This is a genomic window from Nonomuraea ferruginea (assembly GCF_039540635.1).
Classification (GTDB): Bacteria; Actinomycetota; Actinomycetes; order Streptosporangiales; family Streptosporangiaceae; genus Nonomuraea; species Nonomuraea ferruginea.
On record NZ_BAABFD010000002.1, the window covers coordinates 54599 to 725699 of the forward strand.

At 72.2% G+C, this 671101-nt stretch carries 617 protein-coding genes, 5 pseudogenes and 2 riboswitches (1 of these 624 only partly in view); of the genes and pseudogenes, 306 read left to right on the forward strand and 316 right to left on the reverse strand.

The window, feature by feature from the left end; all coding sequences use genetic code 11:
- Positions 1 to 1364, forward strand: the 3' portion of a protein-coding gene (locus ABD999_RS03545) for a family 43 glycosylhydrolase (RefSeq protein ID WP_271279138.1). It extends 88 nt beyond the left edge of the window; 1364 of the gene's 1452 nt are visible here — the last part of the coding sequence; its start codon lies beyond the left edge, outside the window; its stop codon occupies positions 1362 to 1364.
- Positions 1365 to 1377: 13 nt separating this feature from the next.
- Here the strand turns inward: ABD999_RS03545 and ABD999_RS03550 are convergent, their stop codons facing one another.
- Positions 1378 to 1962: a TetR/AcrR family transcriptional regulator gene (locus tag ABD999_RS03550; RefSeq protein WP_271279137.1), complete on the reverse strand. Its 585-nt coding sequence runs from the start codon at positions 1960 to 1962 to the stop codon at positions 1378 to 1380.
- 145 nt (positions 1963 to 2107) lie between these two features.
- Between ABD999_RS03550 and ABD999_RS03555 the strand changes: the two genes are divergently transcribed.
- The 4 genes from ABD999_RS03555 to ABD999_RS03570 all read left to right on the forward strand — a co-directional run bounded on the left by ABD999_RS03555 (position 2108) and on the right by ABD999_RS03570 (position 5468).
- Positions 2108 to 3052, forward strand: a complete 945-nt coding sequence (locus ABD999_RS03555) for an alpha/beta hydrolase family protein (protein WP_271279136.1) — start codon at positions 2108 to 2110, stop codon at positions 3050 to 3052.
- A 143-nt stretch (positions 3053 to 3195) separates the two neighbouring features.
- Positions 3196 to 3690: a signal peptidase II gene (locus ABD999_RS03560; protein WP_148031827.1), complete on the forward strand. Its 495-nt coding sequence runs from the start codon at positions 3196 to 3198 to the stop codon at positions 3688 to 3690.
- A gap of 75 nt (positions 3691 to 3765) precedes the next feature.
- On the forward strand, positions 3766 to 4710 hold the full coding sequence (locus ABD999_RS03565) for an ATP-binding cassette domain-containing protein (protein WP_271279135.1): 945 nt from the start codon (positions 3766 to 3768) through the stop codon (positions 4708 to 4710).
- Positions 4707 to 5468, forward strand: a complete 762-nt coding sequence (locus tag ABD999_RS03570; RefSeq protein ID WP_219545854.1) for an ABC transporter permease — start codon at positions 4707 to 4709, stop codon at positions 5466 to 5468. The genes ABD999_RS03565 and ABD999_RS03570 overlap by 4 nt, the downstream gene beginning before the upstream one ends.
- Here the strand turns inward: ABD999_RS03570 and ABD999_RS03575 are convergent.
- Positions 5452 to 8601, reverse strand: coding sequence for an AfsR/SARP family transcriptional regulator (locus ABD999_RS03575; protein ID WP_486348710.1), 3150 nt, complete (start codon positions 8599 to 8601; stop codon positions 5452 to 5454). The genes ABD999_RS03570 and ABD999_RS03575 overlap by 17 nt on opposite strands.
- A gap of 157 nt (positions 8602 to 8758) precedes the next feature.
- On the opposite strand from ABD999_RS03575, the gene ABD999_RS03580 reads away from it, so the two are divergent.
- Entirely contained in the window at positions 8759 to 9955 is a 1197-nt protein-coding gene (locus ABD999_RS03580) for a cytochrome P450 (RefSeq protein ID WP_271279133.1), read from the forward strand.
- Between the two features lie 15 nt (positions 9956 to 9970).
- Here ABD999_RS03580 and ABD999_RS03585 read toward each other — a convergent pair whose 3' ends face one another.
- From ABD999_RS03585 to ABD999_RS03600, 4 genes are all read right to left on the reverse strand, one after another.
- Positions 9971 to 10609, reverse strand: a complete 639-nt coding sequence (locus tag ABD999_RS03585; RefSeq protein WP_271279132.1) for a GNAT family N-acetyltransferase — start codon at positions 10607 to 10609, stop codon at positions 9971 to 9973.
- 63 nt (positions 10610 to 10672) lie between these two features.
- Positions 10673 to 11434, reverse strand: coding sequence for an ABC transporter permease (locus ABD999_RS03590; protein WP_271279131.1), 762 nt, complete (start codon positions 11432 to 11434; stop codon positions 10673 to 10675).
- The gene (locus ABD999_RS03595; RefSeq protein WP_271279130.1) at positions 11431 to 12957 is read right to left on the reverse strand and encodes a DUF1349 domain-containing protein; all 1527 of its coding nucleotides are present in this window, start codon (positions 12955 to 12957) and stop codon (positions 11431 to 11433) included. Before ABD999_RS03595 ends, ABD999_RS03590 begins: the two co-directional genes overlap by 4 nt.
- Entirely contained in the window at positions 12954 to 13877 is a 924-nt protein-coding gene (locus ABD999_RS03600) for an ATP-binding cassette domain-containing protein (RefSeq protein ID WP_271279129.1), read from the reverse strand. Before ABD999_RS03600 ends, ABD999_RS03595 begins: the two co-directional genes overlap by 4 nt.
- A gap of 388 nt (positions 13878 to 14265) precedes the next feature.
- On the opposite strand from ABD999_RS03600, the gene ABD999_RS03605 reads away from it, so the two are divergent.
- Together ABD999_RS03605 and ABD999_RS03610 are read left to right on the forward strand one after the other, a co-directional pair.
- Positions 14266 to 15756, forward strand: a complete 1491-nt coding sequence (locus ABD999_RS03605; protein ID WP_271279128.1) for a sensor histidine kinase — start codon at positions 14266 to 14268, stop codon at positions 15754 to 15756.
- 112 nt (positions 15757 to 15868) lie between these two features.
- The gene (locus ABD999_RS03610; RefSeq protein WP_261808578.1) at positions 15869 to 16507 is read left to right on the forward strand and encodes a response regulator; all 639 of its coding nucleotides are present in this window, start codon (positions 15869 to 15871) and stop codon (positions 16505 to 16507) included.
- Positions 16508 to 16514: 7 nt separating this feature from the next.
- Here the strand turns inward: ABD999_RS03610 and ABD999_RS03615 are convergent, their stop codons facing one another.
- On the reverse strand, positions 16515 to 17489 hold the full coding sequence (locus tag ABD999_RS03615; protein ID WP_271279127.1) for an aldo/keto reductase: 975 nt from the start codon (positions 17487 to 17489) through the stop codon (positions 16515 to 16517).
- A 90-nt stretch (positions 17490 to 17579) separates the two neighbouring features.
- Here ABD999_RS03615 and ABD999_RS03620 point away from each other — a divergent pair, with 90 nt between their 5' ends.
- From ABD999_RS03620 to ABD999_RS03630, 3 genes are all read left to right on the forward strand, one after another.
- Positions 17580 to 18212, forward strand: coding sequence for a TetR/AcrR family transcriptional regulator (locus ABD999_RS03620; RefSeq protein ID WP_271279126.1), 633 nt, complete (start codon positions 17580 to 17582; stop codon positions 18210 to 18212).
- An 85-nt stretch (positions 18213 to 18297) separates the two neighbouring features.
- A complete protein-coding gene (locus ABD999_RS03625; RefSeq protein ID WP_271279125.1) occupies positions 18298 to 19203 on the forward strand; it encodes an alpha/beta hydrolase in 906 nt (301 codons plus the stop codon).
- Positions 19204 to 19258: 55 nt separating this feature from the next.
- Positions 19259 to 19741, forward strand: a complete 483-nt coding sequence (locus tag ABD999_RS03630) for a GNAT family N-acetyltransferase (protein WP_271279124.1) — start codon at positions 19259 to 19261, stop codon at positions 19739 to 19741.
- Here ABD999_RS03630 and ABD999_RS03635 read toward each other — a convergent pair.
- A complete protein-coding gene (locus ABD999_RS03635; RefSeq protein ID WP_345482563.1) occupies positions 19722 to 20894 on the reverse strand; it encodes a hypothetical protein in 1173 nt (390 codons plus the stop codon). The two genes, ABD999_RS03630 and ABD999_RS03635, sit on opposite strands and share 20 nt — an antisense overlap.
- Before the next feature lie 50 nt (positions 20895 to 20944).
- Here ABD999_RS03635 and ABD999_RS03640 point away from each other — a divergent pair, with 50 nt between their 5' ends.
- Together ABD999_RS03640 and ABD999_RS03645 are read left to right on the forward strand one after the other, a co-directional pair.
- The gene (locus ABD999_RS03640; RefSeq protein ID WP_271280332.1) at positions 20945 to 21508 is read left to right on the forward strand and encodes a TetR/AcrR family transcriptional regulator; all 564 of its coding nucleotides are present in this window, start codon (positions 20945 to 20947) and stop codon (positions 21506 to 21508) included.
- Between the two features lie 28 nt (positions 21509 to 21536).
- On the forward strand, positions 21537 to 22433 hold the full coding sequence (locus tag ABD999_RS03645) for an SMP-30/gluconolactonase/LRE family protein (RefSeq protein WP_271280331.1): 897 nt from the start codon (positions 21537 to 21539) through the stop codon (positions 22431 to 22433).
- Between the two features lie 4 nt (positions 22434 to 22437).
- Here ABD999_RS03645 and ABD999_RS03650 read toward each other — a convergent pair whose 3' ends face one another.
- Both ABD999_RS03650 and ABD999_RS03655 read right to left on the reverse strand, forming a co-directional pair.
- Entirely contained in the window at positions 22438 to 23169 is a 732-nt protein-coding gene (locus ABD999_RS03650; protein ID WP_271280330.1) for a TetR/AcrR family transcriptional regulator, read from the reverse strand.
- A 38-nt stretch (positions 23170 to 23207) separates the two neighbouring features.
- Positions 23208 to 23771, reverse strand: coding sequence for a GPP34 family phosphoprotein (locus tag ABD999_RS03655; protein WP_271280329.1), 564 nt, complete (start codon positions 23769 to 23771; stop codon positions 23208 to 23210).
- A gap of 107 nt (positions 23772 to 23878) precedes the next feature.
- On the opposite strand from ABD999_RS03655, the gene ABD999_RS03660 reads away from it, so the two are divergent.
- Both ABD999_RS03660 and ABD999_RS03665 read left to right on the forward strand, forming a co-directional pair.
- Complete coding sequence (locus ABD999_RS03660) at positions 23879 to 24715, forward strand: alpha/beta fold hydrolase (protein ID WP_271280328.1); 837 nt, start codon at positions 23879 to 23881, stop codon at positions 24713 to 24715.
- Positions 24708 to 25271, forward strand: a complete 564-nt coding sequence (locus ABD999_RS03665; protein WP_271280327.1) for a TetR-like C-terminal domain-containing protein — start codon at positions 24708 to 24710, stop codon at positions 25269 to 25271. The genes ABD999_RS03660 and ABD999_RS03665 overlap by 8 nt, the downstream gene beginning before the upstream one ends.
- Here the strand turns inward: ABD999_RS03665 and ABD999_RS03670 are convergent.
- Positions 25268 to 26161, reverse strand: coding sequence for an NAD(P)-dependent oxidoreductase (locus tag ABD999_RS03670; protein ID WP_271280326.1), 894 nt, complete (start codon positions 26159 to 26161; stop codon positions 25268 to 25270). The two genes, ABD999_RS03665 and ABD999_RS03670, sit on opposite strands and share 4 nt — an antisense overlap.
- 77 nt (positions 26162 to 26238) lie before the next feature.
- Between ABD999_RS03670 and ABD999_RS03675 the strand changes: the two genes are divergently transcribed.
- Entirely contained in the window at positions 26239 to 26592 is a 354-nt protein-coding gene (locus ABD999_RS03675) for a winged helix-turn-helix transcriptional regulator (protein ID WP_271280325.1), read from the forward strand.
- Between the two features lie 342 nt (positions 26593 to 26934).
- Here the strand turns inward: ABD999_RS03675 and ABD999_RS03680 are convergent, their stop codons facing one another.
- The gene (locus ABD999_RS03680; protein ID WP_345482565.1) at positions 26935 to 27999 is read right to left on the reverse strand and encodes a response regulator transcription factor; all 1065 of its coding nucleotides are present in this window, start codon (positions 27997 to 27999) and stop codon (positions 26935 to 26937) included.
- Positions 27996 to 29315 carry a sensor histidine kinase gene (locus ABD999_RS03685; RefSeq protein WP_271278791.1) on the reverse strand — a complete coding sequence of 440 codons (1320 nt, stop codon included), beginning with the start codon at positions 29313 to 29315 and terminating at the stop codon, positions 27996 to 27998. The genes ABD999_RS03680 and ABD999_RS03685 overlap by 4 nt, the downstream gene beginning before the upstream one ends.
- A 111-nt stretch (positions 29316 to 29426) precedes the next feature.
- Here ABD999_RS03685 and ABD999_RS03690 point away from each other — a divergent pair, with 111 nt between their 5' ends.
- Positions 29427 to 30110: an ABC transporter ATP-binding protein gene (locus ABD999_RS03690; RefSeq protein WP_271278792.1), complete on the forward strand. Its 684-nt coding sequence runs from the start codon at positions 29427 to 29429 to the stop codon at positions 30108 to 30110.
- Positions 30107 to 30838 carry an ABC transporter permease gene (locus ABD999_RS03695; RefSeq protein ID WP_271278793.1) on the forward strand — a complete coding sequence of 244 codons (732 nt, stop codon included), beginning with the start codon at positions 30107 to 30109 and terminating at the stop codon, positions 30836 to 30838. The genes ABD999_RS03690 and ABD999_RS03695 overlap by 4 nt, the downstream gene beginning before the upstream one ends.
- A 79-nt stretch (positions 30839 to 30917) precedes the next feature.
- On the opposite strand, the gene ABD999_RS03700 is transcribed toward ABD999_RS03695, so the two are convergent.
- Positions 30918 to 31076: a toxin-antitoxin system HicB family antitoxin gene (locus ABD999_RS03700; protein WP_148031854.1), complete on the reverse strand. Its 159-nt coding sequence runs from the start codon at positions 31074 to 31076 to the stop codon at positions 30918 to 30920.
- Positions 31077 to 31112: 36 nt separating this feature from the next.
- On the opposite strand from ABD999_RS03700, the gene ABD999_RS03705 reads away from it, so the two are divergent.
- From ABD999_RS03705 to ABD999_RS03715, 3 genes are all read left to right on the forward strand, one after another.
- Positions 31113 to 32315: an RNA-guided endonuclease InsQ/TnpB family protein gene (locus ABD999_RS03705; RefSeq protein ID WP_271278794.1), complete on the forward strand. Its 1203-nt coding sequence runs from the start codon at positions 31113 to 31115 to the stop codon at positions 32313 to 32315.
- 254 nt (positions 32316 to 32569) lie between these two features.
- Complete coding sequence (locus tag ABD999_RS03710; RefSeq protein WP_261808580.1) at positions 32570 to 33043, forward strand: hypothetical protein; 474 nt, start codon at positions 32570 to 32572, stop codon at positions 33041 to 33043.
- Between the two features lie 367 nt (positions 33044 to 33410).
- Positions 33411 to 34844: a serine/threonine-protein kinase gene (locus ABD999_RS03715; protein WP_271278795.1), complete on the forward strand. Its 1434-nt coding sequence runs from the start codon at positions 33411 to 33413 to the stop codon at positions 34842 to 34844.
- Between the two features lie 4 nt (positions 34845 to 34848).
- On the opposite strand, the gene ABD999_RS03720 is transcribed toward ABD999_RS03715, so the two are convergent.
- The 4 genes from ABD999_RS03720 to ABD999_RS03735 all read right to left on the reverse strand — a co-directional run bounded on the left by ABD999_RS03720 (position 34849) and on the right by ABD999_RS03735 (position 39994).
- Positions 34849 to 35721, reverse strand: a complete 873-nt coding sequence (locus ABD999_RS03720; RefSeq protein WP_148031856.1) for a hypothetical protein — start codon at positions 35719 to 35721, stop codon at positions 34849 to 34851.
- A 463-nt stretch (positions 35722 to 36184) separates the two neighbouring features.
- The gene (locus ABD999_RS03725; protein WP_271278796.1) at positions 36185 to 37282 is read right to left on the reverse strand and encodes a type IV toxin-antitoxin system AbiEi family antitoxin domain-containing protein; all 1098 of its coding nucleotides are present in this window, start codon (positions 37280 to 37282) and stop codon (positions 36185 to 36187) included.
- Between the two features lie 312 nt (positions 37283 to 37594).
- Positions 37595 to 38188, reverse strand: coding sequence for a DUF6461 domain-containing protein (locus tag ABD999_RS03730; protein WP_271278797.1), 594 nt, complete (start codon positions 38186 to 38188; stop codon positions 37595 to 37597).
- A 606-nt stretch (positions 38189 to 38794) separates the two neighbouring features.
- A complete protein-coding gene (locus ABD999_RS03735) occupies positions 38795 to 39994 on the reverse strand; it encodes an MFS transporter (RefSeq protein ID WP_148031859.1) in 1200 nt (399 codons plus the stop codon).
- 204 nt (positions 39995 to 40198) lie between these two features.
- Here ABD999_RS03735 and ABD999_RS03740 point away from each other — a divergent pair, with 204 nt between their 5' ends.
- The gene (locus tag ABD999_RS03740; RefSeq protein ID WP_148031860.1) at positions 40199 to 40690 is read left to right on the forward strand and encodes a hypothetical protein; all 492 of its coding nucleotides are present in this window, start codon (positions 40199 to 40201) and stop codon (positions 40688 to 40690) included.
- A gap of 19 nt (positions 40691 to 40709) precedes the next feature.
- Complete coding sequence (locus ABD999_RS03745) at positions 40710 to 40946, forward strand: DUF4342 domain-containing protein (RefSeq protein WP_148031861.1); 237 nt, start codon at positions 40710 to 40712, stop codon at positions 40944 to 40946.
- A 12-nt stretch (positions 40947 to 40958) separates the two neighbouring features.
- Here ABD999_RS03745 and ABD999_RS03750 read toward each other — a convergent pair whose 3' ends face one another.
- Together ABD999_RS03750 and ABD999_RS03755 are read right to left on the reverse strand one after the other, a co-directional pair.
- The gene (locus tag ABD999_RS03750; protein ID WP_222708962.1) at positions 40959 to 41867 is read right to left on the reverse strand and encodes a sigma-70 family RNA polymerase sigma factor; all 909 of its coding nucleotides are present in this window, start codon (positions 41865 to 41867) and stop codon (positions 40959 to 40961) included.
- Positions 41868 to 41947: 80 nt separating this feature from the next.
- Positions 41948 to 42796 carry a universal stress protein gene (locus ABD999_RS03755; protein ID WP_148031862.1) on the reverse strand — a complete coding sequence of 283 codons (849 nt, stop codon included), beginning with the start codon at positions 42794 to 42796 and terminating at the stop codon, positions 41948 to 41950.
- A 179-nt stretch (positions 42797 to 42975) separates the two neighbouring features.
- Here ABD999_RS03755 and ABD999_RS03760 point away from each other — a divergent pair, with 179 nt between their 5' ends.
- Positions 42976 to 43617, forward strand: coding sequence for a response regulator (locus tag ABD999_RS03760; RefSeq protein WP_148031863.1), 642 nt, complete (start codon positions 42976 to 42978; stop codon positions 43615 to 43617).
- Positions 43618 to 43669: 52 nt separating this feature from the next.
- The gene (locus tag ABD999_RS03765) at positions 43670 to 44119 is read left to right on the forward strand and encodes a pyridoxamine 5'-phosphate oxidase family protein (RefSeq protein WP_148031864.1); all 450 of its coding nucleotides are present in this window, start codon (positions 43670 to 43672) and stop codon (positions 44117 to 44119) included.
- On the opposite strand, the gene ABD999_RS03770 is transcribed toward ABD999_RS03765, so the two are convergent.
- From ABD999_RS03770 to ABD999_RS03790, 5 genes are all read right to left on the reverse strand, one after another.
- Positions 44067 to 45755 carry a GAF domain-containing sensor histidine kinase gene (locus tag ABD999_RS03770; protein WP_148031865.1) on the reverse strand — a complete coding sequence of 563 codons (1689 nt, stop codon included), beginning with the start codon at positions 45753 to 45755 and terminating at the stop codon, positions 44067 to 44069. The two genes, ABD999_RS03765 and ABD999_RS03770, sit on opposite strands and share 53 nt — an antisense overlap.
- Positions 45756 to 45847: 92 nt before the next feature.
- A complete protein-coding gene (locus ABD999_RS03775; RefSeq protein WP_219545820.1) occupies positions 45848 to 46375 on the reverse strand; it encodes a hypothetical protein in 528 nt (175 codons plus the stop codon).
- 127 nt (positions 46376 to 46502) lie between these two features.
- Positions 46503 to 47489: an Acg family FMN-binding oxidoreductase gene (locus tag ABD999_RS03780; RefSeq protein ID WP_148031867.1), complete on the reverse strand. Its 987-nt coding sequence runs from the start codon at positions 47487 to 47489 to the stop codon at positions 46503 to 46505.
- 86 nt (positions 47490 to 47575) lie between these two features.
- Positions 47576 to 48535 (reverse strand): cytochrome d ubiquinol oxidase subunit II, encoded by a 960-nt coding sequence (gene cydB, locus ABD999_RS03785; RefSeq protein WP_219545818.1) that lies wholly within the window; start codon positions 48533 to 48535, stop codon positions 47576 to 47578.
- A gap of 10 nt (positions 48536 to 48545) precedes the next feature.
- Positions 48546 to 49919, reverse strand: a complete 1374-nt coding sequence (locus ABD999_RS03790) for a cytochrome ubiquinol oxidase subunit I (RefSeq protein ID WP_271278798.1) — start codon at positions 49917 to 49919, stop codon at positions 48546 to 48548.
- 183 nt (positions 49920 to 50102) lie between these two features.
- Between ABD999_RS03790 and ABD999_RS03795 the strand changes: the two genes are divergently transcribed.
- Positions 50103 to 51065, forward strand: coding sequence for an Acg family FMN-binding oxidoreductase (locus ABD999_RS03795; RefSeq protein ID WP_271278799.1), 963 nt, complete (start codon positions 50103 to 50105; stop codon positions 51063 to 51065).
- Positions 51058 to 53664 carry a bifunctional acetate--CoA ligase family protein/GNAT family N-acetyltransferase gene (locus ABD999_RS03800; protein ID WP_271278800.1) on the forward strand — a complete coding sequence of 869 codons (2607 nt, stop codon included), beginning with the start codon at positions 51058 to 51060 and terminating at the stop codon, positions 53662 to 53664. The genes ABD999_RS03795 and ABD999_RS03800 overlap by 8 nt, the downstream gene beginning before the upstream one ends.
- Positions 53665 to 53716: 52 nt before the next feature.
- On the opposite strand, the gene ABD999_RS03805 is transcribed toward ABD999_RS03800, so the two are convergent.
- Both ABD999_RS03805 and ABD999_RS03810 read right to left on the reverse strand, forming a co-directional pair.
- Positions 53717 to 54370 (reverse strand): CBS domain-containing protein, encoded by a 654-nt coding sequence (locus ABD999_RS03805; protein WP_148031872.1) that lies wholly within the window; start codon positions 54368 to 54370, stop codon positions 53717 to 53719.
- Between the two features lie 77 nt (positions 54371 to 54447).
- Complete coding sequence (locus tag ABD999_RS03810) at positions 54448 to 55290, reverse strand: universal stress protein (protein WP_271280361.1); 843 nt, start codon at positions 55288 to 55290, stop codon at positions 54448 to 54450.
- A 124-nt stretch (positions 55291 to 55414) separates the two neighbouring features.
- Here ABD999_RS03810 and ABD999_RS03815 point away from each other — a divergent pair, with 124 nt between their 5' ends.
- Both ABD999_RS03815 and ABD999_RS03820 read left to right on the forward strand, forming a co-directional pair.
- A complete protein-coding gene (locus tag ABD999_RS03815; RefSeq protein WP_148031874.1) occupies positions 55415 to 56164 on the forward strand; it encodes an HAD family hydrolase in 750 nt (249 codons plus the stop codon).
- Entirely contained in the window at positions 56161 to 59082 is a 2922-nt protein-coding gene (locus ABD999_RS03820; protein ID WP_333485755.1) for a pyridoxamine 5'-phosphate oxidase family protein, read from the forward strand. The genes ABD999_RS03815 and ABD999_RS03820 overlap by 4 nt, the downstream gene beginning before the upstream one ends.
- Before the next feature lie 79 nt (positions 59083 to 59161).
- Here ABD999_RS03820 and ABD999_RS03825 read toward each other — a convergent pair whose 3' ends face one another.
- The 14 genes from ABD999_RS03825 to ABD999_RS03890 form a co-directional block, all read right to left on the reverse strand.
- A complete protein-coding gene (locus ABD999_RS03825) occupies positions 59162 to 59935 on the reverse strand; it encodes a DUF6544 family protein (protein WP_271280362.1) in 774 nt (257 codons plus the stop codon).
- A complete protein-coding gene (locus ABD999_RS03830) occupies positions 59932 to 60783 on the reverse strand; it encodes a universal stress protein (protein ID WP_219545812.1) in 852 nt (283 codons plus the stop codon). The genes ABD999_RS03825 and ABD999_RS03830 overlap by 4 nt, the downstream gene beginning before the upstream one ends.
- 293 nt (positions 60784 to 61076) lie before the next feature.
- Positions 61077 to 61559, reverse strand: a complete 483-nt coding sequence (locus ABD999_RS03835; protein ID WP_271278275.1) for a universal stress protein — start codon at positions 61557 to 61559, stop codon at positions 61077 to 61079.
- 54 nt (positions 61560 to 61613) lie between these two features.
- Complete coding sequence (locus ABD999_RS03840) at positions 61614 to 62327, reverse strand: nucleoside/nucleotide kinase family protein (RefSeq protein ID WP_271278276.1); 714 nt, start codon at positions 62325 to 62327, stop codon at positions 61614 to 61616.
- 55 nt (positions 62328 to 62382) lie between these two features.
- Positions 62383 to 62901, reverse strand: a complete 519-nt coding sequence (locus ABD999_RS03845) for a flavodoxin family protein (RefSeq protein ID WP_148031880.1) — start codon at positions 62899 to 62901, stop codon at positions 62383 to 62385.
- A gap of 14 nt (positions 62902 to 62915) precedes the next feature.
- Positions 62916 to 63470 (reverse strand): CBS domain-containing protein, encoded by a 555-nt coding sequence (locus ABD999_RS03850; protein ID WP_271278277.1) that lies wholly within the window; start codon positions 63468 to 63470, stop codon positions 62916 to 62918.
- A complete protein-coding gene (locus tag ABD999_RS03855) occupies positions 63467 to 64309 on the reverse strand; it encodes a universal stress protein (RefSeq protein ID WP_271278278.1) in 843 nt (280 codons plus the stop codon). Before ABD999_RS03855 ends, ABD999_RS03850 begins: the two co-directional genes overlap by 4 nt.
- 119 nt (positions 64310 to 64428) lie before the next feature.
- Positions 64429 to 65151, reverse strand: a complete 723-nt coding sequence (gene narI / locus ABD999_RS03860; protein ID WP_148031883.1) for a respiratory nitrate reductase subunit gamma — start codon at positions 65149 to 65151, stop codon at positions 64429 to 64431.
- Entirely contained in the window at positions 65148 to 65798 is a 651-nt protein-coding gene (gene narJ, locus ABD999_RS03865; protein ID WP_271278279.1) for a nitrate reductase molybdenum cofactor assembly chaperone, read from the reverse strand. The genes narI and narJ overlap by 4 nt, the downstream gene beginning before the upstream one ends.
- Positions 65798 to 67453, reverse strand: a complete 1656-nt coding sequence (narH, locus tag ABD999_RS03870; RefSeq protein WP_271278280.1) for a nitrate reductase subunit beta — start codon at positions 67451 to 67453, stop codon at positions 65798 to 65800. The genes narJ and narH overlap by 1 nt, the downstream gene beginning before the upstream one ends.
- Positions 67453 to 71100, reverse strand: a complete 3648-nt coding sequence (locus ABD999_RS03875; protein WP_271278281.1) for a nitrate reductase subunit alpha — start codon at positions 71098 to 71100, stop codon at positions 67453 to 67455. The genes narH and ABD999_RS03875 overlap by 1 nt, the downstream gene beginning before the upstream one ends.
- Before the next feature lie 15 nt (positions 71101 to 71115).
- Positions 71116 to 72312, reverse strand: coding sequence for an MFS transporter (locus tag ABD999_RS03880; RefSeq protein WP_271278282.1), 1197 nt, complete (start codon positions 72310 to 72312; stop codon positions 71116 to 71118).
- 242 nt (positions 72313 to 72554) lie between these two features.
- Positions 72555 to 73625 carry a zinc metalloprotease gene (locus ABD999_RS03885; protein ID WP_271278283.1) on the reverse strand — a complete coding sequence of 357 codons (1071 nt, stop codon included), beginning with the start codon at positions 73623 to 73625 and terminating at the stop codon, positions 72555 to 72557.
- Positions 73622 to 74623, reverse strand: a complete 1002-nt coding sequence (locus ABD999_RS03890) for a TOMM precursor leader peptide-binding protein (protein WP_148031889.1) — start codon at positions 74621 to 74623, stop codon at positions 73622 to 73624. Before ABD999_RS03890 ends, ABD999_RS03885 begins: the two co-directional genes overlap by 4 nt.
- A gap of 490 nt (positions 74624 to 75113) precedes the next feature.
- Between ABD999_RS03890 and ABD999_RS03895 the strand changes: the two genes are divergently transcribed.
- Positions 75114 to 76007, forward strand: a complete 894-nt coding sequence (locus ABD999_RS03895) for a TIGR03619 family F420-dependent LLM class oxidoreductase (protein WP_271278284.1) — start codon at positions 75114 to 75116, stop codon at positions 76005 to 76007.
- Here the strand turns inward: ABD999_RS03895 and ABD999_RS03900 are convergent.
- Both ABD999_RS03900 and ABD999_RS03905 read right to left on the reverse strand, forming a co-directional pair.
- Positions 76004 to 77323, reverse strand: coding sequence for an alpha-amylase family protein (locus tag ABD999_RS03900; RefSeq protein ID WP_271278285.1), 1320 nt, complete (start codon positions 77321 to 77323; stop codon positions 76004 to 76006). The genes ABD999_RS03895 and ABD999_RS03900 overlap by 4 nt on opposite strands.
- A 35-nt stretch (positions 77324 to 77358) precedes the next feature.
- A complete protein-coding gene (locus ABD999_RS03905) occupies positions 77359 to 78393 on the reverse strand; it encodes a helix-turn-helix domain-containing protein (protein ID WP_148031892.1) in 1035 nt (344 codons plus the stop codon).
- A gap of 106 nt (positions 78394 to 78499) precedes the next feature.
- Between ABD999_RS03905 and ABD999_RS03910 the strand changes: the two genes are divergently transcribed.
- The gene (locus ABD999_RS03910; protein WP_219545796.1) at positions 78500 to 79036 is read left to right on the forward strand and encodes an NUDIX hydrolase family protein; all 537 of its coding nucleotides are present in this window, start codon (positions 78500 to 78502) and stop codon (positions 79034 to 79036) included.
- 271 nt (positions 79037 to 79307) lie between these two features.
- Positions 79308 to 80270, forward strand: a complete 963-nt coding sequence (locus tag ABD999_RS03915) for an SDR family NAD(P)-dependent oxidoreductase (protein WP_271278286.1) — start codon at positions 79308 to 79310, stop codon at positions 80268 to 80270.
- A gap of 162 nt (positions 80271 to 80432) precedes the next feature.
- On the opposite strand, the gene ABD999_RS03920 is transcribed toward ABD999_RS03915, so the two are convergent.
- Positions 80433 to 81446 (reverse strand): AraC family transcriptional regulator, encoded by a 1014-nt coding sequence (locus ABD999_RS03920; protein WP_271278287.1) that lies wholly within the window; start codon positions 81444 to 81446, stop codon positions 80433 to 80435.
- Positions 81447 to 81743: 297 nt separating this feature from the next.
- Here ABD999_RS03920 and ABD999_RS03925 point away from each other — a divergent pair, with 297 nt between their 5' ends.
- Positions 81744 to 82835, forward strand: a complete 1092-nt coding sequence (locus ABD999_RS03925; protein WP_271278288.1) for a class I SAM-dependent methyltransferase — start codon at positions 81744 to 81746, stop codon at positions 82833 to 82835.
- An 81-nt stretch (positions 82836 to 82916) separates the two neighbouring features.
- Here the strand turns inward: ABD999_RS03925 and ABD999_RS03930 are convergent, their stop codons facing one another.
- Genes ABD999_RS03930 through ABD999_RS03950 form a run of 5 tightly spaced genes read right to left on the reverse strand, consistent with a single transcriptional unit; the run spans position 82917 to position 87144 of the window.
- Positions 82917 to 83714, reverse strand: coding sequence for a pentapeptide repeat-containing protein (locus tag ABD999_RS03930; protein ID WP_271278289.1), 798 nt, complete (start codon positions 83712 to 83714; stop codon positions 82917 to 82919).
- A 19-nt stretch (positions 83715 to 83733) separates the two neighbouring features.
- A complete protein-coding gene (locus ABD999_RS03935) occupies positions 83734 to 84378 on the reverse strand; it encodes a response regulator (protein ID WP_271278290.1) in 645 nt (214 codons plus the stop codon).
- Complete coding sequence (locus ABD999_RS03940) at positions 84369 to 85469, reverse strand: sensor histidine kinase (protein ID WP_271278296.1); 1101 nt, start codon at positions 85467 to 85469, stop codon at positions 84369 to 84371. The genes ABD999_RS03935 and ABD999_RS03940 overlap by 10 nt, the downstream gene beginning before the upstream one ends.
- Before the next feature lie 20 nt (positions 85470 to 85489).
- Positions 85490 to 86251 (reverse strand): ABC transporter permease, encoded by a 762-nt coding sequence (locus ABD999_RS03945; protein WP_271278291.1) that lies wholly within the window; start codon positions 86249 to 86251, stop codon positions 85490 to 85492.
- Positions 86248 to 87144, reverse strand: coding sequence for an ABC transporter ATP-binding protein (locus ABD999_RS03950; RefSeq protein ID WP_271278292.1), 897 nt, complete (start codon positions 87142 to 87144; stop codon positions 86248 to 86250). Before ABD999_RS03950 ends, ABD999_RS03945 begins: the two co-directional genes overlap by 4 nt.
- A 110-nt stretch (positions 87145 to 87254) precedes the next feature.
- Between ABD999_RS03950 and ABD999_RS03955 the strand changes: the two genes are divergently transcribed.
- A complete protein-coding gene (locus ABD999_RS03955) occupies positions 87255 to 87827 on the forward strand; it encodes a TetR/AcrR family transcriptional regulator (protein ID WP_148031901.1) in 573 nt (190 codons plus the stop codon).
- A gap of 43 nt (positions 87828 to 87870) precedes the next feature.
- The gene (locus tag ABD999_RS03960; RefSeq protein ID WP_271278293.1) at positions 87871 to 89073 is read left to right on the forward strand and encodes a Cmx/CmrA family chloramphenicol efflux MFS transporter; all 1203 of its coding nucleotides are present in this window, start codon (positions 87871 to 87873) and stop codon (positions 89071 to 89073) included.
- Here ABD999_RS03960 and ABD999_RS03965 read toward each other — a convergent pair.
- Positions 89037 to 89705, reverse strand: a complete 669-nt coding sequence (locus ABD999_RS03965; RefSeq protein WP_271278294.1) for a class I SAM-dependent methyltransferase — start codon at positions 89703 to 89705, stop codon at positions 89037 to 89039. The genes ABD999_RS03960 and ABD999_RS03965 overlap by 37 nt on opposite strands.
- 172 nt (positions 89706 to 89877) lie before the next feature.
- On the opposite strand from ABD999_RS03965, the gene ligA reads away from it, so the two are divergent.
- From ligA to ABD999_RS03980, 3 genes are all read left to right on the forward strand, one after another.
- Positions 89878 to 91965, forward strand: coding sequence for an NAD-dependent DNA ligase LigA (gene ligA / locus ABD999_RS03970; protein WP_271278295.1), 2088 nt, complete (start codon positions 89878 to 89880; stop codon positions 91963 to 91965).
- A 196-nt stretch (positions 91966 to 92161) separates the two neighbouring features.
- Positions 92162 to 92407 carry a hypothetical protein gene (locus ABD999_RS03975; protein WP_148031904.1) on the forward strand — a complete coding sequence of 82 codons (246 nt, stop codon included), beginning with the start codon at positions 92162 to 92164 and terminating at the stop codon, positions 92405 to 92407.
- A gap of 109 nt (positions 92408 to 92516) precedes the next feature.
- Positions 92517 to 93302, forward strand: coding sequence for a TetR/AcrR family transcriptional regulator (locus ABD999_RS03980; RefSeq protein ID WP_345482568.1), 786 nt, complete (start codon positions 92517 to 92519; stop codon positions 93300 to 93302).
- Position 93303: 1 nt separating this feature from the next.
- On the opposite strand, the gene ABD999_RS03985 is transcribed toward ABD999_RS03980, so the two are convergent.
- Positions 93304 to 94470, reverse strand: a complete 1167-nt coding sequence (locus ABD999_RS03985; RefSeq protein WP_345482569.1) for an MFS transporter — start codon at positions 94468 to 94470, stop codon at positions 93304 to 93306.
- Between the two features lie 44 nt (positions 94471 to 94514).
- Between ABD999_RS03985 and ABD999_RS03990 the strand changes: the two genes are divergently transcribed.
- A complete protein-coding gene (locus tag ABD999_RS03990) occupies positions 94515 to 95537 on the forward strand; it encodes an ROK family transcriptional regulator (RefSeq protein WP_345482571.1) in 1023 nt (340 codons plus the stop codon).
- Positions 95538 to 95596: 59 nt separating this feature from the next.
- The gene (locus ABD999_RS03995) at positions 95597 to 96253 is read left to right on the forward strand and encodes a class I SAM-dependent methyltransferase (protein WP_148031908.1); all 657 of its coding nucleotides are present in this window, start codon (positions 95597 to 95599) and stop codon (positions 96251 to 96253) included.
- On the opposite strand, the gene ABD999_RS04000 is transcribed toward ABD999_RS03995, so the two are convergent.
- From ABD999_RS04000 to ABD999_RS04020, 5 genes are read right to left on the reverse strand one after another with little or no spacing between them, the layout of a single operon-like run.
- On the reverse strand, positions 96244 to 96957 hold the full coding sequence (locus ABD999_RS04000; protein ID WP_271280192.1) for an SRPBCC family protein: 714 nt from the start codon (positions 96955 to 96957) through the stop codon (positions 96244 to 96246). The genes ABD999_RS03995 and ABD999_RS04000 overlap by 10 nt on opposite strands.
- A gap of 1 nt (position 96958) precedes the next feature.
- On the reverse strand, positions 96959 to 97546 hold the full coding sequence (locus tag ABD999_RS04005; RefSeq protein WP_187281186.1) for an ArsR/SmtB family transcription factor: 588 nt from the start codon (positions 97544 to 97546) through the stop codon (positions 96959 to 96961).
- Between the two features lie 43 nt (positions 97547 to 97589).
- A complete protein-coding gene (locus tag ABD999_RS04010) occupies positions 97590 to 98828 on the reverse strand; it encodes an RNA polymerase sigma factor (protein ID WP_271280193.1) in 1239 nt (412 codons plus the stop codon).
- Positions 98825 to 99178, reverse strand: a complete 354-nt coding sequence (locus ABD999_RS04015) for a YciI family protein (RefSeq protein ID WP_148031910.1) — start codon at positions 99176 to 99178, stop codon at positions 98825 to 98827. The genes ABD999_RS04010 and ABD999_RS04015 overlap by 4 nt, the downstream gene beginning before the upstream one ends.
- Positions 99179 to 99218: 40 nt before the next feature.
- Positions 99219 to 99776, reverse strand: a complete 558-nt coding sequence (locus ABD999_RS04020) for a DUF6624 domain-containing protein (RefSeq protein ID WP_219552178.1) — start codon at positions 99774 to 99776, stop codon at positions 99219 to 99221.
- A gap of 84 nt (positions 99777 to 99860) precedes the next feature.
- Here ABD999_RS04020 and ABD999_RS04025 point away from each other — a divergent pair, with 84 nt between their 5' ends.
- On the forward strand, positions 99861 to 100982 hold the full coding sequence (locus ABD999_RS04025; protein WP_271280196.1) for a winged helix DNA-binding domain-containing protein: 1122 nt from the start codon (positions 99861 to 99863) through the stop codon (positions 100980 to 100982).
- A 741-nt stretch (positions 100983 to 101723) separates the two neighbouring features.
- Here the strand turns inward: ABD999_RS04025 and add are convergent.
- The gene (add, locus tag ABD999_RS04030) at positions 101724 to 102671 is read right to left on the reverse strand and encodes an adenosine deaminase (RefSeq protein ID WP_271280194.1); all 948 of its coding nucleotides are present in this window, start codon (positions 102669 to 102671) and stop codon (positions 101724 to 101726) included.
- Between the two features lie 45 nt (positions 102672 to 102716).
- Positions 102717 to 103478 carry a class I SAM-dependent DNA methyltransferase gene (locus ABD999_RS04035; protein WP_261808583.1) on the reverse strand — a complete coding sequence of 254 codons (762 nt, stop codon included), beginning with the start codon at positions 103476 to 103478 and terminating at the stop codon, positions 102717 to 102719.
- A 157-nt stretch (positions 103479 to 103635) separates the two neighbouring features.
- On the opposite strand from ABD999_RS04035, the gene ABD999_RS04040 reads away from it, so the two are divergent.
- On the forward strand, positions 103636 to 104385 hold the full coding sequence (locus ABD999_RS04040; RefSeq protein ID WP_345482573.1) for a protein phosphatase 2C domain-containing protein: 750 nt from the start codon (positions 103636 to 103638) through the stop codon (positions 104383 to 104385).
- A gap of 96 nt (positions 104386 to 104481) precedes the next feature.
- Positions 104482 to 105483 (forward strand): annotated as a pseudogene (locus tag ABD999_RS04045) (RNA polymerase sigma factor); the annotation flags it as partial.
- A gap of 37 nt (positions 105484 to 105520) precedes the next feature.
- Here ABD999_RS04045 and ABD999_RS04050 read toward each other — a convergent pair.
- Positions 105521 to 106951 (reverse strand): WS/DGAT/MGAT family O-acyltransferase, encoded by a 1431-nt coding sequence (locus ABD999_RS04050; protein WP_271278915.1) that lies wholly within the window; start codon positions 106949 to 106951, stop codon positions 105521 to 105523.
- A 105-nt stretch (positions 106952 to 107056) separates the two neighbouring features.
- On the opposite strand from ABD999_RS04050, the gene ABD999_RS04055 reads away from it, so the two are divergent.
- The 4 genes from ABD999_RS04055 (at position 107057) to ABD999_RS04070 (ending at position 111309) form a co-directional block, all read left to right on the forward strand.
- Positions 107057 to 108235, forward strand: coding sequence for a cysteine desulfurase-like protein (locus ABD999_RS04055; RefSeq protein ID WP_271278916.1), 1179 nt, complete (start codon positions 107057 to 107059; stop codon positions 108233 to 108235).
- 30 nt (positions 108236 to 108265) lie between these two features.
- On the forward strand, positions 108266 to 109237 hold the full coding sequence (locus ABD999_RS04060; protein ID WP_219552166.1) for a tyrosine-type recombinase/integrase: 972 nt from the start codon (positions 108266 to 108268) through the stop codon (positions 109235 to 109237).
- 80 nt (positions 109238 to 109317) lie between these two features.
- Positions 109318 to 110112, forward strand: coding sequence for an SDR family NAD(P)-dependent oxidoreductase (locus ABD999_RS04065; RefSeq protein WP_271278932.1), 795 nt, complete (start codon positions 109318 to 109320; stop codon positions 110110 to 110112).
- Between the two features lie 99 nt (positions 110113 to 110211).
- On the forward strand, positions 110212 to 111309 hold the full coding sequence (locus ABD999_RS04070) for a PQQ-dependent sugar dehydrogenase (RefSeq protein WP_271278917.1): 1098 nt from the start codon (positions 110212 to 110214) through the stop codon (positions 111307 to 111309).
- Here the strand turns inward: ABD999_RS04070 and ABD999_RS04075 are convergent.
- The gene (locus tag ABD999_RS04075; protein WP_271278918.1) at positions 111293 to 112225 is read right to left on the reverse strand and encodes an AraC family transcriptional regulator; all 933 of its coding nucleotides are present in this window, start codon (positions 112223 to 112225) and stop codon (positions 111293 to 111295) included. The two genes, ABD999_RS04070 and ABD999_RS04075, sit on opposite strands and share 17 nt — an antisense overlap.
- Positions 112226 to 112296: 71 nt before the next feature.
- On the opposite strand from ABD999_RS04075, the gene ABD999_RS04080 reads away from it, so the two are divergent.
- Complete coding sequence (locus ABD999_RS04080; protein ID WP_271278919.1) at positions 112297 to 113178, forward strand: SDR family oxidoreductase; 882 nt, start codon at positions 112297 to 112299, stop codon at positions 113176 to 113178.
- Positions 113160 to 113537: a DUF4440 domain-containing protein gene (locus ABD999_RS04085; RefSeq protein WP_271278920.1), complete on the forward strand. Its 378-nt coding sequence runs from the start codon at positions 113160 to 113162 to the stop codon at positions 113535 to 113537. Before ABD999_RS04080 ends, ABD999_RS04085 begins: the two co-directional genes overlap by 19 nt.
- A 12-nt stretch (positions 113538 to 113549) precedes the next feature.
- Here ABD999_RS04085 and ABD999_RS04090 read toward each other — a convergent pair whose 3' ends face one another.
- The gene (locus ABD999_RS04090; protein ID WP_271278921.1) at positions 113550 to 114149 is read right to left on the reverse strand and encodes a TetR family transcriptional regulator; all 600 of its coding nucleotides are present in this window, start codon (positions 114147 to 114149) and stop codon (positions 113550 to 113552) included.
- A 65-nt stretch (positions 114150 to 114214) separates the two neighbouring features.
- On the opposite strand from ABD999_RS04090, the gene ABD999_RS04095 reads away from it, so the two are divergent.
- The 5 genes from ABD999_RS04095 to ABD999_RS04115 all read left to right on the forward strand — a co-directional run bounded on the left by ABD999_RS04095 (position 114215) and on the right by ABD999_RS04115 (position 119670).
- Positions 114215 to 116194 carry a HelD family protein gene (locus ABD999_RS04095; RefSeq protein ID WP_271278922.1) on the forward strand — a complete coding sequence of 660 codons (1980 nt, stop codon included), beginning with the start codon at positions 114215 to 114217 and terminating at the stop codon, positions 116192 to 116194.
- 32 nt (positions 116195 to 116226) lie between these two features.
- Positions 116227 to 116484, forward strand: coding sequence for a hypothetical protein (locus ABD999_RS04100; protein ID WP_148031924.1), 258 nt, complete (start codon positions 116227 to 116229; stop codon positions 116482 to 116484).
- Positions 116485 to 116496: 12 nt separating this feature from the next.
- On the forward strand, positions 116497 to 117093 hold the full coding sequence (locus ABD999_RS04105) for an NUDIX hydrolase (RefSeq protein WP_271278923.1): 597 nt from the start codon (positions 116497 to 116499) through the stop codon (positions 117091 to 117093).
- A gap of 213 nt (positions 117094 to 117306) precedes the next feature.
- Complete coding sequence (locus ABD999_RS04110; RefSeq protein WP_261808584.1) at positions 117307 to 118008, forward strand: lysophospholipid acyltransferase family protein; 702 nt, start codon at positions 117307 to 117309, stop codon at positions 118006 to 118008.
- 75 nt (positions 118009 to 118083) lie between these two features.
- Positions 118084 to 119670, forward strand: coding sequence for a penicillin-binding transpeptidase domain-containing protein (locus ABD999_RS04115; protein WP_271278924.1), 1587 nt, complete (start codon positions 118084 to 118086; stop codon positions 119668 to 119670).
- A gap of 39 nt (positions 119671 to 119709) precedes the next feature.
- Here ABD999_RS04115 and ABD999_RS04120 read toward each other — a convergent pair whose 3' ends face one another.
- A complete protein-coding gene (locus tag ABD999_RS04120) occupies positions 119710 to 119976 on the reverse strand; it encodes a DUF3040 domain-containing protein (protein WP_271278925.1) in 267 nt (88 codons plus the stop codon).
- Between the two features lie 133 nt (positions 119977 to 120109).
- Between ABD999_RS04120 and ABD999_RS04125 the strand changes: the two genes are divergently transcribed.
- Both ABD999_RS04125 and ABD999_RS04130 read left to right on the forward strand, forming a co-directional pair.
- Positions 120110 to 121132: an Rv2578c family radical SAM protein gene (locus tag ABD999_RS04125; RefSeq protein ID WP_271278926.1), complete on the forward strand. Its 1023-nt coding sequence runs from the start codon at positions 120110 to 120112 to the stop codon at positions 121130 to 121132.
- A gap of 511 nt (positions 121133 to 121643) precedes the next feature.
- Positions 121644 to 122930 carry a glycosyltransferase family 4 protein gene (locus tag ABD999_RS04130; RefSeq protein ID WP_148031929.1) on the forward strand — a complete coding sequence of 429 codons (1287 nt, stop codon included), beginning with the start codon at positions 121644 to 121646 and terminating at the stop codon, positions 122928 to 122930.
- Here the strand turns inward: ABD999_RS04130 and ABD999_RS04135 are convergent.
- The 4 genes from ABD999_RS04135 to ABD999_RS04150 all read right to left on the reverse strand — a co-directional run bounded on the left by ABD999_RS04135 (position 122890) and on the right by ABD999_RS04150 (position 126534).
- The gene (locus tag ABD999_RS04135) at positions 122890 to 123798 is read right to left on the reverse strand and encodes a S1C family serine protease (protein WP_271278928.1); all 909 of its coding nucleotides are present in this window, start codon (positions 123796 to 123798) and stop codon (positions 122890 to 122892) included. The two genes, ABD999_RS04130 and ABD999_RS04135, sit on opposite strands and share 41 nt — an antisense overlap.
- 65 nt (positions 123799 to 123863) lie before the next feature.
- Positions 123864 to 124328, reverse strand: a complete 465-nt coding sequence (locus tag ABD999_RS04140; protein ID WP_271278929.1) for a hypothetical protein — start codon at positions 124326 to 124328, stop codon at positions 123864 to 123866.
- Positions 124267 to 124926: an RNA polymerase sigma factor gene (locus ABD999_RS04145; protein ID WP_271278930.1), complete on the reverse strand. Its 660-nt coding sequence runs from the start codon at positions 124924 to 124926 to the stop codon at positions 124267 to 124269. The genes ABD999_RS04140 and ABD999_RS04145 overlap by 62 nt, the downstream gene beginning before the upstream one ends.
- Before the next feature lie 330 nt (positions 124927 to 125256).
- A complete protein-coding gene (locus tag ABD999_RS04150; RefSeq protein WP_219544428.1) occupies positions 125257 to 126534 on the reverse strand; it encodes a S8 family peptidase in 1278 nt (425 codons plus the stop codon).
- A gap of 107 nt (positions 126535 to 126641) precedes the next feature.
- Between ABD999_RS04150 and ABD999_RS04155 the strand changes: the two genes are divergently transcribed.
- Positions 126642 to 129557 carry a CHAT domain-containing protein gene (locus ABD999_RS04155; protein WP_345482576.1) on the forward strand — a complete coding sequence of 972 codons (2916 nt, stop codon included), beginning with the start codon at positions 126642 to 126644 and terminating at the stop codon, positions 129555 to 129557.
- Positions 129558 to 129574: 17 nt separating this feature from the next.
- Here the strand turns inward: ABD999_RS04155 and crcB are convergent, their stop codons facing one another.
- Positions 129575 to 129934: a fluoride efflux transporter CrcB gene (gene crcB / locus ABD999_RS04160; RefSeq protein ID WP_148031935.1), complete on the reverse strand. Its 360-nt coding sequence runs from the start codon at positions 129932 to 129934 to the stop codon at positions 129575 to 129577.
- Positions 129931 to 130326 carry a fluoride efflux transporter FluC gene (locus ABD999_RS04165; RefSeq protein ID WP_378525110.1) on the reverse strand — a complete coding sequence of 132 codons (396 nt, stop codon included), beginning with the start codon at positions 130324 to 130326 and terminating at the stop codon, positions 129931 to 129933. Before ABD999_RS04165 ends, crcB begins: the two co-directional genes overlap by 4 nt.
- A 75-nt stretch (positions 130327 to 130401) precedes the next feature.
- On the opposite strand from ABD999_RS04165, the gene ABD999_RS04170 reads away from it, so the two are divergent.
- Positions 130402 to 131118 carry an HNH endonuclease family protein gene (locus ABD999_RS04170; protein WP_271279829.1) on the forward strand — a complete coding sequence of 239 codons (717 nt, stop codon included), beginning with the start codon at positions 130402 to 130404 and terminating at the stop codon, positions 131116 to 131118.
- A gap of 9 nt (positions 131119 to 131127) precedes the next feature.
- Here ABD999_RS04170 and ABD999_RS04175 read toward each other — a convergent pair whose 3' ends face one another.
- Entirely contained in the window at positions 131128 to 131955 is an 828-nt protein-coding gene (locus tag ABD999_RS04175; protein WP_271279828.1) for a GDSL-type esterase/lipase family protein, read from the reverse strand.
- Between the two features lie 160 nt (positions 131956 to 132115).
- On the opposite strand from ABD999_RS04175, the gene ABD999_RS04180 reads away from it, so the two are divergent.
- A complete protein-coding gene (locus ABD999_RS04180) occupies positions 132116 to 133345 on the forward strand; it encodes an isochorismate synthase (RefSeq protein ID WP_271279827.1) in 1230 nt (409 codons plus the stop codon).
- A gap of 9 nt (positions 133346 to 133354) precedes the next feature.
- Here the strand turns inward: ABD999_RS04180 and ABD999_RS04185 are convergent, their stop codons facing one another.
- Positions 133355 to 133969: an IMPACT family protein gene (locus tag ABD999_RS04185; RefSeq protein WP_219544422.1), complete on the reverse strand. Its 615-nt coding sequence runs from the start codon at positions 133967 to 133969 to the stop codon at positions 133355 to 133357.
- A gap of 84 nt (positions 133970 to 134053) precedes the next feature.
- Here ABD999_RS04185 and ABD999_RS04190 point away from each other — a divergent pair, with 84 nt between their 5' ends.
- Entirely contained in the window at positions 134054 to 135184 is a 1131-nt protein-coding gene (locus ABD999_RS04190; protein WP_271279826.1) for an epoxide hydrolase family protein, read from the forward strand.
- Between the two features lie 3 nt (positions 135185 to 135187).
- Here ABD999_RS04190 and ABD999_RS04195 read toward each other — a convergent pair whose 3' ends face one another.
- From ABD999_RS04195 to ABD999_RS04205, 3 genes are read right to left on the reverse strand one after another with little or no spacing between them, the layout of a single operon-like run.
- The gene (locus ABD999_RS04195; protein WP_271279825.1) at positions 135188 to 135943 is read right to left on the reverse strand and encodes an ATP-binding cassette domain-containing protein; all 756 of its coding nucleotides are present in this window, start codon (positions 135941 to 135943) and stop codon (positions 135188 to 135190) included.
- Positions 135940 to 136980 carry an ABC transporter permease gene (locus ABD999_RS04200; RefSeq protein ID WP_219544419.1) on the reverse strand — a complete coding sequence of 347 codons (1041 nt, stop codon included), beginning with the start codon at positions 136978 to 136980 and terminating at the stop codon, positions 135940 to 135942. The genes ABD999_RS04195 and ABD999_RS04200 overlap by 4 nt, the downstream gene beginning before the upstream one ends.
- Positions 136977 to 137951, reverse strand: coding sequence for a sugar ABC transporter substrate-binding protein (locus ABD999_RS04205; protein WP_271279824.1), 975 nt, complete (start codon positions 137949 to 137951; stop codon positions 136977 to 136979). Before ABD999_RS04205 ends, ABD999_RS04200 begins: the two co-directional genes overlap by 4 nt.
- A 117-nt stretch (positions 137952 to 138068) precedes the next feature.
- Between ABD999_RS04205 and ABD999_RS04210 the strand changes: the two genes are divergently transcribed.
- Positions 138069 to 138710, forward strand: a complete 642-nt coding sequence (locus tag ABD999_RS04210; protein ID WP_271279823.1) for a TetR/AcrR family transcriptional regulator — start codon at positions 138069 to 138071, stop codon at positions 138708 to 138710.
- Between the two features lie 13 nt (positions 138711 to 138723).
- On the opposite strand, the gene ABD999_RS04215 is transcribed toward ABD999_RS04210, so the two are convergent.
- Together ABD999_RS04215 and ABD999_RS04220 are read right to left on the reverse strand one after the other, a co-directional pair.
- Positions 138724 to 139539: an HpcH/HpaI aldolase/citrate lyase family protein gene (locus tag ABD999_RS04215; protein WP_271279822.1), complete on the reverse strand. Its 816-nt coding sequence runs from the start codon at positions 139537 to 139539 to the stop codon at positions 138724 to 138726.
- Complete coding sequence (locus ABD999_RS04220) at positions 139536 to 140723, reverse strand: CaiB/BaiF CoA transferase family protein (protein ID WP_271279821.1); 1188 nt, start codon at positions 140721 to 140723, stop codon at positions 139536 to 139538. Before ABD999_RS04220 ends, ABD999_RS04215 begins: the two co-directional genes overlap by 4 nt.
- Positions 140724 to 140784: 61 nt before the next feature.
- On the opposite strand from ABD999_RS04220, the gene ABD999_RS04225 reads away from it, so the two are divergent.
- Together ABD999_RS04225 and ABD999_RS04230 are read left to right on the forward strand one after the other, a co-directional pair.
- Positions 140785 to 141435 (forward strand): GntR family transcriptional regulator, encoded by a 651-nt coding sequence (locus tag ABD999_RS04225; RefSeq protein ID WP_246639647.1) that lies wholly within the window; start codon positions 140785 to 140787, stop codon positions 141433 to 141435.
- A 12-nt stretch (positions 141436 to 141447) separates the two neighbouring features.
- Complete coding sequence (locus ABD999_RS04230; RefSeq protein WP_345482578.1) at positions 141448 to 142137, forward strand: HAD family hydrolase; 690 nt, start codon at positions 141448 to 141450, stop codon at positions 142135 to 142137.
- Between the two features lie 17 nt (positions 142138 to 142154).
- On the opposite strand, the gene ABD999_RS04235 is transcribed toward ABD999_RS04230, so the two are convergent.
- Positions 142155 to 142934, reverse strand: a complete 780-nt coding sequence (locus ABD999_RS04235; RefSeq protein WP_148031947.1) for an inositol monophosphatase family protein — start codon at positions 142932 to 142934, stop codon at positions 142155 to 142157.
- A gap of 128 nt (positions 142935 to 143062) precedes the next feature.
- Between ABD999_RS04235 and ABD999_RS04240 the strand changes: the two genes are divergently transcribed.
- Positions 143063 to 143803 (forward strand): GntR family transcriptional regulator, encoded by a 741-nt coding sequence (locus tag ABD999_RS04240; protein WP_219544414.1) that lies wholly within the window; start codon positions 143063 to 143065, stop codon positions 143801 to 143803.
- 218 nt (positions 143804 to 144021) lie between these two features.
- Positions 144022 to 144354 (forward strand): STAS domain-containing protein, encoded by a 333-nt coding sequence (locus ABD999_RS04245; protein WP_187281190.1) that lies wholly within the window; start codon positions 144022 to 144024, stop codon positions 144352 to 144354.
- Between the two features lie 10 nt (positions 144355 to 144364).
- Here the strand turns inward: ABD999_RS04245 and menD are convergent, their stop codons facing one another.
- Positions 144365 to 146023 (reverse strand): 2-succinyl-5-enolpyruvyl-6-hydroxy-3-cyclohexene-1-carboxylic-acid synthase, encoded by a 1659-nt coding sequence (menD, locus tag ABD999_RS04250; protein WP_271276574.1) that lies wholly within the window; start codon positions 146021 to 146023, stop codon positions 144365 to 144367.
- Positions 146020 to 146913: an o-succinylbenzoate synthase gene (locus tag ABD999_RS04255; RefSeq protein WP_271276576.1), complete on the reverse strand. Its 894-nt coding sequence runs from the start codon at positions 146911 to 146913 to the stop codon at positions 146020 to 146022. Before ABD999_RS04255 ends, menD begins: the two co-directional genes overlap by 4 nt.
- 81 nt (positions 146914 to 146994) lie before the next feature.
- Here ABD999_RS04255 and ABD999_RS04260 point away from each other — a divergent pair, with 81 nt between their 5' ends.
- The 3 genes from ABD999_RS04260 (at position 146995) to ABD999_RS04270 (ending at position 149979) form a co-directional block, all read left to right on the forward strand.
- Positions 146995 to 148140, forward strand: a complete 1146-nt coding sequence (locus ABD999_RS04260) for an AMP-binding protein (protein ID WP_271276573.1) — start codon at positions 146995 to 146997, stop codon at positions 148138 to 148140.
- A 43-nt stretch (positions 148141 to 148183) separates the two neighbouring features.
- Positions 148184 to 148477, forward strand: a complete 294-nt coding sequence (locus tag ABD999_RS04265; RefSeq protein WP_148031953.1) for a hypothetical protein — start codon at positions 148184 to 148186, stop codon at positions 148475 to 148477.
- A 179-nt stretch (positions 148478 to 148656) separates the two neighbouring features.
- Positions 148657 to 149979: an RNA polymerase sigma factor gene (locus ABD999_RS04270; RefSeq protein ID WP_271276572.1), complete on the forward strand. Its 1323-nt coding sequence runs from the start codon at positions 148657 to 148659 to the stop codon at positions 149977 to 149979.
- A gap of 147 nt (positions 149980 to 150126) precedes the next feature.
- Here the strand turns inward: ABD999_RS04270 and ABD999_RS04275 are convergent, their stop codons facing one another.
- Entirely contained in the window at positions 150127 to 150525 is a 399-nt protein-coding gene (locus ABD999_RS04275) for a hypothetical protein (RefSeq protein ID WP_271276571.1), read from the reverse strand.
- Positions 150526 to 150648: 123 nt separating this feature from the next.
- On the opposite strand from ABD999_RS04275, the gene ABD999_RS04280 reads away from it, so the two are divergent.
- Complete coding sequence (locus tag ABD999_RS04280) at positions 150649 to 151209, forward strand: TetR/AcrR family transcriptional regulator C-terminal domain-containing protein (RefSeq protein WP_187281432.1); 561 nt, start codon at positions 150649 to 150651, stop codon at positions 151207 to 151209.
- Positions 151210 to 151419: 210 nt separating this feature from the next.
- Positions 151420 to 151617, forward strand: a complete 198-nt coding sequence (locus ABD999_RS04285) for a DUF5999 family protein (protein WP_148031957.1) — start codon at positions 151420 to 151422, stop codon at positions 151615 to 151617.
- Between the two features lie 16 nt (positions 151618 to 151633).
- Here ABD999_RS04285 and ABD999_RS04290 read toward each other — a convergent pair whose 3' ends face one another.
- On the reverse strand, positions 151634 to 152227 hold the full coding sequence (locus tag ABD999_RS04290; protein ID WP_271276570.1) for an alpha/beta hydrolase family protein: 594 nt from the start codon (positions 152225 to 152227) through the stop codon (positions 151634 to 151636).
- Between the two features lie 83 nt (positions 152228 to 152310).
- Here ABD999_RS04290 and ABD999_RS04295 point away from each other — a divergent pair, with 83 nt between their 5' ends.
- Positions 152311 to 152658, forward strand: a complete 348-nt coding sequence (locus ABD999_RS04295; RefSeq protein ID WP_148031959.1) for a hypothetical protein — start codon at positions 152311 to 152313, stop codon at positions 152656 to 152658.
- 699 nt (positions 152659 to 153357) lie between these two features.
- Here ABD999_RS04295 and ABD999_RS04300 read toward each other — a convergent pair.
- From ABD999_RS04300 to ABD999_RS04360, 13 genes are all read right to left on the reverse strand, one after another.
- Positions 153358 to 154227, reverse strand: a complete 870-nt coding sequence (locus ABD999_RS04300) for a tetratricopeptide repeat protein (protein ID WP_271276569.1) — start codon at positions 154225 to 154227, stop codon at positions 153358 to 153360.
- A 160-nt stretch (positions 154228 to 154387) separates the two neighbouring features.
- Positions 154388 to 157219: an aminomethyl-transferring glycine dehydrogenase gene (gcvP, locus tag ABD999_RS04305; protein WP_271276568.1), complete on the reverse strand. Its 2832-nt coding sequence runs from the start codon at positions 157217 to 157219 to the stop codon at positions 154388 to 154390.
- Positions 157220 to 157373: 154 nt separating this feature from the next.
- Positions 157374 to 157465: riboswitch (glycine riboswitch) on the reverse strand.
- Positions 157466 to 157516: 51 nt separating this feature from the next.
- Positions 157517 to 158137: a MerR family transcriptional regulator gene (locus ABD999_RS04310; RefSeq protein WP_148031962.1), complete on the reverse strand. Its 621-nt coding sequence runs from the start codon at positions 158135 to 158137 to the stop codon at positions 157517 to 157519.
- Positions 158138 to 158285: 148 nt separating this feature from the next.
- Positions 158286 to 158756 carry a bifunctional nuclease family protein gene (locus tag ABD999_RS04315; RefSeq protein ID WP_148031963.1) on the reverse strand — a complete coding sequence of 157 codons (471 nt, stop codon included), beginning with the start codon at positions 158754 to 158756 and terminating at the stop codon, positions 158286 to 158288.
- Between the two features lie 106 nt (positions 158757 to 158862).
- Positions 158863 to 159489: a transcriptional regulator FtsR gene (ftsR, locus tag ABD999_RS04320; protein ID WP_148031964.1), complete on the reverse strand. Its 627-nt coding sequence runs from the start codon at positions 159487 to 159489 to the stop codon at positions 158863 to 158865.
- Positions 159490 to 159512: 23 nt separating this feature from the next.
- Positions 159513 to 160025, reverse strand: a complete 513-nt coding sequence (locus ABD999_RS04325; RefSeq protein WP_148031965.1) for a double zinc ribbon and FHA domain-containing protein — start codon at positions 160023 to 160025, stop codon at positions 159513 to 159515.
- 257 nt (positions 160026 to 160282) lie between these two features.
- Positions 160283 to 162784, reverse strand: coding sequence for a mannose-1-phosphate guanyltransferase (locus tag ABD999_RS04330; RefSeq protein ID WP_219544407.1), 2502 nt, complete (start codon positions 162782 to 162784; stop codon positions 160283 to 160285).
- 3 nt (positions 162785 to 162787) lie between these two features.
- Positions 162788 to 163369 (reverse strand): cardiolipin synthase ClsA, encoded by a 582-nt coding sequence (gene clsA / locus ABD999_RS04335; protein WP_261808589.1) that lies wholly within the window; start codon positions 163367 to 163369, stop codon positions 162788 to 162790.
- A 63-nt stretch (positions 163370 to 163432) separates the two neighbouring features.
- Positions 163433 to 164194, reverse strand: a complete 762-nt coding sequence (locus ABD999_RS04340) for a GNAT family N-acetyltransferase (RefSeq protein WP_271276567.1) — start codon at positions 164192 to 164194, stop codon at positions 163433 to 163435.
- 61 nt (positions 164195 to 164255) lie between these two features.
- Positions 164256 to 164849 (reverse strand): phosphoribosylanthranilate isomerase, encoded by a 594-nt coding sequence (locus tag ABD999_RS04345; protein WP_271276566.1) that lies wholly within the window; start codon positions 164847 to 164849, stop codon positions 164256 to 164258.
- 10 nt (positions 164850 to 164859) lie between these two features.
- The gene (locus tag ABD999_RS04350) at positions 164860 to 165285 is read right to left on the reverse strand and encodes a hypothetical protein (RefSeq protein WP_148031970.1); all 426 of its coding nucleotides are present in this window, start codon (positions 165283 to 165285) and stop codon (positions 164860 to 164862) included.
- A gap of 56 nt (positions 165286 to 165341) precedes the next feature.
- Positions 165342 to 166040 (reverse strand): response regulator, encoded by a 699-nt coding sequence (locus ABD999_RS04355; protein WP_271276565.1) that lies wholly within the window; start codon positions 166038 to 166040, stop codon positions 165342 to 165344.
- Positions 166037 to 167638 carry a sensor histidine kinase gene (locus ABD999_RS04360; protein WP_271276564.1) on the reverse strand — a complete coding sequence of 534 codons (1602 nt, stop codon included), beginning with the start codon at positions 167636 to 167638 and terminating at the stop codon, positions 166037 to 166039. Before ABD999_RS04360 ends, ABD999_RS04355 begins: the two co-directional genes overlap by 4 nt.
- 129 nt (positions 167639 to 167767) lie before the next feature.
- On the opposite strand from ABD999_RS04360, the gene ABD999_RS04365 reads away from it, so the two are divergent.
- Both ABD999_RS04365 and ABD999_RS04370 read left to right on the forward strand, forming a co-directional pair.
- Positions 167768 to 168385 (forward strand): class I SAM-dependent methyltransferase, encoded by a 618-nt coding sequence (locus ABD999_RS04365; protein ID WP_271276563.1) that lies wholly within the window; start codon positions 167768 to 167770, stop codon positions 168383 to 168385.
- Positions 168385 to 169566, forward strand: a complete 1182-nt coding sequence (locus ABD999_RS04370) for an acyl-CoA dehydrogenase family protein (protein ID WP_219544403.1) — start codon at positions 168385 to 168387, stop codon at positions 169564 to 169566. Before ABD999_RS04365 ends, ABD999_RS04370 begins: the two co-directional genes overlap by 1 nt.
- A gap of 142 nt (positions 169567 to 169708) precedes the next feature.
- On the opposite strand, the gene ABD999_RS04375 is transcribed toward ABD999_RS04370, so the two are convergent.
- The 3 genes from ABD999_RS04375 to ABD999_RS04385 are packed head-to-tail and all read right to left on the reverse strand — an operon-like array spanning position 169709 to position 172110.
- Positions 169709 to 170488, reverse strand: coding sequence for an enoyl-CoA hydratase/isomerase family protein (locus ABD999_RS04375; protein ID WP_148031974.1), 780 nt, complete (start codon positions 170486 to 170488; stop codon positions 169709 to 169711).
- Positions 170485 to 171399, reverse strand: coding sequence for an alpha/beta hydrolase (locus tag ABD999_RS04380; RefSeq protein ID WP_271276562.1), 915 nt, complete (start codon positions 171397 to 171399; stop codon positions 170485 to 170487). The genes ABD999_RS04375 and ABD999_RS04380 overlap by 4 nt, the downstream gene beginning before the upstream one ends.
- Positions 171400 to 171408: 9 nt before the next feature.
- Complete coding sequence (locus tag ABD999_RS04385) at positions 171409 to 172110, reverse strand: gamma-glutamyl-gamma-aminobutyrate hydrolase family protein (protein ID WP_271276561.1); 702 nt, start codon at positions 172108 to 172110, stop codon at positions 171409 to 171411.
- A 488-nt stretch (positions 172111 to 172598) separates the two neighbouring features.
- On the opposite strand from ABD999_RS04385, the gene ABD999_RS04390 reads away from it, so the two are divergent.
- The gene (locus ABD999_RS04390) at positions 172599 to 173717 is read left to right on the forward strand and encodes a globin domain-containing protein (RefSeq protein WP_219544399.1); all 1119 of its coding nucleotides are present in this window, start codon (positions 172599 to 172601) and stop codon (positions 173715 to 173717) included.
- Here ABD999_RS04390 and ABD999_RS04395 read toward each other — a convergent pair whose 3' ends face one another.
- Entirely contained in the window at positions 173718 to 174509 is a 792-nt protein-coding gene (locus tag ABD999_RS04395) for a helix-turn-helix domain-containing protein (protein ID WP_187281192.1), read from the reverse strand.
- Between the two features lie 135 nt (positions 174510 to 174644).
- Between ABD999_RS04395 and ABD999_RS04400 the strand changes: the two genes are divergently transcribed.
- On the forward strand, positions 174645 to 175724 hold the full coding sequence (locus ABD999_RS04400) for a WD40/YVTN/BNR-like repeat-containing protein (RefSeq protein WP_271276560.1): 1080 nt from the start codon (positions 174645 to 174647) through the stop codon (positions 175722 to 175724).
- A 3-nt stretch (positions 175725 to 175727) separates the two neighbouring features.
- Entirely contained in the window at positions 175728 to 176036 is a 309-nt protein-coding gene (locus tag ABD999_RS04405; protein WP_148031980.1) for a ubiquitin family protein, read from the forward strand.
- A 9-nt stretch (positions 176037 to 176045) separates the two neighbouring features.
- On the opposite strand, the gene thyX is transcribed toward ABD999_RS04405, so the two are convergent.
- The 3 genes from thyX to ABD999_RS04420 form a co-directional block, all read right to left on the reverse strand.
- Positions 176046 to 176774: an FAD-dependent thymidylate synthase gene (thyX, locus tag ABD999_RS04410; protein WP_148031981.1), complete on the reverse strand. Its 729-nt coding sequence runs from the start codon at positions 176772 to 176774 to the stop codon at positions 176046 to 176048.
- 67 nt (positions 176775 to 176841) lie between these two features.
- Positions 176842 to 177987 carry an amidohydrolase family protein gene (locus tag ABD999_RS04415; RefSeq protein WP_148031982.1) on the reverse strand — a complete coding sequence of 382 codons (1146 nt, stop codon included), beginning with the start codon at positions 177985 to 177987 and terminating at the stop codon, positions 176842 to 176844.
- Positions 177988 to 178037: 50 nt separating this feature from the next.
- A complete protein-coding gene (locus tag ABD999_RS04420) occupies positions 178038 to 180164 on the reverse strand; it encodes an anthranilate synthase component I (RefSeq protein WP_148031983.1) in 2127 nt (708 codons plus the stop codon).
- Between the two features lie 232 nt (positions 180165 to 180396).
- Between ABD999_RS04420 and ABD999_RS04425 the strand changes: the two genes are divergently transcribed.
- From ABD999_RS04425 to ABD999_RS04440, 4 genes are all read left to right on the forward strand, one after another.
- Positions 180397 to 181836 (forward strand): glycosyltransferase family 39 protein, encoded by a 1440-nt coding sequence (locus ABD999_RS04425; protein ID WP_271276559.1) that lies wholly within the window; start codon positions 180397 to 180399, stop codon positions 181834 to 181836.
- Between the two features lie 127 nt (positions 181837 to 181963).
- A complete protein-coding gene (locus tag ABD999_RS04430) occupies positions 181964 to 185464 on the forward strand; it encodes a S8 family serine peptidase (RefSeq protein ID WP_271276558.1) in 3501 nt (1166 codons plus the stop codon).
- A 112-nt stretch (positions 185465 to 185576) separates the two neighbouring features.
- Entirely contained in the window at positions 185577 to 187166 is a 1590-nt protein-coding gene (locus tag ABD999_RS04435; RefSeq protein ID WP_271276557.1) for a CocE/NonD family hydrolase, read from the forward strand.
- Positions 187148 to 188176, forward strand: coding sequence for a helix-turn-helix transcriptional regulator (locus ABD999_RS04440; RefSeq protein ID WP_271276556.1), 1029 nt, complete (start codon positions 187148 to 187150; stop codon positions 188174 to 188176). Before ABD999_RS04435 ends, ABD999_RS04440 begins: the two co-directional genes overlap by 19 nt.
- Here the strand turns inward: ABD999_RS04440 and ABD999_RS04445 are convergent.
- A complete protein-coding gene (locus tag ABD999_RS04445) occupies positions 188167 to 189057 on the reverse strand; it encodes an SDR family oxidoreductase (protein ID WP_271276555.1) in 891 nt (296 codons plus the stop codon). The two genes, ABD999_RS04440 and ABD999_RS04445, sit on opposite strands and share 10 nt — an antisense overlap.
- Before the next feature lie 61 nt (positions 189058 to 189118).
- Between ABD999_RS04445 and ABD999_RS04450 the strand changes: the two genes are divergently transcribed.
- The gene (locus ABD999_RS04450) at positions 189119 to 191179 is read left to right on the forward strand and encodes an alpha-glucuronidase (RefSeq protein ID WP_271276554.1); all 2061 of its coding nucleotides are present in this window, start codon (positions 189119 to 189121) and stop codon (positions 191177 to 191179) included.
- Here ABD999_RS04450 and ABD999_RS04455 read toward each other — a convergent pair.
- The 6 genes from ABD999_RS04455 to ABD999_RS04480 all read right to left on the reverse strand — a co-directional run bounded on the left by ABD999_RS04455 (position 191173) and on the right by ABD999_RS04480 (position 199074).
- A complete protein-coding gene (locus tag ABD999_RS04455) occupies positions 191173 to 191865 on the reverse strand; it encodes a hypothetical protein (RefSeq protein WP_271276553.1) in 693 nt (230 codons plus the stop codon). The genes ABD999_RS04450 and ABD999_RS04455 overlap by 7 nt on opposite strands.
- A 4-nt stretch (positions 191866 to 191869) precedes the next feature.
- Entirely contained in the window at positions 191870 to 193507 is a 1638-nt protein-coding gene (locus tag ABD999_RS04460) for an ABC transporter substrate-binding protein (protein WP_271276552.1), read from the reverse strand.
- Between the two features lie 36 nt (positions 193508 to 193543).
- Complete coding sequence (locus tag ABD999_RS04465) at positions 193544 to 194422, reverse strand: carbohydrate ABC transporter permease (RefSeq protein WP_148031990.1); 879 nt, start codon at positions 194420 to 194422, stop codon at positions 193544 to 193546.
- Positions 194416 to 195402: an ABC transporter permease gene (locus ABD999_RS04470; RefSeq protein WP_271276551.1), complete on the reverse strand. Its 987-nt coding sequence runs from the start codon at positions 195400 to 195402 to the stop codon at positions 194416 to 194418. Before ABD999_RS04470 ends, ABD999_RS04465 begins: the two co-directional genes overlap by 7 nt.
- Positions 195402 to 197819, reverse strand: a complete 2418-nt coding sequence (locus tag ABD999_RS04475) for a beta-xylosidase/alpha-l-arabinosidase (protein ID WP_271276550.1) — start codon at positions 197817 to 197819, stop codon at positions 195402 to 195404. The genes ABD999_RS04470 and ABD999_RS04475 overlap by 1 nt, the downstream gene beginning before the upstream one ends.
- Positions 197820 to 198066: 247 nt before the next feature.
- Entirely contained in the window at positions 198067 to 199074 is a 1008-nt protein-coding gene (locus ABD999_RS04480) for a LacI family DNA-binding transcriptional regulator (protein ID WP_271276549.1), read from the reverse strand.
- A gap of 160 nt (positions 199075 to 199234) precedes the next feature.
- Here ABD999_RS04480 and ABD999_RS04485 point away from each other — a divergent pair, with 160 nt between their 5' ends.
- Complete coding sequence (locus tag ABD999_RS04485) at positions 199235 to 201295, forward strand: beta-galactosidase (protein WP_271276548.1); 2061 nt, start codon at positions 199235 to 199237, stop codon at positions 201293 to 201295.
- A 130-nt stretch (positions 201296 to 201425) separates the two neighbouring features.
- Here the strand turns inward: ABD999_RS04485 and ABD999_RS04490 are convergent, their stop codons facing one another.
- The 3 genes from ABD999_RS04490 to ABD999_RS04500 form a co-directional block, all read right to left on the reverse strand.
- Positions 201426 to 202268 (reverse strand): alpha/beta fold hydrolase, encoded by an 843-nt coding sequence (locus ABD999_RS04490; protein WP_271276547.1) that lies wholly within the window; start codon positions 202266 to 202268, stop codon positions 201426 to 201428.
- 411 nt (positions 202269 to 202679) lie between these two features.
- A complete protein-coding gene (locus ABD999_RS04495; protein ID WP_271276546.1) occupies positions 202680 to 203477 on the reverse strand; it encodes a hypothetical protein in 798 nt (265 codons plus the stop codon).
- A 52-nt stretch (positions 203478 to 203529) separates the two neighbouring features.
- Positions 203530 to 203745: a hypothetical protein gene (locus ABD999_RS04500; RefSeq protein WP_271276545.1), complete on the reverse strand. Its 216-nt coding sequence runs from the start codon at positions 203743 to 203745 to the stop codon at positions 203530 to 203532.
- Between the two features lie 281 nt (positions 203746 to 204026).
- On the opposite strand from ABD999_RS04500, the gene ABD999_RS04505 reads away from it, so the two are divergent.
- The gene (locus ABD999_RS04505; RefSeq protein ID WP_271276544.1) at positions 204027 to 204533 is read left to right on the forward strand and encodes a hypothetical protein; all 507 of its coding nucleotides are present in this window, start codon (positions 204027 to 204029) and stop codon (positions 204531 to 204533) included.
- 556 nt (positions 204534 to 205089) lie between these two features.
- Here ABD999_RS04505 and ABD999_RS43855 read toward each other — a convergent pair.
- Entirely contained in the window at positions 205090 to 205359 is a 270-nt protein-coding gene (locus ABD999_RS43855; protein ID WP_378525109.1) for an alpha-ketoglutarate-dependent dioxygenase AlkB, read from the reverse strand.
- The gene (locus tag ABD999_RS04510) at positions 205334 to 205633 is read right to left on the reverse strand and encodes an alpha-ketoglutarate-dependent dioxygenase AlkB family protein (RefSeq protein ID WP_271276543.1); all 300 of its coding nucleotides are present in this window, start codon (positions 205631 to 205633) and stop codon (positions 205334 to 205336) included. Before ABD999_RS04510 ends, ABD999_RS43855 begins: the two co-directional genes overlap by 26 nt.
- A gap of 244 nt (positions 205634 to 205877) precedes the next feature.
- Between ABD999_RS04510 and ABD999_RS04515 the strand changes: the two genes are divergently transcribed.
- Positions 205878 to 207212 (forward strand): serine/threonine-protein kinase, encoded by a 1335-nt coding sequence (locus tag ABD999_RS04515; protein WP_271276542.1) that lies wholly within the window; start codon positions 205878 to 205880, stop codon positions 207210 to 207212.
- Between the two features lie 62 nt (positions 207213 to 207274).
- On the opposite strand, the gene ABD999_RS04520 is transcribed toward ABD999_RS04515, so the two are convergent.
- The 4 genes from ABD999_RS04520 to ABD999_RS04535 form a co-directional block, all read right to left on the reverse strand.
- Positions 207275 to 207673 carry a hypothetical protein gene (locus ABD999_RS04520; protein WP_271276541.1) on the reverse strand — a complete coding sequence of 133 codons (399 nt, stop codon included), beginning with the start codon at positions 207671 to 207673 and terminating at the stop codon, positions 207275 to 207277.
- 187 nt (positions 207674 to 207860) lie between these two features.
- Positions 207861 to 208325 (reverse strand): VOC family protein, encoded by a 465-nt coding sequence (locus ABD999_RS04525; RefSeq protein WP_345482582.1) that lies wholly within the window; start codon positions 208323 to 208325, stop codon positions 207861 to 207863.
- Between the two features lie 158 nt (positions 208326 to 208483).
- Positions 208484 to 209149, reverse strand: a complete 666-nt coding sequence (locus tag ABD999_RS04530) for a lytic polysaccharide monooxygenase auxiliary activity family 9 protein (RefSeq protein ID WP_271277452.1) — start codon at positions 209147 to 209149, stop codon at positions 208484 to 208486.
- Between the two features lie 180 nt (positions 209150 to 209329).
- Complete coding sequence (locus ABD999_RS04535; RefSeq protein ID WP_271277451.1) at positions 209330 to 209656, reverse strand: DUF6285 domain-containing protein; 327 nt, start codon at positions 209654 to 209656, stop codon at positions 209330 to 209332.
- A gap of 46 nt (positions 209657 to 209702) precedes the next feature.
- Between ABD999_RS04535 and ABD999_RS04540 the strand changes: the two genes are divergently transcribed.
- From ABD999_RS04540 to ABD999_RS04565, 6 genes are all read left to right on the forward strand, one after another.
- A complete protein-coding gene (locus ABD999_RS04540) occupies positions 209703 to 210884 on the forward strand; it encodes an acyl-CoA dehydrogenase family protein (protein ID WP_148032001.1) in 1182 nt (393 codons plus the stop codon).
- Positions 210881 to 211834: a phosphotransferase family protein gene (locus tag ABD999_RS04545; protein ID WP_271277450.1), complete on the forward strand. Its 954-nt coding sequence runs from the start codon at positions 210881 to 210883 to the stop codon at positions 211832 to 211834. The genes ABD999_RS04540 and ABD999_RS04545 overlap by 4 nt, the downstream gene beginning before the upstream one ends.
- Positions 211835 to 211861: 27 nt before the next feature.
- Positions 211862 to 212581: an ABC transporter ATP-binding protein gene (locus ABD999_RS04550; protein WP_271277449.1), complete on the forward strand. Its 720-nt coding sequence runs from the start codon at positions 211862 to 211864 to the stop codon at positions 212579 to 212581.
- A complete protein-coding gene (locus ABD999_RS04555; protein ID WP_148032004.1) occupies positions 212578 to 213399 on the forward strand; it encodes an ABC transporter permease in 822 nt (273 codons plus the stop codon). Before ABD999_RS04550 ends, ABD999_RS04555 begins: the two co-directional genes overlap by 4 nt.
- Positions 213400 to 213431: 32 nt before the next feature.
- Positions 213432 to 214124, forward strand: a complete 693-nt coding sequence (locus ABD999_RS04560) for a class I SAM-dependent methyltransferase (RefSeq protein ID WP_271277448.1) — start codon at positions 213432 to 213434, stop codon at positions 214122 to 214124.
- Between the two features lie 88 nt (positions 214125 to 214212).
- Positions 214213 to 215625, forward strand: coding sequence for a dihydrolipoyl dehydrogenase family protein (locus tag ABD999_RS04565; RefSeq protein WP_271277447.1), 1413 nt, complete (start codon positions 214213 to 214215; stop codon positions 215623 to 215625).
- Here the strand turns inward: ABD999_RS04565 and ABD999_RS04570 are convergent.
- From ABD999_RS04570 to ABD999_RS04580, 3 genes are read right to left on the reverse strand one after another with little or no spacing between them, the layout of a single operon-like run.
- Entirely contained in the window at positions 215613 to 216266 is a 654-nt protein-coding gene (locus ABD999_RS04570; RefSeq protein WP_148032007.1) for a TetR/AcrR family transcriptional regulator, read from the reverse strand. The genes ABD999_RS04565 and ABD999_RS04570 overlap by 13 nt on opposite strands.
- Before the next feature lie 37 nt (positions 216267 to 216303).
- Positions 216304 to 218067 (reverse strand): bifunctional sugar phosphate isomerase/epimerase/4-hydroxyphenylpyruvate dioxygenase family protein, encoded by a 1764-nt coding sequence (locus ABD999_RS04575; RefSeq protein WP_271277446.1) that lies wholly within the window; start codon positions 218065 to 218067, stop codon positions 216304 to 216306.
- Between the two features lie 12 nt (positions 218068 to 218079).
- Positions 218080 to 218922, reverse strand: coding sequence for a shikimate dehydrogenase (locus ABD999_RS04580; RefSeq protein ID WP_271277445.1), 843 nt, complete (start codon positions 218920 to 218922; stop codon positions 218080 to 218082).
- Positions 218923 to 219117: 195 nt separating this feature from the next.
- Between ABD999_RS04580 and ABD999_RS04585 the strand changes: the two genes are divergently transcribed.
- The 5 genes from ABD999_RS04585 to ABD999_RS04605 all read left to right on the forward strand — a co-directional run bounded on the left by ABD999_RS04585 (position 219118) and on the right by ABD999_RS04605 (position 225162).
- Positions 219118 to 220461, forward strand: coding sequence for an MFS transporter (locus tag ABD999_RS04585; protein ID WP_219544367.1), 1344 nt, complete (start codon positions 219118 to 219120; stop codon positions 220459 to 220461).
- 105 nt (positions 220462 to 220566) lie between these two features.
- Positions 220567 to 221352 (forward strand): hypothetical protein, encoded by a 786-nt coding sequence (locus ABD999_RS04590; RefSeq protein WP_271277444.1) that lies wholly within the window; start codon positions 220567 to 220569, stop codon positions 221350 to 221352.
- Positions 221349 to 222446 (forward strand): hypothetical protein, encoded by a 1098-nt coding sequence (locus ABD999_RS04595; protein WP_148032011.1) that lies wholly within the window; start codon positions 221349 to 221351, stop codon positions 222444 to 222446. The genes ABD999_RS04590 and ABD999_RS04595 overlap by 4 nt, the downstream gene beginning before the upstream one ends.
- Entirely contained in the window at positions 222443 to 223870 is a 1428-nt protein-coding gene (locus ABD999_RS04600) for a hypothetical protein (protein ID WP_271277443.1), read from the forward strand. Before ABD999_RS04595 ends, ABD999_RS04600 begins: the two co-directional genes overlap by 4 nt.
- Positions 223867 to 225162 (forward strand): AAA family ATPase, encoded by a 1296-nt coding sequence (locus ABD999_RS04605; RefSeq protein ID WP_271277442.1) that lies wholly within the window; start codon positions 223867 to 223869, stop codon positions 225160 to 225162. Before ABD999_RS04600 ends, ABD999_RS04605 begins: the two co-directional genes overlap by 4 nt.
- Here ABD999_RS04605 and ABD999_RS04610 read toward each other — a convergent pair.
- Complete coding sequence (locus ABD999_RS04610) at positions 225159 to 226097, reverse strand: GNAT family N-acetyltransferase (RefSeq protein ID WP_345482584.1); 939 nt, start codon at positions 226095 to 226097, stop codon at positions 225159 to 225161. The genes ABD999_RS04605 and ABD999_RS04610 overlap by 4 nt on opposite strands.
- A gap of 65 nt (positions 226098 to 226162) precedes the next feature.
- Here ABD999_RS04610 and ABD999_RS04615 point away from each other — a divergent pair, with 65 nt between their 5' ends.
- Both ABD999_RS04615 and ABD999_RS04620 read left to right on the forward strand, forming a co-directional pair.
- A complete protein-coding gene (locus ABD999_RS04615; protein ID WP_271279209.1) occupies positions 226163 to 226483 on the forward strand; it encodes an STAS domain-containing protein in 321 nt (106 codons plus the stop codon).
- Positions 226484 to 226555: 72 nt separating this feature from the next.
- Positions 226556 to 226987, forward strand: coding sequence for an ATP-binding protein (locus tag ABD999_RS04620; RefSeq protein ID WP_148032014.1), 432 nt, complete (start codon positions 226556 to 226558; stop codon positions 226985 to 226987).
- Between the two features lie 5 nt (positions 226988 to 226992).
- Here the strand turns inward: ABD999_RS04620 and ABD999_RS04625 are convergent, their stop codons facing one another.
- Positions 226993 to 227166: a hypothetical protein gene (locus ABD999_RS04625; protein ID WP_187281195.1), complete on the reverse strand. Its 174-nt coding sequence runs from the start codon at positions 227164 to 227166 to the stop codon at positions 226993 to 226995.
- 80 nt (positions 227167 to 227246) lie between these two features.
- Positions 227247 to 228206: a Ppx/GppA phosphatase family protein gene (locus ABD999_RS04630; RefSeq protein ID WP_148032015.1), complete on the reverse strand. Its 960-nt coding sequence runs from the start codon at positions 228204 to 228206 to the stop codon at positions 227247 to 227249.
- A 124-nt stretch (positions 228207 to 228330) separates the two neighbouring features.
- Here ABD999_RS04630 and ABD999_RS04635 point away from each other — a divergent pair, with 124 nt between their 5' ends.
- Both ABD999_RS04635 and ABD999_RS04640 read left to right on the forward strand, forming a co-directional pair.
- The gene (locus tag ABD999_RS04635; RefSeq protein WP_308248874.1) at positions 228331 to 229254 is read left to right on the forward strand and encodes a formylglycine-generating enzyme family protein; all 924 of its coding nucleotides are present in this window, start codon (positions 228331 to 228333) and stop codon (positions 229252 to 229254) included.
- Positions 229255 to 229258: 4 nt separating this feature from the next.
- A complete protein-coding gene (locus ABD999_RS04640) occupies positions 229259 to 230404 on the forward strand; it encodes a UDP-N-acetylglucosamine--N-acetylmuramyl-(pentapeptide) pyrophosphoryl-undecaprenol N-acetylglucosamine transferase (protein WP_148032017.1) in 1146 nt (381 codons plus the stop codon).
- Here the strand turns inward: ABD999_RS04640 and ABD999_RS04645 are convergent.
- The 9 genes from ABD999_RS04645 to ABD999_RS04685 form a co-directional block, all read right to left on the reverse strand.
- Positions 230401 to 231294, reverse strand: a complete 894-nt coding sequence (locus tag ABD999_RS04645) for a hypothetical protein (protein WP_148032018.1) — start codon at positions 231292 to 231294, stop codon at positions 230401 to 230403. The two genes, ABD999_RS04640 and ABD999_RS04645, sit on opposite strands and share 4 nt — an antisense overlap.
- Positions 231295 to 231394: 100 nt before the next feature.
- On the reverse strand, positions 231395 to 232264 hold the full coding sequence (locus ABD999_RS04650) for a hypothetical protein (protein ID WP_271279208.1): 870 nt from the start codon (positions 232262 to 232264) through the stop codon (positions 231395 to 231397).
- A gap of 72 nt (positions 232265 to 232336) precedes the next feature.
- Complete coding sequence (locus tag ABD999_RS04655) at positions 232337 to 233230, reverse strand: hypothetical protein (protein WP_271279207.1); 894 nt, start codon at positions 233228 to 233230, stop codon at positions 232337 to 232339.
- A 48-nt stretch (positions 233231 to 233278) separates the two neighbouring features.
- On the reverse strand, positions 233279 to 235255 hold the full coding sequence (locus ABD999_RS04660; protein ID WP_271279206.1) for an MMPL family transporter: 1977 nt from the start codon (positions 235253 to 235255) through the stop codon (positions 233279 to 233281).
- A gap of 245 nt (positions 235256 to 235500) precedes the next feature.
- Entirely contained in the window at positions 235501 to 236148 is a 648-nt protein-coding gene (locus ABD999_RS04665) for a response regulator (protein WP_271279211.1), read from the reverse strand.
- A complete protein-coding gene (locus ABD999_RS04670) occupies positions 236145 to 237245 on the reverse strand; it encodes a sensor histidine kinase (RefSeq protein ID WP_187281196.1) in 1101 nt (366 codons plus the stop codon). The genes ABD999_RS04665 and ABD999_RS04670 overlap by 4 nt, the downstream gene beginning before the upstream one ends.
- Positions 237242 to 238654 (reverse strand): hypothetical protein, encoded by a 1413-nt coding sequence (locus ABD999_RS04675; RefSeq protein WP_271279205.1) that lies wholly within the window; start codon positions 238652 to 238654, stop codon positions 237242 to 237244. Before ABD999_RS04675 ends, ABD999_RS04670 begins: the two co-directional genes overlap by 4 nt.
- 128 nt (positions 238655 to 238782) lie before the next feature.
- On the reverse strand, positions 238783 to 241812 hold the full coding sequence (locus ABD999_RS04680) for an NACHT domain-containing protein (protein WP_271279204.1): 3030 nt from the start codon (positions 241810 to 241812) through the stop codon (positions 238783 to 238785).
- 71 nt (positions 241813 to 241883) lie between these two features.
- Positions 241884 to 243746, reverse strand: a complete 1863-nt coding sequence (locus ABD999_RS04685) for a propionyl-CoA synthetase (RefSeq protein ID WP_271279203.1) — start codon at positions 243744 to 243746, stop codon at positions 241884 to 241886.
- 141 nt (positions 243747 to 243887) lie between these two features.
- Here ABD999_RS04685 and ABD999_RS04690 point away from each other — a divergent pair, with 141 nt between their 5' ends.
- From ABD999_RS04690 to ABD999_RS04700, 3 genes are read left to right on the forward strand one after another with little or no spacing between them, the layout of a single operon-like run.
- On the forward strand, positions 243888 to 244526 hold the full coding sequence (locus ABD999_RS04690; RefSeq protein WP_271279202.1) for a nucleotidyltransferase domain-containing protein: 639 nt from the start codon (positions 243888 to 243890) through the stop codon (positions 244524 to 244526).
- Positions 244523 to 245254 (forward strand): nucleotidyltransferase domain-containing protein, encoded by a 732-nt coding sequence (locus tag ABD999_RS04695; RefSeq protein ID WP_271279201.1) that lies wholly within the window; start codon positions 244523 to 244525, stop codon positions 245252 to 245254. Before ABD999_RS04690 ends, ABD999_RS04695 begins: the two co-directional genes overlap by 4 nt.
- Before the next feature lie 15 nt (positions 245255 to 245269).
- Positions 245270 to 248551: a helix-turn-helix transcriptional regulator gene (locus ABD999_RS04700; protein WP_345482586.1), complete on the forward strand. Its 3282-nt coding sequence runs from the start codon at positions 245270 to 245272 to the stop codon at positions 248549 to 248551.
- A gap of 247 nt (positions 248552 to 248798) precedes the next feature.
- Here ABD999_RS04700 and ABD999_RS04705 read toward each other — a convergent pair whose 3' ends face one another.
- Both ABD999_RS04705 and ABD999_RS04710 read right to left on the reverse strand, forming a co-directional pair.
- Complete coding sequence (locus tag ABD999_RS04705) at positions 248799 to 249575, reverse strand: arylamine N-acetyltransferase family protein (protein WP_271280058.1); 777 nt, start codon at positions 249573 to 249575, stop codon at positions 248799 to 248801.
- Positions 249576 to 249610: 35 nt separating this feature from the next.
- The gene (locus ABD999_RS04710; RefSeq protein WP_271280059.1) at positions 249611 to 250543 is read right to left on the reverse strand and encodes a GNAT family N-acetyltransferase; all 933 of its coding nucleotides are present in this window, start codon (positions 250541 to 250543) and stop codon (positions 249611 to 249613) included.
- A 135-nt stretch (positions 250544 to 250678) separates the two neighbouring features.
- Between ABD999_RS04710 and ABD999_RS04715 the strand changes: the two genes are divergently transcribed.
- Together ABD999_RS04715 and ABD999_RS04720 are read left to right on the forward strand one after the other, a co-directional pair.
- Complete coding sequence (locus ABD999_RS04715; protein WP_219544352.1) at positions 250679 to 251593, forward strand: hypothetical protein; 915 nt, start codon at positions 250679 to 250681, stop codon at positions 251591 to 251593.
- A gap of 25 nt (positions 251594 to 251618) precedes the next feature.
- Positions 251619 to 252140 (forward strand): hypothetical protein, encoded by a 522-nt coding sequence (locus ABD999_RS04720; protein WP_219544351.1) that lies wholly within the window; start codon positions 251619 to 251621, stop codon positions 252138 to 252140.
- A 10-nt stretch (positions 252141 to 252150) separates the two neighbouring features.
- On the opposite strand, the gene ABD999_RS04725 is transcribed toward ABD999_RS04720, so the two are convergent.
- On the reverse strand, positions 252151 to 252945 hold the full coding sequence (locus ABD999_RS04725; RefSeq protein ID WP_271280060.1) for a class I SAM-dependent methyltransferase: 795 nt from the start codon (positions 252943 to 252945) through the stop codon (positions 252151 to 252153).
- Positions 252946 to 253078: 133 nt separating this feature from the next.
- On the opposite strand from ABD999_RS04725, the gene def reads away from it, so the two are divergent.
- Genes def through ABD999_RS04740 form a run of 3 tightly spaced genes read left to right on the forward strand, consistent with a single transcriptional unit; the run spans position 253079 to position 254470 of the window.
- Entirely contained in the window at positions 253079 to 253630 is a 552-nt protein-coding gene (def, locus tag ABD999_RS04730) for a peptide deformylase (protein ID WP_271280061.1), read from the forward strand.
- A gap of 59 nt (positions 253631 to 253689) precedes the next feature.
- Complete coding sequence (locus ABD999_RS04735) at positions 253690 to 254121, forward strand: CBS domain-containing protein (protein WP_261808598.1); 432 nt, start codon at positions 253690 to 253692, stop codon at positions 254119 to 254121.
- A gap of 10 nt (positions 254122 to 254131) precedes the next feature.
- Positions 254132 to 254470 carry an MmcQ/YjbR family DNA-binding protein gene (locus ABD999_RS04740; RefSeq protein ID WP_148032030.1) on the forward strand — a complete coding sequence of 113 codons (339 nt, stop codon included), beginning with the start codon at positions 254132 to 254134 and terminating at the stop codon, positions 254468 to 254470.
- 25 nt (positions 254471 to 254495) lie between these two features.
- Here ABD999_RS04740 and ABD999_RS04745 read toward each other — a convergent pair whose 3' ends face one another.
- On the reverse strand, positions 254496 to 255434 hold the full coding sequence (locus ABD999_RS04745) for a D-alanyl-D-alanine carboxypeptidase family protein (protein ID WP_187281198.1): 939 nt from the start codon (positions 255432 to 255434) through the stop codon (positions 254496 to 254498).
- Positions 255435 to 255521: 87 nt separating this feature from the next.
- On the opposite strand from ABD999_RS04745, the gene ABD999_RS04750 reads away from it, so the two are divergent.
- The 8 genes from ABD999_RS04750 to ptsP are packed head-to-tail and all read left to right on the forward strand — an operon-like array spanning position 255522 to position 262217.
- On the forward strand, positions 255522 to 256283 hold the full coding sequence (locus ABD999_RS04750; protein ID WP_148032031.1) for a DeoR/GlpR family DNA-binding transcription regulator: 762 nt from the start codon (positions 255522 to 255524) through the stop codon (positions 256281 to 256283).
- Positions 256280 to 257290 (forward strand): 1-phosphofructokinase, encoded by a 1011-nt coding sequence (pfkB, locus tag ABD999_RS04755; RefSeq protein ID WP_345482588.1) that lies wholly within the window; start codon positions 256280 to 256282, stop codon positions 257288 to 257290. The genes ABD999_RS04750 and pfkB overlap by 4 nt, the downstream gene beginning before the upstream one ends.
- Positions 257291 to 257343: 53 nt before the next feature.
- Positions 257344 to 258582 (forward strand): mannitol-specific PTS transporter subunit IIC, encoded by a 1239-nt coding sequence (mtlA, locus tag ABD999_RS04760; RefSeq protein WP_148032033.1) that lies wholly within the window; start codon positions 257344 to 257346, stop codon positions 258580 to 258582.
- 3 nt (positions 258583 to 258585) lie between these two features.
- Positions 258586 to 258894, forward strand: coding sequence for a PTS lactose transporter subunit IIB (locus tag ABD999_RS04765; protein WP_148032034.1), 309 nt, complete (start codon positions 258586 to 258588; stop codon positions 258892 to 258894).
- Positions 258887 to 259312: a PTS mannitol transporter subunit IIA gene (locus tag ABD999_RS04770; protein ID WP_148032035.1), complete on the forward strand. Its 426-nt coding sequence runs from the start codon at positions 258887 to 258889 to the stop codon at positions 259310 to 259312. Before ABD999_RS04765 ends, ABD999_RS04770 begins: the two co-directional genes overlap by 8 nt.
- Positions 259309 to 260313: a zinc-binding dehydrogenase gene (locus ABD999_RS04775; protein WP_271276246.1), complete on the forward strand. Its 1005-nt coding sequence runs from the start codon at positions 259309 to 259311 to the stop codon at positions 260311 to 260313. Before ABD999_RS04770 ends, ABD999_RS04775 begins: the two co-directional genes overlap by 4 nt.
- Before the next feature lie 10 nt (positions 260314 to 260323).
- A complete protein-coding gene (locus ABD999_RS04780) occupies positions 260324 to 260605 on the forward strand; it encodes an HPr family phosphocarrier protein (RefSeq protein ID WP_148032037.1) in 282 nt (93 codons plus the stop codon).
- A complete protein-coding gene (gene ptsP, locus ABD999_RS04785; RefSeq protein WP_271276245.1) occupies positions 260598 to 262217 on the forward strand; it encodes a phosphoenolpyruvate--protein phosphotransferase in 1620 nt (539 codons plus the stop codon). The genes ABD999_RS04780 and ptsP overlap by 8 nt, the downstream gene beginning before the upstream one ends.
- Positions 262218 to 262221: 4 nt before the next feature.
- Here the strand turns inward: ptsP and ABD999_RS04790 are convergent, their stop codons facing one another.
- On the reverse strand, positions 262222 to 262857 hold the full coding sequence (locus ABD999_RS04790) for an NAD(P)H-binding protein (protein WP_148032039.1): 636 nt from the start codon (positions 262855 to 262857) through the stop codon (positions 262222 to 262224).
- 22 nt (positions 262858 to 262879) lie between these two features.
- Here ABD999_RS04790 and ABD999_RS04795 point away from each other — a divergent pair, with 22 nt between their 5' ends.
- Together ABD999_RS04795 and gndA are read left to right on the forward strand one after the other, a co-directional pair.
- Positions 262880 to 263575, forward strand: a complete 696-nt coding sequence (locus tag ABD999_RS04795; RefSeq protein WP_148032040.1) for an HAD family hydrolase — start codon at positions 262880 to 262882, stop codon at positions 263573 to 263575.
- A 62-nt stretch (positions 263576 to 263637) separates the two neighbouring features.
- Complete coding sequence (gene gndA, locus ABD999_RS04800) at positions 263638 to 265062, forward strand: NADP-dependent phosphogluconate dehydrogenase (protein ID WP_148032041.1); 1425 nt, start codon at positions 263638 to 263640, stop codon at positions 265060 to 265062.
- Here the strand turns inward: gndA and ABD999_RS04805 are convergent, their stop codons facing one another.
- Positions 265063 to 265815: a thioesterase family protein gene (locus ABD999_RS04805; RefSeq protein ID WP_261808599.1), complete on the reverse strand. Its 753-nt coding sequence runs from the start codon at positions 265813 to 265815 to the stop codon at positions 265063 to 265065.
- Positions 265816 to 265910: 95 nt separating this feature from the next.
- Here ABD999_RS04805 and ABD999_RS04810 point away from each other — a divergent pair, with 95 nt between their 5' ends.
- Both ABD999_RS04810 and ABD999_RS04815 read left to right on the forward strand, forming a co-directional pair.
- Positions 265911 to 266702 (forward strand): phosphotransferase, encoded by a 792-nt coding sequence (locus ABD999_RS04810; RefSeq protein ID WP_271276244.1) that lies wholly within the window; start codon positions 265911 to 265913, stop codon positions 266700 to 266702.
- Between the two features lie 55 nt (positions 266703 to 266757).
- Positions 266758 to 267189 (forward strand): type II toxin-antitoxin system PemK/MazF family toxin, encoded by a 432-nt coding sequence (locus ABD999_RS04815; protein ID WP_148032044.1) that lies wholly within the window; start codon positions 266758 to 266760, stop codon positions 267187 to 267189.
- A gap of 24 nt (positions 267190 to 267213) precedes the next feature.
- Here the strand turns inward: ABD999_RS04815 and ABD999_RS04820 are convergent, their stop codons facing one another.
- The 3 genes from ABD999_RS04820 to ABD999_RS04830 are packed head-to-tail and all read right to left on the reverse strand — an operon-like array spanning position 267214 to position 269647.
- Positions 267214 to 267621, reverse strand: coding sequence for a cupin domain-containing protein (locus ABD999_RS04820; RefSeq protein WP_148032045.1), 408 nt, complete (start codon positions 267619 to 267621; stop codon positions 267214 to 267216).
- Positions 267621 to 268442 carry a phosphoenolpyruvate hydrolase family protein gene (locus ABD999_RS04825; protein WP_219544339.1) on the reverse strand — a complete coding sequence of 274 codons (822 nt, stop codon included), beginning with the start codon at positions 268440 to 268442 and terminating at the stop codon, positions 267621 to 267623. Before ABD999_RS04825 ends, ABD999_RS04820 begins: the two co-directional genes overlap by 1 nt.
- Positions 268439 to 269647, reverse strand: a complete 1209-nt coding sequence (locus ABD999_RS04830) for a Tm-1-like ATP-binding domain-containing protein (protein ID WP_271276243.1) — start codon at positions 269645 to 269647, stop codon at positions 268439 to 268441. Before ABD999_RS04830 ends, ABD999_RS04825 begins: the two co-directional genes overlap by 4 nt.
- A gap of 34 nt (positions 269648 to 269681) precedes the next feature.
- Between ABD999_RS04830 and ABD999_RS04835 the strand changes: the two genes are divergently transcribed.
- The 4 genes from ABD999_RS04835 to ABD999_RS04850 all read left to right on the forward strand — a co-directional run bounded on the left by ABD999_RS04835 (position 269682) and on the right by ABD999_RS04850 (position 274042).
- Entirely contained in the window at positions 269682 to 270980 is a 1299-nt protein-coding gene (locus tag ABD999_RS04835; protein WP_271276242.1) for an NAD(P)/FAD-dependent oxidoreductase, read from the forward strand.
- Positions 270981 to 271200: 220 nt separating this feature from the next.
- Entirely contained in the window at positions 271201 to 271863 is a 663-nt protein-coding gene (locus tag ABD999_RS04840; protein WP_271276241.1) for a DUF3152 domain-containing protein, read from the forward strand.
- A gap of 125 nt (positions 271864 to 271988) precedes the next feature.
- On the forward strand, positions 271989 to 273131 hold the full coding sequence (locus ABD999_RS04845; protein WP_148032050.1) for an MBL fold metallo-hydrolase: 1143 nt from the start codon (positions 271989 to 271991) through the stop codon (positions 273129 to 273131).
- Complete coding sequence (locus tag ABD999_RS04850; RefSeq protein ID WP_271276240.1) at positions 273128 to 274042, forward strand: pirin family protein; 915 nt, start codon at positions 273128 to 273130, stop codon at positions 274040 to 274042. The genes ABD999_RS04845 and ABD999_RS04850 overlap by 4 nt, the downstream gene beginning before the upstream one ends.
- 5 nt (positions 274043 to 274047) lie before the next feature.
- Here ABD999_RS04850 and ABD999_RS04855 read toward each other — a convergent pair whose 3' ends face one another.
- From ABD999_RS04855 to ABD999_RS04870, 4 genes are all read right to left on the reverse strand, one after another.
- Positions 274048 to 276861: an AbfB domain-containing protein gene (locus tag ABD999_RS04855; protein WP_271276239.1), complete on the reverse strand. Its 2814-nt coding sequence runs from the start codon at positions 276859 to 276861 to the stop codon at positions 274048 to 274050.
- 174 nt (positions 276862 to 277035) lie between these two features.
- Entirely contained in the window at positions 277036 to 277524 is a 489-nt protein-coding gene (locus ABD999_RS04860) for a hypothetical protein (RefSeq protein ID WP_271276238.1), read from the reverse strand.
- A gap of 209 nt (positions 277525 to 277733) precedes the next feature.
- A complete protein-coding gene (locus tag ABD999_RS04865; protein WP_271276237.1) occupies positions 277734 to 278744 on the reverse strand; it encodes a coiled-coil domain-containing protein in 1011 nt (336 codons plus the stop codon).
- Positions 278745 to 278885: 141 nt separating this feature from the next.
- Complete coding sequence (locus ABD999_RS04870) at positions 278886 to 280004, reverse strand: FAD-dependent oxidoreductase (protein ID WP_333485697.1); 1119 nt, start codon at positions 280002 to 280004, stop codon at positions 278886 to 278888.
- Between the two features lie 86 nt (positions 280005 to 280090).
- Between ABD999_RS04870 and ABD999_RS04875 the strand changes: the two genes are divergently transcribed.
- The gene (locus tag ABD999_RS04875) at positions 280091 to 280639 is read left to right on the forward strand and encodes a DUF305 domain-containing protein (RefSeq protein WP_271276236.1); all 549 of its coding nucleotides are present in this window, start codon (positions 280091 to 280093) and stop codon (positions 280637 to 280639) included.
- A 9-nt stretch (positions 280640 to 280648) separates the two neighbouring features.
- Here ABD999_RS04875 and ABD999_RS04880 read toward each other — a convergent pair whose 3' ends face one another.
- Entirely contained in the window at positions 280649 to 281506 is an 858-nt protein-coding gene (locus tag ABD999_RS04880) for an SMP-30/gluconolactonase/LRE family protein (RefSeq protein ID WP_271276235.1), read from the reverse strand.
- Between the two features lie 59 nt (positions 281507 to 281565).
- On the opposite strand from ABD999_RS04880, the gene ABD999_RS04885 reads away from it, so the two are divergent.
- From ABD999_RS04885 to ABD999_RS04900, 4 genes are all read left to right on the forward strand, one after another.
- Positions 281566 to 282384, forward strand: a complete 819-nt coding sequence (locus tag ABD999_RS04885; RefSeq protein ID WP_271276234.1) for a class I SAM-dependent methyltransferase — start codon at positions 281566 to 281568, stop codon at positions 282382 to 282384.
- Positions 282381 to 283031: a TetR/AcrR family transcriptional regulator gene (locus ABD999_RS04890; RefSeq protein WP_271276233.1), complete on the forward strand. Its 651-nt coding sequence runs from the start codon at positions 282381 to 282383 to the stop codon at positions 283029 to 283031. The genes ABD999_RS04885 and ABD999_RS04890 overlap by 4 nt, the downstream gene beginning before the upstream one ends.
- A 109-nt stretch (positions 283032 to 283140) precedes the next feature.
- Positions 283141 to 283962 (forward strand): MBL fold metallo-hydrolase, encoded by an 822-nt coding sequence (locus ABD999_RS04895; protein WP_148032058.1) that lies wholly within the window; start codon positions 283141 to 283143, stop codon positions 283960 to 283962.
- Between the two features lie 77 nt (positions 283963 to 284039).
- Entirely contained in the window at positions 284040 to 284867 is an 828-nt protein-coding gene (locus ABD999_RS04900) for an alpha/beta fold hydrolase (RefSeq protein ID WP_271276232.1), read from the forward strand.
- 262 nt (positions 284868 to 285129) lie between these two features.
- On the opposite strand, the gene ABD999_RS04905 is transcribed toward ABD999_RS04900, so the two are convergent.
- Both ABD999_RS04905 and ABD999_RS04910 read right to left on the reverse strand, forming a co-directional pair.
- Positions 285130 to 285879: a hypothetical protein gene (locus ABD999_RS04905; RefSeq protein WP_271276231.1), complete on the reverse strand. Its 750-nt coding sequence runs from the start codon at positions 285877 to 285879 to the stop codon at positions 285130 to 285132.
- A gap of 1 nt (position 285880) precedes the next feature.
- Positions 285881 to 286648 (reverse strand): bestrophin-like domain, encoded by a 768-nt coding sequence (locus ABD999_RS04910; RefSeq protein WP_271276230.1) that lies wholly within the window; start codon positions 286646 to 286648, stop codon positions 285881 to 285883.
- A 171-nt stretch (positions 286649 to 286819) separates the two neighbouring features.
- Here ABD999_RS04910 and ABD999_RS04915 point away from each other — a divergent pair, with 171 nt between their 5' ends.
- Positions 286820 to 287161, forward strand: a complete 342-nt coding sequence (locus ABD999_RS04915; protein WP_261808604.1) for an avidin-fold protein — start codon at positions 286820 to 286822, stop codon at positions 287159 to 287161.
- Between the two features lie 3 nt (positions 287162 to 287164).
- Here the strand turns inward: ABD999_RS04915 and ABD999_RS04920 are convergent, their stop codons facing one another.
- Entirely contained in the window at positions 287165 to 287800 is a 636-nt protein-coding gene (locus ABD999_RS04920) for an Lrp/AsnC family transcriptional regulator (protein WP_219544325.1), read from the reverse strand.
- A 108-nt stretch (positions 287801 to 287908) separates the two neighbouring features.
- Between ABD999_RS04920 and ABD999_RS04925 the strand changes: the two genes are divergently transcribed.
- The 8 genes from ABD999_RS04925 to menC all read left to right on the forward strand — a co-directional run bounded on the left by ABD999_RS04925 (position 287909) and on the right by menC (position 296180).
- Positions 287909 to 289483: an ABC transporter substrate-binding protein gene (locus ABD999_RS04925; RefSeq protein WP_219544324.1), complete on the forward strand. Its 1575-nt coding sequence runs from the start codon at positions 287909 to 287911 to the stop codon at positions 289481 to 289483.
- A 2-nt stretch (positions 289484 to 289485) separates the two neighbouring features.
- A complete protein-coding gene (locus ABD999_RS04930; protein ID WP_271276229.1) occupies positions 289486 to 290568 on the forward strand; it encodes an ABC transporter permease in 1083 nt (360 codons plus the stop codon).
- A complete protein-coding gene (locus ABD999_RS04935; RefSeq protein ID WP_148032063.1) occupies positions 290565 to 291440 on the forward strand; it encodes an ABC transporter permease in 876 nt (291 codons plus the stop codon). Before ABD999_RS04930 ends, ABD999_RS04935 begins: the two co-directional genes overlap by 4 nt.
- Complete coding sequence (locus ABD999_RS04940) at positions 291437 to 292210, forward strand: ABC transporter ATP-binding protein (protein WP_219544323.1); 774 nt, start codon at positions 291437 to 291439, stop codon at positions 292208 to 292210. Before ABD999_RS04935 ends, ABD999_RS04940 begins: the two co-directional genes overlap by 4 nt.
- On the forward strand, positions 292207 to 293118 hold the full coding sequence (locus ABD999_RS04945; protein WP_148032065.1) for an ABC transporter ATP-binding protein: 912 nt from the start codon (positions 292207 to 292209) through the stop codon (positions 293116 to 293118). The genes ABD999_RS04940 and ABD999_RS04945 overlap by 4 nt, the downstream gene beginning before the upstream one ends.
- Positions 293115 to 294185: a M24 family metallopeptidase gene (locus ABD999_RS04950; protein WP_271276228.1), complete on the forward strand. Its 1071-nt coding sequence runs from the start codon at positions 293115 to 293117 to the stop codon at positions 294183 to 294185. Before ABD999_RS04945 ends, ABD999_RS04950 begins: the two co-directional genes overlap by 4 nt.
- Before the next feature lie 133 nt (positions 294186 to 294318).
- Entirely contained in the window at positions 294319 to 295083 is a 765-nt protein-coding gene (locus ABD999_RS04955) for a GNAT family N-acetyltransferase (protein ID WP_271276227.1), read from the forward strand.
- Complete coding sequence (gene menC / locus ABD999_RS04960; RefSeq protein ID WP_271276226.1) at positions 295080 to 296180, forward strand: o-succinylbenzoate synthase; 1101 nt, start codon at positions 295080 to 295082, stop codon at positions 296178 to 296180. Before ABD999_RS04955 ends, menC begins: the two co-directional genes overlap by 4 nt.
- Positions 296181 to 296198: 18 nt before the next feature.
- Here menC and ABD999_RS04965 read toward each other — a convergent pair.
- Positions 296199 to 297480, reverse strand: a pseudogene (locus tag ABD999_RS04965) (IS701 family transposase).
- A gap of 464 nt (positions 297481 to 297944) precedes the next feature.
- Here ABD999_RS04965 and ABD999_RS04970 point away from each other — a divergent pair.
- Positions 297945 to 298556, forward strand: a complete 612-nt coding sequence (locus tag ABD999_RS04970; RefSeq protein ID WP_271276224.1) for a hypothetical protein — start codon at positions 297945 to 297947, stop codon at positions 298554 to 298556.
- Positions 298556 to 300046 carry a hypothetical protein gene (locus tag ABD999_RS04975; protein WP_345482589.1) on the forward strand — a complete coding sequence of 497 codons (1491 nt, stop codon included), beginning with the start codon at positions 298556 to 298558 and terminating at the stop codon, positions 300044 to 300046. Before ABD999_RS04970 ends, ABD999_RS04975 begins: the two co-directional genes overlap by 1 nt.
- A 76-nt stretch (positions 300047 to 300122) precedes the next feature.
- Here ABD999_RS04975 and ABD999_RS04980 read toward each other — a convergent pair whose 3' ends face one another.
- From ABD999_RS04980 to ABD999_RS05015, 8 genes are all read right to left on the reverse strand, one after another.
- Positions 300123 to 300809, reverse strand: coding sequence for an ABC transporter ATP-binding protein (locus tag ABD999_RS04980; protein WP_271276222.1), 687 nt, complete (start codon positions 300807 to 300809; stop codon positions 300123 to 300125).
- Positions 300806 to 302614, reverse strand: a complete 1809-nt coding sequence (locus ABD999_RS04985; protein ID WP_271276221.1) for a dipeptide/oligopeptide/nickel ABC transporter permease/ATP-binding protein — start codon at positions 302612 to 302614, stop codon at positions 300806 to 300808. Before ABD999_RS04985 ends, ABD999_RS04980 begins: the two co-directional genes overlap by 4 nt.
- The gene (locus ABD999_RS04990; protein ID WP_261808607.1) at positions 302614 to 303552 is read right to left on the reverse strand and encodes an ABC transporter permease; all 939 of its coding nucleotides are present in this window, start codon (positions 303550 to 303552) and stop codon (positions 302614 to 302616) included. The genes ABD999_RS04985 and ABD999_RS04990 overlap by 1 nt, the downstream gene beginning before the upstream one ends.
- Positions 303553 to 305112, reverse strand: a complete 1560-nt coding sequence (locus tag ABD999_RS04995) for an ABC transporter substrate-binding protein (RefSeq protein ID WP_271276220.1) — start codon at positions 305110 to 305112, stop codon at positions 303553 to 303555. It abuts the gene before it with no gap.
- Between the two features lie 95 nt (positions 305113 to 305207).
- Entirely contained in the window at positions 305208 to 306794 is a 1587-nt protein-coding gene (locus ABD999_RS05000; protein WP_271276219.1) for a PucR family transcriptional regulator, read from the reverse strand.
- 23 nt (positions 306795 to 306817) lie between these two features.
- Positions 306818 to 307660: a serine hydrolase gene (locus ABD999_RS05005; protein WP_271276218.1), complete on the reverse strand. Its 843-nt coding sequence runs from the start codon at positions 307658 to 307660 to the stop codon at positions 306818 to 306820.
- A 5-nt stretch (positions 307661 to 307665) separates the two neighbouring features.
- Entirely contained in the window at positions 307666 to 308979 is a 1314-nt protein-coding gene (locus tag ABD999_RS05010) for a serine hydrolase domain-containing protein (protein WP_271276217.1), read from the reverse strand.
- Positions 308943 to 310859, reverse strand: coding sequence for a S9 family peptidase (locus ABD999_RS05015; RefSeq protein ID WP_271276216.1), 1917 nt, complete (start codon positions 310857 to 310859; stop codon positions 308943 to 308945). Before ABD999_RS05015 ends, ABD999_RS05010 begins: the two co-directional genes overlap by 37 nt.
- Before the next feature lie 301 nt (positions 310860 to 311160).
- Between ABD999_RS05015 and tuf the strand changes: the two genes are divergently transcribed.
- The gene (gene tuf, locus ABD999_RS05020; RefSeq protein ID WP_271276215.1) at positions 311161 to 312327 is read left to right on the forward strand and encodes an elongation factor Tu; all 1167 of its coding nucleotides are present in this window, start codon (positions 311161 to 311163) and stop codon (positions 312325 to 312327) included.
- 46 nt (positions 312328 to 312373) lie between these two features.
- On the opposite strand, the gene ABD999_RS05025 is transcribed toward tuf, so the two are convergent.
- Positions 312374 to 313825, reverse strand: coding sequence for a serine/threonine-protein kinase (locus ABD999_RS05025; RefSeq protein ID WP_271276214.1), 1452 nt, complete (start codon positions 313823 to 313825; stop codon positions 312374 to 312376).
- A 103-nt stretch (positions 313826 to 313928) separates the two neighbouring features.
- Between ABD999_RS05025 and ABD999_RS05030 the strand changes: the two genes are divergently transcribed.
- The gene (locus tag ABD999_RS05030) at positions 313929 to 314264 is read left to right on the forward strand and encodes a hypothetical protein (protein WP_219544309.1); all 336 of its coding nucleotides are present in this window, start codon (positions 313929 to 313931) and stop codon (positions 314262 to 314264) included.
- A gap of 15 nt (positions 314265 to 314279) precedes the next feature.
- On the opposite strand, the gene ABD999_RS05035 is transcribed toward ABD999_RS05030, so the two are convergent.
- Together ABD999_RS05035 and ABD999_RS05040 are read right to left on the reverse strand one after the other, a co-directional pair.
- On the reverse strand, positions 314280 to 314567 hold the full coding sequence (locus tag ABD999_RS05035) for a putative quinol monooxygenase (protein WP_148032079.1): 288 nt from the start codon (positions 314565 to 314567) through the stop codon (positions 314280 to 314282).
- Positions 314568 to 314653: 86 nt separating this feature from the next.
- On the reverse strand, positions 314654 to 315835 hold the full coding sequence (locus ABD999_RS05040; RefSeq protein WP_271276213.1) for an MFS transporter: 1182 nt from the start codon (positions 315833 to 315835) through the stop codon (positions 314654 to 314656).
- Positions 315836 to 315940: 105 nt separating this feature from the next.
- Between ABD999_RS05040 and ABD999_RS05045 the strand changes: the two genes are divergently transcribed.
- On the forward strand, positions 315941 to 316432 hold the full coding sequence (locus tag ABD999_RS05045; protein ID WP_271276212.1) for an Lrp/AsnC family transcriptional regulator: 492 nt from the start codon (positions 315941 to 315943) through the stop codon (positions 316430 to 316432).
- A 2-nt stretch (positions 316433 to 316434) separates the two neighbouring features.
- On the opposite strand, the gene ABD999_RS05050 is transcribed toward ABD999_RS05045, so the two are convergent.
- From ABD999_RS05050 to ABD999_RS05060, 3 genes are all read right to left on the reverse strand, one after another.
- Positions 316435 to 317103 carry a hypothetical protein gene (locus tag ABD999_RS05050; RefSeq protein ID WP_271276211.1) on the reverse strand — a complete coding sequence of 223 codons (669 nt, stop codon included), beginning with the start codon at positions 317101 to 317103 and terminating at the stop codon, positions 316435 to 316437.
- A gap of 231 nt (positions 317104 to 317334) precedes the next feature.
- Positions 317335 to 317694, reverse strand: a complete 360-nt coding sequence (locus ABD999_RS05055) for a hypothetical protein (protein WP_271276210.1) — start codon at positions 317692 to 317694, stop codon at positions 317335 to 317337.
- Complete coding sequence (locus ABD999_RS05060; RefSeq protein WP_271276209.1) at positions 317691 to 320513, reverse strand: glycoside hydrolase family 2 TIM barrel-domain containing protein; 2823 nt, start codon at positions 320511 to 320513, stop codon at positions 317691 to 317693. The genes ABD999_RS05055 and ABD999_RS05060 overlap by 4 nt, the downstream gene beginning before the upstream one ends.
- A 73-nt stretch (positions 320514 to 320586) precedes the next feature.
- Between ABD999_RS05060 and ABD999_RS05065 the strand changes: the two genes are divergently transcribed.
- Positions 320587 to 321141, forward strand: a complete 555-nt coding sequence (locus ABD999_RS05065; RefSeq protein WP_271276208.1) for a dihydrofolate reductase family protein — start codon at positions 320587 to 320589, stop codon at positions 321139 to 321141.
- Between the two features lie 5 nt (positions 321142 to 321146).
- Here the strand turns inward: ABD999_RS05065 and ABD999_RS05070 are convergent, their stop codons facing one another.
- The 6 genes from ABD999_RS05070 to ABD999_RS05095 form a co-directional block, all read right to left on the reverse strand.
- Positions 321147 to 322523 (reverse strand): M20 metallopeptidase family protein, encoded by a 1377-nt coding sequence (locus tag ABD999_RS05070; protein WP_271276207.1) that lies wholly within the window; start codon positions 322521 to 322523, stop codon positions 321147 to 321149.
- Positions 322520 to 323668, reverse strand: coding sequence for an amidohydrolase family protein (locus tag ABD999_RS05075; protein ID WP_271276206.1), 1149 nt, complete (start codon positions 323666 to 323668; stop codon positions 322520 to 322522). The genes ABD999_RS05070 and ABD999_RS05075 overlap by 4 nt, the downstream gene beginning before the upstream one ends.
- A 154-nt stretch (positions 323669 to 323822) precedes the next feature.
- The gene (locus ABD999_RS05080; RefSeq protein ID WP_271276205.1) at positions 323823 to 327209 is read right to left on the reverse strand and encodes a phosphodiester glycosidase family protein; all 3387 of its coding nucleotides are present in this window, start codon (positions 327207 to 327209) and stop codon (positions 323823 to 323825) included.
- A 62-nt stretch (positions 327210 to 327271) separates the two neighbouring features.
- Positions 327272 to 329350 carry a hypothetical protein gene (locus tag ABD999_RS05085; RefSeq protein ID WP_271276204.1) on the reverse strand — a complete coding sequence of 693 codons (2079 nt, stop codon included), beginning with the start codon at positions 329348 to 329350 and terminating at the stop codon, positions 327272 to 327274.
- Positions 329351 to 329453: 103 nt separating this feature from the next.
- Positions 329454 to 330662 (reverse strand): amidase, encoded by a 1209-nt coding sequence (locus tag ABD999_RS05090; RefSeq protein ID WP_271276203.1) that lies wholly within the window; start codon positions 330660 to 330662, stop codon positions 329454 to 329456.
- Positions 330663 to 330914: 252 nt separating this feature from the next.
- Complete coding sequence (locus ABD999_RS05095; RefSeq protein ID WP_271276202.1) at positions 330915 to 331967, reverse strand: Clp protease N-terminal domain-containing protein; 1053 nt, start codon at positions 331965 to 331967, stop codon at positions 330915 to 330917.
- Between the two features lie 218 nt (positions 331968 to 332185).
- Here ABD999_RS05095 and ABD999_RS05100 point away from each other — a divergent pair, with 218 nt between their 5' ends.
- The 4 genes from ABD999_RS05100 to ABD999_RS05115 all read left to right on the forward strand — a co-directional run bounded on the left by ABD999_RS05100 (position 332186) and on the right by ABD999_RS05115 (position 335848).
- Positions 332186 to 332785, forward strand: a complete 600-nt coding sequence (locus ABD999_RS05100) for a hypothetical protein (protein WP_271276201.1) — start codon at positions 332186 to 332188, stop codon at positions 332783 to 332785.
- Between the two features lie 166 nt (positions 332786 to 332951).
- Positions 332952 to 333674, forward strand: coding sequence for a VIT1/CCC1 transporter family protein (locus ABD999_RS05105; protein ID WP_271276200.1), 723 nt, complete (start codon positions 332952 to 332954; stop codon positions 333672 to 333674).
- 171 nt (positions 333675 to 333845) lie between these two features.
- Positions 333846 to 335477, forward strand: a complete 1632-nt coding sequence (pgi, locus tag ABD999_RS05110) for a glucose-6-phosphate isomerase (RefSeq protein ID WP_345482591.1) — start codon at positions 333846 to 333848, stop codon at positions 335475 to 335477.
- Between the two features lie 14 nt (positions 335478 to 335491).
- A complete protein-coding gene (locus ABD999_RS05115; protein ID WP_219544297.1) occupies positions 335492 to 335848 on the forward strand; it encodes a spore germination protein GerW family protein in 357 nt (118 codons plus the stop codon).
- A 50-nt stretch (positions 335849 to 335898) separates the two neighbouring features.
- Here ABD999_RS05115 and ABD999_RS05120 read toward each other — a convergent pair whose 3' ends face one another.
- Positions 335899 to 337605 carry an IlvD/Edd family dehydratase gene (locus tag ABD999_RS05120; protein WP_219544296.1) on the reverse strand — a complete coding sequence of 569 codons (1707 nt, stop codon included), beginning with the start codon at positions 337603 to 337605 and terminating at the stop codon, positions 335899 to 335901.
- Between the two features lie 96 nt (positions 337606 to 337701).
- Between ABD999_RS05120 and ABD999_RS05125 the strand changes: the two genes are divergently transcribed.
- Together ABD999_RS05125 and ABD999_RS05130 are read left to right on the forward strand one after the other, a co-directional pair.
- Positions 337702 to 340005: a phosphoketolase family protein gene (locus ABD999_RS05125; protein WP_219544295.1), complete on the forward strand. Its 2304-nt coding sequence runs from the start codon at positions 337702 to 337704 to the stop codon at positions 340003 to 340005.
- Positions 339981 to 341162 carry an acetate/propionate family kinase gene (locus tag ABD999_RS05130; RefSeq protein WP_271276198.1) on the forward strand — a complete coding sequence of 394 codons (1182 nt, stop codon included), beginning with the start codon at positions 339981 to 339983 and terminating at the stop codon, positions 341160 to 341162. The genes ABD999_RS05125 and ABD999_RS05130 overlap by 25 nt, the downstream gene beginning before the upstream one ends.
- 6 nt (positions 341163 to 341168) lie before the next feature.
- On the opposite strand, the gene ABD999_RS05135 is transcribed toward ABD999_RS05130, so the two are convergent.
- The 4 genes from ABD999_RS05135 to ABD999_RS05150 all read right to left on the reverse strand — a co-directional run bounded on the left by ABD999_RS05135 (position 341169) and on the right by ABD999_RS05150 (position 343804).
- Complete coding sequence (locus ABD999_RS05135; RefSeq protein ID WP_148032098.1) at positions 341169 to 341552, reverse strand: response regulator; 384 nt, start codon at positions 341550 to 341552, stop codon at positions 341169 to 341171.
- Positions 341549 to 342610, reverse strand: a complete 1062-nt coding sequence (locus ABD999_RS05140; RefSeq protein ID WP_271279531.1) for a PAS domain-containing sensor histidine kinase — start codon at positions 342608 to 342610, stop codon at positions 341549 to 341551. Before ABD999_RS05140 ends, ABD999_RS05135 begins: the two co-directional genes overlap by 4 nt.
- A 31-nt stretch (positions 342611 to 342641) precedes the next feature.
- A complete protein-coding gene (locus ABD999_RS05145) occupies positions 342642 to 343049 on the reverse strand; it encodes an ATP-binding protein (protein WP_271279530.1) in 408 nt (135 codons plus the stop codon).
- Positions 343050 to 343141: 92 nt separating this feature from the next.
- Positions 343142 to 343804: a response regulator transcription factor gene (locus ABD999_RS05150; protein ID WP_271279529.1), complete on the reverse strand. Its 663-nt coding sequence runs from the start codon at positions 343802 to 343804 to the stop codon at positions 343142 to 343144.
- A gap of 150 nt (positions 343805 to 343954) precedes the next feature.
- Here ABD999_RS05150 and ABD999_RS05155 point away from each other — a divergent pair, with 150 nt between their 5' ends.
- The 3 genes from ABD999_RS05155 to ABD999_RS05165 all read left to right on the forward strand — a co-directional run bounded on the left by ABD999_RS05155 (position 343955) and on the right by ABD999_RS05165 (position 346351).
- A complete protein-coding gene (locus ABD999_RS05155) occupies positions 343955 to 344437 on the forward strand; it encodes a cation:proton antiporter regulatory subunit (RefSeq protein WP_148032100.1) in 483 nt (160 codons plus the stop codon).
- A 6-nt stretch (positions 344438 to 344443) separates the two neighbouring features.
- Positions 344444 to 345604, forward strand: coding sequence for a cation:proton antiporter (locus ABD999_RS05160; RefSeq protein ID WP_148032101.1), 1161 nt, complete (start codon positions 344444 to 344446; stop codon positions 345602 to 345604).
- 147 nt (positions 345605 to 345751) lie between these two features.
- Positions 345752 to 346351 (forward strand): pentapeptide repeat-containing protein, encoded by a 600-nt coding sequence (locus tag ABD999_RS05165; RefSeq protein ID WP_271279528.1) that lies wholly within the window; start codon positions 345752 to 345754, stop codon positions 346349 to 346351.
- Between the two features lie 7 nt (positions 346352 to 346358).
- On the opposite strand, the gene ABD999_RS05170 is transcribed toward ABD999_RS05165, so the two are convergent.
- Complete coding sequence (locus tag ABD999_RS05170; protein ID WP_271279527.1) at positions 346359 to 347351, reverse strand: aldo/keto reductase; 993 nt, start codon at positions 347349 to 347351, stop codon at positions 346359 to 346361.
- A gap of 135 nt (positions 347352 to 347486) precedes the next feature.
- Between ABD999_RS05170 and ABD999_RS05175 the strand changes: the two genes are divergently transcribed.
- Positions 347487 to 348344, forward strand: a complete 858-nt coding sequence (locus ABD999_RS05175; RefSeq protein ID WP_271279526.1) for a helix-turn-helix domain-containing protein — start codon at positions 347487 to 347489, stop codon at positions 348342 to 348344.
- A gap of 28 nt (positions 348345 to 348372) precedes the next feature.
- On the opposite strand, the gene ABD999_RS05180 is transcribed toward ABD999_RS05175, so the two are convergent.
- Complete coding sequence (locus tag ABD999_RS05180) at positions 348373 to 349380, reverse strand: hypothetical protein (protein WP_271279525.1); 1008 nt, start codon at positions 349378 to 349380, stop codon at positions 348373 to 348375.
- Positions 349381 to 349458: 78 nt separating this feature from the next.
- On the opposite strand from ABD999_RS05180, the gene ABD999_RS05185 reads away from it, so the two are divergent.
- Together ABD999_RS05185 and ABD999_RS05190 are read left to right on the forward strand one after the other, a co-directional pair.
- On the forward strand, positions 349459 to 349791 hold the full coding sequence (locus ABD999_RS05185) for a hypothetical protein (protein WP_271279524.1): 333 nt from the start codon (positions 349459 to 349461) through the stop codon (positions 349789 to 349791).
- An 80-nt stretch (positions 349792 to 349871) separates the two neighbouring features.
- Entirely contained in the window at positions 349872 to 350966 is a 1095-nt protein-coding gene (locus ABD999_RS05190) for a serine hydrolase domain-containing protein (RefSeq protein ID WP_271279523.1), read from the forward strand.
- Here the strand turns inward: ABD999_RS05190 and ABD999_RS05195 are convergent.
- The 6 genes from ABD999_RS05195 to ABD999_RS05220 form a co-directional block, all read right to left on the reverse strand.
- On the reverse strand, positions 350950 to 352074 hold the full coding sequence (locus tag ABD999_RS05195; protein ID WP_271279522.1) for an FAD-dependent monooxygenase: 1125 nt from the start codon (positions 352072 to 352074) through the stop codon (positions 350950 to 350952). The genes ABD999_RS05190 and ABD999_RS05195 overlap by 17 nt on opposite strands.
- A complete protein-coding gene (locus ABD999_RS05200; protein WP_187281201.1) occupies positions 352071 to 353732 on the reverse strand; it encodes an MFS transporter in 1662 nt (553 codons plus the stop codon). Before ABD999_RS05200 ends, ABD999_RS05195 begins: the two co-directional genes overlap by 4 nt.
- An 85-nt stretch (positions 353733 to 353817) precedes the next feature.
- Entirely contained in the window at positions 353818 to 355218 is a 1401-nt protein-coding gene (locus tag ABD999_RS05205) for an FAD-binding oxidoreductase (RefSeq protein ID WP_148032110.1), read from the reverse strand.
- Between the two features lie 78 nt (positions 355219 to 355296).
- A complete protein-coding gene (locus ABD999_RS05210; RefSeq protein ID WP_148032111.1) occupies positions 355297 to 355584 on the reverse strand; it encodes a hypothetical protein in 288 nt (95 codons plus the stop codon).
- A 466-nt stretch (positions 355585 to 356050) separates the two neighbouring features.
- Positions 356051 to 356899, reverse strand: a complete 849-nt coding sequence (locus ABD999_RS05215; protein WP_271279520.1) for a PRC and DUF2382 domain-containing protein — start codon at positions 356897 to 356899, stop codon at positions 356051 to 356053.
- Positions 356900 to 357039: 140 nt separating this feature from the next.
- A complete protein-coding gene (locus ABD999_RS05220; RefSeq protein WP_187281202.1) occupies positions 357040 to 357660 on the reverse strand; it encodes a DUF4142 domain-containing protein in 621 nt (206 codons plus the stop codon).
- 182 nt (positions 357661 to 357842) lie between these two features.
- Here ABD999_RS05220 and ABD999_RS05225 point away from each other — a divergent pair, with 182 nt between their 5' ends.
- A complete protein-coding gene (locus ABD999_RS05225; RefSeq protein WP_148032115.1) occupies positions 357843 to 358130 on the forward strand; it encodes an iron-sulfur cluster biosynthesis family protein in 288 nt (95 codons plus the stop codon).
- A gap of 70 nt (positions 358131 to 358200) precedes the next feature.
- On the opposite strand, the gene ABD999_RS05230 is transcribed toward ABD999_RS05225, so the two are convergent.
- Positions 358201 to 359175 carry an acetylxylan esterase gene (locus tag ABD999_RS05230; protein WP_148032116.1) on the reverse strand — a complete coding sequence of 325 codons (975 nt, stop codon included), beginning with the start codon at positions 359173 to 359175 and terminating at the stop codon, positions 358201 to 358203.
- 98 nt (positions 359176 to 359273) lie between these two features.
- On the opposite strand from ABD999_RS05230, the gene ABD999_RS05235 reads away from it, so the two are divergent.
- On the forward strand, positions 359274 to 359546 hold the full coding sequence (locus tag ABD999_RS05235) for a hypothetical protein (protein WP_271280295.1): 273 nt from the start codon (positions 359274 to 359276) through the stop codon (positions 359544 to 359546).
- A 6-nt stretch (positions 359547 to 359552) separates the two neighbouring features.
- Here ABD999_RS05235 and ABD999_RS05240 read toward each other — a convergent pair whose 3' ends face one another.
- Complete coding sequence (locus ABD999_RS05240) at positions 359553 to 360059, reverse strand: methyltransferase family protein (RefSeq protein ID WP_219544282.1); 507 nt, start codon at positions 360057 to 360059, stop codon at positions 359553 to 359555.
- 225 nt (positions 360060 to 360284) lie between these two features.
- Positions 360285 to 361151, reverse strand: coding sequence for a hypothetical protein (locus tag ABD999_RS05245; RefSeq protein ID WP_271280294.1), 867 nt, complete (start codon positions 361149 to 361151; stop codon positions 360285 to 360287).
- Here ABD999_RS05245 and ABD999_RS05250 point away from each other — a divergent pair.
- The 4 genes from ABD999_RS05250 (at position 361150) to ABD999_RS05265 (ending at position 363504) form a co-directional block, all read left to right on the forward strand.
- Positions 361150 to 361290, forward strand: coding sequence for a hypothetical protein (locus ABD999_RS05250; RefSeq protein ID WP_187281204.1), 141 nt, complete (start codon positions 361150 to 361152; stop codon positions 361288 to 361290). The two genes, ABD999_RS05245 and ABD999_RS05250, sit on opposite strands and share 2 nt — an antisense overlap.
- A gap of 111 nt (positions 361291 to 361401) precedes the next feature.
- Positions 361402 to 362127: a L,D-transpeptidase family protein gene (locus tag ABD999_RS05255; RefSeq protein ID WP_271280292.1), complete on the forward strand. Its 726-nt coding sequence runs from the start codon at positions 361402 to 361404 to the stop codon at positions 362125 to 362127.
- Between the two features lie 56 nt (positions 362128 to 362183).
- The gene (locus tag ABD999_RS05260) at positions 362184 to 362726 is read left to right on the forward strand and encodes a GNAT family N-acetyltransferase (protein WP_271280291.1); all 543 of its coding nucleotides are present in this window, start codon (positions 362184 to 362186) and stop codon (positions 362724 to 362726) included.
- A gap of 13 nt (positions 362727 to 362739) precedes the next feature.
- A complete protein-coding gene (locus ABD999_RS05265; RefSeq protein WP_219549129.1) occupies positions 362740 to 363504 on the forward strand; it encodes an SDR family NAD(P)-dependent oxidoreductase in 765 nt (254 codons plus the stop codon).
- 48 nt (positions 363505 to 363552) lie between these two features.
- On the opposite strand, the gene ABD999_RS05270 is transcribed toward ABD999_RS05265, so the two are convergent.
- Genes ABD999_RS05270 through ABD999_RS05305 form a run of 8 tightly spaced genes read right to left on the reverse strand, consistent with a single transcriptional unit; the run spans position 363553 to position 372474 of the window.
- The gene (locus ABD999_RS05270) at positions 363553 to 364980 is read right to left on the reverse strand and encodes an aldehyde dehydrogenase family protein (protein WP_271280290.1); all 1428 of its coding nucleotides are present in this window, start codon (positions 364978 to 364980) and stop codon (positions 363553 to 363555) included.
- A 23-nt stretch (positions 364981 to 365003) separates the two neighbouring features.
- The gene (locus ABD999_RS05275; RefSeq protein ID WP_345482593.1) at positions 365004 to 366353 is read right to left on the reverse strand and encodes a P1 family peptidase; all 1350 of its coding nucleotides are present in this window, start codon (positions 366351 to 366353) and stop codon (positions 365004 to 365006) included.
- A complete protein-coding gene (locus tag ABD999_RS05280; protein WP_261808616.1) occupies positions 366350 to 367531 on the reverse strand; it encodes a M20 family metallopeptidase in 1182 nt (393 codons plus the stop codon). Before ABD999_RS05280 ends, ABD999_RS05275 begins: the two co-directional genes overlap by 4 nt.
- Positions 367528 to 368328 (reverse strand): ATP-binding cassette domain-containing protein, encoded by an 801-nt coding sequence (locus ABD999_RS05285; RefSeq protein ID WP_219549123.1) that lies wholly within the window; start codon positions 368326 to 368328, stop codon positions 367528 to 367530. Before ABD999_RS05285 ends, ABD999_RS05280 begins: the two co-directional genes overlap by 4 nt.
- Positions 368291 to 369211, reverse strand: coding sequence for an ABC transporter ATP-binding protein (locus ABD999_RS05290; RefSeq protein WP_271279295.1), 921 nt, complete (start codon positions 369209 to 369211; stop codon positions 368291 to 368293). The genes ABD999_RS05285 and ABD999_RS05290 overlap by 38 nt, the downstream gene beginning before the upstream one ends.
- On the reverse strand, positions 369198 to 370031 hold the full coding sequence (locus tag ABD999_RS05295; RefSeq protein ID WP_219549119.1) for an ABC transporter permease: 834 nt from the start codon (positions 370029 to 370031) through the stop codon (positions 369198 to 369200). The genes ABD999_RS05290 and ABD999_RS05295 overlap by 14 nt, the downstream gene beginning before the upstream one ends.
- Complete coding sequence (locus tag ABD999_RS05300) at positions 370028 to 370975, reverse strand: ABC transporter permease (protein ID WP_219549117.1); 948 nt, start codon at positions 370973 to 370975, stop codon at positions 370028 to 370030. Before ABD999_RS05300 ends, ABD999_RS05295 begins: the two co-directional genes overlap by 4 nt.
- Positions 370972 to 372474, reverse strand: a complete 1503-nt coding sequence (locus ABD999_RS05305) for an ABC transporter substrate-binding protein (protein ID WP_148032127.1) — start codon at positions 372472 to 372474, stop codon at positions 370972 to 370974. The genes ABD999_RS05300 and ABD999_RS05305 overlap by 4 nt, the downstream gene beginning before the upstream one ends.
- 86 nt (positions 372475 to 372560) lie before the next feature.
- Here ABD999_RS05305 and ABD999_RS05310 point away from each other — a divergent pair, with 86 nt between their 5' ends.
- From ABD999_RS05310 to ABD999_RS05330, 5 genes are all read left to right on the forward strand, one after another.
- Positions 372561 to 373316: a FadR/GntR family transcriptional regulator gene (locus ABD999_RS05310; protein WP_148032128.1), complete on the forward strand. Its 756-nt coding sequence runs from the start codon at positions 372561 to 372563 to the stop codon at positions 373314 to 373316.
- A 46-nt stretch (positions 373317 to 373362) separates the two neighbouring features.
- Positions 373363 to 374313, forward strand: a complete 951-nt coding sequence (locus ABD999_RS05315) for an adenylate/guanylate cyclase domain-containing protein (RefSeq protein WP_271279296.1) — start codon at positions 373363 to 373365, stop codon at positions 374311 to 374313.
- A 90-nt stretch (positions 374314 to 374403) separates the two neighbouring features.
- Positions 374404 to 374871 carry a SigE family RNA polymerase sigma factor gene (locus tag ABD999_RS05320; protein ID WP_148032129.1) on the forward strand — a complete coding sequence of 156 codons (468 nt, stop codon included), beginning with the start codon at positions 374404 to 374406 and terminating at the stop codon, positions 374869 to 374871.
- Complete coding sequence (locus tag ABD999_RS05325; protein ID WP_271279297.1) at positions 374868 to 375869, forward strand: hypothetical protein; 1002 nt, start codon at positions 374868 to 374870, stop codon at positions 375867 to 375869. Before ABD999_RS05320 ends, ABD999_RS05325 begins: the two co-directional genes overlap by 4 nt.
- A gap of 35 nt (positions 375870 to 375904) precedes the next feature.
- Positions 375905 to 376873 carry an MsnO8 family LLM class oxidoreductase gene (locus tag ABD999_RS05330; protein WP_271279298.1) on the forward strand — a complete coding sequence of 323 codons (969 nt, stop codon included), beginning with the start codon at positions 375905 to 375907 and terminating at the stop codon, positions 376871 to 376873.
- Between the two features lie 41 nt (positions 376874 to 376914).
- Here ABD999_RS05330 and ABD999_RS05335 read toward each other — a convergent pair whose 3' ends face one another.
- The gene (locus ABD999_RS05335) at positions 376915 to 377166 is read right to left on the reverse strand and encodes a hypothetical protein (protein WP_271279299.1); all 252 of its coding nucleotides are present in this window, start codon (positions 377164 to 377166) and stop codon (positions 376915 to 376917) included.
- A 345-nt stretch (positions 377167 to 377511) separates the two neighbouring features.
- On the opposite strand from ABD999_RS05335, the gene ABD999_RS05340 reads away from it, so the two are divergent.
- The 5 genes from ABD999_RS05340 to ABD999_RS05360 all read left to right on the forward strand — a co-directional run bounded on the left by ABD999_RS05340 (position 377512) and on the right by ABD999_RS05360 (position 382938).
- Positions 377512 to 378537 carry a helix-turn-helix domain-containing protein gene (locus tag ABD999_RS05340; protein ID WP_148032133.1) on the forward strand — a complete coding sequence of 342 codons (1026 nt, stop codon included), beginning with the start codon at positions 377512 to 377514 and terminating at the stop codon, positions 378535 to 378537.
- A complete protein-coding gene (locus ABD999_RS05345) occupies positions 378525 to 379634 on the forward strand; it encodes a hypothetical protein (protein WP_148032134.1) in 1110 nt (369 codons plus the stop codon). The genes ABD999_RS05340 and ABD999_RS05345 overlap by 13 nt, the downstream gene beginning before the upstream one ends.
- An 87-nt stretch (positions 379635 to 379721) precedes the next feature.
- Positions 379722 to 380243: a GNAT family N-acetyltransferase gene (locus ABD999_RS05350; protein WP_148032135.1), complete on the forward strand. Its 522-nt coding sequence runs from the start codon at positions 379722 to 379724 to the stop codon at positions 380241 to 380243.
- Between the two features lie 40 nt (positions 380244 to 380283).
- Positions 380284 to 381804 (forward strand): acyl-CoA synthetase, encoded by a 1521-nt coding sequence (locus ABD999_RS05355; RefSeq protein ID WP_271279300.1) that lies wholly within the window; start codon positions 380284 to 380286, stop codon positions 381802 to 381804.
- Positions 381805 to 381876: 72 nt separating this feature from the next.
- Positions 381877 to 382938 carry a spore photoproduct lyase family protein gene (locus ABD999_RS05360; RefSeq protein ID WP_271279301.1) on the forward strand — a complete coding sequence of 354 codons (1062 nt, stop codon included), beginning with the start codon at positions 381877 to 381879 and terminating at the stop codon, positions 382936 to 382938.
- A 238-nt stretch (positions 382939 to 383176) separates the two neighbouring features.
- Here the strand turns inward: ABD999_RS05360 and ABD999_RS05365 are convergent, their stop codons facing one another.
- Genes ABD999_RS05365 through ABD999_RS05375 form a run of 3 tightly spaced genes read right to left on the reverse strand, consistent with a single transcriptional unit; the run spans position 383177 to position 384836 of the window.
- The gene (locus ABD999_RS05365; RefSeq protein WP_271279302.1) at positions 383177 to 383584 is read right to left on the reverse strand and encodes a DUF6069 family protein; all 408 of its coding nucleotides are present in this window, start codon (positions 383582 to 383584) and stop codon (positions 383177 to 383179) included.
- Positions 383581 to 384237 carry a VC0807 family protein gene (locus tag ABD999_RS05370; protein WP_148032140.1) on the reverse strand — a complete coding sequence of 219 codons (657 nt, stop codon included), beginning with the start codon at positions 384235 to 384237 and terminating at the stop codon, positions 383581 to 383583. The genes ABD999_RS05365 and ABD999_RS05370 overlap by 4 nt, the downstream gene beginning before the upstream one ends.
- Positions 384234 to 384836, reverse strand: coding sequence for a TetR/AcrR family transcriptional regulator (locus ABD999_RS05375; RefSeq protein WP_219549101.1), 603 nt, complete (start codon positions 384834 to 384836; stop codon positions 384234 to 384236). The genes ABD999_RS05370 and ABD999_RS05375 overlap by 4 nt, the downstream gene beginning before the upstream one ends.
- A gap of 62 nt (positions 384837 to 384898) precedes the next feature.
- Between ABD999_RS05375 and ABD999_RS05380 the strand changes: the two genes are divergently transcribed.
- The 4 genes from ABD999_RS05380 (at position 384899) to ABD999_RS05395 (ending at position 389384) form a co-directional block, all read left to right on the forward strand.
- Positions 384899 to 386002 (forward strand): glycerophosphodiester phosphodiesterase family protein, encoded by a 1104-nt coding sequence (locus tag ABD999_RS05380; RefSeq protein WP_271279303.1) that lies wholly within the window; start codon positions 384899 to 384901, stop codon positions 386000 to 386002.
- 1 nt (position 386003) lies between these two features.
- Positions 386004 to 387416, forward strand: a complete 1413-nt coding sequence (locus tag ABD999_RS05385) for a tetratricopeptide repeat protein (protein WP_345482594.1) — start codon at positions 386004 to 386006, stop codon at positions 387414 to 387416.
- Positions 387417 to 387426: 10 nt separating this feature from the next.
- Positions 387427 to 388245 (forward strand): PIG-L family deacetylase, encoded by an 819-nt coding sequence (locus tag ABD999_RS05390; protein ID WP_148032142.1) that lies wholly within the window; start codon positions 387427 to 387429, stop codon positions 388243 to 388245.
- 221 nt (positions 388246 to 388466) lie between these two features.
- Positions 388467 to 389384: a carbohydrate kinase family protein gene (locus tag ABD999_RS05395; RefSeq protein WP_271275847.1), complete on the forward strand. Its 918-nt coding sequence runs from the start codon at positions 388467 to 388469 to the stop codon at positions 389382 to 389384.
- A gap of 3 nt (positions 389385 to 389387) precedes the next feature.
- On the opposite strand, the gene ybiA is transcribed toward ABD999_RS05395, so the two are convergent.
- On the reverse strand, positions 389388 to 389954 hold the full coding sequence (gene ybiA, locus ABD999_RS05400; RefSeq protein ID WP_219549090.1) for a riboflavin biosynthesis intermediates N-glycosidase: 567 nt from the start codon (positions 389952 to 389954) through the stop codon (positions 389388 to 389390).
- A gap of 137 nt (positions 389955 to 390091) precedes the next feature.
- Between ybiA and ABD999_RS05405 the strand changes: the two genes are divergently transcribed.
- Genes ABD999_RS05405 through ABD999_RS05435 form a run of 7 tightly spaced genes read left to right on the forward strand, consistent with a single transcriptional unit; the run spans position 390092 to position 396549 of the window.
- On the forward strand, positions 390092 to 390520 hold the full coding sequence (locus ABD999_RS05405; RefSeq protein WP_148032145.1) for an SRPBCC family protein: 429 nt from the start codon (positions 390092 to 390094) through the stop codon (positions 390518 to 390520).
- A 4-nt stretch (positions 390521 to 390524) separates the two neighbouring features.
- Positions 390525 to 393260 carry a Na+/H+ antiporter subunit A gene (locus tag ABD999_RS05410; protein WP_271275846.1) on the forward strand — a complete coding sequence of 912 codons (2736 nt, stop codon included), beginning with the start codon at positions 390525 to 390527 and terminating at the stop codon, positions 393258 to 393260.
- Positions 393257 to 393868 carry a Na(+)/H(+) antiporter subunit C gene (locus ABD999_RS05415; RefSeq protein WP_219549082.1) on the forward strand — a complete coding sequence of 204 codons (612 nt, stop codon included), beginning with the start codon at positions 393257 to 393259 and terminating at the stop codon, positions 393866 to 393868. Before ABD999_RS05410 ends, ABD999_RS05415 begins: the two co-directional genes overlap by 4 nt.
- Positions 393868 to 395400 carry a Na+/H+ antiporter subunit D gene (locus ABD999_RS05420; protein WP_148032148.1) on the forward strand — a complete coding sequence of 511 codons (1533 nt, stop codon included), beginning with the start codon at positions 393868 to 393870 and terminating at the stop codon, positions 395398 to 395400. The genes ABD999_RS05415 and ABD999_RS05420 overlap by 1 nt, the downstream gene beginning before the upstream one ends.
- Positions 395397 to 395993 carry a Na+/H+ antiporter subunit E gene (locus ABD999_RS05425; protein ID WP_271275845.1) on the forward strand — a complete coding sequence of 199 codons (597 nt, stop codon included), beginning with the start codon at positions 395397 to 395399 and terminating at the stop codon, positions 395991 to 395993. The genes ABD999_RS05420 and ABD999_RS05425 overlap by 4 nt, the downstream gene beginning before the upstream one ends.
- Entirely contained in the window at positions 395990 to 396250 is a 261-nt protein-coding gene (locus tag ABD999_RS05430) for an MrpF/PhaF family protein (protein ID WP_148032150.1), read from the forward strand. The genes ABD999_RS05425 and ABD999_RS05430 overlap by 4 nt, the downstream gene beginning before the upstream one ends.
- Positions 396247 to 396549 carry a cation:proton antiporter gene (locus tag ABD999_RS05435; protein ID WP_148032151.1) on the forward strand — a complete coding sequence of 101 codons (303 nt, stop codon included), beginning with the start codon at positions 396247 to 396249 and terminating at the stop codon, positions 396547 to 396549. Before ABD999_RS05430 ends, ABD999_RS05435 begins: the two co-directional genes overlap by 4 nt.
- On the opposite strand, the gene ABD999_RS05440 is transcribed toward ABD999_RS05435, so the two are convergent.
- Positions 396523 to 397086, reverse strand: coding sequence for a DUF6328 family protein (locus tag ABD999_RS05440; RefSeq protein WP_271275844.1), 564 nt, complete (start codon positions 397084 to 397086; stop codon positions 396523 to 396525). The two genes, ABD999_RS05435 and ABD999_RS05440, sit on opposite strands and share 27 nt — an antisense overlap.
- A 28-nt stretch (positions 397087 to 397114) precedes the next feature.
- Positions 397115 to 397909 carry an alpha/beta fold hydrolase gene (locus ABD999_RS05445; protein ID WP_271275843.1) on the reverse strand — a complete coding sequence of 265 codons (795 nt, stop codon included), beginning with the start codon at positions 397907 to 397909 and terminating at the stop codon, positions 397115 to 397117.
- Positions 397910 to 397988: 79 nt separating this feature from the next.
- Here ABD999_RS05445 and ABD999_RS05450 point away from each other — a divergent pair, with 79 nt between their 5' ends.
- A complete protein-coding gene (locus tag ABD999_RS05450) occupies positions 397989 to 399131 on the forward strand; it encodes an acetate/propionate family kinase (protein WP_271275842.1) in 1143 nt (380 codons plus the stop codon).
- Here the strand turns inward: ABD999_RS05450 and ABD999_RS05455 are convergent.
- Together ABD999_RS05455 and ABD999_RS05460 are read right to left on the reverse strand one after the other, a co-directional pair.
- Complete coding sequence (locus ABD999_RS05455; protein ID WP_271275841.1) at positions 399128 to 400228, reverse strand: glycoside hydrolase family 53 protein; 1101 nt, start codon at positions 400226 to 400228, stop codon at positions 399128 to 399130. The genes ABD999_RS05450 and ABD999_RS05455 overlap by 4 nt on opposite strands.
- Positions 400229 to 400240: 12 nt before the next feature.
- The gene (locus ABD999_RS05460) at positions 400241 to 402229 is read right to left on the reverse strand and encodes a beta-galactosidase (protein WP_271275840.1); all 1989 of its coding nucleotides are present in this window, start codon (positions 402227 to 402229) and stop codon (positions 400241 to 400243) included.
- A gap of 158 nt (positions 402230 to 402387) precedes the next feature.
- On the opposite strand from ABD999_RS05460, the gene ABD999_RS05465 reads away from it, so the two are divergent.
- From ABD999_RS05465 to ABD999_RS05480, 4 genes are read left to right on the forward strand one after another with little or no spacing between them, the layout of a single operon-like run.
- Complete coding sequence (locus ABD999_RS05465) at positions 402388 to 403710, forward strand: ABC transporter substrate-binding protein (protein WP_271275839.1); 1323 nt, start codon at positions 402388 to 402390, stop codon at positions 403708 to 403710.
- Entirely contained in the window at positions 403707 to 404615 is a 909-nt protein-coding gene (locus tag ABD999_RS05470) for a carbohydrate ABC transporter permease (protein WP_271275838.1), read from the forward strand. Before ABD999_RS05465 ends, ABD999_RS05470 begins: the two co-directional genes overlap by 4 nt.
- Positions 404615 to 405460 (forward strand): carbohydrate ABC transporter permease, encoded by an 846-nt coding sequence (locus ABD999_RS05475; protein ID WP_148032158.1) that lies wholly within the window; start codon positions 404615 to 404617, stop codon positions 405458 to 405460. Before ABD999_RS05470 ends, ABD999_RS05475 begins: the two co-directional genes overlap by 1 nt.
- Positions 405457 to 406452 carry a LacI family DNA-binding transcriptional regulator gene (locus tag ABD999_RS05480; RefSeq protein ID WP_271275837.1) on the forward strand — a complete coding sequence of 332 codons (996 nt, stop codon included), beginning with the start codon at positions 405457 to 405459 and terminating at the stop codon, positions 406450 to 406452. Before ABD999_RS05475 ends, ABD999_RS05480 begins: the two co-directional genes overlap by 4 nt.
- Before the next feature lie 21 nt (positions 406453 to 406473).
- Here the strand turns inward: ABD999_RS05480 and ABD999_RS05485 are convergent, their stop codons facing one another.
- Entirely contained in the window at positions 406474 to 408990 is a 2517-nt protein-coding gene (locus ABD999_RS05485; protein WP_271275836.1) for a DUF6493 family protein, read from the reverse strand.
- A 77-nt stretch (positions 408991 to 409067) separates the two neighbouring features.
- Here ABD999_RS05485 and ABD999_RS05490 point away from each other — a divergent pair, with 77 nt between their 5' ends.
- Complete coding sequence (locus ABD999_RS05490) at positions 409068 to 410045, forward strand: aldo/keto reductase (RefSeq protein WP_271275835.1); 978 nt, start codon at positions 409068 to 409070, stop codon at positions 410043 to 410045.
- The gene (locus ABD999_RS05495; RefSeq protein WP_271275851.1) at positions 410042 to 410782 is read left to right on the forward strand and encodes an SDR family NAD(P)-dependent oxidoreductase; all 741 of its coding nucleotides are present in this window, start codon (positions 410042 to 410044) and stop codon (positions 410780 to 410782) included. Before ABD999_RS05490 ends, ABD999_RS05495 begins: the two co-directional genes overlap by 4 nt.
- Positions 410783 to 410882: 100 nt before the next feature.
- Here ABD999_RS05495 and ABD999_RS05500 read toward each other — a convergent pair whose 3' ends face one another.
- A complete protein-coding gene (locus ABD999_RS05500) occupies positions 410883 to 411695 on the reverse strand; it encodes a MerR family transcriptional regulator (protein ID WP_271275834.1) in 813 nt (270 codons plus the stop codon).
- A gap of 84 nt (positions 411696 to 411779) precedes the next feature.
- Positions 411780 to 412520 (reverse strand): sugar phosphate isomerase/epimerase family protein, encoded by a 741-nt coding sequence (locus ABD999_RS05505; RefSeq protein ID WP_271275833.1) that lies wholly within the window; start codon positions 412518 to 412520, stop codon positions 411780 to 411782.
- Between the two features lie 195 nt (positions 412521 to 412715).
- On the opposite strand from ABD999_RS05505, the gene ABD999_RS05510 reads away from it, so the two are divergent.
- Positions 412716 to 413708 (forward strand): glycoside hydrolase family protein, encoded by a 993-nt coding sequence (locus ABD999_RS05510; protein ID WP_148032164.1) that lies wholly within the window; start codon positions 412716 to 412718, stop codon positions 413706 to 413708.
- A 93-nt stretch (positions 413709 to 413801) separates the two neighbouring features.
- Here the strand turns inward: ABD999_RS05510 and ABD999_RS43860 are convergent.
- Positions 413802 to 414131: pseudogene (locus ABD999_RS43860) on the reverse strand (O-methyltransferase); the annotation flags it as partial.
- A 29-nt stretch (positions 414132 to 414160) separates the two neighbouring features.
- Between ABD999_RS43860 and ABD999_RS05515 the strand changes: the two are divergent.
- A complete protein-coding gene (locus ABD999_RS05515; protein WP_333485693.1) occupies positions 414161 to 414913 on the forward strand; it encodes an NUDIX hydrolase in 753 nt (250 codons plus the stop codon).
- On the opposite strand, the gene ABD999_RS05520 is transcribed toward ABD999_RS05515, so the two are convergent.
- Together ABD999_RS05520 and ABD999_RS05525 are read right to left on the reverse strand one after the other, a co-directional pair.
- The gene (locus tag ABD999_RS05520; RefSeq protein WP_271275832.1) at positions 414910 to 415980 is read right to left on the reverse strand and encodes an ADP-ribosylglycohydrolase family protein; all 1071 of its coding nucleotides are present in this window, start codon (positions 415978 to 415980) and stop codon (positions 414910 to 414912) included. The genes ABD999_RS05515 and ABD999_RS05520 overlap by 4 nt on opposite strands.
- A 55-nt stretch (positions 415981 to 416035) precedes the next feature.
- The gene (locus ABD999_RS05525) at positions 416036 to 417352 is read right to left on the reverse strand and encodes a M64 family metallopeptidase (RefSeq protein ID WP_271275831.1); all 1317 of its coding nucleotides are present in this window, start codon (positions 417350 to 417352) and stop codon (positions 416036 to 416038) included.
- Between the two features lie 229 nt (positions 417353 to 417581).
- Here ABD999_RS05525 and ABD999_RS05530 point away from each other — a divergent pair, with 229 nt between their 5' ends.
- Positions 417582 to 418538 (forward strand): LysR family transcriptional regulator, encoded by a 957-nt coding sequence (locus tag ABD999_RS05530; RefSeq protein ID WP_148032167.1) that lies wholly within the window; start codon positions 417582 to 417584, stop codon positions 418536 to 418538.
- A gap of 46 nt (positions 418539 to 418584) precedes the next feature.
- Here ABD999_RS05530 and ABD999_RS05535 read toward each other — a convergent pair whose 3' ends face one another.
- Entirely contained in the window at positions 418585 to 419799 is a 1215-nt protein-coding gene (locus ABD999_RS05535; protein WP_222708973.1) for a P1 family peptidase, read from the reverse strand.
- A 232-nt stretch (positions 419800 to 420031) separates the two neighbouring features.
- Between ABD999_RS05535 and ABD999_RS05540 the strand changes: the two genes are divergently transcribed.
- Positions 420032 to 421207 carry an esterase-like activity of phytase family protein gene (locus tag ABD999_RS05540; protein WP_271275830.1) on the forward strand — a complete coding sequence of 392 codons (1176 nt, stop codon included), beginning with the start codon at positions 420032 to 420034 and terminating at the stop codon, positions 421205 to 421207.
- A gap of 396 nt (positions 421208 to 421603) precedes the next feature.
- Here ABD999_RS05540 and ABD999_RS05545 read toward each other — a convergent pair whose 3' ends face one another.
- Positions 421604 to 421894: a hypothetical protein gene (locus ABD999_RS05545; RefSeq protein WP_271275829.1), complete on the reverse strand. Its 291-nt coding sequence runs from the start codon at positions 421892 to 421894 to the stop codon at positions 421604 to 421606.
- 188 nt (positions 421895 to 422082) lie between these two features.
- A complete protein-coding gene (locus tag ABD999_RS05550) occupies positions 422083 to 422295 on the reverse strand; it encodes a DUF397 domain-containing protein (protein ID WP_271275828.1) in 213 nt (70 codons plus the stop codon).
- A gap of 153 nt (positions 422296 to 422448) precedes the next feature.
- Here ABD999_RS05550 and ABD999_RS05555 point away from each other — a divergent pair, with 153 nt between their 5' ends.
- Positions 422449 to 422715, forward strand: a complete 267-nt coding sequence (locus tag ABD999_RS05555; RefSeq protein WP_271275849.1) for a winged helix-turn-helix domain-containing protein — start codon at positions 422449 to 422451, stop codon at positions 422713 to 422715.
- Between the two features lie 33 nt (positions 422716 to 422748).
- On the opposite strand, the gene ABD999_RS05560 is transcribed toward ABD999_RS05555, so the two are convergent.
- On the reverse strand, positions 422749 to 423270 hold the full coding sequence (locus tag ABD999_RS05560; RefSeq protein ID WP_271275827.1) for an opioid growth factor receptor-related protein: 522 nt from the start codon (positions 423268 to 423270) through the stop codon (positions 422749 to 422751).
- 7 nt (positions 423271 to 423277) lie between these two features.
- A complete protein-coding gene (locus ABD999_RS05565; protein WP_271275826.1) occupies positions 423278 to 424216 on the reverse strand; it encodes a macro domain-containing protein in 939 nt (312 codons plus the stop codon).
- A gap of 160 nt (positions 424217 to 424376) precedes the next feature.
- Between ABD999_RS05565 and ABD999_RS05570 the strand changes: the two genes are divergently transcribed.
- The 7 genes from ABD999_RS05570 to ABD999_RS05600 all read left to right on the forward strand — a co-directional run bounded on the left by ABD999_RS05570 (position 424377) and on the right by ABD999_RS05600 (position 430360).
- Positions 424377 to 425309, forward strand: a complete 933-nt coding sequence (locus ABD999_RS05570) for an HNH endonuclease (RefSeq protein ID WP_271275825.1) — start codon at positions 424377 to 424379, stop codon at positions 425307 to 425309.
- 93 nt (positions 425310 to 425402) lie between these two features.
- Positions 425403 to 425978 (forward strand): TetR/AcrR family transcriptional regulator, encoded by a 576-nt coding sequence (locus tag ABD999_RS05575; RefSeq protein ID WP_271275824.1) that lies wholly within the window; start codon positions 425403 to 425405, stop codon positions 425976 to 425978.
- Positions 425962 to 427104 carry an alpha/beta hydrolase family protein gene (locus ABD999_RS05580; RefSeq protein WP_271275823.1) on the forward strand — a complete coding sequence of 381 codons (1143 nt, stop codon included), beginning with the start codon at positions 425962 to 425964 and terminating at the stop codon, positions 427102 to 427104. The genes ABD999_RS05575 and ABD999_RS05580 overlap by 17 nt, the downstream gene beginning before the upstream one ends.
- Before the next feature lie 73 nt (positions 427105 to 427177).
- Entirely contained in the window at positions 427178 to 428128 is a 951-nt protein-coding gene (locus ABD999_RS05585) for an alpha/beta hydrolase (protein ID WP_271275822.1), read from the forward strand.
- Between the two features lie 147 nt (positions 428129 to 428275).
- On the forward strand, positions 428276 to 428578 hold the full coding sequence (locus ABD999_RS05590; protein WP_271275821.1) for a hypothetical protein: 303 nt from the start codon (positions 428276 to 428278) through the stop codon (positions 428576 to 428578).
- 185 nt (positions 428579 to 428763) lie between these two features.
- Positions 428764 to 429141, forward strand: a complete 378-nt coding sequence (locus ABD999_RS05595; RefSeq protein WP_271275820.1) for a hypothetical protein — start codon at positions 428764 to 428766, stop codon at positions 429139 to 429141.
- A gap of 31 nt (positions 429142 to 429172) precedes the next feature.
- Entirely contained in the window at positions 429173 to 430360 is a 1188-nt protein-coding gene (locus ABD999_RS05600) for a serine hydrolase domain-containing protein (protein WP_271275819.1), read from the forward strand.
- Here ABD999_RS05600 and ABD999_RS05605 read toward each other — a convergent pair.
- Complete coding sequence (locus ABD999_RS05605; protein WP_148032177.1) at positions 430354 to 431010, reverse strand: GntR family transcriptional regulator; 657 nt, start codon at positions 431008 to 431010, stop codon at positions 430354 to 430356. The two genes, ABD999_RS05600 and ABD999_RS05605, sit on opposite strands and share 7 nt — an antisense overlap.
- Before the next feature lie 444 nt (positions 431011 to 431454).
- Between ABD999_RS05605 and ABD999_RS05610 the strand changes: the two genes are divergently transcribed.
- Together ABD999_RS05610 and ABD999_RS05615 are read left to right on the forward strand one after the other, a co-directional pair.
- Positions 431455 to 433092 carry a flavin-containing monooxygenase gene (locus ABD999_RS05610; RefSeq protein ID WP_271275818.1) on the forward strand — a complete coding sequence of 546 codons (1638 nt, stop codon included), beginning with the start codon at positions 431455 to 431457 and terminating at the stop codon, positions 433090 to 433092.
- Between the two features lie 65 nt (positions 433093 to 433157).
- Positions 433158 to 434108, forward strand: coding sequence for an alpha/beta hydrolase (locus ABD999_RS05615; RefSeq protein WP_271275817.1), 951 nt, complete (start codon positions 433158 to 433160; stop codon positions 434106 to 434108).
- A gap of 58 nt (positions 434109 to 434166) precedes the next feature.
- Here ABD999_RS05615 and ABD999_RS05620 read toward each other — a convergent pair whose 3' ends face one another.
- The 6 genes from ABD999_RS05620 to nhaA all read right to left on the reverse strand — a co-directional run bounded on the left by ABD999_RS05620 (position 434167) and on the right by nhaA (position 441947).
- Positions 434167 to 436389, reverse strand: a complete 2223-nt coding sequence (locus ABD999_RS05620; protein ID WP_271280013.1) for a hypothetical protein — start codon at positions 436387 to 436389, stop codon at positions 434167 to 434169.
- 73 nt (positions 436390 to 436462) lie between these two features.
- Positions 436463 to 437869: a hypothetical protein gene (locus tag ABD999_RS05625; RefSeq protein WP_271280012.1), complete on the reverse strand. Its 1407-nt coding sequence runs from the start codon at positions 437867 to 437869 to the stop codon at positions 436463 to 436465.
- A gap of 70 nt (positions 437870 to 437939) precedes the next feature.
- The gene (locus tag ABD999_RS05630) at positions 437940 to 438899 is read right to left on the reverse strand and encodes an arabinan endo-1,5-alpha-L-arabinosidase (RefSeq protein WP_271280011.1); all 960 of its coding nucleotides are present in this window, start codon (positions 438897 to 438899) and stop codon (positions 437940 to 437942) included.
- 198 nt (positions 438900 to 439097) lie between these two features.
- Positions 439098 to 439409, reverse strand: coding sequence for a hypothetical protein (locus tag ABD999_RS05635; protein ID WP_271280010.1), 312 nt, complete (start codon positions 439407 to 439409; stop codon positions 439098 to 439100).
- 75 nt (positions 439410 to 439484) lie between these two features.
- Positions 439485 to 440636: a PucR family transcriptional regulator gene (locus ABD999_RS05640; RefSeq protein ID WP_271280009.1), complete on the reverse strand. Its 1152-nt coding sequence runs from the start codon at positions 440634 to 440636 to the stop codon at positions 439485 to 439487.
- A gap of 54 nt (positions 440637 to 440690) precedes the next feature.
- The gene (nhaA, locus tag ABD999_RS05645; RefSeq protein ID WP_271280008.1) at positions 440691 to 441947 is read right to left on the reverse strand and encodes a Na+/H+ antiporter NhaA; all 1257 of its coding nucleotides are present in this window, start codon (positions 441945 to 441947) and stop codon (positions 440691 to 440693) included.
- A 231-nt stretch (positions 441948 to 442178) separates the two neighbouring features.
- Between nhaA and ABD999_RS05650 the strand changes: the two genes are divergently transcribed.
- From ABD999_RS05650 to ABD999_RS05660, 3 genes are read left to right on the forward strand one after another with little or no spacing between them, the layout of a single operon-like run.
- Complete coding sequence (locus ABD999_RS05650; protein WP_271280007.1) at positions 442179 to 443327, forward strand: carboxylate-amine ligase; 1149 nt, start codon at positions 442179 to 442181, stop codon at positions 443325 to 443327.
- Between the two features lie 12 nt (positions 443328 to 443339).
- Positions 443340 to 445115: an N-acetylglutaminylglutamine amidotransferase gene (locus tag ABD999_RS05655; protein ID WP_271280006.1), complete on the forward strand. Its 1776-nt coding sequence runs from the start codon at positions 443340 to 443342 to the stop codon at positions 445113 to 445115.
- Positions 445112 to 446941: a S9 family peptidase gene (locus tag ABD999_RS05660; RefSeq protein ID WP_345482597.1), complete on the forward strand. Its 1830-nt coding sequence runs from the start codon at positions 445112 to 445114 to the stop codon at positions 446939 to 446941. Before ABD999_RS05655 ends, ABD999_RS05660 begins: the two co-directional genes overlap by 4 nt.
- A 16-nt stretch (positions 446942 to 446957) precedes the next feature.
- Here ABD999_RS05660 and ABD999_RS05665 read toward each other — a convergent pair whose 3' ends face one another.
- From ABD999_RS05665 to ABD999_RS05675, 3 genes are all read right to left on the reverse strand, one after another.
- Positions 446958 to 447986 (reverse strand): glycosyltransferase family 9 protein, encoded by a 1029-nt coding sequence (locus tag ABD999_RS05665; RefSeq protein ID WP_271279938.1) that lies wholly within the window; start codon positions 447984 to 447986, stop codon positions 446958 to 446960.
- Entirely contained in the window at positions 447983 to 448246 is a 264-nt protein-coding gene (locus ABD999_RS05670; RefSeq protein WP_271279939.1) for a hypothetical protein, read from the reverse strand. Before ABD999_RS05670 ends, ABD999_RS05665 begins: the two co-directional genes overlap by 4 nt.
- Before the next feature lie 69 nt (positions 448247 to 448315).
- Complete coding sequence (locus tag ABD999_RS05675; RefSeq protein ID WP_148032189.1) at positions 448316 to 449329, reverse strand: TerC/Alx family metal homeostasis membrane protein; 1014 nt, start codon at positions 449327 to 449329, stop codon at positions 448316 to 448318.
- A gap of 223 nt (positions 449330 to 449552) precedes the next feature.
- Between ABD999_RS05675 and ABD999_RS05680 the strand changes: the two genes are divergently transcribed.
- Positions 449553 to 450185 (forward strand): pyridoxamine 5'-phosphate oxidase family protein, encoded by a 633-nt coding sequence (locus tag ABD999_RS05680; RefSeq protein WP_271279940.1) that lies wholly within the window; start codon positions 449553 to 449555, stop codon positions 450183 to 450185.
- On the opposite strand, the gene ABD999_RS05685 is transcribed toward ABD999_RS05680, so the two are convergent.
- Complete coding sequence (locus ABD999_RS05685) at positions 450186 to 451208, reverse strand: zinc-dependent alcohol dehydrogenase family protein (protein ID WP_271279941.1); 1023 nt, start codon at positions 451206 to 451208, stop codon at positions 450186 to 450188.
- 168 nt (positions 451209 to 451376) lie between these two features.
- On the opposite strand from ABD999_RS05685, the gene ABD999_RS05690 reads away from it, so the two are divergent.
- From ABD999_RS05690 to ABD999_RS05700, 3 genes are read left to right on the forward strand one after another with little or no spacing between them, the layout of a single operon-like run.
- Complete coding sequence (locus ABD999_RS05690; protein ID WP_271279942.1) at positions 451377 to 451895, forward strand: (2Fe-2S)-binding protein; 519 nt, start codon at positions 451377 to 451379, stop codon at positions 451893 to 451895.
- Positions 451892 to 452884 (forward strand): FAD binding domain-containing protein, encoded by a 993-nt coding sequence (locus ABD999_RS05695; RefSeq protein ID WP_271279943.1) that lies wholly within the window; start codon positions 451892 to 451894, stop codon positions 452882 to 452884. Before ABD999_RS05690 ends, ABD999_RS05695 begins: the two co-directional genes overlap by 4 nt.
- Entirely contained in the window at positions 452881 to 455121 is a 2241-nt protein-coding gene (locus tag ABD999_RS05700; RefSeq protein WP_271279944.1) for a xanthine dehydrogenase family protein molybdopterin-binding subunit, read from the forward strand. The genes ABD999_RS05695 and ABD999_RS05700 overlap by 4 nt, the downstream gene beginning before the upstream one ends.
- 48 nt (positions 455122 to 455169) lie before the next feature.
- On the opposite strand, the gene fdhA is transcribed toward ABD999_RS05700, so the two are convergent.
- The 8 genes from fdhA to ABD999_RS05740 form a co-directional block, all read right to left on the reverse strand.
- Positions 455170 to 456390, reverse strand: a complete 1221-nt coding sequence (gene fdhA / locus ABD999_RS05705; RefSeq protein WP_219548689.1) for a formaldehyde dehydrogenase, glutathione-independent — start codon at positions 456388 to 456390, stop codon at positions 455170 to 455172.
- Between the two features lie 48 nt (positions 456391 to 456438).
- The gene (locus ABD999_RS05710; protein WP_271279945.1) at positions 456439 to 457323 is read right to left on the reverse strand and encodes an MIP/aquaporin family protein; all 885 of its coding nucleotides are present in this window, start codon (positions 457321 to 457323) and stop codon (positions 456439 to 456441) included.
- Between the two features lie 79 nt (positions 457324 to 457402).
- Entirely contained in the window at positions 457403 to 459190 is a 1788-nt protein-coding gene (locus tag ABD999_RS05715; RefSeq protein WP_345482598.1) for a SelB domain-containing protein, read from the reverse strand.
- Positions 459190 to 460488, reverse strand: a complete 1299-nt coding sequence (gene selA / locus ABD999_RS05720) for an L-seryl-tRNA(Sec) selenium transferase (protein ID WP_271280520.1) — start codon at positions 460486 to 460488, stop codon at positions 459190 to 459192. The genes ABD999_RS05715 and selA overlap by 1 nt, the downstream gene beginning before the upstream one ends.
- Positions 460489 to 460591: 103 nt before the next feature.
- The gene (nrfD, locus tag ABD999_RS05725) at positions 460592 to 461515 is read right to left on the reverse strand and encodes an NrfD/PsrC family molybdoenzyme membrane anchor subunit (protein WP_345482599.1); all 924 of its coding nucleotides are present in this window, start codon (positions 461513 to 461515) and stop codon (positions 460592 to 460594) included.
- A complete protein-coding gene (locus ABD999_RS05730; protein WP_148034666.1) occupies positions 461512 to 462288 on the reverse strand; it encodes a 4Fe-4S dicluster domain-containing protein in 777 nt (258 codons plus the stop codon). Before ABD999_RS05730 ends, nrfD begins: the two co-directional genes overlap by 4 nt.
- Before the next feature lie 4 nt (positions 462289 to 462292).
- The gene (gene fdh, locus ABD999_RS05735) at positions 462293 to 465469 is read right to left on the reverse strand and encodes a formate dehydrogenase (RefSeq protein WP_271278575.1); all 3177 of its coding nucleotides are present in this window, start codon (positions 465467 to 465469) and stop codon (positions 462293 to 462295) included.
- A gap of 79 nt (positions 465470 to 465548) precedes the next feature.
- Positions 465549 to 466712, reverse strand: a complete 1164-nt coding sequence (locus ABD999_RS05740; RefSeq protein WP_271278574.1) for a cysteine desulfurase family protein — start codon at positions 466710 to 466712, stop codon at positions 465549 to 465551.
- A 268-nt stretch (positions 466713 to 466980) separates the two neighbouring features.
- Between ABD999_RS05740 and ABD999_RS43865 the strand changes: the two are divergent.
- The 4 genes and pseudogenes from ABD999_RS43865 to ABD999_RS05755 all read left to right on the forward strand — a co-directional run.
- Positions 466981 to 467097, forward strand: a pseudogene (locus tag ABD999_RS43865) (FmdB family zinc ribbon protein); the annotation flags it as partial.
- A 12-nt stretch (positions 467098 to 467109) separates the two neighbouring features.
- The gene (locus ABD999_RS05745) at positions 467110 to 467262 is read left to right on the forward strand and encodes a hypothetical protein (protein ID WP_271278573.1); all 153 of its coding nucleotides are present in this window, start codon (positions 467110 to 467112) and stop codon (positions 467260 to 467262) included.
- Between the two features lie 27 nt (positions 467263 to 467289).
- On the forward strand, positions 467290 to 468546 hold the full coding sequence (fmdA, locus tag ABD999_RS05750; RefSeq protein ID WP_271278572.1) for a formamidase: 1257 nt from the start codon (positions 467290 to 467292) through the stop codon (positions 468544 to 468546).
- Positions 468547 to 468661: 115 nt separating this feature from the next.
- Positions 468662 to 470740 (forward strand): sensor histidine kinase, encoded by a 2079-nt coding sequence (locus ABD999_RS05755; RefSeq protein ID WP_378525102.1) that lies wholly within the window; start codon positions 468662 to 468664, stop codon positions 470738 to 470740.
- 239 nt (positions 470741 to 470979) lie between these two features.
- Here the strand turns inward: ABD999_RS05755 and cobM are convergent, their stop codons facing one another.
- The 3 genes from cobM to ABD999_RS05770 are packed head-to-tail and all read right to left on the reverse strand — an operon-like array spanning position 470980 to position 472412.
- Positions 470980 to 471723, reverse strand: coding sequence for a precorrin-4 C(11)-methyltransferase (cobM, locus tag ABD999_RS05760; RefSeq protein ID WP_148032201.1), 744 nt, complete (start codon positions 471721 to 471723; stop codon positions 470980 to 470982).
- A 3-nt stretch (positions 471724 to 471726) separates the two neighbouring features.
- Positions 471727 to 472029: a hypothetical protein gene (locus ABD999_RS05765; protein WP_271278570.1), complete on the reverse strand. Its 303-nt coding sequence runs from the start codon at positions 472027 to 472029 to the stop codon at positions 471727 to 471729.
- Positions 472026 to 472412, reverse strand: coding sequence for a pyridoxamine 5'-phosphate oxidase family protein (locus tag ABD999_RS05770; RefSeq protein ID WP_271278569.1), 387 nt, complete (start codon positions 472410 to 472412; stop codon positions 472026 to 472028). Before ABD999_RS05770 ends, ABD999_RS05765 begins: the two co-directional genes overlap by 4 nt.
- 96 nt (positions 472413 to 472508) lie before the next feature.
- Here ABD999_RS05770 and ABD999_RS05775 point away from each other — a divergent pair, with 96 nt between their 5' ends.
- The 3 genes from ABD999_RS05775 (at position 472509) to ABD999_RS05785 (ending at position 475007) form a co-directional block, all read left to right on the forward strand.
- A complete protein-coding gene (locus tag ABD999_RS05775) occupies positions 472509 to 472673 on the forward strand; it encodes an SAM-dependent methyltransferase (protein WP_271278568.1) in 165 nt (54 codons plus the stop codon).
- Between the two features lie 243 nt (positions 472674 to 472916).
- Positions 472917 to 473477 (forward strand): hypothetical protein, encoded by a 561-nt coding sequence (locus ABD999_RS05780; RefSeq protein WP_271278567.1) that lies wholly within the window; start codon positions 472917 to 472919, stop codon positions 473475 to 473477.
- 138 nt (positions 473478 to 473615) lie between these two features.
- A complete protein-coding gene (locus ABD999_RS05785) occupies positions 473616 to 475007 on the forward strand; it encodes a PepSY-associated TM helix domain-containing protein (protein ID WP_271278566.1) in 1392 nt (463 codons plus the stop codon).
- Here the strand turns inward: ABD999_RS05785 and ABD999_RS05790 are convergent.
- Genes ABD999_RS05790 through ABD999_RS05800 form a run of 3 tightly spaced genes read right to left on the reverse strand, consistent with a single transcriptional unit; the run spans position 475004 to position 479066 of the window.
- A complete protein-coding gene (locus tag ABD999_RS05790; protein WP_271278565.1) occupies positions 475004 to 476128 on the reverse strand; it encodes an S-methyl thiohydantoin desulfurase family protein in 1125 nt (374 codons plus the stop codon). The genes ABD999_RS05785 and ABD999_RS05790 overlap by 4 nt on opposite strands.
- Positions 476113 to 477705 carry a hydantoinase/oxoprolinase family protein gene (locus ABD999_RS05795; protein ID WP_271278564.1) on the reverse strand — a complete coding sequence of 531 codons (1593 nt, stop codon included), beginning with the start codon at positions 477703 to 477705 and terminating at the stop codon, positions 476113 to 476115. The genes ABD999_RS05790 and ABD999_RS05795 overlap by 16 nt, the downstream gene beginning before the upstream one ends.
- Before the next feature lie 29 nt (positions 477706 to 477734).
- Positions 477735 to 479066, reverse strand: a complete 1332-nt coding sequence (locus ABD999_RS05800; RefSeq protein WP_271278563.1) for a purine-cytosine permease family protein — start codon at positions 479064 to 479066, stop codon at positions 477735 to 477737.
- Positions 479067 to 479506: 440 nt separating this feature from the next.
- Here ABD999_RS05800 and ABD999_RS05805 point away from each other — a divergent pair, with 440 nt between their 5' ends.
- Complete coding sequence (locus tag ABD999_RS05805; RefSeq protein ID WP_271278562.1) at positions 479507 to 480664, forward strand: cytochrome P450; 1158 nt, start codon at positions 479507 to 479509, stop codon at positions 480662 to 480664.
- 163 nt (positions 480665 to 480827) lie between these two features.
- Here the strand turns inward: ABD999_RS05805 and ABD999_RS05810 are convergent, their stop codons facing one another.
- Entirely contained in the window at positions 480828 to 481007 is a 180-nt protein-coding gene (locus tag ABD999_RS05810) for a hypothetical protein (RefSeq protein WP_271278561.1), read from the reverse strand.
- A 378-nt stretch (positions 481008 to 481385) separates the two neighbouring features.
- Here ABD999_RS05810 and ABD999_RS05815 point away from each other — a divergent pair, with 378 nt between their 5' ends.
- The 3 genes from ABD999_RS05815 (at position 481386) to ABD999_RS05825 (ending at position 484544) form a co-directional block, all read left to right on the forward strand.
- Positions 481386 to 482417, forward strand: coding sequence for a TerC/Alx family metal homeostasis membrane protein (locus ABD999_RS05815; RefSeq protein ID WP_271278560.1), 1032 nt, complete (start codon positions 481386 to 481388; stop codon positions 482415 to 482417).
- A 629-nt stretch (positions 482418 to 483046) separates the two neighbouring features.
- On the forward strand, positions 483047 to 483832 hold the full coding sequence (locus tag ABD999_RS05820) for an alpha/beta fold hydrolase (RefSeq protein ID WP_345482600.1): 786 nt from the start codon (positions 483047 to 483049) through the stop codon (positions 483830 to 483832).
- Positions 483833 to 484160: 328 nt separating this feature from the next.
- Entirely contained in the window at positions 484161 to 484544 is a 384-nt protein-coding gene (locus ABD999_RS05825; RefSeq protein WP_271278558.1) for an STAS domain-containing protein, read from the forward strand.
- A 68-nt stretch (positions 484545 to 484612) separates the two neighbouring features.
- Here ABD999_RS05825 and ABD999_RS05830 read toward each other — a convergent pair whose 3' ends face one another.
- From ABD999_RS05830 to ABD999_RS05840, 3 genes are read right to left on the reverse strand one after another with little or no spacing between them, the layout of a single operon-like run.
- Complete coding sequence (locus tag ABD999_RS05830) at positions 484613 to 485767, reverse strand: FAD-dependent monooxygenase (protein WP_219548798.1); 1155 nt, start codon at positions 485765 to 485767, stop codon at positions 484613 to 484615.
- A gap of 15 nt (positions 485768 to 485782) precedes the next feature.
- Complete coding sequence (locus ABD999_RS05835; protein ID WP_271278557.1) at positions 485783 to 486787, reverse strand: Rossmann-fold NAD(P)-binding domain-containing protein; 1005 nt, start codon at positions 486785 to 486787, stop codon at positions 485783 to 485785.
- A complete protein-coding gene (locus ABD999_RS05840; RefSeq protein WP_271278556.1) occupies positions 486784 to 488391 on the reverse strand; it encodes a CocE/NonD family hydrolase in 1608 nt (535 codons plus the stop codon). Before ABD999_RS05840 ends, ABD999_RS05835 begins: the two co-directional genes overlap by 4 nt.
- Positions 488392 to 488558: 167 nt before the next feature.
- Here ABD999_RS05840 and ABD999_RS05845 point away from each other — a divergent pair, with 167 nt between their 5' ends.
- Positions 488559 to 489017, forward strand: a complete 459-nt coding sequence (locus tag ABD999_RS05845) for a GbsR/MarR family transcriptional regulator (RefSeq protein ID WP_271278555.1) — start codon at positions 488559 to 488561, stop codon at positions 489015 to 489017.
- 109 nt (positions 489018 to 489126) lie between these two features.
- Here the strand turns inward: ABD999_RS05845 and ABD999_RS05850 are convergent, their stop codons facing one another.
- Positions 489127 to 490641 carry an FAD-dependent monooxygenase gene (locus ABD999_RS05850; protein WP_345482601.1) on the reverse strand — a complete coding sequence of 505 codons (1515 nt, stop codon included), beginning with the start codon at positions 490639 to 490641 and terminating at the stop codon, positions 489127 to 489129.
- 101 nt (positions 490642 to 490742) lie between these two features.
- Between ABD999_RS05850 and ABD999_RS05855 the strand changes: the two genes are divergently transcribed.
- A complete protein-coding gene (locus ABD999_RS05855) occupies positions 490743 to 491354 on the forward strand; it encodes a TetR/AcrR family transcriptional regulator (protein WP_271280385.1) in 612 nt (203 codons plus the stop codon).
- A 140-nt stretch (positions 491355 to 491494) separates the two neighbouring features.
- Here ABD999_RS05855 and ABD999_RS05860 read toward each other — a convergent pair whose 3' ends face one another.
- Entirely contained in the window at positions 491495 to 491761 is a 267-nt protein-coding gene (locus ABD999_RS05860) for a GlsB/YeaQ/YmgE family stress response membrane protein (RefSeq protein ID WP_148032218.1), read from the reverse strand.
- A 259-nt stretch (positions 491762 to 492020) separates the two neighbouring features.
- Here ABD999_RS05860 and ABD999_RS05865 point away from each other — a divergent pair, with 259 nt between their 5' ends.
- Positions 492021 to 493379 (forward strand): TrkH family potassium uptake protein, encoded by a 1359-nt coding sequence (locus ABD999_RS05865; protein WP_378525099.1) that lies wholly within the window; start codon positions 492021 to 492023, stop codon positions 493377 to 493379.
- A 30-nt stretch (positions 493380 to 493409) separates the two neighbouring features.
- On the opposite strand, the gene ABD999_RS05870 is transcribed toward ABD999_RS05865, so the two are convergent.
- Entirely contained in the window at positions 493410 to 493562 is a 153-nt protein-coding gene (locus ABD999_RS05870) for a hypothetical protein (protein WP_271280383.1), read from the reverse strand.
- On the opposite strand from ABD999_RS05870, the gene ABD999_RS05875 reads away from it, so the two are divergent.
- Genes ABD999_RS05875 through ABD999_RS05885 form a run of 3 tightly spaced genes read left to right on the forward strand, consistent with a single transcriptional unit; the run spans position 493509 to position 496487 of the window.
- The gene (locus tag ABD999_RS05875) at positions 493509 to 494069 is read left to right on the forward strand and encodes a TetR/AcrR family transcriptional regulator (RefSeq protein WP_378525122.1); all 561 of its coding nucleotides are present in this window, start codon (positions 493509 to 493511) and stop codon (positions 494067 to 494069) included. The genes ABD999_RS05870 and ABD999_RS05875 overlap by 54 nt on opposite strands.
- Entirely contained in the window at positions 494062 to 494934 is an 873-nt protein-coding gene (locus tag ABD999_RS05880; protein WP_271280381.1) for an ABC transporter ATP-binding protein, read from the forward strand. Before ABD999_RS05875 ends, ABD999_RS05880 begins: the two co-directional genes overlap by 8 nt.
- A complete protein-coding gene (locus tag ABD999_RS05885; protein ID WP_345482603.1) occupies positions 494931 to 496487 on the forward strand; it encodes an ABC transporter permease in 1557 nt (518 codons plus the stop codon). The genes ABD999_RS05880 and ABD999_RS05885 overlap by 4 nt, the downstream gene beginning before the upstream one ends.
- 23 nt (positions 496488 to 496510) lie before the next feature.
- Here the strand turns inward: ABD999_RS05885 and ABD999_RS05890 are convergent, their stop codons facing one another.
- From ABD999_RS05890 to ABD999_RS05925, 8 genes are all read right to left on the reverse strand, one after another.
- On the reverse strand, positions 496511 to 497812 hold the full coding sequence (locus ABD999_RS05890) for a TrkH family potassium uptake protein (protein WP_271279607.1): 1302 nt from the start codon (positions 497810 to 497812) through the stop codon (positions 496511 to 496513).
- A 230-nt stretch (positions 497813 to 498042) separates the two neighbouring features.
- Complete coding sequence (locus ABD999_RS05895; protein ID WP_271279606.1) at positions 498043 to 500829, reverse strand: glycosyl hydrolase family 95 catalytic domain-containing protein; 2787 nt, start codon at positions 500827 to 500829, stop codon at positions 498043 to 498045.
- Positions 500830 to 500952: 123 nt separating this feature from the next.
- A complete protein-coding gene (locus ABD999_RS05900) occupies positions 500953 to 504426 on the reverse strand; it encodes a ThuA domain-containing protein (protein WP_271279605.1) in 3474 nt (1157 codons plus the stop codon).
- 217 nt (positions 504427 to 504643) lie between these two features.
- The gene (locus ABD999_RS05905; protein WP_271279604.1) at positions 504644 to 505477 is read right to left on the reverse strand and encodes a sugar phosphate isomerase/epimerase family protein; all 834 of its coding nucleotides are present in this window, start codon (positions 505475 to 505477) and stop codon (positions 504644 to 504646) included.
- A 37-nt stretch (positions 505478 to 505514) separates the two neighbouring features.
- Positions 505515 to 506711 carry a substrate-binding domain-containing protein gene (locus tag ABD999_RS05910; protein WP_271279603.1) on the reverse strand — a complete coding sequence of 399 codons (1197 nt, stop codon included), beginning with the start codon at positions 506709 to 506711 and terminating at the stop codon, positions 505515 to 505517.
- Positions 506698 to 507648 carry an ABC transporter permease gene (locus ABD999_RS05915; protein ID WP_271279602.1) on the reverse strand — a complete coding sequence of 317 codons (951 nt, stop codon included), beginning with the start codon at positions 507646 to 507648 and terminating at the stop codon, positions 506698 to 506700. The genes ABD999_RS05910 and ABD999_RS05915 overlap by 14 nt, the downstream gene beginning before the upstream one ends.
- A complete protein-coding gene (locus tag ABD999_RS05920) occupies positions 507645 to 508607 on the reverse strand; it encodes an ABC transporter permease (RefSeq protein ID WP_271279601.1) in 963 nt (320 codons plus the stop codon). Before ABD999_RS05920 ends, ABD999_RS05915 begins: the two co-directional genes overlap by 4 nt.
- The gene (locus ABD999_RS05925; protein WP_271279600.1) at positions 508608 to 510047 is read right to left on the reverse strand and encodes a sugar ABC transporter ATP-binding protein; all 1440 of its coding nucleotides are present in this window, start codon (positions 510045 to 510047) and stop codon (positions 508608 to 508610) included. It abuts the gene before it with no gap.
- 280 nt (positions 510048 to 510327) lie between these two features.
- Here ABD999_RS05925 and ABD999_RS05930 point away from each other — a divergent pair, with 280 nt between their 5' ends.
- The 7 genes from ABD999_RS05930 to ABD999_RS05960 are packed head-to-tail and all read left to right on the forward strand — an operon-like array spanning position 510328 to position 516906.
- Complete coding sequence (locus tag ABD999_RS05930) at positions 510328 to 511458, forward strand: inositol-3-phosphate synthase (protein ID WP_271279599.1); 1131 nt, start codon at positions 510328 to 510330, stop codon at positions 511456 to 511458.
- A complete protein-coding gene (locus ABD999_RS05935) occupies positions 511455 to 512300 on the forward strand; it encodes an SCO3242 family prenyltransferase (RefSeq protein ID WP_345482604.1) in 846 nt (281 codons plus the stop codon). The genes ABD999_RS05930 and ABD999_RS05935 overlap by 4 nt, the downstream gene beginning before the upstream one ends.
- A complete protein-coding gene (locus ABD999_RS05940) occupies positions 512270 to 513163 on the forward strand; it encodes a sugar phosphate isomerase/epimerase family protein (RefSeq protein ID WP_271277163.1) in 894 nt (297 codons plus the stop codon). Before ABD999_RS05935 ends, ABD999_RS05940 begins: the two co-directional genes overlap by 31 nt.
- Positions 513108 to 513614 carry an EboA domain-containing protein gene (locus ABD999_RS05945; RefSeq protein WP_148032232.1) on the forward strand — a complete coding sequence of 169 codons (507 nt, stop codon included), beginning with the start codon at positions 513108 to 513110 and terminating at the stop codon, positions 513612 to 513614. Before ABD999_RS05940 ends, ABD999_RS05945 begins: the two co-directional genes overlap by 56 nt.
- The gene (locus ABD999_RS05950; RefSeq protein ID WP_271277162.1) at positions 513615 to 514460 is read left to right on the forward strand and encodes a TatD family hydrolase; all 846 of its coding nucleotides are present in this window, start codon (positions 513615 to 513617) and stop codon (positions 514458 to 514460) included.
- A gap of 2 nt (positions 514461 to 514462) precedes the next feature.
- Positions 514463 to 515575 carry a metabolite traffic protein EboE gene (gene eboE, locus ABD999_RS05955; RefSeq protein WP_271277161.1) on the forward strand — a complete coding sequence of 371 codons (1113 nt, stop codon included), beginning with the start codon at positions 514463 to 514465 and terminating at the stop codon, positions 515573 to 515575.
- The gene (locus ABD999_RS05960) at positions 515575 to 516906 is read left to right on the forward strand and encodes an alkaline phosphatase family protein (RefSeq protein WP_271277160.1); all 1332 of its coding nucleotides are present in this window, start codon (positions 515575 to 515577) and stop codon (positions 516904 to 516906) included. The genes eboE and ABD999_RS05960 overlap by 1 nt, the downstream gene beginning before the upstream one ends.
- A 48-nt stretch (positions 516907 to 516954) precedes the next feature.
- On the opposite strand, the gene ABD999_RS05965 is transcribed toward ABD999_RS05960, so the two are convergent.
- From ABD999_RS05965 to ABD999_RS05975, 3 genes are all read right to left on the reverse strand, one after another.
- Entirely contained in the window at positions 516955 to 518688 is a 1734-nt protein-coding gene (locus ABD999_RS05965; RefSeq protein WP_271277159.1) for a ThuA domain-containing protein, read from the reverse strand.
- A 12-nt stretch (positions 518689 to 518700) separates the two neighbouring features.
- On the reverse strand, positions 518701 to 521520 hold the full coding sequence (locus tag ABD999_RS05970) for a carbohydrate-binding protein (RefSeq protein WP_271277158.1): 2820 nt from the start codon (positions 521518 to 521520) through the stop codon (positions 518701 to 518703).
- An 83-nt stretch (positions 521521 to 521603) separates the two neighbouring features.
- Positions 521604 to 523985, reverse strand: coding sequence for an RICIN domain-containing protein (locus tag ABD999_RS05975; protein ID WP_271277157.1), 2382 nt, complete (start codon positions 523983 to 523985; stop codon positions 521604 to 521606).
- A gap of 354 nt (positions 523986 to 524339) precedes the next feature.
- Between ABD999_RS05975 and ABD999_RS05980 the strand changes: the two genes are divergently transcribed.
- Positions 524340 to 525077 (forward strand): FadR/GntR family transcriptional regulator, encoded by a 738-nt coding sequence (locus ABD999_RS05980; RefSeq protein WP_219552531.1) that lies wholly within the window; start codon positions 524340 to 524342, stop codon positions 525075 to 525077.
- A 25-nt stretch (positions 525078 to 525102) separates the two neighbouring features.
- Here ABD999_RS05980 and ABD999_RS05985 read toward each other — a convergent pair whose 3' ends face one another.
- Genes ABD999_RS05985 through ABD999_RS06000 form a run of 4 tightly spaced genes read right to left on the reverse strand, consistent with a single transcriptional unit; the run spans position 525103 to position 529294 of the window.
- A complete protein-coding gene (locus ABD999_RS05985; RefSeq protein WP_345482605.1) occupies positions 525103 to 526278 on the reverse strand; it encodes a mandelate racemase/muconate lactonizing enzyme family protein in 1176 nt (391 codons plus the stop codon).
- A gap of 1 nt (position 526279) precedes the next feature.
- Positions 526280 to 527107: a carbohydrate ABC transporter permease gene (locus tag ABD999_RS05990; RefSeq protein WP_271277155.1), complete on the reverse strand. Its 828-nt coding sequence runs from the start codon at positions 527105 to 527107 to the stop codon at positions 526280 to 526282.
- Positions 527107 to 528000, reverse strand: a complete 894-nt coding sequence (locus ABD999_RS05995) for a carbohydrate ABC transporter permease (RefSeq protein WP_271277154.1) — start codon at positions 527998 to 528000, stop codon at positions 527107 to 527109. The genes ABD999_RS05990 and ABD999_RS05995 overlap by 1 nt, the downstream gene beginning before the upstream one ends.
- Positions 528001 to 528055: 55 nt before the next feature.
- Entirely contained in the window at positions 528056 to 529294 is a 1239-nt protein-coding gene (locus ABD999_RS06000) for an ABC transporter substrate-binding protein (RefSeq protein ID WP_271277153.1), read from the reverse strand.
- 167 nt (positions 529295 to 529461) lie between these two features.
- Between ABD999_RS06000 and ABD999_RS06005 the strand changes: the two genes are divergently transcribed.
- Positions 529462 to 530232 carry a FadR/GntR family transcriptional regulator gene (locus ABD999_RS06005; RefSeq protein WP_271277152.1) on the forward strand — a complete coding sequence of 257 codons (771 nt, stop codon included), beginning with the start codon at positions 529462 to 529464 and terminating at the stop codon, positions 530230 to 530232.
- Positions 530233 to 530637: 405 nt separating this feature from the next.
- Positions 530638 to 531969, forward strand: a complete 1332-nt coding sequence (locus tag ABD999_RS06010) for an RICIN domain-containing protein (protein WP_271277151.1) — start codon at positions 530638 to 530640, stop codon at positions 531967 to 531969.
- 309 nt (positions 531970 to 532278) lie between these two features.
- Here the strand turns inward: ABD999_RS06010 and ABD999_RS06015 are convergent, their stop codons facing one another.
- Both ABD999_RS06015 and ABD999_RS06020 read right to left on the reverse strand, forming a co-directional pair.
- Positions 532279 to 533502 (reverse strand): cytochrome P450, encoded by a 1224-nt coding sequence (locus ABD999_RS06015; RefSeq protein ID WP_271277150.1) that lies wholly within the window; start codon positions 533500 to 533502, stop codon positions 532279 to 532281.
- A gap of 64 nt (positions 533503 to 533566) precedes the next feature.
- Positions 533567 to 534508 (reverse strand): RNA polymerase sigma-70 factor, encoded by a 942-nt coding sequence (locus ABD999_RS06020; protein WP_271277149.1) that lies wholly within the window; start codon positions 534506 to 534508, stop codon positions 533567 to 533569.
- A 229-nt stretch (positions 534509 to 534737) separates the two neighbouring features.
- Between ABD999_RS06020 and ABD999_RS06025 the strand changes: the two genes are divergently transcribed.
- The 5 genes from ABD999_RS06025 to ABD999_RS06045 all read left to right on the forward strand — a co-directional run bounded on the left by ABD999_RS06025 (position 534738) and on the right by ABD999_RS06045 (position 540232).
- Complete coding sequence (locus ABD999_RS06025) at positions 534738 to 535589, forward strand: SDR family NAD(P)-dependent oxidoreductase (RefSeq protein WP_271277148.1); 852 nt, start codon at positions 534738 to 534740, stop codon at positions 535587 to 535589.
- Positions 535590 to 535640: 51 nt separating this feature from the next.
- Positions 535641 to 536834, forward strand: a complete 1194-nt coding sequence (locus tag ABD999_RS06030) for an NAD(P)/FAD-dependent oxidoreductase (RefSeq protein WP_271277147.1) — start codon at positions 535641 to 535643, stop codon at positions 536832 to 536834.
- Between the two features lie 268 nt (positions 536835 to 537102).
- Complete coding sequence (locus ABD999_RS06035; RefSeq protein ID WP_148032249.1) at positions 537103 to 537780, forward strand: response regulator transcription factor; 678 nt, start codon at positions 537103 to 537105, stop codon at positions 537778 to 537780.
- Positions 537777 to 539147 carry a sensor histidine kinase gene (locus tag ABD999_RS06040; protein ID WP_271277146.1) on the forward strand — a complete coding sequence of 457 codons (1371 nt, stop codon included), beginning with the start codon at positions 537777 to 537779 and terminating at the stop codon, positions 539145 to 539147. Before ABD999_RS06035 ends, ABD999_RS06040 begins: the two co-directional genes overlap by 4 nt.
- Positions 539148 to 539215: 68 nt before the next feature.
- Entirely contained in the window at positions 539216 to 540232 is a 1017-nt protein-coding gene (locus ABD999_RS06045) for a serine hydrolase domain-containing protein (RefSeq protein ID WP_271277145.1), read from the forward strand.
- A gap of 21 nt (positions 540233 to 540253) precedes the next feature.
- Here ABD999_RS06045 and ABD999_RS06050 read toward each other — a convergent pair whose 3' ends face one another.
- Positions 540254 to 540652 (reverse strand): PNPOx family protein, encoded by a 399-nt coding sequence (locus ABD999_RS06050; protein ID WP_271277144.1) that lies wholly within the window; start codon positions 540650 to 540652, stop codon positions 540254 to 540256.
- A 97-nt stretch (positions 540653 to 540749) separates the two neighbouring features.
- Between ABD999_RS06050 and ABD999_RS06055 the strand changes: the two are divergent.
- Positions 540750 to 540905, forward strand: a pseudogene (locus tag ABD999_RS06055) (IS701 family transposase); the annotation flags it as partial.
- Between the two features lie 131 nt (positions 540906 to 541036).
- On the opposite strand, the gene ABD999_RS06060 reads toward ABD999_RS06055, so the two are convergent.
- Genes ABD999_RS06060 through ABD999_RS06100 form a run of 9 tightly spaced genes read right to left on the reverse strand, consistent with a single transcriptional unit; the run spans position 541037 to position 549532 of the window.
- On the reverse strand, positions 541037 to 541663 hold the full coding sequence (locus tag ABD999_RS06060) for a nuclear transport factor 2 family protein (RefSeq protein WP_271277143.1): 627 nt from the start codon (positions 541661 to 541663) through the stop codon (positions 541037 to 541039).
- A 13-nt stretch (positions 541664 to 541676) separates the two neighbouring features.
- Positions 541677 to 543104, reverse strand: a complete 1428-nt coding sequence (locus tag ABD999_RS06065; protein ID WP_271277142.1) for an aldehyde dehydrogenase family protein — start codon at positions 543102 to 543104, stop codon at positions 541677 to 541679.
- A 17-nt stretch (positions 543105 to 543121) separates the two neighbouring features.
- The gene (locus ABD999_RS06070; protein WP_271277141.1) at positions 543122 to 543787 is read right to left on the reverse strand and encodes a 3-oxoacid CoA-transferase subunit B; all 666 of its coding nucleotides are present in this window, start codon (positions 543785 to 543787) and stop codon (positions 543122 to 543124) included.
- A complete protein-coding gene (locus tag ABD999_RS06075; RefSeq protein ID WP_271277140.1) occupies positions 543784 to 544446 on the reverse strand; it encodes a 3-oxoacid CoA-transferase subunit A in 663 nt (220 codons plus the stop codon). The genes ABD999_RS06070 and ABD999_RS06075 overlap by 4 nt, the downstream gene beginning before the upstream one ends.
- Positions 544443 to 545636 carry a thiolase family protein gene (locus tag ABD999_RS06080; RefSeq protein ID WP_271277139.1) on the reverse strand — a complete coding sequence of 398 codons (1194 nt, stop codon included), beginning with the start codon at positions 545634 to 545636 and terminating at the stop codon, positions 544443 to 544445. The genes ABD999_RS06075 and ABD999_RS06080 overlap by 4 nt, the downstream gene beginning before the upstream one ends.
- On the reverse strand, positions 545633 to 546634 hold the full coding sequence (locus ABD999_RS06085) for an LLM class flavin-dependent oxidoreductase (protein ID WP_271277138.1): 1002 nt from the start codon (positions 546632 to 546634) through the stop codon (positions 545633 to 545635). Before ABD999_RS06085 ends, ABD999_RS06080 begins: the two co-directional genes overlap by 4 nt.
- Positions 546635 to 547726 carry an ABC transporter substrate-binding protein gene (locus ABD999_RS06090; protein WP_222708984.1) on the reverse strand — a complete coding sequence of 364 codons (1092 nt, stop codon included), beginning with the start codon at positions 547724 to 547726 and terminating at the stop codon, positions 546635 to 546637.
- A 15-nt stretch (positions 547727 to 547741) separates the two neighbouring features.
- Positions 547742 to 548608 (reverse strand): cupin domain-containing protein, encoded by an 867-nt coding sequence (locus ABD999_RS06095; RefSeq protein ID WP_271277137.1) that lies wholly within the window; start codon positions 548606 to 548608, stop codon positions 547742 to 547744.
- A gap of 33 nt (positions 548609 to 548641) precedes the next feature.
- Positions 548642 to 549532 (reverse strand): DUF6282 family protein, encoded by an 891-nt coding sequence (locus tag ABD999_RS06100; RefSeq protein ID WP_271277136.1) that lies wholly within the window; start codon positions 549530 to 549532, stop codon positions 548642 to 548644.
- A 194-nt stretch (positions 549533 to 549726) separates the two neighbouring features.
- Between ABD999_RS06100 and ABD999_RS06105 the strand changes: the two genes are divergently transcribed.
- The 5 genes from ABD999_RS06105 (at position 549727) to ABD999_RS06125 (ending at position 553791) form a co-directional block, all read left to right on the forward strand.
- Positions 549727 to 550506, forward strand: coding sequence for an IclR family transcriptional regulator (locus ABD999_RS06105; protein WP_148032259.1), 780 nt, complete (start codon positions 549727 to 549729; stop codon positions 550504 to 550506).
- A gap of 65 nt (positions 550507 to 550571) precedes the next feature.
- Entirely contained in the window at positions 550572 to 551360 is a 789-nt protein-coding gene (locus ABD999_RS06110; RefSeq protein ID WP_148032260.1) for an ABC transporter ATP-binding protein, read from the forward strand.
- An 8-nt stretch (positions 551361 to 551368) separates the two neighbouring features.
- The gene (locus ABD999_RS06115) at positions 551369 to 552262 is read left to right on the forward strand and encodes an ABC transporter permease (RefSeq protein ID WP_148032261.1); all 894 of its coding nucleotides are present in this window, start codon (positions 551369 to 551371) and stop codon (positions 552260 to 552262) included.
- A gap of 3 nt (positions 552263 to 552265) precedes the next feature.
- Positions 552266 to 553036 (forward strand): HpcH/HpaI aldolase family protein, encoded by a 771-nt coding sequence (locus tag ABD999_RS06120; protein WP_271277135.1) that lies wholly within the window; start codon positions 552266 to 552268, stop codon positions 553034 to 553036.
- Positions 553033 to 553791: an SDR family NAD(P)-dependent oxidoreductase gene (locus ABD999_RS06125; RefSeq protein WP_271277134.1), complete on the forward strand. Its 759-nt coding sequence runs from the start codon at positions 553033 to 553035 to the stop codon at positions 553789 to 553791. Before ABD999_RS06120 ends, ABD999_RS06125 begins: the two co-directional genes overlap by 4 nt.
- A gap of 792 nt (positions 553792 to 554583) precedes the next feature.
- Here the strand turns inward: ABD999_RS06125 and ABD999_RS06130 are convergent.
- From ABD999_RS06130 to ABD999_RS06155, 6 genes are all read right to left on the reverse strand, one after another.
- The gene (locus tag ABD999_RS06130; protein ID WP_271277133.1) at positions 554584 to 554760 is read right to left on the reverse strand and encodes a hypothetical protein; all 177 of its coding nucleotides are present in this window, start codon (positions 554758 to 554760) and stop codon (positions 554584 to 554586) included.
- Positions 554761 to 555159: 399 nt separating this feature from the next.
- The gene (locus ABD999_RS06135; RefSeq protein WP_271277132.1) at positions 555160 to 556368 is read right to left on the reverse strand and encodes an acyl-CoA dehydrogenase family protein; all 1209 of its coding nucleotides are present in this window, start codon (positions 556366 to 556368) and stop codon (positions 555160 to 555162) included.
- A gap of 103 nt (positions 556369 to 556471) precedes the next feature.
- Complete coding sequence (locus tag ABD999_RS06140; RefSeq protein ID WP_271277131.1) at positions 556472 to 557308, reverse strand: carbohydrate ABC transporter permease; 837 nt, start codon at positions 557306 to 557308, stop codon at positions 556472 to 556474.
- A complete protein-coding gene (locus tag ABD999_RS06145) occupies positions 557305 to 558186 on the reverse strand; it encodes a carbohydrate ABC transporter permease (protein WP_271277130.1) in 882 nt (293 codons plus the stop codon). The genes ABD999_RS06140 and ABD999_RS06145 overlap by 4 nt, the downstream gene beginning before the upstream one ends.
- Complete coding sequence (locus ABD999_RS06150) at positions 558186 to 559547, reverse strand: extracellular solute-binding protein (RefSeq protein WP_345482607.1); 1362 nt, start codon at positions 559545 to 559547, stop codon at positions 558186 to 558188. The genes ABD999_RS06145 and ABD999_RS06150 overlap by 1 nt, the downstream gene beginning before the upstream one ends.
- Before the next feature lie 11 nt (positions 559548 to 559558).
- Positions 559559 to 561436, reverse strand: a complete 1878-nt coding sequence (locus tag ABD999_RS06155) for a glycoside hydrolase family 127 protein (protein WP_271280519.1) — start codon at positions 561434 to 561436, stop codon at positions 559559 to 559561.
- 127 nt (positions 561437 to 561563) lie between these two features.
- Here ABD999_RS06155 and ABD999_RS06160 point away from each other — a divergent pair, with 127 nt between their 5' ends.
- The 4 genes from ABD999_RS06160 (at position 561564) to ABD999_RS06175 (ending at position 569506) form a co-directional block, all read left to right on the forward strand.
- Complete coding sequence (locus ABD999_RS06160; RefSeq protein ID WP_345482608.1) at positions 561564 to 562589, forward strand: LacI family DNA-binding transcriptional regulator; 1026 nt, start codon at positions 561564 to 561566, stop codon at positions 562587 to 562589.
- A gap of 74 nt (positions 562590 to 562663) precedes the next feature.
- Entirely contained in the window at positions 562664 to 564595 is a 1932-nt protein-coding gene (locus ABD999_RS06165) for an Ig domain-containing protein (RefSeq protein ID WP_271280351.1), read from the forward strand.
- A 277-nt stretch (positions 564596 to 564872) separates the two neighbouring features.
- Positions 564873 to 566261 (forward strand): glycoside hydrolase family 43 protein, encoded by a 1389-nt coding sequence (locus tag ABD999_RS06170; RefSeq protein WP_271280350.1) that lies wholly within the window; start codon positions 564873 to 564875, stop codon positions 566259 to 566261.
- The gene (locus ABD999_RS06175) at positions 566258 to 569506 is read left to right on the forward strand and encodes a discoidin domain-containing protein (RefSeq protein WP_345482609.1); all 3249 of its coding nucleotides are present in this window, start codon (positions 566258 to 566260) and stop codon (positions 569504 to 569506) included. Before ABD999_RS06170 ends, ABD999_RS06175 begins: the two co-directional genes overlap by 4 nt.
- A gap of 19 nt (positions 569507 to 569525) precedes the next feature.
- Here the strand turns inward: ABD999_RS06175 and ABD999_RS06180 are convergent, their stop codons facing one another.
- Both ABD999_RS06180 and ABD999_RS06185 read right to left on the reverse strand, forming a co-directional pair.
- Positions 569526 to 570449: a glucosyl-3-phosphoglycerate synthase gene (locus tag ABD999_RS06180; protein WP_271280003.1), complete on the reverse strand. Its 924-nt coding sequence runs from the start codon at positions 570447 to 570449 to the stop codon at positions 569526 to 569528.
- A 42-nt stretch (positions 570450 to 570491) separates the two neighbouring features.
- Positions 570492 to 571964 carry a helix-turn-helix domain-containing protein gene (locus ABD999_RS06185; RefSeq protein WP_378525098.1) on the reverse strand — a complete coding sequence of 491 codons (1473 nt, stop codon included), beginning with the start codon at positions 571962 to 571964 and terminating at the stop codon, positions 570492 to 570494.
- A 258-nt stretch (positions 571965 to 572222) separates the two neighbouring features.
- On the opposite strand from ABD999_RS06185, the gene aceA reads away from it, so the two are divergent.
- The 3 genes from aceA (at position 572223) to ABD999_RS06200 (ending at position 575454) form a co-directional block, all read left to right on the forward strand.
- Entirely contained in the window at positions 572223 to 573509 is a 1287-nt protein-coding gene (gene aceA / locus ABD999_RS06190; protein WP_148032372.1) for an isocitrate lyase, read from the forward strand.
- Positions 573510 to 573649: 140 nt separating this feature from the next.
- Complete coding sequence (locus ABD999_RS06195) at positions 573650 to 574183, forward strand: SigE family RNA polymerase sigma factor (protein WP_333485746.1); 534 nt, start codon at positions 573650 to 573652, stop codon at positions 574181 to 574183.
- Positions 574180 to 575454, forward strand: coding sequence for a TolB family protein (locus tag ABD999_RS06200; RefSeq protein WP_271280002.1), 1275 nt, complete (start codon positions 574180 to 574182; stop codon positions 575452 to 575454). The genes ABD999_RS06195 and ABD999_RS06200 overlap by 4 nt, the downstream gene beginning before the upstream one ends.
- On the opposite strand, the gene ABD999_RS06205 is transcribed toward ABD999_RS06200, so the two are convergent.
- Both ABD999_RS06205 and ABD999_RS06210 read right to left on the reverse strand, forming a co-directional pair.
- The gene (locus ABD999_RS06205) at positions 575447 to 576280 is read right to left on the reverse strand and encodes a siderophore-interacting protein (RefSeq protein ID WP_148032375.1); all 834 of its coding nucleotides are present in this window, start codon (positions 576278 to 576280) and stop codon (positions 575447 to 575449) included. The two genes, ABD999_RS06200 and ABD999_RS06205, sit on opposite strands and share 8 nt — an antisense overlap.
- Before the next feature lie 121 nt (positions 576281 to 576401).
- Positions 576402 to 577382 carry an alpha/beta hydrolase gene (locus ABD999_RS06210; protein ID WP_219544604.1) on the reverse strand — a complete coding sequence of 327 codons (981 nt, stop codon included), beginning with the start codon at positions 577380 to 577382 and terminating at the stop codon, positions 576402 to 576404.
- Between the two features lie 349 nt (positions 577383 to 577731).
- On the opposite strand from ABD999_RS06210, the gene ABD999_RS06215 reads away from it, so the two are divergent.
- From ABD999_RS06215 to ABD999_RS06225, 3 genes are read left to right on the forward strand one after another with little or no spacing between them, the layout of a single operon-like run.
- A complete protein-coding gene (locus ABD999_RS06215) occupies positions 577732 to 578427 on the forward strand; it encodes an ABC transporter permease (RefSeq protein ID WP_271280001.1) in 696 nt (231 codons plus the stop codon).
- Complete coding sequence (locus ABD999_RS06220) at positions 578420 to 579208, forward strand: ABC transporter permease (protein ID WP_271280000.1); 789 nt, start codon at positions 578420 to 578422, stop codon at positions 579206 to 579208. The genes ABD999_RS06215 and ABD999_RS06220 overlap by 8 nt, the downstream gene beginning before the upstream one ends.
- A gap of 8 nt (positions 579209 to 579216) precedes the next feature.
- Complete coding sequence (locus tag ABD999_RS06225) at positions 579217 to 579960, forward strand: ABC transporter ATP-binding protein (protein ID WP_219544639.1); 744 nt, start codon at positions 579217 to 579219, stop codon at positions 579958 to 579960.
- Here the strand turns inward: ABD999_RS06225 and ABD999_RS06230 are convergent.
- Positions 579957 to 580415 (reverse strand): hypothetical protein, encoded by a 459-nt coding sequence (locus tag ABD999_RS06230; protein WP_271279999.1) that lies wholly within the window; start codon positions 580413 to 580415, stop codon positions 579957 to 579959. The genes ABD999_RS06225 and ABD999_RS06230 overlap by 4 nt on opposite strands.
- 146 nt (positions 580416 to 580561) lie before the next feature.
- Here ABD999_RS06230 and ABD999_RS06235 point away from each other — a divergent pair, with 146 nt between their 5' ends.
- Both ABD999_RS06235 and ABD999_RS06240 read left to right on the forward strand, forming a co-directional pair.
- Positions 580562 to 581098: an MFS transporter gene (locus ABD999_RS06235; RefSeq protein WP_345482611.1), complete on the forward strand. Its 537-nt coding sequence runs from the start codon at positions 580562 to 580564 to the stop codon at positions 581096 to 581098.
- 48 nt (positions 581099 to 581146) lie between these two features.
- Positions 581147 to 581860, forward strand: coding sequence for a YcnI family copper-binding membrane protein (locus ABD999_RS06240; protein ID WP_345482612.1), 714 nt, complete (start codon positions 581147 to 581149; stop codon positions 581858 to 581860).
- Positions 581861 to 581929: 69 nt separating this feature from the next.
- On the opposite strand, the gene ABD999_RS06245 is transcribed toward ABD999_RS06240, so the two are convergent.
- From ABD999_RS06245 to ABD999_RS06255, 3 genes are read right to left on the reverse strand one after another with little or no spacing between them, the layout of a single operon-like run.
- Complete coding sequence (locus ABD999_RS06245; protein WP_271277676.1) at positions 581930 to 582883, reverse strand: ABC transporter permease; 954 nt, start codon at positions 582881 to 582883, stop codon at positions 581930 to 581932.
- Positions 582870 to 583847, reverse strand: a complete 978-nt coding sequence (locus tag ABD999_RS06250) for an ABC transporter ATP-binding protein (protein WP_148032382.1) — start codon at positions 583845 to 583847, stop codon at positions 582870 to 582872. Before ABD999_RS06250 ends, ABD999_RS06245 begins: the two co-directional genes overlap by 14 nt.
- The gene (locus tag ABD999_RS06255) at positions 583844 to 584983 is read right to left on the reverse strand and encodes a LolA family protein (RefSeq protein ID WP_271277675.1); all 1140 of its coding nucleotides are present in this window, start codon (positions 584981 to 584983) and stop codon (positions 583844 to 583846) included. The genes ABD999_RS06250 and ABD999_RS06255 overlap by 4 nt, the downstream gene beginning before the upstream one ends.
- A gap of 127 nt (positions 584984 to 585110) precedes the next feature.
- Between ABD999_RS06255 and ABD999_RS06260 the strand changes: the two genes are divergently transcribed.
- The gene (locus ABD999_RS06260; RefSeq protein WP_148032384.1) at positions 585111 to 585785 is read left to right on the forward strand and encodes a response regulator transcription factor; all 675 of its coding nucleotides are present in this window, start codon (positions 585111 to 585113) and stop codon (positions 585783 to 585785) included.
- On the forward strand, positions 585778 to 587136 hold the full coding sequence (locus ABD999_RS06265; RefSeq protein WP_271277674.1) for a sensor histidine kinase: 1359 nt from the start codon (positions 585778 to 585780) through the stop codon (positions 587134 to 587136). The genes ABD999_RS06260 and ABD999_RS06265 overlap by 8 nt, the downstream gene beginning before the upstream one ends.
- Positions 587137 to 587285: 149 nt before the next feature.
- On the opposite strand, the gene ABD999_RS06270 is transcribed toward ABD999_RS06265, so the two are convergent.
- Positions 587286 to 588155 (reverse strand): LysR family transcriptional regulator, encoded by an 870-nt coding sequence (locus tag ABD999_RS06270; RefSeq protein ID WP_148032386.1) that lies wholly within the window; start codon positions 588153 to 588155, stop codon positions 587286 to 587288.
- Between the two features lie 747 nt (positions 588156 to 588902).
- Between ABD999_RS06270 and ABD999_RS06275 the strand changes: the two genes are divergently transcribed.
- Together ABD999_RS06275 and ABD999_RS06280 are read left to right on the forward strand one after the other, a co-directional pair.
- The gene (locus ABD999_RS06275; RefSeq protein ID WP_271277673.1) at positions 588903 to 589910 is read left to right on the forward strand and encodes a neutral zinc metallopeptidase; all 1008 of its coding nucleotides are present in this window, start codon (positions 588903 to 588905) and stop codon (positions 589908 to 589910) included.
- Between the two features lie 1584 nt (positions 589911 to 591494).
- The gene (locus ABD999_RS06280; RefSeq protein ID WP_271277672.1) at positions 591495 to 592817 is read left to right on the forward strand and encodes an LCP family protein; all 1323 of its coding nucleotides are present in this window, start codon (positions 591495 to 591497) and stop codon (positions 592815 to 592817) included.
- Positions 592818 to 592886: 69 nt separating this feature from the next.
- On the opposite strand, the gene ABD999_RS06285 is transcribed toward ABD999_RS06280, so the two are convergent.
- Positions 592887 to 593567 carry a glycoside hydrolase family 25 protein gene (locus ABD999_RS06285; RefSeq protein WP_187281232.1) on the reverse strand — a complete coding sequence of 227 codons (681 nt, stop codon included), beginning with the start codon at positions 593565 to 593567 and terminating at the stop codon, positions 592887 to 592889.
- A gap of 213 nt (positions 593568 to 593780) precedes the next feature.
- Positions 593781 to 595817, reverse strand: a complete 2037-nt coding sequence (locus ABD999_RS06290) for a spermine/spermidine synthase domain-containing protein (protein WP_148032389.1) — start codon at positions 595815 to 595817, stop codon at positions 593781 to 593783.
- 183 nt (positions 595818 to 596000) lie between these two features.
- Here ABD999_RS06290 and ABD999_RS06295 point away from each other — a divergent pair, with 183 nt between their 5' ends.
- Positions 596001 to 597356 carry a S8 family serine peptidase gene (locus ABD999_RS06295; protein WP_271277671.1) on the forward strand — a complete coding sequence of 452 codons (1356 nt, stop codon included), beginning with the start codon at positions 596001 to 596003 and terminating at the stop codon, positions 597354 to 597356.
- 7 nt (positions 597357 to 597363) lie between these two features.
- Here the strand turns inward: ABD999_RS06295 and ABD999_RS06300 are convergent, their stop codons facing one another.
- Together ABD999_RS06300 and ABD999_RS06305 are read right to left on the reverse strand one after the other, a co-directional pair.
- Positions 597364 to 598089 (reverse strand): ABC transporter permease, encoded by a 726-nt coding sequence (locus ABD999_RS06300; RefSeq protein ID WP_148032391.1) that lies wholly within the window; start codon positions 598087 to 598089, stop codon positions 597364 to 597366.
- Positions 598086 to 598826 carry an ABC transporter ATP-binding protein gene (locus ABD999_RS06305; RefSeq protein WP_271277670.1) on the reverse strand — a complete coding sequence of 247 codons (741 nt, stop codon included), beginning with the start codon at positions 598824 to 598826 and terminating at the stop codon, positions 598086 to 598088. Before ABD999_RS06305 ends, ABD999_RS06300 begins: the two co-directional genes overlap by 4 nt.
- A 66-nt stretch (positions 598827 to 598892) precedes the next feature.
- Here ABD999_RS06305 and ABD999_RS06310 point away from each other — a divergent pair, with 66 nt between their 5' ends.
- A complete protein-coding gene (locus ABD999_RS06310) occupies positions 598893 to 599528 on the forward strand; it encodes a TetR/AcrR family transcriptional regulator (protein ID WP_271277669.1) in 636 nt (211 codons plus the stop codon).
- Here the strand turns inward: ABD999_RS06310 and ABD999_RS06315 are convergent.
- Entirely contained in the window at positions 599525 to 599830 is a 306-nt protein-coding gene (locus ABD999_RS06315; protein ID WP_148032393.1) for a DUF4190 domain-containing protein, read from the reverse strand. The genes ABD999_RS06310 and ABD999_RS06315 overlap by 4 nt on opposite strands.
- Before the next feature lie 86 nt (positions 599831 to 599916).
- Here ABD999_RS06315 and ABD999_RS06320 point away from each other — a divergent pair, with 86 nt between their 5' ends.
- The gene (locus tag ABD999_RS06320) at positions 599917 to 600375 is read left to right on the forward strand and encodes a nitroreductase family deazaflavin-dependent oxidoreductase (RefSeq protein ID WP_271277668.1); all 459 of its coding nucleotides are present in this window, start codon (positions 599917 to 599919) and stop codon (positions 600373 to 600375) included.
- Positions 600376 to 600432: 57 nt separating this feature from the next.
- Entirely contained in the window at positions 600433 to 601245 is an 813-nt protein-coding gene (locus ABD999_RS06325; RefSeq protein WP_271277667.1) for an ion transporter, read from the forward strand.
- 31 nt (positions 601246 to 601276) lie between these two features.
- On the opposite strand, the gene rpsD is transcribed toward ABD999_RS06325, so the two are convergent.
- Positions 601277 to 601891 (reverse strand): 30S ribosomal protein S4, encoded by a 615-nt coding sequence (gene rpsD, locus ABD999_RS06330; RefSeq protein WP_148032396.1) that lies wholly within the window; start codon positions 601889 to 601891, stop codon positions 601277 to 601279.
- 66 nt (positions 601892 to 601957) lie between these two features.
- Here rpsD and ABD999_RS06335 point away from each other — a divergent pair, with 66 nt between their 5' ends.
- The gene (locus ABD999_RS06335; RefSeq protein ID WP_271277666.1) at positions 601958 to 602686 is read left to right on the forward strand and encodes a DUF2470 domain-containing protein; all 729 of its coding nucleotides are present in this window, start codon (positions 601958 to 601960) and stop codon (positions 602684 to 602686) included.
- 76 nt (positions 602687 to 602762) lie between these two features.
- Positions 602763 to 603281 (forward strand): hypothetical protein, encoded by a 519-nt coding sequence (locus tag ABD999_RS06340; RefSeq protein WP_271277665.1) that lies wholly within the window; start codon positions 602763 to 602765, stop codon positions 603279 to 603281.
- 454 nt (positions 603282 to 603735) lie between these two features.
- On the opposite strand, the gene ABD999_RS06345 is transcribed toward ABD999_RS06340, so the two are convergent.
- Entirely contained in the window at positions 603736 to 604938 is a 1203-nt protein-coding gene (locus tag ABD999_RS06345) for an ROK family transcriptional regulator (protein WP_219544588.1), read from the reverse strand.
- Positions 604939 to 605074: 136 nt separating this feature from the next.
- Here ABD999_RS06345 and zwf point away from each other — a divergent pair, with 136 nt between their 5' ends.
- The 4 genes from zwf (at position 605075) to eda (ending at position 610552) form a co-directional block, all read left to right on the forward strand.
- Complete coding sequence (zwf, locus tag ABD999_RS06350; protein WP_271277664.1) at positions 605075 to 606550, forward strand: glucose-6-phosphate dehydrogenase; 1476 nt, start codon at positions 605075 to 605077, stop codon at positions 606548 to 606550.
- Between the two features lie 5 nt (positions 606551 to 606555).
- Positions 606556 to 608502, forward strand: coding sequence for a phosphogluconate dehydratase (gene edd / locus ABD999_RS06355; RefSeq protein WP_271277663.1), 1947 nt, complete (start codon positions 606556 to 606558; stop codon positions 608500 to 608502).
- A 232-nt stretch (positions 608503 to 608734) separates the two neighbouring features.
- The gene (glk, locus tag ABD999_RS06360) at positions 608735 to 609694 is read left to right on the forward strand and encodes a glucokinase (RefSeq protein WP_271277662.1); all 960 of its coding nucleotides are present in this window, start codon (positions 608735 to 608737) and stop codon (positions 609692 to 609694) included.
- Positions 609695 to 609940: 246 nt separating this feature from the next.
- Positions 609941 to 610552, forward strand: coding sequence for a bifunctional 4-hydroxy-2-oxoglutarate aldolase/2-dehydro-3-deoxy-phosphogluconate aldolase (eda, locus tag ABD999_RS06365; RefSeq protein WP_148032403.1), 612 nt, complete (start codon positions 609941 to 609943; stop codon positions 610550 to 610552).
- Here eda and ABD999_RS06370 read toward each other — a convergent pair whose 3' ends face one another.
- On the reverse strand, positions 610553 to 611134 hold the full coding sequence (locus tag ABD999_RS06370) for a hypothetical protein (protein ID WP_271277661.1): 582 nt from the start codon (positions 611132 to 611134) through the stop codon (positions 610553 to 610555). It lies immediately after the preceding gene.
- Positions 611135 to 611268: 134 nt separating this feature from the next.
- Between ABD999_RS06370 and ABD999_RS06375 the strand changes: the two genes are divergently transcribed.
- The 4 genes from ABD999_RS06375 (at position 611269) to ABD999_RS06390 (ending at position 614201) form a co-directional block, all read left to right on the forward strand.
- Positions 611269 to 612327 (forward strand): helix-turn-helix domain-containing protein, encoded by a 1059-nt coding sequence (locus ABD999_RS06375; RefSeq protein WP_271277660.1) that lies wholly within the window; start codon positions 611269 to 611271, stop codon positions 612325 to 612327.
- Between the two features lie 94 nt (positions 612328 to 612421).
- Complete coding sequence (locus ABD999_RS06380) at positions 612422 to 613417, forward strand: alpha/beta hydrolase (RefSeq protein ID WP_148032406.1); 996 nt, start codon at positions 612422 to 612424, stop codon at positions 613415 to 613417.
- A 126-nt stretch (positions 613418 to 613543) separates the two neighbouring features.
- Positions 613544 to 613762, forward strand: coding sequence for a hypothetical protein (locus ABD999_RS06385; protein ID WP_271277659.1), 219 nt, complete (start codon positions 613544 to 613546; stop codon positions 613760 to 613762).
- 196 nt (positions 613763 to 613958) lie between these two features.
- A complete protein-coding gene (locus ABD999_RS06390; RefSeq protein ID WP_271277658.1) occupies positions 613959 to 614201 on the forward strand; it encodes a hypothetical protein in 243 nt (80 codons plus the stop codon).
- An 84-nt stretch (positions 614202 to 614285) separates the two neighbouring features.
- Here the strand turns inward: ABD999_RS06390 and ABD999_RS06395 are convergent, their stop codons facing one another.
- On the reverse strand, positions 614286 to 614840 hold the full coding sequence (locus tag ABD999_RS06395; protein ID WP_345482616.1) for a hypothetical protein: 555 nt from the start codon (positions 614838 to 614840) through the stop codon (positions 614286 to 614288).
- 215 nt (positions 614841 to 615055) lie between these two features.
- Here ABD999_RS06395 and ABD999_RS06400 point away from each other — a divergent pair, with 215 nt between their 5' ends.
- The 8 genes from ABD999_RS06400 (at position 615056) to ABD999_RS06435 (ending at position 625110) form a co-directional block, all read left to right on the forward strand.
- Entirely contained in the window at positions 615056 to 616444 is a 1389-nt protein-coding gene (locus ABD999_RS06400; protein ID WP_271277656.1) for a hypothetical protein, read from the forward strand.
- A 186-nt stretch (positions 616445 to 616630) separates the two neighbouring features.
- Positions 616631 to 617980 (forward strand): extracellular solute-binding protein, encoded by a 1350-nt coding sequence (locus tag ABD999_RS06405; protein ID WP_271277655.1) that lies wholly within the window; start codon positions 616631 to 616633, stop codon positions 617978 to 617980.
- Positions 617980 to 618945: a carbohydrate ABC transporter permease gene (locus tag ABD999_RS06410; protein WP_271277654.1), complete on the forward strand. Its 966-nt coding sequence runs from the start codon at positions 617980 to 617982 to the stop codon at positions 618943 to 618945. The genes ABD999_RS06405 and ABD999_RS06410 overlap by 1 nt, the downstream gene beginning before the upstream one ends.
- Positions 618942 to 619763: a carbohydrate ABC transporter permease gene (locus ABD999_RS06415; RefSeq protein WP_271277653.1), complete on the forward strand. Its 822-nt coding sequence runs from the start codon at positions 618942 to 618944 to the stop codon at positions 619761 to 619763. Before ABD999_RS06410 ends, ABD999_RS06415 begins: the two co-directional genes overlap by 4 nt.
- Positions 619760 to 621022: a 6-phospho-beta-glucosidase gene (locus ABD999_RS06420; protein WP_271277652.1), complete on the forward strand. Its 1263-nt coding sequence runs from the start codon at positions 619760 to 619762 to the stop codon at positions 621020 to 621022. Before ABD999_RS06415 ends, ABD999_RS06420 begins: the two co-directional genes overlap by 4 nt.
- Positions 621019 to 621987 carry an N-acetylglucosamine kinase gene (locus ABD999_RS06425; protein WP_345482617.1) on the forward strand — a complete coding sequence of 323 codons (969 nt, stop codon included), beginning with the start codon at positions 621019 to 621021 and terminating at the stop codon, positions 621985 to 621987. The genes ABD999_RS06420 and ABD999_RS06425 overlap by 4 nt, the downstream gene beginning before the upstream one ends.
- Positions 621984 to 623810 (forward strand): glycoside hydrolase family 9 protein, encoded by a 1827-nt coding sequence (locus ABD999_RS06430; RefSeq protein WP_271280162.1) that lies wholly within the window; start codon positions 621984 to 621986, stop codon positions 623808 to 623810. Before ABD999_RS06425 ends, ABD999_RS06430 begins: the two co-directional genes overlap by 4 nt.
- 22 nt (positions 623811 to 623832) lie before the next feature.
- The gene (locus tag ABD999_RS06435; RefSeq protein ID WP_271280163.1) at positions 623833 to 625110 is read left to right on the forward strand and encodes an ROK family transcriptional regulator; all 1278 of its coding nucleotides are present in this window, start codon (positions 623833 to 623835) and stop codon (positions 625108 to 625110) included.
- Between the two features lie 60 nt (positions 625111 to 625170).
- Here the strand turns inward: ABD999_RS06435 and ABD999_RS06440 are convergent, their stop codons facing one another.
- Together ABD999_RS06440 and ABD999_RS06445 are read right to left on the reverse strand one after the other, a co-directional pair.
- Positions 625171 to 626127: a cyclase family protein gene (locus ABD999_RS06440; RefSeq protein WP_271280164.1), complete on the reverse strand. Its 957-nt coding sequence runs from the start codon at positions 626125 to 626127 to the stop codon at positions 625171 to 625173.
- Between the two features lie 121 nt (positions 626128 to 626248).
- Positions 626249 to 627412, reverse strand: a complete 1164-nt coding sequence (locus tag ABD999_RS06445; protein ID WP_271280165.1) for an MSMEG_1130 family ribosome hibernation factor — start codon at positions 627410 to 627412, stop codon at positions 626249 to 626251.
- 188 nt (positions 627413 to 627600) lie between these two features.
- Between ABD999_RS06445 and ABD999_RS06450 the strand changes: the two genes are divergently transcribed.
- The 5 genes from ABD999_RS06450 (at position 627601) to ABD999_RS06470 (ending at position 631458) form a co-directional block, all read left to right on the forward strand.
- Positions 627601 to 628779: a cytochrome P450 gene (locus ABD999_RS06450; RefSeq protein WP_271280166.1), complete on the forward strand. Its 1179-nt coding sequence runs from the start codon at positions 627601 to 627603 to the stop codon at positions 628777 to 628779.
- A complete protein-coding gene (locus ABD999_RS06455) occupies positions 628776 to 628964 on the forward strand; it encodes a ferredoxin (protein ID WP_219544573.1) in 189 nt (62 codons plus the stop codon). The genes ABD999_RS06450 and ABD999_RS06455 overlap by 4 nt, the downstream gene beginning before the upstream one ends.
- The gene (locus tag ABD999_RS06460; protein WP_271280167.1) at positions 628961 to 630061 is read left to right on the forward strand and encodes an NAD(P)/FAD-dependent oxidoreductase; all 1101 of its coding nucleotides are present in this window, start codon (positions 628961 to 628963) and stop codon (positions 630059 to 630061) included. Before ABD999_RS06455 ends, ABD999_RS06460 begins: the two co-directional genes overlap by 4 nt.
- Positions 630062 to 630073: 12 nt before the next feature.
- The gene (locus ABD999_RS06465) at positions 630074 to 630994 is read left to right on the forward strand and encodes a LysR family transcriptional regulator (protein WP_271280168.1); all 921 of its coding nucleotides are present in this window, start codon (positions 630074 to 630076) and stop codon (positions 630992 to 630994) included.
- 68 nt (positions 630995 to 631062) lie between these two features.
- Positions 631063 to 631458 carry a RidA family protein gene (locus ABD999_RS06470; protein ID WP_271280169.1) on the forward strand — a complete coding sequence of 132 codons (396 nt, stop codon included), beginning with the start codon at positions 631063 to 631065 and terminating at the stop codon, positions 631456 to 631458.
- Here the strand turns inward: ABD999_RS06470 and ABD999_RS06475 are convergent.
- From ABD999_RS06475 to ABD999_RS06490, 4 genes are all read right to left on the reverse strand, one after another.
- Complete coding sequence (locus ABD999_RS06475; protein ID WP_345482618.1) at positions 631455 to 632447, reverse strand: ArsR/SmtB family transcription factor; 993 nt, start codon at positions 632445 to 632447, stop codon at positions 631455 to 631457. The genes ABD999_RS06470 and ABD999_RS06475 overlap by 4 nt on opposite strands.
- Before the next feature lie 193 nt (positions 632448 to 632640).
- Complete coding sequence (locus ABD999_RS06480; protein WP_271280187.1) at positions 632641 to 633708, reverse strand: ABC transporter substrate-binding protein; 1068 nt, start codon at positions 633706 to 633708, stop codon at positions 632641 to 632643.
- Positions 633705 to 634238, reverse strand: coding sequence for a SigE family RNA polymerase sigma factor (locus ABD999_RS06485; RefSeq protein WP_271280188.1), 534 nt, complete (start codon positions 634236 to 634238; stop codon positions 633705 to 633707). The genes ABD999_RS06480 and ABD999_RS06485 overlap by 4 nt, the downstream gene beginning before the upstream one ends.
- A gap of 77 nt (positions 634239 to 634315) precedes the next feature.
- Entirely contained in the window at positions 634316 to 635224 is a 909-nt protein-coding gene (locus ABD999_RS06490; protein WP_271280189.1) for a LysR family transcriptional regulator, read from the reverse strand.
- Between the two features lie 85 nt (positions 635225 to 635309).
- Between ABD999_RS06490 and ABD999_RS06495 the strand changes: the two genes are divergently transcribed.
- The 5 genes from ABD999_RS06495 to ABD999_RS06515 all read left to right on the forward strand — a co-directional run bounded on the left by ABD999_RS06495 (position 635310) and on the right by ABD999_RS06515 (position 641932).
- Positions 635310 to 636170, forward strand: coding sequence for an FAD binding domain-containing protein (locus ABD999_RS06495; protein ID WP_148032425.1), 861 nt, complete (start codon positions 635310 to 635312; stop codon positions 636168 to 636170).
- Between the two features lies 1 nt (position 636171).
- Entirely contained in the window at positions 636172 to 636639 is a 468-nt protein-coding gene (locus ABD999_RS06500; protein WP_148032426.1) for a (2Fe-2S)-binding protein, read from the forward strand.
- Positions 636636 to 638984, forward strand: coding sequence for an aerobic carbon-monoxide dehydrogenase large subunit (locus ABD999_RS06505; protein ID WP_148032427.1), 2349 nt, complete (start codon positions 636636 to 636638; stop codon positions 638982 to 638984). Before ABD999_RS06500 ends, ABD999_RS06505 begins: the two co-directional genes overlap by 4 nt.
- A complete protein-coding gene (locus ABD999_RS06510; RefSeq protein WP_222709005.1) occupies positions 638981 to 639757 on the forward strand; it encodes an XdhC family protein in 777 nt (258 codons plus the stop codon). The genes ABD999_RS06505 and ABD999_RS06510 overlap by 4 nt, the downstream gene beginning before the upstream one ends.
- Before the next feature lie 117 nt (positions 639758 to 639874).
- Positions 639875 to 641932 carry a serine/threonine-protein kinase gene (locus ABD999_RS06515; protein WP_345482619.1) on the forward strand — a complete coding sequence of 686 codons (2058 nt, stop codon included), beginning with the start codon at positions 639875 to 639877 and terminating at the stop codon, positions 641930 to 641932.
- A 47-nt stretch (positions 641933 to 641979) separates the two neighbouring features.
- On the opposite strand, the gene ABD999_RS06520 is transcribed toward ABD999_RS06515, so the two are convergent.
- The 3 genes from ABD999_RS06520 to ABD999_RS06530 form a co-directional block, all read right to left on the reverse strand.
- Positions 641980 to 642858, reverse strand: coding sequence for a carbohydrate kinase family protein (locus tag ABD999_RS06520; protein WP_271279753.1), 879 nt, complete (start codon positions 642856 to 642858; stop codon positions 641980 to 641982).
- 362 nt (positions 642859 to 643220) lie between these two features.
- Positions 643221 to 644246 (reverse strand): LacI family DNA-binding transcriptional regulator, encoded by a 1026-nt coding sequence (locus tag ABD999_RS06525; protein WP_271279752.1) that lies wholly within the window; start codon positions 644244 to 644246, stop codon positions 643221 to 643223.
- A 257-nt stretch (positions 644247 to 644503) separates the two neighbouring features.
- Positions 644504 to 645973, reverse strand: coding sequence for a glycoside hydrolase family 13 protein (locus ABD999_RS06530; RefSeq protein ID WP_148032431.1), 1470 nt, complete (start codon positions 645971 to 645973; stop codon positions 644504 to 644506).
- A gap of 229 nt (positions 645974 to 646202) precedes the next feature.
- Here ABD999_RS06530 and ABD999_RS06535 point away from each other — a divergent pair, with 229 nt between their 5' ends.
- Complete coding sequence (locus tag ABD999_RS06535) at positions 646203 to 647486, forward strand: ABC transporter ATP-binding protein (RefSeq protein ID WP_271279751.1); 1284 nt, start codon at positions 646203 to 646205, stop codon at positions 647484 to 647486.
- A 96-nt stretch (positions 647487 to 647582) separates the two neighbouring features.
- Here ABD999_RS06535 and ABD999_RS06540 read toward each other — a convergent pair whose 3' ends face one another.
- The 4 genes from ABD999_RS06540 to ABD999_RS06555 form a co-directional block, all read right to left on the reverse strand.
- The gene (locus ABD999_RS06540) at positions 647583 to 648767 is read right to left on the reverse strand and encodes a type 1 glutamine amidotransferase family protein (RefSeq protein ID WP_271279750.1); all 1185 of its coding nucleotides are present in this window, start codon (positions 648765 to 648767) and stop codon (positions 647583 to 647585) included.
- 487 nt (positions 648768 to 649254) lie between these two features.
- Positions 649255 to 650472, reverse strand: a complete 1218-nt coding sequence (locus ABD999_RS06545; protein WP_271279749.1) for an acyltransferase family protein — start codon at positions 650470 to 650472, stop codon at positions 649255 to 649257.
- 249 nt (positions 650473 to 650721) lie between these two features.
- The gene (locus ABD999_RS06550; protein WP_187281236.1) at positions 650722 to 651324 is read right to left on the reverse strand and encodes an ACT domain-containing protein; all 603 of its coding nucleotides are present in this window, start codon (positions 651322 to 651324) and stop codon (positions 650722 to 650724) included.
- A 282-nt stretch (positions 651325 to 651606) separates the two neighbouring features.
- Positions 651607 to 651771 carry a VOC family protein gene (locus ABD999_RS06555; RefSeq protein WP_271279748.1) on the reverse strand — a complete coding sequence of 55 codons (165 nt, stop codon included), beginning with the start codon at positions 651769 to 651771 and terminating at the stop codon, positions 651607 to 651609.
- A gap of 177 nt (positions 651772 to 651948) precedes the next feature.
- Between ABD999_RS06555 and ABD999_RS06560 the strand changes: the two genes are divergently transcribed.
- Positions 651949 to 652506 carry a hypothetical protein gene (locus ABD999_RS06560; RefSeq protein WP_148032436.1) on the forward strand — a complete coding sequence of 186 codons (558 nt, stop codon included), beginning with the start codon at positions 651949 to 651951 and terminating at the stop codon, positions 652504 to 652506.
- A 2-nt stretch (positions 652507 to 652508) separates the two neighbouring features.
- On the opposite strand, the gene ABD999_RS06565 is transcribed toward ABD999_RS06560, so the two are convergent.
- From ABD999_RS06565 to ABD999_RS06585, 5 genes are read right to left on the reverse strand one after another with little or no spacing between them, the layout of a single operon-like run.
- A complete protein-coding gene (locus ABD999_RS06565; protein WP_261808640.1) occupies positions 652509 to 653765 on the reverse strand; it encodes a right-handed parallel beta-helix repeat-containing protein in 1257 nt (418 codons plus the stop codon).
- A 52-nt stretch (positions 653766 to 653817) separates the two neighbouring features.
- Entirely contained in the window at positions 653818 to 655608 is a 1791-nt protein-coding gene (locus tag ABD999_RS06570; protein WP_345482620.1) for a glycoside hydrolase family 13 protein, read from the reverse strand.
- A gap of 3 nt (positions 655609 to 655611) precedes the next feature.
- A complete protein-coding gene (locus tag ABD999_RS06575) occupies positions 655612 to 656451 on the reverse strand; it encodes a sugar ABC transporter permease (RefSeq protein WP_222709008.1) in 840 nt (279 codons plus the stop codon).
- The gene (locus tag ABD999_RS06580; RefSeq protein WP_271280180.1) at positions 656448 to 658016 is read right to left on the reverse strand and encodes an ABC transporter permease subunit; all 1569 of its coding nucleotides are present in this window, start codon (positions 658014 to 658016) and stop codon (positions 656448 to 656450) included. Before ABD999_RS06580 ends, ABD999_RS06575 begins: the two co-directional genes overlap by 4 nt.
- 6 nt (positions 658017 to 658022) lie before the next feature.
- Entirely contained in the window at positions 658023 to 659282 is a 1260-nt protein-coding gene (locus tag ABD999_RS06585) for a sugar ABC transporter substrate-binding protein (protein WP_271280181.1), read from the reverse strand.
- Between the two features lie 329 nt (positions 659283 to 659611).
- Here ABD999_RS06585 and ABD999_RS06590 point away from each other — a divergent pair, with 329 nt between their 5' ends.
- From ABD999_RS06590 to ABD999_RS06605, 4 genes are all read left to right on the forward strand, one after another.
- Positions 659612 to 660961, forward strand: a complete 1350-nt coding sequence (locus ABD999_RS06590; RefSeq protein ID WP_271280182.1) for a sensor histidine kinase — start codon at positions 659612 to 659614, stop codon at positions 660959 to 660961.
- Between the two features lie 98 nt (positions 660962 to 661059).
- A complete protein-coding gene (locus ABD999_RS06595) occupies positions 661060 to 663102 on the forward strand; it encodes an N-acetylneuraminate synthase family protein (RefSeq protein ID WP_271280183.1) in 2043 nt (680 codons plus the stop codon).
- A 5-nt stretch (positions 663103 to 663107) separates the two neighbouring features.
- A complete protein-coding gene (locus ABD999_RS06600; RefSeq protein ID WP_271280184.1) occupies positions 663108 to 664085 on the forward strand; it encodes a glycosyltransferase family 2 protein in 978 nt (325 codons plus the stop codon).
- A complete protein-coding gene (locus ABD999_RS06605; protein WP_345482621.1) occupies positions 664082 to 665365 on the forward strand; it encodes a polysialyltransferase family glycosyltransferase in 1284 nt (427 codons plus the stop codon). Before ABD999_RS06600 ends, ABD999_RS06605 begins: the two co-directional genes overlap by 4 nt.
- A gap of 37 nt (positions 665366 to 665402) precedes the next feature.
- Here the strand turns inward: ABD999_RS06605 and ABD999_RS06610 are convergent, their stop codons facing one another.
- On the reverse strand, positions 665403 to 666563 hold the full coding sequence (locus tag ABD999_RS06610) for a DUF6716 putative glycosyltransferase (protein ID WP_271280212.1): 1161 nt from the start codon (positions 666561 to 666563) through the stop codon (positions 665403 to 665405).
- A gap of 2 nt (positions 666564 to 666565) precedes the next feature.
- A complete protein-coding gene (locus ABD999_RS06615) occupies positions 666566 to 667519 on the reverse strand; it encodes a hypothetical protein (RefSeq protein WP_271280211.1) in 954 nt (317 codons plus the stop codon).
- A 97-nt stretch (positions 667520 to 667616) separates the two neighbouring features.
- Between ABD999_RS06615 and ABD999_RS06620 the strand changes: the two genes are divergently transcribed.
- From ABD999_RS06620 to ABD999_RS06635, 4 genes are all read left to right on the forward strand, one after another.
- Entirely contained in the window at positions 667617 to 668432 is an 816-nt protein-coding gene (locus tag ABD999_RS06620) for an aldo/keto reductase (protein WP_271280210.1), read from the forward strand.
- Positions 668433 to 668480: 48 nt separating this feature from the next.
- The gene (locus tag ABD999_RS06625) at positions 668481 to 669437 is read left to right on the forward strand and encodes a Gfo/Idh/MocA family protein (protein WP_271280209.1); all 957 of its coding nucleotides are present in this window, start codon (positions 668481 to 668483) and stop codon (positions 669435 to 669437) included.
- A 114-nt stretch (positions 669438 to 669551) separates the two neighbouring features.
- A riboswitch (cyclic di-AMP (ydaO/yuaA leader) is annotated at positions 669552 to 669689 on the forward strand.
- Positions 669690 to 669702: 13 nt separating this feature from the next.
- Entirely contained in the window at positions 669703 to 670401 is a 699-nt protein-coding gene (locus ABD999_RS06630) for a CHAP domain-containing protein (protein ID WP_271280208.1), read from the forward strand.
- A gap of 93 nt (positions 670402 to 670494) precedes the next feature.
- Entirely contained in the window at positions 670495 to 670926 is a 432-nt protein-coding gene (locus ABD999_RS06635) for a YciI family protein (RefSeq protein WP_261808869.1), read from the forward strand.
- The last annotated feature ends 175 nt before the right edge of the window (positions 670927 to 671101 follow it).

Below are 671101 nucleotides of genomic sequence, written 5' to 3' on the forward strand. Positions count from 1 at the left end.
GCGCCCAGGCGGCGCCCGGCCCGTCCTTCACCAACCCCGTCGTCCCGACGCCCAACAGCGCCGACCCGACGCTGGTCTTCCACAACGGCTTCTACTACTACGTCGCCACGACGTGGAACTCCGACGTGGTCATGCGCCGCTCGGCGACGATCGCCGGGCTGCGCAGCGCGCCCGAGCAGGTCGTCGTACGGACCGGCGGCAACACGATGTGGGCGCCGCACCTGGAGATGGTCGGGAGCCGCTGGTACCTGTACTACTCGGTGGAGCAGGGCAGCCTGCCCCGCCGCACCCATGTCGCCGAGAGCGCCGGGTCCGACCCGATGGGGCCCTACACCGTCCGCGGGGTCGTCAACCTGATGCCCGACAACGGATGGGCGATCGACGCCAGCCTGCTCAAGCTCGACGGCAACCTCTACATGACGTTCTCGGCGTTCGCGTCCGACGGCCTGCAGTCGCTGTTCATCGCGCCGATGTCGAACCCGTGGACGGCGAGCGCGTTCGGCAGGCGGATCTCGGCCCCGACCCTGGACTGGGAGCGTCAGAACGGCGCCGTCAACGAGGGCTCCTTCGCGCTGCAGCGGGGCGGCCGCACCTTCCTGACCTACTCGGCCAGCCACTGCAACGGCCCCAACTACAAGCTCGGCATGCTGGAGTACCGCGGCGGTGACCCGCTGTCGGCCGCGTCCTGGACCAAGTTCCCCAGCCCGATCTTCCAGCGCAACGACGCGAACGGCGTCTACGGCCCCGGCCACCACTCCTTCTTCACCTCGCCCGACGGCACCGAGACCTGGATCGCCTACCACGCCAACTCCTCGTCGAGCCAGGGCTGTGGCACCACCCGCACCACCCGGGTGCAGAAGATCTCCTGGAACGCCGACGGCACGCCCGACCTCGGCGTCCCCGTCTCGACCTCGACCGTGATCCCCGGCCCCTCGGGCGAGCCCACCCCTGCCACGGTGCGGATCCGCAACCGGCACAGCGGCCTCTGCCTGGACGACTACAACTGGGTGACCACGCCGGGCGCGGAGGTCCGCCAGTGGACCTGCAACGGCCTCGCCACGCAGGACTGGCAGATCACCCCGGCCGCCGACGGCTACTCCACGATCACCAACCGGCACAGCGGCCTGTGCCTGGACAACTACAACTTCGGCACCACCCCAGGTTCCGAGGTACGCCAGTGGACCTGCAACGGCCTGGCCGTCCAGCAATGGCGCGTCACGTCCGTGGGAGGCGGCTACTCCACCCTCACCAACCGGCACAGCGGCCTGTGCCTGGACAACTACAACTTCGGCACCGCCCCGGGCTCCGAGGTGCGGCAGTGGACCTGCAACGGCAACAACGCCCAGCAGTGGACCGTCTCCTGACCTGGAGAGGCCCTTAGTCGAGGCGCAGCCCCGCGACGAGGAGCCCGACCATGCGGCGGGCGTCGTAGCGGGGATCGCCGGCGCCGACGCAGAGGTTCCCGATGCCCCGCATGAGTTCGAGGGCGTCCTGGCCGGGGCGGATCTCGCCGGCGGCGGCCGCCGCTTCGAGCAACCGGGCGCACACGGGCACGAGCCGGTCGAGGAAGTAGGCGTGCAGGGCGTCGAAGCCGGCGTTGTCGGACTGGAGGACGGCGGCGAGCCCGTGCTTGGTGACCAGGAAGTCCACGAAGAGGTTGATCCAGCGCTCCAGGGCGGCGTACGGCGTGGCACTGGTCGTCAGCAGGGCCGGACCGGCCTCGGCGCAGGCTTCGACCTGGTGCCGGTAGACGGCGATGATCAGGTCCGCCCGCGTCGGGAAGTGGCGGTAGATCGTGGCCGTGCCGACGCCCGCCTTGGCCGCGATGTCGCGTATCGGCGCGTCGACGCCCGACGTGACGAAGACCTCTCCGGCCGCGTCGAGCAGGTTCTTCTCGTTGCGCCGGGCGTCCGCCCGTTTGGGCCGGGCCGCGCGCCCCGCGCCCCGCTCGCCGTCGTTCATCGCGCCGTGCCTCCGGTGTTGCTAAACGGGACAGTGTCCCGTATCGTCAAACGGGACGCTGTCCCGCTTTCTTCATGATGCCAGAGCGGGCGCCCGCCGGCCAACCACGCCGGCCACTTCACCCACGAACGAGGAAGACCTTCTTATGAGCCGATCAGTCATCGCGCCCGCACACGCGGCCCAGGGCGCGCCCATCCCGGTCCTCTCGGCGCGGCCGGTGGTGCTGCCGGCCCCTGGCCGGGGTGAGGACCTCCAGGTGCGCGTGTCCGCGCCCGCCGCCGGGCGCGACCTGCCGATCATCGTCTTCTCGCACGGCTTCGGCTGGTCGATGGACGGGTACGACCCGCTGGCCGGCTTCTGGGCCGCCCACGGCTTCGCGGTGGTCCAGCCCACCCATCTCGACTCCAGGACGCTGAACCTTCCGCCCGACGATCCCCGTACACCGCTGATCTGGCGGTTCCGGGTCGAGGACCTGAAGCGCGTACTCGACCACCTCGACCTGGTCGAAGCCGCCGTCCCCGGCCTGAGCGGGCGTCTGGACCGGAGCCGCGTCGCCGTGGCCGGGCACTCCTGGGGCGCCCAGACGGCGAGCATGCTGCTGGGCGCGCGGATCGTCGATCCCGAAGGCGGGCCGGGACAGGACCTGTCCGACCCCAGGGTCAAGGCGGGTGTGCTGCTCGCGGCACCCGGCCGGGGCGGCGCCGACCTGACGCCGTTCGCCGCCGAGCACATGCCCTTCATGAACCCGGACTTCAGCCACATGACCACACCGGCCCTCGTGGTCGCGGGCGACCGGGACCAGTCCCATCTGAGCGTCCGGGGGCCGGACTGGTTCACCGACCCGTACACCTTGAGCCCGGGCGGCAAGAGCCTGCTCACGCTGTTCGGGGCCGAGCACGGGCTCGGCGGCATCGTCGGCCGCGACGTCACGGAGACGACGGACGAGAACCCCGAACGGGTCGCCCTGATCCAGCGGCTCACCACGGCCTACCTGCGCAGCGCGCTCGACCCGGAGGATTCCGGCTGGACGGCGGCGCGCGCGGCGTTGCTGGAGAGCGCCGACCCGCTGGGTCGCGTCGACTCCGACTGAAGCCCCGCCCGCCGGCCCTCCTCGTCACCCCGGCCGTATCGGGCGTCTCCCCCTCGCGTGGCCGCTAGATTGGGCGAAACGGTCATCGGATGGCGAGGTCGAAGGTGCCGATCGGACGAGGGTCCCGGGAGCCGGGACGGGGCATGCGGCCCTACGGATGGATGCTGGTGCTCGCCGCGGCGGTGCTCGCCGTGGACCAGGCGTCCAAGCTCTGGGCGGTCTCGGCGCTCTCCGGCGGCGAGCGCGTCACGGTGATCCCGGAGCTGATCCAGCTGCGGCTGCTGTTCAACCCCGGTGCCGCGTTCTCGATAGGGGCCGGCGCGACGTGGGTGTTCACCCTGACGGCGGCCGCCGCCGTCGCCGGCATCCTCTACACCGGGCGGCGGCTGCGCTCGCCCGCCTGGACCGTCGTGCTGGGCGCGCTGCTCGGCGGCGCCACCTCCCATCTGCTCGACCGCCTGTTCCGCCCGCCGGGCTTCGCTCAGGGTCATGTCGTCGACTTCATCGACTACGGCGGCCTGTTCGTCGGCAACGTCGCCGACATCGCGCTGACCGCCAGTTGCGTCGTCCTCATGGTGCTCACCGTGCGCGGCATCCCCCTGGCCGGCGCGGACGCCGGGGAGCGCCCGAGCTCGTAGCCGGGCGGGCCGTGTCAGCGGCCGCGTCAGCCCGGCGACGGCCCCGTGTCAGAGCGGCCGGCGATGGTGGGCGCCATGAACGATTCAGCCATCGCCGCCTCCGGGCTGCGCAAGGCGTACAAGGACAAGGTCGTGCTCGACGGCGTCGACCTGGACGTCCGGACCGGCACGGTCTTCGCCCTGCTGGGGCCCAACGGCGCCGGGAAGACCACGACGGTGCACGTGCTGACCACGCTGCTGGCCCCCGACGCCGGGAAGGCCGTCGTCGCCGGGCACGACGTGGCCACGGAGACCAAGGCGGTGCGCGCGGCCATCGGGGTCACCGGGCAGTTCGCCTCGGTCGACGACCTCCTCACCGGCGAGGAGAACCTGCTGATGACGGCGGACCTCCTGCACCTGCCCAGGGCGGAGGGCAGGAGGATCGCCGGCCGATTGCTCGACCGGTTCGACCTGGCCGGATCGGCGGGCAAGCTGGTGGCGTCCTACTCAGGCGGCATGCGCCGCAAGCTGGACCTGGCCATGACGCTGGTCGGCAAGCCGCGGATCATCTTCCTGGACGAGCCCACGACGGGACTCGATCCGCGCAGCCGCCGCACCATGTGGCAGATCATCAGGGAACTCGTGGCCGACGGCACGACCATCTTCCTGACCACTCAGTATCTCCAGGAGGCCGACGAGCTCGCCGGCCGGATCGCCGTGCTCGACCAGGGCCGGCTGGTCGCCGAGGGCACCGCCGACGAGCTCAAGCGCCGGGTTCCCGGCGGTCATGTCCGGCTGCGGTTCACCAGCCGGGACGAACTCGACGCCGCGGCGCGGGTCCTGCCCGGGTCCACGAGGGACGACGAGGACCTGACCTTGCGGGTGCCCGGCGACGGCGGGGTGCGGTCGCTCCGGGCGCTGCTCGAACGGCTCGACACGCATGCGGTGGAGGTCGGCGAACTGTCGGTGCACACGCCGGATCTGGATGACGTCTTCTTCGCCCTCACCGGGCACGGGAACAAGGAGGTCAGTGCCCGATGAACGCCTTCTCTGCTTTCCTGGCGGACTCCGCCACCATGGTGCGGCGCGACTTCAGGCACACGATGCGCAATCCGCTGACGCTGTTCAACGCCGTGTTCGTGCCGGTGTTCGTGATGTTCCTCATGGTCCACGTGTTCGGCGGCGCTTTCGACGTCGGGGCCGACTACGTCGACTACGCGACGCCTGGATTGATCATCATGACCATCGGCTACGGCATCGGGCCCACCGCGACCGCGGTGAACTCGGACATGACGACCGGATTCATCAACCGGCTCCGCGTCATGGACGTGTCCAGGGCCGCGGTGCTGAACGCGCACGTGATCGCGATCATGCTGCGGACCATGGTGGCCATCGCGATCATCATCGGGGTGGCGGTGCTGCTGGGATTCCGGCCGGCGGCGAGTCTCCCGCAGTGGCTCGGCGCGATCGGCATCGTCGCCTTGACGGTGCTGGCGATCGGCTGGCTGACCGTCGCGTCCGGGCTCGCCGCTAAGACACCGGAAGGCGCGGGACTCGCCGGGGTCCCGCTGATGCTCCTTCCCTTCCTGAGCAGCGCCTTCGTGCCGGCCGAGACGATGGGGCCGGGTGCGCGGCAGTTCGCCGAGTACCAACCGTTCACCTCGATCATCGAGACCCTGCGCGGGCTGCTGTCCGGCACGCCGTCGGCGGGCCCAGCCATCACGGCGGTCGCCTGGTGCGCCGGGCTCACGCTGGTGGGCTACCTGTGGGCGCGCAGGACGTTCACGAAGCGAGCGTGATCCCGGCCAGCTCGCGCCAGTCCTGCCGCTGACCGGCACGGAACGCCTCGGCGAACACGGTCTCGCCGAGGCGGCTCCGCGTGGCCGCGGCGATCCTGGCGGCGTCCGGCTGCGAACGGTCCGGCGTGCCGCGCACGCCGTCGCTCGCCGCCAGCAGCCGCACGGCCTGTTCGTACTCCCCCTGGCGCAGCGCGAGGTCCGCGATCCCGATCAGCATCTCGGCGATCATCGGCGGGTGCGGGTGCTCCGTGGCCGCGGCCGCGCGGAACGCCTCCTTCCGGTGGGCGCGGCCCTCCTCGATGTCCTCGGTGAGGTAGCCGTACAGGTGCATGGTCATGGCGTGGACCGAGCCGGGCATGCCCGGCTCGCCCATCACCGCCCGCACCGTGGCCAGGTGCTCGTGCGCCTGGCCCGGCTCGCCGCGCCAGCGCGCCAGCTGCGCCTTCGACAGCGCCAGCTCGGCGAGGGCGTCCGGCCAGACGATCCCGCCCGCGCACCGCTGCGCCTCCGCCATGGCGGACGCGCTGGACCGCTCGTCGCCGAGCAGCCAGTACAGCTGGGCCTGCCGCGCCCGCACGCCGACCACGTCCTCGACGGCGCCCACCTCGGTCAGCGCCCCGACGACCTCCTCGTGATGCTCGCAGGCGCGGGCGAACTCGCCGCGGGTGGCGAGCCGGTCGGCCAGGAAGGTCAGCGCCAGCGCGATGCCCATCCGGTCGCCCAGCGCGCGGAACTCGGCGAGCGCGGTCTCGGCGTCGAGGTCCACGTCGGTCTCGTCGCCGCCGAGCGTGAGCCGGAACCGGCCCCGGGTGAGCCTGGCCTGCGCGCGCACCCACGGATCGGCGCCGGCGATGAGCGGCTCGAACGCGGGCATGAATTCCGCCGGGCCCCGTAGCGTCCGCTCCAGCAGCTCGACGAAGCCGAGCAGCGGGCGGCGGGACCCGCTGCGCCGGGCCAACCGGTGCGCCTCCTGGATCCACTCCCGCGCCTGATACTGGTCACCGCCGATCCCGGCGGTCACGAACATGGTCACGATGAGGTACGCCATCGCCCGCACCTCGTCGGACACCTCGCCGGGCAGCGAGGCCGCCGCGACGCTCAGCTCGGCGCCCTCGGCTCGGTGCCCGCCGAGATACCAGAAGTAGCCCGCGGCCGCGACCAGCCGCATCGACTCCTGGGCCCATCCCCCGGCGATGGCCCGGCGCAGGGCCGCGGTGATGTTGTCGTGCTCGGCATCGAGCGTGGCCAGCCATTCCAGCTGCCCGGCCCGGCGCAGGTGCGGATCGGCCGTCTCGGCCAGCTCGGTGAAGTACGCGAGGTGCGCCCGGCGCGCCGGCTCGGTCTCCCCGGCTTCGGCGAGCCGGTAGGCCGCGTACTCCCTGATGGTGTCGAGCATCCGGTAGCGCATCGCGCCCCCGCCGTCGGCGAGCAGCAGCGACTTCTCGATCAACGCGGTCAGCACGTCGAACACCTGCTCCCCGCCGGACGACTCGTCCCCGCACACCCGTACGGCCGCTTCCAGGCTCGCCCCGCCGGAGAACACCGAGAGCCGCCGCAGCACGCGTCGCTCGGCCTCGCTCAGCAGGTCCCAGCTCCAGTCGACGACCGCGCGCAGCGTCTTGTGCCGGGGGAGCGCCGTCCGGCTGCCGCTGGTCAGCAGCCGGAACCGATCGTCCAGCCCGCGTGCCAGCTGATCGACGGACATCGTGCGCAGCCGTGCCGCGGCGAGCTCGATCGCCAGCGGCATCCCGTCGAGCGCCCGGCAGATCCGCGCCATGGCCGGCAGGGCGGCCGCGTCGGCGCCGAGGTCCTGGCGCACCAGGCGCGCGCGGTCGCGCAGCAGCCGCACCGCGGGCGAGGACCCGATCTCGGCCGGGTCCGCCCGCTCGGCGGGCAGCGCGAGCGGCTCGACCTGCCACAGCACCTCCCCGGTGATCCCGAGCGGCTCCCTGCTGGTGGCCAGGATCCGCAGGCTCCGGCACTCCCCCAGCAGCCGATCGGCGAAGGCCGCGGCCTCCTCGATCACGTGCTCGCAGTTGTCCAGGATCAGCAGGATCGCGCGTTCCCGGACCGCGGCGATGAGCCGGTCCGTCCGGTCCCCGCCCCGCACGCCGCCGAGCAGGGCCTGTTCGCGCAGGCCGAGCGCGGTGAGCGCGGCCTGCGCCAGCTCACCGCCCGCCCGCACCGGGGCCAGCTCGACCAGCCACGCCCCGTCCGGCAGCTCGGCCAGCATCGTCCGCGCGGTCTCCGCGGCCAGCCTCGTCTTGCCCGAGCCGCCCGGCCCGGTCAAGGTGACCAGCCGGTGCCTGACGGCCAGGGCGGCGACCGCGGAGACGTCCTCGTCCTTGCCGACGAAGCTCGTCAGCTCGGCGCGCAGGTTGGTCCTGCGCTGCTCCGCCCGCTCGCCCACCTCGCCGCGGAGCAGCGCGACGTGCAGCGCGGACAGCTCGGCCGACGGGTCGGCGCCGAGTTCCTCCGCCAGCCGCTCACGCGTCCGCTGGTAGACGGTCAGCGCCTCGGGCGTGCGCCCCGCCTCGGCGAGCGCCCGCATCAACGCCGCCACGAACCCCTCGCGCAGCGGGTACGCGGCGACCAGGTCGGTCAGCTCGGAGACCAGCTCCGAGCCGCGGCCGAGGCGGATGTCCGCGTCCACCCGGTCCCCGAGCGCGGCCACGTGGAGCTCGTCCAGCCGCCTGACGGCGGCGTCGAACAGCTCGCTGTCCCGCAGCGCGAGGTCCGCCATCGCCGTGCCGCGCCACAAGGCCAGGGCCGTGCGCAGCAGCTCCGCCCGGGCCGCGGGCTCGGCGGCACGGGCCTGACCGGTCAGGCGCTCGAACCGGCACGCGTCCACGGCATCGGGGGCGACGGCCAGCCGGTAGCCGCCGGAATCCGCCTCGATCACCCCGTCGGGTAACACCCTGCGCAGCCGGGACACCAGCGCCTGCAGGGCGTTCACCGCGTCCGCGGGCGGTCGCCGCCCCCAGATCCAGTCGACCAGTCTCGTACGGGGGACGATCCGGCCGGGTTCGAGGGCGAGCGCGGCGAGCAACGCGCGCAGCCGGACCCCGGGGACCTCCACCACGGCCCCGTCGGGGTTGCGGACCTCGAACGGCCCGAGCAGTCCAACTCGCACAGGGGTCATTGTGCCGAACCCCGGCGGCGTCCCGGACCGCCGGGGCGACGGGACGCGGTGTCGTGTCAGCGGCGGCGTCAGCACGGCGACGGCCCGCTGTCAGGGCGCCCGGCGAAGGTGGACGCGTTGACCGACCACGACACCAAGGCGGATGACCATGGAACACACCGTCGCCACGATGCCGACCGCGCGCCGGCCCGGATGTCCCTTCGACCCGCCCGGCGAGCTGATCCAGGCCCGCGAGCACGGCCCGATCAGCCGCTACACCTTCCCCGGGGGCAGGCCCGGCTGGCTGATCACCGGATACGACCTGGTCAGGTCGGTCCTGGCCGACGCGAGGTTCAGCTCACGCAAGGAGCTGATGCTCCACCCGTCCATCGACATCAGCGGCATGGAGATCCCTCCCGCGCCGCCCGGCGAGTTCCTCCTCATGGACGAGCCGCAGCACGGGCGCTACCGGAAACCGCTGGTGGGCAAGTTCACCGTGCGGCGCATGCGGCAGCTCACCGAGCGCGTCGAGCAGATCACCGCCGACCACCTGGACGCCATGGAGAAGGCCGGGCCGCCGGTGGACCTGGTGACCGCGTTCGCCAAGCCCGTCCCCACCATCGTCATCTGCGAGCTGCTGGGCGTGCCGTACGAGGACCGGGGCTCCTTCCAGGAGCAGGTCGACTCGTTCCTCAGCGGGGAGACGAGCGACGAGGACATGATCGCCGCCTACACGGCGACCCAGCGCTATCTCGGGGAGCTGGTGGCCGCCAAGCGCGCGAACCCGACCGACGACGTGCTCAGCGACCTCACCGACGGCGACCTGACCGACGAGGAGCTGCGGGGCATCGCTCTCATCCTGCTCGCGGCCGGGCTCGACACCACCGCGAACATGCTGGCGCTGGGCACCTTCGCGCTGCTGCGCAACCCGGCGCAGCTGGCCGCGCTCCGCGCCGACCCCGCGCTCACCGACCGGGCCGTGGAGGAGCTGCTGCGGTATCTGAGCGTCGCCAAGACGTTCATGCGGACGGCGCTGGAGGACGTCGAGCTGGGCGGCCGGACCGTCGAGGCCGGGACGACGGTCATCCTGTCGTACAACACCGCCAACCGCGACCCCGAGCGCTTCGCCGACCCCCACGTGCTGGACCTGGGGCGGGAGGCCCGCGGGCATCTGGCGTTCGGCCACGGCATCCACCAGTGCCTGGGTCAGCAGCTGGCCCGCGTCGAGATGCGGGTCGCCTTCCCCGCGCTGGTCACCCGCTTCCCCACGCTGCGCCTGGCCGTGCCGCCGGAGGAGGTCGGGCTGCGCCCGGAGACCGCGGACATCTACGGGCTGAAGAGCCTGCCGGTCGCCTGGGACGTGTGACCCGCGAGGCGCGCGTCAAGGGCTCCACACCATCGTCCGCTGGTGGACACGCGCGCCCCGGTGGCGCAGGCCCGGCACCAGGGGCGCGGGGCCGTGCGCGGTGAAACCGGCCCGCTCGAAGAACCGCACCGCCCGGGTGTTCTCCACCAGCGTCTGCAGGTGGCAGCCCGGCGATCCCGCCTCCTTGAGCCGCCGCTGCCACGACTCCATGAGCCCCTGGGCGGCGCCGGTGCCGCGGGCTTCAGGGGCGACGTTGATGTGCAGGTGGGAGGGCCAGCGCGGGTCCTCGAAGTCGCCAGGGGCCGGCTGCCGGCGGATCGCCGCCCCGGCCGCGTCGAGCATGGCGTGGGCGAAGAAGGCCGCCGGGCCGCGCCGCAGGTAGAGCCGGTGCCTTCTGATCGCCCGCGTCATCCGCTCGCTCTCGCCGGGGAACGCCGCGCCGTCCAGGCAACCGGTCAGGTAGCCGACGAGGACGCCCCGGTCGGCGGCGAGGAACAGCGAGTCCGGCTCCCGGTCCATGTAGGGCTCCAGGTAGATGTCACGCTCGGACTCCGCGTGCCCCCACAGCGAGCCGGTGGGCGACCCCTCCCCCGCGCGCGCGAACAGCTCGCGCAGCTCGGCTCGATCGTCTTCCCTGAACGTCCGGATCTCCATCGGCACTCCTCAAAACTGTGTATGCCGTACAGAGTAATCGATGGCGCCGGTCGACGACGCGGATCACGACGCGTCGCGGGCCCGCAGCAGCAGCCCGCCGGCCAGCAGCGCCGTCGCCGACCAGGCCGCGAGCACGCCGAGACCCGCCCAGGGCGGGATCGGCAGGCTCGCCACGTTCACGGTGGTCTGCACGGCGAGGCCGGCGTTCATCGGCGCCAGGCTCCACAGGACCCGGTGCCAGCCCGGATCCGACACCATGTGCGCCAGCAGCGGGAACAGGTAGAGCAGCCCGAGCACGACCGCGATCGACGCCGCCGGATCGCGGACGGCCATCGCGATCCCCACGCCGAGCAGCGCGACCAGCGCGAGGTAGAGCACCGAGCCGGCGGCCGCGCGCAGCGTCGGCCCGTCGGCGAGCGACAGTGCCGGGTAGCCGCGGCCGGGCAGGATGAGCCGCCCGGCCAGCGCCGACACGAGGACGGCGACGGTCCCGGCGACCGCGGTCAGCCCGGCGACGACGGCCGCCTTGGCCGCCAGCACCCGCCCGCGGCGCGGTATCGCCGTCAGGGTGGTGCCGATCATGCCGGTGCCGTACTCGCCGCCGACGGCCAGCACCGCCAGCAGGGCGACGCATGCCTGGCTCGCCTGGAGTCCGCTGAACGTGAGCTTGACGGAGTCCTGCGCGCACCGTCCCCAGGGGCAGGTCAGCGTGGCGGCCAGGGCGGCGCCCACGGCCACGGTCAGCACGACGGCGAGCAGCAGCAGCGGGCCGGTCCCCGCCACGGTGCGCAGCTTGGTCCACTCGGCGTGCAGCGCCCGGTTCACGCGTCCCTCCTCTTCAGCCTCACCACGGCCAGGGCGAGCGCGAACGCGGCGTAGCAGCACAGCACGCCCAGCCCGGCCCACGGCGGCAGCGGGTAGTAGCCGCCCTGCGGCACGTAGAAGTCGAGCACCTGCGGATACTCGGGGATGCTCTGCTGGACGGCGAACGCGGCGGCGGGCGTGACCCGCAGCAGCCACAGCGACAGCTCGACGGGCAGCACGGAGGCGGTGGCCAGCACGTGCGGCAGCAGGATCAGCGCCAGCGCGGTGACGACCGCCGCCGCGCTGCGCCTGAACAGCGTCCCGAGCGCCAGCGCCAGCACGGCGGACACGGCCAGCAGCGCGGCCACCCCCGCGATCACCCGCACCTCGGTGAGCGCGGGCACCGGCAGCACGTGGTTGCCGTTGCCCCGCAGCAGATGCTTGCCGACCGGCATCGCGACCGCGCTCGCGGCCAGCCCTGCGGCGAACACGACCCCGCCGATCACCAGGGCCTTGGCCGCGAGCACCCGGCCCCGGCGCGGCGAGGCCGCCAGGGTGACGCGGACGAGCCCGCGCCGGTACTCGGCGGTCACGAACAGCACCGCCACGACGACCACCACCACCAGCGCGAACAGCACCCCGGTCAGCGTCAGCTCCACCGCCATGCCGCCGTCGGTGCCGACCGGCGCGATGTCGCCGTTCCCGACCACGGTGAACGTGCCGCCCGACTCCACGGCGCTGCCCGGGTGGTGGACCTCTCCGGGGTTCGTGCCGGGCGTGGGGCTCACGTCGGTGTGCCGCCACGCCCCGGGCGCCGCGCCCTCGACCTTCACCTGGTCGAACACGGCGGTGGTCTCGGTGAAACGCATCTGCTCGATCAGCCCGCCCAGATCGGCCTGCTTCACGGTCAGGTCACCCGGCGAGGCGGCGAACATGCCGATCTCCACCTCGGCGGGCAGATCCGGCAGGCGGACGACGGCGACCTCGGCCCACTGCCGCCCGTCGGCGGACTCGTACCCGGTGAGGGTTTCTCCCGCGCGGGTCAGCCGCAGCCAGCGCGGCGCCCCGCCGGGCCGGCCCGCCACGTCCCCGGTGTAGTCGTGCTGCATCCGCACGCCGTGCTCGCCGGTGACCATGACCGCCGCGTAGGACGAGCCCGGCTCCATGCTCGCCTTGACGATCACTCCGGCCTTCGCCCACGGCACCAGCCCCGGCACGATCTCGTCGTGGTCCGGCGGCGGGTAGGTGATGATGCCGGACATCGACGTCAGCCGCACGGTGATGGAGCCGTCGCCGTCCAGCGTCCGGTGCACGAAGAAGAACTTGTCACGCACAGCGTGGCCGTCAGGGCCCAGCGGCGGCTCGGGACAGGCGGTCTCGACCCCGTTCCTGTCACACGAGGCGTGGCTGCCCGCCGCGGAGACCGCTGCGAGCAGCGGGACGAGCAGCGCCGCGACCACCGTGCCGAGCACCCAGCCGCGGACCGTGCGGAACTTCGTCCACTCCGCGCGCAGCGTCCGTGCGAACCCGGCCGCCGGGCTCATCGGGCCGCCCCGTCCGCGCGGAACTCGACGGCGTCCCTGGTCAGCTCCATGTACGCCTCCTCCAGCGTGGCCCGGTGGGCCGTCACCTCCGAGAACGGCACCCCGCCTCCGGTCAGCAGCTCCACCACCCGCTCGGCGGACGGCCCCGACGCGGTGACGGTGTCGCCGCCCGTGACGGCGACCGTGGCGCCCGCCCCCGCCAGGGTCTCCATCGCACGGGAGCGGGCCGTGGTGCGGATGGTCACCCGGTCGTGGGAGGCCGCCTCGATCAGCTCGGCCACGCCCATGTCGGCCACCACCCGGCCCCGCCCGGCCACGACGAGCTGACCGGCGGTCCCCTCCAGCTCGCTCATCAGATGGCTGGACACCAGCACCGCCCGGCCCTCGGCGGCCAGCGACCGCAGCAGGCCGCGGATCCACACGATGCCGTCCGGGTCGAGGCCGTTGAACGGCTCGTCCAGCATGAGCACCGGCGGGTCGCCGAGCAGCGCGGCGGCGATCCCGAGCCGCTGCCGCATGCCCAGCGAGTAGCCGCCCGCCCGCCTGCGCGCCTCCGCGCCCAGCCCCACCAGGCCGATCACCTCGTCCACCCGCGCCGCCCCGAGCCCCTGGGAGTGGGCCAGCCACAGCAGGTGGTCGCGGCCCGTACGGCTCGGCTGCAGCGCGCCCGCGTCCAGCAGCGCGCCCACGTGGGTGAGCGGCTCCTCCAGACTCCGGTACGGCACACCCCCGACCAGCGCCCGGCCCTCGTCGGGGGCGTCCAGGCCGAGGATCACCCGCATCGTGGTGGACTTGCCCGCGCCGTTCGGCCCCACGAACCCGGTGACCCGGCCCGGCGGCACCCTGAACGTCATCCCGTCCAGCGCCACGGTCCGGCCGAACCGCTTGCGCAGCCCGGCTACCTCGATCGTCGCTTCCATGCCGCGCAGCCTAGGCAGCGGCGGCACCCCGGGTCGTCACGCCGCCGAGCGATCCTCTCCCTCCCTGCCTCCAGCGACCCGGCCTCCCTCATACGGGGGACTCCGGCGTTTCCGGTCACCGACGTTCCCCACACTCCGGCACCTCCGGGCACCGACGTTCCCCACACGAGGGATTCCGGCGCCTCGACGTTTTGGGGCACCGGAGGGAGCCGCGCCCGCGTTCACTTCCCCGCGAGGCGGACGGTCGTGGATCTCTCATGCGGGGGATTCCCCGGCTCCTACCCACCCTTCTCCTCCGTGCGGGCTGAAGGTTCTGTCCCGCCGTACGCCCTCTTCGTCCCTCGTACGAGGGATGTCAGCCTTCTGGTGAGCCGAGAGAATGGCCGTCGTGGGTGGAGGAACGTACGGGCGATGGGTCATGGGGCACGCGCCCGTGGTGGCGGGGGTGTCGGCGGCGGTGCTGGCGGTCGGCGAGATCGCCCTGCGGGCGGAGGGAGCCCGGCCGCTCACCCTGGCGATGCTCTTCCTGGTGGGGCTGGCGACCACGGCCCCGCTGGCTCTGCTGCCCGGGCAACCGGCCGTGGCCGCCGCGGTGGTGACCGTGTCGGTGCTGCTGTCCCTGACGGCGTTCCAGACCCTGACCGTCGCGGGGGCGGCGGCCCAGCTCGCCTGCGGGTACCGGCTCGGGCGGCACGGCTCCTGGCGACTCGCCGTACTGCTCGCGGCCCCCTTTCCCCTGCTGGCCCTGTTCCCTGCCCTGACCACGACCGACGTACGAGTCCCGGCACAAATCTTGACCCCAGCACCGTCGCAACCCCCGACCCCAGGGCTTTCACCATCAGGAGAGCCCACATCCACCACAGAACTGACACCACACGAAAGGCTCACGCCGTCACTCGGGCCGACCTCCACGGGAGCGCCGCACTCCACGGGAGCGCCCCACTTCACGGAAGCGCCCCACTCCGCGGGAGGGCCGGTCTCCGCGGAAGCGCCGCACTTCACGGGAGCGGCGGACTCCGCGGGAGGGCGACACTACGCGGAAGAAGCGGACTTCAGGCGGGGGTCGGCCTCTGCGGGAGGGGCGGACTTCAGGCGAGGATCGGACTCCGCTGGAGGGGCGGCGGGGTTGGTGTTGGTGCTGGGGTCGCTCGCTCCTGCGGCGGCGCTGGCGGGGACGGCGCGGCGGGCGCACGCGGACGCCGCGGCCGGGAGCGCGGCGCGTCAGGAGATCGCCGGGACCCTGCTGGAGCACACGGCCCGCGGCGAGCGCGCCCGCATCGCCCGTGAACTGCACGACGTGGTGGCCCACCATGTCTCCATGGTCGCCGTGCAAGCTGAGTCGGCAAGGCTGGCCGTCCCCGGGATGCCCGCCGCCGGCGCCGAACGGCTGTCCGCCATCGGCGACACGGCCCGTGCCGCGCTGACCGAGATGCGGCGGCTGCTCGGCGTGCTGCGCGAGGACACCGAGGCGGAGCGCCGCCCGCAGCCGGGGCTGACGCTGGAGGAGCTGATCGAACTGGTCGACGAGTCGAGGGACGCTTCCGGGTCCGCCACGAGGCTCATACTCAGCGGCACGCCGGTCCCGCTGGACCCGGGCGTCGAGCTGGCCGCGTACCGCATCGCGCAGGAGGCCCTCACCAACGCCCGCCGTCACGCCCCCGGCGCCGCGGTCGACGTGGAACTGCGCTACGGCGGCGACGGCCTGCGCCTCCTTGTCCGCGACAACGGCGGCACGCTCCCCACCGGCCCGGACGGCGGTTTCGGCCTGGCCGGCATGCGCGAGCGCGCCACCGCCGCCGGAGGCGACCTCCGAGCCGGCCCCGCCGAGGGCGGCGGATTCCTGGTGGAAGCCCACCTACCACGAGAGGCGACGGCATGAAGGCGACCGCGTTCCCGGTGAAACGCCGCCGACCGGAAAGTACGACGTGAGCGGCGAACACGCCCCCGGACCAGCACCCCCGGCCGGGAAAGGTGGCGGGCGGGTTCGGATCGTGGTGGCCGACGATCATCTGGTGGTGCGTACCGGGTTCGGGGAGTTGCTCGACACGCAGCCGGACTTCGAGGTGGCCGGCACCGCCGCCGACGGTGCGGAGGCGGTGCGGGTGTGCGGCGAGGTCCGGCCGGACGTGGTGCTCATGGACGTGCGCATGCCACGCATGGACGGCATCGAGGCCACCAGGCGGCTGGCCGGCTCGGGCCCGCGGGTGCTCATCCTGACGACGTTCGACCTGGACGAGTACGTCTACGACGCGTTGCGGGCCGGGGCCAGCGGGTTCCTGCTCAAGGACGTCACCGCCGAGCGGCTGTTCGACGCCGTACGGGTGGTCGCCGCCGGGGACGCGCTGCTGGCCCCGGCCGTGACCAGGCGGCTGATCAGCGAGTTCGCCCGGCTGCGGCCGGAGATGGAGGCGGTGCCGATCGCCGCGCTCACCCCGCGCGAGACCCAGGTGCTGCGCCTGCTCGCCGAAGGGCTGTCGAACCCGGAGATCGCCGCCCGGCTCACGGTCACCGAGGAGACGGTGAAGACGCACGTCAGCCGGGTGCTGGCCAAGCTCGGGCTGCGCGACAGGACGCAGGCCGTGGTGGCCGCGTACGAGTCGGGCCTGGTGGTGCCGCGCACCCGCCGGTGATCCGAGGTCACTCCCAGACGGGGAGCATGCCCTGCGGGTAGCGGGCGCCGTAGCCGCCGGTCGGCAGGATCTCGGCGATCCGCGTAAGGTCGGCGTCGTCGAGGACGAGGTCGGCGGCGGCGACGTTCTCCGCCAGCCGCTCGGGGCTGCGGGTGCCGGGGATGGGCACGATGTCGTCGCCCTGGGCGAGGAGCCAGGCCAGGGCGAGCTGGGCCACGGTGGCCCCCTTGCCCGCGGCGAGCTCGCCGAGCAGGCGGGTGGCCTCCAGGTTCTTCTCGTAGTTGCCCGGCTGGAAGCGGGCGTCCCAGCTGCGCATGTCGCTCTCGTCGTACTCGGCGCCGGGCTTGGCCTGGCCGGTGAGGAAGCCGCGGCCGAGCGGCGAGTAGGCGACGAACCCGATGCCGAGCTCGCGCAGGACCGGGAAGAGCGCCTCCACCTCCCGCTCGAACAGGGAGTATTCCGTCTGCAGGACCGAGACGGGCTGGACGGCGTGCGCCCGGCGGATGGTGCCGGCCCCGGCCTCGCTCAGCCCGAAGTAGCGGACCTTGCCGGCGTCGACCAGCTCCTTGACGGTGCCCGCCACGTCCTCGATCGGCACGCTCGGGTCGACGCGGTGCTGGTAGAGCACGTCGATGACGTCGACGCCGAGGTAGCGCAGGCTGTTGTCGACGACCTCGCGGATGTGCTCGGGCCTGCTGTCGACGCCGCCCTGTCTCGTACCGGTGAAGTCGAAGCCGAACTTGGTCGCGATGACCACCTCGTCGCGCACCGGCGCGAGCGCCGCGCCGACGATCCGCTCGTTCTCGCCCTGGCCGTAGAGCTCGGCGGTGTCGAAGAACGTCACGCCCAGCTCGTGGGCGCGGCGGATGGTGGCCTCGCCCTCCTTCTTGTCCGAGGGGCCGTAGGCGAAGGAGACGCCCATCGCTCCGTAGCCGATCGCCGAGACCGTCAGGCCCTGCCGTCCGAGGCTCCGCTGCCGCATGATGCTCACCTTCCCGTGGGTGAATGTAAGAGCACTCTAACATCAGAATGTGAGAGTACTCTAACATCCGGAAAGGGGGGATCGTCCACCGTGAGCAGTCCCACGGCGCCGCGCCGCCGCTACCATCACGGCGACCTGCGCGCCGGGCTGGTCCGCGAAGGCATCGCGCTCCTGGCCGAGACCGGGGTCGCGGGCTTCTCCGTGGCCAAGGTCGCGGTGCGGGCGGGCGTGTCGTCGGCCGCGCCCTACCGCCACTTCCCCGACCGGGAGGCGCTGCTCGCCGCCTGCGCGGCCGCCGTCATCGGCGAGATCACCGACCTGCTCGCCGAGGCGGCCGAGCGTGCCGGGCCCGACCCGGCCGACCGGCTCGCCGCCACCGCGAGCGCCTATACCCGCTACGCGCTGGACCATCGCGCCGGCGTCGAACTCGTCTATACCCACGACTTCCCCGCCGAGCACTGCCAGACCGTCCACGAGCAGAGCCGCCGGCTCACCGACACGCTGACCCGGCTGGCCGCGGACGTGCTGCCCGCCGACACCCCGTGGGCCGAGCTGCTGGACTTCGTGTACGTGCACCTGTCGACGGCGCACGGCTACGCGACCCTGCTGGCGAAGGGCGGCCGCCTGCCCCGCGACGCCGACGCGCACGCCGCGCGCGCCCGGACGGCGGCCCGTGACCACATCGCCGGCTACCTGGCGCGCCGCGCCGCCGGACAGCCCTGACCCGGGCGGGCCGCGCCGATCGGCGCACGATCCGGTCACGATGCCCGACGGTTGGCGGCTGATCCCCGGCGGCGAGGACGCGAGTATGGCTGGCATGGATCCCGAACTCGAAGCGTTCATCCCGCTGTTCCCCCGCGCCGACCTGACTGACCCGGTCGTCGAGCGCAAGAGCTTCGCCGAACTCGCCACCTCGGTCCCGGCGCCCGACACCTCGAACATGGACGTCGAGGACCACACGGTGCCCGCCGACCCCGGCGTGCCCGTACGGCTCTACCGCCCGCACGGGGCGCAGGGCGCGATCATCTGGCTGCACGGCGGCGGCTTCGTCATGGGCGACGTGGACACCGAGCACCCGTGGGCGGCCAGGCTCGCGGACGTCTCCGGCACGACGGTGATCTCGGTGGGCTACCGCCTGGCCCCCGAGGACCCCTTCCCCGCGGCCCTGGACGACGGCTACGCGGTGCTGGCCTGGGCGTCCGAGCACGCCGCCGAGCTGGGCCTCGACCCGGCCAGGATCGCGGTCGGCGGTCACAGCGCTGGGGCGGGGCTCGCGGCGGCGATGGCGCTGCGCTCGCGTGACCAGCAGGGGCCGCCGATCCGCTTCCAGCTGCTCAACCAGCCCGGCCTCGACGACCGGCAGCAGACGTGGTCGGCGCGGAACTTCACCGACACGCCCTGGATGAACCGCGCCAAGGTCACCGCGGCCTGGGGACACTACCTGGGCTCCGCGCCCGCCACGCCGTACGCCGCACCGGCGCGGGCCACCGACCTGTCCGGCCTGCCGCCGGCCTACATCGCCACGGCGGAGCTCGACCCGAACCGCGACGAGGACATCGAGTACGCGCTGCGCCTGCTCCAGGCCGGCGTGTCGGTCGAGCTGCACCAGTGGTCCGGCACCTTCCACGGCTCGCAGGCCATCCTGTCGGCCGAGGTGTCACAGCGGCAGATCGCCGAACTCGGCGCCGCCCTGCGCCGCGCCCTGGCCGGGTGAGCCACCCGGTAAAGCCCGTTGCCCGGCGGCGAGCGGCCTCGCTAACGTCGGGGGGATGGTCAGAGCGCGCAAGGCGACGGCGGCGGACGCCGCGGAGCTGGTACGGCTGCGAGCGGTGATGCTGGCGAGCATGACCGGCCGCGAACCGGCGGACGACGGGTGGCGCGAGGCCGCCGAGCGGAGGCTGCGGGCGCGGCTGGACGAGCCGGACCCGCGCATGCTCGCCTTCGTGGTGGACGCGCCGGGCGGCGGGCTGGCCGCGTGCGCGACCGGCACGGTCGAGGAGCGGCTCGGCGGGCCGGGCGCCCCCGAGGGCCTGGTCGGCTACGTCTTCAACGTCGCCACCCACCCGGAGCACCGGCGGCGCGGCTACTCGCGGGCCTGCGTGACCGCCCTGGTCGAGTGGTATCGCGAGCGCGGCATCGTCACGGTCGACCTGCGCAGCTCCGCGGAGGGCGAGCCGCTCTACGCCTCGCTGGGCTTCGTACGCACCCACGACCCGGCCATGCGGCTGCGGTTCACGGAGCCGCGCCCGTGATGAGCCGCCAGCCCTCAGGTTCGAGGGCGTACGCGGTCACGCTGCCCGAGGCGAACCACCGCCAGGCGGCCGGGCGCACCAGCGTGGCCCCGGCCGCGGCGGCCACCAGGGCCATGGCGCGCGGGTCGAAGCCCGGCGTGAGCTCCTCCGTGCCTCCCTCGTAGGGACCGCGGCGGAGCACGGCGCCCGCCAGCTCGGCCAGCACCGCGGCGCGGCCGCGCGAGGCCGCGCCCAGGACGGCGAGCAGCAGCTGGTGCGTCCGCACGCCCGGCACCGCGGCGGGCTGCGGCCGGGCCGCCCGCCCCAGCGCCAGGTCGAGCAGGGGCGTGATCAGGTCGACCCCCGACAGCAGGGCGTTGACCGGCTCGACCAGGCGCGGGTTGACGTCGATGAACGCCGGCCCGTCCGCGCCCAGCACCACGTCCGCCGACAGCGCGCCGTGCCAGCCGAGCCCTTCGCCCAGGGCCCGCAGGTGCTCGCGCACCTCCGGCAGCGCCACCCCGCGCTTGTGCCCGGCGCCGCCCCTGGCGCCCTCCCGCACCCGCAGGCAGGCGTGGAAGGCCACGAGCGCCCCGGTGTCGAACACCGACTGCACCATGGCCAGCGGCCCTTGGACCTCACGTTGCACCAGCAGCTCCGGCTCGCCGTCCCACGAGGGGCCGATCGGCTCCCCCGGCCCGGCGAGCCGCCGCACGCCGCTGCCGGCGGTGCCGATCGGCCGTTTCACGTACGCGGGATAGCCGTCCCACCCGGCCAGGTCGCGTACGACGGCGGACGCCGGCTGCGGCAGCCCGAACCGGGCCAGCGTGGCGTGCGCGGACACCTTGTCCTGCACCGCGGCGAGCGCCGCGAAGGGCGGCACGGCGGTGGCGGTGCCGGCTCCGTCTTCCCGCGACAGCACCGCGACCTGTTCCTGCGTCGGCAGCAGCACGTCGAACCCGCCCCGCCGGTAGACGCCGGTGGCGGCCTCCAGCCAGCCGTACGGGTCGGCGCCGTAGGAGGGCACCCGGTGCACGCGGCGGACATGCCGGGTGAACGCGCACAGGCAGCGCGGATCGGGCGAAAGCGCCTCGACGTGGTGCCCCGCCCGCGACAGCACGGTGGCGCACTGCCGCGAGGTGACGCCCGACCCGTCCGACAGCAGGATCCGCATGGCCGCCTCCCGTTTGTGTATGAAGTAAGCGTACGTCATATACTTACGTCATGGGCAGACCCGCGCAGATCAGTCGTCCCGCCGTCCTGGCCGCCGCGCTGGAGGTCGCCGACGAGCACGGCCTCGACGCGGTGACCATGCAGGCCGTCGCCGCCCGGCTCGGCGTCACCGCGATGGCCCTCTACCGGCACGTACGAAGCAAGGACGACCTGCTCGACGGGCTGGTGGAGGCGCTGCTGACCGAGTTCCCGCCGCCGGACCCCAGCCTGCCGTGGCGGGAACGGCTGGCTCTGACGGCCACCGCGGTCAGGGCCTCGGCGGGCCGCCATCCGGCGGTGTTCCCGTTGCTGCTGCGGCGGCCCGCCGAGACGGACCAGGCGCGGCGGGTGCGCGACGGCGTGCTCGCGGCGCTGCGCGAAGCCGGGCTCGACGACGAGCGGGCCGCCCGCGCCGAGCGGCTGATCAGCACCGCCGTGCTCGGGTACGCCGCCAGTGAGGCCGCCGGCCGGTTCGGCCACCACGCGCGGGAGGTGCGGGACGCCGATTTCGAGATTCTCCTGGACGTCATCGGCGCGTGTGTCGATCCGGGCGGGAGCCGTTCGTGTAGGGAGTGAGACCCACGACCACGAGAGGGACGAGACCATGACGGCACCGCGCATCCTGATGGACGGCCTGGGCATCGGCGAGTCGCCGCGCTGGCACGACGGCCGGCTCTGGTTCTGCAACTGGGGGGACGACGAGGTGATCGCCCTGAGCCCGGACGGCCGGGCCGAGGTCGTGTTCTCCGAGCCCGGGGTCGGCGCCCACTCGATCGACTGGCTGCCCGACGGCCGGATGCTGATCGTGCCCAAGAACACCGACCGGGGCCGGCTGCTGCGCCGGGAGGCCGACGGCTCGCTGGTCCCGCACGCCGACCTCAGCGGCCTGCCCTCGGGCTTCAACGAGATCGTGGTCGACGGCCGCGGCAACGTCTACGTCAACGGCGCCGACTTCGACTTCCTCGCCTTCCTGGAGAAGGCCATGGCCGACGGCATGGACACGCCGCTGCACGAGCGACCGGACTTCGTGCCCGGCTACATCGCGCTGATCACCCCCGACGGGCGGGCCCGGCAGGTGGCCGGCGACATCGCGTTCCCCAACGGCATGGTCGTCTCACCGGACGGCCGTACGCTGATCATCGCCGAGTCGTTCACCGGCAAGCTCACGGCGTTCGACGTCGCGTCCGACGGGAGCCTGTCGAACCGCCGCACCTGGGCCGCCGGGCTGGGCCCCGACGGGATCTGCATGGACGCGGAAGGCGCGGTGTGGACCTCGACCGGCGGCAACGAGGTGGTGCGGGTGCGCGAGGGCGGCGAGGTGCTGGAGCGGGTCGAGCTGGACCGGGGCCCGTTCGCGTGCATGCTGGGCGGCCCGGACGGGCGGACGCTGTATGTCGTGGCCGCCGAGTGGAACCCGTCCGACCCGTTCGGCGGCCCGCGCACCGGCCAGGTGCTGGCCGTCGACGCCCCGGCCCCGCGGGCGGGCTGGCCGGGACACTGACAGGTCAGCGGGCGCGGCGCGCGACGAGCGCCTCGACGCCGTCGAGCAGCAGGTCCAGGCCGAACGTGAAGTCGGCGTCGTCCGTCCAGCCCTCCGCCCCGCGGAACGCGCCCTCCCGCACGGCCGCCGACAGCGCCGGGTAGGTCGCGGGGTCGAGCAGCGCGTCCAGCATCTGGCCGTAGTCTGCGGCCCCGGAGAGGCCGTCGTAGCCGTCCGGGGCGGGGGCGCGCATCGCGTACGTGAGCATGGCGTCGGAGGCCGCGTACCCGGAGAGCGTGGTGGCGGCGCGGACCCGCTCCCCCGCGTCCAGCCCGGCGTCGCCGAGCGCGGCCAGCGCCCGGTCCAGCCAGAGCATGGCGCGCGGGCCGGCGGGCGGGACGGACCGGTCGACGGAGAGCAGCCAGGGCCGGGCCAGCAGGAAGTCGCGGTTGGCACGGGCCCACCGAGCGAGGTAGTCGCGCCAGGGCAGGCCGTCACGCTCGGGAGGGTCGGGCGCGGCGCTGTCGGCCATGATCGTCAGCAGCTCGGCCTTGCTGCCGACGTAGCGGTAGAGCGCCATGGTGGCCACGCCGACGCGGGAGGCGACGGTGGCCATGGAGACGCCGCCCAGCCCTTCGGCGTCGGCGATCTCGATGCAGGCGGCCACGATGCGCGCCAGGTCGAGCCGCGGTTTCGGGCCGCGGCGCGGCACCGGCTCGCGCCCCCACATCCGCGCCACCACCGGCGGCAGTTCCATGGCGACCAGCTTAGCCGCGGCTGATCAGCGGAGAGCCGCTAGAGCGTGCCGTTGGCGGCGGCGGGCCAGGCGAGCTCGGCGACGATCGCCGACTCGACGGCCACCCGCAGCCAGTGGTCCCTGGTGAGCCCGTCGATCTTGCGTGCCCGCTCCCGCCTGGGCAGGTCGCGGAACCACCGGCGGTGCAGGTCGCAGGCGCGCATGATGGCCAGCAGGGCCACCGTGTCGTGGTGCGCGGGCAGGCCGCGCAGGGCGGTGAGCAGCCTGTCGACGATCGCGTACTCGGCTCCGTACTCGGGCGCCGACAGCCGCGTCACCGTCCGGTCGTGGAAGAGCCCGCGCGCCGGCCGCTCGCAGACGACGACCCTGCCCTGCTCGCGCAGCGCCGCGATGCGCCGCAGGTGGGGGCGGCCCGCCGCGACGCTGACGATCCGCTGCGGCAGGCCCGGCTGCGGGCCGTGCCGGGCGAGCTCGGCCGCCGCCAGCCCGAGGTCGAGGTGCGGCGGCAGCCTGACCTTGCCGTCGCGACCCATAACCCATCCGTCGGAGGACGCGCACAGGGCCAGGATCAGCAGCTCGTCCGCCATCGCCAGCCGCGACATGCCCGTAGCCTACGCCGGGCCGGGCGACCGAGACAGACCCGGATCCTTGACATCGCTGGCTAATGACATTAGCTTTCAAGCTATATATCGTAGCTGGAGGCGGGACCATGACAGAGACACTGGAACTGGAAGGCGGGCGGCTCGGATACGAGGTGTCCGGGGAGGGCCCGCTCGTCGTGCTGGCGCCCGGCATGGGCAACGACCGCGCCGCCTACCGGTTCCTGGCACCGCGGCTGACCGCCGCCGGATACCGGGTGGCGGTCACCGACCTGCGCGGCCACGGCGACTCGACGCTCGGCTGGTCCTCCTACTCGCGCACCGACACCGCGCACGACCTCCTGGCCCTGATCCGCCACCTGGGCGGGCCCGCCGTGATCGTGGGTCACTCGTTCTCCGGCGGGGCGGCCACCATCGCCGCCGCGCGGGAGCCCGAGCTGGTGCGCGCCGTGGTGGAGATCGCCCCGTTCACCCGCCCCCAGCAGCCGGACCTGGGCGGGCTCGTGCGCAACCCCGCCTACCGCAAGGGCATGTCACTCCTGATGGCCACCGGGACGCTGCGCAGCCTCGGCCTGTGGAAGCGCTATCTGGACCACGCCTACCCGGGCCGCAAACCGGCCGACTTCGCCGCCTACCTGGACGAGCTGGGCCGCGACCTGAGCAGGCCCGGCCGGATGGCGGTGATCAGCAAGATGGGCATGGCCGCGCCCAAGGACGCCGGCGCCCAGCTGGCCGGCGTCCGCTCCCCCGCGCTGGTCGTCATGGGCACGGCCGACCCCGACTGGAACGACCCGCGCGCCGAGGCCGAGGGTGTGGTCGCCGGGATGCCCGACGGGATCGGCCAGGTCGTCATGATCGAGGGCGCGGGCCACTACCCGCACGCGCAGTATCCCGACGAGGTCGCCGGGGCCATCCTGACCTTCCTGAAGGAGCGGCTGGATGGCTAGGGCCGCGCTCTCGTCCAAGGCGGTGGTCGGCCTCGCACTGGAGATCGTGGACGAGTCGGGGCCGGCCGCGCTCACGCTCGCCGCGGTCGCCGCCCGCGCCGGGGTGGCGCCGCCGTCGCTCTACAAGCACGTGCGCAACCTCGCCGAGCTGCGGGTGCTGGTGTCCGGCCAGGTCATGGAGGAGTTCGCCGAGCACGGGAACGCGGCCGTGCTCGGCCGCTCGGGCGACGACGCGCTGCGGGCGCTCATGCGGGCCTGGCGCGCGTACGTGGTCCGCAACCCGCACCGCTACGCCGCCATCCTCCAGTCCCCGGAGCCCGCCACCGCCGCGATCGCCGAGCGGCTGGTGGACATCCTGCTGGCCGCGCTGCGCGCGTACGACCTGGAGGGATCGCAGGCGATCCACGCCGCGCGCTGCCTGCGCGCCGCCGCCCACGGGTTCGCGGTGCTGGAGACCGGCGGTGCCTTCCAGCTGCCGGAGGACCTGGACGAAAGCTACGAGCTGCTCATCGACATGGTCATCGCGGGCCTCCGGCGAGAGCCGCCCCGCTCCTAGTGAGCCGCCGGAAGCAGGGACACCAGGCCTGCCAGGCCCTCGTCGCCATGCCCCTGGGCCACCCGATGGCGCATCAGCTCCATGTACGGGACGAGCAGCCGGGAATCCACGCCCTGGTCCCGCGCCGTGGCCAGGAGCGAGTCGTTGCCCGCCGCCATCATGGCGAGGTTGGAGGTGACGCCCTCGGTGTAGTCGCCGCTCACCAGCTGCGCGGCCATCTCCTGGCTGCTGCCCGCCATCGCGCCGAGCCACTCCGCGAGCAGCCCGGCGAACCTGGCCAGGTCGAGGTCCTTCTCCCGGCTCACCAGGGCGAAGGCGTGGGTGATGCCCGCGAGCATGCCGGTCATCGCGCTGAGCAGGGCGATGTCGTGCAGCGCCGCGTGGCCGGGGTCCTCGCCGACGAACTCCGCCCCGGCCGGGACCTCCAGCGCCTCGCGGTGGCGGTCGAACAGCTCCCGGTCGCCGCTGTAGAACACGTAGCCGCCGGTCTCCGGACGGCCGATCATCGGGGGGACGGCCATGATCCCGCCGTCCAGGAAACGGGCCCCGCGCTCGCCCACCCAGCGGGCACGCCGCCCGGCCTGGGCGGGGGTGCCGGTGGTCAGGTTGACGACGTCCTTGCCGTTCAGGTCGGCGCCGTCCAGGGTCTCGCCCACGGAGTCGTCGTCCAGCAGGCAGAGGACGACGGGACCGGCGGCCGACGCGATCGCCTCCGCCGCCGTGTCCGCCGCCCGCGCGCCGCCGCGTACGAGCGGTTCGGCCTTCTCCCGGGTACGGTTCCACACGGTCAGCGGATGCCCCGCGGCGAGCCAGGAGTGGGCGAGCGCGGTCCCCATGTCGCCGAGGCCCAGGAGGGTGATGGGAGTCTTCGAGGTGATGCCGGTATCCATGTCCACCAGGTTCGGGCACGCCCTGGACCATGATCAAGTACGCACTCTTTTGTGGGTGGTTACCTTAAGGTAAGTGCATGACCAGGCGAGACACGTACGTGTGCGGCATCGACGCGGCCATCGACGTGGTCGGCGGCAAGTGGAAGGTGCTCATCCTCTGGGCCCTGGACGAAGGCCCGCTCCGGTTCGGCGAGCTGCGCCGCGGTATCCCCGGCGTCACCGAGAAAGTCCTCACCACCCATCTGCGCGAGCTGGAGAACGACGGCATCGTCTCCCGGGACGAGGCCTTCGAAGGGGCGGTGCGCCGGGTCGCCTACACCCTCACCCCGCTCGGCGCCTCCCTCAACGAAGCGCTGGCACCGCTCGGCGACTGGGGCCGGAAGCACCTCCTCGGCGAGCATCACGAACCCGGCGAAGTGTCCCCGCGCTGAGCTCCTCCCGCTTCACAGTCGGGCCACCCGCGAGCGGAAGCGGCACCTCGTCCCACGGCATCGCCAGACCACTGGCCTGACAGCGGTACGGCGCCCGCACCGGACATCCCGTCCCCACGCAGGACCAGACCACCGACCTACCAGCGCTACGGCGCTCGCTGACGTCCCGCCCTCACGGCGGAACCAAACCACCGCCCCTACCAGCGGTACGACGCTCGCTGACGTCCCGCCCCCGTGCCGGACCAGACCACCGACCCACCAGCAGTACGACGCCCGCACCTGATGTCCCGTCCCCATAGCGGGATCAAGCACTGACCTACCAGCGGTATTGAACTCCGGTCCTCATGGCGGGGCCAGACCTTGGCGGAAGGCGTAGGTGACGGCTTGGGCGCGGTCGCGGACCCGGGTTTTGGCGAACAGGTTGTTGATGTGGGTCTTCACGGTGGCTTCGGAGATGTGGAGTTGCCCGGCGATCTCCGCATTGGACCGGCCCTGGGCGATCAGCCCGAGCACCTCCACCTCCCGCTGCGTCAGCCCGTCAGGCCGCCTCGGCTGAACATTCCCCGGCCCGGCCTGGTCACCCCGCCCCGCTGCACCCCTCCGCCGCCCGTTGATGTCCCGGCCCCTGCTGAAGCCCTGTCCGACATCAGCGCCCCCGCCTTTGTCGAAACCTCGTCCGACATCAATGCCCCCACCCGCACCGGATTCCTGTCCGGCGTCAGTGCCCCCGCCCGCGCCCTCGCCGAACCCCCGTCCAACATCAGCGCCCCGGCCAGTGCCGAACCCCCGTCCAACATCAGTGTCCCCGCCCGCGCCGAAACCCCGCCCCACGCCAGTACCGAACCCCCGTCCAATATCAACACCCCCACCCGCGCCGAATCCCCGCCCATCCCCACCAGCGTGGGCGTTCCCAGGCGCCGCGTACCCCCACCTCTCCTCGATACCTGGTCCCGCTCCAGAGCTCAGAACCTCGCGATCCCCAGGACCGCCCGCCACGGTCTCCGCCAGGCGGCGTTGCACCGGAGGCGCGAAGTGTGCTTCGCCGTCAGCCACCACCGAGATGGCCCTGGCCAGGGATTCGGCGTCGGTGTCCTTCGTCAGGTAACCCCGAGCCCCGGCCCTCAAGGCTGCGAAGACAGACTCGTCGTCGGAGTACGTCGACAACACCACGACCTCGGTACGGGGGTGCTCCCGTCGGATGATCCGCGTCGCCGCGACCCCGTCCATGCGAGGCATGCGCAGGTCCATCAGCACGACGTCCGGGGCCAGTTCGGCCACCAGCCTGACCGCCTCCTCGCCGTCACCGGCGGCGCCCACCACCTCGGTGTCCGGGAGCAACCCCAGGAGCAGCACCAATCCTTCGCGCACGACGGTCTGATCGTCGGCCACGAGCACGCGCACCGTCATGCCGGCACCCGCAGCACCACCGCGAACCCTCCGTCGTCGGCCCCCGCCGTCAGCGACCCCCCGATCAGCTCCGCCCGCTCACGCATGCCGATCAGCCCGTAACCCGCACCACTTCTCGCGGCCATCCGCCCGCCCGGCTCCACGGCTCCCTCACCAACCCCATCCCTGACACCCCCGATGTCGGCGTCGCCTGACGAACGTGGGCCGTCACTGCCTGACGAGTGGGGCCAGTCAGTCGTGTGCCCGATGCCGTTCCCCTGCTGAGCGCTCCCGTTGCTCAGGGCAGGACCGTTGCCCGGAGGGCTTCCCGCGTCAAAGAGGCCGGGACCGGGCAGGCGGGCCGCAGGGGCGCCGCCGTCGCGGATCTCCAGCTCGCACCAGCGGCCGAGCAGGCGCAGCGACACCTCGGCCGGCGCGCCGGGAGCGTGCTTGCGGACGTTGGTGAGCGCCTCCTGGGCGGTGCGGGCGACGGCGAGCTTGGCCTCCGCCGACAGCCCGGCTGCCCCAGGATCGACGGTGAGCACGCACGACGCCCCGGTGGTCGCGCGGAACTCGGCGGCGAGCCGTTCGAGGCGCTCCGGCAGCGGCAGGTCCCTGCCGCGCAGCGTGTCGAGAGCGCGACGGGTCTCCTCCAGGCCCACCCTGGCCAGGTGGACGGCCCGCTCCACCCGGTCGAGCGCCAGCGCCGGGTCGGCGCCCGTCCTGAGCAGGACACGGGCACCTTCCAGATGGACGATCTGCGCGGACTGCGCGTGGGCCAGGATGTCGTGGACCTCACGGGCCAGGCGGGCACGCTCCTGCAGCACCGCCTCGCCCGCGCGGGCCTCGGCCACCTCGACCGCCTGCCGCTTGGTCGTGGACACGTGCCAGATCAGGAACGAGAACACCACCGTGTAGGCCATCCCCGCCGTCATCCCCCACGCCGCCGCCATGTCGAACCCGGTCAGGTAGGACACCAGCGGCAGGGCGGCCAACAGGAGCGCGGTCAGCGGGACGGCGGCGCGCAGCCGTACCCTGTGCGGCGCGGCGATGGCGGCGAAGAAGGCGAAGCCCAGGCCGGTGTAGGGCTCGATCGCCTGCATGGCCGCCGCCCCCACGACGGTGACCAGGAGCGGTGGCACGTTGTGGCCGGAGACGGCGCGGGAGCGGAGCAGCCAGATCGCGCAGCCCCAGGTGGTGGCCCCGACGAGCAGCGCGAGCAGAGTCTCCTGGGCCGTCGCCCTGGAGTGCGCGATCGCGATGGGCCCCCAGAGCAGATAGAGGGCCACGAGGGCGAGCCCCGTGACGCGGGCCGCCCGGCTGCGGAGAAATGCCACGTCCCCCAAGGTAATCGCGGGCCGCGCCCCGCACATCAACCCGTGGTTGGAGAACGGAAATCAACCCCTGCGCCCATGCGCGACGACCCCGCGATCACCGATCGTAAACGCATGACCTCGATCCGCGTCCATCGTCTGCGCAAGTCGTTCGGCAAGCTCCTGGCCGTCGACGACCTGTCCTTCACCGTGCCCGAGGGCACGATCACCGCCTTCCTCGGCCCCAACGGCGCCGGCAAGACCACCACCCTGCGCATGCTCCTCGGGCTGGTCAGGCCGACGTCCGGCGAGGCCGTCCTCGGCGGCGTGCCCTACCACGAGCTCGACCGCCCGCTGGAGCGGGTGGGCGCGGTCCTGGAGGCCACGTCCTTCCATCCCGGCCTCACCGCCGCCACCCATCTGGAAGCCGTACGGATCGCGGCCGGCCTTCCTGCGGCCCGGGTCGCCCGGGTGCTGGAGCAGGTCGGCCTCGAAGCGGCCGCTCACCGGAGGGTCGGCGGTTTCTCCCTGGGCATGCGCCAGCGGCTCGCCCTGGCCACGGCCCTGCTCGGCGAGCCTGACACGCTCATCCTGGACGAGCCGGCCAACGGGCTCGACCCGGCCGGCATGCGCTGGCTGCGCGGCTTTCTGCGCGCGTACGCCCACGAGGGCCACACGGTGCTGATCTCCACCCACGTGCTGGCCGAGGTCGAGCAGATCGCCGACCACGTCGTCATCATCGCCGCCGGGCGGTTGCGCTGGAGCGGCCCCCTGGCCGGAGCCGGTCTGGAAGACCTCTACCTGGAGGTGGCGGGATGATCCCCCTCATCAGGGCCGAGCTGCTCAAGGCCCGCGCGAGCCGCACGACCAGGGTGCTGGTGGCGGTCACGCCGTTGTTCTGCGCGCTGTGGGCCTGCCTGCCCGCGCTGATGCCGGCCGCGTCCGACGCCGTCCGGATGGCCAACGTCTACAACATGGCGCAGCAGGCGTACGTGTTCACGATGATCATCGGCATCCTGGGGATGTGCGGCGAGTTCCGTCACGGGACGATCACCTGGAGCTTCCTCGCCAGCCCCCGCCGGGGCCGGGTGGTGCTGGCCAAGCTGGCCGTCTACGGGCTGGTGGGGCTGGCCGTCTCGGCGCTGTCGGCGCTCGCGACGCTGGTCGCGGGGGCGGCGCTCCTGTCGTCGCAGGGGCATCCCGCGCTGAGCTCCGACGTGCCGTGGGTGCTGACCGGCGCGGTGCTGGGCAGCACCCTGTACGCGCTGCTCGGGGTCGGGCTCGGCGCGCTGATCCGCCACCAGGTGGGCGCGATCGCCCTGGCCTGCCTGCTGTTCATGTACGGTGACGCGTTCCTGGCCTGGCTGGTGCCCGACGTGTTCCGGTGGCTGCCGACCGGGGCGGCCAGGGCGCTCGGCGGCATGCGGCTCGACTCGGGCGGCGAGCTGTTGCCTGCCTGGGGAGGCGGCCTGCTGTTCGCCGGCTACATCGCCGCCGCGGTGCTCGCCGCCCGGTTCATCACTCTGCGGCGTGACATCACCGGATAAACCGGAGGATGCTCCGGCCTTAAGGCCGGGGAGGAATCCGGTTGTCCGCGTAGCGGGGCCAGGAAGCAGCGATTCGCCTTCAAGGTGAATCGCTGTTCACCCGGGGAGTGCCGATTGCGGCCTCCAGTAGGTGCACGATCTCGGCATTGAGGGATCGCCGGTCGGTCTTCGCCTGAGCGGTAAGCCGGGCGTGGAGGTCGGCGGGTAGTCGAAGGGTGATGCGCACCTCGGTTTCCATGCGTTCATGGTGGCATGCCAGAGGCATAATGACACCATGACGACACCAAATGATGCCGAGGGGGCCGAGCATGCCCGGTACACCTACCGGCTTCGCGTGTCGTCCAACGCACTCGCGGCGCTACTGGCCGAGTGGGACCGGTGCCGGTGGGCGTGGAACCAGTGCGTGGCCACCTCCCGCGCCGCCCACAAGGCTCGTGAAGAGTGCGGCCCCGCCCGGCTTGACAAGATGCTGACCGGTTGGCGCGCTGGGAACGCCTGGCTAGGCGAAGGCGCGTGCGTGCCGCAGCAGCAGATCATCCGGGATTTCGCCAAGTCCCGGGCGAAAGCGTTGAAGGACATCAAGGCCCGGCTGCCCGTCATGCAGCGCGCGGGGATGCCGGAGTTCAAAATGAAACACCTGGCGAAGCCGACGCTGAGCTACACGCGGCGCGGTTTCCGGTTGAGGGACGGTCGCCTGCACGTGGCCGGGGGGATCGTGTTGACGGTGGTGTGGTCGCGGGATCTGCCCGAGGAGCCGTCCAGCGTGCGCATCTACCGCGACAGCCTCGGCCACTGGTACGCCTCCTTCGTCGTGCGGGCTGAGATGCGGCCCCTCCCGCAGACCGGTGCCGTGATCGGCATTGACTGGGGCGTCACGGAGACCGCGACCACCACCAGCGGCGACCATGACCTGCCCTACGCCGGGCATGGGAAGAAGGCCGCCGCCCGGCTGGCCCGATACCAGCGGCAGATGGCCAGGCGGAAGCCCGCAAAAGGGAAGGCGGCCTCGAACGGTTACCGACAGGCCAGGCAGCAGGCCGCCAAGGCGCACAAGAAGGTCGCCCGGCAGCGGATCGACACTGCCCGCAAGTGGGCCAAGAAGGTCGTGCGTGACCATGATGCGCTGGCCGTGGAGGACTTCCGGCCGAAGTTCCTCGCCAAGTCCACCATGGCCCGCAAGGCGGCCGACGCGGCGATCTCGGCCACCAAGCACGAACTGATCAACATGGCGCGCAAGCACGGCAGGGACCTCCGGCTCGTGCACCCCGCGCACACCACCATGGACTGCGGACAGTGCGGAGCGAGAACCAAGCACGCACTCCCGCTGTCGGAACGCACATACACCTGCACCGCGTGCGGAACCGTGTCTCCCAGGGACAAGAACTCCGCCCGCGTGATGCTCGTCCGGGCTGGTCTGAACCCGGCTGGTGCTGATCGTGGAAGACCTCTCGTCCCGCTGGGGCAAGAGGCAGCGTGAGCCAGAAATCCCCTGAAGTCCCTGAAGGGCCGGGAAGAATCCCCTTCCTTCAGGGAGGGGAGCAGTCAATTGACCGGTTTTCTCAGATGGTCTTCATGTTCCACAGAGGTCGTCTTCAGGCGGCCCGGCGAACATGGGTTGCGCAGGCCTCTGACGTGGAAAGACGGTTTCACGATGAAAACGGTGAGAATGAACGCGCCTCTCATGGCTCACACGGCCGGTGCGAGCCTCGTCGCGGCGTCGGCGGGTGCGCGGTGAACCCGACGCTCGTGCGGCGCGCCCTGGCCGCGCTGACCGTCATCGCCATCTTCGGCGCCGGCTTCGAGCTCGCCGTGGAGCGCCACTGGCGCAGCGTCCAGCAGCTCGTGCCGTGGGCGGCGCTGACGCTGCTCGCCGTCGGCGTTCTCCTGCTGCTGGCCACCCGGCTCTCCGGCACGGTGCGGGTGATCGCCGCCGTGGTGCTGCTCGCCTCGGCCTTCGGCGTGTTCGCGCACGTGTCGGCCAACATGACGGTGGGGTCCTTCTCGGGCGCGCTCGACGGAGTGTCGATGATCGGGCAATGGTGGCACGCGTTCACCAAGTCGGTCGGCGACGCCCCGCCGCTGGCCCCCGGCATGCTCGCCCAGGCGGCCCTCCTGCTCCTGCTGGCCACCTACGTCACCGGCCGCCCCTCGGCGGGCAGGCACGCCGAGGCTCCGGTGGCGGTCAAGGAGCCGGCCGAGCGATGACGGGGCTGACCGGCTTCGGACGAGGGTGAAGCCGGTCGGCGAGTCACCGGAGGTGTCCGGCGATCAACCTCGGCGAGGGTCGGTGAATCTGAGTCTTCCCACCTCCATCAGGCTCGACCGCTGAGGAGCTCACTGATCTCGGACCGGCAGCCCTCAGGTGGGACACAGGGAAGCACTGCGGCGCGCCTGCCCCGACTCCCGGGCGGGCCGCCGGCGTTTCTGCTTGATCCACGAATCGTCACTAAAATCTGACATGATCCTGGAGAATCCCGGCGTGCCGGTGGCAGCTCGCCCAACGTGCGTGGAGGAGATCATGTCCGCTGGCCCGTTGGAGCCGGGAGACCCACGTGTGCTCGGGGCGTTCCAGGTGGTCGCACGCTTGGGCGAGGGCGGACAGGGGGTCGTCTACGAGGGGCGGAGCGCGTCCGGCGGCCGCGTTGCGATCAAGGTTCTCAGGGGTGGGAACGATCCCGACACCCGCCGCCGGCTGGCCAGGGAGCTGGAGTCGGCCCGCCGGGTGGCCCCCTTCTGCACGGCCCGCGTGCTGGAGGCCGAGCCTGACGGGCCGGTGCCGTACGTGGTGAGCGAATTCGTCGCGGGCCCGTCATTGCAGGAGCGGGTACGCGCGGGCGGTCCCCTGCGGGACGGCGACCTGGAGCGGCTGGCGGTCGGCACGGCCAGCGCCCTCGCGGCCATCCACGGTGCCGGGGTCGTCCATCGGGACTTCAAACCCGCCAACGTGCTGCTCGGTCCCGACGGGCCACGCGTGGTCGACTTCGGCATCGCCCGGCCGCTCGGCGACGGCACGGCGTCCTCGACGATGTCGGGGACGCCACCGTACATGGCGCCTGAGCAGCTCAAGGGAGAGCACGGGTCTTCAGCGGCCGACGTCTTCGCCTGGGCCGCGACCATGGTCTACGCGGCGACCGGGCGGGCGCCGTTCGGCAGCGACACCGTTGCCGCCGTCTTCCACCGCATTCTCACCCTGGAGCCCGACCTTTCCGGCATTCCGCAGAGCCTGCGCGAGACCCTGGCCGCTTGCCTGTCGAAGGATCCCCGGGCCCGCCCTTCTGCCCGGTCGTTGCTGATCCGCCTGGTCGACCCCGGGGCCTCCACCGTCACGGTTCCCGACGTCGGCCCGGTTCCCAGCGCGTACGTCCCCCCGGACTGGCCGGCCCCGAGCCCGACCAAGGTGCTGCCGTCCGTCGACGGATCGACGGTGCGGGGTCAGGGCGACTTCTCGTACGGCGAGACGGTCACCCGGCGGAGGATGCGGCCGGCCCTGCCGTTGATCGCCGTCACCCTGGCGGCTCTCGCGACGGCCGGTGTGCTGTACGCGACGGGGACGATCGGCGTCCCGGCCGAAGGCGGCGAGGCGACGACGCAGACGGCGTCCGATCCGCCCGCTGACCGGGAATCGGCCTCCGGGCGGACACCGACGTCATCTCCGGAATCGTCGTCCAGATCGGCTACGGCCGGGACGGGCGGGATCCCCGAAGCCTTCGCGGGGACTTGGACGGGACAGGTCATCTCGCAGGACGACCGTAAGAAAAGCGTCGAGGTCACGGTCACCCTGCCGGGCGGGCAGAGCGCCGGGACGTGGGCCGCCGGCGACTGTGACCAGCAGGCCACGCTGACTCGCGTCAGGAGCGACACCGTGCTCGACATGGCCGTGGCGCAGCGGGATCGGTGCGTGGGCGGAGACATGACGCTCACGCTGAACGCCGCCGGGACACTGGACCTCGTACGGCAGGAGGGCGCGGGCTCGCTGGAGTACCGCGGGAGCCTGCGCCGTTCCTGACCGTTCAGCCGGCGCGCGCGATCTGGAAGGAGTACGCCCCGGTCTTGGCCTCGCCCGACCTGACGACCAGCGCGTAGCGCCCGTCCCCGCCCGACAGTGGGATGTCGAACTCGTAGCCGCACAGCGGGATAGGCTGCCGGGCGTCGGCGACGCTCTTCTCGGCGGCGTCGTACAGTTCCAGCTGGATGGCCGTGCACGCCCCCGCGCCCCCGAGGACCTTGACGGCCGTCGCGCCGTCGGAGTCGAACTCGAAGCGGTCGATCCGTCCGGGGACGTCCAGCCGCCCGGCCCCGTCAGGGCTGCCCTCGCCGATCTGCAGGCCGACCGCCACGGGGAAGGTGCGGACCTTCACGGTCGCGATCCGGAAGCTGTACGCGCCTATGACGTTCGTGTTCCCCCAAACCTCCAGCCGGTGCCCGCCCACCTTGGTCAGTTTGAAGAGCGAGGTGCCGAAGCTCATCGCGACGCTGGACGGGCCCAGCGGTTCGCCGTCGACTTCGGAGAACACCTGTAACTGGATGTCGGCACCCTGCATGTCGGCGACGTAGAACTCCTTGGCGTCGCCCAGGTCCAGGGTGAACTTGTCTTTCTGCCCCGCCCGGGTCAGCTCGGCCGACACCGTGCTGCCGTCGGTCAGGGTGCCGCCCGGCTCGACCGCCGTCGAAGGCTCGTCATTCGCTTCCTGGGCCGGCGCGCTCTCCGCCTGAGCGGGTGCACTTTCGCTGGTCGTATGGCTGGTCACGGGTGCCGGAGCGGTCTCAGCGCCCCCGGTCTCGCCACCGGCGAAGCCGCATCCCGAGAGCACAAGCAGGAGGAGTACGAGGACGGCACTGGTGCGGCCGGGGGCGACTCTGCGCACCACAGAGAAATCTGTCATGTCACCCATTCTTCGGAGCCCGCTTACAAGCCGATTGCCCGCAACTATCCTCGCGCCGGAAGGCCATGGGAAAGGCCGTTTCCCGTCTGGACCCCGGCCTCGACCGAGACCCGGAGATCCCCCAACAACACGCTCGTGCATCCGTACTTCACCTTGCACACCGACCACGGCGTACCGGCCGAGGCCGACCTCCACGTGCGGGCCTACGCGGCGGCGCCCGAGGAGCGCGGCGCGGCGGTAGTGGCGGCGCTAAGGGTTTGTGCGGCGACCCGGGACTGCGCGAGCGGTCCGCGACCGGGACGAGCTGCTCTTCCAGCTCAGTGCGGCAGAGCCGGCTGACCTTCGCGAGTCAGTCGCCCGCGTCCGCGCAGCGAGCGGCCGGTCGGCGTGCGGTAGCGATGGCAACGGAGTGGCACGGACAGGCTCAGAGAGCTGAGTCTGCCTCGTCTTCCAGGGAGTCGAGCTACCGGCGCAGCCGCCCGACGATCTCGGCGGCGATCTGCCGGCTCAGCCCGTCGTCGGCAGGGTGCTGAGCACCTGTCGGATAACGCAGCTCGGCCAACAGGACCGCGACCCGGCTCTGCGCTTCAGCGACGCTGTCGGCAGCCGTCAGCTCTGCATAGGCCCGCAAGTTTCTCGGCGTCAGTCCGGACGGGTCGAGGTCCGGCAGGAAGTGGGCGACGAAATCCGGTCCGGCGGTCGGGAAACTGTGGGCCGGAGCGAGTGGCAGCATGGCGTCATAGACCTCCTGAAGGTCCACCAGATCGCGCCGGACGGCTTCCTGGAGCGCGCGCCCGAAGTCGTCGTGGTCGGTGAAGCCCCGCATCAGATCCAGGATCGTCCGGAACGGCGTGGTCACCGGAATGCCCTCGACGACGGTGACGTCCGCCGCCGCCAGCCGTTCGACATGGATGATCGTGGCCCGTGGCGCGGGCAGCTCGGCCGGCGCGGTGAAGATCGTCCGCGGCACGGCGAGCGCCCCGAGGCCGAGCAGCCGGGCCGCCGACTCGTGCGACAGCACGGCGTCGTCGGTCGCGGTCTGCGGCCGCTCCCAGCGGAACCGGTCGGGAGCCAGCGCCAGCCACGCGGCGTAGGAATAGCCGTATTTGAGTGCCACCGAGCTGGCGGCGTGCTGGTAGACGCCGTGGTCGAGCTCGGTCAGCAGCCCGGCCTCCCGGAGACGGTCCAGCTCACCGTCGTCGACCCCGAGCCGGGCCAGTTGGGCACGGGTCAGGAAACCCTGCTGCCGCGCCGCCGCGATCGACAGCTCGTAGCACCGCTCGTGCGACATGCGCCCTCCCGTGGCGTCCGTTGCCGCCGCGGTATTCAAGGCGTAGTCGACGGGCACACCAGCCTCCGGCTCGAAGTCGAAGTCGATGATGTCCTCGGGAACCGCGAACGGCTGCCGGTCGCCGAACAATCGCCGACGGCGCTCCGCCTCCTGGCGGCGAATCTCCTCGTGGGCTCGCTCGACCACCTCGGGGCTGAAGGTCCGCTGCCCCCAGCGCTGCCCGTCGGTGTCGTCTGCGCCGGGGTCCGCCTGGTCGCTCTTGTCGATCATGTCGTCCTCCTTCCCCAGAGTAGACCCGAACGTCGACCCCGGGGCCTGACACAGACTGCGGTCGGCGTGATGCGCCAGATGGCGGATTTGGCAGAACGCGGCGTGGTGCGGCTCCTCAGGGTTCGTCGGGAGGTCGGGAAAACGGACCGGGAGCATGGCGAACGCGACACCTGCCCCAGCTCCCCTCTCGCTCGTCCCCGGCGAGCAATCGTCATGTCGCCCGGTCGGAGCTAATGGCACGCTAATGGCACGGATGACACGTTCTCATCGACCTGCCACCGCGACCGACTGTAGGGGCGTTGGATCCGGTCATCAGTCACGGATCGCGGCACCGAGGAATGGTGTGCTGAGCATGTCCTCCGAGAAAGAAAAGCCAGTGATCTTCTTCGCCAGAGCGAAAGACCGGGGGAAGGGGGCGTCGATACCGGGCCCCTCCCAGGACAGGCCGACTTCGCGCATCTCGCTGGCCAGGCGGTCGGGATCACTGCCCCAGCGTGTATCAGGAACCAATTGATCGAAGCTCGTGACCTCTTCACTGTCGACCGCGTAGACGAAATAGTCCGTGGCATGGAGGTTGCGATAGATCGACACCACCTCAGTCGCCTGAGAGAGGCTGCGGAGTAGGCGCTTGTTGAGGCCGATCGATCCAGTCCAGAGCTGGATCAGAACGGTCCAGCCGTTCATCTCCAGCGCGCCCACATAGCTGGTGCGCATGTTGTCCGAGTCGATGTACCTCATCGTTCGTTCTTGGTGCTCTTCGAAGGTCACCTCTCCGATCCCGTTGCAGTCTGCACCTAGACACGTCAACGCCTCACGAGGGCTGAGGGATCGGGCGAAGGTGACACAGGAGACGTCATAGAACGGGCCATGCTTTGCGAGCCAGCCAAATTCTTCGTGTACGTCCATCACCGTAACTCCCGTGATCAGTCACATGCATGATGGCAGCCGTCACCGACAGGGGCAGCACCTCGACGACATACGCCTGAGCGACAATAGGCACGGACGGAGTTGGAGCCACGTTCTCCAGTGAGCCAGGGTGAGAAAACGAACCCTGGATCGTCGACCGCCCCCAAGCACGTACGGGGTTCAGCCATGCAGTGGCAATCGTAGGGCTGCATCTGTGCGGCGGCGCGGCAACCCCGGTCCGAGCGTTCGACTGGTACGGCGGGGCAGGCATGCGGTGCCCGGCCCGGTGTCCCGCCGCGATCCGGAGGGCGCGGCGAACGTGCTGGCAGAGTACGTCGCCCGGTGAAGGCGGGCACGGCTATCAAGTTCAGCCGCCCGGCGCCAGCGGCACGACGTCGGATGACGCACCCCTCATCGCGCCGAGTCAAGGAATTCGAGCCATCCGTCCCGGCTGGGCGAAGCCCGGCACCGAAGAGAACGCCCGAGCGCAGCGGGGCCCTTCGTGGACGGGCGGGCGTGCGGGGTCAAGGGAAGCCCGGGGCAACGGGTGGGTGCGGAGGATATCCAGGGTGTACAGCACCGGGTTCGAACCAGTGAGGCGAGGGGTCACCGGATCCGGCGGACGGATGGGGCGGCCGTGGCGGTGATGGCCAGGAGGAGGAGCCAGGCCGCCAGGGTCAGGGTGGCGGGCTTGGGTCCCCAGGCGGCGATCATGGCGCCGCCCGCCATCGTGCCCGCCGACAGGGCGCCCATGGTGAGCGTCTCCAGGGCGGCCGAGGTGCGGCCGCGCAGGTGGTCGGGGGTGATGGCGAGGCGGTGGCTGGTCATGGCCACCGAGTAGACGGGCGGCAGCACCGATTCCGCGAAGGCGACGAGGCCGAGGAGCAGGGCGTCGGGCGCGGCCGCGTACAGGGGGAAGACGAGGGCCTCCACCCACAGCATGGCCGCGGCGAGGCGGCCGATCGGGAAGCGGGCGGCGAGCCGGGCCGCCAGCAGTGAGCCGAGCAGCGACCCGGCGGCGGCCGCGCTGAAGATCAGCCCGATCTGCTGGGGTGAGGCGCCCACGCCCTGCGCCAGGGTGATGATGACCAGGTAGCCGGCCCCGTACCTGAGCATGTCGCCGGTCTGGAGCAGGCCGAACAGGCGGATCACCGGCTGCCGCCACAGCCAGGTCAGCCCTTCGCGGATCTCCGCGACGAGGCTGCCGGGCCCCGGCGGGCGGGTCTCCTCCTGGAAGGACGCCCGCATGAGCCGCAGGCTGGCGGCCGAGGCGACGAACGAGACGGCGTTCACGGCGAACGGCACGGTCCGGCCCAGCCCGTGGACGGCCGCGGCGAGGGTGGCGCCGCTGACCCGCAGCGTGTTGAGCGTCCCCTGGGTGACGGCGAGGGCGCGGGCGAGCTGGGCGGGGCCGACGATGGTGGGCAGCGCGGCCGTGCTCGCGGACTGGAAGAGCGCGTGCAGCACGCCTCCGAGCGCCGCGACCGCGTACAGGTGGGGCAGGGTGAGCCGGTCCAGCCAGAGCGCGGCGGCGACGGTGGCGGCGAGGGCGGCGCGGCCGAGTTCGCACCAGATCATGGTGCGCCGGCGGTCCCAGCGGTCCACGAGCGCGCCGGCGGCCAGGCCGACGAGCAGGTAGGCGGCGGTGTTGACGCCGAGGACGAGCCCGCTCTGCGCGGCCGACCCGGTCATGGCCAGCACGAGGAGGAGGAAGGCGAAGTCCTGGATGTGGTCGCCGGCGTTGGAGACGATCTGGCCGGACAGGAGCAGGGCGAAGTTCTTGTTCCGCCTGAGGGCGGTGTTCATGTGGTGACACTCCGTTAGCGCGTACGGACACAAGGCGGCTGGAACCTCGTGCCGGGCGCTATTCGATCGGAGCGGTACGCATGCCGCGGAGGCTAGCAATGACCCGTGGCGCGCCGCACCGGGTTTTCCGGCCGAAGAAGGGACGGAAGGCCCTGCAGCTCGGCCTCCCGCGCCTGATGGAATGGAGGCATGAGGACGAATGCCATGAGGTGGACGGTTCTGACGCTCGCCGGGCTGGCGGCCTTCCGGCTGCTGGTCCGTCCGCGGCTGCTGCGCTGGGGGGCCACCGCCGGAGAGGCGCGCGCCCCGATGCCGGGCGACGCCGTCATCCCGCGCCCGCACGTCATCGCCACCCGGGCCGTCACCATCGCCGCCGCGCCCGAGGACGTCTGGCCCCTGCTGCCGGAGCTGGCCGGGCGGGGCGCCGAGGTCGTGGAGGAGGAGCCCGGCCGGACCCTGGTGATGGCCGTGCACGCCTTCCACGTCACCGTGACCTGGGCCGTGGAGCTGCGGGAACAGGACGGCCACACGCGGCTGGTCCTGCGGCAGCGGATCCTGTGCCGTCCGGGGGTGCTCGGGCTGATCTACCTGCTGCTGTCCGATACATCGGACTTCTTGGCCGTCCGCGGACAGCTCGCCACGGTCAAGGCTCTCGCCGAGGGGAAGCCTCACCGTGCGGCGATCGCCGTACCGTGAGTGGGAGGAGCCACGGCGCATGAGCGTCACCGAGGAGAAGCCGGAGCTGACCGACCGGATCAAGAACGTGATCCACGAGGGCAACGCCCGCATGATCATCGTCAGGGACACGCGCGGTCACACCGTCATGCAGGTGCCGGTGACGGTCGGCGTGGGGGCGCTGGTCCTCGCTCCCGTCGTGACCGCGCTGAGCGCGATGGGCGCGCTCGCCGCCCAGTGGACCATCAAGATCGAACGATCTGACGAGGACGACTGAGCCGGCCCTTCCTCAGTGCGTCCAGCGGTGCCGCATGGAGCGGCGCAGCCTGGTGAGCGACTCCTTCTCCAGCCGGCGCACCCAGTGAGAGGTGAGCCCCATCCGCGCGGCGATCTGCCGGGTGGTGTGCTCCTCGTACCCGTCGAGCCCGTACCGGAGCCTGAGGATCAGCTGCTGGCGGGGCGCGAGCCCGCCGAGGGCGGCGGCGAGCACCCGCTTGAGTTCCGCGCGCTCGACCGCCTGCTCGGCCCGCTCGCCGTCGGGGTCCTCGATCATGTCGCCGAGGGTCATCGCGTGCTGGCCGTCCTGGACGACCAGGTCGAGGCTGACGCAGTCCTGCGGGGTGCGCCGCAGGGCCGCCAGCCTGGCGGTCTCCTCGCCGGCCCTGGCGGCCACCTCGGCCTCGGTGGGCAGGCGGCCCAGCTGGTGGGTGGCCTCGATCTCGGCCCGGGTGACGGCGATCAGGCGGTCCTGCAGGCCGATGGGCAGCCGCACCGTGTGGGCGTGCTCGATGCCCTGCTGGATGGCCTTGCGGATCCACCAGGCGGCGATGGTGGAGAACCGGTAGCCCTTGGTGTGGTCGTACCGTTCGACGGCGCGGATCAGGCCCAGGTTGCCGTCCTGGATGACGTCGGCGAACGACAACCCGCGGTGGGCGTACCGTTTGGCGATGGCGACGACCAGCCGCAGGTTGGCGCGGATCATGTGGTCGCGGGCGGCCCAGCCGTCGGCGGCCACGGCCGCGAGCTCGGGGTCGGGGCCGCGCTCGGCGACCAGGTGGGCGGCGTAGGCGCCCGCCTCCATCCGTCTGGCCAGCTCGACCTCCTCCGAGGCGGTCAGCAGCGGGGTGCCGCCGATCCCGGCCAGGTAGCCGCTGAGCTGGTCGTGATGGTCCGGCCCGGCCTTCGCCTGCGCTGACACCGCCGCTCCCCCGTCCTCGGAGTCCTGAGATCACCTCCACCTTGACGGGCGGCGGCCTCCGGCGGTGGTGGCCAAGGTCCTCAGGGGCGGGGACCTTGGGCCTCGGTGCGGCACCGGACCACGGCGAGGGGTGCCGGGGAGTGCTGGAGCATCGCCTGGCTGACCGAGCCGAGCACCATGCCGGCGAACGTGCCGTAGCCGTGGGTGCCGACGACGAGCAGTCCGGCGCCGGTCGCGGCCTCCCTGAGCACCTCGACGGGGTGTCCCTGGACGATCTCCTCGATGACGTGCACGCCGGGGTGGTTCTCACGGTGGCCGGCGAGCGCGTCGCGCAGCACGGCCCGTTCGGGTCCCTCGCCGTCGGACGGCTCTAGGCCGGTCCAGGACCAGGCGTGCACGACGCGCAGGGCGTGGCCGCGCAGCTCCGCCTCGGCGAAGGCGAAACCGAGCACGCGGCTGGAGGCGGGCGAGCCGTCGACGCCGGCCACGACCTCGTCGCGCGGCTGTGCGGGCAGCTCGCGGACGACGACGACGTCGCAGGTGGCCTGGCCGGCCACGCCGTGCGCGACCGAGCCGACCAGCAGGCCGCGCACGGCGCCGAGCCCGTGGCTGCCGACGACGAGCAGCTGGGCCTCGCGCGCGGCGTCGATGAGGGCGCCGCGCGGGTCGCCGGGCAGCAGGACGGTCTTCACGGAGATGCCCGGCCGTTCGCGCCGGGCCCGCTCGGCGGCCGTGGCCAGCACGGACTCACCGCCCTGCCGCATCCACGCCGCGACCTCGGCGTAGCGGCCGCCGGCGCCGGTCTCGACCGCCCAGCCGGCGATGGCGTGCCCGATCGTCAGCGGCACCTCCCGCAGCGCCGCCTCCCTGGCGGCCCACGCCGTGGCTTCCAGCCCGGCCCTCGACCCGTCGACCCCCACGATGATCATGTACGTGTCCTTCCTCTCCCCTGGTCCCGACCTTATCCCCGGCAAGATCCTCAGCCGGGACGCGGGCCCTTGCTTTCATGATCCGATGGGGTCCGGAGCGATGGACAGGGCCGTACTGCCTGGGTCGAAGGGGACCTAAGCCTCTTTCGGTCCAGGGTGATGGTGCTAACGTCGGAGGCATGATTCGCGTGTTCCTCGTCGACGATCACGAGGTGGTCCGGCGCGGTGTCGCCGCCCTGCTCGATTCGGAGGACGACATCGAGGTCATCGGCGAGGCGGGCACCGCCGAGTCGGCGGTGGCCAGGATCCCGGCGCTCCGGCCTGACGTGGCCGTGCTCGACGTGCGCCTGCCCGACGGCAACGGCGTCGACGTGTGCCGTGAGGTCCGCTCCAAGGTGCCGGGCCTGGCGTGCCTGATGCTGACGTCGTACGCCGACGACGAGGCGCTGTTCAACGCGGTCATGGCGGGAGCCGCCGGTTACGTGCTCAAGCAGATCCACGGCTCCGACCTGGTGGGCGCGGTGCGCACGGTGGCCTCCGGCCAGTCGCTGCTGGACCCGCAGACCACCGCGGCGATGCTGCAGCGGCTGCGCGACCAGGCCGCCAAGCAGGACCCGCTGGCCGCCCTGTCGGAGCAGGAACGCCACATCCTCGACCTGATCGGCGAGGGGATGACCAACCGGCAGATCGGCGAGCGGCTGTTCCTGGCCGAGAAGACGGTCAAGAACTACGTGTCCAACCTGCTGTCCAAGCTCAACATGCAGCGGCGCACCCAGGCCGCGGCGCTGGCGGCACGCCTTCGTGCCGGTCGGGGCGAATGAAGGGACCTTCGCCCCTAATGACGTGCGTTCCCTATGGGGAATGCTGGGTCCCATGCAACTCGATTCGTCCGGCCTGCAGGTGCTCTCCAGGGAGGAGTGCCTGCGTTTGATGTCGTCGACGCCCATCGGGCGGATCGTCTTCACCGATCGCGCCCTTCCCGCGGTGCAGCCCGTGGCGTTCCTGCTGGACGGCGAGCGGATCGTCATCCGTACCGGCATCGGCTCCAAGCTGGCCGCCGCCACCCGGCAGGCCGTCGTGGCCTTCGAGGTCGACGAGTTCGACCCGGAGCTGCGCACCGGCTGGTCCGTGACCGCCGTCGGGCACGCGCGCGCCGTGACCGACCCCGGCGAGATGTCGCGCCTGGCCTCGCTGCCGCTGACCCCGTGGGCGCCCGGCAGCAAGGACCACTACATCGTGGTCGAGGCCGAGCGGATCAGCGGCCGGCGCATCATAGGGGGACACGCCAGCGCAGCGACGACCCTCCCTCGTCCGGAGAGCTGATCTCGAACGTGCCGCCCAGCCGGGTGGCGCGCTCTTCCAGGTTGCGCAGGCCGCTGCGGCGGCCCTCGGCGGGGATGCCGACCCCGTTGTCGTGCACGGTCAGCGTCAGCCCGTCGCCCGTGACCTCCACCGCCACGCCTGCCCTGCTGGCCTTGGCGTGCCTGACGATGTTGGAGAGCATCTCGCGCAGCACGGCGAGCACCTGCTCGGCGACCTCCTCCGGCACCTGGTTGTCGATCTGGCCCTCCATCCGCAGGCCGGGCATGAAGCCGAGGTGGCCGCGGGCCGACTCGACCAGGTCGACGATCCGGCCGCGCAGGGTGGGCCCGGTGGTCTCGGGGGTGGCCTGGAGGGCGAAGATGGTGGAGCGGATCTGGCGGATGGTCTCGTCCAGCTCGTTGACGGCCTGCTGGAGCCGGTTGGACGCCTCGGGCCGGTCGACCAGGCGGACGGTGCTCATGAGCGTCATCGCGATCGCGAACAGCCGCTGGATGACGACGTCGTGCAGGTCCTTGGCGATGCGGTCGCGGTCTTCGAGCAGGCCGAGCCGCTCGGCGTGGCGTCGCGTCTCGGCCAGCTCCAGCGCGATGGCGGCCTGGCCGGCGAACGCCTCCAGCATGCGCAGGTCTGCGGCGCTGAAGGGCAGCCGCCCGCTCCACTTGGCCAGGGCCAGCACGCCGCGCACCGTCTGGCCGGAGCCGAGCGGGATCAGCAGCTCGGGGCCGTAGCCCAGCTCGCGCAGCTCGGAGTCGCGGTCGTGCAGGTCGTCGGCGGTGGCGGCGTGGCCGGTGCGGAACACCTGGCCGGCCGGGCTGTCGTCGAGGCCGAAGGTGATGCCGGTGGTCTCCTGGCCGCCGTCGCCCTCGGCGTACTCGACGTGCAGCCGTTTCCCGTCGGGACCCGGCAGCAGGACCTGGACGAGGTCGGCGCCGGTCATCTGGTGGGCGCGGGTCGCCATCATGCTGAGCACCTCGTGCGGGGCGGCGCCGGACAGCAGGCGGGTGGTGATCTCGGAGGAGGCCTGCAGCCAGGTCTCGCGCCGGCGCGTCTCCTCGTACAGGCGGGCGTTCTCGACGGCGACGCCGGCCGCGGTGGCCAGCGCGATGACGATGGCCTCGTCCTCCTCGTCGAACTCGCCGCCGCCGCGCTTCTCCGTCAGGTAGAGGTTGCCGAACACCTCGTCGCGCACCCGTACGGGCACGCCCAGGAAGGTGCCCATGGGCGGGTGGCCGGGCGGGAAGCCGTAGGACTCGGGATGGTCGGAGATGCGGCCCAGCCGCAGCGGCCTGGCGTCCTTGATGAGCAGGCCGAGCAGGCCGAGCCCGTGGGGCCAGTGCTCGATCTTGGCGATCTCCTCCTCGCTCAGCCCGACCGGGATGAACTGGATGAGAGTGCTCTCCTGGCCGACCACGCCCAGCGCCCCGTAGGTGGCGTCGACGAGCCTGGTGGCGGTCTCCACGATGCGCCGCAGCACGGTCTCCAGGTCGAGGTCGCTGCCCACCGAGACGACCGCTTCCATCAGGGCGTGCACCCGGTCGCGGGTGGCCAGCACCGCCTGCAGGCGCACCTGCAGCTCCGCCAGGAGGTCGTCGAGACGCATGCTGGGCAGCAACGGGCTCTGCTCACTCTCCCTCATAAGGGTCAGTCTCGCACCCGCACACGACGGGCGCCCACCCCCGGTGGGGGCGGGCGCGGCGGTGCTGATGACGGTGCTGATGAGGCGGGAGGTCAGCGCAGGTACGGGTTCCGCTGGATGATCGGCAGGTTGCCCAGGCCGAGGGTGGTGCCGGCGTTGGCCAGGGCCAGACCGGCGAGGACGATCGTGTAGATGATGTGGTCGTCCATGAACGGGTTGGTGGTCAGAGGCAGCGCGGCCGCCCACATGAGCATCAGCATCAGGCCACCGGCGACGGCGGCCACTCGCAGGCCCACGCCCAGCATGAGCGCGGCGCCGACGCCGAGCAGTCCGGCCATGAACAGCCAGTCCACCCAGGGCTGACCGGCGAGTGCGGTGAAGAAGCCGCCGAGCGCGTTCTCCTCGGTGCCCTTCAGGAAGCCGGTGGTGGGGCTGCCGCCCGCCAGCCACGCCTTCTCGGCGGTGGTGGCGAAGCCGAGGCCGAAGGTCTTGTCGAGGAACGCCCACAGGAAGGTCCAGCCCAGCGCGATCCTGGCGATGGCCCAGACGTAGTCGACGGGGCGTCTGCCGTCGGCGGTCAGGGTCGTGTGGACGGGCTTGGCGGGGGTGGTGGTGGCCATGACGGGCCCCTTTCAGGTCGGGCTGGGTCTTTCCCTCACATCCCCATCACACCGTTTCGAACCCTTTCCCAGGCAGTGCCGGACGGCCTCCCGCGTGGTGACCTTGGTCCCCCGCCCGGCGGGCACTTCAGCCCAGCAGGTCCTCCACCGGGCGCCGTACGGCGTCCTTGTCGTCGAAGGTGATGCCCAGCCGCATGATCATCTGCGGGTACTCGCCGGAGCACAGCTCCTCGCGCAGGAACTCCCGCAGATGGCGCATCTCCAGCACCTGCGTGTGGAAGGCGGCGCTGACCCCGTACGCGGAGGCGTGCAGGAGGACGCGCTGCAGCGACTGGCCCGCGGCCAACCAGTCCTCGCGGGTGTCGCCCGGCGTGGTCAGCAGGGCCACGACGCCGGTGCCGGTGGCGCCGGGGTCGCCGGTCTCACTGCCCCACTGGTGGCGCCAGGAGTAGTCGCGCTGGGCGAAGTGCGGCTGGGTGCGGACCGGATCGCGGGGGTAGGCGCCCGCGGGCACGCCGTCCGTGCGGGTGCTGCCCGGCGGGCGGGCCCAGCGGATCAGCTCCAGGGTGAAGCGCCGGTCCTGCGCCTGCACGCCCTGCGCGGCCTGGGTGAGCGCGGCGACCACGGTGACCGCGTCGGGCGCGACCACGGGGGTGAGCCGGGCGCCCTCCGCGGCAGCGCTCTTGACCAGCGCCTCGACCAGCCGGTCGGGCACCGGCAGGCCGGTGAACCCGGCCCGGTGGGTGCGCCGCCGCTCGATCTCGGCGGCGAGGACCGAGGTGCGCTCGTCGGGGTCGGACTCGGCGCCGACCCGGACCACGGCCAGCAGCGCGGGCCGGTCGGGGTCGGGCATGACCCGCACGTCCGGCTCGTACCCGGCCCGGCGCATCGCGGTCCGCATGGTGAACAGGGCCGCGCCGCAGCTGACGATCATCTCGCGGCCCTCGGCGTCGCCGAAGCGCAGCCGGCGCTCGGCGTCGGCGCGCAGGCTGATCTCCTCACCGGTGACGGCGAAGGTCCACGGCTGGGTGTTGTGCACCGACGGCGCCCAGCGGGCGGCCTCGACCGCGGCTTCCACGGCCGCCTTGGGCGAGCGGCTGGCCGGACGGTTCATGACTCCACCTCCAACTGACGATAACCCAGCGCATCACACCGGGAGGCGGCCGGGCAGGGCCTGAGGTCCCGCCGTTGCGCACCGTCTCACGCCCCGGTCAGCCTGCGGCGGAAGACCCAGTACGTCCAGCCCTGGTAGACGAGCACCACCGGGGTGAAGATGACCGCCACCCAGGTCATCACGGTGAGGGTGTAGGGGCTGGAGGCGGCGTTGGTGATGGTGAGGCTGTTGGCCGGGTCGAGCGCGGGCATGACGTTCGGGAACAGCGCGGTGAACAGGGCCGCCACCAGGGCGGCGATGGCCAGCGCGCTGCCGGTGAACGCCCAGCCGTCCCGGCCGCGCACGGTGGCCAGGAGCGACGCGACGAGCGCGGCGGCGGCCACGCCGGTGATCACCCAGTAGGCCGGCTTGTCGCTGCCGAGCAGCACCAGGAACGCGGCCGCGGCCACGACGGTGAGCGGGCCGAGCACACGGGCGATCCTCCTGGCCCGCTCGCGCAGCTCGCCCGTGGTGCGCAGGGCCAGGAACACGGCGCCGTGCTGGGCGAACAGCAGCAGCGTGGCCAGCCCGCCGAGCAGCGCGAACGGGTTCAGCAGGGTGAACAGGGTGCCGGTGTACTCGTGGTCGGCGTCCAGCGGCACCCCGGCGGCGATGTTGGCGAACGCCACGCCCCACAGCACGGCCGGGCCGAGCGAGCCCCAGAAGAAGGCCCGGTCCCACCCTTTCTGGCTGTCGCTCTTGTTCCGGTACTCCAGCGCCACACCGCGCAGGATCAGCGCCAGCAGGATGAGGAACAGCGGCAGGTAGAAACCGGAGAACAGGGTGGCGTACCACTCGGGGAAGGCGGCGAAGGTGGCGCCGCCGGCCACGAGCAGCCACACCTCGTTGCCGTCCCAGACGGGCCCGATGGTCCGCACGACGGTGCGCCGCTGAGCCTCGCCGCGGGCCACGAACGGCATCAGGATGCCGACCCCGAAGTCGAAGCCCTCCAGGACGAAGTAGCCCGTCCACAGAACGGCGATGAGCAGGAACCAGAACGTTTCCATGGGGTGATCCTCAGTAGCTCAGGGTGGGGGCCGCGGGCTCGGCTTCCGGCTGTTCCTCGGCGCCGAGCTTGATGTACTTGACCAGCAGCCGGACCTCGATGACGGCGAGGACCGCGTACACCAGGGTGAAGCCGACCAGCGTGATGGCGACGGAGGTGACGTCGACGCCGGGCGAGACGGCGGCGGCGGTGCGCATGAGGCCGAACACCGTCCACGGCTGGCGGCCCATCTCGGTGAAGATCCAGCCCATGGTGTTGGCCAGGAACGGCAGCCCGATGCCGAGGACGGCCAGCCGGTACAACCACGGCCGTTCGGGCAGCCGTCCCTTCCTGGTCAGCCAGAGCCCGAGCAGGGCGAGCCCGGCGGCCAGCATGCCGAAGCCGATCATGAGCCTGAAGGACCAGTACGCGATCCCGACCGCGGGCACGTAGTCGCCGGGCCCGTACATGGCCTCGTAGCGCTTCTGGATGTCGTTGATGCCCTCGACCTCGCCGTCGGGGGTGTTGGTGGCCAGGATGCTCAGCCCGTACGGGATCTGCAGGTTGACGTGGTTGCGGCCGTTCTCCACGTCGCCGACGGCGAACAGGGAGAAGCCGGCGGCCTTCTCGTCCTCCCACAGCGCCTCGGCGGCGGCCATCTTCATCGGCTGCTGCTCGGTCATCAGCTGGGCCTGCCAGTGTCCGGTGAAGGACACGCCGGCGGCCGAGACCAGGGCGACGGCCATCCCCAGGCGCATGGCCGGACGGAACAGGGAGGTCTCCCTCTTGCGCAGCAGGAACCAGGCGCTGACGCCGAGCACGAACGCGGCGGCGGTGAGGAACGCGCCGAAGATCACGTGCGGGAACGTCACCAGCGTGGTCGGGTTGGTGAGCACGGCCCAGATGTCGGTGAGCTCGGCGCGGCCGTTGTTGATCGTGTAGCCGACCGGGTGCTGCATCCAGGAGTTGGCCGCCAGGATGAAGTAGGCGGAGATGTTGGTGCCGATGGCGGCCGTCCAGATCGTGGCCAGGTGGACCTTCGGCGGCAGTTTGTCCCAGCCGAAGATCCACAGCCCGAGGAAGGTCGACTCCAGGAAGAACGCCATGAGCCCTTCCATCGCCAGCGGCGCCCCGAAGACGTCCCCGACAAACCTGGAGTAGTCACTCCAGTTCATGCCGAACTGGAACTCCTGCACGATGCCGGTGACCACGCCCATGGCGAAGTTGATCAGAAAGAGGCGCCCGAAGAACTTGGTGAGGCGCAGGTACTCCGGCTTCTTCGTGCGGTACCACGCGGTCTGCCATCCCGCCACGAGGATCGACAGACCGATGGTGAGCGGCACGAACAGGAAGTGGTAGACGGTCGTGATGCCGAACTGCCACCGGGAGAGATCGAGCACATCCATGCGGGCCAGCATCGCGGCAGGTCAGAGGCGCTGTGTAGGGTCCGCCGGCCTCGCCCGCGAGGACCTTCGGCCAGGCCGAACGGCCCTCGCCGGGGGCAGGGACTTTGGACACCCGCGCGAAGGTCCTCCGGCTCTGCCTGACGGCACGAGGGCTCCGCCAGATTCGGAGGCAGGAGGTGCGTCATGTCCCCTACCCTCGTCAGCGCCGACCTCGGCGTCCGGCGGCTGCTCTTCGCGGCCGGTCAGGCGCCTTCGGTCTACAACACCCAGCCGTGGCGCTTCCACGTCGTGCCCGGCCGGCGCATCGAGCTGCTGGCCGACCCCGACCGCAGGCTGCGGGTCGCCGACCCGCGCGGCCGTTCCATGATGGTGAGCTGCGGGGCCGCGCTGTTCAACCTGCGGCTGGCGGTGCGTTACGTGGGCCGCCGTCCCATCGTGTGGCTGCTGCCGGATCCGGAGGAGCACCCGCTGCTCATGGCCGCCGTGCGCACCGCCGACGGCCGCCCGGTCCGGGGCGAGAACCGCGAGCTGTACGAGCTGATCCCGGTGCGCCGCACCAGCCGTGAGCCGTTCTCGGACCGGCTGGTGCCGCCGTCGGTGCTCGGCGACCTGCGCATCGCCGCCTCACGCGAGGGCGCGAGCCTGGTGCCGCTGGACGCCGAGGGCGTGGCCGAGATGCTGGACCACGTGGCGCTGGCCGAGGACGAGCTGTCCCGCGACCACGACTATCAGGCGGAGCTGGCGGCGTGGACCATGCCGGGTGCCCGCTTCGACGGGGTGCCCGCCTATGCGCACGGCCCGCGCCCGGCCAGGGACCCGGCGCCGGTGCGCGACTTCGGCCGGCACGAGCGGGACGCGCGGTTCGAGGAGCACCCGCAGCTGGTGGTGCTGACCACGCAGGGCGACCGGCCGATCGACTGGCTGCGCGCCGGGCAGGCATTGCAGAGAGTGCTGCTGACCGCGACCAGGCACGGGCTGTCCGCCTCGTTCCTGAACCAGCCGCTCGACCTGCGCGACATGCGCCGGCGCAGGGACCCGCACCACCGTCGGGGCCACGCCCAGATGATCATTAGGCTGGGTTACGGACCTCAGGTGCCGGGTAGCCCGCGCCGCCCAGCAAGCGAACTGGAGAGGCAAGATGCTTGACGGATACGACGTCCTGCTCCGCGACGGCGGCATCGCCCACCTGCGCCGGCTGCGCCCCGGCGACCGGGAGGCGCTGCACGAGCTGGTGGACCGCTCGTCCGAGCGCTCGGCGTACCTGCGTTTCTTCACCGGGGGCCGGGCCACCGCGCACGCCTACATGGACCGCGTCACCGGCCCGGAATGGGCCGGGCACGCGCTGGTGGCGACCGTCCGGGATCGGCTGGTCGCGGTCGCCGAGTACATCCCGGCCGGTGACGGCAGCGCCGACCTGGCGATCCTGCTGGACGACGCGGTGCACGGCAACGGCCTCGGCACGCTCATGCTGGAGCACCTGGCGGTCAACGCCGCCGCCAACGGGGTGCGCACGCTCGTCGCCGACGTGCTGGCCGAGAATCGCCCGATGATCAACGTGCTGCGCGACCTGGGGCTCGACACCACCCACGAGTTCGCCGGCGGCAGTCTGCACATGGTCGTCGACGCGCGCGTCACACCGCGGCTGCGGGCCGAGATCGAGGCCCGCGACCACGCGGCGGAGCGCGCCTCGCTGGACCGGGTGCTGCGGCCGCGCTCCGTCGCGGTGATCGGCGCCTCCCGCGACCCGTCGTCCGTCGGGCACACGGCGCTGCGCAACCTCGTCGACGGCGGCTTCGCCGGCCCCGTCTACCCGGTCAACCCGAGCGCCGGCGAGATCGCCGGCCTGACCGCCTACCCGAGCGTCCTGGACGCGCCGGGCCCCGTCGACCTGGCCATCGTGGCGGTGCCCGCCCAGCACGTGCTGCGCGTGACCCGCGACTGCGCCGAGGCGGGGGTGGCCGGGCTCATCGTGCTGACCTCCGGGTTCGCCGAGGCGGGCCGGCCGGGCGCCGAGGTGGAGATCCTGCGCGTGTGCCGGGGCGCCGGCATCCGGCTGATCGGCCCGAACTGCCTGGGCGTGGTCAACAGCCACGCCCGGCTCAACGCCAGCTTCCTGCCCGTCACCCCGACCGAGGGCCGGGTCGGGCTGGTGTCGCAGTCGGGCGCGGTGGCGGCCGCGCTGCTGGAGCGGCTGGACGTGTCCATGTTCGTGTCCGTCGGCAACAAGGCCGACGTGAGCGGCAACGACCTGCTGGAGTACTGGGAGGACGACCCGGACACCGACGTCGTCGCGCTGTACCTGGAGTCGTTCGGCAACCCGCGCAAGTTCGCCCGCATCGCCGGGCGGGTCGGCCGCAAGAAGCCGATCCTGCTGGTCAAGAGCGGCCGCACGGGCGCCGGCGACCGGGCGGTCCGCTCCCACACGGCGGCCGCCGCCACCCCGGACGTGGCCGTGGACGCGCTGGTGCGCGCCTCCGGCGTGATCCGGCTCGACAGCGTGCACGAGCTGATCGACACCGCCCGGCTGCTGTCCACGCAGCCGCTGCCCGCCGGGCGGCGGGTGGCCATCGTCGGCAACTCCGGCGGGCCGGAGGCGATGGCCGCCGACGCGTGCGAGGCGGCCGGGCTGTCGGTGCCGGAGCTGCCGGCCGGGCTGATCGAGGCGCGCGGCAACGCCGCCGTCGGCAACCCCGTCGACCTCACCGCCGACGCGAGCGCGGCGGAGCTCGGCGCGGCCATCGAGGCGGCCGCGGGCTCGGACGCGGTGGACGCGGTCCTCGTGGTCTACACGCCGCCGTTCGGCTCCGGGCTGGAGAAGACGCGCGAGGCCATCGCGGCCGCCGCGGCCGGCTCCGCCAAGCCCGTGCTGGCCTGCGTGGTCGGTCACGACGGCGTCATCGACGGCAGGGTGCCCAGCTACGCCTTCCCCGAGCAGGCCATCAAGGCGCTGACCCAGGCCGCGCGGTACGCCGAGTGGCGCGAGCGCCCCCTGCCCGAGCACGAGGAGCCGCCCGCCGCCGACGTGGAGTCCGCCGAGGAGATCGTACGGGCGCATCTGCACGAGAACCCCGACGGCGGGTGGCTCTCCCCCGCCGCGGCCAACCGGCTGCTCGCCTGCTACGGCGTCGACGTGGCCGAGGCGGTGCCGGTGCACGACGCCGACGCCGCGGCCGAGGCCGCCGGCCGCGTCGGGCTGCCCGCGGTGCTCAAGGTGACGGGGCCGGTGCACAAGAGCGACGTCGGCGGCGTCCGGCTGGGCCTGAAGACGGCCGCGGACGTACGCGACGCCTACCAGGACATGTCCGCCCGGATCGGGGCGGAGATGACCGGCGCGATCGTGCAGCGGATGCTCCCCGCCGGGGTGGAGATCATCGTCGGCGGGGTCAACTATCCGACGTTCGGGCCGCTGGTCATGGTCGGGATGGGAGGGGTGACGGCCGACCTGCTGGCCGACCGCGCGTTCCGGGTGCCGCCGGTGGGCGCGGCCGCCGCCCGCGAGCTGATCGGGGAGCTGCGGTGCGCGCCGCTGCTGTACGGCTACCGCGGCTCCCCGCCGGCCGACGTGGAGGCGCTGTCGGGGCAGATCGCCCGGATCAGCCGCCTGCTGGAGGACCTGCCCCAGGTCGCCGAGCTGGACCTGAACCCGGTCATCGTGACGCCGGACGACGCGGCGGCGGTGGACGTCCGGATCCGGGTCGCCCCGGCCCAGGCGCCGCCGTCGCCACTGCTGCGCCGCATGCGCTGACACCCAAGAAGGGGGGCCGCCCGGCCGGGCGGCCCCCCTTCCGCGTTCTCTCTCACATCAGCGGCGGGACGGCCATCAGGTCTCCCTTGTCGTGTTCGAGCTCGGAGACGACGTCCACGACGCCCTCCACGGCCCGGACGGCCGCCACGAGCGCGACGGCCTCGGAGGTCCACCGCACCCGGCCGCCGAGGGTGACGACACCCTGCTCGACGCGGACGGTGAAGTCGCCCTCCGGCAGCCGGGCGCGTACGTCGGCCTCGACGTCGGCGGCCGGGCGGGTGAAGACCCGCAGCACGTCGCGCTGGTGCAGGGTGCCGGCGATGCGGCCGGTGACCGGGTCGATCACCGGCACCTGCTTGATGCGCCGGTCGTGCATGACCCGGGCGGCGTCCCTGACGGTCATGCCGGGGGTGACGGTGATGGCCGGGGAGGTCATCAGCTGGCGGGCCCTGACCCCGGCGGCCTTCTGGTGTTCCAGCCGCTGCCGCGGGCCCTCGAAGATGGACACGCTGTGCCGTACCGGGTCGATCTCCTTGAGCAGCAGGTCATCCTCCGACACCACGCCGACGGGGCGGCGGTCGGCGTCGATGACGGTGACGGCGCCCACGGCGTAGCGTTTCATGGCGCCGATGATGTCGCTGAAGGACGCGTCCTCGAGCACCGCGATGGCGACCCGCCCCATGACGTCCCTGACGTGAATGGTCATGATGCCTCTCCTTCCACTTCCACGATCGGCCATGGGGCCGGCCACCGGCAGCGGCGAAGGTCCCATCCCGCCGGGACCTAGGACCGGACCACCGCCACGGGGCAGCGGGCCTGGTGCAGCACGCCCCGGCTGACGGAGCCGAGCAGCGCCGAGGCCACCGCGCCGCGGCCGTGCGAGCCGACGACGACCAGGTCAGCGCCGGCGGAGGCGTCGGCGAGCTCCTCGACCGGCCGCCCTGACCGCACGTCCTCGACGACGTCCACCTGCGGGTACTTCTCCCTGAACGCCGCCAGCCGGTCGCTGACGGCCTGCCGCCTGGCCTCGCCGATCTCGTCCAGGTCGTACGAGACCTCGGGCGCGAAGGCGTGCACCGGGAGCTGCCAGGCGTGCAAAGCGCGCAGCCGGGCGCCCCGGAGCCTGGCCTGCTCGAAGGCGTAGCCGAGCGCCGCTTCGCACTCGTGCGAGTCGTCCACCCCGACCACGACCTCCCCGCGCGGCGCGAACCGCTCGCCGCGCACGACCACCACGGGCCGGTGCGCGTGCCCGGCGACGTGCGTGCTGACGGAGCCGAGCAGCGCGCCGGACAGGCCGCCCAGCCCGCGGCTGCCGACGACGATCTCGACCGCCGACCCGTCAAGTTCGCGCAGCACCCCGGCGGGCGACCCCTCGACGGTCTCGGCGGTCACCTCGACGGTCGGCTGGCGCTCGTGCACCAGTGCCACCGCCTCGGCCAGCGCCTTCTGCCCGGCCTTCTGCAGCGTGTCGGGCGCGACGCCGGCGGGGAACCTGGTGATCTGGTACGGGGCGCGGTCGACGGCGTACACGACCCGGAGCGGCTCGCGCATCCGGAACGCGTCGCCGGCCGCCCACTCCACAGCGGCCCGCGAGGTCACGGAGCCGTCGACACCTACAACGATCATGATGTGCCTCCTCGTGTCCCTTTCATGACACCGCGTGCCGGGCCTCCCCGGCAGGGCCGGAGGTCACATCAGGGCGAGGCGAACGGCCATGGATGTCCTGCCTGCTCGGGGGTAGCGTCTTGCCATGGCCGCGATCGATCTCAACACGCTGCGCGCCGTGGTCTTCGACACCGACGGCGTGGTCACCGACACCGCGAGAGTGCACGCCGCCGCGTGGAAGCACGTCTTCGACCGCTTCCTCCGCGGTCGTTCCGCGCCGTTCGACATCCGCGACGACTACCTGCGCTACGTCGACGGGCGACCACGCCTGGACGGCGTGCGCACCTTCCTGGCCTCGCGCGGCATCACGCTTCCGGAGGGCGGCCCTGAGGACGAGCCGGGCGCCCCGACCGTGCACGGGCTGGGCATGGCCAAGGACGAGCTGTTCGTACGGCAGATCGCCGAGCACGGCGTGGCCGCCTTCCCGTCCACCGTGGCGCTGCTGCACGAGCTGCGCAACCGGGGCTGCCGCACGGCGGTGGTCTCGGCGAGCCGGCACTGCCGGGCGGTCATCTCGTCCTCGGGCCTGCTCCACCTGTTCGACGTGCTGGTCGACGGCAACGACGCGGCCCGGCTGGGCTTTCCCGGCAAGCCGGACCCGGCGCTGTTCCGGGAGGCCGCGCACCGGCTCGGGCTGCCCGCCGCCGAGGTGGCGATCGTGGAGGACGCGCTGCCGGGCGTGGAGGCCGGCCGCAGGGGCGGCTTCGAGCTGGTGGTGGCCGTCGACCGGGCCAAGGCGCAGGCGGAGGCGATGATCCGGGCGGGCGCGGACGTCGTCGTGCACGACCTGGCCGAGGTGACCGTGGCCGGGCGCGTGCCGGTGGGCCGCCGATGACGCCGTGGATCCTGGCCTACGAGGGCTTCGACCCGGACGGTGAAAGACTGCGCGAGGCGCTGTGCACGCTCGGCAACGGGCGGTTCGCCACCCGCGGCGCCACCCCCGACGGCCTGCGCCGCACGCCCGGCACGTACGCGGCCGGCGTCTACAACCGGCTCACCTCCCCCGTCGCCGGGAAGACCGTGACCAACGAGGACCTGGTCAACCTGCCCGACTGGCTGCCGCTGACGTTCGCCACCCCGGGCTGCGACTACTTCCACCCGGAGGACTCCGACCTGCTGGAGTACCACCACGCGCTCGACATGCACGCCGGTGTCCTGACGCGCGACCTGCGCTGGCGCGACCCGCAGGGCCGGATCACCCGGGTGCGGCAGCGGCGCGTCGTGTCGATGGCCGACAGCGCGCTCGCGGCGCTGGAGACCACGTTCACGGCGGAGAACTGGTCGGGCCCGCTGCGGGTCCTGTCCGCCGTCGACGGCGACGTCCGCAACGACGGCGTGGCCCGCTATCGCGACCTGCGCGGCGACCACCTGACCGGGCACGCGACCGGCGTCGAGGACGACCTGGGCTGGCTGACCGTCACCACCCGCGGTTCGGGCGTCACGGTCGCGCTGGCCGCCCGGGTGGACGCGCCCGCGAGGCAGGAGCTCACCGCGGAGCCGGCCCGGGTGACCTCCTGCCACGTGCTCGACCTGGTCGAGGGCGAAACGGCCGCCGTGACGAAGGTGGTGGCGCTGCTGACCTCGCGCGACCCCGCCATCCACGACCCCCGCTCGGCCGCGGTCCGGCGGGCCCGGCTGGCGCCCCGCTTCGACGAGCTGCTGGCCCGCCACACCACCGCCTGGGACCGCCTGTGGGACCGCGCCCGCATGGACGTCACCGAGCCGGAGATCGCCCAGGCCATCCACCTGCACGTGTTCCACGTGCTGCAGACGATGTCGCCGCACACCGCCGACCTCGACGCCGGGGTGCCCGCGCGCGGCCTGCACGGCGAGGCGTACCGGGGGCACGTCTTCTGGGACGAGCTGTTCGTCCTGCCGTGGCTCAACCTGCGCTTCCCCGACGTCTCCCGCGGCGCGCTGCGCTACCGGTGGCGGCGGCTGGACGAGGCGCGCGCGGCCGCCCGCGCCGAGGGGTACGACGGCGCGATGTTCCCCTGGCAGAGCGGCAGCGACGGGCGCGAGGAGACCCAGACGCTGCACCTCAACCCCGAGTCGGGCCGCTGGCTGCCCGACGCCTCCCATCTGCAGCGGCATGTCGGCCTGGCCATCGCCTACAACGTGTGGCAGTACCACCTGGTCACCGGCTCGATGCCGGACTGGTGCGCGGAGCTGTTCATCGAGATCGCCCGGTTCTTCGCCTCGCTCGCCGTGCTCGACCCCGCCTCCGGCCGGTACGAGATCCGCGGCGTGATGGGCCCCGACGAGTACCAGACGGGCTATCCGGACGCCGGCTCCCCCGGGCTGGACAACAACGCCTACACCAACGTCATGACGGTGTGGCTGCTCCTGCGGGCGCTGGAGATCGCCCCCTCGGTGCCGGCCGTGGGCTCCCGGGAGCCGGCCCGCTGGGCCGACATCACCCGCCGCATGCGGGTCGACTTCCACGACGGGGTGATCAGCCAGTTCACCGGCTACGCCGACCTGCCCGAGCTCGACTGGGAACGCCACCGCGGGGTGCGCCGCCTGGACCGGGCGCTGGAGGCCGAGGGCGACGACGTCAACCGCTACAAGGCGGCCAAGCAGGCCGACACGCTGATGCTGTTCTACCTGCTGAGCGGTGACGAGCTGCTCGGCATCCTGGACCGGCTCGGCTATCCGGCCGATCCCGGCCTGATCCGGCGCACGGTCGCCTACTACCTGGAGCGCACCAGCCACGGCTCCACGCTCAGCGCGCTGGTGCACGCGTGGGTGCTGGCCTCGACCGACCGGGCCACGTCGTGGAACCTGCTCGTCGAGGCGCTGATGAGCGACATCAAGGACGTGCAGGGCGGCACGACCGAGGAGGGCATCCACCTCGGCGCGATGGCCGGTACGCTCGATCTGTTGCAGCGGTGCTATCTGGGGCTGGAGGTGCGTGACGACGGGCTGCGTCTCGACCCGCTCCTGCCCGACCGGCTCGGCACGCTGTCCCTGCCCATCCTGGTGCGCGGCACACGGTTCGAGATCGAGGCCCGCGACGGCATGGTGCGGGTCAACGGCGAGACGGCCGGCCGCGGCACCGGACGCACCTTCACCTTCGACCAAGGGGGAACGATCATGGCAGGCACCGGCGACCTCGGACGCCGCATCGCGCATCACCGCGAGCGCCTCGGGCTGACTCGCGAACAGGTCGCCGAGCGGGCGAAGGTGTCCGCCGGCTACGTGGAGTACCTGGAGGAGACCCCGGCCAGCCCGACGTCCGAGACCGTCCACCGGCTGGCGGAGGCCCTCGGCACCACGGCCGACGACCTGCTGGGCGGCGGCCGGGAGCGGCCTCCCGGCCGTGGCCCGGCGGCTGCGTCCCCCTCGCTGGAGAAGCTGGACCGCGAGGAGTGCCTGCGGCTGATCGCGCCGGGTGGCATCGGCCGGGTGGCGTTCAACGGCTCCCACGGCCCGACGGTCCTGCCCGTCAACTACAAGCTCCACCAGGGCGCGATCATCTTCCGCACCTCCTACGGCGGGGCGATGGACCGCGACCTGCGCACCGGCGTGGAAGGCGTGGAGATCGTCGTCGGCTTCGAGATCGACCAGATCGACGAGGCGCAGCGCCAGGGCTGGAGCGTGCTGGTCCAGGGGCCGTTCCACCATGTCCCCGAGGAGGAGGTGGCCGAGGTGATCGGCGCGGACGTGACCCCGTGGGCGGGCGGCGAGCGACTGCTCTACATCCGCATCATCCCGCAGCAGATCACCGGCCGCCGGATCCACGGCCTGTGAACGACAAGGACGTCCTGCGCCACTACCTGCGGGAGCCGCGCGAGGCTGCCCGAGCCGCCAGCCGGGCGGGCGGGGGCGGCTAACGGTAGACGGCGTCCTCGACGGTGAAGCGGATGAACTCGCCTTCGGCCCGCCGCTCGGTGCCCGGCCACCAGCCGCCGCGCAGCCACACCGGGATGGTGAACCCGTCGAAGGTGGCCTCCCGCCCGCATTCCACCCCGAACGGGTGCCGGCGGTAGCCGCCGCCGTCCGGGTCGCCCCAGCGCGAGACGGTGACGCCGGCCAACCGGCCGTCGTCGTCCACGGCCAGCCTGACGTCGAAGTCCTCGTCGCCGACCGGCATGCTCGCGACGGCCTCGTACCTGTCGACGTGCTTCCAGCGGACGCGCGGGTCCAGGGCGGCGGCGGGGACCAGCACGAACTCGCTCGCCAGCCGCCCCGCGGCGCTGCGGCTGATGTCGTGGTCGGAGCCGGACATCACGGGCAGCGCGTCCAGCATCCGCCAGCGCATCTCCCCCACGCCGCCGTGGTAGCGGTCGAAGCCGTGCACCGGTAGCAGCCCCACCCACGCGGTGGCAGCCCAGACGAAGCCCTCCATCGGCTCCAGCGCCTGGGTGGCGTGGAAGCGCCGCCAGGTGCCGAGCTTGATCTCGCCGCGCGAGCGCAGCACGACCGAGCGCAGCAGCGGGGTGCCCGGGGCGATGGCGTGCAGCACCCAGCGCCGTGCCGCGTCGGGCAGCGGGTCCGCCTGTTCCGGGTCGAACCGCGGCGCCCCGACGGTCACGGCCTGCAGGGTGTCCCAGTCTCGCCTGGCCTGGGCGCTCAGGTGCGGCGGCGAGACGATGACGGTCATGACCGGGCTTCGCGGGGCCGTACCACCGCGACGGGGCAGTGGGCGTGGTGCAGCACCCCGTGGCTGACGGAGCCGAGCATCGTGGAGGTGAAACCGCTCATCCCGCGCGTGCCCACCACGACCAGGTCGGCCGTGCGGGACGCGGCGGCCAGCGCGGGCACCGGGTGTTTGGAGACCACGGTCTGCACGGACCGCACTCTCGGGTACTTGTCCAGCCAGGGCCGCAGCCGCTGCGGGATCTCGTCCTCGATGCCGGGCGGCGGCACCGGCCCGAACCCGGCCGGGTGCGGGTAGGAGACCGGCTGGTGCTTGGCGTGGAGGACGCGCAGCCTCGCCCCGCGCGCCTGGGCCTGTTCCATCGCGTACTCGACCGCGCACTCGGCGTCCACGGAGCCGTCGTAGCCGACCACCACCTCGTCATGGGAGACGCGGTAGTGACCTCTGACGACGACGACGGGACCGTGCGCCTGGTTGGCCAGGCCGAGCCCCGTCGAGCCGAGCACCAGCCCGGCGAAGCCGCCGAGTCCGCGGCTGCCGATGACCACGGTGTCGGCGGTCTCGGTCTCGGTCCGCAGCCGCTCCACGACCGCGCCGGTCACCATCGCGGTGGTCACCTCCAGGTCGCGCGCCCGCTCGCGGGCGCGCGCCGCCGAGCGTTCCAGCAGCCGCTCGACCTGCACGGTCAGCGAATCGTACCCTTCGGACGTCACCCACTCGCCGGCCCACGGCTCGCGCACGTACACCACGCGCAGCGCCAGCCCACGCCGCCCGGCGTCCGCCGCCGCCCAGTCCAGCGCCAGGGCAGCGCTGTCGGATCCGTCCACGCCCGCGACGACGTGTCTGCCCATGTCCAGCCTCCTCGAGTACGGGAGCGCGGGTGAGCACCCGTGCCTCCTCCCGCCCGCCTCCCGCCGGGGTGTCCGCTTCCATGCTCACCCGACGGCTGCTACCCGGGCAGGGCCGCACGTCACCCCGCCGCCAGGACCTTCGACCTTCAACCGGGCAAACGTTTCACCCAGTGCGGGGAACGTACGAGGCCGACGGCGAACAGCGCGAGCGGCCCGCGACCGCCGACGCCCATCGGAAGGTTGACCGGTTCGTCCTGCGCGTACGCCCGTGCGAGCGGGCGTACGCGCAGGGTTCAGCAGGGGGCCGCCGCGCCCGCCGCCACCGGCTGACGCGCGGTGGGCTGTGGGGTCGTCGGTTGCGGGGTGCCGATGACGGCCACGGGGCAGGGCGGCCAGCGTAGGCAGGCGAGCAGTACCGCGCCCAGCCGGCCGTCGCCCGCGTGGTGCGCGGCCGAGCCGAGCACCAGGAGGGCCGCCGCCCGGGCCTCGTGCCGCAGGACCACCTCCGGGCGGCCCCTGATGGTCCGCCCGGTCACGGCCACGTCCGGATAGGCGGCACGCGCCCGCAGGACGGCCCGCTCCAGGACCGCTTCCGCGTGTTCGCCGGTGCCGTGCCCGCCCGTGGGGCGCGCGTAGGGGGCGAACGCGCGGGCTCGTGACTCCCAGGCGTGCACGACGACCAGCCGCGCCCCCGCCCGCCGGGCCTCGCCCGCGGCCCACATCAGGGCCGCGTCGCCGCCGCCCCTGCCGTCAACGCCCACCACGATCTGTTCCATGCCTCCATGGTCGGCGACCCCACGGTGGTGCCGGCAGGGCCGTTCCTCCCGACTTCATGGGTCTTTGGTCAGCGGGTGAGCGAAGTCGGTGTTGTCGATCACGACGTCGGCGCGGGCGATCGGGTCGGCCTCGCGCTGGTAGACGCGCTGGGCGACCAGGTAACGGTCACGGTGGATCGCCTCGGCGCCGGAGCCTGCCCAGTCCTGGTCGCGGGCGGCGCCGCGGGCGACCGACAGCTCCTCATCGATGTGCATCCAGACGCGGTAGTCCCAGTACGCGTCGATCTCCGGGCGGAAGGCGAACACGCCGTCCACGATGAGCACGCTGTCCGGGGAGAGCGGCGTGACGACCGCCGAGTGGTCCACCTGGGTGAGGGGGTCGATCGAGCACAGGGCGCAGGCGCCGGCCCGCGGGGAGCGGCACGGGTCCAGCAGCAGGCGTCTGGCGGACTCGTAGTCGTAGGCGTTGCGGTAGTAACCCTCGCCGGACTCCCTGTCGTAGAGGTGGCGGTCCTTCCACGGCTGCTTGAAGTCGTCCAGCGTGGCGCGCAGCGCCGGGCGTCCGGCGGCGGCGACGGAGGCGGCCAGCTCGTGGCCGAAACTGGTCTTGCCCGAGGCGGTCAGGCCGTCGATCCCCACCAGGAGACGGCCGTCGCCCAGGGCCAGCACCCGCCGGGCGATCTCGCCGACCAGGGCGGCTCGTTCGGGGGACGCCGGGCCGGGGCAGGGCTGCTGCCACGTGGAGACGGAGTGATCGATCTGCGACACGGCCCCAACCTATCCAACCGCCTGTCGCGTACACGGGCAGGATGCCCCCGGGCCCTCAGGAGGCCGGGACGGGGAAGGAGGCCGCGAGGGTTTCGCCCCACTCGCGGGCCCGGTCCAGCTCGCCGTCCACGAGAGGCCCCTTCGTCCCGATGACGTAGAAGCTGTGGGCGGGCGCGGCGCTCCTGACGCCGAGGCGGCGCAGCCGTCTGGCGGCGCCGCGGGCGGCCGACCCCGGCAGGCGGGGCTTGGCGACGCGGGTGTCGAAGGCGGCCGCGGCCAGCCGGGCGGAGCCGGTACGCAGGCCGGACAGCCATTCGCGGATGCCGTCGCCCCGGGACACCAGACCGTCCGGGGCGTCCTGGGCGGCGGACTGACGGGTGGTGGCGCGGCTCATGGCGAAGGCGTGCGTGGGCCCGCCGACCACGAGGAGAGTCACGTCCTCGCCTACGGCGGCGGGCGCGGAGCCGACCTCGACCACGTCGGCCCGCATCCGCCCGGCCAGTCCTTCCGCGACGGCCTCGGCGATCCGCCGGGTGTTTCCGTACATCGACTCGTAGACGACGAGCGCGCGCATGCCGCGCCTCCTGATCAGGGAAGGATGGGTTCGAGGTGGAACATGCCGGTGACGAGCTCGCCCGGCTCGCCGGACGGCTTGACGCGCCCGGCGACGGCGGCGAGCACGTCACCGGCGGTGATCAGCCCGACGATCCCGCCGGCGTGGACCACGGGCACCGCGTCGCACGCGGCGTCCAGCATGACGGCGGCGACCCGGTGCAACGGGTCCCCGGGTTCGACCCGCGGCCGGCGGCGGCCGGTCAGCAGCGAGCCGACCTGGCGGCCGGACTGTTCCTGAGGCCCGCAGGACCAGGTCGCCGCGAGTTCCTCGCGGGTCAGGACGCCGAGCACGTGCCGCCCCTCGACGACCGGCAGGTGGCGGACGCCGGCGCGGCGCATCAGCTCCCACGCCATGAGAGGCGACTCCCCCGGCTCGACGGCGACCAGCACGCGGCTCATCACCTGTTCGGCGGTCAGCTCCGCGACCGGCCTCGCCTGCGCGGCAGGCTCGCCGGCGGGACGCGCGCCGTCCCTCGGCACGGCACGCGGGGCGGTTGTGGTGGCACGGATGGCGGTCGGAGCGGTCATGATGTCTCCTCCGTTCGGGGACGGACGACGGCGACAGGGCAGATGACGTGGTGCAGCACGCCGTGGCTGACGGAGCCGAGGACGGCCGCGGCCAGCCCGCCGCGCCCGCGGGAGCCGACGACGACCAGGTCCGCCTGCTTGGAGGCCTCGATCAGCAGGGAGACGGGGTGCTGGCAGGCGTGCCCGTCGGTGATCCGCACGTCGAGGTTCTTCTCCCGCCACGGAACGACGCGCTCACGCGCCGCGCGGGCCTCCTCCTGCATGACGTCCTCGATGAGCGAGTTGTAGGCGACCGCGTACGGGGAGTACGCCGGCATGGTCCAGCCGTAGGCGACGTACAGTTCGGCGTCGCGGCGGCGGGCCTGCTCGATGGCGTACTCCATGGCGGCCTCCGCGTGCTCGGAGCCGTCGTAGCCGACGACGATCCGCCCGTGCGTGATCGGGGAGGTGCCGCGGACGACGACCACGGGCCCGGCGGCGTGACCGGCGACGGCGATGCTGACCGAGCCCATGACCAGGCCCTGGAACCCGCCGAGCCCCCGGCTGCCGATGACGACGCTGTCGGCGGAGGCCGACTCGGCGATGAGCGCCGGGGCGACCTCCCCGGTGAGCAGCTCGGTCGTCACCTCGACGCCGCCCGCGAGGGCGCGGGCCCGGTCCGCGGCGGCCTCCAGGGTGCCCGCGCAGTATTCGGACTCGCCATGGCCGTGCCGCCACTGCTCGCAGATGTGGACGATGCGCAGGTTCAGCCCTCTGCGCCGGGCGTCGGCGGCGGCCCATTCCACCGCCGCGGTCGCCGGTGCCGATCCGTCGATGCCCACCACGATCTGCCGAGCCATCACGACGCCTCCTTCACCCGTTCTGCCGTTCTCACCTCCAGTTTTTCCGATCGGGGGCGGCGGTGCCCGGGGAGGAGGACCCCGATCGGATGGCCTTTAGTCCCGAATTTGTGCTGCGTTCACCTTCTGGTAGTGGGCGTCCAGCCGGGGGTGCGGGTGACCGGCTCGCGGCTGCGGTAGACGATGTACGGGCGGGTCAGGTAGCCGATGGGCGCGGTGAGCATGTGCACCAGCCGGGTGAACGGCCAGATGGCGAAGAGCACCAGCGCGCTGAAGGCGTGCAGCTGGAACAGCGGGGGCGCCCCGGCCATCAGCTCCGCCCGCGGCTGGAGGGCGAAGACCGAGCGGAACCACGGCGAGACCGTGACCCGGTAGTCGTAGCCGCCGCCCAGCACGTTCGCGGCCACGGTGGCGGCCAGCCCGAGCACGATCACCAGGGCCAGGACGGCGTACATGAGCTTGTCGTTGCGGGTCGTCGCGGTGAACACGGGCCCGACGGTGCGCCGCCGGTAGATGAGGATGGCCAGGCCGGCGAGCGTGCACACGCCCGCGATGGTGCCGAGCACGACCGCGACCACGTGGTACATGCTCTCGGTGACGCCCACCGCCTCGGTCCACGACTTGGGGATCACCAGCCCGCCCACGTGCCCGAGGATGACGACCAGGATGCCGAAGTGGAACATCGGGCTGCCGATGCGCAGCAGCCGCGACTCGTACAGCTGTGAGGAGCGCGTGGTCCAGCCGAACTTGTCGTAGCGGTAGCGCCAGACGTGGCCGAGCACGAAGACGGTCAGCGCCACGTACGGGGCCACGACCCACAGCAGCAGGTCGAGCGCGTTCATCGGAATCCTCCATCGGTGGGGAACGACGGTGTCGGCCCCGCCTCGGGGCCGGAGCCGTTCACCGGGTAAGGCGGCAGGCCGACCTCCTCGGCCGGCGGCCCCTCGGCGGCCAGCTTGGCGGCGGCGGCGCGCTCGCGGGCGGTGGCGGGCGGCAGCGTGGCCAGCACCGCGGCGACCACGTGCGCGTACGGGGAACGCTCCGACTCCAGCGCCCGCAGCAGCAGGTCCAGGCCCGGCCGGTGCTCGCGCAGCAGCCGGGAGGCCTGGGCGGTGCCGCCGCGCGCGGACAGCTCGCACACCACCGCCAGATGGTCGGGCAGCTCCCCCTCGGCGGGCTCGAACCCGGCCTCGCGGAAGGCGTGCTTGAACCGCAGCAGCGCCATCCCGCGCTTCCTGGTGTCGCCGTAGGTGTAGTAGGTCAGATACGGGCAGCAGCGGCGCTTCAGGTCGAAGGTGGCCACGTAGTGCTCGGCCAGGTCCTGCGGCGGTGTGGCGGCGGCGTGGTCGAGGAAGGCGCGCAGCCGCCGCGCCGGCTCGCCCGCGGGCAGCGTCCCGACCGTTTCCGTCAGCAGCGGCAGCGCCTCGGCCAGCCGCTCGTCGGGGTAGCTGAGCAGCACCGACGCGGTGAGGTGGACGGCGCGGTCCATCACTGGCCCTCCTTGTCGCGCCGGGGGAACAGGCCCTCGGGGGTGCCCTTGCCGTCCCAGTTCAAGAGGTTGACCCGGCCGCGCAGGTCCTCGCTCCGCTCCAGCTCGTCCCCGCTCTGCCGCTCGCGCAGCGCGTGGAAGTTCTCGACCGCGATCGGCGCGGGCGTGCCGGACGCCTCGCCGAACGGCCCGCCCATGCCGGGGCCGCCCTCGTAGTCGAGGCTGCACCCGGTGGCGAGCTCCTCCAGGTCGGCGGCCTGCTCGGCGTGCGCCTTGGGGATGACGTACCGCTCGCCGTAGGGGGCCAGGGCCAGCAGCCGGTGCATGGACTCGATCTGGGCGCCGGTCATGCCGACCGCCTCGGCGATGCTCTCGTCGGGCTCCTGGCCGAGGTTGAGCCGGCGCATGTACGAGCGCATCGCCGCCAGGCGGCGCAGCACCAGCCTGACCGGCGCGGGGTCGCCCGCGGTGAACAGCTCGGCCAGGTAGCCGATGGGGATGCGCAGCGACTCGATCGCGCCGAACAGGTTGCCGGCCTCCTCGCCGTCGTGCCCCGTCTCGGACAGCACGTCGACGACCGGCGACAGCGGCGGGATGTACCAGACCATCGGCATCGTGCGGTACTCGGGATGCAGCGGCAGCGCGACCCCGTACTCGAAGATGAGCTGGTGGATGGGCGAGCTCTGGGCCGCCTCCAGCCAGTCCTCCGGGATGCCCGAGGCGCGGGCGCCGGCGATCACCTCCGGGTCGTTCGGGTCGAGCAGCACGCTCTTCTGCGCCTCGTACAGATCCTTCTCGTCCGGCGTCCGAGCCGCCTCGGCGACCCGGTCGGCGTCGTACAGGATGAGCCCGATGTAACGCAGCCGCCCCACGCACGTCTCGGAGCAGACGGTCGGGATGCCGACCTCGACCCGGGGGAAGCAGAACGTGCACTTCTCCGCCTTGCCGGTGCGATGGTTGAAGTACACCTTCTTGTACGGGCAGCCGGTCACGCACATCCGCCAGCCGCGGCAGCGGTCCTGGTCGACCAGGACGATCCCGTCCTCGGAGCGCTTGTACATCGCGCCCGACGGGCACGAGGCCACGCAGGAGGGGTTCAGGCAGTGCTCGCAGATGCGCGGCAGGTAGAACATGAACGCCCGCTCGAACTCCAGCTTGACCTGGTCCGACACCTTGCGCAGCACCGGGTCGGCCTTGGTCAGCTCGGGGCCGCCGCCCAGGTCGTCGTCCCAGTTCGCGGACCAGGTGATCTTGGTGGGCTCGCCGGAGATGAGCGACTTGGGGCGGGCGACCGGGGTGTCCTCCGTCGCGGGGGCGGAGAACAGCCGGTCGTAGTCGTACGTCCAGGGCTCGTAGTAGTCCTGGATGGACGGCATCAGCGGGTTCGCGAAGATCGTCAGAAGCTTGCGCAGCCGCCCGCCGGCCTTCAGCTTGAGCCGGCCGCGGGAGTTCAGCTCCCACCCGCCCTGCCATTTCTTCTGGTCCTGGTAGGTGCGGGGGTAGCCCTGTCCCGGCCGGGTCTCGACGTTGTTGAACCAGACGTACTCGGTGCCGGCCCGGTTCGTCCACGCCTGCTTGCACGTGACCGAACAGGTATGGCAGCCGATGCACTTGTCCAGGTTCATCACCATGGCCAGCTGGCCCATGACCTTCATCAGTAGTCCACCTCCTGGGAGCGCCGCCGGATCACGGTCACCTCGTCGCGCTGGTTGCCGGTGGGGCCGAGGTAGTTGAACGCGAACGACAGCTGGGCGTAGCCGCCGATGAGGTGGGTGGGTTTGACCAGCAGCCGGGTGAGCGAGTTGTGGATGCCGCCGCGCCGGCCGGACGTCTCGCTCTTGGGCACGTCCACCACCCGCTCCTGCGCGTGGTACATGTACACGGTCCCCTCGGGCATCCGGTGGGAGACGACGGCGCGCGCCACGACCACGCCGTTGCGGTTGACCGCCTCGATCCAGTCGTTGTCCGCGATGCCGGCCTTGGCCGCGTCGGCGGGGCTCATCCAGATGTTCGGCCCGCCGCGCGACAGCGTCAGCATGAGCAGGTTGTCCTGATACTCGGAGTGGATGGACCACTTGGAGTGCGGCGTCAGATACCGCACCGTGATCCCCTCCGCCGTCGAGTCGCCGATCCCGGGCTCGCCGAACATGGCCGTCATGTTCAGCGGCGGCCGGTAGACCGGCAGCGCCTCACCCGCCTCCTGCATCCAGTCGTGGTCCAGGTAGAAGTGCTGCCGCCCGGTGAGGGTGTGCCAGGGCTTGCGATGCTCGACGTTGATCGTGAACGCCGAGTAGCGGCGGCCGCCGCTCTCGCTGCCCGACCACTCCGGCGAGGTGATCACCGGGACGGGACGCGCCTGCGTGTCGGCGAACGTGATGTGCCGGTGCTCCTCGGCCAGCCCGTCGAAGGAGGTGCCGGTGCGCCGCGACAGCGTGGCGAACCCCTGCGCGGCCAGCCGCCCGTTGGTGGTACCCGACAAGGCCAGGATGGCCTCGCACAGGTCCACGTCCCGCGCCAGCGACGGCCGGCCGTCCGCGGTGGACCCGTTGACCCGCCGCAGCCGGTCGATCTCGCCGCTCAGGTCGTAGGTGATGCCCTTGGTGGTGGCACCCAGCCGCTCGGCGAGCGGGCCGAGGGAGGCCATCTTCGCGGCGATGGCCGCGTAGTCCCGCTCCACTTCGACGATCTTCGGGAAGTCCAGGCCCGGCGTCGGCGTCTCGCCGGTCCGCCGCCAGTCGCGCACCCGCCCGTGCGGGGTGGCCAGCTCGTCGGGGGTGTCGTGGATCAGCGGCATCGCCACCAGGTCGGTCCGCGTGCCCAGGTGCTCGGCGGCCAGCGTGCTGAAGGCGCGGGCGATCGTGTGGAAGGCGGTGAAGTCGCTGCGGGTCTGCCACGGCGGGTCGATCGCCGGGTTGAACGAGTGCACGAACGGATGCATGTCCGTCGAGGACAGGTCGTGCTTCTCGTACCAGGTCGCGGCCGGCAGCACGATGTCGGAGAACAGCGTGGTGGAGGTCATCCGGAAGTCGAGCGACAGCAGCAGGTCGAGCTTGCCCCGCGGCGCCTCCTCCCGCCAGGCGACGCCCTCGGGCCGCTGGCCGGGCCCCGCCTCCCGCGCGCGCAGCGAGGCGTCGGTGCCGAGCAGGTGGCGCAGGAAGTACTCGTCGCCCTTCGCCGAGGAGCCCAGCAGGTTGGCCCGCCACACGGTCAGCACCCGCGGCCAGTTCTCCGGCGCGTCCGGATCCTCGCAGGCGAACCCCAGCTCACCGGAGGCCACCTTCTCCGCGATGTACGGGCCGGGCTCCTGCCCGGCGGCCCGCGCCTCGTCCGCCAGGTCGAGCGGGTTGCGGCCGAACGTCGGGTACGACGGCATCCAGCCCAGCCGCGCCGACTGCGACAGCAGGTCCGCCGTGGTCTTGCCGGCGAACACGCCGTCGCCCAGCGGCGAGGACACCACGTCCGCCTTGTAGGTGTCGTAACGCCACTGGTCGGTGTGCAGATACCAGTACGCGGTGCCGATCATCTGGCGCGGCGGCCTCGACCAGTCGCCGCCCGAGGCCAGATGCGCCCACCCGGTGACCGGCCGGCACTTCTCCTGGCCGACGTAGTGGGCCCAGCCGCCGCCGTTGACGCCCTGGCAGCCGGTGAGCGTCACCAGCGCCAGGAACGCCCGGTAGATCGTGTCGGAATGGAACCAGTGGTTCGCCCCGGCCCCCATGATGATCATCGACCGGCCGCCGGACTCGTCGGCGTTGCGGGCGAACTCGCGGGCGATCCGCGTCGCCTTCGCCGCCGGCACCGACGTGATCGCCTCCTGCCAGGCCGGCGTGTACGGCTCGCCCGCGTCGTCGTACCCCTGCGGCCAGCGGCCCGGCAGCCCGCCGCGGCGCACCCCGTACTGGGCCAGCAGCAGGTCGAACACCGTCGTCACCAGGTGGTCGCCGACGCGCCGCACCGGCACGCCGCGCTCCAGCACGCCGCTCTCGGCCCCGTCGAAACGGGGCAGGCCCACCGGGACCGACTCGCCCGTGTCGAGCATGGTCAGCGCCGGCGACACCTCGCCCAGGTCCAGGTTCCACCGGCCCTGGCCCTGCTCGGAGAAGCGGAACCCGAGGGAGCCGTTCGGGACGGCGACCTCACCCGCGTCCGCGTCCCACACCGCCGTGCTGAACGCCGCCTCCTTACCTTCCTGCCCGAGATCGGCGGCCGTGAGGAACTTGTCCGGCACGTACTGGCCGGGCTCGCGCTCGCGCAGCCGCACCAGGAACGGCAGATCCGTGTAGCGGCGCACGTAGTCGGCGAAGTACGGGGTGGCGGAGTCGACGAAGAACTCCTTGAGGATCACGTGCCCCATCGCCATCGCCAGCGCCCCGTCGGTGCCCGGATGCGGGGCCAGCCACTCGTCGGCGAACTTCGCGGCGTCGCTGAAGTCCGGCGACATCACCACGACCTTCTGCCCGCGGTAGCGCGCCTCGGTCATGTAGTGCGCGTCAGGGGTGCGGGTGACGGGCACGTTCGAGCCCCACAGCATCAGGTACGACGCGTCCCACCAGTCGGCCGACTCCGGCACGTCCGTCTGGTCGCCGAACACCTGCGGCGAGGCCACCGGCAGGTCGGCGTACCAGTCGTAGAACGACAGCATCGCCCCGCCGATCAGCGAGACGAACCGGGAACCGACCGCGTGCGAGGCCATCGACATGGCCGGGATCGGGGAGAACCCGGCCACCCGGTCCGGCCCGTACGTCTTGATCGTGTGCACGTGCGCGGCCGCGATCATCTCGGTCGCCTCGTCCCAGGAGACCCGCACCAGCCCGCCCTTGCCGCGCGCCGACTGGTAGCGGTGGCGCTTGCCCGGATCGGTGGTGATCTCCGCCCAGGCCGCGACCGGGTCGCCCAGCCGCGCCTTCGCCTCCCGGTACATCGACACCAGCACGCCGCGCGCGTACGGGAAACGCACCCGGGTCGGCGAGTAGGTGTACCAGGAGAAGGCGGCCCCGCGCGGGCAGCCGCGCGGCTCGTACTCCGGCCGGTCCCCGCCCACGCTCGGGTAGTCGGTCTGCTGCGCCTCCCAGGTGATCACGCCGTCCTTGACGTACACCTTCCACGAGCAGGAACCGGTGCAGTTCACGCCGTGCGTCGACCGCACGACCTTGTCGTGACTCCACCGGTCACGGTAGAACGCGTCGGCCTGACGGCCGCCGATCTGGTGCAGTGTTCGCAGGTCAGGGGACATCGTGCCGGGGTGCAGATAACGTCCCAGCCGGAGCAGGGCATCGGTGAGAGGCCCGTCCATGCCCGACATGTGGCTCTCTTTCTGTTAGGGGTGCGCGCGGGGGCGCAGGATGAACCAGCAGTAGACGAAGGCGCCGAAAGCCATGGCGGCCAGCAGCATCAACCCGATCGAGTACGAGCCCGTCGCCTGAAAGATCAGCCCCATCACGATCGGCGGCAGGAACCCGCCGAGGCCGCCGGCCGCGCCCACCACACCGGTGGCGCTGCCGACCATCGCGACCGGGACGGACCGGCCCAGGATGGCGAACACCGCGCCGTTGCCCAGCCCGAGCGCCGCCGCCATCGCCAGGAAGCCGACCGTGGCGACCGGCATCCCGGGCGCGAACGAGACCACGATCGCGCACGCGAACACCACCGCCAGCACGTACGCCAGCACGGACTCGCCGCCGACCCGGTCCGACAGCCAGCCGCCCACCGGGCGGGCGAGCGTGGCCAGCACCACGAACCCCGCAGCGCGGGCCGCCGCGTCCGCCACCGTCAGCCCGTACACGCTCTGCAGATACAGCGGCAGGTAGACGCCGAACGCGACGAAACCACCGAAGGTGAGCGCGTACATCCCGGCCAGCTCCACCGTGACCCGCATCCGGGCGGCGGCGGTGAACCTCTTGAGGAACGGCTCCGCGGCCGGCTTCACGCCGGGGGCGTCCCGCCCCACCAGCAGGAAGACCACGCCCGTCACCGCGAGCGCCGCCGCGACCACGTAGAAGGGGGCGCGCCGGCCGAACTCGTCGGCCAGCCACGGGGTGGCGAACCCGGAGATGGCGGTGCCGATGTTGCCCATGCCGAAGACGCCCAGCGCCAGGCCACGCCGCTCCGGCGGGAACCAGGCGTTGACGAACGGGACGCCGATCGCGAACGTCGCGCCGGTCAGGCCCAGCAGCAACCCGCCCACCAGCAGCAGCGAGTACGTCTCCACGAAGGCGAGGAAGACGACGGGGATCACGCCGATCAGCGTCGTCACGCCGAACACCAGCCGGCCGCCGTAACGGTCGGTCAGCGCGCCGAGCACGATGCGGCCCAGCGACCCGACGATCACCGGGACGGCCACCAGCACCGACACCGCGGTGGCGCTCAGCCCCAGGGACCGCTGGTAGACGGGGCCGAGCGGGCTCAGCAGGGCCCAGGCCCAGAAGTTCACCGCGAACGCGATCGTGGCCAGGATCAGCGCGGTCACACGGCTCGCCGTGGACGTGACCGCGGCGGGGGACGGTGCGGCAGGCATGGCGGGGACCACCTCCGGTCGGACGCTAGGGCCACCCCAGTCTTCTGGACTGCACCATGCCCACTTAAGGGTCTTTAGTCCCATCAATAAGGATCAAACAACGATCATCTTCGTGGCCCGCCCCCCGGCGCGCGAGGGATCCGCGGGGCGGGGGCCGGCCGGCCGCACGCGGGGCGCCGGCCGACAGCGAGCGTCCTGATTTTTTTCCTGACATAGTTGAAAACTGTGCTTTTCACAGTCTGTCAGGACGAATTTCGCATCCACCCCAAGAAACGGCGGACCAGAATCACCAGATAAAGCACCCAACCCGCAGCGATCACCACCAGCGCGGCCACCGGTTCCCACAATGCCCCCGAAGCCAACTCCCCCATCGCCCGGCGAACCACCGCCACCGTGATCGGCACCGTATAAAGGGCGAAAAACGCCAACCCCAGCACCCGCCCCACAACCACGAACCACGCGTACACCCGCACACTCCGCCGCGCCCCACCACCCCGCCCACGCAGATACGCCTGCGCGTCCGCCATCAAATTCTTGTTCCCCGTCGCGTTCGCGAAGACGTAGTACACATCCGTACGCATGAAGAACAGGAACTGCCAGACCACCTGCGCCAGACAGATCACCATCACCAGCCGCGCCGGCGCCGACTCGGTCACGTACAGCACGCACGCCGACCCGCAGATCAGCACCCAGTCCACCCGCATCCCCGCCAGATGAGCGCGATAGCGCGCCCGCCGCGGCACCCCCCACACCCCGGTGATCCGCGTCTGCACCACCAGGAACTGCAACCGCGTACCCAGCGACAACTCCGCCCGCACGCCCAGCGACCGCGCGGCGGCCACATGCCCCAGCTCGTGCAGCAGCACCAGCGCCCACGACCCCGCCGCGAACGCCAGCGTGAACGACAGACTGCCCGGCCACACCAGCGACGACACCCCCGGCCGCACCCTCGGCTCGGCCACCGCGGCGGCCACCGCACACCCCGTGAGCAGCACCAGCACGACGTCGGCCGGACGGGAGAAGAACCAGGCCACCTGCCGCGGCCGGATCCGGTCCCACACGTTCGGCCGCCGCTCCGGCCGTCTCATCAACCCCGCGTCCGCCAAGCCGCCGACGAAGGCGGCCACGTCCACGTCCACCCCCCGCTCGGCCCGCACCCGCTCGCGCGCCTGCGCCACCGTCCGCGTGCCGTCGAGCGCCGACACCACCGCCGCCGCCACCGCCGGCACGTGCACGAACGTCTCCCCGTTGCCGATCACGTAGTCGTCCGGCCCGTCAGCCACCACCGTCAGGAACGACAGATCGGTGTTCACCCGCAGACCCCGCACCGGTCATACCGGTGGAACTCCCTCGTCGTGGTCGTCAACGTCAGCAGATCGAGCCACACGCTCCGGCCCTCCACCGCCGGCGTGCCCGCACCCGTCAGATAGCGGAGCACCTCCGAGGCCAGCATCCCGGCCACGATCTGGCACAACGGCCCGAACGACGGAATCACCCGCCCCGGGTTGTCCCCGGTGGGCAACTCCGTCCGGCCGTAACGGGCGGCCAGCGAACGCTCCTGACACGACAGGCAACCCGTCTTGCCGGGCACGACGAGCGGCCCCACCAGCCCCACGTGCTGGTTGAACCCGCCCGTCACGAACGGCACCCCCGCCTCCACACACGCCCGGTTCACCCAGCGCGCGATGTGCGGCTGCGGCGTGTCCACCGTGCTGACCACCAGATCGGCGGCCACCACCACGTCCCGCGGCCCGCCGATGCGCCGCTCGACGGTGTCCACCCGCACACCGGGACGGTGCGCCCGCAACCGCCGCGCCGCCGCCACCGTCTTGAGCTCACCCACGTCCCCGGCCGTGTACAGGTACTGGCGATGCAGATTGCTCGCCTCCACCCGGTCGTCGTCGACCAGCGTCAACCGCCCCACCCCGCTGGTCGCCAGCTGCAGCGCGACGGCGCCCCCGATCGCCCCCGCGCCGAGCACCGCCACATGCGTACGCCGCAGCTCGCCGAGCACGGCCGTCACCTCGGCGGCCGGCCGGAACATCGACAGGAAGAGCGCGAACCGGGAGAGCCCCGCATCGGCCGCCAGCGCGTCGAGATCGTCGGCGGTGACCAGGATGCGCGCCTCCAGCAGCCGCGCCACGGCCGCGTCGATCTCGGCCGGAGGCACCTCGCCGAGCAGCGCGTACAGATCGGCCCGCTCCACCGGCTCACGGGCGCACAGCCGGATCAGCCGGCGCAACGGCGCCGCCGCCGGGTCGAGGACCAGGCCCGTCGGCGGGAAATCCCCCAGCCGCACCCGCTCACGCAAATCATCAATGAAAAGGGGAAAAGCCGGATTCACCTGAATCCTGGGCATGAAGAAGACTCCCGTAAGCACGAAGGCGGGGCCCTCGCAAAGAGGGCCCCGCGACAGTTCAGCAGCTGTTGCTGTTACCTGTGGTCTCGACTTCTTCGACCTTCCTGATCTCGATCGTCATGCGCGATCCCTTCATAGATCGTGTTGGCCGATGTGATCGTAAGAAGAATCATCGGCACCAGGGAGGCCCAATGACGTTCTGTGCGGCAATTGATGCCCTAAGTCGCGGAAACCTAGAATTCTCAATAACTTCGCGCACTGGTCGCGGATGGTGTTGTTCTGACGTTTGTGATATCGGGGTTGCTTCCGGCCCAGCGCCTTTACAAAGTAGATCACGACAGGGTCGCCATCCCGGAGCGCGACATGTCGCCACTGTTTGGTGTATCAATGTAATGATTGACCAGAGCGCCAAGCTCCCCACCAGGAGCCCGTAGGAGCCCCCGTGAAGTTCACCGTCGAGTACCCGATCAGCGCGCCCGGCTACGACCCCGCCCTCGTCCGCCCCGGCGGGATGCGCCGCGTCGTGCGGGCGGCGGAGGAGGCGGGTTTCGCCGCCGTCGGGTTCACCGAGCACCCGGCGCCGTCGAAGAAGTGGCTCGACGCCGGCGGGCACGAGGCCCTCGACCCGATCGCCGCGCTGAGCTACTGCGCCGCCGTGTCGGAGCGGATCCGGCTGATGACCCATCTGCTCGTGCTCCCGTACCACAACCCGTTCCTGCTGGCCAAGAGCCTGACCACGGTCGACCTGCTGTCCGAGGGGCGGCTGACCGTGGTCGCCGGGGCCGGTTACCTGCGCTCGGAGTTCCTGGCGATGGGCGTGGACATGGCCGGGCGCAACGCCCGCTTCGACGAGTCGATCGAGGTGCTGCGGGGCGTGTGGGGGAACGTGCCGTTCGACCACAGGGGGCCGCTGTTCGAAGGCCGTGACGTGGCCGCCCTTCCGGCTCCGCTCACGCCGGGCGGGCCGCCCATCTGGATCGGCGGCAACAGCGCGCTGGCCCGCCGCCGGGCCGCTCGCAACCAGGGCTGGAGCCCGTTCATGACGGACGGGGAGCTCGCCCGTACCGCCCGCACCGCGGCGATCACCACGGTGGAGCAACTCGCCCGGCACGTCGAGGAGGTGTGTGAGCTGGCCGGCAGGGCCGTCGAGGTGCAGGTGCGCACGCCGGCGCACCGCTACATGATCGACGGCGGTTCCGCCGAGGAGCACCGCGACCACCTGGGCCGCCTGGCGGAGGCCGGCGTCACCTCGTTCGTGGTGCGGCCACCGGGCGCGAGCGTGGCGGCCGCGGTCGAGGCGCTGCACGGCTACGCCGAAACGTTCCGGCGGGGCTAGGGTCCGTCAGGCATGTCCGATGACCACCCAGGGTGCCCGGGCGGACACGTACGGCCACTGCCCGTGAGGACGGTCCAGCCGTGCGCGGACACGAGAAGGGGATCGGCGCCGTCCGGGTGCGAGCTCTCGGCGACCGCGAGACCTGAGGTGTCCAGGGGGAACCGGTACGGCTCCGGTCCGGTGTTCAGCAGGGTGAGCAGCCTGCCTGCACCCGTGCTCTCCAGGGCCACGGCCGTGTTGGTCAGATGGGGCACGGCCGTGCGAGCCCGGGCCAGCCACGGGTGGCGGCGTCGCAGCCCGATGAGCCGCTGGTGCAGCCGGTAGACCGGCCACCCCGCCGGATCGAGCTCCGCGGGACCGGCGGGGAAGGCGGGCCTGACGGCGTCGTCGCCGCCCGGCCGGTCCTCCTTCAGCCCGCGGAAGCCCTGCTCGTCGCCGTAGTAGACGCTCGGGACCCCGCCCACGGTGAAGAGCACGGCGAGCGCGTGGCCCAGGTGGCGCTCATCGGCCAGGCGGGTGGCCAGCCTGGTCACGTCGTGGTTGCCGACGAACGTGAGCGGCTCGAACGACTCCAGCAGGGCGTCGTGCCGGTCCACCGCCCAGGCCAGCTCGTAGAAGTTGCCGTCGTTCAGCGAGCTCCAGATCGCCTTCCACAGCTCGTACTGGGTGACCGAGTCCAGCCCGCTCTCCGCCACGTAGCCCGCGTAGTCGCCGTGGATCACCTCGCCGGCGAACCAGGCCGCGGGGTGGCGCGGGCGCACCCGGGCGAGCGCCTCGCGCCAGAAAGCGGCGGGCATCGCGTACGCGGCGTCCAGCCGCCATCCGGACGCCCCGCGGCTCAGCCAGTGGTCCATGACGCGGACCACGTGGTCGAGGACCTCGGGGTGGTCGTGGTTGAGGGTGACGAGCCCGGAATGGCCCTCGAACGTGGCGTGACCGCCGCCTTCGGGCACGAACCAGTGCGCGAAGCGCGGGTCGCCGAACTTCGGATGGCCCCGGCCCACGTGGTTGAACACCCCGTCCAGGACGATCAGCAGGCCGCGCTCGCGGGCCGCGCGCACCAGCCGGTCGAAGTCCGCCTCGTCGCCGAGCCTCGGGTCCACGCGGAAATGGTCCAGCGTGTCGTACCCGTGCGTCTCGGACGCGAAGATCGGCCCGAGCTGCAGGACCGAGCAGCCCAGCTCGGCGGCGTAGTCGAGCCACCCCTCCAGCCGTCGCAGGCGATGGCGCACCGGCGTGCCGGGCGGCGGAGCCGCGGGCTCCGCGCCGGTGAAGCCGAGCGGGTACACGTGCCACCAGACACCGTCTCTCACCATGACGGAACGGTCCTTCCCGCGTCGCCGCCCGCTACTCAGCCGTCGAGCAGCCGCCACGCGGTGAGGGCGAGCCTGGCCCGGGTCAGCCCGGCGGGGTCGCCGAGCTCGATGCCCAGAGTCCTGCCGAGCGCTTCGAGGCGGCGCGCGACGCTGCTGTGGTGCAGGTGGAGAAGGTCGGCGGCCTGGCGCAGGGAGCCGGTGGCGCAGTAGGCGTCGAGCGTCTCCAGGTCCTCGGGACTGCCGGCCAGGAGGGTGATCGCGGCCACGTCGGGGTTGCCGCGCAGGGAGTCCGCGGGGATCTCGGCCAGGAGCGCCAGCGCGCCCAGGTCGTCGTGGTGGACGACCGGCCGGCGCGGCGTGGCGAAGCGCAGGGCGGTGCGGGCGTGCGCCCAGGACCGGTCGGGGCTTTCGGCCGTGCCGACGCCCGCCCGCACGCCCGCCGGGAAGCGGGCCAGGTCGACGGTGGTGGCCAGGATGACGCCCACGTCGGCGAGGGGCGCGGCCTTCACCGGGCGGGCCGGGCAGATCAGGCCGCCGACCTGGTCGAGCGGAAGCCGCGACCGCACGGCGACGGCGCGGACGGGCAGGTCGGCGGCGAAGCCCAGCAGGCGCAGCGCCCGCGCCCTGGCCGCCTCGTCGCTGTCGGAGCTGATCACCAGCTCGACGAGCGCGGGATCGGCCATGGTGGTGCGGGCCGGGCCGTACTTCTCGACGACCGTCGCGGCGGCGATGGCCAGCCGGTCCAGCACCACCTCGTCGAGCGACTTCGGCGGGCCGGGGCGCTCCAGCCAGACCGTGCCGATCTCCTCGTCGTCGAGGGTGATCGGCGCCGAACTGGACGCCGGGGCGACCGGGCCGCGCGCCGGCATGCCGTCGTCCGCGACGCGGATGACCCGTCCCGTGCCGTGGAGCCGGATGCCCGCCACGCACCCGGCCAGGCCGGCCGAGGCCCGGGCCAGCGCGGGCAGGTCCACCCGGCGGCGCATCAGCGTGTCGTAGAACATGACGACCCGGAGCGCGCCTTCGACCTGCGTGTCCAGCTGCGACAGCCGTTCGGCCAGTGCCTCCATGATTCCCAGGGTATGCGCCGATCGGCGCGCGGGCGGGCGTCGTGCCCGACATCTGGCGGGTCCGCCCGCTGACCGGCGACGATCCGGCGGACAGTACGATCAGCTGGTGACCGAGATAACCGAGACCTCGCCCGGCTGGCTCGCTCCCGAGGAGCTCGAGTCGGTGCGCGGCCGCATGCCGATCCTGTACGTCGACGCGGTGCCGGTGCGGGTGGACGACACGGGCGCCGTGACCCGCGTCGGGCTGCTGCTCCGCATCGCCGCGGACGGGACCGTCAGCAGGGCCCTGGTCTCCGGGCGGGTGCTCTACCACGAGCGTGTCCGCGACGCCCTCCTGCGTCACCTGGAGAAGGACCTCGGCCCGGTCGCCCTGCCCAGCCTGCCCGTGTCGCCGGTGCCGTTCACGGTCGCCGAATACTTCCCGACGCCCGGCGTGACGCCCTACCACGACCCGCGCCAGCACGCCGTCTCGCTGGCCTACATCGTGCCGGTCCGCGGCGACTGCCGCCCCCGGCAGGACGCGCTCGACCTCGTGTGGTTCACGCCGGAGGAGGCGGCCTCGCCGATGGTGCAGCAGGAGATGACGGGTGGCCAGGGTGTGCTGCTCAAGCAGGCGCTCGCGCACGTGGGCCGGCTGACCTGAGTCACTGGTGCCCAGAACGGCCTGACTTCCGCGGCCGGTTGCGCTCGCGAACCAGTGATGTGCGCGTCTCCCCCGCCACGTAGGCGGCACCCGTGTCGCCCGGGCAGCACCGGTGACGCCGCCGCGGCGCACCCGCCGCAGGTCGTGCGGGCTCGTTTCCCAGCACCTCCCGTACACCCACTCCCCTCCCCCAGCGCGCGGCTTCGGACGGCTCGGCCGTACGAGCCCCCGGCTTGACCTGGAGTGCGCTCCATTCCGTAACGTCGCGGACATGACCACAGCGCAACAGAGCATCGGATCCGGCTTCGGCGCCCGCAGCACCGCGCGCGAGGTGCTGCGCGGCATCGACCTGACCGGGAAGCTGGCGATCGTCACGGGCGGCTACTCGGGGCTCGGCCTGGAGACCACGCGGGCGCTCGCGGAGGCGGGCGCCCGGGTCGTGGTGCCCGCCAGGCGGCCCGAGCACGCCGCGGAGGCGGTCGCCGGGGTCGCCGGGGTCGAGGTGGACGCGCTCGACCTGGCCGACCTCGGCAGCGTACGCGACTTCGCCGAGCGCTTCCTCGGCTCCGGCCGGGACGTGCACATCATGATCAACAGCGCGGCGGTGATGGCCGCCCCCGAGACGCGGGTCGGGCCCGGCTGGGAGCTGCAGTTCGCCACCAACCACCTGGGCCACTACGCGCTGGCCAACCGGCTCTGGCCGGCGATCCGGCGCGGCGGCGGACGGGTGGTGTCCGTGTCGTCGAACGCCCACCGCATGACCGGCATCCGCTGGGACGACGTGCATCTCACCACCGGTTATGAGAAGTGGCTGGCGTACGGGCAGGCCAAGACCGCCAACGTGCTGTTCGCCGTCCACCTGGACAGGCTCGCGGCTCCGTACGGGGTGCGCGCCTTCGCCCTGCACCCGGGCGGCATCCTCACCCCGCTCCAGCGGCACCTGCCCAAGGCGGAGATGGTGGCGGCCGGCTGGATCGACGAGGACGGCAACCAGGTCGCCGACAGCTTCAAGACCCCGGAGCAGGGGGCGTCCACCCAGGTGTGGGCGGCCACCTCGCCTCGGCTCGACGGCCTGGGCGGCCTCTACCTGGAGGACTGCGACGTCGCCCCCCAATCGGACGGAACCGCCCCGGGCCCGGGCGTCCGCCCCCACGCGACGGACCCCGACGAGGCCGCCCGCCTGTGGCACCTCTCAGCGGAACTCACCGGCGTGAACGCCTTCTCTCAGAGATAGACGATCGCGAACGAGTGACCGGCCACTCCCGTCCGGACACTCACCCGCGCCCGCCCTCAGACTTCCGTACCGGACCCCCGCAAGATCTGGCCAGCCCGCCCTTGGCACCCGCCGCAGGCTATGACCGGCCAGATCCCGGTCGGCACTCGCCGCACGCCCCTCCTATTGCTCTGACCAGCCAATTCCGTCCCGGAAAGTTCGTACTGGGTTATGTGAGGGGGTGGTGCGGCGGTAGGCGCCGGGGGCGAGACCGTACTCGCGCTTGAACGCGTGCGCGAGGGCGTGCTCGGAGCCGTAGCCGACCTGGGCGGCGATGGCCGTGAGCGGCTCGTCGGTGTCGCGGAGCAGGCGGGCCGCGCTGGTGAGGCGCCACCAGGTGAGATAGGCCAGCGGCGGCCGCCCCACCAGTGCGGCGAACCTCCTGGCGAACGCCGCCCTGGAGAGCCCGCCCTGCCTGCCCAGCGCCTCGACGGTCCACGGCCTGGCCAGGTCGCCGTGGACGGCGCGCAGGGCCGCGTCCACGGCGGGATCACGCAGGGCCCCCGCCCAGCCGCCGGACTGCTCGGCCAGCCAGGCCCGCAGGATGTAGAGCAGCAACAGGTCGAGCAGCGCAGGCAGAGCGGCATCACCACCGGGCGCGCCACCCCCGAGGGCAGGCACCCGGCCATCCTCCTGGCCGGACAGCACCGGCAGGCCGTCACCGTCGACGCCCCGCGCCTGGCTGGACAGCAGAGGCAGGGCGTCGCCCTCGGTGGTCGGCGCCCGGTCGAGTTCCTGGGCGAGCAGTTCGACGACCGCTTGCAGCGACGGATCGCGGCCCACCTTCGCGGGCAGGTGGACGATCTCGGGCAGTTCGGTGAGCAGCGGGTGCACCCGGTCCTGGTCCATCGGGTAGCCGCCGCACAGCAGGACGACGGTCCCGCCGGGCGGCGCGGCGGGGGCGGAGGCCAGCCCGTGTGCGGCGGCCGTGGGCAGGAACACCACGTCGCCCACCGCGAGCGGCACCGGATCCGCCTCGCGGGGCAGCAGCAGGCACGAGCCCTGCAGCACGACGTGGAACCCGGCGCAGCCCTCCCCCGCTGGGAAGTCCGCGGCGAAGGGCACCTTCCCAACGAGGCGGCTGGAGTGCGGGCGGCCCACCCGCGCGGCCGTGACCGCGTCCGACAGCACATCCATGCCGGGAGCATAACGGGAGACGCTCCCGCAAAAGCGGAGCAACCTGGAGCATCAGCCGTCTTTCCGGTTCCAGCGAGCGACCGCCCACGGCCACGACGTAGACATGAACAGCTCCATGCGGCCGGTGACGCAGGCGCCCGCCCCCGAGCAAGTCCCGAACACACTCGTCCTAACCTGGAGAACACGGGAGCCGTCAGGGAAGGAACTCGCCTGATACACGTACTTTTCCCTGTTTTCCCAGATCAGAGGGACCGATCCTGATCTCGCGATCGTTCACTGGAGAAAGCGAGACCTGCGATGACCACCGACCTGAGCCTGGACACCGACCGCACCGACCGGCTGGTGGACCGGTTGTTCGAGGGCACCGTCGGCGCCCTGGAGCTCTATTCGGTCTATCTGGGCACCGAACTGGGCCTGTACCGGGTGCTGCACGAGCAGGGCCCGCTCACGCCGGTCGAGCTCGCCCACGACGCCGGCATCGCGCCCCGGTACGCCCGCGAGTGGCTGGAGCAGCAGGCCGTGGCCGGGCTGCTGGACGTGGAGGAGCCGCCCGGCGGCGAGCGCCGTTTCGCCCTGCCGCCCGAGCACGCCCGCGTGCTGGTGCACGCCGACGACCCGGCGTACGTCGCCCCGTTCGGGCATCTGCTGGCCGGCATCGGCGGCGTGCTGGACCTGGTCGCGCACGCGTACCGCACCGGCACGGGCGTCCCCTACTCCTCGTACGGGCGCGCGTTCCGGCACGGGCAGGGCCACATCAACCGGCCCGCGTTCACCCACGACCTGACCGGCGAGTGGCTTCAGGCCATGCCCGACGTGGTCGAGCGGCTGCACGCGGCGCCCCGCCCGCGCATCGCCGACGTCGGCTGCGGCCAGGGCTGGTCCACGCTCGCGCTGGCCCGCGCGTTCCCGAACGCCCGGGTGGACGGCGTGGACCTGGACGACGCCTCCGTCGCCGACGCGCGGGCCAACGCCGCTGAGGCCGGGCTCGACGGCCGGATCAGAGTGCTGCATGCCGACGTGGCCCGGCTGCCCGAGACCGGCCCGTACGACCTGGTCGTCATCCTGGAGGCGCTGCACGACATGGCGCAGCCGGTGGAGGCGCTGCGCGCGATGCGCGACGCCCTCGCCCGCGGCGGCGCGGTCCTGGTCGGCGACGAGCGGGTGGCGGACACGTTCACCGCGCCGGGCGACCAGGTGGAGCGCCTGATGTACGGGTGGAGCGTCACGCACTGCCTGCCCACCCAGCTCGTGGACCGGCCGACGGCCGCGACCGGCACGGTGATCCGCGCGGGCGCGGTGCGGGAGCACGCGGCCGCCGCCGGCTTCGGCCGCTGCACCGTGCTGCCGGTGGAGCACGACTTCTTCCGCTTCTACCGGCTGGACGCCTGACCGTCGCGCCAGGAACTCGGCCTCCACCTCGTCCGCCCGCGCCCGGGCGAACAGGGTGCCGGAACCCGGTGGGTCAACCGGTTATCGGCCGCTCCAGTGGGCGGGACGGTCGAGGGCGGGCGGCAGCCTGGTGGCGGTGTCGCCCTGGGCGGAGCCGATCTGGGACCGGGTGAGGAAGAGGCTGCCGGTGAGGTCGGCGCCGCTGAGGTCGGCGGCGCGCAGGTCGGCCCCGATCAGGTCGGCCTGCCGCAGGTCGGCGCCCTTGAGCTGGGCGCCGATGAGGTAGGCGCCGCGCAGGTCGGCGCCACGCAGGTCGGCGCCCTTGAGGTTGGCGCCCATGAGGTCGGCGCCCCTGCGCTTCTTGCCGCGCAGCCCGGCCCGGGCCAGCTCGCTGGCGCGCAGCAGCAGCGGGTTGACCCGCTCGCGGCAGGCGGCCACGTCGGCGGCGAGGATCTCCTCCGGGGTGGCGCGGGTGAGCCGCCCGGTCTCGTCCAGGAGCGCGCGCAGGTCGGCGTGCAGGGGGCGGGCGGCGGGGAGCGCGAGCGCCTCGGTGAGGTACCACAGCAGCTCGTGGAGCTGCCGCACCACGGGGAAGACGGCGAACATCTCACGGGCGGACCCGGGCCGCCGCCGCCAGTCGCGACCCTCGTACACGACCTGGGTGACCTTCTGGCCGGCGCCGAAGCAGTCGTAGGCCACGCAGCCGGGGAAGCCCTCGCGGCGCAGGTCGCGGTGGATGCCGCAGCGGAAGTCGTCGCGGAGGTTGCGGCACGGCTCGCCGGCCGCCTTGTCGACGGCGAAGTCGGCGGAGCGGGAGAAGGGCAGCGCCACGCAGCACAGCCCGGAGCAGCTCGCGCAGTCGGCTTTCAGTTCGTGCACGCGCGTCGTCGCCCCCGGGTCAGTCGTCCAGATAGCGCAGGATCGCCAGCACCCTCCGGCTGTAGGCGGGGGTGGCCGGCAGCTCCAGCTTGTCGAAGATGGCTTGGATATGTTTCTCGACCGTGCTCAATGATACGTGCAGGCCTTCGGCGATCGCCCCGTTGGCGTAGCCCTGTGCCAGGCGGTGCAGGACCTCGCGCTCGCGGCCGGTGAGCCGGCGCAGCGGGTCGGCGCGGCTGGTGCGGGCCAGGAGCTGGCGGACCACCTCGGGGTCGATGACGGTGCCGCCGGCGTGCACCCGTTCCAGCGAGTCGAGGAACTCGGCCACCTCCGACACCCGGTCCTTGAGCAGGTAGCCCAGCCGGTCGCCGGACCCGGCGAGCAGCTGGGCGGCGTAGGTCTTGTCGACGTACTGCGACAGCACCAGCACGCCCACCTCGGGCCAGCTCTCGCGGATGCGCAGCGCAGCGCGCAGGCCGTCGTCGGTGTGGGTCGGCGGCATGCGCACGTCGACCACGGCCACGTCGGGCCGGTCGGCGGCGACGGCCTCGACCAGGGCGGGCGCGTCGCCGACCGCGGCCACGACCTCGTGGCCGGCGTCCTGGAGCAGGCGGGCCAGCCCTTCGCGCAGCAGCACGGCGTCGTCAGCCAGGATCAGCCGCACGCCCCCTCCTTGGGCAGAACCGCGGTCACCCGGGTGCCGCCGCCCGCGGGGCTCGCCACCTCGAACGTGCCGTCGAGGGCGAGCACCCGGCGGGCCAGCCCGGACAGGCCGCCGCCGGAGGGGTCGGCCCCGCCCTGGCCGTCGTCGGAGATGTCCACGCGCACCGCCTTCCCGTCCTCGCCGAGCACGACCAGGATGTCACGAGCGCGGGCGTGCTTGACCGCGTTGGTGATCGCCTCCCGGGCGACGAAGTAGAGCGCGGTCTCCACCTGCGGCGCCGGCCGGTCGCCGAGCCCGTAGTGCACGGTCACGGGTACGGGCGAGCGCTCGGCCACACCGGCCAGCGCGGCGCGCAGTCCCAGCTCGTCGAGCGCGGTCGGGTAGACGCGCCAGGCGACGCTGCGCAGCTCGTCGAGCAGCCGGCGGGACTCGGCGTAGGCCTGGTCGACCAGGGCCGGGGCGTCGGCGGGGCTGTGGCGGGCGCGGCCGAGCAGCATGGCCAGGGCGACGCCGCGCTGCTGCACGCCGTCGTGCAGGTCGCGCTCGATGCGGCGCCGCTCGTCGTCGACGGCGCGGACGATGCCGGACCGGGTCGTGGTCAGCTCGGCGATGCGCCGCCTCATCTGTTCCTGGACTCCGGGGCCGAGGAAGCGGGCGGCCAGACGGCGCTCGGCGGCCACCGTCCCCCAGCAGCAGAGCGCGGCCAGGGCCAGCAGGACGGCGGCGCAGACCAGGCCGATGATCAGGCTGTCGGTGGTGAGGTTGATGCCGGGGAAGCGCAGCACCACCGGGGTGGCCGACCCGGTCACCACGGCCCATCCGGCGCCGCCCAGGAACAGCGCGCCGACGAAGCCGAGCGCCAGTGTCAGGTAGCCGCCGGCCAGGCCGGTGGCCGCGCGGGCCGCGAGATAGCCGGTGCCCGCCGCGCCGGCCTCGGCGTCGTACCCGAGCAGGGCCCGCAGCCGGGCGCGTTCCAGCGCCACCAGCCGCGGGGCCCAGCGGGCGCGGGCGGGCCAGGCCAGCGCGAGGAGCAGCAGCCCGGCTCCCCCGGTGACCGCCCCGGTCAGCACCCCGGCGAGCCTGCGCAGCATGACGTCCACGGCTGCGCAGTCTAGGCGTCGCGCCGGCGCAGCACCGCGTAGCCCGCGGCCACGGCCAGCGCGGTCCAGGCGGCGAGCCAGGCCAGGCCCTCGCCCGGCGGGTAAGGGAGCGGCCCGCCGGTGAGGTTGTCGGTGCTTCCCAGGAACGCCATCCCGGCGAACGTCGGCAGCCGCAGCGACACCTCCACCGCGGCGGGGACGCCCGTCATCACCAGCAGCAGCGGCAGCCCGAGCGTCGCCATGAACAGCGCCGCGAGCGACCCCGCCGAGCCGCGCAGCGCCGCGCTCACCCCCACCGCCAGCACCCCGACCAGCGCGTGGAAGACGCCGAGCCGCAGCAGGTCGGCCGCGGTCTCGGCGGGCGCGAGCGCGGGCGCCGAGCGGAACACCGGCGCGAGCAGCACCAGGTAGGTGGCCAGCGCGGCGGCCGCCCCGGTCAGCACTCCGGCGGCGAACAGCACGGGCGCCACCACGAGCGCCTTGGCCGCGAGCATCCGCCCGCGCACCGGCACGGCCTGCAGGGTGGGCCTGATGGTGCCGGAGGCGTACTCGGTGGTGACGGCCAGCACGGCCAGCGCGATGGCCGCGTACTGGGAGAACAGGATCACCGACACGACGGGCTCGGTCGCCTGGACGTGCTCGCTCTCCATCGCCGCCGCGCCGCCCAGCGTGATCGCGCCGAGCACGCTGACCACGACGCCCGCGGCCAGGCAGAGCCAGGTGGAGCGGATCGACCGGAGTTTGACCCATTCGGCCGCCATCGCGTCTCTCATCGGGTCACCCCGTATTCAACGCTGCCGGCCGTGAGCTCCTGGAAGGCCTGTTCCAGCGAGGGTTCGCGAGGGCTCAGCCCGTGCAGCCGCACGCCCGCCTCGTGGGCGAGGTCGCCGACCCGTTCCACGGTCGCGCCGGTCACGACCAGCTCGTTCTCGCCGCGCCGGACGGCCGTCAGGCCGGCGGCGGTCAGGCGGTCCGCCAGGTCGCCCGCGTGCGGGCTGCGGACCAGCACCTCGGTGGCCGCCAGCAGCCGCGACAGCGGCGCGTCCGCGAGCAGTCGTCCCTTGCCGATCACCACGAGGTGGTCGGCGGTGAGCTGCATCTCGCTCATCAGGTGGCTGGAGACGAACACGGTGCGGCCCTCGGCGGCGAGCGACCGCATCAGCTCGCGTACCCAGCGCACCCCGTCCGGGTCCAGCCCGTTGACGGGCTCGTCGAACATCAGCACCTCGGGGTCGCCGAGCAGCGCCGCCGCTATCCCCAGGCGCTGGCTCATGCCCAGCGAGTACGTGCCGGCCCGCTTGCCGGCCACCGTGGCCAGCCCGACCCGTTCGAGCACCCGCGTGACGCGCGCGGCGGGGATGCCGTTGGCGCGGGCCAGGGCCAGCAGGTGAGCCCTGCCGCTGCGTCCGGGGTGCGCGGCGCGGGCGTCGAGCAGCGCGCCGACCGTGCGCAGCGGCCTGTCCAGCCGGTGGTACGGGGTGCCGCCGACGAGCGCGGTGCCGGAGGTGGGCCGGTCGAGGCCGAGGATCATGCGCATCGTGGTGGACTTGCCCGCGCCGTTCGGGCCGAGGAAGCCGGTGACGGCGCCGGGCTTCACCTGGAGGGTGAGGCCGTCGACGGCGGTGCGCTCGCCGTACCGCTTGGTGAGCCGGTCAAGGGTGATCATGTGTTCTCACGCTAGGCGGGCGCGGGTGCCGCGACCATGGGGCCGCCCGCCGACTCGTATGGCGGATTCCCGTATTGCACAGATCAGTCCAAAACGCTACCGTACGGGACATGGCACGACCGAGGACGTTCGAGGAGGAGCAGGCCGTCGAGGCGGCCATGCGGGCGTTCTGGGAGTCCGGCTACGAGGCGACCTCGACACAGGACCTGTGCGCGGCGACCGGGCTGGGCCGCAGCAGCGTCTACAACGCGTTCGAGAGCAAGCGCGAGCTTTTCCTGAAGGCGCTGCGGCGCTACATGGAGCGCAAGGACGCCGAGCTGGCGGAGCTGCTGGACAGCGAGCTGCCGATCAGGGAGAAGGTGCGCACCCTGCTGTGGTACGCGGTCGACAGCCCCGAGGGCGAGCCGCCGGGCTGCATGGTGGTCAACACCCTGGTGGAGCTGGGGCCACGCGACCCCGAGCTGGCCGAGCCGGCCAGGCGCCACCAGGAGGAGCGGGTGGCCAGGCTGCGTGACGCCTTCGCGGCGGCGCGCGCAGAGGGCGAGCTGGGCCCCGACCGGGATCCCTGCGCGCTCGCGCACTTCCTCATGGCCACGGTCGGCGGCATGCGGGTGGCCGCTCGCGGCGGCGGCGACCGGGCGGCGCTGGAGGCGATCGCCACGACCGCGCTGCGGGCCTTCTGAGCTTTTCCCGCCCTTGTTTTGTACTGATCTATCTAAAATTGGAGTGATCATTGTGCCGCTGGCCGTCTACATCCTGGGCGTGGCCATCTTCGCCCAGGGGACGTCGGAGCTGATGCTCGCCGGGCTGCTGCCGGAGATGGCCGCCGACCTGGGCGTGTCCGTGCCGGAGGCGGGCCTGCTGATCTCCGGGTTCGCGCTGGGGATGCTGGTGGGCGCCCCGGTGCTGGCCGTGCTGACCCTGCGCTGGCCGCGCCGCGACGCGCTGCTGGCGTTCATGGCGGTGTTCGCCGTCACCCACGTGGTGGGGGCGCTGACCTCCTCCTATGGGGTGCTGCTCGCGACCCGCGTGGCGGGGGCTTTCGTGTACGCCGGATTCTGGGCGGTGGCGGCCGTGACGGCGATCGGCCTGGTGCCGGTCAGCGCCCGGGGGCGGGCGATGAGCGTGGTGGCGGGCGGGCTCACCGTGGCGACCCTGGTCGGCCTGCCGGCGGGCACCCTCGTGGGGCAGAGCCTGGGCTGGCGTGCCGTCTTCTGGGCCGTGGCCGCGCTGTCGGCGCTCGCCGCGGCCGGCGTGCTCGCCACCGTCCCGGCCGCCCGCCCGGAGCCGCCGGCGGGCGGGGAACTGCCGCTGCGCGCCCAGGTGCGCGCGCTCGCCCGGCCGCAGGTGTGGCTTGCCTGCGCCACCACCGCCGTCTCCACCGCCGCCCTGCTGGTCGTCTTCGCCTACCTCGCCGCGCTGCTCGTCGACACCACGGGCCTGGCGCCGGCCTGGGTCGCGGGCGTGCTCGCCCTGTACGGGCTGGGCTCGCTGATCGGGATCACGCTCGGCGGCCGGGTGGCCGACTCCCGGCCGTTCGCCCTGCTGTTCACCGGACTGTCCGGAGTGACACTGGTGTCGGCCGGGATCGCGCTGGGCGCGGAGGCGGCGTGGGCGGTGGTGCCGCTGGCGTTCCTGCTGGGCGGGTTCGGCTTCGCCGTCAACCCGGCGCTCAACACCCGCGTGTTCGCGCTGGCCGCGGGCGCGCCGGCGCTGGCGGCGGCGGTGAACGTGGCGGCCTTCAACACCGGCATCACCGTGGGCCCCTGGCTGGGCGGGCTGGCGCTGGCGGCGGGGTTCGGGTACGGGTCGATCGGCTGGATCGGCGCGGCCCTCGGCCTCGCTGCCCTGGGCACGGTGGCGCTGGCGCGGGTGACGCGGGCGCCGGAGGTTCAGGCGGCGCCGGTCGAGCCGGTCGGCCGCGCCTGATAGACGCACACCGAGAACGGCCGGTGCGCCGTGGTCTCCACCCGCTCGCTCACCTGGGACAGCGGGCTCGCGTGCACGAAGCGGTGCAGCCGCCTCGCCTCCGGCCACGGATGCACCAGCACCAGCACGCCGCCGGGACCGAGCAGCCCGGCCAGCTGCTCGCTGGCCCGCTTCAGCCGGTCGCGGCGGCCCAGGTAGTAGAGCGTCTCCGCGCAGAACACCAGGTCGTAGCGGTGCTCGGAGGTGAAGGTGAGGATGTCGGCGGCCAGCAGCCTGGTCCGGCCGGACGCCTTCTCCACCCGCTCGGCCGCCCTGGACAGCGCCCGCTCCGAGATGTCGAGCCCGGTGATGTCGGCGTCGGGATAGGCCTCGGTCAGCAGCTTCGTGAAGACGCCCTCGCTGCACCCGACCTCCAGGATCCGCCCGTACGGGCGGTCGGGGATCTGCGCGAGGGTGGCCGCGTACTTGGCCTGCTCGTACGCGTCCGTGCCCATGTGCCAGGGGTCGGGGTTGCGGTGCCACCAGTCGAAGTAGCGGCGCAGGAGGGCTCCCTGGCCGCGGGAGCCCAGCAGGGAGAGCGTCCGGAAGAAGGTCCGGTGCATGAGATCCCCGACGTCCTTGACACCCGCCATGCGGCCCCCTTCGGGTCGGAACTCCGGCCGTTTCATCCTGCATGATGAGATCGCCGCGCGAGCGGCGGCGACGCGGCCCCTCTCTCCGGCTCCGGTGGGAGGGGCCGCCGCGGCCGCTGAGCCGCTGGTCGGAGAGACGAAAATGTCGGTGCCGGTTGGAAGGATGAAGCTCATGACCGACACCGCGCCCCACACCGTCCTGGCCGACCGGGCCGCCTATGCCGAGGCCGTGCGGCGGGCCCTCGACGCCAACGCCGCCTATTACGGCACCGGCGAGTCGGAGCTCGACGACGACGACTACGACCGGTTGTTCCGCGGCATCCAGGCCTACGAGGCCGCCCACCCCGGCGAGGTGCTCCCCCACTCCCCCACCGGCAAGGTGGCCGGCGGCGCGGTGACCGGCGACGTGCCCCACACGGTGCCGATGCTCAGCCTCGACAACGTGTTCTCCGCCGAGCAGCTCGCCAAGTGGGTGGCCGGGCTGGAGCGGCGGCTGGGCCGCCCGGTGGCGGCCTTCAGCGTGGAGCCCAAGCTCGACGGCCTGGCCGTGTCGGCGCGCTACCACCGGGGCGGGCTCGTGCAGCTCGTCACCCGCGGCGACGGCGCGGCCGGTGAGGACGTCTCCCACAACATCGGCGCCGTCACCGGGCTGCCGCGGCGGCTGTCCAGGCCGGTCACCGTGGAGATCCGCGGCGAGGTGCTGATGACGGCCGAGCAGTTCGAGGCCGCGTGCGCCAAGCGGCAGGCGCACGACGGCACGACCTTCGCCAACCCGCGCAGCGCCGCCGCCGGCACGCTGCGCGCCAAGGACCGGCCCTACGTGTGCGAGCTGACGTTCTTCGGCTACAGCGCGCTGCCGCTGCCGCCCGATGACGACTCCGAGCTGGCGGCGAGCCTGCGCGAGCTGCCGCACAGCGAGATCATGGAGCTGGTGGCCGAGCTGGGCGTGGCCACGACGGCGGCGACCCCGGTGGCAGGCATCGTGGCGACGACGGTGGAGCGCATCCAGGAGCGCATCGGCGAGGTGGCGGCGGCGCGGGCGACGCTGCCGTTCGGCATCGACGGCATCGTGATCAAGGCCGACAGCGCCGCCGACCAGGCGGCGGCGGGTTTCGGCACGCGCGCGCCGCGCTGGGCGACCGCCTACAAGCTGCCCGCCACCGAGAAGATCACCAAGCTGGTCGGGGTCGAGTGGGGCGTCGGCCGCACCGGCGTCATCGCGCCCCGGGGCGTGCTGGAGCCGGTCGAGCTCGACGGCAGCACCGTCACCTACGCCACCCTCCACAACCCCGCCGACATCGCCCGCCGCGGCCTCAGGCTGGGCGACCAGGTCATGGTCCACAAGGCGGGCGACGTCATCCCCCGGATCGAGGCGCCGGTGGTCCACCTGCGCACGGGCGAGGAGACGGAGATCGTCTTCCCCGAGTCGTGCCCCAACTGCGCGGGCGAGATCGACCGGTCGCAGGAGCGCTGGCGGTGCGTGCGGGGCCGCGCCTGCCGCGCACTGGCGTCCATCCTCTACGCGGCGGGGCGCGACCAGCTCGACATCGAGACGCTCGCGGAGAACCGCATCGTCCAGCTGCTCGACGCGGGCCTGATCATCGACTTCGCCGACCTGTTCACGCTGACCCGCGACCAGATACTCGGGCTCGACCGGATGGGCGAGACCAGCGCCGACAAGCTGCTGGCCGCCCTCGACCAGGCCCGCGCCAGGCCGCTGAGCAGGGTGTTCTGCGCGCTGGGCGTGCGCGGCACGGGCCGGTCGATGTCACGCCGCATCGCCCGCCACTTCCGCACGATGGACGCGATCCTCGCCGCCGACGCCGAGGCCGTGCAGCAGGTGGAGGGCATGGGGCCGGAGAAGGCCACGCTCCTGGTCGCCGAGCTGGCCGAGCTTCGCCCGCTGATCGCCAAGCTGGCCGCCGCTGGGGTCAACATGACCGAGCCTGGCCAGGCTCCGGACCCCGCCGGGCCGGCCCCGGCCGGCGAGACTGCCGAGCTTCCCCTCACGGGCAAGACCGTGGTGGTCACGGGCGCCATGACAGGCGAGCTGGCGGCCCTGACGCGCAACCAGATGAACGAGCTGATCGAGCGGGCGGGCGGCAAGTCGTCGTCGAGCGTCTCGGCCAGGACCAGCCTGCTGGTGGCGGGCGAGAAGGCGGGCTCCAAGCGGGCCAAGGCGGAGTCCCTCGGCATCACCGTCATCACCCCCGACGACTTCGTCACCCTGGTCGCCGGCCACCTGACTCCGGCGACCTGACCGGATCCCGAAGACGACGTCCTGGGGTCCGGTGCCGTCACTCGCCGTGATTCGGCGGCGTGGCGTGCTTCAGGCCGCCGAGCGGGGATCTGCCCGGCCTGTAATGAGTTCTCATGTCTGGCGTGGCGTTTCCTCCGAAGCCAACTTGGCTACGTATAGTGACGGATCGATACCACTTCGTGATCAAGGGGAGATCATGAAAACTTCGCTCATCGCCGCGGGTGGCCTGCTGTTCGCTTCGGCCGCCTTCGCTACCGCCATGGCCGTTCCGGCCGCTGCCACCGTCTCGTACCCGCCGTGCACGTTCGACGCGGAGTACGACGGCGCCTGGATCAAGACGCACGGCGACGACGTCGCGCTCGGCACGCGTGACGTCGAGGTGTGCAAGCGGTTCTGGGGCTTCCACCACGACCACGGCTTCGAGCCATTCGGCGAGGACTGATACGGGCTCCTGATAATGACGACCGGCGCCGGCACGGATCTTCCGTGCCGGCGCCGGCGCTTGTCGCGGATATCCTCGACGCGTAGAGAGATCCCCGAGGAGCCGCACGTTGGTCGTCTACGCCGGGCAAGGTGATCCACGCCGGTCGATGGCGCTGCTGTGGCGGGCCGGGCCCGCCCAGGAGGCCCGTCCCGGCCCCAAGCCCGGGCTGAGCGTCGACGAGATCGTCGACGCCGCCATCGCCATCGCCGACGCCGAGGGCATGGCCGCAGTGTCCATGCGGCGGGTCGGCGAGCGGCTGGGCCGCAGCGGCATGGCGCTCTACACGTACGTGCCGGGCAAGGGCGAACTCGTCGACCTCATGTACGACCGGGCGCTGGCCGCGTTGCCCGCGGCCTACGACCTGTCGGACGGCTGGCGGGCGGCGGTGTCGGCGTGGGCCCGCGAGGTGCGTGCCTTCTACCTGCGCCACCCGTGGGCGTTGCGGCTCTCGCAGGCCCGGCCGGTGCTCGGGCCGAACGAGTTCACGCTGCTGGAGTCGCTGGCGGGGATCCTGCACGAGACCGGCCTGCCGCCGGAGGTGCTGCGCGGCGCCGTGTCGCTGCTCACCGACTTCGTCCGCGGGTCGGCCGCCACCGTGGCCGAGACCCGGCGGGCCGGGGCCGAGACGGGCGTGTCCGACGAGGAGTGGTGGCGGGCCAGGGGCGCGATCCTGGCGGAGGTCGCACCCGGCTTCGCCGGCCGCTATCCGATGCTGTCGCGGGTCGAGGCCGGGCCGCCGCGGCCGGGCGAGGAGCCCGTCGCCTATCTGGAGCGCAAGTCGAGCCAGGCGTTCGAGACGGGGCTCGCCCTGGTCCTCGACGGCCTGGAGGCCGCCAGGTCACGCCGCCCATAGCTCACCGCTCCCCCGCCGGCACCGGCACGGGCCGCGACGCCGCCGCCGGCCGCAACGCGCCGGCCAGCAGGCCCATCACGGCGGTGAGTGCGGCGAACACCCAGAACACGGCGGGGAAGGACGCGGCGTCCGCCAGCCAGCCGGTCGCCCCCGGCGCGGCCAGCCCGGCCAGGTACGTCATCGTGGCGGCCCCGGCCACGCCGGTGGCCGTGTCCTTGCCCGCGTTGCCTGCGGCGGCGAACACGAGCGGGATGACGACCGCCATGCCCACCCCGAACAGCGCGAACCCCGTGACGGTGACGGCCGGGACGCGCCCGGCCGCGATCACCACTGTGCCGAGTGTGGCCAGCACGGCGGCCCACCGCACGGTACGGACCGGGCCGAACCTGCCGATGACCGCGTCCGCGCGGAACCGGGCGAGCACCATGAAACCGGCGAAGACCGCGTACGCGACGGCGCCCACGGCCTCGCTCGAACCGGTGACCGCGATGGTGTAGACGGCGGCCCACTGCATGCTGGACAGTTCGACCACCGCGGCGCACACCCCGACCAGGCCGATGACGAACACGGCCTTCGACGGGAGGGCGAAGTGCGGCGGCGCGTGCCCGCCCGAGGCGGGCCGCCCGCCGGGAACCCCCCGGAGCGCCGGTACGGTGGCGGCCATCAGCAGTGCGGCCACCATGACGTGGTGGGCGCGGGCGTCGAGCCCGGCGTGCGCGGCCGCCACGCCGACGCCGGCCCCGGCGAAGTTGCCGACGCTCCACATGCCGTGCAGACCCGCCATCACCGAACGGCCGACCCGCCGCTCCACCTCGACGCCCTGCGCGTTCATGACCACGTCGACGGCGCCGGCGGTGGCGCCGAGCAGGAACATCACCAGGCACAGCCAGCCGAACCCGGGCGCGAACGCGGGCAGCACCAGCGCCGCGCAGTTGAGCGGGAGCAGCACCCGCAGCACGGTCCGCGCGCCGAAGTGGTGGGCTAACCGGCCGGTCGTGGGCATCGTCAGGAACGCCCCGACCGGCGGGCAGAGCAGGGCCAGCCCGAGCATGGCGGGCTCCAGGCCGAGGTTGTCCTGGATCCACGGCGTGCGGGTGACCAGGCTGCCCGTGACCGCTCCGTGCAAGGCGAAGGCAGCGGCGATGGCGCGATGATGGGGATGTCTCATGGGTAGTAAATTATCAGGCAGGGTTCCTGATGAAAAGAGGAAAGATGCGTACGGCGACCCCGAGCACCGCTCGCGCGATCAACGACCGGCTGGCCCTGGACCTCCTGCTGGAGCAGGGCCCGCTGACGGCGCCGCAGCTCAAGACGCTGACCGGGCTGTCGCGGCCCACCGTGTCGGACCTCATCGAGCGGCTCCAGGCCGGCGGGCTGGTCGAGGCGCACGGCATGACCGGCGGCGACCGGCGCGGCCCGAACGCCAAGCTCTACCGGATCGTCGCCGGACGCGCGCACGTGGCGGGCGTCGGCGTGCGCCGCGACGCCATCCACGCGGTCGTCACCGACCTGGCGGGCACGACCGTCGGCACCCGCACCCGCGAGGCGGGCGGCGACCTGGCCGAGCAGGTCGCCGCGGCGGTCACCGAGGCGGCGGCCGGCCGGGCCGTCGACGCGGTGGCCGTCGGCGTGCCCGGCGTGGTGGACCCGCGGACCGGCGACATGCTGGAGGCGAGCATGCTCCCCGGCTGGCGGCCCGGCCTGCTGGGCGACCTGCGCGCACGGCTGGCCGCGCCGGTCGTGCTGGAGAACGAGGTCAACCTGGCCGCGCTGGCCGAGCACCGCGAGGGGGCGGCGGCCGGGCGGGACGACTTCGTCATGCTCTGGCTCGACGAGGGGATCGGCGCGGCCGTCGTGCTCGGCGGCAGGCCGCGGCAGGGGGCGTCGGGCGGCGCGGGCGAGATCGGCTTCCTCGACTCCTCGGCCGGCTCGATCTGCGACCTGCTCACCAGGCAGGAGGTCTCCCGGCTGGACCTCGGCGAGCTGGCCCGCCGGGTGGTGCTGGCGGCGTTCCCCGGGGTCGCGGTGCTGGACCCCGGCCTGGTCGTGCTGGCCGGCGACACCGGGCGCGAGGGCGGCGCGGAGCTGGCAGCCCGGGTCGCGGACGGGCTCGCGGCGGTGGCACCCGTCCCGACCGAGGTGCGGGTGACGGAGGTCGAGGGCGACCCGGTGGTCAAGGGGGCGGTGGTGACGGCCCTGACGACGGCCCGCGACGCGATCTTCGGCGCGCCGTGAGTCCTAAGCCGTCGGCGGAAAGCCTGGCCGGGTAACGGGCGGCGTGATCCGCTGAGGAGATGAAGGCCGCTTACGACGAGATCGCCGACTGGTACGCAGAGGAGTTCCTCGGCGCCGGTGACCCGCTGGGCATCGAGGGGGTGCTGCGCGGGCTGCTGGGCGAGGGCGCGGGCCCGTGCCTGGAGATCGGGTGCGGCACCGGCGTGCACGCCCGGGTGGTGCGCGAACTGGGGTGGGCGCCGTTCGGGGTGGACCTGTCGGAGCGGATGCTCCGCCACGCCCGGGGCCGCCTGCCGACGCTGCGGGCGGACGCGGCGCGGCTGCCGTTCGCGGACGGCCGCCTGCCCGCCGTGATCGCGGTGATGGTGCACACCGACATGCCCCGCTACCCCCAGGTGCTGCGCGAGGCGGCCAGGGTGCTGCGTCCCGGCGGGCTGTTCGTGCACGTGGGGGTGCATCCGTGCTTCTGCGGCGGGTTCGCCGACCGCAGCGACCCGGGGGCGCTGGTGATCCGGCCCGGATACCGCGACAGCCACTGGACCAAGGAGTCGTGGACCGACAAGGGCGTGCGCGCCAAGGTGGGCGCCAGCCACTGGCCGCTGTCCGGCCTGCTCAACGACTTCCTGGCGGCGGGGCTGACGCCGGAGCGGTTCGAGGAGAGCGGCGGGCCCGTCCCGCTGGTGCTGGCGGTACGGGCCCGCAAGGCTCAGCCGTAGAGCCGTTCCAGCCAGGCCCGCCAGGCCGGGCCCTGGCCCGCGGCGTCGCCGAACACGTGGTGGGAGGCGATCATCGGGCCGTGGAAGCCCTGCATGAACCGGTAGAGCGCGTCGGGTGCGCGGATGCCCAGCGTCTGGTCGCCGCGGTGGTAGACGACGCCCTCCACCCCGGCCGCGTCCAGCCGGACCTTGTCGCCCGGCGTGGCGTGCCCGAGTTCCGCGTACAGGATCTCCCAGGCGCGCGGCCAGTCGGTCACCGGCGGGCCGAACTCCACGACCGGGGTCGCGTGGCGGCCGCGGAAGTGCGTCAGATACTCCACGAGCGTGGCGAAGAACAGGGACAGGCCGCCGGACATGGCCTCGAACTCGTCGGCCCAGTCGTCGCCGGGCAGGAAGCCGCTGGTGACCATGCGCACCATGGTGCTGCCCTGGCCGCGGCCCTCGACGAGGAACTCGTAGGCGACGAAGCGCCCGTCAGCGGCGATGTCGCTGGTGTGGGCGAAGTGGCGCGGCTCCTCCGCCGCGGTCACCCTGGACGGCTCCATCTCGCCGCCGCCGAAGGCGGTGCGCACCACCCCGCCGGCCACCTGGCTGCGGCCCAGGTACCACGAGTCGATGCCGGGGCCGGTCGAGATGGCCGCCCACACCTCCTCCGGGGTCGCCTCGACGACGGCCTCCTGGGGCAGCTCGAACTCGCGTCCCACCTCAGCGCTCCTCCTTCACCGCGGGGTGCACGGCGACGACGAGCCGGTGCTCGCGACCGCCCGCGGCCTGCTCGTCGTGATACTTGCTCACCAGATGGGTGACGGCGTCGGCCAGCTCCTCGGCGAACGCCGCCCGGTCGGCGGCCGAGGCGAAGCGAACCTCTCCGTCGATGGCGAACGTGGCCACCCGCTTGCCCGCCGTGGCGGCGCCGGTGATCAGCGTGCCCACGTCGCGTACCAGCTTGGCGGCCACGGCCAGCAGCCAGCGGGCCGACAGCCGGTCGGGGGCGCGCTCGGGGTCGGGCTGCACGGCGGCCAGCGCCACCGGGGAGATCACGAAGGACGCGGCCTTGGCCTGCATCACCCGCTCGGTCACGTTGCCCTTCTTGCGTTCCTCGACCAGCTCGACCAGGCCGTGCTTCTCCAGCGTGCGCAGATGGTAGTTGACCTTCTGCCTGGCCAGGCCGACCTTGGCGGCGAGCGAGGTCGCCGAGCCCGGCTCGACCAGCTCGGCCAGCAGCCTGGAGCGCATGGGATCGAGCGACGCCTCGGCCGCCGCGGGATCCTCGATCACCGTCACTTCGTACATGGGCCCAACATCGCACCGAAAAAAATAATTGTCAACTATTGGGTCAGCGCACCGCGGCCGCCCTGTCCTCCAGATAGCGGCGCTCGGGCAGGCTGGTGGTGCGGCGGGCGGCCTCACGGTAGGCGTCCGCGGCCGCCTCCGGCTCACCCGCGCGTTCGAGCAGGTGGGCGCGGACGGAGTGGAGCCGGTGATGGCCCGCCAGCCGCCCGTCATGGGCCAGCTCGTCGAGCCGCGCCAGCCCGGTCCGCGGGCCGTGCACCATCGCGGCGGCGACCGCCTGGTTGAGCGCGACGACGGGATTGTCGTCCAGCTCCGCGAGCACCCCGTACAGGGCCAGGATCTGCCGCCAGTCGGTGTCGGCGGCAGCGGGCGCCTCGTCGTGCACGGCCGCGATCGCGGCCTGCACCTGGTAGGGGCCGAGGGGCGCGCCGGTCAGCGCGCCGGTGACGAGCTCGACGCCCTCGGCGACGAGCCTGCGGTCCCACAGGGCGCGGTCCTGCTCGTCGAGGGGGACGAGCCGGCCCGCCTCGTCGGTGCGGGCCGGGCGGCGCGCCTCGGTCAGCAGCATGAGCGCCAGCAGGCCCGTGACCTCGCCGTCGCCGGGCAGCAGCCGGTGCAGCTCCCTGGCCAGCCGGATCGCCTCGGCGGTCAGCTCGGGCCGGTGCAGGTCGGGGCCCGAGGTGGCGGCGTAGCCCTCGTTGAAGATCAGGTAGAGCACGTGCAGGACCACGCGCAGCCGCCCCGCGCGCTCCGGCTCGGGCGGCGGCGCGAACGGCACGCCGGCGGCCCTGATGCGCTGTTTGGCCCGGCTGATGCGCTGCGCCATGGTCGCCTCGGGCACCAGGAAGGCGGCGGCGATCTCGGCGGTGGTCAGGCCGCCGACGGCGCGCAGGGTGAGCGCGAGCTGGGAGGGCTGTGACAGCGCCGGGTGGCAGCACAGGAAGAGCAGGGTGAGCGTGTCGTCGCCGCCGGGCGCCCGCTCCTCGCCGGGAGCCGGGGCGACCAGTTCGTCGGCGGGCGTGCGGGCGGCGGCGTTCTCCTCCCTGCGGCGGCGGGCGGACTCGCTGCGCACCTGGTCGGTCAGACGGCGGGTGGCCACGGTGAGCAGCCAGGCGCGCGGGTTGTCCGGCAGGCCCTGCGCCGGCCACTGCACGGCCGCGTCGATCAGCGCCTCCTGGACGGCGTCCTCGCAGGCGTCGAACTGCCCGTGGCGGCGCACGAGCACGCCGAGAACCTGGGGGACGAGCTCGCGCAGCAGGTCGTCGGCCACAGCCGTGCTCACGCGGTGACCTCGTTGATGATCGGCCGCACCTCCATCGCGCACAGGCGGGCGTCCGGCCAGCGGGCGGCGATGTCGGTGGCCCGCTCGACGCTGTCGCACTCGACGATGAGGTAGCCGGCCAGGAACTCCTTGCTTTCAAGGAAGGGCCCGTCGGTGACCGCGGGCACGCCGTCGCGCACCACGACCGTCTTCGACTCGGCGGGCCCGGCCAGGGCCTGGCCGCCGACCAGCTCACCGGTCGCGGCCAGCTCCTTCATCAGCGTGTCGACCTCGGCCATGACCTGGTCACGCGCGCGGGCGATCGCCTCCTGGGACGCGGGGTTGCCGTAGATCAGCAGTAGGTACTTCATCGGCGTTCCTCATGCACGCTGACAACCCTAACGCGGCGCCCTACTCCAAGGACTTGAGCTCTTCCAGGTACTCGGCGAGCGGCTGCAGCCCGGCCTCGGCGCGGCGCTCCTCCACCCCGGCCTCGTCCTCGATAGGGGTGCGCGGCCGCCACTGGCCGTCCTGGGTCGGCTCCCACTGGGTGCCGTAGCGCTGCGGCTTGCCCTCGGCGACGCGCACCCGGTCCTCCAGGTAGGCGAGGTTGCCCGGGGAGGCGTCGCCCTTCGCGACCGCCTCGCGCAGCAGGGCCAGAGCCCGGCGCTGCAGGTCGAGGGCGCGGTCGGCGTGCTGGACGAGTGCCCAGGCGGCGTCCTCGCCGTCCTCCCCCACCAGCTCGTAGCCGGGCCAGCCGTGTTCGTCCAGGATCTGGCGCATGCGCTCGGTGTTGGCGCGTTCGATCCGGTCCCAGTCGGCCTGATCGGCGTCGGGGGTCCTGACCTCCTGGTCCAGCCGCAGCATCTCCAGCAGCTCCGCGCGCAGCCGCGGGTCGGCGGGGGCGGCGTCTCCGCAGGCCGTGGTCAGCAGCAGGGCGGTGATGAGGCACGTCAGTAACGTCCGCATGCCCGACCGTACCGCGCGGCTGATCGCCGACCAACGCGGAACGGAGCTTTCCGCGTCGTCTCGTACGGTGAAGGCGTGATCGAGATGACGTGGAGCCAGGTGAGCGCGCGGCGGCTGGCCCGGGCGGGGCTGGACGGAACGGCGGCGGGCGGCGGCCGGCCGGCCGGGGTGGTGGCGGCGATGTGCGGGGCGCACGCCCAGGTGATGTCGGCGGCCGAGGTGTCGGTGGCGCTGCGCATGGATGACGCCACGCGGGCCGACGTGCGCGAGGCGCTGTGGGGCGCGCGCAGCCTGGTCAAGACGCACGGGCCGCGCGGCACCGTGCACCTGCTGCCCACGCGGGACCTGCCCCTGTGGGTGGGGGCGATGTCCTCCATCCCGGCCGGGACGAACGCGTTCTCCGAAGGGGTGCGGATGACGGCGGAGCAGACCGAGCGGGTGGTGGCCGCCATCCGGGAGGTGGTGGCGGGGCGGACGCTGACGATCGACGAGCTGAGCGAGGCGGTGATCGAGGTGGCCGGGCCGTGGGCGGGCGACCTCGTGATGCCGGCGTTCCAGACCATGTGGCCGCGCTGGCGGCAGGCGATGGCGCTGGCGGCGCACCGGGGCGCGTTCGTGTTCGGGCCGGTCAGGGGCCGGAAGGTGACCTACACCGCGCCGCCGGGCGAGCTCCGGCCGGTGGACGGGCGGGCCGAGCTGGTCAGGGCCTACCTGACCGCGTACGGGCCGGCCACGCCCGAGCACTTCGCCCAGTGGGCGGGCGGGCCGAAGCGGTGGGCCGTGGCGGCGTTCGAGCTGGTCGAGCTGGAGGAGGTGCGGCTGGACGGCCGGTCGGCGTGGGTGCTCGCGGGCGACACCGGGGTGCCGGACGAGCCGCCGCGCGGGGTCCGGCTGCTGCCGTACTTCGACGCGTACGTGGTCGCGGGCCGGCCGCGCGAGCTGCTGTACGAGGGCGCCGCCGCGCGGCGGGCGCTGGCGGGCGGGCAGGCGGGCAACTATCCGGTGCTGCTCGTGGACGGGCAGGTCGCCGGGGTGTGGCACCAGCGGCGCTCGGGCAAGCGGATCGACGTCACCGTGGAACCGCTGGCCGAGCTGTCCGCCGCCGCGCTGCGTGAGCTGGACGAGCAGGTGGCGCGGATCGGCGGCATCCTGGAGGGGACGCCGCGGCTGACGGTGGGCCCCGTCGGCGTGGGAGCTCACGCCTAGGCCGAGACTTGGTGAGAATTTGGGCTTGCGCCCACTGGCCAGGCGGTAGGTCTGAGGAGAAGACTCGTGCGAGGAGTTGCACCATGTATGGCGAGTCGCCGTCTCAGACCCGTCCCGCCGCGCGGCGATGCGCGCGCCGGTCGGTTCCTGTCGTCCCCGGACGCCGGCCGGTCCCGGCCGTGGCCGGGCGGCGGTCAGGCACGGCCGCGCCCGGATGCCGCCGGCCCCACCGCACCTTAACCCGCCTGCCCGGATTCCGGCCGGCCGTCCGCCCGCCCGGTTTCCGCCCCGCGATTCACCTGGCCGCACGCGGATCGCCGAACCGCCTGTCCGAATGCGGGTTCCCGATCCAACCGGCCGACTGCGAATCGCCCGTCCGCCTGGCCGGATGCGGCTTGCCGGCCCGCCTATCCGGTTGCCGGTCGACGATCCACCTGCGTGGATGCCGATCCACCGCGGAACTGCAGCGTCACGGGTCGCACTCGTTCGAACCGGACCCCAGCCGCGCGCCCGTCTCACACAAGTGGGGGGCGACGTCGCGGAGGGCATGGGGAGCCGTCTTCCGGCCTCCGGCCCTTTGGGAGGCCGTCCACCAGCCCGGTGATGATCAGGGGGAAGGACCGGTGCAGCCCGCCGGCCACGAGAGCCTGCGGCAGGGATGGCAGCACCTCGGCGGAGTCCGCCGCCCGCGCGACCGCTTACAAGCCGGTCCCCCGCAGATCCCCCCGCATCCCCCACCGATCAGGCACCACCGCCCAGCCACGCGTCGATGCCCTCCAGCATCTCCGCCTTCAGCTCCGGCCCGGCGAACGACGCCACGACACCCGCCCTGGCCAGCGCCGCCAGCTCGGCGTCCGGCCACCGGAACGTGTCGCGCACGCGGGCGTACTCGTCCGCCAGTGACGTCTCCCCGTCGGTGTTGAGCGTCACCACCAGCCCCGCCTCGCGCAGCAGCGGCAGCGGATGCGCCGCCAGCGACGGCACCAGCCCGAGCAGCACGTTCGACGTCGGGCACACCTCCAGCGCGATCCCCCGCCCGCGCACCTCCCGCACCAGCTCCGGATCCTCCAGCACGCGGATGCCGTGCCCGATCCGCCCGGCGTGGCCGAGGGTGAGCGCCTCCCGGATGCTGCCGGGCCCGCCGAACTCGCCCGCGTGGTGCACCAGGCGCAGCCCCGCGTCCCTGGCCGCGTCGCACACCCCGGCGAACGGGGCCAGCGGGTAGCTCTCGTCGCCGGCCAGCCCGATGCCCACCACATCCTCGTACCGCTGCGCGAGCTTCAACGTCCGCCACATGCGCTCGACCGGGCGGCGGCGGGAGTGGTCGAGGAGCAGGCGGCACTCGATCCCGTACCGCCGCCCCTCGGCCAGCCCGTCGAGCACCGCCTCCAGCGGCATCTCCGGCGCGCCCACCCGCTCGCCGTGGGAGGCCGCGGTGAAGGTCACCTCGGCGTAGCGCACGCCCTGGGCGGCCTCGTCGGCGCAGAACTCCACCGCGATCCGCCGGAAGTCGCCGGGGGTGCGCAGCAGCTCGCGCACCCGCGCCCGCCGGTCGGCGAATTCGCGGAAGCTCCGGAACGGCGTGTCTCCGGGGGGCGTGCCGCCCAGGTCGCGGATGGTCTCGGGCCGTACGGTGCTTTCGAGGTGGACGTGCAGGTGGGCCTTGGGCAGTGCCCGGATGTCTCTCACCCGGGCACTCTAGGGACCCGCCGGTCCCGGACGCATTCCGATATTTCAGGACCGCCGGGTGACGCGGATCTTCGACTGCTTGTGCGGGAGCTGCTCCCAGTCCTCCATGAAGACGGCGTCGAGCCCGTGGCGGGCGGCCAGCGCGACGAGCGTCTCGGTGCGGTAGTAGAAGTCCTCCCGCAGCACGTGGTGCTCCTTGCCCTCGGTGCGGTCGAAGGTGAAGTCGAACCAGGCGTGCGGCTTCATGACCCGCCCGACGTGCGCGAAGCACTCGTCGATCACCTCGATCGGCGAGTGGGAGAAGACGCTGTGGGCGTGCACGACGTCGAAGTGCTCGTCGGGCAGGAAGGCGAAGCGCAGGTCGCGGACCGGGGTGAGGTGGGGCAGCTTGTCGCGCAGCCCGTGCGCGACCAGGGTGTCCTGGGCGGCCATGAGGATGTCGGGCGAGATGTCGAGGCCGTAGTAGTTGCCGGTGTCCAGGTAGTCGACGAACAACCTGCCGGCGCGCAGGTTGCCGCAGCCGATCTCCAGCATCCGGCACTCCGGTTTGAGCCCGTGCTCGACCAGGTAGTCGAACTGCATCTGGCCCATCGCCAGCCAGCGCCGGTGGGAGTGGGACCCGACGGCGCCCTCGGGGCTGCGCGCGGCGTCGTCCTTCATGACGGCGCGGTAGTAGGAGACGTGGTCGCGGGTGCGCAGCCGCAGCCAGGTGTCGCGGCTCAGTCTCCGCAGGTGCGGCATGATCTTCCGCGGATTCTTGAGCGCGTAACCTGCCTGGTGGACGAGGCTCGAACGGGTGCGTGTCACAAGGGTCACCACCGAACGGGTGTGTGGACGTGGGCCTGGTGCTGGGAATGTAAAACAGCGTCGGGAGTTTGTGATCCGGCGACACGGAAATCTTGATCTCCGCATGGCTTTTCCTGGCCGGTACCCGCCGATCTGATGGTCATCCATGAGGAGTTCGATGCTGCGCGTCAGTTACGCGAGCGCCGCCGCCCCTGGCCGGGCGAACGAGGACTACGTGCTGGCAGGCCCGTCGTGGGTGGTGGTGCTCGACGGCGCGACGCCGGCGCCGGGGGTGGAGCCCGGGTGCCGCCACGGGGTGCCGTGGCTGGTGCGCACCCTCGCCGGCGCGCTCGCGGCGGGCATCGAGGGCGGCGGACCGCTGCCGGAGGTGCTGGCGGCGGCGATCACCGCCACCATGAAGGCCCACGGCGGCTCCTGCGACCTGGGCAACCCCCATTCGCCGTCGGCCACGGCGGCGCTCGCCCGGCGCCGCGACGACCGGCTGGAGTACCTCGTGCTGTGCGACTCGGCGGTGGCGCTGTGGCGGCGCGACGGCTCGGTGACGGTCGTCCGCGACGACCGGCTCGACCACCTGCCGGGCGGGCGCCCGTACTCGCTGGAGCTGGTGACCTCGCTGCGCAACCGCCCGGGCGGCTTCTGGGTGGCGGGCGCCTGCCCGGAGGCCGCCGGGCAGGCGCTGGCGGGCGCGGTGCCGGTGACCGAGCTGCGCGGGGCGGCGCTGTTCACCGACGGCGCGACGAGACTGGCCGACTGGTACGGGCGAGCCTGGGAGAGCCTGGTGGCCGGCGCCGCCGAGCCGGAGAAGCTGCTGGCCGAGACTCGCGAGCAGGAGCGGGCCAGAGGCGTGCCGCACGGCAAGCTCCACGACGACGCGACCGCCGCCTGGGTGTCCTTTCCGCCCGGGTGATGGCAGTCACAACCATTCCAGGGCGTTGGGTAGCTTGGAGTGGAGATTTCCGTCTTCATCAGCCAGGGAGCCGATGCCCGCACCCCGCGACCGCCGCCCAACCGTCCACCGCCGAGCGAGGAGAGTGTCGTGACCCAGACCGCAGAGGTTATCGAACTGGACGACAGCGCAGCCGATGCTGTCGCGACCGTGGGCGCCGACTCCGTCAAGACGTATCTGAAGGAGATCGGGCGGGTGCCCCTGCTCAACGCCGAGCAGGAGATCGAGCTGGCCAAGCGGATCGAGGCCGGCCTGTTCGCCAGGGAGCGGCTCGACACCGAGCCCGACCTCGACGACGAGCTCCGCGCCGACCTGACGTGGATCGCCGACGACGGCGAGCTCGCCAAGCGGCGCATGCTGGAGGCCAACCTGAGGCTCGTGGTGTCGATCGCCAAGCGCTACACGGGCCGCGGCATGCTCTTCCTCGACCTCATCCAGGAGGGCAACCTCGGTCTGATCCGGACGATCGAGAAGTTCGACTACCGGCTCGGCTACAAGTTCTCCACCTACGCCACCTGGTGGATCAAGCAGGCGATCACCCGCGCCATGGCCGACCAGGCGCGCACGATCCGCATCCCGGTCCACATGGTGGAGCTGATCAACAAGGTGGCGCGGGCGCAGCGCCGGCTGCAGAGCGAGCTCGGCCGCGAGCCCACCCCCGAGGAGATCGCCGAGGAGACGGAGCTGACCCCGGGCCGGGTGGTCGAGGTGCAGAGCTACGGCCGCGAGCCGATCTCCCTCGACACGCCGCTGGGCGACGACGGCGACAGCCAGTTCGGCGACCTGATCGAGGACACCGAGGCGGTCTCCCCCGCCGACGCGGTCTCCTTCACGCTGCTGCAACACCAGCTGCGCGCGCTGCTGGACGAGCTGTCGGAGCGCGAGGCGGGCGTGATCTCGATGCGGTACGGGCTGGTCAACGGCAGCCCGATGACGCTCGACGAGATCGGCCGCGTCTACGGGGTGACGCGCGAGCGCATCCGCCAGATCGAGGCCAAGACCATGTCCAAGCTGCGTCACCCGTCGCGGGCCATGGCCCTGCGCGACTACCTGGGCTGACCCGCCCGGCGGCCCTGACCGGGCCGCCGGGTGCGCCTCATCGCTTGAAGGACGCCTCCGCGTCGAGCAGCTCGTCGAGGGAGTCGCGCAGGTAACCGGTGAGCTCCCACGCGTCCGGCACCATCACCCGGTCGGTGACCACGCCGAAGTCGACCGACCCGTCGTAGGAGAAGGCGGTGATGTTGACCCCGCCGCTCATGTCGGTGATCACCGAGACCGGGTAGAAGGAGAGCAGCCGCGCGCCGCACACGTACAGCGGGAACTGCGGGCCCGGCACGTTCGAGACCATCACGTTGATCGGCGGCGCCGTCTGGCCGAGCAGCCCGAACGCCGACCGGGAGGCCAACCCCATGAGGGCGGCCGGCATCGACTCGCTGAACTCGCGCAGCCACCGCGCCGGCGCCAGCCCGAACCGGTCCTTGATCCGGCACATCACGTCGCGCACGTCACGCAGCCGCTCCACCGGGTCGTCCACGTGCGCGGCCAGCGGCGCGGGCACGAGCGTGACCTGGTTGCCCGCCTGCTCGTCGCCGAGCTCGCGGAGCGAGAACGGCACCCCGGCCACCAGCGGCCGGTCGGGCGCTCCGCCGTGCGCGGCCATCCAGCGACGCAGCGCGCCCGCGCACACGGCCATGACCACGTCGTTGACCGTCACCTCGAACCGCTTGCGCACCGCCTTGATCTCGGCCAGCGGCAGCGACACGAACGCGAAGCGCCGATGCTGGGAGACGGGACCGCTGAACGGCGTCCAGGGCGCCGGCGACGCCGGCAGGTCGGGCACCTGTCCCACCCCGGCGGCCTTGCGGGCCAGCCCGGACAGCGTGTGGCTGCCGGGCAGGGAGGACAGGACCGGGATCTCGTCCATGTGCGGCACCGCCTGCGCGATGAACCGCACCGCGTGCGCCGGGTTCAGCGCCATCCTGGCCAGGCCGCGCAGCAGCATCTCGGCGGCCCCGGGCGGCGGCTCGTCCCGCTCGGGCGCGTGCGGGGGCGGCGGCGCGGGCGTGGGCGCCAGGTCGAGCAGCGCGGCCAGCACGTCCGCGCCGCCGACGCCGTCCACGGCCGCGTGGTGGATCTTCGTGTAGAGGCCGGTGCGGCCGCCGGCCAGCCCGTGGATCAGGTAGATCTCCCACAACGGCCGCGACCGGTCCAGAGCGCGCGCGTGCAGCCTCGACACCTGCTCGGCGAGCTGCCGGTCGTCGCCGCCCGGCGGCAGGCCGATCTCGCGTACGTGGTAGTCGAGGTCGAGATCGTCCTCCTGCTCCCAGTACGGGTGGTCCAGGCCGAGCGGCACCGGGGCCAGCTTGCGGCGCAGCGCGGGCACGTACGGGAGCCGCGCCTGCAGCAGGTCCTGCAGGTCGGCACGGTTGAGCTCGCCGTCCAGGATGGCCAGTCCGGCGATGTTGGCCACGTTGGTCGCGGTCTCGAAGTGGAGAAACTGCGCGTCCAGGGCGGAAAGCTGTGGCATGGGTTCACCTCTGCCCTGACCCAACCATCTATGTCCCGCCGCGGGCAAGCCGGGATACCGTGGGCGGCTCGGTAGACGGCTTCGGGGCGAGAGCATGATGGCATCATGACTTTTCCTCTCGCATCAGTGCGCGCGGCCTATCCGGCGCTGGCCGACGGGTACGCCTACCTCGACGGCGCGGCGGGCACGCAGGTGCCGCAGCCGGTCATCGACGCCATCGCCGGCGCCTACCGTCAGGGCATCGGCAACGTGGGCGGCGCGTTCCCCGCCAGCCACCGGTCGGACGCGATCGTGGCGGGCTGCCGGGCGGCGGTGGCCGACCTGGTGGGCGGCCACCCTGACGGGGTCGTCCTGGGGCCGAACATGACGACGCTCACGTACCGGCTGGCCGGAGCGCTGGCCAAGGAGTGGGGGCCGGGCGACGAGGTGGTGCTGTCGCGGCTCGACCACGACGCCAACGTGCGGCCGTGGGTGCACACCGGGGCGACGGTGCGGTGGGCGGAGGTGGACCCGGTCACCGGGGAGCTGCCGGTGGAGCAGTACGCGGACCTGATCGGGCCGCGCACCCGGCTGGTGGCGGTGACGGCGGCGAGCAACGTGCTCGGCACCCGCCCCGACGTGGCCGCGATCTGCGCGCTGGCGCACGAGGCGGGCGCGCTCACGTACGTGGACGGGGTGCACGCGACCGCGCACGGGCCGGTGGACATGAAGGCGCTGGGCGCCGACTTCTACGCCACGAGCGCCTACAAGTGGTCGGGGCCGCACATCGGCGCGGTGATCGCCGACCCGGCGCTGCTGGAGACGGTCCGGCCGGACAAACTGGCGTCCTCGTCCGACGAGGTGCCCGGACGGTTCGAGCGGGGCACGGCCGCCTTCGCCGACCTGGCCGGGGTGACCGCGGCCGTGGACCACCTGGCGGCGATGGTGCCGGGCACGGGGACGCGGCGCGAGCGGCTGCTGGCCTCGATGGCCGCGGCGGAGGAGCACGAGCTGGAGCTGTTCGGCCACCTGCTGGCGGGCCTGGAGTCGATGCCGCACGTCACGGTGTACGGCAAGCCGGCCCGGCGCACGGCCACCGCCTACTTCACGGTCGCGGGCAAGACGCCGCGCGAGGTGGCCGAGCACCTGGCGGCGCGCCGGGTGAACGTGTGGAACGGCCACAACTACGCCTGGGAGCTGACGGCCGTGCTCGGCATCCGCGACGCGGGCAGCGCGGTGCGGGCGGGCCTGGTGCACTACAACGACCGGTCGGACGTGGACCGCCTGCTCGACGCGCTCCTGTGAACGGACGGCGCCGCCACTAAGATCGGGCGGGTGAGCCTGCCCGCCGTGCCCGAGGTGGCGGCGCCGAACGTCGAGCCCGCCCGCGACCCGTACCACGTCTATCTCGACTCGCTGACCAGCTCCGAGTCGCGCCGGACGATGCGCGGCTGCCTCGACCGGCTGGCCCGGCTGCTCACCGGCGACGAGAACGCGACCGGGGCGGGCCAGCCGTGGCACCTGCTGCGCTACGAGCACACGGTGCGCATCCGCACGATGCTGGTCGAGCGGGGCTGGTCGGCCGCGTACGTCAACAAGCACCTGGTCGCGCTGCGGCGGGTGCTGAAGGAGGCGTGGCGGCTCGGGCAGACCGGCGCGGAGGACTACGCGCGGGCCGCCGACCTGGCGCCGGTGCGGCAGACCCGGCTGCCGGTGGGGCAGCACGTGCCGCCGGAGGTGGTGGGCGCGGCGCTGTCGGCCTGCGACGACTCGGCGGCCGGGAAGCGCGACGCGGCGCTGATCGCGGTGCTCTACTCGACGGGCTGCCGCCGGGCCGAGGTCTGCGGGCTGGCGCTCGCCGACTACGACCCGGGCGCGCGGTCGCTGCGGGTGCGCGGCAAGCGCGACAAGGAGCGTCTCGTCTACCTCACGCCGGACGCGCTCGGGCTGGTGGAGCGCTGGCTGGCGGTACGGGGACGCGCGGCGGGCGCGTTGTTCAGCCCGATCAGCAAGGCGGGCCGGCTGCGGTGCCGCGAAGGCCGGCCGGTGCCGCTGACCGGCCAGGGCGTCGCCGACATCCTGGCCCGGCGGCTGGCCTCGGCGGGCGCCTCCCCCCGGACCGCGCACGACTTCCGGCGCACGTTCATCGGCGAGCTCCTGGACGCGGGCGTGGACCTGGCCACGGCGCAGGCGCTGGTGGGCCACTCGTCGCCGGCGACCACGGCCCGTTACGACCGCCGTCCCGAGAAGACCCGCCGCGACGCGGTCGACCGTCTCCGCCTGCCGCCCCCGCGCCCGCTGGCCTGACGGCCGGGCCGGGCGCGGACCCTCCCGGCCTGCGGGGATCCGGCTCGTCCGGGGCCCGCGGGTATAGCGTGAACGGCATGATCACGCTCGACCTCACCGGCAGGACCGCGCTCGTGACCGGCTCCACGCAGGGCATCGGGGCGGCGATCGCGCGCCGGCTCGCCGACGCCGGAGCCCGCGTCGGGATCAACGGCCGCCGTGCCGAGACCGTCGGCGACGCCGTGGCGGCCCTGGCCGCGGACGCGGGCGCCGGCCGGTTCTTCGCCGCGCCGGGCGACCTGGCGACCGAGGACGGCGCGGCGGCGGTCACCGGGGTCGTGCCCTCGGCCGACATCCTGGTCAACAACCTCGGTGTCTTCGGCGCCACGCCGGCCCTGGAGATCACCGACGCCGAGTGGCGGCGCTACTGGGAGGTCAACGTCCTGGCCGGCGTGCGGCTCATCCGCCATTACCTGCCGGGGATGGTCGAGCGCGGCTGGGGCCGGGTGCTCAACATCGCCAGCGACTCGGCGATCGTGATCCCCGAGGAGATGATCCACTACGGCGCGAGCAAGACCGCGCTGCTCGCGGTCTCCCGCGGCTTCGCCAAGCACGCCGCGGGCAGCGGCGTCACCGTGAACGCGGTCATCGCCGGCCCGACCCGCACCGGTGGCGTCGAGGAGTTCGTCTACCAGCTCGTGGACCGGTCGTTGCCCTGGGAGGAGGCGCAGCGCGCGTTCATGCGCGAGCACCGGCCGCTGTCGCTGCTCCAGAGGCTGATCGAGCCCGAGGAGATCGCCAACGTGGTGGCCTATCTGGCCTCTCCCCTGGCCTCGGCCACCACGGGGGCGGCGGTCCGGGTGGACGGCGGCTACGTCGACTCCATCATTCCCTGACCCCTCCGCGAATCGGCGATATCGATAAATTGTTAGCACTGTTCCGTATCGGCGGAAACTGTGCGATGCTATCGCTGATATCAACGCCGCGGAGGAGTCATGGACGCGAAACTGAAGATCCCGGTCCTCATGGCGGCCGTCGCGACCGTGATCGGGCTGACCGGGTGCGCCCCGGCCCCGGCGCGGTCGGAGCAGGCGGTCGCGCGGCCGGGCGAGCGGACCGAGCTCGTCACCGGCCTGAGCGCCCCCTGGGGCCTGGCCTTCCTCCCTGACGCATCCGCGCTGGTCTCCGAACGGCTGACGGGACGGATCCTGCGCGTCCCCGCCGCAGGCGGCTCCGCCGCCGTGGTCGGTGTGGTGCCCGATGTGGCGGCCGGCGCCGAGGGCGGCCTGCTCGGCCTGGCGGTGTCACCCGGTTTCGCGCACGACCGGACGATCTTCGCGTACGTCTCCGGGGTGCGAACCAACCGCGTCGTCGCGCTGGAGGTCGGCGAGGACTTCCGATCGCTGCGGCGGGCCCGCGTCGTCCTCGACGGCATCGGCACCGCGGACCGCCACCACGGCGGCCGGCTGCGGATCGGCCCGGACGGCCACCTGTGGATCGGCACCGGTGACGCGTTCGACCCGGAGAAGGCCGCCGACGACGCGTCGCTGAACGGCAAGATCCTCCGCGTCGGGCTCGACGGTTCGATCCCCGGCGACAACCCGTCCGGGACCGCGATCTACTCCTCGGGGCACCGCAACGTCCAGGGCATCGCCTTCGGCCCCGATCGGACCGCGTACGCCTCCGAGCTCGGCCACCGCACCTGGGACGAGGTCAACGTGCTGCGGCCGGGGCTGGACTACGGGTGGCCCGAGACCGAGGGCGTCGAGGGCGACACCGGTGAGCCGCCGATCTTCACGCTCCACCCCGACGAGGCGTCGCCGTCGGGCGTCGCCTACGCGCACGGCTCCCTCTGGATGGGGGCGCTGGGCGGGCAGCGGCTGTGGCAGCTGCCCGTCGACGGCGACAAGCCCGCCGGCGAACCGATCGGCCACTACGCGGGCGAGTACGGCCGCATCCGCACGGTCGAGGTCGCCCCCGACGGGGCGCTGTGGATCGTGACCTCCAACACCGACCGGGCGACCTGGGGCGGGACGGATCCGCGCCCGGGAGACGATCGGATCATCCGGGTCGAGCTCATCCCCGCCGGCTGACGCCGCGCTCCCGCCTGAACGCGCCGGGGGTGCTCGCGTACCACTGCTTGAAGGCCAGGTGGAAGCCGACCGCGGACCCGTAACCCACGCGCCGGGCGATGGTCTCGTGGGAAAGGGACGTGGTGGCGAGGAGGCGCGCGGCCTCCTGCATGCGGCGGGCCGTCAGGTGCCGCATCGGCGGCTCCCCCATCAGCTCGCGGAACGTGGCCGCGAACGCCGATCTGGACAGCCCCGCCTCCGCCGCCAGCCCGGCGAGCGTCCACGGCTCGGCGTACCGGGTGTGCACGGCCAGCAGGGCGGGCGCGATGGCCGGGTGACGCAGGGCCGGCAGCACCGGTACGTCGCCGAGCGAGGTCAGGGCGGCGCGCAGCGCCAGCACGTACGCCAGCTCGAAGCCGCGCAGCGCCACCAGCGCGAGTCCCGGCTCCGCCTGGTCACACTCCCCTGCCAGGTGCGTGAGCGTGTCGCCGAGCAGGGGCTGGCCGGCCACCGCGGCCGACGGCAGCACGAGCACCGGCGGCAGCGACCGGTACAGCGGGGCGGCGGAGGAGGCGTCGTAGTGCAGGCCGCCGCAGAGCAGGGTGGTGGCCGGCCCCGGCCCGTCGATGCGGACGGTGCCGATGGCGCCGGGTTCCCGCGCGGGGAGCAGCCGGGCCAGGGGGATCGTCGCGCGGCCCGGGGCGTCGGCGAGCGTGTGGGCGGTGCCGTGCGGGAACACGGCCAGGTCGCCCGCTTCGAGGCGCACCGTCCGCTCCGGCAGTTCGACGAGGCAGGCGCCTTCCTGGACGTAGTGCAACAGCGCGCAGTCCTCCCGCTCGCCCGCCACGCCCCACGGGGCGCGGGCGGTCCAGCGGCTGTGGAAGACGCCGCGCAGGCGCAGCGGGGCGAGCAGCTCGCTCAGCAGGTCGTCTTCCACGGACGTTCCTTAAATATCGGGAGATGATGCTTTATGGAGCGTATCTCAGCGTCTGCCGTTGACTTGCATGCATGAGATTCCTGGTGTTCGGCGCCGCGGGCGCCCAAGGCGGCGCGGTCGCGCGCAGGCTGGCGGAGAGCGGGTACGAGGTGCGCGGGCTCACGCGTACGGGGAAGGTCCCGGAGGGGGTGACGCCGTTCCGCGGCGACCTGGGCGACGCAGGGCGGGTGAAGGCGGCGTTCACCGGCGTGACGCACGCGTCGATGGTGCTGCCGTTGGTGTTCGAGGCGGAGACGGTCGCGGCGTTCACGCGCAACGTGATCGAGGGGGCGCGGGCGGCCGGGGTGCGGCGGCTGGTGTTCAACACCGGCAACCGGCTGCCGGACGGCGAGACCGGGGTGGCGGCGTTCGACACGCGGCGGGCGGCGGTGCGGGCGCTGCGGGAGTCCGGGCTGCCGGTCGTGGTGCTCCGCCCGGCGCTTTACCTGGAGAACCTGCTGGCGCCCGGAGTGCTGGGTTCTCCGCTGCCGGAGAGCCACCCTGGGGTCGGGGTGCTGGGTGCTCCGCTGCCGGAGAACCACCCGGGGGACGGGGTGCTGCGTTACCCGCTGCCCGCTGATCTGCCCGTCGCCTGGCTGGGGCATGCCGGCCTGGGCGCGCTCACGGTCGCGGCGCTCACCGGGGACGGGCTCGCGGAGAGCGTGGTGGACGCGGGCGGCCCCGCCGCGGTGACCGGGCCGGAGCTGGCGGCGGCGTTCGGGCTCCGGTACGAGGAGCAGGACGTGGCCGTGTTCGAGGCGGGCCTGGCGCGGGCGGTGGGCGCGGCGACGGCGGCGGAGGTGGCCGCGACCTACCGGTGGATCGCCTCCGCGGCCCCAGCGGCTCTGTTCGGGCCGGGGCCGTCGCTCGGCGTCACGCTCATGACCCCGGCGGCGTGGGCGGCGGCCCTGTGATCGCGGCCGAGATCGTCCGCCATCACCAGGTCATCGAGCGGTGGCTGGCGGGGACGGCGGCGCGGGACGAGTTCGCCCGGTTCGCCGGCGCGCACGGGCCCGCCTTCACGATGGTGACGCCGGACGGCCGGGCGCTGGCGCGCGAGCGGGTGCTGGCCGAGGTCGAGGCCGCGTACGGGACCGCGCCGGGGCTGGTCGTCGAGATCCGCGACATCCGTGTGGTGGCCGGTGAAGGATCGTTGGTCGTGGCCTCGTACGAGGAATGGCAGGGCGGGCGGGGCCGGCGGTCGTCCGCCGTGCTCCGGGCGGACGGCGGCGCGCCCGTGTGGCTGCGTCTGCACGAGACGTGGATCGGCTGACCGGCTCCCGGGTCACAGGCGCAGCAGGGAGTAGGCGTGCCGGGCGGCGCGGACGGCCTCCGGCTCCTGCTCGGCCAGGGGGACGCCGAGAGACAGGGCCTGCCAGTTGCGGCGGGCGAGGATGCGGCGGACGGTCAGGACCTGGCCGGCCACCAGTGACGCGGTCAGCTCGTCGACGGTCTCCGCGAGCGCCTCGGCGAGCGCCGCCTCGTCCTGGGCCGTGTGGTGGGACAGGCGGGCGGCCAGGCCGGGCGTGGTGAACACCATCCGGTGGAACCCCATGACCTCCGGGTCGTCGTTGAGCCCGGTGACCGGGTCGCGGCGGGCGAGGCCGTCGAGGAAGTGGCGGCGCAGCGCCTCCAGCGGCCCCTCACCGGGCGCCCGGGCGCGCACCACGCGGGCGCCCTCGCCCTGGTGGTCGGCGATCCGGTGCAGGACCAGGTCCTCCTTCGTCGGGAAGTACTTGAACAGCGTCGGCTTGGACACCTGGGCGGCGGCGGCCACCTCGGTGACCGGCACCTCGTCGAAGCCGCGCTCCAGGAAGAGCCGGATGGCCGCGGCGGAGATCGTCTCCCGCACCCGCCGCCGCTGGAGCTCGCGCAGTCCCGTCATGAGCACACCCTAGCAAAGCGTTAACCTGGTCAATATCTTAACCGAGTTAACGCTTAGGAGGTGCGATGACGGCGCTCGACGAGGAGAGACGCCACGCCGAGCGGTGCCGGGCGGGGCTGCGCGGGATGCTGGACGCCGCCAGGGAGAACGTGATCGTCGGCGAGACCGTGGCCGGCGACCGCTACAGCGCCGAACGGCTGGGCCGCCACCTCAAGAGCCTGGCCGAGGAGCTCGGCGAGGAGCCGGACGGGCCGCCGTTCTTCGGCAGGCTCGACTTCGGCGCGGGCTCGGAGGACCACGCGGGCCGCACGTACCACATCGGCCGGCGGCACGTCGGCGGCGAGCGCGGCGGCCCGCCGCTGGTGATCGACTGGCGCGCGCCGGTGTCGCGGGCGTTCTACCGGGCGGGCGCCCGGGACCCGCTGGGGGTGGCGGTGCGCCGCCGGTTCGGCTGGGCCGGGACCGTCCTGACCGGGTACGAGGACGAACGGCTCGGCCAGGGCGAGGAGGAGCGGGCCGGGCGCATCCTGACCGCCGAGATCGAGCGCCCACGGGTCGGCCCGATGCGCGACATCGTCGCCACCATCCAGCCCGAGCAGGACGACCTCGTACGGGCAGGCCTGGAGGAGTCGATCTGCGTGCAGGGCGCGCCCGGCACCGGCAAGACCGCGGTCGGCCTGCACCGGGCGGCCTACCTGCTGTACGCGCACCGGCAGCGGCTGCGCCGCGGCGGCGTGCTGGTGCTGGGGCCGAACCGGGCGTTCCTCGGCTACGTCTCGGCCGTGCTGCCCGCGCTGGGCGAGGTGGACGTCGAGCAGACGACCCTGGACGAGCTGCTCGCCACCGTGCCCGTGCGCGCCGGGGACACCCCGGACGCGGCCGCGGTCAAGCACGACGCGCGGATGGCGCGGGTGCTGCGCGAGGCGCTGTACGGGCGGATCCGCAAGCCGGTCGAGCCGCTGGCGGTGCCCGACGGCTCGGCCCGGTGGCGGGTGGGCGAGGACGAGCTGCGCCGCGTGGTCGACGACACCCGCCGCGACGGGCTCCCGTACGCGACGGCACGCGAGCGGGTGCGCGCCCGGGTCGTCGAGCTCGTGCGGAGGCAGGCCGAGGCGCGCGGCCGGTCCGCGACGGCGGCGTGGCTGCGCGGCGTCGGCCGGGCGGTCACGCCGTTCCTGGACGCGGTGTGGCCGGCCGTCCGGCCGGAGGAGGTGCTGTACGAGGTCCTGTCCGGCCGGGCCCCCGCCCCGTCGCTCACCGGCACCGAACGCGAGGCGATCGTGTGGGCCCGGCCGCCGCGCGGGTTCAGGGGCGCCCGGTGGTCCGCGGCCGACCTGGTGCTGCTGGACGAGCTCGCGGGGCTGATCGAGCGGCCGCGCGGCTACGGGCACGTGATCGTGGACGAGGCGCAGGACCTGTCCCCGATGCAGTGCCGGGCGGTGGCGCGGCGTAGCGAGCACGGTTCGCTGACGGTCCTGGGCGACCTGGCGCAGGGCACCACGCCGTGGGCGGCGGCCTCCTGGCCGGAGCGCATGGCCCTGCTGGGCAAGCCGGAGGCGCGGGTGGTCGCGCTGACGGCGGGTTTCCGGGTGCCCGCGGAGGTGGTCGAGGTGGCCAACCGGCTGCTGGGGACGCTCAAGGCGGACGTGCCCGTCACCCGCGCGCACCGCGCCGGCGGCAGGCTGCGCGTGCGCGCCGCCGGCGACCTGGCCGCCGGCCTGGTGGCGGCGGTGCGGGAGGCGCTGGGGTTCGAGGGGTCGGTGGGGGTGATCGCCGCCGATCCGGCCGCCGGGGCGCTGGAGGAGGCGCTGCGGGCGGCCGGGCTTGAGCCGGACGAGCGGCTCGCCGTCCTGCCCGCCTCGCTGGCGAAGGGGCTGGAGTTCGACCACGCGGTGGTGTGCGAGCCCGGTGACATCGCCCGCTCGGGCGAGCGCGGCGCCAATCTCCTGTACGTGGCGCTGACCAGGGCGGTGTCCCGGCTGGACATCGTGCACGCGGGGCCGTTGCCGGTGGAGCTGGACCTCGGAGGCGGCGCGGGTATGTGATGGGCTGACCTGCCCCTCCAAGAGAGGCCGCGATGACCTCGCCAGACCCGCACCCCGACGAGCCGCGCCCGGGTGAGCTGCGCGGTCCCGCGGCCGAGGTGCTGTCGGCCGCCGGGTTCGCCTGTGCCGCCGTCGCCCTGCTCTACCTGCCGATCGCGTTCGGCCTGGCGGGGATCCTGCTGGGCATCGCCGGTCACGCCCGCGGCGAGGCGCTCGGCAGGTGGGCGGCGGTCGGCGCGGCCGCCGCCATGGCCGCGGGGACCGCGCTGGGCGCCCTGCTGGCGGCGTGAGATCCTGAGCGGATGCTGCCGCCCATCGACGAGCTCCGGGACCTGGTCACCGCCCGGCTGCGGGCCTTCGACCGGCGAGAGGTTCCGCCCGCCGACGGGATCCGCCGGGCCGCCGTGACCGTGTGCGTGCTGGAGGACGAGCGGCGCGACCCGTACACGATCGTGATCAGGCGGGCGCCGCACGGCCGGAACCCGGGGCAGTGGGCGCTGCCCGGCGGGCGGCTGGACGACGGCGAGACGCCCGTCGAGGCGGCGCTGCGGGAGCTGCAGGAGGAGACCTCGGTCGGCGGCGTGACCGTGGCGGGGCTGCTCGACGACTTCGTGACCGACTCCGGGTTCGTCATCACGCCGGTGGTGGCCTTCGGCGGCTCGCAGCGGCCGGTGGCCGATCCGCGGGAGGTGGCGTCGGTGCACGACGTACCGCTGGAGTGGCTGCTCGCGCCCGGGGTGCCGCGCTGGCGGGGCGAGCTGCTGCAGCTGCCGCTGGGGCCGTCGATCGTGATCCACGCGCCGACGGGGGCGATTTTGTGGCAGTTCGCGGAGGTCGCGCTCCGTGGCCGTGAGCAGCGGGTGTTCGACGTGGCGCAACCGCACTGGACCAGAACGTGACCGAATCTTGGGCCCGGATGGAATACCTCCAGCCGGATGTCCGTTAGCATCGAATGGCCGATGTGGTCTGTGTCCCCCGGGCCGCAAATTACCGCCTTCACGGAATACCGTTCGGCTGGAGCCGTGTTGTGCATCTCGCCGAGGAGGCGACCGCCACATCGGCCTTAACGCGTCCTCGTGCCCCGTCCCCGGACGGGGCACGACGCGTTTAGGGTGAGTGGCCGGACCGACACGATCGCCTCCTGGAGCGCCAAGTTGCTTTATCACGTGGTCAAGTTCGCCGCGGTGCCGCTCACCCACGCCATGTGCAGGCCGCACCTGTCGGGCGCGGCGCACGTGCCGCGGACCGGCCCGGCCATCCTGGCGGCCAACCATCTGTCGGTGATCGACTCGTTCCTGCTGCCCGCGCTGCTCCCCCGGCACGTCACGTTCGCCGCGAAGAACGAGTACTTCTCCGGCAACCCCGTCTCCAGCTGGTTCATGCGGCTGGGTGGCAGCCTGCCGACCGACCGTGAGAGCGCCAGAGCCGCGCAGGAGATGCTCGACGCCGCCGCCGGGCTGCTGGAGCGCGGCGAGCTGTTCGGCATCCACCCGGAGGGCACCCGCTCCCCCGACGGCCGCCTCTACCGCGGCAAGGTCGGCGTCGCCTGGCTGGCGCTCAAGACCGGCGCCCCCGTGCTTCCCGTGGCGCTCAGCGGCACCGACAAGGTGATGCCGTTCGGCGCCCGGGTTCCCCGCCCGGCCACCGTCGGCATCAGGATCGGCGAGCCGCTGCGGTTCGACGGCGACCATCGCGACGCCCGGGAGCGGCGCCGCGTGACCGACGAGGTCATGGCCGCCATCCAGCGGCTTTCCGGGCAGGAGTACGTCCCGGAGTACGCGTCCGGTCACAAGCCGTCCCATGGCACGTCGTGATGCCGCCCCGCTAAGCTCGGTCCCCTGTCGACGGTCAGGGGGCTGACAGTGGCGCGTACGCGCACCATCGTGATCGTGTCCGTCGCCACCGTGGTGGCGGTGGGGGCCGCCGCCGGTGGCGCCTACTACGTGCTGCACACCCGCGGCACACCCGCCGAGACGGCGCAGCGCTTCGCCGCCGCGTGGCAGTCCGGCGACCAGGCGCGGATGAGCGCCGAGCTGGCCGTGCCGCGCGAGCTCGGCCTCTACGGCCGGCTCCGCGAGGGCCTCGGCGTCGAGTCCACCGAGGTGACGCTGGGGCAGCCGCGCGAGAGCGACGACCGCGCCACCGTCCCCTACACCGCCACCCACCGGCTGAAGAACCTCGGCGACTGGACGTACGAGGGAGAGCTCGTGCTCAAGGTGGCCGACCGCCACTGGAAGGTCGACTGGGCCCCCGCCGCGGTGCATCCGAAGCTGACCTCGGAGGCGGAGTTCACGCTCAAGGCGAAGTGGCCCGAGCGGGCCAAGATCGTCGACGCCGACGGCAACCGCATCGACACCGGCGAGGTCGGCGGCTCGGTCCAGCAGCTCGTCGGCTTCCTCGACAAGGCCACGAAGGACGACGTGCGGCGGCTCGGCTCCGCCTACAAGACCGGGCAGGCGGTCGGGCGGGGCGGGCTGCAGCAGACGTTCGAGAAGCGGCTCGCCGGCACGCCGACGACCGAGATCAGGGCGGGCGAGACCACCCTGGAGACGATCGAGGGCGAGGACGGCGAGTCCCTGACCACCTCGCTCGACCCCCAGGTGCAGGACGCCGCCGTCACGGCGGTCAAGGACCTCGACAAGCCCGCCTCGCTGGTGGCGATCAGGCCGGGCACGGGAGAGATTCTGGGCGTGGTCAACAACCGGGGCGGGTTCAACCGGGCCATCGACGGCCGCTACCCGCCGGGCTCGACGTTCAAGGCGGTCACCGCGGCCGGGCTGCTGGCCGCGGGGCTGAAGCCGGGCGACACCGTGACCTGCCCGAAGTACGTGACCGTGGGCGGGCTGCGCATCCGCAACTCCGAGGAGGCCGCGTACGGCAAGGTGTCGTTCTCCGACTCGTTCGCCTACTCGTGCAACACCTCGTTCGCGCCGCTGGCCAAGCAGCGGCTCGGCGCCGACAAGCTGCTGAAGACCGCCGAGCTGGTCGGCTTCAACACGGCGCCGGCCATCGGCCTGCCCGCCACCGAGCCCAGCTTCCCCAGGGCAGAGTCCGACGCCGAGCTGGCGGCCGAGTCCTTCGGCCAGGGCCGCATCACGGCCAGCCCGCTGTCGATGGCGTCCGTGGCCGCGGCTCTCGCCGACGGCACCTGGCGGCCGCCCACGCTGGTGCCGGAGGCGGAGCAGAAGGTCAAGCCCCGCCCGCTGCCCGACGGGGTGACGGATGACCTGCACGCGATGATGGCGGCCGTCGTCACCAAGGGCACCGCCAAGGCCGCCGGCCTGCCCGCCGGCACCCACGGCAAGACGGGGACCGCCGAGTACGGCACGGGGCCCGAGCTCGACTCCCACGCGTGGTTCATCGGGTTCAGGGACGACGTGGCGTTCGCGGTGGTGGTGGAGGGCGGTGGCGGCGGCGGCAAGGTCGCCGCGCCGGTGGCCGCCGACTTCCTGCGCGCCCTGCCGTCCTCCCGCTGACCCCGGCCCATTCAGGCGAGGCCCGCGGGACGGGCGGGGTCAGGCGGCGGTCAGGGCGAGGGCGGCCGAGGCCCCCTCGCGCAGGACGAGGATCAGGAGCGTGGCGACGAGCGTGGCGATCAGGAACCAGCTGACCACGATGATGACGGTCGAGCGGCTGGGCGCGTGCCCGCCCGCCGACCTCTCCTCACTGCGGCGCGCGCGCTCGTTGAACGACTCCAGCCGTGCGACGAGTCGCGGATCGTCGTCGACGAGGTGCTGCTCGATCTGGGCCAGCATCCGCTCTTCGTCCTGCGACCAGGCCATGGGTGCACCTCCGGAACGCAAGCTCTGTGCCGCATTCCTGCCCAACCATGAAGATCATTAGCCGTGGGCCGACCTGCCAATTGCGATCTCTTTTGGTTTGCGATCACTGTCGAACCTCTGTTCTAATCATGGCATGCGCTGGGACAACCTGCGTCTGACCGACGTCGGGCCGGACGATCCGGCCGCGCCGCTGTTCGCCCGCGGCGCGGTGGCCCGCACCTTCGAGACCCCCGGCTTCCGGGGCATGACCTTCTACGAGATCCAGGCGCGTTCGATCATCAACCGGGTGCCGGCGGCCAGCCGGGTGCCGTTCGACTACACGATCAACCCTTACCGCGGTTGCGGCCACCGGTGCGTCTACTGCTTCGCGCGCAAGACCCACGAGTATCTCGACCTCGACGCGGGGGCCGACTTCGACTCGAAGATCGTGGTGAAGGTCAACGCCGCCGAGCTGGTCCGCAAGGAGCTCGCCGCGCCGCGCTGGCGCGGGCAGCACATCGCGATGGGCACCAACGTCGACTGCTACCAGCGCGCCGAGGGCCGCTACGAGCTGATGCGCGGCATCCTGGCGGCGCTGCGCGACGCGGCCAACCCGTTCTCGGTCCTCACCAAGGGCACGCTCATCCTGCGCGACCTCGACCTGCTCACCGAGGCGGCCGACCGCGCCGACGTGGGCGCGAGCTTCTCGGTCGGCTTCCTCGACCCCGACGTGTGGCGCTCGGTCGAGCCGGGCACCCCCGACCCGCGCCGCCGCCTGGAGGCGTGCGCGACGCTCAACGCCCACGGCATCGGCTCCGGTGTCCTGATGGCCCCGGTGCTGCCCTACCTCACCGACTCCCCCGCCCAGTTGGAGCGCACGGTCAGGGAGATCGCCGCCGCCGGCGCCACCCATCTCACCCCCATCGTGCTGCACCTGCGCCCCGGCGCCCGGCAATGGTGGCTGGCCTGGCTCTCCCGCGAGCACCCGCGCCTCGTGCCGCGCTATCTGGAGCTGTACGGTCGCGGCGCCTACGCGCCCAAGGCCTACCAGGAACGCGTCACGACCCAGATCAGGGACCTCGCCACCCGCTTCGGCATCGGCCGCGCCACTCCGGCCAGGGCCCGCCGCCTCCCGCCGCCGCCACCGCCTTCTCCCCAGCAGCTCACTCTGCTGTGACCCCTGGGCAGCGGGATGGGTGGGGCCTGAGCTTTTCGCGTTCTGGACTCGTACCAAATTGATGGTATGTCGCGTTTTGGTGGAGTAGGGGTATTACGGGGTTAGTGCGTTATATGAGGCGCACTGTCCGTACAGGGGGGACACCATGTCTGACATGAAGAAGAAACCCAGCGCGAAGTCCGGCAAGGCGAAGAAGCAGGCCCTCAAGGCGAACCGGCAGGACAAGGAGATGAAGAAGGAGGCCGCGAAGCCTGAAGAGGCGTAACGACTGGGCACTGGCGAGGCAGCCGGGCCGTCCACATCCCGGCTGCCCTGTCAGATTCGTCTGAAAAGTGTTGACTTCGCAAGCAACGTTATCCCGCCATATGGCGTCTAAAGATCATAGAAGTGGATAGCGCCACGGGGATGAACGGCGCAAACCACTCGAACTCGGTAAGGGCCGACGGGGGGCGACTCCTACCGCCGGCCTCGCCGATCCATCACGTTGTCAACCGGCGGGGGGACGTTCCAGGTGCGGACATGGGCGCGTAAGGGCAAGTCAGCGGCGGCCCGGGTGTACAGGGGTTACAACCGGCGCAGGGCGCGCAAGGCGCCCCCGCCGTCGACGCGGGAGATCAAGATCCTCCTGCTCCACGCCAACGGCATGGGCGGCACCATCAGGACCGTCTTCAACCTCGCCGGCCAGCTGGCCGAACGGCACGACGTGGAGATCGTGTCGATCCTGCGGGAGGACGAGGAGCCGTTCTTCCCGCTGGACCCACGGGTGCGGGTGCGCTATCTGGACGACCGGCTGACGCCCGGCTCCGACCCGGTGCGGGCCATGCTGTCGAAGCTGCCGAGCAGGCTGATCCCGCAGGACGAGACCGCCTACCACCGGTTCACCCTGTGGACGGACCTGAAGCTGGCCCGGTTCATCCGCTCGGTCGGCACGGGCGTGCTCATGGCGACCAGGCCGGGGCTCAACCTGGCGGTGGCCCAGTTAGCTCAGCCCAGCGTGATCACGATCGGGCAGGAGCACGTGGCGCTCAAGGTCAAGGACCAGGGCCTGCAGGAGCTGATCAAGTGGCGCTACCGCCGCCTGGACGCGCTCGTCACGCTCACCAAGGCCGATCTGAGCGACTACCGGGCCGCGCTGCCCAAGCCGCCGAAGAAACTGGTGCGCATCCCCAACGCGGTCCCGCCGATGAACGGCGACCTCGCCAAGGGCGACGCCAAGGTGGCGGTCGCGATGGGCAGGATGACCAAGCTGAAGGGGTTCCACCGGCTGATCAAGGCCTGGGAACAGGTGGCGGCCGCGCACCCCGACTGGACGCTGCGCATCTTCGGCGCCGGCCCGCAGGAGGACAACCTGCGCGAGCAGATCGCCGAGGCCGGCCTGGAGGGCAAGGTGGAGCTGCCCGGCAAGACCGCCGACATCGGCGCCGAGCTGGAGAAGGCGTCCATCCACGTGATGAGCTCACGCCACGAGGGCTTCTCGCTGACGATCCTGGAGGCGATGGCCAAGGGGGTCGCGATCGTCTCGTTCAACAGCCCGCACGGCCCCAAGGAGATGATCACCGACGGGGTCGACGGGCTGCTGGTCAAGCCTCGCACCGAAGACAACCTGGCGGCCGCCATCATGCGGGTGATCGAGGACGAGCCGCTCCGCCGCCACCTGGCCGCCGGCGGCCTGGAGACCGCCAAGCGCTACGACATCGCCGCCATCGGCGCCCAGTGGGAGGAGCTGATGGACGACCTGCTGGCCCGGCGCACCCGCGTCAGGCTTCCGGCCCCGACAGCTCCACCGGTTCGGCGATGACGTCGACCAGCGCGCCGTTGCGGTAGACGGTGATCGGCAGCGGCCGCCCGATCGCGTCGGCGAACATCAGCCGCTGCAGGCTCTGCGCGTCGCCCACCGGGTTGCGGCCCGCGCTGAGCACCAGATCGCCGGCGCGCAGCCCGGCCCGGCCGGCGGGCGAGCCGGCGATCACCTCCACCACGCGCAGCGCGCCGTCCTGGCCGGTGCGCCGCCGCAGCGCCTCGGGCAGCGGCGCCGGCGAGGTGACCAGCCCCAGGAACGCCCGCCGCACCCGCCCGTCGCGGATGAGCGCGGCGACGATGGCCCGCGTGGTGGCGTTGACCGGCACGGCCAGCCCCACGCCCACGCCGGCCACGGCGGTGTTCACGCCGACCACCCGCGCCCGGGAGTCGGCCAGCGCGCCGCCGGAGTTGCCGGGGCTGAGCGCCGCGTCGGTCTGGATCACGTCCTCGATGAGCCGTACGGCCGAGCCGCTGCGGGCGGGCAGCGACCGGCCCAGCCCCGACACCACGCCCGCCGTAACCGATCCGGTGAGCCCGAGCGGGTTGCCGACGGCGACCACGAGCTGGCCGACGACGAGCTCGTCGGCCTGACCGAGCTCGGCGGGCTCGGGAGCGGGCACCCCGGAGCGGATCACGGCCAGGTCGGACAGCGGGTCGCGGCCGATCACGGTGAACGGGCCGGAACTGCCGTCGGCGTAGGCCACGGTGCCGGACCGGGCGGAGCCGACCACGTGCGCGTTCGTCAGCAGGAACCCGTCGCGGGTGAACACCACGGCGGAACCGCTCCCCCGCCCGGCGCGGACACTGGCGACCTTGGGCAGCAGCTCGGCCGCCACCGAAGAGACGATCTGCGAGTAGGAGTCCACGGGGAGCCTCCCGACATGACGGCCGGCGATGTGATTACATCATTACCCATCACGTCAAGCCACGCTCAAAGGGCGATCCAGTCGGTCACCACGTTGGTGCCGCTGCTGGGGCTGCACTGCAGCCGGAACGCCTGCGACGGCGCGGGCCTGAACACGAAGCAGCCCGACTCGTCGATCGCCGACTCCACCACCGCGCCGGTGACCAGGTGCGTGTAGGCGGTGCCCGGCCGGGCCGGCACCACCTGCCCCATCAGCGCCTCCCTGCCGACCTCCAGCTCGATCGTCACCTCGCCGGTGGCGAAGATGAGCGCCCGCAACGGCACGTGCTCCGCGCCCCGCGTCGGCGACAGCTCCTCCCGCTCCGCCGCCGAGTCGTAGGTCAGCGACGCCAGTTCGGCGTCGACGTCGTGCCAGGTGAAGATCGCCTTTCCGGCCACCACGAACTCGGGCGGCACCTCGCGGGCCGCCTCATCGGCCCGTCTGAGCGCGGCGAGCAACCTGTCTTCGTCCTTCCACCACGGCGTGGCCATGCCTCTCGCCCTCTTCCTGCGTCTCACGTTCGGACCTGATCAGGGCGGCCACCGCCGGAGAGCGGCGCAGCTTGGCCAGGCACCGCGCCCGCGTCGGCCCGATCGCGCCGACGGGCATCGACAGCTTGCCGCTGATCTCCGCGTACGAGGCGGACGGCACCCGCATCAGCATGGCCAGCAGCTCCCTGCAGCGCGCTTCGAGCTGCCGGAAACCGGCCATGAGCGCCGCGTTCCGCTCCGCGTCGAGCAGATCCTGATCCAGCGCCGCCGCCCGCTCGTCCACCAGCGCCTCCTGGTCGACCTGCTGGCTGAGCCGCTGCTGCCGTTCGGCGCCGTGAGCGAGCCTGAGGCACTCGCGCCGGGTGGCGGTGGCCAGCCAGCCGGGCAGCGCCGCGGGCTCACGCAGCCTCGGCAGCTGTTCGACCAGTGACAGCCACACCGTCTGGCCCACGTCGTCGGCGTCGGCCCGGCTCAGCCGGAAGGCCTTGCAGATCGACCAGACCAGGGGCGCGTAACGTTCGACGATCTCGTCCCACGCGTCCTTCTCACCGGCCCTCGCCCTCATCACCAGGGCGACGACCGATGGATCGTCTCGCATGTCCGTATGCTCCTTTCCGGGCCCGGCCCACCCCGTCAGGGTGAACGCGAATGCGCGGTGCGTCCAGGCGTGACGCTGCAACGGACGATGCGAGCAGTAAAGGGGCATGACGTCTCTTCGCTACTCGGTGACGGCGGTCACCCTGACGGAGCGGCCGGACCGCGCTCTGATACACCGGCCGCTCCTGGAGAAAAATCACCCGTATCAAATCGGGACCACCGGACTCCTACAGGCGTAAGCACCCGCCCGCCAGGCGAGGGGCGGACACCGGGAGCACCGGCGCGGGCACAGGGGCCCCGCGACCGGTGATCCGCGGGCCGGAGCGCGCCATCAGGCCTGCCCGCACGGGAACAACGCCCTGCCCACTCCCTGCAGGTCCTGCGCCGAGGCGAGCACGGCCGCCCTGGCGTCCTGCGCAGACTCCCCCGTACGCGCCATCCGGTCCGCGATCAGCCCCGCGACCAGCGGCGCCGCGAACGAGGTGCCGTCCCAGCGGGCCATGCCGGCGAAGTTCTGCACGGCCGGCCGCTTCGGCGGCTCCTGGTAGGTGTACTCCCCGGTGGCGTAGGCGTTGACGTGACCCTCGCCGAGCGCGTACACGTCCACCCACGGACCGTAGTTGCTGAACCAGGCGCGGTGCGTCTGGTCGGGTCCGAGCGCGCCGACCGACACGGCCCAGTCGTAGGCGGCCGGGTAGAACGGCCGGTCGGTGGCGTCGTTGCCGGCCGCGGCGACCAGCACGACGTCCGGATGGTCCTGCTGGAACAGCTCGAACCCGATCGACGACCAGTTGTCGCGGGTGTACGTGCCGGCCGAGAGGTTGATCACGTCGGGCGCCGGCGACTGGGCCACCAGGTCCTCCAGCTTGCCGACCATCACGTCCTCCAGCTCGGCGCCGGAGGTGGAGAAGTGGTCGGCGACGGACACGCGCGCCGTGGGCGCCTGGCACTTGGCCACCCCGGCCACGAACGTGCCGTGCCCGCGGAAGGCGGGGATGATCGGCAGCCCGCTGATCGGCGAGGGCGGGCCCAGCGGCTCGGGGTCGCCGCTGACGCCGCCCAGCCAGGGGTACACGGCCGGGTCGAGCTGCAGCCAGCCGGTGTCGCACACGCCGATGGTCACCTCCCGCACCTCCTCGCCGGCCTCGCACGGCGGCGGCCACGGCACCCCCGGATCACCCGGCGGCACCTCGGGCTCGGTGCCGGGGCACAGCCGGGAGATGTGCATGACGTGCACCGGCGAGGCGATGGGCGCGCGCTCCCGCGTGGCCTCGCCCGCGTGGCCGGGCCGCCGGTCGAGCGGGCGCGCGCCGGTGCCGAGCCGCTGCTCGATGCGGGCCAGCGCCTCGGGTACGGTCATCGTGCCGCCCTCGATCCCCTCCAGCGACAGCACCGACAGCTCGCCCCGGCCGCGCCGGTCGAGCTGCCTCAGCCCGGGCGGCAGCGCCTCGGCGATCCGCCCGACGTCCCCGCGTCGTGCCAGCAGACGGCCCGCCTCATAGAGGTAGTCGACCTCCCCGGCCGGCGTGTAGGCCACCGTCACCTCGATCCCCCGTGAGGCGAAGGCGTCCTTGATGATCCGGAACTGAGCGTCGAACACCGCGTCCATGTATGGCCTCTCCCCAGGCGTCGCATAGGTGGCTCTGGCGGTCGGTTTCCCCCTCCTATATCGGCGCGGGCTTGCGGGTGATACACGTGATCCTCCAGAGTCGAAGAATGCCGGCGGATTCCGAACTCCCCCGAACGGACGCGGCCGGTCTGCCGCCGCTGGCCCTGTCGCGCCCGCACGAGGCTCTCGGCAAGGCCCGTGACCTGCTCGCCACCGGGCCGCCGCCGCTGGAGGCGTCCTTCGCCCGCCAGGCCGTCGGGATCGTGCTGCGCGAGTTCGGCGACATCGAGGCGGCGGTGCGGGAGCTGGAGACGGCCCGCCGGCTGGCCCGCCGGTCCGGGTGGGCCGAGCGGGAGGCCGACGTGCGGGCGACGCTGGGCGTCGCGCTCGCCTTCGCGGGCCGTACGACCGCCGCGCGCAACACCCTCAACGCGGCCGTCCGCCAGTCCACCGGCCATCTGCGCGGGCGCATCCTGCTGCGCCGGGGCGGCGTGCTGGCCACCCTGGGCCACCACCGCGACGCCCTGGCCGACCTGAACAGCGCCGTCACCGCGCTGCGGGCGGCGGGCGACCCGATCTGGGAGGCGCGGGCCCGCACCGAGCGCGCCACCTGCGACCTCGCGCTCGGCGGCCTGAGCAGGGCCGCCACCGACCTGAGCAGGGCGGAGGAGCTGTTCAACGCGAACGGCCAGGAGCTGGAGTCGGCCGACGCGATCGTGCACCGCGGCGTGCTCGCGCTGCGCATCGGCGACCTGCCCGCCGCGCTCCACTGCTTCGACCAGGCCGCCGAACGGTTCGGCAAGCTCGGGCTCCCCGACCCCACGCTGTCCGTCCAGCGCTGCGCTGCCCTGCTCGCCGCCGGCCTGCCCCGGGACGCGCTGGACGAGGCGCACACCGCGCTGGACCAGCTCGAACGCAGCCACGGCCAGGCCACCAAGAAGGCCGAACTGGAGCTGGCCGCCGCGGGCTGCGCGCTGGCCGCCGGACAGAGCGACGCCGCGCTGCGCCACGCCACCCGCGCCGCGGACCTCTTCGACCACCAGCGCCGCCGCTGGTGGCGCGCACACGCCCGCCTGGTCAAACTACGCGCCCAGGTCGCCGCGACACCCCCCATCACCGACCCCCGACGGTCAGCCGAGCAGCCCCACTCCACCAGTACGGAGCGGCACCACGCGGCCGACGCGGAGCCGCGACGCGGAGCCGGCACGAACCCGCAACGCGTAGCTGACACAGAGCTGCAACGCGCGGCCGGCGCGGACCCGCACCGCACGGCAGATGACCGGCCAGCGGGCGCGGACACGCACCGCGCGACCGAGCACCACCCAGCGGGCGCGGACACCCACCGCGCGACCGAGCACCACCCAGCGGTCACAGACCCGCGACGCGGAGGCGAGGGGGACGGGGTGGAGTTGTTGCGGGAGGCCGCGCGGTGCGCTCGTGAGCTGGCCGCGTTGTCCTCGCCCGATGTGCCGCTGGCTCATCTGATCGCCGGGCGGCTGGCGCTCGCGTTAGGGCGCACCGCCGTGGCGCGCACGCATCTGGCCGCCGCCGCTCGCGGGCGCCGCCATGGCCCGGCGCTGTCGCGGGCCGTCGCCTGGCTGGCCGAGGCGCTGCGCGCCGAGGCCGAGCACGACCCGGCACGGCTGATGCGGGCCTGCAGGCGCGGCCTGGACGTGCTCGACCAGCACCGGGCCACGCTGGGCTCCAGCGAGCTGCGCGCCCAGGCCAGCGCCCACGGCGCCGAGCTGGCCGCGCTCGGCCAGCGCCACGCCCTGCGGCTGGACCGTCCCCGCCTGCTGCTGGCCTGGAGCGAACGCTGGCGGGCCACCGCGCTCGCCGTCCCCTCCGTACGACCGCCCGACGACGAGCGCCTGCAGGCCGACCTGGCCGCGATCCGCGCCGTCACCGACCGGCTGGCGCAGGCCCGCGCCCAAGGGCTGCCCACCGCGCACCTCGCGGCCGAGCAGCTGCGGCTGGAGCGCGCCGCGCGCTCCCGCGCCCTGCACGCCCCCGGCCAGGACGCGGACGCCACGACCGGTTGCGACGTGCCGGCGTTGCTCGCCGAGCTGGGCGGGGACCGCCTGCTGGAGCTGGTCGACGTGGACGGCCGGCTGCACGTGCTGGTCTGCGGCTCCGGCACGGTGCGCCGCTTCCCCGCGGGGGACACCGAGGAGGCCGCGCGCCACATCGACCTCGCCCGCTTCGGCCTGTCCAGGCTGGCGCACGGCCGATCCACGCTCAGCCCGGCCGACCTGCTCGCCCAGGTGGAGAAGAGCGGCCGCGCGCTGCAGGAGGCGCTGCTCGGCGACGCCGCGCACCACCTCGGCGACGGCGAGGTGGTGATCGTCCCGCCGGGCCGGCTGCACGCGGTGCCCTGGGCCCTGCTGCCGGCCCTGCGCGAGCGCACGGTGAGCGTCGCCCCCTCGGCGGGCACCTGGCTGCGCGCCCGCCGCGCCGGCTCGCCCTCCACCGGCCGGGTGGTGCTGGTACGCGGTCCCGGCCTGCGCTCAGACGGCGCCGAGATACGCCACATCGCCCCCGAGTACCCCGGCCGGGTCGTGCTCGGCGACGGAACGGCCACCGTGGCCGGGATCCTGCGCGCGATGGACGGCGCCCGGCTCGCCCACGTGGCCGCGCACGGCACCTTCCGCGCCGACAGCCCGCTCTTCTCCGCCCTGAGGGTGGACGACGGGCCGCTGACCGTCTACGACCTGGAGCGGCTGCGGCGCGCGCCCCGCCAGGTGGTGCTGTCGAGCTGCGACTCCGGACTGACCGCGCCCACCGGCGCCGACGAGCTGCTCGGCCTGGCCAGCTCCCTCATCCAGCTCGGCACGACCGGCATCGTCGCCAGCGTGGTCCTGGTCAACGACAACGCCGCGGTGCCGCTCATGGTGGAGCTGCACCGCCGGCTCTCGCGGGGCGCCTGCCTGCCGGCCGCGCTGTGCGAGGCCCGCCGCGCGGCGGCCACCGACCCGGTCGCCACCGCCACCGGCTGGTCCTTCGTCGCCCTCGGCGCCTGCTGACCCGCCCGGCGCGCCGCTCAGCCCAGGGTGCGGGCGAGCAGCACGCCGCCCGCCGCCGCCGCCAGCCCCAGGGCCACGCTCGCCACCGCGTTGGCCACCGCGTGCCGCCCCGCACCCCGCTCGGCCAGCCGCACGGTCTCGTAGCCCAGCGTCGAGTACGTGGTCAGCGCCCCGCAGAACCCGGTGCCCAGCAGCGCCGTCCAGCCGGGACCCACCGGCAGCGCCGCCAGGAACCCCAGCAGCGCCGACCCGGCCACGTTGACCAGCAAGGTCCCCCAGGGGAACATCGAGCCCTGCCTCGCCCGTACCGCCTGATCGACCGCGTAGCGCAGCGGCGCGCCCACGGCGGCGCCGAGCACCACCAGCAGAGCCGTCATCGCCGCACCAGCGCCCGCGTGATCCTCATGCCCGCCCAGGTCGCCGCCACGGCGGCCACCATCGTCCCCGCCAGATAGGCCGCCGCCACCGCCGTCGTCCCGGCCGCCAGCAGGCCGTGCGCCTGCACCGCGTACGTGGAGAACGTGGTGAACCCGCCCAGCACCCCGGTCCCGAGGAACGGCCGCGCCAGCCGATGCGCGACCCGCCCCTCCGAGACCACCACCATGAGCACCCCGATCAGCGCGCACCCGGCCAGATTCACCCCGAACGTCGCCCACGGGAACCCGCCCGGCGCCGGGGGCAGCAGCTCTTCGACGGCGAGGCGCGCCAGCGCCCCGGTCGCGCCGCCCGCCGCGATCGCAGCGACATACTCCTTGCCCAACGGCCTCACACTCCTCACCGTGTCGGAACGCGCCGGCGTGGGAACCTCTCCAGAGAAGTCCGACGCAGCACCACGGAGCCCTGTTTGAGTCTCAAGGACGCCGTCGCCATCTTCGCCGGAGCGGTCATCGTCGTCGCCCTCGCCAACAGCACCGACACCACGGCCCCCGCCACCGCGGCCAGCCCGCTCGGCAACACCAGCGGAACTCTACCCGGCCTCGCGCCCATCACCTCCCGCCAGGACAAGGACCGCGCCCGCGCCATCATCGCCAGGCTGAAGGTCAAGGGCCGCGGCCCCAGCACCGGCTACCACCGCGGACGCTACGGCGAGAACTGGGCCGACACCGCCACCGGCGTGCCCTACGCGCGCAACGGCTGCCGCACCCGCGACGACCTGCTGGCCCGAGACGGCCGCAACGTCCGCTACCGCGAGGGGTCCACCTGCGAGGTGATCGCCATGGACCTGGACGACCCGTACACCGGCCAGCGCATCGGCTGGTCCAAGAGGGACGCGGGCGCGGTCCAGGTCGACCACGTGGTGCCGCTCGCCTACGCCTGGCGGATGGGCGCCTCGCGGTGGGCCGGGGGCAAGCGCGTCGACTTCGCCAACGACCCGCTCAACCTGCTGCCGGTCAAGGGCGCCGCCAACGAGCAGAAGGACGCCTCAGGACCGGCGAGCTGGCTGCCGCCGCAGCGCCGCGTGCGCTGCGCGTACGTGACGCGCTTCGCCCAGGTGGCCGTCAAGTATGCCGTGCCCGTCACCCGCGCCGACAAGAAGGCGATGCTCGCCCAGTGCCGTTGAAGGGGCCGTTCAGCGGGGGTCGGCCCAGGTGAAGCCGTTGCCGAAGGTGAGCTCCGCCAGCACCTTCTGGCCGGCGACGTTGGGGTGGAAGTAGTCCCACCGGCTCACCTGCTTGAGCGTGAACGGGTAGGAGAACACCGCGCCGCGGTCGGTGCGGCACCACAGGCGCGCGGCGCACACCTCGGCGGCCTCCCGGTTGTAGTCGATGACCCGTTCGCGCACGTGGGTCCGCCGCAGCACGTCGGCCTTCGCGGTGGAGGTGGGCCTGGCCAGCATCGACGGGCAGATCCGCCCGACCCGCCACACCCCGCGCGCCACGGCCTGGTCCTTGGCCACCCGCCACAGCCGGTGCACGTCGGGGATGCTCGCGATCAGCACCCGCACCCCCGGCACGCCCGCGCGCAGCTCGTTGAGCGCTTGCTCCAGCCGCTGACGGTAGACCGCCACCGGCGTCATCTGCCGCTCAGAGGCGGTGCACGCGTCCTGCGCCCCGATCAGCACGGTCACGTAGTCGGCCCGCGCCGCCACCGCCTTGCGCACCTGCCCGAGCAGGTCGGCGCTGGTGGAGCCGGGCACCGCGTAGTTCTTCGGCGCGAGGCCAGGGCCGAGCGCCGCCAGCCGCCCGTAGTGGCTGTCCACGGCGGCGTTCCGGCCGGACGACCAGGACCGCGACCGGCATGAGATGAAGAACCCGCAACTGTTGTAACCGGACGAGATCGAGTCGCCGAGCGCCGCCATCACCCGCGGCACGGGCTCCCCGGGCGTCGTCGCACGAGCCACACCCGGCGCCACCAGCACCCCCGCCACCGCCAGCACCGGCACCACCTTGATGATCATGCACTCACGGTAGGCAGATGATCACCACGCGTCCATCACCTGGGGGTCACGCCTGCCATGTCAGGACCAACTCGCTATCGGCGCTTGACGAAGGGACCGTAACCGGCCGTTCACGGGGGTCCAAGTCGAACACGTTCAGTTCCCGCATAGAGTGTCTCAAGTGAGTGTCGCGCTCGGAACAACCCGCCCGCTACCGGTTCGCACGACCCCTGTACGCGACCCCGGTAACCTGATCGTCAGCCTGCCCATGACGGCGCCCTACGCGTGGATCAGGCACGGCGAAGGGCTCGTCGGCTGGGGCGAGGCGGCGCGCGCCGACGTCCCGCCGGGTCCCGGCCGGTTCGCCTGGGCGCGCGAGTGGCTGGCGACCGTCTTCGACGGCGCGCTCGTCGACGACTCGGTGCGCTCCCCCGGCAGCGGCCCGGTCGCCTTCGGCACCTTCACCTTCGACGAGAACTCTCCCGGCTCCACCCTGGTCGTCCCCCAGGCGGTGCTGGCCCGTAAGGACGGGCGGGCCTGGCTGACCACGATCGGCGACCAGCACCTGGAGACGTTCACCCCGCTCGCCGACCCGGGCCGGATCAGCTACGGCGACGGCAGCCTCACCGCCCCCGAGTGGGAGCACGTGGTGGCCCGCGCCGCCCGCCGCATCCGCCAGGGCGAGCTGGAGAAGGTCGTGCTCGCCCGCGACCTGCTGGCCACCGCCGAGCAGCCGATCGACATCCGGCTCCTGCTGCTGCGCCTGGCCCGCCGCTACCCCGAGTGCTACGCGTTCTCGGTGGCCGGGCTGGTCGGCGCCACCCCCGAGCTGCTGATCCGGCGCACCGGCCAGGAGATCGAGTCCCTGGTGCTGGCCGGCACCACGCCGCGCGGCACCGGCCCGGCCGACGACCTGGCCCGCGGCGAGGCGCTGCTCGCCTCCGCCAAGGACCGCCACGAGCACGAATGCGCGATCTCCTCGGTCCGCCAGGCGCTCGCTCCGCTCTGCTCCTCGCTGCGCACGCCCGACGAGCCGGAGCTGCTCGTGCTGCCCAACGTGCAACACCTGGCCAGTCACGTGACGGGCCGGCTGGCCGACGGCGCCTCCGTGCTGGACGTGGTGGCCGCCATGCACCCGACGGCGGCCGTCGGCGGCACCCCGACGGCCACGGCCATCGAGGTCATCCGCGAGCTGGAGGGCATGGACCGGGCCGGTTACGCGGGCCCTGTCGGCTGGATCGACGCCCACGGCGACGGCGAGTGGGGCATCGCGCTGCGCTCCGGCATCGTCGAGGGCCGCCGCGCCCGCCTGTTCGCCGGCGGCGGCATCATGGGCGACTCCGACCCGGCGGCCGAGCTGGCCGAGGCCCAGGCGAAGTTCCGCGTCATGCAGTACGCCCTCGAAGGCTGACCGGGCCGCTCAGCCCGGCAGGTGCACCGGCTCGCCGGGCGTCACGCGCGCCCGCCCCGCCGTCAGCGTCGCCAGCCAGTCGGTGAACCCCGCCACCTCGTCCTCGCCCACGGCCACCGCGAACTCCACCGCCTGCCCGTAGGTCACCTCGCGCACCGGATGGCGTGAGGCCCGCAGGTCGTTCTCCACCCTGCCCGCCTGGTCGTGCGCCACCGACACCAGCATCAGCCTGGCCGGCACCATCCGCACCGGCTCGGCCCGGTCGAGCGTCTCGGTCACCGCCGACCCGTACGCGCGCACCAGCCCGCCCGCGCCGAGCAGCGTGCCACCGAAATAGCGCGTGACCACCGCGACCACGCGGTCGAACCCGCGTCCCACCAGCGCCTGCACCATCGGTGTGCCGGCCGTGCCGCCGGGCTCGCCGTCGTCGTCGCCCTTGCGCTCCTGCCCGACCACGTACGCCGTGCAGTTGTGGGTGGCCGACGGATGCAGCCGCCGCCGCTCGGCGATGAACTCCGCCGCCCGCGCCGTCGTCCCGGCCGGGGCGATCGCGCAGATGAAGCGCGAGCGCCTGGCCTCGGTCTCGTGCTCGATGGGGCTTTTCAGGGTGAGGTACGAGGACACGCCTCCCAGGCTAGGGCCCGCGGTTGCCACCCTTGAACCGTATGGTGTACGGTACAGCGTACTGAATTGACTGGAGGCTCACGCTTGACCGACATCCGCCCGTACCGTCTGGAAACCCCGCAGGCCGACCTCGACGACCTGCACGCCCGCCTCGACCGGGTGCGCTGGCCCGACGAGGTGCCCGGGCAGGGCTGGCGCCTCGGCGTCCCGCTCGCCCATCTGAAGGACCTCGTCACCCGCTGGCGCCACCACGACTGGGCGGCCGCCTGCGCGGAGCTCAACCGCCACGACCAGTTCGTCACCGAGATCGACGGCCAGCGGATCCACTTCCTCCACGTGAGAAGCGCCGACCCCCAAGCGCTCCCGCTGCTCGTCACCCACGGCTGGCCCAGCTCACCGTTCGAGTACCTCGACGTCATCGAGCCGCTCAGCCGCGACTTCCACCTCGTCATCCCGTCCCTGCCCGGCTACGGCCTGTCCGGGCCCACCACCGAGCTGGGCTGGGGCTCCACCCGCGTCGCCCGCGCCTGGCTGGAGCTCATGACCCGCCTCGGCTACGAGCGCTTCGGCGTCCAGGGCGGCGACTGGGGCACCTGGATCTCCCGCGAGACCGGCGTCCTGGCCCCCGATCGGGTCGTCGGCATGCACGGCAACGGCATCATCTGCTTCCCGATCGGCGCCCCCGGCGAGCTGGACGACCTCACCGCCGCCGAGCGGGAGCGGCTCGCCTTCCGCGAGCGCTACATGAGCGAGCAGTACGGCTACAAGCTCATCCAGTCGGCCAGGCCGCAGACCTTCGCCTACGGCATGGCCGACTCCCCCGTCGCCCTGCTCGCCTGGTTCGCCGGCGTCTACCACGAGTGGAGCGACGGCGGGATCGACCCCGACCACGTGCTCACCACCACGACGCTCTACTGGCTGACCAACACCGCCGGCTCGGCCGCCCGCTCGTTCGTCGAGACGCCCGACACCGAGCAGGACACCTCCGTGGAGTGGGAGCTCAAGCCGGCCACCGTGCCGACCTCCGTCTCCGTCTTCCCGAAGGACATCCTGCGGCCGATCCGCCGCTTCGCCGAGCGCGACAACACCATCGTCGGCTGGGTCGAGCACGACCGCGGCGGCACCTTCGCCGCCCTGGAGCGGCCGGACGCGTTCGTCGCCGACGTGCGGGAGTTCTTCGCCACGTTGCGCCGGCCGGGCGCCTTTACCATGTAGATTTCAGTCGCGTTCGAGTTCGTGGGCCAGTTCCTTCAGCTCCGCCTCCCCGGCCATCATCGAGGTCAGCTTCTCCCTGGTGATGTCCGCCTTGGCGAACTCCCCCAGGCTCGTCCCACGGTTGAGCAGGAGGAACCGGTCCCCCACGGGGTAGGCGTGGTGCGGGTTGTGGGTGATGAACACCACCCCCAGCCCGCGGTCACGGGCCCTGGCGATGTAGCGCAGCACCACCCCGGCCTGCTTCACGCCGAGGGCGGAGGTCGGCTCGTCGAGGATGAGCACGCGCGCGCCGAAGTACACCGCGCGCGCGATCGCCACCGACTGCCGCTCGCCGCCGGACAGGGTGCCGACCGGCTGGTCCACGTCCCGGACGTCGATCCCCATCGCCCGCAGCTCGTCCCGCGCCACCCGCCTGGCCTTGGCCACGTCGAAGCCCAGGCCCTTGCGGGGCTCGGAGCCGAGGAAGAAGTTCCGCCACACCGACATCAGCGGGATCATCGCCAGGTCCTGGTAGACGGTGGCGATGCCGCGGTCGAGCGCGTCGCGGGGGCTGCCGAACCGGGTCTCGGCGCCGTCCACCAGCAGCGACCCGGCGTCGTGCTGGTGGACCCCGGCCAGGATCTTGATGAGCGTGGACTTGCCGGCGCCGTTGTCGCCGAGCACGCAGGTGACGTGGCCGGCCTCCACCGACATCGACACCTCGCGCAACGCCAGCACCGAGCCGAACGACTTGCCGATGCCCTTCGTCTGGAGGATCAATGCTTCACCTCCTCGGCGTAGCGGCGGACCAGGCGGTTGGCGAGCGTGGCCAACAGCAGCATCGCGCCCAGGAAGAACATGAACCAGTCGGCGTCCCAGCCCAGGAAGACGATGCCCTTGTCGGCCATGCCGAAGATCACCGCCCCTATCGCCGCCCCGATCGCGGACCCGTACCCGCCCGTGAGCAGGCAGCCGCCGATCACCGCCGCGATGATGTAGATGAACTCCTGCCCGATGCCGACGTTGGCCTGCACGGACGTGTAGCGCAGCGCCAGGATCGAGCCGACCAGCCAGGCCGCGAACGCCGTCGTCATGAACAGCGCGATCTTCGTACGGGCGGCCGGCACCCCGACCGCGCGGGCGGCCTGCTCGCCACCGCCCACCGCGAAGATCCAGTTGCCCTGCCGGGAGCGCATGAGCACCCAGGTGGCGACCGCGGTGACCAGCAGCCACCACAGGATCGCCACCCGGAACGAGGCGCCGCCGATCTGGATCGTGCCCGCGAAGACCGTGTGCGCGCTGTCGAACCCCCAGGCCGTGCGCAGGCCGCTGACCTGCACGGTGCCGGTGAGCGCCTTGGTGACGCCCAGGTTCACGCCCTGCAGCATGAGGAACGTGCCGAGCGTCACGATGAAGCTCGGCAGCCTGGTCCTGGTCACGATCAGCCCGTTGAACAGGCCGACGGCCAGCGCCACGACCAGGCCGACGAGCATGGCCGCCCAGACGTTCATGCCGTAGCGCGTGGCGAGCGTGACCAGGATGAGCCCGGTCGTGCCGGTCATCACGCCCGCCGACAGGTCGAACTCGCCGCCGATCATCAGCAGCGCGATCGCCACCGCCATGATGCCGAGCGTGGCCGCCGGGTCGAGCCAGTTGGCGATGCCGGGCAGGGACCGGAACACCGCCGACTGGCTCGCGAAGAACGCGAACACCACGACCGCCCCGACGACCGCGCCCAGCTCGGGCCGGATCAGCAGGCGGCGCAGCGGCCCGACCTCGGCGACGCGCTCGTCCGCGCGGCCCGCGGTGGCCGTCATCGCGTGCCCGCCTCCGCGAGCTTGGCCACCTGCTCGGCGTTCTCCTTGGTGACGAACCCGGGCCCGGTGTTCACCGGCAGGCCGCCGCCGACGGTGTTCAGGTTGTTCTTGTACAGGTGGAGGAAGGTGATCGGGAGGTAGCCCTGCAGGTACTGCTGCTGGTCCACGGCGAACATGATCTCGTCGGCCTGGATGGCGGCGACCACGTCGGCCGACAGGTCGAAGGTGGCGAGCTTGGCCTGCGAGCCCGAGTCCTTGATCGCGTCCCTGGCGGCCACCGCGACGGCCGGGTTGAGCGCGAGCACGCCGTTGACCGCCTGGTCCGACTGGAGCTTGGCAGTGACCTTCGAGGTGACGTCGGCCAGGTTGCTCACGTCCACCTGGAGCCGCTCGACCGTGCCGCCGAGCGTCTCCTCGGCGCCCTTGCAGCGCTGGTCGAGCCCGATGTTGCCGGCCTCGTGGATCACGCACAGCAGCTTGGTCACCCCGGCGCCCTTGAGCTGCTCGCCCGCGCCGCGCCCGGCCACGTCCTCCGACTGGCCGACGTGCGTGACCGCGCCGAACTCCTTGGACGAGTCCGCCCCCGAGTTGATCGTCACCACCGGGATCTTCGCGGCCACCGCCTTGCCCACGGCCTCGCGCAGCGCGTCGGGGTTGGCCATGGACACCACGATGCCGTCCGCCTTGCCGGACACCGCCTGGTCGATGAGCTGCGACTGCTTGGCGGGGTCGCCGTCGCCCTGGTACGTGACGGTCACGCCGTACTCCTGCCCGGCGGCCTCGGCTCCGTTCTTGACCACGTCCCAGAAGGAGTCTCCGGGGGCGCCGTGGGTGATCACCGCGTAGGTGCCGCCACCGCCGGCGGGGGGCGCCGAGCCGGGTTCGTTCTGCGTATTCTGCTCGGCCGGCGCGGAGCAGGCGGTCAGCGCCAGAGCGCTCACCAGGGCCAGCACGACAGGGGTTCGTCTCATGGAACACCTCCAGAGCGTTGGGCTCGCCCCCGGTTCTACCCCAATATCAACTCTATGTATAGACATGCGGACTAACTGAGCTAGAACGGAATTCTTCGTTCCGATAAGCTCGGAGGCATGACCACCGCACCCATGAGCGGCCGCAAGGCCCAGGCCGCGAGGAACGACGAGCTGATCCTCGCGGCCGCCCGCGCCGTCTTCACCGCCGACCCCAACGCCCCCATCGCCGCCGTGGCCGAGCGCGCCGGCGTCGGCATCAGCGCTCTCTACCGGCGTTACCCCAGCAAGGAGGCGCTGCTGCAGAAGCTCTGCGGCGACGGGCTCAAGCGGTACATCGAGGTGGCGCAGCGGGCGGTGGACGACGACGAGGGCGACCCGTGGGAGGTGTTCGCGGCGTACCTGCGCGGCATCGTGGACGCCGACAGCAGCTCGCTGACGATCAGGCTCGCGGGGACGTTCCAGCCGACGGAGGAGCTCTTCGCCGACTCGGCGCGGGCCTCCCGGCTGGCGGTGGAGGCGCACCGGCGGGCCGTCGAGGCCGGGGTGCTCCGGCCCGACGTGACGCCCGCCGACATCGCGCTCCTGTTCGAGCAGCTGGCCTCGGTCAAGCTCGGCGACGAGCGGCGCACCGCCGAGCTCCGCCACCGCTACCTGGCGCTCGTCATCGACTCGCTCCGTCTCCCCCCGGCCCGCCGCGCGCTCCCCGGCCCCGCCCCCGACGACGAGGAGCTCGGACGACGCTGGATCCCCGGGGCCTGACGTCCCCGGGCCGTCAGGAGTCGGCGAGCTGGGTGGAGAGGACGAGGGTCCGGCGGGCGCGGGCCACGATCGGCGCGTCGACGAAGCGGCCGTCCGGCAGGGCGAAAGCGCCCGCGCCCGCGGCGTCGGCCGCCTGCACGATCTCGGCGGCCCGCGCCGTCTCCTCCGGCGTCGGCCGGAAGGCGGCCCTGATCACCGGGATCTGCCGCGGGTGGATGGCCGTGCGCCCGAACATGCCGAGCGCCCGCCCCTCCGCGCACGACGCGGCCAGCCCGGCCTCGTCCCGTACGTCCGGATAGACCGCCATGGGCACCGGCGGCAGCCCCGCCGCGGCGGCGGCCAGCACCGCCCGCAGCCGGAGGTGGTCCAGCGCCGGCCCGCCCGTGATGGCCAGCTCGGCCGCCAGGTCCTGCTCTCCGAGCGCGATGCCGTCGACGCACGGGTGGGCGGCGACGGCCCGCGCCTCCAGGATCCCGGCCGCCGACTCCAGCAGCGCGTACGCCCGCACGCCCAGCCGCTCCACCAGGTCGAGCGCGGTCGCCGACTCCACCTTGGGCAGCCGCACGGCGTCGGCCGACCGGCCCAGCTCGTCCAGGTCGTCCAGCCCGCGCTGGGTGGTCAGGTCGTTGACCCGCACGTGCACCGGCGGCCCTCCCGGAGGGCGGGAGCGCAGGTAGCCGGCCGCGTTCGCGCGGGCCTCGTCCTTGCGGGCGGGCGCGACCGCGTCCTCCAGGTCGATGATGACCACGTCGGCGCCGGAGTCGGCCGCCTTGGCGAACCGCTCGGGCCGGTCGCCCGGCACGTACAGCCAGGTGACGGGGATCCTCACGCGATCACCCCGGCCTCGCGCAGCCGGGCGATCTCCCCCGCCGGGTACGCGAGCTCGCCGAGCACGGCGTCGGTGTCGCGCCCGAGACCGCGGCCCGGCCAGCGCACCTCGCCCGGCGTGCCGGACAGCCGGAACAGCACGTTCTGCACGGTGACCGCGCCCAGCTCCTCGTCGGGCACTTCGACGAACGTGTCCAGGGCCGCGTACTGCGGGTCCTCGGCGATGTCGGCGACGTCGTAGACGGGCGCGACCGCGGCCTGCGCCTCCTCGAAGCGGGCGACGACCTCGGCGGCGTCGCGGGCGGCGATCCAGGAGGCGACGGCCTCGTCCAGCTCCTCGACGTGCGCGACGCGCCCGGCGCCGCTGGCGAACCAGGGCTGCTCGACCAGGTCAGGCCGCCCGACCAGGGTCATCACCCGCTCGGCGATCGGCTGGGCGCTGGTGGAGATGGCCAGCCAGCGTCCGTCGCGGGTGCGGTAGGTGTTGCGCGGCGCGTTGCTGGAGGACCGGTTGCCGGTGCGCCTCGGCACCACGCCGAGGGCCTTGTAGGCGGTCATCTGCGGGCCGAGCAGGGCGAGGATGGGCTCGATGATGGCCAGGTCGACGACCTGGCCGCGCCCGGTGTGCTCACGGGCACGCAACGCCACCATGATCGCGTACGCCATGGCGAGGCCCGCGATGCCGTCGGCGAGCGCGAGCGGCGGCAGCGTGGGAGGCCCGTCGGGCTCCCCGGTCATCGCCGCGAACCCGCTCATGGCCTCGGCCAGGGTGCCGAACCCGGGCCGCGCGGCCATCGGCCCGAACTGCCCGAACCCGGTCATCCGCGCCACGATCAGCCGGGGGTTGCGCTCCAGCAGCACCTCGGGCCCGAGCCCCCACCGCTCCAGCGTGCCGGGCCTGAAGTTCTCCACGAGCACGTCGCAGCCGTCGGCGAGGCGGCGCAGGATCTCCTGCCCCTCGGCCCGCGACAGGTCGACGGCGGCGGCGCGCTTGTTGCGCGAGAGCGTCTTCCACCACAGCCCCACCCCGTCGGCCGCGGCCCCGTGACCGCGCGCCGGGTCGCCGCGCCTCGGATGCTCGATCTTGATCACGTCGGCGCCGAAGTCGCCCAGCATCATCGCGGCGGTGGGCCCGGCGAACAGCGTGGCGGCGTCGATGACCCGCAGTCCCGCGAGGCTTGTCATGGTTATGTAACTTATAAGAAATATGTCATAGGTCAACTGGCATTCGAGAGACACTTGACCCATGACCGCCGACCATCGGCCGCCGATGAGCAAGGCCGACTACGTCTACAGCGTGCTGCTGGAGGAGATCCGCACCGCCCGCATCCCCGGCGGCACCGCGCTGCGCGCCGGCGCGGTCGCCCGCCGGCTCGGCGTCTCCGTCACTCCGGTACGGGAGGCGCTGCGCAGGCTGGAGAAGGACCGCCTGATCAGCTACGAGGCGCACCACGGCGCGACGGTGGTCGAGCTGGGCGACGACGCGCTGGAGGAGTTCTACGGGCTGCGCGCGGTGGTCGAGGGCCTGGGCGCGCGGCTGGCGGCGGCCCGGATCACCGCGGGCGAGCTGGCCTGGCTGCGTGATCTGCACGCGTCGATGGCCCGTGACGCGGAGGCGGGCCGCCACGACCGGCTGGGCGAGCGGAGCAGGGACTTCCACCTGCGCATCACCGACATCGGCGGCCCGGCGTTCCTCGGCCAGCAGGCCAGGGCGGTGCGCAACAGCTTCCCCGTCCCGGCCGCCGCCTCCCAGTGGCTCGACCCCGGACAGGCGCGGCGGCACCTCGACGCGCACGCCGGCGTGCTGGCGGCGCTGGAGCGGGGCGACGGCGAGGCGGCCGAGCGCGTCATGGCCGGCCATGTCCGCGAGGCCGGCGAGTACCGCAGGAACGCCTGACAGGATGGAAACGTGATCAACGGCATTCTGTTCGACCTGGACGGCACCCTCCTCGACCACCGCACCGCGGCCGACACGGCGATCGGCGCCTGGGTGGCGGAGCGGGCTCCCGGCCACCCCAGGCTCGGCGACGCGCCCGCGCTCTGGGCGGCGCTGGAGGAGCCCCACCTGGCGGCCTGGCACGCGGGCGAGTGCTCCTGGCAGGAGCAGCGGCGCCGCCGCGTCCGCGCGCTCTGCGCCGAGCTCGCCATCGAGGTGCCCGCCGACCTCGACGCGGCCTTCGCCGGGTTCGCCGAGCACTACCGGCGCGGCTGGGTGGCCTTCCCCGACGCGGCGCGGACGCTGGCGGCGCTCGGCGGGTTCCGGCTCGGGGTGCTGACCAACGGCGCCCAGGAGATCCAGGAGGAGAAGGTGCGCGCGATCGGCCTGGACGGGCTGGCCGGCCCGGTGCTGACGGGCGAGGTGCTGGGCGGCTGCTACAAGCCGGCGGCGGCCTGCTACACGGCGGCCGCCGCCGCGCTCGGGCTGCCGCCCGAGGAGGTCCTGCTGGTCGGCGACGACATCGCCAAGGACGTGACGGGGCCGGCGGTGACGGGCATGCGCTCGGTCTGGCTCGACCGCCTCGGCGTCTCCCCGCCCCCGGACGGCTTCCCCCGCATCACGACCCTGGCCGACCTCCCGCCCCTGGTGCACGCCCCCTGACACCGGGCACGATGCGCCTACCGCTTCTCCACGGCCACCTCCGCGAGGGCGGACGAGGCGAGGTCGAAGCCGCCCACGTGCGCGAGGTAGTCGCCGGGGGCCAGGGGGTCGCCCAGGTAGACGCCGCCTGCCCGGTGGACCAGGAGGGCGCCCGCCGCGACGTCCCACGGCTGGGCGCGGGTGCCGTAGACCGCGTCCGCCCAGCCGGCCGCGACGTGCGCCAGGTTGAGCGCGGCGCTGCCGGGCCTGCGCACGGCCGCGAAGGCGTCCACCAGCCGCCCGTAGCGGCGCAGCCCCTCCTCGCCGTCGACCTCCAGGTCCAGCGGCGACGGGTAGCTGCACAGCAGCATCGCCTCGCGGTCGCGCGCCGCGCCCGCGCTGCGGATCGGCGCCCCGTTGCACCAGGCGCCGTCGGTCGTGGCGGTGAACTCGTCCTCGCGTACGGGGTCGTACACCACTCCTGCCACCAGCTCGCCCCCGACGGCGGCGGCGATCGACACGCAGAAGAACGGCAGGCCGGCCGCGAAGTTGGCGGTGCCGTCGATGGGGTCGACATACCAGACCAGCTCGCCGGAGCCGGTCGTGCCGCCCTCCTCCCCCACGATCGCGCTGCCGGGGAAACGGCCCTCGATCACGCCCCGGATGGTCTCCTCGGCCGCCTTGTCGTGCTCGGTCACCGGGTCGTGGAAGTCGCGCTTCACGGCCACCTCGGGCCTCGAACGGAACGCCTCCCGCAGCCGCGGCCCCACGGCCCTGGCGGCCTCGGCGGCGGTCTCCAGCAGTGTGGTCGTGTCCATGATCCCCCCAAGAGAAACAGTCATCACCGACAACCATGGCAGGTCGGGGTCACCCGGCCCGAACCGCCCTCGTACTCAGGGGAAGAGATATTTGTCAGGACATTCTTACCTCGGATAACCTGATCAGCATGACCGCGAACCTGGCGATCGACCTGGATCGATCCAGCCCCGTGCCGCTCTACTTCCAGGTGGCCGAGCAGATCGCCGAGGCCATCCGGCGGGGTGACCTGGCCCCCGGCTCCCGGCTGGACAACGAGATCCTGCTGGCCGACAAGCTCGGCCTCTCGCGGCCCACGATCCGCCAGGCGATCCAGTATCTCGTGGACAAAGGCCTGCTGGTACGCAAGCGCGGCGTCGGCACCCAGGTGGTCCACGGCCAGGTCAAGCGGTCGGTGGAGCTGACCAGCCTCTACGACGACCTGCGCCGCTCCGGGCAGGAGCCGGCCACCCAGGTGCTGCGGCTGGAGCCCCGCGTGGTCGAGGAGGAGGTCGCCGGCATCCTCGGCGTCGAGCCGGCCACCGAGGTGCTCTACCTGGAGCGGCTGCGGTTCGCCGCCGGTGAGCCGCTGGCGCTGCTGCACAACTGGCTCCCGATCGGGCTGGCCCCGCTGACCCCCGAAGGCCTGCAGAGCCGGGGCCTGTACGAGCTGCTGCGCGGGGCGGGCGTGCGGATGCGGGTGGCCAACCAGCGCATCGGCGCGCGGGCCGCCAGCCAGGCCGAGGCGCGGCTGCTCGCGGAGCGCCGCGGCGCCCCGCTGCTGACCATGGTCCGCACCACCTACGACGACCAGGGCCGCGCCGTCGAGCACGGCTCCCACGTCTACCGCGCCTCCCACTATTCGCTGGAGGTCACGCTCATAGAGCGCTGACCTCGTACGGTTTCGGGATCTATGCCGATTACCCTCAGGGAATCGGGTTCTTCCGGCGAAACACGCCGACCCCCCGCTAGCATCCAGCGTGACAGCGTACGGCGACGCACATGCGCCGTCCGGCCCGCGGCCCGCCGGCCCCTCACACCGGCGAGTCCCCCGGGACGGCGGCGGGACCCCCCTGGCGTCGCGCGACGACGTTCACCGCGAGGGGTCCCATGCACGCATTCCACCTGACGACGAGCGTGCGCGACGACGTCGTGACCGTATCGGTCGGCGGGGAGCTGGACATCGCCTCCAGGGAGCTGCTCCGCGCCCACGTGCTGGAGCTGCTGGACACGATCGCGCGCCCCGCGGAGATCGTCCTGGACCTGGGCGGGCTGGCCTTCATCGACGCGGCGGGCCTGGGCGTGCTCGTCGCCGTCCAGCGGCGCGCACGCCAGTGCGAGGCCGGGCTCACGCTGACGGGCGTGTCGCCCAGGACGTCCGGGCTCATGCGCGTCACCGGTCTGGACGAGCTCTTCGGCACCGCCGGCGCGGAGCGGAACTGACGGCGCGCGCTCAGGCGAGCGCGGCGCGCACCGCCTCCTGCGCGGCGTCCTTCAGCCGCGCGTGGACGAGCGCGTTCGACTCGCGGTCCGTGCGCACCTCCACCACCCGCGGCCCCTCCCCCCGCAGCGCCTTCGGCAGCTCGGAGATGTCCTCCACGAGGGTGTGAGGGGTGCGGGTCGCGGCCGTGACGTAGCCGAGGTCCACCCCGTGCGGGGTGCCGAAGACGCGCTCGAACGGGTCGCGCACGGCCGCCTGCGGCAGCATCGAGAAGATGCCGCCCCCGTCGTTGTTGACCACCACCAGGCACAGGTCCGGGCGCGGCTCGCGGGGGCCGAGCACCAGGCCGTTCTGGTCGTGCAGGAACGACAGGTCGCCGATGAGGCCGTAGGAGGGCCCGTTGTGGCCGAGCGCCGCCCCCATCGCCGTCGACACCAGCCCGTCGATGCCGGACGCGCCCCGGCTGGCCATCACCCTGATGCCGCGCCGCGGCCGCATCGCCTGGTCCAGGTCGCGGATCGGCATCGACGACCCGCAGAACAGCAGCGCCCCGTTCGGCAGCGCGTCGACCAGGTCGCGGGCCAGCCTCGGCTCGCTCAGCCCGGAGGAGTCGAGCACCTCGTCCATCGCCGCCCTGGCCGCCTGGTCGGCCCGCCGCCAGGCGTGCAGCCAGGCGTCGTCGCCGGAGGCCACCGGGATCTCCACCGCCTGGGCCACCTGGGTGGCCGAGCGGGTCGGGTCGGGCCAGCGGTCGAGGTCGGGGGCGACCACGATGTGCTCCGGGGCGCGCGTCAGCCACGACAGCAGCGGGCGCGACAGGCCCGGCCTGCCCAGCGTGACCACCACGTCCGGCGGGTGGGCGTCGGCGAACTCCGGCATGCCGAGCAGGAAGTGGTAGGTGGACACGGCGTGGTCGCCGTAGCGGCCGCCGCCCTGCGGCTCCGACAGCACCGGCCAGCCGGCCATCCCCGCCGCGGCGACGTACCGGCGCACGTTGGGCGCGCCGTCGCCGACCACCAGGACCCCGCGCCTGGTCGGCGGGAGGTGCAGGGCGACCGGCGGCGGCGCGACGCGGACCCGCACCCACGGGCCGTTCGCGTCGCCGCCGAGCGGCTCGCACCAGGAGGTGTCGCCGTCGGGCAGCAGCGGCTCCCTGAACGGCAGGTTGAGGTGGACCGGGCCGGGGTCGCCGGGGCCGAGCGCGCGCTGGTAGGCGCGGCAGGCCAGCGACCGCCAGTAGGCCACCTGGCCGGGCCGGTCCTCGGGCACGCCCAGCTCGGCGAACCAGCGCGTGGCGGTGCCGTACAGCTTGAGCTGGTCGATCGTCTGGTTGGCGCCGGTGCCGCGCAGCTCCGGCGGCCGGTCGGCGGTCAGCACGAGCAGCGGCACGCCGGACTCGGCGGCCTCGATCACCGCCGGGTGGAAGTTGGCCGCGGCCGTGCCCGACGAGCAGATCACCGCCACCGGCCGGTCGGTCCGCTTGGCCAGGCCGAGCGCCAGGAAGGACGCCGACCGCTCGTCGACGCGGACGTGCAGGCGCAGCCTCGACTCGGCGTGCGCGGCCAGCGCCAGCGGCGCCGACCGGGAGCCCGGCGCGATCACGACGTCGGTGAGGCCGCAGCGCACCAGCTCGTCGACCAGGACCGTGGCCAGCGCGGTGGCGGGGTTCACAGTGACGCCTCCTGCATCCGCCGCAGCCACGGCGGAGAATCGATCTCGAATGCCGACAGCCGCCCGGGGTCCACGTCCGGACGGCGCACGGTGAGCACGCCGCCCTCCGGGACCAGCGAATCGGCCACCACGTCGCCCTCCAGCAGGGACATCGTGCCGAGCCCGCACGCGTACGGCAGCTCGGGCAGCGCGGCGGCCAGCGCCAGGCCGGCGGCCAGCCCCACGGACGTCTCCACGGCGCTCGACACGACGGCGGGCAGCCCGCACGCCTCCACCACGCGCAGCGCCGCACGCACCCCGCCCAGCGGCTGGACCTTCACCACCGCGATGTCGGCCGCCCCCGCCGCCCTGACCCGGAGCGGGTCCTCGGCGCGGCGGATGGACTCGTCGGCCGCGATCGGCACGTCGCAGGCCCGCCGCACGGCGGCGAGCTCGTCCAGGGTGGCGCAGGGCTGCTCGGCGTACTCCAGGTCGAACCGGTTCAGCTCCTTGAGCCGGCGCACCGCCTGGGAGACGTCCCAGGCGGCGTTGACGTCCACGCGGAGCCTGCCGGACGGGCCGAGCGCGTCGCGCACCGCCTCCACCCTGGCCAGGTCGTCGGCGAAGCGCTGGCCCGGCTCTGCCACCTTGACCTTGGCCGTGCCGCATCCGGAGCGCCGCACCATCGCGTGCGCCTGCTCGGGGCCGACGGCGGGCACGGTGGTGTTGACCGGGACCGTGTCGCGCACCGGCTCGGGCCAGCCCTCGAACGCGGCCTCGCGCGCGCAGGCCAGCCAGCGGGCGCACTCGCGCGGCCCGTACTCGGGGAACGGCGAGAACTCGCCCCATCCGGTGGGCCCTCGCAACAGGACCCCTTCCCTGACGGTCTGACCACGGAACCTGGTGCGCATCGGAATCCGGAACACCACGGGGGAACGCGTCACGACCCTCCCTGCCGCCTTGCCCGTTCTGACGTCACTAACCTTACGAGCATGTGGAGAAACCCGTCGCATCCGGACCGTCCGCTGAACGCGGTCGTGCGGCCCGCAGGCCCCGAGCTGTACGCGGCGGTCCGCGACGCGCTGTCAGGCGAGGGCCCCGCGGTGCTGCCGCTCACCCCCGGGCAGGCCGGCGCCGCCATCGCCGCGCTGCGGCCCACGCACGTCGACGGCGAGCCGCGCGACGGCGGGCACGGGGTGCCGCCTGACGTGGCGGTGGTCATCGCGACCAGCGGCAGCACGGGCACGCCCAAGGGCGTCATGCTGTCGGCGACGGCGCTGCGCGCCTCGGCGGCGTCCTCCCTGCGGCGGCTGGGGGCGGCCAAGGGCGAGCGGTGGCTGTGCTGCCTGCCCGCTTCGCACGTGTCGGGGCTGCAGGTGCTGGTGCGTTCGCTGCTGGCCGGGAGCGAGCCGATCATGCACGAGCGCTTCGACCCGCGGGCCGTGCTCGGCGCGGGCGCCGACCACGTGTCGCTGGTGCCCACCCAGCTGCACAGGCTGGTCGAGCTGGGAGCCGACCTGTCCGGGTTCCGCACCATCCTGCTGGGGGGCGCGGCTCCGCGTCCCGGCCTGCTCGACGAGGCCCGCGACCTCGGCGCCTCGATCGTGACCACGTACGGGATGAGCGAGACGAGCGGCGGGTGCGTGTACGACGGCCGCCCTCTTTACAATGTAGATCTGAAGATCGGCGAGGACGGGCGCATCCTGGTGTCGGGGCCCGTGCTGTTCTCCGGCTACCGCTCCGGCGAGCCCGGCCCGTTCGACGGCGGCTGGTTCGTCACTTCCGACCTGGGCGAGCTGTCCGGCGGCCGGCTGCGGGTGCTGGGCCGGGCCGACGACGTCATCAATACCGGCGGCGAGAAGGTGGTGGCGGGCGCCGTGGCCACCGTGCTGGGCGGCCATCCCGCGATCGCGGACGTGGCGGTGGTCGGCAGGCCGGATCCCGAGTGGGGCGAGGTGGTCGTGGCCGCCGTGGTGCCCGCCGACCCTGTGAATCCGCCCACACTCCAGCAGTTGCGCGCCTACTGCGACGACCGGCTGCCGCCGTACGCCGCGCCGCGCGACCTGCGCGTGTTGCCCCGGCTTCCGCTGCTGCCCAACGGCAAACCTGATCTGTTGCGGCTGAAGTCCGGAACCTGATGAAGTGCGGATGCGTCATAGTGGGGAGAAGGAGGGAGCCTTGATGAACCAGTCCCGCAAGACGTGGGCGTCCGCGGCAGTGGTGGGCGTCGTCGTCGCCGGCGGCGTCTGGGTCGCGGCGGCCGCCTCGGCGGGCAGGCTCGACCAGGTCAGGCAGTCGACCAGGGCCGTCGTCGAGCAGGTCAGCCCGCCCCCTTCCGAGCCGACCGACATCGTGGTGTCCACCGGGGTCAACCCCGACCCGGAGGACGTCCTCCAATATTGGACCGACGAGCGCCTGGAAGACGCCCAGCCGATGCCCATGCCGGAGGTCGGGGAGTTCGAGATCGGCGAATAGCGCGATCAGGACCCGCGAGGGCGCGCCGCCGTCCGGGCGGCCCGCCCTTTTTCGCGTCACGGGAACAAATCGCGCCGCATGGCGTTATTGATACTGGTGAGTAGAGCGGCCGGAGCCGGGGCCGCGCCACCACACCCGCCTACATTTCGCTTCCACTCCGTTATGGAGGAGGTGTCCTCATGCCCCGAACCGCTGTGGCCCCAGCCGCCACCCTCGAGCAACTGATTGACCGAGGGCGAGCCCAGGGCCGCCTCTCTCTCGCGGAGCTGCGCGACGCTTTCGCCCAGGCCGGCATCACCCCGGCCGAGGGCCGCTCGATCTTGCGCGAGCTCACCGAGTCAGGGGTGAACCTGGCCGCCGAGAACGAGCCGACCACCCCGAAGAAGGCCGCAGGACGGCCTGCGAACAAGCCCGAGGCCAAGCGCTCCACCAGGAAGGCTTCGCGCTCAAAGACTACCGACTCCAAGGCCCCGGAGGCAAAGGCCGCCGAGGTGAAGACGGAGATCGACGCGGAGGGTCCCGACGACGCCGCGCTGGAGCCGGAGGAGGCCGAGCTGGAGACCGAGGCGCTCGACCTCGACGACCACCAGTCCGCCATGGGCGACTCGGTGCACACCTACCTGAAGTCCATCGGCCGCCGCACCCTGCTCACCGCCGCCGAGGAGGTCGACCTGGCCCGCCGGATCGAGGCCGGCCTGTACGCGGAGCACAAGCTGGAGAGTGAGCCGGACCTGTCCCCCGAGGACCGCGAGGAGCTGCTCCTCGTGGCGGAGGACGGCAAGGCGGCCAAGGACCACATGCTGGAGGCCAACCTCCGGCTGGTGGTCTCGGTGGCCAAGAAGTACACCGACCGCGGCATGTCGCTGCTGGACGTCGTCCAGGAGGGCAACCTCGGCCTGATCAGGGCCGTGGAGAAGTTCGACTACACCAAGGGCTTCAAGTTCTCCACCTACGCCATGTGGTGGATCCGCCAGGCGATCCAGCGCGGCTTCGCCGACTCGGCCCGCACCATCCGGCTGCCGGTGCACGTGCTGGAGATGCTCTCCAAGCTGTCGCGCGTCGAGCGTGAGATGCACCAGCGGATGGGCCGCGAGCCCACGCCGGAGGAGCTGGCGGTGGAGCTGGACAGGACGCCCGACCAGATCGAGGAGCTGATGCGGACCAGCCGCCAGCCGATCTCGCTCAACGCGACGATCGGCGAGGACGGCGAGACCACGATCGGCGACCTGATCGAGGACGTCGACTCGCCGGAGGCGTCGGAGATCGTCGACCGGCAGCTCCTCGGCGCCCAGCTGCGGGGCGTGCTGCAGAACCTGTCGCCGCGCGAGGCGAAGATCATGGCGCTGCGGTTCGGCCTGATCGACGGCAAGCCGCACACGCTGGACGAGATCGGCAAGCACCTCGGGCTCACCCGGGAGCGGATCCGCCAGCTGGAGAAGGAGTCGCTGTCGAAGCTGCGCCACCCGAGCAACACCCGCCCGCTGCTCGACTGGGCCAGCTGACCGGGGTCACCGCCGGGCCCGGCCGGGATGAACCCCGCCTGACCGTACCCGGGCCGGCTGACCCGGCGAACGCGACGAGCCCCGGCCTGCGCCGGGGCTCGTCTGCGTCTTGGCGGCCGGCCCGGGCTCACCGCCCGGGGAGGCCGGTCACCTGGCGGAGGGCACGGGACGGGGCACGCGCGGGATGCCCCACATCCTGTTTTCCTCGCGGAGCGTGCGCAGCTGCTCCACCTCCATGGTCCACATGGCGCCCTTGGGCGTCGCCTTGGCCTTGCGCCGGGCGATGCGGTCGTCGTAGGACTTGACCCCGAACGCCGCCCGCTGCCCCGCCTCGGCCGCGCGCAGCGCCTCGGTCAGCTCCTTGTCGAGCGCCCGGCCCGCGGCCCGCAGCTCGATCTCGTCGGCGTCGGCGGCGCGCAGGTCACGCAGCACCTGCTCCGCCTCCCTGGCCCTGCCGAGCAGCTCGGGGTAGCGCTTGGAGATCTCCAGATCCGCGTGGTAGCGGACCTCGGCCTCGCGGCTCACCCGCGGACGGAAAAACGCCATCGACTCTGCCCTTCACGCTGTCGTTCTTATCAGCGACCAGGGTACGCGCTCCGCGCCCCCGCCCCGTAACCGGTCCGGCGCGGCACTCCGGCGCAGCCTCCTTTACATAGTAAGATGATCACCATGCCCGCCAAGCGACCACCGGTCCCCCTGTCCCGCGAGCGCATCATCGAGGCCGCCCTGCACATCGCCGACAGCCAGGGCCTGCGCAGGCTCACCATGCGCAGGCTCGGCGACGCCCTCCAGGTCGAGGCCATGGCCATCTACCACCACCTGCCGCGCGGCAAGGAGGCGCTGATGGACGCCCTGGCCGAACACGTCACCGCCGTCCACGTCGAGCAGGCGGCGACCTGGCAGGAGACCGCCAGGGCGTGGTGCAGGGCCAGTCGGGAGATGCTGCGCGAGCATCCCGGCGTGCTGGCGCTGGCGCTCACCAAGCCGCCCAAGGGCGCCACCGTCATCGCCATCGGGGAGCAGATCGAGCAGCTCGCCGACGGCGGCCTGCCCGGCGCCGAGGAGGCCGTGCGCACGCTGCGGGCCTTCGTCTTCGGCAGCGTCGCGGTCGAGGTGCAGCGCTCGGGCTGGGCCGACCCCGAGGTGGACGAGTGGGTGCGGCGCGACCGCGACGCCGACGCCGACTTCGAACGCGGGCTCGACGCGTTGCTCCGAGGGCTCCAAACCTAGTGTGCGTGTCATGCTTGGCCCGTTATCCTGCATAAGGCACGCTGTGTCGGAGGTCACACTCCAGGGGATCCTCCCTTAACAGTCCAAACGGGCTATGTCGGAACGTGTGACGCACATCGCACACTTGCTGCACACTTACTGGAAAGAGAAACCCGAGCCGCTCCCGACTCCATGATCGGGGGCCATCCACGAGATATCGGAGGCACGCCGATGTGCCCGCACGACCCGGTCTGTCCGTCTGCCGACGCGCCTGACCGCGAAGCCGCCCGCACCCTGGCCTGCCACCCCGAGCAGGGGTGGAGTCTGCTGTGCAACGGGGTCGTCCTGTTCGAGGACACCGGTGAGCTGCTGCCCGGCGGCACCGCGATCGCCCCGCACCGCCCCGACCCGCTGGTCGGGGCAGCCTGAGCGCACCGCCGACCGGTTACCCGAGATAACGGGTCAGCCAGTCGGCGACCACCTCGCCCACCCGGGCGGGTTCCTTCTTCAGGTCGTGCCCCTCTCCCGGGAGCACCACGAGCCGCGTCGCGTCCGCCGCGTCGGGCACGCCGAACGGGTCCCTGTCACCGTTCACCACCAGCACATCGACTCCGGCGCCGCGCAGCTCGTCCGCCCTGGAACGGTCCGGCTTGCCGGGCGGGTGCAGCGGGAACGCCAGGGCCACCACCGCCACCGCCCCGGCCGCCCGCGCGGTCCGGCAGGCGACCCGCGCCCCGTTGCTCCGGCCGCCCTGCACGAGCGGCAGCCCGGGCCACCGGCCGCGCAGCTCGGCCAGCACGGCCAGCCACGCCTCGTCCTGCCGCTCGGCCGATCCGGGCGCCCGCGCCCCCGCCATCCTGAACGCCTGTGTCACCCTGGCCACGGTCACGCCCATGCCGAGGGCCGCCTCGCGGACCGCCAGCAGGTCGGGCGCGTCGACTCCCCCGGCCGACCCGTGCGTCAGCACCAGCAGCAGCCGGCCGCGCTCCTCCTGGTCGACGTCGACACGCGCCGGCCCCCGGGGAGTCATGATCTCCATGGCAGCACCGTACCTGGGGAGGAGCTCAACATAGCTCCCAGGTCTGATGACGGCGCGCCTCCGGACAGGGCAGGATGTCCTCTATGCAACCGGAGAGGGATGTCCGCGACGAACTGCGGGCGACGATCGACGCCCGCCGCGACCTCGGCCCCGACTACGAGCCCGCTCTTGTCGACTCCCTGGCCGACCGGCTCGACGCGACGATAGCGGCCCGGGTCGAAGCCGAGCTCAAGCGGCGCGGCAAGGAGACCAAGCGCAAGAACGACAGCTCCCGCTCCATGGTGCCGATCGCGCTGGGCTCGATGGGCATCGGCGTCCCGCTGACGGCCATCGCCGCCAGCCAGGCGGGCACCGTGGGGCTGATCGTCGCCTGGCTGTCCATCGTCCTGATCAACATCGCCGCCGCCGGCGCCCTGATGCGCCGCCCCTGACGGCCAACCCCGTCCCCCTCTCCCCCAGGCGCCACCCCGGAACTCCGGCGAGCCGAGCGGGCCGAAGGCACGCCTTACGGCGCCCGACCCGTGGGGGTTCCCAAAAAGGGTCTTGACCTGCCGCCAGCGCGCTGATGCGCCGCCTGTTACGGTCAAGGCAAGCCCGGCCACCACGCCCCTGGAACTACGGCGAGCTGAGCGGGCCGAAGGCACGCCTTGCGGCGCCCGACCCGTGGGGGTTCCCGAAAAGGTCTTGACCTGCCGCCGAGAATCGGCCGCCCGCCCCGTCAACCCACAGCGGCGAGCCGCCCACACCCGAAAGGGATCACACGGCTGCCCTCACTCCACAACCCAAGCGGACGAGATCGACCATGACGCGGCCGAGAGGCTTTCAAGCGATCGCCCGCACTCCACACGAGCAGACCGACCACTGACGCGGGCCGAAGGGTTCTCACACGGTCAGCTGCGCACCCTCCACCTCGTCCACCCGTGACCCATCGGGTTCCCATGCGGTCAGCTGCGATCCGCAACCCATGAGAGGGCAGAGCCGGCGCGGCCTGGAGAGGTTCTCAACCGCAGTTCGCCCGCACTACCCGGTGGCCGTCGGCACGCTTCCGGACTCATCGACGGTGGCCTGTGTTCGAAAATCACTGCGGGGCACGCACAACGGTGCCCTGACTCGAAAGCTGTGGGGTCGGCTCAGGTGTCGCGGTCGTAGCGGAGGCGTACTTCGGCCGCCAGGCCTTCGTCCTGGTGCTCCAGCCCGTACGCCCACACCTGCCCGGCGGCGTCGTCGCGGCCGCGCAGGGGAAGCGTGCGGGCCAGCAGCTCGATCGCCAGCGCGCTCACCTGCGCCTCGCCACCCTGCTCGACGGCCTCGGCGAACTCGGCGCAGGCCATCTCCAGGTGCGCGATGCCGAGTTGCACGCGCAACCGCGCCGCGTCCTCACCGGAGGCGGCGTCCTCCAGTGCGTCGAGCAGCACGTCGGCGGCCTCCCCCGGCTCCTCGCGCCCGATCAGCAGGTCGGCGAGCTGTTGCGCGGCGTGCACCCGCACCTCGGCGACGGGTCCGTCCGGCTGAGAACCCTCACGCGACGCTTCCCCGTCGGCCGGGGCGCCGTCCCCGCTCTGGTGGCCCGTCTCGATGGCGGCGCGCAGCTCGGCCTCCGCCTCGTCGTAGTCGCCCACCTCGCCGGCCAGCCGGGCCAGCGCCAGGTGCGCGAGCGGCACGTACGAGGGGGTGCCGACGCCGAGCACGGCCTGCCAGGCCCCGCGCGCCTGGTCCAGCCGCCCTTCACGCTCGAACCCCTGGGCGAGGTGGCAGGCGGCTTGGGCGGCGAACTCGGGATGCCCGGTGGCCAGCGCCGTCCTGGCGGCGGCCCGCGCCCCCTCCACGTCGCCCGCCTGGTCGAGCACCACGGCGAGCCCCACGGCGGCCTGCGCCCGATCGGGGCTGCCGGGCTGCGCGGCGAGCTCGGCGAGTATGGCGGCCGCGCCGTCGAGGTCACCGCCTTCGGCCAGGCGGCGGGCGGTGTCGAGCGGCGGGGTCTCCAGCTCTGAGAACGTCAAGAGAGCTCCTTCGGCGACGAACGCCCCGAGCCTAACGAGTTCTCGCGATCATGTCTGCTCGGTTGACCCCATCGGTCTGGCTGACGCCCGATTGGTCCGAAATGCCCCCCTGGAACGCGAACAGGCCCGGCCGCGCAGGGCCGGGCCTGGACCGCCGTTGTCAGTCCTCGTACGCCTCCAGAGGCGGGCAGGAGCACACCAGGTTGCGGTCGCCGTACGCCTGGTCGATCCGCCGCACCGGCACCCAGTACTTGTCCTCGCGCAGCGACGGCACCGGATAGGCCGCCTCGCTCCGCGAGTACGGGTGACTCCACTCGTCGGCGGTCAGCGCCTCCGCGGTGTGCGGGGCGTTCCGCAGGGGGTTGTCGGCCGGGTCGTACTCGCCGGAGGCCACCTTGGCGATCTCCGCGCGGATGGCGACCATCGCGTCCACGAACCGGTCCAGCTCGGCCAGGTCCTCGCTCTCGGTCGGCTCGATCATGAGCGTCCCGGCGACGGGGAAGGACATGGTGGGCGCGTGGAAGCCGTAGTCGATGAGCCGCTTGGCCACGTCGTCGACGGTGACGCCGGTCTCCTTGGTGATCTGCCGCAGGTCGACGATGCACTCGTGGGCGACCAGCCCGCCCCTGCCGGTGTAGAGGACGGGGTAGTGCGGGGCGAGGCCGCGGGCGAGGTAGTTGGCCGACAGGATGGCCTGCTCGGTGGCTGCGGTGAGGCCGTCGCTGCCCATCATCCTGATGTACGCCCACGAGATCGGCAGGATCCCGGCGGAGCCGTACGGAGCGGCAGAGACGGGCCCGACGGGCGAGCCGTCGCGCAGCGGGTGGCCGGGCAGGTAGGGGGCGAGGTGGGCGCGGACGGCGACCGGGCCGACGCCGGGCCCGCCGCCGCCGTGCGGGATGCAGAACGTCTTGTGCAGGTTGAGATGGGAGACGTCGGCGCCGAACTCGCCGGGCTTGGCCAGGCCGACGAGCGCGTTGAGGTTGGCCCCGTCGACGTACACCTGGCCGCCGGCGTCGTGCACCTTGGCGCAGATCTCCGTGACGGTCTCCTCGTAGACGCCGTGCGTCGACGGGTAGGTGACCATGATGGCGGCCAGCCGGTCGCGGTGCTTGCCGATCTTGGCGTCGAGGTCGGCCAGGTCGACGTTGCCGTCGTCGTCGCAGGCCACGACCACGACCCGCATGCCGGCCATGACGGCGCTGGCGGCGTTGGTGCCGTGGGCGGACGACGGGATGAGGCAGACGTCGCGCCCGGTGTCCCCGTTGGCGCGGTGGTAGGCGCGGATGGCCAGCAGCCCGGCGAACTCGCCCTGGGAGCCCGCGTTCGGCTGGATGGAGACCTTGTCGTAGCCGGTGACCTCGGCGAGCCAGTCCTCCAGCGTCCGGATGAGCTCGCCGTAGCCGAGCGCCTGCGCCTCGGGCGCGTACGGGTGGATGCCGGCGAACTCGGGCCAGGTGATGGGCTCCATCTCGGTGGTCGCGTTCAGCTTCATCGTGCAGGAGCCGAGCGGGATCATCGAACGGTCGAGCGCGATGTCCTTGTCCTGGAGCCTGCGCAGGTAGCGCAGCATCGAGGTCTCGCTGTGGTGGGTGTTGAACACCGGGTGGGTGAGGAAGTCCGACTCGCGCAGCAGGGAGGACGGCAGCGCGTCGTCCACGGCGTCCAGGGCGGCGTCCGCGCGCTCGACGCCGAAGGCCGCCCACACCTTGGCGAGCTCGGCGGCGCCGGTCTTCTCGTCGCAGGCGATGGAGACGTGGTCGGCGTCGGCCTGCCACAGGTTGACGCCGCGCTCGGCGGCCGCGGCGACGATGCCGGCGGCCCGGCCGGGGACGCGGGCCAGCACGGTGTCGAAGAACTCGGCGTGCACGACCTCGACGCCGCCCTCGCGCAGCCCCGCGGCGAGCGCGGCGGCGTGCCGGTGCACCCGCCGGGCGATCCGCCGCAGCCCGTCGGGCCCGTGGTAGACGGCGTACATGCCGGCGATGACCGCGAGCAGGACCTGCGCGGTGCAGATGTTGCTGGTGGCCTTCTCGCGGCGGATGTGCTGCTCGCGGGTCTGCAGGGCCAGCCGGTACGCCGCCGCGCCGTCGGCGTCGACCGACACCCCGACCAGGCGGCCGGGCATCTGGCGCTGCAGTCCCTCGCGTACGGACATGTAGGCGGCGTGCGGCCCGCCGTAGCCGAACGACACGCCGAACCGCTGGGAGGAGCCGACGGCGATGTCGGCGCCGAGCTCGCCCGGGGCGGCCAGGAGCGTGAGCGCCAGCAGGTCGGCGGCGGCCACGACCAGCGCGCCGGCCTCGTGCGCCCGCTCGGCCACGGCGCGGAAGTCGCGCAGCCGCCCGGACGCGCCGGGGTACTGGACCAGCACGCCGAAGCATTCGGGCAGGTCGCCGGTCAGGTCGCTCTCGACGAGCTCGATGCCGAGCGGTTCGGCGCGGGTGGCCAGCACGGCCTTGGTCTGCGGCAGCGTGTCGGCGTCCACCACGAACACCGGGCTCTTGGCCTTGCCGGCGCGGCGTGCCAGCGTCATGCCCTCGGCCGCGGCGGTGGCCTCGTCGAGCAGGGACGCCCCGGCGACGGGCAGGCCGGTGAGGTCGGAGACGACGGTCTGGAAATTCAGCAGCGCCTCCAGCCGGCCCTGCGAGATCTCCGGCTGGTACGGGGTGTAGGCGGTGTACCAGCCCGGGTTCTCCAGGAGGTTGCGGCGGATGACGGCGGGCGTGACCGTGTCGTGGTAGCCGAGGCCGATCATGGAGGTGAGCACCTGGTTGCGGCCGGCGAGGGCGCGCAGTTCGGCGATGGCCTCGGCCTCGCTCGCGGCGGCCGGCAGTTTGAGCCGGTCCTTGGCCCTGATGGCCTCGGGCACGGCCACCGCGACCAGGTCCGCGACCGATTCGAAGCCGACGGCCTCGAGCATGCGCTGCTGCTCGGCCGCTGAGGGCCCGATGTGCCTGCTGGAGAACGGCGGTGCTGACAGGTCGGTCATGGAGATGCCTCCCGAGGCTGTGGAGACCGGCGCTGGGCGCGGGCGTATGCCGGATCTCCCCCTCTGTCATGGCGACCTGAGAGCTTCACCCCGCTACGGGGCTTGCACCGTCGGTGAAGTGCGCCTGGCGGACGCACCTGCTTTCCAGAGTTGCCTCACCCGAGCGGTACGGGCGCCTGAGAGATTCCGGGGAGGGTTGCTCCTTCGGCGCCCCGGCGGTGCCGGGGACTCTCCCGCACGGGGTCGTCAGCATGTCCTAGATTACAGCCTCGACCCTAATTGGGGTGGTACGGGGCGTCACCCGATGCGGCGCGCGCGCCGCCGCCGGGCCAGTTCGTCAGCGGGATGGTCGGCCGGGACGTCGTCCACGACCGCCGCCCGTTCCCCCGGCAGCTCCGCGAGGGATCCTTCGACCTCGCGCCAGACCCGGCCGAGCGCTATGCCGAACACGCCCTGACCGCCCTGGAGAAGGTCGATGACCTCGTCGGCCGAGGTGCACTCGTAGACGCTGACGCCGTCGCTCATCAGCGTGATCTGCGCGAGGTCGGCGACCCCGCGGTCGCGCAGATGCTGGACGGCGGTGCGGATCTGCTGGAGGGAGACTCCGGTGTCGAGGAGCCGCTTGACGACTTTCAGGACCAGGATGTCGCGGAAGCTGTAGAGGCGCTGGGAGCCGGAGCCGTGCGCGGCTCTTATCGTGGGCTCCACCAGGCCCGTGCGCGCCCAGTAGTCGAGCTGCCTGTAGGTGATGCCGGCCGCCGCGCAGGCTGTCGGCCCGCGGTATCCGATGTCGTCCGGCAGCGTGGCAGGCTGCTCGTCGAAGAGCAATCCTTGTTCTCCGGCACGCTGCCGCGCACTCTCGCGCCGCACCGGATCTTCCTGGCCGGCCGTCTTTCCCTCGCCGCTGCTGACCGCCACGCGGACCTCCGGCTTTCTCTCATCCCGTGGCCTCATCTGGGGGTTCGTAAAAGGTCGACCACGGGTTTCACTTGCACCGTAGGACCGTGACCATGCTCAGTCAACGATCCGGCTCGGCGCGTCGTGAAGCGTAAATGCACTGAAATACCTACCCCGCCCGGCCGAAGTCCTCGGGTGAGATCGTGTCAAGGAACTCCCTGAACTTCTCCACCTCGTCCTCCTGGTCGTCGGGGATGATCACACCGGCCTCCTGGACCACCTCCTCGCTGGCGAAGATGCGGGCTCCGGTGCGCAGCGCCAGCGCGATCGAGTCGGAGGGCCGGGCGCTGACCTCCACGCCGTTGGAGAACACGAGGTCGGCGAAGAAGATGCCGTCACGCAGAGCGACGATGTTGACGGCGCGCAGACCCACGCCGAGCGCGCTCAGCACGTCCCTGAAAAGATCGTGGGTGAGCGGCCGGGGCGGCGGCTCGTCGGCCTGTGCCAGCGCTATGGCCGTCGCTTCGGTCATGCCGATCCAGATCGGCAGGAACCGCTCCCCGTGTGCCTCCTTGAGCAGAACGATCGGCTGATTGGTGGGCATTTCTACCCGAACGCCCACTACCTCCATCTGCAACACGGGCTGCTCCATATTCGACTGGCCGGTGGCCCGGCTCAGGTCATCGCTGGTCCGCTTCTGCATTTCAACGTAACACCCGCCGAGCCCTGAATGTCCCGCAGGCCGCTCATCGGCCCAGAACGCCACGAACCCCCGTACGCAGCAGGGCGGCATGGAGGTCGAGCAGGAGCGCCGACAGCTCCCTGGCCGCTTCGTCGGCCTCACCGATCGCGCCGGGCTTGCGGCGTTTGAGTATGGGCGCGACCGTCTGCTCGACCAGACCGGCCTCCCGCTCCGCCGCGGCCTTGACGGCGCGCAGATGACGGGCGTGCAGGCCGAAGCGGGCCAGCCCGCCCACGGCCCGGGCGATCTTCAGCGCTTCCTCGTCGTAGCGCCGGGCGACCGGCGCCAGCAGCCCGTAGTCCTCCAGCTCGGTGAGCGTCTCCTCGTCGAGCCCCGCGGACTCCAGCAGCTCGGCCCGGGTGAGCTTGACCTCCTGCTTGTCGTGCAGCGCGCGGGGGCGGCCGAAGCTCTCGGCCATCTTGTCCTTGATCACGCGCAGTGGGAGGTAGTGGTCGCGCTGCTCGGTCAGGATGTAGCGCAGCTGCTCGACGTGCAGGTGGGTGAACTTGCGGAAGCCGGACGGGGTGCGCTCCGGCTCGATCAGCCCCTCGCCCTCCAGGAAACGGATCTTGGAGATCGTGACGTCGGGGAACTCGCCCTGCAGCAGGGCGAGCACCTCCCCGATGCTCATGTGCGAGCGTGCCGCCTGTGAGCTCATGCGCCGGCGGGGGTCCGCATCAGGAACAGCAGCCGGAACTTGCCGATCTGCACCTCGTCCCCGGAGTGGAGCGGGACCTCCTCGATGCGCTCCCGGTTGACGTAGGTGCCGTTGAGGCTGCCCACGTCGCGCACCGAGAACTGGCCGCCGCGATGGCGGTAGAACTCGACATGACGGCGCGAGACCGTGATGTCGTCGAGGAAGATGTCGCTCTCCGGGTGGCGGCCGGTGGTGGTCAGCTCCTTGTCGAGCCGGAACCGGCTGCCCTGGTTGGGCCCCCTGGTGACGGTGAGCAGCGCCGCGCCCGGCGGGAGCTGCTCCACCAGCGCCCGCTCGGCCAGCAGCATGTCGCCGGTCTCAGCCTCGTACGCCTCTATTCCCGCGACAGAGATCGTCGATGTCGTGTCCCCGGAGACCTCGGGTCTGGTCAGCTGGGTCCCACAACGGGAACAGAAACGGGCATCCTCGGGGTTGGCATGCCCGCACTGCGTGCAGTAGACGCTCGGCATCGATCGGCTCGGCCTCCTACCGCGAAGTCGCGGCAACGGTGCTCGGGGCGCGCCTCGCTTCGCTCTTCACGTTTTGGCGAATGCCGCAACTTACGCTGATCAGCGGCAAAGGTCAAGGCGGGGCGCTGGACGACAGGTTCGGACGCTGACAAAGTTACAACCGCCCCTACCTGAAGGTCCATGCCGCCGCGCGTCTTAACATTACGATCTTGCGGTCCTTCCAGACAAATCGTGGACAGGATCCGGCCTGTTATGGATCATGTCGCCTGCTCGACCACCTGGGCCCAGCGTTCGAGCAGGATCTGCGCGGTGTCGACGTCCGACGCCTCCGCCCACAGGTCGGTCGCCGGTTCGGTGGCGGCGGGCAGGATGAGCACCCAGCTGCCGTCGTCGCCGACCACCCGCACCCCGTCGGTGGTGTCGATCCGGTGACCGTCGCCGCTCGACTCGGCCGCCTCGATGACCGAGCGCATCACCGCCCCCTTCGCCGCCCACTGCGTCGGGATCGTCCGCTTGAGCAGCTTGGCCTCGGGGATCCTGGCGTCGATCTGGCTGAGCGAGAGCCGGGTGCGGGCCACCAGCCCGAGCAGCCTCATGAACGCGGCCAGCCCGTCGATGGCCGGGCTGAACTCGGGCACCACGAAGCCGCCCCGCCCGTCGCCGGCGAAGATCATGCCGGGGTCGCCGGCGGCCGAGGTGAGCGCGTCGACGGCGGTCGAGGTCCACCGCACCTGCACGCCGTGGAAGCGGCACACCTGCTCGGCGACCCGGGTGGTGGTGACGGGCAGCGCCACCTGCCCGCCCCTGCGCTCGGCGGCCACCAGGTCGAGGACCACCAGCAGCGCCCGCTCCTCGCTGATGAGCTGGCCCTGCTCGTCCACCAGCGCGATGCGCTCCCCCACCGGGTCGAACCTGACGCCGAAGGCCGCGCGTGAGGAGCTCACGAGCTCCGACAGCCGCTGCAGGTCGCGCCGGCGCTCGGCGATCGTCTCGGTGGGCGACAGGTCGTCCAGCACCGCGTTGACGGTGAGCACCTCGATCCCGGCCCGGCCCAGCAACCGCGGCAGCACCAGCGAGGAGGTGCCGCCCGCGCAGTCGGCCACCACCTTCATCCCGCGCACGCCGGTCATGTCGACCCGGCCCAGCAGCTCGTGCGAGTAGTCCTCGACCGCCCTGGCCGGAAAGGTCAGCTCGGCGATCTCGCCGGGGAAGGCGCGGCGGAACTCCTGCCGGGAGAAGACCCGCTCAAGCTTGCGCTGGGCGCCGGGGGGCAGGTCGGCGCCGCGGTCGTCCATGATGACGATGTCGACGCTCTGCGGGTCGCCGGCGGTGGTGCGCAGCGTGATGCCGCCGGCGGCGGTGCCCCTGGCGGTGTGGAAGCGCGCCACCGGCAGCGGCGCCGCCTCGAGGTCGTGGACGTTGATCGCGCTGGCGTTGAGCGCGCCGATCACGGCCCGCTTGAGCGCCCTGGCGGCCAGCGAGGAGTCACGCGAGGTGACGACGTATTCGCCCTTCTTCAGCGTGGTGGCGTACGCGCTGGCCAGCCGGACGCAGAGCTCGGGCGTGATCTCGACGTTGACCAGCCCGCTGACCCCGCGCGGGCCGAACAGGCCGCGCTGGCCGCGCGACTCCCAGATGACGCTGGTGTTGACGACCGCGCCGGCCTCGATGGTCTTGAACGGGTAGATCTTGACCCCGCTGGAGACGTACGCCTCGGCCTCGATGACGCACTCGTCGCCGATGATCGCGTTCTCCTCGATGCGGGCGCCGCTCATCACGTCGGTGGCCTTGCCGATCACGCAGCCGCGCAGGTGGGTGCCGGGGCCGAGGTAGACGTTGTCGTGCACGATCGCGCGGTGCAGGAAGGCGCCCTCGCGCACCACCGCGTTGTTGCCGAGCACCGTGTACTCGCGCAGCTCGGCGCCGGCCTCGACCTTGGCGTACTCGCCGACGAACAGCGGCCCCTTGAGCACGGCGTCCGGCTCGACCGAGGCGGAGCCGGCCACCCAGACGCCGGGCGACACCTCGAAGCCGCCGATGTCGAGCCTGACCTTGCCGGACAGGGCGTCGGCCTGGGCCTTGCGGTAGCTGTCGTGGCTGCCGACGTCCTCCCAGTAGCCGTCGGCCACGTAGCCGTAGATGGGGGCGCCGCGCTCCAGCAGCCTGGGGAAGACGTCGGCCGACCAGTCGGCGGGCTCGCCGGTGGGGACGTCGCCCAGCACCTCGGGCTCCATGACGTAGATGCCGGTGTTGACGGTGTCGGAGAAGACCTGGCCCCAGGTGGGCTTCTCCAGGAAGCGCTGCACCCGCCCGGCCTCGTCGACGATGACGATGCCGAACTCGAGCGGGTTCGGCACCCGCTTGAGCCCGATGGTGACGAGCGCCCCCGTGTCGCGGTGGAAGCGGATCATGTCGGTCAGGTCGATGTCGGTGAGCGCGTCGCCGGAGATGACCAGGAAACGGTCGTCACGCAGCCGGGCGGCGGCGTTCTTCACGCTCCCCGCGGTGCCCAGGGGCACGTCCTCGGTCGCGTACTGCAGGCGCATGCCGAGCTCGTCGCCGTCGCCGAAGTAGTTGCGCACCAGCGCGGCCAGGAACTGCACCGTGACCACGGTCTCGGTGATGCCGTGCCGTTTGAGCAGGCGCAGCACATGTTCCATGATCGGACGGTTGACCACGGGGAGCAGGGGTTTGGGCTGGTTGGCCGTCATCGGCCGCAACCGGGTGCCTTCGCCGCCCGCCATGACAACCGCCTTCACCGCTCACTCCTTCGTGGTCGCGGTCACGAGCCGGCGCACCTGTAGCACGTACAACACGCCTGCCCACCAGTAGAGGCCCGTTCCCCACAGCGCGAACGCCCACCCGACGATGCGGGCCACTTCGGCATACCACCCCGTGTGGGAGGCAAGGAAGAGGAGAGGGAAGGCATACATGAGGTTAAACATGGCGGCCTTGCCCAGGAAATGCACCTGAAGTGCCCGATATCCATGCTTGCGGAGTACAGGGAAGGAACAGGCGACGAAGATTTCCCTGGCCAGGATCACGGCCACCAGCCACCACGGGATGATCTCCCGCACCAGCAGCGCCACAATGGTCGCGAACACGTACAACTTGTCCGCGGCCGGGTCGATCAGCCGCCCGAGCCTGCTGGTCTGGTTGAACGCGCGAGCGATCTTCCCGTCGAGCCAGTCGGTGAACCCGGCCACCGCGAGCACCCCGAGTGCCCACCCGTCGGCCCGCGGCCCCAGAGCCAGCCACAGGAACACGGGCACGCCAAGGAGACGCAGGAAGCTCAGCAGGTTGGGAACCGTCCAGATTCGGTCCTCGGCGGAAGTTTCACTCACGCCCCAGACCCTACTGCGCGAACTTCCGGCCCAGCGGGGCCGCATCCGGCCAAGCTCCCGCCGTCAGGCGCGGACGAAGTCGTGCGTGCGGCCGATCTCCGCGAATCCGAGGCGGGCGTAGAACTCCCTGGGCCAGTCGCCCGCGTCGGCCACCAGGAACACCAGCCCGGCCGCCGCGGTGGCCTCCGCCAGGAGTGAGAGCATCAGCGCGCGTGCGTGCCCCCTGCCCCGATGCGGGACGGCGGTCACCAGGTCCTCGATCTGCGCCACGCCGTCATGGACGTACAGGTCGGCGCGGGCGGCGATCTCGCCGCCGGAGCTGCGCACGCCGCGGAACCCGACCCGGCCGGCGCCGCGCAGTCTGGTCTCGGCCCGCCGGGCGAGCTGCTCGACCACCTCGTCGCCGGCGTCCGGCAGCGTCTCGCGCCAGGTCTCGCGCAGCACGGGCAGCAGCACCGCCAGGGAGAGCTCCTCGGCGTGCGGGACGCGGGGCGGGTCGCCGCGGTAGGCCATGAGCACGTTCTCCTCGTGCCGGTAGCCCGCCGCCGCGAACGCGGGCGCGAACTCCCGGCCGAGCCGGTCGTCGAGCACGCACACCATCCGGTGGCCACGCGCCCCCAGCACCTCCTCCGCCGCCGCTAGCACGGCCCGCGGGTCCTCACCGTGCCACACGACGAGCTTGTTGTCGTCGTACGAGGCCGCGTAGCGATCGTCGAGCACCCCGAAGCCACCGGGCACCGGCACCACCCGCGGCGCCCGCCGCCGCGCGAACCCGCGCAGGAACTCCTGCGCCCGCTCCCCGCTCTGTAAGCGTTCCCCGGACATCCCGTCGACTCCGTTCCCCATGGCGCTCCGAGAGCGCGTCACCTCGCCCTGAGGGGGCGCGTCAGGAGGCGGCGCGCGCGGCGTCGACGAAGGCGGCGATCAGCGCCGGGTCCTTGACGCCGGGAGCGGTCTCGACGCCGCTGGAGACGTCGACCCCCCAAGGGCGGGCGGCGGCGATCGCCTCGGCGACGTTGGACGGCGCCAGGCCGCCCGCGAGCAGCCACTGCCCCGAAGAGCGGCCGCGGACGGCCGACCAGTCCCACGGCTCGCCGGAGCCCGCCCGGGGCGCGTCGACGATGAGCATGCTCTCGTCGAAGGCGCCGCACCGCAGGTCGGCCCGCGCGTCGACGGCCCTGATCAGGGTGCGGCCGAGGTCCTTGAGCGCGGTGAAGTCGCCGTGCGGGTGGTGGCCGTGGAGCTGGACGGCCCGCACCCCGGCGGCGAGCGCCGCGGCCCGGACCGTGGCGGGGTCCTCGCCGCGGAAGACGCCCACGGTCAGCACCTCCGGCGGCACCAGGGCCCCCAGCTCGGCGGCCCGCTCGGGCGTGATCCGGCGCGAGCTGCTGGTCAGCACGAAGCCGATGGCGTCGGCGCCGGCCTCGACGGCCGCGGCCACGTGGCCGGGATCGGTCAGGCCGCAGATCTTCACGTACACAGGAACGAGATTAGCGGCGGCGGGACGCTCCCGGCGACCACGACCAGATGAGCAGCGCGGTGGCGAGCCCGGACATGACGATCCCGTTGGGCAGGTGGGCGCCGAGCATCTCCCAGGTGAAGTGCTGGCCCATCCCCGCGACGAACAGCGCGAGGCTGGCCAGGGCGGGCCAGCCGGCGCCGCGGCCCGGCCGCCACACGAGCACGGCGAAGACGATCTGCAGGAGCCCGACGAGGTGGACGAGCATCCCGGCCATCACGTGGGGCTCGGCCATCGCCCCGTCGGTGGCGACCGACTGGCCGGCGAGCGAGCCGGCCACGACGAGGCCCGCCGCCTGGGCGATGATCGTCAGCCGCAGCGCGTACAGCAGGCCGGCGTTGACCGGCTTGACGGGGGCCGAGGCGGGCGGGCGCTGGAAGAGATCCGTTTCTGACATGTCCGCAGTCCTTTCGATCGAGGACCAAGGATGCGCGCCGGGCCCGCCGGCGGTCGTCAGCCTGCCGGGCTATCCTGCCCTCCGCCGCGCGGCGGACGTACGGGGCGGAAGGACGCGTCGACGAGGCCGCTGCGGTGCGCGACCACGGCGGCCTGGATGCGGTTGCGCAGGCCGAGCTTCTCCATCGCGGAGGCGACGTGGGTCTTGACCGTGGTGACGCCGACGTACAGCTCCTCGGCGATCTCGGCGTTGGACAGGCCGGTGCCGACCAGGGCGAGCACCTCGATCTCGCGCTCGGTGAGCCCGCGCGGGGCGGCCCCGGCGGACTGCTCCCCGGCGGCCAGGAAGCGCTCGACGACGCGGCGCAGCACCGACGGGGCGAGGAGCTGCTCGCCGGCGTGGGCGCGGCGGACGGCGTCGACCATGCGCGCCGGCTCGTCGTCCTTGACCAGGAAGCCGACGGCGCCGGCGCGGAGCGCGGCGTGCACGTTGGCGTCCTCGGCGAAGGTGGTGAGCACCACGATGCGGCTGGCCGGGCGGGCGGCGAGCACCCGTTTGATCGCCTCCAGGCCGTCGACCCTGGGCATGCGCAGGTCCATGAGGATGACGTCGGGCAGGTGGCGTTCGGCCAGCCGGACGGCCTCGGCGCCGTCGTCGGCCTCGGCGACCACCTCCATGTCGCCGTCGGCCTCCAGCAGCATCCGCACGCCCGCCCGGACGAGCACCTGGTCGTCGGCGACCAGGACACGGATCACGAGGCGCTCCTGGCGGCGGGCAGGCTGGCGGCGAGCAGCCAGCCGCCGTCCTCGTCGGGGCCGGCGCTGAGGGTGCCGCCGAGGGCGCGGACCCGCTCCCGCATGCCCGCCAGCCCGCGCCCGGAGGAGGGCAGGCGCTCGATCGTGGTGGGCGGGCGGCCGTTGTGGATCTCGACGCCGACGCCGTGGCGGTCGGCGCTGACCCGGACGCGGACCTCGGTGCCGGGTCCGGCGTGTTTGAGCACGTTCGTGAGGCCTTCCTGGACGATGCGCGCGGCGGAGGCGCGGGCGACGAGCGGGGCGTGGTCGGTGCCCCGGTCGAGTTCGAGGTCCACCGCGAGGCCGGCGGCCGTCATCCGCTCGGCGGACTCGCGGATCACGTCGTTGGGGTCGGCGAGCAGGCCGGGCTGCCGGTCGGGGTCGCGTAAGAGGTCGATCAGGCCGCGCAGGTCCTCCAGCACCTGGTGGCCGGTCTCGCGGATGTCGGTGAGCGCGTCGGCGACCGGGCCGTCGGGGGCGGTGTAGCGGGCGGCGCCGGCCCGCAGCACCATCGCGCCGACGTGGTGGGCGACGATGTCGTGCACGTCGCGGGCGATGCGCTCGCGCTCGGCGAGTTGGTCGGCGCGCATCTGGGCGACGGTGAGCCGGGTGGACTCGCGCACCCGCAGCCGCTCGGCCGCGGCGGCGGCCTGCTTGACGCCGAGGTAGCGGCCGATCGCGACCGGGGTGAGGACGAGCGCGCACACGACGGCGGCGCGGAAGAAGGTGGTCTCGGTGTCGGGGCCGACGACGGCGACCCCGGCCAGCAGGCAGGTGGCCAGGTAGGCGGCGGCCGTCCACCCCCAGGAGGCGACCCGCATGGCGAACACGCCGAGGGCGATGAGGAGCAGCACCAGGCTGGTGCTGACCACCTGGGGGAGGTAGGTGTCGGCGAGGACGACGAGGATGCAGTGGAACAGGAAGACGAGCCCCGGCATGCGCCTGGCCACGCCGAGCGCCAGCCCGGCGGCGACCGCGAGCACGCCTGTCATCCAGGCCGGCTGGGGCCCTGAGTGCCAGCTCGTCCAGGTGCTCAGCATGGTGTAGGCCAGGCCGCCGGCGGCGAGCAGCACGTCGGGGGTGACGTCGCGGTGCTCCAGCTCGCCCACCGGGCCGCGCAGGTAGCCGCCGACCACGGCCGGGAAGATCGCGACGCCCGCGCAGTAGAGCCCGGTCCTGAGCGAGAAGGCGGCGCCGGGGTCGACCAGGTTGACGGCGGTGGCGACGCCCGCCGCGACCATGGCCACCGCGATGGAGCGCCAGCGCTCCCGGTAGGCGGTGAGCCCGACGGCGACCAGCAGCAGCATCTGGGCGGTGTTGGAGCTGTAGGCCCCCATCTGGTCGGTGAGGACGAGGGCGCCCGCGAGCCACAGCGCGGCCACGAGCGGCCGGCGCCGCACCAGCCCGAGGGGGACGCCGACCAGCAGCGCCAGGGGGACGATCGTGTACTGCGGTGCGAGCTCCCCGAGCCGCGCCTGACCGGACATCAGCAGGTCCAGGCTGACGCCCGCGGCGGCGAGGAGCAGGTCGAACGGCACACCGCGCCAACGCCAGCTCATGGCACCCAAGGTATCGAGCGGGGCCTTCCGGACAGTCCTCCCGGCGGAGGATGCCTCCTCCTCCAAGTGGCCGATTCTTCGTCCCCCAGGCGGAGACGCGCATGGGATCCGGACCCTTACCTTTGAGTCATGTCCAACGACACCACGCTGCTTCTGCGCCAGTTCCTGCGTTCGCCCGCCACGATAGGGGCGCTGGTGCCCAGTTCGCAGCGGCTGGCCGCGGCGGTGTGCGCGCCGGTGCCCGAGCGCGGCGAGCCGACCGTGGTGGAGCTGGGGCCGGGCACGGGCCCGTTCACCGCCGAGATCCAGCGCAGGCTGGCCGGTCGCGGCCATCATCTGGCGGTGGAGCTCAACGAGACGATGGCCGCGCTGCTGGCCGAGCGCTTCCCCGCCGTGGACGTGGTGAACGGCGACGCCGCCAAGCTGTCCGCGCTGCTGGCCGAGCGCAACCTTGGACAGGCGGACGTGGTGGTCAGCGGGCTGCCGTGGGCGGCGTTCCCGAAAGGGCTGCAGCTGACGCTGATGGGCGCGGTGACGTCGGTGATGAGCCACGCGGGCGCGTTCACCACCTTCTCGTACGTGCACGCGATCCCGCTGAGCCGGGCGCGGCGCTTCCGGACGCTGCTGGCCGAGCGGTTCGAGGAAGTGGTGGCCGGGCGGACGGTGTGGCGCAACGCCCCTCCGGCGTTCGTCTTCCACGCGCGCAGGCCTCGCCCGCGAACAGAGCTTTCTTCTACCATGGACTGATGGATTTCACTCTCCCGGAGAGCGCGCTCGCGGTTCAGCGTGGCATCGCCGACATCTGCGCCCGCTACGACCTCGACTACTGGCAGCGGTGCGAGAGTGAGAAGCGCTGGCCGCAGGAGGTGTGGGAAGAGCTCGGCAAGGGCGGCTGGCTGGGCCTGGCGGTGCCCGAGCGCTTCGGCGGCGGCGGGCAGGGCCTGCTGGAGCTGGCCGTGGCGACCGAGACGATCTCGGCGTCCGGCGCGGCGGGCGGATCGGCCTTCACGTACGTGCTCACGCCCGGTTTCGGGGCGCTGACCCTGACCCGCCACGGCACCGACCGGCAGCGGGAGGAGCTGCTGCCGCGGCTGGCCACCGGCGAGCTGGAGACGTGCTTCGCGCTGACCGAGCCCGACGCGGGCTCCAACTCGCTGGCGATCACCACGTCGGCCCGCCGCGAAGGCGACGAGTTCGTGATCAACGGCCAGAAGATCTGGATCACCGGCGTGCAGCGGGCCGCCTGGATGCTGCTGGTCACCCGGACGGTCCCGGCGGCCGAGGCCAGGCCGCGGTCCCACGGGCTGACGGTGTTCCTGGTGAACGTGCCGGAGGCGGTCGCCGCCGGGCGGCTGTCGTTCCAGCCGATCCCCAAGATGGGCGCCAACACGACACCGTCCAACATGGTGTTCATCGACGACCTGCGGGTGCCGGCCGCGAACGTGGTCGGCGAGGTCGACCAGGGCGCGGCGGTGCTGTGGGACATACTCAACCCCGAGCGCGTCCTGCTGGCGGCCTCCGCGCTGGGCGGCGCCGAGGTGGCGCTGCGGGTGGCCGTGCAGTACGCCAAGGAGCGCGAGGTGTTCGGCCGGCCGATCGGCGCCAACCAGGCGGTGGCGTTCCCGCTCGCCCAGGTGAAGGCGAAGATCGAGCTGGCCCGGCTGATGATCTACAAGGCGGCGTGGTCGTTCGACCGGCGCCTGCCGTGCGGCACCGAGGCCAACATCGCCAAGCTGACCGCCTCCCAGGCCGCCTGGGAGGCCGCCGACGCCGCTTTCCAGACGCACGGCGGCATGGCGTACTCGCTGGAGTATCCGGTGGCCCGGCTGCTCGCCGACGCCCGGATCGGGAGGGTGGCACCCGTGACCGAGGAGCTTCTGCTCAACTACCTCGCGACGCAGGTGCTCGGCCTCCCGCGCGGTTTCTGACCGCCACCCGGCGCTGACCGCGGCGGGCCGCTGCTTCGTCCCCCGAGGCGGCGTTCTCGGCCCCGGCCGACAGGCTCGCCGTGCGGTCTGCCATGCGTTCCATGCCTTGGCGACTACCCCGGCCACGGCGCCGAAACCCCCCTCAGGTGAAGCGGGGCGGACGCTTCTCGCGCAGCGCGCGGAGCCCCTCGGCGGCGTCGGGGCCGGTGAAACCGAGGAACTCCATGGCGAGCGAGGCGTCGAACGCGGGCCCGGCCATCCGCAGCCAGTTGTTGAGCGCGTACTTGGTGAGCCTGATGGCCTCCTGCGAGCCCGCGGCGAGCTTGGCCGCGATCTCCATGGCGGTGTCGTGCACGGCGTCGTCGTCGACGCAGAGGCTGACCAGGCCCATCTTCTCGGCCTGCTCGCCGGTGACGGGCTCGCACAGCAGCAGGTGGTACTTGGCCTTGGCCATGCCGCACAGCAGCGGCCAGATGATGGCGGCGTGGTCGCCCGCGGCGACGCCGAGCCGGGTGTGGCCGTCGATGATGCGGGCGGTGCGGCCCGCGACCGAGATGTCGGCGAGCAGGGCGACGGCCAGCCCGGCGCCCACGGCCGGCCCCTGGATGGCCGAGACTACGGGCTTGGCGCAGTTGAGCACGTTGTAGACGATGTCGCGGGCCTCGGCGAAGACGCGCAGCCGGGTGTCGTGGTCGCGGGTCATCTCCTCGATCATGGACAGGTCGCCGCCGGCGGAGAACGCCTCGCCCTCGCCCCGGATGACCACGGCCCTGACGGAGTCGTCGCGGTCGGCGTCGCGCCAGATCTCGGCCAGCTCGCGGTGGCCGGTGCGGTCGACGGCGTTGAGCCTGCGCGGCTCGCTGATGGTGATCCGCAGCACGCCGTCGGCGGGGGTGTCGGTCTTGAGCCGCTCGTAGGTCACAGCGACTCCTTGAGCCGGGCGGCGATGTACTCGCGGGCCTCGGCCGCCTGGTCGAACAGCCGCGGCAGGGCGAAGAAGCTGTGGACCGCGCCGTCGAAGCGGCGCAGCTCGACCGGCACGCCCTCCTCGGCGAGCCGGGCGGCGTAGCGTTCGCCCTCGTCGCGCAGCACGTCGCACTCGGCGGTCACCACGGTGGCCGGGGGCAGCCCGGCGCATGAGGCCAGCCGCAGCGGCGACAGGCGCGGGTCGCCGGGGTCGGCCCCGGCGGCGTACTGGCGCAGGAACCAGGCCGACTCGGCGGCGTCCAGGCCGTAGCCCTCGGCGAACTCGCGGTAGCTGAGGGTGTCCATCAGCGCGTCGAGCATCGGGTAGACCAGCACCTGGTGGGCCAGGCGGAGCCCGGCGTCGCGGGCCTGCCAGGCCGCCACCGCGGCGAGGTTGCCGCCGGCGCTGTCGCCGATCACCGCCACCTTGCCGTCGCACTGGTAGAAGGCGGGCCGGGCGAAGACGTCGCGCACGACGGTCCAGGCGTCGTCGGCGGCGGCCGGGAACGGGTGCTCGGGCGCGAGCCGGTAGTCGACCGAGACGACCACGGCGCCGGTGCGAATGGCCAGGTCGCGGCCGAGTGCGTCGTTGCGCTTGACGCTGCCGAAGACGAACCCGCCGCCGTGGAAGTAGACGACGACGGGCAGCGGCTCGTCACCGCGGTCGGCGCGGTAGATGCGGATGGGCACGCCCTCGGCCGTCTCGTCGCGGACCGAGGGCAGCTGCGTGAGCGGCCCGCGCTGGGCCGCGAGGCCGTCGACGGCGCGCATCTCCCGGATCCGCTCCAGATCGAGCGTGGCCGGGTCGACGCCCAGGTCAGACGGGTAGGCGGCGATGTACGCGCGTGCCTGGGGATGCAGCGACATGATCGAAGCCTAGCGGGCCGCCTCCACGAGCGCATCGAACAGGCCGTTGCCCTTCCCGCCGTCGCCGGTCTCGCGCTCCGGGTGCCACTGCACGCCCACGCCGAACCGGTGGCCCTGCAGCTCGATGCCCTCCACGATCTGGTCGTCCGCCCAGGCCACGGCCAGCAGCCCGGTGCCGAGCCGGCGCACCGACTGGGTGTGCGGGGCGACGGCCTTCACGTGGTCGCCGACGGCCTTGCCGAGCTTGCTCGACACGCTCACCTGGATGCGGTGCGGGGCGCCCGGCTCGTTGTGCCGCTCGCTCTCCAGCATCTCGGGCAGCCACGGGATGAGGCTGCCGCCCTGGGCCACGTTGAGCACGTGCATGCCGCGGGCGATGCCCAGGACGGGGATGTCGGCCTGCACGGCGGCCCTGGCCAGGGCCAGCTCGAACCGGTCGCGGTGCGGCTGCGGCTCGGGGGCGCGCGGGTCCTGCTCGTCGCCGTAGGCGGCCGCGCCCACCTCGGTGCCGCCGGTCAGCACGACGCCGCGCAGCCCGCTGACGTAGGCGGCGATGGCGTGGGAGTTGATCGGCGGCAGCACGACCGGCGCGCCGCCGGCCCTTTCGATCGCTCTGGCGTACGAGGGCGGGGAGAGCACGGCCTCCCGTACGTAGTCATCCCAGCGGGCGGCTTCGAAGTAGGCGGTGACGCCTATCAGCGGTCGGGACATGCGATCTCCAGGGGAGCGTTGTGCAGGGGTGGCCTGGGGCGCAGGCACATGCCCCATCATGGCGCACACCATTTCGGTTATGTCGCTTGTCCCACAAGTCTCCTGGGGGCTGCCCCTCTGGAGCCCGCCGTCCGGTCCCGCGGCGGGGCGGGCGGGGTGAGCCGGAGCAGGGCGGCGGGACGGGCAGACCGCCCGGCAATCCGCCCAAATCCCGAAATTTCATTATGAAAGGCGAATACAACTCCTATTCGCGTTCAATACTCGAAATACAGCCCCGGCAAGATGGGGAAAATAATGTGACCGTTACTGAAAGTTCAGATGTGCACCTCATTGGGTGAATCGGTTGTGAGGTTACAGAGGCGGTGTAACACTGGATTTCGAGCGATCGGATGTGCCGGGGCATACCGGACGCTCGTCACCCGGAGCCGCCAGGGAGGTGGGACGACACGACCGGAATAACTTTCCGGCCAATAGGACGGGTTGGGTATATGTCATTGAATCCGCGCCTGGTCAAGGAGAGCTTCTCCATCATCGAGCCGGTGGCCGACAAGGCGGCCGCCTACTTCTACGGCAGGCTGTTCGCGGAGAGCCCGCACCTTCGCGGGATGTTCCCGCCGGCCATGGACGTGCAGCGCGACCGGCTCTTCAGCGCGCTGGCCCGCATCGTGTGGAGCGTCGACAGCCCGGAGAGCATGCGCTCGTTCCTGGGCCAGTTGGGGAGGGACCATCGCAAGTACGGAGTGGTCGCCGAGCACTACACCGCCATCGGCAGCGCCCTGGTCGCCACCGTCCGGCGCTTCGCCGCCGACATCTGGAACGCCGAGATCGAGGCCGCGTGGGTGTCGGCGTACACCGCCGCGGCCAATCTGATGATCGAGGCGGCCGAGGCCGACGCCGGGGTCTCCCCCGCCTGGTGGCTGGCGGAGGTGCTGGACCACGAGCGCCCCCACGACGACATCGCGATCCTCACCCTGCGCCCCACCCAGCGGCTGCCGTTCACGCCGGGCCAGTACGTCAACGTGCAGACCTCACGCTGGCCGAGAGTGTGGCGGACGTACTCGATCGCGAACGCGCCGCGCCCGGACAACGCGCTCCGGCTGCACGTGCGCGCGGTGCCCGGCGGCTGGGTGTCCACCACGCTCGTCCGCGACACGCGCATCGGCGACACGGTCATGCTCGGGCCGCCGATGGGCACCATGACGCCGCCCGAGCGCGGCGTGCGGGACCTGCTGTTCGTGGCCGGCGGCACCGGGCTGGCACCGCTGAAGGCGATCATCGAGCAGGTGATCGCCTCCGGCTGCCGCCCTTCCATGCACCTGCTGTTCGGCGCGCGCACCTCGGCCGAGCTGTACGACCTGCAGGACCTGATCCGGCTGGAGTCCTCGTTCCCGTGGTTGCGGGTGCTGCCCGTGGTGTCGGACGAGCCGGGCTACGAGGGGATGCGCGGCCGCCTGCCGGACGTGACGCGCCGCTTCCACTCCTGGGCCGAGCACGAGGTGTACGTGTGCGGGCCGCCCTCCATGGTCACCGAGACCGTACGCAACCTGCAGGCCGACGGGGTGCCGCCGGCGCGCATCCACCGGGACGTGGTGCACGGCGAGCGGTGATCAGCGGAACGCCGCCGCGGTCTCGTCGTCGGCCGGCCAGAACGTCTCGATGGCCAGCTCGGAGACCGTCACCTCCACGGGCGTGCCGAAGGTCGCGATCGTGGTGAACATGGACAGCACGCGGTCGCCGTGCCTGATCCGCAGCGGCAGGAGGATGTCGCCGGGGCCGGGCACGTGCGCCACGTTCAGGTCCACCCCCGGATACCGGTAGGCGGCCAGCTCGTCGTGCAGCTCGGCCAGCCGCCCGTCGCCGGACATCTCGGCCTGCCTGCGCAGCCGGTGCAGCAGGTGGGCGCGGACCTCGGCCAGGTTCAGCAGCCGCCCGCCCATCGCCTCCGGGTGCAGCGACAGCCGCATCACGTTGACCGGTTCCTCCAGCAGCTCGGCCGGGACCCCCGCCATGAACATCCCGGCCGCCGGGTTGGCCGCCACCAGGTTCCAGGCGGCGTCCACGACCAGCGCCGGGTACGGCTCGTGCCCGGCCAGGATCGTGTCGAGCGCCTGCCGTACGACGTGCATCTCGGGCGCGCGCACCGCGCGCTCGGCGAACACCGGCGCGAACCCGGCCGCGATCAGCAGCCTGTTGCGGTGCCGCAGCGGCACCTCCAGCTCCTCCGCCAGCTTCATCACCATCTCCCTGCTGGGCCGGGCGCGCCCGGTCTCCAGGAAGCTGATGTGCCGGGCGGAGACGTCCGCCTCGATCGCCAGGTCGAGCTGGCTGACCCGGCGCCGCTGCCGCCACGATCGCAACAAATCACCAAAAGCCTCTTCTTGTACGGCCACAGCTCCCATGTCCCGATACGTTAGCGACAAAGGGGGAAGTGCCACGATTACCTGGCAGGTAATCGTGCGGCAAATCTCCCAGTACTCGGCGAGCCGGTCACCCGCGTGGCACGATGGCGGCATAGCGACCATGGGAGCGATGCCATGACAGACGCAGTGCTCGCGATCGGCACCCGCAAGGGCCTGTTCCTCGCCCGCTCCACCGCCGCAGGCGCGTTCCGCGTCGAGCCGATCGCGTTCTCCACCGTCGGGATCCACTCCGTGGCGATCGACACCGGGGGCGCGGCTCCCCGCCTGCTGGCCGGCATCGAGTACGGGCACTTCGGCCCCTCGGTCATGTACTCCGACGACCTCGGCGCGACCTGGCGGGAGGCCGAGAGCCCGCCGATCGCCTTCCCCGAGAAGACCGAGACCACGCTCACCCGCGTCTGGCAGCTCACGCCCTCCCCGTCGGAGCCCGGCGTGGTGTGGGCCGGCGTGGAGCCGGGCGCGCTGTTCAGGTCGGAAGACGGCGGCGTCACCTTCAGCCTGGTGGAAGGCCTGTGGGAGCACCCGCACCGGCCGCGCTGGCAGCCGGGCGGCGGCGGGCTGTGCCTGCACACGATCATCCCGCACCCGTCCGACCCGCGCGTGCTCGGCGTGGCGATCTCCACCGGCGGCTTCTACCGCACCACCGACGGCGGCCTGTCGTGGGAGGCGGCCAACCAGGGCATCCGCGCCCCGTTCCTGCCCGAAGGTCAGCAGTATCCGGAGTTCGGCCAGTGCGTGCACAAGGTGGCGATGGAAGCGGGCCGGCCGGACCGGCTGTTCCTGCAGCACCACTTCGGCGTCTACCGCAGCGACGACTTCGGCGGCTCCTGGCACGACATCGGCTCGGCGCTCCCCTCCGACTTCGGCTTCCCCGTCGTCACGCACCCGTCGCGCCCCGGCACGCTGTACGTGCTGCCGCTGCACGCCGACATGGACCGCACCCCGGTCGGCCACCGCTACCGCGTCTACCGCAGCACCGACGCCGGCGGGTCGTGGGAGCCGCTGGAGCGCGGCCTGCCCGAGGGGCCGGTGCACGCGAGCGTGCTGCGCGACGCGATGGCCGCCACGGAGGCGGGCCTGTTCTTCGGCACCCGCGGCGGCGAGGTCTACCGGTCGGCCGACGACGGCGCGAGCTGGTCGCTGGTGGCCTCCCACCTGCCTGACGTGCTGACCGTGCGGGCGGCGGTGCTCTGAGCCATGGCCCGTCCCGTGATGCTGGTCGTGTTCGTGCTCCCCGCCGCCCTGCGCAGGTGGGTGAGCGGCCGTACGGAAGTGAAGGTGTTCGCGGTCGGGCCCGACCGCGACTCGCCGCCCACCCTGGGCGCGGCGCTCGACGTGCTGCGCCGCACCCACCCGCTGCTGGAGGAGCGGATCAGGGACGAGTACGGGCGGATCCGCCGCCACATCAACATGGTCGTGTGCGGCGAGAACGCCCGCGGCCTCGGCAGCCTCGACTGCACGCTGCCGCCGGGCGCGGAGGTGTACGTCATGCCCGCCCTGGCCTGACCCGCTCGATCAGGGGCAGACGCGGCCGTTGGCCTCGAACGCCGCGTGCGTCAGCGGCATCAGCCCGGCCCACAGCGACTCCATCTTCTCGGCCACCATCTCGATCTCCCGCTGCGGGAACGACGGGAAGGCGGAGTCGTCGCGCCGCACCCGGAGCGAGAGGAAGTTCATCAGGGCGCGGGCGTTGCAGGTGGCGTACATCGAGGAGTAGAGGCCGACCGGCAGGACGGTCCGGGCTACCTCGCGGGCGACCCCGGCCTCCAGCATCTCCAGGTAGGCGCGGTAGGCCTGCCGGTAGCTCTCCGTCGTCGCCTCGGTCACCACCTTGTGCTGCTCGGGGGTGCCCTCGCGGAACACGTACTTGCCGGGCTTGCCTTCCTGCACCAGCTTGCGGTCGGGGCCGGGCACGTAGAAGACCGGCACGAGCTGACGGTATCGGCCCGACTCCTCGTTGTAGGAGAAGGTGCGGTGCCGCATGAACTCGCGGAAGACGAAGATCGGCGCGCTGACGTAGAAGGTCATGGACGAGTGCTCGAACGGCGTGCCGTGCCTGTCGCGCATGAGGAAGTTGATGAGGCCCTTGGACCGCTCGGGGTCGGCTTCGAGCTCGGCGAGCGAGCTCTCCCCCTTCGTGGAGACCCGCGCCGCCCAGAGCACGTCGGCGTCCGACGCGGCGGACTTGACGAGCTCCACGTCCATGTCGCCGCGGAACGTGATCTCAGGTTCGGCGCTGCCCATGGGAACCCCCCCGGTCGGTTCGGTGGTGATGACGGCATACAAGCAAACCACAGGCGGAGGCCGGGGCTCACAGGCGGTAGACGCGGCGGGCGTTCCCCGCGCCGATCATGTGGGCGATCCTGGCGGCGTCGGCGGCGCTCCACTCCCCCGCGTCCAGCCGGGCCTTCAGCGCCGCGCCGAGCGCGCGCCGGAAGTAGACCGCCCCCAGGTGGCACGTCTCGGCCAGCTCGCGGCAGCCGGACCCGTACAGCTGCTTGTGGAACGGGGCCAGCTCCAGCAGCTCGGCCAGCACCCGGGGCGACCCGGCGCCGGTGTGGGCCAGGGCGAGCCCGACGTCCACGTACACGTGCGGGAAGGCGTGCGCCAGATAGGCGGCCTGGCGCTGGTACGGATAGCAGGTGAGCAGGACGACCGGCACCCCGGCCGGCTGCAGCGCCCGGATGAAGCCGGTGAGCAGGGCCGGGTCGGCGAGGTGCGGCCCGGCGTCGCAGGCGCCGAGGCCGGCGTGGATCTGCAGCGGCAGCCCGCGCTCCCTGGCCACGTCGGCGGCCGACCAGAGCAGGTGGCGGGCCAGCGCGGGCTCGGCGAGCGGCTGCTTGGGGTCGGCGAGCCGCCGGTTGGCGGCGGCGAGCACCGCGCCCCGGCTGGGCCTCGCGGGGTCGAGGCCGAGGCCGCACAGACCGGCCACCACGGTCTTGAGCGCGACCGCGCGGGCGGCGCGGGCGGACAGCTCGTCGCCGAGGCTGTCGAGGTAGTCGACGGCGACGCCCGCCATCTCGGCGACGTCCTGCTCGATCTGCTCGATCCTGACGACCTCGCCGGCCGCGGCCTCGCCGCCGGACCCCATCTCGGCCGCCGTCAGCAGGTCGGCGCCCTCGGGGCCGGTGTCGACGAGGAAGGCCGACACGCCGGACGCCCGCAGCAGGAGCCGGTTGACCTCGGCCGCGCCCAGCTCGGCGCGGCGGGACAGGTAGATGGGCGGCGGCGCGTGCGGCTCCAGGCCGAGCACGGGCGCGCACCAGCGCCGCACGGCCGCGCCGAGCGGGGTGTCGAAATGGGTGGTGCCGGGCGGGGCCGGGCTGCCGCCCTCGTTGAGCAGCAGCTCGAACCGCCCGCGGGTCAGCTCGTCGCGGCGCACCCCGTGGCAGGCGTGGTCGACGAGCGGGGCGAGCAGGGCGTCACGCACCGTGTCGGGCAGGTCTACGGGGAGCATGCGGGAGACTCTAGGCGGTCCCCGCACGCGCCCGCGGACGTTTTACCCACTCACCGGCGGCACAGGCGCAGCACGTTCCTGATCACCTTGGCCCCGGCGCCGTCCTCGGCGGTGAGGATCGACTCCGGGTGGAACTGTACGCCGAAGCGGCGCCGGTCGGGGTCCTCGATCGCCATGACGTTGCCGTCGGGGGTGACCGCGGTCGGGGTGAAGCCGACGACGCCGGGCCGCTTGGCGTGCAGCGAGTGGTAGCGGGCGGCGGTGAACTCCTCGGGCAGCCCGTCGAGCAGCACGCCGGCGCCGAGCCGGGAGACCTGCCCGCGCTTGCCGTGCTCGGGGTAGTCGAGCAGTTCGAGCGTGCCGCCGGCGTGCTCGACCATCGCCTGCAGGCCGAGGCAGACGCCGAACACCGGCAGGTCTCGTGCGTAGATCTGGTCGATGAGCGCGGCCGTGCCGAAGTCGGCGGGCCAGCCCGGGCCGGGCGAGAGCACCACCAGGTCGGGGCCGATCTCGTCGAGCATCTCCGTCGGGAAGCCGTGGCGCAGCGTCACCACGTCGGCGCCCTCCTGGCGGAAGTAGTCGGCGAGCGTGTTGACGAAGGAGTCCTCGTAGTCGACGAGCAGCACCTTCATGCCCAGCCCCGGCTGCTCCCTGGCCGGGGTCTCGGCCACGGTGTCGGGCGCGCCGACCGCGGCGAGCGCGCCGAGCAGGGCGCTGGCCTTCAGCTCGGTCTCGCGCTCCTCGGCCTCGGGGTCGGAGTCGAACAGCAGGGTGGCGCCGGCCCGCACGGTGGCCAGGCCGTCCTTGATCTGGGCGGTGCGCAGGGTGAGGCCGGTGTTCATGGAGCCGTCGAAGCCGATGAACCCGATGGCGCCGCCGTACCAGCGGCGGGTGGTGGCCTCGTGGTCCTCGATGAACTGCATGGCCCAGGTCTTGGGCGCGCCGGTGACGGTGACGGCCCACATGTGGGTGAGGAAGGCGTCCAGCGCGTCGAACTCGGGGCGCAGCCGGCCCTCGATGTGGTCCACGGTGTGGATGAGCCGCGAGTAGAGCTCGATCTGACGGCGGCCGATGACCTTGACCGTGCCGGGGACGCAGATGCGCGACTTGTCGTTGCGGTCGACGTCGGTGCACATGGTCAGCTCCGACTCCTCCTTGACGCTGGTCAGGAGGGTGCGGATGGCCTCGGCGTCGCCGACCGGGTCGGCGCCGCGGGCGATGGTGCCGGAGATCGGGCAGGTCTCGACCCGGTCGCCGCTGACGCGCACGTACATCTCGGGCGAGGCGCCGACGAGGTGCTCGCCCTCGCCGAGGCTGATGATGAACTCGTACGGGGCGGGGTTGCTCTTGCGCAGCCCGCGGTAGAAGCCGGACGGGTCGGCGCAGGTGGCGTGGAAGACCTGGCCGGGCACCACCTCGAACAGGTCGCCGCGCTTGAACCGCTCCTTGGCCGCGGCCACGACCTCTGAGTACTGGCCCCTGGGCGGGTTGGGCGGCACCTCGGCGGGGGCGACCTGCGGGCGGGCCTCGCCGGTGCGCTCCAGGCCGCGGGTGCTCCGGCCGTCGACGGTGAACTCGTAGCGGCGCTCGAAGCAGGTCTCGCGCTGGCGGTCGATGACCACGAGCCGGTCGGGCAGGTGGAGGACGAGGTCGCGCTGGTCGGCGGGGCGGTCGAGCCGGTGCTTGATCGGCTCGAACTGGAAGGCGAGGTCGTAGCCGAACGCGCCGTAGAGCCCGAGGTGCGGGTCGGCGCCCTTGAAGGTCGCGATGACCTCGCGGATGGCGGTGAAGACGGTGGGCCGGCGGCTGCGCATCTCCTCCGGCAGCAGGTCCTCCGACTCCGGGACGTGCACCTGCACGAAGTCGGCGGTGGGCTCGCCGACCGGCTTGCCCGCGGCGAGCAGGCAGGAGGCGACGGCGGGCAGCACGACCCGGCCGCGCTCGTTGAGCGCCCTGGCCGAGATGGTGCGGCCCTTGGCGACCAGCTCCACGCAGGGGTCGACGTAGCCGAAGGCCCATCGGCTGTAACGGCCGGGGTAGTCCATGCCCGAGGAGAACGCGCCGCCGCGCCGCTCTCCCAGAGCCGTCACGATCTCTTCGAGCGCGTCCTCGGACACCTCGCGCACCTCGAGCTCGACGTCGATGCCCTTGGCGGTGGTATATCCGCTCGTCTCCACTGCTGCCCCTTCGCGCACTTCGATCAACGAGCCCCGGGGCGAACACGACAAAGGCCGCCGAACCGGGGCGGCCTGCCAGAGGGTATGCGAAATCTTCGCGCCGCCTAGGAGCGGCGCCACCACTGAAGCTCGGCGTGAGTTCGCATGAGGCAAGGCTACTCCGGGCTGTCAAGATCGCGCAACGCGACGCGCAGGTGGCACGAAGGATCTACGGCGCATAGGTTGGATCGTCATGGACAGCCCCCTCGCGTGGCGGCCGGTCACCGCCGTCTCCGCGGTCCTCGTGACGCTGCTGCTGGCACTGAGCCCCCGCTACGGCTACCACCGCGACGAACTGTACTTCCGGGCACTCGCGGACTACCCGGACTGGGGGTACGTGGACCAGCCGCCGTTCACGCCGATGGCCGCCAGGCTGTCCATGGCGCTGTTCGGCGACTCGCCGACCGCGCTGCGGGTGCTGCCCGCGCTGGCGGCGGCGCTGCTGGTGGTGCTGACGGCGCTGATCGCCCGCGAGCTGGGCGGGGGCGGCGCGGCGCAGACCCTGACCGCGGCCGGCACCGCGACGGGCGCCTACACGCTGATCGCCGGGCACACACTGCTCACCGCGAGCTTCGACCTGCCGATCTGGGCGGCGGCCATCCTGTTCATGCTGAAGGCGCTGCTGCGCGACGAACGCTGGTGGCTCGCGGCCGGCGCGGTGATCGGCGCGGCCACGTACAACAAGCTTCTGATCGTGATGCTGGTGCTGGGGCTCGCGGCCGGGCTGCTGGCCGCGGGGCCGCGGCGGCTGCTGGCGAGCAAGTGGCTGTGGGCGGGGGCGCTGGTCGCGGCCGTGCTGGCGCTGCCGAACTTCGTCTACCAGCTCACCCACGACTGGCCGCAGCTGAAGATGGCGGCGGGGCTGAGCGAGGGCGACGGCGACACGATGCGGCTGCTGTTCACGCCGATGCAGCTGCTGCTGTTCGGGCCGGTGGTGGCGGTGATCGCCGGCTTCGGGTTCGTGCGGCTGTGGCGTGACCGGCGGGTGCGGGCGCTGGCCGTCGCCTATCCGGCGGCCGCGGTGGTGACGGTGATCAGCGGCGGCCGGTTCGACTACACGGCGGGGCTGGTCCTGCTGCTGTTCGCCGCGGGCTGCGTGACGGCGGAGTCGGCGGGGCGGGAGAAGATCAAGTCGGCGGGCCTGTCGCTGGCGGTCAACGGGCTCGGCAACGCGGTGATCACACTGCCGCTGGTGCCGCTGACCATGCTGGCGAGCACGCCGGTGCCCCTGATCAACGAGGTGGCGCGCGAGTCGATCGGCTGGCCGGCGTTCAACGCGGCCGTCACCGGGGTCCTTGACTCGCTGCCGCCGGACGAGCGCCGGCGCGCCGTCGTGGTCACGGGCAACTACGGGGAGCACGGCTCGCTCGTGCAGGGCGGCCTGACGCGGGTCTACTCCGGCCACAACCAGCTCTGGGAGTACGGGCCGCCGCCGGACGACGGGGACCCGGCGATCATCGTGAACGTCGGCAGGATGCGGCGCGACCTGCAGTACTCCTCCTGTGAGGTGCGTGCCAGGGTCGACAACGGCCTGGGGCTGGACAACGAGGAGCAGGACATGCCGGTGTTCCTGTGTCAGGGGCTGCGGCAGCCGTGGACGGCGACCTGGCATCGGTGGCAGCAGTTCGACTGACCACATTACATTTTGTGACATACCGCGCATTGTCAGGATTTTCTCTTGCAATCCCGACAAGGTCTCTTCACTCTTCTCCACAGAGCCGTAAAGATCAGCTCTTTCCCGCTGGTGTGAAGGAGAGCCGGTGCCCAACACCCCCCGCTGGCGCGCGCTCCTGACAGGAGCCGTCGCCGCATTAGCCATGATCGTCCCGAACGGAGTGGCCCAAGCGGCGCCCCCTCCGGACAAAATCAACAAGTCGGTCCAGGCTCAGCTGGACAGCGAGGACAAGGCCACCTTCTGGGTGCGGATGAAGGACGACGCCGACCTGAGCGGCGCCCGCCGGGCCACCGGCAAGCAGGACAAGGCCGAGCGGGTCTACGAGGCCAAGACCGAGAAGGCCGACGCCTCGCAGGCCGGTCTGCGCAAGCTGCTGGACCAGCACCGCGCCGAGTACACCCCGTTCTGGATCGTCAACGCCGTCAAGGTGACGGCCGGGTCGAAGCTGGCGGCGGAGATCGCCGGGCTGCCCGAGGTGGAGCGGATCGAGCCGGTCCGCACGCTGACGCTGCCCAAGCCGGAGCCGGCCAAGGCCGAGGCGCGGGTGAACGCGGTCGAGTGGAACATCGACCGGGTCAACGCCCCGCGCGTGTGGGAGGAGCTGGGCAACCGCGGCGAGGGCATCGTGGTGGCCAACATCGACACCGGCGTCCAGTTCGACCACCCCGACCTGCGGGACGCGTACCGGGGCAGGAACCCGGACGGCACGGTCACCCACGACTACAACTGGTTCGACCCCGCGGGGGTCTGCCCGACGGCGGTGCCGTGCGACAACAACGGCCACGGCACCCACACGATGGGCACCATGGTCGGCGCGAACGGCATCGGCATGGCCCCGGGCGCGCGCTGGATCGCGGCCAAGGGCTGTGAGGTCAACACCTGCACCGACGCCTCGCTGCTGGCCTCCGGCCAGTGGGTGCTGGCGCCGACCGACGCGAACGGCGAGAACCCGCGCCCCGACCTGGCCCCCGACATCGTCAACAACTCCTGGGGCGGCGACGGCTTCGACCCCTGGTACAAGGAGACGGTCGAGGCGTGGGTCGCGGCGGGCATCTTCCCGGCGTTCTCCAACGGCAACGAGGGCCCGTCCTGCCAGAGCAGCGGCTCGCCCGGCCAGTACGAGATCAGCTACAGCGCCGGCGGGTTCGACGTGAACAACGCGCTGTACGTGAACTCCAGCAAGGGCGCGGGCGAGAACGGCGAGATCAAGCCGAACATCGCCGCCCCGGCCGTGAGCGTGCGCTCCTCCGTGCCCGGCGGCTACGCGGCCGGCACCGGCACCTCGATGGCCTCGCCGCACGTGGCGGCCACGGTCGCGCTCATGTGGTCGGCCTCGCCGGGGCTGCACGGCGACATCGCCGCCACCCGGCCGCTGCTCGACAGCACGGCCGTGGACGTCGCCGACACCAGCTGCGGCGGCACGGCCGCCGACAACAACGTGTGGGGCGAGGGCCGGCTCGACGCCTACGCCGCGGTGCGGGCCACGCCTCAGGACAGCCTCGGCGGGCTGACCGGCGCGGTCACCGCGGGCGGGCAGCCGGTGGCCGGCGTGACGGTCACGATCGACGGCCCGACCGACCGCACGCTGGTGACGGGCGACGACGGCGCGTTCTCGTTCGTCCGCCTGCTGCCCGGCGAGTACCAGGTGACGGCCGCGAAGTTCGGTTACGAGAGCGGCACCGCGACCGCGACCGTCACCGGCGACCAGACCACCACCGTGGACCTGACCATGACCGCGGTCGCGGCGGGCACGGTGTCCGGCACGGTCACGACCGCGGGCGCGCCGGAGCCGGACGCCCGGGTGACGGCCTCGGGCACGCCGCTCAGCGCGGTGACCGACGCCTCCGGCCGGTACGAGCTGACGCTGCCGCGCGGCGAGTACGAACTGGTCGTCACCCCGGTGTCGCGCTGCTCCGCGGGCGCCACCGTGTCCGTGACGGTCGACGGCGACGTGACCAGGGACGTCGAGCTGCCGCTGCGCGGTGACAACTTCGGCTACACCTGCCGCGCGGGCGCCGAGCCGTACGTCGCGGGCACCGAGAAGCTGGCGCTGACCGGCGACGACGAGGCGGTCCAGGTGACGCTGCCGTTCCCCGTCCCGTTCTACGGCACCGGCCAGAGCCGGGCCTGGGTCGTCACCAACGGGTTCCTCACCTTCGCCGAGGCCCGGCTGACCACGCCGAGCAACAGCCGCCTGCCGAGCACGGGCACCCCGAACAACGCCGTCTACCCGCTCTGGGACGACTTCATCGTGGACGCGGAGAGCGGCGTGTACACGGGCGTGGTCGGGACGGCTCCGCACAGGCGGTTCGTGGTGGAGTGGCGCAACGTGAAGTTCTACGCCGACCAGAACCTGCGCGTGTCGTTCGCGGCCCTGCTGGGCGAGGACGGCTCGATCGGCTTCCGCTACAAGGACATGGAGACCGATCGGGAACGGGGCGCGTTCGGCACCGTCGGCGTGGAGAACGCCGCCGGCAACGACGCGCTGCTCTACCTGTACGAGGAGCCCGCCCTGGCCGCCGGCCAGAGCGTGACCATCACGGCGAGCAGGCACGGCCTGGTGACCGGCGTGGTGTCCGACGCCAACGACGGCGACCCGCTGCCCGGCGCGACGGTGCGGATCGGCGACGTGGCGACGTTCACCACCGGCGCCGACGGCTCCTTCTACGGCCAGGTGCTGGCCGGCGACTACGACGTGGAGGTGTCCAAGGAGCACTACGGCACGTTCACCCAGGCCGTGACGGTGGCCCCGGCCACGGTGCAGCGGATCGACACGGCGCTGGTGACCGGGCGGGTGGCCGCCTCGGCCGCCGAGCTGACCGTGGTGATGCCGCAGGGCCAGAGCAGGACGCGCACGATGGAGCTGACGAACCTCGGCTCGCCGACCCCGTACACGATCACCACGGATCCGGCGGGCGGCTGGCTCGGCGTCACCCCGGCCTCGGGCACCCTGGCCACGGGCCAGAAGGCGACGCTCAGGGTGACGGTGTCGAGCGACGGCGTGCAGCCGGGCTCGACCCGGGCCGGGAAGCTCCTGATCAGGTCGGCCAGCGGGCGGCAGCCGGTGATCGAGATCACGGTGACCGTCGTGGTGCCGAGGCACCAGGTGGCGGTGGACGTGGGCGCCACCCGGGGGTCCACGGACGCCGCCGGTGACGCCTGGACGCCGGACCGGCGCTACAGCGCGGGCTCGCACGGGTACGTCGCCACCTCCTCCGCAACCCACAGCACGAACAAGACGATCAAGGGCACCGAGGACCAGGCGCTGTTCAGGACCGCCCGCGAGCGGATGCTGGAGTACCGCTTCGACGCCGTGCCCAACGGCGTCTACACGGTCGAGCTGGACTTCGCCGAGATCCGCAACATGGCCATGGGGCGGCGGGTGTTCGACGTGCTGGTCGAGGGCCAGCTCGCCATCCCGGCCCTGGACCTGGCCCTGGAGGCGGGCACGTACACGGCGGTGAGCAGGCAGTACACGGTGCGGGTCACCGACGGCCAGCTCAACGTCAGGTTCGCGGCCCGGGACGGGGCGACGATCGTCAACGCGATCCGCGTCTCGGAGCGGCCGGACAAGACCGCGCCGTAACGGCCGCGCGGGGGCGACGCCCGCCGCCGCCCCCGCGCACGCCGGTCCGTCCGGCCGGATCGGCCGGGCTCCGGGCTACCGCCTGCGCGGCCACGTATGTTACTGGTAGGTAATGCGACGCGTACGTGTCCACCGTGACATCCCCGTGCGGATGCCCGACGGCGTCACCCTGCTGGCCGACCGCTACGTCCCCGCCGGGGCGGAGCGGGCGCCGGTCGTCCTCATCCGCTCCCCGTACGGCCGCCGCGGCCTGTTCGGGCTGCTGTACGGGCGCGGGTTCGCCTGGCACGGCTTCCAGGTGGTGATGCAGAGCTGCCGGGGCGGCTTCGGCTCCGGCGGCGATCTCGACCCGCTCGGCCACGAGCACGACGACGGCCTGGCGACGATCGCGTGGATGCGCGAACAGCCCTGGTACGGGGGCTCGTTCGCCATGTTCGGCCCCTCTTACCTGGGGTTCACCCAGTGGGCCGTGGCCCCGTACGCCGGCCCTGACCTGAAGGCGATGGCCACCCAGATCACCGCCTCCCAGTTCAGGGACGCCGCGTACGTGGGCGGCGCGTTCGCGCTGGAGTCGGCGCTGAGCTGGACCACGCTCACCGAGCACATGGGCCGCCGCTTCGGCGGCGCGGCCGGGCTGACCGCGCCGCGGGTGACGCGGCGGGCCGTGCTGTCGGGGCGGCCGGTGGGCGAGCTGGACCTGGCGTCGGCGGGCCGGCCGCTCCGCTTCTACCGCGACCTGCTGGCGCACCACGCCGACCCGGCGCCGTACTGGACCCGGCGCGACCACTCCCCCAAGGTCGGCGAGGTGGACGCGGCGGTCACCATGCTCGGCGGCTGGTACGACGTGTTCCTGCCGTGGCAGCTCAAGGACTACGCGGCGTTGCGGGCGGCGGGCCGGCGGCCGTACCTGACGATCGGCCCCTGGTACCACATCGACGCCCGCCACATCGGCCCGTCGATGGCCGAGTCGCTCGCCTGGTTCCGCGCCCACCTGCTGGGCGACGTCTCCGGGCTGCGCGACCAGCCGGTGCGGCTGTACGTGACGGGGGCCGAGGAATGGCGCGAGTACCCGGACTGGCCGGTGCCCGGCCTGCGGCGGCGGCGCTGGCACCTGCAGCACGGCTTCGGGCTGGGCACGGACGGGCCGCTGGAGTCGGAGCCGGACCGGTTCCGCTACCACCCGGACCATCCGACGCCGGTGATCGGCGGCCCGGTGCTGCTGGCCGACTCCCGGCCGCGCGACCAGCGCCGCCTGGAGGCCCGGCGCGACGTGCTCGTCTACAGCTCGCCCCCGCTGGAGTCCGACCTGGAGATGATCGGCCCGGTCAGCGCGGAGCTGTACGTCCGCTCCAGCACCCCGTACGCGGACGTGGTCGTCCGGGTGTGCGACGTGCACCCGGACGGGCGGTCGATGAACGTGTGCGAGGGCGTGCGCCGCCTCGGCCCGCTGGACGCCGATACGCTGGGGGACGTGCGCAGGGTACGGGTGGAGCTGTGGCCGATCGGCCACCGGTTCAGGCGGGGCCACCGCGTCCGCGTGCACGTCGCCGCGGGCGCCTATCCGACGATCGCCCGTAACCCCGGCACCGGCGATCCTCTCACCCATTCCGGCGGGCCGATGGTGCCGAGCGACGTCGAGGTCTTCCACTCCCCCGATCACCCGTCCGCCGTGATCATGCCGCTGTGCGCGCCGCCCGGCTGATGTCGCTCGTGCTGCTGCTGCAGGGCCGCGGCGGCATGACGGCGGCGGAGCTGGCCCGCGAGCTGGAGGTGTCGGAGCGCACCGTCCACCGCGACGTGCTGGCGCTGTCCTCGGCCGGCATCCCTGTCTACGCCGACCGGGGGCGCGGCGGCGGCTACCGGCTGCTGGAGGGATACCGGACCCGGCTGACCGGGCTGGACCGGGCGGAGGCCGAGGCGCTGTTCCTGTCCGGCGTCCCGGGCGCGCTGCGCGAGATGGGGCTGCAGGAGGTGGCGGCGACGGCCCGGCTGAAGGCCGCCGCCGCGCTCTCCCCCGGGCTGCGCGACGCCCCCGCGACGGCCGCGCAGCGCTTCCACCTGGACGCGCCCGGCTGGTTCGCGCACGACTCCCCACCGCCGCCGCAGCTCGCCCCGCTGGCCAGGGCGGTGTGGGGTGACCGGCGGGTGACCGCCGGATACAAGGGACGCACGCGCACCCTGGAGCCGTACGGGCTGGTGCTCAAGGCGGGCGCCTGGTACCTCGCGGCCCGATCCCCGTCCCCACCATCACCGAAACCAGGACCGGGACCGTCACCTGGGCCGGGGCCGTCATCGGCACAGCCGCAGGGGCAGTCGGCGGGGCAGGCGCGGTTCCTGTTGTTCCGGGTGGACCGGTTCGGTGAGATCACCGTGCGCGACGACGTGTTCGTCCGGGATCCGGGCTTCGACCTGGCCGCGTTCTGGACCGAGCAGTCGGCCGCGTTCGGCCACTCGCTGCTGCGGACCTCGATCACGCTGCGGCTCACCGAAGCCGGGCTGCGGATGCTGCGGCACGTCGCCGACCCGGCGGCGCTGCCGGACGCGGTGGCCTCACTTCAGCCCGACGGCACGGTGCGGCTCCGCGTGGAGTCGATCGAGATCGCGTACTCGCAGGTGCTGCGTTTCGGGCCGGAGGCGGAGGTGCTGGAGCCGGCGGAACTACGGTCGATGGTCGCGGAGGCCGCCGCCCGCATGACGGCGCTCTACCGGTAGTCGTCCGGGTTCGGCTGCTTGCCGCCGTCGGTGTCGGCGATGAACCGCCACACGTCGGGGCGGCTGCCGTCCACGTCGGTGAAGCCGTACTCCTTGGCCAGCGTGCCGCTGTCGACGGACTTGCCGGACCAGCGCGCCCGGTCGGGGTCGGTGGCCAGGGCGGCGACGGCGCGACCCGCGTACGCCGGGGTCTCCGAGACCGCGAACGACGGCTCCCGCTTGGCCCCGTCGCGCCAGTTCTCCTCGGTGACGCCGAAGTTCTCCAGCATCGCCTCCGAGCGCAGGAACCCCGGCGTGAGCGCCACCGCCGTGCCGCCGTGCGGGCGCAGTTCGTGCGCCTGGCTGAAGGCGAGCCGGTTCACCGACATCTTGACCAGGTCGTAGTAGAGGTTCTCCCGGTAGCGGGGGGCGTTGAAGTCCCAGGTGCCGTCGGTGACCTCGACGACCAGGCCGCCCTTGTTCCTGATCAGGAGCGGCAGCGCGTGGTGGCTGGTGATGAGGTGGGTGTGCACGCCCAGGCTGAGCATCCTCAGCCCCTTCTCCAGGTCCTGCTCCCAGACCGGGGTGTTCCAGCTCCAGAGCTTGTCGCCGCCCCAGACGTCGTTCACCAGCACGTCGAGCCGGCCCTGCTCGCGGTCGATCCGCTCGACCAGGGCCTTGACCTGGGCCGGATCAAGATGGTCCACCCGCACGGGGATGCCGGTGCCGCCGGCCTTCGTCACCAGTTCCGCCGTCTCCTCGATCGTCTCGGGCCGGTCCATCTCCGAGCGCCGCTCCCGGGTCGTCCTGCCGGTGCAGTAGACCGTCGCGCCGGCGGCGCCGAGTTCGACGGCGATGCCACGTCCTGTTCCGCGGGTCGCGCCCGCCACCAAAGCAATCATGCGACCAGGTTTCCCGGAAAAGAGGACATCCACTGTCATGTTTTCTCGATAGATTCTTCTCATGACGGACGTCCATCCGGCCTGGTTGCCTCCCGAGGCGTTCCGGGCGATCGGATCCCGGCGGGTCCTCGTACACGGGGACGGGCCGCTCGCCGGCACGGTCCGCGACGAGGTCGCGCGGGCCTGCGCCCGGTTCGGCGGGAGCCTGTGCGACGGCGGGGAGGCCGACCTCGTGCTGGCCACGTCCGACCACCTCCCGGCCCACGCGCGCGCGGTCCTTTACGGCGAAGAGGCCGGGGAAACCGGCGCCGCGCCCGGAGGAGACGAGGCGTTTCCGACCGGGCGGCGCGACAGGATGACCGGTACGCCCGACGGCGACGAGAACTTCCTCGTCGGGCGGCGGGGTGGGGTGACCGTGGTGGCCGGCGAGGGGGCGGGGCTGCTGTACGGGCTGTTCCATGTCGTCCGGCTGGGCGAGCGGGCGTTCGGCGCGGACTTCCCGGCCGAGCGTCATCGGCCCGCGATGCGGCGGCGGATGCTCGACCACTGGGACAACGTGGACGTGCATCCCGTGATGGGGCAGGTCGAGCGCGGGTACGCGGGCGGTTCGATCTTCTGGGCGGACGGCGGCCCGCGCGGCGACCTGGACCGGGTGCGCGCCTACGGGCGGCTGCTGGCCGCCGCCGGCGTCAACGCGGTCGCGGTGAACAACGTCAACGTGCACGCCACCGAGGCGCGGCTGCTCACCGACCGGCTCGGCGACGTGGCCGCCCTCGCCGGCGCGCTGCGCCCGTACGGGATCAGGGTCCATCTGTCGGTCACCTTCGCCGCGCCCGTCGTCCTCGGCGGGCTGTCCACCGCCGACCCGCTGGACGAGGACGTGCGGGCCTGGTGGGCGGGGGCGACCGCGCGGGTGTACGAGGCGATCCCGGATTTCGGCGGTTACCTGGTCAAGGCCGACTCGGAGGGGCAGCCGGGGCCGTTCGCCTATGGGCGCAGCCACGCCGACGGGGCCAACCTGCTGGCCGGCGCGCTCGCCCCGTACGGCGGGGTGGTGCACTGGCGGGCCTTCGTCTACGACCACCGGCAGGACTGGCGCGACCGTTCCACCGACCGGGCGCGGGCCGCTTACGACCACTTCGCACCGCTCGACGGGGAGTTCGCGGGGAACGCGATCCTCCAGGTCAAGCACGGGCCGATCGACTTCCAGGTGCGCGAGCCGGTCTCGCCGGTGATCGCCGCGATGCCGCGCACCCGGCTGGCGGTGGAGCTGCAGGTGACGCAGGAGTACACCGGCCAGCAGCGGCACGTCTGCTACCTGGCGCCGATGTGGCGCGAGGTGCTCGGTTTCGAGCCGTGGGGTCCCGGCGGCCGGACGGTGGCCGGCGTCGCCGGCGAGCTGGTGGCGGTCTCGAACGCCGGCGACGACCCGTACTGGACCGGGCATCCGCTCGCGCAGGCCAACCTGTACGCGTTCGGGCGGCTGGCCTGGGACCCGGGGCTCGGCCCGGCGGAGATCCTCGACGAGTGGATCGGCCTGACCTTCCCGGACACGGCCGACCGCCTGCGGGAGCCGCTGCACGCGATCATGAACGGTTCGTGGGAGACGTACGAGCGCTACACGGCGCCGCTCGGCGTCGGCTTCATGGTCCGGCCCGGTCACCACTACGGCCCGGACGTGGACGGCTACGAGTACACACCGTGGGGCACGTACCACTTCGCTGACCGCGACGGGGTCGGCGTGGACCGGACGCGCGCCACCGGCACGGGCTGCACCGGCCAGTACCCGGAGCCGTGGTCGGAGGTGTACGAGTCGGCGGAGCGGTGCCCGGACGAGCTGCTGCTCTTCTTCCACCACGTCCCGTACGGTCACGTACTGCACAGCGGGAAGACGGTCATCCAGCACATCTACGACACCCACTTCGCCGGCGCGGAGGAGGTCGCGGAGCTGCGGCCCGTCTGGGACGGGCTGGTCGGGCTGGTGGACCCGGCGCTGCACGCCCGGGTGCGTGAGCTGCTGGACGAGCAGCTCCGTTCCGCCCGGGAGTGGCGCGACCAGATCAACACGTACTTCTTCCGCAAGTCGGGCGTGCCCGACGCGCACGGCCGCCGCATTCACTGACCGGACACGAAGCGCTCGCGGATCTCGGCGATCATCGGCCGGCTGTTGCGCAGCAGCCCCGCCGCGAACGCGGACGCCAGCGCCAGCGGCGCCAGCTCGGTGGCCAGCAGGGTGAGCCCGCCCGCCACGACCAGCAGGCACGCGTTGCCCAGCGTGGCACCCGGGCACCGGGCCAGGAAGTACGAGGCCAGCCGGGCGACGTCCACAGCCCTGAACCGGAACAGCGACGCGATCACCAGCGCGTTGGCGGCCCACAGCGCGGCCGCCACCGCGACGGCGACCAGCAGGGCCGCCCACCAACCCGGCACCCCGGCGGCGGCGAAGTGCGCCAGGTTGACCCCGACCACGGTCATGCCGGCCAGCCACGGCGCCCAGACCTTCAGCACGTCGGCGGCGTTGGCCCGGTAACCGCGCAGGAACGCGGCCGCCGGTGACAGGTCCGCCAGGCCGGCGCCGCGGTGGCGCAGCGCGTACAGCGCGGCCGACAGCGCCGGGCCGGCCGGCAGCGCGCAGAGCGCGTACAGCGGCAGGTTGCTCGCGTCGCGGTCGAGCAGCACCAGCCCGGCCAGGCCCGGCGCGGTGGCGGCCAGCAGCAGCAGCTCGACGACCAGCATCGTGTAGATCAGGGCGGCGGCGCGCGAGAGCGGCCCTTCTCCGAACCGCCGCCCGGCGGTCACCTCGCCCATCGGCTCAGCCGTGCTCCTTCTTGAACCGGTCCGCGGCGGCGTTGACCAGGTCGATGTAGGTGGTCATGTTCTTGGCTTCGAGCTCCTTGACGTAGGCGTCCCACTCGGCCAGGTCGCGCTCGCCGAGGATGAACTTGAGCGTGTTCTGGGTGACGTGGTCCTTCAGCGGCGTCTCCCAGAGGGTCGACCGCTCGCGCTCCTCGTCGGTGAACGGGTGCGGCGGGTCCACCGGCCACTGCTTCCTGGCGTTCATCACGTTCTGGAACTCCAGCTCCTCCTCGGAGAAGGTGGACTGCAGCAGCTTGGTGGTGCCGCCGTAGGCGAACACGCCGTTGCCGAAGCCGAAGTCCTTCTGCAGGTGCTTGGAGGCGCCCGGGTTGAGGCCGACCATGTCGATGTCGTCGGCGAGCTTGTAGGCGCCGGCGGAGTCCTTGGTGTACGTGGTGCCCTCGACGCCCCACTTGGCGAACTCCTGGCCCTCGTCGGAGTACCACAGCCAGTCGATGAACTGCATCATGGCCACGAAGTTCGGATTGTCCTTGGCCTTGCTGGAGATCATGATGCCGTTCTCCAGCCGGGTGCCGATCTTGTAGTCGCCGACCGGGCCCATGGGCACCGGGATCTTGGCGACCTTGGCCCCCTCGACCGTCTTCTCCAGCGGCCCGCGGTAGTCGTTGATCAGGCTCTGCGCGTTGGTGCTGATGACGAAGGACTTGCCGGAGGTGAACTTCTGCTTGGCCTGCTCGTCCTGCTGGGTGAAGCTCTCCGGGTCGATCAGCTTCTCCTGCACCAGCTTGTGCAGGTACTCGATCATCTGCTTGTACTGCGGCATGGCGCCGGTGAAGGCGAACTTGCCGGCGGCGGGGTCCCAGGTCGCGTGCAGGTACTCCCAGCCGCCCCTGGTGCCGTACGCCTGGGCGACGAGCTTGAACAGGTTGCCGCCCGGGGTGGGGTCGCCCCACCGGTCGGTCATCGGGTACTGGTCGGGGTACTCCTCCTTCATCGCCTTCAGCACCGTGTAGAGGTCGTCCCAGGTGGCCGGGACCTCCAAGCCGAGCTTCTCCAGGATGTCGGTCCTGACGGCCAGCGTGTAGTCCACCCAGACGCTCTCGTGCATGCCGGGCAGCAGGTAGAAGCGGCCGTCGGCCTGCCTGCGCGTGTTCAGCTCCGGTTCCATCCGCCACCTGGCGACCTTGTCCTTGAAGTGCGGCATCAGGTCGAGGTAGTCGCTGACCGGCAGGATGGCGCCGGAGGAGACGAAGGTGTCCTCCTGCCCGGGGTAGGTCTTCGGGATGATGAGCGGGGCCTGGCCGGATCCCACGAGCAGGCCGCGCTTCTGCTCGTAGTCGCTGAGCGGCACCTCGACGGGCTTGAGCGTCACGTTCGTCCGCTTGGTGAGCTCTTCCCAGAACAGCCAGTCGTTCTTGTTGGGGTAGAACGAGTGGTTGTTGTAGAGCACGTCGAAGGAGATCGGCTCGGTGGCCTTGAACTGCTGGCCGACGCCGTAGTTCGCCATCGCGCCCGCCCTGTTCGCGGACGTGTCGGCGGCCTTCGGAGCCGTGCCGTCCTCGCCGCAGCCGGCGAGCACGAGCGTGAACGCGCCCAGTCCGATGATCGCCTGACGCCGTGAGATGTCGCGCATGGGGGGACTCCTTTGCCGTGGGGGTGGGGTTGCGGTCTATCCCTTGACCGCGCCGAGCATGACGCCGGAGACGAAGTACCTCTGGACGAAGGGGTAGACCGCCAGGATGGGCAGGACGGTGAGCATGATCGCCACCGACTGGATGTTCGACGCCGCCTGCGTCACGTCGCCGGCCGCGAGGCCGTAGGAATCCGAGGTGGTGGCCCCAGCGATGAGGTTGCGCAGGTAGATGGTGACCGGGAACAGCCGCTGCTCGTGCAGGTAGAGGAACGCGGTGAACCAGGAGTTCCAGAACGAGACCGCGTAGAAGAGCACCATCGTGGCGATGACCGCCTTCGACAGCGGCAGCACGATGCGCCACAGGATGCCGTAGGTGCCGAGGCCGTCGATCGCGGCGGCCTCCTCCAGTTCGGTCGGCAGGTTCTCGAAGAACGCCTTCATGACCAGGAGGTTGAAGACGCTGATGGCGTTGGGCAGGACGATGGCCCAGATGGAGTTCGTCAGCCCGAGGCTGTTGATCAGCACGTAGTTGGGGATCAGGCCGCCGGAGAAGATCATGGTGAAGACGGCGATCCAGATGAGGACCGTGCGGCCCTTGAGGTGCCTCTTCGACAGCACGTACGCGTAACACGTCGTCATCACCATGGCGATGGCCGTGGCGACGACGGTGTAGACCACCGTGTTGCGGTAGTTCGTCCAGAACATCGGGTCCGACATCAGGACTTCGTAGGTCGACAGGTTGAACCCGCGCGGGATCAGGTTGACCTGCCCGGTGACGATGTACCGTTCCTCGCTGAACGAGCGGGCGATGATGTTGACGAACGGATACAGGGTCACGACCACGACGCCGGTGAGGATCACCGCGTTGATCCACCGGAACACGCGGTAGCCGGGGCTGTCGTCCAGCTTCACCACAGGCTCGTCCCTACTGTGCGGCGGGAGATCACGTTGGCCGAGGTGATGAGCACGATCCCGATCAGCGCCTCGAACAGGCCGATCGCGGCGGCGTAGCTGAGGCTGCTGGACTCGACGCCCATGCGGTACAGGTACGTGGTGATCACGTCGGCGGTCGGATAGGTCAGCGGGTTGTACAGCAGCAGGACCTTCTCGAAGCCCACGGCCATGAACGTGCCGATGTTGAGGATCATCAGCGTCACGATCGTGGGGCGGATGCCCGGCAGGGTGACGTGCCAGATCTGCCGCCACCGGCCGGCGCCGTCGATCCGCGCCGCCTCGTACAGCTGGTCGTCGATGGTGGTCAGCGCGGCGAGGTAGAGGATCGTCCCCCAGCCGACCGTCTGCCACATCTCGGACGTGACGTAGATCGTCCGGAACCACTCCGGCTTCTGCAGGAACGGTACGGGCTCCTCGCCGACCACCTTGAGCAGCTGGTTGATCGGGCCGTCGACGGCCGTCATCTGCATGACGATGCCTGCCACGATCACGATGGACAGGAAGTGCGGCAGGTAGGACACCGACTGCAGGAACCGCTTGAGCTTGCGGGTGCGGATCTCGTTCAGCAGCAGCGCCAGCACGATCGGCAGCGGGAAGCAGAACAGCAGCGTCAGGCCGCCGAGGACGAGCGTGTTGGTGAACACCGTCCAGAACGTCGGGTCGTCCAGGAACATGCGCACGTAGCGCAGCCCCACCCACTCCTCGCCGAAGAGGCTGCCGCCCGGCTCGAACTTGCGGAAGGCGATGACGTTGCCGATCATCGGCACGTACCTGAAGACCAGGAAGAACGCCAACGGCAGCAGCGCCAGCGTGTACAGCTGCCAGTCGCGGCGCAGCGCCCGCCGCCACGTGGTGCGCGGCGCCGCCGGCGGCTTCCCCCCGTCCGGCCGGGCCCGGCGCGGCTCGCGCGTGTCCGGCGGGACCGTGTCGGTTGCGCTCATCAGACCTCCGGTGCTCCGTCCCGGCGGCCCACGCCGGTCATGCCGCGCTCGACGCGGACCGTGGGTCGCAGGCGCCGTTCGCGGGCGACCTCGCGTTCCTCGCCTGTCAGGCGTAACGGGAGCGCCGCCGCCACGTCCGCGCTGGAGCGGGACAGGCGCAGCTCGACGTCGCCGGGCTCGACGATCCGCCTGCCGCGCACGCCGGTGAACGAGGCGAGGTCGGCGTGGACGGTGAAGGTGACGCGGGCGGCCTCGCCGGGCTCCAGCGGCACGCGGGCGTACCCGATGAGGCGGACGACCGGACGGGTGGTCTGGGCGACCGGGTCGTGCAGGTAGAGCTGGACGACCTCGGCGCCGGGCCGCTCCCCGGTGTTGCGGACGGTGACGGCCGCGACCGTCTCGCCGTCGACGGGCCACTCGCCGCCGCTCTCGGCCCCTGTCCACTCGAAGGTCGTGTAGGTCAGGCCGTGCCCGAACGGGAACGCGGGTGTCGGGTCGACCGACGACACGTCGGTGCGCCGTCCCAACGGCGGGGTCAGGTAGGTGGCCGGCAGCCCGCCGTCGTCGCGGGGGACGCTGACCGGCAGCCGCCCGGACGGGTTAACCTCGCCGGTGAGCACCTCGCTGACGGCTCGACCGCCGAGCTGGCCCGGGAAGAAGCCGAACAGCACGGCCGCGGCCGCGTCCGTCTCCGGCCCGAGCGCGTACGGGCGACCGGCGAGCAGCACCAGCACCACCGGGGTGCCCGTGGCGAGCACGGCCCGCACCAGCTCGGCCTGCACGCCCGGCAGGCTCAGGTCGGTCGCGTCGCACCCCTCCCCGGAGGTGCCGCGCCCGAACAGCCCGGCCCGGTCGCCGACGGCGAGCACGCACACGTCGCTCTCCTCGGCGACGGCGACGGCCGCCGCGATGCCTGCGGTGTCCTCTCCCCTGACGTCGCAGCCCGCCGCGTACGTGAGCCCGGGGATCCGTTTCGCCAGCTCCTCGCGCAGCGACGGGATCTCCAGCCCGAGCCCCTGCCCGGGATGGTGCGGACCCACGTGATTCGGAAAGGCGTAACAGCCGAGCATCGCCATCGGATCGTCGGCCACCGGCCCCACCAGAGCGACGCGCCGGCCGGCAGCCAGCGGCAACACCCCGCCGTTCCTCACCAGCACGACAGACTCCCGAGCCAGCCGCAGAGCAAGCCCCCGAGACCCCTCGTCATCAAGCCTCAAACCACCACGACCCCCGACACCCTCCTCCTCCACGCCGTCATCCGCGCGACCCGGAACTTGAGGGTCCGGGATCGGTTGCCAGTCCTCGTCGAGCAGGTCGAGTTCGGCCTTCTGGGTCAGGACGCGGCGGAGTGCGCGGTCGATCAGCGCCTCGCTGACCGCGCCGGACTTGACGGCCTCGACGAGCGGCCCGCCGTAGGTGTCGACGGTGGGGAGTTCGACGTCGATGCCGGCGCGCAGGGCGAGCCCGGCCGCCTCCGCCCCGTCCCCGGCCACCCCATGGAGGCTCTGCAGGAACCGGACGGCGAAGTAGTCGGCGACCACCGTGCCGGTGAAGCCCCACTCATCGCGCAGCAGCCCGGTGAGCAGGCTCTCGTCGGCGGCCACGGGCACGCCGTCGATCTCCGCGTACGAGTTCATGACCGACCTGGCGCCACCCAGGCGCAACGCCATCTCGAACGGCGGCAGCACGACGTCGGACAGTTCACGCGGCCCCATGTGCGCGGGAGCGAGGTTGCGTCCCCCGCGGGAGGCCGCGTAGCCGGCGAAGTGCTTGAGGGTGGCGACGATCCCGGCGCCCTCCAGCCCGCGCACGTAGGCGGCGCCGATGCTGCCGACCAGGTAAGGGTCCTCGCCGATGGTCTCCTCGGTGCGCCCCCAGCGGTAGTCGCGGGTCACGTCGAGGACCGGCGCGAGGCCCTGGTGCACGCCGGCCGCGCGCATGGAGCGCCCGATCCGCCCGGCCATCTCCTCGATGAGCCCCGGGTCGAAGGACGCGCCCCAGCTCAGCGGCGCCGGGTACACGGTCGCCCGCCAGGCGGAGAAGCCGGTCAGGCATTCCTCGTGCACCTGGGCCGGGATGCCGAACCGGTTGGCCGCCATGATCTCCCGCTGGGAGGCGTCCAGGGACCGGGCGCCCGCCGCCGGGTCGACCGGGGCGGTGCCGTACGGGCGGGTGAGCTGGCCCAGGCCGTGGCGGATGACCGTGGCCCAGTCGACGACGTTCATGTCGGCCTGGCGCGGGGCGACGCCGTCCCCCGATGGGTCGGCGCCGGCCCAGACGCCGACGAGCTGGGCGATCTTCTCTTCCAGCGTCATGAGCGGGACGAGGGCGTCGGCCCGCTCGGCGGGCGTCAGCCTCCGGTCCCGCCAGGGGGAGTTCGCGCCGGGCGTGGTGTCGGGGGGTGACTGGCCCGTCATGCCATCCTCTCGGCCGGGCGGCATACGGAAACCGCAATGCCGGACTTTGCCGAAAATTTTCGGAGACCCGTTAATATTTCGGCAACTTAGGGCGCGCGTCGAGAGGTGTCAAGAGGGGTGTCGGAGCCCGGCCGCACCAGGAGATGCGCACCTGCGGCAACGTCCAGGGCGGGGCGCGTTTGCCAGAAACTTTCAGAGACCCGTGCGAGGGGTGACGCCCGCCCGCATGATGCCGCCGTACGACGAGTCAGCCGGCGGGAGGAGCGGTGCTGCTCCGTACGACGAGACTCGTGGCGAGCTCGATGCGGGTGCCGGTGGAGCGCGGGTGCGTGAGCTCCTCGTGGACCAGCCGGATCGCCTCGTTGGCCATCTCGTCGAGCGGCTGGCGCACGGTGGTGAGCGGGGGCGTCATCATCTCGCACGGCGGCGAGTCGTCGAAGCCGACGACGGACAGCTCGTGGGGCACGCGGATGCCGCGCTCGGCGGCGGCCTGGTAGACGCCGGCGGCCTGCGGGTCGGATCCGGCGAAGACCGCTGTCGGCCGGTCGGGGCGGTCGAGCAGCTCGCCGCCGTGCAGCCGGCCGCCCGAGATCAGGAAGTCGCCGTAGCGGGTCAGGGCCGGGTCGGGGTCGATGCCGAACGTGCGGTGCGCGGCGAGGTAGCCCTCGTAGCGGTCGAGCGTGCACTGCTTGTCGAGCGGGCCGCCGATGAAGCCGATGCGCCGGTGGCCGAGCTCCAGCAGGTGGGTGGTCGCCTGGACGCCGCCGGCCCAGTTGGTCGCGCCGACGGCCGACAGCCCCAGCTCGCGCTGGCCGACGGGGTCGAGCAGGACCAGCGGGACGTGCAGCAGGTCCTTGATCGCCTCGATCTCCTCCTGGCCGGCCCGCGACAGCACCAGCACGATGCCGTCGGTGCCGCGCTTGCGCAGCATGCCCACCCAGCGCCGCCGGTCGAAGTCGGGGCGGTAGGAGGAGGTGACCACGAGCGAGAAGCCCCAGCGCGCGGCCGCCGCCTCGGCGCCCTCGATGAGGACGTGCGCCCAGGGCGAGCCGAGGCCGTTGATGAGCAGGTCGACGATGCCGGCCCGGGGTCCGCCCGGCGGGCGCGGCGGCTCGTAGCCGTGGGCCCTGGCCGCCTCCAGCACGCGGTCGCGGGTGGTGGGCGAGACGTGCTTGCGGCCGCTCAGGACCTTGGAGACCGTGGGCACGGAGACACCGGCGGTCGCGGCGATGTCGGCGAGCGTGGCGCGTTGCACGGAACCCCCTGGGAGCGCTCGTGGCGCTGTTGACAGCGCCGCGAAGCGGAGCCTACCGTAACGCAACAAGTGACGGCCAAGTTTCCGGCAACTCCTACCGAAACTTTCTGATGCCCGTGCGGCGTCGATGGACCGCTGGTTGGGGAGCGCAATGTCTCGTATGGCCGCGTTCAGGAGTCGCGTCGGCGGGCTGGCGTACGGCGGTGACTACAACCCCGAGCAGTGGGACCCGGCCGTGTGGCGCGAGGACGTGCGGCTGATGCGCGAGGCCGGGGTCAACGTCGTCTCGCTCGGCGTCTTCGCCTGGGCCTCACTGGAACCCGAGCCGGGTACGTACGCGTTCGGCTGGCTCGACGAGGTCATGGACCTGCTGCACGGCAACGGCATCGCGGTCAACCTGGCCACTCCGACTGCCGCGCCGCCAGTGTGGCTGACCCAGTTGCATCCCGAGGTCTTCCCGATCATGGCGGACGGGGAGCCGTTCGGGTTCGGCAGCCGGCTGCACTACGACCCGTCCTCGCCGATCTACCGGCGGTACGCTGCGGCGATCACCACCAAGCTGGCCGAGCGGTACTCGTACCATCCGGCGCTGGCGATGTGGCACATCAGCAACGAGTACGGGCCGACGGCGTACAACCCGGCCAGTTCCGTGGCTTTCCGGGAGTGGCTGCGGCGGAGGTACGGGTCCCTCGACGCGCTGAACGAGGCGTGGACCACCCGGTTCTGGGGGCAGGTCTACACGTCCTGGGAGCAGATCGAGGTGCCGAACATCCCGCGGTCGTGGTCCAATCCGGCGCGGCGGCTCGACTTCAAGCGGTTCACGTCGGACGCGCTGCTGGAGTGTTTCGTCGCCGAGCGGGACATCGTCCGGTCGTTCCGGGACGACATTCCAGTCATGACCAACTTTATGCGCTTTTATCGCCATGCCGACTACTGGCGCTGGGCGCCGGAAGAGGACGCCGTCGCCCTCGACATCTACCCCGACCCGGCGGACCCGTCGTCGCACATCTCGGCCGCCTTCCAGTACGACCTGTTCCGCTCGTTGAAGGGCGGTCAGCCGTGGATGCTGATGGAGCAGGCGGCCTCGGCGGTGAGTCAGTGGAAGCTGAACGTGGTCAAGGAGCCGGGGCGGATGCTGCTCGGGTCACTGCAGGCGCTGTCGCGGGGGGCGGACTCGGTGATGTTCTTCCAGTGGCGGGCCAGCCGGGGCGGCCAGGAGCGTCTCCACTCGGCGATGCTCCCCCACTCCGGGCCGTCGTCCCGTACCTTCCGTGAGGTGGTGGAGCTGGGCCGGGAGCTCCGGTTGCTGTCGGGGGTCGCCGGGACCTCGTCTCGGGCCGACGTGGCTATCTTGTTCGACTGGAACGGGTGGTGGGGGCTGGAGGAGACGTACGGGCTGCCGCGTAATGACTTCAGCTATGCGGACACGGTGATGCGGCACTACACGCCGCTGTGGCGGGAGCATGTGCCTTTGGACGTGGTGTCCGCCTCCAGCGATCTGTCCCCGTACAAGGTGTTGATCGTCCCTAACGCGTACCTGATCGATGATGTCGGGGTATCGGGCATCCAGGAGTTCGCCCGTAACGGCGGGACGGTCATCATGTCGTTCTTCTCCGGCGTGGTGGATTCCTGCAACCGCGTCCGGCCGGACGGGTATCCGGGGGCGTTCCGTGAGCTGATCGGGGCCAAGATCGACGAATACTGGCCGGCGCGCCCCGCCGAGACCTTCACCGTCGAGTTCACCGACGGCCGGGTGACCACGTCGACCTGGTGGCGCGAAGACCTCCACCTGGAAACCGGCAAGCCCTTGGCGGTTTACCAGGACGGCCTCCTCTCCGGCCGCGCGGCCGTCGTCGAGAACACCTTCGGCTCCGGCCGGGTGGTGTATTTCGCCACGCTGCTGGAGGAGTCGGCTTTCGGTGAGGTGCTGGTGGATGCCGTCCGGGAGGCGGGCGTGGAGTCGCCGTTCGCCGGAGTTCCCTCGCACGTGGAGTGCACGATCAGAGGGGACAAGTACCTCTTCTTGCTCAACCACAGCGCCGATGAGCCCACCACCGTTCCCCTCACCTTCGCCGGCATCGACCTGCTGACTGGAGCTGAAGTAGCGGAGGAGATCACCCTCGCTCCACTGGGCGCAACGGTCATCGAGATCGGCGGCGGAAAATCAGGGCCGCAGCCCGACGACAGGACGACGAGAATCGCCTCGGGCGCCAGCCTGTGACCGTGGAGGGTGGCACCGACCCGGAACTCGAGATGCTGTTCCATCGTGCTGCCGTCGATTTGTCGTCCCAGACGCTGAACTACGTTGCCGCCATCGTCCGGCGGCACCCAAGAACGCATTCCCTGGCTTTTCAGTCGGCGTTGGCCCAGAACCGATCCATCTCCTCGCAGATGAAGCCAGTCCGCTCCTGGAACACCCAGTGACCGCACTCCTCGATGACGCCGCCGTGCACGTTCGTCGCGATGGCCTTCGCACTGTCGATGCAGTGAGATCCGAAGGACGATCGGCCGCCCCATGCCATCATCGGCACGGTCAGCTTCTCCTCGGTCAGCTCCCTCATCTGGTCGGCCGACTGCGGAATGGAGCCGTAGAGGTTGAGGCTCGCACGCAAATTGCCGGGCTGACGCATCTGCATGACATATGCCTGGATCTCCGATTCCGGCACCGCGGTCGGATCGTAGGCGAAATCTCGGAAGAAGTGCCGCAGATATTGCTCTTCGCGTCCCTCGATGAGGAAACGGGTGATGTCCATGTTCATATGCATCCCGAGGTGCCAGTACGCAATGCGGGGATCCACGTAGCCCGGGTAGTCGAGGCCGAAGAACGGCGTTTCGATCGTCGAGAGCGACAAGGCGCGATCCTCTGCCAGGTAGGCAAGGGCGACGGAGGCAGGGCCACCCAGATCATGGCTCAGAATGTGAAAATGCTCTATGTCCTCCGCATCGAGCAGGCCCAGCATGTCGGCAGCGATCGTCTTGGGCTCGTAGCCGCTGAACGGCTTGTCACTGTCGGCGAACCCCCTCAGATCAGGAGCGATGAAACGGTACTTGTGGCCCAGTCGCTCGATGATGATCAAGTACTCACGGTGCGTTTCCGGCCAGCCGTGCAGGCACAGGACGATCGGCCCCGATCCGGCGACGACGTAATGAAGCCGGACCCCATTGGTCTCGGCACGCTTGTGTTTCAGGTCCATCAGATCCCCCTGTCCGATCTCTCCTGTCCTTAGATTCCCCGTTCCCGCCCATGCACGGGCAACGATTCGGAAACCGCTGTGCATGCACATCCTCGTGAGGTCTGTCCACTCTGCGGACCCGCAACAGTCGACGGCCGCCGCCGCCAGGGACGAATACTTACGCCCCAGCTCCATAAAGTGCATCGTGGATGGCGTGGTGCAACTCTCTCATCGCGCTTCGCTCGACTCCGGTTCTTGTCTGAAACTCCCAGTCTTCCAACTCCTGATCTGCTTCACGCAGACCCGCGATGATTGTGCGCATCTCTTTGACAGAGAGTTCGAGGACGATCGCATCGGAGCTACGGGACATTACCTGCATTCGGAGATCTCCCTCAAGGTGTTGTCACAGACGATCGGGATATGCTCTGCCCGTCAGCCAGGAAGGCGCCAATTGCAGATGCCCTCGATGCATAGCTCGGTGGTCGTCTCACCAGGGTCCGGCGCCTTGATGGAGACATTGCCACCCCACCGGCTGTAGCGGGTGTCGACGTGGAGGGTTCTGCCTACCAGTTCGTCCAGGCCGTCGGCGAATGTGAATGTGCTCCGCACCCTGCTGATCACGTTCATGGAGTTCAGAGTGATGGTGTAGGACAGTCTCGTGCCCGAATCCCAGCCGGCGTGCGTCGAGTGCTGCGCCCAGAGGGAAACCCGCTCAAGCTCCTCGAAAGTGATTACGCCCGTGATGGTGTCTCCACTCCGCTTCCCGTTCTTCAGCAGAGCGTCCAGGGTCGCGGGCTCGGCCGGGTTGACGAGTTGCTCGTCATAACCAAGCAACTCTGTGTGCCAGAGGTGCGACTGGTGAGAATCCTTCCACCAGTCGTTGCCCGTCTTCAGCCACTTTCCTACAGGGCCCCCGGAACGGTAGCCGGTGCCGCCTACGTCGTGGTTGAAGCCGATAGCACGTTCACGTCCGTGCTCACCCCCCGTGGTGGTGACGTGGAGGGCCTTGACGCCGCCGTCCGCGTTGAACTCGAAGAGCCCCGTACGCTGGCGCTCCACCCGTTCGCCGGCGCCACCTGACAGAGTGGTCACCTCGGTGAAGTGCACGCCACGTCCCGGCGCCAGAAGAGCATCAAGCGCCCGTACGGGGTCCTTGGTCACTGCGTGAGAAGAATCACCGCCTGCCAGCAGAACACCACAGGCCACCAAAGTCACGGTGATCCTTTTCATCAACGTGATGATGCCCCGCTCGGATCACATTCAGAGCACGGACAGGATGCGATCACATGCGACGGTCTCGATCCCGTTCGATCTCGCGCTGGATCCCATAGACCACGAGGGCTGCCGTGCCCACCAGGATTCCCACGGCGCCGAGGGTGCCGCCGATTCGGACCACGTCAGGGTCAGGACTTGCCTTCAGAGCAAGCGAAATAGCGGCGACGACGAGAGCTACGCCTGTGAGGACAAGGGGCGTCCAATTCACCTTCACGAGATCCATCCTCTGCCATCTTCTTCAATGGACAGCATCAGGTGCTGACCCCGGCCCGCCCATTCATCCCCGCGATCTGTACCATCACAGCCTCCGAAGCGCCTCCGGCCTCGGGTGAGCCGACCTCGACTGCCCTTTCACGCCCATCTCCGTGCCTGCAGCGTCCCTCACAGCAGCAGCCAAGGTGTTGCCACATGCATGGAGGCCGACCATCGGAGATCAGGCCACCCTTGCATGCCGTCAGAGACGGGGCAAGAGCCCTGAGGCCGCCCCAACCCGGCACCAAGGCCATGGGGATCAACAGCTTCCGACACGGCGTCCGGGTCGGCCTGTCCGAGGTCCGCCGCATCCCCGGACCGGCCAAGACCGTCACCCAACTGCTCGGCAACGTCCTGCTGGAAGTCTTGCGCGACCGCGAGCACGACGTGCTGTGCTTCGCCCACGACCTGAACGTTTCCCACCACAAGCTTCCGCAGGTTGCCGGGCCGGGGAGGGCCTCCCCCAGTTCCCGCCGCCACTATCGGCACGTTCCGCGCCCCATACGCCGGGGAGTCCTTGACGGCTGCTTCCAGGATCTTCACCGCGTCCATGGCCTTCGCCCCGATTTCGAGAGGCTCGGCACTCCCTTGTCCCACCACAAGGGCGGGCTGCTGCCGGGCCTCCTGGCAGCTACCCGGGCCGGACTCCCATCGGCAAGCGACGACGAGCTTACGAACAGCAAGATCCACCGCTATGTCACGGCTTCACCTCCTGCTCTGCTGGGCGCACGAAAAAAGCCTCAGTGCTTCGCCCAGTAGATCATCCGAACGTATGGACCTAGCATCGCAGGATCGGGTGCTCCGTCATGGACAATTGGCTCGATAAGAGGACCTTCCCCAGAATGGAGAGCCTCCATGTCGAAGATTGCATCCTCTATGTCCTCGTCGAGTTCGCTCGTACGGCGTCGAACCCAGAAGCTCAATTCGATGCGATCCTTCTCCGCACGGACTGCCACGGCAATCACATCTGGGGAGATGAGGCCCAATAGCGCCTGGACCGCGTCCAGAACTGCCTCATTCTCTCGCTCGAGTTCTTCCGGGCTCATCATCGTACCCTCTGGTTCGTCGGAACCACGCTTGGACTTGTTGTGCCTTTGATCAGGAATTTAGTCGCAGGTACGCCGAATCGGCCCATGCGTGGGTTGTTGTCGTAGCCGGTGACCGAATTTATCCTGATCTTGATGTGTCCCCCTTGGTGATCCCCAGAATTTGCGCATACCCACCGCGATCTGTACGGAGCGCCTCCGTTCCCGGGCGAGCCGGCCTCGACCTGTCTCCGTGCCTGCAGCTGCCTTCACTTCAAGAGCGTCGAGATTCACCTGGAAGGATTGACGGGCCCTGTATCGAAACAACGGAACGTGAGGCTGATGCGGCGTCCGGCGGAAGTGGTGCGGGGGACACCGTGGGTCCAGGTGCACTGAGTCTTCTGTGTCATCAGGAGCAATGACCCGTGCTCCAGGACGAGTTCCGTGCGGTGGGCCCGGTCGACGCTGCGGAATACCAGGGGACGTGTCGCGCCGAGCGAGACGATCGCGATCGCGCTGGACGGAGTCAGACCCTCATAGGAATCCTGGTGGAAGCCCATGGTTGTCGCCGGTTTCGTAACAGTTGGCCAGGCATTTGTTGAAGGGGTGACCCGCGAACTCACCGACGCGGGCCGCGATCGCCGCGATCCGCGACGGCATCGCCATGGGTTCGTAGTGCTGGCCGGAGTAGTTGTACGGCACACCGAAGCTGGCGGTACGGCGCGCACGCATGCGGTCGTCCCAGGTCACCTCGGCGAGGAGGAAGGCCAGATCAGTGTCGGCATGGGGCAGTGCGTCCGCGAAATAGCGGACGTCGAGTGGCGGTGCGGTCATTGTTTCTCCGTCGCGGGGGTGGGGGTTCAACCAGTGGTGCGGTGTGAACTCACGTTGTCGCTGGCGACGAAGGGACGGCATGGCCGGGATCCTAGAAGGGGCTCGCACCCGCGGGCCAGCGAATAACACCGGCCCGCAGACGCGATGACCGTCGCCTTCGCATAAGCGCAAACAGGCATGCACCGATATCGGTGGCTGTACTCTGATCAACTGTTCGTGCCGAGCACGATGGCGGGAGACGGTCATGAGTTCGAGGCTGGCCGGTGATGTGGTCGGCGGGCGCTACCGGCTGGTCGCCGAACTGGGGTCCGGGGGTTTCGGGCGGGTCTGGCGGGCCCGCGACACGACACTCGACGTGGACGTGGCGATCAAGGAACTGCGGCTGCCGGCAGGGCTGCCGGAGAACGAACGAGCCGAGCGGCTGGCGCGCGCCACGCGCGAGGCCCGCAACGCCGCCCGGTTGCGCAAGTACGACGGCATCGTCGCGGTCCACGACGTCGTCGTCGACGGCGGCCTTCCTTGGATCGTCATGGAACTCGTCGACGGCCGCTCGCTGAGCGAGCACCTCGCGGAGCACGGACCGCTTCCGGCGGGCAGGGCCGCCGAAGTCGCCGCCGCACTGCTGACGGCCGTCGGCGCGGCGCACCGGGAAGGTGTCGTGCACCGCGACATCAAACCCGCCAACGTCATGCTCGCCGAGAACGGGAAGGTCCTGCTCACCGACTTCGGGACCGCGATCCACAACACCGACACCGCGCTGACCGCCACCGGGATGCTCATCGGCTCGGCCGAGTACACGGCGCCCGAGCGGTTGCGCGGCACCGACGGCCTTCCCGCCGGCGATCTGTTCTCCCTCGGCGTGACCCTCTATCAGGCCGTCGAGGGCGTCTCGCCGTTCCGCCGCGACACCCACGAGGCGACGCTGGCCGCGGTGCTGCTGGAGGAGGCCCCGGCGCCGCGACGGACCGGACCGCTCACGCAGCTGATCACCCGGCTGCTGGACAAGGACCCGCAGCGCAGGCCGACCGTCGCCGAAGCACTGACCATGGCAGGGGCACAGCCCGCCGCCGAGGTCCACGTGCAGCGCGACACCAAGATCCTCCCGGCGCGGCCGAAGGCGTGGCAGCCCATGGGTGTTGCCGCGCTGATGGCCATCGTCACGGCGGTCGGCGTCGCCGGGCTCCCCGATGCCGGCGGGACGTGGGAGCACTTCGAGCACTACGGGGACGATGCCGTGCTCAGCGTCGCCTTGCTGATCGTCGCCGTTGCCGATGTCGTCCTCACCGGCTTGCTGTGTGCCGGTCTCGCGTGGTTCCTGCCGGTGCGCGTAGGCAAGACCATCACCGCGCTCGTCGGTGTCGCGGGGTTCGTCTTCGGTTGCGGTGCGGCCGCGTTCGCCTTCCACGGCGCGGGCGAGACCTTGCGGAGCACGATGGAGCTGTCAGGGCGAGAGTCGGCGACGGTGTCGCTGGCCGTGATCAGCATCGTCGTCCTCGTCGCGGCCGGGTTGGCCTGGAGCTCCCGACGCCGGGTCTGCCACGTCGCAGGTGGACTCAGACATCGATGGAACGGCTCCTGACCGATCGGTCCCGGTCAGGAGCCACGGAAGAGTTGCTCCTCATCATCACGCGACCGCGTCGGTCACTGAATCCAGTCGAAGCGGCCGGGTCCGCAGTAACTCTTCCCATTGATCTTTCCGCATACCTGGTACCAGATCTGCACACGAGGACTGACGGCCCCGGAGATCGAGAACGAGACCTCGTTTCCGGACCCGTAGAGACGTCCGATCTGCCCGCTACCGGAAACGCTGGGCCTTTCCCAGTAGAGCCCTGCCTCGGTCGCTCCCTCTTCGACCTTCAGCGTGAACGAGTTACGGCCCTTGCTCATGTTGTGAGTTCCGCTGTTGAACCATGCCTTGGCGACCGGCCGGTCATTCCAGTAGGCGGCGCTCTCACTGGTCGCCGCGCTCGCCGGTGACGCTACGAAGACAAGGGGCCGGACGATCGCGGCGGCAATGGTCGATCGGATGGAGCTTCGCATCGAGAAACTCCTGAAAGTCAGGGACTGGCACTCCCGTGTTCGGCGGATGCCTGAGGTTGCCCTCCCAAGGATTTCCAGCCTCGCGGAACCGCGCCAATCTTTTCGACCGTGACGCAAATGCGCAGGTCAAAAGAACCGGGCCCTTGCACCCATTCCAGCCAACCGGGAAAGACGAGGCTTGACGCAGTCAGGTCCCGGTGCCGAATCCGTCCATCGCTTCCCGCTCCTCCAGGCTCTGCAGTTCCTGGAACACGGTGATGTGCATGCCACCCGGCGCGTCCAGGCGGGCGTTCAGCGACTGCCAGGGCGTGACGGTCGGCGGCGCGACCTCATCGGCTCCGGCCGACGTCAGACGGTCGACGGTCTCCCGCGTGTCGTCCACCTCGAACGCGACCCGGAACTTGGGCGCCACCTGCCGCCCCACCTCCACGTCGTCGATCATCCGCTTCTGCGCCGGATTGGCGATCTCCAGCGTCGCCCGGCCAGCCTCCAGGATGACCACCTCGGCTCCGTCACCCCCGGAGAACGCCGCCTGCTCCGGCAGCCCGAGCACGTCCCGATAGAACGCGACGGCCGCTTCGTAATCCTCCGCCTCCACAACCAGACGCAACTGCCGGACCGCCTTCGGCTGACGCTCGCTCGACATGGTCATGCCCTCCACAGAAATCCTCCGGCGTGGCCCACCCGTGTGATGCCTGGAACGCCGCGCACCCCATCGTGCTCGAACCGGATCCGGGCGTCGAATGGAGGCAAGACGTCGAGCGGCCGCGCGTCCATGCGCGCGGCCGCTCGCGGGAAAAACGACGACGGTCAGGTGAAGTTGACGTCGCTGCAGAAGTAGTACGTCTGGTCCATGTGGGACGCCTTCCAGATCGTGTAGATCACGTGGCGGCCGGTGCGCGAGCCCTTGGTCAGGCTGGTGATCAGGTAGTTCTCGGCGGGCGCGTACCGGGGAGTCTCGCGGACGAGCTCCAGGTGGTTCCAGCCGAGCGGGGTCGTGGTGGCGTCGTAGCCCTGGCGGGTGATGTAGACCCTGATGTAGTCGGCGCCGTGGCGGGCCTGGTCGTACAGCCGCATGCTGAACGAGCTGCCGACGTTCGTCATGGTCCAGGCGCCGGGGGTGTCCATGGAGCGGTAGCGGCCGTCCTGGGTCCGGCCGGCGCTGCAGAGCTGGCCGTTGGGGACGGCGGCCTGGTGGTTGCCGCCGACGTTGTCGCGGTAGAGGCCGTTCCAGTTCCACATCGCGTTGGTGTTGTCCTGCCAGGCCTGCCAGCACATCGGGTCCTGCTGCTGCATGGCGGGGTTCTGGAAGTCGCTGCCCCAGCGCAGCCAGCAGCCGTAGTTGCGGGAGGCGGGGTCGACGATCGAGCCGTGCGCCGAGGCGGTGCCGGTCAGGGGCATGGCGAGGAGGGTCACCGTGGCGGCGAGCAGCGCGAGGATGCGCCGCGCCCGGTGGCGGGGTCCGGCGTGGGACATAGTGCGGTCTCCGTGTTCCGGTAGGGGGCCGGTGGTGGGAGCGCTCCGTCCGGTGACGGTATCTGACCGCTGAAGGCCACGCCAATGACGGCATGATGTCAAGGGCTGAAGTGGACGAACCTACCAGGGGATGAGCTGGGGAAAGGGCTTTCCGAAGAGGGCTCGTACGGGGTGAAAATTTCAGCGGTAGCCGGGGTTGGCGACGGCGAGTTTGGCGCGTACGGCCTCCTTCAGGAAGGGCGCCAGCAGGGGGTTGTCGTCGAGGCGGCCCTCGCGGATCGCGGCGGCGAGCTCGGCGTCGGAGGCGACGCCGAGGGCCGCCAGGCGGGTCTCGTGGTCGAGGGCCTGGGACGGGCCGAGCTCGATCTCGCGTTCGACCATGGCGAGCACGTTGATGGCGACCCTGGTGTGGAAGCGGACCCGGCCCTCGGCCGCCGGGAGCACGTCCGTTTCGAGGAACTCACGGACCGCGGCGACCAGCTGGGCAGATGTCGGGGCGTCGTGCATGCTGTTCTCCGTTGACCGGACAGTCGTTTTCGGTTGAGATCCTTGCATGAGTTTCGCCGTGCCTGACAGGGTCCGCCCGCTGCGGGATGCCGTGTACGCGTTCATGACCGAGCGGGTGGAGCCCGCGGAGCGCGCCATCGAGGAAGGCGGCCGGGAGGCGCTCCGCGAGCTGCAGGAGGAGGCGAAGAAGGAAGGGCTCTGGGCGCTCGGGCACCCGAAGGAGCTGGGCGGCGGCGGGCTGCCGTTCCTCGACTACGTGTACGTGAACGAGGTGCAGGGGCGCAGCGAGTACGGGCAGCTCGCGCTCGGCACGTACACCTTGCAGGACTCGCTCATGCTGTACGAGCACGGGACCGCCGAGCAGCGGGAGCGCTATCTGGCGCCGCTGGTGCGGGCCGAGATCTCGCCGAGTTTCGCGATGACCGAGCCGGCGGTGTCGAGCAGCGACCCGACGCAGATCGCGACGCGGGCGGTGCTCGACGGCGACGAGTGGGTGGTGAGCGGGCACAAGTGGTTCACCACGGGCGCGTCGCAGGCGGCGTACACGACCGTGATGTGCCGGACCGAGGAGGACGCGCCGCCGCACCTGGCGTTCTCGATGATCCTGGTGCCGACGGACACGCCCGGTTACACGATCGTGCGGGAGACGCCGGTGCTCGGGCTGAACGGGTCGCACTGCGAGGTGCGGTACGAGGACGTGCGGGTGCCGGCGGCCAACCTGCTGGGGCCGCGCGGGCACGGGTTCGTGATCGCGCAGAAGCGGCTCGGGCCGGGGCGGATCTTCCACTGCATGCGGTGGCTGGGGCAGGCGCAGCGGGCGTTCGACCTGATGTGCCGCCGGCTGCACGAGCGGACGGCGTTCGGCGAGCCGCTGGCGAAGAAGCAGCTGATGCGGCAGCACGTGTTCGACTCGTACGCGGAGATCCAGGCGGCGCGGCTGCTGACGCTGCAGGCGGCGGAGGCGGTCGACGCCGGGGGCGGCGCGCGGGTGGAGATCGGCGCGATCAAGGTGGTCGGGGCGCGGATGCTGCACAACGTGATCGACCGGGCGATCCAGGTGCACGGGGCGGCGGGGCTGACTCCGGACACGCCGCTTGACCGGATGTACCGGCACGCGCGGGCCGGGCGGATCTACGACGGGCCGGACGAGGTGCACATCGACTCGGTGGGGCGGCGGATACTCGGCGAGTACGCGGGCGGCGGCAACTGGGAGTTCGGGCTCCGGTGACCGACGTCGACGCGGTGGTGCGGGAGGCCTTCGGCTGCGGGGCCTCGGTCGAGGGACGGGTGCGGCTGCCGGGCGGGGCCTCGCGGGAGACGTGGGCGCTGGACGTGGTCACGCCTGACGGGGTACGCCATCCGCTGATCCTGCGGTCGGGGGCCGACGGCGGGCTCGGTGCCGGGCTGGCGGCCGAGGCGGGGCTGATCCGGGCCGCGCGGGAGGCCGGGGTGCCGGTGCCCGGCGTGGTGGCGGCGGCTGATGCGTACGTGCTCATGGAGCGGATCGAGGGTGAGACGATCCCGCGGCGGATCCTGCGGGACGACGCCTTCCGCGAGGCGAGGCCGCGGCTGGCCGCGCAGTGCGGTAAGGCGCTGGCGGCGATCCACCGGATGCCGCTGTCCGCGCTCCCCCAGGCCGGCGCGGCAGGCGCGGCGGACGATCCGCTGGATCAGTGGCGGGCGGCGCTGGACATGGCCGGGGAGCCGCATCCGGTCTTCGAGCTGGCCCTGCGGCGCCTGGCGGCGGCGCGGCCGGAGCGCGGCCGGCGGACCGTGGTGCACGGCGACTTCCGCAACGGCAACCTGATCGTCGGGCCCGAGGGCGTCAGGGCGGTGCTCGACTGGGAGCTGGCGCACGCCGGCGACCCGCTGGAGGACCTCGGCTGGCTGTGCGTCAAGGCGTGGCGGTTCGGGTCGCCGCTGCCGGTGGGCGGTTTCGGGTCCTACGACGACCTCGTGACCTCGTACGAGAAGGCGTCGGGACACCCGGTGGACCGGGAGGCGCTGCGCTGGTGGGAGACGTTCGGGGTGCTCAAGTGGGGCGTCATCTGCGTCGTGCAGGCCCGGCGGCACCTCACCGGCGAGTCGCGGTCGGTGGAACTGGCGGCGATCGGGCGGCGGGTGTGCGAGAACGAGTGGGACCTGCTGGCCATGCTGGAGGAAAACCCGTTGCGGTGACTCACGCCGGGGCAGCACGCTGAAGCGGTGGCCATCCTCGAGGCGATCAAGCTGGTCAAGCGGTTCGGCCCGGTCACCGCGGTCGACGAGGTGAGTTTCGGCGTAGGCCCCGGCGAGGTCGTGGGGCTGCTCGGCCTCAACGGGGCGGGCAAGTCGACGACGCTCCACATGCTGCTGGGGCTGATCACTCCCGACGCGGGCCAGGTGCGGGTCTTCGGGATGGATCTGGCGCGGCACCGCGTCGAGGTGCTCAGCCAGGTCAACTTCGCCGCCAGCTACGTGGACCTCCCTGGGCCGCTGCTGGTGCACGAGGTGCTGGACGCGTTCGCCCGCCTCTACGCGGTGCGGCGGCCGAAGGCGCGGGTGGCGGAGATGATCGAGCTGCTGGAGCTGGGGCCGCTGCGCGGGCGGCGGATGATGGACCTGTCGTCGGGCCAGCGCACCCGGGTGCAGCTGGCCAAGGCGCTGCTCAACGCGCCCCGGCTGCTGGTGCTCGACGAGCCGACGGCCAACCTCGACCCCGACGCGGGCGACCGCATCCGCGGCCTGCTGTCGCGGGTGGCCCGGGAGAACGGCAGCGCGATGCTGATCACCTCGCACAACATGCGCGAGGTGGAGCGGATGTGCGACCGCATCTGCTTCATGGCGGCCGGGCGGATCGTCGCCGCGGGGACGGCCGCGGAGCTGGCCGGTCATTACGGGGCCGTGGACCTGGAAGAGGTGTTCCTGAAGGTGGCGCGCGGATGACGACTCTGACGCTGCCCCCGCTCGGGGCGGCCGCCCGGCGGCAGCGGATCCTCGGCGTGGTGCGGCGCGACTTCGCGGCGTTGCGGCGCAGCCCGATCAGGATGTTCGAGATCCTGTTCTGGCCGACGGTCGAGCTGGTGCTGTGGGGGTTCGTGACGCTTTTCCTGCAGTCGCAGCGGGTGCCGTTCGTGGTCACGTTCCTGCTCGGCGCGGTGCTGCTGTGGCAGGTGCTGCAGAAGGCCAGCAACGAGATCTCCATCGCCTTCCTGGAGGACATCTGGTCCAGGAATCTGCTGAACGTCCAGGTCAGCCCGTTGTCCAGCGTGGAGTACGTGACCGGGCTGATGCTGTTCGCGCTGGGCAAGGTGGCGGTCGCGGTCATGGTCATGGCGGGGCTGGCGTACGCGCTGTACGGGTTCGGGGTGATGACCCTGGGCGTGGGGCTGGTCCCGTTCATGGGGGTGCTGCTGGTGTTCGGCTGGTCGCTCGGGCTGGTCGGCATCTCGGCGGTGCTCAGGTTCGGCGAGAACGCGCAGGTGATCGCCTGGTCGCTGGTGTTCGTGGTGCAGCCGCTGGCGGGGATCTTCTACCCGGTCTCGGTGCTGCCGGAGCCGCTGCGGGTGGTGGCCTGGTTCACGCCCGCGTCCCACGTGTTCGAGGGGATGCGCACGGTCATGGCGGGCGGCGCGGTGCCGTGGGACCGGATGGCGTGGGCGGCGGGGCTGAACGTGGTCTACGTGGCGGCGACGCTGGCGCTGTTCGGGTGGGCGTTGCGGTATGCCCGGCGGCACGGGAAATTGTCCCGGTTCGGCGACTGACGGCGAGTCCTTCCGGGATTAGTGTCGAACGCATGAAGATCACTCCGAACAGCGGGACCGGGTCCGGGGCCATCACCCCCGACGGTTCCTCCGTCGAGGTCTACAAGAGGATCAAGCCGCGCGAGGAGCCGGACGTCGTGGCCGGCCAGGTGCCGGCCGGCGGGTCGGTGCTCGACCTGGGGGCGGGCGTGGGGCGGGTGACGCACGCCCTGATCGAACGCGGCTACGAGGTGGTCGCCGTCGACGAGTCGGCCGAGATGCTGGCCGAGGTGCGCGGCGCGGAAACCGTGTGCACCCGTATCCAGGACCTGCGGCTGGGGCGGCGCTTCGACGGGGTGCTGATGGCCTCGAACCTCGTGCACACCGCCGACGAGGAGGGACGGCACGGCCTGCTGGAGGCGTGCGCGCGGCACGTGGCCGGGGACGGGGCGGTGCTGATCCAGTGGACGCCGCCGGAGCGGCACGACGCCTGGGAGGTCGGCCGCGGCCGCACCGAGGGCGACATGCGGATCGAGATGTCGGCGCTGGAGGAGGTCGCTCCCGGCGTGGTCAACGCCACCATGCGGTCCGTGTGCGGGGAGCACGAGTGGACGCAGTCGTTCACCTCGCGGCGGCTGTCGGACGACCAGCTGGCGGCCGCCCTTGAGGCGGCGGGGCTGCGGCTGGACCGGTTCCTGACCGACGACAGAACCTGGGTGAGGGCGGTGCCCTCGACCGGTTCGTGACCGGTTCCGCCGCTCGGTGAGGGCTCTGGAGCGGGCGCTGATCGACTGGCAGACTGCCCCCAGGGGAAACGCCATCCGGGAGGTAACCGTGTCCGACGAGTTCGACGTCATCGTGATCGGAGCAGGCCCGGCCGGTGAGAACGTCGCCCAGCGGGCGGTGCGCGGCGGGCTGTCGGCCGCGGTCGTGGAGGAGCGGCTGGCGGGCGGCGAGTGTTCCTACTGGGCGTGCATCCCGAGCAAGGCGCTGCTGCGCCCGGTCGAGCTGGCCGCCGACGTGTCCCGGGTGCCGGGCCTGGAGGTGGGGCCGATCGACACGCGGGCGGTGCTGGCCCGCCGCGACGAGGCGGTCAGCCGCTACGACGACGCCGGCCAGGTGGGGTGGATCGAGAGCGTGCCCGCCACTTTCGTGCGCGGGCGCGGCAGGCTCGACGGCCCGCGCCGGGTCGTCGTGGACACCCCGGACGGCGGCGAGCGGGTGCTGACCGCCCGCCACGCCGTGGTGCTGGCGACCGGCAGCGTCGCCTCGGTGCCGCCGGTGCCGGGGCTGAGGGAGGCGGAGCCGTGGACCAGCCACGAGGTGACCGCCGCCTCCTCGGTGCCCGACCGGCTCGCGGTGATCGGCGGCGGCGTGGTCGGCTGCGAGATGGCGCAGGCCATGCACGGGCTGGGCGCCAGGCAGACGACGATGCTGGTGCGCGGCGGAGGGCTGCTGGAGCGGATGGAGCCGTTCGCGGGTGAGCTGCTGGCCGAGTCGTTCGCGGCCGCCGGGATCGACGTGCGGCCGCACACCTCGGCGGAGCGGGTGGAGCGGCCGGAGCCGGGCGGCAAGGTGACCGTCCACCTGCCGGAGGGCCCGCCGATCGAGGCCGACGAGGTGCTGGTCGCGACCGGCCGCAGACCCGCCACCAAGGGGCTGGGGCTGGAGAGCGTCGGGCTGCCGGCGGACCGGCCGGTCGAGGTGGACGACAGCCTGCGCGCCACCGGCGTGGACGGCGGCTGGCTGTACGCGGTGGGCGACGTCAACGGGCGCAACCTGCTCACCCACATGGGCAAGTACCAGGCGCGGGCGTGCGGTGACGTCATCGCGGCCCGGGCCAGGGGCGAGGCCGACGACCTGCCGGGGATGCGCGCGGTCGCCGACGGGTTCGGGCCGCCGCAGGTGGTGTTCACCGACCCGCAGATCTGCTCGGTCGGGCGCACCGAGTCGGCCGCCCGCGAGGCCGGGTTCCGGGTGCGGGCAGTCGAGTACGATCTCGCGGACGTGTCCGGCGCCTACCTGCTCGGCGACGGCTACCGCGGCCGGGCCAAGGCGGTGGTGGACGAGGACCGCAAGGTGCTGCTGGGTGTAACGTTCGCCGGGCCGGGCACGGCCGAGCTGCTGCACTCGGCGACCGTCGCGGTGACCGGCGAGGTGCCGCTGGAGCGGCTCTGGCACGCCGTGCCGTCGTTCCCGACGGTGAGCGAGGTGTGGCTGCGGCTGCTGGAGGCCTACGGTTTGTGACCGCCGCGCAGGTAGGCGACGGTCATCTCGCCCACCATGCGGCGCAGCCGGTCGCGGTGTTCGGGCGCGGCCATGTCGCGCCCGAACAGCGCGCCGAACGTGTGCTGGTTGGCCACCCGGAAGAAGCAGAACGCGCTGATCATCATGTGCACGTCGACGGCGTCGGCCTCGGTGTCGAAGTCGCCGCTGGCCCGGCCCGCCTCCAGGATGCGCTCGATGACGCCGAGCACGGGCGTGCCGAGGTTGGCCAGGGCCTGCGACTTGCGTATGTGCTCGGCCCCGTGGATGTTCTCGATCGCGACGAGCTTGATGAAGTCGCGGTGGGCCTCGTGGTGGTCGAAGGTCAGCTGCGCGAGCGTGCGGATCGCCTCGACCGGCGCCAGGTGCTCCACGTCGAGGTCGCGCTCGGCGGCGCGGACCTCGGAGTAGGCCTTCTCCAGGACGGCGATGTAGAGCTTCTCCTTGCTGCCGAAGTAGTAGTAGATCATGCGCTTGGTGGTGCGCATCAGCTCGGCGATCTCGTCGACCCGCGCCCCCGCGTAGCCGCGCCTGGCGAACTCCCGCTGGGCGACCTCGAGGATCTCCGCCCTGGTGCGGTCGGCGTCGCGCCGTCGCTCACCGGTGGCTGGCTGCGAGGTCATGTGACTCCACGGGACGGCGGGGACGATACGCCTCATCCTATGACCGCTCGGCGTGCTGCACGGCCAGCCGGACGGCCGCGTTGGCGGCGCCGTACCCGTCGTAGCCGCCGATCCGCTGCACCAGCTCGAAGAACACCCGGCCCGCCGTCACCGTGTACAGGTGCAGGAACTCGCCCTCCTCGTCCCTGTCGTACAGCAGCCCCAGCTCCCTGATCTCCGGGTCCGTCCCGTACCGGGCCTCCAGGTTGTCGTAGTAGTTGGCCGGGATGGGCAGCAGCAGGCCGGGATGGTCCGCGCGCAGCCGCCGGGCGAGCGCCCGCAGGTCGCGGACGGCGAACGCGACGTGCTGCCGGGACGCCTGGCGGGCGACCGTCCTGGCGATGTTGACGACCAGGCGGGTGCCGCCGCCGGCCATGGCGCGGCTGCGCAGCAGGCCGTACGGGTCGGCGACCTCCAGGCTCTCCTGCGGGCGCAGCCCGAGCACGCCGCGGTAGAACAGCGACGCCTCGTCGAAGTGCTGCCAGGGCTGGGTGAGCGCGACGTGGTCGATCCCGGTCACGTCCCCTTCCGGTACGGGCTCCGTACGGGGGAAGTCGGCCGTCCAGTCGGGGTGGTCGGCGTGGCCGGTGCGGCAGAAGAACAGCGCGGTCCCGTCGGGGGCGGCGATGGCGTCCAGCGGCGCGTCGCGGGGCGCGCGCTCGCGCGGCAGCACCGGCGCGAGCAGTTTCCCGGCCCGTTTCACCGAAGCGGCCGGGTCGGGCGTCTCCAGCCCGATCGCCACCAGCGCCGGCTCCTCGTCGGCCGATTCCGCTGGGGCCGCGTTGAGGAGGACGCGGGCGCCGCCCTGCTCCCAGAGCTCGACCGGTTTCGTCCGATGCGTGCCGGTACGGGCGAAGCCGAGGGCCGACAGGATCCCGGGGAGCTCGGCGGAGCCCTCGGTGGCCAGCTCGGCGAAGGCGAACCCGGACGGCACCACCGGCGGCACCCCGTCCGGCGTCAGCGCCTCCTCCAGCGCGATCAGCGACCGCATCGCGTCCAGCGCGGTCCGGCGGGCGTCGGACTGCCGGAAGACGTCGTTGAACACCTCCAGCGACAGCGGTCCCGCGTACCCGGTGGCCAGCACGTGCCGTACCAGGCCCGTCACGTCGAAGCCGCCCTGGCCGGGGAAGCAGCGGTAGTGGCGGCTCCACTGCAGCACGTCCATGGCCAGCCGGGGCGCGTCGGCGAGCTGCAGGAAGAACACCTTCTCCCCCGGGATCGCCTCGATGCCGATGGGGTCGGAGCCGCGCGACAGGATGTGGAAGCTGTCCAGGCAGACGCCGAGCGCGGGATGGTCGGCCGTCCGCACGATCCGCCAGGCGTGCAGATACTCGCTGACGTGCCGTCCCCAGGCGAGCGCCTCGTAGGCGACCCGGATGCCGTGCCCGGCGGCCCGCTCGGCGAGCAGGCGGAGCTGGGCGGCGGCCAGCTCGTCGTCGGGCAGGGCGTCCGGGGAGACGTTCGAGCAGACCAGCAGCGTGTCCGCGCCGAGCCGGTTCATCAGCTCGAACGTGTACTCGGCGCGGCGCAGGTTGCCCTTGAGCACGTCGTCGGGCACCGCCTCGAAGTCGCGCAGCGGCTGGTACATGTCGATGCCCAGCCCCAGGTCGTCCGCCCGCAGGCGGATCTCCTCGGGCGGCAGCGGGCAGGCGACGAGGTCGTTCTCGAACACCTCCACCCCGTCGAAGCCGGCCGCGGCGATCGCCTCCAGCTTCTCGGTCAGCGTGCCGCTCACCGACACGGTCGCGATGGACTTGCGCATGGCGTCCTCCTGTCAGGCGGTGACGAGTTCGGTCAGGTGGGCGAGCATCCGCTCCGCGTCCGGTTTCCTGCCCGTGAACAGGTGGAAGGCGTGGGCCGCCTGGAAGACGACCATGCCGCCGCCGTGGAGGGTGCGGCAGCCCAGGGCTCGGGCCTGGCGCAGCAGCTCGGTCTCCAGCGGCCGGTAGACGATGTCGGCCACCCACAGGTCCGGGCGGAGCAGGGCGGCGGGCAGCGGCAGGCCGGGGTGCCCCGCCATGCCGGTGGGGGTGGCGTGCACCAGCCCGTCGGCGTCCGGCAGCAGCTCCGGCAGGTCGTCCGGGGCCGCCGGGCGCGCCCGGCCCGCGCCGAACCGCTCGGCCAGCTCCCCCGCCAGCGCCCGGGCCCGGCCTGGCTCGGCGTCCACCACCGTCAGCTCGCCCGCGCCCAGCGTGAGCAGCGCGTGCGCGACCGCCGCCCCGGCGCCGCCCGCGCCGAGCTGCGTCACCCGGCGGGTGGGCGCGCCGGGCAGGTCGCGCGCGAACGACTCGGCGAAGCCGGTCCAGTCGGTGTTGTGCCCGACGGCGCGCTCGCCGTCGAACACCACCGTGTTGACCGCGCCCAGCGTGGCCGCGTCCGCCGACAGCCCGTCCAGGTGCGGGAGCACGGCCCGCTTGCAGGGATGGGTGATGTTCAGCCCGTCGAAGCCGAACCGCCGCGCGGCGCGGACCAGCTCCCCCACCTCGGCGGCGTCGGCCGCCTCGATCAGGCGGTAGACGTACGGGATGCCGAGCCGGACCGCCTCCCGCTCGTGCAGGGCGGGGCTGAGTGACGGCCCGATGCCGGAGCCGATGAGCCCGATCAGGTAGGAGGTCATGCTCACCCTCATGAGTTATGTACGAACTAGTGAGTTAGTCATAACATCTCCGGAGCCGTCCCGTGAAGAGACTCTTGACATGAGATCGCGGTCACAGGAGCATGGCGAGCAATTAACTATCTAGTTCGTAACAAGTGCGGGGCCCGGACGGGGGCACGGTCCACACTGACGACGCCGCACCAACAGGGAGCCATCGTGACCGACCAACCCCCCGGCGCCCGCCAGGGCACGCCGCGCAAAGCGGCCGTCGCGGCCTGGATAGGCAGTGCGCTGGAGTACTACGACTTCTTCATCTACGGCAGCGCCGCCGCCCTCATCTTCTCCAAGGTGTTCTTCGACGAGTCCGATCCCACCACGGCGACCCTGCAGTCGCTGGCCAGCTTCGGCGTCGCCTACGCCGCCAGGCCCGTGGGCGCGTTCATCCTCGGTCACGTCGGCGACAGGTTCGGCCGCAAGCGCATCATGGTGTTCACGCTCGTGCTCATGGGCGTGTCGACGTTCCTCATCGGCTGCCTGCCGAGCCGCGACCAGATCGGCGACCTCGCCCCGGTGCTGCTGGTCGTGCTGCGCATCATGCAGGGCCTGTCGGCCGCCGGGGAGCAGGCCAGCGCCAACTCCATGACCCTGGAACACGCCCCCGAGCACCGGCGCGGCTACTACACCAGCTTCACGCTCAACGGCACGCAGTTCGGGCAGATCCTGGCCACCGTCGTGTTCATCCCGGTGGCGGCCATGCCCGAGGAGCAGCTGCTGTCCTGGGGCTGGCGGGTGCCGTTCTGGATGAGCGTGATCGTGGCCGTGGTCGGCTGGGTGATCCGGCGCAAGCTGGAGGAGACGCCGGCGTTCGAGCGCGAGGTGGCCCAGGGCACGGTGCCGCGGATGCCGCTGTCGCTGCTCTTCCGCGACCACTGGGCGAGCGTGGTGCGGGTGGTGTGCGCGGCGCTGATCGCGACGGTCAGCACCATCTTCACCGTGTGGGCGCTCAACTACGCCGTCGAGAACGTCGGCCTGGACCGGGCCACCATGCTCTGGGTGAGCACCGTGGCCAACACCGCCGCGCTGCTGGCCATCCCGCTGTGGGCCATGCTGTCGGACCGGATCGGGCGCAAGCCCGTGTTCCTCATCGGAGCCGTCGGCAGCCCGATCATGATCTTCGCCTACCTGGCGGCGATCAACTCCGGCAGCTACCCGATGATCTTCCTGGTCGGCATCCTCACCCTCGGCGTCGTCTACAGCGCCTCCAACGGCATCTGGCCCTCGCTCTACGGGGAGATGTTCACCACCAAGGTGCGGCTGTCGGGTATGGCCATCGGCACCCAGATCGGCTTCGCCGTCGCCGGCTTCGCCGTCGCCTCGGCGGCCGGCATCGTCTCCCCCGGAGGCTGGCTCGGCCTGCAGGGCTGGGTCGGCGTCGGCATCTTCACCGCCATCCTCTGCGCGATCAGCGCGGTGGCGGTGGCCACGGCGCGCGAGACCCACAAGGTCCCCACGGACCAGCTCGGCCTCCCGCCCGCCGACCGCGTCACCACCTCCGCCTGACCCTTCCGTACGCGGCCGCGCCCTTCCCGGGTGCGGCCGCGTACGCATCTCCGGGACACGCACCGAAATACTGGTAATTACTGGAACCCCTGATACCCTCGCGCCATGAGTGACCGGCTGGACGAGCTCGAACGGCGCATCGACGAGCTCAGGGCCGGTGTGCGCAGGGCCATGCGGGCCAGGGACGGCTCGGCGGCCAGGGCGCTGCGGGCCGAGCTCCGCACCGCCGAGAAGGCGTGGGACTCCCTGGTGAGCGGCGAGAAGCCCGCAGGGAAGACGCAGGGGCCGCGGCTGGTGACCGTGCGCGAGCAGGTGCACCAGGCGCTGGAGCTGCTGGGCGCGCCCGCGCAGGCCCGGCTGGTGGTGGCGGTGAGCGGCGCGTTCCTGGCCGGCACGATCCGCAGCTCCCAGCTCACCAGCCTGCGCAGGGACGAGGAGCGCTCGTTCCGCTCGTCGCCGTTCGGGCGGCCCTACTACCTGTGCGCGGCGCTGACCGACCGGCTCTCCCCCGCCCGCGGCTACCTCACCGTCAGCACGTGGCCGGTGGAGCGCCGGGTGGTGGGCCCGCTCAGCCCTCGCGTCGACTTCCTCACCTGCGCGATCCGGATCGCCGAGCACACCGCGGGGCGGCGCTCGCCCGACGGCGACCGGCTGTTATCCAGGATGGCACGCAACATCCCTGGCGCCGGTGACGAGGTGCCGCCCGACCCGGCGCGGGTGGCCGAGGCGGCGCGGCGGGAGCTGGCCGTGCACGCCGGGCGCGACGCCGGCGACCGCGCGGAGCTGGCGGGACGCGCCGACACCCAGCTCGATGACGTGGCCCGGCTGTTCGGGGCCACTACGCTGACCACTGTTCCAAGATCAGTCATGGCTATGGGAGGCGGCCGATGAACCGGCTCGACGCGCTGCGCGGCACCACACCGCCGAAGCCGCACGACGCCAGGGCGATCGCCGCGCTGGCGGCCAACCCCGGCTGCACGCGGCGGGCGCTCATGGACGGCGCCGGGATCGACAAGGACGCCGTCGCCCGCCACCTGGGGTTCCCCGCCCCGTTCGGCCAGTCGCCGTTCGCGATCACCCGGGGCAACGCGTTCGAGGCGCTGGTGAAGGCCGACGGGTGCGCGGAGCTGATCCGGATGCTGCGCGAGCTGCTCGGCCTGCCGATCGACGAGGTGGCCTACCACGACGTGGAGAACGTCGGCGCCCACCTGCGCCACACCCACACCCGCGCGCTGATCGACCGCGCGGCCAGGGGCGAGGGCGTGGGCACCGTCTACGACCACCCGCTGTTCACGCTGGGCATCGCCGGCCACACCGCCTATCTGGAGCCCGACGTGGTCGCGTTCCAGCTCGGCGGCCGGTTCCACATCGTGGAGATCAAGTCGTTCGCGGTGGTCGACGGGCAGGCCGACCCGGCCGCGGTGGCGGCGGCCGCGCGGCAGGCGGCGGTGTACGTGCTGGCGCTGCGGACGCTGCTGGAGGAGCTGGGCCACGACCCGCTCCGGGTGGCCGACGACGTGGTGCTGGTCTGCCCGGAGAACTTCGCCAACCGTCCGGTGGCGACGCTGGTCGACGTGCGCCGCCAGCTCGCGGTGCTGCGCCGCCAGCTCTCCCGGATGACGAGCCTGGACCGGCTGCTGGACGCGCTGCCCGAGGACGTGACGTTCGACCTGGCGCCGGACGCCGACGGGCGGCCGGCCAGGCCGGTCGCGGAGCTGGCCGACGCGGTCCGCAGGGCGGAGGCCCGCTACGCGCCCGACTGCCTGTCCACGTGCGACCTGTGCTTCTTCTGCCGCGACGAGGCCCGCCAGGAGGGCGCGTCCGATCTGCTGGGCCGCGCCGTCCGCGACGAGCTCGGCGGGGTGGCGTCGGTGCGGGAGGCGCTGGCGCTGGCCGACGGCTCGCGCGCGCCCGCGCAGGGCCAGGAGGAGATCGCCCGGCTGCTGCGCGGCGCCGAGCGGCTGCGGCGGGAGTGCCTGGCGTGAGCCTGCTCACCTCGCTCGCCCGGCTGCGGGCGATCGACGAGGGCGTCGCGCAGCCGATCGCGACCGTCCGCCACTGCCACCTGTCGGCGCGGCCGATGGTGTTCATCCCGCTGAAGCTGTCGGGTGAGGCGGCGGCGCCGCTGGCCGCCATGCTGGGCACCGACCCCGCCGAGCCGCGGCTGCTGGCGGTGGCCCAGCCGCGCAACCGCGACCTGCGCTTCGCCTGGACGGCCGACCTGGCCGGGGTGCTGCTGCCGTACGTGGCGGGCTTCACGGCCGAGACCGAGACGGTGGAGCGGCGCGGCGCCGACCCGTACGAGCGGGCGCTGGACGCGCCGCAGCTGATCGTGCCGAACCGGGCCGGGGTGGCCTTCACCCGGCTGCTCGGCCGCTCCACCCGGTTCCGGCGCACCGACGGGCCGTTCCCGGTGCCGGAGGGGGTGCCGCTGCTCGGCCGGTGGCTGACGTACTTCGCCGAGCGCGCCGCGTACCCCGGCTCGTCGCTCATGCTGGCCGCGACCGACGAGCTGGCCCGCCACTGGGCGAGCGGGCAGAGCGCGCTGGAGGACGCCAACCTGGCGGCGCTGCTCGCCTGGATCACCGACGGGCCCGACGACGCGGCCGAGGACCCGCTGATCTGGCCGCCGGCCGGCCCGGCCACCGATCCGGGGTTCGACGCGGAGGTGCTGGCGCCGGCGATGGAGAGCGGATCGGCCGAGCGGATCACCGAGGCGCTGCGCACCCAGCTGGAGCCGACGTGGCGGCTGGTGTGGCGGGCCGTCGAGCTGCTGCGCGGCCTGGAGCCGGGCGCGAGCGTGGCGCAGCGGTGGGAGCACGACCGCGGCTCGTTCAGCGGCATGACCGCGCAGCTCGCGGAGGGGGCGCCGCCGCAGGCCCGCCGCGACGGCGCGGTGGCCGCGGCGGCCCGGCTCTCGCGGATGGAACGCGCCCAGGCCGCCTACGAGGTGCAGCGCGCCTACGACGACCCGCTGGTGATGGCCGAGTACCGGCTCACGGGCGAGGCGTTCGCGGGCGAGGTCGTCGACACGGTGCCCGGCAACACCGAGGGCGAGGGCCGCTCGCGCAAGCTGCGCCCGCTGGTGACGGTCAAGACCGACGATCCCGTACGGATCCCGCCCGGCACCTCGCTGGGCACGCCGGAACGGCGCGGGCAGGGGGCCGAGCTGGTGTCGGCGGGCGACGGCCTGGTCACCTTGAAGATCACCAAGGGCATGGGGCGGGGCAAGACCCCGGCGCCCGGCGCGGTGCCGGAGATCGGCGAGCGGGTCTGCTACAGCTCGCTGACCGACGAGTTCCAGGGCGCGGCGGCGCTGCCGGAGCCGGAGGCGACGCCGTGGACCCACGGCGGCCCGCCGCGCCCGTACGAACCGGCCGACGAGGACGCCCGGGAGGAGTGGTCGTGATCCCTGAGCCCACGCCTGAGCCCACGCCTGAGGAGGTCATCCGGCGGGTGCTGGCCGACCTGCCGGGCCACCGGGGCGTGGTGGTCGACTCGCCGCCCGGCGCGGGCAAGTCCACGCTCGTGGTGCGGGCGGCGGCGCACCTGGCCGCCACCGGCGAGCCGCTGATGATCGTCGCCCAGACGAACGAGCAGGTGGACGACCTGGTGACGCGGATCTGCGAGAAGCATCCGCGGCTCACGGTGGGCCGGCTGTCGGCGGGCGGCTACGTGCCGCGCAAGCGGATGCTGGAGCTGCCAGGGGTGACCTTCGGCACCCGCGTCCAGGACCTCGGCGATCCGGACGTCGTCATCGCCACCGCCGACAAGTGGGCCTGGATCAGCGGCCGGACGTGGCCGTGGGCCATCGTGGACGAGGCCTACCAGATGCGCTCCGACAAGCTGCTGCGCATCGCCGGGCTGTTCGAGCGGGCGTTGTTCGTGGGCGACCCCGGGCAGCTCGACCCGTTCTCCATCGTGGACGGCGACCGGTGGTCGGGGCTGTCGTGGGATCCGCTGCAGAGCGCCGTGTCGGTGCTGCTGCGGCACAACCCCGACCTGCCGGTGCACCGGCTGCCGGTGTCGTGGCGGCTGCCCTCGTCGGCGGCGCCGGTGGTGTCGCGGGCGTTCTACCCGTTCACCGGGTTCCGGTCGGGCACCGGGCCTGGCGACCGGCGGCTGGAGCTGGTCACCGGCGGCATGGGCACGGTGCACGACCGGGCGCTGGAGGAGGCGGCCCGCTCCGGGTGGGCGCTGCTGGAGCTGCCGAACCGGCACACCGTGCGCACCGACGCCGAAGCGGTGGAGGCGGTGGCGCTGCTGGCGGCACGGCTGATGCAGCGCGGCGCGGTGGCGAGTTCGGAGCAGGGCGAGCGGCCGGTGACGGCCGACCGGATCGCAGTCGGCGCGGCCCACCGCGACCAGGTGGCGGCGATCAGGAACGCCGGGCTGCCGCCGGAGATCACCGTCGACACCGCCAACCGGCTGCAGGGCCGCGAGTACGACGTGACGATCGTGCTGCACCCGCTGTCGGGGCGGCGCGACGCGACCGCCTTCCACCTGGAGTCGGGGCGGCTGTGCGTGCTGGCGTCGCGGCACCGGCACGCGTGCGTGGTGGTGGCCAGGGCGGGCATCGCCGAGCTGCTCGACGCGCATCCGTCGGCGGAGCCGGTGCAGCTCGGGGTGCCGGTGAAGTTCCCCGACGGGTGGGAGGCCAACCAGGCGGTGCTGGACCACCTGGCGGCCCACCGGGTCTAACCGGCTTCGACGGTGCGCCGCCAGATGTCGATGACGAGGACCGGGCGCATCCCCTCCGACTCGTACAGGCCCAGCGCGGGGGTGGTGTTGTTGGTGTCGACGTGCAGGATCGTGCCCTCGCGGCCGCGGGCGGCGTCGGCGGCGATGGCGGTGCGCAGCAGCAGGCGGCCCAGGCCCCGGCCGCGGAACTCGGGCCGCACGGCGAGCGTGTCGACGTAGCCGCAGCCCTCGTCGGCGGCGAACTGGTTGTTGCCGAGCACCATCGCGGCCGCGCGGCCGTCCACCCTGGCCAGGGTGAGCTGGCTCCAGTCGGTGGTGGGGATCGCCTGCCTGCGGGCGTACCAGCGGTCGTAGTCGACGTAGGCGTGGCCGAAGTGGTCGGCGAAGCCCTCCTGGTACACCTCGTGGGCCTCGCGGCGGACCTGCTCGTTCTGGCCGCCGTGCAGGGTGACGCCGGGCGGCGGCTCAGGTGGTTCGACGGGGCCGTCGAAGTCGACGCGCATGCGGTGGAAGCTGGTGGCGGCCGCGAACCCGTACCCGGTGACGAGCGCCTGCTTGGCCCGGTCGGCCCGGTAGACGCCGACGTCGGTGACGGCGGCGGGGTGGCCCGCCTCGCGGGCGAGCGCGCCCGCGCGCTCCAGCACGAGCGGCCAGAGCCGCTCGGCGAGACCGGCCACGCCGGGGCGGACGATCACGTCGGCGTCGACGATCTCGCTCGCGCCCTGGCGGCGCGCCCACGCCCAGCCGTCGAGGCGGCCGTCCGGGCCGTGCGCGAGCCAGGCGTCGCTGTCGAGGTCGAAGCCGGGCTCGGCGAGCTCGCCCGCGATGTCGTCGAGGGTGAGGTCGGGCCGTCCGAGCACTTCGGTGTCGCAGGCGGCGCTGAGCTCGTGGATGGCCGGGGCGTCTCCGGCACCCGGTCGGCTGAAGTGATGCATGGGGTGATTGTCATGGTTGTGCCCCTCGCCGCGCGCCGTATTTTCGTGGTGGTTAGGCTGTGAGGGTGCCCGACAAGACCCCGCTGCAGATCGAGATCGACTCGTCCGACAAGACAACGGTCCAGCTCGCGGTCCGCGGTGACCTCGATTTCGACACCGCGGACGAGCTGTCGTCGGTCCTGCTGGGTGACGGATTCGAGCGGGTGGACGTCGACCTGTCGGGGCTGGGGTTCATCGACTCGTCGGGGCTGGCGGCCCTGGTCCGCCTCTACCAGCGGGTGGCCGCCGAGGACGCGGTGCTGCGGGTGGTCGCCGTCACGCCCTATCTGCGCAACCTGATGCGGATGACCGCGCTCGACCGCCTGTTCGGCCTGCCGCCGGGCTGAGCGTCTCCTTCCGTAACGAATGCTTCGCCGGATCATGGGCAGAGGCATTCTCGACACGGAAGGGAGGCGCCGGTGGAGACCACGATGGCGCTGCGGCTGCCCAGGGACGCGGCGAGCGTGCCGCTCATCCGGCAGATGCTCGACGGCACGCTGAACTCGCTGGGTGTGGAGCCGGAGATCCGGGACGACATCGAGCTCATGTTGACGGAGGCGTGCTCCAACGTGGTCAAGCATGCCGCGCCGAGCGACGAGTACACGGTGAGCGCCATGGTCTACGACGATCTGTGCGTGATCCGGGTGGTCGACACCGGCCATGGTTTCGATCCGGCGTCGGTCAGGGACGCGACGCCCGGGTCCGAGAACGGGCGGGGGCTGCAGATCATGCGGGCGCTGGCCGACGACGTCCGCTTCACCAACAAGCGGGAGAACGGCGCGGTGGTGTGCCTGGAGAAGCGGCTGCGCTACTCACCGGGCGCGGCGGGGCCGCACTTCATCCGGACGTGAGGACGTCATGGCTCACGGCCGCTCCGCCGGGCGGAGCCGCCGTGTGTCAGGACGATCCCGCTCATCGAGGCCATCAGCGCCAGCCAGATGAGCACGGCCACCGCGATGCCCAGCACCGCGAGGAACGACAGGGAGAGGGCGACCAGCAGCGAGCCGATCGCGCCGAGCAACGTCCACACCCCGTCAGAGTTGCCCGCCGGTGCTCGTTCTCTGCAGTTTCATCGCGGTCAGTTGCCTGTTATGTGGCGATATATCCCTCTTACTCGGTGGCTCCGTCGGGCGCCTCCAGCCGTCCCGGCAGCGCGTCCAGCCGGCGCAGGATGACGCCCTCGCGCAGCGCCCACGGGCAGATCTCCAGCCGCTCCACCTCGAACAGGTCCATCACCGCGTCGGCCACGATCGCGCCCGCCGCGAGCTGGGCCGCCCGCCCCGCCGACACGCCGGACAGCTCGGCCCGCTCGGCGGCCGTCATGGCGGTCAGCTTGGCGGCCCAGTCGGCGGTGTCCTGGCGCGACAGCGAGCGCGGCACGTGGACGCCGTCGCTGGACGGTGCCGCCCCGGCGATCCTGGCCAGCTGCTTGAAGGTCTTGGAGGTGGCCACCGCCCGGTCGGCCCCGCCGTAGCGGACGACGGAGCCGACGGTGCGGGCGATCTCGGCGCGCACGTGTCGGCGCAGCCGGCGCACCTCGTCGGCGGACGGCGGGTCGGCGGTGAACCAGTCGCGGGTCAGCCGCCCGGCGCCGAACGGCAGCGACACCGCGACGTCGGGCTCCTCGTCGACCCCGGCCGCGATCTCCAGGGAGCCGCCGCCGATGTCGAAGGCCAGCAGCCGCCCGGACGACCAGCCGAACCAGCGGCGCACCGCCAGGAACGTCAGCCTCGCCTCGTCGCGGCCCGACAGCACGTCGATGAGCACGCCGGTGTGCCGCTGGACCTTCTCCAGCACCCGCTCGCCGTTGGCGGCCTCGCGCACGGCGGAGGTGGCGAAGGCCAGCAGCTCCTCCACGCCCTTGTCCTCGGCGATGACCACGGCCTGCTCGACGAACGCGCGCAGCCGGTCCACGCCCTCGGCGGACAGCTTGTCGTCCGGGCCGAGATGCTCGCTGAGGCGCAGCTCCTCCTTGTGGGAGAACGCCGGAATGGGACGGCCGCCGCGGTGGGCGTCCACGACGAGTAAATGGACGGTGTTCGAGCCGATGTCCAGCACGCCGAGTCGCATGGCGATGACGCTACAGGCAGGCGCTTCGCCCGCGAAGCGGAGGCCGGGGGGCGACGACCGCGTGATCGTGGGCATGCCGGGGCGACTACCCTTCCTAGAGGTCGTGACACATGGGAGGAGCCAGATGAGCGCGTGCTGCGGGCCCGCCAGGGAGGCCGTCACCGGGGCGGACGCCCCCGAGGCGCCGGTCCTCGTGATGCCCGGTCCGGCGCGGCGGGAGCCGCCGCGCGGGATGGTCCGCGTCCCGGGCGGGACGTTCTCGGTGGGCGGCGACGACCCCGACGCCAACCCGGAGGACGGCGAGGGCCCGGTCCGCGAGGTGAAGCTGGATGCGTTCCTGATCGACCCGACCTGCGTGACGAACGCGCAGTTCGCCAGGTTCGTGAAGGAGACCGGATACGTGACCGAGGCCGAGCGGATCGGCTGGTCGTTCGTGTTCCGCCAGTTCGCCTCCCGCGGTGTCATGGACGCGAGCGTGCCGCAGGCGCCCTGGTGGGTCGGGGTGGAAGGAGCCTCCTGGCGCTCCCCCGAGGGGCCCGGCTCGTCGATCGGCGACCGGCAGAACCATCCGGTGGTGCAGGTGTCGTGGCACGACGCGACCGCGTACGCGCGATGGGCCGGCAAGCGGCTGCCGACGGAGGCCGAGTGGGAGACGGCCGCCCGCGGCGGCCTGCGGCGGACCCGCTACCCGTGGGGCGACGAGCTGGCGCCGAAGGGGCGGCAGCGGTGCAACATCTGGCAGGGCCCGTTCCCCTCGGCGCCGAGCAGGGGCACGATGCCGGTCAAGTCGTTCCAGCCGAACGGCTACGGCCTCTACAACGTGGCGGGCAACGTGTGGGAGTGGACCGCCGACTGGTGGGACACCCGCTGGGAACCGTACGCGGAGAACCCCACGGGCCCGGCCGAGGGCACCATGAAGGTGATCAGGGGCGGCTCCTACATGTGCCATGACTCCTACTGCAACCGCTACCGGCTGGCCGCCCGCACCGCCAACACCCCCGACTCGGCCACCGGACATACGGGTTTCCGGTGCGCGGCCATAGTCTGAGCCCATGTCACAAACCCTGCGACTGCTGATCACCGGCGGCGGCACCGGTGGTCACACCTACCCGGCCCTGACGACCCTGACGGCCATCCAGCGCCGGCAGGTGCCGCACGACGTGCTCTGGGTGGGCACGGCCAACGGCCTGGAGGCCAGGATCACCGCCGAGCACGGCATCCCGTTCAAGGCGATCACGACGGGCAAGCTGCGCCGCCGGCCCAACCTGCGCGAGCTCGGCACCAACCTGGCCGACCTGTTCCGCATCCCCGTCGGGGTGTTCCAGGCGATCGGCCACGCCGCCCGCTACCTGCCCGACGTGGTGCTGTCGACCGGGGGCTACGTGGCGGTGCCGATCGGGGTGGCGGCCAAGCTGATCCGCAGGCCGCTGGTCATGCACGAGCAGACGACGGTGGTGGGGCTGGCCAACCGGATCCTGTCCAGGCTGGCGACGCGGATCGCGCTGTCGCACGAGTCGTCGCTCGAACACCTGCCCGCCAAGGCCAGGGCCAAGGCCGTGGTGACGGGCAACCCGATCCGGCCCGAGCTGCTGCAGGGCAAGCGGGCGGCGGCCTACGACCTGTTCGGGCTGACGTTCGAGGTGCCGCTGATCTACGTGACGGGCGGCGCGCAGGGCAGCAAGCAGATCAACACACTGATCGCGGAGGTCCTGCCCAGGCTGCTGCCGCACGCCCAGATCGTCCACCAGTGCGGCCCCGCCTGGATCGAGCAGATGCGGGCCGTGGAGCTGCCGCCCGAGCTCGCCGACCGCTACCACCCGGTCCCCTACGTGGGTTCCGAGCTGGCCGACCTGTACGCCGCGGCCGACGTGGTGATCTCGCGCAGCGGAGCCGGCACGGTGTCGGAGCTGACCGCGATCGGCAAGCCGTCGCTGCTGATCCCGCTGATCCCGACGGGCGGCGACGAGCAGCGCAAGAACGCCGGCTATCTGGTGTCGGCGGGCGCGGCGCGGGCGCTGCTGGAGCCGAACCCTGCGGCCGACCAGCTGCTGGCCGAGCTGATGCCGCTGCTGGCCGACCCGGGCCTGCGGGCGGCGATGGGCGAGGCGGCCCAGAAGCTGGGCCGCGTGGACGCCGCCGACGTGCTGTGCGACCTGCTGCTGCAGACCGCCCAGCCCGCCCGGCCCGCCGCGGCCTAGGACCGCTCGCCCGGCTCCAGGTGGCGGAAGGCCTCGTGCGCGGAGCTGAGGCTGCGCCGCAGCGCCTGCTCCAGCTGGTCGGCGTCCTCGGCGAGCCGGGCGATCTCCGGCACCGCGAACGCGTCGGCCCCGGTCTCGGCGACCAGTTCCTCGTACTGGTGGATCCGGCCGCGCAGCTCCTCGACCTGCTGGTGGGCGCGGAAGGCGCGCTCGGCCTCGGTGACGTTGGCCGCGTAGCGTTCCAGCGCCTCGACCCGCGCCACCACGGCTTCCTCGCTGCTGTCGAGGGCCCGGGCGAGCGGTTCGGCGACGGCCGCCACCTCGGGGGTGACGGCGCCGGTGACGGTCTCGCGGTGTCTGGTGCGCAGCGCCGACAGCTTGGCCAGCAGGCGGGCGATCTCCCACTCCTGGGCGGGCAGCATCACCGCGTTACGCACCCCGTCGAGCAGCCCTTCGGCGTTGACCGACGACTCGTTGACGGTGGCGATGGCCCGTTGCGCGCGGGCCAGCAGCCTGCGCGAGGCCTCGTCGAGGTCGTCGGTGAGCACGTAGCGGCCCTCGTACCAGCGCAGCTGCTCGTAGACCTCGCGGGCGAGCACGGCCTCCTCGTCCTCGTCGGTGAGGTCGTTGCGGATGAAGGCGACGAGGAGCACGGGCACGCCGACGAAGGCAAGCAGCAGCAGGCCGATGCCGCGGCTCATCAGGCCGAGCGCGATCAGCAGCACGGCGACGGCGGTCACGGCGACGGCCACGCCCTTGGACTGGGCGACGCCGGCGCGGGGCGGCGGCTCGGGAACCCAGCCGCGGCGCATCCTGACCAGGACCTGGCCGCTGTCCCTGATCAGTCGCGCGTCCTCCGGTGGCACCCCTGGATCCACCACGACTTCCACAAATCCGGATCCTATGGGAACTCTGCCCTTCGAGCTCGATTCTTTGTACGACAAACGGCGTGCGACCCTCCCTGTGGCGGACGGCGGGGTGAACGGCCGATCACCCCTGTAAGTGGCGGAACGCTTCGTGGGCCGACGTGACGCTGTCGCGCAGCGCCTGTTCGAGCCGGTCGGCGTCCTCGCTGAGCCGGCTCAGCTCGGGCACGGCCGAGTCGTCGGCGCCGGACTCGGCCAGGAGCTCTTCGTAGCGGGGCAACTGGGCGCTGAGCCGCGCGATCTGGTCGCGGGCGTGGTAGGCCCGCTCGGCCTCGGCTACGTGGCCGGCGTAACGTTCCAGCGCCTCGACCCGGGCCACGACCGCGCGCTCGCTGCTGTCGAGCACCTGGGCGAGCGGCTCGGCGACGGCCGCCACCTCGGGGGTGACGCCTTCGGAGACGACCTCCCGGTGTCCGGACCGCAGCGCCGACAGCTTGGCCAGCAGGCGGGCGATCTCCCACTCCTGGGCGGGCAGCATGACGGCGTTGCGCACGTCGTCGAGCAGCCCTCCGGCGTTGACGTGGGACTCCATGACCGCGTCGACGGCGGCCTGGGCACGGGCCATGAGCCGGCGGGCGCTCTCGTCGAGGTCCTCGCGGAGCACGTAGCGGCCCTCGAACCTGCGGGCGCTGTCGTAGACGTGCCGCTCGACCACCTGGCGCCGCTCGGCCTCGGCGTCGGGCCTGGGTTTGGCGAGCACGCCGGCGATGAGCAGCGCGGCCAGCGTCATGACGACGACGAACGGGGTGTAGAGGCCGGCGAGGAAGAAGTCGAGCCCGGCGCCGACGGCGACCAGCGCGACGAGCGTGGTGGTCATCCGGGTGACGAGCCCGAGGGCCGGCGGATGACGCCTGTTCGGCGGGGTCCACCCGGCGCGGATGCGCAGCAGGAGCTTGCGATGGTCACGGAACAGGTCGGCCGTCTCGGCAGGCACCGTCGGCTCCACTACCACCTTCGCATGACGACCCGGCACATTAAGGATCCTATGTGGCGGTCTGTCCGAACGTCAGCCTTCTAAGTAGCGAAAAGCCTCATGCGCGGAGGTGACACTTCGCCGCAGGGCGCGTTCCACGGAGTCGGCGTCCTCCGCGAGGCGTTCGATCTCGGCGACGGCCATCGTGCCGGCGCCGGTCTCGGCCAGCAGTTCCTCGTAACGCGGCAGTCTGGCGCGCAGCTCCTCGATCTGCTCGCGGGCGTGGTAGGCCCGCTCGGCCTCGGCGACGTGCCCGGCGTAACGTTCCAGAGCCTCGACGCGCGCGACCACGGCCGCCTCGCTGCTGTCGAGCGCGCCCTGCAGGGGCTTGAGCACGGCCGCGACCTCGGGGGCGAGGCCCCGGCCGAGGAGTTCGCGGTGGTCGGCGCGCAGCGCCGACAGCTTGGCGAGCAGGCGGGCGATCTCCCACTCCTGCTCCGGCAGCAGGAGGGCGTTGCGCGGGCCGTCGAGCAGCCCTTCGGCGTTGACGTGGGAGCGCAGCACGGTGCCGACGGCCTGCTGGGCCCGGTGGAGCACGGCCGCGGCCTCCTCGTCGAAGTCCTGCGGGATCAGGTAGCGGCCGTGGTGCCGGCGGGCCTTCTCGTACAGGGCCCGCTCCTGGGGCCGGTGGTCGTCGTCGACCGCCTCGCTGATGTTGGCGATCTTGACGAGGACGAGGAAGACGAACCCGCCGAGCAGCAGGAACCCGGCGGGCGCGGCCGGCGAGTCCAGCAGCACGGCCATGAGCGCGATGACCAGCGGGGTGGCGGCGAGCAGCGCCACGCTGGAGGTGTTGCGCCGCCTGGCGGGGACCGGCAGGGCGGCCGGGGGCACCCAGCCCGTCCGGATCCTCGACAGCAGCGGGGCGTTCGCGCGCAGCATCCCCGCGGTCTCCGGCGGCACCGCCGGATCGACGACCACTCCCACGCTCTGCCCTGGCACCTCGGCGCCCCCAACGCTCCTCTGTTCCGGATACTACGAAACATCCCGCTCGGGTGTCAGCCTCGCGAAGGACAGGCCGGGGAACCACCAGTTGCGGTCGCCGAGCACCTCCATCGCGGCGGGCACCAGGACCATCCGCACGATCGTGGCGTCGACCAGCACTCCGGCGGCCAGCCCGACCCCCATGACGCGCAGCGCCCGGTCGTCGAACGCGCCGAAGGCGGCGAACACGCAGAACATGATCGCGGCGGCGGCGGTGATCACCCGGGCGGTCCCGGCGAGCCCGGCGGCGACCGCGGCGCTGTTGCCCAGCCCGTTCCGGTACTCCTCGCGGATGCGGGAGACGAGGAACACCTCGTAGTCCACGGACAGCCCGAACGTGATCACGAACAGCATCATCGGCACCCAGGCGTCGATCGGCCCGCTGGTGCCGAGCCCGAGCACGTCCCACTGGAAGACGGCGACGACCACCCCGTACGCGGCCCCGATCGACAGCAGGTTGACCAGGATCGCCTTGACGGGCACCGCCACGCTCCTGAACACGGCCATGAGCAGCGCCAGCGAGGCCAGCAGCACCGCGCCGACCGTCCACGGCAGCCGGTCGGCGGCGTGGTCGGCGAAGTCCACGGCGGCGGCGGTCGAGCCGGTCACCAGGACGGGCTCCGGCAGCTCGGCGCGGAGCCGGCGCAACAGGCCGGCGGTGGCCTCGTCCTGCTGCGCCGTGGCGGGCACGACGAGCGCGGCCCGCTCCCCCAGCGGCGTCACGCCCGCCACTCCAGGGGTGGCGCGGGCCCGCTCGACGGCGGCGCCGAGCGGGCGGTCGGAGGCGAGCACGAGCGGCGCCCCGGCGCCCGGCCCGAACGCGCCGGCCAGCAGGTCGTGGGCGCGCCTGGTGGTGTCGGTGACGGGCCGGTCGGACGCGTCCGACCAGCCGGTGCGCAGGTCCAGCGCGGGCAGCGCGAGCCCGGCGAGCAGCGCCGTCGCCAGCAGCCCCGCCGTCCACGGCCGGCGCTGCACGGCCCTGCTCCACCGCGCCGACCACGGCTCCCCGCCGGTACGGGCCGGCAGCGAGAACCGGTCGATCCGGTGTCCGATCACGGTCAGCAGCGCGGGCAGGAGGGTGAGGGAGGCGAGCATGACCATGAGCACGCCGCACCCCGCGGCCACCGCGATGCCGCCGCCGAGCCCGGGGCCGAGGAACACGATGCCGGCGCCGGTGACGATGACGGTGACGCCGGCGAACAGCACGGACCTGCCGGCGGTCCGCATGGCCGTGCCGGCGGCTGTCTCGACGTCCTGGCCCTCGTGCAGGCCGGTGCGGAAGCGGGTGACGATGAGCAGGGCGTAGTCGATGCCGACGCCGAGGCCGAGCATGATCGTGAGGTACACGGCGAAGTCCGGCGTGGCGACCAGGTGGCCGAGCAGGGCGAGCAGGCTGGTGCCGGAGACGACGCCCACGACCCCGATGGCGATCGGGAGGGCGGAGGCGAGCAGCGACCGGAACGCGTACAGCAGGATCACCGCCGCGGCCACCAGCCCGACCCCCTCGGTCAGGCCGCCGGGGGTGAAGTCGGCGAAGTCGTCGCCGGCCAGCTCGGCGGTGACGGCCCCGGCCTCGAAGCCGTCACGGACCTCGGCCAGCTCGCGGGCGGCGGTCTCGTCCGGGTAGTCGATCGGGATCGTGCCGACGGTCCCGTCCGGCGAGACGCGTGCGTACGAGGTCTCGGCGCGGACCCCCGGGACCTCGTTCATCCTCGTGAGAAGCCCGTCCACGGCTTGACGGGCGGCCGGGGACTCGACCCCGGCGGGGGCGGACACGACGAGCGTGCCGGGCGGTTCGGCGGGTGCGGGCCCGAGCAGCTCGGCGGCGCGCCCGCTCTCACTGCCGGGCAGCGCGAACTCACCGGCCACCGGCGCCGGGTTCCAGGCGGCCCCGGCGACGAGCGCGGCGACCAGCGCCAGCCAGCCCAGCAGGACCAGCCGCCGGTGGCGGATACAGAATCGGATCATGCCGCCGACGCTACGAACGACCCCCCGCACCGGTCGTCAGCCCACCGCGGTCCCCCGCCTACCACACCCGCGGCATCCAGCACCGAACGACGGAGAGTCAAGGGCGGGTGAGAGTCGTCCCCCACCCGCAGCATCGGACGGCGGGGTCAGAGGCGGGTGCGGGTTGCCCCCCCACCGCACCCGGCACCGGACAGCGAGGGGTCAGAGGCGGGTGCAGGTCGTCCCCTACCGCACCCGCTGCGTGGTCAGGGGTGGTGGCCGGGGCGGGTGAGGCCGGTTTCGTAGGCGAGGACCACGAGTTGGGCTCTGTCGTGGACGCCGAGTTTGGTCATCATGCGGTTGACGTGCGTCTTGACGGTGGCGGGGCTCATGAACAGCTCGCCGGCGATCTGGTCGTTCGTGCGGCCGTGCGCGACGCGGGCGAGGACCTCACGCTCGCGGCCGGTGAGGGGGGCGAGCCGGTCGTCGTTCACGCCGGGCCGGGCGGCGAACTCCTCGATCAGCCTGCGGGTGACCCCCGGGGACAGGAGGGCGTCACCCCGGGCGGCCACCCGCACCGCGTGCCGGATCTCGGCCGGTTCCGCGTCCTTGACCAGGAATCCGCTGGCACCCGATCGGAGCGCCTCGTACACGTACTCGTCCAGGTCGAAGGTGGTCACCACGACGACGCGGGTGCGTCCGGAGACGATGCGGCGGGTCGCCTCCAGCCCGTCGACGCCGGGCATCCGGATGTCCATCAGCACCACGTCAGGCCCGAGCCGGGCCACCTCGCGCACCGCCTCGGCCCCGTCGGCGGCCTCCCCGACGACGGTGAGATCGTCCTCCGGGTCGAGCAGCGCGCGCAGCCCCGCCCGGACGAGCGGCTGGTCGTCGGCCAGCAGGACGGTGATCACGCGGGCATCCACGCCGCCACCCGGAACCCGCCCGCCGGACCGGCGCCCGTGGTGAGTCTCCCGCCCGCGGCCTCCACCCGCTCGGCCATCCCCCTCAGCCCATGACCTCCCGCGTCCAGACCGGGGGTGCCGGACGGGCCGGTGCCGTCGTCGTCCACGCGCACGCGCACGCCCGCCTCCTCGTACGCCAGCGTCACCGTGGCGCGGGTGGCGCCCGCGTGACGGATGGTGTTGGTCAGGGCTTCCTGGACCACCCGGTAGACGGCCAGGTCCACGGCGGGCGGCAGCGGCCGGGGCTCGCCGGTGGTCTCCAGCGTGACCGGCAGCCCGGCGGTCCTGGCCAGGGCGGGGAGCTGGGCGCTGCCGGGCAGGGGATGCCGGGGCCGGAGCACGCCGAGCACGCCCTTCATCTCGGCCAGCGCCTGCCGGCTGGAGTCGCGGATCACCTGGAGGGCGTCGCGGGCTTCCGGCGGCCCGCCCGCGCGGGCGACGGCCTCGGCCGCGACGGCGGCGTGCAGCGCGATCACCGACACCGTGTGGGAGGTGACGTCGTGCAGTTCCCTGGCCACCCGCAGCCGCTCCTCCTGGGCACGGCGCAGTGCCTCCTCCTCGCGGCCGCGCTCGGCCTCGGCGGCGCGGCGCTCGACTTCGAGGGTGTAGGCGCGGCGGGCCCGCGACACCTCGGCGGGCTGCGCGGCGACGAGGACGAGCAGCGCCCAGATGACCACGGCCACCGCGTTGTCCACCCCGGGGTGGAGGACCGCCGCGACCGCCGGCACCGCGACCAGGAACGCCGCCCCCGCCCAGCCCGCCGCCCGGCGGCCGGTCGAGATGGTGGCGAAGACCGAGATCAGCGCCGGAGCGGGCCAGAACGCGTACGCGTAGCCGAGGGTGAACAGGGCGGCGACCGCCCCGGCGCTGATCGCCAGCGCGACCTCCGGCCTGCGGGGCAGCCAGGCGAGCGCGAGCACGGCCGTGACGAGCAGCGCGTAGCCGGCCGGGTCGAGGGGCGTGGCCCCGGGCTGGTTGTCGTAGGCCATGACGGTCGAATACAGGACGACCACCGCCATGCCGCAGACCAGGGCGAGCGTCCTCACATGTTCACGGTAGTGCGCTCGTCCCCCGCCGCGCGATACCGCGGTCGCGGTATCCCGTGTACGGCGAGCGCGGCGGCGACGCAGGCCGGCGGGATCGCGGGCAGCACGTACCGGTGGTCGAAGTCGAGCGCGGCGACCGGCGCCACCAGGAGGAACGCGGCGAACGCCCACGGCAGCAGCGCCGGCCGCCGCCGCCCGACGGACCCGGCGGCCCCGGCCAGCAGCAGCACCCCGAAGAGGGTCCCGTGCAGGAACCACGGGTACGGGTAGGCGGCCAGCACCGATCCCCACGGCTCCACCGACCGCATCCCCCTGATGTCCGGGTCGTAGTCGGCGCGGACCGCGCGCACCAGCTCGTTGTCGGGCACGGTCCAGACCCCGTACGGGAACGTGGAGGTCGGCGTCATCCGGTCGGGGTGCGGCACCGGCTCCCAGGTGAAGGCGAGCGCGGTGTCCCCGGCGATCTGCCGCAGGTAGTCCAAGGGCTGGGCGGCGATGGCGCGCAGGGCGAAGGACCTGGCCAGGTCGTTGTACGCGAACCGGTCGCCGGGCAGCAGGTTGAGCGAGGCGCCGGGCGCCCACACGTACTCGGAGGCGGCGTCCATCACGGTGCCGTTCGGGCAGAGTCGCGCCTCGGCGGGCGGCGGCTGGATGACCGAGCAGTCGGCGAACGTCATCGTGCGGGCCCATAACGCCACGCCGTCGGAGCCGCTGAGCGCGAACCGGTCGTGGTGGCGTTCGTACCATCCGGCGTAGGCGAGCAGCGGCAGCGCGCCGGCCACCAGCAGGACGGCCGCCCGCCGGCGCCGGCCCCGCCTGAGCAGGAGCCAGAGCGCGGCCAGGCCGATCAGCGGCACGGCGGCGGTGCGGGTGAGCCCGGCCAGGGCGAGCAGCAGGCCGGCCCCGGCCGCCGCCCGCGCGGTGACCTCCTCCCGGCGGCCCAGCACGAGCAGCGCGGCCATCACCAGGAAGATCGCCTGCAGGTCGGACAGGATCGCGTGCTCCAGCCGGACGAACGACGGGTCGAACAGCACCGGCAGCGTGGCGAGGGTGGCGCCCCAGCCGGGCAGCCCGCGCGAGCGCAGCAGCGCGTACATCAGCACGGCGACGCCCAGCCCCATCGCGTGCTGCACGCCCGCCACGAGTTCCACACTGTGGAAGGGCCGCAGCAGCCACAGGAACGCGGAGTATCCGGCGGGGTGGAAGGCCCCGTTCGGCCGCATGCGCACGGCGGTGTCGAGGTACGTGAACGAGTCGTACCAGTACACCATCGCGGTGTCGTACCCCAGCATGACCAGCACGCGCAGCGCGGCGGCGAGCACGAGCACGGCCGCGAACAGGCGGTGGCCGGCCGGTCGCGCCACGGCGGAGCGGCCTGGCGGGACACGGAAGGCGAGGACGGACGCCATGGCAGAGGTTCCCCCGGACGGGCCGGGCGGATCCCGGCGCGGAACCGCGGTTCAGCGGTCGGCGGATACCCTAGCGGTACTTGATCAAGCTATGTCGGCATTTATCCCGCAAAGTCCGGGCGAGCCGCTCATGGGCTGTGGATCTTGCGGAGCACGTCCTCGGGGATGCCCGCCTCGACGAGGCTCTCCCAGCTCTCGAACCGTTCGGCGATCATAGCTTCCACGAGCGGCCGCAGCAGCGCGTGGTCGGCGCCGGCGTGCAGCAGCTCGCTGACGATGCGGCCGCGGCCCGCGAACGGCAGCCGGGCGCCGTCGATCGTGACCGCGTGCGCGATGAGCGCGAGCAGGCGGGCGTCGGGCGGCAGGCCGGGGGCGGTGGCGGCGGTGATCGCGTCGAGGTAGCGGGCGAGCCGGTCGTCGGGGTTCAGGGGCTCGCCGGTCAGCAGGTCCCGCAGCAGCCGGGGCAGGCTGGCGACCCGGCCCCGCGGGCGCAGCAGGAGCGGCGGGTCGGCGCCCTCGTCGAGCAGGTCGGCCAGCAGGTCGGTGTCGGGGTTGAGCAGGTACGCGCGCTCGGCGAACACCCTGATCCGGTGGCGCAGCACGGTGGCCCGCCGCCCGAGGCCGTGACCGAACCACCAGCCGAGCCCGTCGCCGCCCGGCGGTTCGGCCGGCCCGCCGAGCAGGATGTCGCGCTCGCCGTGCTCGGAGACCCGCAGCGCGGGCATGGCGGCCAGCAGCCCGCTCCAGCCGCCGTCGCCGAGCTGGCTGCGCCACAGGTGGGCGTGCGAGGTCCACCGCGCCAGCGGGTCGGGGCCGCCGAACAGCTCCGACACCCGTACGGGCGCCGCGGACGCGGCCACGATGAGCAGGGTGAGGTTGGCGGAGTAGGCGGCCAGCCGCCGCGTGACCGGCCGCCGCACCGGCTCGAACGCGGTGAAGGAGCGCCGCCGCCGCTCGTACAGCGACTCGCGCAGCAGCACGCCGAGCAGTTCCACGGCCCGCTCGCGCTCCCGCGCGGGCAGCCCGGCGAGCAGCTCGACGGCGAAGCCCACGATCGGCCCGCGCTCGGCCAGGCAGGAGAACGAGGTGACCGCGTACAGCAGGTCGTCGTCCAGGTCCTGGGCGGGCGCGGCGGCCAGCTCGCCGCCGGTCAGGTCGTGTCTCCTGACCAGCTCGCGCACCGCGAACACGGCCAGCCAGCCGACGAGGAACTCGCCGAACGTGGCGTGCGCGAACTCGTAGCCGTCTGTCCCGTTCCCCGTACGGTGCGCGGACGTACGGCGCGCGAAGAAGAACCGCCTGGTGGCCCGGTCCGCCCCGCTGCCCGGCCCGCACAGCGCCGCCAGGTCGGCGTCGAGCGCGGCCGCCGCGGCGACCGGCCGGCCGCGGGCGAACATCGACAGCGCGACCGCCCCGAGCCGCACCAGCTCCCGGTCGACGAGGGCGCGCAGCCGGGGCGGCGGCAGCCCGACGGCGGAGGCGTCCCTGGCGACCTCGCGGCGGGCGAAGCCGCGGATCAGCGCCTCGTACAGCTGGGCGCGGCCGATGGGGCCGGCGCCGCGCACGCCGTCCCCCGTGGCGTCGTGCAGGGCGAGCAGCAGCAGGAGCAGCGGCTGCGTGGCGAGCTCCGGGTGGGCCAGCGCGTCGCCGGCGGACAGCGGGGCGCGGTCACGGCGGGCGAGCACCGCCCGGTTGGCCTGGTCCCAGATGTCGAGCCAGCGCCGCACCTGGTCTTCCTCGAACGGGCGCAGCTGCAGCACGACCAGGCCGTCGGGGAAGCGCACCCGGTCGGCCACGACGGTGCGACCGGTGACGACGACGGCGACGGGCCGGCCGACGCGGTACTGCCTGGCCTGGAACTCCTGGATCTGCTCCAGGTAGTCGTGGCGGCCCTCGCCGGCGGCCTGGACCAGCTCGTCGAACCCGTCGAGCAGCACTACCGGCAGGGCCCCCTGCCCGGCCTCGACCAGCTCCTCGAAGCGCACGTCCTCACCGAGCGAGGTACGCAGCCCCTGGTCGATCTGGGACAGCACGGTGGACTCCGCCACCACGTCGTGCAGCCGCACCCGGATCGGCAGGAACTCCGACCCGGCCAGCCGCGCGGCCAGCACCTCCACCAGCGTGGACTTGCCCGCGCCCGGCTCGCCCAGCACGACCAGCGGCGCCTGGGTGGCGCCCAGCGAGGTGAGATGGCCGACCAGGAACGCCTCGGTGTCGGGCAGCGCCCGCTGCCCGGCCCACCAGCTCCTGGCGGCCGGCCTGGGCGGCTCGGCGGCGGTCGCCGCCAGCTCGGCGACCCGGCAGCGCGGGGTGATGTAGCCCTCGCCGAGCAGCGGCAGCGTCACGTCATCCGGCGGCTCCCGGCCGGCCATCAGCGGCTGGTCGAGCGCGCCGGCGGCCAGCCGCACCAGGTGGATGACGGGCCGGTCGCCGGTGCGCGGCGGGGCCAGCTCCGCCAGCAGCCGCGCCACCCGCGACAGCCCGGCGCCCGGCGGCGGCTGCTCGGCGGCCAGGCTCCACCTGCCGAACTCGGGGCGGTCCAGGGCGAGCAGCCGGTAGTCCTCGTCGTAGACGCGCAGCGCGTGCGCCTCCGGGCCGTCGGCGAACAGCGCCGGCAGCCGGGCCCGGTCGCCCGCCGGCAGCTCGCCCCACACAGGCAGGCCGCGCGCGTACGACAGGAGCGCCTCCGACATCCGCCGGTGGACCAGCCGCACGGCCCGCCGAGTCTCCTCGTACGGGCGATGCGGCTCGGGCGTCGGCAGCCCGGTGGCGAGCAGGCTCCTGACGAGGGCGGCGTACCGCTCGGCCGCCTCCGGGTGGCGGGTGTGGTCCAGTCGCTCCAGGGTGACCGGGGGCCTCGCCTCCTCGCCCAGGGCCTCGAAGTACGCGGAGACCACGATCACGGCGTGGGCCGCGGCCAGCCGCCGGGTCCTGACGAACCGGGTGTCGCCGCCGCGCCGGGCGGCGACCCCGCGCACCGTGTCCTCGGTGTAGCGGACGATCTCGCCGCGCAGCTCCACCAGGCCCGCGGCGGGCACGGCGGCGCCGCCCCAGCCGGTCGGAGGCACGGCCGCGGCCCGCTCGACGGCCTTGGCCAGCCGGGGCCGCTCACAGCCGAGGATGTCCAGCGCGCCCGCGTAGCTCAGGATGTCCGTCATCGGCGTCTCCGAAGAGCGTGAGAGCTCCCATCATGACGCCGTTGGTCCGGCTTTGGAGGGTTGTCGGATGCTCAGCCCTTGAGCGCGTCGGTGATCTCCGTGAGGGCGGCGGGGTCCTCGATGGTGGACGGCACGCGGTAGGGGGTCCCGGCGGCGATGTCGCGCATGGTGCCGCGCAGGATCTTGCCGGAGCGGGTCTTCGGCAGCCGGCTCACGACGACGGCCCTGCGGAAGGCCGCGACGGGACCGATCCGCTCGCGGACCAGGGCGGTCAGCTCGCGCTCGACGTCGGCGGGGTCGCGTTCCACGCCCGCCTTGAGCACCACGAGCCCGACCGGGAGCTGCCCCTTCAGCTCGTCGGTCACGCCGATGACCGCGGACTCGGCGACGTCCGGGTGGTCCGCGAGCACCTCCTCTATGGCCCCGGTGGACAGCCGGTGCCCGGCCACGTTGATGACGTCGTCGATGCGGCCCATGACGAACAGGTAGCCGTCCTCGTCGATGCGGCCGCCGTCGCCGGTCAGGTAGTGGCCGGGGTAGCGCGACAAGTAGGCCTCGGTGAAGCGGTCGTCGTCGCGGTAGAGGGTCGGCAGGCAGCCGGGGGGCAGCGGCAGCCGGACCGTGACGGCGCCCTCGACGCCGGGCGGGCACTCGTTCCCGTCGTCGTCGAGGATGCGCATGTCCCAGCCGGGGACGGGCTTGGTGGGCGAACCCGGCTTGACCGGCAGTTCCTCGATGCCGACGCAGTTGGCGGCCATCGGCCAGCCGGTCTCGGTCTGCCACCAGTGGTCGATGACCGGGATGCCGAGCAGGGCCGAGGCCCAGTGGTAGGTGTCGGGGTCGAGCCGTTCGCCGGCGAGGAAGAGGTAACGCAGGCTGGACAGATCCCACTTTTTGGCGAAACTGCCGGACGGGTCTTCCTTTTTGATCGCGCGGAACGCGGTGGGCGCCGTGAACAGCGTGCGCACCCCGTACGTCGACACCACCCGCCAGAACGCGCCCGGGTCGGGCGTGCCGACGGGCTTGCCCTCGTACAGGACGGTCGTGCAGCCGGCGAGCAGCGGGGCGTAGACGATGTAGGAGTGGCCGACGACCCAGCCGACGTCGGAGGCGGCCCAGTAGACCTCGCCGGGCGCGGCGCCGTACACGTTGGCCATGCTCCAGTGGAGCGCGACCGCGTGGCCGCCGTTGTCGCGGACCACGCCCTTAGGGGCGCCGGTGGTGCCGGAGGTGTAGAGGATGTAGAGCGGGTCGGTGGCGGCCACGCTGACGCATCCGGCGGGTTCCGCGTCGCGCACGGCGCTCTCCCAGTCGAGGTCGCGGCCCTCGGTGAGGTCGGCGGGGTGCTGCTCGCGCTGCAGGATCACGCAGTGGGCGGGCCGGTGCGACGCCCGCTCCAGCGCGGCGTCCAGCAGCGGCTTGTACTCCACCAGCCGGGACGGCTCGATCCCGCACGACGCCGACAGCACCACCTTGGGCCTGGCGTGGTCGATGCGGACGGCCAGCTCGCTGGCCGCGAACCCGCCGAACACCACCGAGTGCACCGCCCCGAGCCTGGCGCAGGCGAGCATCGCGACCACGGCCTCGGGCACCATGGGCATGTAGATCACCACGGTGTCGCCGGCCCCGACGCCGAGCCCGCGGAGCATCCCCGCGGTGCGGGACACCAGGTCGAGCAACTCCCGGTAGGTGTAGCGGCGCGCGGACCCGGTGACGGGGCTGTCGTAGATCAGCGCGTCCTGGTCGCCCCGGCCCGCCGCGACGTGCCGGTCGACGGCGTTGTGGCAGGTGTTGAGCCGCCCTCCGGGGAACCACCGCCCGCCGTCGTGGGCCCGCTCGGGCTCCACGTCCCAGTCGACGCCCCGCGCCGCCTCGCGCCAGAACTCCTCCGGCGCCTCGATGCTCTGCCGGTAGACGGACTCGTAGCTACGCATTTCCGGAGCACTTCCCACGACTCAAGACTGTGTCAGCAATCGACGATCATCAACCCGGAACGGGCAACAAAGCCCTAAATTGGGGGATTCGGGCTTCGTGCTGGGCTCGGTGCCGACCACTGGAGGTAGGAGTCGATCCTCATGGGCGATGACCTGATCCTGTCCGTGGTGACCGGTTCGCGCGCGTACGGGCTGGAGACTGAGGCGTCCGACATCGACCGGCGTGGCGTGTTCGCGGCCCCGACCGAGGCGTTCTGGCGGCTGGACAAGCCGCCGACGCACCGCGACGGGCCGCTGCCCGAGCAGTTCTCGTGGGAGGTCGAGCGGTTCTGCGTGCTGGCGCTGCAGGCGAACCCGACGGTGCTGGAGTGCCTGTGGTCGCCGCTGGTCGAGCTGGTCACGCCCGCCGGGCGGCGGCTGCTCGACCTGCGCCGCGCGTTCCTGTCGGGCCGCGCCCAGGAGACGTTCGCCGGGTACGCGGACGCGCAGTTCCGCCGGCTGGACCCGGAGGCGCCGAAGTGGAAGCAGGCCATGCACATGATCAGGCTGCTGCTGAGCGGCCTCCATCTGGTCCGGCACGGCGAGCCGCGCGTCCGGATGGGCGACGACCGCGAGCGCCTGCTGGCGGTCAAGCGGGGCGAGGTGCCGTGGGCGGAGGTGGACGCCTGGCGCGCGCGGCTGGTCGCCGAGCTGGCGGCGGCCGACTCGGTGCTGCCGGAGCGGCCGGACCGGGACGCGGTCGAGGAGTTCCTGATCGGCGTGCGGAGGGAGAACCTGTGAACCTGCCCGCCTGGTTGCCGGAGATCCCGGGTGAGCAGCCGTACCCGCTGGTGTTCGCCACCGTGAGCGGGGCCCATCTGTACGGGTTCCCGTCGGCGGACTCGGACGTGGACCTGCGCGGTGTGCACGTGCTGCCCGCCCGGGAGGTCGTCGGGCTGGTCACCGGGCCGGAGACGCTCGACGCGACGTGGACGCGAGACGGCGTCGAGGTGGACCTGGTGACGCACGACCTGGCCAAGTTCTGCCGGCTGCTGCTGAGCCGCAACGGCTACGTGCTGGAGCAGCTCCTGTCGCCGCTGGTGGTGGCGTCGTCGCCGGTGCACGAGGAGCTGGTGGCGCTGGCGCCCGCGTGCCTGACGCGCCATCACGCCCACCACTACCTGGGATTCGCGCGGACGCAGTGGCGGCTGTTCGGGAAGACGGGCGAGCTGAAGCCGCTGCTGTACACGTTCCGGGTGCTGGCCACCGGGATCCACCTGATGCGGTCGGGCGAGCTGCGGGCCGACCTGACGCAGCTGTACGGGTACGGGCCCGCGTACCTGCCCGAACTGGTGGCCGCCAAGCGGGAGGCCGAGCACGGCGCCGCGCCCGTGATCGCCTCGGCGGCCGCGGACGTGGCGAGGATGACCGCGGAGCTGGAGCGGGCCGGGGACGGCTCGGCGCTGCCCGGCACCGCCTCCGCGCACGCCGCCCTGCACGACCTCGTGGTCCGGATCCGCCTGGGTTAGCGCAGAATCGGTGCCATGACGTTCGTCGGCAGGCGGGAGGCGCTCGCGGCGATCAGCGGCGTGCTGGCCGCGGGTGCGGGATGCGTGCTGGTGGAGGGCCCCGCGGGGATCGGCAAGACCCGGCTGCTCGCGGAGGCCGCCCGCCTCGGCCGCGCACGCGGCCTGACGGTGGCCGCCGGTCGTGCCACCGAGCTGGACCGGGTGGCCCCCTTGTCGACACTGCGCTCGGCACTGGCCGGAGTCGTGCTGATCGACGTCACCGGTGGCGCCGATGTCCGGCAGGCCGCCGAGACGGACCCCACCGGCCACCCCCTCGACCAGCCCCATCCCCTCACGATCACCCACGACGACGTCCGGCGGGCCGCCGATTCGGACTCCATCGGCTATCCCGTGGATCGGGTGGAGATGATCGGGGAGGCGCTGGAGCGGTTCGCCGGGCCGTTGCTCGTGGTGCTGGACGACGTGCAGTGGGCCGACGAGCTGAGCCTGCTGGCGCTGCGCCGGCTGGTGCCGGGCGGGTCGCCGGTGGTGTGGCTGCTGGCCCGGCGGCCGCTGCCCGAGCAGGAGTCGCTGGACCGGCTGGAGGCGGTGCGGGTGCCGCTGCCGCCGCTCAGCCAGGAGGAGGCGGCGGAGCTGAGCGGTCACCTGCTGGGATCGCCGCCGTCGCGACCGGTTCTGGAGCTGGTACGGGCGAGCGGCGGCAATCCGTTCCTGCTGGAGGAGGCGCTGTCGGCGGCGCGTGAGGACGGCCGGGTCAGGATGGACGGCGGCTTCCCTGAGGCGGTGGAGCGGCGGCTGCTGCCGCTCGCGGCGGGGACGCGGCGGCTGCTGGAGGTCGCGGCGGTGCTGCGGCGGCCGTTCTCGGTGCACGAGGCGGCGGGGGTGCTCGGCACGCCGGTGGCCGGGGCGGTCGCGGCGGTGGAGGAGGCGGTCAGGGCCGGGGTGCTGGTGGACGAGGGCGGGCGGCTCGCGTTCCGGCACGACCTGATCAGGGAGGCGGTGTACGGAGGGCTGCCGGAGGCGGTCAGGAGCGCGTGGCACCGGGAGGCGGCCGCCGTGCTCAGGGCCGAGGGCAGGCCCCCGGCGGAGCTGGCCGAGCACCTGCGGCACGGCGCCCGCCGGGGTGACGCCGCGGCCGTGGCGGAGCTGCGTGCGGCGGCGGCCGGCCTCAGGGCCACCGCCCCGTCGGCCGCCGCCGACCTGATGACGCGAGCCCTCGACCTCTCGGACAGCTGGGATCCGGCGTTGGTCGCGGACGCCGTACGCCTCCTCGCCTCGGCGGGCCGCCTCGCCGATGCCCGCACCCTCGCCGACGACTGCTCCACGAGACCGTACGCCCGTCCCTGGTCTCCTGATACCCCGGCTCTCCCAGGTGATGAGAACGACCCGATGGACGGCCCCACCCCCCGGCGGCACGCACCCAGAGAGCCGAGCACGAGAACGGCGACGGCATCGGCGGACGCTCCGAGCGGGCAGACGGAAGCCGGACGGCTGGACACACCCGAAGAGCCGGGCGCGAGGACGGCGACGGCACCGTTGGACGCCCCGAGCGGGCAGACGGAAGCCGGACGGCTGGACACACCCGAAGAACCGGGCGCGAGGACGACGACGGCATCGGCGGATGCGCTGGGCGGGCGGCTGAGTGCTGGGGAGGAGGCGGCGATCTGTCTCGGGCTGGCGGAGGCGCTCAAGCATGCCGGTGACGACGCGGGTGTGGTGGAGCGGACGGGGCGGGCGCTGGCGCGGGCCGGGGTGCCGGTGGAGGCGCGGGCGCGGCTGCTCGCGGTACGGGCGCACGCGCTGATGATGACCGGACGGATCGACGAGGCCGACGCGGCGGCGGCGGGAGCGGTGGCCAGTGGGGAGCCGTTCGGGCAGGTGGTGGCGTTGCAGGCGCGTTCGACCGTGGCGCTGTTCCGGGGCGAGCCTCGGGTGGCGCTGGAGCATGCCGAGCGGGCGGTACGGATCGCGGACGCGGCCGGGGGTGAGGTGGCGCACAGGCATCCACGGCTCTGGCTGGGCGCGGCCCTGACCGTGCTGGACCGGTTCGAGGAGGCGGACGCGGTGTACGCGGCGGTCGCGCGGGAGTCGGGCGCGGCGGGCACGGCCTGGTCGCTGCCGTTGCGTCACCGGTTCAGGGCGGATCTGCTGCTGGCGTGGGGCCGGTTGGACGACGCGGAGGCGGAGGCGGAGGCCGGGCTGCGGGTCACCGCCGAGCTGTCGGCGATGGCCCTCGCACCGGCGCTGCTGGCGGTGCTCGGCCACGTGGCTGCGCTGCGCGGCGACTCGGAGGCCGCCCGCCGCCACTTCCGCCAGGGGGCCGAGCTGGCGGGAAGCGGCCCCGGCCTGGTCCACGACGAACTGCGCTTCCGTACGGCACTCTTCGAACGGTCGCTCTACGGGCACGGGACGACGGGCAGGCGGATAAGGAGAGGCGAGGAGTCGGCCGACCGCGATCAGCGGGCTGGCGGAACGCCGACCCACCGCGATCAACCCACTCACGGAACACCGACTCACCCCGATCAACCCACCCACGGAACACCAACCGACCGCGATCAACCCACCCACGGAACACCAACCGACCGCGAACAGCCCACCCACGGAACACCAACCGACCGCGAACAGCCCACCCCCGAATCACCGCTCAACCGCGATCAGGCAGCCCGAGGAACACCAACCGACCGCGATCAGGCAGCCCGGGGAACACTGGCCCACCGCGATCGGCGGGCCCTTGGGACGTCGGATGGTCTGGGTCGGGGCCGTGACGCGCCGGGGCTGGGGTGGCTGGGTGAGGAGGGGAGTGCGCTCACGTACCTGTTGTTGCAGGAGCCGTGGGCGGCGGCGCGGCTGCGTGGGGAGCCCGGGGTGGTGGCGGGCATCCGGGCGCTGGCCGCGCGCAACCCGGAGGTGATGTCGTTACGGGCGGCGGCCGCGCACGCGGAGGGGCGGCTGGCCGAGGCCGTCGAGCTGTACCGGGCGGCGCCGCGACCGCTGGGGCTGGCCGCGGCGCTGGAGGAGGCCGGGCGAAGGGACGAGGCGCTGGAGGTGTACGCGGCGTGCGGCGTCAGGAGGGACGCCGCCGGGCGCCCGCCGACCGGGTGGGCCGCGCTGACCCCGTCCGAACTGAGGGTGGCGCGGCTGGTCGCCCGGGGGTTGACGAACCGGGAGGTGGCCGCCGAGCTGTTCGTGTCCCCGCACACCGTCGACAGCCACCTCCGGCACGCCTTCGCCAAGCTGGGCGTCAGCAGCCGGGTCGAGCTGGCCCGGCACGCCCTGATCAGCGAGGGCCTCACCTGACCCACGCCCAGCCCGGCGGGGCCCGCGCCCGGCCTGAGGCCTCGCTGACCCGCGCCCGGACAGCGAAGGCGGCTCCGGGCCCGCGCCCCGGCCGGAAACCTCGCTGACCCGTGCCCCGACAGCGAAGGCGGCCCCGCGCCAGAGGCCTCTCTGACCCGTGCCCAGACGCGGCGGGGGCGTCCCCTTGCCCAGGCCGGAAACCTCTATGGCCCGTGCTCGGACAGCGAAGGGATGCCGGGCGAAGGCCTCAGTCTGGACGGCCCTCGGGGTAGATCAAGGGCAGCAGCGACGCGGCGTCCGCTTCGGAGATCGTGATGCCGATGCGGTCGCGCAGGCCGTCCCGCAGGCCCTCCGCCGTCCGCGCCCCCAGGTGCTCGATCCGTACGCGCTCGCCGATCGCCGTGCGCTGGGCCAGCACGTGGGAGAGGAACGGGGAGCGGGGGTGGGTGGCCACGTAGTGGTTGGCGACCTCGAAGTCGCTCGGGTAGTGGGGTTCGTCCGTGCGGAACCCGTACAGCTGCTCCTCCCCCGCGTGCAGGATCCAGAGGTCGCCGTCCCGGGTCAGGCGCCACCGCCAGGGGCCCGCCGAGGCGGTCGCCTCCTCGGCGAACGGCATCGGCTCCACCAGCCCGTCGCCGCCGAACCCCACGTCGGCCAGCCACCGCCGCCCGTCCGCGGTCACCAGCAGCATGGCGTGCGAGCGCGGCAGGTGGGAGCGGCCGCCGAGGCGGATGCGGGCCAGCAGCCGCGTCACCGGGAACCCGAGGCGTTCCAGGGCGGCCGCGAACAGCAGGTTGTGCTCGTGGCAGTAGCCGCCGCGGCCCCCGGTCACCATCTTGTCCTGCAGGGACTTCGGGTCGAGCGGGATGCCCCTGCCGAGCACCACGTCCAGGTTCTCGAACGGGATGGCGGTGACGTGCGCGCGGTGGACCGCGCGCAGCGTCGCGGCGGACGGGGTGCGCGGGCCGCCGTGGCCGATCCGGTCGAGGTACGCGTCCAGGTCGAGATCATCGATGTGCCACATGGCTCAACCGTGCCGGAGCGGGCGGCCCGCGCGCATCACGCGTTCACGGGATTCGCGGAGAGCACGAGCCTGACGGCGAAGAGCTCGTACCCGGCCCGCTCGAACGCCCGCGCCATCGGCACGTTGCCCGTGTCGGTGTCGGCGACGACCCGGTCCGCGCCGCGCCCGGCGTGACTGCGGGTGATCTCGGCGAGCAGGTCGCCGGCGTAGCCGTGGCCGCGGTGCTCGGGCAGCACGCCCAGGTAGCCGACCACCGGCCCGGAGGCGTTGGCGGACGGCAGCGCGAACCCGGCGAGCTCGCCGGAGCGGGTGTGGGCCAGCCGCCACCACGACCGGTCGCCCGGCATCGCCAGGTAGTCGGCCAGGTCCTCCCTGGCCTGGGCCTCGGCGTCCTTGACGAGCAGCGCCTGCCGGGTGTGGTGGTCGAGGCTGCCGGCCGACGCGGCCGCGAAGGCGGCGACGAACGCCTCGTCGTCGGGCTCCTCCCGGAAGACGAGCCTGCCGGACGCCTCCGGCAGCGGCCGGTCCGGCGTCCACGCGTACCGGAGCCGTTCCAGCTCGTCGGTCAGGCCGGCGCGGCGGCAGGCCTCCTGCCGCCAGCCGACGGCGGCGGTGACGGCGTCGTTGCCGCGCCAGCCGACCGGCAGGAACACGTGGTAGGCGGGACGTCCGCCGAACGCGTCATGGGCGTGGCGCAGCAGCTCGGCCGCGAGCGCGACGCGGTCGGTGACCGAAGGGTGGGTGTGGAGGCAGTCGAGCGCGAGCGGCCCGGCGCCGGGGAAGCCCCACCAGACGGCGCGGGCCAGGATCTCGCCGTCCTGTTCGGCCACCCAGATCCGGTCGTGGTGGTAGTGGCCGTCGGCGAGGAAGGAGCGCAGCCGTTCGGGATGGGCCCAGCTGACGGGCTCGTCGACGGCGCAGTCGAGCAGGCGGCCGAGATCAGGCGCGGCCGTGGGACGGAAAAGCACGAGTCCTCCGAAGAGCGGGGTCGGACGCGGTGAGCGTCCGGAAGGAGCGGGACATCTCAGCGCCTCCTTTCTTCCGGTCTTACGGGGTAGGGGGACCATATCGCACTTGCCAGAAAGGTCCGACAGGATAGGGGAATGCCCGCCTACGAAGACGTTTTCCCGCTCCAGCCGCCCGTCCGCCTGCCGCCTCAGGACGAGCTGGTCGCCGCCGTGCGCGCGGCGCCGCTGGCGGCCGAGTTCCTCGACGGCCAGGAGGACGTGCTGGAGGCCTGGGGCGAGGTGTGCAGGGACCGGCTCGACGAGGGCCTGCTGCTGGAGGTGGTGCGCCTGTTCGTGGCGCGCGAGCCCGCCGTCGGCGACCCTCCCGCCGAGCTGGTGGCCTTCGGCCTGGTGAAGGGCGCGAACCCGTACGAGGCGACGCCGGTCGGGCTGTGGATGGGCCGGAGGCTGATCGGGGAGCTGACCGGGCAGGAGGTGCCCGTCATGGGCTCGCTCGCGGAGCGCGACGGGGCGGGGCTGCTGCTGGGCCTGCGCTCGTACCCGGAGGCGGACCGCGACGAGGAGCTGGCCGGCTGGCTGGCCCGCCGTGACGCGGCGGGGGCAGCCAGGGAGATCGCGGGCGTGCTGCCTGCGGTGAGCCCGCTCAGCCGGGCGATCGGCATCGAGCTGCTCGGCTTCCAGCTGGGCGACGAGGGCCGCCGGGCGCTGGACGACCTGGTGATCGAGCCCAAGGTGGGCGCGGTGATCGCCGCCCGGCTGAGCCGCGACGACCGGCAGCCGGCCACCGAGGAGATCGGCTGGGTGCTGGTGGACATGGCGGCGGCGCTGCTGGAGTTCGGCGGCGAGCCGTCCGAGGTGGTCGAGTCGGTGGCGGCCGGCATGGAGACGGACGAGCAGGCGAGCACGATCACGCTGCTGGCGCTCTGCGACCACCCGGCCACCGAGCCCGTGCTGCGGGTGTTCATCGACTACCACCCGGACGCGGGGGTGGCCGCCGCCGCCCGCAAGGCGCTGCGCCGCCTGCACGGCCTCGCCGCGGCCCGCGGGTGAGGGGCCGGGGGTAGAGTCGGCGACGATGACGAAGCATACGATCACCCGCCAGACCGGGACGATCCTCGGCGACACCTACGGCTGTGACTGCGGGGCCCAGCTGGGCGGGCGGATGGCGGCCGAGGTGCACGCCGCCGAGCACCACCAGTGCTCGGTCTGCCTGGGTTCGGCCGAGGAGGAGCCCGCGCCCGGCCTGACGCGTCCCTGCACCTCCTGCGCCGGCACCGGGCGGCGGCGCGAGCAGATCAACTGGCAGCTCGCGCACGCCGAGGCGGAGCGGCTGGTCACGCCCGTGGTGGTGCGCTCGGTGGTGGACGCCTTCGACGGGCCGTTCCGTCTGTCGGAGGTCGCCGACGCGGTGCGCGACGGGTTCGGGCTGCCGCCGGGCCGCCTGCCGGTGGGGCCGCGGGTGCGCGACCTGCTGCTGGAGATGCAGGCGGCGGGCGAGATCACCATGGTGTCGGCGCCGGACGAGCTGATCGACGGCACCGACGTGGTGCTGTTCCGCGACCCCCAGTGGCAGCGGGCGCGCACGCTCGGGCTCTGACCGCCGGTCGTCAGGCGCGGCAGATGATCTCGCCGTGCAGGATCGACATCCAGCCGTCGTCCGACCCGGCCCATGCGCGCCAGCCGTCGGAGACGCGCCGCAGGTCCTCCGCGGTGGCGGCGCCGGTGGCCAGGGCCTGCTCGGCCATCGCGGAGCGCAGGATCCGGTCGGCCCACATGCCGCCCCACCAGGCTCGGTCTTCCGGGGTGGCGAAGCACCAGGTGGACGAGGTGGCGGTGACGTCGGTGAACCCGGCGGCGCGGGCCCATGACAGCAGCCTCCGGCCTGCGTCCGGCTCGCCGCCGTTGCCGCGCGCCACCTTCTGGTAGAGCTCCATCCAGGTGTCGAGCGCGGGCACGCGCGGATACCACGCGAAGGCCGCGTAGTCGCTGTCGCGGGCGGCCACGACGCCGCCGGGCCGCGCCACCCGCCGCATCTCGCGCAACGCCTGTACGGGGTCGCCGACGTGCTGGAGCACCTGGTGGGCGTGCACGACGTCGTACGACCCGCCGGGGAAGGGCAGCGCGTGCACGTCGGCGACGGCGAAGCCGACGTTGCCCGCGCCTCTGGCCGCCGCCTCGGCCCTGGCCAGCTCCAGCGCCTCCTCGCTCACCTCGGTCGCGGTCACACTGGCCACCCTGGCGGCCAGGTCGGCGGTGATGGTGCCGGGGCCGCTGCCGACGTCGAGCAGGACCGCCTCGGGCCGGAGGTGGGGCAGGAGGTAGGCGGCCGAGTTGCCGGCGGTGCGCCACCGGTGGGAGCGCAGCACGGACTCGTGGTGGCCGTGGGTGTAGACGGCGTTCATCGGAACTCCCTCGTCTCGCCTGACGTCCGGCACGCTACCATTTATCTCGCTATACGAGAGAATATGTCTCATTATATGGATATGTGGCGCTCGACCGTACACTGTTCCGGACGACTACGGAAGGGCGGTCGCCATGGGAGAGGTCCGGCCGATCGTGCGCGTGGGCGACCCGGTGCTGCACGCGCCGTGCGAGCCGGTCACCCGGTTCGACGACGCGCTGCGGGCGCTGGTCGACGACATGTTCGCGAGCATGTACGCGGCCGACGGCGTGGGGCTGGCCGCCAACCAGATCGGCGTGCCCCTGCGGGTGTTCGTCTACGACTGCCCCGACGACGACGGCGTCCGCCACCGGGGCGTCGTCGTCAACCCCGCGCTGAAGCTGCCGGGCGTCGGCGAGCGGCGCCTCGACGCGGGCGAGGAGGGCTGCCTGTCGGTCCCCGGCCAGTACGCCCCGCTCCCCCGGTCCGACCGGGCCACGGTGCACGGCTCCGACGCCGAGGGCCGGCCCGTCACGGTCGAGGGCACCGGCATGCTCGCGCGCTGCCTCCAGCACGAGACCGACCACCTCGACGGCCACCTCTACATCGACCGCCTCCCGGCCAAACGCCGCAAGCAGGTGCTGGCCGCGTACGAGCAGTCCCTCGCCACAGGGCAAATTCCGACAAACAACCCACCCGGCACGTGAGCGACGGCAAATCGGGTAGATGGTGCTCCTCCGGAAGCAATCCATCGAGGAGACACACCATGGGCAGACACACCATGGCCAGAACCGTGGCAGACGTGATGACCAGCCACCCCGCGACCGTCGACGGCGACCAGCCGGTCAGCGTCGCCGCCGCGCTCATGCGCGACAACGACACCGGCGCGATCATCGTCAACGACCACGGCCGGATGGCCGGCATCGTGACCGACCGCGACATCACGATCAGGTGCGTCGCCGACGACAAGGGCCCCGACACGCCCGTGCGCGAGGCCTGTTCGCCAGGCGTCGAGGCCGTCTGCCCGGACACCAGCATCGACCAGGCCGTCCAGCTCATGCGCCAGCACCACGTACGCCGCCTCCCGGTGCTCGAGGACGGCCGCGCGGTCGGCATCCTCAGCATCGGCGACCTCGCGATGGAGCGCGACCCGGACTCGGCGCTCGCCGACATCTCCGCGGCGGAGGGCAACCGCTAACGTTGACCACGTGGTCACAGTCGAGGACGTGCGGCGGCTCGCGGCGACTTTCCCGCGGTCATCGGAGCACCTGATCAGAGACCGGATCAAGTTCCGCGTGGGCTCCATCGTCTACGTCGCGTTCTCGCGCGACGAGACGCTGATGGGGTTCGCCTTCCCGAAGGAGGAACGGGCCGCGCTGGTCGCCGCGGAGCCCGACAAGTTCCTCCTGCCCCCCGAGTCCGATCTGCGCTTCAACTGGGTCGTCGCGCGCCTGGCCGTCCTCGACCCGGACGAGATGCGCGAGCTGGTGCTGGAGGCGTGGCGGATGGTGGTGCCGAAGAAGGTGTACGCGGCCTACGTCGGCTAGCGCGACGGGGCCGCCCTTCAGCCGTTCAGGTGACGCTGCGATAGAGCCCCGCGGTGAGCTTCGTGATCCGGTTCACCGAGCCCCGCCACGCGCTGCCCGCCGGGTGCGCCGTCAGCACCGCCATCACGTACCTCTCGTCCTTGCCCACGAGCCCGGTCGTGTAGAGCACCGGCCGGCCGTAGTCGGGCACGCGCGCGTCGGCGGCGCGCGAGGCGACCAGGGAGATCGACGCGCTCTGCGTCCTGGCGTCACACCTGACCGGCGGCGTCAGCCCGAAGCCGGACCAGCCCTGCTTGACCGCCTTGCGGCCGGGCACCCCGTCGGGGATGCCGAAGGCCTGGTCGAAGCCGTCGCTGCCGCACGGCGTCGCCGCGCGCAGGTGGCCCAGGATCGTGTCGCGCACCCGGGGCGAGGCGGTGTCGAGCAGGTAGCGGTAGGTCCGCACGACGTCGTGCGCGCTCAGCGTGGCGTAACCCCAGAAGCCGGGCTTGGACGCGGGCGGCGGCGTGGTGTCCGGCAGCCGGAGTTTGCGCGCCATGCGGGTGACGATGGCGCCCTTGCCGCCCCGGTCCCAGAACGTGGAGGCGGCGTCGTCGTCGCTCTCCCTCAGCATGATCTTCAGCAGCCTGGCGTCGGCCGCGGAGACGGTCCTGCGCGACTCCAGGAAGTCGATCGCGATCAGGATCTTGATGACCGAGGCGGAGCGGTACTTGCGGTGCGCGTGCCGGGTCGCGACGAACTTGCCGCGCTGCCGGTCGAACACCAGCCAGGACGCGGTCGTGCCCGGCGGGACCTTGGGCGGCCGCGCCGTACGTGACGCCGTGGCCCGGGCGGGCGGACTCTCGGCCGACGAGCTCTGCGAGGTGCCGCTCGACGCGCGGGCGGGGCCCGCCGCGGGGCCGGCGACGCATCCCGCCGCGAGGGGTACGGCCGCGGCGACCGCGGCCCAGGGCTTCAATCGCATCGCACATACCTATCAGAGTCTTGACCAACCACAGAAACGGGGATAAACAAAGGGGAAACCAACCTGAAACGGCGGTGAACCAACATCATGTACGCCGAGGAGCGGCAGCAGGACATCCTGCGCAGGGCGCGCGTGGCGGGCCGCGTCGACGTGGTGTCGCTGGCGGCCGAGCTCGACGTCACCACCGAGACCATCCGCCGCGACCTGACGGCGCTGGAGCGGGCCGGCGTGCTGCGCCGCGTGCACGGCGGCGCCATCCCCGTGGAGCGGCTCGGCTTCGAGCCCGCGCTCGCCACCCGCGACGAGGTGATGACCGCGGAGAAGGAGCGCATCGCCAAGGCCGCCCTGGCCGAGCTGCCCGACGACGGTTCGGTCATCATCGACGCGGGCACCACGACGGGCCGCCTGGTCGGCGTGCTGCCCGCCGACCGCGAGCTCACCGTGGTGGTCAACTCGCCGCCGCTCGCCACCGTGCTGGCCGCGCGGAGCAACCTCAACGTGATCATGCTCGGCGGGCGGGTACGCGGCCGCACCCTCGCGACGGTGGACGACTGGGCGCTGCAGCCGCTGGCGCACCTGCACGTGGACGTGGCGTTCATGGCCACCAACGGCTGCTCGGCCGAGAAGGGCCTGACCACGCCCGACCCGGCCGAGGCGGCGATCAAGCGGGCGATGGTGCGGGCCGCCGAGCGCAGCGTGCTGCTCGCCGACCACACCAAGTTCACCAACACCTACCTGGCGAGCTTCGCCGCGCTGAGCGAGATCGACGTGGTGATCACCGACGCCGGAGTGGACGACGCGCTCGCCGCCGAACTGTCCGCCGCCGGACCTCAGGTGGTCCGCGCATGATCGTGACCCTGACGCTCAATCCCAGCCTGGACCGCACGATCGAGATCGCCGCGCTGGACCGCGGCGCGGTCATCCGCGCCGCCGCCGCCCGCCTCGACCCCGGCGGCAAGGGCGTGAACGTCTCCCGCGCCCTGCTGGCCAACGCGGTCGCCTCGCGCGCCGTGGTGCCGTTCGGCGGCGACGAGGGACGGCAACTCGTGCACCTGCTCCGGCAGGAGGGCCTGGACATGGTGACCGTGCCGGTGGCCGGCCGGACCAGGTCGAACGTGACGCTGGCCGAGCCCGACGGGACCGTCACCAAGATCAACGAGCCGGGCACGGCGCTCTCCCCCGGCGAGCTCGACACGATCGCCGACTCCGTGCTGGCCGAGGCGCGCGAGGCCGACTGGGTGGTCGCCTCCGGCAGTCTCCCGCCCGAGGTGCCCGGCGACGTCTACGCCCGGTTGTGCCGCCGGTTCGCCGGGGCGGGCATCCACGTCGCGGTCGACACCAGCGGCCCGCCGCTCACCCGCGCGCTCGGCGCCGGGCCCGCGCTGATCAAACCCAACCTGGAGGAGCTGGCCGACGCCACCGGCGTGGCGATCACCTGCGTCGGCGACGTGGTGGCGGCCGCGGCCAAGCTGCGGGCGGCGGGCGCGCGGACCGTGCTGGCCAGTCTCGGCGCCGACGGCGCCGTGCTCGTCGAGGACGGCGGGTGCTGGTACGGGGAGGCGCCCGTCGCCGAGCCCCGCAACGCGGTCGGCGCGGGCGACGCCATGCTCGCCGGGTTCCTCGCGGGCGGCGGAAGCGGCGAGACGGCGCTGGTGGAGGCGCTCGCCTGGGGCGCCGCCGCGGTCAGCCTGCCGGGCAGCCGCATGCCGGGGCCCGCGGACATCCGCCGCGACGCCGTCCGCGTCTCCCGCCCCGACCCCGCCCGCCTCCTCACCTCGCCGCTCCCCCGTACCCCCGTGACGGTTCGCGCGGCGGCCACCGGGACGGCGCCGCATCCGCCGCCGTCCCCCCGCTGACTTACGGCTCACCCACGCACGAGCCTGCTCACCCCCCGAAGGAGCAATGTCCCATGGCCGACACCTATACTCCCCCGGTCTACGGAACCGGCGCCAAAGCCACGATCCAGCGGATCGGCGGCCACCTGGCGGGGATGATCATGCCGAACATCGGCGCGTTCATCGCCTGGGGTCTCATCACCGCCCTGTTCATCCCCACCGGCTGGGTGCCCAACGCGGATCTCGCCGCGATGGTCGACCCGATCATCAAGGTCCTGCTGCCGGTCCTCATCGCCTATACGGGCGGCCGGATGGTGCACGGCCAGCGCGGGGCCGTGGTGGGCGCCGTGGCCGCGATGGGCGTCGTGGTGGGAGCGGACGCCCCGATGTTCCTCGGCGCGATGATCATCGGTCCGCTCACCGCCTGGATCCTGAAGAAGGTGGACGCGTTCACCGAAGCGCGGACCCGGGCCGGGTTCGAGATGCTGGTGGACAACTTCTCCGCGGGCATCATCGGCGGCGCGATGGCGGTGGCCGGCGTGCTGGGCATCGGCCCGATCGTGCAGGTGATCACCGGCGCCGCGGAGGACGCGGTCGGCTGGCTGATCGCCACCGGCCTGCTGCCCTTCGCGTCCGTGCTGATCGAGCCGGCCAAGGTCCTGTTCCTCAACAACGCCGTCAACCACGGCGTCCTCGGCCCGCTCGGCGTGACCCAGGCGGCGGAGACCGGCAAGTCGATCCTGTTCATGCTGGAGTCGAACCCCGGCCCCGGCCTCGGCCTGCTCCTCGCCTTCATGTTCTTCGGCCCGCGGGCCATGCGGCCCAGCACGCCGCCCGCGATGATCATCCACTTCTTCGGCGGCATCCACGAGATCTACTTCCCGTACGTGCTGATGAAGCCCCGCCTCATCCTGGCCGTCATCGGCGGCGGCATGGCCGGCGTGTTCACCTTCATGGTCACCGGCGCCGGTCTGGTCGCCACGCCGTCGCCGGGCAGCATCTTCGCCTACCTGGCCGTCACGCCGCGCGGCGGCCTGTTCGCGTCCATCGCGGGCATCGTGGTCGCCACGGCCGTGTCGTTCGCCCTGGCCGCGCTGCTGCTGGGCTTCGGCCGCGGCGAGAAGGAGGAGCCCGCCGGAGACCTGCCGGCCGAGGGCGCTCCCGAACCCGCCGGCTCCCACCGGGCCGGCGCCGACGACACCGTGCCGGACGTCGTGGCGGACACCCCCGGCGAGCAGCCCGCCAACGGCGAGCGCCGCGACTCCGGCGAGCCCGCGCAGACCGAGACCCGTACCGCCAGCAAGGAGGCGTGAAGCATGCCCAGCATCGACAGCAAGGACATTCACAAGATCATCGTTGCCTGCGACGCGGGGATGGGCAGCAGCGTGATGCTCGCCAGCCAGCTCCGCAAGCAGCTCAAGGACTCCGGGGTCGCCGTCGAGCACACGCCGGTCAACAACATCCCCGCCGACGCCGACGTCGTGCTCTGCCACGCCGGGCTGGCCGCCAGGGCCAGGGCGGCGGCGCCGGGCAAGGTGCTGGTGCCGTTCCAGATCTTCCTGGGCGACCCGGCCGTGACCAAGCTCGTCGCCACGATCAAGAGCGGCGGCACGGTCGATGCGTGAGGACCTGCTCGACCCGCGCGCGGTGCTGCTGCACGAGAGCGCGGCCGACCGCGAGGAGGCCATCCGGCGCTGCGGGCGGGTCCTGGTCGACATCGGCGCGGTCGCGGAGCCGTACATCGACGCGATGCTGGAGCGCGAGCGCTCGATCTCCACGTACGTCGGGGAGGGCGTGGCCATCCCGCACGGCACCGCGGCCGCCAAGGAGGACGTCAGGCGCGACGCGATCTGCGTCGTGCGGTTCCCCGGCGGCGTCGACTGGGACGGCGAGCCCGTCACGGTCTGCGTCGGGATCGCGGCCAAGGACGACGGCCACGTGCCGCTGCTGGCCGCGCTCGCCGAGATCCTCCTCGACCCGGACCGGGCGCGGACGCTGCGCGAGGCGACGGAAGCACACCAGGTGATAGAGGAGTTGACGTGAAGGTCGCCAGATTCCACGCGCCGGGCGACATCCGGATCGAGGACGCGCCGGAGCCGGTCGCCGGCCCCGGCGAGCTGAAGATCCGGGTGCGCAACTGCTCGACGTGCGGCACCGACGCGAAGATCTACAAGTTCGGCCACCACCACATCCGGCCGCCCCGGGTGATGGGCCACGAGATCGCCGGCGAGGTGGTGGACACCGGCGAGCGGGTGCAGGTGATCGCCGCCATCCCGTGCGGCGCCTGCCCCGACTGCGCGCACGGCCGCATGACCGTGTGCCCGAACCAGGAGTCGATGGGCTACCACTACGACGGCGGCTTCGCCGAATACATGATCATCCCGGCCAAGGTGCTGGCCGTGAACGGGGTGAACGCGATCCCGTCCGGCGTCGGGTTCGCCGAGGCGTCGGTGGCCGAGCCGCTGGCGTGCGTGCTCAACGGGCAGGCCCTGGCCCGGGTGGGTACGGGTGACGATGTGGTGGTGATGGGAGCGGGCCCGATCGGCTGCCTGCACGTGCGGCTGGCGCGGGCGCGCGGCGCCGCCCGGGTGTTCCTCGTGGACGTGAACACCGACCGGCTCGCGATGGCGGCCGAGCTGGTACGCCCCGACGCCGCGATCGACGCCGACCCGGTGGAGCAGGTGCTCAAGCTGACCGGCGGCCGGGGCGCGGACGTGGTCATCACCGCGGCCGCGGCCGGCGCCGCCCAGGAGCAGGCCGTGCTGATGACCGCCCGCCAGGGACGCATCAGCTTCTTCGGCGGTCTGCCGAAGGACGACCCGTTCATCCGGCTGGACTCGAACCTGGTGCACTACCGGGAGCTGACCATCGTCGGCGCCAACGGCTCCAGCCCCGGCCACAACGCCGAGGCCCTCCGCCTGATCGCCGAGGGCGCCGTGCCGGTCGCCGACCTGATCACCCACCGGCTCCCGCTGTCGCGGGTGCTGGACGGGATCGGCCTGGTCAGCCAGGGCGCGGCCATCAAGGTCACCATCGAACCGTGAGGAGGCACCCATGCCCGAGAGGACCGTGGCCGTCGCGTCGGCCAGCGGGCTGCACGCCCGGCCCGCCAAACTGTTCGTCCAGGAGGCGGCGCGGCTGGGGGTGCCCGTGCGCATCCGGGTCGGGGAGAAGTCGGTCCCTGCCCACAGCATGCTGGGCGTGCTGTCGCTGGGCGCCGTCCACGGCACCGAGGTGACCCTGGAGTCGGACGCCCCCGGCGCCGACGAGGCCCTCGACGCCCTGGTGACCCTTCTGTCCCGTGATCTGGACGCGGAAGAGGCCCTGGATGCCTGACCTCCAGCCCTCCGGCCCGGCCTCGCTGGCCGGGCTGGGGGTCAGCCCGGGGCGGACGGCGGGTCCGTGCCTGCGCATGGCCGGGCCCCCGGCGCTGCCCGCCCCGAACCCCGTCACCGACACCGGCGCCGAGCTCGCCGTCGTCGGCGAGGCGCTGGAGGCGGTCGCCGAGGACCTGCGCCGGCGCTCCGCCGCCGTGGCGGGCGGTGGCCGCGGCGCCGCGGAGATCCTCGACGCGCTGGCCATGATGGCCGACGACCCCATGCTCAAGGAGGAGGCCGAGCAGGGGGTGCGCGACGGACTGGACGCCCCGCACGCCCTGGACGCGGCCTTCGCCCGTCACCGCGAGGCGCTCGCCGCGCTGGGCGGCTACCTCGCCGAGCGGGCCGCCGACCTGGACGACCTCAAGCACCGCGCGGTGGCCGCCGCCCTCGGCGTGCCGATGCCGGGCGTGCCGTCGCCGGGGCACCCGTTCGTGCTGGTCGCCGAGGACCTCTCCCCCGCCGACACCGCCGGGCTGGGCCCGGACGTGCTGGCGCTGGTGACGGTGAAGGGCGGCCCGACCAGCCACACGGCGATCCTGGCCCGCGGCCGCGGGCTGCCCGCCGTGGTGGCGTGCGCGGGCGCCGCGCACCTGGTGGACGGCACGTACATCTCGGTGGACGGCGCCACCGGCGAGATCGTCACGGGCGTCACGGAGGAGGACGCGGCACGCGTCCGCGAGCAGGACAGCGCCGAGCGGGCCCGGCTCGCGGCCACCAGCGGCCCCGGCAGGACCGCCGACGGCCATCCGGTCAAGCTGCTGCTCAACATCGGCTCGGCCGCCGACCTGCGCCCGGACGGGGAGGGCGTCGGCCTGTTCCGCACCGAGTTCCTGTTCCTGGACCGCAAGCAGGCGCCCACGTACGAGGAGCAGGTCACGGCCTACGCCGACGTCTTCACCGCCGTCCCGTACGTCGTGGTGCGCACCCTCGACGCCGGCACCGACAAGCCGCTGCCGTTCCTCGGGCTGCCCGAGGAGCCGAACCCGGCGCTGGGCGTCCGCGGTCTGCGCGTGGACCGGGTGCTGCCGGACGTCCTGGACACCCAGCTGGACGCGATCGCCGAGGCGGCCCGCCGCACCGGGGCCGAGGCGTGGGTGATGGCCCCGATGGTCAGCACCCCCGGTGAGGCCGCCGCCTTCGCGCGCCGCGCCCGCGCCCGCGGCATCGCCCGGGTGGGCGCGATGGTGGAGGTCCCGGCCGCGGCCCTCCTGGCCGACCGTCTGCTGCGCGAGGTGGATTTCCTGAGCATCGGCACCAACGACCTGAGCCAGTACACCTACGCCGCCGACCGGCAGCATCCCGCGCTGGCCGACCTGCTGGACCCGGCCCAGCCGGCCCTGCTGCGCCTGGTCGAGCTCTGCGCCGAGGCGGGCCGCGCGGCCGGCAAACCGGTGGGCGTCTGCGGCGAGGCGGCCGGCGACGCGAGGCTCGCCCCCATCCTGGCCGGTCTCGGCGTGACGAGCCTCTCGATGGCGCCCGTCTGCGTCCCCGCCGTCCGCGACGCCCTGGCCCGTCACACGCTGGAGGAGTGCAGGGAACTGGCCCGCGCGGCCCTGGACGGCCGCTGACCGTTCACCTTGAGGCGACGGCTTCGGGGATGGGCGTGTCGCCGGAGACGAGTTCGAGCGTGCGCCGGCCGGGAGCGGTCAGCAGGGCGGCGACGACGGCGGCCACGTCGTCGCGGGGCACCGAGCCGGGCGGCACCTCCGGTTCGAGCCGGACCCGGCCGGTGCCGGGCTCGTCGGTGAGGCGGCCGGGGCGCACGATGGTCCAGTCGAGGTCGCGGCGGCGCAGGTCGTCCTCGGCCTCGGTCTTGGCCGTGATGTAGGCGGCCCACACCTCGTCGGTGCCGGCCGCGGGCGGCCGGCCCGCGCCCATGGAGGAGATCTGGACGAACGTGCGCACGCCGGCCCGCTCGGCGGCGTCGGCCATGAGCACGGACGCCCCCCGGTCGACGGTGTCCTTGCGGGCGGCGCCGCTGCCGGGGCCGGCGCCGGCGGCGAACACGATCGCGTCGGCGCCGCGCACGATCCCGGCGACCTCGTCGGGGCTCGCCTTCTCCAGGTCGCACACCACCGCCCGGGCGCCGGTGGCCTCGACGTCGGGGACGTGCGCGGGGTTGCGGACCAGGCCGACGGCGGCGGAGCCGAGCAGCCTGGCCAGCCGCAACGCGATCTGCCCGTGTCCGCCCGCGATGATGATCCTCATGGCCCCATGGTGTCATGGGGGTATGCACGACTTCCCCGAGGCGCCCGCTCCGGCGTTTCTCTTCGACCTCGACGGCACCCTCATCGACAGCGTCTACCAGCACGTCATCGCCTGGCGGCAGGCCCTGTCGGGGATGGGCATCGACCTCGCGGTGTGGCGCATCCACCGGCGCATCGGCATGAGCGGCGGCCTGTTCGTGAACGCGCTGCTGCGCGAGACCGGGCTGAAGCTCACCCAGGCGCAGATCGACGAGTTGCAGACGACGCACGCCGACGCGTACGAGCAGCAGGTCGAGTCGGTGCGGCCGCTGCCGGGCGCGCCGGAGCTGCTGGCGGAGCTGTCGTCGCGGGGCGTGCCGTGGGCGATCGCGACCAGCGGGTACGCCCGCACGGCCCGGCTGGCGCTGGGCATGCTGGGGCTGCCGGATGACGCGCCGCTGGTGACGCGCGACCTGGTGCGCCGGGCCAAGCCGGACCCCGACCTGTTCCTGGCCGGAGCCGCGCTGCTGCGGGCCGATCCGGCGCATGCCATGGTGGTGGGCGACAGCATCTGGGACCTGCTCGCCGCGCGCCGCGCCGGCTCGCTGGGGATCGGGTTGCTGTCCGGCGGCTACGGCAGGGACGAGCTTGAGCGTACGGGGGCGTTCCGGGTGTACGCCGACCCGGCCGACATGCTCGACCGGCTGGACGAGCTGGGCGTCCGGCACGGCGACTACTAGCGGGAATACCGGCCCGAACCTGTGGGCTGGAGCCTGCGTACCACCCATAGAGGAGCTTTCACATGGACTTGGCAGACATCGGCGTCACCGGCCTGGCCGTCATGGGCCGCAACCTGGCCCGCAACCTGGCCAGGCACGGCTACGCGGTGGCGGTGCACAACCGGTCGGCGTCGCGCACGCACGCGCTGGTGCGGGAGTTCGGCGGCGAGGGCACGTTCGTGCCGTCGGAGGAGCTGGCCGACTTCGTGGCGTCGCTGAAGCGGCCGCGGCGGGCGATCATCATGGTGAAGGCCGGCGCGGGCACCGACGCCGTGATCGACGCGCTCGCGGAGCTGATGGAGCCGGGCGACATGATCGTCGACGGCGGCAACGCGCACTTCGAGGACACCCGGCGGCGGGAGGCCGCGCTGCGCGCCAAGGGCATCCACTTCGTCGGCACCGGCATCTCCGGGGGCGAGGAGGGCGCGCTGAACGGCCCGAGCATCATGCCGGGCGGGTCGAAGGAGTCGTGGGAGGCGCTCGGCCCGATCCTTCAGGACATCGCGGCCCAGGTCGACGGGGTGCCGTGCGCGGTGCACGTGGGCCCCGACGGCGCCGGCCACTTCGTGAAGATGGTCCACAACGGCATCGAGTACTCGGACATGCAGCTGATCGCCGAGTCCTACGACCTGCTGCGCCAGGCGCTCGGCGCCACCCCGGCCGAGCTGGCGGAGGTGTTTCGCGAGTGGAACCGGGGCGAGCTGGACTCGTACCTGATCGAGATCACCGCCGAGGTGCTCGACCAGGTGGACGCGGAGACCGGGAAGCCGTTCGTGGACGTCGTGGTCGACCGGGCCGAGCAGAAGGGCACCGGCCGGTGGACCGTGCAGAGCGCGCTGGAGCTGGGCGTGCCGGTGACGGGCATCGCCGAGGCGGTGTTCGCGCGGGCGCTGTCGGGCCATCCCGAGCAGCGGGCGGCGGCCAGGGAGCTGGCGGGCCCGTCGGTGTCCGGGGTGGGCGCCAAGGAGCTGATCGAGGACGTGCGCCAGGCTCTGTACGCGTCCAAGATCGTCGCGTACGCGCAGGGCTTCGACCAGATGGCGGCCGCGTCCAAGGAGTACGGCTGGGACCTGGACCTGGGCGCGATGGCGACGATCTGGCGCGGCGGCTGCATCATCCGGGCCAAGTTCCTGGACCGGATCCGCGCCGCCTACGACGCCGACCGGACCCTGCCGACGCTGCTGGCCGACCCGACGTTCGCGGCCGCGCTGGGCGTGGCGCAGGAGTCGTGGCGGCGGGTGGTCACCACGGCGGTCCAGATCGGCGTGCCGACGCCCGGTTTCTCCTCGGCGCTGGCCTACTACGACGGGCTGCGCCGCGACCGGCTCCCGGCCGCGCTGGTGCAGGGGCTGCGCGACTATTTCGGCGCGCACACGTACCTGCGCGTCGACCGGGAGGGCGCCTTCCACACCGACTGGTCCGGCGACCGCGCGGAGCGGCCCGCCTGATCAGCCGCGCAGCGGCACCGGGTTGGCCAGGGCGGTGACCACGCAGAACCCGAACGGGCCGGTGGTGTCGTGCAGGGTGACCTGGCCGGTGGCGACGCCGGCGGCGGCGACCCGGCCGGTGGCCTCCATGCCGATCAGCTCGCTCCCGGGCATCCGGGCGAGGGTGAGCGTGTAGTCGGCGTTGATGAAGGCGACGCCGCCCTCGGCCATGGAGGTGAGCGGGCTGGCGAAGTCGCCGGCGAGTGCCGTGCGCACGATCGGGGTGAGCTTCTCGTCGTCGACGAGCGGGCGGTCCTCGCGCATCCACAACCGCCGTTGGCCGGGCACCCACCACATCTCGAACGGCGGCTCCCAGCCCGTCGAGGGCTCCGGGGGGCCGTCGGGCGGGGTCTCGTCCCACGGGTCGGTGAGCACCGGCTGGTTCTCCGGCTGCTCGCTGGTGCGCAGCAGGACGGCGCTCACGCGGCCGATCACTCCCTGCTCGGTGCGGATCGTCGCGTCGGCCACCCGGATCCGCCGCCCGTCCCTGACGAGCGCGGTCTCGACCGTGACCGGCAGCATCGGGCTGTTGCGGAACAGGTCGACGGTGAGCCGGGCGACGTGCAGGTCGGGGTCGGCGTAGCGGGACTCGATGGCGCGGGCCGCCAGCCCGCCGAGCAGGCGGCCGTGCAGCATGCCCGGGGACCAGGGGCTGTGCGCGTGGGCGGCCGGGACGAACTCGGCGCCTTGGGAGGTGAAGAACGGGGACGTCACAGAATGAGATTCTAGAGGAGAGCCGCCCGGCCAGGTCGTGCGGCTCGGGCGCCCCGGCTCTTGAACATCCTCGCGGGGCGGCGAAGATCGGAGATATGACGGTCCTACCGCCCGCGGGCGTGCTCGCCGCATTCGGCCTTTCCGGCGTCCCCGAGCCGCTGCCCGGTGGTGAGGGCCGCGCCGTACGGGTCGGCGGCGCGGTGCTGAAGCCGGTCGACGGCCGCGAGGAGGCCGAGTGGAGCGCCGGGTTGTTCGAGCGCCTGCCGCCGTCGGTGTCCTTCCGCGTCCCCCGGCCGATCAGGGCCGGTTCCGGCACGTACGTGGTCGGCGGGTGGACGGCGTCCGAGCTCCTTCCCGGCCGGACGGGAACCAGGAGGTGGGCGTCGCTGCTGGCGGTCGGCCGGGCCTTCCACGAGGCGTTGCGGGACGTGCCGCGCCCCGGCCTGCTGGACCGGCGCGTGCACCCGTGGGCCGTCGCGGACCGGGTGGCGTGGCAGGAGGAGGACGTCGCGCTCCGGGGGGACGCCGGGCCGATGCTGGCCGAGCTGCTCGGGCTGCTCGCGCCGGTCGCCGCGCCCGCCCAGCTCGTGCACGGCGACCTGACGGGCAACGTGCTCTTCCACCGGGGCAGCCCGCCCGCGGTGATCGACTTCTCCCCCTACTGGCGGCCCGCCCCTTACGCGGACGCGATCGTCGTCGCGGACGCCCTCCTCTACCACGACGCCGAACCGGACCTGGTGGACGCGATCGGCGAGGACGCGCCGCGCTGGCTCGCCCGCGCGCTGGCGTTCAGGCTCGTGGCGCTGGGCCTGCTCACCGAGGACCCCGCCCCCGATGAGCTGGCCCGCTTCGCCGCCGTCACCCGGCTGGCGAGAGCGCGCCTCTGACGATCCGGTGTGACCGCGGGTGCCGGGTGGGCGGGGCGGCCCGTAGAATCCGCGGGTGCGTGATATCGGAGAGGACCCGCGGCCCGTCAGGGGCGCCGTGCGGGAGGTGCGGTCCCTGCGGGAGGCCGCCACGCTGGCCTACTCGCCCGACCTCGACGGGCTCGCCGATCCTGGCGAGATCGTGTGGGCCTGGGTGCCGTACGAGGAGGACCCGTCGCGGGGCAAGGACCGGCCGCTGCTCGTCGTGGGCCGGAGCGGGCGCAGGCTGCTGGGCATGATGCTGTCCAGCCGGGGCGACGACGGGCCCGACTGGTACGAACTGGGCGCCTGGGGCCGCGACGGCAAGACCTCGTACGTCCGGCTGGACCGGGTGTTCGAGCTGGACGAGGACGACATCCGGCGCGAGGGCGCGGTGCTCGACGCCGACCGGTTCACGCGGCTGGCCGCGCTGCTGATGAGGACGTACGGGTGGGCCGCGGGACGGTGAGTCCCGCGGTGTGTCCCGCGGCGGTCAGGCGGGGCGCCAGGCGGGGATGTCCCCCGCCTGGTGGAGGTGGAAGTCGGGGGCGGCTTCCAGGGCCTTCTCCTCGCCGCCCGGCGTGTAGGTGACGATCAGGCGGAGCGGGCGCCAGGTGGTGTTGAACGTCGAATGGTAGACGCCTGCCGGGATGTGCACGGCGTCGCCCTCGCGGATCGGGAACTCCTCGCCGTCGCCGACCATCTGCCGGGCCTCGCCGGAGATCACGTACAGGACCTCCTCGGCGTCCGGGTGGTTGTGGCGGGCGTGGCCCATGCCGGGGTTGACGATGACCTCGCCCAGGGTGCTGCCCGCGCCGGCGATCGCCGACGGAGTGACGAACCACTTGATCGAGCCCCAGCCGAACGTCATCGTCGGGACCGCGTCGGGATTGATGAGCATCAGATCTCCAGGTTCTTGAAGGCGGCGACCTGCTCGGTGATGGCCCGCTCGGTGGGCAGGCGCTCGACGGAGGACGCGCCGAAGAAGCCGGCCACGCCCTTGGTGCGCGCGAGCACGTGCTGGGCGTCCTGCGGCTCGGCGATCGGCCCGCCGTGACACAGGACGAGGACGTCGGGCCGGACGGCGACGGCCGCGTCGCGCATCGCCTGCACGCGGGTCACGGCCTCGTCGAGGGTGAGCGAGGTGCCGGCGCCGATGCTGCCCTTGGTGGTCAGCCCGACATGCGGCACGAGCACGTCGGCCCCGGCCTCGGTCATGGCCCGCGCCTGGTCCTCGTCGAACACGTACGGCGCCGTCACCAGCTCCCGCTCGCGCGCCAGCCTGACCATCTCGACCTCGAGGTCGTACCCCATGCCGGTCTCCTCCAGGTTCTGCCGGAACACGCCGTCGTACAGACCGACCGTCGGGAAGTTCTGCACGCCGGCGAACCCCATGGCCTTGAGCTGGTCGAGGAAGCGCGGCATGACCCGGAACGGGTCGGTGCCGCAGACCCCGGCCAGCACCGGGGTGTCCTTCACCACGGGCAGCACCTCGGCGGCCATCTCGACCACGATCTGGTTGGCGTCGCCGTACGGGAGCAGCCCGGCGAGCGAGCCGCGCCCGGCCATCCGGTAGCGGCCGGAGTTGTAGATGATGATCAGGTCGACGCCGCCGGACTCCGCGCACTTGGCGGACAGCCCGGTGCCCGCGCCCGCGCCGATCACCGGCCTGCCCTCCGCGACGGTCGCGTGGAGCCGTTCGAGCACTGTCTGCCGGTTCACCGCTTGCCTCCGATCATCTCGTGGAGCCGGTCGGCCATCGCCCGCCCGAACTCCGGGTCGTTGATGTGCAGGTCGAGCCGCACGGTCGAGGGGAAGGACGCCAGGGCGGCGAAGCAGGCCCCGTCCGCCTCCGGGTCGTGGAAGGGCATGCCCTCGGCGTCGAGCGCGGACACCCCCTTGAGCGGCACGAACAGCTCGGCCGGCCCGCTCGCCCCGGCCAGCTTGGCCGCCACCCTGCGGCCCAGCTCGGCCATCTCCTCCGGGGTGGTGCGCATGAGGGTCACCGTGGGGTTGTGCACGTACAGGTTGCGGCGGCCGAACCGCTCGGGGACGGTGTCGCGCGGCCCGAAGTTGACCATGTCGAGGGCTCCGGGCGCGACCACCTGCGGCACGCCGTGCCGTCCGGCGGCGGTCAGCCGGTCGGGCCCGGCCGACAGCACGCCTCCCACCAGGTCGTCGGCCAGCTCGGTGGTGGTCAGGTCGAGCACCCCGGCGAGCATGCCGCTTGCGGCGAGCCCTTCCATCGCCCGGCCGCCGGCCCCGGTGGCGTGGAACACCAGCACCTCGTACCCGAGCTCGCGCAGCCGCTCGCGGGCGGCGTCGACGGCGGGCGTGGTCACCCCGAACATGGTGGCCCCGACGAGCGGCCGGTCGCCCTCGGCGGCCCGCTGCTCCCGGTAGGCGGCGGCCATCCCGGCGGCCGCGGCGGCGGCGTTGCCGAGGATCGCCCGGGACAGCCGGTTGACGCCCGCGATGTCGACGACGCTGTACATGAGCGTGACGTCCTTCGCTCCCACGTACGGGGACACGTCGCCGGACGCCATGGTGGAGACGATCAGCTTGGGCAGGCCGATCGGCAGGTCGCGGACGGCCCTCGCGGCGATCGACGAACCACCGCTGCCGCCCACGGCCAGGACGGCGGAGACCCGCCCCGCCGCGTGCAGCTCCCCCAGCACCGCCGCCGCGCCCTCGCCCATCGCGGTGACCGTCGCCCCCCGGTCGCCGGCCGCGCGCAGGGCTTCCAGGTCGGCGCCGGCGGCGGCCGCGACCCGGTCGTTCGGGTGGTCGACGGGGTACGGCACGCCCGGGTCTCCGGTGCCCGCGTCGATCACCACGACTTCCTGGCCCAGCTCGGTCAGCCGGTCGCGCAGCCATCCGTATTCCTCGCCCTTGGTGTCGAGGGTGCCGATGAGTACGACTGTCATCCTCCGACGTTAACCCGGATGGGATCATGGGGGCATGCGTGTCGTGGTCATCGGGAGTGGCATCGTCGGGGCCGCCGCGGCTCACCGGCTGAGCGGGCGCGGCGTGCCGGTGACGGTGGTGGACGGGGCGTACCCGGGGCAGGCCACCCAGGCGGGGGCCGGGATCGTGTGCCCGTGGGTGGACCATCCGGACGACGAGGACTGGTACCGGCTGACCCGTGAGGGCGCCCGCCGCTACCCGGGGCTGGTGTCGTCACTCGGCGAGTCCCTGGGGTACGCGCGGGTGGGCGCGCTCCTGGTCGCCGGCGAGCCCTCCGACCTGGAGCCGGTGCGCGCCCTGCTGGCCCGGCGGCACGCGGAGGCGCCGGAGATGGGGGACGTGGTGGACGTGGCGGCGCCGTCCGTCCTGTTCCCTCCCCTGGCGGAGGACCTGAGCGCGCTCCTGGTGCCGGGCGCGGCGCGCGTGGACGGGCGGGCGGTGCGGGACGCCCTCCTGCGCGCGGCCCTCCGTCAGGGGGCGGAGCTGCGTACGGGCACGGCGACGCTCACCTCGGACGGCGGGGTGCTGGTGCGTGCGGTCCGTGAGGCGGACTCCCACGGGCGCGTCACGGGGTTGCCCGGGGCTCCGGCCGACCGGGAATCCTGGCGTCAGGCCACCCCGGGTTCCCCCCAAGGCCCGCCTTCCGCCCACGGAACGCATCCGGCGTCCGAGGCGTCTCCGTCCGGGGCCACCCGCGACGCCGCCGCAGGCGCCCCGCACGAACCCCGCTCACCGTACGGGGACGAGCCGGGGGCGGGCGGTGAGGGGACGCTGGTCGAGGCCGACGTGGTGATCGTGGCCGCCGGTGCGTGGAGCGGGGAGGTGTGCCGGGGGCTCGGGGTGGAGCTGCCGGTGTTCCCGCGCCGGGGGCAGATCGTGCACGTGACGCTGGAGGGCGTGGACACCTCGCGGTGGCCGATCGTGCTGCCCCACGTCGGGCCGTACCTGCTGGGGTTCCCGGGCTCGCGGGTGGTGGTGGGGGCGACGATCGAGGACGCGGGGTTCGCGCCGCGGGTCACCATGGGCGGCCTGGACGAGGTGCTGCGTGCGGGCCTCCGGGTGGCGCCCGGCCTCTCCGAGGCGACGGTGACGGAGACCAGGGTGGGGTTACGGCCGGTGCACGCACCGGGCCCGCCGCTCATCGGACCGGTGAACGACCGGGTGATCGTGGCTACAGGCCTGGGCGCGTACGGCCTGACAGCGGGCCCCTTCACCGGACGGGTAGCGGCCGGACTGGCACTGGGCGAGGAACCACCCCTCAACCTCCGCCCATACCACCCCCGACTCCCCTGACCTCCGACCACCAGCCCAGCCGCGTCGTCGCCTCGGTCCTCTGACAGGACAGTCGGGCCGCTGACCTGGGCCCTCTGACAAGGCTGCAGGGTCGCTGGTCTCCGTCTTCACCGGTGCCGGCGCAGCCGGGTTCCCTGATGGCTGTCGGTCGCCGGTAAGGGGGGTGACGTCGTGGGTACGATCTGTGACATCCCCCGCGTGTGGTCGTGGGGAGGCGTCGTTGCGCGCGTTGGTGGTGCTGCTCGTCGTGGTGGCGGGGTGTGCCGTGTCGGTCCCGTCGAAGCCTCCGCCGTCTCCTCCGGGGACGAGCGCGCCGCCGCCGAGCGCGCCGCCGCGTGCGGAGCCCGAGGTGCCGCGGCGGGCGTCGGGGAGGTACGAGGTGGTCCCGGGCGGCGCGATGGCGAGGCGGGGGCGTGGGAAGGTGATCCGCTACCTGGTGGAGGTCGAGCGGGGGCTGCCGTTCGGGACGCGGGCGTTCGCGGCGGAGGTGCACCGGACGCTCAACGACCCGCGCGGCTGGGGCCGGTTCCGGCGGGTGGACGGGCCGCCGGTGCGGTTGCGGGTCGCGCTGTCCAGCCCGCGGCTCACCGACCGCGAGTGCGTGCCGCTGCGCACCAGCGGCGACCTGTCCTGCTGGAACGGCTCCCGCTCGGTCATCAACGCGCGCCGCTGGGCCGAGGGCGTCCCGCAGTACGGCGGCGACCTGGCCGCCTACCGCCGCTATCTGATCAACCACGAGGTGGGGCACGCGCTCGGCCACCGCCACGCCAGATGCCCGAGACGCGGCCGGCTCGCGCCGGTGATGGCGCAGCAGTCGAAGTCGTTGCACGGCTGCCGCCCGAACCCGTGGCCGCACCCGGAGCGTGGCCGCGCGGAGCGTTGACGTGGAGAGCACGGCGGCGGTGCGGTCGGCGCGCTCCGATCTTCCGCGATCTATCGTACCGATAGGGAACATCGGGGCTCTCCCGCCGGGTTGACGCGGGAGGACGTTTTCCAGGGGGTGTGAGCATGGCGGGTTTCCGGACGGCACGGCGCGTGCTGGCGGGTGGCGCGGTTCTGGCGGCCGCGGGCTGGGCGCTGCGCCGGGTGCCCGCGGAGCTGGGGCTGCGGCCCCTGGGCTCCGGGCCGGTCCGAGCGGGCAGGATGCGGCGCTCGCCGCAGTTCCGTGACGGTGTCTTCTTCAACCGGATGCCGGAACCGGTCACGTTGATGACCGCGCCGCCGGTCGGCGCGATCGCCGGGCTGCTCAGGAACAAGGAGCTGCGCCGGCCGCCCGGCCCCGTCCCGGTGCTGGCGCCGCCGTCCGGTGAGCCCGCTGCCGGCGGGCTGCGCGCGACCTGGTACGGGCATGCCTCGACGCTGGTGGAGATCGAGGGCAGGCGGGTGCTGCTCGACCCGGTGTGGAGCCGGCGGCCGTCTCCGTCGCAGCTGGTCGGGCCGAAGCGGCATCATCCGGTGCCGGTGCCGATCGGCGGGCTGCCCCAGGTGGACGCCGTGGTGATCTCGCACGACCACTACGACCATCTCGACATGGCCACGGTGCGCGCGCTCACCCACACCCAGAAGGCGCCGTTCCTGGTCCCTCTGGGCATCGGCGCCCACCTGGAGCTCTGGGGCGTGCCGGCGTACCGGATCATCGAGCTCGACTGGGACGAGGAGGCGGAGGTGGCCGGGCTGCGGTTCACGGCCACCGCCGCCCGCCACTTCTCCGGCCGGTCGTTCACCCGCAACGACACGCTGTGGGGGTCGTGGGTGGTGGCCGGGGCCGCCAGGCGGGTCTTCTACGCGGGCGACTCGGGATACTTCCAGGGCTATCGGGGCATCGGCGCCGCCCACGGGCCGTTCGACCTGACGATCATGCCGATCGGCGCCTACAGCCCGTCCTGGCCGGACATCCACATGACCCCTGAGGAGGCGGTGACGGCCACCGTCGACCTCGGCGGGAGGCTGATGCTGCCGGTGCACTGGGCGACGTTCACGCTGGCGCCGCACCCGTGGGCCGAGCCGGTCGACCGGCTCTGGCACGAGGCCAAGGCACGTGACGTGCCGTTCGTGGTGCCCAGGCCCGGTGAGGCCGTCGACACCGCCGACCTCCCCGCCGTCGACACCTGGTGGGAGATGCTGGGCCCGGCCCGTACAGTCGGGGGGTGAGCAACCTGGAACCGGACCCCTCCGAGATCCTCTGCGGCCCCGGCGGCGGCGCGGGCGGCGAGACGCTGGAAGGGCGCGCGGTGCCGCTCGGCGGCCCGCGTGCCATGACCGTCACGCGGACACTCCCCCACGTGCACCGGCGCATGATCGGCGCCTGGTGCTTCGTCGACGCCTACGGCCCGGAGCAGGCGGAGATGCGGGTCGCGCCGCACCCGCACACCGGCCTGCAGACCGTGAGCTGGCTGGTGGCCGGCGAGGTGCTGCACCGCGACAGCCTGGGCAGCCTCCAGGCGATCCGGCCCGGCAGTCTCAACCTCATGACGGCCGGGCGCGGCATCTCCCACTCCGAGGAGTCGCGGCTGGGCACGCTGCACGGGGTGCAGCTGTGGGTGGCGCTGCCCGGCGGGCACCGGGAGGTCGCGCCCGCCTTCGAGCACCACGCCGTGCTGCCCGTGCTGTCAGGGCCCGGCTACGCGGCCACCGTGTTCATGGGCGCGCTGGGCGGGATCCGCTCGCCGGCGACCGCGTACAGCCCGCTCGTGGGGGCGGAGATCGCGGTCGACGGTGACGCCGAGGTGCCGCTCGATCCCGCGTACGAGCACGGGCTGCTGCTGCTCGACGGCGAGGTCGCCGCGCTGCCGCCGGGGCCGCTGCTGTACGTGCCGCCGGGCCGCGAGGTCGTGCGGCTGAGCGGCGCCGGGCGGGTGCTGCTCGTCGGCGGCGAGCCGTTCGCCGAGGAGATCGTCATGTGGTGGAACTTCGTCGGCCGGAGCCACGACGAGATCACCGCCTTCCGCAAGGAGTGGATGGAGGGCGACGGGTTCGGCACGGTGCGCGGCTACGACGGCGCGCCGCTGCCCGCTCCCGTGCTGCCCGGCACGCGGCTCAAGGCCAGGGGCCGGGTTCGCTAGGCCGTTCACGGGGCCCACGGCGCGGCCAGCTGCCACGTGCTGTCGGCCGTCAGCGTCTGCGGGCGGTTCCACGCGGTTCCCGTGCCGTTCGCCGACCACACCTCCGCTTGGTAGTGCCGCAGGTACGAGCCCGGATAGTTGATCGATTCGAGGGTCACGCCGTCGCCCTGCAGGCCGGGCCGGGCGCACCAGGTCGCGTCCTGGGCGAACAGCGCGCTTCCGTCGTTCGCGTCCATGCGCACGCGCGAGCTCGCGTGGCGGAGGAACCGTCCCGGGTAGTTGACCGACTCGAAGGCGTAGCAGCTGGAGTCGGCGAGCCCGCGGCGGATGGTCCACGTGGCGTCGTTCTTCAGCAGCGCGCCGCTGCCGGAGTTGACCACCGCGGTGGACGCCAGGCTGTCGGCGTGCCGCAGGTAGCGGTCGGTGAAGCCCCAGGTCCGCACCTGCAGCGACCGGCGCGCGTCCACGGGGAGGTCGGCGGAGCTGCGCCACAGGGCGGGGGCGCTGACGTCCCAGGTGGCGTCGGCGTCGAAGGCGGCGCCGCCGTCGAAGGGGTTGGGGCCGCTCGGCCTGGCCAGGTAGACGTTGTCCGAATGGTGCCGCAGGAACGCCCCAGGGAAGTTCAGCGATTCGAACGAGGCGCCCGTGCCGGTCCGGCCGGGGCGCGCGCACCAGGTGGCGTCCGAGGCGAACGACCCGCCGGTGCTCGCGTCGAGCCGCACCACCGAGTTCGCGTGCCGCAGGTAGCGGCCGGGGAGGTTGACCGACTCGAACGAGTGGCAACGGGCGTCGGCCAGGCCGGGCACGGCGCGGAACGACGCGTCCCTGCGGGCGAGGTCGGGGCTCGTCGTAGTGATCACGTCGGTGCGCGCGACGGAGTCGGCGTGCCGCAGGTAGCGGCCGGTGTGGCCGGGGGTCGTCACGCGGAACGAGCGCACGTGGCCGGCCGTCAGCCGCGGCGTCGCGTTCTCGTTCGCGGCGGCGGCCAGGAGGTCCCGGTGGGCGGCGCGCACCTGGTTCGTGTCGACCTTCTGCACCCGGCGGTCGTAGGTCATCAGGCCGTTGTACTCGCCTTCCAGGTCGGTGATCTCGGTGTAGACGGACCCGCTCAGGCCCTTCTTGGTGACCAGCTCCCGCAGGTCGCGGACCATGCCGGTGTAGCGGTCGCCGAGCTGCGCGCCGCTGGTCAGGTGCTCGTAGGCGAAGAAGCCGCCGTGCGGGCTGTACTCGTGACCCGGCGTGCGCAAGCCGAGGCCGCCGAACTCACCCAGGATCGAGACGCGGGTGGAGGAGGGCGCGGGAGCGTCCGGGCCCGTGTACACGTGCCAGTCGATCATGTCGCCGTTGCCCGGGTCGCCCAGCGAGTTGCAGCAGTTGAACCCGCTGTGCCCGTTGACCAGGCGGGTCGGGTCCTGGTTCTTGACGTTCTGGATGACGCGCCGGGTGTCGGCGAGGTTCCACTCGCCCCAGCCCTCGTTGAACGGGACGTAGGCGACGACCGCGGGTGAGCTGCGGTGCTCGTCGACGATCTCCCGCGCCTCGGTCTCGAACTGCTGCGCGTGCGCGGGGGTGATGTTCCTGTTGGACGCCTGCATCGACGGGATGTCCTGCCACACCAGCAGGCCGAGCCGGTCGGCGTGGTAGTACCACCGCTGGGGCTCGACCTTGATGTGCTTGCGCACCATGGTGAAGCCGAGCTCCTTGTGCTTCTGCAGGTCGAAGGCGAGCGCCGCGTCCGTGGGCGCGGTGTAGAGGCCGTCCGGCCAGTAGCCCTGGTCGAGCGTGCCGAGGTGGTAGACGAACTCGCCGTTGAGCGTGGGCCGCAGCACCCCGTTGACGAGCCGCTTGCCGACCTCGCGCATGCCGAAGTAGTGCGTGGTCCGGTCGACGGTCCGCCCGGCGCCGTCGCGCAGCGAGATCCGCAGGTCGTACAGGAACGGGTCGTCGGGCGTCCATCGGCGGGCGTTCGGCACGGGCACGCGGAACTCGGTGAACGCGCCGGTGGCGGTGCCGACGACGGTGGTGCCGTCCAGGGCTTCGGCGAGCACGGAGTGCCCGCTGACGTTCCCGCGCGTGAACACGCGCACCCGGAGCGTGTTGTCACTCAGGCTGGGGTACGTGTCGACGCTGGAGATGGACGACGGGGGCGTCGGCTCCAGCCACACGGTCTGCCAGATGCCGGACACGGGCGTGTAGAAGATGGCCGACGGGTCGCGGGTCTGTTTGCCGATGACCGGGTGGCTGCCGTTGTGGCCGGAGTCGGTCGGGTCGTACACCTTGACGATCAGCTCGTTCGTGCCGCCGTCGAGCGCGTCGGTGATGTCGAACTCGAAGCGGTCGTAGCCGCCCCGGTGGCTGCCCATCGCCCGGCCGTTGACCCAGACCGACGCCTCCCAGTCGACCGCGCCGAAGTGCAGCTGCACCCGGCGGCCCTGCCAGGCGGGCGGGACCGTGAACGTCCGGCGGTAGAAGAGGTAGTGGCGGTCGTCGCCGGCGGGCCGCATCACGCCCGACAGGGCGGACTCGACCGCGAACGGGACGTTGACGCGCTCCGGCAGGGTGACGCCGAACTGCGGCGCGCCGTCGGTCGCCGACTGCCTCAGCTGCCACTCGCCGTTGAGGTTCAGCCAGTCGGGCCGGATCATCTGCGGGCGGGGGTACTCCGGTAAGGGCGTGCCGACGAGGGCCTGGCTCGTCCACGGGGTCGACAGCGGCGGCGGCTTGGCCGGCGCCGCGTGGGCGGGCTGGGCGGCGAGCGGCAGCCCGGCGAGGAGGGCGAGCACGAGCGCGCACGCCCTGGCGCGATGGCGGGTCTTCATGGATATCTCCGTTGGGGGGTGGGAGACGGCCGGATCGGATGGTCACCCCGGGCGACAGCCGGGCCGGCAGAGCCGACATGACGTATACGTACACCTTGGTGCGCGCCACGGCACCCCCGGTCATAGAAGAAGGCCCGCTCGGGCGAGCGGGCCTTCTTCGTCGCGGTCGTCTGATCAGATGGTGACCTGGTGCCAGGCGCCCCGCTTGGTGAGGTTGTTGCTGTAGTAGCCGATCTGGCTGACGCGGATGCGGACCTTGTCCACGTTGTGCTTCCAGAACGTGAAGTTCTTCACGTGGCCGGCGTTGCACAGCTTGTAGGCCCCGGCCTCGTCCCACTTCCAGTTCGGCTGGTAGAGGTGGTGGACCCGGATCTGCACGAACGCGCACTTGCCGCCCTGCTGCAGGGTGCGGAAGTCGAGGTCGTACAGCTTGCCCTTGATCCGGACGTCGTTCTTGGTGTGGGCCGGGTTCCAGTTGGCCTTGACGGTGCCCTTGGCCTTGGCCTTGAAGTTGCTGGAGTAGTAGGAACCCCAGTTCTGCGTCGGCGGGTTCATGATCAGGGGCTGCGGGTCTGTCGAGGCGGCGGCCGGAGCGCCCATGACCACGGCGGTGGCGGCGGAGGCGGCGGCGAGCGTGAGAACGGTGCGAAGCGAGCGGCGCATGACTTCTCCTTGAGGGATGAGTGCTCCCCGGGCTTCTCCCGGGGGCCCCGTGTGCTGTCGGGGTGTGCACCACCTTGATAAGGCCGACCGCCTGCCGGACGCTTGCTCGTGCGATGCCGCGCGCCTGCAGCGCACTGTATCCGTGGTTGCAAGCGCTGACTTACCGCGTTTTCCCGGCCGTCCCGGCTTCGACGGCGAGGAAAGCGCGGCTAGTAGACCGAGATGTGCGGGTGGTCGTAGTGGTTGGCCGTGGTGCCGCCGCGGTCGGTCATCACGCGCCAGGAACCCGTCCTGACGTGCCAGATCCGCTGCCGGTAGATGATGTACATGATGCCGAGGCGCCGGGCGTTCTTGATGGCCCACTCGGCGATCGCGTGGCCGCGCTGGACCTCGGCCGGCGAGGGGAAGGCGCCGCCCCGGCTGAGCATGAAGTCGCAGGCGCGGCCCAGGGGGTGCTCGCCACCGTCCTGGATGGGCCGGTAGCAGCCGATGCCCGGCCCCGTCCCGAAGCGTCGCTCGATGAGCGACTTGACCAGCCGCATGCGCGGGGTGACGTTGTCGGACCCGTCGGGGAGCTGCGGCACGAACGTGCCGTCGGAGCGGCGGCCGGGCGCCTTGTGCAGCTGGTCGATCTTGTCCCTGATCTTCTCGATCGTGGCTTCGGCCTTCTCGCGCCGGCCGGCGAGGTCCTTCACGGTGGCGTCCAGCTCGTCGGCGCGGGCCTCCGCCTCCTCCTTGGCCTGCCGGTGGCCGTCGCGCACCCGGGCGAAGCCCGACAGCTTGGCGTGCTGCTCGTCGGCGAGGTGCCGGGTGAGCGCCAGTCTGCGGATCAGGCCGCCCCGGTCCTCGACGCCGGTGAGCAGCGCCATGTTCTCGGACCCGCCGGTCATGTACTGGGTGATCGCCATGGCGCGCAGCTCGGTGGCGTGCCGGTCGAACACCTCCTGGGATCCGGCCAGCTTCTCACGGGCGGCCTTCTCGGCCTTCTCCGCCTGCTGCTGCTCCCGGCGGCCGTGGTAGTAGTCCTCGATCAGCTTGTCGGACTCCTTCTGGAGTGCGGCCAGCTCCTTCTCCAGCTTCTTGACCGAGGGCTTCGGGTCCGCGAGCGCCGTCAGCGGGACCGCCGCGGTCAGGCCCGGGCAGAGTGCCGTCAGGAGGGCCGTCGTGCCCAGAACTCGGAGGAGGCCGCGCCGCCTGCCGGCGGAGGACGCAACGGCCACGCTTCTCCTTCGCCACGTGGTGCAGGACGCGTTTCCGGGCCTGGACTGCACGGGCCGGTCGCGCCCACTATCGAGGCAAATAGTAGGGGATCTTTCGCTCACCTGTGGCCAATCATGATTTATCCGCATCAGAAGCGGTGCTCAGGCGGCGGCTCGGGTGAGGAGCCGGTCGACCGCGCGGGCCACCTCCCGGCCGGCCCGGTTGGCGCCGATCGTGCTCGCGGAGGGCCCGTATCCGACCAGGTGCAGGCGAGGCTCCCGGACCGCGCGGGTGCCGTCGACCTTGATGCCGCCGCCGGGCTCCCTCAGCCGGAGCGGCGCCAGGTGGTCCAGGGCCGACCGGAAGCCGGTGGCCCAGACGATCACGTCGGCTTCCTCGTACCGTCCGCCGGGCCAGACCACGCCGCCGGGGGTGATCCGCTCGAACATCGGCCACCGGCGCAGCGCGCCCGCCTCCAGCGCCTGCCGGACGACGGGGGTGGCGCCGAGGCCGGTCACGCTGACCACGCTCCGCGGCGGCAGGCCGGCGCGGACCCGGGCCTCGACCTGGGCCACCGCCTCGCGCCTGGCCTGCTCGCCGAAGTCGTCGCCCCGCAGGTCGGGCGGCCGGCGCGTCACCCAGAACGTCTCCCGTGCGACCCCCGCCAGCTCCGCCAGCACGTGCGCGGCCGAGTGGCCGCCGCCCACCACGACCACCCGCAGCCCGGCGAACTCGGCGGGCCCGCGATAGGAGACGTAGTGCAGCTGCCGGCCGCGGAAATCCGCGGCGCCCGGATAGTAGGGCCAGTACGGGCGCGTCCACGTGCCGGTGGCATTGACTACGGCCCGCGCGGCCCACCCTGCGACGACCTCCCCGGTACGGGACGACGCCGCATCAATGCCGGAGGTCGTCGCGGTGCCGAGGCGGGCGGTGATCAGGAGGCGGTCGGCGGGGCCCGGCTCGACGGCGGTCACCTTGGCGGGGCGGCGCACGTCCAGGCCGAGCTCCCGCTCGTAGGCGGCGTAGTAGGCGGGCACGACGGATGCGGCGGGCCGGTCGTCGCCGTCGCGGGCCGGGTCGCGCCGGACACCGGGCAGGTCGAAGACGCCGTGGACCTTGTCCATGGTGAGCGTGGGCGAGCGGTGCCGCCACGCGCCGCCGGGCCCGTCGTCCGCGTCCAGGACCAGCGGGTCGTGGCCGAACCGGCGCAGGAAGTAGGCGCTGGACAGCCCCGCCTGCCCGGCGCCGATCACCACCACGTCGACCTCGTCCATGTCCATGCCAACCATCCGCGCGAGCCGGCTCTTCCCCGCTGGTCGTCTACGCTGAGAGAGCGCTCTCACGCCCGTCGTCGTCAGGAGAGTCCATGCGGTGTCCCCCGGCGTGCGCGGCCCTGCTCGCCGCGTTCCTGATCACCTCGTGCGGCCCGGGAGGGCACCCTCCCCCGCCCGCCCCCGTGGCGTCGGCGAGCGGGTTCAACGGCACCGACGCCGCGTGGCTGCAGCTCATGATCCCGATGGCCGGGCGCGCGCTCCCGATGCTGGACCTGGGCGTCCGGCGCGGTTCCACGCCGGAGGTGCGGGAGCTGGCGGCGTCGCTGGCCGAGGCGCACCGCGACGAACTGGACCGGCTGCGCGAGCTGCGCGCCGCGGCGGGGCTGCCGGACGTGAACGCGCACGAGGGGCACGACATGCCCGGCATGGCGACGGCGGCCTGGCTCGACGCCATGCGCGGAGCCCGGGGGAAGGCGTTCGACCGGCTGTTCCTGGAGAGCGTGCGCGCGCACCTGGACCAGTCGGTCAAGGTGACCCGCGGCGAGCGGGACTCGGGCGCGGACCCGCGAGCCCTGGCCATGGCCGCCGACCTCGAACGGACGCGCACCGAGCAGCTGAAGGCGTTGTCCGCCGTGGAGTGACGGAAGAGGTCAGAGGGTCGTCTCCAGGACGGGACGGCCCCGTACTCCCGGATCGGCCGTGAACAGGGCGCCCGCGAGGGGCTGCTCCGCGCGGTCGACGCCGACCGCGGAGGTGGTGATGAACAGGCGGTCCAGGCCGTCGCCGCCGAACGTCACCGCGGTGACCTTCCGCACCGGCAGCTCGACCACCGCGTCGAGGGTGCCGTCGGGCGCGTAGCGGTGCACGGCGCCGCCGTCGAAGAGCGCCACCCACACGCCGCCCTCGGCGTCGACGGTCAGCCCGTCGGGTTTGCCCCGGTCCACGGTGACGAACGGGCGGCGCGCGGTGAGCCCGTGCTCACGGTCGTAGTCGAGGACGTCCACCCGGCCGGTCATGGTGTCGGCGTAGTAGGCGCGGTCTCCGGAAGGGCTGAAGTCGAGGCCGTTGGAGATGCCCACCCCGGACAGCACCACGGTCAGCGACCCGTCGGGCGCGGCCACGTACAGGGAGCCCTTGCCCGGGGTCTCGTCCCAGGCCATGGAGCCGATGTAGAAGCGGCCGTCGGGGTCGCAGCCGCCCTCGTTCATCCGCACGGACGGGTCCTGCCACGCCTCGCCCAGCGAGCGGAGCGGCGCGTGGAGGTCGTCGGCGTCGGCGAGCAGCAACTCACGTTCGGCGGCGACGAGGAACCCGCCGCCCGCGCGCGGCCTGATGACGGCGGCCAGCGATCCGGCGTGCCTGCGCCGCACGCGCCCCTGCGCGTCGAGCGCGAGCAGGTCGCCGGCCAGCATGTCCACCCAGCGCAGGCCGCCCCAGCGCGGGTGCCACGCGGGGCCCTCGCCGTGGTGGGCGACGGGTTCTGTCACGGGATGTGCGGAGATCGCCATGCGGGCATGCTAACATCATGAATGCACGTTCATGAACGCATGTTCATCCAGGAGTTGGTATGGCGATCGTCAACACTCACCAGGCCGAGGCGTGGAACGGCTACGAGGGCGCCCACTGGGCCGGCCACCACGACCGCTACGACGCCATGAACGGCGTCTACAACGAGCACCTCCTCCGTTTCGTGCGCGACGGCGACCGGGTGCTCGACGTCGGGTGCGGCGCCGGCCAGCTCACCAGGCTGGCGGCGCGGCGGGGCCGGGAGGCGACCGGGCTCGACCTGTCGGCGCCCATGCTCGCCAAGGCCCGCGAGCTGGCCGCCGCCGAGGGGGTCGGCAACGTGACCTTCACCCAGGGCGACGCCCAGGTGCACGACTTCGGCGAAGGCGCTTACGACCTGGCTGTCAGCCGGTTCGGCATCATGTTCTTCGCCGATCCGGTGGCCGCCTTCCGCAACATCGGGAGCGCGCTGGCGCCCGGCGGGCGGGTGGCGTTCCTCAGCCTGCGCGACATACCGGAGCTGGTCACGGTGCTCGGCGCCATGGCGGCCCACCTGCCGCCGCCGCCCGAGTCACCCGACGGCACCTCCCCCGCCTCGCTCGCCGACCCCGCCCGCGTCCAGGAGGTGTTCACCGCCGCGGGCTTCACCGATGTGGAGGTGACCCCGGTGGAGGCCGACCAGGTGTGGGGGCGCGACACGGAGGACGCGGCCGCGTTCCTCGCCGGGTGGGGGCCGATCCGCTACCGGCTCTCCCTCGCCGATCCCGCCTCCGCCGAGCGCGCCACGGCCGCGCTCGCGCCGGCCCTGCGCCCGTACGAGCGAGCGGGCGCGGTACGGCTGCGCGGCTACGCCAACCTGATATCGGGCGTACGGGCATGAGCCCTCGTAAAGCGGCAGCCGTCCCCGGCAGTGAGTCGTTGCCCGCGCACCTCATCGCGACGGCCGAGCGGCTGATCGCCCGGCACGGCGCGGCGGGGCTGACCGTGCGGGCCATCGCCAAGGAGGCGGGGGTCGCCGACGGGGTGCTGTACAACCACTTCGCCGACAAGGAGGAGCTGATCGCACGGGCGCTGCTGGCGCACGTCCGGACGGTGGAGCGCGGCCTCCCCGCGCTGCCGGACGGCTCCGGCGAGGGTGACCTGGAGACCGGTCTGCGGGCGTACGTCGACTACGGGGTGGCGCTGCACCTGGCGATCCTGCCCGCCTTCGCCGGCCTCCTGGCCCAGCCGGGCGTCCTGGCCCGCTTCGCCGAGCTCGGCGGCGGCCCCGGCCTCCTCCGAGGGCACGCCGAGGGGCCGGACGGTTTGCGGGGGGCGCTGACGCGTTATCTGCGGGCGGGGCAGGCGGCGGGCAAGGTCGCCGCGCGGGCCGACGCCGAGGCCGCGGCGACCATGGTGGTCGGGGCCTGCCACGAGCTCATCCTGCCGCACCTGTTCACCGGCACCCCGGCCGGCGAGATCCGGGTCCCGCCCGGCTTCACCGACCGCCTGGTGGCGACGTGCCTGAGTGGCATCGCCCCTGGCTGAACCGTACGGGCGGGTTTGGCGTCAGCAATCGGTGGCATGGGGTCATTTACTGGACGAAAAGGGACAAAAGTCCTGCCCGACCGTTCCACCCGCAGGAGATGAGGACGCCATGCCCGCCACCGGCCGGGGGAGCCTGCTGTTCATCGGGAACGCCACCACGCTCATCCGCTACAACGGTTTCAACCTGCTCACCGACCCGAACTTCCTGCACCGCGGCCAGCGCGCCTACCTCGGCTACGGGCTGACGACCAAGCGCCTGACCGAGCCCGCGCTGCGGATCGACGAGCTGCCGCCGCTGGACGCGGTGGTGCTGTCGCACATGCACGGCGACCACTGGGACCGGGTGACCCGCAAGGGCCTGGACCGGGACACGGAGATCGTGACGACCCGGCACGCGGCGCGGCGGCTGGGCCGGCAGGGGTTCAAGCGGACGACGGGCCTGTCCATCTGGCAGCAGCACGAGCTGCGCGGCCCCGGCGGGTCGGTGACGATCACCGCGCTGCCGGCCCGCCACGCGCCCGGCTCCGCCGAGACGCTGCTGCCTCCCGTCATGGGGAGCATGCTGGAGTTCTGCGACTCGGAAGGGCTGCCCGACCTGCGGCTGCTCATCAGCGGCGACACGCTGATGGACCGGCGGCTGGAGTCGATCCCGATCCGCTTCCCCGACGTCGACGTGGCGGTCGTGCACCTGGGCGGCACGAAGCTGCTCGGCCTGATGACGGTCACGATGGACGGCGAGCAGGGCTCCCGCTACGTCGACCTCGTCGATCCCACCACCGTGGTGCCGGTCCACTTCGACGACTACGCGGCGTTCGCCTCGCCGCTGAGCGACTTCAAGCAGCACATGCTGAGCTGCGGCCTGGACGATCGCGTGGTCTATCTGGAACGGGGCCAGAGCCTCCAGCTGACCGGGCGCCGTTCCAGCGTCTGAGCCCCTTGCCTTCACGCCGTGCGCGTGGTTCACTGCACTCAATGGAGATCGGTGCTCTCTGATTGGAGCGGTGAACTATGGAATCGCTGGACGTTCCCGGCGGCCGGATCGCGTACCGGGTCAGCGGCGAGGGCCCGCTGGTGGTGCTGGTCCACGGCATGGGCGACACCCACCGCACCTTCCGCCACCTGATCCCCCGGCTGGCCGGCCATCGGGTCGCGGCCATGGACGTGCGCGGCTACGGCGCCTCCGGCACCGGCTGGCCCGGGTACGGGGTGGACGCGATCGGCTCCGACGTGCTCGCCCTCATCCGCCGGTTGGGCGGCCTGGCGACGGTCATCGGCCACTCGATCGGCTGCTCGTCGGCGGTCTGGGCGGCGGCCGAGTCGCCGGAGTCCGTCTCCGGCCTCGGGCTCATCGGCACGTTCTCCGGTGAGACGAGGGTCAAGGCGTGGATGCGGGCGGCGTCCTGGCTCGTCGGCAGGAACGCCGGGCTTTGGGGGATGTTCCTGCGTACGAGCTACCCCTCGGCCCGGCCGGACGACTTCGACGCGTACCTGGCGGAGCTGAAGGCGGCCCTGCGCGCGCCCGGCGGCATGGTCCCGTTGCGCGCGCAGATCGCGCTCTCCCTGTCCGGGGTGGAGAACCGGTACGCCGAGGTCACCCAGCCGTCCCTGCTGGTGATGGGCGGCAAAGACGCCGACTTCCCCGACCCCGCCGGCGACGCCGCCCGCACCGCGGCCAAGCTCGGCGGACCGGCCACCGTACGCGTGATCGACGGCGCGGGCCACTACCCGCACGCCGAGATGCCCGACCAGACCGCCGAGGCCCTGCTGCCCTTCCTGGCAACGATCACGCCACCCCTTGCGACCCACCACCGAAACGACCACGCACCGACCAGCTGACCCGCAATCACCGAGCGGCACTCACCCGACCGGGGTGGTCGGGGTGAGTGACTGAGGGCGGGACAGCACCCACCCGACCGGGACACCCACCCGGCCTGGACCAGCGAGCGGCACTCACCTGATCGGGTAGTCGGGCGGAGCTTGCCCGGCTTGGATCAGCGCGGGGTTCACCCGGCCGGGCGGGCAGTGGACGTCTGATGCCGGCGGGCCGGCTCCTTTGCCTGTGTCGAGGGCGACCGGCGGTCAGGCCGGTTGTGGGTGGTTATTTGACGGCGCCGAAGGCGACGGCGGTGGCTGAGGCGATCACGGTGGTCAGCACCGCCATCAGCAGGACGGTGGCGAGGGGGTTGGGCCGTCCTGGTGGGTCGGGGCGGGCGGCCACGATCCTCAGGTTGGAGGTGGGGGTGGGCTCGGCCTTCGTGGGGGTCGGGGTGGGGGTCACGACGGGCGGCGACACCTGGGAGGCGTGCCAGGTGCTCTCCGGGGCGGGGGTGGCGCGGCATCTGCCGATGTGGACGTGGGAGCGCGGGGTCTCGACGCACACGGCGTCTCCGTACACCCGCACGTCAGGCACCGACACCAGCGGCCCCGGCCGCCGCTTCCCCGGCACCCGGCCCTCCCCGACGGAGACCCCGGGCGGCTCGACCCGGGGTTTCGACACCCGGGGTTTCATTACCCGAGGCTCGGCCAGCCGGGGCTTCGACAACCGGGAATCCGGCGTCCGGGACCTCGGCCGGGACAGGTTCCTGGCCAGCCGTTCCGCCCGCTCCCCCAGCTCGGCGGGGTCCGGCGGGCCGTGATCGGCACGTACACCTGTCACGGACCAACGCCCGGCGCGATACGACGCGCCCTCGACACGGCTGACACGCACGGGCGGGAGATCCGAGGGCGCGACGGGGCGGACGAGCGGTGGGGCGGGGCCGCTGCCGCGCGCCGCCGGCTCGGCGGGCAGGCAGGCGGAGAGGGTCAGCAGGGTGATCGCCACCAGCAGGGGAGCCAGGGGACGTGGCATGTCAGACGCCTCCGGCGATGCGGGCGAACTCGTTCAGCGCCGCTGTGAAGGCCTCCGGGCCGACCGCCAGCGGGCCGTCGAAGGCGCGGGCGATGTCCCAGGTCAGGTAGGTGCCGAAGCCCAGGAGGGCGGCCATCGCCGCCAGCGGCAGCAACGTGATCCCGCGCGGCCGGGCCCCCGCGAGGAACGGGAAGAAGATCACCGCCAGCCCGGTCAGGACCGTGAGGGACAGGAGGCCCGCCGGCGGGGTGGCGGCGGCGTCCGCGGCACGCTGGGCGCGGGCCGCGCCGATGGCCGAGAGGTGGCCGAGCGTGGTGGTCCTGGCCTCCCGCTCGTCGTCGTCGTCCGAGGTCAGCTCGATAATCCGGGAACGCAGCTCGTCGAGCCTGACACCGCCCATCGGGTCGAGCTCACCCCGGGCCATCCGCGGCCACTCGTCCTCCACGACAAAGGTCGCGTACTCCCGCAACCCGGTGCGGATCGGCTCCACCATGACGGACGGCAGCCCGGCGGCGGCCCAGTAGGCGTCGACGACGGCGCGGCTCTCGACCTGGGTGTTCTGTCTCGCCGCGTCGGCGGTGGTCCAGGGGACGATCACGGCGATCGCGAAGACCAGCAGGAACAGCGCCGAGAGCATGGCCCCCGCGTGCCCGGCCGACGGCCCGTCGGCGCCGCGGTCGTCACTCCCCTTGCCCGCCAGCCGGAACGTGAAGGCGGCGGCCCCCACCAGGGCAACCGCCGCCATGACCGAGAACACGTACGCCACCATGACGATCTCCTCGTTACCGACGGTGATTTGACCAACACATTAAGCGATGTGATCGGAATAGCCAAGGATTCGCCGGGCCCGGCTGGACGGATCGCCGCCCAGCCGGTCGCCGTCGCGCCATCCGTCCAGCCGGTTCCCGGCCGCGGGCGCGCAGCCTCCACGATGGAGCGCGTGAACCTACTCAACGGCCGCAAATTCGTGATGGTGAGCTCGACCGCGAGCAAGGTGGACCCCGACAGCCCCACCGAGTTCGAGTACTGGGAGGAGGACGGCCTGGTGTGGGGCAGCTACACCGGCGACACGGTGACCCTCGGCCGCTTCGTCGGCACCCGGGAGGGCGAGCGGGTCTCGATCTCGTACGTGCACGCGCTGGTGGCGGGCGGCACCGCGGCGGGACGCAGCGACAGCCGGGTGGAGAACGAGTCGGACGGCAGGCTGCGCCTGGTGGAGGAGTTCATGTTCGCCGGTGACGACACGCCGCACGTGAGCGTGTGCACCGAGGTCGTCGCCTGACCGTCAGGTGTCCTTGCGCAGCGCCGCCCTGCCCTCGGCGGCCTGCACGAAGCGCATCTTGCCCAGCGGCACGTCCCCCGGCGTCTCGGGGGCGGGCCGCCGGGCGGGGCGGGCCCGCTCGCGGTCGCTCGGCAGCACGTAGGGCCGCTTGAGCACCTCGTCCAGGATGAACACGGTCTCGGTGGCCTTGACCGCGGGGATGTTGGCCAGCCGGTCGGTCACCATGGCGTGCACCTCGGCCACGTCCGCCACCCTGACCAGGATCATCGCGTCGTGCTGCCCGGTGGTGATCGCGCAGTACTCGACCTCCGGCATGCGCGCCAGCTCGGCCCTGAACTGCTTCCACATCTGCTGCCGGACGGTCACGAAGATGAGCGCGGTGATGCCCAGTCCGGCCTTGACCGGGTCCACCTCGGCGGTGAAGCCCTTGATGGCGCCCTCCGCGCGCAGCGCCTCGAAACGGGTGTAGGCGTTCGCCCGGGAGATGCCGACCCGCTCCGCCAGGGACGCGACCGAGATCCTGCCGTTCTCGCGGAGGACCTCAAGGATCTTCATATGGGTGGAGTCCAGGTCGAGCCCGATGCCGATCCGTCCAGGGTGCGTGCCCCCGGTACCACCATTTCTGGAAATTTCAGTCATTGTTACCTCGCACTCATTTATATCCGTCTCAGTGACCGCACAGAACCTGGACAGATTGACGGACAATCCTGGGCGTTCCCGTTCGAACCGTCCACTTGGAGGACCTACATGGCGACCCGCTCGCAGACGGCGGCAGTGCTGCTCGCCGGTGCGCTCGCCCTCGCCGCCTGCGGAAGCGGCGGCGCACAGGCCCCCGCCGCGCAGAGCGGCGGCAAGACCCTCGTCATCGACACGTCCTTCGACCTGAAGACGGCCGACCCCGGACGCACGTACGAGCCGACCGGCCTCATCGTGGGCAAGGCCACGTACGAGACGTTGCTCACGTTCGACGGGTCGGACGTGACCAAGCCCGTCCCGGCCCTCGCCGAGTCCTACGAGCTGTCCGACGACGGCAAGGTGCTGACGCTCAAGCTCAAGCAGGGAGCCACGTTCGCCGACGGCTCCCCGATCACGGCCGACGACGTGGTCTTCTCGCTCACCCGGGTCCGCGACATGAAGGGTAGCCCGTCGTTCCTGCTCGACGGCGTGGAGGTCGAGAAGACCGACGACACGACGGTCACGATGACGTCGGAGAAGGCCAACGCCGCCCTGCCGTACATCCTGCCGAACCCCGCGCTCGGCATCCTCAACAGCGACGTGGTCAAGGAGAACGGCGGCACCGCCGACGCCCAGGACAAGGCCGAGCAGTACCTCAACGCCAACTCGGCGGGCTCCGGCCCGTACCAGATCGAGACGTTCAACGTCAGCAGCCAGGTCGTGCTGAAGGCGAACCCGCAGTACCACGGCGACAAGCCCGCGTACGAGAAGGTCGTCATCCGCAACGTCGAGTCGGCGACGCAGAAGCTCAACGTGCAGCGCGGCGACAGCCAGCTGGCGCTGAACCTGTCCGGCGACCAGGTGGCGAACATGCCGGACACGCTGCAGGTCAAGAAGACCGCCTCGGCGAACGTCTTCTTCCTGCTGGCCAACCAGGACTCCGAGATCAGCGACGTGACGACGAACGCCAAGTTCGTCGAGGCCGTCCGCAAGGGCGTCGACTACTCGGGCCTGCTGGAGCTGGCCGGCGAGGGCGCGGCCAGGGCGCCGGGCGTGATCCCGTCCCAGATCCTGGGCGCGCTGCCCGAGGGCGAGGCGGTCCAGCGCGACGTGGAGGGCGCCAAGGCGGCGCTGGCCGAGAGCGGGCTGTCCAACCCGACGGTCAAGCTGGAGTACCCGACCGAGCTGACCGTGAACGGCCTGTCCTTCCAGCCGCTGGCCGAGCGCGTGCAGGCCAACCTCAAGGAGGTCGGCATCACGGTGGACCTCCAGCCCGCCCCGGTGACGACGGCGCTGGACAACTACCGCAACGGCAAGGAGGAGATGGGCCTGTGGTACTGGGGCCCTGACTACCCCGACCCGAACGTCTACCTGGCGTTCCTGCCCGGCCAACTCGTCGGCGAGCGCGCCGGGTGGAAGGCCGGCGCGAACAAGGAACTGGAGGAGCTCGGCGAGAAGGCGGCCACCGCGATCGGCGACGACGCCCGCACGCAGGCCTACCAGGAGGTGCAGCGCAAGCTGAACGAGTCCGGGCCGTTCGTCCCGCTCATCCAGCCGAGCCAGAACATCGTCGCGGCCACCTCGGTCACCGGCATCGAGTACCACCCGGTGTGGCAGGTCGACGTCGCCGACCTGGGCGTGCAGTAGAAGTGCCCGCGAGCGTGGAGAAGGGCGCGGCGGTCACCCCGCCGCGCCCCCGGCGGCCGGCGCTGCCGCCGCTGGCCCGGTTCCTGATCCGCCGGGTGCTGATGGCCATCCTCCTCGCGTGGGGGGTCACCCTGGTGACGTTCGTGCTGACGAACCTCGTACCGGGCGACCCCGTGGCGGCGAACCTGGGCCAGCGGGCCATGAACGACCCGGAGATCGTCGCCCAGTGGCGGGCCGAGCACGGGCTGGACAAGCCGCTGTGGGAGCAGTACGGCCTGTACTTGCAGGGGCTGGTCCAGGGTGACCTGGGCGACAGCCAGCAGAGCCACCGGCCCGTCAGCCAGGACCTGGCGGAGGCGGTGCCGGCCACGCTGGAGCTGGCGGGCGCGGCCATCCTCATCTCGCTGGTGCTCGGCGTGGCCTTCGGCGTGATCGCCGCGCTGCGCCGCGACCGGCTCTCCGACCACCTGCTGCGGCTGCTGAGCCTGATCGGCATCTCGGTGCCGACGTTCTGGCTGGCGCTGGTGGCGTTCTACGTGTTCTTCTACCGGCTGCAGATCACCCCGGGCAGCGGCCGGGTGGACCCGGCGCTCGGCGCGCCGCCCCCGGTGACCGGGCTGCACACGGTGGACGCGCTGCTGGCCGGCCAGTGGGACGTGTTCGGCTCCGCCGTCGGCCACCTGATCACGCCCGCGCTGGTGCTGGCGCTCTACACGATCGGGCTGCTGACCCGGTTCACCCGCTCGGCGGTGCTGGAGGTGCTCGGCCAGGACTACGTGCGCGCCGCCCGCGCCAAGGGCCTGCCGGGACGGGTGATCCTGTTCCGGTACGTGCTGCGCTCGGCGCTGGTGCCGGTCATCACGGTGGCGGGCCTGGCGTTCGGCAGCCTGCTGTCCGGCACCGTCCTGGTGGAGGCGATCTTCGCCTGGCCGGGCATCGGCCAGTACGCCTACAAGAGCGCCACCACGCTCGACCTGCCCGCGGTGATGGGCGTCGGCCTGGTGGTGGGCGTGGTGTACCTGGTCATCAACCTGATCGTGGACGTCCTGTACGGCGTGATCGACCCCCGAGTGAGGTTGCGATGAGGCGGGATCCCCTGGCCCGCAAGGGGCTGCTGGGCCGGCTGCCGCAGGCCTGGCGGCAGCCGCTCGCCGTGTCCGGCGTGGTGATCGCGGTGGCCTGGCTGGTGATCGCGGTGGCGGCGCCCTGGCTGGCCCCGCACGACCCGCTCGCCCAGGAGCTGCCGCGGCTGGCGCCGCCGGGGCCCGATCACTGGTTCGGCACGGACCAGCTCGGGCGCGACATCCTGTCGCGGGTCATGCACGGGGCGCGGGTGTCGATCCCGCTGACCCTGGCGCTGGTGGCGCTGTCGTTGCTGATCGGCGGTCTCCTCGGCGCCTGCGCCGGATATTTCGGCCGATGGGTGGACGAGACGATCATGCGGCTGGCGGACCTGGTGTTCGCGTTCCCGACGGTGATCCTGGCGATGGTGGTGGCCGCGGCGCTCGGCGCCAGCCTCACCAACGCGGTGCTGGCCGTGCTGGTCGTGGCCTGGCCCGCGTACGCGCGCGTCACGCGCGGGCTGGTGCTGGGCGTGCGGGAGCGGGAGTTCGTGCTGAGCGGGCGGCTGCTCGGCTTCTCCGCGTGGCGCTCGCTCCGCGTGGACGTGCTGCCGAACGTGACCGGCCCCATCCTGGTGCTGGCCACGCTCGACATCGGCACCGCGCTGCTGCTGCTGTCCGGCCTGTCGTTCCTGGGGCTGGGCGCCAAGCCGCCGTCGCCCGAGTGGGGGGCGATGGTGTCGTCGGGCGTCGAGGTGTTCGACAGCTGGTGGGTCGCCACCTTCCCGGGCCTGGCGATCCTGACCGTGGTGCTCGCGTTCAACTTCCTCGGCGACACCCTCCGCGACGCCCTGGACCCCCGTACCGCTCGCGCGATCAAGGAGCGTGCGCTGTGACGCTGGCGATCACGGACCTGAAGGTGACGATCGGCGGGAAGGACATCCTGCGCGGCGTGGACCTGACGCTGGAGCCCGGCCGGGTGCACGGCCTGGCCGGCGAGAGCGGCTCGGGCAAGACCATGACCGGGCTGGCCGTGCTCGGCCTGCTGCCGCACGGCTCCCGCGTCACCGGCGGCATCGCGCTGGAGGGGCGCGAGCTGCTCACGCTGCCGCCCAAGGAGCTGAACAAGGTGCGCGGCGGCGAGGTCGCCATGGTCTTCCAGGACCCGGCCACCAGCCTGCACCCGATGCTGACCGTCGGCAGGCAGCTCACCGAGCACATGCGCCACCACCTCGGCCTCGGCAGGGCCGAGGCTCGGGACCGGGCGGTCGAGCTGCTGCGCAAGGTGCGCATCCCCGGCGCGGAGGAGGCGTACCGGCGCTACCCGCACCAGTTCTCCGGCGGCATGCGGCAGCGCATCGCGATCGCGGTGGCGCTGGCCTGCTCCCCCAAGGTGCTCATCGCCGACGAGCCGACGACCGCGCTGGACGTGACCGTGCAGGCGGGCGTGCTGCGGCTGCTGCGCGGGCTCTGCGACGAGCTGGGCCTGGCGGTGCTGCTGGTCACGCACGACCTGGGCGTCATGTCGGCGGTCGCGGACGAGGTGAGCGTGATGAAGGACGGCCTGGTCGTGGAGACCGGGCCGCGCTCCCGGGTGCTGCGCGAGCCGGATCACCCGTACACTCGCACGCTGCTGGCGTCGCTGCCCGACGCGGAGGTCTCATGAGTAGCCTGCTGAAGATCGACGACCTGGTCGTCGAGCACCGCACCCCCGGCCGGCCCGTGGTCAGGGCGGTCGCCGGGGCGAGCCTGGAGGTGCGCGCGGGCGAGGTGGTGGGCCTGGTCGGCGAGTCCGGCTGCGGCAAGTCCACGCTGGCCCGCGCCGTGGTCGGGCTGAACCGGGCCGCCTCGGGGTCGATCAGCTTCGAGGGGACGCCGGTGACGCCGCTCGGCCTGCGCCGCAGGACGATGACCGGGGTCCAGATGGTGTTCCAGGACCCGTACGCGTCGCTGAACCCGCGCCGCCGCGTCGGCGACCAGATCGCGGACGGGCTGCGGGTGGCGGGCGACGCCACGAGCAGCCCGGCCGACCTGCTGGAGCGGGTGGGGCTGCCGCGCGAGTTCGCCTCCCGGCACCCGCACGAGTTCTCCGGCGGGCAGCGGCAGCGGATCGCGATCGCGCGGGCGCTGGCCGCGCGGCCGCGGCTGCTCATCGGCGACGAGCCGATCTCGGCGCTGGACGCCTCCGCCCAGTCCCAGGTGGCCACCCTCATGCGGGACCTGGCCGTCTCCTCGGGGGCGGGGCTGCTGTTCATCAGCCACGACCTGTCGGTGGTGCGGCTGATCGCCGACCGGATCGCGGTCATGTACCTGGGGCGGATCGTCGAGGTGGGCGACACGGCCGAGGTGTGGGCCGAGCCTCGTCACCCGTACACGCAGGCCCTGCTGGGGGCGATCCCGAAGCCGGACGGGATGGGGGTGCTGCCGGCCGAGCTGCCGGGCGACGTCCCCGACCCGGCGGACCCGCCGCAGGGGTGCCGGTTCCATCCGCGGTGCCCGCTGGTGATGGACGTGTGCCGGGTCAAGGAGCCGGAGTTCGGGCCGGTCGCCTGCTGGCTGCACGAGCCGTCGTGACCCCGCCGGACCCCTCCCAGCCCTCGCCGGACCTCCGGCCGGTGGGCGGCGTGCGGGAGGAGCGGACGCGCCCCGCCGTGTCCGTTCCGGTCTCCGGAGGGGACCGGCTGAGTGCCGTGCGGGCGGGGATGGCGGCGGACGGGATCGACGCGCTGGTGCTGCGGCCCTCGCCGGACTTCCGGTTCCTCGGCGGGCGCGGTGACGGATTCCTCGTGGTGACGATGGACGGGGCCGCCGAGACCGCGGACCCGCGCCCGTACCTGCCGCCGGGGGTGCGGCGGGTCGGAGTGGACCCCGAGATGCGGGTGCGGGAGCTGTTCGGGCTGGCCGTCGACGCGGAACTGGTCCCGGCCGCGCAGGTGCTCGCGCCCCTGCGGCTGAGGAAGGAGCCGTACGAGGTCGCGATGGTCGAGCGGGCCGCGCTCGCCGCCGAGTCCGTGCTGGCCTGCGCCCCCGAGCTGTCCTGGTTCGGCGCCACCGAGCGGGCCATGGCGACCCGGCTGCGCGTGCTGGCGCTGGAGGCGGGGTGCGAGGAGGTGCTGTCGGTGCGGGTCACGGCCGGTCCAGGCACCGCCGCGCCGGGAAGTTCCGCGTCCGACCGGGTGATCAACCCGGGGGACGCGCTGCTGGTGTCGCTGAGCGCGCGCTGGGACGGTTACTGCGCCGAGGTGGCCCGGGTGTTCGCGGTCGCCGAGCCGCCGGAGGACTACGACGCCGTGTACTCGGTCGTGGTGGCGGCCCGCCACGCCGGGATGGCGGCGGCCCGGCCAGGCGTGCCGGCCGCGGCGGTGGCGGCGGCCGTGGCGCAGGCCGTCGACGACAGCGGCTACGGCCGGTTCGCGGCGCCCGGGGCTGGCCGGGGCGTCGGGCTGGGCGCCGACGAGGGCCCCCGGCTGCGCGCGGACGACGACACGCCGCTGGAAGCGGGCATGGTGCTCTGCCTGGAACCGGCGATCTACGTACCGGACCTGTTCGGCGCCCGGGTGGCCGACATCGTGGCGTGCACGGAATCCGGCCCCCGCCCCCTGACCACGGCCCCCTCCTCCCTCCCCGTCCTCGAACGCTGACCTCGCCCAGGGCGGCCTCCTCGGGCGGGGCGACGAAGAAGCCCGCCGTCTTGGTATGCCCGGACGAATCCCGGCGGGGGTGCGGTGGCATAACGTCGCGGTGACATCCGACCCACGGAGAGGGCCGACAGCTTTGAACGCCATCAGAGAGCTCCACGGCATCGCGGAGTTCGAGCAGGTCATGGCGCTGTTCGAGGACATCTGGCACTTCGAGCCGGCCGGGCGGCCGATCACCGCCGAGCTGATGCTGGCCATGGCGCACGCGGGCAACTACGTGGCGGGCGCCTTCGACGGCGAGCGGCTGGTGGGCGCGTCCGTGGCGTTCTTCGGTGCGGACGCCACGCTGCACTCGCACATCACCGGCGTGCTGGGCTCCCCCGGCACCGGGTTCGCGCTGAAGCTGCACCAGCGGCAGTGGGCGCTGGAGCGCGGGGTGCGCCGGATCACCTGGACGTTCGACCCGCTGGTGCGCCGCAACGCCCACTTCAATCTGGCCAAGCTGGGCGCCCGGCCTGAGGAGTACCTGCCGGCCTTCTACGGCGTCATGGACGACGCGATCAACCAGGGCGACGAGGCCGACCGGGTGCTCGCGGTCTGGCCGATCAGCGACCGGCGCGTCGAGGCCCTCGTCTCGGGGGCGCGCTCCCCCGTACCGGTGCCGCCGGACGCGGTGGTGGCGCTCGCCGGCGACGGCGGGCGCCCGGTGCCCGGCCGCGCCGACGCCGCCACCGTCCTGGTCGCCGTGCCCGAGGACGTCGAGCGCCTGCGCCGCACCGACCCCGGCACGGCCAAGGCCTGGCGGCATGCCGTACGGGAGACGCTGGGTGACATGCTGGCTGAGGGACGCAGAATCACCGGATTTCACGACAAGTCGTACTACGTAGTGGAGAGAGCGTGAAGATCACTGGAGTCGAGCTGCGCCGGGTCGCGATGCCGCTGGTGGCCCCGTTCCGCACCTCGTTCGGCACCGAGACGGCCCGCGACGTGCTGCTGGTGCGGGTGGTGACGCCCGACGCGGAGGGCTGGGGCGAGTGCGTGGCCATGTCGGAGCCGCTCTACTCCTCCGAGTACGTGGACGGCGCGGCCGAGGTGATCCGCCGCTTCCTCCTGCCCAGGCTGCCCGCGAGCGTGGACGCGCAGTCCGCCGGCCGGGCCATGGAACCGGTCAAGGGGCACCGGATGGCCAAGGCCGCGCTGGAGACGGCCGTGCTGGACGCGCAGCTGCGGGCGTCGGGCGAGTCGTTCGGCCGCTACCTCGGGGCGTCGCGCGACCGGGTGCCGTGCGGGGTCTCGGTGGGCATCATGGACTCGATCCCGCGGCTGCTCGACGCGGTGGAGGGCTACCTGTCCGAGGGGTACGTGCGGATCAAGCTGAAGATCGAGCCCGGCTGGGACATCGAGCCGGTCCGCGCCGTCCGCGAGCGCTTCGGCGACGACGTGCTGCTCCAGGTGGACGCCAACGCCGCCTACACCCTGGCCGACGCCCGCCACCTGGCCCGCCTGGACGCCTTCGACCTGCTGCTCATCGAGCAGCCGCTGGCCAACGACGACTTCGTCCAGCACGCCGCGCTCGCACGCCGGTTGCGCACCCCCGTCTGCCTGGACGAGTCCATCGAGTCGGCCGAGCACGCGGCGGCGGCGATCGCCCTCGGCTCCTGCTCCATCATCAACATCAAGCCCGGCCGCCTGGGCGGCTACCTGGAGGCCCGCCGCGTCCACGACCTGTGCCGGGCCAACGGGATCGCGGTGTGGTGCGGCGGCATGCTGGAGACGGGCCTCGGCCGGGCGGCGAACGTGGCGCTGGCGGCCCTGCCCGGCTTCACCCTCCCGGGCGACACCTCCGCCTCCCGCCGCTACTTCGCCACCGACCTCACCGAGCCCTTCGAACTCTCGGACGGCCACCTGGCAGTGCCGACGAGGCCTGGCCTCGGCGTGGACCCGATCCCGTCCATCCTGGACGAGATCACCACGTCCAAGGAGTGGATCCCCCTCTAGTACGGCAGCCGCCATTCATTAGTTGACCTGGCTATATGCAGTGGCCAGGCGGGCTCGGTGATGGAACCAGCGGGCGCGGGCTTGATGGCGGCGTCGCCAGGTCGACCAGTGGACGGTGTGTTCCAGCGTCGGTGGATGTCCGGTGACGGCGTTGAACAGGCGCTTGACCTCGGCGACCGTCAATGGGATCAGGCCAGGGTCGGCCGGCGTGGGTGTCGGTTCCATGCCGGGCTGCTGCGGCGGCGACCGCGCAGACGGCCAGGCCGGCCATGACCAGCACGAGGTGCCGCAGTAGTGCCTCATAGAGGCGGACCTGGGACTCGTCCAGGCCGAACAGGTCCTTGCCGGCCTGGAAGCTCTCCTCCACCGGCCACCTCAACCCGGCGGCTGAGATGAGGCGGGCCAGGGTGGCCGGCTGACCGGCGGGCACGAAGCAGTAGTGAAAGGCCAGCTCACCGGTGGTGCGGTGCTTGCGGACCAGCAGGAAGTGGGCAGGGCTGGCGGTGGCGATCCACGCCCAGGCATAGGTGCGTTCGCCCTTGGAGCCGTGCCCGGCTGAGCGAATGGTCCACCGGCGTTTGGGCCGCAGGTGCTTGGCCACGGCTTGTTCACAGGTCAGGCAGGCGCCGCCGCCGAGAGTGAGGGTGAAGGTGGCGCGGATGCGCAGCGCGTAGGCCTGGCCGTGGGTTTCCAGGTAGGTGCGCAGCGTGGTGCAGGCGCCGTAGACCTCGTCCCCGGTCACGAAGTCCAGGCGCACGCCGTCGGCGTAGGCCTCGCGCAGCAGGCCGATGGCCAGTTCACCCTTGGTCGCGAAGCTGAGGTCCAGCGGAAGAGCGGTGGTGATGGCGGTGACCGGGTCGCTGATCTGCTCGGCGGGGATCCATTGCCGGGCGCCGATCAGCGCGTGCCCTGCCCCGGCGCGCACGTAGGCGAGGTAGACGGTGTTGATGCCGTTGTCGATGCCGCCGGCGCAGCCCATGTGCTGGCGTTTGACGCCTGCCGTGGCCGTGCCCTTCTTCTCCTGGCCGGACTCGTCCAGCACGCCGACGGTCAGGCTGCCCGGCCGGGTGGCGGCATCCAGCCGGGTGACAGCGAAGCGGCGGACGGTACTCATCGCGCCCGCGGTGTCCCATCGGGCCCGGTTCAGCAGGCGCTGGGTGGCGTCCGGACGGCGGTCACCGATCCACTCGGCGATCGTCCAGCCGTTGCGCCGGGGCAGCTCGGACATCACGGCCCGGACGTACTTGGCGGCCTGCAGTCGCGGTTCGATCCGGGGGAACATCGGGGCCAGCGCGGTCATGAGGTCGTCGAGGTTTTGTTGCGCCCGCCTGGCCTCTACGATGAGGGCAGCAGCCGCTTTGGATCTTGTTCTCGTCACACAGACATGATCACGAGCGGCTGCTCTCGTTGTACGGGGATCCCGCCAGAAACTCACGTCCGGCCCGGCACCACGTCTTCCCAGCTCACACAGCAAATGGCGGCTGCCGTACTAGGCTTGCTTCTTTGTTCCCTAGATCGTCGTGAGGACTCTGGGGATGGGGCTGCGTTTGACGTTCTGCCCATGTCGTAGCGGTGCGCGGGGGCCGCTGATCAGCTGGCCGAGAAAGATCCACTCTATAATGCAATCGGACAAAGCGCACATATGCCTATAATGTATTATCAATACAATTTCGGCGCGCACCAATCAGGCAATAAGCGCACCTAGGCTTGTAATATGTTACAAACAAGCTTGCGCGGCGATTCTCGCTGTATATGATCCGATGCATGACGTGGTGGCAAGGGATACTTGCAGCGGGAACGGGGGGACTTTTCGCAGTCATAGGCGTGCTGATCGGCGTATGGGCAAATCGCAGGAAGATCGCGGCCGAAATTGCGAAACTAGGGGCTGACGCAACGAAGGTGCCACTCGAGGCCGAGAAGATAAGGGTGGACATCGAGAAGACGTTGCAGGAGGCCGAGAAACTGCGCCTGGAAACCCAGAAACTGCGACATGAGATCGGCACTGTGATAACTGCCGTGGACACTGCGAACTCCGGCCACAGTGAGAAACTGGAACAGATTCACGCGGCCGTGGAGGAGGCGGTGAGAGATGTGCGGGAGCTGGATAGCGCGGTGAAGAAGCGCATGCACTGGCAGATAGAGCCGGAAATGCTTCGTGTGTTGACCGCCCTGGTGCAACGATCGGGCCACGCGCTGAACGGCAGGCTCAAACACGCCGAGATGATAGAGACGATTAGCTCTGTCGAAAATACCGAGCCAGCCGAAAGAATAGTCGAGGCGTTGATGAACGAAGGATATATGCGTTCCAGCCCTGACAGTAGATACGAAGTGACGACCAAGGGCCGGCAGGCACTGTCACGGGGAGGTTCCTTCTGATGGCGCGTAGGTCATGGCCGATCAGCAGAATCAAAGAGAACGCGGGGGAAGGAGTGCTGGAGATACCGAGTCTCGCCATACTCCGGTACCGCACTCCTGAAGAGTTGATCTCCAATTTCACCCAGCTGTGGGGTGTCGAACCCACAGCGGTGAGTCTTCCGGCAACAGAGTTCGACGGCCCTCTCTTCGGGGTGGATGGACTTCGGGGCATCAAGTTCTCCACTTATGCCAGCGTCTCCAACGTCCTCAATGGTTTTGAGGACGTCGTCCAGGAGTTCGCCTCCCGCGGCATGGGCATCGTGCTCACCATCTGTCCGAACCTGTCTTTCATCCCAGGCGAAGGGCTATCGGTTCGCGACATCCTCGGTGACGCGTCGCCACAACTGTGTGTGGCGAATCCGCGGAGCGTGGAGGTGATCGCCGCCATCCTGGGCACAGGCGTCGATATCGTTAGAGAAGTATGCGCACAGCAGCCGGGAAAGCTGCAGGGCATCGCCATCGACGCGACCGACCTATGGCCGATGGGCGGAAGCCTGGGGCGCGTGGAGGCCACATGCTTCTGTGCGTTCTGCACCCAGCACTTCGACAGGGTGGCGCCGGATCTCCTGCTGAGGTTCAAAACGTTTCCGAATCCTTGGAGCCTGTTGCTGAAGCCCAGCAACACCGGCATCGGATTCGTTGACGAAGTCGGCCCGCTCACCAGCCCTGAGGAGATCGTCGGCCTGTCACGCCAGCGAGGCTACGTCGAGCAGTTCCAGAATGCCGCCGAGTCGTATCTGCTGGAGAATGCGAATCTCCTTCTGCGCTACATGCGGGCAAGGCACGAACAGACAGTAGGCGCAATAGCGGCTATCTTCGACCAGGCCTGCCACGAGCTGGACGATCTGCCTCGAAGGATACTCATCATCGAAGGCGAGCGGTATGGGTGGACCACAGGCATCTGGGCCGAGGAATTGGATCTGGCCTATCCCGCGGGCGATAGAACATTCGATGAGGTATGGCTCAACGCGAACCCCAACTTCATCCTTACGAGAGTTCCTTACCGAGTCTACATGTGGCGCAGGTCGCGCTACGTCATCTCCTCGTTCTTCGATCTTGCCGCCAGCGCCACGGATCCGACTCGCCGGGCTATATCCCAAATAGCACTGAGACCTCCCGGGCAAATCCGGAAGATTCTCTATCAGCGCTTCTATCAGATGCTGGCATACGGCCTGAACAGCGAAGGAGCGCTGCTGTCGCTGCCGGGAGGGCTCAGGCGCGGGGGAGCATCCGGGGAAGGCGACAGCACGCGGCTGGGATTCGTCGGCGTGTCACTCGATCGCGAATTCGGCGAGCGCTTCATCAATCAACTGAACATCGCCCCCGGCCAAGTGGACATCCTCGGCGACCAAGAGGCTGAAGCTCACCAGTCCCAAGCCGGTGCTTTGAGCAATATAGACCCCCATATCATGCAGCTCTTGCTGCATCAGTTCCAGGCCAGAGAAGGCTAGACATCGCCGGCTTCCTCCTCCCTGAGGAAACGGAGGAGCCGCAGGACCTCTCCGGGTCGTTCGACGCCGACAAACTTCAGCGGCGCAGGCGCGGCACCGCCTCCAGGAGGGTCCGCGTGTACGGATCGGCGGGGCTGGAGACCAGGTCCACCGTGGGGCCGTGTTCGACGACGCGCCCCCGGTGCATGACGGCGATCTCGTCGCACACGTACCGCACCACCGCCAGGTTGTGCGAGATGAAGAGGATCGGCAGCCCCGTCCGGTCGCGCAGGGATCGGATCAGGTTGAGGATGGACCCCTGCACCGACACGTCCAGGGCGCTGGTGATCTCGTCGGCGACCAGGAGGTCGGGGTCGGCGGCGAGGGCGCGGGCGATGGCGACGCGCTGGCGCTGGCCGCCCGACAGCTCGCGCGGGTAGCTCGGCGCCGTCTCCGGGGGCAGGGACACCATGCCCAGCAGGCGGGTCACCTCGGCGGCGCGGGCCCGGCGCGGGAGGTGGAGGAGGGCTTCGCCGACGGAGTCGCCGACGCGCATGCGCGGGTCGAGCGAGGCGTACGGGTCCTGGAAGATCATCTGGATGCGGGAGGCGCCGGTGACGCTGCCGGTGTGCGGGACGAGGCCGCTGACGGCGCGGGCCACGGACGACTTGCCGCTGCCCGACTCGCCGACGAGCCCGACGATGCGGCCGGGCGGGATCTCCAGAGTCACTTTGTCGACGGCGGTGAACGCGCCGTACCGGACGGTCAGGTCGTCGATTCTCACGAAGCCTCCCAGCAGGCGACCCGGTGGTCGTGGCCGTGTGCCTCCAGCGCGGGCCGGTCGGTGGCGCAGCGGCCGGTGGCGAGGGGGCACCGGGGGGCGAACGCGCAGCCGGCGCCCACCTCGGCGGGCGCCGGCTGGCGGCCGGGGATGCTGGCCAGCGGGAGCGCCCGGTCGGTGTCCATGTCGGGCAGGGACGAGATGAGCGCCCGGGTGTACGGGTGGGCGGCGCCGTCGGCGAGGCGGTCCACGGGCAGTTCCTCCACGACCCGGCCCGCGTACATGACCACCACCCGGTCGCACAGCTCGCCGACCACGGCGATGTCGTGGGAGATGAACAGCGCGCCCGCGCCGCTCTCCTCGACGACCTCGCGGAGCAGGCGGAGGATCTGGCGCTGGACGGTGACGTCGAGCGCGGTGGTGGGTTCGTCGGCGATGATCAGCTTCGGGTCGCCCATGAGGCCCATGGCGATGACGGCGCGCTGGCGCATGCCGCCGGAGAGCTGGTGCGGGTGCCGCGCGGCCTGCTTCTCCGGTTCCGGCAGGTGGACGTGGCCGAGCCGGTCGACGGCGCGCCGCCGGGCGTCCTCGCGGGTGGCGCCCTGGTGCACGACGGCGACCTCGGCGAGCTGGCCGCCGATCTTGAGCGCGGGGTTGAGCGAGGCCATCGGGTCCTGGAAGACCATGGCGAGGGAGGTGCCGAGCTGCTTGCGGCTCAGGTTCGGCACGTCCTCGCCGCACAGCCGCAGCCGCTCGTGGCTGACGGTCCCGGGGTACGGGACGAGCCCGCCGACGGCGGCGGCGGTGAGCGACTTGCCGCTGCCCGACTCGCCGACCAGTCCGACGATCTCGCCGGGCCGCACGCTCAGTGACACGCCGCGCACCGGGGTGACGCCGCCGGGGAAGGTGACCGTGAGGCCGGCGACGTCGAGGACGGCGCCGGGCTGGGTCTCCCCCGCGTCCGCGGCGGCGGCCGGCCGTTCCTGGCGGGAGCGCGGAGTCCGTACGGGGGTGCGGGCGGCCCGCCTGGCCAGGGCGTCGCCGAGGAGGTTGAAGCCGATGCCGGCGAGCGCGATGGCGGCGGCCGGGCCGAGCGCGACCTCCGGGTGGATGTAGATGCGGCCGAAGCCGTCGAAGAGCAGCCTGCCCCAGTCGTAGTCCGGCGGCTGCACGCCTAGACCCAGGAACGACATCCCGGCCAGGCCGAGCAGCGCCCCGCCGAGCGCCTGGGTGAGGTTGAGTATGAGCGGCTCGGCGATGTTGGGCAGCACGTGCCGGGCGAGGATGCGGTGGCGCGGCACGCGCAGCATGCGGGCCGCGGCCACGTAGTCGGCCCCGGACACGGAGGCGGCCAGCGTCTGGGTGAGCCGGGCGAAGCCGGGGGCGATGGCCGCGCCGATGCCGAGCACCGCGCCGCGCGCGCCGAGCCCGGCGACCACCGCGGTGAACATGGCCAGCAGCAGGCCGGGGAAGGCGACGAGCGCGTTGACGGCGCCGGTGACGAGCCGTCCGGCGCGGGCGGGCAGCACGGACGGGAGCGCGCCGAGCACGATGCCGGCGCTCGCGCCGATGAGCGCGGCGGCCAGCGCGAGCTGCAGCGAGTACCGGCCGGCGACGAGGACGCGGGCGAGCAGGTCGCGGCCGAGGTTGTCGGTGCCGAGCGGGTGCGCGGCCGAGGAGCCCTGCAGGATCGCGCCGGCGTTGACCAGTTCGGCCGCGTCCCCCCAGATGGGCGGCCCGATCACGGCCAGCACCACCATGAGCGCGGCCAGGGCGGCGCCGGCGATGGCCGCGGGGGTGCGGAGCATCACGACTCCTTGATGGCGGAGGTCGGGTCGAGCACGCCGAGCACGACGTCGACCAGGAGGTTCACGAGCAGGACGATGGTGCCGTAGACGAGGATCACGCCCTGGGCGACCGGGTAGTCCTTCTGGGTGATCGCTTCGACGATCTTCCCTCCGAGCCCTGGCCAGGCGAAGACGTACTCGACCAGCACGCTGCCGGCGATGAGCGAGCCGAGCAGCAGCCCGCCCAGGGTGAGGGTGGCGGTGAGCGTGTTGGGCAGCACGTGCCGCAGGTGCAGCCGGGCGGCGGGCAGCCGCTTGGCCCTGGCCAGCCTGACGTAGTCGGTGCCGAGCACGCGCAGCGTCTCGACCCGGGCGATGCGGGCGATCATGGCGGCCGGTCCGAGTGCCAGCGCGAGCACGGGCAGCAGGTAGGACTCGGGCCCGGCCTTCCCGGCGGGCGGCAGCAGTCCCAGGCCGATGGCGAACACCGCCACGAGCGCGATCGCGTACAGGAACTCGGGGATGGCCACCACGGCGCTCGTGACGGAGCCGAACGTGGCCTCGGTGCCCCGGTTGCGGCCGTTCTCGGTCCGTACGGCGGCCCACATGCCGAGCGGGACGGCGGCGAGCAGCGCCACGACGGTGGCGAGCAGGGCGAGTGCCAGCGTGTTGGGCAGCCGGGCGGCGATCACGGCGGTGACCGGCTCCCCCGTGAGGAACGAGGTGCCCATGTCGCCGGTCACCAGCCCCGACACGTACGCGGCGAGCTGCTCGTGCGGCGGCAGGTCCAGGCCGAGCGCGGCCCGGCGGGTCTCGACCAGCTCGACCGGGGCTGCCGGGCCGAGCGAGGCCCGCACGGGGTCTCCGGGGATCAGGTGGATCATCGCGAACGCGGCCAGCACGAGCACCGCGAGCGACACCGCGAACCGGACGAGCCGCCGGATGAGCGGACGGCGCACTCAGCCTCCTTGGGTGAGCCGGAACGAGCTCGGGTCGAACAGCCCGCCGGCCATCCGGAAGGCGGCGTTCTTGGTGGCGATGAGCGTGGTGTTCCCCACGACGGGCACCAGGTCGGCGCTCTCGAACAGGGCGGACTCGGCCTGGCCCCAGAGCGCGCAGCCCTCCTCTCCGGGCGTGCCGTTGGCCTCGGTCACCAGCTCGGTGTAGCGGTCGTTGTCCAGGTGGGCGAAGTTGGCGCCCTTGGGCGCGGCCGGGCCGGAGAGGAAGCCGACGAGCTGCGACGGCAGCGTGACGGTGATCGGCAGCCAGACGGCGTCCCAGTCCTGGGTGACGTTGAGCGACTCCGACAGCTTGGTGTCGAGCACGCCGTTGAGCTTCACCTCGGCGCCGGCCTTCTTCCAGGCGGCGGCCATGTACTCGGCGGCGGCCTGCACGCCCGGCCCCCGGGTGGTGGCGTAGAGCAGGCGCAGGCTGAGCCGCTCGCCGTCCTTGACCCTGATGCCGTCGGGGCCGGGCTTCCAGCCGGCGGCGTCGAGCGCGGCGGCGGCCGCGGCCTCGTCGAAGGCGGGCACGTGGCCGGTGACGGTGTCGCCGGGGCAGGCGCGGGGTTCGACGACGAGCCCGGTGGCGGGCCGGCCGGTGCCGCCGGAGGCGATGCCGCCCAGCTCGGTCAGGTTGAGCGCCTGGGTGAGCGCCTTGCGGACGACGGGGTCGGCGCCGGGCCGGCCGTCGCCCTGGTGGTAGAAGAACTGGCCGTTGCCGACGGGAGTGACGATCTGCCCGATGCCGGGGGTGGACTCCATGCGGGCGCGGTCGGGGCCGAGGAACTGGGCGCCGTTGAGGGTGCCGGCGACGAGCAGGTTGGCGGCGGTCTGCTCGTTCGGCACGACCTTGAGCACGACCTGCTCGGGCAGGTCCGCGCCGGTGCCGCTGCTCCCCCAGGCGTAGTCGCGGCGCACCTTGAACGTGTAGTGGTCGCCGGGCGCGGCCTCGGACAGCACGTACGGGCCGGAGCCGGAGGTGCCGCGGGCGAGCAGGGAGCGGTCCTCCACCCCCTTGCCGCAGACGATGAAGATGCTCCTGGCGCTCTCCAGGATGAAGCCGAACGGCTCCGGCGTGGACAGCGTGACGGTGCCGTCGCCGGCCTCCGCCTTCATGCCCACCGGTACGAACACGCCGTAGACGGGCGACTTGGTGTCCGGGTCGGCGATGTGGTTGATGGTGCCCGCCACGTCCTCGGGGGTGACCGGGGAGCCGTCGGAGCAGGTGACGTCCTTGCGCAGGGTGAAGGTGACGGCGTCCGGCTTGACGTCCCACTTCTCGGCGAGCCCGGGGACGATGCCGCCGTCCTCGCCGGCCCGCACGAGCGTGTCGTACGCGATCGAGAGCACGGTGTTGGTGACCGACAGCACGCCCGTCGCGGGGTCGAGCACGCCGGGGTCGGCCGGGATCGCGTACGTGAACGTGCCGCCGGTGGACGTGGGCGCCGCCTCGGGCGTGCCCGCGCCACATGCGGTGGCCAACAGGGCCAGCGCGGCGGCGCCTGCTGCTTTCTTCATGGGAACTCCGGGAGGTGGGAGGTGATGCCCCACCTTTTCCGCTTGCGGCGGCTCGTTCTTCGTGCCCGCCCACGAAATCCGCGCGCGCCGTCGTGCTACGGCCCGAAGATCCGCATCTGCAGCATGACCGTGAGCCTGGCCTCGGGGTCGGACAGGTCCAGGCCGCTGATCTCGACCAGCCGCTTGAGCCGGTAACGGAAGGTGTTGGCGTGCACGTGGACGCGCGCCGAGGCGGCGTTCACGTCGCCGAACGCGTCGAGGTAGGCCCGCAGGGTGGCGGCCAGCTCGCTGCCGTGCTCGCGGTCGTGCTCCAGCAGCCGCTGGTAGGGGCCGGTGGGGGTCTGCTCCTCGGCGCCGGCCACGTCGGCGACCTGCAGCAGCAGCGACTCGAAGTGGACATCGGTGTAGCCGGCGGCCTGGCCGGAGGTGCCCCGGGCGCGCAGGACGCGCAGCGCCCGGTCGGCGTCGGCGCGGGACCTGGACGCCTGGGCGAGGGTGCCGGCGAGCCGGCCGACGCCGATGTTGGCGGGGTGGCGGGGGCCGACCCGGGCCAGGAAGTCCTGGGCGATGCGCACCGCGCGGGCCTCCTCGTCCTCCGGGCCCGCGGTGAGCGGCAGCACGGCGTACGCGACGGAGCCGACGAGCGCGGCGGCGGCCTTCGGGTGGATGGTGGCGACGTGCAGGGCGAGCGCGTCGCAGAAGCGCTGGCGGTCGCTCTCGCCGCGGGCGGGGTCGCCTTCCTGCTGGTCGGTGAGCTGGGCGGCGAGCACGCACAGCCGCTGGGTGGCGATGCCGAGCCGGCCCGCCGCCTCGGCCGCGCCCGTCCCGCCGGCGAGGACGGTGGACAGCAGGTCGGCGCGGAGCCGCCGCTGGGCGTCGGCGCCCGCCCGGTCGCGCAGCAGCCGCAGCGCCACGATCTTGGCGGCGTCGGCGAGGGCGCGCTGCCGCTGCTCGGTGAGCGGCTCGCCCACCGCGGCCCAGATCGAGCCGAGGATCTCGTCGCCGGAGCGGACGGCGACGGCGGCCCGGTCGAGCATGTCGGCGGGCAGCTCGATGTGGATGGGGTCGCGGCTCTGGTAGAGCTCCTTGAGCGCGCCGCGCTCGTCGAGCATGCGCCGGTAGCGCTCGGGCACCTGACGGCCGAGCACGGTCTCGACGCGTCCGGGGTCGGCCTCGTCCTGCCGGCCGGAGAAGGCCAGGACGCGGGAGGAGCGGTCCTCGATGGTGACGGGCGCGTCGAGCAGCGCGCAGACGGCGTTGGCGAGGGAGAACAGGTCGCCCTGCGGCTCGTCCTCCGGCCCGTCGAGGTCGCCTTCGGCCAGCAGCGAGCGCAGCAGCGCGGCGACCTGCGACCAGGAGGCGGCGCGGGTGAGGCCGAGCACGGCCACTCCGGTCTCGGTCACCGCGGCGCGGACCCGTTCGTCCACCTCGACCGGCAGTTTGACGACGATGCCCGCCGCCCGCGGCGCCCGCTCCAGCAGGGCGCGGACGCCGTCGGCGCCGCGCACCCCGACGGCGAGCACGATCCCGCCCGGCGCCACCATCGGCTCGTCGTGCGGGTCGTAGATGTGCACGCCGGTGACCTCGGCGTCGAGGTCGCCGGGCGCGGCGGCCACGTCGAGGACGGTGCTGCCCAGGTCCTGCAGGATCCGCCCCAGGCTGGCGCGCGGGCGGGTGGTCATCCACTCACCATAGGGGGCGGCCGTCATGGGCCGCGCAACCGGTCCACCGCCAGCCGGGCGGCCCGCCCGATCACCGCGTCGGCGGCCGGGTCGCGCCCGCCCAGCTTGTCCGTGCGCAGGAACACCGCGACGGCGTAGCGGCCGCCGTCGGGGTACTCGACGACGCCGGCCTCGTTGCGCACCCCCCACAGCGTGCCGGTCTTGCCGGAGACCCGGACCTCGTCGCCGAACCCGGAGGCGAGCCGGTGCGGCCAGATCTGCCTGCCCATGACCGCGCGGACCTCGGCGCACGCCTCGGCGGGGCCTGCCTCGTCCCGCCAGATCCTGGCGAGCAGCGTGGTGATCTCGCGCGGCGTTCCCGACGTGGTCCGCGCCGGGTCGCGCACGGCCAGCGGCTCGATCAGCTCGCGCGGCATCCCGTCGAGCTCGACGGTGCCGAGCTCGGCCTCGACCTGGGCGAACAGCTCGGCGCAGCCGCCGATGAGCCGGGTGCGGCGCAGCCCGAGCCGGGCGAGCGTGGCGTGCACCCGGTCCAGGCCGACCCGGCGCAGCAGCACGTCGGTGGCCGCGTTGTCGCTCATCGTCATCATGAAGTGCGCGAGGTCCCGCAGCGTGAGCGAGACGTCGTCGGCGCAGCCCGAGGTGCCGATGCCGCCGTCCTTGTCGGCGGCGGTGACGGTCAGCCGCTCGGTCCGCGCCAGCTCGCCCGCCGCCGCCTGCAGGGCGTACTCCAGCAGCACGGCGATCTTGAACACGGACGCGAGGACGACGGGCTCGTCCGCGTCGAGGCATGACTCGCGGTCGCCGTCGACGTCGCGGGCGTGCAGGAAACCCCGCGCGCCCGCGCCCTCGAACACCTCACGCACGCCTTTCAGCCCGTCCGGGGCGTGGCGCGGGCGCCCAGGTGCACGTACGGGGAGCCGTCGGGCAGCTCGAAGAACACGGCCGAGAGCCAGTCGGGGTCGCCGTCCCTGCGGCCGACGAAGGTGACCTCGTCGACGGGCCGCAGGTCCAGCTCGACGGGCTCGTCCAGCGCGGCCAGCTCGCCGGTGGACTCCATGCGCAGCCGCAGCCCGCCCTCGCGCTCGCCGATCGTGATGCGGGACCCGGCGCGCTCGTAGACGCCGGCGTAACGGGCGGAGTCGACCTGGACGGGCTGCTCGGGCGGGCCCAGCCTGGCGGGCACGGTGACGCCGTCGAGCTCGGCGAACAGCTCGGTGACGACCCGGTGGGTGAACGCGCCGCTGTGGCCGCCGTTGACGGTGACGCAGGCGATGGTGCCGGTGCCGGGCAGCATCCAGAGCATGGCGTGCTGGCCGATGGTGTTGCCGCCGTGGGAGACGACCTTCCGGCCGTCCCACTCGTCGAGGATCCAGCCGATGCCCCACTGCCTGCCGAGCGTGTGCGGGTTGGGGATGTCGATCTGCGGCTCCCACATGGCGGCCGGGTTCTCCAGCAGGCCGCCTTCGAGATGGGCGCGGGCGAAGGCGACCACGTCGGCGGGGCGGGCGCAGATGAGCCCGGCGGGTCCGGCGGAGCGCATGAGCCCCCAGACCGGGGCGGGGTCCCCGTTCTCCATGTGGCCCATCGCGGCGCGGAAGCGGAGCACGTCCTCGGCCAGGGTGGCGGTGTGGGTGAGGCCGAGCGGATCGATGATCCGCTCGCGCAGCACGTCGTCCCAGCGCTTGCCGGCCAGCTTCTCCAGCACCCGGCCTGCGACGATGAAGCCGGAGTTGCAGTAGGACTGGGTGACGCCGAGCGGGTGGTTCTGGGCCAGGTCGGCGCAGGCGGCCACGTACTTCTCGACGCAGTCGTCGCCGCGGCCGGTGTCCAGGAACAGGTCGCCGTCGATGCCGCTGGTGTGGGAGAGCAGGTGGCGGATCGTGACGGTCTTGGTCACCTCGGGGTCGGCGACCTTGAACTCGGGCAGCACGTCGACGACGGGCGTGTCCAGGGTGAGCCTGCCCTGCTCGATGTCCTGCATGAGCAGGGTGGCGGTCCACACCTTGGTGACGGAGCCGATCTGGAACAGCGAGTCGGGGGTGCTCTCGACCCCCGTCGCCTTGTTGAGCACCCCGGCGGCGAACTCGTGGAGCTCCCCCTGGTGCAGGTAGGCGAGGGCCGCGCCGGGCACCTCGTATTCGGCGATCAGCTCGGCGAGCCGGTGACCCATTGCTGCAGCCACGCGATGATCCTCTCGTTGTAGTCGATCCGGTGTGAGGGGCGTCCGTTGAGGATGAACAGGTGGGAGGCGTCTGGATAGCGCACCAGCCGGACGGGCACGCCGCGCTCGCGCAGCGCCGCGAACCACTGCTCGGCCTGGCCCACTGGGCAGCGGTCGTCGGTGTCGCCGTGCAGCAGGAGGGTGGGGGTCGTGACGTCGTCCACGTGGGTGAGCGGGGACTGGGGTACGACATCACCCCCGCATTCAAACATTTTCAGGAAATATCCCATATCGGAGGTTCCACCCATGCTGACCAGGTCAGTCACGGCACCTCCGGGGATGGCGGCCTTGAACCGCCCGGTCCGCGTGGACAGCCAGCAGGTCATGTAGCCGCCGTAGCTGTAGCCGGTGACGGCCAGCCGCTCCGGGTCCGCGACGCCCTCGGCCACCAGGTCGTCGAGGGGGCCCAGGAAGTCCTGGGTGTCGGCCAGCCCCCAGGCTCCGGCCGCCGCCTTGTAGAAGGCTTCACCGTACCCGTCGCTGGCGCGCGGGTTCAGGGTGAGCACGGTCCAGCCGCGTGCGGCGAGCACCTGGTGGTAGAGGTGCGCGCCGTCGAAGACGGGCGCCCAGGCGTTGTGCGGGCCGCCGTGGATGTCGAGCAGCAGCGGCCCCGGCCCGTCCAGCGTCTCGTCGCGCAGCACGAACCCCTCGACGGGCGTGCCGTCGGCGGCGGTGAACGCGCGGCGGACGGGGGTGAACAGGTCCACGTCAGCGAGCGCGTACGAGGTGAGCGCGCCCTCTGGCGCCGGGGTCTCGGATGGGTCCGGCGGTGACTCTCCCGATGTCTCGGATGTTCCGCCCGGCGGGAGATCCGTCAGGTACACCTCGCCCGCGCTGCGGGCCGTCGCGGCGACGTACGCGAGCTTCCCGGCGGCGGTGCCCGCACCGGCCACCACGGCGTCGCCGCCGACGACCTTCACCGCCGTCCCTCCGGTCAGGGGGACGGTGTAGAGGTGCGTGCAGCCGCGGTCGCGGGCCGCGAACAGCAACTGCCCGCCGGCGAGCTGCGGCGCGGCGCCGGGGTAGCCGGGCGCGCCCATCATGACGTTGCGGTCCAGCCCGGTCTCCAGCTCCCGCGCCCCGTCCGCCTCCACCAGGTGGAGCCGCGTGTGCCCGACCGGCTCGACCGGCCCGGCCACCACCAGCCGACCGCCGAGCCACCACACACCGGTGGCGATCACTTCGGGACCGGTCAGCCGTTTCGGCTCACCCCCGCCCGCCTCGACCGCGTACACCGAGCTCGACAGCCGCAGGTCGCCGTCGGGCTCCATCCCGGCGGTGAACGCCAGCCGCTCCCCGTCCGGCGCCCACGAGGGCTGCCCCGCGTGGAAGCCGCCCTCGGTGAGCCGGACGGTCTCCCCCGACCTCACCTCGGCGACGAAGACCTGCGTGGTGATCCCGCGCAGCAGCCCGGCGCCGTCGGCCTTGTAGTCCAGCCGGTCCGCCACCACGGGAGCGTGCGGGTCGAGCTCGCCGTGCGGACCCGCGTACGCGATCCTGTCGCCGCCGGGCGACCACACCGGCGCGCCCGCTCCGAGCGGCGCGGCGGTGAGGACGCGCGGCTCACCGCCGTCCATGGGCAGCAGGTGGATCTGCGGCCGGCCCTCGACGGGCCGCAGGTACGCCAGCGTGCGCCCGTCCGGCGACCAGCGCGGGCGGCTCCCCTCGGCGAGCCGCCGGGGCTCCGCGCCGGGGGCGGCGAGCCAGATCTCGTCGTGGTTCCCGTCCGGCACGCGCCGGGCCGTGGTGAGCGTGTACGCGACCGCGCCGCCGTCCGGCCGCGGCTGCGGATCGGACGGCACGGCCAGGCGGAACAGGTCGTCCAGCGTGATGCGGGGCATGAGCGAACGCTAGGCCAGCACCGTCACGCCTTCTTCGGTCTGCAGGACGAACCGGGGCCCGCGCCTTGTCCGCCGGACCAAAGGGAATATTCGATTGCCCATCGCTGCTGACAGCAGCACCATGGTCATCATGATCCGGCACGCGCTCCCGACGACGCCCGCCCGCGCGGGCGCGTTCGAGCGTGCCTGCGACGGCCTGGAGCGCTGACCTCTTCCCGTTCGTCCCGGAGTGTGACCCGGCGGGGAGAGGTAGACGGCCCTGCACGGGTCACCACGCATCCAGGTTCGCAAGGAAGGGATCATGGCCAAGCAGGCCTATGTGCGGAACAAGCCGCACCTCAACATCGGCACGATGGGCCACGTCGACCACGGCAAGACCACGCTGACCGCCGCCATCACGAAGGTGCTGGCGGAGCGCGGCCAGGCGACGTACACGCCGTTCGAGCGGATCGACCGCACCCCGGAGGAGCACTCCAGGGGCATCACGATCAACATCTCGCACGTCGAGTACGAGACCGCCACGCGGCACTACGCCCACGTGGACATGCCGGGCCACGCCGACTACGTGAAGAACATGATCACGGGGGCGGCGCAGCTCGACGGCGCCATCCTGGTGGTGTCGGCGCGCGACGGCATCATGCCGCAGACCAGGGAGCACGTCCTGCTCGCCCGGCGCGTGGGCGTCGAGCACCTGGTCGTCGCGGTCAACAAGGCCGACGGGGCCGACCCGGAGCTCACCGACCTGGTGGAGCTGGAGCTGCAGGACCTGCTCGGCGAGCACGGCTTCGGCGGCTCGCCGATGGTGCGCGTCTCCGGGCTGCGGGCGCTCGAGGGCGACCCGGCCTGGACGGCGTCCATCGACGAGCTGCTCCGTACGGTCGACGACCACATCCCGGTCCCGGTCCGGTACGTGGACGCGCCGTTCCTCATGCCCGTGGAGAACGTCATGTCCATCACCGGCCGCGGCACGGTCGTCACCGGGGCCATCGAGCGCGGCGCCGTCCGCGTCGGCGACCCGGTCACGGCCGTCGGGCTGGGCGGCGACCTGTCCGCGGTCGTCACCGGCGTCGAGACGTTCGGCCGCACGATGGAGCGCGGCGAGGCGGGCGACAACGCCGCCCTCCTGCTCCGGGGCGTCCAGCGGCACCAGGTCAGGCGCGGCATGGTGCTCGCGGCCCCGGGCAGCCAGGCGGCGCACCGGGCGTTCACCGCCCGGGTGTACCTGCTGACGGCGGAGGAGGGCGGCCGGCGCAAGCCGATCGCCTCGGGCTACCGGCCGCAGTTCTACCTGCGCACGACGGACGTGCCGGGTGAGCTGCTGCTCACCTCGCCGGCCCGGCCGGGGGACACGATCGAGGTCCCGGTCACCCTCGGCAAGGCGGTCGCCCTGGAGCCGGGCCTCGGCTTCGCCATCCGCGAGGGCGGCCTGACCGTGGGCGCCGGCACGGTGCTCGCCGTGACGGACTGAACCGTGGTCGCCGGGACCTCTTCGGAGGTCCCGGCGACCAGCGGCGTCAGCTGAAGCCCTGGGGACAGAGGAAGGTCTTGATGCTGCCCGGCGCTCTCGCGAGGAGGGCCGGGCGGTCCGACAGTGAGCAGAAGTTGCTGCCGATCTCGGCGTCGACGAACCGGGCTCTGTTCCGCGTCGCGATCAGGGAGATCCCGCCGACACTCGGGGACTCGATCTCGGCCGCGAGCCAGGAGCCCGCGCATTTCCTGCCCCCGACCGCGGCGTCCTGCGGCAGGCTGCCGCCGTTCATCGCGGCGACCTGCTGGAGTATCGCGCTGTCGGACGGGCACGGCGCGGTGGTGGCCGAGGGGCGCGGGCTCGTCTTCCTCGCGGTGGGCGTCTTCACGGGGGTCCTGCTGGGAGTGGGCGACTCCTCGGCGGTCTCGTCCGCCGTCGCCGTCTCCTCCGGGCTCTCGCTCTCATCCGGCTCCGGGCTTTCGCTCCCGCCCGGCTCCGGGCTTCCGGACCGCGTGGACGAGGAAGAGACGCCCGGGCTCCGCAGCGCCTCCGGCGTCCCAGCCGCGTTCACCGTGAAGGCCACGCCGACGGCCGAGACCGCCGCCACGACGGCGACGGCCGACCACAGCGGCACCACGGGGCGCCTGCCGGGCACCGGCATGGGGGTTGTCGCGCCCCTCCTCAGCGCGGTGACCCGGGCGAGCAGCTCGTGCGTGGCCGGCCGCGCCTTCCGATCCTTGGCGAGCGCGCTCCGTACGAGGTCGCGGACGCGCGGCGGCACGCCGGACAGGTCGGCGTCGACGCTCATGACGCGGTAGGCCAGGACATCGGGGGCGCCGGTGCCGAACGGCGGGCGCCCGGTCGAGGCGTACACCATCAGCGCGCCCCAGGCGAAGACGTCGGCGGCCGCGTCCGCCTGGTCGCCCCGGTACTGCTCCGGGCTGATCCAGCCGGGGGTGCCGATCAGCGCGCCGGTCCCCGTGAGCCCGCTCTCGTCGAGGGCGCGGGCGATGCCGAAGTCCAGGACCTTCGCGCCGGAGGCGGAGAGGATGACGTTCCCGGGTTTGAGGTCGCGGTGCACGACGCCGGCTCGATGGATGTCGGTGAGCGCTTCGGCGATGTCGGCGCCGAACGACAGCAACTCGTCCGGCGGCAGCGGCCCGTTGCCCTGCACGTGCGTGCTGAGCGTCGGGCCGGGCACGAACTCGGTGGCCAGCCAGGGAGGCATCGTGGCGGTGTCGGCGGCCAGCACCGAGACCGTGCAGCGCCCGCGCACCCGGGACAGGAGATCGACCTCGCGCACGAAACGGGCATGGAACTGCGGATCGGCGGCCAGCCCCGGATGGATGACCTTGACCGCCACCCGGGCGCCGTCCGCCGCCACCCCCGCGTAGACCACGCCCATGCCGCCGGCGCCCATCCGGCCTTCGACGCGGTACGGGCCGATCACCTCTGGCTCGTCCATTGCCCGGGGGCCGAAGCCGCGGGGGTCGCTCATCGGGGCTCCCGATCGCCGGGGTCATCGCAACGGCAATGATCCTAATGATCTGGGCGTGGTGGTGCTCCATGGCATACTGGCGGCCCCGCGGCATGGAGGTGCCATGTTCGAGTCCGTCAGATTATGGCTGGTGATCGCCCTCGGTTTCCTGACGAGCGCCTGCGCGCTGGGGAACAACGTCCTCTGGGCCGGCGCGATCGCCTGCCTTCCGGTGATCGGCTACATCGGCGTCCGCCGGCTGCGCCACGGGAGCGCGCGCGGGACCGGTGACGTGTTCGGCGCTCTCACCTGGACGCTCGTGGGAGCCATGGCGTTGTACCTCGGCTGTGTGCTCGCCTGGCCGTTTCCCACAGGGCTGGTCGTCTCACTGTTCTTCCTGGTCGTCGCGATGATCATCGGTATCCGGAAGGACGTCTCGGCACGCTACGCGGGCGACTGAGGACCGGCTGACAGCTCAGGTCAGCGAGCGCAGGTCCGCGACGTCGTACTCGGTCACCGAGGCGGCGAGTATGGCGTCCTGCTGGGTGTCGTCGGGGCCGCTGCCGCGGAACGCCTCGACGGCCGCCCGCGACTCCCAGCGTTCGAAGATGTTGACGCGGCCGGCGTCCACCAGGTCCGCGCCGATGGCGAAGTCGAGGCAGCCGGGTGCGCGGCGGGCCAGCTCGACGACGCCCTCGCAATCCGCCAGATAGCGCTCGCGCCGGTGCGGATCGACGACGATGTGCCCCGCGACGATGACCATGTCCTGCTCCTCTGCCGAGTTCGTCCTGACCGTCGTGGTGGTGACCGCCGAACGAGCCGGAACTCATCGGTGCGCGCACGAGAGGGTCACCTTCGCGCAGGGGCGGCGCGCCGGGTCCGGGCGAGCGTGACCGCGGCCAGGACGAGCAGGGCCATGGCGACCGGAGCGAGGACGGTGTACCCACCAGAGGAAAGGACCATGGTGGAGGCCAGGCCGGCCACGGCGGCCGCGCCCCATAGTCCGGCGTCGACCGCGCCCTCCACGCGCATCCGGTCGGCCCCCTCCGGCAGCCCCGTGGCGAGGCCGGCGCTGCCGCCGATGAAGCAGAGGTTCCAGCCGTACCCGAGCAGGAACAGGCCGGCCGTCAGCATCGGCATGCGGCCGGGCCCGGCCGCGGCCAGGGCCACGGACAGCGCCATGATCGCCAGCCCGGCGGCCATCACGGGCCGCGCGCCGTACCGGTCGATCAGGTGGCCGGTGAGCGGCGAGAACGCGAACATGCCGAAGGTGTGCGCCGCCAGCGCGGCGCCGACCGCATCCAGGCCGTGGTGGTGCAGGTGCATGTCCGGCGGGGCCGCGGTCATGATGCCGACCATCACGACCTGCGCCGCGGCCATCACCGCGAACGCCGACCGCGCGGCGGGCCCGTGCACCAGGTCGCTGAGCCGTGCCCGCCCAGGAACCGGGCGTGCCCCGGATCCCGCCAGGGCGGCGGAGACGGCCATGGCCGCGGCGCAGGCGACACCGGCCAGCAGGAAGGGGCCGGTGAAGGCGATCCATCCCAGCCCCGTCGCGACCGTGCTCGACGGTGCGAGCAGCAACGGCCCGCCGACCGCGCCGAGCGTGCCGCCCCAGACCACGGTCCCGATCGCGAACCCGCGCCGCGCCGGTGGATACAGGTCCGCCGCCGCGTAGCGGGACAGCTGGGCCCCGGCGTTGCCCACCCCCAGCAGGAGCATGCCCAGGGTCAGCGTGACGATGTCGTACGAGGCGACGGCCACGAGCGCGAGGCAGGCCCCCGCCGTCGCCACCGCGAAGCCGAGCACGAACCCGGCACGCCGCCCGGCGCGGTTCATCACGCGGGTCAGTGCGAGGGCGCCGGCGCCGGTGCCGACGATGCCCGCCGTCACGGGCACGCCGGCCCACGCGAGGCCGAGGCGGTCTGTGGCGACGAGGGTGCTGACCGCGCTCGCCGCCGCCATCGCGGCGTTCATGAGCGCGGTCGCCGTGAACAGGGCGGTTATGCTGCGCCGGTGTCTATTGATCATCCCTTTACGATAGGAATGTCGGTTTTGAGAATGAAGGGGATCTGAACGGTCCTGCGGCGGTTACGCTTCTCGAACGTGATGCATGATCCGGTCAGAGGTTGACGAATGGACAGACAGTTGGATCGTACGGACTGGCGGATCCTCGCCGAACTCCAGCGCGACGGCCGTCTCTCGTACAACCGGCTCGGCCGCCTCGTCAACCTGTCGCCGCCCGCCGTGGCCGAGCGGGTGCGCCGTCTGGAGGAGGCCGGAGTGATCACCGGATATCAGGTCACGATCGATCCGGCCAAGGCGGGGCTGCCGCTCACCGCGTTCGTCCAGATGCGCTGCGCGCCGGGCCGCTGCCTGCTGAAGACCACCACGGCGGGGGACTATCCCGAGGTCGTCGAGGTGCACAAACTGACGGGCGACTCGTGCACCATGCTCAAGATCCGCACCGCCTCGATGCGCCATCTGGAAGGACTGCTCGAACGCCTCGGCGGGCACGGCGAGCTCACCTCGTTCGTCGTCCTGTCCACCCAGTACGAGGGCCGTCCCGTCGAACCTCCGGCCTCCGAGCTCAGACCGGTGACCGACTCCGCCGGGTGGAGCCGCTGACCCTACTTGAGGGACAGGATGCGGCCGTGGTACTTCGGGTGCTTGGTCTCCCAGTAGCGCCAGCCCTCCACCTTGGCGGGGACGTTGGCTATGCCGCGGTCGATGAGACGGTGACGGCAGGTGCCGAGCACCGACCAGGCCGACCAGCCGACGCGGTAACCGAAGACGCGGTAGCGCATGTTGCCGTACATGCCCTTGCTGACTTCCCGCGTGTACTCATGGCCGGCGAAGACCATATGGCGCTCCTCCAGGTGCGGGATTCCCAGCCGGCGCAGGTTGCGCACCACGTCTCCGGTGGTGAGGGAGATCTGCTTCTCCGACTCGGTCTCGAGGAAGGCGAGCACCTCGTGCTCACGTGTCACACTCACCGTCATCGTGCCGCCCGGCCCGTCGATGAAACGGGTGCGTGGAATGTAGAAGTTCCGCGGCGAGAGCCGGTGGATCTTGAAGAAGACCCTGGATTCGCACGTCGCGTCGACATCCCCGAAGCCCCACCTCACCCGCGTAGCCGGGGTCGGGCTCTCCGTGGGGCTCTCGGTGGGGCTCTCGGTGGGGCTCTCCGTAGGGCTGGGGGTGGGAGTCGGGGTGGGACCCGGGGCCGGGCCCGCGCTCGCCGACGGGGACAGGGTGGCGACGAGGGCCGTGGACAGGGTGCCCGCGGCGACCAGCATCGCCGATCTCCCGGCCGGGCGACGCCTTCCCGGCCCGGACGAGGCCACTCTTCCTGGTTTCGCCGTGGACATGTCGGTGAGCTTCCTTTCGACCGGGTCCGTACGATGCTCGCAGCCGACCCGAGCCGCAAGGCGACGGCTCGCCGGTTCCTCCTTTCTGGTACCTGGAAAGAATGGTCGACAAAGGGACCAAGCCGTTCATCGCAACCGGCCCTGGAGGATGATCCGTCTTCACGACGGCGCGTCGTGAAGAGCTCCGATCGGGGCGACCACGTGGGAGCCGCCCTTGCAGCGCCACACGGGCCGCCGCGCCTCGAAGTCGACGTGCAGCCCGAAGTCGTGTGCCGGGCACTCCGGCCACACGATCCAGAGCACCTCCATCATCAGGTCCTGCATGCACTCCGCGACGTTCGCCACGTCGTACTCGGTGTCCGCGCTCAGGTACGCTCCCCCGCTCCAGTACCTGCCGTCCTCCAGGGCGAGGAAGAGCGTCTCGTCCCACCCTTCGGCGAAGTGGAACCGGTGGCGGGCCCTGACCTCGGGCGGCAGGTCGGCGATGACCGTCTCCAGGGCCCGTTCCAAGGGAGTCACGACGGCTCGAAACGGAGGCGGAAGGTGGCCGGGCGGGCGCGCAGTTCGTACCGCGCCAGGGTGGCCGGGCCGCAGGCGGCGCTGCCGATGCCGTGCTGGGCCAGGTCCAGGGTGAGATGGAGGCGGCCGTCCGGGACGAGGTCGGGGCGGTGGGCGGCGGCGTCCAGGGCCGCGGTGCTCCAGGGGCGGACCGTCAGGCCGAACACCGGGGCGCCGGTGATCCGGATCCCGGCGAGCTCGGCCCAGCGGACGGCGGCGCGGTGGCCGTTCTCCTGGGGGTAGACGTACGGGGTCTGCATCCCCTCCACCGTGCTGGTCCACCGGCCGACCCGGGTGGCCATACCGGTGTCCGGGTACGCCTCCCCCGGCCCGAGGCCGTACCAGGTGACCGTCCGCGGGACGGACGGAAGCGTCAGGGCGAGGCCCAGGCGCGGGATCGGCTCGGGCCAGTCGCCTTCGGGGACGATGTCGACCCGGAGGTCGAGGGCGTCGCCCGAGGCGGTCCAGGTGTAGGTGGCGCGCATGCCGAGGTCGGTCGCGGCGGGCGCCACCCTGGTGCGGACGGTGAGCGCGTCGCCGGGCTCGACCGCGTCGACGCGGTGGGTGAGGCGGTGCAGGCCGAGCAGGCGCCAGCGGAACTCGGTGCCGTCGTAGCGGTCGTTGTCGATCGGCGCCCGCCACAGCTCCAGCCGAGGACCTTCGACGTCGAGGCCGAACAGGCGGGTGAGACGGCCGGTCGCCCCGTCGAACACCGCCCCGCCGACCTCGATCTCCGCACCATGAGCGGCTGAGGCGGCGTCCCTGCGGTGAGCGGGTCCATCGGCACGGCGCGGGACGGCGCGGAGGTCGTCCGGCCCCGTGTACGGGGTGCCGTCCGTGTCGAGGGGGACCTGGGCCCACGCCACCTCGTGCCCCGCGTCCGCCCACGGCTCGTCGCGGGCCAGGGAGGCGCGGACGGTGAGCCAGCGCTCGCCTTCCCTCTCCGGGAAGACCGGCAGCTTGACCTCGCCGCCCTCGGCCGGGACCTCCAGCGGGAACGACGCCAGGGGCACGCCCTCCGCCTCGACCTCGCCGGAGAAGGCCAGGTGGGACAGGTCGCGGAAGCCGTACTTGCTCCGGATCGTCACCGAACCCTCCGAGAAGGTGAACGCGACCGGCTCGAACACCTTCTTCAGGTCCAGGAGCCCGGGTGACGGCGTGCGGTCGGGGAAGACGAGGCCGTCGACGACGAAGTTGCCGTCGTGGACGGGCTCGCCGTAGTCGCCGCCGTACGCGTACCCGAGCGCGGGATGCGCCAGGCCGTGGTCGATCCACTCCCAGATGAAGCCGCCGGCCAGCCGCGGATAGCGCTCGAACAGCTCCTGGTACTCGGCGAGCCCGCCGGGGCCGTTGCCCATCGCGTGCGCGTACTCGCACTGCAGGAACGGCATCGCGCGCCGCCGCGCGTCCAGCTCGGGGTCGTCCAGCGGGTCCTCGGCGCCCCTGCCGATCGCCTCGACCTCGGCGTGCGAGGCGTACATGCGCGAGTACACGTCCGTGTGCTCGCACGAGCGGTCGCCCTCGTAGTGGATGGGCCGGGACGGGTCCCGCTCGCGGGTCCACTCCGCCATGGCGCCGAGGTTGCGGCCGACGCCCGCCTCGTTGCCCAGCGACCACATGATGACGCTGGGGTGGTTCTTGTCACGCTCCACCATGCGGCGCATCCGGTCGAGGCACGCCTCCTCCCAGCGCGGGTCGTCGCTGGGGTTGCGCCGCCAGCCGACCTGGCCGAAGCCGTGCGTCTCCAGGTCGCACTCGTCGATCACCCACAGCCCCAGCTCGTCGCAGAGGTCGAGGAAGGCGGGGTGGGGCGGGTAGTGGCTGGTGCGGACGGCGTTGACGTTGTGCCGCTTCATCAGCAGCACGTCCTCGCGCATGGTCTCGTACGAGACCGCCCGCCCGTGCTCGGGGTGGAACTCGTGCCGGTTGACGCCCTTGAGCAGCAGCGGCCGCCCGTTGACGAGCAGCACCCCGTCCTCGATGGCGACGGTGCGGAAGCCGACGCGCAGCCGGACGGTCTCCCCCGGCGCGCGCAGCACCGCCTCGTACAGCCGCGGCGTCTCGGCACTCCACGGCTCGGCTCCGACGGTGACGCGCTCGCCCGGCCCGAGCCCGGTGATGCCCAGCTCGGGCACGTCGAGGGCGCCGTCGCCGTCGAAGCTCAGCGTGCCGCGCCCTTCCTCGTACGAGGCGCGCACGAGCACGTCGGCGGCCGAGCGGGTGAGGGTCACGTCCCGGAAGATGCCGGGAAGCCACCACTGGTCCTGGTCTTCCAGGTAGGAGGCGGCCGACCACTGGTGGACGCGCACGGCCAGCACGTTCCGTCCGGGCTTGAGCCACGGCCCGGCGTCGAACTCGGCGGGCAGCCGGCTGCCGGTGGTGAAGCCCAGCTCGTGCCCGTTCAGCCAGACCTTCGCGTACGATTCGACGCCCTCGAAGCGGAGCCTGCCGCCGCTCCAGCCGTCCGGCAGGTCGAAGGCGCGGCGGTAGTCGCCGGTCGGGTTCTCCGTGGGCACGTGCGGCGGGTCGACGGGGAAGGGATAGGACACGTTGGTGTACGCGGGAGCGCCGTGGCCGTGCAGCGGCCAGTGCGACGGCACCGGTAAGTCGTCCCAGCCCGTGTCGTCGTAGCCGGGGTCGGCGAAGCTCTCGGAGACGGTCGCCACCGGTGACAGGCGGAACCGCCAGGTGCCGTCGAGGTCGAGCGAGGGGGCGTCCGAGCGCAGGGCCGCGCGAGGGTCGAGGCGGCCGGAACCAGGGGTGAAACGTTCGCATTCCATCGCCTGCCGAGCCTAGAGGTTCGGCGCGCTTTCGTCAGCGACGAGTTTCCGGCGGGACGGCGGTCTACCGGGCATGAGCGATGTGGTGCTGAACATGACGGTCTCGGTCGACGGGTTCGCCACCGGGCCGGACGAGGATCTGGAGCGGCTCCACCGGTGGATCTTCGCGGAGAGCGCGGAGGACGCGGAGATCAGGGCGGAGTTCGCCGCCGAGCCGGGCGCGTACGTGATGGGGATGGGCATGTTCCGGTCGGGCCTGGAGCCGTGGGGTGACGCGCCGCCGTTCCCGCACCCGGTGTTCGTGCTCTCCCACACCGAGCGGGAGCCGCTGGTCAAGCCGCCGGCGACGTTCACGTTCGTCACCGGCGGGATCGAGGACGCGGTCGCCCGCGCGCGGGCGGCGGCCGGGGAGCGGGACGTGTGGGTGGTCGGCGGCGCGGACGTGTGCCGGCAGGCGCTGGCCGCCGGGCTGGTCGGCGAGCTGCGGCTGCACGTCGCGCACGTGCTGCTCGGCGACGGGCTGCCGCTGTTCGGGAAGCTCCCGCTGCCGGCCGACCTGGAGGAGGTCAGGACGGTGACGACGCCGGGCATGACGCACCTGACGTTCCGGGTCGCCAGGAACGCCTGATCCCGTCAGGGGATCACCCGTTCCTGGGGATGCCGGCGGACACCCCTCCCGTTGACGCCCGGCGACGGGGACGCGGCGAGATAGCCGGCCAGGAGGCTTTCCGCGACCTCGCCCACGGTGGCGTCATCGGGCAGGAACTCGGGGGTGTGCAGCCCGGCCCGCGTGTCGACGCCGACGAACATCATCAGCGACGGCATCAGCTCGCCGTACTGGGCGAAGTCGTCGCCGCCGCACGAGCGCAGCTCCTCGCTGACCGACCGCCCGCTCTGACGCAGCAGCGCGCCGGTGCGCATGGCGAGCGCGGCGTCGTTGACCAGCACCGGCTCGCCCCGGTGGACCCGGACGTCGGCCTCACAGCCGTAGGTGCGCGCCATGTCCTCGACGAGCTGGGCGAACTGGGCGTGCAGCGTCTCGCGCGCCGGCTGTGACAGGGTGCGCAGGGTGCCGTGGGCGACGGCCTCGGCGGGGATGGCGTTCGGCGCGGTGCCGGCGTGCACGGTGCCGAACGTCACCACGGTCGGCACCATCGGGTCGGCGGTCCGGCTGACGAGGTGCTGGGCTCCGGTGATCACCTGCGCCATGGCGACGATCGGGTCGCGGGCCAGGTGCGGGTAGGCGGCGTGCCCGCTCACGCCCCTGAGCGTCACCCGGAACTCGTCGGCGGAGGCGTTGACCGCGCCCGGCGTGCAGGCGGTCACCCCGGCGTCCAGCACGGGCTGCACGTGCGCGCCGATCATGGCGCAGACGTCGTTGCGGGCCAGGGCTCCCGATCGGACGATGTCGGCGGCGCCCGACGGGTGGCTCTCCTCGCGTGGCTGCAGCACGACCATGAGCGGGGCCGGCCGCTGCTGGGCGGTCACGGACTCGTACCCGGCCTCGGGCCGGCTCTCGTGCGTCTCCAGGATGGCGGTGACCCTGGCGACCGCGCGGGCCAGCGCCACGACGGCGGCCAGGTGGACGTCGTGGCCGCAGGCGTGCATGGCGCCGTTGTCGGCCGCCCAGGGCACGCCGGTGCGCTCGACGATGGGCAGCGCGTCCAGTTCGCCGCGCACGCCCACGGCGGGGCCGGGGCCGCCGATCCTGACCAGCGCGCCGGTCCCGGCGACGTGCTCCACCGGCCCTTCCGGCAGCGCGTCCAGCACCCGTCTGAGCGTGGGCGCCTCCTTGCCCGACACCCTGGGGTCGGCGTGCAGCTCGCGCCGCAGCCGCTCGGCGGCGGGCAGCTCGGCGTGCAGCGCCTCCCGCAGCAGCACCTCGCGGTGGTCGGAGCCGAGGTCGGCGTGGGCGTCCGCGCGCCGGCCGGAGAGCTGATCGGATCGCAGCTCAGCACGGTGGTCCGTACGCCGGTCGGAGTGGCCGTCCGGGCGGGGATAGGAGGTCACGCGGCGCCCCCGAGCCGGTAGAGGCGGCGCGCGTTGGTGGCGCCGATCATGGTGGCGACCCGGACGGCCTGGCCCGCCGACCACTCCCCGTCGGTGACGAAGCCGCCGAGCACCCGCGTCATGGCCCGCCGCCACAGCTCCGCGCCGAGGAAGTGCAGCTCGGCCGGGCCCCATCCGTCGGACGAAAACATGATCTTGGCGAACGGGGCGATCTCCAGGCTCTCGGCCACCACCGCGGCGCTGCCCGCACCGGTGTGGTGGACGGCCAGGCCCAGGTCGAAGAACACGTGCGGGTACGCGTGCGCCAGGTATCCGGCGTGGCGGTGGAACGGGTAGCAGTGCAGCAGCACCAGCGGCACCCCGGCCGGCTGCGTCCGCTCGATCAGCCCGCGCAGCAGCAGCGGGTCGGCGCGGCGCAGGTCCAGGTCGGGGTCGCCGATCCCGGTGTGGAACTGCAGCGGCAGGCCGGTCTCCAGCGCGGTCCAGATGAGGTGCCGCAGCAGCACCGGGTCCGCCAGGCGGCCGCCGGCGGCGAGCCAGCGGCCCGCGGCCTCGGTCACCTCGGCGGGCGAGGGCGGGTCCGGGTCGAGGTCGAGCCCGTGCCGGTAGGCGACGATGCTCTTCAGCGCGCGGGCGGTGCGGATCCGCTCCCCCAGCGCCTCGGCGAACCGGCCGGCGAAGCCCGCGGCGGACACGCCGGAGGCGGCGACCTGCTCGGCCACGGCCTCCAGCCGCACCACCTCGTCGACCGGGACCGCGGCGAGCTCGGCCATGCCGGACGGGCCGACGACCTCGTCGGCGCGGTAGCCGGTCTCGATCAGGTAGTGGCCCGCGCCCGCGGCGCCGAGCAGCAGCCGGTTCACCGCGACGACGCCCAGCCGGGCGCGGCGGGCCAGGTACTCCTCGGGCGAGATGAACGCGTCGAGTCCGAGCACGGGCGCGCAGTGGCGCAGGATGGCGTGGCCCAGCTGCGAGTCGAACGGCGTCATCCAGTCGGGCGCCGGCCCGTGGGCCTCGGTGATCAGCTCCTCGAAGGCGGCACGCGACAGGTCGCGGCCCGTCACCCCGTGGGCGTGCTGGTCGACCAGCGGCAGTTCCTCGATCGTCCGATGGAGCCCGGACAGCACGGTGAGTTCACTGGCCATCGGCGCCCCCGCCCGGCTTCACCTCTACGCGCGACACGTACGTTCTTCCCCTTCGCGGACAACGGCCTCAACCCGAACCGTGCCCGCGTGCGGGGCCGATGAACGTGGGGACGGGCACGACCTGCGCGCCCGTCCCCGCGGATCAGGCGGTCGATCAGGCGGCTGACCTGGCGGCGACCGCCACGGCGGCCTGCTCGGTGACGCCGTTGACGGTGACCGCGACCGTCACCTGACCCTTGCGCAGCGCGGTGAGCGTGCCGGTCTCGGGGTCGAGCACGGCGACGTGCCACGGCTTGGCCTTGGCCCGCGGTCCCACGTGCAGGTTGGGCGAGCCGGACCAGGCCGCCGACACCGGGTAGGCGACGGGCACGTCACGGCCGTCCTGCCGGACCGTGGCCGTGACGGTGGCCGGGGTGCCGGTCTCGACCCTGGCCGGGGCGGTCAGCGTGAGCCGGTCGACGTGCGGGCGCAGTTCGGCGCCGATCCACTCGGGGGCGTCGGCGAACCAGTTGCGCCTGACGTGCTCGGCCTCCTTGCCGGTGACCGGGTCGACGCCCCACAGGGACCAGCCGGTGAAGCCGCCGTCGCCCGCCGGGGTGGACGGGTTCTTGGCGGCGTTGCCGTTGATCACGTAGGGCACCGCGTCCACCCGGGAGGCGTGGAAGGTGCCCACGTGCCCGCCGATGAACGCCGCGCCCTTGCCGGTCTCCCGCTGGAAGTCGGCCAGCCAGCCCTCCACCAGCGCGGCTTCCTTGCGGTCGCCGAGCTGGCTGCCCTTGCCGGGGGTGGGGTCGCGTGGCGGCACGTGGAACAGCACCGCGACCGAGCCGATCGAGCCGTCGTCCGCGGCCCGGTCCAGCTCCGTACGGAGGAGCTCGATCTGCTCGAAGCCGCCGCCGCGCAGGTTGAGGCGGGAGGTGTCGAGCGTGACGAAGCGGGTGCCCTTGTGGTCGAAGGTGGTGTACGTGTCGCCGAAGACGGCCTTGAAGTTGTCGATGCTGCCGCCCATCACCTCGTGGTTACCCGGGATGTAGTGATATTTCAGATCATCGCCGAGTTCTTCGTCGAGGATCCGCTTGGCCAGCGCGAAGTCCTCCGGCGAGGCCTCGTCCACCAGGTCACCGTTGACGAACAGGAAGTCCGGCTTCGCCGCCTTGATCTCGCGGAGCGTGCGGCGCGCGCCCGCGACCAGGTCGCTGTCCGGGTCCCGGGCGACGAACTGCGCGTCCGACATGACCGCGAACCGCCACGGCCGGTCGGCCACGTCCGGCTTGACCACCGGGTCGGCGACCTTCTCCGCCTCCGGCGTCTCCACTGACGGCGGCACCTTCGCGACCAGGCCGTCGATCAGGATCTCGTTGGTGTAGGAGGCGGTGGCCTTGGTCTCGGCCACGTAGAAGCGCCGCAGCTTGAGCGGGTAGCTCACGCCCGGCGGCACCGCGAACTCGACGAACTGCCAGCCGGTCCACGTCATGTACGGGCCGCGCAGGATCTGCGACTGCCCGAGCGCGTCGTAGAACTCGAGGCTGGGCCACTCCCCCTTGCCGGTGGAGTGGATCCACAGCCCGAACGCCTGCGGCTGCCCGTCCACCACGAGCTGCTCGGGCGGGCCGGCGTAGGCGGCGCGGGTCGCCGTCGACTGGGTGAAGTCGTACGAGAGCTTGAGCCCGCCGCCGCTCTGGCCCGGCGCGGCCGAGAGCGAGCCGGTGGCCCGCGCGGCGGCGAACGTCCACGAGGCGGCGTTCTCGAAGTCGGCGACCGGCTGGTCCTCGAAGCCGACGGTCACCGGCAGGGCGGTGCTGATCTTGCCGACCTTGGCGGTGATCAGGGCGGAGCCGGTGTCCTTCTTGGCCTTGACGGTGAAGGATCCGTGCTCGTTCGCGGTGACGTCGAGCAGGGCGCGGTCGTAGTCGAGCGACAGGTCGGCGGGCTCGATCGGGGCGGTGTTGCCGTTGCGGTCGTAGCCGACGACGCCGAAGGTCGCGGTGTCGTCCGCGCCGGCCAGGCCGACCCGGTCACTGGTGACGCCGAGCCGCTGGAGCGGCTGGAGCACGGTCAGCTCCAGGGAGCCGGTGGCCTTGCCGCGGGCGGCGGTGACGGTCGTGGTGCCTGGCACCAGGGCGTGGAACCTGCCGTCCCTGACGATGCCGTGGACCGCGGGCTTGCTCCGCCAGATCGGCGCCCCGGACGCGGGCCCGTACGTCTCGTCGTATCCGGCGGCGGTCAGCCGCCGCGTGAGGCCGGGGAAGACGCGCTCGGGGCGCCCGCCGCCGATGGGCGCCGCGCCGGGGGCCCGGCCGGGGTCGACGGCGGTCTCGACCCAGAAGCCCTTGAGCTTGCCGCTGCCCTCGGGGGCGTAGAGCGCCAGGCCGTTGGGGACGTGCCGCTCGCCGCCGTCGGACGGGCTGTTCTCGACCTGCGGGGCGGCCTGGCCCGGCTCGCGGGCGAGCATGGTGGAGGAGCCGCCGCCGTCGAGGTTGAGCGCGTCGGCCGCGCCCAGTTCGACCATCATCGCGGCCAGCTCGTTGAGCGTGACCCCGCGGCTGTCGGCCTGGCGGCCGTCCACGGTGAGCAGGTACATCTTCTTTCCGTCGGCGGAGAAGCCGACCGCGGTGCGCGGGTGCGCCGACTGGTCGGTGGAGTTCTGCGCCTTGCCGTCCTTGACCAGCACCCAGTTCCCGCCGACCGCGGCCTTGACGTCCCCGCCGTCGGAGGCCTTCGGCCGGTACGCGACCTCGACCTTGTCGCCTGCCTTGAGCCCGGCCAGGGCGGCGGCGCCGGCGTCGCGGCCGAGCAGGATCGAGGTCCCGGCCGGGATGGGGCCCTCACCGGCCTGCCCGCGGACCGCGGCGACCACGCCGTCCTTCAGCTCCACCTCGGTGACGGCGGTGGCGCCCTCGACGGCGCGGGCCCGGGTGTAGGACCCCCACAGCGGGGTGAACAGGCCGACGCCGCCTGACTGGATGCGCTGGTTGAACTGGGTGAGCGTGACCGGTGAGCCGCCCTCGGGGGTGGCGGTGCCCTCGAAGTGCATCTTGAGCACCCGGCCGACGCCGTCGCCGCTGATCGCGACCGCGTTGTCGTGGCCGGCCATCGGCGACTGGACGAGTTCGCCGGTCTGCACGCCGATGCCCTGGGCGGCGCCCGAGTTGTTGATGTCGAAGAAGTCGCCGTTGACGGCGGCGACCGCCCGCGACCGCTGGGCGGGGCCGGACAGCGGCTCGGTCTTCGACACCTCGCCGGAGTACACGTAGTCGGCGCTCGCCCCGCCGGCGAGGTCGGCGGTGAGCGCGTCGGCGCGCAGCCACCCGAGCGGGTCCAGCCGGTCGAAGGAGGTGAGGGTGATGCCCGGGGCCACCGGCCTGGTCTTCTTGGCGGTGTCGAGCCGGTCGCCGGTCGCCTGGGCGGCGACCAGCGTCGAGAGGGGCGGGTAGGACGACGCCGTCGGCGCGTCCTCGATCGGGGGTGCGGGATCGGCCTGTGCGGGCGCGGCGGCGGTGAGCACGAGCGTCGCCGCGGCGAGTAAACGGAGGGTCTGCACGACCGAATGCAATCGTCCGTGCATATAACTTTCAAGACCTTGGGGTGAACTAAAAGAAAATTTCAGATCTTGGCGGCGACAGGGGCCTCCTCGGACGCGGGCTCCGCCAGCGGCTCGCTGTGGATCCCCGCGTACAGCACCAGCGGCACGGCCACCGCCACGACCATCGACAGCACGGCGGTGCCCGAGTCGTTCACCAGCATCCCGACCACCCCGCTGACCAGCGCCCCGATCAGCCCGGCCTTCAGCATGGGCGCGCGTTCGAACGCCTGCGGCACCACCCCGGCGCTGATCTTGCCCGGTCGCATGATCGCGAAGATCAGGAACGCCAGGCCGGTGATCACGATCGGCATCAGGTTGGGCGAGAGCATGGTGTTGAGCATGGCCCCGAGCTTGCGGAGGATCATCGGCATGAACGTCCCGTCGAGCACCATGCCGACGAACCGGCCCAGGTGGGTCTGCGACGGCGCCGGCCGCAGGTAGTCGAGCACCGCGAGCGCCGACACGGTCACCCCGCCGAGGGCGCAGAACCCGACGAACTTCAGCACCGACACCCGCTTGCCCGCCACCAGCAGCGCGGTGACCGCGATGCCGGGCACGAACGCGATCACGCCGCCGAAGTCGCTGCCGATCCCCGGCCAGCCCGCCAGCAGCATCGCGGCCACGCCCAGCGTGGAGACCAGCGCCACCGCTGCCCGCCGCCGCCCGGCCCGCACCAGATGGTCGGCGGCCACCGCGGCGGTCATCAGCACGGAGGTGGCCAGCAGCGCGAACGGGATGTTCGCCAGCCCGTAGTAGCGCCCGCCCACCACGGCCGTGTAGCCCATGAGGCTGTTGAACTGCAGGTTGGTGCCGGTCAGCAGGTCGGCCACCATGACGATGCCGATGATCGCGGCCACCACGCCGGGCGGCCCCAGCGGGCCGCGCCGCCACGGCCCGAGCACGGCGAAGGCGGTGATGGCCGAGGCGATCGCCACCACGCCGGTGATGACCAGCGCGATCGGGTACGGGCCGTGCCCCCAGGGGAACACGTTCACCGCGTACGTCGAGACGGGCACCGCCGCCAGGCCGAGCGCGACCACGCCGACGGCGCCGGCGTTCCTGCGGCGGGACAGCACGTAGTAGGCGATCGCGTAGAACGACACCGTGATGACGGCGAAGCCGGTGAAGAACAGCCCGGTGGTGTTGCGGATGCCGGTGCCCATCATGTCGGCCCTGCGCAGCTCCGCGACGGCCTCCTCCAGCGGCAGCCGCTCCCCCGCCTGCCAGGGCAAGCCGATCACGGTCGGCGGGACGGGGATGCCCGCGGCGGTGAGCACGGTCGGCGTGGTGTCGGTGATGATGACGATGTCGCCGCGCCGGGTCGAGGCGGTGCCGAGCAGCCCACCGGACGCCTCGGCCCGCTTCCACATGGCCACCCGCAGGTGCGGCACCGACCCGTGGTCGCCGATGCCGCTGAGCACCACCTGGGCGCCGGCGGGCAGCTTCGCCAGCGCGGCGCCGACCTCCGCGTCGGCGGCCCGCACGGCCTCGCGCCGCCGCTCCGGGCCGAGCGCGTCGGGCACCGCGGGCAGGTGGCCGCCCGCCAGGTAGGGGCGGATCAGCTCGTCCACGTCCACGGCCAGCACCCGGCAGCGCGACCAATCGGCCAGCGCGGCCGGCTCCGGAGCGTACACGTCCACCTTGCCGTCGGCGTCGGCCAGCGCCAGCGCGGCGCCGGGGCCCACGGCGGTCGTGCAGTGGCCGGCGGCGTGCACGGCCGCGCCGAGCGTGCCCGCGTACGTGCCGTCACGCCTCGCGCGCAGCCCGTCGAAGCCCGGCACCCGGGCGCCCTCGCCCGTGCGCTCCGGCTCGGGCGGCAGCCCGCAGCGCTGCCCGACGGCGGAGCGGACGCCGGCGGACACCGACAGCCAGCCGTCGAACGGGCAGGCGAGGGTGCCCACGGTCTTCACCGACACCGACCCCAGGTCGCTCTCCCCGGCCAGCCGCCACAGGTTGGGGGTCGCGTGCGGGTCGACGTCGTCCCAGAGCAGGCCGGGCACGCCGATGAGCGCGACCGGGGGCTCCTCTTGCGCGGCGTGCGCGGGCGGCGCGATCCACCACAGCGCCGACGCGACCAGCAGGAAGTACGCCCACCTCACCGTTTGCCCCCATGCGGAGAAGGAGTCAGGTACGGCGACGCGGATCCGGCCGCCGGGGATCAGCAGGCAACGTAGCACGCCACCCCGTGGTTAGGCTCCCTCCTTATCCGGGGGCTTCCGCGCGCTCGATCTCCGCCGCGGCGGCCAGCACGACGTGTTCCTCCCACGGACGGCCGACCACCTGGACGGCCGAGCCGCCGCAGGGCACCACCACGACCGGCGCGCCGGTGAGGCTCCAGGGCAGCGTCCACAGGTAGTCGTCCGTCTCGGACTCCCGCCACGGCGGCGGCTCCTCGGCGGCGGGGATGACGAGGACGTCGGCCCGCGCGGTGGCGGCCAGCATCCGCCTGCGGAACCGGTCCCAGTCCCACAGCACCCGTACGTTCTCCTCTCCGCTCAGCCCCGCCCGGTCCCAGTAGCGCCGGGTCAGCTCCAGCGCCTCCTCCCGCACGTCGGGCAGCGGCCGCTCCGCGACGGCCGCCCCCGCCTCGGCCAGCGTCCGCACCGCCCGCGCCGTCGCCTCGTGGCCGCCGGCCCCGGCCATGGTCGCCACCCGCAGCCCTGGGACGCGCACGGCTCCCGGATCGGCGAGCGGCACCGGCGGCGTCCCGCCGTCCATCCCGTCCGGCCCGGCGATCACCTCCAGCGTGGCGGCGAGGTCGGCGACGGTCCCGGCGATCGGGCCGATGACGGTCCTGCCGTCCTCCAGCGATCCGCAGCGCGGGAAGTGACCGGTCAGCGGCACCCGTCCGAACGTCGGCTTCAGCCCGGCCACCCCGCACCAGGCGGCCGGCAGCCGTACGCTCCCGCCCGAGTCGCTGCCCAGCCCCAGCGGCACGGCGCCGGCGGCCACCAGCGCCGCCGTCCCCGACGACGACCCACCGGGCGCCCTGCCCGGATCGCGCGGATTGCCGGTCTTCCCGTGCACGGGGTTGTCGGCCATGGCACTGCTGATCGCGACCACGACCGCCCCGGCGGCCCGCAGCCGCGCCACGGCCGTCGCATCCCGCTCAGGCCGCCGCCCCGGGCTCCCCGGCGTCCCCCCGGCCGCCCCGCTCACGGGCCAGCCTGAGACATCGATCCAGTCCTTGACGGTGACGGGCACCCCTTCGAGCACCCCGCCCTCACCGGCCCGCAACCGCCGATCAGGCCGCTCAGCCTCCGCCATACTCCACCCGGCATCAACGGCGGCCACACCCCCGAACCGCTCCCCCGCCCACCGGACCCGCTCGATCGCCTCCCGTACGACGTCGACGGCGGTCCTCTCGCCTGCCCGTAACTCCTCCGCCAGCCCCACCGCGCTCCGCACCATGCGCGCATCCTGACATGTCCCCCGTACGACGGACATCGCGCTTTAGCCCGCGGGACGTCTTCGATAGCCCCCCGCTCCACCGGGAGGCCGGCGGTGTCCCGGCCATGACGCGGTTGCCGTCGATGCCTCGGCCAGGAACGGTGGGAAAGGTGCCGCCTCACCAGGTGGCGGCGATGACGACGCCCACCATGACGACGGCCACGACGGCGTAGCGGAACGCTCTGGCGCGCAGGACTCGGGTGATCCGCATTGTCAGTCACCGGAGGCCGGGCCGAGATGCTCCTCCAGCCGGGCGATCCGCTGGACGAGGGGCTGGAGTTGCTGCCGCACGGCCACGGCCACGAGCGCCGCCAGGTCCGGCGCGCCGGGCGACTGGCCGGACAGCTGCGCGGACGGTTGGGCGGCGGACTCGGCGCGTAGGTGGACGTAGCCGGCGAGGGCCGCCACGACGGCGCGGCGGGTAGGCCGGGGCTCGGCGCCCAGCCCGCGCAGCACCTGGCCGGCGATCCCGTCGGGTTCGGCGACGAGCCCGAGGAGGAGGTGCTCGCATCCGACGTAGTTGTGCCCGAGCGAGGTCGCCTCGTTGACCGCGGCTTCCAGAGCGTTCGCCGCGCCCACGCCGAACCGGCGCACCTCTGAACCCGGCTCGCCCGCCCCGGGTTCTTGCACCGGGCCGCTGCCCGGCTCGGGCTCAGAACCCGCAGCTCGTCCCGGCTCGCCGCCGGGATCCTGTCCGGCTCCGAGACCTCCGGACGACATACGACCGCCCGGAGAGTCAGGACCTTCCGCACCTCCCGGGCCCGTAGAAGCTTTCGCAGTCGTACGACTCTCCGGGGACGTAGAACCTTCCGCAGATGCACGACTTCCCGGGGACGTGCGCCCTTCCGCAGACGTACGACTTTCCGGGGACGTAGAACCTTCCGCAGACGTACCACCTCCCACGGACATCCGGCCAGCGAGGTCGCGGGTTACCTGGCCGGGGTCGATGTCCATGGCGCGCAGGACGTGGAGGGCGAGGTTGGTGCCCTCCGCCAGCATGCCGGCCAGGAGGTGCTCGGTCTCGACGCCGCCCGCCCCCGCCCGCGACGCCGCGAGCTTGAGCACGGTGCGGGTGCGCGGGGTCAGCAGGGTCAGGGCGCCGGTGGGACGGTCGAGGTCGACGTCGGACAGGGCCGTCTCACGGATGGCCGTGACGCGGCGTACGGCCTGCTCCAGGGCGCGCTGGCAGATGGACGAGACCGGCACGCCCGCCTGCTTGACCGCCTCCGCCAGGTCGTCCGGCAGATACACGTTGATCTTCGGCACGTCACCTCCCCAAGGACTGCCCCCATCATAACCCCCATGTAACCCCACCGCTCCCGACAAGGCCGGGAGTCTTATTCACTGGCATTGGGGCAGATGTCAGCGCAGACTGGAAAGACGGCGATACACCACAAAGTGGAGCACCCGTGGACAATCACCTTGATCACATGCCGGTTCTGTCCCGTGGCAGGCATCGCAACCCGAAGCGTGGTGCTTGCTTCATGGAGTTCGCGTCCTATCTGGCCGGAGAACGGTGGAGCGACCACCCGGCCTGCACACACCCGCTGCTGGCCGCGCTGGCCCGCCTCGTCAACGACAACACCACCGACGAGAGCCGCAGCCGCCTCATCCACCTGGTCCCGTCCATCATCGGCCTGACCAGCACGGACCTCCGGGTCGACGCCCACATCGCGCTCCGCTGCGCGACCACCGCCCTGCCCGTCGCCGCCGCCGAGCGCCAGCTCGCCCTCGCGGTGTCGGTGCTCGCGGCGGAGGAGATGCTGGCCCGGCTGAACGGCGTCCCGCCCGGACGGCTGAGCCCGCGCAGCCAGGAGGCGATGGACCAGGTCCCGCAGGCGGCGGCCCAGGCACGCAGGTTCAGCCGGGCAGCCAAGATCACGGAGAAGGGCTTCCGCAGGTACGCGGCCCCGAACGCGGTGCAACTGGCCGTGGTCGGGATCGTGCAGGCCTGCATCGAGGACCCGGACACGATGCTGCGCGACCTGCTGACGGCGGCGATCGACGACTGCTCCCGCCTGATCCAGGACACCGGGACGACGACCCCGGCCGTGCCGCTGCCCGTCGCGCAGACGGCGTCCTGAGAGTGTCGTTCGTCACCCTGGCCCGCCTTACTTAGGAGGGCCTAAAACACTCGTCCACCTGTTCGTATACGGCGCAGAACCGCAGGTCAGGCAAGCCTCTCCTTCGTTGCGGATCTTTCCGACATTTACCTAATGTCGATGGAAATGCAGCAATAGGAGGGATTTCATGACCATCGAGCTGGAGCGGACGTACACCCCCGAGATGCACCACAGCCACCGTGACGTCACCGGCGGGTGGCTGCGGCCGGCGGTGTTCGGGGCGATGGACGGGCTCGTCTCCAACTTCGCGCTGATCGCCGGTGTGGTGGGGGCCTCGGGTCCCGGGCGGGGCGCCGTGCTCGCCGGGTTCGCCGGGCTGGTGGCGGGTGCGTGCTCGATGGCGGCCGGCGAGTACACGTCGGTCAAGTCCCAGACGGAGCTGATGCGCGCCGAGATCGCCGTGGAGCGGCGCGAGCTGGCCCGCAACCCCGAGGGCGAGCGCGCCGAGCTGGCCGCGCTCTACCGGTCCCGCGGGCTGGAGCCGGAGCTGGCCGAACAGGTCGCGGCCGGGCTGTCGGCCGATCCCGACCAGGCTCTGCGGGTGCACGTGCGCGAGGAGCTCGGGGTGGATCCTGACGACCTGCCTTCGCCGAAACTGGCGGCCGTCTCGTCGTTCTGCGCGTTCTCCGCCGGGGCGCTGGTGCCGCTGGTGCCGTTCTTCTTCGGGGCGTCGGGGCTGGCGCTGGCGGTGGTGCTGAGCGTGCTCGCCCTGTTCGGGTTCGGCGCGGTCGTGGCGCACCTCACGGCCCGCCCGTGGTGGGTGGGCGGCCTGCGCCAGCTCGTGCTCGGCGTCGGCGCCGCCGCGGTGACCTTCGGCATCGGCCACCTGCTCGGCGTCGCCGTCTCCTAGACCCAGCCGTCTCCTGATCCAGCCGTCTCCCGGCCCAGCCGTCTGCTGATCCATGCGCGGAACCCGGCTCCGGCAAAGAGTCCGCTCCGCCATGCGCGGAATCGGAACCTCCGGGTATGCGGATACGGGACGATGGCGTGATCGGTTTGTGACGGCCGCGAGGAGGGCGACGTGAACGGCGACATCACCCAGAGCCAGGAGTGGGCGGCGCTGGAGAAGCACCATGGTGAGCTGGCGGGCATACACCTGCGCGAGCTGTTCGCCGACGACCCCGGCCGGGCCGGCCGCATGACGCTGACGGCGGGCGACCTCTACCTCGACTACGCCAAGCACCGCGTCACCAGTGAGACCGTCGGGCTGCTGGTGCGGCTGGCCGAGCGGGCGGGGCTTCGCGAGCGCATCGAGGCCATGTTCACCGGCGAGCACATCAACGTCAGCGAGGATCGCGCGGTCCTCCACACCGCGCTGCGCGCCCCCGCCGACGCCGCCCTCGTGGTCGACGGCCAGGACGTCATCGGCGACGTGCACGCCGTGCTCGACAAGATGACCGCCTTCGCCGACCGGGTGCGCGCCCAGGAGTGGCGAGGGGCCACCGGGCGACCCATCGCCACCGTGGTCAACATCGGGATCGGCGGCTCCGACCTCGGCCCCGCGATGGCCTACGAGGCGCTGCTCGACTACGCCGACGCCGGCATCGAGGCCAGGTTCGTCTCCAACATCGACCCGGCCGACATCACCGGCAACCTCCGCGGACTCGACCCCGCCACCACGCTCTTCGTGGTCAGTTCCAAGACTTTCACCACGCTCGAGACCCTCACCAACGCCAGGGTGGCCCGGCAGTGGCTGGTCGGCGCGCTGGGCGAGGACGCCGTCGCCAAACACTTCGTGGCCGTCTCCACCAACGCCGCCAAGGTCGCCGAGTTCGGCATCGACACCGACAACATGTTCGGCTTCTGGGACTGGGTCGGCGGCCGCTACTCCTACGACGGCGCCATCGGCCTGTCCCTGATGATCGCCGTCGGGCCGGCCAGGTTCCGCGCGATGCTGGCCGGCTTCCACGCCATCGACCAGCACTTCCGCACCGCGCCTTTCGAGGCCAACATGCCGGTGCTGATGGGCCTGCTCGGGGTGTGGTACGCCGACTTCTTCGGCGCCCAGACCCGCGCCGTGCTGCCCTACAGCCAGCGCCTGCACCGCTTCCCCGCCTACCTCCAGCAGCTCACCATGGAGTCCAACGGCAAGTCGGTGCGCGCCGACGGCGCCCCCGTCACCTGCGACACCGGCGCCATCTTCTGGGGCGAGCCGGGCACCAACGGTCAGCACGCCTTCTACCAGCTGCTCCACCAGGGCACCCACCTGGTGCCCGCCGACTTCATCGGCTTCGCCGAGCCGTACGAGGACCGCGAGGGCATGCACGACCTGCTCACCGCCAACCTGTTCGCGCAGACCTCGGCGCTCGCGTTCGGCAAGACGGCCGAGGAGATCGCCGCCGAGGGCACCGCCGCCGCGGTCGTGCCGCACAAGGTCATGCCGGGCAACCGGCCCACCTCCACCATCCTCGTCCCGAAGCTCTCCCCGTCGACCCTCGGCCAGCTCGTCGCCCTGTACGAGCACGTCGTGTTCGTCGAGGGCACCATCTGGGGCATCGACTCCTTCGACCAGTGGGGCGTGGAGCTGGGCAAGAAGATGGCGCTCGACCTGGCACCCGCGCTCACCTCCGACGAGCCGCAGGCCGCCTTCCCCGACCCCTCGACCGAGCGGCTCGTCCGCGTCTACCGCGAGCTGCGCGGCCGCCCGTCGTGAGCCACCATGAGGGCATGGACATCATGGAGATAGCGGAGAAGTCCAGGGACTCCGCGAACGTCAAGAGGGTGTTCGGCGACCCCGTGCAACACGGCGACGTGGTCGTCATCCCCGTCGCCAGGATCGCCTACGGCGGTGGCGGCGGCACGGGCCAGGGCGAGGACAAGAAGGGCGACAGCGGCAGCGGCAGCGGCGTCGGCTACGGCGTGGCGGCCACCCCCGCCGGGGTGTTCGTGGTCAAGGACGGCGAGGTGCGCTGGCAGCCGGCCGTGGACGTCAACCGCATCGTGGCCGGCGGCCAGATCGTCGCCGTGGTGCTCCTGCTGACGCTGCGCGCCGTCTTCAAGCGCCGCCGTCGCCGCCGTCACTGACGCCCGGGGTCGGCCAGAGACTCCGGGCGCCGCGCTTCCGGTGAAACCGCTCAGTGGGACTCGCGGCCCACCCCGTCGCCGCTCGAACCGGTGAGGAAGTCCAGGTCGACGCCCCGGTCGGCCTGGAGCACGTGGTCCACGTACAACCGCTCCCAGCCGCGTACGGGCCGGGCGTGGCCGGTCATGACCGGCTCCCGGGCGGCCAGTTCGGCCTCCGGCAGGTCCACGTCGAGCCGCCTGGCCGCCACGTCGAGCACGATCGGGTCGCCGGTGCGCACCCTGGCGAGCGGCCCGCCGGCGGCGGCCTCGGGCGCGGCGTGCAGCACGACGGTGCCGTAGGCGGTGCCGCTCATGCGGGCGTCGCTGATGCGCACCATGTCGCGCACGCCCTTGGCCAGCAGCTTGGCGGGCAGCGGCAGGTTGCCCACCTCGGGCATGCCGGGGTAGCCGCGGGGACCGCAGCCGCGCAGCACGAGCACCGACGTCTCGTCCACGTCCAGGTCGGGCGAGTCGAGCCGGGCGTAGACGTCCTCGACGCTGTCGAACACGACGGCCCGGCCCCGGTGGCGCAGCAGTTCGGGCGAGGCGGCGGCGGGCTTGATGACGGCGCCGTCGGGGGCGAGGTTGCCGCGCAGCACGGCGATGCCGGCGTCGGGCAGCAGCGGCTCCGCGCGCCTCCTGATCACGGTCTCGTCCCAGATCTCGGCCCCGGCCAGGGAGCCGGTGAGCGGCTCGCCGGTGACGGTGATCGCGGACGGGTCGAGCAGGTCGGCGACCTCGTTCAGCACGGCCCGCAGGCCGCCCGCCCTGAACATGTCCTCCATCAGGTGCCGGCCGGCGGGCTGCAGGTCGACGAGGAGCGGCACACCGGAGCCGGTGCGGTCGAAGTCGTCGAGGTTCAGCTCGACGCCGAGCCGGCCGGCGATGGCGAGCAGGTGGACGACGGCGTTGGTGGAGCCGCCGACGGCGGCCAGGGTGACGATCGCGTTGAGGAACGAGGCGCGGGTCATCACGTGGCTGGGGCGGCGGCCCTCGCGCACCAGCTCGACGGCCAGGCGGCCGGTGTCGTGCGAGCGTTCCAGCAGTCTGCTGTCGGGGGCGGGGATGCCTGCGGTGCCGGGGATGGTCATGCCGAGCGCCTCGGCCATGCACGCCATGGTGGAGGCGGTGCCCATCGTGTTGCAGTGGCCGCGGCTGCGGATCATGGAGGACTCGGACTCCAGGAACGCCTCACGGGAGAGCGTCCCGGCGCGTACCTCCTCGCTGAGCCGCCACACGTCGGTGCCGCAGCCGAGCGGGACGCCGCGGAAGCGGCCGGTGAGCATGGGGCCGCCGGGCAGCACGACGGCGGGCAGGTCGACGGAGGCGGCGGCCATGAGCAGCGACGGGATGGTCTTGTCGCAGCCGCCGAGCAGCACCACGCCGTCGATCGGGTTGGCGCGCAGCATCTCCTCGGTGGCCATGGCGGCGAGGTTGCGCCAGAGCATGGCGGTGGGCCGGACGTTGGTCTCGCCGATGGAGAGCGCGGGCAGATTGAGGGGGACGCCGCCGGCCGCCCAGATGCCCTGTTTGACGCTGTCGGCGACCTCGTTGAGATGGGAGTTGCAGGGGGTCAGGTCGGAGGCGGTGTTGGCGATCGCGATGTGCGGCCGTTCGCCGTCGAAGGCGTCCCGGGGCAGTCCTCGGCGCATCCACGCGCGGTGGATGTACGAGTTCCTGTCATCGCCCGCGTACCAGTGCGAGCTGCGCAAAACCATAACGGCACCTTAGCCATCGAATCATGGCTAACGGTAGCAATCGTCTACGGAACGTGCCTTGTTCACCATGGCCATAACGGGGGCACTTGTCGGAGCATGGACGACATCGATGCCTATTGGCGTGCGGCCAACTACCTGTCGGTGGGCCAGATCTACCTGCTGGACAACCCACTCCTCACCGAGCCGTTGCGGCGCGAGCACGTCAAGCCGCGCCTGCTCGGCCACTGGGGCACCACCCCCGGGCTGAACTTCTGCTTCGCCCACCTGAACCGCGTCATCCGCGAGCGCGACCAGGACATGATCTACATCGCCGGACCCGGGCACGGGGGCCCCGCCGCCGTGGCGCACTCCTGGCTGGAGGGCTCGTACACCGAGCGCTACCCCGACGTCACGCAGGACGAGGACGGCATGCGCCGCCTGTTCCGGCAGTTCTCCTTCCCCGGCGGGATCCCCAGCCACGTGGCGCCGGAGACCCCCGGCTCAATCCACGAGGGCGGCGAGCTGGGGTACGCGCTCGCGCACGCGTACGGGGCCGCCTTCGACAACCCGGACCTGGTGGTGGCGTGCGTCATCGGCGACGGCGAGGCCGAGACGGGCCCGCTGGCGGCGAGCTGGCACTCCAACAAGTTCCTCAACCGGGAGCGCGACGGCGTGGTGCTGCCGATCCTCTCGCTGAACGGCTACAAGATCGCCAACCCGACGGTGCTCGCCCGCATCCCCGAGGACGAGCTGCTCAAGCTCATGGAGGGGTACGGCTACCGCCCGCACCTCGTGGGCCCGGACCACGAGGAGATGGCGCGCACCCTGGACGAGGCGTTCGAGCAGATCGCCGCGTACCGGGAGGGCGCCGAGAAGCGCCTGCCCATGATCATCCTGCGCACGCCGAAGGGCTGGACGGGCCCGAAGGTGGTCGACGGGCTGCCGGTGGAGGGCACCTGGCGCGCCCACCAGGTGCCGCTGTCGGCGGTGCACGACAACCCCGAGCACCTGGCGATGCTGGAGGAGTGGATGCGCTCCTACCGGCCCGACGAGCTGTTCGACTCCGGCGGGCGGCCGGTCCAGGGCATCCTGGACACGGTGCCGCGCGGCGAGCTCAGGATGAGCGCCAACCCGCACACCAACGGCGGCGAGCTGCTCACGCCGCTGCGGCTGCCGGACTTCCGCGCCCTCGCCGTCGAGGTCAAGGCCCCCGCCACCCAGTCGACCGAGCCGACCCGGGTGATGGGCAGGCTGCTGCGCGACGTCATCGAGCGCAACCCGCGCACGTTCCGGCTGATGGGCCCGGACGAGACCGCCTCGAACCGGCTCAGCGCGGTCTTCGAGGCGACCGACCGGACGTGGGAGGCCGGGCTGCTGCCCACCGACGAGCACCTGGGGCCGGCCGGGCGGGTCATGGAGGTGCTCAGCGAGCACCTGTGCCAGGGCTGGCTGGAGGGCTACCTGCTGACCGGCAGGCACGGCCTGTTCAACTGCTACGAGGCGTTCATCCACATCGTCGACGCGATGTTCAACCAGCACGCCAAGTGGCTGGAGTCGTCGCAGAAGATCCCGTGGCGGCGTCCGGTGGCGTCGCTGACGTATCTGCTGTCGTCGCACGTGTGGCGGCAGGACCACAACGGCTTCAGCCACCAGGACCCGGGCTTCCTGGACGTGGTGGTCAACAAGAAGGCATCGGTGGTGCGGGTGTACCTGCCGCCGGACGCGAACACGCTGCTGTCGGTCACGGACCACTGCCTGCGCTCACGCGACTACGTGAACGTGATCGTGGCGGGCAAGCAGCCGGTGCTGGACCTGTTCGGCATGGACGAGGCCATCGCGCACTGCACGCGCGGGCTGGGCATCCTGCCGTGGGCGTCCACGGACGCCGGCAGCGAGCCGGACGTGGTGCTGGCCTGCGCGGGCGACGTGCCGACGCTGGAGACGCTGGCCGCCGCCTCGATCCTGCGCGAGGAGATGCCGGAGCTGAAGGTCCGGGTCGTCAACGTGGTCGACCTGATGCGGCTGCAGCCGCCGTCGGAGCACCCGCACGGCATGCCGGACTCCGAGTTCGACACGCTGTTCACCACCGAACGGCCGATCATCTTCAACTTCCACGGCTACCCGACGCTGATCCACCAGCTCACCTACCGGCGCACCGGGCACGACAACCTGCACGTGCGCGGCTACAAGGAGGAGGGCACCACGACCACGCCCTTCGACATGTGCATGCTCAACGACATCGACCGCTTCCACCTGGTGATGGACGTGATCGACCGGGTGCCCGGCCTCGGCTCGAAGGCCGCCCACCTGCGCCAGCGCATGTCCGACGCCCGGCTGCAGGCCCGCGCCTACACCCGCATGTACGGCGAGGACGCCCCCGAGATCAGTTCGTGGACATGGCCGCACACATCCTCGTCCTGAACACGGGCTCTTCCTCCATCAAGTACGAGCTGATCGACGCCGAGTCGGGAGCCCGCCCCGCGCGCGGCGTCATCGAGCGGATCCACGAGGGCGAGGGCCTGCTGACCCACCATGCAGGCGACGCTCCCCCGTACCGGAGGAAGTGCGTCTACGCGGACCACGAGCAGGGCCTCGAAGCGGTGCTGGAGGCGTTCCGGACGGTGGGGCCGGAGCTGGACCCGGTGGCGGTCGGCCACCGGGTGGTGCACGGCGGTGAGCGGTTCGGCGAGGCGGTGCTGGTGGACGAGCCGGTGGTGGCCGCCATCGAGGAGCTGGCGCCGCTGGCTCCGCTGCACAACCGGGTGAACGTGACCGGCATCCGGGTGGCGCAGGCCGCCTTCCCCGGGGTGCCGCAGGTGGCGGTGTTCGACACGGCCTTCCACCGGTCGCTGCCGCCCGAGGCGTACACCTACGCGGTGCCGCGCGAGTGGCGCGAGCGGCTGGGCGTGCGCCGGTTCGGCTTCCACGGCACCTCGTGCGCGTACGTGTCCCGCAGGGCGGCCGCGTTCCTGGGCCGCGACCCCGCCGGAGTCAACCTGATCGTGCTGCACCTGGGCAACGGCGCCAGCGCCACCGCGGTCGAGGGAGGGCGCAGCGTCGACACCTCCATGGGCCTGACCCCGCTGGAGGGCCTGGTCATGGGCACCCGCTCGGGCGACGTCGACCCGGCGCTCTGCGCGTATCTGGGCCGGGTGGCCGGGTTCGACACGCAGGACGTGGAGGAGGCGCTCGGCCGCCACGGCGGCCTGCTCGCGCTCGCCGGCACCGGCGACATGCGCGAGGTGCGCCGGCGCGCGGCGGACGGCGACGGCGAGGCGCGGCTGGCGCTGGACGTCTACTGCCGGCGCATCCGCAAGTACGTGGGCGCGTACTACGCGGTGCTGGGCCGGGTGGACGCGATCGTGTTCACCGGCGGCGTCGGCGAGAACGACGCGGCGACGCGGGCCACGTCGCTGGCCGGGCTGGAGAGGTTCGGCGTCGCGGTGGACCCGGCGCGCAACGAGGCCGCGGGCGGCGGCGAGCGGGCGATCTCGCCGCCCGGGGCGGAGGTCGCGGTCCTGGTCATCCCCACCGACGAGGAGTGGGAGATCGCCCGTCAGGCGCTGGAGCTGATCTGAGGGAGGTCAGGAGGTGGCGGCCGTGCGCCGCACGGCCGCCACGATGTCGCTGTTGGGCAGCCCTTTGAGCAGGTACTCGCGGACGCCGACGCGGCGCATCTCGTCGACGGAGCGGGAGTCGCCGTAGGCGGAGAACGCCATCACCCTGGTGGCGGGCGACAGCCGGCGGATCTCCCTCGCCGCCCACGCCCCGCCGCCGGGCATCCGCACGTCGAGGATGGCGACCGCGGGCAGGTGGCGGACCGCCAGCCGCACCGCCTCCCGGGCGTCGGCGGCCACGGCGACCACGTCCAGGTCGGGCTCGGCCGTCAGCACCTCGGTGAGCACCTCGCGGATCAGCGGCTGGTCGTCGCCGATCAGGACGGTGAGCCGGTCCGGCGCGGCGCTCATGACCGCCTCGGCCGCACCGCGGGCACCCAGAACTCCACCGTGGACCCCTCGCCGGGACTGCTGTGGAGCTGCCACCAGCCGCCGGAGATCTCGGCTCGCTCGCGCATCTCGATCAGCCCGAAATGCCCCATCCGGGAGGAGCCGTCGCCCTGATCGGCGAAGCCGACGCCGTCGTCACCGACCTTGACGTGCACGCCCTGGTCGGCGGAGGCGAGCGAGACCCGCACGGAGGAGGCGTGGGCGTGCTTGCGCACGTTGGTGAGGGCCTCCTGGCAGATCCGGAACACGGTGATCGCGGTCTCCGGCGGCGGCTCCTCGTCGAGGTCGGGGACGAAGTCGTAGGTGAGGCCCGCGGTGGAGACGACCTGCTCCAGGTAGCCGGACAGGGTGTCGACCAGGCCGCCGCTGTCGAGGCCCGGCGGGTGCAGGAAGAAGGCGAGGTTGCGCAGGCGGCCGACGGCGGCGTTGACCGTGTCGTTGAGGCGCAGCACGGCTTCGGCGTGGTCGCCCGGCAGCTGGGAGGCCAGCAGTTGCAGGCGCATGCCGACGGCCACCATCGACTGGATGGTGTCGTCGTGCACGTCCCAGGCGATGCGCCGCCGCTCCTTCTCCTGGGCCTGCACCAGGTGGGCGAGGAGCCTGCCGCGCTCGTCGAGCGCGCGCTCGGCGTTGCGGCGCTCGCTCATGTCGCGGGTCACCTTGCCGAACCCGCGCAGCCGGCCCTCGCCGTCGCGCAGGGCCGTGATCACCACGTTGGCCCAGAACCGGGTGCCGTCCTTGCGCACCCGCCAGCCCTCGTCCTCGAACCTGCCTTCGGCGGCGGCGGTCTCCAGGCCGCGGGCGGGTCTGCCCGCCGCGATGTCCTCCGGCGGGTAGAAGATCGAGAAGTGACGGCCGGTGACCTCGTCGGCCGCGTAGCCCTTGATGCGCTGGGCGCCGGAGTTCCAGCTCATGACACGGCCGCCCGGATCCAGCATGAAGATCGCGTAGTCGCCGAGGCTCTGCAGGAGGAGCTGAAGGTCGACGTGCTCGTGCTCGGGCATAGTGCAGCTTCGCACGGCGGTGTCCCTCTGAGGGACCCGCACCCCCTCAATCGGCGGTGGTGACAGCGGTGAGAGGGGCCGCGAGCTCACACCAGACCACCTTCCCGCCCTCCTGGAGCGAGGTGCCCCAGGCGATGCTCAGTTCTTCGACGACGTGCAGCCCCCAGCCGTCGGACGGGCCGGGGCTCCGCGGCCTGGGCAACGCGTCGCTGGAGTCGCCGACCTCGACGCGGATGTGGCCGAGACCGCCGGCGATGCGCAGCACGGGTGCCCCGGCGCCGTGCACGAGGGCGTTGGTGACCATCTCGGAGACGACGAGCAGCACGTCCTCGAAGCGGCCTCGATAGCCCCACGTCATCAGGGTGTCACGGGCGACCTGCCGGGCGACGGAGATGCTGCCCATCTCCTCCGCGAGGTGGTGCTCCACCATGTGCGAGTCGAGTCCCGTGCCCATGGTCCTACTTTCGGCCACCCGAAGCCCGGCCGCGAGACGCAACCGCGCCGACCTTTCTGGTGCTGGTGCGGAACGGGACTGGTGCAGGTGCATCAGTCGAGCAGGCCCTCACGCCGGGCGATGGCCACCGCCTCCAGCTTGGACCGGGCCCCGAGCTTCTCCAGCACCCGCTGGATGTGGTTGCGGGCGGTGTTGCGGGCGATGCCGAGCCGCTCGCTCAGCTGGTCGGTGCTCACTCCCTCGGCGAGCAGGTGGAGCGTCTCACGCTCCCGCCCGGTCAGCGCGCCCCGGCCCGCCCGCCCGCGGCCGGCGAGCTGGTCGAGCACGGCGGGCAGCAGGCCCGGCCCGAACGCCACCCCGCCCGAGGCCACCTCGATCACCGCCGACTCGAGCTCGCGCAGCCCCGACGACTTCACCACCAGGCCCGCGCCACCGGCCTCCACCACGCGCACGGCGATCGCCGGCGTCGCCTCGGCGGTCAGAACCAGCACGCGGGCGCCGGGGGCGGCCTGCGAGATGCGGCCGATGGCCGTGATGCCGTCGCCGTCGGGCAGCCGCCGGTCGAGCACCACCACGTCGGGCAGGTGGGCGCGGGCGTCGGCCACGGCGGCGGCCACCGATCGGGACCTGGCCACCACCTTGATGCCGGGGTCGTGGTCGAGCGCCATCGCGATCGCCTCGGCCACCATGTCGTGGTCCTCCACGAGCAGAAGTCGCACGGGGGCGGGCGGGTGCGGCCCCTGCGAGGGTGACACGGCAGCTCCCCTTTTACCTGCTCCCGACGATTGTCTTCTCCGCACACTACCGTTCACCTGCTATGTCGGTTCCTCTCGGTGCCGACACTATGGGTGGAGATTGGTAATGTTCTCCCGTTGTTTTCGGATCAAGATGGATGGGATACAGCCGTGGAGGTCGAGCAGACGGCGCTGCCGGGGATAGGGCTGCGCCATGAGTTCACCACCCATTCAGGCCGAAGAATCGGGGTGATCTCGCACCGCACGGGGCGGCGTGATCTCGTCATCTACAGCAAGGACGACCCCGACCGGGCCTGCGAAGCAGTCAAGCTCAACGACGAGGAGGCCGACGCGCTCGTCGAGCTGCTCGGCGCCCCGCGCATCGTCGCGCGGCTCAACCAGGCGCACGCCGAGGTCGAGGGCCTGGTCAGCCTCCAGCTGCCGATCCCGGCCACCTCCCCGTACGTGAACAGGCCGATGGGCGACGCGCGCGTGCGGACCCGGACGAACGCGTCGATCGTCGCGATCGTCCGCAACGGGCAGGTCTACGCCAGCCCCGGCCCCGACTTCGTGCTCCTTCCCGGCGACATCGTGGTCGTGGTGGGCAGCGCGGACAGCACGGCCGAAGTCGGCGACATATTGGCTGAAGGCTAGGGCCGGGTGCATCACACAGCGATACTCTTCCTCGAATTCGGGGCCGTTCTCCTCGGCCTGGGCGTGCTCGGAGCGCTGGCGCTGCGCGCCGGCATCTCCGCCATCCCCCTCTATCTGATCGCCGGGCTCGCCTTCGGCACCGGCGGCGTCCTTCCTCTGGCCACCAGCGAGGAGTTCATCTCCATCGGCGCGGAGATCGGCGTCGTCCTCCTGCTGCTGACGCTCGGCCTGGAGTACAACGCCGACGAGCTGGTCTCCAGTCTCAAGGGCAACGCCCGCGCCGGCATCGTCGACCTCGTGCTCAACGCCGCGCCCGGCGCGATCCTGGCGCTGCTGCTCGGCTGGGGGCCGGTGGCCGCCCTGGCGATGGCCGGCGTCACGTACGCGACCTCCTCCGGCATCACCGCCAAGGTGCTGAGCGACCTGGGCTGGATCGGCAACCGCGAGACACCGACCGTGCTGTCGCTGCTGGTGTTCGAAGACCTCACGATGGCCGTCTACCTGCCGATCCTGACCGCCACCCTGGCCGGGCTCAGCCTGCTCAGCGGGGCGATCGCGGTGGGCATCGCGCTGGCCACGGTGACCGTGGTGCTGCTGATCGCGCTGCGGTTCGGCAAGTGGATCGAGGCGTTCGTCTCCAGCCCCAACAACGAGGTGCTGCTGCTGAAGGTCGTCGGCCTGGCGCTGCTGGTGGCCGGCATCGCCCAGCAGCTCCAGGTGTCGGCGGCGGTCGGCGCCTTCCTCGTCGGGATCGCCCTGTCCGGCCAGCTCGCGCACGACGCGCAGGCGCTGCTCGCGCCGCTGCGCGACCTGTTCGCGGCGGTGTTCTTCGTCTTCTTCGGCCTGCAGACCGACCCGACGAAGATCCTCCCGGTGGCGGCTATCGCCGCCGCGCTGGCGCTGGTCAGCATGCTCACCAAGCTGGCGACGGGCATGTACGCGGCCAGGCGGGCCGGCATCTCCAAAGCGGGTCAGGCCCGGGCGGGCATCGCCCTGGTGCCGCGCGGTGAGTTCAACATCGTCATCGCGGGTCTCGCGGTGGCGGCCGGCGCCCACCCCGACCTGGGTCCGCTGGCGGCCGCGTACGTCCTGATCCTGGCCGCCTTCGGCCCGCTCGCGGCCAAGCTCGTCCAGCCTCTCTTCGAAGCCATCGCCAAGCGCGCCTGACCGGCCGCGCGCTCTTCCGTTTCTGTCGGTGGGGTGTGGGAGGTTTGCCTCCGATCATCGAAGGAGGCGGCTGACGGTGGAGTTCACGGACAACGCCGGCGGCGACCGCGTGGTCGTCGCCGGCGAGCGGGTGGAGGCGGGCGCGCGATGACGACACGCGTGACGGCCGACACCACGATCGGCCCCGACGAGTGGGACGACCGCGACCTCGACGGCGAGACCTTCCGGCGGGTGCGGTTCGTCGACCTCGACATGATGGAGATGGCCGACGACGGCACGACCTTCGAGGAGTGCACGTTCAGCAACGTCCGCTTCAACGTGTCGGTCCACGCCGACGCCGCCTTCGTCGCGTGCACCTTCGGGAGCTGCTCGTTCTTCGACGCCGCGTTCAACGGCTGCAAGCTGACGGGCAGCACGTTCTCGGGCTGCACCTACGGGCTGCTCAAGGTCGACGGCGGCGACTGGTCGTTCACCTCGCTGGCGGGCGCCGACCTGCGGGGCAGCACCTTCGACGGGGTCCGCCTGCGCGAGGCCGACCTGTCGGGGGCCGACCTGACGGGCGCCACCCTGCGCCGCTGCGACCTCGGCGGCGCCGCGCTGCGCCGGGCCGACCTGACCTCGTGCGACCTGCGCGGCAGCGACCTGAGCACGCTCGACCCGTCGGCGGTCACCCTGCGCGACGCGACCGTCGACCCCCACCAGGCCACGATCATCGTCACCAGCCTGGGTCTCCAGGTCCTCCCCTGATCCGGTGTCAGGGGCGGCCGTCGAGGCGGTCGATCCTGGTGCCGAAGGCCCCGCCGGCCTCGGCGATGAAGTCGGCGGGGAAGCCGCGGGTGAAGGGCGCCGCCTGGGCGAGGCGGTCCATGGCCTCCTCGGGGAGGGTGACGTCCGCCGCGGCGAGGTTGTCGGCGAGCTGGCCGGGGGTGCTCGCGCCGACGATGGGGTGCACCACGCGCGAGCGGGCCAGGGTCCAGGCGATCGCCACCTGCGACGGCGTGACCCCCAGGTCGTCGGCCACGTCCATGACGGCTCTGGCCGCCGCGTGCTCGCGCTCCGTCACCGACCCGGGCTCGATCCTGGTGGGGGTCTCGGGAGCGGGGCCGGCGGTGTACTTGCCCGACAGCACGCCTTGGGCGAGCGTCGCCCAGGCGGCCACCGTCAGCCCCGACTCCTCCGCCATCGGCAGCAGCTCGCGCTCGACGTCGCGCCACAGCAGGCTGTAGGGCACCTGCAGGCCCGCGAACGGCGTCCATCCGCGCCACTCCGCCAGCGTGTTGGCCCGGCTCACCACCCACGCCGGCGCATCCGATATCCCGACATAGAGCACTTTGCCCGCTCGTACCACGTCGTCGAGGGCCCGCATCGTCTCCTCCAGCGGCGTGTGCCGGTCCCAGATGTGCACCCAGAGCAGGTCCACATAGTCGGTGCGCAACCGCCGCAGACTCCGCTCCAGGGAGAGCACGAGGTTCTTGCGGTGGTTGCCCGCCGCGTTGAGGTCGCCGGCGTCGCGGGTCAGGGTGTACTTGGTCGCCACCACGAACCGGTCCCGCCGCCCTTCCAGCACCTCTCCGACCACGCTCTCCGACTCGCCGTAGGCAGAGGCCGTGTCGACGACGTTGCCGCCCGCGTCCTCGTACAGGCCCATCATCGCGCGCACCCCGGGCGTCACCGCCCGCCACGTCATGGCGCCGAGGAACAGCTCCGACACCCTCAACCCGGTACGCCCGAGCAACCGGTACCTCATGGCCGACTTCCCTTCACTCGTCATTCCGTACGGGGTCCACCATGGCGGGGCCGCCGGCCGGGGAGGGAGACCGGGCGGAGACTGGCCCTGACAGGGCCACGATGCGCGGGCGCCGTCCCGCCTAGACTGCCCTGCGTGAGCGGGAACGAGCTGGCCGCCTACCTGCGCGGCCTCCGGGAAGCGGTCAGACCGGGCGACGTCGGCCTGCCGGAGGGGGCGCGGCGCCGCACCCCCGGGCTGCGCCGGGCCGAGCTGGCGACGCTGGCGGGCATCAGCGTCGAGTACCTGACCCGGCTGGAGCAGGGGCGCGACCGCAACCCGTCCGCCCAGGTGCTGGGGGCGCTCGCCGACGTGCTCGGGCTGAGCTTCGAGCAGCGGTTGCACCTGCGCCACCTGGCCAAGATGGCCGGCGGCGACGCGCTGCTCTGCTCCGCCGTCGCGTCCTCCCCCGCGCGCACGGTGCGGCCCACGCTCCGTGCGCTGCTCGACCGGCTGGAGCCGGCCCCGGCCGTCCTGCTCAACCGGCTGGACGACGTGCTGGCGCACACCGCCGGCTACGCCCTGATGGTGGCGGCGCTGGGCGTCCTCGACGACGATCAGCCCAACCTGGCCCGCTACGTGTTCACCGACCCCCGGGCGCGGGCCGCCTTCCCCGAGTGGAGCGCGGTGGCCGCCGGGCGGGCCACCGCCCTGCGCCTGGCCGCCGCCATGGGTGACGCGCGGGCCGGACACCTCGTCGAGGAGCTGACGATCACGGCCGGTGCGGTGTTCACCGAGCTGCTCCACGCCCCGCCGGCGCCGCCCGCGACCCCGTACCGCGAGCGGCTGGCCCATCCGGGCGCGGGCGAGCTCCGGCTGGTCGTGGAGTCCCTCGACCTGGCGGACGCCGACCAGCGGCTCGTCGTGTACCTTCCCGCCGACGAGACCACGGCCGCGGCCCTGGACCACCTGACCGGCCGCCAGCCCGGCGCCCTCCACGCGGTCACCGCCTGACCCAGGGAGCCGCGGGGAATGCGCGTGGTCAGGCGGGCGGGGCCAGGTGTCCGGCCGTGCGCCGGAGGGACGGAAGGTCCGCCAGGACGGTGGCGGCGCGGGCCTGGCGGGCGGCGGGGGTGGCCGCGCCCAGGTCGGAGAGCAGTTCGAGGAGGGTGTCCTCGGGGGCCGGCCGACCGGCCGCCGCGAGCTTGAGCAGGCAGCGCGCGTAGGTGGCCACCAGCCAGAAGACCGCCTCCCGGTGCAGACCGGCGTCGATGAGGGCGCGGCTGCCCCCGACGGCGATCGGCCGGGCGGCGGCGGTGATGTCGGAGTCGAAGCGGTAGCCGGGGGCGTCCACCCGCGCGGCCGTGTCGAAGAGCCGCTCCAGCCCGTCCAGATGGCGCCGGACCCGGCCCGGGGTCATGGTGGCGCAGCCGAGCAGGTCGAGGAGGTGCTCGTGGCGGTCGGCGAGGCCGCGGCCGGCGAGCAGCTCGCGGGTGGCCGCGTACCGGCGGCGGACGGTCGGGTTGCGCAGCCCGGCGACCAGCAGGACGTGCGCCGTCACCCCGGTGCCGAACAGCCACGCGTTCACCTGGTCGGGCAGCGGCCCCGGCGAGCCGGCGCCGGCCAGCCGGGCGCGGACCGTCTCCAGGGCGTGGTCACAGCGGGCCAGCACCCAGCGCCGCCCGGCGAACCGGCGGGACACCTCGCGGCCGAGGTCCGACAGCCGCCCGGTGGGGTCGGCCAGCACGCCGGGCCGGTGGAAGGCGCCGGCCAGGTGGTAGTCGCGCAGCACGGCCTCGGCCGACTCCACCCGGGTGGCGGGCAGGAACGACACGTCCAGGAGCGCTCCCCCGTACCGGACCTTGCGCCCGTGCCCGGCGGGCTCGTCGAGCACCACCATCACGTCCACGTCGGAGTGCGGCGGCAGCGCGGAGCCGGGCGGCGCCCACAGCGCCGAGCCGGTCAGGAACGCGCCGCCGAAGCCGGGCAGGCGGGCGCCCTCGTCGCGCACCCACCGGCGGGCCGTTTCCACGGCTTTCCCCACGCGCACGCCCGCCATCGTACGGGAGGTACGGCGCTCGCACCTGAGGGTAGGTTCGCGGCGGGCGGTCATGGGCAGCGAGTTGACATGAACGTGGCGGATCCCGAGCTGGAACGCCTGGTGTGCCAGGAGCTCACAGACGCCGGATTCGCCGTGGCGCCGTCCCGCAAGCCGAGCGACGGCGGGCTCAGCGTGTGGTGCGACCCGGAGCGCGGCGTGGTGGTGCGCTGGAGCGTCCCGTCCGGTGACCCCTCCCGTCACGACACCATCCGCACGGCCGTCCGGCTCGCGTTACGCACGATCCTCGGCGCGGCCGGGTTCGAGGTGGCGGAGGTGTCCGGGCGGGCGGAGCTGGTGGTCACCGCGGCGGGCCGCCCACCGCGTGAGGACGGCGCGAAGCCCGGGCTCACGACGCCATGACGCCGCGTCCCTCCGTGGCGGCCGGCCTGCCGATGACTTCCTGCCACCCTGGCGGTCATATCAGCGTTAAGGTGACAGACATGCAGAAGATCGTGCAGGACATCGCCGACGAGCTGGTGGCGTCGGGCGCGGAGCGCGGGCTGCAGGTGGCCGTCTACCGGCGGGGAGAGCTGCTCGCGGACGTGGTGGCCGGGGTGGCGGACGCGGCGACCGGGCGGCCGTTCACGTCAAGCACCCCCGTGTACGCGACCTCGACCGGCAAGGGCGTCACCGCGGCCGTGGTGCACGTGCTGGCCGAGCGGAAGGTGTTCTCGTACGACACGCCGATCGCCGAGCTGTGGCCGGAGTTCGGCGCGCGCGGCAAGGAGCGGGCGACGATCCGCCACGCCCTCTCCCACCAGGCCGGCGTGCCCGGCGTGCCGGAGGCGACCACGCCGGAGGACCTGTGCGACTGGGACCTGATGTGCGCGGCGATCGCGGACGCCGAGCCGTGGTGGGAGCCGGGCACCCGGTGCGGCTACCACCCGCAGACCTTCGGCTACCTGCTGGGCGAGGTGGTGCGCAGGGCCACGGGCAAGCGGATCTCGCAGGTGCTGGAGGAGGAGGTCGCCGGGCCGCTCGGCGTCTCGGGCGAGCTGTTCTTCGCCGTGCCGGAGGCGGAGCTGGACCGGCTGGCGCGGATCGAGGAGGTCGCCCCGCCGGTGACGCCGCCGCCGTCGCTGCGGAACGGGATCCCGTTCTTCCGGGTGGTCGGCGGCTACACGGCGGCGCCGATGGCGGCCATGCCGGACGCCGGATTCAGCAACCGGCGCGACGTGCTCACGGCCGAGATCCCGGCCGGCGGCACGATGACCGCCCGTGCGGTGGCGCGTGTCTACGACGCGCTGCTGACGGGCGAGCTGGTGCCGCCGGCGCGGCTGCGCGAGCTGTCGGCGCCCGCCGTGCGCGGCCTCGACGAGGTCACCGGCGTCGAGGCCGCGTGGGGGCTGGGCTACGCGATCGGGCTCACCCCGGGGCTCGCCGCGCCCACCGTGTTCGGCATGCCGGGCAGCGGCGGCACGGTGGCCTTCGCCGACACCGAGACCGGGCTGGCCGTCGGGATCCTGAAGAACCGCATCGGCGACTTCGCCACCGTGGACCGGATCGGCTCGGCGGTGCTCAGCGCAGCACCCTGACGTACCCGTCGCCGATCGGCTCGGTGTCGCCGAACACGTGCAGGTCCTCGCGGAACACGTCCAGGTAGGCCGCCTTGTCGTGGAACGTCCCTGACAGCGCGTCACCGTAGTCGATCAGCTCGCCGTGCGCGTGCCTGCGCGGCTCGTACCCGGTCTCCAGCCCCTTCTCCAGCAGCGCCGGGTCTCCCTCGGCGGCGCAGATGATCCCGGCGAGGATCTCGGCGTCGTGCATGGTGTAGCTCATGCCCATGCCGGTCATCGGGTGGCACGCGAACGCGGCCGAGCCGAGCAGGGCGGCGTTGCCCTTGTGGTACACCGGCACGCGCATCGCCGCCACGGGGATCTTCTGCCAGTGCGCGGGGCCGAGGACGTCGTAGGCGTCGTCGTTCTCGGTGACGAACTCCTTGAGCGCGTCCACGAGCAGGCCGTGCCCGAACACCTCGTCGTCGTCTTCCAGCGGCAGGCCGACGAACACGCGGGCCTGCTCCTCGTTGACCGGATACAGGTAGCTGAACCAGCCCTCGGAGTTGAAGTAGAGCCGGTTGAGCCGGGCGACGCTGGCGGTCAGCGGCACGGTGGCCACCCGCAGCATGTGCGGGTAGGAGGTGGTCTCCTTGGTGATGCCGAGCTCCTGGCGCACCATCGAGCGGGTGCCGTCGGCGGCGATGACCACCCCGGGCCGCAGCTCGCGGCCGTCGGCCAGGACCAGCCGGGCCACCCGGTCGCCGTCGCGCTCCAGGCTCTCGATCCGCGAGTCGAACCAGAACTCGACGCCCTCCATCGCGCAGGACGAGTAGATGACCTCGACCAGCTCGCGGTAGGGGCGGATGAGGAAGCCGTCGGGGTAACGGCATTCCTGGATCGGCTCGCCGTCGTGGTAGTAGCGGACGATGTCGCGTTTGAGCGAGTGCCGTTCCACCAGGCTCCCCAGCCCGTGCCGGGCCAGGACCGCCATGCCGGGGCGTTTGACGAAGTCGGCGCCGGCGGCCGGGATGGCCGTGCCCTGCTCCACGACGACGACGCTCCGGCCGCTGCGGCCCAGTAACAGGGCCAGGAAGCAGCCGCCGAGACCGGCGCCGACGATCGCTACGTCGCAGGATGTCGTCATTGCCATGATGAGAGCCCTTCTGGTGTTCTTGCGAGACGCGTGCCCCCGTGCACGCGGGGTTGCGAGCCGGGCCTCATGGCGTGGGCCTGGCCCCGCCCCAGCTGGGGCGGTACCGCCGGGACCGCGGCGTGGCCGGGGTCGGCGGCGGGCTGCGGGGGCAGCAGCGCGTCGGCTTCGGCGGCGACCGTGGCCAGCTGCATGCGCAGCTCCAGCAGCATCTTGCGGGGCACCAGGACCATGACCTCGCCGGTGGCGTGCGGCATCCGCAGCATCTTGATCAGGGCGAGCGTGCCGACCAGCACGGAGACGGCCACGCACACCGCCAGCGCGCTGGCCAGACCGCCCATGGGGCCCACCATGAAGGGATGGCCGATGACGACCGACACGGTGGCCACGCCGACGGCGCCGCCGACCATGCGGGACATGACGGCCGCGCCCACCGCGGAGGCGTACTGGTGCGGCTGGGCGGCCAGGGTGGTGGCCATGGAGGTGCCGGGCGCGAGCGCCCCCACCCCGACGCCCACGCCGACGCTCGCCGCGAGCCCCCACAGCGTGGGACCGCTCTGCGCCAGCGCCACGACACAGGAGCCGCCGCACGCGGTGGCGCCGACGTAGATGAGCCCGTACGGGCCCAGCTTGCGCACGACCTTGCCGCCCAGCCACGCGGTCACCGCCACGGCGACGGAGGTGGGCGTCAGCCACAGCGCGACCTCCAGCATGGGGAAGCCCAGGTGCAGGAGGTAGAGCGGCTGCAGCGCGAGCAGGCCGTACGACAGCACGCCGAATCCCCAGGTCGCGAGCCAGCCCCAGGCGAAGCCGGGCCGCCGCCAGAGCGTCAGGTCGACGGCGGGCACCCGGTGCCGGCGGGACCGCAGGAGCGACAGGACCAGCAGGACGAGCGCGCCGGCGGCCAGGTAGGCGCACACCACGCCCCACGAGGTCGCCTTGGAGATGGCCAGGACGATGGCCCCGATCGAGGCGGCCAGCAGGACCGCGCCGAGCATGTCGGGCCGCGTCCGGGCGCCGCTCCGGCCGGCGGGCAGGCCGGGCGGCAGCCAGGTGGCGGCGAGCAGCAGGAGCATGCCGACCACGACGACCGGCGCGAACAGCGCGCGCCAGCCGAACCCTTCCGCCAGCCAGCCGCCGCCCGCCTGCATGAGCAGGCAGCCGACGCCGGACGCGGAGCTCCACAGCGCGATGGCGCCGCGCCGCTGGTGCTCGGGCAGCTCGCCGAGGAGCACGGCGAGGCTGGCCGGGATCATGGCGGCGGCGCCGACCCCCTGCACGGCCCTGGCCGCGAGGACCATCGGCCAGTCGGGCACGGTGAGCGTGGCGAGCCCGCCGAGGACGAACACCACGAGCCCGATGATCAGCACGCGGCGGCGGCCGAACAGGTCGGCCCAGCGTCCCGCGGTGGCCAGCAGGGCCGCGATCGGCACGAACGCGGCGCTGGTCAGCCAGAGCAGGTCGTTCAGCGGCAGGGCGTTCCCGGCGTCGCCGTGCTGCATCAGGCCGACGGCGAGCGTGGTGGCCGTGGTGTCGGCCATGACGGTGAACATGACGCCGGCGCCTACCAGCCGCAGCAGCGTGCCGCGCCCGCGTGCGGGCTTTCGCGTGACCGGGTATGAGCCCGTCTCGACGACTGGCGACTGACGCAACGTGGCCACCTCCATGAGAGCCCGGATGTCGTTCCCGCCGCCCGGCGCGCCGGGCGGCGGTCGTGCCTTCCCGTCCCCGCCGCCGTCAGGCGCTGTAGCGTCCCGGCGACACCAGTCCGTACGGGTCCAGCGCGCCCTTGAGCCGGTAGAGCATGGACAGGGTCGCCGTCGAGGACTGGGCGTAGACGTCGGCGGCGGCGTTGTCGATGTCGGAGCGGTAGATGGGGCAGCCGTAGCCGCGCAGCAGGCCGTTGGCGTCCTGGCGCAGGCGGTGGGCGCGGGCCGGCGCGTCCGCCACGCCCCGGTCGAAGAAGATCTGGATGACGCCGTTGGCGAGGTTCCTGCTGACCATGTTCCACTCCATCATCGCCGCGGTGCCGTTGCACTCGACGGCCGCGCGGAGCACGGTCAGGAGGTTCTCGGTGGAGATCTCGTCCATCGGGAGCTTGGGCAGCAGCACGAGGAAGCCGATCTGGCCGGCGTCGACGTCGTCGCAGGAGGTGACGCCGAGCGCGTTGTGCACGCTCAGGCAGTTGGGGATGCCCTGGGCCATGAGCGCCCGCGGGTAGAGGGGGTCGTCGGGGCTCACCGCCGCGGCGTCCAGGACGCGGAGCCCTTCGGCGCCCTCGACCTCCAGCAGGTGCTTGCGCAGCAGGTCCTCGGCCAGGCGGACGGTCTCGCCGCTGCCGAGCAGCGGGCCGACGATGGTGAGCAGTTCGGGGTCCACCCCGTCCGGGAGCATCCAGCCGCCCCGGCTGGGCGTCAGCGACAGCTCGCGCACCCGCAGCAGCCCGTCGGCGGGGTTGCCGTTGCGCAGGAACGAACCCACCGCGCCCACGGCCCGGCCGGCCTGGTCGCGCGGGATGCGGGCGTGCACCAGCCCGATGGCCTGCGGGCGGGGCACCAGCGCGATGACGCCCGCGGTGATGATGCCGAGGTTGTGCTGGACGAAGGCGCCGGTCAGGTCGGGACCGGCGACGGCGCCGCGGTAGCGGCCCCAGTGGTCCAGCCCGCCGGTGCTGACGAGGCTGCCGTCGGCGAGCACGGCCTCGAGCCCGGCGAGGTCGTGCACGCGGGAGCGGATCGAGCCGTCGCCGCGCTCCAGCGCGTTGCCGACCACGGAGGTGTCGGCGCACGAGGAGGTGACGTTGAGCATCCAGTCGGTGTCGCGCAGCTCCTCGGCGAGCTGGCGCTGGGTCACTCCGGGCTCGATGACGGCGAAGCCGTTCTCCAGGTCGAGGCTGCGGATGCGGTTCATGGCGCTGAGGTCGACGACCACGTTCTCGTCCTTGGCCGGCACGCCGGAGCCCATGCCCCAGTTGCGCCCGGTGCTCAGCGGATATAGACGACGCCCCTCGACGGCTGCCCGCCGCACCACGGCGCGTACCTCGTCGACGTTCTGGGGCCGCGCGACGCCCGCGATCATCCGCGCGCGGTGTGCTCCGACGTCGCGTACTGCTGACGCCAGTCGCGTGTGACCTTGCATGACACTCCTTGGTGAGCCGAGACATTCCCCGCGGGTCGCCGGCCGCTTCGCCGGGTCTCCCCCCTCATTGGTTCGCGATCAGGCGGTGCGCTTGAGCAGGTCGTCGATGGAGCCGATGGCCCTGTTCGATATCTCCCGGATCTGCCACAGCCGCTCGGTGACCTGGGTGTCAGGCTCGATCGGCTCGGGTGCGGCGATCTCTTCCAGGTGGTCGTAGACGGCCAGACGCGGCTTGGGCGGCTGCCGGTCTCCGTCGTAGGGGTGGCGGTAATCGGGGTGGACGTGCATGGCGGGGCTCCTACCGAACGGGTTCTGGGTCGCGGTCGGCCGTGACGTCGGTGCGGCGCCGTCGGGGGTAACGCTCATCTCGCTGGTCACCTCCCCTTTCAGGACATCCGCGAAGTGCTCTGTAAACCCTGAACTACTTGTTCACGCCCTGATCCTGCCATTTACCGTCAAGCTGTCAACTGCTACTTAACGAATGCGTTGGAATGCCCCCGTGGGTCACAGGGCGGCTCGCAGGAACCTTCAGGCGCGCCGGTCAGCCGGCGTGGAAGACCGCCCGAAACCGTTCCGGTAGTGCTCGGAAAGGGGATCTCGGCCACGGAAGGGGGCCGCGGGCGAGCCGTCCGCCATGTAACCCGAAGGTCAGGCGCGGCTACCCTGCGGGAGGGTAAGAGAGCAACCACGGAGTAACGGGTCGTGACAGCCCGCAAGCGGGATCAGGCCCGCCCGAATTCGGGGGTTTCGTTGCGCTATGTGAGTTCTTTCATCATCTGAAAGCGAGGGCGCGACCGTGCGCCCTCGCCTGAAAACCGCGCGAAAGAGGGCGTCAGCGCCCGCGTCGGTCGTCGCGCTCGTCGCCCTCGTCGATGGTCGTGCCGTCCCGGTCGACCTCGAAGCGCTCCTTGCGGACCTCCCCCTGCACCGTCTCGTCCTTGCGGACTCTCTCCTTGTGCAGGCGCACGCGCTCGACGGGCCGGGTCTCCTTGCCGACGACCGGGCGCTCCTCGTACAGGGTGATGGACTCCTCGTCCTCCTCCAGCTCGCGCCCCTCCAAGGGCTGGCCGCCGGAGATCGGCTCGCGCTCGATCACGACCTCGTCGTGCTCCAGCGGGATGCTCTCCTGGACGTTCTCGCTGTCCACGTACTTGCGCAGCCGGACGTGGCCGGCCTCCCTCGTCTCCTTGCCGACGTGCATCGTCTCCTCGGAGCGGGTCATGTCGACATCCCGCTCGGTCCCCCGCGCGCCGCGCCGCTCGGGCGCGGGCCCGGTGACCTTTCCGGTCATCCCGGCGGTCGTTCCGGACGTTCCGGTCGTTCCGGTGGTCGTTCCGGTCGTGCCCTCGGGCTTGCGCTGGCTGGGGATGGTGGACGGCTGCATGCCGTAGTAGCGGTAGAGCCCGGCCTCCTCCTCCAGGGTCAGGTGTTCGTCCACGTCGATGCTGGGCGCGCCCTTGATGATCTCCTTGACGAACGGGACGCGCAGTTCGTTGCCGGACCGGCGCGAACCGGTCAGCGGCACGAAGTTCTGCTTCATGCCGAACATCCCGGTGCGCACCGTGACCCACTCCGGGTCCCCCGTGCGGTCGCTGAGGTAGACCTGGCCGACCCTGCCGACCCGCTGACCATCGGAGTCGATGACATCGCAGTCGAAAAGGCTCCGGATCTCTGTCTGCATAGCCACGACGATTCCCCCGAATTGTTCGTTCTGACGGCCGCTTCGCCGGACCGACAGGTGGCTCAAGACGGGCAAATACCCCCATACCTGCACAAACGCACGCTCACCCGGGATGTTTTGCGTAATTCGGGGTTGACGCCTCAGGAGTTCTCCGGGGCCGGGGCGCCGCTGTCCGGCGCCGGCGCCTCCCCGCCGGGGATCTTGCCGATCTCGTCGAGATGCATCTCCAGCGCCGGGAGCGCCTTCTCCGCCAGCTGCTTCACCTGGGGCGACGTGCCGCTCTGGATCTCGGTCTGCGTGGCGGTGATGGCCTTCTCGTGCGCCTTGCGCATGGCGATCAGGAACTCCTGGTTGAAGTCGGCGCGCGAGGCGTCGCGGAGCCCGGCGATGACCTTCTTCTGCTCGCCCGAGGTGTTCTTGGGCAGGCTGACGCCGAGTTGCTCGGCGGTCTTCACGACCTCCTGATCGAGCTTGGTGTGGTCCTCGACCAGCATCGTGCCCAGCCTCTGGACCGCCTCGGAGGTGCTCTTGTGCTGGGCCAGGTCCCCCGCCTGGATCTCGGCCATGTTGCCCTGGTGGATCTCCCGGAGCCAGATCCGGTCCTGGTCGGAGGGCTGAGCGGGAGAGGCCGTCCCCGGCGAGGCCGCGGTGGGCGAGGCGGGCGTGGCGAGCCCCGCGGACGTGCTGGGGCCGCTGTTGCAGCCGGTGACGGCGGTCACGGCGGCCAGGAGCAGGGCGAGGTACGGGCGCGGAACGGACATGCTGAATCCCCCGACGATCTGTGATGGTGCGTTGACGGAGAGTCATCCAAGCGCGCCCGGCGGGCCCGGCCCGCCACGCCACGCCGGTTCGCCGGTAAAAGTCCCGGCCACAAAGGTTAGGACCCGGACAGACCGGGGAATGGCAGGCGACTCATGTACGTCGAATCCGAGGAGGAGCCGTAGTGCTCACCCTGACAGCTAATGCAGCCCAGGCGATCCGCAATCTCACGGCGGGCGCGCCCGAGCCGGCGCAGGGCGGCATCCGCATCGCCTCCAGCGATGACGACGCCAGCTCGCTGACCCTGTCCCTGGCCACGGCTCCCGAGCCGGCTGACGCGGTCGTGGAGTCGGAGGGCGCCCGCGTCTACCTCGACCCGGTGGCCGCGACGGTGCTGGACGACAAGTCACTCGACGCCGGCGCCGACGACCAGGGGGCGGTGTCCTTCCTGGTGACCGAGCGCGCCGGCTGACACCGCAGCTCGGCACGCCGCCGGGTCCGGCACGGTCCACGTGCCGGATCGGCGGCGTGCCAGGCGGGCGTCAGGCGAACAGCGCGGCCAGGTGGCGGCGCTGCTCCTCGCGCTGGTAGCCGCTCCCGCCCTCGTGGCCGTTCCACGGCCACACCGTGATCTCCTTCGGCCCCTGCCAGTGGTTGTAGGCGGCGAAGACCGTCGACGGCGGGCAGACGAAGTCCATCAGCGCCACCGAATATAGCGCCGGCACCGTGCCCCGAGCCGCGAAGTTGACCCCGTCGAAGTACGAGAGCGTCCGGAACACCTGGTCGGCGGCCTCGCGCCGGGTGGCGAGGAACCGGACCAGCTCCTGGTACGGGTCGCGGTCGGTGATCTCGACGGCCCGGCGGAAGTGCGTCAGGAACGGCACGTCCACGAGCGCCGCCGCCACCGACGGGTGCAGCGCTGCGGTGGCCTGCGCGATGCCGCCGCCCTGGCTGCCGCCTGACACCACGATCCGGCCCGCGTCCACGGACGGGTGGGCCGCCGCCGCGTCGACGGCCCTGACCGCGTCGGCGAACACCCGGCGGTAGTAGTAGTCGTCCGGGTCCATGATCCCGCGGGTCATCATGCCGGGAGCCTGCGGGCCCGCCGCGCCGTGCGGGTCGCCGGTGGCGCCGGGCGACTGCACGCTGGCGCCGCCGTGGCCGCGGGTTTCCATCACGAACACCGCGTACCCGGCCGCCGGCCACATCAGGTGGTCGTGCGGGAAGCCGCGCCCGCCGCTGTAGCCGATGTAGTGCATCACGCACGGCAGCGGGGCCCCGGCGCCGCGCGGGATGAGGAACCAGCCGTTGATCCGGTGCCCGCCCCACCCGGCGAACGAGACGTCGAACGCGTCCACGTGGGCGAACGGCAGCTCGTACGGGGTGAACTCCGCGTCCAGCGCGAACTCGCGGGCCTCGGCGAGCGTGCGGGCCCAGAACGCGTCGAAGTCGGCGGGTTCGTCACGGTCGGGGCGGTAGTCGCGGAGTCGCTCAAGCGGCAGATCGAACAGGGGCACAGATACTCCAACCTTTCGGGATGGAGACATTTCATCGCATCCACGCACATCAGCGCCACAGCGTGCACGATCATCAGGAATCCGGGTAGCTGACCCCCGTGAACGTGCACCTGTTCCAGACTTCCCGCCCCCACCTGGCGCCGGGCATGATCCTCGACGCCCCTCTGGACTACGACGACTTCATCCTGGGGTTCGGCGACGAGACCGAGGCGCGGGCCGAGCTCTTCTTCATCGGCGGCCGCCCGTTGCTGGTCGTCGGGGGTTACATGACCATGGACGGCACCGTCGTCGACGAGCGCATGTGGACCGTCAGCGAGGTGATCGTGAGCGGCGACCGGCGCATCCTGCGCCTGGGGCACCCGCTGGAGTGACCGGCGTCAGGGGTGGTACGGCCGGACGCGCGGCCACCACCCGGGCACGGCGCGGCGGTATCGCTCGTAGTCGGCGCCGAACCTGCCGAGCAGGCGCGGCTCCTCGTACCAGTGCGCGAAAGCGCCCATCGCCGCCCCGGCCACCGCCGCGTACACCAGCAGCCCGGCGTCGCCGAACAGCAGCGCCTGCCCCAGGATCGCCGCCAGGACGCCCACGTACATCGGGTTGCGCACGTGGCGGTAGAGGCCGCCGACGACCAGCCGCCCGGGCGCCGCGATCGGGGCCGGCGTGCCGGAGCCCTCGGCGACGAACCGGACGAACGCGTCCACGACGACGGCCGCCCCGGCCAGGAGCAGCAGCACGCCCGCCACCCTGAGGGGGATCATCCATGCGCCGGGCAGGGGCGAGCGCGGCTCCCAGCCGGAGACCCACCAGGGGCCCAGGCCCGCGACGACGCCCGGGGCGGCGAGGAAGAAGATCGCACTGCCGATCGCGGCTGATGTCCTGCGCATGGCCCACCCCTTATTTCATCACATGATGACTTCTTCGGATCGGCCCGTCAACCCCGGGGAACGCGAAATGCCGCACCCGTCGAAACGGGTGCGGCATTTCGTCCGCACGATGAATCACCGAAGGGAATCCGCCTGCCGGACTTTCGCCACGGCCTGCGGCCGGGCCGGAAAACGAGCGGCGGGTTCATTCCCCTCCGCTACGGGCGACGAGCCCCAGCGGCTTTTTCAGGCGGTCTTCTTCTTCTGGTCGGTGCGCCACCACGGCTCGCTGCCGTTCTCGACGAACGGCCACACCCACCACTTGTTGTTGTGGTGGTGCTTCTTGGCGTAGTAGCCGTGACCCCACTTCTCCTTGTGAGGAGCCTTGTACTTGCCCCAGTCGCCGCGGGCGTGGTCACCGTTGTACGTGTCCCACTCGGCGCGGTCGCCGTCGCCGTACTTCTCCCACTCGCCGCGGTCGCCGTTGTACTTCTGCCACTCGCCGTGGTCGCCCTTGTACTTGCCCCAGTCACCGTGGTCCTGGATGCCGTTGTACGTGTCCCGCTCGCCGCGGTTCCGGTCGCCGTTGTACTTGTCCCACTCGGCGCGGTCGCCCTTGTACTTGTCCCACTCGCCGCGGTCCTCGTTGTACTGCTTCCAGTCACCGCGGTCCTGGTAGCCCTTGCGCCCGTCCCACTCGCCGCGCTCGTCGTCGCCCTTGCGCTTGCCCCAGTCGCCGTCGCGGTCCTTGTGCTTGAACCCGTCGTCGTGGTGGCGGCCCTTGTGCTCGAACTCGTCGTCGTCGACGTCATCGTCGAGGTCGCGGTGGTGGTGGTGACCCTTGTTCTTGAAGAACCAGTTGCCGTCGTGGTGGCGGTGCCCGCAGTTGTGGCAGCCGCGACGGTGCCCGCAGCTGTGGCACCTGTAGCGGTGCCCGCACTTGCGGTGCTTGCAGAGAATCGGCTTCTCGTGCACGACGACGGCGGTACCGGCCACCTGGCCGGTACCGGCGACGGCCTGTGCCGCGGGGAGGAGCGTCGCTCCGGCGGCGGCCGCCGCCAGCGCGAGACCGGCGACCCGCCTGCCGGAGCGGATACGGCTTGCAATGTTCATGGGCGATGGTTTCCGTTCATGGTTCATCGATCTGGAAGCGGGCTCTGAAACGCCTCGCGACAGCCGCGAACATACCCTTGCCGCGAAGCAGGACTATCTCGCCACTCAGCAATACCGGTTCAAAAAAACGCCATTCTAGGGAACCAAAAAGAAGGCGGCCCAAAATGTCCGAATTTGTCCTGGCCTGCTCTTTACAGAATGAGACCCTCCGGCGGGATCACCATTTCCTAACAAGGGATACGTTAACTCCGTGATCAACGCCTGCCGCATTCTCGCGCTCGTCCTGTGCCTCGCTCTCCCGACGGCCGCCCCTTTCATCTCCCCGGCGGCGGCCGACGACGGCTGGGGCGAGGACGAGGAGATCGACCTGCGGCCCGGAGACCGCGGCGAGGACGTCAGGTGGCTCCAGCAGCGGCTGCGCCAGATGGGCTACCTGTTCACCAAGGCGACCGGCAGCTACGACAAGGACACCCGCTTCGCGGTGTGGGCGTTCAGGAAGAGCCAGGGCATGCAGGCCGCGAACATCGTCGACACCGACGTGTGGCGGAGGCTGACCCGGCCCAGGAAGGTTCGCCCGCTGGTGAAGACCGGGTCGGCCAACCGGGTCGAGATCGACCTGCGCCGCCAGCTCCTGACCGTCTACCGCCGCGGCCGGCCGGTGCTCATCTCGCACACCTCGACGGGCGCCGGGGTGCGGTTCTGCCAGGGCGGCCGCTGCCGCGTCGCCGTCACCCCGATCGGCGACTTCCGCGTCTACAAGCGCGCGCCCGGCTGGACGACGGGCCCGCTGGGCTCGATGTACAACTCGCTGTACTTCGTGGGCGGGGTGGCGATCCACGGCGGCCGGAAGGTGCCGTCGTGGCCCGGCTCCCACGGCTGTGTGCGCCTCCCCATGTCGATAGCCGACCGTCTCTACCGGATGGTGACCATCGGGGAGCCGGTGTACGTCAGGCAGGGCCACAAGCTGAAGGGCTAGGCCGCCGCGCCGAAAATCCGTCGAGGGGCGCGGGACCGGCGATTACCGTGTGCCGGATGGACACGGAACGCCTCATCCTGCGCCCCTTCACGATGGACGACGCCGGCGAGCTCGTCCGCCTGCACAACGACCGCGACGTCATGCGTTTCCTCAACGGCGGCAGGCCGACGCCGCGCGAGACGATCGTGCGCGAGACGCTCCCCCGGTTCATGGCGTCGGGGTTCTTCGCCGCCGAGGAGCGGCGCACCGGCGCCTTCATCGGCTGGTTCCACCTGCGGCCGGGCGGCGAGGGCGAGCTGGAGCTGGGTTACCGGCTGCGCCGGGAGTCCTGGGGACGCGGGTACGCGACCGAGGGGTCGCTGCGGCTGATCGAGCGGGCGTTCGCCGAGCTGGGCGCGCGCCGCGTCTACGCCCAGACGATGGCGGTGAACCTGGGTTCGCGCCGGGTCATGGAGAAGTGCGGGCTGCGGCACGTACGCACCTTCTGGGAGGACTGGGAGGACCCGATCGACGGCGCGGAGCAGGGCGAGGTCGAGTACGAGCTGCTCCGGGAGGAGTGGGAGGCGCGACACCACCTGGTGCACTGGTCTGACCAGTGACTAAGGTGCTGCCATGAAGGCATACGAGGGGTTGTTCCGCCTGGACGGGCGGCGTGCGGTGGTCATCGGGTCGGGCAGCGGCATCGGCAGGGAGGCGGCGCTGGCGCTGGCCGCGCACGGCGCGACGGTGGTGTGCGCGGACCGCGACCTGCCCTCCGCCGAGGAGACGGCGTCCCGCTGCGGCGGCACGTCCCTGGCGCTCGACGTGCTGGACGGCGCGGCCGTGCACGCCGCGGGCGCCGAGCTTGAGGCGGACGTGGTGGTGTTCACCGCGGCCACCAACGTGCGCAAGCGGCTGCTGGACTACACGGCCGAGGAGTTCCAGCGGGTCGTCGACCTCAACCTGAAGGCCTCGTTCGAGGTGGTCCGCGCGTTCGGCGCGGGCATGGTGGCGCGCGGCCGCGGGTCCATCATCGGCTTCGCCTCCATCCGCGCCGCCGTCACCGAGCCCGGCCAGGGCGTCTACTCGGCCACCAAGGCCGGGCTGGTGCAGTTGCTGCGCACCGCGGCGGCCGAGTTCGGGCCGCACGGGGTGCGGGTGAACGCGATCGCGCCCGGCGTGGTGGAGACGCCGCTCACCAAGCAGATCAAGGACGACCCCGGCTGGTACGGGGCGTACGCGGCCAAGAGCGCGCTGGGCCGCTGGGCCACCGCCGGGGAGCTGGCGGGCGCGGTCGTCTACCTGGCCGGCGACGCCGCCAGCTTCGTCACCGGCTCGGTGCTGTACGTCGACGGAGGCTGGACGGCGGTGGACGGCCGCTTCGACCCGCCCAACTGACGGCGGACCAGGAGCCACCCGTCCCCGCCGGACGCCTGTCATCCGTCCTCAGGGGCGGATGATGGCCATCCGGGTCACGGTGAGCTCCTCGATCGCGAACCGGGGGCCCTCCCGGCCGACGCCGGAGTCCTTGACGCCCCCGTACGGCATGTTGTCGGCACGGAAGCCCGGCACCTCGTTGACCACCACTCCCCCGGCCTCGATCCGCTCGATCGCGGCGAAGGCGGTGGCCAGCGAGCGGGTGAACACCGAGGCGTGCAGCCCGTACCGGGAGGCGTTGACCGCGGCGAAGGCGGCCTCCAGGTCGGGCACCGGGCGCACGCACACGACGGGGCCGAAGATCTCCTCGTCCCAGGCGGCGGCCCCGTCGGGCACGCCGGCCAGCAGCGTGGGCGCGATGGCGCGGCCGTCGCGCACGCCGCCCGTCACCACCTCGGCCCCGGAGGAGGCGACCCAGTCGAGCACCCGGTCGGAGGCGGCCGGGTCGATGAGCGGCGCCACCCGGGTCTCGGGCAGCCGCGGGTCGCCCACCACCACGTCCTTCATCCGTGCGGCCAGCAGCTCCCGGAACCGCGCCGCCACCGGCTCCTCGACGAGCACCCGCTGCACCGAGATGCACGCCTGGCCGGAGGCGTAGTAGCCGCCGCGCACCACCGCGTCGGCGGCGGCCTCCAGGTCGGCGTCGGCGGCCACCACGAGGGCGGCGTTCGAGCCGAGTTCGAGCAGCACCTTCGTGGGGGCGGCGTTGCGGGCGATGGCGTGCCCGGCCGCGGCCGAGCCGGTGAACGAGACGGCGCCGATCCGCCGGTCCTCGACCAGCGTCCGGCCCACCTCGACGTCGCCGGTGACGAGCTGCACCGCCGCCCGCGGCAGCGCGCCGGACTCGCGCAGCAGGTGCACCAGCCAGAGCGTGGCCAGCGGCGTCGCCGGGGCGGGCTTGACGATCACCGGGCACCCGGCGGCCACCGCGGGCGCGATCTTGTGGGCGGCCAGCAGCAGCGGGTAGTTGAACCCGGTGATGCCGACCACCACCCCGATCGGCCGCCGCGTCCAGAACCCGATCAGGCCCTCCCCCGCGGGCAGCAGGTCCAGCGGCACGGTCTCGCCGTGCAGCCTGGCCACCTCCTCGGCGGCCGTGACCAGCGTGACCAGGGTGCGCGCCACCTCGACCCGGCAGTCGACGAGCGGCTTACCGGTCTCCAGCACGAGCAGCCGCTCGACCTCCTCGCGCCGCTCGGCCAGCGCGTCGTGCGCGGCCATGAGGGCGCGGCGGCGGGCGTGCGACGGCAGCGCCGCCATCGCGGGCGCGACCGCGAGCGCTTCCTCGACCGCCCGCGCGGCCAGCTTCGCGTCCCCGACGGGGGCGGGCATCACCACCGAGCCGTCGTACGGGAAGATCACGTCGGCTTCGGCGGCCGGTTCGACCCATCCGTCGCCGATGGGCAGCCCGGACGGCCACGCATCCTGATATTTCACGCTTTGATCCCCCTTGGTGTGCTTCATGACGTACGCATCGCGCTCGGGAACACGTCGAGATAGGCCGGCGCGCCCTCCCTGCCGGTGGCGGCCAGCACGGCGTGCGCCACGGCCCGGCTGAACACGTCGGCCCCGGCGGCGAGCAGGTCGTGCAGCTCGGCCCCCGGCGGCTCGTCCTCCCCGGCCCGCTCCCCGAACACCCGCTGCTCGCCGCCCGGCGCGGGCAGGGCGCAGGTGGCGACGGCGAAGATCGTGTCGCCGTCGACCATGGTGTGCGCGGGGCGGATGGCGCGGGCCAGGCCGTCGTGCGCGACCGCGGCCAGCTTGGCGCACTGCGCCTTGGTGAGCGTCAGGTCGGTGGCGACGACGCCGATCGTGGTGTTCAGCGAGGTCACCCCGGACGGCCGCCACGCGGCGGTCTCCTCGGCGCTCGGCTCCCGCAGGTGGTCGAACTCGCCGGGCAGCCCGTACCTGGCCCCGGCCAGGGCGCCGCTTCCTGGATCGAGCACCGACCCGGCGGCGTTCACCACAGCCAGCGCGGCGACGGTGGCCCCGGAGGGCAGGATCACGCTCGCGGTCCCCACCCCGCCGGCCAGCCCTCCGGCCACCGCACCCGCGCCCGCGCCGACGGACCCGCTCACATGCCCCGCCGCGCTCACCCCGCACGCCCCTCCAGACGCGGCGCCCGCCTCGCCATCGGCGGCCGAGGCCGAGGTGAAGGAGCCCCGCGCGGACACAGCAGCGCCGCCTGACGCGACGTACGGACCACCGGCGGGGCCGACAGGCGCGACACCGCTCGTCCTGGCCGGCTCGACGTCGGCGGCCGAGGAGGCCCGCGCGGAGGGAGAAGCGCCGGGCGCGGCGTGCAGGGTGCCGTGGCCCGTGACGGGGGCGGCCGGGCGGGCCGGCTTGACGCCGGTGGCCGGGGTCGCCGTGAGAGAGGGAGCGGGGTGGAGGGCGGCGTCGTGGGCGGCTTCGCCGAAGGCGGCGTCCGGGGTGGCGCGGAAGGCGCCGCCGCGGCCGAGGTCGTAGATGACGGCGGCGGGGACGATGGGGACGACGCCGCCCTCGACGGGGAAGCCGACGCCGGCGTCGGCGAGGCGGGACATGACGCCGCAGGCCGCGCTGAGGCCGTACGCGCTGCCGCCGGTCAGGACGATGGCGTGGACGCGTTCCACGAGGTTGCGCGGGTCGAGGAGCTCGGTCTCGCGGGTGCCGGGGGCGGCGCCGCGGACGTCGACCCCGGCGACCATGCCGCCCGAGGGGGCCAGCACGACGGTGGTGCCGGTCCGGTAGCCGCCGCCCGCCCTGTGGTGGTGGCCGACGCGCAGGCCGGCCACGTCCAGCAGGGAGTTGGTGGCACCCGGTGTCACGTCAGGTTCCGGGTGAGGAAGCGCCTGGCCGCCTCGGCGAACACCCGGGTGCAGCGGACGATCTCGTCCACCTCGACGTACTCGTCCGCCTGGTGGGCGATCCACTTGCCGCCCGGGCCGTACACGACGGACGGGACGCCGCCCCAGTGGGTGAGCACGGTGCCGTCGGTGGAGCCGGGGACGCCGCCGTAGACGGGCTCCTCACCGGTGACGTCGCGGTGCGCGGCGGCCAGCGCGGCCACCACCGGGTCGGAGACGGGCACGTCCACCGGCGGCCGGTCCACCAGGATGCTCACCTCGGACGCGATCCCGTCCCAGGCGGCCAGCTCGGCCACCCGGTCGGCGACGTCCTGGTGGCCGACGCCGGGGATGGTGCGCACGTCGACGAAGACGGACGCGGTGGCGGGGATGACGTTGACCTGCTCCTCGCTGCCGGCCCGGACCACGGTCGGGGTCACGTACACCTCGCCCAGGTGCTCGTGGGCGGGGAAGCGCTTCTGCAGCTCGGCCTGGAGCTCGCGCAGGCCGGTGAGCAGCGCGCCGACGGCCTGGACGGGGTTGCGGCCGTGCTGCGGCATCGCGCCGTGCGCCATCTTGCCGGTGAAGTCGACGCGCAGCCGCAGCGCGCCCTTGGCGACGGCGCAGATCTCGCCGGCCTCGGGCTCGGCCACGATGGCGCCGTCGACGTCGGCGGCCAGGCCCTGGTCGACGAAGTGGTGGGCGCCGATCATGAGCCCTTCCTCGTCGGCCAGCGCGCACACCTTGATCCGCCCCGGGAACGGTCCAGCGAGCTGCAGCGCGCGGGTGGCGTAGAGCGTGGCGGCCAGGCCGGACTTCATGTCGGCGCTGCCGCGCCCCCACAGCTTGCCGTCGCGGATCTCGCCGCCGAACGGGTCCACGGTCCACTCCGACAGGTCGCCTTCGGTGACGACGTCGGTGTGGCCCTCGAACATGAGAGTGGGCCCGTCGCCGCCGCCGCCCTCGACCACGGCCACCACGTTCGGCCTGCCGGGGGCGGCCTCGTACACGACCGGCTCCCAGCCCCACTCGCGCATCCTGGCCGCCACCAGGTCGGCGGCGGGCTGCTCGTTGCGGCCGCGCGCCGGGTCGTTGGTGCTCGGGACGCGGACCAGCGCCCGGGTGAACTCGACGACGCCCTGCGCGTCCACTTCGATCACAGCAATCCCTCCAGGGTGGGTACGGCCTGCAGCAACGCCCGTGTGTAGGGGTGGCTTGGCTCGATCCAGATGTCGTCGACGGCGCCGGTCTCCACAATCTCGCCGTCGTTCATGACGGCGACCGTCTCGCACACGTGGCGGACGACGGACAGGTCGTGCGAGACGAAGACGAGGGTGAGGCCGTGCTCGTCGACGAGGTCGGCCATCAGGTTGAGTATCTGCCCGCGTACGGACACGTCGAGCGCGCTGACGGGCTCGTCGGCGACGAGCACCTTGGGCCGGGGGGCGAGCGCGCGGGCGATGGCGATGCGCTGGCGCTGGCCGCCGGAGAACTGGTGCGGGTAGCGGTCGGCGGCCGAGGCGGGCAGCCCGACCTCGTCGAGCAGCTCGGCCACCCGGCCGCCGACGGGCTCGCCGAGCGCGACGAGCGGCTCGGCGACCAGGTCGCGGACGCGCATGCGCGGGTCGAGCGAGCTCATCGGGTCCTGGAACACGATCTGCAGGCTGTGGCGCAGGAAGCGCAGCCGCCGTTCCGGAAGGCCGGTGATCTCCTGGCCGTCGAACCGGATGGAGCCGGCGGTGGGCTTGTCGAGCCCGCACAGCAGCCGCAGCAGCGTGGACTTGCCGGAGCCGGACTCGCCGACGATGCCGAACCGCTCGCCCTTGTGCACGGTCAGCGACACGCCGCGCAGCGCGTGCACGGCTCCGCCCGGCTTGGTGAGCGAGGTGCGGGGCCGTTGGTAGACGCGGGTGAGGTGGCTAACCTCGATCAGCGGGGTGCCAGCATGCGTGGGCATGGCCCTCTCCTGTCAGCGCCGGGACTTTCTCACACGTCACGTCGGCGTGCGGGCAACGGTTGCGGAAGACGCATCCGCCGGGGAACCGGCCGGCGGGCGGGACACTGCCCTTGATGGTGGGCAGGCGGGTGCCGCGCGGCGTCAGCTTGGAGGCGGCCAGCAGGCCTTCGGTGTAGCGGTGGCGGGGCCTGGTGAACACCTCGCGGATCGGGCCGCTCTCCACGACGCGTCCCCCGTACATGACCAGGACGCGCTCGCAGACGGAGGCGACCACGGCCAGGTCGTGGGTGATGAACAGCAGCGCGGGCGCCACCTCGGCGATGAGGTCGAGCATCTGCTTCTGCACGGTGACGTCGAGCGCGGTGGTGGGCTCGTCGCAGATGAGCAGCTCGGGCTCGTTGGCGAGGGCGATGGCGAGCATGACGCGCTGGCGCTGGCCGCCGGAGAGCTGGTGCGGGTAGGCGCGCGCGACCTGCTCGGGGCTGGGCAGGCGGACCCGGCCGAGCAGCTCGACGGCGCGGGCGCGGGCCTGCTCGCGTGGCTTTCCGTGCAGGGTCATGACCTCGGCGACCTGGGCGCCGACCCGCATGAGCGGGTTGAGAGCGGTCATCGGCTCCTGGAACACCATGGACATGGCCCGGCCGCGCAGGTCCTTCAGCCGCGACTCGGGCACGCCGACCAGGTCGCGGTCGCGCAGGCGGGCCCGCCCGGCGGCGGTGACGCCCTCGGGCAGCAGGCCCATCAGCGACAGCGCGGTCAGCGACTTGCCGGAGCCGGACTCGCCGATGAGGCCGACCCGCTCGCCGGGCCCGATCCGGAACGACACGTCGTGCACGAGCTCGGCCGCGTGCGCCCGCACGGTGAGGCCCTCAACGCTCAGCACGGATCCTCCTGAGCTTGGGGTCGAGGTAGTCGCGCAGGCCGTCGCCGAGCAGGTTGAAGCCGAGCACGGCCAGCGCGATGGCCAGGCCGGGCCACAGGGCCAGGCGCGGCGTGGAGAACAGCAGCTCCTGCGACTCCTGCAGCATGCGCCCCCACGACGGGGTGGGCGGGCGGGTGCCGAAGCCGAGGAACGACAGCGCGGCCTCGGCCAGGATGGCGATGGCGAACGACACCGACGCCTGCACGATCAGCATCGAGCCGATGTTCGGCAGCACGTGCCGGAACGCCACGGGAAGGCGGCGGCGGCCGGCGGCGCGGGCGGCGAGGATGTAGTCGGTCACCATGACCTGCATGGTCGCGGCGCGGGCGACCCTGGCGAAGGCGGGCACCGTCGCCACCCCGATGGCGATCATCGCGGTGAGCGTGCCGGCCCCGTACACCGCGCCGAGCATGACGGCCAGCAGCAGCGCGGGGAACGCGAACACCAGGTCGTTGGCCCGCATGACGAGCTCCGACAGCCAGCGCCAGCGGGTCATGCCGGCGATCACGCCGAGCGGCGTGCCGATCAGCGCGGCGATGCCGACGGCCACGATGCCGACGTAGAGGGTGGTGCGCGCGCCCACCATGAGCTGGCTGAAGGTGTCGCGGCCGAACTTGTCGGCGCCCAGCAGGTAGCCGTCGCCGGGGCCGTGCAGCTTGTTGCCCGCGTCCACGAGCACCGGGTCGTGCGGCGTCCACACGAACGACACCAGCGCCATCGCCACGACCAGCCCGACGAGGACGGCGCCGCTGACGAGGCTCGCGTTCAGCCGGCCCTTCATCGTGCCCCCCGCAGCCGGGGGTCGAGCGCCGCGTAGGCCACGTCGACCAGGAAGTTGATCAGCAGGACGGCCAGCACCAGGACCATGACGACGCCCTGGACCAGCAGCAGGTCGCGGCCCGCGACGGCGTTCAGCAGCAGGTCGCCCAGGCCGGGGATGACGAACACCCGCTCCACCACGACCGCGCCGATGAGCAGCGTGGCCAGTTGCAGGCCGAGCACGGTCACCACCGGGACGGAGGCGTTGCGCAGCCCGTGCCGCCACAGCGCGCCCATCCGGCCGCGTCCCTTGGCGCGGGCGGTGCGCAGGAAGTCCTCGCGCATCACGTCCAGCACGGCGGAGCGGACGTAGCGGGTGAGCACCGCGCCCTGCACGAGGCCGAGCGACAGCCACGGCAGCAGCAGGCCGCGGAACCACTCGACGGGGTCCTCGGCCAGCGGCACGTAGCCGCCCGACGGCAGCACCTGGGCCTGCACCGCGAACACGAACACCAGCAGGATGCCCGCCAGGAACGCCGGGATCGCGATGCCCACCTGGCTGAAGGCGCTGATGGCGACGCCGAGCGGGTTGCGGTGGTGCACGGCGGCGAACGTGCCGGCCGGCACCGCGATCAGCAGGGCCACGAGCATGCCGCCGCCCACCAGCACGGCGGTGACGCCCAGCCGGTCGTTGATCTGCTCCCCGATCGGGGAGCTGGTCACGTACGAGGTGCCGAAGTCGCCGGTGGCCAGCCCGCCGAACCAGTCGAAGAACTGGGCCGCCGCCGGCCGGTCGGTGCCGAACTGCTTGCGCAGCTCGGCCACCGCCTCGGGGGTCGCGTTCACGCCCAGCGCCACCTCGGCGGGGTCGCCCGGCAGCACGGCCATGAACGAGAACACCAGCACACCGGCGACCGCGGCGCTCAGGACGAACACCGCGGCCCTCTTCAGCAGGTACAGGATCACTGCTTGGCGAGACCGGTGAAGTCGAAGGACTCGGAGATGGCGTTCTTCGGCAGGCCGGTCACGCCCTTCTTCGCCACGATCAGGTTCGGGAAGCCGAACAGGAAGTCGGCCGCGGCGTCCTCGGACAGCAGCTTGGCCGCCGCCTTGTAGTTGTCGGTCTGCTCCTGCTCGGTGCCCTCGTCGGCGGCGGCGAGCAGCTTGCCGAACTCGGGGTTGTCGTAGCGGAAGTAGTAGGACTTATCGGCGAAGATGCGGATGTCGCGGGGCTCGACGTGGTTGATGATCGACAGGTCGTAGTCGGCCTTGGTGAACACCGAGTCCAGCCAGCGGGCCGGGAACTCCAGCGGCTCGATCTCGGCGTTGATGCCGACCTGGGCCAGCTGCGACTTGACGACCTGCGCGCTGGCGACCGCGTACGGCAGGTTCGGGATGCGCATCTTCACGTCGTACGTCTTGCCGCCCAGCAGCTCCTTGGCCTTGGCGACGTCGTACGGGTAGTCGCCGGTGCGGTCCTCGTACCACGGGTCGGTCGGCGGCACCATCGAGCCGATCAGCTGGCCGCGCCCGGCCCAGGCGGTGTCGAGCAGCGCCTGGTGGTCGATGGCGTGGCGGACGGCCTGGCGCACCTTCTTGTCGTCGAACGGCGGCCGGCCGTTGTTCATGGACAGCACGACCTCGCCGTTGGTGGTGCCCTCGATGGTCTCGAACCGGTTGGGGTCGGCGAACTGCTGCAGCGACTCGGGCGCCTGGACCGCGGAGATGACGTCGATGCCGCCGGTCAGCAGCGCGTTGTTCATCGCCGTGGCGTCCTTGAAGTACTTCAGCGTCACGGACCCGATCTGCGGCTTGGTGCCCCAGTAGCCGTCGTTGGAGTCGAGGCGGATGTGGTCGCCGCGCCGCCACTCGCCCAGCTTGTACGGGCCGGTGCCGACAGGGGTGTTGGCCAGGTCGGAGACGCCGGTGCGGCTGAACATCGCGCCGAGCCGGGTGGCGATCGTGTAGAGGAAGCTGTTGCTCGGCTTGGAGAGCGTGACGACCGCGGTGGCGTCGTCCTTCTTCTCCACCTTCTCCACCACGTCGAGCTGGGAGGTGATCTTCAGCTTCCAGTCGCTCTTCAGCCGCTCGAACGAGAAGACCACGTCGTCGGCGGTGAAGGCCGCGCCGTTGGTGAACTTCACGTCCGGCCGCAGGGTGAAGGTGTAGGTCTTCAGATCGTCCGAGACCTCCCACTTCTCGGCCAGCAGCGGGACGATCTTGCCGTCCTGGTCGAGCTTGACCAGGCCCTCGTAGACGTTCACCAGCAGCGCCTGCGGGATGGCGGCGCCCTCGGTCGAGGTGAAGTCGAGGTTGGCCGGCTCGGCCACGAACCCGACCGACAACGTCTGCGCCTGGGGGGCCTGCTGCTCGCCGCCCGCGGTCTCGGATCCGCCGCCTCCGCCGCAGGCGGCGATGCTCAACAGGAGACCGCCCGCGGCGATCCAGGTCCCGATTCGCCTCATGTCCTTCAGCCTCCTGGCTAGTGCACTGGTCTGACCAGTAGGCTGCACATTGCCAGTCCGCTACGGCTCAGGTCAAGGGGGCTTCAATGGGTGGTCCACGGTTCGAGCCGGTGCGGACCGTACGCGCTTACGAGCGGATCGTGGAGCAGATCGAGGAGGCCGTCGAGACGGGGGCGCTCACGCCGGGCCAGCGGCTGCCGAGCGAGCGCGATCTCATGGCGCAGTTCTCGGTGAGCCGCTCCACGGTGCGTGAGGCGCTGCGCGTGCTGCAGGCGCGCGGGCTGGTCCAGTCGCGGCCCGGGGATCCCAACGGCGCCGAGGTGCAGCCGTTCTCGCCCGCCGCGCTGCACAAGTCGATGACCACGCTCGCCCGGGTGGACGAGCTGTCGCTGGGCGAGCTGGTGCAGTTCAGGATGGTGCTGGACGCGTCGGCCAACCTGCTCGCGGCGCGGCTGCGCACCGACGAGCAGCTCGCCGAGATGGACGCGGCCATCGAGCGGATGCGCCGGGCCGCCGAGGTCAGCTACGACGAGTTCAGCGCCGCCGACGTGGCCTTCCACGACGCGGTGGCGCGGGCCTCGCGCAACAAGCTCATCGAGATCAGCACCGGCGTGGTCCGCTCGATCGTGCTCAACCTGATAGCGGGCAAGATCGCCTCGTCGGACGACCGGGTGGCACTCATGCGGCGCAGCATCCGGCACCACGAGGAGGTGCTCGACGCCGTGCGCGCCGGCGACGGGCCGCTGGCGGCCCGTCTGTCGCGGGAGACGATGTACGACTACTACGTCGACTACGTCCCGGCCGACGAGCGCCCCGCGCTGCGCGCACTGCTGGAAGAGTGAATGGTGCCGGCGGCGCAATCCGGGTAAAGAGTGTTATGTTGCAGCCGTGGCTGGGGAGGAGTCGGTGGCCGAGGCGTTCCTGCGCGAGCCCCGCCGCTACACCAGCCACCAGGTGGCCGAGATGGCAGGGGTGCCGGTCTACCGCGCGCGGCGGTTCTGGCGGGCGCTCGGCTTCGCGAACGTGGCCGACGACGCGGTGGAGTTCACCGACTCCGACGTCGAGGCGCTCAGGACCCTGCTCGGCATGGTCAGCGACGGCCTCTACGACGAGGAGCACATGCTGCTGATCGCCCGCTCACTCGGGCGGGCGACGGCCCGGCTGGCCGAGTCGCAGGCCGAGCTGGGCGCCGAGGAGCTCGACCAGGCGGGGGTGCCGCTGGCCGAGCGGCCCAGAGCCTGGCGCCGGCGGGCCGAGCGGGTGGTGCCCGACCTGACCGGGCTGCTGGTCTACGCCTGGCGGCGCCAGCTCGCCGCCGCCGCGGGACGGCTCGCCGTCCAGGACCTCAGCGCCGTACGGGTCACGGTCGGGTTCGCCGACCTGGTCGGGTTCACCAGGCTGAGCAGGCAGATCACCGAGACCGAGCTGGCCGCGCTGGTCGACAGGTTCGAGGGCCGCTCGGCCGACATCGTCACCTCCTACGGCGGCCGGGTGGTCAAGACGCTGGGCGACTCGGTGCTGTTCGTGGCCGACAAGTCGCACGTGGCCGCCGACATCGGGCTGCGGCTGGTGGAGACGCACGCCAAGGGCCGGGGCATGCCGGAGTTGCGGGTGGGCCTGGCGGCCGGGCCAGTGGTGTGGCGCATGGGCGACGTCTTCGGCACGACCGTCAACCTGGCCAGCCGCCTGACCGCGCTGGCCCTGCCGGGGACGATCCTGGCGGACCCGCAGGCGGCCGAGGAGCTGGAGGACGACCGGGCGTTCCAGCTGAGGGCGGTGGACCGGCTGTCGGTCCGGGGTCTCGGCGAGCTGGTCCCGTTCACCGTGACCCGCGCCTGAGCGCCGCCGGGCAACCGGGCCGTCGTCCCATCGCGTCTGTACCGTCAGCAACGCTCTGATGGGGAGGCGCATCCCGTGGCGGATAGAGCCATGTTTCAGGACTTCGTGGTGGCGCGGTCCGACCGGCTGTTACGCACCGCGTACCTGCTGACCGGCGACTGGGGCCTCGCCGAGGACCTGCTGCAGGAGTCGCTGACCAAGGCGTGGTTCGCCTGGCCGCGGGTGGACGAGCCGGAGCCGTACGTCCGCCGCGTCCTGGTCACCACCTACACCTCCTGGTGGCGCCGCAGGTGGCGGGCCGAGGTGCCCAGCGCGAGCCTGCCGGACTTCCCCGTACGGGATGACGACGCCGGGGAGCGGGCGGAGCTGTGGCGCGCGGTGCGCGGGCTGCCGGCCAGGCAGCGCGCGGTGATCGTGCTCCGCTTCTACGAGGACCTGCCGGTGGCCGAGGTGGCCGCGCTGCTCGGCTGCGGGACCGGCACCGTCAAGAGCCAGACGGCCAAGGCGCTGGCCAAGCTGCGGGTGAACGAGTCGATCATGAAGGAGCTGCGGTCATGACCGTTCAGGATCTCCGGGACGCGCTGCGCGAGCGGGCCGACGGACCTTCTCCGGCGAATCCGTCGCGCCACGAGCAGGTCCTGGCGCGCGTCCGCAGGGCCCGCCTGGGCAGACGGGTGACGGCAGGCGTGGCGGCGGGGGCGGCGGTGGCCGCCGCCGTGGTGCTGGGTGCGGCGGTCATGCCCGGCCCGGCGGAGCCGCAGACCACCGTCGCCGTGCGCCCGTCGGCGAAGCTGCCCGAGCGGTTCACCGCCCCGGACGGCACCGCGTACCGGCGCGTGGCGGTCACCACGATCCGGGCGGGCGGCGCGGACCGGGCGACGGTGCGGGTGCCGGTCACCGGCGAGCGGCTCGACGTGGCGGCCGTGTGCGAGGGCGACCTCCAGGTGAACACCGGCGTGCGCGTCACGGTCGACGGCCGCTCCAGCGGACCCGGCTTGGGCCGCTGCTCGGCCAGGCGGGCGCTCCAGCCGCTCACGGTGCCCACCGGCGCCCGGGAGGTGAGCGTCACCTTCGACACGTCCACCACCGGCACGGCCTGCGTGGTGAAGGGTGGGACGTGCCGGCCCGTGCCGCGGACCGAGGGCACCTGGACGCTGGGCGTCTACGCCTGGACGCCGCCGGACCGGCCCGTGGAGCCGGAGCCGCTCAAGGACCTGCCGGACAGGCTCGGCGGCCGGCCGCTCCTCGACTCGCGGACCGGGATGTGGCCGGCGGACGACACCGTGCGGTTCGAGTTCGACGCCACCGGGCGGTCCTTCGGCCTCGACCAGATCTGCGCCGGCGACCTCGCCGAGCGGCTCCGGTTCACGATCACGGTCGGCGGGGTGAGCCACGGCAGCGGCTGCGTCGTGTGGCGGTCCGGCCCGTTCCCGCTGGCGATGAGCGAGCACGAGGCGCGGCCCGGTGAGCGGGTCGTGGTGACCGCGAGGATCACCGTGGACGGCGGCCATCCCCACCGCCCCGTGCGCTGGTCGATCGGGCTCTACGGCGAGTAGGAACCATTTCCCGCCCGCCCTTGTTGCACCGGGATATGACACCGCTCTCGATCCTCGACCGTTCGCTGGTCCGGCAGGGGCAGTCGCCCGCGTCGGCGCTGCGCGACACCGTGCGCTTCGCCCGCGAGGCCGAAAAGCTCGGTTACCACCGGTTCTGGGTGTCGGAGCACCACAGCGTCCCCGGTGTGGCGGGGTCGGCGCCGACCGTGCTGGCGGCGGCCGTCGCGGCGGCCACCTCCCGCATCAGGGTGGGCACCGGCGGCGTGATGCTGCCCAACCACCGGCCGCTGGTGGTGGCCGAGCAGTTCGGCGTGCTGGAGTCGCTGCATCCGGCGCGGATCGACATGGGCCTGGGGCGGTCGGTGGGGTTCACCGGCGGCATCCGCAAGGCTCTCGGCCAGGGCAGGGAGGCCGCCGACGGCTTCTCCGGGCAACTGGCGGAGCTGCTCGGCTTCTTCACCGGCGCCCAGGACGCGTACCCGGGGGTGCACGCGCTGCCTGCGGAGGGCCTGCGCCCGCAGGTGTTCGTGCTGGCCATGGGCGCGGGCGCGGACATCGCCGCCGCGCACGGCCTCCCCCTGGTGATCGGCGGCGGAGCCCCGGATGGGGCCGCCGCCCGTTACCGGGCCGCGTTCCGGCCGTCGGAGTGGAGCGCGGCGCCGTACGTGATGGTGGCGGCGAACATCGCGGTCGGCGAGACCTCCGAGCAGGCGGCGCTGCTGCAGGTGCCGGAGGCGTGGTCGACGGCGCACTCGCGGGTCCGCGGCGTGTTCCCGCCGCTGCGCCCGCCGGGCGAGATCCTGCGGATGGACCTGCCGGAGCGCGAGCGCGCGCTGCTGGAGGACGCCCGCAAGGGCCAGATCAGCGGGACGGCGGACGAGGTCGCGACGCGGCTGCGCGACCTGGTGACGGTGAAGGGCGCCGACGAGGTCCTGGTGACGATGAACACCTACGACCTGGACGACCGCCTGGAGTCGTACCGGCGGCTGGCCGCCCTGGCGTGAGAGATGGGCGCCGTCTTCGCGCCCATCTCACCGTACGGCCGTCAGCTGAGCTCCAGGATGAGCGCCAGCTGCGCGATGAGCACGACGGCGACCGTGCCGACGGCGGCGAGCGCGACGACCATGAGGGACGCGCGGAACAGCGCGGTGACGACCTTGCCGAGCCGGCGTACGGCCGAGATCACGGTCCAGCCGGCGAGGACGGCCAGGAGGTAGAGGAGGCCGCGGGCCATCGCGACGCCCTCAGGGCTGGCGATCGTTTCCGTGAGTGCGGGAAGGGCAGAGGTGACGAACATGGTGGGGTCCCTGTGGTTCGGCATCGAGGGGCCTTGGAGCGTGCGGCACTCCGGGGAGTGACGCCTGTTCGTGAGGATGCTCGCCCGGGCGGCGCGGTCTCGCCGGAGGGTCTCTGATCGTCATCTGAATCCCCGTCTGAACTTCAGTAAATCTTCAGCCCCTGACTGAAGACTTGCCCTCCCTTTGATGCATTAATCCCTCTCCTGGGTAAGTCGTAGTGGATTAGAATGGCCGCTTCGCCGATGCGGCCCCGAAGTTTCGGCGTTGGCCTGCGTGTATGCCCTCGCCCCCGGCAGTGGGTAGAGGTTTACTTAAGGTGTTGAACCTCGGATGGGGGTGTCCTCATGGCGGATTCCGGCCAGGCCCTAGCGCACCGGCTCCGGCAACTGCGCCTTCAGCAGTGGCCCGGCAGGAGAGTCAAGCAGCCGCAGCTGGCCCAGGCGCTCAACGTCAGCGTGCCCCTCATCTCGTCGTGGGAGAACGAGGGCAACCCCAAGGTGCCGCCGGTCTCCCGCCTGGAGGCCTACGCGCTGATCTTCTGCAGCCGCCGCTCGCTCAGGGACGACGACCTCGTCCCGGTCGCCGAGGACGAGCTGACCGCGGAGGAGTCACAGCTGCGCGACAAGCTCCTGCAGGAGCTGCTCGACCTGCGCTCGGCCGCCCTGGACCAGAGACCGTCGAGCGCGGTCGTCAACCCGTGGCAGTTCGACGACGGCAAGCAGGTCGTCATCGTCTGCGCGCGGCTTCCCGGGGAGTGGCTGGCGCGCATGCCCTACGTCGATCCCGACGACCCGCACCACATCGAGCTCTACACCTACGCCGACCTCGACGCGCTCTTCGAGCTGCACGGCCACATCCGCGCCTTCAACCCTGCCAGCGAGGTCCGCCGCCACACCCCGGACGAGCTGGAGCCGGACGACCTCACCTCGCATCTGGTGCTGCTCGGCGGCGTCGACTGGAACGACCTGACCACCAACGTCTTCCAGGACCTCGGGCTTCCGGTCGAGCAGGTGAACGACTGGGACGGCGAGCACGGCCCCTACTTCTCCTCCTCTGACCGGCGTTTCCATCCCAAGCTGAGCGGGGGGCGGCTGCGCGAGGACGTGGCGCTGTTCTACCGGGGGGAGAACCCCTACAACGCCGAGTGCACGCTCACGATCTGCAACGGCATGTACGGCCGCGGCACGCTCGGGGTGGCGCGGGCCCTGACCGACGTCAAGTTCAGGGACCGCAACACTGCCTGGCTCCAGGAGCGCTTCGGCGGCCACGAGGCCTACGCGCTGCTGAGCAAGGTCCGCGTCGTCAACGGCAAGGTCATCACCCCCGACTGGACGCTCGACGAGCTGAGGCTGGTCGAATGGCCCGGCTGACCTCGCCGGCGTCGCATCACCATCCCTCCCACCGGCATCTGCTCCAGGCGACCGGCGCGCCCGCGGGCATGGCCAGGATCGACGCGATCGTGGTGCCCACCGCCCGCCCGAGCCGTTACCTCCGGCACGCCTCCCATCTGGCGGAGGTCCTGGGCTGCCCGCTGGTCGTGCTGTGCAGCGGCAGGTGGACCAGCGCCGAGCGGGTGCGGGCCGGGGCCGCTCCCGGCGCCGACGTGATCGCCATCGACTTCACGGCGAGGTCGGCGGCGCGGCTGCCCGCGCTCGAGACGTCCACCGCGCTCCCCCCGAGGCTGAGACGGCACACCGACACGGCCGCCAAGCGCAATTTCGCGCTGGCGCTGGCCAGGATGGCCGGCTGGGAGCGCATCGTGTTCCTCGACGACGACATCGAGGTGGGAGCGCCTGACGACCTCCGCAGGGCGGCCGGGTTGCTCGACGACTTCGACGCGGCCGGGCTGTCGATCGGCGGGTTCCCGGACAACTCGGTCGTGTGCCACGCCTTCCGCGCCGTCGGCGGGCATCAGGAGACCTTCGTCGGCGGTGGCGCGCTGGTCGTGGAGACGGTGCGCGACGTCGCGTTCTTCCCGGACGTCTACAACGAGGACTGGTTCTATCTGCTGAAGGAGGACGGGCTGCGCCCGCTCGCCGTCACGGGCCTGGTCAAGCAGGCGCCCTACGACCCGTTCCGCACGACCGAGAGGGCCAGGGCGGAGGAGACGGGCGACGTGCTGGCCGAGGGCGTGTTCTGGCTGCTCGACGAGGGCAGGACCCTGCGGGAGGCCGATCTGCGGCATTGGACGGAGTTCCTGGCCAGGCGCCGCCTGTTCATCGAGAGCATCCTCGACCGCCTGCCGCGGGCCCGGGTGAGCCCGGACGAGCGGCGGCGGATGGAAGAGTCGCTCAAGGCCGCGCGCGGGCGGCTGGCCCTGATCAGCCCCGAGCTCTGTCTCGGATACCTCGACAGGTGGCGGGCCGACAGCAAGGTGTGGCGGGAGTTCGTGGAGCTGCTGCCCCGCGGCAGGCCCGTCGAGCAGGCGTTGCGTTATCTCGCCACGCCCGGCCGGGGCGCGCCGTGACCCTCGGGCGTAGCTCTTTCATCCTTTTGTGACAGATCACCGCGATAAGCTGGTTGCCAGCCGTTTCGCCGCTTGATTGTAGAAGTCATGCTGCATGTCCGGATCCGAGCCGCCGTGCACGGGGATCTCGTCGCCCTGGTCAACTCCCTCGGGCAGGAGCCGTACTTCCGGGAGCGGCTGGCGGGTCAGCGGGAGAAGCACGGGGTGCTGCTGGTCGCGTGGGACGGGTTCACCCCCATCGGGGACGTGTACCTGTGGCTGGACCCGGCCGAGGAGCCGGAGGTGCGGGAGCGGCTGCCCGGCGTGCCGTTGCTGACCCACCTGGAGGTGGCGCCCGAGCATCGCAACCAGCGGATCGGCACCCGGCTGATGGGCGCCGCCGAGCGGCGGTTACGCGAGCTCGGCCACGACCGGGTGGCGCTGGGCGTGGATCCGCGCAACCGCCGGGTGTGGCCGCTCTACAGGCGGCTCGGTTACGTGGAGTGGCCGCATCCTCCCGTGCCGACCACCCGCCGGATCTACCTGCCGGGCGGGCGGGTGGAGCAGGTGCCCGACGTGTGCCGGATTCTGGTGAAAGATCTTCGTGAACCTCGGGCCGGCGAAGGCTAGGATTCCCGAACGAAGTTCGGCCAAGTGAGGGATGTCCGGTATGACTACTCGCCAGCATGCCATCGGAGACCTGTTGCGCCGCTCCGCGGCCCGCTATCCCGCCAAGACCGCCATCGTCCACGGCGACCTGCGGCAGAGCTACGCCGAGCTCGACCGTACGGTGAACCGCACCGCCAACGCGCTGGCCTCGCGGGGCGTGGGCAAGGGCGACCGGTTCGCGATCCTCTCGCACAACGACCACGCGTTCGTGGTGGCCTACTTCGCGCTGGCCCGGCTGGGCGCGATCTCGGTGCCGATCAACTTCATGCTGGGCCCGGAGGAGGTCGCGTACATCCTGGAGCACGCGGGCGCGTCCGGGATGCTGGTGGAGGAGGCCCTGCTGCCGGTGGCCGAGGGCGCCGTGAGCGACCGGGTCGCGGTGCGCGGCGTCATCGGGGCGGGCCGGGACGGGTGGGAGCCGGTCGAGGACTGGATGGCGCACGGTGACGACGCCGAGCCGGTGGTGGAGATCGGCGACGACGACCCGATCCAGCTCATGTACACCAGCGGCACCGAGTCCCGGCCGAAGGGGGCGACCCTGTCGAGCCGGAGCCTGATCTCCCAGTACGTGACGTGCGTGGTCGACGGTGAGATGAGCGGCGACGACGTGGAGGTGCACGCGCTGCCGCTGTACCACTGCGCCCAGCTGCACTGCTTCCTCACGCCCGGGATCTATCTGGGGGCGACCAACATCGTGCTGCCCGGCGCCGACCCGGCAGCGATCCTGGCGGCGATCGAGTCGGAGCGGGCCACCAAGCTGTTCTGCCCGCCGACGGTCTGGATCGGGCTGCTGCGCCACCCCGACTTCGACCGCCGTGACCTGTCGTCGCTGCGCAAGGGCTACTACGGCGCCTCGATCATGCCGGTCGAGGTGCTGAAGGAGATCGCGGCCCGGCTGCCCGAGGTGCGGCTGTTCAACTTCTACGGGCAGACGGAGATGGCGCCGGTGGCCACGATCCTGCGCCCTGAGGAGCAGCTGACCCGGCTGGGTTCGGCCGGCCGGCCCGCGCTGAACGTGGAGACGCGGATCGTCGGCGACGACGGCGAACCGCTGCCGCCGGGCGAGGTGGGCGAGATCGCGCACCGCAGCCCGCACGCGATGCTCGGCTACTGGAACGACCCGGAGAAGACCGCGGAGGCGTTCCGCGGAGGCTGGTTCCACAGCGGCGACCTGGGTGTGATGGACGTGGACGGATACCTGTCGGTGGTCGACAGGAAGAAGGACATGATCAAGACAGGCGGCGAGAACGTGGCCAGCCGCGAGGTCGAGGAGGCGATCTACCAGCACCCGTCCGTGGCGGAGGCGGCCGTGTTCGGGGTGCCGGACGAGCGGTGGATCGAGGCCGTGACGGCCGCGGTCGTGCTGCGCGAGGGCGCGAGCCTCACCGCCGACGAGCTGGTGGCGTTCCTGCGGGGCCGGCTGGCTCCGTTCAAGACGCCCAAGCAGGTCCGGTTCGTCGCCGCGCTGCCCAAGAACGCCAGCGGCAAGGTGCTCAAGCGGGAGCTGCGCGAGGCGTTCTGACCGCCGCGCCGGTCCTCTCGCAAGGGCTCGCTGACCAGGGAAGACGACGCTGAGTCACGGTGTTGTACGGGAGTGCGCGACAACCTTCTCGACATCCGACGTATCTACTTCGAGCCCGCCGCCGCCGAGCTGCCGCGCGGCCGGGAGATACTCGGCCGCTTCCCTGGTGCCGAGCTGGTCGAGGTCGAGCGGCACGACCGCATCCCGGAGCTGTACGGCGACGAGGCGAACGTGGCCCGCTGGGTCCGGATCAAGACCGAGTCGCTGGTGCTCGGCACCAAGAAGTCGCTGACCGCCCGCCCGAACGGCCGCTCCAGCGACTTCGTCGCGCCGTCCACGGCCAACGGCTGCGCCATGGCGTGCGCGTACTGTTACGTGCCGCGCCGCAAGGGCTACAGCAACCCGATCACGGTGTTCGCCAACATCGACAAGATCACCGGCTACCTCGCCAGGCACGCCGCCAGGCAGGGCGTCAAGCCGGAGCCGGACCAGGTGGACCCGCACGCCTGGGTGTACGACATCGGCGAGAACTCCGACTGCTCGGTGGACGCGACGATCTCCAGGAACGTCCGTGACCTGGTGGAGCTGTTCCGGGACCTGCCGAACGCCAAGGCCAGCTTCGCCACCAAGTACGTCAACCGCGACCTGCTCGGCTGGGATCCGCGGGGGCGCACCAGGATCAGGTTCAGCCTGATGCCGGAGGCCGACTCCAAGCTGCTCGACATCCGCACCTCCCCGGTGGCCGAGCGCATCGCCGCCATCGACGACTTCGTGGCGGCCGGGTACGAGGTGCACGTCAACTTCAGCCCGGTGGTGGTCAGGGACGGCTGGCTGGAGGACTGGGCCGAGCTGCTGGACCGGCTCGGCGACGGGATCGGCGCGGCGGCGCGCGAGCGGCTCGCCGCCGAGGTGATCTTCCTGACCCACAACGACCGGCTGCACGAGGTCAACCTCGGCTGGCATCCGAAGGCCGAGGAGGTGCTGTGGCGGCCGGACCTGCAGCAGCCCAAGCGCTCGCAGACGGGCGGCTGGAACGTCCGCTACCGCACGGGCCAGAAGGGCCGGTACGTAGCCGCGCTCACCGATCTCATCGATGAGCGCCTGCCCTTCTGCCGGATCCGCTACGCCTTCTGACGAAGCCGCCGTCTTGTCCGGGCCCCCCGGCGAGCCCACGGCGGCCCCGCCCGGCGCGGGACGGGCCGCCGCCGGAGCGCGCCGACCGCTTCACCGCGCTCGCCGAGCTGCTGGAGGACGACCACGTGCTGGGACGGTCCCGGTTCGCTGCTGCGCTTCTCCTTCTCGGGGCTGCGCTACGTACGGGACGAGTGGGCGGAGTTGACTGGCGGGAGCTGGCGACGATCTTCTACGAGTGTTACGTGTGCGCGCGGCTGTTGGCGGGCACCCCATGAGAGCGCGTCGCCGTGCCGCGCATCCCGAAGATGATCACCGCTCCGGCGGCCAGGTGCATCAGGGCGAGCGTGAGCTGTGAGCCCGCGTTCACCCCGCCGAGCGGGCCGAGCAGCGACAGCACGAGGACGGCCGCGGCGACCGCGGTCCAGATGGCGCGGGCGCGCCGGGTGAGGCGTTCGAGGACGGCCAGCAGGGCCCAGCCGGCGAGCCCGGCGACGGCGGTGGCGATCACCACCGCCACGGGCCCGACCGCGATGGTCCCGGCTCCGCCCCGGGCGGCGAGGTCGACGCCGGCGATCGGGACGGCCACGAGCCAGACGGCCAGTGTGGCGGCGACGGCGACGGCGATGGTGGGAAGGCGGCGGGTCATGCGCGCGACTCCTCTCTCCTGAGCGGCTCGTACAGGCTGCTCCAGCCGTTGTAGAGCCCGCTCAGCACGTAGTGGACGTTGGTGATGATCACGGCGACGAGGGTCGCGACCGCGTACAGGAGCATCCCTGTCACGCGCACCGTGTCGACGGGCAGCGCGTACGCGATGGCCACCCGGGCGGCGGCGTCGAGCAGCAGCACGACGCCCCAGACGGCGGACGACACCCGCCAGACGCGGCGGAACCTGGGCAGCCGCTCCCAGTAGACCTCCCACGGCTCGCGCACCGGCCCGAACGGGTAACGGTGCTCCAGCAGCGGCCGGGTGAAGAGGTAGGCGAGAGGCCGGGACATCCTGGTCGAGGCCAGGAACCAGATGCCGGCCGCCGCCGTGACCCAGCCCTCCTTGGCCAGCAGCATCCGCTCGTCGCCGCTGACCAGCGTCACCACCACGGCGACGGCGAACATGGCGGTGAAGAACGCGCTCAGCCCGTCGAGCTTGCGCTCGCGCAGCAGCTTGTAACCGGTGAACCCGGCCGACACCAGCGTGTCGGCCAGCAGCGCCAGGTAGACGCTGACCCCCGCGGCGCGTAACCCGTAATAGATCACGACGGGCACGCCGATGTTGACGGCGATCGTCAGCCACCGCCCCCTCACGGCTCCGCCCTGGTGGCCAGGTCGAACATCGTCTCCAGCTCGCGCGCCGTCAGCTCCAGGTCGAGGCCGGGCCTGGAGCGCAGCAGGAACGGCAGGCCGTCGAGCGAGCGCTGGATCGTGGCGGCCATCACGAACGGGTCGAACGCGCGGAACTCCCCCCGCTCCTGGCCCTCGCGCAGAATGAGCTCCAGGTGGCTCAGCGTCCGAATCTCCTCCTCCGGGCCGTAGGAGCCGGCCTCGCCCGGATGGCTGAGGAAGATCGTCATCAGCGCCTCCATCTCGTCGCGGTGCGCGGCGTTGAACGCGACCAGGCCGCCGATGTAGGCGCGCAGCCGGCTCCTGGCGTCGGGCTGCGCGCTGACCCGCTCGTGCATGAACCGCCCGAGCTTCTCGTGCACGTGCCCGACCACGGCGGCCATCAGCTCGTCCTTGCCGGCGAAGTGGTACGAGATCAGCCGCGTGCTGCTCAGCCCCGCCCGCTCGGCGATCTTCGCGAACGAGGTGTGCCCGTAGCCGAGCCGCCCGAGGGTCTCGATAGTCGCGGCGATGATCTGCGCGCGCCTGGCGTCCCCCGTGAACGTCCGCTTTCTTACTTGCATGAGTAAACAGTAACTCATCCAAGTAACTCCGGGAACCCCTCTCGCGGGTTTACGGTGCGCCCATGACGATCCGCAGCCTGTTCGCGAGTGTGCTGGCCGTGCTGTCGGCCGGTACCGTCGCCCTCGTGGTGACCCCATCGACTTCCGCCGCGACGGCCGCCGACCACGGCCGCCGCGCCCAGCCGCCCGTCGTCATCGGCCATCGCGGCGCCAGTGCCCACCGCCCCGAGCACACGCTGCTCTCGTACGAGGCCGCGATCGCGATGGGAGCCGACTACATCGAGCCCGACCTCGTCCCCACCAAGGACGGCGTCCTCGTCGCCCGGCACGAGAACGAGATCTCGCAGACCACCGACGTGGCCGAGCGGGCGGAGTTCGCCGGCAGGCGCGCCACCAAGACGATCGACGGCCGCGCGGTGACCGGGTGGTTCACCGAGGACTTCACGCTCGCCGAGCTGAAGACCCTGCGGGCCAGGGAGCGGGTGCCCGACCTGCGCCCGGACAACACTGCTTTCGACGGGACGGCCCAGATCCCCACCTTCGAGGAGGTGGTCGAGCTGGCGCTGCGGCACGGGGTGGGCGTCTACCCGGAGACCAAGCACCCGACCTACTTCGACTCCATCGGCCTGTCGCTGGAGGAGCCGCTGCTGGAGACGCTGGAGCGCAACCGCGTGCGGAAGGCGTACATCCAGTCGTTCGAGACGGCCAACCTGCGCGAGCTGTCCGGCAGGACGCGGCTGCCGCTCGTCCAGCTCATCGGCGCGACCGGCGCCCCCTACGACTGGGTCGCGGCCGGGAACGGCCGCACCTACGACGACATGGTCACCCCGGAGGGCCTGCGGGAGGTCGCCCGGTACGCCGGCGCGATCGGCGTCGACACCCGGCGCGTGCTGCCCGTCGGCGCCGACGGCCGGACCCTGGAGCCGACCGCCCTGGTCCGCGACGCCCACCGCGGGCGGCTGGACGTGCACGTGTGGACCGTGCGCAACGAGAACTCCCAGCTCCCCGCCGACCACCGGCTCGGGAACCCCGACAGCCCCGCCTACCCGCGCGCCACCGGTGACGTGGCGGGCTTCCTGGGCCGGCTGCTGGAGCTGGGCGTCGACGGCGCGTTCTGCGACGACCCCGCGATGGGCCGGGCCGTCGTCTCGCGTCACGCCCGCTGACATGACGACCGACCAGCACGGGCTCGCCGTGAGCGGGGCGGGGCGGGCCGCCGTCCGCCACTACGACCGGGCCGTCGACGCGCTGCTGCACTTCCGTCCCGAGGTCGAGGCCGAGACGGCGGCGGCGCTGGCCGAGGCGCCCGGCTTCCCCATGGCCAACGTGCTGAGCGCCTACCTCGGGCTGCTCACCACCGAGCCGGCCCCGGCCCGCGAGGCTCGCGAGCGCTTCGCCGCCTTCCTGCGCCGCGCGGACCCGACGGCGTGGTCACCGCGCGAGCGGGCGCACGCCGAGGCGGCCGGCGCGCTGCTCGGCGGCGACCTCACGCGCTGCGGCGCGCTGCTCGCGCGCATCACCGAGCGGCACCCGCGCGACGCGCTCGCGCTGGCCGCCGGGCACCAGGTCGACTTCTTCACCGGCGACGCCCGCTCCCTGCGCGACCGGATCGGCGGCGCGCTCAGCGCCTGGCACGACGACGACCCGCACTACGGGCATCTGCTCGGGATGTACGCGTTCGGGCTGGAGGAGGCCGGCCACTACGACCGCTCCGAGGAGGTGGGGCTGCGGGCCGTCGAGCTGAACCGGCGCGACGTGTGGGGCATCCACACGGTCGCGCACACGTACGAGATGCAGGGACGTTTCGGTGACGGCATCCGCTTTCTGGACGAGCGGGTCGGCGACTGGTCCACCGGGACGTTCTTCAACGTGCACACCTGGTGGCACTACACCCTGTACGCGCTGGAACGCGGCGAGACCGGCCGGGTGCTGGACATCTACGACGCGGTGCTGGCCGGCGGCGAGACCGCGATGCAGTTGCTGGACGCCTCGGCCCTGCTGTGGCGCCTCTACCTGGAGGGCGTCGTGCCGGACGGGCGGTGGGCGGCGCTGGCGGACGCGTGGCCGGACAAGATGGACGAGGCCTGTCACGCGTTCAACGACATGCACGCGGTCATGGCGTACGTGGGAGCGGGCCGCGCCGGCGAGGCGGAGCGGCTCATCGCGGCGCGGGAGGCGTACGTGCGCGAGCCGCGTCCCGGGGTCACCAACCAGGCGATGACCGCGCGGGTGGGGCTGCCGGTGTGCCGGGCGCTGGTGGCCTACGGGCGGGGCGACCATGACCGGGTCGTCGAGCTGCTCCAGCCGGTCAGGCACCGGGTGAACGAGGCCGGCGGCAGCCACGCGCAGCGGGACGCGGTGCAGAGGACGCTGCTGGAGTCGGCGCTGCGGGCCGGGCGGCACGAGCTGGCGCGGGTGCTGGTGAGCGAGCGGGTGCACCTGCGGCCGTGCAGCCCGTTCAACTGGCTGAAGCGGGGCGCCCTGGCCGAGGCGCTCGGTGACCGCGCCGCCGCGGCCGCCGCGCGGGACGAGGCCGCCCGGCTGGCCCTGGCGGGAGGATCTGTCGGGGGCGCCGAGTAGGGTTTCGGCCATGGAAAGCCGACTGACCTTGATGGCCGTGCACGCCCACCCCGACGACGAGTGCCTGAGCACCGGCGGGGTGCTCGCCCGCTACGCCGCGGAGGGCGTCCGCACGGTTCTGGTCACCTGCACCAACGGCGAGCAGGGTGACGGCCCCGGCGGGGTGAAGCCCGGCGAGGCCGGCCACGACGCCGCCGAGGTGGCCGAGCGCCGGCTGGCCGAGTTGCGCGCCTCCGCCGACCATCTCGGCATCGAGCACGTCGAGCTGCTCGGCTACCGCGACTCCGGCATGGCGGGCTGGTCGACCAACGACCACCCTGACGCCTTCGCCAACGTGTCCGTGGAGTCGGCGGCCGCCCGGCTGACCGAGCTGATGGCGCGTTACCGCCCGCAGGTGGTGGTGACCTACGACGAGACGGGCGGCAGCGGCTACGGCCATCCCGACCACGTCCAGGCCCACCGCGTCGCCGTGGCCGCCGTCAACGGCGGCGGCGTCCCCGACAAGCTCTACTACACGGCGATCCCGCGCGCCGCGATCGCCAACATGGCCGCGACCCTCCGCGAGTCGGGCATCGACCTGGGCTTCGAGCCCGACGACGACTTCGGCACCCCCGACGAGCTGGTCAACGCCATCGTCGACGTCTCGGCCTACGTCGACCGCAAGCTCAAGGCCCTGGAGGCGCACGCCAGCCAGGGCGAAAACATCTTCCCGCTGCGCATGCCCCCGCAGGCCCAGCAGCAGATGTTCTCCCACGAGGCGTTCACCCGCGTCCAGAGCCGCGTCAAGACCCCGGCCCACGAGGACGACCTCTTCACCGGCCTCCGCTGACGCGGCCCTCCTCGGCCTGCCAGGCGGCTCTGCCCCGGGTCGCCGCTCCGACCCGGGCGAAGGAAGGGCCGATGACCTCCGCGGTCACCGGCCCTGGCGCACGCATCGGGCGGCCACCGCCCCTCCACACGCATCGGGCCGGCGCGGGAGGACGGATCCTCTCCGGACACCGGCTGATCGTGCGGGCGCGGCGTCGTGGGGTGGCGTGAGAGGGTGGGCGGGTGATCGCGGTGCTGGGTGAGTGCGTCGCCGACGCGTTCGCGGAACGGCGGGCGGGTGAGCTGACGCTGCGGGTGCTGCCGGGCGGCGGGCCGGCGAACACGGCGGCGGCGCTGGCCAGGCTCGGCACGCCGGCGCGGTTCCTGGGGCGCATCTCGGGTGACGTGTTCGGGGAGCTGTTCCGGGAGCGGCTGGCCGGGGTGGATCTGACGTACGCCGTCGAGGCCCGCGAGCCGAGCACGCTCGCGGTGGCGGGCCTGGACGACGCCGGCAAGGCGCGTTACGGCTTCCACGCCGAGGGCACCGCCGACTGGCAGTGGACCGGCGCCGAGCTGGCCGGCCCGGTGCTGGACGGCGTGCGGTGCCTGCACACCGGGTCGCTGGCGCTGGTCAGGCCGCCGGGACGGGACGTGGTGGAGGCGTTCGCGGCGGCGGCCGCGCGGCGGGTGACGGTCTCGGTCGATCCCAACGTACGGCCGAGCCTCGCGACGCGGGAGGCGTACGCGGTCGAGCGGTGGTGCGCCTTCGCCGACATCCTGCGGCTCAGCGACGACGACCTGGCCTTCCTGCGGCCCGGCGAGCCGGTGGAGCGGGTGTGCGACGAGTGGCACGCCGCCGGGGCGCGGCTGGTGGTGGTGACGCGGGGCCCGGCCGGGGCGCTGGTGTCGCTCGGCGGGGCCCGGACGGAGGTGCCCGCGCCTCAGGTGGACGTGGTCGACACGGTGGGCGCGGGCGACGCGTTCACCGCCGGGCTGCTGCACTGGCTCGACGGGCGCGGGCTGCTCGGCGGCCGGTTGGACGGGCTGGATCCGGCCACGGCGCGGGAGGCGGCGGCGTTCGCGGCGAAGGTGGCGGCGCTGGCCTGCACGGTGCGGGGCGCCGACCTCCCCCGTGACGCCGGTGCGGTGGCGGGCCGCTGAGCGTCAGCGCGGGCGGGCCAGCGCGTCGCGGACGTCCATGAGGGCGAAGCCGAGCAGGTTGAGCCCGCGCCAGGTGGCGGGCGAGGCGGCGGCCGGGTCGTCGGCGGCCAGCCCGATGCCCCACACCCGGTCCAGCGGGCTGGCCTCGACCAGCACCCGCCCGCCGGTGGTCAGCAGGAACTCCTTCAGCTCGGCGTGCTGCCCGAACTTGGCGAGGTTGCCCCGTACCACGATCTCGTAGCGGTGGGCGGCCCAGGTCTCCTCGTCGAAGCCGCCGACGGCGCGCCCGAGCTTCTTCGCCTCGCCGGGATGGGCGGCGGCGAGGATCTTCTCGGCGGCCACCTCGTCGCCGAACAGCAGCGCCTTGTGCGCCATCATGTAGTGCTCGGCCGATCGGTAGTGGCGCCCGTCCTCGGTGAAGCCGGCGGGCCACCACTGGCTGAGGCAGCCGCGGCCGGCCGTGCCGTCGCGGGCGGGCTGGTGGCCCCAGAAGTAGAGATAGCGCGGCGGTCGCCCGGCCAGCTCTGCGGCCACGGCTTCGGGGACTGACCGGGGAAGCTTCTCGGACATGGCCTTACTGTGTCACAGCCTCCCTGTGTCACACCCGCGTCACACCCGCGCGACGGCATGCCCGTGCGGCGAGGGGCGCGGTTTGCCACAGGGGTGACCGGGGCAGACGAGGTGCTACGGACGAACCGGGAGTTTCCATGGCCGAGTATGAGGCGACGCGTGGCATGCCTGCCGAAAGTGGTGTGGTGTTCGGCGTGGCGTCCGACGTCACGCTGATGAACAGGTGGCTGCCGCACGGACTGTGGGTCCGCGGCAGCGGGCCGAACACCGTGGAGGCGGGCGGCGAGGTGGTGCCCGGTGAGGGCGAGCATGAGGGCCTGTTCCGCGCCCAGCGTGACCAGCTCAGGGTGGAGTGGGGCGGCCGTGATCATCCGGACTATTCGGGCTGGCTGCAGGTTTCGGACGCCGACAGCGGCACGAGTGAGGTGACGGTGCACATCTCCTTGCTGGACGAGCCGGAGGAGGAGACGCCGCGCGAGCGTGCCGACGAGGTGCGCGGCATGCTCGACGAGTCGCTCTCGCGCCTGCAGGACGAGATCGGTAACCGCCTGAACAACTCGGGCTGAATGGATGGAGTGGCTGCTCATCCTGCACGCGGCGGCCGCGTTCTGCGCTCCCTGGCTCGTCCGGCGGTTCGGACGGGACGCGCTGCTGCTGCTCGCGGCGGCACCGGCGGCCGGCTTCGTCTACACCCTGCTGGGGCCGGAGGCGTCCGTCCGTCCGTGGGCTCCGGCGCTCGGCATCTCGCTGGCGTTCCGCGCCGACGCGCTGGGCCTGCTGATGATGGCGCTGGTGACCGGCGTCGGCGCGCTCGTCATGGTCTACAGCTCGCGCTACTTCTACCGGGGCGACGAGGGCCTGGGGCGGTTCGGCGCGGCCATGACGGCGTTCGCCGGCGCCATGCTGGGCCTGGTCACGGCCGACGACCTGCTGCTGCTGTACGTGTTCTGGGAGCTGACGACGGTCTTCTCGTACCTGCTGATCGGGCATCACCCGGAGAGCCGGTCGAGCAGGCGGGCCGGCATGCAGGCGCTGGTCGTCACCACCCTGGGCGGGCTGGCGATGCTGGCCGGGTTCGTGATGATCGGGCAGTCGGCGGGCACCTACCAGATCTCCGCCATCCTGGCGGACCCGCCCGAGGTGGGGCCGGTGGCGCTGGTGCTGGTGCTGGTCGGGGCGCTGTCCAAGTCGGCGATCTTCCCGTTCAGCGCGTGGCTGCCCGCGGCGATGGCCGCCCCCACGCCGGTGTCGGCTTACCTGCACGCGGCGGCGATGGTCAAGGCGGGCGTCTACCTGCTGGCCCGGCTGGGCCCGGCGTTCGGCGACGCGACGGTGTGGCGGGCGGTGGCGGTGCCGCTGGGTGCGCTGACGATGCTGCTGGGCGGCTGGCGGGCGCTGCGGGAGACCGATCTGAAGAGGCTGCTCGCGTACGGGACGGTCGGCCAGCTCGGCTTCCTGATCGTGCTGTTCGGCGCCGGCACCGGGGCGACCGCGCTGGCCGGGGTGGCGATGCTGCTCGGGCACGCGCTGTTCAAGGCGACCCTGTTCCTGGTCGTGGGGGTGGTGGACCGCGCGGCGGGCCGGCGTGATCTGCGCGGGCTGAGCGGGCTGGGCCGTTCGATGCCGTGGACGTGCGCGGCGGCGGTGCTGGCCGGGGCGTCGATGGTGGGGCTGCCGCCGCTGGTCGGGTTCGTGGGCAAGGAGGCGGCGCTGGAGGCGCTGCTGGCCGACCCGTTCGTCCTGGCGGCGGTGGTGGCCGGGTCGGCGCTGACCGCCGCCTACACGCTGCGGTTCCTGTGGGGGGCGTTCGCGGACAAGCCGCACAGGAAGCGGTCGAAGCTGAAGCGGCCGCTGGTGCTCATGGTGGCGCCGGCCGTGCTGCTGGCCGGGCTCGGGCTGGTGCTGGCGCCGCTGGCGGGCACGTTCGAGACGGCCATGTCCGGCTACACGGCCTCCTTCCCCGACCCGGGGCACGGCACCCACCTGGCGCTCTGGAGCGGGGTGGGGGCGCCGCTGCTGCTGTCGGCGGCCACACTGGTCGTCGGCGTGCTGCTGTTCCTGGCGCGCGAGCCGGTGGCGCGGCTGGGGTCGGCGATGCACATCACCGACTCCGGCGTGGCGTTCTGGAACGCGCTGCGCCGCACCGACCTGGCGGCGCTCCAGCTCACCGGCATCGTCCAGCGCGGCTCGGTGCCCGACTACGTGCTCCTCACGCTCGCCACCCTGGCCGGCATCGGGACGCTCGCCCTGTCCTACGGTCCTCCGCTCGCGCTGGACGCGCCGGTGACGGGGTGGCAGCGGCCCGAGCAGCCGCTGCTCGCCGTGCTGATCGCGGCCGCGGTCGTGCTCGCCCTGCGTGCCCACAGCTATCTGCTGCTGGCCATCTCCTGCGGCATGACCGGGTACGGGGTCGCGCTGCTGTTCCTCGCCCACGGCTCCCCCGACCTGGCGCTGACCCAGTTCCTGGCCGAGACCCTCAGCATGGTCATATTCGTGCTGGTGCTGAGACGCGTGTCGAACCCGCCGGTGCCGGCCAGGCTGCCTTTCGCGCTCCGGCTCGGCATCGGTCTCGTGACCGGGGCGGTGGTGGTCGTGGCGGGCATCCTGGCGATGGACGCCCGGCAGGCCCCACCGGTCGGCGACCTCATGGCCGGGGCGGCGGAGCGGGCCGGGGCCGGCAACATCGTCAGCGCCCTGCTGCTCGACATCCGGGCCTGGGACACGATGGGCGAGAGCACCGTGATCCTGGTGCTCACGCTGGGCGTCACCAGTCTGGTGTACCTGCGCCGCACCTCGTACGCGATCGACAGGCGGCCGGCGCCCCCGCGTCCCGGCCGGCCCTGGCTGGCGTCGGCGCTGCCGGAGGAGCATCGGTCGCTCGCGTTCGAGGTGGCCGCCCGCCTGACCTTCCACACGGTCCTGCTGCTCTCGGTGTTCCTGCTGTTCGTCGGGCACGGGCGGGTCGGCGGCGGTTTCGCGGGCGGGATCGTGGCCGGGCTGGCGATCACGGTCCGCTACCTGGCGGGCGGGCGCGACGAGCTGGCCAGGGCGGTGCCGGTGCACCCGGGGGTGCTGCTCGGGGTCGGGCTCACGATGTCGGTCGGCACGGCGCTCATCGGGATGGCGTTCGGCGGTGAGGCGCTGCGCATGCTGGCCGCCGACGTGGCGGTGCCGCTGGTCGGCACCCTGCACCTGTCCACGGTGCTGCTGTTCGACCTGGGGATCTATCTGACGGTGGTGGGAATGGTGCAGGACGTGTTGCGGGCGCTCGGCGCCGAGGTGGACGAGCAGATCGAGGCGCGATGACGATCTCGCTGGTGCCGCTGGCCGTGTGCGGGCTGCTCGTCGCCGCCGGGATGACGCTGCTGCTGGAGCGGAGCCTGGCCCGGGTGCTGGCGGGCGTGATCCTGCTCGGCAACGGGGTGAACCTGCTGATCCTCACCACCGGCGGCGACGCCGGCGACCCGCCGCTGCTCGGCCGGGCCGAGCCGGACCAGATGGCCGACCCGCTCCCCCAGGCCATGGTCCTGACCGCGATCGTCATCACGCTGGGCGTCACCGCGTTCCTGCTCTCCATGGTGCACCGGGCCTGGCAGCTGCGCGGCTCCGACGAGGTGAGCGACGACACCGAGGACCGCTGGGTGCGGCTGCGCGCCCGGCGCGGGCAGCTGGGCGAGCGGGTGCGCGCCCGGCAGGCGGAGTACGACCGGCTGGTCGCCGAGCAGCGCGCCGAGTTGCACGCCGAGCTGCGTGACGAGCCGACCAGGGGTGAGCGGATGGCGCACCGGCGGGCCGACCGCAGGCGCCTCAAGGCCCGCCAGCGGGAGGCGCGCAAGCAGATGCGGCGGGCCATCAGAGCCGAGCGGGAGCGCCAGGCGCTCGCGCTCGACCCCGAGCTGGAGGGCGACGAGTAGTGGAGGCGCTGATCCCGGTCCCGGTGCTGCTGCCGCTGCTGGCGGCGGGCATCAAGCTGGCCATCGGCGCGCGGCTGCGGCATCTGCAGGGTGTCATCAGCATCTTCGCCCTGGCCGTCAACCTGGTGGTGTCGGCGGTGCTGCTCGCCCAGGTCGACCAGCACGGGCCGATGGTGGCGCGGATCGGCGGCTGGGAGACGCCGATCGGGATCTCGCTGGTCGCCGACCGGCTGTCCGCGCTCATGCTGGTGACCTCGTCGGCGGTGACGCTGTGCGTGATGGTGTACTCGGTGGTCAGCGCCTACGACCGGCAGGAGGACGTCGCCCCGATGGCGATCTTCCACCCGGCGTTCCTGGTGATGCTGGCCGGGGTGGCGAACGCGTTCCTGACCGGTGACCTGTTCAACCTGTTCGTGGCGTTCGAGATGCTGCTGAGCGGGTCGTACGTGCTGCTCACGTTCGGCGGGACCCAGTCCAGGATCCGGGCCGGGGCCACGTACACGGTCATGGCGCTGATGTCGTCGATGCTGTTCCTCATCGCGCTGGCGATCGTGTACGCGGCCACCGGGACGCTGTCGATCGCCCAGCTTGCCGTGCGGTTCGCGGACCTCACGCCGCAGGTGAAGCTGCTGGTGGAGCTGTTCCTGCTGCTGGCGTTCGCGATCAAGGCGGCGATCTTCCCCGTGTCGGGCTGGCTGCCGGACTCCTATCCGACCGCGCCCGCGCCGGCGACGGCGGTGTTCGCCGGGCTGCTCACGAAGGTCGGCGTGTACGCGATCTTCCGGCTGGAGGCGCTGCTGTTCCCCGGCGGGCCGGTGGGGACGCTGCTGCTGTGGGCGGCGCTGGCCACGCTGCTGCTGGGCGTGCTGGGCGCGGTGGCGCAGACGGACATCAAACGGATGCTGTCGTTCACGCTGGTCAGCCACGTCGGCTACATGGTGATGGGGGTGGGCCTGGCGACCGTGGCGGGGCTGGCGGGCGCCGTCTTCTACGCGGTGCACCACATGACCGTGCAGACGAGCCTGTTCCTGGTGGCGGGGCTGATCGAGCGGCGCTCGGGCACCACGTCGGTGAACCGGCTGGGCGGGCTGATGCGGAAGGCGCCGCTGCTGTCGGTGCTGTTCTTCGTGCCCGCGATGAACCTGTCGGGCATCCCGCCGATGTCCGGCTTCCTGGGCAAGCTGGCGCTGATCCAGGCCGGGCTGGAGGTCGGCGGCGCGCTCCCCATCGCGCTGGTCGCGGCCGCGCTGGTGACGAGCCTGCTCACGCTGTACGCGGTGGCGAAGGTGTGGGGCAAGGCGTTCTGGCGGGAGCCGCAGGGCGAGGGCGAGAGCCGGGCGGACGCCGGTGAGGAGCAGATGGAGCGGAGCGCGGCGAACACGCCGGGCCTGTACGGGCCGGTGACGGCGCTGGTGGTGCTGGGGCTGGCCTACACGGTGCTGGCCGGGCCGCTGTCGTCGCTGACCGAGCGGGCGGCCGACGAACTGCTGGCGCGGCAGCCGTACATCACCGCGGTCCTGGGGTCGGGATGACGGAGCCTTCGGAGGCCGGCCCTCAGGAGCCGGAGCGGCAGGGGAAGACGCGCGACCGGCTGGCGCCGCGGCTGTTCGGCCGGCCGGTGCCGCTGGCGCTGGTCTGCTGGCTGGCGCTGATCTGGATGATGCTCTGGGGCGATCTGTCCTTCGGCACCCTGGTGGGCGGGCTGATCGCCGGAGCCGTGGTCACGTGGCTGCTGCCGCTGCCGGTGCTCGATCCCGGCATCCGGTTCCGGCCGCTGCCGTTCGTCCGGTTCCTGGCCTGGTTCCTGCTCGACCTGGTGACCTCGACGGCGCGGGTGGTGTTCTGGGTGCTGCGGTCGCCGTCGCCGCCGACCGCGATCGTGCCGGTACGCCTGCGCACCTCGTCGGAGGCCATGACGGTCATGATCATGATCGGGGTGACGACGGTGCCGGGCAGCCTCGTGCTGGGAGCCGACCGGGAGCGGCGGGAGCTGACCATCCACGTGCTCGGCCGGTCCGGCCCCCACGCGGTGGTGGCGGCGCTGACCCAGGACGAGGTGACCGCGCTGGAGACGCGGATCGTGGCGGCGTTCGGTACGCGCGCCGACCGGAAGGAGCTCGGATGACCACGGTGTATCTGGTGACGCTGGTGCTGCTCGCCGTCGGCGCGGCGGGGGCGCTCTACCGGCTGGGCAGGGGCCCGACCACGCTGGACCGGGCGGTGTCGGTGGACATGATCACCTCGCTGGCCATGTGCGGCGCGGGCGCGTACGCCGCCGTCTACGGCGACTACTCCGACGTCCCGATCCTGCTGGTGCTGTCGCTGCTCGGGTTCGTCGGGACCGTCTCGCTGGCCCGCTACTTCCCGGAGGGGAACGAGTGAACGTGCTGGACGTCGCGGCGGCCGTCTGCCTGCTGGCGGGGGCGGCACTCGCGCTGACCGCCGGATGGGGCATGGTGCGCTTCCGCACCACACTCGACCGGATGCACGTCGCCACCAAGCCCCAGGTGCTCTGCGTGCTGCTGGTGCTGCTGGCGATGTGGCTGCGCCAGCCGACCTGGGCCACGGCAGGGCCGTTGCTCATCGTCGCCGTGGCCCAGATCATCACCGTGTCGGTGGCCGCGTACGTGGTGGCGCGGGCCGACTACCGCCGGTCAGACGCCGGCGGCGGCTCCTCCTGAGCGGCGGCCGTCGCTCTCGTCCGGCGCGGTGTCGTCGGGGCGGGCGGACCGGTCGAGCGCCGGCTGGCCGAACCACGCCCAGGCGGCCAGCGCCGCCACCCCGCCCGCGGTGACCCACGCCAGCGTGGAGTGGAACAGGAAGTCGACCACCAGCATCGTCGCGGACGTCATCGACAGGGCCAGCGCGAGGGCGCCCGCGAGACCGTAGTGGTTGGAGCGGCGGACCAGCTTCTCCTTCAGCCCCTGGCGGAACAGCACCCGGTGCTGGTTGGCCGGGGCGATGTAACAGATCGAGGCGCACGCCGCCGACACCAGCGCCACGAAGAACAACCACCGGTCGAACGCGCTCAGCCGCTCGAAGCCCTGCGAGAACGGCACGGTGAGCAGGAAGGCGAACAGCACCTGGACACCGGTCACCGCGACGCGGGCGCCCTGCAGTAACTCGACGAAGTTGCGATCGGCGCGTTCCTGCCGGGTCTCCTTCTCCTGTTCCGGCACCTGTTGCACGAGGACCGCCTCCCACCTGTTCCAATACATCTCGAAAGTCAAGGGGGTACTGCCAACGTCAAGGGATCGCAAACTCCCCGCCCGCCAGGAACGTTCCGACCACGCGGGCGAACTCGGCGGCCTGGTACTCCAGCGGCACCATGCCGCCGGCGATGACCGCGGCCGGCGCCCCCAGCCGGTCGGCCAGCGGGCGCAGCTCGGGGAAGGCGAAGGGGTCCTCGGCGGCGCCCACGCACAGGACCGGGCAGCGGATCAGGCCGAGCCGGTCCTCCATCCGGTAGGCGGCGACAGCGCGGTGCCCGCCGGTCAGGCCGGGCCGGGCGGCCAGCGCGTCGCGGACGAAGCGGGCCAGCAGGTCGGGGCGGCCCGGCGGGTAGAAGCCGGCCCGGCCCGCCCACAGCTCGACCAGGTGGGAGCCGTCCTCCCGCTCGGTCACGTGGTCCACCTGCGGCCGGCCTTCACGCCGCCGGCGCGCCTCGGCGTCCACCAGCGGCGTGGACGACAGCACCAGCCTGCTCACCCGCCCGGGGGCGCGGGCCGCCACCTCCACGGCGATCACCCCGCCCGTGTGGTGCCCGGCGACCGCGGCCGTCTCCAGGCCGAGCGCGTCCATGAAGGCCAGCACCCCGTCCGCGTACGCCTCGATCGTGTGCTCGGCCGGCGGCGCGGAGGCGCCGAAGCCGAGCGTGTCCATCGCGATCGCCCGGTGGCCCGCCCCGAGCAGCGGCAGCACCTCGCGGTACTCGTCCCAGGAGCGGGGCGTCTGGTGCAGCAGCAGCACCGGCTCGCCGGTGCCGCACTCGGCGTAGTGGATCTGTCCTAAAGGGGTGCGGGCGTAGCCGAATCCGATCATAGGCACCATCCTCCGTCAGGGGCGGCGGATGTCCTAGACACCGTGGTGTCGCCCAGGCGGCGCCGGGTAGGCGTCAGGCATGCTGGATCAGGGACAGAGCTGGGCGGAAGCGGCGGTGCTGACGGTCAACGCCGGCTCGTCGAGCCTCCGCCTCGACCTCGTCGACGGCGGCGTGGTCGTCGACGGCGCGCGTTCCCAGCGGGCGGTGGAGCCGGGGTCCGCGCGGTCGGAGGTGTCGGAGTTCCTGGGCCGCCACCTCGACAGGGACGTGGGCGCGGTGGCGCACCGGCTGGTGCACGGCGGCGAGCTGGTGACCGCGCCGGCGGTGGCCGACGACCACCTGGCGGCCGCGCTGCGCCGGATCACCGATCTTGCGCCGCTGCACCTGCCGCCGGCGCTGGACCTGCTGGACGCGGCCCGCGAGCTGCTGCCCGCGGTGCCGCACGTGCTCTGCCCCGACACCGCCTTCCACGCCGGGCTGCCCGACGCGGCCGCGGTCTACGCCCTGCCCAAGGCGTGGCGGGAGAGGTACGGGCTGCGCCGCTACGGCTTCCACGGCCTGTCGTACGCGTGGGCGACCGACCGGGCGGCCGAACTGCTCGGCCGTCCGGTCGCGGAGCTGGACCTGGTGCTCGCCCACCTGGGCGGTGGCGCGTCGGTGTGCGCGGTGTCGGGCGGGCGCAGCCTCGACACCTCGATGGGGTTCACCCCGCTCGACGGGCTGCCGATGAGCAGGCGCTCCGGCGGCGTCGACCCGGGCATGCTGATGTGGCTGCTCGACGGCCGGCTGAGCGCGGACGAGCTGCGCCACGGGCTGGAGCGCGAGTCGGGGCTGCTCGGCCTGTCCGGCGGCCGCTCGGGCGACACCCGCGACCTCGTCGCCGCCGAACGCCACGGCGACGAGGAGGCGGCGCTGGCCCTGCGGGTGTTCTGCCACCGGGTGAGCCGGGAGATCGCGGCCGCGGCGACGTCGCTGGGCCGCGTCGACGCGCTGGTGTTCACCGGGGAGATCGGCTGGGACCAGCCCGAGGTGCGCGAGGCGGTCTGCCGCCGCCTGCGCCTGCTCGGGGTCGAGCCGCCGGTGGGCGGCAACCGCGCCGACGACGGCCTGATCAGCCCGGCGGGCACCGCGGTGCCGGTGCTCGTCGTCGAACCGCACGAGGAGCTCCAGCTGGCCCGCGAGTGCCTGCGCGAGCTGTACGGGCCCGAGATCGAGGTCTAGCCGCGGCCGAGCGCCCGCATGGCGGGCAGGGCGCGGTCGTCGAAGCCGAACAGGGCCTGGTTCTCCCAGGCGTTGCCGGTGGACGGGTCGGCGGGGTCCCAGCCGTTGCCCGGCACGCCGGTCCAGGTGGCCTCCCAGGCGAAGACGCCCAGGCCGAGCCGGTCGGGGACGTTCCGTACGATGTCGGAGACCTTGCTCAGCAGGGCGGCCTGCCCGGCGGGGGTGGCCTGGTAGCCGGGGTACGGCTCGGGCGACAGGATGAGGTTCTCCCAGCCGTCGTCGTCGGCGGTGGTGAACGGGTAGCCGGTCTCCACGACGGCCACGGGCTTGCGGTAGCGGGTGGCGACGTCGTCGATGTTGGCCTGGAACGCCTCCAGGGTGCCGTGCCAGTACGGGTAGTACGACAGGCCGATCACGTCGTGGCGGATGCCGTGGGCGGCGGCGTTGTCGAACCACCACCGGTACAGGCCGTTGTCGCCGCCGTTGGCCAGGTGGAGCACCACGTCGGTGCGGCGGGAGACGTCCTTGACCGCGTCGTATCCGGCGTTGAGCAGCCGGGCGGTGTTCGCCCAGTTCTGGTTGCTCCCGTCGGGCCACAGCAGGCCGCCGTTGATCTCGTTGCCAACCTGGACCAGGTCGGCCGGGGTGCCCTGGCGGCGCAGCGCGTCCAGCACGTCGAAGGTGTGCGCGTACACGGCCCGGACCAGCTCGTCGAAGGGCAGGCTCGCCCAGGCGGCGGGCTTGAACTGCTTGCCGGGGTCGGCCCAGGTGTCGGAGTAGTGGAAGTCGACCAGCAGCCGGAGACCGGCCTTCTTGGCCCGCTTGGCGACGGCCAGGACCTGCGTCTTGGTGTTGTAGCCGTCGGCCGGGTCCACCCACACCTTGAGCCTGATGTGGGTGAGCCCGGCCTCGGCCAGGATGCGCAGCGCGTCGTCGCGGCGGCCGTCGGCGTGGCGGTAGACGCCGCCGAGCGCCTCGGACTTGGCGAGGCTGGAGACGTCGGCGCCGCGGACGGGCAGCCGCCGTTCGGCCTGGGCGGCGGGAGCCGCCGCGGCCAGGGTGGCGAGGCAGAGCAGAGCGACCAGTAACCGTCTCATGGGAGTGCTCTCCTAGGGGTGGGGGGATTGCTCCTCGACGACCGTCACGGCGCCGGCCGCGACGGTCACCGGCCCGTCGTGGTGCGCCCCGTCGAACACGCCCGTGCCGGTCACCCCCTCGACCGTCACCGGCTCGTCGCCGTGGTTGATGAGGAACAGGTGGCGGCCGCGCCGGACCAGTTCCAGCGTGTCGGGCAGGCCGCGCGGGCGGCTCACGCCGGCGCGGTCGAGCACCCCGGCCAGCAGCTCGCGCAGGCCGGTGACGGGGGCGGTGGCCAGGTACCAGGCGGTGCCGGCGCCGAGGTCGTGGCGGGTGAGCGCGGGATGCCCGGCGTCCGGCCCGGAGGCGAACTCGCGCTCGGCGACGGCCCCGGCCGGGTGGATCCGCTCGGACCAGATCCGTCCGTCGAGCCCGCCGGTGACGGCGACGGTCTCGTGCTCGCGCAGCGGGTGGAACTCCTCGATCGACAGGCCGAGCACCTCCCGCAGCGCGCCCGGGTAGGCGCCGGGGTGGATGGTGTCGTGCTCGTCGACGATGCCGGAGAAGTACGAGACGAGCAGGTTTCCGCCTGCTTCCACGTACCGGTGCAGGTTCTTGGCCGAAGCGTCGGTGAGCAGGTACGCGCTCGGCGCGACCACCACCCGATAACGCGACAGGTCGGCGGACGGGTGGACGAAGTCGACGGTGACGTGCTCCCGCCAGAGCGCCTCGTAGAAGGCGTCGGCCCGCTCACGGAACCGCAGGTCCACCGACGGCCGCCAGTCGAGCTCCAGCGCCCAGTACGACTCCCAGTCCCACACCAGGGCGACGTCGGCGCGCACCCGGCTGCCCCGCACGCCGGCGAGCCTGCGCAGGTCGGCGCCGAGCTCGACGATCTCGCGCCACTGCGCGGAGCCGGCGCCGGCGTGCGGCACCATCGCGGAGTGGAACTTCTCCGCGCCGAACCGCGAGGCGCGGAACTGGAAGAACAGCACGCTGTCGGAGCCGCGGGCGACGTGCGCGAGGCTGTTGCGGCGCATCTCGCCGGGCCGCTTGGCGAGGTTGCGCGGCTGCCAGTTGACCGCGCCGGCCGAGTGCTCCATGAGCATCCACGGCTCTCCCCCGGCCACCGAGCGCGCCAGGTCGGCGGACATGGCCAGGTCGATGTGGTTGTCCGGCTGCTCGGCCTTCAGGTAGTGGTCGTTGGCGACCACGTCGAGCTCCCGCGCCCACTGCCACAGGTCGGTCGACTTGCAGTTCACGGTGCCGGCGAAGTTGGTCGTCACCGGCACGCCGGGGGTGATCTCGCGCAGGATGTCGCGCTGCAGCGCGTAGTGCTCGCGGTGCTGGCCGTCGCTGAATCGGGCGAAGTCGAGCCGCTGGGCCGGGTTGACGGCGGTGTGGTTGTGGCGGGGGGCGTCGATCTGCGCCCAGTCGGTGTAGCGCTGCCCCCAGAACGCGGTGCCCCAGGCGTCGTTGAGCTCGGCCAGGTCGCGGTAGGCGCGGCGCAGCCAGTCGCGCCAGGCGGCGACGCTGTGCTCGCAGTAGCACTCGCCCAGCGGCGCCCCGTACTCGTTGTGCACGTGCCACATGACCACGGCGGGATGGCCGCGGTAGTGGGTGGCGAGCGCGCGCACCAGGCGGGCGGTGGCCTCGCGGAAGGCGGGCGCGCTGGAGCAGGCGTTCTGCCTGCCGCCGAAGCCGATCCGCACGCCGTCGCGGCCGACGGGCAGCGTGTCCGGGTGGCGGGCGGTGAACCAGGCGGGCGGCGCGGCGGTGGGCGTGGCCAGGTCGACCGCGATGCCGGCGGCGTGCAGCCGGTCGACGATCTCGTCCAGCCAGCCGAACTCGTGGCGGCCCTCCTCCGGCTCCATCAGCGCCCACGAGAACATGCCGAGGCTCACCAGGTTGACCCCGGCCTCGCGCATCAGGGCGACGTCCTCCTCGTGCACCTCGCGCGGCCACTGCTCGGGGTTGTAGTCCCCGCCGTAGGCGATACCGGCCGGACGCTCCGGATACATCCATCCCCCTTGTCGTACTTCTGTGAACGTGCACAGTAGCGCGCGTCACCGTTCTTGGAAACCGACCAGGAGACTAACGAGAACATAACGGGCCCTTGACCCCGCACTGATGGCTGATCCAGTCTGTGCACGTTCACAGAGAACATCTGGAGGTATGCATGCGTGCCACACGCCTCGGAGCCGCCTTGGCCGCAGCGCTCGCGGCCACCCTGACCCTGTCCGGATGTGGCGGCGGCGAGCCCGCCGGCACTCCGGAGGCGGCGCGGACGCAGTCTCAGGCCCCGCAGGGCCCGGTCAAGCTCACGTACTGGACGTGGGCTCCGAACATGGACAAGGTCGTCGAGGTGTGGAACAAGGCGCACCCCGACATCCAGGTGACGGTCAGCAAGCAGGCCGGGGGCGACGACGCCGCCGCCAAGTTCCTCACCGCGGCCAAGGCCGGCAACCCGCCGGACCTGGTGCAGGCCGAATACCAGCACCTGCCGTCGTTCGTGGCGGCCGAGGCGGTGGCCGACCTCAAGGCCGAGACGGAGGCGGTCAAGGGCGAGTTCGGCGAGGGCGTGTGGGGGCTCGTCACGCTCGGCACCGAGGGCGTGTACGCGGTCCCGCAGGACAGCGGCCCGATGATGCTCTTCTACCGCCAGGACCTGTTCGACGAGTACGGCATCGAGGTCCCGAAGACCTGGGACGAGTACGCCGAGGCGGCCCGCGCCGTGCGGAAGAAGGACCCCAAGGTCTACCTGGGCACCTTCTCCAGCAAGGACCCCGGCGCGTTCACCGGCCTCGCCCAGCAGGCGGGCGCCCAGTGGTGGTCGATCAGCGGCGAGGCCTGGAAGGTGGACATCGCCGACGCGCCCACCGTCAAGGTCGCCGACTACTGGGACGGCCTGGTCAAGGAGGGCGCCATCGACGACACGCCGTACTTCACCCCCGAGTGGAACAAGGCGCTCGCCGACGGCAAGCTGCTCACCTGGCCGTCGGCGATCTGGGCGCCGGGCACGCTGGAGAGCAACGCGCCCAAGGCCGAGGGCAAGTGGGCGATCGCCCCGATGCCGCAGTGGAACGCCGGCGAGAACCACACCGGCTTCTGGGGCGGCTCCTCCGTGGCGGTCGCCGCCAAGTCGCCGAACAGGGCCGCCGCGGCCCGGTTCGCCACCTGGCTCAACACCGACCCGGAGGCGGTCGGCGCGCTGGTGAAGGAGGCCGCGATCTATCCGGCGGCCACCAAGGCGCAGACGGCGCTCACCGAGGCGCCCGGCTACTTCGCCAACCAGCCGGACTTCTGGCAGCAGGCCGCCCAGGCCTCCGCCGGGGCGCGCGGCTTCACCTTCGGGCCCAACGTCGGCGTCACGTACAACGCCTTCAGGGACGGCTTCGACAAGGCGTTGCAGGACGGCAGCCCGTTCTCCGGCGCCGTCAGGGCGATGCACGAGGCCACCGTCGCCGACATGCGCAAGTCCGGGTTCTCGCTCGCGTCATGACGTACTCCGCGAAGAGGCGGCGCGCCGCGCGCCGCCCCTTGCTCGCCCCGTACCTGTTCCTCACCCCGGCGATCGTGCTGTTCGTGCTGTTCCTGGCGGTGCCGATCGGTTACACCGCCTACCTGGCGATGCGCCGGACCCGGGTGTCCGGGCTCGGGCTGGGGGGCGGGTCGCGGCGCGAGGTGTTCGCCGGGTTCGACAACTTCGCCGCCGCGATCACCGACGGCGAGCTGTGGGCCGGGTGGCTGCGGGTGCTCGGGTACGGCGCGATCGTGCTGGTCGTGATGCTGGGGCTGGCGCTCGTGTTCGCGCTGGCCCTGGACTCGGCCCGGGTGCGGCTGGCCCGCTTCGGCCGGATCGCGATCTTCCTGCCGTACGCGGTGCCCGGCGTGGCCGCGTCGCTGCTGTGGGGGTTCCTCTACCTGCCGTCGCTCAGCCCGATCCGGGCGGTGCTGGACGTGGACCTGCTCGGCGCGACCACGGTCACGTACTCGATGGCCAACGTGGCGGTGTGGGGCGGGACCGGCTTCAACATGCTGGTGCTCTACACGGCGCTGCGGGCGGTGCCGCGCGACTACTACGAGGCGGCGCGGCTCGACGGCGCCACCGAGACGCAGATCGCGCTGCGGATCAAGATCCCGCTGCTGATGCCGGCGATCATCCTGACCACCGTGTTCTCGATCATCGCGACGATCCAGGTGTTCACCGAGCCGACCACGCTGCGGCCGTTCACGAACACGATCAGCTCCACGTGGAGCCCGCTGATGAAGGTCTACCGGGACGCGTTCGTCACCGGTGACCTGTACGCGGCGGCGGCCACCTCGATCGTCATCGCCGCCGTCTCCTTCGTCCTGGCGTTCGGATTTCTGCGCGTGGTCCGCGACCGCGCCTTCGGGGAGGGCTGATGGCCGCCGTCACGACCCGCCGGTCCACCGGCCTGCTGCCGACCGCCGTGCTGCTGGCCGGCGCGATCTACTGCCTCTTCCCGGTGAGCTGGGTGCTGATCGCGGCGACCAAGTCGCCCGGGGAGCTGTTCACCACGCCGACCATGGCCTTCGGCACCGGCTTCCTCTCCAACGTGTCCGACCTGCTCGCCTACCGCGACGGGGTGTTCTGGCTGTGGCTGGTCAACACGTTCGTCTACGCGGGCGGCGGTTCGCTGCTGGCCACCGTGGTCGCCGCGGTCTCCGGGTACGCGCTGGCCAAGTACCGCTTCCCGGGCCGGGCGCTGATCTTCAACCTGCTGATCGGCGGCATCCTGGTGCCGGCCGTGGTGCTGGCCATCCCGCAGTATCTGCTGTTCTCGAAGGTGGGGATGGCGGACACGTACTGGGCGGTGCTGCTGCCGCAGATCCTGTCCCCGTACAGCATCTACCTCGCCCGGGTGTACGCGACCGCCGCCATCCCGGACTCGTTGCTGGAGGCCGGGCGGATCGACGGGGCCGGCGAGTGGACGCTCATGTCGCGGGTGGCGCTGCCGCTGATGGTGCCGGGCATGGTGACGATCTTCCTTTTCCAGTTCGTGGCCATTTGGAACAACTTCCTGCTGCCGTTCATCATGCTGGGCGACGACGGCAAGTTCCCGCTCACGGTCGGGCTCTACACGCTGCTGGCGGCCGGGGCCAACCAGCCGGCGCTGTACAACCTGATCCTGACCGGCGCGCTGCTGTCGATCATCCCGCTGATCGCGCTCTTCCTCACGATGCAGCGATACTGGAGGACAGACCTGTCCTCCGGAGCGGTGAAATGAAGCGCCCTACCATCCACGACGTCGCCGCTGCCGCGGGCGTGTCCCGCGGCACGGTGTCCAGGCTGCTCAACGGCGACCGCTACGTCAGCCCGGCCGCGCGGGCCGCGATCGAGCGGGCCATCACCGAGACCGGCTACGTCGTCAACCGCGCCGCCCGCAGCCTGGTCACGCAGCGCACCGGCTCCGTGGCCATGGTGCTGTCGGAGCCGGACCAGATGCTGTTCGAGGACCCCAACTACAGCACGCTCATCCGGGTGGCGATCCGCCGCCTGGCCGAGCGCGACATCTCGCTGGTGATGATGCTCGCCGGCAACGAGGGCGACCGCGACCGGGTGGTGCGCTACGTGCGCGGCGGCCACGCCGACGGCGTGCTCCTGGTGACGACCCACGCGGGCGACCCGCTGGCCGACGCCCTCGCCGCCGCCGCCCCCGCCGTCTCGTGCGGCGCGGTCATCGGGCGCGAGAACGTCATCCCGTACGCGGCCGCGGACGATCGCCTGGGCGCCCGGCAGATGACCGAATACCTGGTGAGCCGGGGCCACAAGCGGATCGCCATGATCACCGGCCCGATGGACACCCCCGGCGGCATCCAGCGCCTGGAGGGCTTCGCCGACGTGCTGGGCCGCAAGGCGTCCAAGAAGCTCATCGCGCACGGCGACTGGACCCAGGCCAGCGGCGAGCGAGCCATGGCCGAGCTGCTGGAGCGCACCCCTGACCTCGACGCGGTGTTCGTCGCCTCCGACCTGATGGCGGCCGGCGCCCTGACGACCCTGCGCGCGGCGGGCCGGCGGGTGCCGGACGACGTGGCGGTGGGCGGCTTCGACGACTCCTCGGTGGCCACCTCCACCCTCCCGCCGCTCACGACGATCAGGCAGCCGCTGGCGGAGATGGCGAACGCGACGATCACCCTGCTGCTGGCCCGGCTCGACGGCGCCGAGAAGCCCGAACCGGTGGTGCTCCCGACCGAGCTGGTGATCCGCGATTCCGCCTGACAGAAGGCACTTCGCGAGCTGTCACCCCGCGAGCAACTGGTGGAGCCTCTGCGCTTCCCGCACCAGCCTGGTGGATCCCTTCCGGGCCGCTACGGCCGCCAGTTCCGGGATCTCGCCGCGCGCCCCGGCGAGCGCGGCGGCCCGGGCGCCCACGGCGAGCAGGTCCGCGAGCCCGTTGCGCGGGCGCTCCCCCGCGGCGGGCAGCACGCGCGGCAGCAGCGGGGCCACCACCGACCACACCGCCGCGTGCGCCCCGGCCTGGACCGCCTCGTCGAGCGCGGACACCACCCGGGACAGCATGACCAGCCCCGGCGGCAGCAGCCCGGCGACCGCCTTCGCCAGCCGCTGCGCGGGCACCTCGTCCCGGGCGGCCAGGGTGAGGAGCGCGTCCACGGCCGCCGCCCGCTTCGCGACGTCGGGCTCGCTCATCCCGACGGCCAGCGCGTGCGCCACCGCCGTCCCGGCGGGCCCGTCGCCGTGCGCCAGCGCGGCGAGCGCGAGATGCCCGTCGCCCCAGGCGTCGAGGGCGGTCAGCAGATGCGCCGCCACCAGCTCGCGATGCGACGGCGCCGCCATCGGCCACCAGCGCATCGTGGAGGACCAGGACGTGTCCCGCCGCGCCAGGTCGTGCAGCGGCTCCGGCAGCTCCAGCTCGGACTGGAGCTCCTCGCCCGCCCACCCGTATCCGACGCGCCTGACCATCGAGCACCGGACCTCGGGGTCGGGCAGTCCGCCGCCGCGCAGCCACGCCGCGCACTCCCGGCCCGCCCGCGTGCCGAGCTTCTCCGTCCGCTCCGCCACCGCCTCGCCGACCGTACGCGGCAGCCGCAGGAGGGCGTGCGCGAGGTCGGCGGGCAACGGCTCCAGGCCGGACGACGCCAGCCGTTCGAGGCGGTCGAGCAGCACCTCGGGAGCGATGTGGCCGGTGCCGGAGGTAGGCGTGGCGAGCAGGAGGGGCGGTGCGGACGCCGTCTCGTAGGCGGCGATCAGTTCGCGGGCCCGCGCCTCGTAGAGCCGGTCCAGCCCGCCGCCTTCGCGGTTGACCCGGCCGCCCTGGATCAGCGCGGTGAGCCGCAGGCTGTCTTCCGGTGAGGCGAACGCGAGCACCGCCCGCATGAGCAGCTGGTGGAGCCGCTCGTCGCTCCCATACGGGTGATGGCAGCCGAACAGGTGCGGGTCCAGCGGATGCCACCAGGGTCGCAGCGCCTCGCGCAGGGTGTCCGGCTCCCGGTGCGCCCACTCGGCGAGCCCGGCCAGGACCCGCTCGAACGTGTCCGCTCCCGACTTCGGCCCCACCGCGGCGACCGCCTCGGCGAGTTCGCCCGGCGACGCGATGGGCGGCGGCGGGCTCGGCGCGGGCGCCGCGACCAGCGCGGGCGCCTCGGCCGCATCGGCCTCGACGGCTTCCCCGTACGCGCCGGCGATCTTCTCCCGCAGCTCGGCGGGGAGCCCGCCCGCGGCGTCCAGGACGGCCTGCCGACCTTCCTCGCCCGCCCGTCCGGCCAACCGCACCGCTGCCCGGGCGGCGTACTCCTGCAGCGCGAGCGTGTCCTGCCGGAACACCGCCGCCACCACCGCCAGCGCGGCGTCGACCCGCTCCGGCCCGCGCCCGGCGGCGTCACGCGCCCACGCGACGGCCGCCCGCGCGAGCTTCTTCTCCTGCCGGAACGCCAGCGCTCCCGCCGCCTCGGCGAACAGCTCCTCCTCCAGCCGTCCCGCCTCGTCGGCCTGCCGCAGCCGCGCCAGCGCCATGTCGGCCACCGGGACAGGCGCGGCGGGCAGGATCGCCGCATAGTCGCGGACCCGTCCGGCCACCTCGTCGAGGTCCGGCGCCAGGTCGTCGTGCAGCTGGGCGAGCACCGGCGGCGCGTCGGGCCCGTCGCGCAGCAGCCGTCCCATGACCTGGCCGAGCACCTCGCCGCGATCCAGGCGACCGCTCTCGATCAGCCGCAGCACGCCATCGCGCTGCGGCCACGAGAACGCCTCCCGCAGCCCGGCCGTCTCGAAGATCCTGGGCGCGAGGTGCGGGAACAGGGGATCGTCAGCGCCCGGCGCGGATCCGAGCCGCCGCACCCACCCGGTCAGGAACGGGTCGCTGTCCGGCGGCTCGATGCCGGTCGCCCTGACCAGCTCCGCGACGAGCTCCCATTCGCGTTCCTGGTTCGCCCGCAGCCGCAGCACCGTCCGCCGGGCGAGATCCTCCTGCCACGCCACCGGGCGCGTACGGATCAGGCCGAGGATGCGCGGCGCGTCGTCGCCCGCCCGGTCGCGCCACTGGAGCTCGCGCCGGAAGATCCACGAGGTCACGGCCGCCGCCCCGCCGAGGCAGCCGACGCCCGCCATGAGCAGGGGCCGTAACTGGCCCGTCCACTCCCAGAACCTGCCGGCGTACGCCTTGTTCTGCGCCGCGAGGTAGGGCGCGAGCTCGGCGGCGACGGCCTTCCTCGCGTCCGCGTCGAAGGCGGCGACGGAGCGGACGGTGCCGGCGGTGTCGCCGGCCTGGATCAGCTTGAGAAGATCTTTCCACGGTGCGGACATGGCGCGGACCCTACTGACCCGGCCCGACAATTCACCGATCCGGCGACCTCAAGCCAGGTATGGAAGAGTTGCCGTCCATGGAACAGCGTGTGTTGGGACGTACCGGACGGCGAGTCGGTGTGGTGGGACTGGGAGCCTGGCAGCTCGGGGCCGACTGGGGGCAGGTGAGCGAGGACGACGCGGTCGCGACGCTCTCGGCGGCGGTCGGCGACGGGGTGACGTTCATCGACACCGCCGACGTCTACGGCGACGGCCGCAGCGAGCAGATCGTCGGCCGGTTCGCCAAGGCCCACCCGGACCTCACGGTGGCCACCAAGATGGGCCGCCGGATGGACCAGGTGCCGGAGAACTACGTGATGGCGAACTTCCGCGCCTGGAACGAGCGCTCCCGCCGCAACCTCGGCGTCGACACCGTCGACCTGGTGCAGCTGCACTGCCCGCCCACGCCGGTGTACTCGTCCGACGCGGTGTTCGACGCGCTCGACACGCTGGTCGCGGAGGAGAAGATCGCCGCGTACGGGGTGAGCGTGGAGACGTGCGAGGAGGCGCTGACGGCGATCGCCCGGCCGGGCGTGGCGACGGTGCAGATCATCCTGAACGCGTTCCGGCTCAAGCCGCTGGAGCGGGTGCTGCCCGCGGCCCGCGAGGCGGGTGTCGGCATCATCGCCCGGGTGCCGCTGGCCAGCGGCCTGCTGTCGGGCCGGTACGACGAGAACACCACGTTCGCGCCCGACGACCACCGCACCTTCAACCGCCACGGCGAGTCGTTCGACGTGGGCGAGACGTTCTCCGGCGTGGACTTCCGCACCGGCCTGGAGGCGGTCCGGCGGCTGGCCCCGCTGGTGCCCGAGGGGGCGACGATGGCGCAGTTCGCGCTGCGCTGGATCCTCGACCAGCCCGGCGTGTCCGTCGTCATCCCCGGCGCCCGCAACCCTGCCCAGGCCGCCGCCAACGCCGCCGCGGCCGCGCTCCCGTCCCTCCCGCCGGAGACCCTCCAGTCCGTACGCGACGTGTACGACGAGCTCATCCGTCCGCAGGTGCACGACCGATGGTGAGCCGGGCGGTTCTCGTCACCGGGGCGTCGCGGGGGATCGGGCGGGCCGTCGCGACGGCGTTCGCGGAGCTGGGTGACCGGGTGGCGGTCCACCACCGCGACTCCCCCGCCCTCGCCTCCGGGCTGCTGGACGAGCTGCCGGGCGAGGGACACACGGTCGTCCAGGCGGACCTGGCCGATCCGGAGGCGGTGCGCCGCGTCGTGGACGAGGCGGCCACCGCCCTGGGCGGCATCGACGTGCTGGTCAACAACGCCGGCGTGTTCCTGCACCACCCGGTCACGGACCTCACCTACGAGGAGTGGCAGGCCGCCTGGCGCCGGACGCTTGACCTCAACCTGGCCGGCGCGGCGAACATGATCTGGTGCGCGCTCCCCCACATGCCGCGGGGCGGTCGCATCGTCAACGTCTCCTCGCGCGGCGCCTTCCGCGGCGAGCCCGACAGTCCCGCGTACGGCGCCAGCAAGGCGGGCCTGAACGCGCTCACCCAGTCGCTCGCGGTGTCCCTGGCGCCGAAGGGCATCGCGGTGGCGGCGGTCGCGCCGGGCTTCGTCGAGACGGACATGACGAACGAGCACCTCAAACCGCCCAGGGGCGACGAGATCCGCGCCCAGAGCCCGTTCGGCCGCGTGGCCCGCCCGGAGGAGATCGCCGCCGCCGTCGTGTACCTGGCCTCGCCGGAGGCGGAGTGGGCCAGCGGCACCATCATCGACCTGAACGGCGCAAGCTACCTGCGCTGAGAGGCGGAGCCGGGTGGTAGGAGAATGGCATCTTCGACTTCTGACATCGCCGATCACGGCCCCCGGCGAGATTCTCCGGGAGCCGTGTCGCCGTAACGTGTCAGACCTTGTTCACCGGTTCCTGGAGTTCGGTGACCCACTCGTCGTGGTTGTCGGGACACTCCAGGTTGATCTCCCGGGGGTAGCCGACGGAGCGGTAGCCGTTGGCGTCGATCCAGCGGCCGAGGGTCTGGACGGTGGGCAGGACGGTCTCCATGGAGCCGCGGTGCATGACGGTCGCCGCCTGCTCGACGGGCGGCAGGTCCACGATCCGCAGCCCGTCGTCCTCGCCGAGGGGCGCGGAGACCTCGACGCCCGCTCGGATGAGGATCCCGCCGTCCGGCGCGTCCTCGTAGCAGGCGACCGCGGGCCCGGAGGGGGCGATGCCCGCCGCCTCCAGGCGCCGGGACAGCTCCTCGTAAAGCGGCTGGATGACCGGGCCGACGGTGTCGAAGTCCGGTGCCACCGCGGTCAGTTCGGCCACCCGCACGCTCGGCAGGCTCTTCAGTACGACATCGTTGCTGGGCATCTGCCCCTCGCTCTCGATCGAGCGGAGCCTCGCCTCGACCTGGGCCAGCCGGGCCGCCGCCGCCGTGATCGCCGCCTCCAGGTCGGCGCGCCGCAGCCGGAGCATGGCGCGCAGTTCCCCGATGGTCACCTTCTCGTCCAGGATCGCCCGGACCTGTTGGAGGGTGAAGCCGAGGTCCTTGAGCGCGATGACGCGGTTGAGGCGGGCCAGCTGGGCGGCCGTGTAGTAGCGGTAGCCGGTGGCCGGATCGACGTGGGCCGGGCGCAGCAGGCCGGTGGCGTCGTAGTGACGCAGCATCCGTACCGAGACGCGACCGTGCCTGGCGAAGTCTCCGATGGTGAACATGATGTCTCCAAGTCGACCGCCTGACACGGTGTGAGGGTCAAGAACGCGGCACGGATGCCGAGGCCTGAGCCGGCGGAACGTGGACTACCCGCCGAGCCCGTCGAGATAGGCGCGGGAGGCGGCGAGGGCTTCGAGCATGTCGCCGTCGCAGCGGTCGAGCTCGACGATCCGCCAGGCGTCGGCGGGGGCGGCCGCCAGGATGTCCGGGATCGGCAGCGTGCCGGAGCCGACCGCGGTCATGGCGTCGTCGACGGTGCCGGGGCCGTCCTTGACGTGCAGGTGGGTGACCCGGTCGCCGAGCCGGGACAGGAGGCCGGGCACGTCGGCGCCGCCCACCACGGCCCAGTAGAGGTCCACCTCCAGCAGGACGTCCGGGTCGAGCAGTTCGGCGAGCACCTCAAGGGCGTGCCGGTCGCCGATCCGCGCCGCCAGCTCCCAGTGGTGGTTGTGGTAGCCGAGCCGCAGCCCCGCCCCGGCGGCGCGGGCGGCGGCGGCGTTGATCAGGCGGGCGCTCTCCTCCACGGCGGCACGATCGGAGAACCCGTCCGGCGGGATCGCCGGGATGATCACCGTGTCCGTGCCGATGGCCGCGGCGGCCTCCAGCACGGCGGGCGCGTGCTCGTCCAGCAGCGGCCCGTGCAGCGAGCAGGCGGTGAGCCCGTTCGCCTCCAGCAGCTCGCGAAAGGCGCGCGGGTCGTCGCCCAGGAGCCCGAAGGTGGGCTCCACGGCCCGGTACCCCATCGCGGCGAGGGACGTCAAAGTCGTCGTCGGCCGCACGGTCATCTCGGCGCGTACGGAGTAGAGCTGGACGGCGGGAACAAGCACGACATACCCCCTGCTACTACATGATCCAGTCCATCGATCTTAGGGAGCCGCCGGCATCCCGGGAAGCGGCGCCACCGCCGGAGGCTCGCCACACACTGAAGTAATTCGTATTAGCAGGTTGACTGACGCTTTTCGCTGACCGATGCTCGGTGATCACACCGGCCCCCCGCCGGTGTGATCACGAAAGGGCAGAGCATGTCCGATCCGATCCTCGACCGCCGCACGATCCTGCGCGCCGCCGCAGGCACGGCCGTCGCCCTCCCCGCGCTCTCCTCCCCCGCCGCCGCTGCCGCCGCCGCCGGGCCCGCGGGCTTTCCCTCGTACGCCTACCTCGGCCGGTCGCTGAACACCTCGGCGCTGCGCTACAACCCGACCGGCGAGCTGATCTTCCCGTGCGTGCGCGGCACGTACGACCGCATGCCGGGCGGGCTCGGCAGGTACTACCTCTACTACGCCCCGCACGACGCGCCCGGCGGCATCTGCCTGGCCTACGGCGACTCACTCGCCGGGCCGTTCACCGAGTATCACGCCAACCCGATCGTCAGCCGGCAGTGGGGCTCGCACTTCAACGTCAGCCACGTGTCGTCACCGCACGTGCTCTGGCACGCCGCCTCCCGCCGCTGGTACCTGTACTTCCACGGCGAGAACAGCACGACCCGGCTCGCCACCTCGGCCAACGGGGTCGACTTCAGCTACCACGGCGTCGTGCTGAACACCTCGATGGTGCCCGGCATCTCGGAGGCCTCCTACGCGCGGGTCTTCGACCACGCGATCCCGGCGCGGGGCGCCCGGTACGTGATGGTGTTCATGGGCAACCACGGCGGCAACCGCAAGATCTTCTGGGGCTGGTCGGGCGACGCGGTGAGCTGGCAGTTCGCCCCTGACCCGCTTATCTCCCCCGCGGGCGACGGCCTCACCGACCTGAGCGGGCCGCACCTGCTCAAGCGCAACGGCACCACGTACGTCGTCTACCACGGCAACTCGGGCAAGATGTATCTCACCGAGGTCGGCAACTCCTTCGACCGGGAGGTGCACCTCGGCGTCTTCCACACCCCGCTGACCGGCGGCCCCGACTCCCGGCGCTCGGCCGCCCCGGCCTTCGGCACCGACGGCGGCGTCTCGTACATGTTCTACGAGGCGGGCCAGCGCGGCTCCACCGTGATCGCCGTGGCCCGCGCCACCTCCTGATCCCGTACCCCCTCGGCCCCGCTGAGCCCTGCCCTGTCCCTCCCGGGTTCGGCGGGGCCGGGCGTCGCCCGCCGCGTGCTTGCCGGCCGGCGAGTCCGCGAAGATCAGGTCGAACGGCCCGAGCGCGGACAGCATCTCCAGCGCGTCGCCCGTGCGGAACTCCACGAACCCCGGCCACTCCCCCTGCCGCGCGAGCCCGGCGCGCCCGGCGTCGCGCTCGATGGTGGTGACGGTGACGTCCGTGCGCGGCGTCAGCCCGGACACGAGCCAGGCCGTCCCCACTCCCGTCCCGGTCCCGATCTCCAGCACCCGCGCCCGCGCCGGCAGCCCCGCGGCGAGCACGGCGAGGAGCCGTCCGACACCCGGGTCGCACGAGTACGCGAACCCGGCCCGCTCGGTGGCCCGCCGTACGAGATCCTCCATGAGCACAGGATTCCCTATGCTGCCGACCCATGACGATCGACGGCGACTACGGTCTGCCCGGTTCGCTCGGCAGGGTGCTGCGGGCGGTGGCGGACGAGCGGGTGGCGCAGGATCGGCGGTGGGGCGTCCAGGAGGGCCTCACCGACGGCACCGGCCCGCAGCACGGCGACGAGGCTGAGCGGGCGAAGCGGGAGACCGGGGAGGCGTCCCGCGAGGGGCGGCTGACTTGGCGGCACGTGCTGGTGGAGGAGGTGCTGGAGGCGTTCGCCGAGGAGGACCCCGACCGGTTGCGGGCGGAGCTGACGCAGGTGGCGGCCGTGGCGGTCAAGTGGATCCAGGACATCGACCGGCGCGCCGCCCGGGACCGGTTCCGGGCGATCGTGGACGTGCACGTCCTGCTGGTCCGCGACGGCGAGGTGCTGATGGGGCGCCGATCCGGCACCGGGTACGCCGACGGGCTGTGGCACCTCCCGAGCGGCCACCTGGAGGCGGGCGAGTCGGCGACGGAGGCGGCGGCGCGGGAGGCCCGCGAGGAGGTGGGCGTCCGCGTCGACCCCGCCGACCTGGTCTTCGCGCACGTGATGCACCGGGCGCCGGATCGGGTGGGGATCTTCTTCGTCGCGGAGAGGTGGGCGGGCGAGCCGTACAACGCCGAGCCGGACAAGTGCTCCGAGCTCGGCTGGTTCCCGCTGGACCGGCTGCCGCAGGACACGGTCGGCTACCCGGCCGAGGCGCTGCGCGGCATCGGGCGCGGTGAGGCTTTCGGCCTGTACGGGTTCTAGCCCGGCGGATACTTGGCCGGGTCGGCGCGCCCGCGGCCGGCGAAGTCGTCGGCCAGTTCGGTGATGGTCTCGCGGCCTTCCAGCAGATACAGCCAGGCGACCGGCAGGGCGTCCTCGCCGCGCACGGCGCCGAGAAGATTGCCGGTCATGGAGCCGGTGGAGTCGCTGTCGCCGGAGTGGTTGACGGCCAGCAGCAGCGCCGCGGCGAAGTCCTTCTCGCGCGTGAGCGCGCAGTAGACGGCGATGGCCAGCGCCTCCTCGGCCACCCATCCCCCGCCGAGGCTCTCCACCCGCTCCGGGCTCGGCTCGCCCTTTCCTGCCAGCTCGTCCGCCGCCCGCAGGGCGACGCTGGTCTCCTCGTGCCCGGGGTACGTGGCCAGCAGGCGGAGCGTCTCGTGGACCGCCTCGTACAGGGTCAGATCCTCGGCCACGAAGTGGACGAGGGCGGCGAAGGCGCCGGCCGCGTAGTAGCCGGTGGGGTGGCCGTGGGTGATCCGCGCGCAGGCGGCGGCCAGCTCGAACGCCTCCCGCGCGGAGCCCCCGAGAAGCCCGAACGGCGCCGACCGCATGACGGTGCCGCAGCCCTTGGAGTCGCGGTTGACCGGCCCCGGCTCTCCCAGGGGCCCGTCCCGGCCGGGCCGCGCGCGCAGCCCCGACAGGCACGCGTTGCCGGGCGCCCGCCGCGCGTACAGCCACCGCTGCTCGCGCAGCCAGCCCGTACGGTGGTGCGGGTCGCCGGGCGGGGGCGGGGCGTCGTGCCGCTGGGTGTCGAGCCAGCGCAGGTAGGCGGACCGGACCACCTCCGCGGTGTCCGCGAACCCCCGGGTGGCGGCCCTCAGCTCGGCCCTGATCAGCCCTTCCAGCGTGAAGAGCGTCATCTGGGTGTCGTCGGTGATCAGCCCCGCGCGGCCGATCCCGTCGGTCACCATGCCGGTGACCCCGGCCTGCCCGTGACGGGCGCGGATGCCCGCGATGGACTCGAACTCGATCGCCCCGCCGAGCGCGTCGCCGATCGCCCCGCCCAGCACGCATCCGCGGACCCGGCTGCGGTACGTCACTTCCGCCATGGCCCACACCTTATGCCCGGCCTTGTCGCGTACGGGATGGATGGGCGCGGCCCTGTCAGTGGGCGTGCGCGTGGCCGAACGTCCAGGTGATCGTGGAGGTGAGGGCGTTCTCGCGGTACGCGGGATCGCGGATGAAGCCGGTGGAGTCGGAGACGACGACGGTATAGGTGCACGAGTGCTTCGACCGCAGGTCCTTGCGCCCGCACCACGGAGCCTCGGGCTTGCCGCGCTGCTTGGGCGGCTTGTGCTCGCCGGCCTGCACGGAGGCCAGGCCGGCCCACTCCGCGATCTCGTGCCCGTTGACGAACCACCGGGTGGACACGGTCGGGATGTCGACGTGGGTGACGGTCAGGGTGGCCGACTTGCGGATCGGCCTGTCGCTCGGCGGGGTGGCGGCGTCGACGATGCCGGTCAGCTCGTAGAACTTGCGGGTCATCTCCTCGCGGCCGACCGAGTTGAAGGGCTTGCGCAGGGTGCGCATCAGCGAGTCGTCGCTGGGCCGGTGGATGCCGAGATTGTGGTAGTAGGCGCCTTCGAAGGCGCCGATGACGCCGCCGTCGGGGGTCTCGGCCCCGAGCCAGCGCCACCACTTGGTCCGCCGCGCGGTCTGCTCTCCGGCGTCGTGGACGGAGACGTTGGCGTCCGGCGGCTCCTCGCCGGTGTAGACGCTGCCGTCGTCGGGATAGGCCCAGTACGGGTACTCGTCGGCGAGGTCGCCGAGGGAGTGGCCGAGCTCGTGGGGAAGGATCTCCGGGCCGGAGACGTGTCCGCCGGAGAAGGTGACCAGGTCCTCCTCGATGTAGCCGGCTCCGCCGTACGTGCCGCTGTTGACGACCACGGCGATCTGGTCGAAGGCGGGCGCCAGGGCGGCGTAGGACTCGGCGGCGGGCACGTCGACGCAGACCAGGCGTGCCAGCCCGTCGCAGTAGTAGGTGCTGTGGAGCGCGGTGTCCTTCTCGATCCCTTCGGCGGGGTCGTTGTCGGAGCCGGACTCGTTGGAGACGACGTTGACCTGCCAGACGTTGAACAGCTTCCGGTAGCTCTTGAACGGCTCGCGCTCGGCCAGCAGGTTCCAGCTGGTCTCCACCTGGGAGGTGTAGAGGTCCATCTCGGACTCGGTGAAGCCGTCGCCCAGGTAGACCAGGTCGATGCGCTTGTCGCTGGGGCCGTTCACCTCGATGGGCGTCACGGTGGCGGACGGCGCCTGCCGGGACCTCGCCCGCGGGCCGATCTCGCCCGGCACGTCGGTGTAGCCCCGCGGCCCGCTCTCGTCGAAGATCTCCACCTTGTGGTCATCGGACGCGGTCGCGGGCGGGACCGAGAAACACGTCGCGAGGAGTACGCCCCCCACGACCAAGCCAAGTTTGCGCATATTTGTCTCCATCGACAGCGATATGGCGCAGATTGTTCGCGGCTGCGCGTTCATGGGGCAATAACGCTGCGGTGTCGATCCGGGCCGGCGGCGGAGGGCGTCCGACGGGCCGCAGGTCGGCACGCCACATAACCCAGGAGTTATCCCCTTTCGGGATGGCCCTCCTCGTGGGTACGGGCACCCACGCGCGCCCGATCACCCTAGGGTTATGTCGTACTAGATTTGCCGCATGCAGCTGGAGTTGCGGCACCTTCGCACGTTGTGCGAGATCGCGAACGCGGGCAGTCTCAGCAAGGCGGCGGTCGTCCTGGGCGTCTCGCAGCCCGCTCTCACCGCCCAGTTGCGGCGGATCGAGGCCACGCTCGGCGGGCAGATCTACCGGCGCGGCCGGCTGGGCATGACCCCGACCCCCTTCGGCCGGTTCGTGCTGATCCGGGCCAGAGCGGCGCTCCAGATCGTGGACGAGCTGATGACGGACACCACGCCCGCCCCGGACCGGCCGCGCGTCGCCCGGATGGGCGGCTACGCCAACCCGGTGCTCGGCGGCCTGCTGCGCAGGCTGTTCGGGACGCCGGGCACGCCGATCACCGTGCACACCGAGCACTCGCCCCGCCTGCTCATGGACCTGCTCGCCTCCAAGCGGCTGGACGCGGCCACGCTCGTCGACTACCCCGGCCACGAACTCGCCGTGCCCGCCGCGATAGGCGTGCGCCCCATCGCCATGGAGCCCGTCTTCGTCGCGATGGCCGCCGGCCACCCTCTCGCGTCACTCGAAGAGGTGCCCCTCGCCCGGCTGGCCGACGACGACTGGGTCCTGTCGCCTCCTGACGGGGCGGGCTGGCCCGAGTGCTTCGTCACGGCGTGCCGGGACGCCGGCTTCGAACCTCGGGTGCCGCACATCATGATCGAGGCGCCGATGATCCGGCTGCTCGTCGCCGCGGGGCAGGCCGTCACGCCGTGCCAGGCCACGTTCCCGCCCGGCGACGGCATCGTGGTCCGCCCGCTTGCCGGCGCCCCGCTGTGGATGAGGCACCTCGTCGCCTGGCGCCTCGACGGCGCGCTCGCCGACCGGGCGGGCGAACTGGTCGCCCTCGCCACGCAGGCCCACCAGGAGGCGCTGGCCGCCCACCCGGTCTACAGCGCCTGGCAGGCACGACGTCACTTCGGAGGTGATCCGCGACACTGAGCGGGCCGCTCCCCCGGCACGTGCGGGGAAGCGGCCCGATGCGGTGCTACTGGGGCAGCGGGGCCACCTCGCGCACCTTCTCCGCGGCGGCGGCCAGCGAGTCCCTGGTCACCTCAGGCGCCTCGCCCTGCTTGTTCTGCGGCAGCGGCTTCACCTTCTTGCAGGCGGACGGATAGCGGTCGCAGTAGCTCTGGGTCGTGCCGACTGACGTGGCGTTCAGCATCGCGTGGCCGGTGGCCCGGGTCAGCGTGTCGGTGGCGGCGTTGAAGATCTCGTTGAGCCGGCGCGAGTCGGCCGGGTTGTTGACCCGCAGCGGGGTGCCGGTGCCGGTCGACATGCCGAAGATCGTGTCGCCGTCGCCCAGCGTGTGGATCGGGCTGATCGCGCGGGCCAGACCGTCCTGGGAGTTGCCGGCCATCCGCGCGGCGGCGGCCTTCTCCAGCGGCGCGTTCGTGGCGACCACGGCGATCGTGGTGTTCAGCGACGGGGCGTCGGCCTTGGCTTCCGGCCGGCACTCCTTGGCCTTCGGCGTCTCCAGGCCGCGGAACTCGCCCGCCACCTCGTACCGGGCCGCGAACAGCGAGCAGTCACGCGGGTCGACCGGCGAACCGGCCGAGTTCACCACCACGATGGCGCCGACCACGGTGCCGTCGCTGAGGGTCATGCTGGCGGTGCCGACACCGCCCTTCAGCCCGCCCGCGCGGGCACCGGTGCCGCCGCCGGCGACGCCCTGACGTACCGGCCCTTCCTTGGCGGCCTGCGCGGCGAGGTAGCCCCACTCGGGCGTGGTGCGGGCCTTGAAGTCGCCGCCACGGCCGAGGTCGAAGATGTCGGCGGCGGGGACGATCGGCGCGACTCCCGAGCCGACCCTGACGCCCTCGCCGCGCTCCTCCAGCCAGCGGATGACGCCGTCGGTGGCGGCCAGCCCGTACATGCTGCTGCCGCCGAGCATCACCGCGTTCACGCCGGGGTTGGAGTTGAGCGGGTCGAGCAGGTCCGTCTCCTTCGTGGCGGGGGCGCCGCCGCGCTGGTCGACGCCGGCCACGGACATCGTCGGGGTGTAGATCACGGTGGTGCCGGTCAGGTAGGGCGCCCTGGCCGACTGGACCTGCCCGACCTTGATGCCGGGCACGTCGGTGATCGCGTTGTCGGGGCCGGGCAGCCCGGGGGTGTTCGCGGCGGTGGCGGCCTGCGCGGACGCGCTTCCGGGGACGGTGAGCATCAGTGCTCCGGCCAGCAGTGCGACGAGGCGTGGCTTCATGGATCCCTCATTCCAGTGGGGGGCGGGAAGGGACGTCGGGGAGTGCGCGCGCTACTGAGTGCACTGAGGCTACTGGTCGGACCAGCAAAGGTAAAGATCGTAGTGTGCCGATTTGTAGCTATAGTCGGCGTTTTCGCCAGTACGTCCGCGATCGCGTGAGTTCGCCGGCCCCCTGCCGGAAGGACGTCCGACGTTGGGCGTCGATTAACACGGCCTCCCTAGCGTGCCCGACATGAAACGTGCACTGCTCGCCCTCGGTGTCGCCACGCTGGTCACCGGCCTCGCCGCGCCCGCCGCGGCCAAGCCCGCCGCCCCCGGCCGGGCCACCCTCACCGGGTTCGCCTCGCTGCCCGCCGAGACTTTCGTACCGAACAGCGAGACCTCGGGCACCCAGCTCGGCCCCGACCCGGTCAACGGCCTCACCCCGCCCTTCGCCGGCCAGCCCGTGCAGGGCTTCAGCGGCATCGTGCCCCGGGGCGGCGGCGTCTACGAGATGCTGTCCGACAACGGCTTCGGCAGTAAGGGCAACAGCGCGGACTTCCTGCTGCGGGTGCACCGGGTCGAGCCCGACCTGCGGGGCGGCACGGTGAAGGTGCTCGGCGGGTTCGACCTCGCCGACCCCGACCGGCACATCACGTTCCCCATCACCAGGGAGGACCGCCGGCTGACCGGCGCCGACTTCGACGTGGAGTCGATCGTGCGCGCCACCGACGGCACCTACTGGATCGGCGACGAGTTCGGCCCGTTCCTGCTGCACTTCTCCTCGACGGGCAGACTGCTCGAAGCGCCCATCCCCCTGCCCGGCGTCCAGGCGCCGGAGAACCCGTTCCTGAACGGCGCCGAGCCGAACCTGGGCCGCAGCAAGGGCTTCGAGGGCATGGCGCGCTCGCTCGACGGCAAGCGGCTCTACCCGCTGCTGGAGGGCACCGTCAGCGGCGACCCGGCCGGCACCCTGCGCATGTACGAGTTCGACGTGCGCGAGCGGGCCTACACCGGCAAGCGCTGGACCTACCCGCTGGACGCCCCCGGCCACGCCATCGGCGACGCGGTCGTCGTGGACCGGAACCGGTTCCTGATCATCGAGCGTGACGGCGCCCAGGGCGACGCGGCCAGGACCAAGAAGATCTACCTGGCCGACGTCCGCGACCGGAACCACGACGGCGCCATGGACAAGACGCTCGTCGCCGACCTGCTCGACATCGCCAACCCCAAGGGCCTCGGCGGCTTCGGCAGGACGTTCCGCTTCCCGTTCGAGACGATCGAGGACGTGGCCATCCTCGACGACCGCACCCTGATCGTCGCCAACGACAACAACTTCCCGTTCTCCACCGGCCGCACGCCCGGCAAGCCGGACGACAACGAGTTCATCACCATCAAGCTGCCGCGCCCGCTGCACGCCACCCGCTGACCCTCATGTGCCCGTGCCCCTCCCGCCCTGGGAGGGGCACGGGCACGTCGCCTCCTCGGCGTGCACGGTGGAGCCGACCTCGTGGAAGAGCCCTCTTCCGGCCCTCCGCCGATCCGGCAGGTGGTGGCCATCCGGGAGACCGGCAGCAGTGAGCCGTCGCCCCGCTCGAACCACTGACGCTCCCCCTGCGCGGTGCCGCCGGTTCGGCCTGAGGGCTGACCTCCATGATCTGCCCTCGGTTACCCATGAGGACGGCAACGACCACGAGGTTGTGCTCGGCACCGAGACGGTGTGCGGAGGCTTGCCTGCCGGGGCCAAAACAGAAGGCACGTTCGTGATGAACGCGCCTTCCGGGGGGCCGTGGCCCCGGATAAGCATGTCGCCGTAGTGGCTGCTTCAAGCAGACCCCGGGCACTGGTGCGGGACATGCCGGTTCGGGCAGCAGATCATGCCGATCGTGGCGAACCGGCCGCCGTGCAACCACTCACCCCATTGCACGTCCACCCCGCGGGGCAACAGGTCGCGGGCGGACTGCAACCGATCTTTCATCGGGATGCGGTCGGGCCACAGCAGCGCGGTGCAGGTCCTGCCGTACTCCTCAGCCAGCCAGGCCACGGCGGGGCCGACCTGGTCGAAGGTGGCCGCGATCCGTGATGGGGGTTTGAGCAGCCAGTCGCCGGTCCGCATCGGAGGGAGGAGCGACGCGGGAAAGTCCGGCGAGGTGGGGCGGCGACCGGCCTCGTTCGCACGTTCCGATCCCGGGCCGGTCCACTGGTAGGCGTGCCAATGCATGGTGAGGCGCTCCGGGTACGGTTGGGGGCGGCGGCCCCTGCTTGCTGTGATCAGGCAGGGACCGCCGTCGACGCGGGTGATGCCTACAGAGTGGACAGGCCGGCGGCGCGAAGCTCGTCACCGGTGAACCGGAGCGTCCCGGCATCCGGGTTCTTCGAGTCACGCACCGCGTAAGCGTCCTCCTCCCCCGGGATGGGCGCGATCAGGACACAGGTGTCCATCTCCTCCTCCTGCTGGTTGCCGCCACAGGCCCGGCTGAACGACACCCCTTCGAGGTGACAGCCATACAGATCCATTGCGTGGTCTTCCTTTCGTCCGAGCCCTCAGGGTCGGGCTCCGTTCTGGCCCACGAACGCTACCTGTACCGGCCTATTCATGGCTAGTCCAAGCCCGACCTATACTGTTTGGTCTAGCTATGGAAGTCAGTGACGGTTTAGGGTTCGGCCGTGATGTTGCCTGATACGCCGTGGACTGAAGACGACTGGAATCCGGAGTTCTATCGGTACGAGCAGATCGCGGACTGGATCCAGCAACGGATCGAAGCGGGAGAATATCCTCCACGAACCGTGCTCTCCGAAATTCAGCTCCAGGGATATTTCGGTACGGGACGCACCACCATTCGCAAGGCGTTCGAAATCCTCCGCGAGCGCGGGCTGATCATCACGAAGCCCGGCAGAGGATCCGTGGTCATGCGAAGGGCAGGCACAACGGACTGATATTCAAGCACTGGTTACCCCGCTTGGCACCTGTCACTTGACCACGGCGTTGCGCCAGTAGCGGACGCTCGTCGCACCGATGACATCGGCATACTCCTGATATATCTCCTCCAGACAAGCCAGGAGCGCTTGAGCGTGCTTCTCAAGACCAAGAACGGTGAGCGAACGCAGGATCCTGCTGATACGCAAGAAATTGTGGTTGTACGGGGTGAGCCATACAGAGGCTCGGTCGGAGAAGTCACCACCGGGTGAGACCCGAGGCGACTCGAAGGGACCGTCGAGCCTCAAGCCATAGAAGGCGAGCATCCGGAGCAAGGATTCCGTCAGCTCGTCCTGAAGGCCGCGATCGGACCTGAACGCCTCGATGTCGTTCTCGTTGAGGACTGGTGCGTTGTGATTCGCCATACTGGGCTCTGGTAGCGGGAAAAGCCACTGGATGTAGTCGTGGACCGCTTCCAGGGCAAGGAAGTCCTGGCTGCGGACATCATCAAGCGAACGTCCGCGGTCATCGGTGCCGATCTGCCGGTAGAAGGCGACGACAGCGCTGGTTTTCATAGGCTCTTCACGTTGATGTCGGCTCGCAGACGCTTACAGCGATTCTGAGGAGATGTGCCGCCTCCCGGAGGGAGACTTGGGGAGGACTCTTGTCGTCAGCACGGAAGACGACCACGTTGATGCCGATTCTTCGGTAAGCGTCAGCGTAAAGAATCTCCGACCAGGCGAGCAGCTGGGCAAGGAGTGCACGGGTGGGCTTGATCGAGCCGTGCCCGGCACCGAGTAGAGGAAGATACACGGTGGACAGACGACGGTCGCGGGCCACGGTGCTCGCCCTGCGAGCGATCAGAGCCAGCGCCACCGGATCCGCCCGTAGCCCCTCGCCCTCCCGTTCGGTGGTGGCGGCAGCAACCAGCAGGTGAAAGTTCCCTTCCAGGGGTCGGTCGATGTAGGCCGCCGTCCCCAGCCTGTAGCTGCGGGTCTCCTTGCCGTTGATCTTGACGATCTGGGCAGGCATACCAGCCAGACTCTCGGCGATGGCCCGCTCCAGATCGGCGACGCGCCCCCTGTAGTGGGCATGGACGAAGGCCCCCGCGGCGCTTCTGGTGTCACTCAGGCACGTGCCGTTGAAGTACTCGTTGGCGGGCAGGACGATCAGAGCGCACGACGGGTCGCCGGCGATCTCTTCTATGCGGCCGAGCCTGATGGACAGTTCATTCTCACCGATGCGCGTACTGACGGAGTCAGCGTCCGAGGTGATTCTTATTCGACGCTTGGCAGGCACGGGAAAGGCCATGGCGGGAGTTTGCAAGGTGCTGACGGCCGCGAGTACAACGAGTCCCAACCCCACCAAGGCCACCGGATAGACCGGAGCCGCGAGCGGGACTATATCCAGCTTGGCGATATCCTTGACCTGAAAGAAAGAGACAAGAAGAAATAGAGTGCCGATCGCCAGAGCGATGACCTGGAACCTGACCTGGACTAACGCTTCGATCATGCCTTGCATAGGGCTGGCATCCTTGGCTGTCACCTGCGTTTCTGGCCTGGATCGTACATCAGCCGGCTGGAGCGTCACTTAGGAAAATCACTCCTGGACGTCTCCGATCAGCTACTCTCTCGCCGGCACCCACTGGCGCGGACAGATCATCTCGGTGCACAATCGGCCCGTGAAGGCGTACGTCGGAGTCACCGACGGTGACTGGTATCGCTTCCTCGCGGCACGCCCCGCCCTGACCGAGGCGAACTTCTGGCGGCCCTCGGGAAAGGGCGAGTTCAAGGTCCTCCGGCCGGGCGAGCCGTTCCTGTTCAAAACCCACCACCCACACAACCGGGTAGTCGGCGGCGGCTTCTTCGCCCGTTTCGTCAAGCTGCGCGTCTCCGAAGCCTGGGAGATCTTCGGCGAGGCCAACGGCGCCTCCACCCTCCATGAGATGCATGCCCGAGTCGGCCACTATCGAAGAGAACCGATCTCGCCAGCTGACGACCCCGTGATCGGCTGCGTCTTACTTCGGGACACCTGCTTCTTCCCTCTCGACGCCGACGCCGGCCCTCCCCCGGCGTTCGCCGCCAACATCGTCCAGGGCAAGGGGTACGATCTCGCCACCCATCCGGACGCCCGGTTCTTCCACGACGTCGTCACCCGGCTCCTCGGCGGCCATGTGGAGATCGACCTGAGCGAGCCGTGGCATCTCGGCGGCCCGGTGTTCGGCGATCCCCGCCTGGTGCCGCAACGACTCGGCCAGCAGGCGTTCAAGGCCGTGGTCCTGGACGCCTACGACCGGCGCTGCGCCATCACCGGCGACAAGATCCGTCCCGTTCTGCAGGCCGCGCACATCCGGCCCGTCCACCGAGGCGGCGAACACCGGCTCGACAACGGACTGCTGCTCCGCTCCGACGTGCACACCTTGTACGACCGCGGCTACCTCGCCGTCGATCCGTCGTACAAGCTGCTGGTCAGCCCTCGATTGCGCGAGGAGTTCGGCAATGGCCGCCAGTTCTACGAGCGGGCCGGGCACCAGATCGCCCTCCCTCGCCAGCGGCCGGACCGGCCGCAGTGGGAAGCCCTGGAGTGGCATCTGGACGAGGTCTTCCTTCGCTGACGGTCCGACCCAGCCTCCGATCTTGAGGGACACAGGCCCCTGAAGCGTCGCATGAGGTATACGCGGTAAACCTTCCGGGTATACGTTGTACACATGTCAGTGGCGAAGACGGCCGACAGGGTCGCCGAGGCCGCGCGCGCCATCCTCGAGACCGAGGGCGTCGAGGCCGTGACCATGCGCCGGGTGGCTGACGCCGTAGGCATCACCGCCATGGCGATCTACAAGCACTATCCGAACCGTGAGGCGCTCCTGGCCGCCGTGGCCGATCGCGCTCTCCGTGAGCTCGGGGCGGGCTGGGGTGGACGCGACGGTGACTGGGAAGCGCGTGCGCTGGGCCTGCTGGACGACTTTCTCGACTTCGCCCTCGGGTCGCCGCACCTGTACCGCTTCCTCATCACCGATCGGCGTGAACGGGCGCGGCGGTTCCCTGACGGCTTCAGGGACGGCGCCTCACCGTCGTTCACGAAGATCGTCACCTTGGCCGAGGAGGGCATGCGGGCCGGCCTGCTGCGCCCGGACGATCCGCTGGAGGTCGCGATGACGGTGACGGCCACCGCCCAGGGCCTGGTGCAGCTCTATCTCGGCGGCCGTATCGGGCTGGCCGAGGACGAGTTCCGGGCTCTGTGCACGCGTGCGACGAGGAGGGTCCTCGATGGCGTCCGAGCGTAGGCCGCGCCGCTGGAGACGGCGGGCGTGGATCGCGGCCGGTGTTGCCCTGGCGGTCCTGGTCGCCGGGCTGGGTTACAGCGCCTGGTTCGGGAGCGACCAGGCGATCAAGGTGCGGCGCTGGGGGGCGGGAGACGTCATGGTGCTGGCCTCCGGCGACCGTACCGTGACCCTGGCCGACACGCCGGCGACGCGCAAGCCCGGCACGTACTGGCTGGAATGGAGCGGCGCCGGCACCATGCTCGGCGAGGTGACGTCACGGGGCGGCGGCAAGGTGACCCGCGCGGTGCTGGACGGCGCGGTCCCGTCCATCGGCACCTCCGGCAGCCTCAACGTGGCCCCTCCCGGGGATCCGGAGGTGGCGTGGGGCCTGGACTACTCCGAGATCACGGTGCCGACCGAGCTCGGTCCGGCGCCCGCCTGGCACGTCCCCGGCGACGGCACCACCTGGTTCGTCGCCGTCCACGGCCAGAACGCCAGGCGCAAGGCCGTCCAGAAGGTGCTTCCCGTCGTGCACCGGCTCGGCATGCCGTTCCTGGCCATCACCTACCGCAACGACGAGGGCGCCCCGGCCTCCCCAGACGGGCTGATCCATCTGGGCGACACGGAGTGGCGGGACCTGGAGGCGGCCGTCCGCACGGCGCGGGGCCTGGGGGCGCGGCGCGTCGTCCTCTACGGCACGTCCATGGGAGGCGTCGTGGCCGGCCAGTTCCTGGCGCGATCGCCGCTGGCGGACCTCGTCTCCGCGGTCATCATGGACGCGCCCCCGTACGATCTGGAGCGCGTGAGCGAGTGGAACGCCGCCCGGTTCGGTATGCCCGCCTTCGCCGGATGGTTCTCCAGCCGGGTGGTGGAATGGCGGATCGGCGTCGACCAGGACGCCCTTCACCTGATCCGTCATCCGCCCGCCGTCAGGCCTCCGCTCCTGCTGATCCACACGGACGACGACACCGAGGTCCCGGTGGGCTCCTCCCGGGAGCTCGCCGCCGCCGGGCCGCGTCTGGGCTGGGACATCCGGTACGAGGAGTTCCCCGGCGGTGACCACACCGAGGCGTGGAACGTCGACCGGCCGAGGTACGACCGGCTCGTCCGCGACTTCCTGACCGCGCACGCCGGGGCCGTTCCCTGACGGCGGCCGCCCCCTTGAACTGGAGCCTCCATGCCAGCACGCTGAATCCACCATCGGAACCCTGGAGGCCGTGATGACCCCCCGCGACCTGATAGACCCCGAGAGCCGTGGCCCGCTGGACGCGCTGCTCGACATGCTGCCCGGCGGCTTCAACACCATCCCCGACATCGTCCAGCGCCGGGCCGTCGTCTCAGGCCTGCTGGGCGCCATGGAGGTGCCCGACAACCCGAACGTCGTCAAGGAGGACCGGACCATCCCCGGCCCCGACGGCGAGCCTGACATCGCCGTGCGGATCTACCGCCCGGCCGACGCGGCGGGGCAGCTGCCCGGCGTCTACTACATCCATGGTGGCGGCATGATCCTCGGCGACATCGCCGGAGAGGACGCCACCGCCACGATGATCTGTGACCGGGTCGGCGCCGTCGTGGTCTCCGTCGAGTACCGGCTGGCCCCCGAGCATCCGCATCCCGCGCCGGTCGAGGACTGCTACGCCGGCCTGGCGTGGACCGTGAAGAACGCCGCCGACCTGGGCCTGGACCCCGCGCGGCTGGCCCTCTACGGCGGCAGCGCCGGCGGCGGGCTGGCCATCGGCACGGCGCTGCTGGCACGTGACCGCGGCGGACCCGCGATCACGTTCATGATGCCGATCTACCCGATGATCGACGACCGGAACGAGACGCCGTCCAGCCACGAGATCACCGACGTCGGCATCTGGGACCGGGCGGGCAACATCGAGGCCTGGGCCTGGTACCTCGGCGGCAAGGACGCCGACCAGTACGCCGCCCCGACGCGCGCCGAGGACCTGGCCGGCCTGCCGCCGGCCTTCATCGACGTCGGCACCGTCGACCTGTTCCGGGACGAGGACATCGCCTTCGCGCAGCGACTCATGCAGGCGGGCGTCCCGACCGAACTGCACGTCAACCCGGGCAGCTACCACGCCTCGGAGAACTTCGCCCCGGACGCCGCCCTTTCCCGGCGCATCTGGGACCAGCGGATCGACGCCCTCCGCAGGGCCCTCGCCTGACGAATCGCCCGCGGCGCCGCCGCCGGTACGGAAGCCGCGCGGCGGCGTCATGCAAGGTGGCCTCCAGATAATGATTCACATGTTGACTTAAAGTAATCAGTCAACTACAAATCGAAGGGTTCCATCTCTCCAATCGAAAGGGACCCCGTGCGCCTCCTCAAGAGCACCTTCCTCGCCTGCACCGCCGCCGGATGCCTCCTCACTCTCGCGACGCCCGCCGCGGCCGCGGTTCCGGCGGGCAACGCACCCTCGTGCGTGGCCGTCTGGCAGACCAAGGGCATCGTCACCAAGACGGGTTACGCCCGCAACGACTGCCGCTACCGACTACGACTGAAGATCAAGTGGGCGCGCGGCACCGACGGCGACTGCTCCACCGTCGATCCGGGCCGGACCATCTCCTCCAAGGTCGCGCGGGGCCCGCGCAACTTCGACGGCGCGGACATCTGCTGACGACCGCGCGGAAGGGGCCGTCCGTCTCCGAAGGGGGAACGGGCGGCCCCTCGGCATGTGAACGACGGGTTGCCAACATCGTCTTCAATAGAGACAATGTTTCCGGCGCCTCGAAGGACGGGGCGCCGGACGTGGTAATACTGGAGATCCGCGAAGGAGGCCGGAGAGGACGAGCTGGTGCGCCCATGACCGAGCGCTACCTCGGTGTCCTCGGCGTCGCCGAGGCCCTGGGAGTGAGCCGGCACGCCGTGCACAAGTGGCGCACGCGTTATCCGGCGGGCTCCGAGCACGCGTTCCCCGAGCCGGACGTCGAAGTCGACGAGACGCCGGGCTGGCGGGCCGATCGGCTGGAGGAGATCCGCCGATGGCGTGCGGGGCTGCCGGGGCGCGGGTCCGGTGGCGGGCGTCCCACCGCCGCACGTCAGGAGTATCTCAAGGCGGCGATGGCCCGCGGCCTGGACCGCGACGAGGCGCTCCGCGCACTGGCCACGTTCGCGGCGGAGTTCCCCGAGATGAGCGAGCCGGAGCTGTGCGCCTGGCTCGTCGAGAAATTCCGCCGCTGACCTTCTTCCACGGACTGGAAAGGGATGACGCATGCCCGAAATCAGTGGGCTGACCGCACCGGGGTTCGAAGCGGTACGTGACGCGTTCGCGGCCAACCTGGCCTCCGGGCAGGAGATCGGCGCGGCGGTCAGCGTGTACCTGCACGGACGCCAGGTCGTCGATCTGTGGGGCGGGATCGCCGACCCCGGGACCGGCCGCCGATGGGAGCGCGACACCCTTCAGGTCGTCTACTCCACCACCAAGGCGGTCACGGCGACCTGCGCGCTCCTGCTGGCCCAGCGCGGTGAGCTCGATCTCGACGCTCCCGTGGCCCGTTACTGGCCCGAGTTCGCGGCGGGCGGCAAGGAGCGCGTCCCGGTCCGGTGGCTGCTCACCCACCAGGCCGGTCTGCCCGCTCTCGACCAGCCGGTGACCCCGGCCGAGGTGATCGCCTGGGAACCCGTGGTGAAGGCGCTGGCGGCCCAGCGTCCGTACTGGGAGCCGGGCACCCGGCACGGATACCACGCGCTCACGTACGGATGGCTCGTCGGCGAGGTCGTCCGCAGGGTGAGCGGCCGGAGCGTCGGCGCGTTCCTCGCCGAGGAGATCGCCGCGCCGCTCGGCCTGGACCTGTGGATCGGCCTGCCGCCGTCCGAGCACCACCGGGTCAGCCGCATCCTCACCGATCCGGGCGGCTTCGACCCCGCCGCGATCGACCTGGACTCCATCCCGGAGCCCATGCGCGAGGTGATGGCCGCCTACGCCGATCCGGAGTCGCTGACCGTACGCGCGATGACCCTCGTCCAGCCCTCGCTGGACCACAACGACCCGGCGGAGCAGGCCGCCGAGATCCCCGCCACCAACGGCATCTGCACCGCCCGCGCCCTGGCCCGCTTCTACGCCGCCCTCATCGGCGACGTGGACGGGCACCGCGTCCTCGCCCCCGCCACCCTCGCCGCCGCGACCGCGGAACAGGTCGCCGGCGTCGACCGCGTCCTGCGCGTGCCCGTCCGCATCGGCACGGGCTTCGGCCTGCCCACCCCGGACGCGTACTGGTACTCCCCTGCCGCGTTCGGCTTCGGCGGCATGGGCGGCTCGATCGGCTTCGCCGACCCGGAGAGCGGGCTGGCGTTCGGGTACGTGATGAACCGCGTCCGGGAGGGGGTGCCTGACACGCGGGCGTCGAGCCTGCTCGGCGCCGTCAGGCAGGCGATCGCCGCGCCGGCGAAGCGTCAGTGATCCTCGTCGAACAGCATGGCCTCCACCCGCCGGCGGTAGTCACGGTAGATCTGCCGGTAGCGTCCGGCGGCCCCGGAGCGGTCGCCGCGTTCGAGGAGTTCGAGGACCTCGCGGTAGCCGTCCAGCCACACGTTCCACACCTCGCTCTCGGCGGTGAGGGCGAGCACCCGCAGGGTGCGCGTGACGACCAGGTCGACATGGGTCTGTAGCTCGCGGTTGCCGCTCGCCAGGATGACCACCGTGCTGAAGTCGGCTCCCGCGGCGGCGGCGACCGTCGCGTTGCCGTGGCGCAGTCCCTCGGCGAAATCGTCGAGTTTGCCGCGCAGGGCGGCGAGGTGCTCGTCGGTGAGGTTGTCGACGCCCCACTCGAAACCCGCGCAGGCCAGCACCATCATCACGTCGATGAGCTCGAGCGCGCTCTTCTGGGTCACCTGGGTGACCTGCCGTGTCCGGTTGGGCGAGATGTCGATCAGACCTTCGGCGGCGAGTTGGGTGACCGCCTCCCGTACCGGGGTGATGCTCACGCCGAGCCGGGCCGCGATCTCCGCGTCCTTGATCGCCGCGCCCGGCTTCAACCGTCCGGTGATGATCTCGTCTCGCAGTTGACGCAGGACCGCTTCTTTCCGCGTCAGCGGTACCGCAAAGGACATGGCGGCGCTCTCGCTCGGAGGGATCTGACGCGGCCATCCTACGAGTTCCTGACCAGTCCGGTCCGGCCCCCACCGGCGGGTTTCCCGTCGGGACGGGCTCTCACCTCGTGGATCCGGAGACGGTTGACGGAATGCAGAATGCATTTTACATTCGAGCTACTTCCAGATGACATGCGTGATGTTCAACCCCTGATCACGAAAGTGCAGGGTCCTCCCCGCTCGCGGCACGGCGTGCCGCGCGAACAGGGGCCAGCTGGTTCACCGAAGCGGCCGCGCCACACCAGGGCCCGCCGCCTCCTCCCCCGGATCCACCCTCCTGAGCTCATCACTCCGTGACCGCGGGGCGATGACGAGCACCCTCATGGCCGGGCGGCGCCCGTGGACACACGGCATCCGCCCGGCACCTGTCGAGGCATCACTTTCCACCACCCCCCAGGAGGACGCATGTCCGCACCCCCCTCTGACTCTCAGCCCGCCTCGCGCGCCGTGCCCTCCTCCGTCGACGTCGTCGTCGTGGGCGCGGGCTTCTCGGGCATGTACCTGCTGCACAAGCTCCGGGAGATGAACCTGTCCGCGGTCGCCTTCGAAGCGGGCACCGACGTCGGCGGCACCTGGTACTGGAACCGCTATCCCGGTGCCCGGGTGGACGTGGAGAGCCTGGCGTACTCGTACTCGTTCTCGGAGGACCTCGAGCAGGAGTACGAGTGGCAGGAGCGCTACCCCACCCAGCCGGAGATCCTGCGGTACGCGCGGCACGTCGCCGACCGGTTCGACCTGCGCCGGGACATCTTCTTCCGGACCCGCGTGAACGCCGCCGCGTACGACGAGCAGGGCCGGACCTGGCGGGTGCGAACCGAGCACGGGGACGCCGTCACCGCCCGCTTCCTCGTCATGGCCACCGGGTGCCTGTCGGCCTCGAAGCTGCCGGAGATCCCCGGGCTCGATCGCTTCGCGGGGGCCACCTACCACACCGCGCACTGGCCGCATGAGGGCGTGGACTTCACCGGGCTGCGGGTCGGGATCATCGGTACGGGGTCCTCCGGCGTGCAGTCGATCCCCGTCATCGCCGAGCAGGCCGCGCAGCTCACCGTCTTCCAGCGCACCCCCGCCTACAGTCTCCCGGCGCGCAACCGCAGGCTGCGCCCGGACGAGATCGCCGCCATGAAGGCGAACTACCGGACGTTCCGCCAGGCCCAGAAGGAGTCGGGGTTCGGTGTCCCCACGCCGATCCCGACGAAGTCCGCCCTGGAGGTCTCCGACGAGGAGCGCGACGCCACCTTCGAGCGGGCCTGGGAGAGCGGCAGCCTGGTCAACCTGCTGACCGCCTACGCCGATCTCAGCATCGACCAGGCGGCCAACGACACGGCCAAGCGGTTCATCCACCGCAAGATCCACCAGATCGTCGAGGACCCGCGGACCGCCGCGGACCTGTGTCCCGAATATCCCGTCGGGACCAAGCGCCCCTGTCTGGACACCGGCTACTACGAGACGTACAACCGGGAGAACGTGCACCTGGTCAACCTGCGGCGCACCCCCATCGTGGAGATCACCGAGAGGGGCATCCGCACCTCGGACCAGGCGTACGAGTTCGACGTGATCGTCTACGCGACAGGGTTCGACGCGATGACGGGCGCGCTGACGAGCGTCGACATCCGGGGCAGGGGCGGGGCGCCGCTCGACGAGGCCTGGAGCGCCGGCCCTCGCACGTACCTGGGGATCAGCTCCGCGGGCTACCCGAACCTGTTCATGATCACCGGTCCGGGCAGCCCGTCGGTGCTCTCGAACATGGTCGTCTCGATCGAGCAGCACGTCGACTGGGTGACCGACGCGATCGCGTATCTCGACCACCAGGGCCTCACCACGATCGAGCCCACCCAGGAAGCCGAGGACGCCTGGGTGGACCATGTCAACCTGATCGCCGACGCCACTCTCTACCCCAAGGCGAACTCCTGGTATATGGGGGCCAACGTGCCCGGCAAGCCGCAGGTCTTCATGCCCTACGCCGGCGGTGTCGGCGAGTATCGCAAGACGTGTGACGAGATCGCCGCCCAGGGCTACAAGGGCTTCGCCCTCTCCGTCTGAGCCCGCCGGGACCACAAGAACACCCACTCCAGACCACCGGATTCATGACCCCCATGGAGGGCTCGATGTCCCGTCGTGACCTGATAGACCCGGAAAGCCGCATCCCCCTGGACGCGCTGCTAGGCATGATGCCCGGCGGCTTCAACGCCATCCCCGACATCGTCCAGCGCCGAGCCGCCGTCCAGGGCATGATGAGCGCGATCGAGGTGCCGGACAACCCGAACGTCACCAAGGAGGACCGGACCGTCCCCGGCCCCGACGGGGAACCCGACATCACCGTGCGGATCTACCGGCCGGTCAACGCGTCCGGCACCCTGCCCGGCATCTACTACATCCATGGCGGTGGCATGATCCTCGGCGACGTCGCCGGTGAGGACGCCAACGCGACGATGATCTGCGACCAGGTCGGCGCCGTCGTGGTCTCCGTCGAGTACCGCCTCGCCCCCGAGCACCCCCATCCCGCCCCGGTCGAGGACTGCTACGCCGGCCTGGCGTGGACCGCGAAGAACGCCGCCGACCTGGGCATCGACCCGGAACGCCTGGCGATCTACGGCGCCAGCGCCGGCGGCGGGCTGACCATCGGCACGGCGCTGCTGGCACGCGACCGCGGCGGGCCGGCGATCTCCTTCATGATGCCGATCTACCCGATGATCGACGACCGGAACGAGACGCCGTCCAGCCACGAGATCACCGACATCGGCATCTGGGACCGGGCGGGCAACATCGAAGCCTGGGCCTGGTACCTCGGCGGCAAGGACGCCGACCAGTACGCCGCCCCGACACGCGCCGAGGACCTGTCCGGCCTCCCGCCGGCCTTCATCGACGTCGGCACCGTCGATCTCTTCCGGGACGAGGACATCGCCTTCGCACAGCGACTCATGCAGGCGGGCGTCCCGACCGAACTGCACGTCAACCCGGGCAGCTACCACGCCTCCGAGACGTTCGCCGCCGAGGCCCCGCTATCCCTGCGGATCTGGGCCCGGCGCATCGAGGCGCTCAAGCGGGCCCTGGCCTGAGTGACAGCTCCGGCGCCGTGGGCGGGGCTCCCGCCCACGGCGCCGGTTGTGTCGATCGTCACGCCGGCCTGGCCAGCCTGGCGAAGGAGAGCACGACCACCGTGGACAGCAGCCATCCCAGCAGGCCGGCCACGTTGAGCAGCCCCGACACCAGCGAGCCGCCGCCGGTGCGCGTCTCCGGGTACCACGTCGCCCGCTGGCCCAGGGACAGGAGCGGGACGACGGTGTCGACGGTGTAGAAGAGCGGGTCGAAGCAGCGCACCTGGCCGTCACCGCATGGACCTGGCCGGGGATCCCGGCGGGACACGGTGACGGTGCTGTCGTCCTCCGGGGTCGCCGCCTCGACGGTGACCAGGCGGCCGTCCGCCGCGTACACGTTGCCGCGCGGGTCGGTGGCGCGCAGGGTCTCCTGCACGACCGGGGTGAGCAGCATGGCGTAGACGAGGACGAGCAGGGCGCCGAGCAGCCAGAGCACGCGTCCGGGGCGGTAGCCGTAGCCGACGGTGAGGCCGTAGAGGGCGTCGATGGTGTCCCTGATCCAGCCGCGCCGGGGCGCCCGGCGGCGCAGTTCCATGAGCAGGTGCTCGGCTTCGACCGGGCGGCCGTGCTGGCGGAAGACCCGGGCCGCCTGCTCGTACGGGCTCGCGTCGTACGAGGTCATGGACCGGAGCCAGTCGCGGCGCTGCCGCCAGTCCCAGGCGTCGTCGAAGCGGTCGTAGACGAAGCCGGAGATCGCCGTGTCGGACGGCCAGCGGGTCACGTCGTCGGCGAGGACCGTGGTGGCCGCGCCGGTCAGGTCGACGTGCGGCGGCACTTCGGCCCAGCGCAGGCGCATGCCCTCGCGCGTGGTGGCCGACACGGCCTTGATGCCGGCGGTGAAGGTGCCGTCGTCGCAGTCGAGCCGGCCTTCCGCGGCGCACCGGTTGAGCACGACCTCGCCGTCCGCGGTGAAGCCGGCGCTGAGCAGGATCGGGCCCCGGATGAGGGCCTGTTCGAGGGAGAGCGCCTGGCCGCCGGGGTTGTGTAAGCGGGCGTTGCGGACGTTGACCACGCCGCCGACCGTCGCGGCGCGGAAGCCGAGCCGGCCTCCCTCGGTCTTCACCTCCCGCATGTTGACCATGCCGTCGATCACGGCGCCCTGGGCGGAGATGACGGAGGTCTCCTCCGGGTGGCTCCAGCGGGTGCCCCGCAACGTGAGGTCGCCCCGGATGTGGGCGCCGGCCAGGCGGAGCGTGCCCTCGACGGTCGCGCCCTCCTCGATGAGGAGTCTCGACCGCAGCTCGGCGTTGGTCAGGTCGAGGGCGCGGCCGCCGGGGACGGTGAAGACGCTCTCGCGGCTGATCTGGATGGTGCTGAAGGATCCCATGCTCAGGTCCACGCCGCCGCTGATCCTGCACTCGCCCTCGATGCCGAGGGGTCCGCCGACGACGAGCCCGGGGGCGCTGATGGCGGTGCCGGTGCTGCGGCCGCTGGTGTAGTTGACGCCGGTCACCGGGCCTGTGGGGTCGATGGTGGCATTACGGATCAGGACATGTCCGGAGATGCGGGTGTTGCCGAGGTCGATCCGGCCGCGGACCAGCGGGCGTCTGCCGGTCTGGTCGTCGATGAGGAACACGCTGCCGCCGATCTCGGCGTCCCCCAGGTCCAGCGCCAGGTCCTGCTGCGGGCGGGTGAGGCTGGCGCCGGTCAGGTCCAGCGACCCCTCGACCCGCGCGCCGATCAGCCGCAGCGCGCCGCGTGCCTCGAACCGGTGCAGCAGCCGGATCGTCCCGCCGACCCTGATGCGATCCGCCTGGATCGCCCGGCCCTCGGACTCGATGAGCGTGTCCAGGCAGAGCAGGCGCCCGCCGATCTCCGACTCGCACAGCCAGACGGCCGCGGTTGACGAGGTGCTGGCGGGAGTCCGGAGGTCGCCGGTGATGCGGGACCTGGACAAATCCAGGTCCCGCCGTACGCGCAGGCCGTTGGCCAGCAGGCCGGGGACCGCGCAGCCGTCGAGCGCCAGCAGGTGGAGGTCGGCGCCGTCCAGGTCGAGGGGCTCGTCGAACACGCACCTGACGAAACGGAGCGGGAAGGTGACCGCCATCCCCGTCAGGTCGAGCCCGCCCGTGATCCTGGCCCCCTCGATCACCAGGCCGCGGGGGTCGATCTCCGCCGGGTCCCGCCGGCACACCTTGCGCACGAGATCGGCGTCGACGACGAGCTCTTCCCCGCGTGACGCCCGCACGACCTGGCCGGCCCGGCAGGCCCGCAGCAGGGCGGCCTCGCCGAAGGACGTCACGACGGGTACGCGATCGCAGACATGGCCATGAGGCCAACCTAGCGCTGAACGATCTCCGCGTCCCGGGCGGAGCCTAGCCGCCGTACAGCCCGGCGAGGCGCTCGCGCAGGTCGGCGCCGTAGTCCCGGTGGTAGACCTGGGCGGAGCAGTAGACGGGGCCGCCGTTACGTGACAGGCCGGACGTCCAGGTGGCGGCGTTCTCGACGCCGGGATCGCTCAGCTGGATGCCGGTCAGCGCGATGTCGTCCACACTCACGTCGACGAAGTAGTTCGTCACGCCCTTGAGCTCGAACAGCCGCCACTGGAGCTTCGCGCTCGTCCGCCCGGCCAGCTGGTCCGTCAGGTCGATCGTGGCCTTGGTCCACGTGTCCTTGGCGTCGGCGGTGACGTCCCGCTGCCACACCAGTTTCCCGTCCACGAGAAGCTGCTTCTTGTGGTAGCCGGCCGGGCTCTCGGAGCCGCGGCCGTCCCGGTGGTAGAAGGTGACCGTGCGCTTGGTCGCTCCGGGCGTCAGCTGGACCGTGCGCTCGGCGCCGCACCACATCCCGGCCTTGGTCGGAGTGCCGGACTCGACGACGAAGCTCAACCGTCCGTCGCCGGTGCGGGAGAGGTCGTCGGTCGCGGGGCGCGTCCAGTTGGCGTCGCGGGGCATGAGCGGGAGCTTGTACTGGATGACGCCCGCGGCCTCTCCCGCGCGGACGAGGTCGAGCGCCTGCTTCGTGATCGTCTCGACGTAGGACACCGTGGGCTTCTGCGCGGCGTGGCTCAGCGGGTGCGCGTACGGCATCACGTAGACGTCGGTGCCGGGAAGGCGCTGGGCGAGCTGCTTGACCTGGTAGGACAGGCTCCACGACCAGGAGGTGTCGCGGTGCGGCGAGTCCCTGAACGGGAAGATCACGCCGTCCAGGAGCGGGATCTGCTGGGCGATGAAGTCGTCGGTGAACTGCTTGTAGTAGACGGTCGGGTTGAACGTGAACGCCGGGTTGACCGCCTTGGCGGCGTCCCTCATCTGGCGGACGTACGCGAGGGTGAAGGTCTTCCCGATGTCGTAGGCGTAGTCGTCCACGGTCCAGCCGGCCAGGTTCGGGTGAGTCTTGGAGAGGGTGGCGAGCTCGCGGGACCAGGCCACGTAGTCGTGCTTGAACGGACGGGAGACGCAGCAGCCCTGCTGGCTCGGCGAGTACACCATCACCCACACCTTGATCCCGGCGTCGGCGGCGGCCGGCAGGAACTCCTCGCGCAGGTCCTCCCAGTGCACGTTGTCACCGGCCATCGGATAGACGTACGTGTTCGCGTCGAGAGCCTTCAGGGCCGCGATCATCGCCTTGGTGTCCATGTGCCTGATCCCGTCGTCCCGTGGCGCCTCCTCCCTGATGAGGTTGCCTTCCGTCCCCCGCACACCGGGGACGTCGGCGTGGACGACGCCGGGGATGAGCGCCGGCAGGAGGGCGGCGAGGGTCACGAGCGCCAGACGGGTCACGGGGGTCCTTCAAGATCAGACGATGGAGGGCCGTCAGCCTAGTGACCACCGGTATGCCGACGGTAAATCGTCAGCTCACGTGCGGCCAGCCGTCGGCGTCCCAGGCGAGCCGGTTGAGCCCGAGCTTGGGTGTGCCGCCGTCGTCGCCGTCGTAGTAGTGGTAGACGAGCACGTCGCGGCCGCGGTCGCGCATGACGCTCTGGCCGCCGGGGCCGACGAAGCGGCCGTGGGTCTCCAGCAGCAGGGTGCCGCCGCCGGTCATCATCGGCTGCCCGTCGCGGCCGGTGTACGGGCCGGTCGGGCTGGTCGAGCGGCCGACCTTGATCTTGTACGTGCTGTCCAGGCCCGCGCAGCAGCGGTCGTAGGAGGCGAACAGGTAGTAGTAGCCGCCGCGCTCGACGATGTCCGGCGCCTCGACCGCGTACGGCGCGTCGGGGCGGGTGGCGAGGTGGTACAGGGTGCGGTCCTTCTCGTGCCGCAGTCCGGTACGGGGGTCGAGGCGGATCATGCGGACGCCGGTCCAGTACGAGCCGAAGCTCAGCCACCAGCGGCCCTCGCGGTCGACGAGCAGGTTGGGGTCGATGGCGTTGTGGTCCATGCCGAGCTCCGTGGCGTACACGATGCCGCGGTCGGTCCAGCTTCCCGGGCGGCCGGTGCGGCTGGTGGCCAGGCCGATGGCCGAGTGGTTGCTGCCGAAGCTGGAGACGGCGTAGTACATCAGGTATTTCCCGCGTTCATGGGAGATGTCGGGGGCCCAGGGGCCGTTCTCGGCCGAGTACGTGCTCCACCAGGCGGGCGGCGTGTCGAACGCGTCGCCGGCGCGGGTGAACGTGACCCCGTCGGCGGAGGTGCGGGCCTCCAGGTGGCCGTGGGTGGAGTACAGGACGTAGCCGAACGGGGTGCGGATCATCGTCGGGTCGTGCACGACCGTGTCACCGGCGACCTGGCCGGGCGGCGGGTAGGCCAGCGCGGGAGTGGTGTTGAGCAGCAGGGTGACGACGGCCGCCATGACGGTGATGGCTGGGCGCACGATGGGTCCTCTCCTGGTGGGGGGTGGAGGAGACCGTGCGCCAGGGGTCGAGGGGAATATAGACACGAAACATGACAACGGTCAACGCCCTTGACTGGCGGTGGCAGTCGGCGTACTTTCATGCGGACACGCAGTGATAACGCTAACAGCGTCGCCGGAGACCGTGCGCCACACAGAACCCGGCCGCGCGGCACCGACTCACCCGAACCGGGCGAGCGCCTGGTCGTAGAACCGGTCGAAGTTGATCTTGAAGTCCCGGCCGTCGGCCGTGGTGAGGGCGATGGTCACGTATTGCGCGTCCGGTTTCGCCCGGATCTCGAAGGTGGTCCCCTCCAGCGGGACGGTCCTGCGGAGGACCTTGACCTCCCTGTCGATGGTGTGGACCACCTTCTCGTCCGAGATCGTCAGCCAGCCGCCGATCCAGCCGTTCTCACGGTCGATCGAGGTGAAGCCGTGGACGGCGCCGGGAACGGTCACCGACCCGTCGGCGTTCGACCTCGCGCGTGGCATCGTCCACCGATGTGGGGGGCTGCCTAAGATCGCGCCCAGTAACCCGAGAAAGAATTCGAGGATCACCCTCCCAGGCTACGTTCCAGGAGAGGACTGCGCGCCGGGCCAGCCCAGGAGGCGGGCGCCCAGGGTGGCCGTCTCCAGGGCGTGCCGCTGGATGGGCTGGCCGAGGTCGTAGCCGGTGAGTCGCTGGATCCGGCCGAGGCGGTAGGTCACCGTGCGGACGCCCACGTGCAGGCGGCTCGCCGTCGCGGTGGCGACGGCGCCGCTGGCGAAGTAGGCGAACAGCGTTTCCAGCAGGGTGGCGGGCCCTCCTCTGGCGGCCCGCAACGGGCCGAGCACGGCCTCGACGAGCTCGGCGATCGCCGCCCTGTCCCGCAGCAGCACCTGAAGGACGAGCAGCTCGGACGCGTACAGCACCTCCTGCTCCAGCTCCAGGAGGCGGCCGAACTCCACCACGCTGCGCGCCTCATCGAAGGAGCGCACCACCCCGCCGGGCCCCTCGTGCGCGCGGCCGACCCCGACGCGCAGCGACTCCTCCCCGCCCAGCGCCTGCCGCACGCGCGCGGCGAACGCCTCGCTCACGCCGTCCGCGTGACCGGGGGCCACGCACACCAGCAGGCCGTCCTTGGTGGCGATCAGCACGTCCCGTACGTCCATCGCGGCCTCGACATGGCGGGCGACGGGGCCGCCGTCGTGGAAGGGGCGGCCGGCCTCGGCGACGCAGACGAGGTGGGCGGCCGCCAGGCGCAGCCCGAAGCGCCCCGCGCGTTCGACCACCGTGCCGAGGTCCCCGCGCCCCTGGAGCAGGTCGTCGACGAACTCCCGGCGTACGGCCTCCTCCCGGCGGATCTCCAGCCGCTGGGCTCCCTCGTACCCCTCGACCAGCGCGCCGGCCGACCGGTCGGCGGCCCGGAAGATCGCCTCCCCCGCGGACCGCAGCTCCTGCGCCCGCCGCGCGCCGACGATCCCCGGCAGCGTCGGCCAGGCCAGCCAGGTGGCGCTCAGGTGGACGTCGATGACGGCGCGCAGCGGGATGCCGTCGCGTGCCGCCGTCTCACCGCACTCGCGCATGCGCGCCAGCGCCGCGCCGTCGAGATGCCCCTGGGTCCTGCTCACCTGGGCCAGCAGCGGCAGGTACTCGCCCAGCCAGCGGGCGGGCACGCCGCCCGCGTCGGCGCTCGCGCGTGCGGCGATCTCCTCGAGGTCGAATTCGGGTACGGTCACGGTGCGGCTCTCCCCCGAAGGCCCGCGCTCTGGATTGCCGAGGTCCGGCAAGCGTCACTGTAGCGTTCCAACCTGGCGCGCGGCGTCGCGGTCGTCGGCTTCGTGGATGCGCCGGTAGGCCCGGTTGCGCAGGCGCAGGATCACCGCGGCCAGCAGGGCGGCGGTGACCGAGCCTGCCAGCACCGCCAGCTTGACGTGGTCGCCGCCGGCCCCGAAGGCCAGCTCGCCAATGAGCAGCGACACCGTGAAGCCGATCCCGGCCAGGATCGACAGGCCCAGCACGTCGAGCCAGCTCAGCCCTTCGTCGAGCTGGGCGCGGGTGAACCGGGCCACCAGCCAGGTGGCGGCCATGATCCCGATCGGCTTGCCGGCGACGAGGCCGGCGACGACTCCCACGGCGACCGGGTCGGTGAGCGCGGTCGCGAGGCCGTTCAGCCCGCCGAGGTGCACACCGGCCGACAGGAACGCGAACAGCGGCACCGCCACCCCCGCCGACAGCGGCCGGAAGCGGCGCTCGAAGTGCTCGGCCGGCCCCCGGCCTTCGCCGCGGACGACGGGCACCGCGAAGGCGAGGAGCACGCCCGCGACCGTGGCGTGGACCCCGGAGGCGTGCACCAGCGCCCAGACCGCGAACGCCAGGGGCAGCAGCAGCCACCAGGAGCGGACCCCGCGCCGTACCAGCACCGCGAAGACCGCCAGCGGGACCAGGGCCGCGAGCAACGGGACCGGCGCCAGGTCACCGGTGTAGAAGACGGCGATGATGACGATGGCCATCAGGTCGTCGACCACGGCCAGGGTGAGCAGGAAGGTCCGCAGCGCCGGGGGCAGGAACGTGCCGAGGACCGCGAGCACCGCCAGCGCGAAGGCGATGTCGGTGGCCGTGGGGATCGCCCACCCGGCCGCGGCTCCGTCGACGTTCCTGGTGGCCAGCAGGTAGACCGCGGCGGGGACGACGACCCCGCCGAAGGCCGCCGCGACCGGCACCGCGGCCCGCCTCACCTGGCGCAGGTCGCCCGCGACGAACTCCCGTTTCAGTTCGAGCCCGGCGACGAAGAAGAAGACGGCAAGCAGCCCGTCGGCCGCCCAGGTCGCCAGGTCGAGGCGCAGATGCAGGGAGGCGGGGCCGACGGTGAAGCCGCGGATCGCCTCGTACACCCCCGACCAGGGCGAGTTCGCCCAGATCAGGGCCAGCGCCGCGCCGCCCAGCAGGAGAGCTCCTCCGATGGTCTCCTTGCGCAGGATGTCGGCGATGCGGCGGGCTTCCGCCCACGAGCCGCGGCCGAAGAGATGGCGGCGTCCGGCGTCGGTCATGGCCCTCCAGATGGGAAACGGTTTTCACATCAAGGCTGGTGTACGGGCATGACGGCGGACAACGACGGCGCCCCGCAGTCTCCCGGCGCGAACGTTGCCGACGACCGGCAAAGTCGCGGAGGACCCGGCGGAACACCGCCCGGACGCGGACCGCGCACAGTGATCGATCCCACGTGAGGAAGGCCTTTTTCAGGGGAGGGGGCATGTCATACGGGCACGAAGGAGGTACTGGTGGCGGGTGACGCGGGATCGATCCGGGTGGGGGTCGAGGAGGAGTTCCATGTGGTCTCCCTGGACACCCGGCGCCTGACCGGGCACGCCGATCTGCTGCTGGAGCAGTTGCCGCCCGATCGCTTCACCCACGAGCTGCAGCGTTCGATGGTGGAGTCCAACAGCTCGCCCTTCCTGCGGCTGGACGACCTGGCGCGGGACCTGGGCGACCTGCGGGGGCGGCTGATCGGGCTGGCCGACGAGGCGGGCCTGGGGATCAGCGCGGCGGGCAGCCCTCCGCTGGTGGACATGCACGAGCTGAAGGTCTCCCCGGACCCCCGCTACGAGCAGATGCTCAGCGACTACCAGCAGCTCACCCGTGAGCAGCTGATCTGCGGCACCCACGTACACGCGGAAGTGGACGATCCGGACCTGGCCGTCACCGTCGCGCACCGGCTGACGCCGTGGCTGCCGCCGCTGCTGGCGCTGTCGGCCAGCTCGCCCTACTGGGACGGCGACGACACCGGATACGCCAGCTACCGCAGCCTGGTGTGGCGGCGCTGGCCCACCGCCGGTCCCATCGCGAAGTACGACTCCGCCGCCGAGTACAAGGAGATGATCAAGGAGCTCATCCGGTCGGGGGTCATCAGCGATCCCGGGATGATCTACTACGACATCCGGCCTTCGCAGCATGTGCCCACGGTCGAGCTGCGGATCTGCGACTCCTGCCCCCGGCTTGAGGACATCGTGCTGATCGCGGGACTGTTCCGGGCGCTGGTGGCCAGGGAGCTGGAGGCGGTGCGCCAGGGCGTGGAGCGCGAGGTGCACCTGGAAGCGGTGCGAGCGGCGACGTGGCAGGCGGCGCGGTCCGGGCTGGAGGGCGAGCTCATCGACCCGGTGGGAGGCGTGCCGCGGGCCGCGCCCGTCGTGATCCGGCGCCTGGTCGAGGGCCTGCGGCCGCAGCTGGAGGAGTCGGCGGACTGGGAGCTCGTCTCCGGGCTGACGCGGGAGGCGCTGGCGCGGGGCAGCTCGGCGGCGCGCCAGCGCCAGGCGTTCGCCCGCCGGGGGCGGCTGGCCGACGTCGTGGACCTGCTGCTGGCCGAGACCCGGGCCTGCGAGTGGAACCGGCCCCTCGGCGACTCCCCGCCGTACCGGTCCGCGGCGTCCTGAAAGGGAGGGACGATGTGCGGGCTGAGTGGTGAGATCCGCTTCGACGACGCGGAGGCGGACCTCGGCGCCGTGGGCCGGATGACCGAGGCCATGCGCGACCGCGGGCCCGACGGCTCCGGCCTGTGGTCGCACGGGCCCATCGCGCTCGGCCACCGCCGCTTGAAGATCATCGACCTGTCGGAGAAGGCGGCCCAGCCCATGGTCGACGCCGAGCTGGGCCTGGCTGCGGTGTTCAACGGCTGCCTCTACAACTATCGGGAGCTGCGCGCCGAGCTGCGCCGCGCGGGCTACCGCTTCCAGTCCGGCTCCGACACCGAGGTGCTGGTGAAGGCGTTCCACCGGTGGGGCGCCGGATGCGTGGACCACTTCACCGGCATGTTCGCGTTCGCGGTCGCCGAACGCGGCGGCGGCAGGCTCACCCTGGGCCGCGACCGGCTCGGCATCAAGCCCCTGTATCTGTCCGAGGACGGCCGGCGGCTGCGGTTCGCCTCGTCGCTGCCCGCCCTGCTGGCCGCCGGCGGGGTGGACACCGGCATCGACCCGGTCGCCCTGCACCACTACATGACCTTCCACTCGCTGGTGCCCGGCGAGCGCACCATCCTGGCCGGGGTCCGCAAGCTGCCCGCGGCCACCGTACGGGTGATCGAGGCGGACGGCACGAGCACCGAGCACCGCTACTGGGAGCCCCGCCACCGGCGCCCGGCGGCGCCGGCGGACGACGGCGAGTGGCGCCGTGCCGTCCTCGACGCGCTGCGCACGGCGGTGCGCAGGCGCATGGTCGCCGACGTGCCGGTGGGCGTGCTGCTGTCCGGCGGGCTGGACTCCAGCCTGATCGTGGCGCTGCTGGCCGAGCAGGGGCAGCGGGAGCTGGCCACGTTCAGCATCGGGTTCGAGCCGGCCGGCGGCGAGCAGGGCGACGAGTTCGCCTACTCCGACCTGGTGGCCCGGCGCTTCGGCACCGACCACCACCGCATCCGCGTCCCGGACTCCCGCCTGGCGCAGGGGGTGGAGCAGGCGGTGCACGCGATGAGCGAGCCGATGGTCAGCCACGACTGCGTCGCCTTCCACCTGCTGTCGCGGGAGGTCGCCGGGCACGTCAAGGTCGTGCAGTCGGGCCAGGGCGCCGACGAGGTGTTCGCCGGCTACGACTGGTTCCCGCCGCTGGCCGGGGTGCCGCGCGAGCGGGCCGCGGACACGTACCTGGAGGCGTTCAGGGACCGCCCGCACCACGACCTGGCGCGTATCCTCGCGCCCGATCACCTGCTGGGCTCCGACGTCAGCGGCGACCTCGTCCGCGCCCACCTCGCCAGGCCGGGCGCGGACACCGCGCTGGACGCCGTGCTGCGCCTGGAGACCACCGCCATGATGGTCGACGACCCGGTCAAGCGGCTCGACAACATGACGATGGCGCACGGCCTGGAGGCGCGCACGCCGTTCCTCGACCACGAGCTGGTCGAGCTGGCCGCGGCCTGCCCGGCCGAGCTCAAGCTGGCCGGCGGCGGCAAGGGCGTGCTCAAGGACGCCGCCCGCCGGATGCTGCCCGCCGAGGTCGTCGACCGGCCCAAGGGCTACTTCCCGGTGCCGGCGATCCGGCACGTCGAAGGGCGGCTCCTCGACCTCGTCCGCGACGCGCTCACCAGCCGGGCCGCCCGCGACCGCGGCCTGTTCCGGCGGGACTACGTCGACCGGCTGCTCGCCGACCCCGGCCGCGACAGGGCGGCGACAGGGGTGAATACGCTGTGGCAGCTCGGCCTGCTGGAACTGTGGCTGCAGGCCCACCTCGGATGACGCCGGAGATCATCGGCGGCCTGTCGCACCTGCCGTCGGCCGCCAGCCTGACCGCGTGGAGCTGCCTGGCGCCCGCCCTGGCCCCGGACGACAGCGCCGTCGCCTTCGTCAGCGACAGGGACGGCTCTCCCCGGGTGTGGATCCAGCCGGTCGGCGAGGACGCCGAGGCGTGGGTCGTGGACACCGGGCCGCAGCCCGCCGTCGACGTGAGCTGGGCGCCGACCGGTGCCCGGCTGGCCGTGCTGCTGGCTCCGGGCGGCGGCGAGCACGCCCAGGTCTGGACGGTGCGGCCGCACGGCGGCGACCTGCGCCTGCTCTCCGCGCCCGCCGGAGGGTCGGCCGCGCTGGTCCGATGGACGGGGCGGGGCGAGGAGGTGCTGGTCGCCGAGACGTCGGCCGCCGGCCACACCCACGCCGTGCTGGCCGACGCCGCCACGGGCGGGCGTCAGGTCATCGCCGCGGGCCGGTTGATGTGGCCGGCGGCCATCAGCCGCGACCACGCCACGATGCTGCTGCGGCGGGGCCCGCGCGGACGGCGGCACATGTACGTGGCGACCCTCGTCGCCGAGGCGCTGGGCGCGCACCTGCCGAGCGGGGAGCGGCCGCTGCTGCCCGGACTGCCGGGATCCACCGACGCCGGCGCCCTCTCCCCCGACGGCCGCACCGCGTACGTGGTCTCCGACGCCGGCCGCGACCAGGCCGAGCAGCGCGAGGTGCGGCAGGGCGCGGACGCGGTCGTGCTGGCCGAGCGGCCGGACGCCGAGCTGGACCGGTTCGCGCTGAGCGCGGACGGGCGCCGCGCGCTGCTGGTGTGGAACGAGCACGGCCGCTCCGGGCTGGACGTGCTGGAGCTGGGGACCGAGCAGCCCAGGCCGCTGCCGCCGCCGCCCGCCGACGTGGTGACCTCCGCCAGGATCAGCTGGGACGGCACCCTGGCCGTCCTCGCCGCGGAGAGCCCCGGCGACCCCTCGCACGTGCTGCTGTGCGACCTGGACCGGGGCGGCTACCGGCGGGTCGCGGGCGCCGGCCGGCTGGCCACGGCGGCGGGTGCGGAGCTGGTGCGCTTCCCCGCCCGCGACGGCCTCGTCCTGGCCGCCTGGCTCTACCGGCCGCCGCACGTGCTGGGGCCGGCTCCGTTCCTGGTGTTCCTGCACGGCGGCCCCGAGGACCAGGAGCGTCCCACGTTCAACCCCCTCTACCAGAACCTGCTGGCCGCCGGGATCGGCGTGCTCGCCCCGAACGTGCGCGGCTCCGGCGGATACGGGCGCGCCTTCCGGCAGGCGGACGACCGCGAGCTGCGCTTCCGCGCCGTCGACGACGTGGCCGACTGCGTGGCCGAACTGGTGCGCACCGGCGCCGCCGCGCGGGACCGGATCGCCTGCATGGGCTGGTCCTACGGCGGCTATCTGACGCTGGCCGCGCTCGTCACCCATCCGGGGCTCTTCCGCGCGGGCGTGACCGTGAGCGGCATCGCCGACTTCGAGACGTTCTACGCCCGCAGCGAGCCGTGGATCGCCGCGGCCGCGATCAGCGAGTACGGACACCCGGAGACCGACCGCGAGCTGCTGCGCGCCCTGTCGCCGCTGCGCGCGTTCGACCGGCTGGCCGCCCCGCTGCTGGTCGTGCACGGGGCGCACGACACCAACGTGCCGCTGTACGAGGCCGAACAGGTCGTCGACGCGGCCACGGCCCGCGGCGTGCCGTGCGACCACCTCTTCTTCGAGGACGAGGGCCACGAGATCCGGCGGATCGGCAACCGGATCAGCTTCGTGACCAAGGTGGTGGACTGGCTGACGAACCGCCTGCACATCCACGGAGCCGGGTGACCGCCGGACCGCGGGGTCACTTCAGCAGGTCCCCGGCCTCCTCCGCGACCGCGTCCACCGGCACGTCGGTCACCCATGACACCTCGTGCGCGCACCGACCGGCGTGCGGGTCGAGCCCGCCCGCGCCGCAGACCGGGCAGGCGGGCGTCCACGACACCAGCGGCCGGTGGCGGTGGCGGGAGAGCGGGCCGGCGTTGATCAGGTTGCCGCACCAGTAGACCGCCACCGTCGCCGTCCCCACCGCGGCCGCCAGGTGGCGTGGCCCGGTGTCGTTGGCCACCAGCAGATCGCACCGCTCGTACAGCGCGGCCAGCCCGCCCACGCTCAGCTCCCCGGCGACCGCGGCCGGTGGCCGCCGCATCGCCCCGGCCACCCTGGCCACCAGGTCGCGCTCCGCCCGCGACCCGGTGACCACGACCGGCCGGCCCAGCCGGTCCGCCACCGCGGCGAAGCGCTCCGGCGGCCACCGCCGCCTCGGGTCGTTGGCCCCCGGATGTATCGCGACCAGCCCTTCCGGCAGCTCGCCCAGCTCCGCCCGGTCGCGCGCCGTCACGGTCAGGCGCGGCTCGGTCAGGCTGGTGTGGCCGCCCACCAGTGCCGCGACCTCCAGATACCGCATCGTCTCGTGCTGGAAGTGGATGTACCGTACCCACCGGTCCAGCGGCGGCGCGTCCGGGGCGCGGAGCCCGGCCGTCGTCCCCGCGCCGAGCGCCCGCACGAACGGGTTGGAGTAGCGCCCGCCGCCGTGGATCTGCACCGCCAGGTCGAAGCGCGACTCCCGCAGCCGCTCCAGCAGCCCGGCAGGCGCCCGGTGGCCGTCCTCGGAGGTGGACACCCCGGTGATCGGCGGGAGCGCGATCACCTTGTCCACCGGGCCCGGCCGCCCGGCCAGGAAGTCGGCGTGCCACGGCAGGGCGAGCAGCGTGAGCTCGGCGTCCGGGTAGGCGTTCCTGATCGCCTCGACGCCGGGCAGCGCCAGCAGGAAGTCGCCGAGCGCGTTGGCGCGCAGCACCGCGATCCGCCGCACCCCGGCGACCGTGCTCACGGCTGTTCCAGGACGGTCGTCGGCGGCTCCAGACGGTAGGCCCGGCCCGCTCCCCCGTACCGCTCCCTCACCCGCAACCGCGCCACCACGTCCGCGTACGCGGACTCCGCCGGCGGGTCGTGCGCGACGGGCGCCCGCGACCGGTCGGAGATCACCACGCGGGCGCCGGTCACGCGCCGCGCCGCCAGGCCGGCCAGGGTGACCAGCACGGGACGGTCCCTGGTCGGGACGAGCACGTCGAGGTCGCGGGCGTCGGGCACGGTTGCCGGGCTACCCCCACCTTCGGGGCGACAAACCGGACAACCCTGCTGACCTGGGCATACGTCGGGTCACCGGTCCGGGCGTTCTCCGGCGCGGCGCTCGTCGCGCTGGTTGGCGCGCACGCTGGTGAGCGTGACGGTGAGCAGGACCGTGACGATGACGCCCAGCGAGGCGAGGGTCGGGATCTCGGGGACCTGCGGCCAGATGCCGTGCGCCCAGTGCAGGACGAGCTTGACGCCGATGAACGCCAGGATGAGGGCGAGCCCGTGGTTGAGGTAGCGGAGCTTGCTGAGGGCTCCCTGCAGCACGAAGTAGAGCGCCCGCAGGCCGAGCAGGGCGAAGGCGTTGGTGGCGAACACCAGGAACGGGTCCTCGGTGACGCCGTAGACGGCGGGCACGGAGTCGACGGCGAACACGATGTCCGTGGCGAAGACCGCCACGATGGCCAGCGCCAGCGGGGTCAGCGCGTACCGCCCGGCCTCCCTGACGACGAGCCGCGAGCCCCGGTAGTCGTCGGTCACCGGCACGAACCGGCGCAGCAGCCGGATCGAGCGGATGGAGGAGATGTCGACCTCCTGCTCCCTGCCGCTCGCCGCGTCCTTGAAGACCTTCCCGGCCGTCAGCACGAGGATCGCGCCGAACAGCAGGAACGCCCACGTGCCGCTCTGCAGGGCGGCGGCTCCGAGCGCGATGAAGACGGCCCGCAGCACCAGCGCCCCGATGATCCCGTAGAGCAGGACACGCTGGGCCAGCGCGGCGGGCACCGCGAAGGCGCCCAGCAGCAGCATGAACACGAACAGGTTGTCCACCGACAGCGACTTCTCCACGACGTAGCCGGTGAAGAACTCCACCGCCACGGTGGAGCCGGCCCACGCCCACAGGCCGAACCCGAACACCACGGGAAGGGCCAGGTAGAAGATCGACCAGCCAGCCGCCTCGCGCATCCGCACCTCGTGCGGGCGCCGCGTGACGACGAAGTCGAGCACGAGCAGGGCGACCAGCCCCGCGATGGTGATCGCCCACAGCTGGGGTGAGGCGATCGTCTGCAGTTCGACGGCAGCCAAGACTGACGTGGCGGGCATGCATCCTCCTCGAACGCTGAGCCGTTCGAGGTCTCCTTCACCCGCTTGACGCGGGCGGCCGCCCGGGGACCCGCCACAGGTCCGTACTGACCGGGTTCGACGCTTGGGAAGTACTCCCCTCGTTGCCCTCCACGGTAAAGCATCCGTGGAGGGTGATCCACCCGGGGATGCTCACGTACAGGCCGGGGGCTGCGGGCGGCGTGCCCACCACTATATTGAGGCGGTGCATCACGCTTCTGAGATCCGTACGGTGACGACCGAGGCCGAGCTCCGGGAGATCGTGCCGGAGCCGTCGCAGGGCATCTGGGACAAGGACATCGGCCGGATCGACGAGCACGCCCGCGCGATCATCGCCCACTCGCCGCTCGTGCTGCTGGCGACCTCGAACCCCGACGGGACGTGCGACGTCTCGCCGCGCGGCGACCCGGCCGGGTCGGTGCTGGTCCTCGACGACCACCGCCTGGCGCTCGCCGACCGGCCCGGCAACCACCGCGTCGACAGCTTCCGCAACGTGCTGCGCAACCCCCACGTCGGGCTGCTGTTCATCGTGCCGGGGATGAACGAGACCCTGCGGGTCAACGGCCGCGCCACCCTCGTGTCGGACGCGCCGTTCTTCGACGACCTGGTGGCCCGGGGCAGGCGGCCCCGGCTGGCGGTGCTCGTGGACGTCGAGGAGCTCTACATGCACTGCGCGAAGGCGTTCCTGCGGTCGTCGCTGTGGAAGCCCGAGACCTGGCCGGCCCGCGACAGCCTGCCCACCCTCGGGCAGATCGCCAAGGACCACCTGGGACTCAGGGACGTTCCGGCGGAGGCGATCGACGAAGGGCTCGCTCTGGACGCCCGCACCAACCTGTAGTCAGGGCAGGAGGAGTGCCTTGATCGCGCGGCGCTCGTCCATCGCCCGGTAGCCCTCCGCGGCCTGGTCCAGTGGCAGGGTCAGGTCGAAGACCTGGCCGGGATCGATCTTCCTGTCGCAGATCAGCCCGATCAGCTCGGGAAGATACTGCCGCACCGGCGCCGGCCCGCCGTGCAGGTGCACGAGTGAGAAGAACAGCTCGTCGCCCTGCAGCGCGACGTCGTGGGAGACGCCGACGAAGCCGACGTGGCCGCCGGGGCGGGTGGAGCGGATGGCCTGCGTCATCGACTCCTGGGTGCCGACCGCCTCGATGACGCTGTGCGCGCCGAGCCCGCCCGTCAGCTCCTTGATCCGGGCCACCCCTTCGTCGCCGCGTTCGGTGACGATGTCCGTGGCGCCGAACCGGCGGGCCAGCTCCTGCCGGGGCGCGTGCCGGCTCATCGCGATGACCCGCTCGGCCCCGAGCTGCCCGGCCGCGAGGATCCCGCACAGTCCGACGGCGCCGTCACCGACGACCACGACGGTCTTGCCCGGCCCGGCCGCGGCGGCGACGGCGCCGAACCATCCGGTGCCCAGCACGTCGGAGGCGGCCAGCAGGCTCGGCACCAGATCGGCGTCCGGCATGCCAGGGGTCGCGACGAGCGTGCCGTCGGCGAGCGGTATCCGCGCCAGCTCGGACTGCGTGCCGATCGAGCCCATGAGCACCCGGTGGACGCAGCCGCTCTGGTAGCCCGCCCGGCAGATCTCGCAGGTGTTGTCGGAGGCCCAGAACGAGCCGACCACGAACTGACCCGGCCTGATGGTGGTGACCTGGCCGCCGACCTCCTCCACGACGCCGACGTACTCGTGCCCCATGGGAGCCGCCCCGTCGAGCTTCTCGACCCCCCGGTAGGGCCACAGATCGGATCCGCAGACGCAGGTCGCCGACAGCCGGATGATCGCGTCGGTGGGCTCGACGATCACCGGGTCGGGACGCTCCTCGACGCGGACGTCGCCCGGAGCGTACAGAACTGCTCCACGCATGGTGAATCCCCTCTTTCACGTAGGTGTCAGGCTTCCCCCGCCCCGCTTCCGAAAACGGGAAGCCCGGAGCGGGGCGCCCGGGTTTACCCGGCCCAAGCCCTCGCCTCAGCTCCTCCGTACCTTCGCCGGGTAGGGAAGGACAGGCCAGCGGCCAGGGGAGGGAAGACCATGTCCGATACCGATCGCCGCCCGCGCGTCATCCAGGGGCCGGAGAGCGTCCCGGTGTCGCTGAGGATCAACGGCAGGCCCCGGGTCCTCCAGGTCGAGCCGCGCGTGAGCCTGCTCGACGCGCTGCGCGAGCACCTCGGCCTGACCGGCACCAAGAAGGGCTGCGACCAGGGCACCTGCGGGGCCTGCACCGTGTGGTCCGACGGCCGGCGGGTGCTCGCCTGCCTGATGCTGGCCGTCACCGCCGCGGGCCGCGAGATCACCACGATCGAGGGGCTCGCCGGCGACGACGGGCCGCACCCGATGCAGCGGGCCTTCGTCGAGAACGACGCCTTCCAGTGCGGCTACTGCACCCCTGGACAGATCATGTCCGCGGTCAAGCTGATCGAGGAGGGCAACGCCGCCACCGACGAGGACATCGCCGAGTTCATGAGCGGCAACCTCTGCCGTTGCGCGGCGTACCCGAACATCCGCGCCGCCATCCGGCAGGTCCGCGACGGCGCGGGAGGCGCGTCGTGAGGCCGCTCACCTACAGCAGGGCCAGGGACGTCGGCGACGCGATCGCCCTGGCGGCGGCGAGTCCCGCGAGCGCCTTCCTGGCCGGCGGGACCAACGAGGTGGACCTGATCCGGGCGGGCGTCTCCCGCTCCGGCCACCTGGTGGACATCAACGACCTGCCGCTGACGGCCGTCGAGGACCGTCCCGGCGGCGGTCTGCGCATCGGCGCGCTCGCCCGCATGACCGACGTCGCGCGGGCGCCGATCGTCGTCCGCCGCTTCCCGGCGATCTCCCGGGCGCTGCTGCTGGGCGCCTCCGAGCAGTTGCGGAACATGGCGACGATGGGCGGCAACCTCTGCCAGCGCACCCGCTGCCCCTACCTGCGCGACGGCGTCTCGCCCTGCAACAAGCGCGAACCGGGGACGGGCTGCTCGGCGCTCGACGGGCTGAACCGGGGCCACGCGATCCTCGGCACCAGCGAGCGCTGCATCGCCACCCACCCGTCGGACGTCGCCGTCGCGCTGGTGGCGTTCGACGCCGTCATCCGGACGGCGGGGCCCGGCGGCGAGCGCGCGATCGCGGCCGACGACTTCTTCCTTCTTCCCGGCGACACGCCCGAGGTCGAGCACCCGCTGGCGCACGGCGAGCTGATCGTCGGGATCGACGTTCCCGGCGAGCCGCTCGGGATCGGCTCGGTCTACCTCAAGTTCCGCGACCGGCAGTCGTACGAGTTCGCCCTCGTCTCGGTCGCGGCGGCCGTGGAGGCGGAGGACGGGATCGTCACCGGCGTCCGGCTCGCTCTGGGCGGGGTCGGCACGAAGCCCTGGCGGGCGAGGCGGGCGGAGGCGGCGCTCGTCGGCGGCCCGGCGGACGAGGCGGCCTTCCGGCGGGCCGCCGCGCTCGAACTCGACGCCGCCGTGCCTCGCCGGTACAACGCGTTCAAGGTCGAGCTCGCGCGCCGCGCGGTGGTGCGCGGTCTGACCCACAGCCTGAGGGGAGCCCGGCCATGACCACGGTCGGCACGCCGGTCACGCGGGTGGACGGCCCGGCGAAGGTGACCGGCGCCGCGCGGTATTCAGCGGAGATCTCGCCGCCGGGGGCGGCGCATCTCGCGATCGTCGGCGCGTCCGTCGCCGCCGGCCGGGTGTCCGCGATGGACACCGGCGCGGCGCACGCGGCGGAGGGCGTCCTCGCCGTGCTCACCCACGAGAACCTGCCGCGGATCGCCGCACCGCCGCGCCTGCTGCCGTCGCTGGCGGGCCTGACCGCGCCCGGTGAGAGCTTCTTCCCGATGCAGGACACCGTCGTGCACTACGCGGGACAGCCGGTGGCCCTGGTCGTCGCCGAGACGTACGAGCAGGCCCGGTACGCGGCTTCGCTGGTGCGCGTCTCGTACGACGTCGTCCAGGCGACCGCCACGATCGAGCAGGGGCGCGGCCGGTCGTACGAGGCGGAGCGCCTGTTCGGCGGGCTGCTGCCGGGGCGCGAGGAGCGCGGCGACGCCGAAGCCGGCCTGGCCCGGGCCGACGTGCGGGTGGAGGCCCGCTACCGGATGGCGGCCAACCACCACAACGCCCTTGAGGCGCCGTCGACGGTCGCCGTCTGGGACGGCGACGAGCTGACGTTGTACGAGTCGACCATGGGCGTGCGGGCCACCCAGCAGACCGTGGCCCACCTGCTCGGCCTGCCCGTCTCCCGCGTCCGGGTCATCACGTCCTTCGTCGGCGGCGCGTTCGGCTCCAAGGCGATGGTGTGGCCGCACACGACGCTCACCGCCATGGCCGCTCGGCACGTCGGCCGGCCGGTGAAGCTGATGCTCACCCGGCCGCAGATGTTCACCTCGACGGGGCACCGCGAGGAACAGGAGCAGAGCATGGCGCTCGGCGCCACCCGGGACGGCCGGCTGACCGCGATCCGGCACGAGAAGCTGTCGGTCACCTCGCCGTTCGACGACTGGGCCGAGCCCGCGACCGGCGTCTCGTCGCAGCTGTACGCGTGCGGCGACTACCTCGGCGTGCACCGCCTCATCAGAGGCAACACCATGACGCCGACCTTCACCCGGGGCCCCGGTGAGACCCTCGGCGTCTTCACCCTTGAGGCGACGATGGACGAGCTGGCCTACCGGCTCGGGATCGACCCGCTCGACCTGCGGCTGCTCAACCACGCGCGGACCGACCCGCACGGCAACCCGTGGTCCAGCGGCGGGCTGGAGGAGTGCCTCCGCCTCGGCGCCGAACGATTCGGCTGGTCCGGGCGTGACCCGGCCCCGCGCACGCGGTCCGACGGAGACTGGCTGATCGGCACCGGGATGGCGGCCGCGGCGTACCCGGTGGCGTTGTTCATGCCGCCCCAGCGCGCCCGGGCCCGTCTCTTCGCCGACGGCAGCGCGGTCGTGCAGACCTCGACGCAGGAGATCGGCACCGGCGTGCTCACCATCGCCACCCAGGTCGGAGCGGACGCGCTCGGCGTCACCCTCGCCGACCTGCAGGTCCAGGCCGGCGACACCGATCTGCCCAACAGCACGGCGGCGGTGGGCTCGACCGGCGCGGGCATGGTCAGCTCCGCCGTCCACGCCGCCGGCACGGCGCTGCGCGAGCAGCTCGTCGCGCTGGCGGTGGGTGACGAGGCGTCACCGCTGCACGGCGTCGCCCCCGGGTCGGTGACCGTGGCCGCCGGGCGCCTGTCCTCCGCCGAACGTCCCGGCGCCGCCGACACGTACCGTGAGCTGCTCGAACGCCACCACCTGTCCGACGCGGAGGCGACGGGCACGTGGCGGCCGCCGCCGCTGGACACGCCGCACGGCCTGCTCACCTTCGGCGCCCAGTTCGCCGAGGTCGCCGTGGACCCGGAGTTCGGCCTCGTCCGCGTCCGCCGGCTGAGCGGCGCGTTCGCGCCCGGACGGGTCCTCAACCCGCTCCTGGCCCGCAGCCAGCTGATGGGCGGCATGCTCTGGGGCCTGGGTCAGGCTCTCCTGGAAGGCAACCACGCGGACCCGCGCACGGGCCGCTGGGCCGCGGCGAACCTGGGCGAGTACCTCGTGCCGGTCAACGCCGACGCGCCCGAGGTCACGGTCGACCTCGTCGAGGTGCGCGACGAGGTCGTCGGCCCGCTCGGCGTCAAGGGGGTCGGGGAGATCGGTCAGGTCGGGGTGGCCGCCGCCATCGCCAACGCCGTCTTCCACGCGACCGGCCGCCGGGTCCGCGGCCTGCCCATCGCGCCCGAGACGGTGATGGACCCGGCCTGGTGACGGCCCGGGGGACCGCGAGCGACGGCTCGCGCCGCTCGCGGCGCATGGTCACCTGGACGCGAGCATGCCGTGCGGGTCGATCACGTACTTGCGCGCCGCGCCCTCGTCGAACTCGTGGTAGCCGCGCGGGGCGTCGTCCAGCGAGATCGGGGTGGCGTTGACCGCCTTGGCGATCTGCACGCGGTCATGCAGGATCGCCTGCATGAGCTGGCGGTTGTACCGCATGACCGGGCACTGGCCGGTGACGAAACTGAGCGACTTGGCCCAGCCGAGACCGATCTGGATCGACAGCGAGCCCTGCTTGGCCGCCTCGTCCGCCGCGCCGGGGTCACCGGTCACGTAGAGTCCCGGGATGCCGAGCGCGCCACCCGCCCGGGTGACGTCCATCACCGTGTTGAGCACGGTCGCGGGCTGCTCCTTCTCCGCCTCCTTGCCGTGGCCGCGGGCCTCGAAGCCGACGGCGTCCACGGCGCAGTCCACCTCGGGCTCGCCGAGGATCTGCTCGATCTGGTCCTTCGGCTCGCCCTCGGCCACGTTGACGGTCTCGCAGCCGAAGCTCCTGGCCTGCTCCAGACGGTCCTTGTTCAGGTCGCCGACGATGACGACGGCGGCGCCGAGCAGGAACGCCGAACTCGCCGCGGCGAGCCCGACCGGTCCGGCCCCGGCGATGTAGACGGTCGAGCCCGGCCCCACCCCGGCGCTCACACAGCCGTGGAACCCCGTCGGGAAGATGTCCGAGAGCATGGCCAGGTCGAGCATCTTCTCCATCGCCTGGTCCTTGTCCGGGAACTTCAGCAGGTTCCAGTCGGCGTACGGCACCAGGACGTACTCCGCCTGGCCGCCCACCCAGCCGCCCATGTCGACGTAGCCGTAGGCGGAGCCGGGCCGGTCCGGGTTGACGTTCTCGCAGATGCCGGTCTTGCGTTCCTTACAGTTGCGGCAGCGGCCGCAGGAGATGTTGAACGGCACGGACACGAGGTCGCCGTTCTTGACGTACTCGACGTCGGGGCCGGTGTCGACCACCTCGCCGGTGATCTCGTGACCGAGGATGAGGCCCGTCGGGGCCGTGGTACGGCCTCGGACCATGTGCTGGTCGCTTCCGCAGATGTTGGTCGCGACCGACTTGAGTATCGCCGCGTGGGGCAGTTTGCGGCCCACGTTGGCCGGGTTGACGCCCGGACCGTCCTTGAGTTCGTAGTCGGGATAGTCGGTCACGCGTACCTCGACCTTGCCGGGGCCCTCGTAGGAGACTCCTCTGTTACCTGACATGACGTGCCCTCTCCCTTGTACGGGTGCGAATGGCGGGTGGTCACGTGGTCATCGATCACCCCCGGGGCCGGGGCGGCGGCGTGGGCCGTGCGCCGGGCGGTCGCGTACCAGGTCGTCGCGAGAGCTCCGGGCCACCGGGACGTCCCGCGCGAGGTCCTCCTCGTCACCCGGCCGCCGGGTGCCGGTGATCTCCCCGGCGGTGCCCTGCTCGGCCGCCTCGGGCAGCTCGCGCGCCGGGCGCGCCACCTGGTCGTACACGAGCACGGCGAGTACGGCTCCGACGACCGGGCCGATGATGTAGACGCCGAACTCCGACCATGGCGTGTCACCGCCGAACACGCTCGTCGTCAGGTACGGGCCGAAGGTGCGGGCGGGGTTGACGGAGCCGCCCGTCATGGGGCCGATCACGAAGATCTCGCAGGCGACGGCCATGCCGATGATCCACCCCGCCCAGCCGCTCGGCGCCCGGCGGTCCACGGCCATCGCCATGATGGTGAGCATCAGCAGGAACGTGCCCATCACCTCCAGCAGGATGCCCTGCCCATAGCTCACGCCCTCGCCGAGAGCGGTGAGCCCGGTGCCCAGGTCGGCGGCCCGGCGGCCGAAGCCGCCCACGATGAGCAGACCGCCGGCGAACGCCCCGATGAGCTGCGCCACGATGTACGGTGGCACCTCCGCCCACGGGAATCTGCGGCCCGCCGCCAGGGCGAGGGTGACGGCCGGGTTGATGTGCGCGCCCGACGTGCTGCCGAAGGCGTAGATGACCAGCGCGACGACCACGGCGAACGACAACGAGATGAAGCCGAGCGCGGCGTAGGAAAGCTCACCGTTGCCCATGAGCAACGCGGCCACCACGGATCCCGGACCGAAGATCACCAGCAGCATTGTCCCGATGGCTTCCGCGACGAGCCGCCGTGGAAGGTCTCCGACCATCGCAACCCCCAGATGACGATGGTTCACAATCCCCCTGATTTCCCAATATATATACCCAGGTCCAGGCCCCTAAGCGGAGTCATCCGCAGCGGCGGCGCACCTCGTCCAGCCGCTCGGTGAGACCGGCCCTGTCGAGGTGTTCGAGCAGCGGCACGGCGACCCGGCGGGTGGTGCCGAGCGCGCGTCTGGCCTGGCTGACCGTGAACGGCTGCGGCAGCCGGCTGAGCACCTCGGCCGCCCGCCCGTCGGCTCCCGGCAGCAGCACGATCCCCTCGCCCACCCGCAGCAGGCTCCCCGCCCGCACGGCCGCCGCCAGCTCCTTCGGGCCCAGCCCCAGCTCGGCCAGCCGCCCCGCCTCCGGCGCCTGGAACGGCCGCGCCGCCAGCTCCCGCTGCACCCGCTCCACCGCCAGCGCCACGGGCCCCGGCAGCCCCGCCGGCCTCGCCACGACGCGCCCGCCGGCGAGCGTGAGCGGCGGCCCCACCAGCGCCGCGACCAGCCGCCGGTCCGGCAGCCCCAGCGCGCGCCGGGCCGCCTCGACCGGCATGGCCGGCTCCAGGGGATTGCGCTCCGCGTACCGCCGCGCCGCCTCGCCCAGCCGCCTCCGCGACTCCTCCCAGTAGTCCGGATCGGCGTGCCACTCCCCCGCCACCCCGGGAACCTCGGGCGCCGCCCCCATGGCCCGCAGGTCGGCGGCCCGCAGCAGCCGATGCACCCGCAACGCGAACGCCGCGTCGAGCCCGGCGGGGTCGGGCTTCGGGAGGGCCTTTTCCAGCTGGGCGGCTCGCTCTCTGCCGGCGCCCCGGCCGCGCAGGGCCCGGGGGCGCACGTCGAGGACGGCCGCCCCGGCGAGCACCCGCACCTCGGACCGGTCGCGCCCGGGGTCGCGCAGCAGCAGCACGTCGCCGAGATGCAGCGGCACCGGCCGGTCCAGGCGCAGCCGTACGAAGCGGCCGCCGAGGTGCCGCGCCTCGGCCGTCACGGCCGCCGACCCCACGTGGACGGTCAGCCGCCGAGGCAGGCCGGGATCCTCCTGCGGCTGTTTCCCGACAGACGCGACGCGTACGTCCACCGACTCCGTGTACGTCCACCCGCCCGGCGTGACGAGCGCCTGCCCGCGCCAGGGGAGGTCGTGCCCGCGCAGGTTGACCGCCACCCGGGCGACCCCGGACACCGTGTCCCGCGCCCGCTTCAACGACTCCAGGCCCCTGACCCGCACCGGCTCGCCGTCGAGCAGCAGCTCGTCGCCCACCGACACCGTCCCGGCGGGCAGCGTGCCGGTCACCACCGTCCCGCTGCCGGTCACGCTGAACGTCCGGTCGATCCACAACCGGACCGCCGCCCCCGGATCCGGCCGGGGCAGCCCGGCCACCAGCCGGTCCAGCGCCCGCCGCAGTTCGTCCAGCCCCTGACCGGTGCGCCCGCTCACGGCGACCGCCGCCACCCCACCGCCCGGCTTCCCGAGAGCCTCGTCCAGGCGGGCGCGGGACCGCTCGATCGCCGGGCCCGGGTCGGCGAGGTCCGAGCGGGTCACCACCAGCAGGCAGTGCCGTACCCCGAGGGCCTCCAGGGCCACCAGGTGCTCCTCCGACTGCGGCATCCACCCCTCGTCGGCCGCCACCACGAACACCACGGCCGGTACGGGCCCGACCCCCGCGAGCATCGTGCCGAGGAACCGCTCATGACCTGGCACGTCGACGAACGCGAGCGGCTCCCCCGACGGGAGGGACGTCCACGCGTACCCGAGCTCGATGGTGAGGCCGCGCCGGCGTTCCTCGTCCAGCCGGTCGGGCTCCATGCCGGTGAGTGCCCGTACCAGGGTGGACTTGCCGTGGTCGACGTGACCCGCGGTGGCCACGACGTGCATCAGCCCACCACCTCCGCGGCCGCCAGCACCGCGCGCGCCACGTCGTCGTCGCGTTCGGGCGGGACGGCTCGCAGGTCCAGCAGCAGCTGGGCGCCCTCGATCCGGCCGACGACCGGCGGATCGCCCGTCCGCAGCGGGACGGCGAACCGTTCGGGCAGGCTCACGGCCGCGCTCGGCAGCAGCACGCCGGGAGCGCCGCCGCCGCCGACGGCGGCCTCGCTCGGCACCCCCGAGGCGTCGATCCCGGCGCCGGCCAGGCGACCGGCCAGGGCGGCGGCGCGCCTCTCCAGCACGGCCGGATCGGCGTGCAGCGCCTGCCGGACCGGCGGGACGGGACCGCGCAGCGTCGCCTCCAGCGCGGCGAGCGTGAGCTTGTCGACCCGCAGCGCGCGGGCGAGCGGGTGCCGGCGGCAGCGTTCGACCAGGTCGCACCGGCCCAGGAGGAGGCCCGCCTGCGGCCCGCCGAGCAGTTTGTCGCCGCTGGCCGTCACCAGGTCAGCGCCCGCCTCGATCATGGTGGCGGCGTCGGGTTCTGCGGGCAGCAGCGGCTCACGGGCCAGCAGGCCGGAGCCGATGTCCACCACGACGGGCACGCCGAGCCCGGTCAGCTCCGGCACCTCGGCCGAGCCGGTGAAGCCCTCGATCCGGAAGTTCGACGGGTGGACCTTGAGCACGAACCCCGTCGCCGGCCCCACCGCGTCGGCGTAGTCGCGGACGGAGGTGCGGTTGGTGGTGCCCACCTCACGCAACCGCGCCCCGGTGGAGGCGAGCAGGTCGGGGATGCGGAACCCGTCGCCGATCTCGACCAGCTCGCCCCGGCTGATCACGATCTCCCGCCCGGCGGCGAGCGCGGTGGCGACCAGGACGAGGGCGGCGGCGTTGTTGTTCACGACGTGCACGTCCTGCGCCACCGGCACGGCGCCGGCGAGCGCCTCCAGCGTGCCCCGGCCCCGCCGCGACCGGGCGCCCGTCGCCAGGTCGAACTCCACGTCGGCGGACCCGGCGGCGGCGGTCATCGCCTCGACGGCCGCCGCCGACAGCGGGGCCCGGCCGAGGTTGGTGTGGATCAGCACGCCGGTGGCGTTGACGACCGGACGCAGGCTCGCCGCGCGGGCCGGGAGCGCCGTCACCGCCGCGTCGGCCACCTCCTCGGGGGCGATCTCGCCCTGCCGGGCCCGCTCCTGCGCCGCCGCCACCGCGGCCTTGACCACCGACCGGCCCAGCCGCCCGCCCGCCTCCACCAGGCGCGAGTCGGCGAGCACGGCGTCGGTGCGTGGCACCCGCCTGCGTCGATCCATATTCCCGAACATAAGCGGAGGCGGGCGGGAATCGAACCCGCCGGGCCGAGGACCTCGGCCTCCTGAAAAGTCGGGGCCCGGCGCGCCCGGGCGGGATCCGGCTTCAGGAGGCTTCGTCGAGGCGCCGGCGCTGGGGGACGACGGTGTACTTGGGGTCGGCGGCGGAGGCGCGGCCCGCCGCGAGGATGCCGAAGCGGGTGCACAGCGAGCCCGCCGTGAGGGCGAGGCCGGACACGGCGTTGAGTGCGCGGCTGCGTCCGGCGACCACGGCGAGCAGCCCGCCGCCGGCCGTCAGGACGCGCGCGGCGCGCATGAGCCGGCCCGCCCGTCCCACCTGGTACGGCTCCCCCAGGAACCCGAGCCGGCGCTCCATCAGCTGCCCCGCGACCGTCTCCACGCCCGCCCCGAGCGCGGCCACCGCGCGGGCGGGACCGGCGTGGGCCGGCGGCGTGCCCAGCATCCCGGCCGCCCCCGCAGCGGCCATCGCGCTGCCCGCGAACAGGAACGGCAGCTCCCGGTACGCCTCGTGCCAGGCGGGCACGGCGGTGTCGGCGACCAGGACGGCGGTGTAGGTGGCGGTCAGCGGCCCGGTCACCGCGGTGGCCAGCAGCGCCGCGTCACCGGCGGCCGGCAGGATGCCGGTCAGGTCACCGGCCAGGGCGGCGGCCGACAGCCCGCCGTGCGCGGCGAGGATCCACGAGCCGACGCTCATCGGCGAGGTGAGCTTGAAGACGCGGAACATGTTGAGGAACCGTTCGGGCCTGCCCAGCTCGGCGGAGAGCAGCCCGGCGCCCAGGGCCGCCCCCGCCGCCGCCGCGACGCGGGCGGTGCGGTCGAGGCGGGTCCGGCCGGTCAGCCGGGCCATCACGGCCATCGAGGACGAGACTCCCGACACACCTCCCAAATACAGATATGTCGGCATGTGGGGTTCGTGCCAGATGGGCGGCTTGATCACCGGGCGGCCGTAGTAGGACCGGAACTCCGCCTCCGGCACCACCTCCCGCGCCACGGCCCTTTCCCGCTTCACCGCCGCTCCCCCGTACGCAGGAACGCCAGAGCCACGGCACCGGCCGCCGACAGCGCGGCCGCGCCCGCCCAGCCCCACATGGCGGGCAGGTCGCGGGTGGTCACCACCGGGTCCGGCGGCAGGCCGTACACCTCGGGCTCGTCCAGCAGCAGGAAGAACGCCCCAGTCCCGCCCACCCCGTCATCGGGGCTCTCCCCGTACAGGCGGGCCTGCTCGTTCCCGTCGGCGCGCAGCCGGGCCACCCGCTGCTCGGCGCGCTCCCGCAGCTCGTCGAGCGGGCCGAACTGGATCGAGTCGGTGGGGCACGCCTTGGAACAGGCGGGTTCGAGGCCGCCGCGCTGGCGGTCGTAGCACATCGTGCACTTCCAGGCCCGCCCGTCGCCCTCCCGCCGGTCGATCACGCCGTACGGGCAGGCGGGCACGCAGTAGCCGCACCCGTTGCAGATGTCGGCCTGCACCACCACCGTGTCGAACTCGGTCCGGAACAGCGCCCCGGTCGGGCACACGTCCAGGCAGGCGGCGCGCGTGCAGTGCTTGCACACGTCGGAGGACATCAGCCACCGGTCCACGCCCTCGTCACCGCCGACGGCCACCGGTCGTGACTGCTCGATGAACGCGACGTGCCGCCAGGTGCTCGCCCCCAGCATGCCGGTGTTGTCGTAGGAGGTGGCCTCGAAGACGAAGCCGTCGTCGGGGATCTGGTTCCACTCCTTGCAAGCCACCTCGCACGCCTTGCAGCCGATGCACACGCTCGTGTCGGTGAAGAACCCCATCCGCTCAGCCACGGCGGTACCTCTCCAGCAGGTCGAGCGCCGCCGGGCCCCTCGGCCGGCGCCCCGGCCGCACGTCACAGGTCATCGCCTTGCCTTCCTGGATGTAGACGTTCGGATCGAGGACCAGCGGCGTCAGGTCGTTGGTGACGTCACCGGTGACCAGGCCTCCTCCGCCCCACCCCCAGTGGTACGGCAGGCCGACCTGGTGGACGATCACGCCCCCGAGGCGCAGCGGCCGCATCCGCCCGGTGACCAGCACCCTGGCCTCCACCACGGCGCGGCTGGTCACGATCGTGGCCCAGCCGCCGTTGGTCAGCCCCGCTTCGGCGGCGAGCCGCGGCGACACCTCGCAGAACAGCTCGGGCTGCAGCTCGGCGAGGTAGGCCAGCGGCCGGCTCATCGCGCCCGCCGTGTGGTGCTCGGTCAGCCTGTACGTCGTCAGCACGTAGGGGAAACGTCCGTCCGGCGCGTTGTACGGGCTCTCCGGCCGGTTGTAGGTGTGGCGTGCCGGGTTGGCCTGCTGGGCGTAAAGGGGGTTGGCGACCGGAGACTCGTGCGGCTCGTAGTGGGCGGGCAGCGGGCCGTCGACGAGCCCGAGCGGCACGTACAGCCAGCCCTTGCCGTCGGACTGCATGATGAACGGGTCGGTCCCGGCGAGCGCGTCCTCGGCGAAGGCGCCCTCGGGCGGCACGTAACCGGGCGGCTTGCCGATCTCGCAGTCGGGCACGTCGTGGCCGGTCCACTCGCCGCGCTCGGCGTCCCACCACACGTACGCCTTGCGCTCGCTCCACGGGCGGCCCTCGGGATCGGCGGAGGCCCGGTTGTACAGGATGCGCCGGTTGGCCGGCCACGCCCAGCCCCATTCGGGCGCCACCGCGGTCTGCTCCCGGCGGGGGCGGCGGCGGGCGGCCTGGTTGACCTCGTCGGCGTACACCCCGCAGTAGATCCAGCAGCCGCAGGCCGTGGAGCCGTCGGCGCGGAGCTGGCTGGTGGACGACAGCGCCCGCCCGTCGGGGCCGACCCCGTTGATCTCGCGGAGCACGGCCTCGGCCGAGGGCTCGCCGTGCACGCCGAGCTCCGGATAGTCCCAGGTCAGCTCGCGCACCGGCCGGTCGATCTCGTCGTCGGTCAGCCGCCGCCTGATGAGCTTGCCGAGGTGGTAGTAGAACCACAGCTCGCTGCGGCAGTCGCCGGACGGGTCGACCGCCTTCTCCCGCCACTGGAGGAGCCGCTGGGTGTTGGTGAACGTGCCCTCCTTCTCCACGTGGCTCGCGGCGGGCAGGAAGAACACCTCGGTGCCGATGTCCTCGGTGCGCAGTTCGCCCGTCTCCAGCTCCGGGCCGTCCAGCCAGAACGTGGCGGTCTCCACCAGGGCCAGGTCACGGACGACGAGCCAGTCGAGGTTCGCCAGGCCGAGGCGCTGCGCCCGGCCGCCGGAGGAGCCGACCACGGGGTTCTCCCCCACCACGAAGTAGCCCTTCACGATGCCGTCGATCTGGTTCATCACGGTGGTGTAGTGGCCGTGGTCGCCGGTCATGCGCGGCAGGTGGCCGAAGCAGAAGTCGTTCTCCTCGGTGGCGGCCTCGCCCCACCACGCCTTGAGCAGGCTCACCAGGTAGGCGCGCCGGTTGCCCCAGAAGCCCGTGCTGCCGCCCTCCAGCTCCAGGTAGTGGTCCAGGCCTTCGTGCCGTCCGGCGTCCGGCATGTCCAGGTAGCCCGGCAGGATGTTGAACAGCGTCGGGATGTCGGTCGAGCCCTGGATGCTGGCGTGGCCGCGCAGCGCCAGGATGCCGCCGCCGGGCCGTCCCATGTTGCCCAGCAGGAGCTGCAGGATCGAGGCGGTGCGGATGTACTGCGCGCCGACGCTGTGCTGGGTCCAGCCGACGGAGTAGACCCAGGCGGTGGTGCGCTCGCGGCCGGAGTTCGCGGTGATCGCCTCGGCCAGCTCGGCGAAGTCGTCACGCGGGATGCCGCAGAGCTGTTCGACCAGCTCCGGGGTGTAGCGGGCGAAGTGCCGTTTCACGATCTGGTAGACGCAGCGCGGGTGGGTCAGCGTCGGGTCCGTGGGCGGGCTGGGGTGCACGGCGGCCCCGCGCGCGCCGTAGGTGTCCGGCCCCGCCGTCTTGGCGTGCCGGGCTCCGCCCTCCGCCTGCTCGGAAGGGTGGCCCTCAGGCGTGGACTCGTACGCCCAGCTCCTCGGGTCGTACGTGGCCGTCTCCGGGTCCCAGCCGGAGAACAGGCCGTCGAGGTCCTCGGTGTCGCGGAAGTCCTCGGACACGAGGGAGGCGGCGTTGGTGTACGCCAGCACGTACTCCCTGAAGTCCAGCTCGTTCGCCATCACGTGGTTGATCAGCGCGCCGAGCAGCACGATGTCGCTGCCCGCGCGGATCGGCAGGTGCCGGTCGGCCAGCGCGCTGGTGCGCGTGAACCGCGGGTCCACGTGGAAGACCTTCGCCCCGCGCGCCTTGGCCTCCATCACCCACTGGAACCCGACGGGGTGGCACTCGGCCATGTTGGAGCCCTGGATGACGATGCAGTCCGCCTCCGCCAGATCCTGCTGGAAGGTCGTCGCGCCGCCACGCCCGAAGCTGGTCCCCAGACCGGGGACGGTGGAGGAGTGTCAAATACGCGCCTGGTTCTCCACCTGGATGGCGCCGAGGGCGGTGTACAGCTTCTTCATCAGGTAGTTCTCTTCGTTGTCGAGCGTCGCCCCGCCCAGACTGGCGATGCCCATCGTGCGGCGCACGACCTTGCCCTCGTGGGTGTCCTCCCAGGTCTCCCGCCGGGTGCGCACCACCCGGTCGGCGATCATCTCCATCGCGGTGTCCAGGTCGAGCCGCTCCCAGCCGGTGCCGTACGGCCTGCGGTAGAGCACCTGGGTCTGGCGTCCCGGATGGGTGACGAGCTGCTTGCTGGCCGCCCCCTTGGGGCAGAGCCGTCCCCGGGAGATCGGGGAGTCGGGGTCGCCCTCGATCTGGGTGACCTTGCCGCCCTCGACGTAGACGAGCTGGCCGCAGCCGACCGCGCAGTAGGGGCAGATGGACCGGGCCACCGAGGCGGCGTCCTCGGTGCGCGGGCGCAGGGCGTCGGTGCGGCGCGACCGTGCCGCGTCGCCCCTGCCGTCCTGGCCTCTGAGCTGCCGGATCACCGGCCAGCGGGCCGGCCATCCCCTTCCTGCCATGGTGCGATCCATGCCCGGTTTCGGAGGGCATATTCCGGCGACTCGCGGGCGGACTGGTCACGTCCGTGGACGTGACGTTTCAGGCGGCCGCTTCGGCGATCAGCCTCGCCGCCTGCCGCACCTCCCGCTCGGTGCTCCACCGGCCCAGGGACAGCCGCACCGCCTCGGACGCCCGCCCGGCCGGCAGGCCCATGGCGAGCAGTACGGGCGAGGGGGCGTCGACGCCCTCGTGGCAGGCCGATCCGGTGGCGGCGGCGATGCCGGGGACCGCGGCCAGCAGGGCCCGGCCTCCGACGCCGTCGATGCTCACGTTCAGCGTCCCCGGCAGCCGTTCGGCCGGGTGACCGTTGAGATGGACCCGGCCGGGCAACCGGGCCTCCAGTTCGGCGTGCAGCAGGTCGCGCAGGGCGGCCAGCCGTACGGCGCTGCCGGGCAGTTCGAGCCGGGCCAGCTCGGCGGCCTTGCCGAGGGCGGCGACCAGGGCGACGTTCTCCGTACCGGCCCGCAGCCCGCCCTCCTGGCCGCCGCCGTGGATGAGCGGATGGAGCCGGGTGCCGGAGCGCACGTAGAGGGCGCCCACGCCCTTGGGCGCGTACATCTTGTGGCCGACCATCGTCAGCAGGTCCACGCCGAGGGCGGACACGTCGAGGGGCACCTTCCCGGCGGCCTGCGCGGCGTCCGTGTGGAACAGGGCCCCCGACTCGTGCGCGACGGCGGCCAGCTCGGCGATCGGCTGCAGGGTGCCGGTCTCGCTGTTGCCGTAGGCGATCGAGACCAGGGCGGTCTGCCGCTCCCGGACGGCGGCGTGGAGCACGTCCGGGTCGACGCGGCCGTGCGGGTCCACCGGCACCCGCGTCACGGTGAACCCGTCCGCGCGCAGGCTCTCGCAGGAGCGCAGCACCGCCGGATGCTCGGTGGCCAGGGTGACGACCTGCCGCCCCGGGGAGCCGAGGGCGGCACCGCGGACGGCCAGCGTGTCGGCTTCGGACCCGCCGCTCGTGAACACGATCTCACCGGGTCGGGCGCCGAGCAGTCCGGCCACCTGGCCGCGGGCGCGCTCCACGGCCCGGCGCGGCTCACCGGCATAGGAATGGCCGCTGGAGGGGTTGCCGAAGTGCGTCGTCAGGTAGGGCAGCGCGGCCCGCAGCGCCTCGGGATCGACCGGGGTGGTGGCGTTGTAGTCCAGGTACAGCGCGCCACCGGCCAGCGCGGGATGCGCCTGGGCCCCGTCGTTCTCGCTCACGTACCGATCTTGCTCTGACCAGGCGTGACTCCGCAACGTACTCCCGTCGATCAGCCATGAACATACGGGATGTCCGTGGCATGGGTTTTGCCTAGGTATTCGGCGACCTGCCTTACTCCGCGAGCAAGCTTGGCAGAAGTGCGATCGATTGCAGCTCATTCACACGTTAAGTTGCGTATATCCGTTTCTGAGGATGTTTCCCCAGGTCACGTCGATAAGACGTCGTGGCCTGGGGCTTTTGTTCGAACACGCGCGGGAGGCACCTTCTATGGCGACATACGGCTATCGCTGTCCGCATTGTCGCGACATCGAGGTCGCCTTTCCGATCGGCACCGCACCCGCCGCGGTGCGGTGCCCGGACTGCGGCGCGACCTCGACGCGGAGGTTCTCGGCGCCGATGCTGGCGCGCACTCCGGCCGCCCTGTCGGCCCGGTTGCGGCGGGCGGAGCGCAGCGCCTCCGAGCCCGAGGTCGTCACGTCCCTGCCGCCGCGCCGCGCCCCGGCCGCGGTGCCCGTCCATCCCGCCACCGGTCGCCTGCCGCGCCCGTGACCGTCCCTGTGCCGAAAGGATCCAGCCGTGCCAGAGCTGATCTTCCCGCTCGACTCGACCAAGAAGTTCACCGACCAGGCCAAGATCGGTCACAACCGCTGGCATCCCGAGATCCCGCCGGTGGCGCGGGTCAAGCCGGGCGACAGCTTCCGGGTCCACTGCCGGGAGTGGTTCGACGGCGCGATCCACAACGACGACTCCGCCGAGGACATCCGTGACGCCCCGCTGACGAAGGTGCACGCGCTCAGCGGCCCGTTCGCGGTGGAGGGGGCCGAGCCGGGCGACCTGCTGATCGTGGACATCCTCGACGTGGGTCCCATCCCCCAGGAGGACAGCGGCCCCCTGGCCGGCCAGGGCTGGGGTTACACCGGCATCTTCGCCAAGAAGAACGGCGGCTCGTTCCTCACCGACCAGTTCCCCGACGCCTACAAGGCGATCTGGGACTTCCGCGGACAGGAAGCCACCTCGCGCCACATCCCGGCGGTGTCGTTCACCGGCATCACCCACATCGGGCTCATGGGCACCGCGCCGTCGGCGGAACTGCTGGCGAAGTGGAACCAGCGGGAGGGCGCGCTGATCGCCACCGACCCGGCGAGAGTGCCGGCGCTGGCCCTGCCCCCGGAGCCTCAGGACGCCATCCTCGGGTCGGTGTCCTCGTCCGCGTTCGACAGGATCGCCGGCGAGGCCGCCCGCACCGCGCCGCCCCGGGAGAACGGCGGCAACCAGGACATCAAGAACCTCACCCAGGGCTCCCGCGTCTTCTATCCGGTGTTCGTGCCCGGGGCGAACCTGTCGCTCGGCGACCTGCACTTCTCCCAGGGCGACGGCGAGATCACCTTCTGCGGCGCCATCGAGATGGGCGGCTTCGTCGACCTGCACGTCGACCTCATCAAGGGCGGCATGCGGACGTACCGCGTCGGCGAGAACACCATCTTCATGCCGGGCCGCACCGCCCCCCAGTACAGCGAGTGGCTCGCGTTCTCCGGGATCTCCGTCACGCTGGACGGCGAGCAGCGCTACCTCGACTCGCAACTGGCCTACCAGCGGGCCTGCCTGCACGCGATCGACTACCTGACGACGTTCGGCTACAACCCCGAGCAGGCATACCTGCTGCTCGGCGCCGCCCCGATCGAGGGCCGGCTGTCGGGAGTGGTGGACATCCCCAACTCCTGCGCCACGGTCTACCTGCCGACCGCGATCTTCGACGTCGACGTACGGCCCAGCGCGTCCGGGCCGGTCCGCGTGCCGGAGGGCACCAGCGCACCGCACGCCGCCTTCGGCTGAACCACCGGGCACGTGCCTGGTCAGCGGCCATGCGCGCCGGATAGCGTTCTACGCTGATGCTCGCGGACGCCTGGTCGGTTCGCCGACGGGCGCTGAGAGTTCCGCGGGGCAGGGGATGCGAGCAGTGAAGGCAGACGGGGGCGGCGCGCCGGGCGCGGGCCGGGTGCGGGCGTGGGTGTCCGTCGTGCTGGCCGTGCTGTCGGTGTCGCTGACCGTGGCCGGCACCGCGATCCAGTTATCGGTGCCCGAGGAGTGGTCGCCGTGGCCGCCCCTGGCGCCCGACCACGGCGCGGGCCTGATGTTCCCGCTGATCGGCGCCTTCCTGATCGCGCACCGTCCTCGCCTGAAGCTCGCCTGGCTGATGTGTGTCGGCGGCCTCGGCTGCGCGGTCAACGTGATGGTGACCGGGCTGCAGTTCGCGCAGGCGTCGGCCGGCGACCTGGAGAGCGCCGGATGGCTGCGCATCCTGGCCGTCGTGGGCTGGATCGTCGGGGCCTGCGCGCTGGGGATCCTGACGCCGCTGCTCTCACCGGACGATCGCCTGCCCTCCCGCCGCTGGCTGCCGGTGGCGATCACCGGGGTGGCCGCGACCGTCGTCGAGGGCGTGCGCATCATCGTGCGGCCGACGCCGCCCGCGAGCACCTACCGCTGGCCGGAGGTCATCCCGAATCCGCTGGCGATCGAGCCCCTGGCTCCCTACCAGGGGGTGCTGACGCGCTCGCTGACTCTGCTGATCAACGCGTGTGTGGTGCTCGCCCTGATCTCCCTGCTGGTACGGCTGCGGCACGCGACCTCGGCGGCGCGCAGGCAGATCGCCTGGCCGCTGAGCGCGTTCGTCGTCTACACGGTGTTCGTGCTGCTCGGCGAGGCCTACTGGCTGCCGGCGACGATCTGGACCGGGCTGCTTCCGGTGACGATCGCGTTCGCGGTGCTGCAGTACCGCCTGTACGGCATCGACACCGTCATCAGCCGGACCGTCATCGCGACCGGCCTGATCGCCGCGGTCGGCGGGGCCTACTTCGGCACCGGCGCCCTGGCCGCGCTGCTGGTCTCGGGCTACGACCAGGTGGCGGGGCTGGCCGCCGCGCTGGTGACGGGCGTGTTCTTCCAGCCGCTGCGCACGCGTCTGCGCCGCCTCACCGACGTGATGCTGTACGGCAGGCACGGCCAGCCGGAGGAACTGGCCAGGAGACTGGCGCGCGAGGTCGGCGAGACCGAGCCGGTGAACGCGCTGGCCGCCGTCACGGCGGTGGTGCACGACGGCCTGGGCGTGACCGGGGTCGTCGTTGAGGTCGGCACAGAGGCCGGCACCGAGGCCGGCACCGCGGGCATGCGGGTGGAGCTGGGGACGATCGGTCCGGACCCGCGTGCCGTGCCGCTGGTGTGGCACGGCGAGCCGGTCGGCCGGATGCTGATCGGGCCGCCAGGGCCGCGCCGCTTCTCCGCCGCCTACACCGAGCGGCTGATCAGCACGGCGACCGTCCACGTCGCCGACGTCGCGCACGCCGTACTGATGACGGCCGACCTGCAACGCTCCAGGGAGCACATCCTGAACGCCCGTGAGGAGGAGCGGCGCAGACTCCGCCGCGACCTGCACGACGGCCTCGGCCAGGCGCTCACCAACATGTCGATGTCCCTGACCATGGCCCAGCTGCGCCTGCGCGAGGTGCCGTCCACCGCCGACCGGATGCTGCGGGACCTGCGCGGCAGCATGGACTCGGTCAGCCAGGAGGTCCGCGAGCTGGTCTACGGCCTGCGCCCGCCCAGCCTGGACGACCTGGGCCTGCTCGGGGCGGTGCGCGCGCTCGCCGCTGAGCCGGGCCCGCCCGTCCAGGTCGAGGTGGAGGGCGAGACCCGCGATCTGCCGGCGGCCGTGGAGGTGGCGGCGTATCGGATCGCGCAGGAGGCGCTGACCAACGTGCGCAAGCACGCCGACGCCACCCGGATCGTCGTCACGCTGGCCTGCTCGGAGCACGCGCTGGTCGTACGGGTCCGCGACGACGGCAAGGGGCTGACCGGCCACCAGCGCTCCGGCGTCGGCTTCGCCTCGATGCGCGAGCGCGCCGCGGAGCTGGGCGGCACCTGCCGGATCACCCAGGCGCCCCTGACCGGGCCGGGGACGCAGGTGGAGGCCACGTTCCCGCTTCCCAGGCCTTCTGACGTCGGTGAGGCAGGCGTGAAGCCTCGATGGTGAGCACGACCACCTCAAGGGTTGATCAGCGCGCACTCACCGGGGTGCCGCCGAAGACCTTCGCGGCGTCGAGGTTGTCCAGCAGCGCCGCGCTCTGCTCGTCCAGCTTCCTGGGCAGCATGTCCCAGGCGAAGGCGTAGTAGGCACCCGCGCCACCAGCTCTTCCGGCAGGTCGGGCCGGTGCCCGTGTCCTCTGTCGCGGGTCCGCGCCTCCGCCGTGCCGCCCAGGATGAGGATCCGCCTCACGTCCTGGCCCGCTTCGCGCTGTAGAGGTGGCTGTCGGGGAACTCCGACGCCGACAGCACCCGCCCGACGACGATCACCGCCGTGCGGCGGATCCCGGCCTCGTGCACCTGCCCGGCGATGTCCGCCAGCGTCCCGCGCAGGATCACCTCGTCCGCCCTGCTCGCCCGCGCCACCACCGCCACCGGGCAGTCCGGCCCGTACGAGGGCAGCAGCTCCGCCACCACGGCGTCGATCCGCTGCACGGCCAGATGGAGCACCATCGTCGCCCCGCTCGCCCCGAGCGTGGACAGGTCCTCGCCGTCGGGCATCGGCGTCGCCCTGGCCGACGTGCGGGTCAGGATGATCGTCTGGCCGACGCCGGGGACGGTGAGCTCCCTGCCCAGCGCGGCGGCCGCCGCGGCGAAGGCCGGCACCCCCGGCACCACGTCGTACGGCACGTCGAGCGCGTCCAGGCGGCGCATCTGCTCGGCCACGGCGCTGAACACCGACGGATCGCCGGAGTGCAGCCGCGCCACGTCGAGTCCGGCCCGGTGCGCGGCGACCAGCTCCGCGACGATCTCGTCGAGCGTCAGGTCCGCCGTGTTCACCAGCCGCGCGCCGACCGGGCACGAGTCGAGCAGCTCGCGCGGCACCAGCGAGCCCGCGTACAGGCACACCGGCGACGTCTGGAGCCGCCGCAGGCCGCGCAGCGTGATCAGGTCGGCGGCCCCCGGGCCTGCCCCGATGAAGTAGACGGTCACGGCTCATCCTTCCTGATGACCGACCACACGGTCACCGGCATCGCGGCCCGCCATCCGGTGAACCCGCCGACGGGTGAGGCCCGTTGCACCGACAGCCTGACCAGGTCGCCGCCGAGCCGGCCGCTCGGCCCCCGGCAGCGCGGGGAGCAGCGGCGACGGCCAGGCCACCCGCTCAGCCGCGGAGGCGGGGACGAGATCGAGCTGCCTGGGGGCGCCCATGAGCACCTCCACCGCCTCCACCGCGCGCCGCGAGTCGGCGGGCAGTCCGTCCCGGCCGTCCGCGCCGACGCCGACGACGGTGATCACACGTTGCCCAGCACGCGGGTGACCTCGATCTCCAGGACGACCCTGGACGGGTTCGGGCGAGGCGGCTTGTAACGGGCGGCGTAGCGGCGTTCGGCGTCGGCCACCCGCTCCGGCTCGGCCCGCACCACGGCCCGGCCCTCCAGCGTGGACCAGCGGCGGCCGTCCACCTGACACAGCGCCACCAGCGCGCCGGCCTCGCCGATGAGCCGGGCCTTGTACGAGGACCCCGAGGTGATCACCCGGGCGGTGGCGGTCTCCAGATCCAGGGTCGCGCCCACCGGCACCACGTGCGGGGGCCCGCCGGGACGCGCGGTGGCGAGCGTGCACAGATGCCGCTCCTGCCAGAACGCGGCGAAGCCGTCCCCCTGCTCGACCAGATTCACGACCCTCCTCAGGCGATGGCGACCAACATCGTATATCGACGCTTCTGGCATGGTCCGGTCGCGTTCATCCGCTCACCAGTGCCTACACCCCTACGGGTGAAGCGGCTACGCCGCCTGGCCGCGGAGGGCCCCACCGCCGACGACACGGTCGTCATGCTGGACGCCCACTGCTCCTTCACCGGCCTCGACGACTTCACCGTCTATTGGGGCGCCTACCTGGGCACGCCCGACGAGATCCTCGTGTCCGGGCCGGTGACTTAAGTGGGCGAACGCATCCGCGGGCTCCGCGCGGAGGCCCGGGCCCGCAAGGGCTGGATCATGGACACGTACCTCCTGCGCCGCACTCCGCCCCAAGACTGAGGACGCGCGTCTCGGTACGGAGTCCTCTCGCCGCGGGTGAAAGGTTCACGGCAGGCGATCCCGCGGCCTGCGGCATCCTCGCCGAGCACCACGCCGGACGGGTTCCGGGGTGTCGGCGGTGTGCCCCCAGGGAACGATGTGCGGGTGCATGTCGGCCGGCCCTTCCTGCGTGCGTCGCGTGCCACGGTGTTCGCCGTGGTCTGCGTGCTGGTGTCGGCCGTCGTGCACGTGCTGGCCGGGGGCGCGGCCGTACGGCCCGGGTTCCTGGCCGCGGCGGTGGGGCTGACCTGGGGCGGAGCCTACGCCATCGGTGCCCGCCAGCACGGCCGGGGCGCGCTGCTCGCCGCGTGCTTCGCCGCCCAGTACTGCGTGCACCACCTGTTCAGCGCCGGCGCCGAGGCGTCCGCCGTCCCCCTCGCCCACGCCCACGGCGGCACCGGGGTGGGTATGGTCCTGGTCCATGTGGCGGTGGCTCTGCTGTCGTCGTGGTGGCTGGAACGCGGCGAGACCGCCCTGGCCATGATCGCGCACCTGGCCGTCACGTCGCTGAGCGTGCTCTGGGCCGGCCTGCTGCTCGCCGTCTCGCCGGTCACCGCACGCCTGCCGCGCCGCCCTCTGGCGCATCACGAGCATGCCCGGCTGCGGCTCCTGCTCGCCTCCAGCCTGCGCCGCCGCGGGCCTCCCTTGTTGGCTGCCGCTCTCTGATCGGGCCGTAGCCCGCTTCACGGTCGTGGCCGGCCGCTGCCGCCACCCCCGTCTCCCTGCCGCGCCGACGCGCGGACGAACACCTCATCTCGCGGCGGCACGCACCTGTCGTGGCGCGCGCCCGTAACGGAGACTCTCGTGACCTCTACTGACACCCGCCCCACCGCCGGCCCCGACCCGTCCCCCCGCCGGGCGTCGGCCTGGACCGCGCTCAAGCCGCTGATCCTTCGCCTGCACTTCTACGCCGGGATCCTCATCGCTCCCTTCCTGCTCGTCGCCGCCTCCACCGGCCTGCTGTACGCCGCCTCCTTCCAGATCGAGCAGGTCGCGCACCGCCACGAGCTGACCGTTCCCGTCGGCGAGCAGCGTCTGCCGCTGAGCCAGCAGGTCGCCGCCGCGCAGGCCGCGCGACCTGACGGGAAGGTCACCGCGGTGCGCACCCCGGAAGCGGCGGACGCGAGCACCCGCGTCCTGATGGACGTGCCCGGCCTGCCGGAAAGCACTCAGCTGGCCGTCTTCGTCGATCCGTACACGGGTCAGGTGCGCGGCACCCTGGACAGCTACGGCGGCTCGGGCGCGCTCCCGGTCCGCGCCTGGATCTCCAACCTTCACCGTCACCTGCACCTGGGCGAGCCGGGGCGGCTCTACAGCGAGCTGGCGGCCAGTTGGCTGTGGGTCGTCGCCCTGGGCGGCCTGACGCTCTGGGTCACCAGGCGCCGCGGCACCCGCCGCCTGCGCGGCCTGCTCGCGCCCGACCGGTCGTTGCCGGGAGCGCGCCGGCGCCTGTCCTGGCACGGCTCCGTCGGCCTGTGGGCGGTGCTGGGTCTGCTCTTCCTGTCGGCGACCGGCCTGACCTGGTCCACGTACGCCGGGGAGAACGTCGGCGAGGTGCGTACCGCGCTCGGCTGGACCACGCCAGCGGTCACCACGTCCTCCGGTGACCACGCCGCCCATGCCGGTGAGGGAGTCCACCAGCACGGCGGCACGGCCGTGAGCGTCGATCAGGTCGCCCGGGCCGGGGCGGGTAAAGGCCTGTCGGGCCCGCTGGAGATCGTGTGGCCCGCCGAGCCGGGCGCACCCTACGTGATCAAGGAGATCGACAAGACGGTTCCGCAGCGCCTCGACCAGGTCGCCGTCGACGCCGGCTCCGGTCAGGTCACCGCCGTGCTGCGCTTCAGCGACTACAACCTCGCCGCCAAGCTCACGCAGTGGGGCATCGACGGGCACATGGGCCTGCTGTTCGGCCTGGCCAACCAGATCGTGCTGATGCTGCTCGCCGCCGGGGCGATCACGCTCATCGTGCTCGGGTACCGGATGTGGTGGCAGCGTCGTCCCACGCGCGGTTTCGGCGAGCCGTACCCGCGCGGCGGCTGGCACCGGCTGGGCTGGGCGGTCCTCGTACCGCTGATCCTCCTCGTCACGGCTGTGGGCTGGTTCCTGCCCCTGATGGGCCTGTCCCTGCTCGCCTTCCTGGCCGTCGATGTCCTGCTGGGCCTGCGTGCCCGCGCGACCCAGCAGGAAGGCGCCTAGGGTGCTGGGGTCTTCGCGAGGCTTCCGGGCAGGAGGTTCTCCAGCGGGACGTACGGGTCGGTCAGGCCGAAGCCTGCCGGGCCGAAGCAGGCCAGCGCGTCAGGCGTACGCATGATCGGCGGCGTGGAGATGGCGAACACGGTCAGCCGCTGGCCGTAGGCGAGCGACTCGGTGGGGACGGGCGCGCCGGTCTCGGTGGCCAGGGTGCAGATCAAGTCGGGGACGATGGCGAGGACGCGACCGTCCCGGCGGGCGACGAGGTGCTCGTTCTGGAAGGTGATCTCCAGGACGTCGCCGGGATCGTCCGCGGCCTGCAGGCGGGCCCTGCCGCGGGCGAAGCCGTCGACGGTGCGGCGCTCGACGTCCACGACCTTGCCGCGGAACAGCACGACGCCCAGGCTGTAGATGGTGCCGGCGAGCATGGCGGTGAGCGCGTCGAAGGGGTCGGCGTGCGCGGCGCGGGCCTCGCGCAGCGTGCGGCCGATGTCGCGGCACAGCGACAGCGTGCCGTGCACGGAGGTACGGCGGACCTCGGCGGTGTCCATGGGGTAGTCGCTGATGTAGGAGGCGCCGCCCATCTGGATGGTCAGCGCCCTGGCCAGCTGTTCCATGCGCTTGTTGTCGCCGGCGGTGATGACGCAGACATCGCCGTGGTCGGAGGCGATGGCCATGGGCGAGCCGGACACGCCCAGCACGCCGAAGGTCTGCATCTGCAGTTCGGGGAAGGCGCGGCCCATGCCGTCGGCGTCGACGACGGGCAGGTCGAGCTGGGCGCCGAGCATCAGCGGGATCATGCTGTTGAGCCCGCCGCACTCGGTCGGCATGACGGCGTGCGCCCGGCGGCCGAGGTGCTCTTCCAGAGCGCGGAAGGCGGCCACGTTGCCGCCGCCGGAGGGCAGCTTCTCCACGAACACGGTCGGCGCCCCCATCATCGACGACGGCAGCACCAGCGCGTCGTCGGGCAGCTCGTCGGCGCCGATGACGCGTACTCGGCGGCCGGCGGCCATCTCCCGCTCCACCAGGAGCCGGCCGATGTACGGGTCGCCGCCGCCTCCTGTGCCCAGCACCGCGGCGCCTTCGGCCAGGTCGTGCAGCCCTTGCGGGGTCAGGTCGTAGCCCACTGCGGATCCTCCTCGGGAGTACGGGCGCGGCCGAGGTCCAGGTCGCCGACGGCGCGCACGATGACACGGACGGCGTTGCCCGGCAGGTAGTTCACATGGATCTCGTCGACGTGGACGATCTCGACGCTGGAGGGCACCGCCCCGGCCGAGACGGCCAGGCCGGTCGCCTCGGCGCGGGCCTGGTCCAGCACGTCGTCGCGGGTGAGCTGGGAGCCGATGAGGAACAGCCGGTCGACCTCGCCGCCGATCTGTCCGATGGCGGCGCCGATGGCGTTCGCGACGCCGTGGTGGCCGGGGATGCGCACCTCGGGCACGCCGGGGAGCTCGGCGGGCATGAGGACGGCGCCGCCGCCGACGATGACGACCGGCAGCGGCTCGGCGCTCAGCCGCATCTGATCCACCAGTCCGGCCACCCGGTCCGCCATCCAGGCGGCGCCGCGCCGGACGAGGTCACGGTCCAGGCCGCGCACCAGCGAGCGATCGCCGACCTCGGCCAGCCCGGCGGCGACGGCGAGATCCGTGGCGGTCAGGGTACGGCCGCCGAAGACCAGCGCCTGCTCGGTCAGCTGGTAGCCGACCGAGTCGGGGCCGATCCGCAGCTCCGGCCGCCGGGTGACGCGGCTGCCGCCGCCCAGGCCGACGGAGACCACGTCCGGCATGCGGAAGTTGGTGCGCACCCCGGCGATGTCGACGTCGGTGCCGGCCTGGCGGGGGTAGCCGCCGGTCAGCACGCCGACGTCGGTGGTGGTGCCGCCGATGTCGACCACCGCGGCGTCGGCCAGCCCGGCCAGGAACGCGGCGCCGCGCATGCTGTTGGTGGGGCCGCTGGCGAACGTCCTGACCGGGTAGCGGCGGGTGTACTCGGCGTCCATGAGCGTGCCGTCGTTCTGCGACAGGAACAGCGGCGCGCACACGCCGACGGCGGCCAGGGCGGCGGCGAACGCGTCGACGATCTCGTCGGCCAGGTCGAGCAGGCAGGCGTTGACGACGGTGGCGTTCTCCCGTTCCAGCATGCGGATGCGGCCGATCTGGTGGGAGAGGCTGACGCGCAGGTGCGGCAGCTCGGCGCGCAGGATGTCCGCGGCGGCCAGCTCGGCCTCGGCGGTGACCGGGGAGAACACGGAGCTGATCGCCACGGTGGTGATGTCGTGGGCGGCCAGGTCGGCGGCGACCCGCTTGAGCTCGTCGGGATCGAGCGGGGAGATGGGCCGGCCGTCGAACTCGTGGCCGCCGTGACACAGACGCACCACCGGGCGGACGGCGTCGACCAGCTCGGCCGGCCAGGCGGAGGTGGGCGGCAGCGCGGCGGTGGCGGGCAGCGCGAGCCGGACCACGCCGGTACGGGCCAGCCGGCGGCGGGTGACGAGGGCGTTGGTGAAGTGGGTGGTGCCGATCATGACGGCGGAGATCCGGCCGCGATCGAGACGGCTGCCTTCCAGCAGCGTGGACAGCGCCGTGACGACGCCGCCGGTGACGTCGGCCGTGGTGGCCGTCTTGATGCCGGCCACGACGGTCATGTCCTGGTCCAGGAGGACGGCGTCGGTGTGGGTGCCGCCCACGTCGATCCCTATGCGCACAGCCGCGTGCTCCTTCCCGGGAATCCGGGTCATGACGTCGACGGCCGGGCCGCGCCGGTCAGGCCGAGCCGGCCGGCGACCGCGTACAGGACGAAGGCCGCCAGCAGGGCGTTGAGCGCCGGGATGCCCGCGGTGACGAAGTGGCCGATCAGCGCGGCGGCCACCCAGGCGACCAGCGCGGCCGGGATCCACCCGGGCGCGTGGGCGGGCAGCTCTCCGCGCTCGCGCGAGCTGTCGAGGTCGGCGCGCCAGGTGCGCACCACGAAGTACTCGGCGACCATGATGCCGGCGATGGGCGGGATGGCCACCCCCAGCAGGACCAGGAAGTCCACCAGGTGGTCGGCCATGCCGAGGGCGGCCAGCGCGGTGCCGACGATCCCCAGCACCACGGTGACGGCGGCGCGCCCGGCCTTCACCCCGAACGCGGTGTGCAGGGTGTTGGTGACGCCCAGGCTGGCGGCGTACAGGTTCCAGTCGTTGACCTTGGCGGTGGCGGTGATCAGCACGAGCACGCCGACGGTGCCGGAGGTGGTGGTGACGATGGTGACCACGTCGCCGGTGCGCAGCGCGTGCGCGAGCAGGACGCCGACCAGGGCGAGCACGTACTCGCCGAGCGAGATGCCGAGGACGGTCTGCTTGACGACGTCGGCGGCGTTGCGGTTGAAGCGGCACATGTCGGGCGAGATGACGGCGCCGACGATGAACCCGCCGGCGACCAGGGTGGCGCCCTGGGCGAGGCTCATCGCCGGCCCCGCGGGCTGGGAGGCGATCAGCTCGCCGAGCGGCCGTTCGGCGAGCTCCACGCCGATGGCCCAGCCCGCCAGCGCCAGGAAGGCCGGGACGGTGATCCACGCGGTCCAGGCCATCCCGGCGAAGCCGTGCACGACGATCGCGGTGATCGCCAGGCCGCCGGCGATCGCCCAGATCCACGCCGGTGAGCCGCCGAGCAGGGAGGAGACGCCCTGGGCGAGCACGGCGGTCTGCACGCCGAACCAGCCGAGCAGGCTGACCGCGATCACCAGGCCGACCAGGCCGGAGCCGTAGCGGCCGAACCCGGCCCAGCGGGCCAGCAGGCTGGTGGACAGGCCCTCGCGCATGCCGGCGATGCCCAGCGCGATCGCGACGACCTCGAGGATGACGGCGCCGAGGGTGACGGCCAGGACGGCCTGCCAGAAGGTCATGCCCATGCCGAGGGTGGCGCCGAGCAGGAACTGCGACAGCGCCGACAGCAGACCGAACCGTTGCACGGCGATGGTGGTCCAGCCGTAGCGGGCGGAGGCGGGGACGCGTTCGAGTGCGTAGTCGTCACGGGCCAGGCCGGTGTCGGCGGGTAAGCCGACGGATGCGGGGGGTTGCGCCATCGTGTGTCCTTCGCAGCAGTGATCTACACCGACAACGCGACGTTAGATAAAGGAGGCGCACACGAGAAGAGGCACGGTATGTGCAGCTTTCAACGGGCCGCTCGGCTGCCGCGGCGGAAGCTGTACGCCCGCGCCCAGCACGGTGACACGCCGGGGGTGCTCATGCTGCTCGACGCCGGGATCGCCCCCCGGTTCCGTGACGGCCGAGCCGCATTTTGGTGACGCCCCCCGACGGCAGGTGCAGCGGGTCGGCGAAGAAGCCGATCAACCCTACGGCCAGCAACGCCGTCATCGCCGTGATCGCGGTGATTCGGCGCCTGTGGCGGGTTCGTCGGGAGAGCCCGGAATCCCATCGGCTTGACCTTGACGCGACGTCAACATCTTGACTGGCACCAGGCGAGCGAACACCCGCTGCCCGTCGAAGAAAGGCGCCGAAGGCGATGACCCTCCCGTACGACCGCCCCGACCCCTTCACACCCCCTCCCGAGTACGCGGCCATGCGCGAGACCACCCCCATCGCCCAGGTGAAGACACCCAGCGGCGGCCCCGCCTGGCTCGTCACCTCCTACGACGCCGTCGCCGCCGTCCTGGCGGACCGGAGGTTCGGGCTCGCCCCTCCCGGGACCGCGCATCCCGGGAACGACACGCTCTTCCAGGACGGCGAGGCGCACGGGCGGCTGAGGCGGCTGGTGTCGAAGGCGTTCGGGCCGCGCGGGATCGAGGCGCTGCGTGATCGGATCGAGCGGCTCGCGGACGACCACGTGGCCGCGATCGCCCGGGGCGGGCCGCCCGCCGAACTCGTCGCGGACGTGGCCGGGCCCGTGTCCATCGCGGCGATCAGCGAGCTGCTCGGGGTGGAGATCGCCGACCGCGAGCACTTCCAGGCCGTCGCCGGGGCCGCCGGCGGCGTCGACTTCGTCTTCGGCGGCGAGGAGGAGATGGCCCAGGGCGCGCAGGCGTGGGAGAGCCTGTCGGCGTACGCCGCGACCCTGGTCGAGGCGCGGCGCGAGGACCTCGGCGGTGACCTGCTCAGCTTGCTGATCAACGTACGGGACGCCGAGGACGGCAGGCTCAGCGACAGCGAGCTCGTCGCCATGACCGCCACCATCGTCTCCGCCGGATACCTGTCGGCCCGCAACGCCATCTCCGCGGCCGTGCTCAGGCTGCTGCGCGAGGGACGCCTGGCCACGGCCTCCGAGCGGCTGGGCGCGACCGTCGAGGAGGTGCTGCGCCTGCAGTCCGGACAGACAGGCGAGCCCTTCCCCCGCTTCGCCCAGACCGACGTCGAGCTGGCCGGGACCCGGATCCGAGCCGGTGACCTGGTGTTGGTACGCCTCGAGGCCGCACACCGCGATCCCCGGCACTTCGCCGATCCCGACGCCTTCGTACCGGAACGGAGATCGAGCCCGTCACTGGTGTTCGGGCACGGCGTGCACTACTGCCTCGGCGCGCCGCTGGCCCGCCTCGAGGTCGCGGCCGTGATCGGAGCGCTGGCCCGGCAACTGCCCGGGTTGTGCCTGGCGGGCCCGGCCGAGAGCGTCGAGTGGGTCCGCGACGGGGTCGACGCCGGCCCGAAGGCTCTCCACGTCACCTGGTGAAGCGGTGGGTGCGCAGTGATCCGCAGCCTGAGAGGCGTACTGCAATGGTGCGCTGATCCACCGCTGAGGTGATGTCCTCGCCGCACTCCGGGCGGCGATCAGTGTCGACACCTCGTAGCCAAGTTTGGTCGCGCGTCGTACTGAGGGTACGTGCCGCTACCCGTCATAGCCGCGCCCCCGGCCGCTCCGGGCGGTCCTCGACAGGCGGCGTGCGAGAGGCGGCACGGCGGCGAACGGCGGCGCGGGACCGCGGCGGTGGAACCCAGAGCGCAGCGGCAGCCACGAGCGCGGAGAAGATCAGCAGGACGCCCGCCAGGATCTCCAGCAGCACGGTGATCGACATGAGGACTCCTCTTGGGCCTCGCCTGGAGGTGTCGCCACGAGGACGAAGGTCTTCCCGCACCCTCCGCCCCGGCAGCCGCGTCGGCCGGAGGGCCATCCCGCCGGGCCTGTCCAGGCGTGCAGACCGGGATGTCCGACGGGTACTCCCCTTTCTTCCACTATCGGCCCAGCTTGCGGCGCCGGTCAAACGCTTGACGATCATCGCGGGAGCCGCCGAAGTGGAACAGACCGGACCGGTGTGCCTAGCCTGGAAGGGCGAGGGGAGTACTTCCCAAGAGCCGGCCCGGTCAGTACGGGCGTGACTTCGTCCCCGGGCGGCCGCCCGCACGGTCGTGGGCGAAGGAGACCTCGAAAGGCCCGACCGGTCCGAGGAGGTTCCATGCCCGTCCCCATAGGGCTGATGACGGCTGCCCCTCTGGAATCGATCGGCTCGCCGCAGCTGTGGGCGACCACCGTTGGCGGCCTTGCGCTGCTGCTGGGCGCGGATTTCGTGCTGACCCGGCGCCCGCACGAGGTACGGATGCGTGAGGCGGTCGGCTGGTCGGTCTTCTACCTGACGCTGCCCCTGCTGTTCGGCGTCTACGTGTGGCGCGCGTTCGGGCTGCAGGCCTCGGTGGGGTTCTACACCGGTTACCTGGTGGAGAAGTCGTTGTCAGTGGACAACCTCTTCGTGTTCATGCTGCTGCTGTCGGCCTTCGCGGTGCCTGGTGAGCTGGCCCAGCGGGTCCTGCTGTACGGGATCATCGGGGCATTGGCGCTGCGCGCGATCTTCATCGCCCTGGGCGCGGCCGCGCTGGCCAGCGGCACCTGGGCGTTCCTGCTGTTCGGCGTGATCCTGATCATCACCGCAGCGAAGATCCTCAGAGACGCGCTGCACGGCACTCAGCAGCAGGTCGACATCTCCTCCATGCGCACCATCCATGTGCTGCGGCACTTCATGCCGGTCACCGCCGAGTACCGCGGCTCGCGCCTGATGGTCCGCCAGGGCGGCCGGTTGGCCCTGACGCCGCTGGCGCTTGCCATCGTGGCCGTCTTCGCTACCGACATCGTCTTCGCGGTCGACTCGGTGCCCGCGGTGTACGGCGTCACCGAAGACCCGTTCCTCGTCTTCGTCACCAACGCCTTCGCCCTGCTGGGCCTGCGGGCGCTGTACTTCGTGCTGCTGGGCGTGCTGGAGAAGCTGCGGCACCTCAATCACGGGCTCAGCGTCATCCTGGGGTTCATCGGCGTCAAACTCGTCCTCAACTGGGCGCACAGCGTCTGGCCCGCAGTCCCGGACATCCCCACCCTGGTCTCACTCGGCGTCATCGTCGTGGCCCTGACGACCGTCACGATCACGAGCCTGCACGCCAACCGCCGCGCTGCCCACCGTGATGTCCAACGTGTCACCGTCCCTCCGTCGGACGGATGACTCGCGTGGCGCTGGTGACGCTTGTTCTTGGGTTCGCGCCGACCTCGCAACCGGTCGCCTGGATTGGCCGTGGCGGAGGTCGTGGTCGAACGGCCGGCGTCGCAGGCCTGCGTCGGTGATGGCCTCGACGTCGACGATGCTGCGGCCGGTGCCCGGCGACCTGCGGCCATGTCGCGCATGAGTTCCAGCCGCCGCGCCGTTCCGGGTCGCCGCCCACCGCTTCGAGCCCTTGCTCCGCCAGTGCGTGGAAGCTCGCGAACTCGGCCATCTGGGCGCGGAACGCGCGGGCGGAGACGTCCTCGGCGAGCCGGTAGCGGTCGCGCCGCTCGCCGCGCACCCGGAACCGCTCCACCAGCCCTGCCTGTTCTCCCTCATGGTCCACTTGTTCGGATCAATCTCGCAACTCACAGCATGCTTGTTGCGGGTGGCGTGGATCTTTGCCAGGGTGACATCGTGCCTTGGCCTCGCTCACGGAGGCTCGGGGTTGGTGAGCCGGGAAGCCTGGTCGGCAGATGATCGACCCACCTGCGAGGAAGGGCTCCCCTTTGGCCTCCCCCACCATTTACACCTCACCCGCGGGCGAGCGGGAAGTGCGCGACTGGTGCCGTGAGCGGCTGCGCTCTTGGAAGGTGCGACACCGGCTCGACACCCTGGAGACCAGTTTGGGCACCACGGCGGTCGTCAGCGCCGGCCAGGGCCGCGGCGTGGTGTTGCTGCCGGGCACCAACTTCTGTGCCGCGACCTCGCTGGAGGTGGCCGAGGCTCTGCTCCCCGGCCACCAGGTGATCATGGTGGACCTGCCGGGCCAGCCGGGCCTGAGCACGGCACGTCGGCCTGGGCGGGGTCGCCTGGCCGGCTACGGCCGCTGGGTCGGAGAGATAGTCGACCAGTTGGACAGCGGACCCGTCGTGGTCGTGGGTCACTCGCTGGGAGCGGCGGTAGCCCTGGCGGCGCGCCCGGGGCCGCACATCAGCGGCCTGGTGCTGGTGTCCGCGGCCGGTCTGAGCCGGGCCCGCCTGACTCCCGCGCTGATCAGGGTCACGCTGCCCTGGCTGACCGTTCCGACCGTCGAGCGCAGTCAGTCGCTGCTGCGTCACATGAGCGGCCGAGCGCACGAGACGGACGGCTCGGATCACCGGCTGGCGGAGTGGATGACCCTGGTCGCCCGGCACAGTCGCACCAGCTTGGCTCCGTCGCCGCTCCCCGCACCCCTCGTGAGCCGCTGGCGGGGCACCCCGGTGGTGGTGGCCACCGGTCAGGAGGATTGTTTCTATCCGCCCGCCCGCCTTCACGGGCCTGCGCTCGCCCTGCTGGATACCAACGTGGTGAATGTGCCGGGCGTGGGTCATCTCGGTCCGCACGAGGACGCGACCCTCCTGCCCGCGCTCCTCGACACCCTGCGAAAGCGCACCTGAACCGCTCGCGGTGGGGCTTGATGCTGGTCCGATAACGGCATCACTTCTGCCGACTGTAACCGTTTGCTACGCTCAAAATTGGTGCGCCGGGAAGCCTGGTCGGCAATTGTTGTCGCCGACCGAAATCAGAGGCCCTCGATATGCGCACACGGGATTGGTTCATCCCCTTCCCCGGGATCCCTGTGGATGCTCTGCCGCCGGCGGCGGCCCATCCGAGCAGGCTCCACCCGCCCGTATCGCCATCAGGAAGCCGCGGTGTCGTCCGGTGTTCCGCCGGGCCCTCACAGGACGTTTCGCGTCCGCCGGGCGGCCGACGCGAGGATTCGGCATGAACGACAGCGCGCTCATCGTGGGCGTCGTTGAAGAGCACGGCGTGCTCGTCGTCAGGCTCGCCGGAGACTTGAGCTGGGACAACATGACCAGATGGCGATCGTGGCTGGACACGCACCTGGCAACCGACGCGAAAACGCCGGTGCTGATCGATCTGTCGGCTCTGGCCTTCCTCGACTCCTCCGGGCTTGCCGGCCTGATCACAGCCCACCAACGCCTGCAGCGAGCAGGTGTGGCCATGGCCTTCCTGCATCCCGGCGCACCGGTCACACGATGGCTGCGCATCACTGGCCTGGAAGCTCACCTGCCGATCTTCGACACCATGGACGCGGCGATACCGGCCGTCAGTTCACCGCCTCCGCCGGCTTGGCCCCGGCCTTGAGACGAGCGGTCCCACGCGAGCGCCGGCCGCAAGCGGTGTGATCTTCCGTCGGCCAGATGGACCGATGGTCAGCCTTCGATGAAGCGGCGGATCATGTAGCGGCGGACCAGGGGCAGGGAGGCCAGCCGCAGGGGCAGCAAGCTCAGCCACAGCAGCAGCGGGCTGGTGGGGGCGTAGACGCCTTTGACGCGGCGGCCGAGCTTCTGCTTGCGCTCGGCTTCGGGCCGGATGGCGGCCTCCCACGCGGCCAGCGCGGCGGGGACGTCGCCGGGGTGGGCCGCCAGTTCGGTGCCGAGGCGGTCGGCGCCGCCGACGGCCAGGGAGGAGCCGTATCCGGCGAACAGGGTGACGCACCAGGCGGCGTCGCCGAGCAGGACCACCCGGCCCTTGCTCCAGGACGGCGCGACGACCTGGCTGATGGTGTCGAAGTAGACCGACTCGGCCCGCTGAAGTCCGGCCAGGGCTTCGGGGATGACCCAGCCGAGGTCGCCGTAGACGCGCCGCAGTTCGGTGGTCACGTCCTCGCCGGGGCGGGCGTGGTCGGCGCGGTAGCCGAAGAAGGCGACGTTGCGGCCGTCGGGGATGCTGATGACCGCGGCGGTGCGGCCGCCGGAGGACAGGGTGCCGGTGGCGCCGGTGGCGATGGAGGCAGGGCGCTTGTCGAGCATGTAGACGGCGACCTTGTGCTCCAGGTCGAGCAGGAAGTCCTCTTCCGGGCCGAACAGCAGGGCGCGGGTGGCCGAGTGCAGGCCGTCGGCGCCGATCAGCAGATCGCCTTCCTCCTCGGTGCCGTCGGTCAAGGTCACGCGTACGGTGTGCTCGTCCTGGTCGACGGCGGTGAGGGTGGCGCCGAAGCGGATTTCGGCGCCACCCTCACCGCCCTCGACCTTCTCGTACAGGACGGCTTCGAGGTCGCCGCGCAGGATGGTGATCGAGCGGCGGCCGGTGGTGGCGGCGATGGTGGCACGGTCGAGGGAGAAGCGGCGGTCGCCGTTCGGCTTGTGGTAGACGAGTTCGTCGGTGATGAAGCCCTTGCCGAGCAGGCCGGGCAGGATGCCCATGCGTTCGGCGGCGTCGTAGCCGATGCCGCCGAAGGTGACGGCGTAGCCCCCGCCGCGGCGGGCGGGAGCGCGTTCGACGATGAGGGTGTCCCAGCCGATCTGGTGCAGGCGCAGGGCAGTGGCCAGGCCGGCGATGCCGGCTCCGATGATGATGGCGCGCATGAAAGGTGTGCTTCCTCAGGAGGCGAGATGGTCGAGTAGCCGCTGTTCGGCGGTGGCGTCCAGCCAGGTGCCGGGAGAAGGGGCGTCCGCGCGGGGGGTCGGATCGCCTTCGGCCCGCAGCCAGGTCCAGGTGTCGGCGAGGGTCTCGCGCAGCGGGCGGGTGGTGAGACCTTCGGCCAGGGCAGCGCTGACGTCGGCGTCGTGCATGCCGCTCGGCACGCTGCCGTCGGGCAGCCGTAGCCCGAACTCCATGCCGAGCGGCAGGCCGTGCCGCAGGAGCAGGTCCGGCTCCGCCCACACCAGCTCGGTGTCGAACCCGGTGACGTCCAGGGCCGTGGTGAGCAGGTCGCCGAGGGTGATCGCGCCTGGCGGGCCGGTCGCGGTGAAGGCGCCGCTCAGGCCGCGTTCGGCGGACTGGAGCAGCCAGGTGGCCAGGTCCCGGACGTCGATGTACTGCAGGGGCGTCCGGGCGGGGGCGGGCGCGAGGACCTTGCCGCCCTTCTCCAGGCGGCGCAGCCACCACGGGATGCGGCCGACGTCCTCGTACGGGCCGAGGATCATCCCGGCTCTGGCCAGCAGCGCCGTCTCGGGGAAGGATTCGAGGACGGCGAGTTCGCCGCCGCGCTTGGCCGCGGCGTAGTCGGCATCGTCGGTGCCGGCGGGGTCGCCGTCGACCAGGGGCGCCTGCTCGTCGGCGCCCGCGGGCCAGGGCCAGCGGTGCACGCCGCGACTGGAGACGTAACCGTAGTGCCCTGCTCTGCCGGACAGCAGGCGGGCGGCGTCGCGCACCACTCTGGGCGCCCAGGCCCAGGTGTCGATGACCGCGTCCCACTCCTGGCCGCCCAGCGCCCGCCGGACAGCCTCGGGGTCGGTGCGGTCGGCGAGCAGCGCCCGCACGCCGGGCGCGGGGTCACGGCTGAGACCGCGGTTGAGCGTGCTCACATCGTCACCGCGCTCCAGTGCCGTCTCCACGACGGCGCGGCCCACGTGGTGGGTGCCGCCGAGAACAAGCAGTTTCACGACGCTCCTGGGGTGAGGGGCAGGAAAAGGGCTGATGGGCGCAGGTGGTCGTGGAAGATCTCGTGCTCGGACGCGCGCAGGCCCGTCCCGGTCGCGAGCGGCTCGCCGGTGCCGGGGTTCCGGCCGAAGCGCGGGTGTGCGCCGCTGGAGACCTGCAGCCGGATGCGATGGCCGCGCTTGAACCGGTGGGCCATCGGCCACAGGGTGACCTCGACCGTACGGATGTCGCCCGGCTCGCGCAGGCGCACGATCCCGTCGCACACGTTCATCGACCGGCCGCGCTCGTCCACGTCACACAGGCGGGCGAAGTAGTCGACGTTCGGGTTGGCCGAGCGCGCGTGCAACCGCACGCGGACCGGGCCGATCGCCTCGACGTGGTCGGGCAGGGGCGCGGTCGTGAAGGTCAGCACGTCGGCTCTGGCCTCGACGGCGCGGTTGTCCTGCGTCCCGACCGACATGCCCGCCTGCGTGCCGCCGACGGTCGGGGTCGGGTCGGCGGGGTCGTAGCGGTAGCGGCTGGGTGCGACCTGACCTTCGTGCGGGGTACGGCTGAGCCCGCCGGCTGGATGCAGGAACCAGGGGGTCGGCTCGTGCGGGGGCGGCCACGCGGCCATGTCCCGCCAGTGGTCCGCCCCGGTGACGAACAGGCGTACACCGGTGGGCGCCTGCCGTCCGAGCAGCACGGCGTCCAGCGAGGCCAGCGCGTCGGCCAGCCCCTGGCGCGTGTAGAGCCCGCGGCCGTGCCCCCATGGGCCGACCAGGAGCCGCACCTGGCGCCCGGCGGCCACCAGGGCGGCGTAGTCCGCAAGCATCCCCGGCAGGAAGCAGTCGTGCCAGCCGCCCTGCAAGTGCACCACCGGCGGCATGCGCGGGGTGTTGGCGCGGTGGTCGGTGCTCGCCCAGTAGTCCTGGCTCGCCTCGTGCCGGACCCAGTCCCGGAACCATGGCGCGGGGTGACCGGTCAGGGCCTGGTCGGCCTCCTGCAACGGGAGGGCGAGCGTGGCCCTCGACAGCCGCCGGGCGGCGCCCACCATGCCGGCCATCTGGCGGGCGATGCCGCCGGTGAACATCCGCTCCACCAGCTGCACCCAGCCCAGCGCGTTCCCGGTCGCGAAGGCCCCGCCGGGGTACATGAAGCCTTCGGCCAGCGACGACGGCGCGTCCTGGATGAGCGCGATCTTCCACTCCGGGATGTCGCGGGCGGCCAGTTCCCACTGCGTGAAGCCGAGGTAGCTGGCGCCCCAGGTGGCCAGTTGGCCGCCGAACCACGGCTGGGCGCGCAGCCAGCTCAGCGTGCCGTCGCCGTCGGCCGGATCGATGACGAAGCCGTCGAAGCGGCCGCCGGATCCGGCCGTGCCGCGCAGGCTCTGGAACAGCACCTGGTAACCGCGCTCGGCCAGCAGCGCAGGAAGCCGGTCCAGGACGTTGCCGCGGCCGTACGGGCCGCGCAGCAGCACCAAGGGAGCCTGGCGCTGACCGGCCGGATAGTAGTGCGTGGCGAGCAGCCGCACACCGTCGGCGGCCGGGATCTCCACGTTCCGCCGCACCCGCACCCGGTGACGCAGGGCGGGCCGCACGCCGTACACACGACTGAGCAGGGTCATAGCCGGTCAACTCCCTATCGACGTTGAACTGGATGTCACATCGCCGACCAGGCTTCCCGGCACACCATCGAACCTCCCGCGGAGGCCGATGCCAACACTATACCGACTTTTCAGAAATTTCTGAAGACATGGTGTGTTCGATATCCTGCTTCCGCAAGGAGGCACACGTGAACGACAGGCATGAGCAGTGGCAGGCGGCCGAACGGCTGGCCCTGACCCTGATCGAAGGCGGGATGCAACGCATGTCCGCGCGCACCCTCGCGGTCTTCCTGTTCACCGACCAGGAAAGCGTCACCGCCGGCGAGATCGCCGACCGGCTGGAGGCCAGCGCGGGCTCGGTCTCCGGCGCGATCAAATCCCTGCTGACGGTCGGCCTGATCGAACGCCTGCCCGCGCCGGGCAGCCGCCGCGAGCACTACCGGCTCCGCGACGACGCCTGGGCGACCCTGTTCACCAGCCAGAACACCGTCATTCAGGCCATGCTCCAGGCCGCGGCCGCCGGGATCGCCGCCACCGAAAGCGGCAATCCCGCCCATCAGCGCCTGACCCAGATGCGCGACTTCTACGCGTTCCTGCTCGGCGAGCTCCCCGCCCTGCTGCACCGCTGGCACCAGCAGGGCGCCTGACCCAAGCCCGCCGGCCGGCGCGAGCGCCCGGCCTCGGCCTGCCGCCAGGAACGCCTCGCCACGATCCGCGACAACCGCGCGATGTCTTCGGCGGCACCACGGCGACGACCTATGGCTCGGGGTGTATCGACGCGCGCCGCAGCCAGCGTCCGAGGCCGTCCGAGCCGGGACGGCCGCGCCAGGCCAGGTGGGCGTCCGGGCGCACCAGCCACACCTCGTCATCGCGCCAGCCGTCCGGCGTGAGAGTGACGACGCGGTCACCCAGCGCGGCGCTCACCTGCGGCTCGCAGAGCCGCGCGCCCGGGCCGGTGGCCAGCAGGGCCCAGCGTCCGCCCAGCTCGGCGTGCAGCCGCGTGCCGGCGCACGCGAGATCGGCGACCCGGTCACCCGGCCGCGGCCGGCGTCCCAGCCGCGATCCGCGACCGGCCAGCGGGCCGCGACGGTAGGTCACCCCGAGCTGGGAGGCGGCCATGGTTCCCCGGCGCTGCACCGCCGGCCGGTTGAACAGAGGCACCAGCACCCACCTGATCAGCAGACGCAGCAGCGGGCTGTCGCCGATCTGCAACCGGGCGGTCGCGCTGGTGGAGCGGAGCACCTCGGCGGCGAGCGGGCGGCGCTCGGCCTGGTAGGTGTCCAGCAGCCGGTGGCTGGCGCGGCCGTGGACGACCAGCGCGAGCTTCCAGGCGAGGTTCTCGGCGTCGCCCATCCCGGTGACCATGCCCTGGCCGCCCATCGGGCTGTGGATGTGGGCCGCGTCACCGGCCAGCAGGACGCGCCCTTGCCGGTAGCCGGTCGCCAGCCGCCGGTGGACGCGGAACATCGAGGCCCAGACGAGGTCCTTGAGCTGTTCACCCGCGAGCCCCGCGCGCTCGCCCACGACGCGCCGGAACGCCTCCAGGATCTCGGCCTCGTCCAGCTTCTCGTCGGTGGCGCCCGGCAGGTAGGCCATCAGCCGCCACAGGTCGTCGCCCGTGCCGCCGGGCGAGGGCATCGGCATGACGAACAGCGGCCCGTCGGGATGAGCCCAGCCGTGCCCGCCCTCGCGGCCGAGGCCGAAGCCGGCGTGACCGTCGGCCAGCAGCCACTGGTCGGTCAGGGGCGCGCCGGGAAATCCGATGCCGGCCAGCTTGCGTACCGTGCTGTGCACGCCGTCGCAGCCGGCCAGCCAGCTCGCGCGTACGGTCCGCCCGCCGCCGAGCACGGCCGTCACGCCGTCCCCGTCCTGGCGTGCGTCGACCAGTCCGGTCCCCCATTCCACGCCGCCGCCCAGCTCGGCGAACCTGCGGCGGAGCGCGGCCTCGATCTCGGTCTGGGGCAGCACCAGCGCGGGCCGGGGAGTGCCGAGGATCGGGTCGCCGAAGCGGATCCGCATCACCGGCCGGCCCCCGATGTAGGTGGTGAGCACCAACCCCTGGGCCGAGCGTTCGGGCAGATCACCGAGCGCGCCCAGCCGGTCGAGCACCTCGACGCCCCTGGCGTGCAGGAGGTTGGCCCGCGACGTGGTCGCCGGCCCCGCCGCCTGGTCCACCACGCGCACCCGCACGCCGTGCAGCAGCAGGCCGCAGGCCAGCGCCAGCCCGGCCGGCCCGGCGCCGACGACCAGGACATCCGTGGATTCGTTCATGACATCTCCCTTAGAACGGAACGATTCCGTTCCGGCCCTTCCACGGTACGGCCCGCCTACAATGGAACGCAACCGTTCCGTCTCATGGGAGAATGTCGCGCATGTCCGACTCCAGCCGCAGGCCCGCCGGCGCGGCCGTCCTGCGCCAAGAGGTCACCGGCGCGATCATCGAGGCCGCCCTGGCCGAGCTGACCGACCACGGATACGCCCGCATGTCCATGGACGCCGTCGCCCGCCGGGCCGGCGTCGGCAAGGCGGCCATCTACCGGCGCTGGTCTTCCAAGGAGCCCCTGGTGCTGGACCTTCTCACCGAACTCGCCGACCAGGCCGTGCCCCTTCCCGACACGGGCACCCTGCACGAGGACGTCGCCGGCTTCGTCCGCCACACCTCGGCGCTGCGCGCCGACGACCGCGCCATGCGGATCCTCACCGACCTGACCGCCGAGGCGACCCGCAACCCGCGACTGGCGACGGCCATGCACACCACGGCCGAGCTGCCCCGCCGCGCCGCCGCCACAGAGCTGCTGCAGCGCGCCGTCGACCGCGGCGAGCTGCCCGCCGACCTCGATCTCGACCTGGCCACCGACTGCCTGATCGGCCTGGCCTACCTGCGCCCGCGGACGCCGTGGCAGCCCTCGGAGCCGCTGGATCCCGGTGTCCTGGCGCGGCTGGTGGAGGTCATCCTGGCCGCGCTGACCGCCTGCCGCGGCTGAGCCGGCCACGGGTCGATCGGGCCGGCGCTACGGCATCATGGCCGCGCTCGTACAGACCGGTCGAAGAAGCTCCGCGCACGACGGCGGTCGACGAGGCAACGCATGCGCGATCGCCGAACGCGGCGGAGAGCCTGCTGCGATCATCGCACCTCTCGCCGGCGCCTTGAGCCGACGATGGCCTCCGCGGTGCCTACCAAGGCCACCGCGGCGATCACAGCCACGACGAAACCGAGCACATTGAGCTCGAAGATGTCGCCGGTGCCGAGCAGGCTGGCCACGGTGCCGCCGATCAACGAGCCCACCAGGCCCAGCAGCAGGGTCGCCAGCAGGCCGAGGTTCTGCTTGCCCGGCTTGATGAGCCGCGCGAGAGCGCCGATGATGAGCCCTGCGACAATAAAGCCGATCATGAAGGTCCTTCCTGCACCGCTTGTCGGGGAGCGGCGATGTGGGGATTCCGTTGGTCGGTATGCCCCTGGCGTCCGGAACCGAACCCGATCGCCGCCATAGAGGCCAGGTACACAGCGACACGACGAACGCGGGCCGAGCCTTCCTCAGCGTTCGACGTGATTCCGCTGTTCTCAAGGTGAAGTCTGGAGCGGTGAACGTGATGACCACGAAACGGGAGAGGAAATCCGGGACGGTCCGCTACCTGCGCCGGGAAACGTGGTGAGGCGCGGCGGACCGGTCGCGGCTCTGCTGGGCCGGTTCCAGCACCCGGCACAGGTGATCACGACTGGTTTCGCGGCCGCGGTGCTCGTCGGCACCGTACTGTTGTCCTCTCCCCTGGCCAGCGCCTCGGCGGAACCCACCGACTGGATCACTGCGCTGTTCACCGCGACCTCGGCGGTGTGCGTGACCGGCCTGGTGATCGTCGACACGGGCGGACATTGGTCGGCGTTCGGCGAGGCGGTGATCGCCCTGCTGATCCAGGTGGGCGGTCTGGGCATCATGACCCTGGCCACCGTGTTCACCCTGTTGATCTCCGGGCGGCTGGGGCTGCGCGCCCGGCTGTTCGCCCAGGCCGAGACCAAGTCACTCACCGCCGGCGATCTGCGGCGCATCGTGCGGAACGTGGTGCTGTTCAGCCTGTTCAGTGAGGCGGTCGTCGCCGTCATCCTCACCCTGCGGTTTCTTCTCGGGTACGGCGAGCCGTTCGGCCGGGCGCTCTACCTGGGCGTCTTCCACGCCGTGTCGGCCTTCAACAACGCCGGATTCGCGCTGTGGCCGGACAGTCTGACCCGCTTCGCCACCGATCCGTGGATCTGCCTGACCATCGCCGCCGCGGTCGTCGTGGGCGGGCTCGGCTTCCCGGTGCTGTTCGAGCTGCGCCGCTCGTGGCGGCACCCCGGCCGGTGGTCGCTTCTGACCCGCATCACCGTCGGCATGACCGTCATCCTGCTCCTGATCGGCACCCTGGTCTTCCTGGCCGCCGAGTGGAGCAACCCCAGGACGCTGGGGGCGTTGAGCGATGACGACAAGGTGCTGGCCGGCTTCTTCACCGCCGTGATGCCTCGTACCGCCGGCTTCAACAGTCTCGACATCGCTTCCATGACCCCCTCCAGCTTGCTGGTCACCGACGTGCTGATGTTCATCGGCGGAGGCACCGCCGGCACGGCCGGCGGCATCAAGGTCACCACCTTCGGCGTGCTGGCGTTCGTCGTCTGGGCCGAGATGCGCGGCGAGCCGCGGGTCACCATCGGCCACCGGCAGCTGACGTCGGCGACGCAACGCCAGGCGATCACCATCGCCGCGATGAGCATGGGCCTGGTCGCCGTGTCCACCTACGTGCTGCTCGTGCTCACCCCGCACACCCTGGATCAGGTGCTGTTCGAGGTCGTCTCCGCGTTCGGCACGGTCGGGCTGTCCACCGGCATCACCGCTGCCGTCACACCCGCCGGGCACCTGCTGCTGACCGTGCTCATGTTCGTCGGCCGCATCGGCCCGGTGACGCTCGGCTCCGCGCTGGCGCTGAAGGAACGCACACGCCGCTACGAACTGCCGGAGGAAAGGATGATCATCGGCTGACCAGATCGGCCCGCCGGCTTCAGGACATGTTCAGCCTATGATCGACCGCCCGAGGATCTGACCGCTCGCGCGCGGATCCGCGACGCGGCTCTGGCGGAGTTCGCCGAGCGCGGTTTCAAGGGGGCGACGCTGAAGGCCGTCGCCGATGCCGCCGGTGTCTCGGTCGGCCTGGTGCAGCATCATTTCGGCTCCAAAGAAGGGCTGCGGGAGGCCTGCGACGCGCACGTCCGTGCCGCCATGATGGGCGCCGCGGGCCAGGTCCAGGACGGCGTCGAGGTCACCCCCGACGTCATCCAGGGCATGTACGAGGCCAACGAGCTCAGCGTCCGCTACCTCGCCCGGGCCCTGGCCGAGGGCTGGGGCGTGGCGGCGGTGTTGTTCGACGAAGGCGCCGACGCCGCCGAGCGGTTCCTCATGGAGAACTGGCCGGACGACTTCCCCCCGCACGAGTCCAAGGTGCGCGAACGCGCCGCCGTGATGGCGGCGATGCACCTCAGCACGATCGTGCTCCACGCGCACCTGTCCCGTCGGATGGGCGTCGACACGCTGAGCAGGACGAATCTGCCCCGGCTCGGCATCGCCATGGCCGACGTCTACGCGCACCTGGGGCAGTGGATCACCTCGGGACCCGGAGACCAGGTCCGCCAGGCCGTCACCGATCACCACATGAAGGAGCACCCCCGTGACTGACGTGATCGAGATCCACGGGCTGACCAAGGAGTTCGGCCGGGTCCGCGCGCTGGACGGCCTGGACATGACCGTGCGGGAAGGAGAGGTGCACGGCTTCCTCGGCCCCAACGGCGCCGGCAAGACCACGACCCTGCGCATCCTCCTCGGCCTGCTGCGCAAGGACGGCGGCCAGGTCCGGCTGCTCGGCGGCGACCCCTGGGCCGACGCCGTCGAGCTGCACCGGCGGCTCGCCTACGTCCCCGGCGACGTCACCCTCTGGCCGAGCCTGTCCGGCGGCGAGGTGATCGACCTGCTCGGCCGGCTGCGCGGCCGCGCCGACGCCAAGCGGCGCGACGAGCTGATCGAACGTTTCGCCCTGGATCCCCGTAAGAAGGCCCGGACCTACTCCAAGGGCAACCGGCAGAAGGTCGCGCTGATCGCCGCGCTCGCCTCCGAGGTGGAGCTGCTCCTGCTGGACGAGCCGACCTCCGGCCTCGATCCGCTGATGGAGGCGATCTTCCGCGAGGTCGTCGCGGAAGAACGGCGCAAGGGCCGCACGGTCCTGCTCTCCAGCCACATCCTCGCCGAGGTCGAGGCGCTCTGCGACCGGGTGAGCATCATCCGCGACGGCCGCATCGTGGAGGCCGGCACCCTCGCGCAGCTGCGCCATCTCACACGCGTCTCCGTCACGGCCGAACTCGCCAGGGTCCCGGCCGGCGGGCTCCCCCATGTCCACGACCTGAGCACGGACGGCGGCCGGGTGCGTTTCCAGGCCGACACCGACCACATCGGCGACGTGCTGGCCCACCTGGCGCAGTACGGCGTGCGCGACATCACCGCCCAGCCGCCCACTCTCGAAGAGCTGTTCATGAGGCACTACCGATGAACACGACAGCGCTGATCCGGCTGATCCTGCGTCGCGACCGCGTCTGGCAGCCGCTGTGGATCCTGTCCGTCGCCCTCTTCGTCGCCACCACGGTGACCACCATCCGGCAACTGCTCCCCACCCGGGACGCGGTCCTGCACTACGTCGAGGAGATCGCGCGGAACCCCGTGATCCTCCTGCTGCAGGGACCCGCGTACGGCGACAGCGTGGGCGCCGCCGCCGCCCAGCAGCGGGCCGCCGCCACCACCATCTTCGCCGCCCTGGCCAGCATCGTCCTCCTGGTCAAGCACACCCGCTCCGACGAGGAGCAAGGGCGGCGGGAGCTCGTCGGCTCGGCCGCCGTGGGACGGCGCGCCCCGCTGACCGCCGCCCTCACCGTCGTGCTGGGCGCGAACCTGGTGCTCGCCGCACTGATCGCGGTGGTCGGCGTGAGCGCCGGGCTCCCTCCGGCCGGCTCCCTCGCCTGGGGCCTGACCGCCGCGTCGGGTGGCTGGGTCGGGGCCGCGCTGGCCGCGGTGACCGTGCAGCTCACCCAGAGCGCCCGCGTGGCCGGAGCCGCGGCCTTCACCGTGTTCTTCGCGGCTTACCTCCTCCGGGGCGTCAGCGACCTGGGCGGCCCCGGGATGGAATGGCTGGGCTGGCTCGTACCGAACGGCTGGTTCCTGCGGGCGCGCGCCTTCGGCGGCGAGCAGTGGTGGGTGTTCGCGCTGGTCGCGGCGTTCGTCGCGGCCATGGCGTGGGCGGCCTACGCGCTGTCGGCCCGCCGCGACCTCGGCGCCGGCCTCCTGCCGCCCCGCCTCGGCCCCGCCCGCGCGCCGGCCGGCCTGCGCGGACCGCTCGGGCTGGCCTGGCGGACGCACCGGGGGGCGGCACTGGTGTGGATCGTGGGCGCCGCCTTCATCGGCGCGGGGCTCGGGCTCGGCGGGCAGACCGCCGTCGAGACGTTCGGTCAGAGCGGAGCGCTGGACTACTGGGCCGGGCGCACGGGAGAGGACGATCCCGCGCGGATCTTCTTCAAGCTCGTCGTGTACGAGCTGGCGGTGTTCTCCGTCTCCCTGTACGCGATCATGACGGTGCTGCGCCTGCGCGGCGACGAGGCCACCGAGCTTTTCCTGTCCGGCCCGGTGAGCCGGACCCGGTGGGCGGCTGCCCATCTCCTGTTCGCGGTGACGGTCCCCGTCGCCATGCTGGTGATCGCCGGCCTCGGGCTGGGCCTCGGCAGCGGCGACTTCGCCGGCGGGTTGGCCCTCACCACGGTCATCCTGCCCGGCATCTGGGTGATGGCCGGGATCGCCGTGGCGGCGTTCGGGCTGTTCCGGCGGGCCGGAGCGGTCGTGGGGTGGACCGCCCTGGTCCTGACCATCGCCCTCGAAGTCGCCTGGGAGGTCGGCCTGGTGAACGACTCGCTCTTCATGATCTCCCCGTTCGCCCACGTCCATTACTCCACGCTGGCCAGCCCCGGACCGGGCACGCTGGCCGGGCTCACCGTCGTGGCGGCAGGCTTGGCCGCGGTGGGTCTGTACGGGCTCCGCCGCCGCGATCTGACCCTGTGAACCTGCTGTGACCGGTGCCGGTGTCAGCCGACGATCACCTTCTCCTCCGGCAGCTCGTAACGACGAGTGCGCTGCTTCAGGGCGAGCGCGGAGCCCAGCGTCAGCGGGCCGATGCGCCCGACGAACATCAGCACGCTGAGCAGCACATGCCCGGCCAGCGTGGTGTCGGCGGTGATGCCGGTGGACAGGCCGTTGGTGGAGAAGGCCGAGATCACCTCGAACAGCACCTGGTCGAGACTGTGCGGAGAGATCATCAGCATGAGCCAGGTGGAGAACGTGACCAGGATGGCGCCGATCAAGCTGATGGACAGCGCCTGACGCTGGGTGGTGGACGGCAGGCGGCGGTGGCCGATGTTGACCTGGTGCTCGCCGCGCAGCTCCGACCAGATGGCGAACACCAGGAACCCGAACGTGGTGACCTTGATCCCGCCCGCGGTGCCGGCGCTGCCGCCGCCGATGAACATCAGCACGTCGGTGAGCAGCCAGGAGGAGGGGTTCATCTGGCCGATGTCGATGGAGTTGAAGCCCCCGGAGCGTGGCATGACGGCGGCGAAGAAGGCCGCCAGCAGCTTGCCGGAATCATCCAGCGGGCCCATCGTGGCGGGGTTGTGCCACTCGATCGCCAGGAACGTCAACGTACCGCCGCCGAGGAGGACCACGCTCAAGCCGACGGTGACCCGGGTCAGGATCGACCAGCGGCCCGGATGCCGCCAGGTCCGCAGGAGTTCGAAGACCACGGGGTAGCCGAGCCCGCCGACGACGACAGCCAGTGCCACGGGCAGGCAGATCCACGGATCCGCGACGAAGCGCATCAGACTGTCGGGCCACAGGGCGAAGCCGGCATTGTTGAAGGCCGACACCGAGTGAAAGAGGCCCAGGTAGGCTGCCCGGCCGAGCGGCTCGCCGTATCCGGTGACGAAGCGGACCGTGAGGACCACCGCGACGGCGGCCTCGCAGACGATGCTGAACATCACCACCTTCCGCAGAACCCGGCGAAGGTCGGCGGCGACCACCGATTTGGTCTCCAACTGGGCCGACAGGCGGGCGCGCAGGCCGATCCGGCCCGAGATCATCACGATGATCAGCGTGGCCAGTGTCATGATGCCCAGACCGCCAACCTGGATGAGAAAGACGATCACCACCTCGCCGAACACCGACCAGTGCGTTTCGGTGTCCACCACGATCAGGCCGGTCACGCAGACGGCCGAGGTGGCGGTGAACAGCGCGGTGAGCCAGTGGGAGGAGTCGCCCTCGGTGGTGGCCAGCGGGAGGCCGAGCAGCAGCGTGCCGATCAGCACAGCGGTCCCGAATCCCACCGAGATCATCACCGCCGGGTGCCGGCCGCGGCCCGGCACCGCGGGCCGGCGCCGTGCCTTCCGGTTACCCGCCCTCGCCGGCTGCTGGGCAGCAGGCCATGAGCCACGCATCAGGGAGCCCCCGTGGAGTCGTACGGCTGAAGACGCCGCCGACCAGGCTTCCCGGCACTCCGCGCATACCGTAGCGCAGCACGGCATAGCCGCCAACCGCGCACCGTGCCACGGACGGGTATGGACGGTCAGGTGCTCATGATCGTCCACTGGTTGTTGGTGCTGCTGTTCGGCGTCCACAGGGCGACGGTGGAGCCGGCGGTGCTGTTGCCCATGCCGTCCAGGGCGGTGCCGGTGCCCCGGTTGATGATCTGGTGGCGGCCGTTGCCCGTGCTGTTGAGTCGCCACTGCTGGTTGGCGCCGCCGTTCCAGGCCGCCTGCCGGGCGTTGGCGCCGTTGGCGGTGTTGCCCCAGCTGTCGATGACCATGGCGTTGGTGCGGTTGACGATGCGGTACCAGCCGCCGCCCAGGTCCACGAGCTGCCACTGCAGGTTGGTGCTGCCGTCCCAGTTCCACTGCTTGAGGTTCGACCCGGAGGCGACGTTCCCGCCGCTGTCCAGCACCAGGCCGGTGGTCGCGTTGGTGATCCGCACGTGGCTCGCGGGCGCGGGGCCGGACCCGGTCATGCGGTACGTACGACCGGCTTGACCGGTCAGTCTGATGACGTCGTTCTCAGGTTTGGCGACGCTGACGGCATCGCCGGTCGTGGTGTCGACCACCTGGTAGGTCCCGGCGAAGATCCGGGCGCGCACGTTGACCGTCCCGCCACGGTCGAACCTCAGGAGGATCTCGGTGGCCCCGCCGGAGCTCCAGGTCGCGTCCACGGTGTGGCCGCCGCGCCCTCGGAGACCCCGTACCGTGCCGTTCGGCCAGGCCGGCGGCAGGGCCGGCAGCACGTGCAGCTCGCCGTTGTGGCTCTGCAGCAGCATCTCGGCGATGCCGGACGTGGCGCCGAAGTTGCCGTCGATCTGGAACGGCGGGTGCAGGTCGAACATGTTCGGCGCCAGCCGGGCCGTCGTCACCAGGAGGCGGAGCAGCGCGTGCGCACGAGCGCCCTCCTCCATCCGCGCCCAGTAGTTGATCTTCCAGGCCAGGGACCAGCCGGTCCCGTCGTCCCCGCGGAGTTCGAGGGTGCGCCGCGCGGCGCTGTACAGCGCCGGGGTGCCGCGCTTGGTGATCTGGTTGCCGGGATGCAGGCCGTAGAGGTGGGAGATGTGCCGGTGGGCGGGCTCGGTCTCGATCCAGTCGTACAGCCACTCCTGGATGTTGCCGCGCGAGCCGATCTTCATCGGCGGTAGCCGGTCCCGGGCGGCCAGGACCCGCGCCCGGAAGTCGGCGTCGACGCCGAGCGTCTGGGAGGCCTGGGCGCAGCCGTCGAACAGGTCGCGCAGGATCTGGTTGTCCATGGTGGGGCCGGCGCAGACGCTGACGCCCGCGTGGTGGGCCAGTTCGGGAGAGTTCGACGGGTTGGTGACCAGATACCCGAGCTGAGGTTCCTGTACGAGGGTCTCCAGGAAGAACTGCGCGGCGCCTTTCATCGCGGGGTAGTAGCGACGGAGGAACTCCAGGTCGCCGGTGAAACCGTAGTGGTCCCAGACGAGGGTGGCCAGCCACGCTCCGCCGGTCTGCCACATGCCCCAGAACGCGCCGTCGACGACCGACGTCCCCCGCCACGCGTCGGTGTTGTGATGGGTCACCCAGCCGCCGGCGTCGTACTGGACGCGGGCCGTCCGGGCGCCGCTGACCGCGAGCTCGTCGAGCATGGCGAACACCGGTTCGTAGCACTCGGACAGGTTCGTCGTGTCGGCCGGCCAGTAGTTCATCGGCAGGTTCGCGTTGATGGTGTATTTCGAGTCCCAGGCCGGGGTGAGCGAGTCGTTCCAGATGCCCTGGAGGTTGGCCGGCTGCGTGCCCGGCCGGGAGGAGGAGATCAGCAGATATCGGCCGTACTGGAACAGCAGCGCGGAGAACTGCGGGTCGTCGGTGTTCGCGTGCTGCGCGATCCGCACGTCGGTCGGCTGGTCGGCTGCCGCGGTGCGGCCCAGGTCGAGCGTGGTGCGCCCGAACAACCGCTGGTAGTCGGCGACGTGCCGGCCGCGCAGGTCGTCGTAGGTCCTGCCGGTGGCGGCGTCGAGATGGCGCCGGGCGATGCCCTGGTAGTCGCCGCCGACGTCGCGGAAGTTACGGTAACTGGTGCCGATGGAGACCAGCAGCGTCACGCTGTTGGCGGACCTGACCTGCAGGGTGCCGCCGGAGCTGCTGACGCTGCCGCCCTCGGCGACGGCCCGCGCCAGCGCCAGATAGCGGACCGAGCCGGCCACTCCCTCCATGTCGCCCGAGATGCCGTCGAGCGCGACCGTGGTCCCGTCCGGGCTGGAGCGCGTCGCCCGTTGCGGGCTGCCGAAGGTCGCGGAGAACGTGATCGAGCCCGGCCTGTCGGCGGTCAGGCGGACGGCGATCACCTGATCGGGCGCGCTCGCGAGCACCTCGCGCCGGTACCTGACGCCGTTCTGCAGATAGGACACGGCGGTGGTGGCCGTGGTGAGATCCAGATGACGGTTGTACTCCGCGACCCCGGAGGCGCTGCCGAGGCCGAGCCGCAGATCACCGACGGTCTGGTAGGCCAGCTGTCCCACCGGGTTTCCCCGCATGTTCTGGTCGATCATCGTCTGGGCCTGGCTCCACTGGTTCTGGAAGACCAGTTGCCGGATCTGGCCCAGCGCCGCCGCCCCTCGGGGGTTGCTCTGGTCGTACGGTCCGCCGGCCCAGACGGTGTCCTCGTTGAGCTGCAACCGCTCGGTGTCGACGTTGCCGAACACCATGGCGCCCAGGCGGCCGTTGCCGATCGGGAGCGCCCGCAGCCAGTCCGTGCCGGCGCTCTCGTCGTACCAGAGGGCCAGATCGTTCGCGGCGCTCACCTCCGGAGGGGGCGCCGAGGCGGCCCGGGCGGCGGCGGTCCATGCCGGCGGCAGCATGAAGGCTCCGGCTCCGGCCGCGCCGAATCTGAGGACTTGCCTTCGTGATAGATCAGACATCTCGCATCCCGTTTCCTACGGAGTGGTGGTCGGTCCCCGGCTTACGCGGGTGTCGCGCGGAGATCAGACGCGGGTCCACTTCTGGTTGGCGCCGCCGGTGCAGGTCCAGATGCGTGCCCTGGTGCCGTTGGCGGTGCCGTTGACGTCCAGGCATTTGTTCGCGCCGACCGCGGTGATGCTGCCGTCGGCGTTGAGGCGCCACTTCTGGTTGTTCTGGCCGTTGCAGTCCCAGATGATCACCGCGGTCCCGTCGGCCGTCCCGGCCCCGTTCACGTCCAGGCACTTGCCGCCGTACACCCGCAGCTCACCCGCACTGGTGGCGGTCCACTGCTGGTTCGCCTGGCCGTTGCAGTCCCAGAGCTGCGCCAGGGCGCCGTTCGCCTGGGAAGCGCCGTTGACGTCCAGGCACCGGTTCGACGCCACGCCCCGCAGCGCGCTCGTGCCGCCCGGGGGCGGGCCGTCGCCCTGCCCGACGCCCGTGCCGTTGAAGGTGACGGAGTCCAGGTCGAACGCGTTCGCGGACGGCGCCTTGAACACCACGTGGACATTGCGGGTGCCACCGGGGTCGGTGACCCGCACCGGGGACAGCGACACGTAGGTGTTCCATCCCCCGGTCGCCGGCACGGGGCTGGAGGCGAGGAGGGCCCCGGTCGGCGAGTCGGCGCGCAGTTCGATGGACGCGCCGGTGCTGGACGGCGCCGAGACGCGGAAGGACACCGTGTCGATCCCGGACAGGTTGATCGGGCTGAAGGAGATCCAGTCGTTGTTGGAGATGTCGCCGATGCGCCTGCCGCCTTCGGCTCCGGACTCGTCGATGACGCGGATGCCGGACGAGCCGGTGAAGTGCTCGGCCTGCTTGTGTTTCGGTTGCAGGGTGAGGCCGGCGGATCCCTTCAGGCCGCCGCTGTCGGTGTAGTCGGCGGACAGGACGTAGTAGACGTTGGAGGCCTCGTCATGGCCGGAGGCGGTGGTCGTGACCGTTCCGGAGCAACCGGTGTACTGGCCGGTGTCGTGGGCGTGCTGGTCATGGCCGAGCGCCGTGATCACGTTGACCTTGGTGCAGTCGGCGGCGCCGTCCTCGGCGTCGGTGACGTTCACCGTGTAGTCCACCTGGTCGCCGAAGTCGATGAACCCGCCGTCGGGCGGGGCCGAGAAGGTCACCCCGGGACGGGTGTTGCCGACGACGATGGGCACCGTGACGCTGCCCGTCTTCCCGCCGGAGTCCCGTACGGTCAGCCTGGCCGTGAAGGTGCCGTTGGCGGTGTAGGTGTGAGAGGGGTTGGCGCCGGTGGAGGTCCCGCCGTCGCCGAAGTCCCACGCGTAGGTGATCGGGTCGCCGTCGGGGTCGGTTGAGCCGGCCGAGGAGAACGCCACCACCAGCGGTGCCGTGCCCGAGTCGGGGTCGGCGCTCGCCTTGGCCAGGGGCGCGCGGTTCCCGGCCACGTAGTCGACCCGGTAGATGCTGTCATCGGTGTTCGCGTGGCCGAAGCCGTTGCCCCAGTCGGCCATGTACAGGGCGCCGTCCGGCCCGAACTTCATGTCGATCGGCGCGCGCGGGGCGATCTGCGCCACGAACGGGTTGATCTTCAGGAGGTTGCCCGAGGAGTCGAGGCGGAACTCCTTGACGAAGTTGCGGCTCCATTCGTAGAAGAACGGCGTGCCGTCGAAGTACGCGGGGAACTTCCGGTCCGAACCGCTGGCCGGGTCATGGCGGTAGAACGGGCCGCCCATCGGGGCGGCGCCGCCGCAGCAGTTGATCTCGGGGAACTGGGCCGAGGCGTGGTAGTCGTACCACACGGTCGCGGGCTTGGCCGCGGGCAGGTTGGTCAGGCCGGTGTTGTTGGGCGAGTCGTTGACCGGTGCCGAGCAGGTGAACTTCGGGCCGGAGGTGTTGGTGGCGAAGTTGTAGTCGTTGAACGGGAGGTTGTCGCCGACGCAGTACGGCCAGCCGTAGAAGCCGGGCTGCTTGATCAGGTTCCACTCGACGGTGCCCTCGGGACCGCGGCCGGGGTTCGCGGCGCCCGCGTCCGGTCCGTAGTCGCCCACCGAGATCCAGCCCGTCACCTTGTCGACCGAGAAGCGGAACGGGTTGCGGAAGCCCATCGCGTAGATCTCCGGCCGGGTCTTGGCGGTGCCGGGCGCGAACAGGTTGCCGGACGGGATCGTGTAGGTGCCGCCGGGCTCGGGGTGGATGCGCAGGATCTTGCCGCGCAGGTCGTTGGTGTTGGCGGAGGACCGCTGAGCGTCGTAGTGCTCCCGGCCGGGCCGCTCGTCGATCGGGGCGTACCCGCTGGACCCGTTGGGATTGGTGTCGTCACCCGGGCCGATGTACAGGTTCCCGCCCGGCCCGAACGCGAGGTAGCCGCCCGTGTGGCCGGGCTCGTCGACGTTGCGGTACGCCGGAACCTCGATGATCTTCTTCTCGCTGGCCAGGTCGAGGCTGGTCCCGTTGAAGGTGAACCTCGACACCCGGTTCACCTCACCGCCGTTCAACGGCGAGTAGTTGACGTAGATCCAGCCGTTGGTGGCGAAGCTCGGATCCAGCGCCAGCCCGATGCCGCCGTCCTCGCCGCCGTCGTACACCGGCAGGGTGCCGATGACGCGCGTGCCCCCGCCGTTGGCGGGGATCATGTTCACCTTGCCGGAGCGCGAGATGTAGAAGACCCTGCCGTCGGCGGCCACGTCGAGCTCCATCGGCTGGTCCGGTGCGCCGTCGAGGGTCACCTTCTGGAACCGGGCCGCGACCGTGCCGCCGCAGTCACCCGGCGCCTCGCCCGCCGCCCACCGCACGCCGCCCAGCAGGTGCTGCCGGAACAGGGGCTCCGCGTAGGAGGAGGCCTGGTGGCCCATCGCGGTGGCCCACACCCGGCCGCCCTCCGGGTTGTGACACCAGGAGATCGGGTGGTCGACGCCCATCTTGCTCGGCCCCGCGTCATACGTGGTCTCGTCCGCGGTCACCAGCACGTGCACCGAGCCCCGCATGTTCTTGTCGAAGTTGTACCACTCCTCCGCCCGCACCCACCGGTCGGGCAGCCCGGCCGTGGAGGGGTGGGCCTTGTCGGCCACCTTGGCGGTGCCCTGGAGGATCGACGAGTGCGCGGTCATGTGGGCGCCCGCCAGGACGACCTGGTCCCACCAGGGGAACTGCGTCTCGATGTTCATGTCGGTGGCGTTGTGGATCGCGACGACGCCGTGGCCGGCGCGCACGTAGGCCTGGAAGGCCTGACGCTGGGCGTCGTTGTCCCACACCATGCCGCTGGTCTGGAGCATGATCACCGCGTCGTAGGTGTTCAGGGTCGCGGGCGTGAAGACGGCGGAGTTCTCGCTGTGGTCGAGCTGGAAGTCGTGGTCGGCCGCCAGCTGCTGGAACATCGCGACACCCGCGGGGATGGAGTCGTGCCGGTAGGCGCCGCTCGCCGTCTCGGTGAACAGCAGCACCCTGAACGGCGCGGCCGCCTGCGCCACCTGCGGCGACAAGGACATCAACAGCCCTGACAGGGCTGCGACCAAGGCGGGGAACAGGCGTGATCTTCGCATGAAGGATCTCCTGGGGGGTGCCGGCAACGGGTCGGAGTCGGAGGGAGGACGTGAGGCGTCTCGCCTCGCCACAGACCCATTAAGCCTGCTTATTCAGAGTTGGGAAACCGGCCCTGTCCACCTATCCGGCGAGTGCCCATCGATAACAGCAGGTCAACGCGCCGAAGGTCGCTACCGCACCCGCTTCCACTCAGCAGGATAAGTATGAAACTTTCAATCACAGGGTCCGAAGGTAGGCGAGGCCGTCCACGGCCAGCCTGTCCTGGCTCTCCGCGAGGGGCCGCCAGACGGAGGCCGCGGTGGCGATGGTCCGGTTGTGCGCGGTGAACGACTCGATGACGAGCGGCCCCCGATAGCCGGTGTCGCGCAGGGCCCGGGAGAAGCCCGGCCAGTCGAAGCGGTCGGCTCCCGGCGTGCCGCGATCGGTGCCGCACACCTGCACGTGCGCGATGCGATCCGCCGCCAGCCGCACCGCCTGGGCGGGATCCTTCTCCTCGATGTTCATGTGGTAGACGTCGAGCGCCAGGTGGCAGTCCTCGGGCAGCGCCTCGAGCGCCTGCTCGACCGTGTTGACGAGGCTGGTCTCGTACCTGTTGAGCGGCTCGACGGCGAGCTTCACCCCGCGCTCGGCCGCATGGTCCAGGACAGGCCGCAGATGCTCGCGCAACTCGGCGTAGACCCCTCGGCGTTCGTCCGGCGAGAGCCGCCACGTACGGCCGACCGAGGCGTACGCCGGCCCCCCGATCACCGGGGAGCCGACGGTCACGGCCACGTCGACGCAGTGCCGCAGATAGTCCTGGGTGTCGCGGACGGTCCCCGGGGACGCGGCCACGAGCTCGCGCCCCGGCGGCATGACGAGCACCACGGACGCGGCCAGCCCGTGCTCGGCCAGCACAACCGCGGCCTTGTCCGGGTTCCAGTCGCCGGGCCGCTCGACGGGCAGCTCGATGACGTCGAAGCCCCACCGGGCGATGCGGGGCGCGAGCCGCGCCAGTTCGTCGTCGGTCAGCGGGGAGACCCAGACCCAGGTGTTCACTCCGATGGAGAACATGGCGTCCCTCTTCGTCGTCGGCTCGGGAGGGGGCCGATCAGCCCTTCTTCCCGCCCCAGGCCTCCGGGAACCCGGGCAGGTCCTCACAACCGCAGAGCGCGTAGTGCAGCGGCGGCATGTCGGGCTGGAGGTAGTCCGCCAGGTTGTCGCCGGTGACCTTGGGCTGCGGCAGGTTCCACCTCTCCGGCACCTCCTCGCCCTTGAGGATCTTCAGAGCGGCGATGATCGGGGTGCGCCACTGGTAGGTCGGGTACGTGGGCGCGACGGCGGTGAGACCGGCGTCCTTCCACTTCTGCAGGAAGTCCTGCTGGTCCTCGCCGTTGATCGGCGGCACCGGCAGGCCGGCGTCCTCGAACGCCTCGATCGCGGCAACCGCCGTGGCGCCCGCGTCCATCCAGACACCGTCGATCGTGCCGTGCCGCTGGATGTAGTCGCTGACGATGCTCTTGGTCTTGGCGGCGTCACCGTCGGTGAACTCCACCCCCACCACCTGGAGGCGGCTCCTGTCGAAGACCACCTTCGCCGCCGACCAGCGGGTCTCCAGCACGTCGACGCCAGGCAGTATGCGCAGCGCCAGCACCTTCCCGCCCTCCGGCACCTTCTCGGTCAGGAACTCGGCGGCGTCGGCGCCGAAGGCGTAGCCGCCGATGGGCTTGATGAACGTCACCGGGCAGTCCGTTTCCACGCCCCGGTCGAACACGATGACGGGCACCTTCGCGCAGGCGGCCGTCACGGCGGGGGTGAGCGTCGCCGTGGTGTTCGGCGAGACGATCAGCGCGTCGCAGCCCTTGGCCTGCAGCTCGGCGATGTCGGAGATCTGCTTGTCGTCCTTGCCCTCGGCGTCCAGCGCGGTGAACTCCCCGATCTCCTCGTGCAGGCCCACCTCGGCCTGCATCGTCTTCCATCCGACCTGGCGCCAGGGGTTGTTGACCGCCGCGTTGGAGAAGCACAGGTGGTACGGCCCGTCCTTCTTGTACTGTGCCGTGTCGATCATCTTCGGGTCGATGGCCTGCTCCCAGGGCTTGGCCGCGGGGCCCTGAGGTGTCTGGGAGCGCATGGCCAGCTGGGCGTCGAAATCCGCCTGTACGAAGAACTTCGACTGCGTGCCCGTGCCGGAGCCCTGAGCGCTCGTGGCGGGTGCGGCGGGTTGGGTGGTGGCCGTCGGCCTGTCGGTGGTACAGCCGGCGAGAACCAGCGCGGCCAGCACTGCGATTGCGGCCTCAGGACGCGGCATGTGCGTCTCCTCTTCGGGGGGTGGGCTTCCGGGGAAGCCGGATGGCTCCTGCCGCGACCGCGGCGATGATGATGACGCCCTGCACGGTGAACTCCAGCGCCCCGGAGATTCCGTACAGGTTGAGCAGGGTGAACAGCGCCTCCAGCGTGACGGCCCCGGCCATGGCGGCCGGCACGGAGCCGCGGCCGCCGCCGAGCGCCACGCCGCCGAGGACGACGGCGGTGATGGCGGAGAACTCCAGCCCCTGACCGACCTGGGCCGAGACGCCGGCGAAACCGCCGAGCAGGATCGCCGCGACGGCCGCCGCCAGGCCGGAGAGCATGAAAGCGAAGATCTTGACCCGGTCAACCCGGACCCCGGACAGCGCCGCGGCACGCTCGTTGTCGCCGGCGGCCATCAGCGTCTTGCCGAAGTCGGCGCGCATGAGCCGGATCGCCGCCGCGCCCATGGCCACGAGGATCAGCACCGACCACGGCACCGGCCCGAGGCCGCCGCGGCCGAAGACGCGGAAGCCCTCCGACAGCGCGCCACGCGGCGCGCCGCCGGTCCACAGGAACACCGCCCCGGACAGGATGAGCAGCATGCCGAGCGTCACGATGAACGACGGCACCCGCAGCTTGGTGGTGGCCACGCCGTTGACCAGCCCGACGAGCAGCCCGATGACGATCAGCAGGGCGAGGACCGGCCAGGTGGCGGACTCGTCGCCGTCGATGAGGCGTGCGGCGATCACCACCTCGGCCGTCACCAGTGAGCCGACCGACAGGTCGAACTCGCCGGAGACGATGACGAAATACTGCCCCGCGGCGAGGATCACCAGCGGCGCGGCCCGTTTGAGGAACGCCAGGAATCCGGCAGGCTCCAGGAAGTGGGGGTTGACCAGGGCGATCGCGGTGAGCAGCGCCACGAGGACCGCGAGGATGGGAAGGGCCCGCCTCATGCGGGCCGTCCCACGGTACGCCGGGCGTAGACGGCCACCGCGACGACGATGACCACGCCGCGGACCACGTCCTTGACGAAGGAGTTGACCTCGAGCTGGTTGAAGACGGTGTCCAGGACGGCCAGCAGCAGGACTCCGCCCACGGTTCCGGCGACGCCACCCTTGCCGCCGGCCAGCGCGGTCCCGCCGAGCACGACGGCGGCGATGGACTCGAGGTCGTAGCCGCCGTCGGTGCCCACCGTGGGGGCCCCGGCGCCGAGCCTGCTGGCCAGCAGCAGGCCCGCGATGCCAGCGCAGACGGAGCACAGCACGTGGGTGAGCACGATGACCCGGCCGGTGCGGATGCCGGACAGGCGGGCGACCTCCTCGTTCCCGCCGACCGCGTAGATGCGGTATCCGAGCCGGGTCCTGCTCAGCAGGAACCAGGCCAGCACGGCCACGCCCGCCCAGAGCAGCGCGGAGACGGGGATCGGCCCGATCCGGGAGTAGCCGAGGACCTGGAACGACTCGGGCACCTTGCCCGCGGGCCCGTCGTACAGGTGGTCGACGACGCCTTTGATGATCAGAGCGACTCCGAGCGTGGCGATGAAGGCGTGCACCCGGAGCCCGGTGATGACCAGCCCGTTGACCAGCCCCACCAGAGCGCTGATGGCCAGCACCGCGGCGACCGCCGGCCCGATGTTCCCGTCCTGGCCCGCCATGATCTCCGCCGCGACCAGCGAGGCCAGGCTGATCAGGTACGCCACCGACAGGTCGAGCGACCCGGCCAGGATCGCCAGCGTCTGCCCGATCGCCACGATGCCGAGGGCCGCGGAACGCTGCTGGATCCCGACGACGCTCTCCAGGGTGAGGAACTGGCCGCCGTCGAGCGCGACGAGGGCCCAGCCGGCCGCGACCAGGCCGAGCAGCGCGAGGAACACCACCTGCGTGGGTTCGCGCAGCCGCGTGAGCAGGGGCATTCAGGCCGCCTCTCCCGCGGCCAGACGCATGACGGCCTCCTCGGAGGCACCGGCGGGCAGCGTGCCCGCGACGCGGCCGTCGCGCAGGACGACGACGCGATCGCTCATGCCGATGAGCTCGGGCAGCTCGGAGGAGATCATCATGATGGCCATGCCGCCGTTCGCCAGTTCGCGCATCAGGTCGTGGATCGTGGCCTTGGCCCCGACGTCGACCCCTCGGGTCGGCTCGTCGAACAGCAGCACCCGCGGCGCCATCGTCAGCCACTTGACCAGCACGACCTTCTGCTGGTTGCCGCCGGACAGGTAACGGACCTCCTGTTCCCGGCGCACAGGCGAGAGGCGTACCCGTTCGAGCAGGTCACGGACGCCGGCGCGGTCGCCGGCGCCCACCGCGCGGGCGACGAGCAGGACGTTGTCGCGCACGGACTGGCGCAGCGCGAGCCCTTCGGCCTTGCGGTCCTCGGTCACGAGTCCGATGCCCAGGGCCACGCCTTCCCGGACCGAGCGCGGGCGCGACGGGGTCATCTCGCCCGTGGTGAAGGGCTCCGCGCCGAAGATCGCTCTGGCGAGCTCCGATCTGCCGGATCCCTGCAGGCCCGCGATGCCGACGATCTCCCCGGCGCGCAGTTCCAGGTCGATGTCATGGAGTCGGTGATTGCCGGCCGCTCGCAGGCTGAGGCGTACCTCGCCGGCGCCCGCCGAGCGGGGCGGGAAGTAGGTCCCGAGGTCGCGGCCCACCATCAGGCGGATCAGCTCGCCGGGGGTCACCTCACCGATCGGGAGGGTGGTGACGCGCGAGCCGTCCTTGAGCACGGTGACCCGGTCGGCGAGATCGAACACCTCGCGTAATCGGTGGGAGATGTACACGACGGCGACGCCGCGTTCCCTCAGCCGCCCGATGAGCCGGTAGAGCGACTCGACCTCGTGCTCGGCGAGCGCCGCCGTAGGCTCGTCCATGACGATGAGCCGCGCGTTCACCGACAACGCCTTGACGATCTCGACGATCTGCTGCTGGGCCACCGGCAGGCGCTTGACGGCGTCGCGCGGGCCGAAGGCCTCCTCTCCCAGCTCGTGGAGGAGCCGCGCGGTCGCCTGCTCCATGGCGGCCCGGTCGACCAGGCCGCGTCTGACGGGCTCGCGCCCGAGGAACACGTTCTCGGCGACGGTGCGCTCGGGCAGCAGGTTGAACTCCTGGTAGATGATCGCGATGCCGGAACGCCGCGCGTCGAGCGGATGGCCGAAGGAGACGGGCCGGCCGTCGAGCTCGATCGTGCCCTCGTCCGGCGCGTGCACCCCGCAGATGATCTTCATGAGAGTGGATTTGCCGGCGCCGTTCTCGCCGACGACGGCGTGGACCTCGCCGGCCGTCACGGCCAGGTCCACCCCGGACAGCACCCGCACGCCCAGGAAGCTCTTGCCGATGCCGCGCAGGCTCAGCATCCGGTCAACCGTCCCCGCCGACTTTCAGGCCTATGGCTCATGGTGCGGGATGTTAAGCGGGCTTATATCGACGGTCAAGCAAAAGATGGTCGCCAGTACGCCTTAATTGCCCGGGTTTAGGACGTGATGAACGGCCGGCGATGGCCATAGACGGCAGACCATAAGACAACGATGAGCCTACTTATGCTTGACCATCGACGAAAATACCTTTTACCATCGCGAAGACTCACCTACCGGATGCCTTCGCATGCGGGGTAGTCCCGGACACGATGGAGCTTTCATGGACAAGCTCGGTGTGTGGCTTATCGGGGCACGAGGATCCGTGGCGACCACTGCCATCGTGGGCGCCGCGGCCATCAAGGCAGGAGCGGCCTCCCCCCGTGGATGCGTGAGCGAGTCCGCCGGCTTTCCCGGGCAGCTGGTTCCGCTGACCGACCTGGTCTTCGGCGGACATGACATCGCCGAGACCTCCTTACGCAAGCGCGCCGAACAGCTGGGCAGAGCGGAGGTCATCTCACCGGACCTCCCGGGGTTGCTCGCGTCCGACCTGGAAGCCGCCGACGCCGAGATCCGGCCGGGCCACGTCCCCGGCGGCGGACCGGCCGCGACGCGACTGATCGACGACATCACCGGCTTCCGCGCCCGGCACGGGCTGGCCCGGGTGGTCGTCATCAACGTGTCGTCGACCGAGCCCCCGGTGGATCCGCGCCCGGAGTTCGAGAGGCTGGCCGACCTCGAGGAGCGGCTCGCCGCGGGCGACGACGTCCTGCCGCCGAGCTCGCTGTACGCCTACGCGGCGTTCCACGCGGGATGCGGCTATGTGGAGTTCACCCCCTCCACCGGGCCGACCCTGCCCGCCCTGGCGGAACTCGCCGCCCGGCGGGGCGTGCCGTACGCGGGGCGCGACGGCAAGACCGGCGAGACCCTGGTGAAGAGCGCCCTGGCGCCCATGTTCGCGGACCGGGCGCTCCGGGTCCGCTCCTGGTCCGGGCTCAACCTGCTCGGCGGCGGCGACGGGGCGACACTCGCCGATCCGGCCGCCAGGTCCAGCAAACAGCTCTCCAAGGACCAGGTCGTCACGAAGGTCCTGGGAGAACCCGTGGAGGGTGAGACGCACATCGACTACGTCCCGGATCTCGGGGAGTGGAAGACCGCCTGGGACCACGTGAGCTTCGAGGGCTTTCTCGGCGTCCGGATGACGCTGCAGTTCACCTGGCAGGGCTGCGATTCGGCGCTCGCCGCTCCGCTCGTCCTGGACCTGGCCCGGCTGGTCGCCCGCGCGCACGAGAAAGGGCGGCACGGCGTCCTGCCCGAGCTCGGGTACTTCTTCAAGAGCCCGCTGGGGACGGACGAGCACGCCCTGGCCGCCCAGTACGCCCGGCTGCGCGCCTTCGCCGAGGAGCTGTCATGAGGGCGCTGCTCGAACTGGTCCGCGCACCTGCCGCGCTGTCGGTGCCGGGGGACACCATCGCGGGGGCCGCCGCCGCGGGACGGCGTCCGGCACCCGGCCTGGCCCTGGCGTCGGTGCTCGTGTACTGGTCCGGAATGGCGCTCAACGACTGGGCGGACCGTGAGGCGGACGCCGTCGAGCGTCCCGAGCGTCCGATCCCGTCGGGCCGGGTCCGCCCGGGCGCCGCGCTCGGGCTCGCGACCGCCCTGACCGGCGCGGGCCTGGCCACCGCCGCCCTCGCCGGCGGCCGTCGCGGTCTCACCGTCGCCGGCCTGCTGGCCGGCGCGGTGTGGGCCTACGACCTGCGTCTCAAACGGACGGCGGCGGGACCGGCGTCGATGGCGGCCTGCCGCGTGCTCGACGTGCTTCTCGGCGCGGGCGAGCAGACCAGGGCCGCCCTGCCGGCGGCGCTGGCGATAGGCGCGCACACCTACGGGATCAGCGTCCTGGGCCGCGCCGAGGTGACGGGGGCGGCGCCCGGGACCGCCGGCCGCGCGGTCGCGGCCAGCACCGTGGCGGCCGGGCTCGCGGCCGCCTCCTGCGCGCGCGGCGGGGCCGCCGCGCGGGCCGGGGCGGGCGTCCTCATCGCCGGCTATCTCGCCTCCACCCTCCCGGTCCAGGCCGGGTTACGGACCCTTCCCGACCCCGAGAACGTACGGCGGGCCGTCCGCCTGAGCATCCTCGGCCTGATCCCGCTCCAGGCGGCGGCGGTCGCGGGCGGCGGCCGGTTCGCGACGGCGGGCGCGCTGCTGTGTTCGCTCCCCGTGGGGCGGTGGCTCTCATCCCGGCTGGCGACATCGTGAAGTGGGCCTACTGCACCAACGGATTCGCCGGCCACCGGCTCCCCGAGGCGCTCGCGGTCCTGGCCGATCTGGGGTACACGGGTGCGGCCATCACGCTCGACCACGGTCATCTCGACCCCTTCTCCCCCGGGCTGGCCGCGGAGGTGTCCAGGATCGCCGGGATCTGCGCTCGCCTCGGCCTCGGCACCGTGGTCGAGACGGGCGGGCGCTACACCCTCGATCCCTTGCGCAAACACCATCCGACCCTTATCAGCGAGGACGCCGGACGCAGAGTGGAGTTCCTGGTCATGGCGATGGGCGTCGCCGCCGACCTGGGCGCTCCCGTGGTGCATCTGTGGAGCGGCGTCCGGCCCGACGGCATGCCGGAGGCGGAGGCGTACACGCGACTGGCCCGCCAGTGCGCGCGGCTGCTCGACGAGGCCGATCGGGTGGGCGTCACGCTGGGATTCGAACCCGAACCCGGGATGCTGGTCGCCGACCTGGACGGCTACGAGCGGCTGCGGGCGATGCTCGGCGGCCATCCCCGGTTCGGTCTCACCCTCGACATCGGGCACTGTCACTGCGTGGAGCGGGAGGACCTGGACACGTGTGTCCGGCGGGCGCTGCCGTACACCGTGCACGTGCAGATCGAGGACATGCGCCGGGGAGTCCACGAGCACCTGGAGTTCGGCGAGGGTGAGATCGACTTCGTGCCGGCGCTCGCCGCTCTGCGCGGCTACCGGGGCCTGGTGGCCGTGGAACTGGCCCGGCACAGCCATGCGGCCCCGCAGGTCGCCCGCCGATCGATCGACTTCTTGAGGAGGGCACATGAAGGAGCCCGCACAGGAGTGGCAGGCCTCGGCCGTCCGGCAGGTCGAGGCTGACCCGCACGCGATCCACCGGCTCTTCCCGCAGGCCGGACGGCGGGGCGGTCCAGACGCCCGGCGCGCGCTGCTCGGCGCGCTGCGCGGCGACCCCGCGGTGATCCGAAGCCTGTACGAGGCCGGCGACAGCGGCGAGCGGCTGGCGATCCTGACCGTCCTGCACGAGCTCGACCTGGACGGCACGGCGGTCGCGCTGGTGGAGGACGCGCTTCGCACCAATGACGCGCGGCTGGTCGCCGCGGCCCTCGGCCCGTACGGCTCGGCGTGGCTGGGCGACCACTCCTTCCGGCAAGGGGTGCTCAAGTGCGTCTTCATGTCGATCCCCCTGGACGAGGTGGCCGGGCTGGACCGCCGCTTCGACGCCGAGCTGGCCCGGATGTTGTCGGACTACGCGGCCGAGCTACGGGCGGCCGGCCGCCCCGTCCCTCGTGACGTCCTGGAGAGGATCTGAATGCGCATCTTCGACCCGCACGTCCACATGACCTCCCGGACCACCGACGACTACCGGCGCATGCACGACGCGGGGGTCCGGGCCGTCGTCGAACCCGCCTTCTGGCTGGGGCAGCCCCGGACCAACGTGGGCAGCTTCCTCGACTACTTCGACGCGCTGCTCGGCTGGGAGCCCTACCGCGCCGCGCAGCACGGCATCCGCCACCACTGCGCGCTCGCGCTCAACCCCAAGGAGGCCAACGATCCGCGCTGCGCGCCGGTGCTGGCCGAGTTGCCGCGATACCTGCTGAAGGACTCCGTCGTGGCGGTCGGCGAGGTCGGCTACGACTCGATGACGGCAGAGGAGGAACGGGCGTTCGAGGCCCAGCTGGCGCTCGCCCAGGAAAATGATCTTCCGGTGCTCGTGCACACTCCGCACCGGGACAAGGCTGAGGGCACCCGCCGGACGCTCGACGTGGTGCGGGCCGCCGGGATTCCCCCCGGGCGGGTGCTCGTCGACCACCTCAACGAGTTGACCGTCGGCATGGTCGCGGACTCGGGCTGCTGGATGGGGTTCTCGATCTACCCGGACACCAAGATGGACCCGGACCGGATGGTGACCCTGCTCAAGCAGTACGGCACGGACAGGATGCTGGTGAACTCGGCCGCCGACTGGGGGCGGAGCGATCCGCTCAAGACGCGCGAGGTCGCCGACGCCATGCTCGCGGCCGGCTTCGGCGAGGACGACGTCGATCGGGTGCTGTGGCGCAACCCGGTCGGCTTCTACGGGCAGAGCGGCCGGCTCGACCTCAGTTCCGGCTCGGAATCCGGATCTGACTACGCCGGCAACACGATCAAGCGGGGCTGACCATGCGGCTGCGCCATCCGGACGGCTCGACGGTGCATCTGTCCTACTGCACCAACGTCCACGCCGCCGAGGATCTCCCCGGCATCCACGCTCAGCTGTCCGGCGTCGCGGCGCGGGTCAGGCGCCTGCTCGGCGTCGAACGGCTCGGGCTCGGGCTGTGGCTGTCCCAGCACGCCGCCGCGGACCTCACCGCCCGGCCCGGGGAGCTCGCGGCGCTGCGCGAGCGGCTGACCGCGCTCGGGCTGGAGGTCGTGACCCTCAACGGGTTCCCCTACCGCGGCTTCCACGACGAGGTCCTGAAGTACCGCGTCTACACCCCTGACTGGGCCGACGCGGACCGGCTGCGCTACACGCTCGGGCTCGCCGAGATCCTCACCGCGCTGCTGCCGGACGACGTCACCGAGGGCACCATCTCGACCCTTCCCCTCGCCTGGCGGACCGGGTGGACGAGGGCGAAGGCGGCGGCGGTGACGGCCCATCTCGACGTGGTCGCCCAGGGCCTGCGCGCGCTGGCGAGCCGTACCGGCAAGGTGATCCGGCTGGGCTTCGAGCCGGAGCCCGGCTGCGTCGTCGAGACGACGTCGCAGGCGCGCGCCCTGCTGAGTGACGTGGACCACGACCACCTCGGCCTCTGTCTGGACGCCTGCCACATGGCCGTGGGTTTCGAGGACCCTGACGCGGGCGCGGCCACCGGGTTGCCGATCGTGAAGCTCCAGGCCTCGTGCGCCCTGGTGGCGCCGCCTGGGGCACAGCGGGCGCTGGCGGCGTTCGACGAGGCCCGGTTCCTCCACCAGACGCGCTCCGCCACCGGATACGCCGACGACCTGGGCGAGGCCCTGGCCGGCGGCCTGCCCGCGGACGAGAGCTGGCGCGTGCACTTCCACGTCCCGCTGCACGGCGCGCCGCCCCCTCCGCTCACCACCAGCGCCCCCTACCTGCGGCGCCTGCTGGAGACGCTGCTCGGCGGGGAGCGTCCGCTCACCAGGCACGTCGAGGTGGAGACCTACACGTGGCACGTGCTTCCCGGCGCGCCGGCCGACGTCCCGCAGGGCATAGCCGCCGAGCTCGACTGGATGCGGGGGCAACTGGCCGCCCTCGGGCTGAAGGAGACGTGATGGCACCGCTGATCGTGATCAATGTCGTCGGGCTCACCCCGCGCCTGCTCGCGCACATGCCGAACGTGGCGAAAGCGGGCTCGGCGGCCGCGCTGCGGCCCGTGCTGCCCGCCGTCACCTGCTCGATGCAGGCCACCCTGCTGACCGGTTCGATGCCCCGCGACCACGGCATCGTGGGAAACGGGTGGTATTTCCGGGATCTCGGCGAGGTGCTGCTGTGGCGCCAGCACAACGCGCTCATCCAGGGCGACCAGCTGTGGACCGCCGCGCCCGGCCTGCGCACCGCCAATGTCTGCTGGTGGTACGCGATGGGCGCGCCGGCCGACCTGCTCGTCACCCCGCGTCCCGTCTACCACGCCGACGGCCGCAAGTCGCCCGACTGCTACACCCGCCCGCCCTCACTCCACGACGACCTGGAGGCCGCGCTGGGGCCGTTCCCCCTGTTCACCTACTGGGGACCCAACGCGGGGATCGCCTCCAGCGAATGGATCATCGCCGCGGCCCGCCGCATCCTGGCCCGCGAACGGCCGGATCTGCTGCTGGTCTACGTGCCCCACCTCGACTACGACCTCCAGCGGTACGGCCCCGCCGGTCCCGAGGCGATCGCGGCCGCCCGGGCCGTCGACGCCGCGCTGGCCCCGCTCCTGGCCGAGGACGCCGAGGTCGTCGTGCTCTCCGAATACGGCATCACCCCGGTGTCCCGCCCGGTGGACATCAACCGGGCGCTGCGCGCCGCGGGCCTCCTGGAGGTCTACGTCCAGGCCGGGATGGAGTATCTCGACCCGTGGGCGTCCCGGGCCTTCGCCGTCGCCGACCACCAGGTGGCCCACGTGTACGTGCGCGACCCCGGCGACCTCGACCGCACCCGCGCCGTCATCGCCGAACTTTCCGGCGTCGACGAGGTGCTCGACCAGGCGGGGAAGGCGAAGTACGGGCTCGACCACGAACGCGCCGGCGAGCTCGTCGCGGTGGCGGAGCCGGACGCCTGGTTCACCTATTACTACTGGCTCTCCGACGACCACGCCCCGGATTTCGCCAGGATCGTGGACATCCACCGCAAACCCGGCTACGACCCCGCCGAGCTGTTCATGGACCCGGGCGATCCGTTCGTCAAGCTGCGCGCGGCGGCGGCGCTCGCCAGGAAGAAGCTGGGCTTCCGGTACACGATGCGGGTGGTGCCGCTCGACCCGGCGCCGGTGCGGGGCAGTCACGGCCGGCTGCCCGATCTCCCCGACGACGGACCGCTGATCATCGGCCCCTTCGACCGTGACTTCTACGAGGCGACCGAGGTCAAGGGACTCCTGGCCGCCCTGGCCCGGACGAGCCGCTGACCGCGCACCGGCCCGCCGGCGCGGATCGCCGCGCCGGCGGGTGACCGATCAGACGCGGGTCCAGCGCTGGTTGGTTCCTCCGGTGCAGGTCCAGATACGCGCCCTGGTGCCGTTGGCGGTGCCGTTGACGTCCAGGCACTTGTTCGCCCCGACGGCGGTGATCGTGCCGTCGGCGTTGAGGCGCCACTTCTGGTTGTTCTGGCCGTTGCAGTTCCAGATGATCACCGCGGTGCCGTCCGCGCTCCCCGCCCCGTTCACGTCCAGGCACTTGCCGCCGTAGACCCGCAGCTCACCGGCGCTCGTGGCGGTCCACTGCTGGTTGGCCTGCCCGTGACAGTCCCAGAGCTGCGCCTGCGCCCCGTTGGCCTGCGAGGCGCCGCTGACGTCCAGGCACCGGTTCGACGCCACGCCCCGCAGCGCGCTCGTACCGCCCGGTGTGCTGGTCAGTTCCTTGACGCGGATGTTGCGGAAGGACACCACGTCGCCGGGCCCATGGTTCTGGATGCCGATGTGGCCCTGCTGGAGCGAGCGGGCCGGATCCGCGTTGGTGAAATCGTTGATCCTGCTGCCGTTCAGGAACACCTGCAGCCGCTCGCCCTCCACCAGCAGCTCATAGGTGTTCCACTGCCCCGGCGGGTTCAGCGCCGCGTCGCGGGCGGCGAGGTCGGCGGCCTTGAACCCGTAGATCGCCCCGGTGGTCCTGTCCGGGGTGTCGGTCGCGTCGATCTGCACCTCGTATCCGGTGTCGAGCGCCGCGCCGGGGTCACTGGTGGCCGGGAACCCGACGATCACGCCGGAGTTGGAGTCGCCGGTCAGCTTCCAGTCGAGCTTGAGTGAGTAGGAGCGGAACTCCTTGGCGTTGTACCACAGCATCCCCATGCCGCCCTGGGAGGTCAGCGTGGCGTCGCCGCCGGTGAACGACCCCGGCCCCGCCTGCGACCAGCCCGTGGTCGAGCCGTTGTACAACGTCGTGTACCCGGTCTCGGGGCGGCAGTCGGCGTTGGCGGCCCTGGCCGCGTACCGGATCCCGCCGAGCAGCAGCGTGCGGAAGGCCGGATCGGCGTACGACTCCTGGGTGTGCCCCAGGCCGGTGTAGAACGCGCGGCCGGCGGACTGCGGGTGGCACCAGGTGATGGGGTGGTCGCCCATGCTGCCGCCGCTGTAGCTGCCCTCGTCCAGGCTCTGCAGCACCCGGACGTTCGGGCGGGGGTTGGCGCGGTAGTTGTACCACTCGTCGGTGCGTGACCAGGTCGCCCCGAGGTGAGCGGTCGCGGCGTGCGCCCGGTCCTCGTTCCGTACGGTGGCCTGCTGGATGGCCGGGTGGCTGGCGAACCAGGCGCCCATGAGCTGCCCGTAGTACGGCCAGTTGTACTCGGTGTCCGCGGCCGAATGCACGCCCACGGAACCGCCCCCGCCGTCCACGTACGTCTGGAAGGCGGCCTGCTGGTTGTCGTTGAGCACGTCACCGGTCGTGTTGAGGAACACCACCGCCTGGTACTGGGCCAGGTTGGCCGCGTTGAAGGCGGTCGAGTCCTCGGTGGCGTCGACGGTGAAGTCGTTGGCCGCCCCCAGCTCGCGGATGGCCTGGATGCCGGCGGGGATCGAGTCGTGCCGGAACCCGGCCGTCTTGGAGAACACCAGCACCTTGAAGGCGGCGGCCTGGGCGGGGATGGCGGGGATCAACGTCGCGGCGGCGATCGCGGCCACCGCCACTGACAGGCGCCGCAGTACAGAGGTCTTGCGGCCGCCCCCGGGTGCGGCTGGGGTCAGATGTCGCAACATGGGATGTCCCTTTCAGACGCGGGTCCAGCGCTGGTTGGTTCCTCCGGTGCAGGTCCAGATGCGGGCCTTGGTGCCGTTGGCGGTGCCGTTGACGTCCAGGCACTTGTTCGCGCCGACGGCGGTGATGCTGCCGTCGGTGTTGAGGCGCCACTTCTGGTTGTTCTGGCCGTTGCAGTCCCAGATGATCACCGCGGTGCCGTCGGCGGTCCCGGCCCCGTTCACGTCCAGGCACTTGCCGCCGTAGACCCGCAGCTCACCGGCGCTGGTGACGGTCCACTGCTGGTTCGCCTGGCCGTTGCAGTCCCAGAGCTGCGCCAGGGCGCCGTTCGCCTGGGAGGCGCCGTTGACGTCCAGGCACCGGTTCGACCCCACGCCCTTGAACGCGCTCGTGCTCCCCGAGGGCGGGGTGCCGGTGTCGAGGGTGAAGGCGTCCACGTCGAACAGGTAGCCCTGTCCGGTCGGGCCGCGGAAGACCAGGTACAACGTCGTCGTGCCGGCCGGCGCGCCGCTGAGGTTCGCCGAGACGTCGGTGAAGGTGTCCCAGCCGCCGGTGCTCGCCACGTTCGCCGTTCCCAGCAGCGTGCCGGTCGCCGAGCCCGCCCGCACCTCGATCCTGCCGCCCGCGCCGGCCGACGACACCCGGGCGGTGATCCGGGTCGCGTCGCCCAGGCTGTACGGCTGGAAGGAGATCCAGTCGCCGTCGTCGGTGAAGCCGACCGTCTTGCCGCCTTCCGCGGTGGCGTGGTCGGCCGTCTGGACGCCCTGCTGGGCGCCGAAGTGCTCCGCCTGCCGGTGCCGCGGCTGGAGCGTACGGGCGCTGGTGGAGGTCAGACCGCCCCGGTCGGTGTAGGAGGCCTCGAAGACGCCGTAGATGTTGGCCGCGGCGTCGTGCTCGCCGTCGACCGGCACCGTGATGGAGCCCGAACAGCCGGTCGTGGAGGTGATCTGGTGGCGGTGGCTGTCATGGCCGAGGAAGTAGGCGACGGTGACGCCGTCGCAGTCGATCGTGCCGTCCTCCGGGTCGCTGACGGTGACCTGGAAGGGCACGGTGTCCCCGAAGGAGAACGGTTGCCCGTGGGCGGGGGTGGTGAGGCTGACCGTCGGCGCGGTGTTGCCGACGGTCACGATCACGCTCGCCGTGCCGGTGAGACCCTGCGGATCCCGGACCGTGAGCGTCACCGTGTAGGCGCCGTTCGTGGTGTAGGTCTTGCCCGGGTTCGCCGCCGTGGAGGTGGTGCCGTCGCCGAAGTTCCACGAGTAGGTCAGCGCGCCGCCCTCCGGATCCGAGCTGCCCGCCGAGGAGAAGTTCACCGCGAGCGGAGCCGGTCCCGACGTCCTGTCGGCGGACGCCCTGGCGATCGGGTTGCGGTTGGCGCCGCCGATGTACTCGATGCGATACAGCGCCTGGTTGTTGTTCCCGGTGCCGTAGTCGAGCACGTAAAGGGCTCCGTCAGGACCGAAGGCCATGTCCATCACCTGCGTCCCTGTCCAGGGGAACGCCGAGATCTCGCCGTACGCGCCGTCCTGCTTCACCTCGATCGCCTTGATCCAGCGCCGGCCGTATTCACCGGCGAAGTACCGTCCGTCGAGCGCCTGGGGGAACTTGACGGCCGAGTTCAGGCCTGGATCGTAACGGTAGACCGGGCCGCCCATCGGCGACTCCGATCCGGAGCCGAACTCCGGCGGGCTTCCGGCGTCTCCCGCGTACCGGATCCACGCCGGCTTGGCCGGAGGCAGCGTGGCCAGGCCGGTGTTGCGGAAGGAGTTGTTGGCCGGGCCGCCCGCGCAGTCGTACTTCGGACCGGTGCTGTTGGTGGCGAAGTTCCATTCGTTGTAGGTCTCGCTCGTGGTGTTCGTGCCCGTGCAGTACGGCCAGCCGTAGTTGCCCGGACCGGTGATGCGGTCGAACTCCACCTGCCCGCTCGGGCCGCGGTTGGAGGAGGTCACGCCCGCGTCCGGCCCGTAGTCGCCGAGGTAGACGATGCCGGTCGCCTTGTCCACGCTCATCCGGAACGGGTTACGGAAGCCCATCGCGTAGATCTCCGGCCGGGTCCTCGCCGTGCCCGGCGGGAACAGGTTGCCGGCGGGGATCGTGTAGGTGCCGTCGGGCTGCGGTTTGATGCGCAGGAGCTTGCCACGCAGGTCGTTGGTGTTGGCGGACGAGCGCTGGGCGTCGAACTGCGGGTTGCGGTTGGTCCGCTCGTCCAGCGGGGAGTAGCCGCTCGACTCGAACGGGTTGGTGTCGTCGCCGGTGGTCAGATACAGGTTGCCGGCGGCGTCGAAGTCGATGTCCCCGCCCACATGACAGCACTGGCCGCGGTCGTTCTGGACCCGGAGGACCACCTTCTCGCTGGCCATGTCGAGGGTGTCGTCCGCCTTGAGGGTGAACCGGGACAGGTACAGCTCGCCCTTCCACTGGTCGAACTGGGCCTGCGTGCCGGTGCTCGGCGCGTCGCCGTTCGGGGTGCTCAGCCTCGGGGAGTAGTAGATCCACAGGTGCCGGTTCGACGCGAAGCCGGGGTCGACCGCCACTCCCTGCAGGCCCTCCTCGTCGTGGGTGTAGACGTTGAGCCTGCCGGCCACCTTCGTGGCGCCGGTGGCGTCGGTGACACGCAGCGTGCCGTCGCGCGCCGTGTGCACCACCGACCGGTTCGGCATCACGGCCAGCGACATCGCCTCACCCAGTTCGGCGCCACCTGACGCGAGGGACACCTGCTGGTAGTCGGACGGCGGGATGTCGAGGGCGATCGCCGGGGAGGCGTCGAGCGCGAGCGCTCCGGAAGTGACGAGTGCCATCGTGGTCAGCAAGGTGAGCCACGGACGTCGGGACATGGGTGTTCCCTCCTGCGACAGGAAGACCAGTCAGGGCAAGGCGCCCGGGATTCCGCCTCGGGCCGCGGTGGAGACGGGGCCCGTCAGGCGCGGGTCCACTTCTGGTTGGCGCCGCCGTGGCAGGTCCAGATCTGCGTCCTGGTGCCGTTGGCGGTGCCGGCGCCGCTGACGTCCAGGCACTTGTTCGCGCCGACCGCGGTGATCGTGCCGTCGGCGTTGAGGCGCCACTTCTGGTTGTTCTGGCCGTTGCAGTTCCAGATGATCACCGCGCTGCCGTCAGCCGTCCCCGCCCCGTTCACGTCCAGGCACTTGCCGCCGTACACCCGCAACTCACCGGCGCTGGTCACGGTCCACTGCTGGTTGGGCTGCCCGTTGCAGTCCCAGATCAGCACCTGCGCGCCGTTCGCCTGGGAAGCGCCGTTGACGTCCAGGCACCGGTTCGACGCGACTCCCCTGAACGCGCCCGTGTCCCCCGAGGGCTGCCCACCGGGCCCGGCGGACGCGATCACGGCCTGGGCGCCGGCCGGCCAGGCGCCGTTGGTCACGGTGACGTTGTTGTTCACCACGTTGCCGCGGTCGCCGTTGGTGATGTTGGTGCTGCCGTTGGTCGACCAGTTGCCGGTGACGGTGAAGTCGCCCATGTTCTCGCCGTACCAGTAGTTGGCGGTGGCCCAGGTGCCGGTGTTCGCCAGCACGTTGTTCCTGACGGTGTAGTACCGCGAGCCCTCGTCGAAGTAGATGCCGAACCAGCCGTTGGTGCGCAGGCAGTGGTTGTCGCTGATCACCGCGCCCGGGTTCCACGACAGCGTGTAGATGCAGCCGCCGTCGGTCATCTGCTGCATGACGTCGTGCACGTAGTTGCCGACGAGCCGGTTGCCGGAGGCGGTGGTGGGGGTGGTGTAGCGCGGCTGGAAGTCGTACAGGCCGCGGTCGGCGTAGTGGGTGCTGCCGCCCGGCTCGTTGGCGCCCCAGCCGTACCCGATCGACATGCCGGTGTACGGCATGTTGTAGACCTCGTTGTGGGACACGTCGGTGCCGGTGACGTAGGTGGACAGGACCGAGACGACGCCCCGGTGGTCCAGGCCGAGGTCGTGGATGCGGTTGTGGCTGACGGTGATGTCCCGGTTGACCATCCGCTGGTCACTCGGGTGGTGCGCGTCCGCGCGCACGCCGCCGACCACGATGCCGCCGGCCGAGCTGCGGGCGATCTCCGACCGGGTGACCGTGATGCCGGCGGCGCCCAGGCCGACACCGCTGGCGTGCGCGTTGGCGTCGTTGCCTATGCCGATGGCCGTCTGTCCCAGGTTGACGAAGCGCGAGTCGGTGAAGGTGACGGTGTTGGCGGCGGAGACCTGCACGGCGGCCGGCATCTGGTACCAGTTCGGCCGGGTCGCCTCGAACTGCCGGCAGCCCTGGTGGCAGGAGGTGAAGGCGGGCCAGCTCCAGTTGCCCGCTATGTAGGCGCCGGTCTGCTGGTCCGCGTAGCCCTGGTTGACGCCGGGGCCGAGCCAGCTCGTGCCGGTGAAGGTGATCCCGCTGAAGGTGATGTGGTGCGCCGGCGCGTCGTAGGTTCCCCCCACGTGCACCAGCGACTGGAGCACCGGCAGCTCCACGCTGACCTGGCTCATGTTCTGCCCGGGGAGCGGGATGTAGGACAGGGCGCCGGTCCCAGGGGCGAGGTACCACTCCCCCGGCGAGTCGAGGAACTCGTAGGCGTTGGTCAGGTGGAGCGGCCCCGCCCGGTGCGGGCTGGTGAAGGTGTCGTACCCGAAGTTGTTGTTGTTCCAGGCGGGCTGCCGCATCGTGATGAGGTTTCCGCTGATGCTCTGCACCGGCGCGTACCGGTCGGTGAAGGAGCCGACGCTCTCCATCTCCACCCGGCCCGGGTCGGCGAGGTTGTTCAGGTAGCTCAGCGCGCTGCTGGTGAACCTCATCCCGGTGCTGCTCGCGGTGAAGTCGGACCGGTTGACGGCGGTGCGCGCCCGGGTGGCGAGCGCGCCGTCGACGTACAACTGCCGGGTGTCGATCCCGGCCCCGACGTTGGCGCGCCAGATGTTCCTCGCCGAGTCGGCCACGGTCCATCCGGTGACCGCCCTGGCTCCGCTGATGACCGGGACGGCCCCCGCCGCGGCCTGCCATCTGACGACGTAGCCGTTGTCGCCGGAGTCGGCGGCGGTCAGGCGGAGCGGCGAGGACAGCCGATACACGCCGCCGGCCAGCTCCACGACGATGTCACCGGACATCCCGGCGTTCAGCGAACGTACCGCCGTCTGCGCCGCGGCCAGCGAGCACGGCTGGCTGGAGGTGCAGCCGGTGCCGGTGCCGGCGGGTGACGCGTACAGGGTCGTGGTGGCCGCGCGGGCCGGGGTGGCGGGGGCGACGAGGGCGAACGCCGCGGCCAGCACGGCGGTGACGACGCCGATCAGGACCGGTCTGAGCATCGTGACGGGTGGCGGTAAGTGCACAGTCGTTCCTTCGGGGGGTAGGCGTTTGGCCAGGTCACGCCCTGTTCGCCAGGCAGGTGACGCCGTTGCGGGGCCGAGCGGGCGTGGACCGCCGGTCTCGCTCCTAATTACCTTTGGAGTAGGGATACCCGTCAACCCCTTAAGCCTTCTTATTTCCCGATATGCGCACTGAGAGTGCGTCCATGGGGCGCCGCTCTACGCTTTCACCAGTGGTAACACCGGTGACCATGCTTGTCTGCGCCCGTGACTCTCGGATGAACCGTTCATATGTGTCGTACTTATTGGGCGGCGCCGGAGGCGTGGAGGGTCGGCTCTTCCGTCATACTCTTCAGGGAACGCCGAGGAGGAAGCACGGTGACTGAGGCCCCGCGCGAGAGCGGATACCGGCCGGGCTACGAGGTAGCCGCCGAGCAGGTGCTCGAACTGATCGTCAGGCTCGGCCTGCGTCCGGGTGACCGCATGCCGACCGAGAACGAGCTGGCCCGGCAACTGGGCACCAGCCGCACCGTGGTGCGCGAGGCGGTGAAGATCCTCTCCGCGCTCGGCCGCGTACGCGCCCAGAAGGGCCGCGGCCTGTACGTGGCCGACGACGAGGGGATGTTCGGCACCGGGCGCTGGGGGGCCTTCTTCCTCCCGACCGACCTCGACCACGTCTACATGCTGTTCGAGTTCCGCCGGACGCAGGAGATGGAGACCAGCCGGCTGGCCGCCCGGCGCGCCACCCCCGCCGAGCTGAGGGCCATCGAAGAAGCGGCCGGACTGTGCCGCCGCGGCTACGAGACCGGACGCGAGGAGCTGTTCAACGAGGGCGACGACGCCTTCCACACCGCTGTCGCCGCCGCCTCGCACAACATGTTCCTCCAGGTCGGCGTGCGGGAGGCCCGCAGGCTGCAGGCGCAGTCGAGCCTCATCGGCCTGCGCGGCTCGGTGGGCGGGCACGCCGCCAAGGCCGTGGAGGAGCACGACGCCATCTACCAGGCCATCCGCGCCGGCGACCCCGAAGCGGCCGCCCAGTCCGCGGCCCTGCACATCGACAACACGCTCGACGACTACCGCAAGGAGATCCAGCAGCGTCTCTTCTCGTCCCCCTGATCCGGGCGGGCCGCCCGGCTCCGGTTCATCCCGGAGACCGCGTCGCGGGTGCGGAGTTGTCGACCGCCAGCAGCCGCCGCCCGGCGTGCTCCGGCCGGATGTGGGGGCCCTCGGCCGCCCTGGTGTCCGGACGGCGGGCGAACGCGTTGATCGCCTGCTCATCGACCGTGATGCCCAGACCCGGCGAGTCGCCGAGGACGAACGCGCCGTCCTCGACGTACAGGTCGAGCGACAGCCCGAGCGGCGGGTGCAGATCCTGCAGCTCGCTGGCCAGGTGGTTCGGCACCGACGTCGCGGCGTGCAGCAGCGCGACGGGTGTGGCGCCGATCGGGCTGACCGGCAGGTCGTGGGCGTGCGCCAGCGCGGACACCCGGAGAAAGTGGGACACCCCCCAGACGACGGCCGTCTGGACGATGTCCACGGCGCCCGCGGCCAGCAGCGGGCGGAACTGCTCAAGGCCGGTGAGGTTCTCCCCCGTGGCGACGGAGGCGCGGATCCCGCGGCCGACCGCGGCCAGGCCGTCGGCGTCCCACCGCCGCACCGGCTCCTCGATCCACGTGAGATCCAGCGTGCGTTCGAGCTCGCAGACGTGCCGGACCGCCTGCTTGCGGTTCCATGCCTCGTTCACGTCGAGCATCAGGCCCGGCCGCGCTCCGCGCCCCGCCTCGGTCAGGACCTCCCGTACGAGCGTGAGGCGGTGCCGGTCGCGTTCGATGTCGAGGCCACCCTTGATCTTGGCCGCGCGCAGACCGTGCCCTGCGTAGACCTGGTAGACGGAGACGAGTTCGTCGTCGGACAGGCCGATGTCGAGGCCGGAGGCGTAGGCGGGCACCCCCCGGTCGCGCCCGCCGAGCAGGCGCCAGAGCGGCTCACCGGCCGCCCGCGCCTTGATGTCCCACAGGGCGGTGTCGAGTGCGCCGATCGTGCCGAACACGGCCCCGGCGTGGCCCGCCTTGAAGGTCCGCCGCAGCATGCGATCGTAGAGCGCCGTCACGCCGCGCGGATCCTCACCCTCGATCGCGGCGAAGACCGTCTCGATCTCCACATGCGGCCCGAGGCCGACGCCGGTGATCCCCTCGTCGGTGTCCACCATGACGAGCGGCACCGGGACGACTCCGTCGGCGAAGACACCGTTGACGTCACCGACGGGACGACCCCATTCCTGGACCGTCGTCATGGTGCGATAGCCAGTGATCCGCATGTCAGCCTTTCGTGGAGCCGGCGGTGATCCCGTCGGTGATCTGGCGCTGGAGGAACAGGTAGATCATCAGCACGGGCACCGCGGCGATCAGGACACCCGAGGCGAAGACGGGGATGTCGCCGGAATACTGCCCGCGCAGGGCGTTGACCCCGATCATGAGGGTGCGGTTCTCCGGCGACGGCATCATGAGCAGGGCGATGAGCACGTCGTTCCAGCAGAACAGGGCGTCGAGAATGCCGACCGACAGCAGCGCCGGAGCGCCCAGCGGGAGCATGATCCGAAGGTACACGCCGTACACCGTGTTGCCGTCGATCCTGGCCGCGTCGACGATCTCCGCCGGAATGGTCCTGTAGTGACTCGTCATCAGGAAGACGGTGAACGGGAGGAACTGGGCGACGTAGGCCAGGATCAGCCCCGGATAGGTGTCGACGAGCCCGCTGTCGGCCATGACCCTGGTGAGCGGGACCATGATCACCTGGAACGGGACGAACAGTCCCGCGAGACAACCCAGGAAGATCATCGAGGAACCGCGGAACCGGAGCCGAGCCAGCGCGAAGCCCGCCATCGACCCCAACAGCAGCAGCAGGGCCACGGCGCACGCCACGACGATGAACGAGTTGACGAAGTACCCCGCCATTCCGGCGCCGGCCCACGCCTCGGCGAGGTTGTCCCACCGCGGGGAACCCGCCGGGGAGAACCGGTCGAGGACGTACTCCCGGCGGGTCTTCATCGCGACGTTGGCGGTGAACACGAGAGGATAGATCGTCGCCAGCGCGAGAGCGGCCATCGGAACGGCGGCCACCCACCTGGCCGGACGCGTCCTGGGCATCAGTCCTGCCTCCCGGCGCGACGGAGCAGGGTGATCTGCAGGAGCCCCACCACGAGCATGACGACGAAGAGAACCGTCGAGGCGGCCGAGGCGAGCGCCGGCCGGTTCATCTGTCCCTGCTGGTGCCAGATGTAATACTCCGGCAGGTAGGTGGACCCCTCCGGGCCCCCGCTGGTCATGACGAAGAGCAGGCCGAACATGGACGTCAGCATTCCGATCATCGTCGTCACGAAGACGAACTGAATGGTGCGGGTCAGGCTCGGGATGATCACGTGCCAGATGGTCCGGCGGAGTGACGCGCCGTCCACGCGGGCGGCGTCCAGCAGCGAGGCGTCCAGGGTGCTGAATCCCGCGAGGAACACCACCAGGGCCATCCCGAACGTCGCCCAGATGTGCACGCCGACCACCGTGAACATGGCGATGCCCGGATCGCCCAGCCAGTCGACGGGGCCGGCGCCGATCGCCGCGAGGGCGGAGTTCAACGGGCCCTCGTACCCGAGCATCAGGTTGAAGATCGCGCCGACGATCACCGGTGAGAGCACGGCCGGGAAGAAGTAGACGCTGCGGTAGACCCGGTGGCCCGGCACGCGCAGATAGATGAAGGTCGCGAGCAGACCCGGAATCGCCACCGCCAGGGGAAGCAGCAGCACCAGCAGCCCGACGTTGCGCAGCGAGAGGTGGAACAGCGGGTCGCCGGCCAGCTCCAGGTAGTTGCCCGCCCCGACGAAGGTTCCGTTGAACTCGCCATCGCCCGTGAAGGAGAAGTTGACCCCCAGGGCCAGCGGCCACAGCCGCAGCGCCACGATGATCAGTACGGCCGGGGCCACCAGGACGTAGGGCGCGAGGCGCTCGGCGCGCACCGTGCCGGCTGCCGTACGGGCTCGTCGCTTCACGGCCGCTCCACCGGCCGGCCGGGCCGGCGGCGACGGGCCTCCGATCGGCACGCGGTCAGCCCGTCCGGTCGGAGGCGGCCAGCTGCTCCACGGCCTCGTCCACGGTGGCCGACCCGCTCAGGAGCTGCTGGGACAGCCTTCCCATCAGATCCAGGGTCTTGGACGACAGCGCAACGTGCAGGGCGGGCCTGCCGGTCCTGATCTCAGAGACGATCGCGGTGGCGGCCGGGCCGGCCTGCGAGACGTCGATCGTGGTGTCGGACGTGATCGCGCCGGCCTCGGCGTAGAACGCCGTCAAGGCGTCGGTCGAGGTCAGGGCTCGCACCAGATCGGCGGCCAGTGCGGGGTCCTTCGTCCCCTTCGCGACCGCGTAGCCGATGCCGCCGTCATACGGAAGGCTCGGGGTGGCTCCGTCGGTGACGACCGGGGCCCGCATGACGCCGATCTTCTCGGGCGGCAGGAACTCTCCGAAGTCCTTCCAGTGCCCGATATCCGACATCAGTCCGATGATGTGAGCGGCCTTTCCGGTCTCGAAGACTGTGAAGATGTCGGTGAACATCGCGGTGGAGTTGGCGCCGCGGTTGTTCAGCCCTTTGTCGCCGGCGTCCTTCCACAGCTCGAAGATCCGCCGTACGTGGGGAGAGGTCCAGTCGCGCTTTCCGGCGATCCAGTCGTCGTACTCCCGGGGCGTGAGGATCCCGGATCCGAGGCCCGACAGGAAGAACTGGATGCCGAAGCCTTCCTTGTTCCCGAGCGCGAAGCAGGCGGCCCCGGTCGTCTTCTTGATGGCGGCGCAGCCGCTGACGAACTCGTTCCAGGTCTTGGGCGGGTCAGCCGGGTCGAGGCCGGCCGCTTCGTAGAGCGTCTTGTTGTAGTAGATCGGGTGCCCCTGCAGGGTCACCGGTGCGGCGTAGACCTTGCCGTCCTCGCTGAACGCTTCCCAGCCCGCCAGCCGGCTCCTGTCCTCGGCCACGTACCGGTCCAGCGGAAGGAGCGTGCCGGCTCGGTCACGGATCTGCCCACCCCCGTTGAAGAGCATGACGTCGGGCGCCTTGTTCGACTGGCTCGCCGTGCCGAGCAGGGTGTAGTACTGGTCGTACGGCTGGGCGACGAACTCGACGGCGACCCCCGGATGCCGCTTGGCGAAGTCCGCCTTCGCCTTCTCGACGTAGGCCGCGGCGGCCGGTTCACCGGACTTCCAGTCCCAGACCACGAGCTTCCGCTGCGAGTCCCCGGACGGGGTGCCCGTCCGGGTCGCGCTTCCACAGCCGGCCACGGCCAGTGCCGCGACCATCAGGGCCGACCATAACGCTCGGTGCTTCATCGCTGCCCGCTTTCCGGGAGCGGCCGCCGGATCAGGCCGTCTGCGGTCAAACGTAATTCGTATGACGTCTCACGGCAAGGGATCGTGCGTATACTGACCGCGGTGACGCTGTCACCTGCCAGGCCACCGGAGGCGACATGACGGCATCGCGGGAAACGGCCGGCAGTGACCCGGCGCCACCGGCCTGGGTACGCCGCCCGGCGAGTCTCGCCAGAGCGGTTACCGCCGAGCTGGTGGAGCGCATCGTGCGCGGTGTGCACCCGCCGGGGACACCGTTGCCCCCCGAGCCCGCGCTGTGCGAGACCTTCTCCGTGAGCCGCACCGTCGTGCGGGAGGCGGTGAAGATCCTGCAGGAGAAAGGGCTGGTGCAGGTCCGCCAGGGCTCCGGCACCATGGTCACTCCCCCGGCGACCTGGGACATGCTCGACGAGCTCGTCCTCACCGCGACCATCGCCGAGGACGAGAGCCTGGCGATCCTCGACGACCTCGTCGTCACCCGGCGCGTGCTGGAGTCCGACATGGCCAACGTCGCCGCCCGCCTGGCCGGGCCGGACACCGTAGATCAGCTACGAGCGCTGGTGGATCACATGGACGAGCTCGTGGACGACCCGGTCACGTACGCCGAGAGCGACCGCGCCTTCCACGACACCATCATGCGGGCCTCGGGCAACCGCATCGCTCGTGGCGTCGTACGGTCACTCGAAGGCCAGGTCGTCAACACCGCCCGCTACCTGGGCAGGACCGAGCGGGCCCTGTGCGTGGCGTCGAACCTCGGCCACCGCCGCATCTACGAACGCATCGCCGCGCACGATCCCGAAGGCGCCGCCGAGGCGATGTTCCGCCACATCACCGACGCCTGGATCGTCCGCCGCAGCGGGACGGCCGATCCCGTACGGCTGCAGCGCTAGCACGGACACCCCGCTCGGGCACCCGGACGATCTGAAAGTTTCATCGCGGCAGATCAGCGGTGGCCGCGGCGGCTTGTCCTGGTCAGGCGGAGGAGCGGCGGGATCTCCCCGGGCGAGGGCCCGCGACGTCGGGCGGGCCGGGCCTTGACAGGTCTTGTCACGGTCATATTTGCTCCGCTGCACCATCGCCATCAGCCGCCCGAAAGAAAGGGGGACCGATTACGGCGCTATTGCGTTAGCGCTAACACCTGAAATTACCGACCAGCTGACCGATGCGCGCCGGTCGGCGGGTTTCGATCGGCGGAACGTGGCGGCGTCGACCCTGATATCACCGGCGCCCGCAAGGCGAGGCACATACTTCCCATTCACGTGTGGCACCACCACAACGGCAAAGGAAATCGCGTGATGTCGAGGTTCAGGCTCCTCCTCACCGCCATCGCGTCGGCGGCACTGCTCGTCGTTCCGACCACGGGGCAGACGGCGCTGGGCGACAGCGCGACCCCGTCGCGCGCGCAACAGAGCGCCCTCGCGCCCACCGCGGGATGCGGCAAGACCCCGACCCTCAGAAGCGGCGCCCAATCGATTACCACGAGCGGCAGAAATCGAAGCTTCGTCCTGAGAATTCCAGACGGCTACAACAACACCACCCCCTACCGGTTGATTTTCGGATTCCACTGGAACGGCGGCACCGCCAACGACGTCGACTCGGGCGGAACCAGTGGTTATCCGTGGTCCTATTACGGGCTCAGGGCGCTGTCGAACGGCACCGCGATCTTCGTCGCGCCTCAGGGACTCAACAACGGCTGGGCCAACTCGGGCGGTGAGGACGTCACCTTCGTCGACGACATGATCCGGAGGATCGAGGCGGACCTCTGCGTGGACACCGCACAGCGCTTCGCCCTGGGCTTCAGCTACGGCGGCGGCATGAGCTACGCGCTCGCGTGCGCCCGGGCGACGGTCTTCCGCGCGGTGGCGGTCTACGCCGGCGCGCAGCTCAGCGGCTGCAGCGGCGGCACGGAGCCCGTCGCGTACATCGGGCTGCACGGCCTCAGGGATTCGGTGCTCAACATCTCCGCGGGCCGGTCGCTACGTGACAGGTTCGTCGGGAACAACGGCTGCACACCCCAGAACCCGCAGGAGCCCGCGCAGGGCAGCCTGACGCACATCGTCACCTACTACTCGGGATGCCGGACCGGGTATCCGGTGGCGTGGGCCGCGTTCGACGCGGGCCACACCCCCGGTCCCGTGGACGGGAGGCCTGGCGACTTCGAACCCGGCGAGAACTCCTGGACCAGGCCCGTGGTCTGGAACTTCTTCACGCAACTGGGAGGCGGCGACCCGAATCCGCCCGACACGAGCGCGCTGCGGGGTGTCGGGTCGAACCGCTGCCTGGACGTCAACGGCGCTTCCCAGGCGAACGGCGCGCAGGCGCTGATCTGGGACTGCAACGGCCAGCCCAATCAGCAGTGGACCGTGACCAGCGCCGGTGAGCTGCGGGTCTACGGCGGCAAGTGCCTGGACGTGAACGGGGCCGCGACGGCCGACGGCAGCGCGGTGATCATCTGGGACTGCAACGGCCAGAACAACCAGAAGTGGCGCCTCAACGCCGACGGCAGCATCACCGCGGTCGGCGCGAACAAGTGCCTGGACGTCAGCGGCGCCGGCACCGCCAACGGCACCAGGACGCAGATCTGGACCTGCCACGGCGGCGCCAACCAGAAGTGGACCCGCGCCTGACGGTCCGCGAAGGCGCCATCGCCGGGGCGAGTCACCGCCCCCCGCTCACCTCCACCGACCGCATCATCGACGCCCGCACCCACCACATCTCCGCCAGCGGGTACGTCCTGCAGAGCTCTGCCTGGGCCACACCCAGGAGCGTGTCGGCTCCTGGGTGTGGCCCAGGAGCGGACACCTTCGTCCCGCTCCTGTTCGGCAAGTCCGGGCGAGTGGAGGCTGCGTTCCGGACGGTGCCCCGGCTGGGTCAGGACGCATGGGCCGGAGCCGACGCGGAGTCCGGTGCCGGCTGTGATCCGCACCGTGTCCTGCTCACCAGGTGACCGGGAGTTCGTGGACGCCGTAGACGACGGCGTCGCTCTTGAACGGCAGGTGCTCGGCCGGTGTGGCGAGCCGCAGGGTGGGGACGCGGCGGAACAGCGTGTCGAAGACGATCTGCAGTTCCATCCGGGCCAGGTTCTGGCCGAGGCACTGGTGCGGGCCGAAGCCGAAGGCGAGGTGGTGGCGGGCCCCGCGTTCGACGTCCAGTTCGGCCGGGTCCTTGAACGCCGCCGGGTCCCAGTTGGCCGACAGGGCCGAGACGATGACGCCCTCGCCGGCCTTGATACGCGCCCCGCCGATCTCCACGTCTTCGGTGGCCACCCGGGAGGTGACTCCGTCGGCGATGGTGAAGTAGCGCAGCAGTTCCTCCACGGCCATGGGCGTCTTGTCCGGATTGGCGGTGATCAGGGCGAGTTGCTGCGGGTGGGTGAGCAGTGCGACCACGCCGAGCGAGATCATGTTCGCTGTGGTCTCGTGTCCGGCGGTCAGCAGCAGGAAGGCCAGGCTCACCAGGCCCGCGTGGTCGAGGGCGCCTTGCCGGCGTTGCCGGGCGATCTGCCGGCTGAACAGGTCGTCGCCGGGTTCGGACTCCTTGCGGGTGACCAGGTCGTCGATGTAGGCGCGCAGTTCGGCGAAGGCTCGCTGCCGGTCCTCCAGGGAGGTCCGGCTCACCATCATGGTGGTGCGGCTTTGGAAGAAGTCGTGGTCGCTGTAGGGGACGCCGAGCAGTTCGCAGATCACCAGGGAGGGCACCGGCAGGGACAGCGCCTGTACCAGGTCGACCGGCTGCTGGTCGGTGGCGAGCAGGTCGTCGATGAAGCGGTCGACGATGTCCTGGATCCGTGGGCGCAGCATGGCCAGCCGCCTGACGGTGAATTCGCCGATCACCGGGCGGCGGGCAGCGGCGTGTTCCGCGCCGTCCATGCCGAGCATCAACGGCGGCTGGCTGCGGAGTTGCCGCAAGGTCGCCGCATCGAGGGTGAAGAGCGGGAAGCCGTCCTTGCGCTTGTCGCAGGAGAAGCGGGGGTCGGCGAGGACGGCACGGCCTTCCTCGTGCCCGGACACCCACCACGCCTCGCCGCCGCTGGTCAGGCGGACCCTGCTGATCGGTGCCCGCTCGCGCAGCCGTTCGTAGGCGGCGGGCGGGGCGAAGGGGCAGCCACGCTCGACAGGCACTTCCAGGTCGGCGCGTTCGCCGGCGACGCTGTTCGTCATGAAGAACCTCCTGGTAAAAAGTCCGGGATGAAGCCGGAGGCGGTGTGGGCTGTTCCGCCGATGTTCATCGCAGGGTGAGTGGGGTCTCGGATGCGATGCGGGTCAGCTTGTCGGGGTTGCGGACGTAGTAGAGGCCGGTGATGCGGGCGTCCTCGACCCGGGCTGCTATGACGCCGTCGATCTCGCCGTCCACGCGCAGGAGGAGCGCCGGGTTGCCGTTGACCACGGTGGGCTCGCTGGTGAGCGTGACCTGGGCCTTGCCGAGGCCGCTGACGATCATGCGGGCCACCTTGCCCGCGCCGATGATCGGCTGCGGCGCGGCCTGCTTGACGCCGCCGCCGTCGCTCACCAGAACGACCTCAGGGGCGAGCACGTCGAGCAGGCCCTGCAGGTCCCTGGTCTCCAACGCGCGCCGGAACGACTCCAGAGCCGCCCGGGCCTGGCCCGGGGAGACCACCTCGCGAGGACGCCGGGCGTCGACGTGCCGGCGGGCCCGGTGCGCGATCTGGCGTACGGTCCCCGGCGTCTTGCCGACGGCGGCCGCGATCTCCTCGTAGCCGATGGCGAAGACCTCGCGCAGCACGAAGACGGCCCGCTCGGTCGGCGACAGCGTCTCCAGGACGAGCATCAGCGCCATCGACACACTCTCGGCCAGTTCGACGTCCTCGGCCACGTCCGGCGCGGTGAGCAGCGGCTCGGGCAACCAGGAGCCGACGTAGTCCTCCTTGAGACGCCTCATGGTGCGCAGCCGATCCAGCGAGCGCCGGGTGGCGATCCGTATCAGGTAGGCGCGCTGGTCGGACACCTGTCCCAGGTCGACCTTGACCCACCGAAGCCAGGTCTCCTGCAGGGCGTCTTCGGCGTCGGCCGCCGAGCCGAGCATCTCGTAGGCGACGGTGAACAGCAGGTTGCGATGGGCGAGGAACACCTCGGTGGCCGGGCCCATCTGACCGCCACCGGCCATCGGCTCGGCTGCGCCCGTCGTCGCGTCCCTGCGCTCCCGCATACCTGGCTCCTGCCCGCTCATTCGCGACTGCTGCTCTATGCATAAGGCGCCGGCGCCTGCCGATGTGTGACACCCGTGATGGGTGACACACCTCACGTCACCGCACTGTCACAAAGTCCGGGGCGCGAACGCCGCATGGTCGTCAGGGTGCCGACTCCCTGAGCGATCACCTTGGCCCCGCTGCGGGGTGACCGCGCAACCGCCATCTCACAAGGAACGGAAAGACATCATGAGCAAGGTCTGGTTCGTCACCGGTTCGTCTCGCGGCCTGGGCCGCAACTTCGTCGAGGCCGCCCTGTCGCGCGGCGACAAAGTGGCCGCGACCGCCCGTACCGCCGCAAGCCTTGACGAGCTGGTCGCCGGCTACGGCGACGCGGTGCTTCCGCTGGAGATGGACGTGACCGACAAGGCCGTCGTCCTCGACGGTGTGAAGCGGGCCGCCGAGCACTTCGGCCGTCTCGACGTCATCATCAACAACGCCGGGTACGCCCAGGTCGGCGCGGTCGAGGAGATCACCGAACAGCAGTTGCGCGACCAGATGGAGACCAACCTGTTCGGCGCAGTGTGGGTGATCCAGGCCGCACTGCCCTACCTGCGCGAGCAGGGCTCGGGACACATCATCCAGCTGTCCTCGGCCGCCGGGCTCATGGCCATGCCGCTCAGCGCCGCCTACAGCGCCTCCAAGTGGGCTCTGGAAGCCGTGAACGAATCCCTCGCCCAGGAGGTCGCCGACTTCGGTATCAAGGTGACCGTCATCGAGCCCGGCGGTTTCGCCACCAGGGGCGGCAAGAACCCCGATCCCCTCGACAACGGCCACCTGGCCGAGCCCGACCCGATCTACGACGGCCTTCGCCGGCGCATCGCCGCGTTCGCGGGAAAGCAGCCCGCCGGCGACCCGGCCGCCGCGGCCCAGGCCCTCCTCGAGATCGTCGACTCCGACGACCCGCCCCTGCGGGTGCTCTTCGGCCAGGGCTTCTACCCGATCCTCCAGCAGGTCTACGCCGACCGGCTCAAGACCTGGGCCGACTGGCAGGACCTTTCGGCGCGGGCTCACGGCAACCTCGATCAAGAAGATCGGTGACCCGGGGCCGAGCCAACTCATCGCAAGCAAGCGAACCGACAGGAGCACCACATGAAGCACCGCATCGTCGTCCTCGGCGCCGGCTACGCCGGGGCCTACGGGGCCGGGATCCTGGCCCGTCGGTTGTCCCCGGCGGACTTCGAGATCACCGTGGTCAACGCCGAGCCGGAATTCGTCCAGCGCATGCGGCTGCCCCAGTTGGCGGCCGGTCAGGAGATCGACACTCCGAACCTCGCCGACGTCTTCGCCGGCACGGGGATACGGCTGCGCCTGGCCCGTGTCACCGCCGTCGACCCCGAGCGCCGGGTCGTCGCCCTGGCCGACGCCGGCGGCGAACTCGGCTACGACACGCTTGTCTACGCGCTCGGCAGCCACGGTGACGTCGAAGGCGCGCCGGGCGTGGCCGAGCACGCCTTCGACGTCGCCGCCCGGCCCTCGGCGCTGCGCCTGCGCGAACGCCTGGACAGCCTGGTCACGCGGGGCGGAGGCGGGAACGTGGTGGTCGTCGGCGACGGGCTGACCGGCATCGAGACCGCCACCGAGCTCGCCGAATCCCGGCCCGGCCTGTCGGTGACGCTCATCGCCCGCGGACAGCTGGGCGCCCGGCTTTCGGCCGGAGCCCGCGGCCACCTGCGGCAGGCCTGCGACCGGCTGGGCATCACCGTCCTGGAGCACACCAGCGTCGAAGCCGTCGAAGCGGAGCGGGTGCTGTGTGCCGGCGGCACCGCCCTGACCTCCGACGCGACCGTGTGGACGGCCGGGTTCGCGGTCAGCCCCGTCGCCGCCGCCGCCGGGCTGAAGGTCACCGGGACCGGTCAGATCGTCGTCGACCGCACCATGCGGTCGATCTCGCACCCCGACGTCTACGCCATCGGCGACAGCGCCCGCGCCGTCGGCGACAACGGCCGGCCGCTGCCGATGTCCTGCGCCTCGGCCGGCTACACCAGCCGGCAGGCCATCGAGGCGATCGTGGGACGCCTGACCGGCCGCAAGATCCCACACACCAAGCTGGTCTACACGTACAACCAGATCAGCCTCGGGCGGCGGGATGGGATCCGGCAGGCGGTCGACGACGAAGGGCGAGCGAGGGCGAAGTACCAGGGCGGCCGGAAGTCCGCACAGATCAAGTCGGTCATTCTCAGGATGGCGCTGTGGGCCACCTCGCACCCGACCTTCGGCATGCCCAGGCGCAAGCACCGCCTGGCCGCCGCACCGGACGCGACAGCCGCGAAGGCGGCCGTGTAGCCGCCTCATAGGGTGTGGTCCACGTGGACAACCCCGCCGCTGATCGACCCCAGCCGGTTCGAGGCCGGAGAAGCCGGCCGGCCGCAGGAGTTGTCGCCGTCCGGCTCTGACGGCCTGGGGTGACGCTCGCTTCGACGGCGACGATCGGGGCGTCGTGCACGCAGGCGACCTGAGTTGCGGCGCCGGCCCGGCGGCCAACATCCTGTTCGTGCTCCAGACCTGACGAAGTAGGATCTGGGCCCCTCGGCTGTTCCCCCTGGAGGTGTCGTTGGCCGGTCACCAGATCCTCGCGGTCGATGACGACCCGGCGATCCTGCGGGCGCTGCGGCGCGGGCTGCGGCTGGAAGGGTTCGGCGTCGACACCGCCGGCTCCGGGCAGCGGGCGCTGGAGCTCGTCGCCGTCCGCAGGCCGGACGCGGTCGTGCTCGACGTGTCCATGCCCGGCCTGTCCGGCATCGATGTGTGCGCCCGCCTGCGGTCCGGCGGGGCCGACGTGCCGGTGCTCATGCTGTCCGCCATGGACGACGTGGCCGACCGGGTCGCCGGGCTCGCCGCGGGCGCCGACGACTACGTGGTCAAGCCGTTCGACCTCGGCGAGCTGGTGCTGCGGCTGCGCGCGCTGCTGCGCCGGGCCGGCCGCGTCCCCGGCGCCGCGGTACGGGTCGGGCCGCTGGTCGTCGAGCCGGCCGCGCGCAGGGTGACGATGCACGGCCGCGAGGTCGAGGTGACCCGGCGCGAGTTCGACCTGCTGGAGGTGCTGGCGCTCAACGCCGGCCTGGTGCTATCTCGCGAGGTGCTGCTGGAGCGGGTCTGGGGCTACGACTTCGACGTCACCGAGAACGCCGTCGACACCTTCGTCGGCTACCTCCGGCGCAAGCTGGGTGAGCCCCGCATGGTGCACACCGTCCGCGGTGTCGGCTTCGTCCTGCGGGCGCCGGCGGCGTGAAGCTGTCCACCCGCTTCGCGCTCTGCCTGGCCGTGCTCGTCCCGCTCATGGTGTCGCTGGCCGGGCTGCTGGTGCTGGCCCTGGTCTCCGCCGATCTGCGTGCCGAGCGCGACGAACGGCTGCTGGCGCGGCTGAACGCGCTCCGGCCGATGGCCACCTCGTACGCCTGGCGGGCCCGCGTCGCGCCCGCCGTGCCGCCGGACTTCATGGAGCGGCGGCTGGCCGCCGCGGTCGGTACGGGCGCGTACGTGCACGTCCACGGCGCGGAACCGCTGACGATCGGCGACGTGCCCGCGCGTCCGCCCGCCGGCGACGGCCCCGCCGACCACGCCGAAAGGGCGGGCGAGTGGCGGTACGTGGCCACCGACCTGGGGCGGCGGGGCAGCCGGTTATGGCTGTTCGAGCCGCGGGAACGGCTCGACGCCCAGCTCTCGCTGCTGCGCCGGCGGGTGTGGACGGTCACGCTGGCCGGCGCCGCGGCGGGCGCGGCGGCCGGGCTGGCGCTCGGGCGGTACGCGGTACGACCGCTCGTCCGGCTCGGCCGGCAGGCCGCGGCCCTCGACACCCCGCCGGAGCCGTCCGCCCGCACGGGGGTCCGGCTGGACACCGGGTCCCGCGTCGGTGAGATCGACCACCTGGCCGGGGTGCTCAACGACCTGCTGGACCGGCGCGACGCGGCGGTGACCCGCACCGCCGAGGCGCTCGACACCGCCCGCGCCTTCGCCGCCACCGCCGCGCACGAGCTGCGCACCCCGCTCACCAGCATGGGCGCCAACCTCGCCCAGCTCGACCACCCCGGCCTCACCCCCGCCGACCGCGACGAACTCGTCGCCGACCTGACCGCCGAGCACGCCCGCGTCCAGCGGCTCATCACCGTGCTCCGCCAGCTCGCCGCCGGAGAGCTGCTCGACCCCGCGACCTCCGCCCCCGCCGACCTGAGCGGCATCGTGCGCGAAGCCGCGGCCTCGGCCCGCCGCCGCCACCCCGGCGCGACGATCACCGAGTCCGTGGCGGACGGCGTGACCGTGCGCGGCTGGGCCGAGGGGCTCCGGCTGATCGCCGGCAACCTGCTCGACAACGCCGCCAGGCACGGCGAGCCCCCGATCACCGTGGAACTCGCCCTCGACGGGGCGACCGCGGTCCTCACCGTCGCCGACGGCGGCCCCGGCGTCACCGCCGGGGAGCGTGAAGCCGTGTTCGCCCGGTTCCGCCGCCGTCCGGGCAGTCCCGGCTCCGGCCTCGGCCTGACGCTCGTCCGTCAGCAGGCCGAGCTGCACGGCGGCGCCGCCACCGTGACCGGCTCCCGCTTCGAGATCCGGCTGCCCACGGCAGGCGGGACCGGCCGCGCCCGCTCGTGGCTGGAGTGACTGCCAGAGATTTGCCAAGGACGCCCGCCATCATCGCCCCTGTCCCATCACCCACTCCAGGAGGCGACGTGCGCAGCATCCTCATCGCGCTCACCCTGGCCGCGCCCGCGGCCCCGTCCGCCGACGTCATCCGGCCTTCGGCCGACCCGGTCAAGCTGGTCGACGCCAACCGGCCGCTCTCGGCCACGTACACCTACCAGGGCGAGCGGCGCACCCTCGACGACTTCCTCACCCGTACGAAGACCAACGGATTCCTCGTCCTGCGCGGTCAGAAGATCGTCCACGAGCGGTACACCGACGCGAACCGGAACACCCGCTTCCAGTCGTGGTCGATGGCCAAGTCCTTCACCTCGGCGGCACTCGGCATCGCGCTGCGGGAGGGGCACATCCGGTCGCTCGACGAGCCCGTCACCAAGTACCTGCCCGAACTGCGCAAGTCCGGCTACAACAACGTGTCCATCCGGCACCTGCTGTGGATGTCGTCCGGCACCGACTGGGACGAGCGCGAGGACGTCCCCCGGATGCAGATCGCCGCGAACCAGGGCCAGTCGCTCACCCGGATGGCCGCCCGTCAGCAGCCCGACTGGACCCCAGGAAGCCAGTTCGAGTACAACAGCATGAACTCGTACGTCCTGGCCCGCGTGATCACCGAGGCGACCGGCACCCCCTACCACCGCTACGTCGAGAAGAAGATCTGGCAGCCCGCGGGCATGGCGGGCGCGGCCCAGATCTCCAGTGACGGCAAGGGCGAGAGCCTCGGCTACTGCTGCTTCCAGGCCACCGACCGCGACTACGCCCGCTTCGGCCTCCTCTACCTGCGCCAGGGCAAGGCTCACGGCAAGCAGGTGGTCCCGGCGTCGTGGGTGAAGTCGTCCACCAGCCCGTCCGAGGTCAACCCGAAGTACGGGCTGCACTGGTGGCTGGGCGGCGAGCGTGACTTCATGGCGGCGGGGTTCGGCGGACAGTACATCTACGTCTCGCCGGAGCACGACGTGGTGATCGTCAAGTCGACCACGTCGACCGGCGCGCACGACCAGGAGGAGGTGCTGGCCGCCTTCCGCGCCGTCGCCGCCAAGGTCTCCTGAGCGCGCCGTACGACACCCGGGTCACCTCGCACGGTCACCGTCGGGCGACGGCCTGCGGCGAGCCGGCGTCACGGGCTGCTCAGGCTCGTCCCGGTACCGCCACCCCGACCAGCGGGTGACCCGGACGATGATCACCGGCCCGGCGGGGCGGCGCTCGCGGTACTGCTCGTACTCACGCACGAGCGCGTCCAGCACGGCGGCCCGGTCCCGGCCGTCCACCGCCACCACCGCACTCCCGTCAGCCCGCACCCACCACAGCCGGGTCCAGTCGTCCTCGTAACGGCCGGCCGGCAGCGCGACCTCCGGGGTTGTCGCCGATGTCGCGCGGGCGCCGCAGATCACTGGTCCGTTCCGCCGCGCCGTCTCCGCGTCCATGCCCTCCGCATGCCCCTGCGCCGACCAGGAGACCGTCACCGTCACGTGTCGGGTATGAACGGGCCTTAGTACTGAGGCGTAGGGGTCACCTGGCGACGGCCACCGCGAGATCGTCCGGAGTCGGTGAAGACAACCGAAGATCGTGCAGTGGCCGCGGACCGCCGGTCGGTTCGGCCGCATCGAACCACGTCGCGCCGCGCATGCGTACGTGCGCGGGCTGCCGGCCGACACCGACCGCGAGAACTGCTGGAACCTGGCCGAACACGCCGGGCTGCTCGGTCCGCGGTCGCGCGGCCGGGGACCGAGACGATGTCGGGCTCGTCGTCCTGGCCGACGCCGGCGGTGCAGGTGCAGGGCGAATTTACGGCTCGACCCGCCCAGGCTCGTGCACGCCCGGGCCCGTCGCAGCGGGGCCCGCGGCGCTGACCGCTAGCCCGTGCCGGCGAGCCAGGCGGTCTCGCCCTGGTGGAACGCGTCGAGCTCGGCCGGCCGGTCGTCGCCGAGCAGGTCTTGGCTCACCGTCACGCCGCGGGTCGACTGAATCCAGGTGAGGAACCGGTAGGACGGCCGAAGCCCGGCAAGCTGGGCCCCGTCCACCGGAAGCGCCTCACCCGCGTGGACGGGGCGCAGCTCGTCGCGCTCCATCAGGACCTCGAAGGTCATCAGCCTCCACCGTCCTTCGTCCCGAACCGCACGTGAGAAGAAGCGGCAGTAGGCGTGGAAATCGACCTCCACTCCCTTCACCGTGGTCCGGTTGAAGATCTTCGCCGGGCTCTCGACGGTCGCCCGGTCGCCCTCGACCCGCGCGTAGGCGGGGAAGACCCAGTGCTTGCTGTTCCCGGTCCGCGCCATCCACGTCTTCGTCGCCTCGACGTAGGCCTCGCCGCCGCGTCCCTCGTACCACGTGGTCCGGACGTAGGCGTCGTCGTGGAAGCAGTCACGCATCATGTCGAAGAGTCGCTGGTCGCGGGCGAAGCGTTCCCGCCTCACCAGGTCGAAGAGCTCCTCGCGGTCCAGGAGGGCTGCCAGCCGCCGGCTGTGGTCAGGGTTCACCATGTCGTCCTCTCGTTCACCGCGGATAGCCGAGCACGGCCTTCACCTCGAGGTACTCCTCGAAGCCGAACCGCCCGAACTCCCGTCCGTTCCCGGACTGCTTGTAGCCGCCGAACGGCAGGCTGCGGTCGAACGGAGCGCCGTTGAGGTAGACGCGGCCCGCACGGATGCGGTTGGCGACCCTGCGGGCGCGGTCGGGGTCCTTCGACTGCACGAAGCCCGCCAGCCCGTACGGCGTGTCGTTCGCGATCTCGACGGCCTCGTCCTCGGTCTCGTAGAGCAGGATCGAGAGCACGGGGCCGAAGATCTCCTCGCGCGCGATCCGCATCTGCGGCGTGACGTCGCCGAACACGGTCGGGCGGACGTAGAACCCCTTGTCGAGCCCGTCGGGGCGTCCCGGGCCGCCGGCCACGAGCGTCGCGCCCTCGTCGATCCCCGACTGCACGAGCGCGGTGATCTTCTCCAGCTGCGCCTGGCTCACCACGGGCCCCATCGTGGTCGACGGATCGAACGGGTCCCCGAGACGGACCTCCTCGACCGCCCGTCGCGCAGCGGCGTACGCCTCGTCGCGCTGCGAGCGGTGCACGAGCATCCGCGTGGGCGACTGACAGTTCTGGCCGCCGTTGGTGTAGCACGAGTGCACCCCGGCGACGACCGCGGACTCCAGGTCCGCGTCGGGCAGGATGATGTTGGCCGACTTGCCGCCGAGCTCGAGCGCGACGCGCTTCACCGTGTCGGCCGCGAGCTTGGAGACCCTGATGCCGGCACCGGTCGAGCCGGTGAGCGAGACCATGTCGATGCCGGGGTGCGCCGCGATGGCCTCACCCACCGTGGGACCGTCACCGTTGACGAGGTTGAACACGCCGGGCGGCAGCCCGGCGTCGTGGATGACCTCGGCGAGCACCATGGCGCTGAGCGGCGCGATCTCGCTCGGCTTGAGCACCACGGTGCATCCCGTGGCGAGGGCCGGGGCCACCTTCGACGCGACCTGGTTCAGCGGCCAGTTCCACGGCGTGATGAGACCGCAGACGCCGATCGGCTCGCGCCGCACGATCCCGGCTCCCATCTTCTCCTCGAAGCGGTAGCCCGCGAGCACGCGGGCCGCCTCCTCGAAGTGGAACAGCGCCACCGTGGCCTGGCGTTCCGTCGAGAACGTGATCGGCGCCCCCATCTCACGCGTCATCGTCCGGGCGATCTCGGGCAGCCGAGCCCGGAAGCCGGAGATGATCCGCTCGAGGTACTCCAGCCGTTGCTCCACGCTGACGTGCGCGTACGCGGCGAAGGCCGCGCGCGCCGCCACCACCGCGCGGTCGACGTCCTCGGCCGTCCCGAGGCTGATCTCCGCGAACGTCTCCTCGGTCGCGGGGTCGAGGACGCCCAAGGTGCGCGGCGCGGCCGGATCGACCCACGCACCCCCGATGTAGAACTGGTGTCTGGTGGACATGTCGCTCTCCAACCTCCTCATGGTGTCGCCGCGGCGAGCGGGACGTCGAGTCGCGAGCGGAGCTCATGGAACGAGATCCCCCACGTCTCCCGGACGAGGACCTGGTCCCCTCCGGTGATCTCGAATATGGCGACGTCCGTATAAATCCGGTCCACGCACCGCAGCGCGGTGAGCGGATACGTGCATTCCCTGACGAGCTTCGGCTCGCCGGTCCTGGTGAACAGCGACATCAGCACGAAGACCTGCTTGGCGCCCACGGCGAGGTCCATCGCCCCGCCGACCGCCGGGATCGCGTCGGGCTCGCCGGTGTGCCAGTTGGCGAGATCCCCCGATGCCGAGACCTGGTAGGCGCCGAGGACGCACAGGTCGAGGTGGCCGCCTCGCATCATGGCGAACGAGTCGGCGTGGTGGAAGTACGAGGCGCCGGGCAGCTCGGTCACCGGGAACTTGCCGGCATTGATCAGGTCGGGATCGATCGCGTCGCCCGTCGCCGCCGGCCCCATGCCGAGCATGCCGTTCTCGGTGTGGAGGATGACCCCCGACTCCGGGGGGAGGTGATCGCCGACGGTCGTGGGCTGACCTATGCCGAGGTTGACGTACGCCCCGCGGGGAATGTCGCGCGCGAGCACCCGGGCCATCTCGTCCCGCCCGAGAGGGCTGCGGTCAGAGTGCTGAGCGATCATGACGACACCTGCACGATCCGGTCGACGTAGATGCCTGGGGTGACCACGGCCTCAGGATCCAGCACTCCCGGCTCGACGACGTGCCGCACCTGCACGACGGTGGTCGTCGCGGCCGTCGCCATGACGGGAGCGAAGTTGCGTGCCGTCTTGCGGTAGACGAGGTTCCCGAAGGCGTCCGCGGTGTGGGCGCTGATGAGCGCGACGTCGGCGGCGATGGGCAGTTCCAGGACGTACGTCCGGCCGTCGATCTCGCGGGTCTCCTTTCCCTCCGCGAGGAGGGTCCCGGCTCCGGTGCGGGTGTAGAACCCGCCGATCCCGGCTCCGGCGGCGCGCATGCGCTCGGCCAGGTTCCCCTGCGGCGCGACCTCGAGCTCGATCTTCCCGCTGCGGTACAGCTCGTCGAAGACCCAGGAGTCCGTCTGCCGGGGGAACGAGCACACGATCTTGCGCACCCGCCCGGCCGCGAGCAGCGCCGCGAGCCCGGTGTCCCCGTTGCCCGCGTTGTTCGACACGACGGTGAGGTCTCGCGCTCCCTGCCGGATCAACGCGTCGATCAGGTCGAACGGCATGCCGGTCGTGCCGAAGCCGCCGACCAGCACCGTCGAGCCGTCGGCGATGCCGCTGACCGCCTCGTCGGCAGAGGTGCAGAGCAGCGTCATGCGACGTTCTCCAGCACGACCGCCAAGCCCTGACCCACACCGATGCAGATGGCCGCCACGCCCCATCGTTTACCGGACTCCACGAGCCGCGCCGCGAGGGTCCCGAGAATGCGCCCGCCCGAGGCGCCCAGCGGGTGCCCGATGGCGATCGCCCCGCCCTTGGCGTTCACGACCTCGGCGTCCCGCAGCCCGAGCTTCAGCCAGGCGTCGACACAGGCGATCGACTGGACGGCGAACGCCTCGTTCAGCTCGACGGCGCCGATGTCGTCCCAGGTGATGCCCGCCCGCTCGAGCGCGTCTCCCGCGGCCTCGACCGGGGCGTAGCCGAACTGCTGCGGCTCCAGCGCCGCCCAGCCGCGACCGGCGATCCGCGCGACCGGGTCACGACCGATGGTCGCGGCCGCGCTCGCCGAGCCCAGCAGGACCGCGCTCGCGCCGTCGTTCAACGGTGAGCAGTTGCCGGCGGTGATCGTCCCGTCGGGCCGGAACGCCGGCTTCAGCTTCGCCAGCGCCTCGAGCGAGGTGCCGGGACGGATGCTCTCGTCCTGGGCCAGGTCGGCGCCGGGGACGGGCACCACGAGGTCGTCGTAGAAGCCCTTCGCCCACGCCTCCGCCGCGAGGCGGTGCGAGCGGGCGCCGAACTCGTCCTGCCGCTCACGCGAGATCGAGAACTTCTCCCGCAGCTGCTCGTTGCACTCGCCCAGCGAGGCCGTCCACTCGGCGGGCATCCGCTCGTTCACCAGACGCCAGCCCAGCGTCGTGGAGACGGCGGTGACGTCGCCTGCCGGGAACCGGCGCGACGGCTTCGGCAGGACCCACGGCGCCCGCGTCATCGACTCCACGCCTCCGGCGATCGCGATCTCCGCGTCGCCGGCCTCGATCATGCGTGCGGCCATCATGGCGGCGTCCAGCGACGAGCCGCAGAGCCGGTTCACCGTGGTGGCGGTCACCGAGACGGGCATGCCCGCCAGCAGCACGGCCATCCGGCCGACGTTGCGATTGTCCTCGCCGGCGCCGTTGGCGTTGCCCCAGAACACGTCGTCGACCAGGCCGGGATCCAGGCCCGGCGAGTGGTCGAGAAGTCCCTTCAACGCAGTCGCGGCCAGATCGTCGGCCCTCGTGTCGGCCAAGGCTCCGTTGAACCGGCCGAACGGGGTCCGGACCGACGCGTACACGAATGAGCTGCTCATCGGAGCGTCTCCACTTCCTGCCCCATCTCAGGAGGCGTCCTTCGCTTGCTTGCGGATGTCGTGTCGTGCCAGTGCGGGAGGACGTGCCGCCCGACGAGGTCGAGTGTGTGGCGGGCGACCTCCGGCGGCATGCCGAACGGGGCGACCCGCAGCTGGACGGACGTGACCCCCGCCCGGACGTACCGGGCGATCGTCGCGTCGATCTGGTCGGGCGTGCCCACCATGGGGAGCTCGATCTCGGCAGGGCCGTCCGCACCCATCCACAAGCCCCGCTCGGTGTAGTAGCCGGTCGCGGCCTTCAGGTGGCGCGCGGCGAGCTCGCGGGCAGTGGCGGCATCCTCGTGGACGACGCAGAACCTGGTGGTGGCGACCACTCCCTCCGTCCCGTCCGGCCGTCCGCCGCGACACGACCAGTAGGCGGCCGACTGCTTGGTCAACAGGTCGTCGCAGTAGTTCGTCGCGCCGTAGAATCCGTCGGCGAGCGTCGCGGCACGACGGGCCGAGGCAGCCACCTTGCCGCCCACCAGGATCCGCGGCCCGCCGCGCCGCACCGGAGGCGGGACCGCCACCGGCGCGTCGGCGGACCAGGCGTCGCGCAGCGACTTCAGCGTGGCGTCGAAGGCCGCGCCAGCCGGACCTGACGCGGGCAGCCCGGCCCGTTGGGCGACCTCCGGGCCGCCGAGCCCGAGGCCGAGGGTGAGCTTCCCGCCGCACAGCTGGTCGAGCAGCGCGGCCTCGTACGCCAGCTTCTCCGGACTGTACGCGCGCAGGAGCAGCACCGCCGACCCCAGCGCCAGGGACGTCCGCCCGGCCAGATGCCCCAGGACCATCAGGACGGACGGAAGGTGGAACGGCTGAGCCGCCGCGTGATAGCTCTCACCCACCCACGCGGAGTCGAAACCGTGCCGCTCCGCGCGGGCGAGCAGCGTGACCGCGCGATCCACCTGCGGGCGGACCGGCTCCTGGGAGCTCAGGTCGAGCGCGACCCCCAGCCGCATTCAGCCGGCGCTCTCTGCTTGCTTGACGACCTCGTCGTAGGAGAAGTCGTTGAACGCCTTGAACATCGCGTCGGTGTAGATCTCCTTCGCCGGGAACTTCTTGATGAGTCCGGCCGAGGCCATGAAGTCGAGCGAACGGGTGAACGCAGCCTCGTCGATCCGGCCCAGCGTCTTGTCGTCGAAGCCCTGTCCGTCCAGGCGTACCTCGAGGACCTTGACCCCGTCGGCCAGCGCCTTCTCCTCCGGTTCCGACCCGCGGGTCTCCGGATAGAGCTTCCACAGGTCGCGGATCGCGGCCTCGGGGTTGGCCTTGGCGAAGACGAACGCCTTCGCCACCGCGCGGCCGAACCGTTCGAGGACGTCCTTCTTGGCCTCGAGGTTCTTCCGGGTCGTCGCGAAGCCGCCGCCCCACGCGTCCGCCGTCTCCTTGACGGGAAGCGGCGTCAAGGTGACGCCGGCGTTCTTGACGATCTGGTACTGGATGTCCCAGAGCGCCAGCGCATCGACCTGGCCGCTCTTGATGGCGTTGATCTGCTGGGCGCCGGCGCCGATCGGCACCAGCGTGGCTCCGTTCTGGCCCAGCCCGTTGAGCTCCATCGCGGTACGGGCGAACGTCGCGCCGGAGCTCGCGACCGCGGAGACGCCGATCTTCTTGCCGTTCAGGTCGGCGATGCTCTTCACGTCCGAACCGTCCGGCAACTGCAGGCTGTAGATCCACTTCGCCCAGTAGGAGCTGAAGTAGGCCAGGTCCAGGTCCTTGTCGTGCCCGATGGCCACGGGCTCGACCGTCATGAGGCCGAGGTCGGCCCCGCCGCCGGCGACCTGCTGCGCTGCCTGGGTGGCCGACGGGAACAGGTTGGTCGTGACCTTCAGACCCTCCTGCTCGTAGAAGCCCTCGGCCTCCACGACGGCCATGACCGCGTAGCCGGCGTTCCAGCTCGGGGACGCCATCGCGAACGTCACCGGCGTCAGCCCGCCGGACTTGGCCGAGGCGTCGGATCCGCTGCCGGAACCGCACGCGCTCAGCGTCACGACCGCGCACAAGACCGCGACCGCACCACTGACGACTTTCACCGCTCGTCCGGTCTTCACGATGGAACCTGCCTCTTACTGGTTGGGGAGGGGGTAGGTGTCTTCGTTGAGCACTCGGCCCGGCGTCAGGGAGAAGTCCAGACGCGGCGGGCAGAAGATGTCGATCAGCTGGTTGGTCCCCGGACCGACGGCCTCGCTGGTGTGGATCATGGGCGGCGGGATCACGGCCACGGAAGGACTGCCGCACTTCAGGTGCCGGTCCTCGCGCCACTCGCTGCGCCGCCTGGACCACGGGGTCCGCAGGTGGTGGACGTACTCACCCTCCACGGCGAGCGAGCACTGCTCGAAGTCGTCGTGGTCGTGCGGCGAGAGGGTGTCCGGATCGCGCGGGCCGATCCTGGGCGCCAGGAAGTTGACCATGAAGGTGCTGCACCGCACGATCTGGCCCGGGCGGACGGCGTCCTGCGTCACCCGCAGGTCGGCCAGCCGGTAGGCCCTGATGCGGTAACCCCCGGGCGGGTCGGGCCACGGCTCGAACGGCTTGGTGTTCGGGTGCGGATCGGCGTACGAGTCCCGGTTGCGCGCCTTGTCCAGCAGGTCGGTGGACCGGGAGCTGAACAGCCGTACGACGGTGCAGTCGTCGACGCCGGCGATCGCGCTGCTGCCCGGCGGGACCATCACCACGGCCTTGCCCGAGACCGGCTCGGACTCCCGCGACGCACGGATGACGACGCCGCACTCCTCGTACGGGAGGATCGCGACGTACTCGTCCGGCTGGTCATCCCGCTCCAGCACGTCGCCGGCGACCAGCGTGGTGTAGGCGAGCACGAAGTTGTGTCCGCGGAAGTACCACGTCGACGATCCACCAGGGGTCGTCTCGTCGGGATCGCCCGTACCGAGGTCGGAGAACTCCACGTCGGGTGGGGTGGCCAAGGTGGTCATCGTCTGTCCTCATCTGTCGTGGGGGGTGGTCGTTCAGTCGTCCAGGCCGAGCAGGAAGGCCGGGTTGTCGCAGAAGATCTGCCGCAGCGACCTCTCGTCCAGGCCGAGGTCCAGCAGCGCCGTCGCGACGCGGATGTAGGAGTCCACCGGCAGCGGCCGGTCCTTCTGACCGAGGTCGGAGGCGATCACGGTGTGCTCCGGGCCGATCCTCTCGATCCAGTCCATGAGGATCTTCGGGTCCCACTTCTTGGTCCCCTCGGGGTCGTAGAAGCCGGTCTCGTGCTCGACGAACGCTCCGTAGCCGACGAGCTCACGGCACTTCGCCTCGTCCGCGCCGATGACGTAGTCGGGATGGTTGAGCAGCATCCGGGTGACACCCTTGTCCTTGGCCGCGGCGAACACCTGGGTGATCGACTCGGTCTCCATGTGCCCGCCGGTCACCATCGCGCCGGTCTCCTTGACCAGGTCGAGCACCTCGTGGACCTCGGGGATCAGCTCGCCGTTCTCCTGGTGGATGTCGACCCTGGACGACGGCACCTCGACGCTCGCCGTGGGGAAGCCGACGCCCTCCGGATGGCACTCGATGTGCCGGCCGGCCGAGAACGTCGGGAACCACACCGCTTTGCCCCCCATGCGCAGGCACATGGCCACCGCCTGGGGGTTGATGCCGCCGACCATGCTGTTCAGGGTGATGCCGCCGAAGACCGGGGTCTTGATCTTGGCCAGCCGGTCGCTCATCGAGAGCAGGTCCATGACCGTGTTGTGGTGGTGGGACTTCACCAGCACGCCCCGCATGCCGAGCCGCTCGCCGTCCTTGCCGGCCTCGGCATGGTCGATGCGTCGGGGGAACGGGTTCGGGCCGGAATGGCAGTGCAGGTCAACGCAGCCGTTCAGCAGCTTGATGATGGCGGGTGTGGCAGTCACGAAGTCTCCAGGCGTCGGCGGTGTTCGCATCACAGACTGAGAGTTCGCTATTCGGTCTGTCAATAGGGTGCGTTCGAGGAAGGCTTCCGCGAATTCGCAGGGAAATCTTGCAGCAAGACGTGGGACACGCTTACTCTCTGTCCGTACTGCGAACTACGGGCACTCTTTATGGACACTCAACGAGGCGGGGGCCGATGACGAAGCGCCAGGTCGACAAGCCAGTGACTGCTCGCGAGCAGGACATCCAGGCGGTGAGCCGGACCGCGCAGATCCTCGGACTGTTCGGTCCGGAGACTCCGGAGCTCTCCGTCGCGGAGGCCACCCGCCGGCTCGGTCTGAACCGGACCACGGTGCATCGCTACTTCAGCTCGATGATCGGCTCCGGCCTGCTCGAGCGTGTGGAGGACTCCGCACTCGTTCGTCCCGGACGGTCGATCCTGCAGCTCGGCAGCTTCATGCTGGGACAGCAGCGCATCATGCAGAAGGCGCCGGCCTACATGCGCGAGCTCGTGCTCGAGATCAAGGTCAGCACCGTGCTGTCGCTGTGGGGCACCTCCGGCCCGGTGGTCTCGCTGGTGGAGGAGGCCGAGCATCCCACCCTGGTGACAGTGCGCGTAGGCTCACAGCTCGCCCTGGACTCCTCGCAGGCCAAGGTCTTCCTGGCCTTCCTCCCCGACCAGTTCCACGCCGACCGGCTCACCGGCAGCCTCCCCGAGCCCCAGCGCACCGAGACTCGCCGTCGTATCGAGGCGATCCAGCAGGCCGGCATGAGCAGCCACGTCAACCACCGCGGCATCTGCGTCGTCGCGGCGCCGGTGTTCGCGGCGACCGGGATCTGCGCCACGATCGCGGCCGTCGGCACCGAGCGGATGCTGCCGGAGGCGCTGGACTCCCGAGAGGCCACGGCGTTGAAGGCCGCCTGCAAGCGACTGACCAAGGAGATGGGCGGCACGTGGCCCGAGGCGGCCGACTGATCGCTGCCCGCACGACGACCAAGGCGCGGGCAGCCTGCGCTCGAACCAGGTGAGGAATGACAGACATGCCGACCAGCACCGACACCGACTGCGTGATCCGCCTGGACTCGCTGTCCATGCTCTACCCGACGAAGTCCGGCGGGACCGTCCAGGCTCTCGACGACGTCTCCCTCAGCGTCCGAGCCGGTGAGTTCATCTCCATCGTCGGCCCCAGCGGCTGCGGCAAGAGCACGCTGCTGCGGATCATCATGGGCCTGTCCCGCCAGACCTCCGGACAGGTCACCTTCGGGCCGTCGGAGGACACCCACCGCAACCAGCTCGGGATGGTCTTCCAGCAGCCGCTGCTGCTGCCATGGCGCACCGTGCGGAAGAACCTGCTGACGTCGCCGGACCTTCACGGCGCCCGGGACGCCGCGACCCACGCGAAGGCCGACGAGCTGCTGGTGATGCTCGGCCTGGAGGAGTTCGGCGATCGGTACCCCAACGAGCTGTCCGGCGGGATGCAGCAGCGGGTCGGGATCGGCCGCGCCCTGATGCACGACCCGCGCATCCTGCTCATGGACGAGCCGTTCGGCGCCCTCGACGCGATGACCCGCGACCAGATGGGACTGGACCTGCTGAAGATCTGGGACCAGGACCGCAAGACCGTGCTGTTCGTGACGCACAGCATCCCCGAGGCGGTGCTCCTCGCCGACCGCGTCGTGGTCATGACACCGCGACCCGGCCGGTTGGCGGACGTCGTCGAGGTCGCGCTCCCTCGACCGCGGCGGCTCGAGAACATCAACACGCCCGAGTTCGGGGAGATCGTCCTGAAGATCCGCAAGCTGCTCGACTCCGAGCACAGCGCCCACTAGGAGTCCTGATGTCCACCAACACCAAGCGCCACGCAGCCGGCGGCGAGGCACTCGCCGCCCCGGACGGCGGGACCGCGCCGGTGGAGGCACCCACGAGCTCGGACACCCCGGTCCGATCCCGACGCCGCCGAGTACCGGAGATCACCTACAGCGTGCTGGTGTTCATCGGGCTCTTGGTGGTCTGGCAGGCCGTCGTGGAGATTTTCGACGTCTCCGACATCCTCGTCCCCGCGCCCACGGCCGTCGCCGGCTCCCTGGTCGACGGCTTCCAGGACGGCAGCCTGATGACCCACTCGATCGTCACCCTGAAGGAGATCCTGATCGGGTTCGGCATCGCGGTCGGCTCGGCACTGGTCTCCGCGGTGCTCATCACCCAGTTCCGGACGGTGGAGCGCGTGCTCTTCCCGCTGCTCATCCTGACCCAGACCATCCCGAAGGTCGCCATGGCGCCTCTGCTGATCGTCTGGTTCGGCATCGGGATCAGCTCGAAGGTGCTGACCGTGGCCCTGATCGCGTTCTTCCCCCTCCTCATCAACGCCATCTTGGGATTCCGGTCCGCCGCCTACGAGCAGGTCGAGATGCTCAGGTCCTTCGGCGCGTCCCGCATGCAGGTCATGCGGCACCTGCAGATCCCGTCGGCGCTTCCGCACATCTTCGCGGGACTGGAGGTCGCCGTCATCCTTTCCGTGACCGGCGCCGTGGTCGCGGAGTTCGTGGGCAGCTCCGCAGGTCTGGGCTACCTGATCCAGGCGAGCAACTTCACCCTGGACGTGGCCAGGACCTTCGCGGTGATCGTCGTGCTGTCGGCCGTCGGCATCGCACTGCACGCGGTCGTCGTGCAGCTCGGCAAGTGGCTGGTCTTCTGGACCGCCGCCCCCACCGACACCACCAGCGGGATCTGAGCCATGACACGAGTACGCAACGGGATCAACGACGGCACGCTCGGGACCTGGATCAAGCTCGCCAGCCCCGAGAGCGTCGAGATCATGGCCTACGCGGGCTTCGACTTCGTGGTCATCGACCTCGAGCACACGACACTGGACCTGGGCGCCGCCTCGACCCACATCGCGACGGCCCGCGCCCTCGGCGTGGACCCGCTCGTCAGGGTGCCTGACCACGGCCTCAGCGTGATCCAGCGGGTCCTGGACGCCGGCGCGGCCGGTGTGATCGTGCCGCACGTGGACACGGCTCAGCAGGCCCGGGCGGTCGTACGGGCCACCCGCTTCCCGCCGCGCGGCGACCGCGGGTCCGGCGGCACCAGCCGAGCGGGTCGCTGGGGGCTGCTGCCACGGGCGGACTACCTCGAGTACGGCAACGAGCAGGTTCTGTGCGTCGTCCAGCTCGAGAGCGAGGCGGCGATCAGGAACGCGAGGGAGATCCTGGCCCTCGACGGCATCGGTGCCGCGCTCGTCGGGACGGCCGACCTCTCGATGTCGATGGGCGTCGCGGCGGGACGCGACGAGGTGGACCGGCTCGCCACGTCCGCGCTGAAGGCCGCCGCCGCGGCAGGTGTTCCCATCGGCACCGCCTCCGCCACGAGTGAGGAGGCCCGGACCGCGCTGGCCCGCGGCTACGACTACGTGGTGGTCAGCAACGACACCTCGATCCTCGCCAGCGGAAGCCGGGCGATCGTGAACGCGCTGAAAGCGCCCGTCGCCGAGCGAGTCGCCCGGTGAGCGCGCCACGGGTCGCCATCGTGACGGGCTCGAGCTCCGGGGTCGGAGAAGGGATCGCCCATGCGCTCGCGGCAGACGGCTTCACCGTCGTGGTGAACTCGGCCACCTCGGTCGACGCCGGTGAGCGGCTCGCGGCCCGGCTCCCGGGGGCGAGCTACGTCCAGGCCGACATCGCCGATCCCTCCGACGCCGTGCGCTTGGTGGAGACGACCGTGGAGCGGCACGGCCGGCTCGACCTGCTGGTGAACAACGCCGGAGTGTCTCGACCCGTCCCCCACGCCGACCTGGATGCGATCACCGCTGACGACTGGCACCGGATCCTCGGCGTCAACGTCGTCGGGACGTGGCAGGTCTCCGTCGCCGCCGTGAAGGTCATGGAGCCCGGCAGCCAGATCATCAACATCACCTCGGTGGGCGGCTCGCGCCCCCTCGGCAGCTCGATCCCGTACTCCGTCAGCAAGGCCGCGCTCGACCACCTGACGAGGCTGCTGGCCAAGGCCGTGGGTCCGGACGTCCGGGTGAACGCGATCGCCCCGGGGCCGCTCCAGACCCGACTGACCTCGGACAGCCTCACCACGCGGGCGGCGCGCACCGTGGCCATGACACCGCTGGGCCGGCTCGGGCAGCCATCCGACGTCGCAGCGATGGTCCTGGCGCTCACCAAGGCCCCCTTCGTCACCGGTGAGGTGATCCACGTCGACGGCGGCATCAACCTCGTCACCCACCTCGACGCGCCTCGCAACGACGACGCGTGATCCGTACCCGCCCCTGAGGGCCAACCGGGGCGCTGCGCGGCGTCGATGGCATGCGCGACACCTTTGAGCCGGCCGGAATCCTCGAAGCGGTTGGGGGACTTGCCGACCTTCAACCGGCTCGGCGGCCGGACGGCGGGTTCTCGGTGCTGCGGTTGGCCACGCTGCTGGACCAGCCGGTACTGGCGGGGTCCGGCCTCCCTACCGGCCGGTCTGGCATTTTCGAGGACGGCCGGCCGGTCCGGCGCTTCCCTTCCTACAAGGGGCGGAAGCACTTTCGGACCGGTGGTGGTCAGCGACGATGGGCCGGCACGTCGGTTACGAGTCCTGGCTAGAACGCGATCACCTGATGTTGGACTACGACCCGCAGGTGGTCGGCATCGCCACCTACTGCCGGGGCGGACCATCGTCGAGGTGGAGACCAGGCTGCCGCCGGACGCTCCGACCGAGGCGGTCCCACGGGAGGAGTTCGATCCGTCACGGCGGAGCTCGGCCGAGCGGAAGCAGGCCAAGGCAGTGGAGCTGGACGTTACCGCCCGCACGATCGAGCGGCGGAGGGCCCGCGACGCTTGCTGCTCCCATGCCGGGTTTCCGGTGGTCCCGCACGATCATGCAGTCGGCTCCCCCGGCCGCCTACAGCCGAGAGCCCTGCCCCGGTTCCGGCTCGCGGAAGCGGAGCGGGGCTCGCTCAGGTGGGTCAGAATCCGCTGGCAGAACCCCCGGCCGGTCCTACGGCACCAACACGTCGGTGCTCGAATTTGAGACAGTGCCTAGTCGAGCCCGACGAGCGCCGGATCAGCGGCAGTGGTGCGGATGGGTATCGCAGTCGATGGGGTCTTGGTCGGGGTAGATCGACGACACTCCTGCGCCGTTCAGGGGCGCGGCTGTGGCAGACCCGGCGCCGATGACCTGTGCTGCCCCGATGGTGAAGAACGCAGCCATGATCATTACAGCCGTGCGCTTTTTGTTCATGTGACCCTCTCTTTGATCGTCGTACACGAGCCATGCTCGCTGGCCGATCTTGAGGATCAGTTGTGGATCACTGCAGGTGCTGCCCGCGTTCGTGGTGGGCGCCCCGAGATGCAGGTCGAAGCCATTGAGGAGCCGTGCAGAGGGAGGAACGAACAGCTCGCCCCACGGCTGAGGCCCCGAGCGAAGACCGGCAGTTGAACATCGCGGACCGTCCGGACCGCGGCGAGGGTGCCGGGACCTGCCATCCCGTGACGGTCCACCCGGGCCACGGTCCAACGACGGTCCAGACAGCGAGAAGGCCGGTCACCCCGTTGGAGAACCGGCCTCTGACCTGCTGCGATGTGGTGGGCGATACGGGGATCGAACCAGTGACGGTGTGAAGACTGCAGACGCCGGGGTTCAGCGAACCTGCAGGCCCGTCACCGCGCGCCCGATGATCAGCCGCTGGATCTCCGACGTCCCCTCGAAGATGGTGTAGATCTTGGCGTCGCGGTGGAAGCGCTCCACCGGGTGCTCGCGGGTGTACCCCGCGCCGCCCAGGATCTGGATGGCCTGCTCGGTCACCCACACCGCCGTCTCCCCCGCGACCAGTTTCGACATCGAGCCCTCGGCCTGTTCGAAGCGCTTGCCCTGCCGGGCCATCCAGGCCGCGCGCCAGGTCATCAGGCGGGCGATGTCGACCCGGGTGGCCATGTCCGCCAGCAGGAAGGCGATGGCCTGGTTCTCGCCGATCTTGCGGCCGAACTGCTCGCGTTCGCGGGCGTAGTCGCGGGCGTACTCGTAGGCGGCCCGGGCGATGCCGACGGCCATGGCGGCGACCGTGGGGCGGGTGGTCTCGAAGGTGCCCATCGCCGCCTGCTCGCCGGCGCGCTCGCCGTTGCGGACGCGGGCCAGGCGGGCGTCCAGTTTCTCCTTGCCGCCCAGCAGGCACGAGCCGGGTACGCGGACGCCGTCGAGGACGACCTCGGCCGTGTGGGAGGCGCGGATGCCGTGCTTCCTGAACTTCTGGCCCATGGACAGGCCCGGGGTGCCGGGCGGGATGATGAAGGAGGCCTGGCCGCGGGTGCCGAGGCCGGGGTCCACGGAGGCGACGACGATGTGCACGTCGGCGATGCCGCCGTTGGTGGCCCAGGTCTTGACGCCGTTGATGACCCAGTCGCCGTTGTCGTACACGGCTCTGGTGCGGATGGCGCCGACGTCGGAGCCGGCGTCGGGCTCGGAGGCGCAGAAGGCGCCCAGCTTGACGTCGTTCTCCGTGCCGAACATCTCCGGCAGCCACTGGCCCGCCTGCTCGGGCGTGCCGCTGCCGGACAGCGCCGCGGCGGCGAGGCAGCTGCCGACGATCGACAGGCCGATGCCGGCGTCGCCCCAGAACAGCTCCTCGAACACCACGGGCAGCGCGAGGCCGCTTTCCTCGAACCACTGGGTGGCGAAGAAGTCGAGCGAGTAGAGGCCGATCTTGGCCGCCTCCTGGATGACCGGCCAGGGGGTCTCCTCGCGCTCGTCCCATTCGGCGCCGGCGGGGCGGACCACGTCGCGGGCGAAGGTGTGCACCCAGTCCCGGACCTCGATCACGTCCTGGTTGAGGTCCAGACTGAAGCCGCTCATGTGGTCGCTCCCTGAGATCTTCCGGTGAGGCCTGGCCCGACGCCAGTATGCTACCGGCCAGTAGTCGCAGGCCGGCGTGACGGGCCGCGGCGCGCGACCGTCTTCAGTTCTTGATCCCGGTCAGCGTGACCCCCTCGATGAAGTACCGCTGCAGGAGGAAGAACAGCGCGATGATCGGCGCGATCACCGCCGCCGAGGCGGCCATGAGGTAGCCCCACTGCGTCAGGTAGATGCTCTGGAACGACGCCAGGCCCAGGGACAGCGTGTAGTTCTCCTCGCTCTGCAGGTAGAGCAGCGGCCCGAGGAAGTCGTTCCAGGTGCCGATGAACGCGAAGATGGTGACCACGATGATGGCGGGCCTGGACAGCGGCATGACGACGGTCCAGAACACCCGCCAGGGCGAGGCGCCGTCGATGTAGGCGGCCTCGTCCAGCTCGAAGGGGATCGTCAGGAAGAACTGCCGCAGCAGGAAGACGTTGAACACGCCCCCGCCCGCCCCGGCGAACCAGCTCGGGACGGTGAGCGGCGCGATCGTGTCCAGCGCGCCGAGCCGCTGCCACATCACGAACGTCGGGATGAGCGTGACCGCGTACGGCAGCATGACGCCGGTCAGCAGCAGCGCGAAGACCACGTCGCGGCCACGCCAGCGCAGCCGGGAGAAGCTGAAGGCGGCCACCGAGCAGGTCAGCACCGTGCCGACCACGCTGACGACGGCGATGACCAGCGTGTTGACGAAGTAGCGGCCGAAAGGCTGGGTGGTGAGCGCCTCGCTGAAGTTCGACCACTGGAACGGCGAGGGGATCCACTCCGGCGGGGCGACGAACATCTGGGCGTCCCGCATGAGCGCGCTGCGCACCAGCCACACGAACGGGAGCAGCGTCGGTACGGCGCCGGCCAGCAGTGCCAGGTAGAGCAGGAGCCGGCGCGGCCCGCGAGTCACCGGGCGCCTGCCATCTCGTAGTAGACCCAGCGGCGCGCGTTCCTGAACAGGAGGAACGTCACCACCATGATGATCATGAAAAGGGTCCAGGCGAGCGCGCTGGCGTAGCCCATCTCGCTCTCGTTGAACGCCTTGCGGAACAGGTAGTAGACGTAGAAGAGGGTGGCGTGGTTGGGTCCGCCCTCGGTCATCACGTACGCCTGGTTGAACACCTGGAAGGTGCCGACCACGCCGACCACCAGGTTGTAGAAGATGGTCGGCGTCATCATCGGCAGCGTCACGTGCCAGAAGCGCCGCAACGGCCCGCCGCCGTCGATCGAGACGGCCTCGTACAGGTGCCGCGGCACGCCCTGCAACCCGGCCAGGAAGATCACCATGGTGTTGCCGAAGGCCCAGGTGCTCATGATGATCAGCGACGGCACTGCGGTGGACTCGGCGTAGATCCACTGGGAGGTGGGCAGCCCGCCCTGCCGCAGCAGGGAGTTGAGCAGCCCGAAGTCCGGGTTGAAGATCCAGATCCAGAGCACGACGTTGGCGATCGCGGGCACCAGCGTCGGGAGGTAGAAGATCGTCCGCCACACCGACAGGCCGCGGACGCGCTGGTTCAGCAGCATGGCCACGGCGAAGCTGACGATGAGCACCAGCGGGACCGAGCCGAGCGTGTAGTACGTGGTGGTGGTCAGCGACTTCCAGAACAGCTCGTCGCCGGCCATGGCCGCGTAGTTGCCGAGCCCGACGTACACCGGGGCGGCGCCGATCCGCCAGTCGGTGAGGCTGAAGAACGCCGAGGCCGCCATCGGGCCGATCGTGAAGATCAGGAATCCGAGGATGGCGGGCAGCGCCATGAGGATGCCCCAGCGCGTCTCAAGGCGGCGCATCACACCTCCTGGGTGTGGTGCCAGCCCTGCAGCATGCCGGTGATCTTGGGGGTGGCGGCCTTGAGGATCTCGCCGGCCGGACGCTTGCCGGTCTCGATCTCCTGCAGGGCGGGGGTGAGCACGTCGCCGGCGATGGCCGACAGGTTCCTGAGCCGGTTGCGGAAGTCGGGCACGCCGTGCTCCCGGGTGTAGTCGACGACGGCGGTGCGGAACTCCGGCGGGTGCTGGTCGTTCTTGGTCCAGGCGTCGATCGCCGCCTGGTCCTCGTAGTACTTCTTCTCCTGCGGCATCCACAGGCCTCGCGCGTACAGGTCGACGTAGCGGGGGTCGTTGTGGAAGGCGAACAGCTCGACCGCCTCCTGCTCGTGCGCGGTGCCGGCGAACACCGCCGACGCCCCGGCGACCTGGGTGGCGGTGTACGGCTCGGCGTACTTCGGCAGCACGCCGATGCCGTAGTCGACCGCGCTCTCGTTCATGTCGAGCAGGCTCCAGTGGCCGTCCACGACCATCGCCACCCGCTTGGTCTTGAGCAGGATGTTGGTGCCGGGCACGTCGTCGCCGGTGGCGGCGAGCTGGCCGGGGCCGGGCGCGACGCGGTGCTCGTAGATGAGGTCCTGCAGGTTCTGGAACACCTCGATCGCCTCGGGTGTGTCCAGCCGGCAGGTCCTGCCGGTCTCGTCGGCGATGTCGCCGCCGTTGGAGCGCAGGTAGCCGTACCAGGCCGCGCCGTAGGTGATGCTGCTGGAGATGCCGAACTGCCTGACCTGCCCGGGGTCGAAGCCGGACTCGTCCGGGTGCCTGCCGTTCTGGTCGACGGTGAGCTTGTAGGCGTTCTCGACGAGCTGGTCCCACGTCCAGGCCGAGGCGGCGGCGGCCGGCGGGGTGACGCCGGCCGCGGCCACGGCGGACCTGCTGAACCACAGCAGCATGGACTCGTTCGCGGTGGCGAGACCGTGCAGGTCGTCCCGGCCGCTCCACAGGTAGGCGTCGGGGAGGTAGCCGGCCAGCTGCGGATACTTCTTCAGGTACGGGAACAGGTTGACCAGCTTGCCCTGCTCGCCGAGCCGGAACGACATCGCCATCGGGACGTAGCCGGCGTCCGGCAGGCGGTCGCCCGCCACCAGGGTGTTGAGCTTCACGTCGTACTCGTCGGGGGTGTAGAGCGGTTTGACCGTGACGCCCGGGTTCTTCTGCTCGTACTGCTTGAGCATGTTCTCGACGGCCTTCTTCTCGAACGTCGAGCCCCAGAACATGAACTGCAACTGTGTTCTGCCGGCCCGCTCCTGGTCACCGCCGCAGGCCGCGGCCGTGGTCCCGAGAGCGGCGAGGCCGCCGAGCTTCAACAGGTCGCGTCTTCTCATCGGCGTGTTCCTTACGCGAGGGGGATCCAGACCCGCATCGCGCCACCGTCGCGGTTGTCCCACTGGAAGTAGGGGACTGCCGTCGCGGTCACGCGGGTGCTGGTCGCGAGGGACTTGCTGGTGTACGGGAGACCGTCGCGCGGCTCGTGCACCACGACCGCGTCGACGTCGAGCAGGACGGTGCGGCCGACGCCCGGCAGGTCGTCCCTGGGGACCGGGCGGGGCACGGCGTCACGGGCGATGGCCAGGTCGTCCACCTCGACGCGGCCGGGCTGGTCGGCCTGCTCGAAGCAGTAGACGAGAGGGCCGCGCTGCAGCACGGCGCTGCCCCTGACGGCGTCGACGCGGTGGTGCGGGCGCAGGAGCCTGGGGGTCAGGTCGAGGTTCAGCTCAACGGTGTCGCCGGCCCGCCAGCCCGAGCGACGAATCCTGAAATATCCGTCTTCGTGGGGCTGGGCGAGGTGGTTGTCGACGTACGTGGTCTCGCTCCAGGACGGGATCCGGAGCGCCAGCTCCCACTCCCCCGCCGGCGCCTCCTCGACCGTCACGCGGACCAGGCCGTCCCACGGGTAGTCGGTGTCCACCCGCACCCGTCCGCCGCCTCCGCTCACGACGCCCTCGGCGTACTGGTGGAGTTGCAGCCCGGCCTCGCTCCACGTGGCGAGGTAGCCGCCGAGCGAGGCCACCAGCCGCATGATGTTCGGCGGGCAGCAGGCGCACGCGAACCACTCCCTGCGCCGCCCGAGGTAGGCGTCCTCGACCAGGTCGTTCCTGCGCTGCAGGGGGTTGACGTAGCAGAACCGCCGGCCGTCGGCCGAGGTGCTCGCCGCGAAGGCGTTGAACAGCACCCGTTCGAGCAGGTCGGCGTAGCGGCCGTGGCCGGTGGCCAGCAGCAGCCGCCAGTTCCAGTGGATGCTCGCGACGGCCGCACAGCTCTCGCTGTAGGCGCGGTCGGGCGGCAGTTCGTAGCGCTCGCCGAACGCCTCGCCGTCGTGCCGCGACCCGTTGCCGCCGGTGACGTAGGTCTTGGTGGCGACCATGTCCTCCCACCGGCGCACCGAGCACTCCAGCAGCGACTCGTCGCCCGTCTCCAGGTAGAGGTCGACGACGCCGGCCTCCAGGTAGAGCTGGCGTACGGCGTGCCCGACCGGCGTGTCCGCCTCCCGTACCGGCAGATGGTCCTGGGCGTAGAGCGGGCCCATGCCGCTGTCGCGGATCAGCCCCTTGCCGCGGTTGTCGACCAGCTTGGCCGCCAGGTCGAGGTAGGCGGGATCGCCGGTCAGCCGGTGCAGCTCGATCAGCGCGGTCTCGACCTCGGCGTGGCCGTCGATGCCGTCGTTCCCACCGGTGAGGAACACCTGGACGAGGTGGTCGGCCAGGCGGCGGGCGACCGGGAGCAGCGTGTCCCCGGCGCCCGCGCGGCTGGCCGCCACCGCCGCCTGGAGCAGGTGTCCGGCGCAGTACATCTCGTGGCTGTACTCCAGCTCGGCGTAGATCTTCTCGGGCTTGACGACCTGGTAGTGGGAGTTGAGGTAGCCGTCGGGCCGCTGCGCGGCGGCCAGCACGGCCGCGGCCCGCTCGATGAACGCCGTGTACCGGGGATCGGGAGCGCGGGCGTGCTCCCAGGCGACGGCCTCCAGTTGCTTGTAGAGGTCGGAGTCCTGGAACCGGTATCCCTGGAACTGGCCGTCGCGCTCCCCCGCCGCGCGGCGGAGGTTGGGCAGCGCGCCCGATCGTTCCATCCGCTCCAGGCCGAGCGGGATGCTCGTCTCACGGTTCACCCGCTGCCACCGGGCGAGCGGCCCGCCGGTGACGCGGGCGTCGCGGAGGCCGATCGGCCGCAGGACGGCGCGGGCGGAAGGGACGGCGGGACCGGGGATCTGATCCATCGAGCTCCTCACCGGGAGAGAGAAAACGGTGGGAATAGGTTTTCTCAACCCGGAGGGTAAGGTGTGATACACCACGGGTCAAGAGGTGGACGGCCACGCTAAGGTGTGACCGCGAAGGGGGAGTCGGTTGGCCAGCCCATCCGAGCGGACGGCGAAGACCGTCACGATCAGAGACGTCGCCGCGGCCGCGCAAGTGTCGATCGGCACCGCGTCCAAGGCGCTCAACGGCCGCGGCCGCATGCGCGCCGAGACCCGCGACCGGGTCCTCACCGCCGCCCGGCGGCTCAGCTTCCGCCCCAACCCGCTGGCCCAGGGCCTGCTGGCCGGGCGCACCTACACGGTCGGCCTGGTCACCGGCGACAGCTTCGGGCGCTTCAGCATCCCGGTGATGCTCGGCGCCGAGGACGCGCTGGACGCGGGCCAGATCTCGGTGTTCATGTGCGACACCCGCGACGACCCCATCAGGGAGCGCCACTACGTCGAGCGGCTGCTGGCCAGGCGGGTCGAGGCGATCATCGTCACCGGCCGGCGCACCGAGCCGAGGCCCGGCATCGGGCGGCTGCCCGTCCCCGTCGTCTACGCGATGACGCAGTCCACCGACGAGGGCGACGTGTCGCTCGTCCCCGACGACGAGGGCGGCGCCGCGCTGGCCGCGCGCCACCTGCTGGCCACCGGCCGCACCCACGTCGGCCACATCACCGGGCCGCGTCGGTTCCAGGCGGCGCGGCGGCGCGCCCAGGGGCTCACCGCCGCGCTGGCCGAGGCCGGGCTGCGGCCGGCCGGGGAGGTGCTGTTCGGGCAGTGGAGCGAGGAGTGGGGCAGGCAGGCCGCCGACGTGCTGCTGCACGCCGCGCCCGACGTCGACGCCGTCTTCTGCGGCAGTGACCAGATCGCCAGAGGCGTGGCCGAGACGCTGCGCGAGCGGGGCCGGCGGGTGCCCGACGACGTGGCGCTCGTGGGGTTCGACAACTGGGAGCCGATGGCGCTGGGCTGCCGCCCGCCGCTGACCACGGTCGACATGAACCTGGGCGAGATCGGCCGGTTGGCCGCCCGGCACATCATGGACGCGATCGACGGGCGCCCGGCGGCGGGCGGGGTGACGGTCGTCCCGGCGAGCCTGGTGATCCGCGAGTCGACCCGGCGGACGGGCTGACGGTTGACGGGCGCTGTGGGACATCTTACGGTCCCGGTTGGGAAAACCTATTCCCAACTCACGAGGAGTCCAGTATGGACCGTGGATCCCGCCGCACGCGTTCGGCCGTGGCGGCGCTGTTGCTCAGCTCCTTACTCACCGGCGGTGTGACGACACCCGCGCATGCCGCCTCCCCCGCCGAAGTCATCGACCTGTTCGGCAGGACCGTCAACGGCCACGGCGTCCAGCTGGTCGACTGGCAGGGCTACCTGGCCAACCCGTACGTCGAGCTCACCGTCAAGCCCCCGGCCGACGCCCGCTACCCCGTCACCGTGGACCTGAAGGCCGAGGGCACCTCGCGGCTGATGATGGACCTGCCGAGCCGGCTCACCGCGACCGGCGCCACCAAGACGCTCACCTTCGCCGGCGCGGCCGAGCGGAAGACGTTCAAGCTCGCGATCCACTCCAGGCGCGGCCCCGGCCAGGACGAGACCCACACGCTGCGGCTGTCCGTCAGGGAGGCGGGCGGCGCGACGTCCCAGCAGTCGATGCCGATCCGGGTGCAGCAGGACGAGAAGACGCCGCTGGAGCCGACGCTGCCGGTCACGTTCGACTACCGGTACGACACGATCACCGGTTACTTCTCGGACACCGCGTTCAGGACGGCGTCGGAGGAAGCGGTCAAGGACTGGTTCCGGTTCTTCGACATGGCGCCGTTCGACACCGTGGCCGCCGGCGCGGAGACCAACCACCTGCCGGGCGACGACTGGCAGAACACGATCACGGTCACCAACCAGACCGCCTACAACGGCATGTACGTGTTCTTCAGAGGCATCCAGACCCCGTACTCGACCGGCTACCCCGCGGCCAACGGCCGCTACAGCGCCAGGAACGGGCAGCGGCTCCCCGGCCCGCTCCACCGCTCCACGTCGATGATCTTCGAGTACGACGAGGCCGGGAAGCGGCTGTTCACCTCGCTCGCCGACGAGGACTGGTACCGGACGGAGATCCAGGGCGACGTACTCGACGTGCACGGCCTGGTCATGCACGAGTACGGTCACGCCGTCGCCTTCCACAGCGACTGGGCGGGCATGCGCGCCTACGTCCAGGGCGGCGGGAACGACCCGGACGTCTCCGCCTACCAGGGCTACCCCGTGCCCCTCGATTCGAGCTACCACATCCCCGGCGAGCAGCGGTACTGGGACCGGCTCAGCGGCCAGAGCGGCGGCTGGACCCATCTGTTCCCCACCCGCCGGTGGATGCTGACGAAGCTCGCGCTGCTGGTGGCCGAGAACGCGGGCTGGCGGCTCAACCGCGAGCTCACCCCGTTCCTGCCGCCGTCCATCGTCACCACCTCGCTCCCCCAGGCCACCCCTGGCGCGGCCTACCAGCAGCGGCTGACCGCCAAGGGCGGCGTGCCGTTCTACGACTGGCAGATCGACGGCGGCACGCTGCCGGCCGGACTCAGCCTGGACCGGTTCACCGGCGCCATCACCGGCACCCCCACCACGGCCGGCACGTCCACGTTCACCGTCAGGCTCCGCGACTACGACCGGCTCAGCACACCGGTGACCAGGACGTTCACGATCACCGTGGGCGGTGGCGGCGCGGCGAACCTGGCCGGCACCGCCACGCCGACGGCCTCGTACACCTCGCCCTGGGAGAGCGTGGCGGCGATCAACGACGGGATCGACCCGCCGCGCTCGAACGACACCGCCAACCCGCGCTGGGGCACCTGGCCGCAGACCGGCGCCCAGTGGGCCGAGCTGACCTGGCCAGGCAGCCAGACGATCCGCTCCGCCGAGGTCTACTTCTTCGACGACGGCGGGGGCGTGCGGCTGCCGACCTCCTGGAAGCTCCAGCGCTGGACGGGCAGCGGGTACGCCGACATCCCCGGCACCTACCCGGTGGCGCCTAACGCCTACAACCGGGTCACGTTCGACCCTGTCAGCACGACCAGGCTCAGGGTCGCGCTGCAGAGCGGCCCGGCGTCGGTCGGGCTGCTGGAAGTGAAGGCCTTCTCCTGAACGCGGTGAAAGGTTTTCGGTCCACCAGCCGCTGTTGAGCCCCCTTGATTGCTTCCTCCGGCAGAGGGGCCAGCCCTGGAAAGAAGGCAGCTTCGAAAACCTTTCACTAGCCTCTGACCTGCTCGAACATGACTTCTCGAAACTTGGGCCTTGACGGTTTCTGCGGTGCCGCGAACACTCGGGTGAACCAAGAACGCACCTGCCCTCCACGAGGCGAACCGTGATGTTAGCGCTAACACGATCGTCTCAAGAACCCCCCAGGTAGGAGGACCCGTCCATGTCCCGATTAAGAGCCCTGGCCGCGCTGTTCGCGGTCGCCCTGCTCCCCGCCCTCGCCGCGCCCGCCTCCGCGGCGGCCCCGATCACCACCTCGATCTACACCGCCGACCCGGCCGCCCTCGTCGCGGGCGACACCCTGTACCTCTACACCGGGCGTGACGAGGCCCAGGCCGGCGGCACCAACTTCGTCATGCGCGACTGGCACGTCTTCAGCTCCACCGACGGCACGTCCTTCACCGGCCACGGCGCCCGCCTCTCGGTCTCCAGCTTCCCCTGGGCCGGCGCGGACGCCTGGGCCAGCGAGGTCGAGCGCGGCGCCGACGGCCGCTACTACTGGTACGTCTCCGTCAACGGCAACGGACCCGGCTGGATGAACATCGGCGTGGCCGTCGGCGACAGCCCTCTCGGCCCGTTCACCGATGCCAAGGGCGGGCCGCTGATCAGCGACAGCACCCCGAACTCGTCCCCGCTGAACATCGACCCGACCGTGTTCACCGACGACGACGGCCAGGTCTACATGTACTGGGGCTCGTACTACGGGCTGCGCGCGGCCAAGCTCAGGCCGGACATGGTCACCCTGGACGGCCCCGTCGTCACCCCGCAGGGCGTGTCGAACTTCTGGGAGGCGCCCTGGATGTTCAAGCGCAACGGGACCTACTACCTCGCCTACGCCGCCAACGACTCCGGGTGCTCGGCGCCGAACTACGCGTGCATCCGGTACGCCACCGCGAGCAACCCGCTCGGGCCGTGGACGCACCGCGGGGTCGTGCTCGACCAGGTCAGCTCGACGACGAACCACCCGGCGATCATCGAGTTCAAGGGCCAGTGGTACATGGTGTACCACAACGCCGGCGCGCCCGGCGGCGGGAACTTCCGCCGCTCCGTCACCCTCGACAAGCTCTACTGGAACGCCGACGGCACCATGCAGAAGGTCGTCCAGACGACCGGGCCGGGAGGCTCGCAGAACCTGGCCCTGTCGGCGACGCCGTCCACCTCTTACGTCTCCCCGTGGGAGACGCTCGGCGCCGTCAAGGACGGGTACGCGCCCACCGGTTCGGCCGACCACAGCCACGGCGCCTACGGCAACTGGCCGCAGCAGGGCACCCAGTGGGTCGAGTACCAGTGGCCGACCGCCCAGAGCGTCAGCAGGGTGGAGACGTACTGGTTCGACGACGACCTGGGCATCGACCTGCCCGCCTCCTGCCAGGTGCAGTACTGGAACGGCAGCGCGTACGTGAACGTGCCCGGCCAGTCGGCGTGCGGCGTCGCCCCGCACACCTTCAACGTCACCACATTCAACGCGGTCACCACCACCCGGCTGCGGCTGAACATCACCTCGAAGAGCGGCTACTCGACCGGTGTCCTGGAATGGAGGGCGCTGTCATGAGACGGATCCTCACCGCCCTGCTGCTGGTCGCGGCGACGCTCGTGGCCGGCGCACCGGCGCAGGCCGACCAGACCATCGGCTATCCGACCTTCGGCGGCCCGGCGATCCCCGCCGTGCCGGCCGCGTACACCGCGGGCGACATGATGCGGGCCATCTACGACGCCGAGAGCTCCGGCACCGACTTCTGGATGGACCGGCTGCTGGCCAGGCCCGGCAACGACCCGGCGGGCACCTGGCTGATGACGCGGGGCCGCGCCCTGTTCATGAAGACGCACACCCCGTCGGTCATCGGGTTCGGCGGGCAGGTCGCGTACTGGGAGAGCATCAGCAACCAGAGCGCCTACAGCATCGCGCTGGGCTCCGGCAGCTGGACCGAGCAGCCCGGCCAGCGCTGGCAGGCGCCCAGCCACTGGAAGAGCGTGCACACCAGCGGCTCGCTGGTCGCCAACGTCACCAAGTTCATCACCAACGAGAACGTCGCGGTCACCAACGTGGCCGTCACCAACAACGGCGGCTCGTCGGCGACGCTGAACCTGCGCGCCACCTCGCCCTACGCCACCTCCGGCAGCGGCAGCGAGCTGACCGGGCAGGTCAACGCCTACAACAACCTGACCACGATCCACCCGCGGCTGTCCGGGGACGGGTTCACCGTCAGCTCCGGCGGGCTGAACCGGTCGGTCACCGTGGCCGCCGGGCAGACGGTGACGGTCAAGGTGCAGATGGGGTTCGTCACCAACGAGCTGCCGGGGTCGCTCACCGAGTACAACGCCTACCGCGGCCACTCCCCCGCCACCGCGTTCGCCACCCACGTGCGGGAGTACAACCGGTGGTGGGCCGACAACGTGCCCTACATCGACGTGCCCGAGCCGGCGATCAAGAAGAACGTCTACTACCGCTGGTGGCTGATGCGCTACAACCACCTCGACGCCGACATCCCCGGGCAGACCTTCCAGTTCCCCACGTCCATGGAGGGGGTGCTGGGCTACAACAACGCGATCGTGCTCACCCAGCCGATGCACATCGACGACCTGAAGTACCTGCGCGACCCGGTGTGGTCGTACGGGCCGTGGCTGTCGATCGGGCAGACCTCGAAGAGCGGCCGGTTCGTCGACAACCCCGGCGACCCGGAGAACTGGTCCAACAGCTACACCCAGTACGTCGCCGAGGCGGCGTGGAAGAGCTACCAGATCCACGGCGGCCAGCCGGGCATCGTGGGCAACCTGGCCCGCTACGCCGAGCAGGACGTCAAGGGGCAGCTGTCCTTCTACGACCACGACAACGACAAGGTCATCGAGTACGACTGGGGCGCGCTGACCGGCAACGACGCCGACGCCGTCTCCTTCCACTGGCGTTCCGGCTGGCTGGACCGGGCCGAGGGCGCCTACCAGTACAGCGGGGCGAAGGCCGCGGCGCAGGCGTACGCGCTGCTGGGCAACACCGCCAAGGCCAACGAGATGAACACCCTGGCCACCGACATCGGCAACGCGCTGGTCAACGTGCTGTGGAACCCGAACCGGCAGCTGTTCGAGCACCGGCACGTCTCCTCCAACGAGTGGGTGCCGTGGAAGGAGATCAACAACTACTACCCGTTCGCGGTGGGCGCCGTGCCCAACACCGCCACCTACCGGCAGGCGCTGCGCCTGTTCGACGACCCGGCCGAGTATCCGATCTTCCCGTTCTACACCGCCAACCAGCGTGACAAGGCGGCCTCGGGCACGGGCAGCAACAACTTCTCCACGATCAACTCGACCGTGCAGTTCCGGCTGCTCTCCTCGGTGCTGCGCAACTACCCCAACGAGTGGATCGACGCCACCTGGTACAAGAAGCTGCTCTACTGGAACGCCTGGGCGCAGTACGTCGGCGGCAACACCCAGTGGCCCGACGCCAACGAGTTCTGGGCCGACTGGAACGGCAGCAGCATCCAGTACCGCTCCTGGATCCACCACAACATCCTGGGCAGCAGCAACTGGACCGTGATCGAGGACGTCGCGGGCCTGCGCCCGCGTTCGGACGCGCAGGTGGAGCTGAGCCCGATCGACATCGGCTGGTCCCACTTCACCGTCAACAACCTGCGCTACCGCAACAGCGACCTGACCATCGTCTGGGACGATCCGGCCGACGGCGTGGTGCGCTACGCCGGGATCCCCCAGGGCTACTCCATCTACGTCAACGGGGTCCGCCGGGCGACGATCGACCGGCTGGCGCCGCTGACCTACAACCCGGCCACCGGCGCGGTCACCACCTCGGCGAACGTCCTCTACAGCAGCGCCGCGTCCGGCATGCAGGCGCCCGCGCAGGTCTCGCACACCGGCGCCCGCATGGTGGACATGCTCGCCAAGGCGGGCGTCGACCTGACGGCCGGCCTCACCAACCTGGCCGCCATGGGCTCGGCCACCGCCTCCCACACCGGGTCCGGCACCAGCGTGGCCGGGGCGCGCGACGGCCTGCCGACCAACGAGCCGTTCTGGGGCGCGGGCGGCTCGCCCAACAGCCAGGACTGGTACGAGGTCGACTTCGGGTCGCCGCAGACCTTCAACGAGGTCTGGCTCCACTTCCGTGACAGCCGGCCGGCCAGTGGCACCTACCGGGCGCCCGCGTCCTACGACATCCAGTACTGGAACGGCAGCTCCTGGGTGACCGTGAGCAGCCAGGTCAAGTCGCCCGGCAGCCCGCGGGCGAACCTCAACAAGGTCACGTTCACCCCGGTCACGGCCCAGCGGGTGCGGATGCTGGCCGCGAACGCCTCCGGGTCCAAGGTGGGCCTGACCGAGTTCAAGGTGGTCAACCGGGGCGGCGTCCAGCCTCCGGCCAACCGGGCGCTGTCGGCCACCGCGTCCTGCTCCTACACCTCGGCGTGGGAGAGCTGCGCCGCCGTCAACGACGGCGGCGAGCCGGCCAGCTCCAACATCCCCGGCCCCAACCAGGGCACCCGCTGGGGCACCTGGCCCGAGACGGGCCAGCACTGGGCGGAGCTCACCTGGTCGTCGGCGCAGGCGCTCAACCGTGCCGACGTGTACTTCTTCGACGACGAGCAGGGCATCGACATGCCGGCGTCGTGGAAGCTGCAGTACTGGAACGGCAGCGCGTACGCGGACGTCCCGGGCGCGAGCGCCTACGGGCTGGCCAAGAACCAGTACAACACCGTCACCTTCTCCTCGGTGAACACCACCCGCCTGCGGGTGCTGCTCACCGGCAACGGCTCGTCCTCCGTGGGCCTGCTGGAGGTGAAGGCCTTCGGAACGTAGGACCCGGCGTCGTCCTGCCTCACCGCAGTGTCAGCATCGGGGGTCGTTCGGCGATGGAGACGTCGCTGCTGACCACCCGGTGGCCGCCCGCGCAGCGGCGGAACTGGTCGAGGCAGGACGACAGGTCGTGGCAGCGGCCGAGCTTGCCCTGGCGGAGCAGCCGCGAGTAGGCGGCCAGCATGATCTGGGCCGCCATGTTGCCCAGGGCCTCGGTCGACTGCGGCGCGTGCTCGCGGGAGCCCAGGTCGACCTGGGCGAACGCGTCCAGCCCCGCCAGGTCGAGCAGGTCGACGAGCAGCCCGAGCTCGACCCCGTACCGGGTGAGGAACGGCACCCGCTCCAGCGCGGAGCGGCGGCCGGCGTACTCGCCGGCGAGCGGCTGGACGAACCCGGCGAGCTGGGGCCAGTGGAGGTTGATGAGCGGGCGGGCGACCAGTTCGGTGACGCGTCCGCCGCCGTTGGGTGCGCCGTCGAGCGGCCGGTCGTAGCAGCCCTTGGCGTAGGCGACGCTGCGGTCGGTGAGCAGCGGGCCGAGCAGTCCGCTCACCAGGGACGACTGGAAGCCGCGGATGTCGGCGTCGACGAACGCCACGATGTCGCCGCTGGTGACGGCGAGGGACTTCCACAGCGCCTCGCCCTTGCCGTCGAGCGGGCCCAGCTCGGGCAGGATGGCGTCCTGGGCGTGCACCTCGGCGCCGGCGCGGGCGGCGACGGCGGCGGTGTCGTCGGTGGAGCAGGAGTCGATGACCACGACCTCGTCCACGAGGCCGCCCAGCTCGTCGAGGATGACGCCGACGATGTGACCCACGGTGTCGCGTTCGTCACGCGCGGGTAGAACCACGCTGACAGACGTGCGGCCCTTCGCCTCGGCCAGCTCGCGCACCGGCCAGTCGGTCGTGCGTGTGGTGCGGCGCCGCAACCAGGTCCGAACTTCAGGCAGCATGCGACCACCCCCGTTCATCCCCTGAGTTCTGCCCTCCGGGGGTCAACCCGTGACGGCGTGGCGCTCCAAGAATGTGTAAACATCCGCCTCGTCGACGCCGGGGAAGGAACCGGGCGGCAGGGCGGCGAGCACGTGCGAGTTGGCGCGGGCCGACGGCCAGGCGTAGCCCTCCCAGCGCTCGGCCAGCGCGGTGGGCGGGCGGCGGCAGCAGTCGCCGTTGGGGCAGGTGGACTTGGTGCGGTTGGTGGTCTCGCGGCCGCGGAACCAGCGCGACTCCTTGAACGGCACCCCGAGCGTGATGGCGAAGTCGCGCTCCCGTGACGGGTCGACGTGCGCGACGCAGAAGTAGGTGCCCGTGGGCGAGTCGGAGTACTGGTAGTAGACGGAGAAGCGGTCGGGCGAGGCGAACACCTGGCGGCCCGACCACTGCAGGCACATCCGCTGCCCCTCGATGGCGCCCTGCTCGTCGGCGGGGAAGACGATGCCGTCGTTCTCGTACGCCTTGTAGATGATGCCGCCGGCGTCGTTGCGGACGAAGTGGCAGACCAGGTCGAGGTGGTGGGTGGCGAGGTTGGTGAAGCGGTGGGCGGCCATCTCGTACGAGACCGCGAACACGTCGCGCAGGTCCTCCACCGACAGCGCCCGGTCGGCCTTGGCCTCCTGCAGGTAGACGGCGGCGGCCTTCTCCGGCACGAGCACGGCGGCGGCGAAGTAGTTGGCCTCGGTGCGCTGGCGCAGGAAGTCGGCGAAGTCGCGGGGCTTGTTGTGGCCGAGCGCGAGGTGGCCGAGCGTCTGGAGCAGGATGGTGCGCGGGGTGTGCATGCCGAGCTGCTCGTGCTTGACGTAGATGCGGCGGTTGCGCATGTCGGTGATGGAACGCACCGACCGGGGCAGGTCCTGGGCGGTGTGCACGGTGTAGCCGAAGTGCGTCACCAGGCTCTGGATCATGCTCTGCGAGAGGGCGCCGGCGCGGTAGCCGACGGAGCCGAGCGCCTCGGCGGCGGCCTGCTCGATCTCGGGGAAGTAGTTGCCCAGCTCGCGCTGGCGGCGGCGCAGCTCGGCGTTGGCAGCCCTGGCCTCCTCGGGGGTGGCGGTGCCGCGCGCCTCGCGGGAGCGCAGCTCGCCGTAGAGGCCGAGGATGTGTTCCAGCACGTCGTTGGGCACGCGGGCGGAGACCTTGAGACGCGGCAGCCCGAGGTCGGCGTAGATGGGGTCGCGCTGGGCCTCTTCGAGGGCGATCTCCAGCTGGGCGCGGCGGTTGGGCGGCTGGCGGCGCAGCAGCTCCTCGACCGGCACGTTCAGCGCCGAGGCGAGCGACTTGAGCAGGGAGAGCTTGGGCTCGCGCTTGCCGTTCTCCAGCAGGGAGAGCTGGCTGGGCGCCCTGCTGACCCGTTCGCCCAGGTCGGAGAGGGTGAGCCCGCGCTGCTTGCGGAGGTGGCGCAGGCGTTGCCCGAACGCGATGAGATCGAGCTCATGCGTCAAAGTCAGCGGTTCTTCACCCAGCAAGGACGCCATGCACGCATCTTAGTCGGAAATTCCGCTCATCTTCTAGACGTACGGGAGGCGCCCGCAGGCCCTGTGAGGCCGGGCACACCACCTCTGACCAGTGGTCTAGTCCATAGAGAAAACTCTCGATTTTTTCTCCCCTGAAGACCGGCCAGTAGTTGCGTGTGGCGGAAATTCGCAGGTTTTTCTCTCCCGTTCTGGCTGTTGCCGGGGGTCACGGGGGCACAGACTCGGCATACGCCCCAGGGGACGACAAAGGAGTGAACGATGAACGATCGCCTCAAGGGAGCCGCCGAGCAGCTGCGGGACGAGTGGGAGAACGACCCGCGCTGGGCCGGCATCGAGCGCACCTACAGCGCCGAGGACGTGATCCGGTTGCGTGGCAGCGTCCAGGAGGAGCACACGCTCGCCCGGCTCGGCGCCGAACGGCTGTGGAGCCTGTTGCACACCGAGGAGTACGTGCACTCGCTCGGCGCGCTGACCGGCAACCAGGCCGTGCAGCAGGTGAAGGCCGGGCTGAAGGCCATCTACCTGTCCGGCTGGCAGGTCGCCGCCGACGCCAACCTGGGGGCGCAGACCTACCCCGACCAGAGCCTCTACCCGGCCAACTCCGTGCCGGCCGTGGTGCGCCGCATCAACAACGCGCTGCTGCGCGCCGACCAGATCACCTGGTCGGAGGGCCGGGAGGACGCGCCGCACTGGCTGGCGCCCATCGTGGCCGACGCCGAGGCCGGGTTCGGCGGCGTACTCAACGCCTTCGAGCTGATGAAGGGCATGATCGCCGCCGGCGCCGCCGGCGTGCACTGGGAGGACCAGCTCGCCTCCGAGAAGAAGTGCGGCCACCTCGGCGGGAAGGTGCTCATCCCGACCGGCCAGCACATCAAGACCCTCAACGCCGCCCGCCTCGCCGCGGACGTCGCGGGAGTCCCCTCCCTGGTCATCGCGCGGACCGACGCCCAGGCCGCGACGCTCCTGACCAGCGACGTGGACCCGCGCGACCAGGAGTTCTGCACCGGCGAGCGCACCGCCGAAGGCTTCTACCGGGTGCGCAACGGCATCGAGGCGTGCATCGCCCGCGGCCTCGCCTACGCCCCGCACTCCGACCTGCTCTGGATGGAGACCGGCACGCCCGACCTGGACGTGGCCCGCGAGTTCGCCGAGGCGATCAAGGCCCGGTATCCGGACCAGATGCTGGCCTACAACTGCTCGCCTTCCTTCAACTGGAAGCAGCACCTGGACGACTCCACCATCGCCAAGTTCCAGCGCGAGCTGGGGCACATGGGGTACAAGTTCCAGTTCATCACCCTCGCCGGGTTCCACTCGCTGAACTACTCGATGTTCCACCTCGCCCAGGGGTACGCGACCGACGGCATGACCGCGTACGTGGACCTGCAGGAGGCGGAGTTCGCCGCGGAGGCGCACGGATACACCGCCACCCGCCACCAGCGCGAGGTCGGCACCGGCTACTTCGACCTGGTCAGCACGGCCATCTCGCCCGACTCCTCGACCACCGCGCTCAAGGGGTCGACCGAGGAGGAGCAGTTCGCCCACTGACCGCATGAGCTCGCCGGTTACCTCCAGGGCATGGGTGGTTCCCCCCGGCGAACGGCCGCGCCAGACCTTCCCCGGCCTGGCGCGGCCGACCCATGTCCGCCAGCCCGTGCAACGGATCGGCCGCGTTCCTTCTCTGAGAGGTGGAAGGAATCGACGGAAGGCTGGAGCAGGTGGATGGAGACGCCCGATTCGCGGAGTTTGTCGCCGAGCGGGGTGAGGCGCTGATGCGCTACGGCTACGTGCTCGCGGGCAACCCGCACGACGCCGCCGACCTGGTGCAGGAGGCGCTGCTCAAGGTGCGGGCCGCCTGGCCGCGGCTGCGCTCCAAGGACAACCCCGAGAGCTACGCGCGCACCACGATGGCACGGCTGCACATCGCGGCCTGGCGGCGGCGCAGACGCGAACAGCTCACCTGGGAGCCACCTGACAGGGAGCACCGCGACGCGCTGCCCAGCGGCGACGAGCGCGCCATGTGGCTGGCGCTGTCCGGCCTGCCCCGCAAGCAGCGCGCCGTCCTGGTGCTGCGCTACTACGAGCAGCTCGACGACGCCGAGATCGCCAAGGTGCTCGGCGTCTCCCGCGGCACCGTGCGCAGCCAGGCGTCGCGGGCGCTGGACAAGCTGCGCGCCGCCGTCCCCGTCGAGTGGAGCGCGGTCGGGGAGGGAGCGCGATGAACCGGACGCCCGACGTGGAGGACACCCTGCGCAGGACGCTGCGGCAGGCCGCAGGCCAGGCGCCCGGACTGCCCGCCGAGGCGGCCGCCTCCCAGGTGGAGGCCCGCTACCGGCGGCGCAGGCAGCGCAGGCAGGCGCTGCTCGCCGGCGCGGCGGTCGTGGTGATCGCGGGCGGGGTCGCGGGCGGCCTGCGCGCCGCAGACAGAGCCGCCGACAGGGCCGCCGACAGGGCCGCCACCGTCACCCCGGACGCGACGGCGACGGCGGCAGTGTCGCCGCCCGTGTCGCCGGCCCAGTCCCACGCCCCGTCCTACGACGTCAAGCCGGAGCCGATCGGATCGGTGTGGCCGGAGGCGCTGCGCGAGGTTCCCGCCAAGACGCCCGACGGCAAGAAGATCCAGCCGATCCTCCTCCTCGACGACCGGACCCTGCTCGTCTCCACCTGGGCCTCGTTCGAGAAGACCGACGCCCTGTACGCCTACGACCTGGACACGCTCGCCCTGCGCGAGATCACCCACGTGGTGACCCCCAAGGGGACCGCGCTGTTCGCGTCGGGCTTCGACGCCGCCGGCGGGCACGTCGCCTGGTGGACGCAGCTCAAGGACGGCACCGCCCAGATCTGGGCGGCTCCCCTCGCGGGCGGCGAGGCGCGGCTGATCGGGAGCCGGCTCGACGAGCGCGGCCTGGACAAGGTCGAGATCGTCGGCGACCGGGTCGCGTTCTCGGCCCGCTCCGGGGGAGTGTTCACGGTCCCGCTCGGCGGCGGCGAGGTGGAGCCGCTCGAGAACGGGGCGGGCATGCACCTGCTGTCCTGGCCGTGGATCGGCACTCCCGGCCCGTACGGCGCGGGCGAAGGCACACGCTACGGCCTGATCCGCAACCTGCGGACCGGCGAGACCGACCGGGCCCTGGCAAGGGACGGCGAGCAGGTGCATGCCTGCGGCGTGACACTCTGCGTCGGCAGCTCCGGGGCTACCGCCTTCCACCGGCTGCGCGACGGCTCCCGGCAGCAGGAGTTGCCCGGCGGCATGGCCTGGACGCCGCCCGCCCTGGACCGCTTCCACGTCGCCACGATCCCCTACGGCGAGGACTCGGTCGGCGTCGTCCTCTTCGACCTGCGCACCGGTGCTTCCGCCGACCTCGGCGTCCCGTCGAAGCGGACGGACGGCGGCGTCAGCGTCATGAGTCCCGGCTTCGACGACGACGGCAGGCTCCTCGCCTACCCGGCCGGGGACACCCTGCGCGTGATCGACGTCACGAAGATCAAGTGAGGATGGCGGCTTCCTCGGCCTCGACCTGCTTGTTCCAGTCCTTCTTGACCGCGCGCCACGACTCGTCGTCCGCTCCGGCCCGCCAGTAACCGGAGATCGACAGGTGCGCCATCGGGATGCCCAGGCCGACCCGCAGGTGGCGGCGGAGCTGCTTGACGAACCCGGCCTCGCCGTGCACGAACGCCTGCACCCGCCCGGCCGGGAAGCCGAAGGAGCACACCGCCTCCACCAGGGCCTGCCCGACCGGGCGGTCGCCCCGGTACAGCCAGACCACCTCGACGTCGCCGGGGGTGCTCAGCTTGATCTCCTCCTCCGGCCCCGCCACCTCGATGAACGCGAACGCCCGCGCCCCCTCGGGCAGCGCCTCCAGGGACGCGGCGATGGCGGGCAGCGCGCTCTCGTCACCGGCGAACAGGTGCCAGTCGGCCTCCGGGCCGGGCGCGTAGCCGCCGCCGGGTCCGATCATGAGCAGCTCGTCACCCGGTCCGGCGTTGGCCGCCCACGGGCCGGCCAGGCCCTCGTCGCCGTGGTAGACGAAGTCGAGCGTCAGCTCGCGGGTGTCGGGGTCCCAGGCGCGCACGGTGTAGGTGCGCAGCCGCGGCCAGAACTCGCGCGGCATGGTCTCCCGTACCTGCTTGACGCTGAACGGCTGGGGGTAGTCGACCCCCTCGTGCGGGAACACGATCTTCACGTAAGTGTCGGTGTGGCCGGACGTCTCGAAGTCGCGGAGTCCGTCACCTCCGACGATGACCCGGATCATGTGCGGCGCGATGCGCTCGGTACGCAGCACGACGCCTCGGTGGTGATCCCTCGGCTTACCGGTCATGCGGAACAGCTCCTTGCTTAGGGGTGCCTAACCTACACTCTGCTCCCCGCGCGGCGTCAGCGCGATGCGGAATGTCACTTCTGCCCCTGCCCCTGTCCCGTCAGCCGATTCACCCCGTGGATCAGGCGGCGGCCTCGTCCTCCGCCGCCAGCTCCTCCAGACCGGCCACGGCCGCCAGGAACATCGCCATGTGCCGGAACGCCAGCCGCGCCTCCGGCAGCACGTCCGCCAGGATCGGGAACACGTGCGGCATGCGCGGCCACTCCTCGTAGGTCACCGGCACGCCGCCGTCCCTGGCCCGCTCGGCGACGCGGCGGGCCTCGTCCCTGAGCACCTCGGTCGACCCGGTGACGATCATCAGCGGCGGCAGCCCGGTGAAGTCGCCGAGCACCGGGGAGACCAGCGGGTCGCGCGGGTCCAGCCCGTCGGTCCAGCGGCGGGCCAGCCAGCGCACCCGCCCGGCCGGCAGCATCGGGTCCTGCCAGCGGTTCGCGCGCCGGGGGAAGTCGGTCAGGTCGGCCCAGGGCGACAGGCACAGGGCCGCCGACGGCAGCGGCAGGCCGCGGTCACGCAGCGCCAGCAGCGTCGCCAGGGTCAGGTGCCCGCCCGCGGAGTCGCCCGCGATGATCATGTCTTCCGGCTCGTACCCGCGCCCCAGCAGGCAGTCGTAGGCTTCGAGGGAGTCGCTCAGCGAGTCGGCCAGCTTGTGCACCGGACCCTGGCGGTAGTCCAGCGCCAGCACCGGGCGGCCCGCCACCGCCGACAGGCGCCAGGTGATCGGCCGGTGCGTGCGGGGTGAGCACGAGAAGTAGCCGCCGCCGTGCAGATACAGCACCACCTTGTGCTCGTCCAGCGTGTCACGCCCGCGCACCCACTCGCCGCCGCACGCGGAGAACGCGGCGGGAACCAGCGAGACGTGGTCGGGCGTCGCCGCGGGGAGCAGCCTGACCAGCTCTCCCAGCTGGGACGCGGCGGTCAGCGCCAGGGCGTGGCGCAGGAACAGGTGGGAGGCCGGCTTGAGGGTGTGACGCATGAGGCCGGTGAGAGCGCGGGCCTGCCAGCTCAGTGGATACTCGGGAGCGACATCCCTGTCCAGGTGCATTTCGGGCCTCCGGCATGTTGATTCCCCGCCAGAACATCGCTCTACCCGTCGGTAAGTATCTCATCGCTTTTCCCGGACATTTCGGCAATGCTGCCTGCTAGAGGGTTATGCCCGCCGACGCCGGGGCGCCATCTATCCCGTTGCCAACCGCTGACCGCCGGTTGGATAATTCCAGGCCTTCCATCCGACCGGCCCGTGCGCGCGCACGGTCCCGGGCACGCGCCGTCACCGTGCCCTCACCCTCCGGAGGTGCCAAACCATACCCCTCTACCTGCGGCTCGCCCGGTACGGCTTCCGCAAGCACGCCACCTACGTCTGGGCCGCGCTCGCCGGCGCCTTCACCAACACCGTGTTCGGCATCCTGCGCGCCTACATCCTCATCGCCCTCTGGCAGGCCAGGCCCGGCCTGGCCGGCTACGACGTCGCCCAGGCCGTCACCTTCTGCTTCGTCACCCAGGCCTTCATCGGGCCGATGCAGCTGTTCGGCGGCGGCCTCGCCATCCCCCAGCGCATCCGCAGCGGCGACATCGCGCTCGACCTGGTCCGCCCCGCCCCGCTCCAGCTCTGGACACTGGCCGAGGACCTCGGCCGCGCCGGCTACCTCCTGCTCGTCCGCGGCATCCCGCCGATGCTCGTCGGCGCCGCCCTGTTCGGCATCGTCGTGCCCGACGGACCGGGCCGCTGGGCGGGGCTGCTCGCCGGCCTGCTCCTCGGCGTCGTCACCAGCTTCGGCTGGCGCTACCTGGTGGCGCTGTCGGCCTGCTGGCTCGCCGACGACCGGGGCGTCAACATCGCCTCCACCGTGCTCACCACCTTCCTCAGCGGCCTGGTCCTGCCCCTGACGATCTTCCCCGGCTGGCTCGGCGACGTCGCCAGGGTGCTGCCCTGGGCCGCCATGGCGCAGGCCCCCGCCGACCTCTACCTCGGCACCGCCCCCGTCCTCGACACCCTCGCCTTCCAGGCGTTCTGGGCCGCCGCGCTGCTCGCCCTGGGCGCGCTCGGCACCCGCGCCATCCGCCACAAGGTGGTGATCCAGGGTGGTTAGGACCTACCTTCTCCTCGCCTGGACCTGGACCCGCGCCGCCGCCGCCTACCCCGCCTCGTTCGCGCTGCTCCTGGTGCTCGGCTGCGCCACCGCCGCGCTCGACCTCGCCGCCATCCTGATCGTCTTCGCCAACACCACCTCGCTCGGCGGGTTCACCCGCGAGGAGGTCCTCTTCCTGTACGGGACCGCCGGGATCGCCTTCACCCTCACCGACCTGCTGTTCAGCAACCTCGACCGGGTCAGCGCGCACATCAGGGACGGCACGCTCGACACGTTCCTGATCCGGCCCGTGAACGCCTGGATCCAGATCGCCACCGACCGGTTCGTGCCCGCCAGGATCGGCCGCGTCCTGCAGGCCGCCGCCGCCCTCGGCTACGCCCTCGCCGCGCTCGACCTGGACCCGCGGCGGCTCTGGATGGTGCCCGTCATGATCCTCTCCGGCGTGGTGATCTTCACCTCGCTCTGGACGCTGGCCGCAGCTCTCCAGTTCGCGCTGGTCGACGCACCGGAGGTGAGCAACGCCTTCACCTACGGCAGCGCGCAGCTCGCCCAGTACCCGTTCAGCGTCTACGGCCGCGAACTCGTCCGCGGCGTCACGTACGTGCTCCCGCTGGCCTTCATCAACTGGCAGCCGGGCCTGTACGCGCTGGGCCGCGACGACCCGTTCGGCACGCCCGGCTTCATGCGCTTCCTCGGGCCCGTCGCGGCCCTCGTCCTCGCCCTGCTGGCCGCGCTCGCCTGGCGCCAAGGGCTGCGCCGTTACCGATCGACAGGGAGTTGACCATGACCATGATCGAGCTGAACCAGGCGGGCCGCACCTTCAAGGTGAAGCGGCGGACCGTGCACGCCGTACGCGACCTGACCTTCACCGTCGCGCCCGGGGAGTTCGTCGGCTACCTCGGCCCGAACGGCGCCGGCAAGTCCACCACGATCAAGATGCTGTGCGGCATCCTGACGCCCAGCTCCGGCACCGTGCGGGTGGCGGGTCTCGACCCGTCGCGCCGGCGCACCACCCTGGCCCGGCACATCGGCGTGGTCTTCGGCCAGCGCACCACGCTCTGGTGGGACCTGCCGCTCAAGGACAGCTTCGAACTGATCCGGCTCCTTTACAAAGTAGATCGTAAAGTGTTCGCGGAACGGCTGGCGGAGCTGACGGCGACGCTGGACCTCGGCCCGTTCATGAGCACGCCGGTGCGCCAGCTCAGCCTCGGCCAGCGGATGCGCGGCGACCTGGCCGCGGCGCTGCTGCACGCGCCGGAGGTGCTCGTGCTCGACGAGCCCACGATCGGGCTCGACGTGGTGAGCAAGGCCGGCATCCGCGAGTTCCTGGCCAGGATCAACGCCGAGCGCGGCACGACCGTGCTGCTGACCACCCACGACCTGGGCGACATCGAGCGGCTGTGCCGCCGCGTGATGCTGATCGACCACGGCCGGCTGGCCTTCGACGGGACGCTGGACGACCTGATGGCGAGCGCTCCCGGCCTCTCCTCCATCGAGGAGGTGGTCACCCACCTCTACACCGCCGGGCGCTAGTAGTAGCTGCCCTCCCGGGTCTGCTCCTCGTAGTCGTCGTCGTCCTCGTCGTAGCGGCGCGCCCAGCGCGAGGGCATCAGCACGGGGATGAACAGCGCGACGCCCAGCAGCGCGAGCACGCCGCCGCGGAGCAGGATGTGGGCGCCGGAGACGATCTCCCTGACGATGCCGTTCACCGCCGGGCCGTCGGGCAGCAGGGTCAGCGCCCGGTTCGCGTCCAGCGCGTACACCACGGTCCAGGCCAGCAGGACCATCGACGGGATGAAGGTGGCGACCGGTGACACCCGGCCCGCCACCACGAGCCCCACGACGAGGCCGACGGCGGCCATGGAGCCCAGCGCGATCCAGAGCGACGGGCCGACCGGCGGTGCGGCCTGGACGTCCGCCATCGTCTGCCGCACCGCCCAGCCGCCACCTCCCAGCACGGCCGCGGTCACCACAAGCCCGAGGAGCAAACCACCTAAGTGCCGCAACGTTCTCACCTCATGTCGACGTGGTCGGCACGACCCTAGCGAACAAACGCCGCGAATCACCCGGTCATCACGCGGCTTCCCGCTTGCGCTTTCGCACGTCTTCTGCCCGTGGCACCATGAGCACACTCATGCGAGCGCACCTGCCTTTCCGGCTCATCCGGACGGCGGCCTTCGCCGCCGTCTGTGTGCTCCTCGCGGCCCTGGCCCACTGGCTGAGCGGCGGATCGCGGCCCCCGCCGTGGACCCTGCTGGCCGGGGGCGGCGCGGTGTTCGGGCTCGCCGCCGCGCTGGGCGGCAAGGAGCGCTCACCGGCCCAGGTCGGCTGGCTGCTGGTCGCGGCCCAGCTCGGGCTGCACGAGCTGTTCGGCGGCGACGGCACGGGCTACGTCGCCGCCCACATCCACGGGCAGGGGCTGGGCGAGGCGCTCGGCATGCTGGTGGCCCACCTGACGGCCACGCTCCTCACCGGCTGGTGGCTGTCGCGCGGCGAGGCCGCGCTCTGGGCGCTGCTGCGCCGCCTGGCCCGCCGCCTCCTGCTCCCCCGGCCCGTCCCCGCGCGTCCCGCCGCCCGGCCGCCCGTGCCCGTCGTACGGGTGCGCGACGTGCCGCCGGACCCGGCGGTCCGCCACAGCGTCACCAGGCGAGGTCCTCCACTTCCCGCCTGACCTGCTGACACCTCTCATCCCCTATGCCCACCAAGTGGAGTTATCGCCATGTCCTTCTTCAGACGTGCGGCGACCGTGCTCGCCGCCACCACCGCTCTCACCGCCGCGCTCGCCCTGCCCGCGCTGGCGCACGTCACGATCAACCCCGGCACCGCCGTGGCGGGCGGGTTCACCAAGGTCGCCTTCCGGGTGCCGAACGAGCGCGACGACGCCAGGACGACCAAGATCGAGGTGACCTTCCCCACCGATCATCCGCTGGCGTTCGTCTCCGTCAGGCCGGTGCCCGGCTGGACCGTCAAGGTCACCGAGGGCAAGCTGCCCAAGCCCGTCACCACCGAGCACGGTGAGCTCACCGAGGCCGTCACCACGATCGCCTGGTCGGGAGGTGAGATCGGCCAGGGCGAGTTCCAGGAGTTCGAGGTGTCGATGGGACGGCTGCCGACCGGGGTCGACCAGCTGGTGTTCCCGACCAAGCAGACGTACTCCAGCGGCGAGGTCGTCTCCTGGGCCGACGCCCCGGCGGCCGACGGGTCCGAGCCCGAGCACCCGGCGCCCGTGCTCAAGCTGACCCCGCCCGCCGAAGCCTCCCCCACGGCGTACGCCTCCCCGGCCGCCGGCCCCACCGCGGCGCCGGCCGCGTCCGGCGCGGCCCCCGCCTCCTCGGACGGGACGGCCCGCCTGCTGGGCGGCGCCGGCCTCGCCGTCGGCGTCGCCGGCGTGGTGATCGCCGCCCTGGCCCTCCGCCGCCGCCGCCCTTCCTGATCACCACCTTCGCCCCGTACGCGACCCGTACGGGGCGAAGCCCTCACCCCCGCACCGGCCCCATGTGGGTCAGGACGTGACGTCCTTGCCGGTGAAGTGGGCCCAGGCGATCGACAGGGACATCACGATGTAGGCGCCGAACGTCAGCAGGCCCTCCGTCAGCGCCCCGGTGTCGATCGGGCTGCGCAGGACCGCGTCGAAGCCGGTGAACCTGGTCGGCAGCAGGTAGGGCGCGATCGCTTCGAGCGCGGGGATGGCCCGCAGCACCTGGCAGGCGATGATCAGCACGACGGTGCCCGCGATCGCCCCGATGGGCACCTCGGTGAACGCCGAGATGGCCAGCGCCACCGCCGCGACCGCCGACAGGGCGAAGCCGACGTAGCCGACGGTGAGCGCGATGCGCAGCAGCCCGTCGGTCATGGTGACGGTGGTGCCCGACAGCAGGACCACGTCACCGGCGGGGAACAGCACGAGCCCGGTCACCAGCGCCGACAGCGCCACGACCGCGGTGACCGCGTACGCGTACACGACCGCGTTCAGGTACTTGACGGCCAGCAGCCGGGTGCGCCCGGCGGGCGCGGCGAGCAGGTAGCGCAGCGTGCCGCCGCCGGCCTCGCCGGCGAGCGCGTCGCCGGCCACCACGCTGACCGCGATCGGCATCATCAGCAGCACCAGGGCCGAGAGCGCGAGGAACGTCAGCATGAGGCTGTTGCCGGCCACGGCGGCGATCATGCCGCCGACCTGGTCGTCCCCGGCGAACAGCCGCAGGGACACGCCCATGATCACGGGCACCGTCGCGAGCGCGGCCAGCATGGCCAGGTTGCGCGGCCGGTGGAAGGTGAGGCTCAGCTCGGAGACGAGCAGCCGCCAGAACGCGCCCGCGCGGCGCCCGGCCTGCGGCGTGGGCGGGGCGGGCCGGTCGGAGGGCTCCTCCGGGCGGCGTTCGACGGTGCTCAGGGTCTCGGTCACGGGCACCAGCCCGGGGGTGCGACGGGTGCGGGTGCCCGTGTCAGCCGTCGACATCGAATCCCTCTCCTGTCAGTCCGACGAACACGTCCTCCAGGCTCGGCCGCACGACGGCGAGCCCCCGTACGGCCACGCCCTCGCCGACGAGGGCGGCGTTGACCCGCTCGGGAGCGTGACCCCCCAGCTCGGCGGTCACGGCGCCGGCGGCGGAGCGCACGTCGGCCAGCCCGAGCGCCGCGAGCACGCGCGCCGCGTCGGCCGCGTCGGGCGTCTCGACGCTGACGCGGGTGGCCAGGCCGCCGCTCAGCGAGGCGATCGTGCCGTCCGCGACGAGGCGGCCGGTGCGCATGATGGCAGCGTGCGTGCACATCTGCTCGACCTCGGCCAGCAGGTGGGAGGAGACGAACACGGTGGTGCCGCCGGCGGCGATCTCCTTGACCAGCGCCCGCACCTCGCGGGTGCCCTGCGGGTCGAGCCCGTTGGTGGGCTCGTCCAGGATGAGCAGCTCGCGCGGCCCGAGCAGGGCGGCCGCGATGGCGAGCCGCTGGCGCATGCCGAGCGAGTAGTTGCGGTAGCGCTTGCCCGCCGCGGCGGTGAGGCCGACGCGTTCCAGCGCCTCGCCGACGCGCCGCCGGACGGTCGCCCCGGAGGCGGTGGGGTCGGCGGCGTCGAACCGGCGCAGGTTGGCCTCGCCCGTCAGGTAGGGGTAGAAGGCCGGGCCCTCGACCAGCGCGCCCACCCGGGGCAGGGCCAGCGCGAGCGGCAGGCCGAGCAGGGAGCAGGTGCCGCCGGTGGGCGTGATCAGGCCGAGCAGCATCCGGATCGTGGTGGTCTTGCCCGAGCCGTTCGGCCCCAGGAAGCCGTAGACGGAGCCGCGCGGCACGGTCAGGTCGAGCGCGTCGACGGCCGTCTGGCCGCCGCGGAAGCGCTTGGTCAGCCCGGACGTCACGATGGCGGCGCCGGGGTCGGAGGGCGGGGCCGCCCCGGTGGGCGCCCCCGCTTCCTGCGCGACGGTCGTCACCTGACGCCCGCCGCCTTCATGATCTCCTCCGGGGTGACCGCGCCGACCAGCAGGCGGCCGTCGTCGGTCAGCAGCACGGTGACGAGCTTCGTCCTGATCATCTTGCCGGAGCCCCAGGTGCCGCTCACCGGGGTGGCCGTCTTCAGCACGTTGTCGAAGAGCGCCCGCGCGTCGGCGCCCTCGCCGCCGGGAGCGCCGGGAGCGCCGTCCGCGTCGCCCTGCGGCATCGCGGCGTCGGCGGGCAGCACCGCGACCGCGGTCCAGCCCTCGCCACGCACCTTCAGGTCCCCGGCGGTGCGCCTGGCCTCCTCGGCGTGCTCCTGTCGCGCGTCGGACGGCCCGAACGTCTTCTCCTCCACCTTGGCCCCGGCCGGCGGGGTGAAGGCGAAGTTCTCCTCGGCGGGCGGGGTGAAGGTCAGCTGGGTGAACCCGACCTGGAAGGCCGGCTCGGCCGAGCCCTTGGCGAACACCTGGACCCGCAGCGGCACGTAGTGCTCGCCGTCGATGGCCAGGCGCACCTCCTGGACCAGGGACGCGGGGTCCTTCGGGGTGAGCGTGAGCTGGTAGGCCGGGCGGCCCGCGACCTCGGCGGTGTTGCTCACCGAGATCGTGGTCGACTCGTCCACCTGCTCCAGGAGCCGCTGCGCCGCCTGGTCGGGCGTCATGACGGTCGGGGCGGCCGTGGGCAGGCCTTCCCGGGGGTGCTCGCCCTGCAGCTTGACCCTGGTGGCGGTGTTGCTGTCGCTGTCCCAGTACCACACCTGGTCGCCGTTGACGATCACGTTGGTCTCGTTGAACTGGGTGGGCAGCGCCAGCCGCATCTTGTCCTCGTCGCCGTACCAGAGCTTCACCTCGTGGGAGCCGGACAGCAGCGACAGCGGCGAGCCGTCGCCCGTGTCGGGCAGCGCCGGCAGGCCGAGCGAGGCCGTCTGCTGGACGGTGCCGGACATGGGGGGCATGCCCTCGCTCTTCTCCGCCGCCGCGGCGGCGTCGGCCAGCAGCTGCTGGGCCGATCGTTCGGGAAGCACGGGGTCGCCGCTCACCGCGGCGATCACCGGCCCGGCGCCTATCGCCGCGCCGATCACGGCCGCCGCCGCGATCGGCACTCCCCACCTCACGTACGTGCCTCTACGCATGTCACTCCTCAACGGTATGTCGATACACGCAGCCTGCGTGATGCATCCTTAGGCGAACCTGAGACGGGCTGAGATCCCTCTCAGCGTTCTCAGCGGGCTCTCAGCGCACGGACGGGAGAATCGGCACATGCGGGTACTGGTCGTCGAGGACGAACGCCGGATGGCGGCCGCGCTCCAGCGCGGGCTGCAGGCGGAGGGGTTCGCCGTCGATCTCGCCCACGACGGCGAGCAGGGGCTCCACGAGGCGAGACACGGCGACTACGACGTAGTCGTGCTCGACATCATGCTGCCCAGGCTGTCCGGCTACAACGTGTGCAAGCAGTTGCGCGCGGAGGAGAACTGGGTGCCGATCCTCATGCTGTCGGCCAAGGACGGCGAGTACGACATGGCCGACGGCCTCGACCTGGGCGCCGACGACTACCTGACCAAGCCGTTCTCGTACGTGGTGCTGGTGGCCAGGCTGCGGGCGCTGCTGCGGCGCGACTCGGGGCGGCGGCCGGCCGTGCTGGCCGCCGGCGACCTGTCGCTGGACCCGGCGCGGCGGCGGGTGCGGCGCGGCGAACGCGACGTCGAGCTGACGCCGCGCGAGTTCGCGCTGCTGGAGTACCTGCTGCGCAGGCGCGACGAGGTGGTGTCCAAGTCGGAGATCCTGGAGCACGTCTGGGACACCTTCGACACCGATCCGAACGTGGTCGAGGTGTACGTGGGCTACCTGCGGCGCAAGATCGACGCCCCGTTCGGCAGGAACGCGCTGCAGACCGTGCGCGGCGCGGGCTACCGGCTGGCCGGCGACGGTGGCTGAGTTCCCGGCCGCGCGCCCGTCGGCCTGGTGGCGGCGGCAGGGGTTGCGGTTCCGGCTGACGGTGGTGGCCGTCGCCGTGCTGGCGGTGGCGCTGGCGGTGTCGGCGTCGGTGCTGCTCTCGGTGCTGGACCGGACACTCCTGGCCACCGTGGACGAGTCGGTCAGCCGGCAGGCGCACACCGTGCGGGTGCAGGCCGACGCCGGCACGCTGACCACCCCGATCACCACCCACGACGGCACGATCGTGCAGGTCATCGGCGCGGACGGGCGGATCACGCACGTCACCTACGGCGCGGACCGGCTGGTGCCGCTGCTGGACGGGCGGGGCCGGGCGCGGGCGCTGGAGGACGGGCGGGCCACGTTCGTCGACGGTCATCCGTACGCGATCCCGGCGCAGCTGCGGGTGGTGGTGCTGAGCGCCGACCGCGGGCAGACGGTGATCGCGGCCCGGTCGGTGTCGGAGATCCAGACGAGCGTCCGCACGGCCGGGCGGGTGCTGCTGGTGGGCACGCCGCTGCTGGTGGTGCTGCTCGCGGGCGCCAGCTGGATGATCGTCGGGCGTACGCTGCGGCCCATCACGGCGCTGCGCAGGGGCGCGGCCGAGATCACGCACACCGCCCGGTCGCGCCGGCTGCCGGTGCCGGAGTCGCGCGACGAGGTGCACTCGCTGGCCACCACGCTCAACGACATGCTGGCGCGGCTGGAGGAGGCCGAGAAGCGGCAGCGGGCGCTGGTCTCCGACGCTGCGCACGAGCTGCGCAGCCCGCTCGCCAGCATCCGGCTGCAGCTGGAGGTGGCGCTCGGGCACCCGCAGGGGCAGGACTGGCCGGAGACGGCCGAGGGCGTGCTGGAGGACACCCTGCGGCTGTCGCGGCTGGCCGAGGACCTGCTGGCGCTGGCCAGGCTGGACGAGCGCGGCGGCGTCCCGGCCCGGCGCGAGCCCGTCGACCTGGACGAGGTCGTGCGGCAGACGGCCGAGCGGTACGCCGAGGTGAGGCTGGCCGCCTGCGACCCGGTGGAGGTGCGCGGCGACGCCATGGACCTCAGCCGGGTGCTGACCAACCTGATCGACAACGCGGTGCGGCACACCGCGTCGAAGGTCGAGGTCGCGCTGACCGCCGACGGGATCCTCACCGTCACCGACGACGGGCCGGGCATCCCGGAGGAGGACAGGGAGCGGGTGTTCAACCGGTTCACCCGGCTCGACACCGGGCGCAGCCGGGACGAGGGCGGTGCGGGGCTGGGGCTGGCCATCGTCCGGGAGACGGTGCGCGCGCACGGCGGCACCGTCCACCTGAAGGACGCCTCCCCCGGCCTCCGCGCCGTCGTCTCCCTCCCCCCGTCCCTCTGAACGGGACGTCCGTCACCTGGGCGTTCACCAGGAGCGCGTCGGCACGACTGCACGCCGACCGGTGTGACGGTGGAGCCTGACGGCGCCTGCCACGTGTCCACGGGGGCACACGGGCCGGCGACCGGCGAGGTGCTGAGAATCCGACCGCGCTAGGCGGTCGTGCCCCTCTCGGCGGTCGCCAGGAAGTCCTGGGCGATCAGCGGGAGGCGGCGGCGCGTGTGCACGACGGCGATCACGCGTCTGACGGCGGGCTCCAGCGAGCGGACCACGAGGCCCGCCCTGGCGGCCTGTTCGGCCATCCCGCGGTACCACAGCAGCGACGCCTTCCCGGCGCGCACCGCGTTCAGCCAGCCGTTGCGTTCGTCGGTTTCGAGCACCACGACGGGGCTCACCGAGAACTTGCCGAACATCGCGTCGAGCTCCCTGCGGCGGACGCTGCCGCGCGCGGGCAGGGCCAGGCGCATGCCGTGGAGTCTGCCCATGGGAACGGGGTTGGGGAGTTCGAGCCCGGGCGGGGAGATCAGCACGATCTCCTGGCGCTCGAGCGGGTGGGTGATCAGGTCGCCGGGGACGGGCAGATCGGTCAGGCCGAGGTCGGCCCGCTGGTCCCGGATGGCGCTGACGACGGCCTCGCGGCCCTCGCAGCGGACGATGTGCACGCGGACGCCGGGGTGCTCGGAGGCGTAGGCGGGCAACAGCCGCCCCGCCAGACCGGGCTCCAGGCTGGGGGTGGAGGCGATGCGGAGCTCCGCTTCGCCGGCGCCGCCGTGGTTGGCGAGGCCTTCGATCTCGCGGACGGCGTCGAGCGCCTCCCGAGCCAGCTTCACCACGCGGCGACCTTGCGAGGTCACCACTACCCCCCGCCCCGAACGCGCGAAGAGCGTCATTCCGAGCTCTCGTTCCAGATCGCGGATCGCACGCGAAAGCGCAGGTTGTGCGATATAGAGCGACCTTGCCGCGTCAGTCATGGTGCGGTGCTCCGCAGTCGCGACCACATAGCGGAGCTGCTGGAGGTTCATGGCAAAGAACGCTAGGACAACGGCAGGTCCGTGGTCCGGAACATGACTGAGATCACCTCGAATGATTTCGGACCGTAACCGAGTACCGCTACATCCGTGACGGGTGGGAAATCAGTATGCTTCTGCCCCATATTCGGCAAAGGCACGATGTGTGACAGGAGAGGTCGCGCATCTCGGACAACCGAGTAAAGGGGCGACACGGTGACAGGGAACGGGCAATATCCACCCGTGCCACAGGGGCCAGGACAGCCCCAGAGGCCGCCCTCGCTACCATGGCCGCCGCCTGGCCACCGCCAGCCACAGCCGCAGGGCAACCCATACCCCGGTCAAGGCGTTCCCAATCCTGGCGGACCTCATCCGGGTCAGGGACCGTACCCCGGAGGGGGCGCACCGCCGCCGGGGCAAGGCCCTTACCCGGGCCAGCCACCGCCCGGCCAGGGGCCGTACCCGGGCCAGGGACCTTATCCGGACCAGGGGCCGTATCCCGGACAGGGCGCACCCCCGGGCGCGGGGCCCTATCCCGGCCAGGGGCCCTATCCGGGCCAGGGCACTCCACCCGGCCAAGGGCCGTACCCGGGCCAGGGCCCGCCGCACGGGCAGGGGGCGTACCCCGGGCAGGGGGGCGGCTATCCGCCGGGCGGCGGGTACCCGGGCGGCCCTCCGCCCCCGCAGGGGCCCTGGCCGGGCGGGCAGCCGTCCTTCCCGCCGCACGGGCAGTGGCACCACCGGCCGCGCCGCAAGTCCGGCATGGGCGTGGTCGGCGTGCTCGGGCTGGTGTGCGGGACGATCGCGGGACTGTTCGTGCTGGTGATCGTCGGGGCGGCGTTCCTGGGCTCGTCGTCGGGTTCGGACACGACGACGCCGATCGCGCAGCCGACGTACTCCCCGTACGACGAGCCGACGCGGTCGAGGGGTGAGCCGACGAGCAGCCCCACCCGGGACGACGTGCCCACCGAGCGTCCGACCCAGCGGCCCAAGCAGGACGACGAGCCGGACGACGACCCGCCGAGGCAGGTGACGCTCGACCGCAGCCTGAAGAACAACACCGTCTACCGGGCCGGCGTGCTGCCCAGGCTCACCTGCCGGGCGGGCAACGTGAGCATCTTCAGCCACACCCAGCTCAAGTCGCTGATCCTCAAGACCGGCAAGTGCATGGACCAGGCATGGGGCCCGATCCTGCAGAAGCAGGGCATCCCGTTCAGCCCGCCGAGGTACGCCATCGCGGCCAGGAGCGGCAGGGGCGCCTGCGGCGACTACCCCCAGCGGGGCAGCATCGTGCCGTACTACTGCCCGCGCAACAACACGATCTACGCCTCCACCTCGGCCATGGCCAGGGGGAACGGCAACTCGCGCGGCTACGGCCAGATCATCAGCTGGCACGGCGGCATCATCAGCATGATGGCCCACGAGTACGGGCACCACGTGCAGAACCTGACCGGGCTGCTGGACTCCTGGTGGGGTCAGACGCTGGAGACCTCGAACCAGAACGGCAAGCTGGCGCTGAGCCGACGGCTGGAGCTCCAGGCAACCTGCTTCGGCGGGATGTGGATGCGGTCGGTCGCGGCCTCGTACCCGGTGAGCACGAGCAGCCGGCAGCGGTTGTTCTGGTTCTACGGCCAGGTGGGCGACCATCCGGGATACCCGCGTGACCACGGGTCGACGGCGAACAACCACCGGTGGTTCCGGCAGGGCTGGGAGAAGAACAAGGCCTACCAGTGCAACACGTGGGCCGCGCCGTCTTCGACCACCTCCTGATGGTTACTTGAGGTTCATCTCATGTTGGGCACATGTCTTTGATGTCCATATATGGCGACTAGAATCCTGGCAATCTTGTGCCATCGGGGGGCAAACCCAGCGGGTTATGCCTGGTAGGCGTGCGAAGGAGCCGGTGTGAGCAAACGCGATGGGGTGGACGCCGTGCCTGGAGGCCGGAAACGGCGCCCCCCTCGCCGACCCCGGCCCGCGCCGGGCAATTCCGCCGACCCCTCGCCCGACCCGGCCGCCCCCCATCCGGACCCGTCCGGCGCCGTCGACCCCAGGGCCGCCGAACCGCGAGCCGGCGAGCCGCGGAGCGGGCGGACCCGCAGGACCCGGCGCTCCGGCGACCCTGCGTCAGGCACCCCACGCCCCCGCAGGGACCCCGCGGACGCGCCGGGCCAAACCCCGGACACCCGCGAAGCCCGACACGCCGGCACCCCCACCCGAGGCGAAACCTCCGCCCGGGGCGAGACCTCCGGCAGAGGCGACCATCTGGCACGGGGAGCTTCCGGCAGAGGCGACCACCAGGTAGGGGGAACCTCCGGCGACAACGGCTCCGCCAGGAGAGGAACCCCCGCCGGAAGCGGCCCTGCCGGGAGAGGGACCTCCGGCGGAAGCGGCCGCCCCGGCGAAGAGGCGGCCGGGAGAGGCGCGGGCTCCACCCCGAGCGGGAACGGAAGAGGCGCGAGCGAAGGCCCCGTCACAGGCGGCTCTGGCCACGGCGGCGTAGCCAGGGGCGTCCACCCCAGCGCCGAACCAGCCAGAGTCTCCGGCGAGGGCGGCTCCGGCTTCAGCGGCGGCGCCGCTTCCGGCGCCGGCACAGGCAGAGGCTCCGGCAGGAGCGCCGGTGCCGACAGCGGCGGCTCTGGTGCCGGAGACGGTTCCGGCAGGGGCCCCAGCGGCGGCTCCAGCAGAGGCTCAGGTGCAGGCCCCGGCATGGGTGCCGGAGCCGGTGCCGGCGGCGACTCCGGTACTGGAGGCGGCTCCGGCAGGAGCGCCGGTGCTGGTAGCGGCAGAGGCTCTGGCGTCGGAGGCGGCTCCAGCAGGAGCGGCGGCTCTGGTGCCGGGAGCGGCTCCGGCAGGGGCACCGGTGCCGGTGGCGGCAGAGGCCCTAGCGCCGGAGGTGGTTCCGGCAGCGGCCCAGGTGCCGGCGGCGGCTCCGGAAGGGACCCAGGTGCCGGCGGCGGCTCTGGCAGAGGCTCAGGTGCGGGAAGGGGCTCTGGCAGGGGCTCAGGTGCGGGAAGGGGCTCTGGCAGAGGCTCAGGGGCCAGTGGCGGCTCTGGCAGAGGTTCAGGGGCCGGAGACGGTTCCGGCAGGAGCGGTGGCTCTGGCGCCGGGGGTGGCTCCGGGCCAGGTCGTGGCGATGACGGGCGGGCACGTTCGGGCGGCAACCGGAGTGGGGGGATCGCGGGGAGGCTTGCCGGGGTCGGTGGCGGGAGCGCGGCGCCGCGGTTCGCGAAGCCGCTCACGCCGGCGTCCATCCTCGGCTGGACCCTGCTGTCGATCTTCGTTCCGGGCGCCGCGCACCTGCGGGCCGGGCACCGGCGCACCGGTCTGGTCCTCGTCGGCGTCTTCGTCGCCGTGCTGCTCGGCCTGCTGGCGTTCGTGCTGGCCAACCTGGACAACGCGGGGATCGTCACGCGCGACAGCGTGATGATGACCGTCGTGGTCCTGGCCTCCGTGGGCGCGCTGAGCTGGTTCGCGCTAGCGGTCTCCTCGTACGTCGCGCTCGGCCCGAGCCGGCTCACCCAGCAGGGCCAGATCATCTCCGGCGTCGGGGTGGGCCTGCTGTGCGTGGTGGTGATGGCCCCGTTCGCGCTGTCGGCCACGTCGGTCTACGCGGTGTGGGACGCGAAGAAGCACGTCTTCAAGAGCGCGGAGGACAACCCGGACGTCGCGCCGATCAAGGAGGAGGACCCGTGGAACGGCAAGGACCGGGTCAACTTCCTGCTGGTCGGCGGTGACGCCGCGGGCAACCGCACCGGCGTGCGCACCGACAGCATGAACGTGGCCAGCGTGCACATCCCGACGGGCGCCACGGTGCTGTTCAGCCTCCCCCGCAACCTGCAGCACGTGCGCTTCCCGCCGTCGTCGCCGCTGCGCAGGCACTTCCCGAACGGCTTCATGGCGGAGCTGCCCAACGGCGGCCTGCTGAACGAGGTGTGGCAGTACGCCAACGACCACCCGGAGCAGGCGGGCGGCAAGAACCGGGGCCCGCGCGCGCTGATGGACGCGATCAGCTACACGCTCAACCTGGACATCGACTACTACGTGCTGATGAACATGTACGGGTTCGCCGACCTGGTGGACGCCATCGGCGGGCTGACCATCCACGTGGAGCAGGACGTCAAGTGGGGCGGCCTGTACGGGACCGCGGGCACGATCAGGGCGGGCACCCGGCGGCTGTCGGGCGAGGAGGCCCTCTGGTACGGCCGGTCCCGGGTGGGCAGCGACGACTTCTCCCGGATGAGCCGCCAGCGCTGCGTCATCGGCGCGTTCGCGCAGCAGGCGACGCCGCAGAAGATCCTGGCGAACTTCAACAGCATCGCCACGGCGACCAAACGGCTGGCCGAGACGAACATCCCCGAGGAACTCCTGGAACCGCTGCTGGACCTGGCGCTCAAGGTCAAGGACGCGAAGATGAGCAGCCTGCAGTTCGTGCCGCCGAAGTACTGGCCGGGCAGCCCTGACTGGGTCAAGATCCGGCGGGCGTCGGCCAAGGCTGTCCAGGACTCGCTCAAGCCGCGTCGCGCCAAGGCCGCCACGCAGGCCGCGCCGACGGCGTCGGCTTCCCCCTCGGTCTCGCGTACGCAGGTGCGTGCGGCCCAGCCGACCGAGACGCCGACCCGCAACTCGCAGAAGGCGAACGACAGCGCCGAGTCGCTCGACGAGCTGTGCGGATGAAACGACCTCGCCCCGCCTCCTGCCGGTCGGCGGGAGGCGGGGCGAGGCGCGTCGGCGTACCCCGGGGGGTCAGCTGCGGCCGAGGGCGCGCAGCTGGTCGATGCTCAGCGCGGAGACGTTCTGGTCGACCGGCGCGTCGGAGTACTGGTGGATGGTCCAGGACTTCCAGTCGGCCGGCGTGGCGACCGTGCCCTTGGCCTTGTCGTAGTGGGCGACCCACAGCGGGTACTCGCCCAGGCCCTTGCCGTACTGGTCGGCGAAGGCGTAGCCGCTGTAGAACAGCGGGGTGACGCCGGTCTTGGCCTTGACCCGCTCCAGGAACGTCTTGGCCCACTTGTTCACGTGCTCGACCGACTTGCCGTCGCTGGTCTCCAGGTCGAGGGCGAGCAGGTCGCCCTTCTCGGCGGGCTGGCTGTTCACCACGGACAGGAAGAAGTCGGCCTCGGCGACGGGGTCGTTCTTCGGGTGCCCGAAGTGGTAGGCGCCGCGCACGACCTCGTGCTTGTCGAGTTCCTTCCAGTGGCGGGCGAAGGTCTTGTCCTTGAAGTCCAGGCCCTCGGTGGCCTTGACGATGCCGAAGTCGGCGCCGCTGGCACCCCAGTCGTGGGTGGGCTGGTAGTTGGAGACGTCCTGGCCGTACGGGAGCTCGGCGGCCTGGGCGGGGGCGGTGAAGGCGGGAGCCGCCACGGTGGTGGCGACGGCCAGGGCCGCGGTGGCGCCGAACTTGCGCAGGGTACGGGTGATTGTCATGGTGTTCCTCCAGAGTCGCGCACGATTAGTGATCATTCGTACGCATAGAGCTACGTGAGCACCTCTGCGGGACACGCTGCGGAGCGAGGTGCGCTGGGAGTGGAGCGGCCGCTGTCAGATTGATGGGCGCTCAGATGTTGGTTACAACGGCGCGGCTTTCCCAGGCATTCCAAAACCGCAGGTAAAGCCTCACATGGCCGGGCAAACAGGGGCTTACGCGAGCGCCCGCCGGGGCAACAGCAGGAACGCGCCGAGGTAAAGCACGCCGGCGACGACGAGCAGCCCTTGATAGCCGATGACCAGCGCCAGGTATTCCAGGCAGCCGCCGACCATGGCGCCGAGCAGGTTGGCGCCGAAGGAGGTGGTGGCGTCGGCGGTGTCGGCGAACCGCTTGGCGAACACCACGTTCGCGGCGAAGATCGGCAGGAAGGCGACGATGACGGCGGCCACCGCGCGCACCGGCACGGGCAGCGACAGCAGCCACGCGTTCGGCACCAGCCAGGCCAGCAGCAGTCCGGCGAAGAGCACCCCGTACATGACGGGCAGCGGCGGGGTGCGGAAGCGGCGGGTCACCTCGACGGCGGCGAGCACGGCGACGAGCACCCCGGCGAACACGATGGCGTTGACCACCCAGGTGGTGCCGAACAGCAGCGCGAACCCGGTCACGCTCTTGGTCTCCAGCAGCAGGAACGCCACCCCGAGCAGGAACAGGTCGGCGTACGGGCGCATCCTGCGGTACGGGCCGGCCACGACGCGGACGGCGAGCAGGCTGACCGCGAGGATCAGGCCGAGCGTGACGAGGTAGAGCGACGGGATCGTGCGGTCCTTCAGGTAGAGGAAGGGCCGGTCGTCGTCGGCGGGCGGCGGGGTGCCGGCGGCCGCGCCCGCCCAGGGGGCGCCGCAGCGCTGCGCCTCGGGGGTCGCCCCGGCGGTGATGACGGCCTGCTGGCCGGTGGTGCTGACCACGTCCACGCAGGGGGCGTGGCCGAAGGCGCGCTGGGCGGTGGTGGCGAGCCGGTCCACCAGCCAGCTCTCGCGGTAGTAGTTGTACATGGAGAACGCGCCGCCGGGCTTGAGGCGCTCGCGGGCGGCCCGCATGGCCTCCTCGGTGAACAGGTAGCTCTCCAGCCGCAGCGAGCTGGCCCCCGACACGAGCGTGAGCGAGTCGGGCAGCGCGAACAGGATCAGGTCGTACGAGCGATCGGTCTGTTCCAGGAAGGCGCGGCCGTCGGTGACGTGCGTGGTCACGCGGGGATCGTCGTACGGCTTGTCCGGGTGGGTGGAGCCGCCGAGCTCGCGCAGCTTGGGGTCGATCTCGACGGCGTCGACGTGGCGGGCGCCCTTGGACAGCGCGATGGAGACGTCGGTGCCGCTGCCCGCGCCGATGATGAGCACGTCGTCGGGCCGGGCGGCGGCCCGCTCGTAGGGCAGCCCGTACTGGGCCTCCCACTGGAGCCGGGCGTGGGCGGGCACGGCCTGCTGGTGGGGGATGCCGTTGACGGAGATGTCGGTCACCGGCACGCCGAGCTGCTCGAACTGGCGGTGGGTCACCTTGTAGTACGGCGACCAGAGCGCCCCGGCGGTGAGCGTCTCGGCCAGCAGCAGGCCGACCACGGCGAGCGAGGGGACGGCCACCAGCCCGATGTAGGCGGCGCGGGGCCGGGGCACGAGCAGCACCGCGTACGCGGCGGCGGCGAGGATGCCCCAGAAGACGGGCGGCGCGCTGAGGAACGACAGCCCGGTGAACACCGCGATGCCGGTCAGGCTGCCGATGAGGTCGTAGCGGTAGGCCTCCAGCCGGGGCAGCTCGGGGAAGCAGCGCCCGACCAGCTCGGCGGGGCCCATGAGGACGAGCGCGGCGGCGCAGAAGACGATGGGCAGGCTGATCCAGGCGGGCGGCCCGACCGTGGACAGGCTCGTCCAGTAGAGCACCCCGTCGGTGTCGCGGTCGACCGTCACCGGGAACGCCAGCACCACCATGACCAGCCCGAACAGCACGACCGGCGAGTAGTAGGGCTGGGCGGTGGTGCGGCCGACGCGCAGGAACCCGAGCCCGATGCCGAGGAACGAGCCGAGCAGCACGAAGTTGGTGAAGTAGCTCAGGTGCACGATGTTGGAGCCGGTCCAGCGGATCAGCGCCAGCTCCAGGAAGAGCATGAACGCGCTGGCGAGGATCAGCCGGGGCCGCACCGCCAGCCAGTGTCCGCCCGTGCCACCGCTTTCGACGGGCTTGCGCGCCTGGAGCGTCATGGTGACTCAACCTAGTCAACAGATCGCCCGCACGGAAGCCTCACGATTACGCGAGGATGTCGTCCCATTCGTCGCATTTTGCGGCGTTTCCGCAGGTCACAGGCTTGGCAAAGCCCTGGACGGCGACGGCGCGATGACGCACGGTAAGGGAGTCGCTCCATCCATACACGCTCGGTGGTGATCATGCGGGTCCTCATCCAATTCCGCCCCTCCCCTGACCTCGTCGCGGCCGTGGCCGACCCCGGCCGCGCCGTGACCACGGCCGACGTCGCGGACGGCCTGCCCGGTGTCGAGCTCGACACCGGGTTCGCGCCCGTGGCGCTGCCGCGCCCGGTGCCCGCCACGGGCGGCGATCCGCTCTCGCTCAACCAGCCGCTGCGGTTCTCGATGGCCGCAACGGACGCCTCCGTGCTGGTCCGCGGCACGATCTCCGACGACGAGGTGGCCACCAGGGTCTCGCTGCTGCCCGGGCTGCGTCCCGACGTGGTGGGCGTGTTCTCCGACCCGGTCATCGAGACCTGCCCGACGTGTGGCGGCGACCCGCCGGCCGGCACCTGGCGTGACGTGGAGCGGCTGCTGGACGGGCCCCGGATGCGCGCCGAGGGCCTCGACGGGTCCGACGTGCACGTGGCCGTGGTCGACACCGGCGTCAACCTGGACCACCTGAGCGGCAAACTGGGGCGCGACGTGCGCCTCGACGCCGGGCGGAGCTGGCTGCCGCCGACCGTGCCGGGCAAGCCAGGAGAGTTCCCGGTCGACCACGGCACGATGTGCGCGTTCGACGCGCTCATCGGCGCCCCGGCGGCGACCCTGCTCGACCTGCCGCTGCTGCGCTCCACCCGGCCGGGCGGCTCGGTCATGGACGGGCTGCTGTCCGACGCGGTGGCCGCGTTCGCGCACCTGCGCGGCGTGCTCGACGCCCAGCCCGAGGAGTCGCGGGCACTGGTGGTCAACAACTCGTGGGGGTCGTTCTCCCCGGAGTGGGACTTCCCGGTGGGGCATCCGGGCAACTACTCCGACAACGGGGCGCACCCGTTCAACCTGATGGTGGCGAGCCTCGACCAGGCGGGCGCGGACATCCTGTTCGCGGCGGGCAACTGCGGGCGCGACTGCCCCGACGGGCGCTGCGCCTTCCCCGAGCGGCCGATCACCGGCGCCAACTCCCATCCGCGGGTGCTCTCGATCGGTGGGGTGAACGTGCGCGGCGAGCGCGTCGGCTACTCCTCGCAGGGCCCGGGACGGCTGGCCGAGCGCAAGCCGGACGTGTGCGCGTACACGCACTTCGCCGGCTCCGGCGCGTACGGCGACGAACCCGACTCCGGCACGTCGGCGGCGGCCCCGGTCGCGGCCGGGCTGGTGGCGGCGGTGCGGACGCGCTGGCCCGCCTCGCGGCTGTCGCCGGCCCAGCTGCGCGCCCTGCTGCGCCGCACCGCCGAGGACCGCAGCACGGTGGGCTTCGACTACGACTACGGCTACGGCATCGTGGACCCGGCCGCGATCCTGGCCGCGCTGGGGCGGCGGGCCAGGAGCGCGGCCTGAGCCGTCGCTACGCGGCCTGGCGGTTGAACACGCGGGTGCCGACCGCCAGGCCGGCCACGGCGAACAGCGCCGTCACCACCACTCCGGCCAGCACCGTGCCCGTCAGGTAGTGACCGGCGAACAGCTCGCGCAGCGCCTCCACCGCATATCGGAACGGGCTGACGTACGAGAGCGCGTCGAGCCAGCCGGGGGCCATCGACATCGGCAGGAACGACCCCGACAGCAGCGCCAGCGGGATCACCGCGGTGCTCATCACGGGCGCGAACAGCTGCTCGTCCATGGTGAGCGCGATCGCGTACGAGAGCGCGGCCATGCTGGTGCCGAGCACCACGATCAGCGCGAGCCCGGCCAGCAGCCCCGCGGCGGGGGCGCGCAACCCGAAGGCGTAGCCGACCGCGACCAGCAGCACGACCTGGACCACCAGCGTGACCACGTTGGTGAGCACGCGGCCGAGCAGCAGCGCCAGGCGGGAGGCCGGGGTGACCCGCATCCGCTCCAGCACGCCGGTCCGTCTCTCGAAGACCACGCCGAACCCGGCCATGCCCGTGCTCAGCAGGCTGAGCTGGATGATCAGCCCGGGCACCAGCACCTCCCAGGTGCCGAACGTGGCGAAGATGGGGCCGAACAGCACGAGGAAGAAGAGCGGCTGGATGGCTCCGAAGATCATCCCGACCTTCTGGCGGAGCGTGATCCGCAGGTTGTGCCGGAAGAGCACCCAGGTGTCGCGGATCATCGGACGCCGGCCTCCTCACGCAGGCTCCTGCCGGTGATGTCCAGGAACGCCGCGTCGAGGGTGCGCCCGGCCTTGAGCTCGGCCGGGGTGCCCGAGGCGGCGATCTCGCCGTGGTCGATGATCAGCAGCCGGTCGCAGAGGGCGTCGGCCTCGTCCAGGTAGTGGGTGGTCAAGAAGATCGTCACTCCGTGGTCGTCGCGCAGCGCGCGGATGTGGTCCCACAGGTGGGCCCGGGTCTGCGGGTCGAGCCCGGTGGTGGGCTCGTCCAGGAACAGCAGCGCCGGCCGGTGCGGCAGCGCGAACGCGATGTCGGCGCGGCGCCGCTGCCCGCCGGAGAGCGCGCCGCCCGGCCTGTCCCGCACGCCGTCGAGGCCGAGCATGGCCAGCACCTCGGCGGCCCGGGCCCGCGCCTCGACGCGGGAGAGCCCGTACAGCATGCCCTGCAGCTCCAGTTCGCCGCCGATCGGGACGGTCGGGTCCGTCCAGCCGGACTGGGACACGTAGCCGATGCGGCGCCGCACCTCTCTCGGGCCGGCCAGCAGGTCTTGGCCGGCCACGGTCGCGGTGCCCGCGGTGGGCGGCAGCAGGGTGGTCAGCATGCGCATGGTCGTGGTCTTGCCCGCGCCGTTCGGGCCGAGGAAGCCGACGATCTCGCCGCTCCGCACGGACATGGTCACGTTCCTGACGGCTTCGACGCCGCCGGTGAAGGTCTTGCTCAGACCTAATGTCTCGATCACTTCATCGCCTCCAAACTTAGAGTAGACATAATTTTGGGGTCACTGCAATATTGATACGATGGAGGCATGGAAGAAGGGCTGCGGGAGCGGAAGAAGCGCGAGACCCGGGAGCGCATCGCGGACATGGCGATGGGGCTGTTCATGACGCGCGGGTTCGACAACGTGACCGTGGCCGAGGTGGCGCGGGCCGCCGACGTGTCGGTGAACACGGTGTTCAACTACTTCCGCACGAAAGAGGACCTGTTCGCCGACCGGCAGGAGTTCGTCGAGAGCCTGCCGGTGGAGGTGCTGCGCGCGCGGGAGAAGGGCGAGAGCGCGGTGCGGGCGTTCCGCCGCGACTTCGTGGCGGCGGTCGAGACCCGGGGGTGGCAGTACGGCCTGCAGGACGGGGCCGACGTGTTCGCCAAGATGGTGGGCGAGAGCCCGTCACTGCTGGCCCGGATGCGGGAGATCCATCAGCAACGCGAAGAGGCGCTCGCGGAGGCGCTGGCCGACGAGCTCGACGCGGACGCCGACGAGCTGGCCCCGCGGCTGGTGGCCGCCCAGATCCTCACCGCGACCCGGCTGCTGTCGGACTACGCCGTGCGGCGTTCGCTGGCCGGTGAGCCGTGGGAGACGATAGCGCCCGACCTCCGGGCGCAGGCCGAGGCGGCTTTCGGCCTGCTGGAGTCGGGCATCGGCGACTACTGCGTGCGGCGCTAGCTGACCGACGCCATGACGATGGCGAACACGATGAACACCCCGTAGATGAGGATGATCCCGCCCATGATGCAGGTGCTGACGATGCCGCAGATCCGGCCGGCCTGCACCATGCCGCGGTTCTCGTACACGTAACCGCTGGCGTCGATCTCCCGCAGCGCCTTGGTGCCCATGTTCCAGGCGAACGGCCCGAGGATCTGGCAGATGACCAGGCTGAGGATGCCCATCACCAGGATGGTCGTCCCGTTGGGGTGCGTCTGCGGTGGCGGGCCGTAGTAGCCGGGGCCGTAGTGGGGATAGGACATGGGTGACTTGACCCCTCGGTTGTCAGGCAATCAGGTGGGTTTTATACCACAGCAGCCTCATTGCCAGCCGCTTGTACACTGCTTGAATGATCAAGGGCGCGTTCCAGTGGCTGGCCGGTACCGAGTGGTTCATGCGAGCCGGTCCGAGGATGGTGCCGAAGGTCGAGCGGCTGATCGACAAGATGTCCGGCGGCAAGCCGGTCGGCGGCGACCGCTCCCTGGTCCTGATGACCACCGGCGCCCGGTCCGGGGAGCCGCGCCGCACCCGGCTGGCGTGCGTCCGCGAGCCCGACGGGTCGCTGCTGGTCGTGGGCAGCAACTTCGGCGCCGAGCGCCACCCCGCGTGGACGGCCAATCTGCTGGCCCGTCCGGAGGCGGCCGTGTCCTTCCAGGGGCGCGAGATCCCGGTGAGCGCGCGCCTGCTGACCGGTGACGAGCGGGCCGCGGTGTGGCCGGGGCTGGTGGCGGGCTCGCCGTTCTACGAGCGCTACACGGCCAGGTCCGGGCGGGAACTGCGGGTCTTCCGGCTGATACCGGAGCAGTGATCCTTTTACGCCAAAATAGTCGGGCAATCCATCCCTTTCGAGGAGGAGCCCTCCCCCGTGCGTGAACGCCTCGGCGCCGTCCTGGCGCACCGGCACTTCCAGCGGTTCATCGTCGCCGTGATCCTGGTCAACGCCGCGGTCCTCGGTCTGGAGACCGTTCCCTCCGTGGCGTCCCGCTACGGCGACCTGCTGGCCCTGCTGGACCAGCTCGCGCTGGCGATCTTCGTGGTCGAGCTGGCGGCCAAGATCTACGTGGAGCGTTCACGGTTCCACCGCGACCCGTGGAACATCTTCGACACGGTGATCGTCCTGATCGCGGTGGCGCCCGCCACGGCGAGCAGCCTGTCGGTGCTGCGCTCGCTGCGCATCCTGCGCGCGCTGCGCCTGCTGTCGGCGGTGCCGAGCCTGCGCAAGGTGGTCTCGGCCCTGCTGCGCGCGATGCCGGGGATGAGCTCGATCGTGGTGCTGCTGTCGCTGGTGCTCTACGTGGCCGCGGTGCTGGCGACCAAGCTGTACGGGCAGACGGCGCCGGAGCGCTTCGGCAGCCTGCCGACGTCGTTGTTCACGCTGTTCCAGACGATGACGGGCGACGACTGGGGCAACATCGCGCGTGAGGTGATGGAGGTCCACCCGTCGGCCTGGATCTTCTTCACGATCTTCATACTGCTCTGCACGTTCGTGGTGCTCAACCTGTTCATGGCGGTGGTGGTGAGCGCCATGGACGAGGAGGCGAAGGAGGAGCGGGCCGAGATGGAGGACCTGTCGGCCGCCTCGACCCAGCGCATCCTGGACGAGCTGGCGGAGCTGCGCAAGGAGGTGGCGGCGCTGCGCCGCGTCACCCCGCGGGCCAAGAAGCGCACCAGCGCCTGACGGCCCGCCGGGCACGCGCGCGCCGCGAGGGTCAGCGGGAGTAGAACTCGACCACGAGCAGCTCGTCCACGGGCACGGGCACCTGCTCCCGCATCGGGACGGCCAGCAGGGTGAAGGTCAGCGCGGGCAGGTCCACGCTCAGGTACGGGGCGGTGCGCTCGTCCGCGTGGATCCCCTCGGCCGCGGCCACGAACGGCTGCATCCGGCGCGACCGCTCCCGCACCGACACGACCTGGCCGGGCTTGACCAGGTAGCTGGGGATGTCCACCTTGCGGCCGTCCACCGCGATGTGCCCGTGCGCCACGTACTGGCGGGCCGCGTAGATCGACGGCGCGAGCCCGGAGCGCATCACCAGCGAGGCCAGCCGGGACTCCAGGATGGAGACCAGCTCGGCGCCGGAGGCCCCCGGCCGGCGCTCGGCCAGGTCCCAGTAGCGGCGCAGCTGCCGCTCCGACACGTCGTAGTACCAGCGCAGCTTCTGCTTCTCCAGCAGGCGGACCCCGTAGTCGCCGGTGTTGCGGCGATTGGTCTTGCGGCCGTGCTCGCCCGGCGGGTACGGGCGCTGCTCGAAGTAGCGGACGGCTTTCCTGGTCAGCGGCACTCCCGCGCGGCGCGACAGGCGCACCTTGGGACCGGTGTAGCGCACGTTCACCTCATTGTGCTTAGGTAATGCTTACTTAGGTAAGGCTAACCTACACGCCAAGGAGGCGCCATGCTGCCCATCCCGCAGCGGATCCGCACTCTCGCCGCGACCGCCTCGGTGGTCAAGCTGACCGTCGACGGCGTCCCTGCCCGCGCCAGGGGCGGGGTCGACGAGCGGGGCAGGCCGGTGCTGCTGGCGCTGCCCGGCGAGCCGCTGCACGGGCTGCACCGGCTGCACGAGGACGCCGTGGTGGCGGTCAACCTGGCGGCGATGCGCAGGCTCGGGGACGACGAGCACCCGCGCGGGCTGATGGAGGTGCAGGGCTGGGCCCAGCCGGTGCCGGCGGGCGAGGCGCGGGCGGCGGCGGTCGCGGTGGCGGCGAACACGGCCGACGAGGCGCTGTTCGACGCCCTGGAGCGCTACGGGCGGCCGGACGCGCCCCGGCTGCTGCGGGTGGACGTGGCCCAGGTGGTGTACCTGACCGGGCAGGAGTCCGGGGTGCTGGACGCCGACGACTACCTGGACGCCGAGCCCGACCCGCTCGCCGAACCTGCCGAGCGGGTGCTGGCGCACGTCAACGCCGCGCACCGCGAGCAGTTGGCCAACGGGGTGTCCCGGCATCTCGGCAGGCCCGCCGGGGAGGTGTGGCTGTGGGAGCTGGACAGCCGGGGGGTCACGGTGCGGGCGGACGGCTCGCTCGTCCGCTTCCTCTTCCCGGCGCCCACGAGCAGCGGGAGCGACCTGGAGGCGGCGCTGAACGGCCTGCTCTGCACCTGCGGCCACCACCCGGCGGCCTGAACCGGGACGTCCTTCTTGATCACGATTCTCCGCTTCGCCGTTCGAGCACCGCCAGGGCTGACTATCATCTGCCTCTGTGAGAGAGACCGAACGGCGCGGGCGGATCCTGCAGATCGCCGGCACGCTGACCGGCACCCTCATGCTCGTCCTCGCCGGCGTCCTGGCCGCCGCCGGGTCGCCGGGCACGTCGCTCTCCACCGCCAGCATGCCCCAGCCGGGCGTGCCGGGTCTCGCCGAGCCGCGGGGGGCGATCGAGTCGGCGTCCGGCCGGGCCGACCCGCGTCACCTGTCAATGCCCCGCCGTGACGCGCGCCCGTCCCCCACGGGCACCCCTGACCGGCCCACCGCCCGGAGCTCCCCCCGCCCCTCGCCGTCGTCCGCACCGTCCTCGGTGGCGCCGTCCCCGGGCGAGACCTCCCTTGCCACCCCGTCCTCCCGTACGGACAGGGAAAGCCGGGCGGGCGCCCTCGCCCCCGCCGGCCCGGCCCTCACCACGGCCCACCCCGCCCCGGGCACCCGCCCGACCCCGACGGCCACCAAGACCAAGACGAAGAAGCGCCTCACGCGCCCCAACCGCATCCCCGGCCACCGCTGAGCACCCGGGAGAGCACCCCTCCCCAACCCGGCACTACGGCGAGCTGAGCGGGCCGAAGGCACGCACGACGGCGCCCGGCCCGAGGGGTTCCCAAAAAGTTTTCTCCCCCCGACGCCAGAGAGATCGAGCCTGCGGCGCCCAGCCGGAGGGGGGTTCCCCCGAAGGTTCCCTCCCCGACGCCTGCGGCGCCCAGCCCGGAGTCCCCACAGAGGTATCTCTCTGCGACGCGTGCGGCGCCCAGCCTGAGGGGGTTCCCACGAAGGTTTCCCTCCCGACACGTGCGACGCCCAGCCTGAGGGACTTCCCTGAGAGGGCTCTCCCGACGGCAGAAAGATCCAGCCTGCGGCGCCCGGCCCGAGGGGGTTCCCACGGAGGTTCCCTCCCCGGCACGTGCGACGCCCAGCCCGAGAGTCCCCGAAGAGATTTCTCTCCCTGACGCGTGCGACGCCCGTCGTCAGAGGGGTTTCGTGGGGTGCAGGGGGCGGCGGGTGGCGAGGGATTCGTCGACGGCCTCGGGTGAGAGGACGTGGTCGAGGACCATGACGGCGCAGCCGCTGATGCCGGCGGCCGGCCCCAGCCGGCTCGGCTCGATGCGCAGCCGTCTGGTGGCCAGCGCGGTGGAGCGGCGGTAGACGACCTCGCGGATGCTGGACACCAGCGGCCCGAACGCCTCAGCCATGTCGCCGCCGAGCACCACGACCGACGGGTTGAGTATGTTGACCGCCCCGGCCACGACCTCGCCGATCCGGCGCCCGGCCTCGCGCACGGTCGCCATCGTCTCGGCGTCGCCGGCCCGCACCAGGCGGGTCACGTCGGCGATGTTCTTGACGTCCTTGCCGGCGGCGCGCAGGTCACGCAGGAGCGCGGTGCCGCTGGCGACGGAGTCGACGCAGTCGACGTTGCCGCACCGGCACAGCACGCCGCCGCCGTCGCGTACCGGGATGTGGCCGATCTCGCCGGCCGCGCCGAGCGCGCCGCGCAGGATGCCGCCCCCGGCGATGATGCCGGCGCCGATCCGGGTGGACACCTTGATGAACATCAGGTCGTCCAGGTCGGGGTAGGCGCCCCGGTGCTCGCCGATGGCCAGCACGTTCACGTCGTTGTCGACCAGCACGGGCACCGGGAAGCGGGCCCGGACCAGCGGCGGGATCACCACGCCCGTCCAGGACGCCATCACCCTGGCGCTCTCGGTGCGGCCCTCGGCGAACTCGACGGTGGCGGGCATGCCCATCCCGACGCCCTTGACCATGGAGCGCGGCCGGTCGCCGAGCAGTTCGTCCCAGGTGTCCATGACGAGGGGCAGCACCACGTCGGGGCCCTGCTCGACGTCGATCGCGAAGTCCTGCCCGGCGAGCTCGCGGGCGCTCAGGTCGCAGATGGACACGCGGGTGCGGCTCGCGCCCAGCGCCGCGACCAGGACGACGCCGCCGGACGCGTTGAACTCCAGCCGCACCGGCGGGCGCCCGCCGGTCGAGGGAGCGTCCGCGCGCTCGACGACCAGGCCGCGTTCCAGCAGCTCGTCGACGCGGAGCTGCACCGCGGGGCGTGACAGGCCGGTGACCCGGCCGATGTCGGTCCGCGTCACGGCCGTACCGGTGCGGATCAGCTGCAGTACGTCACCGCTGGTGGCGAGGGTGGCTGCGGTACGTCGAGACATCGGCTAAGTGAACCACACCTAGTTGTGTCATGAAAAGTCGCTACTTTTTCATCTCAAATAGCAAAACTATGCTTGTGTAGGACCGAAACCCTAGCTAGTGTCCGTTCTGTCCCCGCATTGGTAGATCATCGGAGTCGTGTTCGTGTCCCCGCTCTCGCCCTCCCCGGCCGCCCACACCGCCGACCTGGTGGTCTTCGGCGGTACGGGTGACCTGTCCATGCGCAAGCTGCTCCCCGCGCTGTACCACAGCGACAGGGACGGCCGGCTCTCGCCGGAGACGCGCGTCATCGCCCTGTCCAGGGGCGGGCTGACGGACGCGGACTTCCGCGGCAAGGTGGACGCCCAGGTACGCGACGTGGTGCCGGTCGACGACCACGCCATGTGGCAGCGCTTCCTGGGCCGCCTGCACCATCTGACGGTGGACGTGGGCGGGCAGGACCGCACCGGCTGGGACGCGCTGCGCGCGACGCTGGCCGAGGACCGCGACCGCGTGTTCTACCTGGCGAGCCCGCCCCGGACGTTCGGCCCGTTCTGCCGGGAGGTGGACCGGGCGGGGCTGGTGACCCCGCGCTCCCGGGTGGTGCTGGAGAAGCCGCTCGGCCACGACCTGCCGAGCGCCCAGCGGATCAACGACGAGGTCGGTGCCATCTTCGACGAGCACCAGATCTTCCGCATCGACCACTACCTGGGCAAGGAGACGGTGCAGAACCTGCTCGTGCTCCGCTTCGCCAACGCGTTCCTGGAGCCGATCTGGAACTCGCTCTGGATCGACCACGTACAGATCACCGCCGCCGAGACCGTCGGCACGCCCGGCCGGCGCGGCTACTACGACCACGCCGGCGCGCTCCGCGACATGGTGCAGAACCACCTGCTGCAGCTGCTGACGCTGACCGCGATGGAGCCGCCCGCGCGCAACGACCGCGAGGCGATCCGCGACGAGAAGGTGAAGGTGCTGCAGGCGCTGCGCCCGATCACCGGCGGCGAGGTCGGCCGCTTCACCGTGCGCGGCCAGTACACCGCCGCCGACGGCATGGCCGGCTACCTGGAGGAGCCCGGCTCGACGCCGCCGACCGAGTCGTCGGAGCGGGTGGAGACGTTCACCGCGATCCGCGCCGAGATCCGCAACTGGCGCTGGGCCGGGGTGCCGTTCTACCTGCGCACCGGCAAGCGGCTGCCGAACCGGCGCTCGGAGATCGTGGTGCAGTTCAAGGACGTGCCGCACTCCATCTTCCCCGGCGGCTCGCCGAACCGCCTGGTGCTGCGGCTGCAGCCGGAGGAGGGCATCGAGCTGCACATCATGGCCAAGGAGCCGGGCGCGGGCGAGGTGTCGCTCAAGCCGGTGCCGCTCAGCCTGAACTTCGGCGAGACGTTCCCCGCCCGCGTTCCCGAGGCGTACGAGCGGCTGCTGAGCGACGTGCTGGCCGGCAACCCGACGCTCTTCATGCGCCGTGACGAGGTGGAGGCCGCGTGGCGCTGGATCGACCCGATCCTGGACGCCTGGCGCTCCTCCCCCGAACTGCCCGAACCGTATCCCGCCGGGACGACCGGCCCCGCAGGCGCGCACGAGCTCCTCGGCCGCAGTGGCCGCGCCTGGCACGAGGAGGAGGCGTGACTTCTATGACTTCCATGCACCCCGTCATCCAGCAGATCACCGACCGCATCGCCGGACGCAGCGCGACCAGCCGGGCCGCGTACCTGGCCAGGATCCGCCGCGACGGCGAGAACGCCCGCGCGAAGGGCCCGGCCCGCGCGCACCTGGGCTGCGCGAACCTCGCGCACGGCTTCGCCGCCGCGCCCGACTCCGACAAGCCCGCCCTGCGCGGCACGGCCAAGCCGGGCGTGGCGATCGTCACCAGCTACAACGACATGCTCTCCGCCCATCAGCCGTACGAGACGTACCCGCCGGAGCTGAAGGCGGCGGTGCGCGCGGCCGGGGGCGTGGCCCAGGTGGCGGGCGGCGTGCCCGCCATGTGCGACGGCATCACGCAGGGCAGGGCCGGCATGGAGCTGTCCCTCTATAGCCGCGACGTGATCGCGATGGCGACGGCCATCGCGCTGTCGCACGACATGTTCGACGCGAGCCTGCTGCTGGGCGTCTGCGACAAGATCGTGCCGGGCCTGCTGATCGGCGCGCTGCACTTCGGCCACCTGCCCGCGATCTTCGTGCCGGCCGGGCCGATGACGTCGGGCCTGCCGAACAAGGTCAAGGCCCGCACCCGCCAGCTCTTCGCCGAGGGCAAACTGGGCAGGGGCGAACTGCTGGACGCCGAGGCGAAGTCCTACCACTCCCCCGGCACGTGCACCTTCTACGGCACCGCCAACTCCAACCAGGCGCTGATGGAGGTCATGGGCCTGCACCTGCCGGGCTCGACGTTCGTCAACCCGCACACCGAGCTGCGGCACGCGCTGACGGCTGCGGCGGGCCGCCGCGCGGTCGAGATCACCGCGCACGGCGCCGAGTACACGCCGATCGGCGAACTGGTCGACGAGAAGGCGATCGTGAACGCGTGCGTGGCGCTGCTGGCCACGGGCGGCTCGACCAACCACACGCTGCACCTGGTGGCCATGGCGGCCGCCGCCGGGATCGTGCTGACCTGGGATGACCTGTCGTGCCTGTCCAAGGTGGTGCCGTCACTCACCAGGATCTACCCGAACGGCCAGGCGGACGTGAACCACTTCCGCGAGGCGGGCGGCATGCAGGTGCTGATCGGCGAGCTGCTGGACGCGGGCCTGCTGCACGCCGACGTGATGACCGTGGCCGGGCCCGGCCTGGACCGTTACCGGTCGGCGCCGGAGCTGCGTGACGGCGAGCTGGCATGGGAGCCGGTCATCGGCAGCTCCGACCTGGACGTGCTGCGCCCGGTGTCGGACCCGTTCGCGGCCGACGGCGGCATCCACATGCTCTCCGGCAACCTGGGCACGGCCGTGAGCAAGGTGTCGGCGGTCAAGCCGGAGCACCTGGTGATCGAGGCGCCGGCGAAGGTCTTCGACGACCAGCTCGACCTGCTGCGCGCCTTCGAGGCGGGCGAGCTGGACGGGCAGGACTTCGTCGCGGTCATCCGCTATCAGGGGCCGAGCGCCAACGGCATGCCGGAGCTGCACAAGCTCACGCCGCCGCTGGCGGTGCTGCTGGACCGGGGACAGCGGGTGGCGATCGTCACCGACGGCCGCATGTCGGGCGCCTCCGGCAAGGTGCCCGCCGCCATCCACCTGTCGCCCGAGGCGGCGGACGGCGGGCCGATCGCGCTGGTCCGCGACGGCGACGTGGTCCGCCTCGACTCGGCCGGGGGCACCCTGGACCTGCTCGTGCCGGCCGGGGAGCTGGCCCGCCGTACTCCCGCGGGCCGCGCGCTCAGCGACGCCGAATGGGTCGGCACCGGCCGCGAGCTGTTCGCCACCTTCCGCCGCATGGCGGGCCACGCCGAGCAGGGGGCCGGCATCTTCGGCGTCAGCGGCGCCGAGTCGCCGCACCACGGCCCCGGGCTGGCGTTCCCCGCCGAGTCGGGCGCCTCCCACCTGGAGGCGGGCATCCCGCTGCCCGCTCCCTCGGGAGCCTCCCGGTGACTCCTTCCTGGTCTCCCTCCGAGGGCACGCCCGCCCTTCGGCCCTCGGAGGGCATCTCCCGCGGCGGGAAACTCCCGGCCGCGCCCGGCCACCACCCCTCGGAAAGCATCCACGGCGGCGACCGCCTGGCCGGGTCCGTCCTCCGGGCCTTCGGCGGCGGGAGCCTCATGCTCTCGCAGGGCATGCGCTTCTCCCGGCCCTGCGGCTGTTCTGCACGCGCCGGACGGTCGCGATGAGGGCGCCGGAGCTGCCGTGGCTGGTCGCCGACATCGGGGGGACGAACGCCCGGTTCGGTCTCGTCACGGCGCCAGGAGCCGCGCCGTCACACGTGGCGGTGCTGTCCGGGGCCGTCTACCCGACGCTGCCCGACGCCGTGGCCGCCTATCTCTCCGAGCATGCGGGCGGGGTGCGGCCGGGTGCGGCGTGCCTGGCCGTGGCCGGGCCGATCGACGGGGACCGCTACCGGCTGACGAACTCGCCCTGGGCCGGGTCCACGCGAGACCTGGACGTCCCGTACGTGAAACTGCTCAACGACTTCGAGGCGCTGGCCGTGTCGCTGCCGCACCTGCGCGCGGACGAGCTGGTGCCGCTGGGCGGCCCCGAGCCTTCGTACGGGGTGAAGGCGGTGCTCGGCCCCGGGACCGGGCTCGGCGTGGGCGGGCTGGTGCCGACCGATCACGGCTGGGTGCCGATCCCCGGCGAGGGCGGTCACGTCACGGTGCCCGCGGCCGACGACAGGGAGCTGGAGATCGTCCGCGCGCTCCGTGCGGAGGGCCTGGACCAGGTGGTGGCCGAGCACGTGCTGTCGGGGCCCGGCCTGGCCCGCCTGCACCGGGCGCTGGCCCGGGTCAACGGCGTCGCGGCGCCGTCCCTGGCCGCTTCGGAGATCGTGGCGCGGCTCGGCGACCCGCTGTGCGCGGAGACGGTGGAGGTGTTCTGCGGGATGCTGGGGAGCTTCGCCGGGAACGTCGCGCTGACTCTCGGCGCGCGGGGTGGTGTCTACCTGGGCGGAGGCGTCCTTCCCCGTATCGTGGAGCGCGTGTGCGCCAGCAACTTCCGTGCCAGGTTCGCCACTAATCCCGACATGTCCGCATACCTGGCGGAGATCGGCACCTCGCTCATCGTCGCGCCGCAGCCCGCCCTGACGGGCGCCGCCGCCTGGCTCACCCAGCACGCGCCGGCGGCCCGATGACCACCCACGCCACCCACCGGCCGACGCGGCGCACCGGCCCTTGCCCAGCGCGGCATCGGCCCCTGCCCTGCGGGGCACGCCGGCCCACGCTCCACGCCGGCCCTCCCTCCACGCCGCACGTCGCCTCCGGGCGTGGTGCGGCCCGTCGTGGCGGGACTGGCGGCCGGCGTGGCCCGTCCCGATCGACCACCGTGCGCCGGGCGCCTCGCCGCGTCCCGGGCGTTTTCCGTACCTGAGGAGTTCCCGATGAGCCTGCTCGACCTCGCCCCCGTGATCCCCGTCGTGGTGATCGACGACGTGGAGACCGCCGTGCCGATGGCGCGGGCGCTGGTGGCCGGCGGCCTGCCCGTGATCGAGGTGACGCTCCGTACGGCCCCCGCGCTGGAGGCCATCGCCCGGATCTCCGCCGAGGTCCCCGAGGCCAAGGTGGGCGCGGGCACGATCCGCAACTCGCAGGACATCGCGGCCGCCCTGGAGGCCGGCGCGGGCTTCCTCGTGTCCCCCGGCACGACGCTGTCGCTCGTGGAGGCGATGGAGTCCAGCGGCCTGCCCTACCTGCCGGGCGCCGCCACCGCCTCGGAGGCGATGGCGCTGGCGGAGCGGGGCATCAAGGAGCTGAAGTTCTTCCCGGCCGAGGCGGCGGGCGGCGTCGCGTACCTGAAGTCCCTGCAGGGCCCGCTGCCGGACGTCCGCTTCTGCCCGACGGGCGGCATCCGCCCGGCCACCGCCCCTGACTACCTCGCCCTGCCGAACGTCGGCTGCGTCGGCGGCACCTGGCTCACCCCGGCCGACGCCCTGTCCGCCGGCGACTGGTCCCGCGTCGAGAAGCTCGCCTCGGAGGCCGCCGCCCTGAGGTGATCACCACCCGTCCCAGCCGTGGTAGCCGTACCAGTCGCCCACGATGCGCACGTAGATGTCGTCGGCGGTTTCCTGCGGGACGGCTCCTGGATGCCAGGCGAAGCCGGTGTTGCTGTAGATGGCCCATTCCGTCGTCGCGAAGCCGGCGCTGCCAGGGACCGGCACGCCGTCCAGGCTTCCGTGCTCGGCTCCTCCACCGCACACCCGGTACAGCCCCGCCCACTCGCAGGACTCGTAGTGGATCGGCCCTCGTTCCATGATCCTCTCCGCGTAGGCGCCCAGGGCCGACGCCGACAGCGAGAACCGCAGCGCGAAAGGGGCGTTGTAGGCCAGCGCGACCACGGTCGCCCAGGTGATCAACCAGGGCGCCAGGCAGCGTCCGGCCCGGCCGGTGACCCCGCCTCTGTCAGCCGCCAGGGCGAACCGCAGCGCCCAGTAGACCATCAGAGGAAGACCGACGAGGACGACCGCCAAGAGCATCTCGACCCCGTACCAGAAGGGCACGCTCGCCCAGTACATGATCACTAGGGCCAAGGTGGACCACACGATCACGAAGGGCCATCCGGGCGGCTTGGCGATCATCGCCGCACCCTAGCGCAATCTCGGGACGATCCGGCTCGTTCCCGGCAAGCTGTGGCCCGGTCTGTGTAGGACCGGGTGAGAGCGGGTCGTCACGGATCGCTACCGCTGTGGTCCGGCTCACCTAGGCTGAGGGGATGAGAGAGCTGGTGGGCCGGGTGTCGGCGCTCGACACCGAGGCCGGGGCCGCGGTGCGGGTCATCGCCTACTTCGACCGTCTCGTCCAGGCCCATGCCGGTCTGGAGGCGATCGTGCGCGGCGCCGCCATGCTGGCCGGCTGTCCCGCCTGCCTCTCCGATCCCGACCGTCACCTGCGGATCCGCGTACGGGCCGACGGCGAGCGCGAGGACGCCCGGACCGCGCCCGACCCGGGCTGGCCCGCCCACCACGTGGGCAGCGGAGCGGCGGCGCTCCGGCTGGAGCGTCCCGGACGAGCGGGGCCCGTCGACGCCATCGTGCTCGAACGGGCCGCCGCCGCGGCGCGCGACGTGCTCGACCGCACCTGGGGCCGCGCGCCCGCCCGGCCGGGTGAGGATCCCGCCCTGGTCGAGCTGCTCCTCGACGCGGCCGCGCCGCCGCAGGCCCGGCTGATCGCCGCCCGGCGGCTCAACCTGGCAGGTGACGTACGGGTCCGCGCGGTCGCGGAGGAGGGCGGGCGGGCCCGGATCGAGCGTGACCCGGTGATCATCGCTGACCGGCCCGGCGAGAAGCGCCAGGGGGTCGGCCCCGCCGTGCCCGTGCCGGAGCTTCCCGAGTCGTGGCGGCTGGCCCGCGTCGCGCTGCGCCTGGCGGCCGAGGGATCCGCCCAGGATCCCGGCCCGCGCGTGGTGTTCGCGGACGAGCTGGGCGGGCTGATGGTGCTCGCCGCCGCGTCCCGCCCGGACGGCGAGGCGGTCCCCGACGTCCTCGCCCTGGAGCGGGCCGGGTCGGCGGCGCCCTGGACGCTCGCCACCCTCCACGCCGTCGCCTACGCCCAGAGCCTGCGCGCGGCCGCCACGGAGCTGACCATCCACCACTCCACCCTGCAGGAACGGATGACCCACGCCGAGCACCTGCTGGGCTGGGACGTACGCACCCCGCAGGGCCGCCTGCGCCTGCAGCTCGCGTTCGCACTCCGGCGGCTGGCCCGCCACCCCGAGCCGGGCAGGCCCGCCGATCGGCGGGGTCGCCGGGTAAACCCGCCGAGTGGCGGGTAAGGCCCGCCATCTGGCGGTCGATCCACCGGCCCGGCCGTGGCCACCATGGTCCCAGCGGCAAGTCGGCCGCGACGTCCGACCGAAAGGTTCTCCGATGAGCATCGACGAGTCCCCCGCCCGGCCGGCCGCGCCGGTGCCGTTCGACCCCGAACTCGGCGCGGCCCTGACCCTGATCCAGCAGCACATGCCCCCGCTCACGTCGCTGGACGAGATCCCCGCGCTGCGCGCGAACTCGGCCCTGATGCCGGTGCCCACCGCCGAGCAGCTCAGCCGCGGCGGGGCGTTCGACGTGGAGGAGCGCGAGGTGCCCGGCCCGGCCGGAGCGCCCGACGTCACCCTGCTCATCTGCCGCCCCACCGGCGCCACCACCCCGCTGGCGGCCATCTACAACATCCACGGCGGCGGCATGATCGGCGGGAACCGGCTCGTCGGCCTGGACTCGCTGCTGGACGTGGCGCAGGAGCTGCGTCTGGTGCTCGTGTCGGTCGAGTACCGGCTCGCGCCCGAGCACCCGCACCCGGCCCCGGTGGAAGACTGCTACGCGGGCCTGGTGTGGACCGCCGAGCACGCCGCCGAGCTGGGCATCGACCCGGCCCGCATCCTCGTGGCCGGAGGCAGCGCGGGCGGCGGGCTCGCGGCGGCCGTGGCCCTGCTGGCCCGCGACCGCGAGGGCCCGGCCCTGGTGGGGCAGATGCTGATGTGCCCGATGCTGGACGACCGCAACGACACCCCCTCGTCCCTGCAGATGGCCGGTCTCGGCATCTGGGACCACGCGGCCAACGAGATCGGCTGGACCGCCCTGCTCGGCGACCGGCGCGGCGGCCCCGACGTCTCCCCCTACGCGGCCCCGGCCCGGGCCACCGACCTGTCGGGGCTGCCCCCGGCGTTCATCGACGTCGGCTCGGCCGAGACCTTCCGCGACGAGGACGTCGCCTACGCCACCCGCATCTGGCAGGCCGGCGGCCAGGCCGAGCTGCACGTCTGGCCGGGCGGGTTCCACGGCTTCGAAGGCATCGTCCCGCACGCCGCGATCTCGCAGGACGCCGGTGTGCCCCGGATGCGCTGGCTCCGCCGTATCCTCGCCCCCTGAGCCGCCCGCGCCGCCCAGCTGAACGGTCAGGAACGGAGAAGCGGCGGCCACCGCGCCGCGCCTAGCGTGATCGTCATGGATGTCCCCGCTCACCGGAGCGGGGTCTCTCGTCTCGCAAGGAGAGCCATGAACGGGAACACGTGGGTCCGGCGGGCGCACCGCTGGCTGTCCATGACCTTCACGGTGACCGTCGTCGTCACCGTCGTCGCCATCGCCGTCGCGGGGCAGGAGGGGCCGGCCGAGTGGATCTACTACGTGCCGCTCCTGCCCCTTGCCCTGCTCCTGCCCACCGGCCTGTACTTGTTCGTCCTGCCGTATACCGCCAAGCGGCGCAGCAGGCGGTGACGCGCCCGAGCTTGTCGTCACGTTGGGTAAAGTGTTCATTACCTCAGGCGCCCGGCGACGGTCGCCGAGCGACCGCACCGGACTGCCGCCTCGTGGTCTCTCGGCGACCAGCCAGGCACCGACTAACCTTGACGACAGCCGGGACCTGACTGCGGTCATCAGCCAGGTCCCTGCCCCCACGGTAAGGGAGATCGACTTGAGCACCAAGAGCACGGAGGAGCGTGTGAGCGCCTTGGAGTCTTGGGCTTTCCAAACCGGCCGGGACCTCGCCGAGATCAAAGCGGTTCAGGCGGAGCATACGAATCGGCTCGCCGCCATGGACGAACGACTGACCGGCATGGACGAGCGGATGACCGGCATGGACGAACGGATGGTCCGTCTCGAATACGGCGTGGGCCTGCTGCTCGATCACTACGGCATCCAACGTCCTCAGCCATAGCCCTCAGAAGGGAGAGTGCTTCCGGTAGTGATGCCGGGGGCGTTCTCCGCGTACGGCCAGTGCGGGCTGCGACCTGCCGTCAGGTCAGCACAGTCTCCTGAGGTCGGCGAAGTCCGCGTTGATATCCGCGATCACCTGGTTGGGATCGCCGCCCGTCATACCGGTCAGGCGGAAGTTCAGCTCCTGGAACTCGTCCGCCAGCCGGCGGATGGTCGCGCCCACCGCTCCTTGCGCGTCGAGGCCCGCGCCCATCAGGTCCTGGTACGCCTGGCGGGCCGCGGCTGCCTGGCCTGCGCGGGTGGTCCCGGCGTCCCGGCGGTACGTGGCCAGCGCCGTCTCCGTTTCGTCGCAGCCGGCGGGCCGGACCGCTGACAGCGTTGCGGGGGGATCCTCGGCCACCGGGGTGGAGCTCGGCACCGGCGGTTCGGGAGTGCGGGATTCGGGGGTGCTGGATTCGGGGGTGCTGGATTCGGGGGTGCTGGGCTCGGGCGGAGGGCTCGAGGTCTGCGGTGCGGGCGAGGTGGGCGCGGGATCCGGTGAGGACTGGGTGGCCGAGGGGGTGGGTTCCGGACCGGGCTGCGGGGGCTGCGGCATCAGGTACGCGACCAGGGCGACCACGGCGGCAGCCGCGGTCGCCATAGCGCTCACGGCCGTCCAGTCCGGGCCACCTTTCGGCCGTGCTGATCGCTTCTCCGCCATGGCCTCATCCTCGCCGAGCCGCCGGGCCGGGTCCAGAAACGCCTCCTGCCGATCTTGATACGCCCGCGTGGAGATCCCCCGGCGTTCCAGGAAGCGGCCGGCGACTACCCGCACGGTTAAGATCGCCTTTCCGGCGATCTCCAGGGCAGGCCACCGTGTACCTGATCTACCGCTCATGGGACCAGGGCGTTCTCGGCAAGCGCGTGTGGCGGATGCCCCAGCCGACGGTGCTGGAGTGGGTCCATGACGTATGGGAGGACGCCACCGCCGGGGACCCGCACGAGTGGTTCGAGCGCGAACTGGGCACGGACGTCTGGTATCTCGCGGCCCTCTTCGAAGGCGGCGCACCGCCGCGGAGCATGGAGGAACTGCGCACCCTGGCCCGGACCCGGGTGTCGGAACTCCAGCAGTGCAACGTCGACGCCCGGAGCGTGCGCGTGCTCGCCGACTCCCTCTGGTATGAGGTGGCGTACTACCTCGTCGACGACTCCGCCGTGGCGGCCAACCCGGGCCTCTGGTCCTACGCCGTGCACGACGGGCCGCTGCCCGCGACCGTGAACACCCCCGCCGGCGGGTTCACACCACCGTGGAAGACCGTCGACCTGGCCGGATCGTCCGGGACGGGCACCGTCTATGCGGTCCTGCTCACCTGCAGGGCGAGGCACTTCAGCATCGGACGGGACGACACCTACGCCTTCCGGGGCATCCGGCTCCCGGAGTTCGCCGCCGCGCTGCGCTCGCTGGGCACCACCGGCGAATGGCCGCTGGAACTGATGGTGTTACGGTCGCTGATCGCGCCGGACGAGGACGGCATCGCGGCGGCGCTGGAGCGCTGCAACCGATGGCCCGGCTATGCCGAGCCGCCGGACGATTACCTCGCCGACCTCAGCTCCCACGCGGCGGCGCTGGAGCTGATCCGGACCGCCCGCGGCCGCGAAGGCACGGTCATCCACGTGGACGAGCATGTGGTCCAGATGCTCATCGCGGAATGGGGCGAGACACGTGAGCAGTGGTTCTTCTTCGACGACCGGTGGGCCGGCGGCCATCCCGATCTCGCCGCGTCGCTGATGTGGTTCGCCTACCACTGGGATCCTCTCTGCTCGCGCCACCACTTCAGAGACAAGCCGTGCTCTGACAACCGCGTGCTCTACATCGCCGTGATGGACGAGGACGGCCGGGTACGGGTGCGCGAGGCGGGGCCGATGGACGACGAGCGGTTCTGGAAGTTCTACCGTTGGCACCACAGCAGGCGACCGCTCGGCGAGGTGACCGCCGGCGACGTGCTCGGCGCGGTGGAGGTCCAGTTCCAGCAGCCGGCGCCCGACTCGTGCAGGTTCACCGAGTTCCAGATCACCCGCACGAGCCACGGCCCGGCCGTCGCCGCGATGCTCGCGGACCGTATCCGGCACGACCTCAAGGAAGCGGGCATCACCCGGTCCGACGGCTGGCTGCAAACCGGCTATCCCCACGGGCGCCGCTTCTTCCGCGCCGTCGGCCGGCTGCGCCGGTCCGCTGATGGGTCCGACTTCCTCGTCATCAGCTGACCGGCCTCTCGATAGTCAACATTCTTACCCTTGACGCTCCGTACCGCTCGCCTTGAGCGGCGTCACGAGTTGGTTTCGGGCCTTGACCGCTTCGGGCTGCCCGCTTACCGTCACCGTTAAGTTAGGAAGCTTTACTATCTCTTGGTGGACGACGTAACCCCCCACACCAGCTCATAGGAGACTCTCGTGCGCTTCGTCCCTCTCGTGGCGGCCGGGCTGCTGGCCCTGTCGCTCACCGCATGCACCGCAGGCAAGGAGGCACCGCCGTCGCTCGGCGCCCGGCCCGCCGCGAGCGGCACCGGCCCCGCCGCCGCCGCGCTGCCCCCCGCCACGCTGGAGCTGTGGCACGGCTTCTCCACCGACGTCGAGACGAAGGCCTTCGAGGAGGCGGTCGCGGGCTTCACGGCGAAGTTCCCGCAGATCAAGGTCACCACGAAGAAGGGCATCCAGGACGCCCAGATCACCCAGGCGATCCGCGGCGGCAAGGCGCCCGACGTGGCGGCCTCGTTCACCACCGACAACGTCGCCCAGTGGTGCAGGAGCGGCGCGTTCCAGGACCTCACCGCGGTCATCGAGCAGGACGGCATCGACCTGGGCGTGCTCCCGGCCGCGGCCCGGGCCTACACCGAGTTCGAGGGCAGGCGGTGCACGATGCCGCTGCTCGCGGACGCGTACGGGCTCTACTACAACAAGGCGCTGATGAAGGGCGAGCAGCCGCCGAAGACCCTGTCGGAGCTGACCGAGCTGACCAAGAAGCTCACGGTCCGCGACGCCGACGGGAACATCGAGGTCGCCGGGTTCATCCCGAGCTTCCAGTACTACGAGAACTCCCCCAGCCACCTCGGCCCGATGGTCGGCGCGAAGTGGTACGAGGACGACGGCACCTCGGCCATCGGCTCCGACCCGGCGTGGAAACAGCTGCTGCGGTGGCAGAAGGAGCTGGTCGACTGGTACGGCTACGACAAGCTGGAGAAGTTCCGCAAGGGCCTGGGCGACGAGTGGGGCGCCGAGCACCCGTTCTTCGAGGGCAAGGTCGCCATGATCCTCGACGGCGAGTGGCGCAACGCCATGATCGCCAACGACCCCGAAGCCAGGTACCTGGACTACGGCACCGCCCCGCTGCCCGTCGCCGACGACAAGCCCGAGCTGTACGGCAGCGGCTTCACCGCCGGCACGGTGATCGGTGTGCCGAGGGGCGCCGCGCACCCGCAGCACGCCTGGGAGCTGGTCAAGCACCTCACCACAGACACCGAGTCGCTGGTGACGCTGTCGAACGCGCTGCGCAACGTACCGACCACCAAGGCCGCCATGGAGCACCCGGACCTGGCCAAGGACGCGAACTTCGCGACGTTCCTGGACATCTTCAACCACCCGAAGACGACGTCGATGCCGGCCAGCGTCAACAGCGTCTTCAACCAGGACGCCTTCTCCACCTTCCTCATCCAGTGGGAGAAGGGCGCGGTCAAGGACCTCGACGCCGGGCTGGCCGGGGTGGACAAGCGGATCGACGACAAGCTGAAGCTGTCCGGGGGCTGATGATGGCCTCCACCCACGTCGCGCGGCGCGGGCACGCCCTCGCCCGGCCGTCGCGCCGGCGGCCCGGCGAGGGCCTGCGCGCCCTGCTGTGGCTGTCGCCGTGGATCGCCGGCGTGGCGGTCTTCTTCGTCTACCCGCTCCTGTCCACGGTCTACTTCTCCTTCCACCGGTACGACCTGTTCACGCTGGAGTTCATCGGCCTGGACAACTACCGCTACGCCTTCTCCGACCCGCGCGTGCTGCAGTCGGCGCTGAACACCCTCTGGCTCGTGGTGTTCATGGTCCCGGCCCAGGTGGTGTTCGCGCTGGGCGTGGCGCAGCTGCTGGCCAAGCTGAAGAGCGGCGGCGGGATCCTGCGGACGATCTTCTACCTGCCGTCGCTGGTGCCGATGGTGGCGGGCACGGTCGCCTTCGTCTACCTGCTCAACCCGGCGACGGGCCCGGTCAACCAGCTGCTGGCCTGGTTCGGGATCGCCGGCCCCGACTGGTTCGGCAGCGCCGCCTGGGCCAAGCCCAGCCTCACCCTGCTCGCCCTGTGGGGCGCCGGCAACACCATCATGATCTTCCTGGCGGCGCTGCTGGACGTGCCCAGGCATCTGTACGAGGCCGCCGCGATCGACGGAGCGGGCGCCTGGCGGCAGTTCCGCAGCATCACGCTGCCGACGATCTCCCCCGTGCTGATGTTCTCCGCCGTCACCGGCGTGATCTACGCCGTGCAGTACTTCACCCAGGCGGTGATCGCCTCCCGGGTGGCGTCCGGCGCGACCGACTCGGCCGGCACCACGTTCACCCCCGGCTATCCGGACGGCTCGCTGCTCACCCTGCCCCAGCACCTGTTCCACACCGGGTTCCGCGACTGGTCGATGGGGCTGGCGTGCGTGCACGCGCTGCTGCTGTTCGCGGTCGCGATGCTGTTCACGCTGATCCTGCTGCGTCAGTTCGGCAAGGCGGAGGTGACGTCGTGAGGCGCCGCCTGATGTGGGTCGCCCAGCACTCGCTGGCCATCGCGCTGGCGCTGATGTTCCTCGGGCCGGTCGCGTTCGTGACCCTGACCGCGCTCATGACGGACGAGCAGGCTCTCACCAGCCGGCTCTGGCCCGAACAGTGGAACTGGGCCAACTTCGCCGACGTCTTCGCCCGCTCGGAGCTGCTCACCTGGACGCTCAACACGTTCCTGTACGCGTCGCTGGCGACGGTGTTCATGCTGGTGTCGTCCATCCCGGCGGCCTACGCCCTGTCCCGCTTCCGCTTCCGCGGCCGCAAGGCGGCGTTCCTCGTGGTGATCAGCGCGATGATGCTGCCGCCGCAGGTCGTGGCGGTGCCGATCTACCTGGTGTGGGCGCGGCTGGACCTGACGGACTCGCTGTGGCCGCTGATCCTGCCGATGCTCTTCGGCGACGCGTTCTCGATCTTCCTGCTGCGCCAGTTCCTCATCACGATCCCGCGCGACTACACCGACGCGGCCAAGGTGGACGGCTGCTCGGACGTGCGGATCCTGTTCCGCGTCATCCTGCCGATGGCCCGCCCCGCGATCGCGGCGGTGGCGCTGTTCTCGTTCTTCTACTGCTGGAACGACTACTACGGGCCGCTGCTGTACGCCGGGGTCGACCAGGAGGGGTGGACCCTGTCCCTCGGGCTGGCCACCTTCAAGGCCTTCCACAGCGTGCAGTGGAACCTCACCATGGCCGCCACCCTGCTGGTGACCGCCCCGGTGATCATCGTTTTCCTCTTCGCCCAGCGGGTCTTCATCGAGGGCGTGACATTGACGGGGGTGAAGGGTTGAAGCTCGCCGTGGTCGGGGGCGGCTCGACGTACACGCCGGAGCTGGTCGACGGGTTCGCCCGGCTGAGGGAGGATCTGCCGCTGACCGAGCTCGCCCTGGTCGATCCGGCCGCGGAGCGGCTGGAACCGGTGGCGGGCATGGCCCGCCGGATGCTGCGGGCGGCCGGGCACCCGGCCGCCGTGACCGCGACCGGCGACGTGCGGGCGGGGGTCGAGGGGGCGGCGGTCGTGCTGCTGCAGCTCCGGGTGGGCGGGCAGGCGGCGCGCGAGGTGGACGAGACGCTGCCGCCACGCTGCGGCTGCGTCGGCCAGGAGACGACGGGCGCGGGCGGGCTGGCCAAGGCGCTGCGGACGGTGCCGGTGGTGCTGGACATCGCCGAGACGGTCGCCCGGCACGCCCCCGGTGCGTGGATCGTCGACTTCACCAACCCGGTCGGCATCGTCACCAGGGCGCTGCTGGACGCCGGGCACCGCGCGATCGGGCTGTGCAACGTGGCGATCGGCTTCCAGCGCCGCTTCGCGGCCACGCTGGGCGCCGACCCGTCGCGGGTGTCGCTCGGGCACGCCGGGCTCAACCACCTCACCTGGGTGCGGTCGGTCCTCCTGGACGGCGAGGACGTGCTCCCCGGCCTGATCCGGGAGCACGGCCGGGAGATCGCGGCCGACGTCGGGCTGCCGGTCGAGCTGATCACCAGGCTGGGCGCGGTGCCGTCGTACTACCTGCGTTACTTCTACGCTCACGACCTGGTGGTGGCCGAGCAGCGGACCGAGCCGTCGCGCGCGGCGCGGGTGGCGGAGATCGAGCGGGAGCTGCTGGCCCTGTACGCCGACCCGGCGGTGACGGCCAAGCCGGAGCTGCTGGGGCAGCGGGGCGGCGCGTTCTACTCCGAGGCCGCGGTGGCGCTCATCGCCTCGCTGCTCGGCGACCGCGGCGACGTCCAGGTCGTCAACGCGCGCAACGGCGGCGTGCTGCCGTTCCTGCCGGACGAGGCGGTCGTCGAGGTGCCCGCCAGGATCACCGCCTCGGGCGCGGAGCCGCTGCCGGTCGCCCCTCTTGAGCCGCTGTACGCCGGGCTCGTCGCGCACGTCTCGGCGTACGAGACGCTCGCCCTCGAAGCCGCCCTGCGCGGCGGGCGCGAACGGGTCGCCGACGCGCTGCTCGCCCACCCGCTCGTCGGCCAGGAGCATCTGGCGCGCGAGCTGACCGGGCTGCTGCTGGAGGCCAACCGCGCGCATCTGCCCTGGGCGGGGACCCGTTGAGGACGATCCTGGCGGTCGACGGCGGCAACAGCAAGACCGACCTCGCGCTGGTGGCCGAGGACGGCACCGTGCTCGCCACCGGCCGGGCCGGGCCGTTCGTGCCGCAGAGCGCCGGAGTGAGCGCCGCGGCCGACGTGGTGGAGCGCGCCGCCCTGGCGCTGCGCGACGGCATGGCCGCGCCGTACGCCGACGTCCTTGCGGCCTTCCTGGCCGGCGCCGACTTCCCGCGCGAGGAGGAGGCGCTGCGCGCGGAGTTCCTGGCGCGCGGGTGCGCGGGCGAGGTGTCGGTGGCCAACGACACCTTCGCGGTGCTGCGCGCGGGCGCGTCCCGGCCGTGGGGCGTCGTCGTGGTGTGCGGGGCCGGCATGAACGCCGCCGGCGTCTCCCCCACCGGCGAGGTGGCCCGCTTCCCCGCGCTCGGCAGGCGCAGCGGCGACTGGGGCGGCGGCGAGGACCTGGCCGAGCACGTGCTCTGGCATGCCGCCCGCGCGGAGGACGGGCGCGGCCCGGACACGGCGCTGGCCGAGCTGGTCCGCACGCGGTTCGGCACGGCGAGCGTCACGGAGGTGGTGCTCGCCCTGCACTTCGGCGAGCTGGACCCGGCCCGGCTCCACGAACTGGTGCCGGGCCTGTTCGCCGTCGCGGCAGGCGGCGATGCCGTGGCCAGGGGCCTGGTCGCGCGGCAGGCCGACGAGGTCGCGGTGATGGCCAGGGTGTGCCTGGACCGGCTCGGCCTGCTGGACACGCCCGCCGAGGTCGTGCTCGGCGGCAGCGTGCTGACCGCGCGCGACCCGTACCTGCACGGACTGATCGAGACCTCGCTCGGCGCGAGCGCGCCGCACGCGCGCGTCCTCGTCACCGCCCTTCCCCCGGTCGCGGGCGCCGCCCTGGCCGGGCTGGACCTGCTCGGCGCGGCCGAGGCCGCGCACACCCGAGTTCGCGAACACTTCAGGAGGAGCACGTGAGGAAGCTGATCCCCGCCGCGCTCGCGCTGGCGCTGCTGGCCACCGTGAACGGTCCCGCCGCGGCCACCGACCAGCCCGCCCGCCAGGCCGACGCGACCGGGCTGATCCGGGTGGATCAGGTCGGTTACCTGCCGGGCGAGAGCAAGCACGCGTACCTGATGACGAGCGGCCCCGCCGGGCGCTTCACCGTGGTCGACGGGCGCGGGCGGACGGTGCTCACCGGGCGGGCCGGCCCTGACCGGGGCGCCTGGAACAGCCGCTACCCGCACGTCCACGACCTCGACCTGACCCGGCTGCGCACGCCCGGCCGCTACCGGATCAAGGCGGGAGGGGCGACGTCGGCCGAGTTCGAGATCGCGCCGTCGCGGAACCCGGCGGCCAAGGTGCTGGGTTTCCTCGGCCTGCAGCGCGACGGCGCCGACGCGGTGCGCCGGCCGAGCCATCTCAACGACCGGGCCGCCTCCGTCTACGCGTGGCCCGAGTTCACCGGCCCGGACACCGACCAGATCAAGGGCGGTCTGACGCGGATCGGCGGCCCGGTCGACGTCGAGGGCGGCTGGTTCGACGCGGGCGACTACCTCAAGTTCACCCACATCCTGGCGTACGTGGACACGCTGTTGTGGGCGGCCCAGCGGGACGGCGCGAGCAGCCCGGCCTTGAGGAAGGAAGCAGCTCATGGCCTGAAATATCTGGACAAGATGTGGGATGAGGAGTCGAAGACGCTCTACATCCAGGTCGGCATCGGCGCCGGCGACGCCGAGGGCACGTTCGTCGGCGACCACGACATCTGGCGGCTGCCCGAGGCCGACGACGGCGACGACGCCGAAGGTCACCAGTTCATCCGCGACCGCCCGGTCTTCCGCGCCGCCGATCCCGGCGAGCCGATCAGCCCGAACCTGGCCGGGCGCACTGCCGCCGCCTTCGCGCTGGCCGCCCAGCTCGAACCGTCCAGGGCGCGCGCCGCCCGCCTGCTCGACCAGGCCGCGTCCGTCTACGCGATGGCCCGGACCACCGGCGTGGACCGGCTGGTGACCTCCCTGCCGCACGCCTTCTACCCGGAGAGCGTGTGGCGCGACGACATGCAGCTCGGCGCCGCCGAGCTGGCCCTGGCCGCGCAGCGCCTGCGCGACCCGCGCGCCGGACGGTGGCTGGCGGACTCGGCCCGCTGGGCGCGCGGTTACCTCGACGAGGAGCAGGGCGACACGCTCAACCTTTACGACGTGAGCGCTCTGGCCCACGCCGACCTGATCAGGGCCATCCGCGCTTCCCGGGCCGAGGGACTCGCCGTCACCGAGGCCGACCTGGTCGCCGGGCTGCGGGCCCAGCTCGACCTCGGCGCCCGCCGCGCCGCCGCCGACCCGTTCCGGGCGGGGGCTCTCTATGACACGTTCGACTCCGTACCGCATGCTTTCGGCCTGGCCGCCACCGCGCACCTGTACCGGTCGGTGACCGGCGACCGCTCCTACGACGCCTTCGGCACGGCGCAGCGCAACTGGGCGCTCGGCGCGAACCCGTGGGGCGTGTCCTTCGTCGCCGGAGTGGGCGAGAACGCGATCGCCTGCCCGCACCACCAGATCGCCAACATCACCGGCAGGCCCGCCACCGGCGCGGTCGTCAACGGGCCCAACGACGCCGGGCTGTTCGAGGACGGCCTCGGCGGGCACTTCGAGGAGATGCCGCCCTGCCCGGCGGACGGCACCGACCGCTACGAGCGGTTCACCGGCCACGGCAGCCGCTTCGTCGACGACGTGCGCTCCTGGCAGGCCTCCGAACCGGCCGACGATTTCGCGGCGATCGCCCTGTACGCTCTCACGTTGACGTGACGCTGCTCACCCCGGAGGTGACGTGAAGCCCCCTGTCCACGGGACGCCGCGGCTGATGCGCGCGATCAACGACCGCGCCGCGCTCCGCATCCTGCTGGAGAAGGGCCCGCTGACCCGCCCCGAGCTGAGCAGGCTCACCGGCCTGTCCAAGCCGACGGCGTTCCAGCTCCTGGCCCGCCTGCAGGAGGCGGGCCTGGTCGTCAACGACGGCGTCCGCACGGGCCAGGCCGGGCGCACGGCCGAGGTCTACCGGGTCAACGGCGCCGCCGCGTACGTGGCCGCGCTGGACGTCACCCCGGGGAGGATCGGCGTCCGGGTGGCCGACATCACCGGCGCCGTCGTCGGCGAGGCCGACTACCCCGCGCCTTTCCCCGAACCTTCACCCGCGTCTTCACCGGCACCCTTTCCCGCGTCTTCCCCCGTACAGTTGTCTGAGGGGGGCGGTCTCGTCGAGCGGCTGCGGGCGGCGGTGGAGGCGGCACGGCCACCAGGGCCGCTGCGCCGCGTCGTCATCGGCGTGCAGGGCGCCGTCGACCCCACGACCGGCAGGCTCGACCACGCCGCCGCCGAGGACATGCCCGGCTGGCAGATCCCCGATCTGGTGCCCACGCTCACCGCCGGGCTCGGCGTCACCGTCGACGTGGAGAACGACGTCAACCTCGCCGCCCTCGCCGAGCAGGCGCACGGGGCGGCGGCCGGCTGCCCGGACTTCGTGCTGCTCTGGGCCGGCGAAGGGCTGGGCGCCGCCCTGGTGATCGGCGGGCGGCTGCACCGCGGCTTCTTCGGCGGCGCCGGCGAGGTCGGCTACATGCCGATCCCCGGCGCGGCCACGGCCCGCGACGGCGGCCGGTTCGGCCACCACGGCTACCAGGCGCTGGCCGGTGGGCCTGCGCTGCAGGACCTGCTGCGCTCGTACGGGGTGCGCGGGGCCGACTTCCGCGAATCGGTGGCGACCGCGGCACGCCTGGCCGAAGGCACCGGGAGAGCCGCCCAGGAAGCGGCGGCGGGCCTGCGTACGGTGGCCTCCCGGGTCGCGCTCGGCCTGGCGACCATCGCCGCGGTCGTCGACCCGGGACTCGTGGTGCTGGCCGGGGGCCTGATGTCCGCCGGGGGCGAGCCGCTGCGCGACCTCGTCGAGCGCGAGCTGCGGGTGCTCGACGTCGACCGGCCGCAGGTCCGGCTCTCCGCCGTCGACGGCAACCCGGTGCTGGTGGGCGGGCTGGACCTGGCACTCGCCCGGGTCAGGGACGAGGTCTTCGGCCACGCCCGCGACGGCGCCCCGGCCGAGGCGGGCCGCTGACCGCTGCCGCGTACGGCGGCCTGGGCCGGGTCCTTGAGCGTCCTCGTCGTAGAAACGCGGTCAGAATGTGGCGATCGGGTTGACCGGGCTGCCGGACGTGCCGGCGAAGCGGACCGGCGCGACCGTGAGGTGGAAGTCCCACTGGCCGAGCTCGGCAGCCGTTGTCGCGCACGCCTCCAGGTCGCAGTTGTCGAGCATCCACAGACCCATCGCGACGAGGCTCACGGCGTGGACCGGCATCAGCACGCCTTCGTACCCCGATGGCAGAACGTCCTGGGGGGTGTCGGCGCCGATCAGCGCGACCTCCCGTTCATGCAGCCACGGCAGGCAGGACGCGTGCCACCCGGCCTGGGTGAAACCGCTGACCGCACCGGTCTCGTGCCGGACGCGGCCGTAGCCGGTCCGCAGGAGCACCGCATCGCCGGATCGCACCCGCACACCCTGGCGACGCTCGGCCTCCTCCAGATCGTCGGGGAACACCCCCTGCCCCGGTTCCAGCCACGGCACATCCCGCGCGCTCGCGACGTCCAGCAGGACACCGCGCGTGACGATCCCGTTCGCCGCCGCCGTGACGGCCGCCCACGCCGAGCCCGTCGCGGCGTCGACCAGCGCGTGCGACCGCCCGTTGTACATCGTGCCGTCCCAGAAGATGTGGCACGGCGAGTCGACGTGGGTGATGGCGTTGCCGTGGAAGGTGACGCCGATCCGCTCGGACGAGAAGCCCCAGTGCCGGTCGTTGCGGAATCCGGGCGCCGGCATGTTCTCGGCACCCGGCATGTCGGCGGCGCACGGGCAGGTCGTCGTCGACCGCTCCATGTCCTCCGGTACGGCGACCTCCCATGCGCATGACACGCTCCTGCCGTGGCGCACGGCCCGCGCCGCCGCCAGCCGGACGTCGTCGGTGATGTGGTTCAGCGTGCCGAGCTCGTCGTCGTCGCCCCACCGTCCCCAGTTCGACAGCGTGTCGAAGTATCCGAGCACGTCGTCCTGCGTGGGCACCGGTCGCCCTGCCGTCATCCCGGCATCGACTCCTCCGGTCGCGTGGTTGGAGACACCGCAGGCAGGCTATCCCGCTCGCTCCCTCAGGAACCAGCGAGTCAATCGTGACGGCGGACGATCCCGGGGCCCGCCGCATGCCTCACCATCGCAGCAGGGCGCCGATGCCTCCGGCGTCGCCGAGGACTCCGGCGCCGGCCCCCTCGATCGGGCTGACCCTGGCTCCGGTGGCGAGGGCCCGTTCCACCAGCCGCTCGTTCAGCCGGGGCTCGGGCGTGTGCCGCCGGACTCCGGTCTCGGTGTCGGCGTACAGGGTGCCGTCGGCGTCCACCGAGCCGACGTAACGTACCTCCGGGTCGTAGACCAGGTGGGCGACCCGACCCTCGTTCAGCGCCCCGGCCACCTGGGACAGGCCCAGCGCGCCCTTCTTGCTCAGCCCGGCGTCCAGGACCTGTTCGAGCAGCCGGCGCTCGCTCGCGGTGTGCTCGGCGTGGAGCCGCTCGGTCACCGCTGCCAGCAGCCCCGGGTCGTCGAGCCCGGCGAGCACGCGAGTATCCCGGATCACCCGGTCCCGCAAGGGCTCCGGGAGCTTGCCGGCGAGGATCTCGGCCCACTGATCGCCGCCGCTGACGAGGATCCGCTCCCACCGCCGTTCCTCGGTCAGGTTCGTGACGGTCTCCGCCACCCGGTCCAGGAACCGCTGCGCCCAGGCCCGCTCGCGGGCCTTGCGCTGCTCCCGCATCGGCGTGTTGTACTGGCCCGCCGGTCCACCGCCGATCTGGCCGGCCCGCTCGTGCGGCGCCTCCAGGTCCTCCTGTTCCAACTGGCTCACCTGCCGCAAGCGGCCGAGCCGCCATTCCAGCAGCCGGGCGTCGTCGCTGGAGACGAGCACGACCCCGGCAGGCCGGCCCTCGTCCAGCAACTCCAGCAACGGGTGGACGAACGGGCCGTCGTCGAGCACGACCCGATTCGGCACCGGCATCTGGCTGTCCAGGCGTACCACCCAGTCGTCGCCGAGCGCGGCGAAGGCGATCCGGCCGCGGCCGGACTCGATGGGTGTGGCGAGCTCTTCCACCTCGGGACCGAGCCGGTCCAGCGCGGCGACCACCTCGCGACGGCGCTCCGCCGGTCCCTCCTCCGCCACCCGGCGCCGCAGCTCCCGGTAGCGGTTCTTCAGGTCGATCGCCGCGGCGTTCCGGTCCCCGCCCGGATCGGCGTTCACGTACACCGACAGCACCCCGGCCGCGTCGGTGCGCCCCGACAGCTCCAGCAGGGCCTTGTCATCCAGTTCCTCGATGGCCGCCAAGACTCTCGTCCTTTCCCCCGGTGGCTGTGAGCTGCTCCCTACCCGAACGTGTCCGCTTCGCACCGTTTTGAGGTGTTTGGCGCATTCGCCATGCATCGCATTCATGTCCGTCCATACAGAACATGCGTTTGCCTGATGTGACGCCGGTCGCTTCACTGGGTTACGCGATGACCGACCCGAGGTGAACGATGACCGACTCCGCCCCCGTCTCCGATCTCGACCTGTTCGACGACACGGTGCTCGTCGACCCCTACCCCTCCTACGCGGCGCTGCGCGACCTGGGAGGCGTCGTCCGCCTTCCGGCGAACGACGTGTACGCGCTCACGAGGTACGACGTGATCCGCAACGCCCTGGGCGACTGGGAGAGCTTCTCCTCCGCCGGGGCCATCGGCTTCAACCCGATGGTCAACGAGGCGCTGACCGGCACGTCCCTGTCCTCGGACCCGCCGGTGCACACCCAGTTGCGGGCGACCTTGACCGCCAACCTGTCGCCGCGGGCGCTGCGCGGGCTCAAGGCCGGCATCGACGCCAAGGCCGACGCGCTGGTCGGGGAGCTGGTCGACCGGGGCTCGTTCGAGGCCATCGACGCGCTGGCCCGCGCATTCCCGCTGGAGGTCGTCGCGGATCTCATCGGGTTCACCGGTCACGTCCGCGACAACATGCTGCGCTGGGGACAGGCGGCGATGCAGGTGATCGGGCCGATGAACCGGCGCACCGCGGAGAGCTTCCCCATCGCTGGCGAGCTGTACGGCTGGTGCTCGGGCGTGACCGCCGAGGATCTGGCGCCCGGCTCGGTGGGGCGGGGGATCTTCGAGGCCGAGGCGCGCGGCGACATCCCGCCGGGCACGGCCGGCCACATCATCCACCAGTATCTTGGCGCCGGCGTCGACACGACGATCGCCGCCATCGGGAACGTCGTCGCGCTCTTCGCCGCGCACCCCGGCCAGCTCGCGCTGGTGCGGGAGAACCCGTCGCTGGTACCGGCCGCGCTGAACGAGGTGCTCCGCTACTGGGCACCGCTGCACGCCTGGGGGCGTCGTACGACCCGGGACGTGGAGATCGACGGCGTCGTGGTCCCGGCGGGGGCGCAGGTGGCGATCCTGTTCGGGGCCGGCAACCGGGACCCGCGCCACTACGACAACCCCGACGCGTTCCTGGTCGAGCGGAACCCGGCCGACCACCTGTCGTTCGGCTACGGCCCGCACGGCTGCGCCGGCCAGGGGCTGGCCCGGCTGGAGGCGCACGCGGTCATCGAGGCCCTGGCGCGCCGCGTGCGGCGGCTCGTCGTCGGCCCCGAGGTCCGGGTGCCGAGCAACGTCACCCGGAGCATCGAGGAGCTCCCCGTCCTGGAGGTGGTCCCGGTATGAAGATCGTCCTCGACCGTCCCCGCTGTGAAGGACACGGCCTGTGCGAGGAGGCCGCGCCGGAGCTGATGCACCTCGACGACGACGGCGAGCTCGTCCTCGACCGCGAGGAGATCGGCGACGCCGAGGTCCCGCTGGCCAGCGCCGCCGTCCGGGTCTGCCCGGTGGCGGCCCTGCGGCTCGCGTGAGTACGCGGATCAGGCGGGTCGTCGTCGTCGGCAACGGCGTCGCCGGGCTCACCGCGGCCGACTCGCTGCGGGCGAGCGGGTTCGACGGGGAGCTGACCGTCGTCGGTGACGAGCCGCATGCCGCCTACAGCCGTCCGGCGCTGTCGAAGGCGCTCCTGCTCGACGGCGGCGGAGCGGCCCACGAGCTCCCGCCGGCCACGCACGGGGCGACCGAGCTTCTCGGGGTCCGGGCTCGCGGGCTCGACCTGGAGCGCCGGCTCGTCACCCTCGGCGACGGCACCGAGCTGCCGTACGACCGGCTCGTGATCGCCACCGGGGCCCGCGCGCGGCGGCTGTCCGGCCTGCCGGAGGAGCACACGCTGCGTGGCCTGGACGACGCGCTGGCCCTGCGCGACCGGCTGGCCGCGAGCCCGTCCGTGGTCGTGGCCGGCGGCGGCCCGCTCGGCATGGAGATCGCCTCGGCGTGCCTGGTCGCGGGGTGCGAGGTCACGCTCGTCTCCCAGGGGGTGCCGCTGATCGGGCACCTGGGACCGTACCTGGCCGGGGTCTTCGGCGAGGCCGCGCGGGAGCGTGGGCTCACCGTCGTGGAGACCGGCGCCGCGCGGGTCGAGCGGGGCGCGGGCGGCGTGCGCGTCGTCCTGGACGACGGCGCGGTCGTCGAGGCCGAGCTGCTGGTGTCTGCCGCCGGTGACGTCCCCAACACGGAGTGGCTCGCGGGCACGGGCCTCGCCGCGGGCGGGGTCGTCCGGGTCGGCGCGCGCGGGCTGGCCCGCCCCGGCGTCGCGGCGGTCGGCGACCTGGCGGCGTTCCCGACACCGTACGGTCCGCGCCGCGTCCCGCTGTGGAACAGCGCGATCGAGCAGGCGAAGGTGGCCGCGGCCGCCCTCGTGCGCGGGGACGGGGCGCCGCCGCTGCGGTTCCAGCCGTACTTCTGGACCGAGCAGTTCGGGCTCAGCCTCAAGGCGGTGGGCTATCTCCCGGTGGACGGGGAGCCGGAGCACCTGGAGCCGGGCCTGATGCGCTGGTCCCGCGCCGGTGTGGCCGTGGCGCTGAACCACCGGATCCCGATCCCGCGGCTGCGCCGGGCCGCCGCGTAGAGTTTCCTCACGATGAGCGGCGAGGGTGCGGACACCACGGGTTCGGGGCTGGATCGGCTGGCGTCGGTCAACCTCAACCTGCTGGTGCCCCTCCTGGCGATGCTGGAGGAGCGCTCGGTGACCAGGGCCGCCGAGCGCGTCGGGCTCTCCCAGTCGGCGATGAGCCACGCCCTGGGCCGCATGCGACGCCTGCTCGGCGACGACCTCCTCGTCCGGCAGGGCAACGCCGTCACGCTGACCCCGCGCGCCGTGCAGTTGATCGCCCCGTTGCGGGCGACGCTCCAGCAGGCCGCGGACATGGTCAGCCTGCCCGTCTTCGACCCGGCGACCGATCGCCGGGTCATCACCGTCGCGATGACCACCAGCACGGCCTTCGTCCTCGGCGCGCGGCTGGGGCGGCTGGTGGCGGAGCGGGCGCCGCACGCGACGCTGCGCCTGCGCACGATCACCGTGCCGGCCGAGTCGACCTTCACCGAGCACGGCGTGCACGTCGTGCTGATCTCCGAGGCGTTCGCGTCGCCGCACCCGCGCGAGCGCCTGTACGACGACCGTATCGTGGTGGTGGCCTCGGCGGACACGCCGCCGGAGATGAGCCCGCTCGACCTGCTGACCACGCAGCCGCACGTCGTCGTGGACGCGGAGCGGCGGGTCTTCCCGTATCCGGTGCTCGACGAGCAGGGCGTCCCCTACCGGGTCGGGCTGCGGGTCTCCGACTTCCTGCTCGTCCCGTACCTGGTCGGACGGGCGGGCGGGGTCGCCCTGCTGCGCCACCGGGTCGCCGTGGAGATGCGGGCGCTCGTCGGCCTGCGGATCGAGGAGTTCCCGTTCCCGATCCCCGGGCTGGGCATCGACATGGTCTGGAACCCGCATCTGGGTGACCACCCCTTCATGGCCTGGCTGCGTCAGCTCCTGTTCGACGCCGCCCGGCCCTGAAGGGTCTCGATTAGACGGATCGGCGAAGGGTTTGCGGCCCGCGCGGGCGGGTTCCTAGGGTCACCGCCATGGACGATCTTCTGGTACGGCCCGTCGATCCCGCGTCGTTGCCGGCGGCGACGGGCGACTACACGCACGGCACCGTGGTGACCGGTGCCCGGCGCACCCTGTTCGTCAGCGGCCAGGTCCCCTGGGGCGGGCCGGGCCCGCTGCCGGAGGACTTCGACTCCCAGTGCCGGCTGACGTGGCGCAACGTGCTCGCCGTGCTGGCCGAGGCCGGCATGGGGGTGCGCAACCTCGCCAAGGTCACGACGTACCTCTCCGACCGCAGGTATCGCGAGGCCAACAGCCGCATCCGCCAGGAGGTGCTCGGCGACCACCGGCCCGCCCTCACCATCGTCATCACCGGCATCTACGCCGAGGAATGGCTGCTGGAGATCGAGGCGATCGCCGTCGAGGGCTAGCCGGCGTTCAGGTCCAGCAGGTCCCAGCCCAGCGGGGTCAGCTCGTGCCGGGCCGTGCGCGCCACCCGGGTGGTGACGACCAGCCCGGCGCGCCGCAGGTTGGCCACGTGCGCCGAGGCGGTCGCCGGCGTGACGCCCAGCGCCGCGGCGAGGTCGGCGGTGCCGCGGCCGGAACCGCGGGCGAGAGCCCGCAGGACGGCCGCCCGGCGCTCGCCGACCGCGCCCGCCAGGCGTCCGTCCGGCCAGTCGCGTCCCCCGCTGTCGCGCCAGAACGCCCCGGCGGTGCGCGCCGGGTAGAAGAGCATCGGCTGCTGCCGGTCGTTGAGCTGCCGGTGCACCCCGTCGGTCAGGAACATGCTCGGCACCAGGACCAGCCCCCGGCCGCCGAGGGCGTAGTCGGGCGCGACCGGCCCGGCGAACTCCAGGTACGGGTGTTCCCAGCGCACGTGGGGAGGGCAGAGCGTGGCGAGCATGGCCTCCACCCCGTGCCTCGCCGCGAGCCGGGCGCGATAGGCCACGTCCGCCGCGAGCTGGGCGCGCAGCCGCGGCCAGTCGGCGGCCAGCACCGCCCGGTGGAACGCCGCGAACGCGTCCCGCAGCGCTCGCCGGGCCCGGGTGGGCTGGCGCAGCAGCGTGCCGACGACCGGCGGGACGGTATCCAGCACCCCGGCGAACGCGGCGGTGTCCTGCAGCACCGGCGCGGCCGGGTCGTCGAGTGCCGCGTGAAGCTCGTCCTCGAACGTCATCGGGCCGGCGGCGGGCTGCGGCGTCAGGAAGTCGGGCAGATGCCTGGGGTGCGCCGAGCACAGGGCCACCACCGGCCGGGCCGCCGCGGGCAGCGCCGCCCGGCCGGTGTGCCGCCAGGCGGCCAGGCCGGGCGGCGGCTGCGGCAGTCCGAGGCCGCGCGCCGCCTTCAGCGTCTCCTGGAAGGGCATGATGGCGAACCGGACACGTCCGAGATCCGAGTCGGAGAACACCAGGCGCGGCATGCGCCCGAGGCTAGCCGCACCCAGCGCCTGTCGATCACGCGTCTGATGGCGGGCTCAAGTGAGCGGACCACGAGGCCCGCCCGGGGCGGCCTGTTCGGCCATCCCGCGGTACGACAGTCGACGGGGCTCTGTTCGCATCGGGCGACCACCCACCCTCCTATACGACGCGGCACGGGCTGGGTCTCAGGCCGGATCAGCCGCCGACCGCACCGCCGAGATCCACCGGGCGTTCCGTGAACCCGAGGGCGTGGGTCAGGTCGGCGACCCGCTTGAGCTCCGTCATGTCGAGTTCGGCCGGATAGGAGCCGAACGTCATGGCGGCCGCCTCCTCGGGGGAGGTTTTCGTGTAGGTCGGCACCACCTCACGCACCTGCCGGGGATCGCTCGCGATCAGGTGCCGCGCCTTGGCCAGCGCGCGCTGGAAAGCCGCCAGCGTGCGCGGGTGCTTCCGGACCCACTCGGCGGTGGCCGCCAGGCCCGCGGTGTGCAGGTCCGCGAACTCCCGGGGGATCGCGTCCGTCAGGATCCGCGAGCGCTCGCGGCCCACGGTGACGAACGGCTCTGCCAGCAGGGCGGCGTCGAACTGCCCGCTGTTCAGCGCGTGGAGCATCTCGGGATAGGGCTTCTCGACCATCACGACGTCCCGCGGCTTCAGCCCGGCCCGCTTCAGCGCGGCCGTCACCGTCAGCTGCCCGAGACCTCCGAGGTTCGGGATCGCGATCTGCTTGCGCTTCAGGTCGCGCACTGTCCTGATCCTCGACTTGGCGCTCACGACGATCGCGAGGTCTCCCGGCGCGGACCGGTACAGGCCGGCGACGATCCTGAAGTCCTTGCCCTTCTCGTTCGCCCGGAAGAGGGTGGTGTAGTCGGTGTACGCCAGGTCCAGCGCGCCGACTTCGACCTGCGGCGTCGCGGCCCCCGCGCCGGTGACGACCACCGGCTGCACCGTGAGGCCCTCCTCCTGGAAGTAGCCCTCGGACTGGGCCACGAACACGGGCGCCGACTCCACGGTCGGCACCGTCCCGACCTTGATGACCGGCAGCTCCGGCGGGGCGGACGGGCGGGCGGCGGCGCGCGGCTCACCGGGCAGCGCCCGCACCGCGACGGTGACCGCGATCATGGTGACGACGACCACCGCGGCGGCGGCGAACGCCATGACGTTGCGCCGCCTGCGCTGATGGACGGCGATCGCCCGGGCGGCCAGGTCGCGCTCCGGCATGTCGTCCGCGATGCGGCCGAGCTGTTCTCCGAGCCAGGTCATCGGCGTGCCCCCTCACTTCGGGCCGGGTCCTCCAGAACGGGCAGTCTGGGCGCCAGTTCCGGCGCGAGCGCGCGCAGGCGGGCCAGGGCGTGGTGCGCCTGGCTCTTCACGGTGCCGACGGAGCATCCCAGCAGGTCGGCGACGTCACGTTCGGTACGGTCCTCGTAGAAGCGCAGGACGAGCACGGCGCGCTGCTTGGGCGTCAGCCGCATGAGCGCCTGGCGCAGGACGATCCGCAGGACGGCGGAGTCCTCGCAGGAGTAGGCGCGCTCGGGCGGCTCGGCGCTCGGCACCTCGCCGGAACCGCGCCGCCGTCGCCACGAGATGTACTGGTTCACCATGATCCTGCGCGCGTAGGCGTCGAGGTTGTCGATGTGGCGTAACTTCGGCCACCGCCCGATCATGCGGACCAGCACGCTCTGCCAGAGGTCCTCCGCGAGGTGGATCTCTCCGGTGAGCAGGTAGGCCAGGCGCATCAACGGGCGTTGGTGAGCATCCACGAACGCCCGGAAACCGGCATCGCGATCCAACGTCTCTCCTCAGGTCGATACCCCCCAGACGCCGTGGCCGCCGTGGAAGGTTGGCACTTCTGAGGAGGGAGTGACGGTCAGCTCCAGATCGACACGTGGACCGGGGGGCGGAAGCGGGCTCGGGGGATGCCCTCGTCCGGGGAGCGCATCACCTGGGTGGCCGCCGGGGTCGTGAGGAAGTCCAGGAAGGCGTCCGCCGAGGCCGATCGGGTGCCGGGTTCCAGGACGGTCGCGTACCAGGAGACCGGCATGGGGGTGGCCGCCGTCTCCACGACCACCAGTTCCCCGCGCCGGACCTGGGACGCCACCAGGTGCGCGACGGCGGGGGCGACGCCGGCGCCCTCCGCCGCAGCCTTCCAGGCCGCCGTCTGGTTGGCGAAGACGCGTACGTGCGACTCCGGTACGCGCAGCAGCCGCAGCAGCCGGCCGCTGTCGCCGGCCGGGTCGGTGCCGGAGGGACCGACGAGCCAGTGGTCGCGGTGGCCGTGCGGGGCGGCGACGGCGACGAGGCGGCAGCGCAGGACCGGCCGGCTGACCAGTCCGGGGCCGGTCAGCTGCGGTCCGACGGCGACGTCGGCGAGGCGGCTGGTGAGCAGCAGCGGCATCTCGGCGGTGGCGGCGACGCCGGTGCTGGCGTCCATGGATTTGCGCTGGTTGAACAGGCAGACCAGCGGCCCTGCGACGTGCTCGGCGAGGACGCCGTCCATGACCACGTGCAGCCGGGCCGGGCCGCCGGGCTGGACGGCGGCGACGGCCTCGGCGCCGAGTGCGACGATCTGGGAGGCGATGCCGAGCAGGCGGCGGCCGCCCTCGGTGAGCACCATGCCGCCGGCGGAGCGGGTGAGCAGGGGGTCGCCGAGGTGGCGGCGGAGCTGCGCCAGCGATTGCGACACGGCGGGCTCGCTGATGCCGAGCGCGCGGGCGGCGGCCTTGACGGAACCGAGGCGGGCCACGAAGACGAATGCGCCGAGCTGGCTCAGGGTCACCCTTTCTTCATAGATTCCCGGCACGGATTAAGGAATCCCTTATTTCTGGATTGTCCAGCCGAAAGGGTGACAGCACTGTGCAGGCATGCAAGTTCCCGCGACGTTCGCGTACGAAAGAGCGGGCAGCGTCCCGCACGCGTTAGAGCTGCTGGACAGGTACGGCCCCGACGCCCGGGTCGTGGCCGGCGGCCACAGCCTGATCCCGATGATGAAACTGCGCCTGGCCCAGCCCGAGGCGCTGATCGACATCAACGGACTGTCCGAGCTGGCCCAGCTCTCGGTGGAGGACGGCGAGCTGGTCATCGGCTCGATGGTGCGCCACGCCGAGCTCCTGGCCGGCGCGGTCGCCACCGGCCCGTACCCGATCTTCGAGGACGCCGAACGGGTGATCGCCGACCCGATCGTCCGCAACCGGGGCACGGTGGGCGGCTCGCTCTGCCAGGGCGACCCGTCGGAGGACCTGGCGGCGGTGTTCGCGGCGCTCCGCGCCACCGCGGTCATCCAGGGCCCGGCGGGTGTCCGGAAGGTCCCGGTCAGGGAGTTCCATGAGGGACCGTACGAGACCGCCGTCGGCGACGGGGAGCTGCTGCTCGCGCTCCGGGTGCCGATCCTGGACGGGGCGGGGAGCGCGTACGAGAAGGTGGAGCGGCGCGTCGGCGACTGGCCGGTGGCGGCGGCCGGGGCGGTGCTCCAGCTGGACGGCGGGGTGATCGCGCGGGCCGGGATCGGGCTCACGGCGGTGGGCGCCGAGCACTTCTGCGCGCCCGAGGCGGAGGCGCACCTGATAGGGAAGCCGCCGGGCGCGGAGGTGTTCGCGGAGGCGGGCCGGATCGCCGCCGAGCACTGCGAACCCCACTCCGACCAGCGGGGACCCGCCGACTACAAGCGCCACCTGGCCGCCGAGCTGACCCGGCGGGCACTGGCCAGGGCTGTGGAGAGGATCTGACATGCGGATCACGGTGACGGTGAACGGGCAGCCGTACGAGCGCGACGTGGAGCCGCGGCTGCTGCTGACCCACTTCCTGCGCGACGAGCTGGACCTGACGGGCACCCACTGGGGCTGCGACACCTCCAACTGCGGGGTCTGCACCGTCCAGCTCGACGGGGTGCCGGTCAAGTCGTGCACGGTGCTGGCGGTGATGGCCGACGGCCACGAGGTGACGACCGTCGAGGGGCTGGAGAAGGACGGCGAGCTGGACGCGGTGCAGAAGGGGTTCGTGGAGTGCCACGGCCTGCAGTGCGGGTTCTGCACGCCGGGGATGCTGCTGACGGCGCGGTGGCTGCTGGACAACAAGCCCGACCCGGACGAGGGCGAGATCCGCGAGGCGATCTCCGGCCAGCTCTGCCGGTGCACCGGTTACGAGAACATCGTCCGGTCCATCCGCTGGGCGGCAGAGGCGGAGGCCAAGTCATGAGCTTCGGACGCATGCACCGCAAGGAGGACGCCCGCTTCATCCGGGGCCGCGGCAATTACGTCGACGACGTCAAGCTGCCCGGCATGCTGCACGGCGCGATCCTGCGCAGCCCTTACGCGCACGCGCGGATCGTGTCGATCGACACCTCGGCGGCCGAGGCGCACCCCAAGGTCAAGGCCGTCGTCACCGGCGCCACCCTGGCCGGGCTGAACCTGGCCTGGATGCCCACCCTGTCCAACGACGTGCAGGCGGTGCTCGCCACGGACAAGGTGCGCTTCCAGGGGCAGGAGGTCGCGTTCGTGGTGGCCGAGGACCGCTACGCGGCGCGCGACGCGCTGGAGCTGATCGAGGTCGAGTACGAGCCCCTGGACGCGGTCATCGACGCCAGGACCGCGCTCGACGCCGGCGCCCCGGTGATCAGGGACGACCTGGAGGGCAAGGCCGACAACCACATCTTCGACTGGCAGGCGGGCGACAGGGCCAGGACGGACGAGCTGTTCGAGCGGGCCGAGGTGACGGTCGCGCAGGACATGCTCTACCCGCGCGTGCACCCGGCGCCGCTGGAGACGTGCGGCGCGCTCGCCGACTTCGACAAGGTGACCGGCAAGCTGACCGTGTGGTGCCCGACGCAGGCGCCGCACGCGCACCGGACGCTGTACGCGATGGTGGCGGGCCTGCCCGAGCACAAGATCAGGGTGATCTCGCCGGACATCGGCGGCGGGTTCGGCAACAAGGTCGGGATCTACCCCGGGTACGTGTGCGCGATCGTCGGCTCGATCGTCACCGGCCGCCCGGTCAAGTGGATGGAGGACCGCTCGGAGAACCTGATGAGCACCTCCTTCGCCCGCGACTACCACATGCACGGCGAGATCGCCGCCGACCGGGACGGCCGGATCAAGGCGATCCGGGTGAAGGTGCTGGCCGACCACGGGGCGTTCAACGGCACGGCCCAGCCGACGAAGTTCCCCGCCGGGTTCTTCCACGTCTTCACCGGCTCGTACGACCTCGAAGCCGCGCACTGCGAGGTCACCGGCGTCTACACGAACAAGGCGCCAGGAGGCGTCGCGTACGCGTGCTCGTTCCGCATCACCGAGGCCGTCTACCTGGTGGAGCGCCTGATGGACGTGCTGGCGGCCGAGCTGGGCGTGGACCCGGCCGAGCTGCGCATGCGCAACCTGCTCAAGCCCGACCAGTTCCCCTACACCTCACCCACCGGCTGGGAGTACGACTCGGGCGACTACCCCAAGACGCTGAGGCTGGCGCTGGACATGGCCGGCTACGACGAGCTCCGCGCCGAGCAGGCCGCCAAGCGGGCCAGGGGCGAGCTGATGGGCATCGGCATCAGCTTCTTCACCGAGGCGGTCGGCGCCGGGCCGCGCAAGCACATGGACATCCTCGGCCTCGGCATGGCCGACGGCGCCGAGCTGCGCGTGCACCCGACGGGCAAGGCGGTGCTGCGGGTGTCGTGCCAGTCGCAGGGCCAGGGGCACGAGACCACGTTCGCCCAGATCGTCGGCAACGAGCTGGGCATCCCGGCCGACGACGTGGAGGTGGTGCACGGCGACACCGACCAGACGCCGTTCGGTCTCGGCACGTACGGGTCGCGCTCGACGCCGGTGTCGGGCGCGGCGACCGCGGTTGTGGCCAGGAAGGTGCGCGACCGGGCCAAGCTGGTGGCCGCGGCCATGCTGGAGGCCAGCCCGGACGACCTGGAGTGGCAGGACGGCAAGTGGTCGGTGGTCGGCGACCCGTCGACCGCCAAGTCGCTCGCGGAGATCGCGCTGGCCGCGCACTCGAACCTGGAGCTGCCCGAGGGCGTCGAAGGGCACCTGGACGCGGTGACCGTCTACAACCCGCCGAACCTCACCTACCCGTTCGGCGCCTACATCTGCGTGGTCGACGTCGACCCGGGCACCGGGCAGGTGAAGGTGCGCCGGTTCGTGGCGGTGGACGACTGCGGGGTGCGCATCAACCCCATGATCGTCGAAGGGCAGGTGCACGGCGGCCTGGCCGACGGGGTGGGCATGGCGCTCATGCAGGTGATGGCGTTCGACGAGGACGGCAACCACCTGGGCGCCTCCTTCATGGACTACCTGCTGCCCACGTCCATGGAGTGCCCGTCGTGGGAGCTGGGCGAGACGGTCAGCCCGTCGCCGTTCCACCCGATCGGGGCCAAGGGCGTCGGCGAGTCGGCCACCGTCGGCTCCCCCGCCGCCGTGGTCAACGCCGTGGTGGACGCGCTCGCGCCGTACGGGATCCGGCACGCGGACATGCCGCTGACCCCGGCGAACGTGTGGCGGACCATCGACGGGCGGCCGTTCAGGACGGACCTGGCCATCTCATGAGCGAGTTCATCGGCATGCCGGCGCCCCGCCGCCGTGATCGGACGGGCGGGGCGCCGGCCCCGCCGCGTGACGTGCGGGAGCGGGCCGCCGAGCTGCGGTCGGGGCGGGAGCCGTACGTGCTGGCCACGGTCGTGCGCGCGCAGCGGCCGACCAGCGCGAAGGCCGGCGACCGGGCGCTCGTGCTGGCCGACGGGACCGTGGAGGGGTTCGTCGGCGGGCACTGCGCGCTCGACACGGTACGGGCCCAGGGGCTGCGGCTGCTGGAGCCGAGGCGCGCCGGGCACTCGACGCTGCTGCGCATCACGCCCGAGGAGGGCGAGCCGCGCGAGGAGGAGGGGCTGGTCGCCGTCGGCCAGCCGTGCCTGTCCGGCGGCACGCTGGAGATCTTCCTGGAGGCCGTGCTGCCGCCGGTGCTCGTGCACGTGTACGGTGACGGTCCGATCGCGCGGGCGTTCGCCGAGGTGGGGCGGGCGCTCGGCTACCAGGTGGAGGCGTCGGCCGACCCGTGGGCCGCGATCGCCGCCGACACCACCGCGGTGCTGGTGGCCTCGCACGGCGTGTCCGAGGAGCCGGTGCTGCGGGCCGCGCTGGCGGCCGGCGTCCCGTACGTGGGTCTCATCGCCAGCCGCAGGCGGGGAGCAGGCGTGCTGGCAGGGGTGGACGGCGGCGACCGGGTGCGCGTGCCGGCCGGGCTGGACATCGGCGCGCGGACGCCGGGAGAGGTGGCGGTGTCGGTCCACGCGGAGATCATCCAGCTCGGCGTCCGGTCCTAGCTCCCGGCCAGCGGGCAGGCCCTTACTCCGTTAGAGTCTGGGGTGCACAAAGGCATGCCGGGCGGAGGAAACGGTCGGTTGAGTCGACGGGATGACGACGGCGAGAGGACAGCGACGTTGGGGCAGCAGGGCCGCTCCGCTGGCACTCCGCTGACGCCAGAGGACCCGCCCGCGATCGGGCCGTACGAGCTGGCCGGCCGGCTCGGGTCCGGTGGCATGGGCACCGTCTATCTGGCGAAGGGGCCGGACGGCGCGACGGTGGCGCTCAAGGCGATCCGGCGTGACTTCACCGCCGACCCCGTCTACCGGGCGCGCTTCCACGAGGAGGTGTCGAACGCGCGCAAGGTCGCGTCGTTCTGCACGGCCCGGGTGCTCGACCACGGTGAGCACGACGGGGTGCTCTACCTCGTCACCGAGTTCATCGACGGCGTCTCGCTGGAGGACCACCTCATCGAGCACGGCCGGCTGTCGCCGTCGATGCTCCACTCCGCGGCCGTGGGGGTGGCCGCGGCGCTGACCGCCATCCACGCGGCCGGGCTGGTCCACCGCGACCTCAAGCCGGCCAACGTGATGCTGACGCTGGCCGGGCCGCGGGTAATCGACTTCGGGCTGGCCAGGTCCACGCACGTCAGCTCGCGTCACACGAACGCCGGCATGGTGATGGGCACTCCGGGGTGGATCGCTCCCGAGCAGGTCTTCGAGGGCCGCACCAGCCCGGCGGGCGACGTGTTCGCGTGGGGGTCGCTGATCGCGTACGCAGGGCTGGGCGGGCATCCGTTCGGCGAGGGCGACGCCTACGTGATGGCGGCCAGGGCCCGCACCGCCCCGCCCGACCTGCGCGGGCTGCCCGCGCCGCTCGACCGGCTGGTGGCCGCGGCCATCCATCCCGACCCGGCGCGGCGTCCGACGGCCAAGCAGCTGCTGCTGGAGCTGGTGAGCGCCACCGACGAGCCGGCGGCCCAGCTCGCGGCCTCCCGCCATCTCACGGACTCCTGGAACCCCGCGGAGTTCCCCCCGCTGGCCCACCGTCCCGGCGCGCACCCTCACCCGGGCCCGCGTGCCCCGCACCAGGGCGGCAGGGCGGAGCCGCACCCCGAGACCTCCGGCCGTTTCGCCCGCCCCGAGCCCGGCGCGCCCCACCAGCCCCCGCCGGGCGCCCCCAGCGGCCCCCCGCCCGCCGACACCTCCGGCCGCTTCCCCATGCCGGGTCCCGACGCGTCCCGTCAACCGGCTCCCGCAGGCCCCGCCCCGAGACCCACCGACGCCCCACCCCCAGCCGAAACCCCTGGAAACTTCCCGGGCGCGCACCAGGCGCCACCGGCCGAAGCGCCCGGACACTTCCCAGGCTCCGGGCCGGGCGCGCACCAGGCGCCGCCCGCCGAAGCACCCGGACACTTCCCGACCCCGGGACCCGCCGGTCCGCACCAGGCGCCACCGGCCGAGGCGCCTGGAAACTTCCCGGGCGCGCACCAGGCTCCGCCTGCCGAGGCGCCCGGACACTTCCCAGGCTCCGGGCCGGGCGGGCATCAGGCGCCGCCCGCGGAGACGTCCGGGAACGTACCGCGGCCGGGGCCGCGCCCCGCTGTGCCGCCTGCCGAGACGTCGGGGAACTTCCGGCGCTCCGGGCCCGGGGGGCCGTACCAGGCGCCGCCTGCCGAGACGTCCGGGAACGTGCCGCGGCCGGGGCCGGGCGGGCCGCATCAGGGGCCGCGCCCCGCTGTGCCGCCTGCGGAGACCTCAGGGAACGTGCCGAGGTCCGGGGGGCGTGGGCCGCGTCAGGGGCCGCCCGGCGAGGCGTCGGGGACCTTCCAGGGGCCGCGGCAGGCGGCGCCCATGCCGCCCGCCGAGACGTCCGGGCGCTTCCCGCGGCCGGGGCGTCAGGCGCCGCAGATGCCTCCGCATCAGACCGGGCAGGGCCCGCTGCCCCGCCGTGGCCCGCTGCCGCCCGGCGCCCGGCCCGCCAAGCCGGGCCGGAGCCTGTTCACCGGCTGCCTGGCCGCTGTGGTGATCATGCTGGTGCTGCTCGCGCTGCTGGTCGCCGTGCTGGTGTGGATGTCCCGTGGCCCGTCCGCGGGCGAGGCGGGCAACCCGGTGCAGGACGGCAAGCTGACCTTCACCGTCAGCGAGTGCGCCGAGCCGCCCGCCTGCCGCGTAGCACTCGACCGAGTCAGGTGATCGGCGGACGCTGAGGTCTCGACCGAGGCTCAGGGCTCGACCGAGGCTCAGATGTCTGCTGAGGCGCGGGCCAGGAGGACGGGCTCGGTGATCGGGGACTCGTGGGTGCCCGGCACCGTGCAGGCGTGCGCCCCGGCGACCGCCCCCAGCGTGACGCACCGCTCCAGCGGCAGCCCGTTGAGCGTCCCGTACAGGAAGCCGGAGACGAACGCGTCGCCCGCGCCGTTGCTGTCGGCGACCGGTGCCGGCAGCGGGGCGGCGGGGAAGGCGCGCACCTCGCCGCCGCGCGTCAGGACGAGGCAGCCGCCGGCGCCGCGGGTGCAGACGACGGTGCGGGCGCGCCCGCGGGCCAGGATGCCGCGCATCGCCGCCACCGGGTCCTCCAGCGCGGTGGCTGACAGGAACACCAGGTCGGAGCGGTACGCGAAGTCCTGGTGGAAGTCGTCGGCACCGTCCCAGTCGTGCAGGTCGGTGGAGACGGGCACGCCGCCGAGGTCGTCGAAGACGTCGCGGCAGATGTCGGAGAGCGACACGTGCACGTGACGGGCCCGGACGCCGGCGTAGAGCGCGCGGGGCAGGCGCTCGCCGGGGGTGGCCTTGGCGTCGAAGAACGACGTGCGGCGGCCGTCGGGGGCGACCAGCAGGACGCTGCGCCGGGTGCCCCCGGCGGCGGTGCCCCACGCGCAGGCGACGTGGCGCAGCGCGTCACGGACGAGCGCGCCCTGCGGATCGTCGCCGATCAGGTCGGCGAAGGCGACGTCCATCCCGAGGGCCGCGCACCCGAGGCTCACCCCTGACCCGGTGTTCCCGATCCGATCGACCACGGGCGGCACCGGATAGGTGTCACGGTAGGGCAGCGGCAGCTCCGGCACGTAAACGGTGGTGTCGACCCCCGCCCCGCCCAGCACCAGCACGTCACACGTCACAGTCCCGCCCTCCTCCTCGCACGAGCACTTACGGCGGGCACAGCGGGCCGTAAGGCACGCATGACGGCGCCCGGCCCGAGGGGTTTCCCAAAAAGCCCTTGCCTGCCCCGACGACGGTCCGCGGCCACCCGAAGCGGCACCCAGCCGGAAGTTCCCCGAAGAATCACCGGAAAAGACCCTCAACTGCCCCGGCGGCTGTCCCCCGGCCGGAGATTGCCAGAACCATCACCCGCAAAACCCTCAGCTCCCCTGACGGCCAGCTCCTGGACACAAGGAGCGGCACCCTCCGGAAGCATCACCCGAAACCGACAGCGAGCCACCGGACACCAGGAGCGGCACCCGGCCAGGGGTTGCCAGAACCATCACCGGTTGACCAGCGGGCCGGAGCCGGTGGAGCCGCGGACCACCAGCTCGGGCTGGAAGATGAGCTCGACGTGCTTGGCGGACGCGCCGCCGACCTCTTCGAGGAGGGTCTGCACGGCGGCCGTGGCCATCGGGCCGATCGGTTTGCGCACGGTGGTCAGCGGCGGGTCGGTGAAGGCGATGAGCGGCGAGTCGTCGAAGCCGACCACCGACACCTCGCCCGGCACGGTGAGCCCGCGCTGGCGGCAGGCGCGGATCGCGCCCAGCGCCATCAGGTCGCTGGCGCACACGATGCCGGTGCAGCCGCGGTCGAGGAGCTGCGTGGCGGCGGCCTGGCCGCCCTCGACGGAGAACAGCGAGTGGGTGATGAGGTCGTCCACGTCGTCGGCGCCGAGGAGCACCCTCATGGCCTCGCGGAAGCCTTCGATCTTGCGGATGACGGGGACGAACCGGCGCGGCCCGAGCGCCAGCCCGATGCGCTCGTGGCCGAGGTCGGCCAGGTGACGGACGGCGAGGCGGGCGGCCATGCGGTCGTCGGCCGAGATGAACGGGGCGTCGATGTGCTCGTTGTAGCCGTCGACCAGCACGATCGGCAGGCCGCGGTCGGTGAGCCGGGTGTAGCGGTCCATGCGGGCGGTGGTGTCGGCGTGTAACCCTGACACGAACACGATGCCGCTCACCCCGCGGTCGACCAGCAGTTCGGTGAACTCGTCCTCGGGGGCGCCGCCGGGCAGCTGCGTGCAGAGCACGGGCGTGTAGCCGTGCTGGGTCAGCGCCTTCTCGATGGCCTGCGCGAACGCCGGGAAGATCGGGTTGTCGAGCTCGGGGGTGACCAGCCCGATGAGGCCGTTGCTGCGCTGGCGCAGCCGGGGCGGCCGCTCGTAGCCCATGAGGTCGAGCGCGGTCATGACCGCCTGGCGGGTCGTCGCCGAGACGCCCGGCTTGCCGTTGAGCACGCGGCTGACCGTGGCCTCGCTCACCCCGGCCTGGGCCGCGATGTCGGCAAGGCGGGCGGGTCCGTTCATCAGAAACCTCCGAGTAAGCCCCCGCCTTCAGGCGAGGGAGGAATCGGACCCTTGCGGAGCATCACAAGAGGCAGGCGATTCACGGTCCGGCACATCGTCTCATATCGAACAGCAGTGCGAACCGGCCTCGATCGTCCGGCAGACGGTCCGAGGCGCTCGCCGACGGGCCGGCGGAGCGCCGGAAGGCCTGTGGAGCCGGTGTGGGACCTCAACGAGAATCCTCTCGCGCGGGCGACGGGCCGTGAAGCGGGAACCCGTCAGGCCGGATGCCTCATTCTCCACCAGGCCGCCGAATCGGGCGCGCCGGGCTCGTCCGAGGCCAGGAGGAGGTCGCCGTCGACGGCGAAGCCGACCGGTGACCCTGTCAGGTTGACGGTGCACAGCAGGTCGCCCCGCGACAGCACGAGGGTCCCCTCGGGAGAGTCGTGCCAGGTCAGGTCGCCGTCGAAGGAGCGGCGCAGCCGGAGCGCCTCCCGGTAGAGCTCCAGGGTGGAGCCGGGCACGCCCTGCTGGGCCTCCACGCTGAGCCCGGCCCACGCGGCGGGGATGGGCAGCCACGGCTCACGCCAGCCGAGGTCGCGCGTCCAGGGCAGCGGCACCCGGCAGCCGTCGCGGCCGCTGTCGGGGTCGCGCAGCCGCTGCGGGTCGCGCAGGACCTCCTCCGGCAGGTCGAGCACCTCGGGCAGGCCCAGCTCGTCGCCCTGGTAGATGTAGGCGGAGCCGGGCAGGGCGAGCGTGAGCAGGGCGGCGGCGCGGGCCCTGGCCAGGCTGCCGTAGCGGGTGACGTGGCGCTTGACGTCGTGGTTGGACAGCACCCAGGTGGTCGGCGCGCCGACCGAGGCGGCGGTGGCGAGCGAGCTGTCGATCACCTCGCGCAGCGCCTGAGCCTCCCAGGGGGCGAACAGGTAGTGGAAGTTGAACGCCTGGTGCAGCTCGTCCGGCCGCACGTAGAGGGCCAGGCGCTCGGGGGTGGGCGCCCAGGCCTCGGCCACGCCGATCCGCTCCCCCGGGTACGAGTCGAGGATGCGCCGCCACGACCGGTGGATCTCGTGCACGCCGTCGTTGTCGAAGTACGGCACCACGTCGTTGCCGATGAGCCGGGTCTGCCCGGAGTGACCGATGTCGGGCAGGCCGGCCGGTTTGACCATGCCGTGCGCCACGTCGATCCGGAAGCCGTCGACGCCCAGGTCGAGCCAGAAGCGCAGGATCGACTCGAACTCGGCCCGCACCTCGGGATGCTCCCAGTTGAGGTCGGGCTGGGAGGGGTCGAACAGGTGGAGGTACCACTGGCCGTCGGCGACCTGGGTCCAGGCCGGGCCGCCGAAGATGGACTCCCAGTCGTTGGGCCGGTCACGGAAGACGTAGCGGTCGCGGTTGGCCCCGCGCAGCGCCTCCTGGAACCAGGGGTGCTGGTCGGAGGTGTGGTTGGGCACGATGTCGACGATCACCCGCAGGCCGAGCCCGTGTGACTCGTCGATCAGCGCCTTGGCGTCGCCGAGCGTGCCGAAGAGCGGGTCGACGTCGCGGTAGTCGGCGACGTCGTAGCCGAAGTCGGCCATCGGCGAGGGGTAGAAGGGCGTCAGCCAGATCGCGTCCACGCCGAGCGCGGCGAGGTAGGGCAGGCGATCACGGACGCCTATCAGGTCGCCGACCCCGTCGCCGTCGCCGTCGGCGAAACTACGCACGTACACCTGGTAGATCGCGGCGTCCCGCCACCACGTCGCCATAAGCCACCCCCTGAGTCCCGACCATTGAAAGACCTTACCGCAAGTTTTCGCAAGCCCTTCCAAGTAACACATTTCGGAAATAACGGCGTAAGGCACCCCAAAACTCTCGACCGAAACCAGGTATCAGCAGAACTTTTATGTCAAGGGTGGACATGCAGTGTTAATGCGCGATGTACTACCTCTTCAATCCGTCCCCGTCACAGGTGACACGCGCGCAAGGTGTGGGCCCATGAGCTCAGTCGTTCTCGACAACGTGACCAAGGTGTATCCAGGTGATTACCTGGCGGTCGACAAGCTGAGCCTTAGGGCCGAGGACGGCGAGTTCCTCGTCCTCCTCGGCCCGTCCGGTTGCGGCAAGTCCACACTGCTGCGCATGATCGCCGGCCTTGAGGACATCACCGAGGGCGAGCTCTGGCTCGACGGCCAGCTCGCCAACCACGTGGCCCCCCGCGACCGCGACGTGGCCATGGTGTTCCAGAGCGGCGCGCTCTACCCGCACCGGACCGTGCGCGGCAACATCGCCTTCCCCCTGGAGATCGCCAAGGCGGACCCGCAGATGGTGCGCGACCGCGTCACCGAGTTGTCCAAGGCCCTGCACATCGACGAGACCCTGGAGCGGCGGCCGGGAACGCTCTCCGGCGGCCAGCGCCAGCGGGTGGCCATGGGCCGCGCGATCGTCAGGCAGCCCAAGCTGTTCCTGATGGACGAGCCGCTGTCGAACCTGGACGCGGGGATGCGGACCGAGTTGCGCATGGAGATCTCCGCGCTGGTCAGGTCGCTCGGCATCACCACCATCTACGTGACGCACGACCAGGTGGAGGCGCTGACGCTGGCCGACCGCATCGCGATCCTGAACCGCGGCGTGCTGCAGGACGTCGGCACTCCGGCCCAGATTTACAACGATCCAGCGACCGCCTTCGTCGCCGCGTTCCTCAACTCCCAGCAGCTCAACCTGCTCTCGGCCAACGTGCACACGCCGCAGAACCAGTTCGTCCTGCTCGACTTCGGCCCGCACCGGCTGTCCATCCCGTGGAGCGACCCGCGCGCGTACGCGATCTCGCAGCACACCGGCGGGCAGGTGCTGGTCGGCATGCGGCCGGACGGGCTGGCGCCGGTGCCGGAGTCGTACGACGGACCGGCCTTCTACGGGCGGGTGCGCACGCTGGAGTATCACGGCCACGAGTGGATGGCCTACATCGAGTGCGGGGTGCCGGCCGTGCCGGTGCCCGAGCCGCCGGACCCGCGCGAGGGGCGCAACGGCCATCACGCCGCCTCGGGCGGGATCGGCGCGCTGATGCGGCGCATGTTCCCGCAGCGGGAGGAGGAGCCGCAGGAACAGGAGCAGGTCGGCCAGAACGTCGGCAACGGCGTGCACCGCCGCGCCGACCTGACGGTCCGGCTGGGCAACCGCCCGGTGTGGCGTACGGGCGACGCGGCCAAGGTGGGCGTGGACATGAGCCGGTTGATGATCTTCACCCCCGACGGCGCCCGCATCGACAAGCCGCGCCGCTAGCCACCGCACGTCGCCGCCTCCCTCGCCGCCTCCCTCGCCGGAGCCCTCGCAGACAGGTACGCGCCCGCGCGCCCCGGGGTTCGATCCCGCGATGGCTCACCGGGGGCGCGGCGGGGGCACGACCGTCCAGCGCGGGCCGTCGGGCGTGTCTTCCACCAGCACGCCGCCCTCCAGCAGGGCCTCGCGCAGCGCGTCGGCCACCTCGTAGCGGCCCTGGGCGCGCAGCTCTCCGCGGAGCGCCAGGAGCGGCCCCATGACGGTGTGGACGCCCGCCGTGGCCGCCTGCTCGCCGAGCCGGGCGATCAGCAGCCGCATCAGCTCTCTGGCCTGGTCGACGCCGCCCGCGTCTTCCTCGGTGTCGGCCGCCCAGGAGACGATCTCGGCCTCCAGCTCCAGCACCGCGCGGGCGGCCGCCGCCAGGTCGGGCGCGGCCACCGCCGCGGCGAAGGCGCGCTCGGCGGCACTCATGGTCTCCTCCAGCGTCACCCCGGCCTGCTGGACCGCCGGCGGCGGGGCCGGGACGGGCGTGCCGGCGCCGCCCTCGGCGAGGCGGCGCAGCTCGGCGAGCCCGGTGCGGGTGCCCGCGGGCAGCACGGTGACCGAGCCGGGCAGCCGGACCGTGACGCCGCCGCGGCCCGCCACCTCGACGGCCTCCGTCTCCAGGTCGATGACGAGCGCGGTGTGCTCGTCGACGCCGAGCACGGCGGTGCCCGGCGGCAGCTCGCGCTCCATCCGCGACAGCCGCCGCTCCCCCAGGTAGCAGTAGCGGGTGTCGTGGGTGCCGCCCTCGGCGTTGTCGAAATGGGGGATCAGCACGGCGTGCAGCCCGAGCGGCTCCAGCAGGTCGATGCCCTCGCGCCAGCAGGGCTCGGCGCCGACCTTGTAGATCTCGTACACCGGCACCGTCGCCAGGCCGGCCGTGCAGGCGGCGGCGGAGGCGAGCACGGTCACCCCGGACCGCGCCCGCACCCTGGCCCGCAGGTCGCCGGCCACGCCGGAGTGGGTCCAGCGGTCGAGCGCGTAGGTGGGGCTGCCCGGCCCGGAGAACACCCAGTCGGCGCCGGCGACGCCGGGCGCCACCTCGACGTCCAGGCCGACGCTGCGGGCGAAGTAGCGGCGGGCGCGCGCGGAGATGTCGGCCGCGTTCTCCTGGAACGCGTAAGGCGTGTCGAGCAGCACGGCCCGCGCCCCCGGCCGCAGCCGGCGCGCGGCGGCGCGGTGCACCTCCACCATGGTCGGGCTCGTCTCTCCCGATCCCATCAGCACGAGCAAGCCGGGCATGGGCCCTCCCCCTTCCGTCGTCCGCCTCCCGACCACTACCGCAAGAGAGGCGACACACATGCGGGATTTACGTTATTGCGTATGATTGGCAGTAAGCTGCGGACGGTGACGGGAAGACACGTGGTCTGGGTCGAGACGCTCATGCTAAGGGCGGACGCCGACAGTTCGTGGGCTTACCGGCGCGCCGAGACGCGTCCGGAGCCCGGCGAGAGCCCCGACGAGGCCGCGCGCCGCGTCTGCGGGATCTCCGCCGGCGACCCGCTCACCGTCGTCCACTCCACGAGCTGGCGCCACCTGGCGGGCGGCGAGATCGTGCTCACCTACGCGGTGTGCCCCGACCCCGCGCCGTGGCTGCCCGCCGTCGCGCTGCCCCGGCTGGAGCTCGCCATGGGCGCGGCTCCCGCCCGGCCCTCGCCGGAGCGGGTGGAGGTGGCCCACGTGGCCGCGCACGCGGTCCGCCACCTGGCGTTCCTGATGACGGAGGACCCTATCGTGCGGCGGACGTTGCTGAGGCATCCTCTGCTGGCCCCCGCGCTGGAACGGTGGACGACCTCGACCGCGCGATCCGCCGGCCCAGCTCCTGCATGGGCCGCTCCACGAAGCGGTACGTGAACGCGCTCACCAGCACCACCATCGTCAGCGCCAGCGCCGTCATGGCGAGCTGGTAGGGCAGCGGCTCCGCCCGGAGGTCGCCGGACACCCAGGTGAAGTACCTCAGCAGCGGGTGGTGCACCAGGTAGAGCGAGTAGCTGACGAGCCCCAGCCAGACGAGCACCCGGGGCACCCGCCGCCCGCGCAGCGCCATGCCCGCCGCGAACGTGGCGGCCACGAGCACGATCGTGGTGATCCAGATGTCGGGCTGGACCCACCACCACCCGGCCATGATCGCCAAGAACGGCACGCAGGCGACCGCCACGAGCGTGACCGCCACCGGCCACAACCGGCCCTCGCCCCGCTCCCAGCGGTAGATCGCGGTGCCGGCGAACATCAGCGCCAGCACCGCCACCCCCACCCACGGCACCCGGCTGCCCAGCACCAGCAGCGTCAGCGCCATCACGCCCAGCACGGCCGCGGCCGTCCGGCGGAACCGCCCGGTGATCAGGCAGACGAGGCCGGTCACGAACACCGCGCACGACACGTACGCGACCCAGCCGCCGGTCAGCACCCCCCGCGTCATCAGCACCCCGGTCGCCACCGCCCCGGCCGCGAACAGCATCGCCAGCAGCCCGCTGCGGTGGTGCAGCCGGACCATGAACAGCGCCGTGACCATCAGGTAGAACACCATCTCGTACGAGAGCGTCCACATGGTGTCGGCGACCCCGGCCACGTCCACGACGTCGAGCAGCATGGTGGCGTGGCCGGCGACCGACGCCCAGTCGCGCTCGACCGCCTCGCGGACCGGCACCCACCAGTGGAGCGCGACCACCAGCAGGCCGACGGCCAGGAAGAGCGGGTAGAGGCGGAACACGCGGCTGAGCCAGAACGTGCGCACGTCGCCGTGGCGCTCCAGCGACGCCGGGATGATGTAGCCGCTGACCAGGAAGAACACGAAGATCCCGTACACGCCGAGATGGAACCACTGCGGGCGCACGGAAGGCAGGAACCACGGGGTCATGTGCTCGGCGACCACGGCCAGCGCGCCGATGCCACGCAGCGCGTCCAGCCACGCCAGGCGTGGCTGGGCCGGAGCGGAGGCTTCTGACACCCGCCCAAACCTACCCGTACCCATAGGAGAAATGCTCGGCGATCAACAACAACCCCGAAATCTTCTCCCTAAAGCCACAGTCTTCCCATCCCGGACGAACTACCGGGTCCGCCTCAGCGGTGGGTGGACGAAAAGGCGGGGTGGTCGGTGGCGGAGGACCGTCCGACTTCCGGATCCGCGTCAGCGGTGGGTGGACGGTGCCGGAGGGCCGTCCGGAGCGTGTGGACGGGCCCGCGGGCGTACGGGCGGTCAGACGCGGGCGGCCAGGGCGGAGACGACGTCCACGATGCGCACGGCCCGTTCCAGCTCGGCGCGGTGGAACCCGGGCCCGTCGGCCCGGGCCACGAGCAGGTGCAGCTGGTACGCGGTCATGGGCAGCAGCATGAGCCGCACCTTCTCGCCGTCCAGCGTGGCGGCGCGCGGCGGCGGCTCGGGCAGGTCGACGAGTTCGGGCGCGGCGATGGAGCTGTGGACCACCGAGCCGCCGGCATAGGCCACCGACCATTCCGCGCCGCACAGGCCGGGCAGCGCGTCCACCAGCGTGGCGAGGCCGCGCGACGGCTCGGCGGCCACGTGCATGAGCAGGTCGTAGTCGGGCGCGGAGCCGGGGACCTCGCGGGTCGGCCACACGCCCTCCACCCGCACGCCTGGCACGGCGGAGAACCGCTCCCGCACCTCGTCCGCGCCCGCCGGGCCCGGCCAGGACACCACGAAGTCGTCCACCGCCCTGCCCATCTCACGTTCGAGCACGGTGACCTGGAGGATGTCGGCGCCCAGCGTGCCCAGCACCTTGGCGACCTGGCCGAGCCCTCCCGGCCGGTCGGCTAGCGACACCCTCAGTCGCAGCAGCATTGCCCCTCCCCTTTTCCGAGGCTTTCACAGTGCCGCGGAGAGGTTTCCGGCATGTTCCACGGATATGTCACGCTTGCTGCGCTTAATCCCAGCATGCAGCTTCCATACCGGTTCACGCCGCCAAGAACCGGGCAAGACTGACCGCGTATTGCGCCAAGCCGCCGTCAGGCGCGCTCCTGCAGCACCCGGCCGTCGCCGTCGAGGTCGTCGAAGAACACGAGTTCCATCGGCCGCCCCGCCCTTCGGCGAGCGTGCCGTCCCGCTCGTAGTGCTTGACCGCGCTCACATGGAGCAGCCCGAGCCGGGCGGCGTCAGCCGGACCACCCGCGTCTCCTCGTTCACCCGCGAGTCGTGGTCCACGGTGAACCCCAGCCGCTCGCTGTAGGACCCCTTGGCCTTCTCCACGTCGGCGACGGGGATGGGGACGACTTCGATCTTCCAGCCCATGGGTCTCTCTCTCGTCGCTTTCACAGGAAGCGTCGTGCGGATCGCGCCCGTTTCGACACCACCACAGGGTCGCGGATAGGTAATCATTGATCTCGGTCACGAGGGTGGCCTGAGAACGGTTGCAGAGAGCGCGGTACGGTGAGGCGCAGAGGATGGCCTGGATGGCTGCATGTCGGCGTGCTGGAGCACAGGCTGACGCGGATGTGGGAGCCGGGGACGCTGCCGCCGCCGGAGTCACTCGTGGCCGTCATGACGCTCGCGGCGGTGCCGCGCGCCCTGGGCGCCCGCCTGGCCGACCACCTCGACGGCGGCCTGGTGGTGGGCCCCGGCTCCGTTCCTGACCTGCCGGCCTTCGAGAAGCTGCGCGCCATCCCGCTGCCGCAGCAGGAGGGCACGTGGGAGCGGAGCGCCGGCGTCTACGACCCGGTCCTGCGCCGCATCGCGGTCGGCAGCGTACCCTCGCCGTCGGTCAACGTGTGCGGTCACGAGCTGGGCCACGCCATCGACCACTCCGACGGCCGGCCCTCGGCCGACCGCTGGTGGACCTTCCTGCACGCGCTGCGCCGGCCCCGGCTGGAGTCGCCGTACCGGCAGGACGTGTCGGAGCTGTTCGCGGAGAGCTTCGCGTGCGTGCTGACCCGCCGCACCGGCAGGCTGATCACCTTGCTGGGCGGCGACGAGCCCGCCGCCCGCCAGGTCTACGACTGGATGTCGAGCCGTTACGGCATCGGCTGACGTTACTGGTAGGCGCCCGCGTGGCGGGTGGAGGAGGGCAGCGGCTTGCCGGTGATGTCCTTGGCCAGCGCGGCGCCGCCGAACCACGACGGGCCGAGGCGGACCGCGCGGCCACGGGCCGGCGACGAGGGCGCCAGGCGCAGGTTGGTCCGCGAGACGAAGCGCGGGTCGGCCATGACGGAGCCGGAGCCGAGCTTGAACTCGGCCTTGCGCGCCTTGTAGACGCTGCTCGCCTCGTCGGCGCCCTTGGCGTCCTCGTAGCCGGCCGTGCCGCCCACCACGATGACGTTGTTGCGCAGCTTCAGGATCGACGGGGAGCAGCCGTCGTGGCAGGACCAGCCGATGGTGTCGCGGGCCGGCATGTAGACGGAGTTGTGCACGGCCGTGGTGCCCTTGACCGGGCCCACGACGTGGCGGGCGCCGCGGGTGACGAGGAAGGAGCCGGTCTTCAGCGAGGAGGTGACGACGTTGAAGGCGAACACGTTGCCCGTGGCGGTGTCGCCCTTCTTGGCGCCGAGCTCGCTGAAGGTGTTGTTGTCGTGGGTGCGGTTGTGGGTGATCCGGTTGCGGTTGCCGCCGAAGATCTCGATGGCGGCGCCGTCGACGCCGTAGTCGTAGCTCTTGGCGTGGCTGCCGGTGATCGTGTTGCCGGTGACGAGGTTGTCGTCGCCGTTGAGCAGGATGCCGAAGGCGCCGGAGTCGTTGTCGCCGCCCTTGTCGTTGACGCTCATCCGGTTGTTCCTGGTGAAGGTGCTGTCCTTGATCGTGTTGCGGGACCCGCTGGGGGTGACGGTCGCGCCGGTCACGTTGCGGTCGGCCTGCACCTTGGACAGCACGTTGTGGTCGCCCTTGATCTCGAACCCCGCCCAGGCGCAGTTGCTGGCGCGCAGGCCGCTGATGCGCCAGTGGTCGCCGGCGACGACCACGCAGTTGGCGTCCCTGCCGCCGATCCTGGGCAGCGCGCCCTTGCCGTAGGCCTTGACGGTGATGGGCGAGCGGGCGGTGCCCTTCGCGGCGAGTACGAGCGAGCCGGTGAAGCTGCTGCCGCGCTTGACGGCGACGGTGTCGCCGGGCTTGAGGTCGGCGGCGTTGACCGCGTCGAGCGACCGCCACGCCCGGTCGGCGGCGGTGCCGTCGGCGGCGTCGTCACCCGCCTTGGAGTCCACGTAGTAGGTGGTGCCGGCGTGGGCGGCCGCCTGGGCCGGCAGCGGCAGGGCGGGCAGGAGCGAAGCCAGGACGGCCACGGACAGCAACCTCATCGGGCACACCTATAACTCGATCAACTCTGACGGGGCGGCCCCAACCGTAGCGTCATCGGCCGATGACCCGCCACACGGACAGCGACGGTCCATCACCTGTTCCGTCATTCGTGTCGCCGCCGTTATGGACGAGGTCGGCGCGGGCGGGCAGGGCCAGCGGAGCCCCCGGCGCGCGGCGGGCGCACACGAGCAGCGTCTCCTCGTACGTCTCGCGCGCGAACACCAGGCAGTCGGCGTCGGCGTGCAGCCAGCGCAGCCCGCCGTGGCGCAGCGCGGGCTCGCGGCGGCGCAGGCCGAGCAGGTCGCGGTAGGCGGCGAGGGTGGCCGGGTCCCGGTCTGCGGGGCGGTTCCAGGGCATGGGGGTGCGGGAGTGCTCGCCGTTGACGCCGGTGAGGCCGAACTCGCTGCCGGCGAACACCATGGGCGTGCCGGGCAGCGTGGCCTGCAGGCCGAGCGCGACGAGGTGGCGCTCGCGCGAGCCGGTGACGGTGCGGATCCGCGGCGTGTCGTGCGAGTCGAGCAGCTGCCAGGAGTGCACGAGCGAGCGCCACGACATGTGCGAGGCGAAGGACCGCAGCGTGGCCAGGGCGGCGAGGCCGTCGCGGCGGGGAACGCCGCCGGGCACGCCGAGGAAGTGCTCCAGGCCGAGCGTGCCGGCGCGCAGCCAGGACCAGACGGGGCGGGTGAAGCCGCCGTAGTTCATCGTGCCGTGCCAGCCGTCGCGGTCCAGGTCGGACGAGGCGTCGTGGTTGTGCTCGGCGACGAACGCGGCGCCGGGCGGCAGGGCGCGGCGCAGCAGGGCCGCGGCCTCGTGGTTGTGGTCGTCGGCGCCGAACCGGCCGGTCATGTTGGCCACGTCCACCCGCCAGCCGTCGAACGGCCCGGTCCAGCGGGTGAGCACCTGGCGCATGCGGTCGCGGACGAGCGGGCTGCCCCAGTTGAGCTTGGGCAGCGACTTGAAGCCCCACCAGGACTCGTAGTCGCCGGTGTCGGGGTCGAAGTAGTACATGTCCCGTTCGGGGGCGCGCACGTCGGAGACGGCGGCGGTGAACCAGGCGTGGGCGTCGCCGGTGTGGTTGGCGGTGATGTCGCCGAGCAGCCGCATGCCGCGCCCGTGCAGCGCGTCCGCCAGCCGGCGCAGCGCGGCGTCGCCGCCGAGCAGCGGGTCGACGCGGTCGAAGTCGGCGGCGTCGTAGCGGTGGTTGGAGCGGGCCGGGAAGATCGGGGTCAGGTAGACGGTGTCGGCGCCGAGGCTCTCGATGTGGCCGAGGTGGCGGACGACGCCGTCGAGGTCGCCGCCGTAGAACTGCTCCGCGGTGCCGGGGCCGCTGGGGATGACCGGGTCGCGGTCCCAGTCGCGGGGCAGCGCCCATGCCGGGGCCGGGTCCGGCATGGGGCCCGAGCGGGCGAACCGGTCGGGGAAGATCTGGTAGACGATCGAGCCGGCCATCCACGCGGGGGGCGGCTCGTGGCAGACCAGGCGGAAGTCCCCGGAGTCGGGCAGGTCGTGCGCGAACAGCCCGGCGGCGGTCAGCCACGCCTGGCCGCCGGTGGTCTCCAGCAGGAAGCGGTAGCGGGTGACCGGGTTCACCGGGGTGACCTCGGCCCGCCACCAGTCGTCGCCGGCACCGTACCCGCCGACGGGGCGGCCGGTCCTGGCGGGGTCGGGCGCGGCGCGGGCGTAGCGCGGCTCGCCGTCGTGGACGGCGCGCACGTGCGCGGCGGTGACCCCGGCGGCGCGCGGGGCGCGCAGCCAGAGCGTCACCGGGGCGCCGGGCTCGGGCGCCTGCGTGGAGACGTACAGCGGGGAGCCGTCGTGGTGCGGCAGATCCAGGAAGCGCATGAGTCACCCCTTGACGGCGCCGGAGGTGAGTCCGGAGACGATGTACTTCTGCAGCCAGAGGAAGACGCTGACGGTCGGGATCGCGGTGAGCAGCGTGGCGGCGGCGAACATGCCGAAGTTCTCGTTGCGCCGGTCGCCGGCGATCATCCCGTACATGCCCACGGCGAGCGTCTTGCTCTCCGGGTCGCGCAGGAAGACGTTCGCCATGAGGAACTCGCTCATGGTGGTGATGAACGCCAGCAGCGCGGTGACCGCGAGGATCGGCGTGACCAGCGGCATGATGACCTTCCAGAAGACCTGCGCGTGCGTGGCGCCGTCCACGGTGGCGGCCTCGTCGAGCTCCTTCGGCACGGTGTCCAGGAAGCCCTTCATCAGCCAGGTGTTCACGCCGAGCGCGCCGCCCAGGTAGAGCAGCATGAGCCCCCACACGGTGTCGAAGCCGAACGCCGGGTACAGCTCGGTCACCCTGGTGAAGATCATGAAGATCGTCACGATGGCCAGGAACTGCGGGAACATCTGGATGAGCAGCAGCGCCAGCAGCCCGACCCGGCGCCCGGCGAAGCGCATCCGGCTGAAGGCGTAGGCGGCGAACATCGACAGCAGCAGGCTGGCGAACGACGACAGCAGCGCGATGAACACCGAGTTGAAGAACCACCGGCCGAACGGGTAGACGTCCGAGGTCATCAGCTCGCCGAAGTTGTCCAGGCCGGCTCCGGTCGGCAGCAGCTCGGTCGAGGCGAGGGTGCCCAGCGGGTTGATCGCCGCCGAGACGACGAACAGGATGGGGAAGATCGCGAACGCGCACACGGCGAGCACGAACGCGTGCCTGAGCGCCAGCTTCACGCGTACACCTCCTCCTGCTTGCGGGTACGGCGGAACGCCACGGCAGAGACGATCGCCACGATGGCGAAGATGAACACCGAGATCGCGGCCGCGAAGCCGAACTGCGCGCCGCCGGTGCCGAAGGCCAGCCTGAACGTGTAGGTGATGAGCAGGTCGGTGCCCCCCACCTGCGGGTTCTCCGGCGGGAACGGCCCGCCCTCGGTGGTGAGCTGGATGGCGTTGAAGTTGTTGAAGTTGTACGCGAACGACGAGATGAGCAGCGGCGTCAGCGCCACCAGCAGCAGCGGCAGCGTCACCCGCCGGAACGCCTTCCACGGGGTGGCCCCGTCGATGGCGGCGGCCTCGGTCAGCTCCCGCGGGATCGCCTGCAGGGCCCCGGTCGTCACCAGGAACATGTACGGGAAGCCCAGCCACAGGTTGACCAGGACGACGGCGAGCCGGGCGGTGGTCACCTCGCCGAGCCAGTCCACGTTCAGCCCGAGCATCTGGTTGACCAGCCCGAAGTCGCGGTTGAACATGTCACGCCAGACCAGCAGCATCGCGAACGACGGCATGGCGTACGGCAGGATGAGCGCGATCCGGTAGGCCTTGGTGCCGCGCATGCGCGGGTGGTGCAGGGCCAGCGCGACGGCCATGCCGAGCCCGAACGTGCCGGCTACGGAGGCCAGCGCGAAGACCGCGTTCCAGCCGAACACGCCGAGGAAGTAGCCGGAGATCGTGGGGTTGGTCAGCACCCTGGCGAAGTTGGCCAGGCCGACGTTGACCTGCCAGCCCTGGGCCAGGTGCTCGCCGGCGGCGTTGACGAAGTAGCCCTGCGACCCGTCGGCGCGCCACGGGCCGCCCTCGCCCCGCATGCAGTCGCAGCCCGCGTCGTAGACGAGCGCCGCCCTGCCCTCGACGGCGCGGCTGAGCCCGTTGGCCTTGATGGCCCCGCCGTCGGTGGGCACGGTCAGCGCGGCGATCTCCTCGCCGCGGGCGGCGGCCTGCGGCGCGGTCAGCACGGTGACGCCGGGCGCGCGCAACACCTTGCCGGTGACGCCGACCTCGGCGCCGGGCAGCGGCGACAGCCCGCCCGCGTCGCCGAGCCGGACCTGCTTGGTGGCGGGGTCGACGAGCAGGAACACCAGTTCGCCGCCGCGCAGCGCGGTGGTGAGCTGGTACTCGGGCGAGCCGGGCGCCTGCCGTACGGAGCCGCGCTCGATGGCGGTGATCGCCGCCGCCTTGTCACCGCGGTGGCCGTCGCCGAAGTTGGTGAAGGCGGTGGTCACCGTGTAGAGCACCGGGAACACCTGGAAGGCGATGAGGAAGACGGTGCCGGGGACGAGATACTTGGCCGGGACGTACCGCCGGGTCAGGTAGAGGTAGCCGATGACGGCGGTGGCCCCGAGCAGCACGGCCAGCCCGATCCACGACCCGGTGGCGACCAGCGGCGGCGCGGCGTAGAGCAGGATCGCGGCGGCGACGGCGAGCACCGCGATCCTGCTCACCACGAAGGCGGTGGTGATGTTGCGGCGGGGCCGCGGAGCCTGTGACGCCTCCGCGGTCTCGCGCACGTCGGGCGACATGGGGCGTCAGTTCTTGAGCGAGCCGTCGATGGTCTTCTGCGCGGCGGCGGCCGCCTTGGCCGGGTCGCCGCCCTTGACCACGCCCGCCTCGGCGATGCCGAACGGCTCCCACACGGCCTGCATCTCCGGGATGGCGGGCATCGGCATGCCGTCCTTGCCGGCGTCCATGAACTTGCCGGCGTCGGCGTCGGCCGCCTTGACCTCCTCCAGGGCGGCGGTCAGCGCCGGAGGCCGGGGGTCGGCGTCGTACAGCGCCTTGGCGACGTCCTTGTTGGTCACGTAGTTGGTGACGAACTCCTGGGCGAGCGTCTTGTTCCGGCCCTTGGCCGCGACGAAGAACGACTGGACGCCGACGAACGGGGTGGCGGGCTCGCCGCCCTCGAACGAAGGGACGGGCGTGATGTCGTAGCCGAAGCCGCCCTTCTTGACGTCGGTCATGGCCCACGGGCCGGAGATCAGGAAGGCGCACTTCTTGCCGGCGAAGCTGGGGATGTAGTTCTCGTTGGTGATCGACGTCTTGAGCGCGCCGTCGCCCTTCTCCCCCAGCTCGCGCAGCTTCCCGAAGGCCTTGACCGAGCCCTCGGAGCCGACCAGCACCTGCTTGGGGTCGGGGTCGCCGGCCGGGGTGGAGCCGAACAGCTTGCCGCCGCCGGCGGCGAACAGCGGGTAGACGTGGAAGGCGTCGCCCTTCTGGGCCACGGGCAGGCAGAGGATCTCCTGGACCTTGCCGTCGTCCTTGAGCTTCTTGCCGGTCGCCACCATGTCCTCGATCGTGGCGGGCGCGTCGGGGGCCAGGTCGGTGTTGCGGATCAGGGCGATGTTCTCGACGGCGTACGGGGCGCCGTAGATCTGGCCGTCGAAGGTGACCGCCTTGATCGCGATGTCGGAGAACGCCGCCTTCTGCTCCTCGGTCAGGTTGACCGGCTCGATGGCGCCGTTCTGCACCAGGTTGCCGATCCAGTCGTGCGCGCCGACCATGACGTCGGGGCCGCTGCCCTGCTGGGAGGCGGTCAGGAAGGTCTGCTGGTTGTCCTTGCTGATCTCCTTCACCTCGACGGTCACGCCGTTCTCGGTGCCGAACTGATCGGCGAAGGGGGTGAGGGCCTTGACCCGGTTGGGGTCGGCCCAGATGACGAGGTTGCCCGACGCGGGGGCGGCCGAGGCGGACTCGCTCGGCGCCGCGGAGGGGGCAGCGGGGTCGGAGCCGCCACAGGCGGTTAAGGCCAGCGTCGCGAGAGCGGCCACGCCCAGGGCTCGCTTGCTCATGAGACCTCCCGAAAGATCAGTGATCGACCGCTTTCGCGGCTCTTGTTTCCGGGACGTTAGCTGGATTTTGCAATTTTTGGAAGATTTTGCAAGAGGGCGTTACCCGATCCTCATCCAGAGGCATTCCGGAGAGGCTCAACCTCCAGCGTCCGACCGGTATGCAAGTTTCGGCAAGCTTGCATCCCCACCCGGCGGAAGCCGGCGGGGTCCCACCCGATTCTCCCGCGCCGGCCGGTGCGGGCCCGCCTCTGATGAGGATCGGGAGCATTTGACCTTTCTTTCCCTCGGCGCGGCAGTCCGCGAAGAATACGGTCGGTAGCGTCGGTGAGGTGCGCCTGTGGGCCCGATCCCTGCGGGGACGCGTCACCATCATCGCCACGGTCGTCGCCGCGCTCGTGCTCACCCCCGTGGCGATCGCGGGCGTCCTCATCACCCGCCATCTGATCGCGCAGGCGACCTGGGACTCCACGGGAGACACCGCCGCCCGCATCGCCGCCCGGGTGCGCGGCGGCGAGCTGGGGGCCGGCCACGGGCTGCCGGTGCTCGACAGCGACGTCGACCTGATCCAGCTGGTCGCGCACGACGGCCGGATCCTCGCGGCGAGCGACGCGGCCAGGAAACTGCCGATGCTGAGCGGCGTGCGGCCGCGGCCGGGCGGCCGGGACGTCGACGTCACCGCTTGCCTGCCCGCCATGTGTATGCACATCACCGTGATGCGGGCCGGCCTGTCCGCCGAGGCGCCGATCGTCTACGCGGCGCGGCGCACCCCGCCCCTGCTCTCCACCCGGAGCATGGAGATCAGCGCGGCCGTCCAGCTCGCCGCGATCCTCGCGCTCACCGCCTGGGCGACCTGGGTGGTCACCGGCTCGGCCCTGCGCCCGGTGGCGCGGATGCGGCGGGAGCTGGACCACATCACCGCCCGCGACCTGAGCCGCCGGGTGACGGAGCCGCCGGGTGACGACGAGGTGGCGCAGCTCGCCCGCTCCGTCAACGGCACCCTGGCCCGCCTGGAACGCGCCGGGCTGCAGCAGCGCCAGTTCGCCGCCGACGCCTCGCACGAGCTGCGCACCCCGATCGCCGGGCTGCGCGCCCAGCTGGAGAGCGCCCAGCTCTACCCGGACGAGGCCGACGTGCGGACGCTGGTGAAGTCCGCGCTGCGCGACACCGACCGGCTGGAGGCCATCATCACCGACCTGCTGCTGCTGGCCAGGATCGGCTCCGGCGAGGACGCCGCCGCCAGGGAGCAGGTGGACCTGGCCGAGCTGGTCCGCCAGGAGCTCACCAGGCGCACGGACAGGGTCCCGGTGAGGACCGAGCTCGCCGAGGGCGTCACCGTGCACGGCGTCCGGCTCCAGCTGGCCAGGGTGCTGACGAACCTGCTGGACAACGCCCAGCGGCACGCCGAGAAGCAGGTGTCCGTCGAGGTGCGGCGGCAGGACGGCCAGGCCGTGCTCTGCGTGGAGAACGACGGCGCGCCGATCGCCGTCGGCGACCGCAAGCGCATCTTCGAGCGGTTCACCCGGCTGGACGCCGCCCGCAGCCGGGACGCGGGCGGCACCGGGCTGGGCCTGGCGATCGCCCGCGACGTGGCGCTCGCGCACGGCGGGCAGATCCGGGTGGAGGACAGCCCGCACGGCGCCAGGTTCGTGCTGCGCCTGCCGGCCACCTGGCCCGGGTGACGCAACCCGATGCCCCCGGAAAGTTAAGAACGGGGACGCTGCCAGTTCAACCAGCGCCTCTAGCTTCTGGATGCAACCCGGAGGATAGAGGAGATACGTTGCGAGTCCTGGCCGTAGTTCCCGCCCGTGGAGGTTCGGCGGGCGTACCACTGAAGAACCTCGCCCCCGTCGGGGGCACCCCGCTCGTGGCTCGCGCGGTCCGCGCGTGCCTGCAGGCCGAGCTGGTGGACGAGGTGGTGGTGAGCACCGATCACCCGGGCATCGCCGAGGCCGCCGAGCGGGCGGGCGCGCGGGTGGTGGAGCGGCCGGCCGAGCTGAGCGGCGCCACGGCCTCCAGCGAGTCGGCCGTGCTGCACGCCCTCGACGCCCTGGGCGAGGACCCCGAGGTCGTCGTGCTCGTGCAGTGCACGAGCGTGTTCATCGATCCCGCCGACCTGTCGGCGGCCGTGCGCCGGGTGCTCGACGGCGAGGCCGACGCGGTCTTCTCCGGTACGCCGACGCACGAGTTCCTGTGGACCCCGGCCGGCGCGGGCGTCAACCACGACCCGGCGTCCCGGCCGCGCAGGCAGGACATGGAGCCGCAGTTCCGCGAAACCGGCGCCTTCTACGTGATGCGCGCGGCGGGGTTCCGCGAGCGCGGCCACCGCTTCTTCGGTGACGTGGCCGTGCAGGCGGTGCCCGCCCGGCACGCGGTCGAGGTGGACACACCAGAGGACCTGGAGATCGTGCGGGCGCTGGCCCCGTTCGTGGACGCGCCCGAGCCGATCGACGTGGACGCGGTCATCACCGACTTCGACGGCGTGCACACCGACGACCGCGCCTACGTCGACTCCGAGGGCCGCGAGATGGTGCTGGTCAGCCGCTCGGACGGGATGGGCGTGTCGCTGCTGCGCCGCGCCGGGGTGAAGGTGCTGGTCATGTCGACCGAGCACAACCCGGTGGTGGCGGCCAGGGCGCGCAAGCTCGGCGTGCCGGTGCTGCAGGGCCTGGCCGACAAGCGGACGGTGCTGCGCGACTGGCTCGCCATCGAGAACCTCGACCCGGCCCGCGTGGCGTACGTCGGCAACGACGTCAACGACCTGGGCCCGATGGCCGAGGTGGGCTGGCCGGTCGCGGTGCCGGACGCGCACCCGCGGGTGCGCGCCGCGGCCCGGGTGGTGCTGACCAGGGCGGGCGGCGACGGCGCGGTGCGCGAGCTGTGCGACCGGGTGGTCGCGGCCCGGCCGGTCCTGGAGGAGCCGGCTCCGGCCGCGCCGCCGCGGCTCAGGTTCCGCCCGGTGTCCATCGGGGACGTGCCGGTCGGCGACGGCGAGCCGGTGTACGTGATCGGCGAGATCGGCATCAACCACAACGGCGACCTCGACATCGCCCGCCGGCTCATCGACGTGGCGGCCGACGCCGGCTGCCAGGCGGTGAAGTTCCAGAAGCGCACCCCGGCCATCTGCGTGCCCGAGGCGCAGAAGGGGCAGATCCGGCAGACGCCGTGGGGCGAGATGACGTACCTGGAGTACAAGGAGCGCACCGAGTTCGGCGCCGACGAGTACCGGCAGATCGCCGAGTACTGCGACGAGCGCGGCCTGCACTGGTTCGCCTCCCCGTGGGACGTGCCGTCGGTGGAGTTCCTGGAGGACATGGACGTCCTGACGCACAAGGTGGCCTCGGCCGGCGTCGCCGACCACCAGCTGCTGCGCGCGCTGGCCGCCACCGGCAAGCCGATCATCCTGTCGACCGGGATGTCCACGCTGCGGGAGATCGACGAGGCCGTGGAGATCCTCGGCACCGACAAGCTGATCATGATGCACGCGACGTCCACGTACCCGCTGCCTCCCGAGGAGGCCAACCTGCGCACGATCACCACCCTCAAGGAGCGGTACGGGGTGCCGGTCGGCTACTCGGGGCACGAGCGGGGCCTGCAGATCTCGCTGGCCGCGGTGACGCTCGGCGCGGTCTGCGTGGAGCGGCACATCACCCTCGACCGCACCATGTGGGGCTCCGACCACGCCGCCTCGCTGGAGCCGTCGGGCCTGGAGCACCTGGTGCGCGACATCCGGATCATCGAGCAGGCCATGGGCGACGGCGTCAAGCGGGTCTTCCCCGGCGAGGAGGCCCCGAAGGCGCGGCTGCGCCGGATCACTGTCTGACCTCGGTGATCACCCTCTCGGTCATCGTGCCGGTCCGCGACGGCGAGCGCTTCATCTCCGACGCGCTCGCCTCGCTGGCCCGCAACTTCCGGCCCGGCTTCGAGTTCGTCGTGGTCGACGACGGGTCGGTGGACGGCACCGCCGCCGTCGTCGAGGACTTCCGCGCCGACCTGCCCGGACTCGCCGTGATCCGCAACCCCGAGCCGCTCGGGCTGGCGGACGCGCGCAACGCCGGGCTTGCGGCCGTCTCCGGCCGGTACGTCACGTTCCTGGACGGCGACGACTGGCTGGCTCCCGGCTACTTGGCGCGGCTGGTCGCGGTCATCGACGGGCTCGGCTGCGACTTCGTACGCGCCGACCACGTACAGGTCGAGGGCCGCAAGCGGGTCGTGCACCGGGCCCCCGCGGCGCGGCGGGGCGCGGTGCTCGACCCGCGCTGGGCGATCCTGCCGGCGGGCGCGCGCACGATGGTGGACTACCCGTACGCCTGGGCGGGCATCTACCGGCGGTCGCTGGGTGACCTGCTGCGCTTCCCCTCCGGGCTGCACACCGCCGAGGACCGGCCGTGGATCTGGCGGCTGCACCGGGAGGCGGTGACGTTCGCCGCGGTGTCGATGGCGGGCGTGTTCTACCGGCGGCAGGTGGCCGGCTCGCTCACCCAGGTGGGCGACGAGCGGCAGCTGCACTTCTTCGACGCGTTCGAGCTGGTCTTCGCGGACCTGGAGGAGAAGTACCTGCCGAAGGCGGTGCGCAACTTCTGCGGTCTGCTCGCCCACCACCTGGAGCTCGCGGACCGGTTCCCGCCGGAGCTGCGGGCCCGGTTCACCGAGCGCGGCGCGCGGATGGCGGAGGCGCTGCCGCGCGAGCTGGTGGCGGAGGCCGCGTCGGCGATGCCGGCCGAGCGTTCGGCCGTGCTGCGCGAGCTGCTGCCCGGTCTGCCCGTCCCGGCCCGCGGGCCGCGCCCCGATGGGGAGGATTCATGACGAGCCACCCGACGACGGTCTTCTACGCCTCGACGCTGTTCGGCGCGATGTCGCTGGCGGCGGGCATCGACGCCGGCCTGTTCGGGGACGGCCGCAGGGTGCTGCTGGTGTCGTCCAACACGCCGGTCCCCGAGGTCTCCACGCCGCTGGACGCGACCCCGGGCTTCGCCGTGCTCGCCTCCCGGTTCGACGAGGTGCGCTCGTGGAACGAGCTGATCGCGCCGCTGCATCCGGCGGAGTGGCGGCCCAGGATCGTGGAGGCGCCGATGCTGGAGCGGCTGGTCCGCTCCCACCTGCGGCTGGACGTGGTCGACGAGCTGGTGGTCGAGTCGATCGCGGTCGCGCCCGCCCGCACGATCGCCGGGCTGGTCCGCGACTGCCCGATCACCGTCTACTCCGACGGGCTGATGAGCTACGGACCGACCCGTGACCCGCTGCCCGCCGAGATCTCCCACCGCGTCACCCGACTGCTCCACCTCGACCTGGTGCCGGGGCTGGCGCCGCTGCTACTGAGCGAGTACGGGGTGCCGGCCGTGAGGCTGCCGGAGGAGCCGTTCCTGTCGGTCGTCCGCGAGGTGGCCGCGACCGCGCCGGCCATGGCGGGCGGCCAGGCGATGATCCTCGGGCAGTACCTGTCGGCGCTCGGCGTCGTCACCCCCGAGGAGGAGGCCGGGCTGCACGAGGCGATGCTGCGCGGCCTGGCCGCCCGCGGCTACACGGGCGTGCTGTTCAAGCCGCATCCCTCGGCGGGGCGCGAGCACGCCCGGCTGCTGCGCGCCGCCGCCGGGCCGCTCGGCGTCCAGGTGACGGTGGCCGGGGAGAGCGTGCCCGCCGAGGTCTGCTTCGCCACGCTCCGGCCGGAGCTGGTGGTGGGCTGCTTCTCCACCGCCCTGGTGACGGCGCGCCGCCACTACGGGCTGCGCGCCGTCTCCCACGGCACCGGCCTGGTGCTGGAGCGGCTGACCCCGTACGAGAACAGCAACCGGATCCCTGCCACGATCGTGGACGCGCTGCTCCCCCGGCTGTCGGAGGACGGCTTCGTCGACGAGCCGCCCGCGGCCGACCTGCCGGAGCTGGTCCGCGCGGTGGGCTACTGCATGCAGGCCGAGGCGTACCCGGACCTGCGGCCCGACGGCTTCTCCTTCGACGCCCGCTACTTCAAGCGCAGGCGGCTGGAGGCCCTGGGCCTCCTCGACAAGCCCGAAAAGCCCGGCAAGCCCGAGCAGGCCCCGCCGGGCCCGCTGGACCGCCTGCGCAGAAAACTCCGAACCACCCGCTGACCCCGCTCCACCTGCGGCGACCTCCGCGCCGTACGCGTCAGGTCAGGACTTTGAGGTAGCGGCGGACGCGTCGCTTGGCGCGGTAGCCGGCGCGCAGCATGTTCGGCGGCACCTCGACCCGCAGCCGGGCGCGGCGGCGGGCGGCGGCGTGCTCGGGGCCGTCCAGCAGGGAGACGGCAGGCACCCGGGAGCGGGAGAGCACCAGCCCGGTCAGCAGCCCGGTCCAGTCGCCGCGCTCGTCCGGGTGGAAGTAGTTGGCCGCGCACCACCGCGGGTCCGCCTGCCGGAAGCCGCCCTCGGCCAGGTCGTCGAGCGTGCCGAGCAGACCGCTGTCCTCGAACACCAGGTTGATCATCTCGGCGTTCACCCCGAAGTCGCTCAGCACCAGCGACGGCACGCCCATGGCGATGGCCTCCAGCGCGGCCGTGGAGCTGACGGTGACGAACCCGGCCGCCCGCGAGAGCTGGTCCTGCATCGACCCGGCGGCGAACCGCAGCCGGCCCGGCTCGCCCAGCTCCCGCCAGAGCTTCTGGTAGTGGTGGCGCTCGCGGTGGGTCTGCCGCTCGCCTTCGAGCGCGCGCAGCTTGACCACGACGTCCAGGCCGGGTTCGCGGACGGCCAGCTCGGCCAGCGCGAGCAGGATCCGCTCGCGGTCCTCGCGCGCCTTCGGCACCTTGGCCTGGGTGGCGAAGACCACCCGGTCGCCGCCGGACCGCTCCTGCCGGGGCCGCAGGAACGGCAGCCTGGCCAGGCCGACCGCCCCTCCCCCGCCGAGCCGGGCCGCGATGGCCGCGAACTCGGCCACCTCGCGCTCGCTGTGCACCACGAACAGGTCGCAGCCGCTGCGGAACAGCCACGCCTTCTCCGTCGCGGGCACCGAGATGCCAGGCAGCCCGGTGGCGAACACCGGCCGCGGGCGCAGCCCGTCCAGCACGCCGGACACCAGCACGTCCACGACCGGACCCGTGCAGGACACCAGGATCACGTCGGGCCTGGACCGTTCCGCCAGGCGGCGCAGCGCGCGGGCGCTCAGCACCGGCGGCGCGGGCCGGTCCCCCACGGCGGCGGCGATCTGCTCGGCCGACGGCGCGATCGGGGTGCGCACCACCACCAGTTCGGTGTCACAGCCGTCCGGCAGGTCCTGGAGCAGGCAGGCCGCCCACTTCAGGTACGAGTCGGAGTCGGCCACCGCCAGCACTCTCAACCGGTCACTCCTGTCACTCCTGTCAGATGCGAGCGCAGCGCGGGGGCCGCCCTGCTCGTCCACCAGTCGTCGGGCACGTCCACCGGCTCCACCGCCACTCCGCGCGGGCCGAGCAGCACCCGCAGCGAGGAGACCGCGGTCGACGGCAGGCTGACCACCCGCTGGCCCGGGTCGAGGCCGCGCAGCGTCAGCTCGGCGGGCGCGCCGCCGTCGTGCACGGTGATGCCGGGCCGCTCGCGGATGACCGCGACGTCGACCGGGTCCTCCCGCCGGTGCGGGTAGTACGCGAGCGGCTCCTCGGCCGCCAGGTCGGTCAGCCAGCGCAGGTAGCGCTCGCGGTGCACCAGCCCGTTGCGCACCAGCGAGGTGCCGAGCACGACCGTCCGCTCGGCGGGCCCCGGCTCGCTGGGCGGCTGGCCGCGCAGCCATGCGAACTCGTGCCGTACCAGGTCGACGCCCGCCCGGCGGACCGCCTCCGCCAGGTGAGGCGGGACGGGCAGCGCGGTGAAGACCGTGACCCCGCCCGCGCGCAGCCTGATCGCGGCGGCCAGCCCGAGCGCCGCGCGCAGCGCGCCCGGCTGGGCGCGGGCCCGCAGCAGCGGCCGGTACGGTTTGGCGGCGAGCAGTTCCAGCAGCCGGATCGTGGCCATGCCGTCGTCCACCACGACGACCCTGCCGGGGAAGGCGGCCAGCCAGCGCAGCTGCACCCGGCCGGAGAAGGCGTCGCCGACGACGGCCGGCCGGCGCGGCATGCGCTCGCTCGGCTCGGCCAGCTCCAGCCCGGCGGGCAGGTCGAGGCCGCGCAGCTCGCGCCCGGTCGCCTTGAGGGCGCGCAGCCGCGCCCGCGGCACCACAGTGGTGGCCGGGCCGAGCAGCCCCGCGTGATGGGCCTCGACGGCGCACAGCATCTGGAGCGGGGATTCCACCCAGGCCGACGCCTGTTTGACCACGTTTGCTCTCCCAGCCAGGTGATGGCCCGTTCACGACCGCTTCAAGCTAGCCCGGGCGGCTTAAGCCGTGCGGAACGAGACGTGAACAATGGGAAGTATGAACTCGCTACGGCTTTACAGAGACGGTGTCGAGATCCCGCAACTCGGCCTCGGCGTCTGGAAGGTGACCGACGACGAGGCGGAGCGGGCCGTGCTGACCGCGCTCGAGGCCGGCTACCGCCACATCGACACGGCCACGCTCTACCGCAACGAGGAGGGCGTCGGCCGGGCCGTGCGCGCCTCCGGCGTCCCGCGCGAGAAGCTCTTCGTCACCACCAAGCTGTGGAACTCCGACCACGACCGGGTGGAGCGGGCCTTCGACGAGAGCCTGGCCAGGCTCGGCCTCGACCACGTCGACCTCTACCTGATCCACTGGCCGGCGCCGAAGCAGAACAAGTACGTCCAGGCCTGGCGCGGCCTGGAGAAGATCTACCGGGACGGCCGGGCCAGGGCTATCGGCGTGTCCAACTTCACGGTCGGCACGCTCACCCGGCTCATGGACGAGACCGACATCGTCCCCTGCATCAACCAGATCGAGCTGCACCCGTACTTCCAGCAGCACGAGATGCGCGAGTTCCACGACAAGAACGGGATCCTCACCGAGGCGTGGAGCCCGCTCGGCTCCGGCCGGGGCCTGCTGGAGGACCCGGCGCTGGCGGTGCTGTCGGACAAGCACAACCGCACGCCCGCGCAGATCGTGCTGCGCTGGCACATCCAGATCGGCAACGTGGCGATCCCGAAGTCGGTCACCCCGTCGCGGATCAAGGAGAACATCGACGTGTTCGACTTCATCCTGGACCGCGAGGACATGGCCGCGATCGGGGCGATGAACGCCGGCCGCCGCCTCGGGCTCGACCCCGAGACCAGCGGGTGAATTCGCCTCACATATCGCTTTCGCGGATGAATCTGTACGATCTTCCGCGTGCGTGACTTATCGTGGGGCATCGCGGCGACCGGCGGCATCGCCAGGACAGTGGGCGCCGTCATCGCCGCCGAGCCGGGGATGAGGGTGGCCGCGGTCGGCTCCCGCGACCTGGGCCGGGCCAAGGCGCTGGCCGCGACACTGGGCGCCGAGTCCGCCCACGGCTCCTACGCCGAGCTGTGCGCCGATCCGGCCGTGGACGCCGTCTACGTCGCCACCCCGCACGCCCAGCACCTGGAGGTGGCCGAGGCGGCCATCGCGGCGGGCAAGGCCGTGCTGTGCGAGAAGCCGCTCGCCGCCACCACGGCCGACGCCGAACGGATGGTCCGGCTGGCCCGCGAGGCCGGGGTCTTCCTGATGGAAGCGATGTGGATGCGGTTCAACCCGCTGATCCGCATGCTCGCCGGCGACGGGCGTTTCGGCGAGATCCGCTCGGTGCGCGCCTCGTTCGGCTTCGCGCACCCGTACGATCCCGCGCATCGGCTCTGGGCGCCGGAGCTGGGCGGCGGCGCCCTGCTCGACCTGGGCATCTACCCCATGGGGCTGGCCCAGTTGTTCCTCGGAACGCCGGAGAGCACGCGCATCACCGGCTCGCTGTCCCCGGGCGGCGTGGACGCCGAGGCGGGCGGGCTGATGAGCTATCCGGGCGGCAGGCGGGCGCTGGTGGAGTGCTCGCTGCTCGGCGCCTACTCCAACGACGCCACCGTCGTCGGCACCGGGATGCGGGCCGACATCGACGCCCCGTTCTGGGCTCCGCGGCGGGTCGTGCTCAGCGGGCCGGGGATGGAGCCGGAGGAGCACGCGCTCGACGATCCGGCGGACAACGGGTACGCGGGCGAGCTGCGCGAGGTCCGCGACTGCCTGGCGCGGGGTCGTACCGAGAGCGAGATCATGCCGCTTGACGAGAGCCTTGCCATCATGCGGGTTCTGGCGGAGGCGCGGGCGCAGATCCGCTAGCCGCGGCTTTGAAGACTTGCCAGTTTCTTGCCAGATGCGTTACTTTACTCCGCATTCACGGCATACGTCCGGTTTGCCCGGTCGTGTCCGAGAACACCGTCGTATCGCAGGATCGTCCTGCGACCGCTGAATCCGCCTTGCGCGGAACCGGGGACCCACTTCTTCCGGGGTGAATCGGCGCCTCGCGCGCCGTAGGGCAGCTTCCACGCCCGAACCCGTCAGCTAACCCGGTAAGCGGCATGGAAGCAAGGAGTACATCCCCTCGATGGTCATGCATCGCCTCCCCCGTGCCACCCAACCGCATTACGTCCGCGCCGCCCTCGGCGCCACCTTCGTCGCCTGCTTCATGGGCTCCGCCCTCCCCGCCCACGCCGACCCGGTCAACGGAGACGATCTCTCGCTGACGGCCCAGGCGGAGGCCGGCCAGACCGCCTCCCAGGAGGCGAAGCCCGCCGAGAAGGACAAGATCGACGTCACCGCAGCCCAGGTGCTCGCCCTGGCCAGGGAGCAGATCGGCATCAGGGAGAACGCGCGGGGCGGCGGCACGAAGTTCCAGGAGTGGTACGCGAACTCGCAGCGCGCCCAGGAGACCATCGCCCGTGACGGCGGCCACCCCGCCGCCTACTTGAACGCCCCCTGGTGCGCGATGTTCGTCTCCTGGGTCGGCGAGCAGACCGGCGCCCGCGCGCAGGTGGGCTGGGACGCCTACACGGTGACGCACGCGCGGTGGTTCCAGAACAACGGCCGCTGGGGCACCCTGGCCAAGCCGGGCGCCGTGGTCTTCTTCGCCTGGAACGGCAGCAAGAGCCTCGGCTCCATCCAGCACGTCGGCTTCGTGGTCAAGGACAACCGCGACGGGACGATCTCCACGATCGAGGGCAACACCGGCAACGGGCTCGTCGAGGAGCGCATCCGTCCCAAGTCTCAGGTCGTCGGCTACGGCTACCCCGAGTACGCCGCCTGATTGTCCGGAAGAATCCCTGAGGTGTCGATGCGGGCGCCGCTCGTTCGACGCGTCGGCGAGACCGGGATTCGAAGGAGAAGCACCGTGAAGTTCATGATCATCGGAAAGGGCAGCGCCGAGACGGAGGCGGGCGTCATGCCGAGCCGGCAGCTCGTCGACGACATGATGGCCTACAACGAGTCGCTGGCCAAGGCCGGCGTCCTGCTGGCGGCGGAAGGGCTGGCCCCCAGCTCCCGCGCCGCCCGCATCGCCTACGGCCCCGGCAAGCCCAAGGTCATCGACGGGCCCTTCGCGGAGACCAAGGAGATCATCGCTGGCTTCTGGCTGATCCAGGTCAAGTCCCGCGAAGAGGCCGTCGAATGGGCCCTGCGCGTCCCCGTCCCCGAGGGCGGCGAGGGGGTCGGCCTGGAGCTCTGGGAGGTCTTCGACGCGGCCGACATGCCGGAGACCTCCCTCACCCCGGAGACCGCCGAGCGCGACAAAGCCCTCCGCGAGTCCCTGGAGACCAACCCCCCGAACGCCTGACGGCAGCCCCAGGGCGACCCCCCGCACGCCTGCCGGAAACGCGCCACCCACGCCCGCCGTGGACGACCATCACCGCTTCAACCAGGAGCCCGGCGCACATGCCCGGGACGCCGCTCCTTCTTGAAAGCGTTTCTCGCTTCCCGCGCTGAGGTGAGTGCCGGGCATGTCCCGGACG

Bases quoted from the DNA above. Each gene is read 5' to 3' on its own strand.
- ABD999_RS04910 (WP_271276230.1), bottom strand. From the start codon at position 286,648: ATGGTGGCGTACGTGTTCTCGGTCATGGCGGCGGTTGCCCTGGTGGGG.
- ABD999_RS04510 (WP_271276543.1), bottom strand. From the start codon at position 205,633: ATGACCGCACCGCCACTCGACGTCCGCTATTTCGCGGACGCACTGCCC.
- ABD999_RS05715 (WP_345482598.1), bottom strand. From the start codon at position 459,190: ATGCACGTCGTGGCCACCGCGGGTCACGTCGACCACGGCAAGTCCACC.
- ABD999_RS05525 (WP_271275831.1), bottom strand. From the start codon at position 417,352: ATGCGCAAACTTGGCTTGGTCGTGGGGGGCGTACTCCTCGCGACGTGT.
- ABD999_RS06030 (WP_271277147.1), top strand. From the start codon at position 535,641: ATGAAGCACCGCATCGTCGTCCTCGGCGCCGGCTACGCCGGGGCCTAC.
- crcB (WP_148031935.1), bottom strand. From the start codon at position 129,934: ATGACGGCTCTGCTGGTGGTGCTCGGCGCCGCCGTGGGCGCGCCGCTG.
- ABD999_RS04970 (WP_271276224.1), top strand. From the start codon at position 297,945: ATGACGTGGTGGCAAGGGATACTTGCAGCGGGAACGGGGGGACTTTTC.
- mtlA (WP_148032033.1), top strand. From the start codon at position 257,344: ATGGCCGACACCTATACTCCCCCGGTCTACGGAACCGGCGCCAAAGCC.
- ABD999_RS06130 (WP_271277133.1), bottom strand. From the start codon at position 554,760: ATGAACAAAAAGCGCACGGCTGTAATGATCATGGCTGCGTTCTTCACC.
- ABD999_RS06585 (WP_271280181.1), bottom strand. From the start codon at position 659,282: ATGAGCAAGCGAGCCCTGGGCGTGGCCGCTCTCGCGACGCTGGCCTTA.
- ABD999_RS05065 (WP_271276208.1), top strand. From the start codon at position 320,587: ATGAGCGATGTGGTGCTGAACATGACGGTCTCGGTCGACGGGTTCGCC.
- ABD999_RS04795 (WP_148032040.1), top strand. From the start codon at position 262,880: ATGCACGACTTCCCCGAGGCGCCCGCTCCGGCGTTTCTCTTCGACCTC.
- ABD999_RS04530 (WP_271277452.1), bottom strand. From the start codon at position 209,149: ATGTCCCACGCCGGACCCCGCCACCGGGCGCGGCGCATCCTCGCGCTG.
- def (WP_271280061.1), top strand. From the start codon at position 253,079: ATGGGAGAGGTCCGGCCGATCGTGCGCGTGGGCGACCCGGTGCTGCAC.
- ABD999_RS04200 (WP_219544419.1), bottom strand. From the start codon at position 136,980: ATGACGGCCACCGCGGGCCGCGCGGACGAGCGCGTCGCCGAGGTCGGG.
- ABD999_RS03650 (WP_271280330.1), bottom strand. From the start codon at position 23,169: ATGGAACTGCCGCCGGTGGTGGCGCGGATGTGGGGGCGCGAGCCGGTG.
- ABD999_RS04705 (WP_271280058.1), bottom strand. From the start codon at position 249,575: ATGTGGCACATCGATGATCTCGACCTGGACGCGTACCTCGACCGGATC.
- ABD999_RS04225 (WP_246639647.1), top strand. From the start codon at position 140,785: ATGACCGCCGACCATCGGCCGCCGATGAGCAAGGCCGACTACGTCTAC.
- ABD999_RS04505 (WP_271276544.1), top strand. From the start codon at position 204,027: ATGGGGATCAACAGCTTCCGACACGGCGTCCGGGTCGGCCTGTCCGAG.
- ABD999_RS05295 (WP_219549119.1), bottom strand. From the start codon at position 370,031: ATGAAGGGCCGGCTGAACGCGAGCCTCGTCAGCGGCGCCGTCCTCGTC.
- ABD999_RS04860 (WP_271276238.1), bottom strand. From the start codon at position 277,524: ATGCGCCGCTCGCTTCGCACCGTTCTCACGCTCGCCGCCGCCTCCGCC.
- ABD999_RS06375 (WP_271277660.1), top strand. From the start codon at position 611,269: ATGAGAGAGCTGGTGGGCCGGGTGTCGGCGCTCGACACCGAGGCCGGG.
- ABD999_RS04100 (WP_148031924.1), top strand. From the start codon at position 116,227: ATGACCTCGCCAGACCCGCACCCCGACGAGCCGCGCCCGGGTGAGCTG.
- ABD999_RS04140 (WP_271278929.1), bottom strand. From the start codon at position 124,328: ATGGCCACGCCGTGGTGGAAGGACGAAGACAGGTTGCTCGCCGCGCTC.
- ABD999_RS05115 (WP_219544297.1), top strand. From the start codon at position 335,492: ATGGACATCATGGAGATAGCGGAGAAGTCCAGGGACTCCGCGAACGTC.
- ABD999_RS03950 (WP_271278292.1), bottom strand. From the start codon at position 87,144: ATGATCACCCTTGACCGGCTCACCAAGCGGTACGGCGAGCGCACCGCC.
- ABD999_RS06555 (WP_271279748.1), bottom strand. From the start codon at position 651,771: ATGGGCTGGAAGATCGAAGTCGTCCCCATCCCCGTCGCCGACGTGGAG.
- ABD999_RS03915 (WP_271278286.1), top strand. From the start codon at position 79,308: ATGACCACAGCGCAACAGAGCATCGGATCCGGCTTCGGCGCCCGCAGC.
- ABD999_RS03995 (WP_148031908.1), top strand. From the start codon at position 95,597: ATGAAGGCCGCTTACGACGAGATCGCCGACTGGTACGCAGAGGAGTTC.
- ABD999_RS05215 (WP_271279520.1), bottom strand. From the start codon at position 356,899: ATGCAGACAGAGATCCGGAGCCTTTTCGACTGCGATGTCATCGACTCC.
- ABD999_RS06620 (WP_271280210.1), top strand. From the start codon at position 667,617: ATGAACTCGCTACGGCTTTACAGAGACGGTGTCGAGATCCCGCAACTC.
- ABD999_RS04460 (WP_271276552.1), bottom strand. From the start codon at position 193,507: ATGCGCGACATCTCACGGCGTCAGGCGATCATCGGACTGGGCGCGTTC.
- ABD999_RS06290 (WP_148032389.1), bottom strand. From the start codon at position 595,817: ATGACGCTCCAGGCGCGCAAGCCCGTCGAAAGCGGTGGCACGGGCGGA.
- ABD999_RS03670 (WP_271280326.1), bottom strand. From the start codon at position 26,161: ATGGATACCGGCATCACCTCGAAGACTCCCATCACCCTCCTGGGCCTC.
- ABD999_RS05385 (WP_345482594.1), top strand. From the start codon at position 386,004: ATGACGACCGACCAGCACGGGCTCGCCGTGAGCGGGGCGGGGCGGGCC.
- ABD999_RS06570 (WP_345482620.1), bottom strand. From the start codon at position 655,608: ATGCGCTTCCTGGATCTGCCGCACCACGACGGCTCCCCGCTGTACGTC.
- ABD999_RS04570 (WP_148032007.1), bottom strand. From the start codon at position 216,266: ATGACCTCGCAGCCAGCCACCGGTGAGCGACGGCGCGACGCCGACCGC.
- ABD999_RS04455 (WP_271276553.1), bottom strand. From the start codon at position 191,865: ATGGGCGAGGTGACCGCCGGGCGGCGGTTCGGAGAAGGGCCGCTCTCG.
- ABD999_RS06385 (WP_271277659.1), top strand. From the start codon at position 613,544: ATGAACGGGAACACGTGGGTCCGGCGGGCGCACCGCTGGCTGTCCATG.
- ABD999_RS04475 (WP_271276550.1), bottom strand. From the start codon at position 197,819: ATGACGGGCCAGTCACCCCCCGACACCACGCCCGGCGCGAACTCCCCC.
- ABD999_RS06105 (WP_148032259.1), top strand. From the start codon at position 549,727: ATGACGAAGCGCCAGGTCGACAAGCCAGTGACTGCTCGCGAGCAGGAC.
- ABD999_RS04790 (WP_148032039.1), bottom strand. From the start codon at position 262,857: ATGAGGATCATCATCGCGGGCGGACACGGGCAGATCGCGTTGCGGCTG.
- ABD999_RS04205 (WP_271279824.1), bottom strand. From the start codon at position 137,951: ATGAGACGAACCCCTGTCGTGCTGGCCCTGGTGAGCGCTCTGGCGCTG.
- ABD999_RS05475 (WP_148032158.1), top strand. From the start codon at position 404,615: ATGGCCGCCGTCACGACCCGCCGGTCCACCGGCCTGCTGCCGACCGCC.
- ABD999_RS04415 (WP_148031982.1), bottom strand. From the start codon at position 177,987: ATGCTCCCCGTAGACCTGCCCGACACGGTGCGTGACGCCCTGCTCGCC.
- ABD999_RS05580 (WP_271275823.1), top strand. From the start codon at position 425,962: ATGGCGTCCGAGCGTAGGCCGCGCCGCTGGAGACGGCGGGCGTGGATC.
- ABD999_RS06475 (WP_345482618.1), bottom strand. From the start codon at position 632,447: ATGCCGCGCCTGGTGTTCTCCGACTCGGATCTCGGACGTGTCCGGTTC.
- ABD999_RS06300 (WP_148032391.1), bottom strand. From the start codon at position 598,089: ATGATCCGCGACACCTGGGTGCTCTTCCGGCACAACCTGCGGATCACG.
- ABD999_RS06025 (WP_271277148.1), top strand. From the start codon at position 534,738: ATGAGCAAGGTCTGGTTCGTCACCGGTTCGTCTCGCGGCCTGGGCCGC.
- ABD999_RS05335 (WP_271279299.1), bottom strand. From the start codon at position 377,166: ATGTTCGTCACCTCTGCCCTTCCCGCACTCACGGAAACGATCGCCAGC.
- ABD999_RS04520 (WP_271276541.1), bottom strand. From the start codon at position 207,673: ATGCGAAGCTCCATCCGATCGACCATTGCCGCCGCGATCGTCCGGCCC.
- ABD999_RS06085 (WP_271277138.1), bottom strand. From the start codon at position 546,634: ATGCGGCTGGGGGTCGCGCTCGACCTGAGCTCCCAGGAGCCGGTCCGC.
- ABD999_RS04830 (WP_271276243.1), bottom strand. From the start codon at position 269,647: ATGACAGTCGTACTCATCGGCACCCTCGACACCAAGGGCGAGGAATAC.
- ABD999_RS06240 (WP_345482612.1), top strand. From the start codon at position 581,147: ATGTCCTTCTTCAGACGTGCGGCGACCGTGCTCGCCGCCACCACCGCT.
- ABD999_RS04820 (WP_148032045.1), bottom strand. From the start codon at position 267,621: ATGCTCATCAATCCCGACGCGGTCCCGACGATGACGTTCGGCTGGGGC.
- ABD999_RS03705 (WP_271278794.1), top strand. From the start codon at position 31,113: ATGACGACACCAAATGATGCCGAGGGGGCCGAGCATGCCCGGTACACC.
- ABD999_RS06315 (WP_148032393.1), bottom strand. From the start codon at position 599,830: ATGTCCTATCCCCACTACGGCCCCGGCTACTACGGCCCGCCACCGCAG.
- ABD999_RS06075 (WP_271277140.1), bottom strand. From the start codon at position 544,446: ATGACGCTGCTCTGCACCTCTGCCGACGAGGCGGTCAGCGGCATCGCC.
- ABD999_RS06605 (WP_345482621.1), top strand. From the start codon at position 664,082: ATGACGAGCCACCCGACGACGGTCTTCTACGCCTCGACGCTGTTCGGC.
- ABD999_RS04540 (WP_148032001.1), top strand. From the start codon at position 209,703: ATGAGTTTCGCCGTGCCTGACAGGGTCCGCCCGCTGCGGGATGCCGTG.
- ABD999_RS03810 (WP_271280361.1), bottom strand. From the start codon at position 55,290: ATGATCGTTGTAGGTGTCGACGGCTCCGTGACCTCGCGGGCCGCTGTG.
- ABD999_RS05035 (WP_148032079.1), bottom strand. From the start codon at position 314,567: ATGGTCATCGTCGCGGGGCACATCGTCGTCGATCCGCACCGGCGCGAG.
- ABD999_RS03730 (WP_271278797.1), bottom strand. From the start codon at position 38,188: ATGGACGTACACGAAGAATTTGGCTGGCTCGCAAAGCATGGCCCGTTC.
- ABD999_RS05025 (WP_271276214.1), bottom strand. From the start codon at position 313,825: ATGAGCGACCCCCGCGGCTTCGGCCCCCGGGCAATGGACGAGCCAGAG.
- ABD999_RS04470 (WP_271276551.1), bottom strand. From the start codon at position 195,402: ATGAGCGCAACCGACACGGTCCCGCCGGACACGCGCGAGCCGCGCCGG.
- ABD999_RS05000 (WP_271276219.1), bottom strand. From the start codon at position 306,794: ATGACCACCCGCCCGCGCGCCAGCCTGGGGCGGATCCTGCAGGACCTG.
- ABD999_RS05950 (WP_271277162.1), top strand. From the start codon at position 513,615: ATGCGCATCTTCGACCCGCACGTCCACATGACCTCCCGGACCACCGAC.
- ABD999_RS06500 (WP_148032426.1), top strand. From the start codon at position 636,172: ATGCGGATCACGGTGACGGTGAACGGGCAGCCGTACGAGCGCGACGTG.
- ligA (WP_271278295.1), top strand. From the start codon at position 89,878: ATGACCGACACCGCGCCCCACACCGTCCTGGCCGACCGGGCCGCCTAT.
- ABD999_RS04945 (WP_148032065.1), top strand. From the start codon at position 292,207: ATGAGTAGCCTGCTGAAGATCGACGACCTGGTCGTCGAGCACCGCACC.
- ABD999_RS03815 (WP_148031874.1), top strand. From the start codon at position 55,415: ATGGCCGCGATCGATCTCAACACGCTGCGCGCCGTGGTCTTCGACACC.
- ABD999_RS03965 (WP_271278294.1), bottom strand. From the start codon at position 89,705: ATGGCGGGTGTCAAGGACGTCGGGGATCTCATGCACCGGACCTTCTTC.
- ABD999_RS05120 (WP_219544296.1), bottom strand. From the start codon at position 337,605: ATGGTTTTGCGCAGCTCGCACTGGTACGCGGGCGATGACAGGAACTCG.
- ABD999_RS06495 (WP_148032425.1), top strand. From the start codon at position 635,310: ATGCAAGTTCCCGCGACGTTCGCGTACGAAAGAGCGGGCAGCGTCCCG.
- ABD999_RS04490 (WP_271276547.1), bottom strand. From the start codon at position 202,268: ATGGACCTGAAACACAAGCGTGCCGAGACCAATGGGGTCCGGCTTCAT.
- ABD999_RS05185 (WP_271279524.1), top strand. From the start codon at position 349,459: ATGAACGTGGCGGATCCCGAGCTGGAACGCCTGGTGTGCCAGGAGCTC.
- ABD999_RS03600 (WP_271279129.1), bottom strand. From the start codon at position 13,877: ATGGAAGCGACGATCGAGGTAGCCGGGCTGCGCAAGCGGTTCGGCCGG.
- ABD999_RS06505 (WP_148032427.1), top strand. From the start codon at position 636,636: ATGAGCTTCGGACGCATGCACCGCAAGGAGGACGCCCGCTTCATCCGG.
- ABD999_RS03955 (WP_148031901.1), top strand. From the start codon at position 87,255: ATGGCACGACCGAGGACGTTCGAGGAGGAGCAGGCCGTCGAGGCGGCC.
- ABD999_RS05375 (WP_219549101.1), bottom strand. From the start codon at position 384,836: ATGCAAGTAAGAAAGCGGACGTTCACGGGGGACGCCAGGCGCGCGCAG.
- ABD999_RS06465 (WP_271280168.1), top strand. From the start codon at position 630,074: ATGAGCGGCGAGGGTGCGGACACCACGGGTTCGGGGCTGGATCGGCTG.
- ABD999_RS05190 (WP_271279523.1), top strand. From the start codon at position 349,872: ATGCAGAAGATCGTGCAGGACATCGCCGACGAGCTGGTGGCGTCGGGC.
- ABD999_RS05265 (WP_219549129.1), top strand. From the start codon at position 362,740: ATGAAGGCATACGAGGGGTTGTTCCGCCTGGACGGGCGGCGTGCGGTG.
- ABD999_RS05900 (WP_271279605.1), bottom strand. From the start codon at position 504,426: ATGCGAAGATCACGCCTGTTCCCCGCCTTGGTCGCAGCCCTGTCAGGG.
- ABD999_RS04095 (WP_271278922.1), top strand. From the start codon at position 114,215: ATGACGGCGCTCGACGAGGAGAGACGCCACGCCGAGCGGTGCCGGGCG.
- ABD999_RS04445 (WP_271276555.1), bottom strand. From the start codon at position 189,057: ATGATTGCTTTGGTGGCGGGCGCGACCCGCGGAACAGGACGTGGCATC.
- ABD999_RS06270 (WP_148032386.1), bottom strand. From the start codon at position 588,155: ATGAACCTCCAGCAGCTCCGCTATGTGGTCGCGACTGCGGAGCACCGC.
- ABD999_RS03655 (WP_271280329.1), bottom strand. From the start codon at position 23,771: ATGTCGCGGCTGGCGATGGCGGACGAGCTGCTGATCCTGGCCCTGTGC.
- ABD999_RS04145 (WP_271278930.1), bottom strand. From the start codon at position 124,926: ATGCGAGACGATCCATCGGTCGTCGCCCTGGTGATGAGGGCGAGGGCC.
- ABD999_RS04610 (WP_345482584.1), bottom strand. From the start codon at position 226,097: ATGCATCACTTCAGCCGACCGGGTGCCGGAGACGCCCCGGCCATCCAC.
- ABD999_RS06165 (WP_271280351.1), top strand. From the start codon at position 562,664: ATGGACCGTGGATCCCGCCGCACGCGTTCGGCCGTGGCGGCGCTGTTG.
- ABD999_RS06510 (WP_222709005.1), top strand. From the start codon at position 638,981: ATGAGCGAGTTCATCGGCATGCCGGCGCCCCGCCGCCGTGATCGGACG.
- ABD999_RS05210 (WP_148032111.1), bottom strand. From the start codon at position 355,584: ATGAGCGTTACCCCCGACGGCGCCGCACCGACGTCACGGCCGACCGCG.
- ABD999_RS05800 (WP_271278563.1), bottom strand. From the start codon at position 479,066: ATGGCGCAACCCCCCGCATCCGTCGGCTTACCCGCCGACACCGGCCTG.
- aceA (WP_148032372.1), top strand. From the start codon at position 572,223: ATGAACGATCGCCTCAAGGGAGCCGCCGAGCAGCTGCGGGACGAGTGG.
- ABD999_RS06205 (WP_148032375.1), bottom strand. From the start codon at position 576,280: ATGACCGGTAAGCCGAGGGATCACCACCGAGGCGTCGTGCTGCGTACC.
- ABD999_RS03805 (WP_148031872.1), bottom strand. From the start codon at position 54,370: ATGACCATTCACGTCAGGGACGTCATGGGGCGGGTCGCCATCGCGGTG.
- ABD999_RS05585 (WP_271275822.1), top strand. From the start codon at position 427,178: ATGACCCCCCGCGACCTGATAGACCCCGAGAGCCGTGGCCCGCTGGAC.
- ABD999_RS05660 (WP_345482597.1), top strand. From the start codon at position 445,112: ATGACGCCGGAGATCATCGGCGGCCTGTCGCACCTGCCGTCGGCCGCC.
- ABD999_RS04240 (WP_219544414.1), top strand. From the start codon at position 143,063: ATGACCGCGAACCTGGCGATCGACCTGGATCGATCCAGCCCCGTGCCG.
- ABD999_RS06410 (WP_271277654.1), top strand. From the start codon at position 617,980: ATGATGGCCTCCACCCACGTCGCGCGGCGCGGGCACGCCCTCGCCCGG.
- ABD999_RS04685 (WP_271279203.1), bottom strand. From the start codon at position 243,746: ATGCGTAGCTACGAGTCCGTCTACCGGCAGAGCATCGAGGCGCCGGAG.
- ybiA (WP_219549090.1), bottom strand. From the start codon at position 389,954: ATGTCCGAGAAGCTTCCCCGGTCAGTCCCCGAAGCCGTGGCCGCAGAG.
- ABD999_RS06245 (WP_271277676.1), bottom strand. From the start codon at position 582,883: ATGTCGACGGCTGACACGGGCACCCGCACCCGTCGCACCCCCGGGCTG.
- ABD999_RS03775 (WP_219545820.1), bottom strand. From the start codon at position 46,375: ATGGCCACCACCACCCCCGCCAAGCCCGTCCACACGACCCTGACCGCC.
- ABD999_RS04245 (WP_187281190.1), top strand. From the start codon at position 144,022: ATGCACGCATTCCACCTGACGACGAGCGTGCGCGACGACGTCGTGACC.
- ABD999_RS05430 (WP_148032150.1), top strand. From the start codon at position 395,990: ATGACCACGGTGTATCTGGTGACGCTGGTGCTGCTCGCCGTCGGCGCG.
- ptsP (WP_271276245.1), top strand. From the start codon at position 260,598: ATGCCTGACCTCCAGCCCTCCGGCCCGGCCTCGCTGGCCGGGCTGGGG.
- ABD999_RS04050 (WP_271278915.1), bottom strand. From the start codon at position 106,951: ATGCCACAGCTTTCCGCCCTGGACGCGCAGTTTCTCCACTTCGAGACC.
- ABD999_RS06005 (WP_271277152.1), top strand. From the start codon at position 529,462: ATGACGGCATCGCGGGAAACGGCCGGCAGTGACCCGGCGCCACCGGCC.
- ABD999_RS03835 (WP_271278275.1), bottom strand. From the start codon at position 61,559: ATGGAACAGATCGTGGTGGGCGTTGACGGCAGGGGCGGCGGCGACGCG.
- ABD999_RS06135 (WP_271277132.1), bottom strand. From the start codon at position 556,368: ATGAGCGGCTTCAGTCTGGACCTCAACCAGGACGTGATCGAGGTCCGG.
- ABD999_RS05480 (WP_271275837.1), top strand. From the start codon at position 405,457: ATGAAGCGCCCTACCATCCACGACGTCGCCGCTGCCGCGGGCGTGTCC.
- ABD999_RS06440 (WP_271280164.1), bottom strand. From the start codon at position 626,127: ATGACGGCAGGGCGACCGGTGCCCACGCAGGACGACGTGCTCGGATAC.
- ABD999_RS06235 (WP_345482611.1), top strand. From the start codon at position 580,562: ATGCGAGCGCACCTGCCTTTCCGGCTCATCCGGACGGCGGCCTTCGCC.
- ABD999_RS05925 (WP_271279600.1), bottom strand. From the start codon at position 510,047: ATGCTGAGCCTGCGCGGCATCGGCAAGAGCTTCCTGGGCGTGCGGGTG.
- ABD999_RS03790 (WP_271278798.1), bottom strand. From the start codon at position 49,919: ATGGATGTGCTCGATCTCTCCCGGTGGCAGTTCGGCATCACGACCGTC.
- ABD999_RS03585 (WP_271279132.1), bottom strand. From the start codon at position 10,609: ATGGAGATCCGGACGTTCAGGGAAGACGATCGAGCCGAGCTGCGCGAG.
- ABD999_RS03900 (WP_271278285.1), bottom strand. From the start codon at position 77,323: ATGGTGAGAGACGGTGTCTGGTGGCACGTGTACCCGCTCGGCTTCACC.
- ABD999_RS06155 (WP_271280519.1), bottom strand. From the start codon at position 561,436: ATGGATCAGATCCCCGGTCCCGCCGTCCCTTCCGCCCGCGCCGTCCTG.
- ABD999_RS03660 (WP_271280328.1), top strand. From the start codon at position 23,879: ATGACAGAGACACTGGAACTGGAAGGCGGGCGGCTCGGATACGAGGTG.
- ABD999_RS04260 (WP_271276573.1), top strand. From the start codon at position 146,995: ATGTGGAGAAACCCGTCGCATCCGGACCGTCCGCTGAACGCGGTCGTG.
- ABD999_RS04070 (WP_271278917.1), top strand. From the start codon at position 110,212: ATGGACGCGAAACTGAAGATCCCGGTCCTCATGGCGGCCGTCGCGACC.
- ABD999_RS04810 (WP_271276244.1), top strand. From the start codon at position 265,911: ATGACGGTCCTACCGCCCGCGGGCGTGCTCGCCGCATTCGGCCTTTCC.
- ABD999_RS05915 (WP_271279602.1), bottom strand. From the start codon at position 507,648: ATGAGGCGGGCCCTTCCCATCCTCGCGGTCCTCGTGGCGCTGCTCACC.
- ABD999_RS06530 (WP_148032431.1), bottom strand. From the start codon at position 645,973: ATGGCGACGTGGTGGCGGGACGCCGCGATCTACCAGGTGTACGTGCGT.
- narH (WP_271278280.1), bottom strand. From the start codon at position 67,453: ATGAAGGTCATGGGCCAGCTGGCCATGGTGATGAACCTGGACAAGTGC.
- ABD999_RS03720 (WP_148031856.1), bottom strand. From the start codon at position 35,721: ATGACAGATTTCTCTGTGGTGCGCAGAGTCGCCCCCGGCCGCACCAGT.
- ABD999_RS06225 (WP_219544639.1), top strand. From the start codon at position 579,217: ATGATCGAGCTGAACCAGGCGGGCCGCACCTTCAAGGTGAAGCGGCGG.
- ABD999_RS05960 (WP_271277160.1), top strand. From the start codon at position 515,575: ATGGCACCGCTGATCGTGATCAATGTCGTCGGGCTCACCCCGCGCCTG.
- ABD999_RS04235 (WP_148031947.1), bottom strand. From the start codon at position 142,934: ATGGACACGACCACACTGCTGGAGACCGCCGCCGAGGCCGCCAGGGCC.
- ABD999_RS05535 (WP_222708973.1), bottom strand. From the start codon at position 419,799: ATGAAGCCACGCCTCGTCGCACTGCTGGCCGGAGCACTGATGCTCACC.
- fdhA (WP_219548689.1), bottom strand. From the start codon at position 456,390: ATGTCAGGTAACAGAGGAGTCTCCTACGAGGGCCCCGGCAAGGTCGAG.
- selA (WP_271280520.1), bottom strand. From the start codon at position 460,488: ATGGATCGACGCAGGCGGGTGCCACGCACCGACGCCGTGCTCGCCGAC.
- ABD999_RS05340 (WP_148032133.1), top strand. From the start codon at position 377,512: ATGGCGGATTCCGGCCAGGCCCTAGCGCACCGGCTCCGGCAACTGCGC.
- ABD999_RS03665 (WP_271280327.1), top strand. From the start codon at position 24,708: ATGGCTAGGGCCGCGCTCTCGTCCAAGGCGGTGGTCGGCCTCGCACTG.
- ABD999_RS05855 (WP_271280385.1), top strand. From the start codon at position 490,743: ATGTCCGACTCCAGCCGCAGGCCCGCCGGCGCGGCCGTCCTGCGCCAA.
- ABD999_RS04905 (WP_271276231.1), bottom strand. From the start codon at position 285,879: ATGCCACGTCCCCTGGCTCCCCTGCTGGTGGCGATCACCCTGCTGACC.
- ABD999_RS04555 (WP_148032004.1), top strand. From the start codon at position 212,578: ATGACGACTCTGACGCTGCCCCCGCTCGGGGCGGCCGCCCGGCGGCAG.
- ABD999_RS05930 (WP_271279599.1), top strand. From the start codon at position 510,328: ATGGACAAGCTCGGTGTGTGGCTTATCGGGGCACGAGGATCCGTGGCG.
- ABD999_RS06295 (WP_271277671.1), top strand. From the start codon at position 596,001: ATGCGGGTCCTCATCCAATTCCGCCCCTCCCCTGACCTCGTCGCGGCC.
- ABD999_RS04535 (WP_271277451.1), bottom strand. From the start codon at position 209,656: ATGCACGACGCCCCGACATCTGCCCAGCTGGTCGCCGCGGTCCGTGAG.
- ABD999_RS04435 (WP_271276557.1), top strand. From the start codon at position 185,577: ATGCGACGCGTACGTGTCCACCGTGACATCCCCGTGCGGATGCCCGAC.
- ABD999_RS06525 (WP_271279752.1), bottom strand. From the start codon at position 644,246: ATGAACGGACCCGCCCGCCTTGCCGACATCGCGGCCCAGGCCGGGGTG.
- ABD999_RS03875 (WP_271278281.1), bottom strand. From the start codon at position 71,100: ATGTCGGGCATGGACGGGCCTCTCACCGATGCCCTGCTCCGGCTGGGA.
- ABD999_RS05595 (WP_271275820.1), top strand. From the start codon at position 428,764: ATGACCGAGCGCTACCTCGGTGTCCTCGGCGTCGCCGAGGCCCTGGGA.
- ABD999_RS03985 (WP_345482569.1), bottom strand. From the start codon at position 94,470: ATGAGACATCCCCATCATCGCGCCATCGCCGCTGCCTTCGCCTTGCAC.
- ABD999_RS06015 (WP_271277150.1), bottom strand. From the start codon at position 533,502: ATGACGAACAGCGTCGCCGGCGAACGCGCCGACCTGGAAGTGCCTGTC.
- ABD999_RS04895 (WP_148032058.1), top strand. From the start codon at position 283,141: ATGCCCGCCACCGGCCGGGGGAGCCTGCTGTTCATCGGGAACGCCACC.
- nhaA (WP_271280008.1), bottom strand. From the start codon at position 441,947: ATGACCGACGCCGGACGCCGCCATCTCTTCGGCCGCGGCTCGTGGGCG.
- ABD999_RS04735 (WP_261808598.1), top strand. From the start codon at position 253,690: ATGGGCAGACACACCATGGCCAGAACCGTGGCAGACGTGATGACCAGC.
- ABD999_RS06180 (WP_271280003.1), bottom strand. From the start codon at position 570,449: ATGCTGCCTGAAGTTCGGACCTGGTTGCGGCGCCGCACCACACGCACG.
- ABD999_RS06320 (WP_271277668.1), top strand. From the start codon at position 599,917: ATGATCAAGGGCGCGTTCCAGTGGCTGGCCGGTACCGAGTGGTTCATG.
- ABD999_RS04380 (WP_271276562.1), bottom strand. From the start codon at position 171,399: ATGTCGCTGCATCCCCAGGCACGCGCGTACATCGCCGCCTACCCGTCT.
- ABD999_RS05510 (WP_148032164.1), top strand. From the start codon at position 412,716: ATGTCCGATCCGATCCTCGACCGCCGCACGATCCTGCGCGCCGCCGCA.
- ABD999_RS05205 (WP_148032110.1), bottom strand. From the start codon at position 355,218: ATGCAAGGTCACACGCGACTGGCGTCAGCAGTACGCGACGTCGGAGCA.
- ABD999_RS05040 (WP_271276213.1), bottom strand. From the start codon at position 315,835: ATGATCAATAGACACCGGCGCAGCATAACCGCCCTGTTCACGGCGACC.
- ABD999_RS03850 (WP_271278277.1), bottom strand. From the start codon at position 63,470: ATGACCGCTCCGACCGCCATCCGTGCCACCACAACCGCCCCGCGTGCC.
- ABD999_RS06255 (WP_271277675.1), bottom strand. From the start codon at position 584,983: ATGCGTAGAGGCACGTACGTGAGGTGGGGAGTGCCGATCGCGGCGGCG.
- eda (WP_148032403.1), top strand. From the start codon at position 609,941: ATGAGCCTGCTCGACCTCGCCCCCGTGATCCCCGTCGTGGTGATCGAC.
- ABD999_RS03990 (WP_345482571.1), top strand. From the start codon at position 94,515: ATGCGTACGGCGACCCCGAGCACCGCTCGCGCGATCAACGACCGGCTG.
- ABD999_RS04485 (WP_271276548.1), top strand. From the start codon at position 199,235: ATGGCCGCGTTCAGGAGTCGCGTCGGCGGGCTGGCGTACGGCGGTGAC.
- ABD999_RS04175 (WP_271279828.1), bottom strand. From the start codon at position 131,955: ATGATCATCAAGGTGGTGCCGGTGCTGGCGGTGGCGGGGGTGCTGGTG.
- ABD999_RS04210 (WP_271279823.1), top strand. From the start codon at position 138,069: ATGACCACCGCACCCATGAGCGGCCGCAAGGCCCAGGCCGCGAGGAAC.
- ABD999_RS06535 (WP_271279751.1), top strand. From the start codon at position 646,203: ATGAGCTCAGTCGTTCTCGACAACGTGACCAAGGTGTATCCAGGTGAT.
- ABD999_RS03800 (WP_271278800.1), top strand. From the start codon at position 51,058: ATGCTTGACGGATACGACGTCCTGCTCCGCGACGGCGGCATCGCCCAC.
- ABD999_RS05565 (WP_271275826.1), bottom strand. From the start codon at position 424,216: ATGCAAGGCATGATCGAAGCGTTAGTCCAGGTCAGGTTCCAGGTCATC.
- ABD999_RS03570 (WP_219545854.1), top strand. From the start codon at position 4,707: ATGAACGCCTTCTCTGCTTTCCTGGCGGACTCCGCCACCATGGTGCGG.
- ABD999_RS04835 (WP_271276242.1), top strand. From the start codon at position 269,682: ATGCGTGTCGTGGTCATCGGGAGTGGCATCGTCGGGGCCGCCGCGGCT.
- ABD999_RS06095 (WP_271277137.1), bottom strand. From the start codon at position 548,608: ATGACCACCTTGGCCACCCCACCCGACGTGGAGTTCTCCGACCTCGGT.
- ABD999_RS03925 (WP_271278288.1), top strand. From the start codon at position 81,744: ATGACCACCGACCTGAGCCTGGACACCGACCGCACCGACCGGCTGGTG.
- ABD999_RS04595 (WP_148032011.1), top strand. From the start codon at position 221,349: ATGAACCGGCTCGACGCGCTGCGCGGCACCACACCGCCGAAGCCGCAC.
- ABD999_RS04765 (WP_148032034.1), top strand. From the start codon at position 258,586: ATGCCCAGCATCGACAGCAAGGACATTCACAAGATCATCGTTGCCTGC.
- ABD999_RS04295 (WP_148031959.1), top strand. From the start codon at position 152,311: ATGCAACCGGAGAGGGATGTCCGCGACGAACTGCGGGCGACGATCGAC.
- ABD999_RS05990 (WP_271277155.1), bottom strand. From the start codon at position 527,107: ATGCCCAGGACGCGTCCGGCCAGGTGGGTGGCCGCCGTTCCGATGGCC.
- ABD999_RS03940 (WP_271278296.1), bottom strand. From the start codon at position 85,469: ATGCTGCGCAGGCTCGCCGGGGTGCTGACCGGGGCGGTCACCGGGGGA.
- ABD999_RS05060 (WP_271276209.1), bottom strand. From the start codon at position 320,513: ATGGAATGCGAACGTTTCACCCCTGGTTCCGGCCGCCTCGACCCTCGC.
- ABD999_RS05460 (WP_271275840.1), bottom strand. From the start codon at position 402,229: ATGTATCCGGAGCGTCCGGCCGGTATCGCCTACGGCGGGGACTACAAC.
- ABD999_RS05260 (WP_271280291.1), top strand. From the start codon at position 362,184: ATGGACACGGAACGCCTCATCCTGCGCCCCTTCACGATGGACGACGCC.
- ABD999_RS05655 (WP_271280006.1), top strand. From the start codon at position 443,340: ATGTGCGGGCTGAGTGGTGAGATCCGCTTCGACGACGCGGAGGCGGAC.
- ABD999_RS05690 (WP_271279942.1), top strand. From the start codon at position 451,377: ATGTCCGATACCGATCGCCGCCCGCGCGTCATCCAGGGGCCGGAGAGC.
- ABD999_RS05985 (WP_345482605.1), bottom strand. From the start codon at position 526,278: ATGCGGATCACTGGCTATCGCACCATGACGACGGTCCAGGAATGGGGT.
- cydB (WP_219545818.1), bottom strand. From the start codon at position 48,535: ATGGAAACGTTCTGGTTCCTGCTCATCGCCGTTCTGTGGACGGGCTAC.
- ABD999_RS04120 (WP_271278925.1), bottom strand. From the start codon at position 119,976: ATGGCCTGGTCGCAGGACGAAGAGCGGATGCTGGCCCAGATCGAGCAG.
- ABD999_RS03695 (WP_271278793.1), top strand. From the start codon at position 30,107: ATGATCCCCCTCATCAGGGCCGAGCTGCTCAAGGCCCGCGCGAGCCGC.
- ABD999_RS04640 (WP_148032017.1), top strand. From the start codon at position 229,259: ATGTCACAAACCCTGCGACTGCTGATCACCGGCGGCGGCACCGGTGGT.
- ABD999_RS05130 (WP_271276198.1), top strand. From the start codon at position 339,981: ATGGCCGCACACATCCTCGTCCTGAACACGGGCTCTTCCTCCATCAAG.
- ABD999_RS05490 (WP_271275835.1), top strand. From the start codon at position 409,068: ATGGAACAGCGTGTGTTGGGACGTACCGGACGGCGAGTCGGTGTGGTG.
- ABD999_RS06210 (WP_219544604.1), bottom strand. From the start codon at position 577,382: ATGCACCTGGACAGGGATGTCGCTCCCGAGTATCCACTGAGCTGGCAG.
- ABD999_RS04495 (WP_271276546.1), bottom strand. From the start codon at position 203,477: ATGAAAAGGATCACCGTGACTTTGGTGGCCTGTGGTGTTCTGCTGGCA.
- ABD999_RS04385 (WP_271276561.1), bottom strand. From the start codon at position 172,110: ATGTCCCGACCGCTGATAGGCGTCACCGCCTACTTCGAAGCCGCCCGC.
- ABD999_RS04500 (WP_271276545.1), bottom strand. From the start codon at position 203,745: ATGGATCTCGTGAAGGTGAATTGGACGCCCCTTGTCCTCACAGGCGTA.
- ABD999_RS06450 (WP_271280166.1), top strand. From the start codon at position 627,601: ATGACCGACTCCGCCCCCGTCTCCGATCTCGACCTGTTCGACGACACG.
- ABD999_RS05450 (WP_271275842.1), top strand. From the start codon at position 397,989: ATGCTGGATCAGGGACAGAGCTGGGCGGAAGCGGCGGTGCTGACGGTC.
- ABD999_RS04265 (WP_148031953.1), top strand. From the start codon at position 148,184: ATGAACCAGTCCCGCAAGACGTGGGCGTCCGCGGCAGTGGTGGGCGTC.
- ABD999_RS04870 (WP_333485697.1), bottom strand. From the start codon at position 280,004: ATGGACATGGACGAGGTCGACGTGGTGGTGATCGGCGCCGGGCAGGCG.
- ABD999_RS06565 (WP_261808640.1), bottom strand. From the start codon at position 653,765: ATGAGGTTGCTGTCCGTGGCCGTCCTGGCTTCGCTCCTGCCCGCCCTG.
- ABD999_RS04780 (WP_148032037.1), top strand. From the start codon at position 260,324: ATGCCCGAGAGGACCGTGGCCGTCGCGTCGGCCAGCGGGCTGCACGCC.
- ABD999_RS04285 (WP_148031957.1), top strand. From the start codon at position 151,420: ATGTGCCCGCACGACCCGGTCTGTCCGTCTGCCGACGCGCCTGACCGC.
- ABD999_RS06115 (WP_148032261.1), top strand. From the start codon at position 551,369: ATGTCCACCAACACCAAGCGCCACGCAGCCGGCGGCGAGGCACTCGCC.
- ABD999_RS05410 (WP_271275846.1), top strand. From the start codon at position 390,525: ATGGAGTGGCTGCTCATCCTGCACGCGGCGGCCGCGTTCTGCGCTCCC.
- ABD999_RS04040 (WP_345482573.1), top strand. From the start codon at position 103,636: ATGCTGCGCGTCAGTTACGCGAGCGCCGCCGCCCCTGGCCGGGCGAAC.
- ABD999_RS05365 (WP_271279302.1), bottom strand. From the start codon at position 383,584: ATGACCCGCCGCCTTCCCACCATCGCCGTCGCCGTCGCCGCCACACTG.
- ABD999_RS04155 (WP_345482576.1), top strand. From the start codon at position 126,642: ATGCCGGCGGATTCCGAACTCCCCCGAACGGACGCGGCCGGTCTGCCG.
- ABD999_RS05305 (WP_148032127.1), bottom strand. From the start codon at position 372,474: ATGAGGCGAATCGGGACCTGGATCGCCGCGGGCGGTCTCCTGTTGAGC.
- ABD999_RS06285 (WP_187281232.1), bottom strand. From the start codon at position 593,567: ATGACAATCACCCGTACCCTGCGCAAGTTCGGCGCCACCGCGGCCCTG.
- ABD999_RS05100 (WP_271276201.1), top strand. From the start codon at position 332,186: ATGGAGTTCGCGTCCTATCTGGCCGGAGAACGGTGGAGCGACCACCCG.
- ABD999_RS03740 (WP_148031860.1), top strand. From the start codon at position 40,199: ATGAGGTGGACGGTTCTGACGCTCGCCGGGCTGGCGGCCTTCCGGCTG.
- ABD999_RS04770 (WP_148032035.1), top strand. From the start codon at position 258,887: ATGCGTGAGGACCTGCTCGACCCGCGCGCGGTGCTGCTGCACGAGAGC.
- ABD999_RS06380 (WP_148032406.1), top strand. From the start codon at position 612,422: ATGAGCATCGACGAGTCCCCCGCCCGGCCGGCCGCGCCGGTGCCGTTC.
- ABD999_RS05075 (WP_271276206.1), bottom strand. From the start codon at position 323,668: ATGGCCAGTGAACTCACCGTGCTGTCCGGGCTCCATCGGACGATCGAG.
- ABD999_RS04365 (WP_271276563.1), top strand. From the start codon at position 167,768: ATGTCCAACGACACCACGCTGCTTCTGCGCCAGTTCCTGCGTTCGCCC.
- ABD999_RS04255 (WP_271276576.1), bottom strand. From the start codon at position 146,913: ATGCGCACCAGGTTCCGTGGTCAGACCGTCAGGGAAGGGGTCCTGTTG.
- ABD999_RS05355 (WP_271279300.1), top strand. From the start codon at position 380,284: ATGACTACTCGCCAGCATGCCATCGGAGACCTGTTGCGCCGCTCCGCG.
- ABD999_RS05425 (WP_271275845.1), top strand. From the start codon at position 395,397: ATGACGGAGCCTTCGGAGGCCGGCCCTCAGGAGCCGGAGCGGCAGGGG.
- ABD999_RS05285 (WP_219549123.1), bottom strand. From the start codon at position 368,328: ATGCCCACGCATGCTGGCACCCCGCTGATCGAGGTTAGCCACCTCACC.
- ABD999_RS04270 (WP_271276572.1), top strand. From the start codon at position 148,657: ATGCCCCGAACCGCTGTGGCCCCAGCCGCCACCCTCGAGCAACTGATT.
- ABD999_RS06170 (WP_271280350.1), top strand. From the start codon at position 564,873: ATGTCCCGATTAAGAGCCCTGGCCGCGCTGTTCGCGGTCGCCCTGCTC.
- ABD999_RS06310 (WP_271277669.1), top strand. From the start codon at position 598,893: ATGGAAGAAGGGCTGCGGGAGCGGAAGAAGCGCGAGACCCGGGAGCGC.
- ABD999_RS05555 (WP_271275849.1), top strand. From the start codon at position 422,449: ATGTTGCCTGATACGCCGTGGACTGAAGACGACTGGAATCCGGAGTTC.
- ABD999_RS03560 (WP_148031827.1), top strand. From the start codon at position 3,196: ATGCGGCCCTACGGATGGATGCTGGTGCTCGCCGCGGCGGTGCTCGCC.
- ABD999_RS03580 (WP_271279133.1), top strand. From the start codon at position 8,759: ATGGAACACACCGTCGCCACGATGCCGACCGCGCGCCGGCCCGGATGT.
- ABD999_RS05745 (WP_271278573.1), top strand. From the start codon at position 467,110: ATGCTGGCGCGCACTCCGGCCGCCCTGTCGGCCCGGTTGCGGCGGGCG.
- ABD999_RS05090 (WP_271276203.1), bottom strand. From the start codon at position 330,662: ATGGTGCGGAGCGCGGTGGGGCTGGCGGAGGAGTTACGGGCAGGCGAG.
- ABD999_RS05545 (WP_271275829.1), bottom strand. From the start codon at position 421,894: ATGCGGACCGGCGACTGGCTGCTCAAACCCCCATCACGGATCGCGGCC.
- ABD999_RS03795 (WP_271278799.1), top strand. From the start codon at position 50,103: ATGTCCCCTACCCTCGTCAGCGCCGACCTCGGCGTCCGGCGGCTGCTC.
- ABD999_RS05405 (WP_148032145.1), top strand. From the start codon at position 390,092: ATGGCCGAGTATGAGGCGACGCGTGGCATGCCTGCCGAAAGTGGTGTG.
- ABD999_RS03755 (WP_148031862.1), bottom strand. From the start codon at position 42,796: ATGATCATCGTGGGGGTCGACGGGTCGAGGGCCGGGCTGGAAGCCACG.
- ABD999_RS05310 (WP_148032128.1), top strand. From the start codon at position 372,561: ATGGGTGGTCCACGGTTCGAGCCGGTGCGGACCGTACGCGCTTACGAG.
- ABD999_RS03770 (WP_148031865.1), bottom strand. From the start codon at position 45,755: ATGAGGGAGAGTGAGCAGAGCCCGTTGCTGCCCAGCATGCGTCTCGAC.
- ABD999_RS04975 (WP_345482589.1), top strand. From the start codon at position 298,556: ATGGCGCGTAGGTCATGGCCGATCAGCAGAATCAAAGAGAACGCGGGG.
- ABD999_RS06635 (WP_261808869.1), top strand. From the start codon at position 670,495: ATGATCATCGGAAAGGGCAGCGCCGAGACGGAGGCGGGCGTCATGCCG.
- ABD999_RS06150 (WP_345482607.1), bottom strand. From the start codon at position 559,547: ATGAGAAGACGCGACCTGTTGAAGCTCGGCGGCCTCGCCGCTCTCGGG.
- ABD999_RS04350 (WP_148031970.1), bottom strand. From the start codon at position 165,285: ATGTCAGAAACGGATCTCTTCCAGCGCCCGCCCGCCTCGGCCCCCGTC.
- ABD999_RS04150 (WP_219544428.1), bottom strand. From the start codon at position 126,534: ATGGACGCGGTGTTCGACGCTCAGTTCCGGATCATCAAGGACGCCTTC.
- ABD999_RS06080 (WP_271277139.1), bottom strand. From the start codon at position 545,636: ATGAGCAGCTCATTCGTGTACGCGTCGGTCCGGACCCCGTTCGGCCGG.
- ABD999_RS05030 (WP_219544309.1), top strand. From the start codon at position 313,929: ATGTTCGAGTCCGTCAGATTATGGCTGGTGATCGCCCTCGGTTTCCTG.
- ABD999_RS05245 (WP_271280294.1), bottom strand. From the start codon at position 361,151: ATGAACATTGCAAGCCGTATCCGCTCCGGCAGGCGGGTCGCCGGTCTC.
- ABD999_RS04425 (WP_271276559.1), top strand. From the start codon at position 180,397: ATGGACAGCCCCCTCGCGTGGCGGCCGGTCACCGCCGTCTCCGCGGTC.
- ABD999_RS04105 (WP_271278923.1), top strand. From the start codon at position 116,497: ATGCTGCCGCCCATCGACGAGCTCCGGGACCTGGTCACCGCCCGGCTG.
- ABD999_RS03920 (WP_271278287.1), bottom strand. From the start codon at position 81,446: ATGGATGTGCTGTCGGACGCGGTCACGGCCGCGCGGGTGGGCCGCCCG.
- ABD999_RS05885 (WP_345482603.1), top strand. From the start codon at position 494,931: ATGAACACGACAGCGCTGATCCGGCTGATCCTGCGTCGCGACCGCGTC.
- ABD999_RS03765 (WP_148031864.1), top strand. From the start codon at position 43,670: ATGCAACTCGATTCGTCCGGCCTGCAGGTGCTCTCCAGGGAGGAGTGC.
- ABD999_RS03760 (WP_148031863.1), top strand. From the start codon at position 42,976: ATGATTCGCGTGTTCCTCGTCGACGATCACGAGGTGGTCCGGCGCGGT.
- ABD999_RS04900 (WP_271276232.1), top strand. From the start codon at position 284,040: ATGGAATCGCTGGACGTTCCCGGCGGCCGGATCGCGTACCGGGTCAGC.
- ABD999_RS04700 (WP_345482586.1), top strand. From the start codon at position 245,270: ATGACGTTCGTCGGCAGGCGGGAGGCGCTCGCGGCGATCAGCGGCGTG.
- ABD999_RS04275 (WP_271276571.1), bottom strand. From the start codon at position 150,525: ATGGCGTTTTTCCGTCCGCGGGTGAGCCGCGAGGCCGAGGTCCGCTAC.
- ABD999_RS05170 (WP_271279527.1), bottom strand. From the start codon at position 347,351: ATGAGGTACCGGTTGCTCGGGCGTACCGGGTTGAGGGTGTCGGAGCTG.
- ABD999_RS04325 (WP_148031965.1), bottom strand. From the start codon at position 160,025: ATGCCGAGCGTCTACTGCACGCAGTGCGGGCATGCCAACCCCGAGGAT.
- ABD999_RS05415 (WP_219549082.1), top strand. From the start codon at position 393,257: ATGACGATCTCGCTGGTGCCGCTGGCCGTGTGCGGGCTGCTCGTCGCC.
- ABD999_RS05195 (WP_271279522.1), bottom strand. From the start codon at position 352,074: ATGACGACATCCTGCGACGTAGCGATCGTCGGCGCCGGTCTCGGCGGC.
- tuf (WP_271276215.1), top strand. From the start codon at position 311,161: ATGGCCAAGCAGGCCTATGTGCGGAACAAGCCGCACCTCAACATCGGC.
- ABD999_RS05815 (WP_271278560.1), top strand. From the start codon at position 481,386: ATGCCCGTCCCCATAGGGCTGATGACGGCTGCCCCTCTGGAATCGATC.
- ABD999_RS05890 (WP_271279607.1), bottom strand. From the start codon at position 497,812: ATGATCTCGGTGGGATTCGGGACCGCTGTGCTGATCGGCACGCTGCTG.
- ABD999_RS06060 (WP_271277143.1), bottom strand. From the start codon at position 541,663: ATGGTGAACCCTGACCACAGCCGGCGGCTGGCAGCCCTCCTGGACCGC.
- ABD999_RS04080 (WP_271278919.1), top strand. From the start codon at position 112,297: ATGAGATTCCTGGTGTTCGGCGCCGCGGGCGCCCAAGGCGGCGCGGTC.
- ABD999_RS05560 (WP_271275827.1), bottom strand. From the start codon at position 423,270: ATGAAAACCAGCGCTGTCGTCGCCTTCTACCGGCAGATCGGCACCGAT.
- ABD999_RS03780 (WP_148031867.1), bottom strand. From the start codon at position 47,489: ATGAACCGTCCGGCCAGCCGCTCGCCCAAGGCGGCCGTGGAAGCCGCG.
- ABD999_RS05220 (WP_187281202.1), bottom strand. From the start codon at position 357,660: ATGTCCGTTCCGCGCCCGTACCTCGCCCTGCTCCTGGCCGCCGTGACC.
- ABD999_RS05945 (WP_148032232.1), top strand. From the start codon at position 513,108: ATGAAGGAGCCCGCACAGGAGTGGCAGGCCTCGGCCGTCCGGCAGGTC.
- ABD999_RS04395 (WP_187281192.1), bottom strand. From the start codon at position 174,509: ATGGGAGCTGTGGCCGTACAAGAAGAGGCTTTTGGTGATTTGTTGCGA.
- ABD999_RS04995 (WP_271276220.1), bottom strand. From the start codon at position 305,112: ATGAAGAAAGCAGCAGGCGCCGCCGCGCTGGCCCTGTTGGCCACCGCA.
- ABD999_RS04020 (WP_219552178.1), bottom strand. From the start codon at position 99,776: ATGCGGACGTTACTGACGTGCCTCATCACCGCCCTGCTGCTGACCACG.
- ABD999_RS05840 (WP_271278556.1), bottom strand. From the start codon at position 488,391: ATGACCCTGCTCAGTCGTGTGTACGGCGTGCGGCCCGCCCTGCGTCAC.
- ABD999_RS03615 (WP_271279127.1), bottom strand. From the start codon at position 17,489: ATGCGGCAGCGGAGCCTCGGACGGCAGGGCCTGACGGTCTCGGCGATC.
- ABD999_RS05895 (WP_271279606.1), bottom strand. From the start codon at position 500,829: ATGCTGCCGCCGGCATGGACCGCCGCCGCCCGGGCCGCCTCGGCGCCC.
- ABD999_RS04715 (WP_219544352.1), top strand. From the start codon at position 250,679: ATGCCCGCCTACGAAGACGTTTTCCCGCTCCAGCCGCCCGTCCGCCTG.
- ABD999_RS05485 (WP_271275836.1), bottom strand. From the start codon at position 408,990: ATGTCCGCACCGTGGAAAGATCTTCTCAAGCTGATCCAGGCCGGCGAC.
- ABD999_RS05755 (WP_378525102.1), top strand. From the start codon at position 468,662: ATGCGAGCAGTGAAGGCAGACGGGGGCGGCGCGCCGGGCGCGGGCCGG.
- ABD999_RS05910 (WP_271279603.1), bottom strand. From the start codon at position 506,711: ATGCCGCGTCCTGAGGCCGCAATCGCAGTGCTGGCCGCGCTGGTTCTC.
- ftsR (WP_148031964.1), bottom strand. From the start codon at position 159,489: ATGAGCATCGGGGAGGTGCTCGCCCTGCTGCAGGGCGAGTTCCCCGAC.
- ABD999_RS43855 (WP_378525109.1), bottom strand. From the start codon at position 205,359: ATGGGCTTCCACCAGGATTCCTATGAGGGTCTGACTCCGTCCAGCGCG.
- ABD999_RS04590 (WP_271277444.1), top strand. From the start codon at position 220,567: ATGAGTGACCGGCTGGACGAGCTCGAACGGCGCATCGACGAGCTCAGG.
- ABD999_RS05145 (WP_271279530.1), bottom strand. From the start codon at position 343,049: ATGGGCACGGGACTCGACTCGCACATGGTGGAGCACCACCTCGCGGAG.
- ABD999_RS03820 (WP_333485755.1), top strand. From the start codon at position 56,161: ATGACGCCGTGGATCCTGGCCTACGAGGGCTTCGACCCGGACGGTGAA.
- ABD999_RS06580 (WP_271280180.1), bottom strand. From the start codon at position 658,016: ATGTCGCCCGACGTGCGCGAGACCGCGGAGGCGTCACAGGCTCCGCGG.
- ABD999_RS05440 (WP_271275844.1), bottom strand. From the start codon at position 397,086: ATGTATTGGAACAGGTGGGAGGCGGTCCTCGTGCAACAGGTGCCGGAA.
- ABD999_RS04630 (WP_148032015.1), bottom strand. From the start codon at position 228,206: ATGCGACTCGGCGTGCTGGACATCGGCTCGAACACCGTCCATTTACTC.
- ABD999_RS03735 (WP_148031859.1), bottom strand. From the start codon at position 39,994: ATGAACACCGCCCTCAGGCGGAACAAGAACTTCGCCCTGCTCCTGTCC.
- ABD999_RS04015 (WP_148031910.1), bottom strand. From the start codon at position 99,178: ATGAAGTACCTACTGCTGATCTACGGCAACCCCGCGTCCCAGGAGGCG.
- ABD999_RS05830 (WP_219548798.1), bottom strand. From the start codon at position 485,767: ATGCGCGCCATCATCATCGGAGCCGGCATCGCCGGCCTGGCCACTGCC.
- ABD999_RS04875 (WP_271276236.1), top strand. From the start codon at position 280,091: ATGCGGTGTCCCCCGGCGTGCGCGGCCCTGCTCGCCGCGTTCCTGATC.
- ABD999_RS06345 (WP_219544588.1), bottom strand. From the start codon at position 604,938: ATGTCTCGACGTACCGCAGCCACCCTCGCCACCAGCGGTGACGTACTG.
- ABD999_RS04745 (WP_187281198.1), bottom strand. From the start codon at position 255,434: ATGCGATTGAAGCCCTGGGCCGCGGTCGCCGCGGCCGTACCCCTCGCG.
- ABD999_RS03945 (WP_271278291.1), bottom strand. From the start codon at position 86,251: ATGAGAGACGCGATGGCGGCCGAATGGGTCAAACTCCGGTCGATCCGC.
- ABD999_RS05455 (WP_271275841.1), bottom strand. From the start codon at position 400,228: ATGAGACGGTTACTGGTCGCTCTGCTCTGCCTCGCCACCCTGGCCGCG.
- ABD999_RS04675 (WP_271279205.1), bottom strand. From the start codon at position 238,654: ATGGCGTCCGTCCTCGCCTTCCGTGTCCCGCCAGGCCGCTCCGCCGTG.
- ABD999_RS05700 (WP_271279944.1), top strand. From the start codon at position 452,881: ATGACCACGGTCGGCACGCCGGTCACGCGGGTGGACGGCCCGGCGAAG.
- ABD999_RS05350 (WP_148032135.1), top strand. From the start codon at position 379,722: ATGCTGCATGTCCGGATCCGAGCCGCCGTGCACGGGGATCTCGTCGCC.
- ABD999_RS03975 (WP_148031904.1), top strand. From the start codon at position 92,162: ATGAAAACTTCGCTCATCGCCGCGGGTGGCCTGCTGTTCGCTTCGGCC.
- ABD999_RS06455 (WP_219544573.1), top strand. From the start codon at position 628,776: ATGAAGATCGTCCTCGACCGTCCCCGCTGTGAAGGACACGGCCTGTGC.
- ABD999_RS05605 (WP_148032177.1), bottom strand. From the start codon at position 431,010: ATGTCCTTTGCGGTACCGCTGACGCGGAAAGAAGCGGTCCTGCGTCAA.
- ABD999_RS05965 (WP_271277159.1), bottom strand. From the start codon at position 518,688: ATGTTGCGACATCTGACCCCAGCCGCACCCGGGGGCGGCCGCAAGACC.
- ABD999_RS04575 (WP_271277446.1), bottom strand. From the start codon at position 218,067: ATGCGCAAGTCCATCGCGACCGTGTCGGTGAGCGGCACGCTGACCGAG.
- ABD999_RS06000 (WP_271277153.1), bottom strand. From the start codon at position 529,294: ATGGTCGCGGCACTGGCCGTGGCCGGCTGTGGAAGCGCGACCCGGACG.
- ABD999_RS05540 (WP_271275830.1), top strand. From the start codon at position 420,032: ATGAAACGTGCACTGCTCGCCCTCGGTGTCGCCACGCTGGTCACCGGC.
- ABD999_RS04985 (WP_271276221.1), bottom strand. From the start codon at position 302,614: ATGCTCCGCACCCCCGCGGCCATCGCCGGCGCCGCCCTGGCCGCGCTC.
- ABD999_RS04890 (WP_271276233.1), top strand. From the start codon at position 282,381: ATGAGCCCTCGTAAAGCGGCAGCCGTCCCCGGCAGTGAGTCGTTGCCC.
- ABD999_RS05520 (WP_271275832.1), bottom strand. From the start codon at position 415,980: ATGGCGGAAGTGACGTACCGCAGCCGGGTCCGCGGATGCGTGCTGGGC.
- ABD999_RS05550 (WP_271275828.1), bottom strand. From the start codon at position 422,295: ATGGATCTGTATGGCTGTCACCTCGAAGGGGTGTCGTTCAGCCGGGCC.
- narI (WP_148031883.1), bottom strand. From the start codon at position 65,151: ATGAACGCGCTCGACCTGCTGCTGTGGGTCGTGGCCCCGTACGTGGCG.
- ABD999_RS05250 (WP_187281204.1), top strand. From the start codon at position 361,150: ATGGGCGATGGTTTCCGTTCATGGTTCATCGATCTGGAAGCGGGCTCT.
- pfkB (WP_345482588.1), top strand. From the start codon at position 256,280: ATGATCGTGACCCTGACGCTCAATCCCAGCCTGGACCGCACGATCGAG.
- ABD999_RS04340 (WP_271276567.1), bottom strand. From the start codon at position 164,194: ATGTCCGGGGAACGCTTACAGAGCGGGGAGCGGGCGCAGGAGTTCCTG.
- ABD999_RS05920 (WP_271279601.1), bottom strand. From the start codon at position 508,607: ATGCCCCTGCTCACGCGGCTGCGCGAACCCACGCAGGTGGTGTTCCTC.
- ABD999_RS06120 (WP_271277135.1), top strand. From the start codon at position 552,266: ATGACACGAGTACGCAACGGGATCAACGACGGCACGCTCGGGACCTGG.
- ABD999_RS05935 (WP_345482604.1), top strand. From the start codon at position 511,455: ATGAGGGCGCTGCTCGAACTGGTCCGCGCACCTGCCGCGCTGTCGGTG.
- ABD999_RS04750 (WP_148032031.1), top strand. From the start codon at position 255,522: ATGTACGCCGAGGAGCGGCAGCAGGACATCCTGCGCAGGGCGCGCGTG.
- ABD999_RS04725 (WP_271280060.1), bottom strand. From the start codon at position 252,945: ATGAACGCCGTCTACACCCACGGCCACCACGAGTCCGTGCTGCGCTCC.
- ABD999_RS04925 (WP_219544324.1), top strand. From the start codon at position 287,909: ATGGCGACCCGCTCGCAGACGGCGGCAGTGCTGCTCGCCGGTGCGCTC.
- ABD999_RS04405 (WP_148031980.1), top strand. From the start codon at position 175,728: ATGGCCCGTCCCGTGATGCTGGTCGTGTTCGTGCTCCCCGCCGCCCTG.
- ABD999_RS03845 (WP_148031880.1), bottom strand. From the start codon at position 62,901: ATGCGCGCGCTCGTCGTCTACGAGTCGATGTACGGAAACACCCGGCGG.
- ABD999_RS06630 (WP_271280208.1), top strand. From the start codon at position 669,703: ATGGTCATGCATCGCCTCCCCCGTGCCACCCAACCGCATTACGTCCGC.
- ABD999_RS04125 (WP_271278926.1), top strand. From the start codon at position 120,110: ATGCGCTGGGACAACCTGCGTCTGACCGACGTCGGGCCGGACGATCCG.
- ABD999_RS06010 (WP_271277151.1), top strand. From the start codon at position 530,638: ATGTCGAGGTTCAGGCTCCTCCTCACCGCCATCGCGTCGGCGGCACTG.
- ABD999_RS05325 (WP_271279297.1), top strand. From the start codon at position 374,868: ATGACCGTTCAGGATCTCCGGGACGCGCTGCGCGAGCGGGCCGACGGA.
- ABD999_RS03680 (WP_345482565.1), bottom strand. From the start codon at position 27,999: ATGACGGTGCGCGTGCTCGTGGCCGACGATCAGACCGTCGTGCGCGAA.
- ABD999_RS05500 (WP_271275834.1), bottom strand. From the start codon at position 411,695: ATGTTCACCATCGGAGACTTCGCCAGGCACGGTCGCGTCTCGGTACGG.
- ABD999_RS06540 (WP_271279750.1), bottom strand. From the start codon at position 648,767: ATGCCCGGCTTGCTCGTGCTGATGGGATCGGGAGAGACGAGCCCGACC.
- ABD999_RS06480 (WP_271280187.1), bottom strand. From the start codon at position 633,708: ATGACCTGGCTCGGAGAACAGCTCGGCCGCATCGCGGACGACATGCCG.
- ABD999_RS04390 (WP_219544399.1), top strand. From the start codon at position 172,599: ATGTCATTGAATCCGCGCCTGGTCAAGGAGAGCTTCTCCATCATCGAG.
- ABD999_RS04220 (WP_271279821.1), bottom strand. From the start codon at position 140,723: ATGACAAGCCTCGCGGGACTGCGGGTCATCGACGCCGCCACGCTGTTC.
- ABD999_RS03645 (WP_271280331.1), top strand. From the start codon at position 21,537: ATGACGGCACCGCGCATCCTGATGGACGGCCTGGGCATCGGCGAGTCG.
- thyX (WP_148031981.1), bottom strand. From the start codon at position 176,774: ATGGGCAGCGCCGAACCTGAGATCACGTTCCGCGGCGACATGGACGTG.
- ABD999_RS06470 (WP_271280169.1), top strand. From the start codon at position 631,063: ATGGACGATCTTCTGGTACGGCCCGTCGATCCCGCGTCGTTGCCGGCG.
- ABD999_RS05380 (WP_271279303.1), top strand. From the start codon at position 384,899: ATGACGATCCGCAGCCTGTTCGCGAGTGTGCTGGCCGTGCTGTCGGCC.
- ABD999_RS04025 (WP_271280196.1), top strand. From the start codon at position 99,861: ATGACGTGGAGCCAGGTGAGCGCGCGGCGGCTGGCCCGGGCGGGGCTG.
- ABD999_RS06260 (WP_148032384.1), top strand. From the start codon at position 585,111: ATGCGGGTACTGGTCGTCGAGGACGAACGCCGGATGGCGGCCGCGCTC.
- ABD999_RS05465 (WP_271275839.1), top strand. From the start codon at position 402,388: ATGCGTGCCACACGCCTCGGAGCCGCCTTGGCCGCAGCGCTCGCGGCC.
- ABD999_RS04280 (WP_187281432.1), top strand. From the start codon at position 150,649: ATGCCCGCCAAGCGACCACCGGTCCCCCTGTCCCGCGAGCGCATCATC.
- ABD999_RS03825 (WP_271280362.1), bottom strand. From the start codon at position 59,935: ATGACCGTCATCGTCTCGCCGCCGCACCTGAGCGCCCAGGCCAGGCGA.
- ABD999_RS05135 (WP_148032098.1), bottom strand. From the start codon at position 341,552: ATGAGCGCCGCGCCGGACCGGCTCACCGTCCTGATCGGCGACGACCAG.
- ABD999_RS03640 (WP_271280332.1), top strand. From the start codon at position 20,945: ATGGGCAGACCCGCGCAGATCAGTCGTCCCGCCGTCCTGGCCGCCGCG.
- ABD999_RS05610 (WP_271275818.1), top strand. From the start codon at position 431,455: ATGTCCGCACCCCCCTCTGACTCTCAGCCCGCCTCGCGCGCCGTGCCC.
- ABD999_RS05635 (WP_271280010.1), bottom strand. From the start codon at position 439,409: ATGCCACGCGCGAGGTCGAACGCCGACGGGTCGGTGACCGTTCCCGGC.
- ABD999_RS04005 (WP_187281186.1), bottom strand. From the start codon at position 97,546: ATGTACGAAGTGACGGTGATCGAGGATCCCGCGGCGGCCGAGGCGTCG.
- ABD999_RS06370 (WP_271277661.1), bottom strand. From the start codon at position 611,134: ATGATCGCCAAGCCGCCCGGATGGCCCTTCGTGATCGTGTGGTCCACC.
- ABD999_RS04855 (WP_271276239.1), bottom strand. From the start codon at position 276,861: ATGAAGACCCGCCATCGCGCCAGGGCGTGCGCGCTCGTGCTCGCCCTC.
- ABD999_RS03555 (WP_271279136.1), top strand. From the start codon at position 2,108: ATGAGCCGATCAGTCATCGCGCCCGCACACGCGGCCCAGGGCGCGCCC.
- ABD999_RS05860 (WP_148032218.1), bottom strand. From the start codon at position 491,761: ATGATCGGCTTTATTGTCGCAGGGCTCATCATCGGCGCTCTCGCGCGG.
- ABD999_RS03595 (WP_271279130.1), bottom strand. From the start codon at position 12,957: ATGAGCCCGGCGGCCGGGTTCGCACGGACGCTGCGCGCGGAGTGGACG.
- ABD999_RS03630 (WP_271279124.1), top strand. From the start codon at position 19,259: ATGGTCAGAGCGCGCAAGGCGACGGCGGCGGACGCCGCGGAGCTGGTA.
- ABD999_RS03675 (WP_271280325.1), top strand. From the start codon at position 26,239: ATGACCAGGCGAGACACGTACGTGTGCGGCATCGACGCGGCCATCGAC.
- ABD999_RS03880 (WP_271278282.1), bottom strand. From the start codon at position 72,312: ATGCCTGCCGCACCGTCCCCCGCCGCGGTCACGTCCACGGCGAGCCGT.
- ABD999_RS04660 (WP_271279206.1), bottom strand. From the start codon at position 235,255: ATGATCCGATTCTGTATCCGCCACCGGCGGCTGGTCCTGCTGGGCTGG.
- ABD999_RS05240 (WP_219544282.1), bottom strand. From the start codon at position 360,059: ATGCGCAGGACATCAGCCGCGATCGGCAGTGCGATCTTCTTCCTCGCC.
- ABD999_RS04055 (WP_271278916.1), top strand. From the start codon at position 107,057: ATGACTTTTCCTCTCGCATCAGTGCGCGCGGCCTATCCGGCGCTGGCC.
- ABD999_RS04560 (WP_271277448.1), top strand. From the start codon at position 213,432: ATGAAGATCACTCCGAACAGCGGGACCGGGTCCGGGGCCATCACCCCC.
- ABD999_RS04880 (WP_271276235.1), bottom strand. From the start codon at position 281,506: ATGGCGATCTCCGCACATCCCGTGACAGAACCCGTCGCCCACCACGGC.
- ABD999_RS06020 (WP_271277149.1), bottom strand. From the start codon at position 534,508: ATGCGGGAGCGCAGGGACGCGACGACGGGCGCAGCCGAGCCGATGGCC.
- ABD999_RS03725 (WP_271278796.1), bottom strand. From the start codon at position 37,282: ATGATCGACAAGAGCGACCAGGCGGACCCCGGCGCAGACGACACCGAC.
- ABD999_RS04360 (WP_271276564.1), bottom strand. From the start codon at position 167,638: ATGAGCTGGCGTTGGCGCGGTGTGCCGTTCGACCTGCTCCTCGCCGCC.
- gndA (WP_148032041.1), top strand. From the start codon at position 263,638: ATGGACTTGGCAGACATCGGCGTCACCGGCCTGGCCGTCATGGGCCGC.
- ABD999_RS05165 (WP_271279528.1), top strand. From the start codon at position 345,752: ATGACGACACGCGTGACGGCCGACACCACGATCGGCCCCGACGAGTGG.
- ABD999_RS03905 (WP_148031892.1), bottom strand. From the start codon at position 78,393: ATGGAGGCACTGGCCGAACGGCTGTCGCAGCTGGACACGCAGGTCGAA.
- ABD999_RS04720 (WP_219544351.1), top strand. From the start codon at position 251,619: ATGACGAAGCATACGATCACCCGCCAGACCGGGACGATCCTCGGCGAC.
- ABD999_RS05810 (WP_271278561.1), bottom strand. From the start codon at position 481,007: ATGTCGATCACCGTGCTGCTGGAGATCCTGGCGGGCGTCCTGCTGATC.
- ABD999_RS05870 (WP_271280383.1), bottom strand. From the start codon at position 493,562: ATGATGCTGCACCAGGCCGACCGAGACACCGGCGGCATCGGCGACGGC.
- ABD999_RS03830 (WP_219545812.1), bottom strand. From the start codon at position 60,783: ATGGGCAGACACGTCGTCGCGGGCGTGGACGGATCCGACAGCGCTGCC.
- ABD999_RS05050 (WP_271276211.1), bottom strand. From the start codon at position 317,103: ATGCTGGTCGCCGCGGGCACCCTGTCCACGGCCCTCGTCGCCACCCTG.
- ABD999_RS05685 (WP_271279941.1), bottom strand. From the start codon at position 451,208: ATGCGTGGAGCAGTTCTGTACGCTCCGGGCGACGTCCGCGTCGAGGAG.
- ABD999_RS03635 (WP_345482563.1), bottom strand. From the start codon at position 20,894: ATGCGGATCCTGCTGTCGGACGGGTCGGGCGTCACCTCGCGGCAGTGC.
- ABD999_RS04400 (WP_271276560.1), top strand. From the start codon at position 174,645: ATGACAGACGCAGTGCTCGCGATCGGCACCCGCAAGGGCCTGTTCCTC.
- ABD999_RS05600 (WP_271275819.1), top strand. From the start codon at position 429,173: ATGCCCGAAATCAGTGGGCTGACCGCACCGGGGTTCGAAGCGGTACGT.
- ABD999_RS03625 (WP_271279125.1), top strand. From the start codon at position 18,298: ATGGCTGGCATGGATCCCGAACTCGAAGCGTTCATCCCGCTGTTCCCC.
- ABD999_RS05345 (WP_148032134.1), top strand. From the start codon at position 378,525: ATGGCCCGGCTGACCTCGCCGGCGTCGCATCACCATCCCTCCCACCGG.
- ABD999_RS05470 (WP_271275838.1), top strand. From the start codon at position 403,707: ATGACGTACTCCGCGAAGAGGCGGCGCGCCGCGCGCCGCCCCTTGCTC.
- ABD999_RS06185 (WP_378525098.1), bottom strand. From the start codon at position 571,964: ATGGCGTCCTTGCTGGGTGAAGAACCGCTGACTTTGACGCATGAGCTC.
- ABD999_RS04580 (WP_271277445.1), bottom strand. From the start codon at position 218,922: ATGACCTCCTACCTGATCGGGCTCATCGGCTCCGGCATCGGGCCGTCA.
- ABD999_RS04635 (WP_308248874.1), top strand. From the start codon at position 228,331: ATGAGCGCGTGCTGCGGGCCCGCCAGGGAGGCCGTCACCGGGGCGGAC.
- ABD999_RS05320 (WP_148032129.1), top strand. From the start codon at position 374,404: ATGTTTCAGGACTTCGTGGTGGCGCGGTCCGACCGGCTGTTACGCACC.
- ABD999_RS04845 (WP_148032050.1), top strand. From the start codon at position 271,989: ATGGCGGGTTTCCGGACGGCACGGCGCGTGCTGGCGGGTGGCGCGGTT.
- ABD999_RS04935 (WP_148032063.1), top strand. From the start codon at position 290,565: ATGAGGCGGGATCCCCTGGCCCGCAAGGGGCTGCTGGGCCGGCTGCCG.
- ABD999_RS06200 (WP_271280002.1), top strand. From the start codon at position 574,180: ATGAACCGGACGCCCGACGTGGAGGACACCCTGCGCAGGACGCTGCGG.
- ABD999_RS05970 (WP_271277158.1), bottom strand. From the start codon at position 521,520: ATGTCCCGACGTCCGTGGCTCACCTTGCTGACCACGATGGCACTCGTC.
- ABD999_RS05530 (WP_148032167.1), top strand. From the start codon at position 417,582: ATGCAGCTGGAGTTGCGGCACCTTCGCACGTTGTGCGAGATCGCGAAC.
- ABD999_RS05615 (WP_271275817.1), top strand. From the start codon at position 433,158: ATGTCCCGTCGTGACCTGATAGACCCGGAAAGCCGCATCCCCCTGGAC.
- ABD999_RS06175 (WP_345482609.1), top strand. From the start codon at position 566,258: ATGAGACGGATCCTCACCGCCCTGCTGCTGGTCGCGGCGACGCTCGTG.
- narJ (WP_271278279.1), bottom strand. From the start codon at position 65,798: ATGGACCGCGCCGTCCACCTCACCGCGTCGGTGCTGCTCAGCTACCCC.
- ABD999_RS04680 (WP_271279204.1), bottom strand. From the start codon at position 241,812: ATGACGGACATCCTGAGCTACGCGGGCGCGCTGGACATCCTCGGCTGT.
- ABD999_RS05730 (WP_148034666.1), bottom strand. From the start codon at position 462,288: ATGGGGTTCTTCACCGACACGAGCGTGTGCATCGGCTGCAAGGCGTGC.
- ABD999_RS05015 (WP_271276216.1), bottom strand. From the start codon at position 310,859: ATGCCCCGCATCACGCTGGACGACCTGTTCCGCCTGGCCGTGCCGTCC.
- ABD999_RS05805 (WP_271278562.1), top strand. From the start codon at position 479,507: ATGACCCTCCCGTACGACCGCCCCGACCCCTTCACACCCCCTCCCGAG.
- ABD999_RS04515 (WP_271276542.1), top strand. From the start codon at position 205,878: ATGAGTTCGAGGCTGGCCGGTGATGTGGTCGGCGGGCGCTACCGGCTG.
- ABD999_RS06335 (WP_271277666.1), top strand. From the start codon at position 601,958: ATGCTGCCCATCCCGCAGCGGATCCGCACTCTCGCCGCGACCGCCTCG.
- ABD999_RS03690 (WP_271278792.1), top strand. From the start codon at position 29,427: ATGACCTCGATCCGCGTCCATCGTCTGCGCAAGTCGTTCGGCAAGCTC.
- ABD999_RS05330 (WP_271279298.1), top strand. From the start codon at position 375,905: ATGACACCGCTCTCGATCCTCGACCGTTCGCTGGTCCGGCAGGGGCAG.
- ABD999_RS04370 (WP_219544403.1), top strand. From the start codon at position 168,385: ATGGATTTCACTCTCCCGGAGAGCGCGCTCGCGGTTCAGCGTGGCATC.
- ABD999_RS04450 (WP_271276554.1), top strand. From the start codon at position 189,119: ATGACGGACGTCCATCCGGCCTGGTTGCCTCCCGAGGCGTTCCGGGCG.
- glk (WP_271277662.1), top strand. From the start codon at position 608,735: ATGAGGGCGCCGGAGCTGCCGTGGCTGGTCGCCGACATCGGGGGGACG.
- ABD999_RS05825 (WP_271278558.1), top strand. From the start codon at position 484,161: ATGAACGACAGCGCGCTCATCGTGGGCGTCGTTGAAGAGCACGGCGTG.
- ABD999_RS05575 (WP_271275824.1), top strand. From the start codon at position 425,403: ATGTCAGTGGCGAAGACGGCCGACAGGGTCGCCGAGGCCGCGCGCGCC.
- ABD999_RS04090 (WP_271278921.1), bottom strand. From the start codon at position 114,149: ATGACGGGACTGCGCGAGCTCCAGCGGCGGCGGGTGCGGGAGACGATC.
- ABD999_RS03565 (WP_271279135.1), top strand. From the start codon at position 3,766: ATGAACGATTCAGCCATCGCCGCCTCCGGGCTGCGCAAGGCGTACAAG.
- ABD999_RS05390 (WP_148032142.1), top strand. From the start codon at position 387,427: ATGGAAAGCCGACTGACCTTGATGGCCGTGCACGCCCACCCCGACGAC.
- gcvP (WP_271276568.1), bottom strand. From the start codon at position 157,219: ATGACCGACCTGTCAGCACCGCCGTTCTCCAGCAGGCACATCGGGCCC.
- ABD999_RS06395 (WP_345482616.1), bottom strand. From the start codon at position 614,840: ATGGCGACCGCGGCTGCCGCCGTGGTCGCCCTGGTCGCGTACCTGATG.
- ABD999_RS05850 (WP_345482601.1), bottom strand. From the start codon at position 490,641: ATGAACGAATCCACGGATGTCCTGGTCGTCGGCGCCGGGCCGGCCGGG.
- ABD999_RS05905 (WP_271279604.1), bottom strand. From the start codon at position 505,477: ATGTTCTCCATCGGAGTGAACACCTGGGTCTGGGTCTCCCCGCTGACC.
- ABD999_RS04290 (WP_271276570.1), bottom strand. From the start codon at position 152,227: ATGGAGATCATGACTCCCCGGGGGCCGGCGCGTGTCGACGTCGACCAG.
- ABD999_RS04885 (WP_271276234.1), top strand. From the start codon at position 281,566: ATGGCGATCGTCAACACTCACCAGGCCGAGGCGTGGAACGGCTACGAG.
- ABD999_RS05125 (WP_219544295.1), top strand. From the start codon at position 337,702: ATGGACGACATCGATGCCTATTGGCGTGCGGCCAACTACCTGTCGGTG.
- ABD999_RS03745 (WP_148031861.1), top strand. From the start codon at position 40,710: ATGAGCGTCACCGAGGAGAAGCCGGAGCTGACCGACCGGATCAAGAAC.
- eboE (WP_271277161.1), top strand. From the start codon at position 514,463: ATGCGGCTGCGCCATCCGGACGGCTCGACGGTGCATCTGTCCTACTGC.
- ABD999_RS05710 (WP_271279945.1), bottom strand. From the start codon at position 457,323: ATGGTCGGAGACCTTCCACGGCGGCTCGTCGCGGAAGCCATCGGGACA.
- ABD999_RS04920 (WP_219544325.1), bottom strand. From the start codon at position 287,800: ATGACTGAAATTTCCAGAAATGGTGGTACCGGGGGCACGCACCCTGGA.
- ABD999_RS05105 (WP_271276200.1), top strand. From the start codon at position 332,952: ATGACCATCGAGCTGGAGCGGACGTACACCCCCGAGATGCACCACAGC.
- ABD999_RS06550 (WP_187281236.1), bottom strand. From the start codon at position 651,324: ATGCTGCTGCGACTGAGGGTGTCGCTAGCCGACCGGCCGGGAGGGCTC.
- ABD999_RS05445 (WP_271275843.1), bottom strand. From the start codon at position 397,909: ATGATCGGATTCGGCTACGCCCGCACCCCTTTAGGACAGATCCACTAC.
- ABD999_RS03700 (WP_148031854.1), bottom strand. From the start codon at position 31,076: ATGGAAACCGAGGTGCGCATCACCCTTCGACTACCCGCCGACCTCCAC.
- ABD999_RS05045 (WP_271276212.1), top strand. From the start codon at position 315,941: ATGGACAGACAGTTGGATCGTACGGACTGGCGGATCCTCGCCGAACTC.
- ABD999_RS06070 (WP_271277141.1), bottom strand. From the start codon at position 543,787: ATGATCGCTCAGCACTCTGACCGCAGCCCTCTCGGGCGGGACGAGATG.
- ABD999_RS05515 (WP_333485693.1), top strand. From the start codon at position 414,161: ATGACGATCGACGGCGACTACGGTCTGCCCGGTTCGCTCGGCAGGGTG.
- ABD999_RS04690 (WP_271279202.1), top strand. From the start codon at position 243,888: ATGGGCGATGACCTGATCCTGTCCGTGGTGACCGGTTCGCGCGCGTAC.
- ABD999_RS06275 (WP_271277673.1), top strand. From the start codon at position 588,903: ATGGGCGTGGTCGGCGTGCTCGGGCTGGTGTGCGGGACGATCGCGGGA.
- edd (WP_271277663.1), top strand. From the start codon at position 606,556: ATGACTTCCATGCACCCCGTCATCCAGCAGATCACCGACCGCATCGCC.
- ABD999_RS06065 (WP_271277142.1), bottom strand. From the start codon at position 543,104: ATGTCCACCAGACACCAGTTCTACATCGGGGGTGCGTGGGTCGATCCG.
- ABD999_RS03550 (WP_271279137.1), bottom strand. From the start codon at position 1,962: ATGAACGACGGCGAGCGGGGCGCGGGGCGCGCGGCCCGGCCCAAACGG.
- ABD999_RS06145 (WP_271277130.1), bottom strand. From the start codon at position 558,186: ATGCGCCGCCTTGAGACGCGCTGGGGCATCCTCATGGCGCTGCCCGCC.
- ABD999_RS03855 (WP_271278278.1), bottom strand. From the start codon at position 64,309: ATGGCTCGGCAGATCGTGGTGGGCATCGACGGATCGGCACCGGCGACC.
- ABD999_RS05675 (WP_148032189.1), bottom strand. From the start codon at position 449,329: ATGCCCGCCACGTCAGTCTTGGCTGCCGTCGAACTGCAGACGATCGCC.
- ABD999_RS04525 (WP_345482582.1), bottom strand. From the start codon at position 208,325: ATGACCATGTCGAGCGAGCGTCAGCCGAAGGCGGTCCGGCAGTTGCGT.
- ABD999_RS06110 (WP_148032260.1), top strand. From the start codon at position 550,572: ATGCCGACCAGCACCGACACCGACTGCGTGATCCGCCTGGACTCGCTG.